The sequence below is a fragment of the Urbifossiella limnaea genome (assembly GCF_007747215.1).
GTDB classification, from domain to species: domain Bacteria; phylum Planctomycetota; class Planctomycetia; order Gemmatales; family Gemmataceae; genus Urbifossiella; species Urbifossiella limnaea.
The window spans coordinates 5,841,275-6,764,020 of record NZ_CP036273.1 but is presented as its reverse complement, the minus strand read 5'-3'; the positions used below and the strand labels follow the sequence as shown (position 1 = coordinate 6,764,020).

The following is a 922,746-nucleotide window of genomic DNA, read 5'->3' as shown; positions in this document are numbered from 1 at the left end:
TTCCCGGACGGCCGCGTACAGCTCGACCTCCCGGGGGGAGAGCTTCACGGGGAGGGCGACCGGCTCCTTCTGGTCCGCGAACGGCGGCTTCAGGGACTGCCGGTTGATGTCGTCCTTGAGCCGGCGGACGCGGACCTCGCGGAGTTGCTTCCGGTCCCCCTCGTCCATCTCGGCGGTCATCTGGAACCGGATCGGGTCGAGCAGTTCCAGCAGCCCGGTGAAGGACACGGTCCGGCCGTTGTGAGGCGTCGCCGAGCAGAACAGCCGGTGTTCGAACAGGAACCGGATTTCGCGGAGCATCCGGGTCCGCTGGCTCGCGCGGCCGCCCCCCTGTGGGGCGAAGTGGTGGGCCTCGTCCACGATCAGCAAGTCCCAGGCGGCGTGGGCCGACGCAGCCCTCGTGTCGGTCTCGGCGTCCGGACCGGCACCGGACGCCTGCAAGAACTGCTGGAGCACGTCCGGCTGCCGCAGGTAGTCCATCGAGGCGATGACCCGGGGGAACGCCTTCCACGGGTTGGTGTCGATCCCCACCCGGCGGCGGAGCTGGAAGGTCGAGTCGGCGTCGATCACCTGAAAGTCGAGGCTGAACTTCCGCCGCAGCTCGTACTGCCACTGGCGGGACAGCATGGCCGGGCAGACGACGAGGACGCGGCGGATTCGCCGGCGGAGCAGGAGTTCCTCGAGCACCAGACCGGCCTGGATGGTTTTCCCGAGGCCGACCCCGTCCGCGAGCAGCAGACTGACGCGGTGCATCTGGAGTGCCCGAAGGACCGGCTCGATCTGGTAGGAGTGGACCTGTACGGCCGAGTTCCACACGCCGAGGAGGGGTTCGTCCTCGATGGCGTCGGCCGCCCGGAGGCGGTTCAGCCGGGTCCAGCGGTGGGCGTTGACGAACGCCCGGAGGGCGGCCGGGTTGTCGGGCCGGTTGGCGTCAACGGCCGGGAGCGAGGTCGCCCCGAGGACGCGGGCGGTCGTCTCGGCCTCCCAAAGCAACTGGTCGGCGGCCGGGAAAACACAATCATCGAGGTACTCGACCTCGACCAGATGCAGTCGGCCCTCTGTACGGCCTTCGTAGGGATCAACGGCCCGGACGGTGGCGAGGCGGTTCCGAACGCGGACGGCCTGGCCGACTTCGGGGAGCCGCGTCTCGGTCTGCATGGAACCAGATCTCGCAACGGGTCGGTCAGCCCCGCACTATAAGAACTCAACCAGAACGCAACAAGCGTTCAACCAGTTGCCAGGTCGGTACGGGGTTGCGTCGGGCCGATTATGCAGCCCACTCACCCCATCGCGCGTGCCGCCTCGATCCCCTTCGCCAGGGTCGCCTCGGCGTACACCTGGGTCACGTCCGCCTTCTTGTGGCCGAGCAGCACTTGGGCCGCCTCCAACCCGTGCTTCGCCCGCACCTCGGTTGCAAAACTGTGCCTCAGTTGGCCCGGCGTCCACGGCTCGACCCCGGCCCGCTCACAGGCCCGCCGCACAGCCTGCCCGTATGCAAACCGGGTGTAGCGTTCCCGCGTCTGCCGCACCTTCACCGTCATTGGCTTGCTGCGGTCGAGTTGTGACGGCTGCACCTTCGACTTCCGCGCTGCCCGCATGGCGTCGAACCGCTCCCGCTGCGCCTGCCGCGGGCTGAAGAGCACTTGATCTGGTTCGCGACCGGCGAGCCACGGCTCTATGACCGCCCGGGCCGACGGCGGCAGCGGCACCGCCTTGGTTCTGCCCAGGTGGCTCATTTTGTGCTCCGCCGGCGCGTAGATCCACAGTTCCCCGCTGGTGTCAAGGTCCGCGGGGGTGAGGAGCCGGACCTCGCACGGCCGGAGTCCGGCGAGCCTCTGAACCTGCACCATCGCCCGGAGCGTCGGCGTCATGTGGGGGAGTGCGGCCCGGTATGCGGCTTCGGGGGCCGGCCCGACCGGCTCCGTCTCGTGTGCGGCCGAACGGCCGGTGCGGAGCCCCGCGAGGCAGGCGAGGTCGTGAACGAGCGACCCGGGGACCATCTCCTCGGCCGCCGCCCACTTCCATACCCGCCGGACGCGCCCCACTTGGCGGTTGACCCGCGACCTGCACCACCCCTTCGCCACCATCGCGGTGCGAACGGTCTTGAGCGCCACCGGCCCGAACTCGCGGGCCTGGGTGTGGCCGTACAACTCGCGGACGATCCGCAACGCCTGCTGGTACTCCTTCGTCTCACCGGTCGGCGTACCGTCGGGCTTCCGGTAGAAGGCCTCGGCGTGCTCCTTGAACGCGGCGATGACCTCCGCGACCGTCGGACCCGCTGTGGACGATCGCGCCGACGTGGCAGCGTCGGAGGTGGCCGCAAGCTCGGCACACAGCCGGGCGAACTCGGCCCGGCTCTCCGGCGAGTTGTACCGCCCCAGCGAAACCCACCGGCCGGCGATCCACGCCCGGGCGGTGTTGTTGCGGGGGTGCTTGGAGTAGGTGGGGACGACGTTCTTGGGACGGGGCACGGGGAAGCCTCCTGTGAGGTTTCCGGTCCGCGGACCGGAAACTCAGGCACTTCCGGCCGCACGCCCCATCGGGAGCGGACACCTAAACGGTGTGGCCGTGACAGTTTAGTTGGTACGCCCGCCGGGACTCGAACCCGGAACATCCCGCTTAGAAGGCGGGTGCTCTGTCCAGTTGAGCTACGGGCGCGTGACCGCATGATACCGCGGCCCGGCCGCCGTCGCCACCCGGCGTTGCCCCAACGCTCATTCGTTCAACCCACTCAAGGCGGTCACAAGACCCGACTTCGGTGGGCTCGATGAGGCCAAACGTAATTGCGATCGTGGAGTTGAGTTCACGCGAGGCCGGAATTCGTGTACTACACTCGGGTATGGCCTCACCCGTGCCGGCCGCCGACGCCGCCGCCCTGGCGGACGACCTCGCCCGCGCCCGGGTCGTGCCCGCGGACCGCCTCGACGCCCACCTCGCCGACTTCCACGGCGGAACCGCCGCCGACCTCGCCGACTTCCTCGTCGCCCGCCGCGCCCTGACGCGCTTCCAGGCCGACCGCGCACTCGGCGGCGCCGCCCACACCCTGGCGCTGGGGCCGTACCGCCTCATCGGCCGGCACCAACCCGGCGCCCTCGGCCCGGCGTTCGAGGCGGAGAAGGTCGGCCGCGGCGCCCCCGAGCCGGTCGTGCTGGTGCCGGTGCCGCTGCGGAGCCTGTGGCGCGCCAAGCAGGCCCGCGAACTGGCCCGCCGCACCGCCGCGCTCCGCAAGCACCCGGCCGTCGTGCCGCTGGTCGACGCCGACTCGGCCAACGGGTTCCACTACCTGGTGTGGCCGGACGCGTTCGGCGAGCGCCTGTCCGACCGCGTGGCCGCCGCCGGGCCGCTGCCGCCGGGCCGGGTCGCCACGGTGCTGGCGCAGCTGGCCGGCGGGCTGGCCGCGTGCCACGCCGCCGGGCTGCCGCACGGGCTGCTGTCGCCGGCGACGGTGGCGCTGCCGGCCGGCGGGGCACCGGCGCGCGTCCTGGACGTGGGCGCGGGGCTGGTCGTCGCCGCGGACCTGACCGGCGGCGAGAAGCTCCTCGACACGGCGACGGGCGGCGGCGGGCTGGCGCGGTTCCTGCCGTTCGCCGCGCCGGAGTGGCTGGCCGCGCCGGGGCCGCCGACGGCCGCCGCGGACCAGTTCTCGCTCGGGGCGGTCGGCTACTTCGCGCTGACCGGCCGGGCGCCGGAGCCGGGCGCGGCCGTGGGGCCCGGCGCCGGGCGCGACCTGGCCGACGTGCTCGACCGGATGATGGCCGCGGACCCGGCGGCCCGGTTCACCGGCCTCGACGAGGCGCACCTGGCGCTGACCGCGGCGGCGGACGACGCCGCCGCCGCCGAGTTGGCCGCACCGCCCTCGGGGGTGGTGCAACTGCCGACACGGGGCGCGTCGCCGGGCGGGTCGGTGGCGCTGTGGTCGCCGCCGGTGCGGCCGGCGGACCGCGACGACTCGGAAGACTCGGTCGGGTTCGACCTGCCGGACACGGTCGAGGTGCCGGCACTGAACGGGCCGCCGGACACGCCGGTGTCGCCGCGGCTGCCGCCTCGGGCGCCGCCGCCGCCGCCGCCACCGCCGCCGCCGCCACCGCCGCCGCCGCCGCCGCCGCCGCCGCCGCCACCGCCGCGGCGGCCCGAGGCGCCGAAGTCGCTGCCGCCGCGGCTGCCGGCCATGCCGCTGGTGGGGGCGCCGGCCGGGAGCGACCGCGTCCCGCCGCCGGCGCCGCGCACGCCCGCGGCCGGGCCGGCGCCGGCGGTCGAGGACCCGGCCCTGTCGGGCGCGTGGAAGCGGCTCAAACGGAAGGTGCTGTTCTGGAAGCCGTCGACGGACACGGTGTGGGTGCGGGTGTACGGCCCGCCGGCGGCGGCGCGGAGCGAGGCGCCGCGGGTGACGGTGTTCCTGTTCCCGCCGCACGCGGCCGACAGCGTCGCCACGCTGGCGCGGGCGTTCGACCACGACGCCGTGCTACTCGGCGCCGCCGTGCTGGCCCGCGAGATCGGCCGCGGCGAGGAGCTGGTCGTGCACGTGACCGTGGCCGGCGTGTCGGTGACGACGCCGGCGTGGGCGACGGAGTGGCACGGCAGCCCGTGCCGCGTCGAGTTCGACCTGCTGGTGCCGTGGGAGGTGCCGGTCGGCCACGCCGCCGGCGCGGTGTCGGTCGGCAAGGCGGATGAGATCGTGGGCGAGGTCGATTTCACGCTCGTCGTCACCGCCGACCGGGGGTAGCCGCCGATGACCGAACCCGAGTTCTGGGCGCACATCCACGCCGCCCGCCCCCGCCGGTACGACGCCGAGGCGCACGCGGACCAACTCGCCGCCCGCCTCGCGGAACTGCCTGAGCCCGACATCCTCGACTTCGTTCACCACTGGGACGCCGCCAGCGCCCGCGCCTACCGGCAGGACCTGTGGGGCGCCGCGTACCTCGTCAACGGCGGCTGCTCGGACGACGGCTTCCAGTACTTCCGCTGGTGGCTCGTCCTGCAAGGCCGCGCCGCGTTCGACGCCGCGATCGCCGACCCGGACACGCTGGCGGAAGTGCTCGACGGCGAGACGGAGGTGGAAGCGGAGGTGTACCCCGGCACCGACGCCTGGTTCCTCGCCACCGGCCGCGCCAAGGACGACGACGGGTACGAGGCGTTCGCGCGGGCGCTGCGGTTCCGTCACCCGCACCCGCCGGCGGAGCCGCCGCTGGCGGCCGAGTGGGACTTCGACGACGACGCCGAGGTCCGCCGCCGCCTCCCGCGGCTCGCCGCCGCGTATCTTGACGGGGAGGAGTGAACGGCGGGAGGACCGGCGATGGAGTGGAAGCACTTCTGGAAGATTCTCGAGTCCGCGTACCGGGCCGACGGCCCCGACCACTTCGAGGCGCTGAAGGCCGAGCTCGACGCGCTGCCGTGGTTCGCCGTGGTCGCGTTCCAGGCCCGGTTCGACGAGGCGATCGCCGCCGCCAACCGGCTCGACCTGTGGGGCGCCGCGTACCTCATCCAGGGCGGCTGCTCGGACGAGGCCTTCCGCGACTTCCGGGCGTGGCTCGTGGGCCGCGGCCGGCACCCCTACGAGGCGGCGCTGAAGAACCCCGACACTCTCGCCGACATTTTGGACGGCGACCCGGTGGACGGGTTCGGCCTGGACGCGGCGGCGATCCGGGTTTACGAGGCGAAGACGGGGATGAGCGACTTCTACGAGCAGCTGGACAAGGCCGAGAAGGACGCCCCGCCGCCGCCGCCCGAGGGCGACGACTGGGACTTCGAGGACGCGGCCGAGCAGCGGCGGCGCTTCCCGCGGCTGGCGGCGCTGTACCTGACGGAAATGACGAATGACGAATGACGAATGACGAATGACCCGGTTCGTCATTCGTCATTCGTCATTCGTCATTTCCGCGACAGGTCGCGGACCCGGATGTTGCGGTAGCGCACGAACTGCTTCGTGTAGTCGCCGCCGCCGTGGACCTGGAGCGCGATGCCGCCCGTGTCGGCGAGCCGCTTCTCGGTGTCCTGGTACTCCAGGAACTTCACCCCCTTGATCCACGTCGTGATCTTCGGCGGGTTCCCCTCGATGCGGGCGCGGAGCTCGTTCCACTCGCCGTGCTTCCAGAACGCCTTCCAGTCGGCGGCGCTGACCGGGCTCTTGTAGTCCGGCGTCTGCCGGCTCGGGACGACGATCTCGTTCACGTCCTTGCCGAAGTCGAAGTTGCGGACGTGCGGCCGGCCGCCAATGCCTTCGCCGTACACGCCCATCAGGTTGCCGCCCTTGTGGTAGTCGATCATCGCCTGGTAGCACTTGCCGGTGTCGGTGCTCCGCAGGAACAGGCCGCTGTCCGGGCCGTCGTCGTTCTTCATCTCCAGCGCCACCTCGAAGTCGCCGTACTGCTTGTCGGTGATGACGATGCCGCCGTTGCCGGGCACGTCCTGGCTGCCGACGATGGCGCCGTCCTTGATCTCCCACTTGCCGCCGCTCTTGTTCTTGGTGGTGCCGCTGTGGCCGGTCTTGGCCGACACCGTCCAGCCGGTGAGGTCCTTGCCGTTGAAGATGGAGACGAAGCCGGCGTCGGAGAACTTCTCCGGCGCGGGCGGCTGGGCGCTGGCGGGCACGAGCGCGACGAGGCAGGCGAGCGGGACGGCGAGGGCGCGCATGAGCGGCTCCGGGGAGGGAAGGGCGGGGGTAGTATCCGCATCGCGGGATCGGGAGTCCAGCCGCGCGTTAGGCCGGGGCGCAAGCCCCGGGTGGGTTGAGGGCACACCGGGGCTTGCGCCCCGGCCTAACGCGCCGCCCGGTTGCCGCCGCCCCGCCGATTCCGTTCATCAACCCTGGATCAGACTCCCGCCCTGAAACGGCGCGGCCGCGGGGGCGTCATCTTGGCGATGGGACCGGACGAACTGGCCGAACTGGTCGACCGGCACGCCGCCGCCCTGGTGCTGTACGCCCGGCAGTGGTGCGGCAGCCCCGAGGACGTGGTTCAAACGGCGTTCCTCAAACTCGTCCGCCTTCGCGCCCGCCCCGACAACCTGGTACCCTGGCTGTACCGGGTCGTCCGCAACGGGGCCATCGACGCCAGCCGGGCCGCCCGCCGGCGGACGAAGTACGAGGCCGCCGCCGCCGACCGCACCGACCCGTGGTTCTCGCCCCCCGACGACCCGACCGGGCTCGACGCCCGGGCCGCGGCCGACGCCCTCACGAGCCTCCCGGCCGAGACGCGGGAGATCGTGACCGCCCACCTGTGGGGCGGCCTGACGTTCGAGCAGATCGCCCAGACGCTCGGCTCGTCGGCCGCCACCTGCTACCGCCGGTACGCGGCGGGGCTCGCCGCCCTCCGCCAGAAACTCGGTGCCGAATGCCCGACCCCGACGAAATGAACACGCCGCCCCCCATCCCGCCGGCCGACGCCGCCGTTGCCGCCGCCCTGGCGCGGCTGGCGCCGTCGCCGGCGCGGATCGACCGCGACCGGCTCATGTTCGCCGCCGGCGCCGCGAGCCAGCGGAACGTGCTGCGGCTGTGGCAGCTCGCCGCCGGCATCCTGATGGCAGCCGGGTTCGCGGCGGGCGTGCTGTACGCGCAATCGACGGGCCGAGACGTGCCGGCCATCACGGCGCCGCGGTAACCGGGGTTCCGCCGCTTGCGGCGTAGCGGCGCAAGCGCCGCTACGCCGCAAGCGGCGGAACCCCGAGCCTGAATATCATCTCCCCATGCGTACCCCCCTCGTCCTCGCCGCGCTCCTCGCGCCGCTCCCCGCCCGCGCCGACTTCGCCGCCGTGGACACCGCCGTCGAGGCGGCGCTGGCGCGGAACGACTGCCCCGGCGCCGTCGTGCTCGTGGTTCACCGCGACGCGGTCGTTCACCGCAAGGCCTACGGCCGGCGCGCCGTCCGCCCCGCCGCCGAACCGATGACCGCCGACACCGTCTTCGACCTCGCCTCGCTCACCAAGCCGACCGCCACCGGCACCAGCATCATGCGGCTGATCGAGCAGGGGAAGTTGAAGCTCGACGACCCCGTGGCAAAGCACTGGCCGGCGTTCGGCAAGGCGGACGTGACCGTCGCGCACTTGCTCCTCCACACCAGCGGCCTGACCGCCGACAACGCCCTCGCCGACTACGCCGACGGCCGCGAGAAGGCGCTCGAGCGCGTCGCCGCGCTGAAGCTCGAAGCCCCGCCCGGCACCCGCTTCCGCTACAGCGACGTGGGCTTCATCGTCCTCGGCGAGCTGGTCGAGAAGCTCGGCGGGATGCCGGTCGATCAGTACGCGAAGACGCACGTCTTCGACCCGCTGAAGATGACCGACACCGGCTTCCGCCCCGCCGGCGACCTCGTGAAGCGCGTGGCGCCGACCGGGCTGCGCGACAAGCTGACGATCCGCGGCGAGGTCCACGACCCGCGGGCGTTCAAGATGGGCGGCGTGGCCGGTCACGCGGGCCTGTTCGGCAGCGCCGACGACCTCGGCCGCTACGCCCGGATGCTCCTCCGCGGCGGCGAGCTGGACGGCGCCCGCGTACTGAAGGCCGACACCGTGAAGCTGTTCACCGCGCCGCACGAGGTGCCGGCGCAGCCCGCGAAGGGGAAGGAAGACCCGCCGCGGCAGTTCCGCAGCTACGGCTGGGACGTGGACACGTCGTTCAGCGGCCAGCGCGGCGACGCCTTCAAGCGCGGCGAGGGCTACGGCCACACCGGGTTCACCGGCACGAGCCTGTGGGTGGACCCGCGCTCGCAGACGGCGGTGATCATTCTGACGAGCCGCGTCCACCCCGACGACAAGGGGAGCGTGGGGCGCCTGCGCCGCGAGGTGGCCAACGCCGTGGCCGCGGCGGTGGTCAAGAACTGACCGCGCCGTCGATTCAACACTCTTTTGTGGCATGGACTCAATGCGTGCCTCGACCCCCCGGGGGGGAGCCGTACACACAATGCCCCCGGCTTGAGCGTCGGGTTGGGCTTCGCGCCGCCCGGCCCGGTGGGCTAGGCTCCGGCGGTTCCCGGCCGCACGGACGCACGCATGGACGCCCCCCGTTCCCCCTGGTGGATTCCCTTCGGCGGGCTGCTGCTGGCGGCCCTGTACCTCCCAACGCTCGCCACGCCGTTCGACTTCGTGGACGACGGCAACCTCGTCTACCCGACGCCGGGCCTGTCGGCGGGGGAGCACGTCGGGCTGTGGTGGGAGAAGGTGGAAGCGAACTACGAACACCTCGGCCCGTTCCGCCCGACGCTGTGGGTTCACTGGCAGGTGCAGGCGAACCTGTTCGACGGCAGCGCCGTGGCGTGGCGGGCGTACCGCTTCGTGTGGTGTGCCCTGTCTGCGGCGGCACTCTTGTGGCTGCTGGCGGAGCTGGGCGCGCACCCGGCCGCGGCGCTGCTGGCCGGGGCGCTGGCGATGTGGAACCCGTACCGCAACGAGATCTGGACGAGCCTGACGCTCTCCGAGGGCGTGGCGATGCCGTACGCGCTGTTCGCGCTGGTGGCGGCGCGGAAGGCGGCGACGAGCGCGACCCCGCTGCGGTGGGAGCTGCTGTCGGCGCTGGCGGTGCTGGTGGCGCTCGGGTGCAAGAACACGTTCGCGGCGCTGGTGCCGGTGCAAATCCTGCTGAGGATGTGGCCGGACGGTATGACCCTGCGTGAGGCGCTGAAGCGGAACGGGGCGCGGTCGCTGCTGCTGGGCGTGACGCTGGTGCTGCCGGCGGCGCACTTCGTGTACTTCAAGGCGCACTGGCACCCGGGTCAGTACGAGACGCACGGCCCGACGGCGGCGCAGCTGGGCCGGATGCTGAGCGCCTTGAAGGGCGCGGTGAGCCTGGAGTTCATGGCCGCGGGCCTGCTGCTGGCGGCGCTGGCGCTGTGGAAGGGCGGCGTCCTGAAGGCCGTGTCGTGGCAACGGCTGGGCACGCCGCCGGTGCTCGCCGCGCTGCTGCTGGTGGCCGCGGGCGTGGTGGTGTACCTGCCGCTGTCGATGATGTCGGGCCGGTACGCGATGCCGGCCGTGTGGGGGCTGGACGTGCTGTTCGCGCTGCTGCTGACGGCGCTGATCGCGCTGCCGCTGACGGCGTGGAAGAAGGCGGCGTTCGCGGGCGTGTGTACGGGCCTGGCGGTGGTGGCGGTCGCCGGCGTGGGGAAGCAGGAGAAGTTCGCCGCCCGGGCGCACCTGCTGTGGGACGCGGTCCGCCACGTGGAGGCGACGGCGCCGCCGGACGCGCGGATCGCCTGGATGAGCGGCGACAGCACGGCCGGCGGGCTGAACATCGAGGAGGGCATCCACTTCCGCTGGCACCTGCTGCACCGCGGCCGCGGCGACGTGGCGGTGGGCCTGTTCGACGAGTCGGGGAAGCCGCTGGACCGGGTGGAGTTACCGCCGCTGGCGGGCCCGCCGGAGTTCGCACTGTTTGGGAAGGTGGAGCCGGCAGGTTGGGAGCCGGAGCGGTCGTTCGTATCGGGTTACTGGCTGGGCCGGCGGCAGTACGACTGCCGGCTGGCGCGGAAGCGCGTGGTCGGGACGTTCGCGGAGGCGCCGTTCCGGGACGAGGTGCGCCGGCAACTGTTCCCGGGGCTGAGTCCGTGAAAACGGGGGCGGCGGTTGAAACCGCGCTGCGGTCGGCTAGAATTCGGGTTGGAAGACGTGCGTGCCCGTAGCTCAACTGGATAGAGCGTCGGCCTCCGGAGCCGAAGGTTACAGGTTCAACTCCTGTCGGGCATACTCCCCCCAATTGTCCTCGATCGTCCTCAACCCCTGCCAAACGCAGGGGTTGACTCGTTCTCGGGGTCGTCCGCCCCGTACCGTCCGTTTCCTCACTTGTCCCCGATTCTCCCCGCCTGCTACCGCCTGCTGCTGCTCCCGTTGCTGCTCCCGAACCCGGGCCGTTATCCGTGCCGGTCGCACGCAGTGCAGCCGGTTCACCACCCCCGGGGTTGTGGGTTGGCAGGCTCAGCTTGGCGACTGCGGCGGCCGTGTCGCGGATGCCGACGTGGGCGTACCGGTCCATCGTGAGGGTAATGGTCGAGTGCCGCGCCAGCTCCTTCGCGTCCTTCGGCGATACCCCCGCGCGGACCAGCTCGGTGATGAACGTGTGCCGCAGCGCGTGGAAGTCGGCGACCCGGCCGTTCCGGTCGCGGTAGCACAGGAAGTCCGACCGCTCGCGCTCGCCCCGCTCGGCGGCGGTCGTCGCCTCGCCAACCCACACGGCGCGGGCCACCTCCAGGTCGCGGCGGATCATGTCCACGGCCTCGGTGTGCTTCGCCCACTTACCCGGCCATACCGGTGCCGCGGCCGGCTTGCCGGCCAACCACGACCGCAGCTCCGGGATCAGGTCGGGGTGCAACGGGACCGTGTCCCGGCGGCGGTGCTTGGAGTACGCGGCCTCGACCACGACCGCCGGGGGGTCTGCCGTCAGCTCGAACGAACCCGGCGTCAGGCTGGACAACTCGCCCGACCGCAGCCCCGTCGCGCCGCCGATGAGGTACAGCATCCGTCGGTCTGGGCCGGCCATCTTGCGGTACACCTTCCCTCCGCGGGCGGCGTCGAGAACACGGGCGTACTCCTCCGCCGTCAGCGGCCGACGCTCATGCCGCACGTCAACGTCTTCGTTCACCTTCGGGATGTGCCGGAACGGGTTCTCGGCGGCGCGACGGGCCTTCACGAGCCAGTTGCCGAACGCGACGAGCGACTTCCGGTAGTGGTTGCTGGTGGCCGGCCCGAACCCGCCGTCCGCCTTCGGCATCGCACGCCGCTCGGCCAGCCAGCGCTCCGCCGGGGTCGCGTCCAACTCCTTCAGCGTGACGAACCCGACGGCATCGAACACGAGCTCGCACCGACGCGCGGCCTGGCCGGCTTCCTTCCCGGTAGCACCCTTGTCCCGAACGTGTTGCTCGTATTCGGTGAGTAAGTCGCGGAGCGGCCGCTTGCGGTGGTCGGCGTAGTCGTCGCGGATGCCGGCCTTCTCGTTCTCGATGCGCTTCATCAGCTCGGCCAGCATGAGCGCGGCGGCGTCGCGGTTCGGGGAGAACCGCACGCGCTTCCGGCTGCCGTCGGCGAACCGCACGTCGGCCGCCCACTTCGCGGCGGGCTTCAGGTACGCGGTGCCGTCCGCGCTCAGCGGGTACAGCACCGCCTTCCCTTTCTCCCGGACGCGGGCGTGGGGGCGGCCGTCTTTCTCGACCACCTCGGCGGCGGGCGGGAGCGGGTACGGGCGGGTCGGCTTGAACAGGGTCGCCATCGGAGCAACCTTTCTTGTCGTCGCTCGCTGTTGGGAGGTTGGGTGCAACCCGCCAGCGAACGATTGAATGAGGAGTATAACCGGCGGCCAACCGGCCGCCAGCTTGGTAACTGTCAGGGCACGAACAGGTCCGGCAGGTCGAGCCGGGCGTCGGGGTCGATCCGGTCCCAGCGCCGGTCGCCCTCGACGCACAGGAGGGTGACACCGGGCGGGATAGGCGCCGCGGGGTCGAGCGGCCGCGGCGCCGCGGCCTTGCGCTCCGAGCCGCACCCATACCACGGCCGACCGGCCAGCGCCGCGCGGACGCCGGTGTGGAGCACCCAGAGCCGTCGCCCCAACTCGGTCGGCAACTCGACGGCAAACGCCAACGCCCCGTCCTCCACCGTCGGCCGGTACGCCAACACGGCGGCGAGCAAGTCCGCGACGGTCGCCGGCGCGGCAGTGGTCGGCATCGCTCACCCCCTCACGTCGTGCGGGGTGTCGTCGTTGACGAACCGCGTCCGCGAACGGGGCAGGGCGGCTTCAACCGCGGCCGGCCGGGCGGAATCATCTCCACCATCTCCACCATCCCCACCGGCCGGCCGCGGGTCCGGGTGGTGATGGTGGGCATGGTGGACATGCTCCCGACCCGCTCGCCCCTTCACGTCCCGCACGACCCACCGGTTCGACCCGTGCGGGGCGTCGGCCTTGTCCAGCACCTTGCCGCCGAAGTTCCGGCGGGCGAAGTGCCGAAACCGGTAGCCGAGCGTCCGCCCGCACAGCTTGCCGCACAGGTCTTCCACCGCGGCCCGGAGGTTCGACATCCACTCCGCCGGCGCCTCCCGCTCCGCCTCCTTGATGCGGCCGACGATGTCGGCCGTCGTCAACCCCCGGCCCGTGTCGTCCAGGTGGATCAGCCCGGCGATCACGTCCGCCATCGCGGCCGCGTCCCGGTCGGCTGTCGTCTGGAGTGCCACCCGCGTCTCGCCCGGGTCCGGCAGCCCGGCGAACACCACCGCCTCGCGCACGACACCCGACCAACCCTCGAAACTGCCCCACGGCCGCAGCTGGTGCCTCGGCCGCCCGGCCCGCACCCACGCGCGGAGGATCGTCAGTGCCGCCGACAACAGCCGCCCCCGATCCCGCCGGACGTACCCCCGCAGGTCGGGATGGCGGAACCCCTCCTTCATCTCCGGCCGCTCGTCCGCCGACTCCATCCGGGCGTGGCACACCCGGCGGGACGTGTCGGCGCCCAGCTGCACGTTGTTCCCTGTCCCGAACCACACGACGTGGAGCGGGCCGTCGTACACCCGGTTGCCGCCCAACACCCGGTCCTTCCACCGGTCGGTCGTCAGGGCGGCGTCGAGGATGTCGTTCCCGACCGCGCCCGCCAGGTTGTCGAGCAGCACCAGCCGCTCGCACTCCATCGCCAGCGTGGTGATCTTCTTCCGCAGTTCCTCCCGGTCGTTCGTGTAGCTCATCACCGGGAACCGCCGGCCGGTCACCGTCAGCGCCACCACGTCGGCGAGCAAGCCTTTCCCGACCCCGCGGACGTTCCCGTCGATCAGGAACAGCGGGGCCGGGCCGTCGAACAAGAACCACGCCAGCGGGGTGAGGAGCCCGGCCACCAGTGCCGCCCGGTGGGCCGGCGTCTCGAACGGGAAGTCGGCCAGCGGGTCGAGCAGCGCAGCCACGGCGGCGTCCACGTCCTGGCGGGTCGGCGCGTCGGGCACCGTCACCGCCAAGTCAGCCGGCAGGGCGGCGAGCAATCGCACGCCGCGGTGATACCCGTTGGCGGTCAACAGGTCGCCGCTCGGCAGCAGCACCGGGTGGGTGACGACGGCGTCGAGCCGGCGGAGGCCGGGCCAGTCGCCGCGGGCGTGGACGGCGCCGACGCACCAGTCCGTCGGGTGGGCCTCAACCAACTCGGCGTTCTCGCCGGCCCCGCGCCACTGCGTCCACCGCGCGACCCGCGTGAGCCGTTCGCGCAGGAGCGGGCGGGCCAGCTCGCGCACCACCGGGGCGCCGACCGGCCGGCGGACCACGGCGTCGAGGTCCGAGTCGTCCGATTGATGGAGGACATGAACCAGCAGCCCGCCGCGCTGATATACGTCCTCCTCGGCGGCGAGGGCGGCCGTCGCCTCGGCGTTGACCCGGTGTTCGTCCGGGCCGATGACGATGTCCGGCACCGCAGACCGGGAACCGTCGGCCGTGGTGGTCGGCGGCGGGTCGATCCCGACCGCCGCAGCGACGAGACGGCGGCCGAGCTCGACGCCCCGGTCGGGCCACGGCGTCTCGCCAGGGGCCGACGCGGTCAGCCACTCCCGCACGTCCTTCGCGCCCTCGGGCGGCAGCGCCCACTGGACCGCCCGCCCGAGCCGCCCAGCGAGCCCGCGGGCGACGGACTCGGCGCCGGTGCGACCCGGCCACTCGCCGCTGGCCTTCCGGTCGTTCTCGCCCACCACGACGACCGACCGGCCGGCGTCCAGGTCGCCGAACAGCTCGGCGAGGTGTGCCACCCCTCCCGTGTTGGACGGCCGCCCCACGGCCGACAGCCCGGCGGCGGTCATCGCTGCCGCGTCGGTCGGCCCCTCGACGACGAACACCGGGCCGGGTCGCTCCCGCCACCCGGCCGGCAGGGTCAGCCCGCGCTTGCTCCCGGGGAGTGCCTTCTTCGTGCCGTCAGCGAACCGGCGATTCAACCCGACGACGGTCCCGCCGGCGTTCGCCTCCGGGAACGTGTAGTACGCCCCGCGGGCGTCGTTGTGGAACCCGAGGAGCGGCAGCGCGTCGAGGGCGTCGGCCGGCAGCCCCAGCGTGCGGGCGAGATCGTTCCGCCGGGCAGGGTTCAGTTCGGCGGCGCGCCGGCCCGCCAGTGCGGTCCAGTCGGTCGTGACCGTACGCCCCTTCCGAGCCCCCTGCGGCCCCGGGCGGGTCGAGGCCCGTGTCAGGCGGTGCAGCCAACCGCCGTCGCCGCACGGCTTCGTGCTTCCCTTTTCGACGCGCTGGCAGATAGCGGCGTTTCCGTCGGGCGCGACCATGCACCAGTCCGGCTTCTTGCACACCGGGCACGGCTGAGACTTGCTGACGCGAATCCAGCCTTCCCTGTCGGGCCGACTGCCTGGTAGATTGCCCATCGGTTTCTCCGATCGGGTCGGGTGCGAGCTTCCGAGGGCGGCACCCGGCCCGACTGTGTTTTGGGGGTGGGGTGTCACTTCGCGCGGCGGGCCAACAACTCGCGCCAGATCGGCGCCCACTCCGTCCGCGGCGGGCACCCGCGGCGGCACCACTCCGCCAACTCGGCGCGGCTCCACAGCACCGCGCCGCCGAGCCGGACCGGCGCCGGGTTCAGCCCGGCGGCGGTGTGCCGGTCCCACGTCGAGACGCCGCCGACGCCGCAGAACTCGGCCGCCTCGTCGCGGCCCAGCATCCGCGGCGCAACCGGCCGGCGCCTACTCTTGGACTTGCGAGTCGTCGGGGCCGGGTCGGATGAGATGTCAGTCATTGGTGCGACCCCCCTTCCGGCCGTCACGGCGGGGTTCCGTCGCTTCGTCGAGCCACATCAGCAGCGTCGCCCGGCGCCAGCGGACGAGCGACCCGACGCGAACGGGGGGCGGGAGGTGTCCGCCGTCGCGCAGGCGCCACACGGTCCGCGGCGAGACGCCGAGCAGCGCCGCAACATCATCCACGCTGAGGAGCGCGACCGGGTCGGGTAAGGGTGTCGTGGTCATCACCGGGTACGGTTGGGCAGCGGCCTCGCACCGTTCGAGCCCGCGTACATAGCCCCGAACCGGAGAAAACCGGACGCACGGCATCCGGTCGCGGTTGACAAGAAATGACAGGGGAAATGCAAAGAGCGGCAGCGGACCGGATTCCGGCGGAAATCCGGTTCGAGGAAACCGGACGCGAGTTACTGGCGGTCGGCAGGTCTGGCGGAACGCACCTCCGACGGGCTCGGCGGGCGTCGCGGCTTGTTCTTCTGTTGATTGAGGTGGTTCCTCGCTTGCCGAAGGTATCGCACCCACGTGTCGAACGGCGGGAGTGACTCGCCTTCGGGTAGGGTTTCGTTCGTCGCGTCGTAAGCGGCCCGGTCGGTGGGGTCGATCATGTCCCGGGCGGCGATCCGGTATTGCAGGTACGCGGCGCGTTTCCCCTTCGACAGCCCGCTCAGTTTCGCGTCAAGAGCGTCGGTGGCCTCAGCCGGTGTCGTTGCCTCTCCGCCCTGCCCCGGGCTGCCGAGAACTCCCGTGTCACCCGGCGACGGCTTCCGCTCGCCCGTGTTGCCTCTATTCCCGCCTACTTTAGAAACCTCGTCGGGCGGTGGCGGGTCGGCCGCGGTGGTAGTTGCTGCCGGCGCGGCGAGCGCTTCCGCGAACTCGGCCCACAGACGCTGCTGCTCGGCAAACTCGGCCGCGGTCGGCTGTTCCGGCGGCAGGGGCGGTAGGAGGTGGTGGAGGTTTTGGGCGGCGCGCCACACGACGCTGTGGAACAGCGTCTCGCAGAGTGCCCGGAGTTCGTCGCGGCCGGCGGGCGTGGTCGCCAACCCCGCGGCTTCGGTGCGAACGTCGGCCAACTCGGCGTGGTAGAGCCAGCGCACGGCGTCGTCCCACCGCGTCCGGTCCTCGTCGGACGGCGGCAGCAGCCCGCCGTCCAACGCGCGCTCGGAGCCGAAGGCACCGATGTGGGGAGTCGGTGGTTCTTCGTCCGGGCCGTAGGCGCCGCGGAGGGCCGCACGGTACGCGGCGACGCGCTCGACGATCGCATCGACGTGGTGCTGCGGCAGCTCTGCCGCCGCGCTGTACGGGGGTATCTCGCCGACCCGCGGGAGAGCGGACGCCCGTTGCTCCCCCCGTCGGAGCGATTCGAGGTCGTGGCGGTTCTGGGGCATGGCGACCTGGCACGCGGTCGTCACGTCGAGAATCGCCATCGCTTCGAGCTTCCGGGCGCGCTCCTCCCGCTCCCGTTCGTGGGTGGCGAGTTGCTCCTCGCGGGTCCGGACCCGCTCAGCGAGGGTGTTCGTTGACCTGCTGGGGTCGCCGGGTTGGGTTTCCCGTGCCATGGCGAGAAGCTCATCCTGTGTGATGGGAGCGGCCTGTTGCCAGGAGTCGTGCATCAGGCGCCGGCGCTGGTCGATTTCGATCGGGACGACTTCGCCGGCCACCGCGAACGTGGCGAGCAAGGCGGCGCGGATCGACGTACTGCGGAACAACAACGCGCCTTCCGCCTCGAACGTGCTCTCTCGTGATCCGCCCCGCCGCTCGTACTCGTGGGAACCGTAGTCCCACGGTCGAGCGGTCGGGCCGATGCTCCACGGCGTGAGGACGTAACTCACCCACTGGGCCGCCTCACCGACGGCTTGTCGCGTCCCCTCGTCCCGCAGCCCGACGCGGGCGAACGCGGCGACGGCTTCATCGTTCAGCCGTTGTGCGAAGTGACCCGGGGCACCCCACTGCCCCGGCCGGTGGACGGTGTCCCGGACGGCTTCGAAGTCCGCCAACAGGCGGTTCCGCTCGGCGGTGTACGCGGCACCCGTCCCGGGCTCGGGCGGCGTTTCGTCCCGGTGCCTGGGCAAGGCGAAGGAGAGCTGACGGAACCGGTTGAAGGCTATCGCCAACACGTCGAGGCATTGAATCAGGCGGTGAATGGGGTTGCGCCCCGGTTCCCACCGGGAGGACGTGACCGACATGGTAGGTGTTCTCGTGTCGGGGCAGTCGGGCGGTGTCGTCGGGGAGAACACCACCCAACAAGCACCGCCCGACTGCAAATCACCACACGGTTCGCGGGCCGTGCGGCTACCCAACTCGATGCTACGCGCGGGCGCGCCCCGAATGGTAGGTCGGTAGGCGATCGGGAAGGGGGGTCAGTGTCGCTGAGCTGACGGTTCTGTAACCACGTTCACCTGTTGCTGGGCCACGTTCATCTGGCCGCCTTTCTTGACGATCACGGGGCCGCTGTGCCGCCGCATGTCGCACAGGGCGCGGAGCGTCCGCAGAAAGATACGGTTGTACCGGTCCATCATGGCGGCGGCCTGGTCGAGGGCGTCGGCGTCGCTCTGCCGCGGCGGCCCCCACCGGCCCTCCTCCTTGTGGCGCCGGTCGTTGGTGACACTCTCCAGGGTCGTGCGGATCGTCAACGTCCGAAGCCAGTGCAGGAAGCCCTGCTGCGCCTGCGCCATGGTGTCGATGAGCTGTCGCTCGACGCCGTTGCGGGGCTGCCACTCGGCCGACAGGTCCTCCCGCAAAGCCAGGAATTGCGCCCGCTGCCAGGCGCCGTCGTTGGCCGTCTCAACGGCTCCGGCCGCCCGGTGGCCCGTCCGGAGTTCATCCAGTGCGGCGCGTTTGATCTCCTCCCAGCGGGTGGTCGCGCGGTCGGGATCGGTGTGGGCGATGCCGTGCAGGTCGAACCAACTGACCTGATCGGGCGGCCCGTTCAGGGCGCGCTCGCCTTCGTCCGCTGGGGGCGCGGCGGCACGTTGAATCGCTTCCTCCCGCGTCAGAGAGAAGTGCTTCTCGTAGAGCTGGACCATCTGGCCGAATGACTTTACCAACTCCCCGGCGATCACGCCCGCCTCGTTCGGTGCCGCCGGTGTGATTGCGACCGCGCTCATGTCGAAACCTCCCGCACGACGGGTACCAGTTCCCGCCACTGCTGCCAACCTTTGGCAAGCTCTCGGCGCTCCCGTTGACGGGCTTCACAGGCGGCCCGAACCGATGCCAACTCGGTGCGTCGGACGTAGCACTTTCGTAGCCGGCCACCTTCACGCCAGAAGCGATAGAAGGCGAGATGGCCTGGCCCGTGGGCGCAGTGGCAGCCCAGCTTGCCGCACCGCACGCGCTGGGCGCAGACCACGCCCGGCAGCGTCTTGGGTAACAGTTCCGGGGTTTTGGTCGTGATCTGGTTCATGCTTGTGCCCCCCGTGGGATACTACATCCTACCCCTCAGCCGGCGGAACGCGGTCCGCTCGGCGACGCCGGCGGCAGTCGCCGCGTCGCGGACAGTCTTGCCCGCCGCCAGCTCGGCGACGAGCGCGTCGTCGGCGGAATGTCTGCCACGGGCTGCCAAAGGGTGCCACCTCCGAGAGTGCTACATCATACCGGAGTCGGGGTTGGTGGTCCGAAATCGGGGTGTTAGCGGAGCGGATCGGTCGGACGACGCGCGGGGAAACACGACCTGTTGTCTTCGACCCGCGACCGTGGCGGCGAGCTGGCGCCGTCACTGGTAGAAGGCCGGGACGGACACGCCCGCGGCGGCGCAGATCGCGGCGACGGTTTGCTCGTCTGTGCAAACCCGGTCGAGGTGCTCAATCCACCGTTGATGGGTGGCGGCCGGGTCACGGCGGCGGAGTGGGTCCGAAGTGGTGCCAGATGGAGCAACGGGGTCGGACATCGGTGCGTCCTCGGGGGGAACGGAACAAACCGAGAAGACATCCCACCCGTCAATAACGTGATCCACCTGGCGCGTACTGCGCCTCCTTGCCGTGCGAACGAAAGAAGAATGCCCGGCAGTGCCTATCGACCGCCGTGCGCGTGAGAGGCGGTCCATACTCCTCTCAATCGCTCAGTGTGACAGGCAAAGTAAACTTGAAGCGGCGAGGCTACGGCCTGAGCGGGAGCGATCCTCGCTCGACTGAGATGTTGTGATGGTGAATCCACTAGTCTGGCTGTGGTCGTACCTCGCGCGCAATGGATACCGGCTCTAGTTGTTGATACCCCATAGTTCAACACGTCCCTGAAACGTACCAATCGCCAAGGTCTTGCCGTTCGGTGAAAAAGCTAAGGAAGTTGGGATATCAGTAAGTGCAATCTTGTCAGTGGAAATCTTCTTCTCGATATCTACCAACCACACATCTTTGTCCCCGGTTGAGCAGAGTGCCATGGACTTGCCATTTGGCGAAAATGCAATGTCTGCAATTGTCCAATTCGTACGACGGAAGCTGGCATATTCCAGCAATTTGCCATCAACAACCTTCGTGCCAAGAAGTTTTATGCCACCATCTTTAGCACCAATTGCAAGCAAGTCGCCGGCTGGAGAAAGGCGAACGCAAGACGGGGCCGTCGAGCTAGTCCTGTGTAAGATGTCCACCTTAACACCGCTGTCGGTGGAAATTCTATATAGTGTCAGTGGCGATCCGCCTGGCGTATTGCTTAGCTCGCCCACCGCTAGATACGCGCCATTCGCACTGACTGATACGAGGTAAGACAGGCCCTCTTCTAGCCGATCGGTATTAATTGCGATGCTCGCCGACCCGATCTCGCGTAAAGGCGACCTGGCATGCATATTTTCATTTATCTCTTTGTTCAGGCTTAATTTGGCCTTTCCATTTTGTGCCAACAACATCAATACGCTTCCGTTGGTTATTGACCAGGTGCTCAGGTAGAGCTTCGCATCATTCTTGGAACTAGTCTCAATTTTCCCATTACTACTATTCATGATGACCATACGCCCGTCCACGGCAAACAACAATCGCTCGTTGGCTAAAAATGCCACCTGCCGTCTATCGTCTGCAGCGATCCGGACCATGCCAATACTCTCGTTAGCTCGCATGGTGCCATCCGTCGAATTCAATAAGGACAACTTAGCAAAATCACGATAAATAGTATCGAACTTAGCAAAATACGTACTGTACACTCCGACGCTATTGCCTTCCCTTGAAAAAATTAGGCTTTGGACTTGCATTTTTACATTTTCATCTACTGATAGATTTCTTGACCATAGCTTGATTGGCCTTGCCGGCGGTTGGCCAGTCGCAGGAACTGGCTGAGACGTACTCACCACGACGATTGTGAACAGCACGATGCACTTTGCATACATGTCTGACTGCTCCCTTTGCGTGACGCGTAGCGCGATTGGCGTTTTGGTCAACAAATCCAGGCATTGGCGAATATCGCTAAAAGATAGGAACTCCTCGGTCCCCGGGTGGAAGCGGAGTCGGAGTCGGCGTATAGAAGCTTGGGCCCCTTGTTAACGCACGCAACCTACGTGCCACCTCAGGGCTGGTAGCCGACCCGAGGGCTTGCAGCAATGTTCTGATGAGACAGTTCATGCCGGTCCTATTACCGCTCATGAGAAAGAGATCGATATCACTTCTAATAGATGCTTGCGCTGCTTCACGTACGGCAGGATTATCATGCCCAAGCTCTCTTATCTTGCTGTTGGTAGCTTTCGCAATTGCGTCGCAATCGCTGCAGGTAGAACCAACGTAGATCCGGCTCAGCTCACTTAGTGATGCTGCCATACCAGGAAAAAGCAACCAGCGAATCTCCATTTCATTCTTATAAATGATCCAGTTAAAGGCCGCGATGAAGCCATAATATTGATTATCCGGATGCTGGGTCGTAATCTCAAACAACGAGTTTTTCATACGGGCAAGAGCGCCCCGGAGCTGTTGCGGCGGGATGGGCACGTCGAGCAGAAGAATTGCGTCGAGTAGCATGTCGTAGACGTGTTGATTACTGGAATCAAGAAACTCTTCCCACAGCGCCTCGACATCATCAATGGTGGTCAAGCCGGTGGGGTCGAGATGAGTAATTGGGCTATTGGCGGAAAACCTAAATAAATTAATATCACCTGACGAATATTTGATTGGGTCTAAAGATACGAATCGCCCAAGTGTTGGACTATACCACCGGTGTCGGCTATCGTACAACCCGCTCGTGGCGTCATACCACAACCCCTGGTGCTCGTACCGCCACGCGTAGTTGCTCGTCGCCCGCACCGCCCCGTAGCTCGGGCTGTAGATCGTCGCCACCCCAAACGGGTCGTAGACGAACCGCTCGGCCACGACCCCACTGTCATCCACCACCGCCGTCACGTTCCAGTTGGCGTCCTGCGTCACCCACAGCCGCTCGTCGTCCGGCATCCCGTCGGCGTCCGTATCCCGGTCCCGGAGCACCAGCGCGTCCACGTACACCGGGCTCCACACCTGCCGCGCCGCCACGTCCCCGCCCACGCCCTCCTCCACCACCTGCCACGCCGCCGAGTAGTACAGGTCCGTCGTCGCGCCGTCGTTGCGGGTCACCCGACGGTTCCGCCCGTCGTAGCTGTACGACACGAGCGTCGTCCCGCCCGCGTTCTTCACCCGCACCAGCCGGTTCCAGGCGTCGTACACGAACCGCCGGCCCGTCTCGTCGCCGGTCATGTTCCCGTTCGCGTCGTAGGTCGGCGTCGTCAGGCTGCCGATCCCCGTGATCTCGTTCTGCGCGTTCGCCGTGCGGCTCTGCGTCACCCGTCCACGTCGATCCCGTCCCAGTTCCCCACCGCGTCGAAGTCCCAGTCCTGGCCCCGCGACGCCGCCCCCGTCAGCCCCGTCTTCCCCGAGTTCAGCGTGCCGCGGTCGAAGGACGTGAGCTGGTTCAGCCCGTCGTAGGCGTACAGCTCGCCGAACGCGGTGTTGACGAGGTTGTCGCGGTACAGGCGGTTCCCGGCCCGGTCGTACCCGTACTGGAAGCGGTCGAGGGCCGTGCCCGAGCTGCCGTCCACCCAACGCTGGTCGACCACCCGGCCGAACCGGTCGAGGCCGGAGTACGGGTCACCCGCGTCGCCATTCGACTCGCCCGACCGCTTCACGTAGGTCAGGTCGAGGTCCGGCTGCGGGTGCGACCGCACCACGACCGTCCCCAGCCCCAGGTACGTGTACGCCTCCAGCGTCCCCGACGTGTCCGTCAGCGCCGACAGCCGGCTGATCGTGGCGTCCAGCCCGCTGGCGTAGCTGTACCCGACGCTGTACCCCGAGGGGTACGTCATCGCCGTCAGCCGGCTGTGGTTGGCCCCGCTCGGCATCGCCGAGTACGTGTACGTCACCGCCGGCGTCGTGGACGTGTTCACCGTGCCGGAGTGCGCCTGCCACTCGGTCGTGAGCTGGCCGAGCCCGTTGTACCCGCGCCGCACCTGGTTCACCGCCGACCCGCCGGTCGGGGCGTCGTAGCTGGTCACGAGGTACGGGTTTCCCTGCCCGTCGTACCCCGTCTCGATCCGCCGCACCGCCCCGTCCACCCCCGACCCGCTACCGCTGCCGCTGCCACTCCCCGAGCCCGACCCGGACCCGCTGCCGCTCCCCGAGCCACTCCCGCTCCCCGACCCGGACCCGCCGCCCAGTGTCGTCACGGCGTCGATCGTCAGCCGGCCGACCACGTCGTAGCTCAGCTTGTGTGTCGTGCCGTTGCGGTCGGTGCTGGTTACGGTCTGCCCCAGCGCGTTCACCGTCACCGCCTCCTGCTCGGCCGAGCTGGCCGCGCCGGTCGAGGCGTCCGGCCACCGGGTCGCGCCGACGAGGTCGTAGGAGTCGAGGCCGCTGCCGCCGACGGTGGTCACCCCGTACACCCACGCCGTCGTCTGTCCGCCGCCGCCGGTCAGCGCCGCCGTCAGGCTCGTCATCCCCGCCGCGCCGTACCCGTACAGCGTCGTCTTGTTCGACGTGTCGGTGACCGCGCCGTCGGTGAAGTTCTCGACCGTTTGGAGCGTCCGGCCGAGGGCGTCGGCATACGTCCGCGCCACCCGCCCGGCCGGGTCGGTGGTCGCCGCCGCCCGCCCCACGTCGCCGCCGAGCGACACCGTCGCCACCGCCACGCCGGGCGACGTGCCGCCGGTCAGCGACGCCCCGCTCGTCGTCAGCCGCGCCTGGTACTGGCCGGCCAGCGACCCGGCGAAGCGCACCGAGTACCCGCCGCCGGTCGCCGCCGTCACCACCACATTCCCGCTGCCGACCGAGGTCAGCCCGGCCAGTGCCGTCTGCACGGTCGCGGCCGAAGCGTTGTACGCCAGCCCGGACGTGGTGGACCCGCCGAAGGTGAGGGTGAACGTGCCACCGGTCGGGGCACCGGTCAGCCGCACCGTCTGCACCGCGTCGGCCGCGTACTCGACGCTCGTCACCAGCACCGTGTCGGATCGGCTCGGCACCGACCCCGGCTGCGACCACGCCGACCCGCCGTTCGTGCCGACGTTCACCGCCGCCACCGGCCGGTTCGCGCCGTCGTAGTAGGTCGCCGCATAGGACACGCGGGCGCCGACGCCCGACGACGGGCTCCCGAGCGCACCCGTCCCGGTGGCGTCGTGGAACCGCTCGCGGGTCACGCTCAGGGTCGTGTTCCCGGCGGTGTCGTAGGTCGTTTCCGATTGCGTCAGCACGGTGTCGCCCGTCACGTCGTCGGCGTCCGCGTAGGCACTGTCCCCGCCGCCGTCGGTCAGGTAGCTGATGGTCGCCCGGCCGAGCCCGTCGTAGGCGGCCTTCGACACCAGCCCGCCGGGGGATGTCGATTTCACCACCAGCCCGCGCGCATCATACCACGTCTGCGCGTTCAGCGTGTAGCTCCCGACGCTCCCGCTCGACGGATCGACGCTGAACGTGTCGGTGCGGTACACCCGGCCCAGCTCGTCGGTGCTGGCCTCGGACTGGGCGCGTAGCAGCGACGACGACGGCGCGGTCGGCACCCCGTCGGTACTCGTGACGGTGGCCGCGTCGCCGTCGTACAGCCGGGTGCGGACGGCGTGGCCGAGGTTGTCGTAGTCGGTGTAGGTGATCGGCCGGTTGACCGCTGTGGACTCGGACGACTCGACGCCGGCCTTCGTCGCCACCGCCCGGTTCCGCCAGTCGTAGTACGTCTCGCTCACCCGCGCCGCGGCGCCCAGCCCCGGGTACTCGGTTACGCGGGTGAGGTTGCCGTCGCCGACCCCGCCGCCGTCGTACTGGTACTCGCGCACCTTCACCATCCCGGCCGCGTTCGTCGGGCTCCAGTACCCCGACACGGGCGTGTCGTTCGTCCCCACCCACTCGCTCACCACCCGCCCCTGTCCGTCAGACACCGTCCGCGTGATCGTCCCGGCCGGGCTCACCGTCTTGTTCGGCCGGCCCTGCTGGTCGTAGGCGTAGCGGGTGCGGAGGAAGTTCACGCCCTCGGTGCCGAGCGTCGCGGACGCGGAGTAGGTGAGCCCGCCCAGGTCGTAGTAGGCGTCGCTGTGGATCACCTGGCCCGCGTCGTTGACATAACTGCGCGACAGCGACTGCACCGCGGAGACGGATTCGGCGCCGGTCGGCCGGCCGGACGACACGGCGGGGGCCGCGGACATGGTAAGGTATTCGGTGTACCCGCCCGCCAAATCCTCGCGGCTCACCACCGTCCGCCCGGTCGGGGTGTTGGTGGTGCTGTTCCAGCCGGGGTAGTACCGCGTCTCGTGGTCGTCGTCGTCATACACCGTGTAGTCCACCCGCCCCCCCGGGTGCGTCACCTTCGTCGCCCGGCCGCGGTCGTCCACCTCAATGGTGGTCGTCATGTGGAGCCCGCCGCCGGACGGGGTGGACCAGCCCGACGGCAGCCCGCTGAACGTGGTCGTCTGCGTGGTGTCCACGTCGGCGATGGTCTTCACTACGGCGCCGGTCGCCGTGTCGTAGGCCGTGTACGTCAGGAACCCGCCGGCGTCCTTCATCCACACGGGCCGGCCGAAGCCGTCGTGCACCGTCGTCGAGGCAGTCGCCGACCCCGACCCGTTTTGCCCGGTCGTCACCACCGGGTTCGTCACCGTCACCGACGCCGGCTGGGCCGTGGACCCCTGCCACGTGTACGTCGTCGTGGTCGTCTGCCCGCCCGTCCCGTCGTCGTTCCGGTACACCGTCGATTCCGCGGGGAAGAACAGCTCCTCGCCGCCCACCGTCCGCGACAGGTAGGTGAACCCCGCCTGCGGCACCGGGTCGCCGAGCTCGCCGCGGAGAAGCGCCGTCCCTCGCACCCGCCCGGCCGCGTCACCCGCCACGCTCGACGTGGCCGTCGTAGTGTCGGCGTAGTCGGTGAGGGCGAACAGCCCCACGTCGTCCGCCAGGTACTCGGCGTCGCCGCCGGAGTACCCGACCAGGTCGGGGTAGGCCTCGTCGAACCCCGTCACCCCGTCCGGCCCGGCCGTCAGCACCGCCCGCCCCTGGTCGTCGTACCGGGTAAACCACATCCACTCCTGGTCGGTCGTGGTGTCGGTGTACACCTTCAGCATGACCCGCCCGGCGGCGTCCGTGTACACCGTGTTGGTGTTCCCGTCCGGCAGCGTCTCGACGGTCTTGTACGCCCACACGTTCGGCCCGCGCAGCCCCGCGACCGGGTTCTCCGCGTAGTCGTACCCGAACTCGCCCTGCCCGCCCGAGCAGACCGAGCACCCGGCCGCGGCGTCGGTGACGGTCTCGACCCGCCCCTCGGTGTCGTAGGTCAGCGCCTTGTCCGCGTAGTCCTCGACCTCCCCGTCCGTCAGGTCGTCCACGGCCGACCCCTCGGCCGCCACCAGCCGCTCGAACGCGGCCGGGCCGAACGCGAACGTCATCAGCCCCGCCGCGTCGCCGGTCGTGCCATACCGGTAGTACGTCGTCCCGGTCGCCGTCCCGGCGGCGTCCTTCTCCGTGATCGTGCGCAGGGCGCCCGCCGGGCCGGCGTCCGAGCCGGTCTGGTGGTAGGCGTACTCGACCGACCGGACCGCCGCGTAGGAGCCGGCGCCGAACTTCCGCTCCAGCGTCACCGCCGTCACCCGGCCAGCGTCGGCGCCGGACGTGGCGACGGTGGTGACGACGCGCTCGGCGACGAGCGACCCCCCGGACCCCGTGGTCCGCTCGACTTCCGTCGGGAACCCGGCCGCGCTCCAGTCGGTGACCGTCACCTCGTTCCCGGCGGCGTCGGTCATCGCCTCCAGCTGCCCGCCGCGGTCGTCGGGGTCGGTGAAGTCGAAGAAGGTGAACGCCCCGCCCGCCCCGTCGGTGGCGTAGTACCGGCCGTCGCCGGCGTTGTGGACGAGCGTCGCCGACCCGCCCCCGCGCTCGTGGTAGACGCCGTCGGTGTCGACGTCGAACGTGCGGACGGTACACTCCGCGGGCGACACGAGGGCGACGGACGTGTCGCCGTTCCGGAACACCAGCCGGGGGGTCACCCCGCCGACCGCCCCGCTCCCGACCGAGTCGTCGCCGAACCCGGCCCCGCTCGCCCACGACACCGCGGTCCCGAGCCAGCCACCGCCGAACCCGTTGGTCGCCACCCCCGGGCCGGTCACCCGCGCCTCCCCCGCCGCGAACCCGACCCCGGCGACCGAGGTCGTGGCCGCCGGCGGCGGGGCTTCGCCCGGCGGCGAGCCGACCGGGTCCGGCGCACACCCGCACCCGCACCCCTGGTCCGGGCCGAACGGGTCTTCGACCACGTCCAGGTCGGAACACTCCCCCTCGGGGGCGTAAGTCCCGTTCCCGGAGTAGGTCGCCTTGAGGGTGTACTCGCCGGCCGGGAGGCGGTCGGTCGAGACGGTGGCCTCGCCGCCGTCGAGATCGGCCGACCCGAGAACGACTTCCTCGCCGCCCACCTCGGCCGAGAACGTCACCGTCCCGGTCGGGGAGCCGGACGAGCCGGACACGGCCGCCTTGAAGAACACCCGCTGGTTGACGACCGCCGCGGCGGTGGACATCGTCACCGCCACGGTCGCGGCCGCGCGGGAGTCGTAGAAGCCGGCGTCGGCGGTCGTGTCGTGCTGCCCGGCGGTGACGGCGACGGCCACGTAGCCGGGGGACGGGGTGGTGAACGTGGCCCCGGACGGGCCGGTGAAGGTGACGGTGTACGTCCCGGCCGCTAGCCCGTCGAACGTGTACCGGCCGAGGGCGTCGGTGGTCGTGTTGAGCGGCGACCCGAGCCCGCCCCCGGACAGGGTGACGGGCACCTCGGCGACCCCCGGCTCGCAGTGGTCCTGGGTGCCGTCGTGGTCGGTGTCGTAGTACACCACGTCGCCGATCGACGCCGGCGGGGGCGGGGGCGGCGGCGGCGGCGGGGGCGAGGTGGCGTCGTCGTCCTTCAGGGTGTACGTGATGGTCGAGGGCGACCCGATCGACGCCCCGCCGGTGACCGAGGTGATGGTCACGACGATCGTCTCGTCCGGCTCGTCGTCGGTGTCGTCCACCACGTTGAACGTGAGGAACACGGTCCCGTACCCGGGGTAGATCGTCGCCGACCCGCTCGACAGGCCGGTGTAGTCGGTCCCGCCGGTGGCCGTCCCGCCGACCGTGTAGTAGATGGTGACCGGGGAGGACGGGGACGTGCTCGGGTCGAGCCGGAAGTACGTGCCGGGCGAGCCCGCCTCGGCCGCCTCGAAGCCGTCGGAGTGGTTCAGCCCGACGGTGATGACCGTCGGGTCGTTGCTCGCGGCCAGGTAGACCCCGCCGCGGGCGGTCGTGCCCGTCCCGAACGGCGTGTACTCCCCCGGCGCCCCGGCGAGCTGCGTGCCGGTCGCCCCGGAGAACACCCCGACGGTCGCCGCCACCCCCGGCCCGGTCCCGGCCACCACGTCGGCGAACTCATCATCGTCAACATATGCCAATGCTACCCGGACCCCGCCGGTGAACCCCGCCCCGAACGGCTCGAACGTCCGGAGCACGTCGCCGGTCGCGCCGCTCAGCACCGTCACCGTGCCGGCCATCCCCAACCCCGACCCGACCGCCAGGTCTGGCGTGCCGTCGGCGTCGTAGTCACCGGCCAGCGAGTCGGCCGAGACGAACACGCCCCCGCGGAACGCCGAGTCGAACGCGAAGAACGAGCCCAGCGGGCCGGCGACCGGCTGCCACGTCGTCGGGTCGTACACCTTGACCCGCGGCCCGCCCCCGGCCCCGGCCCCGACGGCGATCTCCGCCCGCCCGTCGCCGGTCAGGTCGGCCGCGGCCACGGTGATGCCGCCGCGGAAGTCGGGGTCGAGGGCGAAGAAGTCGGCAATGACCGCCCCGGTCGCGCCGCTGAACACCCGGACGTGCGGCCCGCCGCCCGGGCCGGCGGCCGTGACCACGTCCGGGGTGTGGTCGCCGTCCACGTCGGCGGCGGCCACGTGGACCCCGCCGGTGAACGCGCGGTCGTAGGCCCAGAAGCTGCCGAGCGGGCCGGGGATCTGGGTCCCGCTCTTCCCGTCGAGGACGCGGGCCCGCGGCCCACCGCCGGCGCCGGGGGCGACGACCACGTCGGGGTAGCCGTCGCCGGTGAAGTCGGCGACGGCGACGCGGACGCCGCCGCGGAACCCGGGCTCGTAGGCCTGCCGCTCGAAGTTCAGCGCCCCCGTCTCGGCGTTGTACGCCTTGACCGTCGGGAGCATGTTCTCGCCCGCCCCGGCGTAGATGACGGGCAGTTCCAGGGGCCGGCCGGCGGGGACGACGCGGTCCTCCAGCGCCTCGGCGGCGAGCTTCGCGCCGGGGGTGGTGGGGCGGCGGGCGAACGCCTCGGCCAGCCAGTCGCGGAGGGCGAGGAGGCGGGCGAACCGGGAGTAGGCGGCCGGGACGGGCATGGGGGCGATTCCCGCGGGAGACTCGGGAGGACGACCGTCGGCGATCGGCGAGACTCGGTCGGTTGAACAGTTGTAGCAACTGCCCGAACGCTCGCGCGAATCGCGCTATTTGTGGGGCGATTTCACCCGGGCGCGTGCGTGCTGTCAACAACAATCCGGTTCGTGTTGCGCTGATTTCGCGGGATTTCCGGCTCGCGACTGGGTCGGGCGAATACCACCCCCCTGACCCCCGTCCGGACGAGCCAGTGGGGGCGACGAAAAAAGTGACTTCCTGCATGGATGAACGAGGCCGGGCGGCGGACTCGGACACGAAATCCGAGCGCCGGACGGGAAGCTCGCGTGTCGGCGAAAGGGAGCGGGCTCGTCCTAACCGTTCGCGTCGCTCGGGCGCGCGTCGCCGGCCGGCGGCCCGGGGAGGTGGAAGGTGTAGTCGGCGTAGCGATCCTTCGGGCTGCCGGCATCCTCCCACCCGTACCGGTACGGGCCGACGTGCCACAGCCGGACGCGCGTGTCGGCGACGGGCGCGAACCCGGCCTGCCGGGCGCGCTCGCAGAAGGCGTAGTCCTCCGACAGCGACCACCGCCCGCCGTGCTCAGGAATGCTCAGGGGCTCGAAGTACGGCACCAGGAGTGAACCGAACCGCTGGTTGCACGTCGGCAGGCGGTGGTGCATCCGGACGGCGTCGAACACCTCCCGGCGGACGTGGGTGAAGCCGAACCCGCAGTACCGCACCTCCACCAAGCCCCCATTCACCCCGAACCGGACGGCGGGGGTGCCGGGGAGGAATTCGCACGCGAACTGCCGCGGCCCCTTCTTCGGGTACAGCCCGCACGTGAACGGCAGCCCGTGCGCGCGCAGCCGCCCCACGTCCGCCGGGTCGAACACCACGTCCGAGTCGATCCACATGAGCTCGTCGTAGCCCTGGGCGAGGGCGTCGGTGGCCATCTGGTTGCGGGCGGCGTCCACGGCCGAGTACCCACGGACCCGCCACACCGGGTGCCCGCGGCGCTCCAGTTCGCGGAGGGCGTCGTCACACCCGGGGTCGATGGCCCCGCCGACCGGGACGAGGACGACGCACGCGGACGGCGGGGCGGGGTCGGGCATAGCGGCACCGGGGCGGCGGGACGATGCGAGGGTATGGGTCGCCCACCGGCATCGCAAGGTCGCGGGTGCGGCTCCGTCGGTAACGCCACCAGCAACCTTGCGATGCCCGACCGGTCGAGGACGCCGACTCGCTCAGCATTTCTCAGCATCGTCAGCCGCGGGGGCCGATCGTGATGAGCCGTTCTCGCTTCGTGCGGGTGAACCGCAACTGCCGGCCCGCGGCGCCGATCTCGTCCGCGACGCCGCGTAGCCACGGCGACACGCCCGCGCCGGTCGGGAAGCTCGTCCCGAACCGTAGCGGGTGCCCGGCCAGGAACGCAGTCAACTTGTCGGACAGGTCGCCGGCCGTGCCGGACCACCCTTCCGCCGGAAGCACCGCCAGCCAGGCGCGGAACACCGCTCGGCGGCGACCCTCGACGGTGGCGCGGGCGCGGTCGGAATACGTCGGCATGTGCGTTCTCCTGCGGCGCGAGGGTGACGAAGTAAAGTGTGTCCCGGAGCCCGGCTGTTCCGGGTGCGCTGTCGGAGACCTACCCCCCGTTGGAAGGACCCATAAGGGGGGTGGGGGGGGCACGGTGGAGACGAGCGCCTGAACGGCGGCGCGGATGTGTGGCGGTAGCGTCGGCCAGACGCGCGTGGCCAGCTCGGGATCGGCTGGTGGTCTACCTTCGCCCACCGTCAGATCGATCAGACCGGCATCTCTCACCTGCTCCGCCATAACCGAAGCGCCGTTAAGCCTCGGGGTCGAGACCGACTTCCGCCCCGCTCGTAGGCAACTGCGCCGGCGCAGCGAATACCTCCCATTCGGGGAACTCGGGTGGTCCGCTGGCCCGTCGGTTGGCGGTCATGTGCGGGTCGGCATCCATCGACCAGAGCGTCCCACAGAACCGGTCGCAGTAGGCCCTCGCCCCCGGGCTCATGTTCGCAAGGTAGTCGAGTGGCCCGATGCGCTGCCGGACCCGGGCAATCAGACAGCAATGGCCGTAGGCCAAGTTTCGGTCCACCGCCGCCTCCCGGGCCGACCGCGCCGGGGCGCCCGGCCGGCGCGGGAGCGGGCCGGGCTCGCGGCCGACCGCCACCGCCTCGTCCCAGGCGTCTCGGGCCGCCTCGTACGCGGCCCACACGGACGCCCGGTCCGCCGGCGTCGGCCCGCGCGCCCGCCTCGCAGCCGCACGCCGCTCCAGCTGCCGCAGCTTCCCCCGGAGGCTCACGACTCGCTCCCCGCCGCGCCGGCGTCGTGGTCGGCGAACCTCGCCTCCAACTCCCGTACCCGCCCCTCCAACTCGGCGTGCTCCCGGAGCCTCAGCCCGAGTTCGAGGACGGCCCGGGCGGCCTTGTACCTCACGTGCGGGTCGCGGTGGGCGACCAGCCCGCGCAGGGCGTCCGCGGCGGCCGTCATGCCGTCCCCGAGCCGCCCGAGCGCGCGGCCGACGGCTTCGCCCCGGAGACGGTCCACGCCGGCCCGGTAGTCCGGCTGGTCGAGCCACTTCCGGACGGTCCGCTCGTGGACACCGGCCACGGCTGCGGCTGCGACGGCCGTCTGCCCGGCCGCGAGGGCGGCGGCCGCGATCTCGGCCGCGCCGGGGTTGGGCCGGCCCTTGCCGGGCGTACCCGGTCCGGCCTTGTGGGTAGTGCGGGTGTCGCTCATGGGCGGCTCCGAGAATGGTCCGGTGCGGCTGGCCTCGTCACGATAACTCCTACCCGTGGCGGCCGGGGCAGATGTGCTTACGGACGGGTCCGTCGTCAGCTGGCACTATGATGCGGTCCGGGTCGGCGCTGCCGATCGCTGCGGGCCGGGTTGCTTGTGGAGTCTCCCCAGCCCGCCGACAGGTGGAACCGCGGTAGCGGGGCAATCCCGCGCCGGTCGTTATACCCTACGCGGCCAGGAGTGATACGTCCTCGAACGTCTGGAACTCCAGCGTCATGAGGGATTGGAGCGCTTCGGCGTAGGTAGACGGGATGCCCGCCAGGGTGTCTTCGATGGCCGCTCGGAAGGAGGCGAAGTCGGGGTGGTACTTGCCGTACACGCTCCGCCGCTTGGCGAACCCCCACAGTCGCTCGATCAGGTTCAGGTTGGGTGAGTAGCTGGGCAGGAACAGCAGGCGGATGGACAACTCCGCCGCGAGCCCCTGCACCACCTTGTTCCGCTGATACCGCGCGTTGTCCAGCACCACCGTCACCGGCCCGACCCACCCCTCGGCGGCGATGGCCCGGAGGAGTTGGCACATGGTGTCGGTGTTCACCACGGTGGTGTTGGTGACGCTCAGCAGGCGGCGGGTGACGGCGTCCCATGCGCCCAGCACGTTGAACCGCTGGCGGCCACTGGCGGCGCGGACGGCCCACAGGACGAGCATTCTGCGGCGGATCACCGGGTCGGGGTGGCCGTCGCGGTCGGCGAGGACGGCCGCCTGCTCGTCGGCGGACAGGGCGGGGCGAAACCAAGTAGCCATCCGTGGCTCCGGGGAACGTGATGCTCACGCACGGGCCAGAGTAGACGCAATCGACACCCGGACGAACAGATCAATCGTTCCCGGGCGGGGTATAGTTTGTCCAGTGCCCCGGGGGTTCAGTGGGAGGGCGGTGTGCCTACCCCCGTGCCGAAGGACCCGGCGCGGGGTCGAACAGCCGCGGCAGCTCGACCCGCGCGGCCGGGTCGATCCGATCCCAGCGGGCGTCGCCCTCCACGCACAGGAGGGTGACGCCGGCCGGCAGCGTGGCGGCCGGGTTCAGCACCGCCACCCGCCCCGTCGCCCCGTCACACCCCAGCCACCTGCGCCCGGCCAGCTCGGCACGCACGCCGGTGTGGAGAACACCCAGCGCCACATCGAGCGCGGTAGGTGGGTCGTCATCGAACGCCAGTTCCTCCCCCTCGACCACCGGGCCGAACGGGGCCAGGGCGTCGAACAGGTCGCGGGCGCTGGCCGGCGTCGCGGTCGCGGTCGCCACGGGTCACCCCCTCAGCTCGTGCGGCCGGTCGTCGCTGCGGTAGCGGCGCCGGCCCCGTCCGACACTCGCCCCGGCCGCGCCCTCACTGTGCGGCCGGTCGCCGGGCGCGGGTTTCGTCACGGAGACGCACGACAGTTCCGACACTCGCCCCGAATCCCCTGGCAAATCCGTAGTTTCCTCCGCCTCGTCGGGGCGAGTGTCGGACGCCTCCGCCTCGTCGCCCTCGTCGGCCGGGTCACGAGTGTCGGAAGTGTCGTCCGTCGGACCCCCCAACACGAACGTCCGCACGGGGTGCCCGCCGCCGGCCGGCCGCGCCTCCTCCCACGCCCCCCACCCGGCGGCCACCAGTTCGGCCAGCGCCGCCTCGGCCGCGGCCGCCGTCTTGTACTTCCGGCTGTTCGACTTCTGGAGCGCCCGCACCGTCGCCCGCCCGCCGAGCGCCCGCACCCGGTCGGCCACCGCCCGCAGCCCGGCCGTGGCCTCGTCCTCGGCCAGCGCCGCGTACACCCGCTCCGTCTCGGCCGCGAACCACCGCGCCAGCGTGATGCCCGCCTCCAGGCTGTCGAGCCCGACCGCGTCGGGGAGGGTGGCCCCGCCCGGCGCCGCCCGGAGGACGAGGTGGTGGATCAGCGCGAACCGCGCGGCGTACCCCTCCATCTTGGAGAACGCCGCCGCCAGGTCGTCGCTCTCCTCCCCGGCGTCGAACGTCACCCGCCCCCACTCGTTCACGAACCTCCCCCACTGCTCGCGGGCCGCCGGGGTGAAGCGCACCGGCACCGGCACCGGCCGCCCGTCGGCGTCGGTCGCGGGCTCGAATTCCCGCAGCCGGCGGACGAGCGCCTCGTAGTCCGCGGCCACGGCCGCCGGGAGGTCGTCGTCGGTCCACACCTTCTGCCGCGGCGGCAGCATCACCACCAGAATCCGCGCCGCCCCGCCCGACGCCCGGAAGTCGCGGGTGAACGCCCGCGCCAGGACGACCGGCTGGATCGTGCCGATGACGCCCGCGGCGGCGTGGGGGACGGCGATGGTCAGCTTGTCCCCGGTCTTGCGGTCCACCGACAGCGGGCGGGCGTGGAACAGCTGGAGCCAGTCGGCGGTGGCGTCGGTCTTGGAGTACCGCGTCAGCCCGGTGAACCAGCTGGCCAGCTCGTCGCGGTACACCAGCACGCCCTTCGGGTTGTCGGCCAGGATCACGGCCAACGACTCGATGGTGATGTCGCCGGCGACGCACCGCGGCTTCGGCGGCGCCTCGCCCGGCCCGTCGGTGGCGGGCGGCGGCTCGGCCCCGTCCCCGCCCCGCCCCCGCCCCCGCCGCTCCCGCTCGGCGTCCTTCCACTCGTCGAGGGCGACCCGGTAGGCGCGGGCGGCGTCGTTCCCGGCCGCGCGGAGGTCGAGGTCGAGCCGCTGGAGGGGGCCGACGGCGAGCTCGAACGGCGGGCTCTTGACCGACCCCGACCGTGCCACGAGCGCGGCCCAGACGATCGGCGGCTCGGCCCACGACCGCTTGATTTGCAGCACCCGGGCGGCCCCGACCGCGGCCCCGCAGACGGCCAGCGCCGGGAGCGCGACGGCGGCCGGGTCGCACGGGATGGCGGCGGCGACGCCGGCGACGAACGGCACGAGCGGGGCCGGGAGGGCGTCCACCGGGAACGGGACGAACGGCCGCGGCTGGGCGGCCGGGCCGGCCCCCGTCGGGCGGGGCGGCCACGGCCGGAGCCGCGCCGCGGGGAACGCCTTCTCGGCCGACGCACCCTTGCCGTCGAACCGCACCCGGTACGTGTCGCCGGGAAGTGCTGCCGTGACGGTGCCGACGTTGTCGCGGTCGGCCGGCGTCACCCGGTCGCCGACGGCGAACCGCCGCGCCGCCGGCCCCTCGGCCGCGGGCGGGGTGACGGGGCCGGCCACGTCCATCAGCAGCCGGAGGGCGTCGGCGCCGCGGGCCGCCAGGAAGTCGTCCAGCCCGGCCTTCTCACCGCCCGGCCCGTGCGGCAGCCGCACCGCCCGCACCACGGCGCCGGCGGCGGCCAGCGCCTCGGCCAGGTGCCACTCGGCCAGCCGCACCGCCGGCTTGTCGGCGAGATCGGAGTCGTAGACGACGAACACCAGCCGCCCGGCCCACGCGACCGCGACCAGGTCGGGGATGAGCTCCCGCGGCCCGCCGCCGTCGCGCTTCTTCTGCCAGCCGTACACGCCGACGAGGCCGACGCACGCGAACCCGTCCTGGTCGGCCCGCGCCGCCTTCTTCTCCCCCTCGGTGACGAGCAGCGGCACTGCCGGGTCGGCGAGCGCCGCGCGGGTGGCCGGCGGGAAGTACGCGCGGTTGGGAGCGCCGGCCGGGGACTCGTACTTGACCGGCTTCCCCTTCGCGTCGGTGCGGGGGCGGTCGGGCTTGCACCGGACGTACCCCAGGGGGCGGCCGTCGGGGGCGAAGAACGGCAGGCACAGGCACGGCGTGATAGCATTTGCGAGCATTCGGTCGGCGCGGCGGAGGAGCTTGGCGACCACAGCCGGGTCGGACTCGGAGTAGAACCCGCAGCGGCGGACGTGGTCGTCGGTGAGGCCGGACCGGCGGAGGTCGGCCAGGTGGTGCGGCAGCAGGGTCGGGGGCGTGTTCACGGGTCGGGGCTCCGGGTCGGGGCGCGACACCGCCCGGCGCCGGCCCGGGGGCCGGGCGGCGGGCGTGAGGCGGGGATTGGGGGGAGTTGGACGGTTAGCGGCGGCGGGCAGCCTTCCGGGCCGCTTTGCGAGCGGCCTTGCGGGCTTCCCACTCGGCGCGGGGCGGGGCGCCGGCGTTGACCCACGCACGGATTTCGGGCTCGCGCCACACGACGCGGCCGCCGATCCGCAGCGGGGCCGGCAGCGTGCCGTCGGCGTCGCGCGTCCGCACCGTGCGGACGCCGCAACTCAGGAGCAGCGCCACGCCGGCCGCGTCCACCACGAGCGGGGTCAGTTTCGGCCGGCGCGCGAGCGTCGCGGGGGTGTCGGTCGCGTTGGGTTCAGCCACGGGCCACCCCCTCCGCCGCGGTCGGGCGGCGGGCGGGGATGCGGTCGGCCGTGGTCAGCGGGAGGCGGAGGCGGAGCGCCAGCCGGAGCAGGCGGCGGAGCAGCCGCGCCCGCTCGTCAGCGGCGTCGATGGCGGCGCGGATGTGGTCGGGGTCGGGCAGGTGGAGCAGCGGGTCGGGGGGCATCGGGTGGTCCTCCGGGGCGTGGCCTCACACACCTTACCCCCCACCCGATCGACTGGTATGACCGCCGTGTGACCCCCGTGTGACGGTCACACGCGGTCGCCGCGCTACTCCGGCGGCGGGTCGGCAGCCGGCCAGTACCCCCGCTGCGGGATGTTGACCAGCACGCCGTTCGCCACCATCCACGCCAGATTCGCCCCCAACTTTCCCTCAGCCTGGAGCCGCAGTTCGCGGACGAGTTCGGGCCGGGTAGGGGATGAGGTCGGACGCCGGCGGCGGGTCGTCCGCGTCGGGGGCCGGCCAGCGGGGGAAGTAAACGGGGTCGCGGGTGATGCGGGGGGCGCGGAGGAGCCGGGCCAGCCGCTCGGCGTCCCGGGCCGATCCGCCGGCGGGCGTGTCCCCCGGCCCCGCGTCCGGCCACGGGGCGAGGAGCCGGCCGACCACGCCCAGCCAGGCAAACGCCCCGCGCCGAACCGGGTCGGCGAGGAGCCGGGCGGTAAGGGTTGCCAGCCGCGGTGGGAGCTCGTCTACCGCGGCGCGGAGGAGGGCGGCGGCGAGCGGTGCGCCAGGGCCGTCGAAGTTCGGGCCGCCCACGTCCGCGACGCGGGCGAGCTTCCACCCCACCGTCCGCGGCTGGTCGTCGGCGCCGGACGGCGGGGGCTCAGGGGGCGGTTCGTCGAGCCGGGCCAGCGCCCGGCCGACCCGGTGGAGGGCGGCTCCGACCGCGACCGGGTCGGGGTCGGGCCGGTCGGGGGTAACCGCGCTGGCTAGCTGGACATGTAGGTCGGCCCAGGCGGTGTCCCACTCCGGGCGGAAGTCGCCAGGCGGCGTGCCGGCGGCGGCGGGCGGGGGCGTGTCGGCGGGGTCGGGCGTCGGCCGCTGGCGGGCGCGGCGGGGTAGGAGCGGCCGATCGCCACCCGGGTAGGGGGTGTCGTGTGGCATGTGGAGTGTTCCCGCGTCGGGTGGGCCGGGCAACGCGGGCGGGGGAACACGACCCGCCGCACGTCGCCCGGACCCGGCGGGTCATGACTCCCGCCGCTCACCCGCCGATCCTACTGCAGGGCCGTGGGGGTTTTCCAGGTCCGCAGGGGGCATTGGGGCAGGGCGCCGACCGTGACGGTGTCGCCAAGCGGGAGGGGGCCGGATAGATTCGCGGAACGTCAACATTTGTCTACATTCCGACGGTTACCCGCCGCAGCTGGTGACGACGTTCCGCCGCAGATCGCGGGCGGAGGTGCGGGGAGCGCGGCCGGCGGGTCGGGCGGGCCGGCGAGGAGGACGAGGCGCTTGCGGACGGCCCGCTCGTGGGCGTCGTAGCCCGGCAGGCCGTCGAGGGCGTTCAGGTCGTCGGACCGCTCGCGGAGCCGGTCGCGCTTCGCCTCGACGAGCTCGCGGACGACCTCGTCCGGGTCGGTCGGCTCGGCGGGAACCACCGGCAGCGGGCCGGCCAGCTTCAGCACGGCCAGCGCGACAGCCGTGCGGGCCGGGTGGTCGGGGTCGTTGAGGGCGTCGGCGAGCGCGTCCACGGCGGCCGAGAGGACGGCCCGGAGACGGTCGGCCGCGGCGCCCCAGACGGCCGCCCGCCGCTCGGCGAGCGCGGCCCGGAAGGCGGGGGAGTACAGCCGCCAGCGGGTGACCGTCACGTGGTACACACGGAGGGCGGCGGCCGTCTCGGTGTCGTTCCGCCCGGTCGCCAGCAGATGGCCGGCGTTATGTTGGTGATCAGGTACGCGTTCCCCCGGCCGTCGTAGGCCGTCTCGACCCGCCGTCCCGCCCACGCATTTGGCTGATTCGCGGCCACGAACAATTCTAATCGTGCATCAGCCACGTGCAAACTGGCGATACGTCCATGAGGCATCTCGGCGGACCGAATCACCGATCATTTTTATTAGAAAATAATCGACTCCTATATATAACAATTACCCATATTGCACTAAGCAGAAAGTTGACAACTGACATGCAAATCGAATGACTAAAGCCTAAGTTCATGGCGCGCGCCTTGTGTTCGACACTAAGCTCTCGCGATGACGATTCAGAGTGCAGTGACTCAAAACTCATCGCGGTCGAAACCCCGAGCTGAAATGCAATAGCTAGCGTCACGACAGCATAGATTAGTAGATACCCTAGACAGTAGAGGGCAGTCCGGCCTGTACTTGACATAGTAGTTAGTCCAGCTAAATGTACTATTGCGACGCGCCAACCTGTGGCCGCGCACCAGGTCTACTTCGATTCCTATATTGTCGGTCAGCCGCGATGAGACAGCCCTCCTGGTCGTAGCGCCAAAGTAATCACGTAGAAGTATAATCGCACCTTGACATGGCGCGCCTGCCTTAGAAGCTCTGACACAACCTCCGATAACCCCCGGTTTTCAAGGCATTTTGGGGGTTGTGTCAGGGGTTCTTACCGTCCTAGTGGAACAATTCCGGGCCTAAAGTTGTACACTGGAGTCGGTGGGTTAGTCATGGGTTGCGGTGGTGCGGGCGCGGGGGCCGGCGGCGGCGCCGGCGGGCTTGCAAGTATGGACTGTCCGCCGGCAGCGATTATCTCCGACCCTCCTAAAGTTGGCAAGCCGAGGACGTATGGCGCCCAGTATTCGAACGAAGCAGGAGAATTCTGTAGCCATACGGCCATGCACTCCCCTGCGCACGTAACACCAGGGTGCGAAATGGGCACTCGCAAGCCATCTACCTCGATGCATCGCCGACCATGTTCCATGCCGTTCAAAGCGAGCGGGCCGTGATTCTCGAACAGCCCCTTTAATTGACACCGCCCGAAGAGCATCGGGGCACTAGTGTTAGGGTGCACGGGCGTTGCCTCAATCCAGGCATGGATATAATGAGTATAGAAGCAGATACGCCACTTGCCAGGGTAAACGATGTACGTGGCCGGATACGAATACCTTGGAGGAGGTGCGTATGGGTTCCAGTTCGGCATGTAACTCTGCAAGCCACTCGGATCGAGCAGGGATGTGGGAGCGTTTGCTACAAATCTGTATAGATTCACGTCGCCACTCGAAAAGCCGATTGGGTCTACAATACTCCATCGGCCAAGCGTCGGGCTGTACCACCTTGCGCGCTGGTGACTCATGTCTGCCAATTCGTCATATTTCATGCCTTGATAACCGATCGTCCAGCCGTAGCTGCTCGTTGAACGAGCACTGCCACTCGGAGTGATTGAACGCATTTCCCCGAACGGATCGTAGGCGTACCGTTCTTGCACCGCTCCGCTGCCGTCGGCCACCGCCGTCACGTTCCAGTTGGCGTCCTGCGTCGCCCACAGACGCTCGTCGTCCGCCGCCCCGTCCGCGTCCGTGTCCCGGTCCCGCAGCACCAGCGCGTCCACGTACACCGGGCTCCACACGTGCCGCGCCGCCACCGCCCCGCCCACGCCCTCCTCCACCACCTGCCACGCTGCCGAGTAGTACAGGTCCGTCGTCACCCCGCCCGCCGCCGCCGTCACCCGCCGGTTCAGCCCGTCGTACCGGAACGTCTCCAGCGTCGTGGTCCCGGCCGAATTCGTCGCCCCCACCATGCGGTTCCAGGCGTCGTACCCGTACCGCAGCCCGCTCTCCGCCCGCGTCATGTTCCCGTTCGCGTCGTAGGTCGGCGTCGTCAGGCTGCCGATCCCCGTGATCTCGTTCTGCGCGTTCGCCGTGCGGCTCTCGGTCACCCCGTCCACGTCGACCCCGTCCCAGTTCCCCACCGCGTCGTAGTCCCACGCCTGCGTCCGTGACGGCGTCCCCGTCACCGCCGTCTTGCCCGAGTTCAGCGTGCCCCGGGCGAACGACGCCAGCTGGTTCAGCCCGTCGTAGGTGTACACCTCGCCGAACGCGCTGTTGACCAGGTCGTCCCGGTACAGCCGGTTCCCCACCCGGTCATACCCGTACTGGTGCCGATCGACGGCCGCGCCCGTCGAGGACGTGACCCACCGCTGATCGATCACCCGGTCGAACCGGTCGAGCCCGGTGTACTTGTCGCCGGCGTCGCCGTTCGACTCGCCGCTCAGCTTGGCGTAGGTGAGGTCGATGCCAGGTTGCGGGTGCGAGCGGATCACGACCGTGCCCAGCCCCAGGTACGAGTACCCTTCCAGCGTCCCCGACGGGTCCGTCAGCGCTGACAGCCGGCTGATGCCGGTGTCCAGCCCGCTGGCGTAAGTGTACCCGACGCTGTACCCCGAGGGGTAGGTCATCGCCGTCAGCCGGCTGTGGTTGGCCCCGCTCGGCATCTCCGAGTAGGTGACCGTCACCGCCGGCGTCGTGGACGTGTTCACCGTGCCGGAATGCGCCTGCCACTCGGTCGTGAGCTGGCCGAGCCCGTTGAACCCGCGCCGCACCTGGTTCACCACCGACCCGCCGCTGGCCGCGTCGTAGCTGGTGAACAGGTACGGGTTCCCCCGGCCGTCGTAGGCCGTCTCGATCCGCCGCACGGCCCCGTCCACCCCGCTGCCGAGCGTCGTCACCGCGTCCGCCGTCACCCGCCCAACGGTGTCGTAGCTCAGCGTGTGCGTCGTCCCGTTCCGGTCGGTACTCGTGCGCACCTGGCCGAGCGCGTTCACCGTCACCGTCTCCTGCTCGGACGAGCTGGCCGCGCCTGTCGTCGCGTCCGGCCACCGCGTCGCGCCCACGAGGTCGTTCGAGTTGAGGCTGCTCCCGCCGGCCGTCGTCACGCCGTACACCCACGCCGTCGTCTGCCCCCCGCCCCCGGTCAGGTACGCCGTGAGGCTGGTCATCCCGGCGCCGTTGTAGGCGTAGCCGGTCGTCTTGTCAGCCCCGTCCGACACCGCTGCCCCGGTGTAGTGCTCCACCGTCTGCGTCGCCCGCCCGAGCGCGTCGGAGTACGTCCGCCCCACCGACCCGGCCGGGTCCGTCACCGCCGCCGTCCGACCCGCGTCGCCGCCGTCCGACACCGTCGTCACCGCCACCGCCGGCGACGTGCCGCCGGTCAGCGACGCCCCGCTCGCGGTCAGCTTCGCGGCGAACGCGCCGGCCAGCGACCCGGCGAACCGCACCTGCCACCCGCCGCCCGGCGCCGCCGTCACCACCGCGTTCCCGCTGCCGACCGACGACAGCCCCTGGAGTGCGGTCTGGACCGTCGAGGTGGAGGCGTTGTAGGCGATACCGCCCGTCGTCTGCCCGCCGAACGTCAGCGTGAACGTCCCCCCGGTCGGCGACCCGGTCAGCCGCACCGTCTGCACCGCGTCGGCCGCGTATTCGTAGCTCGTCACCAGCACGGTGTCCGACCGGCCCGGCACCGACCCCGGCCGCGTCCACGCGCTGCCGCTGTTTGTCCCCACGGCCACGCCCGCCGTCGGCCGGTCGGCCAGGTCGTAGTAGGTCGCCGTGAACGACACACGGGCGCCGATCCCCGACGACGGGCTCCCGAGCGCCCCCGTCCCGGTGGCGTCGTGGAACCGCCGGCGGACGGTGGTCGCCGTCACGTTCCCGTTGCCGTCGTAGGCGAACTCCGCCTGCTCCAGCACCGTGTCGCCGGTCACGTCGTCGGCGTCGGCGTAGCCCGTGTCCCCGCCGCCGTCGGTGGTGGACACGACCGTCGATCGGCCGGCCCCGTCGTAGGCCGTCTTGGTGACCAGCCCGCCGGGGGCTGCCGTCTTGACCACCAGCCCGCGGGCGTCGTACCACGTGTCGGAATGGAGCGTGTACGACCCGACCGACCCGCTCGCCGGGTCCACGCTGTACGTGTCGGCACGGTAGACGCGGCCGAGCTCGTCAAAACTCACCCCGGACTGGGCGCGCAACTGCGCCGCCGTGCCGCTCGGGAGGCTCAAGACGCCGGCCGAGATGGAGGGCGTCACGCCGTCGGCGTCGTAGGTCTGGGTCAGCGTCGCGCGGTTCAGGTTGTCGTAGGTCCACACCGTCAGTGGCCGGTTCACCCCGGTCCCCTCCGACGACTCCACCCCAGCCTTCGTCGCCACCGCCCGATCCCGCCAGTCGTACCACGTCCGCGTCACCCGGTCCGCGGCCCCGCCGCCGGGGTGCTCAGTCACCGCCGTCAGCGTGCCGTCGCCGACCCCGCCGCCGTCGTACTCGTACTCCCGCGCCAGCACCATGTCCGTGCCGGTCAGGTTCGTCGGGCTCCAGTACCCGGTCGTCGGCGTGTCGTCCGTCCCCACCCACTCGGACACCACCCGCCCGAGCCCGTCGTACTCCGTGCGGTAAATCGTCCCCTGCGGGCTGACCGTCTTGTTCATCCAGCCCTGGTGCGTGTAGGCAGTCATGGTGCGGTAGTAGTTCACCCCGGCCGTGCCGAACGAGGTCGAAGTCGTGTACGTCAGCCCGGACAGGTCGAAGTAGGCGTCGGTGGCGACCGCCTGGCCGGCGTCGTTCCGGTTCGTGCGGCTCAGCGACTGGACCGCGGACACGCTCTCGGCGCCGGTCGGCCGGCCGCTGCTCACGGCCGGGGCGGCCGACATGGTCAGCGTCTCGGTGTAGTTCCCGGCCCGGTCCTCGCGGACGACGGTGGTCGGCCCGGTCGGGGTGTTCGTGGTGCTGTTCCACCCGCGGTAGTAGCGGACCTCGTGGCCGGCGTCGCTGTACGTGGTGAAGTCCACCCGCCCGTTCGGGAACGTCACCTTGACCGGCCGGCCGAGCGGGTCCACCTCGATCGCGGTCGTCAGGTGGAGGCCGCCGCCCGACGGCGTGGTCCACCCGGACGGGAGGCCGGTGAACGTCGAGGTCTGGGTCGTGTCCACGTCGGCGATGGTCTTGACCACCGCCCCGGTCGGGTTGTCGTACTCGGTGTAGCTGATGAACCCGGCCTGGTCCTTCGCCCACACCGGCCGGCCGTAGGCGTCGAACACGGTGGCCGCCGTCGTCGCCGACCCCGACCCGTTCTGGCCGGTGGTGACCGTCGGCAGCGTGACGGTGACCGACGCCGGCAGGGCGGTTGAGCCCTGCCACGTGTAGGCGTAGCTCGTCGTCGCCGCGCCGGTGCCGTTGTCGTTCCGGTACACCGTCTGCTCGGCCACCGGGTAGACCGTGGCGGCGCTTCCGGCCCGCTGGACGTAGGTGGTCGCCGACTGGGGGACGGCGGTGCCGGTCTCGCCGTGCTTGATCGCGACCTGGTTCAAGTAGCCCTTCACGCCGCCGGCGGCGGACGAGGTGGCGGTGGTGGTGGCGTACTGCGACAAGGTGGTGACGAGGCCGTCGGCGTCGCGCAGGTACTGGGCGTTCCCGGACGTGTAGCGGACGAGGTCGGCGTAGGCGTCGTCGTACCCACTGACGGCGGACGGCGCGGCCTTGAGGGCCAACTGCCCGCCGGCCCACCCGCTGCCGGACCCCGACCCGCTCCCGGAGCCGCTGCCGGACCCCGACCCGGACCCGCTCCCCGACCCGGAACCCGACCCGCTGCCGGAGCCCGACCCGTCGGCGTACCGGTAGTAGGTGGCCCACTCGCCGGCCGGGCCGCCCGGCGCCTCCTCGAACGCGGTTAGCATCACCTGCATGTAGGCGTTCGTGTAGACGGTGTTCGTGCCCCCGTCCGGCAGCGTCTCGACCGTCTTCGTCTTCCAGCTGTTGAACCCGGCCGTGTGGGTGCTGGTGGTGTACGTGTACGTGTACGTCCCCTGCCCGGCCGAGCACGCCGAGCACCCCTCCCCGGCCGCCACCTCCTTCGTCACCCGGTGGGCCGCGTCGTACTCGAAGTAGTTGTCCGCGTAGGCGGCCAGCGCGGCGTCCGTGGCCGCGTCCACGGCCCCGTCCGTCCCGCCCAGCCCCGCTCGGGCGCGGCCATACGCCGCCGGCCCGAGGGCGAACTTCATCCCCCCGGCGTAACCGATCTGGACCCCGCCGGTGTACGTGTCCTCGGTGTAGTACCGGTAGTACGACTGGTCGATGACCGCCCCGGCCGCGTCCTTAACCACCGCCCGCTCCAGGTCACCGAGGGTGCCGTCGGCCGACGCGTCGTCGTAGTAGGCGTACTCGACCGACCGGACGGTCGTCCAACTCCCGCCCCCGACCCGGCGGCGGAGGGTGACCGAACTCACCGCACCGGCGACCGGGTCGGTGGACGGGAGGTAGGAGTAGACGTAGGACTCGTCCACCGCCGACCCGCCCGACCCGGCCGACCGGCGGACCGGCGGACCTCGGTCGGCTGGCCGTCGGAATTGGCCGACACCACCGCAGTCAGGTTCCCGGCCGCGTCCGCGTGCGACTTCAGGGAGCCGCGCTCGTCGGCCGGGCGGCCCGAGCCGAAGTCGTAGAACCGGAGGACGTTCCCGCCCGCGTCGGCGACGACGAACTCGTCGTTGGTCGCATCGTAGGTGACGGCGGTCGTGTCGGTGAACCGGGGGGCGTAGGTGGCGTAGTTGCCGTCGCCGTCCGGCGTGCCCTGGCCGTCGTAGTAGTGGGCGGTGACGGCACTGGAGAGGAGAACCAGGGACGAGCCCGACCGGACGAGGTGGGGTTGGGTGCCGCTGACCCAGCCGTTGCCCAGGTCGGAGCCGGCCGAGTAGGCGGGGTTGTTCGACCACGTCCGGGCCTGCCCCCACGGCCGGCCGAACCCGTCGGATTCGAGGTCGGTGGCGGCGATGACGGCCACCCCGTCGGCGTACCGGACCGGGTTCTTCGTGTACGCGTCGGGGTTCCAGAACGAGCCGGGGATGGGGTCCTGGAGGATGTTGTTGAGAAGACCCGTCAGGCAGGACGTGTCACCTGGCGCGGTCGCCGACCCCACCCCGCCGATGGATTGTCCGTGCATGGGCGAGGTGCGCGCGGTGAAGTAGGCATCCCCGGAGTACACGAAGTACACGGTGTAGCTGCCGGCGGGGAGGTTCAGCCCGTTCCGCACCCGCACCGCCGCCGCACTGCTCACGCCCCCGATGCCGTGCAGTGCCACCGACCCGAGGGAAACCGTGGACCCGGGCGACCCGAGGGGGAACGCGTAGAACGTGAGCGTCCCGGTCGGGGCGCGTACCCCGGTCGGGTCGTAGACCCCGCCGAAGGCCAGGAAGGTCACACCGGGGGCCACGGGGCTGGGAAACACGATCGGGTAGATGGGTTCCGGGACAGTCGGGTCGTTGCTGGCGGCGACGAACACGCCGCCCTCGCTCCCGGCTCCGGTGCCGAACGGCTGGTACTCGCCGGTCGGGTCGGGGAGTTGGAGCCCGGTCGCCCCGCTGAACACCCGGATCGTCGCCGCCCCGCCCGGCCCCGTGCCGGCAACAACGTCGGCATACTCGTCGTCATCCGCGTAGCACAGGGCGACCCGGACCCCGTCCTCGTACTCACTGCCGAACGGCTGGAACGTCCGCAGAACGCCCCCGGTCGCCCCGCTGAGGACGGTGACCGTGCCCGCCATCCCCGGCCCCGACCCGACGGCCAGGTCCGGCGTACCGTCGGCGTCGTAGTCGCCGGCCAGGGCGTCGGCGCCCAAATAGACGCCTCCTCCGAAGGCCGGGTCGAAGGCGAAGAACGACCCGAGCGGGCCGGCGACCTCGTCCCAGGTCGTGGGGTCGTACACCCGGACCCGCGGTCCGCCGCCCGCCCCGGCCCCGACCGCCACCTCGGCCTTGCCGTCGCCCGTCAGGTCGGCGGCGGCGACGGTGATGCCTCCGTCGAAGTCCGGGTCGTAGGGGTAGAAGCTGGCGATCTCGGCCCCGGTCGCCCCGCTGAAAACCCGGAGGTGAGGGCCGCCGCCGGGGCCGGCCGCGGCGACCACGTCGGGGACGTAATCTCCGTCCACGTCCGCCGCGGCGACGTGGACCCCGCCGGTGAACGCCGAGTCGAACGCCCAGAAGCTGCCGAGCGGGCCGCCGATCTCGTCGCCAGTCTTGCCGTCCAAGACCCGGACCCGAGGGCCGCCGCCGGGGCCGGGGGCGACGACCACGTCCGGGTAGCCGTCGAGGGTGAAGTCGCCGACCGCCACCCGGACGCCGCCGGTAAAGGTCGATTCGTAGACGGTGCGGGTGAAGTTCAGGTCGCTGGTTTCGGCGTCGTAGGCCTTGACGACCGGGGCCATGCCCTCGCCGGCACCGGCGTAGATGACGGGAAGGGGAAGCGGTCGCCCCCCGTCCGGGACGACGCGGTCCTCCAGCGCCTCGGCGGTGAGCCGGGCGGAGGGGGCGCCGGGGCGGCGGGCGAACAGGTCGGCGAGCCGGTCGCGCAGCGCGAGGAGGCGGGCGAACCGGGAGTAGGCGGCCGGAACGGGCATGGGCAGTTCCCGGGGGAGATTCGGGAGGGCGGCCGTCAGTTGCCGACGAGTTTCACTCGGACAGCCCACTGAGGCAGCCGGGCGAACACTCGCGCGAAGTTATGGAGGAGGATTTTCAACGAAGCTCCGCCCACTGTCAAGAACTGCCGGTGCCCATTTGTACCGATTCTTCCGAATAATCGGGCCAGCGGCCCGGGCTGGTGAAACAGCCCCCCGACCCCCGTGCGGCCGGCACGGCGGCGTGGTAAAAAATCTGTCTGTAGGAGTTAACGAGACCCCGCCGCCGGACCGGACACGAAAAACCCCGCCGGCCGCCCGGCGGGGAAGGATGGGAACCCGACGCGAGGCGCCGCGGTCAAGCGGTCTTGCGGACCCACACCTGCTCGCCGCGGTGCAGTTCGACGTACCGGCCGCGCATCGCCGCCAGGAAGGCGTCGATCCCCAGGGCCGGGCACCGCTCCGGTTGTGGGAAGCCCCGCCACCCGTAGTCGTCGAACCCCAGCAGCCCGCCCGGCCTCAGCAGCGGCCACGCCAGCACCGCGTCGGCCAGCACGTCCGCGGCCTCGTGGGAGGCGTCGATGTACACCAGGTCGAACCGCTCCCCCGTCATGCCGCGGAGCACGTCGGCGCTCCGCCCGACCGTCCCGCGGGCCTTGCCGCCGAACCGGGCGGTGTTGGCCCGGAACCGCCCCTCCAGCCCGGCCAGGTCCGTACCGGCGTGGTCGGCCCCGCCGGCGAACGTGTCCACCCACGTCAGCGTCGCCTCCGGGTGAGTGAGGACGTGGTCGAGCAGCCACACCGAGCCGCGGCCCTCGAACACGCCCACCTCCAGCGCGTGGACGGGCCGGCCGGCGAGCGGCGTGAGCAGCCGCTCCCACAGCGGGACGTGAGCGGTGAACCAGTCCTGCGTGAAGCCGTCGGCCGGGGGCGGGGCCGGCGGGGCGGCGGCCGGGACGGGCTCCCCGGGCGGGGCACCGGGGAGGTGGAACGTGTAGTCGCCGTACCGGGGGGTGCCGCCCCCGGCGTCCTCCCACCCGTACCGGTACGGGCCGACGTGCCACACCCGGACGCGGGTGTCGGCCAACGGCCCGAACCCGGCCCGGCGGGCGCGCTCGCAGAAGGCGTAGTCCTCGGACAGCGACCACCGGCCGCCGGGCTCAGGAATGCTCAGGGGCTCGAAGTACGGCACCAGGAGTGAGCCGAACCGCTGGTTACACGTCGGGAGGCGGTGGTGCATCCGGACGGCGTCGAACACCTCCCGGCGGACGTGGGTGAAGCCGAACCCGCAGTACCGCACCTCCACCAAGCCCCCATTCACCCCGAACCGGACGGCGGGGGTGCCCGGAAGGAATTCGCACGCGAACTGCCGCGGCCCCTTCTTCGGGTACAGCCCGCAGGTGAACGGCAGCCCGTGCGCGCGCAGCCGCCCCACGTCCGCCGGGTCAAAGGCCACGTCGGAGTCGATCCACATGAGCTCGTCGTAGCCCTGGGCGAGGGCGTCGGTGGCCATCTGGTTGCGGGCGGCGTCCACGGCCGAGTACCCGCGGACCCGCCACACCGGGTGCCCGCGGCGCTCCAGTTCGCGGAGGGCGTCGTCGCACCCGGGGTCGATTGCCCCGCCGACCGGGACGAGGACGACGCACGACGACGGCGGGGCGGGGTCGGGCATGGCGGCACCGGGGCGGCGGGACGATGCGAGGGTACGGGTCGCCCACCGGCGTCGCAAGGTCGCGGCTGCGGCTCCGTCGGCGACGCCGCGCGAGACGGCGCTTGCCCGACCGGTTGAGGACGCCGACTCGCTCAGCATTTCTCAGCATCATCAGCCGCGGGGGCCGATCGTGATGAGCCGTTCGCGCTTGGTGCGGGTGAACCGCAACTGCCGGCCCGCGGCGCCGATCTCGTCCGCGACACCGCGTAGCCACGGCGACACGCCCGCGCCGGTCGGGAAGCTCGTCCCGAACCGCGGCGGGTGCCCGGCCAGGAACGCAGTCAACTTGTCGGACAGATCGCCGGCCGTGCCGGACCACCCTCCCGCCGGGAGTGCCGCCAGCCAGGCGCGGAACACTTCCCGACGGCGACCCTCGACGGTGGCGCGGGCGCGGTCGGAATACGTCGGCATGAGCGGTCTCCCGCGGCGTGAGGGTGACGAAGTAAAGTGTGTCCCGGAGCCCGACTATTCCGGGTGCGGTAGCAAGAGACCACCCCCCTATGGAAGGACCCGCAAAGGGGGGTGGGGGGCCGCAGTGGAGCGATAGCCCGCTGCCGGTGGCGATGGTGGACATGGTGGATATGTTCCCACCCAGCCAGCCGTTCACCCCTTCGTTGCTGCACCGACCAGCGCCCGGATCGCGGCGCGGATGTGACCGGGGAGGTTCGGCCACGCCGCGACGAGTGCCGCCAACTCTGGGTCGGCTGCTGCTCCCGGTGCTGCTCCGGGCGCGGAGGTAGTGGCGGAATTGCTTGGAAGCGTGGCGATTTCGGCGTTGTCCCTTCCGCCTCCGGAGCCGAAGGTTACAGGTTCAACTCCTGTCGGGCATACTAGAAAAGCAAGGGATTTAGAAAGGTGCACGTGCCGAGTGCACCAAACTCTGCACCAAACCCCCGCCCCGGTTGATCCGGGGCGGTTTCGTTTCCACCCTCTTCGCCTCCTTCCTCTGCACGACGGCAAATGCACGCTCCCGTGACCCCAACCGCACAGTCACGGGCCACAGAACCGATGCCGGTGGGGCCGCGCCCCAGCCCGTTGTAGCCGACTGATGGTCGCGGGACGGGAGAGGAATGTACCTCGCCTCCGCGGTCAGCATCGGAGATGCCGGTGCCACCTGGGTCGTCCGTCGTCGTGGACACGAACCTGTTCGTCGCGGCCGGGTTCAACCCGGGCAGCGACGCCGCCCGCGTACTGTCGGCGGTGCGGGCCGGCACCCTGCGGCTGGTGTGGGACGAGGCGACCCGTCGGGAGCCCGAGCACGTCGTCGGCAAGATCCCGCCGCTCTCGGGAACCGACCTCTCGGAGTTCTTCCGCCCCGACGGCGGCCACGCGACCACCTACGACGACACTGTGAAGGCGCTGACCGCCGTGATCGGCCGGCTGCCGAAGGGGGACGCGGACCGCGGCCGGTGAGGGGTTTACGCCTTGAGGTGTCGGTCGAGCCAGGTAAACGCGTCGTCCTGCATCGCCCGGGTGAAGCGGTGTGGCTCGTCGAAGAACCGCCGCTCGAACTGCCGCGCACTCCCGGCCGCGCGGTACACCTCGGCGATCCGGTCCACGGCGGCCGTCATCCCCTCGGGCGGGAAGAGGCGGTCCTGCCGACACTGCTGGACGAGCAGCGCCCGCGGGGCGGCGAGCGCGGCCAGGTCGGGGAAGTCCATCAGCCGGTGGAGGCCCGGGAGGAAGTGGACGAACGAGTGGGTGTCCAGGTGCGCCTTCCGCATCGGCGGGACGGCCGACATGAACCCGACCACGCACCCGGCCGTGATGCGGTCGTCGAGGGCGGTCAGGTAGGCGGCCCGATACCCGCCCATCGAGATGCCCAGGCAGCCGATCCGCTTCGGGTCCACGTCCGGCCGGGTGGCGACGTAATCGACCGTCCGCATGTCGTCCCACGCGACCACCCCGGGCCACGTCGCGCCGGCGAGGGTCAGCCCTTTCACCACCGTCGATTCCTTCCCGCGGCACACCGCGTTCAACCGCCGCACGTCGTCGGGGGTATACTGGGAGCGGTCCCACCCGGCGGCCGCGTCCGCGTCCACCACCACCCGCCGCTCGCCGAACATCAGCGCGTCGATGGTCACCACCACGTACCCCCGGCGTACCAGTTCCGTCGCGGTCGGCCGCCCGTCGTAGTTGGTGCGGTGATACTCCGTCATCGCCGGGTGGTTCGGCCCCAGGTCGATGACCTTCTCCTTGCCGAAGAGGAACATCCCGCCGTGGGAGTGGAGGTCGATGACCGCGGGAGCCGGCCCCTTCAGCCCCTTCGGGACGAGGACGTAGGCCGGCACGCGCGACGCCGGCGACGTGTTGAACAGCACCCGCTCCCGGACGTGGTCCCTGCGGTCCACGCGGTCGGTGACCTCCGGCCGGGGCTCGACCTTGTCCGGGAAGTAGCCGAGCGCGTCGAGGACCGCGGCCCGCGCGGCGGTGCGGTACTCGGCGAAGGCGGGGAACCGCGGGTTCGGGAAGCGCAGGCTGTATCGGGTGGCGGCGGCGACCCGTTCGAGTTCGGCGGCGAGGGTGCCGAGGTCGGCCCCGGTCGGTGACAGGACGCGGGGCGGGTCGGCGGGCGGGGCCGCCGGCGGCTGGGCGGCCGCGGCCGCGGCCGTGGGAAGGGCGGGAATCGCGGAGAGAAAGCGGCGGCGGTCCATCGGCGGCTCCGGAGCTCGGTCGCGGCGGGGCGAGTATACCACCACGCCTCTCCGACGCACTCGACCGGGCAGCCCGGACGTGGGAGAATGGGCGGTTCCCCGGAGTACCGCCGTGACCCGCACCGCGACCGCGCTGCTCGCCGCCGTCCTGACCGCCCTGCCGGCCGCCGCCCAGGAGAAGGCCCCGCCGCGGCCGCTCCGGGTGTTGTTCGTGGGGAACAGCCAGGTGTACTACAACGACCTGCCGCGGATGGTCGAGCTATTGGCCGCGTCCGCCCCGGCCGACCGCCCCCGCGTCACGGCCGACCGGGCCGTCGCCGGCGGGGCCAGCCTGGAGTCCCACTGGAACAAGGGTGACGGCAAGGGGACCGCCCGGGCGCGGATCGCGGAGGGGAAGTGGGACTTCGTCGTCCTCCAGGACATCTACACAATTCAGCCCGACAGCTTCGAGAAGCACGCCCGGCTGTTCACCGCCCTCGTGCGGCAGTACGGCGGGAAGGCGGTCCTGCTCGCCACCGCGTCCGTCAGCTCCCGCTACCCGCAGGGGTTCCGCGACCTACACGACCCGCAGGCGAAGGCGGCCGCGGACCTGAAGGTGCCGCTCGCCGCGGCCGGGAAGGCGTGGCTGACGTACTGGGGGGCCGAGCCGACCGCGGACGAGCGGCTGGCCCTGTACGACCCGGACAAGGCTCACCCCGGGAAGGCCGGGTCCTACTTGTACGCATGCACGTTGTATGCCGCCTTGACCGGTCTCACCCCGGTCGGGCTGACGGCCCGGGTGCAGAAGGAGGGCGAGGACACCGTCCCCCCGGCGCTCGCGCGGCGGATGCAGGAGGCTGCTTGGGCGGTCCACCGGGAGATAAGCCCTGGGGCGGGTTCGGTCGGCAAGCCGTGAGGTCGCCGCCGGTGTCGTGGTACTGGCGAGAGGCGGGTGGGGGCGCCGGGGCGGGCTGGCCGAGGCGCGGCGGTTCGCCCCCGCGGCCATCGCCGTGGTGAAGCACGTGTGCACCCGGCACTTGCTGTCGCAGCGGTCGCCGGCTGGGGCGAATCCTACGCTTCAGCAGGCCGCGGCACGATCGGCCGTTGCAAGGCGAGTGATGGCGTGCGAGGAATGCCACGGAGATGGGGCAATCGGAGCCCTCCCGCGGTAGGGCTGTGGTAGTAGACTTGAACGCCTCGGAGCTTAAGCAGGCGGGGCGATCGTCGATGCGTCTGGCCCGGGCGGCGGGCTCGGATGTTCGGCCTCGCACAGGGAATCGTGTCATGCCCCGGTGGGTTCCGCTCGCGAACTTGCTGCTCGGACTGGCCGTGGTCGCACCCGGACCGGACACTCCACCCCCGCAACGCGACCCGTTCCGGCTGGCGTTCGGGCCGGACGGGACGCCCGCCTACTCCGACACGCTGGTTCGAGAACTGGCGGCCGATGCGCGGGCGCGCGGCGACGCCCGGCGGGGGGCCGGCGTCTTCGCCGCGGCCACATCGGCATGCGGTTCCTGCCACAAGGTCGGCGGGCGGGGCGGTGAGGTCGGACCGGACCTCTCGAAGGTCGGGAACTGTATCCCGCCCGAGGCGGTCGTGGAGGCGGTGTTCTGGCCGAGCCGGACGGTCCACCCCGCGTTCAAGGCCGTCGCCGTCGTGGACGCCAACGGGCGCGCCCTCCAGGGCGTCGTGAAGGAGGAGACGAAGGCGGAACTCGTGCTCACGGATGCCGCCGGCAAGGCCCACCGCGTCCCGAAGGCGGACATCGAGACGCGGCGCGATGTCGGCTCGCTCATGCCCGCAGGGTTGACCGCGGGGATGACACCGGACCAGCGCCGCGACCTCGTCCGCTACCTCCTGGACCTCGGGAAGGCCGATGGGCTCGAAGCCCTGTCCCACGAGCCGGTGAAGTTCGACTACCCGCGCGCGCCGCTGCGGCCGGACGAGTGGCCGAACCGGGCGCACCCGGTGAACCGCGACCGGGTGTACGACTTCTACACCCGCGAGGCGAACCACTTCCGCGGCCGGCGGCCGCTGCCGCTGCTCCTCCCCGAGTGGCCCGGGATCGACGGCGGCGGGTTCGGCCACTGGGGGAACCAGAACGACACCACCTGGAAGAACGGCCGGTGGAACAAGACCGACCTCGGCTCACTCCAGTGCGGCGTCTTCCGGTCGGGCCCCCTGGTCGTCCCGCGCGGGGTGTGCGTGCGACTCGGGGAGGACGGCGAGCTGGCCGCGTGCTTCAACCCGGACACGCTCCAGTACGAGGCCGTGTGGACGGGCGGGTTCGTCCAGACGAGCGAGTTCCGCGCCGGCTTCCTCGACGGGCTCAAGCCCGTGGGGCACGTCCTCCCGCCGCCGGAGCGCACGAAGGTGACGCAGCCGGTCGCGTACCGCGGGTTCTACCGCCACGGCACCCGCACGATCTTCGCCTACCGCCTCGGCGGCGTCGAAATGCTCGACGCCCCGTGGGTGGAGGATGGCAAGTTCGTGCGTGTGGTCGCCCCCGCCGACCGGCACCCGCTGGCCCACCTCACCCGCGGCGGCCGACCACAATGGCCCCAGGTGCTCGCCGCCGCGGGCGAGCGCGGCACCGGCCGGCCGTACGCCGTGGACACGATCCCGCCGCCGTTCCAGAACCCCTGGAACGCCCTGATGCACTTCGGCGGGCACGACTTCTTCCCCGACGGGTCCGCCGCGGTCTGTACGATGCAGGGCGACGTGTGGCGGGTAGACGGGCTCGACGACGCGCTCGCGAACGTGCGCTGGCGGCGCGTCGCGGCGGGGCTGCACCACGCCCTCGGCCTGGTGGTCGGGGACGGGTCCGTGTACGTCCTCGGGCGTGACCAGATCACGCGCCTCCACGACCGCAACGCCGACGGCGAGGCCGACTTCTACGAGTGCTTCTCGAACGCCTACGTCACCTCGCCGGCCGGGCACGACTACATCTGCGGGCTCGAGCGCGACGCCGCCGGGAACTTCTACACCGCCTCGGGCAACCAGGGGCTGCTGCGCGTCTCGCCGGACGGCAAGCGCGTCGAGGTGCTCGCCACCGGCTTCCGCAACCCGGACGGCCTCGGCCTCGTGCCGGGCGGCACCATCACGGTGCCGTGCTCCGAGGGGGAGTGGACGCCGGCGTCGATGGTCTGCGAAGTGCCGCCGGGCGCGAAGGTCCCGCCGCACTTCGGCTACGGCGGGCCACGCGGGGGGAAGCCGCCGGCGCTGCCGCTGGCGTACCTGCCGCGCGGGCTCGACAACTCGAGCGGCGGACAGGTATTCGTCGCCGGCCGCAAGTGGGGGCCGGTCCAGGGCCAGCGCGTCCACCTGTCGTTCGGCACGGCCAGCCACTTCCTGCTGCTCCGCGACGAGGTCGACGGGCAGCCACAGGGCGCGGTCGTGCCGCTCCCCGGCGACTTCCGCTCGGGCGTCCACCGCGGGCGGTTCCACCCGACCGACGGGCAGTTGTACGTCACCGGCATGTCCGGCTGGGCCTCCTACTCGGCCGCCGACGGCTGCTTCCAGCGCGTCCGGTACACCGGCGACCCGGTCCAGCTGCCGCGCCGGTTCCACGTCCACCGCAACGGCGTGCTCGTCGAGTTCACGCAACCTCTGGACCGGGCGGTCGTCGAGCGCGCCGACCGCCACTTCGCCCAGTGTTGGAACTACCGCTACGGCCCGGGCTACGGGTCGCGCGAGTTCTCGCCGAGCCACTACGGCGTGCCGGGCCACGACCCCGTTCCGATCGCCTCCGCCCGCCTCCTCCCCGGCGGCCACACGCTCTTCCTGGAGATGCCCGACCTGCAGCCGGTCAGCCAGTTACACCTGAACGTCGGCGTCGCGGCGGACCGGACGTGCGACTTGTTCGTGACGGTCCACAAGCTCGGCGAGCCGTTCCGCGACCTGCCGAACTACCGCGAGTCGGACCGGCCCGTCGCGGCGCACCCGATCCTGGCCGACCTCGCCGCCGCCGGGAAACGGGAGCCGAACCCGTGGCGCGCGCCGATCCCGAACGCCCGCAACGTGCGCGTCGAGGCGGGGAAGAATCTGACCTTCGCGACGCCGCTCGTCCGCTTGAAAGCCGGCGAGGCGGTGAAGCTGACGTTCCGCAACCCGGACGTGGTGCCGCACAACTGGGTGCTGGTGAAGCCGGGTACGTTGAAGACGGTCGGCGAACTGGCGAACCGGCTGATCGCCGACCCGGACGCGGTGGCGCGGAACTACGTGCCGAAGTCGGCCGACGTGCTCGCGTATACCGACGTGGTGCCTCCGCTGGGGAGCACCGACATTCACTTCCGCGCGCCGGCGGCACCGGGCCGGTATCCTTTCCTGTGCTCCTTCCCGGGGCACTGGATGGTGATGAACGGCGAACTGGTCGTGGAGTAGCGGCCCGCCCGCCCACGAACTGGCGACGCGACGGACTTCTCGGACCCGATCAGGAACCGCCATGAACCACGTCGTCCGGGTCGGTCGGGCTCTGGCCGTACTCGCCCTGATCGCCTTCCCCGCGGCGGGGGCCGCCCGGGCCGCGCCCCCGCACGTGCTCGTCGTCGTCGTCGACGACCTGGGGTGGATGGACCTCGCGTGCCAGGGGAACACCCGCCTCCACACGCCCCGCATCGACGCGCTGGCCAAGCAGGGGGTGCGGTTCACGAACGCGTACGCGGCGTCGCCGGTATGCTCGCCGACCCGCGCGGCCCTCATCACCGGGCAGACGCCGGCGCGGCTCGGCATCACCCAGCACGGGAAGGACGGCCCGCAATTCTGGCCCCAGAACCGGAAAGTTCAACCGCCGCCCGCCGCACACGTGCTGCCGCTCGCGACCGTCACCATCGCCGAGCGCCTCCGGGCGGCCGGGTACGCGACCGGCTTCTTCGGCAAGTGGCACCTGTCGGGCGACCTCGACCCGACCGACCCGGCCGCCGGCGGCCCGGCCTTCTGGCCGGAGCACCAGGGGTTCGACGTGAACGTCGGCGGGTGCGGGCTCGGCGGGCCGCCGACGTACTTCGACCCGTACCGCATCCCCGCGATCCGCCCGCGGAAAGCGGGCGAGTATCTGACCGACCGGCTCGCGGACGAGACGATCGCGTTCCTGCGCGGGAACCGCGCGAAGCCGATGTTCGTCTGCTTCTGGACCTACAACGTCCACTACCCGTTCGAGGCGCCGGCGGAGTTGGTGGCACGCTGCCGGGGCCGCGAGGGGCCGGGGCTGAAGAACCCGGTGTACGGCGCCCAGGTCGAGGCGACCGACCGGGCGGTCGGCCGGGTGCTCGACGAGATCGACCGGCTGGGGATCGGCCGCGACACCCTCGTGATCTTCACCAGCGACAACGGCGGGTGGGAGGGGGCGACCGACAACCGCCCGTTGCGATCGGGCAAGGGCGACCTGTACGAAGGCGGGCTGCGGGTGCCGCTCGTCGTCCGCTGGCCGGGCGTCGCCGCGGCCGGCGGCACCGACGACACGCCGGTGGTGAGCACGGACCTGTCCGCCACGATCCTCGACGCGGCGGGCGTGCGGCCGGGCGCGAGTGAGGTGATCGACGGCGTGTCGTTGCGACCGACGCTGCAGGGGAAGAAGCCGGACCGCGGCGCCCTGTTCTTCCACTACCCCCACTTCGCCTGGCACAAAGGGAACCGCCCGGGCGGCGCCGTCCGCTCCGGGCCGTACAAGCTGATCCGCCGCTACGACGACAACTCGGTCGAGCTGTTCGACCTGTCGAACGACATCGGCGAGGCGCGAAACCTGTCGGGGGAGCGGCCGGACGTGGCCGCGGCGCTCGACGCGCAGCTCGGGAGGTGGCTCCGCGACACGGGCGCGCGGCTGCCGACGCCGGTCCGGTAACGGGGTCTCACGTCCACAGTTCCCGGACCGGCTTCCCGCTCTTCTCCACCCGCGGGAGCGGGCGGCCGCCGGGGGTGTCGCGATCGGTCTCGTAGTCGATGCCGAGCAACTCGCAGACGGTGGCGAAGAAGTCGGCGGCGCTCACCGGCCGGTCGGCGACCGTCGCCCCGGACGCGTCGGTCCGGCCGATCACGCGCCCGCCCCTCACCCCGCCGCCCATGAACACCGTGGACCACGCCCGCGCGTAGTGGTCGCGGCCCTTCCCCTTGAACGTCGGCGTGCGGCCGAATTCGCCCATCCAGATCACCAGCGTGCTGTCGAGCATCCCGCGGAGTTTCAGGTCGGTAACGAGGGTCGTCATCGACTGGTCAAGCGTACCGCACAGGCGCTTCACGGCCTCGTTATTCTCGAAGTGCGTGTCCCACCCGCCGAGCCCGACCTCGACGTACTTCACGCCGGTCTCCACCAGCCGCCGCGCGAGGAGGCACCCCTGGCCGAACGAACTCTCGCCGTACGCTGCCCGGGTCTTGAGCGGTTCCAGCGTGAGGTCGAACGCCCGCGCCTTCTCGGTCCGCATCAGCCGGACGGCACGCTCGTAGACGCTGCGGTGCGTATGACTCAACGGTACCTGGTACTCGCCGGCGAACCCGCGCTCGAGTTCGTCGAGCAGGCCGAGCCGCCCGTCCACGGCCGGCGGCGGCACCATCGCCCGCAGGTTCTCGACCCCGCGCTTCGGATCCTGGACGAACAGCGGCTGGTGCCGCGGGCCGAGGAACCCGGGGCCGTGGCTCCGGTCGCGCACGTCGGCGACCGCGACGTAGCTCGGGACCGGGAAGTCCGGCTCGCCGATCGACTCGGACGCGATCGACCCGAGGCTCGGGTACGTGAGCCCGCCCTGGCCCGACCGGTACCCGGTCCGCAGGTGGACGCGGGCGCGGAGGTGCTCGTTCTCGACCGTGCTCATCCCGCGGACGACCGCGGCGTGGGTCATCTGCCCCGCGAACTTCGGCAGCAGTTCGCTGACGCGGATGCCGGGGACGGCGGTCGGGATGTCCTTGTAGACGCCGCACTCCGCCACGTCCGGCTTCATGTCGAACGTGTCGGTGTGCGGCGGCCCGCCGTCCATCCACAGGACGATGCACGCCCGGGCGCGGGCGGTCGCCGCCGCCGGCCGCGCCGCGAGCACCGGCAGCCAGCCCGTGAGCGACCCGCCGGCGAGCGCGAGGCGCAGCGCGGCGCGACGGCTCACGGGAGTGCGGAATGACGGCATCGTAGCCTCGGAGATCAGTGATTGCTGATGAACTCGGTGCTGTTGACGAGCGCCCAGAGGATGTCGTGGTACGCCGTGCGCTTGTCGGTCGCGCGGGCGACGTGCGAGGTCATCGCGCCCATCTCAGCCGCGGTCGGCGGGCGCGAGAGCGTCGCCAGGAACAGCCGCTCGACAACCGCCTCCGATGTCTTCAGTCGCGCCACGACCTCGTTCGCGGCCTTCGCGATCCGGTAGTGGTGGCCGGAGTTCATCAGGTAGAGCGCCTGCGGGATGCCGGCCTGGAACTCGGTCGGGTCGGGGTCGTCCTCGCCGCGGAAGAACGCCACGAACCGGCCGCGCTCGCCGGCCTTCGTCTTCCGCGTCGCGTCGGTCGGGGGGGGCGTCTTCTCGTTGTCGGCGAGTGCGAACACCGACTCCAGCGAGTCGTTGAGCTGGAACGGCGTCATCACGCGGACGGCGGCGTGGCTGTAGAGCGTCATGTCGGCCGCGTTCCCCGCCGCGGGCTTACTCGTACGCTGGTACGTCGCGCTGTTGCAAATGCCGCGGACGAGGTGCTTCAGGTCGAACCCGCTGCCCGCGAACTCCTTCGCGAGCGCGGCCAGCAACTCGGGGTGCGACGGCGCGTTGTCGTCGGTCATGTCGTCGACCGGGGTGACGAGCCCGCGGCCGAAGAACTGGTACCACACGCGGTTCACACCGGCGCGGGCGAAGTACGGGTTGTCCGGCGACGCGACCCAGTCCGCCAGGGCCGGCAGGTACGGCCCGTCGGCCGGCACGGCCGCCTTCGCCCCGCGGAGGAACGTCGGCGCGGCCGCCTTCGCCGACGGCGGGACCATGAGCAACGCCTTCGCCTTCGTCGCGGTCACTTCCTCGCGGGCGCCGTACTTCTGGACGGCCCCCTCCCGCACGTAGACCGACTTGACCTTCGTGAAGAACGCGGCCATGCCCCAGTACTCGGCCTGGGTCCAGTCGCCGAACGGGTGCTTGTGGCACTGGGCGCACTGGATCTGCACGCCGAGGAACACGCGGCTGACGCGGTCGGTGATCTCGTCCACCGACTCGTGCGTGAGGTAGAAGGTGACGGCCCCGTTCTCGTCTTGCAAGCCGCCGGCGGTGAGCACGCCGCGGGCGAGCGCGTCGAGCCGCACGTTCGCCGCGAACCGGGTCTGCAGCCACGTCGCCATCGGGTCGTGCTTCTGCCGGGCGGCGGCGGCCGTGTTCGGGATGAGCAGCCCCGACCAGATGTCGGTCATCCGGCGGGCGTAGCCGGGCGAGTCGAGCAGCTCGTCGATGAGTTTGCGGCGCTTGTCGGGGTCGGGGCTGGCGAGGAAGGCCGCGACGCGGTCCGGGGACGGGATCGTGCCCGCGATGTCGAGCGACACGCGCCGCAGGAACTCGGCGTCGGACGCGGCCGGCGAGGCGGTCAGCTTTTCGGCGCCGAGCCGCTTCGTCACCGCGCCGTCGATCAGCCGGGTGACCGTCGTCGGGTCCGGGTCGGCGGCGGCGGCCGGCGCGACCACCGCCACGAGGGCCAGGGCGATTCCGGAGGGGATGAGTCGTCGCATGGCAACCACGTGTCCGGCCAGGGGGCGCTGTGGACGAGTCGGGGAAGGGGGCGGGCGGCCCGCACATCGCTCCCGAAATCGGCGGCTGGCGGTACGAGTTTCAGTGTGCACCGGTCCGCGGTTTCGGTCAACGGCTAACTACTCCTGTTGTCTCGGCCGCACACGGCGGCGACGGGGTAGGCTTCGTGTCGTGAGGGATTGCGCGCTGGCGGTGCGCGCGGTTCCGGCGCACATCAACCGCACTTTCCGGAGCCCGCACGTGGTCCGTAATCTCCTCCCACTCGCGCTCGTTGCCACGACCGCCGAGGCCGCCGCGGCCCAACCCGCACGCAAGCCCAACGACATCGTCGTCGTTGCCCACGACCTGGGGTAACCCCCGGATGCTCCCGTCGGACTGAGCCGAGTTGCAGGGAGGGTCGATCCCATGTCGCGTGTGCGGGTCGAGAGCTTCACCATCTCGGTTGACGGGTTCGGCGCGAGGGCCAACCTGAGCCTGGAGAACCCGCTCGGGGTGGGTGGCACGGCCCTCCACGGGTGGGCGTTTACCACCCGTTCGTTCCGGCAAATGTTCCGCCAGGACGGGGGTGACACCGGCGTGCATGACCGGTTGGTCGCCAGGGGCTTCGACAACGTCGGGGCGTGGCTGCTGGGGCGGAACATGTTCGGCCCGGTCCGCGGTGCGTGGCAGGACGAATCATTGAAGGGGGGCGACACCCCGCCGTACCGCTGCACAGCGTTCGTGCTCACCCACCACCCGCGCAAGCCGCTGGAGATGGACCGACGCGAAAATGGCGGTCATGACGAGCGCCACGGCGAAGTCCACTGTCTCTGGCCCCATCACATTCATGGCCTCGACGACCGCCCACGCCCGCAGCGCGGCGACGACCGCCCCCATGGCCAGCCACGCTAACCAGACCGGCGGTTGCTGTGGCTGGTGGCGTGGGCGTTCTGGTGGCTGAATCTGTGGGGTGAGGCGTCGTTCGACCGGTTCCGAGCCGTCCGGATGAACCACCCGTGGCGGTTGCGGAAGCCGGTGACCTACCGGTTCAACTGGGTCGCCACCCTGCTCCGTGCACGGCTTCACCCACACCCCACGTTGCCCACCGACAGTGGGTGAACTCCAGTCGGGATGCGGCTTGACGGTAACCGCGCGACGTGGGACAGTTCAAATCCTGCCATCGGAACCCGCGTTTCGTTCCCCCGAGCCGGCGCCCGTCGGAAAGGCCCGCGATGAGGTCGTATCTGATACCGCTCGTCGGGGCGGCGGTGGCCGCCGGCGTGGTTGCGTCCGCCGGGCCGGGCCAAGACCGGTCACCGTGGCCGCAGTTCCGGGGGCCGGACGGGCAGGGGCACGTCGCCGGGGCCGTCCCGCACGAGTGGAGCGAGGGAAAGAACGTCGCCTGGAAGACCCCACTCGCGGGCAAGGGGTGGTCGTCGCCCGTGATCGCCGGCGGGAAGGTGTGGGTGACCACCGCCGTTCCCGCCGCCGGCGGGGGGCACAGCCTACGCGTGGTGGGATTGGATCTCCAATCCGGCGCGGTCCGGCACGACGTCGAGGTGTTCGCGGTCGCCGAGTTGGTTCCGCTCCACGCCCGGAACACGCCGGCGTCCCCGACCCCGGCCGTCGTCGGCGGCCGGGTGATCGCCTCCTTCGGGAGCGACGGGGTCGGGTGCGTGGACGCAGCCACGGGCAAGGTGGTCTGGCGGACCGCCGCGTTCAAGGTGAACTACGAGACCGGCCCGGGGAGTTCCCCGGTCCCGTACAAGGACCGGGTCATCCTGCCGTGCGACGGGGCGGACGCCCAGTTCGTCGTCGCCTTGGACGCGGCCACCGGAGCCGTGGCCTGGAAGACCGACCGCCCGGCGGCCGCGAAACGCGCGCCCAACGAGCGGCGAGCGTTCTCGACCCCGCTGGTCATCACCGTCGGCGGGCGGGACCAGGTGGTCATCCCGGGCGCCCACTGCGTCTACTCCTACGACCCGGACACCGGCGCGGAGCTCTGGCGGGTCGCCTACACCGGCTTCTCGAACGTCCCCCGGCCGGTGTTCGCGCACGGGCTGGTGTACGTGTCGAGCGGGTACTTCTCCCACGAGTTGACCGCCATACGCCCGGACGGCCGGGGGGACGTGACCGACACCCACGTCGCGTGGCGGTACAAGAAGGGCGTGCCGAACGTCCCGTCCCCGATCGTGGTGGTGGATCGCCTGGTCATGGTGTCGGACCAGGGAGTGGCGACCTGCCTGGACGCCCGGACGGGAACCCCGAAGTGGACCGAACGGCTGCCCGGCAGTTACACCGCGTCGCCGCTCGCCCGGGGGGACTCGGTTTACGCGTTCGCCGACGACGGGAAGGCCGTGATCTTCAGGGCCGCGGACGAGTACGTCGAGCTCGGCCGGAACCAACTCGCCGGGCGGATTCACGCCACCCCGGCGGGGGTCGGGGACAGTCTGATCGTCCGCACCGACGCGGCCCTTTACCGGTTGATCGGGGCGAAGTCGCGGTGACCCCGGCCTCCTCTCTGGGCCGTGCCGCCTACCCCAGCCCGCCGATCGGGTCGCCATCGCTCAGGCGGTGGTGCAGCCGCTGGAACTCGTCTTCGTACCGCCGGGCCGGGTCGATGCCGAGGTGACGAAGGATCGTTGCCGCGAGGTCGGCCGGGGTGACGGGCGCGTCGGCCACGTACCCGGCGTCGCGCGTCGTCGCCCCGTGAACCCGCCCGCCGGCGACCCCGCCGCCCGCCAGGAGGGCGGTGAACGCGTGCGGCCAGTGGTCCCGCCCGCTTGCGCGGGTGTTGCTGCTCTGGGTGAACTGGCCGAGCTTCGGGGTGCGGCCGAACTCGCCCACCGCCACGACCAGCGTGGTTTCGAGCAGCCCGCGGGCGTGCAGGTCTTCGACGAACGCCGGGAACGCCCGGTCGAAGGTCGGGCACAGCAGCGTTTTCAGCTTGGCGAAGTTGTCCTGGTGCGTGTCCCAACAGGTGTTCGTGCCGTCGACCTTCGTCTCGTCCTGCCAGTTCACGGTGACGAGCGACACCCCCGCCTCGACCAGCCGCCGTGCGAGGAGTAGGCTCTGCCCGACCGTCGTGCGCCCGTACGCTTCGCGGACGCGGGCGGGTTCGCGACCGAGGTCGAACGCGGCGCCGGCGCGGTTCCCGAGAAGGTCGAACACCGCCCGCCGGTCGCCGTCAAACCCTTCCGACGGCGGCCGGACGGCCGAGCCGCGTTCCAGCCGGTCCAGGAGCGCCCGCCGGTCCCGGAGTCGGCCGCCCGACACACTCTCCGGGAGGTCGAGCCCGTCGATCGCGAAGTCGGCGCGGCCCAGGTCGCCGTCCACCAGGAAGGCGTTGTGGCGCTCGCCCATTCGGCCGCCGGTCTGGCCCGCGATCCGCTTCGGCTGACCGGGGAACTGGAGGTACCACGGCAGGACCACCGACCGCGGGACGGCGCCGCCCTCTCGGCCGTACCGGGTGACCATCGCCGAGAGAGCGGGCCAATCCTCCCGGCTCGCCTGGTCGGTGACCGGGGCCGTGAAGTACGGGCGGCCGCTGAACACCTCGCTGCACGCCGGGCCGTGGACGTTCATGCGGTGAGTCATCGACCGGACGAGGCACACCCTGTCGAGCACCCGCCCCAGTCCCGGCAGGTGCTCGCACACGTGTACGCCGGGCACCGCCGTACGGGTCGGGGTGAACTCGCCCCGGACGGTGTCCGGCGCACCCGGCTTCATGTCCCACAGGTCGATCTGGCTCGGCCCGCCGAACAGAAACAGGAACACGCACGAGGTGGCGCGGGGCCGCTCGGCGGGCGCGGCCGCGCGAAGGCGGGTCAGGTCGCCGGCGGTCAGCCCGAGTGCCGTCAGCCCCCCGGCCGTGAGGAATTCACGCCGGCTCGAATCACCGCGGGTGATGAGGGAGATCAAGAATCCTCCCGAACGCTCGAGGGGGCCGTCGGTAATCGTACACCAACGGCGTACACCGAGGGAGGGGACGAACCGCCCGCCGGGAAGCCCTGAGGCGACACCCCCAGGCGCGTTACGGCGCTACCGTAACTTCCGGTAGTTTTGACGCCGTAGTAGCGCCGCATGACGCTCGAGGTCACCGCAGCGGCGTCACGCGCGCCGTCGCGCGGTCGAGGCGCAGCGCGTGGACGTGGCTGTGCTGGCCGACCGCCCACACGAGCTTCCGCGCCGGGTCGTACATCAGGCCCATCGAGTTGTTGAACGCCCCCGCCCGGCCGACCGGGTCGTCGCCGGGGAGTTCGACCGACACCCAGGCGTTCGCCGCACAGTCGTAGGCCAGCCAGCGCCAGCCGCCGGGCTCGTCGCGCACGCGGCCGCCGATCAGCACCCAGTCGAGCTCCGGCAGGTACGCCGTCTCGCGGCAGTGGACGAGCGCCTGACCTGTCCCCGCCGGGTCGAGCCACTTCGCCTCGCCGGTCTTGACGTCGTATGCGGCGACGTTCCCCTTCTTCGGGCCGGTGTCGCTGAAGAACAGCAGCCGGTCGCGCTTCGTGTCGTGCGCCAGGCCGTGCCGGTCCGCCGACTTCGCCGGCAACTCGCCGCGCAGCGGCAGCGGCTGCCACGCGCGCGCGTCGTCGAGGCGCCACAAGCCGGCCTTCCCGGTCGTGCGGTCGTCGGCCCACACGACCGCGCCGGCCGGCGTGGCGCACACGGTGACCGTGTAGAAGTTCGGGCGGTACGGGTTCTTCGCCGCCGAGCGCGACCACGCCTTCGCGTCCGGGTCGAAGTAGTACGTGTAGTCGTGCGGGGCGAACACGAACGCCCGCAGGTTTGGGTCGTAGCCGGTGGACTTGTAGGTGTGGCCGGCCATCCACGGGTTGCGGCCGAAGCTCCACTCGCCGTTCACCTGGTCGTTGCTGTACACGTACTCGGTCGGGTACTCCGGCGCGAACGGGATCGAGTAGCGGTCGGTCGTCACGTCGTACACCTGCGGGGCGGTGCCGCTGTACGCCGAGTGCCCGCCGGAGAAGCGCACGATCTTGTCGCGGCGGGTGTCGAACACCGCCGAGCCCCAGTCCATGTTCATGAGCGGCCGCTTCGGCGTCGCGCGCGCCACCCAGCGGTTCGCCGGCAGCGCCGCGAGGTCCGCCGCTACCGCCGCCGGGTCGGCGGCGGGAACGCCCTCGACGTACCACGCCGGGTCGTGCGAGCCGGTGCGGCGCACGGTCGCACCCGAGCTCGCGCCGAAGGCCACGGCGGCGGCCGGGTCGGGCTTCGACGCGTCGATCCGGCACGTCCACGCGCGGTTCTGCGCGTCGAGCGCGAGTACGGTGTCGCTCTCGTCGACCGCGGCCGAGAGGAAGACGTTCGCCGGGCCGACGGGACCGTCGGCGGGGCGCGACCAGCGGCCGACGAGTTCCCACCTGTCGGCGGCGGCGTCGAACGTCCACGCCTCGAGCGGTAGCGGGCGGTACAGTGGGGCGACGTACTCGGTGGTCGAGGTGTAGGTGTACCCGCCGAGGAGCAGCAGCTTCCGCGCCTTCGGCAGCCACAGCAGCGCGTGCCCGGCGCGGGGCGTCGGTGAGACGGTCGGGCGGCGCTCGTCCCAGGTGCCGGTGGCGGTGTCGAAGACCCACGTGTCGGCGACGAGTTCGTTCAGCTTGTCGCCGCCGAAGAGCACGACCTTGCGGGCGACGGGGTCGTAGGCGAGGCGCGAGTTGGCGCGCGCCGGCGGCTGCTTGTTGGTCTTCACCGGCTCCCAGCGGTTGTCGGCGGGCGAGTACGTCCACGTGCCGGGGTCGCCGCGCTCGGTGGGGACGTTGCCGCCGCCGAAGAGGACGAACTTCTTCGCCGCGCGGTCGTAGCACATCGACGACCACAGGAGAATCCCGCCGAGCGCCTGCGGGTGTGCGGCGGGTTTGCGGTCGGTCCACTCGCGGCGCGCCGGGTCGTAGCGGAACGTGGACCCGCCGGCGTAGAAGTAGAAGGCTTTCGAGTCCGGGTCGTAGTCGTACTTCTGGCCGAGGGAGAAGGTGCCGTACACGGTCCAGTTCGGGCGCGTCGCGCCGGCGGCGTCGGTGAGGCCCCACGCCTCGCTCGTCCACGCCGGCGCCGTCACCGGGCCGACCTCCGGCCCCCACGCCGCGCCGGGCGGGAGTTCGTTGCGCCACGTCCCGGCGGGATCGAACGAGAGCACGTCGTACGGCCGCGCCTTCTTGTAATCACCCCACGACGTGCGACCGCCGAGTACCTGGAAGCGCTTCGCCGCCGCGTCGTAGCCGACGGGCACGTCCCAGCGCCGACCCTCGATGGCGGCGTCGGACTTCACCCAGACGTTCGGCTCGGCGGCGGTCGCGGTCGCGGGGAAGAGGAGCACCAGGAGCCAGTCGAAGCGTCGCACGGTCGGCCTCCGTCTCGCGTGATGCGGCCTGCCCTCGTCTCCCTACCGTATGGACCCGGCGCCGCCGGAGGCGAGGCGGCCGTGCACACAAACGGCTTCGCGAGGGGCGAGAACGCGATGGCCTGCTGAAGCGGCACCAGCAGGGCGTCGCAGCGGCAGTTAACACCTCGCGGTTCGTGCGGTTAACTGGTTACAACCGCAGGAGAACCACCCATGCTGAGGACCGTTGTCGGCGCCGTAATCGGGATGACCGTGGGGCTGTTTCTGCTCGCCTGCTGGGGCGGGTACGACGGGTACGTGAACGGTCTCCCGAGCGCCCGGCTTACCCCGGGTCTGGAGGCGGCGGCGACGGAGGCGTTCGTCGTCCCGGTCTTCTACTTCTGGATGGGGATGCTCCCCGGGGCCGTCATCGGCGGGATCGCCGGGTTCGGGAGCTGGCTGGTACGACCGCGGAGCATGGCCGTCCTGCATGCGGGGTGACTCCGCCACGGCTGCGCTCGCAGACGCTCGACTCCTCACGTCACCGAGCATTCCCCTGACCACGGCGTAAGATCACCTTTCAGGCTCAGGGCCATTCTCATCCAGGCCTTCCGGGGTGCTCTCCGTGAGCCTCACGAGCTTCATCCAGGTCAAGGACGTGGCCGAACGCCTCAAGCCCTTTCGGCCGGAAGTCAGGTGGAGCAATTTCCCGCTGAAGGTGCCACGGGTCTACGAAAGCCCGGTACTCACGGGTACGGCGATCGAGTACCTCCTGCGGTTCGAACTCCAGCGTCGCGCGCCGCACGCGGTGCACAAGAAGCGGGTCGTCGAGCAAGTGCCCACGCTCCTTGAGCCGTACACGATGCTCGGGACGCAATCGAACCTGGTCTTACTCGGGGGCAGATCCCGCCTGATGAGCTTGCCGAACGGGTTGGCATCGTCTGCGATCGTGCACGGGCGGCCGTGAACGCGCATGCGAACGTGTCGGATCCCTCACCCGAGAGCCTGCGGGACCTCGCCGCTTGGGCGGTACGACTCGCCAAGATCGACGGTATCTACCGTCGACACGAGGTGGATGTGACGTTCGAGGAAGCCCCGTCGGACCTGGTGGCGGAGTTGGTCGATCTCCTCGGCGTTGTTCCGTTTGATCGGCTCATCCACCCAGACCGGATGCTGCGGACTCCGACATTCGGGGAAGCATCGGCGCTCGTCGGCTCGGCTGAGGCGGCCGCCCACCCGGCCGATCCGGAGCCGAGCCCGGAGGCGCGGGCGGACCTGTCCCGAATGGCCCGCCTGCTCGTCACCGCCGACCCCGCGCGGCGGCGGGTCGCCGAACCGGACGGTCACGGCGTGGTTCCCCTCGCCGACCGCCACACCGAACACCGCCGGTGACCCGGGCGCGGGCGGTGCGGTGAGGAATCCGTACCCGCGCTTCGGGTCGAACGCGGTCCGGGTCGTGACGACTGTGCGCCCAACAGCGCGGCGCCGGGCCGAGGGCGAACCTGGACCCCGCGGCCCGTGCCGCGGCGTCCGTACCGAACAAGGCGATGAGGGCCAAAAAACCGCGGCGCATGGGTGGCGTTGGCCGGGTTGGGCGCGTGTGGGCGGGTGACCTGCGCCGTTTCGGGGGCGGGGTAGCGGGTTGGTGGCCCGGGGCGCCCGCTGGGGCGGGCGCCCCGAGTCCTCGTGGGCACGCCGGGTCACCAACCTCCTACCCCACCCCAACGACTCTAGCCGACGTACACCCTGCCGGTGAAGATCCGGTCGTCGTCGTCCGCCTCGTACGGCAGGAAGTTCGACAGCTCGGCCAGGTCGGTGCCGCGGCGGAGCGACACCGACGCCGAGTAGTCCGGCCCGCTCCCGGCGATCACGTCGCCGTCGCCGTCGCCGTCGATGTCGTGGACGGCCACCCGGATGCCGTTCCGCAGCGGCTGCCCGCCGATCTTGTCCGGCCCGAACGAGGTCGCCGACAGCTCCGGTGCCCCGGCCGCCGAGAACGTCTTCAGCACCGGGCCGCCGCCGATCCCGCTCCCGGTCACGATCTCGGCCAGCCCGTCGCCGTCCAGGTCGCCGCCGGCGACGTTCACCCCGCCGCGGAACGACGTCGCCGTCCCGGCCGCCTCGTCCACCGTCACGTCGTCCACAGACACCGTCGGGGCGTTGTCGTTGTCGAGGATCGTGCCAGCGCCGGTGATGTCGCCGGGGCTCACGTTCTCCCGTTGACGAGCTCGAGGGTGAATGCCTCGGCGGCCTCGTCCAGCAGGTCTTCGGCGATGCTGACGGTGACCGTCTGGGTGGTGACGCCCGGGGCGAACGTGAGGGTGGTGGCGGCGGTCGCCGTGAAGTCGGCGGGGCTGACGGCCGCCCCGTCGGTCGTCTGGTAGTCGACCGTGATCGTCTGCCCGCTGACCGCCGACAGGGTGACGGTGAACGTCGCGGTGCCGGCGCCCTCGTCCACCGTCACGTCGTCGATGGTGAAGCTCGGCGCCGTGTCGTTGTCGGTGATGGTGCCGTCCGCGGTCCCGCAGTCGGCGTCGATGGTGGCGTTGGTCGGGCTGCTCAGCGTGACGGTGAACGTCTCGTCGGCCTCGTCCAGCAGGTCGTTATTGGTCGCGACGCTGAACGTCAGGCTCGTCTGGCCCGGGGCGAACGTCAGCAGCTGGGCGTTCGTCGTGTAGTCGACGTTCGGCACGGCCGTGACGCCGGCGGTATCCACCTGTACGGTGATGATCTGCGTGCTCGGGTTCGACAGCGTCACCGTGTACAGGGCGGTGGCCCCTTCGGTCACGCTCACGTCGGCCGCGATGGACACTGTCGGCTGGGTGTCGTTGTCGGCGATGGTCACCGTCGACGTGTTCGCCGGCGCGGCCCCGATGACGTAGCTGCTGCCGGCCGCGACCGTCACGATCACTGTTTCGGGGCCTTCGAACGTCAGGTCGTCGGTGACGGTCACGGGCACGACCACGGTGGCGCTGCCGGCGGCGAACGTGGCCGTGCCGGTCAGCGTGGCGTAGTCGGCGCCGCCGGTCGCGGTGCCGGCGATCGTGTAGTTGATGGTCAACGGCAGGGCCGTGTCGCCGGAGCGGGTGAACGTGAACGCGCCGTTCGTGGCCGGCTCCGTGGCCTGCGTCGTCGCCGCGACAGTGACCGTCGGGAAGATCGTCTCGAAGCTGGTGAAGTTGACCGCGGCGCGGTTGCCGAACGTCCAGCTCCCGCTGTACGACGGCGGGCCGCTGGTCACGCTCAGCGTCGGGGTGGTGGTGCCGGCGAACCGCACGTCGAGGGTGTCGCCGGGGGCGGTGGCGGGGGCGCCGCCGTTCACGTTGATCGCGGTCCCGTTGGCCCCCGGCGTGACGACGAACGTGTCGGCCCCGTTGCGGAGGTCGAACGACAGGGCCAGGGCGAAGAACTGCACGTTGTTCTGGTCGACCAGCGACAGGTTCTCGATCTGCAGCAGCTGGACGCCGACGGTGGCGTCGATGTCCACGATCGGGTCGGCGTCGGTGCCGGCGGCGTCGGGGTTCACCGTCACCGTCTCGGGCACGCCGGCCGAGTCGGGGGTGCGGATCGTCAGCGTGTCGGTGTCGCCGAGGCTCGTATCGTTCTGGAAGAACGACAGGTCCTCGGTGCCCTGGAAGGTGATGGTGACGGCGCCCGGCGAGGTGATGCTGCCGGCGCCCGGCGTGAGCGTCGCCTCCACCACCACGGCCTCGTCGAATGTGGCCTGGCTCCCGTCCGGGGTGGCGTCGGCGAACACGTTGGTGATGACGTTGCCGTAGACGAGGTCGTCGTCGCCGGCGCCGGCGTCCACGTTCACGGCCACGTTCCACGGCGTGGTGCTGTTGGCGAACGGGTCGATGACGATGTCGTCGTCGCCGGCGAACCCGGACACGTTCAGGTTCAGCACGTTCCGGACGGCGACCGGGGCGCGGTTCGTCAGCGACTGGGTGTTGTTCCCGCCGATCAGGAGCTGGAACTCGTTGTCGCCGAACAGGTCGCCGCCGCCGAGCGTGCTGTCCACGTCCTGCCCGAGGATCACGAGCGCGTCGGCCTGCGTGGCCGTGTTGTTGTTGTCGCCGAAGACGTTCACCACGCCGCTGCCCAAGGTGACGAGGGTCAGCTCGATGCTGTTCGTGGTGACCGGCTGCGTCGGCACGCCGGCCACGCTGGACGTGATGGTCACGTTCGGCGGGTCGTTGGCGTCGCTGAAGATGTTGGCGTCGCCGGGCGTGATGATGTCCAGCCGGTCGCCGGTGAGCGGGGCCGCGCCCGGGGGCAGCGGGGTGCCGCCGTTGACCTGGATGCGGAACAGCGTCGAGAGCGTGACGTTCACGTCGTCGGCGACGAGGCCGCCGCCGTTGCCGGTGCCGAAAGCCGCCGGTCGGACGCCGGCCTCCTCGCCGGTGTTGACGGTGAGCGTCGCCTCCCCGGCGATGAGGCCGAACCCGGTGCCGACGTTCGTCTGCACCAGCGCCGTGCCGCCGCCGCCGGCGGTGTAGTTCGTGATGGCGACCGCACTCTGCGTGATGGTGACGTCGTCGAACGCGGCGTTCACCGCCCGCACGGTCGAGTTCAGTCCCGCGGCCGGGAGCCCGGAGAAGCCGACGCCGGAGCCGGTCTCGGTCGGGGCGTTGACCACGATTCGGTCGCCCGCCCCGCCGCCGGCGTTGATCGTGAGGCCGGTGGCCTGGGCCAGGCCGCGGAGGCTGAGGTCCGACCCGGCCGCGCCGCCGGCGAAGCCGGGGTCGGTGTTGTTCGCCGTGCCCGGCGGCACCGTTAGCATCGGCGTGTCGCCCAGGAAGACGTTCGCCTCGTTGGGCGTCAGCGGCGTCACCGACAACACTTCGCTGCCGTTCGTCGAGCCGCTGACGGTGAGCAGGTCCTCGTTGTCGGTGCCGCCGGTGTAGACAATCGTCTCGGTGGTGGTGACGCCGAACGTGCCGCTGCTGAGCCCGGTGACGGCCGCGCTGCCGCCGGTGGTGCTGTAGTTGATGCCGACCGTGCGGGCGACGGCGTCGCCGGCCGCGAGGTTGAGGTTCACCCGGTCGCGGGTGGCGCTGGTGCTCGCCCGGTCGCCGCCGTTGATCGTCGTGGCCGTGCCGGTGACCAGGGCGGTGGCGGCGAGGTTGACGGTGAACGTGTCGGCCCCGCCGAAGCCGTTGTAGGTGTGGGTTGCGGTGGCCTGCTGGGCGCGGCCCTGAATGTTGAAGGTGGCCGTGCCGCTGGTCGTCGCGGTGCCGTCGTTCACCGTCGTGCTCTGCGTCGCCGACGTGCCGGTGACGTTGAACGTGTTGCTGCCGGCGGTGACGCTGCCGTTGACGTTCAGCACCTCGGTGTTGCCGCCGAGGTTGTAGGTGATGCTCGCCGCGCCGGTGCGGGTGACCGTGTTGGCGCTGATGCCGTAGGTCGAGGCGCCGGTGTCGTCCTGGTCGTTGATGTTGACCGTGTCGAAGTTGGGCGTGACGGGCGCGACGAGGCCGGCCCCGGTGCCGCCGTCGATCGTGACGGCCCCCAGGATGCCGTCGTGGCTGCGCGGCGCGACGAGGGAGGGGATGAGGCCGCCGTTGACGCCGTCGCCGCCGATGTTGATCGTGTCAGAGCCGCGGTTGGTCATCACGGTCGTCGGCACCACGGTGCTGACGACGTTGACGACGTTCGGACCGTTCCCCACGGCCAGCAGCAGGGTGGTGAGGTTGGCGTAATCGACGCCGCCGAACAGCGGGGCAGCCGGCACACTCCGCTCGACGCGGTTGTTGGTGACCTCGTAGTTGGCCGCCGCGTTGGCGCCGCTGCCGTCCACGCGGAGGTCGGCCCCGTCGGCCTCGCCGTCCACGCTCACGTCGCCCTGCACCGGGCTGAGCAGGCCGGGGTTCCCGAGGGTGTTCGCGGTGCCGACGTTGAACGTGTCGAGCCCGGCGCCGCCGAGGACGAAGGCGTCCACGGTTGCCGGCAGCGACACGACGTGGATCACGTCCGCCGACGCGTCCGTGTTGCCGATGTCGTCGCCGTCGAGGTTGAGGGTAGTCAGCGCCGCCCCCACGGCCGGGGTGTTCCCGTCCACGCTGGTCAGGGGATGGTGTCGACGCCGGGGCCGCTCCGCACGGTGACGGTTGCGAACCCGCTGAAGTCGGTGTCCTCGAACGTCCCGTTCCCGTCCACGGTCGAGACCCCGTCGGCCGCGCCGCCGGAGTTCGTGATGTTCATCGTGGTGAGCGAGGCGTTCGCGCTGGCGTCGACCAGGTAGGCGCCGCCGGCGCCGACCACGACGAGCGGGGCGAGGTTCTCGAACGACAGGTTCAGGTCGCCGGCGATGCTCACGACGCCACTGTTGGCCGTGTCCACCGTGTCGGAGAAGTACGCGACGCTCTCGGAGGCGCCGAGCTCGATCCGCAGGGTGTCGGCGCTGGCGCCGCCGTCGAAGTGGAGGCCGACGTTCTCGTTCCCGGCCGAGTTCACAAACGCCGCCGCGTTGGCGTGGGTGAAGGCCGCGTTGCTGTGGCTACCGGCGGCGACGTTGGTCAGTTGCGGCAGCGCCCCGCTGGCGTTGGCGCGGAGCACGAGGGTGTCGGCGTCGGTGCCGCCGATCACGGTCGCGGCCAGGGTGCCGGCGGTCGGCTGCTGCGCGAACAGCAACGGGTTCGACACGCCGCCGTTGTCGTTGGTGTTCGTGTCGACGAGCACCTGGAAAAATGCCCCGGTGGCGTCGAGCTGCAGCACGACCTGGTTCGGGTTGCCGTCCTGCCCGCCGGCGATGAGGCTCAGGTTGATCACGTTGCTGAACACGATGGTGCCGGTGGCCGCGACCGTTTCAACGTCGGCGAAGGCGACGTTGCCGACGCCGGCGGCGCTGATGACGCCGATGCCGGGGCCGATGACGGACTTCGTGGCCGGCGACGGGCCGGTGTAGTTAAGTGTGTCGCCGGGGGGCGCGCTCGGGGCGCCGCCGAAGACGGCGATCGGGGTGATCGGCGCGACGCTGTCGGCGGTGACGTTGAACGTGTCGGCGTCGGCCCCACCGTTGATCGTGGCGCTCGCGGCGTTCAGGTCGCCGGCGATGGTAACGGTCGAGCCGGTGCCCACATCGGGGTCGGCCGGCTGGTCGGCGTTGATCGTGAGGGTGTTGGCGGCGTTCACCGTCGCCCCGGCCGGGATGCTGACGTTATCGCCGGCGTTCAGGATCACGTTCGCGCCGGTGGAGGTCACGATCACGCCGGAGTTGATCGTCAGGTCGTCGCCGGCGGCGGCCGAGTCGGTCGCGGTGAGGGTGATGGTGCCGGTCGTGGCGACGTTCGCGGCGACGGTCAGCGGGCTGGACGCGGTGACGGCTGCGGCGCCGCCGGCCCCGACGGCCGAGACGCCGATGACGGTGCCCCCGAACAGCGGCCCCACCGTGGCGATCGTCAGCGCGCCGGTGTTGGCGACGAAGATGCCGTTGGTGCCGCTGGACGCGGCCAGGTTGGTGACGGCGGTGGTGAGCGGGTCGCCGACGGTGGCGATGCCGTTGCCGGCGGTCGCCGCCAGGCTCGCGGCCGTCACCTTCACGGCCGTGCCGCTCGCGGTGATCGCGCCGGCCGCCTCCAACCGGACGGCGTCGCCCGCGGCGGACACGCTGCCGGCGGCGCCGAAGGCGATGTCGCCGGCCCCGAGCGTCCGCAGCCGGACGTTCCGCCCGGTCCCGCCGGCGGTGACAGTGTCGATCGTCATCGTGCCGCCGGCGTCGAGGACGACGGAGCCGTCGGCGGTGTTGGCGGTGGTGATGGTGACGGCGTCGCTGTCGCCGATCCAGATGCCCGGGGTGGCCACGAACGCGGCGGTCGTCACGGACGCGGTGATGGACGCGGCGGCCGTGTCGATCTGGGCGGTCGCCCCCGGCTGCCCGATGTTCGCGCCGGCCGCCAGCGGCACCACGTCGCCAGTGATGATGGTGGCGGCCCCGTCGTCGAGGATCGAGCCGGCGGTGGCGGTCAGGCTCACGTCGTCGTCCGCGAGGACGGTCGCCACCGTGATGTCGCCCGTCACGTTGAGCACTGACACATCGTTGCCGGCACCGCTGGCGTTGACGGCGCTCAACGTGATCGCGTCGGTCTCGCGGACGAAGACCGACCCGTTGAACGCCACGGCGGTCAGGGTGGCGACGCTCGTCTCGACGGCGTTGCCGGCCGCAGTGCTGGTCGAGCCGATCGAGCCGACGTTCGCGACTAGGCTCGCGGAGGCGGCGGTCACGTCCACCGCACTGTCGGCGCTCAGAATCGCACCGCCGGGGGAGTTCAGCGCCACGTTCCCGCTGCCAGCGTTCAGGTTGAGTTCGGTCAGACCGTTCGTCTCGGTGATGAACTGGGAGCCGTTCGCGGCCAAGCTTGTCGTGGTCAGGTTGTCGACGGTCGTCTCCATGAAATTCAGCAACGTACCGATCGTGCCGTTGCCCGCGGCCAGGACGGCGGACGCGGCGGCGATGACGGTGGCGGTGTCGTCGTCCAAGATCGACCCGGCCGTCGCGGTCAGCGTCGCGGTGGTGCTCGCGTTCACCGTCACGACGGTGATGTTGCCGGTCGCGCTGGTCACGGTCACGGCCCCGCCGGCCCCGTTGGCGTTCGCCGCGGTCACCGTCAGCCCGTCCGTCTCGTCGATGACGATGTTGCCGGTGGCGGCCGTCGCGTTCAGGCTCCCGACGGTGGTGTCGAGGTCCACGTTGGTGGCGTTGGCGTTGCTCTTGGTGATGGTGAGCGTGCCGGTCGCGGCCACGAAGTTGACGCCGGCGGCGTTACCGTCGGTGATGGTGTCGGCGGTCAGGGTGATGGAGTTCCCGGCCCCCGCACCGACGGTCGCCGTCCCGGTCGAGTTGATCGACTCGACGGCGACGGCGAGGTTCCCGGTGACCGTCGTCGTGCCGATCGTGGCGGTGTCGGCGTTCGCCTCGCCGTCGATGCTGACGTTGGCGACGTTGTTGGCCGCGGCGGCGAGGCTGAAGGCGATCGTGTCGTTGGCGTCGCCCAGGTTCAGTTTGAAGTTGGCCACCGCCGACGTGCCGGTGTCGATCGTGACCGTGTCGGCGGCGCCGTTGAGGACGAACCCGTTGGCGAGGGTGGCGTCGCCGGTGAGGGTGAGGGTGTCGCCGTTGGCGACCACGATCACCACCTGGTTCGCGCCCGGGGCCGTGACGGCGACGTTGTCCGTGTCGCCGGCGTCGGCGGTGAACGTGAGGAGGTCGGTGGCAGCGTCGTAGTTGAGGGTCGCCGGCTTCACACGGTCTTCGAGCCCTTCCACCCGCGTGCGGAGCGGGCTGACGGTCTTGCGGATGGTACCCGTCGGCTGCGGGCGGACGGAGCGGGTCATCAGCTTGCGGAAGAAGTTCTTCGCGGACGTGACTCGGTCCTGTGGTGTGGGTTCAGTGCGTGGATGAATTGTGGCAGTCCGTGCGTCGGCCCCGGGTGGCAGCGCGCGAGGGCCCGCCAAGGCCAGTCCGGCCAAGGGTGCGTGTCGGAACCGCGAATGAATGCGGGGTATCGCCGCGTCGGCAGAAGCGGTGGTGCGTCATGGGGCGAGAGCGCTGGTGCGAGTCGTGGGAGAGAACCGTTGACGCCAGCCTCAATTTCGGTGGTACAGCAGGTGACATCCGTAGCAAGTAGAGGGGCGCCGCAATAGCCGGGTAAGGGGTGGGGTTCTAACCTGGCTGAGCTCACGGCTCCGACCCCACACCAACACTCGCCCATGATCGCACGTCTCGACCGCCTCCGGAAGAACCCGGCCGTCTTCCGGTCCCTCACCGGGGTCACCCCGGACGTGTTCGACGCCCTCCTCGCCGACGTCCTCCCGGCCCTGGCCGACGCCGACTTCGCCCGCCACGACCGACCCGACCGGAGCCGCGCCGTCGGCGGCGGCCGCACCACCGGGCTCGAACACCCCGACCGCATCCTGCTCGCCGTCGTCTGGCTCCGGGTGTACCCGACCTACGCCGTCCTCGGGTACCTGTTCGGGGTTTCCGAGTCGGCCGCCCGCCGCCTCGCCGGGTGGTCCGTCCCGGTCCTCGCCGCGGCCGGGAAGGACACCATGCGAATGCCCGACCCGGGCAAGCACCACCGCCGCGACCTCCCGGCCGTGCTCCGGCACACCCCCGGGCTGGCCGTCCTGGTGGACACGTTCGAGCAGCCGACGCACCGGCCGAAGCGGCGGCAGCGGGCCGACTACTCGGGGAAGAAGAAGCGGCACACGGTCAAGAGTCAGGTCGGGGTGGACGAGGAGACCGGGCGGGTCGTCCACGTCCCGCCGAGCGTGCCGGGGCCGACGGCCGACCTCAAGCTGTTGGGGCGGTCGCGGCTCCTGGGGCGGCTGCCGAAGGGGGTCGGGTTGATCGGGGACAAGGCGTACATCGGGGCGGGCGAGTTGCGGCCCGGGGTGGTGTGTACGACCCCGCGGCGGAAGCCGCGGGGGAAGCCGCGGCCGGCGGCGGACGTGCGGTACAACCGGGCGGTGTCCCGGCGCCGGATCGTGGTCGAGCACACGATCCGGCGGCTGCGGGTGTTCCAGTCGCTGACCCAGGTGAACCGGCACGGGCGGAAGAGGCACGAGGTCCGGGTGCGGGCGGTGGCCGGGCTGGTCAACCGGATGATCGACGCCCGGCCGGCGGACTGACCCGTTCTCGGGGAGGGGGACGGTCGTGACCGCCACTATTACGGCGCGCCTCTAAGCAGCCGGCCGTAGTTGTTTCCCAGGTTCTGGGCGGAGCTTTTGGGCATATGAGTTGAAGCCCTGCTCGACGGCCGCCCGCAGATCGGACCGGGTGGCGTAACTGCGGGTCGGGATCTCGTGGTGCTTGACCTGCTTGAACACGGCCTCGATCCGGTTCAACTCGGGGCTGTACGCCGGCAGGTAGTACAGGTAGACCCCCGACTTCGCCAGCTCGGGCCGGGCGGCCTTGACCACCTTGCTGGTGTGGATCGGGGCGTTGTCCAGAACCACCACCCGGGGTCGCCCGACCGCGGGCCTCCCCCGCAGGTAGGCCACGAGGTCGTCCGACGTGAGCGTCCGCTCGAACGGCACGGCATCCAAGCGGGGGGCCGGGCCGAGCGGCTCGTAGGTGGCCAGGACGTTGACCCGCCGACCTTGGGGGTACTCGTACCGGACCCGCTTCCGCTGGCCCGGCAGGCACCACGAGTACCCACCGGGCAGCGACGGGGCGAACCCGCACTGGTCGAGATAGTCCAGGACCAGCCGGCCCTCCCGGGCCTTCCGTTGCAGGCCGCCCAGGACGGCCGCCGCCCGGGCGACCTTGGGCCGGTTCTGCTTGTGCTCCAGGGTCGAGGCCGTCCGCCGGTACCCGGCCCGCAGTCGGGCGAGGTACCGACGGACCTGACGGGCACGGAGCCGGATCCCGTTGGGGCGGAGGGCGTCGGCCAGTTGGGCCGCCGTCCACGTCCGGTCCTGGCCGAGCAGGTCGGTCAGCCGGGCGGCCACCTGATCCCGGCGGGCGTAGTTGGGGGCCGGCCCGGGCTTGCCGGGGTAGAGGGCCGGCACCCCCCGGGCGTTGAACCCGTGGATCACGGCCCGGGCGGTCTGCGGGTCACACCCGAGGTGCCGGGCGATCCGGGGCGGGGACCACCCGGCGTCGGACAGCAGGACCATCTCCAGCCGATCCCGTACCCGGGGCGGGAGGGGGTCCCGCCGGAGAGCCTGCAACTCGGACTGCGTCGCAACGGTGAGGTGAACGCGGATCATGAAACATGGTACGCAATCGGGGCCAACTGCTTAGTGGGTAAAGCCGTACTACCAGTAAAAGTCCGCCCATTCTTACTAATTGCCCTAGACCGCGCAGTTGCCCGCGCCGCACTCCGGCTGAATTCGTCGCGGTGACTCGTTCAGGCGCTCCCAGGTAGGGGATCAGAGCAGCAATGCCCGCGGCTCCCAACGGGCTGCTACCGGTTTGATGGACGAGCGAGCACGAGGCCGGGTCGTAATGCCTCGACGGCCGGCGGAGGTGGCACGACCTGCTGGTGAAGGCAGGGGTGCGACTGGCGGTGTCGGGGCCCAACGCGCGAGCCGGTGTGGCCGCCGCGGGAGACGGGCCGGCCGTACGGCCAGTGGACCGCCGCCGGCCGGCCGCCACGCCGCGGCCGCAACCCGGTGATGGCGACTGCCTGCTGGGATGAAGCCGGGCGTGACGGTCGGGGCCGCCGACGAGTTCAACGACACCGCGAACGGGAGCACGGTGCGGGTGTTCGGGCCGACCGCGCCGCCCCGCCACGAGCCCGGCGTCGACCCCGACACGCCGCCGGATCGGGTTCACGGCCTCGACGCCCGCCCGACCCGCGTCAGGCCGGCGCGGCCGGGCCACGAGGCGCGAGCCGGCGTCGTGGGGTCTTGCGGCGGGTTCTTCCCCTCGCGTTCCGGGACCCCCTCGGACCGCACGCCGGGGCGCCGGCACGCGGGGCGTCAATCCCGCGCGCGGCCGGTATCCGGGACGCCGCCGCGCTGGCATAATAGCACCACCTCCCGCCCGCCACCGCCCGTCCGCCGCCTCCGCCCGGGACCACCCGCCATGCCGCCGCCCGCCCCCCGCCGCGCGTCCCGCCGGAGCTTCCTCGCGCTCGGGGCCGTCGGCCTGTCGTCACTCCCGGCGCTGCGCGGCCTCGCGGCGCCCGGGCGGCGGCCGCGGGCGACGAGCGTGCTCGTCCTGTTCGAGCAGGGCGGGGTGTCACACGTGGACACGTTCGACCCGAAGCCCGACGCCCCGGCCGAGCACCGCTCGCCGTTCCGCGCCATCAACACGAACGTCCCCGGCGTGCGGTTCACCGAGCTCCTCACCCGCACCGCCGCCCACGCCGACAAGCTCGCCGTCGTCCGCTGCATGACCCAGCCGAAGCCGGGGATCGGGAACAGCCACCCGAAGGGGTCGCAGTACGTGTTCAGCGGCGAGCCGCCGGGCGGGGCGGAGGAGATGCCGGACATCGGCTCGGTCGTGTCGCGGCGGCTCGGCACGGCCGCCCGGCACCTCCCGCCGTACGTCATGGTGCCCGGCACGAGCGAGCAGCAGGACAACACCCGGGTCGGGTTCCTCGCCGCGGCGCACCAGGTGTTCAAGACCGGCGGCCGGCCGCACGAGCCGGGGTGGGCGGTGCCGAACCTGTCGCTCGCCGGCGTGGCCCCCGGCCGGTTCAAGGACCGCACCGACCTCCTCGGCAGCCTCGACGTGGGCATCCCCGGCGCGGCCGACGCCCGGGACGCCAAGACGATCGCCGGCCTCCGCGACCAGGCCGGGGACATGCTCACCAACCCGAACACCCGGCGCGCCTTCGACCTCGCCGCCGAGCCGCTGCGGGTCCGCGAGGCGTACGGCCTCGGCCACCGCGGGCAGTGCTACCTCCTCGGCCGGAAGCTGATCGAGAGCGGCGTGCGGTTCGTCACCATCGACTGCCGCGAGCCGCCGAGCGCGGCGTACCCCGGCGGCGGGAACATGAACTGGGACCACCACGACCACATCTACTCGGAGAAGGACACGAGCATCCGCGGCGGCGGCGCCGGGGCCGGGCGGTGGGGCATTCAGACGTGGCCGATGATGGGGAGCACCGACCGGGCCTTCGCCGCGCTCCTCGCCGACATGCACGACCGCGGGCTACTGGCCGAGACGCTCGTCTGCTTCGTCACCGAGTTCGGCCGCACGCCCCGGATCAACGACCGCAAGGGCCGCGACCACTGGACGCACGCCTTCAGTTTCGCGTTCGCCGGGGCCGGGGTGCCGGGCGGGCGGGTGATCGGCGAGACCGACCGCGAGGGCGGGTACGTCGTCACCCCGCGGGCGCACCCGGTCGAGGACTACGCCGCGACGGTGTACGAAAAGCTCGGCATCGACCGGTCGCAGCCGCTGTACACGCCAGGCGGCCGGCCGACCTACCCCGGGCACGCCGGCGAGCCGATCCCCGAACTGTTCTGACCCGACGGACGCCACATGCTCCCGCTCGTGCTGCTGCTCGCCCCCGCCCAGCCGGCCGACGCCCCGGTGCGGGTCGAGGTCCACCCGCCGGCCGTGGCGCTCGCGTCGAGGCGCGCGACGGTCCAGCTCGTCGTCACCGGCTTCACCGCCGACGGCCGCACCCGCGACCTGACCGCGGAGGCGGAATTCGCACCCGCCGCCGACGTGGTCGAGGTGCGCGACGCGGTGGTGCGGCCGAAGCGGAACGGCGCCGCCGACCTCGTCGTGACCGCCGCCGGGCGCACGATCCGGGTGCCGGTCACGGTGACGAACCAGGACGCGCCGGACCCGGTCCGGTTCCGCACCGAGGTGCTGGCGGCGCTCACCCGGCAGGGGTGCAGCAGCGGGTCGTGCCACGGGTCGCCGCAGGGGAAGGGCGGGTTCGCCCTGTCGCTGTTCGGGTACGACCCGGCGATCGACGCCGAGAGCCTCGTCCGCGGCGGGCTCGGACGGCGGCTCGACCCGTTCCGCCCCGGCGACAGCCTGCTGCTCAAGAAGCCGCTGATGCGCCTGCCGCACGTCGGCGGGAAGCGCCTCACGCCGGCCGACGCCGCCTACGCGGTGCTGCGGACGTGGATCGCCGAGGGGGCGAAGACCGACGACGAGGCGGCGCCGGCGTGTACCGGCATCGCCGTCTTCCCCGGCCCGGCCCGCGTCCTCACCGCCCCGCACCTGACGCAGCAGCTGAGCGTCCGCGCCACATTCGCTGACGGCGCCGTCCGCGACGTGACCGCCCTCGCCACCTACGACGCCTCGCACCCGGACGTGGCCGCCGCCGACGCCCGCGGTCGCGTCACCGGGGGCAAGCGCGGCCAGGGGGCGGTGTCGGTCCGCTACCTGAATCACATGGAGTCCGTTCACGTCACCGTGGTCGAGGCCGTACCCGGCTTCCGCTGGCCCGACCCGCCCGTCGCGAACCTCGTGGACGAACTCGTGTACGGCAAGCTGCGGCAGCTCCAGGTGTCGCCGTCGGACGTGTGCGACGACGCCACCTTCCTCCGCCGCGTCCACCTCGACCTGTCCGGACTGCTGCCCACTGCCGCCGCGGCCCGCGTGTTCCTCGCCGACCCGGCGCCGGACAAACGGGCGAAGGTGATCGACGCGCTGCTGGCGTCCGAGGAGTTCCCGCGCTACTGGGCGCAGCGCTCGGCGGACCTGATGCGGGTGACCGCGAAGGGGCTGCCCGACGGCCGGGCCGAGCGGTTCGCCGCGTTCCTGGCCGACGGCTACCGGAAGAACACGCCGTTCAACGAGGTGGCGACCGCGATCCTGACCGCGACCGGGAGCGGGGCCGACGTGCCGGCCGCGAACTACTTCCTCGCCGTGCCGACGCCGGAGGACCTGACCGAGACCACGGCGCAGCTGTTCATGGGCTCGCGGATCAACTGCGCGAAGTGCCACAACCACCCGTTCGAGAACTGGACGCAGGACGACTACTACCGCATCTCGGCGGTGTTCTCGCGGGTCAAGAAGGACGGCGACGCGGTCGTGCTGGCGGGGGCCGGCGAGGTGTCGCACCCGACCAGCGGGAAGGTGCTGGCGCCGTTCGCGGGCGCGGCCGGCGACGACCCCGCGGCCGACCGCCGCGCCGCGTTCGCCCGCTGGCTCACCGCGCCCGGCAACCCGTTCTTCGCGCGCGTCGAGGTGAACCGCATCTGGGCCGCGCTCCTCGGCCGCGGGATCGTTCACCCGGTGGACGACTTCCGCTCGTCGAACCCGCCGGCGAACCCGGAGTTGCTCGACGGGCTGGCGGCGGCGTTCGTGAAGTCCGGCTTCGACCGCAAGCATGTCATCCGCCTCGTGTGCAACAGCCACACGTACCAGCGCGCCGCGGCGACGGTCCCGCTCAACGCCGCCGACGACGTGCTTTTCTCGCACGCCCGCGTCCGCCGCCTTACTGCCGAGCAGCTGCAAGACGCGGTCGGGCAAGTGACCGGCGCGCTCCGACCCGCGGGCGACATCCCCGCCGAGTTGGCGAAGCGTGAGGGCGAACTCGCGGCGGCGATCGACCGGCTCAAGGCGGACCTGCCGAAGTGGGAGGCCGGCGCGCGGACGAAGGTGGCCGCGCTGCCGTGGTGGGCCGGGGTATGGCACAGCGCCGGGCCGCTCGCCGCGGGTGCGGCCGTGGACCCGGCCGACCCGTTCGCCGGCACGCGCTGGACCAAGCGGGCCGACCACGCCGACGCCAGGGCGTTCGACTTCGGGAAGGGCGCCGGCACGTTCTACCTCACGCGCACGGTCTTCACCCGCGCCGCCGGCACGGCCGAGGTCGTACTCGACCGGAGGCGGTTCGAGTTCACCCTGTGGGCCGACGGGACGCTCGCGTTCGACAGCACCCGCGACAAGGCGCTCGCGGCCGGGCCGACGTGGAAGGTGCCGCTGGCGCTCGACGCCGGCGAGCACCGGTTGGTGCTGAAGGTCGCCAAGCCGGCCGGGGCGATGCCGCTGAAGCTGACCATCACCCCGCCGGGCGGCAAGGCGCCGCCCCCCGCCGGGCTGTCGGCCGAGGCGGTGGAGCTGCTCGCCCGCCCGGGGCCGCGGACGCCGGAGCAGACGGCCGCGCTGGTCGCGGCGCGGGCCGACGGCGACGGAGCCGTCCGCGGGCTGCGCGATCAGCTGCGCCGCCTCGTCGACCGCACCGAGTACGCGACACAGCGGGCGCTCCCCGAGCAGTCCGAATTCCTGCGGGCGTTCGGCCAGCCGAAGCGCGAGAGCCCGTGCGCCTGCGAGCGGGCCGACGAGCCGACCGTCGACCAGGCGCTGCAGATGCTCAACGGCGGCGCCGTCGCCCAGCGCGTCGCCGCCGCGGCGCGCTACGCCCCGCTGTCCGACGACCGCCTCGCCGACGAACTCTATCTCGCCGCCTTCGCCCGCTTCCCGACCGCCGCCGAGAAGGCGAAGGTGGTCGGCTACCTGGCGCGCCCCGGGGACCGCGCCGAGGCCGTCCGCGACCTGGCGTGGGCGGTGGTGAACACCCGCGAGTTCCTGCTCCAGCACTGACCCCGGACCGGCCATGACCCGCCTCGCCGCCCTCGCGCTGCTCGCGGCCGCCTCCCCGGCGGTCGCCGCCGACCCGAGCTTCAAGGCCGACGTGGCCCCGCTGCTCGCGGCCCGGTGCGTCAGCTGCCACAGCGGCCCGAAGGCGCAGGGCGGGTACAAGCTCGCGACGTGGGCTGACCTGACCGTCGCCGGCAGGTCGGGCGAGCCGCCGGTCGTGCCGGGTAAGGCGGACGAGTCGGAGTTGCTCCTTCGCCTGACGGACGCCGACCCGAAGCGGCGGATGCCGCCGGACGACGAGCCGCTGAGCCCGGCGCAGGTCGCCGCCGTCCGCCGCTGGGTCGCCGCCGGTGCGACGTTCGACGGCCCCGACCCGGCCGCGGCGATCCGCTCCTACCTCCCGCCCCGCTCGCACCCCGCGGCCCCGGAGCGCTACCCGGCGCCGGCCCCGGTGTACGCGCTCGCCTTCTCGCCTGACGGCCGCGAGGTCGCCGTCGGGGGCGTGAACGAGGTGACCGTCTGGGAGCCGGCGACCGGCAAGCTGCTCCGCCGCCTCCCCGGCCTGCCGGACCGCGTCCAGGCGCTCGCGTATTCGGCCGACGGCGCGCGGCTGCTGGTCGGGGGCGGGACGCCGGGCGAGTACGGCGAGGCGGCGCTCGTCGATCCGACGAAGCCGGCCGCCCGCAAGGTGCTCGGCGTGTTCGAGGACGTGGTGCTGGCCGTCGCCTTCTCGGCCGACGGCAAGACGGCCGTCGCCGGCGGCGCCGACCGGACCGCGCGGGCGTTCGCGGTCGCCGACGGCCGGGAGCGCTGGCGGGCCGCGTTCCACTCCGACTGGGTAACGGCCGCGGCGGTGAGCCCGGACGGCCGGTTCGTGGCCACCGCGAGCAAGGACCGGACGGTGAAGGTGCTCGACGCTGCGACCGGCAAGCTGTTCACGACGTACAACGGCCACCGCCGGCAGTACGGCCCGCACACCGGGCAGTTCGAGGTGTACGGGGTCGGCTTCGACCCGGCCGGCGTGGCGTACTCGGCCGGCGGCGGGGCGGCGGTGCGGGCGTGGGAGCCGGTGAAGGCGCAGGACGAGAACGGCAGCGCGGCCGACATGGAGGAGCGGTTCGCGAAGGCCGGCCACACCCGCTACCTGCCGTTCGCCGCCGCCCGCCCCGTGTTCGCCCTCGCCGTCGCCGGCGGGCAGGTGTTCACCGCCGCCGGCGACGGGAAGGTCCGGCAGCACGACCCGGCCTCGGCCCGGCTCGTCCGCGAGTACGCCGGCCCGGCCGACTGGCTGTACGCGGTCGCCGCCGACCGCACCGGCGCCCGCGTCGCCGCCGCCGGGTTCGACGGCACCGTGTGGGTGTGGGACACGGCGGGCGGCGGCCCGGTGACGAGGTTCCGGGCCGCCCCGGGGCTCCCGCGGTAGCCCCGGGTCCCACGGGTCGGGAGCGCGCGGAGTCGGCTACACGCCCGGGGTCGTCGGTGAAGTGGATCGCCGGCCGGAGGCCGCACCGGCTGCGACCCGACCGTGAGCCCGGCCGGCCCGACTCCCGTACGGCGGACGCCGCCCGGCCGGGCCCGGCCCCCTGGTCGGGCGGGTCGGTGCGGCGGCACACGAGCCGGTGCGCGGCCGGTTCCGCGGTCGTCAGCCCGCCAATCCGACAGTACTCGTCCCGGGCGGCGACACGTTACTCGGGCGACGGCTCCGCGTCGGCCGTCAACCGGTGAAAAGCCTCCGGAGGGAGTACGTGTGCGACAGCGTTCCCGGCCTCGTCGGCCAGGAACGAAGGACCGGTGAGATGCCGCAGGCGGGCCGAGAGGTCGGCCGCGATCACTACTTTGTCCATCGGTTGATTTTCCTCAACTGCGTTCTACCACGGGCCGCGGGTCACTTCACCGCCACCGGCGCCCGGAACGCGGCGGCGATCGCGGCGGCCTCGGCCGCCGTCATCTCGCCCTCCTGCGCCCACACCCGGTAGCGCACCCGCAGCGGCTTCTGCGGCGTGATCTCGTACTCGAAGTAGTCGCCGAACCGGCCGTAGTCGCGCTCGCTGCCGCGCGCCTCGCCGGGGTTGTCCGGGTGGCCGACGCGCAGCACCGTGTACCGCTTCCCGCCGACCACGAAGCTGCACGCGTCCCACGGCAGGTTGATCGTCTTCGGGTCCTTCCCCTTCGGGTCCCAGTTCCGCGTCGCGCCGAGTTCCCCCTTCCCGTCCGGCCGCAGGTAGTAGGTCTGCTTCGCGTTCTTGAGCGCGACCTCCATGTTCGCCCGGAAGTGGAAGCCGGCGTGCTGCGGGTCGCCGTCGAGCTTCACGCTCGGCAGCTCCGTGCGGACAACGCTGGCGAAGTCGATCAGGGTGCCGCCCTTGGTGGCGTAGGCCGTCACCTCGCGCTCCTCGGTGGCGAACGCGGCGCCGTCCGGGCCGTTCCAGGTGATCGCGGCCCGGTGCCGGCCGAGCACCTCGCCGCCGACCATCTCCGTCATCTCACGCGCCTCGGCGAACACCTTGTTGGTGCCGTGCCACACGTCGGCCGTCTTCTTGTCGCCGTAGTTGATCTTGTTCCACGCGAAGAACAGCCCGCGGTGGTGCGGGAAGGTGCCGTCCTTCGGGTCCTTCGCCGAGCCGTTGGTGAGCAGCACCTTGCCGGTCGGGTCGAAGACGTGGTGGAACGGCTTGAACGTGTAGTAGTGGTCCTTCTCGTCGTGCCGCGGGGCGAAGAACTGCAGCACCGAGCGGCCGTCGAAGGCGACGTTCGTGAGCCCGGCCTGCTGCGCGAACTGGAACTGCGGCGGCGCCTTGACGTAGTTGAGCATCGTCGGCAGCACCGCGACCTCCGCGCCGGCCTTCATCTGCGGCAGGACGAAGACGAGGCGCGAGCCCTTCCCCTTGTCGGCGAGGGCGGGCGGCACGACCTGCGCGGGGACGTGGGTGCCGTCGGGGAGGGTGACGGCGTTCGGGGCGACGGACGTGGTCGCCGGCAGGGGCGTGGACACGACCACCTGCGCGGCGTCGGCCGGGCCGCCGACGACGGTGAGCCGCTGGGCGTGCGCTGGCGCCGCGGCGAGCAGCACGAGGAGGGGAGCGACGAGGCGCGTCATGGGGAGGCTTCCGGGGGGTGTGGTCCGCCGCCGGACGGCGGGGTGGCGCGGGGGCCGCCGGCGGCGTGCGTCCGCGGCTTCACCCGGCGGTGGACAAGGTATCGGTTGCCCCGACGCCGGGAAGCCCGCCGGCTCCCGCTTCCGCGGCCCCCGCCGGCGCGGTACGCTTCCCACATGCCCAAGCCGCTCGCCAAGCTGTCCGCGCTCGAGCCCGGCCAGCACGCCGACTTCTTCGCCCAACTCGCCGAGAAGACGCCGCGCACCACCCGCGACGGCAAGCCGTTCTACGTCGTCCGCCTCCGCGACCCGCGCCGCAGCGTCGGCGTCACCGTGTGGGCCGACAGCCCGCACTTCGAGGAGTGCAAGCAGCACTGGCAGCCGGGCATGTTTTTCAAGGTGCGCGGCCGGTACGTCGAGGACGAGAAGTACGGCCCGAAGGTCGAGGTCGAGCAGATCCGCCCCGTCACCGACCGCGACCGGGCCGACGGGTTCGCCGAGGCCGACTTCGCCGACCCGGCGCCCGCCGACGGCCCCTTCGCCGAGCTGACGGCCCTCGCCGCCGAGCTGGCCGACGAACCGCTCCGCACGCTCGTGCAAAAGATCCTCGCGGCGCACGCCGACCGGCTGAAGGTGCTGCCCGGCTCGGCGCGGACCTACTACCCCTTCGCCGGCGGCTGGGCCGTCCACACGCGGAACGTGGCCCGGCACGCGCTCTGGCTCGCCGACCGCTACGCCGAGCTGTTCCCCGACGTGATGCTCAACCGCGACCTGGTCCTCGCCGGCGCCCTCCTCCACGACGTCGGCCGCGTCGCCGAGCTCGACCCGACCTCGCCCGTGCCGCGGCCCGGCGTCGACGGCGAGCTGTTCGGCCACCTGCTGCTCGGCGTGGAGCTGGTGCGCGAGGCGGCGCGCGACGTGCCGGACCTGAACCCCGAGCTATTGCGGCTGCTGGGGCACGTCATCTATTCGCACCTGAAGACGCCGGAGTGGGGCTCGCCGAAGCTGCCGGCGATCCCGGAGGTGCTGATCGTCCACCACGCCGACGACCTGGACGCGAAGTTCGAGATGTACGCCCGGTGCCTGTCGGCGGGCGGCGGCGACGGCGCGTTCACAGCCCGCGACCCCGTCCTCGGCCGCCCGCTGCTGAAGGGCCGGACGGTGTAGCGCGGCGGGTCGTTCGGGCGATCCTCATTGTGTGTACGGCTCCCCCCCGGGGGGTCAGGGCACGCATTGAGTCAAATACACAAAAATATGTGACATCGACCCGGCGGCGCGTGGACGGGCGCGAGTCGTTGCCGCGCCAGACTTTACGGCCAGTGACACGGCTCAGCCAAGGTACACACGCCGCGCCGCCTCGTGGTACGTCGCCTCCAGATCGATTACGACTTGCGTGTCCTCGTCGAGCGCGAGTGGCAACTCCGGCAGCCGCCCGCCGGCTTCCAGCGGCCGCCGCCAGACGGCAACCGACGTGCCCATCACGTCTCCGTTCGGGACGGCGGCGCCGATCCGAAAGCTGACCGCGAACGGCGGCGGGGTCGGAGCTTCCCCGAGGCCGAGGTCGTCCGAAATGGCGTCGGCGAACGAGAAGCCGGCCGGCTGGCTGAACACGTCCACCAGCATGAGGTGAACGCCCTGTCGCAGGTAACTGAGGTAACGACGGGCGTAGCGGGCCTTGGAGTCCAGCCGGTCCTTGTTCCGCGGCGACACCAGCTCGACGGCCGCGATGAGCTGTCCGTGCCAATCGACGTGGAGGGCGCGCTGGGCGTCGGGCGTGAACGCGGCGACGGTTTCGTGGTCCGGCGCGATGGCGAGGGCGGTGGCGCTCGTGGGCTCCGTCGCCGGGCCGCGCCAGCCGCGGACGGTGACGTCCGGCTTGCCGTTATTAGATTCGAGGGTGAGGGTCGGCACCGACCCGACGTAGGCGCGGAACCCGGCCGGCAGCCGCGGCTGAATCCAGTCGAGAAGTTGCGCGAGCCAGAGGAGGTGGACGCCGTCCCACCCGCGCTCGTCCCGCCAGTCGTGCAGTGGCATCGCCGGCCCCCCTGTGGGGGAATTATCGCCGCCACCGCCGGCGCCAGCAAGTCCTCCGAGGGCCGTCGGCGTCCAGGTCCGGGAAGTCAGCCTGAAGAATGGGCGATAGCATGGGTCAGGCCATTCCGCGGGCGCGGCCCCAGGTCCGCCAGTGGTCGGCCGCGGTTGGCCGGCGGAACGGGGTCGGCGCCGGTCACATCCCGCAGCGTGGCGAACCACGGCGCAGCCGCGTCTGTGAAGTCCGCCAGGATGAGCGACACTACCTCCGGCCGCGAGATCGCCATCTTGCGGCCAGGAGTACGGTCTGCTACCATACATACTGACGATCGCATTGGACGAGGAGTTCATCCTGCTATTGGAGAGTGTGATGGCTAGGCGAGCGTTTTATAGCTTTCACTACCAACCCGATAATTTCCGCGCTGCTCAAGTAAGGAACATGGGCGTCATTGAGGCGAACTCGCCTGCGAGTGACAACGACTGGGAAGCCGTAAAGAAGGGTGGCGACAAGGCGATCCAAAAGTGGATCGATGATCAACTGTTCGGAAAGTCCGTCGCGATCGTCTTGATCGGATCAGGGACTGCAGGGCGGAAGTGGATCGAATACGAGATCAAGGCAGCGTGGGATGCCAAGAAGGGCATTCTGGGCATCTTCGTCCACAACTTAAAAGATTCGCACGGAAATCAGGCTTACCAAGGGTCCAATCCGTTCGACGGATTCACGGTTGGCGGGACGAAGATGTCTTCCATCGTCAAGGCGTACGCGCCTCCGTACTCTGACAGCAAACTGGCTTACGGCTACATCAAGGACAATCTTGCTGCCTGGATCGAGAATGCTATCGCAATTCGTGCAAAATACTGATCAGGCGCTCATGGCTACTACTCAGCTAGAGAGTTTTTACAAGCACTTCGTCAAGGCGATGCATGAAGGCAATGCGGCCATTTTCGCAGGGGCAGGACTCTCTAAGGCAAGTGGCTTCGTAGACTGGAAGGGATTGCTGAAGGAGATCGCGGATGACCTCAACCTAAACATTGACCAGGAAACCGATCTAATAGCAGTTGCTCAATATCATCATAATAAACAGATGAACCGAGCCAAGCTGGACAGGCTCATTGTCGAAGCATTCACGAAGGATACGGCTCTCTCAGATAACCACAGGTTACTGGCAAATCTTCCACTCGATACAGTTTGGACCACGAACTACGACAAGCTAATCGAGCAAGCGTTCACGGAAGCTCACCGCCGAGTTGACGTGAAGAAAACGCCGGAAAACCTCCAGCATCCGCTCCCAGAGCGGAACGTTACCATCTACAAGATGCATGGCGACGTTGATTCTCCCCAGGATGCGGTTTTGACGAGGGAGGACTACGAGACTTACGACCTGCACCGCGAATTGTTCTCTATCAAACTTAAAGGCGACTTGATCGGGAAGACATTTCTGTTCGTTGGATTCAGCTTCACGGATCCCAACATTGAGTATATTCTGAGCCGCATCCGAGGCCTACGCGGCAAAGACAAGGGAGAGCACTACTGCGTAATGCGGTGGCCAGAGAAACCGGCCAGAACAGAATTCCGGCAAGTAAGGGGCTATCAGGCAGCCAAGGCTCGTTACGAGTATGACCGAACGAAGTTAGAGTTGCGGATCGCTGACCTCAAGCGATACGGAATCGACGCCATAATGGTCGACGAATACTCTGACCTGACCAAAATTCTTGCGGAGTTGAATCGGCGCGTGCATTTGCGAGACATCTTTTTTTCCGGTAGTACTCACACGTATGAGCCGCTTGGTGAGCCACGACTTGACGACCTCTGCCGCCGTCTCGCGAGGAAGTTGATTGACTCTGGTCTCAATATAGTTTCTGGCGTAGGCATCGGCCTCGGAGGTAAGGTCATAGTGGGTGCTATGGAGGCACTCTATGCGAAGCACTACTACGACGCCACCAGCCGCCTATTCCTTCGTCCATTCCCAGAACAGCCACCCGCAGGCATGGCGCTGAAGGATTTTTGGACTAGGTACCGCAAAGAGATGATTGCGAGAGCTGGCATTTGTATCTTCGTGTCCGGCAACAAGCTGGACGCATCCACCGGCGAAGTCGTGGAGGCCGACGGCGTGGTTGAAGAATTTGAAATCGGCAGCCACTTCGGAAAGTATCTGATCCCAATCGGTGCGACCGGGCACGCTGCTAGAAAATTATGGCAAAGAGTGTCGAGCGACTTGGACCGGTATTTCCCTGAAGGTGGTGTGAAAGGTCATTTTAAAGTCTTGGGCAAGGAGACGAGTACATGCGAGGAACTTGTCGATGCCGTAAGTGGCATTTTAAAGCAGGTTAAGGCAGTCTCGTAGCTATGCTGAGGTTTTTGCTTCGCCTCTTCCCCGTCCGCCGCGGCTTGTCTTCCGCCAAGGTCGGTAGTCCGTCTTCGCCGACCTCGCGTCGCGCTCGCCGGGCGGCTCACCCTAACCACAGCCATTGGACTCTCGCCGCCGAGAGTTCGCGCCGCGGCTTGCGGCCGCCGCCGCGACCCGGCAGGCCCGCCATGTCGCCCCGCTTCTCCCACCCCGCGCCCAGCCGCTGCGGCGCCCTCCAGGGCCGGCGCCGTCGGCCTCCTCGGGCTCGGCACCGCTGAACTCCAGCGCCTTTGCGCGGCCGGCAGCGGCCGCCACCCGGCCCGCGCCGTCATCGACGGCTTCCCCCACCCAACTTCCGCTGTGACCCCGGAGACGGAAGGCCGGCCGGACTTGACGGTCAACGAGGTGCTGCTCGCGTTCCCCCGGCACGCCGGTGCTCACTCCGTCCGCCCGGACGGCACCAGGACGCAGGAGGTGGTCGAGTACCGGCTCGTCGCACGATACGTCCGCGAGCTCACCGGCCACCCTCTCCACGACGACGCGGTTGTCGAAGCGGAAGTACGCGAGCGTCCGCCGGTAATAGATCTCCCGGGTCGTGCGGCGGGCCGTGCGGGCCGCGGCGATCGCTTGCTCGAGGAGCTTCGTGCCTGGGGTCGCGGCCGCCCATCGCACGCCGGGACCGGCCCAGGCGCAACAGCGCTTCACCTCTCGCGTCGGCCTCCGCGGCGGACCGGGCGACGGCACGGTCGAGGAGGACGGCGGCCTCGTCCCGCTGGCCGCGCCCGCCGTCACGACTGCCGCGCGAGCCGCCGGAGGCGGCGGCCGACGACCACGAGGGCGGCGGCCCACGTCACCCCGCAGACCAGCGGCGCGTACCGCGGGGCGGCCGCCATGACGAACCCGGCCGCCAGGAACGCCACCCCGAGTGCGTAGCACCCGCCCCACAGAATCGACCCGAGGGCGAAGAACATCAGGGCCGTCAGCATCGCGATCGGCGGGTACACGCTCACCTCGGCCAGCGGCTCGAACCCGAGCACCCCGAGGCGGAGGCTGACGGCCGCCGCCAGGCAGCACGCGATGTACCCGCCGCCGACGGACCAGAGCTGCCGCTCGGCCGCGGTGGCCGGCCGGAACCGCCACCCGCGGAACCACCCGAGCACGGCGGCGAACCCGACCACCTTCGCCCCCTGACACGGGCTGATCACCCACGGGGCGACCAGCCCCAGGACGGCAGCCTGGATGACCAGGTCGAACCCCAGCACGACGGCGGCGAACCAGAACATGGCGGCCGAGTACGCGGCGAATTCGGTGTCCTTCAGGCTCCGTCCGAGCAGCCCGGCCACCCGGCTCAGCAGCCCCGACGACGGGGCCAGGACCGGTTCGCCGTCGAGGTAGCGCCGCAGGTCGGCGGCGAGCGCCCCGGCCGTGGGGTACCGGTCGTGTGGTTGCTTCCGCAGGCACCGCAGGCAGACGGCCTCCAGGTCGCCCGGGACCTCGGGCGCGTGCTCCCGCACCGGCGGCGGCTCGTCCTCGGCGACCCGAACGAGCAGGCGGACCGCGTCCTCGTCCCGGAACGGCACGCGGCCGGTGAGGCACTCGTAGAGGATCACCCCGAGGGCGTACACGTCGGCCGCGGGGCCGGCGAACTTGGCCCGCCCGGCGGCCTGCTCGGGGGCCATGTAGGACGGCGTCCCCATGACCGCCCCGGTCCGGGTCAGGTCGTCCCGGCCGCCGCGCTTGGCCAGGCCGAAGTCGACCACCTTGGGCTCGCCCGCCGCGTCGAGGAGGACGTTCCCGGGTTTCAGGTCGCGGTGGACGATGCCGAGGTCGTGGGCGGCCTGCACCCCGTGGGCCAGTTTCTCGACGATCCCCGCGGCGACCCGCGGGGGGAGCCGGCCGGCCCCGCGGATCGCCCCGCCGAGGGTGCCGCCGTCCAGGTACTCCATCGCGAAGAAGGGGCGCCCCCCCGCCTCCCCGTACTCGAACACCTGGACGACGTGGGGGTGGCGGACGGCCGCGACGACCTCGGCCTCGGCGAGGAACCGGGCGACCTCACCGGGGCCGGCGTGGTCGCCGGCGAGGACCATCTTGAGGGCGACGACGCGGTTCAGCCCGGCCTGGCGGGCGCGGTAGACAACGCCCATCCCGCCGCGGCCGATCTCCCCGAGGATCTCGTACCCCGGCACCGACTGCTCGCCGAACGCCACCGGACGGTGTGAGCCCCCTGCGGGGGTCGTCGGGTCGTCCGGGCAGCCCAGGGGCGGTGGCGCCGGCACGGTGGGGTCGGGTTCGGACTCGGGGTCGGGCATGTGTGTATCAGCCTCCCGTGGCGCCCGAGGGGCCGCTACCACCGATTACCACGAAAGCCCGTCCACGACCACGATTTCTTGCGATTTCACGCGCCAGAGTCCGCCCGCGGCCGAGGCCGGGGGGGGGTCGATGAAGGCTGCTTCATGGTTGTTGGTGCGGTGAGCCGGGCGCAGCGGGCGCGGCCACCCACTCGACCCGTGCGGGCGCCGGACCGAGTACCACCATTGTGGCTGGTGCGTGTGCCGCTGCCGGTGCCCCCCACGAGCCGGCAGTCGCGGCCACAACAGATCACCCGAGCCGCGTAGCCTGGGTCGTGGCGGAGGGGACCGGCGCGACCTCCCGGCACCGGGCGGCCACCGCCGGCCGGACGCGGGAGCGCGGCGGGGGGCTGGTGCTCACCAGCAGGTCGGCGCGGGACACGACCGGGCTCGCAGATTTCACGCGATCCGTTGTGACCCGACCGGTCCGCCCCCGCCGGCCCCGGAGCGGCCCCGCGTCAGGGCATGGCGACTTCGCCGGTGCCGACCTCGGTGCGCGGGCCGAAGACGAACCTGCCCGGGATCGTCTTCCGCAGGCCGGCAACCGGCGGGCCGGTCAGCCCGGCCCACTTCGCCCGCTGGTCGGCCGTCAGCACCGCCAGCATCCGCTCGTCGGCCGCGTCCCGGAGCCGGAACGCCAGCGCCTGGTCGGGCGTGTCGGCGCTGTGCGTGGTCACCAGCCGTTGGAGCCGTACCGCCTCGCCCGCGACCGCCGCCAGCCGGGCTTTCTGGTCGTCGGTCAGCGCCAGCTCGGCCGCGTCCGGGGCCGTCAGCGCCGCGACAAGATCGGCCGCGGCGGCGATCTGGCGGCTGATCTGCGGCAGCCGCTTGGTCTGCGCCGGGGTCAGGAACGTGGCCAGCGACTTCTCGAACGCGGCGCCGGCGTCGGCGAGCGCCGTCTCACGAGCCGACAGGTTCGTGCCGGCGCCGAACCCGGGCCGCGAAGCGGCCACCACGGCCTGATACGTCTTGCGGGCCTCGGCCAGCGCCGTCGTCTGCTCCGGGGTCAGCGCCAGTTCCCGTTCCACCGGTCCCCCGGGTTGGGCCAGGGCGATCACCAGCCGCGACGGGCGGGGCCGCGCCGCCTGCGCCGCCCGAGCCGCGCCGAACGGCTCGCCCATCAGCTTCGCCAGCGTCTCCTTCTGCGGGGCGGTGAGCACCTCGGCCGCGTCGGTGCCGGCGATGAGTGCCGTCCGCTGGTCGGCGGTGAGGCCGACCGCCTCGGCCGCCCCCGGGTACGACACGGCCGACGGGAGCATCGACGCCCCCTTCGTGATCGCGTTCCTCTCCCGGGCCTGCATCATGATCTCGCGGAACCGCTTCCCCTGCGCCGGTGTCAGCAACTTGCCGAGTTCCGCCTCGACGAGCGCCGACCGCTCGGCCATCGTCTTCGCGAAGCCCTCCGCACCGGCCCCCACCCACGGGGGCGTGGCCTTCGTCTGCACCGCCGCCGCGGCCTCCTCGGCCTTCTTGACCTGCTCCGGCGTCAGTTTCAACTCGGCCTGCACGGCCGCGTCGAGGGCCAGCCGGTTCAGCTCGGTGGTGTACCGCCCGAACGCCGCGGCCCGGATCGTCCCGAGGTCCGCCGTCTTGGCGCCTGTCGCGCCGGAGGTACGGTCGCGCGTGCTGCCGGTGAACGGGGCGCCGAAGGCGTCCTTTACCGTCGCCGCCTGGGCGGTCGTCAGCACGGCTTCCGCCTTCGCGCGGCGGGCGGCGGCGAGGTCGGCCAGCCGCTTCTCGGCGGCGGCCGGCTCGCCGGACAGGAGCGCCTTCGCCGCGTCGGCCCGGAACGCCGCCCACACGCCGTCCAGCGCCGCCACCTGTTCCGGCGTGATGCCGAACTCGCGGACGGACTCCGCCGCCTTGTACAACTCTTCGACGTGCGTGCCGGACGCCTGAAGGCCGCGGCCCGGCTGGGTCTGCCGGTCGATCTGCTTCAGCCGGGCGGCCTGCGTCGGGGTGAGGGTCGCGGCCAGCAGTTTCTCGGTCTCCGCGGCCAGCCCGGTGGCGGCGGCCGCGTAGTCCTTCAAGCTGAGCGTCGAGAACCGCTCGCGCTGAAGCTTCGTCCACCGCTCGGCGGTCTCCGCCACGGCCTTCCCCTGCTCGTCGGTCACGCCCACGTCGGCCCGCACGTCCTTCGCCGCCAGGAGTGCGAGCGCCCGCGGCGAGCTCGGGATGGCGGCCACCCGCGGGTCGGTCTTCGCGGTCCAGCCGGCCGCGAGGACCGGCCCCATGAACTCCGTCGCCGCCTTCTGCTGGTCGGCGGTGAGGGGAAGGGCGCCGAACCCGCCGGCCGGGACGGCCGGTTCATCCCGGCCCAGAAACAGCGGGGGCTGAAAGCCGGAGGCGCCGCCAAACCCGGGGGCCGGCGCGGCGAGCGTCTTCTTCTGCTCGTCGGTGAGGCGGATCGCGTCGGCCAGCTCGGGGTAAGTCGCGACGGCGGAGGCAGTGAACCGGATCGATTTCGTGGCCGGCACGCCGCGACCCGGCGGGGGGCTGAATCCGGTCAGCAGCACCCGCTGGGCGCCGAGCTGGGCGGCCCGCTTGTACTGGGCCGGGGAGAGCGTCGCCTTCAAGGCCGCGTCCGTGGCCGCGATTCGGGCGGCGGTCGCCTCGGCCGTCGGGGCGGCGGTGTACGTCTCGTCCCACCCGGCCTGTCGGCGGGCGACGAGCGTCTTCAGCTGTTCGGGCGTGAGCTTCAGGTCGGCGACGACGGCCGGGTCGTCGATCCCGAGCAGCACGAGCACCGCGAGCGGGGTGGGGGCGGGGGCACGCCGTACTCCGCTCGGCTGGGAGCGGGCGGCTTCGGCCGCGAGCAGGGCGAGGCCCGCGGCGAGGGCGAGGGCGGGGCGGACGCGGGGCATGGGCCAACCTCCGGCTGTGGGTGTGGCCGCGCGACGGGCGCGGCCGGGGGTGGGCTCGGGTCGTCCGAGCCCCGGTTCTCAAGCAAACTCCGACACGTCTCGGGTCCGGCCCTCCGGGCCGGTCACGTTGGCTCCGACGCGCGGCACGACCGCCGCGTCGGCCGGCGCGGGCGTCCCGTGACCACTGCCCCGCCGGCCCCGCAGCGACCCCGCTCAGGGGAGGACGACGGGGCCGCCCCCGAACCCGACGCCGCCGCCGAACCCGTCCAGGCCGAAGGGGACGGTGAGTGACTTCCGGAGCCCGGCGACCGGCGGGCCGGTGAGCTCGGCCCACCGCGCCCGCTGGGCGTCCGTCAGCACCGCCAGCATCCGCTCGTCGGCCGCGTCCCGGAGGCGGTAGGCGAGCCGCCGGTCCGGGGTGTCCGCCCCGGGGTGCGACGCCAGCAGCCGCTGGAGCGACGCCGCCTCGGCCGCCAGCGCCGCCAGCCGCGCCCGCTGGTCGGCCGACAGGTCGAGATCGGTGAGTGCGCCGGCGAGGTTGGCCGCGGCGGCCGTTTGGAGCTCGACCTGGGCCAGCCGCGTCTTCTGCGCCGGGGACAGCACCGCCTGCACCGCCGTGTCGAACGCCGCCGCCGCGCCGGTCATCTGCTTCATCGCCGACTCGATGTCGCCGGGGGTGCCCGGGCGGCTTCGGGCCACCGCGTCCTGGAACGCCGCCCGGGCCGCGTCCACGGCCTTGCGCTGGTCCGGCGCGAGCTTCAGTTCGGCCTCGCCCGGCCCGCCCGTGGCGAAGATGACCGGGAAGGACCGCGGGAGCGTGATGGGGGAAGTACCGAACGCGGGCCGCGCGGCGGCGGCGAACGGCTCCCCGAGCCGCTTCGCCAGCGCCGCCTTCTGGGCGGCGGTCAGCACCGCGGCCGGGTCGGTGCCGGCGACGAGCTTCGCCCGCTGGTCGGCCGTCAGCCCGACCGCCTCCGCCGCCCCGGGGTACGTCACCGCCGACCGCATGACCGAACTCGTCTCGCCCGGCAACAGCCCCGGCGGCCCGGCCTCCCGGGACTGCATCATGATCTCGTGGAACCGCTTCGCCTGGGCCGGGGTCAGGATCGTCTTCAGCCCGGCGGCGGTCGTCTCCGACCGGTCGGCGTAGGACTTGGCGAGCGCGGCCGGGTCGCCGCCGAACGGCAGCCGCACCTTCAGCACCTCCGCCTGGAGCGCCAGCGCCTGCTTCACCTGCTCGTCGGTCAGCTTCAGCTCGGCCCGGATCGCCGGGTCGCGGGCGAGCCGGGCGGCCTCCCCCGCGTACTTCCCGAACGTCGCGGCGCGGAGGTCCTGCAGCTGCGTGCCGACGGAACCCCGGTCGGCGGTGGTACGGCCGGTAAACGGGGCGCCGAACGCGGCCTTCACCCGCTCCGCCTGGGTCGGGGTCAGCACCGCCTCGGCCTTCGCCCGGCGGGCAGCGACGAGTTCGACCAGCCGCTTCTCGGCGGCGGCGGTCGGCTCGCCCGCCAGTAGCGCCTTCTCGACCGCGGCGCGGAACTCGGCCCACGCCGCGTCGAGCGCCTTCGCCTGGGACGGCGTGATGTCGAACTCCTTCGCTGCGGCCGGGTCGGTGTAGAACCGCTCGACGTGGCCGCCGGCGGGCCGGGTCTGCCGGTCGATCTGCCGGACCCGGGCGAGCTGGGCCGGGGTGAGGAACGCGGCCAGTTCCTTCTCGGTGTCGGCGGCGAGCGCGGCGGCGGCGGCCGCGTAGTCCTTCGTGGTGAGCGTCGAGACCCAGTCGGCCCGGAGCTTCGTCCACCGGCCCGACAGCGCGGCCGCCGCCTTCGCCTGGTCGTCGGACACGCCGGCGTCGGCCCGCACGTCCTTCGCCGCCAGCAGTTCGAGCGCCTGCGGCTGTTTCGGGATGGCGGCCACCCGCGGGTCGGTCTTCGCCGCCCACTGCGGGAGGATCGGGCCGAGGAACGCGGTCGCCGCCCGCATCTGCTCCGGCGTGGGGGTGATCGCGGCGAACCCGGGGCTCCCCCCGCCCGCCGGTGCGTCCGCGAGCTGCTTCTTCTGCTCGGCGGTCAGCCGGTACGCGTCGGCCAGTTCCGGGTAGCGCTGGAGCATCTGAGCGGTCAGCCGCGGGAGGACGCCCCCGGACAGGACCATCCCGCCGTCCGGCCGACCACCGACGGGGAAGACTACCCGCTGCGCCCCGATCTGGGTGGCCCGCGCGTACTGCGCCGGGGTGAGGGTCGCCTTCAGCGCCGCGTCCGCCGCCGCGGTCCGGGCGGCGGTCGCCTCGGCCGTCGGGGTGGCGGAGTACGCCTCGTCCCACCTGGCCTGCCGGCGAGCGACTAGCGTCTTCAGTTGTTCGGGCGTGAGCTTCAGGTCGGCGACGACGGCCGGGTCGTCGATCCCGGGCAGCACGAGCACCGCGAGCGGAGTGGGGACGAGGGCGGCCGGGCGGGCCGCCGGCAGCTGGGCGAGGGCGAGGCCGGCGGCCAGCAGGGCGAACCCCGCGGCGGCGAAACGGGGGCGAAACACGGGCAACCTCCGGAGGGAAGGGACGGCCGCGCGGCGGGCGCGGCCGCGGGTCACGCGAACACGACGATCCGGTCGATACCATGCGGCGGCGGACGGCGGGCCGGGGCGGCCTCCGTGGGAGCTCGAGTCCGGTCGTCGTGGGTCAGTCCACCAGCCCCCGCAGTTCGGCGCGGAGGCGCTTCAGTACGCGGCTCTTGGCGAGGATCACGGCGTTCAGCGACAGCCCCGTCGCGGCCGCCGCCTCGGCCGCCGGGCGGCCGTCGATCGCCTGCAGCACGAACGCCCGCCACGTCGCCGCGGCGAAGTCGTGCTCCACCGCCCGCAGCGCCCGGCCGACCACGAACTGGTCGTGCTCGCGGTCCCACAGGCGCGACAGCGCGGTGTCGTCACACGCGAGCGCGTCCAGGTCCACGGCCGGGGCGGCGTCGCGGCGGGCGCGGAAGTACGTCCGCGCCCGGTTCGCCACGACCCGCCGCAGCCACCCGCGGAACGACCCCGGCCCGCGGTGCTCGAACCCGTTCACCTCGCGCACCACCACCACGAGCGCCTCCTGGGCCAGGTCGTCGCGGTCGGCCGGCGGCACCCCGGCCCGGGCGAGCCAGCCGGCGAACAGCGGGCCGTAGTCACCGACCAGCCGCCGCCAGTCGGCGTCGGACGGGGCGGCGGTCAGGCGGCCGAGCCACGGGAGAGACGTTTCCATGGGTCGCTCATGGCCCAGGGGGAGTCGGAACGCGGACCACCCGCAGGCCGGCGTCGGTGGCGAACAGCATCACCCGGCCGTCGGCCGACGCGGTCATGCCGCGGATCGGGCCGCCCGGCCGGTAGTCGGCGAACGCGGCTCCGGTGGCGGTGGCTACGAACCGGACCGCCGAGACGTTCTCGCCGCGGTAGCCCAGCACCCGGCCGCCGAGCAGGTACACGCTGAAGTCGTACGGCCACGGCGGCGCCACCGGCGCCGCCCGCACCGGCGCGCCGGTGGCCACGGCCCAGCGGCCGACCATGCTCGCCCCGCCGCCGGCGGCGTAGTCGGCGACCAGCTCCTTGCCGTCGGCCGAGAAGGCGTTGCCGCTGCACAGCGCCCCGGCCACGTCGATCGTCCGCACCAGCTTCCCGGTGGCCGCGTCCCACAGTCGGATCGCGCTGGCCGTCGGGGTGGTGTCGGTGGTCGCCAGCAGCTTGCCGTCGGGCGAGAAGCGCGGGGCCATGCCGAGGATCGAGCCGGGGTGGAGCGGGTTCACCCGGAACCGCTCGGCGCCGGTGGTCAGGTCGCGGACCACGACCCGGTGCCGGCCGTACCCGCCGGCGCCGTCGCGGAGCCACACCGCGGCCGCGGACCCGCCGGCCGGAAGGGGGGCGAACGTGGCGTTCACCGGCACCTCGAACAGGTCGGCCCGCTTCGCCCCGGTCGCCCGGTCGTACCGGCCGAGCCGCAGGTCGTCGGACACGAGCAGGTCGCGGCTGCCGGGCACGAACCACGCGTACACCAGCTCCCCGGCCGGCATCGGGCAGCGGCCCGTCTCGGCCCCGGTGGCGGTGTCGAAGATCACGGCCTCGCGTTTGCCGCTGGTGGAAGTGAACGCCAGGAACTCGGCGCCATCGGGCGACACGGCCAGCCACCCGGCGGAGGCGAACGGGATGCGGTGAAGGTCCACTGCCGCGCCGACGGCCGCCGGGATCGGCGCGGCCGCCGGGGGCAACTCCCACACGAACACTTTGCCGGTCTCGCTCCCGGCCGCCGCCCGCCGGCCGTCGGCCGACACCGCGGGGGTCACGGACTCCAGCCCGTCGCCCACGAGCCGGAGCAACCGGCGGTCGGCCGCGACGTCCCACACCCAAACCTCGTGGGTGTGGGAGGCGAGGAGCAGCCGGCCGTCCGGGGCGGTCGTCAGGTGAGTGCTCGCCAGCCCGCGGCCTGCCGGGGTGGACAACGTCCGGTCGAGCCGCCAGGTTCCCCGGGCGTACGACCGGACGATCCCTTCCCACCCGGCCGTCAGGACGTGGCCGCCGTCCGGCGTGAACGCGATCGTCGTCTGCCCGTGTACCCCGAGGTCGGTGACCCGGTGGACGCGCCGGCCGGTCGCCGCGTCGCAGACGGCGATCCCGTCGGTCCCGGTCACCGCCAGGAGCTTGCCGTCCGGCGACCACGCGACCGCGTACGCCGGCGTCGATTCGATGGCCGCGAAGGCCCGCACCAGCTTCCGCCCGGCCACGTCCCACATCCGGACCGTGCCGTTGAGTGCGACCGTGGCCGCCGTCGTGCCGTCCGGGCTGGCCGCGACGGTACACAGGTGCTCGGTGGCCGGAACTTCGGGGAAGCCTTCGACCTCCTTCCCGGAGGTGGTGTCCCAGGCGCGGAGCCGGAACGGCGGGCGCTCGGTGTGGGCGATCGACAGCAGCAGCTTCCCGCGGTCGGCGAGGGCGATCGACATCACCCGCACGCCGTGGTCGTACACCGCGCGCTCCTTCCCGGCGTCCACGTCCCAGGCGCGGACGAACCCGTCGAAGCCGCCCGAGTAGAGCGTCTTCCCGTCCGGGCTGAACGCCACGTCGCGGACGGTCTTGTCGTGCCCGGCGAATACGCGGAAGGGCCGCACGTCGGCCGCCGCCGCCGCCGGTGCGATCGGTGCGGCGGCCGGCGGGACCGGCGGCGCGGCCGGGGTGCGGCGGATCGTGGCGACGACGGCCCCGTTGCGCCGCAGCACCAGCGGTGCGCCGTCGGGCAGGTCGAGTGTCAGTTCGCCGCCGTCGGGCGCGAGGCGCGCGTGCTTCGCGTCCAGCTCCCACGTCTTCTTCGTCTTCGCGTCCGTGATGCGGATCACCTCACCGTTCCGCCGCATCGTCACTTCCACGTCCGGGTCGTCCGTCTCGACGGTGACGACCTCGTTGCCGCGGCGCACGCTGTAGACCACACCGAGAACGAGCAGCCCGAACACCAGCCCGGCGGCCGCGACCCACGGCCACACCCGCGGCCGCCGCGGCGGCGACACGGCGACGGCGGTGCAGAACGGTTCGAGCGCCTCCGCGGCCGCGGAGGCGGTCGGGTAGCGGGCGGCCGGGTCGGTGGCCGTCATCCGGTCGAGCACGGCGGCGAGGCCGGGCGGCAACCCGGGGATCGGGGCGGGGCGGACGTGGGGGTTGCGGTGGGCGTCGAGCTTGCCGAGCATCGAGCCGGTGGGGTACGGCACCCGGCCGGCGAGGAGGTGGTACAGCGTGCAGCCGAGGGCGTACACGTCCGAGCGGGCGTCGGCGGCGGTCGCGTCGGTCGCCTGCTCGGGGGCGACGTAGTCGGGGGTGCCCATCGTCACGTTCTCGCCGGTCAGCCCGGGGTCACCGGCGGTGGCGGCGAGGCCGAAGTCGAGCAGCTTGACCGTGCCGTCCGGCGTGCGGACCAGGTTCCCGGGCTTCACGTCCCGGTGGACCAGCCCGGCGGCGTGGGCGGCGGCCAGCCCGCGGGCCGCGTCCCGGGCGGCCCGGCAGGCGTCGGCGACGGGGAGCGGGCCGCGGCGGGCCGCGTCCAGCAGGTTTTCCCCGGGGACGTACTCCATCACCAGGAAGTGCGTCCCGGCGGCCTCGTCGGCGTCGTAGTCCTACAGCCGTAGTTGGTCAGTCGGGCGGCTTGGCCCCCCGCTTCCGGTAGTGGTAGCAGCGGGCGCGGTGCTGGTGCGCCCGCCGCCACGCTGACCAGGCCAACACCTTCTCGGCGTCCGGCACCACCGCCCACACGAGTCGGAGCAGCAGCCTCCGCACCTCCGGGACGCTCACCCGGACCAGCCCCGCGCCCCCTTTTTCGGCCGACCCGACGGCCCGGCCGCCACCCGGATCGCCGCCACCACCGCCAGGGCGAGCAGGCTCAGGGTGACGTGTCGGTGCCACCCGACCCACGACCGCACCTCGTACTCGTCGAGGCCGCAGTCGCCCTTCGCCAGTTCCAGGCACTCCTCCACCCGCCACCGGCTCCCCGCCACGCGGACGAGCTCGGCCGGGGCCGTCGCCGCCGGCCCGCGGGCGAAGTAGTAGGCCCGCTCGTCCGGCCGGTCCCGGTGCCGCCGGACCACCAGCCACAACTGCCACCCCCGCTCGTCCACCGGGCCGAACGCCCGGACCGCCCAGTCGTACTCCCGCGGCCCCTTCGACCCGTCCCCCGCACTGGCCCGCTCCCACGCGGCAACCGGGAACCCCTCGGCGACGGCCTTCACGGTCGAGCGCTGCTCCCCGTCGAACAGCGGCTGGTTGGCCGGGACCGCCAGCAGGTACGCCTGCCGGTGCCCCTCCAGGAACCGGCGGAACGCCCCGTCGTGCCCGTACACCGTGTCCCCCGTCACCCACCCGGCCGTCACCCCCCGCGCCCACGCCCGCGCCAGCATCCGCTCGGCCAGCCGCGGCTTGGTGGCGAACCCGACGGCCGCCGGCACCCCGGCCGCGTCACACCGCGGCCGGTCGTCCGTCCACTCCTTCGGCAGGTACAACGCCCGGTCGATCAGGGCGTGCCCCTTCGGCCCCGCGTACGCCAGGAAGACCCCGACCTGGGCGTTCTCGATCCGCCCGGCGGTGCCGGTGTACTGGCGGGCCACCCCGCACGACTTGGTCCCCTTCTTCAGGAACCCGGTCTCGTCCACGACCAGAACCGCGGCCGGGTCGCCGAGGTGCTCGTGGACGTACCCCATGAGGTCGTCGCGGACGGCGTCGGCGTCCCAGTCGGCCCGGGCGAGCAGGTGCTGGACCCCGTCCGGGGTCGGGTCGCCGAGCGCCTCGGCGAGTTGCCACCCGTTCTTCCGGTCGGCGTCGCCCAGCAGCCCGCGGATGTACCCGACGGCCCGGGCGCGGGGCTCGGACCGGGCGAAGTGCCGGCCGATCCGGTCGCCGACCGCCGTCACCTCGTCCGCCCAGGCCCGCACCTGGGCCGCCGTCGGTCGTCCTGACATCGCCCACCCTCGCCACAAGTCCTGGCGAGGGCTGTTGTAGCAACTACGGCTGTAGGAGTAGGCGGCGACCACGTTCGGGTGGTGGAGCCCGGCCGCCGCCCGGGCCTCGCGGCGGAACCGGTCGGCAGCCCCCGGCCGGGCGAGGGCCGCCGGGTTGAGCACCTTTACCGCCACGGGCCGCCCCAGGACCGCGTGCTCGGCCAGCCAGACGACCCCCATCCCGCCCCGGCCGAGCTCGCGGACGAGCCGGTACCGCGGGTGGTCGAGCAGTGCGACGGGTGCGCCCGGCGGGGCGGGCGGGGGCGCGGGACCGGGCCAGCCGAGCGTGGAGGCGTGGTCGGCCGGGGTGGCGGACAGGCCGGAGTCGGGGCGGGTGCCAGCGGCGGCGAGGAGCGACGCCAGGGTGTCGTCCGGGCGAAGGCCGGCGGCCCGCTCGGCGCAGGAATCACAGCCGGCGAGGTGGGCGGCAACGGCCGAGTCGTCCGGGTCGGCGAGCCGGCCGAGAACGAACGCCCCCAGCTCCTCGGCCGACGGGTGCTCGGGTGACGCGACGGGCATGGCGACCTCGCCTCGGGGTGTGGTCTCACCAGTAGAAGGCGCGGCCGGGCGAGGACCTGTCACGAATCCGTCCTGCCCTGGTCCGTTCGATCGGCCCGGCAGGCGGCCGCGGCGGCGACAGCCCGTGCGGCCTGGGCCGCGGGCTCAGGGGTTATGGGCGTCGTGTTGGGGTAACCGGCCACCGGGGCGGGCGGACGATCACGAGCGGGGGAGCATTCGCCCGGTAGGCGGACTCATCGCCGGCCTCGGCTCGGGCTGTGAGGCAAGAGCGGGCACCCTACCACTGCAGCGCTGTTTCAGGTCCCACAGGCTGTCCCGTGCGTCTTGTGCGACGCGGCGGCCTGGGCGTTACGCCGCTGATGATACACGATCACCTCGCTCGTGTGCCGAATCACCCCGACGCCGGCTCAGCAGCCCGGCTCATAGGATAGCCCCCGGCCGGCGTATCCGGTTCGAGTAACCGCCCGGATGCCTCTCCGACGACCGAGGTGACCGCGTGTGGCCGGCGATTCTCACCGCGGGTGTCGTGTCCCTGGCCAACCTGACGCTACTGGCGCTGGCGTCCGCCGGGTTCGTCCGCCACCTGCTACCCGCGGCGCGACGCGTGGCCGTCCGGGCTCCGTTCTGGGGCGCCGCTGCGGCCCTCGGCGCGGCACTGGTGGCCCTGCTGGCGACCTCCTTGGCCCAGATCGCCCTGTGGGCTGCCGCGTTCGTGCTGGCCGGGGAGTTCTCGGACTTCGAGGAGGCGTACTACCACTCGGCGGTCAACTTCACGACCCTCGGCTACGGGGACATCGTCATGTCGCGGCGGTGTCGCCTGCTCGGGCCGCTGGAGGCGGCCAACGGCAGCCTGATGCTGGGCCTGTCGTCCGCGATGCTCTTCACCGTTCTGGGCAACGTCGCGGACACGCGCCGGCAGCCGTCGGCGGGCGACGGCGGGTGATCATTCGCCCTCCATGCCGGAGGAACTGGTAACAGCCAAATGACCGACAAGCCCGGCAACCCCTGGCCGCTACTGCCGATCGCCGGCTGGCTGTCGCAGTACCGGCGCGGGTGGTTGCGGTTCGACCTCCTCGCCGGTGCCACGCTCGCGGCCTACGCGGTGCCGGTGTCGCTGGCCTACGCGGGGCTGGCCGGGCTGCCTCCCCAGACGGGGCTCTACTGCTACCTGGTGGCGGGGCTGGGCTACGCGGTCCTCGGGTCCTCCCGCCACATCGCCGTCGGCCCGACCTCCGCCATCGCGTTGCTGCTGGGCGTCACCCTGGCGCCGCTGTCCGGGGGCGACCCCGCCCGGCACGCCGCGCTGGCGTCCCTGACCGCACTGATCGTGGCCGGCGTGTTCGTGCTGGCCTGGCTGCTGCGGTTGAGCGTGCTGGTGAGTTTCATCTCCGAGAGCATTCTGACCGGGTTCAAGGCCGGCGCCGCCCTGGTCATCGCCTCCACCCAGCTGCCAAAGCTGTTCGGGGTCGACGGGGGCGGCGGGGACTTCTTCCACCGCATCGGCCACCTCGTCCGGCAACTGCCGGACACGAACCTCCCGACGCTGGGCGTCGGCGTGGCGGCGCTGGCGGCGCTGGCCGTGGGAGGGAAGTTCCTGCCCGGCCGGCCCGTCGCACTCGGCGTCGTGGTGCTCGCGCTCGTCGCCGCCTCGCTGGTCCCGGTCGAGCAGCAGGGCGTGAAGGTGGTGGGCCGGCTGACCCCGGGCCTGCCGGACTTTCTCCCCGCCGCCGCGAGCCTGGGCGACCTCCGGGTCGACGAGGTTCGCCAGTTGACTCGCCTGGCGTTCGCCTGCTTCTTGCTGGCCTACATCGAGAGCGTTTCGGCCGCGCGCGCGTTCGCCCTGAAGCACCGCTACCCGGTGGACCCGCGCCAGGAGTTCCTCGGGTTGGGGGCGGCCAGCCTCGTGGCGGGCCTCTGGCAGGGCTTCCCCGTTGCGGGCGGGTTGTCGCAGAGCGCGGTCAACGAGAAGGGCGGCGCACGCACGCCGCTGTCGCTGGTGGTCGCGTCGGCAGTGGTCGGGCTGGTACTCCTCCTTTTCACCGACCTGTTTCGAAACCTGCCGGAGGCCGTTCTGGCCGCCATCGTGCTCGTCGCCGTGGCGGGCCTGATCGACCTCAAGGAGTTGCGGTACTTGTGGCGCGCGAGCCGGATCGACTTCGCCGCGGCCGGCGTGGCGCTGGGCGGGGTGCTGCTCATGGGGGTCCTGGACGGGGTCGTCATCGCCGTCCTGGCCTCGGCCGCGATGCTCCTCTTTCGGGTGACACGGCCCCACGTCGCCTTCCTCGGCCGCATCCCGGGGACGGAGCGGTTCTCCGACGCGACCCGCCACCCGGATAACGAGGCCGTCCCTGGCGTCCTGGCGTTCCGCGTCGAGGGGTCGCTGGTCTACTTCAACGCGGACCACGTTCTGCAGACGGTGCTCCAGCGGGTGGGCGGCGAGCCCGGGCTGCGGCGCGTGGTGTACGACCTCTCGAACACCCCCTACGTGGACGTCGCGGGGTCGCGGATGCTCAGGCGCCTGCACGACGAACTGGCCGCCAAGGAAATCGGGTTCCGGCTCGTCGGGGCGCACGGCGAGGTCCGCGACCGGCTGCGGTTCGAGAAACTCGAAGAGTGGGCGGGGCCGATCAACCGCCACGTCTCCCTGGGCGAGGCGGTCGACTTGCCGCCCGAGGGGACACCGGGGCGCGACGAGAGGACCAACCCCGAGGGACCACCCCACGGCAATCCCTGAAGGGCGCGACCACTCGGGCTGACGGTCACCCCGCCCTGCGGTGGCCCGCTCGGTACAGTTGGTGGAGAGCCAGACAGCCTGGAAGCGGGACGACTGTTGACAGCCCGGCGTCGCGCCGGACAATTCGCCCACAGACCGCTCACCGCCCCGAGGCCGTCATGACCCGACTCGCGCTTCTCAGCCTCGCCGCGCTCGCGGCCGGGGCCGGCCCCCTCGCCGCCGACCCCGGCGAGGCGCGGCTGCTCCGCTTCCCCGCGATCCACGGCGACCGCGTCGTCTTCACCTACGCCGGCGACCTGTACACCGTGCCGGCCGCGGGGGGCACCGCCCGCCGGCTCACGTCGCACCCCGGGTTCGAGATGTTCCCCCACTTCTCGCCCGACGGGTCGATGGTCGCGTTCACCGCCCAGTACGACGGCAACACCGAGGTCTTCGTCGTCCCCGCGGAGGGCGGCGAGCCGAAGCGCCTCACCTACACCGCCACGCTCGGCCGCGACGAGGTGTCCGACCGAATGGGGCCGAACAACATCGTCATGGGCTGGACGCCGGACGGGAAGAACGTCCTGCTTCGCTCGCGGATGCGGTCGTTCAACGACTTCATCGGCCAGCTCTACACCGTGCCGGTCGTGGGCGGGCTTCCCGAGCCGCTGCCGTTGCCGCGCGGCGGCTTCGCCAGCTACACGCCCGACGGCGGGCAACTGGCGTACAACCGCATCTTCCGCGAGTTCCGCACCTGGAAGCGCTACCGCGGCGGCATGTGCGACGACGTGTGGCTCTACGACTTCGCCACCAAGAAGACCGAGCAGCTGACCGACGACCCCGCCCAGGACATTTTCCCGATGGTGCTCGGCGGCAAGGTCTACTTCATCTCGGACCGCGGCAAGGAGATGCGGTTCAACCTCCACTCCGTGGACCCGAAGACGAAGAAGGTCGAGCGGCACACCGACTTCACCGAGTTCGACGTCAAGTTCCCGTCGGCCGGCGAGAAGGCCGTGGTCTTCGAGAACGGCGGCTACCTGTACCGGTTCGATGCGGCGACGGCGAAGGCCGAGAAGGTGCCGGTCCGCATCCTCGACGACCGCCTCGGCGCGCGTGGGGCGCTGACCGACGTGAGCAAGCAGGTCACGGCCTACGAGATTTCACCGGACGGCAGGCGCGTGATGTTCGGCGCCCGCGGCGACGTGTTCACCGTCCCCGCCGCGGCCGGCGTCACCCGGAACCTGACGCAGACGTCGGGCGTCCACGAGCGGAACCCCAAGTTCTCCCCGGACGGCAAGAGCGTGGCGTTCGTGTCCGACGCCACCGGCGAGGACGAGATCCACGTCGGCCCCGTCGACGGCAGCGCACCCGCGAAGGCGATCACGACCGGTGCCGACACCTACAAGTACGACCTGCTGTGGTCGCCCGACTCGAAGAAGCTCCTGTGGGGCGACAAGAAGCTGCGCCTGCAGTTCGTGGACGTGGCGACGAAGCAGGTGACGCTCGTCGACCAGGCGAAGGCGTTCGAGATCCGCGACTACGTGTGGGCGCCGGACTCGAAGTGGGTCGCGTACGCCCGGCCGGAGGTGGACTCGCTGCAGAAGGTCCACCTGTTCTCGCTCGCGTCCGGCAAGGCGACGCCGGTGACGGACGGGTGGTACGGCGCCGGCTCGCCGGCGTTCAGCCCGGACGGCAAGTACCTTTACCTCGTCTCGGCCCGCGACTTCAACCCGACGTACAGCCAGACCGAGTGGAACCACGCCTACCGCGACATGAACCGCCTCTACCTCCTGACGCTGGCGAAGACCACGCCGAACCCCCTGCGGCCGCGGCTGGACGACGAGCCGGCCGAGAAAAAGGAGGACAAGAAGGACGAGAAGAAGGACCCGCCGGCGGACCTCAAGATCGACCTCGACGGCCTCGGCGGGCGCGTCGTGGTCCTCCCCGGCGCGCCGGGCCAGTACCGCAGCCTGACTGCGACGGGGAACAGCCTCTACTACGTCCGCCAGACCGCGAAGGACGCCGCGCCGCAGCTCTGCGTGCTCGACCTGACCAGCCGCAAGGACGCGACGCTCGGGCCGGTCGGCGGCTACGAGGTGAGCGCCGACGGCAAGAAGATGTTGATCTCGAAGGACGGCAAGTACAGCGTCATCGACTTGCCGAAGGCCGGGCCGCTGGCCGCCGGCGAGCCGCTCGACGTGTCGGGCCTCGAAGTCGACCTCGACCGGCGGGCCGAGTGGAAGCAGATGTTCCACGAGAGCTGGCGGCAGATGCGCGACTTCTTCTACGACCCCGGCCTGCACGGCGTGGACTGGGTGGGCGTCCGCAAGAAGTACGAGCCGCTGCTCGAACACGTCGCGCACCGGGCCGACCTGACCTATGTCATCGGCGAGATGATCTCGGAGCTGAACGCCGGCCACGCCTACGTCGGCGGCGGCGAGCTGCCGACTGTGCGCCGCGTGAAGCAGGGGCTGCTCGGCGCCGAGTACCGGCGCGACGAGAAGACCGGCTTCTTCCAGATCACGCGCGTCCTGCCGGGCGAGAACTGGAACCCGAAGACGCGGTCGCCGCTGACCGAGGTCGGCGTGGACGTGAAGGCGAACGACTGGATCGTCGCCGTGAACGGCCGGCCGACCAGCGGCGTGAAGAACATCAACGAGCTGCTGGTGAACGCCGCCGGCAAGGCTGTCGTGCTGTCCGTCAACGCGAACCCCACGGCCGAGGGAGCGCGGCGCGTGGTGGTCACGCCTACCGACGACGAGGCGGACCTGTACTACTACGCGTGGGTGCAGGGGAACATCAAGAAGGTGTCGGACGCGACCGGCGGCACGGTCGGCTACCTGCACGTGCCGGACATGCAGCAGGCGGGGCTGAACGAGTTCGCCAAGCACTACTACCCGCAGCTGCGGAAGCAGGCGCTGGTCGTGGACGTGCGCGGCAACGGCGGCGGCAACGTGTCGCCGATGCTGATCGAGCGGCTCCGCCGCGAGGCGGCGATGATCGGCATCGCCCGCAACGCCGAGCCGACGGTGGACCCGAACGGCACGTTCGTCGGCCCGATGGCCTGCCTGCTCAACGAGTTCTCGGCGTCCGACGGCGACATCTTCCCGTACCGGTTCCGGCAGCACAAGCTCGGGCCGCTGATCGGCAAGCGGAGCTGGGGCGGGGTGGTCGGCATCCGCGGGTCGCTGCCGCTGCTCGACGGCGGCACGCTCAGCAAGCCGGAGTTCTCCCGGTACGACCTGGGCGGCAAGGAGTGGGTCATGGAGAACAAGGGCGTGACGCCGGACATCGTGGTGGACAACGACCCGGCGCGGGAGTTCGCGGGCGACGACCAGCAGCTGACGCGGGCGATCGAGGTGTTGCAGGCGGAGCTGCGGCGGAACCCGCCGCGGCTCCCGACGCCCCCGCCGCCGTACCCGAAGCGGTGACGGAGCCGGTCGCGTGATCACCGCGAGCGCGTCCGCCCGCGGCAAGCGGGCGCGCTCGCCGCGCCTCAGCCCCACACGTCCCGGCGCGCCGCCCGCCGGTGCCTACCCGGTCGTTCGGTAGTGGTCGGCCAGCGGGTAGCGGGCCGCGTACGCGCCGAACGCCACGGCCGCGGCGAACGCGAAGGCGGCGAAGAAGAACATCTGGAAGCTCATCACCCCCACCCCGGTCTGACCGATCGCCCGGGTCACCGCGTCGTTGCGGACGGCCACGTTCGCCAGCAGCACCCACAGGTTGCCGACCGTCACCGACAGGCTCCAGAAGGCCAGGATCGCGCCCTTCATCGGGGCCGGCGCCTGGCTGTACGCGAACTCGAGCCCGGTCGCCGACACCAACACCTCGCCGAGCGTGAGCAGGGCGTAGGGGAGCACCTGCCAGGTGATCGACAGCGCCTCGCCGGCGTCGAGCGACAGCTGCAAGACCCCGATGACGACCCAGGACAGGCCGGAAAACGCGATCCCGGCCCCCATCCGCCGGAGCGGCGTCGGCTCGAACCCGGCCCGGCGGATGGCGGGGTACAGGACCAGGTTGTTGAACGGGATCAGCAGCATCACCAGGAGCGGGTTCAGCGCCTGCATCTGCGCCGGCACGAACCACGCGGGTTTCGTCATCCCGTTGCCCTGGAGCACCCAGGTGGACGCCTTCTGGTCGAACAGGGACCAGAACGGCGTCACCAGGGCGAACAGGACGAGCACGCGGAGCACGCTGCGGGCGCCCTCGACCGCGTCGGCGGGGTGGGCGGCCCGCGCCCGGTCGAGTTGCCACCACGTCCCGACCCCGGTGAACCCGATGGCCGCGACGAGGGCGAGGCACCACCACGAGACGACCCCGAGCAGCGGGTGCGCGCCCCTCGTCATCCGCTCGAGATCGACGAACCCGAGCACCAGGCACGCGCCCGCCACGAGCGCGCCGACGAGGGCGAGCAGCAACCCCGGCCGGCCGTTCCCGGTCGGAGCCGGGGCGGTCAGCGCGGAGCGAGCCACGCGCACGAACGAGTCCGGGTGCGGCGGCGCCGGCGGCACGTCCACGTACAGGCGCCGGCCGAGCCAGAGGATCACGGTCGAGACGAACATCAGCACGCCGGGGATGCCGAACGCGACCGCCGGGCCGTAGTCCCGGAGGAAGACGGGCATGAGGAGCGAGGCGAAGAAGGAGCCGAAGTTGATGATCCAGTAGAAGGCGTCGAAGACGAGGCGGGCGAGCGACTTGTTCGACTGGTCGAACTGGTCGCCGACGAACGCCGACACGCACGGCTTGATCCCGCCCGAGCCGAGGGCGACGAGGAACAGGCCGACGTAGAACCCGGCCTTGTTGTCGAAGAAGGCGGCCAGGCATGCCTGGCCGACGCAGTACACGAGGCTCAGGTAGAGGATGGTCCGGTACTTCCCGAGGAGCCGGTCGGCGAGCCACCCGCCGAGGAGGGGGAAGAAGTACACGCCCAGCACGAAGGTGTGGAACACCTCCTTCGCCGCCGCCTCCCGCTCCGCCTTGGGCACCGCCTCGACGACCGCGAAGAGGAGGGCGGAGGAGGCGAGGAAGGGGGTGAGGATGTTCCGCATCCCGTAGAACGAGAAGCGCTCACACCCCTCGTTCCCGATGATGTAGGCGACCTGTCGCGGCCACCGGGCGCGCGGCGGCCCCGGCGGTTGCGGCTGTTCGGACGGTGCGGACATGCGGACACCCGTGGTTCGAGCGCGGCGCGGTTCGGGGGAGGATAGCCGGACGCCCGCCGTCGACCACCGCCGGTGCTTCCCGTCACCGCCCTACGACTACCGCGGCCGGGGCGCGAGGAGCGGGCGGAGGGCGGCGGCGAAGGCGTCGGCCTGGCGCAGGAACCCGAGGTCGGTCGGGTGCGACCCGTCCACCGTCCCCTCGCCGTCGTCGCCGATCAGCGCGTCCCCGCGGAGGTAGTGCAGGTTCCGGTCGCCCGCCGCGACGAGGGCGTCGAACGCCTTCCGGTACGCCGCACGGCTGTCGGCGTTCCGCTTCGCGGCCGCGGGGAGCACGGCGGCGTTCGCGTAGGTGCGGTCCTCGACCAGCAGGATCGGGGTGGTCGGCTTCGCGGCGCGGAGCGCCTTCACGAACGGCGCCGTCCGCTCGGCGACCTGCGGGGGCGTGAGGTTCGGGAGGCAGTCGAGGACGAACACGGCCGCGTCGAGTTCGCCGAGGAGGGCGGCGATGTCCGGGTCGAGGGTGCCGCTGCCGGAGAACCCGAGGTTGACGACCGGGCGGTCGAAGCGGCGGCCGAGGATGGCGGTGTGGACCATTCCCGGCCGCGACGCGCACCCGCCCTGGGTGATGGACGTGCCGTAGAAGACGAGCGGGGCGCGGCGGTCGGCAGGGCGCGGCTCGGCTGTCTTCAGCGCGGTCCCGTCCGGCACGCCGACCTCGACCGCCGAGACGCCGTTGTACAGCGGGAGGTACAGGAGGAACTCCTTCTCGCCGGGTTCGAGCCCGGTGGCGAGTTGGGCGGTCGTGGTCTCGGCGGCCGGCCGGCCGTTCGCCACCCACCGCCAGCCGGCCGGCGTGCGGACGTACAGGTCGAGCCCGCTCACCCCGGTGGCCGGCATGTGCGGCATCGCCAGGTTCTTGTTCGTGACCGTCCACCGGGCGTGGACGGTGGTCGCGGCGGTGACGAACCTGACGCACAGCCCGGTCGAGTGCCGGCTCAGCCCCCAGACCGCCGGGCGTGCCGTCTTCTCGGCGCGGGCGGGGAGGCGGTCGAACGGGGCTTTCGTGTCGGCCCAGCCCTGGCCCTCAAGGCCGAGCGCGCGGACGTCGTACCAGCGGACGCCGGTGGCCGGATCGACCTTCCCGGTGGCGGGGTCGATGACCGGCCCGGAGGCGGGGAGTACGGCCGGAAGGGCGAGGAGCGCGAGGACGGCCAGACGGGGCATGGCAGGCGTCGTGGGGAGTGGGGAGCCAGGTGTGTGGCATGCTAGCCCGCTTTCGCCGCCGGGTCCAGCGACACCGCCGCGGAGTCGCGCGTCACCGTGTCGGCTAGGGCCGCGGTGCGAGGACCGGCACGTCGCAGAAGGTGAGGGCGGCGAGGCCGTTGTCGCCGCGGAGGAGCCGGGCCTGGCTCCACGCCCGGCCGTCGAGGTAGGTGATTCGCCGCGCCGCCGACGGCCCCGCGAGCGTCAGCGTCAGCCGGTTCCCGCTCGCGGGGCCGGACGCCACCTTCGCCCGCTCGCCGTCGAGGTAGAACTCGCCCGCCAGCGCCGCGTCCCAGCGCACCGGCTGGTCGAACTCCAGCACCACAGCGTCGCGGGCGGCGGTGTACGTCGCGCGGAGCAGGTTCGGTGGCGTGATCGGCACCACGGACTTCTTGCCGTAGAAGTCGCGCTCGACGAGTGGCGTGATGAGGCGGGCGAACTCGGCGTACCCGGCGGCGGGGAAGTGGCAGCCGCCGGGTGGCTCGATGCCGAGGGTGGACATCACACTCAGGTTCGAGAACGCCGTCGGCAGCGTCCGTTGCACCTCGCGGAGTTTGTTGTCGGAGCCGTTCACCCCCATCGCGCACGACAGCGGCCAGATTTGAAAGACGTAGTAGTGCCGCACGTTCGGGAAGTCCTGCTTCCACGCCGCGGCCAGGTCGATGAACAACTGCCGATACGTCTCGTAGCCGTACCCGCCGGTCGGCCCGTCGGCCCCCTGGTCGTTCTCCCCCTGGTGCCACAGCACGGCGCGGACGCCGTGCGTGAGCTTCGCCTGCCGCACGCGCCACAGCAGGCGGCCGTAGATGGTCGCGGGGTCTTCGGGCGCGGCGGCGTTCCGCTGGTGCTGGTCGATCCGCGTGCCGCCGACCGCGCCGTTGAGGACACACACCGGTAACTTGTGCTCCTCGACCAGCCGGCGGGCGAACTCCATCCCCCAGTAGCCGACCTGGAACTTCTCGCCGTCGCGGCTGCGGTGGACGGCGGTGCCCCACGCGGCGACTGCCTTCGGGTTCCCGGACATGGTGCCGTACGTGCGAATCCAGTCGCTGCGGAACGCGGGGTCGTCCTTGCCGAAGTCGGTGGCGACGGCGTTCGACTGGCCGGTGATGACGTACGCGTCGCCACACACGAGGTTGCCGACGGCGCGGCGCACGGTGTCGCGGCCGCCGGCCGTCGTGCCGAATTCGACGCGGTACTTCACGAGCCCCGCCTTGAGCCGGGTCGAGAGCGCGAACGACCCGTCGGCCGCCGGCGCGGCCGCTTCGGTCTTCACGAGTCGGTCGTCGGCGTACAGCTTCAGGAATACCGCGTCGGCCGGTGCGTCGAGCCGACCGTTGTAATGCAACGTGCCCTCGCCGCTGTCGTCGCGGGCGTAGAACTGGTTCTCCTCGGGCTGCTCGTCCTTCGCGGGCAGGCGCCGCACCCACGGGTCGCTCGCCGGCTCGCGCACGGCGATCGTGGCCGAGCACGCCACCGGCGCGCCGCCGTTGCTCGCCGTCGCCGTGACCGTGAGCGGGCCGCTGTTCTGCGCGCGGCGCAGGATCAGCTTCCCGGGCCCGACCTCCTTGATGACGGCGATGTCGCCGGCGGTCCAGGTGAGACTCACCTCGCCGGCGCCGGCCGCCCGCATGGCGTCGAGGTTGGTGACCTCGGCGACCACCTCGACCGTCGCGCGGCCGTCCCACGTCGCCGGGGCGCGCAGGGTGAAGACGGGCTCCGGGATCCCCTCGCGGATTGTGACCGGGATGTCCTTCGTCTTCACGCCGTCGGGGTAAACCGCCTTCAGTAGCAGCGTCGCGGTCTGGTCGCCGACGACGCGGCCGGCGTCGAGCGTGAACGCGAAGCGGTCGGTGGCGACGACCTGCTCGCGGTCACCGCGGCGGAGCACCCAGTACAGCTTCTCCGCGCCGCCGGCCTCGGCGCGCACGGTGGCGGTGCCGCCCTCGGCGACGGTCACCGCCGCCGGCGTGACGGCGAATTCGCGCCCCGGCCGCACCAGCGGGCCGACGAGCGTCTGGAACGGCTTCTGGTTCTCGTACTGGAGGCGCACCCACTCGGCGGTGCGGGCGACCTTCGAGACGCGCACCTCGTCCAGGTCGCCGACGAAGGTGTAGTTGTCGTACCAGCCGCCGAGCCACAGCCGGGCCGGACTCTTGAGTGCGAGCGGCGCCGCCTTCGTCGTCGCCGCCGTGTCGAGGACGCCGTTCACGTACAGGCGGGCGTTCCCCTTCTCGTAGGTGTGGACGACCTGCACCCACTCCCCGAGCGGGACCGCCTTCTTCCCGGCGACGTTGGCGTCCGAGAAGTAGCAGTCCGTCTGCACGTGCGGCGGGCTCCGGTACTGCACCACCACCTTCCCCTGCGCGTGCTCGTTCCCCCACCCGACGACGACCGAGTTCGGCACCTCGGCGCGGAACCAGGCCTCGGTGCTGTGCGGGCCCGACCCCACGGGGAAATCCGCGATCTTGTCGCCGCCGAGCACGCCCTTGCGGCCGGGGAAGTGGCGCGCCGGGCCGACGACGCCGGGCGCCGGCGCGGTGCCGGTGTCCTTCGACGCGACCGCGCCGACCGCGTCGCGGACCGGGCCGGCCATGTGCCACACGCCGAGGTAGCCGTTCGAGGCGTTGAACACGGCCTTCGGGTCGGACGCGCCGCGGGCGTCGGCGTTCCCCCAGTACAGCTTCAACTGCTGGCGCGCGTTCCCCTTGATCTGCGGCACGCGCACCCACACCGCCGCCTCGCCGCGGGCCGCGTCCCAGTCCTCGATCTCGAACGCCAGCGGGGTGCCGTCGGCGGCGGCCACGCGGAGGTCGTCGCCGTTCGGCTTCGCCTCGGCGAACGGGAAGAAGTCGCGGTGGAGGCGGACAAGGAGCGGGAAGTCGGTCACGACCGCGGCGGCGTCGAGGTTCGCGCCGTCGGGCGTGGTGAGGACGACGACCGTGCCGGAGTGCCGCCACCCGGCGTAGTCCGCGGGGGCGGCCCCGGCGAACGACGTGAGGAGGACGGCAACGCTCAGGGCAGAGGCGGTCATGGGCGAGGCCCGTCGAGGGAGGGTGAGCCGAGTGTACGCGGGCGGGCCGAGCCGGTCCAAGGGACCTCGTCAGCGCCGCCGGAGGGCGTCGATCTTTTCCTGGAGCCGGGACGCGTCCGCCTCGGCGGACCCTAGCGGCTCCGGCCGCACGGTCTTCTCGCGGGTGTAGCCGGTGTGCCGCATCCACGCCGCCGACCGCAGAGCCCGCTTCTGCTCCACGAGTCGGTACAGCGGGTCGGCCTTGATCGTCGCCAGCGGCTCGTCCGGCGCCTTGACGCCGAGGGCAGCCAGAATCGTCCGCGCCACCAGCAGGTGCCCGTCGTCGCCGAAGTGGACCTTGTCCTTCGAGAACGGCTCGGCGCGGGCGTCGCGGGCCTTCCGCATCGCCGTGTGCAGGTCGATCACGCGCACGCCAGGCGTCTTCAGCGTCGTCTCCCAGCGCGCGTACTCGGCCAGGACCGCGTCGTAGTTGAACTCGCCCGCCTTCGGGGTGAAGTCGTAGACCGGCGGGGTGACGAGGTAGACCTGCTTCACGCCGGCGGCGTGGCACTGCTCGACGAGCCGCGTCACCCCCTTCTGGAAGGCGGCGGTGCGGTCCTTGTCGGGGGGGAGGTAGATGCCGTCGTTCATCCCGTAGCAGGCGAACACCACGTCCGGCCGGGCCTTCTCCAGCACCCGGCCGAGCCGCTCGAACAGGCACGGCCGGGGGAACGCCCCGCCCGCGTGGCCGTCCTCGCTCAGCCCCGACAGCGTCTCGCTCGCCAGCCCCAGGTTCAGCACGTCGAACGTCTTCTCGGGGTACAGCTTTTCCAGGTAGTAGGTCGTGAAGCCGACGTACCCGCCCGCCTGGGTGTTGCTGTCGCCGAGGACCACCACGCGCTTCCCGGCGAGCGCGTCCACGCTTTGCGCGGCGAGCGGGGCGGTCGAGAGCAAGGCGACGACCGCCGCGAGTGCGAGCCGAATCATGGGGTTCCCTCGTGCGACTCCGTGTGCCAGCGCTTAACGTAGGCCGCGACCCGGCGCCGGTCTTCTCTTGCCCCGGCCCCGCGGGTGAGGGACAATACCACTCCCGCCTGACGGCCCGCCGCACCCCGCTTCTGGCCCGCCATGACTCGCACCGCCCTCGCGCTCGCCGCCGCGGCGTTTCTCACCAGCCCGCTCGCCGCGCAGCCGCCGCGGACCCCGGCGTTCAACGCCGACGTCCGTCCCATCCTCAAGTCGTACTGTACCGACTGCCACGGCGAGGCCGAGAAGCTCAAGGGCGGCCTCGACCTCCGCCTCCGCCGCCTCGCCGTCGCCGGCGGGAAGTCCGGCCCCGCCGTCGTACCCGGGAAGATCGCCGAGAGCCTGCTAGTCGAGCGCGTCATTAGCGGCGACATGCCGCCGGGGAAGAAGAAGCTCTCGGCCGCCGAGATCGACGTGCTGCGGCGCTGGGTCGCCGGCGGCGCCGCGGTCGAGGGGCCGGAACCGGAGAAGCTCGCGCCCGGCCTCGCCATCGCGCCGGAGGACCGCGCGTGGTGGGCGTTCCAATCCGTATCGCGCCCGCCGGTCCCGACGGCCGGGCACACGATCGATGCGTTCGTGTTGGCGAAGCTCCGCGAGAAGGGGCTGGGGTTCAACCGCCCGGCTGACCGGGTGGCGCTGCTCCGCCGCGTCACGTTCGACCTCGTCGGCCTGCCGCCGACGCCGGAGGAGGCGGAAGCGTTCGCCGCCGACCCGGACCCGCGCGCCTACGAGAAGCTGGTCGATCGGCTGCTGGCGCGGCCGGAGTACGGCGAGCGCTGGGGGCGGCACTGGCTCGACGTGGCCGGGTACGCCGACTCCGAGGGCGGCTCGCCCGACGACCCGGTGCGCACGAACGCCTGGAAATACCGCGACTACGTCATCCGCGCGTTCAACGCCGACAAGCCGTTCGACCGCTTCGTGCGCGAGCAACTCGCCGGCGACGAGCTGGTCCGCCCGCCGTACACGAACCTCGCGCCGGCCGACCTCGACGCGCTGATCGCCACCGGCTTCCTCCGCATGGCGCCGGACGGCACCGGCGCCGCCGGCGCCGACCAGAAGCTCGCCCGCAACGCCGTCCTCACGGACACGGTGAAGATCACCGCCAGCGCGTTCCTCGGGCTCACCGTCGGCTGCGCCGAGTGCCACAACCACCGCTACGACCCGATCCCGCAGACCGACTTCTACCGCCTCCGCGCCGCGTTCGAGCCGGGGTTCGACCTCACCGCGTGGAAGGCGCCGGCGGCGCGGCAGGTGTCGCTGTACACGCCCGACGAGCGGGCGATGGCGGTGGCGATCGAGGCGGAGGCGGGCGTGCTCGAAAGGGCGCGGCTGGCGAAGCAGGCGGAGTTCATCGCGGCGACGTTCGAGAAGGAATTGGCGAAGCTGCCCGAGGACCGCCGCGCCGCGGCGCGGGCCGCGCGCGACACGCCGGACGCAAAGCGTTCGCCCGTGCAGAAGAAGCTGATGCAGGAGCACCCGAGCCTGAACGTGTCGGCCGGGTCACTGTACCTGTACGACGCGAAGGCGGCGGCCGCGCTCAAGAAGATGGCCGAGGGCGCCGCCGAGATGCGGAAGAAGAAGCCGGTCGAAGGATTCGTCCGGGCGCTGACCGAGGTGCCCGGGAAGGTGCCGCAAACGGTGCTGTTTCACCGCGGCGACGTGGAGCAGCCGAAGGGCGTGGTGCCGCCCGGCGGGCTCGCCGTGCTCGACGACGCACTGCCGCTTACGATCCCGAAGGCGCTGCCGCCGTCGGGCACGAGCGGCCGGCGGCTGGCGCTGGCGAACTGGCTGACCGACCCGCGCCACCCGCTGACGGCGCGGGTGTTCGTGAACCGCGTGTGGATGCACCACTTCGGCCGCGGGCTGGTCGGCTCGCCCGGCGACTTCGGCCGCCTCGGCGAGCGCCCGACGCACCCCGAACTGCTCGACTGGCTCGCCGCCGACTTCGTGGCGAACGGCTGGGGCGTGAAGCGCCTCCACCGCCTCATCGTCACGTCGGCCGTCTACCGGCAGTCGTCGGTGCGCGACCCGAAGGCCGACGCCGTCGATCCGGATAATCGGCTGCTCGGCCGCTACCCGCTGCGCCGGCTCGACGCCGAGGCGGTCCGCGACGCGACGCTGGCGACGAGCGGGAAGCTGAACGCGAAGGCGTTCGGCCCGCCGGTGCCGGTGATGGAGGACGACGCCGGGCTGGTGATCATCGGCAAGGCGAATCGCGACGGCGCCGGGTACAAGCTCGGTGACGAGTCCGTGGGTGTGGGTGACGAGTTCCGCCGCAGCGTGTACGTGCAGGTTCGGCGGTCGCGGCCGCTGGCGGTGCTGGCGGCGTTCGACCCGGCGACGACCGAGCCGAACTGCGAGGCGCGGCCGAGTTCGACCGCAACCCCGCAGGCGCTGATGCTGCTCAACGGCGAGTTCGCCGCGGCGCAGGCCGAGGCGTTTGCGGCGCGCGTTCGCCGCGACGCCGGCGCCGATGTTGAGGCGCAGGTGGTGCGGGCGTGGAAGCTGGCGTACCTGCGGGCGCCGACCGAGGGCGAGGCGGCGGCGGCGCGGTCGTTCCTGCGCGGCGCCGCGGAGGCGTTCGCGGCGCAGCCGGCGCCGCCCCCGCAGCCGAAGAAGGGGAACGCGCCGCTCCCCGAGCCGCCGACGCCCGAGTTACGGGCGCTGGCGGCGTTCTGCCAGGCGCTGCTCGCCAGCAACCGGTTCCTGTACGTGGAGTGACGACCATGCTCACCCGCCGCCGCCTCCTCCACGACGCCACGTTCGGCATCGGCTCCGTCGCACTCGCGCACCTGCTCCGCCAGGACCGCCTCCTCGCGCAACCGCCGAAGCCGGAACTCGAGCGGCCGCACTTCGACCTCCGCCCGAAGCCGCCGCACCACGCCCCGAAGGCGCGGGCGATGATCTCGCTGTTCATGCAGGGCGGGCCGAGCCACATGGACCTGCTCGACCCGAAGCCGCGCCTGAACCAGCTCGACGGCCAGCCGTTCCCCGGCGCGGTGAAGTACGACAACGCCGCGCAGGCCAGCTCCAAGGTGCTCGGCTCGCCGTGGCGGTTCACGAAGCACGGGCGGGCCGGCCTCGACGTGTCCGAACTGCTGCCGCACACGGCGCGCGTCGCCGACGACCTGTGCGTCGTGCGGTCGATGCACACCGGGGTGAACAACCACGTCCAGGGGATCCACGCGCTGAACACCGGCCGCATCGTCTCCGGCCACCCGGTGCTCGGCAGCTGGGTGTGCTACGGGCTCGGGTCGGAGTCGCAGGAGCTGCCGGCGTTCGTCGCGCTCCCCGACCCGGCCAGCCTGCCGGTCAGCGGCGTCGAGCACTGGGCGAACGGGTGGCTGCCGTCGCTGTACCAGGGGACCGTGGCGCGGCCGCGCGAGCCGCGCATCCCGAACCTCGACCCGCCGCCGCACCTCGCCGGCCGCCCGCAGGCCGAACTGCTGCGCTACCTCGACGACCTGAACCGCGCCCACCTCGCCGAGCACCCCGGCGAGCTCGACCTCGACGCCCGTATCGCCGGCTACGGCCTCGCCGCCCGGATGCAGACGGCCGCGCGTGAGGCGATGGACCTGAGCCGCGAGTCGGAGCGGACGAAGGCGCTGTACGGCATGGACGACCCGGCGAGTGCCGAGTACGGCGCCCGCTGCCTGATCGCCCGCCGGCTCGTCGAGCGCGGGGTGCGGGTCGTGCAGGTGTTCACGTCGAACCAGGCGTGGGACAGCCACGGGTCGATCCGCACGGCGCTGCCGGCGGTGTGCCGCAAGACGGACCAGCCGTGCGCCGCGCTGGTGAGCGACCTGAAGCAGCGCGGGCTCCTCGACAGCACGCTCGTGGCGTGGGGCGGCGAGATGGGCCGGCTGCCGGTGGTGCAGAACGACGCCGGCGCCGCCCGGGTCGGCCGCGACCACAACACCTACGGGTTCTCGTGGTGGTTCGCCGGGGGCGGGTTCAAGGCCGGCACGGTGTACGGCGCGACCGACGAGTTCGGCCACCACGCGGTCGTGAACCCGGTGTCGCAACACGACCTGCACGCGACGCTGCTGCACGTCTTCGGCCTGGACGCGAAGCGCCTCGTGTACCGCCGCGGCACGACTGAACTGTCACTCCTGAACGGGCAGGAAGGCCGCGTGGTGACGGAGTTGCTCGCGTAGCGCCGCGGCGTCGCTGCCCGGGGGCGTCGCCACTCATCACGGCAGCCCGACTGATTCCGACCGGCCTCAAAGCCGGGGCGATAGTGGTCAGCGCCCGTGCCGCGCACGCCAGGCGTGACTGGGTTCTCGGCTCACGTCTGGGCCGCTGCGTCAGCGGGTGTCCGTTCCGCGGTCAACACAGGAGGGGCTTTCACAGCCGCGGGTCCACGGGCTCGCTCTCGAGGGCCAGAACGCCGAACACGCACTCGTGGACCCGCCGCAGCGGCTCCCGCCGGACGAACCGCTCCAGCCCCTCCACCCCCAGGGCGAACTCGCCGAGGGCCAGCGATCGCTTGTGCGCCAGCCCCCGGGCGCGGAGCCGCGACAGGTTCTCCGGGGCGTCGTAGTCCGGGCCGTAAATGATCCGGAGGTATTCCGGCCCGCGGCACTTCACGGCCGGCTGAACCAGGCCCCGCGGGCCGCGCAGGACGAAGTCGAGCGGCTTCACCACCATCCCCTCGCCGGCGCGTGCGGTGAGGTCGGTCCACCACGTCACCCCTTCGGCCACGCCCGCCGGGTCGGTCACGTCCACCACCTTGAACGGCGTCGCCCGCAGCAGTTCCGGGTCGGCACGGCACACGGCGGCGAGCGTGTCCATGTGCCAGACGTGCGTCTTGTCGGTGTGGACCTTCCCCTCCGACGCGAGCAGGTGGAACGGCGCGATCTTCAGGTCGGTCAGCGCGGTCACCGGCCAGCAGTAGTGCCGGTAGGCGGCCACGAACTTTTGCACCCCCGCGTCGCGCTCCGCCGTCCGGGCCGCGACGCGGTGGATCTGGTCCAACTCGTCGCCGGTCAGCCGGCCGGCGGCCGCGGCCAGCGACGCGACGGCGCGCGGCACCGCCGCCCGCCCGGCCGAGCCGACTGCCGCGTACTGGTGCTTCAACAGCTCCTGGGCCTTCGCCGACCACGGCATCAGCTCGCAGTCGAGACACACCCAGGTCGTACCCAGCGACTCCCACAGCCCGGCGGCGGCGACGGCGGCGCGCACCCGTTCGAGCAACTGCCGTTCCAGGTCGGCGTCGGCGAAGAACCGCCGGCCGGTGCGGGTGGTGACGACGCCGACCTCGCCGTCGACGACGCCGAACCGCTCCCGCGCCGCCTGCTCGTCCCTGCACGCGACGACGACCGCCCGCGAGCCCATGTGCTTCTCCTCGCACACGACCCGCGGGGCGCCCTGGCTGCGGAAGTAGGCGAACGCCTCGGCCGGGTGTTCGAGCAGCCCCGGCTCGGCGCTCGTCTCGCACGGCGACATCGTCGGCGGCAGGTACACGAGCCAGCGTGGGTCGGCGGCGAAGCGGCTCATCACCTCCAGCGCCGCGGTCGCGTGGTTCTCGCGGATCGTGACGCTGCCGCGCAGCCGGGTCGAGACGATCCGCTTGCCGAGCACGTCGGCGGCGTCGAGCAGGTCGTCGTGCGCCTGCTGGGCGGTCAGCGCCGGGGCGTGCTCCGTTTCGGGCAGGAACGGCCGGGCCGGCGCGCAGTACGTCCGCGCCGCCGCCACCGACACGAACTCGCGCTCCGGCCAGCGCAGCGCCGTGAGCCGGCCGCCGAACACGCAGCCGGTGTCCACGTTCGCCGTGTTGTTCAGCCACTCGGGCTCGGGGACCGGCGTGTGGCCGTACACGACCGCCGCCGGGCCGCGGTACTCGGCCGCCCAGTCGTGTCGCACCGGCAGGCCGAACTCGTCCGTCTCGCCGGTCGTCTCGCCGTACAGGCAGAAGTCGCGCACCCGCCCCGACCCGCGGCCCTGCATCTCCTGCTTCAGCCCGGCGTGCGCCACCACCAGCCGGCCGCCGTCGAGGACGTAGTGGCTGACCAGCCCGTCGAGGAAGGCGGCGAGCTCGGGCACGAGTGTGTCGCGTACCGCCGGCGGGAGCGCGTCGATCTCCGCGAGCGATTCGGCGAGCCCGTGCGTAACCTGCACGTCGCGGCCGTTCAGCTTCTTCAGCAGCTTCACGTCGTGGTTGCCGGGCACGCACAGCGCCGAGCCGGCGGCCACCATGTTCCGCACGACCCGCAGCACGTCGAGCACGCGCGGCCCGCGGTCCACGAGGTCGCCAACGAACACCGCCTTGCGGCCGGCGGGGTGGGCGTAGGACACCGTCCCCCAGCCCGGCGCGGCTTCGACCGCGACCCGGCCGTACCCCAACCGCTCCAGCAGCAGTTCCAGCTCGTCGGCGCAGCCGTGGACGTCGCCAATGACGTCGAACGGGCCGGCGTCGGCGGTGCGGTCGTTCCACAGCGGCACGCGCTCGACCACCGCCGCCTCGACGGCCTCAACGGAGTCGAGAACGAAGACGTGACGAAAGCCTTCTCGCTGGAGGCCGCGGAGCGACCGCCGCAGCTGTGCCCGCTGGTTGCGGATCACGTGCGGGCCGAAGGCGCGGTCGGGCCGGGCACGGTTCCGCTCCTGGCACACGTGTTCCGGTAAGTCGAGCACGACGGCGACCGGCAGGCAGTGGTACTTGCGGGCCAGCGCCACGAGCGGGGCGCGGGCCTCCGGCTGCACGCTCGTGGCGTCCACGACCGTCAGCCGGCCGAGCGCGAGCCGCTGGCCGGCGATGGTGTGCAGCAGCGCGAACGCCTCGGGGGTGACGGCCTGGTTGTTCTCGTCGTCGCTGACCATCGCCCGGCAGGCGTCCGACGACACGACCTCGGTCGGCAGGAAGTGCCGCCGCGCGAACGTGCTCTTCCCCGACCCGCTGGGGCCGACGAGGACGACGAGCGACAGCTTCGGGATGCGGATCGTCATGACCGGGATCTCGCGCAAAGCCGCAAAGTCGCGAAGAAGAAGAAGGAAGATGCCGGTGTCACTCGGCCAACCCGTTCGCCAACCGGAAGAGGCCGTCCTTGATGAGCGGCGCCCCAAAGTTGATCAGAAGACCCAGCTTCAGACCGGTGATCTTGAGGTACGTGAGGAGCTGCTTCTTGTGGACGGGCGCGGTACTCTCCACGGACTTTAGTTCCAGGATCAACTTGTCGTCTACGACCAGGTCGGCCCGGAACCCCTCGTCGAACTCGATGTCGTCGTATCGGAACGGAATCGGCACCTCCCGGCGGACCTGCAAGCCGCGTTTCGCCAGCTCGTGCTCGAGGATTCGGGCGTAGACCGATTCCAGCAGGCCCGGCCCGAGTCGCACGTGAATCTGGTAGCACGCGTCGACCACGATCTTCGCTAACTCGTTCTCGGTCATAGCGCTTCTCCGCTTGGTTTTCTTGGTGGCTTAGCGGCTTTGCGCGAGATCAAAGACCCCCATCTGCGTCGGCGGGCCGTGCTCCGGGTGCTCCGGGCCGACCGGGAGAAACCGCACTGCGTACCCGTGCCGCGCCGCCACGCCGGCGGCCCAGTCCTGGAACTCGCGGCGCGTCCACTCGAAGCGGTGGTCGGCGTGGCGGAACTGGCCCGCCGGCAGCGCCTCCCACGTGACGTTGAACTCGCGGTTCGGCGTCGTCAGCACGACCGTGCCGGGACGGGCACACTCGAACAGCACCCGCTCGAACGCCCGCAGTCGCGGCGGGTCCAGGTGCTCGATCACCTCCACCACGGCCGCGGCGTCGAACCCCTCCAGCCGCTTGTCGCGGTACGTGAGCGAGCCGTGCAGCAGCTTCAGCCGCTTCGCCTGGGCATCGGGCAGCCGCTCCATCTTCAGCCGGCGGCTGGCGATCTCCAGGCTGCGGACGGACACGTCGAGCCCGAGAATCTCCTCGAACTGCCGGTCCTTCAGCAGCTCCCGCAGCAGCTTCCCCTCGCCGCAACCCAGGTCGAGGACGCGCCGCGCCCCGCTGCCGCGCAGTGCCGCCACGACTGCCCCGAGCCGCTGGTCGTTCAGCCGCGTCGGCTTCTCCAGCCGCTCCTCGGCCTGCTGCTTCTCGGGCGACTCGTCCTCGCCCGCCTCCTCCTCGTCCACGAGGCGCCCGAGCGCCTGGCGGACCAGACTCGGGCGGTTGCCGAGGTAGCGGCGGGCGATCTCGTCCTTCGCCGGGTGCCGCGTCAGCCAGCCGGCGCCCTTCGCCAACAGCTTCTCCAGCTCGTCGTCGCCGACGTAGTAGTGCTTGCGGGCGTCGAACACCGGAACCAACACGTACAGGTGCGTCAGCAACTCCGACAGTGTTACGGTGTGCCGGACGGCGACGGAGAAGTACGGGCTCTCGCCCCACTCGGGGAAGTGCTCGTCGAGCGGGTGGCGGGTCGCCTCGACCGCGTACCCCAGCGGCTCGAACACGGCGCGCAGGAATGCCTCGCCGCCGCGCACGGGCAGCACGTCGAGCCGGGCTTCGAGCGGGATTGGCGCCGCCGCCAGCTCGGGGCGGTCCTTGCACTTGCCTTGCAGCGCCGAGCCGAACACCTGCGCGACGGCGACGCTCAGGAACGACGACGCGACGTACGGCCGGTCGTTAACGTACTGGGCGAGGAGGAAGTCCTGGTCCGGGCTCCGCCCGCGGACGAGGCCGACGGCGTCCACGTCCAGCAGCAGGCAGGCGGTGCAGCGGTCGTCGCCGGCCTCGGGGTAGTAGGCGTGGACCCGGCCGAAGCTCAGGTCGAAGGACTGGAACTTGTCCGGGTGCTTGTGGAGGAGGTAGCCCAGGTCGGACGCCGGGCGGTGGGTCGTGGTGATCGACAGCAGCATGGGCGGTTCGCTCCTCCGGCCGCGGGGCGTGGCGGAGGGAGGGCGCCGCCCGCCCCGGGGTTCGCGGTTCAGTCCTTGGCACCTTGCGGGAGGAACTTCTGCTCGGCGAGCCACGCCAGCGACCGGGCCTGCCAGGCGTCCCACATCGGCCCCTTGTACCCGTTCAGCCCGTGCCCGCCGGACGGCAGCTCCAGGTACTCGGCCGGCACCTTCGCGGCGCGGAGGGCGTCGTACAGCATCCGGCTGTTGTCCGGCGCCACCACCTTGTCGTCCTTCGGGTGGGTCAGGAACATCGGCGGCGTCTTCGGCGTCACCTGCGTCTCGTTCGAGAACAGGGTCACCAGCTTCTCGTCCGGCTGCTTCCCGAGCAGGTTCGTCCGCGACCCGCCGTGCCCCTTCGGCCCCATCGACACGACCGGGTACACCAGCACCACGAAGTCGGGCCGGCAGCTCTGCTTGCCGGCCGCGTCCGCGGCGGTCGGGTCGCCGGCGTCGAAGTGCGTCCCGGCGGTGGACGCGAGGTGCCCGCCGGCGGAGAAGCCAATGATGCCGACCTTCGCGGGATCGACGCGCCACGCCGCCGCGTTCGCGCGGGTGGTGCGGATGGCCCGCTGGGCGTCGAGCAGCGGCACGAACGGCCGGCCCTTCGGCAGCCGGTACTCCAGCACCACGCCGGTGACGCCGTGCTTGTTCAGCCAGGCCGCGATGCCGTGCCCCTCGGCGCCGGTCACCAGCCCGCCGTACCCGCCGCCGGGGCAGATGACGACGGCGGCGCCGTTCGCCTTCTCGGGCCGGTGGACGGTGACGAAGGCGTCGGCCGCCTCGAACGTGCCGTCGCCCTGCGGGGCTTTCCCGTCCCACAACTTGACGCGCTCGGCCTTCGCCGGCGGGTCGGCGGCCCGGCCCACCACGGCGACCGTGAGCAGGGTGACGGCCGAGAACAGGAACAGGGCGCCACGCATGAGTTCCCCTCCGTCGAACGGGCCGGCACGCGACGGGCCGGCGCTTCCGGCCTAGCTTCGGGCCGCGGCCGCGCCCGGTCAAGGGGCCGCCGGCCGCGTAAGCCGGCGCCGCAGCGGGGGTATTCCCGCTACCCTGCTCTCATCGCCCACGGGACACGAGGACACGCGATGGAGTTCCGCCAGCTCGGCCGGTCGGGGTTCAAGGTGCCGGCCCTCACGCTCGGCACCGGTACGTTCGGCGGCGGCAACGAGTTCTTCAAGGCGTGGGGCGACACCGACGCGAAGGGCGCCGCCCGCCTCGTCGACATCTGCCTCGACGCCGGCTTGACCATGTTCGACTCGGCCGACATCTACTCGAACGGGCTGGCCGAGGAGGTGCTCGGGGCGGCCATCAAGGGCCGTCGGGACAAGGTGCTGATCTCCACCAAGGCCACGTTCCGCTTCGGCGACGGGCCGAACGACGTGGGCTCGTCGCGGTTCCACCTGTCCCGCGCTGTCGAGGGCGCCCTGCGGCGGCTCGGCACCGATTACATCGACCTGTTCCAGCTCCACGGGTTCGACGCGACTACCCCGGTGGAAGAGACGCTGGCCACGCTCGACGGGCTGGTGAAGGCCGGGAAGGTGCGCTACGTCGGGTGCTCGAACTTCTCCGGCTGGCACCTGATGAAGTCGCTCGCCGCGTCCGACCGGTACGGGTGGGCGCGGTACGTCGCCCACCAGGCGTACTACTCGCTGGTGGGCCGCGATTACGAGTGGGAGCTGATGCCGCTCGGGCTCGACCAGGGCGTCGGGTGTGTGGTGTGGAGCCCGCTCGGGTGGGGCCGCCTCACCGGCAAGGTCCGCCGCGGCCAGCCGCTCCCGAAGACCAGCCGGCTGAACTCGCAGGTGAGCAACGAGAAGCGGCCGCCGGTCGCGGACGAGCACGTCTACACGGTCGTGGACGCCCTCGACGCGGTCGCGGCCGAGACCGGCCGGACGGTGCCGCAGGTCGCCCTCAACTGGTTGCTGCGCCGGCCGACCGTCTCGACGGTCGTCATCGGGGCGCGCGACGAGGCGCAGCTCCGCGACAACCTCGGGGCAGTCGGCTGGGCGCTGACGCCGGAGCAGGTGGCGAAGCTGGACGCGGCCAGCGCGACGACGCCGGCGTACCCGTACTGGCACCAGCGCGGGTTCGCCGAGCGGAACCCGCCCCCGGTGTAGCGCCCCGGATGGCCTTGCTCGCCGCGGGTGGTGTCCGTGGCTCACCGGTGTCGCAACGCGGGACGATCCAGGACCGGTGTTGCTCGGGCGCGGCCGGCGAGCACGGTACGAGCGACCATGCTCGGGGTGAGAAAACTCAGCGGACTGCGGACCAGGTGGACGACCTCCACGAACCGACGCCGGACGGCGGGGTCGCGCGCCGCGAGGGCGGTCACCCGGTCGAGGTACCGGTGAGCCAGCCGCACCACCAGGCCGGGCGGCGGCCCCTCGGCCTCGGCGAACCGGTAGTCCTCCCCGGTCGCCAGCAGCCACGGCCGGGCGTTCGCCTTCGCGAGCCGGCGCTGGAACCGGGCCGCCAGTCCCACGACCCCCGGACGGGCCGCACGCAGACACCCGTCGAGCACCTCCGCCCCGACCGCTGCCGCCGACATCCCCTGCCCGTACACGGGGTTGAACGCGCAGGCCGCGTCCCCCGTCACCACCAGCCCCTCCGGCCGGCGCGTCACTTCTTCGTAGTACCGGACGCGGTTCTCACTCGTCTTCGTCCCGACGATCGGTGACAGCGGCTCGGCCGCCTCGACCGCCGCCGCGAACCGCGGGTCGGGGAGGCTCCGGGCGAACTCCCGGAACCCGGCGTCGTCGGTCGGCGGGTAGTCCTTCCCGCCGCCGGCCAGGGTCACCACCCACCGCCCGCCCTCGACCGGGGCGATCACCCCGCCGCGGCGGCGGTGCGGCGGCGCGGCCTGGACGTGCAGCGCCGACCAGTCGGTCCACCCGGCCGGGCGCTTGACCAACCGGCTGGCGTAGCCGAGGAACCCGTTGACCACCGTCTCCCGCGGGCGGGGAAAGCCGAGCGATTCGAGCAACTGCGGCGTCCGCGAGCCGCGGCCGGACGCGTCCACGACCAGGTCCGCGGCCAGGCCCTCCGCCGGGAGGCCGGGGCCCTCGCGCCGGTCCAGAACCACCCCGACGACGCGCCGGCCGGTCGGGTCGAGCCGGTACGCGGCGACCGACACGCCGTCGCGAACTTCGATGCCGGGGTGGGCCAGGGTGCGGGTGCGGACGCCCCATTCGAGCAGATCGCGGGTCGCCCCGAGAAACCGCAGGCCGGACCGGAATCGCGTCGTGGCCGGCCCGGCCGGCGAGTACCACTCCACGTCGCCGGCCGCGTCGTAGTCCTCCGCCCCGGCCGCGACGAGGTCGGCGACGAACCCGGGGTACAGGCGCTCGATCACCCGCCGGCCGGCGGTGAGCAGAACGTGGATGTGCCGGGCCTGCGGGGTTCCCTTGCGGGCGTCGGCGCCGGCCGGCAGTCGGTCGCGTTCCAGGATCGTCACGCGGCGGTAGTGGGCGGCGAGCACGCGGGCGGCGAGCAGGCCGGCGACGCTGCCGCCGATGACGACGGCGTGGTCTCCGAGGCGGGCGGGGGCGGGCATGGCGGGTCTCCGGTCGGGGTTCGGGTTCGAACACCCGATCAGCGGACGGGAGCGGCCGCGCCTGACACGAAAATCGCCCGCCTCAACCCGGCACGGGGCCGCGGAACCACACCGCCTTGGCGTAGGTCCAGTACCACATCAGCGCTGCGGCCGCGACCCCGTACAAGTACGGGCCGGCTTGCGGGTACCACACGGCGAACGGGACCAGGGCGATTAACGCCAGCCCGATCGGGAAGAACCGGCTCCAGTTGGTCGAGCCGAGGACGAACGTGCCGAACCCCGCCACGACCAGCTGGGCCGGGTACGTGTCCAGTATGATTCGGGCCGGTGCATCGGCCGACACCGGGACGTACCCGATGGTGACGGCCACAAGGCCGACGATCCCCCCGAACCCGATGATGAGGGAATGCCTCTCCGTCGGCGGCAGCTGGCGGAAGCGGCGGAGCATGTACCACCACAGGATCAGGCTCAGTACCGCCGCCGCCGCGACGTGGACCGCCCACGCCGCGGCCGCCGACCCGCCGGCTTCGATCAGCCCGAGCACCGCCCCGTTCACCACCAGCGTGACGAGCCCGAACCACGCCGTGACCGGCCAGGAGTAGTGCGGGTGCGGCTCGGGGCGAGTGCGGGCGAGCTGGCGGACCCAGTCCCAGAACCCCGGCGGGCGGGCGGCCACCGGCTCCCCGCGGGCGAACCGCTCCAGGTCGGCGGCCAGCTCGTCGGCCCCGGCGTACCGGTCGGCCGCGTCCTTCTCCAGGCACTTCATGCAGACCGCCTCCAGGTCGCGGTCCAAGGCCGGGTTCAGCTCGCGGGGCGGGGTCGGGGTCTCGGTCTGGAGCCGCCGGAAGATCGCCCACGGGTTGTCGGTGCCGAACGGCGGGCGGCCCGTCAGCCGCTCGTACAGCACCGCCCCGACCGCCCACACGTCGGCCGCGACGGTCAGCCGCGGCTCGCACCGCGCCTGCTCGGGGGCCATGTACGCCGGGGTGCCGACCGGGTTGCACTGGCCGGTCTGGGTGGCCGACGGGTCGAGCCGGCGGGCGATGCCGAAGTCGGCGACGAACGGCTCCCCGGCCGCGTCCACCAGGATGTTCCCCGGCTTGATGTCGCGGTGGAGGATCCCCTGCTCGTGGGCGAAGTGCACGGCCCGGGCCACCTTCGCCACCAGCACCGCCGTCGCCCGCGGCGGGTCGGGCGGTCGCGCCGCCAGGCTCGTCCCGTCCACCCAGCGCATCGCCAGGTACGGCCGGCCGCCGGCCTCGCCGACGCCGTACACGGTGACGACGTTCGGGTGCGCCAGCCGGGCGGCGGCCTCGGCCTCGAACTGGAATCGTGCCAGCTCCCGCGGGCCGGCGAAGTCGCCGGGGCGGACGGTCTTGATCGCCTCGACCCGGTCCAGCGCCAGGTTCCGCGCCTTGTAGACGAAGCCCATGCCGCCGTGGCCGATCTTCTCCAGCGGCCCGTACCCCGGCAGCGCCGGCGCCGACTCGTCGGCGGCCGGCGGGTCGCCGTACACGGCGGTGTCGGCCGTGGGGTCCGACATCGGGACGAGGAGCTCGGCCATCTTGCGGAGGGCCGCAATCCTGCGCTCCAGTGCGGGGACGAGGTCGGGGCGGGCGGCGCAGATCTCCGCCGGCGTCGGGTCGCGGCCGTTGTCCGTCTCCCATTGCCAGGCGTGGAAGAGGGAGTCGAGTGCGCCGTCGTTGTTGGTCACGAATCGCCTCCGGGGTGGGGTCAGGTGGGGAGTTCGCCGCCGAGCTGTTCGACCAGCCGCTCGCAGGCCATCGCCCACCACCGGTACACGGTCCGCTCCGACACGCCGAGCAGCAGCGCGGCCTCGGCCCGGGTGTGGCCGTTGTAGAACAGGAGGCCGAACGCCTCGCGCTCCTCCGCCGGCAGGGCGTCGGCGGCGGCGTGGAACCGCGCCCAGAGTTCGAGCTCGGCCGGCCCGTCGCCGCCGCCCGTGCCGAAGTCGTCGGTCTTCGGGTCCTGCACCGGGCGGCCGATCAGGCGGGTGGTGTAGTAGCGGGCCAGGTCGAGGAGTTCCCGCCGGACCTGGAGGGCGGCCAGCCCGGCGAACTCGCGGGTGGAGTTCGGGCGCACGTCGCCGAGCGCCTTCGTCAGCCGGATCATCGCGCCCTGGACCACGTCGGCGGTGTCGGCCCCGGCCCGGACCTTCGGGAAGTTGCGGATCATCCGCCCGGCGAGCCGACCGAGCTGGCCGGCGACGGCCTTGAGGAGCGCGTCGGCCGCCGCCCGGTCGCCGTCGCGGAAGCGATCGACGAGGTCGTGCAACCGGAGGGTGTTGAGGGACGGTTCGGTCATGGCACCCAGGGGGGCGGCAGGGCGGGGTACTCACCGGAGAGAAGCGTATCGGGGCGGCGGGGGCTGACAAAAAAACGTGGCGAGGTGAGGCCGACGCCCCCGCTCGCCGGCCTCACCTCGCCGGGCGGTACGCCGCCGGGTCTGTCAGCGGCCGCGCCCGCACTGTCCCGCCCGGGCCGTCGGCCGTCCCCTCGCCGCGGGCCACGTCTTGTGGGTTCAGCGGGTTGCGGGCGGTGTTGCCGAACTCGGCCTCGCCGGCGAACACCGTTACCCCCGGAACGTCCACCGGGCCCGGAACGCGGCCGCCTGACGCGCCACCTCCTCGGGCGTCTCGTGCGGGGAGTGTCACCCGGGCGGGGGCCAGCTCCGCCCCGCGGAGGAGGACCGGGTCGCAGCCGGGGAACTGGATCGGCAGCAGGATCGTGGCGAACAATGCGAGGCGGGTGGGGCGGGTCACGGTGGCCTCCGCTGGGTGATTCCGGCCCGGCGGATCGTCCGATCCGGGCCGACACCTTTCAAGCGGGAGCCAACCGAAAACCTGCCACGCGATTCCCGAAATTTCTCGGAGCCCTCGCCGACGGCCCGGCGAACACCGCGAGTTGTTCAACCGGGCCGGGCCGCGCCGGGCGTGAGCGGCTCGTCGAGGCCGCCGTACACGTCGCCGAGCCGGAGCTTGCCGCGGACGAGCAGCATGCGGTCCGTCGCCCGCCGGTAGAAGTCGAGGAGTGCACCGGCGACCTGCTCGCCCTCCAGCACCCCGAGCGCCTGGGCCACCGCCTCGTAGGTCGACATGTGGTGCCCCGCGTGGCTCCGGCGTAGGGCGGGGCCGGCGAAGGCCCGGTCCGGGAGCGCGACCTTCACGGCGCCGGCGAGGAGCGGCAGGCGCTTCACCATGCGGCTCGCCTGCTTCCAGTTGCCGTCCGGCACGACGAGGGCCGGCGGCGATGGCAGGGCGGCGACGAGCTCGGGCGTCAGCGGCCTGGCCCCGTGGCCGGGGAAGAGGACGACCGGGGTTGTGCCCGCCGGCACGTGGGGCGCCGGGTCGGCCGCGGCGGGGAACACCCCGTGGGGGATCACCGCGACGCCGCGGACCGCCAGCGAGAGGAGGCGGACCGTGTTGCTCGTCCGGCCGTAGTCGTGGACGTGGACGACGAGGAGGAGCGGGGTGCGGGTCGTGAGCCGCGGGGCGTGAGTGCAGACGCACAACCAGCGTGGCTGGCGACAAGCCGGGCACGGGCTGTGGTCGCGGTCGAGAGTCACTCGGTCACTTCTTACGGCGAAGCCCCCGCGGCGAGAACGGCTCGTCGTTCACCCGACGCCATCGGTCGGCCGGCGTTGATTGAGGGCCGACGGCTCGTGAGTCCCTCGGGGCTCGCGGCCGGGAGGGGGTTCGCGGCGGGAATTCAAGCGTGCGACGGTGGCGGGGGCGGGTCCGGAACAATACTCGTGCGGGTAGAGCGGATGCGTCCCGCCCCCCGCCCGGAGTCGCCGCCGTGTACCGCCTCCTCCTTGTGCCGGCCGCACTGCTCCTCGCCTTCGCCGTCGCGGCCGACGGGCAGCCGTTCCCCGTCGCCGGTCTGCCGAAGCTGAAGCCGCTGGAGCCGGCCGAGGCGGCGAAGGCGTTCGAGGCGCGGCCGGGGTTCCGCGTCGACCTCGCCGCCGCGGAGCCGCTCGTCCGCTCGCCCGTGGCGATGGACTTCGACGAGAACGGCCGGCTCTACGTGGCCGAGTTCCCGGAGTACAACCAGTACGCGAGCCCGACCCCGTCGAAGGCCCGCGGCTGCGTCAAACTGCTCGAAGACACCGACGGCGACGGCCGGTTCGACCGGGCCACGGTGTTCGCCGAGCTCGACTCCCCGGTCGCGGTCGCGTGCTGGGCCGGCGGCGTGTTCGTCGGCGTGGTGCCGGACCTGTGGTACCTCAAGGACACCGACGGCGACGGCAAGGCGGACGTGCGGCGGAAGGTGCTGACCGGGTTCGACCGCGACAAGGCCGGCGAGGCGATGCTGAACTCGTTCCGGTGGGGGCCGGACAACCGCTTCCACATCGCCACCGGCCTCGCGGGAGGCAACCTGAAGCCGGCGGACGCCCCCGACGCGAAGGCCGTGCTGGTGCGCCGCCAGAACATCCGGTTCGACCCGCGGACGGGCGGGTTCGAGCCCACCAGCGGCGGCGGGCAGCACGGCCTGACGCTCGACGACTGGGGCGACACGTTCGTCTGCGACAACAGCAACCCGATCGAGTTCCTCGCCTACGACGCGAAGTACGCGGCCCGCAACCCCTACGTCGTGGCCCCGTCGCCGGTCGTGGACGTGAACGCCGCGGGGCGGTACCCGCAGCTGCGCCGCATCAGCCCGCCCGAGCCGTGGCGCGAGGCCCGCACGCGCCTCCGCAAGGACAAGCTGGTGCCGGGCTCCGACGAGGGCGGGCAGCCGTTCGGGTTCTTCACCGGCGCGACCGGGGTGACGGTCTACCGCGGCGACGCCTTCCCGCCCGAGTTCCGCAGCAACATCTTCGTCGGCGAGGTCGCGAACAACCTCGTCTACCGGGCGCGGCTCGAGCCGAAGGGGCTCGGCTGGTCGGCGGTGCGGGCGGACAAGGACCGCGAATTCCTGGCGTCGAAGGACGTGTGGTTCCGGCCCGTGCAGTTCGCCAACGCGCCGGACGGCTGCCTGTACGTGGTGGACATGTACCGCGAGATCATCGAGGGGGCGGCGTTCCTCCCGCCGCAACTGCTCGCGCTCGTGGACGTGGCCGGCGGCATCGACCGCGGCCGTGTGTGGCGCGTCGCCCCCGACGGGTTCGCGCGGCCGAAGCCCCCGCAGCTCGGGCGGGCAACGACCGCGGAGCTCGTCGGCCTGCTCGCCCACCCGAACGGCTGGCACCGCGACACCGCCGCCCGGCTGCTCTACGAGCGCCAGGACCGGACCGCCGCCCCGGCCCTTCGCGCAGTCGCGGAGGGATCGGCGTGGCCCGTCGCCCGCATGCACGCGCTTCACGCCCTCGCCGGCCTCGGCGTGCTGACGGCCGGCGAGGTGGTCCCCGCCCTCGGCGACCCCGACCCGCGGGTGCGGGTCCACGCCCTGCGGCTCGCGGAGGGGTTCGGCCTGTCCGCGGGGCTGTCGAACAAGTTGCAGGCACTCGCGGCCGACCCGGACCCGCGGGTGCGCTACCAGCTCGCGTTCACCCTCGGCGCGTTCCGCGGCGAGACGGCCGAGACGCTGCTCACGGCCCTCGCCCGCCGGGACGCCGCCGACCCGTGGGTCCGTCTCGCGGTCCTCTGCTCGGTCGGTGACCGCGGCGGGGCGGTCTTCTCCCGACTGCTCCGCGACGCGGGCGGCCGGGGCGCGGGGACGACGGAGGTGCTCCTCGCGCTCGCGGCCCAGACGGCCGCGGCCAACCGGCCGGACGAGGTCGCCGAGGTGGTGAAGGGGATCGACGCGCTGCCCGACGCCGAGCGGGCGCTCGCCCGCCAGCTGGTGCAGGCGTTCGCGTCGAAGCTGCCGCCGGCCGCCCGGCCGCGGTTCGCCGGACTCGCCGCCGGGAAGACCGGCGCGATCCTGACGGACCTGCTCGCCGACGCCGCGAAGACCGCGGCGGACGAGGCGGCCACGCCCGCCGCCCGGGCGGCGGCAATCCGCACGCTCGGGCTCGGCTCGTTCGCCGACGCGAAGGCGCTCCTGACCGCGGCGCTCGCCGTACGTCAGCCGCCGGCGGTGCAGCTCGCCGCGCTCGAGGTGCTGGGCCGCTTCGACTCGCCGGAGGTTTCCGCGGTCGTGCTGGCGGCGTGGCCGGGGATGAGCCCGCCGACCCGCGCCTCCGCCGCCGAAACGCTTCTCGCCCGCGCCGCGTGGGTGACCGCCCTCCTCGACGCGGTCGAGAAGGGGACCGTGCGGCCGACCGACCTCGACCCGGCCCGCGTCCAGCTGCTCCAGCAGTCGGCCGACGGGCCGACCCGCGCCCGGGCGGCGAAGCTGTTCGCCGGGGTCGGACTGGCGCGGCGCGCGGAGGTCGTCGCGAAGTACCAGCGGGCGCTCGATCTGCCGGGCGACGCGGTCAAGGGGAAGGCGGTGTTCCGGGAGACGTGCGCCGCGTGCCACAAGCTCGAAGGCGTGGGCGAGGCAGTCGGTCCGGACCTGGCGTCGGTCAAGAACCGCGGCTCGGACGCGGTGCTGACGAACATCCTCGACCCCAACCGGGAAGTGCTGCCGCAGTATTATTCGTACCTCCTCGTCACGGACGCCGACGTGACCCTCACCGGGATGATCGCCGCCGAGACGGCGAACACGGTCACGATCCGCAAGGCGGACGGGACGAGCGAGACGGTCCAGCGGGTGAACATCGCGTCGCTGCGGAGTACGGGGCTGTCGGCCATGCCCGAGGGGCTGGAGGACAAACTCGGCCTCCAGACGGCGGCCGACCTGCTCGCGTACCTCCGCTCGATCCGCTGACCGCCCCGTCGCTTCCCTCGGTGAGGTGAATGCTCATGTTGCAACCGTTCCGGCCCGCCGCGGTCGTCGCCGTGTTCCTGGCCGCGGCCGGCGCGCTCCGGTCGGCGGACGACGTGCCGTTCGTCGCCCGCCACGACAAGTCCGAGCAGCGGTACGTGGTGGTGACGCCGAAGGGCTTCGACCCGAAGCGGGCCAACACCGCCGTCGTCGCCCTTCACGGCCACGGCTCCGACCGCTGGCAGTTCGTGACGCAGGACCGGGGCGAGTGCAAGGGGACGCGCGACGTCGCCGCGGCGCACGGGTTCCTCCTGGTCTGCCCCGACTACCGGGCGAAGACCTCGTGGATGGGGCCGGCGGCCGAGGCCGACGTGTTGCAGATCCTGGACGAGTTGAAGGCGAAGTACGGGGTGCGGCGGGTGGTCGTGGCAGGCGGGTCGATGGGCGGGACGGCCGCCCTCGCGTTCGCCGCGCTGCACCCCGACCGGGTGGCCGGGTGCGTGTCGCTGAACGGCACCGCGAACGTGGTCGAGTACGAGGGCTTCGGGGACGCGATCGCGGCGGCGTACGGGGGCACCCGGAAGGAGCGGCCGGAGGTGTACCGCAGCCGCTCGGCCGAGCTGCACGCCGACCGGCTGACCATGCCCGTCGCCATGACCACCGGCGGGAAGGACGCCGTCGTTCCGCCCGCCAGCTGCCTGCGGCTCGCCGAGAAGCTGAAGGCGCTCGGCCGGCCGGTCACGCTCATCCACCGCCCCGACGGCGGCCACGCGACCACTTACGCCGACACCGTGGAGGCGCTGACCGCCGTGATCGACCGCCTGCCGAAGGGCGAGAACCGCCCGGGCCGGTGAGGGCTTTGGGCAGCGCGCCGTACCGGCGGTCAGCGCCCCACGAGTTCGGCGATCGGTTCGCACTCGGGCAGGATGGGGATCGGCCGCCCGGCCCGGTCGCGTTCCTGGCCGGCCGTGTCGATCCCGAACCGGTGATAGATGGTGGCCAGCAGGCAGTTGCTGTCCATCGCGCGGGCGGTCGGTTCTTCTCCGCGGGCGTTGGTCGCGCCGACCGCCTGACCCATCCGCAGCCCGCCGCCGGCGAGCAGAACGCTCATGGCGCGGGGCCAGTGGTCGCGCCCGGGCCGGCGACTCGGGTCCTGGTACGCGATCCGGGGCGTCCGGCCGAACTCGCCGCAGAAGACGAACAGGACGTGCCGGTCCAGGCCCCGCTGGTACAGGTCGTCGATCAGCGCGGCCGCGGCGCGGTCCAGCAGCGGCATCCGCTCCTCGTACGCCTTGAAGATGTCGCAGTTCACCGAGTGGTCGTCCCACGTCGTGATGCGCCCGGTGCCGGGCCGCAGCCGGACGTTGGCCTGGCACTGCACGAACCGCACCCCGGCCTCGACGAGCCGCCGGGCCGTGAGCAGGTCGCGCCCCCAGTCCGAGTCGCCGTACCGGGCGAGCACCCGCGGGTCTTCCCGGCTCAGGTCGAAAGCGGCGCGCGTCCGCGGACCGGACAGCAGTTCGACCGCCCGGCGCTGGTACCGGCCGAACTCGGCCGCCGGCCCGGCGCGGTCGTCGAGCGCCCGGGGCAGCGCGTCGAGTGACCGCCGCAAGTCGTCCCGCCGGCGCAGGGTGACCGTCCCCTCCGGGTCGAGGCTCAACCCGGCCCGCCCGTCGGCGGCGAGGTGGAGCGGGACCGGGTCGTACGCGTTCGCGCCGGTCGAGGTGATCGGGTCCGGGCGGGGCATGAACGGCGCGTACGCCGGCCCCAGGTAGCCCGGGCCGCTGCCGTACGCCTTGGTGTTCGCAACGAACGTCGGCACCCCGGCGTCGCGGCCGGAGAGCCTCTTGGACACGACCGAGCCGACGTCCGGGTACTCGGCGTCGGTGAGGTTCGCCGCGACCGACGGGTAGCCGGTCAGGAAGCGGTGCGTCCCGCCGGAGTGCTCGGCCCGGTTGTGGTGCAGGCTGCGGACGAGGGCGAACTTGTCGGCCAGGCCCGCGAGCCGGGGCAGGTGCTCGGAAATCTGCACGCCGACGGTGTTCGTGCGGACCGGCTTGAACGGCCCGCGGACCTCCGCCGGCGCGTCCGGCTTGAGGTCGAACGTGTCGAGATGACTCGGCCCGCCGTTGGCCCAGAACAGGATGACGGAGAAGTCGCCGTCCGGCTTCGGGCCGGCCCCGTCGGCGGCGAGCAGGGCCGCGAGGTTCGGGCCGGCTGCGGCGGCGAGGGCGCCGAGGTGAAGCCCCCCGAGCGTCATCCAGGCGCGGCGGTCGAGCGGGCGGGACATGGGGCGCCCTCGGTCGTAGCCCCCAGGATAATCGAGGCCCGCACCCGGCGGTAGCGAGTTCTGGTCGGGTGCCGGCGCTGCGCCACGACCGGGCGCAACCGACCTCGCGTTCTGCCGTCCGGCCGAGTCTCATTGTGTGTACGGCTCCCCCCCGGGGGGTCGAGGCACGCATTGAGTCGATGCCACAAAAGAACATTCGATCGAGGCACGTCCGGTGAGCACCTTCACCCTCGACCTACGACCGATGGACACCCCCGCCGCCGACGCCCACACGGACGGCACCGGGTGGGTGTGGGACGGCGTCCTGGCGCGCGGCGACATTTCCCTTCTGACCGGCGTGTGGAAGTCGGGCAAGACGACGCTCCTGGCCGGCCTCGTCCACGCCCTCGGCGGCGGGGGCGACTTCCTCGGCCGGGCGTGTGCCCCCGGGCGGGTCGTGGTGCTGTCGGAGGAGTCGGGGGCGCACTGGGCCGAGCGGAACCGCGTGATCCCGGCGGGGCCGCACGCCCGGCTGGTGTCGCGGCCGTTCCCGGGGCGGCCGACGGCGGCCGAGTGGGCCGACCTGGTCGCGGCGGTGGACGGCCTGCGCGCGGACGGGCCGCTCGACCTGTTCGTGGTGGACCCGCTGTCCCCGTTCCTGCCCGGGTGGAGCGACAGCGACTCCGGCGCCCTGCTGCGGTTCCTGGAGCCGCTCCGCCGGCTGGCCCAGGGCGGGACGGCGGTGCTGGTGCTGCACCACCCGCGGCGGAAGGCGGCGGCGGAGGGGAGCCTGGCCCGCGGCGGCGGGGCGCTGCTGGGGTACGTGGACACGATCCTGGAACTCCACGTCGTCGGCCGGGGTGGGGGCGGGAACCGTCGGCGGCTGACGAGCCGGTCGCGCCGGCCGGGGGCGGTGGGGGAGCTGGTGTACGAGTGGGTGCCGGGGACGCCCGAGTTCCGGGCGGTGCCGACCGACGAGGACGCGGTGTTCCGGGAGAACTGGGAGCAGGTGCGGGCGCACCTGGCCGACCGCCCGGCGCCGGCGACGTGTCCGGAGCTGCTGGGCGACTGGCCCTCGGAGGCGGCGCCGGCGCCGACGGTGTTGTACCGGTGGCTGCGGCGGGCGGTGTCGGCGGGGCTGGTGGTGCGCACGGGGAGCGGCACGAAGACGCAGCCGTTCCGCTTCGCGCTGCCGCGGGCGCGGCAGAAGGGTGAGCTGCCGCCCCTCCCGCCGCTGCGCCTGCCGGGGACGTGAGGCACAGCTGTCGCGGCCGACCGGTGGTACGCCGTCGAAGGCACCCCCGCTGGCTCACGGAGCATGTCCTCGCCGGAATCTTCTGGCGACCACTCGGTGGACCCGGTACGCTCCGTCGGACAGGCGGTGCCCGCCGCGGAGACGTACCGCGGGAAGGCGAGTACGCCTAAACATGGTTCGGCGGCGGAGGCGGCCGGTGTCCCAGACGAACCAGCCCGCACTATTGCCGCTGGAGTACCCCGCCGGGACCACACTGCAGGAGAAGCTACTGATCGGGTCGGCTCGGGTCGCGCTCGCGAAGCTCCTGGGGCGGGTTGCTTCGCTGGACCCGATCGGGTTCGTCAGTCCGGGCTCCAACCTGATCGACGTGCAGGTGGCCGTCCGCGAATGCCTCCGGCGGGACGCCCCGACGCTGACCCTCCTTCCGGAGACAGCGGTTGACGAGGCGTCCGGCCCGGTCCTGTCGGCCCTCGCCCGGGAGTATCTGGGTGCCCCGGCCGAGGGCTACCTGTCGGTCCTGACGTGCCGGTGGGAGCGCGAGCTGTCGATGATGTCGTGTCTCCCCTGGGTCCTGGTCGCCTTTCGTGACTCCGCCGGGTGGGCGGACGACCTCTGGCGAGCCGGGGCGCGGGACTTCGTGTTCGCCGAGCCGACGGGGGCTCGAGTGTTCGCGGTGATCTACGACGACCACGACGACGAGGTCACTGTCGTCGGAGCCGAGGCGGCGGAGTTGTCACGGCGGGCAGCCGGACGCGAGTAGGTGGTCCCGCCGAACCCCACGCTGCAGCAGACCGCCGGCTCATTCGCACTTTTCGCTGGCCTGTGTGGCCGGGTCGTGGTTGGCGGCTCGGCTGCTGCTGAGCTGTTTGTTCGCCGGCCTCATTTTCGGAGTGGGGCGCGAGAAGCAACGGTCGCGTCTTCTGGTTTCGCGCAACCGCAGGCGTGTTGGCGTCCCGGGGTTTTCAGGCCGACGGCCTGACAGCCCTCAGCCCAAGGCAACGCCCTGCGTGCGCTCGTTTTGCTGCCCCGCGGGGAAGGAGGCATGCGCCCGCTATCATACCCATGCGAGCCCACCGGAGTCCCGCCATGCCGCTGACCCTCGCCATCGACCCGCCCGGCGACCTCGCCCGGTTCCGGCTGCCGGCCGGCGTCGCCGCCCGGCTCCGGTCGCTGCTCGACCGTCAGGACGCCGGCCACCCGCTCACTCCCGACGAGCGCGCCGAGGCCGAGGGGCTGGTCGAAATGGCCGACCTGCTCACCCTGCTGCGGCTCCGCGCCGAGCGGGGGGCGTCGTAGGCGACATCCCGGTCGCGTGCCGGTCCACGGCTGCCGATACCGCGCTCGGTCGAACCCTTCGGTGGTTCGGTGCTGGAGCCCGGAGGGCGTCGGCGTGTAGCCCCGGGTGGAACCCGGGGCGGCCTGCGGCGGAGTACGCGGGGGTCGCGCCACACGACCACCGCCGACGCCCGCCCCGGGTTCCACCCGGGGCTACACGCCGACGCCCTCCGGGCTCGAACTCGAAGGTCTCGACAGCGCCCCGACACCGGAGTGCCCATGCGCCCGCTCGCCCTCGCCGCCCTCCTCTCGCTGCCGCTGTCGGCCGCGGCGCAGCCGCCGGTCGATTTCGGCCCCGTCACCGAGCGGCACGTGTGGGTGCCGATGCGGGACGGCACCAAACTCTCGGTCTACCTCTACCTCCCGCCGGGGAAGGGGCCGTGGCCGGCGCTGCTGGAGCAGCGCTACGCCGACCTCACCGCTCCCGCCACCCGCAAGAGCTTCGCCAAGCTCGCCGAGGGCGGGTACGTCGTCGCCGCCCAGAACTTCCGCGGGGCGGGGAAGTCGGAAGGGCAGTGGGTCGGATACCGTGCGCTCGGCTGGGGCGAGCAGAAGGACGGGTACGACACCGTCGAGTGGCTGGCGAAGCAGTCGTGGTGTACGGGAAAAGTCGGGACGTTCGGCAGCTCGCAGGCCGGGTTCGCGCAGAACTTCCTCGCCGTCACCCGGCCGCCGGCGCTCAAGGCCCAGTACATGATCGACACCGGGCTCAGCCTGTTCCACGAGGGCTACCGGATCGGCGGCACCACCCGGCCCGAGCGGTTCCGGCAGATGGGCGCCGTCTGCCGCGACCCGGCCGACAACCTCAAGCTCCTCAAGGAGTGGTTCGCCCACCCGACCTACGACGACTACTGGGCCGCCGAGGACTGCACCCGGCACTTCGACAAGATGGACGTGCCCTGCTTCACCGTCGGCAGCTGGTACGACTTCATGTGCGTCGGCAGCGTGGACAGTTTTGTCGGCCGCCAGCACCGCGGCGGGCCGAACTCCCGGGGCGCGCAGCAGCTGATCCTCGGCCCGTGGCTCCACGGCCGGTTCAAGAACACGAACAAGGCCGGCGACCTCGAGTACCCGGAGAACGCCAGGTTCGACACCGAGGCGCACATGCTCCGCTGGTTCGACCACCACCTGAAGGGGCTCGACACCGGCGCGCGGCGCGACCCGACGGTGCGCTACTACGTGATGGGCGCCGTCGGCGAGGCGGGCGCCCCCGGGAACGTGTGGCGGACCGCCCCCGACTGGCCGGTGGCGGCGACGGACACGCCGTACCACCTCGCCGCCGGCGGCACGCTCGCGACCCGGGCGCCGGTCGCGGAGACGGCCTCGACACCGTTCGCGGCCGACCCGAAGAACCCGGCGACGATCCCCGGCCGCGCGTTCCCCGGCGCGAAGGACGCCCGCGAGTTCGAGAAGCAGCCGAACGTCCTCACCTTCACCACGGACGTGCTGGCCGAGCCGGTCGAGTGGACGGGGAAGGTGCGGGCCGAGCTGTACGTGTCGTCCACGGCGCGGGACACGGACGTGATCGTCCGCGTCTCGGACGTGTACCCGGACGGCCGCTCGATGCTGGTGATGGACTACGTCCGCCGGCTCCGCTACCGCGACGGGTACGAGAAGGAGGTGTTCCTGGAGCCGGCGCGGGTGTACCCCGTCAACTTCGACATCGGCTGGACGAGCATCGCGTTCAACAAGGGGCACCGGATTCGCGTGACCGTGGCGAGCACCGGCGCCCCGTTCTACGAGCCGAACCCGAACACCGGCGAGCCGCTGACGCTCGACCCGCCGGCGCGCGTCGTGGCGGCGGTGAACCACGTCCACCACGACCGCGCCCGGCCGTCGCGGGTCGTCGCCCCGGTCCGGCCGTCGCCGCCGGGCGCCGGAACCGGCGGGCGGTGACTCAGGCCAACAGGTCGCGTACGACCGCGGCGTTGGTGACGGCGTAGTCGGTGAGCGTGTCGTCGCGGCCCTCGTGCGGGACGGTCAGCCGCGTGTGGTCGAGGCCGAGGGCGTGGAGCAGCGTCGCGTGGAGCGACGGCACGCGCACCACCTTCTCGACCGACCGGTAGCCGAACTCGTCCGTCGCGCCGTGGACGTAGCCGCGCTTGAAGCCGCCGCCGGCGAGCCAGAGCGTGAAGGCGTGGCGGTTGTGGTCGCGGCCGTCGGTCCCCTGCGAGATCGGCAGCCGGCCGAACTCGCCCGCCCACATCACGATCGTGTCGTCGAGCAGCCCGCGGCGCTTCAGGTCGGTCACCAGGCCGGCGCTCGGCCGGTCGGTCATGGCGCACAGGTTCCGCAGGTTCTCGGCGTTGCGGCTGTGCGTGTCCCACGGCTGGCCGCTCAGGAACAGCTGCACGAACCGCACCCCGCGCTCGACCAGCCGGCGGGCCAGCAGGCAGCGCCGGCCGTACTCGGCCGACTTCGGGTCGTCGATGCCGTACAGCCGCTTCGTCTCCTCCGTCTCGCGGGAGAGGTCGAGCACGTCGGGCACCGCCGTCTGCATCGCCGCGGCGAGCTCGAAGTGCCCCAGCCGCGCCTCCAGCTCGGCGTTCCCGGCGTGGCGCTGGAGGTGCGCCGCGTTCAGACCGCGGAGCAGGTCGAGCTGGTGGCGGCGCGCCGCGGCCGGCACGTCGGCGGGGGTGGCGAGGTGCGCCACCGGCGTGCCCGCGGCGCGGAACGGCGTCCCCTGGTAGACCGCCGGCAGGAAGCCGCTCGACCAGTTGTTCGTGCCGTCCACCGGCAGCCCGCCCGGGTCGCCGAGCACGACGTAGGCGGGCAGCTCCTTCCGCTCCGTGCCGAGGCCGTACAGCACCCACGACCCCCACGCCGGCCGGCCGGCGAAGATTTTGCCCGAGTGGATCACCCGCAGCGCCGCCTCGTGGTCCACCGAGTCGGTCGTCATCGAGCGCACGAGCGTGATGTCGTCCACGATGCCGGCGGTGTGCGGCAGCAGTTCCGACAACTCGACGCCGACGTTGCCGCGCCGCGCGAACCGGAACGGCGACGCGAGCAGCTTCCCCTGCTGCGTGTGGAAGTGGACTTCCAGCTTCTCCGGGTGCGGCTGGCCGTTGCGGCGCGTGAGTTCGGGCTTCGGGTCGAACAGGTCCATCTGGCTCGGGCCGCCGTGCTGGAACAGGCAGATGACGGCCTTCGCCTTCGCGGCGTGGTGCGGCCGCTTCGGCGCCAGCGGGTCGGCGTGCGCGTCGGCCGCGAGGCTCGCCAGCGCGAGCGGGCCGAGGGCGCCGGCGTAGCGGCCGAGGAACGCCCGGCGGTTCAGCGCGAAGTCGGGTCGCACCACGGGGAGCCTCACTCGACGTAGAGGAACGCGTTGCTGGCGAGGAGCATCTGGGCCAGGTCCGCCCAGGCGCGGGCCGCGGCGTCCGGCTGCCCGGCGTAGGCCTCGCGCTGCTTCGTGAGGAACCCCTCGCACGCGGTTCGCTCCTCGGGAACGGGCGGGCGGCCGGCGGTGAGGCGGAAGGCCAACGCCAATCGCGCCGCGTCGTCGCCGGCCTCGCGGGTCAGCCGCGCGGCGAACGCCTTGCCGCGGGCGCGGGCGAACTCCGAGTTCAGCAGCGCGAGCGACTGGAGCGGCACCGTCGAGGGCGTTCGCTTCCCGCACGTCGTCGTGATCGCCGGCGCGTCGAACAGCTGGAGGAAGGTGACGACCTGCGTCCGCCGCTGCTGGAGGTAGAGCGAGCGGCGCAGCGCCCCGGGCGTCTTCTCCGCGACCTCGACCGACCCCTCGGGCGTGCGCCGGCTCGGCACGTAGGGGCCGCCGGCCGTCGCGTCGAGTTCGCCGGAGATGTTCAGCATGGCGTCGCGGACCGCCTCGGCGTCGAGCCGGCGGAGGGGGAAGCGGGCGAGCAGCCGGGTGTCGGGGTCGATGGCGTCGAGCCCCGCGCGCGGCGCGCTACCCTGCCGGTAGACGGCCGACGTGAGGATGAGCCGGTGCAGCGCCTTCACGCGCCAGCCGGACGCGGCGAACTCGGCGGCGAGGTGGTCGAGCAACTCCGGGTGCGACGCCTTCGCGCCGGACGCGCCGAGGTTGTCCGGGGTGGCGACGAGCCCGGTGCCGAAGTGGTGCTGCCAGACGCGGTTCACCATCACCCGCGCGAACAGCGGGTTCTCCGGCGACGTGACCCACTTCGCGAACGCCGTGCGCCGGCCGGTCGAGACGCGGCCGGCGGGGCGGTCGATCGTGTACTTGTTCCCCGGCGTGGCGAGCGCCGCCGGTACGCCGGGTCCGACCTCGTCGCCGGGCGCGTGGTGCAGCCCGCGCTTGAGGACGTGGTGCGGCGCCGGCTTCGCGTCCGTCTCGACGAACGCGGCGAGCGTGTCGGCCGGCGGCGGGCGGTCCTTCTCGCGGTCGGCGACCGTCTGCTTCACCTGGTCGCGCAGCGCGGCGTACTCGCGGAACCGCTTCGCCAGCGCGTCGTCGCCCACGTCGGCCGCCTTGTCGTGCTCCTTCAGGAGCGCCTTCTGCGCCGGCGTCCGCTTGTCCTTCGCGGCCTTCACCGCGGCGACGACCTCGGCGCGCTTCGCCGCGGGCACGTCCTTCAGCCGCTCGTCGAGGAGCTGCTCGCGGAGCGGGTCGGCGAACGCCGCGAGGCCGTCGCGGGCCGCCTTCACCTGCCGGTCGATCAGCTGGTTGCGGCGCGCCTGCGCGTCGAGGTCCACCTTCAGCCCGACCGTCACGACGCGCTCGTTCGGCTTCGTCCAGCGCTCGGGGTTGTACACCGGGAACAGCAGCGCCTGGAGGCCGTAGTACTCGGCCTGCGTGATCGGCTCGAACTTGTGGTCGTGGCAGCGGGCGCACTGGACGGTGAGGCCGAGGAGGCAGTTCACGAGGTTCTGCACGTTCCCTTCGAGCACGGTGAAGCGGTCGGTGCGGACCTCGTCCGGGTTGCCGTCGCTCTCGCCGGTGCCGTCCGGGGCGTTGCGGAGGAAGTGCGTCGCGGTCAGCGGCTCGACCATCGCCGGCGTCACGTCGCCGCCCGGCACGTAGCCGACGAGTTCGTCGCCGGCGATCTGCTCGCGGACGAACACGTCGTAGGGCTTGTCGGCGTTGAAGGAGCGGACCACGTAATCGCGGTAGCGCCACGCCAGCGGGCGGTCGCTGTCGGCGTTGAAGTAGCCGTTGCTGTCGGCGTACCCGGCGGCGTCGAGCCAGAACTTGCCCCACCGCTCGCCGTAGGCCGGCGACGCGAGGTAGCGGTCGATCATCTTCTCGTAGGCGTTCGCGCTCGTGTCCGCGACGAAGGCGTCGATCTCGGCGACGGTCGGCGGCAGGCCGGTCAGGTCGAAGGCGACGCGGCGGACGAGCGTGGGCCGGTCCGCTTCGGGGCTCAGCGTGAGGTTCTTCGCTTCGAGCGCGGCGAGGACGAACCGGTCGATCCCGGTGCGGGCCGGGCCGCGCACGTCGGGCACCGTCGGCTGCACGACCGGGCGGAAGGCGCGGTGCGCCTCGGGGCCGGGCGGCTCGTCAGCCGCGGCCGACCGGACCAGCGCGGCCGCGGCGACGAAGTACAGGACGACTCGCACGGCGCGGAACATTCTGCCCACCTCGGCCGACTCGGCGTGTGCCACTACTGTAACCCGGCGCTCGCGGTCCCGCCACGCGGTCACCGGAAACCCGCCATGAAGGTCACGCGGCTGGACGTGTTCGTCATCGGCGACGGGCCGGACATCGACCCGGACAAGGGCGGCGTCGAGCCGCTGGCGTGCGTCCGCGTCCACACCGACGGCGGGCTGAGCGGCCTGTCCGAAGTGTTCCGCGTGCCGCCGGGCGTGGTGCGGGCGACGGTCGGCGGGCCGGACACGCACTTCGGTCGACTGCTGATCGGCCAGCAAGTCACGCACCCCGAGCGCCTGTGGCAGCGGATGTGGGACGCGGTCATGCACACGAACCGCCGCGGGTGGCAGGTCATCATCCTCGGCGCGCTCGACGTGGCGCTGTGGGACGTGTACGGCCAGATGCTCGGCCGGCCGGTGTGGGAACTACTCGGCGGCGTGCAGCGCGGGCCTTTCCAGACGCCGACCGGCGCCGACCTCGCCGTCACGCCGTACTGCACGCTCGTGTCCGACGTGTGGGGCGGCGAGCCGATGTTCGCCCAACAGGTCGGCCGTGCGGAGCAGCTGGCGGCGCTCGGCTACCGGGCGTTCAAGGTCGAGCCGATGATGTCGTCGCCGGCCGACGTGGTCGAACTCGCCCGCCGCTTCCGCCGGGCGCTCGGCAGCAAGCCGACGCTCATGGTCGATGTCGGCTACCTGTTCCACGACGTGCCGACCGCCGCGCGGGTGTGCCGCGAGCTGGAAGCGTTCGACGTGTTCTTCTTCGAGACGCCGTTCCCCGTGGACTCGCCGGCGCCCTACGCCGAGCTCGCGGCGCGGACCTCCATCCCGCTGGCGATGGGCGAGCACGGCGTGACGCGGTGGGAGTTCCTCGACATGATGGACCGCGGCCGCGTGTCCGTGGTGCAGCCGTACATGACGACCTGCGGCGGGCTGACGGAGGCGAAGCGGGTCGTGGAACTGGCCCGCGCCCGCGGCGCGCTCGTGTGCCCGGGGAACTGGTCCACGCAAATCCTCGGCGCTGCCACGGTCCACCTCGCGGCGTACTCGCCGGTCACGCCGTTCGTCGAGTTCGCGCCCGCCGAGGTGTACGCGTCGCCGCTCCGCCGCGAACTCCAGGCCGCGGGGTTTCCGGTGAATAACGGCACGATCGCGCTCCCCGACCGCCCCGGGATCGGCTACGATCTGCCGGCCGAGATCGCCTCGCGCTTCGCGACGCCGTGACCGGCATCACCGGGTTGGGGGCTCAGTCCGCAAGTTGTCCGGGTTGGGTGCGTGGTCCCGGGGTTTCATCGGAGGCGGTTCGCCCCCTCACCCCGCGTGCTTCGCCGCGACCCTCTCCCCCGAGGGGAGAGGGTGAGAGCGCCCGACCCCCCATCGCGGATGGGCATCGACCCGCGGAGGTAGAGGCGTGTTTCGCAGCCGCGGCGCGTGGTTACCCGCCCGCGATGAGGACCGGTGAGGCCCACCCTCTCCCCTCGGGGGAGAGGGTCGCGGCGAAGCACGCGGGGTGAGGGGGCGAACCACCTCCGGGGAAGACCGGGGGCCGGCTTCGCAACCCTAATCAGCTGTAGGTCCGTAGATCGGACTGGCGAGTCCAATCGATTTCGACACGATTCCCCACCGGGTGCGCCCATGTTCGAACGGCCGACGCGCGTCCGCTGGCTGGTGGTGGCGTTGCTCGCGGGGCTCGCCTTCCTCGCGCACTTCAACCGGGTCAGCATCTCGGTCGCGGCCAAGGCGCACTTCATCGGGCCGGGCCTGCTCACGGCCGCGCAGATGGGGCTGGTGTACTCGGCGTTCCTGTTCGTCTACACGCTCGGGATGCTCCCCGGCGGCTACCTCCTCGACCGCGCCGGCCCGCGCCGGGCGATGACCGTGATGGCCGTGGGGCTCGGCTCCTGGGCCGCGCTGACCGGCGTGCTCGGCTGGTCCGGCCTGGGCGTCGCCGCGATGTTCGTGCCGCTGCTGCTCATCCGCGGGCTGGCCGGGGCGACGAGCGTGCCGCTCCACCCCGGGGCGGCGCGGGCGGTGTCGCTGTGGGTGCCGCCCGGCGAGCGCTCGACCGCGAACGGCACCGTCACCGCGGGCGCCCTCGTCGGCATCGCGCTGACGTACCCCGTGTTCGGCTGGCTGATGGACGTGGTCGGCTGGCCGGCGGCGTTCGTCGTCAGCGGCGCGGCGCTGGCGCTGCTCGGCGTCGGCTGGTACGCCCTCGCCGCCGACAGCCCGGCGGAACACCCCGGGACGAACGCCGCGGAGCGCGAGCTGGTGGCCGCGGGCGGCGCCCCGCCGCCGCGCGCCGCGGCGACGCTCGCGGACGTCGCCGACTTGCTCCGCAACCGGAGCCTGGTGCTGCTCACGCTCAGCTACGGGGCGCTCGGCTACATGCAGTACCTGTTCTTCTACTGGATCGAGTTCTACTTCGGCAGCGAGCTGAAGCTCCCGGAGTCGGAGAGCCGGCGGGCGGCGTTCGTGGTGATGATGGCGTCGGCGGTGGGGATGGCGCTGGGCGGCTGGGTGGCGGACCGGCTCGGCCGCGCCCTCGGGCCGCGCGCCGGCAACCGGGTCGTGGCCGTCACCGGCATGAGCCTCAGCGCCGCGTTCAGCCTGTGCGGCGTCGCCGCGACCAACCCGGACGCGGTGGTGGCGTGGTTCGCGCTCGGGCTCGGGGCGCTCGGGCTGTGTGAGGGGGTGTTCTGGACCACGGCCCCGGCGCTGGCGCCGCGAAACGGCGGGCTGGCGTGCGCCCTGGTGAACACCGGCGGGAACGGCGTCGGCCTGCTCGCCCCGGTCGTCACCCCGGTGATTGGTGAGGCCGTCGGGTGGACGACCGCGGTCGGGGTGGCGTGCGGGGTGTGCTTCGTCGGGGGGCTGCTGTGGTTCGCCGTTTCCGACGGCGGCCGCGGGCGGGCGTGAACCAGCGGCTCCTGGCGGACCGGGCCTACACGAGCCCGGGGATGGGGCGGCCGTTCTCGACTACCACCGGCGTCGGCCGGCCCTGCGGGTCGTCCCAGTGGGCGTCGGGGTCGATGCCCAGGTGGCGGAACACCGTCGCCGCCAGGTCCGCCGGGCCGACCCGGCCGTCGGTGATGCCGTACCCCTTGGCGTCGGTCCGGCCGATCACCTGCCCGCACGGCAGCCCGCCGCCGGCGACCAGCAGCGACATGCAGTTCGTCCAGTGGTCACGGCCGGCGTTCGCGTTGATCACCGGGCCGCGGCCGAACTCGCCCATCATCAGCACCAGCGTCGTGTCGAGCAGCCCGCGGGCTGCCAGGTCGGTCACCAGCGTGTGAACGACGCGGTCGATCCGCGGCAGCAGCGGCCGCAGCCCGCGCTCGATGCCGCCCCAGCGCACGTCGTCGCCGTGGTGGTCGAAGTAGCCCCACGCCCCGCTGACGAGCGCGAACGTGGTGCCGGCCTCGACCAGCCGGCGGGCCAGCAGCGCCTTCTCGCCGATGCTGTCGCGGCCGTAGGCGTCGCGGAGGCGGGCCGACTCCTCCTCCACCCGGAACGCCCGCTGCGCCTTCCCGGACACGATCATGTCGAGCGCCCGCCGCCCCTGCACGTCGAGCCGGCCGGCGTCGGGCGAGTCGAGGTCGCGGCCGGCGGCGGCGAGCCGGCGGCGGAGGTCGTCGCGGTCGCGGAGGTGGGGGACGGTCACGCCCTGCGGCAACCGGATCCGCCCGGCGAGGTCGGTCCCCTGCACCGGCTCGTAGGCGGCGCCGAGCGCCCCGGCGCCCCACACGTCGGCCTTCCAGCTGTCGGCCAGGCCGACGAACGCCGGCAGCGCCGGGTCGTTCGGCCCGCGGAACTTCGCCGCCACCGACCCCATCGACGGGTAGCCGCCGCCGTCCTTGCCGTCGTTGGTGCGGCGGGCCAGCGGGTTGCCGGCCTGCATGGTGATCGGCGTGTGGTCGCTGGCCTTGCAGTCTACCGACCGCACCAGCGTGAGCCGGTCCATGATCGACGCCTGGAGCGGCAGGTGCTCGCTCACGCGGACGCCCGGCACGCGCGTCGGGATCGAGCCGAACGGCCCGCGCACCTCGGCGGGGGCGTCGGGCTTCGGGTCCCACGAGTCGATGTGGCTGAGCCCGCCGGAGAGCCAGAACAGGATGACCGACGTGGGCCGCCGCGGCGCGGCGGTGGCGGTCGCGCCGAGGGCGCCGAGCCCGGCGAGCCCGGTGCGCAGGAACCAGCGCCGCGAGCCGACCTGAACGGTTCCCGAAGGGGCGTGGGGCATCGTCGCGTCCTCCCGGGCGGGTCAGAACAGTTCGGTGAGCGGGCGGCCGTCGTCCATCAGGCCGAACGGCCGGCCCTCGCGGTCGGTGGCGGACAGGTCGTCGATCCCCATCGCGTGGAACACGGTCCGGGCGATGTGCTCGGGGGCGACCGGGTTCTGGTCCGGGTACTCGGCGCGCTTGTCGGTCGTGCCGAACACCTGGCCGCCGCGGACGCCGCCGCCGGCGAGCAGTACCGACTGGCACGCCGGCCAGTGGTCGCGGCCGGCGCCGGCCACGCCGCCGGAGCGGCGGTCGCCGATCTTCGGCATCCGCCCCATCTCGCTCGTCACGAGTACCAGCGTGGAGGCGAGCATGCCGCGCTGGTGGAGGTCGTCGAGCAGCGCGGCGAACGGCCGGTCGAACTCGGGGAGGAGGCGGTCCTTCAGGCAGTTGAAGTTGTTCCCGTGCGTGTCCCACCCGCCGCCGCTCTTGCACAGCGTGTCGAGCTCCTTGTCGCCCTTCCAGAACACGCTCACGAACGGCACCCCGGCCTCGACCAGCCGGCGGGCCAGCAGCATCGACGCGGCGTTGATGCCGCGGCCGTACTTCTCGCGCACCCGCTCCGGCTCGGCCCGCAGGTCGAACGCCGCCTTCGTCTGCCGCGACGACAGCAGCGTGAACGCCTTCCGCTGGTACGTCGTGTAGTCGCGGTTGGCGGCCGAGTCGTCGGCGAACCGGTGGGCGGCGTCGATCGCGCCGAGCAGGGAGCGGCGGTCGCCGAGGCGCTCGGCGGTCAGGTCGCCGCCGAGGCTGAGGGCCGGCACGGCGAAGTCGAGCGGCCGCTCGCGGGTGCCGTCCACGAACACCGGGTCGTACTCGACGCCGAGCCGCGCCGCGAACTGCCCCGGCCGGGTGTACTCGGGGGCGCCCTCCTTGTGCGGCAGCGTGATCGCGTTCGGCAGGTGCGGGTGCGGCGGCCGCTTGAGCGCGACCACCGAGGCCATCGACGGCCAGTCGGTGGGGTACGGCGTGCGGGCGTTGAGGAGCTGGTGGAACGTGCGGTCCGGGGCGTGGCCGGTGAGGTTGTAGTAGTACCCGGCGTGATGGTCGCCGGTGCCGCGGCGGTGGTCGCCGAGCGACCGCACGACGGCGAGGTGGTGCGCCTGCTTCCCGAGGTGCGGCAGGTGCTCGCACAGGCGCACGCCGGGGGCGGACGTGTCCACCGGGCGGAAGGTGCCGCGGTACTCCTCCGGGGCGTCCGGCTTCATGTCCCAGGTGTCGATGTGCGACGCGCCGCCGCTGAGCCAGATCATGATCGCCGAGCGGGCCGTCGGCCGCGCCGCCGCGGGGGCGGCGAGGACGCGGGTGGCGAGGTCGCACCCGAAGTAGCTCATGCCGCCGGCGACGAGGGCGGCACGCCGGGTGGGGTGGGGAAGGGCCATACGCGCTGGCGAGTGGGGCAGGCGGGAGTCTGACCGGTACCATGTTCCCGCGCCGGGCGGTCGCAGTCCAGCGAGAACTCCCGCCGTGTGGCCTGCGGAATCCAGTCCGCCGTTAGGCCGGGGCGCGAGCCCCGTCCGGCGTCCGAACCCCGACGGGGCTTGCGCCCCGGCCTAACGGCTCGCGGACCGGATGGCTTAAAGGTGCTTGAGCAGCGCCGCAACCCGGGCGTGGAAGAGGTCCTCCCACTCGGGGGCGACGAGGCAGTCGCTGTCCTCCTGCGCCCCGCCCGCGTTCCGCAGCTGGGCCGCCGTCGGCGTGTAGTAGATGTACCCGTTCGTGTAGCCGGACACGAACGTCGTCTTGTGCGGCGACGCCTTCTGCACGGCCAGCCCGACCTCGACCGTCAGCTCGCCGGGGAACGTGACCAGCACGAAGTCGCCGACCCGCAGGCCCGCCACCTCGACCTCCAGCGGCCGGCGGCCGGCGGCGAGGTTCCGCTCCTGGTGCCGCCGCAGCAGGGCCAGGTTCGTCGTCACCCGCGTCAGCTTCTCCGTGGTCAACACGTTGTCGAGGTACGCCTGCAGGTTGCGGCGGTTCTCGGCGTCGAGGGCCAGCAGGTCGGTGCGGCCCTGGGCCTTCTCCGTCAGGTACAGGTGCGACGGGTACGCCGGGAACTCGCGGGCCAGGTTGTACTTCGTCGCCAGCTCCAGGAACGTCCGCAGGTTCAGGCTCGTCCCCTTCAGCGACCCGACCAGCCGGGCTTGCTCGGCGACCAGGGCGTCGATCCGCTCGGCGTGGTCGGCCCGGGGGAGCGCGAGCGTCTCGTTCCGCACCGCGAGCGGCCCGGCGGCGTCGCACTTGACCGCCCGCACGGCCCGCAGCGTGCTGAGCCCGAGCAGGTTCCCGAGCGGCTCGGCGCTGCGCGGCTGGTGCACGTCCTTGTAGCGGACCGGGTTGATGTCGCCGCCGCAGCCCTGCACGAACAGCGCGACGGCGCCGGGCAAATTCTCCTCGATCACCCGCGAGGCAAAGCCGGTGATGTCGGCGGTGTTCGCGCCGCCCGGCACGCCCTGGATCGGGTGGCAGGCGAAGTGGTAGACGACGGCGAGCGGCCGGCCGTCGAGCCGGTCGAGGCGGAGCACGCCGATCCGCGGGTCGATCGGGCCGACGCCCACGACCTCGTCGTCGGGCGGGAGCGAGTAGGCGTGGCGGACGTCGGCCTCCCGGCCGCTCTTGAGGCGGAGCCGGCGGTTCTCCGAGACGCGCGTCTCGCTGCCGACGCCGACGCCGGCCCGCACGGGGACGAGGCCCGCGACCGCCGCCGTCACGGCCTCCACCGTCTTCTCGTCCACGTCGGGGCCGACGACGCCGTGGCAGTGGCTCGCGTTGACGATCACGCTGCCGGGGGCGATGCCGAGTTCCTTTTCGAGCCGGGCGCGGACCTTGGCGAGGTAGTCGTTGGGGACGTGGCCGATCTCGCCGACCGCGACGGCGTCGAGGGTGACGAGCACGGCCGTCGTCGCGCCGCGCTTCAGGACGAGCGCCTTGACGTACAGCGGGTCGCTGACCGGGAGCGCCGTCTTGCTGGTGATCTCGACCTTGGCGACACCGGCGCGCAGTTGCTCGCCGCCCGCCGGCCCCTTGGGCGGTTCCTGTGCCGCGGGCGCGGCCGGCCGGCCGGAGCCCCCGAGACCGATCGTCAATCCGAGGGCGAGACAGAAGCGGAACATGACGGGCACCTCGCGGGCGGGTGGGTAACCTGGGGCGAATACGGCGGGCCGGTCGGGTGCGGGGCGAGTCTCGGCAGCCGGGGGATCGTACCACGAGCCGGCCCGGCGAGCCTGCTGCAATCCGGGTTTGAACCGGAGGTCTGCCGTGGCCCGGGGGGTGGCAGCCGGCCGCGCCGGTGGGGCTCGTCGACGGCCCGTGCCGCCCCGCGACCTTGAGCTCCTTCGTCGCCTGTATCCGTTCGGCAACGGCGCGATCGTTCGGGCGTTGAACGGGGCGAAAAAGTTCCTCACCTGCCTCAAGAACCCCGTTCCGACGAGTGATTCCGCAGATTGTCTGCCGCGTGCGTTTGCATCTTCGTGTCCGGAAACTAGCGTTTCCCGACGCCAGACGGGTGCCGCGACACCCCACCGGCGTACCCGCCACCCCCGCCCCGCCCCGCCCTCCGGGATACGACCATGGGCCTTCGCTCCTGGCTCCGCCGCGCCGCCGACCCGACCACCCGGGTCGCCCCCCGCCACTCGTTCCGTCCGGTTCTCGACCCGCTCGAGGCCCGCGACGTGCCGGCCGTCGTCGGGTACTACGACATGGCACACTTCCAGGGTATCGACTCCCAGGTCGCGTCGATCACGGCCGCCGGGCACACCGCGGTGCGGCTGTACGACCTCACCCCGGCCGACCTCGCCGGGCTCGACGTGCTGGTCGTCCAGAACCTCTTCACCGGCGCCTACGGGTTCGAGTACCTCTCCCGGCTGGACGCGGTCCAGGCGGCCGTCGGCGCGGGCCTGTCGCTCGTCATCCACGACCGGTACGTCGACGGCGCCGAGTCCATCCTCCCCGGCGGGAGCGGGTTCAACGTCGTCCGCGACTTCTCCGACGCGAACAACATTCAGGTGCTGGACGACGGCACCCTGCTGACCCACGGCCCGGGCGGGGTGGTGACCGACGCCACCCTGGACAACGGCAGCTATTCGAGCCACGGGTACGCCACCGCGGCGAGCCTCCCCGCGGACGCCCGGAAGCTCCTCAGCACCGGGGACCCGAGCCACGTCGTCACCTTCTCCTACCGGTTCGGCGCGGGGAACGTGGTGTACTCGTCGATCCCGCTCGACTACTACCTCGGCCAGCCCGGCAGCCCGTTCGCCCAGGTGTACGCGCCGAACGTGGTGGCGTACGCGGCCGACCTCCTCAACCGCCCCCCGGCCGCCAGCCCCGTCATGCTGTACACCGCCGAGGACGCGGCGCTCGGCGGCCGGCTCGCGGCGTCCGACCCCAACGGCGACACCCTGACCTACGCCGTCGCCACCGGCCCCCGCCACGGCACGGTCACCGTCACCGACCCGGCGACCGGCGAGTTCGTCTACACGCCGGCCCCGAATTACTTCGGCCTCGACGAATTCACGTTCGCCGCCACCGACGCCCGCGGCGGGACCGCGACGGGGACGGTGACGGTCGGCGTGACGCCCGTGAACGACGCGCCGGCGGCCGCCGCCGACGCGGTCGCCGCCGCCGAGGACACCGCACTCGTGGTCCGCGTTCTGGACAACGACACGGACGCGGACGGCGACAGCCTGACCGTCACGAGCTTCACCCAGGGCGCCAACGGGGTCGTGAGCGTCGGCGGCGGCGGGGTGCTCGTGTACACCCCGGCGACCGACTTCAACGGGACGGACACGTTCACCTACACCATCTCCGACGGCTACGGCGGCACCGCGACCGCCACGGTCACCGTGACCGTGGCCCCGGTCAACGACGCCCCGGTCGCCACGGCCGGCGAGCTCGCCCTGGCCGAGGACGGGTCGGTGTCGATCGACCTGCTGGCGAACGCATCGGACGAGGACGGCGACGCCCTGATCGTGACCGTCACCGACCCCGCCCACGGGACCGTCACCCTCCAGGGCGGCACGGCCACCTACACGCCCGACGCCGACTTCTACGGCACGGACGAGTTCACCTACACGGTCGACGACGGGAGCGGCGGCACGGCCTCGGCGACGGTGACCGTAACGGTCACGCCCATCAACGACCCACCGACGGCGGGCGCGGGAGCGGACGCGACCGCCGACGAGGGCGCCCTGGTCGCGTTCGCCGCAACGGCCACCGACCGCGACGGCGACACCCTCACCTACCAGTGGGACTTCGGCGACGGGTCCACGGGCACCGGGCCGGCCGCCACCCACGCCTACCTCGACGACGGCGTCTACACCGCCGTACTGAGGGTGACCGACGGCCGCGGCGGGGTGGCCACGGACACGCGGACCGTGACGGTGCGCAACGTCGCCCCCGTCGTCACCGCCGGGCCGGGTACGACGATCGACGAGGGCGGCACGTTCGCCGCGACGGGGACGTTCTCCGACCCGGGGCTGGACGCCGGGAGCGTCACGGTCGACTACGGCGACGGGTCCGGGGTACAGCCGCTGGTGCTCAACAGCGACGGGTCGTTCGCGCTCACCCACGCCTACGCCGACGACGGGGTGTACACGGTGACGGTCCGGGTGGACGACGGGGACGGGGGCGTTGGCACCGCCGCCGTGACCGTCACCGTCCGGAACGTGGCCCCGGTGGCGAACGCCGGCGCCGACCGCGCCGCGAACCGGGGCGACACCGTCGCCCTGACCGGGACGTTTACCGACCCCGGCCCGGCCGACACGCACACGCGGACCTGGGCCGTCCGCAACCCGGCGGGTCAGGTGGTCGCGAGCGGCTCCGGCGCCGCCGTCTCGTTCGTCCCGGCCGCCGGCGGCGTGTACCTGGCCAGCTTCACCGTGACCGACGACGACGGCGGCACCGCGACCGACACCGTCCAGGTGACGGTGGCCGGCAGCACGGCCCCGCTCACGGTGACCGGCCCGACGGAGAGCCAGCTGGGGCGGACGGTGACGTTCACCGCCGCCCTCGCCGTGTCGGGGCCGAGCCTGACCGCCTGGGTCGTCACCGACTCGCGCGGCCGAATCGTCGCCGCGACCGTCGGCGGGCACGTCTCCTTCCTCGTTTCGACGCCGGGCCAGTACACCGTGACCTGCCTGGCCGTCACCAGGAGCGGGCTCTACACCGCGACCGCACGGCTGACCGCGGCCGCGCCCCCGCAGCTGCCCGACCCCGAGCCCGTCAGCCGTCCGGGCCGGGGGCGCGGGCACAGGGGTTGAGCCGGGCGGAGGGGGCACGCCTTCCGCTCGAAACACGGCGACCCGGGCCGCGGTCGGCACCGCAGCCCGGGTCGTGTCGTTTTCCCGCCTCGCGTCAGCCGTGAGGGCTCAGGCGAAGAGTGCGCGGACCGGCCGGCCGCCGTCGGTGATCGGGACCGGGCGCGGGCCGTCGTACAGTTCCTTCGCCGGGTCGATGCCGAGCGCGGCGTGAACCGTCGCGTGGAAGTCCACCAGCGGCACCGGGTCGCTCACGACCCGCTTCGCCAGGTCGTCGGTCACCCCGTAGGCGCCGCGGTGGCGCAGCCCGCCGCCGGCCAGCACCATCGAGAACGCCGTCCCCTGGTGGCCGCGGCCGCCGCCGCCGTCGAACTCCGGCGGCCGGCCGAACTCGGTCGCCACCACCACCAGCGTCCGGTCGAGGAGCTTGCGGGATTCCAGATCCAGCACCAGCGCCGACAGCGCCGCGTCGAGCTCGCGCACGAGCAGGTGCTGGTTGTCGATGCCGTCGTTGTGCACGTCCCAGCCGGTGCCGTTGAGGAAGTTCAGGTTGTGCGACACCTCGACGAACCGCACCCCGGCCTCGACCAGCCGGCGGGCGACGAGGCAGCGCTGGCCGAACTCGCCGCCGAACCGCTCGCGGGTGGCCGACGCCTCGCGGGTCAGGTCGAAGTGGCGGAGGAAGCCGGGGCCGGCCAGCCGCAGCGCCTCGGCCTGCGCCGCCTCGTACCCGGCGGCCGCGGACCCGGCCGGGGCGGGGGCGCCGGCCGCTTCCAGCAGCCGGCGGCGGGCGGCGGCGCGGGCCTCGTCCACGTCCGCCGGGCGGGCGAACCCGGCCGGGCCGGCGGCGGTGTCGGTGAGGTACACGAACCCGGCCTTCGACCCGAGGAACCCCGGCCCGCGGCTGACGTTCGGGTAGCCGATCAGCACGTAGGGCGGCACCCCCGCCGCGGCCGCGCCGCGCTCGTGGGCCACGATCGAGCCGACCGACGGGTACACGACGTTCCCGCTGGTCACGCGGCCGGTGTGGACGAGGTTGGTGGCGAAGGCGTGCTCGTCCACGACGCTGTGGTTGACGGTGCGGACGGCCGTCAGCCGGTCGCTGATCGCGGCGACCCGCGGCAGGTGTTCGCAGAACCGCACGCCCGGGGTGGCGGTCGGGACCGAGTCGTACAGCGACCCGGCCTTCTTCGGCGTCCCCTTGTTCAGCCCCCTGGCCTTGGGGTCGAACGTGTCGATCTGCCCCATGCCGCCGCCGAGCCAGACGAAGATACACGCCTCGGCCTTCCCGCGCGGCGCGGGCGGGTCGGCGCTGGCGAGCTGCGGCGCGGCGAGGGCGGCGGACGCGGCCAGGAAGTCGCGGCGGTTCATACGCGGTCCGGTCAGGGGGTGAACACGAATTCGGACGAGTTCAGCACGGCCCACAGCACGTCCTCCATGCGGCCGCGCCACGCCGGGTCGAGCCGGGCGGTCGGCGGGTCGCCGCGGCGGGCGGCCTCCTCCTCGCGCTGCTTGACCAGGTTCGCCTCGGGGTTCAGGTGGTTCGACCACGACACGTACGGCACCGGCCGCCGCGCCTCCGCCACGACCGGCGCCGGCGGGCGCACCCGGACGTCGAACCCCGGACGAAGGTAATCGCTGTACGCCGCCCGTTCCTTCGCCGTGGGGCGGCGCGTGAGCACGCGCAGGTACAGTTCGTCGAGCAGCGCCTCGGGCGACTTCGCGTCGAGGGCCAGCGGCGTGATGCCGTGGTCGTCGCTCAGCCGGGTGAGCCACAGGCCGACCGGGCCGTTCTGGAGGATCGCCGGCTGGAGCACGTTCGGCGCCGCCTCGCGGGCGGTCAGCGCGTCCTGCCGCGAGCCGCGCCACCCGAACGCCTGGAGCACGTCGGCGACCAGCTGCACCCGCGGCAGCGACAGGCTCGGCCGGTCGCGCTCGTTCGACGTGGACGCCAGCATCCACGCCCGCCGGGGATTCCCCAGCGTGATCGACGCGTTCATCGCGCGGGCGCCGTCCACGTCCAGGCTCACTTCCTCGACGCGGAACGGCTTGCCGGTGGCGGCGAACAGCGAGTCCACGACCTGCTCGGCGGCGAGCCGGCGGCGGGCCGGGGCGGTGAACAACACGGGCGCTTCGGCCAGCGTCGGGTCGGCGGCGCGCTGGTAGGCGTGCGACGTGAGCACGAGCCGCGTCAGCCGCTTCAGGTCGTACCCGCCGCGGACGAACTCGCGGCCGAGCCAGCGGAGCAGCTCGGGGTGCGACGGCCGGCCGCGCTCCCAGTCGTCCACCGGCTCCACGACGCCGCGGCCCATGAGCCGCGCCCACACGCGGTTCGCCATCACCTGCGCGAACCGCTCGTTCTGCGGGGCCGTGACCAGCGCCGCGAGCCGGTCGCGGGAGTCGGCGGGGTTCTCGGCCAGCTTCGCGCCTACGTCTTCGGGGGCGAACGCGGCGAACGGCCAGCGCGGCTCGATGGTCGCGCCGGCGGCGAGGGTGACGCTGATGAGCGCCGGCCGGCCGCCGGGGTGGGCCTTGTCCAGCGTCACGACGCTCGTGGCCGGCACCTTCGCGGCCTTGCCGTCGAGCAGCGCCGCGAGCTGGAACAGCTCCCGCTGGGTGGACCGGTGCGCCGGCGCGTCGTGGCAGCGGGCGCACTTCATCTCCACGCCCAGGAACGCGGCCGCGACCACCGTCCCCTTCGTCGCCATCGGGGCGTCGTTCTGCGACGCGGTGCCGAACCCGGCCGGGCCGCCGAACCGCTCGCTGCCGCGCATCCGCAGCAGCTCGGTCACGAACAGGTCGGCCGGCTTGTTGTCGCGGAACGACTCGTACAGCCACCACCGGAACGGGCCGGTGTTGTTGAGCGTCGGGTTGATGATGTTCGGGTTCTCGGCCAGCACGTCCTGCCAGTAGCCCATCCAGTGGTCGGCCCAGCGCGGGTCGGCGAGGAGGCGGTCGATCACCCGCGTCCGCTTCTCGGGCGACGGGTCGGCGAGGAAGGCGCGGGCCTCGTCGGCACTCGGGACGACGCCGACCGTGTCGAGCGTGACGCGGCGGAGGAACGCCAGATCGTCGGCGAGCGGCGTGAGGGTGGTGTGGGCGGCGTCGAGGTCGGGCCAGCGGGCGCCCTGCGTCACCCACGCTTCGAGGACGCGGACCTCCTCCGGCGTCAGCCGCTTCCCCTTCGGCGGCATGGCGTCGTCGTCCGTGGACTTCACGCGCTGCACGAGTGGGCTGTCGGCGGCCTTGCCGGGCACGACCGCGGGGCCGTCGGTCTTGCCGCCTTCGAGCGCGGCCGCGCGGCCGTCGAGCCGCAAGCCGCCCTTGGCCTTGCCGCCGGCGTGACACCCGACGCAGTTCGCCTCCAGGATCGGCCGCACCTGCTTGAAGAAGTCGACGCCGCCGGCGGGGGTCACGGCCTGCCCCTTCACCTGCTCGACGCGGGCGGCGAGGAAGTGGTCGATCGGGTTGGACGCGGGGTAGCCCGCGGGGAGCGCCGGCACCGGCTCGTCCGGCGTCGCCGCGAGCCAGTCGCGCGCCGCGGCACGGCGCCGCTCCCAATACGGGGCGTGTTCGGCCCGCTTCGCGGCGCGGGCGGCGGCGTTCGTCGCGTCGAGCCGGGCCGCGCGCTCGGCCTCGTAGGCGGCCCAGCCGGCGTCGGTGTACGGCACCACGCGCTTGCCCGGCGAAAGGAGCTGCCACGACTCGCTGCCGGCGAGCGACACCGCGACCACCGTCTCGCCCAGCTCCGGCCGCCGCTTCGCGCTGCCGATGAAGTGCCCGACGATCGACTCCAGCACGACCAGGTGCTCGCCGCCCTTCGACTCGATGGTCGCCCACGTCTCGCCGTTGCCGGGCGGGGCGAAGCGGAAGTCGGGGCCGAGGTTCAGGTAGCTCTCGGGCGTGCGGACGGTGCCGTGGCCGTCGCCGGTGCCGGGCGGGAACGGCGTGGTGAGGACGAGCTTCTCGTCGAGGTACAGGCGCGACGCCCCGCGGCCGCGCAGCAGCAGGCGGTGCTTCCCCGGCGGCAGCTCGACCACCGCCGCGGCGCGGAGGAGGAACGGGTAGCCGCGGTCGGCGCGGACGCCGGTGTCCACGTACTTGTGCGGCACCTCGAAGAACCCGAAGGCGGGCTCGCGGTAGCTCTCGGCGGCCGGCGGCGGCGCGTCCGGCCAGGCGTTGCGGGCCGGCATCCCCTCCTCGCACAGCTGCACCAGCACCTCGCCCCGCGGCAGGTCGGCGCGCCGCACGGCCGGCGGCGGCGGCACGAACTGGTAGCGGTTCTTCAGCACGTCGGCGGGGAGGGCGGTCCGCCAGATCGTCACGTCGTCGAGCTGCCCGCGGAACGAGTTGCCGGCCCCGCCGCCGTTGCCGGTGCCGATGGTCAGGTCGTCGGCGTCGGCGACCGGGGCGCGCTTCGTGGCGCCGCCCATGTCCCACACGCCTGGGATCGCCAGGCCGTCGACGTACCCGCGGACGCTGCCGGGCTCGCCGAACGTGTAGGCGACGGCGACGTGGTGCCAGCCGCCGGGGGCGAATCCCTTCGTCGTCGTCCAGCGGTGCCACTCGGCCGGCTTGCCGTCGCCGGGGGCGCTGCTGAACAGGAACGACACGCGGGCCTCGCCCTTCTCGCCCTTCAGGCGCAGGGCGTAGTTCTGGTTCATCTCGGGGAAGCCGGGCCGGCGGGTGCGGCCCTTGCCGACGACGTAGGCGTAGCTGCCGTCCTTCAACTCGGCGACGCGGACCCAGGCTTCGAGGGTGACGGCGTCGCCGTTGCCGAACCGTAACCTGGCGCCGGGCAGGTCGGCCTCGCGGACGGTGACGGCCGGGTGGGCGGCCGTGAACGCCAGCGCCGTGTTGCCGGCGGCGAACGCCGGGTAGGCCGGCGGGCGCGGGCCGGGCTCGCGGTGCTTCGCGTCGGCCGGCGACAGGCCGGGTTCGGCCGCGCCGTCGAACCGCCACACGGCGACGGGCGCGTCGGCCGAGGCGGCGTCGTTCTGCGCCGCTGCGGGGAGCGGCACGGCGGCGAGGATGAGGAGCGCGACCGTCAGGCGAGGCATGCGCGGCCCGGAGAGCGAGTGAGGGCTTCAACCCCCGATTGTACCCCCGCGGCCGCCGCGCCGGAACGGAAATCGGCTCAGCGCGCGGCCTTCTTCGCGTACGCCTCCACGTCGGCGGCGGCCTTCGTCCGCACGCCCGGCTGCCCCAGGAAGCCGAGGTCGCGGAACCACTCGACGTACCGGTCGGGCCACGTGCCGAACGGGATGCCGCCGCGGGCGGTCAGCCCGCCGCCGTGGCCGCCGTTGCCGTACACGTGCATCTCCAGGTTCGGGACGCCGGCCTTCAGCATCGCCGAGAAGTAGTCGGTCGCCCACAGCGCGTGGACACGGTCGCCGGAGCCGGCCGTGGCGAGGAAGCTCGGCGGCACGTCGCGCGGGACGCGCGTCGCCGGGTCGCGGGTGAACGGCGTCGGCCCGGGGTAGATGATGCCGACGAAGTCGGGCCGCGCCGACACCTTCGCCAGCGGGTCGCCCGGGCCGCCGTTGGCGCGGGCGAAGTCGTCGTAGAAGAGCGCCGCCGGCGCGGCGAGCTCGGCCCCCGCGGAGAAGCCCATGATGCCGACGCGGGCCGGGTCCAGCTTCCACTCGGCCGCGCGCGACCGCACCAGCCGGACGGCCTGGAAGGCGTCGTTCACCGCGTCGGTCGTGGGCTCGTAGCCGTCCACCCGGAGGCGGTTCCGCAGCACGACCGTCGAGACCCCGTGCTTCCGGAAGAAGGCCACGAAGTCGGCCCCCTCCGGCCCGACCCACAGAATGTTGTGACCGCCGCCCGGGGCGACGATCACGACGGAGCCGGTGTTCCCCGGCGCGTCGCCGACGAGGTGCACCTCGACGGAGGGGTTGTGGACGTTGATGACGCTGCGGGTGGGGCCGGCCTTGTCCTTGAGCGTGGTGTTGTACCGCTCGGCCTCGTGGAGCCGGTCCTTCTTCAGCCGCGGCGAGTCGGCGGGGTACAGCGGCAGCACCACGCCGCCGGGCAGCACGGGCTGCGGGACGAACGGCTTCGCCGCGTCGGCGGGCTGGGCCGGGGCCGCGAGGGCCGACGCGAACAGCAGCAGCAGCGGGCCGGCGAGGCGCGTCATGGTCGGTCGCTCCGGGAGGGGTCGGGTCGTCGCCCGCGGGCATGATACGGCAGCGCCGTCCGGTTGGGCTTGCCCGCCTGCGCAGACCGGCTATCCTCCGCACCCACCCGGGGCGGCCCGTGGTTCGCGCGGAGGAGCGTCATGGTCCGGTGGGCGATCGGCGGGACGGCACTGTTGGCGGGGCTGGCGGCCCTCACCTGGATCGGCACCAAGCGGACCGGGCCGGAAATCGTCGTGAACGCGCCGGTCACGCCCGAACCCGCGCCGCCGGTTCCGCCGCGGCCCGCCGAACCGGCACTGGTCCGCGTCGTGGACGTGACCGACATCGACCCGCTGCTGGACCCGCCGAGCATCCCCGCGGCCGCGGGGGGCGCGGGGCCGGTCCTCACCGCCGTCGGCTACGAGGAGCCCGCCGCCCCCGCGCCGCCGGCCGGGCCGGTGCCGCCGATCCCGTCAGCAGTCGATTAGCCGGCGGGCCGTACAATTGCCTCCGGACCCCGCCCGCCGTCTCCGGAGCACAGCCCCCATGAAGCGGACTCTCGTCGTCGCCCTTCTCACCGCCGTCACCGGCGCCTGCACGTCGGCCGAGCCCGCCGCCCCCGCCGCCGGCGGTGAGGAACAGACCGGCGCCCCGGTCGAGTGGGTCGGCCTGAAGTCGGCCACGCCCGCCGGGTGGAAGCAGGTGCCGCCGTCGAACAAGATGCGGGCCGCGCAGCTCGTCGCCCCGAAGGTGGCCGGCGACGCCGACGACGCCGAGGTGGTGCTGTTCGAGCTCGGCGGTGGCGGCGGCATCGACGCCAACCTGAAGCGGCAGGTGGCCGTGTTCCAGCCCGCCGCCGGCAAGGACAAGGTGGACGAGAAGCAGGAGAAGACGAAGGTCGGGCCGAACGACGCGGTGCTGCAGGAGGTGAGCGGCACGTTCCTGAAGAAGGCCGGCGGCCCGTTCGACCCGAACGCCAAGACGACGCCGGTGGCCGGGTACAAGCAGGTGTACGTGGTGTTCGAGACGAAGGACGGAGTCACCGCCTCGGCGTGGCTCCGCGGCCCGGAGAAGACCGTCGAGAAGCACAAGCCGGCGTTCGTCGAGTGGGTGCGGAACTTCAAGTAAGGAGACTGAGGGACTTTGGGACCGTGGGACTCAGGGACCGAGGGACAAGCCTGGGTCTTCGGTCCCTCGGTCCCTGAGTCCCACGGTCCCAAAGTCCCCCCATGTTTTTTGACTACCCCCTCCCCGACCGGCTCGTCGCCCAGCACCCCGCGGAGCGGCGCGACGAGTCGCGCCTCCTCGTCGTCCGCCGCGCCACCGGCGCGCTGGAGCACCGCGTCTTCCGCGAGCTGCCGGAGTTGCTCTCCGCCGGCGACCTGCTCGCGCTCAACGACACGAAGGTGATCCCCGCCCGCGTCGTCGGCCGGCGCGAGGCCACCGGCGGCAAGTGGGAAGGCCTGTTCGTCCGCGAGGCGGCCGGCGGCCTGTGGGAGCTCCTGGCGCAGACCCGCGGCTACGCCCAGCCCGGCGAAACTTTCGCGCTCGACCCCGGCCCGCTGCGGCTGACGCTCCGCGGCCGCACGCCCGACCGGCACTGGCTCATGGAGCCCGACCGGCCCGGCACCCCCGCCGAACTGCTGGCCGTCTCCGGCCACGTGCCCCTGCCGCCGTACATCCGCAAGGGCCGCGCCGCCGACACCGACCGCACCCGCTACCAGACCGTGTTCGCCGCCGCCGACGGGTCCGTCGCCGCGCCGACGGCCGGGCTCCACTTCACCCCCGAGCTGCTGGCCCGGCTCGCGGCCGCCGGCGTGAGTGACACCCGGGTGACACTCCACGTCGGCCTCGGCACGTTCGCCCTGGTGAAGGCCGCCGACCCGACCCAGCACGCGATCCATTCCGAGTGGTGCGAGGTGACCGAAGGCGCGGCCGCGGCGGTGGCGGCGTGCAAGGCCCGCGGCGGCAGGGTGGTGGCGGTCGGCACGACGGCGACGCGGACGCTGGAGACGGCGGCGCAGGGCGGCACGGTGGCGCCGTACCGCGGCGAGACCGACCTGTTCATCCATGCGCCGTTCACCTTCCGGGCAGTGGACGCGCTGGTGACGAACTTCCACCTGCCGCGGACGACGCTGCTGCTGCTGGTGGGGGCGTTCGCCGGCGGCGAGTTGCTGCGGCGGGCGTACGCGGAGGCGGTGGCCCGCGAGTACCGCTTCTTCAGCTACGGCGACGCGATGCTGGTGCTGTAGCCGGCGGCTACCGGACCGGGAGTCGTTCCAGCCGGGCGCCGCGCAGCCAGCAGCCGAAGAGGAACACGGCGCAACGCACCACACCGGCGCAGCCCTGGTACTGTCGGCGGGCCGCGCTCAGCGGAGGGCGGTGGCGCCGGGGCGGCCGTCGGGGCCGAGAATCTGGAACGTGTGGATGCCGGACCGGCGGGCGTCGGTGTAGGTCCACACCACCTTCTTGTCGCGCGTCACCTCCACCAGCCGCACCTTCCCCGGGCCCGCGTGGTAACTGGTCACCACCGTGTTCCCGTTCGCCAGCCGCTCGACCCCGCAGCAGTCGTCCAGCGGGCGGCCCGGCAGGTCGTCGTTGGTGAGCCGCCACACCTCCTTGCCGGCGCGGTCGAACTCGACCACGAGGTTGCCGTGCGTGCAGCCGACCAGGGTGTTGCCGTCCGGCAGGCGGATGGCGGTGAACGGCATGTGCGGCGTCTTGGCCTCCCACACCACCTTCCCGGCCGCGTCGTACTCGCGGACCACCCGGTCGAGCAGCTGCGGCACGAGGTACGTGCCGCCGGCGAGCTTGCGGGTCATCCGCGACTGCATGTGGAGGTCGCCGGTCTGGGCCTGGAGCGGCACGTCGGCGACGACCTTGCCGTCCCGGGTGACTTCGAGGACGCGCGGCTTCGGCCCGGCCTCGGTGAGGAGCACGCGGCCGTCCTTCAGCGGCTGCACGGTGTTTACCTCGCTCTGGGAGCCCTTGAACTCGAACAGCACCTTGCCGGCGCGGTCCACCTCGACGACGGCGCCGCCGGGGTAGCTCTTGCTCTTGGAGAGGGCGAGGAGCACGTTGCCGTTCGGGAGCACCCAGCCGTCGCGCGACGAGTGCGGGTACGTCCAGCTCGCCTTGCCGGTGTCGTCGGCGATGAACGTCTCGGCGCCGGTGGCGAGGAACGTGTGGCGCGGCGGGTCGGCGGCCGTGGCGTGGGCCGCGACGGCGGCCAGCAGGACGGCGAGGGCGCGGGGCATGGTCGGTCTCGGGGGAGGGGGGCCGCGCGGCGCGCGGCCGGCGGGGGCGATTGTCGCCGGGTCGGGTCGCGCGGGCAAGCCCCGGGTGGCGGCGCGGCCGGCGGCCGCGCACAATGTCGGGACCGCCGCGACCTCCCCGCCGGCCCGCCGCACGCCCGCCCACGGGATCCCGCCATGCTCCGCACCCCGTCCGCCGTCGTCCTCGTCGCGCTGCTCGCCGGCACGGCCCCCGCCCAGGCGCCCGCCGTCACCACGCCCAAAGCCGCGTTCGGCTTCCACGTCGGCGACGACTATTGCCTCGCCAACTACGCCCAGCTCAAGACCTACTGGGAGAAGCTGGCCGCCGAGTCGGACCGCGTCAAGCTCGTGACCATCGGCACCACCGCGGAGGGCCGGCCGCAGCTCGCCGCGGTCGTCACCTCGCCCGCCAACCACCGCCGGCTCGCCGAGTTGAAGGCCACCGCGCGCCGGCTCGCTCTCGCCGACGGCATCGACGCGGCGGGCGCGAAGCAACTCGCCGCGCAGGGCAAGGCCGTCGTGTGGATCGACGGCGGCCTCCACGCCAGCGAGACGCTCTGCGCGCAGGTGCTCGTCGAAACGCTGTACCAGTTCGCCAGCGCCGCCGACGCCGAGACGCTCCGCATCCTCGACGACGTGGTCATCCTGTTCGTCCACGCCAACCCCGACGGGCACGACCTCGTCGCCGACCACTACATGAAGGAGAAGGAGCCGACGAAGCGGAGCCTGACCGGCCTGCCGCGGCTCTACCAGAAGTACGTCGGGCACGACAACAACCGCGACTTCTACGCCAACACCCAGGCCGAGACGAAGAACCTCAACCGGCTCATGTACCGCGAGTGGTTCCCGCAGATCGTCTACAACCACCACCAGTCCGGCCCGCCGGGAACGGTGCTGTTCTGCCCGCCGTTCCGCGACCCGTTCAACTACTTCTGCGACCCGCTCACGCTCAACGGCATCGACGCCGTCGGCGCCGCCATGATGCAGCGGTTCCTGGTGGAAGGAAAGCCCGGCGCCACCACCCGCTCCGGGGCGCCGTACTCGACGTGGTTCAACGGCGGCCTCCGCACCACCGCCGGGTTCCACAACATGATCGGCCTGCTGACGGAAACGGTCGGCAGCCCCACGCCGTCGGCCATCCCGCTGCTGAGCGCCAAGCAGCTGCCGAAGGGCGACTACCTGGCGCCGGTGCCGCCGCAGAAGTGGCGCTTCCGGCAGTCCGTCGATTACTCCGTGACCGCCAACAGGGCCGTGCTCGACTACGCCTCCCGGCACCGCGAGCAGCTGCTGTTCAACATCTGGAAGATGGGGAACACCGCGATCGAGCGCGGCGGCCGCGACAGCTGGACGGTCACGCCCAAGGTCGTCGAGGCGGCGCAGGCCGCGGGGAAGGGGAAGGGCGGCGCCGACTTCGACAAGTTGTTCCGCGACCCCGCCAAACGCGACCCGCGCGGCTACGTCCTCCCCGCCGACCAGCCCGACTTCCTGACGGCGACCAAGTTCGTGAACGCGCTGCTGGGCACCGGCGTGACGGTCCACCGCGCCACGGCCGACTTCACCGCCGGCGGCAAGAGTTACCCCAAAGGCAGCTACGTGGTGAAGACGGGGCAGGCGTTCCGTGCGCACGTCCTCGACATGTTCGAGCCGCAGGACCACCCGAACGACTTCGCCTACCCGGGCGGCCCGCCCGTCCGCCCCTACGACTCCGCCGGCTACACGCTGGCGTACCAGATGGCGGTGAAGTTCGACCGCCTGCTCGACGGCTTCGACGGCCCGTTCGAGGCGATCACCACCGAGACGGTGGCGCCGCCGCCGGGGCGCGTGCTCGGCGCCGACGGCGCGGTCGGGTTCGTGCTCGGCGTGGAGACGAACGACGCCTTCCGCGCCGTGAACCGCCTCCACAAGGCCGGCGAGGAGGTGCGCCGCGTTCAGACTGCGGGCGGCGGCCACGCGGCGGGGACGTTCTTCGTGCCGCGGAAGGACACGACCCCGGAGGTGGTGAAGACGATCGCCGCCGACCTGGGCGTGACGTTCCGCGGGGTGAAGGACGCGCCGGAGGCGGCGGCGTTGAAGCCGGCGCGGGTGGCGCTGTGGGACAAGTTCGGCGGGTCGATGCCGTCGGGCTGGACGCGCTGGCTGCTGGAGCAGTTCGAGTTCCCGCACCGCGTCGTGTTCACGGCCGAGCTCGACAAGGGCGACCTGCGCGAGCGGTACGACGTGCTCATCCTCGTGGACGGCGCGTATTCCGGCGACGCGGGCGGCAAGGGCGGCGACAACCCGGAGACGCCCGAGGCCAAGGGGCCGCGCGGGGCCGTCAGCAAGGCGACGACACTGCCGCAGATCAAGCGCTTCCTCGAGGCCGGCGGCACGGTGCTGACGATCGGCTCGTCCACGAAGCTGGGGGCGGAGCTCGGCGTGCCGGTGGCGAACTACCTGACCGAGGTGGACGACAAGAACGAGCCGAAGGCGCTGGCCTCGACGAAGTTCTACGTGCCGTCGTCGGTGCTGCGGGTGCAGGTGGACGACTCCAGCTCGCTGGCGTGGGGCCTGGGCGACCACGCGGACGTGATGTTCTCGAACAGCCCGACGTTCCGGCTGACCAACAACGCGGCCGAGGCGGGGGTGAAGCGGGTGGCGTGGTTCGACAGCGCGACGCCGCTGCGGAGCGGGTGGGCGTGGGGCCAGCAACACCTGGAGGGCGGGGCGGCGGTGGTGGACGCGAAGGTGGGCCGCGGGCGGCTGGCGCTGTACGGCCCGCAGGTGCTGTTCCGCGGCCAGCCGCACGGCACGTTCCGGCTGGTGTTCAACGGCATCGTGCAGTCGGTGGTGCCGCGGGAGTGAGGCGGGGTGTCGCGGCTCGAATCGGCCCCCGGGGCGGTACGACTCGCGGACGTGGTGGTTGGACTTCCCCGCAGGTGGTTCCCCCCTCACCCCGCGTGCTTCGCCGCGACCCTCTCCCCCGAGGGGAGAGGGTGGGCGTGGTTCGTCTCCTCGCACGGGCGGGTAACCACGCGCCGACGCTCGGAATGGCCACCGGCGTCGGCGGGGCGATACCCGCCCGTGACGGACGCCGGCAAGTCCCACCCTCTCCCCTCGGGGGAGAGGGTCGCGGCGAAGCACGCGGGGTGAGGGGGGAACCACCTGCGGGGAGGAGCGGAAACCACCTACGCAATTCGGCCGCCGGAGGGGACCGCAACGCCGCTACCGCTTCGGCCGCATCACCCCGCCGGGCCACGCCACCTCGCAGCCCGGCAGCGCCCCGAAGACCCCCGACGCGCCGCGCTGCGTCACCTTCGTGTCGCGCACGTCGAGGTGCGTCAGCTTGCCGAACTCGCGGACGGTCGTCAGCCCCGTGTCGGTCACCGGAGTGCCGGTCAGCACCAGCCGCGTCAGGCTCTTGCACTCGCGGAAGCGGTCGAGCTCGGCGTCGGTCGCGCCGGGCCGGCCGCTCAGGTCCACGGCCGTCAGCCGGAACAGCCCCGCGGGCAGCTGCTTCGCGTCGGCCGTGTCGGCGTCGGCGTAGTTGACCCGCACCTTGCCGCCGATCGACACCACGAACTCGGCCGCGGCGCGGTCGTCGTCGGTGGCGGGTTCGTAGGTCGCGCCGTACTGGATGCGGCAGCCCGGCAGCGACTTCGCCAGCGCGAGCGCCCCTTTCGCCGTGAACCCGGCCGCGCCGAGCGACAGGTCCTTCAGCTTCGTGAACCGGGCGATCAGCGGCACGGCGTCGTCGTCCACCTTCGTGCCGGCGAGGTCCAGGCTCACGAGGTTGGTGCAGCCGGCGAGGTGGGCGAGCCCCTCGTTCGAGATGCCGGTGCCGACGAGGAACGCGACGCGGACGTGCTTGCAGTCGGCGAACACCGCCATCTGCCGGTCCGTCACCGGCGCCAGGACGAACACGTCGGTCAGCCGGAACGGTTCCTTCGGCAGCCGCCTGGCGTCGCGGATCTCGTCCCGCACGGCGTCCACGGTCACCCGCCCGCCGACGCCGAGCACCCACCGCGCCGCGGCGCGGTCCGCTTCGCCCTCCGGCTTCGGCGCCGGGGCGGGTGGCGTCACCGGCTCGACGGCTTTCGGCGGCTCGACCGCCTTCGGCGTCACGGGAGTGGGCGTCACGGGCACGGGTGTCGTCGGGGCCGGCGTCGCTGGCGCGGGCGATTCGTCGGCCTTCGCCACCTCGGGCGGCTTGCGGCCGCTCACGGCGAGCCACACGCCGACGCCGACGAGCAGCACCGCGGCCGTCGCGAGAAGCGCTGGCAAGCGGCGGCGCGGCGGCGGTTCGGCGACACCGGCGAGGGCGCGGACGACCTCGGCGGCGGAGCCCGGGCGGCGCTCCGGCTCCTTCGCCATCAGCCGCTCGATCAGGTCGGCGAGCGCCGGCGGCAGCGCCGGGGCGGCCTCGCGGACGGGCGGCGGCGGCTCGGTCGTGAGCGCAATCAGCACCGCCATCGGCGTCGGCCCGTCGAACGGCGGGCGCCCCGTGGCCATGCGGTACAGCGTGACGCCGAGGCTGAACAGGTCGGCCCGCGCGTCGATCGCCTCGCCGCGCGCCTGCTCGGGCGCCATGAACGCCGGCGTGCCGAGGACGGCGCCTGTCGTCGTCAGCTGCGCCGAGGCGGCGTCCACCGGGCGGGCGAGGCCGAAGTCGAGCACCTTGCACCGGCGCACGGCGCCGCCGGGTTCGCCTTCGAGCCAGATGTTCGCCGGCTTGATGTCGCGGTGGACGAGCCCCGCCGCGTGCGCCGCGGCCAGCCCCTCGGCCACCTCGCGGGCCACCTTCGCCACGAGGCCCGGCGGCGACGCCGGCTCCCGCCGCAGGCGGGCGTCGAGCGACTCGCCCTGCAGGACGGGCATGGCCAGGAACGGGGTGCCGTCGGCCGCCTCGCCGACGGCCCACACGGGGACGAGGTAGTCGCTCTCGACGGCGGCCGCGGCCCGCGCCTCGCGGAGAAAGCGGTCGCGGTCGGCGGGGTTCGCGGCCAGCACGCGGTGCATCGTCTTGAGCGCGACGCGGCGGCCGAGGCGGGTGTCTTCCGCGAGGTAGACGGCGCCCATGCCGCCCTCGCCGAGCTTGCGGACGAGCGTGTACCCCTCCACGCGCGGCAGCCCGTCGGCCGGCGTGGCCGACCCGGGCGGCGACATCTGCGTGGCTTGCAAGCCGGCGGGCTCGGGCGTGCGGTCGGTCATGGGCATCCCCCCGGGGCGACGACGGCTCCTCGCGTTATAGACGCGCCGACCTGATCGACCCGACGGCGGCGCGCGGGCGGCTCCCGTGGTTGACACCCGGCTCGACCCCCGGCCGGGTGACCGAGGCCCCCGCCCGGGCCGATACAACATCCCCGTCCGCCGGCTCGCGGGGTCGTGCCGGCCCCGTGCGTCACGCGAGGAGAAGCCGCCATGCCCGGCCCGCCGGCGAAGCCCGGGGAAGTCGTGGACGTCCGCCCGCTCGGAGCGGCCCTGGCCGCGGCCGGGACGGCGACGCTGGTGAAGGCCGGGGCCGTGACCGTCGTCCGCCTGGTCGTCCCCGCCGGGAAGGAGATCCCGACCCACGCGGCGAAGGGGGACCTCGTCGTCCACTGCCTGGAGGGGCGGGTCGCGTTCACCGCCGGCGGGGTGACGCACGACCTGGGGGCCGGGCACCTGCTCTGCCTGCCGGCCGGGGAGCCCCACTCGGTCCGGGGCGTCGAGGACGGGTCGCTGCTCCTGACGGTCGTCGACGGCGGACCTCGGCCCGGGGCCTGAGCCGGGGACACGCCGCCGCACGGCCCGGTGACGCCCCGGCCCGACACCCGTCCCGCCCCGGAGCCGCCCGTGGAACTGACCCTCCAGACCCCGTCGCTCCTCTTCCCCGCCGTCTCCCTGCTGCTGCTGGCCTACACCAACCGCTTCCTGGGGCTGGCCTCGCTCGTCCGCAGCCTGGAGGGGAGCTACCGCCAGTCGCACGAGGGGAAGCTGCTCGAACAGATTCACAACCTCAAGCGGCGGCTGCGGCTGATCCGCAACATGCAACTCGCCGGCGTGCTGAGCCTGTTCTGCTGCACCGTGACGATGTTCCTGCTGTTCTTCAACCGGACGGGGGCCGCGGAGGTGGTCTTCTCTGCCGCTCTGATCCTGATGATGGTGTCGCTGGGGATTTCCGCCGAGGAAATCCGCGTCTCGGTGCGGGCGCTCGACGTGCACCTGACGGACCTGGGGGAGAAGCGGGACGCGGGCGGCGGGTCGTGAGCCGCGGCCCGCTCGTCACCCGGCGCGGGTCGTTCCGCCGGGCGGCGGGCCGGCGAACCGGTAGGCGTCGCCCAGGACCGTCCGGGTCAGGTGGATGACCTCCTGGGCGTGCCCGCGGAAGTGGGCCACGCTGCGGACCGCCAGCCCGACGGCGGTCGCCGGCTGCCCCCGGAACGAGCAGGCCCGCGCCCAGTCGGCCGCCGCCGGCCCCGTGAGCACCGCCGCGGCGTCGACCACCGCCGCCCGCAGGCCGGCCAGCAGGTCGGCCCGGGGGACCGGCCCCCGCGCGTCGAACTCGGCCTGCCGGTCGCGCGCGTCGGGGGCACCGCCCAGTTCGCTGCAAATCAGCTGGCGGACGTTCCCGGTCAGGTGCAGGACGAGGTTGCCGACGCTGTTGAGGTCGGCCCGCGGCCGCCACCACGCCTGGGCGTCGGTCAGCTGGCCGAGGCAGTGCTCGATCCGGCCCAGGGCCTGCCCGAGTTCGTCCGCCAGTTCCCGGCCCACCAGGGCCGCCGTGTCGTCGGTCATGTCGTTCCCCGATTCCGTGCGTGACCCGCCTTACTGCTTGTCGCGCAGTGCGTCGAGCAGGGCCTGGATGCCGGCCTTCGCCACCTCGGCGTCCTGCTCGCCGGTCCCGCCGCCCACCCCGACGCCGCCCACCACCTGCCCGTCGATCACGATCGGCACGCCCCCCTTGAGCGTCGTCACCCGGCCGCCGCTCGCGGTCTGGAGGGACAGGCTCAGGTGCAGGTCGGGCTCGCCCTTCGCCGGGAGGGGGCCGGTCTCCTGGCGGAAGGTGGCCGCCGACATCGCCTTGATCAGGGCGGTGTTCACGCTCGCCGGCCGCGCCCCGTCCATCCGGGCGAACGCCAGCAGGTGCCCGCCGTCGTCCACCACCGCGACGTTGCACTTCAGCCCCATCGCCGCCGCCTTCTTCTGGGCCGCGGCCAGCACCGCCTCGGCCCCCGCGAGGTTCAGCTGCACCCGGCCGCGGACGACCAGCGGCGACTTCTCCTGCGCGGTCGCGGGCGACGCCCCCAGGGCGAGGGCGACGGTCAGGAACGCGATCCGGGAGAGCGGCATGACGACCTCGACGGCTGAGGCGGGGGGTGGTAGGCGCGGCGCGGCCGGGGTTACTCTACTCGACCGCCCTCGCGTCACCCGCCGAGGGCGGTGAGGTCGGCCCGGAGGGTGGCCTCGGGGGTGACGCCCTCGTACCGCCGCACCACCCGTCCGTTCCGGAAGACCAGCAGCAGCGGGATCGCCGACACGCCGAACTTCGCCGCCAGTTGCGGGTTCGTCTCGGTGTTCACCTTGCAGACGGTGAAGTCGCGGGCGAGCGCGGCCAGGACCGGGTTCATGGTTCGGCACGGCCCGCACCACGCGGCCCAGAAGTCCACCAGCACCGGCCCCGGCGCGTCCAGCACCTCGCGCTTGAAGTTGTACTCTTCGAGCAACACGGCTCACCCCCCGATGCGCGTCCGGTAGCGGTCCGCCGACCGCCGCACCACGCCCTTCGCGTCCGACCCCACGAACTGCCCCGGGAACGCCCCGTACAGCCGGTCGAACGCGAACGGCGCCAGGCGCCGCACCACCTGTTGGATCGCGGCCGGCCCCAAAGGGATCAGGTTCGGGTACGAGTACATGAAGCTCACCCACCGCGGGTCGGCGCAGACGTACGGCTGGTCGCCGCACAGGAGCACGCCCCGGCCCGCCGCGCCGGCCGGCCAGTGGAGCACCTGGAACCCGGCGAAGTGGCCACCGGTCTTCACCAGCGTCAGCCCGCCCGGGAGCGGCTTCGTGTCGCCGTCCCAGAATGTCACCACGGGGTCGGGCCGCACCACCCACTTCGCGTCGAGCGGCGGGACGCAGTCCCGGAGCACGTTGCCGCGGGCCTGCCGGGGGAGTCCGTGGGGTGCGTAGACTAACCCCGGCCCGATCCCCGCCGTCCCCGGTGGCCCCATGACCCGCCCCGTCACGATCGTCATTCTCGCGCTGCTCGCGGCCGCCGCCCCGGCCGCCGGGCCGCGGCCGTTCCCCGGCACGCCGACGAAGTGGCAGACGTTCGCCCGCCACGACTTCAAGGTGAACGGGCTCGACGCCACCGTGGTCGTGCCGCCCGCGCCGCTGCCGGGCCGGCCGTGGGTGTGGCGCGGCGAATTCTTCGGGGCGTTCGCCGACGCCGACGCGGCCCTCGTGAAGGCCGGGTGGCACCTCGCGTACCTGAAGGCGCCGGACCTGTTCGGCTCGCCGAAGGCGGTCCGGCACTGGGAGGCGTTCCACGCCGCGATGGTGAAGGAGTACGGCATGCACCCGCGGCCGGGCCTGATCGGCCTGTCGCGGGGCGGGCTGTACTGCATGAACTGGGCGGCGGCGCACCCGGACAAGACGCTCGCGGTGTACCTGGACAACGCCGTGTGCGACTTCAAGAGCTGGCCGGGCGGCGCCCCGATGAAGCTCGGCACCGGCAAGGGGAGCGCGGCCGAGTGGAAGAAGCTGCTGGCCGCCTACGACTTCAAGACGGACGCCGAGGCGGTGGCCTCCAGGGCGAACCCGGTGGACAACCTCGCCCCGCTGGCGAAGGCGAAAATCCCGCTCCTCCTCGTGTACGGCGACCGCGACACGGTCGTGCCGCACGCCGAGAACTCGGGGCTGGTGTACGACCGCTACGCGGCGCTCGGCGGCCCGGTCACGCGGGTGGTCAAGCCGGGCCAGGACCACCACCCGCACGGGCTCCCGGACGTGACGCCCGTCGTGCGGTTCTTCGACGCCGCGCTCGGCGCTGGAAAGTGACCCCGCCCGCGAGCCCCCGCCCGGCCGTTGCGACCGCCCCCGCGCGTCGGCTACACTCGCGGGTATGCTCTCCCTCGCCGGCCGACCCGCCCGCCTCTGCTCCGGCCCCTCCCGCCGCGAGTTCCTCCGCGTCGGCGGTATCGCCGTCGGCGGCCTGTCGCTGCCGGCGCTCCTGCGAGCGCGGCCGGGTCGCCGCGCGAAGTCGTGCATCCTGATCTTCATGGACGGCGGCCCGAGCCACCTCGAACTGTGGGACTTGAAGCCGGACGCGCCCGCCGAGGTGCGCGGCGAGTTCCGCCCCATCCGCAGCAGCGCCGTCGGCGTCACCGTCGGCGAGTTGCTGCCGATGACCGCCCGCGTGATGCACCACGTCGCGCAGGTGCGGTCCGTCCGGCACGGCGTGAACGACCACAACGCCGGCGCGTACTACATGCTCACCGGCCGCCACCCCGCGGACGGCTCGAAGCTGGTCGTCGCCGACGGGCCGCAGAACTTCCCGCCGTTCGGCGCCGTCGCCGCGAAGCTGCTGCCGGTCGGGAAGCCGCTCCCGGCGTTCGTGCACCTGCCCGAGTTGCAGTGGAACAACGGCGTGGACATCGCCGGCCAGTCGGCCGGGTTCCTCGGCGCGCGCTTCGACCCGTTCGTGGCCGGCGACCCGAGCCTCCCCGGCTACCGCGTCCCCGGCCTCGACCTGCTGCCGGAGGTGCCGCTCGACCGCCTCGCCGGCCGCGACGGGTTGCGCCAGAACCTCGACCGCGCCGTGGCCCGCCTCGGCGACTCCGACGCGCCCGGCCGCATGAGCGTGTTCCAGCGGCAGGCCGTGGACATCGTCACCTCCCCCGAGACGCGCGCCGCCTTCGACCTGGCGCGCGAGCCGCAGTCGGTGCGCGAGCGATACGGGACCGACCCCGGCAGCGACCGCGGGCTCGAAGCACGGAAGTTCGGCGGGCTGCCGCACATCGGCCAGACGTTCCTCCTGGCCCGCCGGCTGATCGAGGCCGGCACGCGCCTGGTGACCGTGATGACCGGCCGCCGCATCGACCAGGCCTGGGACACGCACCGCGACCACTTCGGCCTGATGCGGCGGTCGTTGTGCCCGCCGTTCGACCGGGCGCTGTCGGCGCTGCTGGACGACCTGCACGTCCGCGGGTTGCTCGACGAGACGCTGGTGGTGGTGATGGGCGAGTTCGGGCGGACGCCGAAGGTGGGGTTCGTCACCAGCGGCGCCGGGGCGTCGAAGAACGACGGCCGCGACCACTGGCCGTACTGCTACACGGTGCTGTTCGCCGGGGCGGGGGTGCCGGGCGGCGCCGTGGTCGGCAGCAGCGACCGGACGGCGGCGTACCCGCGCGAGAACCCGGTGAGCCCGGAGGACGTGGCGGCGACGATCTACGCGGCCCTCGGCATCGACCCGGCGACGGAACTGCACGACGGCCAGGGGAAGCCGTACACCCTGGCGACCGGTCGCCCGATCACGCAGTTGTTAGGGTAGACCCCGCACCGCCGCGAGCGGCGTACTCCCAGGTGACCCATGCTCCCGCTGCTGATCGCCCTCGCCGCCCCGGCGGCCGACCCGCTCCCCACCTTCGTCACGCCCGGCGCCCGGCTCGAGAAGCTGTGGGGCGACGGCGAGTTCACCGAAGGCCCCGCCGAGGGGCCGGACGGGTGCGTCTACTTCTCCGACATCGGCAACCGCGTCATGAAGTTCGACCCGAAGACGGGCAAGACGACCGCCTTCCGCGACCCGTCCGGCCGGTCCAACGGGCTGAAGTTCGACGCGAAGGGCCGCCTCATCGCCTGCGAGGGGGCGAACACCGGCGGCAACCGCCGCGTCAGCGTCACCGAGGCGGACGGCACCGTCCGCACCCTGGCCGACAAGTACGACGGCAAGCGGTTCAACTCGCCGAACGACCTGACGCTCGACGCCCGGGGCCGCGTCTACTTCTCCGACCCGCGCTACGTCGGCGGCGAGCCGCGCGAGCTCGACCACGAGTCCGTCTACCGCGTCGACCCCGACGGCAAGGTCACGCGCGTGACGACCGACGTGCGGAAGCCGAACGGGCTCGTCATCTCGCCCGACGGCAAGACGCTGTACGTGTCCGACCACAGCGGCGACGCGAGCGGCTCGCGGGCGCTGGTGGCGTTCCCGCTGGCCGCCGACGGCTCGGTCGGACCGCGGCGGGTGCTGCACGACTTCGGCAAGGAGCGCGGCATCGACGGCATGACGGTCGCCGCCGACGGCACGGTCGTGGCGACGGCCGGGGCGAAGGCGGCGGGCGGGATTCACTTCTTCGCCCCGGACGGCAAGAAGCTCGGCTTCCTGCCGACGCCGGAAGACCCGAACAACTGCTGCTTCGCGGGGCCGGACCGGCGGACGCTGTACGTCACCGCCGGGAAGTCGCTGTACCGCGTGACACTCACGCTGGCCGGGGCGCCGGCGGCGAAGCCCTGACGGCGCCGAGCCACTCTACTGACCTACCGCCGCGCCGGGGGCGGCGTTACCTTCCCCCTCATGTCTTCCCCGCCGGCCGACGTCCGCGCCGTCATCGACGCCACCTACCGGGCCGACGCCCGCCGGGTGTTCGCGTCGCTGGTGCGGCTCGTGCGCGACTTCGACCTCGCGGAAGAAGCCCTGCACGAGGCGTTCGCCGCGGCGGTCGAACGCTGGCCCGCCGAGGGCGTGCCCGACAACCCGCGGGCGTGGCTCGTCTCCGCCGGGCGGTTCAAGGCGGTCGACACCCTGCGCCGCCGCGGCAAGTTCGCCGAGCTCCAGCCCGAGCTCGCCGGCCGGCTCTCGGAGGTGGCGGCGACCAACACCGCCCGCGCCGAGGCGGCCGTCGAGGACGACCGGCTGCGGCTCGTGTTCGCGTGCTGCCACCCGGCCATCGACCGCGCCGTGCAGGTGCCGCTCACGCTCCGCGAGGTGTGCGGCCTCACCACCGACGAGATCGCCGCCGCGTTCCTCACGTCGCCGACAACGATGGCGCAGCGCATCGTCCGCGGGAAGGCGAAGATCCGCGACGCCGGCATTCCGTTCGCGCTGCCGTCGGCCGCGGAGTTGCCGGAGCGACTCGGGCCGGTGCTGGCGGTGGTGTACCTCGTGTTCAGCGAGGGCTACTCGGCCAGCGCCGGCGCCGCCGCCACCCGCGCCGACCTGTCCGGCGAGGCGATCCGCCTCGGCCGCCTCGTCGTGGAGCTGCTGCCGGACCCGGAAGCGGTCGGGTTGTTGGCGCTGATGCTGCTCCAGGAGTCGCGCCGGCGGGCGCGCACGACGCCGGCCGGCGACATCATCCTGCTAGAGGACCAGAACCGCGCCGCGTGGGACGCCGGTCTCATCGCCGAGGGGCGGGCGCTGGTGGCGGCGGAACCGGCGGGGCCGTACGCGCTTCAGGCGGCCGTCGCGGCGGCGCACGCGGCGGCGCCGACGCCGGCGGCGACCGACTGGGCGCGGATCGCGGCGCTGTACGACGGGCTGTTCGCGCTCAACCCGTCGCCGGTGGTGGAGCTGAACCGCGCCGTGGCGGTGGCGATGCGCGACGGCCCGGCCGCGGGGCTGGTGCTGGTCGAGGGGATCTTGCGACGCGGCGAGCTGACCGAGTACCACCTGGCGCACGCGGCGCGGGCCGACTTCCTGCGCCGCCTCAACCGCACGGTCGAGGCGCGGGCGGCCTACGAGCGGGCGCTGGAGCTCGCCCGGCAGGAGCCGGAGCGGCGGTTCCTGTTGAAGCGGTTGAATCAACTCTGACGGTCGTGCCACATCCCTCCACGCGGCCGGCGCGGGGAAAATTCGCGCGGCTGTCGATCCGCGCGGGGGCCGATCGACAACGGGGTGAAATTGGGGCTCGGGGCTTCGCCGCTTGCGGCTTGGCGCGGCCCATCGCTACGCCGCAAGCGGCGGAAACACAGGAACCGCGATGCACTACCTGCTGCTCGCCTACGGCTGCGAAGCCGACTGGACCGACGCCGAGCGCGCCGACTGCATGGTCGAGTCGCTGGCCGCCTGCGACCGGCTCGCGGCGCAGGGGAAGTACCTCGCCGCGTCGCCGCTGCTGCCGGCGTCCACGGCGAGCACGACCCGCGTCCGCGACGGCCGGCCGCTCGTCACCGACGGGCCGTTCGCCGAGACGACCGAGCACCTCGGCGGCTTCTTCCTCCTCGACCTGGCCGACCTCGACGAGGCCATCGCCGTCGCCGCGGCGCTGCCGCCGGCCCGCAAGGGGACGATCGAAATCCGCCCCGTGCTGGAACTCCGCGGCGAGCCGCAGCCGCCGCCCGGGGCCGTGGCGCTGCTCGGCTACGGCGACTCCGCCGCGGCCGCCGACGCGACCGCCGCAGTTCGCCTGCGCCCGGCCGACACCGCCACCTGCGTGCGCGTCCGCGGCGGGGTGCGCGAAGTGTCCGACGGCCCGTTCGACGCCGCCGCGGCGCAGCTCGGCAGCGTGTCGGTCGGCGGCTCGGCCGCGGACCACCCGGCCGCCCGTACCGGCGCCGTCGAAACGCGCCCGCTGTTCGACCTTACCCCCGTCCGTGCCACGCTTTCCCCGGAGGCCCGATGACCGCGCTGACCCCGTACTTGTTCTTCGGCGGCCGCTGCGAAGAGGCCCTGGCGTTCTACCGCGACGCGGTCGGCGCCGAGGTCGAGATGGTGATGCGGTTCGACCAGAGCCCCGAGCCGCACCCGGAGGGGTCGCTGCCGCCGGGGTTCGAGAACAAGGTGATGCACGCCTCGCTGACGGTCGGCGGCGCCCGGCTCATGGCGTCCGACGGGCGCGAGGCGCGCACCAACTTCGACGGCTTCCAGCTGGCGCTGACGGTGCCGACGGAGGCGGCCGCCCGGAAGGCGTTCGACGGTCTGGCGGTTGGCGGCACCGTGGGGGTGCCGCTGACGCCGACGTTCTGGTCGCCGTGCTTCGGCATGGTGAAGGACAAGTTCGGCGTCGACTGGATGGTGATGGTCCCCGGCCAGGCCGGGTGAGTGTGTTCCGGTTCAATCCTTCCACGGGAGACGACGATGACGCGACTGATGACGGCCGGCGTGGTGATGGTGCTGGCCCTGGGCACGGGCGCCAGCGGGCAGGCGCCGGCGCCGAAGGCGCCGGCGCCGCACCCGGCGTTCGAGAAGCTCAAGGGCATGGCCGGGACGTGGGTCGAGGCCGACAAGGACGGCAAGCCGACGGCCAAGGTGGTGTCGGTGGTGCGGGTCATCGCCGGCGGGTCGACCGTCCACGAGACGTCGTTCCCCGGCACCGACATGGAGATGGTGTCGGTGTACCACCGCGACGGGGCCGACGTGGTGATGACCCACTACTGCATGCTCGGCAACCAGCCGCGGCTGAAGCTCGACGCCAAGTCGCCGCCGAACCAGCTGCAGTTCAAGTTCACCGGCGGCACCAACCTGGACGTGACCAAAGACATGCACATGCACGACGCCACGTACACGTTCGTGGACGCCGACCACGTCGAGATCTCGGGCGTGGCCTGGGTGGACGGCAAGCCGGCCCCGGACCACTGCGGCACCATGAAGCTGGTGCGCAAGAAGTAACCGTTCTTCCGCCGCTCGCGGCGTAGCGGTGCAAATCGCTACGCCGCAAGCGGCGGAATCCGAGCCAAACCACAATTCCGAAAAAAACCTGAACGCGCCGAGGCGCCGCCGGCAAGATACGGTCATGAGCCCAATTGCCGGTCCGCTCGCCCGGCTCCTCCCGGCGGCGGCGAAGACCCGTTCGGACGGCGAACTCCTCGCCGCCTTCACAGACGACCGCGACGAGGCGGCGTTCGCCGAACTCGTCCGCCGGCACGGCCCCGTCGTCCGGGCCGCGTGCCGGCGGATGCTCCCGAACCCGCCCGACGCCGACGACGCGTTCCAGGCCGCGTTCCTGGTGCTGGCCCGCCGCGGCGCCGGCCTCGACCCCGCCCAGCCGCTCGGCCCGTGGCTGTACCGCGTCGCCGTGCTCACCGCCCGCACGCTGCGCCGCGGCAACGCCCGCCGGTTCGCCCACCTCGACGCCCCGCCGCCCGACCTGGCCGGCGACCCCGACGCCGCCGAGCTGCGGCTCGACCTCGACGCGGCGCTGCTGGCCCTGCCGGAGAAGTACCGGACGCCGCTGGTGCTGTGCCACCTTCAAGGCTGGAGCCGCCGCGACGCCGCCGAGCAGCTCGGCTGCCGCGAAGGCACGCTGTCCTCCCTCCTGGCCCGCGGCCTGACGAAGCTGAAGGCCCGGCTGCGCGGGTACGACCCGGCCGCGGCGCTGGTCGCCGGCGCCACCCCGATCCCGCTCGCGCTGACGGCGTCCACGGCCCGCGCGGCGGCGGGCGTGGGGCCGTCGCCGGTCGCCGTGCGCCTCGCCGACGGGTTCGCCCGCGGGTCGTGGGCGGTGAAGACGCCGGCGGCCGCGGGCGTGCTGCTGGTTCTGGCCGCGTCGGGCTACGGGTTCGTCGCCGCGGGCCGGCCGCCGGCCGAGCTCGTCACCGCGCCCACCCCGGTCGTGCTGCCGGCGGCGTCGAGTTCCGGGCGGTTGCCGGCGGCCTCACGGGTCGACGCGTGCGCGGAAGCGCCGAGCGGGGAGGTGGTGAAGCTGCCGCCGGCCCGGCAGATCGACGTGGTCGTCGGCGGCACCTACGGGGCGATCCCGCTGCGGGCCGTGGACGTGGGGCCGCAGGGGCCGATCGGCGAGCCGGCGCTGTTCACGAGCACCGACCGGCTGCAGGGCTACCTCGCCGCGGCCCGCACCGCCGCGGCCCGCCCGCCCCGCGTCCGCGTGGACGTGTGGGACGCGGCCTACGCGGTCAACCCCACCTTGCCGCCGCGGGTGTTCGGCGCCTGCCGCGACGCCGGGTTCAAGACGGTGAACGTCCGCGGCCGGGTGCGGACCGTCGCCGGCGTGTGGCGCGAGTTCGACGACGCCGCCGTGGACGTGGACGAACTGGCCCCGCCGCCGGCGAAGTCCGACGCCGGGGGCGGGGGCAAGGCCGGCGTCTGCACGTTCCGTCAGCTCCCTTGTCGCGCCCCCGCGTACGAACCATAATTACCCGTGCTATTCAGCACGTGCGCCGGAGCGGCCCGTTCGGCCGCTCCGCGTTCGTTTTCCATCACTCCGGCCGGCGAGAGTACCGCGCACGCGGGAGGGTAGCCGGCCGCCGGGGGCACGACATGGCCGAGACCGCGACGCTGAAGGCCGAACCCCGCACGGGGTCCGGCAGCCGCCAAGCCGGCAAGCTCCGCAAGGCCGGGCGCGTCCCGGCGATCGTGTACGGGCACAAGGAGGCCAACGTGGCCGTGTCCGTCGCCGCCGACGAGCTCGACCGGCTGATCCGCGTCCAGCACGCCCGCGTCCTGAACCTGGACGTCGGCGGGAAGACGGAGACGGTGCTGGTCCGCGACCTGCAGTGGGACCACCTCGGCCGGCACATGCTGCACGTGGACTTCGCCCGCGTGTCGGCGTCGGACCGGGTGCGGGTGACGATCCCGGTCGAGCTGCGGAACAGCCCGAAGCAGACCGGCGGCGGCGTGCTCGACCAGCCGCTGCACACGCTGCACGTCGAGTGCAGCCCGACGGCCATCCCCGAGTCGATCCGCATCGACATCACCGGGCTGACGCTCGGCGCGCCGATCCACGTCCGCGAGCTGGCGCTCCCGGCCGGCGTGACGGTGCTGGAAGCGCCGGAGGCCGTGGTGGTGCAGCTGAAGCTGCCGGGCGCCGAGCCGGCGGTCGCGGTGGTCCCCGAGCCGGGCACCGGCCCCGAGGTGATCAAGAAGGAGAAGAAGGCCGACGACGAGGCCGACGACGACAAGAAGAAGAAGTAAGGAGCCGGGTTTTGCCGCTTGCGGCTTAGCGCTGCCCAGCGCTAAGCCGCAAGCGGCAAAGCCCCGAGCCACCGACACCTCCCATGAAGCTCATCGTCGGCCTCGGCAACCCCGGGCCCAAGTACGCCGGCACCCGCCACAACGTCGGCTTCGACGTGATCGACTACCTCGCCGCGGCGCCGGGCACGTCGCCGTTCCGCGAGAAGTTCGAGGCGTTCGTCGCCGAGCGGCAGGAGGGCGGCGAGGCCGTGCTGCTCGTGAAGCCGCTCACGTTCATGAACCTCAGCGGCCGCAGCGTCCGCGCCGTCCTCGACTTCTACAAGCTGACCGTCGAGCAACTGCTGGTGGTCTGCGACGACTTCAACCTGCCGCTGGGGAAGCTGCGGGTGCGGGCGAAGGGGAGCCACGGCGGGCAGAACGGCCTGCGCAACATCCAGGACCAGCTCGGCACCGACGGCTACGCCCGGCTGCGGATCGGCGTGGGTCAGCCGGCGGAGGGCGAGGCGGTCGATTTCGTGCTGAGCCGGTTCAAGCCGGCCGAGCGCGCCGCGGCCGCGGACGCGGTGGCGAAGGCGGCGCAGGCGGCGGTGGTGTGGGCGACGGCGGGCGTCGAGGAGTGCATGAACCGGTTCAACGGCGGCGACGACCCGCAGCAGCCGAAGAAGGAGAAGAAGCCGAAGCTCTCGCGCCCCGCCGAGCCGGAGGTATAAAGGCGATGCTCCGCGGAGAACGAGCGCCGACCCCGGTCCTGGACCGCCTCGCCGAGGCGGCCCTCGTGGTGTCGGTCGCGTTCCCGTTACTGCTCATGGGCGGGGGTATGATCCTCGTCGGGCTGCTCGCCGTCGGCCCACGGCGGAAGGACAGTCCCGAGTTGTGGATCTGCCTCCCCGCCGGGCTAGCGATTCTGGGAGTGTTCGTCGGCATCGGCTACTGGCAGTGGTGGCGGCTGCCGCGGCTGACCGTCACCCGGTTCGCGTTCGACGGGGCAGAGGTGGTGATCGAGGCGCCCGCCCGGGGGTGTGTCACCCGGCCCGTGGGCGCACTGCGGTCGCTGACGGAGTCCCGCGGCCGGCGGGGGCTGCTGGGCTGGTGGGTGCGATTCGATGGGGCGGGGTGGGTGTTCCTCCACGGCGCCACCCCGAACGCCTGGCAACTCGTCGATCAACTCCGGCCACACGTCGAGGTTGCGAGGTGAATCCGAGCGGAATCGATGTGCATCTGGCGGCGCAACTTCCGTGCCAGAAACGGGAAACGACGCCGCTCATTTTTCTTGCACTTTCCCGAACACGGGACGATACTTTGGGGACTCGCACGGGTTGAATACCGATAAGCCGATTGCCTTCCCACCGGCCCGCTCGCACCCGCCGCCCGCTCCTGCCAGGCGCCGTTCGTCATGACCACCCCCCGGCTCCTCGCCGCCGCTCTCGTTTGTGCGCTGGCCCCCGCCGCCCGCGCCGACGTCACGCTGCCCACCGGCGGCACCCTCCGGCACGTCGACTTCGAGCGGCACGTCATGGGCCTGCTCTCGAAGGCCGGCTGCAACACCGGCGGCTGCCACGGCTCGTTCCAGGGGAAGAACGGCTTCCGCCTGTCGCTGTTCGGCTACGAACCCGCGATGGACCACGCCGCCCTCACCCGCGACAACCTCGGCCGCCGCGTCAACGTGCTCCAGCCGCACGACAGCCTGCTGCTGCAAAAGGCGGTCGGCTCCGTGGCCCACGACGGCGGGATGCGCTTCGGCCGCGACAGCTGGGTGTACGCCGTGTTCCGCGAGTGGGTCGCCGGCGGCGCCCGCTGGACGCCCGGCAGCGGCGCCATCGCCAAGCTCACCGTCACCCCCGACAACTTCGCCGTCGTCGCCGCCGACCAGAGCCGGCAGGTGAAGGTGACCGCCACCTTCGCCGACGGCACCAGCGAAGACATCACCCCGTTCTGCGACTTCAAGATCAGCGACGAGGCCATCGCCAGCGTGGACGCCGTCGGCCGGGTCACGGCCCGCCAGCCGGGCGACGCCGGGCTGACGATCCTCTACCGCGGGGCCGTGGTCGCGCTGCGGGTCATCGTGCCGGCCCCCGGCGCGCCCGCCACCTTCCCGCAGCCGGCGAACTTCGTCGACGGCCTCGTGTTCGACAAGCTGCGGCTGCTGAACATGACGCCGTCCGGCCCCGCGTCCGACGAGGTGTTCCTCCGCCGCGTGACGATCGACACCATCGCCCAGCTGCCGACCGCGGCCGAGGTGAAGGCGTTCGCCGCCGACCCGGACCCGCGGAAGCGCGAGAAGCTGGTGGACAAGCTGCTGGCCCACCCGCTCCACGCCGCCGTGTGGGCGACGAAGCTCTCGGACATCACCGGCAACAACACGACCGCCCTGGAGCAGCCGCAGAACACCGCCCAGCGCCGCAGCCAGATGTGGCACGACTGGCTCCGCAAGCGGGTGCAGGACAACGTGGCCTACGACAAGACCGTCCGCGACATCCTGACGGCCACGAGCCTGGACGGGAGGGCGCCGGAGGAGTGGGTGGCGTTCACCCGCCGGGTGGACGAGCAGGCGGAAAAGACGAACGGGTACGGCACCGACTACCCGAACAAGCCGACGCTGGACTTGTTCTGGCGGCGCCAGCAGGCCCAGCCCGTGGAGGCCTGGAGCGAGAAGGTCGCGGCCGCGTTCCTCGGCGTGCGGCTCGAGTGCGCCCAGTGCCACAAGCACCCCACCGACCGCTGGACGCAGGAAGACTACTGGGGCTTCGCCAACATCTTCGGCACCGTCACGTTCGCCAACAACCAGTACAGCGCCCCGGCGGTGAAGGACGCCGCGGCGAAGGAGAACGCCGACCGCAAGACCGCCGCCGAGGCGGGCGGGAAGAAGGCGAACAACCAGTTCCTGCTCGTGAAGGAGGTCTTCAACTCCGCCCAGGTGAAGCAGGCGAAGAACCCCGGCACGAACAAGATCGCCCCGGCCCGGGTGCTCGGCGGCGAGCGGGTGGTGTTCGTCGGCGGCGACGACCCGCGGGTGAAGCTGGCCGAGTGGGTCACGAGCCCGACCAACCCGTTCTTCGCCAAGAGCTTCGTGAACCGGGTGTGGGCGCACTACTTCGGCGTCGGGCTGGTGAACCCGGTGGACGACTTCTCGCTGGCCAACCCGCCGACGAACGCGAAGCTGCTGGACGCGCTCGCCGACTCCTTCGTGAAGTCCGGCTACGACGTGCGGAAGCTGGAGCGCACGGTCCTGCTGAGCCGCACCTACGGGCTGTCGTTCCAGACCAACGACTCGAACAAGTTCGACAAGAACAACTTCAGCCACAGCTACATCCGCCCGCTGCTGGCGGAGCAGGTGGTGGACGTGCTGAACAGCGCCCTGGGGGTGGACGAGCAGTTCGCGGGTCAGGACGCGGCCCCCGCGGGGACGAAGATGGTGGAGGTGGGCTCCAGCCGCCTGAACGGCAACGTGGCCTACGCCCTCCGCATCTTCGGCCGGCCGCCGCGCACGACCGCCTGCGACTGCGAGCGCTCGGCCGAGCCCGCCCTGCCGCAGACGCTGTTCCGCATGACCGACCCGACGATCTCGAACAAGCTGGCCGCCGGCACCGGCCGCGTGCAGCAGCTGGCGAAGGCCAAGCTGAGCGACGAGGAGCTGGTGGAGGAGGCGTTCCTGGCGACGCTGAGCCGGCGGCCGACGGCCGACGAGAAGGCGTCGTCGCTGACCCACGTGCGGGCGGCGCGGACGCGCCTGGAGGCGACCACGGACCTGGTGTGGGCGCTGATCAACACCCGCGAGTTCATCCTGAATCACTGAGCCCGATACCCCCGAATCAGACTCGCCTGTAACCCCGACCCGGAGACCGAGCGATGGCCGACCTGACCCGGACCGACTGCGAGGGCTTCCACCGCCGCGACATGCTGACCATCGGCAGCGCCGGCCTCCTCGGCCTCACGCTCCCGAGCGTCCTCGCGTCGGAAGCCCGCGCGAAGCCGGCGGAACGCCCCGCGGCCCGCGCCAAGGGCGTCATCCTCGTGTGGCTCAGCGGCGGCCCCGCCACCATCGACATGTGGGACAACAAGCCCGACGCCCCCGAGGGCATCCGCGGCGAGTTCAAGTCCATCCCCACCACCGCCGCCGGCATGCAGTTCGCCGAGACCTTGCCCAAGATGGCCCGGCAGGGGAACAAGGTCAGCGTCGTCCGGTCGCTGTACCACACCATCCCGAGCCACAGCCCGGCCACGGTCTTCATGACCAGCGGCAACAAGCCGACCGCCGCGCTGCAGTACCCGTCGATGGGCTCGCTGGCGTCGAAGCTGCTGACCACCGAGGTCGGCGTGCCCCCGTACGTCACCTTCGGCCAGGGGAACGTGGCGAGCCTGTCGGGCTACCTCGGCACCGGGTACAACCCGTTCGTCATCGAGGGGAACGGCGGCGGCGGGGCCGCGGCCGGGCGGCCGGGCGGCGCCCCGAGCTTCCGCGTCCGCGGCATCAGCCTCGACGGCACCCGCATCACCCTGACGGACCTGGAGAACCGCGACCGCCTGCTGCGGAACCTCGACAACGGCTTCCGCTCCGTGGACCGCAGCAGCGAACTCGTGGACGGCCTCGACACGTTCCACCAGCAGGCGCTGGACATCCTCCGCTCCGACAAGACGAAGAAGGCGTTCGACCTGGCCAGCGAGACCGCCGCGGTGCGCGAGAGCTACGGCAGCACGCCGTTCGGCCAGAGCGCCCTCGCCGCCCGCCGGCTGATCGAGGCCGGGGTGCGGTTCGCCACCGTGAGCATCGGCGGCTGGGACACGCACAGCCAGACGTTCCAGGCCCACAAGACCCGGCTGATGCCGACGCTCGACACGGTGCTGGCGGCGCTGGTCGCCGACCTGGAGCAGCGCGGGCTGCTGGACGACACGATTGTGATGTGCGCCGGCGAGTTCGGCCGCACCCCGCGGGTGAACAAGAACGCCGGCCGCGACCACTGGGCCCGGTCGATGGCGTGCGTGCTGGCCGGCGGCGGGATCAAGCGCGGCTACGTCCACGGCAGCACCGACGCCTCGGGCATGGCCCCGAACGTCGACCCGACGACGCCGGACGACATCGGCGCGACGATCTTCCAGCAGCTCGGGATCGACCCGAAGACGGAGCTGCAGACCACGACGGGCCGGCCGATCCAGCTGTTCCGCGAAGGCCGGGTGGTCGAGAAGCTGATCGGGTGATCGCGGTCTCGAAGACCTGTCGCCGATGCACCGCCGGGTTTTCAGGCCAACGGCCTGACAGCCCTCAACCCGGGGCAAGGGAGCGTCAGCGACCGCCGCCCTGGGTACGGGGTGCGAATGGCCGTGCAGGCTGAAGGCCTGCGAGCCGGCTCCCAGCCCTTCAGGCTGGGGGTGGTTCGTGCCGCGAACCCAGGGCGTTGCCCTGGGCTGAGGGCTGTCAGGCCGTTGGCCTGAAAACCCGGCGGCCGGCCCGCCGCGATGCTTCAACGTCGTGGTGAGTAGTCAGGGGGTTCGACTCGCACGGAACGCCCGGGGGACGCCCACCCCCGGGCGTTCTTCGTTACTCATCCTCGATGCTGTTGACCTGCCCCTTGAGCATTCGCTGGGTCGCCTCCCAGCCGGCTTCGAGGTGCGCGTAGTAGCCCGCCACGTCGAGCGTGTGCCCGGTCGGGTCGGCGTCGATCTCGAACAGCCAGCCGGCGCCGTAGGGGTCGGCGTTGATCCCGGACGGGTCCGTCAGCAGCGCCGGGTTGAAGCGCAGGACGCGGCCCGCGAGCGGCGCGTACAGGCCGGACGTGGCCTTCTGCGTCTCGATGAAGCCGATCTCCTGCTTGAGCGTGACGAGGCCCGGGTCGGTGCGCCATTCGAGGAAGTACACGTCCTGCATGAGCCGCACGGCGTAGCTGCTGAACCCGACCCGCAGCGGGCCGTCGGGCGTGGGCTGGCACCACATGTGGTTCTTGCAGTAGAGGCGGTCCCCCGGCAGCTCGGCCGGGTGGTTCCCCATCAGGAAGGTGAGAGCGTCGGGCATGATTTCCGAATTTTAGACAGGATAACCGGATGAACGGGAGACCGAACCAAGACGGTGTCTTCGGATCGGTCTCCCGTTCATCCGGTTATCCTGTCTAAAATCTTGGCTTCGGGCGGGTCAGGTGTATCGGGCGTTCACGTACTGCGGGTCGAAGAACGCCGGCAGGTGGCGGTCGATCTGGATCAGGCCGTCGCGGGTGCAGTCCACCGACTCGGCGCCGACCGTCAGCCAGCCGTCGGCTTCGAGCTTGGCGAACGCCTCGCGGAACGTGTCGCGGATGTCCACGCCGTACTTGGCGCGGAAGTAGCCCACGTCCAGCTTGCCGGTCTTCAGCAGCAGCACCACCTCGCGCACCAGCCGGTCGCGCTCCACCGTCGGGAACGCCCGCCCCAGCGGCAGCTCGCCCTTCGCCAGCGCCTCGGTGTAGGTCTCCCAGGTGTCGAGGTTCTGGAGGTGGACGCCGTTGACGTGCCCGAACGACGCCACGCCGGCGCCGAACATGTCGGCCCCGCGCCACAGCGCCTCGCGGTACACGAACTTCGTCTTGCTCGCGTCCTTCACCACCGTCGTGGCGCTCGACACGGTGTAGCCGGCCTTTTCGAGCTCGGCGAAGGCGTACTTCGTCCACGCCCGTTTCGTCGGCCAGTCGGCCACGCCGAGGCTCGGCTCGTCGTTGCCGATCACGGTCAGTTCCTTCGAGAACACCGTGTTGTACGGCAGCTCCATCTGGTAGATCGTCACGCAGTCCGGGGCGAGGCCGATGGTCCGCTCGACGCACCGCTTCCAGTTGTCCCAGTCCTCGCCGACCATGCCGGCGATCAGGTCGATGTTGATCTGCGGGAAGCCGATCTCGCGCGCCCAGCCGTAGGCCCGGTCGATTTCTTCTTCGAGGTGGGCGCGGCCGTTGTACTGCAGAATCTCCGCCTTGAAGTTCTCGACGCCGAGTGACAGCCGGGTGACACCCTGGGCGCGGAGCGTTTCGAGCTTGTGCCGCTGGAGCGTGCCGGGCTCGCACTCGAACGTCACCTCGCGGGCCTGGTCCCACGGCATGATCTGCTTCAGCCGCGTCATCAGGCTGTCGAGTTGGGCGGCGCTGAGGTACGACGGCGTACCGCCGCCGAAGTACACGTAGTCGAGCGGCCGGCCGCCCACGACCGGCGTCGCGGCCAGCAGTTCCACTTCCTTCGTGAGGGCGCCGAGGTACGTCTCGATGTCCTTGGCGTTCTTGTCGGTGTAGACGCGGAAGTAGCAGAACTTGCAGCGCTTGCGGCAGAACGGGATGTGGAGGTACAGCCCGAGCGGGGTGCCCGGCGTGGGCGGCGCGTTCAGCACGTCGCGGGCGGCGGCGACGTGCGCCGGCTTCCAGAACGAGAACGGCGGGTAGTTGGCGATGAAGTAGTTGCCGAGGCCGGTCTTCTCTTGCTCGACGGCGGTCATCTCTGGCCCTGCCCGGGGGTCACAGGTCTGTTGTAGCACGACGGAGCAGATGGGATACCGCCGGCGCGGCAAACCCTTACGCCGGCCCGGCTTCGCACCAACGCGCGCCGGCGAGCCGCGGGCCGAACTTGACACCCCTGCGATTCGTATTACAAAGAATAACCGTCGGCCATGATGTATTACTTTGTGTAACCGAACTGGTCCGCACGGTCCGGCTCAGGAGTTCAGCCATGCTCCGCCGTCGTCTCGGGTTCACGCTCATCGAGTTGCTCGTCGTCATCGCCATCATCGCCATCCTGGTCGGCCTGCTGCTGCCGGCCGTGCAGAAGGTGCGGCAGGCCGCGGCCCGCGCCTCCAGCCAGAACAACCTGAAGCAGCTCGGCCTCGCCCTGCACGCCTTCGAGAGCGCCACCGGCAGCCTGCCCGGCATGAAGGCGGCCGGGGCGGCGAACGCCACCTCGTTCGGCTACTCGGTCCACGCGCAGCTGCTACCGTACATCGAGCAGGAGCCGCTCGGCAAGCAGATCGACACGACCCAGCCGCTGTTCGTCGGCGTCTTCCCGACGGCGTCGTTCCAGCTCAACCCGGCGGTCGCCCCGGCCGCCGCGACCGTGTTGAAGACGTTCCTCTGCCCCGGCGACGCGCAGCCGCCGCTGTTCACCATCAACTCGGGCGGCGGCACCCACGCCGGCACCAGCTACGTCGTGAACCTCGGCTCGGGGCTCGCCGGGGCCGGCGCGGCGGCCCCGAACGGGTACGACACCCGGTTCCCGTCGGACGGCATGTTCTTCTACGGCCCCGGCCTGAAGTTCGGCGACATCACCGACGGCACCTCGAACACGCTGTTCCTGTCGCAGTGCCTGCTGGGGCTGAACGTGAACCAGACCAAGCCGTTCGCCGAGCTGACGCCGGACGAGCGGCGGCGGCAGACGGGCAGCCTGTCGGGCCGCGGGCTGTTCACCGGGCCGGGCGGGGCCAACCCTGGCTACGGGGCCAGCCCGCCGATCGGGGCCGCCGACTACCAGACGGCCACGTCGTGGCGGGGCAACCGGGGCGGGTCGTGGATCTGGGCGAACGCCTCGGTGAACGGCTTCACCGCCGCACTGCCGCCGAACTCGCCGGAGCCGGACGCGACCGCCCACGGCATCGGCTTCCTGTCGGCCCGGAGCACCTTCGCCGGTGGCGTCAACGTGTGCCTGGGCGACGGCAGCGTCCGCTTCGTCCGCGACGCGATCGCGCTCCCCGCGTGGCGGGCGCTGGCCACCCGTGCCGGCGGCGAGACCGTCGGCGGTAGCGACTACTAAACCCACCCGGAGACCCCACCCGTGAACCTGTTCCTGCTCCCGCTGCTGCTTTGCGCGGACCCGACGCCGGCTCCGGCGTGGCCCGGCTTCCGCGGCGACGGCACAAGTACCTCGGCCGCCAAGAACCTGCCGCTGACGTGGTCGCCGACCGAGAACCTTGCGTGGCGGGCGCCGCTGCCGGGGTACGGCCAGTCGTCGCCGGTGGTGTGGAACGGCCGCGTGTACGTCACCGCCGTCGACGGGGCCGAGAAGGAGAAGCTGCTCGTCGTCGCCGTGGACGCGGCCACCGGGAGGGCGGCGTGGGCGAAGGAGTTCGCCGCCGGCCAGAAGGGGAAGAACAACCCGATGATGAGCCGGGCCGCCCCGACGCCGGTGGCCGATTCCGACGGCGTGGTCGCCTTCTTCGAGTCGGGCGACGTGGTCGCCCTCACGCACGCCGGCGGGGTGCGCTGGCAGCGGTCGCTGACGAAGGACTACGGCGCGTTCAAGAACAACCACGGCGTCGGCAGCTCGCCCGCCCAGACGGACGCGGCGGTCGTGATCCTGATCGACGACGGCGAGCCGTCGTACCTCGTGGCGCTGGACAAGGCGACCGGCAAGACCGTGTGGAAGGCCGACCGCAAGGGCCGGTCGTCGTGGACATCGCCCGTCGCGGCCCGGGTCGGCGGCCGGCCGGCGGTCGTGGTCAGCAGCAGCGGCTCGCTCGACGCCTACGACGCGGCCACCGGGGCGGAGCTCGCCACCCTCGGCGGGCTGGTGGGGAACAACATCCCGTCGCCGGCGGTGGCCGGCGACCTGGTGGTCTTCGGGGCCGGCGAGGGGCGGGCGAAGGCGGGCGCCGCGGCGCCGTCGAACGGCTGCGTCCGCCTCGCGGCCACGGGCAGCAAGCTCGCCTTCGAGCCGGAGTGGGAGTTGAAGCGGGTGGTGAGCCACCACGCCAGCCCGCTCGTCCACCGCGGCCACGCCTACTTCGTCACCAAGGCCGGCCTCGTCCACTGCGTGGACCTGGCGACCGGTGCGGAGCGGTACGCCGAGCGGCTGGACAACCCGTGCTGGGCGACGCCGGTGGGGGCCGGCGAGCACGTCTACTTCTTCGGCAGGGACGGCGTGACGACGGTGCTGAAGGCCGGCCCCGAGTTCGAGAAGGTGGCGGCGAACCGCTTCTGGGGCGCGGCCGACTTCGCCCGCCGGCAAGCGGAGGCCCGGGAGCAGGCCGCCGCGACGCTCCCCCGGCCGCCGGAGGGGAAGGGGCCGGGCGGCGGCCCGCCGGTTTCGCCGGAGGAGCGCGACGCCGCCCGGTACTCGGCGGTCGGCGACGTGGTGTACGGGGTGGCGGCGGTAGACGGCGGCTTCTTCGCCCGCACCGGCACCGAGCTGATCTGCGTGCGCGGCCCCGGCCGGTGACGCCTATGCCGGCTCGGCGCCGGGCGGCGGCGTGCCCTTGCCGGCGGCGACGTGCCCGGCCCGGCCGCGGGCGTACTCCTCGGCGGAGACGGCGTCGAGGGCGGCCTCCTGGCGGAAGATTTGTTTCAGGAACGGGATGCACCACCCGCACCCGGTGCCGGCGCCGCCGCACGCCGACAGCTGGCTCGGCACCCGCGGCTGGTGCAGCCGCGTCCAGTTCACCAGCTTCCGCCGGGTGACGTGGAAGCACAGGCAGACCTTGTCGTCCGGGTTCATGGGGTCATCGTACCGCGGCGGGCCGGGCCCCGGAAGGGGCCGGGAACCCCCCGCCCACGGGTCGCCGCGGCCGGCCGCGATACACTGGCCCCGTCGAACCCCGGGGTGACACATGCTCGGTCCGGTCCGGTGGGTGGTCTGGGTGCTCGCCCGCGCCGTCCTCGCCCTCCGCTACCGCCTCGCCGTGACCGGCCTCGACGCCGCCCGCGGCCCCGGGCCGTTCTTCGTGATGCCGAACCACCCCGGGTTCTGCGAGCCGCCGAACGTCTTCGCGCACCTGTGGGCGCGGCTGAACTTCCGGCCGATGCTCCTCGAAACCCACTTCCAGAACCCGGCCCTCGCCCCGTTCGCCTGGCTGCTGCGGGCCATCCGCGTCCCCGACACCGCGCAGATCGGCGCCGAGACCCGCGACCGCGCCGCCGCCGCCGTGCAGACCGCCATCGACGCCCTGAAGGCCGGCGACAACGTCATCGTGTGGCCCAGCGGCCACCTCACCCACGACGGCCGCACCGACCTCGGCGGCGCCCGCGGCGCGGCCGACATCCTCGCCGCCGTGCCGAACGTCACCGTGCTGCTGGTCCGCACCCGCGGCCTGTGGGGGAGCCGCCTCAGCTGGGCGCGCGGCAAGCCGCACCTCGTCGCCGAGCTCCTCCGCGGCGTCGGCCTGCTGCTGGCGAACCTGCTGCTGTTCACCCCCCGGCGCCGCGGCACCATCACCGTCGAGGCGTTCCCGCCGGGGACGCGCCCCGAGCCGACGCGCGAGGCCGTCAACCGCTGGCTCGAAGACTGGTTCAACGCCGACACCGGCGGCAAGCCCGAGACGCCGACCTACGTCCCGTACCACTTCGCGGTCGGCCCGCGCACGTTCGAGTTCCCGCCGCCGAAGACTGCCGCCGGGCTCGACCTGTCGAAGGTGAAGCCGGCCACGAAGGAGGCCGTCGCCCACATCGTCGAGGAGCACCTGAAGCGGCCGCTCGACCCCGGCGAGAACGCCGCCGACACCACCTTCGCCCGGCTCGGCGTCGACTCGCTCGACGGCATGGAGATCACGCTGAAGGTGGAGCACCAGTTCGGCTTCACCGGCGACGCCGTGCCGACCACGCTCGGGCAGCTGTGGGCGCTCGCCGAAGGGCTCCTCGACCGCGCCCCGCCGAAGCCGCCGCCGGCCGCGTGGTTCAACCCCGCGACCAGCGCCGACCCCGTGGCCGTGGAGGGCGCCACCATCCCGGAGGCGGTCCTGACGCGCGCCTTCAAGCAGCGCCGTGACGTGATCCTCGCCGACGACCTCGCCGGCGGCGTCACGTACGAGCGCCTCGTCGTCGGGGCGTGGGCGATGAGCCGGCGGTTCGCCGAGTTGCCCTCGGCGAGCGTCGGCCTGCTGCTGCCGGCGTCCGTGGCCGGCGACACGGCGCTGCTGGCGATCATGCTCGCCGGCAAGCTCCCCGCGGTGCTGAACTGGACGACCGGCCCCGCCAACCTCGGCCACGCCGCGCAGGTGATGGGCCTCACCCACGTCGTCACGTCGAAGGCGTTCATCGACCGCACCCAGGTGCAGGTGCCGGGCACCGAGTTCATCTTCCTCGAACACCTGCGGGCGAAGATGGGGAAGGTCGAACTCCTGTCGCGGCTGCTGCGCGTCCGCTACTTCGGCGGTGCGGTGAAGCACCGGCTGCTGGCGAACGCCGCGGCCGACCCGCACAAGCCGGCGGTGGTGCTGTTCACCAGCGGCAGCGAGAAGGCGCCGAAGGCGGTGCCGCTGACGCACGACAACATCCTGAGCGTGCAGCGCGGCATCGCCGCGGTCGCGGACTTCACCCGCGCCGACTCGATCCTCGGCTTCCTGCCGCTGTTCCACAGCTTCGGCCTGTCCATCACCGGGCTGATGCCGCTGGTGCTGGGGCTGCGCGTCGTCCACCACCCGGACCCGACCGACTCGGCGGCGCTGGTCCGCAAGTGCGCCGGGTACCAGGCGACGATCGTGTTCGGCACGCCGACGTTCCTGGGGTTCCTGGCCGAGCGGGCGAAGCCGGGCGACTTCGACGCCCTGCGGCTGGTGGTGGCCGGGGCCGAGAAGGCGCCGCCGTCGCTGTTCGCGGCCTACGCCCGCGTCGCCCCGCGGGCCGAGGTGCTGGAGGGCTACGGCATCACCGAGTGCGCCCCCGTGGTGTCGGTGAACGTGCCGGGCCGGGTGAAGCCGGGGACGGTCGGCGACCCGATCCCCGGGGTGCGGGTGTGCGTGACCGACCTGGAGACGGACGCGGTGCTGCCGCAGGGCCAGCTGGGGATGCTGCTGGTGGGCGGCCCGACGATCTTCCCCGGCTACCTGGGGGAGGGCGCCGCGGACCCGTTCCGGGTGATCGCCGGCGAGCGGTGGTACGTGACGGGCGACCTGGCGGCGCTGGACCCGACGGGGGCGATCGTGTTCCACGGCCGGCTGAAGCGGTTCCTGAAGGCGGGCGGCGAGATGATCTCGCTGCCGGCGCTGGAGGAGCCGTTCACGCGCCGCTACCCGCCGACGGACGCCGGCCCGCGGGTGGCGGTGGAGGGGACGGACGGCGACGGCGGCCGGCAGGTGGTGCTGTTCACGACGGAGCCGCTGACGGTGCGGGAGGCGAACGCGATCCTGTCGGAGGAGGGCTTCCGCGGCGTGATGCGGCTGGACGAGGTGCGGCGGGTGGAGAGCCTGCCGGTGCTGGGCACCGGCAAGACGGACTACAAGCTCCTCCGGGCGCAGCTGGGGTGAGCGGCTTTCACTACCGCGGTTTCTGCCCAGGCTCGAATGAAACCAATTCGAGCGTGTCCCCGCCCTTTTCAACTTCCTTCACGACACCGACTCCGTTGGCGTACCAACGGGTTCGTGCCCCTCGCCCGAAGCCCTCCCGGATTGCATGGACGCGGACCGCCTCAAACTTGCCTGCCGGGACTTCGACGCGAGCAACAGGGCCTTGCACGAACTGAGCGGCGTAGTCAAAGCTACTCGAAGAAGTCGACAGGGTATATTGTACGACCCACTTATCATGCTGAAGGTAGGGGGTGCGGATCCAGGGGATCGGGGGGACACACTCAAATGGCCCTTGTTGATGCACCAAGAGCTGGCGGCCGTCCAACGAAACAATTTCCCAAATACCAGGTTCACCTTTCGTAGATCGATATGAGACTGTAACCAGATTCCCATGCTCCTTGTCGCTGACAATGTCCGTAACAACCATTGTCAACTTTTCGTCACTTCCCTTCACCCGATAGGTCCATTTGGTTCCTATCGTGTGCGGCAGTGTGAACGGGCGCGCGGCATCCGGGATTGGGGCCGCCAATAGTACGTAAACGCCCACCGAAAAACACACCACAGTGGTAACGATGAGTCGCATGGTAATGCCGATCCGTGGCTGGTTCAGGAAACTCGGATCGCCTTCGCCGCTCGCGTGGGACGAGAACCCGGGGGCAGGCGCCCCGGCTCGCCGGGCGAAACTTGATTGACGAATCCCGATTGCTGTCGGGTAGGTCACGCCAGACTCAGCAGGAACTCGGCCCGCTCCTTATCGATGACTTCCGTGCGCACCAGCAGGCGGACGGGGAACGGCTTGTCCGGCTCGGTCGCCGCCCAGCGGTCGGCAAGGTGCTTCAATGCGTCCGCCTGAACGAGTGCCACGTCCCAATTCGTCCGGGCCTTGTACTGGTTCGCCAGCCGGATCGACTGCGGCGTGAACGCCGGGCCGATGACCAAGAACCCGAGCGGCTTTAGCCCCACCTGCTGCTCTTTCCGCAGGTAGCTGTCGAACTGGCCGTCCAGGTGGTCCTGCAAGTTGACGGCGGCTTCGACCGACTTGCAGTCCCACAGGACACAGTTGTCGGCGTCCAGCCGCACCCGCCCGTCCGCGCGGTTCTCGGTCCGGCTCGGGTCGCACGTCGCCTTCAACTTGACCCCGAACAGGAACGCCGTTGCTGCCTCGAACAGGTGCTCGATGTCCAGGTCTTTGGTGATGACCTTCTTCGCCCGCAATTCGGCGTAGGACCGGCTCGCCAGCGCGACGTAGTCGCTGTACCACGCCTCACGCTCGTCCTTCGTCTGCCGCACCTCGAACGTCAGGTCGTCGTAGAACTCGACGATCCGGGCGATCAACTCGGCCTTCGCTCCGGACGACTTCAGCCCGAACGTGCCGCACATGGACGACAGTCGCTCCCGGTCCAACCCGCCGAGTACGGTCGTCGGGCGGAGGTCGCTGGCGACGATGCGGGCGATCAGGTCGGGCTTGTTGCCGGAGCGGTCGAGCCCGCGGGCGTCGAGCGCCGCCCACAGGTCCGGGAGGAGCAGCGCGTCGTGCGATAGGAGCCGGCGGTAGTTCACCACCTGGAGCTCCTGGCCGGCCCACTCCCGACACGTCGGTGCGACTTCGGCTGGGATCACGTCGTTGAGCTGGTTACTCTCGTCGCGGTAGCTCCAGACCACGCTTTGTCGCTGCAAGTCCTTGCGGGCGTCGTTGACCTCGTCGGGTGTGTGCAGTGCGCCCCCCGTCTTCGGAAACCGGCCGATGAGCGCGCTGATGACCCAGTGTTCCTCCAAGGGAATGCCCAGGTGCTTGCGGAGGACGGTAAGCAACCGGGCTTCGTCCGGCGAAATCTGCCCGTCGTTACTCCAGGCCGCGTCGAGAACGATTCGGTACGTGTCGAGCGAGTGCCACCGGTCCGGGTCGGCCTTGCGGAGTGCGGCGAGGTCAAACGCGGCCGCGCGCCCGGCCAGCGCCTTCTCGAACTCGATCACCTTGGCGTCGAGCCGGTTTTCGGGCAGCGTGTGCGTTTCCTCCTGAAGGAGGACGGCCAGAATCATCGCCTTGAGCTGTCCGCGGTTATAGTCCGGGTCGTGAGACGCGAGCGTGGCACGGACCCGCTCGGGATCAGCGAGTTTTGCGGCGTCGTCGCGCAGGATGCGGGTGAGGTCGTCGTCCTCCAACCCCCGGACGGACTGAAGGTAGCCGCCGAGTACGCGGAGTTTGGCCGTCTTGAGCATCAGCGGGGCGATGTCTTCGACCCGCGGGCACAGCGCACGCCGACCGCGGAGCCGAAGTTCGGGTGAGTCGAGCCGGGGCCGGCGGCGCCGCCTCCGCAACCGCGGTCCCGCCGTACCCGTCTCGGCAACGGCCGTGGTTTCCGCCCCGGGTGTGTCGCCGGCTTCCTCGAATTCCCACTCGCCTCCGTCCTCGTCCGGCTCCACGGACGCGTCATCTGGTGGGAACACCTCGAACAAGCGGTTGGTCTGTTCCGGGCCCGGCTCGGTCGGCTCTGGCATGGAATCGAGGGTCGGGTCCGTGGGCGACGACATGGGTATCTCGCAGAGAGGTGGCATCGTCAGGTTGCAAATCAGGTGCAGGCTACCACGCCCCGAGCGACCGCGCATAACGAAAAGGCGACAATCCTTGCCATGAAACCGCCTCTCATCGGGGGGCCTCTTCGCCTGACCCGGCGCTCACCGCTTCGCCCGGCCGGCGGCGCGGCATTCCAGGGGGTGGTCGGTCAGGATCGCGTCCACGCCTGCGGCCCGCGCCGCGTGCCAGTTCGCCACGTTGTGGCCGGCCACCTCCGGCCCCACCAGAAACACCTTCCGGCCCGCCGCGTGGGCCTTCGCCACCTCGCCCGCCGTCGGCACCCAGCGCACGTACACCCACGACGCCGACCCGTCCGCCAGCGCCGCCCCCAGCTTGTCCGCCGACGGGCACAGCACCGCACACGCCGCACCCGCGTCCGCCGCCTTCACGGCGTCGCGCACCGCCCGGCTCTCGATCGCCCGGCCGATGAACACCAGCTGCCGCAGCACGCCGTGCCGCACCGCCAGCTTCACCACGTCGGCCTCTACGTCCGGGTCCTTCAGGTCGATCGCCAGCAGCGTCGCGGTCTTTCGCGCCGCCACCCGCGCGAACACCGCGTCCAGCGTCGGCACCCGCTCGCCGGCGAACGCCGGGTCGAACCACGCCCCCGCGTCCAGCGCCTCGATCTCCCGCAGCGACAGCGCCGACACCTTTCCCTTGCCCGTGGTCGTGCGGTTCACCGTGTCGTCGTGGATGACCACGAGCTGGCCGTCGCGGGTGCGGCGGACGTCGAGTTCGATGTCGAGGCGGAGGGCGAGGCAGGCGTCGAAGTTGGCGAGCGTGTTCTCGGGGGCGTGCGTCAGAAGCCCGCGGTGGGCGAAGATGCGGGCGGGCGGCGCGGCGGGGTCGGCGGCGACGAGCGCGAGCGCGGCGGCGGCCAGGAGCAGGCGCGACATGGGAACCTCGGTCGGGAGAAAGGGTTGCGGCCGACGCGGTGGCGGCGAGTCGCCCGAACGGACTTTTTTATGAGTCGGTGACATGCTTCCGGGGATCGACCCCCCTCGGCCGGAAACAATGATTTCGGCCCGAGCGTGGTCAGACGCGCACCTCGCGCAGCCGACGGCTGATCTCCTCGATGGGGATGAGTTCGCCCTGCCCGGAGCCGGGGCAGGCGCGGACGGTGCGCTCCCAGTCGGCGGGGGTGTCGAGGTTGCTGTCCCAGAACGGCCACGTGCGGCACTGCGGCGGCCGGGCCGGGTACACGGTGCAGCCGCGGCCGCGCTCGAAGAACACGCAGTCGCCGTTGCTCTTTTCGCGGAGGGAGCGGCGGCCGCGGGCGCGGCGGGTGTGCAGGGCGGTGAACTCGGCGACCGGCTCGCCGCGGAAGGCGGCCAGGGCGGCGACGTCGGCGTCCGTCACCCACACGAACCCGGGCGCGCCGGTGCAGCAGTCGCCGCACTGGGTGCAGGTGAACCGGAGGCCGTTGTGGTACCAGGGCTCGTCGGCCATCGTCGCTCCGGGTGGTGGTCAGTTGATGCGGAAGGCGGTGAACACGCGGGCCGGCAGCGCGCCGTCGGGGTCGAGCTTCGGCCCCTCGACGCCGACGACGTACAGCCGCGGCCGCGGCCCGGTGGCGGCGAGCACGTAGCGTTCCACGCGGGTGCCGTGCGGCGTGGTCACCTCCACCTCGAAGCCGCGGCCGTAGGTGGTCTGCACGGTCTTCTTGCGGCCCTCGACGAGGGTGCCGCCGGCGTCCTTCACCCGCCGCGCGAGTTCGGCTTCGAGCGTGCCGAGGGTGCCGTCCTTGTCGTCGGCGAGCTTCTTCTGCCAGGCGGGGTCGAGGTCTTGCCAGGCGACCCACGCGCGAACGCCGCTGTACCACCCCGCCGCGGCGTACTCCTCGCCGCCCTTCGTCACCACGCTCTGCGGGTTGGGGGCGACCGCAGACGCGGTTGGGGCGGTGGGGAAGAGGCCGGTGCAGGAGCCGTCGGGGGCGGTGAACGCGACCCAGCCGGCGGTGCCGCCGCGGCCGGAGCGGTAGCCGAGGACCAGCATCGTGACGCCGGCGACGAGGATCATGGCGCCGACGACGAGGGCGAGTTCCTTCCACGACAGCTGCCGCCGGGGCGTGGGCGGCGCGACGGGCGCGGCCGCGGGGGCGATCGGTTCGGCGTCGTCGAGCGAGAGCGGTTCGGGCGTCGCGGCAGCGGGCGTGTCGGCGGCGACGGGCAGGGCGGGCGTGGGTTCGCGGCACCACGGGCAGGTCACGTCCGTACCGGCGGCGGCCGGCGGCACCTGGAACAGCTTCCCGCACCGCAGGCAGGCGACCGGCACGAACATAAACTCCCCCGAATTCCGGCGAGCCGGCGGTGTGAGCCGCCGGGTGGTCCGGTGCCGACGTGGTCCGACTCGCCACCCGGCGGCTCATGCCGCCGGTTCGCCGCCCCGCAGGCCCGCCAACTCCGCCGTCAGGTTCGCCCGCGCCGGGACGTCGCCCTCCTGGTGCGCCAGGTCCGTCCAGAACAGCCGCGGTCGTGCCAGGAAGCGCTTCAGTACCGCCGCCCGGCCCGCGCGGTACTCCGCCTCCGGCACCCACGCGTACTCCGCGCGGATGGCCCCGGCGTAGCGGGCGTAGCGCTCCGGGGCCGCGCCAAGAATCGCCAGGTCGGCGTCGAGCAGGATCATCGTGTCGCGGTCGGGCGGCGGTCGGTCGTCGGTCAGGTGCGCCGTCGCGCGGATCAGCCGACCCACGCGGTCGAGCGCGTCGCGCGGCACGCCGAGCGGGCCGAGCAGCGTCGCGGCCAGTTCGGCGCTGCGCTCCTCGTTGTCGGCGGCGCGGGGGTCGTAGACGGCGTCGTGGAACCAGATCGCCAGCTGCACCGGGGCTGGGTCGTCGGTGATGGCCGTGAGCCGGGCCGCGACGCGGAACATCTCGGCGAGGTGTTCCAAATTGTGGTAGTGCCGGTCGGGCGCGGAGTACGCTGACGCCAGCAGGTCGAACACCGGGTAGGCGGCGGCCGCGGTCACGCGGTAGCCGTCGAGCAGCCTCGCCCACGCCTGTTGAAGTGCGGCGTGGCGTTCGGGGGAGACCATGCGCGTCCTGGTGATGGGCCGGCGGCTTGCCCCGGGCGGCCGGCCGCGGGTATAGTTTAAGCACCACGTCCGCCCCCGGCGACTTCCCGGAGCCCCCATGCCCGCGCCCCCGGGAGCCGCCCGCCGCACCGGCGTCGGCCTCGGCCTGCTGCTCGCGGTCGGGTTGTTCGCCGCCGGCGTCGAACTCGCCCGCCGCTCCGCCGGCTGGTTCCGCCCCGGCGCCGTCGCCCCGTTCCGCGTCGTCGTCCCCACGGGTGATGCCGTCGTGCGCCGCGGCGAGCCCGTCACCCTGTCCGCGTACCTCGACCCGACCGCCGCCGACGTGCCGCTGCCCGGCGTCGTCGAGCTGGTGACCCGCGCCGCGCCGGGCGAGCCCGAGACGCGCCGCCGCATGACGCCCGACGCCGCCACCGGCGCGGCCGTGGTCGTGCTGCCGGCGCCGGCCGCCGACTTCGAGTACCGCGTGGAAGCCGGCCCGGCCGCGAGCGAGTGGTACGCCGTTCGCGTCGCCGACCCGGTGGACCTGGCCCCTGGCACCGCCGTCGACCTGACGCCGCCCGCCTACGCCGCCGCGACCGTGAAGCCGCGCGCGCAGCCCGGCTTCGCCGACCTGGACGCGCTGGCCGGCAGCACGGCCGCGGTCCGCCTCCGCTTCACCCGCCCGGCCGCGACCGCGGCGCTGGAGTGGAAGCCCGACGCGCCCTCGGCACTGCCCGAGACGCTGCCCGTGGCGCTCGACGCCGACGCGCTCGGCGGCTCGGCGACGTTCCCGGTGCGCGAGCCCGGCGTGCTGCGGCTCGTGCTGGCGAACGAGACCGGCGCGCGGAAACTGCGGACCGAGGTGCCGGTGCGCGTGCGGCCGCGGCCCGACGAGCCGCCGCGGTTCGCGTCCGTCGCCGGCTTCTCGAACGGCCGTCGCGCCGTGCTCCCCGGTCAGCGCGTCGAAATCAGCTTGACCGTCACCGACGACGTGGCCGTGACCGGCGCCGAGCTGGAAGTGGCCGCCGGGAAGGGGTTCGCCTCCGTCACGCGGCTGCCGTTCCCGCTGACCGGCGCCGGCACGCCGACCGCGGAGGGGCGGCTCACCTTCGACCCGACGGCGCTCGCCGGCGTGACCGGGCAGGGGAACGGCGCCGGCATCCTGCGCGTGCGGCTCCGCGCCGCCGACGCCCGGCCCGGCGGCGCCCCCGCGGCGCTCCCCGACGACGGCTGGCACGAGTGGCACGTCACGCCGCTGGCCCCGCCGCTGGACGAGCAGGAGACGTTCGGCCCGTACCACGCCGTGGCCGAGCGGACGGGGGCGGCGCAGAAGCAACTCGCGGAGGCGCGCGGGGTGCTGGCGCCGGTCCTCGACGCCCGGCCGACGAAGGGCGGGTTGCCGGTCGATCACGCCGCTCGGCTGGCCGACGCCCGCGCGAAGGTGCAGGCGGCCGCCGCGGCGCTCCGCGCCGGCGCCGCCGAGGCCGAGCGCTACCCGGGCACGAAGGCGTGGGCGGCGTCGTACCGCGACGCGGCGGCGACTGTCGTGGCGGAGGCGGACGACTTCCTGCGACGGGCCGCGACCGACGACCCGGCCGTCCGCCTGGAGGCGCTCACCGCCTTCGCCCTCCGCCAGCGGCAGGCCGTGCTGTTGATCGGCAACCTCGCCGCAGCACACCACCGGGCCACCCGCGCCCGGCTGGACGCCGACCGCCTCGCCGCCCTCGCCGTCGCCTACGCCGCACTCGCCGACCGCGCCGCGACGGGCGCCGACGCGGCCGCCGAGCGCACGCGCCTCGCCGCCCGCTTCGACGCGATCCTCGCCGACAGCGAGGACCTGCGCGCGGCCGTGGCCGCGTCCGCCGGCGCCGAGCGGCGCGACCTCGCTCGCCGCGCCGAGGCGCTGGCCGCCGCCGCCCGCGACCTCGACGCCGTCGCCGACCGCCTCGCCGCCGACGTGCGCGCTGCCGTGTGCGCAGAGCTGGCCGCGGCGCAGGCGGCGCTGTCGGAGCGGGCCGTGGCGACGCTCGACCGGCTCGGCACCGCGGCCCGGCTGACCCGCGTCACGCTCCCCGACCCGGCCGGCTTCCGCGCCGCCGGCGAGCACCTGGCCGGTGACCGCGGCGCCGCGGCGTTGACCGAGCTGGAGAAGCTGGCCCAGGCTCTCGACCGCGCCGCGGAAGGCTTCGCCCGGCCGGCGTTCGACCCGGCCGACGGGAAGGCCGTCGCCCGCGCCCTCATCCCGTGGCAGGACGACATCCGCGCCCGCGCCGCCGGATTCCCAACGATCACCGACGCTGCGAAGGCCGCGCTTCGAACCGAACAGCGTGCGCTGCTCGCGGCCGCCGCGCGGCTCAACCTGCCGGCCGATCCCGTGCTGGCGCCGCTCCGCGACGAGGTGCGCGTTCACCTCGCCACCGCGGTCACCCGGTTGGACGCCGACCCGAAGGCGGCGCCGCAGCCGATGCAGCTGGCGGCCGGTGCGCTGGCCCGTCTCGCCGACGCGACCCCCAGCGCGGCCGAGCGCCGCAAGCGCGGCGTTGCCGAGCTCGAACGCCTCCGCGCCGAGCACGAGGCGGCCGCCGTCGGCGTGGAGGGCGTGCTCCGCGGGTTCGACCGACAGACGCCCGACGAATCGGTCCGGCGAGAGTTCGCCACACAGGTCGGCCCGCCGCTGGAGCAGTACGAGCCGCTCGCTGACCGCCTCGCGGCACTGGACCTGCCCGGATTCGAGGCCCGCCGCGCCGCCGCCGTCGAGGCCGTCCGCACGGCCGCGGCCGACCTCCGCGCCGGACTGCCGCTCGACGGCGCGGCGGCGCTCGCGGCCGCGCGGCGGGCGCTGGACCGATTCGCCGAGAGCGTCAACGGCCAGCAGCCGGTGGACGCGCTGGCCGCCGAACTGGCCCGCCTTCAGGCCGAACTGGTGGTTCGCCCCGACCCCGCGGCGCAGGCCGGCATCACGGAGCGGCTGACCCGGCTGTCGGCGCCCGAGGCGGCGGTGCTGCTGCACGACGCCCGCGAGACGCCGAAGGACGCCCGCCGCGCCGCCGAGGTGCTTGCGGCGCTGGCCGACCGGCTCGCGGGCCGGCGGACGGACGCGGACCGGCTGCTGACGTTCACCGCCGCGCGGGCGCGGGCCGCGGCGGTGGCGAAGGCGAAGGCCGGTCAGCCGGCGAGCCCGACGTCCGACGACGAGCGGCGGCAACTCGGCCGCGAGGCGAAGGAACTGGAGCACGTCCGCGTCGGCGCGGCGGGGCAGGTGTTGAAGCGGCGGGCGCTCGACGCCTACGCGCGCCTCGCGGCGCTCGCCGGCCCCGACCGCGACGCCGCGGGTCAGGCGCAGCTGTCGGAACTGCTTGGCAAACTGGCGGCGGCGTCCGCGGGCGTAGCCGACGTGCGCCGACCCGATCCACCTCCCGAGCCGGACCCGGCCGCGGACTACCTGCCGTCGCCGCAGCTGGCTGCACGTCTGAACGGGTTGGCAGCTGAACAACGGGGCGTGCGCGACCGGGCGAAGGGTGTGGGGGATGTCGTCAAGGAGCGGCTGCGGCCGGCCGACGCGACGGCGTTCGACGAACTGGAGCGCCGACTCCGAGAGTCCGGTGCCGGGCCGGCGGCGGACCGGCTGCACGTCGGCGACGCCCGCACGGCGCTGCTCGTGCTGCCGGCCGATTCCGCGCTGAAGGCGGAGGTGCGGGCGCTGACGACGAACGCCGCGGCGGCGCGGCAAGGGGCGCGGGCGCGGGAGCTGGCCCGCGACGCCGACGCCCTGGCGGCGGCGGTGGCCGCGACCGACCAGCCGGCCGCCGTCCGCTCCGCGGCCGAGTTCGCCCGCCAGGCCGCGCGATCGCTCACGACTGCGGCCGAGCGAACGGACGCGGCGGACGTCGTCGGTTCGGACCGGGCGCGGGGCGAGGCTGTGCGGGCGCTGGAGCGGGTGCCGCGCGAGTTGCGCGGAACGGAGCCGGTGGGGCCGGACGCGGGACCGGGCCGGGCGGTGCGAGCGGCGGCGACCGCGGTGCGCGGCGGCGATTTGAGGCGTGCGGCGGCGGCGCTCGCGGAGGCGGCGCGGGCCGCGGCGCCCTGACGCCGCCCGCCGCTTACTCCGCCCGCGGGGCGCCCGGGAGCGTTGACCGACCAGCGACGGTCATCTTGCCGTCGGCCGCCTCGAACGTCAGCACCTGCGTCGGCGGCGTCAGCGGCTGGTCGGCGAAGAACTTGAACAGGCCGACCGGGTTCCCCTCGTGCCGGTACCACGTCACGTCGATGTTCCACTCCCGCGCCGCCTCCGACACCTTGTCCAGGATGCTCTGCGTCCCCAGCGGCAGCCGGCCGGCGCGCAGCTCGCACACCTCCACCGCCGCCAGGTTGCTCTCGCCCGCCACCAGCCACACCCGGAACTCCACCCACACCACCGAGCTCCAGAACCCGTGCCCGTAGCGGAAGCCGACCTTCACCCGGTCGCCGTCCACGGCCACCCGCGGCGAGTGCAGCTTCTCCGGCAGCACCGATCCGTACCCGTCGCGGTCGCACATGTGCTCGGCGAAGAAGGCGTTCAGCTCGGCGGCGGTGAACGTGTCGCCCCACACCTCTTTCGAGCGAATCTCGTTCTTGAAGTCGAGCAGCCGCGTCGGCAGGCGGGCGGCGCGCTCGCGCGTCTCCCAGTCGGCGGGGGCGCCGGCGCGGGCGTAGAACTCGGGCTCGGCGCGGGCGGTCAGCACCGCCGCCCCGGCCGCGGCCGACAGCCCGCCGACGAGCAGGAGCAGGGCCAACAGCTTCGACCGTCGGCGCATACCGGTCCCTCCGTGGGCCGGCGGCATACCACCGGCGGCGGGGCGGGTCAACCGCGCTGTCCGCGGGCGGCCCGGGCTCAAGCCCCGGGCCGGGTTTCCCCCGCGGGGGGGCGCCGGCTACACTGGAAGCACCACACGTCACGGGGGACTCGGCCGATGGAGAAGGCGCTCGACTGGCTGGGGCGGCACCACGAAGACATCGTCCGCGGCCTCGCGGACCTGGTCGCCATCCCGAGCATCAGCACCGACGGCGAACACCGCACCGAGATCGACCGCACCGCCGCCCTCACCGTCGATCAGATGCGCGCCGCCGGCCTCAACAACGCCGAGGTGCTGCGCGTCGGCGGCTCGCTCCCCTACGCCTACGGCGAGTGGCTCGACGCCCCCGGCAAGCCGACCGTCTTCCTCTACGCCCACCACGACGTGCAGCCGATCAACTTCGTCGAGCAGTGGAAGAGCGACCCGTGGAAGCTCACCCGCCGCGACGGCCGCCTCTACGCCCGCGGCGCCGCCGACGACAAGGGGGCCATCTCCGCCTTCCTCGGCGCCATCGCCGCCTACCGGCAGACCGTCGGCAGCCTGCCCGTCAACATCAAGATGGTCGTGGAAGGCGAGGAGGAGGTCGGCTCGAAGAACCTCATGAAGTTCTTCGACACCCACCGCGACCGCATCAAGTCGGACGTGATCGTCGTCTGCGACACCGAGAACATCGAGGTCGGGCTGCCGTGCATCACCTACTCGCTGCGCGGGGTGATGACGGCCCAGGTGGACGTGACCAGCGCCAAGATTCCCGTCCACAGCGGCATGGGCGGCGGCGCCCTGCCCGACGCGGCGCTCGCGCTCAACGCCGTGCTCGGCAAGCTGTACTGGGCCGACGGCAAGCTCCCCATCCCCGGCTACTACGACAGCGTCCGCCCGATGACGGACAAGGAGACGGCCGCGACGCGGAAGCTGCCGTTCGACGAGGCGGCGCTGCGGCGCGACATCGGCATCGTGCCCACGGCCAAGATGGCGATGGAGGCCGGGCTGAACGAGTACGAGCAGACGTGGCGGCGGCCGGCGGTCACGGTCATCGCCCAGGAGGCGAGCTCGATCAAGGGGGCGTCCAACCAGGTGCTGCCGAAGGCGACGGCGCTCGTCAGCTGCCGGCTCGTGCCGGACCAGGACCCGCAGCAGGCGTTCGAGCAGCTGGCGGCGTTCCTGACGGCCGACGCGCCGTGGGGCGTCGAGGTGAAGGTGACGCCGCACGGGCCGCCGGTGACGTGGTGGATGACCGACCCGAACGGCCCGGCGTTCGAGGCGGCGCTGGGGGCGATGCGGGCCGGGTTCGGCCGCGACCCGGTGGCCATCGGGTGCGGCGGCAGCATCGGCTTCGTCGGCCCGCTGTCGGAGCTGTTCGGCGGCGCCCCGGCGCTGCTCATGGGGATCGAGGACCCGGCGAGCAACGCCCACGCCCCGAACGAGAGCCTGCACGAGGGCGACTTCAAGAAGCTGATGGCGAGCCTGGTGCGGCTGTTCGACGGCCTCGGCAAGCTGACCCCGGAGCGGGTGAAGTAGCGATGCTCGCCCTCGACCTGAAGCGGGTGGCGGCGTTCGTGCGGGCCGCCGACACCGAGGAGCTATTGGACCGGGTGACGGTGTACCGGGCCGGGATGGAGCCGGCCGCGCTCGACCTGATGGAGGCGGAACTGGACCGCCGCGGGGTGACGCGCTCGGACATCGCCGACCACCACATCGCGCGGCGGGAGTGCGGGGCGATCCTGTTACCAGACGGGACGGCGCTGCGGTGCCACTTCTGCGCCCGGCCGGCGGTGTCGCGTGGCTGGGGCTGGCACAGGATGTGGGGTCGGCTGCCGGTGTTCCCGCGGGTGTTCGCCCGGTGCGAGGAACACTCATCGGGCGCAGGCGAGCGGCCCGCGTGAGCGGGCGGTTCCGGGGCGCATCTACTGCGCCCCGGAACCGCCCGCTCACGCGGGCCGCTCGCCACGTCGCTTGTCTACTTCACCAGTTCCTTGACCTGCGCCTCGGTGATGCGGTTGAACCGGTCGCCGAGCTGGACGCTGAGCCAGCTCTGCACGGCGGGCGTGTACGGGAACGTGCCGGCCTTCACGAGCGCCAGCATCCGGGCGTCGCGGGTGGCGGCCTTCTTCCGCTTCAGGTGGCCGTTCTTGGTCCGGCTGACCGCCGCGTTATTCCGCTGCCGCTCCATCCGCAGCCGCGTGGACATCCGCTTCGCCATGACCGCACTCCGCAATCGCCGTGGTCGGGTATCAGGCTGAATAGGGTACGGCCCGCGGCGGCCGCGGCAAGGGCGCTACCGCGCCGCCGGGTCCGCGGCCGGCTCGCCGTGCTGGATCAGAAACGCGAGCTGCTCCAGCTGGATGGCCAGGTCCACCGACACCAGCTTCACCCGCGGAGGCAGCCGCAGCAGCACCGGGGCGAAGTTCAGCACGCCGCGGATGCCGGCGGCGGTCAGCTGGTCGGCCACGGGTTGCGCCGCGTCGGCCGGCACCGTCAGGATGGCCAGCTCGGCCCCGAGGTCGCGCACCCGATCGGTCAGCCGCTCCGTCGGCTCGATCGCCAGCCCCTCGACGCGCTCGCCGACCTTCGTGGGGTCGGCGTCGAACAGGGCGAGCACCTCGAACCCCTGGGTGCGGAAGCCGCGGTAGCGGAGCAGGGCGCGGGCCAGGTTGCCGACGCCGACCAGCACCGCCCGCCAGACGCGGTCGATGCCGAGGACGGCGCGGATGGCGGCGGACAGCTCGGGGGCGTCGTACCCGAGGCCGCGGCGGCCGAGGTGGCCGAGCGAGGCCAGGTCGCGGCGGACCTGGGCGTCGGTGACGCCGCACGCCAGGGCGATGCGGGTGCTGGACATCCGGCCGCCGTCGGCCGGCCACACCGCCAGGGCGCGGAGGTACAGGCTGAGCCGGTGGGCCGTCGCGCGCGACAGCCGCTCGCCCTCGGGTCGCCGGTCCCGCAAGAGTCCTCCGCACCAACGAGAAAATCGGATCGGAGTAACCTACGGACCGCGGGCCGACCCGCCCGCGTCAGGCGTCTTCGAGGTAGAACAGCACGTCGCTGAGGTCGTTGCACGCGGCTTCGAGCTCGTTCCAGCGGCGGTCGGACAGCGCGTCGCGGACCTTGCCGGTCAGCCGGTCCAGCTCCTCCTGGTCCTCGGCGGCGGCCTTCGCGCGGATGCGGTCGGCCTTCTCCAAGAGCGCCCGCGCCTGCACCGTCTCGCGCTGCCCCTCCCGCGGGCCGGCGTCCAGCTGCGGCGCCGCCAGCCCGAACGACGCCGCCCCGATCGGCGGGGCGTCGTCCGCCGTCGGCTCCGGCGGCGCCTCGGCCAGCGCCTCCAGGTCCGACCACATGCGGTCGAGCCGGGCCTGCGCCGCGGCGCGCTCCGTCACCGCGTACCGGGCCAGCGCGTTCTCCACCGTGATCTGCTTCGTCAGCCCCGTGCTCTTCTCCCGCGCCGACACCTTCAGCACGCCGTCGAGCGTCAGGTCGAGCTGCACCACCAGCTGGTTGCCGGCCGCCACCTTCGCCAGCCCCTCGATCATGAACCGGCCGACGCGGTGGTTCCGCCGCACGTCCTGCTGCTCGCCCTGGTACACGTCGATCTCCACGGTCGGCTGGCTGTCCGACACCGTGCAGAAGACCTCGCTCCGGCTCGCCGGCAGGGGCGCGTTCCGCTTGATGATCGGCGCGAACTTGTGCTCGTTCGCCCGGAAGCCGCCCGCGCCGGTGTATTCGAGACACTTGATGCCGATCGAGTGCGGCGTGATGTCCACCAGCACCGAGCCGACGTTCTGGCCGGCGACGATCGCCCCCTGCACGGCCGCGCCGAGGGCGACGCACAGGTCGGGGTTCACCTCGCGGTGCGCCGGCTGGCCGAGGCGGTCCTCGAGCAGTTGCCCCACCAGCGGCGTGCGGGTGGCGCCGCCGACCAGTACCACGCGGTCGATCTGAGCCGCCGTCAGGTGCGCGTCGTCGAGCGCCCGCTGCAAGCACTCCATCGTGCGGTCGAGCAGCGGGCGGATCAGCTCCTCGTAGTCGCTGCGCTCGACTTCGGCGTTGAGGTGGAGGGGCACGCCGTCCTTCTCGGCGACGAACTCCTCCTCGATGCGGGCGAACGGGTGGTCGCTGAGGCGCTTCTTGGCGTCCTCGACGGCGCTCAGGAGGCGCGCGCGGCTCGTGCGGCTGGCGCGCAGGTCGACCTCGTACATCTCCTGGAACTCGTCGGCGACGTGGTTCAGCAGCAGTTCGTCGAAGTCGTCGCCGCCGAGGGCCGTGTCGCCGTGGCTGGCGAGGACTTCCACCACGCCGTTCTCGGTGTGGACGACGGACACGTCGAACGTGCCGCCGCCGAGGTCGTAGACGAGGATGCGCTCGGCCCGCGACTGGTCGGGGTTGTACGTCAGCGCCGCCGCGGTCGGCTCGTTGAGGATGCGCACCACTTCCAGACCGGCCAGCTCGCCGGCCTCGCGGGTGGCCTGGCGCTGGCTGTCGTTGAAGTACGCGGGGACGGTGATGACCGCCTTCGAGACGGGAACGCCGAGCTCGCGCTCGGCGCGGGCCTTGAGCGTGCGCAGGATCATCGCCGAGATTTCCTGCGGCGCGAACTGCTGGTCGCCGAGCGACACCTTCACGTCCTGCCCCATCTTCCGCTTGACCGACTTCACGGTGCGGTCGGGGGCCAACACCCACTGGTTCCGCGCGGCGCGGCCGACGAGGAGGCGGCCGTCGTCGGCGAGGCCGACGACCGACGGCAGGATGGGATCGCCGTCCTCGCTGAGGACGCGCGGCTGGCCGTTCTCGACGACGGCGACCTCGCTGTTGGTCGTCCCGAGGTCGATCCCGACGATCACGTCTGGCATGAGGCACCTTCGGACGACTGCGACTAGCGCGCGACCTTGACCTGAGCGAAGCGGACCAGCCGGCCGCGCCAGCGGTAGCCGGGGCGGACCTCCTCCACCACCGTGCCCGCCGGCAGCCCGCTGTCGGCGACCACCTCGACGACTTCCATCATCTCGGGGTCGAACTCTTCATTCGTACACCGCACCGCCTCGACCTCCCAGGTCGGTAGCAGCCGCTCGACGCGGCGGATGCTCAGGGCGTATCCGTCGGCCACGCCGGCGGCGAGCTTCCGCAGCGCGTCCAGGTCCGGCGGCGGGGCGGCGGGGGCGGCGCCGAACAGCCGCGCGAAGAACCCCGGGCGCGCTGCGTGAGCGGCGTCGGCCTTCAGGATCGCGGCGGCGCCGTCGCGCAGCTTCTCGGCCTGCCGGTGCGACAGGGCCAGCGCGTCGGCGACGTCGATGACCGCCTTCACCGCCGGCCGCAGCACCTCGTCGTCGTCGGCCGGCTCGGGCTCGGGCTCCTCGTCGCGGTCGGCGAGCTGGCGGAGCACCTCGGCGTTCTGCTCGACGGCGGCGCGGGCGGCCTTCGTCTGGAGGTTCACCTCGTGCCGCAGCGCGGTGAACTGGCCGATCAGCGCGAACAGATCGACGGGCGGCCGGCCGTCGTCCGTCTCCGTTCGTCCGTCGTCATTCGGTGGTGCCGCGAGCAACCACTGTCGGAAGTCGGCCAGCACGCGCTCGACCTGCTCTACCCCGACTGGGCCGCGGTCAGGGCTTGCAGGGTCACCCGGGGCCGCGGGGTCCGACATGCCGCCTCCTCGATCAGGGCGTCGATGGTGTCTTCCTTGCCGGCCTCGAACAGCCGGTACGCCGCCCGCGCGTCGAGCGTTTTCACCTGGTCGTAGGCGGCGCGCACGGCCGCGAACTTCTCCGGGTGCTGCTCCGGGGTGAACGTCCGGGCGAGCTCCAGGTAGCGGCGGCGGATCGCGTCGTCGTCCGCGTCCGGCGGCACCCCGAGGACGGTATACGGGTCGGCCATGGGTGGTGGGGCGTCCTTAGCGCCGTCCGAAGAACGCGTCCAGGAAGTCGAACGGCGCCGCGAACTGCTTCAGCAGCTCGTCGATGTGCGGCAGCAGCGCCTTGTGCCGCGGTTCGGTCGCCGCGTCGGCCAGCGCCCTGGCCCGGCGCACCCGGCCCTCCACATGATACTCGCGCTCGCCGAGGCCCATCCCGGCCTCGGCCCGCGCCAGGTGGAATGCCGGGTTCGCGGGGAAGCGCACCAGCAGCGCGTCGGCGAGCTTCTTCGCGGCCTTGAACTCCTGCTTCGGGCCGACCAGCACGTCGAGCAGCTTCTCGAACTCCTCCTCCGGGCCGGCGGCGCCGGCGCACCGGGCCACCTGGTCGGTGATCTTTTTCTCGTGCGTCTTCTGGCCGCGGTAGGTGACGGCGTCGAGGCGGTACAGGTCGTAGGCGGCCAACAGCTGCTGCACCTCCTGCGGCAGCGGCTCGGCGGCCAACTCCGCGGCCCAGAGCGCGTCGGCGGCCTTCTTGTCGGCCGGCTTCAGCTTGGCGAGCTGCGAATCGATCATCATCCGGTACGTGACGCTGAGCCGGGCGCCGGGCACCGCCAGCGCCCCGGTCCGGGCCGCGGCGGCCTCGTCGGCGCGGCCGAGTTTCGTCAGCGCCACCGACCGCAGCGCGAGCCGGCCGGCGGGCGCCTCGGCCGCGAGCAGGGTTTCGTGCGTGTCCAGGACCGCGAGCGCGGCTTTGGCGTCGGCGAGCTTCCCGCCGGCGAGCGCGGCGCGGGCCTCGGCGACAATGACGGACGCGGTCTGGACGCGGGTCGCCTTGTCGAGCGGGTTCAGCGGCAGCGCCCGCCGCATCGCCTCGGCGGCCTCGGCGGCGCGGCCCTGCGTGCGGATCAGGTTCGCCAGCGCCACCAGCGCGAAGGCGTCGTCCGGCTTGCGCCCCAGGTACGCCCGCGCGGCGGCCTCGGCGTCCGCGGGGCGGTTGGCGTCGAGCAGCGCCTCGAACAGCCGGCGGGCCGCGTCGGGCGAGTCGGGGGCGAGTTCGGCTGCCTTCGCGAAGCACGCCGCGGGCGGCGGGTCGAGCGGCTTGGGCGGCTTCTTCCGCCGCGGCGGCGCGAAGAAGCCCAGCTCCGGCTCGTCGTCCACGTCGGCCGCCTTCGTGCCGTTCACGCCGAGGTGCGTCCACACCTCGGCGCGGGCGCGGTCGGCGACGGCGACGGGCCAGCCGGGGGGGTGGGCGGCGAGCCACGCCTCGTACTTCAGCCAGTGGGCGTGGGTGCCGGCCGGGTCGCCGATCTGCTCGCCGATCTGCGCCTGCAGCTTGTGGAAGTTCGGGTCGTCCGGCGGGTTGCCGAACAGCTTGCGGTACTTCGGCAGGTCCTCCGGCTGACCCTGGTTCACGATCGCGTGGTAGAGGCAGTTGGCGAGCCGCGGCACGAGGTCCGGGGCGAACGACCGCAGCATCGGCACCACGAGCTCGGCGGAGCGGAAGGCGGGGGCGAGCGGCTTGTCGCGGCCGAGCTCGCGGGCGATGGCGCGGAGGTGTTCCACGGCCGGGCTCGGCAGCAGCTTCCGCAGGCGGGCGCTCAGGACGGTGGCGGCGTCGGCGGGCTGCGCCTGCTTGAACGCCGGATCGACGGCGAACCGCAGCGGCGCCGCGAGGCGGGCCGGGAGGCGCGCCGGGTCGAGGCGGGCGAAGTTCTCGGCGGCGCGGGCGTCGTCGGAGGCGGCGTGGGCCATGAGACCGCGCAGCAGCACCTTCCATTCGAGGAACGGCGACCGCAGGCCGATCGGCTCCAGTGCCTCCCGCGCCCCGGCGTCGTCGCCGGCCTCGTGCTTGCGGAACGCGAGCAGCACCGCGTCGAAGCCGACGTGCAGCTCGGGCGGCAGGAAGGCGTTCGAATGCTGACGCACGGCGCGGTCGGCGGCGGCGGCCAGCACCTTCGGGCGGCTGGCGTCGTCGGCGAGCGCCAGCGCGTCGGGGGTGCGGCCGGCGCGGGCGAGGAGCACGGCGCGGACGGCCGGGTCGAGGTCGGCGGCCTCGGAGAGGACGCGGTCGAAGTCGGCGGTGCGGTCGCGGTCGGCGAAGTGGGCGGCGGCGTCGGCGAGGGTGCGGCGGAGCAGCGCCTGGTGGTCGGGCGTGGGGGCGAGCTGAACGAGGGCGCGGGCGACTTCGAGCGCGATGGTGTAGTCGCCGGCGCGGGCGTGCTTGGCCACGCGGTCGGGCGTGGGCGGCGGCGGGGCGGCGGGCTTCCTCTTCGCCACGGGGCGGCCTCGGGTCGGGGGGCTTGTTCGTACTATATCGCTGTCCGGGATGTGGGGTGAAGTGGCTGTCGCCGCGTGAAGGGGTGAAGGGGTGAAGGGGTGAAGGGGTGACGAAATCCACCCGCTCGTCACCCCTTCACCCCTTCACCCCTTCACCCCTTCACGCGAGACGAAAAGCGAGCCATGACGACGAGACCGCTCCACCTCCTCTCCCCCTACCGGCTGCCGACCTCGTACCCGCTCCAGATGGGCGCCGACGAGGTGGCCGCGTGGCTCAACGGGTACGCCGCCCTGTGGCACCCCGCGGCGCTCGCCGGCAGCGCCGCCGCGCCCGCCACCTCCAACACCTACGACCACGACACGCCGCTGCCGGGCGCCGTGTACTGCGTGCCGCAGGGGCCGCACCTGTACCAGCCCGACGACTGGCGCGACCGCGTCCGCGCCGCCGGGGCCGTCGCCTTCGCCGGCACCGCGGCCCGGCGCGAGAGCTTCGCCAACCTCAAGGACGCCCTGGCCGAGCGCGGCGAGGCCGGGCCGCTGTTCGACGTGCCCGACGACGTGGTGCGGCTGTTCACGGGGTTGGGGTACGGCTACCTGCTGGTCGATTCGCTGTACGAGGCGCAGGACCACGACCGCCTGCTGGACGCGGAGGGTTTCTGGAGCGATGTGAGCGACGCGGTGAAGGCTGCGACTGAGGGCGGCGACGTGCGCCCGCCCCTGAGCGCCGCGGCCGAGAAGCTGCGGGTGGCGCGCGAGTCGCTGTACCCCGGGGCGATGTTCCTGCTCGACTGGGTGATGCCCGACCCGAAGGAACTCGACGCCCCGTGGCCGGCGTCGCTCGCGGCCGGCATTCCGCTCACGCTGCTGGCGTCCGCCGAGACGCTGGAGCAACTGCAGGTGCAGGCGCCGGAGCGGTTCGCGGAGCTGAAGGCGAAGATCATTCCCGGCCTGCCGCCGGCCGTGGACGTGTGCTGCGGCGCGTACCGCGAGCGCGAGGACGCGCTGCTGCCGTTCGAGTCGCAGTGGTGGAACCTCCGCCGCGCCCGCGAAGTGACGAAGGCGTTGTTCGGAGTCGATCCGGCGGGGTACGCCCGCCGCAAGAGCGCGTACCACCCGCAGCTGCCGTCGTGGCTGCAACACTTCGGCTACCGCCACGCCGTACTCATCAGCTTCGACCAGGCGCTCATTCCCACCTTGCGCTCGACCGCGGTGAACTGGCCCGGCCCCGACGGCAAGGGCGTGGACGCCTTCACCCGCGAGCCGCTGCCGGCCCACGACCCGCAGACGTTTTTCAACCTCGCGTACCACCTGCACCAGGCCACGTCGTCCGACGCGGCGCCGACGGTGGCGCTGATCCACAAGGGCCAACCCGCCGCGGCCGGCTACGCCGACCTGCTGGCCCTCGCGGAGCTGGCCCCGGTGCTCGGCAACTGGACCGGCCTGGCCCGCTACTTCACCGATGCGGTGAGCGGCGACTACATCGGCACGCAGCCGGCCGACGAGTTCTTCGCCGACTACCTCGACGACCGGGTGACGCACGACAAGAACCCGACGCCGGTGACCGGCTTCCCGCGCCAGCTGCGGCTGCGGCGGCGGCTCGACTCGGCGTTCACGCTCGCCGCGCTGCACCACAGCCTGACGCCCGGCGCCGCCGACCTCGCCGAACTGACCGCGGTCGAGAACGACATCGAGGCCCGCGGCGTGAACCCCGGCCCCGACAGTGACGACGCGTTGTCATCGTCGCTGGCGCGGGTCGAAGCGGCGTGGGCGACGAAGCTCGCCGAGCGCATCCAGGCCCGCAGCACCGACGGGCAGCCGGGCGTGCTGGTGTTCAACCCGTGCGGCTTCACCCGCCGCGCGGCGCTGGAGCTCGACGGGTTCCCGAACCCGGTGCCCGTCGCCGACCCGATCAAGTTCGCCGAGTTCGCCGGCGGCCGCGCCCGGCTCGTCGTCGAGTTGCCGCCGCTCGGGTTCGCGTGGCTGCCGCGCACGGGGAACGCCGCGCCGCCGAAGCCGAAGCTGAAAACGGCCGACGGGCTGACCGTGCGTAACGAGTTCTTCGAGGCCGACGTGGACGCCGCGACCGGCGGCCTCCGCAGCTTCCGCGACCTGCGCACCCGCACGACGCGCTTCGGCCAGCAGCTGGTCTTCAACCCCGGCAGCAGCATGAAGGCCCGCTCCGTGACGGTGACGAACGCCGGCGCCGCGCTCGGCGAGATCGTCAGCGAGGGGGACATCCTCGACCCGCAGAACGAGGTGATCGCCACGTTCCGCCAGCGGTTCCGCGCCTGGATGGGGCGACCGGTGCTGGAGGTGCGTGTCGAGCTGGACGTGAAGCACCGGCCGAGCGGCTACCCGTGGCACTCGTACTACGGGGCGCGGTTCGGCTGGCGCGACGACCGGGCGGTGCTGTTCCGCGGGGTGAACGGCCAGAACACGCTGACCGGCTACACCCGCCCGGTGAGCCCGGACTACCTCGAAGTGCGGCTCGGCTCGGAGCGCTCGTTCCTGTTCACCGGCGGCCTGCCGTTCCTGCAGCGGCACGGCAGCCGGATGATCGACGTGGTGCTGTCGCCGGAGGGCGAGACGGGGTCGGCGTTCGAGCTGCTGCTGGCGCTTGACCGCGAGCAGCCGATGCAGACGGCGGTGGGCTGGGTGTCGCCGGCGCCGGTGGTGGTGACGGAGAAGGGTCCGCCGGCGGTGGGCGCGAGCGGCTGGCTGGCGCACGTGGACATGCCGAGCCTGGTGCTGACGAGCCTGCGGCCGGCGGACCCCGGCGAGGGGATGAACCGGGCGGTGGTGGGTCAGTTCGTGGAGTGCGCCGGCTTCGGCGGCGCCGCGGAGATCCGATTCGCACGCGACCCATCGGCCGCGGCGCGGGTGGACGGCAACGGGGCCCACGAGCACACGCTGGGCCTGGTCGGCGACGCGATCCCGGTGGACTTTTCGGCCGGCGAGAAATTCCGCGTGAAGGCCGAGTGGGCGTGACGGGATCGGGGCCAACTCGGGCTTCGTCTGTCGGCCGTCGGGGCGCGGACGTGACCACCGGGTTTCATCCGACGTGGTTCACCCCCTCACCCCGCGTGCTTCGCCGCGACCCTCTCCCCCGAGGGGAGAGGGTGGAACTCACCGGCCCCCGTCACGGGTGGGCAGCGACACGCGAACGCAGGGGCCGTGCTCGGGCGTCGGCGCGTGGTTTCCTGCTCGTGCGTGGCGCGGACCACGCCCACCCTCTCCCCTCGGGGGAGAGGGTCGCGGCGAAGCACGCGGGGTGAGGGGATTAACCACGCCCGATGGGAACCTGCACCACATTCGCCAACCTGGCAACCTGCGGCTGGGTCACAGTCTGTTACGCATCTTGGGTCGGTAACTGTTCTGCGGTGTCGGTCACCAGGCCAGCCTTCAGCAAACCTTCCGCCCAAGCCTTCAAGCCGTCCGAGTACTCGAGGGTACCTTCCGCGAGAACAGAACCAGCCCAGAACGTGGATGGCGGTCCGCCGGGGAATCGACGGAAGGCATTCACGAGGGTCTGCAACCGCCGTACTTGCTCGTCGGTGAGGCCGGTCACGTCGATCGTCTGCGACATCGTGGCGCCGTCCTCACCGGTATCGTATCACGCCGCCCGCCGCCGCACTTCCGTCGCCTCCGTCACCGCCGCCAGACGGCGCCAGCGCCGCGCCGCCACCGCGCCCCACGTCAGCAGCGCGGCGCCCGCAATGAACCACATCCCCGGCACCATCCGGTCGATCCACGGGCCGTTCGCCCACATCACCGCCGCCAGCACCGCACCCCAACCGGACAGCGCCGCGAAGTCGGGCACCAGCTGCGGGCGCTGCTTCAGAATCTCGGCGAGCAGCCAGAAGCCGGGGGCCAGGAACGGCACGAACCAGCGCACCGAACAGCACTGCCCGCCCATGTTGTTCGACAGCACCGCGTAAGCCGCCCACGCCCCGACGCACCAGCCCAGCAACGCCACCAGCTCCGCCCGGCCCGGGAAGGCGCGCCGCAGCACACCCCACGTCCCGACCGCGGCCAGCAGTAGCGGCAGGTTGTGGTTCCAGTAGCCGTGCTTGCCGACCAGCATTCCCCCGGCGTACAGCGCCTGCGACAGCGGGCCGTGACGGCTGTAGCCCGTCAGGTTCGCCTCGGTGAACGGCGAGCCGGGAAAGTCGAAGAACTCGCGGTACATGTTCATCGGCAGCGGCTTCCCCGACACCGCGTAGTTCACCCCCACGCCGGCCGCCACCCACGGCAGCACCGCCAGCGCGAACGCCGCCACCGGCCCGACGCGGCGGAACCGCCACGCCACCGCCGCGAGCGTCAGCGCCACCAGCGGCGGGCCGGTGCCGAAGTCGAGGTTGAAGCCGACGCCCGCCAGTGTGCCCAGGCCGACGAGCGTGCCCCAGGGCGTGTCGCCGGCCGTCGCCGTCCGCAGCATCAGCAGGCACATGGCCGCCGCCACGCCGAGCTGCGCCGCGTGGGCATTGGCGTGGCGCGTGTACGTCGGCGCGAACGTCGCCAGCGCGAACGCCGCCAGCCACAGCAGCCGCACCCCCGGCGTCAGCCCGATGCGCCGGCCGAGCGCCGCCAGGCAGCCGACCGCCGCCGCGTAGCCGACGCCGCTCAGGAGAACCGTCACGACCCACGCGAACACGTCGGGCCGCTCACCCGGTGCGGGGAGGCCGAGCCACGTCAGCGGTTTCACCGCACCCGCGAGCAGCAGGCTCACGACGGCCGGCTTGTCCGAGTAGAAGTGCCCGCGGACGAGGAGCTTGTCCTGCGTGCGGGCCAGGAACACGGAGTCGTCGATGGCGAGGGTGCCGCGGTCCACCAGCGATTCGACTGTCGCCAGGCGGCTGGCGTCGTTCCAGCCACCGGGGTAGGGGCGGGCGCCGACCGCGGCGACGACGAGCGCGAGCACGGCGAGGGCCGCCGGGTGGTCCGCGAGTCGCCGCATCCGCCGCCCTCCGCGCAGGTTACGCGGCCGCGGCATACCGGGCGAACCGTGCGGCCGCAACCCCGGGCCGGCGGCGCCGGCGCGACCGCGCCAACGTCCCGGGCTTCACCACGTTGTGTCAGTTGACAACCCGAAAATGGGAGGTTACGCTGAATCTGTTGGAGCACGAACCGGATCGAACAACCGGCGTGCGCCCGGGTGACCCCATATCAACGAACCCGGCCGCCCTCCTGACGCCCACAGCCGCCCAAACCGTCCGCCAACGAGGGTCTTCCCACCCCCGTTGAAGTATCGTACCCTGTGCCGCAGCGTTCCCCCGCTGGCCCGGAGAAGACACCCATGCCACCCGCCACCGGCTTCTGGGGCATCGACATCGGGCAGTGCGCCCTCAAGGCCGTCCGCGTCGAACTGGTCGACGGCAAGCCCACGGCCACGGCGTTCGACTACGTCGAGCACCCGAAAATCCTCTCCCAGCCCGACGCCGACCCGGACATGCTCATCCGCGAGGCGCTCGAGAAGTTCCTCTCGCGGAACGAGATCGGCCGCGACGAGGTCGCCGTCGGCATCCCGGGGCAGTCCGGCCTGGCGCGGTTCGTCAAGCTGCCGCCCGTCGAAGAGAAGAAGATCGCCGAGATCGTCAAGTTCGAGGCCAAGCAGCAGATTCCCTTCCCGCTGGACGAGGTCGTCTGGGACTTCCAGAAGATCGCCGGCGGCGAGGTCGTGGACGGCTTCGCGATGGAGACGGAGGTCGGCCTGTTCGCGCTGAAGCGCGACGTGATCAGCCGCTACATGGGCTACTTCAGCGGCTCGAAGATCGAGGTGCACACGATCCAGATGTCGCCGCTGGCGCTGGTGAACTACACCACCTACGACCTGCTGCGGAAGGGCGGCAAGGTGCCGGCCCCGCCGCTGGACGAGGCGCCGGAAGAGGACACGCCGCGCGGCAAGATCCGCTGCGTCGTGGTGCTGGACATCGGCACCGAGGCGAGCAACCTCATCATCACCGACGGCGGCAAGATCATCTGGCAGCGGCCGATCCCGCTCGGCGGCAACAACTTCACCCGCGCCCTCACGAAGGAGCTCAAGCTCACCTTCGCCAAGGCCGAGCACCTGAAGCGGAACGCCGCCAAGAGCCCCGAGCTGCCGGCCATCCTCAAGGCGCTCAAGCCGGTCCTGCAAGACTTCGTCGGCGAGGTGCAGCGGTCGCTGGGCTACTTCACGAACACGCACCGCAACGCCCACGTCGGCTACATGGTCGGCCTCGGCAGCGCCTTCCGCCTCCCCGGCCTCCAGAAGTACCTCGCGGAAAAGCTGTCGCTCGAAGTCAAGAAGCCGAGCGACTTCGCCCGCCTGGAGGGCGACACGGTCGTGAAGGACCCGCTGTTCGTCGAGAACATCCTGTCCTTCCCGGTGGCCTACGGCCTGGCCCTGCAAGGGGCCGGCGAGGCCCGGCTGACCACGAACCTGCTGCCGACGGAAATCCGCACGGAACGCCTGATCCGCGCCAAGAAGCCGTACGGCGTCGCGGCCGCGGCGGCGCTGCTGCTCGGCACGGCCGGGCTGGCGCTGGGGTACGGGGCGACGTACAAGTCGATTTCCGACCCGAAAATCGATCAGGCGCTGGGCACGGCCAAGAACGCCGTCGCCACGGTGGCCACCCAGGAGAGCAAGTACAACACGGCGAACTCCGGCGTGACCGACAGCAAGGTGCTGGTGAAGGCCGTGGTGTCCGGGCAGGACGAGCGGCTGAACTGGCCGCGGCTGCAGGAGGTGCTGTCGGCGGCGCTGCCGCGGCCGGGGGCCGACGGGAACCTCCCGCCGCAGCTGTGGCAGAGCACCGAGGGGAAGGGCGCGGCGGCGTACGACCAGTTCCGCCGCCGGATGAGCAACGGCGTGCCGATCGAGGAGGCGCTCCAGTACGAGACCTCGGAGCACCCGCGGCACCTGGCCATCGTCAACATCGAGGCGGTGTACCCGCGGTGGGTGGACAACCTGCCGGCGTTCTTCACCAAGATCGACGACGAGGTGTACGGCGACCAGACGGTGAAGCCGGCCCGCGGGTTCGGCGAGGACATCGCCCGGGTCATGCTGCCCGAGGAAAAGAAGGTGGACGAGACCACCAAGCGGGTGAAGCCGGACGTCAAGGAGGGCGGCGGGTGGGTGGTCGAGATCCGCGGGTGGACCGACTACGGCCCCGGCACCCCCGGCGCCGAGCCGTTCATCCGCGACGGGCTGATCGCCAACCTGCAGAAGATGTCCACCACCTACGCGGAGCGGAACGGCGGGGACAAGAAGGCCGGCAAGTACATCCCCGGGCTGGAGGCCGACCCGGTGAAGGGGAAGGTGTCGCACGCCTTCATCTACCACGTGTGGCCGGTGGAGAACCCGAGCCCGAACGTGATGGTGTTCGTGAACCGGTCGTACCTGGACGCCCACGCCGGCGGGCTGTCGTCGGGGGCCGCCGCGGGCGCCCCGGGCAACCCGTCGTCCAGCAGCGGCCCCCCCCCGGGTATGGTCGGGCCGAGCGGGCCGGGTAGCAGCAGCAGCGGCGTCAGCGCCGAGGCGGCGGCGGCCCCGCCGGCCGGCCCCCCGTGGTCGCCGGTCGGCCCCGGCGGGCAGGCCAGCGCCCAGGGCGCCGGCCCCGGCAGCTCCAGCGGCGGCCCCCGCGGCGGCGCGCCGGAGTCCGGCACCAGCCTCGCCCCGCCGACCGCGTCCGTCGGGTCGTCGTCCAGCAGCGTGTCCAGCGGTGTCACCCTGCCGCCGCTCCCGGCCCTCATCGAGGGCACCACCCGCAAGCGGTTCGAGTTCGTGGTCATGTTCGTGTGGCGCGAGCCGGTCCCGGTGATGACCCCGGCCGACGCCCTCACCGCCCCGGCCGCCCCCGCCGCCGACGGCCGCTGACCCCGACCGCCCCGGCCGCCACCCGGCCGGGGCCACCCCCACCCGCACACCCGGCGACCGACCATGAGCATCGACAAGGACCAACTGAAGAAGCACCACTTCTGGATCCTCCTCGGGGTCGTCCCCGTGGTGGTCCTCATCGCCGCCTTCGTCGTCTCGGCCACCGTCGGCGCCGCCATCGAGGCCAAGACCAAGGCCGTCGCCGACGCCGAGAAGGAGATCGCCGGCAAGACCGGCGTGAAGTCCGACCCGCTCATCAAGCTGCTCGACGACCAGCGCGGCAAGCTGGAGGAGAAGAAGGTCGACTTGTGGAAGGAGAACTGGGAGCGGCAGATCGGCGTCGTCCGCACCAAGGACGCCGCCGGTAAGGAGGTCCTGACGCAGGACCAGGACCGCAACCTCCTCCGCTGGCCGAAGGCGCAGCTGCTCGAGAAGTACGCCTACACCCCCGACTACGCCACCGACAAGAACCAGCTCAAGTTCGGCGACAAGTTCGCCTCCGCCACCGGCGACGAGCTGAACGTGTTCAAGGTGCGCGAGGTGTACCTCGCCGAGTTCTCCAACGCCCGCCCCGGGTTCCCCGGCACCGGCATGGCCGACAAGGTGGCCCCGACCGAGTTCCTCGGCGGCTGGCAGAGCGTCCTCCGCCACATCTACTTCCCGCCCGTCGGCGCCGGCGGCGACAACGGCTGGGGCGTCCGCGTGCCGACGTCCGAGCAGATCTGGCTGGCGATGGAGGACGTGTGGGTCCAGCGCGCGGTCCTCGGCCAGGTGAAGGCCGTCAACGACGCCGTCGGCACGTTCACCCGGGTGCCGCTGCTGGACGCGAACAACAAGGCGACCGACAGCCCCACCCACCGGGCGTTCCAGAGCCGCAACTGGCGCGTCGAGCTGAAGGTGATCCCGGACGAGAAGGACCGCCGGCCGGTGCTGGTGGGCCGCATCAAGAACGTCACCGACCGCCTCCAGCCGCTCGGCCTCGGCGCCAAGCTGACGCTGAACGTGTGGCTGACCGGCGACAAGCAGGCCCGCCCGTTCCCGTTCCACGTCGGCGGCGAGTTCCTCCGCGGCGGCGAGGAGCGCGAGATCGTCCGCACCGAGGAGCACAACATCCCCGACGGCCTCATCCCCGGCGGGCTCGACCAGGCCGTCATCACCCGGGTCGAGCAGGTGTTCGACACCCGCACCGTGCCGGTCCGCCGGATCGACGCCGTGGCCCTGGGGTACAAGGACAGCCGGCACGCCCTGATGCCGCTGAAGATGCCCGAGTTCGAGTCGTACAAGAAGGAGGCCGAGAAGGCCGACGCCGGCTCCGCCGGCGCGAGCGGGCCGCCGGACGGGATGCGGGGGCCGTCGTCGTCGTCGTCGGGGACCACCCCTCTGCAGCCGGGCGCGGGCATGATACCCGGCGGCACCGGCGGCGGCGCCGGCGGCCCGGTCGAGGCGGTGGTGGACGGCAACCGCAAGCGCTACGTCGAGGTGACGGCCCAGGTGCGGCGGATGCCGGTGGCCATCACCGTGGTGGTGGACCAGGCCTACGTGCAGGACGTGCTGATCGCCTACGCCAACTCGCCGCTGCGCTTCCAGACCACGCAGGTCCACTGGAAGCGGTTCACCGGCACCCTGTCTGGGGGCGGCGCGGAGGGGGGCGGCGGGTACGGCGGCGAGGGCGGCGTGGCCACGACCGGCCCCGGCACCTCCGGCATCGGCTTCGGCGGCCCCCCCGGCGAGGACGGCGGCCCTGGGGCCAGCATGGGGCGTCCCGGCTTCGGCCGCGGCGGCCCCGGGAGCGCGTCCGGCCCGCCGGGGATGCCCGGCCCCGGGGTGATGCCCATGCCCGGCCCCGGGGTCATGCCCGGCCCCGGCAGCCCCGGTGGTACCCTGACCTCGATCTCCGAGAGCCAGCTCACCGCGGGGCTGGTCGAGCTGACGATCTACGGCATCGTGTCGCTGTACGAGAAGTACCAGGTGCCAACCGACCCCAACGCCCCGGCGACGCCGACGGCGGCGACCACCCCGACGCCCGAGCCGACACCCGCGCCGAAGACGGAGCCGACGCCCGCGCCGAAGCCCTGAACCGAGGGGCCGGGGGCCAACGCCCCCGGCCCGCCCGACCCCTACACCAGACCCCGAACACCCCGACCCGACCCAGGGTGCGCCATGGCCAAGTCGAAGTCGTCGAAGCCGAAGTTCGACATCAAGGAGTTCATGCTCAAGAAGGGGGAGTACGTCGTCCTCGGCGTCGCCGGGGCCGGCCTGCTGTTGCTCCTCTTCCTGGGCGGCACCACCTACACCGAGGCGAAGGACCCCAAGAAGATCGCCGACGGCCTCACCTCGAAGGCGCAGCAGATCCAGCGGTCCGTCGGCGACCCGGCCGACCCCAGCGCCGTCCCGCCGCTGACGGGCATGTACGACCCGACGAAGCCCGGCGGGTACATCCAGATCGCGGCGAGCGACTTCCCGCTGTCCGGGGTGATGTTCGACCCGACGGCCCGGCCGGACACGAAGCGCGAGAACCCGCGGGTGGACCGGATCGGCTCGTTCCAGGTGGACCTGGTGCGGGCGCCGATGAAGGCCCACGACATCGTGCTGGACCCCGAGGGCGGGGCGAAGATCGCCGTGAAGGTGGTCAAGAAGGTGGCCGAGGCCGACAAGCAGAAGATCAAGGACGCCCTCGCCGCGATCAAGGGGAATGCCGGGAAGGCCCGCAACGCCCAGAAGGCCGGCGCGCAACCGCCGACCGGGCCGGCGTTCGGCCCGTCCGGCCCGCCGACGGCCGGCCCCGGCCCTGGGTCGAGTTCGTCCGGCCCCGGTCCCGGGTCGAGTTCGTCCGGCCCGGGGATCATGCCGCCGGGTGAGGGCGGCAGTGGCGGGTTCAACCAGGGCGGCATGCGCTCCGAGACGACCATCAACTACATCCCCGTCGAGGACCTGGACCGGGCCGCCGCCGAGGGGAAGCTGCCGGCGATGACCGTGGTGCCGCTGCGGATGGTGGTGGTGAACGCCACCTTCCCGTTCAAGAAGCAGGCCGAGGAGATGAAGCGGGCGCTGCGGATGAAGACGGCCGCCGAGGCCGCCCCCTTCGTGCGGTTCGACGGGTTCGACGTGCGCCGCCGGGTGATCGCCCCGGACGGCACGATCGTCGGCACCGGGAAGAAGTACGCGGAGGTGGTGTCCAGCCAGAAGGACAACGACACCGTCGGCTGGTACGACTACCGGTACATCGACAAGTACCAGGAGTTGGTCGCGTCGCGGATGCTGAGCACCCACCTGGAGGGGGCCGACAAGAAGGACAAGACCGGCATCAGCGCCTACCTGCCGTACTTCTACCGGTACGAGGACAACCTGGTCATGTTCCTCCCCGAACTGGTCGACGAGCTCGGCAAGTACCCCGAGGTGAAGCTGCCGCCGATCCTCGACACGGTCCGGAAGATGAAGGACGCCGCCGCCCCGCAGGTGCAGAAGTCGGCGGTGCTGGAGCGGCTCACGGGCAAGGGGAAGGAGGGGCCGCAGTCGGCGCGGACCGGCATCTTCGCCCCGACCACCGGCGCCGGCACCGCCGTGTACGGCGGGGCGGGCGCGGGGATGATGATGCCGCCGCCGGGCGGCGGCGAGGGGAAGCTGGAGTCGGGCCTGGGTAACCCGCTGACGGCCGCGGGCGTGGAGATCGACGACATCCTGGTGCGGTTCATCGACCCCGACGTGCGGCCCGGGTACTCCTACGAGTACATGCTGCGGGTGAAGCTGATCAACCCGAACTACGGCAACCCGAAGTCGATGGCCAACCCGGTGCTGGCCGGGGAGAGCTTCAAGACCCTGCCCGGCCCGTGGACGCGGCTCGGCGAGCCGCTGACGGTGCCGCGCGAGTCGCACCTGTTCGCGTACGACCCGGTGAAGTACGAGGAGGACGTGAAGGCGGCGTACGGGAAGCAGCAGTCGCTGGAGGCGCGGTTCAAGCTGCCGGCGGGCAACACGCACACGGTGGTGCAGAAGATGACGTGGCTGGAGCAGGTACGGGTGGACAGCGGCACCAACCAGCGCGAGCCGGTCGGGGCGTGGGTGGCGGCCGAGATGCCGGTGGCCCGCAGCGGGTTCATCGGCCGCAAGACCTACGTCAAGCTGCCGCTGTGGAGCAGCGAGGAGGACCGCTACCAGCTCCGCGAGTTGCAGACCGAGAAGGTCGGCAAGGGGAAGGACGCGAGCACCCCGAAGGGGTGGCTCGTGGAGGAGTTCGTCGGCCGCGACGTGCTCGTGGACTTCGAGGGCGGCAAGGTGACGACCCGGTTCGCCGGCAAGTCGCCGGTGATCGAGGACGTGAACACCGAGCTGCTGATCGTGCGGCCGGACGGCCGGCTGATGGTGCGCAACAGCAAGGACGACATGGCGAACCCGGAGCGCGTCCGCGACGTGGCCGAGTGGACGGCGTGGCAGAAGAACGTGGAGACGGCGGCGCCGGTGGGCGCGGCCGGCGACAACAACCCGTTCGCCCGGCCGAGGGATTAGCCGGCGCCGGTGGCGAACGACGACGACTCGGGCCGGGAACGCGAACCCTGGTGGGGGTGTGTTCCCGGCCCTGTCGTTGGCACCTGGTGCCCCGCGTCGGGTCACGAAGCCTCGACCTACGGGAGGCGGTCGGCCCCGCCGAACGGCCACCAGTTCCACTCGTCGGGCAGCAGCCCCAGCAGCCGCCGGTACGCCGGCCCCAGCCAGCTCGGCAGCGCCCGCGACACGGCCGACCCCCTCGTCTCGCCCACGTACACCTGGTCCGACGGCCGCAGCGTCACGTTCGTGGCGTGGTCGCCGTCGAGGAGGACGGCCGCGGGGTTCACCTTGAACACCTCCGGCCGGCCGCCCCCGGCGACGTTCGGCCGCACCACGTAAACCTTGCTCAGCTCCGACCCCGGCGGCAGGCTGCCGGTCCGCGTCAGGAAGGCGACGACCGGCTCCGGCCCCTGGAACGGCACGACGCGGGTGTGGCCGCGGACCGGGCCGTGGACGTACACCCGCCCGCCGCGCGGCGCCGCCAGCGACAGACTCACGTCGTCCGCGGGCACACCCGCCGCCAGCGCCACCGCGGTGCGGGCCTCGTCGAGCGTCAGCCCCTCGACGCGCGGCCGCGCCGCGACGGGCAACCGGCCGTCGAGATCGACGGCGGCGACCGCGTCCCACGCGGGCCGGTCGGCGACGCCGACCTCGAGCACGTCGGGGCAGCCGATGCGGTAGTCGGCGGCGGGGGTCGCGGCGGCGACGGGGTCGGGCGGGGGCGGGGCGTTGCGGCGGAGGAAGCGGGCGTCGGCGCACCCGGCCGCGAGCACGCCCGCGGCGCACGCCCCCGCCCGGACCCAGTCTCTGCCGCGGCGCGTTCCCACAATTCCGGTATCGGCCGCACGACCGGTACACCTTGACCCGAAGCGCCGGCCGCGAGAACATGCCGGTCCCCCCCGGAGCCGCCCCATGGGCCACCCGCCCCCGCCCCCGCCGCCGACCCGCCTCGACTCCGTCGACGCCTACCGCGGCCTCGTCATGCTCCTCATCATGTTCGAGCTGTTGAAGCTCTCCGCCGTCGGCAAGGAGGCCGGCAACTGGTTCGTTTCACTCCTCGGGTACCACCAGACGCACGTGGAGTGGGTCGGCTGCTCGCTGCACGACCTGATCCAGCCGTCGTTCTCGTTCCTGGTCGGCGTCAGCCTGCCGTACTCGCTCGCGGCCCGCCGCGCGAAGGGGCACGGCACCGCCGGCCTGGCGCTACACGCCTTCTGGCGCGCGTTCCTGCTGGTGATGATCGGCATCGTCCTGCGCTCGTTCGGCGAGCCGATCCCCGACATCGGGTTCACCGACACCCTCTCTCAGATCGGCCTCGGCTACGGCTTCCTGTTCCTGCTGGCGCTGCGCCCGGTGCGCGACCAGTGGGTCGCGGTCGGGGCCATCCTCGTCGGCTACTGGGCGCTGTTCGCGCTGTGGCCGGTCGCGGACGGACCGGGCGCCGGCGTGAAGCCGGAGTGGTTCCAGGAGCACGGGCTCACCGGCTTCGCGGCGCACTGGAACAAGAACGCGAACCCCGCCGCGGCGTTCGACGTCTGGCTGCTGAACCTGTTCCCGCGGCAGTCGGAGTTCGTGTTCAACCGCGGCGGCTACGCCGGGCTGAGCTTCGTCCCGACGCTGGCGACGATGATCCTGGGCCTGATCGCCGGCGGGGTGCTCAAGAGCGACCGCGGCGGCTGGGCGAAGGTGGGCTGGCTGGCGGCGGCCGGCGTGGTCGGCCTCGCGGCCGGGTGGCTGCTCGGCGAGGTCGGCGTGTGCCCGGTGGTGAAGCGCATCTGGACGCCGAGCTGGGTGCTGTTCAGCGGCGGCTGGTGCTTCCTACTGCTGGCCGGGTTCTACGCGGTGAACGACGTGATCGGCTGGCGGCGGTGGGCGTTCCCGCTGGTGGTGGTGGGCACGAACTCGATCGCCGCGTACTGCATGAGCAACTCGGTCGTGAAGCCGGAGATCGGGCGGTTCGTGCGGCGGCACTTCGGCCGGTTCCTGGAGATGGTCGGGCCGCCGTACGAGACGGCCGTGGCCGGCGCGGCGACGGTGCTGCTGATGTGGCTGATCCTGTTCTGGATGTACCGGCGGAAGATATTCATCAAGGTGTAGGTGCAACGCCGCGAGCGGCGGAACCGGAGCGCAGCATGGTCCCCGTCGGCCGCTACCGCCACTTCAAAGGCGGCGAGTACGAGGTGCTCGGCCTCGCCCGCCACTCCGAGACGGACGAGCGCCTCGTCGTCTACCGCCCCCTGTACGGCGACGGCGGACTGTGGGTGCGGCCCGTCGCCATGTTCCTCGAATCGGTCGAGCACGACGGCCGCACGGTGCCGCGGTTCGCACCGTTGGAACACGCCGGATGACCACCGACCCACGGCCTCTAGTCGGCGACAGCCCGGCGCTCGCGGCGGTGCGCCGCGCTGCCGGGCGCGTCGCGCCGACCGACGCCACCGCCCCGCCGCGGGCCGAGCCAACACGACCAGGGCGGCGGCAGAAACCCTCGAGCGACGGCTCGTTGATGCACCCCCCGGGCGACGCGCGGGCCGCCGGGCCGAGATGCCCGACGGCCACCCGGATCGTCCGGCCCGGGCCGGACGGATGCAAACGAAGATTCACCCCACCCACTGCGCGTCAACACCCGCGACGCTCACCAGCCCCTCGGGGAACCACAGCGCCACCTCGAGGGCGGCGTTCTCGGGGCTGTCGCTGCCGTGGACGAGGTTGTTCTGCACGCTCAGCGCCAGGTCGCCGCGGATGGTGCCGGGCGGGGCCTTGGCCCCGTCGGTGAGGCCCATCAGGGTGCGGCACACGGCCACGGCCTCGCGCCCCTCCCACACCATCGCCACCGTCGGGCCGCTGGTCAGGAACGCGAGCAGGCTGTCGTAGAACGGCTTCCCCTTGTGGACGGCGTAGTGCTGCTCGGCCAGCGCCCGCGGCGCCTGCACCAGCTTCAGGCCGGCGAGGCGGAGGCCCTTCCGCTCGAACCGGCCGGTGATCTCGCCGACGAGCCGGCGCTGCACCGCGTCCGGCTTCAGGAGGATGAGGGTCTGCTGCATGGGGTGGCTCGTGGTGGGGGGTGGCGGGTCGGAGTCAGGATGCGGACCGGCCGGCCGATCGTCCAGCGCCGGCTTTAGCCTCTCGCCCGGCCCGCCGCCGGCTGCTACCATCGGGGTACGCCGACCTCCCGGAACGCCGCCATGCCCCGCCGCGAGAGCTACCAGACCGACGACGACTACGACGACCGCCGCGGCAGTGCGTCCGGGGGCGGCGGCATCCCGGGCTGGGTGTGGGTTGTCGGCGGGGGTGGCGCGCTCGCCGTGGTGGTGGTCGTGGGGCTGATGTTCTTCGCGTTCACCGCCCGCCGCGAGGCGATGGTTCAGCACGAGGTCGCGCGGGCCGAGTTGGCGCGCGACGAGGCGCAGATGATGCGGGCCGAGGGGAATGCCGTGGGGGGCCACGGCGCGGTCGGCATGGCCCCGGACAGGCTACCGGTCCTGTCGCTGCTGCGGGTCACCAACGCCTACAAGAACGACCCCGGTACCGCGGAGGTGCGCTACACCAACCAGCGGGTGCGGGTGCGGGTCGAGGTGAAGGCGACCGGCGAGGGGTGGGTCGGAACGTCCGCAGACCTCGGGTCCGGCCCGCCGCGCCCGATGGCGTCGAACGTGATCTTCCGGCTGGACGACGACGGGGTCGCGGCCGGCACCACGGTCGTGATCGAGGGGATGTGCGCCGGCCTGTCGCCCGGCCCGGCGGACGGCCCGATGCGCGGCCCGACGCTCACCTTCACCAACTGCCGGGTGGTGCGGGAGTGAGTGCCGCTGGTCGCCGCGCCCCGCTCTAGCCCCGGTCGTAGGCCACGGCGGCGACCGGGCCTTGCCCCTTCTCCAACCGCCGCTCGTTGGCGAACGCCACCACGTCGGCCAGCGCCCGGACCACGGCCGGGGCGGCGTCGGCGTGCTCGACGCGGAACACCGTCAGCTCGCCGGGCAGCGCCTGCACCCGGGCCGTCGGCGTCCGCGGGTCGTCGAGGTGGGTGAGCGAATCCACCAGCGCGTCGAGGTTCTTCCCGTGCCCCGGCGGGAAGCCGAGCGCGGCGGCGACGGCGGCGTGAAGTGCAGCCGCGTCGGGCAACTGCCGGGCGTCGAGGCGGACCAGCATGGCGGCTCCCGTCAGCGGATGCGGGTGAACGAGTCGTAGTGGTCGGCGGTGTAGAACGCGGAGCCGTCGGAGCCGGTGACGAGCCGCTCGGCGCCGCGGTTCACGCCGGGGCGGAGTGGGTTCACGTCCCACTCCCGGTAGCGGACGCGGCCGCCGCGGGCGTCCGTCTGCGGGAGGCGCCGCTCGAAGTTGCCGAACGTGCGGCCGCCCTCGTAGCCGTCCATCGCGTCGCCGGTGCGGTCCACGTGCTCCAGCACCTTCAGCGCCTTGTCGGGAACGCCCTTGGGGGCGACCTTCGGCACCGCCTTCGGGGCGACGGCGGCGGCCTTCGGCGGCGGGAACATCTCGGCGAGAAACAGCTTCACCGCGTCGGCCGTGCGGGCGTCGGCGTCCGGGTCGAAGGCGCGCCCGGTCTTCAGGTCGCGGCCGGCGAGCGGGTTGGTGAAGTCGCCGGCCACCCCGCCCATTCGGAGTACCTGCCAGTCCACGCCGCCGGCCCGCATCTCGGCCTCGAACGCGGCGAGCCTGGCGGCGGGCACGGCCGGGTCGTCGGCCCCGACCACGACCAGCACCGAGGCGCCGACGCTCTTGCCGTCGTTCCCGGTCGGCGTCGGGTCGCCGTGGACGCAGACGACGCCCTCGACCTCGGCCTTGGCGCGGGCGAGTTCCAGCACCGCCGTGCCGCCCGCGCCGTAGCCGACGGCCGCGAGCCGCTTCGGGTCCACGTTCGGCAGCTTCTCCAGCGCCGCCAGCCCGGCGGCGACCCGCCCGCGGACGAGCACCCGGTCCTTGCCGCCGAGCCCGAGCCGGGCCGCGGCGTCGGCCGCGTCCTTCGGGGCCACGCCCTTGCCGTACAGGTCGGCGGCGAGGACGACGTACCCGAGCTTCACCAACTGCGCGGCCTTCCCCTTCGCGGCGACGCCGTTCGGCCCCTGCTCGTGCGCGAGGAGCACGCCCGGCCGCTTCGGCGGGCCGATCGTCTCGAAGACGGTCACGCCTTCGAGGGCGACCGGGCCGTGCTGGTACGCGACGGGGCGGGTGACGAGCTGCGCGAACCCCGGGGCGGCGCCGGCGACGACGAGCGCGAGGGCGGCGGCGAACCGGGTCATGCGCGGGCTCCGCGGGAGAGTCGGGCGGTGGGGTGAAACGTACCACCGCGGCGGGGCGGTCACAAGGGGCGGCGTCAGGACGAGCTGCGCGACCCCGTCAGCCCCCCGCCCGCGGCCGGTCGAACGCCGCCGACCAGCCGGGCAGCTTCTCCGCAAGCTCGTCCGCGCCGCCGGCGCGAAGGGTGACGTGCCCGACCTTGCGGCCGGGACGGTCGGCCTTGCCGTAGTGGTGCAGGTGCGCCGCCGGGTCCGCCAGCACCGCGGCCGCCGCCGGCACCGTGCCGATGAAGTTGAACATCGCCGACCACCCCGCCGCGTCGCACCGGCCCAGCGGCAGCCCGCACACGGCGCGGACGTGGTTCTCGAACTGCGAACAGTGCGCCCCCTCGATCGACCAGTGCCCCGAGTTGTGGACCCGCGGCGCCATCTCGTTCGCCAGGAGCCGCGGGCCGTCCTGGAACCACTCGACCGCCAGCACGCCGACGTAATCCAGCTCCGTCAGGATGCGCGCCGCGTACTCGGCGGCGCGCTCGCCGAGCTCCTCGCCCAGGTCGCCGGCCGGCGCCACGGAGCGGTGCAGGATGCCGTCGCGGTGCTCGTTCTCGACCAGCGGGTACGTGCCGATGCTGCCGTCGCGGCCGCGGACGGCGAGGATGGAGAGCTCGCGGTCGAACGGTACGAAGCCTTCGAGGATGAGGGGCCGGCCGCCGAGCGTTTCCCAGGCGTGGTCGGCGTCGGCCGGGGTGCGGATCACCGCCTGCCCCTTGCCGTCGTACCCGAAGCGGCGCGTCTTCAGCACCGCCGGCAGGCCGATTGCCGTCACCGCGGCGTCGAACTCGGCGCGCGTCTCGACGGCGGCAAAGGGTGGCGTGGGGACGCCCAGCGAGTTGAGGAACGTCTTCTCGACGACGCGGTCCTGCGACACCTCGAGCGCCCGCGGCGGCGGGAACACGGGGACGCGCTCGGCCAGCCACCGGGCCGACTCCACGGGCACGTTCTCGAACTCGTAGGTGACCACGTCGGACGCCTGCGCCAGCTCGTAGAGGGCGCGGAAGTCGTCGAACTCGCCGCGGACGTGCGGGCAGACGTGACCGGCGCAGGCTTCGGCGGCGGGGTCGAGGACGGTGGGGCGGACGCCGAGCGGGTGCGCCGCGAGGGCGAGCATCCGCCCGAGCTGCCCGCCGCCGAGGATGCCTAAACGCATGTCGTGAGCCCAGCAAGACGAAGGCAGATTGGCCGCAAAAAGGCACGAAAAGACACAAAAAGGAAGAACAAGAATGATTTCAACGTCGGTCTTGGCTCGGTCTTACATGTTGTGTCTTTTCGTGCCTTTTTGCGGCCAATCTGCCTTCGTCCGCTACCCCCGCGGGTCGGGGTGGTCGAGCACGTCCTGCGTCTGCTTGGCGCGGAACGCCTGCACCGCCTGCCGCACCGGCGGGTACTTGTTCGCCAGGACCGCCGCCGCGAACAGCGCCGCGTTCCGCGCCCCCGCCTTGCCGATCGCCATCGTCGCCACCGGCACCCCGCCCGGCATCTGCACGATCGACAGCAGCGAGTCCACGCCCCGCAGCACCGCCGACTCCACCGGCACGCCGACCACCGGCAGGCACGTCTTCGCCGCGCACATGCCCGGCAGGTGGGCCGCGCCGCCGGCGCCGGCGATGATCACTTCCAGCCCGCGGCCGACGGCCTGCTCGGCGTAGTCGAACAGCAGGTCGGGGGTGCGGTGGGCCGACACCACCCGCGCCTCGTAGGCGACGCCGAGTTCGCCGAGCAACTCGGCGGCGTGCCGCATCGTCTCCCAGTCGGACCGGGAGCCCATGATGATTCCGACGAGCGGCTCGGCCATGAACGCGGACCCGGCGGGGGAGGGGGCCGGGCGTCGTTATAGAAGTGTGGTGGCGGACGTGAAAGGCTGCGGCGCCGGCGGGTGGCGCCAACCAGCCGTTAGGCCGGGGCGCAAGCCCCGTCGGGCGTCCGAACCCCGACGGGGCTTGCGCCCCGGCCTAACAGCGCACCGGACCGCATTCGAGGGCACACTCCGTCACCGCTTCACCACCATCCCCTGGCCCGTCGGCAGTTCCAGCACCTGATACCCGCGGCGGCCGAAGAACTCGTCCTCGGCCTCCTTCTGGGCCACGAAGTCGATCCAGCCGTAGTCGTCGAGCAGCACGACGCCGCCGGGCACCACGCGGTCGAACAGCGTCTCCAGGCACGCCACCTCGGCCCGCGGCGAGTTCAGGTCGATGTGCAGGAACGCGATCTTCTGGTGCGCCGTCATGTCCAGCGCGTCGGGCACGAAGCCGCGCACCACCGTGACGTTCGGGTAGCCGGCGAAGCGGTCGCGGACCGTCTCGTACAGCCGGGGGATGCGGTAAGCCGCGTTCGCCATGTCGAGAAAGTTCGGGTTGAAGCGGAAGTCGTCGGCCGAGGTGTACTTGGGCGAGTAGCCCTCGAACGAGTCGTACAGGTGGAACGTCTTCGGCAGCTTCTCGAAGCTGACGCAGCGGGCCACGGTGTACGCCATGTCGCCCTTGAAGACGCCGCACTCGACGAAGTCGCCGTCGAGCCCGACGGCCCGGCGGGCGGCCCACACGAGCGTGTTCAGCCGCCACGCGATGGTGTCGGGGCCGTCGTACTGGTCGTAGGGGTGGAGGCCGCGGAACGTGTTCAGCGCCTCCTGAAACACCGGCTCGCGGATGACGCTGGCGGACTTGTCGAGCGTCAGGAGCCGGTCGCCCCACGTCACGGACTTGTGCCACGGGCGGACGAGCTCGTCGACGGCGCGGTTGACGAGCCGGGCGGCCGCCTCCCAGTCCTTCTCGTTGCGGCCGGCCGTCATCAGGGCGACGGCCTTCTCCCACGTCATCTGCCGGAGCTCGGCCGCCTCGCGCTCGGCAGCGGCGCGGGCGGATTCGGCGGCGGCGCGGGCGTCCTCGGAGCGGGCGAGTTGGTCGTGGGCCGCGGCCAGGTCGGCGGCGCGGCGGTCGGCGACGGCCGTCGCGGCGCGGGCGGCGCCGTCGTCGCCGGCGTAGAGGAGGCGGGCCAGCCGCGCCCGCCACGGCCGGGTCATCGCCTTCAGGCTCGTCACGACAGGCATCGCCACCCCCGGGTCGTCGGACCGACCCGACGGATTACCCGGTCGCGGCGCTCCACGCAAGCCGAGCCGGAGGCGCGTTAGGCCGGGGCGCAAGCCCCGTGGGGGTTCGACACCCCACGGGGCTTGCGCCCCGGCCTAACGCGCTTCTGCCGACCCCCGCAGGCGGACCGGGGTCGCGCTCAGTTCACCCGGTCGAACACCACCGCCCGCTTGGCGCGGGCCACCTCGCGCCAGCCGCCGGCGCCCAGCAGGTAGCGCTCGATCGGCGGCTTCTCCGTGCCGGTCGGGTCAGTCATCACGATGGCGCGGCGGAAGCCGTAGCGGCCGGCCCAGCCCTCGAACACCGGCCCCAGCTCCGCCGGCGGCAGGCCCAGGGTGTCGGAGTAGGCGCGAATCCAGTCGTCGCCGTACAGCTCGCAGCGGTCGTCCATGAAAATCTTGAGCGTCGGCGTGTGGTAGATCAGGAAGCCACCGAGGTTGGCGTCGTTGAACACCGGCGTGCCCGGCGGCACCGCGGCGGCGTAGGCCCGCATCTCGTCGGCCAGTTCCACCGGGATGAAGTCGGGGTCGAGCCGCGCCCACCCGCGGCCCACCACCGGCGCCTCGACGCCCGTCAGTTGCAGCGTCGCAATCAGCATCACGACCGCGGCGGGGATCGCCGCCCACGCCCACCCGGGCCGGCGCTCCGGGGCGTGCGCCAGGGAGCCGTCGCCGTACTTCACCAGCAGCCGGTGCCAGACGGTGTGCGGCCACAGGTCGGCGAGCGCGACCGCCGCGGTGATGGCGAACAGCGGCCCCTGCCGGATTCCCTTGAAGCTCAGGACGAGCCACGCGATCGGAATGAGCCACGACACCCGCGGCAGTTTCGGCAGCGTGCCGGCGAGCAGCGCCAGGTACAGCACGCCGAAGCCGATGACGGTGAGGCCCAGCGGCGACGCCGGGTCCAGCGGCATGTGCTCGTTCACGACCTCGGGCAGCACCTTCGACCCGACGATGCGGCGCCAGGTGTTCAGCATCTCCATGCCGAACGGGTTCACGAACGGCGTCAGCCCGCACGCGGCGACGACGGCGACGAGGAGCCAGGCGGTGCGCCAGTTGGTGATCGGCGACTCGCGCCGCGCCAGGAACAGCACGCCCCACCCGGCGACGGCAAGGCCGAGCGTCATGGTGCCGCCCAGCACGCCGCCGTGGAGGTTCGTCCACAGCACGAACAGCGGGATCAGCCCGGCGAGCCGCCACGTCGAACAGCGGCCGCGCTCGAAGTCCACGACGCACATCATCGTCCAGCCGAGCAGCGCGATCGTGGCCATGTGCGGCCGCACGAAGTAGTGGAAGGCGCCGACGACGAGCGCCGCGCCGACCAGCAGCCCGGCGAGCATCGGCCCCATGCCGGCCTGTAAGGCGCGGCGGAAGATCAGCGTGTACAGCGTGGCGACGAGAACGGCGAAGCCGAGGAGCATGGCGTCGAGGCCGCCGGCGCGGTGGGCCACGGCCATCAGCACCTCGGCGCCCCACTGCTGGGGGATCCAGGTGCGGCCCTCGAACGTGTACGTGAACGGGTCGGTGGTGGGGAAGCCGTGGTCGACGATCAGCTCGCCGACCTTGACGTGCCACAGCGCGCCGGGGTCGTAGAACCCGCGCTCGCGGAACGCGAGCAGGAGCAGGAGCATCACCGCGAGAAAGAACGCCGCTTCCGGCCGCAGCAGCCGCCTCACCAGTTCACCTCCGCCGGGGGGCCGACGGAGAAGCTTAGAACAGGATTCAGGCGGGTGCTGAACTCGGCGAGCGCTGCCCTCAGTCGATCACCGCCGGCAGCGCCAGCGTGGCCTTGTTCTTCGGCAGGAAGTACGGCATGGTCAGGTCGTCGAGCTGGCGGCCGAGATCCTCCAGCATGCTCTTGCGGATCGTCACGTCGTTGATGTCCTCGCGGAAGCTGCGCGACGAGCCGGCGTTCAGCGCCTCGCGCCACACCGGCGCGGCCGCGCCCGCCGCCCACAACTCCAGCACCGCGGCGCCCTTCACCTCCGTCGCCTTGCGGCCGGTGTCCGCCCCGCGGAAGTCGAACGGCGACTGCCGCGCGTAGATCGGCAGCGTGTCGCCCGGCATCTCGGCGAGCTTCAGCCGCAGCACCGTCGGCGCCTGCGCCGCGACCGGGATGCCGTCGCGCCACAGCCGGGCCGTCAGCGCCTGCCCCAGGGCGGCCCGCGTCTCGGCCTCGTTCCCGCCCACGCCGGTCAGCCGCAGGTCGAGGGCGACCGGCCGGCCGGGGGCCAGGTCGGCGTCGGCCTTCGCGGCCATCGCCTTCAGCGACTCGCGGATCTGCGGCCACGGGATTTCCGCCGCCCGCAGCTTGCGCGACTCGTTCCCGAACGCCCCGACCACCCGGCTCTGGTCCACGAGGTACGGCGGGGCCGCCGCGCCGAACGCCACCCGGGCGCTCGCCACGACGCGCTTCGTGTTGCGGTCGAACACCGCGCCGTTCACGAGCCACCCGGACGAGTCGGGGAGCCACTGCAGCGCCGCGTCGGTGCCGATCCACTTGGGGAGCGGCACGGCCGCGTCGAGGACGATCTGCCCCTTCGGGTTCCACACCAGGAGCCGCGGGCTCGGGTTGATGCTGAACAGGGCCAGCTCGGACCCGTCGGGCGAGAACACCATCCCCTTGACCCAGGCGAACACGCCGCGGGCGCCGAGCGGGCCGCCGCCGGAGGGCGTCGCCATCACCGCGTGCTTGCCGGTCTTCCCGTTCACGACGGCGAGCTTGTCGTTCATGATGGCGGCGAAGTGGCTCCCGTCCGGGGTGAAGACGATCTCGCCGTGCCGCACCTGCCGGTTCGGGGTCGTCAGCCCGCCGACGCGCTTGCCGGTGGCGATCTCCCACACGTTCATGACCGGGGACTCCCGGCCGCCGACGACCAGGTGCGTGGTGCCGTAGAAGGCGATCACGTCGGGCGTCGCGCCCTTCACGGCCGGCACGGTGAGGAGCGTCTTGCCCGTGTCGGTGGCGTAGACGAACACCGGGGAGTCGGACTGGTTCTGCCCCTTCTCGGTGACGGCGAGCATCTTGCCGTCGTGGGTCAGCACGGGGCGCGAGTTCTGGTCCGGCTTCTCCGCCAGCTGGCCGACCGGCTCGAACGTCTTGAGGTCGTACACCTGCTGGCCGACGAGCATGACCGGGCAGCCGGGCGGGCCGAACGCCACGACCTCGCTCCCCTTCACCTCGATGCTCCGCCGGGCGGCGCGGGCGTCCTTCGGAACGCCCGGTTCGTCCTCGGTCCAGCTCGGCGCCGTCTTCGGCTTCTGGCCCGGCTGCGGGAACGGCGTGTTGTCCGTCTTCTGGCCGGGCTGCGGGAAGGGGGTGTTGTCCGTCTTCTGGGCCGGCTTCGGGAACGGCGTGTTGTCGCGCTCGCCCGACACCCACGCGAAGGGCGAGCTGTCGCGCTCGCCGGACGGCGGCGGGTTGACGTTGCGCGGGCGCGGCTGCTCCTCGGGGTCGGCGGCGGCCGGTTCGGGGGCGGGCTTCTTGCCGCAGCCGACGGCGGTGACGAACAGCGCGGCCGCGAGGAGGAGGCGGGAGGTCATGCGAGTCGGCTCGGGGGAGGGCGGGGACGACCGAGAGATTATTCCAGCAGAGCGGGCGGCGGCGGTCAAGGTTGGGGCGGCCCTTGCCCCGCGCCTGCGCCGCGTGTAGCGTGTCGGTCGATCCCTTCCCCCGGAGGCGACCCGTGCGCACCCCGCTCCTCGCCGCCGCCGCGGCCGCGGCCGTCGCCGTGTTCGCCGCCGCCGGCCCCGGCCAGCAGCCCGGCAAGAAGGCCGACAAGAACAAGTTCGCGCCGCCCGCCGCCACCCGCCCCGACGACGCCACCCTGAAGACCATCACCGACAAGACGGCGCAGCTGCGCGAAGCCGTGGCCGGGCTGAAGGCGAAGAAGACGCCCGACGACGTGTTGATCGAGGTGGAGGTGTACCTGCGGGCGGCGGAGAACATCGTGCGGTTCGAGGAGTGGTTCCACAAGGACAGCGGTAAGTGGGCGCTGACCACGCTCGACCGCGGCCTGGAGCGCGCGACGCAAGCCGAAGGTGGCAAGGCGCCGTGGCGCGACGAGACCGGCCGCTGGGTCGCGCGGGCGTACCGGTCGATGATCGACAAATCGATTCAGCCCTACGCGGTTCTGCTGCCGGCCGACTACGGCTCCGACGCAAAGAAGAAGTGGCGGCTCGACATCGTTCTGCACGGCCGCGACGGGGCGCTGACCGAAGCGAAGTTCCTGGCGCTGCATGACAAGGCGAAGCTGGCGCCGAAAGACCTGGGGTTCGTGCAGCTGGAGGTGTACGGCCGCGGCAACAACGCCTACCGGTGGGCCGGCGAGCAAGACGTGTGGGAGGCCGAATTCGACTTTAATCCCGACTCCCCTAGGCAAAAGCGGGAGCCTGTGGATGCGAGTCGGCGTGTGCTCCGCGGGTTCTCAATGGGCGGGGCCGGCACCTGGCACATCGGCCTTCACCGCCCCTATCAGTTCTGCGTCATCGGCCCCGGCGCCGGGTTCACCACCACCCACGGCTACATCGGTGGCCTGCCGAACCCGCTACCGGAGTACCAGGAGAAGTGCCTCCGCATCTACGACGCGGCCCGGTACGCGGAGAACGCCTTCAACGTGCCGGTGGTCGCGTACAGCGGCGAGAAGGACGGCCAGAAGAAGGCCGCCGACAACATCGAGAACGCGCTGAAGGACTTCCCCGAGAAGCTCCGCTTCACGCACATCGTGGCCCCGGGCCTGGAGCACGCGCAGCCGCCGGAGTGGCAGGCGAAGTGCGAGGCCGAGTACCGTAAGTACGCGGACACAGGGCGGACGGTGCCGGACCGGGTGCGGTTCGTGACGTACACGCCGCGGTACGGGCGGTGCGACTGGGCCAGGATCGACAGCCTGGAGCGCACCTACGAGCGGGCGGTGATCGACCTCCGCCGCGAGGGAAACACCTTCACCGGCACCACCACCAACGTTCGCCGGCTGGAACTGATCGCGGCCGACGCGACGCGCGCGTACTGGGTGCGGATCGACGGCGCGAATCTGACGCTCCCACCGGGGAGGGCGCTGGAGTTGGTGAAGGTGGACGGCCGCTGGGAGCCGGCACGGAAGACGCCGGACCGACCTCAGAAGCGGGCCTTCTCGCAGGGGCCGATCGACGACGCCTTCCTGTACTCGTTCGAGGTCACGGCGCCGTCTGCGGCCGGCTGGCACGCGGCGACCGACCGCCACGCGAAGGCCGCCGACGCCGGGTTCGCCAGGCTGTGGGACCGCTACTTCCGCGGCCCCCTGCCGCGGCCGGGGACGCACAAGGGCGAACCCAACGAGGTGCTGTTCGGCGACCCGGCGAGCAACCCGAAGATCGCCGCGGTGCTGCCCAAACTGCCGATCACGTGGACGAAGGAGAAGCTGGTGGTGAACGGCGCCGAGTACGACGCCGCGACGCACCTGCCGGTGCTCATCTACCCGCACCCGTCGGGCGAGCGGTACGTGGTGCTCAACAGCGGCCACACGTTCGGCGAGGCGGACCTGAAGGGGACGAACGCGCTGCTGTACCCGCGGCTCGGCGACTGGGCGGTGATCCGCCCGGCCCCGACGCCGCGCGACCCGGCCGCGTACGAGGTCGTGGCCGCGGGGCTGTTCGACGAGAACTGGCAGTTCCCGAAGAAGTGACGCCGGTTCCGCCGCAAGCGGCAAAGAATCACGGCCGCCGCGGCAGTCCGTCGAGGTACACCACGCGCGTCAGCCGCTCGCCGCCGCGGACGACGTGGAACACCGCCGACTCGTCGAACAGCCCGCGCCGCAGCGCCCGCCGGAGGGCGTCGGCGGTGGGCATGCCGTCGAACCCGACGCGGGCGATCACGTCGCCCGGCCGCACGTCGTACCGCGCCAGCGGCGACCACGCCTCGACCGCCGCCACCGTCAGCCCGCCGGCGGCCGGCGCGACGCGGAAGCCGAACTCCTCGGGCGTCACGAACCGGATGCCGAACGGCATCCCCTTCACCCCCTCGGCGAAGTCCGGCTTCGTCGCCGACTCCAACTTCACCCGGCCGCCGGCCCGGAACGCGCAGTCGCTCCCGGGCAAGGCGTCCGGCAGGTCGATCGACCCCGCGGCGTACACCCGCACGTAGTCCATCGCCTGCCGGCGTTCGCCGGTCGCGGTGACCGACCCGTTCGCGACGATCACCGTCCGCCACAGGTCGGCCGGGCCGGAGATCGTCACGTCGCCGTCGGCCACGACCAGCGCCCGCCGGGTGCCTTCCAGAGAGACCGGCCCGTTCGCCAGCAGGACGGCCCGGAACAGCCCCGGATCGATCGGCGGTCGGGCGCGGCGCACGCAGCCGTGTGCCCCGGCCACGAGGCCGATCGCCTCGAACCGCGGGGCGGGGGCCACGAACACGCGCCGGCCGGCGAACTCCAGCCCGTCCGGCGCCGGGTCGTCGCCCGGCGTGGGGTGGACCGCCGGGAACGGGGGCGAGCCCGGCCGCGGGGCGAGGTCGGCCAGTGACCGCGCCGGTATGAACCCGACACCCTTCGCGAAGAGTGGCGTGTCCGGCCAGGCGGCGGCGTGAATTTCGTGCTGGATCGCGAGGACCCGGTCCACCACGACCGGAACGTCCGCCTCCGGGCCGTCGGCGAGGGCGTGGCCGAGCAGGTCGAGCCGCCGCTCCTTCGCCCAATCTTTCAGCCGCTCGCGTGTCCGCGCCCGGATGCGGGCCTCGATCGGGTCCAGCGCCGCGCGGACCGCCGCCCGGTGCGGCTCCGTCACCACCGCCAGCCGTTCGAGCCGTAGGAACGGGGCGTTCTTGTCGTCCTTCCCCAGCTCCGCCGCGGCTTCCGCGCGCACGCCCGGGTCGGCGTGGGTCAGCCGGTTCAGCTGCGCCCGCACCGGCCGCGGGGCTTCGAGCGACACCGCCTCCTGCGCCGCGGCCGGGAGCGGCAGCGCGACGACGGCGATGGCGAGCAGGCGGGCGGCGGTCACAGGGCGCCTCCGCGGGAGTGGGAACCTGTTAGGCCGGGGCGCAAGCCCCGTCGGGGTGCGGACGCCCGACGGGGCTTGCGCCCCGGCCTAACAACGACGTTCGGCCCGCCCTAAGATAACGCCGCACCCGCACGCGGGGGAAGGGGCGAGACGTGGACGACTACGTGATTCTGACCGTCACCGGCCGGCCGGGCGAGGCCGACGCGGCGCTCAAGGCCCGCCTTACTGCCTTCTGGACGCACGTCCTCCGCACCCGGCCCGACGACTACGAGGGCGTCTACGCCGAGGCCACCCGCTTCGGCCGCGCCGCCGACGCCCCGAGCCGGCAGTACTTCGTGTCGCCCGACGCCCTCGACGCCATCCTCGCCGAGCTCGGCGCCGCCGGCATCGATCACGAGCCGCCCGACCGCGACGACCTGTACTCGAAGTACGAAGCGTCCTCGCCCGACTGGTTCCAAATTGACCACTGACCCGGCGCCGGCCGCAAGCGCCGGCCGGGCCACGACTTTCGCCCGGTCGAGGGTCGCGGCTTCGTTCCAACAGTAATTTGTGGCATTGACTCAATGCGTGCCTCGACCCCCCGGGGGGAAGCCGTTCACACAATGAAACCCGCCCGAGCGACGCCGGTCGGCTACACTGCCCAGACACCCGGAGGGCCGCCCGTGCCGCGCCTGCTGTGCTTCCTCGCCGCCCTCGCGTGCGTCGCCGCCGACCGGGCGCACAACTGGCCGCACTGGCGCGGCCCCGACGCCACCGGCTTCGCCCCCCACGCCGACCCGCCGACCACCTGGGGGCCGGACACCAACATCCGCTGGAAGACGCCGCTGACCGGCCGCGGCAGCGCCACGCCGATCGTGTGGGACGACCGCATCTTCCTCCTCGCCGCGGAGAAGACCGACCGCAAGGCGACGCCCGCCGAGCTGCCGGTGCCCGATCCCGGGTTCGAGCGAAAGACGGAAGCGCCGACGCACTTCTACCGGTTCCGCGTCACCTGCTTCGACCGCGCCACGGGCCGCGTGCGGTGGGAACACGTCGCCGCCGAGAAGGTGCCGCACGAGGGGCACCACGTCACGCACTCCTACGCCGCCGGCTCGCCCACCACCGACGGCCAGCGCCTGTACGCCTCGTTCGGCTCGGCCGGCACCTTCTGCTACGACCTCGACGGCAAGCTGCTGTGGTCCCGCGACCTCGGCCGCCTCAACACCCGCCTCGGCTGGGGCGAAGCCGTCACGCCCGTGATCCACGGCGACGCGCTGGTCGTGAACCACGACCAGGAGGCGAACGGCAAGCTGTTCTGCCTCGACGCGAAGACCGGCGCCACGCGGTGGGCCGCGCCGCGCGAGGAGAAGACGACGTGGAGCACGCCGCTGGTGACGGAGCACGGCGGCCGCACGGTGGTGGTGGCGAACGGCACGACCCGCGTCCGCGCCTACGACCTGGCGAGCGGCGCCGAGCTGTGGTCGGGCGGCACGATGACGACGAACCCGATCCCGTCGCCGGTGCGGGTCGGCGACGCGGCGGTGGCGATGGCCGGGTACGGCAAGTCGGTGATCCTGTCGCTGCCGCTCGCGTCGCGCGGCGAGCTGGGGGCGGAGCCGAAGGGGAACTGGCGCCGCGCCGCCGGGGCGCCGTACGTGCCGTCGCCGCTGCTGATGAGCGGCCGGCTCACCTTCACGCAGGCGAACGACTCGCTGCTGAGCGTGCTGGACGCGGCCACGGGGAAGGTGCTGCTCGACCGCGAGCGGGTGCCGGGGGCGCGGACGTTCTACGCCTCGCCGGTCGGCGCCGCGGGGCGGGTGTACCTCACCGACCGCACCGGCACGACGGTCGTGCTGAAGGACGGCGCCGCGATGGAGGTGCTGGCGACGAACGTGCTGAACGACCCGATCGACGCCAGCCCGGCGGCGGTGGGGCGCGAACTGTTCCTGCGCGGGGAGAAGTACCTGTACTGCGTCGCGGGGCGCGACTGATGCCCGACGTGAACCCGTGGTGGCTCGCGGCCGGGCTCGTGCCGCTGGCGCTGGCGGCGCGGTGGCTGTGGCACCTCGGCCGGGCCGTGCAGGTGGAGCGGGCGCGCGAGCTGTTCCGCCTCCAGCACGAGCGGTTCGAGGAGCACCTGCTGAAAGCCGCCGCCGCGACCGGCAAGCCGCGCGGGCTGACGTGGGTGGCGTGCCTCATCACCGGCGACGCGGTGCTGGCGCGAACCGCCGGCGGCATCGTGGCGCTCGTGCCGGTCGAGGTGCGGTTCGAGCCCGAGGCCGACTCGGACATGGCGGAGAACCCGATGGCGCGCGAGCCGCGGCCGGCGACGGCCGTGTTCAGCTTCGCGCGCGGCGGCTGGCACACCGACGGGCGGGTGGTGTTCAACCTCGACCCGGCGAAGGCGGCCGCCACGTTCGGCGCGGCGGTAATCGACTGACCCCGTAACCCCGGACCCGCATGACGCCCGACGACGACGCCCGCACGCTCCGCCGCATGGGCTACGCGCAGGAGCTGGCCCGCTGCCTCGGCGGGTTCTCGAACTTCGCCATCTCGCTTTCGATCATCTGCGTCCTCGCCGGCGGCCTCACCTCGTTCCACGTCGGGTTCTGCTCCGTCGGCGGCGTCGCCGTCGGCGTCGGCTGGCCGCTGATGTGCCTGCTGTCGCTGGCGGTCGCGGCCACGATGGGGCAGGTCGCCAGCGCCTTCCCGACGGCCGGCGGCCTGTACCACTGGGCGTCCGTCCTCGGCGGCCGCGGCTGGGGGTGGGCCACCGCCTGGTTCAACCTCGCCGGCCTCGTCACCGTCCTCGCCGCGATCAACGTCGGCACCTTCCGCTTCGCCGCGGCCGCGTTCGACCCGGCGTTCGACGCCGCCGACCCGGCCGGGTTGCGGCTGCAATTCCTCGTCGTCGCGCTCATGACGGCGTCGCAGGCGGCGGTGAACCACCTCGGCATCCGCGTCACCCGCGTCCTCACCGACTTCAGCGGCTGGTGGATTCTCGCCGCGTCCGCGGCGCTGACGCTGGCGCTGCTCGCCTACGCGCCGTCGCTCGACTTCGTGCGCCTCCTGACGGTGACGAACTACAGCGGCGAGGCGGGCGGGAACGTGTGGCCGGAGACGGGCTCGCTCGCGCTGCTGTTCACGCTCGGGCTGCTGCTGCCGGCGTACACCATCACCGGGTTCGACGCCTCGGCCCACGCCGCGGAGGAGACGGTTCACGCGGCGGACGCGGTGCCGCGCGGCATCGTGCGGTCGGTGCTGGTGTCGGGCGTCGCGGGGTGGGTGATGCTCTGCGCCGTGGTGTTGGCGATGCCGGACCCGGACGCGGCCGCGGTGCTCGGCGAGAAGGCGTTCGCGCACACGCTGACGGCGGCGGTGCCGGGCTGGCTGGCGACGGCGCTGTTCGGCGCGGCGGTGGTGGCGCAGTACCTGTGCGGGCTGGCGACGGTCACGTCGGCGTCGCGGATGGCGTTCGCGTTCGCACGGGACGGCGGGATGCCGTTCCACGCGGCCGTGCGGTGGGTGTCGCCGCGGTTCCAGACGCCGCCGGTCGCGGTGTGGGGCGTGGCCGTGGCGGCGGTCGCGTTCACCGCGTACACCCCGGTGTACACCACCATCACGGCGGTGTGCGTGATCTTCCTGTACGTCTCGTACGTGGTGCCGACGGCGATCGGGCTGCTGGCGCACGGCCGGTGGTGGACGGCGTTCGGCCCGTGGACGCTCGGCATCTGGTACCGGCCGCTGGCGGTGGTGAGCGTCGTCGCGTGCGTCGGGCTCATCGTCGTCGGCGTGCAGCCGCCGAACGACCAGGCCGCGTACGTGGTGCTTGGCATGGTGGCGCTGCTGACGGTCGGCTGGTTCGGCCACGCCCGCCGCACCTTCCCCGGCCCGCCGCGCGGCGTCCTGACCGGGGGCCGCGATGAGTGACGCCCCGCTGTCACCGCTCGATCCGGTGGCGGAACTGCTGGCGCGAACGCCGGCGCGGGTGCTCGCCGGCCGCGCCGGGCCGGGCTACCGCACCGCGACGTGGCTGCAACTCCGCGAGGACCACGCCGCCGCCCGCGACGCGGTTCACGCCGAGCTGGACCTGGACCGCCTCGGGCCGCTGGTGGACGAGTACCGACTGTTCGCCGTGAACACCCACGCCGGCTCGCGCACCGAGTTCCTGACGCGCCCCGACCTCGGCCGCCGGCTCGACGGCGCGGCGAGGGAGCGCGTCACGGCCGAGTGCCCGCGCGGGGCCGACCTCCAGGTCGTGATCGGCGACGGCCTGTCGGCGACGGCGGTGGCCGCACAGGTGCCGGCGCTGCTGCCGCTGCTGGCGGCGGCGGCGGCGGCGCGCGGCTGGACGTTCGGCCGGCCGTTCGCGGTCTGGAACTGCCGGGTCGGCGTCCTGAACGACGTGGGCGAGTTGCTCGATCCGGCGGTCGTGGTGCTGCTGATCGGCGAGCGGCCGGGCCTGGCGACGGCCGAGAGCTTGAGCGCCTACCTGGCGTACCGTCCGCGGCCGGGCCACACCGACGCCGACCGCAATCTTGTGTCGAACGTCCACGCCCGCGGCGTGTCGCCGGCCGACGCGGCGCGGCGCGTGGCGGCGCTGGCCGCCGCCGTGACCCGCGCCGGCGCCAGCGGCGTTGGCGTGAAGGAGGAGCTGCCGGGGTTGGCCGCTACAATTCCTCCGCCGCACCCGGGGGAACTGCCGTGATCTACCGCATCACCGAGGCGCTGTCGGTCGGCCGTTTCCCGCCCGCCGACTGGACGGCGCCTCTCCTGGCCCGCGGCGTCACGCACGTCGTCAACGTGTCCGGCCGGCCGAGCGAGGTCGCGGCCGGCGACGGCGCGTTCCGCGAGGTCGCCTGGTTCCCCCTCGACGACAGCCGCCGCATCCCCACCAGCACCGCGCTGCACGTCCTCGACGAGCTGCACCGCATGGCGACGCAGCCCGGGGCGCACGTCTACGTCCACTGCGGCGGCGGCTGCTACCGCGGCCCCACCGCGCTCTGGCTCTACCTCGTCGCCTGCGGCGCCGACCCCGACGCCGTCCGCGAGGAGGTCGTGGCGCGCGCGCCCGACGCCAGCCCCGGCCCCCCGAGCATGGTCGGCCCCGACCTGATTCTCGAAGTTCAGCGGCACGGCCGAACGCACTTCCTGCCGCACCCGCGCCCGGAGGTGCTCGCCCTCGTTCCGGTGCCGACGTGACCGTCGCCTACCTGAACGGCCGCTTCATCCCGTTCGCGGAAGCGAGTTTGCCGCTGCACGATGCCGGGTTCGTGTCCGGCGCCACCGTCGTGGACAACGCCCGCACCTACGGCCGCCGCCTGTTCCGCTGGGCCGACCACCTCGCGCGCTTCCGCCGCGACTGCGCCGCCTGCTACGTCCCCCTCGCCGCCACGGACGACGAGCTGACCGCGATCGCCACGGAGTTGGTGGCGCGGAACGGAGTGCTCCTCCCGGCCGACGGCGAGTTGCAGGTGGTGACGTTCGCCACGCCGGGGCCGCTCGGGTTCTACGTCGGCGAACCCACGAACGGCCCGCCGACGCTCGGGATGGTGACCTACCCGGTGCCCGCGCGCTACGCCCGCTTCGCAGAGGAGGGCGTGGTGCTGGCCGTGGCCGGGACGCAGACGACGCAGGCGGAAGACCTGCTGCCGCCGCGGGTGAAGCACCGCAGCCGGATGCTGTGGCACGTCGCCGAGCGGACCGTCCGCGGGTGGGCCGACGCCGACGCGGTGCCGGCGGTCGAGACGCAGGACGGGGTGCTCGACACGCCGATCGGTGGCGTCTTCAGCGTGGCCTTGGGGGCGGTGTACTTCCCGCCCGACGGGGCGGCGCTGGACAGCATCTCGTTGCGGGTCGCGGCCGAGTTGCTCGGCAGGCTCGGCGTCCCGGTCCGGAAGGAGCCCGGCGTCTCGATCGCGCGGCTCGCCGGCGGGGCGGCCACGGAGCTGATCCTGTGCGGCAGCGGGTGCGGCCCGGTCGGCGTGCGGGGCTTCGCGCGGGGGCCGGGCCAGTCGCGCGCGTTCCCGGTAGCGGGGCCGGTGCTAACGCGGTTGCGGGCGGCGTGGGCGGAGGAAGTGGCGGCGGGCGGCGGGTGAAGCGGCGTCGCCGCGGCCCGCGCCGTACAACAACAGCCGCTCTCCTTCCCGCGAGGAACCCGACCGCCATGCCGCGCGTCCTGATCGCCGACAAGCTCGAACCCGCCGGACTCGAACTCCTCAGGGCCGCCGGCATCGACGCCGAGACCCGCCTGGGCCTGAAAGGCGCCGACCTCGCCGCCGCCCTCCGCGAGTTCGACGCCGCCATCGTCCGCTCGCAACCCAAGGTGACCGCCGAGGCGCTGGAGAACCCGGGCAAGCTCCGGGCCATCGCCCGCGCCGGCGTCGGCGTGGACAACATCGACGTGGCCGCCGCCACCCGCCGCGGCATCGTCGTGATGAACACCCCCGGCGGCAACACCGTGTCGGCCGCCGAGCACACGGTGGCGCTGATGTTCGCCGTGGCCCGCAAGGTGGCCGCCGCCGACGCCGTCATGAAGGCCGGCGGGTGGGACCGCAACAAGTTCGTCGGCAGCCAGCTCGCCGGCAAGACGCTCGCTGTCGTCGGCCTCGGCCGCATCGGCCGCGAGGTCGCCCGCCGCGCCGTCGGCCTCGACATGACCGTCGTGGCGCTCGACCCGTTCGTCACCGCCGCGAAGGCCGCGGAGCTCGGGCTGCGGACCGTCAACTCGCTCGACGAGCTGCTGCCGCTCGCCGACTTCCTCACGATCCACGTTCCCGCCACCGCCGAGACGAAGGGACTGGTCGGCGCCCGCGAACTGGGCCTGATGAAGAAGACCGCCGTCGTGCTGAACGTCGCCCGGGGCGGCATCATCGACGAGTCGGCGCTCGCCGCGGCGCTCAAGGCCGGCACCATCGGCGGCGCCGGCGTGGACGTGTTCACCGCCGAGCCGACCACCGCCGACCAGCCGCTGCTGACGGCGCCGAACGTCGTGCTCACGCCGCACCTCGGGGCGAGCACGGTCGAGGCGCAGGAGAACGTCGCCGTCGAGGCGGCGCAGCTGATCGCCGACTTCCTGCTCAAGGGGCAGGTGGCCAACGCCGTGAACGCGCCGAGCGTGGACCCGCGCGAGCTGGCCGAGGTGCGGCCGTACGTCGACCTGGCGCGGCGGCTCGGCCTCCTGCACGCGCAGCTGACGCACGGTGCCGTCCGCAAGGCGACGCTGACGTATAAGGGCGACCTGGCCGGGAAGAAGACGCGACTTCTGACGGCCGCCTTCACCGCGGGGCTGCTGGAGTACCGGCTGAGCGGCGTGAACCTGGTGAACGCCGAGGTGTTCGCCCGGGAGCGCGGCATCGAGCTGGCCGAGTCGAGCAACCCGAGGAAGGGCGACTTCGCGGCGCTGATGCACACCGAGGTGGAGAGCGAGGGCGGCACGAGCGTCGCGGCCGGGACGCTGTTCGGCGACCAGTACGTGCGGCTCGTCCAGCTCAACAGCTTTCGGATGGAAGGCTACCTGGACGGCGTCCTGCTGGTGTTCGTCCACCGCGACGTGCCCGGCCTGATCGGGTTCGTCGGCACCATCTTCGGCAAGCACGGGGTGAACATCGCCCAGATGACGGTCGGCCGGGCGGCGCCGGGCGGAGAGGCGGTGGGCATCCTGAACCTGGACAGCCCGCCGAGCGAGGCGGCGCTGGCGGAGGTGAAGGCGCACCCGCACATCAGCAGCCTGTTCGTGGTGGCGCTGCCGCCGGCCGGCGAGGCGCCGGGATGGCTCGGATAGAAAATGACCACTTCCCAGTGACCCACCAATGACCAAGGACAGCACCCGCTGTCTTACTTGGTCATTGGTGGGTCACTGGGAAGTGGTCATTCCGAGAGTTACGGTTTTCGCACGCCGGCCGGCAGCGGCTTCGGCGCGGCCGGCGGCTTCGGTGAAGGTGCGGCGGCGGTGGGCTTCGGCGCCTCACCGGGGCCGCGGGCCTCCAGCACCCACTGGCGGGCCAGCGCGATCGTCAGCCCGTGAGGGCTTTCGCCGGTGCCGGTCACGGACCGCCCTTCGGCCGTCAGCGAGCCACCCCAGGTGCCGTCGGGCAGCCTCGACAGTGCGAGCTGCGTGCCGGTCGGTAGTGCCTGGAACGCCTCGCCCTTCTTCGGCAGCTGCGCGGCGGCCTGCTTCTGCTGCTCGTTCAGCTTGGCGACGCAGTCCTCGCACCGGGTGCCCTGAAACTTGGCCAGCCGCTGGGCCCGGTACTTGTCCACCTTGTAGTGCTGGAACTCGCGCATGCACCCGCACGCCCGCGCCACCATCGGCCGGGCCACCACCTCACCCGTCGGCACAGCCATCGCACGTCCCCGTAGTGCCGCCCGCGGGGGGCGTCGTCCGACGCCCCCGGTCCGCGGTCGCGGCACAGGTAGTGTACCACCCGGGGCCGCACGTGGGGACCGGCACGCGGCTCGGCGGGCGCCTGCGGGTGTGAGCCGCCGCCGGTCAGATGCCGTACTCCCCACCGAAGCCGATCTTGCCGCCGACGCCGATCATGCCGAGCCCGCCGAACCCGGTCAGGCCGCCGCCGGGCGGGGCGGGTGGCTGGCCCGGCTGCCCGCCGGCGATGCCGAGGTTCCCGTTGCACCCGCCGAACCCGCAGACGCCCAGCCCCGGCTGGCCGATGAAGCAGCCGCCGACCGGGCGCCGCTGGTTCTCCAGCTCGGCCTGCTGCCGCAACCGGTCCATCCGCTCGTTGAACAGGCCCTCGGCGTGGTCCTTCGTGGTCACCAGGAACGCCGGGCCGCGCTTCACCACCCGCAGGTCGGCTTGCAGCGCCAGCAGCTCGACCGCCTTGTCGGCCGGCACGTTCAGCAGCCGGGCGCTCACGAACGCCGCCTTCTGGTCGCCGGCCTGGGGCGAAAGAATCACCGTCAGGTCGTGGTCGGCCGCGAGGTCGTCGAGGGCCGCGTTCAGCGGCACGTTCTTCACCACCGCCGACACCAGCGGGTACGCCGCCACCGGGTCGCCGTTCGCGTCGGTCTTCACCGGCTGCCGCGACTCCCGCAGGGCGAACGCCGTCGGCACGATCTCGACGTGGTCGCGGCGGACGAGGTACGTCAGCCCCTCGCCGCCGAGTGCGGCCCGCAGCACCACCGTGCCGGCTAGCTTCCTCGCCCCCGCCACGCGGACGGTAATCTCCTCCGGGCGGCTGTTGTCGCCGCGGAAGGCGTCGCGGTTGATCGACACCGGGATGCCGGTCACCTTCTCGACCTGGGCGGCGAACTCGGGGAGTTGCAGCTCGTCGGCTGGCGCCAGCGCGAGCGGCTGGCGGAGCTTCGCCAGCAGCTGCGCCGTCGGGTCGGCCGGCGCCGCCTCGCCGGCCTTCGGCTCGTCCGCCACGGCCCGGTGGACGGTCGCGGCGAACACCAAGAGCCCGACGATTCCCAGCGCCCGCACCATGACCCACCCCCCTACCGCGACACGTGATCGGTGACCGCCCGCATCGCGGGCACGATGTTCGCCGCCGCCCCGACGTGGGTGCCGTCCACCCAGACGATCGTCTGCCGGCCGCACGCCTCCCACAACGCCCGCGCCGCGCTCGGCGGGAGCACGTCGTCGCGGGTGGCGGCGACCATCAGCAGGTTCCGCTGCCGCAGCTGCGGGGCGTACGTCAGCGGGTCGATCGGGGCGACGATCCGCTTCAGCCCCTCCTTGCCGCCGACGAGGTCCAGCAGGCCGGTGTACGGCTTCGCCTGCGGGTGGTCGTAGAGCGCGTCCACGAGGCCGCCGGCGGGCAGGAGCAGGCACACGTTCTTCAGCCGCGGCTCGGCGGCGGCCACGTTAGCCCCGACGATGCTGCCGAGGCTGGTGCCGACGAACCCGAGCTTGTCGGCGTTCACCTCCGGCCGGGCCGCCAGCCACGCCGTCGCGGCGCGGCAGTCCAGTACCGTCTGGCGGATGCCGGCCATCGTCTGCTCGACGTTCGGCGATAGCAGCCGGATCGGGCTGCCGGCCGGGCGGCGCGGGCCGTAGTGCGCCATGTACACGAACAGCGACGCCACCCCGTGCTGCGCCAGCCATACCGATTCGGCCCGCGCGACGTGGCCGCGGCCGTCGAGGATGTCCAGCATCACGACGCCGGGCACCTTCGCCCCGGCCGACGCGCCCTTCGGGAGGAAGAACTCCGCGTGCACGGTGTCGTTGGCGGGAACGGCCGATTTTACCGCCGACGGGAACGTCAGGTCGAAGACGGCGACGTTGGCGTGCGGCAGCTCGTACCGCGGGGCGAGCGCGTAGTCGAAGTCACGCGCCGGCATCCGGTAGCGCTCGGGGACGAGGTGGGTGGCGTCGTCTACGGGGTCGTAGCGGAACGACCCGCGCGCCGGCTCGGCGGCGGCCGTGGGGGCGGAGGTCGCGAGCATCAGTAGAAGGGCCGACACCCCGGGCGCGGTCCGGCGGGTCATGCCAAGTCTCCAGTGTAGTGCGGAGCGTCCATCCTAGCGTCCGGATGGGGCGCGGGTCAAAAGTATACCCCGACGGCGTGGGTGAAAGTTCCGCGAACTTCGGCGGACCGGCGCTTCCGCACCGGGGGGTGGCGGGGTATTCTGACCGAACTCGCCACTGGGGCTTGAGCCCCACCCCGCCCCGCCGGAGCCCCCGCCGTGAAGAAGCTCCTCCTCGCCGCCGCCGTGCTCGCTGTGCTCGCCGTCGTCGTCGTCGCGTCGCAGAACCGCCCCACCGCCGTCACGGCGGCCGGCCCCGGCGGCGGGTTCGGCGGCCTCGAACCCGGCGACAAGAACCCCTGGACCGGCACCCGCCCCAACGCCGGCAACGGCCAGTTCCAGTTCGCCGTCGTCTCCGACCGTACCGGCGGCCACCGCGAGAAGGTGTTCAGCAAGGCCGTCCAGCAGGTTAACCTGCTCCAGCCCGAGTTCGTCATGTCCGTCGGCGACCTCATCGAGGGGTACAGCACGAAGGAAGACGTGGTGGCCGCCGAGTGGGACCAGTTCGACGGGTACGTGAAGAAGTTCCAGGCGCCGTTCTTCTACGTGCCGGGCAACCACGACCTGACCAACGAGATGCAGTCCAAGATGTGGGGCCAGCGGTACGGCAAGCGGTACTACAGCTTCACCTACGAGAAGTGCCTGTTCCTGTGCCTGAACTCGGAAACGCCGCCGGACGAGATGGGCACCATCGACCCCGAGCAGCGGGAGTGGGTGAAGACGACCCTCGCCGCCAACCGCGACGCCCGCTGGACGTTCGTGTTCCTCCACAAGCCGATCTGGACCGCGAAGGACCTGACGAAGAACGGCTGGGGCGCCGTCGAGGAGGCGCTCGGCGGCCGCAAGTACACGGTGTTCTGCGGTCACGTCCACCGCTACCAGAAGTTCGTCCGCAACGGCAACAACTACTACCAGCTCGCCACCACCGGCGGCGGCAGCAAGCTCCGCGGTGTCGAGTACGGCGAGTTCGACCACGTCGCCTGGATCACCATGAAGGCCGACGCGCCGCTGATCGCCAACGTGATGCTCGACGGCATCCTGCCGGAAAACCTGCGGGAGCCGGAGAGCGACGAGACCGGCGTGGTGCGGAAGATGCTGCCGACGCACCTCGCCAAGGCGACCGTTCTGCTCGACGGCCAGCCGCTGGCCCGCGCCACGGTTGCGCTGCACAAGTTCGGCAAGGACAAGACGGGCAAAGACGTGTACAGCTACGTCGCCGACGGGCTGACGGACGCGGCCGGGGTGGTGCCGTTCTCGACGTACACGAAGTCGGACGGGGTGCCGGTCGGTCAGTACACGGTGACGGTGGCGAAGACCGGCCGCGGCTACTACGACGGCGAGGAGCCGCCCAAGAACACCATCCCGACCCGTTACGCGACGCCCGGGGCGAGCCCGCTCCGCGTCGAGGTGAAGGAAGGGGCCAACGAATTCCGATTGGAACTGCGGAGTCAGAACTGAAGTGAGGCGAGCGGCGGGGCGTAAGCCCGCGGGGGGGGCGCGGTATGCCTCGTGAGCCCTACCGGCGGACTTACGCCCCGCCGCTCGCCAACGTCCGGCGCGGATTACGGTTGCATCCGGGGGCGGGTCTGGCAGACTGGGGTGTCCCCCACTGCCGGCCCGCCCCCGCTCCGTATCCTGACTCGACCGCCCAACGCCCGTCGTCCGCCCGAAGGATGCCTCTGTGGACCACGCCCTCGACATCCCGCCCGAGCGGCCGCCGACCCAGCCGCCGAAGCTGAACACCGCCGCCTTCAAGGCCGTGCCCGAGACGCGCGAGCTGCGCGACCGCGTGCGCGCCGCCGTGCAGGCGTTCGTGGCCACGCTCGACAAGTCGAAGCCGCTGTCGCGGGACGGCGCGAAGGAGATGAGCGAATCGGTACTAGCCCGGCTCGGGCTCGGCGGCGAGTACCTCGGGTTCACGATGGTGATGCTGTCGAACGAGTTCTGGCGCGACCAGGTGGCGGCCATCCCGTTCCACCGCCGGCTCATGCTCCTGCCGCACTGCCTGAAGAACGCCGAGGGCTGCCCCGCCGAGTACGACGACCTCGGCCTCGACTGCAAGAAGTGCGGCGCCTGCGAGGTCGGCGACTTCCGCACAAAGGCCGAGCAACTCGGCTACAAGGTGCTGGTGAGCGAGGGCACGCCGATCGTGCTGAAGATCATCGTCAGCGGCCACGTGGACGCCATCGTCGGGGTGGCGTGCCTGAACGTGCTGGAGAAGGCGTTCGACAAGGTGTTGCTGGCCGGCATCCCGTGTATCGCCACGCCGCTGCTGTCGAGCAACTGCAAGAACACGTCGGTGGACAACGACTGGGTGTTCGAGTCGATCGGCCTCCACACCCCGCCGCCCGAGACGACCACCAAGACGTACATGCACCTGATGCGGGCCGCGAACGTCATGTTCGACGAGCCCGAGCTGACGCGGCTGGTGCCGAAGGCCCGCCAGGGCGCCGCGGCCGCGGACCCGCTCGCCCGGCACGAGGCGCTGGCCTACGACTTCCTCGCCCGCGGCGGGAAGCGGAGCCGCCCGTTCATCGTCCTCGCCGCCCACGACGCCCTCACCGGCGCCGCCGCCACCCGCGCCGCCGACGGCTGGACGATTGCCGACCCCGTGAAGCACGCGGCGCTGGCCATCGAGACGTTCCACAAGGCGAGCCTCGTCCACGACGACATCGAGGACGACGACGCCTACCGGTACGGCGTCGAGACGCTGCACCGCACCCACGGCACCGGCGTCGCCATCAACGTCGGCGACTACCTGATCGGCCTCGGCTACCGCCTCGTGAGCCGCGACCGCAAGGCGCTCGGCGCCGAAGTCGCCGCGGACGTCCTCGACAAGCTCGCCGACGCGCACCTCAAACTGAGCGAAGGGCAGGGCGCCGAGCTGCTGTGGCGCGACGCCACCGACCAGGCGCTGACCACACTTGACGCGCTGAAGATTTACGCGCTGAAGACGAGCCCCGCGTTCGAGGCGGCGCTGTACACCGGCGCCCGCCTCGCCGGCCCGGTCGAGAGTTACGAGAAGATGATCGCCGACTTCAGCCGCAACGTCGGCGTGGCGTTCCAGATCCTCAACGACATCAAGGACTGGACCGGCGACGACGACAACAAGCTGACGGCCGGCGGCGACGTGCTGGCGGCCCGGCCGACGCTGCTGCTGGCGCTGGCGCTGGAGGGGAGCACCCCGGCCCGCCGCGAGGAGCTGCTCCACCTGCTGCGGGCGAAGGGCGAGGACGTGCTGCCGCGGGTGCGCGACATTTATTTCGCCGCGGACGTCTTCGGGAAGGCGGACGCGCTGGTGGACAAGTTCCGGGCGAAGGCCGAGGCGCTGGCCGACGCGGTGGAGCCGGAGGCGTTCCGGGAGCTGCTGTACTACCTGGTGGACACGGTGCTGGAGAAGGGCGAGCTGCCCACCCGCGGGGTGACGCAACTGGTGCAACTGGGGAGATAGGTTCCGCCGCTTGCGGCGTAGCACCGCGGTGCTACGCCGCACTCCTACCGCGGCTACCGCCAGTCGATCGACCCGAACGACCAGTTGCCCGCCGTCGAGCGGTCGGAGGCCACCACCGTCGCGTTCCGCCCGTCGGGGTCGCACACGATCGCCCGCAGCTCGATCTTCTGGTTCGGGTCCAGGTGGCCCGGCTTCGGCTCGACGCGGTTCGACTGCCAGGTGTACGCGATCCGCCGGCCGTCGGGCGACCAGCAGCAGCCGCCCAGGTGCCCGCCGGGCGGTACGCCCACCACCGGCGTCGTGCTCCCTGTCGCCAGGTCGAAGACGTACAGGAGTCCGGTGTCGCGGTCGTCGTCCGGGCGGAGGGCGCTGCACAGGACGCGCCGCCCGTCGGGCGAGAGCCGCCCCCCGGCCGCCATCAGCTTTTCCGGCGCGCCGATCTCACGGACGGTCTTCCCGTGGCGGTCGAGGAGCCAGGTGCGGCACGTCTCGCGGCCGTCCGTGAGCACACCGATCTGGCACGTCACGAAGCGCTCCCCGTCCCGCGACCAGTCGGTGACGTAGTGGTCCCTCGGTACCGGCAGGCGGGTGCGGCGGCCGGTCGCCACGTCCACGACCTCGTGCCGGATGTTGGCCGTCGCCGCGTCCTTCGCCTCGTCGTCGCCGCTCATCACGGCGATTCGGGTGCCGTCGCCGGACCAGCGGTAGCCCATCGTGGCCCGGCCGTCGCCGATGTCGGTCGCCGGGCCGGTGCCGTCGGCGGCGAACAGGAGGAGCCGTTGGACGCGGGCGCCGGGGTTCCCCTTGTTCATCGCGTAGACCACCGTCTTCCCGTCCGGCGAGAGCGAGAAGGCGTCCGGGTGCGGGTCGGGGCACTCGGGGTGCGACACGACGCGGCCATTGCGGCCGTCCGGGTCGCACAGGTAGAAGTCGTCTCCGTGGCAGAAGAATAGCTTGTTCGGCCCGGCCGCGGCCGCGGGGGCGGCCGCGGCCCGCGGCGCGGGAGCCGTCGGCGGCGGCGGGGCGGACGCGCCGGGGATGGCGAGCGCGGCGACCGCGGCCAGGCCGGCGAGGAGGGGTACGAGCGAGAGGCGGCGAACGTCCATGATCGGCAGCACTCCGCGGGCGAGGGTGGATACGGAACCGGGAACGGGGGTGGTGGTGAGGTCCGCGGTGGCTGCCTGGAGCCGCCGCGGCACGACGGCGGGGGCCAGGACGGCGAGCACCGCAGGGGCGAAGCCGCGGGCCGCGAGCCGCGCGGCGAGGCGCTTCCGCGCCGCGGCCAGGCGGCTGCTCAAGGTCCCTTCGGCGACCCCGAGTTCCCGCGCCGCGGCGAACCGCGAGCGGCCTTCGAGCTCGCACAGGATCACCGCTGACCGCAGGAACGCGGGCAGCCGGCCGACCTCGTCCAGCACCGCGGCCGCGGCGTCCGGGTCGAACGGCTCGGCGCCGCGCGCGGACACGTCGGGCACGACTTCGACGAGCGCCTCGCGGCCGCGCCGGCGCCACGCCCGGGCGGCGGCGTTCCGCGCCGCCCGCACCGCGACGCCGACCAGCCACCCGGCCACCGGCTCGCCGGGGTGGACGCGGTCGGCCTTCCGCGCCAGCACGAGGAACGCGGCCTGGAAGGCGTCTTCGGCGTCCTGAAGATGACCGGTGAGGCGGCGGCAGACGGCCAGCACGGCGGGGCCGTGGCGGCGGACCAACTCGGCGAACGCCGCGTCGTCGCGGGCGGCAACGAAACGCGTCAGCAGGTCGGCGTCGGTCGGTCCGACGAGGCGGGTCAGGCCGGTGGCGGTCGGTGTCACCCGTGAACCTCCTCCGTGTATCGTCGGCGGGGCGGCCGGCGCGTCGCGCGGAATCCGTCGTGCCCCGGGGCCGTCGGCCCGGCTGGGGCGATCGCTTTCCCCTACACCATCCCCCAGTCACTCCGGGGGGCGCGTCATGCGGCGGTGGGCGGCGGCGGCGGCGGCGGGGTTCGTGCTACTGGTCGCGGTCGGGTTCGTCGCCACGTACATCCTCCGCTACCGCCGCGCCGCCGGCGACGTGACCTGCGCCGCCAACCTCCGCGAGATCGGCCTGTTCGCCGCCCACCACGTCGACCCGAAGGTCGGCGACCCGGACCGCCTGCCGAGCGAGATCCCCGCCGGCACGGTCGCCCTCGCCGGTGTCGCCCCGGACGACCGCCTGAGTTGGTTCCCGCGCGTCCTCCCCGGCCTCGACCAGAAGCGGCAGGACGCCGGGCCGCTTCTCGCGGGGCTGAAGACGCTCGAACCGTTCCCCGCGGCTGCGAACCAGACCGTCGCCCGCACCCGCCTGCGCGCCGCGCTGTGCCCCGCCGACCCGCCTGCCGCCGACCACTCGGCCCCCGCCCCGACCAGCTACGTGGGGATCGCCGGCCTCGGCGCCGACGCCGCGGAACTCGTGCTGCCCGACCCGCCGGGTGCCGCCCCGCCGCGCGCCGGCTGCTTCCGCTACGACCGACCGACGCCGTTTAGTTACATAACCGACGGCCTCAGTCAGTCGCTGCTGCTCGGGGAACGGTCCGGCGACCTCGGGCCGTGGCTGCGAGGCGGGTCGGCCACGGTGCGCGGGCTGAACGACGCCGCGGGCGCGGGGCCACTGATGGCCCGCGGCGGCCAGTTCGGCGGCACCCACGCCGGCGGCGCCAACTGGGGCTTCGCCGACGGCTCGGTGCGGTTCTTCACCGACCGTGGGGACCCGCGGATTCTGTTCGCCCTGGCGACGATCGCCGGCCGCGAGACGGACGGCCTACCAGGCGAGTGACGCAACCCGTTACGCAGAAATTGATTGCGACCGATCGGAATTTGGCCCGAGGTCAGTCTAATCGCGTGACATGTTTCCGCAACCCGCACCCGGTGGGCGCGGAAGAATCTCAGACGGCGACCTCGCCGCGGATCGGCGGGTGCGGGTCGTAGCCGGCCACGCTGATCTGATCGACGCGCACGTCGTCCAGGCTGGTGATGTCGTCGGCGAGGACGAGCGTGGGCAGCGGCCGCGGCGTGCGCGTGAGCTGCTCGGCGACCTGCTCGAAGTGGTTCTCGTAGACGTGGGCGTCGCCGAACGAGTGGACGTACTCGCCGACGCCGAGGCCGGTGACCCTGGCGAGCAGGTGCGTGAGCAGGGCGTAGGACGCGATGTTGTACGGCACGCCGAGGAGCATGTCTGCGGAGCGCTGGTACAGGTGGCACGACAGCCGGCCGGCGGTGACGTTGAACTGGGCGAGGGTGTGGCAGCCGGTCGGTGTGGTCGGCGGCGGCATGTCGCCGGGGTTCCACGCGGTGAGGAGCAGCCGCCGGGCCGCCGGGTGCCACGGGTCGGCGGCGACGGCCCGGACGTTCTGCACCAGTTCGGTGATCTGATCGACGCGCCGGCCGTCGGCGGCCTCCCAGCGGCGCCACTGCTTGCCGTACACGGGGCCGAGTTCGCCGGTGACGGGGTCGGCCCAGGCGTCCCAGATGCGGACGTTCTGCGCGAGCAGGTCGTTATTGTTCGTGGAACCGCTGAGGAACCACAGCAGCTCGACGGCGACGGGCCGAATCGCCATCCGCTTTGTGGTAAGGAGCGGGAAGCCGGCGGCCAGGTCGAGGCGGATCGGGTTGGGGGCGAACAGGCTGCGGCAGAGGAGGCTGCGGCCGCCGACCTTGGCCCGCTGCGGCTTGTCGATGCCGCGTGTGTACACGTCGCGCAGCAGATTCAGGTACGGCTCCATCCCGCTATTCTAGCGGTGCCCCACTCCCCACACGAGGTCCGCCCGTGGTCCGCCTCCTCCCCGCCGCGCTGCTCGTCGCCGCCGCGGCGCTGCCCGCGCCGGCCGGCGCCGACGACAAAGCTCCCGCCTCGCCCGGCGAGTTCTTCTTCCGCCCCGGCGACCGCGTCGTCTTCCTCGGCGACAGCATCACCGAGCAGTACCAGTACAGCACCTACGTCGAGCTGTACCTCACCACGCGGTTCCCGAACGGGAAGATGAGCTTCCTCAACGCCGGCATCGGCGGCGACACCGCCGGCGGCGGCGCCGGCCGGTTCCAGAGCCACGTCCTCGACGAGAAGCCGACGGCCGTCACCATCAACTTCGGGATGAACGACGGCGGCTACGGCAAGTTCGACGCCAACCGCGCCAAGCAGTTCGCGGAGCGGACCGAGGCGATGCTGAAGATGGCGAAGGACGCCGGCGTCCGCGTGGCGCTGCTGTCGCCGAACGCCGTGGACAAGCGGAACAAGAGCAACGGCGCCGAGTACGTGGTGACGCAGAAGCAGTTCTACGCCCCGCTCGCCGGCCTCGCCGGGAAGTACGGGTTCGCGTTCGTGGACCAGTACGCGATCACCAAGGCCGCGACCGACCGCATGGAGGAAGTGGATCCGAAGGCGAAGTCGGCGGTGCCGTACTACGACGGGTTTCACACGTCGCCCCCGGGCGGACTGCTGATGGCCCACGCCATCCTCACCGGTCTGAAGGCGCCGGCGGCGGCGAGCGAGGTGGAATTGACCGCGGCCGGCGGCATCGCGGCGAAGGGGGCGATGGTGACGGAGCTGAAGGCCGGCAAGGACGGGGTGACGTTCACCCGGCTCGACGACGCGCTGCCGCTGCCCGTGCAGAAGGACTGGCTGCCGATGCTGCCGTACACGAACGAGCTGCGCGACCTGAACCGCTACGGGCTGACGGTGAAGGGGTTGGCCGAGGGCAACTACGCCGTGAAGATCGACGGCAAGGAGGTGGCGAAGTACACGGCGAAGCAACTGGCCGACGGGGTGAACCTGGGCACCGTCACGACCGGCCCGGTGTGGGAGCAGGGGAACGCGGTGCTGAAGGCGATCAACGATAAGAACAGGATCGTTCACGGCCGGTTCCGCGGCATCCTGCTGAACGGCGACCCGTACTGGAGCACGCCGGCGGGCCAGAAGCGGCGCGCGGCCGAGCTTGCGACGCGCCGCGCCGAGGCCGACGCGGCGCAGGCGGAGGTGTACAAGCTGGCCGCGCCGCAGGCTCGCCGGTGGGAGGTGCGCCCGGCGCAGTGACCGGCAGTTGCGTCGGCGGGGCGGGCGTGGTCTACTCGGCGCATGGCCGACCCCGACGCCCCGCCGAAGCCGCTACACGGGTGCTTGCTGTTCGCCGGCCTCGTGTTCGCCGGCCTCCTCGGATTCGCCGGCGCGGTCGGCGCCGGCGTCGGGTTCGACGCGCCGCTGCCGGTCGTCGCCGGCATCATGTTCGGCGTCCCGATCCTGTACGTCGTCGGGCTCGTGGTGCTGGCCGTCCGCCGCGCCCGCGCCTCCGGCGTCGAGATGACCCCCGAACAGCGGGCGGCGTGGCCGCTGCTCGCGCCGGTCGTCGGGGCGTTCCTGCTCGTCGCGGTGCTGTCGATCGGCGGAGTGATCGCCGCACAGGTTCTCGGCGCCCCCGGGTGGGTGGCGCCGGTCGTGTTCTTCGCCCCCGGCGTGCTGTTCAGCTTCCTCGCGTGGCCGTACCTGAAGGCGCTGCCGGAACGCCTGAAGCGCGCCGCCCCGTCGCCGGAGAAGGCCGCGGTGCTGACCCCGAAGCCGCCGCGGCGTTCGGAACTCACCGCAACCCCCGCCGTCCCCGACGCTTTCCCGACGGTGCCGGCCGACCCGTCGCTCCCCGGCCGCGAGTTCGCACGCCGCCTGCCGCCCGCCGACCTCAGCGCCGGCTGCGCCTGCGTGGCGTCCTCGGCGTGGCGGTGTTCTGGAACGGCATCGTCAGCGTGTTCGTTTGGCAGGCCGTGCTCGCCGTCCAGCGCGGGCAGCCCGAGTGGTTCCTGATGGTGTTTCTCATCCCGTTCGTGCTGATCGGCCTGGTGCTGGTCGTCGTCGGCGTCGTCGCCGCCGGCGCGTGGGTGGTCGCCATGCTGACCGGCCAGGTGACGGTAGAAGTGGACGCCCACCCGTTCGAGCCCGGCGGCACGTACCACGGGCGGGTGGCGCAGCTGGGCCCGTGCCGGCTGCGAAAGGTGGGCGTGGCGCTGGTGTGTACCGAGGCGGCGACGTACCAGGCGGGCACGACCCAGAGCACCGAGCGCTGCGAGGCGGCGAAGGAGCTCGCCGAGTTGCCGGAACCGCTGCCCGCGGCGCCCACGGACTTCACGCTGCGGGTGCCGGCCGGGGCGATGCACTCGTTCGAGGCGAAGAAGAATTCGGTGACGTGGAAGGTGACGGTGTGGGGCCGCGTGCTGGGCGTGCTGCCGTACGGGCGCGGGTTCGAGGTCGTGGTGCGGCCGGGGGGCGGCTATGCGGGGTGAGCCCGAGGTGCGCGTCGAAGTTACCGGCGACCGGTTTCACCCCGGCGACGAGGTCCGCGGTGCGTTCGTGCTTCCGGGCGGGCCGCCGGCCGACGCCGACAGCGTTGAGGTGTCGGTGCTGTGGCACACGTCCGGGAAGGGAACCGAAGACCTGGGCGTGATCCACTTCGAGGACTGGACCGCGGCCGCCGGCACGCTGCCGGAACTGCCCAACCCGGGGACGTTCGCGGTGCGCCTGCCGAACACGCCGTGGAGCTACGACGGCACGCTGGTGAAAGTCCACTGGGTCGCGCGGGTGCGGCTCCGCTTCGGCGCGTCCGGCGAGGTCGTGGCCGAGGCGCCGTTCGTGCTCGCGCCGCGGGAGCCGACGTGACCGGCCGCGTCGGAACACCGCCGCGGGTGAACCCGTTCTCGACTCGCTTCGTCGAGCCGGGCGCGATCCCCTACCGCCTCCCCGGCGGGGCCGAACTCGACGCGCTGGTGACGCGCTTCGAGGCTGCGGGAAGTTGGAGCGAGGTCGTTGGCCCGCACGGCAGCGGCAAATCGACGCTGCTGGCGAGCCTGCTGCCGCGGCTGACCGCGTGGACCGTCCGCCGCGTGCGGCTCGGCACCGCGGAACGATCGCTGCCGCCGGAACTGTGGCCGCTGCCGGGGCCGCGGCCGCTGCTGGTCATCGACGGGTTCGAGCAGCTGGGTTGGCTCGGCCAGCGGCGCGTGACGCGTGAGTGCCGCCGGGCCGGGGCCGGGCTGCTGGTGACGACGCACCGCCCGGCCGGACTCCCGCCGCTGCACCGCACCGACGTGACGCCCGAGGCGCTGGAGTGGGTGCTGGCGCGACTGCTGCCGGCGGACGGCCGCGGCGTGCTCGAAGGCTATGACGCAGCCGCGCGGCTGTGCGCCCACCGGGGCAGCCTGCGCGAGGTGCTGTTCGAGCTGTACGACCGGTGGGAGGCGGCCTGACCGCTTCCCGTTCTGCCCCGCGGCGCCGCGCGGTACAATTCCCTCACCGCCGCCCGGCGGGGCGAGGGGGCCGGCCGATGAAGTGTCAGCGCTGTCCGAAGCAGGCGACCCTGCACATTACCGAAGTCCTGCCCGAGGAGCGGTTCGAGGAAGTCCACCTCTGCGAGGACTGCGCCCGCAAGTACATGAGCGAGCCGGGCACCGCCGGCGGCAAGAAGCCGGCCGCGAAGGCCGCCGACAGCCCCGCGATCGACCCGGCCGACGCCCCCGCCGACGGCACCTGCCCGGCGTGCGGGATGCCCTTCGTGGAATTCCGTAACCACGGCCGGCTCGGCTGCCCGCACGACTACGACGCCTTCCGGGCGGAGCTGCTGCCGCTGCTGGAGGGCGTCCACGGCGACGCGACGCACGCCGGCAAGGCGCCGCGCCGCGGCCCGAAGCGGAAGGCCGCGGCGACCGAGCTGGACGGCCTGCGGCGGCGCCTCGGCAAGCTGGTGGCCGACGAGAAGTACGAGGACGCCGCCCGCGTCCGCGACCAGATCCGCCGGCTGGAGGAGGGCGACGCGTGACCCGGACCCGACCGACGGGCGAGGGCGGTTCGGCTGGCCGGCGCGGCCGGCGGTGTGGTAGGGGAGTGCCATGACCTGTCAGTTCTGCGACGCGCCGGCGACCGTCACCCTGACGGAGATCGTCAACAAGCAGAAGCGGGTGCTCCGCCTGTGCGACCCCTGCGCCAAGAAGAACAAGCTGTTCGCCGACGCGCCCGGGGGCGCCGCCGGGACCGTCCACGTGCCGGCACTGCTCGGGCTGCTCGGGGCCGCCGGCCCCGCCCCCGCCACGCCCGCCGAGACCGCCGCGTTGACCTGCCCCGACTGCGGCCTACAGTATGGGGAGTTCCGCGCCACCGGGCGGCTCGGCTGCCCGGCCGAGTACGACGCCTTCCGCCCGGCCCTCGAACCGCTCCTGACCCGCATCCACCGGGCCGACGCCCACGCCGGCAAGACGCCCCGGGCCGTCCGCGCTGCCCGCCGCGACGACCGACTGCAGGAACTCCGACGCCGGATGGCCGCCGCCGCCCGCGACGAGGACTACGAGGAGGCGGCCCGGCTCCGCGACGCGGCCCGGCAGGAGGAGGCCGGCCAATGAACCTCGACACCCTACTGCCCAACCTCGGGGAGTGGCTCCGCGGCACCGGCCCCGAGTCGGACGTCGTCGTCTCCACCCGTATCCGCCTGGCCCGCAACCTGGCCGGCTTCCCGTTCGCCAACCGTGCCTCCGCGGCCCAGAAGGCCGAGACGGCCGCCAAGGCCCGCGACGCCCTCGCCAAGGCCGAGTTGCCGTACACCCTCGACTACATCGACGTGCCCGGCCTGTCGCCGCTCGACCGCCAGTTCCTCGTCGAGCGGCAACTCATCAGCCGCGAGTTGGCCACCGTGCTGGAAGGCCCGCGCGGCGTCGCCCTGGACCAGAAGGAATCCGTCAGCGTGATGGTGAACGAGGAGGACCACCTGCGGCTCCAGGTGCTCCGCTCCGGCCTCGCACTCACCGAGGCGTGGGAGGACATCGACAAGCTCGACGACGCGTTGGAGGCGCGGCTGGGGTACGCCTTCCACGACCAGTTCGGCTTCCTGACCGCGTGCCCGACGAACGTCGGCACCGGGATGCGGGCGAGCGTGATGCTCCACCTGCCGGCGCTCGGCCTCACGAAGCAGATCGAGAAGGTGTTCCGGGCGCTGCAGAAGATCAACCTGGCCGTCCGCGGCCTGCACGGCGAGGGGAGCCGGGCGTTCGGCGACCTGTACCAGATTTCGAACCAGGTGACGCTCGGCAAGAGCGAGCCGAAAATCCTCGCCGAGATCGGCGAGGTCATCCAGACGATCCTGCAGTACGAGCGGCAGGCCCGCAACGCCCTGCTGAAGGAGCGCCGTCAGGCCGAGCAGGACCGCGTGGCCCGCGCCATCGGCACCCTCGGCAGCGCGACGATGATCACGTCGGAGGAGACGATGGAGCTGCTGAGCGCGGTGCGGCTCGGCATCCACCAGCGGCTGATCGAAGACTTGCCGGCGACGACGGTGAACCAGCTGTTCATCCACACGCAGGCGGCGCACCTGCAGAAGCTGATGGGGCAGCCGCTGGACGGCGAGGAGCGGAACGCCGCGCGGGCGAAGTACCTCAAGACCAAGCTGCGCGAACTCGGCTCGGCGCGGTAGGCGTGGGACGCCCCCGCCGCCCGCTCAAATCCCGCTGGCCATCGAGATGTCCAGAATCTTGAACCGGATTGTGCCGCGCGGCACCGGGATCTCCACCGTGTCGCCCTTCTTGCGGCCGAGGAGACCCTGACCGATCGGGCTTCCGGTCAGGATGCGGCCCTTGTCCGGGTTCTCCTGACCGGGGCCGACCAGCTCGTACGTCTCCTCCTCGTCCAGGTCCAGGTCCATCACCTTGACCTTGCTGCCGAACGCCACCGTGTCCTTCGGCAGCGTCGCCATGTCCACGATGGCGGCGCGCGCCAGACGGTCGGCCACCTCGTTGATCTTCGCCTGGAGGATGCCCTGGTCCTCGCGGGCGGCGTGGTACTCGGCGTTCTCGCTCAGGTCGCCCATGGCACGGGCCTCGGCCACCCGCACGGTCACCGCGATCATCTCGACGTTCCGCATCCGGTCGAGCTCGGCCTTGAGCTTGTCGTACCCTTCCCGGGTCATCGGGATGCGGTCGTCGGCCATGATCGGCACTCCTGAGCGGTCCGTCGCGGACGCACGTCGTCGGGGCAACCCGGTCGCGGACGAAAAAGCCCGGCGGCTGCGGGGCAGCCGCCGGGGCCGGGTCGTTCGGCCATTATAGCTCGTCGGGCACGGCGCGGAGCAGCACCCGCCGAAAAGGCCGGTTCGGCACCGGCCACCCGTCGGCCGTCCACCCGCCGGTGCGGACCCGTTCGGGCAGCTCCAGCTGGGCCACCCGGTCGTGGCACTGCTGCTCGGCGTCGGTGAGCTTGCGGTCGGCCGGCTGCCCGTTGCCGCGCCGCACCGCGACGACGCCGTCGTCCACGACCGCGATGACGCACGGCGAGTCGAGGTCGAGCAGCCGCAGGGCGACGGCTTCCATCTTCGCCGTGCGGAAGGCCTGGTGTAGCGCCGGTACGTCGTACTTGTGCTCGCGCAGGGCCGACCGCAGGAGCCGGGTGGGGACGAGTATTCGAGCCGCGAGCAGCCCGCGGAGGTGCGTCGCGGCCTGCTTCGACTCGCTGCCGGGCACGATGTCGATCTTGCGGAGCAGGTCCGGCAGCAGGTGCCGGGCGATCCCCTGCGCCGCGACGGCCTGGCGCTGCTCGGCGGTCATGTGCGGGTTCAGCACGATGCCGGCTGACGGGCGGCGGCGCCGCGGCGGGCCGTCGGCGTCGTCCTCGTCGGGCTCGACCATCTCGACGGGGATGCCGAGGTGGTCGTCGGCGAGGCGGAGCGCGTCGACCGGCGGCTGGGTGACGCCAGCTCGCTCCAGGAGGCCGTGGACGAGCCGGTCGCAGGCGTCGAAGAGTTCGTCCTGGGAGCAGTCCATGCGGAAATCAGAACCGATGAGGCGGCCTGGTGCAAGGGTGGGAGGTCAAACCTTGAAGGTGCCCTCGACCGAGTCGTCGAGCGTTTTGCCGACCGCAGCACCGATCAGCATCTTGGTGTCGCGCCTGGAGCCGGCGGTGGCGAAGAAACAGTTCTTCGCAGTGCCGACCAGCTCCTTGATCTTGGCGACGGCCTCACGGCCGCGGAGGTCGGTACGGGTGTGCTCGGGTTGGTTGGCGCTGATCGAGCCCGTGCCGACTCCTCCGGAAAGCGCTGCGCGAGAATCGCGGCGGCCGGAGGAGCTGAAGTGCAAACCATAAGCCGATTCGCGCGGGGCGCTGACGCGACCCCGCTCGCCCGCGTCAGTCCCCGTTCAGGTTCTCGCCGAGCTTCGCCAGCGCCTCGCTCTCGATCTGCCGCACCCGCTCCCGAGTCAGGCCGAGGCACTCGCCGATCTCCTTCAGCGTCTTCGGCTCCTCGTCGTCCAGGCCGAACCGCATCCGCAGAACCGACGCCTCCCGCTTGTCCATCTTCTCCAGCAGCACCATCACGTGCTTCAGGTCGTCCGTCTCCACCATCTCCGTGTCCGGCGTCTTCGAGCGGTTGTCCATCAGCATCTCCTCGATGCTCCACCCCTGCTCGCCGCCCTGGTCCGTCTGCGGGGCCGAGTTGTACACCCGGATCGCCTTCTTGATGATGTTCAGCTTCTTCTTCGGCAGCCCCAGGAACTTGGCCACCTCCTCGTGCGTCGGCGGCCGGCCCAGCTCGTCCGACAGCTTGTTCGTCGCCCGCCGCCACTTCGCCAGCAGCTCGACCATGTACGCCGGGATGCGAATCGTCTTCGCCGTGTTGACAAGCGCCCGCTTGATGCTCTGCTTGATCCAGTAGCTCGCGTACGTGCTGAACCGCGTCCCCATCACCGGGTCGAAGCCCTCGACGGCGCGCAAGAGGCCGAGGTTCCCTTCCTCGATCAGGTCTTGCAGCGCCAGGCCCTTGCCGGTGTAGCCGCGGGCGATGTTCACCACCAGGCGGAGGTTGGCGCGGACCATCTGGTCGCGGGCCTCGGTGTCGCCGACGGCGATGGCGCGGGCCAGCGACTTCTCCTGGTCCGCGGTCAACAGGGCCGTGGTGTTGATCTCGCGGAGGTACGTTTCGAGCGGCGACTGGACCACGTCCGGACGGTATTTGCGGAGGCGGGACATTACGGCATCCTGTCGGTGTGGGTCCGGCGGGCGACGGCGAGCGAGTCGGAGACCCCGGCGTCCTGGGCGGGTGTCGCGGGCGTGGTTCACCCGCGGACGAACCCGCAAGGACGTATCGACCGCTGAAACGATCCCCTGGACGGATGCGGTCGGTTGGGGCCGACCGGCCGCGGAATCCGGCGGGCGCCGGCCGCACGGCGGGCGCCACCGGGGCGACGACTCCCGCCGGCACGACCCGCACCACCGGCCGAGACGGCGCCGGCGGCACGAAACCCGAGTGGACCCGGTCGGAGAACCCAACCGAATCTAATTCGGGCCGGGCATCACCGCAAACTGGTAGGCGGCGGAAAAATCCGGCCGCTCCGGCCGGCGCGGTCGTAACACCCGCGCCGCGCTCCACTTGAGAGCCGCGGCCGGGGCGGGGAAAGCGGGTTGACTTTCGGGGGAAAATCGGGCCGGCGGGATTTGCCGGCCCGATCGCGAACGGGAACTTACACTTACTCGCTGCCCGGGAGCTTGAACAGCGGGCCTTGCGGGCCGGTGCCGCCGCGGAGCTTCTCCTTCTTGCCGCTCGTCGGCATCGGCTCCTGCGGGATTTCTTCCTCCGGCTCGTCGATCGGCATGTCGGGGATGATGTCCGGCACCTTGCCGTCGTCCACGTTCCGCATCGACAGGCCGACCTTGCGGTCCTTCGTGTCCACCCGCAGCACCTTGACGTCCACGTCGTCGCCGACCTTGACGACCTCCTCCGGGCTCTCGATCTTCGCGTCCGTCAGCTCGGAGATGTGGAGCAGCCCTTCCAGGCCCGGCTCCAACTCCACGAACACGCCGAAGTTGGTCAACTTGGTCACCTTCCCGCTCACCTTCTGGCCCGGGAGGTAGCGGCCGGGGATGTCGCCCTCCCACGGGTCGTTCGCCATCTGCTTCAGGCCCAGCGCCACCCGCTTCCGCTCCTGGTCGACGCTCAGCACCTGGCAGGTCAGCTTCTGGCCCTTCTGCACGACCTCGGACGGGTTCGACACCTTCCGCGTCCAGCTCATGTCGGACACGTGCAGGAGACCGTCGATCCCTTCCTCGATCTCGATGAACGCGCCGTAGTTGGTGAGGTTCCGCACGACGCCGCTGATGACGGTGCCGGTCGGGTACTTCTTGGCCACCTCGCCCCACGGGTTGCTCTGGCACTGCTTCATGCCGAGCGAGATTTCCTTCTTGTCGTGGTTGATGTTCAGCACCTGAACCTCGACCTTGTCGCCGATCTGCACCAGCTCCTTCGGGTCGGCGATCCGCTTCACCCAGCTCATCTCGCTGATGTGAACCAGCCCCTCGATGCCGGGCTCGAGCTTCACGAAGGCCCCGTACGGCATGATGTTCACCACCTCGCCGTTGTGGCGGGTGTTGACCGGGTACTTGGCCTCGATGTTCTGCCACGGGCTCGGCGTCTTGTGCTTCAGCGACAGCGCGATCTTCTCCTTCTCGCGGTCGATGTGGAGGATGTACACCTCCAGCTCCTGGTCGATCTGCACCACGTCGCGCGGGTTGGTCACGCGGTGCCAGCCCATGTCGGTGATGTGGAGCAGGCCGTCGATGCCGCCGAGGTCCACGAACGCGCCGAACTCGGCGATGTTCTTGACGACGCCCTTGCGGATCTGGCCGACGTCCAGCTCGGCCAGCAGCTTGTCCTTCTGGATGCGGCGGCGGTCCTCGATCAGCTTGCGGCGGCTCACCACGATGTTGCGGCGCTGCTCGTCGATCTTGAGGATGACGCACTCGATGGTGCGCTCGATGTACTCGTCGATGCTCTGCGGCCGGCGGATGTCCACCTGGCTGGCCGGCAGGAACACGTTGACGCCGATGTTGACCAGCAGGCCGCCCTTGATCTTCTTGAGCACCTTGCCGGCGACCACGTCGCCTTCCTTGTGCTTCTCCAGGACGGCGTTCCACTCCTTCTGCCGCTTCGCCTTGCGGTAGGAGAGCGCGATCGTACCGTCCTCGCTCTCGACCGTCTCCAGCAGCACCTCGACGGTGTCGCCGGCCTTCGGCGGGGCGATCCCCTCGGCCCCGTCCTCCTTCCACTCCTCCAGCTTGATGACGCCTTCGGACTTGTACCCGATGTCGATGACGACGTCTTCGCCGCGGATCTCGAGCACGCGCCCGGTGACGATCTTGTTCGACTCGAACTCCTGCGTCTCGGCGGGGAGCCACGACTCCAGGTCGCCCATCTCGGCGGCGAACATCTTCTCGAGCTCGGCCTCGTCGTTCTGCTGATCGAACTGGCGGAGGAGGTTGCGGTTGACCATAGTTAGGGTGGGGAGCGGCCCGGGGCAGACGGCATTCGCCGCGGGCGGGTGCGGTTGAAGGTTACCCTCGGGTCCCCGGCCGGTCGCGTGACCGGCGCCGTCGGGGGCGAAGACTGGGGATTGTAGCGATTCGTCAAGGGCGCCGACAGCCCGACCGGAATACCGGACCGACATCGGCGTCAAGTCCGGGGACGGCCCGCCGATCACGCCCCGCGCCAGCAGGTGCCCATGAACCTCGTCCAAGCCCTCCGTTTCGCCCTCGGCGGCCTGTGGCGGCAGAAGGTCCGCACCACGCTCACCCTCGTCGGCGTCCTCGTCGGCACCGCGGCCCTCGTCTTCAGCCTCGCCCTGGGCCTGGGGCTGCGGGCGTTCATCGACCGCGAGTTCCGCGAGCGCGAGGGCTTCTGGCGCGTCACCGTCCGCATCGCCGAAGCCACCCCGGACCCCGACCAGGTGCCGGCCGAGAAGGTCGCCGTGTCCGCGGCCGTCAGCCCCGAGCGGCGCGCCCGGCTCCGCGAGGCGCTCGCCCGCCGCTACCTCCGCGACGAGGCCCGCACCCCGCCCAGGCCCCTCGACGCGGCCGCCATCGCCGCCCTGGGGGCCATTCCCGACGTGACCGAGGTCCGCGTCGTCCGCAGCTCCGGCGGCCGCGCCTGGCTGGCCGACCGCTCCGCGCCCGCGCTCGTCGTCGCCGGCAAGCTCGACGCCCTCACCCCGCGCCTGATCGCGGGCGACCTCCCGGCCGATCCGGCCGGCGTCGTCCTGAGCGAACTCACGCTCTACGACCTGGGCGTGCGGGACGACGCCGACCTCGCCGCCGCCGTCGGCCGGCCCGTGCAGGTGGACGTGGGCGGCACCACCGCCGCGCCGCCGTTCGCCCTGGCCCGCGCGCTCGCCGGCTGGCTCCCCGCCGACGACCTGACCCGACCCCAGGCGCTCGCCCTCGGCCGGCTCGCGCTCCTGCTGCCGAAGTCCATTGACAAGCTCGACCTGAGCCCCGCCGACCGCACCGCCCTCGCCGACCTGCTGAACCGCAAGCCCGACCCGGAGCGCGCCAGGCGAGCCGACTCCGGCAAGGTCGCCAGCGGGCAGTTCCGGCTGGCCGGCGTCGTGAAGCTGGTCGGCGAAGGCGAGCGGAAGAAGGCTGACCCCCTCGCCGGCTGGGAGCTCGCCGAGGCCGACGCCTACCTCACCAAGGCCGCCGGCGACGCCCTGTTCGACCAGTTGCCGTGGGTCCGCGGCAGCGGCGTCGGCTCGGTCGAGCTCCGCATCCGGCCCGGCGGCGACATGCCGGCCGTCGTCGCGGCCGCGGAAGGCATGGGCTTCGGCACCTACTCGGCGCTCCGCTGGTACAGCGCCGCCCGGCGCGAGGTGGCCATGATCGCCGGCGGCCTCAACCTGTTCGCCCTCATCGGCCTGCTCGTGGCCGGCGTCGGCATCACCAACACGCTCGTCACCAGCGTCGTCGAGCGCACCCGCGAGATCGGCATCCTGAAGGCCGTGGGCGCGACGCGCGGGCAGGTCACCGGCCTGTTCCTGGCCGAGGGCGGCGCCATCGGCCTGGCCGGCGGGCTGCTCGGCGTGGCGACCGCCGTCCTGATGTCGTTCCCCGCCGACGGCTACATCCGCGGCCTCATCCAGGGGCAGATGGGGAACGAAACCATGAAGACGACCACCATCTTCGAGTTCCCGTGGTGGCTGCTCCTGAGCGGCGTCGTGTTCGCCGTGCTGGTCACGACCCTGGCCGCCCTCTACCCCGCGCGCCGGGCCGCCGGCATCGACCCGATCCTGGCGCTGAAGTACGAGTGACCCGTCGCCGCAAGCGGCATCGGACCCGCCCGACGGCCCCCGCCGCGGCAGCACCCGCGCGAGCAGGCCGCCGTCGGGGTCGTCGTCGTGCGAGGTGCCGCGGTCGGCCTCGATCGTCGCTTCGGCCCACGTGGTCATCTTGCCCCAGTCGCGGCCGGCGCCGGGCACGGCGAAGCCCGCCGGCGGCCGGTCCGGGTGGAAGCCGAACCGCACCTCGAACATCCGGTTCGTCAGCTCCTCGATCTCGGCGCCGTGCTCCTCGGTGTTCACCACCACCTCCTCCCACAGGTGGTCCTTCGCCTTCTGGTGCGGGTCCGCGGGCAGCTTGCCGGCGAGCCGGCGGCGGTGGCGGCGGGTCGTCATCCACACCCGGGCCAGGCAGTCGGCGGCCTTGTTGATGGTGCGGTCGTCGTCGGACCGGAGGAGCTTGCGGAGCGAGAGCATGGCCTCCGCGAAGCCGTCCTCGACGACGCCCGAGCGGGCGGCGGCGAACAGCCGGCGGAAGTCGGGGCCGGCGTCGCGGGCCAGCTGGCGGAGCTCGTCCTGGTCGAACCCCAGGCGGAAGGCCACGCGGTCCCAGTCGGTGCCGGCGGCGCGCATCTCGGCGACCCGGGACAGGACTTCGTCGGTCGCGGCGGACATGACGGCTCCCGGGGCAGGGGGGCAGAATAGTGTACGCATGTACCGTAAGCTCGGATTTGGGGCGGGTCAACTATTTCCGCCGAATTTTGCCCGGGTTCTCCGCCCGACTCCGTACATACGAGTAGAAGCGATTGCTGATGTCGGTCCGCGTCCGCCGTACGGCCGCCGTTCGAGTAGAATCTAGCCGACGCCGGACTGTCACGGGCGTACACTTCATCCGCGGAAGGCTGGTGCGCGATGGCCAAGGCCGACGACCCGAAGAAGAAGGCGAAGCCGACGGCACCAGCGGCGGCGACGGCGAAGCCGCCGGCGAACGCGAAGCCGAAGGCACCGGCGGCGGCGAAGGGACCGCCGGCCGGGCCGGCGTTCCGCCCGCAGGTCGCGTCGGCGGTCGCGGCGGCCCCGCCCGGGGTCGTGGTGTGCTCGACCGAGCAGCGGACCGACCCCAACCTCCCCATCGTGGTCGGCGGCGAGGCGCCCGAGGTCCGGCTGTGGGTGGCGGGCACGGTGCTGCGGTGGCGGTGCCGCAAGGCCTCGTTCGTCTTCTTCTCCGAGCCCAAGAAGGCGATGGACGGGGTGAAGAAGCTGGTGACGAAGGCGATGGGGGCGTGGGGCGCGGCCGCCCCGGTGAAGCTGGCCTACGACGAGGACGACTGGGACTTCGAGGTGGTGATGAACCCGGCCGACAACCGCGTCGGCGGCGGGTACACGCTGGCGCGGGCCTTCTTCCCGGGCGGCGCCCAGCGGATGCTGATGCTGTACCCGCGGCTGTTCTCGCTGCCGGAGACGGGGGTGGTGGCGACCCTCTGCCACGAACTCGGCCACGTGTTCGGGCTGCGGCACTTCTTCGCCGTGGAGCAGGAGGGCGGCACGGCGGTGCCGTTCGGCGAGCACCGGCCCAAGACGATCATGAACTACGGCCCGAACAGCACGCTCACGGCGGCGGACAAGGCGGACCTGGCGCGGCTGTACAAGGAGGCGCGGGCCGGCACGCTCACGAAGCTCGGCCGGTGGCCGGTGAAGCTGGTGAAGCCGTCCACGGCCGGCGGCTGACGCGGCAGGTGTCGGGGTCGGCCGCCGCCGACCCGTTCGTAACCCTCTCTACCCGAAAGGACGGTGGTGCGATGGCCAAGGCCGACAAGAAGGGCGACGACAAGCCGGCGGAGCGGCCGGCGGCGTTCAAGCCGCGGGGCGACAAGAAGCCGACGAAGCGGCAGGAGGCGAGCATCCACGTCATCGACAAGGCGAAGGGGATCGTGTGCGCCACCGAGCGGCGCGGGCACCCTACCCCGCAGGGCCGGTCGCCGCTGGACCTGGTGCTGGACGCCCCGGGCGGGTCGATCCCGCTGTGGGGGCCGGACACGACCCTCCGGTGGCGGTTCCGCGACGAGTCGTTCGACTACTTCGCCGACCCCGAGAAGGCGATGGAGGCGGTGCGGAAGCTGTGCTCGAAGGCGCTGCGGAAGTGGGGCGCGGCCCTGCCGGTGACGTTCACCTACGACGAGGGCCTGTGGGACTTCGAGATCGTGATGAGCGGGTCGAACAACTGCAACGCCATGGGGTGCACGCTGGCGTCGGCGTTCTTCCCCGGGAGCGGGCAGAACAAGCTGATGCTGTACCCGCGGCTGTTCGACGAGGGCCAGGACGAGATCGTGGAGACGCTGTGCCACGAGTTCGGCCACACGTTCGGCCTGCGGCACTTCTTCGCGCTGACCAGCGAGCAGGCGTGGCCGGCGAAGATCTTCGGCCGGCACGAGGAGGAGTCGATCATGAACTACGGGGTGAACAGCACGCTGACCGACGCCGACAAGGACGACCTGGAGGAACTGTACCGGCTGGCGTGGGGCGGCGAGCTGACGCACATAAACGGCACGCCGATCCGGTTCGTGTCGCCGTACAGCGCGCAGGGCGGGTCGAGCGCGGTGGCGCCGGCGGCGGGGCCGGGGCCGGCGCCGGCGGTGAACCCGGCGTTCCTGCCGGCGCCGCGGGCGGGGGGGGCGGCGATGGCGGTGGCGCCGGCGGCCGCGGCGGGCCGGCTTCAGTCGCGCAAGCCGTACCTCGACGCCGACGACTAGGGCCGACCGGCGGGGGCGTGCGTCGGGTGTCGCACGCCCCCGCCGGGTTCAGTCCAGGCGCACGACCTGCGAGTCGTTGCGGCCGTGCGACCAGTGCCAGGCGAGGTAGTCCACCGCGTCGCGGACGAACCGGACGCTGCCGTCGCCCATCGCCACGTTCACCCCGCCGGTGTGCCGGCTGCGGGCCGTGGCCTGCCAGTTCGGCCAGTTGTTCGCCAGGTTGTCGTTCGAGCAGCCCATCGCCTGCTGTGCCAGCCCCGAGTTGCCGACGCCCGCCGCCTGCCGGGTGTCGTTGCAGTTCTCGATGTCGTCGGAGTACTCGCTCCGGTCGTTCGGGGCGTAGCAGTCGCCGTACCCGAGCGCCCCGACCAGGCTCGACCCGCCCACGCCCATCGCCCACACCCCGCGGCGGTCCTTGTCGTTGAGCCCGGTCCGCACCTCGTCGATGCACACCGTGTTCGACAGGCCGTCGGTGATGTCGGTCATCTTGATGCCGCCGTTGATGGTGATGAGCCCGCCGCGGATGCCGTCGGAGGCGATCCCGTTGACGCTGGCGCAGATCCACCCGCCGCCGGCGTTGGCCGCGTAGTTGCCGCGCGCCCACCCGCCGCCGTTGAGCGCGAACGGCGTGTTCACGCCCGTGTCGCTCGGGCACAGGTACGTCGGGATGGTGGTGCCGCGGAGGCCCCGCCAGCTCTGGTCGGTGCCGCTGGTGGCGGTGAAGGCGGTGACGGCGGTGGCGTACTGGTTGTACAGCGCGCCCTGCTCCATCTGCGGCAGGATGAAGACGGCCCAGTTCGGCCCGAACCCCGGCGTGCGGTAGGCGCTCAGGTTGTCGTTCTGCCCGGCGTTCTTGTTCGCGTTGACGATCATGACCGCCGGCGGGAACGTGTTGTTCTGGTCGTGGTAGCTGTGCACGGCCAGGGCGATCTGCTTGATGTTGTTGCTGCACTTGATGCGGGCCGCGGCCTCGCGCACCTTCTGCACGGCCGGGAGCAGCAGGCCGATCAGGATGGCGATGATGGCGATGACCACGAGCAGTTCAATGAGCGTGAACGCACGCCGGACGGGGGGACGAGGCACGGGGAGACTCCGGGAATGAGACGCGCCACCGGAACGAGGGGGTGGTGGCGATGAGCAGACGGGGGAGCGAGTGTTCCCCCAGACCGTCATCATAAGACTGGCCGGGCGGGCGTCTGTCAACGGGAGTCGGCCCGGAATCAGTCGAACAGCCCCGGGCCGTCGGGCCGCGGCTTCGGCGGGCTCTGCCGGCCGAGCACCGCGAACGCCCGCGGCGTCACCACCCGGCCGCGCGGCGACCGCACGATGTACTGCTCCCGCAGCAGGTACGGCTCGATCTCGTCCGACAACGTGTCCGCCGCCAGGTTCATCGTCGCCGCCAGCGCCTCCACGCCGGTCGGGCCGCCGCCGAACACGTCGATGAGCGTCTCCAGGTAGCGGCGGTCGTTCTTGTCGAGGCCGTCGGCGTCCACCTCGGCCTTGTCCAGCGCCGCGTGCGCCACCGCCTCGGTGATGGCCCCGTCGTGCAGCGCCGCCGAGTAGTTCCGCGCCCAGTGGAGCCGGGCGTTCGCCACCCGCGGCGTGCCCCGGCTGCGGCGGGCGAGTTCGTGCGCGGCGCCGTCGGTGATCGGCGTGTTCAGCTTCGCCGCGTTGATGCGGACGATCGTGGCCAGCTCCTCGACGGAGTAGAACTCGAGGTGCTCGTGCATCTTGAACCGGTCGCGCATCGGGCCGCTGAGCATGCCGCTGCGGGTGGTCGCGCCGATCAGCGTGAACCGCTTCAGCTGCATCGAGATGGTGCGGGCGCTCATGCCTTCGCCGAGCACGATGTCGATGCGGAAGTCTTCCATCGCCGGGTAGATGAACTCCTCGACGACGCGCGGCATGCGGTGAATCTCGTCGATGAACAGGATGCTGCCTTCCTCCAGGTTGGTGAGGAACGGCAGCATGTCGGCGGGCTTCGACAGGGCGGGGCCGCTGGTGAGCTGGATGGACGTGCCGAGCTCGTTGGGGAGCACGGTGGCGAACGTGGTTTTGCCGAGGCCGGGCGGGCCGTCGAAGATGATGTGCCCGAGCGGCTCCTTCAGCTTCTTCGACGCGGCGACGGCGATCTCGAGGCGCTCGGCGACCTTCCGCTGGCCGACGACCTCGCGGAGGAACTTGGGGCGGAGGGCGGCGTCCACCTTCGAGGGGCCGTCGTCGCCGGCGGGGGCGGGGCCGATCACGCGCTCGCGGGCCATGATGGGGTGACTCGTGGGGTTGCCGGTGGGCGGGAGGTGGAGATTCACCACAGAGTCACAGAGAGCACAGAGGGAAGACAGAAAACCGAGAAGGAAGACGACATTGTGTTCAAACTCTATTCTGTCTCTGCCTTCTGTCTTCCCTCGGTGCTCTCTGTGACTCTGTGGTGAAAATCCTCCCGAGCTACTTCGCCCGCTTGTACTCGGCGAGGAACACCTTGGTGCCGGCCTTCGACTCGAACGCCGTCGGCCGGGGGCCGTCGCCCAGCTCGTAGCACACGGTCATGGTGTCGCCGGCGAGCTTGTAGATCGTCTTGAACGTCTTGCCGGCGTTCGGCCCGTCGTTCCCGATGATGTCCATCTGCTTCGGCGTCTTGGCCGCGTCCACCTTCACCGTGCCCTTGTCGGTCTCGCCGCTGAGCGAGAGCGTGTACGCGCCGTCCGGGGCGAGCACGAGTTCGACGCCCTTGAACGCCTTGGTCACGTCCTTGCCGCCGAGCGCGGCCTTGGTGACGGTCCACTTGCCGGCGGCGCCCTTCAGCTCGTCGGCCGGCTGGGCGGATGCGACGGCGAGCGTGGCGAGGGCGAACGCGACGGCGGGGGTGAAGCGGGTCATCGAGAGTCTTTCGGGTTGCGGGATTACTTGGTCTTCTCGCGGCGGTACGTCAGGAGCATGTTACGCGTGGTGCCCGGAGCCTCGAACGCCGCGGGCCGCTTGTCGGCCTTGCCGTCGCCGTCGAGGCACAGGCGGAGGGTGTCGCCCTTCAGCTCGTAGATGCCGGGGAGCGTCTTCCCCTTGAACGGCCCCTCGGCGCTGCGGACGTCGATCCGCCGCGGCGTCTTCGTGGGGTCGAGGGTGAAGGTGCCCTTGTCGGTGTTCGGGCCGAAGTCGATGGTGTAGCGGTCGCCGGCGAAGGTCAGCTTCATGCCGCGGAAGTCGTCGGCGTGGTCGCGGCCTTCGAGGGTGGCGGCGTCGAGCACCCACGTGCCCTGGAGGGCGGCGCGGTCGGCGTCGGCGGGCGCGGCGGCGACCGCGAGGGCGGCGGCGACCGCGAGGGCGGCGAGCGCGGCGGTCAGCAGGGGGCGGAGCATGACTCCTCCAGTCGCGATTCGATTGGGCTGCTCGCCGTCACACCGCCAACGCCTTCCCCCTCACCCCGCGTGCTTCGACGCGACCCTCTCCCCCGAGGGGAGAGGGTGGGCGTGATCGACCGCCATCACGGGCGGGTAACCACGCGCCTGCGTTCGCGGATCGATGCCCGCCCGTGCGATGGGCCGGGTGCCTCCCACCCTCTCCCCTCGGGGGAGAGGGTCGCGGCGAAGCACGCGGGGTGAGGGGGCGAACCCCGCACGATGGAAACCCGTCAGCCCCCGCCAGACACGGCGGGCACGTCACCGAGTGCCGCTAGCAGTGCCGCCTCGACGCGGTCGTCCTCCGCGTAGAACACCTGCGGGCACGGCTCGCTGGGCCGGACAAGGCCCACCACGAGCTGCGCTAGCCGCATGTCCGGGTAGCGGAACCAGTAGTCCCGCAGTAAATCCAACATCCGGTCGATTCGGGCCGGGTCACGCACGGCTCACCCCTTGTTGGCGAAGATCAGGGCCAGCGCCTCCTGCACCGTCGTGAACCGCTGGCCGCTCTTCAACAGATCGTCGAGCCGGGCCCGCGCCTCCACCGGCGTGTAGCCCACGCCCATCAGCGCCTGGTACGTGTCGTCCACCGCCTGCCCGTCGAACGCCGCCGCCGCGGGGGCCGGCGCCGCGGCCGGCTTGCGCCGGCCGCCCGCCTTCTCGACCACCGCGTCCGGCGGCGGGGCGTCGGCCGGGGCCGCGGCCATCACGAACGGCGTGATCTTCCGCTTCAGCGTCGTCACGATCTGCTCGGCGGTCGTGGCGCCGATGCCGGGCAGCGTGCTGAGCCACCGCGCGTCCTGGCGGGCGATGGCGTCGGCGATCTCCTTCACCGGCCGGGCCATCGCCTTCAGCGCCTTCTTCGCGCCGATCTTCTCGACCGTGCAGAACAGGTCGAAGAAGTCGAGTTCCGTCTCGGTCAGGAAGCCGATCCGCCGCGGCACGAACCGGTTGCCGCCGCTGTTCCCCTCCAGGTACTCGGTGACGTGGAAGGTGATTTCGGTCCCGGTCCGCATCTGAATGACGCGGCGCACCGCCTCCGGCACGAGCACCTGGTACTCGAACGGGCCGACCTCCACCCGGGCCTCGTCGTCCAGCACCCGCACCAACAGGCCGGTCATCTTCGTCATCATGGCGGTTACTCGTCGTCGATCGTGTCCGGGTCGTTGCCGAGGAGCGCCTGCTGGTTCACGCCGGTGACCGTGGCGAAGCGGGTGCCACGGCCGAGCCCGCCGGACGCGAAGTAGTGGCACAGGGCGATGCCGAGGGCGTCGGCCACGTCGTGCGGCTCGGGCGGGGCGGCCAGGTTCAGCTCGCGGGCCACGGCGTGCTGCATCTGCTCCTTCGAGGCGCGGCCGTGCCCGGTGATCAGCTTCTTGACGCGGGCGGGGGCGTAGCTCATCACCGGCACGCCGCGCTGGGCGCCGGCGAGCAGGAACGCCCCGCGGGCGTGGGCCATGAGCACGGCCGTGCGGGGGTGGTCGTAGTGGGCGTACAGCTGCTCCACCGCCATCGTCGCCGGCGTCCACTGGTCGAGGACTTCACACACACCATCGTAAAGCGTCTTGACGCGGGCCGCCATGTCCGCAGGGTCGCGGCCGGCGGCCGACCGCACGACGCCGGCCTCGCACACCTTCGGGCCGTCCGGGGCGAGTTCGAGGACGGCGTAGCCGGTGGTCTGCAGGCCGGGGTCGAGCCCGAGGACGCGGCGCGGCGGGTGCGGGACCGGCGTCGGCGACATGGCGTGATCCCCCGGCGGCGGCACTGGTGAAAGGGCGAACAGTACCGGAGTTGTCGGCACCCGTCCAGCCCGGTCCGCAGCCGCGGTCGCCCGCCGGGGGCGGCGGGTCAGGTGACGGGTTCGGTCGTGCCGGATAAGCCGGGTGGAATGCGGTTGGGTCTCACGCCAACGTGGTTCGCCCCCCTCGCCATCCTAACAGCCGCGATGGAATCGCGCTCACCCCACCCGCCACGTCGTGCCCGTGGGGCGGTCCTCCAGCGTCACGCCGAGCGCCCCGAGGCGGGCGCGGATCAGGTCCGTCTGGTCGAACAGCGCCTTCTTCAGCGGGTTGTCCTTCGCCGCCCCCTTCGCCTCCGCCCGCAGGTTGGCCCGCAGGTCGATCAGCAACTGCATCAGCCCGCTCACCAGCTCGTCGCCGCCGCCGAGCGTCGCCGCCGGCGCCGCCAGCGTCAGGCCGAGGATGCCGGCCAGGTCGCGGACCAGCACGGCGCCCTCGCGGAACTCGGCCTTCGCCGGTGCCGCCGCGGCCGCGGGGTCGTCCAGCTTCTTCTCGTCGGCCAGGCGGTTCAGCCGGCGCACCAGCTCGTACAGCACGCCGACGGCGCCGCCGGTGTTGAAGTCGTCGTCCATGTGCTCGCCGAACCGCCGAGCGGCGTCGGCGTTGGACAACGTCAGAGTCGCCGCGCCGGCGGGGCCCGTCAGCGCCGGCAACTCCGCGAACGGCGTCCCCGTCACCCGGCCGACGCGCTCGGCGAAGCGGGTGAACGTCTCGAACGCCGCCTTCGCCGACTCGATGCCGGTGGGGATGCCGGCGCCGGGTTCCCAGTCGCCGAGGTCGATCGGCGAGCGGTAGTGCGTCTGGAGGATGAAGAACCGCAGCACGTCGCCGCCGACCAGCTTCAGGGCGTCGGCCACGTTCAGCACGTTGCCGATGGAGCCGGCCATCTTGCCGCTCTTCATCTTGAGCAGGCCGTTGTGCATCCACACCCGGGCGAAGTCCTTGCCGGTGGCGCTCTCGCTCTGGGCCAGCTCGTTCTCGTGGTGCGGGAACTGAAGGTCGAGGCCGCCGCCGTGGATGTCGAGGGTGTCGCCGAGGAGCTTGGTGGCCATCGCCGAGCACTCGATGTGCCAGCCCGGCCGGCCCTTCCCCCACGGGCTGTCGAACTGCACCTCGGCCGGCTCGCCGGGCTTGGCGCCCTTCCAGAGGGCGAAGTCGCCGGGGTTCCGCTTGCGGTCGCTCACCTCGATGCGCGAGCCCGCTTCGAGCTGCTCCGGGTCGCGGTTGCACAGCTTGCCGTAGTCGGCGTCCTTGCTCACGTCGAAGTACACGTCGCCGCCGGCGGGGTAGGCGTAGCCCTTGTCGATGAGCCCGCCGATCATGGCGAGCATGCCGCCGACGTGCTCGGTGGCTTTGGGGAAGTGGTCGATGCCGGTGACGTTCAGCGCCTTCAGGCAGCCGTAGTAGTCGTCCGTCATCCTGGCCGCGAGCGCCGGCACGGTGGTGTTCTGCTCCTTCGCCGCCTTGATGAGCTTGTCGTCCACGTCGGTGATGTTGACGACCCACGTCACCTGGTAGCCGAGGTGGGTGAGGTAGCGCTTGACGGTGTCGAAGATGACCGGCCCGACCATGTGGCCGATGTGGCTCGGCTTGTACACGGTCGGCCCGCAGACGTACATCGACACCGGCTCGCCCGGCCGCTTGTGGAACGGCTCCTTCTTGCGGGTCAGCGTGCTGTACACCTGCAGCGGCATCGCGGGCTCCAAATCAATGGCCACAAAAAGGCACGAAAAGACACAAAAAGGAAGAACAAGGCCGGGGTTCGGGTCGGTCCCTTTTCGTGTCTTTTCGTGCCTTTTTGTGGCTAACTCTGCTTCTGAATTAACACGACCGTGTGGCAGCCGATCGCCTCGCCGCGGCCGATGTGGCCGACGTGCTCGCCGGTCTTCGCCTTCACGCTCACCGCGTCCGCCGACACGCCCAGCAGCGCCGCCAGGTTCGCGCGGATGGCCTGCTTCACCGGCCCGAGCTTCGGCTCCTGCGCGAACAGGGTCACGTCGAGGTTGCCGACGCGCCAGCCGGCGGCGGCGAGCTTCTCCAGCGCCGCGGCGAGGAAGATTCGACTGTCGGCGTCTTTGTTCCGCGGGTCGGTGTCGGGGAACAGGTCGCCGATGTCGCCGAGCGCGGCGGCGCCGAGGAGCGCGTCGGTGACGGCGTGCAGCACCACGTCGGCGTCGGAGTGGCCGGCGAGGCCGCGGGCGTACGCGACGCGCACGCCGCCGAGGATCAGCGGGCGGCCTTCGACGAGGCGGTGCGTGTCGTGGCCGCTGCCGACGCGGACGTTCACCGACGCCTCCGTGCGGAAACAATGTGAGCGGGGGGATTTTATGCGGCGGGCGGGAAACGGCACACCGCCGACCGGGAAGGCGCTGGCGGACCGCCGTGCCGGCGTGTACCGTGGTGCTTCCCGCCTCCCTCCCCGGAACCCCTCCCATGCCCGCCGAGCACCTGTTCCCCACGCGCCGCACGTTCCTCGCGGCCGCGGCCGCCGCCGTCGCCGCCCCCGCGGCGGGCCGCCCCGACGACCCCGTCACGTTCGGCGAGGGCTCCGCGCGCTTCACCCTCGACCCCGCCTGGGGCCGCCTCCCCGACGGCATGCGCTACGGCCTCGGCTGCGCCGTCGTGGTGGACTCGCGCGACCGGGTGTACGTCACCTCGCGGTCGGCGTCGCCGTGCGTGGCGATCTTCGACCGCACCGGCCGGCTGCTCGAAACCTGGACGAAGGACTTCGCCGACGGCATCGGCCTGACGCCGCAGCAGGTCGCGGGCACCGCCCACGGCCTGTACTGGAGCAAGGAGGGCGCGAACGAGTACCTGTACTGGACGGAGAACGTGTCGGCCCCGAAGGGCGCCCCGCGGATCGGCGCCCGCGTGTACAAGACCGACCTCGCCGGCAAGGTGCTGTACACGCTCGGCAACGTGGCGAGCGAGTCGGCGACGAGCCAGAAGATCGACTTCACGAACCCGACGGACGTGGCGGTGGCGCCGAACGGCGACGTGTACGTGGTGGACGGGTACGGCAGCCAGCGGGTGTTCCGGTTCGACAAGGAGTTCAAGCTGCTGAAGGTGATGGGCGGCCCCGGCAAGGAGCACGGCAAGTTCAGCACGTGCCACGGGGCGTGGGTGAGCACGCTGCGGAAGGACCCGGAGGTGTACATCGCGGACCGGGCCAACGGCCGGATCGAGGTCTTTTCGCCGGAGCTGGAGTACAAGCGGACGATCCCGAACTTCCGCGCCCCGTGCTGCTTCTACCAGCACGCCGGCCGCATCTACGTGCCGGAGCTGAGCTGCCGGGTGACGGTGATCGACGCGGACGACAAGGTGGTGGCGCACCTGGGCGACGGCACGGGTGCGGCGAACCCGGCGGCCGACGCGGGCAAGTTCGCGGCGCCGCACGCGCTGACGGTGTCGTCGGGCGGCGACGTGTACGTGGTGGAGTGGGTGGCGGACGGCCGGGTGCGGAAGCTGCGCCGCGGCTGACGGCCGTGGTCATTCTTGAAGCGGTCGGCCGGTCGGATAAGATACCCCGCGAGAGCCGGTAGCTCAGCCGGTAGAGCAGCGGACTTTTAATCCGCTGGTCGTGGGTTCGATCCCCACCCGGCTCACTCATGCGAACCGATGCGGGCCGGTGCAAATCAGCGCCGGCCCCTTGCATTTCCAGGGCTACCGTCGCACGCTCCGTTTCGCTCTCGACACCCTGAAGGTTGCTAGACGGTGCGGATCGGTGCCGTCTGCTGTACCCGGCTGGTACAGCGGGTGGTACAGCGGACGCGCCACCGTCGTCGGTTCGGGCGGGCGGGGATACGAGTTCTGGCAGCTTCCCCACCGCCCTTGCCACGTCGTGCGACCGGACGTGCATGTACTTCGCCGTCAGGGTCGGCGTGCTGTGCCCGGCTAGTTCTTGCGCCGTGCGGAGGTCAACGCCGTGCCGGCCCAGCATCGTCAGGAAGCTGTGTCGCAGGCTGTGGAAGTCGGCGTACTCCGGGCCATCGGCGCCCGCCACCGCGTAAGGGATGCCAGCCGCTTCCAAGTCGATGCGGAGCATTTCCGCCGCCCGATCCTTCGCCCAGGAACCCGGCCATACCGGCACACCCGAGGGCATCCCCGTCAGGTAGCCGCGGAGAGCGTCGGACACGTCGGCGGGGAGCGGTTGCACCTTGAGCCGCCGCGACTTGTTCAGCCGAGTCGGCAGGGTCACTACGGGCGAACCCGCGTCGAGGTCGAAGTCGGCGGGCGTGAGGCCGGCCAGCGCGCCAGCCCGGAACCCCGTCGCCGCGGCGAGTAGGTACAGGAAGTATCGTTCCACGCCGCTCAGCCCCCGGAACGTGCGGTCGCTCGTGCGGGTGGCGTCGAACAGGCGATGGAGCTCGTCGGGCGCCAACTCGCGGCGTGCCCGCCGCACTTCGACCCGGGCGTTCACGAGGCTCAGGCTGTCGAGCGGGTTGGAACCGATACGCCGCGCCTTGACGAGCCAGTTGAAGAACCCGCGGACGGCCCGGACGTAGTGGTTGATCGTGCCCGGCCCGGACCCGCGGGCGGCGCGGTCCGCCAGTTCCTGAACGGTCGTCCGCGGCAATCGCCGGGCTTTACCGTTACCCGCGGCCGGGAGTTGGTGGCGACGGATCGATTTCGCCAGCGCGTCCTGCGACACGCCGAGAACGGCGGCAGCCTCGGACGGGCGGAACACTTCTACGCCGTCGGGCAGCACGACCGACGACCGACCCCGACGGATGCCGTTCAACCACTCGGCCGCGCGTGCGGCGTCCACGTCGCGTAAGAACACGGCCCCGGCACCACTGAGGAGCGTGGCGACGCGGCCGGTGGACAGTGCGACGTGCTTGGGGGTGTTCCCCTTCGCTTCCAGGTGGGCGGCGTAGTCCTTCAGGTGGTCGGCGAGCGGGCGGCGGGCGTGTTCCTCAGCCGGGTCGGTGAACCCAGACCCCGTACGCGCCGCCTTCCGCTCCGTGTCAGTGGCCAGTTGCTCCGTCGCCTTCAGGTCGGTGTACCCCTTCACCCGGCGGACGGTGCCGGTCGCGTCGCGGTACTTGAAGTACCATCGCTTCGACGGTGCCAGGTACTTCGTCCCGTCCGCGGTCAGCGGGTACAGCACCGACCGACCGCGTTCCTTCAAGCGGACGTGCGACCGCCCCTCGTGGGTGACGACTTCGGCGCCCGGCGGGAGCGGGCGGGCGTTCTGGAGTTTGAACGGCTTGGGCATCAGTCGGCCTCGTCGGTGGTTGGAGTATACCCGGCGCGTCGCCGTGCGGAATCGCGGTAGCGGGCGCCGGGCGTTAGTTTGTCTGGTCCGCCACTCGTTCTGCGGGTGGCCGGCGTATCTATCCCCGTCCCGAAGGACCCGGCGCGGGGTCGAACAGCCGCGGCGCGTCGCACCACGCGGCCGGGTTTATGCGGTCCCACGTGGCGTCGCCCTCCACGGCCAACAGGGTGACGCCGGATGGCAGCGTGGCGGCCGGGTTCAGCACCACCGCCAGACCCGTCGCCTCGTCGCACCCTAGCCACCGGCGGCCGGCCAGCTGGGCGCGGACGCCGGTGTGGATCACCCTCAGCACCGCGTCGAGCGCGGCGGGCGGGTCGTCGTCGAACGCCAGTTCCTCCCCCTCGACCACCGGGCCGAACGGGGCCAGGGCGGCGAGCAGGTTGCGGGCGCTAGCCGGTATCGCGGTAGCGGTCGCCACGGGTCACCCCCTCAGCTCGTGCGGCCGGTCGTCGCTGCGGTAGCGGCGCCGGCCCCGTCCGACACTCGCCCCGGCCGCGCCCTCACTGTGCGGCCGGTCGCCGGGCGCGGGCTTCGTCACGGCGACGCACGACACTTCCGACACTCGCCCCGAATTTCCTGGCAAATCCGTAGTTTCCTCCGGCGTGTCGGGGCGAGTGTCGGACACCTCCGCCTCGCCGTCCTCGTCGGCCGGGTCACGAGTGTCGGAAGTGTCGTGCGTCGGACCCAGCACGAACGTCCGCAGCGGGTGCCCGCCGCCGGCCGGCCGCGCCTCCTCCCACGCCCCCCACCCGGCGGCCACCAGCTCGGCCAGCGCCGCCTCGGCCGCCGCCGCCGTCCGGTACTTCCGGCCGTTCGACTTCTGGAGCGCCCGCACCGTCGCCCGCCCGCCCAGTGCCCGCACCCGGTCGGCCACCGCCCGCAGCCGGGAAGTGGAGTCGTCCTCGGCCAGCGCCGCGTACACCCGCTCCGTCTCGGCCGCGAACCACCGGGCCAGCGTGATGCCCGCCTCCAGGCTGTCGAGCCCGACCGCGTCGGGGATGGTGGCCCCGCCCGGCGCCGCCCGGAGGACGAGGTGGTGGATCAGCGCGAACCGCGCGGCGTACCCCTCCATCTTGGAGAACGCCGCCGCCAGGTCGTCGCTCTCTTCCCCGGCGTCGAACGTCTTCTGCCCCCACTCGTTCACGAACCGCCCCCACTGCTCGCGGGCCGCCGGGGTGAACCGCACCGGCACCGGCACCGGCCGCCCGTCGGCGTCGGTCGCGGGCTCGAATTCCCGCAGCCGGCGGACGAGCGCCTCGTAGTCCGCGGCCACGGCCGCTGGGAGGTCGTCGTCGGTCCACACCTTCTGCCGCGGCGGCGGCATCACCACCAGAATCCGCGCCGCCCCGCCCGACGCCCGGAAGTCGCGGGTGAACGCCCGCGCCAGGACGACCGGCTGGATCGTGCCGATGACGCCCGCGGCGGCGTGGGGGATGGCGATGGTCAGCTTGTCCCCGGTCTTGCGGTCCACCGACAGCGGGCGGGCGTGGAACAGCTGGAGCCAGTCGGCGGTGGCGTCGGTCTTCGAGTACCGCGTCAGCCCGGTGAACCAGCTGGCCAGCTCGTCGCGGTACACCAGCACGCCCTTCGGGTTGTCGGCCAGGACCACCGCCAGCGACTCGATGGTGATGTCGCCGGCGACGCACCGCGGCTTCGGCGGCGCCTCGCCCGGCCCGTCGGCGGCGGGCGGCGGGCCGGCCCCGTCCCCGCCCCGCCCCCCGCCGCTCCCGCTCGGCGTCCTTCCACTCGTCGAGGGCGACCCGGTAGGCGCGGGCGGCGTCGTTCCCGGCCGCGCGGAGGTCGAGGTCGAGCCGCTGGAGGGGGCCGACGGCGAGCTCGAACGGCGGGCTCTTGACCGACCCCGACCGGGCCACGAGCGCGGCCCAGACGATCGGCGGCTCGGCCCACGACCGCTTGATTTGCAGCACCCGGGCGGCCCCGACGGCGGCCCCGCAGACGGCCAGCGCCGGGAGAGCGACGGCGGCGGGATCACAGGGAATGGCGGCGGCGACGCCGGCGACGAACGGGACGAGCGGGGCCGGGAGGGCGTCCACCGGGAACGGGACGAACGGCCGCGGCGGGGCGGCCGGGCCGGCCCCCGTCGGGCGGGGCGGCCACGGCCGGAGCCGCGCCGCGGGGAACGCCTTCTCGGCCGACGCACCCTTGCCGTCGAACCGCACCCGGTACGTGTCGCCGGGAAGTGCTGCCGTGACGGTGCCGACGTTGTCGCGGTCGGCCGGCGTCACCCGGTCGCCGACGGCGAACCGCCGCGCCGCCGGCCCCTCGGCCGCGGGCGGGGTGACGGGGCCGGCCACGTCCATCAGCAGCCGGAGCGCGTCGGCGCCGCGGGCCGTCAGGAAGTCGTCCAGCCCGGCCTTCTCCCCGCCCGGCCCGTGCGGCAGCCGCACCGCCCGCACCACGGCGCCGGCGGCGGCCAGCGCCTCGGCCAGGTGCCACTCGGCAAGCCGTACTGCGGGCTTGTCGGCCAGGTCGGAGTCGTAGACCACGAACACCGGCCGCCCGGCCCACGCGACCGCGGCCAGGTCGGGGATGAGCTCGCGCGGCCCGCCGCCGTCGCGCCGCTTCTGCCACCCGTAGACGCCGACGAGGCCGACGCACGCGAACCCGTCCTGGTCGGCCCGCGCCGCCTTCTTCTCCCCTTCGGTGACGAGCAGCGGCACGGTAGCGTCGGCGAGCGCGGCGCGGGTCGCCGGTGGGAAGTACGCGCGGTTCGGGGCGCCGGCCGGCGACTCGTACTTGACCGGCTTCCCCTTCGCGTCGGCGCGGGGGCGGTCGGGCTTGCACCGGACGTACCCCAGGGGGCGGCCGGCGGCGCCGAAGAACGGCAGGCACAGGCACGGCGTGATAGCATTTGCGAGCATTCGGTCGGCTCGGCGGAGGAGCTTGGCGACGGCGGCGGGGTCGGCTTCGGAGTAGAACCCGCAGCGGCGGACGTGGTCGTCGGTGAGGCCGGACCGGCGGAGGTCGGCCAGGTGGTGCGGCAGGAGGGTCGGGGGCGTGTTCACGGGTCAAGGCTCCGGGTCGGGGCGCGACAACGCCCGGCGCCGGCCCGGGGGCCGGGCGGCGGGCGTGTGAGGCGGGGATTGGGGGGGAGTCGGACGGTTAGCGGCGGCTGGCGGCCTTGCGGTCCTCCCACTCGACCCTGGGTGGGGAGCCGGCGACGACCCACGCGCGCAGCTCGGACAGTCGCCAGCGGACGCACCCCGGCGACAGCCGGACGGGGGCCGGGATGCGGCCGGCGGCGTCCATCGCCCGGAACGTCCGCAGGCCGACGCCGATCAGCGCGGCGGCGTCCTTGGCGCTCAGCAACAGCGGGTCGAGGCCGGCGGGGTCGTTGACGGGCTGGCCGCCGCCCCGGCCACGGGTGGTGGTGGTGTCAGTCACGGCTGCCTCCCTTCGCCTGGTCGGCGAGCCAGGCGCGGACGACGCCGTGGTGGAAGCGGAGCAACCGGCCGACGCGGATGACGCCCGGGACGGCCCCGGCCGCGACCAGCCCGCGGACGTGCCGCTCCGAGCACTTCAGCAGTGCGGCCAGGTCCGGGACCGTGAGCGTGGCGTCGGGCGGGTCGGCGTCCGACGGGGTTGCGGGTGCGGTCATGGGTTCCCCCGGGTCTCGCGGGCGGGTGTGTCCCGCCCGTCTGCAACCCCTTTTCGGGCGCGCCGCCGTCACGAAACACCGGGGGCGAGTTTCGTGACGAAAAAGTGGCGATTCGGAAGGGGGAGGAACTGGGATTCGTAGGGCGGAAGGGAGCGGCAAGTATTTCGTCACGAAACTCCACGGACGGAGTTTCGTGCGCCGCCGGGGGTTTTGTGACAGGCCGTTTATGCCGCCGCGTCGGGGTTATCCTTGACCCACTTCAGGGCGGCGCGGAAGAACTTCGTCTTGTTCGTGACCCGCACGTCGTGTCTCAACGTGTTCAGGAAGTCTTTGTGTTCCGGCCCCTGGAAATGTGCCACGAGCTGCCCCACGGTCCGCAGCGCAGGGTCCTTCCGGATGGCGGCGCGGATTTGCAGGTAGAGTTGGTGACGTGCCCGACCGACTGGCGACGTGGTCTCGGCCAGAATGGGCCGACCGACCCGCTTCACTGTGCCGTCCACACCTAGCGCCGACTTGCCCGCCGGGCGTGGAACTGCGGTGGGTTGCTTTGCGTCGCCGGCGGCGGCTGGCGGAGGGACGTTAGTGAGCCGCGCCAGGGCGAGGAGCTCGTCGGGGGTGATGGGGTCCGCCTGCTGCCAGCTGTGACTATACAGCTGCCGCCGGGCGCGAACGTCGCTCGGGACGTGCCCGCCGGCTTGCACCAGCGCCGAGATGAGCGCGGTGCGGATGCGGGCCGCATCGACCACCGCGTGCTGCTCCTGCTCAAACTGTACCCCGTGTTGCGGCTGTCCGGACGGCACGGGTTGCGAGATGTCGCAATGCCACGGCCGGGGGGTGGGACCGATGCCCGCGACGGGCGCGCGCACGGCGTGATTCACCCACGTCGCCGCCTCGGCCACGGTGGTACGGGTGGCCTCGTCCCACGCACCGAGACGGGTGAATTCGCCCGCGGCCTCGTCGTAAAGTAGCTGGCCGAACCCGCCCACGGCGTCCGACTGCTCCAACGTGCAAACCGCGTCGCGCACGGCTTCAAAGTCCGCCCGGAGCCGGTCCCGCCCGTTGAACCAACCGGCGGACCCCTCGGGGTCGCACGGCCGTCCCCGCTGCTGGCGCGGCAGCCGGAACGACTGTTGGTGGAAGCGGTGGAGGGCGATCGCCACCACGTCGAGACACTGGATGAGGCGGTGGACGGGGTCGCGGCCCGGCTCCCACCGGGGGCGGTGGTCGGACATGGGGGGTGTTCCCGGGGTGGGTGGGCCGGGCGACGCACGCGGGGGAACACGACCCGTCACACGACGCCCGGCCGTAACGGCCAATCCTACCGCCGGGCCGTGGGGGCTTTCCAGCTCCGCTGTAGCGAACGCCGGCAGCGCGTCTCCCGACCGGCCCGCGGCGACCGGGGCGCCGCCCGGCACCGGCGGGAAGCGGGCCAACTGGTCGCGCAGGCGGTCGAGCAGCCCCCGGCCGTCTACCCGCCCGAACAGCGTGTCCCCGTGCCGGAACAGGCCGGTGACGACCGCGTTCAGCCCCCCGCGCCGGCCGGCGGGGTCGAGCGGGGCGTGGGCCTGCAACGTCAGCACGTCGTTCAGGGCTTCCCGCATCACGTGCGGCCCGCCGGCGCGGCGGAGCCGGGTGTCCACCGCGTCGAGGGCCGGGCGGAGGGCGTCGGCGGCGGCGTGGACCCCGGCCGCCAGCCGGCGGTACGCGGCCGCGTCCTCCCACAACGCCGGCGCCGAATCGATCAGCCGGGTACACTCCCGGAACGCCACGGCGGTGGCCACGAACGCCTCGGCCAACTCCGGGTCCAGCCCGTGGGGCGGCCGCGTGTCGATCGCAGCCGCCTGCGCGTCGATCCGCTGGAGGTGCGTCGGCGCCGGGCGGCGGGTCGGGTGTCCGGTCGCCGGCGGCTCGGTGGGGGCGTCGAGGGCGGCCCGGCGGATGGCGACGAGCCGATGGTCGCCGGCCGGGAGCGATAGCCGGAAGTCGGGCGGTCGGGCGGCGGGATCGTCGGACGGGCGGAGCTCGGCGCGAACGTCGGCGATCCACCCGGCCGCCTTCCAGGCGTCCAGGCTCGGTAGCAGATCGACCCCGGCGGCGAGCAGGAACGCGGCGAACTCCGGGAACCGAACGAACACGACGGGCTCGGGGTCGGCGGCCGGGGCTAGTTGCCACCGGGCGGGGTTCGGGTCGGCAAGGTAGCGGGCGGTGAGCCAGTTCCGAACTCCGGCCGGCAGAAACGTCGCGGCCGGGGGGAGTTGGTCGGGTGTCGGGGGCGTGGGGGGGCGTTCGCTCGACATGGTGTGGTCCGCGGGGTCGGCGGGCCGGGGGCTGGACGGCGGCGGACCACGCCCTCCGTCCGGCCCCCGGCTTTCGGCGGGTAGCTACTCCCGTCGTTCCGGTTGGAAGAGTCTACCCATCGGCCGATGGTTGGCGGTAGGTTCGTAGCGCCGACCCGCCGAGGGCATCTGGGCCGGGCGGGTGAAGACCGTCGTCGTCTGGCGGCTGGACCGGCTTGGGCGGACGGCGAAGGGGCTGGTCGGCCTGCTCGACGAGTGTGTGACCCAGAAGGTGAACTTCATCAGCCTGAAGGACGGCATCGACCTGGGCACCCCAGCCGGGCGGCTGATCGCCAACGTCCTGGCGAGTGTGGCGAGCTACGAGGCCGGTCGTCAACAAGGGCGGCAGGCCGAAGGGCATCCCGCAGAAGGTGACCCCGACCGTGGAGAAGATGATCTTCTCCATGAAGGCCGAGCGGCGGAAGGTGGCGGTGATCGCCCGGGAGTTGCGGCTGTCGCGGCAGACCGTGTACGAGGTGCTCAAGCGGGCGTGATGTGGTCGCCGTTGCAAAGTTTCACCGAAGGGAACTCGAAGTGCGAACCCCGGGGGCGCGGGTCCCACCCACCCCCGGGTGGACCACCGACACCCCCGCCCTCTTGGTGATGAAGGCGGTCGGACCACACTCGGCGTCCTACCCGTCCAAGCTCACGATGGCGGTTGCCAGATCGCCCTTCTGGATTGTGGCCGAGTGGATCGTCTCCCGGGAGTTGATGTCGATGAATACCCGGTGCTCTCTCCTGAAGGTCCCTCCGAGCCGGAAGAAGTGTAGCAGCGGCAGGTACGGGTCGTCTGCGCCCGGTGGAGCTACCGCAAGGGATAGCACTGAATGCCCATACCAGTTGAGCATTGCCAGACAGCAGCGGTATTCGGCTTCGGAGTAGGTGAAGGTGTCGAGCATCTCCTGGTACTGCGCTTCGAGGCTGGCCCCGCCTTCGGCTCTCGCCGCGAGGTCCGCGAACGGGACTTCACCGGCCAAGTCGAGTTCGTTCGCCCAGAGCGCTTCACGCCGCAGAAACTCCTTCATCAGGCCGACACACGCGGGCGTGTTCTCGGCGTTGACCTGCCTGGGGGAGCCGATCAGATCAACGGCTTCCGCGAGCCTGCTCATGTGCATCACCTCAATGTGCCTGTGGGACGACGGTGTGCGGCGGCCAGACCATACGCCCTCCGGCCGCGCATGCCCTCACGCTATGGCCCGTACTGCCGGAGGTGATCCCACGGCCCGCCCGGCGGATAGACCGGCGTCCCCGGTCTGGTGTTCGGGAAGAGCGGCGACAGGGGGTGTGCGCCGGGGTACTGGAAGGGCGGGTGATAGTGCAGGTAGGGCATTCCCGACCGCATCAAGGCCCGCTCGACGTACTCGTGGGCGAAGATCGCCTGAACACGTTCGAGTTCGGCCTTCGGGATGCCGCCTTCGGTCGCGGCCTTCCACCACGCCGCGATGCCTTGGTCCGCGTCGAACCGCCTCATGACCAGCCTGCCGGTCCCGTCCGCGCCGGTCGGTAACAGATGCTCCTCGAAGAAGACGTGCTGTCGCACCGAGCGGACCATCTGCTCAGGAACTCCGGTGTTCCTTGCCACCGTGGCGATATTCGTCTCCGCATCCAGACCCCGAACCCATCCGTAAATCTGATCCGCTTCGGCCTGGGTGAGGGCGTTCGGATTGGGAAGCGTTCTGGCCCCCGTGTACAGCGGCCTCCCTGCGCCTGGGGCAGACGCCTGGGTGGGCGAAAGCGGCCGTTCCCGTTCAGCCGTGGCTTTCGACTTGGAGGGTGTGCGGATCGACGACCAGGACGAAGAAGTTCGTGGCGAACTTCTTCATCGCCTCGGGGTAGAAGAAGATGTGCCACAAATCTCGGGTCTCATCCGAGAGGTTAAACTCGTGGTCCTTTGGGACAAACACGGCCCGGAAGTCCTTTCCGGGGTCGTAGTCCCGCTGCCGACACCACTCCAGGGCGGCCTCGATCACAGAGGCTGGTGCTTCCGTCATCGTGGCTCACTTTCACTCCGGACGGAGCATGCCCTGGAGACGCCTAATGTCGTCCATGACCCTCGCCCGATCCGCATCCGGGATGCGACCGACGTTCGCCTCATGCTCGAACAGGTGCTTCTGCAACGACCGTATCTGCGCCTGCTGCTCGGCCCTGGTGAGCGACTCCCAGACGCCAGACTTCCCGTTTGTGCCGAGTTGGAACACCCGTTGATCTAACCCGGCCACTTCCCGAACCGTCCACCACTCCCGCATCCAGGTCGGTGAAGTCGAGTACATGGGCATCCGGAGGGACAACTGGCCGTGAATGTACTCGTGGATGTACGTCGAGTACCCCGCCCCCTCGGGTATGACGATGGTGGCGGGCTGGCCGGGGGCAGCAGGGGGTAAGAAGTTCCCCCCTGTCTCGGGTGGAAGTTCGCCCGGACGAGCACGCCGGACGGTGATCTTGTTGCCAGATGCTCGCTCGACCCACGCCTTGTAGTCGTTGAACTCCCACGGCGTTGTATCCCGAACAGGCCCCAGCATCCTGTCCGGGACCGCCCCCGGCCTCCCTGGGGCAGTTCGCTCCATCCACGCCGCGAACTTGCCCCACCCGAATTTGGCACCTTGCCATCCAGCCTTGGCCCCTTTGGCACCTGCTTTGGTAGCAGGGATCGAGGTGACAACGTCCAAGGTCAGTAGCCCCCACGTCTTCCAGTAACCCGCCTCCGCGTGCTGATACGGCCCGTAGATCGGATGATCCGACCGGTAGTCCTTGTCGCACGCACTCCTCACAATATCGTGCGCGAACCACCCCGTCCGCACCGGTCCCATGACGATCGCGTCGAACAGGCTCTTGCCATTCTCCAGGTTGAATGTCCCTTGCGCCTGGATCGGGTTCTTCAGCACATACTCGCCGACCATGAACAACTCATCGAACACCTCGTTCCAGAAGCCATTGTCGCCGGATGGCGGCTGCGGCGGGCGGTCGGGGGCGGGCGGCGCAGCCGCCGGCGGGTCAGGCAGGCGAGGGAAGGGGTTCAGGAGGGTGAACGGCGGCAGGCCGAACGGACCGGCCGGTGGCCCTCCGGGCTGGGGCCGCCCGGACCAATGCCCCCCGGCGTTCGGCTGCGGCGGTCCCGATATGTCGGACGGCCGCACGCCGGGACGACCGAGGTACTGCTGGAGCACTTGCGGGTCAACTGTCAGCGGACCGGTGTAGACCTCCGGCGGCGATGGGGTGGCTGGCGGTTGCATCCCGCTCGGGTCGGTGCTCGTGGTCGGTGCGTTGCCGACATACCGGTACAGGTTCACGTCGCGGGCCGCCAACCCCAGCGGGTCTTCCGCGTTCCACCTCCCGGTCGCCGGGTCGTACACCCGCGCCCGGTTGTACGACTGCCCCAGCACCCCGTCCCACTCCCGCCCCGCGTACCCGTACCGGTCACCCGCCCCGCCCGCCGTCACCACCCCGAACGCGCTGTACGTTGCCGAGTGCGTCGCCGCCCCCGCCGCGTTCAGGTTCAGCCGCACCGACCCCACCAGGTCCGCCGCGTACCACCCGGCCGAGCTCCCGCCCACCGCCGCCACTGGCGCGTCGAACCCGGCCCCGAACGCCCGCCGCGTCGTCACCGTCCCCGAGCCGTCCACCTCGGCCCAGGCGTCGAAGTTCTCGGTGCCGACCGCCCCCGGCTTGGCCGTGTCCCACCCGTCGTAGGCGTACCGCTCTGTGGTCGTCGTGGTGCCGTCCCACGCCGTCCGGGTGGCGCGGTTCCCGAGCGCGTCGTAGGTGTAGGCCACCGTCGCCGTCGCCGCCCCGCCGTCGGTCGCCGCCTTCGTCGCCCCGGTCAGCCGGCCGAGGTGGTCGTAGGTGTACGTCCACGTCTCGGCCGCCGACCCCTGCGACTTCTTCACCAGCCGCCCGGCGTCGTCGTAGCTGTAGGTCCACGTCCCGTCCGACAGCACCCGGTTCCCGTCGCCGACCGTCACACCCGTCCCGGTGCGGTTGCCGGTGTCGTCGTAGGCGAACGACGTACCCCCGTCGGCCGTCAGCTGCCCGGCCGCGTCGGACGTGTACGACGTGGTGACGCCCCCCTCTGTCCGCGACGTGAGCCGGTCGGCCAGGTCGTACCCGTAGGTGCTGGCCAGCAGCGTCGTGCCGGTCGGCCCCTTGTGCGTGATCCCGGTCGTCCGGTCGAGGTCGTCGTACCCGTACTCGGTGGTGCCGACGAGGGTCGTCCCGGCTAGGTCGGCGTACCGCGTCAGCGTGTCGAGTTGGCCGTTGGCCCCGTAGGCGAAGTCCACCCTGGCGTCCGCCCCCGGGCCGTCCAGCCACCGGCTCGTCAGCCGCCCGAGCGGGTCGAACGTGCTCGTCACGGCCCCGCCCTGGTCGTCCGCCACGGACGTGCGGTTCCCGGCCACGTCGTACCCGAACTCCAGACTCACCCCGAACGGCTCGTCCACCGTCACCGGCCGGTTCAGCCGGTCGTAGGTGAGGGCGTATGAGCCGTCCGGGTCGGTCGCCGACGTGAGGTTGCCGGTGGAGTCGTACCCGAACGTGCGTGTCCGGACCGTGACCCCGAGGGCGGACTTCCACGTGTCCGACGTGAGCCGCCCCGCGTCGTCGTAGCCGAACACCCGCTGCTGCCCGAGCCGGTCGGTCACCGTGTCGAGCCGGCCGGCGGCGTCGTAGGCGTAGGTCGTGTCCTTGCCGAGCGCGTCGGTCTCCGTCTCGACGCGGTTGAGGGCGTCGTAGGCGAACAGGGTGACGTTGCCGCTCGCGTCCTCGACGGACGTGCGGTTGCCGGCGGCGTCGTACCCGAGCGTGGTGACGTGGCTGAGCGGGTCCGTGACGGTGGTGAGCCGGCCGGCGGCGTCGTACCCGTAGGTGGTGGCGTGGCTCAGCGGGTCGGTGACTTCCGTGAGGTTCCCGGTCGCGTCGTAGTCGAACGTCGTGTCGCGCTCCAGGGCGGTGCCGTACCCCTCGGTGAGGGTGCGCAGCTGCCCGAGCTCGTCGTAGTCGTACCGCGTCTCCCGGCCGCCCGGCGCCACCGTCGAAGTCACGCGGTCGAGCAGGTCGTAACCCGTCGTGGTGGTGAGCGCGACGGACGTGCCGTAGGCGGCGGTGACGGACGTGACCCGGCCGGCGGCGTCGTAGGCGAACCGGGTGTCGTACCCGCGCGGGTCGGTGACCGTCTCCAGGTCGCCGGCCGCGGTGTAGGCGTAGGCCGTCTCCCGCTCCTCGGCGTAGCCGACCGCCTCGGTCACGAGCGTCACCCGGCCGAGGGCGTCGCGGTCAAACGTGGTCGGGGTGCCGCGCGGGTCGGTGACGGACACCACCCGCCCGACCCGGTCGTAGCCGAAGGTGGTGGCGTGGGCCAGCGGGTCGGACACCTCCGCCAGCCGCCCGAAGCGGTCGTAGGCGGTCGTGGTGACGTGGCTGAGCGGGTCGGTGACGGCGTCGGCGTCGGCGCCGCTGCCGGTCCAGTAGGCGTAGCTGGTGGTGTGGCTCAGCGGGTCGGTGACCGACGTGACCCGGCCGAGGAGGTCGTAGGTAGTCGCCCACTCGTGGCTGAGCGGGTCGGTGACCGACGTGAGGTTGCCAGCCGCGTCGTAGGCGTACACCCAGGCGTGCGCGAGGGCGTCGGTGACCGTCACCGTCCGGGCGTCGTCGTCGTAGGCCGTGGTGGTGGTGTCGGTGCGCGGGTCGGTGACGGACGTGACCCGGCTGAGCGCGTCGTACCCGAAGGTGGTGGTCCGCTCGACCGCCGCGCCGTCGGCCTCGGTGACGCCGACCGCCCGGCCGACGGCGTCGTAGGCGTAGGCCGTGACCGCCCCGAGTCCGTCGGTGACGGCCGTGACGAACCCGGTGCGGTCGTAGGCCGTGGTCGTCGTCCGCTCCGCCGCGGTGCCGTCCCGCTCGGTGACGGCCGTGAGCCGGCCGAGGGCGTACCCGTAGCGGGTGGTGCGCGACCCGGGGGCGGTGACCGTCTCCAGGTGCCCGTCGGCGTCGTACCCGTAGGTGACCGTGAAGGCGTCGCCCGACCCGTAGGCCGCGGTGACGGTCTTCTCCCGGCCGAGCAGGTCGAAGGTGGCGTGGGTGACGGCGCCGTCCGGGGCGGTGATGTCGGCCAGGTTCCCGGCGGCGTCGTAGGCGTAGCCCGTAACCAGGATGTCGGCAGCGGCTTAAGACCGGGCCATTTTCGCGGTGTGGCCCGGGCCAGGGCGCGCGCGGCTGATCGCGGTGTGGCCCGAGCCAGGGCGCGGGAGTGGGCGTGTCGTTCGCGGGGACGGGTGGGCCGGGCGGTGTGGTAGTCTGGAAGCACTTCGTGATGTGAACTGGATCCACCCGCAAGAAGTCGCCTCGGAGCCAGGCGTCAACCTGGCTCCGAGACTTGACCGTCGGGGACAAGCCTCCCTGAAGGCCCGTGTCATTTCACTGTTCGACACCGCTTCGGCCAGAGCCGGGGCGTCGTTCTCGGGTTCGCCGGTGCCTGCTCAAGGGGTGCGAGCAGGCGTTTGTGCCGTCGCGTCCGCAGTCGCGGTACTGCCGCGAGGCGTGTGCGCGGTCGGCGCAGCAGTGGCGGCGGTGGCGGGCCAGTCGTCGGTATCGGGTGAGCGAGTCGGGTCGGGAGCGGCGGCGGGCGCAGCACGTTCGGTATCGTCTGCGACGACAGGAGCGAGCGGCGGCGATGGAACCTGCCGTTGTTGCGACGGCGACCACGGCGGCGTGCGAGGGCCAGCGCCCGGCGGAAATCCCCGAAGATTTCGCGGCGTGCTCGTGTCATCGGCCGGGGTGCCACGTGGAGTTCGCGGTCCGGTCCGAGGGTTCGAGCCGTCGCTTCTGCAGTGTGGCGTGCCGGCTGGCGTTACGTCGCGTCCTGGATCGGGAATCGCGCTGGCGCTGGCGTCGCCGGCGTGGGCGGCCGCGTCGAGTGACGGGGCGTTGGCACTCGCCGGACACGTCGTGAGTCACGTCTTTGGCCCTGGAGTCGGCTTCACAGCGCGTCTACAGTCCCACGACCCCACGGAGGAAGGAGCGGACGCGTCGGAAGACCCTTCCGTCCGTCCGCTTCCGTTCTTCGGGCGGGGTCGTTCGGGGAGGGTCCGCGCATGGACTGGGAGCACGGCGTGGTGCGGCCGGTGCCGCTCGACCGACTGGGTCAACGCTACCGCCGCTACCGCCTGGCCGATCCGCTCGCGGAAGAGGCGATGGCCGGTTCGCTGCGTCGCTGGGGGCAGTTGTCGCCGGTCGTGGCGTGCGTCCGCGGCGACGGCCTGGAGTTGCTCGACGGCTTCAAGCGCCTGGCGGCGGCGCGGCAGGTGGCGGGATCGACGAGTCTGAGCGTGCGGGTGGTGGAGCTGGACGAGCCGCTGGCGAAGGCGGCGATCCTGGGCCTGAACCGCGGCCAGCGTGCGGCGCGGGAGCTGGAGGAAGCGTGGGTCGTGCAGGGGCTCGTCCGCGACGACGGGTTGACGCAGGTCGAAGCGGCGCACCTGCTGGGTCAGCACAAGAGCTGGGTGTGCCGGCGGCTGGCGTTGCTGGAGCGGCTGAGCGAAGCGGTGGTGGAGGACCTGCGGCTGGGGCTGCTCGGCCCGGCGCTGGCGCGGCAGCTGGTGCGGTTGCCCGCGGGCAACCAGGAGGCGGTGCTGGCGTTGACCCGCCGTGCGTCGCTGACGGCGCAGGAAGTCGGCGGCGTGATCGACCTGCTTCGCGGCGCGAGTCCGGAGCAGGCGGCGTTCGTGCTGGCGAAGCCGCGGGAGGCGTTGCGGCAGGTGAACGGCGTGCCGACGGCGCTGCGCGACCCGCGGCTGAGCCGGGCCGGCAACTGGCTCGTCAAGCACCTGACCCAGGCCGCGGACGTGCTGACCCGTCTGGAGCAGTGGCTCGTCTCGCCGGGCGAACGCGAACTGGCCGACCGCGATCGTCGGATCGTGGAGCCGGTGCTGGTGCAACTGGGGGATCAGGCGAGCCGCGTGGCGGAACGGGTGCTCGGTCCGGCAGTGCTGCGGGAAGGGAGGCGGCCATGAACGAGGCCACGCGGCTGGAGATCGTGCAGCGGCATCAGCAGGGCGCGTCGGCGCGGTCGATCGCGCGTTCGCTGGGGATCTCACGCGGCACCGTCGATCGCGTGCTGGCCCGGATCGAAGCCGCCCGCACGGGCTCGACCGGTCCCGGCGATCCGCCGCCGCGTCGCGGCAGTCGCCTCGACGCGTACGAGCCGATCCTGAAGGAACTGCTCGACCGCTACCCGAACCTGACCGTGGAACGCGCCCTGCAGGAGTTGCGGGCACGCGGCTTCGCGGGCGGGTACACGATCGTCCGCCTGCGGGTGAAGCGACTCCGTCCGCGGGCCACGCCGCCACCCGTGCCGCGCTTCGAGACGGGACCGGGCGACCAGGCCCAGATGGACCACGGCGTCTACGACCTCGACTTCACCCGCGAAGGCCGCCGCCGCGTCTACCTGTTCAGCTACCTGCTCGGCTACTCCCGCCGCCAGTACCTCCGCTTCGTCGAGTCGACGGACCTGCCGACCACGCTCCGCGAGCACGTCAACGCCTTCCGCCACCTGGGCGGCGTGGCGCGGACGTGCCTGTACGACAACTTCAAGGCGGTGGTGTTGCGGCACGACGCCGAGGGGCCGCTGTACAACCCGAAGTTCCTGGCCTTCGCCACCCACTACGGCTTCCGACCCCGGGCGTGCCGCGTGCGACGGCCCCAGACCAAGGGGAAGGTCGAGAGGAAGTTCCACTACGTCGAGGTCAACCTGCTCAACGGCCGCACCTTCGACTCGCTCGATCACCTCAACGAGGTGACGGCCCGGTGGCTGGCGACGGTCGCCGATGTTCACACGATTCGCGACTTCCGGGAGACGCCACGCGACCGCCACGAGCGCGAACGGCCGCACCTGCTGCCGCTCCCCACCCGCGACTTCGACACCGCTCTCGTGGTCTATCGCCACGTCAACGTCGAGGGCTTCCTCACGCACCGATTGAACCACTACTCGGTGCCGTGGTCGTTCATCGGCCAGGTCCTGCCGGTCCGCATCGCCGACGGCGAGGTCATCGTCTACTCGGTCGGTCTGGAGGAGGTCGCCCGCCACCCCCTGGTGCCGGCCACACGCAGCGGCGTGCGGCAGTCGATCAAGAGCCATCATCCGACCGGCGATCCCGAGGAGCGGACGCGGCTGTTGCGACAACGCTTCGCGGACCTCGGCCCGGTCGGCACCGCGTTCCTCGACGGCCTGCTCGCCCGGCAGATCCAGGGCAAGTTGCAGGCCCAGCACCTGCTCGCCCTGGCCGCGCAGTACACGCGGGACGACGTGCGTGCCGCCCTCGACCGCGCCGTCCGCTTCGGCGCCTTCTCGCTCGCCGCCGTCCGCCGCATCCTCGCCGCCCGGGCTCGACCCCGGCCCCGGCTCGACGAACTCGCCGAACTCCACCGCGATTCGCTCGATCCCACCCTGCGCGACGATGTCATCGGGCCGCGGTCCACCCGCGACTATCAACACCTGCTCGCGTCCGACGAGCCCGAGGAACCCGGCGATGACACCCCGCCCGAAGACCGCCCCGAACACGACGCCGGCCGCGACCCCGGGCCGGCGTGACCAGATCCTCGCCGACTTCGCGACCCTGCGCATCCCCGTGACCGCCGAGCAACTCGACGCGGCCTTGCAGCAGGCGCAGGATGCCGGCCTCGCGCACCTCGACTTCCTGCACCGCTTGCTCGCCGACCAGGCCGGACTCCGCCGCGAGCGTCGCATCGAGCGACTCGTCCAGCAGGCCCGCTTCCGCGAAGCCCTGCCGCTGTCCACCTTCGACTGGACCTTCAACCCCGCCATCCCCCGCGTGCAGATCGAGGCCCTGGCCCAGGGCGACTTCATCCGCCGCAACCAGAACGTCGTCTTCGTCGGGCAGTCCGGCCTGGGGAAGAGTCGGCTCATCCAGAGCATCGGCCTGGCCGCGTGCCTGCTCGAACAGGCGGTGTACTACACCACCAGCGGCGACCTCCTCGAAGACCTCACCGCCGCGATGGCCGATCAGACCATCCACGACCGCGTCCGCTTCTACGCCCGCTTCCCGCTGTTGATCATCGACGAGTTCGGCTTCGACCGCATCGAACGCAGCCTCTGCCCGCAGGCGGCGAGCCTGTGGTACAAGATCATCGACGCCCGCAGCCAGCAGCGTTCCACCGCCCTGATCACCAACATCGACTTCGGCGACTGGGCCGAATACCTCGGCGACGCGCCGCTGGCGATGGCGTTGCTGGACCGCGTCGTCGACGGCGCGACCATCGTGAAGCTGAAGGGCCAGTCCTACCGCGTCCACCGCCCCGACAAGCCCGCCGCGAAATGACCGTCCGCTCGCTCCGCCCGGCAACTCCGACTGGCCCGCCTCCGACCGCGAAAGTGGCCCTGTTTCAAACCGCGATCGACAACCAGGACGGTGTCGGACGCCGTCGGCACGGTGGACGGCCGGGTCCACGCCGTGCCGCCGTTCGTCCCCACGTCCACGGCCGCGGTCGCCCGCCCGAGGCTGTCGTAGTAGTACCCGGCGTAGCTCACCCGGGCCGCGACCCCGCTCGTCAGGGTGCCGAGCGCGCCCGTCCCGGTCGCCGCCGCGGCCCGCTCCCGGCCGGTCACGGCCGTCAGGTTCCCGGCCAGGTCGTAGGCGTACCCGAGCTGCGTCAGGACCGTGTCGCCGGTCACGTCGTCGGCGTCCGCGTACCCGGCGTCGCCGCCGCCGTCGGTCCAGTACACCGTCGTCGCCCGGCCGAGCCCGTCGTAGGCGAGCTTGGTGACCAGCCCGCCCGCCTCCCTCGTCTTCCCCACCAGCCCGCGCACGTCGTACCACGTGTCGGCCGACAGCGGGCTCGACCCGACGGCGCCCGACGACTGATCCACGCCGTACACGGTGGACCGGTACGCCCGCCCGAGGGCGTCGTAGGCCGTGTCCGTCCGCCCGCGCAGGAGCGCCGCCGACGGCGCGACCGGCACCCCGGCCGTCACCGTCGGGGTGACGCCGTCGCCGTCGTACACCCGCACCCTGACGGCGTTCCCGCGGTTGTCGAAGTCGGTGTACACGAGCGGCCGGTTCACCCCGGTCGCCTCGGTCGTCTCCGCCCCGCCCTTGACCGCCACCGGCCGCCCGCGCCAGTCGTTCCAGACGAGCGTGACGCGGTCGGCCGCCCCGCCGCCGGGGTGTTCCGTGACTCTGGTCAGGAACCCGTCGCCGACCCCGCCGCCGTCGTACTCGTACTCGCGGACCGCCTCCATGTCCGTGCCGGTCAGGTTCGTCGGGCTCCAGTACCCGGTCGTCGGCGTGTCGTCCGTCCCCTCCCACTCGGACACCACCCGCCCGAGCTCGTCGCGGACCGTGCGGCTGATCGTGCCGTCCGGCGCCTCCACCCGCCCGACCTGGCCGTGCTTGTCGTACCCGACCCGCACGCGGAGGTAGTTCGTCCCCTCGGTGCCGAGCGCCGCGGCGGCCGTGTACGTCACCCCGGTGAGGTCGAAGTAGGCGTCGGCGGCGACCGCCTGCCCGGCCAGATTCCGCGACTCGCGCGTCAGAGACTGGATCGCCGAAACGGATTCCGCCCCGGTCGGCCGCCCGCTGCTGACGGCGGGGGTCGCGGACATGGTCAGCGTCTCGACGTACCCGGCCCCCCTGTCGTCGCGGACGACCACGGTCGGGCCGGCGGCGGTGCCGGTCGTCGCGTCCCACCCGGCGTAGTAGCGGGCGGCGTGGCCGGGGTCGTCGAAGACGGCGTAGTCCACCCGCCCGCCGGGGTGCGTGAGCTTGGTCGCCCGGCCGAGGGCGTCCACTTCGGCGGTGGTGGTGGCGTGGAGCCCGCCGCCGGTCGGCGTGCTCCACCCCGACGGCAGGCCGGTGAAGGTGGAGGTCTGGGCGGTGTCCACGTCGGCGATCGCCGTGACGACCGCCCCGGTCGCCGGGTCGTAGGCGGCGTACCCGAGGACCCCGCCGGCGTCGCGGACCCAGGTGACCCGGCCGAACGTGTCGTAGGCGGCCGCGACGGTCGCCGCCGACCCCGACCCGTTCTCGCCGGTCGAGACGACGGGGAGGGTGGTGGTGACGGTCGCCGCCTGGTTGGTGCCCGAGTACCAGGTGTAGGCGAAGGTGGCCGTCTCGGCCCCGGTCCCGTCGTCGTTCCGGTAGCCGGTCAGGGTGGCCGGTACGGCCACGTCCCTCGGCCCGCCGGTGCGGAGGAGGTAGCTGCCGGCCGCCTGCGGGGCGGGCGTGCCCGTCTCGCCGCGGCGGAGTGCCGACCCTGCGAGGAACCCGTCCACGTCCCCGGCGGTGGTGGTCGTGGCGGTGGTGGCGGTGGCCCACGTGTAGGTCGTCACCAGCCCGGTGCCGTCGGCCAGGTACGCGGCGTTGCCGCTGGAGTACGCCACGAGGTCGGCGGCGCCTTCGCTCCACCCGGTCACGGTCCCCGGGCCGGCTTCCAGCAGGAGCCGCCCGCCCTGCCACCCGCCCCGGTCTTCGTAGCGGTAGAAGGTGGCCCAGGTGCCGCCGCTACCGGACCCGCTCCCCGACCCGCTGCCGGACCCACTCCCCGACCCGCTGCCGGACCCACTTCCCGACCCGCTGCCGGACCCCGACCCACTGCCGGACCCGGTCCCCGAGCCCGAGCCGGTGCCGGTGGCGATCAGCATGACCTGGGCGTAGGCGTTCGTGTAGACGGTGTCGGTGGCCCCCGTCGGCAGCCCGACCGTCGTCTTCATCGCCCACGAGTTGAACCCGTCGGCGTTGGAGCTGGGGGTGTAGGCGAAGGTGTACGTCCCCTGCCCGGCCGAGCACGCCGAGCACCCGGCCCCGGCGGCGACCTCCTTCGTCACCCGGTGGTCGCCGTCGTACTCGAAGTAGTTCTCCGCGTACCCCGAGACCGTGGCGTCCGCCGCCGCGTCGGCCAGCGCGTCGGTCCCCCCGGCGTCCGCCTTCAGCCGGGCGTAGGCGGCCGGCCCGAGGGCGAACTTCATCCCCCCGGCGTACCCGACCTGCACCCCGCCCGAGTACGTCGTGGCCGTGTAGTACCGGTAGTACCACTGGTCGAGGACCGCCGCGCTGGCGTCGGTCACGGTCGCCCGGTGCAGGTCGCCGGCGGTGCCCCCCGCGGTCGTCCCGTCGTAGTACTCGTACCCGACCGCCCGGACCGTCCCCCACGCCCCGCTCCCGACCCGGCGGCGCAGGGTGACCGTGTCCAGCAGGCCGGGGTTGGCCCCGGACGCCGACCGGTAGGCGTAGAGGTACGACTCGGTGACCGCGCCGTCGGACCGCTGAACCTCGGTGGCGCGGCCGGTCGAGTCCCAGGCCGTGACCGCGGTGACGTTCCCGCCGGCGTCGGTGCTAGACGAGAACGCCCCGCGCTGGGCCACCGGGCGCGAGGACGCGAACCCGGCGAACCGGAGCTCGCCGCCGGCCCCGTCCCCGATCACGAACTCGTTCGCCCCCGAGTCGTAGGTGGCCCCGTCGATGATGTCGAACCGGGGGGTGTAGGTGGCGTAGTTCCCGTCCGCGTCCGGCGTGCCCTGGCCGTCGTAGTACAGCGCCGTGGCGGCGTTTAGGACGAGGATAATCGACGCCCCGTCGCGGAGGAGCCGCGGCTGGGCGCCGCCGACCCACCCGTTGCCGAGGAGCGAGTCGGTGGCGTAGGCGGGGTTGTTCGACCACGACCGCGCTTGCCCCCAGCCGCCCCCGAACCCGTCCGACACGAAGTCGGTCGCGGGGAGGACGGCCAGCCCGTCCCCGTACCGAACCGGGTAGCCGGTCCAGTTCGGCGGCGGGTTCCAGGGGATGACACACCCGGGGCCGCTGCCGCCCGCCCAGAAGCCGCTCGTCTTGCCCCCGTTGTTGGGCGCGCCGCCGGTCGGGCAGGTGTCGGTGCCCGGGGCCGTCGCGGGCGGCATGGTGGGTGGCGGTGAAGTCGGCGGGGGCGGCGGTGGGGGCGGCGGTGGGGGCGGCGGCGGCGAGCTGCCGTCGTCGTCCTTCAGGGTGTACGTCAGGGTCGAGGGCGACCCGATCGTCCCCCCGCTGCTCACCGAGGTGATGGTGACGACGATCGTCTCGTCCGCCTCGGCGGCGCTGTCGTCCACCACGTTGAACGTGAGGTACGCGGTCCCGCCGCCGGTGGGGATCGTCACCGACCCGCTCGACAGGCCGGTGTAGTCGGTCCCGCCGGTGGCCGTCCCGCCGACCGTGTAGTTGACGGTGAGCGGGGAGGTCGGGGCCGGGCTCGGGTCGATCCGGAAGTACGTGCCGGGCGAGCCCGCCTCGGCCGCCTCGTACCCGTCGAAGTGGTTCACCCCGACGGTGACGACCGTCGGGTCGTTGCTCGCGGCGACGTACACCCCGCCCGTCATCCCCGGCCCGAACGGGACGTACTCGCCGACCGGGGCCGGGAGTTGGTCGCCGGTCGCCCCTGATAGCACCCGGACGGTCGCCGTGCCCCCCGCCCCGGTCCCGGCCACCACGTCGGCGAACTCGTCGTCGTCCACGTAGGCCAGCGCGACCCGGACCCCGCCGGTCATCCCCGGGCCGAACGGCTCGAAGTCCCGGAGCAGCGTCCCCGTCGCCCCGCTGTAGACGCGGACGCGGCCGCCCGTCCCTGGGCCGGTCCCGACGGCCAGGTCCGGCGTCCCGTCGGCGTCCACGTCCCCGGCCAGCGCGTCCGCCCCGACGTAGACGCCGCCGCGGAGCGTCGGGGCGAACGCGAAGAACGAGCCCAGGGGGCCGCCGATCGGCGCCCAGGTCGTCGGGTCGTAAACTTTGACCCGCGGGCCGCCGCCGACCCCGGCCCCGACCGCCACCTCGGCCCGCCCGTCCCCGGTGAGGTCGGCCGCGGCCACGGTAATGCCGCCGCGGAAGTCAGGGTCGTAGGCGAAGAAGTCGCCGACCACCGCGCCGGTCGTTCCGCTGAACACCCGCACGTGCGGGCCGCCGCCCGGCCCGGCGGCCGCGATCACGTCGGGCGAGCCGTCCCCGTCCACGTCGGCGGCGGCCACGTGGAGCCCGCCGGCGAACCCGGTCTCGAACGCCCAGAAGCTCCCGAGCGGGCCGTCGATCTCGTCCCCGGTCTTGCCGTCGAGCACCCGGACCCGCGGCCCGCCACCCGGACCGGCTCCGACGATCGCGTCGGGGAACCCGTCCTGGGTGATGTCCCCGACGGCGACGCGGACCCCGCCCGTGAACCCGCTCTCGAATACGGTCCGCTCGAAGTTGAGGGCGCCGGTCTCCGCGTCGTAGGCTCTCACGACGGGCGACGAGCCGACCCCGCCGCCCGACCCCATGTACAGGACGGGCAGGGGCAACGGCCGCCCGTCCGGGACAACGCGAGTCTCCAGCGCCTCCAGCCCGAGGCGCGCCGCGGCACCCGGCCGGGCCGGGCCGCGGGCGAACAGGTCGGCAAGCCGGTCGCGGAGGGCGAGGAGGCGGGCGAACCGGGAGTAAGCGGCCGGGACGGGCATGGACGGTTCCCACAAGAGACTCGGGAGGACGACCGTCAGCAATCGGCGAGACTCAGGTTGACCGGTTACCGTACCGACCGCTCGACCACTCGCGCGAATCTCGTTATTCGCGGGGGATTTCACCAGCGATAGCATCCGCTGTCAACAAAAATCCGATTCGGGTTGTGCGGTTTCTGCCGGATTTACGGCTTACGATTGGGTTGAGCAATGCCACCCCCTGGCCCCCGTCCGAACGAGCCGGCGGGGGCGACGAAAATGTGTCTTCCTGTGTGGACGAACGTGGCCGGGCGGCGGAATCGGACACGAAATCCGAGCGCCGGACGGGAAGCCTGCGAGTCAGTGAAAGGGACTGGACTCGTCCTAGCCGTTACCGGCGCTCGGGCGCGGGTCGCCGGCCGGCGGCGCGGGAAGGTGGAAGGTGTAGTCGGCGTAGCGCTCCTTCGGGCTGCCGGCGTCCTCCCACCCGTACCGGTAGGTGCCGACGTGCCACAGCCGGACGCGCGTGTCGGCGACGGGGGCGAACCCGGCCTGCCGGGCGCGCTCGCAGAAGGCGTAGTCCTCGGACAGCGACCACCGGCCGCCGTGCTCAGGAATGCTCAGGGGCTCGAAGTACGGCACCAGGAGTGAGCCGAACCGCTGGTTGCAGGTCGGCAGGCGGTGGTGCATCCGGACGGCGTCGAACACCTCCCGCCGCACGTGGGTGAAGCCGAACCCGCAGTACCGCACCTCGGCGAGCCCGCCGTTCACCCCGAACCGGACGGCCGGGGTGCCCGGAAGGAACTCGCACGCGAACTGCCGCGGCCCCTTCTTCGGGTACAGCCCGCACGTGAACGGCAGCCCGTTGGCACGCAGCCGCCCCACGTCCGCCGGGTCGAAGGCCACGTCGGAGTCGATCCACATGAGCTCGTCGTAGCCCTGGGCGAGGGCGTCGGTGGCCATCTGGTTGCGGGCGGCGTCCACCGCCGAGTACCCACGGACCCGCCACACCGGGTGCCCGCGGCGCTCCAGTTCGCGGAGGGCGTCGTCACACCCGGGGTCGATGGCCCCGCCGACCGGGACGAGGACGACGCACGACGACGGCGGGGCGGGGTCGGGCATGACGGCACCGGGGCGGCGGGACGATGCGAGGGTATGGGTCGCCCACCGGCGTCGCAAGGTCGCGGCTGCGGCTCCGTCGGTGACGCCGCGCGAGACGGCGCTTGCCCGACCGGTTGAGGACGCCGACGCGCTCAGCATTTCTCAGCATCATCAGCCGCGGGGCCGATCGTGATGAGCCGTTCGCGCTTGGTGCGGGTGAACCGCAACTGCCGGCCCGCGGCGCCGATCTCGTCCGCGACGCCGCGTAACCACGGCGACACGCCCGCCCCGGCCGGGAAGCCCGTCCCGAACCGCAGCGGGTGACAGGCCAGGAACGCAGTCAACTTGTCGGACAGGTCGCCGGCCGTGCCGGACCACCCTTCCGCCGGAAGGGCCGCCAGCCAGGCGCGGAACACTTCCCGACGGCGGCCCTCCACGGTGGCGCGGGCGCGGTCGGAATACGTTGGCATGAGCGTTCTCCCGCGGCGTGAGGGTGACGAAGTAAAGTGTGTCCCGGAGTCCGACTATTCTGGGTGCGGTGCGAACACCCTACCCCCCGTTGGAAGGACCCATGAGGGGGGTGGGGGGTGTCACGGTGGCGACGAGCGCCTGAACGGCGGCGCGGATGTGTGGGGGTAGCGTCGGCCACGCGGCGACGATCGCAGCCAACTTGGGGTCGGGCAGCAGCCCGCCTTGTTCATGCTTGCTGGTACAGCCGGTGGTACAGTGACACGAAGTCGGTGACGTAAGTTCTTCTGTGAACGGGGTGTTACAGCCTCGCCCCAGCGGACTTTTAATCCGCTGGTCGTGGGTTCGATCCCCACCCGGCTCACTGGACGAAAATCCTAGCAACCGAAGCGTTTTACGCTTACCCCGGCGTCCGCCGGGCGCGGTTTCCGAACCCGGCCATTGTGGAATATTCCACAGTCGCTTCGGAGCCCGAGCGTGAAGCGTAAACCCGTCCCGTCGTACGTCCTCCACCAGCAGTCCGGCCGCGGCCACCTCCTCTGGACGGTCGGCGCCAGTACCGGCTCGGCGTTGCTGCGTGCCTCGCTCGCGGAGGCGGACGCGGCCCGGCTGCCAGTCCGCTTACGCGTCGAGATGAACAACCCGGCCCGCCGGCTGTACGACCGGCGCCCGTCGGACCGGTCGGACGTTCGGCGAACCGGCCCATCATTGCCGCGGCCGCGGCGGGGTGTCAAGGACCGGCGGCCCGGGTCCGCGGGCGGGCGCGGGCGCCCGGGTGGGGTCGTACCGCCCGCCGGCCGTCACTGCTTCCCGCCGCTGACGCGGTTGGTGCGGCTGCTCATCTTCACCTGGGTGTCGATCTTCACCCCCACGCCCATCGTCGCCCCCTCGAGGGCGATCGTCATCGTCGCCGTCGAGTTCCCCTCGGGGCTGGTGCCGTCCAGGCAGCCGGTCCCCTTCATGGCGATCTTCCAGCCGCTGCCGGGGTTCAGCTTCAGCGGCAGCTTGCCGCGCAGGTCGGTCAGCGGCAGGTCGGCCGTCACCTCGAGGTCGCCGAACGTGGTCGGCCCCTTCTTGGTGGTCGAGAGGAGCTTGCCGGTCACGGCCGCCCCCTTCGGGGCGATGACGAACGGGTTGTCCGGGGTGTCCATCTCTTTGAGGAACTTCTCGGTCAGGTCCCACGAGTCGCCCGGCTTCACGCCCTTCTCGGGGAACAGGTTGTCGCCGAGGTTACCCTTCTTGGTGAACTCGCGGTCGAGCTCGGCCGTCGCGGCCGCGTCCAGGGCCGCCCCGTCGGCGGTGAACGTGTACTTCTCCTCCTTCCGCTCGATGGTCACCGTCTTGCCGTCGAGGGAGAGCGTCGTCTCGACGCCGTTGCGCTCCTCGACCGCCTTCTCGTAGGTGCGCTTCAGCTTCGCCGGCTTCCCGGCGTCGGCCCCGACCTCCAGCACCTCGGTGACGTAAACCAGCGTCTTCTTCTTCTTCTCCTTCGTCTTCTGCTCCTTCCCCATGGCGTTGATCGTGGTGCCGCCGGTCGTGTCCTCGGTCTTGGTGGTCCGCGTCTTGTCGCCGACCTTGTACGGGTACTGCTTGAACGTCACCGCCTCCTGCCCGGCCGCGCCGCCGACCAAGACCGCCACGAGCCCCACCGCCCCGAACGCCCCGCGCATGATCGCACCTCTTGGGAAAGGGAACCGTTCCGCCCCGCCAGCATATCCGGGTCCGCCACCGTTGCCACGGGCCGGCCGGGGCCGGACAATGCCGGCACCCTCACCCCTTGGAGTCGGTCATGAAGTACGGGATGAACCTGCTGCTGTGGTCCGGGAGCATCGGGCCGGAGCACTACCCGCTCCTCGCCGACCTTAAGGCGGCCGGGTTCGACGGCGTCGAGATCCCCGTCTTCGGCGGCACCGCGGCCGACTACAAGCCGCTCCGCGCCGAGCTCGACAAGACCGGCCTGAAGTGTACGACGGTCACCATTCTGACCGCCGAGACGAACGCCATCAGCCCGGACGCGGCGGTGCGGCAGAAGGCGAGCGAGTGGCTCAAGACGGTGGTGGAGATCAACCACGCGCTCGGCGCCGAGACGGTGGTGGGGCCGTACCACTCGGCGCTCGGCGTGTTCAGCGGCACCGGCCCGACCGGCGACGAGAAGAAGCGCGCCGCCGACGTGCTCCGCGGCACCGCCGAGCTGGCGAAGCAGGCGAACCTGATGCTCGGCATCGAGTACCTGAACCGCTTCGAGTGCTACTTCCTGAACACCGCGAAGGCGGCGGTGGAACTGGTGAAGGCGGTGGACCACCCGAACTTCCGCACCATGTTCGACACCTTCCACGCGCACATCGAGGAGAAGGACCAGTCGAGCGCGATCCGGACGGTGGCGCCGGTGCTGGCGCACGTCCACATCAGTGAGAACGACCGCGGCACGCCGGGGACGGGCCAGGTGGACTGGGCGGGGGCCTTCAAGACGCTGGCGGAGGTGGGGTACGACGGGTGGATGGTGATCGAGGCGTTCGGCCGGGCGCTGCCGGACCTGGCCGCGGCGACGCGGGTGTGGCGCGACCTGTTCCCGAGCCCGGAGCACGTCTACAAGAACGGCCTGGCGTTCATGAAGGCCCAGGTCGCGGTGGCGAAGAAGTAGCGCCCGTGCCGACCTTCGACGAGGTGGCCGAGTTGGTCCGTGAGCAGACCAACTACGACGGCCCCCTGACCGACGACACCGAGCTGCAGGCCGACCTCGGCGTGGCCGGCGACGACCTCGACCGCCTGCTGCTCGCCTGGGCCGAGCGGTTCGGGGCCGACCTGTCCGGCTACCTGCCGCACTTCCACACCGCCGAGGAAGGCTTCAACCTCGGCGCGTGGTTCTACCCGCCGCGCGACTCGCGTTTGCCGGACGTGCCCATCACGGTCGGAATGCTCCACCAGTACGCGGAACTCGGGCGGTGGGCGCTCGAGTACCCGGACCACGACCCCCGGCGGCGTCGGCCGGACGTCTGGGTGAACCGGGTGGTTGCGACCGCGGTCGCGGGCGGATTGCTGGCGGGTGTGGTGCGTGGCTGCGTGTCGTGATGCGCGTTAGGCCGGGGCGCAAGCCCCGGTGGGACCGAGGACCCTCCGGGGCTTGCGCCCCGGCCTATCGACTCTGTAGCTCATCCGGTCGTGAACGCCAGCGCGTCGTGGGCCGCGTCGTAGTCGGCGGTCACCGCGGTGCCGTCGGGGATGGCTCCCTGGAGCAGCCGCTTCGCCAGCGGCGTCTCCACCTCCTTCTGGATCGTCCGCTTCAGCGGCCGGGCGCCGTAGGCCGGGTCGTAGCCCACCCGCACCAGGTGCGCCTTCGCCGCGTCCGTCAGCGCCAGCGTGATCTTGCGGTCGGCCAGCCGCTCGCGGACGCGGCCGAGCTGAATCTCCACGATCTGCTTCAGGTGCTCCTCGGTCAGCGAGTGGAAGACGATGATGTCGTCGATCCGGTTCAGGAATTCGGGGCGGAAGTGCTTCCGCAACTCCTCCGTCACTGCCGCCTTCATCCGGTCGTACACCTCGCCGATGTGCGTTCCCTTGTACTGCAGGATGCGCTGGCTGCCGACGTTCGAGGTCATGACCACGAGCGTGTTCTTGAAGTTCACCGTCCGCCCCTGGCCGTCGGTCAGGCGGCCGTCGTCGAGCACCTGGAGCAGCGTGTTGAACACGTCGGGGTGGGCCTTCTCGATCTCGTCGAACAGCACCACCGCGTACGGCCGCCGCCGCACGGCTTCGGTGAGCTGCCCGCCCTCGTCGTAGCCGACGTACCCCGGCGGGGCGCCGACGAGCCGGCTGACGGTGTGCTTCTCCTGGTACTCGCTCATGTCGATGCGGATGACGGCGCGCTCGTCGTCGAACAGCGTCTCGGCGAGGGCGCGGGCCAACTCCGTCTTGCCGACGCCCGTGGGGCCGAGGAACAGGAAGCTGCCGATCGGCTTGTTCGGGTCGTTCAGCCCGCTGCGGGCGCGGACCACGGCCTCGGCCACGGCCGTGACCGCCTCGTCCTGGCCGATCACGCGCTGGTGCAGCTCGTCGCCCAGGTGCAGCAGCTTCTCGCGCTCGCCCTCCAACAGCTTCGACACGGGCACGCCGGTCCACCGGCTCACGACGGCGGCGACCTCGCTCTCGCTCACCTCCTCCTTGACGAGCCGCGAATCCTTGCCGTGCTCCGCGGTCGCCTCCGCGGCGTCGAGCTTCTTCTGAAGTTCCGGCAGCGTGCCGTATTCGAGCTGCGCCGCGGCGTTGAAGTCGTACTGCCGCTTGGCGCGCTCCAGGTCGGCGCGGGCCTGCTCGATCTGCTCGCGGATCGTCTGCAACTGGTGCACGCCCTGCTTCTCGGCCTGCCACCGCGCCTTCAGGGCGTCGGCGTCGGCCTTCAGGTCGGCCAGCTCCTTCTCCAGCTTTTCGAGCCGGTCGCGGCTCGGCCGGTCGGTCTCCTTCTTCAGCGCCTCGCGCTCGATCTCCAGCTGCATCACCCGCCGGCTGGCCTCGTCCAGTTCCGTCGGCATGGAGTCGATCTCGGTGCGCACCTTCGCCGCGGCCTCGTCCACGAGGTCGATGGCCTTGTCCGGCAGGAAGCGGTCGGAGATGTAGCGGTCGGACAGCACCGCCGCCGACACCAGCGCCGCGTCCTTGATGCGGACGCCGTGGTGCGCCTCGTACCGCTCGCGCAGCCCGCGCAGGATGCTGATGGTGTCCTCGACGGTGGGCTGATCGACGGTCACCGGCTGGAAGCGGCGCTCGAGCGCGGCGTCCTTCTCGACGTGCTGGCGGTACTCGTCGAGCGTCGTGGCGCCGATGCAGTGGAGCTCGCCGCGGGCGAGCATCGGCTTGAGGAGGTTGCCGGCGTCCATCGCCCCCTCGGCCTTCCCCGCGCCGACGATCGTGTGCAGCTCGTCGATGAACAGGACGATGCGGCCCTCGGACGTGGTCACCTCGGTGAGCACGGCCTTGAGCCGCTCCTCGAACTCGCCGCGGAACTTGGCCCCGGCGATGAGGGCGCCCATGTCCAGCGCCACCACCTTCTTGTCCTTCAGCCCCTCGGGCACGTCGCCGCGGACGATCCGCTGCGCGAGCCCCTCCACGACCGCCGTCTTGCCGACGCCGGGCTCGCCGATCAGGACGGGGTTGTTCTTCGTGCGCCGACTCAGCACCTGGACGACGCGGCGGATCTCCTCGTCGCGGCCGATGACCGGGTCGAGCTTCCCCTTGGCGGCGAGGGCGGTCAGGTCGCGGCCGTACTTCTCGAGCGCCTGGTACGTCTCCTCCGGGTTCTGCGACGTGACGCGCTGGCTGCCGCGGACCTCCTTCAGGGCGGTCAGGAGCCGGTCGCGGGAGACGCCGAACTGCTTGAGCGCCTGCCCCGCGGCGCCGCTGTCGGCGGCGAGCGCGAGCAGCAGGTGCTCAACGGACACGTACTCGTCCTTGAGCCCCTTCGCCTCGGACTCGGCGGCATCGACCAGCTTGACGAGCCGCTGTGTGAGCCGGGCTTCCACGTCTCCGCTGACGCGCGGCAACTTCTCCAGGTCGCGCTGGGTCTTGACGGTGAGGGCGTCCACGCTGACGCCGGCCTTGGTGAGGATGGCGGCGGCGAGCCCCTTCTCCTGGTCGAGGAGGGAGAGGAGGACGTGTTCGGCGTCGATGTTCTGGTGGCCGAGGCGGGCGGCGAGCTTCTGCGCGCCGCTGAGCGACTGCTGGGCCTTCTCGGTGAACTTGCTGAGGTCCATATTTCCTCCGGTTAACGGGGTGGGTGTCCGTGTGCCCCGTTAGAGGGCTTGTGACTCAGACCGGTGCGGGGAAACGGCGAGAAACTGACCGCCGGCCGCCGTCCGGGGCTATCGTATCCCCGGTCGGAAGGGTGGTAGGTAGGTTGAGGTGCGGGGCCGCCGGGCGATCGACGGCGCGGAATTGAATCTATTCATATGTACACTACCATTCGGCGTTGTCAAATGAAAACGACTCCGGCCGGCAATCTCACCACCTGACGATCAATACATCCAGGACGGTCCCCATGCCCGTGTTCACCCTCGCCGCGAAGGACCTGCGCCTCCTCCTCCGCGACCCGCGCAGCGCCGTCATCCTGCTGCTGATGCCGCTCGTCCTCACGCTCGTGATGGGGCTCGCGCTCGGCGAAGGCTTCGGCGAGAAGGCCGACGACCGGCTCCGCGTCTCGGTCGTGCTCCTCGACGGCGGCCTCCCCGCGAAGGCCGGCCGCACCTTCCCCGCGAAGCCGTGGTCGGAGCTGGTGCTGGACGACCTCGCCGCCGACCCCGACGGCACCGGCGGCGGCATCCGCGTCGAGGTGATCGGCACCCGCGAGGAGGCCGAGAAGCTGGTCGCCCGCGGGAAGCGGCCGGCGGTGCTGGTCTTCGAGCGCGAGTTCAGCGACCGCATGGACCGGGCCTCGTTCCTGGCCGCGCCGGGGTTCGAGCCGGTCAACCCGCTCGGCCGCGACGGCGTGGTCCAGGAGCGCGTCGGCCTCACCGTGCTGCGCGACCCGACGCAGCCGACGGCGTCCGCGGTCATCGAGCAGGTGGCGCAGGTGTCGATGTTCCGCGTGGTGATCCCGTACATGATCGGCCAGGCGTTCGCCCGCGTCGGCGACGACCGGTTCATGGAGCACCTCGCCGAGGGGCTGAAGGAGCGGAAGCCGCTGCCGCCCGACGTGCTGGTGCAGCTCGACCCGACGGTGCAGAAGCTCCTTGCGGCGTTGCTCGCGGACCCGAAGTTCGACGCCATGCTGCGGCGCGAGTTCGGCCTGTTCACGAACACGATCAAGGGGCAGATGCCGCAGTTCCGCCGGCTGGTGAGCGAGGCGTTCCGCGACCGCGAGGTCGCAGCGCGCGTCGGCAAGGACGTGTCGATCGGCGAGGTGATGACGCCGGCGGTCCGCGCCGAGGTGGGGCCGGGGGTGAAGGCCGGCGTCGGCGAGTTGTTCCCGAGCTACGACTTCACCGCGCTGACCTGGCAGCAGCTCACCCGCACCGGCGAGCGCGGCGGCGCGGCCGCGAACCGCGCCGTCTACGCCGACCCGGGGGCGAAGCGGTATCAGATTCTCGTGCCGCAGTTCACGGTGATGTTCGCGTTCTTCCTGGTGCTGACCGTGGGCTGGCTGTTCGTCGCGGAACGCACCCACGGCACGCTCGTGCGGCTGCGGGCGGCGCCGCTGTCACGCGGGCAGGTGCTCCTCGGCAAGCTGCTGCCGTGCCTGCTGGTGTCGCTGGTGCAGGGCGTGGTACTGTTGCTCGCGGGGCGGGTGGTGTTCGGCATGAGCTGGGGCGCCGAGCCGTGGCTGTTGCTGCCGGTGGTGGCGTCTACGTCGGCGGCCGCGGTGGGGCTGGCGATGCTGGTGGCGAGCGCGGCGAAGACCGAGACGCAAGTGGCGGTGTACGGCACGCTGCTGGTGCTGGTGCTGGGCGGCGCAAGCGGGTCGCTGATGCCGCGGGAGCTGATGCCGGAGGCGATGAAGCGCGCGAGCCAGGTGACGCCGCACGCCTGGGCGCTGGACGCGTACTCGCAACTCCTGGGGAGCCCGACGCCGGACGTGGGCGTGGTGGTGATGAGTTGTGTGGTGCTGCTGGCGTTCGGGGCGGCGTTTCTGGCGCTGGCGTGGTGGCGGCTGGATTTGACGTGACTGGGTTCCGCCGCTTGCGGCATAGCGCTGGGCGGCGCTAAGCCGCAAGCGGCGAAGCCCGGAATCAAAAGAAGAACCTCCGCCAGGGGGTGGCGGAGGCGGGGGGGAAGGTTGGGGGACGGGGGACCGGACTTGTCAGGGGACTTGCCGGGAGCGGGGGGAACACGCTCCCGTGGCCGGGCGTCAGGGGGACTCACGCCCGGCCGGCATTCTTCGTTCGGCGTCAGGCCGCGTGGGGGTGGCTCGCCTTGGGGGAAGGCTTGCCGTCGCGGCCCGGCACCGACCCGCGACTCCTTGGGGGAAGGTTGTCGCGGACGATTCTGAGTAATGCAGCGGTCGTGCCAATCGCGCCGGCCCCGTTATCGCCGCGGTCGCAACCCGCTGGTGGGAACTGAGGTTCGGGAAAAATCGCCGTCGCAATTTCGCGGTCGGAGGCCGTCGCGGGCCGAGGGTCTTTGTCATTTTTACACGGCGTTGTAAGACGTATCGCAGGAAGAATTGACACGACCCGACCGGGGCTCTCCCATGCCCGCCGACCAACTCGTCGCCGACCTCACCGCCGCACTCGACGCCATCCCGCTCATCGACCCGCACTCGCACATCGACCCGCTGGCGCCGGTGTCGAAGTCGCTCGACGACATCCTCGGCTACCACTACTACACGGAGCTGGCCCACTCCGCCGGCATGAGCCAGGAGCCGCTCGGCAAGGACGTGTCGCCGCGGGACCGCGTCCGCGCCATCGTCGGCCACATGGACCGCTACGACAACACCGCCCAGTACCGCTGGTTCCTGGACATCGCCCGCACCTTCCTCGGCTACGACGGCACCCGGATCACCGCCGGCGACGCAGACAAGCTCTTGGACGCGGCCGAGACGACGTTCGCGCAGCCGGACTGGGAGAAGCAGGTCTTCGCGAAGACGAAGCTGGAGAAGATCTTCCTCACCAACGAGTTCGACGACCCGCTCGAAGGGTTCGACACGAACGTCTACGTGCCGTGCCTGCGGACGGACTCGCTGGTCTTCCAGTTGGACCGGGCCGAAACGCGAGAGCGGCTGTTCAAGGCGACCGGGGTGCAGCTGCGCGACGCCGGCAGCCTGCGGAAGGCGCTGGCGACGCTGTTCCTGCATTTCACCCGCAAGGGGGCGAAGGCGTGCGCCATCTCCCTCCCGCCGGACTTCGAGCCGGCCCACTACGACGACGAGTACCTGTACGAGCAGATCCGCCACCACGACTGCCGCGACATCGGGCCGGGCGTGTTCTGGCTCATCGCCGAACTGTGCCGCGACTTCAAGCTGCCGTTCGACCTGATGATCGGCGTCAACCGCCGGGTGTACGTCAACGGCGTCCACCAGGGGCAGGACCTGTTCGACCAGCGGACGAGCCTGATCCAGTACAAGCGGGTGTTCAACGCCTTCCCGGAGGTGACGTTCCCGGTGTCGGTGCTGACGAGTGCCCAGAACCAGGAGCTGGTGGCGTACTCGTGGATCTTCCCGAACGTGGTGCCGAACGGGCACTGGTGGTACTCGAACGTGCCGCCCTACATCCGCAAGGACCTGGGCGAGCGCCTCAGCGCGGTGCCGAAGACGAAGCTGATCGGCTACTACTCGGACGCGTACAAGCTGGAGTTCGTGCTGCCGAAGTACGCGATGTACCGACGCATCCTGGCGACCACGCTGGCCGACGACTTCGTGCGGCCGGGGGTGCTGAGCGAGGCGGGGGCGGTGGCGCTGGGGACGCGGCTGTTGCGCGACAACGTGCGGGACACGTTCAAGGTGTAACCCGCCCCCGCAACGGCGCTCCCGACCGCGGCACCCGCCCCCGGTCCGCTCACGCCTTCACCAGCACCGCGCCCTCGCCGTTGCGGAGCGTCACGCTCGTCGCCACCGGGCCGAGCGTGCCGTCGGCGTTCACCTTGCGGTAGTTGCCGCCGAGCGCGTGCGTCGTCGCCGTCTGGGCGTTGACCGTCCCCTCGCCGACCCCCTGGGTGTAGCTCAGCGGCTTGTACAGCACCAGGGCGTTCTCGTAGTCGCGGGCGTACACCTTGTACGTCAGCGTCGGGCTCAGCGGGTCGCGGCCGGTGGCGAACTCGCGGTACGCGGCCGTCGGCAGGCCCACGTCCACCCGCACCGCCTCGCTCCAGTGCTGCGTCCACGACGTGGACGGGCTCTCGCCGCCGTAAAACATCAGGAACGTCCGGTCGGCGTCGGCCAGCAGGTAGTAGTAAGCCAGCGTCGCCAGCTGCGTCCGGGCGTCGGTCGCGCTGCCGCCGTCGCTCCGGCTGTCGATCACCAGGTACGGCGAGCCGTCGGCGGCGAGGCGGCGGGCGACGAGGTTGGCGGTGTCGCCGAACTCCGTCCAGCTGTGCGACAGCGGGCGGATCAGGAACTCCTCGATCGCCGCCGCCGCGCCCGCGGTGACGGCGTCCGCCGAGTTGCCGCCGCCAGCCGTGTTCGCCATCACCCAGTTCGGGGCAATGGCCCGGTTCACCGCCGCGATCAGCGCCCCCGAGTCGGCGCTGAACGTTGCCGTGGCTTCGAGCACCGGCGTGCCGGCGAACGGCAGCTTGCCGGTGGCGTTGTCCATGAACACGCCGTCGGCCAGCGGGTTGTTGGCGAGCAGGCGGACGTGGTACTCGGCGGCCCACTTCCGCACCGCCGAGCCGCTCGGGTTCGTGACGAACCGCATCTGCCCGTAGTACGGGTAGAACAGCCGCGACTCGTACACGAATCGCGCGTCCTTGCCGGCGGCGCGGGCGGCGTACTCGGCGTCGTTCAGGTAGCCGTCGCCGTTGCGGTCGGCGCTGTAGTCGAAGGCGGGGATCACGCCCGCCTGCGTGCCGGCGGCGCGGACGTAGTCGCGGCCGAACACCGTCTTCAGCTGCGCCGCCTGGGCCGCGGTGCCGGTCGTCACGCGGAAGCGGACGTAGTACTGCCGGTCGCCGCCGCCCACCGTCGCCGTCTTCCAGTCGGCCGGCGGGTCGAAGGTGACGCCGCCGGAGCGCTTCATGCCGGCGGTGCCGTCCTGGAGCGTCGTCAGCGTCTTCCACGCCGTCGGGTTCCCGGCCGCGTCCACCGCCGTCACGTACTCCCACACGCCGCCCCACCCGGCCTGCGGGAGCGTGGCGAGCGTCACGTTCAGCTCGCGGAACTTCTCCAGCGACCCGAGCGCCGTCCACGCGCCGGCGCCGCCGAAGTTCAGGTTCGTGCCGGCGCCGCCGCGCGACGCCGACGTGACGTTCTTCGTGGCCGCGCCGTCGAACTGGTAGGCGCTCCACAGCCACGTCACCGGCTGCGACGACGGGCTGGTGCCGACGAAGGTCGTGGCCTGCGAGACGTGGTAGAACGCCTGCTCCCGCGGCGCCCCGACGCGGTCGGCGTACTCGACCCAGTCGGCGAGGAGCCCCTGGTACAGGTTCGACACGTTGCTGTAGAGCAGCTGCGGCGTGTCCGGCGACGCGTTGTTCACGGTCTGCATGAACTTCGCGTTCGGGATGACCACGTCGACGCCGGTGCGGAGCAGGCTCTGCTCGTAGGCGCCCATCGGGTTGCCGGTGTACGCCAGCTGCGCGACGCGGACGTGGGCGAACTTCCGCGGGATCGTCGGCTTCGGCACCGGGTCGTTGTCCGGGTTCGTCACGGCGAACACGCGGTCCACGCTGCCGACGTTGCCGCCGGCGTCGAACGCCCGCACGGTGAGCGTGTGGCTGCCGTTCAGGACCGTGGTGCTGTCGAACGTCCACTCCGCGGGGCTCGTGGACGAGGCGTAGCGCACCTGCCCGTTCAGCACGAACTCGATCCGCGTCGGGCTGCCGGTGGCTGCGGCGCGGAAGACGATGTCGCCGCCCGTGCTGCCGTTCGTGTAGATCATGCCGGTGATGGTGACGACCGGCCCCGCGGCCGCGCTCGCGGGGCGCGCCTCGAAGTCGTCGAACGCCACGGTGCCGGAGTACAGCTTCGGGCGGGCCACGCCCGCGCGGCCGGCGGCGGTGATGCTGCCGTCGCGGACCTCGAGCGCGAAGTCGGGCGTGCTCGACCACGCCCCCGCGGGCGTGAGCCACTGGCGGGTGTCCGTGCGGTACAGCTGGACGCGCAGCCGGTCGCCCTCGGCGGTGAGGCGGACGCGGACCCACTGCGTCGTGAACCACGCCGCCGACTTCACCGTGCCGAGCGTCGTCTCGACGCCGTTCACCACCTTGACGAGCTTCGCCTCCAGCCCGCGGACGGCGCTCACGGCGTAGTACGTCGGCGTGGCCGTGTCGAGGTTCGTGCCGCGCGCGAACACCTGGGCCGGGATGATGCCGTCGAGATAGAGCGCGGCCGAGGTGTCCACGTCGGCCGGCAGCGCGGCGTCGCTCCAGGCGCGGGCGGCGCTGACGGAGCCGCCGGTCGAGGCGAAGCCGTTGGCGGGGCTGTTCGCCCGTGCGGCCGACGCGGTGAACACGCCGCTGCCGTCGGCCGACCAGCTCGACCAGCCCGCCGGCCGCGCCCCAGTGGCGGTGGCGTCGAAGTTCTGGCTGACGCTCACGACCGGCGGCACCGGTGGCGGGGCCGGCGGGATGACCGTGAAGTCGTCGAGCGACACGTTCCCCGAGTAGCGGGCGGCGCGGCCGACGCCGACCGAGCCGCCTCCGGTGATGGTTGTCGAGGTGACGACGGCGTCGGTCGGCGCCGACTGCCACGTCCCCGTCTTGGTGAGGTACGCGCCGGTGTCCTCGCGCTGCACGCGGAGCGCGACCGATCCGCCGGTCGGCACCAGAGTCACCGTCGCCCAGCCGCCGGAGAAGTACGACGCGCCGCCGGACGAGACGGTCCCCCGGACGGTCGGCGTGCCGGCCGTTACGTCCCACACCTCCGCCGTCATCCCGCGTGTGAGCGCGGCGGCGACGTAGGTGGGGGTGGCGGTGTCGAGGGCGGTGCCGCGCACAATCAGCAGCGTCGGCACGAGTGTGTCGAGCTTCACGCGGAACGAGGCGCCGGTGTCGGCCGACACGACCGCCGCCTGCCACGCCCGGCCGGTGCTGAGGCTCGTGCCGGTCGAAACGGCGCCGGGCGTGCCGTCGACGCCGGCGCCGGCCACGACGGAGAACACGTCGCCGCCGGCGGACTCGGCCCAGGCGGCGCCGAGGGTGGGGCCGGGGGTGTCGAACGTGTCGGTGAGGCCGGAGGGAACGTCGCGCTCTTCCAGCGCGTGAACGGACAGGCGCGTGCGGCTGGTGCCGGCAACGACGGGCATAGGGTCGTTCCTCAACGGTGTCGGTCTGGCCCGGTGGCCGGGTCCGGCGCGGGGGCCGGACCGTCCGTGACGGCACGAGTGCCGGAGTGGGATCGACCGGCCGGCCGGCGGCGCGGGACGAATTGCGCGGCGAAGTGCCGCGGGCCGGGAGGGGGGCGGCGTCAGCACCCGGAGGACGGGCGCGACGGGCGGAACGGGAACGACTTCACTTCAGCGCGGGGCCAGTAAATCCCGGACGGCGCCGAGGCCGCCGGCCCCGTCGGCGGGGGCGTCGAGGTACAGCCACTCGCCGGTTTCGCTGGTCGTGCCGGCCCGGCGGCGGAAGGCGGCCGCGAGGTCGTCGCGCGCCGCAGGTGTCGCCGGTTGGGCCAGGAGGCGGACGGTCGGGTCGGCCGTGACGGTCAGGCCGGCGGCGACGGCCCGCACCTTCGCCAGCCCCTTCTGCCAGTCCGCCTTGCCGCCGAGCGTCAGCAGCAGGCCCACGGACTTCTTGTTCGCCCAGTCGGCGGAATCGGTCAGCAGCCACGCCGCGGCGTCGGCGGGGATCGCTTCCGTGAGCGACGCACGCATGCGGGGCGACAGGCCGCCGGGCGTGAGGTCGCGCTCCGACCAGCCGAACAGCCACACGGTGTCGGCGGCCTTCGTGAGCTTCAGCGGGAGGGCGCCGAACTCGGCGACGTAGTGCGGCGGGCTGCCGGTCGCGGGGCGCTTCGCCTTCAGCGCGTCGAGGAACTTCGCCTCGTCCGGCACCGGGCTCCGCAGCACGAGCGCGACGGCGAGCCGCAGGTCGGACAGGTCGGCGTCGGGAACGTTGGCGCCGGCGGCGACGTGATCGATGTTCGGCAGCGCCACCCCGCCCTGGCCGAGCGCCGCGAGCGCGGCCGCGGGGACGCCGGCCTTCGTGAGCACGTCGAACGGGCTCTGCCCGGTCCGCTTGGCGTGCTCGACGACCGGCGACACCTGCACCGCGAGCACGACGTTGGCGTCGGCCGGCAGGTAGTCGAGGCCGCGGAGCAGCGCCGGCGGCACGGGCGTGCCGATCGGCGGCGGCGGGGGCGGCGGGTCGGCGGGCTGGGGGAAAGGCGTGTTCAGCACCCAGTACACGAAGCCGAGGCCGAGGAGGATCGCCAGCCCGAGCGCGACCGGCAGATTCCAGCTCCGCGGTGGCGGTTCGGGCGCGGGAGCGGGATGGGCGGGGGCGGTTTCGCGGCCGCGGACGGGGACGGTTTCGCCGCAGCGCGGGCAGCCGACGCGGCCCTCGGGCGGCGGCTCGAACGAGGCGTTGCAGAACGGGCAGGAAATCCGCGGCACCGGGGAGCCTCCGGAGGACACCCCCCAGTGTACGCCCGGTGCCCGCGGTGCGGCTCACGCGAACCCGTGCTGCCGGCGGTGGTACGGCCCCTCGAAGTCGATGGTGCTCTTGAACCGCTCGTGCCGCCCGTCGCCGGCCTGCGGCCGCACCTTCGCCAGGAGCGCCGTCAACTCGGCCGGCTCGAACGGCCGGTACTCGCGCGCGATCCGCAGGTTCTGCCGCAGCACCTCCATCGAGTCGATGCCCGTCACCAGCGACGCGATCGGCTGCGACAGCGCGAAGCGGATGCACTCCTCGACCGTGGCCACCTTGTCCTTGACGATCTTGCCGCCGCCGCCCTCCTTGCTGCCGCCGCCCAGACTCTTCATGCCGATCACGCCGGCGCCGATCTTTGTCGCCGCGGGGATCACGTCCTTGGCGAAGCTGCGGTAGAACTGGTCGCACACGTTGATCGGCATCTGCACCGTCTGCCAAGTGTGGACCGGCATCATCTTCAGGTGGATGTGCGGGCTCTTGTGGCCGGTGAAGCCGACGAACCGCACCTTCCCCTCCTTCTGAATCTTCAGCAGCTCTTCCAGCCCGCCCTGCTCGACGACCCACTCGGGGTCGTTGTCAAAATTGATCTCGTGCATCTGCATCAGGTCGATCGTCTCGGTGCGCAACCGGCGGAGGCTGTCTTCCACCTGCGACCGCACGGCGCGGGCGTCGCGGGCGCACACCTTGGTCATCAGGAAGCACGCCTTCCGCCACTTGCCGCCGTCGGCGGCCAGCGCGCGACCCATGATCTCCTCGGCGCCGCCGTCGTGGTAGTCCCAGCAGTTGTCGAAGAACGTCAGCCCCTCGCCGAGGGCCGTGTGCATGATGCGGATGGCCTCGTTCTGGTCCTTCACGTCGCCGACGTGCCAACCCCCGAGGGCGAGGATCGACACGTTGACGCCGGTGCGGCCGAGCGGCCGGGTGGGCAGGCCGGTGGCGGTGGCGGGCTGACCGGCCGCGTCGGCGGCGAGGGCCGCGGCAGCGGCGGTGGCGGCGACGCCGGCCTGGAGGAAGTCGCGGCGCGTTTCGTCGGCGGGGAGGTCGGCCATGACGGGCTCCGGTGGGGGAGGGCGGACAGCGGCCAGAATACCGCAACCGCCGCGCCGTGGCACGCGCCGATTCTCTCGTCCGCGGTTGATTGTGGCAGCCGCCCGCGCGGCGGGTTACGATGCCACACCCGCCCGCGCCCCGTCCGGACGCACCCATGAAGCGCCTCGCACTCCTCGCCGTCGTCGCGCTCGCCGGCCCCGCCCCGGCCCAGGACCGCACGCCCGTCCGCCTCATCGCCGAGGCGGAAGACTTCACCCCGAAGTCGCCCGGGTGGAAGGTCGTGCCGTACCGCGAGAACTACTTCGCCGGCACGTTCGCCGTCACCTTCCTGTCGCGGATGGCGTGCCTCGGCGCCCCCGAGCAACTCCCCGCCGGCACCGAGGCCGTCGCCGAGCAGGTGGTGAACGTGCCCTACGCCGACAGCTTCGAGTTGCTGGCGCGCTACGAGCAACCGCTGGACTTCAGCGTCGAGTTCGCGGTGGAGGTAGAGCAGGCCGGCAAGGTCGTCGGCCGCTTCCCGTGCGGCCGGCTCACCGACCCGCGTATCTGGGCGTTCAACGACCACAAGCGCGTGCCGTTCGAGCGCTACACCTGGAGCGGCACCGACAACATCGTCTGGCAGCACCCAGGCGCCGTGAGGCTCGACGCCGGCCCGGCCACGCTCCGCCTCATCGCGTCCGAACAGGCCGAGAACGGCAAGCCGCGGGCGAACGCGGCGAAGCGGCACGTCGACGTGTTGTGCCTCACCAACGACCGCGCCGGCATGGAGGCGCAGAAGAAGGCCCGCTACCTCGAATACGACGGCTGGCTCGTGCAGGACGGCGACGTGTTCGTCCGCTTCACGAACCCCGCCGACGCAGCCGCCCCGGTGGTGCCGGTCGTCGCGCCGTTCGACCAGGGGCAGCACTCGCCGTACTACGTCCACGTCCGCGACTGGCCGACCACGCACGTCCTGAAGTCGGGCCGCGCCACCACGCCGGCGAAGTACGCCATCCACGGCCCGCGCTCGGAGGCGGTGAAGGCCGCCGACTTGGCCCCGCTGCTGCCCCCCACGGCGATCATCCCCGACGGCGAGTACCTGAAGCCCGGCGAGCGCAGCGGCTGGGTGCCGCTCGGGCCGTGCCTCGACGCGCTGAGCGACTCGCAATGGTTCCCGCAGGCGAAGTACCTGGGCAAGGCGCCGGGCGAGGTGTATCTCCGCGTCGAGTTCGCGGTGCCCGACAAGGGCACGTTCAAGGTCGTGAAGGACGTGACAGTCAAGGGCAAGACCGCGAACCTGTCGCCGGCGTGCTTCGACATCCCGGGTGTCGTGAACCCGAACGCGGAACTCACGCACATCCGCGCCGAGCGCTACTGGCCGGCGGCCATCCGCACGCAGAAGGAGGTGCTCGACTGGCTCAACGCCGAGGTGGCGAAGTTCCCGAAGCGCGGCTCGGTGCCGAAGCGGTTCCTCGTCTACAACCTGCTCGGCTTCAGCGGCGCGCTCGACGCCTTCCCCGAGGCGAAGCATCTGGCGACCGCGCTCGGCGACAACACGGCCGTGAACCACGGCGGCCAGCCGCGGGCGCTCGTCGCCCACTGGACCGACCCGAAGGTGGAAGCGCTAAAGAAGCAGGAAGCGGCGCGCAAGGGCGGCCTCTCGGACGTGAAGATCGTCAGCTACGGCGACGAGATCCACCTGCCGCCGCTGCCGCTGACGGACGCCGAGTTCGGCCAGTGGCTGACCGCCCGCGGCGTGAAGTACAACGGCGCCGTGAAGTTCGTGCCGGGGGAGAAGGTGCACCCGCTGTACTACTACTCGCAGCTGGCCGCCCGTGAGAAGGGCGGCGCGATGTACGCCGCCGGCACCGCGTACCTGAAGTCGAAGGGCGTGCTGACCGGCGCCAACTACTCGCCGCACGCCAACTTCCTGGTCACCGAGATCGACTACGTCCGCACGTTCAAGCTGAAGGCGATGAGCATGCCGTGGGCGGAGGACTACGCCTGGCAGATCGCCGAGTTCAGCCCGCAGGTGGTCGGCTACCTGACCAGCGCCCTCCGCTGCGGGGCGAAGTACGACGACCTGCCGATCCACATGTACGTGATGCCGCACTCGCCGGGCCAGGTGCCGGGCGAGTTCCGCCGCAGCTTCTACACCGCGGTCGGGCACGGGGCGAAGATGGTGAACTACTTCTGCGCCAGCCCGTCGGCGGTGGGGTCCACGGAGAACTACGTCGATTCCTACGACCTGCCGATGTGGAAGCAGATTCACGCCTGCACCCACGACGCCGGCACGTTCGAGGACTACGTGATGGACGGCAAGGTCCGCCCGGCGAAGGTCGGGCTCCTGCTGTCCAGCGTGGACGACCTCATCACCGGCGTGAACAACTTCAGCCTGGCCCTGCACAACAACGAGCGGAAGGCGATCTACTACGCCCTGCGCCACGCCAACATCCCGGTCGACTTCGTGACCGAGGACGACATCATCGAAGGGCGTGCGAGGAATTACCAGCTCATCTACGTGACGCAGCAGTACCTCCACTCGCGCTGCATCGACGCCCTCCAGAAGTGGTGCGAGGCGGGCGGTACTGTTGCGGCGCTGTGCGGCGGCGGGATGAAGGACGAGTTCCAGCGCGAGAACCCCGCCGCGGCCCGGCTCTACGGCGCCACCGGCGCGAAGATCGACGCCGACCCGCAGCTGGTGTCGCGCTACCTGCGAAAGGAGAACACGCCGTTCTTCGCCAAGCACGACCTGCCGCGGTACGAGCCGTTCGACGCGGCGAGCTGGCTCAAAATCAAGGACGTGCCGGTGATCGCCTGGAAGCAACCGCTCACCCTGCTCCCCGGTGTCCCGGGCGGGGAAGCGCTCGGCACCTTCCGCGACGGCTCGCCGGCGGTCGTCGGCAAGGCCCACGGGAAGGGCGGGGCGTTCTTGTGCGGGTTCCTCCCGGGACAGGCGTACCTCAAAAGTGGGTTGCCGCTGAGGCCGGTGGACCGCGGGGCGTCGGCGGACGGCTTCTCCCACCACCTCCCGACCGTGATGGACGCCGGCCTCCGGGATCAACTGCTGCTCGACGGCATGCGGGGCGAGCGGGAGGTGCTTCGCCCCGTGGTCGTGTCCGCGCCACTGGTCGAGACGACCGTGATCGACTCGCCGACGAAGATGGCCGTGACGCTCGTGAACTGGACGCCAACGCCGCAGAAGTCGGTGACGGTGACGATCCGCGACACGCCGCGGCCCGTCGCCGTGCGGAGCGTCCAGCGCGGGGAACTGAAGTTCGAGATGCGCAACAACGACGTGGTGATCGCGCTACCGCTCGACGCCGCCGACATGCTTCTGATCGACCGCTGATGAGTATCCGCCGCGTGGTTTTCAGGCCGAAGGCCTGGCAGCCCTCAGCCCAGGGCAACGCCCTGGGTACGGGGTGCGAATGACGTTGCAGGCTGAAGGCCTGCCAGCCGGCTGGCAGGCCTTCAGCCTGCTGGGTGGTTGGATACCCCGTCCCAGGGCGGCGGTCGCTACGCTCCCTTGCCCTGGGCTGAGGGCTGCCAGGCCTTCGGCCTGAGAACCAAGACACCAACTTTCCTTTAACTCGCGGACGGCACCATGAAACTCCCCTACCTCCTCGCGCTGCTCGCCACCGCCGCGGTGCCGGCGGCCGCCGGCACCGCGCAGCCGCCGGCGCCGCCGTTCGCGTACCTGCCCTGCACCGCGTACCACGTCCTCCCCGGCACCCACACCGACGAGTCCGGCTACTTCTCGCTGTGCGAAGGGAAGGACGGCAAGGTCTACATCGGCACCGCCGCCTACGGCCTCAACGCCTACCTCATCGAGTTCGACCCGAAGACGAACCGCCAGCGCATCGTCGTGGACGTGAACAACACCCTCGGCGTGGCGACGCCCCCGGCCGACCGGCCGAGCTTCGCCATGCAGTCGAAGATCCACACCCGCAACTACGTGTCGCCGTCCGGCGTCATCTACGTCGGCAGCAAGCAGGGCTACCGCCGCGGGCCGGCCGACACCGCCGACTACCCCGGCGGGTTCGTCATCAGCTTCGACCCGAAAACCGGCAAGGCGACGAACCTGGGCATGCCGTACAAGGGCGAGGGTGTCAACGACGTGACCGCCGACGAGGCCCGCGGGCTGGCCTACGTGGTGACGTGCGAGGACCACCACTGGGTGATCGAAGACCTGAAGACGAAGACGTTCCGCGAGCCCGACCCGAGCCTGCGCCTCACGCCTTACGCCCAGACCCTGCTGGATCACAAGGGCCGCGCCGTCGTGCTGACGAAGGACTTCCGCCTCGCCCGCTTCGACCCGGCCGCGAACAAGCTGGAGGTGCGCGAGCTGGCGTCGGACGGGAAGCCGGTCGGCACCGCGGCCGACAAGCTCGGCCCGGTCTGCTGGGCGTCCACCGCCGACGGCAAGGCGGCTTACCTCATCCGCATGTCGGACTCCACCCTGTTCCGCCTCGACCTCGCCGCGGAGGGGGCAAAGACGCCGGTGGCCGACCTCGGGCCGCTCCTCAAGGGGAAGGGCTTCGACAGCCGCGGGTCGCTGATCGTGGGGCACGACGGCAAGGTGTACGCGCTGATCCGCGTGGACAACACGACCGGCTACGGCACCGGCTACCTGCACCACCTGGTGAGCTACGACCCGGCGACGAAGGCGCCGAAGGACCACGGCGTGCTGACGGTGCGGAACCCGGACTGGTTCGACTTTCGCCCCGGGCCGGACGGCAAGGCGAAGCCGTGGAGCCACGGGTTCCACAAGCTGCCGGACGGGACGTACACGCCGCTGCACGCGCACATGGCGCTGTACATGGCCCGCGACGGGACCCTGTACGCCACGGTGATTTACCCGTTCACGCTGCTGAAGATCGACGTGCGCGACTACCGGCGGTGAGCGTCACGGCGCCTTCATCACGTACGGCGTGGCGCCGGGCGGGTCGAGCTTCATGCCGCCCCACACCCGCACGCGGCCGGTGCGGTCCACGGTCGCCAGGTCCTTGCCGTCGGGGCTCCACGACGTGGCCACGACCGGCCCGCCGTGGTCGGTGATCTTCACGGCCTGCTTCGGCGGCGTGCGGCCGAACCGGTCGCCGGGGTGCCACAGGGTTACCGAGCCGTCCAGGTGGCCGACGGCGAGGACGTTGCCGTCCTTGCCGAAGTCCAGGTCGGCCGCCGGCGGCTGGTTCTCCTCCGGCTCCAGCTTGGTGGCCCGCTGGCCGTCCCAGAAGCCGAACTTGCCGTCGGCCCCGAGCGCCGCGTACCGCGACTCGAAGGCGCTCGCCCCGACCGCCGCCTTCGTGTACTCGCGGATCGGCCCCTCCAGCGGCGACGCGCCGACGCCGCCGGTCTCTCCCTCCCAGACCGTGACGCCGCGGTTGGCGACGACCGCCGCCACGCGCCGGTGCTTTAGCTGCGAGGGGAACGCCAGGATCGGCCCCTCGGCCATCAGCGTCCGGTTGGTCTTCCAGTCGCCGAAGCTCTGCCACTCGCGGACGGTGTTCCCGCTCGCGGCCAGTAGCTCCGGGAAGATGTGGTCGGAGAAGGTGACCGCGTCGACCCGGCCGGCGAACGTCCGCTGCCCCTTCCCCGGGCCGATAAAGCGGACCGGCAGGCCGTTGCTCCCCTTGCGCCACGCCGACACGGCCCCCTCGTCGCCGCCGGCCGCGACCCACTCGCCGTTCTTGCTCAGCGCCACCGCCGTCGGCACGTCCGTGAACCCGGGCATCTTCGGCCACCCGCTCTTCGGGACTGCCGCGCCGATGGTGACCACGAACAGGTCCTTCTTGCCGTCCATCGCCGTTACCATCGTGCCGCCGTCGGGGAAGACCAGCGGGCGGAAGCCCTTCACGCCCGTGGAGAAGCTCATCCGCTCGGCGCCGTTCACGGCCGACACGAGGGTCACGTCGCCCTCGGCAGTCACGCCCATGAGCAACTGGCCGTCGGCGGCGTAGCCGATCTCGGCGAACTGCTTCGCCAGCGTGGGGCTCTGGAACGTGCGGATTTGGGCCACCGTCTGCACCACGGGGGGGGCCAGGAACTGGTCTTCCATCCCCTTCCGGTTCTTCGTCGGCCGCGGCGTCGGGTCCGAGATGATCGGCACGACCGGCGGGGTCAAGTTGGGCACGAACGGCGCCGGCCGCGGGGTCGGCGTCGAGTTCGGCGTCGGCGTGGGGGTCGGCGTCGGCGTCGGCGTCGGGGTCTGGTCGGGCGGGGTGTTCTGAGCCGTGGTGCGGTCGCGGCCGGTGGCGAGCACGACCACCAGGATGATGAGGAGCGACGCCACCACGCCGCCGCCGGCGATCAGCCACGCCTTCACGCTCGGGCCGTCGCGCTCCTCCCGCTCGGGGCGGCGGTCGCGGTCACGGTCGCGGTCGTCGTCGCGGCGGCGCGGGCGGTCGGCGTCGGGGTCGCGGCGGACGGTGACTACCGGCCGCTTCGTCGCCGGGGGCGGCGGCGGGGCCGGCGACGCGACTACCGCCTCGACGACGGCCACCTTCGGCGGCGCGGCCGTGGCCGACGGGTTGAACACGGTGCCGCAGCGGGTGCAGCGCAGCGCCGTGGCCCCGGCCCGGAACCGCAGCGACACGCCGCACGTCGGGCACGCCACGATCTGCGGCCCCTCGACGGGCGGCGCCGCGGCGCCGGGCGCGTCCAGCTTCGCCAGCCGGACGGCGAGCTCGGCCGCGTCCTTCGGCCGGTGCTCGGGGTCGTGGGCGGCGCAGTCGCCGAGAAGCTCGATCAGCGGCTCGGGCACGTTCAGCCGCTTCAGCGTGCGGGCGAAGTCGGCGCCGGGGGCGGTGTCGAGCTTGCCGGTCAGCATCTGGTAGCCGATGACGCCCAGCGCGTGAACGTCGTCGCGCGGGTCGGGCTTCTCGCCGCGCTGCTGCTGCGGGCTGGCGTACAGCGGCGTGTGCGAGCCCCACAGCTGCGACCCGAGGTACCCGCTCGACCGGCGCGTCGCCTCCGCGGCGAGGGCCGCGTCCGCGGCGACGCCGCCGATGCCGAAGTCGGCGACGAGCAGCTGCGGGCTCGCCGCGGTGCCGCGGACGAGGATGTTCGCCGGCTTCAGGTCGCGGTGGACGAGCGGCGGCCGCAGCTGGTGGAAGTGGCCGACGGCCGCGGCGAGCGTCCGCAGCGCGGCCACGGTTTTCGACGCGCGATCGGCTGGTGTCGAGGTCTGCCAGGCGCCGATGAGCGAGCCGAGCTCGCCGCCGCTGACGTACTCGTACATCAGCCACGGGGCGTCGCCTTCGAGGTAGGCGTCGAGGAGCGGCACGATGTTGGGGTGGCGGCCCTCCTCCATGACCCGGCTGACGAGCCCGCCCTCGTGGCGGAGCAGCCGCTCGCGGGCCTGCGGGTCGGTGCCGAACTTGACGGCCCCCTTGAGCGCCGCCAGCGAGGGGTTGCGCGCCAGCCACACCTCGCCGAAGCCGCCGCTGCCGAGGAGCTCGCCGACGACCCACCCGGGCCGGCCGGGGAGCGGGTCGCCGGGGCGGAACTTCGGCAGTTTCGACGGCAGCCGGCGGGCCAGGTCGGCGCCGTCGTTCAGGGCGAACTGGTCGGGCACGGACCGGCCGGAGGGGTCTTCGGCCCGGCGGAACGAGGCGCGGACGGCGCCGGGGACCTGGGTCAGGTACAGCTCCAGCGCCGCCTTGTCGGCCGGGGTCGCGTTCTTGGCCACTTCCTGCACGACCTGCTCGGCGACCTTGCGCACCTCCTCCACGCCCGCGGCGGCGATGGCGACCACTTCCTCTCGTATTTGGTCGGACCGCTTGCGGTCGCGGAGGCGGCGGTGGGCCTCGTTGGCGATGTCGTAGACGAAGCCGCCGCCGGGGACGAGTTCGGCCAGCCCGCGCACTCCCTTCGCCACCACCGCCTCGGCGACGCACTGCATCAGGACGTACATCGGGCCGACTCCGCGCGGAGAGAGGCGTCCGGGGTGGTTCGCCGCGGTCCGAGAAAGATTGTACCGCATTCCGGCAGAATCACGGCGCCGCCTTCAGCGTCCGCTCGATGTACTGCCGCACCTCGCCGACCGACACGTCGGTGGCGACCCGGGCGGTCGGCGGTCCGGCGGGCTTCGGCCGCACGTCCACCACCAGCATGCCGCGGGTCAGGTCGCCGCGGGCCTCCACGTCGGCGTGCCGGGCGTCGGCCGTCACCACCCCGGGCAGGGCCACCACCGCCACGCCCAGCACGTCCTTCAGGTGGTAGCCCTCGATGCCGTACAGGGCCGAGCTCGCCCGGATGCCGTACGGGACGATCTGCCGCAGGAACTGGCACGTCCGCGAGTCCGGGTTCGGCAGGTCGAGCAGGTCCGACGGCGAGAACACCAGCTTCCGCGTGGCGTCGAGCGGCAGCAGCAGCGGGTTCAGCTCGGCGTGCAGCACCCGGCGGGCGGCGTCCGGGTCGAGCGCGAAGTGGAACTCGGACCCCGGCCCGGCGTTCCCCGGCACCTTCCACGCCCCGCCGACGATGACCGTTTCCGCCAGCACCGCCGGCAGCGTGGGGTCGCGGTCGAGGGCGGCGGCGAGGGTGGTGAGCGGCCCGAGGCAGATCAGCGTGACCTCGCGCGGGTGCTCGTGGGCCAGCTCCACGAGCACCTTGTCGGCCGGGTGCAGGGCGTGTCGCGTCGCGGTGGGGAAGCTGACGCCGCCGAGCCCGCCGGGGCCGTGGAGGGCGAGGCCGTCCAGGTCGTACTTCGCCGGCAGCGCCGCGGCCAGCTTCGGCCACTTCGGCGGGTCGAGCACGTCGACCAGCGTGTGGACGTTGGCCGTGGCCTGCTCGGCCGAGACGTTGCCGGCGGTGGGGAGGAGGCCGACGACTTCGAGCGTCGGGTCGGCGAGGGCGAGTGCGACCGCGAACGCGGTGTCGATGCCGGGGTCGGCGACGATGACGATCTTGCGGGGCACAGGAGGCTCCTCCCGGGCGAGGTCGCACCGCCGCGAGCGGCGGGTCAGTTGGGCCGCGTCAGTTGCTCCAGCAGCGCCCGCGGGGTGCCGGCGGCCAGCGCCGCCTCGGCCTTCTCGACGCCGGCCCGGAGCGTCGGCACGGCCTCCGCCGCCCACAGCGCCGCGGCCGCGTTCGCCAGCACGATCCGCCGCGCGGGAATGTCCTCGTCGGCGAGCACCCGGCGAATCGCCGCCGCACTCTCGGCCGGGCCGTCGGCCACGATCGCGCTCAAGGGCACCGCGCCGAGGCCGAACTCGGCCGGCTCCCACTCGCGCGCCTCGTACTCCTTGCCGCGCACCACCCGCACCATCGTCGGCGCCGCGAGGCTGACTTCGTCCAGCCCGTCGCGGCTGCACACCAGCACGGCCTGCCGGGTGCCGAGCTCGGCGATGGCGCCGGCGAGCGGGTCAAGCAGCTCCGGCTTGCCGACGCCGAGCAGCTGGTACGGGGCGTCGGCCGGGTTGGCGAGCGGGCCGAGCAGGTTGAACAGCGTCCGCACGCCGAGCTTCCGCCGCAGGGCCGACACGTGCGCCATGCCGCGGTGGAAGTGCGGGGCGTAGCAGAACGCGAAGCCGATGCGGTCCAGGCACTTCTGCGCCCAGTCGGCCCCGGCCTCGACCGGCACGCCGAGTTCGCGGAGAACGTCGGCGCTGCCGGAGCGGCTGGACACGGCGCGGTTGCCGTGCTTCACCACCGGCACGCCCGCGGCACACGCCACCAGCGCCGCCGCGGTGCTGATGTTGAACGAGCCGCTGTCGTCGCCGCCGGTGCCGCAGGTGTCGAGGACGTGGCCGCTGACCGGCACCAGCCGCACCATCTGCTCCCGCAGAACGAGTGCCGCGGCCGCGATTTCGGTAGCCGCCTCGCCCTTCATCCGCAGGGCCGTCAGGAAGGCGGCGGCGCGGGCGTCGTCGACGCGGCCGGCGACGAGGTCGCGGACGGCCTCGGTGACGCGGCCGCCGGGGAGGGCGCGGCCGGCCAGCAGCTGCGGGAACAGCTCGGCGAACCAGGGCGGCGGCGGCAGGTCCACGGGCGGGCTCCGGGGGCTGCTGTTGCTTTAGCCCGCCGGGGCGGCGGCGGCACCGTCTCGCCCGTCGGCACCCCCTCCGTACAACACCCCGCACCCGCCGAAGGAGAGCCGCCGATGTCCGCCCCCGCCCCCGCCCCCGGCAAGCCGTGGCCGCCCTACGTCGTGCCGCTCATCGGCGTCGGGCTGGTCGCGGCCGTCGTCGTCGGGGTGGTCGCGTTCGGCAGCAGCACGACCATGTCCGACGGCTCCGACGTGACCGCGCCGGACCCGAACCTCAAGGAAATCGCCACCGGCGTGCAGGTGCGGGATCTGAAGACCGGCACCGGCGACCTGTGCCCGCCCGGGGCGAAGGTGAAGGCCCACTACACCGGCTGGCTCGTCGACGGCACCGTGTTCGACTCCAGCAAGGACCGCGGCAAGCCGGCCGAGTTCGACCTGAACCGCGTCGTGGCCGGGTGGCAGAAGGGGATCCCCGGGATGCGCAAGGGCGGCGTCCGGAAGCTGGTGATCGCCCCGGAGATGGCGTACGGCGCCAACCCGCCGCCCGGGAGCAAGGTGACCAAGAATGCCGTGCTGATCTTCGAGGTCGAGCTGCTCGCGTTCGCCCCGCCGGACGACGCCGGCAAGGGCGGCGAGGACGGCGGCGGCCGTGCGGGTCCGGAAAAGCTGTCGGACGGCACCGCCCCCGGGGCCGAGGACACCGCCCTGAAGGACATTGGGGGCGGGCTGAAGGTCCGCGACCTGAAGGTCGGCAGCGGCGCCGAGTGCCGGCCGGGCGCCACCGTGCTCGCCCACTACACCGGCTGGCTGACCAGCGGCAAGGTGTTCGACTCGAGCGTGGCCCGCGGCGCCCCGATCGACTTCTCCCTCAACGAGGTCGTGGCCGGGTGGCAGCGCGGCATCCCGGGAATGAAGGTCGGCGGCGTGCGGAAGCTGGTCATCCCGCCGGATCTGGCCTACGGGTCGCAGAACAAGCCCGGCATCCCGCCGAACAGCACCCTGGTGTTCGAGGTCGAACTGGTCGGCCTCCCGTAGCCGCCGCCGGCGGCTACATCAGCAGCCCGGCGACGGACGCGTTGATGAGCGTCGCCAGGAACCCGCCGGCGAGCGCCCGCAGTCCGAGGCGGGCCAGATCGCCGCGCCGCTCCTCGGCCAGCGCCCCGATCCCGCCGAGCTGAATGCCGATCGAGCCGATGTTGGCGAACCCGGTGAGCGCGTACGTCGCCAGGACGAACGACCGCTTGTCCATCGGGTTCGCCGACCCCTCCCCGAAGTTCCGGGTCATCAGGTCGAACGCCAGGAACTCGTTGGCGACCAGCTTCACGCCGAGCAGCTCGGCCACCTTCGGCACGTCGGCCGGGGTCACGCCCATCAGCGCCGCCACCGGGGCGAACAGCTGCGCGAACGCCGCCTCCAGCGACCACGCCGGGTGAATCTGCTTCAGCCCGTAGTTCACCGCCGCGATCACCGCCAGGAACGCGATGATCATGGCGATGATGTTCAGCGCCAGCTTCATCCCCTCGGACGCGCCGGCCGTGGCCGCGTCCATCACGTTGGCGTGGGCCTTCTCGTCGGCCACCCGCACCGTGCCGCGGGTGACGGGCTCGCCCGTTTCCGGCAGGAGAATCTTCGCCACGTACAGCCCGCACGGGGCGGCCATCACGCTCGTCGCCAGGATGGCCCGGGCGTCGGCGCCCATCTCGATGTAGATCGCCATCACCCCGCCGGCGACCGTGGCCATGCCGCCGATCATGATGGCCAGCAGTTCCGAGTTGGTCATCCGCCCGAGGTACGGCTTGACGATCAGCGGGGCCTCGGTCTGCCCCATGAACACGTTAGCTGCTGCCGACAGGCTCTCGGCCCCGCTGACGCCCTTCGGCCCCATCACCAGCACCATCAGGCGGGCGAACACCCACACCACCAGTTGCAGCACCCGCAGGTGGTACAGCACCGTGAACACGGTGGACACGAAGATGACGGTGGTGGTCAGGATGATGGCGAACGGCACGCCGGCGGACGGGCCGAAGGACTTGCCCATCGCCTCGCCGCTGGCCAGCGGGCCGAACAGCAGGCCGGCCCCGGCCTTGCTGAACCCGACGAACAGGGTGACGACCCGGCCGGCCCCGTCGAACGCGGCGCGGACCGGCTCGGCGTGGATGATGAGGGCGGCGAGGGTGAGTTGCAGGGCGAACCCGGCGAGGACGACGCGCGGGTTCACCGCCCGGATGTTGGCCGACAGCAGGAACACCGTCCCGAGGAAGGCGGCAACGCCGAGCGCCGACCGGGCCTGCGGCGGGAGGGCGTCGGCCGACGTGTAGGCGACCGCGGCGAGGGCGGCGACGCCGGCGCCGAGCGCGACGCGCCAGGCGAGCGGGGTGGGCGGGGGCATCGGGTGGTCCGTGGGCGCGAGTCGGGAACGCGGGAGAGGTGGGGTTGGTATATGGCGGGCGGCCCGCGTGGGTGGGCCGCCCGCGACGCGCTCAGTCCTTCCGCGCCGGCGGCAGGATCGGGCGGAACTCGCCCTTCCCCTTGCGGTCCAGGTTGCGGTTCAGGTCGGCCGCGTCGAACGCCACCGGGGCGCCACCGACCGGCACGTCCGCCTTCGCGCTCCACAGCACCGCGTTCACCACCAGCCGGCGGAAGTCGGCGTCGGCCCAGTTGCGGTGGAAGTGGCCGCCGGTGAAGCCGAACCCGCGGCCGCCGTCGGCCCGGTCGTAGGCCCACGCCATCGTCTCGATCTGCCCCTTGCGGCCCTTCGTGTACGCCGTGTTCCGCGTGTTGTCCGGCGGCACGGCTTGGAGGATCGGCGTGAGCCCCTTCGTGTCCTCGGGGAAGCGCATCCCGTAGTACCACTCGTCGCGGAGCGTGAACGGGCGAACCCCGCGGGTGATCGGGTGTGTCGGCAGGCTGCGGACCTCGGCGTCCCAGTGCGGGTTGATCGAGTAGTCCGGCTCGTAGTACCCGCCCATCCATCCGATCACGCGCTTGCCGTGCTGCGGCAGGTAGTCCACCGCGTAGTGCAGGTTCACCCACCCGCAGCCGCGGTCGATCTGCTTCTGGATCAGGTCCATGTGGTTCCCCTGAACCACCGGGTGGCCGCCGCGGCCGTCCATGTAGAAGACCAGGCAATCGGCCGTGTCCAGCAGCTTCTCGTTCTTCGGCCAGCCGTCCTTCGCCAGGATCGGGAACACGCCGGGGGTCTGCTTGAGCAGGTTCATCAGGACGGCGCAGCCGGCGAAGAACTCGTGGTCGCCGGGACCGTGGCTCGGGCGGCCGGCGACGAGCAGGACGCGCTTCCCCTTGAAGTCGGCCGGCGGCTCGACCTCGATCGGCACGCCGGACTGGTCGTACGGATCGACCTTCGGCTGTGCGAACGCCGGCGTCGGCAGGAGTGTGAGGAGCAGGGCGGCGGGGAGGAATCGCATGGGGGAAGGCTCCGGGGAGGGCAGGAAAAGCAGACCACGCCGCGCGGGCGGAAGCAAGGGCGAACCGGCGGCGCCTCTTGCGGCGGCGGGCGGGGTTAGGATAATCAACTCCTCCCACCCCGCCCCCCGTCCCGGGCTGCTTCCCGATGACCCGTCGCGTCCTGGCTGCCGTCGCGCTGCTGGCCCTCGCCCCCGCCGCCCGCGCCGTCGAGCCGTCCGAGCTGAAGCCCGGCCTCGTCGCCACCTACACCGACGCCGCCGACAAGAAGCTGGTCCGCCTCGACCCGGCGCCGGCCGTGTCGCTCGCGGCTGGCGAGGCGGTCCACCCGCGGCAGAAGGGGCTGGATACCGTCACCTGGACCGGCTTCGTCAACGTCACGCGTGCTGGGAAGTACAGCTTCTCGGCGACCGTCGGCGGCAAGGCGACCGTCACCGTCGGCGGACAGATGGCGTTCGCCGCGTTCGAAGACGGTGCCGCCAAGACCGTCGACGGGGCGCCGCTCGACCTGCCGGGCGGGGTGCAGCCGATCTCCGTCGTCTTCGTCGCCCCGCAGGCCGGGGTCGCGCGACTCGACCTGTTCTGGGAAGGCCCGGGCTTCGTCCGCGAGCCGGTGGCGCACCAGTTCCTCGGCCACCTGCCGAAGGACCGGCCCGCCGCGCTCGCCGCCGACCTGGCGCTCGAACACGGCCGCTTCCGCTTCGAGGAGCTGGCCTGCGTCCGCTGCCACAAGCCGGCCGCGGGCGACGTGATGGCGAAGGGGCTCGCCGACCGCGCGGCGCCGGACCTGACCGCCGTCGGCAAGCGCGCCCACGCCGGCTGGCTCGACAGCTGGCTCGCCGACCCCGCGAAGCACCGGCCGAACACCGCCATGCCCAAGATGTTCCCCGACACGCCGGAAGGCGCCGTCGAGCGGCACGCGGTGCTGCGCTACCTCGTCTCGCTGTCCGGCAAGGCACTCGCCCCGACCAAGGCCAACCCGCTCGACGGGGGGTACAAGGCGAGCATGGAGAAGGGCCGCGTCCTGTTCCACGTCACCGGCTGCGCCACCTGCCACCCGCCCGCGCTGCAGAAGAAGGAAGGCCGCAACGACGAGGAGGAGAAGGAGCCGCTGCAGCCCGCGGACTACGTGTACGGCCTCGGCACGACCGGCCCGTCGGGGAAGTACGCGCTCGGGGCGCTCGGCAGCAAGTTCACCCCCGAGACGCTCGCCGCCTACCTCCAGAACCCGGTCGCCGTCAACCCGTCGGGCCGGATGCCGCACATGGCCCTCAGCGGCGAGGAGGCCCAGAATATCGCCCGCTACCTGTGCCGCGTCGTGGACGACGCCGTGACTACCGAAATGCCCGCGCCGCCGGCCGGGGTGATGAAGACCGACGACGAGTGGCTCGAACTCGGCAAGGAGGTCATCGTCACCCGCGGGTGCGTCAACTGCCACAGCGTGCAGAGCGGCGGGAAGGTGGTCGAGCCCGCGGCCGCGTTCCCGAGTCTGGAGAAGGTGAAGGCCGCGGGGCTCGGCAAGGGCTGCCTCTCGACCGCGGCCGCCCCCGGCACCCCCGTCTACAAGCTCGAACCGACCGAGGCCCGCGACCTCGGCGCCTTCGTGAAGGACGGCCTCGTCGGCGCCGGGTCGCCGGCCCCGAGCCACGCCACGCGCGTCAGCCTGCGGCGGTTCAACTGCCTCAACTGCCACAGCCGCGACGGCGAGGGCGGCATCCCGGTCGAACTCTCCGAGCTCATCCGCTCGATGGAGAAGGCCGAGAACGCCGACGACGTGCGGCCGCCGGTGCTCACCGGAGTCGGCCACAAGGCCCGCACGTCGTGGCTGCGCGGCGTGCTGCTCCAGGGGCAGCGCGTCCGGCCGTGGATGCAGCTGCGGATGCCGCAGTACGGCGACGCCAACGTCGGCAAGCTCCCCGACACGCTCGCGCTCACCGAGGGGACCGTTCCCTCCGACGCCGTCGATAGCGTGCCGCTGAGCGCCGAGAAAATCACCGCCGGCCGGGCGATCGTGGGCAAGGCCGGCATGGGCTGCATCTCGTGCCACGACATCGCCGGCATCCCGAACACCGGCACCCGCGGCCCCGACCTGGCCACCATCAACCAGCGCGTCCGCTTCGACTGGTACGAGCGCTGGCTCCATCAGCCGCTCCGCATGAGCCCTGGCACCAAGATGCCGCAGGCGTTCGTGGACGGGAAGTCGCTCCTCGCCACCGTCCACGGCGGCAACGCGAAGCTGCAAGCCGAGTCCGTCTGGGCGTACCTGTCGCTCGGGCAGGGGCTGCCGCTGCCGGACGGCATGGAGCCGCCGAAGGGGCTCATCGTCGTCGTGAAGGACCGGCCCGAGATCGTTCGCACGTTCCTGCCGGACGCCGGCACCAAAAGCATCACCGTCGGCTACCCCGGCGGCGTGTCGGTGGCGTTCGGCGCCGACCAGGCGCGGCTCGCGTACGCCTGGGCCGGCAACTTCCTGGACGCCTCGCCGGTGTGGAACAACCGCGGCGGCAACCCGGCGAAGATCTTGGGGCCGCGCTTCTGGCTCGCCCCGCCCGGCCACCCGTGGGGCCTCACCGCCAACCCGGCCGTGCCGCCCGACTTCGCCGCCCGCGCCAACCACCCCGCCTTCGGCGCCCCGTACCCGCTCGAACCCGCCCGTATCTACGACGGCCCCGTCGCCGTGCGCTACGAGGGGTTCTCGCTCGACAAGGGCGGCCGGCCCACGTTCCGCTACGCCCTCGCCGAGGGGCCGAAGGGCGTCGAGCTGAAGGTCGCCGAGACGCCCGTCCCGCGGACGAGCGGCGTCGGCGCCGGGCTGGAGCGGCGCTTCGTGATCGAGCGGCCGGGCGGGTATCAGCCGTGGTTCCTGGCCGGCGTCGCCACCCGCGAGCCGCGGGCGATCGGCGCCGACGGCGCGGCACTGAGCCTGGACTGGAAGGCCGTGGAGGTGAAGGTGCCGGCCGTCGCGCGGCTCGTGCTCCCCGCCGACGGCGACCGGGCCGTGGTGCTGGGAATCACCGACGCCCCCGCCGGGGCCGAGTGGCGGCTGGTGCCGCGCACCGGCGGCGGCTGGAACGCCATCCTGCGGCTGCCCGCCGACGCCGGGCCGCTGGCGTTCGCCGTCACCGTGTGGGGTCTGCCGCGCGACGACGAGGCGCTCTTGCGGGCGCTGCCGCGGTGACGGGGCGGCGGAATTCGGGTGTCGCGGCGGGGCCGTTGGTGCTAAACTCAAGGCACGTCAGCCCCGGGTTCGCTCGCCCCGGGACTCGCACTCCCTCTCCACCCCCGGCCAGGAGACCGGCATGACGGCGTTACGGACGACCCGTTCGGTCCCGCCTCTTTTGCTCGCCGCAGTCGCGATGGTCGGCTGCGGCGGCCCGCCGCCCGAGGACGACGCGGCCCGGCCCACCATGCGCGAGCTGCCGCCGCCGGTCGCCGAGAAGATTGACTACAACCCCGACACCCGCACACTGAAGCTGTACTCGCTGCCGCCGTCGAGCCGGTGGCTGGTCCGCTCGTCGAACAACCCGATCACGCCCGAGGTGCAGGCCGGCTCCACCCACGTGCTGCCGAGCGACACCGACCCGGATTACACGTTCGTGTCGTACCGCCGGCCGTCGGGACAGTCGTCGGCGACGGTGAAGCTGTCCGACATCGTGGCGGCCCGCTCGACGCACACCAGCAACGGCCCGTAGCCCCGATGCTCGCGGCCCACCTCGACCTCGCCCCGCCCGGCCCCGCCGCCGGGCTCGCCGTCGCCGACGTGGACGGCGACGGGCAGGTCGAACTGGTCGTCATTTCTCCTGTCGGCCCGCTGCAAACCTACCGCTGGACCGGCTCCGCCCTCCGCCCCGCGGCCCCCGTCGGGCCGCTCGTCGGCGCCGTGGGGTCGCTCGCGGCCGGCGACCTCGACGGCGACGGCGCCGAGGAACTGTACGCGCCGCTCCCCGGCGGCCGCGCCGACGCGCTGCTGAAGCTCCGCCCCGACGGCTGGCACGACCTCCTCGCCGACCCTTTGAACCGCCCCGTGCGCGGCCCCGCCGGCCGGGTCGCGGCGGCGCTCGACCGCCGCGGCGACGGCCGGTACGGCTTCGTGGTCGGTGCCGACGGGTGGCCGCTGCGGCTGCTCGAACTCGGCCGCGACGGCCGCCTCGCCGACCTGGCCCGGCCGCTGGCCCTGGGGCACGTCGTGGCCGCGCGCGGCGTCGTCGCCGGCCCGCTGCTCGGCCCCGCGGCCGACGTGTTCGTGACGACCGAGGGCGGGGCGAACCTGTTCTTCCGCGGTCGCGGCGACGGCACGTTCGACGCCGCCGCCGACGGCCTGGCCGACGCCGCCGAGCACGGCCGCGGCTGCGCGCCGGTGGACGTGGGCGGCGCGGCGGGGCTGTGCTGGGCGAACTGGGACGGCCCGCACCGCCTGGCCGCGCCGGGGCCGGACGGCCGCTGGCGCGACCGCACGAGCCCGGCGTTCGCGCTGCCGTCGGCCGGCCGCGGCGTGGTGGTCGCCGACCTGGACAACGACGGCTTCGAGGAGCTGTTCGCGCTCCAGGACGGCGAGTCGAACCGGCTGTTCCGCCTCGTGTCCGATGACAGCGGGCTGTCACTGGTGAAGCTCGACGCCGGCGCCGCGGCCGACTTCGACGCGACGACGGCGGTGGTGGCGGACGTGAACCGCGACGGCGTGCCGGAACTGCTGCTGGCGGGGCCGGCGGGCGTGGGCGTGTTCCGCGCGCGGCCGGCTGGCGGGTGGCTGCGGCTGGTGCCGCGGACGCGGTTCGGGGCGCCGGCGCGGGGGGCGAGTGTGCGGGCGCGGGTGGGCGGCCGCGACGTGCTGCGAGTGATCGACGGCGGCGCGCACGAGCCGGTGGCCCACTTCGGGCGCGCCGCGGGGGCGGCGGTGGAGCGGGTGACGGTGACGTGGCCCGACGGCTCGTCGCTGACGCTCCGCGACCCGGACGCCGACTGCACCTACGACGTGCCGTACCCAGCGGGGTGAGCCCGGCCGCGGCCGGACCCGTATCCTGTCACGAACCGGACGACACCGACCGACGGGCGCACAGGAGCGACGATGCAACTTCCCGACTGGCTGGCGAAGCGCGGCGGGGTGCTCCAGCCGGGGGCGCAGACCTTCGTCACGTTCGTGACGCTCGGCGGCGCCCCGCAGTACAAGCTCGAAGTGCGCCCCGCCGGGGCCGCGTACACCTGCTACGTGCTTCAGTCGGTCAACGGCCGCCGCGTCGACGACGGGAAGGGGAACTACCCGACCGCCGACGCCGCCGTCGCCGGGGGGCTGGAGCAACTTCGCGGCACGCTCGGGTGGTAGCCCGCCCGTTCGTTACCGGTCGGTGCGCAGCATCGCCCCGCCGCCCAACTCCGCCGGCAGCACGTAGCGCGTCAGGAAGAACCGCACCGCCTCGTCGCGCAACAGCGCCCCGGTGTTCACTCGCACTACCGGGTTTGCCGTCGTCCCGGTGATCGTCAGCCGCACCGTCTTGTTCGACAGGAAGTCCGTCACGTCGCGGATCACGCCGATCGGCACCGGGCCGATCGTCGGCAGCCGCAGGCCGAGCAGCCGGAGGCCGCGCACGTCCGGACCGAACTGGCCCGTGTGCGCCACCACGTCCAGGTCGAGCCGGCTGTTCGACAGCGTGACGCTGCCGTCGGCGAACAGCTGCGTCGTGGGGTTGGCCAGCGCCAGCCGCTGCACCCGGAGCACGCCGCCGGCCAGCGTCGCGCGCACGTCGCCGGTCTGGAAGGCGCGGTTGGCGCCGATCGGGTTCAGGTACGGCACCGCCTGCCGCAACAGCGGGATCTCCTGCGCGGACGTGCCGTTCAGCACGCCGACCAGGGTGCCCCGCAGGTCGGCGGCCGAGCGCACGGTTTCGCCCGACACGTCGAACCGCCCCGTGAGCCGGCCGGCGCCGACGTAGGCGTTGTCGCCGAGGCCCGGGGCCAGGGCGCGGACGGGCACGTCAAACAGCTGCACCCGGCCGCTCACCCGCACGCCGGGGCCGACGCCCCAGTCCACGGTGACGGCGCCGGTGGTGCGGCCGCTGCCGGCCAGGGCGGTCGCCTCGCGGACGGTCAGGCGGCCGCCGGCGGCCCCGGCCGTCACCTCGAACGGCACCCGCAGCCCGACCACGCCGGCGCCGCCGACGGTACCGCGGTCGAGCGTCACGCTGCCGGTCAGCCGCGACGCCCGGCCGAAGCTGCCGCGGACGACCAGCGACACGCTCCCGTCGAGCGCCGCGCCGGCGTCGCCGAACGGGGCCAGCAGCCGCGCCGCGTCCGCCCGGTCGAGCGTGAGCGACACGAAGTTGCGGCCGGGGTCGTCCACGTTCACCCGCGCCCGGCCGCGCAGCACCCCGCCGGCCATGTACCCGCGCAGGTCGCGCAGCTCCAGGGTGCCGTCGGTCAGCAGCAGCACCGCGTCGATGTCGTCGGCGGTGGCCTCGCTCCCCCAGCGGAGGCCGCGCACGCCGACGCGGCCGGAGCCGGCCGACAGGTCGTTGGCGTAGTCGAACGTCACGTCCACGCGGCCCTGGAGCGGCCGCAGCGCGTCGGCCCCGAGCGCCCCGGCGAGGCGCGACAGGTCGAGGTTCCGCAGCCGGGCCGACCCGCGCGGGCCCTTCGGCTCCTCCTTCCCGCCGGGGTAGCGGCCCTTCACCTCGAACGTGCCGCCGAGGCTGTGCCCCTCCAGCGAGTACTCGATCGCCCCGCCGCGGACCGACGCCTTGCCGACGAGCTTCTCGGCGGGGAAGCCCTGCACCCTCAGCTTCGGGGCGGTCAGGTCCACGTCGAGGTTGCCGACGCGCGGGCCGTCCTTCGCCGGCGGGATGGTGCCGGCGACCTTCCCGGTGACGGCGCCGCTCACGCGGACGGGGAAGTCCGGCACGAAGGCGCCGGCCTGGGCGGCGTCGAAGTCCTTGAACCCGAGGTCGAACGAGCCGCCGCGGTCGGGCTTCAGCGGGTAGTCGAGCTTGCCGTCCACGCTGCCTCCGAACACCTGGGCCGTCAGCTGCGTGACGCGGAGGCGGTCGGGGTCGAACTCCCAGCGCACGTCGAGGTGGTTGGCGGGGGTCTTGTTGAGTGTCAGGTCGGACGCGGTGACGCGGCCGGCGGCGCGGACCGCGACGGGTGACAGCGTGCCGGTCAGGCGGGCGTCGGCGGCCAGCGTGCCCTCGACGGGAACGGGCAGCTTCAGTTCGGGGACAAGCTTCCGCAGGTCGGTCACGCTGGCGCCGGCGGCCTTCACGGTGGCGTCGAGCTTGAGCGCCCCCGTGAGCCCGAGCGTGCCCGCGGCGGTGACGGGGATGCCCTCGATCGTCGCGGCGCCGTCGGTGAGCGTGAGCGTTCCCTTGTCGATCTTCGCGGCGAAGGACACGGCGCGGGCGGTGCGGCCGGCCAGGGTCAGTTCGTCGCTCGTGAGCTTCGCCGACGCGGCCCAGGCGGCGGGGTCTTGCAGCTTCTCGAAGGGCGCCTTGAACTCGGCCTCGCCGGTCACCACGCCGGCGCCGGCGACGCCGAGGTCGGGCAGGGCGGCGAGGACGGGGCCGACCGGCAGCTTCGTGAGGGTGAGCTTGGCGGTGGCGTCGCCGGCCGGGTCGATGGCGGCCTTCGCGGTGCCGCGGAACTCGCCGGCCGCGCCGCCGGGGTGCGGCACCTTGCCGCGGAGCTCGGAGAGCGTGAGGACGCCGTTCTGGTAGTGCAGGTCGGCCGCGGCGTCCTGCACCGTCAGCCCCTCGAAGCGGAGTTCCGGCGACGTGAGCGTGCCGGACAGCTTGTACGACGCCGACGTGGTGACTTCGCCGAGCGGCACGGCGAGCTTGGCCCGGAGCGTGACCTTGCCGCCGAGCTTGTAGGGAATCTTGAGTTCGAGCTGCTCGACGAGCTGGGCGATGTCGATGTCCCGCAGCGACAGCGTGGCCTCGACGGGCGTCTGGTCGGCGCGCGTCTTGTCCGGCGGCTGGAGGAGCGTCGCGGCGAGGAGGAGGCGTTCGAGGTCGGCCTTGGTCGCGGGCGGTGTGGTGAACTGCGGAGTCGCGTTCGACTGTGCCCCGTCCGGTGCCCCCGCCTTCTCGGGCGGCGCGACCGTCGTCTCTCCCAGGTTGAACGTGAGCCGCTTGCCGTCGCTGCCGAGCGACACGTTGATGTCGCTCTGCGTCCCGCCGAGGAAGCCCGGCAGGCGGATGCGCCCCCGCCCCGTGGCGGTCACCACCGCGTCGCCCGCGGCGGGGACCGACAGCGTCACGCTCGCGCTGCCGGTCAGGAAGCCGCTCTCGAAGCTCAGCTTCCCCGGCAGGCCGCCGCCGAGGGTCTTCAACCCCCACTTCGCCGGCAGGTCTTTCACCGCGAGGTTCTTCACGTCCACGCGGATCGGGTCGCCCTTCGCCGGCTCCTTGGCGAAAGCGTACGTCGCCTCCGCCAGCACCACGCCGCCGGCCAGCTTCCCCGTCGCCTTCGGCCGGCCCGCGGGACCGCCGACGGTCAGCCTGCCGTCGCGGACGCTCAGCACGCCCTGAACGTCCTGGAGCGTCACGTCCGCGGCCGGCAACGCGAGTGTCGTGCTCGTCGGCTGAACCCGCACGTCGTAGCCGACCGCGCGCCCCGGCGCCGCCCCGACGCTGAGGTGAACGGTCGCCTTGCCGCGGCCGGCGGGCTGGGCGTTGTCCCACACCTCGCGCGGCACGAACGGGATCGACCGCAGCAGGTCCAGCGCCAGCGGCGCGTCGTCGGCGGCCAGGTCGGCCCAGCCGGTCTCGCCCGCGCGGTCCACCTCGCCGGACAGCTTCCACTTGCCCCACGCGGGGTCGTCCGCGCCGCCGGACAGCACCACCTTGCCGCCGTCGGCGCCGGCCTGGAGCGACACCCCGGACACGCTGAACGCCGGCCGCCCCTCCTGCCGGACGGTCACCTTCGCGCGCTCGACAACGACGTGCGGCAGCGGCCCGTCGGCCGCCGCCCGCGCCTCCGGGAGCGTGGGGAGCGTCGTCAGCAGCTTGCCGTCGGCGTCCAGCCGCACCGTCACGGTCACGCCGCGGAGGTGGACCTCCTTCGGGTGGACGCGGCCGGTCAGCAGTTCCGAGAAGGACACGTCGGCGGACGCCGACTCGACGACGAGCACCTCGGCGTCGGGCGAGTTCGGCAGGGCCGGGTCCAGCACGCGGAAGGCGATCGACGACGACACCGGGCCGACGCTCAGCTCGCGGACCTCGACCGGCAGCCCGATCGCCTCGCCGAGGCGCTCCGCGACGACGGCCCGGCCGCCGGCCGATTGCAGGTACCACCCGGCGCCGACCCGCAGGGCGACGCCGACCACGGCGACCGCCCCGACGACGATCAGCGCCACCCGCCCGACCTGCCACAACTTGCTCATCGCGCCCCTCCGGTGGACCGGCCGCCGGTTGTGCATCCGGCGTTCCGCGGCCGGCAGGCGAACCCGGCCGCGCGGGCGGGCGCAGCGGATTGCCACGTACTGGCGTCGTCGCCGGCACACCCGTTGCTTCAGTCCCAATCCGTCCGGGCCGTTTCCGCCTGCCGCGGGAGCCCGGTCGAGTCCACATAACCGGAGCCTCACCCATGACCCGTACCCTGGCCGCCCTGACCGTCGGCCTTTTCGCGATCGCCACCACGGCCTGCAACCGGAGCCCCGAGGGGGGCACGCCGGGCCAGACGTTCCGCCTCACCACCGCGGCCGGCGACACCAACCTGAAGCCGGGCGAAGAAAAGACGGTGGTGGTGAACGTCAGCCGCGACAACAACTTCACGCAGCCGGTGGCGCTGAAGGCCGACAGCCAGAGCCCGAAGATCGACGTGCGCGTGGACAAGACGAAGATGGAGACGGCCGACAAGAGCTTCACCCTGACCGTGAAGGCCGCCGCCGACGCCCCGAAGGGCGAGCACATCATCAAGGTGACCGGCACCCCGCAGACCGGGACGCCGACGAACCTGGAGGTGAAGGTCGAGGTGGTGAACCCGTAAGCCCCGCCGCGACCGGCTGTACCTACAACCGGAGGAACTCCGATGCTCCGTATGGCCCTGACCTTCTTGATCGTGGCGATCGTGTCGGCCGTCCTCGGGTTCGGCCTCATCGCCGACGTGTCGTTGGACGCCGCGAAGGTGCTGTCCTTCGTGTTCCTGGTGCTGGCCGTAGTGTCGTTCGTCGCCGACGCCTTCCGCAGACGGGATCGGATGATCGACCCCGTGTAGCGGCGAAATCCGAAGCACGAAAATCGCAATCCGAACCCGGGTGCTGGTGGCCCGGGTTCGGATTGCGATTTTCGTGCTTCGTGCTCCGTGCCCTCCCGTGTGGCACGACCGATGCAATCGTCCTGACCCGTCCGGCCGCCCGCCGCTTCGGTAGGGGCCGTTTCTCCCAGGAGTTTCCGCATGTCGCACACCCCTGAACACCGCAGCGAAGCGGTCCACCTTTCGGACGTCGCCGGCGTCCGCAGCCGGGTCAGTTGGGGGGCGCTGCTCGGCGGGGCGGTCGTCGCCCTGTCCGCCGCCCTCGTGTTCACGTTCCTGTTCGCCGCCATCGGCGTCAGCCTCCGCGAGACGGACCTGCGCGCCGAGACGGTCGGCATCGCCGGCATCGTCGCGGCCGTGGCCACGCTCGCCGCGTCGCTGTTCCTCGGCGGCTGGGTGACGAGCCAGCTGACGGCCGGCGAGACGCGGCAGGAGGCGGTCATCTACGGCGTGCTGACGTGGGCGCTGGTAACCGCGGCGTCGATGATGATGGTCGGCATGGGGGTGCGGGCCGGGTACTTCGCGCTGTTCGGCGGCACGATGGTGGCGCAGACGAACCCGAACGTCCAGCCGCGCTCGTGGGACGACCTGGCGCGGGACGCCGGGGTGAGTCAGGCGAGCATCGACGCGGCCCGGGCCAACATGGACCCGGCGCGGGCACGCGCCGCCGCGAACGACACGGCGACCCGCGAGAAGGCGGGGCAGGTGGCGACGGCGGCGTCGTGGGGCGCGCTGGCGGCGCTGCTGGTGTCGATCGCGGCCGCGGTCGGCGGGTCGGTCGCCGGGAGCGGGCCGCAGTTCCGCCTGTTCCCGACCGCGACGGCGCACCGGGCCGAGATCATCGTGGCGCGGTAAATCGCGGTCAACGCCCACCCGTCGCGGCGGGTGGGCATTCTTCTCTCACCCCTCCACCCCGTCACCCGTTCATCGTAAAAGTGCCACCCGGCCGCGCGCCCACGGCCACCCCTGGGGCGGCGCACGCGCATGGACTGGCTCACCGGCACCGACGGGTTCGTACCTCGGAAGAACTGCGGCGCCTGGGAGGACTGGGAGGTCGCTCTCCACGTCGTCTCCGACGTCCTCATCTGGCTCGCGTACCTGTCCATCCCGCTGGTGCTGGTCTACTTCGCCCGGCAGCGGCGCGGGCTGCCGTTCACCGGGCTGTTCGTCCTGTTCGCCGTCTTCATCCTCGCCTGCGGCACCAACCACCTCGTCGAGGCGGTCATCTTCTACCACCCGGTGTACCACCTGTCGGGCGTGGTGAAGGCGGTGACGGCCGCGGTGTCGTGGCTGACGGTGTTGGCGCTGGTGCCGGCGGTGCCGCGGCTGCTCGACCTGACCGCCGCCGCGGCCGCGCGACACGAAGCGGTGCCGACGGCGCCGCCGGCCCGGCCGCGCTGGCAGGGGTACGCCGTGGCCGCGGCCGCCGCCGCCCTCTCGCTCGGCGCCCGCGAGGCCCTCGGCCCGCTGCTCGGCACCAAGTACCCGTACCTCATCTCGTTCCTGGCCGTCATTTACACCGCGTGGGAGGCCGGGTTCGGGCCGGCCGTGCTGTGTACCGTTCTCACCGGGGTCGGTACGGAAGCGTGGATCATCGCGCCCGACGGGTCGGTGCTCGGCGCCACCCTCGCCGACCGGCTGGCGTTCGGTCTGTTCCTGTTCAGCGGGCTGGGAACCGGCGTGCTCGGCGAGGCCCAGCGGCGGGCGCGCGAGCGCGCCGAGGCGGCGCTGGACGCGGCCCGCGAGACGGCCGACCGGCTCGCCCTGTCGCTCGACGCGGCCCGGCTCGGCGACTGGAACTGGAACGCGGCCGACGACACCCTCGCGCTGTCGCCGCGCGCCGCCGCGGTGTTCGGGTTCGACCCGACCGCGCCCGTGACGTGGGCCGCCGTCCGCAAGCGGATTCATCCTGCCGACCGCGACCGGGCCGACGCGGCGGTCCGCGCCGCGGTGCTGGAGCGGACGGCGTTCGACATCGAGTGCCGGGTGGTGCGGCCGGACGGCGAGGCGTGGCTGTCGGCCCGCGGCCGCGCCGCCTACGACGCCGCCGGCTCGCCGCGCGGCATGTACGGCGTCGTCGCCGATGTGACGCCCCGCAAGCGCGTCGAGGACGACCTGCGCCGCAGCGAGGAGCGGTACAAGGCGTTCGTCGCCCAGAGTTCCGAGGGCATCTGGCGGTTCGAGCTGGACGAACCGGTGCCGACGACACTGCCCGTGGCCGAGCAACTGGCCGCGTACCACGCGCGCGGCTACCTCGCCGAGTGCAACGACGCGTTCGCCCGCATGTACGGCTACACCTGGGCCGTCGAGCTGACCGGCGCCCGCCTCGCCGACTTCTTCGACGCCGCCGACCCGCGCACCACCGCGTTCCTGACGGCGTTCGTCAGCGGGGGCCACCGGCTGACCGACGCCGAATCCCGGGAGCGCGACCGGTACGGCAACCCGCGCGTGTTTCTCAACACGCTCGTCGGCATCGTCGAGGGCGGGAGCGTGATCCGCGCCTGGGGCACGCAGCGCGACGTGACCGACCGCACCCACGCCGAGGAGCTGCTCCGCGCCGGCGAGGAGCGCTACCGGCTGGCGACGGAGGCCGTCCGCGGGCTGGTGTACGACGCCGACATGACCGCCGGCCGGGTCGAGCGCTCGGCGGGGCTGCTGGACCTCGTCGGCGTCCGGCCCGAGGCCGCCGACCCCGTCGTGGGGTGGTGGCCGGCCCGCATCCACCCGGACGACCTGCCAGGCGTGCTCGCCGACCGCGAGCGGGGCTACGCCCGCGGCGCCCCGACGCTCCAGGCCGAGTACCGCGTCCGGCACGCCGACGGCCGGTGGGTGTGGGTCGAGGACCGGGCGCGGGTCATGTACGGCGACGACGGCAAGCCGCGGCGGGCGGTCGGGTGCCGGTCGGATGTGACCGAGCGGAAGGAGGGCGAGGCCCGGCTGCGCGAGAACGAGGCCCGGTTCCGCACGCTCGCCGAGGCCGTGCCGGTGGCCGTGTGGGTGTGCCGGCCCGACGGGTGGTGCGAGTACATGAACGCCCGCTGGGAGGAAATCACCGGCGTCGGCCTGGACGGCAGCCTCGGCGCCGGCTGGCTCGACCAGGTCCACCCGGACGACCGCCCCCGCGCCGCCGCCGCCTGGAACGCCGCCGTGGTCGACCCCGCCGTCGGCTACCGCATCGAGTACCGGCTGCAATCCCGCGGCGGCGGCTACCGCTGGGTCCTCGCCGCCGGCTTCCCGCACCGCGCCGCCGGCGGCGCCGTCGTGCGCTGGTTCGGCACCTGCACCGACATCGACGACAAGAAGCGCCACGCCGAGACGCTCGAGCGCCTCGTCGCGGAGCGGACCGCGGAGCTGGTGCGGAGCAACAAGGAGCTGGAGGAGTTCGCCTTCGCCGCCAGCCACGACCTGCAGGAGCCGCTGCGGAAGATTCAGACCTACGGCGCCCGGCTGAAGGAGAAGGCGCGCGACCAGCTCGCCGACGACAACCGCGAACGGCTGGACCGGATGATGGCGTCGGCCGGGCGGATGGGCCGGCTCATCGACGACCTGCTGGCGTACAGCCGGGTCACCACGCGGGCCAAGGCGTTCGCCGCGGTCGACCTGAACGCGGCGCTGGCCGACGCGCTCGACGACCTGGCGGCCCGGCTCGAACTGACCGGCGGCGGGGTGGAGGCGGGGCCGCTCCCGACGGTGAGCGGCGACGCGGGCCAGCTGCGGCAGGTGTTCCAGAACCTCGTCGGCAACGCGCTGAAGTTCCACCGGCCGGGAGTGCCGCCGGTGGTGCGGGTGAGCGCCGAGCGCACGGCCGCGGGGTGGGCGGTCACGGTGGCCGACAACGGCATCGGCTTCGAGGACCGGTTCGCGGGGCGCATCTTCCAGGTGTTCCAGCGGCTGCACGGCCGCGAGGAGTACGAGGGGACCGGCGTCGGGCTGGCGGTGTGCAAGAAGATCGTGGACCGCCACGGCGGCGCGATCGCGGCCCACGGCCGCCCCGGCGAGGGCGCGACGTTCGTGGTGACGCTGCCGGAGCGGTCGTAACTGAGTCGCCGCAAGCGGCGACGGATTCTCATCCGTGGGAACGGTTTCCACCCCCGATTCTCACCCGCGGGAACGGCCGCCGCCGCGCGGTTATGCTGCGATCAGCCGGCCGGTTGGGAATCCACGGGGCGCCGCGGGGTTTCCCGGAATTGGGCGTTGCCGGGAAGTGCCGCGGCTGTAAAACCCGTCTTTGCTCGCGCGGCTCGCCGCCCCGCTCGCTCCGGTCGGAAAGGGAACCGATGGATCACCCGCCCCCCCCGCCGCCCGCCGGTCCCGGGTACTCCCCGGCCGTCCGCGGGATCGCGGCCGCGTCCGTCGCACTGGGGTACTTCAGCCTGATCGTGTTCTTCTGGAAGCCGTTCGGCATGGCCCTCGGCGCCGTCGGGCTGGTCCTCGGCCTGATCTCGCTGGCCATCCGCAACAAGGGCGGCCTCCACGGCGAGAACGTCGCCCTGGCCGGCGTCGGCATCTGTGCGGTCAGCCTGTCGATCACCACCGCCCTGTACTGGGGCATCGGGTTCGTGACCTGGGGCTACCGGTTCTGGTAACCCCGCCCGACCCAAGCCCACCGCGGAGGTAGCGGATGCCCCAGATTTTCCCGAAGGCCGTGAACCCGCTGACGCGGTTCCTCGTGCTCCTCCTCCCGATCGGGTTCGGCAGCACGGGCGTCGGCCTCGCCGCGTTCTACCGGTCGAGCTACGCCACGGGCAAGGAAGAAGTGGTGCCGCAGCCGGTGGCGTTCAGCCACGCCCACCACGTCGGCCAGCTCGGCATCCACTGCCTGTACTGCCACTCGTCGGTGGAAGACTCGCACTTCGCCAACATCCCGCCGACGGCGACGTGCGTGAACTGCCACCAGCAGATGTGGCACGGGTCGGACATGCTCGCCCCGGTGCGGAACAGCTACCAGGCGGACAAGCCGATCGTGTGGAACCGCGTCCACAACGTGCCGCACTACGCGTACTTCAACCACTCGATCCACGTGGCCAAGGGCGTGGGTTGTCAGACGTGCCACGGCCAGATCGACCAGATGAACCTGACCCACCAGTCGCAGACGCTGTTGATGGAGTGGTGCATCAACTGCCACCGCAACCCGCACGAGCAGATGCGGCCGCGGTCGGAGGTGTACAGCATGACGTGGGCGCCCGGCCGCCCGGTGGACGGCAAGGCGCAGGTGTGGGTCCGCGACGACCTGCCGAACTGGGGCAAGAACCCCAACGGCAGCGACGACACGGACCTCCTCGACCGCTACCTCGGGACAGACCGGAAGGGTCTGCCGCGGCCGACGACGCAGGCCGCCCTCGGGGCCGAGCTGGTGAAGCTGTACGGCATCCGCGACAACGTGACGCTCATCGGCTGCTCGATGTGCCACCGCTAACGGAATTGATGAGTGGTGATTGGTGATTGATGAATGACGGACCCCGGCTCGGAATTCATCAGTCATCGGTCTTCGATCATCGATCGCAAGAGGTAGCGATGCCCCCCGAAGCGAACGACGCCACCGCCGCCGCCAACCCGCCGGAACTCTGGCGCGGGCTGGAAGAGTACATGGGCAGCCCGGCGTTCCGGGCGTCGCTCGAGAACGAGTTCCCCGAAGACGCGGCCGAGTGGACCGACCCGGTGTCCCGCCGCAACTTCATCACCATCATGGGCGCCGGCCTGGCGCTCGCCGGCGCCACCGGGTGCACGCCGCGGCCGGCGTCGATGCGGAAGATCGTGCCGTACACCCGGCAGCCGGAGCAGATGATCCCCGGCGTGCCGCTGTTCTTCGCCTCGGCCGCGCCGCTGGCCGGGTACGTCACCGGCGTCCTCGTCCGCAGCCACGAGGGGCGGCCGGTCAAGGTCGAGGGGAACCCCGACCACCCGAGCAGCGGCGGCGGCACCGGGGCCATCACGCAGGCCAGCGTCCTGGACCTGTACGACCCCGACCGCTCCCAGCACCCGACCCGCAACGGCACCCCCGTCGCGCTCGACGAGGTGGTCCGCGCCGCCCGCACCGCGCTGTACAACCCGGACGGCACGCCGAAGGCGGCCACCCGCCTCCGCCTCCTCACCGGCGCCGTCACGTCGCCGTCGCTGGCCGCCCGCATCGAGGCGCTGCTGGCGCAGTTCCCCGCCGCCCGGTGGGCGCAGTACGAGGTGTGCGGGCAGGACAACGTGCGCGAAGGCCTCCGCCGGGCGTTCGGCGGCAACTACGCGGTGAACTACGACTTCCACGCCGCCGACGTGGTGCTGTCGCTCGACGCCGACTTCCTCGGCGAGGGCCCCGGGCACGCCCGCTACAGCAAGGACTTCGCCGCCCGCCGCCGCGTCCGCAACACGATCCCGGCCGGCGGCGAGAACGAGTACGTGACGCCGGACGGCATGAGCCGGCTGTACGTCGCCGAGTGCATGCCGTCGATCACCGGCTCGACCGCCGACCACCGCCTGCCGCTGCTGGCGAGTCAGATCGAGGGCTTCGCCCGGGCCGTGTACGAGCGGGTCGCCAACCCCGCCGCCCCGGTGCCGGCCGCGCTGCCGGAACTGGCCCAGAAGTGGCTCGACCCGCTGGTGAAGGACCTGCAGCGCGCCGGCGGCAAGGCGATCGTCATCGCCGGCGAGTCGCAGCCGGCCGCGGTCCACGCCCTGGCCCACGCCATCAACAGCAAGCTGGGCAGCGTCGGCACCACGGTCCACGTCACGGCCCCGATCGAGGCCCGGCCGGACGGCCGCACCGACACCCTGGCCAAACTCGTCGCCGACATGAACGGCGACCAGGTGGACGTGCTGTTCGTCCTCGGCGGCGCCAACCCCGCGTACTCGGCCCCCGCCGACGTGGACTTCGTCGCCGCGGTCAAGAAGGTGAAGTTCGCCCTGCACCTGGGCACGCACCAGGACGAGACGGCCGGCGTGTGCGAGTGGCACGTCAACGAGGCGCACTACCTCGAAACCTGGGGCGACGGCCGCGGGCACGACGGCACCGTGGGCCTGCAACAGCCGCTGATCGCCCCGCTGTACAGCGGCCGCAGCGCCGCCGAGTTGCTGAGCCAGATCGCCGCCGCGCCGCAGACCGACGGGTACGAGATCCTCCGCGCCTACTGGCAGCCGAAGCTGCCGGCCCCGTTCGAGCCGGCGTGGCAGGAGGCGGTGCGGCTCGGCGTGGTGCCGAACACGGCCGCCGCCCGGCAGGCGAAGGTGGGCCTCGCCCCGAACTGGGCCGAGGGGGCCAGCCCCGCCCCGGCGCCGCTCGCCAGCAACGAGTACGAGATCAACTTCCGCCTCGACCCGACGCTGTTCGACGGCCGGTTCGCCAACAACGGCTGGCTGCAAGAGTTGCCCAAGCCGGTGACGCGGATCAGCTGGGACAACGCCGCCTACGTCAGCCAGAAGACGGGCGAGGACCTCAAGATCGAGAAGGAGTTCCGCTACACCGCCGGCGAGCGCGGCCGCAGCGAAGTGACCGTCGTGACGCTGACGCTCGGCGGCAAGTCGGTGAAGCTGCCGGTGTGGGTGCTGCCGGGCCACCCGGACAAGTCGATCACCGTGCACCTGGGCCACGGCCGCGAGCGGTGCGGCCGGGTCGGCAACGCCGAGGGCGAGAAGAACGCCGAGGGAAAGCTCGTCCGCGGGTCGAACGTGTACCCGCTGCGGACCAGCGCCGCGCCGGCCTTCGCCACCGGGCTGAAGGTGGAGAAGACCAACGACGACTACTACCTGGCCTGCATCCAGGCGTACTGGTCGATGAAGCAGGAGTTCTTCCTCACGGGCGAAGTGCTCGACCGCGCCCCGGTCCGCCGCGGCACGAACCAGGACTACAAGACGAACCCGTGGTTCGCCAAGATCACGCCGACGGCCGCCGGCGAGACGGCGCTGATCGTGCAGAACGTGCCCGGCCAGCAGACGACTTCGGCGAACCCGGACAGCGGCGTCGTCCGGCGGCAGGGCAACACCTACGGCCCGAGCCACGACGAGAAGCACGACCACAAGGACGGCGACGACCACCAGCACGGCGACCGCCGCATCCACGCCCTGACGATGTACCACCCGAACGACCGGCTCTACCCCGAGGGGAGCCGCGGGCCGGCCCGGCGGTGGGCGATGGCCATCGACCTGAGCGCCTGCACCGGCTGCAACAGCTGCATGATCGCGTGCCAGAGCGAGAACAACATCCCGACCGTGGGCAAGCACGAGATCACCCGCGGCCACGACATGTACTGGATCCGCATCGACCGGTACTACGAGGGCACGCCGAACGCGCCGGACGCCAACCGGACCTACATGATGCCGGTGCCGTGCCAGCAGTGCGAGAAGGCGCCGTGCGAGATCGTGTGCCCGGTGGCCGCGACGGCGCACTCGGCCGACGGCCTCAACGACATGGCGTACAACCGCTGCGTCGGCACCCGGTACTGCTCGAACAACTGCCCGTACAAGGTGCGGCGGTTCAACTTCCTGACGTTCCAGGACTGGTACACCGAGAGCATCAAGCTCGGCCGCAACCCCGACGTGTCGGTCCGCAGCCGCGGCGTGATGGAGAAGTGCACCTACTGCGTGCAGCGGATCCGCTACGCCGAGATCGTGGCCGAGCGCGAGTTCCGCCCGATCCGCGACGGCGAGGTGCGGACGGCCTGCCAGACGGCCTGCCCGTCGGGCGCGATCGTGTTCGGCGACTTGGGCGACCAGGCCAGCCAGGTCGGCAAGTGGAAGGCCGAGCCGTCGAACTACGGCCTGCTCGCCGAGCTCAACACGATGCCGCGGACGACGTACCTGGCGAGCCTCCGGAACCCGAACCCCGCGCTGGTGGCGGTGCTGAAGTAGGCGAGCGGCCCGCGTGAGCGGGCCGTTGGTTGACGCATCAAGGCGCAGAGGAACAGCCCGCTCACGCGGGCCGCTCGCCGGGGCGAGCGAGAAGCGGACAGACGGGGCATCCCACGAAGGGGCAACCTGTGGCAGCGACAGCGACGCAACACGCCCGGCCGGGGAACGACCTCCCCCTCGAGCCCGAAATGCACCCGCTCGTGCTCAACAAGCACGACCTGGTCAGCGTCGGCGACGCCATCGGCAACGTCGTCCTCGAGGGGAAGCACCCGCGCGGCTGGTGGATCGGCTTCCTCGCCGGCTTCGCCATGCTCCAGGTGCTCGCGATCTCGGTCGCGTGGCTCTTCTACATGGGCGTCGGCATCTGGGGCATCAACGTCCCGGTCGCCTGGGGCTTCGCGATCATCAACTTCGTGTGGTGGATCGGCATCGGCCACGCCGGCACGCTGATCTCCGCCATCCTCCTGCTGCTCCACCAGAAGTGGCGCACGAGCATCAATCGCTTCTCCGAGGCGATGACGATCTTCGCGGTCATGTGCGCGGGCGTGTTCCCGCTGATCCACATGGGCCGGCCGTGGTTCTTCTACTGGCTGTACCCGTTCCCCAACATCGCCGGCGTGTACCCGCAGTTCCGCTCCCCGCTGACGTGGGACGTGTTCGCGGTCACCACGTACTTCACCGTGTCGCTGGTGTTCTGGTACATCGGCCTCGTGCCCGACCTGGCCGCCCTCCGCGACCAGGCCCAGAAGAAGTGGCAGCGGATCCTGTACGGCCTGCTGGCCCTCGGCTGGCGCGGCTCGGCCATCCACTGGCGGCGCTACGAGAAGGTGTACCTGCTGCTGGGCGGCCTGAGCACCCCGCTCGTGCTGTCGGTGCACACGGTCGTGTCCTTCGACTTCGCCGTGTCGATCGTGCCCCTGTGGCACGCCACGATCTTCCCGCCGTTCTTCGTCGCCGGGGCCATCTTCTCGGGCTTCGCGATGGTGGTGGCGCTGGCGATCCCGATCCGCCACTGGTACAAGCTCGAAGACTTCTTCACCGACCACCACATGGACGTGATGGCGAAGGTGATGCTCGCCACCGGCTTCCTGGTCACCTACGGGTACTTCTCGGAAGTGTGGATGGCGTGGTACGGGCACAGCCTGTACGAGTGGGGCACCACCATCGAGCGCATCTTCGGCCCCTACGGGTGGTCGTACTGGTGCCTCATCTTCTTCAACTGCGGCATCCCGCTGACGCTGCTGTGGAGCAAGAAGGTCCGCCGCAGCGAGTTCTGGCTGGAGGTGTGCTGCATCTCCATCCTCATCGGCATGTGGTTCGAGCGGTACGTGATCGTCATCACGCTCAGCCGCGACCAGGTGCCGAGCAGCTGGGGCCGGTACAACCCGACGATCTGGGACTACGCGACCATGGTCGGGTCGCTGGGTCTGTTCTTCTTCCTGTTCTTCCTGTTCATCCGCTACCTGCCGATGATCTCGATCACCGAGATGCGGGAACTCCTCCCGAAGAAGCAGGGCGGCGGCGGCGGGCACTCGATCATGGAGAACGCGCCGTGAACGTGGACATCCCCACCATCGTGCCGATGGTCGACACGACCGTCGTGCCCCACGGCCCGGACCCGGACGCGCCCAAGCCGTTCGCCGTCCTCGCCGGGTTCGCCACCGCCGACGACCTGGTCGTCGCCACCCGCAAGGCCGTGGCCGCCGGGTACACGCGGCTGGACACCCACACCCCGTACCCGGTCGCGGAGACGGCCGACGCCATCGGCTACCCGAAGTCCGAGATGGGCGCGGTGATGCTGATCGGCGGCCTCACCGGGGCGTTCGCCGGGTTCTTCATGCAGTACTGGAACAACGCCTACGGGTACTCGCTGAACATCGGCGGCCGCCCGTACATGAGCTGGCCGTCGTTCGTCCCCATCGCCTTCGAGATGATGGTGCTGACGGCCGCGCTCAGCGGGTTCTTCGGCCTCATGGCCCTGTGCGGGCTGCCGCGGCTGAACCACCCGCTGTTCAACAGCACGGCGTTCGACCGGTTCTCCCGCGACCAGTTCTTCCTGTCCATCGAGGCGGTGGACCCGAAGTACGACTCGGCCGCCACGCTGGCGTTCGCCGCGACGCTGAACCCGGTGTCGGTCGAGGAGGTGATGGAATGACTCGCCGCACCGACTACCTCCTGCGCGCCCTCGTGCTGGCCCTCGCCGCCGGCGTGGTGGGGTGCAAGCAGCAGATGGGCGACCAGCCGTACTACAAGCCGTACGAGCCGACCGACTTCTTCGAAGACGGCCGCTCCAACCGCCCGCTCGAGCGCGGCGTCGTCCACCGCGGCCAATACCTCGACAGCGACCCGCTCGTGACCGGGCTGACGCCGGCCGAGTGGGGCCGGTTCTGGGCGCGCGGCGACAAGAAGGTGGACCCCGCCGCCGCGGTCGCCGCCGAGGACCGCGAGACGAGCTACGGCGCCCCGCGGTTCGACCCGCGGCAGCCGGGCAGCCCGCAGGTGTACGTCACCGAGTTCCCGTTCGAGATCACGGCCCAGGACCTGGACATCGGCGGCCGGCGGTTCACCGCCTACTGCGCGATGTGCCACGGGCCGCTCGGCAACGGGAAGGGGAAGATCTGGGAGCGCGGGTACCTGAAGCCCACGTCGTTCCACACCGAGCCGGTGGAGGCGAACGAGCCCGCCGACTTCGGCCAGATCAACCTCGGCTTCAGCCGCGGGTTCTGGAAGTGGGACGTCCGCATCCCGATGCGGGACGTGCCGGTCGGGTACTACTTCGAGGTCATCACCAAGGGCTACGGGGCGATGGGGAGCTACGCCGCCCAGATCAAGCCCGCGGACCGGTGGCGGATCATCGCCTACGTCCGGGCGCTGCAGCTGAGTCAGCGGGCCGAGGTGGGCCAGCTGCCGGCCGACGTGGTGGGGCGGATCAACGCCGGGGGGAACCAGCCGTGACGACCGCTCCGACCGACACCCCGCCGGCCGCCCCGCAGCCGACCGCCGACATGTGGGCGGCGCCCACCCGCTTCGCCGGCATCGCCGGCGTCGCCGGGCTGGCCCTCTACGGCATCGGCGCCGCGCTGTACGCCGGCTCGCTCGACCCGGCCCACGCCGAGGAGTACCCCGGCCTCGTCCGGCAGCTCCTCATGTCGTGGCTCGCGGGGTGGACGTTCTGGCTGTGCCTGCCGATGGGCGCGCTGGCCCTGCTGATGATCCACTACCTCGTCAAGACGTCGTGGGGCCTGCTGCTCCGCCGGCCGCTGGAGGCCGCGTCGCGCACGCTGCCGCTGCTGGCGGTCCTGTTCGTCCCCGTCGTGATCGGGGCGTTCCTGCACGACGGGCAGTCGCCGTACTGGTGGTCGGACACGCACCACAGCGGCGAGGCGCACGACAACGACGTGAAGGCGAAGCAGGAAGCGGCCGCGAAGGCCGCCGCCAAGGAGGCCGCGACCGGCCCGGCCCCGACCGACCGCATCACGCTGAAGTGGGAAGAGCGGATGGCGGCGGCCGAGGGGCAGGTCCACAAGGCGCACGCTCACGAGGCGGAGGCCCGGCGCAAAGGCACGTTCAGCTTCCTGTCGGCGCCGTCGATGGTCGGCCTGTTCGTGGTCATGTTCGCCATCTGGTGGGCGATGATCGCCTACATCAACAAGCAGGGCGCGGTGTCCGACGCCGTCATCGGCCAGGGCACGCCCGAGGAGCAGTGGGTGAAGGTGGACGGCGCCCGCGAGGCGCTGAACAAGTTCTCCGGCCCCGGGCTCATCATCTTCGCGCTGACGACGACCGCCGCGTCGACGCAGTGGACGATGTCGCTGGAGGCCGGGTGGGCGAGCACGATGTTCCCGGTCATCTACGCCGTGAACCAGTTCCTCGTCGCCTTCGCGTTCTGCCTCGTCGTGTTCCTGTCGGTCTCGCACCGGGAGCCGTTCAAGAGCAGCCTGCGGCCGAAGTTCCAGCTGGACATGGGCAGCCTGATGCTGGCGTTCACCCTGTTCTGGAGCTACACGTCGTTCTCGCAGATGATGCTGATCTGGATCGGGAACCTCCCCGAGGAGATCCCGTTCTACCTGAAGCGGTCGTCGCGCGGGTGGTGGGCGGTGAGCGCCGGGCTCATCGTGTTCCACTTCGCGGTGCCGTTCCTGCTGCTGCTGTTCCGCGACATCAAGCTGCACCCGTACCGGCTGCGGGCGATGGCGTGTTACATCCTCGTGGTGTGTGCGGTGGACGTGGTGTGGTGGGTGTCGCCGACCTACGACCACGCCTCGCCGACGTTCGTGCTGATGGACGTGGGGGCGGTGGTCGGCATCGGCGGGGTGTGGGGACTGGTGTTCCTGAGCATCCTGAAGAAGCGGCCGCTGCTGCCGGTGAACGAGCTGTACTACCTGCCGGAGGGCCACAGTGAGCACCACTAACCCGCCCCCGGGCGCCCCGATCCCGCCGGGCGCGGCGCCCGGCGCCGGCCCGAACTGGCCGAACGACGCGACGAACCTGTCCGCCCCCGACGACAGCGGCGGCGGCGGCGGGGTGGACCCCGCCGCGCTGAAGCTCGGGCACGAGCCGGACGTGTTCGAGGTCAAGCCGATCCTGAGCATCCCGTTCGCCGTGGTGGTGTCGTTCGTGATCGGCTTCGGCGTCGCCGCCGCGGTGTTCGCCTACGTGATGGCGAAGGCGAAGGAGCCGGACCCGCGCTCGCACCCGGCCGGCCTGGCCCGCGGCGAGGCCCCGCTGAACGAGCGGCTGGCGCGGATCAGCCAGAAGGGCTCGACGAGCGTGCCGTCCGAGGTGGACGCCCCCCGGCTGGAGACGCTCCAGCGCCTCCAGGGGAACGACAAGGCGGTCTACCAGGTGACGACGGAGCCGCCGGTGCCGACCGGCAACTCGCCGTGGGTTCACCCCGAGGAACTGCTGCCGGGCCGGTACGCGCCGCTGAACCGGGCGGAGTTCACGAACAAGGAAAAGACGACGGCACGCATCCCGATCGACGACGCGATGAAGCTCGTGATCGAGAAGAAGCTGCTGCCGTCGGCCGGCGGCCCGCGGCCGCAGCCGGTGGAGCAGCAGCCGACGAACGGCAACGCCGGCCGCGGCGGGCTGCCGAAGGCGCCGGAGGTGAAGGCCGCACCGAAGGGCGACGCCGCGCCGAAGGCGCCGGACGCGCCCAAGGCACCGGAGCCGGCGAAGAAGTAACACTACCCCGAACGCCCACCCGCCGCGACGGGTGGGCGTCGCCCGGAATCGACAGGAACCCGTGACCCGCCGCCTGCTGCTCGCCGTCGCCCTCCTCGCGCCCGCCGCGCCCCGCGCGGCGGCCCAGGGTGCGCCTACGCAGCAGCCCGGGGAAGGCCGCAGCGTCCCCAACCCCGAAGTCAAGATCGACGAGCACGTCGGGGCGCAGCTGCCGCTCGGCCTCGTGTTCCGCAACGAGCGGAACGAGGAGGTCACGCTCGGGCAGTGCGTCAACGGCAAGCCGACGATCCTGGTGCTGGCCTACTACCGCTGCCCGATGAACTGCACCGACGTGCTCAACGGGCTGGTCGAGGCGCTGCGGCTGTTCCCGCCCGGGTTCGACGCCGGCACCGCGTTCAACGTGGTCGTCGTCAGCTTCGACCCGAAGGAGACGCCGAGCCTCGCGGCGGACAAGAAGAAGTTCTACCTCGCCGAGTACGGCCGCCCCGGCGCCGAGAACGGCTGGTTCTTCCTCACCGGCCGCCGCGAGCCCATCCGCGAGCTGACCGAGGCCGTCGGGTTCGGGTTCACCTACGACCGGGTGTTCAAGGAGTACGACCACCCGAGCGGCGTCACGGTGGTCACGCCGTCCGGCACGATCGCCCGGTACTTCTACGGCATCAAGTACGACGGCAACTACCGGGTCCCCGGCGGCACCACGACGCTGCGGCTGTCGCTGGTCGAGGCGAGCGAGGGGAAGACGGGCTCGCTGCTGGACCGGCTGATCCTGCGGTGCTACCGGTTCGACTACCAGAGTCACAAGTACACGCCGAACGTGATGCTCGCGGTCCGGGCGGCCGGCGTGCTGACGGTCCTGACGCTCGCCGCGGCGGTGGTCTTCTTCAAGGTCCGGGAGCGGCGGACGGCCGCCGCCCGCGCGGGCGGGTCCGCGAAGCCCGAGGAGGGCGCGACGTGCTAGACGGGAACAGGGGTCCGCTGCCGGCGATCGCCGAGCGCGCGTCGGTCATGGCCGACCGGTTCGAGCCGCTCTTCTGGTACATCACGTTCTGGACGGCCGCCGGGTTCCTCCTGGTGTGCGCCCTCCTGGCGTTCTGCTGCGTCGCGTACCGCCGCAAGCCGGGCCCCATCAGCACCCCGCGCATCCTCGGGTCGCACCGGCTGGAGCTGTTCTGGACGCTCACGCCGCTGCTGATCTTCCTCACCTTCTACGCCTGGGGCGTGTGGGTGTACGACTACGCCGTCCACCCGCCGGCCGACGCCCCCGAGGTGTTCGTCATCGGCAAGCAGTGGATGTGGAAGGCCCAGTACCCGAACGGCCAGCGCGTCATCATCGGCGGCAACCCGCAGAACATGACCGAGGAGGACCGCCAGAACATCGGCGCCCTCGTGCTGCCGCTCGACCGGCCGGTGAAGGTGACGTTCATCTCCGAGGACGTGATCCACGACTTCGGCGTGCCGGCCTTCCGGCAGAAGATCGACGTGATCCCCGGCCGGTACGTCAGCACGTGGTACCAGCCGACGAAGCTCGGCGAGTTCCACGTGTTCTGCGACCAGTACTGCGGGGCGTGGCACTCGCTGATGGTCGGCCGGATCAAGGTCGTGCCCGCCGCCGAGTTCGAGGCGTTCCTGGAGGGGAAGGGCGGCGCCCAGGGGTCGGCCAACCCGGTGGACGGGTCGCTGGCGCACAAGGGCTGGCAGCACTTCCAGCGGCTCCAGTGCCAGAGCTGCCACATGCCGAACGCCGGCATCGGCACCGGCAAGCACCCGCGGGCGCCGAGCCTCGAAGGCCTGTACGGCCGCGACGTGCCGGTCAAGGGCGGCACCACCGTGACGGCCGACGACCAGTACATCCGGGACTCGATCGTGAACCCCGGCAAGCACGTGGTCGAGGGCTGGGAGCGGGTGATGCCCGGGAACTACGCCAGCCAGGTGAGCGAAGACAACCTGAACGAACTGGTCGCGTACATCAAGTGGCTGCGGCCGGGCACGCAGCTGGGGCCGAACGACAAGGCGCCGGCGCCCTACGGGGCGCCGCGAACGACGCCGCCGCCGGCCGGGTCCACGGGGGGGAAGCAGTAACATGAGCATCGTCATCGGCGACACCCCGCGGACGGCCCCGCCCCCGCCCGAGCCCGCGGTCCCCGGCCGCAACTACATCAACGAGACGTCCGGCTTCTGGTCGTGGGCGCTCACGGTCGACCACAAGCGGATCGGCATCCTGTACCTCGTGAGCATCACCGCGTTCTTCCTGGTCGGCGGCATCGCCGCCGGCCTGGTGCGCGCCAACCTGCTGACGCCGAACGGGGCGATCCTCACCGAGGACCAGTACAACAAGGCGTTCACCGCGCACGGCGTGGTGATGCTGTTCCTGTTCCTCATCCCGTCCATCCCGGCGGTGTTCGGCAACTTCCTCGTCCCGCTCATGATCGGGGCGAAGGACCTGGCGTTCCCGAAGCTGAACCTCGCCAGCTGGTACGTGTTCATGATCGGCGCCGCCTTCATGGTGTGGGGGCTGCTCGCGGGCGGCATCGACACCGGGTGGACGCTGTACCCGCCGTACAGCTCGCGGTACTCGCACTCCAGCGTGGCGCCCGGCGTGTTCGGCGTGTTCATCACCGGGTTCAGCTCCATCATGACGGGGCTGAACATCATGGTGACGATCCACAAGATGCGCGCCCCCGGCATGACGTGGGGCCGGCTGCCCCTGTTCATCTGGGCCATGTACGCCACCAGCTTCATCCAGCTGCTCGGCACCCCGGTCGTGGCGATCACGCTGGTGCTGCTGCTGGTCGAGCGGCTGGCCGGCGTCGGCATCTTCGACCCGAGCATCGGCGGCGACCCGGTGCTGTACCAGCACCTGTTCTGGTTCTACAGCCACCCGGCCGTGTACATCATGATCGTGCCCGGGATGGGCGTGATCAGCGAAGTCCTCACGTGCTTCAGCCGCAAGAACATCTTCGGCTACAAGGCCGTGGCGTGGTCGAGCGTCGGCATCGCGGTGGTCGGGTTCCTGGTGTGGGCGCACCACATGTTCGTCGCCGGCATCAGCTACTACTCGGCGCTGTTGTTCAGCTTCCTGACGATGCTCGTGGCCGTGCCGAGCGCCATCAAGGTGTTCAACTGGGTGGCGACGCTGTACCGCGGGTCGATCACGTTCCAGGCGCCGATGATGTTCACCCTGGCGTTCCTGGTGCTGTTCACCGTCGGCGGCGTCACCGGCCTGTTCCTGGCGACGATGGGGACCGACATCCACCTCCACGACACGTACTTCGTGGTGGCCCACTTCCACTTCGTGATGGTGGGCGGGATGGTGCTGGCGTACCTCGCCGGCATCCACTTCTGGTGGCCGAAGATGACCGGCCGGATGTACTCCGACTTCTGGAGCAAGACGAGCGCGACGGTGATCTTCGTCGGGTTCTTCTTCACGTTCGTGCCGCAGTTCGTGCTCGGCTACCACGGCATGCCGCGGCGGTACCCGAACTACCCGGAAGAGTTCCAGGTGTACAACGTGCTCTCGACCGCGGGGGCGAGCATCCTCGGCGTCGGCTACCTGATGCCGGCGGTGTACCTGACCCTGTCGCTGTTCTACGGGCCGAAGGCCAGCGCCAACCCGTGGAGCGCCACCGGCCTGGAGTGGCAGGTGCCGAGCCCGCCGACGGTGTTCAACTTCGAGTACCTGCCGATCACCGTGTGCGGCCCGTACGAGTACGCCATCGGCGTGGACCAGATGGGCCGCGGGCTCCCGGAACCCCCGGGCATGAGCGACGACAACCCGGCCTCCCGGCTCGGCCTGAGCGGCCCGGCCGGGGCCCAAGCCAAGGAGACCGAAGTTGTCGGCTAGCACCCACCACGACACGGTGCTGAAGCACCACTTCGACAACCTGGAACAACAGCGCTCGGCCGAGCGGCTGGGCATGTGGTTCTTCCTGGTGACCGAGGTGCTGTTCTTCTCCGGCATGTTCGTCGCCTACACCGTGTACCGCAACTGGTACCCCGGCGAGTTCGCGTTCGCCAGCCAGCACCTGATCCTGTGGATCGCCGGCCTCAACACCGGGCTGCTCATCACCAGCAGCCTGACGATGACGCTGGCCATCCGCTCGGCGCAGCTCGGCGACACCGCCGGGCTCATCCGCCGGCTGCTGATCACGTTCGCGCTCGGGGCCGGGTTCATGGGCTTCAAGGCGTTCGAGTACAGCACCGACTACCACGAGAAGTTCGTGCCCGGCGAGATGTTCCGCACCGAGTACGACAGCGCGGTGAAGGAGCTGGCCCCGGTGAGCGCCGCGGCCGTGAAGGACTACAAGTTCACCGGCGGGCAGGAGCACTGGTCGCAGGACCTGGCGAAGATCAACCACGGCAAGACGCCCGGCAGCGAGGGGACGGTGAGCCCCGAGCGGGTGCAGCTGTTCCTGTGCTTCTACTACATCATGACCGCCATCCACGGCGTGCACATCGTCGTGGGGCTGGGGTGCATCCTGTGGCTGGTGTGCGAGGCGTACCGCGGGGCGGTCCCGGCCGCGGGGTACTCCAAGGTCGAGGTGGTGAGCCTCTACTGGCACTTGGTCGACATGATCTGGCTGTTCCTGATGCCGCTGCTGTACCTGATTGGCAGCCGCGGCGGGCACTGACAAGCCGACGAAGCCCGCCGGCTGCGGCCGGCGGGCGGTGAGCCCACGAACACGAGGCCGCGATGGCGCACGACCCGCACCACCCCCCGACCGACTCGACCCCGCACGACGTGGACACGGTGGGCAGCGTCTTCGCCGTGTACGTCGTCGTGCTGGTGCTGGCGGTGGCGAACATCCTCCTGGCCGGGACCGGCCTGGGGAGCCTCGCCCTCCCCGTGCAGATGGGCATCGCCACCGTGCAGGCGTGCCTGGTGGCGTGGTACTGGATGCACATGCGCCGCGGCGAGACGGCCGTGACGCTGTCGGCGTTCACCACGCTGTTCTTCATGGGCATCTTCTTCGTCCTCGTGCTGTCCGACATCCTGACCCGGTGGCGCGGCGGCATCTGACGCTTCCTCGACGTCCCCCCGGTTACATCGAGACGCGTACCGCGGTGAATGAAGGGGTGAGAGGGTGAAGGGGTGAAGGGGTGACGACGATGGCCGAACATCACCCCTTCACCCCTTCACCCCTTTACCCCTTCGTCCTGCCGTGCGTCGCGGTCCTTCTGGCGACTCTCCCGGCCGGCTGCACCCGCAACCCCGGCTACCCGCCGGAACTGACGTTCCCGCCGCGCGAGGACCGGCTCGTGCTGGCGCTGCCGACGGCGGCCCCGCCGCGGCCCGCGGAGGTCGGCCGGCTCGACGCCGAGATCGCCGCCCTCGACGCCGCCGGCGGCCGCACCGCCGACCCCGCCGCGCTGCCGGCCGCGGCGCGGGCCGAGCTCGGCACCTTCCTGCGGGAGACGTTCGGCACCCCCGCCGCGCCGCAGTCGCCGGGCCTCGGGATCGGTGCCGAGCAACTGGCGGAGGGGAGCCGGCTGTTCCGCAAGCACTGCGCCCAGTGCCACGGCGTGGCCGGCGACGGCCGCGGGCCGACGGGGCCGTGGATCGACCCGCACCCGCGCGACTTCCGCCGCGGGGCGTTCAAGTTCGTGTCGTCCGGCGACGGGATGAAGCCGCGCCGCGCCGACCTGCTGCGGACGGTCCGCGAAGGCTTGCGCGGCACCGCGATGCCGTCGTTCGCGCGGCTGCCGGACGCCGACCGCGAGGCGATGGCCGCGTTCGTGGTGTACCTGAGCGTTCGCGGCGAGGTCGAGTTCCGCACCCTGGCCGCGCTCGCCGACGAGGGCGGGGAGGCGGGCACCGACGGCGACGCGGTCGGCTTCGCGCGGGGGCGGCTGGCCGCGGTCGTCGCCGAGTGGCAGAAGGCGGAGGCTTCGCCGCAAGCGGCGGTCCCGGCGCTCCCCGACGACGACGCCCGGCAGGCGCCGGACTACCTGGCGTCGGTGGCCCGCGGGCACGAGCTGTTCGTGGCGGACGCCGGCGCCGGCTGCGCGAAGTGCCACGAGAACTACGGCCGGACCGCGGCGCTGCGGTACGACGTGTGGGGCACGGTGGTGCGGCCGCCGGACCTGACGCAGACCCGCCCGAAGGGCGGCGACCGCGCCGAAGACCTGGCCGCGCGGGTGCGGCACGGCATCGCCCCGGTGGGGATGCCGGCGCAGCCGGCGCTGTCCGGGGGGCAGCTGCTGGACGTGGTGCGGTTCGTGCGGGCGCTGCCGTACCCGCGCGAGCTGCCGCCGGACGTGCGGGCGCAGGTGTACCCGTAGGGCTGGGTGAGGGGGCGAACCACCCACGATGAGACCGAGTTGGCGACACGCCACGACGACGACACCATGACCGACACCGACCTGCCGCCGCGCCCCGTTCCCCGCTGGCTCCACCGGTGGGCCGTCGCCACCGTCTGCGCCTGCCTGGCGCTGCTCGCCGTCGGGCAGCTCGTCACCAGCTTCCGCGTCGGCATGGCCGACCCCATCTGGCCGACCTCGCCGTGGCACCTCGTCAACAACTACGAGCCGAGCCCCGGCTACCTCATCGAGCACGCCCACCGCATCCTGGGCTTCCTCGTCGGCGGCCTCGTCACCGTGCTGGCGCTCGGCGTGTGGGGCACCCACCCCAACCGCGCGGCCCGCTACCTCGGCCTCGTCGCGCTCGCCGTGCTGGTGGGTGCGTTCGGCGAGTTCCACCGGGCCCTCATCGCCCAGCGCGAGTCCACCGAGGCGGTCGTCGTCCCCGAGCGAATCGTGTTCACGATGCTCGGCGCGCTGGCGGTCGCGGCCCTGCTGGCCGGCGGCGGGCTGGTCGGCGGCGGCCGGGGGAGCGTGGCGCGCTTCGCCGGGCTCCTCGGCCTCGTGTTCGTGATGATCCAGGGGCTGCTCGGCGGCTTCCGCGTCAAGCTGAACGAACTGGTCGGCACCGACCTGGCGGCCGTCCACGGGGTGTTCGGGCAGGTCACGTTCGCGGTGCTGCTGACGGTCGCCGTCCTCACCGCGCGGCCGCCGGCGGGTGACGTGCCCGACGCCGACCGCCGCCGGCTCGGCCGGCTGGGGCTGGGACTGGTGGCGGTGCTGTTCGTACAACTGGTCTGGGGCGCGTGGGTGCGGCACGCCCCGGACGCGCTCGGCCAGCGGCTCCACTTCCTCACCGCGTTCGTCGCGGTGGCGACGGCCGTGTGGCTGCTGCGGCTCGGCTTCACCGGCCCGGCCCGGCCGCGCGTCCGGGTGTGGGGCACGGCCCTCGGCGTCCTCGTCGCCCTTCAGGTGACGCTCGGCGTCGAGGCGTGGATGGGGAAGTTCGGGGGGGCGACGCTGCCCGAGTTCGAGACGGTGTCCGCCAAGCAGGCCGGCATCCGCACGGCCCACGCGCTCGTCGGGACGGGTGTGCTGGCGGCGGCGGTGGGGCTGGCCCTGCGGGTGCGTGCGGGAGGCGAGCGATGAGGAAGGCCGCTGTGGTCGAGGCCGAGGTCGCCCCGCTGGACCCGTTCGCCGGGCCGGCCGAGGAGGTTCTTTCCGCCGTGCCGTCGCGCGCCGCCGACTACCTCGAACTCACCAAGCCGCGCATCGCGGTGATGGCCCTGTTCACCGTCGGCATCGGCTACCTCGTCGGCGCCGGCAAGGCGGCTTCGCTGACGGATTTGTTCCACGTCCTGCTCGGCTCCGGCCTCGTCGCGGCCGGCGGCAGCGCCCTGAACCAGTGGCTCGAACGGCACATCGACGCCAAAATGTTCCGCACCCTGAAGCGGCCGCTGCCGGCGGGCCGCATGTCGCCGCTCGAAGCGCTGACGTTCGGCGTCGTCCTCGGGGCGATCGGCCTCGCCTACCTGTTCGCGACGCTGCCGGTCGCGGCGGGGGTGGCGGCGGCGGCGACGTTCGTGAGTTACGTGTGGGTGTACACGCCGCTGAAAACGATGACGGTGTGGAACACGGTGGTGGGGGCGGTGCCGGGGGCGCTGCCGCCGGTGATCGGGTGGGCGGCGGCGTGCGGGTGGGAGAAGCCGGGCGGCGCGTTCGCGCTGTTCTGGGTGATCTTCGTGTGGCAGCTGCCGCACTTCCTGGCGATCGCGTGGATGTACCGCGACGACTACGCCCGCGGCGGCCTGCGGATGCTGCCGCACATCGACCCGACGGGCACGAAGACGGCGTTCGTGATGGTGCTGACGTGCGTGGCGCTGATCCCGGTGGGCTGGGTGTCGATGGCGCTGGGGGCCGCGGGGTGGCTGTCGGTGGTGGGGTGTGCGGTGCTGGGGCTGCTGTTCCTGCGCGAGGCGGTGGCCTTCGCCCGCCGCCGCACCGACCGCCAGGCCCGCCGCGTGCTGCGGGCGTCGCTGCTGTACCTCCCGGGCGCGCTGGGGCTGGTGCTGCTCGACAACGTCATCGGGTGGTGACGCGGCCGCCGGCTCGGGGCTTGAGCCCGGAGGGCGACCGTTCATAGCCCGGGGCGGAAGCCCTGGGCGGGCTGGGCACGTCCGGGGGATCAACGCCCCACCAATCACGCGGATGCCGCCCAGGGTTTCCACGCCGGGCTACACACGTCCGCCCCTCCGGGGCTCAATCATGCGCCGTCTGGCAGCCCCTCGCGAGGTTGACACGGCCGCGGGTCGGGCCGGATACTGGATTCAACCTCCGTGGGGTGATCGCATGTCGCCGAGCATCTACGACCTGGGGATCGACAAGCTGAGCGTGCCGGACCGGCTCCGCCTGATCGGCGAGATCTGGGACACCCTGGAGCCGGCCGACCACGCGCAGGTTCAGCTGTCCGAGGCACACTGGCACGAGATCGAGGACCGTCTGGCCGACATCGACGCCAACCCCGGTGACGCCATGTCCCTCGAAGAGACGATGGCCCTGCTGCGGGCCAAGCCATGAGCCGGACGTTCGTCGTCCGCGGGGCCGCCCGCCGCGACATCGACGACGCCCGCGAGTGGTATGAGTTGCAGCAACCGGGCGTCGGCCGGGAGTTCCTCGACGAGGCCCAGGCGGCCCTGATCCGCGTCCGCGACAACCCCGATGGCTACGCCAAGGGCCGACACGGGGTGCGACACGCCCTCGTCCATCGCTTCCCGTATGTCGTGATCTATCGTGTTGACGCCACCGTCGTCGTGGTCGTCGCGGTGATGCACACCCGGCGGCACCCCCGGACGTGGCGGTCGCGGCTCTGACCGCCCTCGCGAGGTTGACACGGCCGCGTGTCGGGCCGGATACTGGATTCAACCTCCGTGGGGTGATCGCATGTCGCCGAGCATCTACGACCTGGGGATCGACAAGCTGAGCGTGCCGGACCGGCTCCGCCTGATCGGCGAGATCTGGGACACCCTGGAGCCGCCGGCGGCGGTGGCCGAGACGGACGAACTCCGCGACCTGATCGACGCGCGGCTGGACGCGGCCGACGCGAACCCCGGGGTCGGGTCTACGTGGGACGAGGTGAAGGCCCGGATCCAGGGCCGGCGATGAGCCTCCAACTGGTCATCCGCCCGGACGCGGAGGACGAGCTCACCGCCGCACACGACTGGTACGAGAGTCAGCAAGCCGGCGTCGGGGACGATTTCCTCCGAGCCGCGGATGCCGTGTTCGTTCGGATCACGGCCCAGCCCGAGTTGTACGCCGCCGGTTACCGCGGCGCCCGCCAGGCGCCGATCCATCGATTCCCCTACGTGGTCGTTTATCGAATTGTTGGGACCACGATCGACGTGTTCGCCGTCGTCCACACCAAGCCGGCACCAACGGTCGTGGCGGGCTCGCCTCTGACCCGCCGCCCAGCGCTGCAGTCGCAACCCGTTGCCGGGCCACGACCTGCTCCCATTACCGGAGTCGCGGCTGGATCGAACCAACTTTTTTATGAGTCGGTGACATGTTTCCGGGGATCGACCCCCCTCCGCCGGAAACAATGATCCCGGTCCTCGGGTTGCCGTGTCAGCCGTACTTGCGGTGGCAGTCGGCCGACGACATCTTCGCCGCCTTGATCAGCCCGCCGGCCACGCGCTCGCCCGCCGGGTCGAGGTACAGCCGGCCGCTGCCGGCGCCCAGCCGCGGGTCGTAGCCGTCCACGTGGACGTTGAAGATGTACGCGCCGTCGGTGGCGGCGCGGAACCAGTGGACGTTGTCCTTGTGGTCCGAGATGGTGCTCACTTCACCGGGGCCGAACTCCTTGTCGATCGTCGGCCGGATCAGGTAGTGGTCGGCGGCCGTCTCCACGCGGTCGTAGTGCTTCCCCGCCCAGCGGCCCTTCAGCACGATGAACCCGGTGCACATGTTGGCGTGGCCGTGCGGCACGATCGACCGGCCGCGGCCGCAGCCGAAGATCTGCTTGCCGAAGCCCGGCGCCGCCGGCAGGCCGCCGACGCCGCCAAGGTCGAACCCGGCGCTGAGGGCGCCGTTGTCGGGCAGCTTGCGGCGCTCGACCTCGTCGAGCTTCACGAACCGGCATAGCGCCGGCAGGTCGACGCGGCGGTACAGAGCTTCCATGCGCTCCTGGAACTGCACGTCGGTGAGGCGGCGGCCGCGGAGGTCGGCCGTCATCTCGCCCAGTTCCTTGAACCAGGCGTCGATGGTCGGGCGGACTTCCTGCGCGAACAGGTCGCGGCGCCAGCACGTCTCGACGAACCCGTAGGCGACGAGGGCGCCGAGGAACTGGGAACCGAACTCGCGGCGGGTGGCGTCCACGGGCGGGCCTCCGGGGAGAAGGGAGACTCTGAGCGTACCCGGTGCCGTGCCACGCCGCAAGCGGCGGTCAATCGGCTTCCACCGACAGACCGCAGAAGCTGTCCTCGGTCTCGGCGGCGCTCAGCCAGAACTCGCCGGGACCGTAGTGCGCGTCGCGGCGCTCGGCCGGGGGGTCGCCGCCGCGCGGGTCGCGGACGTGGACGCGGTCGGCGCCGCGGTCGTAGCCCAGCACCGCGTAGCAGTGCTGCGGCGAGATCCAGCCGTGGACCGGCTTGCGGAAGCGGCCGTCGGTGCCGCCGAGCACCATCAACCGGCGGCCCGCCTGTTCTTCGAGCAGGTCCTGAAACCACGCGCGCCGCGACCACGCCCGGTACACCGGCGCGAACCCCATCCCGGTGACGTTCAGGTAGCCCGTGCGGGAGCGGCCGGTGAGGAGGCCGATGCCGAAGCCGTAGGTGAAGACGCGCGGGGCGGACAGGTTGCCGAACCGGCCGGCGGCCGCCTCGCACACCCGCGCCCACGGCCACGGGCCGGAGTCGGTGCCGCTGGCGACCTCGTCCGGCCGCACGTCCTGCGGCTCACAGTCCGGGAAGGTCACGCGGTACACGCCGTCGCCGAGCAGTTCCACGTAGTCGCGGAGTTGCTGCGGCCGCTGGTGGGCCATGCCGACGAGCGCGGACAGGAACCAGCAGTCGTCCCAGTTCGCCTGCCGCAGCGTGCGGTAATCGGGGAGATCGAGCACGCGGTGCCTCCGGACCGGGAAGACACCTTACCCGGCCGTCGGGGACGGGGGTAGGGGCCGGGCGTTTCGCCGACCGCCTCCTAGAATCGACGGCAGCGCTTCCCCCGGAGCCCCGACATGCCGATCCCGGTTGTTTGTGCCAACTGTCAGACGCGGCTGAACGCCCCCGATGCGGCGGCCGGGCGCAAGGTGAAGTGTCCGAAGTGTCAGACGGTGATGCCGGTGCCTGGCACGGCCGCACCCGCACCGCCGCCGCTTCCCCCGCCGCCGGCCGCGCCGAGTGGCGGCACCCCGTTCGACTTCGGCGGCGATTCTCCCCCACCGCCCCCGCGTCGCCCCAGTGGCGAGTCGCGCCCGCCGCGACCGGCGCCGGATTCGCCGGATTCGCCGGACTCGCCGCCCTCGCCGCCAGCGGGCGGCGGCAGCGCGTTCGACTTCGGCGCCGCCGTCGAGTCCGGGGGCGGCGGCCGGGCGCGCGGCGAGCGTGAGGACCGGCCGCGCCGCCGCCGCCGCGACGAGGACGACGCCCCGCCGGCGGACCGCCCGCGCCGCCCGCGGCCGGACGACGACGCCCCGGCGGACGACGACCGCCCGCGCGGCCGCCGCCCGGCGGCCGGCGGGGGCAAATCGCCGCTGCTGTGGATCCTGCTCGGCGGCGGCTTGCTGCTGCTGACGTGCTGCGGCGGTGGCGGCGTGGTCGCCTACATCGCGATGGGGAAGGTCAAGGACGCCGCCGCCCAGGTGACGAAGAAGCTCGACGACGACATGAAGAAGGCCGCCGCCGCGCAACTGCCGCCGGGGTGGACGAAGTTCGAGGCGCCGGACAAGTCGGTCCGCGCGGCCTTCCCGGCCCCGTTCCCGGACGACGCCGGCCTGTCGTTCACGACGCAGTCGGTGACAGGGGCGAAGGCGTGGCGGAGCCAGGAGGCGGACTGGAGCCTGACCTGCACCGTAGCGGTCGTCAAGTTCCGCCCCACGTCCAAGGCCGCGGACCGCGAGAAGGACTTGAAGCTCGCCGCGGGGATGATGAACTTCGCCGCCAAGGACGCCGGCGGGCCGAAGACGGTGGACTGGCTCGGCGGCCAGGCGAAGGAGACGGACGCGAAGGGCGGCGTGAACCAGGACCTGAGCGTCGTCACCCGGTGGGTGGTGGTGGGCAACACCGGGTACGTGGCGATCGTGCAGCACAAGGACAAGCCGGAGGCCGTGCGGACGTTCTTCAACAACGTCGAGGCGCTGTCGAAGTAGGGGGCGACGGTGCTCACCCGCGTGGCCCTCGGCGGCCGGTCGTACCTGCTGTTCACCCCCCCGCCGGGGCCGACCCCGCCGCCGCTCGTCGTCGTGCTGCACGGCGCCGGCGGCACCGCCGAATGGGCCGACGGCGAGACCGGCTGGTCCGCCACCGCCGCCCGCGAGGGCTTCGCACTCGCACTGCCCGACGCGCTGCCGCCGGACCCGGCGAAGCCGCCGAAGTTCCTCACCAACGCCGCCCGTTGGGACGTGGGGAGCGGCGGCGACGAAGACCTACTCGACCCGCCGGACGCCCGCCCCGACGACCTCGCGTTCCTGAGTGACGTCCTCACCGACGCCACCCGCCGCGCCGGGGCCGACCCGCGGCGGGTGTCCGTGACCGGCTTCTCGAACGGCGCCGCGATGGCCTTCCGGGTCGCGGCCGAGCTGAGCGACCGCGTCGCCGCGGTGGCGCCCGTCGCCGGGTACTGCCGCGTGCCCGAGGGCTTCCGCACCGCCCGGCCGGTGCCGACGCTCTACCTCATCGGCGCCGCCGACCCGCTCGTGCCGGTCCGCGGCGGCGCCGTGCGCAGCCCGTGGAAACACCGCCTCGTGACGCGCCGCCCCGTCGCCGAGTCGCTGGGGCGGTGGGCGCGAATCCTCGGCTGCTCGCCGGGGCCGGTGGAGGAGTCGGACGCGGGCGGCGTGCGGACCGACGCGTACCCCGGGCCGGTGCCGTTCCGCGCCGTGACGGTCGAGGGGCTCGGGCACCACTGGCCTGGCGGGAAGGGGCAGCTGAACCCGCGCGTCGCCGGGCCGCCGTCGGCGGTACTGAACGCGACCGCAGTCATCTGGGAATTCGTCCGGGAATACCGCTCCTGACGGGGTGTAAGGGTGAAGGGATGAACTGTCGTCACCCCATCGCGCCATTACCCCATCGCGCCTTCACCCCTTCACACGGTCCCACCCCGCTCTTAGTCTAACCCCCCGGCCGACTCGCACCCCCATGTTCCGCGTAGGACTCCGCGACATGCTGACCGACTCTCCCGACCAGCGGGCGCCGCGGCGCGCCCCCCGCGCCGTTGCCGCCGTCCTGGCGCTGCTCCTGCTAGGCGGCCCCGCGCTGGCCCAGAACGCGCCCGCGGGGCAACCCAAGAAAGGCGGCGGCGAGGCCAACCTCGTCCTGCCCGACCTCAACAAGGCCGAGTTCGTCGGCGGCATCGGCGGCAAGAACCTCCTGTACCTCGGCCTCGTCGTGTCCGTCGCCGGGCTGGCGTTCGGCCTCGTCGTCTACAACCAGCTCAAGAACATGCCCGTCCACCGCACCATGCTCGAGGTCAGCGAGCTGATCTACGAGACGTGCAAGACGTACCTGTTCACCCAGGGGAAGTTCCTCGCCGTGCTCTGGGTGTTCATCGGGGCGATCATCTTCGTCTACTTCGGCTACCTCACCACCTACACCGACCCGGCCACCGGCGTGTCGCAGCACGGGTTCCCGCCCGAGCGGGTGGCGATCATCCTGTTCTTCAGCGTGGTCGGCATCCTCGGCAGCTACGGCGTGGCGTGGTTCGGCATCCGGGTGAACACGTTCGCCAACAGCCGCACCGCGTTCGCCGCCCTCACGGGTAAGGCCTACCCGTGCTACGCCATCCCGTTGAAGGCCGGCATCTCGATCGGCATGCTGCTCATCTCCGTCGAACTGCTGCTGATGCTCATCATCCTGATGTTCATCCCGGGCGAGCTGGCCGGGGCGTGCTTCATCGGGTTCGCCATCGGCGAGAGCCTCGGCGCGGCGGCCCTGCGGGTCGCCGGCGGCATCTTCACGAAGATCGCCGACATCGGCGCCGACCTGATGAAGATCGTGTTCAAGATCAAGGAGGACGACGCCCGCAACCCCGGCGTCATCGCCGACTGCACCGGCGACAACGCCGGCGACTCGGTCGGCCCGTCCGCCGACGGGTTCGAGACGTACGGCGTGACCGGCGTGGCGCTCATCACGTTCATCCTGCTGGCCGTGGCCGACCCGATGGTGCAGATTCAGCTGCTCGTCTGGATCTTCATGATGCGCGTGATGATGGTGGTGGCGTCGGCCGCGTCGTACTTCATCAACGAGGCGCGGGCCAAGGCGAAGTACAGCGAGATGAAGGACTTCAACTACGAGGCGCCGCTGACCGTGCTCGTGTGGCTCACCTCGATCGTGTCGGTCGTCCTCACCTACGCCGTGTCGTACCTGCTGATCCCGAACATCGCCGGGAACACCGACCTGTGGTGGCAGCTCAGCACGATCATCACCTGCGGCACGCTCGCCGGGGCGATCATCCCCGAGTTGGTGAAGGTGTTCACGAGCACCGAGAGCGGCCACGTGAAGGAGGTGGTGACGAGCAGCCGGCAGGGCGGGGCGTCGCTGAACATCCTCAGCGGCCTCGTCGCCGGCAACTTCTCCGCGTACTGGATCGGCATGGCGATCCTCGGCCTGATGGGCGTGGCGTGGTGGATCAGCCTGAGCATTCCGCCGATCATGCTCGCCCCGGCCGTGTTCGCGTTCGGGCTCGTCGCGTTCGGGTTCCTCGGCATGGGGCCGGTGACCATCGCCGTGGACAGTTATGGCCCGGTGACGGACAACGCCCAGAGCGTGTACGAGCTCTCCACCATCGAGGGCGTGCCGGGCATCCGCGAGGAGATTCAACGCGACTTCGGGTTCGCCGCCGACTTCGAGACGGCCAAGGAGAACCTGGAGAAGAACGACGGCGCCGGGAACACGTTCAAGGCCACGGCCAAGCCGGTGCTCATCGGCACGGCGGTGGTCGGGGCCACGACGATGATCTTCGCCATCATCGTGGGGCTGACGCAGGGGCTGAAGCCGGAGCTGGTGGTGAACCTGTCGATCCTGAACCCGCTGTTCCTGCTCGGGCTGATCGCCGGCGGTGCGGTGATCTACTGGTTCACCGGCGCGAGCATGCAGGCGGTGACGACCGGCGCCTACCGGGCGGTGGAGTTCATCAAGGCGAACATCCGGCTGGACGACACGGTGACGAAGGCGAGCACCGAGGACTCGAAGAAGGTGGTGGAGATCTGCACCAAGTACGCCCAGGCGGGGATGTTCAACATCTTCCTGGTGGTGTTCTTCAGCACCCTCGGGTTCGCGTTCCTCGACTCGTTCTTCTTCATCGGCTACCTGATCAGCATCGCGCTGTTCGGGCTGTACCAGGCGATCTTCATGGCCAACGCCGGCGGGGCGTGGGACAACGCCAAGAAGATCGTGGAGACGGAGTTGAAGATGAAGGGCACCCCCCTGCACGACGCGACGGTGGTCGGCGACACGGTGGGCGACCCGTTCAAGGACACGAGCAGCGTCGCGCTGAACCCGATCATCAAGTTCACGACGCTGTTCGGGCTGCTGGCGGTGGAGCTGGCGGTGGAGCTGACGGCGACGCGCGGGTCGGGCCTGGCGCACGGCCTGGCGGCGGCGTTCCTGGCGGTGTCGATGGTGTTCGTGTGGCGGAGCTTCTACGGGATGCGCATCCAGGACGGGGGCGACCACGGGCACGCGAAGGCGTAATCCGGGCGACCGGCCGGCGTCAGCCGGCTGGTCGTTGGTCCAGGCACCTGCCACCCCGACCAGCCGGCTGACGCCGGCCGGTCGCCCAAAGCAAATCGCCCACGGGAATGACCCCGTGGGCGATTTGCTTTGGGCGACGCAACGCCGCAAGCGGCGGAAGTTATCGCCCTTCGCGGAGCCGGTCGCCGAGGAAGTTCTCCAGGTCCGGCGTGTCGTAGATCTTTTTGATCGTCGTCTCCACGTCGTACTCGACGCGGCGGAACCGAATCGTGTCGTCGTCCAGCACCACGTAGCACGCCCGCCAGTTGCCGTCGCGCGGCTGGCCGACGCTCCCCACGTTGCACAGCGTCTTGCGGCCGTCCAGCTTGTACGCCGAATCGACCTCCTCGGGGCTGAGGAACTGCAGGTTCTCGGTGAACACCCCGGGCACGTGCGTGTGCCCCTGGAAGCAGTACTTCTCGACCAGCGAGAAGATGCGCTCCATCTTCCGCTGGTTGTACACGTCCTCGGGGAAGACGTACTCGTTGAGCGGGTTGCGGGCGCTGCCGTGGACGAACAGGTAGCCGTTCTCCCTGTGGCTCCGCGGCCGGTCGGCCAGGAACTCCCAGCGCTTCTCGCGCGCCGCCCGGCTGTCCGGGGCGCTCTCCAGTTGCGCCCGCGTCCAGAAGATGGCCTTCTCGGCGGGGCCGTTGAACCCGTCCGGGTCGAACATCGCGCCCTGGTCGTGGTTGCCGAGGATGACGACCTTGGCGGTCATGACGAGGTCGATGCACTCGCGCGGGTTCGGGCCGTAGCCGACGACGTCGCCGAGGCAATAGATGTCCGTGATGCCCTGGGCCTTGATGTCGGCCATGACGGCCTGCAAGGCTTCGAGATTGCTGTGGATGTCGCTGATTATCGCCTTCACGGCGGAAAGCCCTTTCCGGCGGAACGCGGGCCGGCCGTCCCGAACGGACGGTGAGGCGAGGCGCGTGGCTCAACTCGAAGTATAGACCACGCCTACGGCTCGGTAAACAGCGCAGGGCGGGGAGGTGGCGGAAACGCGCGCCCCAACCGGCACAGCCGGCCGGGTGGGCTAGCGACCGGCCCGGGCGAGCCGGCCGCGGGTTTGGCCGGAGCACGACCTCCGTCGCGTCCGACGGTTGTCCGTCTCCCGCCCCCGAAAGGGCGGACTCGCCTGGACCGATCCGGAGTCAGGGAGGCAGGACTCGAACCTGCATAGGCGGGTACCCGAAACCCGTGGTCAACCTCTGACCCACACCCTGAGGAGTCCCGGCGGCTGGAGTCGAACCAGCACCTCGCCGTTTTCAGCGGCACGCTCAGACCGCTAAGCCACACCGGGATGCCAAACGTCGTCTGTGCCGGCGGTGGGAGTCGAACCCACAACCACCCGCTTAAAAGGCGGGGGCTCTACCGATTGAGCTACACCAGCCAGTCAGATCCGGGAGCTGGGGTCGAACCAGCACTTTCCGCGTTCAGAGCGCGGCGTCTTACCGTTAGACGATCCCGGAGCGTGTTCACGAAACGGGGAGACGGAGTCGAACCTTTTTCGTGCTGCCCCTGTCACCAGCCCCCTGGTGATTCCCTTCGGCCGGGTTGGCGGGTGACCCGACCCCCTGCGGCTTGCCCGAAACGAAGACGGCCAGGGGTCTACCCTGGCCGGAACGCATGTCGCGTTCTGCGGTAGGGCTATTGCGTCTTCCGTACCTTGCTGGCGAAGCCGCCGGCTGGTTGAGCCGGTTTCGCGAAATGCTGCTCAACTTTCATCTTGCACTAAGAATTCCGCAGGGTTTTGGCCTCAGGTATTGCCGGTGCACTCAATAGACGCCCACTTCGGAGGGTGGTTCGCGATTCGGTTCCGAAAAGTCACGGGAAGCGATTCGGCTAACCAGTTTGCTTCGAGGCAATCAGCCGGGGCCGGAAGTGGCTGCTCGATAGTCAGGACTCGTTCATCTTCTCAAACACCCTCTTGAGCACCGGGTACTCCCCGGAGAGGCGGTGCATCCGATCGGCCGCCATAGGGTGATGACCCAGGACCGCCATCCAAACGAGGTCGAACACCTCGCGGGCGATGGCGACGCACTCCTTCGCCCATTTCCGATCGAATTTGTCACTTAAGTGGAGTGCCGACTTGCCGACCATGCGGCCGGCCAGGTACGCAGACGCGTGAACGTACTTGTGAAGTTCGCCCCACCGGCGTCGGTAATGCTCCCGAACTTCGGGCTCACTGTCCGCTAGCGGGAAGACCGCCCGGAGAACCGGCTCCATGCACCGGTTCCAATCCAGTGCTCGGCCGTGTTCTTCCAGCCACACCAGTTTCTTTGCCGCCGACCGCCCCGGAGCGACCCAGGAGGAAGGGCTATTCCGAAAAGGGTAGTTCTCCACGAAGTACGCCCGGAATACTGCCTCCCACACATACCGCAGCCGGCTCAGGAGCAGGGGGTAGTTGCCCGATACGAAAAGGAACTGGAACCACGTCGCCTCTTTGAAGACGCCCCAGCCGGTGTGTAGCACGAGGTTGACCTTCCGGGGGTAGGCCTGGCTGACGGCGAAGCCGATGTCCGTGCAGTCGTTCGCCACGTTCACGAAGAAGCCACGCTCCAGCTCGCCCAATTGCTCCGTCGTTTCTCGCTCGACCTCGGCGAGATGGCGGCACATCTGCTCCACCCACGATGTCGGTTTCTCGCCCACGATTTCGCCCTCATCGAGTCGGGTTGCGTGTACCTGAACACATATAGACCAATTGGCCGGCCCTCGGGTTCGCGGATCAAGGCTAGAAGCAGCCGCGAAGCGAGGAGCATCAGGAGATTGTGGTGCGGTCGGTTGACCAGACGGGCCGAAGGCACTTATACTCTCGCTCTCCCAGACCATTCGGACAATCCGCCCATGGACGTCAAACCGCGCAGGCCGAGCGCCGAGTCTATCGCCGGCATTTCATGCTTCGGCGTGGTACTCCTGTGGCTGCTCGTTGTGGTCCTCGGCTACACAGCCCTCGTTTACGACGACCGACCTGGAGCGCCGCCCATACCGCACGCCGAGGGGACGCTGCCGTCGACCGCTCCTGCCGCGCCCGAGCGGCCGTGGTACGGCATCATCGCCCAGTCCGAACTCGACGACCGGGGGAAGTTCGGTGACATGTTCGGGGTCGTGGGGTCTTTACTCGCGGGGCTTTCTCTGGTCGGGGTGGGGTACACGATCCACCTACAGCGCAAGCAACTCGCGAAGCAGCAGCAGGAGTTCCACCTTCACCGGTTCGAGGCCGAGGACGACAAGCTCGCAGCAATCGCCGACACATACCTGTCAACCGAGAACGACGAGACGCTTTACTACACTGAGGTTATGTTCGAGATCGTGATGCCTCACCTCGGCTTCGCAACATGGTGGAGTGAGAAGCCCTACTACCTCAAGGAGGTGACAAAGCAGATTCTGCGGGAAGTCGTGTGGCTCCTGCACCGGGTAGGGCAGCGGCCGTCAGCAATCTACCTCGAAGCAATGACCAGGCATGTGCGCAATGTGCGAGATAACAAATCGACTGAAGACGGCGCAACGCTTGGTGATGCATACTGGCACGGTGGAGGAACGTCTGAAGACCGGGCACAGAAGTGCCTTCTGTGCTTTCGCCAGACCCTACAGGTCTACCTCAACTATTCTCGTGTATGGCTTGCGCGGGAGCACGAGCGGAAGGAGGCTGGCATCGCTATCGCCCCAGACTACCTCGAAGTAATGGGCCAAGAGCGGGGCCAAGTTCTTGCGCAGTTCGTCGAGAAGATGAAGGCGCACTTCCACCCCGGGCAAGGCCGGGTGCACCCGTACCACGTCATCCTCGAATACCTGAGAGCCGCCGGGCACGCAGTCCCGGAAGGCCAGCCGCTTCCAAGTTAACGGCTCGAGCGGGTTCTGCCTCGGTGGCGGGGCCGTCCCCCCGCGGGCCCCTGCCGCTCGGCCTTGCCGCGGTCGGTCCACCTGCGGACGTAGGCCGCGAGCGCCGTACTCCTGCCCACAATGACCCCCTTTCCATGCTCACAGTTGCGGGCCATAGTAACCCCTGCCGTCAGACGTGGCATGCGTCGCCAGTCCCATAAAGTTGCTCACACAAACTCGGTCCGAAGCTCCTTTGGCGGGTTCTGACACCCCTGTCCATACTGACACTCACGTCACCACACCATGCCAGGCAGGGATGGTGTCGTTCGACACCCCTGCCAGGTGTGGCATACGTCGCCAGTCTCGTATGTGTGGATTCAAAGAGGATCGATCCTCGGTGACTCTGGAAACTCACGTCTCTATTCGGATAGGCTCAGCGGTGTAGAGATCGTCCGATCCTGGAATGAGGGCGTCGGAGATCGCGTCGCGGATCGTCAGAATAGTTTATTATCTTTTTGGTTGTCGTTCCCAAGCTGGATCTGTTTGGGTAGGGTTCCATTTGGGTCTGCCGCTACGGCTTGTGGGGGTAATCGCTTATGACACAGCTACTGCAAGATCGGTTCACCTCTGCGGAGCTATGTGCAATCACGGGGCTGCCAAGCCTGACGCTCGCCCAGTGGGTCGGGAGGGGGCTGCTTACACCCGTTCGGGTCGGGGGCCGCGGCCGAGGTTTCCCGCACCTGTTCTCCCAGACGCAGGTGCTTGCTGTGATGGCCGGGCTCCGCTGGCGTGAAGCTGGGGCAGGGGCGGATTGGGTGGCCGGTGTGGTGAAGTGCCTGGGCTCTCTCGACGCGACCACGCTGGAATCGGCCATCGCCGACGGTCGGACGTACACGGTGCCGGCGGCTCGGCTCGGAGGAGAGTGGGTACCGGGTGAGCTGATCGAACCTACAGGCGAGGCAGGCATGCTGCCGCCCGGGCTCGACCTCGCCGACATTCAGAGGTGCATGCTGGGACGCCTCGCCCAGCACGCTCCGTGTTCTCGATGATCCTCGGACTGTCCTCAACAAAGTAACCCACCGCAGCCTCCTACTTGCCGGGAGCAGGCTGCGATGGGTCAAGGAGAAACCTATGCCGAAGATTCCAGAATCCGCACAGAAAAGTCCACAGCCGAATTCGGAAAACCGCACGGCCCCGAACCCCGTTTCTGAAAAGGAGGCGAAGGACACGAAGTGGTCCAGTGGCTGGCTACCTCCTGGCACCCTACTGGCGAAGTACGGAGAGACGCTCGAACACGCTGTCCTGAAGCACCGCGGCGACCCAACCGACTACTCGGGGAGACGGGGCGGGCCAACCGTCCTTTGGGCCGATAGTGCCGACGTGATAGCCCTGATCCCCGAGCCTTCAGCTTCCGAGCCCTGCTCCGAGCAGACGGCACCCTCGCATCTCGTGGAAAGCGAGGGAGGGCCACACACTCCGGAGGCAGATGCAGCACCGCCAGGCAATGATGCCGTACCTGTCCTCCACCAGTTTCTGTCGATGGCGGAGTGTCGCACGGATGTCGCGAACGCACACCGGCTCGTCGAACTCGCCGGATCGGACCTACGGTATGTGCCCGAGTGGAAGGAATGGATCGTCTGGGATGGGCAGCGGTGGGTGCGGGATGCGAACGGGATCGTCGTCAGGGAGAAGGCGAAGGCCGTGCCCGCGAGGCTGTGGGAGGAAATCGCTCGGTCCGATGCCCCGCCGCCGATGCTGGCCCAGTACATCGCCTACGCCAAAGTCTCCTCCTCTGCTCACGGTATCACCAACATGGTGGATCTCGCACGCGGCCTGCTTGCGATTTCTGCAACCAGGTTGGACGCCAGCCCGATGCTCCTGAACGTGCCAAATGGCACACTCGACCTGCGGACGGGCGAGTTGCGGCCGCATGACCGCTACGACTTCCTGACCAAGCTCTGCCCGACCCCGTTCGACCCCGCGGCCCCCTGCCCGACATGGGAGCGATTCCTGCGAGAAGTCTTCGAGGGGAATGGCGAACTGATCGCCTACCTCCAGCGATTCTTCGGGTACGGCCTGACCGGAGATATTTCGGAGCAGGTACTCCCCATCTTCTGGGGGGGAGGGAGTAACGGGAAGTCGACCCTCGTCAATGCCCTGCTCGCTGTCGTAGGCGATGATCACGCTGGCAGCCCCCCTCAGACGCTGTTCAAGGTATCGACCCACGGGGATCGGCACCCGACCGAACTGATGACGCTCCGCGGTCGGCGGCTGATGATGGCCCAAGAGACGGAGGCCGGCTGCAAGCTGAACGAGGCTCTGATTAAGCACCTGACCGGGGGAGACCGGGTCACCGGCCGCGGGATGTACGAGAACTTCACCACGTTCAGCCCGACCCACAAGATCTTGCTCGGCACGAATTACAAACCCGAGGTCAAGGGCTGCGATTACGCGATCTGGCGACGGCTGAAGCTGATCGAGTTCCGGCGGCAATTTAAGGGGTCCGAGGTCGATCGCAAGCTTCCGTGGAAGCTTCTAGCCGAGGCCCAGGGCATTCTCGCATGGATGGTTCGGGGGTGCATGGAGTGGCAGAAGGGCGGGCTCATGGAGCCGAAGTGCATCGCTGACGCCACGGCGAAGTATGCACGAGAGCAGGATGTGATCGGACAGTTTCTGAACTTGCGGTGCGAGCGAGGGAACTACGTTACATCGGCATCTGACCTCTATCGGGCCTTTATGGATCTGTTCCCCGATTCTGGCATCACGCAGACGGCCTTCGGGACGGATCTGGGTCGGCGGGGGTTCGAATCCGTCATGTATAAATCAGGGCCACTTGCAGGACGCGTAGGTCGCAAGGGGCTGAGGCTCACGTAATTGCGAACGGCCGACGTGCTTGTGTTGCAATACGTGCAGAACGAGTAGGTAAACTAGAGGGTGTAGACAGTTTAGACGGTTCGCAGGAAGATTATTATAGGAACGACTTGCCCCGCCCACTTCCCGGGGAACTGTCTAACTGTCTAGACCCTCTACCCCCTCCCAGGAATGTCTCGCAGGGCGAGGGCAGTCTGGGGAAGCGAGTAGGGAAAGGAGAACGACTATGGCACCTGCTAGGCAAGAAGAAAACGGAGAAAACGGGACGGAACTGACCGAGCGTCAGGAGCAGGTTGCCGCGGCCCTCGCCGCTGGGGCTACCGTGGCTCGCGTTTGTCGTGAGTGCCGAGTCGGCGTGCAGACTGTGTACACCTGGAAAAGGAGCCCGGCCTTCAACGCCCGGGTGGCTGCTCTCCGTCGCGACCTGACTGAGCGAGCCCTCGGCCGGCTGTCCGACATGATGGCCGGGGCCGCACTCGATCGCCTCCAGAAGCTCTTCCGGGCGAAGAACGAGGGGGTGCAGCTAGAGGCCGTGAAAACCGTGTACGAGCTCTTCCTCCAGGTCACGTCCACCGTCGAGCTCCGGACAAGGATCGAGGAGCTGGAGGCCGCCCGGCCAAAGGGGAAGCGATGAAGGACTACTCCCGTTCGCTCCGTGCCCGGGTCGGCCGGCTGGAGGCTCAGCAGCCGCCGGAGTCCACCCAGTACGGCTTCCCGTCGGATTTCTGGGACGTGCTCTGCGGAGGTATCCCTCTCGAGGAGGCCGATCCCGAGTCTCGGCGGATCGTGTCTTCCCTTTACGAAAGAGAGGAAGAGGGGCCGGATCCGGTCGAGGAAGCGATTGCCGCCTTAGAGAAAGCCGCTCTCCTTTGAAAGGGGTGCTTATGTTGCGGGGGGGGCATCAGGGGATCGACGCAACTCGCTGCTCTGCCCAATAGCAGCTTTGTTGAAATGTATCTTGATACCATTTGTAGTATGTTCGATCGACGTCGCATCCAAAATAGATAATAAATCGAATAGCAACCTGGCAATTGTTGCAGTTGCTGCAAGCTCATCCTTAGACACCTGCTGTTCAAGGGCTTGCCAAAGCTGCATGAGGCGGAGGTGCGTCGGTGGGTGCGTGGCGCGATGGCGCTGACTGTCCACTGTGCTACCAAAAAGCTTTGACTGGAACGATTCAACGATCAGGCCACAAGTGAGAAAGCAGACGCCACCAAAGGCAAAGCTCATACCCGGACCGGTTATCTTGAGCATCAGCCGTTGCGATTCTAAATCCGCTTCATACTCTTGCTCCTGGCTGCTACTAGCGACCTCAAGCCGGCCATTCTCAGCGATGACGCTGCGCTTTTCAGACGTATCTAGATGGCCCAGGGTTACATGGGCAAGTTCGTGACCAACCACGAACGTCCGCATTCCCCCCGCAATCCCATTGGCGTATAAGAGTGCGGCCTCGTGCATTCCCTCTTGGATCTCTATCGGATAAGGATGCTGTCCGAACGCTAAGTATGCGTAGATCGATTTGATTGCTGCTCCGATAGCTGGCAGTGACGCTTCGTCCTCCAAGGCTAAACGCGCGGAGAAATCGAGTGTTTGATTCAATACATTGCCTTTAATCAGATAGCACGACGAAAGTGATAGATGATACAGCAACTTAAGAAGGCCGGTGTTCAATAAGCACAGGTGCCCATTATTGGTCCGTACGGCGCAAGCATTGAATTCTCCTGTTGGAAACTCGTCGATAAAGATGTCGTCTCTTAGTGTACGGCCCTCTCGATGAAGCACGTCGTTTATAAAAGTGACGTAGGTATCGAGCATGCCACTCGCCGAATACTTGCCATGTCGCCGCACGAACTCATCAACTTGGCTTCCATATTTATTATGCACCTCTACTGCCTTCGCCCCGATCGCCCGCTGCGTCGGGTCTGACGAGGCTGCCATCTGTTCCAGTCCCTTTAGTAGATCGACATGCGTTACTTTCTCAGGAGGGTCTACGTTGTGTAGAGCAAGAAGGTCAACGTAATCTTCATAAAGTCCCATAGGGCTCTCCTGCAATTCCTTGATCTCCGTTCTTGAGCACAACTCAACGCGGCCTGCACTTGCACTATCGGCTGCCAGACCTAAGAAGCCCTGACACAACCCCCAAAATGCCTTGAAAACCGGGGGTTCTCGGAGGTTGTGTCAGAGCTTCTAACGCGAGTCATCCTTTGGGGCGATGTGTGACTCTTGTGCTGCCCAAATCACCGCACAGAAGTTGTGCAGCCCCACCCGAGCGATGAGGACGGCTGCAGTGAGGGCAGGTACACCGCCAAGCACGTGGCTAACCACGTCGAGCACGGCACTGATCGAAAGGATCACTTCTTGCGTTGGCACATCCTGCCGCGAGAGCACCTTCAGCTTGTCGCTCGAACAAACCGCTTGGGCGAGCCTCTCGGTGGCCCATCTTCTCGCCCTAGCGATGAGGTGTACCGGTGGCGTAGGGAAGGCTTCACGGCCTGTAAGCTGGCGACCGATCTCCAAGTAGATCTCGTCCTGCGACAGACTCAATAGTCGAGCAATTTCGTCAGCGTTTTCCATCGTTTCTCCCTAGGTGTGAACTCGTTCAGCCGAAAGATCTCTCCGTCATCGCGAAAGCTCGCAGTATATGCCTCCAGGTCGCTGGGGACTCATCCGTTCAAGTAGACATCGAGGATGCGATCCATTAAGATGGAGGTCGCAAAGCCTGCTCCAAACTGACGGAACAAGTAATCTTGTTGCGACATTCCCATTCGCTTTGCCTGGATATGGCAAAAGACCGCTCTCCTAATGTTCCAGGGCGGATGCGATCTGTGGTCATACTCATGCTCACGTCTTTCAAGATGGGTTTCAACCATCGCATTCAACGCGAAAAAGAACGAAACGTGCATGTAAGCGGAAGCCAGCTTTTCAGGACTCTTCGCCCATCCGCCGTGTGTCTCGGTAGCGTGAAGGTACTCAAATCCACCCATGTCAGCATGGAATTCTCGGACCCATGAATCCATGACAGTCGGGTCGCGGAGTGCTTCTCGTGCTGTCGCGAGTACTGCGGGGCGCACTAGGGCTGACTCCTCATCGAGCCAAGTGACAATGTGCCCTCGTATCTCCGCCATCATCCGCTCCCACTCCGCATCTTTGTAAAGCGACTCAAACCAGTGGGTGAGCTCGTGCCCAACCACGAGGTAAACCATGCCACGCCCTCCGACACGGCTCGCGCTTGACTCAAGACCGTCGATCACAGGAACCAATAGTTGCCAGTTGGCTTGCTCTGACATTTCCCATGCCCGTGCCAAACTCGCAATCTCCAACAGCACTGCTCGCGGTGGATCGAAACTGGCAAGTTGATCAAGACGGTGCTCAGAGCAAGAGAGCTCTCGGTTTACGAGCGTGTAGGTCTTTGGGAGAGAAGCAAATGCAGTCAGCAATCCGAGATGAATCTCCAACTCGCCTCCGGCAAAGGTGCGCGCCGATGCATTTGGCATACCGCTAAAGTTGATAATCGTCTTTGGGGTGACCATCTTCGGTTCGCCCTTATAACGATCGGGCTTGGGCAGGACGATGCACTCAGTGGCTCCCTGGACAGGCTCGATCATCCATTTCAAGAGGTCACATTGAAGGCGGCTTAACTCGCTGCCATCGGCATTTCCCGGGTTACCTTTAAAACCGATGTGTGGTGGAAAGACGACCAGCTCGTCTTCTTGCAAGATTTGTTGAAATGTACGTAGGCGTGTCATGCCAGCGTGCCTCGGGCTAGGTTGATTACCGCCCTTATCCACATTTCGCTGCCCAATCCTGAATATTATCGCGACGCTTGAAGTCCCTCGCTGAATCAAGCCGGGGGAAGGTTGTTTTTCTTCGATCTATTCGCGGCCGTGCAGAGGGCATGCTCCCTCCCACCCGCCTCGCCTCCGCGATGATGTCTTTCAGCCCTTCACCCCCGGCTGCCGTAGGCGAACTGGAATGGAACCTTGTTTGCCCGCAACTCTCCCTTGATTACCGCCCAGCTTACCTGTCCTCGGAGTACAGTGGCAAGTGTTTTTTGGTCCTTCTTTCGAACGCCGAGCCTGCTCCGCAGACGGCTTCTTCTCCCCGGCAGGAAGCCCACACGAATGAGTGCAGTGGTCTGACGGGGAAGGTGAATAACGCCCAAGTTCCTGTACCGCACGCGACGGAAGCCCTTCTTCCCAGAAAAGTCACACGGTGTAAGGGATCAGAGGCTGCCAGGACCGCCAGCCAGACGGGCAAGGAGGGGAACCAGAAAGGTGAGGGCGTGGTCGTCCTCGGCTACGCGGTCGAGGAGGCGGCGGGCCTGGTCGCGGAGGACAGGTCGCGGGTCGCTCGGGGTGCTCGATTGCAGCAGGTCCGAAGCCGTCACGCCGAGGGCCACTCCGAGCCGCTCGACCAGATCGATTCCTGGGGCGGCTCCAGCGTTCTCCAACTTCCCGACGTAGTTCGGGGTCACGCTTGCTTGCTGGGCTAGGTCTGCCTGCGTCATCCCACGGGCCAATCGCAGTTCCCGGAGCCGGGCGGCGAACCGCTCGACTACCCCCGCATGCCGGATCGGAACCCCCTTCTTCGCCACGGCAGCCCCCTCCCACTGCCATCGCCCGGCAGGAGGGGGAAACCGCTCAATCAAAAATGTTGTTGCCAGCAACACGATCGAGTTGGTAGCGTCCGAGGAGGCCGTCCGGGCCGGGATGCCGCTGCCCGGGACGGGGCAGACGTGGTCGCTGGCATGCGGTGGTGGGCTAACCGCGTCGAGGGCTGCGACGGCCGCAGTTCCCTTTTCCCTCCTTTAGGAGCAGACCGGCGGTAGTCGCCCAAGTGCTGGCTACCGACCTTACCCAGCAATGAGCAGCACCAACCCGAAGGCCGTCACGTTTCAGTGCCCCGAGTGCGAGAAGTGGCTGCGGGGGACAACCGGGGGCGTTACCACCTGTCCAGAGTGCGGGAGCGAAGCCCGGGTCCCGGCATCCTCGCCTTTTCCCCCGCCTCCTCCCCCCGCTCGCCCAAAAACCGTTCCGCTTGAGTCCTCGATACCGCCCCCGTCCAAGCGAGGTGAGTCTCCGCCCGGCAGGAATCGGAAAGCTCGCCCGGGCTCGTACCGGAATCTCTTCTCCATGATCCTGCTGGTCGTCGGGACCGTGTGCCTGATTTCCGGGCTGGACATGGACACCACGACCGACGTGCCGGGCCAGGTGGGACGTGTGCATAACACGGGACGGCTCAATGACCGACTTGTTCGGGTGGTCACGGGGGTCGGGCTGATCGTGTTCAGCGGGGTTTTGAAAGTGGTTGCAGTCTTGGAGGAATCGGTACGGCTCCAGCGACAGTTGCAAGCGGATGGTGGTACGTCGCAGCGGTAGTCAGTCGTCCCCGCCAGCCGTCACTGGCTCTGGATGGAGCCGGAATCGGTCCTTCCCGAGGTGGACTAGCTCGAACTTCGGGGGTTTACGCTTCTTCCAGCAGAGCAGGTTCAAGAGCCCGAGCAACCGGCGGGTCGGCTGCTCGGCGTTGTCACGGAATTCCGGGCACTCGTTCCAAAAGCCAGGGAGAAGCGGGATCCGGTAGCTCGCGTTGCCGAGGAGCAGGAAGACGGCCTTTGGCCTCCGCCTGCCGAAGACCCGGTCCCGATCCTCGAACCGGAGCCGAAGACCGTAGGTGTTCCCATCGACGTCGCTGCTGGTGTCCTTCCACCCGCTGACCTTCATGGCGATACTCCCATCCCGGCTGCGGGGTCAGTCGGAGAGTACGGCCAGCATGTCGGAGACGTTTTCCGCCCCGTACTGCTGCACCAGAGCCTTGACCTGACGGGCGAGCTCCGCCGGGCTGCTCGAACGCTCGTTGCCGCCGCTGACACCACCGCCCGTTGCGACCTGGGCGGGCTTGCGACCACGCTTGCCACTGCTGGTCATCCCACCCTCCTTCTTCGCCTGCTGGCTCTTGTAGCTGCTGAAGTGCTGGGGCGTGATGTCGATGCCGAACTTCGTCTTGATCCACTCGCACGCGTCCTGGGGCTTCGTCACCCCCTCGGCGACGGCGGCCCGCACCGCGTCGGCCTTCGTCATCGAGCCGTTTCCGGCCTCTTCATCTTCTTTCTTCTTGGCCATGTGTCACCTGGATATGAGAGGGCGTACCGTTCATGTAACCCGCAGACCTTGCCTTGTCCACAAGTATAGCATTTCCGGCTGTCCAGCGTGTCGATCCTCGCCCGCTACAATCCGATTGCCGGCCAGCTGGGCTGAGTGTCGGAGCAGAGGAACCAGGTTTGAAGTCACAGTACGATGCCGTCCGTTTGAGGATCTCGAACATCGGGGCGGTGAGTGACGCCGAGGTCTGGCGGGGCTACCTCGCCGATCAGGGGTGGACGGTCGCACCGGGCTGGGGTGCGGACGACATTACAGCCTGGGCCGACCACCGGGACGCCCGCACCCTCCCGACACGCCGGGCACTCGCCCAGGTGCTCCGCGAGCGGTACGCCGCTGCTGGGCATGACCCGGAGGAGGCGACGCTGGGAAAGGGTGAAGCGGTGATCGACCTGATCTATTACCGGGAGGTGGATCGCAAGTAAGACGTCGGCGGGCCTCGTTGCCGATCATCGGGGCCATCGCGGAGCCTATCCTGCACTTCGCCCTGCGGCGAAAGGTATCCAGGTGCAAGCATGAAGGTCGAAAGCCTTGAGGGCGAGCTACGGGCAGTCGCAGAGCGGCTGTTCAGGGTGGTGGAGGAAGTGACGGGCTCTCCCCCAGTGCCGAGCGGTGCAGACCGCTACAAGGCGGCCGTTCCCGGGCGGGACGCCGTCTACATGAGCTTTATCGTTCGCGGTGGCTCGAAGAACCCACCGCAATCCGTCTGGTTGCATACCGGGTGGAGCGACCACCTGGCCGGCGACCTGGTACAGCGGGGCGACAACTGGTACGGCGGGGACCGGGTTTCCGCAGAGCTGACCGCTCGGGCAAGTGAACCCGACGAAGTCGCACAGGCGGAGGAGTTCCTTCACCGTGCCCTTTAAGGCGGCTGACTCGCGAACTGTGTCGTTGAATCCCCAGAATGCCGCCGATCGGGTGCCACTTGAACCCGGCGTTCCTCGCGTCGAACTGGTGCGGGTTGTCGTGGAGCCCGTTCATCCCTTTCCGGGCGTCGGACAGCCGTCTTATCCCAGCCGGGCCGGGACTATACCGGGTCCGGGTCGCGGGGGGGCCGATCAGCTTGGCTACGTCGGCCAGGCTGGGCGTGGCCTTCGAGCTCGGCTAGTCACTCGTTCCCGTCCCTGGACGCATGAGCCTTAGTCGTCCCCGGCGGGCCGAACCTTGTTCAACCAGTACACTGCATCGCTCTCCGGGACTTGTTCCCAGCGTTCTTCGTAGCGGAAGTTCTCGATACGCTGGCCCGTCGGCCCCATCGCCCGAATCAGTAACGATTCGATGTCTCTAATCCAGGCTTCGGCATCGAGATAGCGGGTATCGTTCAACCCGCACACGCCCGTTTCGTCGGGGCTCCAGTCCACGGCACGGAACCCGAACCACGAAAAGCGGTCCCACTCGTGTTCACTGTAGTTCGTGTGGTGGTCACGTAGCCGAATGCCGAGACGCGATTCCGTAACGATCCCGACGCGGAAGACCCCGTAGTTGCCGTAGAGGATGTAAACGCCCGTCTGCTCACGGAAGTCCGCCACGCGAAGGCCGGGCTTATTCACCCCGTTCCGGCCAAGCAGGCGAAACTGCCCTCCCTGTCCCGGCTTCCAGTTCACTTCCTCCCGCTGCCAGAACAGGCCATAGTTGACGATTGCCACGGGCGAGACCTTCTTGGGTTGGGTGAAGTCGGGATTCTCCCAGAATGACCGGCCATGTCAAGAATCGACCTCCACCCCGGCGGTTGCACAGGGGCCGTTCCTCGGGTTGGGTCTTGTGGGGGACGTGCTGGAAGACGACGGCGGATGTGGTGGACGTGGACGCCCTGGTCAAGAACGCCGGATGACTAGCCTGCAACTCGCCCGCGAGTAACGGCAACGGCCCGGGTGCTACGTAGCCGTACGGTGAAATGACGCTCTTGGCTCTTGGGGCCGGTTACAGTCGGGGTCGCGATTCACTGACCGACGGCGGGAGCGCGAATCGCTCAAGGAGGTCTTCCTGGAGGCGGCCGAACTTCCGCTTCGTCGAGGCCGGTGGTTCGGGGGCCGGCGGCTCGACCGGCGGCGGGGGCAACTCGGCTTCCGGCGGGTCGATCCCGTCGAACATGGTCGGGCCTTCGACCCGCTCGCCGCCGCGGCCGAACGTCATTTTCACCAGGCGGTGGATGTGGGCCTGCTGCGCCTCGACCTGCTTCCGGAGGTCGGCCACGACGCCGCGGAGTTCGGCGATCACGGCCTCGGCGTGGGCCAACTTGCGGCGGAGGTCGTCGCACTCGTCGGTCGGCGGCATGCCGGATTCAACACCGGCGGAGTGGTCGCGGTAGCGCATCACGCCGGCGTTTTGTACCGGCGGCGTGCGCGGGCCTTGGCCGGGTCGAGGCCGCAGAGGAGCATCGCCAACTGCGTCGGCGTGACGGCCACACCCGAGTTCGAGCCGCTACCACTCGGCCGACGACAGCACCCGGCGGTAGCTCGCGTCGTAGCCCGGGGCCAGATCACCGACCGTGCGGAGGAGGTTGGCGACGGTCCGCCGGCCGGTCGTCAGGATGGCCGCCGCGGCCAGGGTGACGAACCGCGTGTACGTCGGGGTCGTGAAGTGCGGGAGGAAGGCCGCGAGGAGCGGCTGAGCCTCGGCGGGGAGGAGCATGGCGGCCGTCCGTGGGCAGCGAAGTCAGGGCGATCACCCCGCCATGCTACCCTCGGGGCGACTTCGAAACTGCACAAGCCGAGCTATGATATAAACTGAAAATGGCAGTCCAGTTCAACCAGGCACCCCTTGGTCCCCGGCTGAAAGGAATCCGTCTGCCTCTTCTTCAATTCGCTATAGCTGTGCGAAACCAGTTCAACACGACGGCCGCTAAAAGAGCAAGTAGAGGCAAGCTTCTTTTGCATCGAGTCGATCTCCTGACCTCGCCCCCCTAGGCGAATGACTACATGGCCTTTCTTCGCCATGACAGCCCCGAGCATCCGCCACATGTCAGCAATGAACGACCAGTAGCTAACTTGCGTCTCGTAACGATCATCGCGCGAAACACGGTGCCGAGTCGGGTTCGGTGGTCCACCAAGAAACCACAAGCGGAGCCACTGGTCCTCCTCGAAGTTGGTAACATCAAGGTAAGGAGGGGAGGTGACTGCGAGTCGGATCGGCCCAGGCAAAGTGTCCTTTTCCCAAGATAGGTGACGCATGTCACCATGGATTACAGTTGCCTCGCCTTCTGGGGGGGGCGACTCATAGCGGTAACGAGCCTGCGTGCGGAGTAGCGCAAACGCATCGCGCTCCGGAGGCAGGAGGTTGCGGTCTCGCCAAAACTTCACCGAGTACGCCGGTTTCGTGCTGATCGTGCGGGGCATCTGGTTACTGAGGTAGGAAGGCGATTTATTCGTCTCCCCATGCAGCGCCCCGAGGGCGATCGCAGCCAGCATGCAATCCGTCCGATTCTTCCGCCAGTCCAAGGCATCTCGCAGGTAAAGCGTCTGGCGCAGCGTGTCGTTATGGTACGCGACATGAAAGAACTCCGGCATCGACCTGGCACGCCGCAGCCATTCTCCCTTTTTGTAGCCACTCTCAAGAACAGTCAGACGACGAAGCACGCTCGTCAAAGAAGGTGCCTGGACCTTTGCTTTCGTGATGCAGTAAGCCACGTCATTCACGTCGCACGCTACAGGTTTCCTGCCCATCAATACGGCTTGAAACGCGGTCGTGCCGCGTCCGCTGAACGGATCAAGAACCACATCGCCCTTGCGTGTTAACTCGCCGATCCACTGCTCCGCGAACGACTCGGGGAACATGGCGAAATAAGGACAGATGGCATGGAAGCGGTGTCTCATGGCATGGTGATTCCATGAGACAGCAAAGCCGCCCGCGTCCATTTGATCCACTGCTGGCGAAGCGTAGGCATTGGTGGGGCGTAATCCATAATCCGGCATCGGTCAAAAAAGATACCGGCATCGACGTTCACCTCATTCCACTTTGACTGCTTTACCCTCGCGGTGATGAAGTAAAGGCGAACAGGATCAACGACAGGCGCAGGCCATACCCACTTCTTGCAGAACCCATCAGGCTGGAGCGTAAACAGCCCCGCCGACCAGTGCGTCCCAGTCTTGCACTGTCCGAACCCAATCAGTTGGCCTCGGCGCTGGTCCGTGAACGGCTTCCAGACCACCACATCGAGCTTTCCATCTTGGGCCGTGATAGCGTCGTTGTAGTTGTTGCAGAACCCGTCGCTCTCCTTCATCGATTTGCACAGATGATCGACGGCCGCCTCGAATCCGGCGACCTCGCGCCCGTCCACGCGGCGCGCCGTGCCAAATACGAGAGCCTCTGCATCCTTCCCCCAATAGTTCTTCGCAACTTCGCAGCAGACTTGCTCGAATAACTCCGCGCCGTCGATACCTTCGTGGACGCGGTCTTCCCCCATATTCAAGCGAGTCGCAGTGAGCAGAAACAGATACAGATCAAATGCCTTAATATTCGTGTCAAACGTGAGCACATCCGCGTTTCTATTCAGCTTGTATGGGTAACGATGGCCGCGCCTGCCTGAATGCTCGATGCGGTCTCCCAGCTCTGCGAACGCTTCCCGGATCGCATTCTCCGTATCAAGATCAGCGTCCCGCCGGTCCTCTGGTAGGTCGTCGTTCAGGCGGCTAAAGACAGCTGCCAGGTCGCCGCCCGAGAAAGAGCCGTTCGATTTCTTCAGGCATTCGAGCTCGATATAGTCAGCATGATGAATGGCGTCTTCGGTGTGCGTCGGAGCAGTGCCGATTTTAAACATCCTCGTCATCCTCCGACATCCGATGCCGCCTCTTCGGCTTTCTCTTCCTTTCCATTTGCTCTACGATGTCGTCGACCAGCTCGGCGATCTGGTTTGCAGTTCGCACCAGGTCCGTATCTTCCCTCTTGAATCCCGTGGTTAGCGTACCGAGGGCCGTTTGCAATACCCTCTTGGCCTCTTGGAGCGATTCCCGGAAGATGCGTTCATCGCCGCGACTGACATCGTGAGCGACCTTCAGAGGAAGGCCGTTGCGAAGCGTGTCGATCGCGTTGTCCTTCATTAGGACTTCGTCGAGTATCGCCAGGTCGGGGTTTTGGCTCTCGATCAGGGGGCGCGTCTTGTCTCGCCGGTCCCCATAAAGCCATTTGCAGAGCTCGCCGAGATGCTTCAGCTTCGGCCGAGGAACAGGTTTGTCGGATTCGGATGTCTCGTCGCTGAGGTCGAGAAACCGCTTGAACCCGTCGTAATCTAACCCGGTGTAGAGGTGAGAGAACGAGAAGCTCTGCTTGAAGCGGTTCTCGCGCGCGAAGACCTTCGCATCCTCGGCTTGGCGGATGACCATCATGGCTCGGTATAACCGCTGGACGGTTCGGTTCCTGTCACCGATCTGTTCCGCAATTTTCTCTAGTGAGATGCCGAAATTCTTCCTTACCTCGGCGATGTACTGGGCCTTGGCATAGGAGCCCCATTTCGCCGGCCCATTTACGTGCTTGAAGCCGATGTACTGCCAAATGCTCTTGCGATCGGTCCGTATGATTGGGAGCTGCTGAAGATCCTGGCGGAGTTCAGCCGAAATGCGAGGCAGGTCATCAATCTTCAGCCGCTTCCGCAGGCTGTCGTCGAGCAGTATTTTGACTGCAGCCAGTCGGCGATTTCCCTCGATCACGATGTCCTTACCGCCCTCGGTTGCGACGAAGACGGGTTCGTGGTCGAAGTAGCCGCTGGAGGCGATGGACATGGCCAGTTCGTCAACCGCCATCTTCTCCCAGAGGACTCGTAGTAGGTCCGCCTGCGTCGGCTCCTCGCCGAGCGAGTACTCAGCCAGACGAGGGTTCGTGGGGTCAAGGAACAGATCCTTGGTATCCACCCGCTCGTATGGTTGCTTCGCTTCCGGAGCCGCTGGTTTTTTGGCCATGAGGACACCTTTGGCAGTGTCCGGGGCGATTAAAATGGGCTCGCGCCGTCCGCCACCTTACCCGGATTGGAGTACCCTGGGCTTTCGGACGATTTTAGCCCCGCCCACGTTGAAGACAAGCGTAAGACCCGAACCAGAAATGAATTCGGGAGAGGGAAGCGCGTTTCGACCGAAAGTGCCGGATGTACCGGCAGATCGCCAGAGAACAGCAGTTGACGGCAACTGGAAGCGGGCGAGCCGGATGGTGAAACGACTGCCGCTCCTCGCCGTGGCCGTCGAGGTCGAGCTGCCGGAGCGGCGCCTGGCCGGCCGCGCCCAGCGCCTCAACTCTGTGGGGTACCACATGTCGAGCTACGAGGTGGTGGCCCAGGCGATCGGGGTTCTGGAAGGGGAGGTGGTCGCCGGGCCGCTCCTCGACTTTTACCGGCGGGCAACCGACCGGATGCTGATGATCCGGGGTAAGCTCCGGCTCGACGACGTGTACGAGGGCTCGACGAGGACTCTGCCCGCCCAGCAATGGCCCAACAAATCACCCTCTAACGGGGCCAAATCGTGCCCGGCGGTGCCCAGCAGTGCCTAACGGAGGAGGAGGCGCAAAGCCTTTACCTGACTGGATATGCCGTGAACTGCTGGGTAAAAACGGCCTTTGCCGGCAGAACCGCGGGGTTGATTTTGGTTCTCTTTGAGTACACCACACGTCCAGACGAAGCCCGCTATGCCGCCCCGGCCAGCCCCCTGAGTGCTTAAACACCGACAGAGGCTGACCGAGTCCGGGAGAGCGCTTGCAACTACGAGGGATCGATCGCCTGGATGACGACCCCGCCCTCGACCTTCGACGCCTTGAGCCCCTTCCCAGCCTTCTTCGCCGCCATGCGGGCCAGGGCCACGAAGCTGACAGTCTTGCACTGGTAGTCCTTCCCCTCCTCGAGCTGGTAGATCCCGCCGTTCAGGAGCTTGGCCCACTCGTACTGCCCCTTCCCGACCCGGCTCGCCGGAAACTCGAAGGTCTTCAGGCTCTTCATCGGTTGATCCTCCTAGTGGTAGGGCGTCGGCTGCCAGCGGGAATGTCCCGCAGGTCCGGCGATCCCCGCCACCTGCTCGCACGATCCCACCCGGTCGTGCCGAGGACCACCGCGATTCCCCGGATTCCGAGAAGCTGCCATCCCTTCCAGAAAAGGCACCGCTTTGCATGTCAGGATGCTCGGTCGGGAGGGTATCCAAACGTAGAAGAGGGCGTTTGGCTGCAGGGTCATACCGGCGGAATCTGGCCGGAGGAGATTCCGATCGAGGTGCCTGCTTCCGGCGGCTGGTGGTAAAATGGGCCTGGATAGCGGGCCGAGGTGCAATGCCGGCGATTCTCGACCGGCAAGTCTCGCTTCCGACGATCCCAGAAACCATCAAGGGGCGAGCTATGCCAGCACTAATCCCTGCGGTCGGGTATGCGCGCCGTAGCTCGAAAGCCCAGGACGAGGCCAGCATCCCCGAGCAGAAGCGGGCATGCGAGGACTTCGCAAGGGAGCAGGGCTACCTGCTCGTTCGCTGGTACTCGGACGACGCTGTGTCTGGGGATAACACAGACAAACGGGTCGAGTTCCTTCGGATGATCAAGGACGCCCAGACACGGGGGGACTTTCGGGCCATTGTCTGTTGGGATCACGCAAGGTTCGGCAGGTTCGATTCACTTGAGCAAGGGTTCTTCGGCTATCAGCTCCGGCAAGCTAACGTTCACCTGGTCACAGTGAAAGACGGGGCTCTCGACTGGACGAAGTCAGTGGACCGGATCATTGGGAGCGTCAAGCAGGAAGGCAAGCACGAGCAACTCCTCGATCACAGCCGAAACGTTGTTCGAGGACAGCTTGGGGCTATGCAAAACGGGGGATGGGTTGGGTGCCCTCCTTACGCATACCGGCTGGAAGGCACGCGGAAGAACCGGCGTTTAGTGCTCGGCGATCCGGGGCACAGGCTTATTGTACAGCGGATCTATAAGGAGTTTGCAGATGATGGGCGATCGATGAACGCGATCGCAACCCGCCTGAATCACGATGCGGTTCCGACCGCACGTGGAAGAGTAGGCAAGTGGAGATACGACGAAATCAAGGTCATCCTCACGAACCCAGCATACGCAGGCGACTTCACAGCAGGGCGATGGGAGCACGGCAAGTATTACACGATCAAAGGGCGTGCTGTAGCGAAGGCTGAAAGGCCGGGCAAGAAGCCGGAATCGGAATGGATCATCCATCGTGACCACCACGAGCCCATCGTGAGCAGAGAGATCTGGGAACGCACTCAGGGGATTTTTGCGAATCAGAAAGCTGCCGGCCGAAGGGTGGGGCACAGCCCTTATAGCCCTGAAGAGAATCCTTACCTCCTATCCGGCCTACTCAGATGCGGCCGATGCTCTTGCCCGATGCACGGCCTCAGGCAGTCAAAGTATCGCCACTATAAGTGCAGTCTGAACCACGATAGTCGGGGTAAGGAATGCTCTGGTACCCAGGTTCGCGAAGATCGGGTCCTGCTGCAGGTTGCAGACTTCGTGGACCGGGAGTTCTTAGCTCTCGGAGGCGAACAACTCGCCTTCCGAGCAGAACTCAAAGAGCTAAAGCCAGAAGATCTTCCCGAGGGGTTCGCAAGGTTAAAGTCCCTCCTCTCACCCCCAGAGCAACCCGCGATCGACCGCAAACAGATCGTGGGACGGGTTCGCGAGCTCTCAGTTCAAATTGAGAAGGCACGCAAGCAGTTGGTCCTTATCGACCCCGAGTTTATCCCCGACGCTCAGGCTACGATTAGGGAGCTGGAACAAGAGAGAGATCGGCTAGAAAATGCTCTCCGCAAGACTGGCGGCGGGGAATCAGACCTGAATGAGCAAACGTTTCAGGCGTTGCAGGCCCTGTACTGGGTCAGCTACCTTTTCCGGTGTGTGGCCCAGGAGCACGGTAGAGAGCAACCGGAGGACTGGACGGAGTTGCTGGAAGAAATGAGGGAACTGAATGGCGGACGGCCGGTGGCAGTCTTGACCGGGGCCGCACGTTCCCCTCTCCTGCGGAGGTACTTGCGGCATATCGCTGGAATCACCCTCCACACCCGAACCGAGGGATCGGGGAAACGCCGCCGACACCAGCTTCAGGGGGGCGAGATTACCCTCCATCCAGACGTGGGGGCTACGAAAGAATTGAACCGTCATTTCCGGGGTCAAAGGCCGGCGGCCGACCGTTAGCCGATCCCCGTGCAGCAGCGGTGGCAGGAATCGAACCTGCAAATTGCGCTTTAACAGAGCGCCGCCTTACCATTCGGCTCCACACCGCTGTGAAGTGGCCCCACAAACGCACCGGGGCCGGGCGGCCTCGGAAGGACGCCCGGCCCCGGGATATTCCCGTTGCGTCGTGGCGTCAGCCGGAGGCGTGATGCGGTTTCGGATTGGGTTGCGGGAAGCGGTTCATCGCCCGTCCTCGTTTGTGCTCACGGGGATAGACGCGGCCGCCGGGAAATGGTTCGCGGGACCGGGCAGAATTCGTTTTAAAGCAAGCTCACGCAAAGGCGCAAAGAAGCCCGGGGCTTGGATCGCTTTGCGACTTCGCACCTTTGCGTGAGCTTGTCTTTAGAACCAGCACAGCCCCTCGACGTGGGCCGCGGAGCCGTCGCGGAGCCAGCCGTCGAGCTGGGCGGGGTCCTTCAGTTGCTGGCCGCGGACGCGCGGCACCGCGGCGAAGCCGCACTCCACCCCCGCCACCGCCGTCATGTCGCCCCACAGCTTTTCGAACTGACACACCGGAAACACGTCCTCCTGCCCATGACCCCAACGCTTCTTCACGTCCTTCAGCGTCACGTACGTCGGCAGCCGCGCCGCCACCCGGTTCACCGCGGCGGCCACGGCCGTGTCGTCGCCCAACTCACCGCGCGACAGGCCGAACAGCTCCAGCAGGGCGTCGATCGTCACCCACGTCGTGAGCGAGTTGTAGAAGCTCAGCGCGAACTCCTCCTCCTCGCGCGGCATCGCCAGCCCCTCCAGGATGCGCGGCCGGCCGTCCACCCGCGCCAGCCCGCCGCCGCGGTCGTCGAGGCGGCGGCCGATCACCTCGAACGTCAGTGGTTTGCCCGCGGCGATGTGCGTGCCCAGCAGCCCGGCGTCGGCGTCGGCGCCGAGCGTGTCGATGTTGTGGACGAGAAGGTATTTCAGGTTCGGCCGCTCGCTCAGCAGGTCGCGCAGGACGCCGTTCCGCAGCAGGTTCGGGATCTCGTACCAGTGGCCGACCGGGTGGAGGCACTGGAGCGGCTCGTTGTCGGTGTAGTCGCTCCCCTCGCCGGCCGCGGTCGCCCAGCCGATCAGCGCCTGGTGAGCGCCCTCGCGCACCCGCTGCTTCCGCTCGTCGAGCACCTGGTGGGCCGTCTCCTCCCACGCGAAGCGGAGGTCGCGCACCATCGGCACCAGCCGCAGGCCCACGCTCATCGCCGGCGACAGCTTCACCGGACCGCCGTAGCCGTAGTTGCCGGTCGCCGCCAGGTGCGCGCCGGTCGGGCCGTGCGTGAGGTAGCCCGTCGTGAAGACGTGCGGCACCGTCGCGCCGGAGCGCTCGGCCGCCTTGCGGCTCTTGGCCAGGTGCACCTCGAGGAACGTGCGGTGCTTCCCGGCCAGGCGTGCGAACGGGTTCAGCGCTTTCACCACGCCGGCGCCCTGCGTCCAGCGTGAACCCGCGCCCGCCGACAGCGTCACGACCGCGAGCTCGCCCGCGGCCAGCGCCTGCTCGCCACGCCGCACGACCTCCGCGGGGACGCCGCCGCGGCAGTCGGTCACGTCGCCTGGCTGCACGTCTTCCACGACGGTGGACGCCGCGAGGCGGTTCTGCGCCAGGCCGATGCGGCCGCGGCGGAGGTCGTCGCGGATGCGCTCGTGCTCGGCGCGGTCGAAGCCGTTCGCCGTCAGCAATGCCGCCAGCGCTTCCGGCCGGGCGCTCGACGACGCCGCCGCCGCCGGCACCATGCGGTCGAACAGCGACTCGACGAGGCCGGCCAACTCCGGGGCGCGGGCCGCGGCGCCGACGCGCTCCAGCTCGCCGCGCCGTGACGCCGGGATGAGCCGCGCGTCCTCGCGCAGCCAGCGCGGCACGAGCAGCGCGTAGTAGCCGCGCGGCAGCAACTCGGCGCCGGCGGGGAGGAGGTCGGCGTGCGTGCCGCGCGGGTTGACGGCGAAGTCGTACACGACCGGCGCCATGGCGAACGGCAGCGAGTGCTTCAAGGCCTCCCGCTGCCGACGCATCTCTTCCAGGAGGAAGTCTTGCGCCTCGGCCTTGCGGTGCGGCGCGACGATGAACCCCATGCCGCCGCCGCTCATGCCGCCGAGCATCCAGAAGCCCCAGAAATCGCTGCCGAACCGCGCGCGGCTCGCGGCGATCAGCCCCTCCGTGAAGGCGTTCGACGCCGCGGGGATGATCGTCTGAATCGGCCCGGCGAAGTTGCGCGTCGTCGCGGCGCCGAGGGCGGGGACGTCGCCGCGCTTCAGGTCGTCGGCGATCTCGTCGAAGATGCCGAGCGCCGCCTGCCGGGCCTGCCACTCGGCGTCGTCGCGCAGCAGGTACTTTTCGGTCACCATCTCCAGCACCGGGCCGACGTTCTGGGCCATGCCGCCGTGGACGAGCACCAAACTGTCTTCGAGCTTCCGGCGGTTCGCCTCCGAAACCTCCTCCGGGCCGAAGACGGTGTGCCGTGGCAACAGGCGTCCGCGACTGACGCCGTGCTCGGGGTCGCCCTCCGCGGCGACGGTCCCCTCGATGAGCTTGATGCCGGGCCAGACGCCGCCGCTGTCCTGCCAGCCGCCGCCGCTGCCGCCGAGCCACTCGCCGAGGATGGCCCGCGCCGCGACCAGCCGGCGCTCCGGCTCCGCGAGCGAACCGGTGAGCGCCTTCGCCTGCCCGGTCGCGCGCATGCACACGGCGATCAGGCCGGCCAGCAGGTTCGTCGAAACGGCGAGGCGCGAGCCCTTCGGGATGTCGTTCACGGCGCTGACCAGTTCGATGCCGAGGCCCGGGCCGACGAGTACGTCGAGCACCTGGCGCAGGTCGGCGCGTGACCCTTCGAGCCCCGGCGGGATCACGCCCGACGCGATCACCGCGGCCTTCAGTAGGCCGAGGTAATCGCGGGCGAAGTCGAACACCTCGGGCAACGACTTCACGTCCGCGGCGGCGTCCAGGTCCACGCTCACCAGTCGCAGCACGGGCTCGTCGATGACGCGGAAGTACACCTCGATCGGCGGCTTCGGCACGCTATCGCGGCCGTGGACGCCGAGGTCGATGGACACGTTCAGGACGCGGGCGCCCTCGGGGTAGTCCATGCCGAGGAAGAAGATGTCCGACCAGCACGAGTGGGACAGGTCCATCCGCACCGGCGTCCGCTCGCGCAGCACGGGGAAGGGGGCGCCGGCGTGGGGGCGACTCAGCAACTCGGGGCGGACGCGGAGCGGGTGGTCGGCGGGGTCGCCGGCGCGGAACATCCAGCGGTTGCCGGCGGCGCCGCGGACGCTGGCGCGGACCTGGTCGGCGAGCGTCTGGAAGGCGAGGGCGTGGTACGCGGCGGCGAGGGCGCTGCACAGCGGGTCGCTCGGGCCGTGCTCGGCCTCGGCGGCGCGGAACAGGCGCACGGCCTCGTCGAACCGGCGGTTCATCAGCCGGTCGATGCCGGCGTGCGGGATGCGACCGGCGGCGGGGAGTTCGGGGCGCGTCGGCAGGTGGAACCGGTCGATGGCGTACAGGAAGAACAGGGCGCGGACGCGGTCGTAGAGGTTGCCGCGCTCGCGGCGGAAGCGGTCGAGCGTCTGCCGCTCGGCGAGGAGTTCGGGGTACGACAGCGCCGCCACGGCGGCGGCGAGCGGGCGGTTGCGGACGGCCGGGTCGGGGGAGGTAATCAGGTCGGTGAGCATCAGGAAGTCGTAGCGGGCGGCAGGGGGCGCGGCGAGCGGCCGGCGTCAGTCGGCGGTCCGGGCGGGTGGAGGCCGACCGAAAAGAGTACGGTCCGCAGGTTGACCACGCCGGGGCGGTTGAGCCGGAGCGCCGCGACGGTGGCGCGGCCCGTTGGCGTCAACCCGACGACTTCCGAGTAGTCGGCCGCCCACGCGAAGTGGTCCGACCAGCGTTGGCGGCGCGGGTGGAACAGGGGCACCTCGGCACCGGTGGCGGGGTCTACCGCGCGGGTCCGGGTGTACTTGTGGTTGTTGCACCCCTGACAAGAGTAGGCGAGGTTCTCCGCATCGTCGGACCCGCCGCCGCTCTGCGGCTCGACGTGCTCGACCGCGAACGACTGGACCGCGAACCGGTCCTGACTGCGACAGTATTCGCAGCAGCCGCCGGCCCGGTCCGCCACCGCGGTTCGAACGGACGACGACACGGGATCACCCCGACGCCGGCCAGGGGATGCCGAGCGCGCGGAGCACCTGGTCGAGCGGCTCCCCGCGCACGGCCGCCAACTCCACCAGCGCGGCCGTCCGGTCGGCCTGGTACAACTCGACCGTGTCGGTCAGACGGGTCAACTCCGCGTACTCGGCGGGGGTGAGCACCTGCCGTCGGTGCCGGTCGCGGAGGCGGTGGTACTCGCTCCACACGTCCGGGGACGGCCCCCCGTTGATGCGTGCGAGGAGGGCCGCTTCGCCGCCCCGGACCGTCCCGGCCACGCGCTCCGCCCGCACCCGGAGCAGGCCGGCGACCAACCGGTCGAACCGGTCGGGGTCCAGGGCAACGGCCGCCTCCAGTAGGTCGGCCGGCGGGTCGAGGGCAGCGGGCATGGGGTGCCTCCGTCGGGCGTACTACCCGTATCGTACCCGATCCGCCCGCCGGCACGGGTCACATTTAGATGTGGTACATCAGCGACACGTCGTCCGCCGCCGGCTTAGCGCCCTTCAGCCGCAGCCGCGGCTTCTCCAGCAGCACCGTCGTGTCGGGCGGTACGCTCTCCGTCAGCCACACGTTCGAGCCGATCACGCTCCGCTCGCCCACCACCGTGGCGCCGCCCAGGATAGTGGCGTTCGCGTACACCACCACACCGTCCTTCAGCGTGGGGTGGCGCTTGTAGCTGCCGTGCGTCAGGTTGCCGTCGTCGTCCTTCGTGAAGCTCAGGGCGCCGAGCGTCACGCCCTGGTACAGCTTCACGCCGGCGCCGATCTCGCACGTCTGGCCGATCACCACGCCGGTGCCGTGGTCGATGAAGAAGCCCGGCCCGATCCGCGCCCCCGGGTGGATGTCGATGCCGGTCTTGGCGTGCGCCGCCTCCGTCATCATGCGCGGGATGAACGGCACGCCCAGCGTGTACAGCTCGTGGGCCACGCGGTACACGCTCACCGCTTCGAGGCCGGGGTAGCTGAAGATGATCTCGTGGTGGCTGCGGGCGGCCGGGTCGCCGCGGTAGGCGGCGTCCACGTCCTGCTCCAGCACCTTCCGCACGTCCGGCAGCCGCCGCAGCAGCTCCATCGCCTTCGGCTGGGCGATGGCCTCGCAGTCGACGTGCGGGCTCTCCTCGCACAGCTCGTGGCGCAGGGCGCGGGCGATCTGCTGCGTCAGCTTGTCGTGGAGCCCATCGACGAGGGCGCCCACGTGGTAACCCACGTTGCCGTGGTGGAGGTTCTGCCGCCGGCCGTAGCCGGGGTACAGCACTTCGCTGAGATCGGCGAGGATGTCGGCGACGGAGTCGCGGCTCGGCAGCGGCTCGTGCGCCAGGTGGTTCATCCGGCTGCACTCGGTGTACGACTCGACCAGCAGGTCGGTGATCGTCGGCAGCTCGTCCTTCAGCCGGATGTCGGTTGCCATGTCAGTCGCCAGGGACCAGAGGGCAGACGCCGGAATAGATCGGCCACGAAGCCGCCCCGACTTTCCGGTCTCTCCAGTTTACGCCGGCGCCGCCCTCTGTCTTACGCCCGCCGACCTCCGCCACCTGCCCGTCCCCCGGGCACGAATTGCGCTCGCACCCGGCACGGCGGCGCGGCACGAACCCGGGCGGACTTTTTTTCGTGCGGCCGGGGCGGCGGGAATGCCCCAAGAATCCCAGCGTTTTTCGCGCGGGTCAGCGCGGAACGCGGCGGCGGCGGGCGCGATTGGCACCGCGGCTGCTTTTACATGAAGCGGAGAGGTCGAACGGGACGCCGGGGTGAGCCGAGGGGAGAGGCGGTATCACCACGGGTCGCGATCTCGACCTCGCCAATACAGCAGCCCGGGTGTGTCGGCCGAGGGGAGAGGCGGCCGATCACCCGGGCTGTTCGTTTTCCCAGCACCGCCCGCGCCAAACCGGGTTCTCATTTTTCACTCCCATCTCGTACACTGAAGCCAGACTCGCTCGCCTACGTCCGCACAGACACTGCCATGCGTCGCCCGCGCCTCCCCGCGGCGGTCGTTGCCGCGCTCGCCGCCGTCGCCGTCGCGCTGGCCCAGGAGCCGGCCGCGCGACCGGAGTCGCCGTTCCTCAACGTCCGCAAGGGGAACATGCCGGTCATCATCTCCGCACCGCACGGCGGCACGGGCGAGATTCCCGGCGTCCCGACGCGACGCGGGGTCGGCCTGCCCACCGGGCCGAACGGCTTCTACACCGGCCGCGACCCCGGCACCGAAGAGCTGGCCGCGACGCTGGCCGTTGAAGTGTTCCTCAAGACCGGCAAGCGACCGTACCTCGTCACCGCCCGGTTCAGCCGCCGCTACGTCGACGCCAACCGGCCGGCCGACGTCGCCTACGAGAGCCCGCGCGCCAAGCCCGTCTACGACGCCTACCACGACACCCTCGCCGGGTTCTGCAAGGAAGTCCGCAAGGTTCACGGCCGCGGTCTGCTCCTCGACGTCCACAACCAGGCGACCTTCCCCGACTCGGTGGTCCGCGGCACGCAGGACGGTAAGACGGTGGCGCTGCTCCGCCAGCGCTTCGGCGAGAAGGCCCACTGCGGCCCGGACAGCCTGCTCGGGCTGCTCGGCGGGGCGGGCTTCAAGACGCACCCGGCCAAGCTCGACGGCAAGGAGCACGATAACTTCAACGGCGGCTACATCGTCCGCACCTACAGCGGCGACTACGGCCTCGACGCCGTGCAGCTCGAATTCGGCTGGATGCTCACGACGCCCGTGTCAGCTCCCGAGACGGCCGGGAAGGTGGCTGCGGCGATCGATCAGTTCCACCGGCTGTACCTCGTGGACGCGAAGTGACGCTGCTCGCGGCGTGGCACGGCGTGCATCGCCGCAAGCGACGGAATCCCAACCACTTCAGCCCTCACACCGGTCCGGCGCTCTTTCGTCTAACCCACTTGCTGCATCCGCGGAACTCGTCCCCTTCGCCGCTGGACACGATGAACGCCAGGCGAGGGTTCGTGTTCTAGGCTCCGGGCAGAGTTCGCACCGCCCCCGGAGGCCTGCCGTGCCGCGCCCCGTGTTGCTGGTCGCCGTGTCCGCCGCGCTGCTGGCCGGCGGCTGCGGCAAGTTCAAGGACGTGCTCAACCCGCCGATGGCCGAGTTCACCTCGCCCGACGGCAAGTGGAAGGCGCTGTTCCCGGGCACGCCGTCGGAGAAGACCAAGTCGGCGTTCGGAGTCAACTTCACCATGTGGGTGAAGGAGCCGTGGGGGAACAAGGGCGGGTACATGGTCGGCACCGCCGAGCTGCCGCTGTCGGCGGCCGAGCCCCTGGCCCTGTCGCAGAAGCGGCTCGACGACGCCGTCGCCGGGTCGGTGCAGGGCGTCGGCGGGAAGACGATCGACACCAAGCGGGTGATGCTGCACGACCGCTACCCGGGCCGCGAGTGCCTGGCCTCGGTCACCGACCCGAAGGCGGGGAAGTACCGGTGCCGCATCTTCCTCGCCGGAACCCGCATGTACATGGTCGCGGTCATGGGCGTGGACGAGTTCGTGGCCGACCCGAAGGCGGACGAGTTCCTGGACTCGTTCGCGCTGCTCGGCGACCTCCCGGCGGCGAGCGGCAACCCGGCCGAGCGGCTGGCGACGGCGACGCCGAAGCGGACGAACCCGGCCGACCGGGTGGCGGCGAAGGCGGCCGACCCCGAGCCGGCGGCGAAGGCGGCGGGCACGGCCATCCACTCGACCGGCGGCAAATTCAAGGCGCGGTTCCCGGCGTCGCCGACGAAGGGGACGGCCGACGCCGACGGGCACACGTTCACGACCTACGCGGTGACGGCCGCCGGCGGCCGTTATTCCGCCGGGTACGCCGACGACTCCGAGCTGGAGGGCGTCGCCGGCAAGGCGCGGCAGGCCGCGCTGGACCATCTCCGCGACACGACCGTGGCCGAACTGGGCGACGGGTCGAAGCTGGGCAAGTGCGAACTCCTGGTGCTGGGCGGGCGGCACCGCGGCTGGGAGTTCGAGGCGACGGCCGGCGACCGGAGCCTGCGCGGCCGGGTGTACGTCGTCGGGGCGCGGCTGTACCGGGTGACGGTACGCGGCTCCGACGCCGCCGTCCGCGACCCCGGCGTGGCCGATTTCTTCGACTCGTTCCAGCTGGTGAACTGACCCACGGCGGCGGGCCGGGGGCTCGTCCCCCGGCTTCACCGCGCTTCGCCCCGCGCGATCAGCACTTCGTGAAGCAGCCCCAGCCCCGCGGCCACCATCAGTGTCGCCGTCGGCACCGCGCCTAACCCCACATCACCCGCCAGAAGCCCGAGCCCCGCGGGGACGGCCGCCGCCCCGATCATCGCCGCGCCGACCTGGAAGCCGATCGAGTGCGCCGACAGGCCCGGCCCGAGGCGCTGCGGCGTGCGCGTCATCAGGCACGGGTACACCGGCGCCAGCCCGACGCCGGCGACGACCAGCCCCGCGAACGCCGCCCACTCGGGCAGCGGCGCCGCGAACAACATCGCACCGGCGAGGGTGGCGAACATGCACACGCGGAGCAGCCGGTCGATGCCGACGCGCTCGGCAACCAGGCCGAACACCACGCGGCCGACGCCGATGCTCCCCCAGTACGCGCCGACGGCCACACCCGCCGCCCCGGCCGCGACGCCGCGGTGCTCGGTGAGCACGGTGAACGCCCACTGCCCGAGCGCCACCTCCAGCCCGGTGTAGACGAAGAACACGGCCATGTGCAGCAGCACCGCCGGGTGCCGCAGCGCGTCGCCGGTGCGGACCGGCGGCGCGTCCCCGGCGGGGTCGGCGCTCGCCTCGCCCCAGCGCGGCCGCGTCGCCAGGAAGACCAGCGCCAGCGCCGCCATCACGCCGCCGACCACGGTGTACCCCGCGGCGTAGGGCCGCCCGCCGCTCAGGACCGCAGTCATCAGCAGCGGGCCGAGCATGGCGCCGAAGCAGTAGCAGGCGTGCAGCCAGTTCATGTGCCGGGCCGACAGGTGGTGCGCCGCGTACCCGTTGAGCCCGGCGTCGATGGCCCCCGAGCCGAGCCCGTGGACGACGGCGCACGCCGCGAAGAGCGCGAACAGCGGCGCCCCGGCGAACCCGAACATCGCACCCCCGACGAGGCCCGTGCTGAGGCCCAGCAGCAGGCCGATGCCGAGCCCGCGGGCGAGTCGGCCGGCGACGAAGCTGCTGGCGAAGTAGCCCAGCCCCGACGCCGCGAACACGACGCCGGCCGCGGCCTGCGCCAGCCCGAACCGGTCGCGGACCGACGGCCACGCCACGCCGATGACGGCGTCCGGCAGCCCGAGGCTGACGAACCCGACGTAGGCGAGCACGACGAGGAGCAGACCCGGCCGGTGTGTCATGAGGAGTTCCGGTTGCGACGAGCCGGCGCGTCCGGCGTTCAACAATCTGGCAGGAAACGTCTTGAGTTCGTCGGTGCGATCGACTAACACTCACAGCACTTCACCCCGGCCACGCGTCCCGCCCCGGAACCGCCCATGGCCCGCTCGCGCCCCCGAAAGCCACGGCCGAAGCCCGTCCCGCCGCTGCCGCCGCCGGACGTCGCCCCGCCGAGCCGCCGGCGCCTCCAGGTGTACGCCCTCGACCCGGCCGCCGACCAGTCGCTCAGCACGGCCAACATCGCCCGCTGCGTGCTGCCCGTCCGGTGGGAGGCGCTCACGCCCGGCCCGGTCGGCGAGTACGTCGAGGTGGTGGACGTCGACCCGTCCAGCGGCTGCGCCTACGACCCCGTGGACCTCGACCACCCGCACCACGCCGCCCAGGACGGCCTCCGCCCGTCCGAGGGCAACCCGCACTTCCACCAGCAAATGGTGTACGCGGTCGTCATGAAGACGATCGAGAACTTCGAGGCGGCCCTCGGCCGGCCGGTGATGTGGGCCGACCGGCCGTGGACCGACAAGCACCCGACCGGCCGCGAACTCACCCGGGCCGAGCGGTACGTGCCGCGGCTCCGCGTCTACCCGCACGCCCTCCGCGAGGCCAACGCCTACTACTCGCCGAGCAAGAAGGCGCTGCTGTTCGGCTACTTCAACGCCCAGACCGCCGACCCGCGCGAGGAACTCCCGGGCGGCATGGTCTTCACCTGCCTCAGCCACGACGTGATCGCCCACGAGACGACTCACGCCATCCTCGACGGCATCCACCCGCGGCTGCTCAAGCCGTCGAACGGCGACATGCTCGCGTTCCACGAGGGCTTCGCCGACATCGTCGCCATCTTCCAGCACTTCACGCTGCCGGGCCTGCTGCTGGACCAGATGCACAAGACGCGCGGCGACCTGTCGCTGAACAACCTCCTCGCCGAGCTCGCCGGGCAGTTCGGCCGGGCCACCAAGCGCGGCGGGGCGCTGCGGAACGCGCTCGGCGAGTTCGACAAGGACGGCCGCCGCGTCCGCCCGCAGCCGAAGACGCTCGCCGGCACCACCAAGCCGCACGACCGCGGGGCCGTCCTCGTCGCCGCCGTCTTCGACGCCTTCCTCCGCATCTACGAGGACCGCATCCGCGACCTGAAGCGGATCGCGTCCGACGGCTCCGGCATCCTCCGCCCCGGCGACATCCACCCCGACCTGGCCAGGCGCTTCGCCGACGAGGCGATCAAGGCCGCCCAGCGGGTGCTGAACATCTCGGTGCGGGCGCTCGACTACCTGCCGCCGGTGGACATCACCTTCGGCGACTACCTGCGGGCGCTCATCACCGCCGACGCCGAGTTGGTGCCGGACGACCCGAAGCGGCACCGGGTGGCGTTCATCGAGGCGTTCCGCGAGCGCGGCATCCTGCCGGACGACGTCCGCTCGCTCGGCGAGGACAGCCTGCGGTGGCAGCCGGCGACCCGCGAGTGCGTCGCCGCCATCAAGGACTTCATGCCGCCGCCGGAGGTGATCCGCACCATGCTCGCCGGGTACGACTCCATCTCCGAGTCCATCCCGGAAGCGGCGGCGCGAAAAGAGTGGACGCAGTTCGACACCCGCGTCGCCCTGCGCGAGGCGTTCCTCCGCAAGATGTGGGTCGAGCCGCCGGCCCAGCGCGACCGCCGGGTCGAGCGCCGGATGGAGGCGTACAAGCTGGAGAACACCATCGCCGCGTTCCTCCACCAGTGGCTGCGGCTGTCGGTGTCGGAGCCGGCCGGCGCCGCGGCGTCGGCTGCCGCCGCCAGATCACCGGCATCGGCGGCGGCGGCGGCGGTGGCCGCCGGGTCGGCGGCGGCGTCTTCGGCTAGCGACGCCGCCGGCGTCATCGGCGAGTGGCTCGGGCTCGACCTGCACGCCAACAACGAGTACCTGGCGCGGCCGCGCGGCGAGCGCCGCCGGCCGGGCGACATGCCCATCGAGGTCCACGACGTGAGGCCGACGTACCGCGTCCGCGCGGACGGGCGTACCAAAGTCGAACTCGTCGTCGTCCTCACCCAGAAGCGGCGGTGGCTCCTCCCCGCGACCGACGCCGGCAAGCCCGAAAAGGACGAGTTCGCCGTCGGCCAGTTGGGCTGCCAGGTGGCCCGCGACGACTGGCGCGACGGGACGTACGCCCAGTACCAGGACGACGCCGGCCGCAAGGTGTACTTCACGTTCCGCGGCGGCTGCACGCTCATCATCAACCCCGAGACCGGCGAGCTGCGGTACGCCATCGCCAAGAACGTCCTCGGTGTCGCCCGCCGCAACGCCAACGCCCGGTTCTTTCTGGAGCGACTGATCGAGGGCGGCCCGGCCGTGATGGACCGGTACGGCCTGGAGTACGAGGGCGCCAAGGACGACACCGACGAGAGCGGCACCGACGCCCCCGCCCGGCGGCGGCGGGCAAACAAGCGGCGGCCGCTGGAGCCGTTCGCGCTGACCCACCGCGGCACCGACGAGGAGGGCGACTGATGGCCAAGGCGACCGCGGCGGCCGACGACAAGCGGCTCCTCCCGAAGCCCGGCGAGGCCGTCGTCCGCATGTACCGGGCCGGCCTCGGCGACTGCTTCCTCCTCGCCTTCGGCCGCCTCGGCCAGGAGCCCGTCTACGTCCTCGTGGACTGCGGCATCCACGCCCGCCAGGACAAGGGGCCGGCCCGCCTCCTCCGCGTCATGCGCGACCTGCGCGCCGCCACCGGCGGGCACCTCGACGTGGTCGTCGCCACCCACGAGCACGCCGACCACCTGTCCGGGTTCGTGCAGAAGGGGAGCCCGTTCGTCGCCAAGGCAAAGGGCGACACGATCACCTTCGACCAGCTGTGGGTCGCGTGGACGGAGAAGCAGGACAAGGGGCTGGCCGACAAGCTCCGCGCCCGCCGCGGGGCGTACCGCGCGGCCATCAAGTCGGCCGTCAAGAAGCTCGAAGACCGCGGCCTCGGCGCCGACGGTAAGAAGCTCGAGGGTCTCGGCGACTTCGAGAAGATGGACCCGAAGATGGTCGCCGACGAGTTCCTCGGCGCGGCCGCCGGCGCGCCCAAGCGGAAGGGGAAGGACAAGGCCAAGCCCACGTCGAACGAGGTGGCGCTGGCGATGCTCCAGAAGCACGCCGACAAGACGAAGTACTGGGAGCCGGAGGAGGTGGCCCCGGTGCCCGGCGTGCCCTGGGCGCGGGCCTACGTGCTCGGCCCGCCGACCGACGAGGCCCGGCTGAAGAAGGACCTGCCCACCGGCGGCGACGAGGGCGAGAACCGCGAGACGTACCTCACCGGCCGCGGCGAACTCACCGCGCTCCGGCTCGCGCCGGCGCTCGACCTCGCGACCAGCCTCGGCTCCGACTTCCGCTACCCGTTCGAGAAGTCGGCCCGCCGCCGCTGCCCCGAGGTCACCCCCAAAAAGGTCTCCGCCGACGACGTGACGGACGCGCCGGCCACGGCCGTCGAGTTCTGGCAGGACCGCTACCTCGCCGACGACGAGGCGTGGCGCCGCATCGACGACGACTGGCTCGGCGCGGCCGACCAGCTGGGCCTCGACCTGGAGGCGGACACGAACAACACCAGCTTGGTGCTGGCGTTCGAGGTGGGCGAGCCGGGGCTGGGGAAGGTGCTGCTGTTCGTCGGCGACGCCCAGGTCGGCAACTGGCTGTCGTGGCACGGCCAGGAGTTCAAGGTCGGCGGCACCACGACCACGGCCGACGACCTGCTGCGGCGCACGGCCCTGTACAAGGTCGGCCACCACGGAAGCCACAACGCCACCGCCAAGCGGGTGTCGGCCGACGACGCCTCGCCGTTCGGCCTGGAGCTGATGCCGCCGGGGCTGATCGCCATGATCCCGGTCGACCGGGCGGCCGCGCAGCGGGAGATGCCGCAGCCGTGGAAGATGCCGCACCAGCCGCTGTACCAGCGGCTCCTCCAGAAGGCGGCCGGCCGCGTGCTCCGGTCCGACGGCGGCGGCCCGTGGTGGAAGAACGCCCCGGAGCAGCGCCAGCCGACGGGGGCGGCGCCGGCGGCGGTGCCGGGCGTGACCGGCGCCCGCTGGCGCGAGTCGGCCGAGGCGTTCCCCGCGGCCGAGGGGCGCCAGTGCCCCATCTATTACGAGGTCGTGTTTTCCGGTGTGGGGTCGTAGCGGCCGGCTAAACCGGCCCCGGGGCGTCACCCCCTCACGGGACCACCCCGGGGCCGGCTGAACACCCTGGTATACGTAACCCGCCCGCCGACTCGGACACGGAATCTGCCGATTTTTCGGACCGACGACCGCCGGGGCGGAGAACGCCAACCGGCGGCCGTCGGTCGCGCACGGGACGCGAGCCAACGGCCGCCGGCAGCGGGGTGTCGAGTTCGGCACAAACGCGCCCTCCGGACCGCGCCTGTCGGCCAGGGGGATTACAGGCTCGTCACCTGCTGCCGGTCGCCCGGACGACCGGCTCCCCCCGGCGCCCCATTACGGGGACGGACCGCGCGGCACGCGGTTGGGGACTCACGGGTCGAGTGCGGTTGACCAACCCATCCGGTCGCGCTGTCCGGGTCGCAACGTCGTGGGTCTGAATCGCCCCGACACCTCACCAGGCAGCATACGGAACGTCTGTTCACTATTCAAGGGTGGTGGCGCCGAATTGTCGCGCGGCCGGGCACCGCACCCGCGCCGCCGGCGGCTCACCGCACGATCCCCGGCGGCGGGCCGCCCCGCCGGTTGAGCTCGTCGCGCTGCTTCGTCCACTCGTCTGCCGTCAACAGTTGGCCGATGCCGCTCTCGGCCACGCGCAGGCCGGACTGTACCTCCACCCACGCGGTGATCCGCGGCTCGTCGTCCGGCACCGGCGTCGGCAGCGGCCACAGCCGCAGGGTGCCGTCCCAGCTGCCGGTCAGCGCCGTCTTTCCGTCCGGGCTGAACTCGGCGTCGCTCACCCCGCTGTCGTGGGCGAACGGCGGCGAGATGGGCTTGCCCGTCGCCACGTCCCACACCCGCGCCGTCTGGTCGTAGCTGGCGGTGACGACCCGCGTCTCGTCCGGGCTGGCCGAGATGCCCCACACCTCGCTGGCGTGAACGAGCGGGAGCGGCACCGCCTCCCCGCCGTCGCCCGTCCACACCTCGCCGGTGTTGAAGTTGGTGCCGCCGAGGACCAGCCGGCCGGACCGGCTGAACCGGGCGAGCTGCACGCCGACGCGGTTGCGGAGGAGGTGGACCGGTGCCCCCGCGGCGTGCCACAGCCCCCGGCCGCGCGGGCTGCGCGTGAGGAGCCGGTCCCCGGCCGGGCTGTACGCCACCGCCCGGATGAAGTCCCGGCCGCCGTCGATTTGGTGCTCGATCGGCCCGGCCACCTGGTCCCCGGTCGCCGTCGAGTAGACGTGGACCCGCCCGTCGCGGTGGGCCACCGCCACCCGCGACTTGTCGGGGCTGAACGCGACCGCCCGGACGCGCATCACGAACCCGTCGTCGCCCAGCTCGGGCGGCGGGCCGATCGGGCCGGGCTCGGCGAGCCGGCAGACGCGCGCCCCGGTGTCGAGGTCGATCACCCAGTAGTTCCGGCCGTCCGGGTCCGGGTGCGGGGCGCGGACCACCACCGTCCGCCCGTCGGGGGCGGCGGCGACGAGGTTCCTCCCCGCGTGCCGGACCGGGTCGTTCACGTCCGAGTTCGACCCCGGCGGGGGGACGTGGAACACGAACACCCGGAACGACTCGTCCTGGGCGATCAGGCGGGTGCCGTCGGTGCTGAACTCGACCTCGGCCACCTGACTCCAGTCCTTCCCCGTGTCCGCCTCGGCGCACCGGAAGACGGTCGGCGCGGCCCTGTTGTCGAGGTGGTACACGAACACCTTGCCGTCGCGGGTGCCCGCCGCGACCGCCTTCCCGTCGGGCCGGAAGTCCACCGCCAGGATGTTGTTGATGACCTTGCGCCCGGGCTCCGGGCCGCGCGGCAGCTCGTACCGGGCCTGCGCCGGGTCGCGCTTCGGCCGGCCCCACAGCCGCACCGTCCCGTCGACGTTGGCGGTGAACACCTTGCCGTCCGGGCGGAACCCGTACCCGGCCAGCCACCCCTGCGGCGACAGCCGCTCCTCGGCCCCGAAGTGCCGGTCCTTCGAGTGGGTGACGGCCAGCCCGCCCGACGGGTTGACAAGGAGCACCTGCTCCGCGTCCGCCTTGTCGAACACGGCCCGGGCCGTGTGCTCCTGGCCGGACCGGCGGCCGATCGGCCGGAGGTCCTTGTTGTCGATCGCCGTGTTGACCGCGTCCGCGGTCTTCCACACGAACATGTCGATCCCGCCGGCGGCAACCCGCGACCCGTCCTCGCTGAACGCGACGCAGGTGACGGTGACGTCGAGCCCGTACCGGCGGAGGGTCGCGCCCGTCGCGGCGTCCATGAGGTGGAAGCTGCCGGCGGTGCCCTTCTGCGCGCCCGCGCCACGGCCGCACCCGACCGCCAGCAGCTTGCCGTCGCGGCTGAACTCCATCGCGTACACCTTCCCCTGGTGCGGCTGCGGACTGCCGACCACCTTTCCCTGGTACTTCCGGGCCTCGTCCGGGTGCCCCGGGAAGGTCGCGTCCCACAGCGTCACCGTCCCGTCGTGGTCGGCGCTGGCCGCCGTCTTCCGGTCCGGGCTGAGGACCGTCCCGCCGACCGCGCCGGTGATGAACGGCGCGCCGAGCGGCGCCCCGCCCGGCGCGTCCCACAGCTGCGAATACCCGGCCCCGTCGGACAGGAGAACGGTCCGCCCGTCGCGGTGGACCTCGGCCGACATCCCGACCGTGTCTTTCGTGAACGGCAGGTGCGGGATCGGCGGGCCGAGCGGCTGCGGCTGTCCGGGGGGGGCGTCCGTCGCGTACAGCTGGGCGCCGCCCTTGGTGCGGCAAAGGATGACCGTGCCGGCCGGGTCGGTGGCGAGGGCCGGTCCGGGGAAGGTGCGGACGTCGTCGAGGCAGAGCTGGTGCGTGGCCCACCCGCCGAGGTTGGTGAGGATGACGTTGCGGAGCGCGGCCGCCTCCGGGCAGGCGTCGGCCGGCGGGCACGCCTTGAGGGCGTAGGCCATGCTCAGCAGCCCGAACCGCGGCCGCCCCTGTTCGCTGAGCTGGATGCCGCGGTCCAGCGCCAGCGTCGCCGCCCGCACCTGCGCGTCGCGGGCGCTGGCCTGTGCCTGCTTCGCGCTCTCCTTCGCGTCCGCGGCGCTCTTCGTCGCGTCCCGGGCCTTGCCGTCGGCGAGCACGGCCAGCGCCGCGGCGGTCGCGGCGAGCAGCCCGAGGGTGACCATGACGGCGCCGCGCGTCCGCTTCTGGCGGGTGAGGTAGCCGCGCATCCCGGCCACGAACTCGAGCGCGGCCGGCGGCAACTGTGGCGTGTGGGTGTCGATCCACGCCAGGTAGTTGCGGCACACGTCGGCCCCCGGCAGGCCGCGGGTGCTCTTCGCGGGCACGCCGGCGAATCCGGCCTCCCACTTCTCCACGGCCGTGCGGAACTCGTCGCGCATGGCCCGCCCCTGCGGGTCTTCGGCGAGCCACCCGCGGAGCCGGTCCCAGTGCCGCACGAGCGCCTCGTGCGCCAGGTCCACGAGCGACGCCGCCGGGTCGGCCGGGTCGCTGCGGACGGTCAGCAGCCGCTCGCCGACGAGGTGGTCGATGACGGCCCGCGCCGCGTCCGGCTTCCCCGTCTCGGCTTCGAGCGCGGCGCGCGACCGCGGCTGCCGCGTGCCTCGGCTGCTGACCAGCGCCGTGATGACGTGCTCCGCCACCGCGCGCGCGCCGACGCCGAGGCCGGTCGCGGTCGGTGTGGCCTGGTAGGTCGTTTCGGCGTGCAAGGCGATGGCCGTGCCGAGGCACCCGAGGGCGTCGAAGGCGGCGTGCGTGAACACCGTCGTGCCCGTCTCCACGGCCTTCAGCCACAGCCGTTCCAGCGCGAACTGCAGCAGCGGCAGCGACGGCGCGGCCCCGTCGCCGGCCGCCAGCAGCGGGTCGGCGAGGATGCGGTCGAGCAGCCCCGTGGCGTGCGTCGGGGTGCCGTCGGCGAGCGGCCCCTGGAAGGTGTAGCCGCAGTGCTCGGCCGGGCCGACGACGATGGCCCGGAGGTTGTCCGCGCCCGGCGGCCGCAGCACCCACGGCCGCCGCAGCAGCCGGCTGAGGCCGGGCAGCCCCGCCGACTGGCCGAGGAACTCGCTCCGCATCCCGATCACGAGGCGGAACCGGTCGGGGCGTTCGGCCACGAGGTCGGCCAGTGCTTTCGTCAGCGTGCGGGCTTCCTCGGGGTCGCGGGCCAGGGTGAACGCCTCCTCGAACTGGTCGAAGATGACGAGCAGCGGCCGGTCGTCGGCCCGCAGCGCGGCGGCGAGCGCGGCGGCCGTCGGCGGTTCGGTCGAACCGGGTTTCAGCGCCGTCAGCAGCGCCTGTGCCGGGTGGTAGCCGGGCCGCAGCGACACGATCCGCCAGCGCTCCACGCCCGCGAGCCCGCCCTGCCGCGCGGCGTACACGAGGCCCGCTTGCAGCAGCGAGGTCTTGCCGCTCCCCGAGTCGCCGACGACGCCCACGGCCGGTTCGGTGCGGAGGATGTTCAGCAGCTCGGTGACCTCGGCGCGGCGGCCGAAGAACAGGTCGGCGTCGCGCTCGGTGAAGCTGGAGAGCCCGCGGTACGGCGACACGAACTGGAACGCCGCCCGCTGCTTCGTGCCGCCGAGGGCGCCGGGCCGCGCCCACAGCTCCAGGAACGCCCACGTCCAGTCGGTCTCGGAGGCGTGGGTGGCCAGCGCCTCTTCCGGCGACTTGCCGGCGGCGAGGGCGCGGTAGAAGCCGGCGGCGGCGGTCGTGCTGTGCTCGGCGTCGAGCGGGAAGGTGCTGGCGACGACCGCGGCGAGGTTGCCGCCGCGCGGGCTGAGCAGCTGCTGGGCGACGCCGCCGAACCCGCCGCGGCCGCCGGTCTGCCCGGCCTTGCACACCTGGAGAAAGGCGAGCCCCGCGGTGCCGGCGCCGCACCACTCGGCCAGCTCGCCCGCGGTCGTCTCCGCGGGGGCGCCCGCGGCGTCGCACAGGAGTATGCCCGCGCCGTGACCGTGCGCGAGGAGGTGGAACACGTCGTAGCTGCCGGCCAGGGCCGCCTTGAGTGCGGCCCGCGTGGTGCGGGTGAACGGCGCGAAGGTCGTCGCTTCCGCGGCCAGCTTCTCCAGCGGCGTCACGCCGGCGGCGCCGACGAGGAAGACTTCGGCGCTGGGCTGCAACGCAACACACAGCGCCTTGAGCCGGCCGGCGGCGTCGAACGCGGGCACGTCGGCACTGCTCGGCTCGGCGGCGGCGACGAGCACCCGCGGCCGGTCGCCGAGGGTGAGCGGCCGCGGCGAACAGCGGCGGAGGATGCGCACGAACCGGACGCGGTCGGCCTTGGTGCCGCGGAACAGGAACCAGTCGTCGTGCGGCTCGCACAGCAGGCCGTAGGGGAGGTCGCGGACGGCGTCGGTGGTGGCGTCGATGAGGAGGCGGATGGGGCGGTTGGTCTTGCGGGCGCGGTCGAGGACTTCGGTCCACTTCTTGGCGTTCTCGGGCTGGCCGAGCAGCGCGGCGAACAGGTCCTTGCCGAGCTGGCGGGCCGCGTCGGGCGGCAGCTCGGCGCCCTGGGCGAGGTACGGCACCCACTCGCCGAGGCTGGGCGGGAGTTCGGTCAGCACGTCGCCTTCGGTGTCGCCGAGGTCTTCGGTGAACAGCTCGGCGCGGAACTGGTCGCCGTACTGCGACACGGCGAGGCGGACGTGGTACGGCGCGGGCATGGCTCTATCGAGCTCGTGCGTGAAGGGTGACAGTCGTGGGGCGTCCGTACCCCCTGAAGGGGTGAAGGGGTGCGGGGGTGAGGGGGTGACGAACGACAGCGGCTTGTCACCCCCTCACCCCCGCACCCCTTCACCCCTTCAGGTCCGAGGGCCGCAGCCGGGCCGCCGGGTCGCCGAGCAGCACGTAGTTCTGCGCGTCGTTCCGCTCCACCCAGCAAGCCGCCAGCTCGGTCGCCGTCGGCTTCGGCACGCCCGCCGACGGGTCGAGGTAGCTCAGCAGCTCCGACGACAGCACGGCGTAGCGCTCGCTGAAGCTCTTGGTGGCGTGGCCGACCGGCTCGCCCGCCATCACCCGGCCGAGGAAGTCGCGGAACGGCCCGACCTGCGACCCCGCCCCCGGCGGCTTGATCGAATAGCCCCAGGCCCGCTCGACGTGCCCGACCACCGCCAGCGCCGGCCCGTTCGGGTGCGACAGCAGCCGCTGCGGCAGCGCCGCCACGAACGGCGCCGGCGCGACCGCCACCGGGCCACGGCCGCGCTCCGTCAGGAAGTTGTCGAACGCGGGCGTGCCGGCCCCGTAGCACGCGAAGAGGAACGCGACGAGGCCGCCGACGTTCGCCGAGTCTTCGACCTCCGCGGCGGTGAGGTAGTGCTGCGGCCCGACCTGTCCGAACCCGGGCCAGTCCTGCGCCAGCAGCGCCCCCTGCGCCGGCCGCTGGCGGGCGTCGTCCTTCGGCCAGCCCATCCCGTGCGACGCCGTGAACAGCACCGCCGGCGGCGTCCCGTGCAGCGTTTCGAGCAGGCGCGCTTTGGTGGCGTCGGCGCCCTTGAAGGTGCGCGAGCGGTAGCTCTGCGCCGCCGCGGGGGGCGGGTCGTCGGGCGTGCCGTCGGCGAGCGGGGTGACGAGCGCGTCGGCGCTCATCTGCGTGGAGCGGTCGGCGGCGTGGCGCGGCCCCCAGTACACCAGCTCCTTCGCGTTCTTGACGGCGCCCGCCGTCTCGAACGCGGCGACGCTCTCGGCGTAGCGGCGCAGCTGGTCGGGGGTGTCGAACGCGAGCCGGCCGACGGCGTACTCCACGTCGAGGAGGTACTGGAAGTCGAACGGGATGTCGGTGGGGCCGCCGACGAGCGTGACGTAGTACGGCACCTTCCGCGGGTCCACGGTGCCGGGGGCGACGCCGTGGCGGGCGAGCCACGGCTTCATCCCTTCGCCGGGCCGGTATTGCAGCACCTTGCAGCGGTCCGGCGGCACCGACTTCTTGCGGTGGTCGATGAGCGGCTGGACGGCGGCCAGGAGTTCGGGCGGGGCGGCCGCCGGGAGCACGACGGCCCAGCCGGCGCGGCCGACGTTAGTGGGGTCTACGTCCATCGGCAGGCCGAGCTTCGGCCGCTTCAGCACGCTGACGACGGCGCGGAACCACGACGCGAGCAGCCCCTCGGGCGGCCTGCCGCGGGCGAGGTCGGCGGCGGCCGCGGCCGTCATCGGCGGGACGAGGTACTCGCCGGTGGCGCCGTTGATGCCGTTGAGGGTAAGTGGGTCGTCCACGTCGGGGGCGCTCCGGTGGCTTGCGAGACGGATCAATCACCCCACGAGCCGCGACCGCAAGGGAGCGGCTGACGCCCAACACCAGCCGCGATCGGAGACGACCGGTTCCGAAGCCGCTCCCTTGCGGTCGCGGCTCGTGGGGCACCCCGCTAGATGTTGATGCTCTGCGGCACCCCCGACGGCATCATGAACGGGTACGGCCGCCGCCGCGTGTTGCGGTCGGCGATCGTCTTCTCGATGTCCAGCATCTTGTCCGCGAACCGGCCCGCCAGCTCGTCCAGCCGCGGCTCGCCGAAGTAGTCGTCGCCGTAGTAGCCGAGCCGCGTGTAGTGCGTGTCGCCGAGCATGTAGCCGGTGTTCATCTGGAGAATCGCCTGGTCGCGCGGCGGCAGGTGGGCCAGGTAGTCGGCCTCGGTCGCGCCCGTCTTCGCCGTCGGGGCCGGGGCGTAGCCGGCGAGCGGCATCGCCGGCACGTAGCTCATCACGTCGTACTGCGGGAAGTTCACCGCCGCGTGCTGCGCGCTCGCCGTGAAGATCACCAGCGCCGTCACGTCCACCAGCTCCGCCAGCGTCCGCGCCGGCTCCACGCCGTTGATGCGGCCGCCGCCCTTGTGCGACACCTCCGACAGCCAGCCCGCCACCTCGTGGTCGGCCGCGACCTCGGCGTCGGAGCGGTAGAAGCAGCGGAGGTAGCCCGCCACCCACTCGCGGATCGCGTCCCAGTGCAGCAGCGCGTCGTCGCGGTAGGAGTAGCTCGCGAGCGCGTCCGAACCGACGCCGCGGCGGCGGAACGTCTCCGGCGGCATCTGCTCCTTGAACAGCCGGCTCTGCACGCCGCGGGCGGACAGCCCGAGGGTGCCGTCGATGGTGCCGCCCAGCAGCTTGGACACCACGCCGTCCGGCGAGATGAGCTTGGTGCGGGCCATGTGGTTGATCGCCAGCGTCCCCTCGAAGTGCGGGGCGAGGAGCACCTTCAGCGGGTGCGTCGGCGCCAGCTGGCGGTGGGCCGCGACGGCGAACGGCTCGATCGTCAGGTGCGTCCAGCCGAGGTGTGTCACCGCCTCGTGGTAGTTCCCGTCGGCGATCTCGACGATGGTCTTGGCGATCCGCCAGTTGTAGCCGTCGTCCGGGGTGAAGATCGGGTTGTCGGCCCCCGGCTGCTGCTTGCACTGGACGGCGACCGGCGTGAGTTGCCGCGTCTGCTTGTTGACCGCGAACAGCGCCAGCGGCGCGTACAGGTACTTCTGCTGCCCGCCCGGCGCGATCGCGTTCTCGATGCCGTCGAGCTCCTGGTAATCGACCAGGAACAGCCGGCCTTCCGCGCCGGCGGCGGCGAGCGTGTCGCCGGGGAGCGCCACCTGGAAGTGCTCGTCCGTGACCGGGAAGCCCGAATCGAGGGCGTCGACGCGGTGGATCATCACCGGGTTCGGGCCGGCGAGCCGCAGCTCGGCGAACGTGCTGTCCTTCTCGAAATCCTTGCTGATCGGCGGGAGGCCGATGATGTGGAACAGGTCGTTGTAGTCGTCGATCGACATCAGCCGCCGCGACTCCTGCTGCAACCCCACGAGCTCGCCGACGACCGCGGCCACGGCGCGGACGGCGGTGCCGGTGCCGAGCGCGGCGCCGGCCAGCGGGTTGGACATCTCGCGGAGCCGGCGGCGCAGCCCCGAGTCGCCGTCGCCCTGGTTCGAGACGTTGGTGATGACCTTGCTGAGCACCAGCGTGGTGAAGTCGGTGGGGAACCGGTCGCGGCGCGGCACGTCGCACACGAACGCCAGCGGCGACACGTAGCTGTGGTTGAACCGGTACTCGGTGCGGCGGGCGGTCTGGTCCGCGGCGCGGCCTTCCGGGTCCGGGTCGAACGCGGGGAGGAACGCACTCATGGGCGACTCGCGGGGGGACGGGGGTGAGTCGAGCAGGTGTCAGTGTAGCAGCCGGAAGCGGGCTTGCGTCGCGGTTCGCGGCCGGTCTACACTCGCCGCCCTCCTGCACCCTCGCGCACCCTGTGGAGCCACGACCGATGGCCGATCGCGTTCTCGTCACCGGCGGGCTCGGCTACCTCGGCAGCATCCTGTGCGAACACCTGCTCGCCGCCGGGTACCGCGTCACCGCCCTCGACAACCTCATGTACGGCCTCGGCCAGCAGGGGCTCTTCCACCTCTGCGCCAACCCCGACTTCGAGTTCGTGAAGGGCGACGTGCGCGACGAACCGACCATGAAGGCGGCACTGAAGACGGCCGACGCCGTGGTCCACCTCGCGGCGATCGTCGGGGCGTCGGCGTGCGACAAGGACCCGGCCCTGACGACCGGCGTGAACCTCGACGCGGTGAAGCTCCTCAACCGCCTCCGCAGCCCGAGTCAGGCGGTGATCTTCCCCAACACGAACAGCGGCTACGGCGCCACGACCGGCGCCAGCTACTGCACCGAGGAGACCCCGCTGGAGCCGATCTCGCTGTACGGCCGGACGAAGGTCGAGGCCGAGCGGGAGCTGCTGGGGTCGCCGAACGCGGTGGCCTTCCGGCTGGCGACGGTGTTCGGCATGTCGCCGCGGATGCGGCTCGACCTGCTGGTGAACCACTTCGTCCACGCGGCCGTGACCGACGGCTACCTCGTGCTGTTCGAGAAGGACTTCAAGCGGAACTTCGTCCACGTCCGCGACGTGGCCGACGCCTTCCTGTTCGCGCTGCGGAACGTGCCGAAGCTGGCGGGCGGCGTGTACAACCTGGGGCTGGACTCGGCGAACCTGTCGAAGGAAGAGCTGGCTCGTGCCGTGCAGCGGCAGGTGCCGAACTTCTACCTCCACTTCGCGCCGATCGGCCAGGACCCGGACAAGCGGAACTACATCGTGTCGAGCGCGAAGCTGGCCGCGGCCGGGTTCGAGGCCCGGCGGTCGCTCGACGACGGCATCCGCGAGCTGCTGAAGGGCTACCGCATGGAAGGCCGCGGCCTGTTCCGCAACGCGGCGTGAGCGCGTGGAGCGCGTTAGGCCGGGGCGCAAGCCCCGGTGGGTGTCTGGAACCAGGCCATTCACGGTGACGCATCCCGGTCGTAAGCCGTCCGCTGGCAGGGACTTGGCCAAGCCAGGGAGAGGGCGCGCCCATGCTGTTCGGTGGGGTCTTCGAGCGGTTCCTAGAGGAGAGCCCGCTCAGCGTGATGTCCCGGGCGACCATCGAGCACGCCCTCTCGGCCTCGGCCCTCGACGCGCTGTTCGACCGGACCGCCGAGCGCGGGTACACCCGGGAGTTGCTGTTCTCCACGACGGTCGATCTGATGACCCTGGTGGTCGGCGGCAAGGCCCTCCACGTCCAGGCCGCCTACCGGCACCTGCGGGACCGCGTCCCGGTCACCCTCAAGTGCGTCTACGACAAGCTCCGGAACATCGAGACGGGCGTGTCCGCGGGGCTGGTCGCGCACGTGTCGGGCCGGTGCGAGGGGCTGATCACCGCGCTGGGCGGGGGGTGCAAGAGCCTGCTGCCGGGCTACCGGGTGCGGGTCCTCGACGGCAACCACCTGGCCGCCACCCAGCGGCGGCTGGGCGTCACCCGGGGGCACACCGCCGGCCCCTTGCCCGGGCAGAGTTTGGTCGTGCTCGACCCGGCCCTGATGCTGGTCACCGACATCGTCCCGTGCGAGGACGCCCACACCCAGGAGCGGGCGCTGATCGACCAGATTGTGCCGCTGGTGCGGGAGCGGGACGTGTGGGTCGCGGACCGCAACTTCTGCACGGCGGAGTTCCTGTGTGAGGTGGCCGCCCGGCGGGCCTACGTCGTCATCCGACGCCACGGGAACCTGAGCGTCGAGGCCGAAGCCGGGTACGGGGCCGAGGTCGCGACGGACCGGGGCTGGGTGGGCGAGCGGCGGGTCTGGGTCTGCTGGGGTGGGGCGCGGTTGGTGCGCCTGCGGCAGGTGCGGGTGCGGCTGCGGGCGCCGACCGCGGACGGGGACGCGGAGGTGGAGATCCTGACCAACCTGCCGGCGAAGGTGCCGGCCAAGAAGGTGGCCGAGATCTACCTCAAGCGGTGGAAGATCGAGGGGGCCTTCCACGAGTTGACAGTCGCCTTGAACTGTGAGGTGAACACCCTGGGGTACCCCAGGGCCGCGCTGTTCGGGTTCTGCGTGGCGGTGGCCGCGTACAACGTGCTGGCCGTACTGAAGGCGGCCCTGCGGGCGGTGCATGGTGAGAAGAAGGTGCAGGAGGAGGTGTCGGGGTATTACCTGGCGCTGGAGTGGGCGATGGTGTACGCGGGGATGATGATCGCCCTGCCCGCGTCGGAATGGGAGGCGTTCGGTCCGATGCCCAGCCCGGAGTTGGCCGGCCACCTCCGCGAGTGGGCGGGCAAGGTCGACCTTGGGAGGATCAAGAAAGCGCCGCCCCGGAAGCCGACGAGGACGGCGACCCGACGGATCAAGGACAAGAGCCCACATGTTTCCACGGCCCGGTTGCTCGACGAGGGGAAGAAGACCCGTCAGGCGAAAGTCAGCCGGAATCCGTGAGTCTCACACCGTGAATGGCCTGGTGTCTGGAACCCACCGGGGCTTGCGCCCCGGCCTAACGCGCTCCACGCCCCTTCACCCACCGCAGCGCCCCCGCGACACGGTCCGCCATCCGGTAGCGCCACGCCCGCCGCGCGTCCGCGTGGCGCGCCGCCTCCTGCTGGAAGCCCACCAGCGCCGCCCACAGCACCGCTGCCTCGCCCGGGGGCAGCGCGTCCGCCTTCGCAAACTGTCGCAGCACCCGCTGGTGGTTCTTGTACCAGTTCGTCACCCGCGAGAACCCGCCGGCGCGGTGGCGGTAGTAGAACAGGTGGTCCGGCACCACACCGACCTTCCCCCCGGCCTGCACCAGGCGGACGAACGCCTCCCAGTCCTCGCACGAGGTGCCGCGGTCGGTGCCGTAGCCGCCGGCGGCGCGGAACGCCGCCGTGCGGAACATCGAGTTCGCGTCGCCGTACACGTTGCGGACCGCGGCCGCGGCATACGGCCCGCCGACCGGCCGCAGCGCGAACAGGTACTCGCCGGCGGGCGCCGCGTGCTTTTCGTCGAACGCCAGGAAGTAGCACGACATCGCCGCGAACTGTGGGTTGCGGTCGAGTGCGGTCACGAAGCGTTCGACCATGTCCGGCCGCGCGACGTTGTCGGCGTCCATCGGCAGGAAGAGCTCGCCGCGCGCCAGTTCGAGGCAGCGGTTCCGGGTGGCGCCGATGCCGGCGTTCGCCTGCCGTACGAAGCGGAACTGCGGGTAGGTCTGCTCCATCCGGTCGAACGTGGCGCGGGAGGCGGCATCGGTGCTGCCGTCGTCGATGACGACCACGTCGAGCGTCGGATACGTTTGTGCCGCGACCGAGGCGAGCGTCGCCGGGAGGTGCGCGCCGAGGTTGTAGTACGCGATGCCGATGGTCACCACTTCCGCAGCCGCTTGCGGCTTGGCGTCGGGCGGCGGCGACCAGCGCCAGCCGAGCGCGGCCGCGCCGCCGTCGGGGTCGATGACGGCGTCGGCGTTCTCGAACGCGAACCGCTCCATGAAGTCGCGTTCGAGGTCGTCGAGGGTCGCCGGCCAGCGCTCGGCGGTCTCGCGGTCGAGCTGCGCGGCGCCGTCGAAGCGGACGACCAACTCGGCGTCGGCGAACGCCAGCCCGGCCCGCTTGGCCTGCACGGCACGGAAGCCGAGGCCGCCGCGCGACGGGAGCTCGACGCGGCCGGACGCGGGGAGCGACCAGCGGGCGCGGTCGGACTCGTCCGCGGGTGACGGCTCGTACAGGTTGCGGACGCGGAAGTCGGGGGGCACGGGGTCGGGCGCCACGGCGGGCTCCGGAGGTCGGGTCGAGGTGAGGGACGGTCGTCGCGGCCGACACGCCGGGCCCGGGCCTATTCCTCCGCCCGGAGGTACGCGCTCAGCACGCCGACGTTTCGCCGGAACACCTCGCTCGACACGTACCGGAAGCCCGCCGCGAACGGCGGCTGCCCCACCAGCCGCTCACCCGCATAGGTGCTCACCCAGCGCCCCTCGGCGTCCAGCGCCGCGACCACGCGCCGCACCTCCGCCTCCGTCGGCCGCGCCCGCACCGGCGGCGGGGCGTTACGCCGCGCGTCGTCGAGTTGCTTCTCGATGGCGTCGAGCCGCGCCGGCTGCGTCCAGCCGTAGTGCGCCGGCGCCGCCGCCGGGTCGAACGTGAGCTGGTACGCCGCGTCCATGTACAGCGGGCGGTTCGTCCTCAACTCGTAGAACCGCGCGAGCCGGCCGTCCGGCAGCCGTGACTTCCGCAGGTACGCCAGCGCCCGCGGCACCGGCTCCAGGTACTTCGCGTCGCCGGTGACGCGGGCGATCCGAATCAGCGTCTCCAGCGCGTCCTGCGACTCCCACCCGCTGACCGCCGGCGGCTCGAACTTCCGCGCCCACACCGGCCGCATGTCGCGGTCGTACTGCTGGCACCACGCCGGCTGCGGGTCGGGCATCTGGGCCAGGATCAGGAAGTCGCCGAGCCGCGCCAGCGCCGCCTTGTACCTGGCGTCGCCGTACACCTGGTGGGCCGTCACGAGCGCGTCCGCGACCGTGCCGGGGAGGCCGTCGTTGAGCGTGTAGTGGGTCCAGTACTCCTTCTCCTTCCCCCCGGTGCGGTAGTCGAAGTCGGGGAACTTCGCCTTCAGCACCGGCGCGGCCGGGCTCGGGCCGGTGAACACCTGGGGGAAGCCGCCGTTCGGGAACTGCGCCGTTAGCAGCGCGTCGAACCCGTACCGCGTGGCGTCGCTCACCGCCTCGTTCTTGAAGCCGAGCGCCTTGTCCGTGCGGGCCAGGAACCGGAGCGCGGCTTGCGTCTGGTCGTCGTCGAGGGACGAGGCGTTCCAGCTGCCGCCGGCCATCTTGCGGTACTTACCGACGCGCCGGGCGGGGCCGAACTCGATCGTCTGCGTCCACCCGCCGGACTGGAGTTGGCCGGCGGCCAGGCACTCGGCGGCGGCCGTCGCGGCGTCGAGGTAGAAGCGGTCGCCGGTGGCGGCGAACGCCTCCAGGAACGCCTCGCCGACGGCCGGCGTGCCCGGCGGCTGCACGAACACCGTGGTCGGGCTCGCCTTCCCCTCGCCCCAGCGCTGCGCCAGGTCGGGCGTGACGTAGTACACGTACCCGCCGCGGACGGCGGCCTTGTCGCGGAAGAACGTCGCCGCGGCCTTCAGGGCGCGGGCGGCGTCGGCCCTCAGCGTCGGGTCGTCGGCGCGGGCGGGGGTGGGGAGGAGGAGCGCGAGGAGAAGTGCGGGTCGCATGGGGGAAGTGTACCGCGCGGGCCGGGCGGTCGGAACCACCGGCCCGCGGGGGAGCCCGACTACTTCTTCTTGAGGGCGAAGTTGACGCCCTCGTTCTTGCCCACGTCGAGGGTGGCCGACAGCTTGCTGGTGGCCACCGTGGCGTACTCCTTCGGGAGGAGGTTGGTCGGCCCCCCCTTGGCGCCGCCGCCGGTGTCGGACACCATCGCGTCCGTCTGGCCGGCGTCCATCCCCTCGGCCCCGGCCGCGAACTTGCCGTCGAACTTCGTGACGGTGACCTTGTACACGCCCGGCGGGATGCCGGGGTCCTTCCCGGTCGTGGCGATGAGGTACTTGCCCGAGCTGTCGGTGAGTGAGCTGTAAGAGGCTCCCGGCTTACCGTCCACTTCGGCCGTGCTGTAGAGCGTCACCTTCGCCCCGTCGACCGGGGTACCGTCGACGGACACCACGCCGGAGACGGTGGCGAAGGAGCCGTCTTTGCTGCCCGAACACCCGGTCGCCAGGGCGAGAAGCCCCGCGGCCAGCGCCGGAAATCTCCACCGGAGCATAGATCGTCCTCGTTCCGCCCCTCCCCGGGGGCGACGTGATCGGGGAAAGGAAATCCCCGCAGCCGAGGTCGGCTGCGGGGCGGGTCGCGGTTAGTAGTTGCCGATCACTTCGGCCCCTTCGGGAGTGGCCAGGCACTGGAGCACGCTGACGTAGTCCACGGTGTCCCGGATGAACTTGACCGACCCGTCGCACAGGACGAAGTTGGCCCCGCCCGTGTGCCTGCTGCCGAAGCCCCAGGCGTACTGCAGGTTGGCCCGGCTGTCCGTCCACCCGCTGGCCAACCGCCCGGTCGGGGCGTTGATGGCGCAGTAGGTGAGCGCGTTGGTGAGGGTCGTGCCGCCGGTCTGCTGCACCAGGCCGGGGGTGACCTGAAGGATGCGGCCGTGGACGGAGGTGTGGACCCCGCCGCCCCAGTACGGGCCGTAGGAGGTCGAGGTCTTGATCTGGGCCGACTCGCCGATGGCGATGGTGTTGCTGGTGCCGTCGCGCATCGACCCGATCATGGACGCGCCGTTGTTGCCGAACGGCCCCCGCGCCCAGGTCGCGCTCACCGCCCAGTCGCGGTCGTAGTCGGTGTAGTACCCGGTGTTGAACAGGTAGTTGCTCCGGGCCACGCCCGGGGCGAGCCGCTCGTAGAACGACCCGGCCGCGTCGGCCGTGGTCATGACCGGGGCGGGGTTGTCGTCCGACGGGCAGGTGTACGTGGCGATCGGCGTGGACGCGACGATGCGGTTCGTGTTCCCGGCCGGGTTCGCCCCGAGGGTGTACGAGTACGGGTTGGACCCGTTGGAGATCTGCTTGTAGTCGTACCGCGCGAACAGCGGCCCCTGCTCGATGTACGGCAGCAGGGCGACGAACCCGGTGTGGTTGTACACGCGGTACGTGGCCGTGGTGTCGCCCTTCCCGTGGAGGGCTTGCAGGTCCACCTCCGGCCCCTTGTAGTTGGAGACGTTGGGGGCGGCGATGGTCCCGCTACCGGCGCGGCCGGAGTTGATCATGGCGGCGGGGAGGCGGCCGGCGCCGACGCTGTCGGCGAAGGCGTGCAGGGCGATGCCCTGCTGCTTGAGGTTGTTGGAGCACTTGGCGCGGGCGGCCGCCTCCCGGACCTTCTGCACCGCCGGCAGGAGAAGGCCGATGAGGATGGCGATGATGGCGATGACGACGAGTAACTCGATCAGCGTGAACGCGTGGCGGGAGCGCCGCCGGTGAATGAAGCGGGTCATGGACGAACTCCTGCGGAATGTGAACCGGTAAACCAACCGATTACGCCGGACCCAGAGAGGCACGTGAAGCCTACTCCCGTCGCGAAGCGGCATGCAAGCCAATTTCGATGATTCTCATAATTCTCCATCCGTTGCTCATCGTCCCCCCAAAAGGGGTTGGGGCAACAAAGCGACCCCGGGGGCCGCACGCCGAAGCGTGGGGCCCCCGGGGTCGCTCCGGGGCCGCGAAGTAAGGTACGGTCACGCCGACGCGCCGGCGCGGCTCGTCCAGCCGCGCTTCGTCTCGTCGGCGTTCTTGTTCAGGTGGACGTGACTGTCCACGTGATCCACCCACGCCGTCGGGATGTAGTGGTGCACGCCGTCGGGGCTGTCGTTCTTCGTCAGCTTGATGCTCGACCCCTCGACGCCGTCCACCTTGCCCATCGTGCAGCCGCACGACGAGACCACCGCCATGTGCGGCTTGACGGTCGAGGCGTCGCAGGTGCCCATGCCGGTCTTCTCCTTCACCCAGCACGCGGCCTCCTCGGCCTTCTCCTTCACCGCCTCGCCGGCGTTCTTCAGGGTGTCCTTGACGCTCATGGTGTTGCCTCCAGTGGGAGAGCCGCGGCCGCCCGCGGCGGGACGCGGGATGTGTTGCACCCCGTGTGCCGTTCGGCGGTGGTGGGCAGCGATTGGCCCGTCCCGTCACGGAGGGCGTGGCTAAGATGTCCCCTCGATTCCATACCGGAGGTGTCATGGAGTTGCGCGACCCGTTCAGCTCGGCCACGCACCTGCTGGCCGCCGTCTGGGCCGCGTACGCCACGCTCGTGCTGGTGCGGCTCGCCCCGCGGCACCCCGGCCGCCGCGCCTCGGCCGTCGTGTACGGCCTGTCGATGGTACTGCTGTACGCCGCCAGCGGCCTCTACCACGCCGTCCCCGCCGACGCCGACGCCGTCCGCCACCTCCAGACCCTCGACCGCTCCGCCATCTTCGTGCTGATCGCCGGGACGAACACGCCGGTGATCGCGGCGCTGCTGCGCGGCCGGCAGCGGCGGTGGTGCCTCGGCGTGATGTGGGGGGTGGCCGCAGTCGGGGTGGCGGCGCTGTGGCTGTTGCCGAGGGCGCCGTACTGGGCGACGGTGAGCCTGTACGTGGCGATGGGCTGGCTCGGCGGCCTGCCGGTGGTGGCGTACTACCGGGCCGTCGGCTGGCGGGCGATGAACTGGGTGCTGCTGGGCGGCGTGCTGTACACCGGCGGCGCGGCGTGTGACCTGTTCGGCTGGCCGGAGCTGAGCCCGCCGCCGGTCCGCGTCGGCCCGCACGAGGTGTTCCACGTCTTCGTGGTGGCCGCCAGTGCCGCGTTCTTCGTGTTCGTCGCCCGCCACGCGATCGGCCACGAGCGGCGGTAGAATGCCCCGAACAGCGGAGGCCCGTCATGCGGAAGCGGATCGCGGCCGGGGTTGTCGCCCTGGGGGTGCTCGCGCTCGCCGCGGCGTGGGGGCTGCGCGTCGCCGGGCGGCCGCACGCCGTCGCCGTGCCCGTGCCCGCCGGCGGCCGCCTCGACCTCGACCAAACCCCGTTCGGCGAAGCCGCGTTCGCCGCCGACCGGCTCACCGCCGAGTTCCGCGCCGCCCTCGCCCCCGGCCGCTACGCCCTCGGCACGGACGTCACCCTCGACGTGCCGCCCGACACGAGCGCCGGCGGCACCCTCGACCTGCGCGTGGCCGCCCGCGGCGACGCCGACGGCCGCCGCTGGATCGACGTGACCGCCGAGCCGAGTCGCGTCGCCTTCTCGAACCCCGTCCGCGTCACCGGTGCGGCCGGGTGGGTCGCCGACCTGCACGAACTCACCGCCGACCCCGGCGGCGTCGAGGCCACGGCCGTGCCGGTCGTCGGCCGGTCGGTGGCGAACTGGGTCGCGGCCCGGGTGTGGTCCGCGCCGGGCGGCGCCGCGGACCAGGCGGGCAGCCCCGTGCGCGAAGTGACGGTCACGACGGCCCGGCTGGCGCTCCGCGAGAACGGCCGCGTCGGCTGGCGCGACTTCCGCCGCGGCGACGCCTCCGTCCTGGCCGTCGGCCCGGGTTCGACCGTGGACGTGCGCGACCTGGTCGTCACCGCCGGCGGCGCGATCACCGACGGCCGGCTGACGGTGAACCTGAAGGTCGGCGCCGACAGCGTCGTCCGCGGCGGCGGGGTCGAGGTCCGCGCCGCCGGCGGCGACCTGACCGGGACCTTCACCGTCCGGCGCGACGCCACGGACACCCGCGTGTCACTCGCCGCCGGCGCCCCCGCCGCGGTGCGACTCGTGGCGGCGCGCGTCACCCCCGCCGCCGGCGTGCCGGACTTCGCGGCCGACCGGCTCGACGCAACCGTGGACCAGGCCGACTGGGCGCAACCGCACGGCGCCGAGCCCGTCGCCACGGTTCGCACGACGGTCCGCGTCACGGGCCTGACGGTCCCGGCGGCGCTGGCCGGGCTGCGGGTCGAGTCGGTGACCGGCGCGGTCGCCGGCGACGGCAACACGATCCGGCTCGACGACGTGTCGGTGCGGCTGCCGAAGGCGGCGGTGCTGGCGGCGGCGCGGGCGGCGCTGCCGAAGTCGGTGCCGCTGCCGGACCAGCCGGTCGCCGACAACGTGGCCGAGCTGTTCCGCGACGTGAAGCTGACCGGCATCGCCGCCGACCTCGGCGCCCCCACCATCGGCTACGAGAACGGCCGCATCGTGTTCGCCGCGTCGCCGGTCGTGCGCGGCCGCGTGACGGCCGACGGCCGGCAGGTGGCGCTCGAGCCGCAGGAGCGCGTCGTGGTCGTGTTCGGCCGCGAGGTCCGCACAACGGTGCAGGTGCCGGTGGTGCGCTGGGTGCCGCAGGTCAGCGCCCCGTTCACGGTGCCGCTGACGGTGCGCGGCACGGCGACGGTCGAGGTGATACCCGGCCCGACGCTCGCGGCCGCGGCGCTGCGAGTGCGCACCAACTGCGAATCGGCCGAGGTCGGCGAGCCGACCGTGGACGGCCTGCCGGCGCCGGTGCGGCCGCTGGTGCAGCTGGCGGCGCGGTTCCGCGACCGCGTCCGGGTGGACGGCCAGTCGCCGGCCGAGTTCGTCCGGTCTCGGCTGACGCGGGAGGACACCGTGCCGCTGTTCGCCGCCACGGACGCTCCGACGGCCGCGGCCCTGTCGCGTGTCACCGCGTCCGCCCCGCGGCTGACCGAGGACGGCACCGACCTGCTGCTGACGGCGTCGCTCGGCTGGACGGCGCGGTAGAAACTCCACGGTCGCGTCGAAATTATTGTTTCCGCCGAGCGGGGGGTGGGTCGCGGAAACAATGATGCCGGGGCGATCGTTTCCCGTCTGTCTACCTAAATCCCTTCCATATCAGGTCTTGGAGCGTCATCGCATGCCTCTCACGCACTTCGACGACAGCGGCGCTGCCCGCATGGTGGACGTCAGCGGCAAGGCCGAGACGCACCGCACGGCCCGCGCCTCGGCGCTGGTCCGCATGGCGCCCGCGACACTCGCCCTGATCCGCGACCGTAAGCTCAGCAAGGGCGACGTGTTAGAAGTCGCCCGCCTCGCCGGCATCATGGCCGCCAAGAAGACGGCCGACCTCATCCCCCTGTGCCACCCACTGCCGCTCACGTCGGTCAAAGTGATGCTGACGCCCGTGGAGCCGGACGCGGTGCGAATCGAGGCCACGGCCACGGTTTTCGCCCGCACGGGTGTTGAAATGGAAGCCCTCACTGCGGTTAGCGTGGCGGCCCTGACGGTGTACGACATGTGCAAGGCGGTCGACCGCGGCATGACCGTGGACGCGATCCGCCTCGACGAGAAGGACGGCGGCGCGAGCGGCCATTACGCCCGGCCGCCCGCCTGACGCCGCCGCCGGGGCCGCTCCCGTGGAGGGCCGCGCCGTGACCTCGACCATCGCCCCGCCCGTCGCCCCGTTCGTGCCCCGGCCGGCGGGGTCGATGTTCGCCCCCGTCGCCGCCGACATCGACGAAGCGGATCGGGTGTTCGCCGCGACGCTCGCCCCGTACCAGGGGCTGTTCGGGCCGCTGGTCCAACACCTCCGCCACTACCGCGGCAAGCGGCTGCGGCCCGCCCTGCTGCTCCTCGCCGGCAAGGCGTGCGGCGGAATCACACCCCCGCACCACACCCTCGCCGCGGCGGTGGAGATGATCCACACGGCGACGCTCGTTCACGACGACGTGCTCGACGAGGCGGATGTGCGGCGGCACGTCTCGACGGTGAACGCCGGCTGGGGGAACAAGGTCAGCATCCTGCTCGGCGACATGCTGTTCACGCACGCCTTCCACCTCACCAGCACGGTGGACGGCCGGGCCTGCGGCATCATCGGCGCCGCGACCAACCGCGTGTGCGCGGGCGAGCTGCGGCAGGTGACCGAGCGCGGCAACCTGAACCTGACGGAAGCCGACTACTACGCCGTGATCGACGGCAAGACGGCGGCGCTGACGGAGTGCTGCGGCCGCCTCGGGGCGCTGTACGCGGGCGCGTCGGAGGAGACGGCCGACCGGCTGGCGAACTACGGCCGGGCGCTCGGCCGGGCGTTCCAGATCGCCGACGATCTGCTCGACCTGGTCGGCGACGAGACGACCGCGGGCAAGACGCTCGGCACCGACCTTCAGCAGCAGAAGCTGACGCTGCCGGTGATTCACTGCCTGAACCGGCTCCCGGGCGGGGACGCGGACCGGCTGCGGGAGCGGATCCGCGACGGCGACGGCGCCGCGGTGCTGGCGGCGCTGCGGCGGACGGAGTCGCTGGCGTTCGCCCGCGGCCGCGCCGACGAGCTGGCCCGCGCCGCGCGGGCGGAACTGGCGGCGCTGCCGCGCTCGGACGCGCGGGCCGTGTTGGAGGCGCTGCCGGAGTGGGCGGTGCGGCGGGAGAAATAACGGAATCGTTGCCGCTTGCGGCTTCGCGTCACCCAGCGCGAAGCCGCGAGCGGTGTCACTTCTTCTTTGGCTGCGCCCCTCGCCGGCCGCCTATCATATCCCCCGGCCCCGTCCCTCCCCTGCCTCTCTCGTAAAGGGTCTCCCATGCTGGAACGCGGAAACCTCTCGCGCCGCGGGTTCATGCGGAACTCCGTGGCCACCCTCACCGCCGCCGGCCTGCCGGCGTGGTACGCCAAGGACGTGTTCGGCGCCACCGTCGCCCAACAGGCCGCCGCCGCCCGCCCCGTGCAGGCGAACGGCCGGCTCAACGTCGCCGTGATCGGCGTCGGCCCCAACCCGCGCCGCAGCAACGCCCTCTACGGCGAGGCCAAGCGGTTCCGCCACGTCCAGTTCACCGGCGTCTGCGACGTGGACGAGCGGCACGTCGCCTTCGCCGTCGACCAGTACAAGAAGGACGGCTACGACGTCCGCGGGCACAAGGACTTCCGCGAGGTGTTCGACCGCCGCGACGTGGACGCGGTCATCGTCGCCGTGCCCGACCACTGGCACGCGCTGGTCGCGCTCGACGCCCTCCGCAAGGGGAAGGACATCTACTGCGAGAAGCCGCTGACGCTGACCGTGCAGGAGGCGCTGGCGCTGAAGAAGGCGGTGAAGGACACGAACAAGGTGCTGCAGACCGGCAGCCAGCAGCGGACGGAGATGGGCGGCAAGTTCCGCCTCGCCGCCGAGCTGGTCCGCACCGGCCGCATCGGCTCGGTCCGCAGCATCGAGTGCCGCATCGGCAACAACCCGCAGAGCGGCGCGATCAAGGAGGCGCCGGTGCCGAAGGGGCTGGACTGGGACATGTGGCTGGGGCCGACCGCCCGCGTGCCGTACCGCCAGGAGGCCGGCAAGACGAACTGCCACTACGAGTTCCGCTGGTGGTACGACTACAGCGGCGGCAAGATGACCGACTGGGGCGCCCACCACCTGGACATCGCGCAGTGGTGCCTGGGCATGGACGGCAGCGGCCCGACCGGCGTGGAGGTGGTGGCGGCGAAGGCGCCCTACGCGGCCGGCGACGGGTACAACTGCCACGAGCACTTCAAGGTGAAGTACAGCTACCCGAACGGCGTGAGCGTGTACGCCATGAGCGGCAGCGGCGCCGAGGGGATGGGCACCCCGGCCCCCGGCCTGGTGGACGCCATGGGGAACAAGCCGAAGCGGAACAACAAGGAGATGGACGGCGTGGACGGCGGCGAGAACGGCCTGCTGATCGTCGGCGAGAAGGGGAAGATTTTCGTGAGCCGCGGCCTGCTGCTGGCGAGCGACAAGGCGATCCTGTCGGAGCCGCTGCTGCTGGACCCGATGCTGTACCCGTCGCGGCCGACGAACCACATGGGGAACTTCCTGGACTGCGTGCAAAGCCGACAGACGCCGATCACGGGGGTGGACGTGGGTGCCGGGTCGGTGATCGTGTGCCACCTCGGCGTGATCGCGCTGCAGACGGGCAAGAAGCTGACGTGGGACGCGCGGACGTTCAAGTTCACCGGCGCCGACGCGGACGTGGGCAACGCCCGCCTGTCGCGGCCGATGCGCGCCCCGTGGCGGCTGGAGGGCTGACCCTCTTCCGCCGCTTGCGGCGGTGCAGGGCACGCCTTGCACCGCCGCGAGCGGCGGGTTAGCATTTCAACATGATCCGCATTCACTTTCCGACCACCGACGCCAAGCGTGCCGCGCTCGCCCAGCTCGCAGGGCGGTTCGGCTTCAAGAGCTGGGCGACCGGCGAGATGGTCGTGCCCGAGGACGCCCTGGGGTTCCTGGCGGTCCAGGGCGTCCCGTTCACCGTCGAGGGGCCGGCCACCTATGAGCAGACAGCTCCGCCGGTTCGAGGTGCTGTTGCCGCTGCGTCTTAACGACGGCACCCCCGTCCCGGACGCCGCCGTGGCCGACACGCTGATCGAACTGGAGGAGCGGTTCGGGGCCGTGTCGTGCGAGACGCAGACGATCCGCGGCCGCTGGCGCGCCGAAGGGCAGACCTACCGCGACGACCTGATCCGCGTGTTCGTGGACGTGGACGACGACCCCGAACACCGCGAGTTCTTCGTGGCCTTCAAGGACGTGCTGAAGGCCCGTTTTCAGCAGCTTGACATCTGGCTGACGACGTACCTCATTGAAGTGCTGTGAGCCCGCGACCATACATGCCGCGGAGGTCCCTCGTGGAGTGGATGCGGGAGATTCGCACCGACGTGGAGGTACTCGTCCACGCCATCAGCGACGGCATCAACAGCAACATCCGGGACGTGTTGATCCCACGCGGGCTTGTCGATCCGGTTGTGTACGACGCCGGATGCGGGGCGGAGGGCGACCTCACCCGCCTTCAGTACGAAGTAGCTGCGGCCGTGGCGGAGAGCTGGGCGGTGTCATGGCGGAACGAGCCGACATGACCACGAACGAGCGGGCCGAACTGTTCGCGGCGCTGGCGGAACTGGCCCGGCGCTACCCACACTGGCGGGTCGGCCAACTCGTCGCCAACGTGGCCGGCTGGGCGGACGCGGACGTGTGGGACGCCGCGGACGATCAGCTTCTCGCCGCGGCGCGGGCGCATCTGGGGACGGCGACCGGACCGACCCCGGCAGCGCCATCGGCCGGCGCGGCGTGTTCGCTCCCCGAGATACCGAGCCCCGCGGGCCGCTGAGATGCCTGGGGCGGCATCCTGCTTCATCCTGTTCGTGCTGTCAAAAACTGCATCACCGCGTCACTCCGTCTTGCGGCCCTGGTTGGCGTCGTACCACGCCCGCAGCTCGGCGTCGCAGCGCGTCAGGCCGCGGCGCGTCAGCCACACCGTCGCGGCGCCCATCAGCACCAGCCCCGCCGCCCAGCCCATGCCCAGGCCGCCGGCCGCGGGGAGGTAGCACGCCGCTACTGGCACCAGCCCCGCCACCTCCGGCAGGCCCGCCTTCAACAGCGCGAACAGCACCAGGGGCAGGCCCAGCGTCAGGAACGACGCCAGCCCGCTCGCCTGCCGGCCGGTGCAGAACGCCCGGAAGCCGACCGCGAAGAAGAACATCCACAGCACCGCCCCGCCGATCGCCGCGGCCAGCGCTTCGTACCACTCCACCCGCCCCGCCACCGCCAGCGCCACCCACAGCAGCTCCGCCACGTACAGGTAGTGGTGCCCGCGCCGCCACGCCGCCGCCAGCGACGCGTGCCAGTAGTCGCGGCCGTCCAGGTCCGTCAGCAGCAGTAGTTCCAGCCGGCGGCAGCGGTCGCTGATGGTCGCGTCCCAAAGGCCGAACTGGAACGCCGCCGGCACCGCCGCCAGCACGCACATCGCCGCCGCCACGGTGGGGGCGCCGCCCCAGTTCTCGAACAGCTGGAACACGAGCCGGCCGAGCCACGCCGGCCACGCGTCGCCGGCCATCAGGTACACCGCGTAGGCCAGCCCGAACCCGCCCGCGAGCCACAGGTTCACCCGCCCGCCGTACTCCATCACCCGCCGCACCGCCCACCACGACAACGGCCGCTCCCCCACGTCCTCGGTGCGGGCGGCGCGGTCGGCGGTCAGCGGCCGGTAGTGGCGGTCGTGGAAGTGCGGCTTCAGCCGGAACGCGGCCCGCAGCGCGAACAGCGCCACGGCGACGGCCGCGGTCTGGTGGAGCGTCACGAAGCTGTCCCACACTTCGGCCGGGTCGCGGGCCGGGTCGAACCAGTTGCGGACGACGCCGAACGGGTTCTCGTTGTGCGCCGCGAGCACGGCCGCCTGCACGGCGTTGGCCCACGCCGGCGGCAACTGTGCAAGCCACAGCGGCAGCTTCTCCGCGGCCAGCACGCCGACGACGAGGTACACCAGCACGCCGAACAGCGCCACGATCTCGGCCGCCTTCCGCCCCGCGAACGGCTCGTAGGCCCACACGGTGACGCCGAGGCCGGTGACGACGCCCCACGCGAACGGCATCAGCGCCAGCGGCCACAGGTCGGCGGGCGTGATGAGCCCCTGCCACACCAGCGCCGCGAGCGCGGGCAGGCCGGCGAGTTGCACCACGGCGAAGCGGCAGATTCCGACCGCGGCTTCGGCGAGGAACACGCCGCGCGGCCGCAGCGGCGACACGAGGAGGAACTCGAGCGCCTGGCTCTTGGGGAGTTGCGTGAGCCGCCAGCCGACGAGCGCCCCGCCCTCGACGATGCCGAGGACGAGCGCGAAGTTAGCGACGGCGGTGCGGCCGGCGGGGGTGGGGTTGTTGACCGCGGCCCACGCCAGCAGCACGCACAATACGGCGTGCAGGGCGACGGCCTGCCGCAGGCTGCGGCGGCGGACGGGCGACGCGACGGCGGCGGCGAAGAACGGGCGGAACATGCCCGAAGTGTAGTGCACAAACCGGTTCGACGCCCGGGGGGCGACCGCCCCCGGGCGTCGAGCCCGCTTACGGCCGGGTCGCCGGCGGGACCGCCCGCGGGGCGGCGCGCTCGGCCTGCTCCAGCGTCAGCTGCGCCTCCCGGAGCATCAGCTGCGCCCGCTCCACCTCCAACTTCGCCCGGTCGAGTTCGCCGGCGGGCACGACGCCGCGCTTCACCTGCTCCTGCAACTGCTGGGCGCCCAGCACCTTCTCGCGGACGGTCAGCTCGGCCAGCTGCACCCGCACCTTCAGCACCTCCAGGTTCGCCGCAGGGGCGGGGGCGGCCGCCCGGGTCGGGGGCGGGGCGGGCGTGGTCGGCCCCGGCGGAACCGGCGCCTTCTTCGGCTCGGTCGGCCGGCTCGGCTCGGCGGGCTCGCGGGAACCCTTCTCCTTCAGCCGCGCCTTCTCCCGCGACAGCGCCTCGTCGGCGCGGGCGCGGTCGGCGTCGCGCTCCGCCTGGGCACGCCGAGCCAGCGCCTCGGCCAGCACCTGCGCCCGCTGCGCCTCAACCGCCTGTTCGGCCGCGCGCCGGGCCTCCGCGTTCCGGTCCGCGGCCGCCTTCTCGGCCATCGCCCGCGCCTCCTCATCTCGGGCGCGGGCCAGCTGCACGGCCTCGGCGTACCGCCGGACTGCCTCGGCGGTGTCGGCGTCCGACCACCGGGTCAGCTCGTTCGCCCGCTCGGCCACCTTGTCCGCCTGCCCGGCGGCCTTCGCGGTCCGCTCTCTGACGAACAGGTCCACCAGCGTGGCCCGCCGGTTCGCGTCCTTGCTGGCGAGGAAGAAGTGGACCTCGGCCGGCGTCGGGTCGGTGCCGCGCAGGTCGCGGCTGACGCGGCGGATGAACGCCTCGTCGGTGTCCCTGGGTTCCTCCAGACGGGCCGTCAGCGGCCGCGCCGGCGGGGGCGCCGGCTTCGGCGGTTGCGCGGTCCCCACTCCCACGCCGACGGCCAGCGCCAGTACGCCGGCGGTCACGAGCTTGAACTTGGACATCGCCACTCCCTTCAGGAATTCGTGGGACAGGGCCGCGGCCCGCGGGCTCGCCGCGGCGGGGTCCGCCGCCAGCCGGCCCAGCCGCAGCGCCGCCGTCGCGTCCGGGGCCACCGCCAGCGCGGCCAGCCCCGCGGACAGGCCGATGCCGCGCCGCACCAGTCGTTCGCCGAGCAGCCGCCGGCCGCGCTCCAGCCGGCCCTTCACGGCGCCGGCGTCGATCCCGAGCCGCTGCCCGGCCTCGTCGCGGGACAGGCCCTCGAGGTAGCACAGCACCAGCACGTCGCGGTACGCGGCCGGCAGGCGGGCGAGCTCGTCGTCGAGCCCGGCCCGCACCTCGGCCCACGCCAGCGCGTCGGCCGGGGTGCGGCCGTCGGGCACGGCGGCCGCGTGCTCGCGGGCGGTGCGGCGGCGGTCGGCGCGGCGGAGCCGCAGCGCGACGCGCCGGGCGACGCCGTGGAGCCAGCTCGCCAGCGACTCGGACTTCCGCACCGCGGCGGCCCGGCGGGCGAGCACCAGGAACGTGGCCTGGAGCGCGTCCTCGGCGTCGTGCCGGTTGCCGAGCAGCCGGGCGCAGACGCCGAACACCATCGGCCCGTGCCGCTCGGCGACGACGCGGAACGCGGCCTCGTCGGCGGCGGCGACGCGGCGGAGCAACTCCGGGTCGGCGGCGCCGCGGAGGGCTTGCACTTCGAGCAGTTGGAGGAACGGGCGGACGCCGCCGGTTCCGGCGTGGCTGACCATCGGCGGCGGACCTCCTGGCCGCGGCGGCGGGTTTTGTGAGGGTAGTGCCCGCCGGCCGCGGCACGGCACGCGGGAATCGGGCGGACTTTCCCCACCAGGGTAGCGGCGGTGGCGGGCCGTCGCAACGCGGCCGGCGGCGGCACCGGATGCCTTCGCGCGGCGGCACATGCGGCATCGGTCGGCGCAACGCTTTTTTGTTTGACACCGGTCCGCGGTCGCGGATACTCATGAGCAAGCGAGCTCTCAACCGACCCGATTCCGTCGCTGGCGAGGCCGTCTCGCGCGCCCGCGGCGGAAGCCCCACGTAGGTGAACGGCGATGTCCAAGCCCCGGTACTTCCTGCTCCTCGCGGTCGGCATCCTGGCGCTCGGGTGCTTCATCATCATCCGCCGCGAGGACGTCAAGCCGGAGGAGTGCTCGCAGTACCTCGGGATGACGTGCATCGTCCTGGCCATCTGCGTCGCCGCCCTGATCGAGGCGCTGCAGGCTGTGCACAAGCGGGTGGAGGAACTGGAGCGAAAACTCGCCGGCAAGTGATCGCCCGCGGCAATCCGTCGGCCTGACCCGTGCTCTACGAAGCCCCGCCGCGTACGATACCCCGCGGGGGAGCGCCACATGCGGCGGGTGCGCGTCGGCAACGGGTGCGGGTTCTGGGGCGACAGCCCCGACGCGCCCGTCCGCCTCGCGGAAGCCGGCCGCCTCGACTACCTCACGCTCGAATACCTCGCCGAACTCACCATGTCGATCCTCGCCGTGCAGCGGCAGAAGGACGCCGCGGCCGGGTTCGCCACCGACTTCCCCCACGTCCTCGGCCGCCTCACCCGCGCCCTCGCCGAGCAGCCGAACCTCAAGATCGTCACCAACGCCGGCGGCATGAACCCGCACGGCTGCGCCGCGAAGGCCCGCGACGTGCTCGCCCAGGCCGGGCTCGACGGCCGCCGCGTCGGCGTCGTGAGCGGCGACGACCTGATGCCGCGGCTCGATGAGCTGATCGCCGCCGGCCACCCGCTGAGCCACCTGGATACGGGCGAGCCGCTGGCGACGGTGCGCGACCGCGTCGTCAGCGCCAACGCCTACCTCGGGGCGCGGCCGATCGTCGAGGCGCTGAGGCTCGGCGCCGACATCGTGGTGACGGGGCGCGTGGCGGATGCGTCGCTCACGGTCGGCCCCGTGGCGCACGAGTTCGGCTGGGACTTCGGCGACTTCGATCGCCTCGCCGCGGCGACCGTGGCGGGCCACCTCATCGAGTGCGGCGCGCAGGCGACCGGCGGCCTGTGGATCAACGCCGACGACGCGACGCACCTCGAAACGGTCGGCTACCCGATCGCCGAGATCGGCGACGGCGGCGACTTCATCGTGACGAAGCCGGACAACACCGGCGGCGTCGTGAACGTGGAGACGCTGGCGGAGCAGCTGCTGTACGAGGTCGCCGACCCGGCCCGGTACTACACGCCGGACGTGGTCGCCGACTTCACCACGGTGCAGCTGCGGCTGGCGGGGCCGGGCGTAGTCGCGGTGACCGGCGGGAGCGGCCGCGGCGTGACGGACACGTACAAGGTGTCGGTGGCGTACCGCGACGGGTACATGGCCGCGGGGACGCTCGTCATCGCCGGCCCGAACGCCGCCGCGAAGGCGCGGCGGTCAGGCGAGATTCTGCTGGACCGGCTGCGACAGGCGGGGCTGACGTTCGCGCACAGCCTGGTGGAAACGCTCGGCGCCGGGGCGTGCGTGCCGGGCGTGGTGACGGCGGCGTTCGACCCGCCGGAGGTGGTGCTGCGGGTGGCGGTGCGCGACCCGCGGCGGGGTGCGGTGGAGCGGTTCACGCGCGAGTTCGCGCCGCTGGTCACGTCTGGTTACGCCGGCACGACGGGGTACACGACGGGCCGGCCGCCGGTCCGCGAGGTGTTCGCGTACTGGCCGGCGCTGGTCGCCAAGAGCGCCGTACACGCCACGGCGGAGGTGCTGCCGTGACGCGGGTGCCGCTCTCGACGCTGGCCCACGGCCGCAGCGGCGACAAGGGGAACCACGCCAACGTGGCGGTGATCGCGTACACCGACGCGGGCTACGCCTGGCTCCGTGAACACCTGACGGCGGCGTGGGTGGCGGCGTATTTCGCGCCGTTGGGAGCGTCGCGGGTGAAGCGGTTCGAGGCGGTGAACGTGCGCGGGCTGAACTTCGTGCTGTACGACGCGCTCGCGGGCGGCGCCAGCACGTCGCTGCGGACCGACACGCAGGGGAAGACGTTCGCGCTGGCGCTGCTGCGGGCGGAGGTGGACGCGCCGGCGGAACTGTGCGCCAGGCGCGCCTGACCACCGACCTTTCTTTTCGCCCCGGGTGCGGGCACAATCCCCCCATCCCCCGGGGAACAGCCCATGCCCAAGCCCGCCGCCCGCGCCGCCGAGCTCCGCACGCTCATCGACCACCACAACCACCGCTACTACGTCGACGCCGCGCCCGAAATCTCCGACCGCGACTTCGACCGCCTCCTCGACGAACTCACGCAGCTCGAAGCGAAGCACCCCGAACTCGCCACGCCCGACAGCCCCACCCGCCGCGTCGGCGGCGCCCCGGTGGACGCGCTCACCTCCGTCCGCCACCGCCAGCCGATGTACAGCATCGAGAACAGCTACAACCCGGACATGCTCCGCGAGTGGGACACCTCCGTCCGCAAGGCGCTCGGCAAGGAGGCGGTCACCTACGTCGTCGAGCTCAAGATCGACGGCGTGGCCATGTCGCTGAGCTACGAGCACGGCCTGCTGACGCGCGGCGTCACCCGCGGCGACGGCGACGCCGGCGACGACGTGACGCACAACGTCCGCACCGTCGGCGGCGTGCCGCTGAAGCTGCGTTCCGACAAGCCGCCGGCGCTGTACGAGGTCCGCGGTGAGGTGTACCTGACGCGCGCCGAACTGATCCGCATTAACCGCGAGCGCGTGGCCGCGGGCGACAAGCCGTACGAGAACTGCCGCAACCTCACGGCGGGTTCGATCCGCATGTTGGACCCGCAGGAGGTGGCGCGGCGCAAGCTCCGCTTCTTCGCCTACGCGCTCGGCGCCCTCGACGGCTTCGCCGTCACGTCGCACCTCGCGTCGCTGGAGGCGATGAAGGCGTTCGGCTTCCCGGTGAACCCGGAAACGAAGCACTTCCCCGACATCGACGGCGTTATCGCCCACTGCGCGGAGTGGAACACGAAGCGGCACGACCTGGGCTACGACACCGACGGCATGGTCGTGAAGGTGGACGACTTCTCGCAGCGCGAGCGGCTCGGCTACACGAGCAAGTTCCCGCGCTGGGCGCGGGCGTTCAAGTTCGAGGCCGAGCAGGCGATGACCAAACTGGCCCGCGTCGAGGTGCAGGTGGGTCGCACCGGTAAGCTCACGCCGGTGGCGCACTTCGACCCGCCGGTGCGGCTGGCCGGCACCACCGTCAGCAAGGCGAGCCTGCACAACGCCGACGAGATGGAGCGGAAGGACGTCCGAGTCGGCGACACGGTCGTGGTCGAGAAGGCCGGCGAGATCATCCCGCAGGTGGTGCGCGTGGAGACGGCCGCCCGCACCGGCGCGGAAACGAAGTTCGCGTGGCCGACGGCGTGCCCGGTTTGCGGCGCCGCCACGAAGCGCGACGAGGGGAGTCCGTTCTACTTCTGCACCGCCCCGCGCGGCGCCTGCGGCGGCCAGTTGAAGCGGCAGTTGCTCCAGTTCGCCCGCCGCGCCGCGATGGACATCGAGGGGCTCGGCGAGGCGGTGGTCGACGAGCTCCTCGCCGCCGATCTGGTGGAAACGCTGCCGGACCTGTACCGCCTCACGAAGGAGGACTTGCTGAAGGCCCGACCGCCGAAGGACGCCAAGAAGGCGAGCGGCAAGTGGGCCGACAACCTGCTCGACGGCATTCAGGCGAGCAAGCCGCGCGGGCTGGCGCGGGTGCTCGCCGGCATCAGCGTCCCCGGCGTCGCCGACAGCATGGCCGACATCCTGGCGCAGGAGTTCCTGACCATCGACGCGCTGCTGGCCGCGACCGACGAGCAATTGTTGGCCGCCGAGGGCGTGGGGCCGGAGCGGGCGAAGGGGATTCGCGCGTTCTTCGAGGCGGACGCGACGCGGAACATGATCGCCGACTTCCGCGAGCTGGGGCTGACGCTGACGGAGGAGAAGCGGGCCGCGGCGGCGACGGCGGCGGGGCTGCCGTTGCAGGGGAAAACCGTGGTGGTAACCGGGACGCTGACGCGGTATGGCCGGGAGGAGATCGAGGACGTGATCCGCAAGGCGGGCGGCAAGCCGAGCGGCAGCGTGAGCAAGAAGACGGACTACCTGCTGGCCGGCGAGAAGGCCGGCAGCAAGCTGGACAAGGCGAAGGAACTGGGCGTCGCGGTGCTGACCGAGGACGACTTCGACGCGCTGATCGGGAAGTGAACAGGCGAGCGGCCGGCGTGAGCCGGCTGTTGTCGAGCGCCACGGACGCGCACGACAACAGCCGGCTCACGCCGGCCGCTCGCCGGGTTCCCCACTACCGTCGCCCGTCCCCGTGGTATAATGCCGATACCTCTTCCACCCCTTCCCGTCCCGGGGTCGCTTTCATGCCGGAGCAAAACGCCGACGAGGAACCTCCCGAAGGCCGCGCCGGCGGGCCGCGCCGCAGCGGCGCGAGCACCCGCCCCGCGGCCGTCGTCCGCACCGGCCGCGACGCCATCTCGGCCGAACTGGCGCTGACGCTGTACCGCCAGATGGTTCGCACCCGGGCGCTGGAAGAGCGCTCGATCAAGATGTCGAAGTCGGGCGAGGCGTTCTTCTGGATCGGCGGCCCCGGCGAGGAGGCGTTCAACGTCTGCCTCGGCCGGCAAGTCCTCAAGGGCCGCGGCCCCGCCTTCGACTACCTCCACCTCCACTACCGCAACGCCGGCACCATGCTCGCCATGGGCATGAGCATGACCGACCACCTCCGGCAGCTGGCCATGCGCGCCACCGACCGGCACAGCCGCGGCCGCAACTTCGTCGGCCACTACTGCGTCCCGGAGTGGAACGTCCTGCCGGTGTCGAGCGTGATCGAGGTGCAGTACGTGATGGCCCCCGGCACCGCGCTGGTGCAGAAGCGGTACGGCGGCGAGGGGATTTCGGTCGTCGTCGGCGGCGACGCCGGCACCGCGGAAGGCGACTTCGAGAGCTGCCTGAACTGGGCGACGCAGCCGGGCAATTCGCTGCCGGTGCTGATGATCGTGACCAACAACCGCACGGGCATTTCGACGCCGTTCGAGACCGTCCACACGCGGCGGCCGATCTCCGACCGGGCGCTGCCGTACGGGGTGGACTCGGCGACGGTGGACGGGACCGACCCGGTGGTGGTGTGGCACGCGCTGGACCGGGCGATGCGGGTGTGCCGGCAGGGCCGCAAGCCGTACCTGCTGGAGGTGATGGTGAGCCGGATGCACGGCCACTCGTCGAGCAGCGGCGCCCAGCGGGACTGGGCGGAGGCCGACCCGCTGGCGCTGTTCGAGCAGCGGCTGATCGACGCGGCGGCGATCGACGCCGACGGCGTCCGGCAGCTGCGCGACGAGGCGCGGGCCGAGGCGGACGCGGCGGCGGTGGAGGCGACGAGCGAGCCGCACCCGACGCCGGCCGACCTGTACCGCGACACGTTCGCGCCGAGCCCGGTGGACGCGGTGTACCCGAACGAGTACACGGGGCTGCCGGGCCGCTGAGTGCCTGCGGCTTGGTGCTTCCGGCGTCTGGTCCGGAGCCCCGAAGGGGCGGTAGCCAATAGCCCAGGGCGCAAGCCCTGGGCTATTGGCTGACGCCCCTTCGGGGCTCCGCCACACGCATTCGCGCCTTGCACCCGTCCCCGCGCCCGCTTACGCTACACCACAGCCTTCCTCCCGCGCCCGTCCGCCCCGGACCCGCCCCATGCGGACTCCCCTCGCCGCCCTGGCGCTGCTCGCCGCCGCGTCGCCGGCCGTCGCCCAGGACTACCGCAAGGACGTGCAGCCGCTCCTCCGCGAGCGCTGCTACGCCTGCCACGGCGTCCTGCAACAGAAGGCCAAACTCCGCCTCGACACCGGCGCCGCCATGACCGCCGCCGGCGCCGTCGTTCCCGGGAAGGCCGCGGGAAGCGAGTTGATCGCGCGGGTGACCGCGACCGACGACACGCGGATGCCGCCGGAGGGGCACGCGCTCACGGCCGAGCAGGTGGCGAAGCTGCGGGCGTGGATCGACGGCGGGGCGAAGGTGCCCGCCGACGACCGCCCCGAGCCCGACCCGCGCGACCACTGGGCGTTCCGACCCGTCGTGAAGCCGACGCCGCCGGCCGCGGGCAACCCGATCGACGCCTTCGTGGTCGCCGGCCGGGGCAAGCTCACTCCCGTCGGCCCCGCCGACAAGCGCGTCCTGCTGCGGCGCGTTTACCTGGATTTGATCGGTCTCCCGCCGACGCCCGCGCAGCAAGCCGCCTTCGAGACCGACGCCCGCCCCGACGCCTACGAGCGCGTCGTCGATGAACTCCTGGCGTCGCCGCAGTACGGCGAGCGTTGGGCGCGGCACTTCCTGGACATCTGGCGCTACTCCGACTGGTGGGGGCTCGGGGCCGAGCTCCGCAACAGTCAGCGGCACGTGTGGCGGTGGCGCGACTGGGCCGTGGAGGCGTTCGCCGCCGACGTGGGCTACGACGAGATGGTCCGCCAGATGCTCGCCGCCGACGAGCTGTACCCGACCGACCCGCTGAAGCTCCGCGCCACCGGCTACCTGGCCCGGCCGTACTTCCTGTTCAACCGCACGACGTGGCTCGACGAGGTGGTCGAGCACACCGGCAAGGGGCTGATGGGGCTGACGACGAACTGCGCCAAGTGCCACGACCACAAGTACGACCCGGTGACGCAGACGGACTACTACCGCCTTCGCGCCGTGTTCGAGCCGTACCAGCTCCGCACCGACCTGACGCCCGACCTCGACGAGGTGAAGGCCGGGCTGGCGCGGGCGTTCGACGCCAACCCCGACGCCAAGACGCCGTTCCACGTCCGCGGCGACGAGCGCACCCCTGACAAGACCCGCGTCGTCGAGCCGGGCCTACCGCGCTTCCTGGCGCCGACCGGGCTGACGATCGAGCCGGTGAAGCTGCCGCTGCTGGCGGTGCAGCCGGGGCTGCGGCCCGACATCGCCGCCGCGCACGTGGCGAAGGCGTCGGCCGCGGCGGACGCCGCGAAGCTGCGAGCGCGCGCCGCGGCGAAGGCGCAAGCGGTGGTCGGCGGGCCGTCGCTCGGCGTGGTCCTGGCGCTGGAGAAGGCCACAAAGGCGGCCGACGACGCGCTCGCCGCGGCGCGCGAGTTCGAGGGGCACGCGAAGGCCGGCACAGTGCCGCCGCCGGCACTGGCGCAGCGCTTCCCCGGCGCCGTCCGCACCCGCGAGTCGAACCTGGACACCGACGCCGCCGCGAAGGCCCGGCCGTACCCGACCACGAGCACCGGCCGCCGCACCGCGCTCGCCCGCTGGCTGACGGACCGCAGCAACCCGCTGACGGCCCGCGTGGTCGTGAACCACGTCTGGCTGCGGCACGTCGGTCAGCCGCTGGTGCCGACGGTGTTCGACTTCGGCCGCAAGGGCACCGCCCCGACCCACCCCGAGTTGCTCGACTGGCTCGCCGCCGACTTCATGGAGCACGGCTGGTCGTTCAAGCACCTCCACCGCGTCGTCGTCACGTCGGGCGTGTACCGCCTGTCCTCCTCGGCGAAGGGGGCGGAGGCGAGCGCCGCGGCGGACCCCGAGAACCGCAAGCTGTGGCGCATGAACCCGACGCGGATGACGGCGCAGACGATCCGCGACAGCCTCTTGCACCTGAGCGGAGAACTGGACCTGACGCGCGGCGGTCCGCCGATCCCGCTGGCCGAGCAGGACACGAGCCGGCGGCGGGCGATGTACTTCTTCCAGTCGCACAACGACCACCACAAGCTGCTGTCGATCTTCGACGACGCCAACGTGCTGGACTGCTACCGCCGCACCGAGAGCGTGGTGCCGCAGCAGGCGCTGGCGCTGTGGAACAGCGGCTTCGCCATCGGCGCGGCGGGGAAGATCGCCGGGCGCATCCCCGCGGCCGACGACGCGGCGTTTGTGACGGCGGCGTTCGAGACGGTGCTGGGCACGACGCCGAGCGCGGCCGAGTTGACGGCGTGCGTCGAGGGGCTGGCCGAGCTGCGGGCCGCGAACGGCGGCGCCCCGGCCGAGCGCACCCGCCGGGCGCGGGCGCTGCTCGTGCAGGCGCTGGTGAACCACAACGACTTCGTCACCGTGAGGTGATAGCGGAGCAAGCCGGTTGGCCGCAAAAAGGCACATAAGACACAAAAAGGAAGACCAAGAGGGTTAAGACAGGAACGGAGGGGGGAGCCATGAAGCCGTGGGGGACGGTCTTCGAGCTGTGCGACATCGTCCGCGAAACTGGGTTCGCGCTCCACTCGTACCTCAAGAACGGACACCAGGAGAAGGTTTACGAGCGTGGGTTGGCGCACCGACTTCGTAAGCAGGGGCTCCACGTCGAAACGCAGCGCCCGATCGACGTGTACGACGAGGACGGGACACCCCTCGGCGACTTCTTCGCCGACCTCCTCGTCGAAGGAATTCTGGTAGTCGAGTCGAAGGCGGTGCGGACGACGACCGACGAGCACGTCGCCCAGCTCCTCGGCTACCTTCGCTCGTCGCGGCTCGAACACGGCCTGTTCGTGAACTTCGGCGCCCCGCGATTCTTTGTCAAGAAGTACGTGATGTCCGAATCGCTGTCCGCGACCTGAATTTTGTGGTCTTCCTTTTTGTGTCTTTTGTGCTTTTTTGCGGCTATCCTCCGGAGCGCCTCTCATGCACCGCCGCGCGTTCCTCGCCGACCTCGGCCACGGGTTCACCGGCCTCGCCCTCGCCGCCATGCTCCACCGCGACGGCCGCGCCGACCCCGCCGCGCCGTGGGCGCCGCCCACCGGCCGGCCGCACTTCACCCCCAAGGCCAAGTCCGTCATCTGGCTGTTCATGAACGGCGGCGTGTCCCACATGGAGACGTTCGACCCCAAGCCGATGCTCACGAAGTACGCCGGCAAGACCATCGCCGAGACGCCGTTCGCCGACACGCAGAACCCCGCGAAGCTCGCCCTCAACCGCGTCACCGTCGTCAACGACGCCAACGGCCAGCAGCGCAACCGCCTCTACCCGCTGCAAGTGGGCTCGGCCCGCGGCGGGCAGTCCGGCATCGAGGTCAGCGACTGGCTGCCGCACCTCCGCGACCGGGCCGACGACCTCGCCGTCGTCCGCTCCATGTGGACGACGGACGACAACCACGGCGCCCAGACGCAGTTCCACACCGGCCGGCACATGCTCGACGGCGAGTACCCGACGCTCGGGGCGTGGGTCCACTACGGCCTCGGGTCGCTCAACGACAACCTGCCGCAGTTCGTCAGCATGGGCCGCCGCGAGTACTGGAACCTCAAGGACGGCCACTACCTCGGCCCCGCCCACGACGCCGTGCCGGTCCGCGTCGATCCCGCCAACCCGCTCGACTACGGCCGACCGGAAGGCCCGATCACGGAAGCCGAACAGCGGGCCGGCTTCGCGCTCACCGAGCGGCTGAACCGGCTCCGCGGCGTCGAGTACCCGGCCGACCCGGCGCTCGACGCGCGGGTGCGGAGCTACGAGCTGGCCTTCCGCATGCAGCGGTCGCTGCCGGAGGTGCTGAACTTCGCGGCCGAGACGGAGGAGACGAAGAAGCTGTACGGCATCGACCGCGCCGAGACGCGCGAGTTCGGCATGCAGATGCTCGCGGCCCGGCGGCTGGTCGAGCGCGGCGTCCGCTTCATCCAGGTGCAGCACGGCGCCGGCGGCGCCGGCGTGTGGGACGCGCACGGCGGCCTGAAGGCGAACCACCAGCGCAACTGCCTCGCGGTGGACAAGCCCGTCGCCGGGCTGCTCGCCGACCTGAAGCGGACGGGGTTGTTGCGCGACACCATGGTGGTGTTCGCCACCGAGTTCGGCCGCACGCCCGGCACGCAGGGCGCGGACGGCCGCGACCACCACGTCTACGGGTTCAGCGTGGCGCTGGCCGGCGGCGGGCTGAAGGGCGGCGTCGTCCACGGGGCGACGGACGAGATCGGCTTCCACGCCGTCGAGGACCGCCACTACGTGACCGACGTGCACGCCACGATCCTGCACCAGCTCGGCCTCGACAGCCGGCGGCTGGAGGTGCCGGGCCGGAAGCGGCTGGACATCGACCACGGCGCGCCGATCCGCGCGATCATCGCCTGACCCGGCACTGTGGAGCCCCCATGCCCCCGAAGAAGGTCGCCGCGGTCGTCACCGAGTACCGTCGGTGGTCGCACGCCGACGTCATCCTCCGCAACCTCCTCGGCGGCTACCCCGACGGCACCCGCCCCGACCTGCAACTCGTGTCGCTCGTCACCGACCAGGTGCCCAAGACCGACATGAGCCGCGAGCTGGCGAAGCGCCACGGCTTCCGCATCTGCAACACCGTGAGCGAAGCACTCACCCTCGGCACCGACACGCTCGCCGTGGACGGCGTGCTGTCGATCGGTGAGCACGGCCAGTACCCGACCAACGACCGCGGCCAGCTCCTCTACCCGCGCCGCCGCTTCTTCGCGGAAATCGCTGCCGTTTTCGAGCGCACCAAGAAGTCGGTGCCGGTGTTCAACGACAAGCACCTCGCGGCGACGTGGGACGACGCGAAGTGGATGTACGACACCGCCCGCCGGCTGATGGTGCCGTTCCTCGCGGGATCGAGCATCCCCGTGACCTGGCGCAAGCCCGAGCTGGAACTGCCGCGCGGCTGTGATTTGGTCGGCGCCGTGCAGATCGGCTACGGCCCGTTCGAGGGGTACGGCTTCCACGCGCTTGAAGGGTTGCAGTGCATGGTCGAGCGCCGCGGCCGCGAGGAGACGGGCGTGAGCGCGGTGACGTGCCACACCGGGCCGGCGATGTGGGCCGCACTCGACCGCCACGCCTGGACGAAGCCGCTGCTCGAAGCGGGCCTGCGGCGCGTCCCCGCGCACGCGCAGGGCGACGTCCGCGACCTGACGGCGAAGGCGCGCGACGCGGGGACGTTCGAGGTGGAGTACCGCGACGGGTTCCGGGCGTTCGTGGTGATGCCCAACGGCTGGGTCCACGAGGGCGACGGCGGGGCGTTCGTGTTCGCCGGCCAGGTCCGCGGCCGCGACCCGGTGGCGTGCCAGTTCTACCTGCAACAGCCCGACCCGTTCGCGCACTTCGCCGAGTTGACGAAGGCGATCGACTCGCTGGTCCGCACGGGCCACGCCCCGTACCCGGTGGAGCGGACGCTGCTGACGACCGGCGTGCTGGACGCGGTGATGACGAGTAAGCACCGCGGCGGCGTGCGGGTGGAGACGCCGCACTTGGACATCCGCTACCGGCCGACGGACTGGGGCGGGGCGAAGGGGCCGATCCCGCCCGTGCAGAAGATGTGATGTTGGCGAGCCGGGGGCGTCCGGCCCCGGCTCGCCGATCCCGTTAGCGCACGAACAGCTGCATGTAGCGCTTGCCGTCGGCGCCGGCCACCCACGCGGCGCCGGCGGTGGTGCCGCCGTCGTACACGCAGCAGCTCATCCACCCGTAGGACGCCGGGTAGGCGGCGCAGCCGGCCGCGCTCGCCGCCGCACCCGGCGGCAGGAACGCGAAGTCGTTCGACGTGTGGCCGAACTGGAAGCGCGCCGCACGGGCCGCGGCACACGCGCGGGCACCTTCCGTCAGCGCCGCGTCACGGGCGAACGGCCGCAGCCCGCGCGCGGCGCGGAGGGCGTTCACCTCGTCGAGCCCGTCGCCGCTCACGGAGTCGGTCGCCGCGATCGGCGTGTAGTGACTCGTGCTCGTGACGGATTCCACCGAGGCGGGTTGGTAGGGGGGTTGGTAGGGGGGTTGGTAGGTGGGTTGGTAGCTGGGGGCCGGTGAACTCGGCTGCGACCGCCGGCGGAACGGGCCGGCTTCGGAGTCGAGGGTGAGGGCGGTCAGGAGGGCGAGGGCGAGGAGGGCGCGAACCGTCATCAGGGTGCTCTTTCCGTGAGGGGGTTCCGGGCGACCCCCCCATTGTTATCCGACACAACTTCGACGGACACCCTTGACCTGCAAAAATGCGGTTGGAAAGCCGTAAACGATTTTGGAGTTTGAACTTAAAATGCGACTGGCGGGGGCTCATGCCCCCGCCTTGTGCATAAAATTAGACACATGTGTGCGGGAAGGGGCAGGGGGTGACGGACGCACAAATCCCCGTCACCACGACCGGTGTCACGGGGTGGAGATGAAGTGGACCACGCCGCGCTGCCACAACTCGCCCACGATCCGCTTGTACTCCGCCTCCTGCATCTTCCGCATCAGCTTCTCGCGGATGTCGTCCTGCACCTGCACCGTGAACGGCAGCCGGCCCGCCTCCTGCCGCGTCGCCACCTTGGCGATGTGGTACCCCGGCGGCGTCTCCACCACCGCCGCCACGCCGCCGGCCGGCGTCGCCAGCACCACCGGCTCCAGCTCCGCCGGCTGGATCTCGCCGCGCTTGTGGCCCACGCCTTCGGCCCGCTGGTTCGCCGCGATGCCGTGGTCGTGCTGCTTGCACAGCGCCTCGAAGTTCGCGCCGGCCGCCGCCTCGGCGCGCACCTTCTCGGCGTGCTGGCGGGCGGCCTCGCGCGTCGGGAAGCGGGCGGCGCTGATGAAGATGTGCTGCCACGCCACTGCCTCGGGCCGCGAGTACTCGTCCGGGTGCTCGTCGTAGTACCGGCGCACGTCGCCCAGGCTCACCGTCCGGCCGCGGTCCTTCAGGCTGTTGCGGACGTACTCGTCGGCCATCACCTGCCGCTCGATCTGCCGCTTCACCACGCCCGGCGTCAGGCCCATCACGGCCAGCGCGGCGCGGAAGTCGTCGTCGGTCTTGGCCTTAGTGCGGCTCTTGAAGTCGCGCAGCTTGCGGTCGGCGAGCTTGCCGGCGAAGTCCTTGATGTCGTCCATCACCGCCGCCTTGCCCGCCTTCTTGAGCTTCGCCTCCATCTCCTCCAGCACCAGCTCGCGCTCCACGATCCGCTTCAGCTCGTCGTTGTAAACTTCCTTCGCCTTCGCGTCGTCCTTCACGACCGTCTGCTTGCCGCCGGGGCCGTCCACGACGTTGATGTAGTCCTGCACGCGCTGCCGGGCCGCCTCCCACACCTCTTGTTCGGTGACGGTGTTGCGCAGGCCGACGAGCGCGACGACCTTGATGCGCGGGTCGCCGGCGAGGGCCGCGGCGGCCGCCTTGACCGGCGGCGCGGTGAATGAGGCGGGCTGGGCGGCCGGGGCGACGGGGGCGGCCGGGGCGAGTGGCGCAACGGGGGGCAGCGGGCCGTCGGGGCTCTGGGCGCGGCCGACGGGGCGGTCGGCGGCGGCGGCCTGACAGCCGGCGAGCAGCGCGACGAGGCCGAGCGTGCGGCGGAACCGGGCTGTGGCGTCCATGCCCACGCGTCCTCGGCGGCAGAAGTTCGGGAGGCCCGGGTATACCGCGGCGGCCGGCGGGTGCAAGGGGGAAGCGTCGCTCGCTGGCGGTCGGTGAGGCGGGTGAACAGAATTCCTTGACTCTACCAAGACGTAGTTTACATTTGTTCACCTGTCACGCGCGACGCCGGGTTTTCGCTCCCGTCGGTAACTCGCCCACCCACCGGGTTTTTCGTAAACACTCACGGGCACCCGCGGTTATACTCGCCGCTTTACCACGCACCCCCACCCTCCCCCCGGAGTCGTTTCGTGAACGGCGCCACCCGCTCGGCCGACCGGCCGAGCCTGAACGACCGCATCCTGTTCTGGGCGAGTTTCGCCACCCTCATCGCCGCCGGCATCGGGTTCTCCGTCCGCGGGGCGATCGTGAAAGACTGGGGGCAGCAGTTCGGCTTCACCCAGGCCGAACTCGGCACCATCAACGGCGGCGGCCTGTGGGGCTTCGGGCTCGCCATCATCTTCTTCAGCTTCCTCGCCGACCGGTTCGGGTACGGCCGGCTCATGGCCGTCGCCTTCCTGCTCCACGCCTCGTCGGCCATCCTCACGTTCGCCGCCACCCCGGTCTACAACGCCTACGGCAAGACCGCCGCGTTCACGTGCCTGAACCTCGGCATGTGGCTGTTCGCGTTCGGCAACGGCACCTGTGAGGCGGTCATCAACCCGCTCACCGCCACGCTGTTCCCGAAGAACAAGACGCACTGGCTGAACATCCTCCACGCCGGCTGGCCGCTCGGGCTCATCCTCGGGGCCGTCATCCTGCTCGGGTTCAACTACTCGGGCGAGACGATCCGCTGGGAGTACAAGCTCGGCGTGTTCCTGGTGCCGGTGCTGGCGTACGGGCTGATGATGTTCAACCGCCCCTTCCCGCGGTCCGAGGCCGACACCGCCGGGGTGTCGATGCCCGACCAGATGGGGACGATCGGCATGGTCGGCGTCGCCGCCGCCGTCGGGCTGTTCGGGCTGACGCTGAACACGCAGATCCTGCCGATGATCAGCAAGGCGGTGAACGTCGAGTTCCCGGCGTGGCTCGGGTGGGCCGGGGCCGGCGCCGTGTGGCTGGCCTACGCCGGCGCCACCCGGTTCGCGTTCGGCAGCATCCTGATCTTGTTCCTGTACGTGATGCACGCCCTGGTCGGGTACGTCGAGCTCGGCACCGACAGCTGGATCACGAACATCACCGAGCGGGTGCTGGTGAACCAGAACACGGCGCTGATGGTGTTCATCTGGACGAACCTGCTGATGTTCACCCTGCGGTTCTTCGCCGGGCCGATCGTCCACAAGATCAACCCGATCGGCCTGTTGTTTGTGAGCGCCCTGCTCGGCACCGCCGGGCTGTTCATGCTCGGGCTGCCGTTCACCGACTCGGTGGTGCCGTGGGTGCTCGCGGTGACCGTGTACGGCATCGGCAAGACGTTCTACTGGCCGACGCTGCTGGGGGTGATCTCGGAGCGGTTCCCGAAGGGCGGGGCGCTGGCGCTGGGCCTCAGCGGCGGCACCGGGATGCTCGCCGCCGGCCTCCTCGGCAGCCCCGGCATCGGCTACAAGCAGGACTACTTCGCGGTCGAGAAGATCACCGCCACGTCGCCGGCGACGTACGCCCGGTACAAGGCGCCGGAGCCGTCCGGGTTCCCGCTGGTGACCGACCTGGCGCCGGCGGAGGCGCCGCCGGTGGCCGGGCTGGACAACGCCAAGCTGAAGGTGTTCGACGACTACGCCGCCGGGACGGACGACAAGGGCGTGCGCAAGCCGGACGCCAAGCCGACGACCCTCGACGCCGACCTGGCGACGATCGCCGAGCAGGAGAAGGAGGGGAAGCCGGTCGAGGCGAAGTTGAAGGAGTCGCTGTCGAAGCTGAAGTCGTGGTGGGAGGCGGAGGGCCGGCCGAACTTCGTGACCGACCAGAAGCCGCTCGACGAGGCCCGGACGTACGGGGCGAAGACGGCGTTGAAGTGGACGGCCGCGATCCCGGCGGTGCTGGCGGCGGGGTTCCTGCTGCTGATCCTCTACTTCGCCGCCACCGGCGGGTACAAGCCGGTGGAACTGACCGGGCCGACGTCGCGCGACCCGCGCGACAAGTACGGCGCCCCGGCCGAGCACTGGGGGCGGTAGGAAATGACGAATGACGAATGACGAAATCGCCCGCCGTCATTCGTCATTCGTCATTCGTCATTCGGCGGCGCCGGCGGGCTATAATTCCGCCATGAGCGCGGGCCGGACCTTCACCTTTCTGGGCACCGGCACCTCCGTCGGGGTGCCGATGATCGGCTGCGACTGCGCCGTCTGCCGCTCGCCGAACCCGAAGAACCACCGCCTCCGCACCTCGGCCCTCATCCAGGCGCCGGGCGGCACCATCCTCATCGACACCAGCCCCGAGGTGCGGCTGCAACTCGTCCGCGCCGGCGTCGGGCTGGTGAACGCCGTCGTTTACACGCACTACCACGTCGATCACGTCTTCGGCCTCGACGACCTGCGGCTCATGCCGCTGCTGCTGAAGGCGCCGCTGCCGCTGTACTGCGACGCCGACACCGAGGAGGTGGTCCGGCGGGTGTACTCCTACGCCTTCGAGCCGGGCAGCGAGGACATCCCCGTCGGCGTCGTACCGAAGGTCGAGTTCCGCCGCATCGACGACACCCCGTTCGCGGCGTGCGGCGAACTCGTGACGCCGATCCCGTTCGCGCACGGCCGGTTCCACGTGTACGGCTTCCGCGTCGGGAACCTGGCCTACTGCACCGACGTGAGCGGCATCCCCGACCGGAGCTGGCCGCTGCTGGAGGGGCTGGACGTGCTGATCCTCGGGGCGCTGCGGCCGCTGAAGCCGCACCCGTCGCACTTCAGCCTGGAGCAGGCGCTGGAGGTGATCGACCGGGTGCAGCCGCGGCGGGCGTACCTGACGCACCTCGGGCACTTGATGGACCACGACGCGATCAGCGCGGGGTTGCCGCCGGGCGTCGAGCTGGGGTACGACGGGCTCGAGTTCGAGTTCTAATTCTTCCGCCGCTCGCGGCGTAGCGCACCCATGACCCACGTCCCCCCCGACCTACGGCACCGCCTCGCGGCCCACGGCCAGGAGCACGTCCTCGCCGGCTGGGACGCCCTCGCGCCGGCGGACCGGGGCGCGCTCGTCGCGCAACTCGCCGGCATCGACCTCGGCGAACTGGACGCGCTTTACCGCCGCAAGGACGAGCCGCACGCCGCGCTGCCGCCGCGCCACCGCATCGCCCCCGTGCCGCTCGAAGCGCCGGCGACCGCCGAAGCCGTGGCCCGTGGCGAGGCGGCCCTCCGCGCCGGGGCGGTGGCGGCGCTGCTGGTCGCCGGCGGGCAGGGGACGCGGCTCGGCTCCGACCAGCCGAAGGGGATGTACCCCGTCGGCCCGGTCAGCGGCGCGACCCTGTTCCGGATTCACGCCGAGAAGGTGCTGGCGCTGTCGCGTCGCTACGGCAAGCCGGTCCCGCTGCTGGTCATGACCAGCCCCGCCACCCACGCCGAGACCGAGGCCTACTTCCGCGCCGAGCGCTTCTTCGGGCTCGCGGAACCCGACGTGGTGTTCTTCCAGCAGGGGACGATGCCGGCGGTCGAGCGGGCGACCGGGCGGCTGATCCTGGAGCGGCCGGGCAAACTCTTCGAGAGCCCGAACGGCCACGGCGGCACGCTCACCGCGCTGGCCGAGACCGGACTGCTCGCCGACCTGCGGACGCGCGGCGTGGAGCACGTCTTCTACTTTCAGGTGGACAACCCGCTGGTGAAGGTCTGCGACCCGGGCTTCGTCGGCCGGCACCTCGCGGCCGCGGCCGAGGTGTCGTCGAAGGTGGTCCTCAAGGAGCAGCCGGGCGAGAAGGTCGGCATCCTGGCGGCGGTCGACGGCCGCTGCGGCATCATCGAGTACTCCGACCTGCCGGCGGAGATGGCGGCCGAGCGCGAGGCCGACGGCCGCCTGCGGTTCCGCGCCGGCAGCCCGGCGATTCACCTGTTCTCGGTGCCGTTCCTGGGCCGCGTCACGGGCCGCGGCGGGCTGGCGTACCACCTGGCGCGCAAGACGGTGCCGACGGCCGGCGGCGAGGTCGAGGCGCTGAAGTTCGAGCTGTTCGTATTCGACGCGCTGCCGATGGCCGAGCGGTGGCTGACGGTCGAGACGCCGCGGGCGGAGGAGTTCGCGCCGCTGAAGAACGCCACCGGCCCCGACTCGCCCGAGACGGTGCGCGCCGCGCTGATCGCGCTACACGCCGGCTGGCTGGAGGCGGCCGGCGTGACGACGCACGGCCACGCGGTCGAGGTGTCGCCGCTGCTGGCGCTTGACGCGGCCGAGCTGCGCTCGAAGATTCCCCCTGGCCTCGCCGTCACCGGCCCGACCCACCTGCGCTAAGGACCCCACGCCCGATGCTCCACGCGATGATCATGGCCGGCGGCGGCGGCACCCGGTTCTGGCCGCGCAGCCGCGACCGCCGGCCCAAACAGTTCCTCTCCTTCGCCGGCGACCGCACCCTGCTGCAGGAAACGGTCGATCGCATCTCGGCGCAAGTGCCGCCTGAACGAACGTGGGTCCTCACCGGCGACGCCTACGTCGCCGACAGCGCGGCGCAGCTGCCGGAACTGCCGGCGAGCCACGTCATCGGCGAGCCGGCCCGCCGCGACACCGCCGCGTGCGTCGGCCTCGGCGCGGCGATCATCGCGAAGGACGACCCGGACGCGACCATCATCGTGATGCCGGCCGACCACGTCATCGAGCCCGTCGCCGAGTTCCACCGCGCCGTCCACGCCGCGGAGCAGCTGGCGAACGAGAACCCCACGTCGCTGCTGACGTTCGGCATCCCGCCGACGTTCCCCAGCACCGGCTACGGCTACATCGAACTCGCCGGCGGCGCGGGCACGCGGCAGGGCGTGCAGGCGTCGAAGGTGGCGGCGTTCGTCGAGAAGCCGGACGATGCGACGGCCGAGAGGTACGTCGTGGGCGGCCGGCACCTGTGGAACGCCGGCATCTTCGTGTGGAAGCCCGCGGCCGTGCTCGGCGAGCTGAGGGCGAACAAGCCGACGCTGCACGACACGGTACAGCGCATCGCCGCGGCGTGGGGCACGCCCGACTTCGACCGCGTGTTCCGCGCCGAGTACGCCGCCGCCGAGAAGGTGAGCATCGACTACGCGGTGATGCAGGACGCGGGAAAGGCCGGCAAGGTGCTGGTGCTCCACGCCCCGTACCAGTGGGACGACGTGGGGAGCTGGCTGGCGCTGGAGCGTCGCAACCCGCAGGACGCGGCGCGGAACACCGTACAGGGGCTGCACGTCGGCGTCGAGACGGGCGGCTGCGTGATCGTGTCGGACGCCGGGCACCTCGTCGGCACGCTGGGGGTGACGGATTTGATCATCATCCAGAACGGCGACGCGACGCTGGTGGCGTCGAAGGACCGTGAGGGCGAGGTGAAGAAGCTGGTGGACGCGATCCGCGCCCGCGGCCTGGAGCGCTACCTGTGACTGGGGGACTCAGGGACTCAGGGACTCAGGGACTCAGGGACTCAGGGACGGAGGAAGCGGGCTCGACTTCCGTCCCTGCGTCCCTGAGTCCCCCCGTCCCAAAGTCCCCGGGACGACTCCTGGGCTTCGACCCCGGCACCGTCCGGATCGGGCTGGCCGTGTCCGACCCCGACCGGCTCGTCGCGTCGCCGCTGGAGACGTACGTCGTCCGCGGGCCGGCGCTGGACGGACCGTACTTCGCCAAACTGGTCGCCGCCGAGCGGGTGGTGGGGGTGGTGGTCGGGCTACCACTCCACACGGGCGGCGAGGAGGGGATCAAGGCGAAGGAGTCGCGCGTGTTCGGCGCGTGGCTCGCGGGCGTGACCGGCCTTCCGGTGGTGTGGTGGGACGAGCGCTGCACGACGGCCGCGGCCGAGGACTTCCTGCGGCTGGCGAAGCTGAACCCGAAGCAGCGGAAGGAGCGCCGCGACCGCGTGGCGGCGCAGCTAATCCTGCAAGGCTACCTCGACGCCGGCTGCCCGCCGGAAGGGACCGTGGTCACGCCCCCGGAGCCGGCCCCGTAAGGGGTCCGGGGGAATCGAACGCTCCGAGCCCTTGCGGGGCCGACTTCGGGGACTATCCTGCTACTCCGCAACCACTTCCGCCGACACCGCAGTCCGAATTGAATCGCCGTTCCAGTCTCTCTAAACTACCCCAGTTCTACCGGACTGGTCGGCCCGGTTCGCGGGCCATCTCCCGACCGACCGGCTACCACGCGTTCTTCGGGGGTCTTCATGCCCGGTCGCTCGATCCGCACGTACACGGTCCTGCCCAGCATCCCGGAGCGTCTCAAGCCTCTCAACACGCTCGCCTACAACCTGTGGTGGTGCTGGAACGCCGACGCCGTCGCGCTGTTCCGCCGCGTCAACCCCGACCTGTTTGAGATGCTCGACCACAGCCCCATCCGGCTGCTGGCCGCCACGTCGCAGGACCGCCTCGTCGAACTGGAAGGGGACGACGGCTTCCTCGCGCACATGGACCGCGTCGCCGCGGCGCTCGACCACTACCTCAAGGCGCCGACCTGGTTCCGCGAGGCGCACGGGGCCACCGACGGCGACCTGAAGATCGCCTACTTCTCGGCCGAGTTCGGGATCCACGAGAGCGTGCCCGTGTACAGCGGCGGCCTCGGCGTCCTCGCCGGCGACCACCTCAAGAGCGCCAGCGACCTCGGCCTGCCGCTCGTCGGCGTCAGCCTCATGTACCGCGAGGGCTACTTCCGCCAGTACCTGAACGTGGACGGCTGGCAGCAGGAGCGCTACCCCGAGAACGACTTCTTCACCCTGCCGCTGATCCCGCAGCTGGACGCCGCCGGCAACCCCGTGCTGGTGTCGGTGCCGCTGCCGGGCCGCGAGCTGAAGCTGAAGATCTGGCACATCCAGGTCGGCCGGGTGCCGCTGTACCTGCTCGACGCCAACATCCCCGAGAACCGCCCCGAGGACCGCGCCATCACGGCGCAGCTGTACGGCGGCGACCACCACACCCGCATCCAGCAGGAGATCATCCTCGGCATCGGCGGCATCCGCGCCCTGCGGGCCGTCGGCGTGGTGCCCACCGTCGTCCACATGAACGAGGGGCACGCCGCGTTCGCCGCCCTGGAGCGCGTCCGCGTGGCGATGGAGGAGCACAAGCTCGACTTCGCGGCCGCCGCCGAGTTCGTCAAGGCCGGCACCTGCTTCACCACCCACACGCCGGTGCCCGCCGGCAACGACGCCTTCCCCGTCGTCATGATCGACGAGTACTTGGGCGGGTACATGGCCGCGATGGGCGTGGACCGCGCCGGCCTGCTCGCGCTCGGCCGCCAGCACCCGACCAACGACGGCGAGCCGTTCGGCATGACCGTGCTCGCGCTCAAGCTGGCCAACACCTCGAACGGCGTGAGCAAGCTGCACGGCAGCGTGTCCCGGAAGATGTGGCACGAAATCTGGCCGGGCCTGCCGGCCGACGAGGTGCCGATCTCCAGCATCACCAACGGCGTCCACACCCAGAGCTGGCTGTCGCCGGAGGTGGGTCAGCTGTACGACCGCTACCTCGCCGTGCAGTGGGAGGCGAAGCCGACGGATTACGCCGTGTGGAAGCGCGTCGAGCACATCCCCGACGCCGAGCTGTGGCGCACCCACGAGCGCGGCCGCGAGCGGCTCGTCGCCTTCGCGCGGCAGCGGCTGAAGGCGCAGCTGAAGCGCCGCGGCTCGCCGCCGAGCGAGGTGGACGCCGCCGACGAGGTGCTCGACCCGGACGCGTTGACGATCGGGTTCGCCCGCCGGTTCGCCACGTACAAGCGCGGCGACCTGATCTTCCGGAACATCGAGCGGATCGTGAAGCTGGTCAACGACAAGGACCGGCCGGTGCAGTTCATCTTCAGCGGCAAGGCCCACCCGAAGGACCAGGGCGGCAAGGAGCTGATCGCCCGCGTCGTGCAGATGGCCCGCCGCTCGGAGCTGCGGCGGCGGGTCGTGTTCCTCGAAGACTACGACATGAACGTCGCCCGGTACCTCGTCCAGGGCGTGGACGTGTGGCTGAACAACCCGCGCCGGCCGCTCGAAGCCTCGGGCACCAGCGGCATGAAGGTGCCGGTGAACGGCGGGCTGAACCTGAGCATCCTCGACGGGTGGTGGGTGGAGGGGTACGACGGCGACAACGGCTGGGCGATCGGCGCCGGCGAGGAGTACACGGACCTGGCGTACCAGGACGAGGTGGAGAGCCGCAGCCTGTACGACCAGATCGAGCAGGACGTGGTGCCGCTGTTCTACACCCGCGGGGCGGACGGCCTGCCGCGCGGCTGGATCCGGCGGATGAAGCGGTCGATCATGACGTGCGTGCCGGTGTTCAACACGAACCGGATGGTGGAGGAGTACGCCGAGCGGTGCTACCTGCCGAGCCACCGCCGGTACGCCAAGCTGGGGGCGAACCACCTGACGGCGGCGAAGGCGTTGGCCGGGTGGCGGAAGCGCGTCGGCGGCGACTGGGGCCAGGTGCGGGTGGAGGGCGTGGAGGCGCCGGCGGGGGCGACGCACCGCGTCGGCGGCGCGTTCCCGGTGACGGTGCGGGTGCAGCTGGGGTCGTTCCACCCGGACGACGTGGAGGTGCAGCTGTGCTACGGCGTGCTGGGCGCGCTGGGCGAGATCACCGAGCCGCGGGCGATGGCGCTGCTGCCGGAGGGGTCGTTCTCGAAGAACGGCTCGGGGGCGGGCCTGGTGACGTACGCCGGGAAGGTGCCGTGCTCGGCGAGCGGGCAGTTCGGGTTCGGGGTGCGGGTGCTGCCGAAGCACGCCGACCTGCCGCACCTGTTCGAGCCCGGCCTGGTGACGTGGGGGTAAGCAAGTCCGGCGAGCCGGGGGCGTCCGCCCCCGGCTCGCCGGGCGTCACGCCGACTCCGCGGCCGCCAGCCACGCCCGCGCCGCGGCGTCGCTCGGCATCCGCCAGTCGCCGCGCGGCGACAGGCTCACCGACCCCACCTTCGGCCCGTCCGGCAGGCAGCTCCGCTTGAACTGGCTCGCGAAGAACCGCCGCAGGAACACCACCAGCCACGCCTTCACCTCCGCCGCCGTGTAGGGCCGCGAGAAGCGCGCGTGCCGCGCCAGGAACAGCACCTTCGCCGGCTCCGCGCCCCACCGCAGCAGGTGGTACAGGAAGAAGTCCACCAGCTCGTACGGGCCGACCGTCGCCTCCGTCGGCTGCGTCGCCGTGCCGTCCGCGGCCACGGGCAGCAGCTCGGGCGAGATCTCGGTGCCGACCACGTCGTGAAGGGTGCCGCGGGTGGCGCCGTCGAACTCGTGGTCGGCGGCCCAGCCGACCAGGAACTTGACCAGCGTCTTGGGGACGCTCACGTTCGGGTTGTACATGCTCATGTGGTCGGCGTTGTAGGTACACCACCCGAGCGCCAGCTCCGACAGGTCGCCGGTGCCGACCACGAACCCGGCGTTCATCAGCAGGCTGGTGCGGACGCGGGCCTGCACGTTCTCGAAGACCAGGTCGTTCCGCCGGTCCGCGGGGAGGTGGCGCAGCTTCTCGCCGAGCGTCTCGACGGTTTCCCCCGCCAGCGGCAGGCCGAACGGGGCGTGGCCGAGGGCCCGCATCTGCTCCAGGCACAGGCCGCGGATGTCGGCCTCCCGCACGCCCACGCCGAGCGCCGCCATCAGGGCGCGGGCGTTCGCCAGGGTGCGACCGGTGGTGCCGAAGCCCGGCATCGTCAGCGCCCGGATGCCGCCGCGCGGGCGGCCGAGGGCGTCAAACGTCTTGCACGCCACGAGCAGGGCGAGCGTCGAGTCGAGGCCGCCGGACACGCCGATCGACACGGCCTGCGTGTCGGACGCGGTGAGGCGCTTGGCGAGGCCCGCGACCTGGGTGTGGAAGATTTCGTCGCACCGCTCGTGGAGCGTGGCCGGGTCTTTGGGCACGAACGGAGCCGCGTCCACGAACCGCCGCAGGTCCGGGGTGCGCGGCGCCGGGTCGAGCGCGAACGACACGCGGCGCACCAGCCGGGCGTGGTCGCGGCGGCTGTCGTTGAACGTGTTCGTCTGGACGCGGTCGTGCCGGAGGTGGTCGAGGTCGAGGTCGGCGACGGTGAGGGAGCCGTCGCGCCGGAACCGCGGCGCTTCCGCGAGGACGGCGCCGTTCTCGGCGATGACGTTTTGCCCGCCGAAGACGAGGTCCGTGGTGGACTCGCCGACGCCGGCGGCGGCGTAGATGTACGCCGCGAGGCAGCGGCCGCTCTGGCAGCCGATCAGCTGCTTGCGGTAGCCGGCCTTGCCGATCGCCTCGTTGCTGGCCGACAGGTTCGCCAGCACCGTCGCCCCGGCCAGAGCGAGGTGGCAGCTCGGGGGCACCGGCACCCACAGGTCTTCGCACACCTCGACGCCGAGCACGAAGTCGGGGACGTTCTCGCACACGAAGAGCAGGTCGGTGCCGAACGGGGCGTGCCGGCCCGCGACGGCCGCGTACTTCGACACGGCGTTCGCGGCCGGGCTGTAGTAGCGGGCGTCGTAGAACTCCTTGTAGTTCGGCAGGTACGCCTTCGGCACGACGCCGAGGACGCTGCCGCCGTTGAGCACGGCGGCGCAGTTGAACAGCTGCCCGTCGAGCACGACCGGCAGCCCGACGACGGCGACGCCGCGGAAGCCGGATTCGGTGAAGGCGAGGACTTCCGCCAGTGCCTCGTCGGCGGCCCGGGGCAGGGTGCGGGTGTGGAACAGGTCGCCGCAGGTGTAGCCGGTCAGGCCCATCTCGGGGAAGACGACGAGGCTCACGCCCCGGGCCTCGGCCTCCGCCAGCAGCGCGATCGTGTGGCGGGCGTTGGCCGCCGGGTCGGCGACGACGAGCTCCGGCGTGGCGGCGGCGGCGCGGAGGAAGCCGTGGGAGGTCATGCGCGAGGTCTCGAGGTTACCGTCAGTCTATCGCCCCGCCCGCATCGCCAGCGCCGCGGCGCCGAGCCCGGCCAGCACCGAGCCCAGCACGTACACCACGGCCGCCCCAATCCGCTCCTCGCGGATGAGGTCCAGCGCCTCGACGCTGAACGTCGAGAAGGTGGTGAACCCGCCGCAGAAGCCGGTGCCGAGCAGGAGGTACCAAGCCCGCCGGCCCGGGTCGGCACTTCCCAGGCACGCCGCCGCCAGGAACCCCAGCAGCGCCGACCCCGTCACGTTGATGACGCACGTGCCCCACGGGAAGCTGACGCCGCCGTGCCGCAGCTGCCACTCGGCGACCCACCGGCCGAGGTAGAAGCGGGCGTTCGCGCCCGCCCCGCCGCCGACGGCCAGGAGCACCACCGGGTGAGTCAGCCAATCCACGGTGCGCCTCCGGGTTTGCGGTTGCCGTCCGCAGCCGTGGAAGTAAACCTACGCCAGCGACCAACCGTGACACCCCCGTTCCCCCGCCCCGGAGGCGCCTCCCCATGTCCGTGATGTACGTCGGCGAAGGCTTGGTCATCGAAGGCAGCGACCTGGACAACGTCGCCCACATCGACCTGCTCATCGGGCCGAAGGACGGCCCGGTCGGGACGGCGTTCGCCAACGCCCTGTCCAACCAGAGCGCCGGCCACACCAACCTGCTGGCGGTCGTGTCGCCGAACATCGTGTGCAAGCCGGCCACGGTGATGATCACGAAGGTGACGCTCAAGGGCGGCAAGCAGGTGATGCAGATGTTCGGCCCTGCCCAGGCCGCGGTCGCCCGGGCAGTCGTGGACAGCGTGGTCGATGGCACCCTGCCGAAGGACAAGGCCGAGGACTGGGTGATCGTGTGCGGCGTGTTCATCGCCGGGTCGGCGAACAGCAACGCCAAGATCTACAAGAACAACTACGAGGCCACCAAGCTGGCCATCAAGCACGCCATGGCCAAGACCCCGACCATCGACGAGATCATCGCCAAGAAGGAAACCAAGCACCCGTTCGAGTGACACCGGACCCGGCGAGCGGCCGGCGTGAGGCGGCTGTTTCTTGAAGCGCCAGCGGCGCTTCAAGAAACAGCCGCCTCACGCCGGCCGCTCGCCTTCCCCTCACACCACCACGTCCCGATGTCCGACAAAGCCACCATCCTCCTCCAACTGGACACCGACCCGCTCCCGAGCGTGTTCGACCGCGTCGTCGCCGTCGACGCCGGAGTGCAGCACCTGTTCACCTACGGCGGCGTGAAGCCCGAGAACGTGATGCCGCTGGTCCACGGGTGCATCTTCACCCGCGGCCCCAAAGACCTGCATCGCACGGCGATCTTCGTCGGCGGCTCGGACGTGGCGGCCGGTGAGGCGGTGCTCGCGGAGGTACGCAAGCACCTCATCCCGCAGTACGGCATGACCGTGTCCGTGATGCTCGACTCGAACGGCGCCAACACGACGGCCGCCGCCGCCGTCCGCGCCGCCGGCCGGCACGTCGATCTGGAGCAGACGAAGTCGTTGGTACTCGGCGGCACCGGGCCGGTGGGGCAGCGCGTCGCGCAACTGCTGGCCGGGCACGGCGGCCACGTCCGCATCGGCTCGCGGACGAAGGACAAGGCCGAGGCGGTGTGCGAGGCGATCCGCCGGCACGTGCCGAAGGCGCGCGTCGAGGCGGTGGCGGTGGGCTCCAGTTCGGACGGCCCGCGGGCGCTGGAGGGTCGCGGGCTGGTGGTGGCGGCCGGCGCGGCGGGGGCGGTGCTGCTGCCGAAGAAGCTGCGCGACGCGGCCCGGGACCTGCGCGTGGTGATCGACCTGAACGCGGTGCCGCCGGCCGGCATCGAGGGCGTGGAGGTCGGCGACCGCGGCAAGGAGCGCGACGGGGTGGTCTGCTACGGCGCGATCGGCGTCGGCGACACGAAGATGAAAGCGCACAAGGCGGCGGTGCGGAGCCTGTTCGAGTCGAACGCCGCGGTGCTGGACGTGGATGCGATCTACCAGATCGCGCTGAAGCTGCCGTAGCCGCGGCGGCGCGAAGCCGCAAGCGGCAACTCGGGTGGTTACGTTGCGGCTTCGCGCGCCGCCGCCGCGAGCGGCGGTTACGGGCTCACCACCCGCCCGGCGAACAGCACCGTCCCCTTGTGCGTGTCGCGGATCAGGTAGGCGAACGGCCGGTCCGCCCGGAACACCTTCGGCCGCGGCGGTGGCGGGCTCGGCGCGTTGTTCACCACTGCCGTCGCCGCCGCGGCTTCCGTCCCCTCCTCGGTCACGTCCACGAATGCCTGGTGGACCACGTTCGCCACGAAGATCGGCTCCTCCGGCTTGCCCGCCAGCATCCGCCCGAAGTCGGCCGACGCCGGGCTCAGCGCGTCCACCACGCCCATGTCGCGCAGCAGCGGGAGCGGTTGCGCCCGCAGCGTGTGCTTGAACTTCGGCAGCGTCACCCGCACCAGCTCGCGGCTCAGCGTCGCGTCCCACCCCTTCAGCGCTTCGGCCGTCAGCTTCGGCTCGCCGCTCGCGGGAAGGATCACCAGCATCGACAACTCGCCGCCGCGGTACGGCAGCTCCACCACCTGCACGCCGCCGCCCTCGGCGTAGCGGAAGTGGGCCTCCACGGTCATCAGCGGCGCCTGCACCTTGCCCGTCGGCGTGGTGAACGGCTGCGGCCGCGTCGCGTGCTTCGGGAAGGCGTCGGTCCACTTGCCGTCGAAGTACACGGCGTTGGTGAGGACCATGCGGGTACTGTCGGTGACGTGGGGCGGCTGGAGCAGGTCCGGGATGCGCGTCCGGGTCTGCTCCGACACCCAGGCGTTGATGCGGGCGCGCTCCTCGGCGGGCCTGGCGCGGAAGTCGGCGTCGCGGAAGCCGCCGCCGAAGCGCTCGGCGGCCAGCGCCTTCCACTCGGGCCGCCACGGGTAGCCGGCCTGGCCCCACACCGCGTTGGCGACGGCGAGGGTGAAGTCGGGCCGCGGCCGGGCGTAGTAGCGGCCGAGGTCGCCGGCCGCGGCGGGGCCGCCGTCGCCGGGCGGGAGCCGCAGCGCCTTCGCCAGCTGGTCGCGGGTGGCGCCGACGGCGCCGGTGGCGGTGAGGGCCAGCGCCGCGTGGATGCTGTACGGCGAGACGAAGACGTTCCCCTTCTCCGCGGCGGTTAGGCGGGCGTACAGGTCGAGGGCGAATGCGACCTCGCCGTCGGCCGCGGCCTGGAGGGCGTCGGTCCACGGCACCGCGGGGGCGGCGTCGGCCGAACCGGTCCCGCTTCCGGACCGGACGGCCGCGCCGCCCTTCGGTGTGGCGGTGGTGCTGCCGAGCTGCCCGCACCCGACCGCGGCCGCGACGGCGACCGCCAGACACCCGTAACGCATGAGAGATCCTCCCGCTCGTGCGGGGAATCCTACCCGGCGGCGGGCGGGCGTGAAGCGCGGGACGTGGGGGTGGTTACGGGGGCGTTACAGACGTGGAGTTGCGCGAGCGCTTACGAGCCGGCCCCATCTGGGGTCGGAACGCCCGGCGTACGGCGCGCTCCGACCCCAGACGCGGCCGGCTCCCAGGCTCGACTACTTGCTCTTGCCGTACTCGATCTTGGCGCTGCCGAGCGCGGCCTTGAGGGCGTCCACGGCCTTCGCCGCGTCTTCTTTGGTGGCGTACCCGGTGGCGCTGCCGCCGAGGTACTTCCCCTCCGCGTCGCGGACGGTGAACCGGAACTTGCCGTCCTTGCTCTCGTTGATTTCGATCGTGCCGCCCTTGGCGGGTGCGGTCTTGGTGTCCTTCTTGGTGTCCTTCTTGTCCTGGGCGGTGGTCACGCCGCCGGTGCCGGCCAGGCCGACGACCAGGGCCGCGGCGCACAGGCCGCTGAGCAGCTTTGTCACGGATACACTCCTCGGGAGGGGAACGGGCGGAGCGAGTCGACGCCCGGGGCGATTATCGCGCCCCGCCCGACCGCCGGCAAGGAAAAGGATTAGCCGGCTACGGGTGGGAACAGGCGCTCGACCGGGACGGTGAACCCGGGGAGGAGCGGCGTGGTGAGGGTGTCGGCCGGGCCGAGCACCACCGGCGCAGCGCCAGGCGTGTGGACGGCGACCGTCCGGTCGTCGGGGTCGGCCACCCAGACCGCCTTCACCCCGGCCGCGAGGTACTCCCCGACCTTCGCCACGACTTCCGGGCCGGTGTCGTTCTTGCTCCGCACCTCGACCACGATCTCGGGGACGGTTTCGAGATAGCCCTCGGGCGACAGCCGGGCGGGAAGCGACGCCCGCAGCAGGAACACGGCGTCGGGTCCGGCCACCCGATCCGGGTTGCGGCGGAGGATGACCCCGACCTCGTCGCCGACCTCACCCAGGCCAGGGACTTCGCACTGGGCGTGCAACTCGATCACGAACCGCGCGGCCGCCCGGCCGTGTCGGTAGCCCGGCGGGGACATGAGGATTGGCACTCCGTCCAGAAGTTCCCAGGACACACTGCCGGACGGGAGATCGGCCGGGAGGGCCGCCAAGTCTGCGACGGTGAGCAACCGGCCCCGAGGGGCCGCGAGAGGACCAGGCGCAACCGGCAACGCGACTGGGCCGACAGCCGGCGGCGGCAACAAGGTGGCGGTACTCATTCTGCGATTCTACACCGCCGGCCGGCGGGTGTGCCAGTCGGTCGCGGCCTCGTACATCCGCGCCGCCCGCAGCATGCGCTCCTCCTCGAAGGGCGGGCACAGCAGCTGCAACCCGATCGGCAGCTTGTCCTTCGTGAACCCGCACGGGATGCTCACGCCCGGGATGCCGGCCAGGTTGCACGACACCGTGTACACGTCCGACAGGTACATCGCCAGCGGGTCGCCCGACTTCTCGCCGGCCTTGAACGCCGCCGTCGGCGTCGTCGGCCCCATCACCACGTCACACTTCTCGAACGCCTCGTCGTAGTCCTTCTTCACCAGGCGCCGCACCTTCAGCGCCTTCACGTAGTACGCGTCCTTGTAGCCGCTGGAGAGCACGTACGTGCCGATCATGATCCGCCGCTGCACTTCGGGGCCGAACCCCTCGCCGCGGCTCTTGCTGTACGTCGCAATCAGGTCGGCCTTCTCCTTCGTGCGGTGGCCGTAGTGCATGCCGTCGAACCGCGCCAGGTTGCTCGACGCCTCCGCCGGCGCCACGATGTAGTACGCCGCCAGCGCGTACGGGCTGTGCGGCAGCGACACGTCCACGAGCTTCGCCCCGCGCTTCTCGTACTCCATCAGCGCGGCGCGGACGGCGCCCTCCACCTCCGAATCGAGCCCCTCGCCGAAGAACTCCTTCGGCACGCCGATGCGCAGCCCGGCGATGGGGTCGTTGAGCGTCTTCGTGTACGCCGGCACCGGCGTGTCGATGCTGGTGCTGTCGCGGCCGTCGTGGCCGGACACCACCTCCATCATCAGGGCGCAGTCGGTCACGTCGTGGGTGAACGGGCCGACCTGGTCGAGCGAGCTGGCGAACGCGATCAGGCCGTACCGCGACACGCGGCCGTAGGTCGGCTTGATGCCGACGATGCCGCACAGCGCCGCCGGCTGGCGGATCGAGCCGCCGGTGTCGGTGCCCAGACTCAGCGGCGCCTGACAGCCGGCGACCGCGGCCGCGCTGCCGCCGGACGAGCCGCCGGGGATGCGCGACACGTCCCACGGGTTGCGGCTCGTCTGGTACGCGCTGTTCTCGGTGGACGAGCCCATCGCGAACTCGTCCATGTTCGTCTTGCCGAGGATGACGGCGTCCTCGGCCCGCAGCCGCTCGACGACGTGGGCGTCGTAGGGGGGCACGAAGCCGTCGAGAATTTTGCTCGAACAGGTGGTGCGCATCCCCTTCGTGCAGAGCACGTCCTTCACCGCGACGGGCACGCCGGCGAGCTTGCCGAGCGGCTGACCCGCGGCGCGCTTGGCGTCGACGGCGGCGGCCTGCTTGCGGACGTCGGCCTCGTCGACCGTCATGAAGGACTTGAGCTTCGGCTCGCGGTCGCGGACGGCGGCGAGGAAGGCGTCGGCGACCTCGGCGGCGCTGGCCTGCTTCGCGGCCTGGAGGGCGAGCAGCTCCGCGGCGGTCTTCTCGATCAGGCTCATGGCGATGCTCGCGGGGATGAAGGCGGATTAGCCACAGAGTCACAGAGGGCACAGAGAGGAAGACAGAAAACCGAGAGGAGACAAATCGTTGAATTGTCCGGTCTCTGCCTTCCGTCTTTCTCTCTGTGCCCTCTGTGACTCTGTGGCTAATCCCGCCTTCTGCTTCCTGTCCTAATGGCTCACCGGCTCATCCGAGTCGAACACGGCCGGGACGCCGAAGTAGTCGCCGAGCCGGGTGGGGGCGTTCCGTAGCGCCTCGGCCACCGGCAGCGACGGCCGCGGTTCGTCCGGCCGGAACACGTTCTGCACCGGCAGCGGGTGGGCCAGCGGCTCGACGCCGTCGGTGTTCAGCTGCTGCAGCTGATCGACGTAGTCGAGAATAGCGGAGAGTTGGGTCTGCATCCGGCCGAGGTCGGCCTCGGTCATCTCCAGCCGGGCCAGCTTGGCGACCTTGCGGACCTGGTCGAGCGTCAGGGACATGGCGCGCAGCCGGGGACAGGGGCGGAACGCCCGGGAACCGCCGTCCCCGGGCCGTCGGGGCGTCAGACGTTGATGGTGCTGAACGGCTGAACCTTGACCGGCTTGACGACCAGCCCGCTGCGGATGGCCGCGGCCGACACCCACACCCGCTTCACCTCGCCGTCGATGACGCACTTCACCTTCTGCAGGTTCGGCTTGAACTTCCGCCGGCTGGTGCCGGTGATCTTCTTGCCGACGCCGCCGAGGTACTTGGCCTTACCGCGGTAGGTCTTCTGGTTGCCGAACCCGACCACCCGGCCGGTGAACACGCACGTCTTGCTCATGGCATGGCCCTACTACTGGCGACCGCCCGGGGCGGGTCGGAACTCGTACCATAGGGCGCGGCCCGCGGGGCGGCAAGCAACCCGCGCGCGCCGAAGCGAATAACCCTTCCCCGCGGCCGTCTAGCGTAGTAGCCTGAGTCGGTCCCCCGCCCCCGAGGTTCCCCCATGCGTCTGGCCCTCGCCGCCGCGCTCGTTTGCGCCTGCGGCCTGTTTACCGCTCACGCCCAGGACGCCAAGGACGGCCCCGCCGACCCCGCCCGCGTCGGCAAGTCCCGGGACATCCAGAAGGCGTTCGACGAGGAGTTCGGCGGCCTCAACAAGAAGTTCCAGGCGGCCAAGAACCGCGAGGAGCAGAACGCCGTCCGCACCGAGGCCAAGGAGCTCGCCACCCTCACCGCCGGCAAGCTCGCCAAGCTCGTCGCCGAGAACCCGAAGGACGCCGTCGCCTTCGACGCCGCCAAGTTCGGCCTCACCCGGCTCAGCATGTTCGGCACGTCCGGCCCGGACATGGACAAGCTCGCCGCCGCGATCACCGACCACCACCTCAACAACCCGCAGCTGACCGACCTGGTCATGACCGCCCCGCGGATGGGCCCGGCCGGCGAGAAGCTGCTCAAGGCCGTCGTCGAGAAGTCCACCGACAAGAAGGCCAAGGGCACGGCGATGTACTTCCTCGGCAGCGCGCTGGCCGAGCAGGCCGACGACGCCCCGACCGAGAAGGCCGCGACCGAGCTGACGACCAAGGCCATCGACTACCTGGAGAAGGCCGCCAAGGACGCCGGCGACGTCCGCCTCGGGCCGAACACCATCGCCAAGATGGCCGGCGACGACTTGACCGCGCTGAAGACGCTCGGCATCGGCAAGACGGCCCCGGACGTGACCGGCGTGGGGCTGAAGGACGAGAAGACGAAGCTGAGCAGCCTGAAGGGGAAGGTCGTTCTGCTGGACATCTGGGCGACGTGGTGCGGGCCGTGCCGGGCGATGATCCCGCACGAGCGCGAGCTGGTGAAGCGGCTCGAGGGCAAGGCGTTCGCGCTGGTCAGCATCTCGGCCGACGACAAGAAGGAGACGCTGACGGAGTTCCTGAAGACGGAGCCGATGCCGTGGACCCACTGGTGGGCCGGCGGCGAGAGCGACCTGCTGCGGACGTTCCGGGTGCGGGCGTTCCCGACGCTGTACCTGATCGACGCCCGCGGCGTGATCCGCAAGAAGTGGGTCGGCTCGCCGGCCAACGACGTACTCGACCGCGAGATCGACGCGCTGGTCCGCGAGGCCGGCAGCACGAACTAGTTCCGCTGCCGCTTGCGGCTTCGCGCTTCCCCGCGCGAAGCCGCGAGCGGCCCTGCTATACTCCCCTCATGGACGCGCCGCTGGTGTTCGACGCGGTGCCGGTGCCGACCGCGGCCGGCGAGCCGCTCGTGGTCGAGCTCGTCCCCGCCCCCGACCCGTGGGCCGTTGCCCGCCGGCTGGCGCACCTCCCGCACCTCCTGTTCCTCGACTCCGCCGAACAGCACGCCGACCGCGGCCGCTACTCCTACGTCGCCGCCGACCCGATCGACCGGCTCATCCGTCCCGTCGGCAACCGGCGGTGCAACCCGTTCTTCGACGACCGCTTCAACTGTCTCCCCGTCGAACGGCCGACGGCCGCGGAACTGCCGCCGTTCCTCGGCGGGTGGGCGGGGCTGTTCGGGTACGGCCTCGGCCGCGCGGTCGACCGCCAGCCGCGCCCCCGGCTCGACGACTTCGGCGCCCCTGACCTGGCGCTCGCCACCTACGACTGGGTCGTCAGCTTCGACCACGCCCGGAACCGCGCCTGGCTCGTCTCGACGGGGGTGGTCGCGGAAGACGAGTACCCTCACGAGCGACTCGGGCGGGCCGAACGGCGCATGGGGCGGGCGCTGGACGCCCTCCGCGCCGCAGAACCCCCGGGTGGGGTCACGAATCGGCTCGGCCCGCCGGAACTCGCGCCGCAGTACCCGCTGCCCGGCTTCCCCGGCGTCACCAGCAACTTCAGCCGCGACGGCTACATCGCCGCCGTCGCCCGCGCCGTCGAGTACGTCCACGCCGGCGACTGCTTCCAGGTGAATCTGAGCCAGCGGCTCCTCGCGCCGCTCCGCGAACACCCGCTCGACCTGTACGCCCGCCTCCGCACGCTCAACCCCGCGCCGTTCGCCGGGTACTTCGACCTCGGCGAGTTCCAACTCCTCAGCGCGTCGCCGGAACGGTTCTTGCGGTGCCACCCGGACGGGTCCGTCGAGACGCGGCCGATCAAGGGCACCCGCCCGCGCGGCCGCACGCCGGAGGACGACGCCGCCCAGCTTCGCGACCTCGTCGCCAACCCGAAGGACCGGGCCGAGAACGTCATGATCGTGGACCTCCTCCGCAACGACCTCGGCCGCGTCTGCGAGTTCGGCTCCGTCACCGTGCCGCGCGTGTGCGAGCCCGAAACGTTCCGCTTCGTCCACCACCTCGTCTCCGAAGTGCGCGGCAAGCTGCGGCCCGGCACGGGGCCGTTCGACCTGCTGGCGGCGGCGTTCCCCGGCGGGTCGGTGACGGGGGCGCCGAAGGTGCGGGCGATGGAGATCATCGCCGAGCTGGAGCCGACGGCGCGGGGGCCGTACTGCGGGGCGCTGGGGTGGGTCGGGTTCGACGGGGCGATGGACACCAATATCCTGATCCGGACGTTCACCGCCGGCCGCGGCTGGGTGCAGTTCCCCGTCGGCGGCGGGATCGTGGCCGACTCCGACCCGCGCCGCGAGTACGAGGAAACGCTGGTGAAGGCGGCCGGGCTGTTGAAGGCGCTGAACCCCACATGATCCTCGAAGGGCTCGTCACCACCCGCGCCGCCGACGGCTCGCCTCACCTGGCCCCGATGGGGCCGCGGGTGGCGCCGGACTTCGCCCGCTTCACCCTCTGCCCGTTCCCGACCTCGGGCACCTACCGCAACCTCGTCGCCCACCCGGAAGGCGTCCTCCACGTGACCGACGACGCCCTCCTGATCGCCCGTGCCGCCCTCGGCGCCGCCGAGTTGCCGCCCGTGCGCCCGGCGTCGAAGGTGGCCGGCTTCGTCCTTGCCGACTGCTGCCGGCACTACGAGTTCGTCGTGAAGAGCGTTGACGACAGCGGCGAGCGGGTGACCATCGAGGCGGAGGTGGTGCATAGCGAGCGGCACCGCGACTTCTGGGGCTTCAACCGGGCGAAACACGCGGTCGTGGAGGCGGCCATCCTGGCGACGCGGCTGCACCTCCTGCCGCGCGATGAGGTGGCGGCGGAGTTTCGGAAGCTGCGGGTGATAGTGGGCAAGACCGGCGGCGCGGCCGAGCACGCGGCGATGGACTTCCTGGACGCGCGGCTCGCGGAGGCGCCCCGATGACGCGGGTGACCGCCCCGAGCCGGCTCCACTTCGGCCTGTTCCACGTCCCCGCCGGCGGCGACCCCGCACCCGCTCGCGCGTTCGGGGGCGTCGGCCTGCTCATCGACCAACCCGGCGTCGTCGTCTCCGCCCGGCCGTCGGACTCGTGGCAGTTCGAGGGGCCGCTCGCCAGCCGGGCGCAGGTGTTCGCACACCGCTTCCTCGCCGGCCGGCCCGACGTGCGGCCGCTCCAGGTACTCGTCGAGCGCACCCCGCCCGAGCACGCCGGCCTCGGCGTCGGCACGCAACTCGGATTGGCCGTGGCGAAGGCGCTGGCCGTCGAAGCCGGGGACCCCGACCCGACGGCCACGGAGTTGGCGGTATGCGTCGGCCGCGGCGAGCGGTCGGCGATCGGCGTCCACGGGTTCGACCGCGGCGGGCTGATCGTGGAACCCGGCAAGGCGCCCGGGGAAGCCGTGTCGCCGCTCCTGACGCGAGTGCTACTCCCCGAGGCGTGGCGCGTCGCGGTGCTGCTGCCGAACGTGAGCGCGGTGTGGCACGGCGGCCGCGAGCGTGAGGCGTTCGCCGCCGCCCGCCCGTCCGGCCTCACGGACGTGCTGTGCCGCATCGCGCTGTTGGGAATGCTGCCCGCGGCGGTGGCCGGCGACCTGGACGGGTTCGGCGACGCGGTGTACGAGTTTAACCGCCGGGCCGGCGAGCCGTTCGCCGCCGCGCAGGGCGGCGCCTACGCCGACCCCGCGGTGGCGGCGCTGGTGGACGCGTTGCGCAGCCGCGGGGTGAGGGGCGTGGGGCAGAGTTCGTGGGGGCCGTCGGTGTTCGCGGTGGTGGGCTCGGCGGACGAGGCGGCGCGGCTGGCAACGACGCTGCCCGGCGGCGTCCGCGGCTGGGTGGCGCGGGCGTCGGCCGGGCACGTCGTCGAGCGGGGTTGAGCGGCGACGTCAGGTGATGTCGGTGGTGCGGCGGCCGAAGACCATCGACACGACGGCGAGGATGAGGAACACGATCAGCAGGAGCTTCCCGATCCAGGCGGCCTCGCCGGCGATGCCGCCGAAGCCGAACAGCGCCGCGACCAGCGCGATGACGAAGAACAGGATCGCCAGGCGTGCCATGGTGTGCCTCCGTGGGGGTGAACCGACGGCGGTGCAGATGCACGTCGCGTACCCAACCAGGGCGGAATGGTGGAAATCCGCGCGGCGAGCCGGGGGCGTCAGCCCCCCGGACTCTTGGGGTGCGTGACACGAGAATCCGGGGGCGACAGCCCCCGGTTCGCCGGCAGCAGGACGGTGCGACTAACCCGTTCGGGAGAGGGCTTCAAGGTGTCGAAGGAGGTGTACGAGATCGACGGATGCGAGTTCGCAACCCTTCAGGAGTTTTACGAGGTGGTCGGCAGGATACTGATCCCCGGGGCCGAGTGGGGGCACAACCTCGACGCCTTCAACGACATTCTCCGGGGCGGGTTCGGCACCCCCGACGGCGGGTTCGTCCTGCGGTGGGCCAACTCGGCGGTGTCGCGCGAGCGGCTCGGCTACCCGGATACGGTACGGCAGTTGGAGCGCCGTCTGACCCGCTGCCACCCGACCAACCGCGACCTGGTCGGAGCCGACTTGGAGCGGGCGCGACACAGCGTCGGCCCCACGGTTTTCGACTGGCTGGTCGAGATCGTCGAGGTCCACGGGGCGGGCGGCGGGGAGGAGGAGGACGGCGTGGAGTTGGTCCTCACGTAGCGACAACTCCGGGCGTCCGACCACCTCGCCCAACCGTATAATCGGCGGTTCCCACCCCGAGGACCGCGCGCGACGATGGCTACCCTGCTGCAGCTCACCAAGGCGTCCAAACACTACGGCGACCAGATTCTGCTCGACGACGCCGACGCCACCATCGGCGACGACGTGAAGGTCGGCTTCATCGGCCGCAACGGCGCCGGCAAGAGTACCCTCCTCCGCATTCTCCTCGGCGAGGAGGAACTCGACGCCGGCGAGGTGTTCCGACACCCGAACCTCCGCCTCGGGTACCTCCGCCAGCACGACCCGTTCCTGCCGGGCGAAACGGCCATCGACTTCCTCATGCGCGACAGCGAGCAGCCCGACTGGCGCTGCGGCGAAGTCGCCGGCCGGTTCGAGATCAAGGGTAGCTACCTCGACGGCCCCGTCGCCAAGCTGTCCGGCGGCTGGCAGACGCGCCTCAAGCTCGCGGCGCTGCTGCTGCACGAGCCCAACCTGCTGATGCTCGACGAGCCGACGAACTTCCTCGACCTGCGGACGCAGATTCTCCTCGAACACTTCCTCCGCGACTTCCGCGCGGCGTGCCTCATCGTCTCGCACGACCGGGCGTTTCTCGCCGCCACCTGCACCCACACCCTCGGCCTGGCCCGCGGCAAGCTCACCAGCTTCCCCGGCAAGGTCGATGCGTTCCTGCAGTTCGAGAGGGAGCGCCGCGAGCACGACGAGCGCTCCAACGCCGGCATCCTGGCCAAGCGGAAGCACCTCGAAGACTTCATCGCCCGGAACAAGGCCCGCGCCAGCACCGCGGCGCTGGCGCAGTCGAAGGCCAAGGCGCTCGAGAAGCTGGAGACGGTCGAGATCGAGTCGGACGAGCCGACGGCCAGCATCCGCGCCCCGCGGGTGGAGGCGCGCAAGGGGGCGGCCCTGCGCTGCCGCGACGTGACCATTGGCTACCCCGAGCGCGCCATCGCCAGCGGCATCGACCTGGAAGTGGACCACGGCACCCGCGTCGCCGTCGTCGGCGACAACGGCCAGGGGAAGACGACGTTCCTGCGCACGGTCGTCGAGTCGCTGAAGCCGCTGAAGGGCGACGTGCGCTGGGGCCACGGCTGCAAGGTCGGCGTGTACGCCCAGCACGTCTACACGTCGCTCCCGGGCGACTGGACGGTCATCGATTACCTCCGGTCGAAGGGGCGCGGGCGGACGGAGCAGGAAGTCCTCGCCGTCGCCGGAGCGCTGTTGTTTCGCAAGTCGCACGTCGAGAAGCCGATCCCGGTGCTGTCCGGCGGCGAGCGGGCGCGGCTCGTCCTCGCGGGGTTGTTGCTCGGCGAGTTCAACGTGCTGGTGCTCGACGAACCCGGGAACCACCTGGACGTGGACACGGTCGAGGCGCTGATGGACGCGCTGATCGCGTACCAGGGGACGGTGGTGTTCACGAGCCACGACCGGCACTTCGCCGGCCGGGTGGCGACGAGCGTGATCGAGGTCCGCGAGGGGCGCGTGGTGGTGTACCCGGGCCGGTACGCCGACTACCTCGACCGCGTCGAGAAGGAAGTGGACGCCGGCGAGCGCGAGGCGGCCGTGGGCAAGGTGAAGGCGCCGGCGGAGGTGGCGAAGGCCCGGCCGGTTGCGCGGGCGGCGCGGCGGGGGGAGAAGGAGGTCCGCAAGGAGATGAAGACGCTGGAAAAGACCATCGCCCTGCTCGACGAGCAGAAGCGGGCCGCGAACGCGAAGCTCATGGAGACTACGAACCCGGCCGAAGCGCTGCGGTTGCACGAGGAGGTGGCGGCGCTCACCGCAAAACTCGACCCGGCCGAGGAGCGCTGGCTGGAGTTGCAGGAGGAGTTGGACGGCTGACGGAAGGAGTTACCTGCCGGGTGTAAGTGTTACGCCCCGGATTTACCGGCGGGTTGCAAGAAAGCCCGGGGACCGCGGTCCCCGGGCTTCGTGGTTCAGTCGCTCCCGCCGAGGTCGGTCCACAGGTCGCCGAGGTCGTGCAGCCCGGTGTCGTCCGTGACGATGTCCGTGGGAATCGGCAGGTTTTCGTCGCGGTCGAGGCGTGCGGCCAGAGGCATCATTCGGCCCTCGTGCGATGGGTCGCCGGCGCCCTCGCGGCGGCCGGCACCCGAGGGCAATGCACGACCGGTGCCGCTGCGAGCACAGATGCAGATTGTCGCCCGCGGACGTGCGCCGTCGAACTGCCGCAACCGGTGTATTCTGCCGAAGTTCGCGCTCCCGAACGGGCGCAAAAAAGGACCGGCCGCCGACTCCCTGACTGTCGCCCATTCAGTCGGGAAGCCGCGGCCGGTCTAAAGGAATCATACTCGCCCCGACCCGCAGAGTCAAATTTCTCGACGCCGAAAATTCCGACACCGACACCCTGTCTGTCGGGTCTTCCGACACCGCCATGTCCGGCAGCTGCGAGGGGAGCGACGGCATAAGTCACATTTTCATATCTAGTTGCGATCAATTTCGGAAAAATCGTCAGCTGCGGCATTGCTCGTGCTTTGGCCATTGGCATCGCAAGATGATCGCCCTTTTGCCCAGAAATCACCTCCCACCGAACACGGGGGGAGTGGTTCTTGTTGATCCAATGGTTCCGGTTCGCCTTCGGAACCCCGCCGGGGTTGGGTTGAAGTTCGTCCTACTCGCCCATTACTTCCCCGACCCCGGCGGTAGCCCATACCCCATCCCGACGCCCACCCCGAAAACGGGTGGGCGTCGGCGTTTCCGGAGGGCCGGTGGTGAGCGACGACATGGCGATGGTGGTGGTGATGGTCGTCGTCGGCACGCTGTTCCTGGGCCTGCTCGGCCTCGGAACACTGGTCGTGCGCGACACCGTCCGCCGTCGCGGCAAGTGGGGCGTGAACCCGCGGCCGATCGAGTGCCCGAACTGCGGCGAGCCGGCGCCCGTGGTGCGGAAGCCGGCGAACCGGCGGCAGATGCTATGGGGCGGAGCCACCTGCGCCGAGTGCGGCCAGGAGTACGACAAGTGGGGTGACCCGGTCGGGGCGGACGCGGGATGAGTCGCCGTCACGGCCCCGCGACATGCGCCGGCGGGCGACGGAACCGGAGCCCACTGCGGATGTAGTCGCCGTCGCCCGGGCTCAGCGCCGGCGGGCCGTACATCCACGCCGGCCCCTCCCCCTGCCGCCGCCCCTCGTCGAACAGCCCCTTCAGCCCCTTCCGGTCGAAGTCCACCGACGTCTGAAGCCCCTGGTAACCCTGGTCCAGCGCCGTCAGGTGGTACCGCAGGCCGCTGGCCCGGCTCAGGCCGTACAGGTTCGCCAGCTCGCCGCGGCAGTGGGCGTAGATCAGCCCCTCCACCGACGCCCCCAGCACCGGCAGCACCCGCGGCCGCACCGGCGCCGCGTCCGGGTACAGCTTCCCCGACACCACCGCGTACAGGTTCCCGCCCGGCGGGTGCGGCCCGGGCCCCGCGGCCGGCGGGTCGGCCGCCGCCCCGGCCGCCGCCGCCGCGAACACGTGCGACGGCACGAACAGCTGCGCCGAGACGGCGCCGTCGGCGTGCAACTCGGTGGCCCGCTCGCCGTCCACGTCGATGCGGAACCGCACCGGCGGCATCATCCCCGGCACCGAGGCCGACGCCAGCAGCACGTCCCGGAACAGCTCGCACCCCTCGGGGCACGGCCGGCACGCGATCGCCCCGACGTCCCACACTACCAGCCGGCGGGTGTCCAGGTTCGTGGTGCCCACGTACAGTCGCCGCCCCTTCTTGTGCTCCTCGGCGATGCGGGTCATCAGCGTCGGGGTAATCTCCTTCTCGATGAGCCGCTGGAGCGGGGACGAGCTGGCGACCGAGTCCTTGAACGGGATGGTCACCCAGGTGCGGATGCGGAACACGTCCTGCGTCTGAAGGGTCGTGTACAGGTGCCCCATGTGGACGTCGTACTCGGGGCCGAGGAACGCGAACGGCGCCATCAGCGCGCCGGTGCTGATGCCCGTGACCACGTCGAACTCGGGGCGGGTGCCGCTGTCGGTCCAGCCGTTGATGAACCCGGCGGCGTAGGCGCCGTAGGCGGCGCCGCTGGACAGGGCCAGCACGTTCCGCGGCCGCCGCATGGGGTAGGCGTCGGAGGCGGCGGGGTCGAACGGGGCCAGGCAGCCGGGGACCGGCGACATGGCCATGACCGGCTCGCCGGCGGGGCCGCCGGGGTGGTCGGCGGGGGCGAGCGGCTGGGCGTGTGGCGGCGTGAACGGCACCGGCCGGCGGGGGGGGTGGATGGCACACCCGGCCGCCGCCAGCGCCGCCAGCAGAAGTGCCCCGATTGTCCCCCGAACGCACCGGTCCATGCGGCGGGCCGTACCCGAATCCGCGGCGGACTGTCAACCCCCGAGGGGCTGGAAGCCCCCCGTCGCGGCGGTTTTGCAGCGACCCAAATTCGCCAGTCCACCCAGATTTTCAGCGGTGGGGCGCGGTTATGAGGGCCAGCAATGCGTGGGTGTGGCCGGAACGGATGAACCGAATTGCCGGGTTGTAACGGAGTTAGCGGAAATGTTGTCCAAATCGGTTGTCCGGCCGGCGACAATGTCTACAATTGGGCTTCGCAACAGTCACGCCATGTCGGCAGGACACGGACCCACGCCAGCGGTTGGCGCGGGGAGCCCAGTGGCGTATCCAGGAGACTCAGCTTGATGCTCACCACCACTTTCGCCGCCGTCCTCGTCAGCGCGGCCCTGGCCGAGGCGCCCTCGGCGCCGGCCTGGGAGACGAACTACGCTCGCGCGTCGGAGACGGCGGTCGCCCAGCGGAAGCCGCTGGCCGTGTTCATCGGCCACGGAGAGTCGGGGTACAACCGGGTCGTCGGCGGCAACATGCCGACCGAGGCCGGCCGGCTGCTCTCGACCAGCTACGTCGCCCTGTACGTCAACGCCGACACCGCCGAGGGGAAGCGCCTGGCGACCGCGTTCGGCGTCGAGGAGGGGCTCGTGATCAGCTCCCGCTGCGGTAACCTGCAGGCGCTGAAGTACGGCGGCGCCGTCCCCGCGCTGGACCTGGCGAGCTACCTCACGAAGTACAGCGCCGCCGACGTGGCCGTGACCACGACCGAGCGGGCCGGCACGGCCGTCGTCGCGGCCCCGGTCGTGACCAGCAGCTGCGCCAACGGCCGCTGCGGCACCGTGGTGACCGGCGGGTACTACACCCCGGCGTACACCGGCGGGGTCAGCAGCTGCCCGAACGGCCGCTGCCCGAACGTGCGCTAAGTCGTCCCGCGACGCCCGGGGACGGCCGTCCCCGGGCGTTCGCCCGTCCAATCCCCCCGCAGGGTCGCGTAGAACCGCACGTCCTCCTGTCTTCCACGCCGGTACAGGCTCCCCCGCAGCGTTCCCTCCGCTCGAAACCCGACCTTCTCCAGCACCCGCACGCTGGCGTCGTTCCCGGCGATCACCCGCGCCTGAATCCGCTCCACGGCGTAGGCCGCGAACGCGTGCGTCACCGCGACCCGGCACGCCTCCGCGGCGTAGCCGGCGCCCCAGAACGGCTCGCCGAGCCAGTAGCCGAGTTCCATCACGCGGTTCGACTGCGACGCCCAGAACACCCCGACCGCACCGACCGGCCAGCGCCGCGGGTCGGCCTTCAGACAGACCGCCAGCGGCTCCGGCACCCCCTCGGCGTAGCGGCTGCGGGCGTAGTCGCGCACGAACACCCGCGTGTCGGCGAGTGTCTGGTGGTGGTCCCAGAGGGTGAACCGGGTGACGGCCGGGTTCGCGGCGAGCGAGAACAGCGGCTCGGCGTCGGCCTCCTCGAACGGGCGGAGGACGAGGCGGGGGGTGTCGAGGGTCGGCGGCCGCCAGTCGGGGCGCATCATCAGCGGGCTCACGGCGTCCCGAGCGCGGCGCGCTCGACCTCGGCGCGGTCGATCCGCGGGGTGGCCCCGCGGTGCTCGCACACCCGGGCCGCGTAGTGCAGCGCGAACCGCAGGCAGTCGCGCAGCGGCCGGCCCTCCAGGTGGAGGCACACCATCGCGGCGGTAAACGCGTCGCCCGCGCCGACGGTGTCGATCACGTCGGCCGGCGGCGCGGGCTCGTCGCATTCAACTTCGCGGCGGACATCGGTGCAGTCGTCGGGCATCTCCTCCCACCACACCCGGCGGACCGTCGCCCCGCTCGCGCCGCGGGTCAGGCAAATCGTGTCCTTCCCGGCGTGGTCGAGCCGCCGGAGCGCGTCGAGGGCGGCCGAGTCGGTCGCCCCGTCGAGGTCGAACAGCCCGACGAGCAGGGCCAATTCCTCGTCGTTTAGCTTGCACCAGTTCGCCTCCCGCAGGCCCCGGCGCAGCGTCTCGCGGTCGTAGTAGTGCTGCCGCAGGTTGACGTCGAAGACGACCAGCTTCCGCGGCCCGGCGGCACCCGCGGCGTGGTCCGCCTCGGCCCACGGGAACAGGTCCAGTGGCCGGCCCTCGCCCACGAACCCGTACACGTTCGCCAGCAGCCGGTAAACAGTCTCCCGAGATGTGACTTCGCGCTGTACGAGCGACCCGAAGCAGACGGCCGCCGCGTCGTACATCAGCCGCGCCGTCGGCTCGTCCCACGCGATCGCGTCCCAGGCCACGCCTTCAGTGATGCGGTACGCCGGCACGCCGGCCGCGTCGAGTGTCACTTGTACGGTGCCGGTCGGGCGCTCCGGGTCGGTCTGGATGAACTCGTCCGTCAGGCCCAGGCGGCGGACTTCGTCGCGCAGCTCGCGGCCGAGGGCGTCGTCGCCGACGCGCGACACGACGGTGCCGGCGTGGCCGAGCTGGCGGCAGTGGAAGGCGAAGTTGAACGGCGCCCCGCCGGCGACGCGGCGGCCGTCGGGGAACACGTCCCACAGCAGTTCGCCGATGCCGACGACGGGTCGCGTCATTGGGGCGCCCACGGCACGGGTCGCTTCTCGAAGAACGCCGCCAGGCCGCCGCGACACTCGTCGGTCAGTCGCGGCTCGGCGCTGGCGCGGGCCAGCTCGTCCACCCCGACCGCCTGCCGGGAACAGCGGCGCAACAGCTCCTTCGTCGTCGCCAGCGCCTTCGGCCCGCCCTCGGCCAGCGACCGGCACCACGCCCGCGCCGTGTCCAGCAGCGCCTCGGCCGGCACCACGGCGTTGACGAGCCCGGCGCGCTCGGCGGCCGCGGCGTCGATCAGCTCGCCGGTGAGGAGCATCCATCGCGCCGTGCGCTCGCCGACGTGCCGGAGCAGGTGCGGCAGCACCATCGCGGCGACAAGGCCGCGCCGCACCTCGGGGTAGCCGAACTTCGCCGCCGACACCGCGACCGCCAGGTCGCACACGGTGACGAGGCCCGCCCCGCCGGCGACCGCCGCCCCGTTCACCGCCGCGACTGTGGGTTTGGGGAGGGCGTAAATCTGCTCGTACAGCGCCGACAGTCGCGCGGCGTCGTCCCAGACCATGTGCTGCTCGTCGCCGAGGGTGGCGCGGAGTTCGTCGAGGTCCATGCCGGCGCAGAACGCGGGGCCGGTGCCGGTGAGGATGACGGCACGAACGGCATCGTCGTCGGCGGCGCGGCTGACGGCGTCGCTGAGGTGCGAGATGAGGGCGCGGCTGAGGGCGTTGCGCCGGTCGGGGCGGTCGATGGTGACTACCGCGGCGGGGCCGTCGCGGTCGTAGCGGACGAGGTCGGGCATGCTCACACCGAAAACGGCAGTCGGACCAGCCGGCGAGCCGAACGCCGTCAGGCGTCGGGTGCGTCTGCCTATCGTATCACGTCGGACGCGACCGATAGACGGACGCACCGGCGGCTGACGCCGCCCGGCTCGCCGTTGTCACGTCACTTCTTCCGCTTGTACAGGATCGTGAACGCCGGCTGCTTCGCGTCGCCCATGTACATCTTGAAGTCGATCGTGTCCGCGTCCGGCATCACCGACACGGCCTGCATCTTCTCCAGCTTCCCGTCCGGGCCGGGGGCGCTCCCCACCATCGTCATCGTCTTTTTCGCCGCGTCGTAGCTCCCCTCCATCACCATCACGCTCGGCATCATGCTGTCGATCCACAGCCCCACGTACTTCTTCTTCGAGGGGTCGTAGCTGTCGTACCCGCGGCCGCTGAACTTCATCCCGCCGAGGTCGCCCTCGAAGTTCGACGCCAGCCACAGCCCGCCCACGTCCATCTTGTAAACACACGTCCCCTTGCTCTCCGTCCCCTCCATCTTCATCGTCGTGTCCCACGTGCCGACCATCGCCTTGAGCACATTCAGTTCCGGGCCGGGGAGGGCCGGCGGCTGCGCCGCGACCGTCCCGCACACCGCCACCGCCAGCACCGCCGGCGCCATGAATCGGGTCATCGCACGCTCCGTTGTTCGGGGAAGCCCGCCACCGCGGGTGCCGGTAGGTTCGCAGACGCCGGCCGGTCTGCCAACCTCGGTTGCCGTAGAATGGCCCCACTTTCCCACCCCCGCCGCGAGACCCTGCCGAATGCCCGCCTACCGCACCGAAACCGACAGCATGGGGCCGATCCGCGTCCCCGCCGACCGCTATTACGGCGCCCAGACGGCCCGCTCGCTCGTCCACTTCGCCGTCGGCGCCGACACCATGCCGCGGCCCGTCATCCGCGCCTTCGGCATCCTCAAGAAGGCTGCCGCGCGCACCAACGCCGAGCTCGGCCTGATGCCCGCCGACCGCCGCGACCTGATCGGCCGCGCCGCCGACGAGGTGATCGCCGGCACGCTCGACGACCACTTCCCCCTCCGCGTCTGGCAGACCGGCAGCGGCACGCAGACCAACATGAACGTGAACGAGGTCATCTCCAACCGCGCCATCGAGCTCGCCGGCGGCGTCATGGGGTCGAAGAAGCCGGTCCACCCGAACGACGACGTGAACATGTCGCAGTCGTCGAACGACACGTTCCCCACGGCGATGCACATCGCCGCCGCGGAGGAGGTGGTTCACCGGCTGCTCCCGAGCGTGTCGGCGCTGCGGAAGACGTTCGCCGACAAGGCCGCGGAGTTCGCCGACGTGGTGAAGATCGGCCGCACGCACCTGATGGACGCCGTGCCGCTGACGCTCGGCCAGGAGTTCGGCGGGTACGTGGCGCAGATGGAGTACGGCATCAAGGCCGTGGAGGCGGCGCTGCCGATGGTGTACGAGCTGGCCCTCGGCGGCACCGCCGTCGGCACCGGGCTGAACAGCCACCCGCAGTTCGCTGCGAAGGTGGCGAAGGAGATCGCGTCGCTGACCAGCCTGCCGTTCGTGACGGCGCCGAACAAGTTCCAGGCGCTCGCCGGTCACGAGCCGCTGACGTTCCTCAGCGGCGCCCTCAAGACGCTCGCCGTCGGCCTCATGAAGATCGCCAACGACATCCGCTGGCTGGCGAGCGGGCCGCGGTGCGGGCTCGGCGAGCTGACCATCCCGGAGAACGAGCCCGGGAGCTCGATCATGCCGGGGAAGGTGAACCCGACGCAGAGCGAGGCGATGACGATGGTGTGCGTGCAGGTGCTCGGCAACGACGCCGCCGTCGGGTTCGCCGCGAGCCAGGGGAACTTCGAGCTCAACGTGTTCAAGCCGGTCATCATCCACAACGTGATGCACAGCATCCGCCTGCTGACCGACGCCTGCCGAAGCTTCCGCGAGCACTGCGCCGCCGACATGCCGGAGACGGACTACGAGGCGCTGGAGTACGTGGTCGGCGCCGACAGCGGCATGGTGGAGGTGGACCAGTCGGCGCTGAAGCCGAAGGCCGGCGGCAAGGTGCGGAAGGGGATCGACGCCAACCGCGCGGCGATATCGCGGATCGTGAACGAGTCGCTGATGCTGGTGACCGCGCTGAACCGGCACATCGGGTACGACGCGGCGGCGAAGATCGCCAAGACGGCGCACCACAACGGCACGACGCTGCGGGAGGAGGCGGTGAAGCTGGCGCCGCCGCTGAAGGACGGCGGCGGCGTGCTGACGGCGGAGAAGTTCGACCAGATCGTGCGCCCCGAGACGATGACGGGCCCGGGCGCCGGGTAAAAGACGGATGGCCACAAAAAGGCACGAAAAGACACAATAAGGAAGACAGAACAGAGCTTGAATTCCGTCTTGGCTCGGGTTTCCTTTTTGTGTCTTTTGTGCCTTTTTGTGGCCATCCGTCTTTGTCTTCCATCGCAATCCCGCGGCGCGGCCGGCGAATCACTCCGGTACAATGGCCGCACACCTCGGGGGACCGCCGATGCCCGCCAACCCAGCCGCCTGGGACGACGAAGACCGGATCGGCGTCCCCGTCGCCGGCCGTGCCGCCACCCTGCCGCGCCCCGAGAACAGCGGACTCACGCCCGCCGCTCGCCAAGACGAGCACGTCGAGCTGCGCGAGGGCGAGACCGAGCTCGGCCGCCCGCCGCAGGTGCCGTCGGCGCTCGACCTGCTCTCGGACGCCGACCGCGCCACCCTCCGCAAGCTCGAAGACGAGCAGGCCGCGAAAGAACTCGCCGAAGCCGAAATGCTCCTCGCCGCCGACCCCACCGGCCTCGGCTGGCTCGGCTGGTTCGGCGCCCCGCTCGTCCTCGCCTTCTTCGTCGGCTCCGTCGGCCTGGCCGGGCTGTTCACGTTCAACCAGGTGCTCGCGCTGCTGGCGAACCTGGCGGCGCAGCCGCAGTGGGCGCAGTACGTCGGCTACGCCGGCCTCGGGCTGTTCGGGGCGTGCATCCTGTACGCCTTCGGCCGGTTCGCGGTCCTGTACGCCCGCCTCCGCCGCAACCGCCAGGTGCAGGTGAAGGGGCTCGAAGAACTCGCCCGCCGCACCCGGCTGCGCTGGCTCGCCGCCGCGAAGACGGACGAGGCGCGGGAGCAGCTCGAACGCTACCTGCGCGAGTACCCGCTCGACACCGAGAAGGACCGCAAGGCGCTCGCCGCCGTCGGCCTGTCCGACGCCGTGCAGGTGCGGCTGAAGGTGGTCCGCGAGCAGCTGATGGACCCGGCAAAGTTCGCGTCGAGCGAGCAGTGGTTCGCCCGCTTCCGCGACGAGTTCCAGGCCGAGCTCGACGCCGCCGCCGAGAGCCGCGTGAAGTACTGGGGCAGCCGCATCTGGGTGGTGACGGCGGTGGCCCCGAACGCGGTCGTGGACACCGGCGCGACGCTGTTCTACGCGGTGTCGATGCTGACCGACCTGTGTCGGGTGTACCAGCTGCGCGCCGGCAAGACGGGGACGGGCGTGTTGCTGAGTCGGGTGTTCTTCAACGCCTACCTGGCGGGGCAGGGCGCCGAGTGGGAGAAGGTGGTGGAGGACCAGTACGACCAGCTGTTCCACGAGGCGCTGAACGTGGTCGGCGTCGGGGTGGGCACGAACCTGGCGGGGAAGGTGCTGGGCAAGGTGGGCGCCCGCGCCACCACGGGCTACCTGAACCGCGTCCTTCTGGTGCGCCTGGGACGCTACGCGGCGCGGTTGCTACGCCCGGTGGCAAGGTAAATTCAAGGCAGGATGGCCACGAAAAGGCACGAAAAGGCACGAAAAGGAAGAACGGCGAAAACCAGGATTCGGTCTTGGCTCGGTGTTCCTTTTCGTGCCTTTTCGCGGCTAATCGGCTTTGTTCTTAGCTCGGTTCGATGCCGAAGTCGCGGATCGTGAACAGCGGGCGGTAGTCGTACCCGGCCAGCGCCTCCCGCGCGCCCTGCAGCCGGTCGCAGATACACACCACCCGCAGCACCGTCGCCCCGACCGCCTCCACCGCCTTGATCGCTTGAACCACGCTGCCGCCGGTCGTCAGCACGTCGTCGATCACGACCACGCGGTCTCCCTTGCTCACCTGGCCCTCGACCAGCTCCTGGCTGCCGTGGCTCTTGGCCTGCTTGCGGACGAAGAAGCCTTCCAGCGCCCGGCCGTGGCGGTGGAACGCCGTCAGCGCCGCGGCCGCCATCGGGATGGCGCCGACCTCCAGCCCGCCGATCGCCTCGAACGTCAGGTCGGCCGTCGCCGCGTACAGCTCCTCGCCGAGCAGGGTGATGGCCTCGGCGTGGAACAGCACCTTCTTCGAGTTCACGTAGTAGCTGCTCTTCTTGCCGCTCGCGAGCGTGAAGTCGCCGAACTGGAGGGCGCGCTGGCGGAACAGGTCGCGGAGGCGGTCGCGGGTCGTCATGTTGTAGCCCGGCGGGCGGGGTGATAGGTTCAGGTCAGAATACGGAGGACGATCATGGCCGACGCCTGCACCTACACCGAGGCCGAGGTGGCGACGAAGGTCGCCGAACTCGGCCTGACCGGATGGAACCTGGAGGACGGCTGGCTGCGGAAGAAGTTCAACACCGACGGCTGGCCCACCACGCTGATGCTGGTCAACGCCATCGGCTACCTCGCCGAGGCCGCGTGGCACCACCCCGACCTCGGCGTCACCTGGGCGAAGGTCTGGGTGAAGCTGAAGACCCACTCGGCCGGCGGCATCACGGACAAGGACTTCGAACTCGCCCGGAAGATCGACGAGGTCGTGCTCTGGCGGCCGGCCGCGGGCGGCGGGCTGGAAGGCACCCCCAACAAGTTCGTGAAGGCGTCGTAGGAAGCCGGCCGCGCCCTACGCCGCCGGCCCCGGCTCCTCGCCGAGCTCGAAGTCGAGGAGCGGCTCGTCCGCGAGGCGGGCCGCGACGCGCACCGTGAACGTGCTGCCGCGGCCGAGCTCGCTGTGCAGGCCCACGTCGCCGCCGAGCAGCTTCGCCAGCTCGCGCACGATCGACAGCCCCAGCCCGGTGCCGCCCTGCTCCCGCGTCAGCGGGTTCGCCGTCTGCCGGAACTTCTCGAACACCAGCTCCTGCTCCTCCGGCGCGATGCCGACGCCGGTGTCGGCCACGGTCAGCACCAGCTCCGCGCCGTCGGACGCGGCGCGGAGCGTGACGCGGCCGCCCTCGGGGGTGAACTTCACCGCGTTCGACAGGAGGTTCGACAGCACCTGGTGCAGCTTCCCGGCGTCCTGCCGGACCGCCGGCGTGCCGGGCTCCACGAGCACCTTGAGGTCGATGTTCTTCTTCTCGGCCTGCTGGCGGAACATCGCCGCCGCGTGCTCGCACGCCGCGGCGACGTCGAGCGGCTCCGGGCGCAGCCGCATCTTGCCGGCTTCGAGCTTCGCCAGCTCCAGCACGTCGTTGATGAGCGCCAGCAGCTGCTTGCCGCCGGTCATGATGTTGCCGGCGTAGCGCTGCTGCTTCTCGGTCATGTTGTCCGCCGAGAGGAGCACCTCGCTGAACCCGATGATGCTGTTCAGCGGCGTGCGCAGCTCGTGGCTCATGGTGGCGAGGAAGTCGCCCTTCAGGCGGTTGTTCTCGTACAGGGCCATGTTCACCCGCGCCAGCTCGTCCACCTTGCGGTCCAGGTCCGAAATCAGCTTCTTGTTGCGGTCCTGGGTGTTGGTCAGGTTGCGGATCATGCGGTTGAAGGCGTGCGACAGGTCCTCGAACTCGTCGCCGGTCTGAATCTCGCTGCGGATGTTCAGCTCGCCGCCGGCGATCGCCTCCGACACCTCCTTCAGGTGCTTGAGCGGCTTCACGATCACGTACCGGATCATGAGGTAGCTGCCGGCGATGATGAGGAGCGACGTGCCGACGGCGAACGAGATGAGGACGGCCCGGTTGGTGTGGAAGCCCTCCTCGATCTCGCGGGTGGTGAGGCGGATGCGGACGATGCCGATGAGGTCGTTCGGCTTCAGGTCGGGGCGGGCCAGTTCCGGGCGGCCCATCTTCTCCGGGTCGCGGTGGCAGCCGACGCAGGACGGGGCGGCGCGAAGCGCGGAGTAGTAGTAGTACGCCTTCTCGGCGTCGGCGTCGCGGTCCCACTCGGTGCGGTCGGGCTCGCTCACCTTGGACACGGCCGGCATGTCGTCGGCCTCGGCCCGGTGCTCGGGGTCGCTGGGCGTGAGCGGCACGCGGATGAGGCGGACGTTGTAGTCGCGCAGCTGGGCCGGCCAGTGGGCCTCGTTCTGCTTCGCGAACTCGTCCATGGCGTTCTGCTGCTCGGCGCGGACGTGCAGCCGGGCCAGCGCCGGGGTGACGAGGGTGCGGCCGGTGGTGCGGAGCTGGTCGTGGGCGAGGCCCTCGGTCTGGATGGCGTACACCCAGAAGCTGCCGGTCATGAGGACGAGCACCATGGCGCCGAGGAGCCACCGGCACTTCCGCTCCAGGCTCGTCTCGCCGAGCAGCTTCTTGAACGCGCGGTAGGACATGACGGCGACTGGGGGGACTGAGGGACACAGGGGCACAGGGACACAGGGACCGACCGTCCGATCATTTCGGCTTGAGCCGGGGGCGGGGGCGCTCCCTGGTTCCTGCCCCTCGGTCCCTCGGTCCCTCGGTCCCTCGGTCCCTCGGCTGACACTTCGGGCAGTAGTGCGACGACCGGCCTGCCAACACGACGCGCTCGATCGCGGCTCCACAGGTGAGGCACGGCTCACCGGTGCGGCCGTAGACGCGATGCTCCAGCTGGAAGCCGCCGCCGAGGCCGGAGCCGCCGACGTAGTCGCGGATCGTGCTGCCGCGGGCGGCGATCGCGGTCGTCAGCACGGCCTCGACGGCGACCCGCAGCGCGTCGCACTCGGCGGGCGTCAGCGAGTCGCCCTTGCGGGCGGGGTGGAGGCCGGCGCGGCAGCACGCCTCGTCCGCGTAGATGTTGCCGACGCCGGCCACGACCGTCTGGTCGATCAGGATCGCCTTCAGGTTCCGCGCGGAAGCACGCACGACTTCGCGGAACGCGGCCGGGTCGAGGCCGAACGGCTCGGGGCCGAGGCCGGCGGCGGCGAAGAACGCTTCCACCGCGGCGTCGTCGGCGAACAGCGTGACGGAGCCGAACCGGCGCACGTCGCGGAAGCGGAGCTCGGTGCCGTCGTTCAGGGCGAACACGAGGTGCAGGTGGTCGGGCTCGGGTTCGGCCGCGGCGACGGCGGTGAACTGACCCGTCATGCCGAGGTGGACGACGATGCGCGGCCCCTCCATTTCGACCACGATCCACTTGCCGCGGCGGCGGATCGCGGCGACCCGCCGGCCGACCACGTCCGCCGCCCAGGCCACGTTCCACGCCTTGCGGAGTTGCTTCGCCCCGACGCGGACGGCGGTGACCGTGCGGCCGACCGCGCGGGGGCGGAGGTCGCGGACCACGGTCTCCACCTCGGGCAGTTCCGGCATCCCGGGATTCTACCAGACGGCCGGTTGCGTGCTACGCTTCGGCTGGTACTCACCCGGGGGCGGCGATGCGCTGGACGATGCGGGAGCGGACGGCCGGCGAGGTCGTGGCCGTGGTCGTGCTGGTGGCCGGCGCCCTGAGCGCGAGCCCCGCCGAGGACGCGGCGAAGGTTCAGCCCGGCATGACGGCCGCGGAGGTGGCGGCGGCGCTCGGCAGCGAGGGCCGGCCGGACTACGCCACGGAGCAGTTGAAGCACGGCGCCCGCGACCTGTCCGACCTGTGGAGCGAGTCGGCGGTGGACCGCGGCCGGGCCATGCGGAAGGCGGACAGCTCGGTCTACCGCGACTACGACGTGGGCGCCGGCGTGGTGGCGGTCGCGTTCCACGGCGCGGAGGGGGAGGAGCGCGTCACGTCGGCCGAGGGGTACCGCGTGTTCCGGCCGGGCTGGCACCTCGTGCCGTGGCTCGTCGGCGCGGTCGCGGCCGGGCTGCTGACCGCCGAAGCGCTGCGGTGGCGGCGTCGGATCGCACCGCTTTTATCCGAGCCCGCCCCGGCAGGGGCCGAAAGGGTGGCGCACTCCGCCCCCTGACGCGCCCGCTCGGGGGGCACGCGCCTAGAATGACGGCGCGGACCCACCCCACGAGCGACCCCGGCTCATGACTTCTGCCCCCGTCTCCCACGTCCCCGACGCCCGCGGCCGGTTCGGCCCCTACGGCGGCCGGTTCGTCCCCGAAACCCTCATGTTCGCGCTCGAACAGCTCGACCGCGCCTACAAGGACGCGCAGGCCGACCCCGCGTTCCTCGCCGAGTTCGACCGGCGGTTGCAGGAGTACGTCGGCCGGCCGAGTCGGCTGTACTTCGCGGAGCGGCTCACGGCGGAAGCCGGCGGCGCTCGCATCTACCTCAAGCGCGAAGACCTGAACCACACCGGGGCGCACAAGATCAACAACGCCCTCGGCCAGGCCATGCTCACGAAGCGCATGGGCAAGTCTCGCGTCATCGCCGAGACGGGGGCGGGGATGCACGGCGTCGCCACCGCCACCGCGGCGGCGCTGTTCGGCATGACGTGCCGGGTGTACATGGGCGAGGAGGACATCCGCCGGCAGGAGCTGAACGTCTTCCGCATGAAGGCGATGGGGACCGAGGTGTTCCCCGTGTCGAGCGGCAGCAAGACGCTGAAGGACGCCACGAACGAGGCCATGCGCGAGTGGATGAGCACCGTCGAGGGGACGCACTACATCATCGGCAGCGTCGTCGGCCCGCACCCGTTCCCGATGATGGTCCGCGACTTCCAGAGCGTCATCGGCCGCGAGACGATCGAGCAATCCCGCGAGCTGTTCGGCCGGCTGCCGGACGCGGTGGTGGCGTGCGTCGGCGGCGGGAGCAACGCGGCCGGCATGTTCTACCCGTTCGTGGACGAGGCGGGCGTGGAACTGGTCGGCGTCGAGGCCGGCGGGCGGAACAAGGAGCGCGGCCAGCACGCCGCGACGCTCACGTTCGGCGCCCCCGGCGTGCTGCACGGCAGCTTCAGCTACGTGCTCCAGGACGACGACGGGCAGACGGCCGACGTGCACTCGGTGAGCGCCGGGCTGGACTACCCGGGCGTCGGCCCGGAGCACAGCTACTGGCGCGACAGCAGCCGGGTGCGGTACTGCAACGTGAGCGACCAGGACGCGCTGGACGCCTTCCACCTGTGCGCCCGGCTGGAGGGGATTTTGCCGGCGCTGGAGACGGCGCACGCGGTGGTCGAGACGATGCGCGAGGCGGCGCGGCGGCCGAAGACGGACGTGGTGGTGCTGTGCTTCAGCGGCCGCGGCGACAAGGACTGCGCCGAGGTGGCTCGGCTGATGGCGGGCCGGAAAACGGGAGCGAAGCCGGATTAACCACAGAGTCACAGAGAGCACAGAGGGAAGACAGAAAACCGAGACGAGGCAGAGTTTGATTTCAATCAATCTTGTGTCTTCCTCTCGGTTTTTTGTCTTCCCTCTGTGCTCTCTGTGACTCTGTGGTTAACCCGTCGTCTCTTGCCGACCCCACCCTTCCTCTTGACCGCGCGGAAACAATAGCACCGACAAGTCCCAGCCCAGGTGTCCACCCGCCGCGGTCGCGGCGGCGGAGACCGCCGTGATCCCCGACATCATCCACAAGCGGGGCGCCGTCCACCTCGCCGCCGAGGCCGCGGAGCCGTCGGTCATCCCGCTGCCGACGCCGCCCCCGCACGTCCTCGAACTCGTCCCCGAGTCGGTGGCGCGCGAGAATCTCGTCCTCCCCGTCCGGCTCGACGGCGAGACGCTGTTCGTGGCCGCCGCCGACCCCAACGACCTGTCCGTCGCCGACAAGCTGACGTTCATCCTGAACAAGAAGATCCGCCTCGTCGGCTACCCGCGGGCCGCGCTCATCAAGGCCATCAACGAGCACTACGGCCAGAGCGAAACGGAGTCCGTGGACTCGATGCTCTGCGAGTTCACCGACACGGCTATCGACTTCGACGTGCCCGAGGAGTCGGTGACGCGCACCGCCGCGAAGGCGAAGCGCGCCCACGCCCGCGTCGAATTCCTCAAGGGGATGCGCGGCACGATCGACCCGAACACCGGCCGTTGGGATTCCGTTCACGTCGCCGACCTTCAAGCCAACATCCCCCAGCGGCCGATGCCGCCGGGACTCGACACCACCCCTGACTACGGGACCGCCACCATGTGGTACTACACCGTCGAGGAGGGGCAGCGGGCGCTCATGGTCCGCGCGGACGGGAGCATGGAGGTCGTGATCGGGCCGCGGCGCGTGTGGGCGTGGCGGAAGCGGTTCGAGAAGATGCGGCACTTCGTCGCGCACCCCGGCGAGTTCCTCATCGTCCGCTTCCGCGACGGCCGGCAGGAACACGTCCCCGGCCCCGCCGACCTGTGGTTCGACCCGCGCGTCCACGAGACCGTCCAGCGCCAGGACGCCCTCCAACTCGCCGCCAAGGAGGCGGTGATCGTGTACAGCCGGGCCGCGGGGTCGGACGCGATCACGCGGCGGATCGTGTACGGGCCGACGCTGTTCGTGCCGGCGCCCGGCGAGTGGCTGCACACGTTCGCGTGGCACGGCTCCGAGGGCGGCTCGCAGGGCGTGCGGAAGGTCGCCAAGGGGCTCGTCTTCCAGAAGCTGTGGCTCATGCCCGACCAGATGTACCACGACGTGCCCGAGGTCCGCACCGCCGACGACGCCGTCCTCACCATCAAGCTCATGCTCTTCTTCGAGCTCATGGACATCGACCGCATGTTGGAGGCGACGCACGACCCGATCGGCGACTTCATCAACGCCGCCACGTCGGACGTGGTCGAGTTTTGCGGCCGGCGTACGTTCGAGCAGTTCAAGCACGACACCGGCGGGCTGAACGAGCTCGACGCCTACCGGCAGCTCACGGCGCGGGCGGCCCAGAACGGCTACCGCGTCAACAAGGTGGTCTACCGGGGCTACGCCGCCCCGGACCGGCTCCAGGCGATGCACGACCAGGCGATCGAGTCGCGGACGCGGCTGCAACTGGAACGCGCGACCGAGGAGCAGGCGCAGACGCTGGAGGACTTCAAGCTAAACGCGCAGATGAACCGCGCGACGCGGCGGCGGACCGAGCAGACGGCCGAGGTGGAAGCCGAGATCGAACTGGGCCGCAAGCGGCAGGAGGCGGAGCTGCGGCAGAAGGAGGCGGAGCGCACGGCCGTGCGCGACCAGCGCCGCCGCGACGCGGAGACGGAGATCGAGGTGCGCCGGCAGGCCGAGGAGCGGCAGCGGCAGCACCTGAGCGCGCTGCGCGAGATGGGCGTGGACCTGACCGCGTACCTGACGCAGGGCCGCGCCGACCGCGTGATCGAGCTCCGCGGCAAAGGCGCGACGCCGCACCTGCACCTCGACCGCGAAGCGGAGCGGAACGGGGATTGAAGCGGCCCGGGTGGTAGTTTGGATAATCTGGGCAAGACAGGTTGTGTCGGACACGCCGGTCGCTAGAGTCGAGGGGGAGGGGGCTTTATGCCGCCCCCGCAACCCGGAGACACCCCATGCGACGCGCCCTGTTCGCCGCCGTCCTGGCCGTGGCCGCATCCGCCGCCCCCGCGAAGGCCTGGGACTGGCCGACCGCCACCAGCGCCACGTTCCCGCTCCTGACCCCGAGCGGGTACTACACCAACACGTACTACTACGGCTGGGCCTACCCGTGGTTCGCGTACTACAACTACGCCCACGGCCCGTACGCGAACTGGGCGTCGTACGGCCCCTACGCCACCTACGGGTGGGGCTGCTACGGCTGCCGCGGCTACGCCGACCCGTTCGCCGGCACCGGCGCGGCCACGCTGGTCGTCGACCTGCCCGAGAGCGCCGTCCTGAAGTTCAACGGGGTGTCGTCGCCGACCACCGGCAACTCGCGGACGTACTCCGTGCCGGCACTGAGCTACGGCCAGGATTACGGGTATGAACTCGTCGCCGAGGTGACCGCGAACGGGAAGACGACCCGGGCCGCGGCGAAGGTGGTGTTGCGGGCCGGCGAGACGGCCCGCGTGACGCTCAACCCGAAGTAGCGGGCGCTCCGCCCGGAGCGCGGGGGACGCCCGGCATGCGGCTCGACCTGGCGTCCATCCCGCAGCTCGCCCGGAACCTGTCCCGGGTCGTCGAGATCGTCCGCACGCTGACCAAGTACGGCCTCGCCGACGTGGTGCTGCGGCTCGACCCCGGGTTCGTCCGCCGGTGGGCCGCCCGGACCGAGATCGTCCGCCTGTCGCAGCTGACGTTCGAGGCCCGGGTGCGGCTCGTCCTCACCGAGCTCGGCACCACGTTCATCAAGTTCGGCCAGGTCCTCAGCACCCGCCGCGACGTGGTCGGCTCGGCGCTCGCCGACGAACTGTCCGAACTACAAGGGAACGTCCCCGCGGACCCGTTCGAGGCCACCCGCGACCTCATCGAACAGGAACTCGGTCGCCCCGTGCCGGAGGTGTTCCCGCACTTCGAACCGGTGCCCCTGGCGTCGGCGTCGATCGGGCAGGTCCACCGGGCCACGCTCCACGACGGCCGCGCGGTCGTGGTGAAGGTGCAGCACCCCGGAATCGTCCGCCGCGTCGAGAACGACCTGTCCATCCTCGCGGAACTGGCCGAGCTGGCCGTGCGGTTCCTGCCGGAGCTGCGACCCTACCGCCCGGTCGCGGTTGTGGCCGAGTTCAAGCGTGTGCTTCTGCGCGAGCTCGACTTCCGCCGCGAACTGCGCAACCTGCAACTGTTCCGGCAGGCGTTCGAGAAGGACGCCGGCGTGGCGGTGCCGGAACCGTACCCGGCGTTCTCGACCGGCCGCGTCTTGACGATGGAGTACCTGGAGGGCGTGCCGTTCACCCGGCTCGAGAAGGTGAGGTCGGCCGGCGGCGACCTCCACGACCTGGCGGCGCGCGGGGCGCACGTCTTCCTGGCGATGATCTTCCGCGACGGCATCTTCCACGCCGACCCGCATCCGGGCAACCTGCTGTACCTGCCGGCGACGCCCGACCACCCGCGTGGCCGCATCGGGCTGCTGGACGTGGGCATGGTTGGCCGCGTGGACGCGAAGCTGCGCGACCGGATCGAGCGCGGCGTGACCGCGGCGGTGAACCACGACGCGGCGACGCTGACGGACCTGATCGTGGAGGTGGCCGACGTGCCGCCGAAGCTCGACGCCGACGCCCTGGAGGCGGAGGTGGCGGAGCAGCTGGCATACTACTGGGGGATGCCGCTGGACCAGTTCCAGCTCGGCACGGCGCTGAACGACCTGACCGACGCGGTCCGCCGCTACCACGTCCTGCTGCCGGCGCCGCTGGCGATGCTGCTGCGGGTGCTCATCATCCTCGAAGGGACCGGCCGGCGGCTGTCGCCGAAGTTCAACCTGGTGGGGCTGCTGGAGCCGTACGCGCGGTCGCTGGTGATGAAGAAGCTGTCGCCGAAGCGGGTCGTGCGCCAGCTGTTCTCCGACCTGCGCGAGTGGGAGCAACTCGTCCGCGGCCTGCCGCGCGAGGTGTCGGGCCTGTTCCGCCGGCTGAACAACCAGCAGCTCGCGGTGCAGCTGGACCACCGCCACCTCGACCCGTCGGTGAACCGGCTGGTGTTCGGGATGATGGTGAGCGCGCTGTTCTTGGGCTCGGCGGTGATCTGGGCGGCGAAGGCACCGCCGCTGCTGTGGGACCTGCCGGTGTTCGGGATGCTTGGGTGCGCCACGGCGACGATGTTCGGGTTGCGCCTGTTCCGGGCGATCCAGCGGTCGGGCAGGCTGGAGGACAAGGAGTGATCGGGTCGCCGGTTGCGGCGTAGCACGGCTGCGCACCGCCGCACGCGGCGGCCTACCTACAATGCCACCCCCTTCCCCCGAGGCTCTCCCATGGCCGCCGCCACCGCCCGGATGCCGAAGCCCGCGCCGCCGAAGGTGTCCGACCAGCAGCTGTTCGTCGGCGGCAGGTGGCTGCCGGCCGCGTCCGGCAAGACGTTCGAGACGGTGAACCCCGCCACCGGCGACGTGATCTGCCGCGTCGCGGAGGGCGACAAGGAGGACATCGACCGCGCCGTGAAGGCCGCCCGAGCCGCGATGGACGGCCCGTGGGGTCGCATGAACGCCAGCGGCCGCGGCCGGCTCCTCAACAAGCTCGCCGACGCCGTTGAGGCGAACCTCGACGAACTGGCCGCGCTCGAGACGCTGGACAACGGCAAGCCGATCGCCGACTCGCTGGCCGCCGACCTGCCGCTGACCTTGCAGTGCTACCGCTACTACGCCGGCTGGGCCGACAAGAACCACGGCCTCACCATCCCCGTCGACGGCAACTACTTCTGCTACACCCGCCACGAGCCGGTCGGCGTCGTGGGGCAGATCATCCCGTGGAACTTCCCGCTGCTGATGCAGGCGTGGAAGTGGGGGCCGGCGCTGGCGTGCGGCAACGCCCTCGTCCTCAAGCCCGCCGAGCAGACGCCGCTCACCGCGCTGCGGATCGCCAAACTGGCGCAGGAGGTCGGCTTCCCCGACGGCGTCATCAACGTGGTGCCCGGCTTCGGCCCGACTGCCGGCGCGGCGCTGTCCGGCCACCCGGACGTGGACAAGATCGCCTTCACCGGCGAGACGACGACCGGCAAGATCGTCATGAAGGCGGCCGCGGACAGCAACCTGAAGCGCGTCAGCCTCGAACTCGGCGGCAAGTCGCCGAACGTCGTGTTCGCCGACGCCGACCTGGACGCTGCCGTGGAAGGCGCGTACTTCGGGCTGTTCTTCAACCAGGGGCAGTGCTGCGTGGCCGGCAGCCGGCTGTACGTCGAGGACCGCGTGTACGACGAGTTCGTCCACAAGATGACGGCGAAGGCGAAGGCCCGGCGCGTCGGCGACCCGTTCGACCCGACGACGGAGCAGGGGCCGCAAGTGAGCCAGGAGCAGATGGAGCGCATCCTCGGCTACATCGACGCCGGTAACGCCGAGGGCGCGCGGCGCCTCTCCGGCGGCGGCCGCGTCGGCGACCGCGGCTACTTCGTGGAGCCGACGGTGTTCGCCGACGTGAACGACGACATGAAGATCGCGCGGGAGGAGATTTTCGGGCCGGTGATGAGCATCCTGCGGTTCAAGGACGCCGACGAGGTGATCGCCCGCGGCAACAAGAGCTTTTACGGCCTGGCCGCGGCCGTGTGGACGAAGGACGTGAAGAAGGCGATCCGCCTGTCGAACGCGCTGAAGGCCGGCACGGTGTGGGTGAACTGCTACGACGTGTTCGACGCCGCGGCGCCGTTCGGCGGGTTCAAGATGAGCGGCATCGGCCGCGAGCTGGGGGCGTACGCGCTGCAGCTGTACACCGAGGTGAAGACCGTCATCATGGCCACGTGACCGGCGCGCGCCCTGTTCCCGGCGGCGGCCGGGCGTCATACTAACGGGGCACCCCGCGCCCGCACCCCGACCCGGCCGCCGATGCCCCCGTTCGCCGTGTTCGCCGTGTTCACCCCCGGCCTCGCCGCCGGGGCCGCGGCCGCCGCCGTCGCGGTGCCGTTCCTCGTCCACCTCCTGTTCCGCAAGCGCTACCAGATCGTCCCCTGGGCCGCGATCCGCTTCCTGGCGGTGGCCGAGCGCCGCCACCGCCGCCGCGTCGACCACTGGCTCCTCCTCGCCGCCCGTGTGCTGGCGCTGCTCGTCGCGCTGTTCGCGCTCGCCGCCGCCACCGACTGGGCCGAGGCGTGGTGGCAGCGCGTCCGGCCCGGCGAGCAGGTCGCCGTCGCGTCCGGCACGCGGACGCACCACGTGATCGTGCTCGACGCCTCGATGAGCATGACGGCCCGCGCCGCCGACGGGCCGACGCGGTTCGAGAAGGCGAAGGCCCAGGCCGAGGAGCTGGTCCGCGGCGGCAGCCCCGGCGACGGGTTCAGCGTGATCGTCGTCGGCGCGCCGTCGCCGGTCGTGGTGCCGGGGCCGTCGAACGCCGTGCTGAAGGTGCTGGACGAACTCGGGAAGCTCCGCCCCACCCACGCCGCGGCCGACGGCGCCGTCGTGCTGTCGCACGTGGTCGATGCCCTGAGCCGCTCCCCGCGCGGCTACCCGCGCCGGCAGGTCACCATCTTCACCGACGCGCAGCGCACCGGGTGGGCCGCCGCGCTGCCGCGGGCCGACGCGCCGCTGCCGGAGGCGTGGACCACCATCCTCCGCGGCAAGAACGGCCGCGGCGCCGCCGACGTGGTCGTCGTGGACGTGGCCCGCGACGACCCCGAGAACCTGGCCGTCGTCGATCTCGCACTGTCCGACCCGGTCGCGGTCGTGGGCTCGCCAATGGTCGTCACCGCGACCGTGCAGAACTTCGGCCGCCGCGACCACCCGCCGACCAAGCTCGGGCTGCACCTCGGCCGGCCGTCGGCGGCGGGGGTCGAGACGCCGGCCGCGGTCGCCGCCGAGTCCACGCCCGCGATCCCGGCCGGCGGGCGGGTGTCGGCGTCGTTCACGCTGGAGGGGAGCAAAACCGGTTTCCTGACGCCGGGCGTGCATCTCATCCAGGTGAAGCTGGAAACCGGCGACGACCTGCCGGCCGACGACGCGCGGGCGGTCGTGGTCGAGGCGCGCGACGGGCTGCACGCGCTGATCGTGGAGGGGAAGAAGGGCGAGGCCGACCCGCTGAAGCGGGCCGGCGAGTACCTGGCGCGGGCGCTCGTGCCGCCGGGCGCGCGGCCGGGCGACACCCCGGCGCGTCTGCACCGCCCCGGCGGTCGCTGGCCCGAGACGCCCGCCGAGCGCTGGATGCTGAGCTACGGCGAGTTCGCGGACGCGGCCGTCGGCGACACCACCGGCGCCGACTGCGTCTACCTCGCCGACGTGCCGACGGTCACCCCGGCGATGGCGGCGCGGCTCGAAGCGCACCTGAAGCGCGGCGGCGGCGTGGTGATCGGCCTCGGCCCGAACGCGGCCGCGGCGAAGGACAGCTACAACCGCCTCCTGTACGCCGACGGCAAGGGCATCCTCCCGTCGGCGCTCGGGGAGGTCGTGAGCGCCCCCGCCGAGAACCCCGGCTTCACCCTGAGCGCCGACGACGCCGAGTACCGCCGGCCGGGCTCGCCGCTGGCCGCGTTCCGCGAGGACAACCCGCGCGCCGGCCTCGTCGGCGTGCCGTTCCGCGGGTACGTGAAGCTCGCCGACGGCGCCGCCCGGCGCGTCCTGTCGTTCGCCCCGGCGGCCGGCGCGAAGGACGCGAAGCTCGACCCCGCGGTGCTCGAGTGGCCGCGCTTCCGCGGCCGCGTCGTGGTGTACGCCAGCAGCCTGAACCGCGACTGGACCGAGTGGCCCATCTTCCCGAGCTACCTGGAATTCCAGCACGAACTGCTCCGCTTCGCCGCCGCAAACCCGGACCCGCACACGGCCCGCGTCGGCGACGCGCTCGAGGAATTCTTCCCCGCCGCGGCCGCCGGCCTGACCGCGAGCGTGACCGGCCCCGAGGGGATCAGCGGTGACGCCCCGGTGACACTCCGCGACGAGTCGGCCGTGGCCCGGTTCGCCGACACGCGCCTCGCCGGCTTCTACCGGATGCGGCTGACCGACCCGCGCGAGCGGGTGGCGCCCGGCGACAGCCGCGACCGCGTGTTCGCGGTGAACCCGGCCGGCGACGCCGAGTCCGACCTGAAGCGGCTCACGCCCGACGAGTGGAAGGTGGTCGGCCCCGTTCAGGTGGTGAGCGACCCGGCCGAGGCACAGCCGACCGACGGCAGCGGCACCGGCACCGTGACGCAGCCGCGGCCGCACGGCCCCGACCTGTCCCGGTGGGCGGCGTGGGCGCTGCTGACGCTGCTGGCCGCGGAGACGACGTTGGCGTGGTGGACCGGCCCCGCCCGCGCCGGCGGCACGGTGGCGCGGCCGCTCAGCCGGCACCCGGTCTGGCGCACGTTCGGCACCGTGCTCGCCGGCGGGCTGACGCTGGTGTGCCTCGCCGCCGTGGCGCTGGCGGTGCGCGTCGAACTCACCGGCGACCTGTTCGGCTTCCTCCCCGACCCGGCCCGCGACGCCGCGGAAGGCGCCATCGCCCGCGCCGCCGGGGTGCCGCCGGCGCCGGCCGGCGAGAGCAACCGCGTGGTGTTCGAGCGCGTGTCGGTGACGACGCCGGACCGCCGCAACGACGGCTGGGCCGTCGTCGGCGTCGCCGTGCTGTTCGTCGGCTACGCGTTCGGCATTTACGCCCGGGAGCGCGCCGCCGCCGGCGGCCTGGCTCGCGTCCTCCCCGCGGCGCTGCTGCGCGGGGCCGTCATTCTCACGGTACTCACGGCCGTGCTGCCGCAGTGGAAGCTCGTCTTCAAGCGCGTCGGCTGGCCCGAAGTCGTCATCATCCTCGACACGTCCGCGAGCATGGACACGGTGGACGACCTGAAGGACGCCGCCGTCCGCGCCAAGGCCGAGGAGTTGGTCGGCGCCGCCAACCTGCCGCGGACGCACCGCCTGAAGCTCGCCCAACAACTGCTCACGCGCCCCGGCGGCGACTGGCTCGACCGCCTCCTCACCGAGAAGCGCGTCAAGGTGAACGTGTTCGCCGTGGACGTCCGCGGCCGCGTCGTCGGCAGCGCCACCGAGACCGAGGAGGCTGCCCCCCTGCGCGAGGCGCTGCTCGCGCTGCAACCCACCGGCGACGGCTCGCAGCTCGGCGACGGCGTCGAGCAGATCGCCCGACAGTTCCAGGGGAATCCGCCCGCCGCGGTGGTGATGTTCACCGACGGCGTGACCACCGCCGGCGCGTCGCTGCCGGCCGCGGCCGAGGCCGCCGGCGTGCCCCTGTACCTCGTCGGCGTCGGTGACCCGTGGGTCGTCCCCGACCTGGGCCTGTCCGACCTGCGCTTCGGCGACGTGGTGGCCCGCGGCGACACGCTCGACATCGGTGCCAAGCTGGCGTCGCGCGGCGCCGTGCCGCCGGACCCCGTCCGCGTGACGCTCTACGAGAAGGTCGGCGACCGCCTCGTCGAGCTCGGCCGGCAGGAGGTGCGGCCCACCGAGGCCGGCGAAAAGGTGGAGCTGGCGTACACCCCCACCACCGTCGGCGAAAAGATTCTTGTCCTCGACGTGCCGCCGGCGCCGGGCGAGACGGACCTGACGAACAACCGCGTCGAGCGGCGCGTGCTCGTGACCGAGGCCAAGCGCGCCCGCGTGCTGTTCGTGGAGGGCCGGCCGCGGTACGACTTCCGCTTCGCCAAGGTGCTGCTGGAGCGCGAGTCGGACCAGGTGGCGGGGAACAAGTCGATCGAGTTCAAGACGGTGCTGGTGGGGGCGTCGCCGGGGTGGTCGGAGACGGACCGCAGCGCCGTGGCCCTGGAGGCGTTCCCGACCCGCGACGAGCTGTTCACGTTCGACGTGGTCATCCTCGGCGACTTCGACCCGAAACTGCTGCCGCAGTCGGCGCGGGCGATGCAAGACCTGGCCGACTTCGTGAAGGTGAAGGGCGGCGGCCTCCTCGTGGCCGCCGGCGAGCACCACACCCCGGCCGCGTTCGCCGACACGCCGGTGGCCGACGTGCTGCCGGTGGTGGTGCTCGAAGTCGTGCCGCGGCCGACGCCCGAGGACCGCCCGCTGACGGAGGGCTACCGCCCGCAGTTGACGCCCGAGGGGAAGCGGCACCCGCTGTTCCGGTTCGGCAAGAAGGACGCGGAGGCGGAGCAGATTTGGGCGCGGCTGCCGCCGCTGTTCTGGGCCGCGAAGGGGTACGCCCGCAAGCCCGCGGCCGAGGTACTGGCGGTTCACCCGGACCGCGCCGCGGAGGGGAACACCGGCGGCAAGCACCCGCTGGTGCTGCAGCAGTTCGCTGGCGCCGGGCGTGTGGTGTTCCTCGGCTTCGACGAGACGTGGCGGTGGCGCTTCCGCGCCGACGAGCCGCAGTTCAACGCCTTCTGGTTGCAGTCGGTGCGGGCGCTGGCGCGGGCGCGGCGCGGCAAGCCGGAACTGAAGCTGCTGCCCGACGGCCCGGTCCGCCGCGGCGACCGCATCACGGTACAGGTAGGCTTCCCCGACGACGCCCCGGCGCCGCCGGAGGGCACGGTGGTGAAGGTGCGGGTGACGCGGTCGCCGCTGCCGGGGTCGGCGGGCGAGGCGGAGACGCAGCTGCTGGTGCTGGCGCGCGACAAGGCCGACCGCCGCCGCTTCGAGGGCGTGCTGACGCGGACGCCGGAGGGGGTGTACCAGTTCGTGCTGTCGGACCCGGACGTGGGTGCGGCGCCGCCGTCGGCGAGCGTGCGGGTGCTGCCGCCGGCGACGGAGCGGGAGCGGGTGGACCTGAACGCCCCGGACCTGATCGCGGCGGCGGCGAAGTCGCACGGCAAGTTCTACACGCTGGCGACGGCGGAGGCGTTCTTCGCGGACCTGAAGGAGCCGGACCGGGTGCCGCTGAACGAGCCGCGGCCGCCGCTGCCGCTGTGGAACCACGCGGGGGTGTACGGCCTGCTGCTGCTGGCGCTGCTGGGCGAGTGGCTGCTGCGGAAGCGCGACCGGCTGCTGTGACGGGCGTCGCTCAAGCCGGGGGCATTGTGTGTACGGCTCCCCCCCGGGGGGTCGAGGCACGCATTGAGTCAATGTCACAAATTAGCGTTGGAGCGACGCCGTGGGCCGCAACCCGCGGCCGGCTCGGGGCTTCCGTAGGTCGGGTCGAGTCTTCGAGGCCCGACGCGGTGCGCCTATCACCTCTGCGAAGAATCGAGAGCGATCGCGAGACGGAGCTCCGATCTCACATTGGCTCGGGTTTGCCCGCTACCGCGATTCGGGTTCCGCGCCCTTGGGCTGCTTCTCGGCTGCGGCGTTCGCAGGGAGCAGTGTCTTGAGGTCCCAGAGCCGGACCGTCGGGCCGACGCCGGCGGCGAGCACGGCGTCGTCCGGGGAGAGGGCGACGCAGTAGACGTACCCCGCCGTCCCCTTCGACAGCTCTCCGATCGGCCTCACCACCGGCGCTTCCGGTGAGTGAGCCCGCCGAAGCACGAGCCTGGCGGTCCCCGTAGTGAGGTCCCAGACCTTGAGGTTGCCGCGGTGGGTGCCCGAGGCGACCAGCTTACCGTCCCTGGAAATCGCAAGGCCGAAGCAGTCGTCCGTGGCGTCCCCGACGGGGAGGGTCGCGAGCAACTTGCCCGTCGCAGGCTCCCAGACCCGCAGATCACTCCCGCCCGAGACGAGCCTACTCCCGTCGGGTGACCAGACGACGCAGCTGACACTGCGTTGCCCCTTGAGCGGCGATGTTACCTTCTTGGAGGCCGCGTCCCAAAGGAAGAGGTTGCCGCGAACGTCGCCGACGGCGAGAGTCTTCCCGTCGGGTGAGAACGCCAGGCGCCCGAGCGGGTCGGCGACCCCGGGCAGGGCGCCCGCCTCCGTCCGGTCCCGCAGGTTCCAGAGCTTCACCTCGGCGGCCCCGCCCCACTGCTTACCACGGCCGCCGCTGGCGAGCAGCGACCCGTCCGGGGAGAACGCGACGGTCAGCACCGGGCCGGTGTGGCCGGTGAGCGTGGCAAGTTCCATCCCTGTCGCACGGTCCCAGAGTCGGACGGTCGCGTCCCAATTCCCGGCGGCAATCAATTTCCCGTCCCGGGAGACAGCGACCGGCTTCGCCCCGCTCTTCCCGTTTTTGAGGGTTGCTGTCTCCCGGCGCGATGCGACATCCCACAACCTGATCGAGTCGTTGTCGCTCGTGACAAGCGTGCCTCCGTCTGGTGTGAAGGCGAGGCCGACGACGGAGTTCGAGTGCGGGAGCGTGGCCGATTCGGGCGGCTCGCTCTCGATCGCCGTATCGGGTGGCTCGGCGGCCACTGGTTCAGTCGGCACCGTCCTGCCCGCGCATCCGGTGACGATCAGCAGGCACCCGAGCAGGAGGAGTCGCAACGACATCCGCGCTCTCCGTTGGCCGAACTGGTGATTCGCCGGGGCGTTCCGAAGGGTTTGTCCGGCCGTCAGGTCCGCCCTGCGTTCGAGCATATCGCCCGCCCGCGCTGGCCACAACCGAGTCACGCACTCGGGTTTATTTTGCTCGACCCACGGCGGAGCCGGAGAACGGAAGGGCATCCTGTCTGATCACGCGACGCGGTCGCAACCGTATTCACCGCACGTCGGCGCGGTTGAAGTGCGGGTTCTCGATAATCCCGAACACGTTGCCGAACGGGTCGATCACCGACGCCACCTTGATGCCGCCGCCCACGTCCTTCACCGGCTCGTGCACCTCCGCCCCCAGCACCGTCAGCCGCGCCAGCTCGGCCGCGGCGTCGGACACGCCCCACAGCGCCTGCACCCCGGCGGCGCCCGGTGCCCCGTCGGGGATCAGCCCCAGTTCGAACCCGCCGACCGCGAAGCCGACGTAGAACGGCTCGTCGAAGTACGGGTCGCGGCCGAGCACCTGGCGGTACCACTCCCGGCCGCGGGCCAGGTCCGGCGCGGGGTAGATGGCCGTCCGCAAGCCCAGGATCATTCTGTTTCCTCCTGCCGCCACGTACCGCGGCACGATCGGTTCGGGCCGACGGCACGTTCTTCGGTCCGTGCCCCTCATGATACACCCGGCCGATTTCCCGTACCCGCCGCACCCCGGGCGCGGCATAATCACACGGTCCCACCCGCCCGGCCGCAGGTCTCCCGATGCGCCACGCTCTCCTGGCCGCCGCGGCCGTTCTGGCCCTGGCCCCCCGTGCCGCCGCCGACGTGGACTTCGCCCGCGACGTGCGGCCGGTCCTCACCGAGTACTGCTTCGCCTGCCACGGCCCCGACGAGAAGGGCCGCAAGGCCGACCTCCGCCTCGACACCCGCGACGGCCTCACCGCCGCGGCGAAGGAGGTGCTCGCCCGCGTCACCAGCGCCGAACCCACCGAGCGGATGCCGCCGCCGAAGGGCGGCAAGGCGCTCACGCCGGCGCAGGTGGGCGCCATCAAGAGTTGGGTCGAGGGCGGGGCGAAGTGGTCGGCGCACTGGGCGTTCGAGACGCCGAAGCGGCCACCCGTGCCCGCCACGACGCCCGCCGTCGTCAACCCCATCGACGCGTTCGTCCGCGCCCGGCTGCTGAAGGACGGGCTGGCGCCCGCGCCGGAGGCGAGCCGCGAGACGCTCATCCGCCGGCTGTCGCTCGACCTCACCGGCCTGCCGCCGACGCCGCAGGAGGTGGACGCCTTCCTCGCCGACGCCGCGCCGAACGCCTACGAGAAGGTCGTGGACCGGCTGCTGGCGTCGCCGCACTACGGCGAGCGGATGGCGATGCCGTGGCTCGACTACGCCCGCTTCGCCGACAGCAACGGCTTCCAGACCGACAGCAGCCGGGCGATGTGGCCGTGGCGCGACTGGGTCGTCCGCGCGTTCAACCGCAACCTGCCGTACGACCAGTTCACCATCCAGCAACTCGCCGGCGACATGCTCGCCAACCCGACGCGGGACCAGATCATCGCCACCGGGTTCAACCGCAACCACCGGCTGAACGGCGAGGGCGGGCTGATCGGCGAGGAGTGGCGCGTCGAGACGGTGATCGATCGCGTGGACACGACGGCGCTGACGTGGCTCGGCATGACCGCCGGCTGCGCCCGCTGCCACGACCACAAGTACGACCCCATCTCGCAGGCCGAGTACTACCGGCTGTTCGCGTTCTTCAACAACGTGCCCGAGTCCGGCACGCTGGCGGCGAACCGCGGCGGCGGCAACTCCGACCCGGCGGTCACGGTGCCGCTCCCCGGGCAGGAGGCGGAGCTGGCGAAGTTGAAGGACGCGGTCGGCGCCGCGGAGAAGGCTGCGGCCGACGCGGCGAAGGAACTGCCCAAACTCGTCGCCGCGTGGGAGCCCGGCTTCAAGGCGTCGCACGCCGAGGTGAAGGAGGCGTGGACGGTGCTGGCGCCGCGCTCGGTGGCCGGCAGCGGCATGGGGAAGTTCGAGAAGCAGGCCGACGGCTCGTACCTCGCGGTGGGGCAGTCGCCGCCCTACGACCTGTACACCGTCGTCGCCCCTGTCGCCGCCGGGCCGCTGTCGGCGGTGCTGCTCGAATGCCTGCCCGACAAGTCGCTGCCGAACCAGAGCGTCGGCCGGGCGCCGAACGGCAACTTCGTCCTCACCTCGATCGAAGCGGAAGTCACGGCGCCGTCGCTGAAGGAGCCGCGGAAGCTGCGCTTCGTGCGGGCCGTGGCCGATTACTCGCAGCCGGGCTGGGACGTGAAGAACCTCCTCGGCGGCGACCCGAAGCGCGGCTGGGCGGCCGACGGCCCCACGCGCCGGGCGCCGCTCAAGGCGGCGCTCGTGGCCGACACGGCGGTCGAGGTTCCCGCCGACGCCACGATCACGGTGAAGCTGCTCCACGAGGCGCTGAACCACCACTCGGTCGGCCGCTTCCGCCTGTCGGTGACCGGCGCTACCCCCGGCACCGTGACGCTCGCCGGGCCGCGCATCCCGCCGGCGGTGAAGGCCGTGCTCGACACCGACCCGGCGAAACGGACGCCGACGCAGACCGCGACGCTGGCCGACTTCTACCGCACCACCGCCGACGGCCCGGTGAAGCGCGCCGACGCCGCGCTGGCCGCGGCCCGCAAGCGCCTCGCCGACTTCGACGCAGCGCTGCCGACGGTCATGGTGATGCAGGAGGGCACGCCGCGCGACGCCTTCGTGCTGGTGCGTGGCCAGTACGACCGCCGCGGCGCGAAGGTGACGCCCGGCGTGCCCGCGGCGCTGCCGCCGCTCCCCGCCGGCGCGAAGGCGGACCGACTGTCGTTCGCGCGGTGGGTGGCGTCGGCGGAGAACCCGCTGACGGCGCGGGTGTGGGCGAACCGGGCGTGGGAGCACTTCTTCGGCACGGGGCTGGTGCGCAGCACGGAGAACCTCGGCACGCAGGCCGAGTTCCCGTCGCACCCCGAGCTGCTCGACTGGCTCGCCACCGAGTTCGTCCGCCTCGGCTGGGACATGAAGGCCATGCACAAGTTGATCGTCACGTCGGCGACGTACCGCCAGTCGTCGCGGGTGACGCCGGCGCTGGTGCAGCGCGACCCGGACAACCGCCTGCTGGCGCGCGGCCCGCGGTTCCGGCTGCCGGGCGAGTTGGTGCGCGACCAGGCGCTCGCCGCGGCGGGGCTGCTGACGCGGACGCTGGGCGGGCCGTCGGTGCGGCCGTACATGCCGGCGGGCGTGTGGGACGAGGTGAGCGTGTACGGCGACCTGCGGAACTACCGCATGGACGCCGGCCCGGACCGCCACCGCCGCACGATGTACACGGTGTGGAAGCGGACCGCCGCCCCGCCGACGATGCTGCTGTTCGACGCCCCGAACCGCGAGGTGTGTACCGTCCGCCGCTCCCGCACGAACACGCCGCTGCAGGCGCTGGCGCTGCTGAACGAGTTCACCTACGTGGAGGCGGCGCGGGCGCTGGCGGCCCGCATGAAGGCCGAGGGCGGCGCCGACCCGCTGGCCTACGGCTTCCGCGTGGTCACGGCCCGCCGCCCGACCGCGGCCGAGCTGGCGGTGTTGAGCGACGGCTACGCCGCCGACGTGGCCCGCTTCCGCGCCGACCCCGACGCGGCGAAGCGCCTCGCCGGCGACGCCGAACAGGCGGCGCTGACGCTGACCGCGAACGTGCTGCTGAACCTGGACGAGGTGGTGACCCGGGAATGACGGCTCGGGGCTTGAGCCCGGAGGACGTCGGCGTGTAGCCCGGGGTGGAACCCCGGGCGGCGTCGGCGGTGATACCGGGGCGTCACTCCCACGAGCCACGAACACGCCCGCCCGGGGTTCCACCCCGGGCTACACGCCGACGCCCTACCGGGCTCAGCACAAGAAGACCCGGAGGCCGCACCATGACCCCGCACCCCGCCGACGCGCTCAACCGCCGCCTGTTCCTGCGGCACTCCACCGCCCTCGGCGCCGCGGCGCTCGCCACGCTCACCGCACGAGCGCAACCCTTCCGCCTCCCCGCGGCGAAGGCGAAGCGCGTCATCTACCTGTTCCAGTCCGGCGCCCCGTCGCAGCTCGACCTGTTCGACCCGAAGCCGCAACTCGAGCGCCGCCGCGGCGAGAACCTGCCCGAGAGCATCCGCCGCGGCCAGCGCCTCACCACCATGACCAGCGGGCAGGCGACGTTCCCCACCGCCCCGTCGATGTTCAAGTTCGCGCAGCACGGCAAGGGCGGGCTGTGGCTCAGCGAGCTGATGCCGCACATGGCGACGGTAGCCGACGACCTCACGATGATCCGCTCGGTCCACACCGAGGCCATCAACCACGACCCGGCTATCACCTTCTGCCAGACGGGCAACCAGCTCGCGGGCCGGCCGAGCATCGGCTCGTGGGTCAGCTACGGCCTCGGCAGCGAGAACCAGAGCCTGCCGGCGTACGTCGTCCTCACGTCGTTCGGCAGCGGCCGCCGCGACGACCAGCCGCTGTACGACCGCCTGTGGGGCGCCGGCTTCCTGCCGGGCCGGCACCAGGGGGTGAAGTTCCGCAACACCGGCGACGCCGTGCTGTTCCTGTCGAACCCGCCCGGCGTGGACCCGGCCGCGCGCCGCGCCACGCTCGACCGCCTCGCCGCGCTCAACCGCCAGCACTTCGACGCCGTCGGCGACCCCGAGACGCAGGCCCGCATCGCCCAGTACGAGATGGCGTTCCGCATGCAGACGAGCGTGCCGGAGCTGCTCGACACGACGAAGGAGCCGCGGGCCGTGCTCGACGCCTACGGCCCGGACGTGAACCGCCCCGGCAGCTACGCCGCGAACTGCCTGCTGGCGCGCCGCCTCGCCGAGCGCGACGTGCGCTTCGTGCAGCTGTTCCACATGGGCTGGGACCACCACGGCGGCCTCCCCGCGGCGATCCGCGGGCAGTGCCGCGACACCGACCAGCCCACGGCCGCGCTGCTCCGCGACTTGAAGCGGAAGGGGCTGCTCGACGACACGCTCGTGGTGTGGGGCGGCGAGTTCGGCCGCACCGTGTACAGCCAGGGGGCGCTCACCGCCACCGACTACGGCCGCGACCACCACCCGCGCTGCTACTCGGTGCTGATGGCCGGCGGCGGCGTCAAGCCGGGTGTCACGCACGGGGCGACCGACGACTTCGGGTACAACGTGACCGAGAACCCGGTGAGCGTCCACGACCTGAACGCGACGATCCTCCACCAGCTCGGCATCGACCACGAGAAGCTGACGTTCAAGCACCAGGGGCTGGACGCGAAGCTGACCGGCGTGGAGCACGCGCGGGTGGTCCGCGAGGTGCTGGCCTGACGCGGCCCTACTCCTTCTTCGCCGGCGGCGGGCCGAACGGGCCGAACCCGCCGGCCGGCACGTACCCAGCCGACGTGCCCGCCAGCTGCGCCGCCACCGACGCCGTCCGCCGGCCGACGAACTCGCGCAGGTTGGGCGGCTTGCCGTACATCAGCTGCAGTCCCGCGGTCGTGTCGCCCTCCTTGCGCGCCCGCGCCGCCGCGGCGTCCCGCGCCAGCGGCTCCTTCAGTGCCGCCTCGGCCGCGTCCAGCTCCTTCAGCAGCCGCTCCTTCGCGAACGCCGTCCCGGCCAGGTCGCGGAGCAGCGCCCGGTAGCGCTCGCCGACGCCCGGCAGCGCCAGCACGCGCTCCGTCAACCGGTGCTTCCCCGGGTACGGCTTCGTCAGGCTCAGGTCCATCTTCTGCTCGGCGGTGCCGAACAGCGGGTGGTTGGCGAACGCCCGGTCGAGGTCCCACGGCACGAAGTGGAGCCGGCCCGTCGCGGGGTGGAGGTACAGGTAGTAGTTGTGCCCGAGGGCGAAGAAGCTGTCCACGTTGGCGACGAACGACGTGACCGCCAGGAACCGCAGGTACGCGTCCACGTCCAGGTACGCCTCGGCCTCGCGCCGGAAGGCGGCGTCGTCGGCCGTGTGCAGCAGCCGGGAGAAGGTGACGAGGCGCCGCGCCTCGGCGGCGGTCGGCTCGCGCTTCGGGCGGTACGCGGTGGCGTAGCGGGTCCAGTCGTCGCCGCGGAACTCCAGGTCGCGCACGCCCTCGGGCTTCAGCAGCAGGCCGTCGGCGGTGCCGTAGTGGGCGCGGAGAAACGCCGCGTCCACCTCCTCGGTGAGGGTGTAGAGGCCGAGCAACTCGGCGGCGTGCCGGCCCGGCACGGTGAGCCGCACCTCGGCGAACGTCGTGGCCGGCGCCGGCACCTTCGCGGCGCGGTAGACGGCGTACCCGAACGCCTCGCGGTACCCGGACGGGTCGGTGATGCCGCAGTGGAGGTTGATCGTCTTCGAGCCGTGGTAGCGGCCGGTGCCGCCGCCGCGCCCCAGGTTTACGCGGAACGACTTCTGCGCCGTGAAGCTGGCGTCGAGGATCGTGCCGTTCCCCTTGTACCGGACGCCGACGCCCGTGAAGGTTTCGCCGCCGATCGTCACGTCGCCGGTGGCCCACGGCAGGTCCGTGCCGAAGTTGTTCTTGTGCGCCTCGCGGGTCGGGTCGGCGGGGGGCGGCACCGGCTGCCGCGGGCCGAAGCCGGCGAGCCCGCCGCGCGGCTGCATGGCGGTGTACTCGGCGGCGCTGAGGGTGACGGTGACCGGGACGACGGCGAGGTGGGCGGGGCGGCGCGGGGGCTCGTCGGCGGCGGCGGGTGCGGCGAGGACGAGGGCGGCGACGAGGCACGGCCGGGTCATGGGGGCTCCCCGGGTGGGCGGATCGGTACGGGTAACGTATCGATCCGCCGGCGGGCTACTCCCACACCAGCGTGTACCCGTACCGCCGGCCCTTCTGGAACGCCACCGGGCTCAGTTCCAGGTCGCCGCCGGCTGCCCCGCCCGGCTGCAGCGTGTTGTCGTGGACCTCAGCGCCGACGAACAGCCAGCCGTAGCCGCCCTCCCGCGTGCGGAACAGGAACAGCCCCGGCTCGGTGATCGCGTGCCGGCCGGCCTTGGCGTCGAACGGCGCCAGCAGCGCCCCCGCCGGCCGGCCCATCTCGAACCGCCCGTCGGCCTTCACTTCCGCCGCGAGCGTGCCGCGCCGACCGACATCGACTTCCCACGCGGTCAGGCCCAGGCCGCGGATCACGTAGTGCGGCTCGGTCGCGGGGCCGTCCTCGGTACACATCAGGTCGTAGCCCTCACCCGCGGCCCACGCGGCGATGGCATCGAGCCGATCGGGCCGGCCCGCGGCGGCACGGAGGTGCGCCGGCATCCGTCCCTCGCGGCCGGTGTCCAAATCCTTGAACACGGCCCCCGCCCCGGCCGCCCGCGCCGACTCCAGCACGCCGCCCGAAATCCCACCACCGAACTTCGCCCGCGGCCCGTGCGGGAACTCGGCCGGCGGCGGCGGCAGGGCGGCGGCCGGCGGCGCCTTGTAGCCGGACGCGCGGTACGCAGGGTCGGCCACGAGGTCGCGGGAGTTCGCGTCCCACCACGCCGCCCACCGCGCGGCGCAGCGGTGGAACTGCTCGCGCTGCAGTGCCTGCTGCCGGGCCGACCCGCTCAGCGAGGCGAAGTTCAGTTCGGACTCGCCGTGCGTCGTGCCGGTCAGCACCTTCAGCGCCGACCGGAACTCGGTGAGCGGCCGGCCGAAGGCGTAGTGGTCGCCGATCCTCACCTTGTCGTGGGCGTGTTCCTTCAGGAACGCGAACAGCTCCGGGTCGTTCGAGACGTTGCCGTAGTCGCTGGCGCTCGGCAGGCACGTCTTCGGCAGCGCGCGGATGAGAGCCGGCACCACGCGCTTGTCGCCGATGCCGCGGGCGGCGTAGCCGAGGCAGCGGAGCAGGAACGGGTCGGTGGTGGCGTCGAGCTCGGCGACCACGTCGGGGACGGCGGCCGGGCCGAGGCGGATCAGGTCGCGCAGCACCGCGCCGCTGTCGTCGTCCAGGCACTCGCCGCCGCCCTTCGGCTTCAACGCGTGCAGTCGCTCGATCAGCTTGCGGGCGGCGGTCGCCTCGCGCTTCGCGGCCGGCGGGTCGGCCTTCGGTGGGGCGTCGGGCGGTTGAACGGTGGCGGCCGCGACGCCGACGCCGGCGGCGAGCAGGACGGCCGCGACGGCCTTGAGTTTGGTGAGGAACATGCCGCGCGTGACCTCGTTCGTGAGCGCCAGGACCGCGGCCGGGACCGCCCCGGCCGTCACCCGCACCGCCCGAGCCACCAGTTCCGCCGTCACCGGTACGGGACCCAACGCCGCCAGTGCCGCTGCGACCGCGACCCCGCGGCGCGCCAGCCGTGCCGCCAGTAACGCCCGGCCGCGTGCGAGCCGCGTGGCGACGGTGCCCTGCGGCCAACCCAGCGCGAGCGCCGCCTCCCGAATCGTCTGCCCTTCGAGTGCGCAGGCCACGATCGGCGTGCGGTACTTCGCGGGGAGCCGGCCCAACTCGTCGTCCACGACGGCGACGGCGTCGCGCCAGCCGTCGATGGGTGGGTGGTGCAGGGGGTCGGCGACGAGTTCACACTCGCGCCGCCGGCCGATCCGCGCCCGCGCCCGGCGGGCCACGTTCGCGGCGACGCCGTACAGCCAGCTGCCAACGGCGGCCCGGTCGCGCAGCGCCCCCGCCTTGCGGGCGAGCACCAGGAACGTGGCCTGGAAGGCGTCCTCGGCGTCGTGCCCGCCGAGGGCGCGGCGGCACACCCCGAGCACCATCGGCCCGTGCCGGCGCACGAGCGCCTCGAACGCCGCCTCGTCGCGCTCGGCGGCGTAGCGGCGGATCAGGTCGGCGTCGGGCCGGTCCGCGCCGTCGTGGGCCGGCGGGAACCGGCGGAGCACGTCGCGGAGTGGGGGGCCGGGCATCGGGCCGTCCGGGGTCGGTGTCCGCGGGGTACTCCCGCCGCTGGGGTGGATTTATTCGGAATTCGCGCGCTGTCGCCGGGCGGCGGGGCGTATCCTCCCGGCATGTCGAACGCCACCCTCGGCCTGCTCGTCGGCGGGCTCGTCCCCGCGGTCTGCTTCGGCCTGTCGGGGGCGGTGCAGAAGGGCGCCGCCGGCGGCATCGCCACCGGGCCGTACCTCGTCGTCATCGGGCTGGTCGTGGCCGCGGCCGGGGCGGCTGTGACGGCCGTCGAGCGGGACGCCTCGGCGACGCCGGCCGGCGCCGGGTACGCGGCGCTGTTCGGGCTCTTGTGGGCGGCCGGCGTCGGGGCCATCGCCGTCGCCCTCGGCCGGTTCGAAGCCCGCATCAGCCAGCTGGTGCCGCTCTACAACATGAACACGCTCGTGGCCGTGGCCGTCGGCCTCGTCGCGCTCGGCGAATGGCAGACGGTTCAGCCCGGCCGGCTGGCGCTGGCCGCCGTCCTGGTCGTCGCCGGCGGGGTCCTTGCGGCCACCGCCGGCCGGTAGCGCCGGGTTGGCGGCGAAGCCCGTTCACCAGGCGTCGCGCCCTCTCCCCTGTCCCGAGGACACGTCATGCGACCGACCGTTCTGCTTCCGTTGCTCGCGCTCGTCGCCGCCGTCCCGGCCCGTGCCGACCACCCGCCGCCGGTCCAGCTCTCCGCGAAGGACGACCACAAGCGCACGATGGACCTGCTCGGCATCAAGGAGCTGCGCCGCGGCGCCGACGGCAACCCCAAGTCGCCGAACGCCGCCAACAGCGACGAGGCGAAGGCCACGCCGTACCCCGACCTCCCCGACCCGCTCCGGCTCAAGGACGGGCAGCGCGTCACCACGCCGGAACTGTGGCGCACCAGGCGCCGCGCCGAGATCGTCGAGGACTTCGACCGCGAGGTGTACGGCCGGGTGCCGCGGCAGACGCCGAAGGTGAAGTGGGAGGTGACCAGGACCGAGAAGCAGACCGTGGGCGACGTCCCGGTCGTCACCAAGACGCTGGTCGGCCGCGTGGACAACTCGGCGTACCCGGCGGTGACCGTGGACATCGCCCTGACGCTGACGGTGCCGGCGGCGGCCGCCGGGCCGGTGCCGGTGGTGCTGGAGTTCGGCTTCGTGTTCCCCGGCGGGAAGGGGCCGGCGCTGCCGCCGCCGGGCGGGAAGGGCGGCCCGTCGTGGCAGCAGCAGGTGCTGGCGAAGGGGTGGGGCTACGCGATCCTGGTTCCGGCCACCGTGCAGGCCGACACCGGCGCCGGGCTGACGCGCGGGATCATCGGCCTTTGCAACGCCGGCCGGCCGCGCGGGGTGGACGACTGGGGCGCGCTGCGGGCCTGGGCCTGGGGCGCCAGCCGGGCGCTCGACTACTTCGAGACCGACCCGAGCGTGGACGCGCGGCGGGTGATGATCGAGGGGCTGTCGCGGTACGGCAAGGCGGCGCTGGTGGCGATGGCCTACGACGAGCGGTTCGCGGTCGGGTTCATCGGCTCGTCGGGGGCCGGCGGGGCGAAGCTGCACCGCCGCGACTTCGGCGAGAAGGTGGAGAACGTGGCCGGCAGCGGCGAGTACCACTGGATGGCCGGGAACTACCTGAAGTACGCCGGCCCGCTGACGGCGAAGGACCTGCCGGTGGACGCGCACGAGCTGGTGGCGCTGTGCGCCCCGCGGCCGGTGTTCATCAGCGTCGGGTCGGCGCAGGTGGAGGGGACGTGGGTGGACGCGCGGGGCATGTTCCTGGCGGGCGTGCACGCCGGGCCGGTGTACGAGTTGCTCGGGAAGCGCGGCCTGGGCACGGCCGAGTTCCCGCCGCAAGAGACGGCGCTGGTGGCGGGCGAGGTGGCGTTCCGCCAGCACGCCGGCGGCCACACCACCGGCCCGAACTGGCCGACGTTCCTCCGCTTCGCGGAGCGGTACGTCGGCGGCCCGGGCCGATAGCGCGGGGTCACGGCCGCACGGTGCCGGCGGCCGGGGCGTCCTCGACGGCCAGCCGGTAGGTGAACGCGCCGAGCATCTCGCCCGGCCGCTCGTGGCACCGCAGGCACTGCCGGCCGGCGTACACGCCGCTCACCGCCCGCATCGCGCCGTTCGCCTTCTCCGCCTGCACCAGGTCGCCGCCGCCGCGGATCACCTCCAGCGCCCTCGTCTCGAAGGCGTCCGGCCGCCGCGTCTTCACCTCCTTCTCCGTCTTCATGCCGCCGCCGGTCAGGTACACAACCGGCTCCGGGTTCTTGACGAGCCCCACCAGTTGCACGTCCTTCAGCACCCACGCCTTCTTCGGGGCCGGCGGCGGGAAGAACACAACGCCGCGCGCCGCGGCCTTGGCGAACGAGAAGTGCGCGGGCCGTTCGTCCTTCGCGCCCTTCGCGCCCTTGGCCGCAACGATGACGATCGGGTCCGGCTGCGGCCCGACCGCCGTGCCGCTCGGCTGGTCGGCCGCCGACTTCGGCGGGCCGAGCACGTCCGTCAGCGGCGGCTCCATGCGGCTGAACCCGAACCCGGACTGGTCGATGAACAGCTTCACGGTGTGGCGGTGGAGGTAGGCCAGGCTGGCGCGTTCCTGCTTGGTCGGCTCGGTGGCGGCGGGCTCGGGCGCGGCCGGGGCGGCGCCGCCGACGAGTACGGCGAGCGCGGCGAGTAGGCCGATGCGGACGGGGGCGGTCATCGTCGTCACCTCCTGGGGCGGCACGCGGGCGGGTGCGGCGAGGGTAGTATGCCGTCGGCCGGGCCGCCGAAACAAGCCGCCGGGAGCCGCTCGTTACGCCGCGGTTACGTCGGCGGCCGCCGCCTCGCCCCGCGCACCGCCTCGGCCGTGAGCGGGTCGTCGGGCCAGCTGTGCTTCGGGTAGCGGCCGCGCAGCTCCTTCCGCACCAGCGGGTAGCCGGTCTTCCAGAAGCTCGCCAGGTCGTCCGTCACCTGCTGCGGCCGGTGGTTCGGCGCGAGCAGGTGCAGCAGCACCTTGACCCGCCCGCCGCCGACGCGCGGCGTCTCGGTGAGCCCGAACAGCTCCTGGATGCGCGCCGCCAGCACGGGCGGGCGGCCCTCCTCGTACTGCAACGCGATGTGGCTGCCGCTCGGCACTTCGAGCCGGTCCGGCGCCTCGCGGTCGAGCGCCCGCTGCTGGTCGAACGTGAGCTGCCCGCGCATCAGGTCGAGCCACGGCCCCGACCGCAGCTCGGCGAGCGAGCGGCGGCCGCGGGCCAGGTGTTCGAGCAGGTCGCCGAGGTCGGCGGCGTCGAACGCGGGGAGGTTCAGCTCGGGGAGCCAGCCGCGGAGGCAGCGGACGCGGGTGCGGAAGCGGCCGGCGTCCGACTCGGGATCGGGGAGCACCTTCGCCAGCCGGTCGCGGGCCGCGGCGGCGAGCACCCGGGCCGCGTCGGCCTCGTCGGCGATGTGGGCCTGCACCTCGTCGAGAATCAGGTCGTCGAAGCGGGTCCGCTTGCGGGCAGCGAGGCGCTCGGTCTGGTCGTCGAAGGTGACATCCGTGCGGACGGTGAGGCGCTCGGCGGGGAGCCAGGCGCGGTCCACGCCGGACGCGAGCCGCACGAACGCATCGGCGCCGGCAGCATCGACGTCGGCACAGACGAACAGTTCGGGCTCGCGGACGCCGCTGGTGGGGGCGAGCCTCACGCCGCGGCCGCCGACGGTGACGGCCCGCGAGCTGCCCGGCTCGCGCCGCCGCGCCAGCCGGTCGGGGTAGGCGGCGAAGACGGCCCGAAGCACGACCGCGTCGCGGTCGATCGGAACAGCGGGCTGACGCCCGCCGCTCGCCAGGAGGCGAGCGAACTGATCCCGCGCCTCCAGCACGGCGAAGGCGCCGCCGCGGTGGAGTTGGCCGACCGGCGTGTCGAGCCGCTTCGTCCGCTCGAACGCCTCCAGCGCCTCGACGCGATCGAGCACGTCGGACGCGGTCGGCGGCGCGGTGCGCGTCGGCGGGCCGTCGGGCCGCACGAACGGGTCGCGCTCGGCGAGCAGCGCCGCCGCCAGCGCCGCCCGCCGCGGGTCGCCGAGGAGCTTCCCTTCCACCAGTAGCCTGCCGAGCCGCGGGTGGACCGGGAGTCGCGCCGCCTCGCGGCCGAGGTCGGTCAGCCCGTTAGGCCGGGGCGCAAGCCCCGTCGGGTTATCAACCCCGACGGGGCTTGCGCCCCGGCCTAACAAGTCGTCGACCACCCGTGAAGCTATCACCAACCCGAGCTGTTCGAGGAGGCGGTTCGCCTGATCGATCGCCTCCGGGCGCGGGCGGTCGAGCCAGGGGAAGCTCGACACGTCGGTCTCGCCGAGGGCCAGAAGTTGAAGGGCGGCGCCGCACACGTCCACGCGGCGGATTTCCGGCTCCGTCTGCTCCGGCCGGGCCCGGTGGCCGGGTTCGTCCCACAGCCGCAGGCACACGCCCGGCCGCGTCCGCCCGGCGCGGCCGGCACGCTGGTCGGCCGAGGCGCGCGAGATGGGGACGAGCCGCAGCCGGTCCATGCCGACGGCCGGCTCGAACTCCAGCTGCCGCGCCAACCCCGTGTCCACGACCGCGGTCACACCCTCGACCGTCACCGACGTTTCGGCGACGTTCGTGGCCAGCACCACCTTGCGGCGGCCGAGCTGCTGCAACGCGCGGTCCTGCTGCTCGGGCGGCAGGTCGCCGTGGAGCGGCAGCACTTCCACGCCGAGGTCGCCGAGTTCGTCGGCGGTGTGGCGGATCTCGCGGAGGCCGGGCAGGAACGCGAGCACGTCGCCGTCGGTGAGCTGGAGCGCCTCGCGGACGCCCTCCGCGGCGGTGCGGCGCGGACGGTACACGATTTCGACGGGAAAGCTGCGGCCGGCGCTGTCCACGACGGGGGCGCCGCCGAGGTACGCGGCCACCGGGCCGGGGTCGATCGTCGCCGACATCACGACGGCGACCAGGTCGGGCCGCACCGTCTCGCGGACGAGCTTGACCATGCCGAGGGCCAGGTCGGCGTCGAGGCCGCGCTCGTGGAACTCGTCGAACACGACGGCGCCGACGCCGTCGAGGAATGGGTCGTCGTGGAGGCGCCGCAGCAGCACGCCGGGGGTGACGACGAGGACGCGGGTGTTCGGCCCGGCGGCGCGGTCGAAGCGAACCTGATAGCCGAAGACGTCGCCGAGGGCGGAGCCGTGTTCGTGCGCCATGCGGCGCGCCGCGGCGCGGGCGGCGACGCGCCGCGGCTCGAGCATCACGACGGTGCCGGGAACCACGTCGAGCAGCGCCGGGGGGACGCGGGTCGTCTTGCCGGCGCCGGTGGGAGCGCGGAGGACGGCGGCGCGCGAGGCGCGGACGGCGGCGAGCAGTTCGGGAAGCGCGGCGTCGATCGGCAGCGGGTCGCGGGGCATGGGGGAAGTTTACGGCGGGCGGGAGTTGGTCGTGACACCGCCACGGCCGCCCGGGGTTTCCACCCCGGGCTAAGAACGGCCGCCCCTCCGGGGCTGAAGCTCCGAGCCAACGGTCTTGAGCCCCGGAGGGGCGGCCGTCGTTAGCCCGGGGCGGAAGCCCCGGGTAGCCTCGGCGTCGCGCCAGATGCGTTGACGCCCGCCCCGCGCCCGCTTACGCTCCCCTCACCACTGTTCGGAGGTCCGACATGATCGCCCGCCGCGCCCTCGCGCTCGCCGCCCTCGCCGCCGCCGTCGCCGTGCCCGCGCGCGGCGACGTGGTCCTGTACCGCAAGGCCGTGCCCTCCACGGTGCTGTTCCACTTCGAGTCCGACGGCTCCACGAGCGTCGGCAGCGGCGTCCTCGTGGACGCCGAGAAGAAGCTCGTCGTCACGGCCGCGCACGTCGTGGACGACGTGGTCCGCGAGGGGCGGTTCGACGTGAAGGTGGCGTTCCCGGTGAAGGGGAAGGACGGCCGCGTCGTGACCGACGCCGTGTTCTACGCCAAGCACCCCGAGGTGCGCGTGCCCGGCAAGGTGGTCTACCTCAACCGCGGCAAGGACCTGGCGCTCGTACGGCTGGACCGCCTCCCGGCCGGGGTCGTCGCCGTGCCGCTGGCGGCCGAGAACCCGGACCCCGGCGAGCCGGTCCACGTCATCGGCAACAGCAACTACTTCGAGGGCGGCACGTTCGGCTACTCGGAGGGGAAGGTCCGCAACGTCCACCACCACGACAAGGACGGCCGCGTCTTCTACTCCGTCACCCACCACGCCCCGAGCAACAAGGGCGACAGCGGCGGCGCGGTCCTGGCCTCCGACGGCAAGCTGCTGGCGATCATCTCGCAGGGCACCATCGGCGAGGGGAAGCGGCAGGTGGTGGACAACAGCGTCCACTTCGCCGAGATCAAGCGCGCGCTGGAAGGTCTCCAGCAGCCGGGCGGCCGGCGGTTCGTGGTGCAGGGGGCGGTGGACACGCCGGGGTGGGACGAGTTCTACTTCCCGGTCACCAAGGGCGCCCCCGTCACGCTCGACCTGAAGGGCGACGGCACCACCGACCTCGACCTGTACGCCGACGACGTGGACGGCCCGGGGCAGGACACCCGCAAGTTCGGCAAGAAGAACAAGACGTTCGGCAAGCTCCTGGTCGAGGAGACGGGCGACACGGACCAGGAGCGGAAGGGGTTCACGGCCGGGTGGAGCGGGTACGCCCGGGCGCAGGTGCAGAACCTCGGCGGCAAGAAGGGGACGAACACGTACACGCTGGCGGTCGACCGGTTCGGCCTGCGGAACGAGGGCGACCGGCTGGCCGTGCCGCTGACGCTGCTGCGGCGGATCGCGGCCAAGGGGGCGGACTCGTACCAGTTCCAGTACACGAAGGACGGGGGCAAGGCGCGCGTCAGCGTGCGCGGCGACGGCGACACGGAACTGGCCCTGACGGTCGAGGGCCCCGACGGCCGGGTAGTGGCGCGGACGACGTGCAAGGAAGAGCGCGTCGACCTGGTGTGGTCGCCGGCCGCGGACGGGCTGTACCGCGTGACCGTGCGCAACGGCGGCACGGTGTGGAACCGGTACTGCCTGACGACGGACTGACCGCACGCCCGGCGGGTCGGCGGCGTAGAACGATAGACGCCCCCTCACCCGTACCCGGCGCTCCCATGCGTAACCGCCGCTTCCCCGTCGTCGCCGGGTGCCTCCTCGCCGCCGCGCTCGCCGTTGTGGGCTGCTCCGGCGGCGGTTCCGCCGTCGTCGCGCCCGCGCAGCCGGAGGAGCCGGTCGGCCCGCCGCTGTTCGAGGACGTGACCGCCGCCTCCGGCGTCGCGTTCACCTACAAGAATGGCGAAGAGGCCGGCAACTTCGCCATCATCGAGTCGCTCGGCGGCGGGGCCGCGCTCCTCGACTACGACGGCGACGGCCTCCTCGACGTCTTCCTCCCCGGCGGCGGCCACTACCGCGACAAGACCGTCCTCGGCCACCCGTGCAAGCTGTACCGCAACCTCGGCGGCTTCAAGTTCGAGGACGTGACCGCGAAGGCCGGCCTGGATCGGGTCACGTTCCAGTACAGCCACGGCGCCGCCGCCTTCGACTACGACCGCGACGGCCGGCCCGACCTCCTCGTGACCGGGTACAGCCGGCTCGTGCTGCTCCACAACGACGGCGACGGCCGCTTCACCGACGTGACCGCGAAGGCGGGGCTGAACGACAAGCTGTGGTCGGCGTCGGCCGGGTGGGGCGACCTGGACGGCGACGGGTTCCCCGAAGTCTACGTCACCCACTACGGCGACTGGGGCTTCGACACCAACCACCCCACCGACTGCACCTACGACGGCAAGACCCGCGACGTGTGCCAGCCGCGCCGCTTCAAGGCGCTGCCGCACACCCTGTACCGGAACACCGGCAACGGCACGTTCGCCGACATCACCCCGACGCAGAACCTGCGCACCGACGGCAAGGGGCTCGGCGTTCTCGTCGCCGACCTGAACAACGACGGCCGGCCGGACGTGTACGTGGCCAACGACACCGACGACAACTTCCTGTACGTGAACCGCGGCAAGGCGGGCGGCCCGGTGGACCTGAAAGAGGGCGGGCTGTTCAGCGGCATGGCCCGCGACGACCGCGGCATGGCCAACGGCAGCATGGGCCTCGACGCCGCCGACTTCAACCGCACCGGGCTGGCGTCGGTGGTCGTGACCAACTACGAGAACGAGCTGCCGGCGCTGTACCGCAACCGCAGCGGGCCGGGGAAGGAGCAGTTCACCTACGACACGCTCCCGTCCGGCCTCGCGGTCGTCGGCGGCAGCTACGTCAGCTGGGGCACCGGGTTCTTCGACTACGACCTGGACGGGTGGGACGACCTGATGATCGTCAGCGGCCACGCCATCCGCTTCCCGACGAAGATCGACCGCCGGCAGACGCCGCTGCTGCTGCGGAACGAGGCGGGGAAGTTCAAGCCGGTGACGCGGCAGGCCGGGCCGTACTTCCGCTCGCCGCACAACGCCCGCGGCCTGGCCGTCGGCGACCTGGACAACGACGGCCGGCCGGACCTGGTGGTCAGCCACCTCAACGAGCCGGTTTCGGTGCTGCGGAACGTGGCGGACGGCAAGAACTGGCTGGGGCTGGTGCTGGCCGGCGAGAAGAACCGCGACGTGGTCGGCGCCCGCGTGGTGGTGACGAGCGCCGGCGGCACGCAGACCAAGTTCGCGAAGGGCGGCGGCAGCTTCGCCTCGACGTGCGACCCGCGGCTGCTGGTGGGCCTGGGCGCCGACGCGGCCGTGACCGGCGTGACGGTCCACTGGCCGTCGGGGAAGACGCAGGAGTTTTCAGGCGTGACGCCCGGGGCGTACTGGGTGCTGACCGAGGGTGGTGTCGCGCGGCGGCGGTGATCCGCCGCTCGCGGCGGGCTGATCACGCCGCCAGCGACTCGCGCAGCGCCGCCAGCGCCGAGCGCTCGATCTGCCGGGCGCGCTCGCGGGTCAGGCCGAACTGCCGGCCCACGTCTTCGAGCGTCATCGGCTCGCCGCCGTCGAGGCCGAACCGCAGCCGTAGCACCGCCGCCTCGCGCTCGTCGAGCTGGTCGAGTGAGCCGAGCGCCGCCCGCACCTCGTCGGCCGTGGCGAGCCGGTCCTGTGGGGCCGCCGCGTGAATGTCCGCCAGCAGGGCGTTCGGGTCCTCCTCGCCGCCGGTCGCGCGGGCCGAGCCGACCGCCTTCAGCGCCTTGGCCACCGCCCGCGCCTGGCCCCGCTTCAGCCCCAACTCCGCGGCGATTTCGGTCGCCAGCGGCTCCCGCCCCAGCGAGTCCCGCAGCGCCGCTTCCGCGCGCCGCCACTTCGGCAGCAGCACGCCCATGTACTGCGGCAGCCGCACGGCGTGGCCGTACTTGTTCAGCGCCACCCGCACCGCCTGCCGGACCCAGAACGCGGCGTAGGTGCTGAACCGCGTGCCGGCGGCGGGGTCGAACCCCTCCACGGCCCGCAGCAGGCCGACGTTCCCCTCGGCGATCAGGTCTTCGAGCGCCAGCCCGCGGCCGCCGTACTGGCGGGCGATGCTGACCACCAGCCGCAGGTTGGCGCGGGCGAGTTGGTCGCGGGCCTCCACGTCGCCGGTGGCGATGCGGCCGGCCAATTCGCGTTCCTCGGCGGCGGTCAGCAGCGGGGTGCGGTCGATCTCGGTGAGGTAGCTGGCGAAGGGGTCGCGGCTCACGGTGGGCCTCGCGTGATGACGGCGCCCCGGCGGGCCGGCGTGCGGCCCGTGGCGGCGACTGTGTGGGGGTGGTTCAGACCCGGCCGGAGATCGGGTAGACGCGGGTAACGTGGGACACGAAACGGCGGCGGTCAAACGGAAAAATCGACACGATCGGTTCCGCCCGGAAACCCCGGCGTTTCGGAACCGTGTCAGGAGCGTCTGGCGGGTTAACAACCGGTGAACGTCACGAAGCCTGGGGACGGCCGTACCCGCGCTGTCACCCCTGCTCAGCTCGACTCGTGCCGTTCCTGGAGCAGGAGCCGACCGGCTCGGACGCCCGGTTCAGCCACGGCATCTGCCCCGATTGCTGGAAGGGCGTGCTGGAGCCGCAGTTCGCCGCCGAGGGGATCGAGGCCGAGTCGCCGTACCCGGGGTGATCCGGGCGCGGGCCGTATCATACCCGGCATGTCCGCCCCCGTGCTCGCCGCCGACGGCATCCGCAAGGCCCACGGCGGCACCCTCGCCCTCGACGGCGTCTCGCTCGCCGTCGGCGAGGGCGAAGTCTTCGGCCTCCTCGGCCCGAACGGCGCCGGCAAGACCACCCTCATCTCGATCCTCGCCGGCCTCGCCGCCGCCGACGCCGGCGCCGTCACGCTGTTCGGTCAGCCGTTCACCCCCGCCGACCGCGGCCGCCGCCGCCTCGTCGGCATCGGCACGCAAGACCTGAGCATCTACCCCGACCTGACGGCGCGCGAGAACCTGCGGTTCTTCGGCAAGCTGTACGGCCTCCGCGGCGCCGACCTGAACAGCCGCGTGACCGAGCAGCTCGCCGCCGTCGGCCTCGCCGACCGCGCCGACGACCGCGCCGGCACCTTCTCCGGCGGCATGAAGCGGCGGCTGAACCTGGCGGCGGCGGTCGTCCACCGGCCGCGGGTGCTGTTCCTGGACGAGCCGACGACCGGCGTGGACCCGCAGAGCCGCAACCACATCTTCGAGCAGGTAAAGGCGCTGAGCGCCGCCGGCATGACGGTGCTGTACACGAGCCACTACCTGGAGGAAGTTCAGGCGCTGTGCCCGCGGCTGGCGGTGCTCGACCACGGCCGGGTGAAGGCGTGCGACACGCTGACGAACCTGCTGCGCCGGCTGGACACGACGCTGCGGTTGGGCGTGTCGGCGCCGGCCGGGTTCACGGAGCGGCTGGCGGCGCTGCCGGGCGTGCGCTCCGTCGCGCCGACGGCGGACGGGTTCGAGCTAGTGGTGGACGAGGCGGCGCCGGCGCTGGCCCGCGCCGCGGCGGCGTGCGCCGCGGCCGGCGTTGAGTTGACGGCGGTGACCGCGACGGAGCCGACGCTGGAACGCGTGTTCCTGGAGCTGACGGGGCACGCGCTGCGGGACTGACGCGGCTACTCGCTCACGGGGAACAGGTGCCCCCAGCCGAGGAGGCGGGCGTCCGGGGGCAGCGGTTCGACGGGTTTCAAGTACCCGGCCATCACCAGCGTGCCGGCGTGGAAGAAGCAGGCGTCGGCGTCGGACGGGCTGCCGGGGTAGTGGCCGAAGCCGCCGTCGCGGTTGCGGCACGTCAGCGACCAGGATGCCGCCTTCCGCAGCGCCTCCCGGGCCGCGGGCCGGTTGCCGCCGAGCTGCCGCACCACGAACACCGCGTCGAACGTGGCGTGCCGGTCGCGGGCCGGCGGGTTCAGCATCCAGCTGCCGTCCGGCTTCTGGTCGCGCAGCACCCGGGCCAGCATCGCCTCGCCGCGCGGCACCGGCTCGCCGATCAGCCGGTAGTAGTGGGCGGCGTGGAACGTCGCGGCGACGTGGTCGTGCAGGTAGCCGTCGGCGTCCTGCTCCATCAGCGCCTTGATCTTCCGGTCCGCTTCCGGCGGGATGGCCTTGCCGCTGGCCAGGTACGCGAGCGGGAAGAAGCTCGTCATGTACGCCGGCAGCTCCTTGTAATCGGTCTTCAGCACGGCGTCGAAGACGGGGAGCGGGTCGCGGCGCGGCTTCGTGTTCAGCGCCTTCAGCGCCATCACGGCCATCGTCGTGTTGTAGGCCCGGCCCGCGGCCGAGTCGGGGCCGACGGTGCCGGCCACGTTGAAGAACGAGCCGTCGTCGCGCTGCCGGCCGAGGAGGAACTCGCGCGTCTTGGCCTCGTCGGGGAGCTTCCAGCCGAAGGTTTTGTGGAGCACGACGGCGTAGGCGACCGGGGCGAGGTCGCTGAACGCGCTGTCGGACATGCCCTCGTAGGCGGGGTCGATGCCGGGGCGGAACGAGCCGTCGGGCCGGGCCGTATTTGCGAAAAAGCCTCGGAGCGTGGAAGCGATGTAGCCGGGTTCGGCGGACTCCTGGGCCGGCGCGGGAAGTGTGGCGACGAGGGCGGCGAGGAGGGCGGCAGTGGTGCGCATGTCGCCACGGTACACGGGGCCGGGCGCGCCAGCAACCCGTTCGGCCGGTTGCCCCCGCCGCGCCGCCGGTGTAGCGTGGCGACATGCGCACCACTGCCGCCCTCCTCGCCGTCACCCTGGTCGCCGCGCAACCGGCCGACGACGCCCGCACGCTGAAGGGCCACACCGGCTGGGTCGGCGGCGTGGCCTTCTCGCCGGACGGGAAGCGGCTCGCCACCGCCAGCGCCGACAAGACCGTGAAGGTGTGGGACGCCGACACCTGCCGCGAACTCGCGACGCTGAAGGGTCACACGGATTACGTCTCTGCCGTGGCGTGGTCGCCGGATGGTAAGACTCTCGCCAGCGCGAGCTTCGACGGCACCGCGAAATTGTGGGATGCCGCGACCGGCGGCGTGAAGCACACCCTCACCGGCCACAGGGGCGTCGTCATGGCCGTGGCGGTATCGCCCGACGGCAAGGCGATGGCCACCGGCGGCATCGACACGCGCGTGGTGCTGTGGGACGCCCGCGAACCCGTCGCGACTCTGGACGGGCACAAGTCCTGGGTCAACGCCGTGGCCTTCACGCCCGACGGCCGCACGCTCGTGTCCGGCAGCTCCGACAACACCATCCGCCTGTGGGACGTGGCGACCCGGAAGGAGCGGATGGTGATCCGGCCGAACGCAGCGGAGGTGCGGTCGGTGGCGGTGTCGCCGGACGGGAAGCGGCTGGCGGCCGGCACGCGGTACGGCGTCGTCAAGGTGTTCGACCTGGCCACCGGCGCCGAGGTGGCGTCGCTGAAGGGGCACGCCGGCGATGTGTGGGCGGTGGCGTTCTCGGCCGACGGCCGCACCCTCGCCAGCGGCGACGGCGACTGGAACCGCCCCGGCGATGTCCGCCTGTGGGACACCGCTGGCTGGAAGGAGCGGGCGGCGCTCCGCCACACCGGCGAGGTGCTGGCGCTGGCCTTCGACCCGACACGGCCCCGCCTCGCCGCCGGCAGCTGGGACAAGACCGTGAAGGTGTGGACGCTCCCGCGGTGACGCCGCGGTGTCACTCCCGCCGAACCCGGGCGGCGTCGGCCGTCGTCATCGAGCCGTAGCCCTCCGGCCACCGCGACTCCACCTCCACCGCGCCCGCGTAGTCGTCGGGAACCCACGCCCGCCGCCAGTCGGCCGCCTTCGCGCCGGCGCGGTCCACGTACACGCGCACCAAATACTTCCCCGCCGGCAGTGCCGCCTTCCCCGCGGCCCACGCCTTCGCCCGCTCCGAGCCCGGCGCCGCCAGCAGCGTCAGCGTGTGCTGCCACGCCTTCCCCTTGCCCCACACCACGCGATCGGATGTCGCCACCGGCGCCGCCTCCCACTTGTTCGCCGCCGCGTCCCAGGCGTACACGTCGGCCTGGAGGAGCTTGTCGCCCCACTCCGGCGGCGTGTTCGTGAGCTTCAGCCAGGCCTCGGAGCCGAACCGCCGCTCGCGCTCCGGCGGCGGCAGGTCGGCCGCCTTCGCGTACTTCCCGGCGCGGACTGCCGCCGCGTCCTCGATCCAGCCGCGGAAGGCGCGATAGCCCTGATCGCCCGTCACGAACTTGATGCCGCCGCCGTGCTTCACGCCCCCCAGCGGCTTCCGCAGCAGCAGGCTGTTCTCGGGGTTGGAGAAGTCGAGCAGGCCGCTGCCGAGCAGGTAGTTCATGGTCGCCTCGGGGCCGCCGCGCTTGAACCACGCCACGCGCTCGCCGTGCTCCTTCACGTGCTTGTCGCACGCCGGCGTTCCCTCCGTGTGGCAGTTCATGCAGCGGAACCGCATCGCCCACACGTTCGACGCGAACGACTCGGTCACGCGGTCGGCGCGGGCGTGCCGCACCACCTCGACCGGCTTCACCGCCAGCGCCGGCGCCTTGGCCTTCGCGGCCTTCAGCTGCGGGTCGTCGGCGCAGGCCTTGATCCACGCCGAGAACGCGGCGTACTCGGCGTCGCGGACGCCGGCCGGGATGAGCTTCGCCCCGGGGTCGGTCTTGCCGCGGCCGATCAGCTTGAGGATGCGCGAGTCGTCGGGCCGCTCCAGGTCGATGAGCCCCTGGTCGCGGAGCGCGAGGAACGTGTCGCGCGAGCTCGGCAGGATGTAGTCCTTCAGGTCCACGGCCGCGAGGTGGCACTGCACGCAGCTGCTGGGATTCGGCGACTTGAAGATGGGGAGCAGCCGCTGCTCGAAGACCTTGACGGGGTCGTCGGCGCGGGCCGTTTGGGAAACGGCGGCGAGGACGGCGAGCGCGAACAGCGGGCGCATCGGGCACCTCGGAGCGGGCGGGCGGGCGGGTACGAGGCTGCATGTTACCCGAGGCGGGGCGCCGCCTCACGACCCGTCGCCGACGGGGGCGTAAACTGAGCCCCATGTCCGACCCCTGGTTCCACCCGCGCACGGCCTACGTGCACGTCCCGTTCTGCGCCCACCACTGCGGGTACTGCGACTTCGCCGTCGCCACCGGCAGCGACCACCTCGTCGAGCTGTACCTGGACGCCCTGGCCGTCGAGCTGGCCGGCCTCGGCGAGCCGTTCCCCGTCGAGACGCGGTTTATCGGCGGCGGCACGCCCACGCACCTGAGCGCCGACCAGCTCGCGCGCCTGCTCGCGCTGCTGAACCGCTGGCTCCCCGCGCCGCCGGGCAGCGAGTTCAGCGTCGAGGCGAACCCGGAGACGTTCAATGCCGAGAAGGCCGCCGCGCTCGCGGCCGGCGGCGTGACGCGGGTCAGCCTCGGGGTGCAGTCGTTCCGCCCCGGGTCGCTCGCGGCGCTCGAACGCCGCCACACTCCAGAGCAGGTGCCGCGGGCCGTGGACGCCGTCCGCGGGCGCGGCCTGGCGCTGTCGCTCGACCTGATCTTCGCCGCCCCCGGCAGCACCCCCGCCGACTGGGCCGCCGACCTGGACGCCGCCCTGGCGTTCGCCCCGGACCACGTGAGCACGTACGGCCTGACCTACGAGACGGGGACGCCGCTGTGGAAGGCGCGCCGCCGCGGCGCGGTGCCCGCCGTGCCCGAGGACGCCGAGCTGGCGATGTACGAGCACGCCATCGACCGCCTGACCGCGGCCGGGTTCGAGCACTACGAGGTGTCGAACTTCGCCCGGCCGGGGCGGCGCTGCCGGCACAACGAGCGGTACTGGGCGAACGAGGCGTACCACGGGTTCGGCACCGGCGCGGCGCGCTACGTGGGCGGCCGGCGGGAGCTGAACGTCCGCGACACGGTGCTGTACGTGCGCCGCGTCCTCGCCGGCGAGTCGCCCACGTTCCAGGGTGAGGAGCTGCCGCCGCGCGACCGCGCGTTCGAGACGCTGGCGACGCAGCTGCGCCGCGCCGACGGCATCGCCCGCGGCCGCTTCCGCGAGCAAACGGGGTTCGCCCTGGACGAGCTCGTTCGGGGGCGTGTGGCGGCGCTGGTGGCGGCGGGGCTGCTCGCCGACGACGGCGCCGCGGTGACGCTCACCCGCCGCGGCCTCTGCGTCGCCGACGGCGTGGTCGAGGATTTGCTGAAGGCGAACGCGACCGGGTAGCATCGCCTTCGTGCCCGCTAACGCCGTAAGCGCTTGGAATCGCCAAGCGATTGAGCCAATTCCCAGAGAACTGGTTTCACGATCTTCTAGTGGCTGCTGGTGGCAGGTGCAGCTGAACCGCGGTATTCAGCCGGCGATCCGCTGTAACATGCGCTTCGGCAGCTGTCCGTGCCGGCTCCTTTGAAAGTCCATCCCCCAGCGTCGGCGCTACACCCGCTCGATCGCCGTTTGGCACTCCCAGCAGCGGACTGCTTGGGGTACGTTGGCCAGCCTGTGTAACGGGATCGGCTGCCCACACCTCAAGCAAGACGGGCCAACTGGCTCTTGCTCGAACTCCTCAACCCGCATCGCTCCGACCGCTGCCGCGACCCGTTCCGACGCCGGGACGCGGTACGTCAGTATGAGCCGGTCCGCGTCCGGGGCGAGGCAGGCCAACCAGCTCACCCCGGCCGCCGCCAACTCCGGCACCGCGGCCAAGTGCTCAACCATGCGGTTGGCCACCGCCGGCGGCTCCGACAGCAGGTGCGAATAGACGAGCGCGGTGCAGTCCGGGCCGGGGCGCTGGCAGTGGGCCACATATACCGACAGTCGGACGCCGTTCAGGAGATCCACCACCTCGTCCCGCTCCGGCTTCGGATGCGGGCATTGCTTACAGCAGTTACGGGCGGCCTCGCGGGCCATCCGCTCGTTCTCCTCGCGGACGGAGGCCATCGCTGCTTCGCGGAGCCGAGCCGCACGCGCCAACCGATCCGCCTCCTCCATCCGCGGAGCCCTCCGCCGCCGAACTAGGATTCGCGCGCTTCGTGGCGCATTGCAACGCGGCGCCTGCATCGTGGTCGTTACCTGCGACCAAACGGGTCGCAGAGTTCCGCCCTACCGGGCTCGCTACAGTGGCGTGCGCGCCGACTATACGCCGTGGAGCTGACCAGACCTACCTTGCGCACGGGCGATGCTACCGCACCCGGCGCATCAGCGGTCGGCGACGAACTCGACGTACCCGAGGTGCATCTCGTTGAACGTCTGCGGGCCCCAGCGCACCGGCACCGTCGGGTCGGGGTTGGCGGGGTTGCCGCGGCTGTTGTCGTACCACGCGGTGTACTTCAGCTGCGTCACCGCCGGCACCGGCACCGGCTCCGCGTAGCGGTACTCCAGCTGCCAGTTGAAGTCGTACCGCGGCACCTCCAGCAGCGTGCGCGACGGGGCGCCGCCCTCGCCCGGCAGCTCGAACTTCATCGCCTTGCCGCGGACGTGGGCGTGCGGGAAGAACGCCAGAATCCGCGCCGGCGTGTACCACGCCGGCTGCATCAGCCGCGGCGGGAAGAACTTCGCGTCCGACTCGATCTTGTAGTTCGGGTCGCCCGGCGGGATCTCGAACCGGCCGTTCACCAGCGCCGCCACCCGCGCCTCGTGTCGCGGCGGCGCCTTGGCGAACACCAGCCCGATCCGCGTGCGGTCCTCGGTCGCGGTGCCGTTCGGAGTGTAGTGGAGCTGGAACCGCAGGGCCGCGTCCTTCGACAGCTTCTTGGCGTAGCCCTCGGGGTACACCAGCGCCACGGCCCCCGGGGCGTAGGCGGCGAAGAACCCGTCGCCCTCGCCCTTGGTCGGGTCGCCCGGCTTCGCCGCGAACACCAGGGCGTGGTGCGTCACCTGTCGGGCCGTCGGCTGCACCTCCAGCGCGGCGACCCACTTGTCCTCGGTGAGCCCGGTGGGGACCATGATGTTGACGTAGGGCATCACGCCCTCGGCCTTAATCGGCACGGCCCGCGGCAGCTCGATAATCATGTCCGGCTTGCCGATGCTCCAGCCGGTCTCGAACGAGCGCGGGCGGGGGGCGTCGGCCGGGTTCCCCTTCGGACGGTCGCCGTCGAGCCAGGCCAGCAGGTCGGAGCGGTCGGCGGTCGTGAGGGAGCGGTCGTTCATCCACGGCGTGTGCTCGCCCGCGGCCGGCGCCGCGGCGTACCACGGCGGCATCACCTTGTCGGTCACGGCCCGCTTCACGGCGCCGCGGCGGGCGGCCAGCTGCTCGTAGGTGTCGAGCGCGAACGGGGCGGTGCCGCCGGCGCGGTGGCACTCGACGCAGTTCTGCTGCACGATCCGCTCGACGCGGGCGTGGTAGGTGAGCGGCGTCGGCGGCGCGGCCGGGGGCGAAATTTCGCAGCCGGGGGCGGTGGTGGCGGCGACCTTCGGCACGCGGCCGGCGAGGAGGTGGTCGAGGGCGGCGGCGAGGTAGTTGTAGCGCGGCGCGTCGAGGCTGTAGCCGAGGCCGTACTGGTCGCTCACGGCGCCGCGGTACACGACCGTGCGGGCCGGGTCGAGCACGACCACTTCCGTGGTGCTGGTGGCGCCGACGGCGGCGGCGAACTTCTCGTCCGCCAGCGGGTTCACGAACAGGAAGGCGACGTTCTTCGCCGCGTACTCCTTCTCCAGCCGGGCGAGGGCGGGGGCGAACTTCTGGCACAGCGGGCAGCCGGGGTCGGTCATGGCCACGACGAGGTACGCCTTGTCGCGAAAGTCCGAGAGCTTGCCCGTCTTGCCGGCGCGGTCGGTGAACGGCGCGTCGGCGACGAGAACGCCGACGCGGTGGTCGACGGCGCGGCGCACCTTCGGGGCGGTCTTCAGGTCGGGGGCGGACGGTGCGGGTGCGGGCGACGGCGTGGGTGTGGGGCGCGGCGTGACGGGTTTCGCGGTGGGGTCGACGCCGCCCTTGCCGGTGCCGTCGCGGAACGGGTTGCGCCGCGGCTCGTCGGCCGGGACTGCGGTGACGAGGGCGACCGTGAGCAGCAGTGCGGCAACGCGCATGGACCGGTTCCGTGGTTCGTGGGCGGCTATTGTACCTGGGGGAGAGGGGAGGGGTTTCAGGACGCCGCCGCTCGCGGCGTAGCGACACGGCGCTACGCCGCAAGCGGCGGAACAATCAGGCCAGCACCTCGCGCACCACGGTGCCCTTCACGTCGGTCAGCCGCATGTCGCGGCCGGCGTGGCGGAACGTCAGCTTCTCGTGGTCGAGGCCCAGCAGGTGCAGGATCGTCGCGTGCCAGTCGTGGACGTGGACCTTGCCCGTCACCGCCTCGAAGCCGTAGTCGTCGGTGGCGCCGTGCCGCAGCCCGCCCTTCACGCCGCCGCCGGCCATCCACATGCTGTAGCCCTTGTTGTTGTGGTCGCGGCCGTTGGCGCCCTGCGCCGCCGGCGTGCGGCCGAACTCGCCGCCCCAGATCACCAGCGTGTCGTCCAGCAGGCCGCGGCGCTTCAGGTCGGTCAGCAGCGCCGCGGCCGGCTTGTCCACGGCGGCGCAGTTCCGCTCCAGCGACTCCTTCAGGTTCTGGTGGTGGTCCCAGCCGCCGAGGTTCACCTCGACGAACCGCACCCCCGCCTCGACGAGGCGCCGCGCCGACAGGCAGGCCCGGCCGAAGCTGTCGCCGCCGCCGGGGCCGAAGCCGCCGCCGAACCCGCCCCCGCCGCCGCGACCGCCGCCGATGCCGTACAGCGCCTGCGTCTCGCGCGTTTCCTGGGTCAGGTCCATCACCTTCGGCATCTCGGCCTGCATGCGGAACGCCAGCTCGTAGGAGCCGATGAGGCCGTCGATCGCGGCCGCGTCGCCGCCGCGCTCCGCCTCGGAGCGGTTCAACTGCTGGAGGAAGTCGAGCTGCTGCCGCTGCGCGGTGACGGAGCGGCGCGGGTTGGCGAGGTTGGCGATCTGGCCCGAGCGATCGACGCGGGTGCCCTGGAACGCCGCCGGGAGGAACGAGCTGCCGTAGTTGGCGGGGCCGCTGTTGTTGCTCGGCGGCGAGATGCTGACGAACCCGGGGAGGTTGGCGTTCTCGGTGCCGAGGCCGTAGAGGACCCACGCGCCGAGGCTCGGCCGCGGGAACTGGAAGATGCCGCAGTGCATTTGCAGGAACGCCTGCGGGTGTGCCGGCAGGTCGGTGTGCATGCCGTTGAGCAGGCACAGGTCGTCGGCGCGGTTGGCCAGCTCGGGGAACAGGTCGCTGATCCACTGGCCGCTCTGGCCGCGCTGCCGGAACGCCGCCGTGGGGCCGAGGAGGGTGGCGCCGCCGAACCGGCCGCGGTTCGAGGGCTTGCCGTTGTCGGCGATGAGCTTCGGCTTGTAGTCGAACGTGTCGACGTGGCTCGGGCCGCCGTCCATGCACAGGAAGATGACGCGCTTCGCCTTTGGGGCGAAGTGCGGCCGCTTCGGCGCGAGGGGGTTGGCGTCGGCGGCGCGCTCCTGGGCCTGGGCCAGTGCCGAGAACGCGAGGTAGCCGAACCCGGAGGCCGTGGTCTGCAACAGGTGACGGCGTGAGAGCATGGGTGCGGTCCGGGTTAGGGGTGTGCTGGTTACGTTGCCGCTTGCGGCTTCGCGTTGGGCAGCGCGAAGCCGCAAGCGGTCGCGTCACTTGCGGTACTGGAACTCGGCGCTTGCCAGCAGCGCCTGCATCAGCGCCGACCACGTCTCGCGCTCGCCGCGCGGCCCGCGGCCGCCGCTGCGGTACTGCTCCACGAACCGCGTCGCCGTCGTCAGCTCGGCGTCCGTCGGCGTGCGCGAGTAGGCGATCTGGTACGCCGCCCGCACGCGCTCGCTGTCGGCCGTGGTGCCCTTCAGCACGCGCTCGGCGGCGGCGTCGGCGACCCGCAGTGCGAACGGGCTGTTCAGCATGAACAGACCCTGCGCCGGCACCGTCGTCGTCGGCCGCTCCGACACCACCAGGCTCGGGTCGGCGCCGTCGAACAGCTCGAGCGCCTCCGGCAGGTTGTCGCGGACCACCGGCAGGTACACGGAGCGGCGGTTGTCGCGCGGGTCGTTCGGCCCCGGGCCGGCGCCCAGGCCGCCGAGCCGCGGGCGGTTCGACGGCCCCTCGCCCGCCTGTGCCACCGCGGAACCGACCGGCGGCGTCAGGTTCAGCAGCCCGCTCGCGGCGAGCATCGAGTCGCGCAGCGCCTCGGCGTCCAGCCGCCGCGGGCTCATCCGCCACACCAGCGCGTTGTCCGGGTCGGCCTCGGCGTTCTTCGCATCCGTGCGGCTGTCGAGCTGGTAGGCGCGGCTCAGCACGATGCGGCGGATGAGCCGCTTCACGCTCCAGCCGTCGTCCATGAACGACACCGCGAGCGTGTCCAGCAGCGCCGGGTTCGTGGGCGCGCGGCCGGCGACGCCGAAGTTGTCGGGCGTCGGCACGAGCCCCTGGCCGAACAGGTTCAGCCACACGCGGTTCACCATCACGCGCGCCGTCAGCGGGTTGTCCTTCGAGGCCACCCACTCGGCCAGTTCCTTGCGGCCGCTGCCGGCGCGGATCGGCTTCGGGCTCGGCGTCAGCACCTGGAGGAAGCCGCGCGGCACCACCTCGCCCGGCTTGTCCACCTCGCCGCGGATGTACAGCGGGCTGTCGGCCACGGTGCGGCTGCCGAACAGGCCCGGCCCGAACCCGCCCTTCATCCCCTTCGGCTGCGGGCCGAAGCCGCCCGGCCCGAACCCGCCGCCGAAGCCGGCGGGCTTCTCGCGGGCGCCCATCGCCAGCAGTTTCGGGGCGCCGTCGGCGTCGAACGAGTCGAGCTTCGACTTGTTCAGCGCGACCTGCGCGGCGTTGAAGATGTTGTTGATCGGCTCCTTCGTGTCCTTCATGCGCTGGGTGAAGTCGGCGATCGTCTTCTCCGTCGCGGCGCGGCCGGCGGCGCTGAGCGGCTCCACGGCCGCGGGCAGGCCGCACCCCTTCGGCAGCTCCAGCAGCGCGCTGGGCCGCTGGCTCTGCACGAACCGCACGGTGCCGTAGCACGTCTCGGTGCTGCGGAAGATGCCGGCGAGGGCGTAGTAGTCGCGCTGCGGGATGGGGTCGAACTTGTGGTCGTGGCAGCGGGCGCACGCCGCGGTGATGCCGAGGAACGCCTGCGTGGTCACGTCGATCTGCTCGTCGGCCACGTCCAGTTCGTACTGGAGGCCGTTCCGCTCGTTGAGGGCCTTCGGGCCGATGGCCAGGAACCCGGTGGCGATCAGCCGCTCGGCCTGCACCTTCGGGTCGGCGCTCGGCATCAGGTCGCCGGCGATCTGCTCCTTCACGAACACGTCGTACGGCTTGTCGGCGTTGAGCGCGGCGATGACGTAGTCGCGGTACCGCCACGCGTGCGGGAAGTTGAAGTTCGCCGTCTTGCCGCTCGTCTCGGCGTAGCGGGCCACGTCCAGCCAGTGGCGGCCCCACCGCTCGCCGAACCGCGGCGACGCCAGCAAGTGGTCAACGACCTTCACGAACGGCTTCGCGTCGGTGTCGGAGGCGAACGCTTCCACTTCCTCGGCCGTCGGCGGGAGGCCGGTCAGGTCGAGGTAGACGCGGCGGATGAGGGTGCGGCGGTCGGCGTCGCCGACGGGGTGCAAGCCCTTCGCCTCGAGCGCGGCGAGGAGGAAGCGGTCCACGTCCGTGCGCGGCCACGCGGCGTCCTTCACGAGCGGGGCGAGGTGCATCTTCGGCGGCTGGAACGACCAGAACTGCCGGCCCTTCACCACGTCGATTTCCTGGCGCGCCACCTTCTGCCCGTCGCGCGGGTCGGGGGCGCCCATCTTCACCCACGCCTCCAGGTCGGCGATCACGCTCTCCGGGAGCTTCCCCTTCGGCGGCATCGCCGTGGCCTGGTCCGTCGAGCGAATCGCCCTCACGAGCAGGCTGCGCTCGGGGCTGCCGGGCACGACGGCGGGGCCGGTGTCGCCGCCGGCGCGGGTGCCGGCGCGGGTGTCGAGGGCGAGGCCGCCGCGGAGCTTTTCGGCCGTTTCGGAGTGGCACTTGTAGCAGTGCTCGACGAGGGCCGGCCGCACCTTCTTCTCGAAGAACGCCAGCTGCTCGGCGGTCGGGGCGTCGTTGAAGCCGGACCCGGCGGGCGGCGCCTTCCCCGGTGCCTTCTCCAGCTTCCCGCCCTTCTTGTCGCCGAGCACCTTGAGCTCGTCGGCGGTCAGGAAGCCGTCCATGTTGGCGTCGAGCCTGGAGAACACGGCCTTGCCGACGGCGGGGTTCTCCTTCCCCTTCGGGCTCTTGGCGAAGGCCTTGAGGAAGTCGTCCTGCGACAGCTTGCCGTCCTTCGCGGCCTTGGCGAGCTTCAGGAGCGGGTTCGGCTCGGGCTGCCCGCCGGCGACGCCGACCAGCCCGACGGCGGCGGCGAACAGGGCGGCGACCTTGGCGGCACGGATCACGGCTTCCCCCGGCGGTGGGCAGGGCTCGATTGCCTTATTTAACTCCAAAACGGCGGGCGGGTTTCACCGGCGACCGATTCTCACGCCGGCTTCACATCGCCCGCCACGAATGCGGCCGGCCCTTACAATCCCCCCATGAGTCACGCCGCCGTGTTCGTGCTGCTGGCCGCCGGGGCCGGGGCGTGCATCGCCCTCCAGGCGTCGGCCAACGGCAACTTCAGCCGGAACATCGACAGCCCGTTGTTCGCCGCGTTCTTCTCGATCTGCGGCACCATCCTCACGGCCGCCGCCGCGATGCTGCTGCTCCGCCCGACGGCGCCGTCGGCCGAGGCGCTCCGGCAGGCGCCGTGGTGGAACTGGATCGGCGGCCCGCTCGGGGCCCTGATCGTACTGGCTGGCGCCACGCTGGTGTCGGAACTGGGCGCGGCGCTGTTCATCGCGTCGGTGGTGGCGGGGCAACTGCTGTGCTCGCTGCTGCTGGACCACTTCGCCCTGCTGGGGCTGCCGGAACAGGTGCTCACGCCCGGTCGGGTGCTCGGGGCGCTGCTCGTGGTGGCGGGCGTGGTGTGCATGAAGTACCTGTGACCCGCCCGGCGCAACGCCGCAACCGGCGGGAACCGATAAAACCACCCCCATGAATCCGATCGATGCGCTCTTCCGCCGCCTCCGGGCCGAGAACCGGCGGGCGTTCATGCCGTTCGTCACCGCCGGCGACCCCGACCTCGCCTTCACCCGCGACCTGCTGCCGGCCGTGGCCGAGAGCGGCGCCGACCTCGCCGAAATCGGCATCCCGTTCTCCGACCCCATCGCCGACGGGCCGGTCATCCAGGCGTCGTACACCCGCGCCCTCACCCCCGGCCTGAAGCTCGCCGACGTGTTCGCCGCCACCGCCGCCGTCGCCGCCCGGCCCGGCTGGACGATGCCGATGGTGGCGATGGCGTCGTACTCGCTCGTCTACAAGCGCGGCCCGGACGCCTTCATGACCGCCGCCCTCGCGGCCGGCCTCAGCGGCGCCGTCGTGCCGGACCTGCCCGTCGAGGAGGCCGAGGAACTGTCGAAGCGCGCCGCCGACCGCGACTTCAAGCTGATCCTGCTGGTGACGCCGACCACCTCGCCGGCGCGGGCCGAGAAGGTGGTGAAGGCGTGCGGCGGGTTCGTGTACGTGGTGAGCGTGGTCGGCATCACCGGGGCGCGCGACCGGCTGCCGGTGCAGATCGGCGACATGCTCGCCCGGCTGCGGACGATGACCGACCTGCCGCTGTGCGTCGGGTTCGGGGTGAGCCGGCCGGAGCACGTCCGCGAGCTGAAGGACGTGGCCGACGGGGTGATCGTCGGCAGCGCGCTGGTGAAGAAGCTGGAGGCGGCCGCCGGCGACCGGGCGAAGGCGCTGGCCGACGTGCGGGCGCTGGTCCGCGAGCTGAGCGGGGCGCTCCGCTGATGCCGCTTGCGGTGGTGCGCCGCGGCGCACCGCCGCAAGCGGCGGAACCCTCACCACTTGTAGCTGTACTGCAAGTAGAACAACTCCGGGTCCGCGCTCCTCGCCGCGCCCGCGGCGCCGGTGCCGGCCGTGTTGCGGATGAAGTCGCCGGCGAACAGGCGCGAGTACCCCACCAGCACGTCCGAGTGATGCGTCAGGTGGGCGTTCACCCGCAGGTCGATCGCGTTCCCCACGTCGTTGCCGGCCCGGCCGGTGCGGTCCTGCCGCAGCACCGTGCCGTTCGCCGCGTACAGGGCGTCGCGGTCCGAGTCGAGCCGCAGGACGTGGAACTGGGCGATGCACGTCAGCCACTTCTCCGGGTACAGCACGGCCTGCGCGAACACGTCGTTGATGTTCTGCCGGCCCACCACGTCGGTGAAGCCGAAGTAGTAGTGGCCGAACGGGAACAGCTGGTTGAACGTCCGCCGGGTGCCACTTGCCTGCGGGTCCGGGTCGCCGCTGGCGTAGTCGTAGCCGACCCACACCTGCGGCTCCCACAGCGCGTCCTTGAAGTGGTACCCGCCGCTCACCGACGCCGACCGGGCGATGATCGCCTGGTTCGCGTAGCTGCCGAACTGGAACGCCCCCTCGGCGTCCCACAACCAGTTGTTCTTCGCCCCCACCAACCGCGTGCCCATCGTGTTCACGTTCTGCCCGCCGACGGCGCCGTACTGGCCGCGGGCGGTCGGGTTCGTGTTGTCGAGGTTCAGGTAGTACAGGTCGAGGTTGATGCCCGCGGCCGGGCGGTACGTGAAGAACGCCCCGCTGAACACCTGGTTGTTGTCCACCGAGTCGAACCGGCCGGCGTTCGGCACCACCGGCTGCACCACGAACAGGTCGAAGTCCCACTTGTCGGTGCGGGTGAACGCCTTGACGCCCTGGAAGGTGCGCCGGGTGTTCACCCACTCCAGCGGGCTGACGAGCCGCTGCGAGCCGTAGATGAGCTCCTGCCGCCCGGCGCGGACGTACACCGGGTTGTCCTTCTCGCCGAACTGGGCCACCCGCGCGTCCACGAACAGGTTGAGGATGTCGCCGCGGTCCGCGTCCGTCGCCAGCGGGGTGAAGCTGCGGCGGGTGTAGTCGGCGTACAGGAACTCGCCGTAGACGCGCAGCCAGTCGTCCACCCACAGGTCGGCGTAGGTGCGGTTGCGGTACAGGTCGTAGTTGTCCACCTGGCCGGCGAGGCGGTTGTTGCTGTTCACCTCCTGCATCAGCCGGTACCGCACGTCGCCGCCGAGGGTGAGCGTGACGCCGTCGCAAACGTGCATCCACTTCAGCGGGTCGGCGTAGTCGTGCTCGGCGTTCTGGGGGTTCTTCAGGTACGACCAGTTGATGTCGAAGTTGGGCTGCTGCATGAGCCCGAACCGCGGGTACGGGTACTTCGGCGGCGCCTGGCGGGTCTCGCCGCGGAGCTGGTCGAGGGCCGAGTAGTAGCCGCAGCCGACCGGCGGGACGATGAACGAGCCCGACCGCGGCGCCGGCGTCACCCACTTCGGGCCGGCCGGCGCCGGGGCCGGGGCGGGCGCCGCGAGCGTGGCCGTACCCGCAGCCGGTGGGGCGCCTTTCGGGGCGGCTTCCTCCTCGCAGACCTGCGGCACCTCGGGGAGCGTGACCACCGGCGGCAGTTCGGCGGGCGGTTGCGCCGCGGCGGGGCCGGCGGCGAGGGCGACGCCGGCGACGGCGGCGCGAAGGCGTGGGAGGACGTGGCGCATGGGATGTTCCTGGGGCGCCGCCGGGGTGGGTTGGTCGGGCTGAAGGGGTTATCGGCGGCAGACGTGGGCAACCACGCGAGACGGGCTGTGCGGACGGCACCGGGCGCGAGCGGGGGCCGGAATCACCGGCAGAGTTTGCGCAGGTTCACGCGGCGAATTGCGAATACCAGGGGCGTGCCTCAGCTGCGGGCGCGAGTGAAGCGCCGGCAGCGCGGGTCGTTCACACGGTCGTCAGCGCCGCCTGCCACACCGCGTGCGCCACCTCGGGGTGGCAGATGTCGCTGTGCGCACCGGACACGCCGGAGCCGTTGCAGATGACCTCGCTGCCCTCCAGGTTGTACACGCCGCCCGGGGCGAAGGCGTAGTCGCGGTCGGGCTTCACGAGCGACAGGTCGGTCGCCGTCACCCCGGGGCCGCGGACGCCGTGGGTGCCGATCGCGCCGTACTTCGGCAGCTCGCCCGGCGCCGCGAACGCCACCTGCCGCGCCACCCCGGCGCCCAGCGGGTACCACTTCCCGGTCGCCGTGTCGAACGCCGACTGGGTCGAGACGATCGGCCCGCGCACCCGGCCGTCGGCGATCACCTGGCGGAAGTAGCCGCGCTGGCCGGGCACGCCGGGGATGTCGTCGCAGAACGACCACAGCGACAGCGCCCCTTGCAGCAGCGACAGCGACTCCACCGGCTGCGCCACCCGGCCGCGGCCGCGCGGCCCGCCGAGCGTCGCCGCCATCACGATGCACCCGAAGCTGTGGCCGACGAGGTGGAAGCGCAGGTGCCGCGGCGCCGCCTGCATCATCTTCGCCAGCAGCTTCGACCCGGCCGCCTCGCCGAACGCGCGGGCGCGGTCCTTCATCCGCCAGAACGACAGCGTCCGCAGCACGCCGAGCACGCCGCCGCCGCCGAACAGGCCGAAACTCGGCGCGTCCTCCTTCAGCGACTCGTAGATGCCCTGCGGGTCGAAGCCGCTGCGGTCGGCCGCGGGCGTGGCGCCGGCGGCGCCCAGGTCGGCCTCCCAGTTCAGCTCGCGGTACGCCTGCACCACCTCGGGCGAGAGCTGGTCCGGGTCCACGTCCTCGACTGCGGCCGAGACGATGCGCTGCAGCGCCTCGCGGGCCTTCGGCGTGTCCACGATGCGGCTGGCGTAGTCGTCCACGAGCGCCGCCACGGGGTCGGCGGGGCCGTCCACCGGGACGGCGAACGACCCGCCGCCGCCGAACGACTCGTCGCCCCACGGCAGGCTCGGCCAGTGGATGCCGACGACGTGCGGCTTGAAGCCGGGCCGCTGCTGCGCGGCGCGGGCCAGGTCGGCGCCGCAGCTGCCCATCGCGGTCAGCCAGGCGTCGTACTGCGCCTTCGAGGCGGGCAGGTCGCCCATCCACCCGTGGCTGACGACGAACACGTCGGTGATGCCGGTGGCGTCGTCGGCCAGGGTGCGGAGGGTGAGGTCGGACATGACGCCGCTGGGGTCGTCGCGGCGCTCGTCCCCGCCGGCGTCGAAGCCGATGAGGTCGTACCCGGTGCGGCCTTCGTCGGGGGCGATGCGGGGCACGGGCGACTCCCCAAATGGTGAGCCGGGGGCGACTGCCCCCGGATGCTTGAACCACGCGCCACGAGAAGCCGGGGGCTGACGCCCCCGGCTCGCCGGGGCAGCTACCGCCGCACCTGCACGATGACGCGCACGCCCTTCTTGTTCGACGAGATGATGTCCAGCAGCCCGTCGCCGTTGATGTCGGCGACCTCGAACTGGGTGCCGATGCCGCTGTCCTCGTCGATCGTCATCGGGGTGAACGTGGTCATGCCGTCCGGGCCGCGGGCGTTCTTCAGCCAGTAGATGGCCGCCGGCCCGTCCGACCCCGGCTCGGCCATGCCGTGGCTCCACCACCGCTTGCCGGTCACGAAGTCGGGGAGGCCGTCGCCGTCGATGTCCACGAAGTGCGCCGCGTGCGTCTCGCTGACGAGCCGCGGGAAGAGCACCATCGTCTGGAACGCCGGGTGAGCGCCGGGCGACGCCGCCGGCCGCTGCTTGTGCCACCAGATGCCGAACTGGTGCGCCGAGCTGCTGAGCACGTCGGCCTTGCCGTCGCCGTCCATGTCCCAGACGTACATGTCGGCGGCGGCGTTCCCGAGGGCCGCCGGGTGGAACACCCACGGCGTCTTGCCGTCGGCCTTCTCCGGCTGCTCCCACCACCCGGCGGTGCAGATCACGTCCTTCCGCTTGTCGCCGTTCACGTCGCCGACGCCGAGCCCGTGGCTGAACCGCTGCGTGCCGGGGATCTCCTTGCCGGTGCCGGGGACGGCCTTGCCGTCCTTCACCTCCGCCGGCGTGCTCGGCGGGCTGATCGGGTGCATCACCCACTTCGCGGCGGGGTCCTTCTCGTCCGGGGTGAAGTAGGCCATCTGGCCCTCGTTCCCCTTGCCCGGCGGCTGGGAGCCCATCACGAGGACGCGCTTGCCGGTGCCGAGCAGGTCGGTGTACAGCGGCGTCTCGTTACACGCCGAGTGCCAGATGGTGTGCTTCGCCCAGTGGCCGGCCTTCCCCTTCGGGTTCTCCATCCAGTAGCAGGGGGCGCCGGGGAAGTCGATGACGATGAGGTCGGGGAAGGTGTCCTTGTTGACGTCCTCGGCCCAGCAGGCGAAGACGCGGCTGTAGTTCCGCAGGCCGTCGCCGTGGTCCTTGAACGGCTGGAGCTCGTGCGGCGTCCAGTTCGGCGCCTCGTACCAGTACTCGCCGTTGAGCACGTCGACCTTGCCGTCCTTGTTGACGTCGGCGACGGCCACGCCCTCGGAGCGGAACTTGGTGTCGAGAACGGTCTTCTTCCAGCTGATCTTGGCGCCCGCGGCGGCGGGCGTCTTGTCCTGGCCGAGGGCGAGCGGGCCGCCGACGCCGACGGCGGCGCCGAGGGCGACCGCGAGCGCGGGGAGGAGGTGGCGCATGGGGGGAGGCCTCCGGGAGGGGTTCCCCGCCACTGTACGACCGCGGACGGGCGCCCGCCAGCACGAACCGCCGTCACTCCGCCGTCAGCCGCTCCACCTCGGCGAGGCCGGCGGCCGCCGGCGGGAAGCCGGGCCGCACCCGCAGCGCCTCGCGGAAGGCCGCCGCGGCGTCGGCCGTGCGGCCGACCCGCATCAGGGCGCTGCCCAGGTTCGTCCACGGCTGCGGCACGCCCGGTTCGCGGCGCGTCGCCTCGCGGAGCGGCTCCACCGCCCCGGCCGCGTCGCCGGCGTTCAGCAGCGCCGTGCCGAACTGGTAGTGTACCCGCGGGATCGTCGGCTCCAGCTCGGCCGCCCGGCGGAACGCGACCGCGGCCGCGGTGTACTCGCGCTTCCGGTTGCGGGCGACGCCCAGGAACTCGAACGCGGTGGCGTTCGTCGGGTCGAGCCGGGCGGCGGCGTCGAGGGCGGCGATGCCGTCGTCCTCGCGGCCGGCGTTCACCAGCGCGCCGCCGAGCCGGGTCTGCGCCCACGAGCTGGTCGGGTCGATGTCGACCGCCTTGCGGTGCCAGCTTATGGCCTCGGCCGTGTCGCCCTTGTGGGAATAGGCCACGCCCAGGAACTGGTACGCCGGCGAGTGCCCCGGGGCCAGTTCGACCGCCCGCCGCAGCGCCGCGATCCCCTCGTCCGGCCGGCCGGCGTCCACCAGCGCCCCGCCCAGGTGCGTGTGGAAGACGGCCTGGTCCTGCGACTTCCCGACGACCTCCCGCAGGCCGTCGATGTGCTGGTGCGGCCGGTCCGTCCGGGCCGCCAGCACGGCCAGCCGGTCCCACACCCGCTTGTCGGCGGGGTCGGCCCGCGTCGCGGCCCACGCCGCCTCGACCGCCGCCGGCAGGTCGCCGGCCTCGTCCAGCACCCGGGCCAGTTCCAGTTGCGCGTCCACGTACCCGGGGAAGCCGCGGGTCGCCTTCAGCAGCGACGCGGCGGCGCCGAGCAGGTCGCCGGTGGCGGCGAGGGCGCGGCCGAGGTTGTACGCCGCCAGCGGGCTGTCGGGGTCGATCCGGGCGGCGAGCAGGTAGGCGTCGCGCGCCCCGGCCGGGTCGCCGGCCTTCATCAGCGCCACCCCGAGGTTGACGTTGGCGGCGAAGTTGTCCGGCCGCATGGCGCGGGCGGTGCGGTAGAACCCGGCGGCGCGGGCCGCGTCGCGGTGGACGGACAGGTCGCCGAGGTGGAAGGCGATGCGGTAGTCGGCCGGGTGGGCGGCGTGTGCCCGCAGCAGCACCGGCGCCGGGTCCAGCCGCGCGGCCATCATCACGCGGGCCAGCGCCACCAGCGCGGCGGACGTGAGCTCGGCCGGCTCGGCCGCCGCGGCGAGGTCCGCGAGCCGACCGGGGTCGGCCCGCACCTCCGGGTCGCGGAGCCGGTCGGTCCACGGGCCGGGGTCGGCCAGCCGGGTCACCTCCAGCGCCCGCGCCGCCAGCCGCCGGTCGTCCTCGGCCGCCGTCCAGTCGTCGAGCGCGGCCACCAGTTGCGTCCTGATCGGCGACGCCGTCACCTTGCCGACCAGGGCGTCGATTTCCTCGGCGGCGAAGTCGAGGCCGGCGGCGGCGAACGCGGCGCGGAAGTCGCCCGAGGCGTCGGCGTACCGGCCGAGGCTCCCCTGCTGCTGCACCCACACCAGCTGCCTGGTCCGGGCCGCGTCGAGCGCCCGCACGGTGTCCAGCTGCGCCTTCGCCTCGGCCGCGCGGCGCACCAGGTCGTCCGCCTCGACGCGCGCCGCCAGCGCGGCGGCCAGCGCCACGGCCCGGTCGGCGTCGTCGAACCGGAAGCGGTCGCGGAGGTCGGCGGCCAGCGCCAGGTGCTGGGCGGCGTTGGCGCGGGTCGAGCTCGACTCGCCGTCGGCCCGCTCGTGGGCCAGGTCGCGCTCCAGCTGCAGCCGGGCCTGCGCCGCCGCGGCGTGACCGGCCTCCTGCTGGCGCTCGCGCTCCACCCGGTCGTGCCACCACCCGGCCAGGCCGGCGGCCGCGCCCATCACGACGAACGCCGCCCACAGCCCGGCGTGGGCGCGGCGCGTGCGGCCGTCGGCGGCGGCGCGGGCCGCGGACGCGCGGGCCTCGGCGGCGACGCGCGCCTCCGCCGCGGCGCGGTCCGACTCGGCCCGGCGGGCGCGGTCCTCGGCGCGGGCCCGGTACGCGGCGACGGCCTCGGCCACGGCCTTCCCGTCGGCCGGGCGGTCGTCCGGGTACGGGCTCAGGCAGGCGTAGGCGAGCCGCGTTAACTCGGGGTCGGCGCCGGCGTGCGGCAGGTCCGCGCGCAGCGCCGCCGCCGCCTCGATGCCGTCCTCGGCCGCGCTGCCCGCCGTCCAGTCGTCGGGGACCGGTTGCCGGCCGGTGAGGACGAGCGCCAGCACGCCGCCGAGCGCGAACACGTCGGCCCGCGCGTCGATGGCCTCGCCGCGGGCCTGCTCCGGCGCCATGTACCCGGGCGTGCCGAGGACCGTCCCGGCCAGCGTGAGTGCGGAGTGCGTTGAGGTGGGCGCGGAGTCCGGAGGCGCCGGCCGCGACTCGGGCCTGGCCGCCGCGCGCCGCACGCCGCACTCCGCACCGTCCGCCGCGAGCCCCCAGTCCATGACCTGCACCTCGCCGAACGCCCCGACCATGACGTTCGCCGGCTTCAGGTCGCGGTGGATGATCCCCTGGCTGTGGGCGTACCCGACGGCCTGGCACAGTTGCTCGAACACGCCGACGAACCGCCCCAGTGCGTGCCGCGGGTCAGGCCGGTCGCCGAGTAGCGCGGCCAGGGTGCGGCCGCGGACCAGCTTCATCACCAGGAACGGCTGCCCGGCCGGGGTGCGGCCCAGGGCGTGGACCGGCGGCACGCCCGGGTGCGGCAGCCGGGCCGTGATCTCCGCCTCGCGGGCGAACCGGTCGGCGGCCGTCGGGTCGGACGTGGGGAGGAGGAACTTGATGGCCACTTCGCGGTTCAGCTTCGGGTCGCGGGCGGCGACGACGCGCCCCATGCCGCCGCGAGCGATCTCGTGGATCACCACGTACCCGGGGGCCGCGTCGGCGGCCGACGGCGGCAGCGGCGTGCTGACCGCGGTCCCGCCCGCGATGACGCAGGTGGGGTCGGGTTCGGGAGGGTGTAGGCTATGGGTGCGGGCGTCGGGCACGGACGGACCTCCGCTGTCGGGTCGTGGCGACCGGACCGGTTGCGCGGGTGGTGCGGCTGTACCGTAGAACAGGATTTGGCAGCGGGGGCGTCCGTGTGGTCGTGCCGGTGTCATGGTGTCCGGCGGACGGCTACCCCGCTTTGCGGCCGACGACGTGGCCTAAAACAGATCGCCGCTCGAGCGACGATTGCATACCGGCAGTCGGTCCCAAGTTGCCACCGCGTAGGTGGTTCCGGCCGACCGCCGGGCGGGACGGTCGTCGGACGAGGTGAGCGGTTCAGCGGGGACGAGTCGATTCGCTCGCCATCGGACGCCGGCTCGAATGCCTGGGGCGGCGGTCACGCCGGCTCGGCCCCCGGCACATGGCCGGCGTCCTTGCCGCCGCGGGCCACGGCCTTGGCCTGATCGTACCGCTCGCCGCGCTCCTGGGCGGGAGTGGTCTCCTGCTCGTGCTCCGCCGGTTGCAACTTCACGTCCGGGGCCGGTTCGTTCTTCGCGGGCGGGTTCGGGTCGGCGGCCATACAGCATCTCCGTGGGGGTGCGACCACCCACCCAGGGCAAAGGCTGTGCCGGGGGCGACATGCCGGAACGCGACGCGGTCATCGTCGGCAGCGGGCCCAACGGCCTCGCGGCCGCCATCGAGCTGGCCCGCGCCGGCCTGTCGGTGCTGGTCGTGGAAGGGGCCGACACGATCGGCGGCGGGGCGCGGTCGGCGGCGCTGACGCTGCCGGGCTTCACCCACGACGTGTGCTCGGCGGTGTACCCGATGGCCGCCGCGAGTCCGTACCTGCGCACGCTGCCGCTCGACCGCTTCGGCCTGGAATGGCTCCACCCGCCGCTGCCGTTCGCCCACCCGCTCGACGGCGGCACCGCGGCCGTGTTCCGCCGCTCGGTCGAGGACACCGCCGCGGGTCTGGGAGAAGACGCGGACGCCTACCGCCGGCTGATCGCGCCGCTCGTCCGCGCCGCCGACGGGCTGTTCGCCGACCTGCTGGGGCCGCCGTTCACGATCCCGCGGCACCCGCTGGCCGCGCTGCGGTTCGGCCTCCCCGGGTTGCGCTCGGGTCGCGGCTTCGCGGAGGCGTACTTCCGCACGCGGGAAGCCCGTGCGCTGTGGGCGGGGGTGGCGGCGCACGCGATCCTGCCGCTGGAGTCGCGGCCCGGCGGGGCGGTGGCGCTCATGCTCGGCCTGGCCGGCCACGCCCACGGCTGGCCGGTCGCACGCGGCGGCGCGCAGGCGCTGACCGACGCCCTCGCCGGCTACTTCCGCTCACTCGGCGGCGAGATCGAAACGGGCCGCTGGGTGAAGTCGCTGGCCGACCTGCCGCCGGCGAAGGCGGTGCTGTTCGACACGTCGCCGCGGCAACTTCTGGCGATCGCCGGCGACGCTTTGCCGGCCGGGTACGCGCGGCGGCTGCGGAAGTACCGGCACGGCCCCGGCGTGTTCAAGGTGGACTGGGCGCTGTCGGCCCCGGTGCCGTGGGCGGCGGTGGACGTGCGCGGGGCCGGCACCGTCCACGTCGGCGGCACGCTGGACGAGGTCGCCGCCGCGGAGCGCGCCGGGTTCGAGGGCCGGCACGCGGAGAAGCCGTTCGTGCTGTTCGTGCAGCCGGGCGTGATCGACCCGTCGCGGGCGCCGGCGGGGAAACACGTCGGCTGGGGCTACTGCCACGTCCCGCCGGGCGGCGGGGAGGACATGCTGGGCCGCATCGAGGCGCAAATGGAGCGCTTCGCCCCGGGCTTCCGCGACGTGGTGCTCGGCCGGCACGTGACGACGGCGGCGGCGATGGAGGCGTACAACCCGAACTACGTGGGCGGCGACATCAGCGGCGGCGTGACGGACCTGTGGCAGCTGTTCACGCGGCCGGTGGCGAAGTTCGACCCGTACCGGACGGCGAACTCGCGGCTGTGGCTGTGCTCGTCGTCGACGCCGCCCGGCGGCGGCGTTCACGGGATGTGCGGCTGGGCCGCGGCGCGGTCGGTGCTACGGCGGCTGGGGGTGAAGCCGGCGGCGTAGGGATGCCTCGCCGACTCGGACCAATACCGTGGCGGCCCGGCGAAGGTATTCCCCGGCGAGGGCGAGCGAGTTAGCCTGTGATTACTTGATCACCGGAGGGCGGTCGGTGGGCATCACAGTCATCCTCGCTGCGGTCGTGACCGCCCTGGCACTCGGCGTGGGCCTCGTGGTCGGGCGCCGTCGTGGGCCGGCCACCGGTGCCGCCGCGGGCGGCGGGGTGGTGGCCGCGGGGGTCCTCGGGTACGTCGGGTTGGTCGCAGCGACTTCGTGGATGTGACGCAACCGGCCGGAGCGTTGGCCACCTTGGAGCCGCGAACGGCACCGCCACTTACGTCTCCCAGCGGATCGCGTCGAGCAGTCGCCACAACTTCCGCTCGCGCGCCGGGTTGACCGCCGCCGTATGGTCGTGGGACGGCGCCGCACCCCCGTTCGTCGTAACCCACGGCGCCGCAACGTTCCACGCCGCCGGCGTCGCTCCAATGTGCCATCGTGAATCGGGCTCACATCGTGCGAGTTAGGGGGCGCACGCGCCGCACCATGAAGGAACCCGCCCGACACTCGTGCCACCGAGTACAGCTGGGCTCGCGTCCGCCGGCGGAATTGCCGATAACCCCGGAATGACACCGTCCCCCACCTCCGACCGCCTCCGGACCTGGGAGCGCGTCGGCCTCGCCCTGCTCGCGCTGCTGCTGGTCGCGTTCGGGGTGCTCACCGAAATCCGCTCGGCGTTCCAGACCACGCCGAAGACCGACTTCGGCGTCTTCGCCCGCGCCGGCTGGGCCGTCCGCGCCGGCCTCGACATTTACGACGTGACCGACGACAACGGCTGGCACTACGCCTACCCGCCGCCGTTCGCCGTGGCGATGGTGCCGCTGGCCCACCCGTACAAGTTCCTGCCGCAAGCCGGGTACGTGCCCTACGCCGTGTCCGTCGGCGTGTGGTACGCGCTGAGCCTGCTGGCGATCGGCTACGCGGTCCACACGTTCGCCGGGGTGGTGCTGCCGACACTGGAGCGTGGCTCGCGGCGGTGGTGGTACGCCCGGCTGGTGCCGGTGTACGTGTGCCTCGGCGGGCTGGGTCACACCCTCGGCCGCGGGCAGGTCAACCCGATGGTGGTGGCGCTGTGGGCGGCCGGGTTCGCCGCCGTGGTGCGGAACCGCCGCTACGCCGGCGGCGCGTGGCTGGCCGCGGCCGCGGTCCTGAAGATCATCCCGACGCTGCTGGTGGTGTACCCGCTGGTCCGCCGCGACTGGCGGGCGCTGGTCGGCGCCGCGGCCGCGGTGGTGGTGCTCATCGGCGTCGTGCCGGCGGCGGTGTGGGGCGTGCCGGGCGCGGTGGACGTGAACGCGAAGCTCGTGCGGGTGGTGCTGGGGCCGGTGTTCGACGAGCACGGCGACCAGACGCGGGCGAAGGAACTGCACGGGGCGGCGGCGACGGACAGCCAGTCGGTGCTGGCGGCGGTCCACGCCTGGCAGCACCCCGACCCGGCGGCGCGGCCGGACCAGCCGGGCCGGGCGGCCAAAGTGGCGCACCTGGCCGTGAGCGGCACGATGCTGCTGGTGACGGCGTGGGTCGGGTTCCGCCGTGCGGGGCCGGCGCCGGCCGACCAGCTGGTGCTGTTCGGTGGCCTGTGCGCGGTGATGATGTTGATGACGCCGGTGTCGCACATGCACTACTACGCCTTCGTGCTGCCGCTGGCGTGCGGGCTGTGGCTCCGCGGGCTGGCGGCGCGGCCGGGGGCACTGACGGCGGACGCCCGCACCACGACGGCGCTGGCGGCGTGGGCTATCATCACCGCGGTGCCGCTGTTCCCCGGCCCGGTATTCGACCGCCTCCGCGAGGGCGGGCTGGGCGCCGCCGCGACGATCGGCCTGTGGGCGCTGGGGCTGGCGGCGATCGCCCGGCGGCCGGAGGCGGCGGCGGAGCCGCTGCCGATGCGCCGCGCCGCCTGACCCCCCGTGACGCCGTGGACTCCGACCTCATCCCCTTCGACCGCCCCGACGCCGACGAGCCGAGCAACCTCGGCAAGCTCGCCCGCGGCACCGACTACTTCGCCGACGTCGGCCGCTGGCCGCGCCTGTTGGGCGCCGCGGCTCTCACCCCGGTCGCGGCGTACTTCCTGCTCGCCGGGTTGCTCACGCCCGTGGCCGCGGCGCACTTCGCGTGGCGGAACGAGTGGCCGCTGGCGGGGCTGCTGCTCGGCATCGGCGCGGGTCACGGCGTGGTCGGGTTCGCGCTGGCGTGGCTGGCCCGGCGGCTGTGGCGCGGCGTGCCGTCGGCGAACCGGCGGACGGTGCTTCCGTCGTGGCTCGTGGGGTCGTTCCTGGTCGGCTTCCTGACGCCGATGGGCCTCGGGCTGACGGCCGCGCTGGGCGCGAAGGCGTGGCAGGCGGCGGGCGCCGGCGACGCGACGGTGGCGCTGTGGTGCGCGGCCGGCGCGGTGGGCTCGGTGGCGGGGTTGTGGCGGGCGTACCGCACGTTCGCGCGGCTGGTGCGCGGCCGGCCCGGCGGGTAGGATGGGAAGGACTGCCGAGGAGCGACAATGACGATCCCCGAACTGCTGGCGCGACACCCGTGGATGGAGGAACCGATGCGGACGTACTACCGCGCCCTCCCGGAGATGCTCGCGGAGCTCGGGGGCGAGGGCCGGTACGTCGTGGTGCGCGGCAGCGAAACGTTCGGCACCTGGGACACCTACGGGGACGGCCTTCAGTACGGGCTCGGCCAGTTCGAGCCCGGCACGTTCCTGGTTCAACGGATCGACGCGAAGCTGCTCGACCCACTCGCCGAGGTGTTCGGCACCGTCCCGGCCGCGGAGGCCGCCCCGTGCCCGGCGTGAGCGGGTCGTGGAACGAGGCCGACGGGGCAGCGCTCCGGGTTTGGATCGGACTGAGCGCGAAGGAAGTCCGCCGCCTCCGGGCCGCCGGCAGCCCGATACCGCAGCCGATCGACGTGCTCGCCCTCGTCGACACCGGGGCACAGGTGACGTGCGTCGACCCGGACGTGCTCGCCCGGCTTCCGCTCGACCACTACGGGTTCACTCACATCAACGTGCCAGCCGCGGGCGGGCTCGGGTACGCGGTCCAGTACGCCGCCTCCTTGACCATCCCGCACCCGAGTGGGCGTGTCGCGGACAACTTCCACAAGGCCGACCTGCCGCTGACGGAGGTTCCGCTCGGCCCGTTCGGCTGCGACATTCTGATCGGCCGCGACCTGCTCGTGCTGTGCGCCTTCCGCCTCGACGGCCCGTCGCTCACCTTCACCCTCGACTACTGACCCCCCATGCGGATCGTCTGCGTCAGCGACACCCACGGGGGGCACCGCGACCTGACCGTGCCCGACGGCGACCTCCTCGTCCACGCCGGCGACATCACCCGCCGCGGCGAACTCGACACCGTCGCCGACTTCGACCGCTGGCTCGGGGAACTCCCGCACCCGCACAAGGTCGTCATCTGCGGCAACCACGACTTCGCGTTTCAGGAACAGCCGCGGGCCGCACGGGCGCTCCTCACCCACGCCCACTACCTCGAAGACACCGCGGTCACGGTCGGCGGACTGACGGTGTACGGCAGCCCGTGGCAGCCGTGGTTCGGCGGCTGGGCGTTCAACCTGGAGCGCGGCCCCGCCCTCGCCGCCGTGTGGGCGAAGATTCCCGACGGCACCGACATCCTCATCACGCACGGCCCGCCGGCGGGAATCCTGGACCGCACGATTCGCGGTGAGCTGGTCGGCTGCCGCGACCTGTTCGACCGCGTGATGGAGGTACGGCCGCGGCTTCACGTGTTCGGCCACATCCACGAGGCCGCGGGGCGCAGCGACATCGACGGCACCACGTTCGTGAACGCCAGCTGCTTCGACGGGCGCGGCCGGCCGGTGGTCGTAGAATGGGACGCATGATCCGCGCCCGCGTGTCGAACCCGTACGAGTACCCGCTCGACTTCGCCGCCCTCAAGGACGCCGCCCGCGTCGTGCTCGAGGGCGAGGGCGTGCGCGAGGCCGCGGTGACGCTGGCGTTCGTGGACGACGCCCACATCCACCGGCTGAACAAGCAGTTCCTGAACCACGACGAGCCGACCGACGTGCTCACCTTCCCGCACAGCGCCGCCGGGGCGAAGAAGCTGGAGGGCGACGTGGTCATCGGCTACGGCGTGGCGACGGAGTACGCCGCCGACCGCGGCCACGCCGTCGGCCCGGAGTTGGTGCTCTACGTCGTCCACGGGTGCCTCCACCTGTGCGGGTACACCGACACCGACGACCGCGGCGCCGCCGCGATGCGGGCGAAGGAGCGCGAGTACCTGACGAAGCTGGGCCTGCCGGACATCGCCGGGGAGTGAGTGGATGATCCCGCAACTGACGGTCGCCGAGCTGAAGCGGATGCAGGACGCCGGTGAGCCGGTGTACCTCGTGGACGTGCGCAACCCCGACGAGTACGCCTACTGCCGCCTGCCGGGGAGCCTGCTGATTCCGCTGCCGGAGTTGGCGGGACGCACGGACGAAGTGCAGCCGCCGGCGGGGGCGCTGGTGGTGGTGCTGTGCCACCACGGGGTGCGGAGCCTGCGCGGGGCGGCGGTGCTGCGGGCCGCGGGGCACGATAACGCCGCGTCGCTGGCCGGCGGGATCGACGCCTGGAGCCGGCTGATCGATCCGTCGGTCCCGCGGTACTGACGCCGCTTGCGGCTTAGCGTCCCGCGACGCTAAGCCGCAAGCGGCAACTTCGCTTACACCGCTTCCGTCTCCGCCTCGCCGATCCGACGGGGGGCCGTGTTCGCCTGCGCCGCCATCCCGCGGTTGAAGGCCATCGCCACCGGGATGAACACCACCACCACCACCACCATCGCCCCGGCCAGCATGGCGAAGTACACACCCGGGGCCATCACCGGGTAGAGGCGGGTGATCGGCGCGTTGATCAGCAGGTTCGCCAGGAACACCACGGCCAGCCAGCACCCGGTCACGAAGCTCTTCATCGACTGCGGGGCGGCCACGAACGCCAGCTCCAGGCCGGTCACCGAGATCAGGATTTCGGCCACGGTGATGATGAGGTAGGCCAGCACCTGCCACCACACCGTCACGCGCTCGGCGGGCTTCACCCAGTCGATCACCTCGGCGGTCGCCTTGGTCGGTTCGGTGCCGGCCTTGGCCCGGTCCTCGCCGGACTTCAGCAGCGGCTCCAGCACCCCGCCGCGCTCCCACCCGGCGGCGTCCGGGAACTCCTCGGCGACGAGGTGGCCGCCGGTCACCAGCAGCTCCTTCCCGTCGGCCAGCCGGACGGTGCCGGACGCGAACGTCAGCCGCTTCTTCCCCTCGTCGTAGGCCCAGTCGGCGGCCGTCACCTTCACCGGGCCGAACTCGGCCGTGCCGGCCTTGACGTCCTTCAGCGGCGTCTTCGCCACCGGCACCACGACGGCGCCCTCGGGCGTGGTGATCTTCACCGCGTCCTGCTTGGCTCCGGCCATGAACCCGGCCAGGCTCATGATCGCCATCGCCAGCCCGGTGAAGAGGAAGCCCACGGCCATCTTCTGCGTCGCCTTCACCTTCAGCCCGGCCTGGTCGAGCGACTTGAACAGGAACACGCTCGCCGGCACCAGCAGCACGATGAACCAGGCGTTGAACGCCTGAATCTGGTCGGCCGTGACCGGCACGCCGAACAGGATGTTCTCCATGTACGTGTCGGCGAAGAAGATCCACGTGCTGGCCGACTGGTCGAAGATGGCCCAGAAGAACATCACCAGCAGGAACACCAGCCCGATCCGGCTGAGCACCTGAATCTTCAGCGCCCGGTCGGCGTCCTTCTCGGCCTGGGTCACCGCCTTGTACCGGACCGGGATGCCGGTGATCGTCGTCGTGTCCTCCGGCGGGGGGCCGTCGGTCACCACCTTCCGCTCGATCGTCTCCTTGGCGTAGTACCGCTTGCCGGCGGCGAACAGCATCAGGGCCAGCGCCATCAGCCCGGCCGGGAACAGGAACGCCACCTGGTAGCTGTAGTTCGTCCGCAGCCACGGCATCGCCAGCTGCGAGATGCCGGCGCCGAAGTTGATCGCCATGTAGAACCAGCTGAACGCGCTGGTCAGGAGCTGCTCCTGGCCGGGCCGCTGCTGCTCGTAGGTCATCCCCATCAGGGTCGAGATGTTCGGCTTGATGACGCCGCTCCCCATCGCCAGCAGCACCAGCGCCCCGAACACCACGTACTTGTCCTCGATGCCGACGAGGAACTGGGCCGCGACGTACGGCACCGAGAACAGCACGATCGTCCAGTACTTGCCGAGGAAGTTGTCGGCCACGTACCCGCCGACGAGCGGGAAGAAGTAGCACGCCGCGATGAACAGCGACATGAACGTGCCGGCGTCGGCCTTGTCCACGCCGAGCTTCTCGGTCATGTACAGGGCGAGGATCGCCCGCATCCCGTAGTACGAGCAGCGCTCGGCGAACTCGCCCCAGAAGAAGAATCGGAACCCGACCGGGTGGCTGGTCGGCACGGGGTCGGTAGCGGCGTCGGTTCCCACGATTTGGCCCTTGGCGAGTCGGCTGGCGGGAGGGGTGGGGCCATCCTAATGACGCGGCCCGCCCCGGGATAGCACAATCCCGCGGCCGCGGCCGGAACCGCCGCCGCCTTCACGCCGGAATTCACGTCCGATCTTAACGATTACGCCGCATCCGCAAACTTTGCCGGATCGGGTAGTCAGGCCGGTGTTGCCGGCTGTACACTTCATGAGTCATTGTCGGCGAGGCCGTTACCCCCCGGTAGCGCCTCCCGACCCGATGCGGCCGAGAGACGTGCCCGGTCGAATGCCGATCCCGTTACCCCCCAACGGGTTCCGATTCGCCCACCCCGCCCGTCCGGGAACGCACCCCCGACGGCACCAGGTGTGCCACACGGTCCCCGCTGACGCGGTCCGTGGCACCCCCTGATCTTCCGGCCACGCCGCAACCGGTTTCACACCGAGGAGCCCCGTCCGATGCGCCCCGCCCTCATTACTCCCCGCCGCCTTGTCGCGGCACTGCTGGTCGGGGCCGCCGCCCTGGCCGGCCCCGGGTCCGCCCGGGCAGCGTTCGTCGCCTACGACAGCAAGGTGGACATCAAGAGCATCGCCCCGAGCTTCGGCTCCGGCGGCAGCTACACCGGCTCGATCGAAGTCGACAACAACGGCCCGACCAGCGCCAGCGTCCGGATCACGCTCACCAACACCAGCGGCAGCCAGTACCTGACCGCGTTCGGCATCAGCCTGCCGGGCACGCTCACCAGCGGCTCCCTGGCCTCGAAGCCGACGTCGAACTGGCAACTGCTCGCCGACGCCGACTACAGCAACGGCTCGATGTTCGACACGGGCTCGTTCGGCCAGTTCGACATCGGCGCCGCCGTCGGCAGCAGCTGGCACACGTCCGGCGCGTCGGTCAACGGCATCGCCATGGGGGCGACGGGCGTGTTCGTATTCGACCTGGTCGGGCCGGGGGCGAACATCACCGCCGACGCCCTGATGACGTACCTGAGCACGAACGGCAGCGCCGGCATCGGCGCCCGCTTCCGCACGGCCGGCAGTTACAGCTCCAGCAACGGGAGCAAGGTGCTGGCCACCGTCACCAAGTCGTACCCGCCGCCGACCACGCCGCCGGGCGCCGTGCCGGCCCCGCCGGCCGTGCTGCTGGCGCTGGCCGGCGTCGGCTGCCTCCTCGGCCGCGGCGCCTTCCGCCGCAAGCCGGCCGCCACCGCCTGACCGACCGGCGGCCGCCGCACCACACGACCCCGGGGGCGACCCCGGGTTCGTTCGTTTCCGTCCCGCGGTGGACGCCGCCGCCCCGACGTGGGATGATGACAGTCCCCCGTCCCCGAGGTCGGCATGGCCGGTCGCCGCGCCGCGTTCACGCTCATCGAACTGCTGGTGGTGATCGCCATCATCGCCATCCTGATCGGGCTGCTCCTCCCCGCGGTGCAGAAGGTCCGCGAGGCGGCGGCGCGCGCGAAGTGTACCAGCCAGCTGAAGCAGCTCGCGCTGGCCTGCCACGGCTACCACGGCACGACTGACCGCTTCCCGACCGCGTGCGAGGCCGGCGGGTCGCGCTACACCACGCTGTTCGTCGAGCTCCTGCCGCATGTCGAGCAGGACCCGCTGTTCCGCCGCTGGGACTTTGTGAACACCGGCAACAACAGCGCGCTGGCGCAGACGGCGCTGCCGCTGATGCTGTGCCCGAGCCACCCGACGCTCGACGCGGCTTCCGGGCTGACGACCTACGGGGGCAACGGCGGCACGCGGCCGTACCCGCTCGACGCCAACACGAAGACCGACGGCATGTTCCACAGCACCGGCCCGGGGTCGAAACCGGCGGCGAACCAGGTCGGGGTGCGCTTCGGCGACGTGCTCGACGGCACCTCGAACACGCTGCTGCTGGGCGAGCGGCAGGTCGGCGACGCGGGGCTGGACACGTACCAGCAGCCGCAGTCGATGGGGATCATCATGCCGCCGCCGACCCCGCCGCTGCAGCCGGTGGCGGCGTACGCCCGGTGGTACCCGTTCCCGGCGTCGACGCCGGACGCCCCGGCCGGGACCGCGGCGGGCGGCTTGTTCGCGTCGGGGGCGGCGGTGGGGATGTCGAACCCGAGTCACTGGGAGCCGCCGCCGCCGCCGGTGCCGCCGATCGTGATCCCGACGCCGCCCCCGCCGGTGAACGGCACCCAGCTCGCCGCCGAGTACCGGGCGCGGCTCGGCGCCTACGGCAGCTACCACACCGGCGGCGCGAACGTGGCGCTGGGCGACGGCAGCGTGCGCTTCCTGCGCGCCACGACGAGCGCGGCGGCGCTGCTGGCGCTGACGACGCGCGCCGGCGGCGAGCTCCCGGTGTCGGAGTGACGACGGTCGGCTCGCCCGGTCGGCTTCGGGCGCCGCGAGTATAATCCCCTCACCCGCCCCGCGCCACCCTCGAGCCCCGCCGCGCCGATGACGGTCCCGCCCCTCACGGGCCTCTCCCACGCCTGCTTCGGGCTCAGCTACCTCCTCGCCCTCGGCCTGGAGATCGCCCGCCTGTTCTGGCCCGGCCGCGGCTGGCGCCTCGCCGGCCTCGCGGCCGGCGCCGCCGGCGTGCTCGCCCACACCGCCTACCTCGCCCTCAACCCGCCCACCCCCGCTGCGCCGTACGGCTCGCTCCTCCTGCTGGCGTGGGTGCTCGCGCTGTTCTACCTCTACGGCACCCTCCACTACGCCAGGCAGGCGTGGGCCGTGTTCGTCCTCCCGCTCGTCCTCGGCCTCGTCGGGCTGTCCCTGGCCCTCGCCGCGAGCGACACCACCGCCGCGCCCGACTGGCTCCACGGCGACCGCTTCTGGGGCGCCGTCCACGGCTTCCTGCTGCTCGGCGGGGCCATCGGCATCAGCGTCGGGTTCCTCGCCAGCGTCATGTACCTGGTGCAGCTGCGGCGCGTCCGCAACCGGGTGAACCCGGCCGTGGTCGTGCCGATGCTCAACCTCGAACGGCTTGAGGCGATGGCCCGCAACGCCGTGAACTGGGCCTTCCCGCTCCTCACCGCCGGGCTCCTCGTCGGCACGCTGTTGCTGCGGACCGGGCACGGCGGCGCCGAGACGTGGCTGTCGCTGAAGGTGCTGACCACGGCGTCGCTGTGGCTCGTGTTCGCGGTGCTGGTGTACCTCCGCTACGCCACGAACGTGTCGGCCCGGCGGCTGGCGACGCTCCACGTCGCGGCGTTCGGCCTGTTGCTGCTGGCGCTTATGGCGTCGCACCCGTTCGCGGGGGGCGACCGATGAACCTCCGCGCCATCGGCTGCAACGTCGGCTCGGCCCCGGTCGAGCTGCGGGAGAAGCTGGCGTTCGACGCCGACAAGACGACCCGCGCCCTCGCCGAACTCACCGCCCGCTACGGCGCCGAGGCCGTGGTGCTGGGCACCTGCAACCGCGTCGAGCTGTACCTGGCCCGGCCCGAGACCGGCGCCCCGGTCCACTCGCCGCTCGTCGCCGAGTACCTGTCCGAGTTGCACGGCGTGCCCGCCGCCGACATCCACCCGCACCTCTACGAGCACGCCGACGCCGACGCCGTGCGGCACGCCTTCCGCGTCGCCGCGGGGCTCGACAGCGTGGTGCTCGGCGAGGACCAGATCGCCGGGCAGGTGAAGGACGCCTTCGAGTCAGCCCAGCGCGCCGGCGCCACCGGCCCGCTGCTGAACGCCCTGTTCCCCGCCGCCGCCCGCGCCTCCAAGCGCGTCCGCACCGAAACCGGCCTCGGGCAGGGGCAGGTGTCGGTGGCCAGCGCCGCGGTCGGCTTCCTGAAGGAGGTGTTCAACCGCTTCACCGACAAGACGGTGCTGGTGATCGGCGCCGGCGAGATGGGCCGGCTGACGCTCACGCACATCCGCGAGCTCCAGCCCGCGGCGGTGCTGGTGACGAACCGCAGCCCCGAGAAGGCGGCGGCGCTGGCGGCCGAGTTCGGCGGGGCGCCGCTGTTGTGGGAGCAACTCGACGACGGCCTGGCCCGCGCCGACATCGTGGTGAGTACGACCGGGGCGGACGACTTCATCGTGCCGCGGCGGCGGTTCGACGAGAAGGTGCGGCCCCGGCGCGGGCGGCGGAAGCTGGTGGTGTTCGACCTGGCCGTGCCGCGCGACTTCGACCCGCGGATCGACGACGGCGACGCGGTGACGGTGTTCAACGTGGACGACCTGAACCGCGTCCGCGACCAGCAGCTGGCCGAGCGGCGGCGGCACCTCGCCCCCGCGGAGGAGCTCGTGGCGGAGGAGGTGACGGCGTTCCTGACCGACTGGAACCGCCGCAAGGACGGCCCGGTGATCGGGGCGCTGACGGAGGAGGTGAACCGCATCCGCGACGAGGTGCTGGGGCCGCTGCTGGGGAAGCTGAACGGCCGGCTGACGGCGGCCGACAAGGCGGCGGTAGAGGCGGCGTTCCGGCTGATGGGGAACAAGATGCTGCACGGCCCGATCGCGGCGCTGAAGGAGGCGAGCCGGGAGGGCCACGGCCCCGGCCTCCGCGAGGCGCTGATGCGGCTGTTCGGGCTGAAGTGACGCGGGTTACGGGACGGTGAACACGCCGTGGACGATGACGCGCTTGTCGTCCTCGATCACCTCGAACTCGACGCCCAGGCCGTCGAACGACCCGCTCCGGTGGACCGACGAATCGATCGGCCGGCCGAAGCGAAGTGGGTCGGAGGCGAGGCGCTTGTCGAGCCACGCGGAAGCGGCCGTCACCGCGGCGCGGTCGGCGGCAGCGGTCCACACGGCGGCGAGCTGCCGTTCGGCGGTGGGCGCCCACACGACGGCGTAACTCATCCCCGCGCCTCCAGGTCGCGGAGGATGTCCTTCAGCGGGCGGCCGGAGCGCTCCTTGCGCATCTCCGCCCGCTCCTCGTCGGTGAAGGGCGACTTCACCCCCGGCGGGAGCATCCCCAACCCCTCGACGGCGAACGTGCCGATCACGTTCCCGTCCGGGTCGGTCAGCTCGGCGCTGCCGGCCTCCCGCAACTGGGCGATCAGGGCAGGGTCGGTGATCGTGATGGACATGCGTGGCCTCCGTGAAGCTGCCCGCATCTTACCCCAGGGCACCGGCCGCGTTCAACCGCCCTCACTCGTCGTCGCCGTCGAAGAGGTGCTCGGCGAGGTACTTCTCGAGGCCGATCGTGCCGATCACGTTCAGCTGCGTCTCCAGCCAGTCCACGTGCTCCTCCGAGTCGTGGAGGATTTCGAGCGCCAGCTTGTGGGTGCCGTTGTCCTTCACCTGGATGCACAGGTTCACCAGCTCGTTGTACGCCGCCACGCCGCTCGACTCGAGCTTCAGGTCCACCTCGAACTGCTCCTTCACGTCGCCGCCGGCGCGGATCACGTCGTACCGGCCGATCTCCGGCACGCCGTCCAGGAACAGGATCCGCTCGATGATCTTGTCGGCGTGCTTCATCTCGCCGATGCTCTCCTCGTAGTGCTTCTTCCCGAGCTTCAGGAAGCCCCAGTTCTTGCACATCTTCGCCTGGATGAAGTACTGGTTGATCGCCGTCAGCTCGATGGTCAGGGCGCGGTTCAGCGCGTCGATGACCTGGTCGTTCCCCTTCATGGCCGCCCCCCCGTAGTTGTTGATGCGGCTGTTGTAGGGGGGCGAAATCCGCTGGCACCCGCGGCCGGCCGGTGGTATCGTTCGTATGTCGGCCCTCCCGCCTGCCCCCGCCCTCCCCGGGCCGCGTCCCATGCCCACGCCCCTCGGCTGTGCCGACTTCCGCCGCACCCTCCGCACCAGCCGCCGCGGCTTCGTGAAGGCCGGCCTCCTCGGCGCCGGCGTCGGCCTCGCCGACGTGCTCCGCGCCAACGAGCTGAACACGCCGAAGCGCGTGAACTCCGTCATCCTGCTGTGGATGCGCGGCGGGCCGAGCCACCACGACACCTGGGACCCGAAGCCCGACGCGCCGGCGGAAGTGCGCGGCGAGTTCGGCACCATCCCCACCCCCGTCGCCGGCGTGCGCCTGTCCGACCTGCTGCCGATGTCGGCTCGAATCATGCGGAAGTGGTCGATCGTCCGCAGCCTGCACCACCACGACGCCGGGCACAGCACCGGCGATCAGATCTGCTTCACCGGGTACAACAGCGGCCCGGCGCCGGACGAGAACGTCCACCCGTCGGTGGGGTCGGTGGTGTCGAAGCAGCTCGGCCACCTCACGCCGCACCTGCCGGCCTACGTCATGATCCCGCGGGTGCTCCCGGGCGCCGGCTCGGCGTACCTCGGCGTGGCGCACAAGCCGTTCGAGACGCAGGCCGACCCGGCCCAGCCCGGCCCGTTCCGCCTGCCGAACTTCACGCTGGCCACGGGCGTGACCAGCGACGGCGCCGCCGACCGCCGCTCGCTCCTGAGCCGCTTCGACACCCTCCGCCGCGACGCCGACACCGGCGGCCAGCTCGACGCCCTCGACCGCTTCCAGACGCGGGCGTGGGACATCCTCACGTCGCCGGCGGCGCGCGACGCCTTCGACCTGGACAAGGAGCCGATGGCCGTCCGCGAGCGGTACGGCTTCCTGCCGGCGTTCGACCCGAAGGCCGCGAACCGCTGCGGCGCCCCGAACTGGGCACAACGCATGCTGCTGGCCCGCCGCCTGGTCGAAGCCGGGGTGCGGATCGTGACGGTTGACCTGCGCTGGTGGGACACGCACGTGAAGGGCTTCGAGTCGCTGCGGGAGGGGTTCCTGCCGCGGTGGGACCGGGCGTACTCGGCGCTGCTGGAAGACCTGGAGGCGCGGGGCCTGCTGGACACGACGCTGGTGCTGGCGTGGGGCGAGTTCGGGCGGACGCCGCGGGTGAACAACGACGCCGGCCGCGACCACTACCCGAACGTGTTCAGCGCCGCGCTCGCCGGCGGCGGCGTGGTCGGCGGGCGCGTGGTCGGTGCGTCGGACGAGCTGGGGGCGTTCCCGAAGGCGAACCCGAAGACGCCGCAGGACGTGCTGGCGACGGTGTACGCGCACCTCGGCGTGGACGTGGGTGCGAGTTACCTCAACAACGGCCGGCCGATCCCGGTGCTGCCGCACGGCAAGCGCATCGAGGAGCTGTTCTGAATCAAGGCATTTTTTGACGGGATGAACAGGACAGGACAGGATGGAAGCCAGAGACAGGAATCATGTTCAATTCTGTCTCTGGCTTCCATCCTGTCCTGTCCTGTTCATCCCGTCAAAAAATCTTCCCCCTCACCGCTTCCGCGCCACGAACACCCGCGGCAACCCCGCCACGTCCTTGAGCGTCTTCACCACGTCGAGCCGCTCCGCGAACAGCGCCGTCACCGCGTCCTGCTGCGTCGCGCCGATCTCGGCCAGGAGCCAGCCGCCGGGCTTCAGATACGCCTCCACGCCGGCGGCGATGCGGCGGTAGAACGCCAGCCCGTCGGGGCCGCCGTCCAGCGCCAGCCGCGGCTCGTGGTCGCGCACCTCCGGCTGCAACCCGGCCAGCTCCGTCTGCGTCACGTAGGGCGGGTTCGTCGCGACCACGTCGAACTGCGCGCCGGCCGGCAGCGCCGCGAACAGATCGCCGGCGCGGAAGTCGATCCGGTCGGCGACGGCGTTCCGAGTCGCGTTGCGGCGGGCCACGTCGAGCGCGTCCGGCGACACGTCCGTCGCCGTGATGATCGCCTGCTTCGCGTTGCGCGCCAGGCTCACCGCGACGCAACCGGAGCCGGTACAGAGGTCGAGCGCGGCCGCGCCGGGCTGCTTCTTCAAGAGCGTCAGCGCCTCGCCGACCAGCGTTTCGGTTTCGGGCCGCGGGATGAGCACGGCGGGCGTCACCTCGAATGGCAGGAGGAAGAATTCCTTCTCGCCGAGGAGGTACGCCACGGGCCAGCCGTCCACGCGGCGCTTGATGAGTTCGCGGAAGGTGGTGCGGTCGGCGTCGGTCGGCTGCTCGTCGTAGCGGACGAGCACGTCGATCGGCTTGCACTTCAGGACGTGGGCCAGCAGCAGGCGGGCGTCGGTCTTCGCGGCCGGGCCGGGGACGTTCTTCTTGGCGAGGAAGTCGGTCGTCCACTCGAGCAGCGCCTTGACCGTCCAGACCGGCGGGGCAGCGGGTGACATGGGTCCGTCCGTGGAAGTGACCGGGGGCGTTCGGGTGGTGTACGGAAACTCCGGCGAGCCGGGAGCGTGAGCGAGCGGAGTCTGACGCATATCGAAGCCCCTCGGACTCCGGTCGCTCACGCTCCCGGCTCGCCGGGTGTTACCCCTTCGCGTGGGCGATCTGCCCCGTGCGCAGCGACCGGTTCGCCAGGTGCGCCGCCGCGGCGGCCGTCACGCCGGCCTCCGCCGGGCAGCTCGGCTTCCGCCGCGCCCGTACCGCCGCCACCCAGTCCGTCAGGTGCAGCAACTCCCCGTCGGGCTTGTCGTAGAAGTCGAGCCCGCGCGTGCCCGTGCCCAGGATCAGCTCGCGCGGCCGGCCCGCCTTGCCGCGGTCGGGGATGAACTCGAACCGGCCGCGGTCCAGGTACAGCGTGCCTTCCGTGCCCATGAACTCGACCATCGCCCCGTTGCGGTTGTTGCTGAACGTGCCCTCGAAGTACACCTGCACCTGCTTCTCGGGGTACCGCAGGATGGTCTGCACCGTGTCCGGCGTCTCCCACACGTCCTTCGCCGAGTAGAAGTCGCCGGCGCTCGCGGCCGTGGCCGGCACGCCGAGGTCCAGGAACCAGTGGACCACGTCGATCCAGTGGACCATCAGGTCGGTGAAGATGCCGCCGCCGAAGTCCCAGAACCAACGCCACTGGCGGAACTTGTAGGCGTCGAACGGCTGCTGCCGGGCCGTGCCGAGGAAGCGCGTCCAGTCCACCTTCGAGGCGTCGAGCGTGTCCTTGAACCGCGTCGCCCGCGCGGCGTTGCGGTTCCACGTGCAGTGAACCTTGTGGACGGTGCCGACGGCGCCGCTCTTGAGGAAGTCGTAGGCGGCGCGGACGTGGGTCATGCTCCGCTGCTGGGTGCCGACTTGCACGACGCGGCGGTGCCGGTCCTGGGCCTCGACGGCGGCGCGGCCCTCGTCGAGGTCGTGCGTCAGCGGCTTCTCGACGTACACGTCCTTCCCCGCGGCGCACGCCGCCACGGTGAGCGGCACGTGCCAGTGGTCGGGGGAGCCGATGAGCACCGCATCGACGTCGTTCCGCGCGAGCAGGTCTTCGTGCCGGCCGGTGGCGAAGGCGGCGGGGTCGGCGAGCTTCTTCCCCTCCTCGCGGTTCGTCTCCCACACGTCGCACACGGCGGTGATCTTGACGTTCGGGATGGTGGCGAGCGACCGCATGAGGGTGCGGCAGCGGCCGCCGGTGCCGATGCAGCCGACGCGGAGGGTGTCGTTGGCCTGGAACCCGCGGGCGGACTCGGCTCCCAGCATCGCGGCGGTGGATGCGAGGAAGGTGCGGCGGTCGGGCATGGGGGTGGCTCCGGGGAGGTACGCCCCACGGTAACCGACGGCCGCGGGGAAGGAAAGCTCCGGGGCGGCGCCGGCAGTTACCAACCCGTTACGCCCCCGGCTCGCACTTCCGGTTAGAATCCCGTCAGACGGTGGAAGGCTTCCCCGATCCGGAGGTTGCTCATGTCCCGCCTGCTCGTGTGCGCCGCGGTCCTCGCCGTGCCGCTCGCCTTCACCCCGGCCCCGGCACCGGCCCAGGAGCCCGCCCGGCCTCGCCCCGTTGCCGCCCCCAAGGCCATCGACCTCGTGCTGTGCCTAGACACGTCCAACAGCATGGACGGCCTCATCGACTCGGCCAAGATCAAGCTGTGGGACATCGTCAACGAGCTGGCCCGCCTCCGGCCGACGCCCGACCTCCGCGTCGCCCTGTACAGCTACGGCAACGACAACTACGCCCCCGCCACCGGCTGGGTGAAGAAGGAACTCGACCTCACCGCCGACCTCGACGACGTGTACAAGGCGCTCAACACCCTCCGCACCCGCGGCGGCACCGAATTGGTCGCCCGCGTCGGCAAGGCGGCGCTCACCGAGCAGCCGTGGCACCGCGGCGCGCTCAAGCTGCTGTTCGTGTGCGGCAACGAGCCCGTCGACCAGGACCGGCAGACGACGCTCGAAGAGGTCGCGGACCTGGCGAAGGGCCGCGGCGTGATCCTGAACACCATCTACTGCGGCCGCGGCGACAGCCACGAGGCGAAGGGGTGGGCCATGTTCGCCGACAAGTGCGGCGGCCGGGCGCTGACCATCGACCAGAACCGCGCCGTGGTCGCGGCCGTGCCGAAGACCGAGTTCGACGACCAGATCCTCAAGGCCGGCGACGACCTCGGCAGGACGTACCTCGCCTACGGCAAGGAGGGGGCGGCGCGGTTCGAGAACCAGAAGGCGCAAGACGCGAACGCCCTGAAGGCGGCCCCGGGTGCCGCCGCGGGTCCGGGCGGGTTCGGCGGCGCCGCCCCGCAGGCGGCGCTGGCGCGGGCCGCGTCGAAGGCCGGCGACCTGTACCGCAACGAGCGCTGGGACCTGATCGACAAGCTGAAGCAGGACAAGGCGTTCGACATCACCAAGGTGCCGGACGCGGAGCTGCCGGCCGAGGTGGCGAAGCTGCCGCCGGCCGACCGCGCCGGGTACGTGCAGAAGAAGGCCGACGAGCGCGCCGCCCTCCAGAAGCGGATCGCCGACCTGACGGCGCAGCGGCAGCGGAAACTCGACGAGGAGCGCGCCAAGGCGCCGCGCAACCCCGCCGACCAGGCCCTCGACGAGGCGGTGAAGGGCGTCGTCCGCGACCAGGCGCGGGCGGCCGGGTTCGAGGTCGGTAACGGCCGCGACGAGAAGAAGTAACCGCCCGGTTCGGAGTTCTGCCGCTCGCGGCGTAGCGGCGTACACGCCGCTACGCCGCGAGCGGCAGATCTCCGAACCACCCACCAACGGAACCCCTCCCATGCGCCGCGCCCTGCCGCTCCTCGCCGTCGGCCTCCTCGCCGCGCTGTCCGGCGCCCGCGCCCAGGACGGCGCCGTCAAGGCCGCCCCGAGCAAGATCACCGCCGTCACCCTCTACCAGCAGACCGCCCTCGTCACCCGCGAGGTCACGCTCCCCGAGGCGCCCGGGCTGTCCGAGGTGGTCGTGTCGCCGCTGCCGGCCCACACGCTCCAGTCGTCGCTGTACGCCGAGGGCGGCGAGGGGATTCGCGTGCTGAGCGTCCGGTTCCGCACCCGGGCCATCGCCGAGGACACCCGCGAGGACGTGCGCAAGGTCGAACTTCAGATCAAGACCCTCACCCAGAAGCAGGCCACCATCCAGGCCGAGCTCAAGGCCGTCGAGGACAACCTGAAGCTGCTCGACAAGCTCGAAGGGTTCACCGCCAAGGGGCTCGACAACCTCACCGACAAGGGGCAGCTCGACGCCGACAAGATCATCGTCCTGGCGAAGTTCGTCCAGGACGACCGCTCGAAGCGGAGCAAGGAGGCGCAGCTGCTCAAGCAGGAGCTGGAGGGGAACACCACGCAGCTGGCGTTCGCCAAGCGGCTGCTCGGCGAGAAGTCCGGCGGCGTGGTCCGCACCGAGCGGGACGCCGTCATCACCGTGGACAAGAAGGCCGGCGCCGCCGCCACGGTGCGGCTCAACTACCTCGTGTCGAACGCCAACTGGCGGCCGGTCTACAAGCTCCGGGCCGGCACCAAGGACAAGGACGCGGTGAGCCTGGAGTACCTGGCCGCGATCGAGCAGCAGACCGGCGAGGACTGGACCGGCGTGAACCTCACCCTGTCCACGGCCCAGCCGCTGCTCAACGCCGCCCCGCCCGACCTGCGCGTGCTGGCTGTAACCGTCGGCGGGCCGGGGCTGGCGATGAGCGACCCGAAGGCGCCCGGCCAGCCCGGCTCGAGCGCCAGCGGCCCCGGCGGAGGGATGCCGAGCGCGTCGGCGATCGCCCGCGACCTGGACAAGCAGGCCAAGGGGCAGCGCGCCGCGGCGGCCGAGAACTACCGCCAGAACAAGGACGACGTGGCCGCCAAGCTCACCAACGACGCCGCCGCCGTCGAACAGTTCTGCGACCTGTTCCTCGACGACGCCGCCGGCAAGGGAATCCCCGGGGCCGCGGCCGCGCGCGAGGGGCCGAGCGTCGCCTACCGGGTGAAGGGTGGCGCCAGCCTGCCCAGCCGCGGCGACGAGCAGGTGCTGGAGATCGACCGGTTCGACCTGGCGCCGAAGTTCTACTACAAGGCGGTCCCGGTGCTGACGCCGAACGTGTACCGCCTGGCGGACCTGACCAACACGAGCGACCACGTCCTCCTGCCGGGCGAGGCGACGATGTACCTGGGCTCCGACTTCGTGGGCCAGACCAAGCTGCCGCTCGTCGCCGCGGGGAAGGGGTTCACGGTCGGGTTCGGCGCCGACCCGCAGTTGCAGGTGACGCGCACCCTGACGGAGAAGAACCGCACCACACAGGGCGGCAACCAGGTGTTAACATTCAAGTACCAGGTGTCGCTGAGCAGCTACAAGCGCGAGCCGGTGCCGGTGCAGGTGTGGGACCGCGTGCCGAGCGCCGAGTCGGCGATGACGATCGCGGTGACGGTGAACAACCCGACGCCGGCGCTGAGCACGGAGGCGGCGTACCTGCGCGAGGACCGGCCGAAGGGGCTGCTGCGGTGGGACGTGTCGCTGCGGCCGGACCAGAACGGCGAGAAGGCCCTGCCGATCGGCTACGAGTTCAAGATGGAGCTCGACCGGAACGTGAACATCGGCGGCTTTTTGGCCCGGTAGCGACTGAGGGTTTCGCCGCTCGCGGCGTAGCGCCGCGGCGCTACGCCGCGAGCGGCGAAGCGAAAGAGGATCACGATGCCGAAGGCACGAATCGTCGTCGTCGAGGACGAGCCCGCCATCCGCCGCGGCGTGTCCGACGCCCTGCGCCTCAGCGGGTACGAGGTCACCGAGGCGCCCGACGGCGCCGCCGGACTCACCGAGGGCGCCGCCGCCGGCGTCGACCTCGTGCTGCTTGATCTGCAACTGCCCAAGCGCGACGGCCTCGACGTGCTCGCCGAAATCCGCCGCACCTGCCCCACGCGGCCGGTCATCGTGCTGACCGCCCGCGGCACCGAGGACGACCGCGTGAAGGGCCTCAAGATGGGGGCCGACGACTACGTCGTGAAGCCGTTCTCGGCGAAGGAACTGCTGGCGCGGGTGGAAGCCGTGTTGCGGCGAACCCTCAAGCCCCCCGCGGAAGTCAAAGCAGTGAAGGTCGGGAAGGGGAGTGTCGATCTCCACCGGCGGGAGGTGCGGTGGCCGGACGGCACCCGGCACGACCTGTCGGAGACGGAGACGGCGCTGCTGAAGTATTTGGTGGTGAACCGCGAGCGGGCCGTGTCGCGGGAGGAGCTGCTGAACCGGGTGTGGGGCATCGGCACGGCCGGGCTGGAGACGCGGGCGGTGGACATGCACATCGCCCGGCTGCGGGCGAAGCTGAAGGACCCGGCCGGCGACGACCACCAGCCGGAGGCGATCGTGACGGTGCGGGCGCACGGGTACATGGCCGGCCCGGCGCTGACCGTGCGTGTGGAAGCCGTGGCGGCGACGTGAGTGCGCCGTCAGGCCGGGGCGCGAGCCCCGTCGGGCGTCTGAACCCCGACGGGGCTCGCGCCCCGGCCTGACGGGTGGATGGTTCCCTCCGGAGGTGTTCTCGTGAGACGGTGTCTCGGCCCGGTCGGCGGGTCGGTCGCGTTCCTCCTGGTCGCCGGGCTGGTGTTCGCCGGCCTCGGCTGGGTGACCGTTGCGGCGCTGCGCGTCGAGGACGCCCAGCGCGCGGCCGCGGCCGAGGCCGCCGTCGCCAACAACCTCCGCGTCGCGCTGTGGCGGCTCGACGGCCGGCTGCTGCCGGCCCTCGGCGCCGAGAACGCCCGCCCCTACCTCGAGTACGAGGCGCCCGACCCGGACTCGGCGTACGGCCCCACCTGCGCGCAGCTCCTGGCCGCGCCGCTCCCCGACTGGATGAAGCTACACGCCCAACTCGACCCGGAGACCGGCTGGGCGTCGCCGCAGGTACTCACGCCGGACGCCCGGCTGAGGTTCGAGGAGGCGTGGCCCGAGCTGACGCCGACGAACGCCACCCCCGACCGCGCCCGCGCCCTCGACGCCCTCCGGCGCCGCCACGCGGCCAAGGTTGCCTACGCCGCCTTCGCCCGCCACGACGGCATACCCGTGCCGACCGACCGCGGCCGCCCCGTCGCCGACGCCGCCCCGGCCAAGATGATGGCGCCGCCCGCCTTCGGCCTGGCCAACGGCCCCGCCGTTCCCGAGCTCGCGCGGCCGAAGGAGGACGAGCGCGTCGCCCCGGCGCCGAAGGCGGTCGATCCGGCCGGCGTCGCCCCGGCCCCGCCGCCGCGCCCGGCCCCCGTCGCCGCCGACAACACCGCCCGTAACGGGGAGTTCGACGCCAACCGCGGCGACCTCCAGTTCCGCCGCCGCGTCGCCGACCTGGCCGCCGACGCTCGCCAGCAGCAGACGTACATCTACCCGCCGAACTACCGGCAGAACACGACTGACCCGCTGACCCAGAACGGCCTCGCCAACAACTTCGCCCGCAACACCGTGCCCGTTAACCCGGGCCAGAACCCGCCCGGCCAACCGGGTCTCGGCGGCATCCTCAACCGGTACGCCGCCCCGCCCGGCCCCGCCGACCGCGACTCGCGGTCCGGCACGAAGGCCGACGAGAACGGCGCGACGGCGATGGCGCAGATGGCGAAGGGCGCCGGCCCCGGCGGCGGGCCGCGTGCCCTGGAAGGCGGCGCGCGAGCCGAGGCGCCCTCGCTCGGCGGGCTGGTCGACTTCCTGGCCCGCGGTCTGAAGGAATCGCAGCAGAAGTACAAACTCCAGGATCAAGACGGCGCCAAGGCGAAGGGCGCGACCGACGGGCTGGCGATGCTCGACCGGGCGAAGGCGGAGCGGATGTTCGCCACCCCCGGCGCCTCCGGCGGGGGCGGCTTCGGCCGCGGTGGCGTCGCCGGCGGAGCCCCGGCCCCCGCGCCCCCGCCGGGCGTCGCCGGGCCGTTCCCGAAGGCGGCCGCCGGCGCCGAGAGTCCGTCGCGCTCCGGGCCGGCGCTGCCGCTCGCCGGTCGGCTGCCCGTGCCCGACTTGAAGGCGGTGCCGCCGGGCGGCCCGCCCGCTGGCGGCACCGCGCCGGCCGCACCCGCCAGTGCGTCCGCCCCGGCGCCCCCGACGCCCACCCCGGTGGTGCCGCCGACGGCGCCGGAAACCGCCCCCCGCGCGCCGGCCGCCGAGCCCGCACCGCCGGCCGACGCGCCGGCGCCGCCGGTCGTGCTGTTCAACGTGCCGCCGGTCGCCGTCCACCTCGGGCCGGTCCGCCCGCAGTGGCTCCCGGCCGGCGACGGCGGCCCCGACTCGCTCGTACTCGTCCGCACCGCCCGGCTCAACGACCGGACCGTCTACCAGGGGGTCGTCCTCGACTGGCCGGGCCTCCAGAAGGTGCTCCGCGAGGACGTGCAGGACCTGTTCCCCCACGCGCAGCTGGTGCCGGTGAAGGCCGGCGACGCCACCCCCGACCGCGCCATGACGGCGCTGCCGGTGCAGCTCGACCCCGGCCCCCCGGCCGCCACCGACGAGCCCGCCGAATGGTCGCCGCTGCGGATCGGGCTGGCGCTGGCGTGGGCCGCGGCGCTGATCGCGTTCGGCGCCATTGGCCTGGCGGGCTGGTCGCTCATCGACCTGTCCGAGCGCCGCATCCGCTTCGTGTCCGCGGTCACGCACGAACTGCGGACGCCGCTCACGTCGCTGCGGCTGTACCTCGACCTGCTGCTGAGCGGTATGGTGCAGGACGAGGCGAAGCGGACCGAGTACCTGGCCACGCTCGCCGTCGAGTCCGACCGGTTGCACCGGCTCGTGGACAACGTGCTGGACTTCGCCCGGCTCGAACGCCGCCGCGCGAGTTCGGACCTGAAGCCGGCGAAGGTGGCCGACGTGCTGGCGGCCGTGCGCGACACCTGGACCGATCGCTGCGGCGCCGACGGGAAGGAACTGATCGTCGTCTCCACGCTGCCGCCCGAGGCCGAGGTGACGACCGACGCGGCGCTGGTGGGGCAGATCGTGGGGAACCTGATCGACAACGCGCGGAAGTACACGCGCACGGCGAGTGACCCGCGGGTGTGGGTGTGGGCGAAGCCGGAGGGGCGGAAGGTGGTGTTCGAGGTGGAGGACCGCGGCCCCGGCGTGCCGCCGCGGGAGCAGAAGCTCATCTTCCGCCCGTTCCGCCGCGGCGAGACGGCCGACACCACCGCCGGCGGCGCGGGCCTGGGGCTGGCGCTGTGCAAGCAGTGGGCGGAGAGTTTGGGCGGCACCCTGGGCTACCGCCCGGCCGACGGCGACACGGGGGCGTGCTTCCGGCTGGAGCTGCCGGGGAAGTGACGCAACCGGTTGCGGCGTGAGTGTTTACCGCTATCGATGTGGCGCCGGCTGGAGCGAACGGACTTTTTTATGAGTCGGTGACATGGTTCCGGGGATCGACCCCCCCTGGGCGGAAACAATGAACCCGGTGCGAGCGTGACCGCGGCCGGGCTGTTTGTAGTGTTCCCGGCCGCGGACCGACGCTATACTCAATTCCGTTCCACCCCACGGGAGGCCGACGATGGGCAAGCTGATCGCGATTCTGGCGGCGTCGGCGGCGGTCGCCGGCGGGGCGACGTTCGCCGTGTTCCACCACCTCGACCCGAACAACTGCCCGCTGTCGGGGTGCAAGACGGCCCAGGTGCGCTGCTGCGACACTCCGACGGAGGCGGCCGCGTCGCCCGCCGAGATGACGGTGGCCGCCGCCGGGCCCGTGGCGCTGTTCACGGAGGGCACGGTGCCGGTGAGCACCGACGCGAAGCCGGCCGGGTGCCCGGCGTGCGCCGCCCGCGCGGCTGCGGCGTGCTGCACGGACGGCGCGACCAGCCGCCCGACGAGCGTGGCCGCCGTCGTCGGCCCGGCCGCCGCGGTGCGCTGAGTCAGGCTTGAATCCCGTCCCGCAGCGGGTCGTCGGCCGAGGCGATGAGCGTCGCCTCGGCCGTGACGTAGGCCGTGCCCGTGACGCTCGGCACCACCACGCCGGGCTCGTCGCCGATCTCGATGCTCCCCTCGAAGACACTTCCCGTCACGCTCTCCTGCCGCCACACGTCGCCGGGCTTCAGTTTGCCGTCGGCGAACAGGCACGCCAGCTTGGCGCTGGTGCCGGTTCCGCACGGGGAGCGGTCGTAGGCGCCGCCGGGGCACAGCACGAAGTTGCGACTGTGGTTCGCCGCGTCGGCCGGGGCACCGAACAGCTCGACGTGATCGACGAGTTCCCCCTCCGGGGTGGCGTTCACGGCGCGGCGCACGGCCGACGTGAACGCCGTGAGCCGGGCCACGTTGCCGACCGCCAGCGGCCCCACGTCGTCGCACTCGCGGACGAGGTAGAACCAGTTCCCGCCCCACGCCACGTCGCCGGTCACGCGCTGGCCGTCCACGGTGACGGCGAGCCCCGCGGCGCGGCGGTAGCTCGGCACGTTGCGGACGGTGACGCGGGCGCCGCCGTGGTACGTCGCGGTGACGACGCCGACGGGGGTGTCGATGCGGTGTTCGCCGGGGGCGAGTCGGCCGAGGTGCGCCAGGGTGACGACGAGGCCGATGGTGCCGTGCCCGCACATGCCGATGGTGCCGACGTTGTTGAAGAAGATCACCCCGGCCGCGCACCCCGGCGCGTGCGGCTCGCAGAGGAGGGCGCCGACAAGCACGTCGGCCCCGCGCGGCTCGTTGACGACGCACGAGCGGAAGGCGTCGAAGTAGTCGCGGAAGCGGCGGGCGCGGTCGGCGAGGGGGCCGGTGCCGAGGTCCGGCCCGCCGGCGACGACGACACGCGTCGGCTCGCCGCCGGTGTGCGAGTCGATGACGGTGATGCGGTTCATCCCGCCGATTGTAGGCCGGCGCGGCTTGTGGTCACCGCCGCGGGGCGGTACGCTTCTGTGGACGGCGTCGCCCTGGCGGGGTGCCGCCCCTGAACCGGCGAGTACGCCTAATCACTGTTCATCGTTGAAGGCGAAGGGGTGGAATGCGTGCGGGGTCGGCGTGGCTTCTGATGGCCGTACTCGCCGGGTGCAGCGGGCCGACAGGCCCGGCTTCGACCGACACGTCCAGCAATGCGCTGCCGTCGCTGGAAGCGCGCGTCGAGTTCCTCCAGCGGTACGTCACGTTCCGCCGTGGGTACACCGACCTGGGGTTCCGCGTCGTGTACCACGACAACGGCGGCGGCCTGGTGCCAGGTCCGTCCGACTGGGACATCCGGGTGGTGGCCACAGTCCCGCCCGCGGAACTGGCCGACTGGGTGCCCGCGGGCGCGGCCGCGACACCATCGGCGGATACGGGTTGGTTCGTTGGTGTTCCCGGTGCAGAGCGTGCGACCGGGATTACCGAGTGGTACGCCGGCCCGGGGTCGGTGGTCGGGATCGACCGCGAGCGGTCGGTGGTCGCGTATCGCCGCTGGACGCGCTGAGCGAAGGCACACGACGCGAACCCTACTTCCCCGCCCCCGGCCGCGTCGCCTTCGCCTTGCGGATGATGCCCAGGACGCGTTCGCGCTCCTCGCCGACGAGCGGCAGCCGCGGCGGGCGGCACAGCTCGGTGCCGTAGCCGCACTCGGTCGACGCCAGCTTGATGTACTGCACCAGCTTCGGGTGCGTGTCCAGGTGCAGCAGCGGCGTGTACCACCGGTACACCGCCCGCGCCTCCTCCCACTTCCCGGCCGTCGCCAGGTCCCACACCAGCCGGTTCTCCGCGGGGAAGGCGTTCACCAGCCCGCTCACCCAGCCGACGGCGCCGAGCAGCAGGCACTCGAGGAACAGGTCGTCCACGCCGGCGAAGATGACGTAGCGGTCGCCGGTCAGGTTGATGATGTCGGTGATCCGCCGCGGGTTGTCGCTGCTCTCCTTGATGCACGCCAGCGTCGGCTCGTCGGCCAGCTCCACGAACATCTCGGGCGTGATGTCGGCCTTGTACGCCGGCGGGTTGTTGTAGACCATGATCGGTCGGTCACTCGCCTTCGCAACGGTGCGGAAGTGGGCCAGCGTCTCGCGGTCGTCGCCCTTGTAGACCATCGGCGGCAGCACCATCAGCCCGTCGGCGCCGAGCTTCGCGGCCTCGGCGGCCCAGCGGCAGGCCTGCGCCGTGGTGTACTCGGCGACGCCCGTGAGCACCGGCACCCGGCCGCCGACGTGCGCGATCGTGGCCTTGAACAGCTCGCGCTTCTCGGACGGCTCCAGCGTCGTGTTCTCGCCGACGCTCCCCATCATGACGAGCCCGTGGACGCCGGCCGCGAGCATCGCATCGACGTGCGCCAGCGTGCCGGGGATGTTCAGCGCGTAGTCGCTGTGGAACTGCGTGCAGACCGCAGGGAAGACACCGGTCCAACTTACGGCAGGCATGACTTACCTTTTGAAAAGGATGAAGGAGGAAGGATGAAGGATGAATCAAGCCCGGCGGCGGTCCTTCACCCGTTTCACGCAAGTCGTGAGGATTGCAATCAACTCGTCGCATTCCCGTGTCAGGTCGGCGAGCCGGGATTCCGTGACGATGTCCCCTTCCGTGAGCAGTTCGAGCCAGTATCGGTTTCTTCGAGTTCTTGTAGCGCCCCGCCCCACTTGCTGATGATCTCCGCGTCAGACCGGCTCCTCATCCCCTCGCGGTAATGCGCGCCGACCGAGGTGCCGGACCGGAGAATCTGGTTGCCAATCGTCCGGCCCACGGCGTTTTCCGGCAGGCCATTGTAGAGACGGATGATCCGTAGCGCGAACTGCCGCGTCCGCGTCTTCAGATCTACCGGTGGCTGTCCGGATTCATCCTTCATCCTTCCTCCTTCATCCTTTCGGCGAAGGAGCGTACACCACGCGGAACCCGACCGCCCCGGTGACGGGGTTGTGCGACTCGCCGCCGGTGTCGAACGGCCGCACGCCCTTGCGCGCCGCGCTGCGGCAGGCGCTCGCCGGGTCGCGGAACGAGCCGCCGCGGACGACGCGCTTGTCGCCGCCCGACGGGCCGGTCGGGTCGGTGCGCGGGCCGTCGGCGGGGTAGCCGGGCTTGAACCAGTCGTGGCACCACTCGGCCACGTTCCCGTGCATGTCGTACAGCCCCCACCGGTTCGGCGGGTAGCTCCCGGCCTTCCCCGGCAGCGTCAGCGGGGCGATCGGGTCGGCGTCCTCGCACGGGTCGGCGCCAGTCACTGTGTACAGCGCCGTCACCGACTTGACCTGCGGCCGGTACACGAGCTTGTCGGTGCCGCCCTCGCCGACGCCGAACGGCGCGGTGGTGCCGGCCCGCGCCGCGTACTCCCACTCGGCCTCCGTCGGCAGCCGGTAGGCCCAGCCGGGCCGGGCGTGCGGCTCGTTCCGGTCGCGCTCCGTCAGGCGCTTGCAGAACTCGACCGCCTCGCCGAAGCTGACGCCCTCGACCGGGTGGTTCTGCAGCTGGTTCGCGCCTCGCGCCTTCGACACCGACCCGCGCGGGCTGGCGTTGTTCATCACCCTCCAGTACTGCCCGAACGTCACCTCGGTCGCCGCCATCAGGAACGGGCCGCCGATCGTCACCTCGTGGGGCGGGCCTTCGGGGTCCGCCTCGCCGGGGGGCGTCGGCGGTCGGCCCGGCTCGCCCGGCGGACTCCCCATCACGAACGTGCCGCCGTCGAGCTTCACCATTTTCATCCCGGCCGCGTTCGTGAACGAATCGACGGGGCCGAGCCGGTTCCCGAACACGGCGCGGTAGCCGGCGAAGCCGAGCACGGCGACGACGAACAGGATGCCGGCGCCGATGCCGACCATCGCCCACGGGAACGTCGGCCGCGCCCGCTGGAGGACCGGGCTGTTGTCGGCGGAGTGGTCCGGCAGGCGGAACACCTGGCTGCTGGAGTGTGGGTTCGGCAGCGGCAGCGGGGCGGGCACCGGAGCCGGCGCCGGCAGGAACCGGAGTGGAGGCGCGACCGGGTGCGGCCCGCTCGGCCGCGGCGCGGCCGGGCAGAAGGGGGCGAGGGCGGCCGCGAGCTGCATCGGCGTCTGCGGCCGGTCCTCGGGCCGCTTCGCCATGCACCAGTGGATCAGCGCTTCGAGCTGCGGCGGGGCGTCGGGGCGAAGCACCCGCAGCGCCGGCGGCGGCTCGGTGCAGTGCTTCAGCAGCTTCTCCGTGGGGTTCGCCCCGGAGAACGGCACCTTGCCGGTCAGGACGTAGTACAGCGTCGCGCCGAGGGCGTAGATGTCGGCGCGGATGTCCACGCTACCGGGGTCGCGGGCCTGCTCCGGGGCCAGGAAGTCCGGCGTGCCGATGACGAAGCCTTCCTGCGTCACCCGGGCGTCGGCGCCCGGCTCGTCGAGCCGGGCCAGGCCCAGGTCCACGAGCTTCGCCGTCTTCCAATCGGGGGTGACGAGGATGTTCGACGGCTTGATGTCGCGGTGAACCATCCCCGCCTCGTAGGCGTGGTGGAGGCCGAGCGCCGCCTGCCGGACCGCCTCGCACGCTGGCACCAGCGGGAGCGGCCCGCGGGCCTGCACGATCTTCGTCAGGTCCTGGCCGTCGATGAACTCCATCACCACGAAGTGCGTGTCGCCGGTCTGGCTGGCGTCGAACGCCTTGACGACGTTGGGGTGCTGGAGCTGGCCGAGCGCGACCATCTCGTGGCCGAACCGGGCGACCGCGGCCGGGTTCGACAGCCGCTCCTTCCGGATGATCTTGAGGGCCACGTCGCGGGCGAGCCGGGTGTCGTGCGCCTTGAAGACGCGCCCCATGCCGCCCTCGCCGAGCAGGTCGAGGAGGACGTAGCGGTCCACGAGTAAGTCCTTGCCGCGGCCGCGGAACACTTCCTTGATCTGGTAGTTGGTGAGCCAGCCGCGGCGGGCGACTTCCTTCGCCAGGGTGGTGGGGTCGGGCTTGGTCTGGGTGGCCCAGGCGGCGAGGTCGTCGGCCTGTGCGGGAGTGAGGAGCCCGGACCCGCGGAGGGAGGAGAGGAACGCGGCCGTCGGGTCGGCGGCAGGGCTCATCGGGCGGCGCGTCTCGGGGGGCGGGGGACGCGGCTTGTTGTACCGGGTATGCTGAACGCATTCCAGAAACCGGGGGGCGTACGCCCCGGGCTCGCCGGGGTGTGCCATGCCGACCGTCACCGTGAACGACCAGCCGCGGACGCTCCCCGACCCGGCCACCGTCGCCGACCTGCTCCGGGCGCTCGGCAAGGACCCCGGCAAGCTCGCGGTGGAAGTGAACCGCGAGGTCGTGCCGCGCGCCGACCACCCGGCCCGCCGCCTCGCCGACGGCGACGCGGTCGAGATCGTCACGCTGGTGGGGGGAGGTTCGGGGCCGCCGGCCGACAAACCCCTGAAGGTCGGCCCGTTCACCTTCAGCAGCCGGCTTTTCACCGGCACCGGGAAGTACGCGACCCACGACCTGATGCAACGCTGCATGGTCGCCAGCGGCTGCGAAGTGACGACGGTCGCCGTCCGCCGCGAGCGGCTGATCGACGCCACCGGCAAGAGCCTCCTCGACAGCCTCGATCTGTCGAAGCTCACCATCCTACCGAACACCGCCGGCTGCTTCAGCGCCGAAGATGCCGTCCGTCACGCCCGGCTGGCGCGGGAGCTGTTGGGGAACCTCGGCAACCCCGGCGCCGGGTGGGTGAAGCTCGAGTGCCTCGGCGACAAGAAGACGCTGCTGCCCGACCCCATCGACACGCTGCGGGCGACGGAGGTGCTGGTGAAGGAAGGCTTCCAGGTGCTGGTGTACACGACGGACGACCCGATGCTGGCGCGGCGGCTGAAGGCGGCGGGGGCGGCGAGCGTGATGCCGGCCGGGAGCCCGATCGGCAGCGGGCAGGGGATTCAGAACCCGACGAACATCCGCATCATCCTGGAGTACCTGAAGGACGGCGACCCCGACTACCCGGTGATCGTGGACGCCGGCGTCGGCACCGCGTCGGACGTGGCGGTGGCGATGGAGTTGGGCTGCGACGGGGTGCTGCTGAACACGGCCATCGCCAGCGCGCAGGACCCGGAGCGGATGGCGTGGGCGATGCGCTACGCCTGCGAGGCGGGCCGGTTGGCGTTCCTGGCCGGCCGCATCCCGCGTAAACTGTACGCGAACGCCAGCAGCCCGATGGACGGCCTGATTCGCTAACCGATGGGTGAGCCATGAGCACGGCCGAGGTGCAGACCCCGCCGCCGAAGGCGTTGCCGAAAGACCCCTACGACCACGATTGGTACGAGATCGTCGACGGCGTACGCGTGGAACTCCCGCCCATAAGTACGGAATCGACCGGCATCGCCACCATTTTGACACTCGCCCTCGGCAACTACGGAATGGGTCGGAACGTAGGGATGCCGTACACGGAGATGCTCATCAAGCTCCCGATCAACCGCGACCGGAGCCGCAAGCCGGACGTGATCTTCGTCCCGTTCACCACCTGGGCGCGTGGCCGGCGGCTGCCCGACACCGCCGCCTGGGACATCGTCCCCGACCTGTGCGTCGAGGTGGTGAGCCCGACCGACCGGGCCGGCGACCTCAACAACAAGATCGAGGAGTACCTGGAAGCCGGCGTGCGACAGGTGTGGGTCGTGTACCCGGAAACGGCGGTGGTAGACGTCTACGAACCCAGCAGCGCCGCCCGCCGGCTCACGCGCGCCGACACGCTCGACGGCGGCACCGTGCTGCCCGGATTCACGCTGCCACTCGCCGAGTTGCTCTGGGATCCGACGCCGGCGGCGTTCGAGTCGGACGAGTGACCGTCACGCCGCCGGCGCCGCCTCGACCGCGGCGCCGAGCTTCGCCACGTCGCCGGCCACGCACTTCTTCATCGTCCCCATCATCAGGTACGACAGCGGCGTGAACAGCTTCGCGTACACGGACACCGCCTTCGTCCGGAACGCCACCGACACCCGCGTCTTGCCGCCGTCCGGCTCGAACGTGAACCGCGTCGTGAACACCGCCCCGCAACTCGTCGCCGACAACTCGACCAGCTTCCCCGCCTCGAACGCCGACACCGTCATCGTCTCGGTACACTCCTTGCCGAACATTTTGCGCGTCTCCTTGAACGCCGTGCCGACGCCGACTGGGCCGGGCGTCAACATCTCGACGCGGAGGATCTCGGGGATGCGCTTCGGGGCGCTCGCGAAGTCGGTGAACGCGTCGAACACGACCGGCAGCGGCGCGGCGACGGTGTGCGTCAGGTCGAACCCGGGCATGGTGGACCTCGTGGGAATGGTGGGAGAGTAGTTTGGGTGTACCCCACCCGAGCGCGGCCCGCGAGGTCCGTTGCGGCGGAAGTGGTCAGCCGTCCAGATTCACCACCCGCAACCTCAGCGCATTCCCGATCACCGACACCGAGCTCAGGCTCATCGCCGCCGCCGCCAGCATCGGGCTCAGCAGCACGCCGAACAGCGGGTACAGCACGCCCGCCGCGACCGGCACGCCGAGCAAGTTGTAGGCGAACGCGAACGCCAGGTTTTGGCGTATGTTTCGCACCGTGGCGCGGCCCAGGGTGCGGGCGCGGGCGATGCCGAGTAGGTCGCCCTTCACCAGCGTCACGCCCGCCGCCTCGACGGCCACGTCGGTGCCGGTCCCCATCGCGATTCCGACGTCGGCCGCCGCCAGCGCCGGGGCGTCGTTGATGCCGTCGCCGGCCATCGCCACCCGCCGGCCGGCGCGTTTCAACTCGGTCACGACCGCGGCTTTGCCTTCCGGCGGAACGGAGGCGTGAACCTCGGTGATGCCGACCTGCCGGGCCACGGCGTCGGCGGTGGCGCGGGCGTCGCCCGTGAGCATGACCACGCGCACGCCGGCCGACGTGAGGCGGCGCACGGCCTCGGCCGCGGTCGGCTTCAGCGGGTCGGCGAGGCCCAGCACGCCGGCCGCGGTCCCGTTCACGGCGACGAAGACGGCGGTTTGGCCCTCGCGGCGCAGTTCCTCGGCGCGGGCGGCGAGGGCGCCGGGGTCGGCGCCGATGAACGCAGCGCTGCCGACGCGTACGTCGGCGCCCTCGAGGGTGCCGCGGACGCCCTGCCCGGCGACCGCCTCGAAGTGCTCAGGGCGCGGGAGTGCACCGCCGCGAGCGGCGGCAACAACGGCGGCTGCCAGGGGGTGCTCGCTCCCCGCCTCCAACGCGGCGGCGTAGCGCACCACCTGCTTCTCGTCGAAGCCCGCGGCGGGGACGACGCTCACGAGCGCCGTCTTCCCCTCGGTCAGCGTGCCGGTCTTGTCCACCACCACGGTGTCGATCGTCGCCAGCCGCTCCAGCACGTCGGCGGTGCGGACTAGCACCCCGGCGCGGGCGCCGCGGCCGACGCCGACCGTCACCGACACCGGCGTCGCCAACCCGAGCGCGCACGGGCAGGCGATCACCAGCACCGCCACGGCGTTCACCACGGCGTAGGCGAGGGAAGGGCCGAACGCCGCCCACGCCGCGAACGTGACGAGCGCCGCCAGCACGACCGCCGGCACGAACCACGCGGCGACGCGGTCGGCCAGCGATTGCAGCGGCGCCCGCGTGCGCTGCGCCGCGGCGACCAGCGCCACGATCTTCGCCAACACCGTGGCCTCGCCCACGGCCGTCGCCGTCATCACGAAGGTGCCGGTGGTGGCGCGGGTGCCGCCGGTCACGCGGTCGCCCGGCGCCTTCATCACGGGCACGGGTTCGCCCGTCAGCATCGACTCGTCCACCGGGCCGCTGCCGTCGTGGACCACGCCGTCCACCGGCACGTTGCCGCCGGGCCGCACCCGTACCTGGTCACCGGGCCGGACGCTCGCCAGCGGTACGTCCTCCTCCGTGCCGTCGAGGTGAACGAGGCGGGCCGTGTCGGGCCGGAGGCCGAGCAGGGCGCGGATGGCGTCGCCGGTGCTGCGGCGGGCGCGGAGTTCGAGCACCTGGCCGAGCAGCACCAGCGTCACGATCACCGCCGCGGCCTCGAAGTACACCGGCAGGTGGCCGTGGGCGTCGGCGTAGGTGGCGGGGAACAGCGACGGAGCCAGTACGGCTGCGGCACTGACGCCCCACGCGGCCGCCGTGCCGAGCGCGATCAGCGTGAACATGTTCGCCGTCCGGTGTCGCAGCGCCGTCCACGTCCGCGCGAACACCGGCCACCCGATCACGAACACGACCAGCGCCGACAGCGCTAGCGACAGCCCGTTCCCCCACGCGGTCAGCGTGTGGCCGAGCGACACGCCCGGGAGCATCGGCCCCATCGCCAGCGCGAACACCGGCAGCGTCAGCGCCGCGGCGGCGACCAGGCGGCGGGTCATGTCGCGCAGCTCGGAGTCGTCGGCGGGGCCGGCGGTCGGCGTCATCGGCTCCAGGGCCATGCCGCACAGCGGGCACGTCCCCGGGCCGTCCTGCACGATCTGGGGATCCATCGGGCAGGTGTACTTCGTCCCGGGCGCGGCCGGCGGCGCCTCCGCGGCGCCGCGGCCGCAGCAGCCGTGGGCGTCCGCCGCGGGCGGGCCGGTGAGGTACTTCGCGGGGTCGGCGCGGAACTTCGCCACGCAGTGCGTCGAGCAGAAGTGGTACGTCGAGCCGGCGTGCGACACGGAGCCGGCGGCGTGGGCCGGGTCCACCGACATGCCGCACACGGGGTCGATAACGCCCGCCGGCGACGGTTCGGGGAGTAGTTTCAAGGAGAGAGTGGGGCGGTCGGCCATCGGACGGTCCTCCTACCCCACTGTACACGTGGCCGCCCACAGGGTTACAGGCGCAGTCGTTACCGTTCGCCCAGGTTCCCCGCTTGCCGGCGCCGCGCGCCGTCATATCATCACCCACCGTCAACACGGCGTTCCGCACCAGTTCCCGCCGCGGGGGCCACCCCCGGCGGGCCGAGACCGACACCAATGCCGACGCCCGCGATCCAGGTCGAGCACCTGTCGAAGAACTACGGCCCCGTCCTGGCCGTGAACGACGTGTCGTTCGAGGTGAAGCCCGGCGAGCTGGTCGGCTTCCTCGGGCCGAACGGCGCCGGCAAGTCCACGACGATGCGCATCCTCACCACGTTCCTCCCCGCGTCCAGCGGCTACGCCCGCGTCGCCGGGTACGACGTGATGTACCAGTCGATGGAGGTCCGCGAGCGGATCGGCTACCTCCCCGAGAGCGTGCCGCTGTACCCCGAGATGCGCGTCAGCGAGTACCTCAGCTACCGCGCCCGCCTCAAGAGCGTCCCCCGCGCCGGCCGGCTCGCCCGGCTCGACGACCTCATGGTCCGCTGCCGCATCAAGGAGGTCCGCAACCGCCTCCTCGGCACGCTGTCCAAGGGCTACCGCCAGCGCGTCGGGCTGGCCGACGCCATGCTCGCCGCCCCGCCCGTGCTCATCCTCGACGAGCCGACCAGCGGCCTCGACCCGATCCAGATTCAGCAGACGCTCGAAACCATCAAGGAACTCGGCGGTCGGCACACGGTGCTGCTCTCGACGCACATCCTGTCCGAGGTCGAGAAGGTGTGCGAGCGGGTCATCATCATCAACAAGGGGCGGGTGAAGTTCGACAACACGCTGGCGTCGATCAACGAGCAGGAGCCGACCTACGAGTTTGAGGTCCGCGGGCCGGCCGGCGAGGTCGGCGAGTTCCTGAAGGCCCAGCCGGAGGTGGTGGCCGTGGTGGCGCACCCGGTGCCGGTCGGGGCCGACGGCGTGGCCGGGTTCGAACTGAAGTCGAAGGGCGGCAAGGACGTCCGCGAGGCGATGGCGGCCCGGCTGACCGGCAAGGGGTGGGGCCTGCGCCACCTCGGGCTGAAGCGGGCCAGCCTGGAAGACCAGTACACGCAGGTCGTGTTGCGGCAGGAGGCGGCGGCCACGCCGGCCCCCGAGCCGGAGCCGACTCCGGAGCCGGAGCCGGCCGCGCCCCCCGCGGCGTAACACGACCCCCGAGCCACCCCGAACGGGCCACCGATGAGCACCAGTACGACCGACCCGATCGCGCCGCCGCCGGCCGCCGACGCCGTCGCCCGCCCCGCCGAGACGGCCCCGTCGCAGAGTTACGACGAGGGGCAGTCGTTCGGCCGGCTGGTCGGCTTCGTCGGCCTGTTCGGCCTCGTCCTCGGCAGCGTCGTCATCATCACCAACCAGGCGATGACGCCGCGGCTGTTCGGCAGCGGGTTCGGCTACCTCGCCGCCGCCGCCGGCATCGTCCTGATGTTGTACCACGCCAGCCGCGACGGCGAACAGGAGGTGCGCCGGCTGTACGGCCTCCTCGCCGCCGCGTTCCTCGTGCTGGGTGTCGGTGCCTCGGTCCTCAAGGGGCCGATCTTCAGCACCACCGCCACCAAGACGTTCGGCTACAACCTGCTCCCGTGGGGCGTGACGTTCGGGGCGCTGAGCCTCGTCTTCGCCATCCCGTTCGTCCGCCACGAGACCGACCGCCGCTACCGCGACGCCGCCATCCTCGCCATACTCGCCATCGGGGCGCTGCTGGCCGTCGGCAGCATCGTCGTCGGCGTGATGAAGCCGGACACTCTCGTGGGCCCCGGGGTGGCGCTGGCCCTGCTCGGGCTCGCCTTCCTCTGCGCCTACATGACGCAGGTGGACACCTCGGAAGGGATCGGGTTCCAGGTGGCGTTTCTGCTCGGGGCCGTCGGCGCGTGCGTGGCGGCGGGGGCGTTCGCCCGGTCGGCCTTCCCGCCGGTGCTGGTCGAGGGGCCGAACGCCATCCGCCGGGTGACCGGCGAGATCGACATGTGGAAGTTGATCCCGCGGCTCGTCAGCATCGGCATCTTCCTCGGCGTGGCGTACCTCGGTTACCGGGCGAAGTCGCTGCCGGGCTGGCTGCGGGGCGTGATCGGCGCCGCCGGCCTCGCCGCCGCCGGCGTGTTCGTCATGGCGTCGGTGAAGGCCAACCTGCTGACCACCAGCCCGGCCCCGTACCTGGTGCCGACCGGCGTCATCCTGATCGGCCTCGGCCTGCTGTACCTGGCGGTCGCGCTGGCCATCTGCTCGGACAACCCGTTCGTCACCCTCACCCGCCGCGAGCTGGCGGCGTTCTTCCTGTCGCCGGTCGGCTTCCTGGTGCTGGCCGGGATGGCGGCGATCGAGTGGGTGGGGTACGCGTTCTTCGTCGAGCAGGTGCAGTCGGCCAGCCGCCGCGGCGGGCTCGACGAGCCGATCGTGTCGCAACTGTTCGTCGCCCTCATCCCGGTGATCGGGCTGCTGCTGGAGGTGCCGGCCATCACCATGCGGCTGATCGCCGAGGAGAAGAAGACGGGGAGCCTGGAGGTGCTGCTGACGGCCCCGGTGAACGAGTGGCCGGTGGTGGCCAGCAAGTTCCTGGCGGCGTGGCTGTTCTTCATGCTCACGTGGGTGCCGATGGGGCTGTACCTGATCGCCCTGCGGGCCGAGGGCGGGGTGCCGTTCGACTACCGGCCGCTGCTCAGCTTCTACATCGCGCTGGGGGCGCAGGGGCTGGCGTTCGTCGGGTTGGGGCTGTTCTTCTCGACGCTGACGCGGAACCAGATCATCGCCGCGGTGCTGACGTTCGCCGTGATGATCCTGTTCCTGGCGACCTACCTGGTGAAGTTCTCGGCCCTGCCGTTCCTCCCGCCGCTGCTCCAGACGCTGCTCGGCAAGCTGTCGTTCATCCACATGTGGCAGGAGTCGCTCGGCGGCCGGCTGCCGCTGCGGGACGTGCTGGTCTTCGCGTCGATCGGCGTGTTCAGCCTGTTCCTGTCGGTGAAGGTGCTGGAAGCCCGGAAGTGGAACTAGCGGCCTGACGGCCCACCCGCCGCGGCGGGTGGGCATCGCCCCGGACGACCCAACGCACGAGCGGACCCCATGAGCGCCGACCCGACCCTGCCGCCCGCCGCCGCCCGCCCCGGAGTGCTCGTCGAGTTCGTCCGCACCGAGCGGGCCAACTCGGCGTACGCGCTGCTCGTGCTGGCGGCCGCGTTCCTGGCCGGGGCCGTGTACTACGCCACCCAGGCGACCAAGGCCGGCGCCGCGCCGGAAACCCCGGCGGTGGACCCGCTCAACCCCGACGCCCCGCCGCCGCCGCCGCCCGAGGTCGACAACCCGAAGAAGGGCGACTACTGGTTCGGCTGCATCGGCCTCGGCGTCGGCTGCCTGATCGCCGCGGGCGCCGGCACCACTCTGCTGGCCCGCGTCCCACCGACCGGCGTCGCCGAGCAGCGGAGCTGGACGCGCGGGTTCGTCCTCGTCGTCGGCGGGCTCCTCGGCCTCACCGGGTTTCTCCTCGGGATGGCCCTGCTGCTCAAGTGGAACGAGGGGGTGGTGGCGGCCGTCCAGGCCTACGACACCGGCGGCACGGCAACGGCCCGCGCCGGCGCCCGCTGGCTGGTGATGCTCGTCATCGGCATGATCATCGCCATCGGCGTGGTGTTCCTCGCCATCCAGCCGGCCCGCGCCGAGGAGCGGAACAACCAGACGCTCCGCCGCCTCGTGTACGGCGGCAACCTCGTCCTCACCACGCTGCTGCTGTTCGGCTCGCTGCTCGTGCTGAACGTCGTGTTCGCGCTGAAGGTGCCGAACATGCTCGACACCACCGACAGCGGGTTCTACACGCTGTCGGACGCGACCAAGAAGACGGTCGGCAGCCTGGCCGAGCCGGTCACGGCCTACGTCATCCTGCCGGACGACAACAGCCGCGAGATCAACGACGTCCGCACCCTGATGTACTCGGCCCAGGAGATCGGCGGCGGCAAGTTCACGCCGAAGTTCGTGAGCCCGGTGACCGACAAGGCCGAGTTGCAGAAGCTGCAGGAGAAGTTCACGAAGCTGGACAAGACCGGCGTCGGCGTCCTCCTGGCCGTCGGCGAGGACGGCAAGCGGCACGAGTTCATCCCGGCCACCGACCTGTTCAAGAGCGACTTCCAGCCGGGCGGCGCGCAGAAGGCGTCGTTCGTCGGCGAGGCCATGCTGGTGCAGAAGTTGCGGTTCCTCAGCGACGCCGACGCCCGGCCGGTGGTCTACTTCACCCAGGGTAACGGCGAGCTGGCGCTCGCCGCCGACGCCGGGGCGGGGTTCAGCAAGGCCGAGCGCGAGGCGAGCCAGCTGAAGACGCACCTCGAGTCGTACAGCCTGGACGTGAAGCCGCTCGAACTGGGGACCGGGGCCAAGGCCGCGGTGCCCGCCGACGCCAAGCTGGTGGTCGTGGCCGACCCGATGACCCCGCTGTCGGACGCGGCCGCCAAGGCGCTGAAGGACTTCATGGGCCGCCCCGGCCCGGACGGGAAGAAGACCGGCCTCGTGGTACTGGCCGAGGCCCGGCCCGGGGCCAAGGACCGAAAGATGGCCAAGACCGGCCTCGAAGGGCTGCTCACCGAGTTCAACGTCCGCCTCGGCGAGCAGTTCGTCTACAGCGTGCCGATCCCGCAGTACCAGATCGGGCCGCGCGAGGCGACCGTGCTGTTCGCCGGCGGCCGCGACGGCGGGCACCCGATCGTCGCCCCGTTCGCCCGGACGGCGGCGCTGATCTGGAACGTGCCGCGCGAGGTGGCGCCGCTGTCGGCCGCGCCGGGCGGGCCGTTCACCGTAACCCCGCTGATGGTGACGCTGCCGCAGCGGCCGACGTGGCTGGAGGACGAGCAGCTGGACAGCCCGAACCAGGCGCTCCAGGACATGGTCGAGAACGACGCCCTCCGCGCCCGGAAGCGGCTGACCGGCAGCCCGCGGACGGTGGCCGTGGCCGTGGCCGAGGGCGGCGCCCCGCCGAACCCGATGAACCCGCACGGCGGCGGCGGCGAGCAGACGCCGCGGGCGGTGGTGTTCGCCAACTCCGAGATGTTCTCGAACGCCGCCCAGCGGCCGCGCGGCGGCGGCACCCCGGCGACGCACGAGCTGATGTCGGCGTCGCTGGACTGGCTCCGCGGCAAGCCGCCGATCGCCCCCGGCACGGAGAAGGTTTACCAGACGTTCGAGCTGCCGCCGGGCGAGACGCTGAACTCGACGCGGCTGTACCTGCTGCCGATCGGGCTGGCCCTGCTGTCCATCGCCGGCCTCGGCGCCGGCGTGTGGGTGATCCGCCGGAAGTAGCACACGTTCTCGCCGCCCGCGGCGTTCCAGGGCCGTGCCCTGCGACCCCGCGGGCGGCGTAACCAGACCCCCGTTGCCGCCATGCCGACCGACCCGAACCAGCCGGACGCCCCGCGGGCCGACCACCGGAGCCATGCCCCGATGAACTTCCGCTTCCCCGCCATCCTGTTCGGGATCGTCGCGGTCGTCGGCCTGCTCCTCCTCTGGCAGTCGTTCACCGAGCCGGAAGACCCCACCAAGTCCGGCGACCTCATCCTGAAGGCCCTGGCCGGCGAGAAGGCCGACGCCGTGGCCGAGGTCGAGGTCGAGAAGCCCGACGGGAGCAAGGTCGTGTTGCGCCGGGCCGGCAAGGACGACTGGACGGTCGAGGCGCCGCCGGTCAAGGCCCGCGCCGACAAGGCCGCCGTCGAGGGCGTCGTGACCGCGGTCCTCGGCCTGCGGGCCGTCCAGTACGGCGAGCTGCGCGACAACCCGGCCATCCACGGGCTCGACAAGCCCCTCAAGGTCACGCTCCGCACCGGCGACGGCAAGAGCGAGACGGTCAGCGTCGGCGACGTGACCGTCGGCGGCAGCAAGGCCGTCGCGTTCGTGTCCACCGCCGACCGCCCGCGGCCGATGGCCGTGGCCAAGGCGTCCGTCGACGCCCTGCTGAAGGACGCCGGCAAGGGCGTCGGCCACGCCGCCGACCTGGCCCGGTGGACCGCCGACTACCGCACGAAGGCCGTGTTCGCCGCCGACAGCCGCGCCAGCGGCGACGACGTGACCGCCCTCAAGCTCACCCGCGGCGGCAAGGAATTGGCGCTGACCCGCAACAAGGCCGGCACCTGGGAGTTCGCCGCCCCCGCCGGCTGGGGCGACGCCGCCGGCTCCCCCGACACCGCCGCCGCCCCCGGCTCGCTCACCGGCGTCCGCCCCATCCTCGCCGGCCTCACCGGCCTCGCCGCCGGCGCGGCCGACGACTTCCTCGACGCCCCCGCCGACCTCGCGCAGTACGGCCTGAACCCCGGCAACCCGGAGCGCGTCCGCGTCGAGCTCAAGCTCCGCGACGGCAAGACGGAAGTGGTGTTCATCGGCAAGAAGGCCGACGTCAAGAAGGACGAGAAGAAGGACGCCTTCGCCCCGGCGGGCGGCAAGCTGTACGTGCAGCTCGAAGGCACGCCGGGCGTCGTCCGCGCCGCCGCCGTCGGCCTCGACGGGCTCGCCGCGGTCATCGACAACCCGACCCCGCTCCGCGACCGCGACCTGCTCCGCGACGACACGAAGACCCGCATCGACGCCGTGGACGTGACCACCAGCGGGCAGACGGTGCAGCTCCGCAAGGGCGGCGCCGACTGGAAGCTGGCCGGCGGCCCGAACGACCCGCAGGCCGCCAACCAGACGGTCGCCAAGGCGCTGCTCGACCTGGTGTCGCAGGCCCGGCTCGTGAAGGAGTTCCCGGCGACGACCGACGCCGCGTTCGCCGCCCCCGCCGCCGAGGTGAAGCTGTACGCCGACGCGCTCGAAGCCAACGCCGACCCGAAGGCGGCGCCGAAGCTCAAGGCCGGCGTCGTGCCGACGGTGCTCGTGTTCGGCAAGAAGGACGCCGCCGGCGTGTGGGTCCGCCGGATCCGGCCGGACGGCAGCAAGACCGACTTCGTCGTCCCGGACAAGATCAAGGTCGGCGCCGCCCCCACGGAGTCGGACGTGCTCGCGGCCGTGACGAAGACGCGGTTCGACTACCTCGACCCGGCACTCCCCGGCTTCTCGCAGTTCCAGGCGACGAAGCTGACGATCAGCGACGGGCCGACCGTCAAGAACGAGGTCGAGAAGGAGAAGACGACGGGCGTCGCGGAGCCGGCGTGGAAGTACCTGAAGCCGGACGCGATGAAGGGGCAGACGGCCGACGCCGGTAGCGTGGGCGACCTGCTGAACCTGCTGGCGACGCAGCAGGCGGGCCGGTTCGTCCGCGAGCTCGGCGACGCGGACAAGGGGAAGGAGAAGGACATCTACCTGGGCTACGGCCTGGCCGCCGAGGCGCCGCGGCTGAAGGTGGTGGTGGGGCTGGACGCCCCGGCCCCGGGGAACGAGCGGGTGTACTACCTGGGCAACGAGACGGACGACAAGCAGTCGGTGTTCGCCCGGGTGGAGGGGCGGCCGGTGGTGTTCACGGTGCCGAAGGGGATCGTGGCCGACCGGCTGGCCGGGGCCGACCTGCGCGACCGGACGCTGGTGCGGTTCGACGCCTCGAAGCTGAAGCGGGTGCAGGTCCGCGGGTGGAAGGACGTGACCGGCGGCGAGATGCTGGTCCGCGAGTTCCGCAAGGAGGGCGGCACCTGGGTGGCGAAGCAGCCGCCGGGGTTCAGCGTCGACCCGCCGAAGGTGGACGACCTGGTGCGGGCGGTGCAGGGGCTGCGGGTGAAGGACTTCCGCGAGGGCGGCGAGCACCCCGACCACCGGGTGAACCCGGAGGCGAACGGGTTCGAGGTGACGCTGGAGTTCGACGGCGCGCCGACGCTGGTGGTGTCGATCGGGGCGGAGGTGGAGGGCGGTGCGGCGCGGATCGCGCGGGTGATCACCGCGGGCACGCCGCCGCGGACGCAGATCATGACCGTGCTGCCGGACGCCCTGAAGTCGTTCCGCGAGAGCGCGAAGTCGTTCGCCCGCTGACCGTCGCTCGCGGCGTCGCACCGCGGTGCGACGCCGCGAGCGGCAACTCCACTCACCCCAGCTTCGTCGGGTTGAAGTCGCGGCATACGCGCACCAGCCCGCCGAACACTACCGCGAAGAACGTCAGCACGCCGGCCGCCGCCCACGTCTCGGGCTGGCCCAGGAACGCCAGCACCTCCGCCGACCACGCCACCTTCGGCTTCTTCGGCGCGTCCGACCGGTCCAGCAGCTTCATCTCGTCCTCGCGCGGCTTCACCACCGACGCCGGCAGCCGCTCCTCCGGCGGCGCCGCGCCGTCCGGCTCGTTCACCACGTACGTGCCGTCGTCGTCCGGGTCGCGCTGCCGCGGGTGCTCCGCCTCGGCCCGCACCCGCGGCTTCGCCGGCTTCGGCTCGTCGGCGAAGGCCACGTTATAACCGCTGAGCGGCCCCTCGTCGGGCGTGTCGATCGGCGGCAGTTCGCTCGGCTGGCGGAAGCCCTCGGCCTCCTCCTCCGGCGGCGGCGGCGGTTGCACCGGCGGCAGCTCGTCGCGCGGCTCCGGCTTCTTCTTCGGCGTCAGCCGCGACTTCGTGTACCGCAGCACGAACGCCAGCCGGCCGAGCAGCCGGGCGTACAGGTACAGGCTCAGCACCAGCAGCCCGCAGCCGAACAGCAGCCACGGCAGCCCGTCGAGGCGGAGCACGGTGTTCGCGGCGAAGCCGACGCCGGCGAGGGGGAGCAGGCTCAGCGCCAGGAACCCGAGCACCACGCGCGGCTTCTGCGCCAGCCGGTCGAACACGCCGGGGTGCAGCGGCAGCCACACGCTCGACGCGCTCAGCGACGACAGCTGACTGACCGGGTAGCACAGCCACACCACCAGCAGCGGTGCGGCGGTCGTCAGCCAACCGCCGCCCCCGGCGCGGGCGACGAACATCGCGGGTCCGGCCCACAGCCCGGCCAGCCACAGCAGGTAGAACGGCTTCCAGAATCCGTCGAACACGCCCTCGTCGCCCCAGGTGACGTGCCGCGCCCCGGCCGCGGTGCTCTGGAGAACTGTCAGATAGTGGTTGGCCGCGAACAGGGCGAAGACGAACCCCATGACGGCCGACGCGGCCAGCGCCGGGACAAAGATGATCGCTCCGGCCATAAGCACTCTTCGGGCAAGCGGATGGGGACCATCCTACCCGACGCCGGCCGCCGCGGGCCATCTCAACCGCTGCCCAAGCGGGCGGGTCGTTCAAGCCCGGATGATTGTTTCCAGCGGAGAGAGAGACCCCCTTCCCAGAAGCATTGACTCAACTGGAAGAATCATCGTTGGAGCGACGCCGTCCGCTGTTGCCGCTTGCCCGCGGCGCCCGCGGCCGCGAGAATCACCCCGTCCAGGCCCCGGAGGCTCCGATGCGCCGCGTCCTCCTGCCGCTGCCGTTGCTCGTACTCGCGCTGCCCGCCCCGGCTCAGGTGCTTGCCCCCGGCGACAACCTCATCGTGGACGGCATCCCGCCCATCCCGGCGGCGCTCGCCGAACAGGTGAAGCGCTACACCGAATCGCGCAGCGCCACGCTGCTGGACTGGCACCCGACCCGCCGCGAGATGCTCGTCAGCACGCGGTTCGGGCAGACGGCGCAGGTCCACCGGGTGAAGATGCCGGGCGGGGCCCGCACGCAGCTGACATTCTTCCCCGAGAAGGTGAGCGGCGCCCGCTTCCGCCCGGCCGGCGGCGAGAGTTTCGTGTTCGGCCGCGACGTGGGCGGCAACGAGCGCTACCAGTCGTTCCGCTTCGACCCCGAGACGGGTAGCGCGACGCTCTTGACCGACGGCAAGGCGCGGAACAGTTTGGGCGTGTGGTCGCGCTCGGGAACGAAGCTGGCGTACACCAGCACCCGCCGCAACGGCACCGACGCCGACCTGTACGTGGTCGACCCGACCGACCCGAAGAGTGACGCGAAGGTGGCCGAGCTCGGCGTCGGCTGGGCTGTATTGGATTGGGCGCCGGGTGACGCGACGATTCTCGCCAGTGAGTACATGTCGATCAACCAGAGCTACCTGTGGCTGGTGGACGTGAAGACAGGGGCGAAGAAGGAACTCGTGCCGATCGTGCCGGAGAAGGTCGCGTACTCGGGCGGTCAGTACAGTCCGGACGGTAAATACATCTGGACCACGACCGACCGCGGGAGTGAGTTCAAGCGCCTCACCCGCATCGACGTGGCGACCCACGCGGTGAGCCAGTTTACTGCCGACGTAAATTGGGACGTGGAGGAGTTCGAGCTGTCTCCGGACGGCAAGACGGTGGCGTTTGTGGTGAACGAGGCCGGAGTCGGCACGTTGCGGCTGATCGAGGCCGAATGGGGCAAGACGCACGCCCGGCCCGAGATCACGGGCTCGGTGAGCGGCCTGAAGTTTCACCCGAAGACCGGCGAGCTAGCGTTTAGCGTGGCGTCGGCAAAGGTGCCGACGGACGTGTTCTCCTTCGACCCCACCACTGGAAAGACAGAGCGGTGGACGGAGAGTGAGACGGGCGGGCTGAACGCCGCATCGTTCGCCGAGCCGCAGCTGGTGAAGTGGAAGTCGTTCGACGACCGCGAGATCAGCGGCTTCCTCTACCCGCCGGCGAAGAAGTTCACGGGGAAGCGGCCGGTCATCATCAACATCCACGGCGGCCCCGAGGGGCAGGCCCGGCCGGGGTTCCTCGGCGCCGGCAACTACTACACCAACGAGCTCGGCGTGGCCGTGCTGTTCCCGAACGTCCGCGGGTCGGAGGGGTTCGGCAAGACGTTCCTGACCCTCGACAACGGCGTGAAGCGCGAGGACAGCTACAAGGACATCGCCGCGCTGCTGGACTGGATCAAGGGCCGCCCCGACCTGGACGCCGACCGCGTCATGGTCACCGGCGGCAGCTACGGCGGGCACATGACGCTGGCGATCGCCACGTACTACCCGGACCGCATCCGCTGCGCCGTGGACGTGGTCGGCATGTCGAACCTGCGGACGTTCCTGGAGAACACCGAGCCGTACCGCCGCGACCTGCGGCGGGCCGAGTACGGCGACGAGCGCGACCCGAAGACGCGCGAGTTCATGGAGCGCACCGCCCCGCTGACGAACGTGGCGAAGGTGAGCAAGCCGCTGTTCATCGTGCAGGGCCAGAACGACCCGCGGGTGCCGGCGAGCGAGGCCGAGCAGATGGTGAAGGCGCTGAAGGCCCGCGGCACCCCGGTGTGGTACCTCAACGCCAAGGACGAGGGCCACGGCTTCGCCAAGCAGAAGAACCGCGAGTTCCAGACGGCCGCGACCGCCTTATTCGTGCAACGGTACCTTCTGGACGAGTCCGCGAAATGACGAATGCCGAATGACGAATGACGGAACCAGGCGTGGGCCATGCGTCATTCGGCATTCGTCATTCTCCAACTCAGGAGCCTGTCGATGCGCCGCTTCGTGCTATCCACCGCCCTCGCCGCCCTTTCAATGGGGTTCGTCCTCGCGCAGGACGCGGCCCCGCTGACGCTCGCCGACGCCCCCAAGAAGGTGGACCAGAAGGTCACTGTGGAGTTCGAGGTGAAGTCCACCGGCGGCAAGGCCGGCGTCTACCTGAACTCGGAAGCGGACTTCAAGAGCGACAAGAACTTTACGGTGTTCCTCCCGGCGAAGGCCGTCGAGAAGTTCAAGGCCGCGAAGGTGGACGACCCGGCGGCGCACTTCAAGGGGAAGACCGTCCGCGTGACCGGCACGGTGACGCTGTTCAAGGAGAAGCCGCAGATCAAGGTCGAAGGGCCGGACCAGGTCAAGGTGGTCGAGAAGAAGTGACGTACTTCCTGGGCATCGAGACGAGTTGCGACGAGACCGCGGCGGCGGTCTTCACCGACGACCTGGCGGTGCGGTCGAGCGTGGTCGCGTCGCAGACCGACCTGCACGCCCGGTTCGGCGGCGTCGTCCCCGAGATCGCCAGCCGGGCGCACCTCCGCAACCTCCTGCCGGTGATCGACGAGGCACTCGCCCGCGCCGGCATCGGCGTGACGGACCTCGGCTGCGTCGCGGTACACCACACCCCGGGGCTGGTCGGGGCGCTGCTCGTCGGGGTGACGGCGGCGAAGGCGCTGAGCCTGGCGCTGGGGGTGCCGCTGGTCGGGGTGAACCACGTCGCCGGGCACGTGTTCGCCTGCCGGCTCGCGGCCGGGCGCGACATCTTCCCGTGCGTCGGGCTCGTCGTCAGCGGCGGGCACACGGCGCTGTTCCGCTGCGACACCGCGCTGTCACTCGAACTCCTCGGCGGCACCCGCGACGACGCCGCCGGCGAGGCGTTCGACAAGGTGGCGGCGGTCCTCGGCCTCGGCTTCCCCGGCGGCCCGGCGGTCGAGCGCGAGGCGGCGCTGGGCAACCCGAAGGCGCACCGCTTCCCGCGCACGTTCCTCGACACCGACCGGCTGGAGTTCAGCTTCAGCGGGCTGAAGACGGCGGTGCTCTACGCCTGCCACGGGCAGGACGTGGCGAAGGCGACGCCGCCCGGCCCCGGGCAAAAGCGCGCCGACCTCGCGGCGAGCTTCCAGGCGGCGGCGGTGGACGTGCTCGCGGGCAAGTGCAAGCAGGCACTGCGGCAGACGGGGCTGAAGCGCCTGGCGGTGGGCGGCGGCGTGTCGGCGAACGGCCCGCTGCGGGCGGCGCTGACGGCCATGTGCGCGAAGGAGGGGGCGGAGCTATTCATCCCGCCGCTGTCGCTCTGCACGGACAACGCGGCGATGGCGGCGCTGGCGGTCGAGAAGTGGAAGCGCGGCGAGTTCGCCCCGCCGGACCTGGACGCGGAGCCGAACTTCATTTAGCCGGCGAGCCCGCCGCCGTCGGGCGGCAGGTGGTTCGGAGCTCCGAAGGGGCGGCAGCCAATAGCCCAGGGTGTCAACCCTGGGCTATTGGCTGCCGCCCCTTCGGAGCTCAGGATTACTTGGCCGGGGCCGGCGCCGCTGCCTTGGCCGCGGCCTTTTCCTTGCCGCGGGCTTCGCGGGAGGCCTTCACGACCTCCTCGCCCTTCTTGATCTCGGCCTGGAGCTGCGCCCGCTCGTCCTTCGGCAGGTAAGCGCCCGGCCCGAGCCGCAGCTCCTGCCGGTTTCGCCGCTTCTCCTTCAGCTTCCGCTTGTCGCCGGCCGGGTTCCCCATGATCGCCTCGGGTGAGGATTCGCTTCGGGTCGTATTCTCCCTACTGTACAACCCCCGCCCCCAACGGCGAGAGCGCCGCGCTTCATGGACGTACCCACCGCCCGACACCTGACCGGCCCCGACGGCACACCCGTGCTCGCCGCCGCGGCCGCGGCGCTGCCCGGCGGCACGCTGGGGGCGCTGGCGGCCCTGCGGAAGCGGTTCGCGCCGGAGCTCGCGGCGGCCGCCGTCGAGGTGGTGACGCTCCGGGAGCGGGCGCGACCGAAGTTCGCGGCCGCGGGCCGGATGTGGTTCACCCGTGAGGCGCTGGAGCAGGCGTCGGGTGACCTCCCGGCCGCGCACCGGGCCGAGCGCTTGAAGCCGTTCGCCGCCGTGCTCGACCTCGGCTGCGGGATCGGGGCCGACGCGCTGGCGCTGGCCGCGGCCGGCTGCCGCGTGGAAGCCGTGGATGCCGACCTGGTGCGGCTCGTGTTCGCAGAAGCGAACGCCGTCGCCCTCGGCGTCGCCGACCGGGTTCGCTTCCATCTCGGCGACCTGCTGACGCTCGCGCTGCCGCCGGCGGACGCCGCGTACACCGACCCCGGCCGTCGCGCCGGCGACCGCCGCTTCCTCGACCCCGATCAGTACGAGCCGCCGCTGTCGGCGGTGCTGGCGCGCTTCCCGGCCGGCTTCCCGCTCGCGGCGAAGATCGCCCCCGGGGTGCCGCGCGACGCGCTGGCGCGGTTCGACGCCGAAGCCGAGTTCGTGTCGGCCGGCGGCGAGTTGAAGGAGTGCGTATTGTGGTTCGGCCCGCTCCGCACCGTCGGCCGGCGAGCGACGCTTCTGCCGGGGCCGCACACGCTCGCGGCCGAAGCAGATGCCGAGATGCCGTACGCGGAACCGGTGGGCGAGTACCTGTTCGACCCCGACCCGGCGGTGATCCGCGCCGACCTGGTGGGGCTGCTCGCGGCGCAGCTCGGCGCGGCGCCGGTGGAGCCCGGCGTGGCGCTGCTGACGGGGCCGGATGCGGCGTCGCCGTTCGCGGCGGCCTACCGCGTGGAGCACGTCGCGCCGCTGGACGCGCGGAAGCTGCGCGACCACTTCCGCGCCGTGGGCGTCGGCCGGGTCACGGTGCTGAAGCGCGCCATCGACGCCGACGCGGACGCCTTCCGCAAGGGGCTGAAGCTCGGCGACGGCGGCGAACACCGGCACGTGGTGCTGACGCGCGCCGGCGGCAAGGCGGTGGCCGTGGTCGCTACCGGCTCTTCGCCATGAAGCTGATGCCGGCCCGCGGCGGGGCGCCGACCTGGCACAGCGTGTCGAACCCGAAGTGCTTCACCAGCCGGATCAGCCCCTCGGCCTCGGCCTGGTCGGCGGCGTCGAACAGCTGGCGGCCGTTCTCCGTCACCGCCCACCGGCTGCCGTAGGGCGACACCCGCAGTCCGGCCGGGTCGAACCGGCGGCCGACGGTCGAGAACGGCACCCGCGTCGGCGCCCGGCCGTTGACCAGGAAGAACGTCTGCCCGCCGGCCCGGCAGAACTCGGTGAAGCGCCCCTCGGTGATGATCCGGGCCGCGTCACGTGCCGTGAACTCGGCCGGGCCGAACTTCGCCAGCACCTCCGCCCCGCACGCCACCACCCACTCCGACCCGTCCCGCCGCGAGTCCACGCGCCGCGGGTCGATCTTCACCAGCTCGCCGAAGTAGCCGACGCCCGGCACCGGGATGCCGACACGCGTCAGGTTCTGCTCCTGCAGCGCCGCGGCCAGCGGGTGCTGCTGCGCCACCGGGCCACTCCCGCCGTCGAGGGTGGCGAACAGGAACGTCACCGCCGGCGCCTGCGGGTTGCTGCCGATGGTTGCGATGCGGTTGAATCCGTAGCGGCGGATGGCGGCGGCGGCCTGTTCGGCGTCCGGCCGGTGGAGGCCGCAGTTCAGGTGGATGCCGGCGTCGTCGCGGACCACCCACACGCCGCGCACGGCGTCGACGCGGACGGTCTTCAAATCGATAGCGGTGACGGTGCGCGGCGGGGCGGACAGGAGCGCCGCGCGGCCCTGGTGCAGGCCGTACTCGACGAGCGGCCGGCCGGTGCCGACGACGACCCACTCGGTCGGCCGCTGCGCCCGGAGCACGCGGACGATCTCGTTGGCCGCGGCCTCGTCGTCGCCGAGCTCGCGGAACACGCGCGGCCCGGCGGCGACCTGCCACCCGTTCACGGTGCGGCGAGCGAGCATCTGGTCGGGGTCGATCGGCGTGCGGTTCTCGGGGTACGGCAGCGCGTCCAATTGCGTCGGCGGGGCGACGACGCCGGGCGGCGCGACGGGGAGCGGCGCCGTCTGCGGCACCGGCAGCGTGACCGGCCGCGACGGCAGGACGGGCGGCGAGGGGAAGCGGGCGGGTTCCGGCTGGGCCGCGGCCGACCCGCCGAGCGCGACCCCCAACCCGGCGACCAGCGAGCGCACGCGCATGACCCCTCCCCCGCGGCGGCGGACTTTCCGGGTGGTATCGGTCGTGCGGGGTAGGGAACTTGAGCCGGCGTCAGCGGCGGCGCGGCCGTGGCGGCTCGGGGCGCCCCTTCCCCTCGGGCGGCACCAGCCGGAAGTCGAGCATCCGCTTCGGCAGGTCCACGCGCGCCACCTCGACGCGCACCCGGTCGCCGAGGCGGAACCGCCGCCGCGACCGGCCGCCCTCCAGCGCGTGACCGGCGCCGTCGAAGTGGTAGTAGTCGTCCACCAGCGACGAGATGTGGACGAGCCCTTCCGCGGGGAACTTTTCCACCTGCGCGAAGAAGCCGTACTCCGCGACGCCGGTGATGACCGCGTCGAACTTCTCGCCGAGCCGGCGGCTCAGGAACGTCAGGATGCGCACCTTCACCAACTCGCGCTCCGCGGTTTCCGCGCGCCGCTCCAGCTTCGAGCAGTGGTCGCCGAGCGCCGTCAGCTCGTTCATGTCGGCCGAGGCGCGGCCGGTCTTGATCCACCGGTCCAGCAGTCGGTGCACGACCAGATCGGGGTAGCGGCGGATGGGCGACGTGAAGTGGCAGTAGTGGGTGCTGGCGAGGGCGTAGTGCTCGTCCTGCACCGGCGAGTACGCCGCCTGCTTGAAGCTGCGCAGCAGCGCGAAGTGGACGGCGGCGCGCTCCGGCTTGTCGGCCGTCTCGTTCAGCACGCGCTGCAACTCGCCGCGGTCCTTGTGCCGCTTGATGGGGTAGCCGAGGATGCCGGCGAACTGCGCGAACGCCTCCAGCTTCTCGTCCTTCGGCGCCGGGTGGACGCGGCGGAGGAAGGGGATGTCGTGGTGCGTCAGGTGCTCGGCCACGGCCTCGTTCGCGGCCAGCATGAACTCCTCGATCACCTGGTGGCTGAGGTTGTGCTCGGCGAAGTGGGCGCCGGTCATGCGGCCGTCGGCGTCGTACTCCAGCACCGCCTCGGGCATGGAGAGTTCGAGGGCGCCGCGCTTGAAGCGCTTCTTGCGGAGGAGCAGCGCCAGGTCGCGCATCCGCTTCAGCATGGCGAGGATGTCATCACCCGGCGAGCGGCCCGCGTGAGCGGGCTGTTCCTGAGCGTGTTCGATGCGATCAGGAACAGCCCGCTCTCGCGGGCCGCTCGCCATCGCGTCGAACTCCGCCTGCACCTGCTCGTAGGTGAACCGCCGCCGCGCGCGGATCGCGCCGTTGAAGAACGACACGTGCCCCTTCTGCACCCCCGGCGTGAACTCCATCCGCACCGTCTTCACGAACCGTACCTTGCCTTCCTGGAGGCTCGCCAGCCCGTTCGAGATCACCTCCGGGAACATCGGGATGACCTTCTGCGGCAGGTAGATGCTGGTCGCGCGCCGCCGGGCCTCGGTGTCCAGCGGGCCGCCCGGCTTCGCAAAGTGGGCCACGTCGGCGATGTGGACGGTCAGCACCCAGTGCTTCGTCTTCGGGTCGATGGTCACGCTCACCGCGTCGTCGAAGTCGCGGGCGTCGGCCGGGTCGATGGTCACGACCAGCTCGTCGGTGAAGTCGGTGCGGCCGTGCAGGTCGGATTCGGAGAACGCGGCCGCGGCCTGCCGCGCCTCGGCGAGCGCCTCGGGCGGGAATTCCTCGGGCAGCCCCAGCGCCTTGATGATCGACAGCGTGTCCACGCCGGGCGCGCCGTGGGCGCCGAGCACTTCCGTGATGACGCCCTCGCCGCGGTCGTTGACGGTGGGGAACCGCAGCAGGTCGATGACGACCTTGTCCTGCGGCTTCACCCCCTTCGCGCCGGGGTCGCCGACCGACACGCTGTGCGCGAAAAGGGTGCCGTCCACGCGGACGAAGCCTTCGCCGTCGCGCTCGAAGTAGGTGCCGACGAACGTGCGCGTGGCGCGGGTGAGGACGCGCACCACCTCGCCGGCCGCGTCGCGGAGCTTCCCCGCGACGCGGGTGATGCGCACCACCACCTCGTCGCCGTTGGCGGCGTCGGCGGCCTTGTCCTCGCGGATGAAGATGTCCGGCGCCTGGGTGCCGTCCACCGCGTTGGGGCGGACGTAACCCACCCCGGACTTGCCGCGGCGGTAGACCCCGACGGCGGTGCCGTGCGGGTCGGCGGGGCGGAGGGTCTGGTTCGCGCCGACGGCGAGCCGTCCCTCGCGGACGAGCGCCTTCAGCGTCTGGCGGAATTCGGGGTACTCGTCGTCGGAGACGTTCATCCGCTTGGCGAGTACCTTCGCCTTGACCGGCGAGTAGCTCGGCCGGGTGACCGCGTGGATGATGCGGGTTACGAGTTCAGACATGAACGGCGGGTTGGTGGGCGGATGTGGGTCCGCCCTATTATACCCGCCCGGCGGTCAGGGGCGGCCGGGACTGGTTGTCGGGCGGGCCGGGGTCGTCGGGCGCACGTTGCGTGGCTGCACCGCCGGTGCGGGCGGTGGCGCGGCCTTCGTCGTCGCCCCCGAGGCGGGCGCCGGGCTGGTGCGGGGGCGGGTGACCGGCGTGCGCATCGCCTTCTCGGCCGCGGCGGCGGCGGCCGCCGCCGCCTTGACCTCCGGGTATTCGAGCCACACGACCGACCCCGGAGTCCCCCGCTCCACGACGCCCTTCCCGGCGGCGGTGACGCCCGACTTCACGGCGTGAATGTCGCGGATCGCGGGCGTGCGTGCGAACGGCCGGAGGCCGGAGTCGTCGGCGGGCGTGTCGTTGACGTCGAGAAAGGCCAGCGCCGGGGCGGCCTTGGCGATCGCCCCGAGGCCGTCGGCGGTGACCGGCGCGCCCGCCAGGTGCAGGTACTGCAACTTCGGGAGCGCGCCGCCGGCGAACCCGGCGCCGGTCACGGCGGAGCCGGTAAGCTTCAACTCGCCCAGCACCGGGAGTCTCGCCAGCGCCGCCGCGCCGTCGTCCGTGACCCGGGTGTAGTCCAGGTCGAGGTGCGTCATCACGACCCAGCTCGCCGCCTCGGGGACGCCGGCGAGGGTGACCGGGTGGCCGCTCAGGCTGAGCTCCTTCAGCCCGACGATGTTGGTCAGGTGTTTCACCCCGGCGTCGGTGATCTTCCCGCGGTCGACGACGGCGCCCCGCGCTTGCGCCCCGCCGAACCGGCCGCGGGAGTTCCAGCGGTAGGCGGCGGTGTAGGCCGGGCGGGCGTAGTACGGGTAGTTGCCGAGGTCCAACTTCGTGAGCCGGGTGAACCCGCCCAGGTGCTTCGCCCCGACGTCGCCGACGGCCACTTCCCCGACGGTAATCACCTCGAGGTTGGCGGCGCCGGCGAAGTGGGCGAGCGCGGCGCCGGTGAGCCCCGAGCCGCCGAACAGGTGTAACTCCTGGAGGCGGGTGGCGCCGGCGAACGGGGCCAGGTCGGCGTCCGACGCCGCGGCGGGGACGTGGGCGGACAGGTACGCCAGGTCGGTCAGCCGGGCGAGCGGGGCCAGGCTCCCGGCGGGCAGGTCGATCTCCAGGTGCGTGAGGCCGGTACACGCGCCGAGCATCTTCAGGTCGGCGGCAGTGAGGCGCGGCGACTGGTTCACGACGGCCCGACCGCCCCAGCGGCCGAAGCGCCGCCACTCGTCGTGCTGGTGCAGCACGAGGTACTGCAACTCGGGCAACTCGGCGAGCCGGCCGAACGTCTCGCCGGTCACCTCCAGGTTGTCCAGGTATAGCGCCTCCAGTTTCGGGAGCGCCGTGAGGTGCGCGGTGCCGGCGTCGGTGACCTTGGTGCTGCCGATGTCGAGGCCGGTGAGCGCCGGCAGGTTGGCGAGGTGCGGCACCGCCTTGGCCAGGTCGGCGTCGGTGGTGTTGGCCGGAAACGTCACCAGCCGGACGTGCCCGAACCAGACGTCCTTGTTGTCCTTCTCCATCCCGAACCGGCAGCCGGTTTTCTGCAGTGCGTAGAACGCCGCCTGGGCCTTCTGCACGTTGTACTTCGGCGTGGGCGCCTTTTTCACCTGACCGGCGGCCGGCACGGCGGAAGCGGCCAGGGCGAACAGACCTGCGAGCAGGGCGACGCGGGCGAGCATCGGGCGAGTCTCCCGGGGGCGATCGCACCAGCGTACCCGAATGGCGGTGCGGTGTCTACAGCCCGAGCACGTCGGCCATCGAGTACCGGCCGGCCGTCTTCGTCGCCAGGAACGCCGCCGCCAGCAGCGCCCCGCGGGCGTAGCTGTCGCGGCTGTGCCCCTTGTGCACCAACTCCAGCGTCTCGCCGAGCGTGCTGAACACGATCGTGTGCTCGCCGACGTTGTCGCCGGCGCGGACCGCGTGTACCCCGATCTCGTCGGCCTGCCGCTCGCCGACGATCCCCTCGCGGCCGTGGACGAACCGGCCGCCCTGCACCTCGCGGATGACCTCGGCGAAGTGCATCGCGGTGCCGCTCGGCGAGTCCTTCTTGAACCGGTGGTGTCGCTCGATGATCTCGGCATCGAACCCCTTCCCGTTCAGCGCCTCGGCCGTCAGCCGCACCAGCTTAAACAGCAGGTTCACGACCAGGCTCATGTTCGGGGCGAACAGGATGGCCGTTTCGTGCGCCGCGGCCTCGATCTCGGCCTTCTGCGCGTCGGTGTGGCCGGTGGTGGACACGACCAGCGGGATGCGGCGCGCCACGCACACCGGCAGCACCGCCATCGTTCCCGCGGGGGCGGAGAAGTCGATGACGCACGCCGGCCGCGGTTCGAGCGGCAGCTCGCTGGTGATCGGCACGCCGATGCGGCCGACGCCCGCGACCTCGCCGGCGTCGCGGCCGAGGGCAGGTGAGCCGGGCGCGTCGAGAGCGGCGACGACCTTCAGGGATGCGTCCTCGTTGGCAAGGGCGACGAGCCGCTGCCCCATCCGCCCGCCGGCGCCGTTGATGGCGATCGTGGTCTTCACGCGCGAATCCCCGTGTGCTCAGAGTGCTGGTCTAGCGGCCCAAAAACCACCGCATCAGGTGCCAGCCCGGGTCGAACGCCAGCGCCGCCGCGGCGGCCGTCGGCTCGTCGTAACTCGCCTGCCCCGCCGCGGCGACGCCCGCTCCCGCCACCGCGAACGGCACCGCCCCGTGGGCGTGCGCCCGGGTGCGGATCGTCGTGCGGTGGTCCGGCGACACCAGGATGCGCCAGTCGCCGAACCCCGGCAGCGCGTCCAGCAGCGGGCCGACGATGTCGGCGTCGATCCGCTCCAGCGCCTTCACCTTCTCGTCGGCGCGGCCCTCGTGGCTGGCCTCGTCCGGCGCCTCGACGTGGACGCACACCAGGTCGAACGCCCCCAGCGCCTCCACCCCGTAGCGGCCCTTCGCGGCGTAGTCCGTGTCCAGATACCCGGTCGCCCCGGGCACGTCGATGCGGTGCCAGCCGAGGAGCACGCCGACGCCGCGGACCAGATCGACGGCCGAGATGATCGCCCCGCGCGGGCCGTAGCTCTCCTCGAACGGCGTGATCCGCGGCGCCTTCCCCTGGCCCCACAGCCACACCTGCGTGGCCGACTTCTCCCCCGCGGCGACGCGCTTCGCGTTCACCGGGTGCGCCGCCAGGATCGGCTTGCTCAGCTCCATCAGCTCGCGGAATACCTCGCCGCCCGGCCCGCTCGGCAGGTAGTCGGCGACCGGCCGGTCGGGGATGTCGTGCGGGGGCTGACACTTGGTGTGCTTGAACGGTTCGCTGTCCGTCCTGCCGCGCCACACGAGGATATTGCGGTACTGCACGCCGGGATGGAACTCGATGACGCCGCCGAGCACCTCGCGGCCGCCGAGCTGCTTCTGCAACTCGCGGATCAGCGGGCCGCCGTCCTCGCTGCTGATGTGGCCGGCGGTGAAGTCCCGCATGTGGCCGTCGGGCGTGTGGACGAGGTTGCAGCGGATGGCGTAGTCGTTCGGGCCGAGGTGGATGCCCATCGCGGCGGTTTCGAGCGGGGCGCGGCCGGTGTACACGGCCAGCGGGTCGTACCCGAACAGCGACAGCGTGGCGACGTCCGACGCGGGCGTCAGCGTCGGCGGCACGTTGTTGGCGCGGCCGACGACGCCGGTGCGGGCGATGCGGTCCATGTTCGGGAGGCGGGCCGCTTGCAGGGGCGTTTTGCCGCCGAGGGCGTCGAGCGGCTCGTCGGCGCAGCCGTCGGGGATGACGATGGCGTACTTCATGCCGGGGATTGTACCGCCGCGCCCCGCGGGCGGCGGGGTTCGGGTACACTCAACGTCCGGATTCCGGAAAAATCGCGGACCGCCCGGCGGACGCCGCGGCACAGTACGGCGACAGCAGCGGAGGGGGCGATGGGTACGGCCCAGCTCGGGGCGGTCCGCCGGGTGTTCGACCGCGTCCGTGACGACGCCGGCGACGACGCGCTCCTCGCCCGCTACCGGGCCGGCCGCGACGACGACGCCTTCGGCGCGATCGTCCGCCGGCACGGGCCGATGGTGCTCGGGGTTTGCCGCCGCGTGCTCCGCGACCCGCACGCCGCCGCCGACGCCTTCCAGGTCACGTTCCTCGTGCTGGCGAAGCACGCCGGCCGGGCGCCGGACCTGCTCGGGGCGTGGCTGTACGGCGTCGCCGTCCGCACCGCGCTGAAGGCGCGCGGCCGCGACCTTCGCCGTCGGGAAGTCGAAGCTGACTACGCCGCGCGGCCGCTCCCGGCGCCGCCCGCTGCCGACACCGAACTGCTCCGCCTCATCGACGCCCAGGTGGCGGAACTGCCGGAGAAGTACCGACTGCCGCTGGTGCTGTGCGGCGTGCAGGGGCTCGGCAAGGCGGAAGCCGCCGACCGCCTCGGCCTCCCGGAAGGCACCGTGTCGAGCCGCCTGGCCCGCGCCCGCGACCTGCTCCGCGGCCGGCTCGAACGGCGCGTCGTCGTCGTCCCCGCGCTGCTGCTCCCGGCCGTCGTCCCGCCCGCGCTGTCGGCCGCAACGATCGATTCTGCCGTCTGGGCCGCGCCGGTGCCGGCCCCGGTCCTCGCCCTATCTCAGGAGGTTCTCGCCGCCATGTCCGCACCCGCCTGGAAGCTCCCCGCCGCCGTCGTGGCCGCGTTCGCCGTGTCCGCCGGGGCCGTCGGCCTGACCGGCGCCCAGCCGCCCAACCCCGCCGACAAGGCGCCTGCCGCCAAGCAGAAGGACAAGCCCGCCCGCCCGGCCGGCGCCCGCGTCGCCGGCACGCTCGGGGCCGTCGACGCCGGGGCCGGCACCATCACGCTGGCGCGGAAGAACGAGGCCGACCTGATCGTGCCGCTTGCGAAAGACGTGGCCGTCACCGCCGACGGCAAGGCGGCGCGGCTCGGCGACCTGAAGGCGGGGGCGACCGTCGAGGTGGAGCGGGCGTCCGAGAAGGGGCCGGCGACGAGGATCGCCGCGACCGGCCGCCGCGTCACCAGCCTGCTCGTCGGCGTCGGTGACAACACGCTGTCACTGAAGGCGAAGCCGAACGACCAGGAGTACACCCTGGCCGCCGGCGCGAAGGTGACCCGCGACGGCAAGGACGTGAGGCTGAAGGAGTTGCCCGTCGGCGAGCCGGTGACGGTGCAGCTGAGCGTGGACGGCACCGCCGTGCTGGGCGTGAGCCACGGCGCGGCGAAGCGGAAGCCCGACGGCGGCGAGGCGGACGAGGCCGAGTTCGTCGCCGCGCAGGACGGCGAGAAGCGGCCGGCCCGGGTGGCCCGCCAGACCGGTACGGTCGGGGCGGTGGACGCGGCGGCCGGCACGATCACCCTCGTCCGCAAGGGCGACGGCGGCGAGCGCCGCGACACCATCCCGGTGGCGAAGGACGCGACGATCATCGTGGACGGCAAGGCGGCGAAGCTCGCGGACGTGATGGTGAAGGCGAGTGCCGACGTCGAGCTCCCCGGGGAGCGCCAGCCGGCGACGAAGGTGACCGTCAGCGGCGAGAAGGTGCCGGGGGTGCTGATGGCGTTCGACAAGGACTCGGTGACCGTCGGGTTCCGCAGGGACGGGCGGGCGCTGGCGGAGCGGAAGCTCGCCCTCGCCCCGGCCGCGAAGGTGACGCTCGACGGCAAGGACGCGAAACTGTTCGACCTCCAGACCGGCGACCGGGTGATCGTGACGCTGACCAGCGACGGCACTGCCGCGCTGACGATCGTGGCCGGGGTGCCGAAGCGCGACGGCGACCGCCAGCGTCCGCCGGAGGTGGAGCGGAAGTAAGGTCAGCCGCGCTCCCGCCCCGTCGCCGCGGTGTAGACTTTGCGAATCTCGCCCGTCACGCGGCGGTGCTCCGCCAGGAACGCCGCCGCCGACTCGAACCCCAGTCGCCGCGCCAGCTTTGCCAGGTCGTCGGCGGTGTCCGGCAGTTCGGTCAAGGGGCGGTTGGTCACCACCCGCAGCCGGGCCTCCACCAGCCGCAAGAACGAGTAGCCCGCCCGCAGCGCCGACGCCTCCGCCGCCGGCAGCAGCCGCGCCGCCTCCAGCGCGTCCAGCGCCGCCCACACGTTCGGCACCAGCACCGCCGGCCGCGCCGCCCCGTGCTTCAGTTGCAGCAGCTGAACCAGGAATTCCACGTCATTCAGCCCGCCGGGGCCGCGCTTCAGGTTCCGCGCCGTCGTCCCCGCCTCCAGCTTCTCGCGCATCCGCCGCACCTCGTCGGCCGCGGCCGGCGTCCACGGCGCGCCCGCCGCCGCGGCGCGGACGCGCGCCATCACCCGGTCGCCGAACGCGGCGTCGCCGCGGACCACGCGGGCGCGGGTGAGCGCCTGCCGCTCCCACAGCTGCGCCCCGCCGCCGGCGTAGTAGCGGTCGAGCTCGCACAGCGGCAGCACCAGCGTGCCCGACTTCCCGGTCGGCCGCAGCCGCATGTCCACGGCGTACAGCCGGCCCATCGGCCCGTGCGTGCTCGCCGCCTTGATGAGCCGCTGCGCCAGCTCGGTGAAGTACGGCCCCGCCGCGGCCGCCGCCTCGCGGCTGTCGGCCTCGTACACGAGGAGCAAGTCCAGGTCGCTGTGATAACTGATCTCGCGGCCGCCGAGCTTGCCCAGACCCAGGAGGCTGTAGCAGGCCGCACACCCGCCCTTCGCCGCCAGGTCGGCTTCCACCAGCTCGCACATCTGGTTCAGCAGCGTGTCGGCCAGGTCGGACAGCGCCGCGGTGGTGTCGCGGATCGCGGCCATGCCCAGCAGGTCGGCGACGCCGATGCGGAGCAGCTCCTTGTCCTGGAAGCTGTGCAGGATGGGATCGGGGTCGCTCGCGCCGCGGCACAACTCGGCCAGCTCGGCCCGCAACTCGTCGGCCGTCCGCGGCTGGTTCAGCACCAGCGAGTCGAGCAGCTCGTCGGCCATGCCGGGGTTGTTGATCAGGATGCCCGACAGGAACGGGCTGCCGGCGCACAGGTCCACGTACAACCGCAGCGTCGCCGGGTTGGCGCTGAACAGCTCCCACAGCACCGCCTTCGCGCCGAGCGACGCGCTCACGCGCTCCAGTTGCGTCAGCGCCTCGTCGGGGTCGGGCGTGTCGGCCACGGCCTGCAACAGCCGCGGGGCGATCGACGCGAGGAAGTGGCGGCAGCGGCGGTCGGACAGGAACGGCACCGACTCGCGGGCCAGGCCGAGCAGGTTGTGGTACGCCTTCGGCACGTCGCGGAACGGGTAGCGGCCGAGCACGGCGCGCACGGTGGCGTCGTCCGGGTCGGGGTCGAGGATCAGGTCCGTCTCGGGTTCGTCGCCCTCCCCGGCGTCGGGGAACGATTGGTGGAGCAGGTGGTTGAGGACGGCCCGGTCCACCTCCGTCTTGTCGTGCAGGTCCTTGAGGAACTGGTCGAGCGGGTCCACGAGCAGGTGGCGGACGCCCGGCGGGGCGGGGAGCTCGTCGAGGGGGCTTCGCCTCTGAGGAGACCGGAGGCGGGAGACAGGAGACTGGTCCGCCCCACCGTCGTCTTCCGTCTCCTGCCTCTTGCCTCCTGCCTCTTCGCGCTCGGTATACCCCATCCGCCGGGCCAGGGTGCGTAGCTCGTCGTCGCTCGTGGGGAGTTTGTGCGTCTGCAGGTCGAACAGGAGTTGCAGCCGGTGCTCGGTCTTGCGGAGGAAGCGGTACGCGTCGGCGAGCGTGTACGTCTCGTGCGGGGTGAGGCAGCCGGCGATCTCGAGCGCCTCCAGCGCCAGCAGCGTGTTCCGCTGGCGGACCGCGGGCAGGTCGCCGCCGTTGAGCAACTGCAGGAACTGCACCGTGTACTCGATGTCGCGGATGCCGCCGCGGCCGGTCTTCACGTCGGCCGGCGTCGTCCACCGGCTCGCCGCCTCGCCCTCGCCGCCCGACCCGCCCTTCGGCCGGCCCGCCTGCCGCTCCATCTGCCGCTTCAGCGCCTTCACCTCGTTGATCTCGGCGAAGCTGAAGTACTTCCGGTACACGAACGGCTCCACCGCCGCGAGGAACTCGCGGCCGAGGTCGATGTCGCCGGCGACCGGGCGGAGCTTGATGAGCGCCTGCCGCTCCCACGTGCGGCCGCGGGTGTCGTAGTAGCTGAGGGTGCCGGCGAGCGACCGCGCGAGTGGCCCGCGGGCGCCCTCCGGCCGCAGCCGCAGGTCCACGCGGTACGCGAACCCGCGGTCCGTGACGGCCGACAGGAGCCGCACCACCTCCTGCACCACGCGGGCGTAGAACTCCGCCGTGGGGATCGTCGTCCGCCGGCCGGTCGTCTCGCCCTCGGCGTCGTACACGACCATCAGGTCCACGTCGCTGCTGTAGTTCAACTCGTCGCCGCCGAGCTTGCCGAAGCCCAGCACCGCGGCGCGGGACGGGCCGCCGCCCGCCGCCGCGGGCGAGCCGAACCGGTGCGTCACGAGCCGGGTGGCGTGCGCGAGCGCGACCTCGACCGAGGCGTCGGCCAGGCGGGCGAGCTCGCGCGTGACCTCTTCGAGCGGCCGGTCGCGGAGGATGTCGTTGACGCCGATGCGGAGGGCGTGGCGGGCGCGGAACCGGCGGAGGGCCCGGAGCACCCCGGGGTCGTCGGCCGCGGCGTCCACGTCGGCCCGCAGCTGGGCGACGAGCTCGGCGGTGGTGGGGTTGCGGCGCGGCGGCGTGCGGACGGATTCGAGGAAGTCGGGGTAGAGGGCGAGGGTGTCGGCGAAGAACTGCGACGCGGCCAGGAGCGTGAGGGCGGCGTCGAGCCCGCGGGCGCGCGATTCGAGGAGGCCGGGGAGGAACGGGCGCGCGGCCGGCTGCGCGAACAGCCGTTCGAGGTTGTTCAGCGCCATGTCCGGGTCGGCGGCGCGGGGCAGCAGCCGGCCGAGGGCGGCGACGAGCTCGGGGGCGGGGCCGACGTGCGCGGCGAGGGCGGCGAGGTTGCGGCGGCCCCGGTCGGCGTCGCGGAGCGCCTTCAGCACGGGTTCGTCGGGGGTGGCCATGCCGGCATCTTACCGCGCGAACCCGGGCGGAAGCGGCACGCCGGATGCTCCCGACACCCGTAGGAGGTGCACCATGACCGAACCCAACCCGCGCGACCAACTGCTGACCCGTCCGGCGGCCGAACCGCTGCCGACGCCCCTGGACCCGAGCGGCCCCGCGGCCCGCGGCCTTCCGGCCGACCCGAAGCCGGTCCCGGAGCGCGGCCAGGGCGACCCCGACGAGCGGAACCCGGCCCCGTCGGACGTCGACCGCTCCGCGTGAGCGAAGCCGCGTTCGACGGACGCCGCCGTGCCCTCGGACGAACGCGGCGGCCGGTCGGATTCGCGGAATAGTCTTGGAACCACGGCGGCCGGCGACTAGGCTCAACGCATCGACCGGATGCCCTCCAACAGTTGCTGCCCCCGTGGTCCCGCCGCCCCCGATCCACCCGCCCCCGGCCGCCGACAACCAGACCCCCGTCAATTCCCTGACCGGCGCGCCGGAGGGCGCCGCGGGGGCCACCCTCGACTACACCGGCAGCGAGTCGGCGCCCCGATCCCCCGACCTCGCCGACGACCTGGACGCCGCCTTCGGCGACCGCTTCTCGCTGGAGAAGGCGCTGGGGCAGGGCGGGTTCGGCACGGTGTATGACGCGTTCGACCGCCGCCTGAGTCGCCGCGTCGCCATCAAGGCCACCCGCACGCGCTCCGGCAACCCCGACCAGCTGCTGCGCGAGGCCCGTGCCCTCGCCCAACTGCGGCACCCCGGCATCGTCGCGGTGTACGACGTGGCCGTGGCCGGCGGGCACTGCTTCGTCGTGTCCGAGTTGCTGCCCGGCCCGAGCCTCGCCGAGTGGGCACGAACCACTCCGCCGACGCCGGTCGAAGCCGCGCGCGTCACCGCCGAGGTGGCCGACGCCCTCGCCCACGCCCACGCCCGCAGCATCGTCCACCGCGACCTGAAGCCGTCGAACGTCGTCTTCGGCGACGGCCGCCGGCCGGTGCTGGTCGACTTCGGGCTCGCCCTCTCGGACCAGGACGCGGCGGCGGAGCGCGGCGTGGTGTCGGGCACGCCGGCGTACATGAGCCCGGAGCAGGCCGCCGGCCGCGCCCACCGGCCGGACGGCCGCACCGACGTGTACGGCCTCGCGGCGACGCTGTACAGCGTGTTGTGCGGCCGGGCGCCGTTCCGCGGCGCGACCACCGGCGAGGTTATCCGGCAGGTGCGCGAGGACGACCCGGCGCCGCCGCGGCAGCTGCGGCCGGACCTGCCCGCGGCGCTGGAGGCGGCGTGTCTGAAGGGGCTGGCCAAGCTCCCCGCCGACCGATTCACGACGGCCGCGGACTTCGCCGAGGCGCTCCGCCGGGCCGTCGGCCTGCTCCCATCCCTGGACGCGGCGCCCGCCGCGGCGCCGGTTCGCCCCACGACACCGACGGCGCCGCGCGGCCCGCGCACCGAGCGCCGGCCCGTCACCCTCGTGCAGTTCGCCTGCGAGCCGGCGACCGGTGAGGACGACGACCCGACGGAGGTGCTCGCCGCGTTCCAGGCCGCCTGCGCCGCCGCGACGACCGACCACGGCGGCCTCACGCTCCAGGCCGGCGGCAGCGGGCTACTCGCCGTGTTCGGCTACCCGATCGCCCACGAGGACGCCCCGCGCCAGGCCGTTCGCGCGGCGCTGGCCGCGTGCGCGAAGGCCCCCGGCGCCGCGGCCGCGGTCGGCACCGGTACCGCCGTCGTGACCGAAACGCCGGGCGCGACGCCGACCGTCGTCGGCGACGTGACCTCCGCGGTCGCCGCGGTGACGGCCGCGGGCGCGGCGGGCGTCACGCTCACCGACGGCACGCACCGGCTGACCGCGGACTACTTCGACACCGAGCCCGCGGGCGAGGTGAAGCCGCGCGGCGCGACCGCCGCGGTGCCGGTGTTCCGCGTCACCGCCGAGCGCGACACGCGCTCCCGGGTGGACGCCGCCGACCCGGCCCGGCTGACCCCGCTCGTCGGCCGCGACCGCGAGGTCGAACTCCTCCGCGAGCGGTGGCAGCAGGCGGCCGACGGCGTGCGGAACGTGCTGCTGCTGGTCGCCGACCCCGGCCTCGGCAAGTCGCGGCTCGTGCGCACGCTGAAGGACTTCGCCCTCGGCCGCGGCGACTCGCACGTGGCCGACTCGACACAGGCCGGCGGCCCGGCCGCGGCCGTCGAGTGGTACTGCTCGCCGTACCACGCCGGCAGCCCGTTCTACCCCGTCACCGACTACTTCGACCGCGCCTACGGCCTCGGCCGCGAACCGGACCCGGCCCGCCGCCTCGACCTCCTCGTGTCGCGCCTCCGCGGCGACGGCGTCCACGACGCCGAGGAGTTGGCCCTGTTCGCCGCGATGCTGTCGGTGCCCGCCGGCGCCCGCCTGCCGGCGCTCGCCCTCAGCCCCGACCGCCAGCGCGAGCGCACCCTCGACGCGCTCCTCGGCTGGCTCGCGGCCCGCGCCGAGGCGGCGCCGGTGCTGTTCGTCGTCGAAGACCTGCACTGGATCGACCCGTCCACCGAGGCGCTCCTGGCGCGGTTCGTGGAGGACGGCGGCGAGGCGCGGGTGCTCGGCGTCTTCACCTTCCGCCCCGAGTACGACCCGCCGTGGAAGGGGAAGGCCGTTCAGACGCAGGTGGCGCTCAACCGCCTGACGCGGGCGCAGGTCGGCGAGCTGATCCGCGCCCAGGCCGGTCCCGACGTGCCGGCCGACGTGGTGGAAAAGATCGCCGAGCGCACCGACGGCGTGCCGCTGTTCGTCGAGGAGTTCACGCGGCTCGTCGCCGAGGGTGGGAAGGACGGGCTTCAGGCGGCGATCCCGGCGAGCCTTCAAGACTTGCTGCTGGCGCGGCTCGACCGCATGGCCAGCGACCGGGAGGTGGTGCAACTCGGGGCGACGATCGGCCGCACCTTCGGGTACGACCTGATCCGCGCCGCGACCGACCGCGACGAGGCCGTGTTGCGGGCCGAGCTGCGGAAGCTGGTGGACGCCGGGCTGCTGTTCCCGAAGGGCACGATCCCGCGGGCGACGTACACGTTCAAGCACGCCCTGATCCAGGACGCGGCGTACCAGTCCCTCGTGAAGAAGACGCGGCAGCAGCTCCACCGGCGCGTCGCGGGGGCGCTCGAGGCGTCGTTCCCCGAGGTGGTCGGGACGCAGCCGGAACTGCTGGCGCACCACTTGTCGGAAGCCGGCGAGACGGCGCGGTCGGTCGGGTACTGGCGGACGGCCGGCGAGCGCGCGCGGGGGCGGTCGGCGTACCCGGAAGCGATCCGGCATTTGAGCCGTGGGTTGGCGCTCCTGGCGACGCGGCCCGAGGGCGCGGAGCGCGACGGCGAGGAGTTGCAGTTCCGGCTGCCGTTGGCGGCGAGCTTCCTCGCGGTGCGCGGGTACGCGGCCCCGGAGGTGGAGGAGCAGATCGCCCGCGCCCGCGCCCTGTGCGAGCGGCTCGGCCCGACGTCGCCGCTGTTCCACGTCCTGATGATCTCGTGGGCCGTCCGCTTCATCCGCGGCCAGTCCGACGCGGCGGTGGCGGCGAGCCAGGAGATTCTGGCCCTGGCCGCGGACCGCGACGACAGCTTCAAGACCGAGGCGCACTGGGCGCGCGGCTCGTGCGAGTGGTGGGCGGGGAACTTCGAGCGGTCGCTGCACCTGTCCACGCGCGGCGTCGGCCTTTACCAGATCGAGCCGAGCCGGCCGCACGCCGCGGCGCACGGGCAGAACTGCGGCCCGCTGATGACGTGCTACGTGGCGTGGGGGCACCTGGTGCTCGGCCGGCCGGACGAGGGGCGCCGCTGGCTGCAACGGGCGCTCGACCTCGCCGACGAGCTCAACGACAAGTTCCTGCGGACGGCGACGCGCTGGCACGTGGCGTTCTTCTACGCCCTCGGCGGCTGGACGGCGGAGAGCCGGGCGCTATGTGAAGAGGTACTCGCGGTCTCGACCGAGGAGTCGTACGCCTTCTGGGTGGCGCTCGGGCTCGGCGTCCGCGGGATGCTGTTGGCGCAGGAGGGGAAGCCGGCCGAGGCGGTGCCGTGCCTCCGCGACGCCGTCGCCGGGTGCGACGCCATCGGATCGGGGATTCTCCACACGTGCTTCCTCGGCGAGCTGGCCGAGGCGCTGTGGCGCGCGGGAAGCCGCGACGAGGCGCGGGCGGCGCTGGCGCGCGGCCGCGAGCACAACGACCGCCTCGGCCAGCGGGCGTTCGAGAGCGAACTGCTGCGGCGCGAGGCCCTCTTTCTCGCCGACGAGGGGGACACGGCCGGCGCCGCCGCGGGGCTGGAGGCGGCGCGGGCGGTCGCGGCGGCGCAGGGGGCCACGCTGTTCGAGCGGCGCGCGGCGCTGGCGCTGGAGCGGTTGAGAAGCACCTGAGTGCCGCCGGTTGCGGCGAAGCCCCGAGCAACGATCACACCGGAGACCGTCGCCCATGCGTGCGTTCTGGGAGCGGATGAAGCTGTGGCTCGCCGCCCGGTTCTTCATCGTCACCGTCATCCTGTGGATCAACGTCTTCCGCCGCCGCATGTCGCACAACGCCGGGTGCGGCGGCCGCGGCAAGCTGCGTATCGTGAGCGACCCGAAGTTTCCGGCGTCCGACTTCTTCGAGCCCGGCCGCGAGTTCCCGTGCCGCATCCGCCACGGCGCCGCCGGCTACCTCGACGAGGCCATGAGCCAGGTCCGCAGCGGCAGCCTGAAGTTCGCCGACACGCCGTTCAAGAGCCCGCTCGACCTGCAGATGAACACCGGCCGCCACTGCTTCTTCTGGAACGCCAGCAGCTTCCTGGAGTTCGTCGGCACCCGCATCAAGGAGTCGATGTTCCGCAGCACCGACAACCTCATCCACTACCGCTCCTACCACCGCAAGTACGGCGACGGGCGGAAGTCGGCGGCGGACGCGCAGTTCCGCACGCCGCAGTCGAACGCCACCATGTACTACCACAGCCAGACGCCGTTCGACTGGCGGGCGAAGGACGGCGTGCCGCGGTACGTGCGGTTCCGCCTCATCCCCGGCGACCGCGCCCCGGAGTTCGACCCGTTCCCGCCGAACCCCGAGTGGGTGGCCCAGGTGGCGGCCGACGTGAAGCTCGCCGAGACGGCCGCCGACCAGCACGCGGCGCAGGGCGAGCCGCGGCCGGTGGACTACCTGCGCGAGGAGTGGTACGCCCGGCTGAAGGCCGGCCCGGTGCGGCACGTGCTGCAAATCCAGTGGCACGACGTGAAGCCCGACGACCCCGACGTGATCCGCAACCCGCTGGAGCCGTGGGACGAGGCGACGCACCCGTGGGTCGATCTGGCGGAAGTCGAGATCACCGAGCCGCTGAGCTACGCGGACCAGGACTACATGGCGTTCGAGGTGACGAACCTGCCGCCGTGTATGGCGCTGCTCCCCGCGAAGTCGATGCAGGACTACAACTCGCTGAACTACATGCGGCAGTTCGCCGTGTACTCGATCCGCGCCCGGCGGTTCTTCACGTGGCTGATGGGCCGGCCGAAGGAGACGACGGCCGGCGACCGGGCCAGGGTACGGAACCGCCGCCCGTGGGGGATTTGAGCCGCGCAGCGGTTTTGGTTGGTAGCCTGCGGCTATCAGACATCGGCACGATCCGGATTCCGCGCCGCCGGCCTTGATTAGTGGACAGATGTTCCGTATGCTGCCTGGTGAGGTGTCGGGGCGGTTCAGACCCACGACGTTGCGACCCGGACAGCGCGACCGGATGGGTTGGTCAACCGCACTCGACCCGTGAGTCCCCAACCGCGTGCCGCGCGGTCCGTCCCCGTAATGGGGCGCCGGGGGGAGCCGGTCGTCCGGGCGACCGGCAGCAGGTGACGAGCCTGTAATCCCCCTGGCCGACAGGCGCGGTCCGGAGGGCGCGTTTGTGCCGAACTCGACACCCCGCCGCCGGCGGCCGTCGAACCGCGCTTCACCGCGCGACCGACGGCCGCCGGTTGGCGTTTCCGCAGTTCCCGCCGGCGGGGCACGATGAACCACTGGGCGACGGTCGGTGCGGCGGTGTTCCTGCTCGCGGGGCTGAACGTGGCCCGGCAGCTGCCGGAGGTCCATTCCCTCGGGGCCGTCGTGTTCGGCGACCCCGGCCTCGGTCTCGCCGTGGACGCGCTGCTCGACGACGGCCGCGTCCCCACCCGGGACTTCGCCTACTTCTACGGCCTCCTCGGCGTCGCCGTCGACCGGGCGTGGTACGCCGCCCTCGGCCGCACCGCATTCGCCGACACGCTGTTCCTGTTCGCCTGCAACGGGCTCCTCGCGTGGGGAATGCTGCGCTTCGGCCGCGCCGCGGCCCTGCCGCCGGCGGCGCGGTGGGTGCTGGTCGTGGGCGTACCCGTGGCGGTGATGCCGCTCCGCTACACCAGCCCGACCCACGCCCTCGACGCGGTGATCCTGGCGCACGCCCTGGCGTGGCAGGCCCGCGGCAACCTCCGAGGCGCGTTCGCCGCCGCGGTCGCCGGCGTGTTCGTCAAGTCGGCCCTGGTGTCCGTCTACGCCACGGGGCTGCTCGTCCTCATTCTGATCGGCCCGCGGCCGGCCCCGACGAATCTGCGTGCCCGCCTCCGCGAGTTGATTCCGGGAGCCATGCTGGGGTCGGCCGTACTGGCGCTGCTGGTGTCGTGGTTCGGCGTCGAGCCGGTCGTGAAGACGCTGTTCCCGGTGGCGGGGGCGAAGACCTACGCGGGCGAGGGCTTCGGCTTCTTCGGCGGCGTCGGCCGGCGGTTCTGGCTGCCGGAGAGCCCGAGCGTGCTGTACTACCTGTTCGGCCCGGCCGGGTTCTGGCTACTGACCTCGGCCGTGGGTTTGGCGGGCGTGCCGGGACTGCTGCGCGACCGCCGCGACCCGCGCGCCGTCGCGGTGCTGACGTGCGTGGCGCTGCACGTCGCGTTCGTGTGCCTGCTGTTCGGCAACGAACTGTCGTGGCTGTACTACTCGTTCTTGCCGGTGCTCGCCGCCGCCGGTGTGGTCGGCCGCGGGGCGCCGCGGTGGGTGGTCGTGGGGTTGCCGGTGATCGGGGTGTGCGGGTGGGTCGGGTTCGCGTTCCACGGCGCGGCCCTGTGGCGCGACCGCGTGCAGACCGAGGCGACCGGCCGCCTGTTCGCCCCGCCGGCGGACGCGGCCGCGTGGGCGGAGGTGCGGCGGCTGGCGGCGACGGAGCGCGTGCTGGTGCTCACGCCGTCCGGCGCGGGGCGGGTGGTGTTCCCGGGGGTGGACAGCGTGCGGTCGTCGGCGCTGCTGCCGGTGGTGGCGCCGGCCGCGGAGGTGGACGACTTGTTGGCGCGGCTGAAGGCGGCGGACGTGGTGGTGATCCACGACGTGACGGGGCCGCTGTTCGAGCGGTGGCCGCCGTTCGTCGCCGAGTTGGCGGCGTTCGCCGAGGTGCCGGGGCTGCGCGGCGAGACGTTCCGCGTGCTGCGGCGGGTGCGGCGCGAAGCCGCGGGCGGCGGAACCCCATAAGATTCCTCCGTCCCGGTCCCGCCCCCGAAAGGCCCGCGCATGCGGCACGTGCTCTCCGCCCTGGTCCACAACCAGCCCGGCGTCCTGGCCACCGTCTCCGGCATGCTCGCGTCCCGCGGGTTCAACATCGAGAGCCTCGCCGTCGGCGAGACCGAGCGGCACAACGTCTCCCGCATGGTCTTCGTCGTCAACGGCGACGACACCGTGGTGGACCAGGTCCGCAAGCAGCTGGACAAGCTCGTCCCCGTCATCCGGGTGGACGACATCAGCGCCGAGGACTTCGTCGAGCGCGACCTGATGCTCATCAAGGTGCAGTGCCCGTCGGACAAGCGGCCGGAGGTGTTCCAGCTCACGGAGAGCTTCCGCGGCCGGGTCGTGGACATCCAGCACGCCAACGTGATGATCGAGATCAGCGGCACCGAGGGGAAGGTGGAGGCGTTCATCGAGCTGATGCGCCCGTACGGCATCCTGGAACTGACCCGCACCGGCCGGATCGCGCTGGTCCGCGGCGACGCCCGCCCGCAGACGGCGGAGGAGGGGACGTGAGCGACACCATCGTGCTCCCGACGCGCCGGCTCGACCCGGCCGTGGTCGAACTGCTGCGGGCGCTGAAGCCGGGCGACAAGGTGCGGGTCGAGCAGACGGTCCGCGTCGGCAAGCGGGAGTGGCCGGCGGTCGCCGAGGGGGAGTTCCGCGGCCTCGCGTACCTGGCGACGGGCGTGACCACCGAGCGGGTGAAGGACGACGACCTGGTGGTGCCGGTGGTGCGGTTCACCAAGCCGAACGGCGAGCTGACCAGCATCTCGATCGACGAGCGGACGAAGGTGACGAAGCTGTAGTGGGGTGTGCAGGCGAGCGGCCCGCGTCAGCGGGCTGTTCCTGAGCGCACCACACGCGCTGAGGAACAGCCCGCTGACGCGGGCCGCTCGCCCCGTTACCGGGCCTCCGCCTCCACCGGCACCGTCACCGTAGCCCCGCCGTCCAGGTCGGTGCGGATGCGCAACTCCGCCGCCACCGCCCCGAGCCGCGTCGGGTCGAACTTCACCGTGATCGCGTGCAGCGGCAGCGGCGTCATCGTCGCCGGGACCTCCGCGGAGATGTCACCGGCCGGGCAGTCCACGCCGAGCACGCGGAACGGCCGGCCGGCCCGCACCAGCACCCGCTGCGTCGCCGACTGGCCCACCGCCACCGGCTCGAACCGCACCCGGGCCGGGGCCACCTCCAGCGGCACCGCCACGGCCCCCGTCACGGCCAGCGTCACCACCGGGTTCGCCGGGTCGTTTGTCTTCAGCGTCAGCGTGTCGGCCAGCGAGCCGGACGGGGCGTTCGGCTTCAGCGCCACCGTTACCGTGTACTCGGCGCCGCCGCGGAGCGGGCCGCCGCGGCTCGTCTCGTTGAACTGCACGTCGAACGGCCCGTGTGGCGTCACGGCCTCGGTGATCCGCCAGTCGCGCATCCGGCCCTTGTACTCCACCTTCACCGCCTGCGCCGCCTTCGCCCCCGGGCTGACCGTGCCGAACGCCACCGCCCCGGGGTTCACCGACACGTCCGTCTTGCTCACGGCACTCACCCGCACCACGGCGGTGGACACGAATTTCGGCCCGAACGTGACGTAGAAGGTCTGCGAGTTGGCGCCCACGAACTTGCCGGCGTCCATGGTCACCGTAAGCGGCCCACTCTCGTTCGGCTGGAGCACCTTCGAGAACGGCACGAAGTTGAGACAATGGCAGCTCTTCCGGATGTCCACGACCTGCATCGGCGTGTCGTAGATGTTGGTGACCGTAAACGTGTGCGTGCAGACGGTGCCGTGCGGCACGTCGCCGAAGTTGTGGGTGATGACCGGGGGCGCGGCCTGGTCGCGCTTCTCGCCGATGTCGGGGAGGAAGAACTTGTTGGCCCACGGGGCCGGGGCGGCGGGGGGAGAGCCGGGGGCCGTCGGTTGCCCGCCGGCAGGAGCCGCCAGCCCGATCGCCGCGGCCACGAGCCCGAGTGCGCGCCTCATCCGTGCAGCCTCCGTGCGGTGCGACCGGCGGCAGCTCCGGCCGCCGGGTGCCCCATCGTATGCATCGGTCGGCGCCGGCGTCGGCGCTTTCCGAAGCTGCCGCCCCGCGGGCGCAACCTGCGGAGGGTGGGAACAAAGAAAGCCCACCCGTTGCGACGGGTGGGCTTCGCGCAACCGCGCCCGTCGGCACGACCCGACTCACCGCCACTCGCGCGGGATGTGCTCGCCCGGCGCCCGGCGGATCACCCCGGCCCGGTCCAGGCCCAGCGCCGGGATCAGCCAGTCGTGCGTCTGCGCGCCGCCGACGAAGGCGCCGTTGCGGAGGTACTTCTCCGCCAGGTTGCTCGTGCCGGGCTCGCCGACGCGAAGCACCGGCTGGCGGTAGCGGCTCACGGCCGGGTCGGCGTACGTCACCGCGTGGACGCAGTGCATCACCTCGCGGTTGCGGCCGAGCGAGTCGAGCGTGCGGAACCGCACGCCGCCGGCCTCCAACGTCGCTACCTGCTGACACGCCAGGGCGTATCGACTCGCGTCCACCTCGAACGGCCCCCACACGGAGACCTGCGAGTGCTCGCGGGCCATGATCGCCAGCGTCTCGTCGAGCGTGAAGTTGTGACCCGGGCCGCAGCGGAGCCGCCACGGGTGTACGCGGCCGTCCGGTGGGAGCCAGCTGATGGTGAAGCTGTCCACCATGACCGGGCCGGCGCCGGTGGGCGTGGCCTTCACCCACGTCGCCCAGGTGTGCCCGGTCCGCGGCTTGAACGGCACCGACTGCCCGCCGAACAGCAGGAAGTAGTAGCGGGTGCCGGGCGGGTCTTGGGCCGCGGCGGGGCCGGCGGCCAGGGCGAGCGCGAGGGCGGCGTAGAGGAAGCGGCTCATGGCGAGGTTCGTCCACGGGTGTACTGGTGAAGCGTACCCGGCCCCCTCGGGTTGCGCCGCCGCGGCACCGAATCGGGTCGGGAAGTGGCGCGAACCTTGGCGGTGCGTGCGGGTCGTGCCGGATGCACCAGCCCCTTCCCGCCGGCGCCGCCCCGCGGTACACTCGCTCCGTTCCCCACCGGAGGACGGGTCATGCGGGTCGGCACGAATCGGCGGGCCGCGCGGGCGGTGCTGGCGCTCCTCGGCGGCCTCCTGGCCGGCGTGTGGGTCGGCGGCGGCCTCGTCTGGGTGTTCAACCGCACCAAGATGAGCGAGGGCTCCGGCCAGGTCGCGGCCGTGTCGCTGGCTGCGGCCGACGAGTTCAGCCTCGTCCCCGCCGACGCCGCCGGGTTCGTCCACGTCCGCGCCGCCGACCTGTGGCGGACCGAGGCCCTGGCCGAGTACCGCCGTGTCGTCGGCAAGGCCGGCGACGACGCCCTCAAGGCGCTCGACGAGGGGTTTACCCCCGCCCCGTCCACGCTCGACCGGGTGACCCTGGTGTCGCTCGTGAAGCCGCCGACGAAGGCTGGCGGCCGCATGACCCTGACGCCGGGCAAGGGCGGCGCCCCGGCGCCGCCCCCGGCCGACGCCCCGCCGGAACTCCAGACGGTGTACCTCCTCTGCTTTACCGCCCCGTTCGACGCGGCCAAGGTGCGGGCCGCGTACGCGCCGGTGGCGAACAAGCAGATGGTCGGCGACCACGAGATGTGGGCCGGCGAAGGGCTGGCGGTGTCGTTCCACGGCGACAAGACGCTGGTCGTCGGCCCGGAGCCGGCGATGCGGACCTTCCTGATGCGGAGCAAGACGCCCGACGGCCCGCTGGCCCCGGCACTGAAGCTGGCCGCCGGCGGCAGCCGGCACGTCGTCGGCGCGCTGAACCTGAAGGCGAACAAGCTGCCGCCCGACATGACCCGCGACCTGCCCGGCGAGGCGTCGCCGCTGCTGCGGGCCGACGCCCTGACCGCCGGCGTGGTCGTTGGCCGCGGCCTGCGCGTGGACCTGCGGGCGGCGTACCGGGACGACGCCACCGCGGCGACGGCCGAGAAGGAGCTGCGGATGTCGGCCGAGTCCGGGCGGAAGTCGCTGTCCGACGCCAAGAAGAAACTGCGGGAGGCGATCGCCGGCGGCCCCGACAACAAGAAGCCGCGGCCGGCGGCGGAGTTGCCGCAGGCCGTCGGCGGGCTGTTCGCGCTCGGCGCCCTGGAAATGGCCGACGAGTGGCTCGCCAACCCGCCGCTGGAGCGGGCCGGGTCGGAACTGTCGGCGGCCGTGACGGTCGACTCGATCGCCGGGGCGTACGGCACGGTCGCGGCGGTGGGGGCGGGGTTCATGCTGCCGGCGGTGCAGAAGGTGCGCGACGCCGCCGGCCGCGCGCAGGGGCAGAACAACCTGAAGGTGATGGCCCTGGGAATGCACTCCCACCACGACGCGACTGGCAAGCTGCCGCCGGCCGGGCTGCCGGCCCCGGGCACGACGCGTGGCCGGCCGCTGTTGAGCTGGCGGGTGGCGATCCTGCCTTACGTCGGGGAGGACGCGCTGTACCGCGAGTTCAAGCTGAACGAGGCGTGGGACAGCCCGCACAACATCCGGCTGCTGCCGCGGATGCCGAAGCTGTTCGCCGCGCCCGGGGCGACGGCCCCGCCGGGGAAGACGCACTACCAGGTGTTCGTGTCGCCGGACAACGCCGCGGTCCGGTCGATGTTCGGCCGGTCGACGGGCCGCAGCCTGCTGGTGCCGGACGGCACGTCGAACACGATCATGATCGCGGAGGGGGCGGAGGCGGTGGACTGGACGAAGCCGGAAGACCTGGACTTCGACGCGGACGCCGACCCGCCACTCCTCGGGCTGCCGGGGGCCAGCGGCTTCAACGCGGCGCTGGGCGACGGGTCGGTGCGGTTCTTCCCGGTGTCGACGGCGCCGGCGGCGCTGCGGGTCTGGATCGGGGCCAACGACGGCATCCCGAACACGCCGTAGGCGCGGCCCAGTCCGGCGGGTCCGGCGTCTCGCCGGACCCGCCGCGACCGACCACTACCCCACGTCCACGCCCGGCTCGCCCGCCACGACCTCGCCGATCACCCACGCCGGCACGCCGAGCTTCTCGAACTGCTCCACGATGCTCGCGGCGAAGAACGGCGCCGCCACCACGCAGAAGCCCACCCCGCCGTTGAACACCCGCCGCATCTCCGCGTCGGCCACGTTGCCGAGCCGTTGCAACCACCCGAACACCGGCGGCACCGGCCACGACCCCGCCTTCACCTGCACCCGGCAGCCCGGCGGCATGATGCGGCCCAGGTTGTCCGGCAGGCCGCCGCCGGTGATGTTAGCAAGCCCGTGGATCACGCCTTTCTTCTTCACCGGGTAGTGCGCCAGCACCCGCCGCACCGGCTTCACGTACAGCCGCGTCGGCGTCAGCAACTCCTCGCCCACGGTCTTGCCCAACTCGGGGACGTGGTCCGTCACCGACAGGCCGGCGGCGTCGAAGACGATCTTGCGGACCAGGCTGTACCCGTTCGAGTGGAGCCCGCTGGAGGCCAGGCCGATGACCGCGTCGCCGACCTCGATGCGGCTGCCGTCGATCACCTCGGGCTTGTCCACGACGCCGGTGCAGAACCCGGCCATGTCGAAGTCGCCGGGCTGGTAGAAGTCCGGCAGGATGGCCGTCTCCCCGCCGACGAGCGAGCACTCGGCCTCGACGCACCCGTCGGCGATGCCCTTCACGAGTTGCTCGGTCATCGGCGGGTCGTCGGCCGGCATGGCGATGTAGTCGAGGAACACGAGCGGTTCGCCGCCGGTGCAGATCAGGTCGTTCACCGACATGCCGACGAGGTCGATGCCGACGGTGTCGAACTTCCGGGCCAGCGCCGCGACCTTGAGCTTGCTGCCGACGCCGTCGGTGCAGGTGACGAGGACCGGGTGCTCGTACTTCTTGCTGAACAGGCCGCTGGGGTCGAGGTCGAACAGGCTGGCGAAGCCGCCGACGCCCTTGCCACCCTTCCGCGGTGGGAACGGCGGCGGCAGCACGCGCGTCCGGTCCTGGGTGCGGGCGAGGTGCGACTGGATGCGGTGGATCGTGTCCTCGTACTTGCCGAGGTCGAGGCCGGCCTTCTTGTAGTCCCACTGCTCGGCCATCTGGTCGTCCCGGGGCGGCGGCGGTGTCGTGTGAGGCGGTTAGGATACGGGGTTGACCGCGTTTTCCCCCCCTCGCTATAGTCCGCGACCTACGCCCCTCCCACGGACGGGACGGCCGAATGCCGCTCAGCTTGTTCGCCACCGCCGCTGCCCCTCCGAAGACGGACTGGCCGTACTTCCAGAAGCTCGCCGAGCTGCTGCCGGAACCGTTCTTCCACACGTCGAACTTCCTGCTGTTCTTCGCCGCGGTGCTCGCCGTCTACTGGAGCATCCCGCGCAAGTGGCAGATGACGCGCATCTGGGTGCTGGTCGCCGCCAGCTTCCACTTTTACGCCGCGTGGAGCGCCGAACTCGCGTTCCTCGTCACCGCCACCACGCTCGCCGACTACGTGTTCGGCCGGCTCATGGACGCCACCGAGCGCCAGAAGCTGCGCCGCGCGATCATGATCACCAGCATCGGCATGAACCTGTCGATCCTGTGCTACTTCAAGTACCGCGGGTTCTTCCTGAACGAGCTGCACAACCTGCTGGTGAGCGCCGGCCGCGACCCCGGGTACGCGAAGTACGACATGCGGGCACTGGCGCTGTTCGTGCCGTTCGGCATCAGCTTCTACACGTTCGAGGCGGTGAGCTACGCCGTCGACGTGTACCGCCGGAAGATCAAGGCCGAGACGAGCCTGCCGCGGTTCCTGCTGTTCATCCTGTTCCTGCCGCACCTCGTGTCCGGCCCGATCGTCCGCGCCGGCGACTTCCTCCAGCAGACGCGGCGGCCGAAGCGGTGGAACTGGGTGCGGATGCAGGTGGGCGTGCAGTTCCTGCTGATGGGCGCGTTCAAGAAGATGGCCATCGCCGACCGAATGGCGGTGTTCTGCGACCCGATCTTCGCCGACCCGGACAAGTACAACACCGGCGCGGTGTGGATGGCGGTGCTGGCGTACAGCCTCCGCATCTACGCCGACTTCAGCGGCTACTCCGACATGGCCGTGGGCCTGGCCCACCTGCTCGGGTACAAGCTGACGAACAATTTTAACATGCCGTACCTCGCGGCGAACGTGTCGGAGTTCTGGCGCCGCTGGCACATCAGCCTGTCGACGTGGCTGCGCGACTACCTGTTCATCCCGCTCGGCGGCAGCCGCGGTAGCAGCTTCGCCACGAACCGAAACCTGATGATCACGATGACGCTCGGCGGCCTGTGGCACGGGGCCGCGTGGAGCTTCGTGCTGTGGGGCGTGGCGCACGGGCTGCTGCTGATCATTCACCGCCAGTTCGCGGCGTTCGCGCAGGCCCGGCCGGCGCTCGACGCGGCGCTGAAGACGACGCTCGGCACCTGCGGCCGGGTGGGGCTGACGTTCCTGAGCGTGAGCCTGTGCTGGGTGCTGTTCCAGCCGGACTTCTACCCCGACCCGAAGCGGCCGGAGTACGTGATTACGGGGCTGGAGCGGGCGACGGCGATGTTCGGCAAGATGTTCAGCCTGCAGATGGGGCTGCCGCTGCCGCTGCACAACCGGAGCCTGTGGTACACGGCGGCGTTCGTGCTGCTGTGCCACCTGCTGGTGTCGCGCGGGTGGTGGCAGCGGGTGTACGACCGGCTGCCGGCCCCGGTGCTGGGCGCCGGCTACGCGGTGTGCCTGTGCGCCGCGATGGTGCTGGCGCCGGATAGCGGGAGCAGCTTCATCTACTTCAACTTCTGAACCCGGCCCTTGAAGCTCACCCCCCGATTCGCCGCTCTCCTACCCCGGCTCGCGCCCCCGCCGCGGCGGCGCGTGCCGCGCCGCCGGCGCGCCGCGGTCGCCGTCGGCGTGGGCGCCGCGCTCGCGGTGCTGCTGCAACTCGGCCTCGGCGTCGCCGCGGAGCTGTCGCTGTTCGTCCGCGACCCCGGCTACGCCGACAAGGAAGTCCGCCTGCGGAAGCAGTTCGCGGCGCACCCCGGGGCGCCGAGCGTCGTCATGCTCGGCACCTCGCGCACCGGCTACGGCTTCTATTCGGCCCGCATCCGCGAGCAGCTGGCCGCCGAGCTCGGCGGCGACGCGATGGCCTTCAACTACGGCATCCCCGCGTCCGGCCCGGTCACGCACCTGACGTACCTCCGCCGGCTGCTCGACGCCGGCCTGCGGCCCGACCTGCTACTGGTCGAGGTGCTCCCGCCGAGCATCGCCGCGCTCGACGACGGGCCGCTGGAGGCGCGATTCCTGTTCGGCGACCGGTTGAAGCACGGCGAAGTCGAACCCGCGGTCGGCTACGGCTTTCCCGCCGAGAAGACGCGGCGCGACTGGCGGCGTTCCGTGACGCTGCCGTGGCACCAGCTCCGCTTCCCGATCATGGGCCGCGTCCACCCGAGCGCCCTGCCGTGGCACCTCCGCTACGACTGGAGCCGCACCGAAGACCCAGCCGGGTGGTCGACGCCGGTGGTCACCGACCTGACGCCCGAGAAGCAGGAAGAAGGCCTGAAGCGCGCGGCCGGCGAGTACGGCGCGATTCTCGCCGACATGCACCCGACCGGCGGCGGGGCGCGGGCGCTGGCCGACCTGCTGGCACTGTGCCGCGAGCAGAAGCTGCCCGTGCGGCTGGTGCTGATGCCCGAGTCCGAAGGCTTCCGCGCCCTCTACCCGCCGGCGACGACGGAGCGGCTGTACGCCTTCCTCGCGGCGTTGGAAGCCGAGTACGGCGCGCCGCTGATCGACGCCCGGACCTGGCTGTCGGCGGCGGCGTTCACCGACGGCCACCACATGCTGCGGCCCGGCGCGGAGGCGTTCTCCGACCGGCTCGTACGCGAGGCGGTGCTGCCGTTCTTCCGCGGGCGGAACGAATCCCGATGACGCCTACCACGATCCTTCGCCGCCTTAAGACGACCGCGCCGCGGCCGCGCGTCGGCCGGGTGGCGGTCGTCGTCGTGCCCGCCCGGCCGGGCCGCCGCGACCGCGCCCGCCGGGCCGCCGTCGCCGTCGTCACCGGCGCCGTCGTCGCCCTGGCCGCGCAGGTAGCCCTCGGCGTTGCCGTAAACACGGAAGTGTCGCCGCTCCGCGACCCGCTCTACTTCGACAAGCTCGCGCTGCTCCGCACGCACCCCGCATTCTTCGCCGCCGCCGACCGCCCCACGACGGTCTTACTCGTCGGCAGCTCACGCACGCTGAACGCCGTCAACGCTCGCCGTGCCACCGACGCCCTGACGCAGCACCTCGGCCGGCCCGTGAGCGTGTTCAACTTCGGCCAGGCCGGCGCCGGCCCGGTCACGAACGCCGTCTACCTCCGCCGCCTCGCCGACGCCGGCGTGCGGGCCGACTTCGCGCTCATCGAGGTACACCCGGTGTTTCTCGCGGGCCAGCACGCGGTCACGCCCGAGGCGCGCTGGCTGCTGCCGACGCGGCTCCGGCCCGCGGAACTCCCCGTCGTGCGCGGCATGGGCTTCCCCGCGGACGCGCCGCCGACGCACGGCCCGCGCGGGCTCCTCGCGTCCGTCTACGAGCAGCGCTTCCTGCTGCTCGACCGCTACGCCCCGTGGATGCTGATGGACAACCGCCGGCTCAACGGCGGCCACGAGCCCGACGCCTTCGGGTTCTGTCGCCCGCCGGACGTCTGTACGCCGAAGGATCGAGCCGCGCTCACCCGCCTGACGCACCTCCAGTACGCCGCGTACTTCCCCGGCTACCGCCCCACCGGCTGCGGCGCGAGCGCCGTCCGCGACACGCTGGAGCAGTGCCGCGCCCGCGGCATCCGCCCGGCGCTGGCGCTGATGCCCGAGTGCGGCGGCTGGGAGACGTGGTACGACGCCGAGGGGCTGAGGCAACTCGACACGCTGCTGGCGAACCTGTCGGCCGAGTTCGGCGCGCCGCTGATCGACGCCCGGCGGTGGGTGACGGTCGAGGAAACGATGGACGGCCACCACCTGACCGGCCGCGGCGCCGACCGGTTCACCGACGTGCTGGCCCGCGACGCCCTCGCCCCGTGGCTCGGGGGCGCCCGATGACGCGCACCACGCTGCTGAAGCTGTTCCGCCTGCCGGCGCTGGCGCCACCCCGGCCGCGGCGCGCCGAGTCGGTGTTCCGCCGCCGCCGGTCCGCGGCGTCGGCGCTGCTCGTCGGCGTCGTCGGCGTGCTGGTGATCCACGCGGCCGCGCTAGTGCTGATGGAGACGGCGTTCCCGCAACTGCGCGACCCGGAGTACGGCCGCCGCGCCTCGGCGCTCCGTGCCCGGCTCGCCGAGCACCCCGGTCGGCCGCTCGTGCTCGTGGTCGGCAGCTCGCGGACGTGCATGGGCCTGAGCCCTGCCGCGTGGGAACAGTCGCGCCCCGGCGGCGCCGACGACCCGCTGCTGTTCAACATGGGCCTCGTCGGCGGCGGGCCGGTCATCGAGCTACTGGCGCTGCGCCGCGCCTACGCCGACGGCTTCCGCCCCGACGTGGTGGTGCTGGAGTTCTGGCCGCCGTTCCTCCGCGAGGACGGCCCGTTCCACGAGCCCGACCGCATCGACCACGCCCGCCTGTTCCCGGCCGACGAGCCGCTCGTGCAGGCCTACTTCCCGAAGCCGGAAGAAACGGAAGCGAAGATGCGGCGCGACCGCTTCTTCCCGCTGTACGAAACGCGACACCGGCTGCTCGCCCAGATCGCCCCGCGGTGGCAGCCGTGGGACCGGCGGATGGACCTGGCGTGGGGGAACCTCGACGGCTGGGGCTGGCTGCCGGGCCTCGACGAACACCCGCCGCGGCCCGACGAACGCGTGAAGCGGCTGGCCCACTGCGAGCCGATCTACCGCGGCCAGTTCGAGGGGTATTCGGTCCACCCGCTCGCCGACCGGGCGCTACGCGAGTCGGTGGCACTGGCGCGGGCGAAGGGCTCGAAGGTGGCCCTGGCGTACTTCCCGGAGGCGACGGAGTTCCGCGGCTGGATGCCGGCCGACGCCGAGCGGCGGGCGCAGGAGTACTTGGCGACGCTGCGCCGCGAGTTGGACCTGCCGCTGATCGACGCGCGGACCTGGATGCCGGACGATCTGCTGGTGGACGGCTTCCACCTGTCGAAGCACGGGGCCGGCGAGTTCACGCGGAAGTTCGGCCCGGTCGCCGCCGCCCTGCTGGCGGGGGAGCGGAAGTGACGCCGCAACTGGTGCGGCCGCTCGCGTGGGGCCGGTTTCCAACCGGCCTCCATGCACGGCCGGTAAGAAGCCGGCCCCACAGCCGCGCCCGCGCCGCGCTTTACTCCGGCGCCGTCATGTTCGTCGTTGCCGTGATCGGCCTCGCCGGCGCCGTCGAGACGGTGAAGCCCGAATGGCGCGACCCCGAGTACGGCCACCGCCTCCGCCAACTCCGTGCCCTGCGTGCCGCCCACCCCGGCCGGCCGCTCGTACTCGCCGTCGGCAGCTCGCGGACGCAGATGGGCGTCAGCCCCGCGGCGATGGGCCTCCGCGACGCGCTCGCCTACAACTTCGGCCAGTCCGCCGCCGGTCCGCTCCGCATTCACCTCACCGTCGAGCGTCTCGCCGCGGAGGGGATCGTCCCCGACGTGCTGCTCGTGGAGTTCTTCCCCGCCGCGTTCGCCCACGACGGGCCCGCCGAGGAGCAACTGAAGGGCATGACGGCCCGCCTGTCGTTGGCCGACGTGCGCCGCCTCGAACCGTTCACCGCCGACGCCGCTCTGCTGCACCGCCGCTGGGCCGCGGCGCGCGCGAACTCGTGGCACTCGCTGCGGCTGGTGCTGATGAACCACGCCCGGCCCGACTGGCTGCCGTGGCGCGACCGGCTGACGCACCAGTGGGACATGCTCGACCCCTACGGCTTCTCCCCGCACCCGCACGAGTCGATTTCCGAGCCGGACCGCGAGCAATCGATCCGGCGCGTACGCGACCAATACGCCTGGCTGCTGTCCGACTACAGGATCGGCGCGGCGTCCGACCGCGTGTTCCGCGACCTGCTGGAGCGGTGCCGGGCGCGCGGTGTTCGCGTGGTGCTGTTCCGCACGCCCGAGGGGCCGTCGTTCCGCGCGCTGGCGGCGGGCGCGGAGCCGGCGGCGCGGGCGTTCCTGGCCGGCGTCGGCGTGCCGCTGATCGAGCCGGACGGCGACTACGCGGAGGCCGATTTCGCCGACGGTCACCACCCGCTGCGGCCGGCCGCGGAGCGGTTCAGCCGGCAACTCGGCGCGGCGGTGCGGCCTTGAGGCCCGCAACGTCGTAAAACGGACCCCGTTGTCCCGTTTCACGCTGGGGGCCGCATGCACACCGAGGCCGTCACCTTCTTCCGCGGGCTCCAGGACCGCATTTGCGCCGCACTCGAGCGTGTCGACGGTGGCGGCACGTTTCGCGAGGACACGTGGCAGCGCCCCGGCGGCGGCGGCGGCCGCACCCGCGTCCTCGCCGACGCGGGTGTCATCGAGAAGGGTGGCGTCAACTTCTCAGAGGTGTTCGGCGAGTTGACCCCCGAGTTCTCCAGGCAGATGCCCGGCGACGGCCTCACGTTCACGGCCACCGGCGTGTCGCTGGTACTCCACCCGCGCAGCCCGCACGTGCCGACAGTTCACGCGAACTTCCGCTACTTGACGCACGGGTCGAAGGCGTGGTTCGGCGGCGGCGCCGACCTGACGCCGTACTACCCGGTGCGTGAGGACGTGGTCCACTTCCACCGCACGTGGAAGGCCGCGTGCGACCGCCACCCCGGCGCGGCCGACTACGCGGCGATGAAGCGCGAGTGCGACGACTACTTCTTCCTCAAGCACCGCAACGAGCCGCGCGGCGTCGGCGGCATCTTCTTCGACTACATGCCGGCGACGCCCGAGTCGTGGGCGTTCGTGCGCGACGCGGCCGACACTTTCGTGGCGTCGTACGTGCCGATCGTCGAGCGCCGCAAGGGGGCGGCGTGGACGGCGGACGAGCGGGCGTTCCAGGAGTACCGGCGTGGGCGGTACGTGGAGTTCAACCTGGTGTACGACCGCGGCACGGTCTTCGGCCTGAAGACGGACGGCCGGACGGAGAGCATCCTGATGAGCCTGCCGCCGGTGGTGCGGTACGTGTACGACTACCGCCCCGCGCCGGGCTCCCGCGAGGCGGCGCTGACCGAGGAGTGGCTGAAGCCGCACGACTGGGCGGCGGGCTGAGCGGGCGTCGGGAATCTGTTTGTGGGCACCCGGCGGACCCGCTACACTCCGGCGCATGGCGAGCGAGCGGTTCACCGTCGGCGACCTGACCGCCGTCGTCGGCGACAACGCCGCGGCGGGCGAGCACCGGGCCGGGTACAACGGCCTCTGGTCCCTCACCCACCGCACCGAGCCCACCAACCTGTTCGTCCCCGCCGTCGCCGGGTTCAACCTCGAACACATCTTCGACGGGCAGACCCTCGACCCGCCCGACCAGAACACGCTGTTCTTCGAGCCGCGCAACGCCCCGATGCGGCTCCGCCGCCTCTCCGACCGCGCCGCCGAACTGCACCAGCCGCCCACCCCCACGTTCCACCTCGAGAGCTGGACGCGGTTCACCTTCGTCGAGCCCGACGCCATCGACATCACGTTCCGGTGCAAGGCGCACCAGCACGTCTTCCGCCGCGGCTACATCGGCCTGTTTTGGGCCTCCTACATCAACGCCCCGGACGACAAGAGCTTGTACTTCCGCAGCCCGACCGGGTGGGCGCAGCACTGCACGCCGGCGCACAACGCGCTCAGCACCGTCCGCCACGCCGCCGACGCCTTCGACGCCACGTTCGCCGACGGGCACCGCGACTGCCTGTACAAGAGCCTATCGCCGCTGCGGTTCCGGGAACCGTTCTTCTACGGGCTGTTCCGCGGCCACGTCCTGATGGTGATGTTCGACCGCACCGCCGGCATCCGCTTCGCGCACTCGCCGAGCGGCGGCGGGTTCAACAAGGAGGCCGACACCTCGAACCCGGCGTGGGACTTCCAGCTGCTGGTGCCGAAGTACGACGTGATGACCGAGTACGGCTTCCGCGCCCGGGTGGTGTACCGCGAGCGCTGTTCGCGGGCGGCGGTCGTGGCCGAGTACGAGAAGTGGCGGGCGTCGCTAGCGGGAAAGTAGCAGGTCAACGCACCGGCGCTACCCGCACGCCGTCGGGGTCGTGGGTGCGACGCACGCTACGCTCCAGCCGCGACACCACCGCCCGCTCCCCCGCCGGGTAGCGAGCCTCCACCACCACCCGGTACACGCCCTTCGCGCCCGCGTCCGGCTGCACCGCCACCGTCACCTCGCCCCACGGCAGCGGCGTCGCCTTCTCGCCCGTGTAGCCCTCGGCGGTCAGCAACCGGTCCACGGCCAGTTCGTACCCGGCCCGCGCCAGCCACTCGGTCTGGAGCCGGTTGCGGTGCGCGTCGGCGTGCTTCCGCGACGCCACCAACCGGGCCGTCGCCGCCAGAGTCAGTGCGGATACCACCGCCACCACCGCTAGCGCCCACACCGACGCCACCGCCCGGCGGCCTCTCACGCCCGTCATCGTGCGTCCCCCCCGAGCGCCGCCGACACCTCGGCCGTCCGCACCACGCCGCCCGGGATCGTCTGGACCAGCCGCAGCGTCGCCACGCCGTTCGCCGGCCGCGGGAACTCGACCCGCTCCTGCGCCGACCCCAACGGTAGCGGCATCCGCGACTGCCCCTCCGCGCGGAACAACCCCTCGTCGGTCCACTCGTAGGTCACGACCGCGCCGCCCGGCAGGCGCAGGAACAGCCGGTCGGCCCCGGCGCTCAGATCGTTGTGCATCTCCGGCGCGGCCTCGGCGCGGGCCACGTCGGCGCGGAAGACGCGGCCCAACTCGGCGCGGTAGGCGGTGCGCGTGTCGGCGGCCTCGCCGAGCTTGGTGGCGCGGAACGCCGTCACCAGCACGAACCCGCCGACGGCCATCGCCACCCCCATCCCCCACATCACCACCACCATCTCAAGCAAGGTGAAACCGGCGCGGCGGCCGGTGCGGCGCCCCATCACGGCTTGCCTCCTGTCGTCCGCGCCGCCAGCAGAGTCGTCATCGACACCGGCGGCCACGGCTCCATCTCCGGGCGGTCCCACGTTACCGCAGCCGTCACCCGCTTCACCCGCGGCCGGTCCGGCTCGGGCTCGACTTTCAGCGTCAGCTTCGCGCCGGGCCAGCGGGCCAGCGCCGGAGGCGTCGGCCGGGCCGCGGCCCACGCCGGCGTCAGCTCGTCCCACGGCCGGGCGCGGGCTTCTTCGAGCGCGTTCGTCGCCGCCTCCGTGGCCTCCAGCCGCGCGTCCAGGCGTGACCGGTCGGCCAGCAGACTGGTGAGGGCCGTGACCGCGAGCGCGCCCGCGGCGGCGAGGAGGGCGAGGGCCAGCAGCACCTCGCCGACGGTGAAGCCGCGGCGGGTCATTCGGTCAAGCTCGTGATGAGTTGGATCAGGGGTAGGAACATGGCCAGCGCGACGAACCCGACGGCGGCGCCGACGAGCACGACCAGCAGCGGCGACACCACCAGCGACGCCCGGCGAACGAGCCGCACGGCCCGGCCGGCGAGGTGGTCGCCCAACTCCGCAAGCGCCCACGGCAGGTTCCGCACCCGCTCGGCCGAGCGGACCAGCGCCGTCATGTGAGGCGGCAGTAGCCCAGCTGCCCCGAGCGCCTCGTCGAGCGGCCGGCCGCGGTTTACGTCCGCCGCCGCGGCGCGGAGTCTCCTTCGTGCCACGCCCGGGAGGTCGTCGGACGCGGCGAGGAAGGCGAGGGCGTCGGGCACGGTTCGGCCGACGACGAGGAGTCGGCCGAGGGTACGCAGGACTTCCGCCTGCACGCCACCGCGGTACAGCCCGCCGAGGAGTGGCGCGTGCCACCGGAGCGTGGGGTTGATTACGACTGCGGCCGCCGCAGCGAGCACCGGCAGCACCACGAGAACGAGCGTTTCGGGGTCGCCGAGCGCGTCCCACGCCTCGGAGAGGGTGCGGGTGAACTGCGGGAGCGTCTGGCCGAACTCTTCGAAAATCTTCTTGAACTTCGGGAGGATGAATACCATCAGGAACGCGGTGATGGCCGACACGAGGGCCAGCACGAGCAGCGGGTAGATGACGCGCGGGGCGACTTCGAGCCAGGCCGCGGACCAGCGCTCGCGGTCGGCGCTGCGGAGGGCCGCGCCGAGCCCGCCGGCGGCCTCGCCGACCGCCGCCGCGAGTCGCACCTCGCGCGCCGCCACGCCGGGCGTCTCCCGCAGCGCCGCGGACAGTGGTAGGCCGGCGTCGAGGCGGGCGGACAGGTCGTCGAGCAGGCGGTCGAACGGCTTCCACCCGGCCCAGATGCGGGCGTAGGCGTACAGCGGCAGGCCGACGAACGACGCCCAGCGGAAGAACGGGGCGAACGCCCGCGGGCGGCGGTCTGCGCGGTAGGCGTCGACGGCTGGTGCCAGCGGCAGACCGGCCTCCGCGGTCGCGGTGAGGACGGCGAGGAACTCGTCCTGCTGGCCGTGGCGGTGGTGGAAGAAGGCGTACAACGCCCACCCGTTGAGCAGGAGCAGCAGCAGCACGCCGACCACGCCGGGGCCGACGAGGGCGACCGGCACGCCGACGAGCAGGGCGAACAGGAGTACGCCGCCGCCGAGCCGGCCGACGGTACTCAAGAGGCGGCGCGTGAGCGAATCGGGTTTCAGGTCGGGCCCTCGTTACACCAGGCGGGCGGGTTACGGACCGCCCTACTTGCTCAGCCCTTCGAGCAGCTTCAACAGCGGGGCCATGATCGCCACCACGAAGCACGCCGTCAGCGAGCCGGCCGTGACCACCACCACGAACGGCGGCAGCACGCTCCGCAGCACCGCCGCCCGCGCGTCCACCTGCCGCCGGTACACCGCCGCCGCCTCGCGCAGCGCCGGCCCCAGCCCGCCGCGCCGCTCCCCCGCCGCGGCCAGCCACGCCACCCAGTCGGGCACCAGGCCGCGCCCGCGGAACGCCTCCGCCAGCCCCGTCCCTTCCGCCAGTCGGGCCTCGACCGTCTCCGCCTCGGCCGCCATGTTCGGGTCGCTGGACGCGCCGCCGGCGAGGCGCACCGCGGACGGCAGCGGCACCCCGTACTCGACCAGCAGCCCGAGCAACTCGGTGAACGCTGCCAGCCGGGCCGTGCGGATCAGGCTGCCCACCATCGGTACGAGGTACACCGCCCGCGCCCACAACCGCCGGCCGCGCGCCGACCGGCGCAGCACCGCCCGCGCCAGCAGCGGCCCCACGAACAGCACCGCCGCGGGGACCACGACCAGCTCGATTGGGTGCCGGCCGAACACGAGCACGGCCTCGGTGATCCACGGCAGCTGGAGGCCGAACTCCCGGAAAATCTGGTCGAACTGCGGCAGCACGAAGCCGGCGAGGGTAGCGAACAGGGCCACGCCGAGGGCCAGCACCACGGCCGGGTAGAACAGCGCCTCGGTGACGATGGTGCGGGTGGCGGTCACGGACCGGGCGTAGGTGGTGAGCGTCGCCAGCACCTCGGGGAGGCGGCCGGTCTGCACTCCGGCGAGGACGAGGTTGGCGTAGTACGCCGGGACGCGGCCTTCTTGCCGGGCCAGGGCTTCGGGGAGGGTGTGACCGGCACGCAGATCGGCGGCCAGCGCCGCGGTGACGGCGCGCAGCCGACCGCGGGCCATGTCGCGGGCCAGGCTGTCGAGCCCCTGGTCGAGGGGGAGGCCGGCGCGGGCGAGGGCGGCGATCTGGTCGTTCAGCGCGGTCAGCTCGTCGGCCGTCATCCGCACCTTCTTACGGTCGGGGAACGAGGGGCCTAGCGGGTAACTCCTACAACGCCACCCGCGGCCGGGCATTTCACGCCAGCCCCAGTACGCGCTCGACCTCCGCCGCGGTCGTCCGCCCGTCGGCAACCGCCGCGTCCGCGGCTTCCCGGATCGTCCGCCAGCCGACGCCGCGGGCCACCGCCTCCAGGGCGTCCTCGTCGGCGCGGCGCAGCACCGCCTGCCGGAACTCGGGCGACGGCGTCAGTAACTCCGCCACCAGGAGGCGACCGCGGTATCCGGTGCCGCCGCAGTCGCCACAACCGCAGCCGCCGCACCCGCCGCAAGCCCGCCGCAGCAGCCGCTGGTTCAGGATGCCGCGCACCCCCGCCGTCAGCAGATACGGTTCGACGCCCATCTCCAGCAGCCGCCCCACGACGCCGCATGCGGACCCGGCGTGCAGCGTCGTGAACAGCAGGTGTCCGGTCAGCGCCGCCTCGATCGCCACGGCCGCCGTCTCGCGGTCGCGCACCTCGCCGACCATGATGACCTCGGGGTCCTGCCGCAGCAGGCTCCGCAGGCCGCGGGCGAAGTCGAACTCGCTCCCGGGCCGGGCCTGCGACTGCGTCACGCCGTCGAGCGCCCGTTCCACCGGGTCTTCGATCGTCACGACGTGCCGGCCGGGGCCGTCGGCGATCAGCTTCCGCAGGCAGGCGTAAATGGTGGTGGTCTTGCCGCTGCCGCTCGGGCCGGTCAGGAACACCGCCCCGGAGCGCGTCCGTAGCAGGGCGTCGAGCCCGCCGCGCACGTCGGCGGGGAGGCCGAGCTGGTCCAGGTCGAGGAGGCCGGCCGACGGGTCGAACACGCGGACGACGGCGCACTCGCCGTGGACGGTGGGGAAGGTGCTGACGCGGCGGTCGGGGCCGCCGCCGGCCGGGCGCGTGCTCCCCTCCTGCGGGATGTCGGTGCGGTACGTCAGCAACTCGGCCATGACCTTGAGCCGGGCGACGACGTTCGGGGCGACCTCGCGCGGCAGCGCCGTGAGCGGTCGCAGCACGCCGTCGACGCGGACGCGCACGGTCAGGTCGCGGGCCGTCGGCTGAAAGTGAACGTCGCTTGCGCCGTGGCGGTCGGCTTCCGCCAGGAGCAGGTCGACGGCCCGGACGACGCCGTCGGGGCCGGAGCGGACGGCGGCGGCGAACGGGTCGGCGGGCACGGCGCGGCTCCGGACGGGTGGCGTCATGGTAGCAGTGTGCGCCGCACGCCGGCTCGACACACCCCCCGCTGCGGGGTATGATTCACTCTCCCACCCGCCCGCGCCCATTCCCCTGAGCGCCATGCTGCGCGTCCTCGGTTCGCACAAGCGGTTCTGCGACGGCCTCACCCGCCGCGACCTCCTCCACGTCGGCGCCCTCGCCCCGCTCGGCCTGACGCTGCCGGACTGGTCCCGCGCCGCGTCCGAGCCCGCCGCCAACGGCTTCGGCTCCGCCAAGCGCTGCATCCTCCTGTACCTGTGGGGCTCCCCGAGCCAGATCGACACGTTCGACCCGAAACCGAACGCCCCCGCCGAGATCCGCGGCGCCCTCGGCTCGATCCAGTCGTGTCTCCCTGGCGTGCGCGTCGGCGAGGTGCTGCCGAAGGTCGCCGCCAACCTACACCGGCTCACCGTACTCCGCTCTCTCGGCCACCAGAGCCCGATCCACGGCACCGCCTTCGCCCTCACCGGCGTCCCCGCCACCGACCTGCCACTCGAAGGGAACGTCCGCGACCCGCGGCACTGGCCGTTCGTCGGCTCCGTCGTCGACCACCTGGCCGCCCGCGCCGACCCGACCGCGCCGGCGGTGCCGCGGAACTACTGGCTGCCGTTCCCGTTCGGGTCGAAGCGCGGCCCGTCGCGGCCCGGCCCCTACGGCGGCTTCCTCGGCCCCGCCCACGACCCCGTCTGGGCCGAGTTCCGCGCCCCCGGCACGCACACCGTCCTCCGCGACTCCGGCGACCCCAATACGCCGAAAAAGGAAGTTGCCGACCCCTACGCCGGCGTCCGCCCGGGGGACCGCTTCGACCTCGGCCCGGCCGACGACACGCTGACGCTCGACCGCCTCCACGGCCGCGGTTCGCTCCTCGACCAACTCGACGCCGGCCGCCGCGCGATGGACGCGGCCCCCGCCGCCGCCGCGTTCGACCGGCACCGGGCGCTGGCCCGCGCCGTCGTGTCGTCCGGGAAGCTGCGCGCCGCGCTCGACGTGCAGCGCGAGCCGACCCGCGTGCGCGACCGCTACGGGATGACGCTGTTCGGGCAGTCCTGTCTCGCGGCCCGGCGAATTTTGGAGGCCGGCGGCACGTTCGTGACCGTGTGCTGGGACGAGTACGGCCTCGTGAACACCGGCTGGGACACGCACGTCTACCAGACGCCGCGGCTAAAGGACGAGCTCGGGCCGGGCCTCGACGCGGCGCTGATCGCGCTGCTGGACGACCTCGAAGCGCGCGGCATGCTGGCGGACACGGCGGTGGTGGTGCTGAGCGAGCACGGCCGGACGCCGCGGGTGCAGAGCGTGGCCGGCGGCGGCCGCGACCACTGGGCGCGGGCGTACTCGGCGGCGTTCGCCGGGGCCGGGTTCGCCCGCGGCCGCGTGGTCGGCCGCACCGACAAGATCGGCGGCGACGTGATCGAGGTGCCCGTGTCGCCGAAGGACGTGGTGGCGACGGTGTGTCACGTCCTCGGCATCGGCCCGGACACGGAACTGCACGACCGCCTCGGCCGGCCGTACCCCGCCGCCGGCCCCGGCCGCGTGCGGCCGGAGTTGCTCGGGTGAGCCGGCGGCTCGACGCGGCCGCCCGGAAATGATTCTTCCGGTCGGGGGGGGGCGGGTCGCGGAAACATGTCACCGACTCATAAAAAAGTTCGTTCGGGCGAAGATTTCGCCGCGTGTCGATCCGAAACCGTTACCCCGCAGAGGGTTTCTGCAGCGGATCCGATTCGGTCATGCATCGTGAGTCGTAGCCCATGCCAACTTCGTTACGGCGTGCGGCCCGGCCTACAATGCCCGCCTCCCCCCGCCGAGGTCCCGCATGGGCCGTCTCCTCCCCCTCGCTGCCGTCGTTGTCGCGCTCGTGCTCGCCGTCGGCAGCACGCCCTCCGCGCAGCCGCAGCCGCCCGCCGCGGACTTCGACGCCGTCCGGCCGCTTCTCAAGACGTACTGCCTGAACTGCCACTCGGCCGACAAGAAGAAAGGGAGCCTCGACCTCGAACGGTTCGCCACGCCCGCCGACATCCGCAAAGAAGTCAAAGTGTGGGAGCAGGTCGCGGAGCAGGTCGAGGCCGGCGAGATGCCGCCGACGGGCCGGCCGCAGCCGACCGCCGACGAGCGGAAGCGGCTCGTCGCCTGGGTGCGCGGCTTCCTGGATGCGGAAGCGCGTGCACGCGCCGGCGACCCGGGGTTCGTGCCGCTGCGGCGCCTCAGCAACGCCGAGTTCGACTACACGATCCGCGACCTCACCGGGGTTGATCTGCGGCCGGCTCGCGAGTTCCCGGCCGACGGCGCCGCCGGCGAAGGGTTCACGAACGCCGCCGAGGCGCTGTCCGACATCTCGCCGGCGCTGTTCGCCAAGTACCTCAACGCCGCGAAGATGATGGCCGACCACGCGGTGCTGCTGCCGGACGGGTTCCGCTTCTCGCCCGCCACGACGCGCCGCGACTGGACCGACGAGGCGACCGCGGCGCTACGCCGCTTCTACGCCGGCGTCGCCCCGCCGGGCGGCAAGCTGAACCCGACGCCGTACCTGGCCGCGAGCGTGAAGCACCGCGACAAACTGCTCGCGGGTACGACAACGGTGGAAGCCGTCGCCGCGGCCGAGAAGCTGAACCCCAAGTACCTGGCGGCGCTGGTGCGGGCGCTGAGTGACAGGACGCCGTCACAGCCGCTTGATGCCGTGCGGGCGTCGTGGCGCGCGGCGACGGAGAAGGACGTTCCCGCGCTCGCGGCCGAGGTGGCGGGCTGGCAGGCAACGCTGTGGACGACGACGCGCGTCGGCAGCTACATGCGGCCGGTCGGCGCCGGCTTCGCGCTGAACGAGTCGCGGCAACTGGCCGTCGATCCGCCGGCCGTCGAGAGCGTGCCGCTGCGGGTGAAGGTGGCGCCGGCGCCGGGGCAATCGGAGGTGCAGATCACGCTGGCCGCGCGGTCGCTGGCCGGGGCCGGCGGCGTGATGGAGTGGCACCGCCCGCGGTTCGAGGCGCCCGGCAAGGCGCCGCTGCTGCTCCGCGACTACGCCGACTTCGGCCCGGCGTTCGAGGCCGACCTGCGCACCGCCTTCGCCGACGCCGCGAAGTATTTGGCCGCCGTCGCCGACCCCGCCGCCGCGGCGAAGGGGCTCGACCCGACGTACCTGCGCAGCTGGACCGAGGTCGTGGCCGTGCCGCGGCCGGGGAAGGTTGGCGACGCCTTCCCGCTCCCCGCCGCGCCGCTCGAACTCCTGAGCGAAAAGGCGCCGCCGCCGGCGGGTCACCCGACCGTCAGCGGCTGGCGCAAGGCCGGCACCGACCTGCCCGCGGTGGTGGCGAACAGCGGCGACAAGGACGCGCTGATTCCGGGCCGCATCGCGTCGCACGGGGTCGGCGTTCACCCGCTGCCGCAGGAGTTCGTCGCGGTGGCGTGGACGAGCCCGCTGGCCGGGGCGGTGAAGGTGGAGGGCACGGTGGCGCACGCCCACCCGGCGTGCGGCAACGGCGTGGCGTGGCGGCTCGAACACCGCCGCGGCGGCCGCATGGCCGTGCTCGGCGCCGGGCCGATCGACCTGGGCAAGAGCGCCCGCCTCCCCGCGGCTTCGCCGACGGTCGAAAAGGGCGACCAACTCGTGCTGGTGGTGGACGCCCGCGACGGCGACCACGTCTGCGACATGACCGGCGTGTCGCTCACGCTCGCCGCCGGCGGGCGGGTGTGGGATTTGGGCCGCGACGTGTCCGCGAACATCACCGCCGGCAACCCGCACGCGGGCACGTGGAGCTTCGCCCGCGGCGCGAGCGGGAAGGGCGGGCCGGCGCCGACGGTGCCGGTCGATTCGCTCCTCGGCCGCTGGCGCCTCGCCGCCGCCGACCCCGCCCGCGCCGCCGAGGCGACCGAACTGGCGGGCAAAGTTCAGGCGCTGCTGTCCGGCCCGCGCCCGGCCGACGCCAAGAGCCCCGACCGCGTTCTGTACGACAAGCTCGTCGTGCCCGAAGGCCCGCTGTTCGTAGGCGTCGATCTCGCGCGGATCACGGCGCCGCGGCCCGCCGCGCCGCCGTTCGGGCTGTCGCGGGCGGCGTTCAAGGGCGACGTGCTGCTGTCGTTCGGCACCACCATCCGCCTTCCGGCGGCGCTGCTCGCGGGGCGCGAGTTCGTGGTGGACGCCAAGGCGAACGGGCCGCTCGGCGACCGCGTGATCCAGGTGCAGGCCGGCACCGCCCCGCCGACGAGCTGGACCGGCCCCGTGCTCGCGTCGCCGACCGGCGCCGGCTACGCGAAGTTGAAGGCCGGCAACGACGCCTTCCGCGCCGTGTTCCCGCTGTACGTCGCGTTCCCGAACGTGGTGCCGACCGACGAGGTGGTGTCGCTCCGCATGTTCCACCGCGAGGACGAGCCTCTGCGGCGCTTGTTCCTGAGCGACGAGCAGGCGAAGCAGCTCGACCACCTGTGGACCGAGCACCGCTTCGTGAGCCGGCAGGCGGTCGCGGAGAACAACTACCTGCCGCAGTTCATCGGGTTCGTGACGCAGGACCAGCCGAAGGCGATGGAGACGTTCTTCGTCGGCCTGAAGCCTGCGTTTCAGGCCAAGAATGACGCCTTCCTCGCGGACGAGGCCGCGGCCGCGCCGAAGCAACTCGACGCGCTGCTGGCGTTCGCCGGCCGCGCCTACCGCCGGCCGCTCGCGGAGAACGAGAAGGCGGGGCTGCTGACGCTCTACCGCACCGTCCGCGAGAAGGGGGCCGGGCACGACGAGGCGTTCCGCGGCGTGCTGGCGCGGGTGCTGGTGTCGCCGGCGTTCCTGTTCCGCGTCGAGGCGGCGCCGCCGGGGAAGGCGGCCGGCCCGGTGTCCGACTGGGAGCTGGCGTCGCGCCTCAGCTACTTCCTGTGGGCCAGCCAGCCTGACGAGCAGTTGCGCGAACTCGCCGCCCTCGGCCGCTTGCGCGACCCCGCAATCCTGGCGGCGTCGGCCGAGCGGATGCTGCAAGACGACCGCGTGCGGGCGCTGGCGATCGAGTTCGGCACGCAGTGGCTTCACGTCCGCGGCTTCGACGAGCTGAAGGAGAAGAACGAGACGCTGTTCCCGACGTTCGACGCCAAGCTGCGCGGCGCCATCTACGAGGAGTCGATCCGCTTCTTCGACGACTTCTTCCGCGCCGGCCGCCCCGTCACGAGCATCCTGGACGCGGACCACACCTTCGTGAACGACACGCTGGCGAAGCACTACGGCATCCCCGGCGTGACCGGCCCCGAGTTCCGCCGCATCGACGGCGTGAAGAAGTACGGCCGCGGCGGCATCCTGGGGTTCGCCAGCGTGCAGGCGCGGCAGAGCGGCGCGTCGCGGACGAGCCCGGTGCTCCGCGGCAACTGGGTGGTCGAAACGCTGCTCGGCGAGAAGCTGCCGCGGCCGCCGGCGAACGTGCCCCAACTGCCCGAGACGGAGGGCGCCGACAAGCTCACGATGCGGCAGCAGGTGGAGCGCCACGCCAAGGACGCGAGCTGCGCGACGTGCCACGTCCGCATCGACCCGTTCGGCTTCGCGCTGGAGAAGTACGACGCCATCGGCCGGCTGCGCGAGAAGGATTTGGGCGGCCTCGCGGTGGACACGCGCGCCACGCTCCGCGACGGCACCGCGTTCGACGGCATCGACGGCTTGCGGACGTACCTGCTGACGCGGAAGCGCGACGTGGTGGTGCGGCTATTCTGTCGCCGCCTTCTGGGGTATGCTCTGGGAAGGGCCGTGACGCTGTCCGACTCGTCGCTGCTGGACGAGATGGTGGCCGAGCTGAACCGCAACAACGGCAGCGTGACCGCGGCGGTACAGACGATCGTGCGCAGCCCGCAGTTCCGCATGGTCCGCGGCCGCGACGCGGAGTAACGGAGGCGGCCGTGGGCGAATCCGTGGCCGACCGGGTAGCGGGCGCGATCGTCGGCCTGGCGGTCGGCGACGCGCTGGGCTACCCGCACGAGTTCCGGACCGTCGCGCAGGTACGGCGGGAGCTCGGCCCGGACGGGATCACCGACTTCGTCCGGGTGAAGGACCCACACTTCACCCGGCCGTACATCCTCGGGCCGGATCACCCGCCGGGGACGTTCACCGACGACACGCAGATGAGCGTGTGCGTCGCCGAGGCGCTGGTCGCCGGTGGCCGCGGCCCGCGGGACGCCCTGCTCGACGACATGGCCCGGCGGTTCGTGGGGTGGTGCTTCTCCCCGGACAACAACCGCGCCCCGGGGGAGGCGACGTCGACCGCCTGCGAGCGGCTCCGCGACGGGGTGCCGCGCACGGCGTCGGGCGTTGAGGGGTCGAAGGGGGCCGGGGCGAACATGCGGGTCGTCCCGGTCGGCCTGTACTACGCCGACCCGGACGAGGCGGCGGAGGTGGCCCGGCAGCAGGCCGACATCACCCACCACCACCCGGCCGCCCGCGAGGCGGCAGCGGCGACGGCGCTCGCCGCGTGGCTGCTCGTGCGGGACGTGCCGCCGGTTGCCGTTGCTGACGAGGTTCGCCGCCGGTGCGGCGGGCGGAGCCCGGACTTCGACGAGATCGCCGGCCGGTTCGACGCGGCCCTCGCCCGCGAGCCGGACGAGGTGTTGGTCCGCCGCGACCGGTCGGCGGTAGCCCTCGGCGAGGGGTGGGTCGCGGAGGAGGCGGTCTTCGCGGCCCTGTATTGCGGCTGCCGCGCGCCGGACTCGTTCCGCGACGCCGTGCTTATGGCGGCGAACACGGACGGCGACTCCGACACCGTCGCCACGCTGGCCGGCGGGTTTCTGGGCGCTCGGCTCGGGCTCGGCGCCATCCCGGAAGCGTGGCGGCGGGGCCTCGAGCGCTCGGCCGACCTCCACGACCTCGGCCGGCGGCTCGCCGCCGCGCGCGGCTGATTCGGTTCCACGCACGTGATTCTTCAGGAGCGCCCCAAATGCCCGTGCAACCCCTCTCCCGGCGGACGTTCCTTCGCGGCGTCGGCGTGTCGATGGCCCTGCCGTGGCTCGAATCGTCCCCCGTCTGGGGCGACGACGGCGCCCCGGCTCGCGGGTCGTCCGAGCCGCCGGTGCGATTCGCCGCGCTGTTCTGCGGCAACGGCTTCCACCGCACCGAGTGGTGGGCCAAGGACGAGGGCCGCGGCCTCGAGTTCGGCAAGGTGCTCGAGCCGCTCGTGCCGCACCGCCAGAAGCTGAACTTCATCCGCGGCCTGTACAACCAGGAGGCGCTGATCGGCGGCATCCACAGCTGCCAGACCGGCAACCTCCTCACCGGCGCGCATCTGGCCCCCGGCGGGGAGGTCCGCTCCGGCATCAGCTGCGACCAACTCCTCGCCGAGCGCACCCGCGGGCTCACGAAGGTGCCGAGCCTCGTGCTCGGGTGCGAGCCGCCGATCGCGGCCATCCACAAGAACTACTCGATGATCTACAGCTCCCACATCTCGTGGAGCTCGGCCACCGCCCCCACGCCGCTGGAGCTGTACCCCGCGCTGGCCTTCGACCGCCTGTTCCGCGACGACGTGGGCCGCGCCGACCGCAGCGTCCTCGACGCCGTGCTGGAGGACGCGCGAGGCTTGCAGCGGAACGTCAGCACCGCCGACCGCCGCCGGCTGGACGAGTACCTGGCGAGCGTCCGCGACGTGGAGCAGCGCATCGCCGGCGCCGGGCAGGCCGGGCGCTTGCAGGGCTGGCGGCCGACGTTGGAGAAGCCGGACGTGCCGCGGCCGGCCGGCGGCGTGCCGCAGGACATCGACCAGCACATGCGGCTGATGTGCGACATCCTGGTGCTGGCGTTCCGCACCGACACCACGCGCGTGTGTACGCTGAAGCTGAACAACGACCACTCGTCGCTGCGGTTCCCGCACCTCGGCGTGGACTACATGATCCACCACCTGCTGAGCCACACCGACAACGCCGACTGGCTGAAGGTGAACCAGTTCTTCGTGCAGCAGCTGGCGTACATCGCGCAGAAGCTCGACGCCGTGCAGGAAGGCAACCGCACGCTGCTGGACAACAGCATGATCCTGTTCGCGTCGAGCATGATGACCGGCGGCCACAACAACGACCAGCTGCCGGTGGTGCTGCTGGGCAAGGGCGGCGGCCAGATCCGCACCGGCCGCATCCTCGACTACCTCGGCAAGCCGAACCGCAAGATGTGCAGCCTGTACCTGTCGCTGCTGGAGAAGGCGGGCGTGCGGCTGCCGGCGTTCGGCGACTCGACCGAGAAGCTGACGGAAATCTAATCACATGATTTTTGACAGGATAACAGGATGAAGCAGGATGGAAGACAAAGACAACTTTTAAATTGATTTCTGTCTTTGTCTTCCATCCTGCTTCATCCTGTTATCCTGTCAAAACTCGGCTTCAGAAATCTACCATGCCGCACGCCCACGCCTTCGGCGCGTTCCACCCCACCCGCCGCGGCCTCCTCCAGGCCGCCCTCGGCGGCGTCGGCGGGCTGTCGCTCCCGAACCTCCTCCGCGCTCAAGACGCCGGCCGCGGCAACCGCGCCAAGTCCGTGATCCTCCTGTGGATGGCCGGCGGGCCGAGCCAGATCGACACCCTCGACCCCAAGCCCGACCGGCCGCCCGAGAACCGCGGGCCGTTCGGCGTCACCCGCACCCGCCTCCCCGGCGTCCTCGTCTGCGAGCACCTGCCGAAGCTCGCGGCGCAGCTCGACCGTTACACCGTGATCCGCTCCGTGGACTGCCGGCACAGCAACCACGAGCCGAACACGGTGATGCAGACGGCCAACCTCCTGGCCGAGCCGCGCACCAACCCGGAGGCGCGCCACTACCCCGCGGTCGGCTCGCTGGTGGCGAAGTTCCGCGGCCCGAACCGGCCCGACGTGCCCGCCACCGCCGCGTTCATGCGGTCGCGCAGCCACCTCGCCTTCGGCGGCTACCTCGGCCGGCAGTACGACCCGTTCCTCGCCAACACCGCTGCGAAGCTCCCCGTCTACGACCTGGTCGGGAAGGACACCGGCCGCGTCAGCGACGGCGGCCTGTTCGAGCTGCCGACCGACGTGCCCGCCGACCGCCTCACCGACCGCCGCGCCCTCCTCGGCACCTTCGACCGCCTCCGCGCCGACATCGACCGCACCGGCGCGATGGACGGGTTCGACAAGTACGGCCGGCAGGCGCTCGGGATGCTGACCGGCGGCCGCGTCCGTGCCGCGCTGGACCTGAACCACGAACCCGCCGCCACCCGCGACCGCTACGGCAAGCACCTGTGGTGTCAGCAAGCGCTGCTCGCCCGCCGGTTGGTCGAAGCCGGTGTGTCGTTCGTGACCCTCGACCTGAGTTATCACACGGCGTCGGGCACGTGGGACACGCACGGCGACAACATCCCGCCCTACGGCGGCATCAGTAAGGGGCTCGGCCCGCTGCTGCCGCTGTTCGACCACCTCATCACGACGCTGGTCGCCGACCTGGAGCAGCGCGGGCTGCTCGACCAGACGCTGGTGCTGGCGATGGGCGAGTTCGGCCGCACCCCGCAACTCGGCACCCAGGGGAGCACCGACGGCCGCAACCACTGGCCCTACGTGATGTCGATGCTGCTGGCCGGCGGCGGGCTGCGGCACGCCCAGGTGATCGGCAGCAGCGACAAGGACGGCGGGCAGATTGCGACGCGGCCGGTGTCGCCCGGCGACCTGGCGGCGACCGTGTACCGCCACTTCGGCGTGCCGCTCGACGCGACCTACACGGACGCGAGCGGGCGCGTGCTGAATCTGCTGCCGCACGGCGGCGAACCGGTGCGCGAGCTCTTCTGATTTCGCCGCTCGTGGCTGTGCCGCGTACCCGCACCCTTCCCCGCCCCTTCTCGCAATCTTCACAATCGGGGGGTAAAACAAACGGCGACCTTCCCACGCGCCGGAGCCGCGCTGTGACCCGTCTGTTCTCCGACATCATCGTCACCCGGGCGGCGTCCAACTCGGCCGGCTTCACCGCCGCGCCGCCGGGCGCCGACCGGCTCGCCGTCAAGGACGTGAACTTCTGGTACGGCCCCAAGCAGGCGCTGTTCAACATCTCGCTGACGGTCCCCGAGAAGTCGGTCGCCGCGTTCATCGGCCCGAGCGGGTGCGGCAAGAGCACCCTGCTGCGGTGCATCAACCGGATGAACGACCTGATCGACGGCACCCGCCTCGGCGGCCACATCCTCCTCGAAGGGCGCGACATCTACGCCCCCGGGCTGAACCTCGTCGACCTGCGCCGCCGCGTCGGCATGGTGTTCCAGAAGTCGAACCCGTTCCCGAAGTCGATCTACGAGAACGTCGTGTACGGCCCGCGCGTCAGCGGCGTCCGCGACCGGGCGCGGCTCGACCACCTCGTCGAGCGGTGCCTGAAGCAGTCGGCGCTGTGGAACGAGGTGAAGGACCGCCTCCACGCCAGCGCCCTGGAGTTGTCGGGCGGCCAGCAGCAGCGGCTGTGCATCGCCCGCGCCCTCGCCACCGACCCGGAGGTGCTGCTGATGGACGAGCCGGCCAGCGCCCTGGACCCGAAGAGCACGCAGGCCATCGAGGACCTGATCTTCGACCTGAAGCGGGATTACACGATCGTGATCGTGACGCACAACATGCAGCAGGCGGCGCGGGTGTCGGACACGACGGCGTTCTTCTACGAGGGCCGGCTGGTGGAGAGCGGCCCGACCGAGCAGCTGTTCACCCACCCCCGCGAGAAGCAGACCGAGGACTACATCACGGGCCGGTTCGGGTAATTGGGAATTTGTTTGTTGTCCGTTGGAATTTGGGAACGCGCGTCGGAGGCGTTCCGAGCTCGGCCCACGGCGAACGACAGTCGAACCCAAATTACCAATTGCGACTGACAACAAACGATGGGCAAGCACCTCACCCGCGACCTCGACGACCTCCAGCGGCGCGTCACCGGCATGGCGGCGCGCGTGGAGGAGGCCATCTACGCGGCGCTCAAGGCGCTGCAGGCCCGCGACCGCGCCCTCGCCGCCGAGGTCATCGCCGGCGACGAGGCCGTGGACGTGCTGGAGAACGGCATCTACGAGGAGTGCCTGAAGATCCAGGCGCTGCACCAGCCGGTGGCCATCGACCTGCGGCGGATCGCCACCACGTTCATGGTCACCACCGACCTGGAGCGGATGGGCGACCTCGCGGTGGACATCGCCGAGCGGGCCGAGGCGCTGGCCGGGCTGCCGGACGTCCTCACCGCCGGGCCGCCGGCCGCCGACGGGGTGACGCTGTCCGAGAAGCTGGTGGGCATGACCGACACCGCCACGGCGATGGTGCGCGAGGCGCTCGACGCGTTCGTGAACCTGGACGCGAAGCAGGCCCGGCGGGTGGTGCGGATGGACGACCAGGTGGACCGGATGCACGCCGAGATGATCCGCGACCTGATCGCCAAGATGAAGGCCGACCCGGCGCTGGTGGAGCCCGGGGTCTCGCTGTTCAGCGCCGTGCGGCACCTGGAGCGGATCGCCGACCACGCCACCAACATCGCCGAGGACGTGGTCTACCTCGTGGACGGCGACGTGATCCGGCACCGGCCGGAGTCGATGCGGGAGTCATGAAGGGGTGAGGGGGGTGAAGGGGTGAAGGGGTGACGAGAAACGCCGGGTCGTCACCCCTTCACCCCTTCACCCCCTCACTCCTTCATGCGAAACCAGCGGCCGTCCGGGGCCGACAGCCAAGTTTCGCAACGAGGGTAAGCATGGGCCAGCCGCGCATCCTGATCGTCGAGGACGAACGGGGGCTGACACAGACGCTGTCGTGGTACTTCACCCGCGAGGGCTTCGAGGCGGTCGTCGTCCACGACGGCGCGGAGGGGCTGCGGAAGGCGCAGGCGCTGCTGCCCGACGTGATCCTTCTCGACGTCATGCTGCCGGGGATGAGCGGCCTCGACGTGTGCCGCGAGCTGCGCGGCGGCGAGCGCACCAAGGACATCCCCATCATCATGCTCACCGCCCGGTCGGAGGAGACCGACCAGGTGGAGGGCTTCGCCCGCGGGGCCGACGACTACGTCACCAAGCCGTTCAGCAACAAGGTGCTGCTCCAGCGGGTGAAGGCGGTGCTGCGCCGCAGCGAGGGGCCGGGCGAGGCCGCCGACGTGGTCGAGCACGAGGGCGTGAAGATCGACCGCGTCCGCCACCGGGTCACCGTCGGCGACGAGCCGGTGGACCTGACGCCGACCGAGTTCAAGCTGCTGCTGTGCATGCTGCGGCAGCCGGGGCGGGCGTTCAACCGCCACCAGCTCATGGACGCGGCCATCGGCGAGGGGTCGATCGTGCTGGAGCGCACCATCGACGTGCACGTGAAGACGCTGCGCCAGAAGCTGACGAAGGCCGGCGGCGCGGCCGAGCTGATCGAGACGGTCCGCGGCGTCGGCTACCGGTTCCGCGAGGCGGTGGCCCCCTGAGCCGGCCCCGTCAGGGGTCGGAGCCTGTCGGGCGCCGGACGCTCCGACCCCTGACGGGGCCGGCTCGGAAGGCGCGATATAACAGACGGCCTCCCCCGGAGCCGTCCCATGTCCCGCCTCGCGCTCGCCCTCGCCCTCCTCGCGGCCGTACCCGTCGCCGCCGCCGACTGGCCCATGTGGCGCGGCCCCACCCGCGACGGCGTCGCCCCGCCCGGCCCGCTCCCGCCGCTCACCTGGTCCGAGACGAAGAACGTGCGCTGGAAGGCACCCGTCCCCGGCCGCGGCCACGGCTCGCCGGCCGTCGCCGGCGACCGCGTGTTCCTCACCGCCGCGGAGCCGGAGGCGCAGCTGCAATCGGTGCTGTGCTTCGACCGCGCCACTGGCAAGCAGCTGTGGAAGACGGTCGTCCACAAGGGCGGCTTCGAGCAGACCAACGGCAACGCCAAGAGTTCGTTCGCCTCGACCACGCCGTGCTGCGACGGCGAACGCGTCTACGTCACGTTCATGCACGGCAAGACGATCACCGCCACGGCCCTCGGCCTCGACGGCAAGCACCTGTGGCAGACGGTCGTGAGCCCCTACGTGCTCCACCAGGGCTTCGGCTCGTCGCCGGCCGTCTACAAGCACCTGCTGCTCGTGACCGCCGACAACAAGGGCGGCGGGGTCGTGGCCGGGCTCGACCGCGCCACCGGCGCGTTCGTGTGGAAGCAGGAGCGGCCCAAGCTGCCGAACTACGCCTCGCCCATCGTGCTGAACGTCGCCGGCAAGGACCAGCTCGTGCTGACCGGGTGTGACCTCGTGTCCGGCTTCGACCCGCTGAGCGGCAGCCGGCTGTGGGAGACGAAGGGGAGCACCACCGAGTGCGTGACCTCGCCGGTGACCGACGGCAAGCTCGTGTTCACGAGCGGCGGCTACCCGAAGAACCACGTCTCGGCGGTGGCCGCGGACGGCAGCGGCAGGGTGGCGTGGGAGACCAAGACGCGGGTGTACGTGCCGTCGATGCTGGTGAAGGACGGCCACCTGTACGCGGTGCTGGACGACGGCGCGGCGGCGTGCTGGCGCTGCGACACCGGCGCCGAGCGGTGGCGCGAGAAGCTGAACGGCACGTTCAGTTCGTCGCCGGTGCTGGCGGGCGACCGGGTGTACGCCACGAACGAGGCGGGGAAGACGACGGTGTTCAAGGCCGACCCGGCGGGCTTCGAGCAAATCGGCGAGTCGAAACTGGGCGACGAGGTGTTGACGACGCCGGCGGTGTGCGGCGGCCGCGTCTACACCCGCGTGGCGGTGAAGGCCGGCGGCAAGCGCGAGGAGTTCCTGTACTGCCTGGGCGAGTGACACGGGGCCGACGCCGGCTGGAACCGGCCCCGCGAGGGGAGTTTGACACTCCTCCCCGCGGCCGGTAGCCTGAGGCATCGCCGCCGGAGACCGCCGTGTCCGTACTCGTCCGCCCCGCCGCCGAGGCCGACCTCGCCGCCGTTCGCGCCATCTACAACCACTACGTCGCGCACTCCACCTGCACGTTCCAGCTCGAACCCGACACGGAGGCCGAGCGGCTCGCGTGGTTCCGGCGCCGCGGCCCCACCCACCCCGTCACCGTGGCCGAGTTCGACGGGGCCGTCGTCGGCTGGGCGGCGCTGTCCGCGTGGAACTCGCGCTGCGCCTACGCCCGCACGGCCGAGGCGTCGGTGTACGTCCACCCCGACCACCACCGCCGCGGCGTCGGCCGCACGCTGCTCGCCGACCTCATCGTCCGCGGCCGCGCCGCCGGCCTGCACACCATCGTCGGCGGCACCTGTACCGAGCACACGGCCAGCCTGGCGCTTCAGGCGGCGTTCGGGTTCCGCCAAATCGGCGTGCTCCGCGAAGTCGGCCACAAGTTCGGCCGCTGGCTCGACGTGGCCTACACGCAGCTCATTCTCGACCCCGCGACCTGACCGACGAACCCGTACTGCCCGCCGCCGACGTCGCGCCGGGGGGCCGGCGTACACGTCCACTGCTCCCGACTTTGTCGAAACCGGGGGCTCACGCCCCGGCTCGCTGGGCGCTCACGCCCCCGGCTCGCCGGGCGCGCCTCAGTTCAGCGGGATCGTCTCGGCACCCATCGACGTGCCGGCCGCCCGCCACGCCGCCAGGTCGACCGAGTCGCGCACGAACCGGACGCTCCCGTCGCACATCCCGGCGACGACCCCGCCCGTGTGCTGGCTTCGCGCCAGTTGCATCCGCGCCAGCGAGCTCGTCGAGGACGTGGTACACGGCATCCGCGGCTGGCCGGTCAGGTCGTTGACACAGCCGGCCCCGGTCATCACGTCGGGGGCGCTGGCGTGGTTCGGCGTCTGAAAAGTCGTGAACCCCGCCCCGCCGCCCCACCACGAGAACCCGCGGTAGTCCCCCGACGTCCGCCCCTGGATCACCTCCGAGACGCACAGCGTGTTGCTCGTCCCGTCGGTGATGGCCGTGATCTTCCGCGGCTGCCCGGACTTGCCGTTCGCGGCGTTCCCGCCGGCGTAGTCCACCGGCGACGAGTCGGCGCCGGCGGCCAGTGTCGCCGGGTCCTCGTACCACCCGAACGGGGCGCCGCCGAACTGCACGCACCCGGTCGCCGCGGTCGTCGTCCCGCCGGTGCAGCCGGTCGGCTGATTCACCTGGTATAGGTTGGTGTTGCCGGCGTTCAGGACGTAGTTGTGGAGCGAGATCGACCCGATCTTCCGCGGCGTGTCGCTCGGGCAGGTGAGCGTGGTCAGCGTCCGGCTGCTCACGTTCGTGAGGTTGGCCCCGCCGGCGTACCGGCTGTTGGACGTGGCCGGCGTGCCGCCGCCGTTGTCCAGCCCGCCGAAGTTCGAGTACCCGGCGAACATGGCCTGCTGTTCCATGTACGGCAGGATGGGGACCATCCACGTCCCCCAGCAGCACCCGGTGCGGCTGACGCCCGGCAGGAAGGTGCCGTTGGAGCTCTCGTAGGCCATGTTGGCCAGCGAGATCTGCTTGATGTTGTTGGTGCACTTGGCGCGGGCGGCCGCCTCGCGGACCTTCTGCACGGCCGGCAGCAGCAGGCCGATCAGGATGGCGATGATGGCGATGACGACCAGCAGTTCGATCAGCGTGAACCCGGTACGGGAACGAGGACGCATGGCACACTCCTCACGAAACGACCTGGGATGAGAGGCAAGGGACAGAGATGAGGCACGGGCGAGGTCACGGGATGTCGAAGTTGAAGACGTTGGGGCCGCCGGCCTTGACGGTGACTTCCTGCTTGGAGTCGCGGCCCCACGCGGCGGGGACCACGTCCTTGGAGACGATGTTGGCGCCGCCGCCGGGGCCGGGCGGCTGGTCGGAGTCGACCGGGTTCACGGCCGTCTTGCCGTCGCCGGCGGTCATCCAGACGCGGTACCGGCCGGGCTTCAGGCCGTTCTGCCGGGGAATGTCGTACTTGCCGCCGGTGACGACCGACGGGGCCGCGGTCCCCTGGTTCTCCAGCGGCTCGAACGTGACGAGGCCGCCGTCGGGGAACGCCTTCGCCTTCAGGGTGATGGCACCGGACACGGCCTCCTTACCGTCGCTGCTCCCGCAGCCGACGACGACGAGGGCGGACACGAGCGCGACGAACAACCGGGGCATGGGTCAGCCTCCGGAGAGGAGTTGATGGTAGAAGTAATGCAGGCGGCGAGTCGTCTGTTGGGTTGAGTGTCTCGCCGCGTCGGTCCGGTGTCAAGCGGATTCAGCCGGCTTGCCCCGCCCGCCGCCGGCGCGGACAATGGCCGTGCCCTCCCGAGACTCCGCCATGCCCCGCCTGTCGGCGCTCGTCGCCGTCGCCGTCATCGCCCAGCACGCCGCCGCCGACCCGCCCGACTTCGACGCGGCGGTCGCGCCGCTGCTGGCGGCGCGCTGCCTCGACTGCCACAAGGGCGCGAACGCCAAGGGCGGCCTCGACCTGTCCCGCCGCGACGCCGTGGTCGGCAAGGACGGCGCCGTGGTGCCCGGGAAGCTGAAGGACAGTGCGCTGTGGGAGCGCGTCGCGGCCGGCGAGATGCCGCCGAAGAAGGGGCTGCCCGCCGCCGAGAAGGCGGTCCTGAAGGAGTGGATCGAGGCCGGTGCGAGGTGGGGCACCGACCCGATCGACCCGTTCCGCGTCACCACCGCGGCCCGCGCCGGCTACGACTGGTGGGCGCTGCAACCGCCGCGGGGGCGGAGCGGCCGGCAGCCGGACGCGCCCAACCCGATCGACGAATTCGTACGGGCGAAGCTCCGCGACAAGCGGCTGTCACCGTCGCCGCCCGCGGACCCGCTCACGCTCCTGCGCCGCGTCACGTTCGACCTCACCGGCCTGCCGCCGACGCCCGACGAGCTCGACGCCTTTCGCCGCGACGCGGCGCCGGACGCGTACGAGAAGGTGGTGGCGCGGCTGCTCGCGTCGCCGGCCTACGGCGAGCGGTGGGCGCGGCACTGGCTCGACGTGGTGCGGTACGGCGAGACCGACGGCTTCGAGCGGAACACCCGCCGGCCGCACGCCTGGCCGTACCGCGACTGGGTGATCCGCGCCCTGAACGCCGACATGCCCTACGACCGGTTCGTGCGCCTCCAGCTCGCCGGCGACGTGTTCCACCCCGACGACCCCGACGCGGTCGCGGCCACCGGCTTCCTCGTGGCCGGCGTCCACAACACCGTGGTCGGCACCGACGCCATGCGCGCCGCCGCCCGGCAGGACGAGATCGAAGACCTGGTCGGCGCCGTCGGTCAGACGTTCCTGGGGCTGACGCTGAACTGCGCCCGCTGCCACGACCACAAGTTCGACCCCGTCAGCCAGACCGACTACTACCGCTTCGCCGCGCTGCTGGCGGGCGTGGGCCACGGCGAGCGCACCCTCCCGGACCGGGCCGCGACCGAGGCGCTGAACAAGCTGACGCGCGACGCCGCGGCCGTGCGCGCGGAACTGGCGGCGATCGAGGCGCCGGTCCGCGCCGCGGCCGGCGGGCCGGAGCCGGTCGCGGCCTGGGACTTCCGCACGGGGCCGAGCGACCTCGTGGGGAGCCTCCACGCGAAGGCCGTCGGCGGGGTGCGGCTGACCGCCGCGGGGGCGACCTTCGACGGCAAGACCGGTTACCTCCGCACCGCCCCGCTGGCCGCGCCGCTGCGGGCCAAGACGCTCGAAGTCTGGGTGAAGCTCGACGGCCTGACCCAGCGCGGTGGGGGCGTCGTCAGCGTGCAGACCCCCGACGGCGGGGTCTTCGACGCGATCGTGTTCGGTGAGCAGGAGCCGGCGAAGTGGATGGTCGGGAGCGACGGCTTCCGCCGCACGAAGTCCTTCGCCGGGCCGCTCGAAACGGACGCCGAGAAGGACGCGGTTCACGTCGCCATCACCGTCGCGGAGGACGGCACCGTCACCGGCTACCGCAACGGCCGGCCCTACGGCGCGGCGTTCAAGTCGAGCGGCCCGCAGCCGTTCGACGCCGGCAAGGCCGAGGTGGTGTTCGGTATGCGGCACGGGCCGGTCGGCGGGAACAAGATGCTCGCCGCCACCGTCGTTGCCGCCCGGCTGTACGACCGGGCACTGACCGCGGCCGGTGTCGCCACGTCGTTCGCCGGCGGGCCGGCGCTCGTTCCGGAAGCAGTCATTCGGGAGAAGCTGTCGCCCGCGGACCGCGACCGGCGCGAGCGTGCGAAGGAGCGGCTGCGCGAACTGTCGGCCGCCGAGGCGGCGCTGCGGTCGCGGCTCGGCGTCAAGGTTTATGCCAACGTCGTCCAGCCGGCCGGCGTCACCCGCGTCCTGGCCCGCGGCGACGTGACCACGCCGCGCGAGACCGTCGCGCCCGCGGCGCTGCCCGCAGTCCGCGGCCTCCCCGCCGACTTCGGCCTCGCCCCCGACGCGCCCGACGCCGCGCGGCGCAAGGCGCTCGCGGAGTGGGTGGCGTCGCCGAAGAACCCGCTGTTCGCCCGCGTGGCGGTGAACCGGCTGTGGCACCACCACTTCGGCACCGGGCTGGTCGAGACGCCGAGCGACTTCGGGTTCAACGGCGGCCGCCCGACGCACCCCGAGTTGCTCGACTGGCTCGCCGCCGAGTTCGCCGCGAAGGGGTTCTCGCTCAAGCACGTCCACCGGCTGATCGTCACGAGTGAGACGTACCGCCAGGCGTCGCTGCCGCGCGCCGACTGCGTGAAGGTGGACGCGGACAACCGCCTGCTGTGGCGGATGAAGCCGCGGCGGCTGGAGGGCGAGGCGGTCCGCGACGCGATGCTGAGCGCGGCCGGTCTGCTCGACCGCACGCTCGGCGGGCAGGGGTTCAGCGACTACCGCGAGCGGAATTTCAACGGCACGGCGTACTTCGACCCGTTCGACCCGGAGACGCCGGAGGCCCGGCGGCGGAGCGTGTACCGCTTCCTGCCGCGCGGCGGCAACCCGGGCCTGCTGGAGGTGCTGGACTGCCCCGACCCGGCGAGTGCGGCGCCGCGGCGGGCGGTGACGACGACGCCGCTGCAGGCGCTGGCGCTGTGGAACGGGGCGTTCGCGCTGCGCACGGCCGACGCCCTGGCCGCGCGGCTGGAGCGCGAGGCGCCCGGCGACGTGGGGAAGCAGGTGGGCCGGGCGTGGGTGCTGGCGTTCGGCCGCGAGCCGACCGCCGCCGAGCGCGCGTCCGCGGAGCGGCTGGTGCGGGCCGCGGGGCTGCCGGCGCTGGCACGGGCGCTGTTCAACGCCAACGAATTCCTGACCGTGGGCTGAGGGCCGTGATGACGAGCGTGTGCGTGTTCTGCGGCTCCGCGACCGGCGCGAACCCCGCCTTCGCCGCGGCCGCGCACGAGGTCGGCACCGAACTGGCGCGCCGGAAACTGGCGCTGGTCTACGGCGGCGGCCGCGTCGGGCTGATGGGCGCCGTCGCCAGCGCGGCGCTCGGCGCGGGCGGCACCGTCGTCGGCGTCATTCCGCGGGCGCTCTCCGCGAAAGAGATCGCGTTCGACGAGGCGACCGAGCTGATCGTGGTGGAGTCGATGCACGCCCGCAAGGCGCTCATGGCCGACCGCGCCGACGCCTTCGTCGCGCTGCCCGGCGGGTTCGGCACGCTCGACGAGCTGTTCGAGATTCTGACGTGGGCGCAGCTCCGCATCCACGCCAAGCCGGTCGCGCTGCTGAACGTCGCCGGCTTCTTCACGCCGCTCCTCGCGTGGCTGGATCAGGTCGTGGCCGCCGGGCTGCTCAAGCCGAAGCACCGCGAGCTGGTCATCGTCGCGGACACAGTACCCGAGCTGCTCGACCGGCTGGCCGCGTTCACGCCGCCGGCCGCGGTGCGGAAGTGGGACGACGCGCCGCCGCCGCCGTGAGACGCCCGCTACAATTCCCGCTCCCACCCGGAGACGCCGCATGTCCGCGCCCCTCGGCTTCGCCCTCGTCGGCTGCGGGATGATCGCCCGGTTCCACGCCCGCGCCCTCGCCGAAATCCCCGGCGCCCGCGTCGCCGGCCTCGTCAGCCGCACCCCGGCCAACGCCCTGGCACTCCTCACCGAGACCGGCACGCCGCCGTGCCCCGTGTTCGCCACCGTCGAGGAAGCCGTTCGCGCCCCGGGAGTGGATGTGGTCGTCATCACGACGCCGAGCGGGGCGCACCTGGAGCCGGCGCTCGCGGCCGCGGCCGCGGGGAAGCACGTCGTCGTCGAGAAGCCGCTGGAAATCACGGGGCCGCGCTGCGAGCGCATCATCGAGGCGTGCGACCGGCACGCGGTCAAGCTCTGCACCATCTTCCCGAGCCGGTTCGCCGACGCGAACGTGACGCTGAAGGCCGCGGTGGATGCCGGCAAGTTCGGCCGGCTGACGCTCGGCGAGGCGAGCAACAAGTGGTGGCGCAGCCAGGCGTACTACGACGACGGCGGCTGGAAGGGCACGCAGGCGCTCGACGGCGGCGGGGCGCTGATGAACCAGGCGATCCACAACGTCGATCTCCTCCTGTGGCTGATGGGGCCGGCGGCCAGCGTGTGCGGGCTGACCGCGACGCTCGCCCACGAGCGTATCGAGGTGGAGGACACGGCCGTCGCCGCCATCCGCTTCCGCAGCGGCGCTCTCGGCGTGCTGACGGCCACCACCAGCGTCCACCCCGGCTACCCGAAGCAGATCGCCGTCCACGGCGACAAGGGCTCGGCGGTGATCGAGCAGGAGGACGTGCTGAAGTGGGACTTCACGCCGGGCACGGCCGACGACGCGGCGGTGAAGGAGCGGTTCGCGGCGAAGGTGGGGGCGAGCGGCGGTGCGGCCGACCCGAAGGCGATCAGCCACGAGGGGCACCGCCGCCAACTGGCCGACTTCGTGGCCGCGATCCGCGACAACCGCGCCCCGCAGGTGGACGGCCGGGAGGGGAAGCGGGCCGTCGATCTGATCTGTGCCGTGTACGAGAGCAACCGCACCGGCCGCGTCGTCACCCTGGCGGAGTGACAGCGGGCAGTCGCAGGAGCGTGCCGGCGCGGGCGAAGTAGGCGTCGTCGAACCCGCAGGCGTGTTTCACCAGCACGTCGCGGCGGAGCCAGTTCCCCTCGGTCAGCAGCAGCTTCAGCGCGGTGAACACGCCGGCCCGGAACGTCGCCAGCGACGGGATCGGCCAGTCGCTGCCGTGGACCAGCTTCCGCCGCACTGCGTCGTCGCCGAGGATGGTGGGGATGGCGTACGAGCGGTTCGGCGAGTTCAGCGCCGCGGTGTCGCCGTAGAAGTGCTCGTGTTCCTTCGCTATCCGGCAGAACGCCGCCAGGTGGTCGGTGTCCCACGGGTGCGACCGCGTGCCGCAGTGCGCCGCGATGACCGTGACGCCGCGCTTCAGCGCCGGCTCCAACAGCTCGGGCGAGGCGTAGTTCGGGAAGTCCTGCGGCAGCGCGAGTTCGCCGCCGGTGTGGCACAGCAGCGGCAGCTTGTGGTGGGCCAGCGCCTCGTAGAAGGCGAAGCACTTCTCCGACGCCGGGTTCATCCCCTGCACCAGCGGCAGCCACTTCAGCAGCACGGCGCCGGCGGCGACACACCGCTCCAGCTCCGCGAGCGCGTCGGGCCGGTACGGGTGGACGGACGCCCCGAACAGAATCTTCCGGTGCTTGCGGGCCAGCTCCGCGGCGTACTCGTTCGCCACGTACAGGTGCGTGCGGGCGTCGTCGCGGCGGCCGTCGTCGGTGTAGATGGCGTCGAACGCGAGGCCGACGCCGGCGTCGAGTTCGGGGCAGCCGGCGAGCGCGCGGACGAGCACGTCCTCGCAGGCACGCTCGACCTTCGCGTCGGAGCCGCGGAGCGGGATGCCGAGGCGGAGGCGGATGGCGGCGACGTTTGGCCGGCGGCGGAGGTAGTGGGACATCACCCCGTGCCCCGGCAGCGTGGCAAGGATGTGGACGTGGACGTCGATCCGCATGTGTCGGCTCCGCGGGTGCCGGTTACAGTAGAGCGAAACGGCGCTAGGGAAACCAAGACGGGGGGCGGCGGTGGGCCTGTTCAACGTCGTTTGCGGCGGTGTGACGTGCCCGCGCTGCGGCCGGCGGGTCGAGGCCGCCGTCGAGGTGCGGCTCGGGTACGTCCACGAGGCGCGGACGCTGCGTGTCGGCGATCCGTACCCGTGGAACCACCCCGCGATGCCGTCGGAGCGGCCGCCGGGCGGGAACGCCGTCGGCGACGGCTACGCCGAGTGCCCGGCGTGCGGCCGCGACTTCTTCGTGCGCGTCGTGGTCGAGGGCGACGTGATCCGCCGCCTGGAACCCGACCCCGACCGCCCCGGCTACGTCCCCGACTGAGCCGACTTCCCCAACACCCCGTCCACCACCCAGCAGCAGAGCGCGTGGGGCCCCGGGCCGCGGCAGTGGCCGAGTACGTCCGCGTCGGCGCAGCCGGCGTCCTCCAGCGCGTCGGCTAGCACCGGGAGCCGGTCGAAGGCGCGATCGGCGGCGACGCCGGTCGCCAGGCCGACGACCGCCTCCGTCCGCCACACCGGGTCGAACGTGATCGTGCGGAACGGGTTGCCGAACGCGCAGCGGGTCAGGTCGCACTCGGCCGCCGCACCGCCCGGACCGGACAGGTCGCGGGTCACGGTGATCGCCATCGACTGTCCCTCCAGCGAGTCGTCGGCCAGCCACCCGAGCACCCGGTGTGCCAGCGTGTACTCGCTGGTCCGTCGGCCCGCGGCGCGGACGAGCCGGCGGGCGGCGAGGAATTCGGCCCGGGGGGCGGTGCCGTCGGCGAAGCGCTCGGCCACGTCGATCACCGGGCCGAGTTGCGGCGGGAGCGCGGTCGGCGGGATGAGCCGGGCGCACGCGACGGCCAGCAACCGCAGCCTGCGCGGGTCGCGCTTCATCCGGTGGTAGTCGAGCAACTGGCGCGGGTCGTGGCACGCCGCCCACTCGGCCTCGGTCATCGCCGCCCCCGTGCGGAAACCGCGTGCGGATCAGTACCCGCCGCGGTACACTCACTCTACCCGCCGAACCGCCCCGTGGTCCCGTCGTGAACTCGTTCCGCCCCACCCGCCGCGACCTCCTCCACGCCGGCGCCGTGCTGCCGCTCGGGCTCGGCCTCCCGGCGCTGCTCGCTGCCCCGGCCCGGCGGCCGAAGTCGTGCGTGTTCGTCTACCAGTACGGCGGCCTCAGCCAGCTCGACTCGTGGGACCCGAAGCCGAACGCCCCCGCCGAGCTGCGCGGCCCGTACCGCGCCGTCCCGACCGCCGTCCCCGGCTTCCGCGTCGGCGAGCTGATGCCGCAACTCGCGGCGCGCGCCGACCGCTTCGCCGTCGTCCGCAGCATGACGCACGGCGAACCCGTCCACGACCGCGCCAACAAGATGCTGCTCGCCGGCGCCACCGTTCCGGCCGCCGACGCGCCGGCGTTCGGGTCGGTGGTGGCGAAGTTGAAGCCGACCGCCGCCGCGGTGCCGCCCTACGTGTGGCTCCAGAAGTTCGGCGGCGGCGCCGCCCCGCCCGACCCCACCTACCTCACCGGCGGCTTCCTCGGGTCGTCGGTCGCGCCGGTGCTCGTCGGCACGAGCCACGACGACAACCTCGCCACGCCCGGCTACCGCGTCACCGCCTTCGACGCCGACCCGACCCTGGCGGGAAGCCGGCTGGCGTCGCGGCGCGAGTTGCTGGAGCGGCTCGACCGCGACAACCCGCTGCGGCCGGAGCAGCGACGGGCGTTCGACGTGCTCACCGGCCCCGGCGTGCGCGCCGCGTTCGACCTGGAGCGCGAGCCGGCGAAGGTCCGCGACCGCTACGGTCGGAACCCGCTGGGGCAGAACCTCCTGCTGGCGCGCCGGCTGATCGAGGCGGGGACGCGGCTCGTCGGCGTGGTGGCGTGGTGCGGGCTGAAGGCGGGCGAGAAGTTTCAGAGCATCGAGACGTGGGACATGCACGGCAACGGCGGTGTCGGCATCTTCGAGGACGGCTGGAACGGTCTCGGCTTCGCCCTGCCGCGCTGCGACAACGCCGTGGCGGCGCTGCTCGACGACCTGGAAATGCGCGGGCTGCTGGACGACACGTTGGTGGTGCTGGTGGGCGAGTTCGGGCGGACGCCGCGGGTCACGCCCGGCGGCTCCCGCGTGCCGGGCCGCGACCACTGGCCGCGCTGCTACTCGGCGATGTTGGCGGGCGGTGGGATTCGCGGCGGCGCGGTGTACGGCGCGAGCGACGCCCACGCCGCTTACGTGAAGGACGCCCCGGTGTCGCCCGAGGATTTCGCCGCGACGCTGTACGCGGCGCTCGGCATCGACCCGGCGACGCGGCTGAGCCCCGACGGGTTCACGCGCCCGGCCAGTACGGGGGTGCCGGTGGCCGAGTTGCTCGGGTAAGCCTTCGGCCGCTTGCGGCGCAGCGGCGATAACGCCGCTGCGCCGCAAGCGGCCGAACAACGACGCTACTTCACCCCGCTCCGCTCGCGAGCCGGGCGGAACTCGTCGCCGGGGTTCCACGTCGGCAGCCGGTCGGCATCCGCGACAGCTCGCGCCACGTCGAGCGCGAACCCGCCGAGCACCGGGAAGCCGCTGAAGTCCCACTCGGGCCGTACCTCGTCCTGCGGCGAGTGGTACGCCCCGTCGTTGAACCGCTTGTACGCCTCCCGCGCGACCTCGGGCGGCTTCCCCTTCAGCTTCATGCCGCCGCCGACCGAGAACGCCGGCACCCCCGCCCGCGCCAGCGAGAAGTGGTCGGACCGGTAGAAGATGCCGAGGTGCGCCCGCTGGTCGGCCTCGATTTCGAGCCCGTGCCGCTTCGCCGCCGCCTGCACCGCCGGCCACGCGGTCGTGCGGTCGGCGCCGGTCACGACTAACGACTCGGGCACGCCCAGCGGCAGGATCATGTCGAAGTTCAGGTTCAGCGCCGTCTTGCCGAGCGGCACGACGGGGTGGGCCGCGTAATACTTCGAGCCGAGCAGCCCCTTCTCCTCCGCGGTCACGGACAGGAACAGGGCGGACCGCTTCGGCCGCGGGCTCTGCTTCGCCCAGGCGCGGGCCAGCTCCAGCAGCAGCGCGGTGCCGGTAGCGTTGTCGGCGGCGCCGTTGTAGATGGCGTCGCCGACCACGGCCCGGCCGACGCCCAGGTGGTCCCAGTGCGCCGTGAACAGGACCGCCTCGTCCTTCAGCGTCGGGTCGCTCCCCTCCACCTTCGCCACGACGTTCTTGCTGTGGATGTTGTCGACGCGGGTGGGGATGCTGGCCTTCAGCGTGACGCCGAGCGGGTACGCCTTGAAGCCCTTCGCGTCGGCCTCCTTCAGCGCCGCCTCGACGGTCTTGCCGGCCATCGCCAGCAGCTTCTCGCCGGCGCCGCGGCTCAGCCACCCGGCGAAGGTCAGCGCCGGCTTGCCGGGCTCGCGCTTCAGCTGCGCCCCCTCCAGCGGGCGGACGACGGAGTACGGGTACCCCGCGGTGGCGTCGGTGTGGATGATGTAACACGCCTTCGCCCCGCGGCGCAGCGCCTCCTCGTACTTGAACGTCCAGCGGCCGTAGTACGTCAGCGCCGGGCCGCCGAAGAACGCCGGGTCGGTGGACGGCGGCTCGTTCGTGAAACACACCACGACGCGGTCCTTCACGTCCACGCCGGCGTAATCGTCCCAGCCGAACTCCGGGGCGGTGATGCCGTGGCCGACGAACACGGCCTCGGCCTCGAACTCGGCCAGTTCCGTTTGCAGGTGGCTGGTGCCGGACCAGTCTTCGTCCGGGCGCAGGTCGAGGGCCTGGCCGCCCTTCGTGGCGCGGAGCGTGCTCTTGGGGCTGGTGGCGACCTTCACCAGCGGCACCGGCTGGAAGTAAGTGCCGTCGGCGCCCGCAGGGGCGGCACCGGCCTTCTTGAACTCGTCGGCGAGGAAGTCGGTGGTGAGGTCTTCGCCGCGGGTGCCGGGGGCGCGGCCCTCGAACCGGTCGGACGCGAGGGTGACGACGTCGGCCTTTATGCGGTCGGGCGAGAGGCCCGGCGGGTCGGCGGCGACGGCGGGGAGCGCGGCGACGGCGAGGAGTACGAAGGCGCGGTAGGGCACGGCAGGTTCCTGGGTGTGAGAGCGATCGGGCTACTTCTTCTTCGGGTCGAGGTTCGCCATCATCTCCGCCTCCGTCACCCGCGACACGACCCCTTCCGCGGGCACGTCCAGCTTCACCAGCCAGACCAAGGCGTTGAGCACGACCTTGCGGAAGTCGTCGGTCGCCCAGTTGCGGTGGAAGTGGCCGCCGGTGAAGCCGACGCCGCGGCCGCCGTCCGGCCGCTCGACCGCCCACATCATCGTCTCGGCGCGGCCCTTCGCGGCCTGGATGTGCGGGTACGGGCCACGCGGGTACACGTACGGGCCGTCGCGCACCTCGTCCGACGGCTTCGCCGACAGGATCGGCGTGACGCCCTGCATGTTGTCGCGGAACCGCATGTTGAAGTACCACTCGTCGCGGACGGCGAACGGCCGCACCCCGTTGGCGATCGGGTGCCGCGGGAACTCCGAAAACTCCGGCCGCCACATCGGGTTGCAGGAGAAGCCGCTCTCGTAGTACCCGCCGATCCAGCGCTGGAACTCGGGGCCGCCCAGGTCGCGCGGCACCTCCACGCCGTAGTGCGCGCACATCAGGCCGACGCCCTTCCGCATCAGCGCGTCGATGCGCGTCAGGCGGCGCTCGCGGACGAGCGGGTGGCCGGCGCCGCCGTCGGCGAAGCAGAGGATGCCGTCGGCGGTGTCGAGGATGCTGTCGTCGGCCGGGTAGCCGTTGCGGAACACGACGGTTTCGAGGCCACGAACGTCCTTGAGGCAGTTGGCCAGCAGTTGCACGCCGGCGTTGAACTCGTGGTCGCCGGGGCCGTGGCTCGGGGTGCCGGCCATGAGGACGAGCTTCTTCGCCTTCGGCGGCTGGGCGAGGCCCGGGGTGGCGAGCGTCGCGGCTGCGGTGCCAAGGAAGGCGCGGCGGGAGAGGGGCATGTGCGGGCTCCGGGCGGAACGGGTCCGGTGATTCTACCGGCCGATCGGCGATAATGGCAGGATGCCCGACGACCCGCCCACGCCCGTGATGGACGTCGCCGACCGCGAGGAGGCCCGCGCCCTGAGCGCCCGCGGGGGTCGGCCGCCGGCGCCCGTTCCGGGGTACGAGCGCCTCACCTACCTCGGCCGCGGCGCCTACGGCGAGGTGTGGGTCGGCGTGGACAGCAACAGCGGCCGCAAGGTCGCCGTCAAGTTCTACACCCGCCGCGGCGGCACCGACTGGGCCGCACTGGCCCGCGAGGTCGAGAAGCTCCGCTACCTGTTCAACAGCCGGCACGTCGTCCAGCTGCTCCGCGTCGGCTGGGACTCGGACCCGCCGTACTACGTCATGGAGTATTTGGAGAACGGCTCGCTCGAGGACCTGCTCCGCGGCGGGCCGCTGCCCGTGGGCCAGGCGGTGACGATGTTCCGCGAGATCGCGCTCGCCCTCGTCTACGCCCACGACAAGGGCGTCCTCCACTGCGACCTGAAGCCGGCGAACGTCCTGCTCGACCACGACCGCCGGCCGCGGCTCGCCGACTTCGGCCAGGCCCGGCTCGCCACCGAGGTCGCCCCGGCGCTCGGCACGCTGTTCTACATGGCCCCGGAGCAGGCCGACCTCGGCGCCGCGCCGGACGCCCGGTGGGACGTGTACGCCCTCGGCGCCGTCCTGTACCGGACGCTCACCGGCAGCCCGCCGCACCGCGACGACCCGACCGCCGGCACCCTCCCCGCGTCCGGCGAGCTCCCCGCCCAACTCGACGCGTACCGCACACTCATCCGCACGGCACCGCCGCCGAAGGGGCACCGCGCCGTGCCCGGCGTCGACGCCGGCCTCGCCGCGGTCCTCGACAAGTGCCTCGCCGCCGACCCGGCCCGGCGCTACCCGAACCCGCAGGCCGTCGTCACCGCGCTGGACGCCTGGCGGCTCCGCCGCGTCCGCCGGCCGATGCTCGCCGTCACGGCGCTGGGCTTCGCCGTGCTGCTGGTGCTCATCGGCGGCATTGGCGCCGTCCTGTTCCGCGACGCCGTCTCGACCGCCACCGAGGAGGTGGTGCAGCGGGCGCTGGAGGGGAACCGGTTCGCCGCGAAGTCGGCCGCGGAGCGGCTCGCGCTCCAGGTACAGTACCGCTGGCAGGTGCTGGAGACCGAGGCCCGCGACCCGGCGCTGCGGCAGTGGCTCGCGGCCCCGGCCGGCGAGTTCCGCGCGGTCAACGGCGGCGACGCGCTCGACGCCTGGCTCGCGAAGCGGAAGGCGAAGTACGACGCGCAACTCGGCGACCGCAGCGGCCTCTGGTTCGCCGACGCCGCCGACGGCGTCCAGTACGGCACCGCCCCGCCGTTCCCGGACCACCGGATGAAGTACCGCGGCTTCCGCGACTACTTCCACGGCCTCGGCAAGGACTTCGCCGAGCGCACCGGCCCGCCGCCGGCCGTTATCCGGGCGCCGCACCGGTCGATGGCCTTCCGGCGGAAGGCGGAGCGGGACGACGAGTACTGGACGGTCGCGTTCAGCGTGCCGGTGTGGCCGCACGCCGACCCCGGCGGCGACCCGCTCGGCGTGCTGGGGCTGACGCTCGACCTGCGCGGCCAGACGCGCCTCGAAGCGGGCCGGGACCGCTTCGTGGTGTTGGTGGACACCCGGCCGGACGCGACGGGCCGGCGGGGGCTGCTGCTGCGGCACCCGTACCTGGAGCAGTACCACCCGAGCGGCAAGGAGCAGCTGCCGCTGTACTACGCCGACGCGGTCGTGAACCGGGCCGACGCCGGCGGCGACGCCGTGTGGTCCGACTACGCCGACCCGGCCGGCGGGGCGTATTCGGGCTCGTGGCTGGCGGCGGCGGAGCGGGTGCGGGTGCGGGGGGAGGGCGGGGCCGAGGTCGATCCGGGGTTCGTGGTGCTGGTACAGGAGCGGCGGTCGGAAGTGCTTCACCCGGTGGCCGACCTGCGCGGGCGGATCGCGCTCGGGGCGGGCGTGGCGTTCGTCGTCGTGCTGGCGACCGTGTTACTGATGTGGGCCGGGCTCGTAGCCGTGGCCGACGGCGCCCCGCCTACCCGCGTCACCCAGTTGCTCCGCCGCTGGGCCGGACTCCCCCCCGGCACCAACACCCCCGGCACCGCCCCGACCGGGGAGTCGGGGTAACCCGGCCCGGTCGTTTCGGCCGCGGTCATTGTGTGCCGCCGACCCCCCCGGGGGGTCGAGGCACGCATTGAGTCGATGCCACAAAAGATTGTCAGACCGAATCCCGGCGGTGGCGTGGAAGAAATCCGCCCGCCGGGCGACTTTTTCGAGAATCCTTCGGCCGCGCGTCCCCCTCTAGGGGTGCGAGCCGCGGGTCACCCCCGCTACCCACCACCCGAGGACGCTCATGAACCGCGTTCGCAACCCGTTCAACGCCCTGTTTAACGAAGTGACGACCGTTCAGGATGAGGTGGCCCGGTTGTTCGGCCGCGTCAACCCGTTCGCCGCCACCGCCCCCGGCGGCCCGCCGCTGAACGTGTGGGAGGACGACCACGCCCTGTACGTCGAGGCCGACCTGCCGGGGCTCGACCCCGCCGCCCTCGACGTGACCGTGACCGAGGGGAACCAGCTGACCATCCAGGGCGAGCGCGCCGCCCCCGAGATCCACGGCGCGGTGTGGGTCCGCCAGGAGCGACCGGCCGGCCGGTTCACCCGGGCCGTGACGCTGCCGGCCCTCGTGGACGCCGACAAGGTCGAGGCCGTGTACGCCGACGGCGTGCTCAAGCTGACCCTGCCGAAGCACGAGGCCGCCAAGCCCCGCAAGGTCCAGGTCAAGGCCGGGCAGTAAGGGAAGATGAAGGGTGAAGGGGTGCGCGGGTGACGGGGTGAGAAGGTGGCCCCTTCGTCGCCCTTCACCAGCTCACCCCTTCACCCCTTGACGGGGTGCGAATCACGAACACGACCATCCAGCCACTTAACCCACAGGAGAACGTCCATGTCCGATCTCGCGCTGAAGTCGAACGGGGCCCCCGCCGCGGCCGCCGACGACGCCCGGGCCGCGACCGTCGCCCCCCGGGTGGACGTGCTTGAGACCGAGAACGAGTTCCTGCTGCTGGCCGACCTCCCCGGCGTTCGCCCGGGCGACGTGGACGTCCGCTTCGAGCAGGGCGAGTTGACCGTCCACGGCCGCCGGACCGCCGCCGAGGGGAAGCGCCGGGCGCTGCTCGGCGAGTACGGCGGGGCCAACTTCCACCGCGTCTTCTCGGTCACCGACACGGTCGCCGCCGACCGGATCGAGGCCGACCTGAAGAACGGCGTTCTGACCGTCCGCCTGCCGAAGATCGAGGCGGTCAAGCCCCGCAAGATCGCCGTCCGCGGGTAACGGGTGAAGGGGTGGACGGGTGAGGGGGTGAGGGGGTGACGAGGAGTTGTTCTTCTCACCCATTCACCCCCTCACCCTTTCACCCCTTCATCTACAATCACCGCATGGCAGGCAACACGTTCGGCACCCTGTTCCGCGTCACCACCGCCGGGGTCAGCCACGGCCCCGGCTACGTCTGCATCATCGACGGCTGCCCCGCCGGCCTCCCCCTTTCGGTCGACGACCTGCTCCCCGACCTCGCCCGCCGCCGCCCCGGGCAGAGCAAGCTCACCACCCAGCGCGACGAGGCCGACGCCCCGGAAATCCTGTCCGGCGTCTTCGACGGCAAGACGGACGGCACCCCCATCGGCCTCCTGTTCCGCAACGCCGACCAGCGCAGCGGCGACTACGGCGACATCGCCGAAAAGTACCGCCCCGGCCACGCCGACTACACGTTCGACGCCCGCTACGGCTTCCGCGACTACCGCGGCGGCGGCCGCAGCAGCGCCCGCGAGACGGTGTGCCGCGTCGCCGCCGGGGCCGTCGCCAAAAAGCTCTTGGCTCGCAGCGGCGTCGCCGTGCTCGGCTACGTCACCCGCGTCGGCGACGTGACCGCGGACATCGCCGACCCCACGGCCGTGACGCTGGAGCAGGTGGAGGCGAGCCCGACGCGCTGCCCGGTGCCCGAAGCCGCGGCGCGGATGGAGGACCTCATCGACTCCGTGCGCAAGGACCGCGACTCGATCGGCGGCGTGTGCGAGTTGGTGGCGACGGGCGTGCCGGCGGGCCTGGGCGAGCCCGTGTTCGACAAGCTGAAGGCCGACCTGGGCAAGGCGCTGCTGTCGCTGCCGGCGGTGACGGCGTTCGAGTACGGGGCGGGGTTCGCCGTGGCCGGCATGCGCGGCAGCGAGCACAACGACGTATTCGCCCCCGGCCCGCCGCGCGTCCACACCGAGACGAACCGCCACGGCGGGATGCTCGGCGGCATCTCGTCCGGCGAGCCGGTGGTGTGCCGGGTGGCGATCAAGCCGACGAGCTCGATCCCGCGGGCGCAGCGGACCGTGACCCGGGCCGGCGAGCCGACGGAGATTCTGGTGAAGGGCCGCCACGACCCGTGCCTGCTGCCGCGGTTCGTGCCGATGGGCGAGGCGATGGTGGCGCTGGTGCTGGCCGACCACCTGCTGCGCACCCGGGCGGCACGGGTGTGAAGGAAGTCGCGTATCATCGTGGTGCGCGACGTGGACCTGTGACCCGAGGAGGGGCCGCCATGCGGGCGGTGATCGCCGACCTGCCGAAGCACTGGCTCGCCGAGCGGAAGAACTCGGAGGCCGCCCAGTGGGACGAAGTCTGGGAGGGGGTGCTGCACATGCCACCGATGCCGAACGGGCTTCACCAGGACTTCGTCCTCGACCTGGCGTCGTACCTCAAGTGGGAGTGGGCTAAGCCGCAGGGGGCCCTCGTCCGCCACGAAGTCAACCTGACGACACCCGAGGACGAGGACCGCTGGACGCTGAACTTCCGCATCCCGGACGTGGTGCTTGTGAGCAAGGACCGGCTGTACATCGACAAGACCGAGTACATGGCCGGCGCCCCCCTCGTGGTCGTCGAGGTGCGGTCGCCGCGCGACGAGACGTACGACAAGTTCCCGTTCTACGCCGCGCTCGGCGTGCCCGAGGTGTGGGTGTTCGACCGCGACACCCGCGCCCCGGAGCTGTACGCCCTCGCGGCCGGCCCGGCGTACCAGCCGATCGCCCCGGGCGCGGACGGGTGGCTCGTCAGCCCCGCGGCGGGGGTGGCGTTCCGGCACGCCGGCGGGGCGAAGGTGGCCGCACGCGTCGGCGACGGGCCGGCCGTCGAGTTGCCGGACGGCTGACCGTGCGGCGTTGACACCCGCCGCCGCGTCCGCGACACTCAAAGCCACCCCCACGCGGCCCGCGATGCGCCTCCTCCTCCTCCCCACCCTCGTACTCCTCCTCGCCGCTCCGGCGCGCGGCGACCACTGGGCGTTCACCCGGCCCGCCCGCCCGCCGGTCCCCGCGGGCGCCGCCAACCCCGTCGACGCCTTCGTCCGCGCCAGGCTCTCCGCCGCGAAGCTGACGCCCGCCCTGCGGGCCACGCCCGAGCAGTTGCTCCGCCGCGTCACGTTCGACCTCACCGGCCTGCCGCCGACGCCGGACGAGATCGACGCGTTCGTCCGCGACCCGGCCCCCGACGCCTGGGCGAAGGTGATCGACCGCCTCCTGGCGTCGCCGCACTACGGCGAGCGCTGGGGCCGGCACTGGCTCGACCTCGCCCGCTACGCCGACACCAACGGGTACGAGTTCGACGAGCCGCGGCCCGACGCCTGGCGCTACCGCGACTACGTCATCCGGGCGCTGAACGCCGACGTGCCGTACACGCGGTTCGTCGCCGAGCAACTGGCCGGCGACGTGTCGAACCCGACCGACCCCGCGGCCCGCGTCGCCACCGGGTTCAACCTCCTCGGCCCGGACATGACCGACGCCTCCGACCAGGCCCAGCGGCGGCTCAACACGCTGAACGACATGACCGACACGGCGGCGCTCGCCTTCCTCGGCCTGACGCTCACCTGCGCCCGCTGCCACGACCACAAGTTCGAGCCGGTCCCGCAGGCCGACTACTTCCGCTTCCAGGCGTTCTTCGCCGCCGCCGCCTTCCGCACCGACGTGCCCGTCGGCACGCCCGCCGACGACCGCGCCGCCGCCGAAGCGGAGGCCCGCTACCGCGAGCGCACGAAGGACACGGTCGCCGCCCTGGAGGCCGTCGAGGGGCCGCCGCGGCAGAAGCTCTTCGACGCGAAGCTCGCGAAGCTGTCGGCCGACGCCCAGGCCGCGCACCGCACGCCGGCCGAGCAGCGCACCGGCGGACAGCTCGAACTCGTCGCCGAGACGGCGGCCAAGGTGCGCGTCACCGACGCGGACGTGGCGAAGGCGCTGACAGCGGACGAGAAGGTGCGGGCCGACGCGCTGCGGGCGAAGCTGAAGTCGTTCCCCAGGCCGCCGCCGCGGCCGGTGGCGCTCGGCCTGACCGACCGCCCGGGGGCGCCGCCGAAGACGTTCGTGCTGGAGCGCGGCGAACTCGGCAACAAGGGTGCGGAGGTGCTCGCCGGCTTTCCCACGGCGCTCGGCGGCGGCGAGGGGAAGGGCGGTCGGCTGGGGCTGGCGAAGTGGGTGGCGTCCGCCGACAACCCGCTGACAGCCCGGGTGATCGTGAACCGGCTGTGGCAGCACCACTTCGGCCGCGGCATCGTCGCCACCGCCAGCGACTTCGGCACCCGCGGTTCCGCCCCCACGCACCCCGAACTGCTCGACTGGCTGGCGTGCGAGCTGGCCGACGGCGGCTGGACGCTGAAGCGGACGCACCGGCTCATGCTCCTGTCGGAGACGTACCAGCAGTCCACGGCGGTGAGCGCCGACGCGGCACGCATCGACCCCGAGAACCGCCTGTTCTCGCGGATGAACCGGTTGCGGCTCGAAGGCGAGGCGGTGCGCGACGCGATGCTGGCGGCGAGCGGCCGGCTGAACCCGAAGGCCGGCGGCCCTGGCGTCGTCCTGCCGGAGCTGGCCCGCGCCGCGGGCGGGTCGCGGCCGGTGCCGGTGACGGCGGACGCGGCCGAGCACACGCGGCGGAGCGTGTACCTGTTCGCCCGCCGCAACCTGCGCGACCCGTTCCTGGAGGCGTTCGACCTGCCGGACAGCAACAACAGCTGCCCGAAGCGCGAGCGCAGCACCACCGCCCCGCAGGCGCTGGCGCTGCTGAACTCGGCCGAAGCCGTGGCCGCCGCGAAAGCCCTGGCCGCCCGCGTGACCCGCGAGGCCGACACCGACGCGGCGCGGGTGGCGCGGGCGTACCGGCTGGTGCTGGGACGTGCGCCGGCGGACCCGGAGCAGGCGCGGGCCGCGGCGTTCCTCCGCGAGTCGCCGCTGACGGAGCTGTGCCGGGCGCTGTTCAACCTGAACGAGTTCATGTACCTGGATTGAAGTCGGCGTTAGGCCGGGGCGCAAGCCCCGTTGGTTTCGCAACCCCAACTGGGCTTGCGCCCCGGCCTAACGCTGAACCGACGCCGAAAGGCCTTCCGATGCCCCCGCTCTCCCGCCGCGACATGCTGCGATCCGCCGGCGGCGGCTTCGGCGCCCTGGCCCTCGCCGCGATGCTCGCCGACGACGCGGCCGCCGACGCCCCCGACCCGCTCGCGCCGAAGCGGCCGCACCACGAGCCCACGGCCAAGCGCGTCATCTTCCTGTTCATGTCCGGCGGGCCGAGCCACGTCGACACATTCGACCCCAAGCCCGAACTCACGCGCCTCCACGGCCAGCCGCTGCCGGCCAGCTACGGCCCCGTCAAGACGCGCCGCGGCGTCGATCGCAACCGCCTCCTCGCCTCCCGGCGCACGTTCCAGAAGTACGGCCAGAGCGGCATCGAGGTGTCCGACTGGTTCCCGCACGTCGGCGCGTGCGTGGACGACATCTGCCTCCTCCGCGGCTGCCACGGCGACAGCGTGACGCACCCGGAGTCGGTGTACCTGATGAACACCGGCTCCATCCTGATGGGCCGGCCGAGCCTCGGGGCGTGGGCCAGCTACGGCCTCGGCACCGAGAACCGCAACATGCCGGCGTTCGTGGTGCTCCCCGACCCCGGCGGCTGGCCGAAGGGCGGCGCCCCCGCCTGGGGCAACGGCTACCTCCCCGCCGCGTTCCAGGGCACCCTCGTCCGCGGCGGGGCGCAGCCGGTGGCGCACCTCACGTCGCCGGTCCCAGACGCGCAGCAGCGGCGCACCCTCGACTTCGTCGGCGAGGCGAACCGCGCCCACGCCGCCGCCCGGCCGCACGACACGGAGCTCGCCGCCCGCGTCGCCGCTTACGAGCTGGCGTTCCGCATGCAGGCCCACGCCCCCGAGGTGGTGGACCTGTCGAAGGAGACCGACGAGACGAAGCGGCTGTACGGCGTGGACCGGCCGGAGACGGCGGAGTTCGGCACGCGCTGCCTGCTGGCCCGGCGGATGGTCGAGCGCGGGGTGCGGTTCGTGCAGCTGTACAGCGGCGACACCAACGGCTGGGACGGTCACTCCGACCTGGAAGGGAACCACTCGCGGCTCGCGCTCGCCAGCGACAGGCCGGTCGCGGGCCTGCTGACGGACCTCAAGCGGCGCGGGCTGCTGACGGACACGCTGGTGGTGTGGGGCGGCGAGTTCGGGCGGACGCCGATGAGCGAGGGGACGAACGGCCGCGACCACAACCCGCACGGGTTCTGCATGTGGCTCGCGGGCGGCGGCGTGAAGGGCGGCACGGTGCTCGGCGCGACCGACCCGATCGGCCTCCGCGCGGCCGAGGGGAAGGCGCACGTCCACGACGTGCACGCCACGATCCTGCACCTGCTCGGGCTGAACCACCTGCGGCTGACGTTCCGCCACAACGGCCGGAACGAGCGGCTGACCGACAACGCCGGCGAGGTGATCGAGGCCGCGCTGGCGTGAGTCAGCCGACGGTGGCCGGCGCACAGTAGGTGTCGGCGCCGGCCCGGCGGTGGGCGGCCAGCCGGCCGGCCAGTTTCGCCGCCAGCTCCCGGGCGCGGGTTTCGTCGGCCCGCGTCCAGCGGCTGCGGGCGGACTCGCCCTGCGCCCGCACCCATTCGCGGACCGCCGGCGGCCCCTCGCCGCGCGCCATCGCCGCCCGCACCAGCGGCAGTACCGCCGCCCCGTCGCTCGCCATGGGTTGTACCTCGGGTGTGTGAGCCGGGTCACGAGCTCGGGTTGATCTCGTAGTAGGCGATGTTCGACGCCAGGCCGTCGGCTGTCGTCTGGGCCGACGCCGTGCCGCAGTCGTTGCCGTTGGTCTGCACGGCCACCAGGAGGCTGAACGTCCCGTCGGCCAGGGTCGTGGCCGTCTTCCCCTCCAGCGCCGGGATGCCGCCCAAGGTAACCGTCAGCCCGCCGACCGTCGCCGAGCTGGTGACGCGGCCGGTGAACCGGTACCACCCGAGGCCCGTCTCGACGCCGACGAAATCCACGATTTGCGGGGCGACGAGGACCGGACTGCCGGCGAGGCCGCTGCCGAAGCCGAGGTCGGTGTCGTACCCGCTCGGGGTGATGCGGTCGGACAACCATTCGAGCCGCAGGCGGGTGCGGACGACGGGCCGGGGGCGCGCGGCCCTGCGTAGCCAGAGCATGGGAGTGGGGGGGTCGGTGGGTGGGACCCGGTCGTCGGCCTGCGGAGCCGCGCCCGCCGGGGCTGACGTGTCAATCGAGATTGGGGAGAAATACCGGACATGAAATCCGGCGCGGGCCGATAATTTTTTCGGCCGGCGGCCGGGCCCGGCTGACGCGGTCAGCCCCGGGTGACGAACTCGTCGAGGTTCAGCAGCGCCCGCGCCACCAGCACCCAGGCGGCCGCGTCGACCGGCGGCACGCCCGCGGGTTGGTACGCGCCCACCACCCGCGCCGCGGCCGCCGGCCGCGCCTCGGCCAGCAGCCGCAGCAGCCGCGTGCGTTCGGCGTCGGTCGGCGCGCGGCCCAGCGCCAGCCGCACCGCGTGCGTCACCCGCTCGGCGTCGCTCCGGCCCGGCGTCTCCGTCAGGATGCGCTTCCCGAACGCCTGCGCCGCCTCCACGAACACCGGGTCGTTGAGCACCGTCAGCGCCTGCAGCGGCGTGTTCGAGCGCTCGCGCTTCACGGTGCAGACGGCCCCGTCGGCGGCGTCGAACGTCGTCAGCTGCGGGTACGGGCTCGTGCGCTGGTACCACGTGTACAGCCCGCGGCGGTAGCGGTCGGGGCCGGTGCTCTCGACCCAGCGGGCGGAGTTGGCGTAGGTCAGCTCCGAGATGCCGGCCGGCTGCGGCGGCCGCACCGACGGCCCGCCGACCGTTCGCGTCAGCAGGCCGCTCACGGCGAGGGCGTTGTCGCGCACGAGCTCCGCCTCGAGGCGCAGCCGCGACTGCCGCGCCAGGAGGCGGTTCAGCGGGTCGCGGGCGGCCAGCTCCGGCGTCACCGCCGCGGAGCGCTTGTAGGCGGCGCTCAGCACGACCGTGCGAATCAGCGCCTTGAGGGACCACGCCTCGCCCTTCGCGGGCGCCACGAATTCGCACGCCAGCCAGTCGAGCAATTCGGGGTGCGTCGGCCGCTCGCCTTGAACGCCGAAGTCCTCGGGAGTGCCGACCAACCCGCGGCCGAACAGCTTGCCCCACACCCAGTTCACCGCCACGCGGGCCGTCAGCGGGTTCTCCGCGGCCACGAGCCACCGCGCCAGGTCGAGCCGCGTCGCGCCCGCGCCGCCGCCGACCGCCGACAAGTGCCCCGGCTCGACGCGCACGCCCTTCCGCAAGAAGTCGCCGCGGATCATCACGTGCGTCGGCCGCGGCGGGCCGAGGGCGAGCGTCATCGCCGGCGTCGGGGCCGGCGCCTTCTTGGCGTGGTCGGCCGCCGCCTTCTGCCGCTTCGCCAGCTCGGCCGCGGGGAGGTTCTTCGCCTTGCCCTCGGCCACGGCCGCCGTCAGCTTCGCAGCTTCGGCGTCGAACGCCGCGCGGCGAGGCTTCAGCGTCTCCTCCTCGCCGGGGAGCGGGGCGGGGATGTCGGCCTCGCGGTCCGAGTTGAAGAACGCCAGCAGCTGGTAGAACTCGCGCTGGCTGATCGCGTCGTACTTGTGGTCGTGGCACTGGGCGCAGCCGACGGTGAGGCCGAGCCACACGGTCGCGGTCGTGTTCACGCGGTCCACGCACGCGGCGACGCGGAACTCCTCCGGGTCGGCCCCGCCCTCCTTGTTCGTCAGCGTGTTCCGGTGGAAGCCGGTGGCGATCCGCTGCTCCTGCGTCGGGGCCGGCAGCAGGTCGCCGGCCAGCTGCTCCACGGTGAAGCGGTCGTAGGGCAGGTCGGCGTTGAACGCCCGGATGACGTAGTCGCGGTAACGCCACGCGAAGGGCCGGCCGGTGTCCTTCTCGTAGCCGTCACTGTCGGCGTAGCGGGCGAGGTCGAGCCAGTGCCGGCCCCAGCGCTCGCCGAAGTGCGGTGACGCCAGGAGGCGGTTCACGACGGTCAGGTACGCTTCCGGCGTGGCGTCTGCGAGGAAGGCGGCGAGCTCGTCGGGCGTCGGCGGCAGGCCGGTGAGGTCAAACGTGACGCGGCGCAGCAACGTGGCGCGGTCGGCTTCGGGGTTCGGCGTCAGCCCGTCCCGCCGCAGCCGCGCGAGAATGAAGGCGTCGATCGGGTTCGGCGCGATCCCCGGCACGGCCGGCCGGGTCGGGCGGACGAACGCCCAGTGCGTCGGGCGCGGGGGGCCGGACGCCTGCGCCGCCACCGCGCCGCCGGCCCACGGCGCGCCGCCGTCGATCCACGCCCGCAGGACGCCGACCTGCGCCGCGGTCAGCGGCGCGTTCTTCCCCGGCGGCATCTTCGCGTCCGCACCCACCCCCGCGACGGCGTGAATCAGCCGGCTCTCGGCGCTCTTGCCGACCACGACCGCGGCGCCGCCGTTGCCGCCATCCAACAGGCTCTTGCGGTCGTCGAGGCGGAAGCCGCCCTTCTGCTTGTCGGGGCCGTGACAGCCGACGCAGTGCGCCGCCAGGATCGGCCGCACGTCGCGGTCGAAATCGACCTTCGCGGCGCTGGCCGGCGGCAGCGCGGGCGGCTCGGCGGACACGAGCGCGAGCAGCGGCAGGAGGCGGAGCATGGCAGGCCCGGGGGACGGGGGCACCCCCGATGCTACCCCGAGGAACCGGAGTACGCTACCCCTCGCCTCCGGGCCGGTGCCGCGGTATCATCGCCGCATCCCGCCGGTTCACGCTTCTCCCGAGGTCCGCCATGTCCCGCCGCCCCGTTTGGGCGTTCGCCGCCTTCGCCACCGGGTTCGGGCTCCTCGTCGTCTTCGGGGGCAACCCCACCGCGACCGGCCAGCCGAAACCGCTCGTCGTGCCGCCCGCCCCGCAGGCGCCGAGCCTGACGAGCGCCGCCAACCTCGGCGCCAAGCCCGGCGACACGGCCGAACTCACCCTCCCCGGCGGCAACCTTGCCGACGCCACCGGCGTCAGCATTTCCTGCCCCGGCGCGAAGGCCGAGGTCGTTCCCGACGCGAAGGCCGACGCCGGCAAGGTGAAGGTGAAGGTGACGCTGCCGGCCGACGCCGCGGTCGGGCTGTACGGCCTGCGGGCGGCCACGAAGCACGGCGTCTCCAACCTGCGGCCGTTCGTGGTGGACGACCTGCCGGCGGTCGCCGAGACCGACGCGAACCGCAGTAAGGACACGGCCCAGCCGGTGACCGCCCCGTGCGTCGTGCTCGGCCGCACCGACGCGGAGGTTTCCGACTTCTTCAAGCTGAAGGTGAGCGCCGGCCAGCGGCTGACGTTCGAGGTGCTGGCCCGCCGCATCGGCTCGCCTCTCGACCCCATCGTCGTGCTGCACGACGGGGCCACGAAGCGCGAGCTGATCGACAAGTACGCCGACGACACGCCCGGCCTCCAGGCCGACGCCCGGCTGACGCACACGTTCCCGGCCGCCGGCGAGGTGCTCGTCGAGGTCCGCGACACGACGTACCGCGGCGGCGCCGACTTCTTCTACCGCCTCCGCATCGGCGACTTCCCCGGCGCCACGACGGCGTTCCCGCTGGCCGTGGAGCGCGGCAAGGACGCGAAGGTCGGCTTCGCCGGCCCCGGCACCGAGGACCTGCCGCCCGTGACGCTGAAGGTGCCGATGACCGCCGCGGGCGTGAACGCGGCGCCGAAGCGCGCCGGCGGCCCGAGCGGCTGGCCGGTGCCGGTGATGGTCAGCCGCAATCCGGAGGGCGTGGAGGCGGAGCCGAACAACGAGCCGGCGAAGGCCAACCCGCTGCCGGTGCCGGGCGGCGTGTCGGCGAAGTTCGGCAGCAAGGGCGACACGGACCACTTCAAGATCGCCGGGAAGAAGGGGCAGAAGCTGGTGATCGCCGCGCTCACGTACGAGGTGAATGCCCCGACCGAGGTGCTGGTGCGGGTGCTCGACGCGAAGGGGGCCGAGCTCGCCAAGAGCAACCCGGCCGCGGTGCCGACGCGGTTCGAGTTCACGCCGCCGGCCGACGGCGACTACGTCGTCGCCTGCGAGCACCTGAACTACTTGTTCGGCCCGAACGAGGTGTACCACCTCTCCGTGGTGCCGGCCGGGCCGGACGTGGCGGTGACGCTGGCGCTGGACCGCTACGAAGCCCCCGCCGGCGGCGGCACGGCGGTCGCGGTGACGAACGTGGCGCGCCTGAACGGATACGCCGGGCCGGTGGAACTGAGCATCGACGGCGGCCCCGACCTGAGCGGCAAGGTGACGCTGCCGGCGGGCGCCACGCAGGCGTTCGTGCCGCTGCTGGTGAAGGCCGGGGCGAAGCCGGGGCCGCTGGCCTTCCGCGTGAAGGCGACCGCCGGCGACGTGGTGCGGTACGGTCAGCTGACCGACCTGGTGAAGACGACGTTCGGCGGCATGTCGAACCCGCCGCACGAGTTCCTGGACGGCTGTGCGGTGGCGGTGGTGGAGAAGGCGCCGTTCGCGGTGGCGTTGAAGCTCGACCCGGCGAGCCTGGAGAAGGGGAAGGGGGGCAAGCTGCTGGTCGAGGCGAAGCGCGAGAAGGAGGCCGACGGCGACATCGCCCTGGCCCCGCTGTTCGCCCCGGCGAAGGTGACGATCGCGCCGAAGGGCTCGCTGGCGAAGGGGGCCACGAAGGGCGACCTGGCGGTGACGACGGCCGCGGACGTTCCGCTCGGCCCGGCGCCCCTGGTGATCCGGGCGACGACGAAGGTGGGCGGCAAGGACTACGCGGTGACGCCGCCGCCGGTCGTGGCGGACATCGTGGAGCCGAAGAAGGCCGAGCCGAAGAAGGCTGAGCCGAAGAAGGACAAGGACAAGAAGTGACTTCGCCCCGGAAACCCGCCATGAACCTGTTCGAGTCGTTCGCCGACGCCCTGCCGCTTCCCGCGTTTCTGGACGCCTACGGCAGCGCCTCCGACAGGGCGCGCTGGGCCGCGGCGCACGCGGCCATCACGCTGACCGACGCCCAAAAGCAACTGCTCGGCCGGTTCACGCGCGAGACGAACGTGCTGGTGCTGGCCGGGGCCTGGTGCGGCGACTGCGTCGCCCAGTGCCCGGCGTTCGACCGGTTCGCCGAGGCGGCGCCGGTACTGAAGGTCCGCTACCTGGACCGCGACGAGCACGCCGACGTGCAGCAGGCGCTGCAGGTGAACGGCGGCAACCGCGTGCCGGTGGCGGTGTTCTTCTCCGAAGACGGCTTCGAGGTGGCCCGCTACGGCGAGCGCACGCTGGCCCGCTACCGCGCACTTGCGGCCCAGCTCGCCGGCGAGAGCTGCGCCACGGGGCTGGTGTCGAAGTCGGACCCGGTGGCGGCGCAGGTGGTGCAGGACTGGCTGGACGAGTTCGAGCGGGTGCAGTGGATTCTGCGCCTGTCCCCACGTCTGCGGCGGGCGCACGGCGACTGACCGCTGTGTGGTTGCATCCGGCCGGCGGGCGGGTAGGATGGGGCCGTTCCCACCCGCCGGGGCCACCCCATGCCGACCGACCCCACCCGCCGCGACTTCCTCCGCACCGCCGCCGCCGGCGCGGCCGTCGTGGGAACCACGGGCTTACACCCGGGGCTCGCCGCGCCGCTCACCCCCGCCGGCAGCGCGAAGGCGTGCATCTTCATCAACCTCGTCGGCGGCCCGAGCCACCTCGACACGTTCGACCCGAAGCCGCACGCCGCCGCGGAGGTGCGCGGCCCGTTCGCCCCGATCCCGACGCGCGTTCCCGGCGTGTACCTGAGCGAGCTGTTCCCGAAGCTCGCGGGGCTGGCGGACAAGTTCAGCCTGATCCGCTCGATGCACCACGACGCGCCGCCGATCCACGAGGCGGGCTTGCAGCTGAACAACACCGGCCGCCTGTTCCGCGACGGCCCCGCGTGGCCGAACACGGGAGCGGTGGTGGCACACTTGAGCGGACGGCGCGACAACGGCCTCGCTTGGTGGAGAATGCCCGGACACGACATCGACACCGGCATCCGCGTCGGCCACGGGCAGGACCGTGGATTCCTCGACGTGCCCTTGTGCGAGGACGGCAGGGCGTCCACGTTCCGTGATGCGTGCCATTTCGCAGCCTACGTGGTCTTCAATGGCGCCCGGTTCGTCACGATCAACCAGTTCCCGACTGTGTTCGACGCCCCTTCCTGGGACTGCCACGCCGACCGCGGCTCGCTGAACACCACCCTCGACGACTACCGCGCCACCGTCGCCCCGTCGTTCGACGCCGCGTTCTCCGCGCTGCTGACCGACCTGGACGACCGCGGCCTCCTCGACACGACGCTGGTTGTCGCCGTCGGCGAGTTCGGCCGCACTCCGCGGCTCAACGCCAACGGCGGGCGCGACCACTGGGCCGGCTGCTGGACGGCGCTCGTCGCCGGCGGCGGGGTGAAGGGTGGTCGCGTGGTCGGCCGCTCCGACGCCACCGGCAGCGAACCCGCCGACCGCCCCGTCACGCCGCCGGAACTGGTGGCGACGGTGTTCCACGCCCTCGGCGTGCCGGGCAGCGCGACCATGCCGGGGCCGGACGGGGCGCCCGTAGCGGTGTACCCGGCGCGGCCGGTGACGGAATTGTTCTGACGCACCCGTGACACCGCGGACGTCGCCCGGGGTTTCCACCCCGGGCTATGGACGAACGCCCCGCCGGGGCTGAAGCCCCGAGCCAGGGTTTTGAGCCCCGGAGAGGCGGCCGTGTTTAGCCCGGGGTGGAAACCCCGGGCGGCCTACGGCGCCAAGCCAACCACCTTTCCCCTTTCGCACCCCACCCATGAAACACCTCCTCCCCACCCTCTTGCTCCTCGGTGCTGCCTCCGCCGCGCCCGCGGCCGAACTGCCCAACACGAAGCCGCTCACCGACACCGACGACCTGGCCAAGAAGATGGTCGCCGGCCTCCACAAGTACCTCGACCGCGCCACCGCCGACTCGGCGAAGCAGCGCGCCGCCCGCTGGAAGCCGAACTTCGACAGCCAGGACGACTTCGAGAAGTCCGTCGAGCCGAACCGCGAGCGGCTGCGCAAGTACCTCGGCGTCGTCGACCAGCGCCTCGAACCGCGGCTCGAGTTCGTCAGCAGCCCGACCGCCTCCGCGCTCGTCGCCGAATCGGACGCCTTCCGCGTGTTCAACGTCCGCTGGGCGGCGCTGCCCGGGGTGGACGCCGAGGGGCTGCTGCTGGAGCCGAAGGGGAAGGCGAAGGGCGTCGCGGTCGTGGTGCCGCACGCCGGCTGGACGCCGGAACAGGTGTGCGGCCTCGTTCCCGGCGTGCCGGTGACGGTGCAGATCGCCCCCAGCATCGCCCACCAGTTCCGCGTGCTGGTGCCGGTGCTGATCGACCGCAACGACAACCACTCGGGGAACCCGAAGCTGAACCGGCAGACGAACCAGCCGCACCGCGAGTTCGTCCACCGCATGGCCTACGAGATGGGCCGCACCATGCCCGGCTACGAGGTGCAGAAGATTCTCGCCGGCGTGGACTGGCTCACGGCGAACACCCCCGGCGACGCCGGGAAGCGCGTCGCGCTGTACGGCCACGGCGAAGGCGCGTACCTGGCCCGCTTCGCCGGCGCGCTCGACCCGCGCATCAAGTTCGTCGCCCCGCTCGGCGACATCGTGCCGGCCGAGACGACGTGGGACCGCCCGCTCGACCGCAACGTCTGGGGCCAGCTGACCGAGTTCGGCACCGCCGAGTTGAACCTGATGATGGCGGGTCGCTTCCTGCCGGTCGAGCCGCAGACCGACCCGGTGGGTGACGGGAAGGCGCTCCACCCGTTCCTGGCGTGGCCGTCGTGGCCAGGACCACTGCCGCCCGCCGCCGGCCGCGGCGGCGCGGCCCCCGGCAAGCTCGCCCCGCCCGACGTGGAACCGTACCTGGCTGAGATGCGGCGGGCGCGGGCGCTGAACAACGGCAACCTCCTCGAAGGCGACGCGCACGTGCTGTCGATGGTGCTCGGCGTCCACACCGACAACGTGCCGCAGTACACGAAGGCGAGCCCGTTGCCGCCGATCGAGGTGGCGAAGCGGCACAAGCGGCAGTTCGACCAACTGGTGGTGTTCACGCAGAAGCTGTGGCGCGACAGCGAGGCCGTGCGCCGCGGCGTCTGGGCCAAGGCCGACGCCACCACCCCCGAGACGTGGCAGAAGTCGAGCGACCAGCTCCGCGAGTACTTCCACAGCGAGGTCATCGGCAAGCTGCCGGAGCCGACGATGCCGCTGAACCCGCGGACGCGGCAGGTGTACGACGAGGAGAAGTTCACCGGCCACGAGGTCGTGCTCGACGTGTACGACGACGTGTTCGCGCTCGGCATCCTGCTTCTGCCGAAGGACCTGAAGGCCGGCGAGAAGCGGCCCGTCGTGGTGTGCCAGCACGGCCTCGAAGGCACGCCGCGGCACACCATCGACGTGGAGAAGAGCCCCGTCTACGACCACTTTTCGCGGCGGCTCGTGGAGCAGGGTTACATCGTGTACGCGCCGCAGAACCCGTACATCGGCCAGAACACGTTCCGCCAGCTCCAGCGGAAGGCTAACCCGCTGAAGCTGTCGCTGTTCAGCTTCATCATCCGCCAGCACCAGCGCACCATCGACTGGCTCGTCACGCTGCCGTACGTGGACCACACCCGCATCGCGTTCTACGGCCTGAGCTACGGCGGCAAGACGGCGATGCGGGTGCCGGCGGTCGAGATGCGCTACTGCCTGTCGATCTGCTCCGGCGACTTCAACGAGTGGGTCGGCAAGAACGTGTCGGTGGACCTGGACCGCAGCTACATGTGGACGGGCGAGTACGAGATGTACGAGTTTGATTTGGGGAACACGTTCAACTACGCCGAGATGGCGTACCTGATCGCGCCGCGGCCGTTCATGGTGGAGCGTGGCCACGACGACGGCGTCGGCACCGACGAGATGGTGAGCTACGAGTACGCGAAGGTCCGCTACCTGTACGCCAACCGGCTCAAGCTTCCGACGCGGACGGAGATCGAGTACCAGGTGGGCGGGCACCGGGTGTTCAGCCGCGGCACGTTCGCGTTCCTGGCCCGGCACCTGGGGCGGTAGTGGCCGCCGTGTAACACCGGCGTCACGGCGGCCCGCCGGCCTTGACCGCGGCCCGCGGTCGGGGACAATAACACTTCGCCACCCGAAGGGGGAGGAGTGATGGCCGATCGCCCGCGGTACTACTGCCGGGACTGTAGCTACCAGTGGCTCCCGCGGGGTACCGAGCGCGCCACGCAGTGCCCCGGCTGCCGCGGCCCGAACGTCGCCGCCGTGCTGTCGCTGGACGACGCCGCGCCGCCACCGCCCGCCCGGCGGTCGGCGCCGACCCCGCACCCCGACCGCCGGCCCCGGCCTCCCGGCGCCGAGCCAGCCGCGCCGTCGGTGCTGCCGCTCGTCCTCGCCGTCGTCGGCATTCTCGGCGTCGGCGTCGTCACGGCCGGGGGGTTGGCGATCTACCTCCTCCGCGACCCCGCCCCCAAGCCGACGGAAGTTGCCGCCGCGAAGGCGAACCCGCCGGCCCCCGCACCCGAACCGAAAGTAACGCCCAAGACACCAGAGCCGGAACCCGAGCCGTCGAAATCGAGCGTGAAGCCGAAGACGGTCCCGGTGCCGGTCGAGCCCGAGCCGAAGATGCCGGATCCGACGCCGCCGGAGCCGGCGCCGAAGACGCCGGAACCAACGCCCGTTCCGGAGCCCGCGCCGAAGACGCCGGAACCCGCACCGAAGCCGCCCGAGCCGGCGCCGAAGCCGCCGACGGTGGTGGAGCGGCCGCCGTCGCCGTTCCCGCCGCCGCCGAAGAGCTGGGAGTCGAAGTGGGAGAAGGCCGGCGACGTGCGCATCCGGGTGGTAGGCGTGGCCGAGTCGAAGGTGCCGCTGGTGGCGCGGAAGCGGAACTTCCTGTCGCCGGAGTCGTACTTCGTGGTGTGGGTGGAGGTGGAGAACACGGGGAAGGCGAACCTGACGTACCGCCGGTGGCAGCCGGTGGCGACCGGCGAGTGCACGCTGAAGTACGCGGCCGGCGGCGTGCTCGGGCACGCCATCTACCCCGCGGACGCCGGCCGCGAGTGGTTCACCGAGTTCGCACAACCGCTGCCGCCCGGCGGGCCGCCGGCGCTGGAGTCGCTCGTGTTCAGCCGCCCCGACACGACCGCGGACGGCCCACTGACGCTGACCCTGGACGCGACCCGCGCCGGCGGCGTCGGCCGCGTGGCGATCGACATCCCGCGCACGGCGTGGGCGCGGAAGTAGCTTCGAGAAAGGATGAAGGATGAAGGATGAAGGATGAAGGCCGAACCGGCTGCTCCGGTTCATCCTTCATCCTTCATCCTTCATCCTTGACCCGGAATGGCCTTGATCCTCCAGCCGCCGACGCACCCCAGCCGCGGCCCGGTGCGGCTGCCCGACCGCCTCGCGGCGCTCGGCCGCGCCCGCCGCCGGGCCGCCGCCGGGGCCGCGGCGCTGGCGCTGGTCGGCACCGTCGCCGCGGCGCTGGCGGTGGTCGGCGCCGCCGACGCCCGCTGGCACCTGCCGCCGCTCGCCCGCGGGTTCGCGCTCGTGGCCACGCTCGCCGCGGGCGGAATCCTCGTCCGCCGCCTCCGCGCCGCCCTCCGCCTCCGCACCGACGCGCTGTCCGTGGCGCTCGCGCTCGAAGCCCGCCACCCGAAGCTGAACGACGCCCTCGCGTCGGCCGTCGCCTTCCTCGAAGACGCCGACGACCGCGGCGTGTCGCGCCGCCTCCGCCACGCCGCCGTCCGCCGGGCCGAGCGCGTCAGCGGCAATCACGACCTCGGCGCCATCGTCCCACGCTCGCGGGCGATGAAGGCACTCGCCTTCTGCGCCGCGGCGCTGCTCGCGGCCGTCCCCGCGGCGCTCGTGGACACGGACCGCGCCGCCACCGCCGCCGTCCGCTTCGCCGACCCGTTCGGCCCGCACCCGTGGCCGGCGCGCACGCGGATCGAACTCGTGACCCCGTCCGAGTTCCCCTCCCGGCTGCCGAAGCCCGACCCGTTCGAGTTCCAGTTCGTCGTCCGCGGCGTGCTGCCGGACCGCGCCCACGTCGCGTTCCGACTCCACTCCGGCGAGGAGTTCGACGAAGCGTACCCGCTCACCGCCGCCGACCCGCGCACGCCCGGCTCGATCCCGCAAGGCGTGAGCCCGGTCGGCCCGCTGGCCGTGGTCAGCGCCCGCGTCGAGCCGGCGCGGCTGAACCACGACTTCGACTTCCGCGTCACCGCCGGCGACGGCGACACCGGCTGGCTCCACGTCGCGGTGGTGCCGCCGCCGCGGCTCGTGCCGCTCGACGGCCGACCGTCGCCGCAGTTGCACGTCACGCCGCCCGAATACACCGGCCAGCGCCTGACCGAGTTGCCCGACGGCGCCGCCGTGGTCGAGGTGCCGGCGGGGACGACGGTCCGCCTCCGCGCCGCCGCCGACGTGCCACTCGGCCGCGCCGTGCTGGCGTTCCAGGGCGACCGGTCCGCCGTCGAGCGCGCCGCGCCGCTCGCGCACCTGGGCCGCCTCGATTCGCTCGGCGCCGCCGGCAGCGCCTTGCTCGCCGACGCCCTCGGCGACGACGTGCCACTCGCGCTCTCCGGCGACGGCCGCGTGATGTGGGCCGAGTTCACGCCGGCGTTCTCCGGGATGTACGCCCTGCGGCTGACAGACCCGACCGGCCTCACTGGCGTGCGCCTGCTGGAGATCCGCCTGACGCCCGACCCGGCGCCGAATGTCAGCCTGCTGCGGCCCGCCCCCGGCCGCGACCCCACGCGGCTCGTGCCGACCGCCAACCTCCGCGTGGACGTGCTCGCCACCGACCGCGTGTACGGCCTGCGGCGAACGTTCCTCGAATACCGCGTCGGCGCCGCGGGCCGGATCCGCACCGTCCCGCTGGCCGACTACGAGCCGACGAGCCGCGCCCTGCCCGCGGCGGTCGGGGCGGCGCTGGCGAACCTGCCGCCCCAGCCGCCGGAGTACGACGCCGCGTTCGTGCTGAACCTGAGCCGCTTCCTCCGCGACGACGGCACTCCCGTTCGCGCCGGCGACGTGCTCTACCTCCGCGCCGCGGCCGACGACTGGGACACGGTGACGGTGCTAAAGGAACCCGGCCGCAGCCGCACCGAGGTGGCCGCGGCGACGGACCCGGAGGAGGCCGAGGTCGAGCCGACGGGTGGGTGGGTCGTCATCCGCGTCGGTTCGCCCGAGGCTGTGGACGGGTTCATCCACCGCCGGCTCGCCGAGCTACGGCGTGCGGCCCAACGGGTGCGCGAGGAGCAGCGCGAGGCGACCGACCGCGCCGCCGTCCGCCCGCAGGCCGACGGCTCGCTCGGGCCGGCCGACCGCGAGAAGCTCCTCGCCGCCGGCAACGCCCAGGATCACGTGAGGAACGGCGTCGCCGGCCTGCGGCAGAAGGTGGAACTGCTCGACGATTTGGCCCGCTCCAACGGCCTGCCGAAGTCGCCGGCGACCGACCGGCTCGCGGCCGCGGCCGGCTTGCTGCGCCCCGCCGAGGGGCAGGACGCGGCCGCCGTCGATCGGCACCTGGCGGGGGCACGCGACCAGATCGCCGAGGCGCTGCGGCAGCCGCCGACTCAGCCGCTGGCCCGCGCCGCGCGGCACCAGCGCGGCGTCGAGGACACGCTGACGGACCTGATCGACCTGCTGAACCAGTGGGGCGGCGCCGCCGAGCTGCGCGGCGACGCCCGGCAGCTGCGCGACACCGTTCTCCGCGAGGCCGACACCGCCGACCGGCTGCCGGACCGCGTTCCCCCGGGGAAGGCCGCCGACGCGCTGACGCCGGAGCAGCGGGCCGAACTCGACCGCGCCGCCGCCCGGCTCGACCGCCTCGCCGACCAGGCCGGGGCACTGCTGGGGAAGGCCCGCAACCTCGCCGCCGAGAAGGACCAGGCCGCCGCCGCCGCGAAGGCCGCCGCCGCGTCGAAGGAGGCCGACGCGAGTGCGCTCGACGCCAAGGCCGGGATGCTTCCGCAGGGGAGCGAGGCGCGGTCGGCGGCGGCGGCGAAGGCCGAGCAGGCGCGGCTCGACGCCGCCGACGCGACCGCAGCGTCGACCCGCGCTGCCGCAGAGGCCGCGGCGATTCGCGCGGCCGTGGCAGCCGCCGGCGGGCAGGCGGTGCCCGACGAGCTGCGCCAGGCCGCGGTCGCGGCCCGCGAGAACCGTCAGGGCGAAGCTGGTGCGAAGGACCGCTCCGCGGCCGCGCGGCTCGACCGCTTCGCCAACGGGCTCGCCGAACAGCAGCCGGAGAACGTGCCCGAACTGTCGCGCCGGCAGCGCGCCGACGCCGACCAGGCCGACGCCACCGCCGCGGCGCAGGACGACTTGCAGAAGCGCGCCGCCGAGGCCGCCCGCGTCCCCGACGCGACCAAGCGCGGCGACGAACTGCGCCGCCTCGCCCCGGAGCAGCAGAAGCTCGCCGAGCAGACGCGCGACCTGGTGCAGCGGCTGACCCGCGACCGGGCCGACGACGCGGCGAAGGACGCCCGCGCCGCGCTGGAGAAGATGGAGGCCGCCCGCGATTCCCTGGAGAACGGCGCCGACCCGACCGCGGCCCAGCGCGACGCCACGGCCAAGCTCGACGACGCCCGCGACCGCCTCGACGGGCAGACGGCCCGCGCCGAGGAGCGGCTGGCCGACGAGACGCGCCGCCGCCTCGCGGCGCAGGTGACGGCACTGCTCGACCGTCAGAAGGCGGCGATAACGGAGGCCGGCCGGGTGCAAGAGGCGGTGCTGAAGGGGAAGGCGTGGACCCGGCCGCTGCTGGCGAGCCTGTCCGAGCTGGAGGACCGCGAGCGGGCGCTGGCGGGCGAGGTTCGCGGGCTGGCCGACCGCGAGTTCGCGCAGCTGGCCGTGTTCGCCCGCATCGTCAACGACGCCGCCGACGCGATGGACAAGGCCGGCGACAAGGCGAAGGCCCGCCGCCAGGACGCGCTCGACGCCGACCCCGACGCGGCGTTCGACCCGGCCCTGGAGAAGGCCAACCACGACCGCGTGGCGCGCCCGATGGGCGTCGCCGTGCGGCGGCTCGAACAGGTGCTGGAGGCGCTGAAAGAGGATCAGCCGAAGGCCGGCCGCGCGCCGATGCCGACGGGCACGCCGCCGACGGGTATGCCGATGCCGATGCCGATGCCGGCGGGGAACGCGGACGCGATTCCGCCGCTGGCGCAGTTGCGGGCGCTGCGGGCGCTGCAGAACGAGCTGAACGAGCGGACGGCCGCGTTCGCCAAGGCCAACCCCGACCCGGCGGCGCTGTCGGACGACGCCCGCGAAGAGTTGGCCGAGATCGAGGCCGCGCAGCGGCGGCTGGCGGAGCTGTTCGCGGGACTCGCCGCCGAGTTCCGCCGCACCCCGGAGGAGATGCCGTGACCCGCCCCGCCGCGCTGTTCGTGTTCGCCGCGCTGGGCGTCCCCGCGGTCGCGGCCGACCCGCTGCCGGTCGCCCCGCCGCCGCGCGAGGTCCGGCCCGACGGCTCCCGCGACCCGGCCCCCGCCGAAGACCCCGCCGCCGTCGTGGAGCGCATTATCGCCGGCGCCAAGCAGGCCAGCGACAAGCTCGCCGCGGCCGACGCCGGCGACGGCACCCGCGCCACCCAGGCCGGCATCCTCAAGGACATCGACGCGCTGCTGAACCCGCCCGACTCGCCGCCCAAAGACGGCGGCGGTTCGAGCGACATGAACAAGCAGGACAAGAACGACGGCAAGAGCGACAAGGGGAACGACAAGTCGGACGCGAAGTCGGACATGGGGAAGGGCGGCGGTCAGAAGGAACAGAAGGGCGACGGCAAGGGCAACGCCGGCGGCAAGCAACCGACGGGCGGCACGGAGCCGACGGGCGGAATGGGGCAGAAGGAAGGCCAGGCGAGCGGCCGGCGGCCGCGCGCCGGCGCGCCGAAGGACGGCAAGGAACCCGGCGGCATGGCGCAGGGCGGGAAGGGCGCCGACAAGCAGCCGATGACCCCCACGCAGACGGCGAAGGCGGGAACGCCGAAGGACCCGGCCGGCGTCGCGCAGGCGGCCGCCGACAAGAAGAACGACCAACCGCCGCCGCCGGTGCAGCCGCAGCTGCCGATCGCGGACGTGGTTGCGAAGGAAGTGTGGGGCCACCTCCCGGAGCGGGTGCGGGTGCAACTCACGCAGCACTATCGGGAGGAGTTCATGCCGCGGTACGCGGGCCTGCTGCGGCAGTACTATTCGTCGCTGTCGAGCAGCCCGGCCGGGCCGCCCGCGCCGCCGCGGTAGCCGTACACTGGCCGCATGACCCGGCCCGCCGCCCTGTACGCCGCCCTCGTCGTCGGCTTCCTCCTCGTCCGCGCCGGGCTGTGGGCGGTCACCACGGCCGGCGAGTACCGCCTCTACCGCGACTACGCCGACGCCGCCCGCACCACCGGCGTCGCCGAGCTGTACCGCACCCGCACCGTCGAGTACCCGCACCTCGCGGTTCTGTTCGGCGTCGCCCCCGGCTGGCTCGCCGACCGCCTGCCGGGCTGGGCGCCGCTCCTCGTCCAGACCCGGTACTACAAGACGCTCCCCCCGTACACCGAGGAGTCGGCCGCCGCACGCGAGGCCGGCGACCGCTACGAGGTGGCGCTCGGCCTCGTCCTGTTCGGCGTTGATGCCGCGTCGCTGGCGCTGGTGTGGCTTGTCGCGCGGCGCGTGTACCCGGACGACTCGACCGCCGCGCGCGTGGGCCGGCTGGCGCTGTACGTGCTGCTGACGGCGTCGGTCGGGGCGATCCTGTTCGACCGGCAGGACCCGGTGGTTGCGTTCGTGGCGCTGCTGGCGGTGTGGGCGCTGACCGCGTGCCGGCCGCGACTCGGGTACGCGGTGCTGGTGCTCGGCGCGGCCTACAAGCTGGTGCCGGTGCTGCTGCTGCCGGCGTGGGTGTTCGCGGCCGCGGCGGCGCGGCCGGGGCGGTTCTGGCGAAGCGTCGTGCTCGAAGCGCTGATCGCCGGCGCGATGCTGGCGGCGTGGCCGGCTCTGACGTACCTGTTCGGCGGCGGCGAACGCGGGTTCCAGTACCTGACGTACCACTCGGCCCGCGGCCTCCAGCTGGAAGCGCCGATCGCGTGGCCGGTGTTCCTGCTCGACCCCGGCGCCCACGTGGGCGCCGGGTACGGCAGCTTCAACGTGACCGGCGCCCTCGCCGCCCGCGGGGCGGAGCTGGCGAAGTGGCTCATGGTGCTGTCGGTGCCGCTAACCGTTGTACTGATGGCGCGCGGCTTCTGGCGCGCGTCTCACACGCGGCCCACCACCGCCGCCCTCGTCCCGCACGTCGTCGCCGCGTCATTGTTGGTGTGGTTCGCGTTCATCACCGCGAACAAGGTCGGGTCGCCGCAGTACCTCCACTGGGTCATGCCGCTCGTGCCGCTGCTGCCGCTGCGGTCGCGCGCCGAGCGGTGGTGGGCCGCGCTCGTGCTCCTCGCCGGCGGGCTCACCACGCTCATCTTCCCGTGCTTCTACCGGTGGACGTACGGGGACGACCTCCCCACCGTGCCCGCCACCTGGGCCGGGCCGATTCCCGCCACCCTGTTCCTTCTCGCCGCCCGATCGGTTACGCTCGTCTCCACAACCGCCTGGCTCGGGTGGCTCGTCTGGAGTCGCCCGCACGTTCCTTCCGCACCGGAGGCTCTCCCGTGATCCCCGCCGCCCTCCTCGCCGCGGCCGTCGCCGCGCCGGCCGACTTTCCCCCGCCCGAGCCCACGAAGGCCGACGAGCCGGTGGCGAAGGCGTACTCGCCGGCGAAGGCCGCCGCGTACCTCGACGGCGTCGGCGTGGGCTGGACGCGCGAGCGAAAGTGCGTGACGTGCCACACGAACTTGCCGTACCTCATGGCCCGCCCGAAGCTCGCCGGCGACGCCGGGTGGAAAGAGGTCCGCAAGTTCTTCGAAGCCGACGCGACCGCGTGGGCGGCGGGTGCGAAGCCGCGCGGGCCGGCCTACGTCGTCGGCACCGCCCTCGGCCTGGCCGCGACCGACTCCCACGCCGGCAAGCTGACCCAACCCACCCGCGACGCGCTCGCGCGGATGTGGAAGGACCAGCGGGCCGACGGCGGGTGGAACTGGCTGAAGTGCGACTGGCCGCCGATGGAACACGACGACTACTACGGCGTCACGCTCGCGGCGCTGGCCGTCGGGCTGGCGCCGGACGGGTACGCCAAGACCGACGCCGCGACGGCCGGGTTGACGAAGCTACGCGGCTACCTGGAGAAGAACGCGGCGCCGGACCTGCACCACGCGGCGATGCTGCTGTGGGCGAGCACGAAGGTGGACGGGCTCATGAACAAGGGGCAGCAGGCGGGCGTGGTAGCGCAGCTGCGGGCGGCGCAGCGGGCGGACGGCGGGTGGTCGCTGCCGGCACTTGGGCAGTACCGGCGGCGCGACGAGGCGAAGTCGCCGAACGAGGCGACGGCCAGCGACGGGTACGCGACCGGGCTGGCGGTGTACGTGCTGCGGCAGGCGGGTGTGCCTGCGGCCGACCCGGCGGTGGCTCGCGGGGCGGCGTGGCTGCGGGCCAACCAGCGCGAGAGCGGCCGATGGTACACGCGGAGCCTGAACACCGACCGGGCGCACTACATCACGAACGCCGGTTCGGCGTTCGCGGTACTGGCGCTGGCCGCGTGCGGGGAATAAGTTGAGTTGCCGCTTGCGGCTTCGCGCTGGGCAACGCGAAGCCGCAAGCGGCAACATTACTTCAGCAGCGGCCGGACGACGTGCTGCTCCTCGACGCCGGTGAGCCGCTGGTCGAGCCCCTGGAACTTGAACGTGAACCGGCCGTGGTCGATGCCGAGGCAGTGCAGCACCGTCGCGTTCAGGTCGTTCAGGTGGACCGGGTTCTCGGCCACGCTGTAGCTGAAGTCGTCCGTCTCGCCGTAGGTCTGCCCGCCCTTCACGCCGCCGCCGGCCAGCCACATGGCGAAGTTGCGCGGGTGGTGGTCGCGGCCGTAGTTCGTCTTCGACAGCCCGCCCTGGCAGTACACCGTCCGCCCGAACTCGCCGCCCCACACCACCAGCGTGCTGTCCAGCAGGCCGCGCCGCTTCAGGTCCGTTAAGAGCGCCCCGGTCGGCTGGTCGGTGTCGAAGCACTGGCTGCGAATCTCGGACGGCAGGTTGCCGTGCTGGTCCCACCCGCGGTGGAGAATCTGCACCACGCGCACCCCGCGCTCGATCATGCGGCGGGCCAGCAGCGCGCTCGCGGCGAAGCTGCCGGGCTTCTTCACCTCGGGGCCGTACAGGTCGAGCGTCTCCTGCGTCTCCTTCGACAGGTCCGTCAGATCGGGCACGCTGCTCTGCATGCGGAACGCCATCTCGTACTGGGCGATCCGCGTGAGCGTGTCCGGGTCGTGGTAGCGGTCGAAGGTGCGCTGGTTGAGCTGGCCGAGGGTGTCGAGCATGGCGCGGCGGCCGTCGCGGCCGAGGCCGTCGGGGTTCTGCACGTACAGGACCGGGTCGCCGACGCTGCGGAGCGCGACGCCGGCGTACTTGCCGGGGAGGAAGCCGTTCGACCACATGCGGGCGAACAGCGCCTGGGCCGCGCCGCGGCTCGTCCACCACGGCGTCAGCACGACGAACGCCGGCAGGTCGTTGCTGACGCTGCCGAGGCCGTAGCTGAGCCAGCTGCCGAGGCTCGGCTTGCCCGGCACCTCGCTGCCGGTCATCACGAACGTACACGCCGGGTCGTGGTTGATGGCGTTGGTGTGGACGCTCTTCACGACGGCGATGTCGTCGGCGTGGCGGGCGGTGTGCGGCAGCAGTTCGCTGAACCACGTCCCGGCGCGGCCGTGCTGGCCGAACTTGAACATGCTCGGGGCGACCGGCAGCCGGGCCTGGCCGCTGGTCATGGTGGTGATGCGCTGGCCCATGCGGACGGACGCCGGCAAGTCCTTGTCGAAGTGGTCGATCAGTTTCGGCTTGTGGTCGAGGAGGTCGAGCTGGCTCGGGGCGCCGTTCATGTGCAAGTAGATGACGGCCTTCGCCGTGGGGGCGTGGTGCGGCAGCCCCGGCAGCGGCGGGTGGACGCGCACCGCGGGCTGCGCGGCGGCGCGGCCGGCCATCAACGCCATCGCGGTAGACCCCAGGCGGAGGCCGGTCGAGCCGAAGAACTGGCGGCGGGTGGGGTCGAGGAGCATGGCGGTCGCCGTGTGGCAGGAAGAAAATGGACAGGATAACAGGATGAACAGGATTAGAAACCCGGGGGTTCCGCCTCGGGTAGTACACGGAGCTTGCGTCGGACTTCGACCTTCGTGTCAGCAAAGTTCAGGAGGATGCCGACATCGACGCCGGTTGCCTTGAGGTAGTTCACGAGTTGGGCCTCGTGGACGGGCTGGAGCGAGCGGACGGCCTTCAACTCGACGATCACCCGGCCGTCGATGAACAGGTCGGCGAAGAACTCTCCGACGACCTGCCCGCGGTACAGTACTGTGATCGGATGTTGGGTCATCACTTCGTGCCCCGCGGCGAGAAGTTCGTACTTCATGGCCTTCTCGTACACGGACTCCAGGAACCCGCTCCCGAGTTCGTTGAAGACGGTGTACGCGACCCCGATGACCTTTCCGGTCAGCGCGTCGTGGAGCACTGCTCGGTCATCCTGTTCATCCTGTTATCCTGTTCATTTTCTTCGTCCTGATCTCAGTTCCGCATCACCGTCTCGTCCAGGTTCAGCAGCAGGTTCGCCACCATCGTCCACGCCGCGATTTCGACATCGCCCGCGGCACGGCGCGGCACACTCTCGCCGGCGCGCACCAGCCGGCCGGCGGCGGCGGGGTCGGCGGCGAACAGCGCCCGCTGCCGGTCCAGCGCCGCCGACACGAGCTTCAGCTCGTCCGCGTCCGGGCGGCGCGACAGCACCGTGCGGTACAGGTACGTCAGCCGCGCCTCGGTCGTCGCGCCGCCGTCGGCGAGGACGCGCTCCGCCAGCGCCCGCGCCGCCTCGACGTGCTGCACGTCGTTCATCAGCTGGAGCGCCTGCAGCGGCGTGTTCGTGCGGTCGCGGACGGCGCACAGCTGCTCGCGGTTCGGGGCGTCGAAGTTCGACAGGAACGGGGCCGGCGCCGTCCGCTTGATGAACACGTACAGGCTGCGGCGGTACAGGGCGCCGCCGTGGTCCTGGAGGTAGTAGCGGGTGTTGCTGTCGCCGTACCCGATCGGCTCCCAGATGTTCGGCGGCTGGTACGTCCGCACCGCCCGGCCGCCCACGTCCAGGTTCAGGAGGCCGCTCACGGCCAGGGCGTTGTCGCGCAGTTGCTCGGCGTCGAGGCGGAAGCGCGGGCCGCGGCTCAGCAGGCGGTTCTCGGGGTCCTTCGCGCGCTCGGCGGCGCCCTGCGCCGCGTCGCGCTTGAACGCCGCGCTCGTCACCATCAGGCGCATCAGCTGCTTCACGTCCCACGTCACGGCGAACTCGGCGGCGAGCCAGTCGAGCAGTTCGGGGTGGCTCGGCGGCTCGCCCTGGGAGCCGAAGTCGCCGCTCGTCTTCACGAGCCCGACGCCGAACAGTTGCTGCCACAGGCGGTTCACCTGCACCCGCGCCGTCGTGGGGTGGTCCTTCGCCACGAGCCAGTTGGCGAGGTCGAGCCGAGTCGGCCGCGGGCCGGCGGCCTTCAGCGGCGGCAGCACCGCGGGCACGCCGGGCGTCACCTTGTCGCCGGGCTTGTCGTACTGGCCGCGCTGCATCACGAACGCCTCGCGCGGCATCCCCAGGTCGCGGAAGACGAGCGTCGCCGGGATGGCCGCGTCGGCGGCCTCGCGGTCGGCGCGGGCTCGCTCCCACGTCGCACGCAATGCCACCAGCTCGCCGGACGGCCGGGCCACGTTCGCCAGGTAGAACGCCGTCCGCTTCGCCGCGTCGGCCGGCACCTCGGGCGGGTTCTTCGCGCCGAAGCCCTTCAGCCACGCGGCCTGCGATTCGAGCTGGTCGGTGGCCGGGTTCACCTCGCCGGCCAGCGCCACGTCGTCCCAGTACGCGACCCCGCCGTACTCCTGGAGCGTCAGCGTGCTGATGCCGTTGCCGGCCGTCAGGCCGAGCTCGGCCGCGGGCACGGTCAGCTTCGCCCACGCGCCGGCCTTGGGCAGCGGGCCGCGCGTCTTGCCGAGCTTCGCGCCGCCGTATCCGGTGTTGTCGCCGGCGTCGGCCCCCCACGCCACGCGCTTGCCGCCGCCGAACTGAACCGTGATCGCCGTCGGGGGTTGTTTGGGGTCGAGGTACACCCACGCCTCGAAGGTGCCGTCCTTCGGCACGACCGGCGGCCGCACGCGGAACGTGATCGCGTCCTGGTGGAAGAACGAGTTCGCCTGCCGCAGCACGCGCCGGCCGCTCTTCGTGCCGAATGCGGGGTCGGTCGCCCACTCGGTCGCGTTGCGGGTGGTGTTGCTCGCCGTCGCCCACTGCGGCAGGGCGTCGTCGAACAGCACGTCACGGACCGCCTTCTTCCCCTCGGCGGGCTCCTTGTACTCGGCCTTCGCCGCGGCCGCGTCGAGCTTCGCCCGCGCCTCGGCTTCGGCCGTCTTCGCGACTTCCAGCGTGCGGGTTTGCTCGGCCGTCGGCAGTCGTTCGAACGGGCCCACGAGGCTGACGTTGCCGTCCAGCGCCGGGTCGGCGGCGCTGAGGAAGAAGGCGTACAGCCCGTAGAACTCGCGCATCGACAGCGGGTCGAACTTGTGGTCGTGGCACACGGCGCACCCGGCGGTGAGGCCGAGCCACGCCTGCGCCGCGGTGCTGGTGCGGTCCACGGCGTTGCGGTAGACCCACTCGGCGTCGATCGACCCGCCCTCGCCGGTCGTGACGTTGCAGCGGTTGAACCCGGTGGCCGCGAGCTGGTCGGGCGTCGGGCTCGGCAGCAGGTCGCCGGCCAGCTGCCAGACGGTGAACCGGTCGAACGGCAGGTTCTGGTTGAACGCGCGGACGACCCAGTCGCGGTAGCCCCACAGTGCCCGCTCGTTGTCGAGGTGGAGGCCGTGCGTGTCGGCGTAGCGGGCCACGTCGAGCCAGTGGCGGGCCATCTCCTCGCCGTACCGCGGCGACGCCAGGTAGCGGTCCACCATCCGCTCGTAGGCTCCCGGTGCCGCGTCGGCGAGGAACGCATCGACTTCCGCGACCGACGGCGGCAGGCCGGTGAGGGCGAACGACACGCGGCGGATCAGCGTGGGGCGGTCGGCTTCGGCGGCGGGCGTTAGCCCGGCCTTCGCCATGCGCGCGGCCAGGAACGCATCGACCGGGTGCGCACCCAGCGGGACGGTGGCGCGTCGAACCGGCTCGAACGCCCAGTGTTTTTGGTACTTCGCCCCCTGCTCGATCCACCGCTTCAGCGTGTCCTTTTGCGCGGCCGTCAGCTTCTTGTTCGTGTGCGGCGGCGGCATGACCGCGTCGGGGTCGGCCGACGTGATTCGCGCCCACACCTCGCTCGCCTTCGGGTCACCGGCCTTGATCGGCCGCGTGCCGTCGCGCTCCAGGAAGGCGCCTTCCGGGGTGTCGAGGCGGAGGCGGGCCTTGCGGGCCTTGCCGTCGAACCCGTGGCAGCTGAAGCAGGCGTCGGACAGGATCGGCCGCACGTCGCGGTTGAACTCGACCGGCTCGTCCGCGCGGGCGGCGGTGGCGGTGAGCAGGAGCGCGACGGCAAGGGGGTAGCGCGGCATGAGGAGAGCCTGGCGGGGGGGACGGATTGAGTCTACCCGACGCGGCGGGCGGGGGGAAGCGGCGGCGCTGCTGTCCGGAGCCCCGAAGGGGCGGCAGCCAAACGCCCAGGGCGTCAGCCCCGGGCAGACTGTGATGGAGTTCGTGGGGTCACGCCCCCGTGACACCGCCTACGTGTCCCAGGGTTGACACCCTGGGCGTTTGGCCGCCGCCCCTTCGAGGCTCCGGCATCCGGCTGTCACCTCACCGTCTCGACCGTCCACCCCTCGGTCGCCCGCCGCGGCTCCGCCCGACCGCCGCCGCTGACCCACCACGCCGGCGTCTGAAGGTTGGCGATCGTCTGCGCCCCGAACGGCCCCGCCTCCACGCCCAGCGCCGACTCGACGTGCAGCGTCAGGAAGTCGCCGGCGTCGGTGCCGAAGTAGCGGAGCCCGTCCGGCGTGCGGTCGTGCTCCACCGCCGCGCCGGGGTCGGCCGGCACCCAGCCGACGCCGGCCGCGTAGAATTCCGCCTTCACGTGCCACTGGTAGTACGCCACCCCGCTCAGCTTCGCGTCCTGGGCCGCGGACGTGGCCCACCGGCCGTACAGCGTCCGCGCCGGGATGCCGTTCGCCCGCAGCACCGCCGCGTACAGCGCCGCCAGCCCGCCGCAGTCGGACGTGCCCGCGGCGCACACCGCCGACGCCCGCCGGTCCAGGTCGGCGGCGTAGGCGTACTTCATCGTGTCGCGGACGCGCAGGAAGGCGGCGCGGGCGAAGGCGATGTCGTCCTCCTTCGCCCGCACCAGCCCCTCGTCGCGGAGCCACTTCTGGAACGTGTCGTGCGCGAAGTTGATGTCGCCGTGTTCGGCCAGGTACAGCTTCCGCTCCGCGGCCGACAGCGGCTCCACCTTCGGCGGCGCCGCCGCCGCCGGCAGTTCGACGAGCGTGCGCGCCCGCAGCGTCGCCTCGTAGGTGACGCGGATCGGCAGCGTCGTCTTCAGCTCGGCGGTGCTCGCGGGAACGCGCGCCGTGGCGAGCCCGCGGGCCAGCGGGCTGCGGTCCTTCGCGGTGGTGCCGGCCGGGGACAGCGTGGTCTTCACGTTCGCCTGCCCCGGCAGCTCCGGGGCAGCGGCAGCGAAGACGTACCACTCCTTCGCCTTCAGTTCGGGGCAGCTGACGTGGTACGTCAGCACCGCGGTAACGCGGCGGGCGTCCTTCGCCTCGACGGCGTAGCGCGGCGGCGCGGCCGGCTGCGCGGCGACGGCCAGTGTCGCGGCCGCGGCGACGATCAGCGAGTGTGTCATCGGTGCTCGATCTGGACGGTGGAGTCGTCGGCGACGACCCGGGTGTACACGAACAGGCTGCTCGGCCCGAACGTGAACCGCTCCGACCGCACGACGCCGTTCGGCCCCTCGACGGAGGCCGAGCTGTAGCCCGGGTTCAAGAGTGCGAGGAACCCCAGGAGGAGCAGCCCGGCGAGGAGGAGCCGCTTCGTGGACCGGGACATGGGAGCGCTAGCCTTGGTTCTTCCACATGATGACCTTGGCGATCATGTTGGCGTCGTCGCCGCTGAGGCCGAGGGCGCGGCGGAGGTTCTGGATGAACTCCTTCTCCTCGTCCTCGACGACGCCGTCGGCCAGCACCTGGTTGACGGCGTTGGCGAACACCGCCCGGTGGAGCGGTTCCGGGAGCGCCTGGGCGAACAGCTTGAGCGCCTCCTCCGGCCCCTTCTGGCGGATGACCTTGTTGCCGCGGTCGATGAGGCGGTTGACCTGGTCGCCCGTCAGGTCGCGGTACATCTTCATCCGCGACACGGCGGTGACGAACCCCTGCATTTCGTCGTCGCTGACGGTGCCGTCGCTGTAGTCGGCGAGCATGAGGATGCCGAGGAAGGCGACCTCCTTGTTGAGTTTGTCCGGCTTACTCTCGCCGAACGCGTCGTCGAACAGTCCCATAGGCGGGCTCCTCTGCGATGGGCAACGCCGCCGTTATACCCGACCGCGGGACGGACCGCACGCGCGAACCGGGCGGTCACGCGATGCCGAGGTCGGCGCACGCCGTCTCGTAGCTGGCTTCCAGGTCGAGCGGCAGGACGAGCCGCTCGGACAGCCACAGCGGCAGCGTCGGCAGCGGCTTCCCGACCGCGAGCGGGTGATACCACGTGCGGAGCCGGGTGCGCTGCTGGCCCGACGGCGACAGGTGGAGGCGGCAGGTCGCCGCGTAAATCCCCGGCGGGTTGGCACCGAGCGCCGGGTCGGCGCCGAGGCGCGCCATCAACTCGGCGTACAGGTTCGCGTTTCGGTCCGTGACCACGTCCACGATGCTGACCGAAACGCCGGCCCCCATCATCGCCGCGCACTTGCTCACGATCTTGTCCCGGGTAGCCGGGCGGTCCTTGTTCGACGGGCTGACGATCTCGACGGCGGCGACGAGCTGGCGGGCGCGGCGGAGGTCGTAGACGCGGACCTCGTAGGTGTCGCCCGGAGGCTCGACGGTGACCGCGACGGACGGCGCGGGCGGCGCCCACGCGGCCGTCGCCACGCCGCCGTTTCCTGCGCCCGGTGCTTCCAAAAGGAGTTCGTCGTCCTCGAACGTCCCCACGTCGATTTCGACCAGCGACCCGAGATGCACGTTCGGCCCGACGATGTAACCCTCGGGCAGTCGCGGGCGGAGGAGCCGGACGATCGTTCCCGGCCACATGCCGTGGAGTTCGTCCCACGAGCGGCGGTCGTCGAGTGGTGGGTGGAAGTGGTCGCGCAGCGGCATGGGGCGGGCCTCCTGGTGGTAGTGTACCGCAGGGCAACCGGTCGCACGCCGCCGAGCGATTACGGTTGAACTTCCAGCCACCGGAGGATCTCGGGGTCGAGCTGTTGAAGTGCCTTTTGGCTACGGGCCGCGGCATAAACCCACGACCCGTCATGCGTGCCGACGATGAGGTCGGTTCCCTCGTAGAACCGGACGGGACTACCGACCCAGTAGCGCTCGGGGAGATCGGCACGGCTGAGCCCAGAGTGTTCCAACCGCCACATCACGTCTTCGGGCACCTCACCGTAAGCGGATGCGGTGCCGCACCAAATCGCTTCCATGAGCAGAGCAACGCAGGCGAACGCGCTCACCGTCGGGCTCGCCATCACGCCCGCCTCAAGCTCCCAGACTGGCGGGTCGTCCGCGCGAATGTCGTCGAGCAGAACGCCCCACGTCTCGCAGCTCTGGTTCTCGGTGCGGACGACGAGGAATTCGCCGCCCGCTGTGACGACCGTGCGGCTCGGGAAGTTCAGACGGTCCTGAAGGGACCAAACGTCGTGTCGCCGCCCCGACAGGGCGTGCCACTCGCGCAGCGCCGCCGGGAGTTTGAACCCTAATCGCTCCTCGGCCGCACGCAACTCCGCTTCCGGGTGACCGTCGGCGTCGGCGAGCGGTCGGTGCCAGACCTCGATGAAGTCCTCGATCAGGCGCCAGCGGTCGGCACGGGACTCGGGCAGTGCGGCAAACAGCGGGCGGTGCCGCGGCTGGTAGCCGAGCCGATTCGCCCAGGGGGCATCGATCCGCGGGCGCAGAGCCCGGAGGCGGGTGCGGAGTTCACCGTACCGCCAGGCGAGAACCGCCGTCCGGTCGATCTCGACGTTGAGGCGGATGAATTCGGCCCGGTCCGAGTCGCCGTGGTCGTCGAGCCAGTCGGCGTATACGAGCCGCGGGGTATCGTCGGCCGGGCGGTCGGCGATGGCGGCGAGCAGGGCCGGTTCGTCGGTCATCGGTCCCTCACGTCGCCTCGGCCATCACCCCCAGCTGCACCACGCTCCGCGCCTGCTCCTTCTCCAGGTACGCCCGGCCCTTCTTCACGTTGATCACGTCCCACGGCAGTACCTCGTCCGTCGGCCGCTGGCGCTGTGCGTACCACGCGAAGTCCACCCCCAAGTCCTCCACCACCTTCCACCACAGGCCCGGCTTGAAGCACTCGTCCCACGCGTCCAGGCCGGCGCCGCGGCGGTACGCCTCCAGCAGCACCGGCGCCGTGCGGCGGTCGCCGCGCGTCAGCAAGCCCTCCAACAGGCTCCGCTCGATGTTGTGCTGCTTCAGCTTCACGCTCTTGAGCCGCTTCCGGCGGTGCATGTAGTCGCCCGCCCAGCGGAAGTACTCGCGCGTCTGGATGCCGTTCCACTGGTACGGCGTGTGCGGCTTCGGCACGAAGTTCGACACGCTCGCCACCACGTCCGTGTGCCGCCCCGTCACCTGCCGGCCGATGTCGCTGATCTGCTCGCTCAGGTCCACGATGCCGTCCAGATCCGCTGGCCGCTCGCCCGGCAGGCCGCACAGGAAGTACAGCTTCACCCGCCGGAAGCCGAGCTTGAACGCCTCGCGGCAGCCCTCGAACAGGTCCGCGTTGTCGATCGGCTTGCGGATCTGGTCGCGCATGTCGTCGCGCGCCACCTCGGGGGCGAGCGTCAGCCCCTGGGTGCGGATGCCTTTGATGAGTTTGGGCAGGCTGCGCCACTGGTGGTTGACGCGGAGGCTCGGCACGCTCACGTTCACCCCGAGCGGGTGGAACACCTCGTGCATCCGCGTCACCAGTTCCTCGAAGTGCGGGTAGTCGCTCGAACTCAGCGACAGCAGGCTGATCTCGTTGTACCCCGTGTTCCGGTAGCTCTCCAGCGCCGCGTTCACGATGCAGTCCACGCTTCGCACGCGCAGCGGCCGCTTGATGACGGTGCTCTGGCAGAACCGGCACTGCCACGGGCAGCCGCGCATGATCTCGATGGCGATGCGGTCGTGCGTGGTGGCGATGTTCGACACGATCGGCTTCGTCGGCAGCGGGATGTCGTCGAAGTCTTGCCGGATGGTGCAGGCGGTGATTTGCGCCGGCACGTCGGACCGGGTGCGGGCGAGGCGGGCCAGCGTGCCGTCGGCCTTGTACTCGGGCGAGTAGAACGCCGGCGCGTACGCCCACGGCGCCCACCCGCCGTCGGCCACGCTGGCGACCAGCTCGCCGATCATGTCGTGCCGGCTCTGCCCGCCGCGCTCCTTCAGCGACATCCACTTGTCCATCAGCCACGGCAGGCTCTCCTCGCCGTCGCCGACGATGAACACGTCCACGAACGGCGCCAGCACCTCCGGGTTCTGCGCCCCGGGGCCGCCGCAGATCACCAGCGGGTCGTCGAGTGTGCGTTCGTCCGCCATCAGCGGCACGCCGCCGAGGTCGAGCATGCCCAGGATGTTCGTGTAGCAGACCTCGTACTGGAGGCTGAAGCCGAGCACGTCGAACTCGCTCAGCGGCGTGAACGTTTCGAGGCTGTACAGCGGCAGGCCGTGCTTCTTCAGCTGCGCGACGAAGTCGGGCCACGGGGTGAAGACCCGCTCGCAGGCCCACTGCGGGTCGCGGTTCATGATGGAGTACAGCACCTGGAGCCCGTGGTGGCTCATGCCGAGTTCGTAGGCGTCGGCGAACGACAGGCAAAGGGTGCCGCGGACCTGGCGGTGGTCCTTGACGACGCTGTTGAACTCGCCGCCGATGTACTGGCCGGGCTTGAGGACGCGCGGCAGGACGCCGAGTACGGCGTCGCGGAGTTTGGTGTTCAACATGGGTGCGAGTCCTTCGGGTGCGGCGGGCGGGGTTACCGTAGCGGCCCGCCGACGGTATGAATAGTAGGCGAGGCTGCGCCGCGACCGTTCGTGTTCGCTTCGGGGACGCCGATGACAGGTTACCGCGTGGGGGTGATGGCCGGGGTCGTGGTTCTGGCGGGGCTGGCGCGCCTCGCGCCGCACCCGCCGAACTTCGCCCCGGTGACGGCGCTGGCCCTGTTCGCCGCCGCCACCCTCCGCCCGTGGTGGCTCGGGCTGGCGGTGCCGGTCGCGGCCATGTTCCTCAGCGACGCCGCCCTACACGTCGGCACGCAGCTCGGCGTGTTGGACGGCTGGATCGCCGGCGGCACCGGCTTCTACCACTGGACGGCGATCATTTACCTGACGGTCGCGGCCGTGGCCGGCTTCGGCTTCCTGCTGCGCGGCCGCATCGGCGTCGGCTCGGTGACGCTGGCGACGGTCGGCGGGTCGCTGCTGTTCTTCGGCGTGACGAACCTGTTCGTGTGGAGCGAGTCGCTGTACGGCGGCCCGCTGGCGATGTACGCCCCGACGTGGGACGGCCTTGTCGAGTGCTACGCCGCCGCGGTGCCGTTTTACCGCACGGCGCTGGTCGGCGACCTGTTCTACTGCGGCGTGCTATTCGGCGGGCTGGCGCTGGCCGAGAAGCTCGCCCCGCACCTGGTCCGCGAGGCGCTGCCGGTGCGCGACTCAGCGGAGTAACACGTCCTGCCCCGCGGCGAGCACGCCGCGGGCGTAGCGGCCGTAGTTCCCGCGCAGCAATTCCCCGACCACCCCCGGCAGCCGCGCCGGCAGCCACGCCCGCCGCCGCAGCCACGCCCGCTTGCGGTGGAACGCCACCTTCCCCGCCAGCAACTCCAGCCGCTCCGCCGACACCCCCGGCAACTTTTCCAGCCGCGCCAGCGCCGCCGCGTACCGGTCGGCGACGGCGTCGCAGCCGTTGGCCGTCAGCCGCCTCGCCGCGTCGAACTCCTCCCCGACCGACCGCAGCGTCGCGCCGACCTGCTGGCCCCCGTGCCGGCGGTAATGGACGAGCGGTTCCGCGACCGGGATGCCGCGCCCGACGGCCGACAGAACCAACGCGAACCAGGCGTCGTGGACCCAGCCCCGCGGCACGGGCAGCAGCAGCTCGCGCAGCGCCGCGCGGACCATCAGCGTCGCCCCGGTGACGCGGTAGCGGCGCAGCAGGCACTCGAACCCCTCGCCGGCCGCGAACTGCTTCTGCTCGCGCCGCCCGAAGCCGATCGACCGCCACAGCGTGTAGCCGAGCGGCTCCCCGTGTTCGTCCACCACGTCGGCGTCGGAGAAGGCGAAGTTCGCCCCCGGGTCCGCGGCCAGCGCCGCCTCCTGCGTGGCGAGCTTGTCGGGGTGCCACACGTCGTCCTGGTCGCACAGCGCGATCAGGCTTCCGGTGCAGTGCGACACGGCACGGGCGAAGTTGTCCGACGAGCCGAGCCGCGTCGGGTTCACCTCCACGCGGACGCGGAACGGCGACTCGGCCGCGAACGCCCGCAGCAGCTCGACGGTGCGGTCGGTCGAGCCATCGTCGCAGGCGACGAGTTCGTCCGGCAGACGGTCCTGGCCGCGGATGCTGGCGAGCTGCGCCGGTAGGAACCGCTCGCCGTTGTACGTACAGAGCGCGACGGACACGCGCATCAGGTGCCCCCCGCGGGGCGCGTCCAGCGGTACGCCCACCACATAAACACGCCCTGGAACGGCAGCCGCGCCAGCAGCACCCACGCCGGAATCTCGGGGAACAGCTCCGGGTGCAGCGCCATGTGGACGTTCGCCGGGAAGACGGCGACGAGGAGCGCGACGAGCCCCCACCCGGCGGCGGGTGCGGTGCGGGACGGCAGCGCCAGCAACCCGAGCGCGACCTCGGCGACGCCGCTGAGGAGCACGAGTTCCGCGTGCCACGGCAGCCACGGCGGCATGATTCGGGTGTAGAAGTCGGGCTGAACGAAGTGGTTGACCCCGGCGGCGACGAACGCCAGCCCGAGCACCCACCGGCGGACGACGGCGACCCGGGTCATGCGAATGTGTCGGTGTCGGTCCGGTCGTGAGCGGGCACAGGCCACCTCCTGCGGCCATGATACGACGCGGGCCTCAGCCCACGTACACGCCGTCCAGCGCCGCCACGCCGTTGAACGGGTCGAACGTCGGCGCCGTCGCCAGGCCCGCGAGCGACAGCACCCGCACCCGCGCCGCTGCCTTCGCGCCGCTCGCCACCACTAGCTCGGCGCGGCCGTCGCCGGTCAGGTCGCGGGCGGCCACCCGCAGGCCGCTCCGGTCGGTCTCGTCGAACGCGAAGAAGTCGGCCACCGCCGGCAACTGGTCGGCCCGTACGCCCGGGTTCGCCACCAGTACCGCCCCCGACACGATCCGTAACCGCGGGCCGCCGGTGTCGCCGGTGCCGTAGGCCAGGTCCGCGTAGCCGTCCGCGTCCAGGTCCGCGGCCGTGATGAACACGCCGCTCCGCAGCGACGAGTCGAGCGCGAAGAAGTCGGGGATCAGCCGCGACGGCGAGCCAGACAGAACCGACTTGCCCGCGTACACCGCCACCCGCGGGCCGCCGCCGATGCCGGCCCCCACCACCAGGTCGGCCGTGCCGTCGCGGTTCACGTCGCCGACCGCCACCCGGCTGCCGCCGCGGAAGTTCGGGTCGTCCAGCGCGATGAAGTCGGCCGCCGCGGTGAGCGTGCGCGCCACGCGGAAAACGGTGACGCGGGTGCCGCCGCCGGCGTCCGCGGACACGGCCAGCTCGTCGCGGCCGTCGCCGTCCAGGTCGCCGGCCGCGACGTACACGCCGCCGCCGAAGCCGTCCAGCACCGTCGTCAGGCCGCCCAGGTCGGCGCCGGTCCGGCCGTTCAGGATCCGCACCGCCGCGGTCGAACCCGGCCCGGTGGCGAACGCCAGGTCGGCGGTGCCGTCGCCGTTGAAGTCGCCGACCGTGGCACGCACCACCGAGCCGCCCACGAACGGCGTGATCGTCGGCCCGACCGCGGTGAGGGTGCCGGCCGCGTTCGCCACGAAGGCGCGGGCGGTGCCGGCGGTCACGCCGCTGAGGACGACCACGTCGCGGCCGGCGAGCGAGGTCCAGGTGCCGGCCCACGGGCGGGTCGTCGCTTGCGTCGTCACCGGGGTGGTCGTGGTGCCGTCGCCGACCGTCCAGCCGATGTCTTCGAGCGCCGCGAAGTCGAGCGCCGAGAACGGGATGCGGGTGCCGGTGGTCGTGGTCGGGTCGAGGCTCGCAGGCTGGCCGTTCACGGTGACGCCGTCGCGCCAGTGGGCGCCGCCCGACGCCAGCGGCACCGGCCCGCCGTACACCGCGACGGCGTTCGGGCCGACGAAGGTGCCGCCGCTGATCTGCGCCGTCCAGCGCGACGACGTGCCGACGCCGAGGACGTGGCCGATCTCGTGGACGGCGACGGAGTAGAAGTCGGTCTGGGTGCGGCCGATGCCGGCGGCGCTCGTGCCGAAGTACCAGTTCGTGTTGGCGTCGAAGGCGACGCTGCCGCCCCAGGCGGTGGAGCCGTTCGGGGCGCGGGTGCGCAGCAGCGTCCGGAATGCCGACGAGCCCGACGCCGAGAACGTGCCGGGGCCGCCGGAGCCGATGGTGCTGCTGCCCAGCTCGCGGGCGCCGACGTACACCACGAGCGTGTTCGCCGGGAGCGCGGCGTTGCTGACGCGGCCGGTGCCGCCGGTGGCCGGGTTCGTGAAGATCTCGGTCCAACTGTTCCCACTCGGATCGACGGCGGCGAGCGGCGTGTCGAGGCGGGCGCCGAGGTCGGCCGCGGCCTGCTCCACGACGGCCCGGCGGGTGGCGTCGGCGAAGAAGCCGGAGGCGTCGAACGAGTAATCGACGACGACGTTGACCGCCGGCACCTCGCGGGCTTCGAGCACTTCCAGGGCGACGCGCGGACGGGTGTGCATGGCGCTCCGGGGCGAAGGGGGGCGGGTGCCGCGCATTGTAGCCGCGGTACCCGGCCGACGCGATTCGCCGCTCACGCCTGGGTCAGCGTTAGCGGGTCGGCGGCGCGTACCGTGCGGACCTGGAGGATGCTGCCGCCCGAACCGGTCGAGCGGTCGGACACCACGAGCCAGCTCACGGTCACGGTGTCGTCGGCGACCACGCCGTCGAGCGTGTAGTCGGTAGCGCTGCCGGTCGGCGTGGCGCGAATGGTGAGGCCGCCGCGCGGGGCGTCGGCGGTGCCGCCGGCCAGGCTCAGGGTCCCGGTGAAGGCGTAACGCACCGGCGCCACGTCGCCGACGGTCAGCGTCACGGTGCCGGTCACGTTCAGCAGCCGCAGCGGGGCGTCGTCCGCGGCCGTGATGGTCGCGGTGTCGATGTCCACGGACACGGTCACGTCCGCGTCGTCGGACGTGGGCGCGCCGCCGGGCGTGGTCGAGAGCGTGCTGAGAGTGCCGGTGCCGTCGTAGGTCGCGGCGGTGAGTGCCGCTTCGACCGCCGTCGCGTCGGCCCCAGTGAGCGACGAGCCCTCGAACGGCGGGGCGCCGACGCTGCCGTGACGGCCGAGTCGGCCGCGGCCGCGACCGTCCGGCGCGAACAGCCGTGCCTCGCCGCTCGCCACGTCGGTGCCGACGGTCGACGTGGTGCCGTCGTCGGTCGTCACGACGCCCGGCTCGACGCCCTGCCGGCTGCCCGGGTCGCCGGCGAAGAAGCTGGCCAGTTCCGTCTCGGTGCCGTCCACCGCCCCCGTCCTCCGCGCCGCCCGGCTGCCGCTGTCCGAGGCCGGGCGGTTCGCCGCGAACATGGTCGCCCGGTGGCGCGCCGGCGCGCGGCCCACCGCCGCCGACTACGCCCGCCGCCACCCGCGCCTCCGCGCCGACCCCGACGCCGCCCTCGAACTGATCGCCGAGTAACTCGCCCTCCGGGACGAGTACGTCGAGCCGACCGATGCCGACGTCGTGGCGGCTCCTCCCCGCGTGGGCGGCGCAGGTGCGGGCACTCGTCCGCTGCCAGGCCGCGCTCGGCCCCCCGCCGGCGCCGCTCTTCCCCGCCGCCGGCCAAGTCCTCGGCGAGTTCCGGCTCGTCGCCGAGCCCGGGCGCGGCGCCGTCGGCCCCGTCTTCGTCGCGGTTCAACCGGCGCTCGCCGACCGGCCCGTGGTGCTGAAGCTGGTCCCCGCCGGCGGCGACGAGCACCTGTCGCTGGCGCGGCTCCGGCACACGCACGTCGTGCCGCTGTACGCCGCCCACCGGTTCGCCGAGGTCGGGCTCGACGGGCTGTGTCAGCCGTACTTCGGCGGCGCCACCCTCGCCGTGGCGCTGAAGGCCGCCGAGCGCCGCGTCGGCGGCGCCGACCTGCTCACGGCGCTGCGCGAACCCACGTCCGCCCCCGCGCCGCCACGCGGCCCGGCGTGGGCGGCGATCGAGCGGGCGAGCTACACCGACGCCGTGTGCTGGGTCGTGGCGTGCCTCGCCGACGCGCTCCAGTACGCCCACGACCGCGGGCTGCTCCACCTGGACGTGAAGCCGTCGAACGTCCTCCTCGCGGCCGACGGCACGCCGATGCTGCTTGACTTCCACCCGGCCCGCGCCCCGCTCGCGGCGGGGGCGTGCCGCCGCTGGTGCTCGGGGCACTCCCGGGTACATGCCGCCCGAACAGGCCGCGGCCGTGGAGGCGGTGAAGTGGCTGGAGCCGGTGTCGCGCGCCGTCGACGCCCGCGGCGAAGTGTTCGCGCTGGGCCACGTCCTCGGCGAGGCGCTGAACTGGGCGCGCGTGCCGCCGTCGCCGGCGGCGCTGGTGGCACGCTGCACCGCCGCCGACCCCGCCGCCCGCTACCCGAGCGCGGCCGCGGTCGCCGCCGACCTGCGCCGGCACCTCGCGGAGCAGCCGTCGAGAGGCGTGCCGACCGGCTCGACGGCCCGCGGCCGGCACTGGACCTGGCCCGTGCCGCACAGTTGTGTGTCTCGGCGACACACCCGCTTCCGAGGAAGCGACCCGCCGCGCCGCCGCGACCCCGTGCCGCACCGCGTGGGACCACCTGGCCCTCGGCCGCGTGCGGATCGCGGCGGGAGACCCGACCGCGGCGGCGCCGCACCTCGACCGCGCCGCCCTGCTCGACCCGGGCTCGCCGTGAGCGAACTACCACGTCGGCGGGTGTCGGTTGCGGACCGGCGACGCTGCGGGGGCGCTGGCGGCGGTCGCGGCTTACGCGGCGCTGGCCCCGGCCGAGCGTGGTGCGTGTACAACCGCGGGCTGGCGTACCAGCCGCTCGGCCGCGCCGACGCCGCGCGGGCCGACTTCAACCGCGCCCGCGAACTCGACCCGGGCCTGAACTCGCCGCCGGTTCCCTGATCGGGAACGCGGTTGTGGTCAGTCGTCCGCGGATTGGTCCGGAACACCGCCGGTGAGGTTCGTCCACACGGCCACGACCGTCCAGATCGGCCCCCAGGGGAGCCCCCACGGCCCGAGCGCCAGGCTGGCCAGTGCGTAGCGAATGCCCAGCCCCAGCCGCTCCCACGCCGATCCGGTGTCGTGCGCGGCCGACCGCCAGCGGACAGTCAGCACGACGACGGAATAGCACACCTCGAATCGTACCCGCCGCCCGGCCGGGGCTTGGTCCGCCGTTTGCACAGCCTGAGCGGCCTCGCTGCTCATCACGCTACTGCCATGAGTCTAACCGAATCTGCCCGCCGCCCGGGCAGCCGTGCCGAGGAGACGCACACGGCTATGAGTACGACCCCGCCGACCCTCAGCGAACGCGTCCTCGCGAGCGTCACGACCCGCACGAGCCGGCGGGTCCGCGATCTGGCCGTGGAAGTCGGCTCGGACCGCGTCACGCTCCGCGGCCGCGCGGATTCCTACCACGTGAAGCAGTTAGCGCTGCACGGCGCCCGTGAGGTCGTCCCCACGCTGCGGCTGGACAACGCCATCGTGGTGGGGTAATCGTGGTTACGCCGCCCGCTCGTACACGCACGTCACGTTCGTGGAGATGCCGCCGCGCGGCGTCCACCGGCTGACGACCTCGCACCGCACCGGCGAGCACGCCGCCACGAAGTCGTCGAGCAGCTGGTTCGTCACCTGCTCGTAAAAAATGCCCCGGCTCCGGAACTTCTGTAAATACAGCTTCAGCGACTTCAGCTCGACGCAGGTGTCGCCGGGGACGTACCGGTAGGTGATCGTGCCGAAGTCCGGCTGGCCGGTCTTCGGGCACACGCTGGTGAACTCTGGGCAGACGATCTCGATGGTGAACTCGCGGCCCGGCCGCGGGTTCGGGAACGTCTCGAGCTGGTCGGCGGCCGGCGTGTCCGTGTGTTCCATGTCGGTCCGGGGGTGACGGGGCTACCCTTCAGGGATAGTCGCGCGGGCGGCCCGGTTCCAGTGCGGGGGCGAAGGATGGCGCGGCCGCGGGCGGTGGTCCTCCTCAGCGGCGGGCTCGACAGTACCACCACGGCTGCGGCCGCGAAGGCCGACGGCTTCGACGTGTACGCCCTGAGCGTGGACTACGGCCAGCGGCACCAGGTGGAGCTCGAGCGCGCTGCGGCGGTGGCGGCGGCGCTCGGCGTGGCCGAACACCGCACCGTGAAGCTGGACCTGCGGGCGATCGGCGGCTCGGCGCTGACGGCGGATGTGGCAGTGCCGAAGGACCGCAGCGCCGACGACATGGGCCACGGCGTGCCGGTGACCTACGTGCCGGCGCGTAACACGATTCTACTCGGCCTCGCCCTCGGATACGCCGAGACGGTCGGCGCGTTCGACATCTTCATCGGCGCCAACGTGCTCGATTACAGCGTCCACGGCGATACCCGCGTCTGGCTGCGGACCCGAGAGTGGGCGCGGCTGATGCCGATCCGCGAGGCGCACGCCCTGCCGCCGCGCGAGTACGAGACCATCGCGGTCGACCCCGCCTCGCTGCGGCTCGGGTGGTTCCCCGTCACCGCCCGCGCCCGCCACTGGACCGCGACGCGCCGGGCGTTCGAGGTCCGGCTCGACCGCGGGCAGACGGTCACGGTGTCCGAGGACCATTCGCTCTTCACCCTCGACCCGGACACGGCCGCGGTCGTGCCCGTCCGCGGCGACTCGATCACACCGGGGATGCCGCTCGTCGTCCCGTACGATTTGTCGATCGCGGCCGACGCCTGGGCGGCCGACCTGGCGGAACTCAACATCAGCGAACTGCCGGCCGCGTGCGCTACCCGGTTTGCCCGGCCGTCGATCGTGCGCGACGGCGATTTCGTCACGAACCGCCTCCGGAAGACGCAGCTACCGGTCCGCTTCCCCGTGGACGACGAGTTCCTTTACGTCGTGGGGTTGTGGCTGGCGGAGGGTGGGAAGGAGCCCGCGTCGCGGAGGCCGGTGCTGAGTTTCTCCGTGGGCGGCATCCCCGGCGCGGCCGAACGGCTGACGGCGTATTTTGCCCGGTACGGGGTGAACGTCCGCCCGTCGCCGGCGAACCGCTTCGACTTTCAGGTGGCATCGTCCGTGTTCGCCACGCTGTTCTGGCATCTCGGCCTGTTCGGGACGGCGAAGGCCGGTCGGAAGCGGTTTCCGACGTTCTTCTGGAGGCTGTCGCAGCGGCAGCGGCGGCTCGTTGTGGCCGGGCTGTGGGACGGCGACGGCAGCCGGGTGTTCAAGGGCCGGACGGTCCTGGCTCAGAAGTCACACGCGCTGATCGACGACCTGTACCACGTCCTGCTCCTCGACGGCATCTTCCCGAACGTGAAGCGCGGGCCGAACGCGCAGAAGTTGCTCTACCTCGGCCGCAGCCGGGACTTCGCCCGGTTCGTCGAGTTGTACCCATTGGCGCACCCGGACAAGCGGGCAGACTACGCCGCCGCGGCGGCACGGACGGCACGGGACAAGGCGACCGGCCTGTGGAAGTGCTCCGGCCTGTGGCGGGCGGTGGCCGCGGCCGCGCTCCCCGCGGGCGGCAAGACGGCGGTCTACAACCGCGGTGGGAAGTATGACCCCGGAGTGCGGGCGCAGCGGGCGGCGTTCGCAGACGTGCCCGCGCTGGCCGCGCTGGTTCGTTCGCCGCTGGCATTCTGCCAGGTCGCCGCGGTGCGGGAACTACCGCCGGTCGAGCACATGTACGACCTGTCGGTGGCAGGGGCCGAGACGTTCGTCGCCGACGGCGTGCTGGCCCACAACTCGGGCTATCCCGACTGTCGGCCGGAGTTCCTGGCGGCGTTCGAGGGCATGGCGAACCTCGCGACGAAGGCCGGCACCGAGGGCGCGGGTCGGTTCCGCGTCCATGCCCCGCTGCTGAAGCTGACGAAGGCCGAAATCATCCGCGAGGGCGTGCGGCTCGGCGTGGACTACGCCGGCACGCTCAGCTGCTACGACCCCGACGCCGCCGGCCGGGCGTGCGGCCGGTGCGACTCGTGCCAGCTCCGCCGCAAGGGCTTCGCCGAGGCCGGCGTCCCCGACCCCACGGCCTATCAACCGTAGCCGCCGCTCATGCCCACGTCGCCCCGCCGGACTGTGCTCTGGGTCGTGGCCGCCGCGCTCGCGGCGCTGCTGTACGGGCCGGCGTACCTCGCCGTCGTGCGCCCGCCGCCGGGGTTCGTCGGCGACTTCGTGCAGGACTGGCTGTCGGCCCGCGACCACGCCGCCGGCCTGCCGGTGTACGGCGACCTCCGCGCCGCCCTGTTCCGGCACACTGGCCTCATCCCCGACCCGCGCGACGAGTTCCTCGCCGTCAACGCGCACCCGCCGGCGTCGGTGCTGCTGGTGCTGCCGCTCGCGCCGCTCGCCCCGGCCGACGCGCACTTCGCGTGGAACCTCGCCACCCTGCCGCTGGCCGGTGTCGCCGTGTGGCTCGTCGTGCGCGAACTCGGCTACCGGCCCGGCTGGCGCGGCGTCGTGATCGGCGTCGCGCTCGGGCTGCCGTGCGCCCCGCTGTTCGACCAGGTGATGTTCGGCCAGTTCAACGCGCTCCTGGTGTTCCTGCTCGCCGCCGCGTGGGCCGCCGACCGCCGCGACCTTTCGTGGCTCGCGGGGGCGTGCGTCGGCGTCGCCGCGGCGGTGAAGCTGTTCCCGGCGTTCGTGGCGATGTACTTCGTGGCCGCCGGCAGGTGGCGTGCCGCGGTTGCGGCCGTGGTCGCGTTCGGGGTGATGAACGCGGTCGCGGCCGGCGTACTCGGGGGCGAGACGTTTCAGGTGTACGTCGCCGAGGTGATCCCGGTGGTGAGCGGCGAGTTCGCCGGCGTGTGGCGGAACCTGTCGGCCGAGTCGTACTGGCTGCGGGCGCTCGCGCCGCCGCCGCAGAGCCGAATCGACCCCGCGCCCGCGTTCCCGCTTCTGGCGCGGGCGTTGATCGTCGCGTCGCAACTGGCCGTGGTCGGGGCCGTGGCGTGGGCGGCGTGGGCCGGGCGCGGCACGACCACCGGCCGCGACCGCGCCTTCGCCGCGGCGTGTGCCGGGATGCTGCTGCTGGCGCCGACGAGCTGGCCGCACTACTTCCTGTTGCTGGCGGTGCCTGTGGGGCTGCTGGTGGCGCGGCTGCCGGCCGGGCCGGGGCGGTGGGCGATGTGGGCGTGCCTGGCGGTGGCGTGGCTGCCGGACACGCAGGCGTCGAAGCTGGTACTCGGGCCGGAGCGGGCGTTCGCCATGATCAAGAACCGCCACGACCCGCTGACGCCGGCCGAGAACCTGCTCGTGGCGTCGGTGCAAACCTACGCCCTGGCGGGGCTGTTCGCGCTGACGCTACGCCTGCCCCGCGACCCGTCGCCGTCGTAGAACGTCCCGATGCCCGCGACCCGACTCGCCGCCCTCGCCGTCGTCGTGGCCCTCGTCGCGCCGGCCGGCCGCGCCCAGGACCACCCCCTCAGCCTTCAGGGGCTCACGCCCGTCGGCGGCCGCGCGCGCCTCACCGACACCGGCGGCACCCTCGGGTTCACCGTCGCCAACGCCGGCGACACGCCGCGCGACGCCCGGGTCGTGGTCGAGTACGACGCACGGCCCGGGGCGCGGTTCGCGCGCGACATTTGGGTGCCGCCGCGGGCCGCCTTGTCGGCGTGGCTCCCCCTCGGCCCCGCGCCGCCCGCCGGCGACGCCGTCGAAGTCCGGTCGCTCCTCTACGACCGCACCGACGGCACCGAAACCCTGGTGCTGCGGCCCGGCGAGGGGGAAAAGATTCGCGCGCGGCCGGTGCCGTTCCGCGCCCGTACGCCGACGACGGCGCTGATCGCCGACGAGCCGTACCACTCCGCCGCGGCCGCATTCGTGAAGCTGGTGCGGAAGGCCGCCACGCTGCCGGAAGAACTGACGGTGCCGCCCGACGGGCCGCTGCCGCCGACCCCGGAGGCGTTCGACGGGGTCGATCACGTCGTCGTGGCCGGGAACCGACTCGCGGCCGACCCCGTCGGCCGGTGGGCGCTGCGGCAGTGGGTGGCGCGCGGCGGCCGGCTGTGGGTTCTCCTCGACCTCGTCGATGGGGGCAGCGTCGCGCCGCTGCTCGGCGACGACCGGCCGGTCGAGGTGGTGGACCGGGTCGGCCTCACGCGCGTCCGCCTCGGCCCGCCCCGTCAGGCGGCGCAACACCGGGACTTCGACCAGCCCGTCGAACACGTCCGCGTCCTGCCGGCCGTGGGCGACCGGGTGTTCGCGGTGGCGAACGACTGGCCGGCCGGCTTCGCCCGGAACGTCGGCCGCGGCCGCGTCCTCGTCACCACGCTTGGTGCCGCCGGGTGGCTGCCCCCGCCGCCACCCCCGCCGCCGCCGGCGGGCACGAAAGGGCTGTCGCGCCCCGGGCCGCCGCCGGGCGCCGACGCGGTGCAGGAGTTGGCGGCCGAATTGCACCCGCCCAACCGGCCGGCGCCGCTCCCAGCCGACGCCCTCCGCCCGCTCCTCGACGACGAGGTGGGGTACGCCGTGATGGGCCGCGGCACCGCGGCCGTCGTGCTCGGCGGGTTCCTCTCCGTGGTCGCCGGCATCGGCGTCGGCCTGCGCCGGTCGCGGCGGCCCGAGCTGGTCGGCTGGCTGGCTCCGGTCGCGGCGGCGGGCGCGGCGGGCGTCTTCGTCGGGCATGCGGAGCTGACGCGCGGCAGCGTGCCGCCGACGGTCGCCGCCGTGGCCGTGGCCGAGCCGGTGAGCGGGACCGACGAGGTCACGCTGTCCGGTGTGCTCGCCGTGTTCCAGCCCGACTCCGGCCCGGTGCCGCTGGCCGCGCCGCGCGGCGGCGTCCTCGACCTGGACGCCGCCGGCCTCGAAGGGCAGACGCGCACCCGCGTCGTCACCGACACCGACGCCTGGCACGTCGAGGGGCTCGACCTGCCGGCCGGCGTGCGCACCGGCGCCTTCCGCGCCACCACGCGGCCGGGGGCGGTGACGGCCGCGGTGCGGTTCGGCCCCGCGGGAGTCGAAGGCCGCCTGACCGCACCGGGACTGTCGGCGCCGGCCGACGCGCTGGTCTTCTCCGCGCAGCGACAGTTGCTCGCGGCGCGGTTCGCGGCCGACGGCACGTTTGTCACCGACGACGACTTGCCGCCCGGCCAACTGCTGCCGGGTGCGGTTCTGAGCGACCGCCAGCAACGGCGGCAGGCGGTGTACCGGCAGATGCTCGGCGGCCCGCTCCCGGCGCACCTCGACGGGCGCGACCTGCTCCTGACGTGGGCCGACGCCGCCGGTGTGCCGTTCACCGGCCGCGACGGGAGCCGGGCGGTCGGAACGGTGCTACTGGTCACGCCGCTGGCGTTCGAGCGGACGCCCCCCGGGACGCGGGTGGCGGTGCCGGCCGCGTTCGTGCCGATCCGCCGCCCCGATCTGGGCCGCCCGACGCTCGACTCCTCGGCGCCCACCGAGCAACTGCTCCGCTTCCAGTTGCCGGCGGCGGTGCTGCCGCTGGAGGTCGAACGCGCTGTTCTGAAGTTGCGGGTGCGCGCGCCGGGCCGGCGGGTGGCGGTGCGCGTGGGGGCGGAGACGCTGTTCGTCGCCGACGCGCCGGCCGAGCCGGTCCGCGTGCAGATCGCGGACCCACGGCACCTACGGCCGGACGCCGACGGGGGGTTGTTGTTGACGGTGTCGATCACCGACCCGGCGCCGGCGCCGGTGCCGTGGAAGATCGAGGAACTGGGGCTGGACGTGGTCGGCCGGACGGCGGGCGGACCGTGAACGGGGGGACCGGCATGGCGGACGGGGCGGTCGTCGAGACGCGCGAGCTGACCAAGCGGTACGGCTCGTTCGTGGCGTTAGACCGGCTGACGATTTCCGTCGGCCGCGGGCAAATCCTCGGGTTCATCGGCCCGAACGGGGCCGGCAAGACGACCACCATCAAAATCCTGGTCGGCCTCGCCCGCCCGACGAGCGGCACCGCCACCGTCGCCGGCATCGACTGCGCCGCCGACCCACGCCGCGTCAAGCGCCTCATCGGCTACATGCCCGACACGTTCGGCGGGTACGACGGCATGCGCGTCGCCGAGTACCTGGACTTCTTCGGCGCCGCGTTCGGCCTGCCGCGGAAGGGCCGGCCGAAGCGCGTCGAGGAGGTGCTGGAGACGGCCGGCGCCGGCACCTTCCGCGACCTGTACGTGGAGGCGCTGAGCCACGGCATGAAGCAGCGCGTGGCCATCGCCCGCACGCTGCTGCACGACCCGCCGGCGCTCATCCTCGACGAGCCCGCCAACGGCCTCGACCCGCAGGCCCGCATCGAGATGCGGCAGGTGCTGCTCGGCCTCGCCGCCCGCGGCAAGACGCTCATCGTGACGAGCCACATCCTCCCCGAGCTGGCCCGCATCTGCGACCGCGTCGCCATCATCGCCCGCGGCAGGCTCCGCGCCGCCGGCACCCTCGCCGAGATCGCCCGCCAGCTGAGCCCGCTGCGGACGATGGAGGTGCTGCTGACCCGCGCCGAGGCCGTGCCCGCGGCGGCCGACGTGGTGCGGCGGTACGTCGGCGACGCCGTGACGCCGGCGCCGGCCGAGTTCGCCGTCCGCTTCCGCACCGCGAAGCCCGACGACGAACTCGCCGCGCTGCTCGGCACGCTTGTGGCCGCGGGCGTGGGGGTTGCGCAGTTCCGCGAGGTGCAGACGGACCTGGAAGACGCCTTCATGACGGTGTCGCAGCAGGCCGACGGCGAGGCGGCCCGATGACCACCAACCCGATCGTCCGCCGCGAGTTGCTCGAACTCCTCCGCACCCGCCAGGCCGTCGCCGCGCAGCTGCTCCTGGCCGCGGCGTGCGCCGCGCTCGTGCTCGTTCGCTGGCCGACCGGCGGCGTCACCGACGTCGGCGGGGCGCGCTCGGTGCAGGTGCTGCGCGTGTTCGGCTACGGGCTGCTGGCCGGCGTCGTGTTCCTCGTTCCCGCTTATCCCGCAACGGCGATCGTCCGCGAGCGCGTGAAGGGGACGCTGGCGCTGCTGCTGAACTCGCCGCTGACGCCGTGGGCGATCTACCTCGGCAAGCTCGGGGGCGTCCTCGGCTTCACCGCGCTGCTGCTCCTGATGACCGCCCCCGCCGCGGCGGCGTGCCACGCCCTCGGCGGCGCGCCGGTCCGCGGCGGCGTCGCGCTCCTGTACCTCGTTCTCGCCGTCGCGGCGCTGCAACTCGCCACGCTGGCGCTGTGGGTGAGCGGCCGGGCGCGCTCGACCGACGCCGCGCTCCGCGCCGCGTACGCGCTGGCGATCGGCGTCTGCGCCGTGCCGCTCGCGCCGGCGTGGCTCGTCGAGGGCGATTCCGGCCTGCTCGGCGGCGCGGCCGCGTGGGTGAAGGCGCTGTCGCCGATTCCCGCGATCATGGAAGTGCTCGGGCAGGGCGGCGTCGGCTCGCACGGGCTCGCCACCGCGACCGGGGCCGTGCCGCGCTTCCTCCTGCTGGCAACGGTCGTGAGCGGCGTCTGCGCCGCGAGCACGGTGCGCGCGCTGGCCCGGTCGCCGCTCGACGTGGCCCGCGCCGCCGGCGTGATGACCGAGGACCGCTCGGCCGGCGAGCGGCGGCGGCGGCGGCTGTTCTTCCTCGTCGACCCGAACCGCCGCGCCCGGCCCATCAGCCGGTGGGTGAACCCGGTCATGGTGAAGGAGTTCCGCACCCGCCGGTTCGGCCGCGGGCACTGGACGCTGCGGCTCATCGCCGGGTGCGCCGTGCTGTCGCTCGGGCTCACCTACGTCGCGGCCGGCGGGGCCGTGGACTGGGGGGCGGGACGCATCGGGGCCGCGCTCGTGCTGCTGCAAACGGCGCTGCTGTTGCTGTTCGCCCCGAGTCTGGCGGCGGGCTTGATTAGCAGCGAGCGCGAGGGCGGCGGGTGGACGCTGTTGCGCACCACGCCGCTGACGCCAGGCCGCATCCTCCGCGGCAAGCTCCTGAGTGCCGCGTGGCCGCTCCTGCTGCTGATGTGCGCCACGCTGCCCGGGTACGTGGTGATGATGACGGTGAGCCCCGAACTCGCCCCGCAGGCGCGGCGGGCGGTGGCGTGTCTGGCCGGGACGGCGGTGTTCGCGGTGCTGCTCGGCGCCGCCGCGAGTAGCCTGGCGCGGACCACAGCCGCGGCGATGGCGACCGCGAACGTGGTGCTCGTGGCGGTGTGCGCCGGGCCGCTGCTGGTGTGGCTCGCCCGCGACGCCCCGTTCGGCCACACCGCCGTCGAGGCCGCGCTGACGATCAGCCCCGTGGCTGCCGCGCTGCACGCCGCCGAGGCGCCGGGGTTCGTCGAGTACGACCTGCTGCCGGCGAACTGGTACGCGGTCGGCGCCGCGTGCGCGGTTCTGCTTCTGGTCCTGGTGCTACGGGTTCGGCAGCTGGGCCGGCCGGAGTGAGTCTGGCTTCTCCTTCAGCAGGTCGCGGATCTCGGCGAGCAGCTTCTCCGTCGGCGACGGCAGCGGCGGCGGGGCGGCGGCCTCCTGCTTCAGCAGGTGCTGGTGCAGCGCGTTCACCCCCTTCACCACCAGGAACATGCAGAACCCGATGATGACGAAGTTGATGACCGCCTGCAGGAACTTCCCCCACTTCAGCACGGCGTCGCCGTACAGCGTGGTGTGCATCCCCTCGACGTTGAACCCGCCGGTCAGCACGCCGACCACCGGCATGAACATGTCCGCGACCAGCGAGTCGACGATCTTGCCGAACGCGGCGCCGATCACGACGCCGACGGCCAGATCGACGACGTTGCCGCGGAGGATGAACTTGCGAAACTCGTCCAGGAACGGGCGCACGGCGAGCCCTCGGGCGGGAGTGTGACGGCGGGTGTTCTACAGGTTCGCCGCGCCACCGCCCCTACAACACCACTCACCGCCGGAGTCCCGCCTATGCGCCGCGCCTGGCTCGTCCTCCTCCTCGCACTCCCCGCCGCCGCGGCGCCGCTGCCGGCGCCGACCACGCTCCCCGGCCCGCTCGTCGTCGTCGGCGGCGGGCGGCTGACCGACGACATTCGCAAGGCGTTCTTCGACCTGGCCGGCGGCGAGAAGGCGAAGATCGTCGTCGTGCCGACGGCGAGCGCGGACGCCGACGACGCCGCGAAGGCCGATGCGTTCCTGGGCGAGTGGAAGAAGCTGAACCCGGCGTCGGTCACGCTGCTGCACACCCGCGACCGCACGACCGCCGACGCCCCCGCGTTCGCGGCGCCGCTCGCCGACGCCACCGGGCTGTGGTTCTCCGGCGGCGACCAGGCGAAGATCGCCGCCGCGTACCGAGGTACGGCCGCCGCGAAGGCGTTCCACGAGTTGCACGCCCGCGGAGGCGTGGTCGGCGGCACGTCGGCCGGGGCCGCGATCCAGTCCGACCCGATGATCACCGGCGGCAAGGACAAGGCCGACATCGGCCCCGGCCTCGGCTTCTTCCCCGGCTTCGTCATCGACCAGCACTTCACCCAGCGGAAGCGCCTGCCCCGGCTGCAAGGGATGATCGCCGACAACCCCGCGCTCGTCGGCCTCGGCATCGACGAGGGCACGGCCGTGGTCGCCCGCGGGCGGACGTTCCGCGTCATCGGCGAGGGCACGGTGTCGATCGTGATGGCGAAGGGGGCGGGGCACCCGGCCGCGGTGCAAGTGGCGAAGGCGGGGAGCCTGTTCGACCAGGCCCAGCTGCGCCGCGCGGCCGCGAACCGTGCCGCCGCGGAGCCGTTCCCGCCGGCGAAGCCGCGCGACCCGGTGGTGGCGAAGGGGGCGCTCGTGATCGTCGGCGGCGGCGGGGCCGGGCCGGAAATCTGGAAGCGCTTCATCGAGCTGGCCGGCGGGCCGGACGCGCCGCTCGTCGTCATCCCCACGGCGCTCGAAGACCCGCTCCCGGTCGAGATCGGTGAGACGAAGGCGCTGAAGCGGTTCGGCGCGACGGCGATGACGCAGTTGCACACCCGCGACCGCAAGGTGGCCGACGACCCGGCGTTCAGCGAGGCGCTGGTGAAGGCAAAGGGCGTGTGGTTCAGTGGCGGCCGGCAGTGGAAGTTCGTGGACGCCTACGAGGGGACGCTGACCGAGAAGCGGTTCCACGCCGTGCTGGCCCGCGGCGGCGCGATCGGCGGCAGCTCGGCGGGGGCGAGCATCCAGAGCGAGTACATGCCGCGCGGCCACCCGCTCGGGAACACGGTGATGGCGGCCGAGGGGTACGAGCGCGGGCTGGCGTTCCTGCCGGGGTGCGCCGTCGACCAGCACTTCTTCAAGCGGAACCGCACCGCCGACATGACGGGCCTGATGGCCGAGTACCCGCAGTACCTCGGCATCGGCATCGACGAGGGGACGGCGCTGGTGGTGCGCGGCAGCCGGGCCGACGTGATCGGGGCGTCGAAGGCGGCGTTCTACGACACGCGCCGCAAGGGCGGTGAGCGCGACTACGAGGAAGTGCGGGCGGGCGAGAGCTATGATTTGGTGAAGCGGGCGAAGGTGGAATAACCCGGCCGCTTGCGCGTAGCGGCGCAGGCGCCGCTACGCCGCAAGCGGCGGATCAATTCGCCCCTCTCGTCCGCACCCGGCGCGCGTACCGGGTGCCGTTCACCACGACGACGAGCCGGTCGTCCGCGAACCACACCAGCTCGACGCCGGCGCCGTACACCGGCGGCGCGACCACGCCGCACAGCCGGCCGGTGGGATCGAACACCTGCACCCCGACGGGCGTCGCCGCGTAGATGCGGCCGTCGAGGTCGGCGGCGAGTTCGGTCACCTTCGGTTGGCCGCCGCTCGGCACCCGCAGCGGCGCGTAGGGTGCCCGCACGCCGTTCGGCAGCTGCCGGGCGTGAAGGAAGAGTTCGCCCGCCTTCCAGCTGTACTCGGTCGTTCCGCCCGCCGTGGCGACCGCGACCTCGGCCCGCGAGAGGTGGTTCCACGGGCCGTCGAGCTTCGTCCAGTGCTCGCCGTCGATGAGGAGCTGGGAGAGTGGCACGTCCTGCGCCGCCGCGGCCGGGGCGACGAGGAGTACGACGGCGACGCCGAGCGGGCGCATGTGAGGACTCCGATGGAAGCGAATGACGCGGCGAGCGCTCACACCCGCGTGACCCGCACGTCCGCCCCCGGGCGCGTGCGTATGTCGGGCAGCAGCGCCGTGCCGAGCCCCGACCCCGTCGGCGCCAGGATGTGACCCGCTTCCACCGTCGGCAGTTCGGTCACGAGGTCGGGGTAGTTGACCCGCAGGTACGCCCGCACGCTCTCCTGGTACACCGCGTTCGTGGCGTTGATTGCCAGGTGAATCCCCGCGTACAGCGTCAGCGGGCCGGTGCAGTCGTGCATCGCCACCGGCCGCTTGTACGCCTCCGCCAGGGTACACACCTTCTTGCACTCGGTGATGCCGCCGGCCCACGTCGGGTCGATCATCACGATGTCCGCCGCCTGCTTCTCCAGCAGCGGCCGGTACTCGTACCGCGTAGCGAGGTACTCGCTCGCCAGGATCGGGCACGTCGTGCCGCGGCGCAGGTCGGCGAGCGCGTCCAGGTCGTCGGCGCGGATCAGGTCTTCGAGCCACGCGGGGCGGAACTCCTCGAGCGCCCGCGCGATCTGCTTCGCCGCCGGCAGCGACCACAGCCCGTGCCCCTCCACCATGATGTCCATTCGGTCGCCGGCGGCCTTGCGAATCTGCCGGAACGGCTCCAGCGCGCGGTCCAAATCCGCGGCGTCGATGCGGTGGCCGCCGAGGGTGCGGATGGTGGGGTCGAACATGCCGCGGAAGGTGCGCCACTCGTCCCAGCCGCCGGGGCGGTGGGCGCAGTAATCGAACGGCCACAGCTTCATGCCAGTGAGGCCGTCTTCGAGCAGGTCCAGCGCCAGCTCGCCGGGCCGCTCCATGAACGCGACCAAATCCTCGTAGCGGCCGGCGGGCGCGCCGTCGGTGCCGTAGCCGGTGCCGCCGCGGGCGGAGCGGCCGTAGTGGGGGCCGCCGCACGTGTTGTAGGTGCGGATGCGGTCCCGCGCCGCGCCGCCGAGGAGCTGCCACACCGGCATCCCCGCGGCTTGCCCCAGAATGTCCCACAGGCACACGTCGATGGCCGAGAGCCCGCGCAACTCGGCGCCTTTCCCGACGGTGTGGGCGATGACCTCGTAGAGCCGTCGCCAGTGCAGTTCAATGGCGCGCGGGTCGTGGCCGAGGAGCATCGGGGCGGCGAACCCGTGGACGTACCCGGCCACGGCCTCGGGGGCGTAGCAGGTGTCGGCGTACCCCGTCAGCCCGGCGTCGGTGTGGACGGCGACGAACAGCAGGGACGGAAAGTCCGGCAGGTGGACGGTTTCGAGGGCGGTAATACGCATGGGATGGTGGCGTCGGCGGTGAGGGTTTCGGGTACACTACTCACGACCGCACGGTCCGGCCCCGCTCCGGAGCGCAGATGCCACCACCGCCCCCTCCCCCGCCGGCCCGCCCGGCGGCGTCCGGCGACCTCGACCCCAAAGACCCGCAGCTCATCTTCCAGGCCGTCTGGGACGACCTGAAGCAGCAGTACGGGGCCGAGAACCTGAAGTTCCCGCGCGAGTTCATCTGGCTCGGCGGCGCCCCCGGCGCCGGCAAGGGGACGAACACCCCGTTCATCGCCCGCCTCCGCGGCATCGACGCCGACCCCGTGGTCATCAGCGGCCTCCTCACGTCGCCGCGGGCGGTGGCGCTGAAGAACGCCGGCAAGATGGTCGGCGACCGCGAGGTCATCGGCCTGCTGTTCGACGAGCTGCTCAAGCCCGAGTATCACGACGGCGTCGTCGTGGACGGGTTCCCGCGGACGCAGGTCCAGGTGGAGTGCCTGAAGCTGTTCTACCACCGGCTGCTCGGCCTGCACGACGAGCACCGGGCCACCCCGCAGGCCCGCGACTTCCGCAAGCCGATGTTCCGCATCGCGCTGTTGTACGTCAGCGAGGACGTGAGCGTCGCCCGGCAGATCAAGCGGGGCGAGGAGATCCGCCGGCACAACCAGCTCGTCCGCGAGGCCGGCATCGGCAAGCCGCTCGAGGAGCGGGTGACCGACCTGGACGTGCAGCTGTGCCGCGGCCGGTACCGGACGTTCAGCGAAAGTACGTTCGCCGCCCTCCAGTCGCTGCGGCAGATCTTTCACTTCCACTTCATCGACGCCGAGGGCGACCTGGCCGAGGTGCAGCGGAACATCGAGAAGGAGTTCGGCTACCAGAGCTCGCTGGAACTGAGCCAGGAGGTGTTCGACCTGGTGCGGGCAATCCCGGTGGCCAGCCAGCTGGCCGCTCACGCCCGGCAGGAACTGGTCGAGCGGCTCGACAGCTACGAGGAGGAGCACCGGCCCCTGTTCGAAAAGGTGGTGCGGCTCATCACCGACAAGCTGATCCCGGTGGTGAAGGCCCACGCGTTCACCGGCCACGCCCGGTTCAACACCGAGGACGAACTGCTCGACGACCCGCTGGCACTGCGGATGATGATCGACGTGATGTCCGAGCGCGGGTTCCACACGTCGGTGGACATCCACAAGATGGACGTGCCGGTGCGGGTGAACCCCGAGACGTGGGAAATTTGTTGCCGCACGAAGAAGGTGTACCGCATCGAGGTGCGCTACCAGCCGTCGGACATCCGCCGCGGGCACTGACGCCTGGGTTGCCGCTCGCGGCTTAGCGCTGCCCAGCGCTAAGCCGCGAGCGGCAACGTATCTTGTTAGTACCGTCCCCGCCGGTCGTCTGACCCTACCCACCCCCGAGGTTCCCCATGCGAACCGCCGCCGGGCTTCTCGCCATCGCGTTCGCCGGCACCCTCGCCGCCCAGCCGGGCGGCGGCGACCGCGAGCCGGCCGCCAAGCTCCTCTACGGCCACGACCTCAGCGTCCGCCCCGGCGGCAACCCCGACTGGCCCAAGGCCGCCAAGATCGGCGTCGAGGTGTTTCAGGACGACGGCCTCAAGGCGCTCGTCGCCATTTCGGACGCCGGGCACCTGGCCGTGGCCCCGAGCGGCCCCGTCGGCGCCGACAAGAAGAGCCGCTGGCAGACCGGCCTCGACCTGAAGGTGCGCAAGGCCGGCGAGCCCGAGTTCACGCAGAAGACCAAGGCGTTCGGCGTCGAGGTGTACCGCGACCTCGGCACCAACCGGCTGCTCTACGCCGCGGAGGGCGGCTGGCTCGCGCTCGCGCCGGCGCCGGGCAACCTGACCGCGGACAAGTCGCCGAAGTGGCACCACGCCCTCGACCTGAAGGTGCGGGCGCTCGACCAGGACACGTTCGAGAACGCCAAGAAGATCGGCCTCGAGGTGTACCGCGACGAGAACACCGGCGGGCTGCTGTACGTGACCGACGTGGGCGCCGTGGCGGCGACGCCGGCCGGCCCGGGCTCGGCGGACGTGGCCAAGGCGAAGGGCTGGGTGCCGTCGCACGGGCTGTTCCTCCGCGTCCGCAAGTCGGACGAGCCCGACTTCACCGAGAAGACCCGCAAGCTGCCCGTCGAGGTACTCGTGGACGAGACGACCGGCAACCTGCTGTACGTGAGCGAGACGGGGTCGATCGCGGCGGCGCCGCCGGCCGGCAAGGCCGAGACGCGCGGCGTGACGTGGCGCGCGGCGATGAACCTGAAGGCCCGCAAGGCCGGCGAGACGGATTTCGCCAAGGCCGCGAAGTACGGCGTCGAGGTGTTTCAGGACAACCGGACGGGGAACCTGGTGTTCGTGAGCGAGACGGGCTCTATCGCCGTGCTCCCAGCGGCGAAGTAAGCCCGAGAGGAATTGCCACAAAAAGGCACGAAATGACGCAAAAAGGAAGACCAAGCCAAGACCAAATCTTGGTTTTGTTCAGTCTTCCTTCTTGTGTCTTTTCGTGCCTCTTTGTGGCAATTCTCTTTGGCTCCTACCCCGCGCGGCGGATCGTGTAGCTGAGGGTGAGCACGGCGAACGCCGTCGCCAGCTCGGGGGCGTTCTCCAGGAACGCCCGGTTCTCGTTCACCCAGCTGCCGTTCGCCGCCTGCCGGCGCTTCAGCTCCTCGAACAGCTCGCGCCGCCACTCGTGCTTCACCATCCGGGCGTCCTCGAACTCCTCCTCGCCGAGCGCGTCCATCGCCTTGGCGAACGTGTGGTAGTAGTAGAACAGCCCGGCCTGCCCCATCCCCGGGTTCTCGGTCAGCGTGTAGTTCCGCTTGATCCACGCCACTGCGGCGCGCACCCGCGGGTCGTCGCGCCCCACCCCGGCGAACAGGAAACTCTTCAGGCCCGCGTACGTCATGCCGCCCTCGCTCCGCAGGCCGCCGGTCGGCGTGCGCTTGTCGCTCTTCTCGTTGTCTTGCTCGGTGACCGAGTACACGAACCCGCCGCGGTCGCCGTCGGTCGTCTTGGTGGCGAACGGCTGGCGGTTGTGTTCGCTCACCAGGTTCTGGCTGCGGCTCACGAACCCGACGGCGTTGCGGATCGACGGGTCGTCGCGGCTGACGCCGGCCGCGAGCAGCGCCTCAACCATGAAGTTCGTGTTGGACAGGTCCGGCCGGTCGCGGCCGCCGGGGTTGCCGTAGCCGGCCCCGCCGTGCCGCACGTCGGTCGGCTCGCCGCCGAACTGGAGCGACTTCACGAACCCGCTGGCGGCCGCAATCACCTTGTCGTACCGGCCGCCGGTGTTGGCCTCGCGGAACGCCAGGATGGCCAGCGACGTGGTGTACGTGGCCAGCCCCTGCCCGTAGACGCCGCCGTCCGGCTTGATGTGCGTTTCGAGGAACTTGATCCCCTTCGCCACCACGTCGTCGGTGGCGGGGACGCCGTTGCGAAGCAGCCCGACGACGGCCAGCGCCGTGATACCGGGGCCGCCGGCGCGCGGGTCGGGGGCCAGGTCGCCGTTCTCCTTCTGCCGCGTCTTGAGGAACGCCAGCGCCTTGTCGATCACGACCTTCTTTTCGGCGGGCGTGACCGGTGCGGCGTGCGCGGGCCGGGCGGTGAGGAGGACGGGCGAGACGGCGGCGGCCTGGAGCCAGGCCCGGCGGCTGAGCGGGGTCATGCGGGAACCTCGGGTGCGGGTGAACGCGACCGTCGCGGCAAACCCGGTGCCGCGCACCGGCGGGGCGGTGGACAGTGGACGCCGGGCCGTGCAAATATTCAAGGGGTGGTCACGCGGCGCCCACGGGCGGGCGCCGAATGGCCGGCCGGCGGTCGAGTTCGAGATGCCGGCGATACCACGGCCGGTTGCCCGACTCGTGTGCGTCGCGTATCCTCGGCTGGCAGCCCCTCTCGGAGCCTGGCCGATGCCCGACGACCTCACCCGGCCGGCGACGCCACGGCCGATTCCGACGGCGGACTCGACCGCGGTGCCGCCGAACAGCAATCCCGAGAGCACGACGGCGGCACCGGTCGGCACCGTGCCGGCCGAGGTGGTCGAGGTGCCGGGCTACGAGGTGCGCGGCGAGATCGCCCGCGGCGGTATGGGCCGCGTCCTCGCCGCGTGGGACCCGGTGTTCGGCCGCGAGGTGGCGGTGAAGCTCGTGCTGCACGGCCCGGCGGCGGCGGCGACGGCTGGGCGGTTCGTGCGCGAGGCCCGCATCACCGGCCGGCTCGCCCACCCGAATATCCCGCCCGCGTACCACCTCGGCGAGCTCGCCGATGGCGCCCCGTTCCTGGCCATGAAGCGCGTCCGCGGCCGCACCCTCGCCGACCTCCTCGCCGACCGGCCGACGCCGGCCCACGACCTGCCGCGGTTCGTCGGCGTCGTCGAACAGGTGGCCCAGGCGGTCGGGTTCGCGCACAGCCAGGGCGTGATCCACCGCGACCTGAAGCCGGCGAACGTCATGGTCGGGGCGTTCGGCGAAGTCCAGGTGATGGACTGGGGGCTGGCGCGCGACCGGGAGGAGGGCAGCGAGACGCGGGATGAGACGATCGTCGAGCCGCAGCTCGCGGGCGGCCCCGGCATCGATTCCACGCTCCGCAGCCCGCACTCCGCCGTCCGCGCCACGCTCGGCGACGACCACACGCAGGCCGGCGCCGTGATGGGGACGCCGGCGTACATGTCGCCGGAGCAGGCCCGGGGCGAGCCGGTCGACGCACGGACCGACGTGTTCGCGCTCGGCGGCGTGCTCGCGGCGGTGCTCGTCGGCCGCTCCCCGTTCCGCGGTGCGGACGTCGGCGGCACCCTGGCTCAGGCCGCCGCCGGCGACACGTCCAGCGTCCTGACGGAACTCGAAACCTGCGACGCCGACGCCGAACTGGTCGGCATCGCGCGGCGCTGCCTGGCCGCGTCCGTCGACGACCGGCCGGCCGACGGGACGGCCGTGGCGGAGCTCGTTGCGGCGTACCGGGCGGGTGTCGAGGAGCGGCTGCGGGCCGCGGAGGCGGAACGGGCGGCCGCCGCGGTGCGGGCGGTCGAGCGGCGGAAGCGGCGGCGGGTGCAGGTGGCGCTGGTGGCGGCGGTCGCGGTGCTGGTGGCCGGCGGGGCCGCCGGGGCGTGGTGGAAGGACGCCCTCGAGCGCGACCGCCGCGAGCTGGTCTTGAAGGCGGACCGACTGGACGCCGAGCGGCAGGCCGAGGACTTCCGCCGCGCCGCCGAGGCCGAGCGGGCCGCCGCCGACCGCCGCGTCGCCGAGGCCCGCCGAGACCAGGAGGTGCTGGCGCTGCTGGCGTCGGCCGAGAGCGCGGTTCGGGAGTCCGACGCCGAGCGGGCCGACCTCCTCCTGCGGCAGATCAGCGACGCCGACGCCGACCGGCTCGGCCCGGCCGCGGCCCGCCTCGCCCGCTGCCGGGCCGACCTGCGGCTGCTGCCCGAACTCGACCGCGTCGAGGACATCCGCTGGCAGGTGCAGGGGAGCAAGTACCGGAAGGCGGAGGCGGCGGCGGCCATGGCGAAGGCGATGGCCGGGCTCGGCATCGACCCCGGCCGCACGCCACCGGCCGACGCGGCGGCGGCGGTCGAAGGGTCGCTGGCGTCGGCCCGGCTGGTCGCCGAACTGACGTGGTGGGTGGCGGCGGCCGTGGACGAGCCGGCCACGCAGGCCGCGGTGGCCGACGTGCTCGCACGGGTGGACCCGGACGAGTTCCGGGTCGCGGCCCGCGCAGCGGTCGTCGGCCGGCGGTGGGACGAGGTGGCGGCGGTGCTCCGCCGGGCGGACGAGGCGCGGCAGCCGGCGTGGTTCGTGGCGGCCATCGCCAGCTTGAGCATGGTCGATCCGGTGCCGCGCGCCGCGGCGGCCGAGGCGGCGCTGCGGCGCAGCCCGAGCGACTTCCCGACGCTGATGATCCTCGGGCAGTTCGAGCTGCCGTCGCGGTCGGGTACGGCCGCCCGCCGCGCCCGCGCCTGTCAGGCGGCCGTGGCCTTGCGCCCGGGCACGGCGGCGGCGTGGCACAACCTCGGGGCGGCCCTCCGCGACGGCGGCGACCCGGCGGCGGCGCTCGCCGCCTACGACGAGGCCGTCCGCCTGTCGCCGACGTACGCCGCCGCCCGCACCGGCCGCGGCACCGTGCTGGCGGCGCTCGGCGACCAGGACGGCGAGGCAGCGGAGTACCGCGCGGCGCTGGCGGCCGACGCCACGTACGCCCCGGCCCACACCAACCTGGCGCGGCTGCGGGCGGCGCGGGCAGTCGGGTACCGCCGGCTGCCGACGGCGCTGCCGGTTCGGCTCGTGAACCTGGCCGCGGCGGAGGCCGGCTTCACGCGGGCGGTCGAGCTCCAGCCGGGGTTTTCGACGGCGCTGTCCGGGCTCGGCGACGTGTGGCGGGCGCGCGGCCGGCCGGCGCGGGCGGTGGGCTTCTACCGGCGGGCGATCGAGGCCGCGCCCGCCGACCCGGCCGGGCACCTCGGCTTCGGGTTCTCGCGGGAGGCGGAGCAGGACTGGCCCGGGGCGACGGCGGCGTTCCGCAAGGGCGTCGCCGACTGCCCGGGGTCGGCGGCCGCGCACTACTTCCTGGCCCGGGCGCTGGCCCGCGACGGCCGCCTGGGCGAGTGCCGGGAGGTGCTCCGCGCGGCCGTCCGCCTCGACCCGCGGCACGAGGACGCTCACGTCGCCCTCGGCCGGCAGTTGGAGGAGCGCGGCGAGTTGGAGGGGTCGCTCGAGCACTACGAGGCGGCGCTGGCGGTGAGCCCCGGGCGCGCGGAGGCGGCGGCCGGCCGCGACCGCGTGCGGGCGCGCCTCGCCGTTCCGGGGGGCTAACCACGCGACGCCGCGGGCGACACCCGGAACAGCGGCAGCGGGCCGCCGCCCTTCGGCAACTGCTCCACGCCGACGAAGTCGCACGCGAACCGGCCCGGGTCGCGGACCGCCAGCTGGGCCGCGCACTGCTCGCTGGCGTAGACGCAGCCCGGCGTCGTCACCGGCTCGATCCGGGCGGCGCGGTTGACGTGCCGGCCGAACACGTTCCGCCCCTTCAGCACCGGGTTGTCGGCCCGCTCGAACACCGGCCCGACGTGCAGCCCCACCCGCAGCGGGTTCGGATCCGGGAAGCCGACCGCCTGCCAGTCGGCAGCCGCCGCCTCGAACCGCGCCAGCAGATCGGTCGCGAATTCGGCCGCCTCCACCGCCCCGGGGAAGACGGCGAAGAAGCCGTCGCCCCACGTGTTGGCCATGAGCGCCGCGGGGCCGGCGGCCGCCAGCGCGGCGGCGAGCAGGTCGGAGAACCGCGTGAAGAACGCCGGCGCGAACTCCTCGCGCATCCGGCTGAAGGCGGCCACGTCGGCGAACAGCATGGCCCGGATCGGGCGGGGCAGGGAGGCCGGCGGCGGCTCCCGGCCGTCGCCCGACCGGCCGGATCGGGCCGCCGCGAACCCGCGAACGGCCTCCAGGTCGATGGTGCGGCACGGCCGGCCGGCCGCCGTCCACACGTCGCGGAAGTGCCGCGTTCCGCCCTCGTTCGGCGTGGCGGCCGGGTCCAGCACCACGACCGCCTCGGGCGGGAAGCCGAACTGTGCCGCCCGGACCAGGGCCATGCCCTGGATCACCTCGTTCGTGTACGCGAACAGCTGCCCCGAGCCGAGGTACGGCTCTTCCGTCGCGTGGTGGATCTGGTCCGGCCGTAGTCGCCCGAGCACAGCGGCCGCGCGGTCGGCCCAGTGCCGCAGTTCGGGGCGGTCGTAGTCCACGCTCGTGCGGCGGAAGTCGTCGGCGGCGCACGGCAGAACCACTTGCAGGTCGGCGCCGCGGTTCAGGAGTTCTTCCGCGAACAGCACGTCGGCCCCGCCGGCCAGCGACCCGAACGCGAACCGCGCGTTCATCGCCGCCAGCTCGGCGCGGACCGCGGCGCGGACGCGCCCGACGAGGGCGGGGTCGTCGGGGAAGCGGACCGCGGCGCCGGGCGGGTCGATGCGGTGGCCGGAGTAGACGACGACGCTGCCCAGGCGGGCGTGGATCCAGTCGAGTTCGCCGCCGACGCCGGCCGCGGCGAGCAGCCGCAGGTTGCCGATCAGCGCCGCCAGCGAGCCGTAGTCCTCGGTGATGATCATCCGGCCGACGGCGGCGTCGAAGTGGGCGCCGGCGGCGTCCAGGTTGCCGGCCACCAACTCCGCCTCGCCGGCGGTGGCCAGCGCCCAGTAGTCGTCGGCCGTCAAGCGGACGGCGGCGAGCACGGCGGCGGCGTGGCGGCGCGCGGCGGCGAGATCGCCCGCGAGGCGGCGCATGGTCGCGGCGTTCACCAGCGGGTACGTCGGGTCGGGCGCGCGGGCGGCGGCGGCCTCGTACCAGCCGGTGCTCTCGGCCGCGAGCGCTGGGTCGGGGTCGCGGCGGTAGCGGTCCTTCAGCAGCCGGCCCCGGAGGGCGACCACGTCGGCGCTGAGGCGGTCGAGACCGGGCGGGCCGGCGAGCCGTTCGCGGAGCAGCGGGTCGAGGGCGTGCCCGGCCGAGCGGGCTTTGCCGCCGCGGGCGAAGCCGAGGGCGACGAGGTAGCGGAGCTCGGCGTCGCCGGGGTAGGCGGCGACGCCGCGGCCGGCGAGGCCGAGCCCCTGGGCCGGGTGGCCGCGGGCGATGAGCCGGGCCGCGAACGCCCGGTACAGCCGCGGGCCGGCCGGGTCGGCGTCCCACGCGGCCGGGAAGCGGTCGGGGTGCGCGACGGCGAACTGTTCGAGGATCGACCCCGACGCGGCCGCGCCGAGGAGTTCGTCGGGCGTCATGGCGGCGGCTCCGCGAGGGCGGCAGCGAACGCGGCCGGCGGGGCAATCATCGCGTTTTCGGCTTCGGCCGCCCAGCGGCGGGGGTATCCTCGAAGCAGGCGATTCCGACCCGACCCCCACCGACAGCCGACTCATGACCTACACCCCGCGCCCCCTCGACACCTCGGCGGTGGCGCTGACGCCGGACGTGCTGGCGCTCACGGAGCGTCTGGCCGCGCACGCGCACGACGTGTGGGCCCTCGGCCGGTTGGCCCAGGGGTGGAGGTACGGCCCGGCCCGCGACGACGTGGCGAAGACGCACCCGAGTCTGGTGCCGTACGCGGAGTTGTCCGAATCGGAGAAAGAGTTCGACCGGCAGACGGCGCTCGGGGCGCTGCGCGCGCTGCTGGCCCTGGGGTACACGATCACGCCGCCGGCGCCCGCGGGCTGATCCGTCGCAGGTGCCGGCCGTAGAGCGTTGGCCGTACCCGGACTATTGTGTCAACGATCGTTCCGGTCGAGGGGAGGATTCACGGGGCGTTCGTGCCTCGCTGAGCGGGTACCGGCTGCCGACGGACGCCGAAGTGGAGTACGCCAACCGGGCCGGCACCCGGACGTGCCGGTACTACGGCGAGACGGAGGAGCTGCTCGGCGAGTACGCGTGGTACGAGAAGAACTCGGGCGACCAGCGGAACTCGGACGAGGCGACGCACCCGGTCGGCACCCGCAAGCCGAACGACTTCGGCCTGTTCGACATGCAGGGGAACGCCTTCACGTGGTGCCACGAGCGGACGGACCGGGTCGGGGCCGACGGGCCGGAGCCGGCCGTGGACCCCTCGGCCAAGCGAGTCCTCCGCGGCGGGGCGTTCTACTTCATGGCCATCAGCCTGCGGGCCGCCCGCCGCCACGACGACGTGCCGACGATGCAGGGCTTGTACTACGGGTTCCGGGTGGCGAGAACATTCCCGTAGCCGCCCGACCCGCCGGAGGAAGAATTGAGTCACGACCGCCTCGCGTACGCCGGGATGGTGCTCACCGCTGCGACCACCGCGGTCTGCGCGGCGGTCGCGGCCGCGTACACTCTCCGCGCCGCCCGGCGGGCCGCCGCCGCTGCCGCGCCGGTCGGTGCCGTGGCCCACGCCCGCCGGTGGCTCGGCACCGCCGCGGCCGGCGGCTTCCTCGGCCTGCTTCTGGCCAGCCTCGCCTACCAGTACGAGGCGCTGTCGCACGCCGCGCCGCCCGGGTGGCACGACGCCCCGCCGCGCACCGAGACCGTGCAGTCGGCCGAGTGGCGGGCGTGGCGCGACCAGGTCCACTCCGTCATGACGGCCGGCGAGGTGACCGACGAGACGGTCGTGCGGGCGCTGCGGTTGCGGCCGCCCGGCGTCGAGGGCGCCGACGCCGAGGGCGGCGCCCTCCGCCGCGACCAGGCCGTCGCCGACGTGTACATGAGCTACCCAGCGGTGCAGAAACTGCTCGACCGGAAGCTCGGCATCAAGCCGGACTTCCTGGGCACCGGCCTGTCGAAGCCGCTGGGGCAGCCGTCGTACGCGTTCGCTGCGGTCCACGAGTACCTGGTCGAGAACCACCCCGACACGCACGACCACGTGTGGCTGTGGAAGGTGAAGCCGCCGGGGCGGTACTTCTCGCGGCCGCTCCAGGACTTCCTCGGCGGCGGCCCCGAGGACCGCGTGGCCCCGGAGAACCCGAAGAAGCCGGCCCACGGCTTCGACGACGAGTTGAAGGAGATTCAGCTGCGGGTCAAGAACAAGGACCACCCGTTCCCGCCGATGGTGCGGTTCGCCCGGTTCGACGAGAAGTTCTACAAGGGGACGCTCGGCCGGCCGGACGCGAAGCGGGTGTTCACGTCGAACCTGACCGAGGTGTGGGACCTGACGATTCAGCAGGCGGCGGAGCGGTCCGGGTACTCGTACCGGGGCGGCGGCGACACGCTGTTCGTCTGGGTGTACGTGCCGTACCACTCGAACGAGTTCACCCCGGCGACGTGGCACCACGTGCTGGCCCGCCTGCCGGACTGGCTCGACGGGCCGGCGCCGTAGCGCGTTACTTCTTCTTCCCCATCGCCTCCACCACCGCGGCGCCCAGGTCGGCCGGCGTCGCGGCCACGGCCAGGCCGGCCGCCTTCAGCGCCGCAATCTTGTCCGCCGCGCTGCCGCTGCCGCCGCTAATGATCGCCCCGGCGTGGCCCATCCGCCGGCCCGGCGGCGCCGTCTGGCCCGCGATGAACGCCGCCACCGGCTTCGTCACGTGCTTCTTGATGTACGCCGCGGCTTCCTCCTCCGCCGTCCCGCCGATCTCGCCGATCATCAGGATCGCCCGCGTCCCCGGGTCCTTCTCGAACAGCTCCAGCAAGTCGATCTGCGTCGTCCCGATCACCGGGTCGCCGCCGATGCCGACGCACGTGGACTGCGGGTAGCCGAGGTTCGTGAGCTGGAACACCGCCTCGTACGTCAGTGTGCCGCTGCGGCTGATGACGCCGATGCCGGCCTCGCCCGGGGCGCACGGCTTGTGGATGTAGCCCGGCATGATGCCGATCTTGCACTGGCCCGGCGTGATGATGCCGGGGCAGTTCGGCCCGATCAGCCGCACGTTCGGCTTCGCCTTCAGGTAGCGCTTCGCCCGCGCCATGTCGAGGACCGGCACGCCCTCGGTGATCGCCACGATGAGGCGGATGCCGGCGTCGGCCGCTTCCATGATGGAGTCGGCGCAGCCGCTGGGCGGCACGAACACCATGCTGGCGTCGGCGCCGGTGGCCTTCACGGCCTCGGCCACGGTGTTGAAGACCGGCAGCTTCCTGCCCGACTTATCGCCGGTCCACGTCTGCCCGCCCTTGCCGGGGGTCACGCCGCCGACGAACTGGGAGCCGTAGAGGAGCGATTGATCCGTGTGGAGGCTGCCGGCCTTGCCGGTGATCCCCTGGCAAATGACCTTCGTGTTCTTGTCGACGAGGATGCTCATGGGCAGGTTCCGGGAGGCGGCGGCGGTTGGGGGTGTGATACGGCCGGCGGCCGGGACAGGCACCCCCACGCGGCGACCTTCAACACTCGGCCCGAATTCATTGTGTGCACGGCTCCCCCCCTGGGGGTCGCGGCACGCATTGAGTCGGTGCCACAAAAGAATTTTAGAGCGTCGCCCGGGGCGTTCCCCTCGGCCGGGCTTGGTGTTGCGGCGATCTCGCCCTGCGTGGTACGGAATCGGCCGTCCCGCGACGCCAACCCCGGACCCGTGCCGTGCCCGCCGACAGCCTCCGCTCGAAGCTCGTCGTTCGCACTGCGGTCGGGCTGTGGGTCGTGCTCCTCGGCGTCGTCTGCGTCCGCACCGTGTTGAAGCCGCTGTCGGCGAACATCTACCCGACGTACGCCTGGGCCGGCGAGCGGTTCGCGGCCGGGGAGCCGCTCTACGGCGTGTTCGCGCCGTACGTGGACAACTACCGCTACAGCCCGACCGTGGCCGCGGGGTTCGTGCCGTTCGGGATGATGCCGTGGGGGCCGGGCGGGGCGCTGTTCCGCCTGCTCGGCGCCGCCCTGTTCCTCGGCGGGGCCGCGGCCTGGTTCCGCCGCAGCTGGCCGAACGCACCCGTCGCGGCGGCGCTGGCCGTGATGCTCCCGCTGGCGATCGGCAGCGTCAGCAACGGGCAGGCGAACCCGCACATGGTGGGGCTGATGGTCGCGGCGGGGGCGCTGGCGCTGGGGAACCGGTGGGCCGTGGCGGGGGCGTGCGTCGCGGCGGCGGCGCTGTTCAAGGGCTACCCGCTGGCGCTCGGGATGCTGCTGGCGTTCGCGGCGCCGGTGCGGTTCGGCGTCGGGCTCGTGGCCGCGCTCGCCGCCGGGCTGGCGCTGCCGTACCTGCTGCAGAGCCCGGAGTACGTGAACGGCCTGTACGCCGAGTGGTGGATGAACATGAAGGGGGACGACCGCACCGGCTGGGAGAACTGGCGCGGCTACCAGGACTTCCACCTCGTGCTGAAGAACCTGGGCTGGACGGTGCCGCGGTCGCAGTACCTGTTCGTGCAGGCGGGCACGGGCGCGCTGTGCGCCGTGGTGCTGGCGTGGCAGCGCTGGCGCGGCACCGACCGGCCGACGCTCACGACGAACGCCGTGGCGCTGGGCCTGTGCTGGATGACGGTGTTCGGCCCCGCGGTGGAGTCGAGCACGCTGATCCTCATCGCCCCGGTGCTGGCGCGGGAACTCCTCGACCGCACGGGTCAGCCTCGTTGGGCGTGGCGGTCGGCGGTGGCAGGGGCGGTGTTGTTCCTGGCGGCGGTGGTGCTCTTCGCCTTCCCGTACGCGGTCCACCGGCCGGTGATCGGACTCGGCATCCAGCCGCTTGCCGCGGCGCTGGTGGCGGCGGCCGGCGTGGCGCGGGTGTTGCGGAAGCCGGCACCGGCAGCCGTGGACCGGCAAGAATCGCTCACCCGGCTTGCGGCCTGACGCCGAGCAGTTCGGGAACCCACGGTGTCGATCCATGCCCGCCGTCGTTCCCGCCTGGCTCGGCTACCACCGGTGGAACCGCCGCGACGAGCGGATGGCCGAACTCTGGGTGCGCGACATCGTCGCCCACCTCCGCGGCCTGCCGTGGCTCGGGCCTAACAGCGCCGTCCTCGACTTCGGCTGCGGCTACTTCGACGCCGGCGCCCGCCTCGCCGACCGTGCCGGCCGCGTGGACGGCATGGACACCGACCCGCACGCCGTGGCCGTGGCCCGCACGCGCGCCGCGGGATTGCCCTCGGTCATCTACGGCAGCGCGGCCCATCTGCCGGCGGCGAGCTACGACCTGATCTTCGCCAACAGCGTGGTCCAGTACCTCGGCGGCGACGCCGGCGTGGCCGAGACGCTGGCCCTGTTCCGCCGGCTGCTGAAGCCCGACGGCCGCGGCGTGGTGGTGCTGGCCGACCTGATCCCTACGCGCTACTCGAAGCCGCTGGACGCCTGCCGCTCGCTGTGGGTGGCGACGCGGAACGGCGTGCTGCCGGCGATGCTGGTTCACCTGTGGAAGGCGGCGCGGAGCCCGGACGGGGTGGTGCTGCACCGGATCGACGAACGGCGAATGGTGGAACTGGCGGCGGCCGCGGGCTTCGGCTGCGAGCGGCTGGCGCGGAACCTGACGCCGTCGCGCCGGCGGTACACGTGCGCGCTGACCGCTCGCCCCGGCGAGCGGCCGGCGTGAGCCGGCGGTTGGCTCGATCGCTATGGCACGGGCGTGCGGGGCTGCTCGCTCTCGTCGTGGGTGGTTCGCCCCCTCACCCCGCGTGCTTCGCCGCGACCCTCTCCCCCGAGTGGAGAGGGTGAGAGGCACCCGGCCCCCGTCGTGGGCGGGCAACCACGCCCGTGCGTCCGCGGGTCGATGCCCGCCTGTGCGTGGCGCGGACCACGCCCACCCTCTCCCCTCGCGGGAGAGGGTCGCGGCGAAGCACGCGGGGTGAGGGGGCTACCACCCGCGGCGGAGTCCGAAGGGGAGCAACGCACGACTGCCGGCGTACGGGTCACGGCGCCACCACGTCCAGCGCCGCCTCCGCGACCACCGGCGTCCGCCCCGCGGCGAGCGTGGCGCGGACCGTCAGCGGCTGGTTGAACGGCCCCGCCCCCGGCGCGAACCGCAGTACCAGCTCACCCGCGCCCGACCCCGCCGGGATCGTCAGCTTCTCGGCCGTCGCCCCCGACCAGTGCGGCGGCACCACCGCTTCCACCACCACCGGCCCGGTCAGGTCGCGCCCCCGGGTCACGGTGACCGGCAGGCGCACCTCGCCGCCGCCGCGGACGCTGCCGCGGCCGAGTTCCAACCCGAGCCGGCCCGGGCCGACGACCACGATCATCTGCTGGTTTTGCCCCGTCGAGCTGAACACCACCGGGTGCTCGGTGCCGTCCGCGTCCTTCACCACGCCCGTCGCCTGGACGCAGACGCGGCACGTGCGGCCGAGCTCCATCCACGGCGGCAGGTAGGCCGGGTAGTCGAACACGTCGCGGCCGGCGGGCACCTCCACCGTCGGCCCGGTGACGCCTTGCAGGTGCCGCGCCTGGCGGTCGGCCAGCGACACGCGGACGGGGCCGGCGAAGCCGGCGTCGCGTTGCACGCGGTAGGTGCGGCGGTAGATTTCGCCGCGGGGCGCCGAGGTCATCACGTACTCGTCCACGAGCTTGAACGGCGTCGGCACCGCGGCCGTGGCGTACACCTCCAGCGGCTCGACCTTCACGTCGCCGGCCCTGGCGCTGATCGCAACGCGGGCCGGCCGCACGACCGCGGTCGCGTCCGCCTGGATGGTCAGCTCGCCGGCCGACTGGTTGGGCGGAACCGTAACCGACTTCGCGGTCAAACCCGGCGGCAACCCTTCGGCGGTCAGTTCGACCGGCCCCGTGAACCCGCCCGTGCGCCCGACGGACACCTTCAGCTTGACCGCGCCGCCGCGGGGGACGCTGAGCGCGTCGGCCGGCAGCTTCGAGTTGCCGTCAACCGGCAGCTTGAGCGTCACGCCGGGGGCCGCGTCCGGCGTCACCTTCAGGCGGTAGGTGAACGCCGGCCCGCCGCGGCTGCGGAAGCGCTCGGCGACGCGCACGGTGTACGTCCCGTCGGCCGGCGCAGTGAACGTCAGCGTCGGGTCGGCGGTGGCGTCGGCGGGCTCGGCCTTCGCCAGCTCCTTGCCGGCGGCGTCGGTGACGGTCAGCACGCCGCACAACGGCGAGCCGGCCCGCCGGGCCACGAGGTCGAACGTGGTGCGCTTCCCCTTCGTCAGCGTCAGCTTCCACGCGGCCGCGGCGCCGGGCGAACCGATGCGGCCCGTGAGTGCGACCGGCGCGGCGTGCGTGGCGGCCGCGTCAGCGCTCTCCTTCAACCCGTCGGCCGGGCGCGGTTCCGCGCTCAACCCGGTCGTGATCGTGAGCCGGTAGACGTGCGCCGGTCCGCCCTGACCGCGGGCGTCGGCGACGCGGACGCGGTAGACGCCGGCTGCTGGCGCGGTGAAGCGCGCGGCCGCGTCGGCGCCCGGCGGCGCCACGTCGAGTTGCTCCGCGACGACACGTCCGGCGGCGTCCAGGATGTCGAGCCGCAGCGCCGCGGGCGAGTTGATCGCCTTCCCGACGGCGGTCGCGGTAACGGTCTGGCCGGCGGGCAAGGGGAACTCCCACAGGTCGAGGTCGTCGCGCGGGAAGACGCGGCCGTTGGCCGTCACCGGCAGCGTGACGCGCTCCGGGATCGGCTCGCCGTCGGCCTCCTTCTCCACGACCTCGGGCAACTCGCCGACGACGAACACGAGCCCGCCGGCGGCCCCCTGCGACGTGAACAGGTAACCCTTGCGCGGGCCGACGGCGGCGTCCGGCGCGAGCTTGATGCGGCCCGCCACGTCGGCGGGGTAGTCCTCGGCCTGTTGCGAATCGGGGAGCGGTATGACCGGCCCTTCGAACCAGATTCGCGGCGTGCGGGTGAGTGTCGGCGGCGCGGTGACGCCGGGGCCGCTGAGGGCGAAGCCGCACCTGTCGTGCAGGAACAGCCCGCCGACGCGTACCGCCACGGTGGTGCCGCGCTGCCCGCCGGCCGGGAACACGTAGCTGGCGACGGGTGGGGATGCGCGGAGAAAAGCGGGATTCACCACAGAGTCACAGAGAGCACCGAGAGAAGCCAGTAGACAGAGGGGAAGACACTTTGAATTCGGCCGCCAATCGCTGTTCATGATTCCCCTCAGTCTTCGGCTTCTCTCGGTGCTCTCTGTGACTCTGTGGTGAATCCTCCGTCTTCATGTCAGCCCCGGGATCAGCCGGCCGTTGTTGACCGCGGCGACGGGGCGGCCGTCGGGGGTGTGGAACTCGGCCTTCGGGTCGATGCCGAGTTGGTGGAACACGGTGGCGAACAGGTCCTCCGGGCCGAACGGGTCCGACGCGGGGCGCTCGGCACGCGCGTCCGAGCGGCCGACCACCACGCCGCCCTTCAACCCGCCGCCGCCGAGCAGCACGGTGAACGCCGGCCCCCAGTGGTCGCGCCCGGCGTTCTTGTTGATTCGCGGCGTACGGCCGAACTCGCCCGTCACCACCACCAGCGTGCTGTCGAGCCGGCCGCGGTCGGCCAGGTCGCGGAACAGCGTGCTGATCGCGGCGTCGAACCCCGGCAGCAGCGACCCGCGGAGGGTGGCGAAGTTGCCGTCGTGCGTGTCCCAGTTGCTGTGGTCGATCGTCACGCAGCGCACGCCGGCTTCCACCAGCCGCCGGGCCATGAGGCAGCTCTGGCCGAGGCTGCTGCGGCCGTACTCGTCGCGGAGGCGGTCGGGCTCGGCGTGGATGTCGAAGGCGCGCTTCGCGGCAGGGGAGGTCATCAGGTCGAAGGCGCGGTCGCGGAACGTCGCCACGGCGCCGGCGTGCTGGTTCGCCCGCGCCTCGGCGCCGCGGTGGAAGCGGTCCACGGTGTCGAGGAGGGCGCGGCGGTCGGTCAGCCGGTCGGCGGCGACCACGGCCGGCGGCATCAGGTCGGGCACGCTGAAGTTCGGCGCGTTCGGGTCGGCGTCGATGGTGAACGGGGCGTGGTTGGCGCCGAGGTACGCGGGGCCGCCGCTGGGGTGGAACTTCGGTAGCGCCACGTAGGCCGGCACCGACCCGCGCGGGCCGAGCGTCCGCGACACCATCGAGCCGATGCTCGGGCGCTGGTTGTTCGGCGACAGGTTCGGGTTGAACCCGGCCTGCGGGAAGTAGCCGGTGAGGATGTAGTGGTCGGCCGGGCCGTGGTCCGAGTTGTGGTGGCGGAACGAGCGCACCAGCGAGAACCGGTCGGCCTGCTGGCCCAACTTCGGGAGCAGGTCGCACAGGTCCATCCCGGGCACCTTCGACCGCGTCGGGTTGAACTCGCCGCGGAACTCGGCGGGCGCGTCCGGCTTCATGTCGAGGGTGTCGATGGTGGACAGGCCGCCGTGGAGGAACACGAAGATGAGCGACGTGTCGCGGCTGCCGCCGTCGGCGGCGCGGAGTAGCTGCGGCAGGCCGACGGCCGAGCCGAACAGCGCCGCGGAGCCGACGCGGAGCGCGTCCCGGCGGGAGAGGCCGTCGCAGAACATGGGTCGGGCTCCAATGCAGGTTGGCCGCAAAAAGGCACAAAAGACACAAAAATAAGAACGACCGAAAAATCAGATCAAACTCGGTCTTCGTTTTCTCTTCATTTTGTGTCTTTTGTGCCTTTTTGCGGCCATTCCCTCTTAAGTCATCAACCCCGCGATCGGGTCGCCGTCCACGAGCGTGTACGGGCGGTTCTCGCGGTCGCGGAGCTCGGCGTGCGGGTCGATCCCGAGCACCGAGTACAGCGTCGCCAGGAAGTCGGCCGGGCTCACCGGGCGGTCGGCCACGTACGCGGCGTTGCGGTCGCTGCGGCCGATCACCTGCCCGCCGCGGACGCCGCCGCCGGCGAACAGGGCGCTCTGGCAGGCGCCCCAGTGGTCGCGGCCGCCGTCCTTGTTCACCTTCGGCGTCCGCCCGAACTCGCCCGCCGCGGCGATCAGCGTGCGCTCCAGCAGGCCGCGCTCGGCCAGGTCTTCGATGAGGGCACTCAGCCCGCGGTCGAGCGCCGGCAGGCACGTCGGGCCGCGGAGCAGGTCGTAGCCGGTCTTGGCGCCGTGGATGTTCAGGCCGCTGTGGTTGTCCCACACGTTCGCCACGTTGCCGTCGGGGAAGATGTACATCCAGCTGATCGTTACCAGCCCGACGCCGGCCTCGACGAGGCGGCGCGACAGGAGCAGGCTCTCGCCGTACTCGTTGCGGCCGTAGCGGTCGCGGACGCGGCTCGGCTCGCGGCCGAGCTCGAACGCCTGCCGCACCGCCGGCGTCGCCAGCATCCGCAGGGCGCGGTCGTGGTTCTCGTCGATGGCCGTGCGGCCGCGCTGCAGCGCGGCGTCCTGGTGCTGCAGGCGCGTCAGCAGGGCGGAGCGGCCGGCGATGCGGGTGTCGGGCAACTCGGGTTGCGGGTCGAGCGCGTGCGTCGCCACCTCGCGGGTTTCCTTCGCGGGGGCGCGCTCGAACGGGTCGTGGCGCGGGCCGAGCCAGCCGGCGTGGGTGCCGGCGTAGGTCGAGCCGTCGTGCCCGATCGGCCGCGGCACCGTCACCGCCGCGGGCACCCCGGTCGGCGGGGTGAAGTGCGACACCACCCCGGCGACGTTCGGGAAGTCGGCCCGGGTGCGGTTGTTGTTCGGCACGCTGAACTGCCGCGGTGGCACGCGGCCGGTCATCATGTGGTAGACGCTCGGCTCGTGGTTGTCGCTGCGGTGCGTCAGCGACCGCACGAGCGCGTACTTGTCGGCGAGGCGGGCCAGCCGCGGCAGCTGCTCGCAGACGTCGATGCCGGGCACGTTGGTGCGGACGGGGCGGAACTCGCCGCGGATCTCGGCGGGGGCGTCGGGCTTCAGGTCGAACGTGTCGTGCTGCGGGGGGCCGCCCCAGAGGAAGAGGTAGATGCACGAGTCGGCGCTGCCGGCGCGCGGGGCGGCGGCACGGGCCTGGAGAAGACCCGGAAGCGCGCAGGCGCCACCGAGCTGCCCGAGGCGGAGCATCGCGTCGCGGCGGTGGAGCATGCGAAGGGCTCCCGGCGGAAAGACAGTTGGCCACAAAAAGGCACGAAAAGACACAAAAAGTTAGGCAGGAAACCAAATTCGAACTCTACGTCTGTTCTTCATTTTTGTGTCTTTTCGTGTCTTTTTGTGGCCATCTTCTTCGGCCGCTCACCTAGTGGTTGAACAGGAACTCCGTGCTGTTCAGCAGCGCCCACGCCAGGTCTTCCGCGCCGCGGCGGCGGTCCGCGGCGTGCTTGCGCAGGTGGGCCACCGCCACGGCCGTCTCGTCGGTCGTCGGCCGGCGCGAGAAGAACGTCAGGTACAGCTCCTCGGTCAGTTTCGCGTCGTCGGGCTGTGAGCGAACCAGCGTCGCCACGGTGCCGGCCTCGTGGTTCAGCTTCGCCTGGATGTCGGGCGAGTTCAACAGCGTCAACACCTGGGCGACGCTCGGCTCGCGGGTGCGCTCGCACTCGCACGCCGTCACCCGGCTCGGGCGGCCGAAGCGCTTCAGGAAGTCGTGCCGGGCCTTGCTGTCCCACAGTTGCACGGCGCGGGTCACGCCCGGCGAACCCTGGAACTTCTCGCCGACGCCGGTCGCCTGGCTCACCATGTCCAGCAGCACCTCGGCCTCGGGCCGCTTCAGCAGCGCCCGCGAAAAGTTCCGCTCGTCGCGCTCGTTGGTCGCGTTCGGGCGGCTGCTCGCCTGGTAGGTCCGCGACGCGGCGATGAAGGCGATCAGCTTCCGCACGTCGTACCTGTTCTCGACGGTGAAGCGGGCAAGCGCGTCGAGCAGTTCGGGGTTCGACGGCGGGTTTGTGGCGCGCACGTCGTCCACGGGTTCGACGATGCCCACGCCCAGCAGCCAGGCCCAGACGCGGTTCGACAGGTTGCGGGCGAAGTACGGGTTGTCCGGCCGCGTCATCCAGTCGGCCAGCGCCTCGCGGCGATCACCCGCGAGTTCGCTCGCGGGCGGGGTCGAACCGAGGGCGTGAGCGAACACCGGCTGGCCGGTGCGCGGGTGCTTCAGCGTCGCGGCGGGGCCGGCGGCGACGGCGCCGCCGCGGGCGCTCACCGGGGTGAAGAAGCCGACCATGCCGGCGTAGTCGGCCTGTGTCCAGCGGTCGAACGGATGGTGGTGGCACTCGGCGCAGCCGATCCGCACGCCCAGCAGCACCTGGGCCAGGTTCGACGCCATCTCGCCGGGCTTGGTCACCACCTGGTAGAAGTTCGCCGGCCCGACCTCGGCCAGCGGCCCCTCCGCGGTCAGAAGCTCACGGGCGAAGCGGTCGAACGGCACGTTCTCGGCCACGCTGCGGCGCACCCAGCCGTAGTAGCTGCGGGCGCGCTCGGGGCCGAGCGCCTGGCGGTCCACGCGGAGCAGGTCGGCCCAGCGCATCGCCCACAGGTCGGCGAACTCGGGCGTCGTCAGCAGTTGTTCGACGAGCCTGGCGCGCTTGTCGGCGGCGGTGTCGGCCAGGAAGCGGCGGGCGGCGGCGGGCGTGGGGAGCGTACCGGTCAGATCGAGGTACACGCGGCGGAGGTACTCGGCGTCGTCGCACACGGGCGAGGCGGTGACGTTCAGCTTGGCGAGCCGGCGGTCCACGAGTTCGTCGATGGCGTTGAAGCGCGGAAAATCAGTCGCGACCGGCGGCCCCGGCCGCGGCACGACGGCGCGGAACACGCCGACCTCGCCGAGGTAGCCGGCCATCACCGCAGCCTCGCCGGGCACGTCCAGCGTGCTGACGCGGCCGTCGGCCGACACGGCCGCGACCGCCTCGCGGTTCGACTGGTAGCGGGCGTGGCGGGTCACGTCCTTCTCGCCGCCGTCGGAGTAGCGGGCGATCACCTTCAACTGCTGCTCGGCCTTCGCCCCCATGACGCGCTCGGCCGGTTCGACGCGCAGCCCGACCACGCGTGGGGCGTCGGCCGCGCCGAACGGCATCCCGGCGGCGACCCAGCGGCGCAGGGTTTGGTAGTCGTCGGAGCCGAAGGGGAGTTTGGTGCCGCCGCCGTGCGCCGTGCGGCCGGAGCCCTTGCGGAGCAGCAGGCTCTCGTCGGGGCTGGTCGGCATGAGCCGGCGGCCGCGGGCCTCCTTCGTGAGCGCGGCGAAGTCGGCGTCCGGGTCGGAGCCGAGGACGGACAACTTGAAGCCGCCCTGACCGTCGGACTTGCCGTGGCAGCCGGACGAGCTGCACCCGTAGCGGCCGAGGACGGGGAGGATGTCGTTCTCGAAGTGGAACGCGGGCGCGTCGGCGGGCCGGGCCGCGGACGGCAGCGCGATCAGCGCGAGAATGGCAGCGAGCCGGGCGGTCACGGGCGGGAATCTCTGGCGAGCCGGGGGCGTCAGCCCCCGGATTCAGGCGGGTTATCTACGCTTGTACCACGACCCGAGAGCCGGAGCAAGCGCCGAACCGGCGGCGGACCTGTTCTACACTGCGGGTACGCACCCCGGAGCCGCCGTGACCCGTAACGCACTCGCCCTCCTCGCCGCGGCCGGGCTCGTCGCCGGGTTCTGGCGGCAGGGCGAGCGCGCCATCGCCGCCAACGGCCCCACCTTCGACGAGGTCGCGCACCTCGCCGCCGGCTTCGGCTACTGGGTGGCCGGCGACTTCGCGCTGAACCCCGAACACCCGCCGCTGCTGAAGCTGTGGTGGGCGCTCCCGCTGCTCGTGGGCGACGCGCCCGAGTTCCCGCGGCAGTTGGCCCGCGACACGAACGACCACTGGCAGGTGGCGCTGGCGTGGGGCTACGCCCCGGGCGTGACGTACCCCGACTTCCTGGCCGCGCCGCGGCGGATGAACTTGGCCCTCGGCGCCGGCGTGGCGCTCCTCGCCGGGTGGTGGGCGTACCGACTGTGGGATTCGCGGCTGGCCGGCGTCGCGGCCGTGGCTTTCGCCGCCACCGACCCGACGCTCGTGTCGCTGGCGTGCGTCCTGAGCACCGACGTGGGGCTGACGTTCTTCGCGCTGCTGTCGGCGTACCTGCTGTGGGAGTACGCCACGAAGCCGTCGCGTGGCTTGCTGGTCGGCGCGGGGATGAGCCTGGGGCTGATGCTGGGGTCGAAGCTGTCGGCGCTGGGGATGGTGGGGGCGCTCGGGCTCGCGGGGGTGGTCGTGCTGCTGCGCGGCGGTCGGCTGGCGCTGACAGGAGCGCCGGACACGGGGAAGCGCCTCGGGCCGGCGCTCGACCTGGCGTTCCGGCTGGGCCTGATCGCGTTCGTGACGCTGGCCGCGACCTACGGCTTCGTCCACTTCGGCGAGTGGGGCCGCGGGCTGAAGTTCCAGCTCACGCGGGCGCAGCACGGCGACGGCGTCATGTACCTGTGCGGTGAGCTGTCGCGCACCGGGTGGCTGCACTACTTCCTCGTGGCGGTCGCGCTGAAGCTGCCGCTCGGGCTGCTGCTCGGCAGCGCCGGCGGACTCGCGTCCGGGGCGTGGCGGGTGACGTGGCTCGTGGTACCGCCGCTGGCGTTCGTCGCGGTCGCGTCGTGGTCGCGGGTCGATCTGGGCGTGCGGGTGGTCCTGCCGGCGATCCCGTTCCTGTACGTGATCGCCGGCCGGCTCGTGGCGGGGCGCGGGAATTGTGTCGCGGTCGCGGCCCTGGTGTGGGCAGCGGTGGCGGCGCGGCAGGCGGAGCCGTACCCGCTGGCGTACTTCAACGAGCTGGCCGGCGGCAATGGCACGCGCTACCTTGCGGACTCGAACGCCGACTGGGGGCAGGGGCTGCCCGCTCTGCGCGACTGGATGGCGGCGAACGGCGTGGCCGCGGTGCAACTCGGCTACTTCGGCACCGACCGGCCCGAAGCCTATGGCATCCGCTACGAGGCGCTGCCGGGGTACGGCCGCGTCGGGCCGCCGAGCGATGTCGTGCTGCCGCCGGGGCGGCGGTTCGTGGTCGTGAGCGTGAACCACCTGCGCGGGCTGTACCTGCCCGACCCCGACACGTATGCCGCGCTGCGGGAGCAAAAGCCGGTCGCGATCCTGGCGGGGAGTCTGGTGGTGTTCGACGTGACAGACTGACCACCGCTCGCGGCTTCGTGTCGGGCGACGCGAAGCCGCAAGCGGCAACTCGACTCAGCGGCCTGGCCCGGGGCGGTTGAAGTTGTCCGGGTCGAACTCGTCCTTCGCCGGCACCACCGGGATCGGCGGCGGGGCGGTCCGGCCGAAGCCGGGGTTGTCGCTCGCCGGCGGGATCGGGGGGATGCTCCCCTCGGCCGGCGGGATTGCGGGCGGGGCCGGAACCGTCGGCGCCGGGGCGGGCACGGGCGGCGGCGGCGGCGGCAGCGTCGGCCGCACGTCCGACACCGGCGCCGGCGGCAGCACCGGGGCCGCCACCGGCGGCGCGGCGGCGACCGGCGGGGCCAACTCGCCCACCGACAGGAACGCCCACGCCTGCAACATCCGGAACGCGGCCGCCTCGCGGTCCACGAACGCCGGCGTCACCTGGCCGCCGTGCGCCGTCACCGCCTTCAGCAGCAGTGGGCTCGCGGCCGGCTCCGTCTTCTTCACCTGGGCCGCGGCCGCCCGCAGGTTCGCCCGCGTCGCCGCGGCGTTCACCTCGTTCGACGGCACCGCCGTCAGCTTGAACGCGCTCGTGTGCGTGGAACTGGCGTGGCAGGTGGCGCACTGGTTCATCAGCACCGGCTGCACGCGCGGGCCGAACGCCACCGCTGCCTCCGGGGCCACGTCCGGCTCGGGCACCGTCGTCACCGGCGGCGGCGGAACCGCGGGCAGCGCCGGCGTCGGCGCGGGCGCCGACACGCGGGTGGTGCCGTCGCCGGGGTACAGCTTCAGCGACTCCTCAAGCGTCCGCACCAGCGTCGCCGCGGTGCGGTTCGCGGGCTCGAGTCGCACGACCTCCTTCGCCTCGGTCAGGGCGTTCTCGCGCATCCCGTTGTACATGCACCACCGGGCCAGCCGCAGCCGGGCGGCCGCGTCGTCGGCCTTGGTGTCCTTCAGCGTCAGGCGGTACGCCTCGTCCTTGCTCCCCGCCACGTACTTCACCTGCTCCGTCGGGAACTTCTGGTCGACCGACGCCCGCCGCACGATCACCTTCCCCTCCGCCCGGCTGACGTGGCCCTCCACGACCTTGCCGTCCTGCAGCACGACCACGCCCCCGTTCGTCGGCGGCGTCGTGGGCGTGACGGCCAGCGGCGGCGGCAGAGGCTGCGCGACCGGCGGCGGCACCTTCGGCAGCGCGGCCGGCGGCGGAAGCGGCAGCGGCTGCGCGACCGGCGGCGGTACCTTCGGCAGCGCGGCCGGCGGCGGAAGCGGCGCGGGCTGGGCGACCGGCGCCGGCACGGCGGGAAGGGGAATCACCGGCGGCGGCGGCACCGCGGGCAGCTTCGTCGGCTCGGCCTTCGCCGCGGGCACGATGGGCATCGGCACCGGCAGCGGCGCCGGGGTCACCACCGGCAGCGGCGGCAACTCCACCTTCGGCGGCGGCGGCACGGCCGGAAGCGCCGGCGGCGGCACCATGTCGGCCGGGGCCGGGGCCGGCAGTCGGATGCCGGGGTCGAGCACGACCGGCGGCAGCGCCGGCCGGTCGGGGGCGGGTTGCGTGTACGCCGCCCCGACCGCCGCGAGCACGGCCGCGGCGGCGGCTAGGCCGAGTGTGGTTTTCATAGTGCCGCCCCAATACCGGCCCGCGCCGCGGAGTCAACCCCAACCCACGCTCTCGCCGGAATCATTGTTTCCGGCCGAGGGGGGTCGATGCGCGGAAACATGTCACCGACTCATAAAAAAGTTCGTCCCCGCGAACCCCGCCCCGAACGTGAACCCGAACCCCTCCGCGCCCGCGGCCTTACGGCCGCCGGCTCCTCCGGACGCTCCCGCGCCCTACCCCTGCTCTCCGAACGCTGCTACGATACCCCCATCATGCCGACCCCGACCGCGCTCATCCGCAACTTCTGCATCATCGCCCACATCGACCACGGGAAATCGACCCTGGCCGACCAGTTCCTCCTCAAAACCGGGGCCGTCTCGGAACGCGACATCAAGGCCCAGACGCTCGACAGCATGGACCTGGAGCGCGAGCGCGGCATCACCATCCGCATGCACCCGGTCACCATTTATCACGAACACCAGGGTCAGAAGTACGAACTGAACCTGATCGACACCCCCGGCCACGTGGACTTCAACTACGAGGTGTCGCGCAGCCTCGCCGCCTGTGAGGGGGCCATCCTCCTGGCCGACGCCTTCCAGGGGGTGCAGGCCCAGACCGTCGCCAACGGCTTCCTGGCGATGGACGCTCAGCTGAAGATTATCCCGATCCTCAACAAGATCGACCTGCCGCACGCCCGGCCCGACTTCGTCATCGGCGAGATGGAACAGGCGCTGATGATCGACCCCGACGACGTGCTCCGCGTCAGCGGCAAGACCGGCGTCGGCGTGGACGAGTTGCTCACCGCCATCATCGACCGCGTGCCGCCGCCGGCCGGCGACCCGGCGGCGCCGCTCAAGGCGCTCATCTACAACAGCCACTTCGACACCTACAAGGGCGTCGTCGTCTACGTCCGCATGATGGACGGCAACCTGAAGATCGGCCAGCGCATCAAGCTCATGCGGACCGGCCGCGAGTACGTCGTCACCGACATGGGGCAGTTCCGCCCCGAGATGACGAAGATCGACGAGATCGGCGCCGGCATGGTCGGCTACTTCACCGCCAACATCAAGAACATCGACAACGTCAACATCGGCGACACGGTGACCGACGCGCTCCACCCCACGGCCGAACCGCTGGCCGGGTACAAGGAGCCGAAGCCGATGGTGTACTCCGGCCTGTTCCCGGTCAACAACAACGAGTTCGAAGACCTCCGCGAGGCGCTCGGCAAGTTGAAGCTGAACGACTCGTCGTTCACGTTCACGCCCGAAGTGTCGGACGGCCTCGGGTTCGGCTTCCGCTGCGGCTTCCTGGGGATGCTGCACCGCGAGATCATCCAGCAGCGGCTCGAGCGCGACAGCGAGCTGAACCTGGTTCAAACCGCGCCGAACGTGACGTTCGAGGTGCTGAAGCGGGACGGCACCGTCGTCACCGTCCACGGCCCGCAGGACGTGCCGGACGCGGGGCTGATCGAGGAGTTCCGCGAGCCGATCGTGAAGATCAGCTTCCTGATCCCGGCCGAGAACATCGGCGCCCTGATGGGGATGTGTACCGACCGCCGCGGCACGTTCGTCCGCACCGAGTACCTGAGCAAGCAGCGCGTCATCCTCGTGTACGAGATGCCGCTCGGGGAGGTGATCTATGACCTGTACGACAAGCTCAAGAGCGTCACGCACGGCTACGGCACGATGGACTACGAGGTGCTCGGCTTCCGCGCCGCGGACCTGGTGAAGATGGACATCCTCGTGCACGGCCAGAAGGTGGACGCGCTCTCGGTGGTGGTCCACCGGTCGAGCGCCGAGCGGCGCGGCCGGCTGATCCTGAAGAAGCTGCGCGAGGAGATCGACCGGCACCTGTTCGAGGTGGCCTTGCAGGCGGCGATCGGGGCGCGGGTGGTAGCCCGCGAGAACATCGCGGCGATGCGGAAGAACGTGACCGCGAAGTGCTACGGCGGCGACATCACCCGCAAGCGGAAGCTGTGGTCGAAGCAGGCCGAGGGGAAGAAGCGGATGAAGCAGATCGGCCAGGTGGAGGTGCCGCAGGAGGCGTTCCTGGCGGTGCTGGAGCAGGACGAGTAGCGGGGGAAGCAGGAAACCGGGATTAACCACAGAGTCACAGAGAGCACAGAGGAAAACAGAAAACCGAGACAACCCATGGTTTGAAATCACAGTTTTCGTTCTTCCTCGGCTTTGGTCTTCCCTCTGTGCTCTCTGTGACTCTGTGGTTAATCCGGATTTTGCTTCTGCTTCTGTTCCGGGGCGTGGGATCACGATGAGCGACGCCCCCCTCGAACTACCCCCCGACGAGCCGCCGACTTCCCGCCCACCGCCGCGCCCGTCGCACCTGCGCGGGCTCGCCAACCTCGCCGCGCTCGTGCTGTGCGGGTTCGTCCTGTTCCGCGTTGTCGTCGCCGAGCCGTTCGGCGTCCCCACCGGCAGCATGGCCCCCACCCTCATGGGGAACCACCGCCAGGCCGACTGCCCCCGCTGCGGCGCGCCCGTCCGCGTCGGCCTCCCCACCAACGGCGAGCGCGCCGGCCACAACGCCGACATTCCCTGCCCCAACTGCGGCAAGAAGCAGAACCTCGCCGACGCCCCCGCGGTCAACGGCGACCGCGTCCTCGTGGACAAGCTCGTGTACACGCACCGCCGGCCGCGCCGCTGGGAGGTGGCCGTGTTCCGCTGTGCCGCCGACCAGTACAAGGCGTACGTGAAGCGCGTCCTCGGCCTGCCCGGCGAGGAGATCACGATTCAGGACGGCGAGGTGTACGCCGACGGCGGTCTGCTGCGGAAGGCGCTCGCCGAGGTGCGCGAGACGCAACTGCGGGTGTTCGACCTGGCGTTCGCGCCGCCCGGCGGGTGGGGGCCGCGCTGGTACGTCTACCCGCCCGACCGCGACGGCCGGCTCCCGCCGAACGGCCCGCCCGCCGCCCCCGCCGACGCCGGCGTGCTGAACAACGGCCAACTGATTCTCGACGCGGCCGCCTCCCCGCAGGCCGAGGTGCGGCTCGAATACCGGCACGTCAACCTCGACAACCCGGACCCGAACGGCGACGTGGTCACGTCCGACAACGGCTACGACGGCGGCACCCGCTCGCGCAGCAACGTCTACGCCGCGCACGATTTTTCCGCCCGCTGCGACATCGTGGTCCAGGAGGCGCAGCCCGGCGCGACGCTGGCCCTGCGGCTGTTCGACGGCACGGACGCGGTGGCGGCGGAAGTGTCGGTCGGCCCGCGGGCGGAGGGGAAGGCGGCGCTGAGCCACGACAAGCTCGGCGGCCTGTCGGCGTCGCGCGGGGTGGGGCTGGAGCCGGGCAAGAGCTACACCGTGGAGTTCGCCTTCGTCGACCGCCGCGCCACGCTCGCCGTGGACCGGCGGGTCGTGCTGCCGCCCGCGGACCTGCCGGCGGAGGCGAAGCGCGGCGAGGTGCGGCGGCCGTTCCAGCTCGGGGCGCGCGGGTGCAAGCTGGTGGTGACGCGGGTGCAGCTGTTCCGCGACATCCACTACACGAACGCCGGCCGGCACGGCACCCGCGTCCCGGCCCGGCTGGGGGCCGACGAGTTCTTCGTGCTCGGCGACAACAGCGGCAACTCGCAGGACAGCCGGGAGTGGCCGCACCCGGGCGTGCCGGCGGGCGACTTTCTCGGTAAACCGATTCTGGTCCACCAGCCGCTGCGGCCCGGCCGGGTGACCGCCGGCGGCCAGGAGCGGGTGTTCCAGACGCTCGACTGGGCCAGGTTGAGGTGGCTGCACTAATTGTTTGGCTGCTTGCGGCACAGCGGTGTCTACGCCGCCAAGCCGCAAGCGGCCAATCCGTGGCCCCCGCCGGCGAATACCCACGGTCCCCCGACCGTCCCCCGCGAGACCGTGATGGCCCCCGCCGACCCCAAGACGAAGCCCCCCGCCCCGCCGCGCGACCACACCCGCGAGGCGGTCGAGACCATCGTCTTCGTCGTCGTGCTGGTGCTGCTGCTCAAGCTGTTCGTCACCGAGGCGTTCGTCATCCCCACCGGGTCGATGGCCGAGACGCTGTACGGCATCCAGAAGATCATCACCTGCGGGAAGTGCGGGCACGAGTTCCCGATGAACGCCCACGACGAGGTGCAGGGCCAGCAGGGGAGCGGCCGCAAGCTCGTCGCCGCCGGGTACTGCTGCCCGAACTGCCGGTACCACGGCCGCGTCGCCGACCTGAAGCCGGTCCCCGAGCCGCGCACCGGCGACCGGGTGCTGGTGCTCAAGCCCATCTACCACTTCAACGGCACCGGCCGCCCGACCCGCGGCGACGTGGTCGTGTTCAAGTTCCCGCGCGCCCCGCAGGAGAAGTGGGAGGCGGCCAACTACATCAAGCGGTGTATGGCCTTCGGCGGCGAGACCGTGGGCATCCACCGCGGCGACCTGTACGCCACCACCACCCTCACCTACCCGCCGGACGCGAAGGACGCCAGCGGCAACCCCCTGTACCCGCGGCCGGACGACCCCAACGACCTGTGGCGCGGCGGCGAGTCCACGCAGACCACCGACTTCCGCTACCCGAACAACGACCAGGCCGTGGACTTCTTCGAGAAGAGCCGGCAGACCGGGTTCGCCCCCGGCAACGGCGGGTTCGAGATCCTGCGGCCGACCGAGGAGCAAGTGCTGGCCCGCGCCCGCGTCGTGTGGGACAACGACCACCAGCCGCCGGACCTCGCCGGGAAGACGCCGCCGCGCTGGTTCTCGCGCCCCGAGGCGACCGGCAAGTGGAACGGCGACAACCCGAGCCAGCCGAAGGCGTTCGGCCACACCGCCGACAGCCTCGACTTCATCCGCTACCAGCACCTCGTGTGGAAGCGCGAGAAGAAGAAGGACGACGCCGGCAAGGAGGTCGGCGACTGGCAGCGGACCGGCGAGTACTGGACGTGGGGCGACTGGCGGCCGAACCAGACCGACCCGTTCGAGACGCTGACCGCCGGGCCGGTGGACAACTTCCTGGGGTACAACGACGGCCTGGACGTCGACCCGACCACGACCCTGCCGCACGAGCGGCGCGGCAACCGGTCGGCGCAGGACACGACGTGGGTCGGCGACCTGATCCTGGAGTGCGAGGCCGACGTGCAGGCCGGCGCCGAGGTGGTGCTGGAGGTGAGCCGCGGGCAGACGCGGTTCCAGGCCCGGTTCGCCGGCGGCGAGGTGGAACTCGTCTCGACCGGGCCGGCGGGCAAGTCGTTCGGCAAGCGGCCGACGAAGATCACGGCGGGAAAGTACAAGCTCCGGTTCGCCAACGTGGACGCCCGGCTGTGGGTGTGGGTGGACGGCAAGCGGATCGACTTCGGCACCGACGCCGACTACCCGCCGGCGAGCACGGTGGCGGCCGGGCAGGAGGACAAGGAGGGCTGGACGGAGGAGAACGACGTGGCGGCCCCGGCGAGCGTCGGCGCGAAGGGCGGGGTGACGGTGCGCGGGCTGAAACTGATGCGCGACATTTACTACACGCGGTTCGGCGGCCACGCCAGCGGGGCGGACCTGTACTACGTGCAGCCGGGTCACTACCTGTGTTTGGGGGACAACAGCGCCCACAGCTCGGACAGCCGGTCGTGGGGCGTGGTGCCGGAGCGGCTGATGCTGGGGAAGGCGGTGTTCGTGTTCTGGCCGGCGTGGCCGCACAACCGCGTCGGGTTCATCCGGTAACGTGGCGAACGACATGCAGACCGGCGAGGTGAAGATCCGGGTGCGGTACGCCGAGACGGACCGCATGGGCCTGCTCCACCACGCGAACTACCTCGTGTACTTCGAGCAGGCCCGCACGGAGCTCCTGCGCGACGCCGGCAAGACGTACAAGGACCTGGAGGACGCCGGGTTCTTCCTGGTGGTGGCGAAGCTGGAGGTGCGCTACCGCCTGCCGGCGCACTACGACGACGTGCTGACCATCCGCACGACGGTGACGAGGGCCAGCCCGGTGCGGCTGGAGCACCGGTACGAGGTGGTGCGGGACGGTGCCGTGATCTGCGAGGCGACGAGCACGCTGGCGTGCGTCGGCCGCGACGGGCGCTTGCAAGCGCTGCCCGACTGGTTGAGCGGGTCCGAGTAGGAGTAATACGTGCGCCGGTTCTGGATCCACCACGTCCTGCCGGCGGCGTTCTGCGCCGTGCCGCCGCTGGCCGGGGCGCTCGTCTTCGCCGCCATCCCCGCCGACGCCCGCCGCGACTACCTCGCCCGCGCCCAGGAATCGGGCATCGACTGGATCATCATCGCGCTCGGGTTCACGCTGCTGGTCGTGCAGCTGATCTTCGCCTGGCGCGCCCTCCGGTGGAGCCAGACGGCCGGCGACTTCGACCCCGCCGCCGACCGCTGGCTGAGTCACCTGGCGCAGGCCGCCGAGTGGTTCCCGCTGCTCGGCCTCATCGGCACCGTCGCCGCCATCCTCCAGACGTTCAGCTCGTTCACCCCCGGCTCGAACCCGACGCCGCAGGACATCATCCGCAAGTACGCCCCGGCCATCACCGCCACCGGCAGCGGGCTGTTCATGGCGCTGATGAACATCCTCCCGACGTGGGTCGTCGGCGTCGGCCGCGACCTGATTCGCGCGCTGGCCGGCTACCCGACGCCGCAGCCGCCGGCCGCGGAGGAGGTGGCGTGATCACCCCGCCGCGCCGGTCCGTCACCCGGTTCTTCATCCCGCTCATCGACGTGCTCATCCTGCTGTTCTGCATCTTCCTGCTGATGCCGTTCGTCAGCTCCCCCGCCGCCGACGACGACACGAAGCCCGCGCCGAAGGCACCCGAGTTGCCCACGGACGTGGCCGAGCTGCGGAAGCAGCTGGCGGCGACGCAGAAGGAGCGCGACGAGGCGCAGCGGCGGCTCGACCGGTTCCAGAAGGACCGCGGCGAGCGGCTCGTCGTTCGCGTGCTGGAGATCGACCCGGACACGGGTAAGCTGTACTACTACGCCCCCGGCCGGCAGGAGGTGGCGGGGCAGGCGCAGGCCGAGCAGCTGATCGCGTACCAGAAGCGGCTGGCCGGCGAGAAGGACACGTACTTCCTGATCATGTACCCGCGGCGGGCGTCGGGCTACCCCACGCGGGCGAACGTCGAGACGTACCGGGCGTGGTTCCAGGACGTGCCGTACGGGTTCGACATTCCGTGAGGCGCCAATGTTCGCGGCGACACCGCTGTTCTTCGCCGGCGGGGGGAACTGGCTCGAGGAGTTCGCCCTCGGCTGCCTCGCCGTCGCCGGCGGGTACGTCGTCGGCTACGCCGGCGGCGGCGTCCTCGGCTGGGCCGTCGACAAGTGGGTGTTCAAGAAGCCGTCGCCCGAGCCGGCCAGGAAGCTCCTGCGGATCGTCTGCGGCATCGCGCTCGCCGTACTCGTGTTCTGGATCGTGTTCAAGGACCGCGGCACCGGCGGCGGCAGCGGCGACGGCGTCGGGAAGGGGAGCGGCTCGCCGACGGACTCGACGGGGAAGGGCGACCCGCCGAAAGCGGACGACAAGCGGCCGCCGGTGAAGGTGGACCCGCCGAAGCCGGCGGAGGTGGACGCCAGCACGCCGCAGGTGCGGGTGACGTTCCTCGGCGGGGACGCGGCGCAGCCGGCCGGCGGGCGGTTCTACTACGTCGGCGACGAGCCGGTGCTGAAGACGTTCGACGAGGTGAAGGCGGCGGTGGAGGCGAAGAAGCGCGACGCGGCGGGGGCGCAGGTGCTGCTGGTGGTGGTGTACCCGGCCGACCGCACCCGCGCCGCCGACGAGCGGAGTCGCACCGTGTCGCAGGTGACCGAGTGGGCCGATCGCGCCGGCGTGCGGGTGGTGCTGGGCACGGGGACGAGGTAGCGAGAAATGCAGGGTTAACCACAGAGTCACAGAGGGCACAGCGGAAAGACAGAAGACAGAGACGAAGCAGGGTTTGAAAACAAATTCCCGTCTTCACTCGGTTTTCTGTCTTCCCTCTGTGCCCTCTGTGACTCTGTGGTTAAATTCGGATTTGAAGGGCTACCCCATGCTCGCGCCGCCGCAAATCCTCCTGTTCGGCCACCCCGGGTCCGGGAAGACGCACCTCCTCGGCGCCCTCCTCCGCGCCTCCGACGCCCAGCCCGCCGCGCTCGGCGGCACCGTCGCCGACCTCACCGGCCACCTCGAACCGGTCCGCGCCGCCGTCTACGCCGACGGCAACCTCAAGGCCGCGGGCACCGAGGTCAACACCTTCCGCGTCCAGTACCGCACCCCCGAGCCCACCGACTTCGTGCTGATCGACTGTGACGGCCGGGCGTCCACGGCGCTGCTCAAGGCCGCCGACGCGCTCGAGGCCCGCCGCGTCACCGGCACCGTGGCGCGGGCCGTACTCGGCTCCGACCTGCTCGTGCTCGTCATCGACGCCACCCTGAACGACGACGACCGGGCGGAGCGGTTCGAGGACTTCCTGTTCTTCCTCGAACAGGTCCACGGCCGGCGGCTGCGCGACCGCGAGGTCGGCGGGCTGCCGGTGTTCGTCGTGCTCACACGCTGCGACCTGCTGGCGAAGCCCGGCGACACCACCGCGACGTGGGAGGCCGAGGTGCGCTGGCACCTGGCCAAGGTGCGGCGGCAGTTCGAGGAGTTCGTGGACGACCAGCTGCCGTTCGAGGGGCACGGCTCGTCGTCCCTGCCGTTCGGCAGCGTGGACGTGGAGGACTACGCCACCGCCGTCCGCCGCCCGCCGCTGGCCGACGCCCCGAAGCCCGAGGCCGAGCCGTTCGGCGTCGCCGAGCTGTTCCACGACGCCTTCCGCGCCGCCGCCGCGCACCGGACCCGCGCCCGCGCGTCCGACACGCGCCTGCGGCACACCGTGTGGGCGGTCGCGGCCGGCGTGCTGGCGCTGCTCGCGGGTGCCGTCGCGGTCACGGTGTTCGCGCCGGCGACGGCCGACCCGCAGCTGCCCGAGCGGGTGAAGCTGTACGCCCGCGGCGAGCCCGCGGCGGCGGTCCGGCTCGCCGAGCCGACCGCGACGCGGAACAAGCGGCTCCTCGCGTCGTACCGCGCCGACCCCGGCTTCTTCGCGCTGCCGGCCGACCTGCAAGCCTTCGTCGAGGGCCGGCTGCGCGAGGTGGACGACTACCAGGCGTACCGGGCGAAGCTGGCCGCGCAGCCGGCCCCGTCCGAGGCGCGGACGCTGGACGAACTGGAACGCGTCCGCGCGAAGCTGGCCGGCGAGCTGGCCCTGCCCGCGGAGTACACCTGGGGCGACACCGAGGCGGCGAGGCTGCGCGACAAGTGGCTCGCCGACGCGGCGAGCATCCGCGGCGCGGAGGCCGCGTGGCACGACTGGTACCGCGGCCTCCTGAACCAGGCGACGGCGCTGACGCTGACCGGTTCGTTCGCCGGCGACTGGCGCGACCGCGTGAACCGGCTGGCGGACGCCGGCACGCAGCCGCCGTTCGCGCTGGGGTCGCCGCTGCCCGGGAGCGAGGCACTGCCGGGGCGCGACGCGGTGACGTACCGGGTGCCGTTCGAGTACGACCGCGTGTACCAGGCCCGCCGCGACTGGGAGTACGCCCGCGGCCGGCTGCTCCACCTCCGCGACCTGGCCGACGCCCTCGCCCTCACGCCGAGCGCCGAGCGCCGCCCGCTGCTCATCCCGCCGCCGGGCAGCGGCCTCGACGCGACCGCGTTCCCCGCCGGCCAACTGGCCGAGCTGCGGACGCGCTTCCCGCGCGGCGGCGAACTCTACCCCGCGGACGTGAGCGGCTACCCCGAGTGGGAGCTGAGCGGCTTCCCCGACCCGGCGCGGTCGGTGCTGGCGGGCCGCGTGCGCGAGTCGTTCGCCAGCGGCGCCGCGGCGGTTCGCACCCTCGTGGCGGCGCGGCTGAACGGCGACGACACGCCGGCCGGTTGGGCGCGTGCCGCCGAGGGCTTGTCGGCGCCGCCGTTCGCGGAGTGGGGCCGATTGTTGCACGTGCTGGCGAAGCTGGAGGAGCGCGCCGCAGGCGACCCAGTCGCGGGGCTGGCGGCGTTCCTGCGGGCGCCCGAGTTCGCGTTCGACCTGCGCGGCGCGGAGCTCACCATCCCGCTGGTGCTGCGGAACCCGCCGCTGGTGCCCGCCGGCCCGTTGACGGTTACGGTGACGCCGCGGGCCGGCGGCGAGCCGGTGGTGCGGACGTTCGCGCCGGTCGGCGAGCCGGTGCCGCGCGACCTCACGACAGCGTACACCTTCGGCGCCGCGCCGCCGTTCACCTATCGCCCCGGCGACGCGCTGCGGGCGGAGTTGCCGGTGCGGTCCGGGGCGCAGGCGTTCACACTGACGTGGGACGCGGGCGGCTCGCGGACGTTCCAGTTCGACCGGCTGGCGCGCGAGCCGCGGCTCGGCACCGAGCCGGCAACCGGCGTGCGGCTGGCGCCGGCGGCGGGGTCGGTGGTGCCGCGGGTGCCGGCGCTGCTGCCGGAGGTGCGGTAAGCTCGGTTGCCGCTTGCGGCTTCGCGTCGCCCAGCGCGAAGCCGCAAGCGGCAACCTAACTTCCCCCTCCCCCGCGGCGCCGTCGTTCTGGTATAACTCCCCCCACACGCACCCCCGCGCACGGACCGCCGCCATGCACATTCGGGACATCTTCGCCCAGCACCGCACCACGTTCAGCTTCGAGTTCTTCCCCCCGAAAACCGACGAGGCCAGCGACGAACTGTTCCGCAACATCGCCACGCTGCAAGAGCTGCAGCCGTCGTTCGTGTCCGTCACCTACGGGGCCGGCGGCTCCACCCGCGACCGCACCCACGATCTGGTCGTGCGCATCCAGAAGGAAACGAGCCTCACCGCGGTGTCGCACCTGACGTGCGTGTGCCACTCGCTCGACGAGATGACCGCGATCCTCGACCGGTACGCGGCCAGCGGCATCAAGAACGTGCTGGCCCTCGGCGGCGACCCGCCCAAGACGGTGGTCGGCTACAAGCGCGAGGACGACGCCTTCCAGTACGCCGAGCAGCTGGTGAGGTTCATCCGCAGCCGGCCGAACGCCCCCGACCGGCGCGGGTTCGGGGTCGGCGTCGCCGGCTTCCCCGAGGGGCACCCCGGCTGCCCGAACCGGCTCAAGGAGATGGACTACCTCAAGGCCAAGGTGGACGCCGGCGCCGACTACATCTGCACGCAACTGTTCTTCGACAACCGCGACTTCTACGACTTCCGCGAGCGGTGCGAGCTGGCCGGCATCACGGTGCCGATCGTGGTCGGCATCATGCCGATTGGCTCGAAGGCGGGCATGGTGCGGATGGCCGAGCTGGCGCTCGGGGCCAAGATTCCGGCGAAGCTGCTGCGGGCCGTCGGCCGGTGCGCCGACGACGAGGCGGTGAGCCGGGTGGGCGTGAGCTGGGCCACCGAGCAGTGCGCCGACCTGCTGCACAACGGCGTCCGCGGCATCCACTTCTACACGCTCAACAAGTCGGACGCGACCCGGCAGATCTACAGCAACCTCGGCGTCGCCGACTCGGCGGCGCTGCGGGCGGGGTGAGTGCGTCTTGGCGAGCCGGGAGCGTGAGCGACCGGAGTCCGACGCATCTCGTACCGCGTCGGACTCCGGTCGCTCACGCTCCCGGCTCGCCGGGTAAATCGCTTTCCACGGAGCCCCTCTCATGCGCCTCGCCCCCGTTCTGCTCCTGCTCCTCGTCGCCATCCCCGGCGCGGCCCAGCCGCCGGCGCCGCGCGTCGCCACCGAGGCGACGAATGGCATGGTCGTGTGCGTGTCGCCGCCCGCGGCCGACGTGGGCGTGGCCATCCTCAAGAAGGGCGGCAACGCCGTCGACGCCGCGGTCGCCGTGGCGCTGGCGATGGCGGTGACGTGGCCGGAGGCGGGCAACCTCGGCGGCGGCGGGTTCATGATGATCGCGCCCCCGGGGCAGGCGCCGACGTGCGTCGAGTACCGCGAGACCGCCCCCGCCGCCGCCGGGCCGAAGCTGTTCGCCGACGGCACCGTGAGCGCCTTCAGTCACAAGGCGTCCGGCGTTCCGGGCACCGTCCGCGGGCTGGGCCTCGCCCACAAGAAGTACGGCAAGCTGCCGTGGAAGGACGTGGTGATGCCGGCCGTGGAGCTGGCCGAGAAGGGCTTCACCGTGACGGACGGCCTGTCGTGGAGCATCGGCTGGGTGCTCGCCAGCCCGACCACGACGAACGCCGAGTTCCACCGCGTCTACGACAAGCCGGGCGGTGGCTACTGGCGCCCCGGCGACACGATGAAGCTGCCGGACCTCGGCCGCACCCTGCGGCTGATCGCGGAGAAAGGGGCCGACGAGTTCTACACCGGCGACCCCGCCGACAAGCTTGCCGCCGAGATGAAGGCCGGCAACGGCATCATGACGAAGGACGACATCGCCAAGTACCAGGCGAAGGAGCGGACGCCGGTCACGACCAACTACCGCGGCTACGACGTGTACGGCCCGCCGCCGCCGTCGTCGGGCGGCGTCGGCATCTGTCTGATGCTCAACGTGCTGGAGAACTTCGACCTGAAGAAGCAGGGCCGGTGGTCGGCCGCGACGAACCACCAGATCGTCGAGACGATGAAGCGGAGCTACGCCGACCGCGCCCGCCACCTCGGCGACCCCGACTTCACGACCATTCCGCCGCACCTGACGACGAAGGCGTATGCGAAGAAGCTGGCCGCGACGATCGACATGAAGGCCGCGACGCCGAGCGAGAAGGTGGCGCCGGAAATCCCGCTGGCCGGGGAAGGGGACAGCACCACCCACTTCAGCGTGATCGACAAGGACGGCCTGGCCGTGAGCAACACGTACACGCTGGAGCACTCGTTCGGCAGCCGCGTGGTCGTGAAGGGGAGCGGCTACATCCTCAACAACGAGATGACCGACTTCAACCCGGTGCCCGGCGTGACGACGAAGAGCGGCCAGATCGGCACGCCGGCGAACCTCGTGGCGCCCGGCAAGCGGATGCTGAGCTCGCAGACGCCGGTGATCGTGCGGAAGGACGGCAAGCCGGTGCTGCTGACCGGGAGCCCCGGCGGGCGGACGATCATCAACACGTCGCTGTGCGTGGTGCTGAACGTGCTCGAGTTCGACATGCCGGTCCAGGAGGCGGTGGACGCCCCGCGGTGGCACCACCAGTGGTTCCCGGACGTGGCGCGGTTCGAGGGCTTCTCGACGCACCCGGCCCTGGTGCAGGAGCTGACGAACCTGGGGCACCGGGTCAGCCCGGGGCGGCAGGGCGACGCGCACAGCATCCGCGTGGACCCGGTCACGGGCCGGTTCCTGGGCGCGGCCGACCGCCGCATCGAGGGCGCGGCGAAGGGGTACTGACCGGGCGCGTACAATACCCGGACCTCGCGGAGGAGCGGTGATGCGGAGTGCGATCATCCTGGCGGTGCTCGCCGGGCTGGCGGTCGGGTGCGGCGGGTCGCCGGCGCCCAGTTCCGGCTCGGGCACGCCGCCGACCCGGCGGTTCGACCGCGGCAACTTCGCCCCGCCGCCGGTCGAGCTGAACGAGGTGTCGGCCGACGAGCTCGTCAGCGTGGTGACGGGGCAGAAGGACAAGGTCGTGGTCGTGGACTTCTGGGCAACGTGGTGCGGGCCGTGCGTCAAGAAGTTCCCGCACCTCGTGGCGATGCACAAGAAGCACGCCGCCGCCGGCCTCGTGTGCGTGTCCGTGGACATGGGGAAGCTCGGCACCCACGACCGGGCCGCCGCGCTCGAGTTCCTCACCAAGCAGGGCGCGACGTTCCCCAACGTCACGCTCCGCAACCCGGCCGACGACAGCCCGGCGATGGACAAGACGTTCGGCGAGGACACCCGGCTGCTGCCGTACCTGGTGATCTTCGACCGCGGCGGCCGGCGGGTGTGGGACTCGGCCGCGAACCCGGACGCGACGCCCGAGCAGGTCGAGGCGAAGGTCGCCGAGCTCCTCAAGAAGTAACCGGAGGCTGCGATGCGGACGTGGGTGCTGGCGGCGGTCGCGGCCGGGGTCGTGGTCGGGTGCAACCCCGCGCCGCCGCGGCCGGCGGCCGGCCCGGTCGAGGTGACCGACGCCACCTTCGCCACCCTCGACGCGGCCATCAAGGCGCAGAAGGGGAAGGTGGTGCTGGTCGACTTCTGGGCCACGTGGTGCGGCCCGTGCCGCGACTCGTTCCCGGACTTCGTCGAGCTCCACCGCCGGTACGCAGACCGCGGGCTGGTGTGCGTGTCCGTCAGCCTCGACAAGGCGCGGGACGACATGGCCGTGATCGGCTTCCTCCGCGACCAGGGGGCCGCGTTCCCGAACTACCACTGGAAGAAGTACAACGACGAGCGGGCCGACTTCGTCAAGCACTTCCACTTCCGCGGCGGCATCCCGCACAAGGTCGCCTTCGACCGGGCCGGCGACCTCGTCTGGGACAGCGCCAGCCAGCACGTCTCCGACCGCGGCCTGGACGAGCTCGTCCGCCGGCTGCTCGACGCGGGCTGATTCAACGACGAAGCCCACCGGGGTTGCCGGTGGGCTCTCGGGCGACCGGGTGGTACTCAGCTGCCGCTCGGCGGGGCGATGGCCGAGCCGACGAAGCTGAACGTGCTGTTGGCGTTGCTGCCGAGGGTGGTCACGGCGGCGATGCACACCACGATGATGAGGGCCAGCATCACGGCGTACTCGACCGCGGTCGGGCCGTCTTCCTTCTTCAGGAACGAAACCAGCGTCTGGGTCACCTTGCGCATGTCACTCTCCGGCGGGGTGGGGTGGGTCGGGGGTCGGAACGATGGCGGACGGTTGTCCGTTACCAGGATGTAGAACCGTCTTCCGACTGGTGCGCGGCGGAGTGGCGATTTTTTCCGGCAATGTCGTGAGCGCGGTGTCGGGAAGATGGACAGCCGACCGACGCGTGGCGTACCACGGTCCGTAAACGCCGAACCCCTGCCGAGGTCGGCAGGGGTTCGCGTGTGGTTTCGACGGTCCGCCAGGCACTTAGCTGCCGCTGGTCGGCTTGATGGCCGAGCCGACGAAGCTGAACGTGCTGTTGGCGTTGCTGCCGAGGGTGGTCACGGCGGCGATGCACACCACGATGATGAGGGCCAGCATCACGGCGTACTCGACCGCGGTCGGGCCGTCTTCCTTCTTCAGGAACGAAACCAGGCTCTGGGTCAGGCTCTTCATCTCGAACTCCTCGGGCTCAGGGACTCGGGGTGTCCGCTCGACCGGAGGGTGATGGTCTCGCGGGGACGACAAGTACCTAGATCACCTTTCGGAGCCGTGCAAAGCGCGCGGTGGGAATTTTCCGCGCGCCCCGCAGCCCTTATCGCACCGGCAAAACCGCTCCGCCCGTAGCCGCAACACCGGGTTCCGGGGATAACAACTCTTCCGGTCGTGCGCGTCCTGCGGCGCGCGACCGTTCTCCGGGTGAAAGGGACGACGACATGGCCGAGGCGTTCGAGCGGAAGAGCCTGACCACCACCGGCGGCGACCGCCGGGCGCCCAACCGGGCCATGCTCCGCGGCGTCGGCTTCCAGGACGACGACTTCGACAAGCCGATGGTCGGCGTCGCCTCGCTGTTCAGCGACATCACCCCGTGCAACGCGCACCTCGACCGGCTGGCGCTCAAGGGCCGCGAGGGCGTCCGCGCCGCCGGCGGCGTGCCGCAGACGTTCGGCGCCCCCACCGTGTCCGACGGCATCAGCATGGGCCACCTCGGCATGCGCTACTCGCTGGTCAGCCGCGAGGTCATCGCCGACAGCCTCGAGACGGTGTGCGGGGCGATGAACCACGACGGCCTCCTGGCCTTCGGCGGGTGCGACAAGAACATGCCCGGCTGCGTCATGGCGATGGCCCGGCTGAACATCCCGAGCGTGTTCGTGTACGGCGGCAGCATCCTGCCGGGCGTGGGGCCGCACGGCGAGGACGTGGACATCGTGTCCATCTTCGAGGCCGTCGGGAAGCGGCAGTCGAACAAGATCGACGCCGCGGAGTTGAAGAAGGTGGAGTGCGAGAGCTGCCCCGGCCACGGCAGCTGCGGCGGCATGTACACCGCGAACACGATGGCCAGCGCGATCGAGGCGCTGGGCCTGTGCCTCCCCCACGGCGCGAGCACGCCGGCCGTGAGTGCCGGCAAGGAGCGCGAGGCGTTCGCCGCCGGCCGCGCGCTGGTGGGGTGCATCCAGAACAACCTCCGCCCGCGCGACCTCATCACCCGCAAGAGTTTGGAGAACGCCTACACCCTGGTGCTGGCGCTCGGCGGCAGCACGAACGCCGTGCTCCACCTGATGGCCATCGCCCGCGAGGCCGGCGTGGACTGGACGCTCGCCGACTTCGACCGCATCGGCGCGAAGGTGCCGCACCTGGCCGACCTGAAGCCGGGCGGCAAGTACGTGATGCACGACCTGTACAAGGCCGGCGGCACCCCGGCCGTGATGCGGGCGCTGCTCGACGCCGGCTACCTGCACGGCGACTGCCCGACGGTCACGGGGAAGACCATCGCCGAGAACCTGGCCGACGTGCGGAGCGTGTTCGCGGTGCCGCAGACGGTGGTGAAGCCGTTCGACGCCCCGATGTTCGACCACGGCATTATCGTCGTGCTGCACGGCAACCTCGCGCCGGAGGGCGCCGTGGCGAAGGTGGCCGGCCTGAAGCAGCGGAGCATCACCGGGCCGGCGAAGGTGTTCGACGGCGAGGAGGCGTGCTTCCAGGCGATCTCGGCGCGGAAGATCGTGGCCGGCGACGTGGTCGTGATCCGCGGCGAGGGGCCGGTCGGCGGCCCGGGGATGCGCGAGATGCTGAGCATCACCGGCGCCCTGATGGGGCAGGACCTGGGCGAGGTGGTGGGGCTCATCACCGACGGCCGGTTCAGCGGCGGCACCCACGGGCTGGTGGTGGGTCACGTGTCGCCGGAGGCGTGGGTGGGCGGCCCGCTCGCGCTGGTGAAGGACGGCGACAGCGTGACGATCGACGCCGACAACAAGGCGCTGACGCTGAACGTGCCAGACGCGGAGCTCGCGGCGCGCCGGGCCGCGTGGGTGAAGCCGCCGCTGCGCGTCGAGCGCGGGGTGCTGGCGAAGTACGCGAGGCTGGTGCGGTCGGCGTCCGAGGGGGCCGTGACGGGGTGATGGGTTCCGCCGCTTGCGGCGTAGCGCCGCGGCGCTACGCCGCAAGCGGCGGAAGACTGTAAGCCCCCGCCCGCCCCGACTGTATCCCCTGCCGCCCTCCCCAGCCCGTACCGGGCCGCCGATGCTCACCCGTAGCCCCACGCTCGACCACCTGTACCGTCTGTTCCCCGACTCGCCCGACCGCCCCGCGGCCGAGGTCGTGTCGGCCGCGGACGTGCCCGAGCCGTACCACCGGCTTCTCGTCCACACCGAGCACATGACGGTCACGGTGGAAGAGTTCTACGGCGGCCCCGTGGACGTGCGCGTCCTCGCCTGCCGCCGCGACGGCGACGAGTACGCCCGCAAGATTCTGCTAGCCCTGCGCGACGGCGGCCGGGTCGTGCAGTTCGGCCTCGTTCGCATCGACCTGGGGGTATGCCCGCCGGCCGTCCGCGACGCCATCGTCGAGGGCAAGACGCCGCTCGGCCGGGTGCTGATCGAGCACGACATGCTGCGGCGGATCGAGCCGGCGGGGTACCTGCGGGTGCGGCTGTCGGCCGGCATGGCCGACTGGTTCGCGGCCCCGCCCGGTCGTGAGACGTTCGGCCGCCTCGGCGTCATCTACACCGGCGACCGGCCGGCCGTCGAAGTGTTGGAAATCCTGGCGCCGGTGCGATGAGTCGTTGGGAGTCTGCGGGAGTCGAGGAGTAAGGCCAGGTTCTTACTCCTCGACTCCCGCAGACTCCCAACGACTCCCGAAGACTGCCCCGCCCGGTAGAATGCCCCCATGGACCTCCCCGTCGGCCGCGGCACCTGGACCATCGACATCCCCGCTGGCAAGCTCGTCGCCGTGCGCCCCGCAGCGGTGCCGTCGGTGCCGACGGCCGGGCCGCGCGAGCTCGTGCGCGCCGCGCTCGAGGCGCCGTTCGGGTTCGAGCCGCTCCGCCGCGCCCTCACGCCCGACGACCGCGTCGCCGTCGCCTTCGACCCCGCCCTGCCGGCTGCGGCCGAACTGCTTACCGGGCTGCTCGACCACCTCCGCACCGCTGGCATCGAGCCCGCGGCCGTTACCGTCATTTCGCCGCCGGGCGCGCCGCAGGGGTGGATCGACGACCTGCCGGACGAGTACGCCGACCTGACCGCCGAGACGCACGACCCGACCGACGAGAAGCGGCGCGCCTACCTCGCCACCACCCGCGGCGGCCGGCGCGTGTACCTGAACCGCACACTGGTCGAGGCCGACGCGCCGATCATCCTCACGGGCCGCGGGTACGACCCGCTCACCGGCTACGCCGGCGCCGAGGCGGCGGTCTTCCCCGGGCTGTCGGGCGAAGCCGTCGAGCCGCCCGAGCTTGAGGCGAAGGCCGCGCCCGACGCCGAGCCGACCGGCCTGCGGGCCGAAGCCACGGAAGTCGCGTGGCTGCTCGGCACGCCGTTCCTCGTGCAGGTCATCGAAGGCGCGGGCGACGCCGTTCAGGAAGTCGTCGCGGGGCTGCTCGACAGTTCCGCCGAGGGCGTGCGCCGGCAGGACGCCCGCTGGCGCGGCACCGTCCCCGAGCGCGTCGGGGCCGTGATCGCGGCCGTGTCCGGCAGCCCGGAGCGCGTCAGCTTCCTGGACCTGGCGAAGGCGGCGGCGTGTGCCGCGCGGGTCGTGTCGAAGGGCGGCCGCGTCGCCGTCCTGAGCGACGCGGCGCCGGCGCTCGGTGAGGGGGCGGCACTCCTACGCTCGCTCGACGGCCCGGAAGGCGCCTCGAAGAAGCTGGCGCGGCTGAACCCGCCGGACCGCGTGGCGTGTGCCCTGTGGGCGTGGGCGGCCCGACGGGCGAGCCTGTTCCTGGCGAGCGGCCTGCCCGACGACGTGGTCGAGGAGCTGTTCGCCACGCCGCTCCGCACGCCCGCCGAGGCGGCGCGGCTGGCCGCCTCGGCGGACGCCGTCGCGGTCATCGCCGACGCGCACAAGGCGATGGTGACGGTGGGCTGACACACGGAACCCGACATGACCCCCGACTACGCCGCCGCGCTCGAATCCGCCGCGCTGTTCGACCGCTCCGCGACCGGCAAGCTCGTCGCCGGCGGCGACGACGCGCCGATGTTCCTCGGCAACCTGTCCACGAACGACATCAAGAACCTGCCGCTCGGCGGCGGCTGCGAGGCGTACTTCTGCGACCCGCGGGCGAAGGTACAGTTCGCCGCGTGGGTCTACCACGTCCGCCTCGGCACCGAACACGCCCTGTGGGTCGAGACGACGCCCGGCCGCGGCGGCGAACTGCTGAAGTACCTCGACCGCTACCTCATCTCGGAGCGCGTCGAGCTGGCCGACCGCACCGCCGACTTCGCGCAACTCCACCTCGCCGGCCCCGCCGCGAAGGCCGTGCTGGAAAAGGCACTCGCCGACGCCGTGCCCGACCTGCCGGAGTTCGCCCACGTCGAACGCACCTTCGGCAGCCACCTCGTCGCCAGCGTCCGCCGCCGCGACCCGCTCGGGCTGCCCGGCTACGATCTCGTCTGCCTGGCAGACAAGGCCGAGGGGTTGCGTGGCTTGCTCGAAGCGGCGGGGGCCGTGCCCGGGACGGCGGAGACGTTCGAGGTGCTGCGGATCGAGGCCGGGACGCCGGTGTTCGGCCCGGACATCGACGCGACGCGGTTCGTGATGGAGGTCGGCAACGCGGCCCGCGCCGTCAGCTACGCGAAGGGCTGCTTCCTGGGGCAGGAGCCGATCGTGATGGCCCGCGACCGGGCGGGGCACGTCAACCGGGCGTTCTCGGCGGTAAAGGTGCTGCAGGGCGGGCCGCTGCCGCCGGGCACGAAGCTGCTCCGCGACGGGCAGGAGGTCGGCGTCGTGACGTCGAGCTGTCACTCGCCGCGGCTCGGGGCGCCGGTGGCGCTGGGCTACCTGAAGTGGAAGCACCAGGACGCCGGCACCGTGATGGAGGCCGGCGGCCGCCCCGTCGAGGTGCTGGGGCTGCCGCCGGTGAAGTAGTGCATCGCCGCAAGCGGCTTCAGACGATCTGCCGCATGTCCTTCGGCCGGTTCTTCGCGTCCACGAGCACCACTAGCGGCTCGTGCGCCCGCGCCTCCTGGTCCTCCAGCACCGCGTAGGTCGCAATAATCACCACGTCGCCGGGGCGGATCAGGTGTGCCCCGGCGCCGTTCACCTGCACCACCCCGCTGCCGCGCTCGCCGCGCAGCGCGTAGGTCACCAGCCGCGCCCCGTTGGTCACGTCCCACACGTGGACCTGCTCGTTCGGGAAAATGTCGGCCGCGTCCAGGAGGTCGGCGTCGAGCGTGATGCTCCCCTCGTAGTGGAGGTCGGCCGCGGTCACGGTCGCCCGGTGGAGCTTCGACTTCATCATCACCCGCTGCATGCCGGCGTCCTCGTCGGGGGTCGTCCCTATTCTACTCCTGGGCCACCCGTTGGAGCGGGTGCCCCAGCCCTCCCCCGGAGTCACCTTCCATGCGCCACCTGCTCGTCGCCCTCGTCGCCGCCGCCGGCACCGCGTCCGCCCAGCCGCCCGGCGGCTTCACCCCGATCTTCAACGGCAAGGACCTGACCGGCTGGAAGGCCACCGGCAAGGCCGACGCCTGGGCCGTCGAGGGCGGCAACATCGTGTGCAAGAGCGGGGGCGGCGGCTACCTCCTCACCGACAAGGAGTACGGCGACTTCGAGCTGAAGTTCAGCTACCGGTGGTCGAAGGAGGGCGGCAACAGCGGCATCGGCCTCCGCACGCCGGCCAAGGGCGACCCCGCGTACCAGGGCATGGAGATCCAGCTCATCGACGACGAGGGCTGGGAGAAGGTGTACAAGTCGAAGCTGGCCCCGTACCAGCACACCGGGTCCATCTACGACGTGCAGCCGGCGAAGCAGCAGGCGAACAACCCGATCGGCGAGTGGAACCACGTCCGCGTGGTGTGCAAGGGGCGCGACGTGCTGGTCGAGCAGAACGGCAAGGAACTCGTGAAGGCGAACCTGGACGACCACAAGGACCGCGCCGAGAAGAACCACCCCGGCCTGAAGCGGGCGAAGGGGCACCTCGGGTTCCAGAGCTACAACATCAAGGTGGAGTTCAAGGACGTGGTGATCAAGGAATAGTTGTTGGTGGTAATTTGCAATTTGTAACTTGGCTGGCGAGAGGATCAGGCCCCAGCATCACATCAGGGGCCACCGCGGCTCGTCAGCCAGATTGCAACTGACAAATTACAACTGCCAACGACGCTACCGCATCGCCGTCACCACCGCCGCGGTCGCGGCGGCGGCCGCCGCCGCGGCGCACACCACGACCCACACCAGCAGCGGAAACCCCTTCCGCTCCCGCGGGCGGCGCGGCGGCCCCGGCGTGTCGCCGAGCGTGTCGTTCGCCTGCGCCGCCGTCTCCGCCGACGGGTCGGCCCGGCGCATCCCGGAGCCGGTGCCGACTGCGGTCGAGCCGGGGTCGTTCGGCCGGCGCGCCAGCCCGGTGCCGCTCCGCATCGCGATCGTCAGGATTTGCGACGTGCTGCCCGACGCCCGCACGGGGCCGGGGGCGCTGGCGGTGCGCGAGGCCTGCACCCGCGCCGGCAGCGGCGGCATCCACTCGTCCGGCGGCACCGCCACGTCGGCGTCGTCCCACGGGGCCAGCGCCTCGAACGCCTCCGCCGGCGTCCGGAAGCGGTCCTCGGGCCGCTTCTGCAGCAGCGTGTGAACCACGTCCGCCAGCCCCGCCGGCACCTCCGGCCGGAACCGGCCGACCGGCACCGGCTCCTTGATCTGCTGCCACACCAGCTTCTGCGCCGTCCGCCCGTCGGGGAACAGCGTCCGGCCGGCGAGCAGGAAGTACAGCGTCGCGCCGAGCGAGTACAGGTCGGCCCGGATGTCCACGTTCGAGCTGTCCACCGCCTGCTCGGGGGCCACGTAGTCGGCGGTGCCGAGGATGGTGCGGTTGTCGAGCTTGCACGTCAGCCCGCCGGGGACGTCGGCCTGGGAGCGGACCAGGCCGAGGTCGAGAATCTTCACCACGCCGGAGCGGTCCAGCAGCAGGTTCGCCGGCTTGATGTCGCGGTGGACGAAGCCGAGGTCGTGCGCGTGCTGGAGGCCGTACAGCACCTGCCGGGCGTAGTGACACGCGGCCGTCACGTCGAGCGGGCCGGTGCGCGCCACCAGCGCCTGGAGGCTGATCCCCTCCACGTACTCCATCACGAGGTAGAGCAGCCGGCCTTCCTGGCACAGGTCGAAGACGCGGACGACGTTCGGGTGGTCGAGCGTGGCGGCGGCGCGGGCCTCGCGCAGGAACCGCTCGCGGGCCACCGCGTCGTCGGCGGCGAACACCGGCAGCACCTTGAGCGCGACGAGCCGCCGCATCGAGGCGTGCTCGGCGAGGTACACCTGGCCCATGCCGCCGGTGCCGAGCTGGTCGAGGATCAGGTAGCTGCCGATCTGGAAGCCCTTGTACTTCCCGGCGGCGAGCTTGTCGGCGTGGAACCGCGTGATCATCCCGGCGTCGACCATGCGGTCGAGCAGGGCGGCGGGCGTGGCGGGCGACTGGCCGGACGCGGCGAGGCCGGCGACGAAGCCGTCGAGCCGGTCGGGCGGCACGAGGCCGCTGCGGCGGAGCCGGTCGAGGAGTTCGGGGACGGACGCGGGTGCCGGCATCGGGCCTTCCGGCTCGGGGCGACGGTGCGGGTCGGGCAAACTCTGACGGCACGAATTCTTCTGGTAGCTTAGAACACGAGTCGCGGCACGTGGGAAAAAATCACCACGCCCGCGACGGTGCGCCCGCTTGACGGCAGAGTGCGGGCGAGCTCAGCCCATCCCACGCGGGCTCCCGGCGAGGCCGGACGCCCGGAGCGCACTTGACGGGTTACGGCCAGGGGGCACTGGCCGGTGTCCGAGAACCTCGTTCGGGAAGGTGGGGATTCTCATCATTCGTTAATGGGGGGGGGGCATTACAATCGGCACCCGAGGACGCACTCGTTGCAGGACGCGCGCACGATCGATCCGCTACCATGACACGGGGGATGCGATGAGGTGCGGTCGGATGCCGGCCCTGCTCGGGCTGGCGCTCGCGATGGTGCTGCTGGGCAGCGGGCAGGCGCGGGCTGACCTCGTGGACCCGCCCGAAGGGGCGAAGGTCGAGTTCACTACGACGAGCCCAGGGGTGACTTCGACATCGATTCAGCCGACCGGCACCTACATCTACCCGCAAGGGTGGTCCGTGTCCAAGGTCGAGGTCAACGTGTATGCGGTCAAGGCAGGCGGTGCGCAGGGAGACCTGATCAAGACGGTAGCCGCCGACACGAAAGATGGGTTCTGGGACGGACTCGTGACCGGTTTGAGCCCCGACACCGAGTACTGGGTCGAGGGGAAAATGACCCTCAAGAAGGGTCTCCTGGGTCTCGACCACGCCTACAAGTCCACCGACCCCCTGATCAAGGCCAAGACCAAGGCCAAGAAGGGTTTCAACGACGACGACGAGGGCGGTGGCGACCCGCCCCCGCCGTAAGAAATGGCCGTCGTGGTCATGTGTCGATCGCGACAGGAGGGAGTGAGTTGCGCCACGAGGAGTCGGTTATGACACGCCGGGCCATGACGCTGGTGGAACTCCTACTGGTCATCGCGATCGTGGGCGTCTTGATCGGCCTCCTGATTCCGGCAGTTCAGGGCGTGCGGGCTGCGGCCGCTCAGTCCAGGTGCGCCAACCAACTCCGGCAACTCGTACTCGGCCTCCACACTGCGGCGGGCAGCCATAACGGTCGCCTGCCGCGCGCCGACGCGCGCCTGCTCGTCTCAGCGCACACCTACGCCGAGGACAATATCTTCATTACGACGCTGCCGTACCTTGAGGCCTATCCGATCAGCCGATCGGACATCAAGGCGATGGACCGCCGAGTTCCCATCTTAATCTGCCCGCTCGACCCGACTGCATACGTCACCGACGCAAGTCTGCCGATCACGAGCTACGCCGGAAACGCCCACGTCTTCCAAGGCATCCCGTTCCTCGACCGGACGATTCCCGACGGCCTGTCGAATACCATCCTCTTCGCAGAGCACCACGCCTTCGAGTGCGGCCCGGACGAGGCACAATTCTGGTTCCGCATGTCCAAGGTGGGGTACCCTGTCCGCCGCGCGACGTTCGCGGACCGTGGCCCGATCGATTTGTTGTATCCGTCGGAGAGCGACGTATACCCGGTCTCCGACGCGGCGAATCTGGGCCGAACGGTCGCCAGCCGGCGCGGGCGGACGTTCCAGGTCCGCCCGCCGGCGCCTTACACCCGGAACTGCGACCCCCGCATCCCTCAAACCGGCCACCCGACGGCGATGCCCGTCGGGCTCGGCGACGGCTCGGTGCGCCACCTCCGCGCCAGTATCGATGAGGCCGTGTTCTGGGGCGCCGTCACCCCGGCCGGCGGCGAGGTACTCGCCGACTGGTAGCGCCGGCGCCCGCGCGGGCGTTACCCCACGAACACCCCGCCCGGCAGGACGGCGCCGCCGAACAACGCCAGATCCTGGAACGTCGCCGGCTCGGCCGAACCGGTAATGTTCTTGCCGAGGTACACCCGCACCCCCGCCGGCCGGTTCTGGCCGCTGCCGGCCAGCACGTCCGCCTTCTGGTCGCCGTCCAGGTCGGCCAAGGCCACCCGCACCCCGCCGCGGTCGTCGGTGTCGTTCGCCACGAAGAAGTTCAGCACCGGCGCCGCCTGCGCCCCGCCCACGTTGCCGGCGCTCACCAGCGCGCCGCTCAGCACGAACACCCGCGGGGCGCCGCCGGGGCCGCCGCCGAACGCCAGGTCGGCGAACCCGTCGCCGTCCACGTCGCCGGCGGCCACGAACGCCCCGTTGCGGAGGTTCACGGCGTCGGTGCCGGGGAAGGCGAAGAAGTCGCCCACGATCCGGGTCGGGGTGCCGAACACGGTGCCGCCGTCGAACAGGGCCACCCGCGGCCCGCCGCCGAACCCGGCCGCCACCGCCAGGTCGGGGGTGCCGTCGCCGTCCACGTCGCCGGTCGCGGCGCGGGCGCCGCCGCGGAAGTCGGCGTCGTCGATGCCGAAGAAGTTGGCCTTCGTGGTGGTGGTGCCGTCGGCGTTGCGGGTGAAGATGCTCACCCGCGGGCCGCCCCCCTCGTCCGGGGTCACGATGAACTCGGCCTTGCCGTCGAGGTCGAAGTCGCCGGCGGTGACGAACCCGCCGCCGGTGAAGCCGCCGCCGAACGGGTCGAACGGGTTGACCAGCAGAGTGGCGCCGTCGGCCCCGCTGAGCACCGCCACGCGAATGGCCACGCCCGGCCCGGTCACCAGGATGGCGTCGTCGATGCCGTCGCCGTCCACGTCGCCGACCGCGGTGCGGACGTTCGCGGCGACGGCGCCGAACGGCGCCCCCGTGAACGTCTGCACGGCCGGGAGGACGCCCGCGGCGTTCGGGTCGAAGCCCTGGGCGGCGCCGTTCGTTGACCCGCCGACCACGACCCGGTCCCCCTTCTCGACCGAACCGACGAACCGGGCCACGGCGAAGTCGTTGTTGCTGGTGGTGAACCCGGCCACGACGACGCGGCCGTTGTTGTCGATGGCCGCGCCGGCGCCCTGGTCGTCGGCGCCGAAGTCGGCGGTGGCCCGGCCGTCGGTGGCGAAGCTGGTGTCGAGCTTGCCGTCGGCGGTGACCCGGGCGACGGCGAAGTCGTTCGGGTTGCCGCCGGTGGCGTTGATGGCGCTGAACCCGGCGAGCACGATCTTGTCGTCCGGCTGGAGGGCGATGGCGTTGGCGCGCTCGACCACGCCGAGGGCGCCGAAGTTGAAGGTGAACCGGCCGGGGGCGCTGCCGACGGCGCCGGCGCCGGTGGGGTTGAACCCGGCGGTGTCCTGCAACCCGGTCGCGGTGAGTTGGGCGACGGCGAAGTCGGCGAACCCGGCGTCGCTGAACCCGCCGACGACGATGCGGTCGTCGGGCCGGACGGCCACGCTGGTGGCCTGGTCGTCGGCGCCGAAGTTCACTGTCTGAGTGCCGGTGCCGTTGAAGGCGACGTCGACGGTCCCGGCGGGCAGGACGCGGAGGACGCCGAAGTCGTTCGTGCCGCCGCCGTTGGTGAACCCGGCCACGACGATGCGGTCGGCGCTGTCGATGGCGACGGCCCGGCCGCGGTCGGTGCCGCCGAGGGTGCGGGTCAGCCGGCCGGGGGTGCCGCCGGCGTTGAAGGCGGTGTCGGTGGTGCCGTTGTCGTTGAATGACGCGACCGCGAAGTCGAACCCGGTGCCAGCGGTCGTCTGGTCGGAGGACCCGACGAGGATGATCTTCCGCGTCGCGCCGGTGCCGAGGACGGCCACGCCGAACGCCTGGTCGTCGTTGGTGCCGCCGCCGGCGAAGTTGCGGGTGGCCCGGCCGTCGGCGCTGAACGTCGTGTCCGCGCTGCCGTTGGCGTTGAGTCGGACCACGACGAAGTCGTCGTCGCCGCCGATGTTGCCGTACCCGCAGATGACGATCTTGCCGTCGTCCTGGAGGGCCAGGCCGGTAATCTGCGGGGTGAGGATGCCGGCCCCCAGGTCGTAGGTGGCCTTGCCGTCGGTGTCGAAGCTGGTGTCGAGGCTTCCGTCGGGGTTGTAACGGACGACGGCCACGTCGTTGCCGTTGGTGGTGAGCCCGGCGACGACGACCTTGCCGTCGGGCTGGACGGCGACGGCGCTACCCGTGTCGGTGGCTCCGAATGTCGTGCGGACGAGGCCGTCGGTGTCGAACGACGGGTCGAGGGCACCGACCGCGGCGGGGACGCTGCGGTCCTCAAGCAACTCGGGGCGGAGCTGGCGTGTCATGGTGCGACCTCTGGGAGAAGTGGGGGCACTGGTGTTGTACGCGGCGTTGGACCGGACTTGTCAGGAATAGTGGATAGGCGAGTCGGATTTCCGCGCCGGCGGGAGGGGTGGTCGTGCCGATGGTCGCGGTCGTGGGGGTGGCGTAACGTCCCCGGTTGCACCTCCTTTCCCCGCCGCGGGAGTCGGTGTACACTGGCGGCGGGAACGGCCGCCCTTCGGCGGCCCGCCCGCACCGAGACCCCCCGATGTCCCTCACCCGACTCCGCCGGGCCGCGGTCCTGGCCGCCCTCCTCGCCGGCGCGGTGCTGTTCGCGCCCGGCGCCGGCGGCCAGCCGCCCAGCACCCCCAAGACGCAGACCGGCAAGGGCCAGGTCAAGGTCGGCGTCCACCGGTTCAACATGCAGACCGGCTTCATGTACAAGGTGAAGGTCGAGGCCAACGGGTTCACCCCGTCGGTCCTCATCCGCCCCGGGTCGTTCCTCCGCACCGGCAGCGGGTTCATGGGCGGCAACGTGGAGGGCGACTCGTTCGAGGGCTACGTCCTGCCGAAGGAGAGCCGCGACTACCGCGTCGTCGTCACCCCCAACCTCGACGACGACGAGCTCGACGGCCAGCTGTTCGACTACTCGGCCACGGTCACCGCCATCCCGATGTCCAAGGAGCCGATGCTGGACAAGAAGGACAAGACGGTCGCCGGCGACCCGGTGTACCAGAACCCGAACGGCGGCGGGAACCGCGGCCCGCACAAGGCCTACGACATCAACTTCAAGGCCGGGCAGATCTACATCATCACCCTCGACATGGCGACGCAGGGGCAGTTCGACCCGTACCTGATCGTGGAAGGCCCGGGCGGCAAGGTGGTGGCCGAGAACGACGACGGCGGCGAGAGCCTCAACAGCCTCATCGTGTACCAGCCGAAGCGCGGCGGCGAACACCGGCTGATCGCCACCGGCCTCGGCAACCGTACCGGCGAGTACCGGCTGAAGGTCGTCACCACCGTGGCCGGCGCCGGCGGCGCGGCCCCGAAGGGCGGTAAGTCCAACCCGATCGACGAGAAGTAAGGGTTGGGACGGAGGGACGGAGGGACAGGAACCGAACTGCCCCCGTTCCTTCTTCCTCTTGTCCCTCCGTCCCTCCGTCCCTTCGTCCCTGAAAGAGGTTTCCCGATGCGCCTGTTCCGCCTCGCCGCCGCCGCCGTCCTGTTCGGCGGCCTCGTCGTCACCGGCCCCGGCGCCGGCGGCCAGCCGCCGCCGAAGGCCGAGAAGGAGTTCACCGGCCAGGGCACGGTCAAGGCCGGCGTCCACAAGTTCCGCATGGAGGTCGGCAAGCTGTACCTCGTCCGCGTCGACGCCGACGGGTTCACCCCCAGCGTCAGCCTCCGGCCGGGCAACTTCCTCGGCACCGGCGACGCCTTCGTCACCGGCGACCAGTTCAGCGCCTACGTGCTCCCGAAGGAGACCCGCGAGTACCGCCTGACCGTGCTCCCGACCGTCGGCGAGGACGACCTCGACAACATGTTGCTGAACTACTCGGTGACGGTGACGCCGATCCCGATGGCGAAGCAGCCGCTGGTCGCGCAGGAGTCGAAGCTGACGTTCAACGACCCGCCGTACGCGAACCCGGCCGGCGGCGGCCAGCGCGGGCCGCACAAGGCGTTCCCGGTGAATTTCAAGGCGGGGCAGATCTACATCGTCACCGTGGACGGGGCCGACAAGGGGAACTTCGACCCGTACCTGCAGATCGAGGGCGCCGGCGGCAAGGTGGTGGCCCAGGACGACGACGGCGGCGGCTACCCGAACTGCCGGATCGTGTACAAGCCGAAGCGCGGCGGCGAGCACCGGCTGATCGTCACGTCGGTCGGCAAGGGGGCGGGGTCGTTCAACGTGAAGGTGGTGACGACCGTGGCCGGGGCGGTGGAGCAGCCCGGCGCCGGCGCCAAGGACGCGGAGCCGGGGAAGGAGTAGCCGGCGGCGTCACGGCACCTCGACCACGACCGCCGGCGGCGTCACCCGCCCGACCGACAGCCGCACCGGCGGGTCGGCCGGGGTCGCCCGGCGGTATTGCAGCCGCGCCGACCCGGTCAGCGCCGCCACCCGCAACTCGCCGCCGCTCGTCAGCGCCACCGTCACGCGGGTGTTCGCCCCGCCGACGGGGGCGTCGAACGTCACCTGCCGGCCGACCACGTCCACGACCGACCCGCCGTCGACCGTCGCGCGGAAGACGACCGTGCCGCCGGGGGCGCGGGCGACGAGCCGGGCGCCGCCGTCGATCGGCCCGGTTACTTCCACCTCCGCGGCGCTGAGCTGGGAAGCGTCGAGCACCGCGCCGGCCTTCAGCCCCGGGACGACGAGCCGCTTGACCTGCCCGGCGAGGACGAGGTGCCCGCCGGGCCGCACCACCGGCCGCGTCTCGCCGTCGGGGTTGTCGAGCACGAGCGGCGTCGGGCCGGTCGGGCGGAACGGGTTCGGCTTGTCCTTCGCCGTGGGGACCGTCGGCGGCGCGACCGCGGGCGCGTCCGGCGACTTCGGCGTCGGCGGAAGGGGTGGCGTGTCCGCGGGCGGCGCGGCAGCCGCGACGGTGTCGGGTTCGGGGCTCGGCCGCGCCGGCCAGCCGAGGACGACGCCGGCGCCGAGGGCGGTCCCGAGCAGGAGGCCGATGACAAGGCCGAGCCCGAAGTGCGAGCTCGCAGCGGCCGGCGGCGGAGGTGCCGCGACCGGCTCGGGAGGAGGGGGCGGGGCTTCGACGGCGACGGGATGGCCGTCGGCTCCGCAGAGCGGACAGGGGGCGACGGCGAGGAGCTCGTCGGCCCGCGGCAGCCCGCAGGACGGGCAGTTGGTCATCGACATCGGCCGTGCTCCGGGCCGGCGGGCGCGGCCGGCTTTACCAGTGTGACAGGTGTGCGGTCGCGCCTCAAGGCGCGGAAGGTCGCCGCCCGCGGCGGATCAATCCTCCCCCCACAGCCACCGCAGCAGCGCCGCCTGGCAGCCGTAGTCCGGCACGATCACGTCCGCCCCCGCCGCGGCCAGCCGCTCGCGCTTCCCGGGGTGAACCCCCGACTCGCCCGGCTCCGCACTCGCCACGCCGACCATCACGCCGCCCACCCGCTTCACCTCCTTCGTCTCCACCACCCCGTCGCCGAAGCCGAGCAACTCGTCGCCGCCGAGGTCGAGGTCGCGGAGGAGGTCGGCGGCGACGCGGCCCTTCGAGAACGTCGGGTCGGCGGGGCAGGGGGCGAACACCCGCGGGCCGAACGGCGTCAGCACGTCCAGCAGCGCCCCCTCGTACACGACGGCGTCGCGGTCGGTGCCGCTGGCCAGGAACAGCGGCACGCCGTGCGACTGGAGCGAATCGAGCACCGCGTGAGCGTTCGGCACCACCCACGCGGCCGGGCGGGCGATGCCGCGCTCGAGCACGTCCCACCGCTGCCGCACGACGCGCATCAGCCGGTCGAGGTAGTCCTGCAAGTACACGTCGGCCGGCTCGGGTTCGCCGCCGCGGGTCCGGATTTCGTCGGCGAAGCGGGCCATCTGCACCACCGTCGGGTGGCCGTTCAGCTCCATCACGAAGCGCTCGACGAGCCCCCACACCTCGTCGGCCGGCTCGCGGACCAACCCCAGGGCGCCGAGGCGTTCCACCATCATGCCGATCATGACGCGCGGCCAGCCCTCGCGGATGAGGGACAGCGTGCCGTCGAAGTCGAACAGGGCGGCGCGGAACGGCCCGCGGCGGACGCGCGGGTTCAGCACCTCGAACGGCAGCGGCATGTGTTCCCCCGCGGACGGCGAGGGTATCATAGCTTTCCTCCCCACCTCCACCCCCGGGCCGCCCGCATGACACGCCGCGCCGTCCCCCTCGCCGGCCTCGCCGCCCTCGCCGCCGCGGTGCTCGCCGTCCGCACCGACGCGCCGGCCGCGGACCACCCCATTCCCGCGCCGCTCGCCGCGGCGCCGCCGACGCGCTTCGAGTGCCGCTGGGCCGACACGCCGATTAGCCTCGACGGCAAGGCCGACGACGCCGCCTGGGCGCACGCCCAGCCGATCGACTCGTTCCACCTGCCGTGGCTGAAGGAGAAGGCCCGGCTGTCGCGCACGGCCACGAAGGCCAGGCTGCTGTGGGACCGCGAGTACCTGTACTTCTTCGCCGAGATGGAGGACAGCGACCTCCGCGCCGCCGTGAAGGAGCACGACGGCGACACGTGGAACGACGACGTGTTCGAACTGTTCTTCCGCCCCGACCGCGGCAAGGCCGGCTACTACGAGTTCCAGGTGAACGCCCTCAACACCAAGTTCGACGCCTTCTTCCCGAAGCTGAACTTCGACGACTTCCAGAAGCAGAAGAAGGCCGGCGACTTCCACATCGAGTCGCGGGTGAAGGTGGACGGCCCGCTGAACGCGGCGAAGGCCGGCGGCGCGAAGGGGTGGGCCGTCGAGGGGCGCATCCCGTGGACCGACTTCCTCAAGACCGGCGGCCGCCCCGCGCCCGGCGAGAGCTGGGCGTTCAACCTGTGCCGGTTCGACTACCACCAGGGTTGGGACGGCCCCGAGCTGTCGTGCGTGGCCCCGATCCGCGAGAAGAAACTGAGCGCGTTCTTCCACCAGACGGAAGACTTCGCCGACCTCAAGTTCGTCGGCCCCGACGCCCGCACGTCGGCGCAGCCGGTCGGGCTCGAATCTCTGCCGCCGCTGACGACCAGCACCGTCGTCGGCTTCCCCGACCCGCCGCCGCCGTACCGGGCCGTGCGGGGCATCGCCGACTACCGGCCCGGCTACCCGATCCAGGTGAAGCCGGTGCCGGGCACCGACCAGATGTTGCTTCTTACGCAGCCGCGGAGCTACGGCCCGACGACGCTGTGGCGCTTCACCCACCACGGCGCCAGCGCGAAGGACGCCGTGAAGCTGCTCGACACGCCGCACGAGGGCACGGCGACGGACTTCACCTTCCACCCGAAGTTCGCCGAGAACGGCTACGTGTACGTCGGCTGGAACGGCGGCGCGAAGGGGACGAAGAAGAAGTGCCACGTCACCCGCTACACCATGCAGACGAAGGCGCCGTACGCGCTCGACGCGGCCAGCGCCGCCACCATCATCGAGTGGGAGTCCGACGGGCACAACGGGCTCGCGATGTGCTTCGGCAACGACGGCAAGTTCTACGTGACCAGCGGCGACGGCACCTCCGACTCCGACACGAACAACGTGGGCCAGAAGCCCGACAGCATCCTGGCAAAGGTGTTGCGCATCGACGTGGACCGCCCCGCGGCCGGGAAGCAGTACAGCGTGCCGGCGGACAACCCGTTCGTGACCGACGCGCGGTTCGTGCCCGAGACGTGGGCCTACGGGACGCGCAACCCGTGGCGCATCACCTGCGACCCGGTGAGCGGCCAAATCTGGCTCGGGCAGAACGGGCAAGACCTGTGGGAGTACGCCCACCTCGTGAAGAAGGGCGACAACTACGGCTGGAGCGTGACCGAGGGGAGCTACCCGTTCTTCCCGCAGCGGAAGGCCGGGCCGACGCCGGTGACGCCGCCGACGGTCGAGCACTCGCACGCCGAGGCGCGGTCGCTCACCGGCGGCGTCGTGTACCGCGGCACGAAGCTACCCGAGTTGGTGGGCGCCTACATCTACGGCGACTACAGCACGGGCCACATCTGGGCCGTGAAGCACGACGGCACGCGCCTCCTGTGGCACAAGAAGATCGCCGTCACGACGCTGAAGATCACCGCGTTCGCGCTCGACGCCCGCGGCGAACTGCTGATCTGCGACCACGCCGCGGACGGGACGGGCGGGTTCTTCACGCTCGAACCGAACCCCGCGCCCGCCGACACCGGCTTCCCGCGCACGCTGTCCGCGAGCGGGCTGTTCGCGTCGGTCCGCGACCACACGATGGCGGCGGGCGTGCTGCCGTATTCGGTGAACGCGCCGTTCTGGTCCGACGGGCTGTTCAAGGTCCGCTACCTCGCCCTGCCCGGCGGCACCGGGGTGGGCTACAAGGGGAACCGCGGCTGGTCGTTCCCCGACGGCACGGTGATCGTGAAGAGCTTCGCCATCGACCACGTCGACCGCGGGCCGAACGCGCGCCGGTGGGTGGAGACGCGCTTCCTGACGCGGCAGGGCGGCGAGTGGTACGGCTACAGCTACGAGTGGAACGCGGAGGGCACCGACGCGACGCTGCTGCCGGCGGCGGGCGCCGACCGCGAGTTCGTGCGGCGCACGCCGAACGGCGGCGAGAAGGTGGCGTGGCACTATCCGAGCCGGGCCGAATGCATGGTGTGCCACAGCCGGGCGCAGGAGTACGTGCTCGGCCTCTGCACGTCGCAGCTGAACCGCACCCAGGACTACGGCGGCCGGCCGGAGAACCAGGTGCGGGCGTTCGAGCGGCTGGGCTTGTTCCGCCACGACTGGGCCGGCGAGGCGAAGGGCCGCGTGAAGGGCGCCGAGAACGGTCAGCAGCCGGGGCAGCGCGAGCCGCGGCCGTCGTCGCTGTTCACGCGCTTCCCGACCGACATGACGGCGCTGGTGGACCCCTACGACGCGAAGCAGCCGCTGGACGCGCGGGCGCGGTCGTGGCTGCACGTGAACTGCTCGTCGTGCCACGTCGAGGCCGGCGGCGGCAACGCGGCGATGGAGCTGGAGTTCACGCGGGAGCTCGACAAGATGCGGATTCTCGACGTGAAGCCGCTGCACCAGACGTTCGACCTGCCGGACGCGAAGCTGGTGGCGCCGGGCCACCCGGAGCGGAGCGTGCTGGTCCACCGGCTGGGCCTGCGCGGCCCGGGTCAGATGCCGCCGCTGGCGAGCACGAAGGTGGACGAGCGCGGCGCCGCGCTGATGCGCGAGTGGGTGAGGTCGCTGAAGAAGTGATGCACGGGAAAGCCCGGGGACGGTCAGTCCCCGGGTTCCGCTCGACTCACGAGTTCAGCGGCATCCCGGCGTACGCCATCCGCGCCGCCTCGCCGACGGCCTCGCTCAGCGTCGGGTGGCCGTGGGTGCAGCGGGCGATGTCCTCGGCGCTGCCGTGGTACTCCATCACCGTCACGCACTCGGCGATCAGGTCGCTCGCCCGCGGCCCCAGGATGTGGACGCCCAGCACGCGGTCCGTCTTCTCGTCCGCGATCACCTTCACGAAGCCGTCCTGCTCGTCCATCGCCTTCGCCCGGCCGGTTGCCGCGAACTTGAACCGGCCCACCTTGTACGGCTTCCCCGTCTCCTTCACCTGCTCCTCCGTCTTCCCGACGCTCGCCACCTCCGGCCAGATGTAGATGACGCTCGGGATCGCGTCGTAGTTGATGTGCGGCTTCATCCCCGCCAGCCGCTCTGCGAACACCACGCCTTCCTCGCTCGCCTTGTGTGCCAGCATCGGGCCGGCGATCAGGTCGCCGATCGCGTACACGCCGGGGACGTTCGTGCGGAACGACTCGTCCACGGGGATCTGCCGCGTCTTCGGGTCGTACGTCACGCCCGCCTCGTCGAGCCCGAGCCCCGCTGTGAACGGCCGCCGGCCGACCGCCACCAGCACGCGGTCGCCCTCGAACTTCAACTCCTTGCCGTCTTTCGCCTGCGCCGTCACGGTCACGGTGTCGCCCTTGATGGCGGCGCCGGTCACCTTCGTTTCCAGGTGGAACTCCATCCCCTGCTGCTTGAGGAGCTTGAACACCTCGGCCGCGACCTCGCCGTCGCTGATGGCCAGGATGCGCGGCAGGAACTCGACGACGGTCACCTTCGCGCCGAGCCGCTTCCACACGGAGCCGAGTTCGAGGCCGATGTACCCGCCGCCCACCACGATGAGGTGCTTCGGCACGGGGCTGAAGTTCAGCGCCTCGGTGGAACTCACGACGTGCTTGCCGTCGTACTTCAGGAACGGCAGCTCGACGCTCTCGCTGCCGGTGGCCAGCAGCACGTTCTTGGCCTTCAGCGTGGTCGTCTTGCCGTCCTCGCCGGCCACCTCGACGGCGTTCCCCTTCAGCAGTTTCGCGGCGCCGTAGACCGGCGTGACGCCGTACTTCTTGAACAGGAACGCGACGCCGCCGGTGAGTTCCTTGACGACCTTGTCCTTGCGGGCGAGCATCGTCGGCAGGTCGAGCTGGACGCCGCTCACCTTCACGCCGTGGCGGGCGAGCTTGTGCAGCGCGGCTTCGTAGTGCTCGGAACTGTCGAGCAGCGCCTTGCTGGGGATACAGCCGACGTTCAGGCAGGTGCCGCCGAGCGCCTTCCCGGCGCGCTTCTCGACGCACGCCACCTTCATCTTCAGCTGCGCCGCGCGGATGGCCGCGGTGTACCCGCCCGGCCCGGCGCCGATCACCACCAGGTCGTACTCGTCCGCCATGAGGGCACTCCCGAGTTTGGCCGCAAAAAGGCACAAAAGTCACAAAATGAAGAGAGACAGAGTTCGACCCGAACTCCCAGTTCGTCCTCTTCTATTTTGCGTCTTTTGTGCCTTTTTGCGGCCAACCTCCTGATTCAAATATCCAGCAGCATCCGCTCGGGGTTCTCGACGCACTCCTTGACCCGCACCAGGAACTGCACCGCGTCGCGGCCGTCGATGAGGCGGTGGTCGTAGCTCAGAGCCAGGTACATCATCGGGCGGATCACCACCGCGTCGTTCACCGCCACCGGCCGCTTGATGATGCTGTGCATCCCCAGGATCGCCACCTGCGGCGGGTTCAGGATCGGCGTGCTCATCATCGACCCGAACGTGCCGCCGTTCGTGATCGTGAACGTGCCGCCCTCCAGGTCCGTAACCGAAATCTTGCCGTCGCGGGCCTTCTTCGCCAACTCGCCGATCCGCTTCTCGATGTCGGCGAAACCGAGGTCGTCGGCCCCGCGCAGCACCGGCACCATCAGCCCCTTCTCGGTGCTGACCGCGACGCCGATGTCGTAGAAGTGCTGGTGAACGATGTCGGAGCCGTCGATGCGGGCGTTGACGAGCGGGAACGCCTTCAGCGCCTCGACCGCCGCCTTTACGAACACGGACATGAAGCCGAGCTTGGCGCCGTGCTTCTTCTCGAACCGCTCGTTGTACTTCGCCCGCAGCTCCTGGATGGCGGTCATGTCCGCCTCGTTGAACGTCGTCAGCGTGGCGGTCGTGTTCTGCGACGCGAGCAGCCGTTCCGCGATCCGCTTGCGGATCGGCGACATCGGCTGACGGGTGATACGGGAGCCGGGGGCCGGGGCGGGCGCCGCGGGCTTCGGCGGCGGCGGGGTGCCGTTCGCGGGCTTCTTCGGCGCGTCGGTGTGCGCGATCACGTCGCCCTTCGTGACGCGGCCGCCGGGGGCGGTTCCGGCCACCGCGGTGGCGCTCACGCCCGCTTCCGCGAGCAGCCGCGAGGCGGCGGGGCCGGGCGCGGGTTGAGTTGCCGCCTGCGGCTTTGCGCTTTCGCGTGGCGGTTCCGCTGCCGCGGACCGCGAAGCCGCAGGCGGCGCCGGGGCCTTCGCGTCCGTGTCGATCGACGCGACCACCGATTCCACGGCGACCGTCTCCCCCTCCTTCACGAGGATCTTGAGGACTCCGGCGACCTGCGCGGCCACCTCCTGCGTCGCCTTGTCGGTGCCGAGTTCGAACAGCGGGTCGTCCACGTTCACGAACGCCCCGTCCGGCTTCAGCCAGCGGTTCAGCGTCCCCTCGGCGATCGACTCCCCCGCCCGCGGCACCCGCACCTGCTCGACCGGCATCGTGGGTTCCTCGAATGTGACTCGCCACCCGGCCCCGCGCGGGGCGCGGCTCGCCTACTTCGCGCCCGCCTCCGCCTTCTGCGGCGCGTGGCTGCCGTTCTTCCCGTTCGCCGCCGGCTTGCTCAGCGCCACCAGGTGCGGCACCGCGCCGCCGAACGCCGCCTCCACCAGCTCGCGCTGCTCGACCTCGTGGGCGTGGTGCGAGCCGGTCGCCGGGCTGGCGCTGGCGTCGCGGCCGACGTACTCGAACGGGAACCCCATCGCCCGCACCCGCGGCTCGACGAAGAACCAGCCGCCCATGTTCTGCGACTCCTCCTGCGCCCACACCCACTCCGTCGCGCGGCGGTAGCGGCTCAGCACGGCGTGCAGTTGCTCCTCCGGCCACGGGTAGAACTGTTCCAGCCGCACCACCGCCACCGCCTTCGTGCCGAGCTTCTCGCGCTGAACCATCAGGTCGTAGTACACCTTGCCCGAGCACACCACCACGCGCGTCACCGCGGCCGGGTCCGGCAGCGTGTCGTCGATCACCTCGCGGAAGCCGCCGGCGGCAAAGTCCTCGACCGGAGACACCGCGGCCGGCAGCCGCAGCAGGCTCTTGGGCGTCATCACGATCAGCGGCTTGCGGAAGCTCCGCTTCACCTGCCGCCGCAGGAGGTGGAAGATTTGCGCCGGCGTGGTCGGGTACGCCACCTGGATGTTGTCCTCGGCGCACATCAGCAGGAACCGTTCGAGCCGGGCGCTGGAGTGCTCCGGGCCTTGCCCCTCGTACCCGTGCGGCAGCAGCAGCACGAGGCCGTTCGACCGGTTCCACTTCGACTCGCACGACGTGAGAAACTGGTCGATGACCACCTGCGCGCCGTTGGCGAAGTCGCCGAACTGCGCCTCCCACATCACCAGCGAGCCGGGGTCGTCCATCGCGTACCCGAACTCGAACCCCATCACCGCCATCTCGGACAGCGAGCTGTCGAACACCTCGAACGGCGCCTGCTTCGGGTCCAGGTTCGCCAGCGGGTAGTGCGGCGCGCCGGTGGTCGAGTCGATGACGACGGCGTGCCGGTGGGTGAACGTGCCGCGGCGGCTGTCCTGCCCGCTGAGGCGGACCGCGGTGCCCTCCAGCACCAGGCTGCCGAACGCCAGCGACTCGGCCGTGCCCCAGTCCACCGGCTTGCGGCTCTTGATGTTGTCGCGCCGCTTCTCCAGGATCGGCCGCAGCTTCTCGTGCGGGGTGAAGCCCTCGGGAAAGCTGCCGACGGCGTCGGCGATGCGGTCGAGCGTGGCGAGCGGCGCGCCGGTGGGAAGCGCGTCGTGGGTGTACGCCTTGGTGAGCCCCTTCCAGCGGCCGGAGAACCCTTCCATGCCGCGCTTCCGCGGCGGGCCGCTCTTGACCGCCTTCAGCGCCTGGTCCAGCTTCGAGCGGTACTCGGCGGCGGCGCGGTCGGCCTCCCGAACCGCCTCCTCCAGCTTCTGGTGGAACTCCGTCTCGATGGCGCTGGTCATCTCCTCGGTGAAGGCGCTCGGCCCCTCCACGAGCGCCCGGCTGTACACCTTGCTGATGGGGTCGCGGGCGCGGATGTTCTTGTACTCCAGCGGCTGCGTGAACGCCGGCTCGTCGCCCTCGTTGTGGCCCCACTTGCGGTAGCACACCAGGTCGATCACCACGTCGCGCTTGAACCGCTGGCGGAATTCGAACGCGAGCTCCGCGGCGTACACGCACGCCTCCGGGTCCTCGGCGTTCACGTGGAAGACCGGCGCCTGGATGTACTTGGCGATGTCGGTGCAGTACTCGGTGCTGCGCGAGTCGCGCGGGTTCGTCGTGAACCCGATCTGGTTGTTCACGACGATGTGGACGGTGCCGCCGGTCCGGTAGCCGGCGAGGTTCGAGAGGTTCAGCGTCTCCATGACGACACCCTGCCCGGCGAACGCGGCGTCGCCGTGGATCAGAATGGGGACGCCGGTGGTGCGCTCGGTGTCGCCGTGGAGCCGCTGCTTGGCGCGGACGCGGCCCTCGACCACCGGGTTGACGATCTCCAGGTGGCTCGGGTTGGGCGCGACCGACAGGTGAACGGTGCCGCCGTCGGCCGTGGCGATGTCGGCCGAGAAGCCGAGGTGGTACTTGACGTCGCCGTCGCCGCTGAACGAGTCGGGGAGGAAGTTGTCCTCGAACTCGTTGAAGATTTCCTCGAACGGCTTCCGCAGCACGTTGGCGAGCACGTTCAGCCGGCCGCGGTGGGCCATGCCGATGACCAGCTCCTTCGCCCCCAGGCCGGGCGCCTGCTCGACCAGCGCGTCGAGCACGGGGATGAGCGTCTCGCCGCCTTCGAGCGAGAATCGCTTCTGGCCGACGTACTTGGTGTGGAGGAACTTCTCGAACAGCTCCGCCTGGTGGAGCGTGAACAGGGTGCGGTACTGCTTGCGGTGCGGGAAGTGGGGCCGGTTGTGCGTCGGCTCCATCCGCCCGCCGAGCCAGTGGCGGACTTCCAGCGAGTCGATGTGCATGTACTCGACGCCGACGGTGCGGCAGTAGGTGTCCTCCAGCGCCGCGATCAGGTCGCGGAGCCTCGCCGGGCCGCCGATGCCGAAGTGCATCGAGGCGTCCACGGTGCGGTCGAGGTCGGCTTCGGAGAGGCCGAAGTTTTCGAGCCGGAGGAACGGGTGCGGCGGCAGCGGCTCGGTGCGGAGGGGGTCGATGTCCGCCTGGAGGTGTCCGGCCTGGCGGTACCAGAACACGAGTCGGACGACGCCCGTTTGCAGGCGCAGGTCGGGGGCGTCGGAGCCGGCCGCGTGCCCGGTCGGGGCGCCACTCGCGCCCGCGAACTCCATCCCCGCGAAGAACGCCCGCCACGTCGGGTCAACGGAGCCGGGGTCGGCGCGGAACTGCTGGTAGACCGCGTCCAGCAGGTCGCGGTTGTACGGGCCGGCGAGTGGGTCGGTCATCGCGGGACGCTCCGGGTCGGCCGGTGGAGAGGCGGGCCGGGGCAGACAGGGCCATTGTACTCATAGCGGCGTCCCGCCCCGGAACCAAACCCCGCCTGGCGGATGGGTCCGTACAATCGGCCTCCGCCCGCCCTCCCAACCGGAGCCCGCCGTGAACCTGTCCGGCAAGCGCGTCGCCGTCCTGGTCGAACAGAAGTACGAGGAACTGGAGTTGTGGTACCCGACGCTCCGCCTCCGCGAGGCGGGGGCCGTCGTGGAGCTCGTCGGCCCCGAGGCCGGCAAGACGTACCCGAGCAAGCTCGGCTATCCCGCCAAGACCTCACTCGCCGCGGCCGACGCGAAGGCCGCCGACTTCGACGGCGTGGTGATCCCCGGCGGGTTCGCCCCGGACTACGTGCGGCGCTCGGGTGCGATGCTGGAGCTGGTGCGCGGGCTGCACGCGCGGGCCAAACCGCTGGCGGCGATCTGCCACGGCCCGTGGGTACTGTGCTCGACGACCGCGCTGAAGGGGCGGACGGCGACCGGGTTTCACTCGATCCGCGACGACATGGAGAACGCCGGGGCGACGTTCGTGGACCGCGAGGTGGTGGTGGACGGCCACGTCATCACGAGCCGCACCCCGGACGACCTGCCGGCGTTCACGAAGGCGCTGCTCGCGGCGCTGGCGGGGTGACGCCCGCCGCCGATTCCGCTACGTTTCCCACACCGCAACCCCCTCCCGAGAGCGCCCGATGAGCTACTTCCCCGACGTGCCCGACCGCATCCCCTACGAGGGGCCGGACAGCAAGAACCCGCTCGCCTACCGGCACTACAACCCCGCCGAGCTGGTCGAGGGGAAGTCGATGGCGGACCACCTCCGGTTCGCCGTCTGCTACTGGCACACGTTCCGCGGCACCGGCTCCGACCCGTTCGGCCCCGGCTGCGCGATCCGCCCGTGGGAGGACGGCACCGACTCGCTCGACATGGCGCTGAAGCGCGTGGACGTGGCGTTCGAGTTCATGCAGAAGCTCGGCGTGCCGTTCTACTGCTTCCACGACCGCGACGTGGCGCCCGAGGGGAAGACCCTCGCCGACAGCAACAAGAACCTCGACGCCGTCGCCAAGAAGCTCGGCCAGAAGCAGAAGGAGACGGGCATCAAGCTGCTGTGGGGCACGGCGAACCTGTTCTCGAACAAGCGGTTCGTCCACGGCGCCAGCACCAGCAGCAACGCCGACGTGTTCGCGTACTCCGCGGCGCAGGTGAAGAAGGCGCTGGAGGTGACGAAGGAGCTGGGCGGCGAGAACTACGTGTTCTGGGGCGGCCGCGAAGGCTACATGACGCTGTGGAACACCGACCTGAAGCGCGAGCTCGACCACCTCGCCAGGTTCTTCCACATGGCGGTGGACTACAAGCGGAAGATCGGCTTCACCGGCGCGTTCCTGATCGAGCCGAAGCCGCACGAGCCGACCAGCCACCAGTACGACTTCGACTGCGCCAACTCGCACGCCTTCCTCCGCACCTACGGGCTGGAGAAGGAGTTCAAGTTCAACGTCGAGACGAACCACGCCACGCTCGCCAAGCACACGATGGGGCACGAGTTGGCCTACGCCGCGGCCAACGGCATGCTCGGCAGCGTGGACGCCAACCGCGGCGACCCGCTCCTCGGCTGGGACACCGACCAGTTCCCGACCGACCTGTACCTGACCGCCCAGAGCATGCTCATCATCCTCGCGGCCGGCGGGCTCGGCGCGGGCGGGCTGAATTTCGACGCCAAGGTGCGGCGCGAGAGCTTCGAGCCGATCGACCTGTTCCACGCCCACGTCGGCAGCATGGACGCCTTCGCCCAGGGGCTGAAGATCGCCGCCGCGATCCGCAAGGACGGCGTGCTCGCGGACGTCGTGAAGAAGCGGTACGCGACGTGGGACGCGGGCGTGGGCGCCGAGATCGAGGCCGGCAAGCACGACTTCGCCAGCCTCGAGGCGTACATGCTCAAGAAGGGCGACGCCGACGCCAACGTCAGCGGCCGGCAGGAGCTGATCGAGAACATCCTCAACCGCTACATCCGCTGACGGGCTGATCGAACTGCCTCACGAGCCGCGACCGAACGGGAGCGGCTGCTGAACCGGTGATCCGCGACCGCGGTCTGCTGTGTTCGCCAGCCGCTCCCTTACGGCCGCGGCTCGTTTTCGGAGACTTCGTATGCGCCTCACACTCGCCCTCGGCCTGTTCCTCGTCGCGGCCGCGGCGCCGTCCCTGGCGGCGCCCGAGGACGTGGCCGAGGCCGCGCTGCGGGCGACCGTCCGCATCACCAACGGGGCCAGTTCCGGCACCGGCTGGTTCGTCGCGGTGCCCGGCCCGGACGGCGAGCCGGTCCACGTCCTCGTCACCGCCCACCACGTGTTCGACGCCATGAAGACGCCCGAGGTGTCGCTCGTGTACCGCGCCCCGGGCCAGGGCGGCACCTTCTCCCGCAAGGAGGGGAAGGTTCGCACCCGCGACGGCGACAAACTGCTCTGGGCGAAGCACCCCGAGCTGGATGTGGCGGCCCTGCGGGTGGACGTGCCGAAGGGCGTGGACCTGGCGCCGTTCCCGTTCGACCGCGTGGCCGACGAGTCGTGGGCGAAGCGGAAGAGAGTGCGGGCCGGGCAGGACGTGTTCGTGCCGTGCTTCCCGGTGCGGCTGGAGGCGAGCCCGGCCGGGTGGCCGCTGCTGCGGAAGGGCTCGATCGCCACCCACCCGCTGACGCCCGCCGCTGGGGCGAAGACGATGCTGGTGGACTACGCCCACTTCGAAGGGGACAGCGGCGCCCCGCTGGTGGCGTACCCGGACGGCGAGCCGCTGGTGGTGGGGCTGGTGTTCGCGCTGGTGCGGCACACGAACACGGTCACGTCGCCGTTCGAGGAGCGGAAGAGCCACTTCCCGCTGGACCTGGCGGTGGCCGTGCAGAGCCCGTTCGTCCGCGCCGTGATCGAGAAGGCGGCGAAGAAGTAGGGTTCACCGCGCCGCCCGCACCGCCTCCAGCGCCGCGGGGTCGTCGCGCACAAGCTCCGCGAGCGCGTCCAGCGCCGCCGTCCGCTCCGCCGGCGGCAACTCCTTCGCCCGCGCCAGTGCCGCGTCGAACGCCCGCCGGTCGGGCCGCGCCCCGGGGCCGCGTCGCTCCAGCGCCGCCAGCCCGGCCTTCGCGAGCCCCACCCACTTCGCCTCGGATTCGACGCCGCCGAAACCGGCGGTCACTGCCAGCCACGCCCGCCGGGCTGCTTCCGCCTCGCCGGCCTCGGCCAGCGCCAGCCCGCGGCGGAACCCGCGCTCGGCGTCCGACCGCACCACCGGCTTCACGCCCGCCGCCACCACGTCCCGGACGGCGTCGTCGTCGAAGTCGTCGCCCCGCGGCCAGAGGGAGTAGCCGAGTGCGACGGCGACCAAAACCGCGGGAATCGGCCAGAGCCACACCCAGCGCAGCTTCGGCCGCGGCGCCTCGGGATCGGGGTCGATGCCGCCGAGCGAAGCGGGGAGCGCCGGCGCCTCGGCCGTGTCCGGCTTCAGCTTCGGCGGGAACGTCACCGCCTCGCCCTGCCGTTCGAGCTTGCCGCGGATCCGCTCCAGCTCGTCGAGCACCGCCCCGGCACTCGCCGGCCGCCGCGTCGGCTCCTTCGCCAGCAGCGTGCAGACGAACTCGTCGAGTTCCAGCGGCACGTCCGGGGCGAGCATCCGCGGCCGCTCCGGGAGGGCGTAGCAGTGCTTGTGCGTGAGTTCCACGAGCGTCGCGGCGGCGAACGGCGGCCGGCCGGTGAGGAGTGTGTAGAGCACGCCGCCGAGGGCGTAGAGATCGGAGCGGCGCGTCGGCGGCTTGCCGCCGGCCGTCTCGGGCGGCAGGTACGACGCCGAGCCCAGCGGGCGGCCCGGGTCGAGTGGCGGCGGGAACACCTTCGCCAGCCCGTACCCGACGAGCCGCACGGTGCCGTCCGGCGCGCGGACGAGGTGCGCCGGCTTGAGGTCGCGGTGGAGCAAGTTACGGTTGTGGCCGTGCTTGAGGGCGCGGGCGGCTTCCACCGCGACGGCGAGCACCTCGCGCCACGTCAGGCGTCCGGTTTCGAGTTGCCTGGCGAGGTCGGTGCCGGGGGCGAGTTCGGACGCGACGTAGGCCCGGCCGGCGTGGGTGCCGCTGTCGAAGGTGCGGGCGATGTTGGGGTGGTCGAGCCGCTGGAGGGCGAGGAGTTCGCCGGCGAAGCGGTCGAGGAAGGCGGGGTCGGTGGCGGCGGGGAAGACCTTGACGGCGGCGCGCCGGGCGGGGTCGTCGTACCCGCGGGCGGCGTAGACCGGCCCGCCCGGCCCGTCGCCGATCTGGGCTTCCACGAACCAGTTCCCGACCCGCCCGCCGATCATGCCCGGTAGTATACGCCCGCCCGCAGGGGGGGTACGATGGGGGTAGTCCCGCGGAGGAGAAGCGATGTCGATTCCCATTCAGGATCAGGCGCTGGCGGCGGTGTTGGGCTCGGCGGTGGGCGTGCAGCACATGATCGGCCCCGACGGCAAGGTGCTCGGCCGGTTCATCCCGGAGCCGCGCCCGGGGATGGCGTTCCCCGAGTTCGGCGTGACCGACGAGGAACTGGCCCGCGAGCTGGCGGACCCGAACGCCCCCCGGTTCACCGCCGAGCAGGTGATGGCACGGCTGCGAGAGATCGACCAATGTACGCGCTGACCTGGCTGAAACAGCCGCTCGACCGGCTGGCGGACTGCTACGTCTCGGTTCCGGTCGACGTGCGGGAGCGGATGGCGGGGGCGGTCGAGAGGCTGAACGCCCGGCTGAAGCAGTCTCCGCTGGCCGAGGGTGAATCCCGGTCGGGGCGATTGCGGATCACGTTCGTGGCGGGGCTGACGATCATGTTCGAGGTCGACGAGTCGGCCCGATCGGTCACCGTCGCCCGGATCGGGCCGTTCAACCCGTGAACCAGAATGCCTGGGTATCCCTACCCGTTCGGCCACGGACGCGCGGCGGATGCATGGCGTGCGGGATCTCGAAGTGGTGTACGATTTCTACTGCCAGCCAGAGTGCGCCAGGCACTGTGGGCCGGATATGATTCGCTTCTTGGATACGGTCGCCGACATCCTTCGGACTAAACTCCTGTACTTCGGTACGTCGCACATGCGGCTGTTCCTCTCCCGCATCTCGACGTACCCGGAGTTCATGGACTCGCCGTCGGTGGGCGTGTATGCGGACGGGAGGTACGTCAACCTGTGGTACACCGAGTCCTGGCAGGATGGCGATTCCTTCCGGACACGCGAGGACAGCATCCGCTGCCCGGCGGAGCGCTCGCGGGCAGCGTTATTAGAATTGCTCGCCCGACTAAAACCGACAGGCGCCGAACCCCGCCCTGCACCTGACGCCGGCCGCTGATGCGTTCCTCGTGACATGTAGCTCCTGCGGCGGCTGGCGCAGGAGAGCTACTCGCTGGGCTCCTTTCGCCGTCGCTGTGGGTCGGGCGGCGGATACAATCCGCCCACGGGCCGAGTCCGGCCCGCGCACCTCTCCGCCCCACGTTTCGAGGCTCGCCATGCGGACCAACGTTCGGATCGCGCTCGTGCTCGCCCTCGCCGGCGGCGCGGCCATGCTCGGTGTCGGCCCCCGCTACCTCGCCGCCGACCCGCCGCCGCGCTGCCCCTGCACCGACCCCACCCCCAGCAACGCCAACATCAATCCCGCCAAGTTCGCCGGCGACTACGGGCTCCACGTCTGCGCCTTCCACGTGGGCAAGGCCGACCCGTCGCTGCAGGTCGAGTCGCACCACTACTGCACGCCGCTCCGTGACGGCGTGTTCCAGTGCGTGATTTTCGACAAGGACCGCGGCAACGCCAAGCTCATCGGCGTCGAGTACATCGTCAGCGACGACATCTTCAAGACGTTGCCGGCCGACGAGCGGCAGCTGTGGCACCCGCACGACTACGAGATCCGCGCCGGGCTGCTGACCATGCCGGGGCTGAAGATCGACTGCGAGGAGAAGCTGCTGAAGGGGCTGCTGAAGTCGTGGGGCAAGGTGTGGCACACGTGGCCCGACCCGAAGACGGACCTGCCGATCGGTCCGCCGGTGCTGATGTGGTCGGCCGGCAAGGAGGGCGACGTGCGGAAGGAACTGGTGAAGGCCCGCGACGAGCGCTACAAGGTGGACGTGGACGCCATCAAGAAGCAGCGCGAGAAGCTGTGAAGTGAAACACGGTGAGCCGGGGGCTGACGCCCCCGGCTCGCCAAGCTGTTAGGGCCGCACGGCGTCCAGCGCCGCGCGGGCCGGCCCCTGGATCGGCGCGATCGCGGTGCCGATGACCCGGCTCGGGACCGCCCCCTTGGCCTCGCGGACCGCCCCCTGGCGGAAGTCGTCGCGGGCCTGCTCCACCTTGCCGGCCGCGTACCGCGTCGCCCCCAGGAAGTACCACGGCAGCGGGCTGTCCGGGTCGTGCCACGCGGCGTCGGCCAGCGCCCGCTCGGCGGCCGCGACGTTCCCCGCGTTGTACGCCGCGATCCCCGCCCCCAGGCTCCGCGCCGCCTCGGCCGCGTCGCGGCGGCGCGTCGTGTCCACGGCCACCCGCGACGGCGCGGCCGGGTCGGTCAGCGCGGCCAGGCCGGTGTCCGCGGCGCGGCCCCAGTCCTTTGTCGCGGCGTACGCCGGGCTCCGCTTCGCCCGCTCGAACCGGTCGCGGGCGGCGGCCGTGTCGCCCTTCAGCGCCAGCGCCAGGCCCGACACCACGTTCGCCCGCGCGGCCGCCTCCGAGTCGGGCACGGCCGACTTCAGCACGCGGTCGGCGGCGGCGAGCGCCGGGTCGGCGTCGCTCGGCCGGCGGAGGTCGGTCAGCACGGCCTGCCACAGCGGCAGCGCCTCGGACGGGCTCACTGCGTTCGCCAACTCGGCGCGGAATTGCCGCTCCGCGACCAGCAGCGCCGCCTTCGCCGCGGCCGCGTCGTCGGCCAACTTCTTCTCCAGCGCCGCCGTCTCGGCCTTGTGGTCGGTCTTCAGCTTCGCCAGCGTCGCGTCGCTGTCGGTCTTCAGCTTCGTCAGCATCCCCGCCGCGTCGGTCTTCGCCTTCGCCACGTCCGCCGCCGCGTCGGCCTTCGTCTTCGTCAGCAGTTTCTCGGCGTCGGCCTTCGTGCGGGTCAACTCCGTCACGGCCTCCGTCTTCGTCTTCGTCAACAGCTTCTCGGCCTCGGTCCGGGTCGTGTCGAGCAGCTTGGCCGCGTCGTCGGTCGCCTTCTTCAGCGCGGCGTCGGCGGCGGTCCGGGCCGCGGCATAGTCCGACTCGTGCTTCTTCGTCGCGGTCAGCAGGTCGGCGGCGGCCTTCTTCGCGGCTGCGTCAAGCTTGCCGGCACGAGCCGCGAGGTCCACCAGCGTCCCGGTCGTCGCCGGACCGCCGACGGCGGCGGTCGACCCCGGCGGGATGAGGCTCGTCAGGTCCGGCCCGGTCGCGCGGCTGGCGGCGGACTTCGCGGCGGCGATTACCTCGGGCGGGGCGTACTTCTCGGGGAGGAGTTTTGCGGCCCTCAGCTCCGCGGCCACGCCGGCGACCACCGCCTCGGCGTCTTTGCGGCCCTTGGCCGCGGCCGCGAGTTCGCCCTCGAGCGTCCTGGCCTTCGCGGCGGTGTCGTCGGCCAGCTTCATCGCCGCGACGGCGTCCTTCATCAGCGCCACGGCATCGGTCTTAGCCTTCGTCAGGTCGGCGGCCGCCTTCTTGAGGTCGTCGCCGTACTTCGCCGACAGCTCCTTCTCGGTCTTGAGCGCGGCCTTCTCCGACTTCAGCGCCTCCTGCTCGGCGAGCAGCCCCTTCTGCGCCGCGACCAGCTTCTCGTTGGCGAGCTTGGCGTCGGACACGGCCGTGTCGCGCTCGGTGCGGTACCCGGCGAACGTGTCCAGTGCCTTGCCGGCGCCCTCGGCGCGGGCCAGGGCGCCGACCGTCGGGTGCTCGTAGATCGTGCGGCGGAGTTGCCAGTAGGCCTTCAGGTCGTCGCAGCTGCGGGGGAAGATTTGCTCCAGCGGGTCGGTCAGCGGGTTGAGGCCGCGGCCGGCCAGGGCGCGGGCGCGTTCCGCGTGCGCCTTTTTCGCCGCGTCGATGGCGGTGATGGCGTCGGCGTACTTGCCGCCGGCGGCGAGGTTGACCGCGCGCCAGAACTGCCCGCCGGCCTCGGCGGGTTCCGCGGCCGGTTCGTCCTGCAGGAACAGGAACGCCGCCGCGAGCACGAACCGCTCGGCGTCGGCGGGGTTGAGGCGCAACGACGTGGCACCCCCGGGCGCTGCCGGCGGGGCGGTGGCGTCGAGGCGGTCGACGGCGGCCTTGAACACGTCGGCGGCCTTGGGGAACTTCGCCGCCGCGGTCGTGTACACCTGCTTCGCCTTGCCCCGGTCGCCGGCCACCTCGTGCGTCAGCCCCAGGTGAACCGCCGCGCGAACGGCCGTTTTCTCGTCGGCGTCGGCCATCGCGGCTTCGAGGTCGGCACGGGCGTCCTTGAGCGCCGCGTCGTCGGCGGTCACGGCGGAGGCGTCGCGGAGGCGGGCCAGCAGCCGGGCCTGCCCGCGGCTGGCCTTCGCCTCGGGCGTGCTCACTCCGGCGGCCTCCAGCAGCTTCAGGGCCCGGGCCGGGTCGCCGGAGTCGAGGGCGGCGCGGGCGTCGGCCGGGGTCGCGGGCGGAGCTGTGCCGGGGACAGGCGCCTGGTTCGTGTCCGTCCCCTTGATCGGCGGCAGGACCGCGACCGGGCCGCCGGTCTTCCCCTGGTCGAGGACGCCGGAGAAGTACACGCCGCTTGCGATGCCACCGCCGAGCAGCAGCCCGAACAGCAGGCCGACGCCGGCGCCGCGGTTCACGCCGCCCCCGCCGCCGTCGCTCGCCGCGGGCAGGACGCGCGTCTCGCCGGAGGTGTCGTCCGCGCCGCGGGCGGCGGCGCGGCGGGCCGGCTTCACCGGCGTCTCCGTCAGCAGCAACTCGCTCGTGCTCGACCCGGCCACCCAGTCCAGCTCCACCGAACCGCTCGTGCCCGACTGGCTCGTGCCGGGGCGGACGGCGCGGACCGGCGCGGCCGGCTCGGCGACGAACCCGGGGCCCGCCTTCTTCGGCGACGACCCGCTCGCCGGCGCGGCCGGCTCGATCGCCGTCATCCAGTCGGAGCCCGCCCCCTCGTCCCGGCTCGCGGCCAGTACGTCGCCGGTGCTCGGCTGCGGCGACCTCGCCCCGTCCGGGTCGGTCAGGTCGAGTTCGTCGTCATCGGGGAAGGCCCGGTGGAGCGTTCGCTCGGGGGACGACGGACCGCCGGCCAGGTCGAAGTCGACGCCACTGGCCGCCGGGTCCGGGTGGTCCGAGAACTCGACCGCGTCGCCCTCCACGCGCACGGCGCCGGAGCCCCCCGTCAGGGGGGCGGTGGGGGTGGTGAAGATGCTCGACTGGGCCGAGGACAGCGACGGCTCCTCGCCGTCCTCGACGCCGGCGAACAGGTCGGAGGCCCCGCCCGCGTCCGGCGTGAGCTCGAACCGCGGGCCGGCGGCGCGGGGCTCCTGGAACAGGTCGGAGTTGCTCGGGTCGGAGTCGAAGTCCACGTCGTCCTGGCCGTCGTCCCACAGCCGGGCCCGGCCGGCGGTGCTGTCCGGGGCCGCGAACGCTGCCGGCAAGTCGTCCTCCGCCAGCGTCGGGTCGATGCCCGGCGCCTCGATGCGGACGGCCGACCCGTCGGTGAGCGGCCCGGCCGGCTCGCTCAGGTCGGCGAGGATGCTGCTGGCGTCGGTCCCGCGGGGGTCGGCGGCGCTGAAGTCCACGGCCCCGTCGTCCGGGAGCGGCGGCGTGCGGGCGAGCGTTGCCGAGTCGCCGAACAGCGACCCGCCGTCGGGCACGTCGTCGGCCACCGGCAGGTCGTCGGCCGGCTCCTGCACGGTGCTCCCGCCCGGCGGCTGGTCGAACGTCAGCGCGACGTCCGAGGTGCGGTCGGTGCCGCGGCCGGCCGGCGACGCGGGCGACGCGGGGCCGGCCCACGAGGTGGCCGCGATCACGTCCGACAGGTCGCCGAGGGCCCTCGGCGGCGGCGGCGACGCGAACACGTCCGACCCGTGGCCGTGGGCCGACGGCGGCAGCGGGCCGGCCAGCTCCGCCTCGATCCCGTCGGTCACCACCTGCACGGCCGGGATGTCGTCGCGGGAGAACCACCCGGACGCCGGCGCCACCGGCTCGACCGTCGGGTCCACGTTCACCGCCGAGTCGCCGACGGCTTCGGCCGTGGCGATGAACCCGGACGCCGGCCCGGCCTCGGGCACCGACTCGCCGAACAGGCTGGACGCCGACGGGCTCGGCCCGGCCAGGTCCACGATCTCGCCGGACTCGGCGGCCGACGCGAACGGCGCCGGCTCGTCGAACAGCGCCGACGACGACGCGGACGCCGCGTCGGGAATCTCCTCCGGCTCGGCCCCCGCGGTCAGCCAGCTCTCGGCCGGCGACACCGGCGGGATCGGCGGCAGCCCGGTCGCGTCGGCCTCCGACAGGTACTCGACGCCGAGCGTCCGCTCGCCGGGGTGGGCCGCGGGATTTTCCGGCAGGTCGTACGCCACGGCGTCCTCGACCAGATCCGCGGCGGGCACGGCTTCCGCCGCCTCGTCGAGGTCGCCGAGGGCCATCGGCACGTCGTCGGCGGGGTCGGGCGGCGGGACCGGCAGCGGCGGCAGGTCTTCGGGCCGGGGGTCGGTCGAGTTCGACATGGTGAAACGGCTCCGCGGTGTCAGCCGAAGGGTAATCGTTATTCTCCCCGGATTCGGCACGGGCACAAGGTTTTTGCCCCACTTTCCCATCCCCCCACCGCCCCACCCCGCAGAGCCGGCCCAACCCGCACGGCCTCCATCGGGTCGAGATTATTGTTTCCGCCGCGCCCCTGTGCGGGTCGCGGAAACAAGTGTGATAGACAGATCGAATTCCGTTTGGGTTTCTCCGGGGCTTCCCCTGCGGGCGGCGGCCTGGGATAATCACACTTCCCGCCGCCTCGTCTCCGCCGGAGACCACGTTCATGCCCCGTTCGCTCGCTGCCGTGCTCCTCGCCCTTGCCGCCGGCCCGGCCGCCGCCCAGGCGCCGGTCGACGACGCCTTCTTCGAGGCGAAGGTGCGGCCGCTTTTGGTACAGCACTGCCAGTCGTGCCACGGCAAGGACAAGCACAAGGGCGAGCTCCGCCTCGACACCAAGGCCGGGTTCGACAAGGGCGGCGAGACCGGCCCCGCGAAAGACCTGGTCGCCGCGGCCGTGCGCTACGACGGCGACCTGAAGATGCCGCCGAAGGGGAAGCTGCCCGACGCCGACATCGCCGTCTTCACCGCGTGGGTGAAGGGCGGCGCCCCGTGGCCGGCCGAGAAGGCACCCGTCGCCGGCGGGCCGAAGGGGGCGTTCGACCTCGCGGCGCGGGCGAAGGCGCACTGGTCGTTCCAGCCGGTGAAGCGGCCCGCGGCGGCGACGATCGATGAGCTGCTGCTGGCGAAGCTCGGCGAGAAGGGGCTGACGTTCGCCCCGCCCGCCGACCCGCGGGCGCTCGTGCGGCGCGTCTACTTCGACCTCGTCGGCCTGCCGCCGACGCCGGAACAGGTGGAGGCGTTCGCCGCCGACGCCGACCCGCGTGCCTTCGAGAAGCTGGTGGACAAGCTGCTCGCCGACCCCGGCTACGGCGAGCGCTGGGGCCGGCACTGGCTCGACCTGGCGCGGTACGCCGAGACGCAGGGGCACGAGTTCGACTACGACATCGCCGACGCCTGGCGGTACCGCGACTACGTGGTCCGGGCGCTGAACCGCGACCTGCCGTACAACCAGTTCCTGACCGAACTGATCGCCGGCGACCTGCTCCCGCAGCCGCGGCGGAACCCGGCCGACGGGTCGAACGAGAGCCTCACGGCGACGGGGTTCTGGTGGCTCGGCGAGGGGAAGCACTCGCCGGTGGACTCGCGCTCGGAGTACGCCGACCGCGTGGACAACCAGATCGACGCGTTCGGCAAGGGCGTGCTGGGGCTCACCATCAGCTGCGCCCGCTGCCACGACCACAAGTTCGACCCCGTGGCCACGAAGGACTACTACGCGCTGTTCGGCGTGCTCAGCAGCTCGCGCTACCACCGCGCCGAGGTGGGCGACGAGCGCGTGACGGTAAAGCTGCTCGACGAGCTGAAGGCGAGCGGCCCGCGTGAGCGGGCCGTTGTCGAGCGTGACGGTGGTGCTCAGGAACAGCCCGCGGACGCGGGCCGCTCGCCACTCGATGCGTGGCGCGCCAAGGCCACCGCGTTCGAGCGCTTCGACGCCGGCTGGCGCACCCGCTGGGACGCAGCCGGGCTCGCCTTCCGCCCCGGGGCCGGCGACGGCTTCCCCCACAGCGGCCGCGAGTCCGCCAAGCTCGCCGGCGCCCTCCGCTCGCCGACGTTCGTGATCGACCAGCCGTACCTCGCCGTCCGCGTCGCCGGCGAGCACGGCAAAGCGCGGCTCATCCTCAACGGGTTGCAACTGATTCAGGCGCCGATCTACGGCGGCCTCGCGCAACCGGTGAACGGCAAGGAGCAACTCCGCTGGGTCGTCTACGACCTGCGGATGTGGAAGGGCCAGCCCGCGTACTTCGAGCTGCTCGACGACGGCCCCGGGTTCGTGGCGGTCACGGAAGCGTGGTTCGCGGACACCCCCCCCCCCGCGGCCCCTGGCACGGTGCCGCTGCCGCCGGCAGACGACGCCACCAAGGCAGTGGAGGCGAAGCTGCCGCCGATCGCCTTCGCGCCGACGCTCCGCGACGCGGCCGGGCGGAACGAGCGCGTGTTCGTGCGCGGCAACCACAAGACGCCCGGCGTGGAGGCGCCGCGGGCGTTCCTCGAAGTGTTCGACAAGACGCCGCTCGCCGGCCCCGGCAGCGGCCGCCTCGAACTCGGCCGCAAGGTGACCGACCCGGCCAACCCGCTGGTGGCGCGGGTGCTGGTGAACCGGCTGTGGAAGCACCACTTCGGCGAGGGGCTGGTCCGCTCCCCGGACGACTTCGGCTACCAGGGCCAGCCGCCGACGCACCCCGAGCTGCTCGACTGGCTCGCGGCCGAGTTCGTGAGCCCGGGCGACGGCGGCGTGCCGTGGTCGATCAAGCGGATGCACCGGCTGATGCTGCTGAGCACGGCCTACCGCCAGGGCAGCCGGGCGACGCCGGAGCAGGCCGCGAAGGCGGTGACGGCCGACCCGCAGAACAAGCTGCTGCACCGGCAGAACGTGCGGCGCCTGGAGGCCGAGGCGATCCGCGACTCGATGCTCGCCGTGAGCGGCCGGCTCGACCGCACCATCGGCGGCCCCGGCATCCTGCCGTACCTGACGGAGCACCAGGTGGGTCGCGGCAAGCCGGCGAGTGGGCCGCTGGACGGGAACGGCCGCCGGAGCGTGTACCTGGCGGTGCGGCGGAACTTCCTGAACCCGATGTTCGTGGCGTTCGACTACCCGACGCCGTTCTCCGCGATCGGCAAGCGGACGGTGTCGAACGTGCCGGCGCAGGCGCTGGTGATGTTGAACAACCCGTTCGTGGTGCAACAGGCCGAGCTGTGGTCGCGCCGGGTGACGGCCGGCGGCGGCAGCGCCGACGAGCGCGTGACGCGGATGTACGCCGCGGCGTTCGGCCGCGCCCCGACCGCCGACGAGCGCGCGACGGCCACGGCCTTCGTGGCCGACGCGGCGCGGGAGGGCGAGCCGCGGGCCTGGGCCGACCTGGCGCACGCGCTGTTCAACGCCAAGGAGTTCATCTTCATCGAGTGAGGCGGGTTTCGCTGCCGCTTGCGGCGTAGCGGCGTATACGCCGCAGGCGGCCGAGCCGACCACCCCTTGGGTTTCGACATGACCGTCGAAGTGCTACTGACGGCCGAACAGTACGCCGACCTACCCGACGACGGTCGCTGTACCGAGCTCGTTGGCGGGCGTGTCGTCGAGGTGCCCCGTCCGACCTCGGCTCACGGCTACTACTGTGCAAATGTCGGCGGTATCCTTGGTGGTTACGTCAAAGCCAACGGCCTGGGGCGTGTCGTTTCCAATCGCTGCGGCGTAACGACCCGTCGAGACCCAGACACGGTGCGCGGCCCGGACGTGGCGTTCTACAGTTTCGACCGCGTGCCACGTGGCCCGATGCCGAAGGGGTACTGGCCGTCGCCGGAGCTGATCTTCGAGGTGCGGTCGCCGTCGAACACCTGGCGGGAGATCAACGCGAAGGTGGGCGAGTACTTCAAGGCGGGCGTCAAGGCCGTGTGCGTGCTCGACCCGGACACGGAGAGTGTCGGCGTGTACACGCCGGACGAGTTTCCGCGCCGGCACACGGCCGACGAGGAGCTAACGCTGCCGGAAGTGTTCCCCGACTTCCGCGTGCCGGTCCGCGAGTTCCTGGGCTGATGAGGCGTCGCCCCGTGCCGACCGTCCTGTTCGTGTACGGCACCCTGAAGCGCGGCCACGCCGCCCACGACCTACTCTCCGGGCAGCACTTCCTCGGCCCCGCCGCAACCGCGCCGCGCTACCGCCTCGTCGATCTCGGGCCATACCCTGGCCTCGTGTCCGACGCCGCCGCCGGCCTCGCCGTGTCCGGCGAACTGTGGGAGGTGACGGACGCCAAGTTGAAAGAACTCGATTTCTTCGAGGGGTGCCCAACACTGTACTGGCGCGGGGCGGTGGAGGTGGCCGACCACGCGGGGCCGGTCGAAGCTTACTTCTACGCGCGACCGGTGCCGCCGCGGGCGCCGACCGGCGCGGCGTGGCCGCTCGGCTAGCTCGGGCTGCTGTCGGTGCCGGCGTCGGGCGGCACCGGGCGGTACCCGCTCGGAACCGGCGGCCGCTCCGTCGAGCCGCCGAGCACGTCGCCGCAAACCTGGTACTTGAAGTTCCCGACGGTCAGTTCGTCGCCCGGCACCAGCTTCCCCTCGGCGACGCGCTGGCCGTTCACCTTCACGCCGTTCGTGCTCCCCAGGTCGCGGACGACGAGGTAGTCGTTCACCTGGGCGACGCAGCAGTGCCGCCGCGACACCTTCTTCGAGTGCAGCTGCACGTCGCACTCCTCGTGGCGGCCGAACAGCAGGATCGGCTTGTCCACCAGGATGCTGGGGCCGTCCGTCAGGGAGAGCAGGTGTACGGGCATTCGGTCGCCTTCGGGGCCGTGGGTAGGTTTCATACTCGCACGAAGGGGTGAAGGGGTGAAGGGGTGAGGGGGTGAGAAATCGTCCACCCCTCACCCCCTCACCCCTTCACTCCTTCACCCCTTCATGCGCCCCCGGCCAGCGATACAGTAACCCCGGTCCCCTCCCATAGGCGCAGAGCATGGCCGACCTCGCGTTCCAGCGGTGCATCGACCCCCGGTGCGGGGCCACGGCCGACCTGTCCGACACGTCGTTCCGCTGCCCCAAGTGCGGCGGCCTCCTCGACCTCGCCTACGACTGGGACCGCCTCCCCGTCCCCAAGACGCTGCGCGAGTTCGAAGCGGCGTGGGCCAACCGGTCCGACCCGCTCGACTTCTCCGGCGTGTGGCGCTTCCGCCGGCTGTTCCCGTTCGCCCCGCCCGACAAGGTCATGACCGTCGGCGAGGGGCAGACGCTGTGCCAGCGCGCCGACCACGTCGCGGCCTACGCCGGGATGAACCCCGGGTGCCTGTACCTCCAGTACGAGGGGATGAACCCGAGCGGCAGCTTCAAGGACAACGGCATGACCGCGGCGTTCACCCACGCCCGCATGGTGAACGCCCGCCGGGCCGCGTGCGCCAGCACCGGCAACACCAGCGCCAGCCTCGCCGTGTACTGCTCGGTCACGCAGCTGATGCGGGCCGTCATCTTCATCGGCAGTGGGAAGATCAGCTACGGCAAGCTGTCGCAGGCACTCGACTACGGCGCCCTGACCGTGCAGATCGCCGGCGACTTCGACGACGCCCTCCGCCGCGTCCAGGAGGTGAGCAGCCGGCTCGGCATCTACCTCGTCAACAGCGTGAACCCGTTCCGCCTCGAAGGGCAGAAGACGATCATGCTGCGCATCCTGGAGGCGCTCCGCTGGGAGGTGCCGGACTGGATCGTCGTTCCCGGCGGCAACCTCGGCAACGTGTCGGCGTTCGGGAAGGCGTTCGCCGAGCTGCGCGACCTGGGCCTGATCGACCGCGCGCCGCGGCTGGCGGTGGTGAACGCGGCCGGGGCGAACACGTTCTACCAGCTCTACGAGAAGCAGGGGGTGCGGTGGAACGGCGGCGCGTACGACGCCCCCAAGGTGGACCGCTACATGACGGCGATGGACGCGGCGAACCTGCGGGCGGACACGCTGGCGAGCGCGATCGAGATCAACCGGCCGGTGAACCTGCCGAAGGCGCTGCGGGCGCTGGAGCGGTGCGGCGGCGTGGTCCGCGAGGCGACCGACGCGGAGATTCTGGACGCGAAGGCGACGGTCGGCGCCGGCGGCCTCGGGTGCGAGCCGGCGAGCGGGGCGAGCGTGGCGGGGCTGCTGAAACTGGTGAAGGAAGGGGTGATCGCGCCGTCGGACCGGGTGGTGTGCATCCTGACGGGGCACGTGCTGAAGGACCCGGACGCGACGGTGGCGTACCACACGGCCGACCCGGCGCACTTCGCGGAGAAGCTCGGCAAGCGCGGGGTGAAGCGGGTGCAGTTCGCCAACCGCGCCGTGCAGGTGCCGAACGACCTGGCCGAGATCGTCAAGGCGATCGAGCTGTACGCCTGAGCGAGTGGGTCACCGGTCCGGGGGCAGCGGCACCAAGAACACCACGTCGGCGCCCCGGACCATCGTGCCGGGCACGAACGGCGCCGACCGGCCGCCGCCGTCGGCGCCGTCGGGGCCGACGCTCCAGATCACCGGCTGCCCGGCCTTCACCTGTACCGGCGGCGGCGCCCCGCGGCCGGGCGGGGTTCCGGTCACGTCTTGTAGCAACTCGTCGGCCGTCGGCACGCGGTACCGCAGCGCCGTGCCGGCCGGCGCGTACGGGTCGGGCGGCACCTCCGGCAGGTACGCCGGCACCAGCGCGGACAGGTCGGGTGGAAACGTGCCGCGGTCGTGGTGGTAGAGCCGACACGCCAGCGCCGCCGCGAGCCCCCGACGGGCCACCCGCAGCGCGCGGTCGGCGGCCCCCAGGTCGATGAGGGCGCCCGTCCGCGCCGTCAGCATCGCCGCCCCCGGCCGGCCGAGCGTCAGCCGGCGGTAGTCGTCGCCGTTGGTCGGGTCGAGGCCGTAGGCGACCAGCCTCCGCGTCCGCTCGCGCTCCCAGGGCACGCTCCACGCGAACGACACGAGATCGACCTCGGGGTTAGGTGCGTCCTTGTCGCGGCCCGGCGGCGTCACCATCGCCGGCAGCCACTCGCTCGGCGCCTTCATCAGCTCGCGGACGACGTACCGGTCGGCCAGCTGGTGCGGCGTCGGGTCGAACGGCTCGCCCCACCCGGTCGCCGGCAGTTCCGCCCCCGCGACCGTACCGTCCGGCCGGAGGCGCGTCATCAGTGCCCGCTCGTCGCGGAGCACCTCGTCGAGCACGGCGCGGAGGAGTTCCGGCCGGTTCTCGACGCGCGACAGCCACCGGCCGACGGCCGCCAGGGCCAGGGCGGTCACGTCGTTGCCGCGGTGGAGCGACGCGGTGAGCGACCCGTTCCGCAGCGACCGGGCGACGGCGAGCCCGGCGCGCAGGTCGGCCGCGAACGCGGCCGGGTCGCCGGCCGTCTGGCGGTACAAGCCGTGCGCCAGGACGACTACCGCCATGCCGCGGCCGCTCTCGAGCGTCGGCGAGCCGGACGTGGAGCGCGTCAGCCGCGGGTGCTCGAAGACGGCCACCGGCAGGGCCGGGTCGGCGGCGGCGGCGGCCTGGTCGAACCACGCCTCGTGCGGCGGCGGGGCGGGGCCGGCGAGTGGCCCCGGGCCGGGCACGAGGCGGTCGGCGTCGTACACCGCCTGCACCCACTCGGCGAGGTCGGCGTCGTCGCGGACGGCGGCGCCGCCGCGGAGTTGCTCGACGCGGTCGGCGGGGTTGTTCCGCTTCCCCGGCACGGGGCTCACCACCAGGGCCGCGACCCGCGCGAACTGCTCCGTCGCGGCGCGGAACTGCCGCCCCGTGTCGTTCTGCTGGAACGTCACCAGCCCGTCCTCGACGTACGCCACGTCGTCCGTGGCGCCGGGGCGGTCCGGCACCTCGACGGCGCGATACGCCGCCCCCGCGGCGACGGCGAGTACGGCCGCGACGGTGCCGCCGATCAGCGGGCCGAGCCCGCGGCGGGTGGCGACGCGCTCGGCGCCCCACGGCGCCAGCAGGGCGCGGCCGGCGGCCAACGCCAGCAGCGGCGGGAGCCACAGCCACAGGTGCCGTGTGCCGCCCGTGAGGAGGCCCGGCAGAACGGCCGCGAACGCCGTCCCGCCGGCGACCCCGGCCACGCCGGCGCCGACGACCGGCTTCTTGAACAGCATCCCGCACAGCACCCCGGCCGCGAACCCGTACCCGACCGGCGCCAGCAGGTACTTCCACCCTTCGGTGCCGAGCACCCGCGGCTCGAACATCAGCGAGCGGAACACGGCCGACAGCAACGCCTCGGCGCGCATCCCGCCGCCGCCCGTGGCCACCGCCCGGACCGCCGACGGCAGGGCGACCAGCGCCGCCAGCAGCAGCGCGAACGCGAGGTGAACCAGCACCTTGACGAGCCACATCCGCCCGGCCGGCAGCCGCTGTTCGCCCCAGAAGCGGGCGCTCCCGGTGGTCTGCTCGTCGGAGAAGGCGGTGATGCCGGCGAACACGCCGGCCAGGAGCCCGAGGGCCGGCCACGCCACGAACGGCTCGATCGTCGGCAGCAGGAGCGTGAGCCCGGCGGCGACGGCGAACCCGGCGATCGTGACCCCCGGGCCGGTCAGCTGCCGGGCGGCGAGCCACAGCAGCGCCTGGAGCCCGAACCGAGAACGCCGCGCGCGGACCGGCTGCTCGACGACCGGGGCCGCGGGTTCGACGAGGTACACGGCCGGCGGCGGCGGCACGCGGTCGTCGGCCTCGCGGGCGCGGTCCGGGCGGGTGTAGGCGGCGGCCGACCACAGCAGCGGCGTTGCGAACATCAGCCCGAGGAACAGGAACGCCCCCGCCGGCCGCGGGATCGCCGACCCCGGCGTGGCGAACACGAGCGTGATCGGCAGCAGGTAGGCGATGGCGAACAGCGTGGCCGCCGGCACCGCCACGCCGACCGACCCGAGCGTGGTGCGGGCGAGCGTCGAGCCGAGGGTGCCCCAGCAGAACGCGAGCATCGAATAGACGGCGACGGCGAACGCCCACCCGGTCGTGGCCAGGAGGCCGAGGGCGTACCCGGCGGCGATGACGAGCCCGGCCTGCGACGCGGCGAGGAGCCCGCCGGCGAGGAGTTTGGCGGTCCACAGCCCGGCGCGGGGGACGGGCAGGGCGTCGAGGAAGCCGTGCGTGCCGGCCTCGCGCTCGGCGGCGAACAGCGCCCCGCCGCAGACGGTGCCGGCGGTCACGGCGAGCAGCAGGGTGGTGAGCGGCCCGGGGCCGAGCCCGCGGAGCACGTCGCCGGGGGCGGCGCCCTTCTGCGGCGGGTCGGCGAGCACGGCGACGGCGACGAGCACGCCGCCGCCGAGGACGACAAGGGTGAGGCCGATCAGCCCCTGCTCGCGGAACTCCTTCCAGACGATCGCCCGGACCACGTGGGCACCTGCGATGAGAGTCGGGAACCCGCGCGGGCGCTTGCGGCTTAGCGCGCCGGGGCGCGCTAAGCCGCAAGCGCCCGCGCGGGTTCCTGGACCACCCCGTTACTCCGCCACGCGCGTCACCACCGGCGCGGTCCGCGCCATCAGTGCCGCGTACACCTCTTCCAGTGACACCGCACTGTCCTCGAAGTCCGTCACGCCCGGCGACGAGCGAAGTGCGTTCACGGCACCCGGGTCGGGGTCTTGCACCGTCGCCTGCCAGAAGTGGCCGGTGCCGTTCCGCGTCAGCACCGTCCCCAGCGCCGCGGCGTCCGGCGGCTGCTCCGCGAACCGCAGGCTGATCCGCCGCACCTTCTTCCGCAACTCCCCCAGCGGCGCGGACAGAATCATCTTCCCGTCGCGCAGCAGCCCGGCGTGCGTGCAGGCCCGCTCCAGTTCCGCGATCGAGTGGCTCGAAATGAGCACCGTCCGCCCCGCCGCCGCCAGGTCGGCCAGGCCCGCCAGGAACTCGCGGCGCGTCAGCAGGTCGAGGCCGCTCGTCGGCTCGTCCAGCAGCAGCACCTCGGGGTCGGGGGCCAGCGCCAGCGCCAGCCCCACGCGGGCGTACCCGCCCTTGGACAGTTCCTTCAGCTTCTTGGCGGGGTCGAGGCCGAGGCGGTCGGTCCACTCGCGGTAGCGGGGCAGGAAGCCGGGCCGGTGGAACGCGGCCGTGAACCAGCCGATGTCGGCGACCTTCATCCAGTCGTAGAACCGCGGCCGCTCCGGCATGTAGCCGACGCGGTGGCGCAGGTCCAGGGCGCGGGCGTAGCAGTCGAGGCCGAGGATTTCCGCCCGCCCGGCGTCGGCCGGGGCCAGGCCGGTGAGGATGCGCATCGTCGTCGTCTTGCCGGCGCCGTTGTCGCCGAGGAAGGCGTAGACGGCGCCGCGCGGGACGCGCAGGTTCAACTCGTCGAGCGCGGTCTTGCCGCGGTACCGGACGACCACCCGGTCGGCGACGATCACGTCCTCGGCCATGCACAGCCCCGCGGCGGGGGTGCGAGACAAACCCCCCACCGTCAGAATGAGAATCGGCCGCCCGCGGGTCAACCACCGGGCCTCACTTCGCCCCGCCGAACGACGCCGCCAGCCGCCGCAGTCCCTCGTCGACGCTCACCGCCGGCTCGTACCCCAGGTCGCGCCGGGCCGCCGCGATGTCGTACCAGTGCGACGTGCCGAGCTGCGCCGCGACGAACCGTGTCATGGCCGGCTCGCCCGACAGCCGCAGCCAGCGGTACGTCGCCTCCAGCACGCGCCCCGCGAGTCGGGCCTTCCACGCCGCCACGGATTTCGTGACGGGTGGCAAGCCGGCCGCGGCCAGGACGCGGTTCAAGAACCCCCACAACTCGACGGGCTCGCCGTTGGAGATGAAGTACGCCTTCCCCGCGGGGGCGGTCCCGATGTCCAGCTTTTCCGCCGCGAGGACGTGGGCGTCGGCGGCGTTGTCGACGTACGTCACGTCCACGCGCACGGGCCGGGTGCCGATGCGGCGGAGCTTGCCGGCCCGGGCCCGGGTCAGCACGCGCGGGATGAGGTGCGGGTCGCCGGGCCCCCAGATGAGGTGCGGCCGCAGGGCGACGGTCGCCAGGTCGGGGCCGTTCGCGGCCAGGACGGCGCGCTCGGCCGCGGCCTTCGTCTCGGGGTACGCGGCGTCGAAGTGTTCGGGGTAGGGCGTGCTCTCGTCGGCCCCTTCGAGGTCGCCGCCGCCGTGGACGACGCTCGGCGTGGAGGTGTAGACGAGCCGCCGCACCCCGGCCGCGCGGCAGGCGGCGATGACGTTCTCGGTGCCGGCGACGTTGGTGGCGACGTAGTCGGCGTGGCGGCCCCACACGCCGGCCTTCGCGGCGGTGTGAATCACCACGTCCGTCCCCGCGACAGCCTTCGCGACGGCGTCGGCGTCGGCGAGGTCGCCGAGGGTCTGCTCGACGCCGAGTTCGTCGAGCCAGGGGTAGGCGCTGCGGGTGAGGGAGCGGACGTGCCAGCCGCGGGCGCGGAGCCGCCGCACGACGGCGCCGCCGAGGAACCCGCCGCCGCCGGTGACGAGCACCTTCATGCGGTCGGCCTCCACGCCGGGCCGAGCTCGCGGTCGGCCCACGCGGCGAGCTTCTCGCGGAAGATCTTCGAGTTGTGCCGCACGTCCACCGGGAAGCCGGAGTGGCTGAGGAACGTCGTCACGGACCGGGTGTGGTCGAACCGGGCCGCGACCTGCCGCAAACCGTCAACGATCTTCCCCCACGGCCAACCGAAGAAGTTGGCGTCCACCTTCGACCATGGGAAGTGCCGGGGCAGGAGTCGCTCGACGCACAGTACCGGGTGCGTCACGCCGTCGCGCCGCGCGCCGACCAGCGCCGTCCGGTACACGCCCGCCACGGTGTTGAACACCGGCTCCACCTGGTCGGTGAACAGGGTGCCGTGCGGGGTCACCACGCGGTGACTCTTCCGGCCGCAGAACCACAAGCGCCCGATGTCGTCGTAGTATCCCACGTCGCCCATGCGGTGCCAGAGGGCGCCCGTCCGCGGGTCGCGGATTTTCGCCAGCCGCGTCGCTTCAGGCCGGCCGAAGTACGCCGCCGTCACCACCGGCCCGCACACGGCAAACTCGCCGACCTCGCCGGGGGGCAATACCCGAGCATCGTCCCACTCCGGAATCGCGTCGTCGGTGATGGGGATGACGCGGACGACGACGCCCGGCACCGGCCGGCCGACGCACACGCCCCTGCCCTCGTCGGTGAGGTGGCGCGTCTCCGTTAGGATTTCCCCGCTACCGATGTTGGCGACGGGTAGCGCCTCGGTCGCGCCGTAGGGCGTGAACACCTGCACGCCGGGCGACAACAGCCGGGCGAAGCGCTCGAGCTGGTCGGCACGGGCGGGGGCGCCCGCCGAGATGGCACGCTTCAGGCTCGGCAGGCGTTCGCCGTGGCCGCCGAGCGCACGCACCACGGCGGGCGAGCCGAACAGGTTCGTGGCGCCGAACTGCGCCACCTGCGCGACGGCCTTCCGCGGGTCGATGCGGGCCGGGCGGGCAAAGTCCATGTCGGGCACGACGCAGGTCATCCCCAGCGCCGGGCCGAACAGCGCGAACAGCGGGAACGTGCAGAAATCGACCTCGCCCGGCTCGATGCCGTACACCGCCCGCAGCATCTCGACCTGCGCCGCGAAGACGCCGTGCGTGTACACCGCCCCCTTCGCCACGCCCGTGCTGCCGCTGGTGAACAGCACCGCCGCCGCGTCGTCCCGCGCCACGTCCGGCACCGGGTACGGCCCCCGGCCGGCGCCCGCGGCGCGGAGCCGTGACACCCCGGTGTCACAGAAGAATCGCCCCCGGCCGACGTTCACCGTGACGCGAATCGTCCTCTTGGCCCACCCCAGCAGCCGGCGGGCGACGTGGGCCTTCGGGATGCCGATGAACGCGAACGGCTCCGCTTCCGCTAGGCAGGTGCCGAGGTTCTTCACGCCAATGCCGGGGTCGATGAGCACCGGCACGGCGGCGACCTTCAGCAGCGCGAACGTGAGGGCGAAGAAGTCGGCCGACGGCGGCACCATCAGCGCGGCACGGGTGCCGCGCCCGACGCCGGCGGCGGCGAGGCCGTGGGCGAGGGCGTCGGTGTCGGCGGCGAGTTGCGCGAAGGTGACGGCCCGGTGCGGCGTGTGGCCGTGCGGGCGGACGCGGCGCGCGGGCAGCAGCAGCGCCGGCCGGTCGGGCACGGCCGCGGCCATGCGGGCGAGGTGGGCCGCGACGTTCAGCGGGGGGGCCGTCATGCGGGCGACGGCAGCCCGAGCGCCGCCCGCTTCTCGCGGACGAACGGCAGGTGGTGCGCGACGTGCCCCGTCACCGAGCGGATGACCTGCTCCAGCGTCTGGGGGCCGCGGGTGCTGTGGACGCCGGTGCGGGCCAGCTGCTCGGCCGACAGGCTGCGGATGAGGCGGGCGGCGCTCGCGCGCGTCGCCTCGATGACGGCCAATTCCTCGGCCGCGTCGCGGTCGTGGTAGCGGAGCGCCGCGAAGAAGAGGTTCTCGTCGGCGGCCGCTAGTGGTGGTGAGTCGTAGGCGAGGATGCGCTTCATCCGCTCCACGAACACCGGCTCGAAGTCGGCCAGGTGCGCGAGCACTTCGAGCGTGCTCCACCGGCCGGCGACCGGCCGCGCCACCACCTGCTCGCGGGTCATGCCGGCGACGGCGGCGCGGAGGTCGGCGAGGGGGCGGAGGTAGTTCTCGGCGAGGTCGGCGGCGGCGGGCATCGGCTCTCCGGTCGGGCGGGCGCCGCCGGCCCGGTAGGCGGCCGCGAGGTCGGCGTCGGTCGGCATGGCGTACCTCGGCGGCGGGAGGACGTGTCGTGGTGGGCGTTCGCGGTCAGCCCGGGGGGCGGCCGGCGTAGACGCCGAAGTCGTTGAAGAACAGCCGCTTCGCCACCCGGTACAGCGGGTTCCGCTCCGGCACCTCGGCGGCGGGGTTGTACTGCGACGGCCGCGGCGTCATCGCCCCGAGTTCGGCCAGCGCCGTCTTGCGCGCCGTGGCGTCCGCGGCGCCGTGGGCCTCCACCAGTTGCTTCAGCAGGTCGGGCCGTTCGAGCACGATGCAGCCGCGGGTGGTGTCGGCGGCCAGCTTGCGAAAGTCGGCCAGGAACGCCGAGCGGAGGAACTTGTCCTTCAGCGTGCGGCCGTCGGGGTGAATCGATTCCGTGCTGAACTGCACGATCGGGCACGGCTCGATGCCGCCCCACGGGTTGATGTGGTGGCTGATGCCGGTCGCCGCGGGGCACAGCGCCTTCCCCTCGCCGTCGTGGTACGCGTCCACGATGACGATCGGCTTCGTGGCCCGCATCTCGACCACGAACTTCCGCACGCGCACGCCCTGGTCCTGCGTCAGGCACAGGTCGGGGTTCGGGTTCGGCCCCATCGGCCGGTACACGTGGAACCAGGTGTACAACACGCCCAGCTCGATCAGCCTGTCGATCCACTCCGGCTTCAGCAGGTCATCGATGTTCGTGCGGCACACGCTGGTGCACACGCCGGTGAACACGCCGGCGTCGAGCGCGTTCTTGACGCCGGTCAGCGTCTTGCTCAGCACGCCGCCGCGGCCGCGCCGCTCGTCAGACACGATCTCGGTCCCTTCGACCGACAACAGCGGCGTGACGTTGCCGAGCTGCCACATGCGGCGGGCGCGCTCGGGGGTGAGGAAGTGGCCGTTGGTGAACACCTGGAAGTAGCAGTCCGGGTGCTCCGCGAGCATGTCCAGCAGGTGCGGGTGCATGAACGGCTCGCCGCCGACGATGCCGAAGAAGCGGTTCCCCATCGCCTTCGCCTCGCGGATCAGGCGGTGGAAGGCGTCGGGGGAGATGGTCTGCTGCTTGTGGGCCACGTCCACCCAGCAGCCCTGGCAGCGGAGGTTGCAGCTGTTGATGATCGAAATGTACAGGAACGGCGGGAACACCTGCCCGCGCTTGAGGCGGCGCTTGTGCCGGTGCACGGACAGGGCGGCGCCGACGCCCATGTTGTAGGCGAGCTTCCACAGGAGGCGCTTGTCGGTCTCGACGAGCACCCGCTTGGCCATCTTCAGGAACACGGCGCACCCCCGGAGCGATACCCCGAGTGTAGCAGCAGTGCCGGCGAGCGGCCCGCCCGCCGGCGCCTCACGCCAGCGGCCGCAGCTTCGTGCCCACGACCACGCCGCCGACCGCCTCCCCGGCGGCGAGGCCGTCCGCGGCCGACGACGGGAACTGCACCCCGCCGGAAACGCCGCTTTGCGCCGCCTCCGCCGCGGCGTCGGCGAAGCCGGCAAAGGACCGCGTTACCCCCGGCAGCGCCGGCGAGTACGCGCGGAAGGCGTACCCCTCGCCGAAGAGCGCCGTCAGTACTGCCGCGCCAGCGGCGGTCACCGCCGCCGTGTCCGAGATGTAGTCCGGGTGGTTCGGCGTCGCCAGTAGCGGCGTCCAAGTCGGGTCCGCAGTCGTGCCGGGGTTGTCGTCGCCGCCCGCCTCGCGGACCGCGGTGATCGGCCGCCAGCGCGCGAACGTCAGCTTCGAGTCCCAGGCCACGATCGCGGCGTCGGCCGCGGCCATCGCCACCAGCGCGAACGCCCGCGCCGAGTCGAGCAGGTCGAGGTTCTCGCGGCGGACCACGTCCTGCGTCACGGCGCTCGCGCCCGCCCCGCCGGCCCAGAAGAGCGCCTGCTGCGTCTGGTCCGCGGTGCGGGTGCTACTGTCGATCCGGCCGAGTTGCTGCACCGCGTTCAGCTCGGCCGCGTACTCGAGGCTCGACACTTCCGGCGGGCCGTTCGGGCGGAACACGGCCGCCGACCCGATGGCGAACGTGGACACGTTGCCCCAGCCGGGGAGCAGGAACGGGGCGTTGTCGGGCGGCGTCGGCCGCCAGTCGCCGGGGTTGGTGCCCGGGGTGAACGGCACCGAGCCGGCCTCGGCCGAGCCGTCGAACCCCCGGATGAAGAGGAGGAATTCCGCTTCTTGGGCGCCGGTCTGGAGGCCGCCGTCCTTCGCCGTGCCGTCCGGGATCAGCGCCAGCCGGGCGTTGCGGATGCGGACGAACTCGGTGGCTTGCTCCGGGAAGAGGCCCGACAGCACCTGCTCCCCGGCGAGCAGCGCCGCCGCCTCGGGGTCGGCGTCGTCGGGCGACCCGGGGGTGAAACTGTACGACTCGTACCGCCGGACGATGACGTTCGCCGACTCGAAGACGGCGATGTGGAGCATCGCCAGCGCCCGGGCCGCGGCCGGCGCCGGGGTGGCGTCGGCGGCGACGGCCCGCAGCGCCACCTGGTTCCACAGTAGTGCCGCGTCCGGCGTCGCCTCCGCGGGGCCGCTCACCCACCCGTTCCCCGTCAGGCCGGAGGCGTCCGTCGGTTCGCCGGTCGGGGTGAAGCGGCCGACGCCGGCGCCGGGGACGACGGTGGCGATGTCGGCGGTGTACCCGCGGTGGACGACGCCGACGCGGACGCCGGCCCGGGAGCTGCCGTCGCCGATGACGAACGAGTCGAACGCGGTGCCGTCGCCGCGGAAGCTGTTCACCAGCGGGCCGCCGCCGGCGCCGGTGCCGGTGACGATGTCGGTCCGGCCGTCGGCGTCGAGGTCGCCGGCCGCGACGAACACGCCGCCGGCGAAGGCGGCGTCGTAGGCCAGGAAGCTGGCGAGTTCCCGGCCGCCGGCCGCGACGCTGACGGCCCGCACGTGCGGCGCCCCGCCCGGGCCGGCGCCCGCGATCACGTCGGCCCGGCCGTCGCCGTCCACGTCGCCGGCCGCGACGCGGACGCCGCCGCGGAAGCCGTCGCCGTACGCGAAGAAACTGCTGGCGACGGCACCGGTGCCGCCGTCGATGACGGTCACGGCCGGGCCGCCGCCCTCGCCGGCGCCGGCGATGATTTCCGCCTTGCCGTCGAGGTTCGTGTCGCCGGCCGCGACGTACACCCCGCCGCGGAACGACGCGTCGAACACGAGTTGGTTGTAGAGTTCGACCCCGGTGACGCCGTCGAACACCTTGACCACCGGCCCGCCGCCGGCGCCGGGCGCCGCGATCAGGTCGGTGACGCCGTCGCCGTTCACGTCCCCCGCCGCGACGCTGACGCCGCCGGTGAAGTCGGTGCCGAACGGGAAGACGCTGTAGCGCGGCGTGCCGGTCTCCGTGTCCACCAGCTGCGCGCGGCCGATGTCGCCGGCGTCGGAGCCGACGGCCGCGAACTGGGCCGCCGGCACGTCGCGGGGTTCGAGGCGCTCCAGCGCGAACCGGTTCCGGTGGTGACGCATGTCCGGATTCTTCGGGTGCCGGCGGGGGGCGACTTGTGCGAATCGCCTCACACCACCGGGTTCGACAGCGTGCCGATTCCCGTGATGCTGATGCTCACCGCGTCGCCCGGCTTCAGCGTGAACTCGTCCGGCGGCACGATGCCGGTGCCCGTCAGCAGCAGCGCGCCGTCGGGGAAGGCGTTTTCCTTGCCGAGCCACTCGACCAGGCTCTCCGGCGTCCGCGACAGTTGCTCCAGCGTCGTGCTCCCCTCGAACGCCGTCGTTCCGCCGCGCTTGATCGTCAGCTTGATCTCCACGCCGGCCAGCGGCGGCATCTTCGCGGCCAGCGTCACCAGCGGGCCGATGCTGCACGACTGCTTGTAGATCTTCGCCTGCGGCAGGTACAGCGGGTTCTCGCCCTCGATGTCGCGGGCGCTCATGTCGTTGCCGACCGTGTACCCCACGATCCGCAGGTCCGGCGACACCACCAGCGCCAACTCCGGCTCCGGCACGCTCCAGGTGCTGTCGGCCCGCACCTTCACCGGCTCGCCGGGGTGGACCACCCGCGCCGGCGTGGCCTTCAGGAACAGCTCCGGCCGCGGCGCCGTGTACACCTTGTCGTAGAACTGGGCCGCCCCCTTGCTCTCTTCCTCGCGGGCCACTTTGCTCCGCTTGTACGTCACGCCCGCAGCCCACACCTCCTGCTTGTCCACCGGCGCCAGATACACCTGCCGCCCGGCCGGCTCCGACGTGCTTCCCGCGTCGATGAGTTCGCGCGCCAGCCGGAGGGGGTCGGGGGCGTGGAGCACGTCGGCGAGGGTGTGGACGCCCGGCTTGCGGGTCATGTCGAGGTCGAAGACGTGGCCGGACTCGACGAGCACGACGCCGACGCGGCCGTTCGGCCGACGGACTTTCCCGAGCTGCATGGCACGCTCCGCAACGGAGAAGGACGCCGCTGTTGTATCCCGCGGCCCACCCTCAAGCCGGGATTCTTCTTTCCGGCCGAGGGGGGTCGGGTCGCGGAAACATGTCACCGACTCATAAAGATCAATATTGGATCGACAGCCGCGGCCACGGCCGTTCCGAACCCGTTATCCCGCCGGCGGTTCGGCGGTGACGCAGGAACGGAGTAGCCGGGCTGCCTCGTCCGATTGTCCGAATGCCAGCGCGGCGTGGGCGCGAGTCACCGTCTCGGCCAACTCCGGGGTGTACGGCACAGCGGCACCAGGCGGGAGCGAGTCGGGAACGAGCCGGTAGGCGATCCACGAAGCCAGCCCGGGAATCCCATCTCCCGTCAGGGCGGAGACAGGAACCGCACCGGGGGGTTGGTTGGGGGAACGGTCGAGGCCGCAGTCCGACTTGTTCAGAACGAGCACCCAGCGGGTCGTCGGCGGGGGAACGAGGGCAGACGTCTCGTCGTCGGGCCATTCGGGGTCGTCCGTACTCGCGTCCGTCACCCACAACACCAGATCGGCCGTCGCCAGCCGCGCCCGCGCTCGTTCGATCCCCTCCGCCTCAAGGCCGGCGGCGTCGCGCAACCCCGCGGTGTCGGCCAGCTCGACCGGCCAGCCGTCGAACGCGAGCGCCGTCGTCACCACGTCGCGCGTCGTGCCGGGGGTCGGCGACACGACCGCGCGCTGGTAGCCGGCCAGCGCGTTCACCAGCGAACTCTTGCCGACGTTCGGCGGGCCCGCGACCACCACCTTCCACGGCTCCACGAGGTGCCGGCCGATTGGGGCGAAGCGTGCGAGTTCGGCGAGGAGCGGGCGGGCGTCTGTGTCGTCGTCGAGAGCGACGAGGGCGGCGCGGACGGCCCGGTCGAAGGCGCCGTGCGCCTGGTCGAGCAGGATGTTCGCGGTGCGCAGCGTCGGGGCGCGGGACAGGAGTTCCCACACGTCGCTGCGGGCGGCCCCGTCCTCGACGCACCCGCGGGCGGTGAACGCCTCCACCGTCTGCCGCACGACGCGGCGGCCGCCGTGGCCGTGCAGCTCGACACACACCTCGGGTGTGACGGCCCGCACGGCGAGCACCACCTCGTCGCCGTCGGCGAGGCGGCCGACCCAGAAGCGGTGTGGCTCAGGGGCGTCGGGCAGCGTCCGGCCGCCGGCGGGGCGGAACAGCCAGCGTGTCAGCCCCCACGCGCGGGGGCCGGTCACCGCCACGGTGGCGATGGCGGCGGACCCGGCCGGGGTGAGGACGGACACGCGGGTCATGACGAATGACGAATGACGAATGACGAATGACGAAGAATGACTACCCGGCGACGCAACCACGGGCAACCCGTCCGGGATCTCGTCATTCGTCATTCGTCATTCCGAAGGCGCCACCTCGCCGCCGGCGCGGGTGGCGAGGATGCCGAGGGTGCGCACCGGCGTGCTCTCGCGCACGAACCGCACCGACCCGTCGGCCATCGTCACGTTCGCGCCGCCGGGGTGCATCGAGTAGAACAGGTAGCCCCACTCGTTCGACCCGTTCACCTTCATCGGCGTCGGCGGCAGGCCCGGCGCTGCCCCGCCGCCGCACCAGTTGACCAGCTGGCCGATCTCGAACGGGTTGTCGTTCGTCGCCCACGCCCCGCCGCGGGCGCGGGCGCAGTCGGCCGCGGCGGTGGTCGCGTTCGCCGCGGCCGCCAGCTTGCCGTTGCGGTACACGTCCTCGCGGCCGGCGTTCTCCCCGACGAGCATGGTGTTCGACGTGCCGTCGAGGACCGACGTGATCCGGTTGGACGGCCGCGGGGCCGTGACCGCCGTCCAGCCGGTCATCGCCCCGGCCCGGTCCCCGGTGACCTGGTCCGTGCCGGTCAGCCCGGCGTTGGTGTTGAAGTTGGCGTGGATTCCCTCGACGACGTAGTAGTCGGTGCAGGCGCCGACCTTGTTCGGCGGGGTGACCTCGATCTTGTTCTGGAGGCGGTCCGGGTTCGGGGTGGACGGGCACTGCACGACGCGGAGCTGCGTCTGGGCCAGGACGCCGTTGTTGCCGACCCACCAGTTCTCCCGCAGGTCGTACTGCGCCAGCAGGGCGCCCTGCTCGATGTACGGCAGGGCGTCGGGCATCCAGCTCCGCTGAGCCGCCTCGGGGAGGGTGGCGTCCTTGAACAGCCGCTTCGACATCGGGAACTCGCCGCGGGCGCTCTCGTAGTTGTGCAGCGCGAGGCCGAGCTGCTTCATGTTGTTGGTGCACTTGATCCGCGCCGCCGCCTCGCGGACCTTCTGCACCGCCGGGAGCAGCAGCCCGATCAGGATGGCGATGATGGCGATGACCACCAGCAGTTCGATGAGGGTGAACGCGGCACGGCGGGACGTTGGCACGAAACGGCTCCGGGTCGATGCGACGGGCGGTCGGTTCGGCCACTCCAAGGCATCCGGCGTGCCGGCGGCCGGAAGTGCAGAATTGACGGGGAAATCGCGGGGAAGTGGGGCGGCGGGCCGTGGCCGGTGGCAACCCTGTGACCGGGGGTGGTCACGCGAGGCTCACCCCAGCGCCGCCGCGGCGAGGCGGATGCCGAGGAGGTTCAGCGCCGGTTCGCGCGTCATCGTGACGTCCCGCAGGTGGTAGGGGGCCAGCACTGTGGCCGCGCCGCCGGTGATGAACACCCACGCCCCGGGGGCGGGGGCCGCGTCGAGCGCACCGCAGATCAGCCCGTGTACCCCGCCGACGACCGCCGACTCGATCCCGGTGCGGATGGCCGCGGCCGTGTTCGTCGCCGGCCCCAACCCCTCGGGCGAGCCCGTGAGTTCGACGAGCGGCAGTTGTGCGGTGCGGTCGCGCAGCGCCAGCGCCATGAGCCGTGGGCCGGGGAAGATGGCGCCGCCGCGGAACGCCCCCGCCGCGTCCACCAGGTTCACCGTGACCGCCGTCCCCACGTCCACGGTCACGGCCGGCGTACTGGGGGGGACGAGAGACCGGGCCGCCAGCGCGCCGAACACGCGGTCGATGCCGACGGCGGCGGGCTCGTCCACCAGGAGCGGGATCGGCAATTCCGTGGGTGACCGGAAGTGATGACAGGTTCCGCCGATGGATTCGACCCACGCGGCGAGGGCGTCGGCGACCGGCGGGTTGACGCCGCCGACGGCCCAGCGGGTGCCGCGGCCGAGCCCCCACGCGGCGACCTGCGCGGCCCACGCCGCGGGGTCGGGCGGCAGCGCGACCACGTCGGCGATGCCGTCGGCGGCGCACCGGCCCCATTTAACGCGGGTGTTGCCGATGTCCACGACCACGGCGGGAAGCATGGGGGCTCGAAGGGTTTTAGCTCGTGGGTGAGTCCGCTTGCGGCTTAGCGCTGCCCTACGCTAAGCCGCAAGCGGACACACCCCCGAGCCGACGAACACGGACTCACCCCCCCGCGTCGGCCGGCGGGGTGATGCTCGGCACCGGCTGCGTCTTGAAGTCCTCGGTCCGCACCGCGGCCTCCGTCGGGAACTCGACCGGCGGCCGCCGCACCTCCTTCGGCTCCGCCGCCTTCAGTTCCGTCAGCAGCGCCAGCACCCGGCCCACCACCCCCGACAGACCCTGACCGGTCACCGCCGAGAACAGGAGCACCTCGCGGCCCAGTTCCGCGGCCAACTTGTCGCGCACGGCGTCGGCGCCGGGCAGCTCCGCCTTGCTGACGCACACGATCTCCGGCCGGCCGTCCAGCGGGATGGTGTAGTCGGCCAGCTCCTTGCGGATGGTGTGATAGTTCTTCACCGGGTCGGCGGCGTCGGACGGGAACGGCTCCACGACGTGAACCAGCACCCGCGTCCGCTCGACGTGCCGCAGGAACTCGTGCCCCAGGCCCACGCCCTGCGCCGCGCCCTCGATCAGGCCGGGCAGGTCGGCGAGCACGAAGCCGGCGTCGCCGAGCGTGACGATGCCGAGGTGCGGGTGCTTCGTGGTGAACGGGTACGGGGCGATTTCCGGCGTGGCCCGCGACAGCCGGCTCAGCAGCGTGGACTTGCCGGCGTTCGGGAAGCCAACCAGGCCGGCGTCGGCGATCACCTTCAGCTCCAGGCTGATGTGCCGCTCCTCGCCGTCCTCGCCCGGCCCGAACTGGCGCGGCGTGCGGTTCGTGGCGCTCTTGAAGTGGTGGTTGCCGCGGCCGCCGCGGCCGCCCTTCGCCACCACCACTTCCTCGCCCTCGGTGGTCAGGTCTTTCAGGACGTTGCCGCGGTCGCGGTCGCGGATGATGGTGCCCGGCGGCACGAGGAGGATCACGTCCTCGGCGTCGGACCCGGCGCAGCGGGCGCCGGAGCCGGCTTCGCCGTTCTTGGCCTTCCAGTGCTTCTTCATGGTGAGGCCGGCGAGGTTGTCGGCGTTCGGGTCGGCGCGGACGATGACCGACCCGCCGTCGCCGCCGTCGCCACCGTCGGGGCCGCCGCGCGGGACGTACTTCTCGCGCCGGAACGACACGGCCCCGCGGCCGCCGTCCCCGCCCTTCACGTACAACTCGACACGATCGACGAACATGGGAGCCAGTTTCGGGTTCAGGGTTCCGGGTTTCACCCCGAAGGGGTGACAGCCCTCAGCCCAGGGCAAGGGAGCGTCAGCGACCGCCGCCCTGGGTACGCGGTGCGAAGAACGTTGCAGGCTGAAGGCCTGCGAGCCTCCCAGCCCTTCAGGCTGGGGGTGGTCTGCTTCCCGTACCCAGGGCGTTGCCCTGGGCTGAGGGCTGTCAGGCCTTCGGCCTGAAGCGACCGAGCCCGAGCCCTCGCACACCAATCCTACATCCGCTCCACGACGCGGATGCCGAGCAGGTCGAGCGCCCGTCGGATGGTGCGGCCCACGAGGTCCACCAGCAGCAGCCGGCTGTCGCGGAGCTCGGGCGCCGGCGCCTTCAGCACCGGGCAGTTCTCGAAGAACACGCTGTACGCCTTCGCCAGGTCCCACAGGTAGCCAGTGACGAGGTGGGGCAGGTAGTCCGCCGCCGCGGCCTCGACCGCCTCCGGGAAGCGGAGCAGCTGCAGCGCCAGCGCCCGCTCGGCCGGCTCGCCCAGGATCACCGCCGGCGGGTCGGTGCGGAAGCGGCCGGGGTCAATGTTCTCGCGGCGGAAGATGGCGCAGCAGCGGGCGTAGGCGTACTGCATGTAGCTCGCCGTGTTCCCCTCCGTCGCGGTCATCTTGTCCGCGTCGTAGACGTAGTCGCTGGTGCGGTTGCCGCTCAGGTCGGCGTACTTCACCGCGCCGATGCCGACCACCTCGGCGATGTCGCGCTTCACCGCGTCCGTCAGCTCGGGCACGTCGTGGCCGTGCGCCTTGCGGTCGGCGTAGCTCGCCTCGTACTTCGTCAGCGCCGCCTCCGCCGCCTCGTCGAGCAGCGACGACAGTTCGACCACGCCGCCGGTGCGGGTCTGGAATGGCTTCTTGTCCTTCCCCACGATCGACCCGAACTGGACGTGCTGGAACTCGACGCGGTCGTACCCCCAGCGGCGGGCGGCGGCGAACAGCGTCTTGAAGTGGAGCGCCTGGCGGGCGTCCACGACGTAGAGCATCGCGTCCGGCTTCCAGGTGTCCATCCGGTACTTGACGGTGGCGAGGTCGGTGGTGGTGTAGGTGAACGCCCCGTCGCGCTTGCGGACGATCGCCGGCGGCTCCTCTTTCTTCGCCTCCTCGTCCGTCTGCGGGATCACGCCCTTTGCGTTCGGGATGACGACGGCGCCCTTGCTCTCGCGCGCCAGCCCCTTCGCCAGCAGGTCGGCCACGACGCCGGGGAGCATCGGGTTGTAGAAGCTCTCGCCGAGCGCGTGGTCGATCTTCACGTCGAGCCGGTCGTAGATCGGGCGGAGCATTTCGAGGCACGCCGGCATGAACGTCTGCCACAGGGCGACGTTCTCGGCGTCGCCGGCGTGGAGCTTCGCCGTCTCCTCCTGGCAGGCCTTCTTCACCGGGTCGTCGGTCGGCCCCTCCTCGTCGTCGTCGCCGGCCTGCTTGAACAGCTTCCGCACCGCGACGTACAGGCGGGCCAGCTCGCGGACCGGGTCGGCGGCGAAGGCCGCGTCGTCGCGGTGGTGCTTGTAGCCGTACAAGAGGATGCCGAACTGCGTCCCCCAGTCGCCGAGGTGGTTGTCGCCGACGACGGTGTGGCCGAGCGCCCGGAGGACGCGCACCAGGGCGTCGCCGATGATCGTGCTGCGGAGGTGGCCGACGTGCAGCGGCTTCGCCACGTTCGGGCCGCTCAAGTCGATGACGTACGTCCGCGGGTTCGCCGCGACCGGCAGGCCGAGGCGCTCGTCGGTGGCCAGCTCGCGCACGGCGCGGGCCAGGAACGCGGGCGTGAACTTGACGTTGATGAAGCCCGGACCGGCGACGGTCGGCGGCTCGATGTCGGTGGTCACGGGGAGGGCGGCGACGATCTCGCGGGCCACGTCCGGCGGCTTCTTCCCCGCGGCCTTGGCGAGCGCCATGGCGAAGTTGGCCTGGTAGTCGCCGTGGTCGGGGTTGCCGGCCGGCTTCACGGCGGCGAGGTAGTCCGGCACCTTCGCCGGGTCCGCGGCCGCGGCCGACACCGCCGGCGCGAACAGGGTGCGGAGATGGGTCAACAGGTTCATCGTGCTGTTATACGCGGCGCACCAGTTTGCGGACGTGCTTGGCCAGCAGGTCGAACTCCAGGTTCACGGCCGCGCCGACGCCCTTCGGGCCGAGCGTGGTGTGCGCCCGGGTGTGCGGGATCAGCATCACACTGAACCGGTCCGGCCGCACGTCCACCACCGTCAGGCTCACGCCGTCCACCGCCACCGAGCCCTTCTCCACGAGCAGCTCGTCCCAGCCGGGCGGGAAGCCGAACCACACCGTCTCCCACTCGCCGGTCGTGGTGCGTTCTTCAATGCGCCCCACGGCGTCGACGTGGCCGGTGACGAAGTGGCCGCCGAGCAGGTCGCCGGCGCGGAGGGCGCGCTCCAGGTTCACCGCGTCGCCGGGGGCCAGCGCCCCCAGGTTCGTCCGCAGCAGGCTCTCGGGGCCGGCCTGGAAGGCGAAGCCGTCGGCGCCGCGGGCGGTGACCGTCATGCACGCGCCGTTCACCGCCACGCTCTCGCCGACGGCCAGTTCCTCGCCGAACCCGGCCACGCGGAAGCGGCGGCCGCCGTCGCCGTCGGCCTCGGCGGCCCGTACCGTGCCGAGCGTTTGCACCAGACCGGTGAACATGTACCCATTGTAGGGGTTTGGGTCAACCACGCCGGCGGGGGCGGTCGATACCGGGATACCGTTCGCCCCGGAGACTGCACGCATGGGGATGCTCGACCACTGGCAGCCGGTGCTTCGCTCGGCGGAGCTGCGGGCGAAGCCGGTCGGCGTCACGGTCGCCGGCGAGCCGATCGCCGTGTTCCGCACCGCCGCCGGCCTCGGCGCGCTGGCCGACGCCTGCCCACACCGGAAGCTGAAGTTGAGCATCGGCACCGTCGTCGGCGAGAAGCTGCGGTGCCAGTACCACGGGTGGACGTTCGACGCGTGCGGCAGCGGCGAGAGCCCCGGCAGCCCGAAGCTCCACGCCTGCACCACCAGCTACGACGTGCGCGAGGAGCACGGCCTGGTGTGGCTCAAGTCCCGCCAGTCGAGGCCGGAGTTCCCGCGGCTCGCCCCGGACGGCTTCCACCCGGTGTGCACGCTCAGCCACGTCTTGCCGGCGCCGCTGGAACTGGCGGTGGACAATTTCACCGAGATCGAGCACAGCGGCACCGTCCACACCACGTTCGGTTACGACCTGGAGCGGATGAACGAGGTGAAGGTGCGGTTCGAGAGCACCGCTTCCAGCGTCCGTGTGATCAACGAGGGGCCGACGAAGCGGCTGAACCCGGTGTTCGCGTGGTTCCTCGGCATCAAGCCGGGCGACACGTTCCACGACGACTGGACGACGTACTTCTCGCCGCTGTACAGCGTGTACGACCACTGGTGGACGAGCCCGGACGGGAGCCGCGAGGGGATGGTGCGGTGGCGGCTGTACCTGTTCTTCGTGCCGATCGACGACCGGAGCACGCGGCTGTTCTCGGTGACGTACGCGAAGTCGCGCTACCCCGGCCCGATGGGCGGGCTGCGGCTGGTGCGGCGGCTGTTCGCCCGGGAGATCGACCGCGAAGTGACGGCCGACGTGAACATGCTCCACCACCTGGCCGACTACGACACCGGCATCGCGGGCCTGAAGCTGAGCCGGTTCGACAAGGTGCTCGGGCTGACGCGCGAGCGGATCGGCACGATCTACCGCGGCGAGTCACCGCGGACGCTGCGCCTCGTGGCGTGACGCCCGGGCGCACGCCGCCGGGCGCTCGCCCCCTACCTCGCGTCGTACTCCACGACGCGGTTCCACGACCGCCGCAACAGGCCGACCACGGCCCACCCGGTCAGCATCCCGAGCACGTAGACCGTCAGCGCCAGCACCGGCACCGACACTGACACGGCGTTGCCGGCCAGGTTCACCGACACGTCGTGGCCGTTCGTGTACGCGAAGTAGCCGACCGCCGCCCCGAACGCGACCAGCACCAGAAAGCTGAAGAACCGCACGGCGCACCTCCGGGTGAGTGATCTCATTTCACCCGAATGCGAATCCGGTGCCGGCGGCACAGCGGTTGCCTGTTGTGAGCCGCCCACTCACCGGAGGACGACTCATGGCCGCCAGCACGACGACAGACCCCGAGAAGACCGTCGACCTGCCGCCCTACGGGCCGCGGAACCCGGACCCGATCACGAACACGCCGGGTTCGCACCCGATCGAGACGGGCGTCGGGGCCGTCCTCGGCGGGGTGGCGACCGGGCTGGCGGTCGGCACCCTCACGGCGGGGCCGCTCGGCGCCGTGGCCGGGGCCATCGTCGGCGGGGCGGCGGCCGGCGGGCTGGCGGGGAAGGGGATCGGCGAACTCATCGACCCGACGACGGAGGACAACTGGATTCGCGAGTACTTCGGCCGCACCGGCACGAAGCCGAGCGAGGACCAGTTGGCCGCGCAGCGGCGGGCCTACCGGTACGGCCAGGCGGCCCAGGCGCGGCACCCCGGGATGATGTTCTCGCAGGTCGAGACGAGCCTCCGCGACGGGTGGGAGGCGTCGGGCGAGACGTCCGCGTGGGCCGACGTGCGCGACGCCGTCCGCGGCGGCTTCGACCGCACGCTGTGAGCGCGATTCGTTTGCACGAGCCGGGCGAGCGGCCGGCGTCAGCGGGCTGTTCCTGAGCGCCGCTGACGCGCGGAGGAACAGCGGGCTGACGCGGGCCGCTCGTCCGCTCACCCCCCCTGATGAATCTGCTCGAACCGCGGGGCCGCGGTGGCGAACGCCGCGAGCAGCGTCGGGTCGAAGTGGCCCGCCGACTCCGTGGTGATGAGATTCACCGCGCGGGCGTGGTTCAGCGGCGGGCGGTGCGGGCGGCGGCTCCGCAGCGCCTCGTACACCGCCGCCACCGCCACCAGCCGCGCCGCCAGGGGAATCTTCGCCCCGGCGAGGCCGTCCGGGTAGCCGGTGCCGTCCCACCGCTCGTGGTGGCCGCGGGCCACCTCGGCGGCCAGTGGCAGGCTCGGCACGTCGGCCGCGAACTTCCCCGCCACCGCCATCAGCACCTCGCTGCCTGCCGTGGTGTGCGACTGCACCACGCTCCGCTCGTCCTCGTCGAGCTTGTCCGGCTTCATCAGCACGTTGCGCGGCACGGCCAGCAGCCCGACGTCGTACACCGGCGCGACCGCGGCCAGCAGGTCCACGTAGGTCGGGTCCTTCAGCCGGGCGTACTCGCCGCCGCCGGCGGCGGCCCCGGCCAGCGCCCGCACGTACCGGCCCACCCGGCTCCAGTGCCCGTCGGCCGCCAGGTTCGTCTCGGTCAGGAGCCGCGACGCGGTGTACGACAGCGCCTCGGCCGCGGCCGTCGGCCGCGCCGGCGGCGCGACCGGGCGTGGCGTGCGTTCGAGCGAACCGCGGCTCATCACCGCCGTCGCCTTCGACGCGGCGGCGGCGGTGCCCGGCCCGGTGCGGCCGCCGCGCCGCAGCACCAGTGAGCGGATGCGGGAGAGGAAGTCGGGCGAGCTGAACGGCTTCGCCAGGAAGTCGTCGGCCCCGTCCACGGCCAGCCCGCCGAGCGCCTCCGTCGGCAGCGCCCCGGACACGAGGAGAATCTTGATCGCGTCCGGGTCCGGGCAGGTGGCGCGGATGCGGGCGATCAGTTCGGGGCCGCTGAGGCCCGGGAGGTTCACGTCGGCCACGATCACGTCCGGCGGGTTGCGAACGACGTCGGCCAGAGCCGTCTCCGCGTCGCACGCCTCGCGCACCTCGTACTGGCCTTTCAGGACGGCGGTCATCCACCGCCGCAGCGGCGGCTCGTCGTCCACGAGCAACACACGCACGCGGTCGGCCTTCGCCGGCGGCATCGTCGCGGGCGCCCCGGCCGGCAGCCAGTGGGTGAACCCGGTGAGGGCCGCGGCGACGGTGCGGGCCGACGGGAACCGCTGGTCCGGGTCGTTGTCCATGAGCCGGGCGACGAGGTCGCTCACCTCCGCCGGCACCTCGGGGCGGACGGCGCGGACCGGGTCGGGCGACGTGCTGAACCGGCGGTGCAGGTCGCGGACCGGGTTGCCGCTCTCGGGGTACGGCTCGCGGCCGGACAGCGCCCAGTACATCGTGGCGCCGAGGCTCCACAGGTCGGCGCGGGCGTCCACGGCGTGCGGGTCGCGGGCCTGCTCGGGGGCCATGTAGCCGACCGTGCCCAGCAGCGTGCCGGCCTCGGTGACGTCGCGGTCGGGCAGCCGGGCGAGCCCGAAGTCGAGCACCTTCGCCTGCCAGTCGGGGGTCACGAGCACGTTCGACGGCTTGATGTCGCGGTGGACGAGGCCGTGCTTGTGGGCCTCGGCGAGGGCGTCGGCGATCTGGCGGAACAGGTCGCAGGCCCGGTGCGGCGTCAGCGGCCCCGTCTCGCGGACGAGGTGGTACAGGTCCTGGCCGGGGTAGAACTCCATGACGAAGTAGTCGCGGGCGCCGCCCGCGGGGTCGGAGCGCACGGCCAGGCCGGCGTCGGTGCAGCCGATGATGTTCGGGTGCTGGAGCCGGGCGACGGCGCGGGCCTCGGCGTAGAACCGGTGCAGCAGCCGCGGGTTCCCCTCGATGGCGCGGGCCATGACCTTCAGCGCGACCTGCCGGCGGAGCTGGAGGTGCTCGGCCCGGAAGACGGTGCCCATGCCGCCCTGGCCCAGCACGTCGAGGACGCGGTAGTGGCCGAGGATCAGGTCGTCGGCGCGGCCGTCGCGGACGGCCTCGGCCTGGTACCCGGTCAGCAGGTGGCGGGTGACGAGCCGGTCGAGGAGGGCGTCGGTGCCGGGGGCTTGCGTGATCAGGTCGCGGTCGCGCGGCGCAAGTTCGTCCCACTCCTCGGGGAGGACGACGAGGGTGTCGAGGAGGCGTGTCAGCAGCGTGAACGCCGGGGTGACGGCGACTTCGCCGGTGCCGTCGAGCGTGTCCGCGGGCAGGAGGGCGTTTCCGCGGGGGGGGGCGGCGAGCGAGGAGCTCATGGCAAGCCCGGAGGGATCGGCCGGTCGGCGGGGGCACACCAGCATGGGACCGGGTCGTGTCTCGCACAACCCGTCGGCCGCGAAAACCCGGCCTGGGGTGCGCCGGTCTCATCCTGCCGCATGAGTTTTCGCGCGGCGGCCGAACGCCGGCGGGCCCCGCGTGAGCTGACGGAAACACTTCTGGTCGCGGCACACCGCCCGCGCCCAGCCCGGCCGCGCCGGCACAACCGGCACTTCCGGTCAACTCGGCCGCGCCGGTGGTCGATACCTCCAATACGGCGGTGCCCGCGCCGGACCCCGTGGGGAGGCGTCATGACGGTGCCGAAACTGTCGGTCATTCTGCCCAACTACAACCACGCCCCGTACCTGCCGCGGTGCATCGAGGCCATCCTCGACCAGTCGTACACCGACCTCGAATTGATCATCATCGACGACGCGTCCACCGACGACAGCCGCGACGTGATCGCCGAGTACGCCCGCCACGACCCGCGCGTCCGCTTCCACGTGAACGAGAAGAACAGCGGCGTCATCGCCACCCTCAACCGCGCCCTGGGTATGGCCCGCGGCGAGTACGTGTTCGGCGCCGCGTCCGACGACTACGTCCTGCCCGGGTACTTCGAGAAGGCGATGGCGCTGTTCGCCGCGCACCCCGAGGCCGGCATCACCGTCGGCCTCGTCGAGTGCGTGGACGACGACGGGCGGCTGCGCTTCCTGTCGCCGGGGCCGTGGGCCGACGAGGCGTGCTACCTGCCGCCGAAGGAGCTGGCCCCGCGGATGACCCTGTGCGGCGTGCCCGGCCCGGTGATCTGGCGGAAGGACGAGTTCCTCGCCGCCGGGGGGTACCACGCCGACCTGCAGTGGCACGGCGACTGGTTCCCGCTGCAGGTGGTGGCGTTCCGCCGCGGCGTGTGCTTCCTGCCGGAGCGGGTGTCGGTGGTCCGCGAGGTGCCCGAGTCGTACTCGCAGAGCCAGAAGCGGAAGAAGACGCAGCAGGTGGTGCTGCGAACGCTGATGGCCCGGATCGCGGCGCCGGAGTACCGCGACGTGCTGTGGGGCTACACGGCCAGCGGCATCTTCCGCCAGTTCGGCCCCGAGCTGATCCGCGCCGCGGCGCTGACGCCGGACCTCCCGGCCGAGCTCCTGCCGCCGCTGCGCGACGCGGCGTTCGCGCACGCGGCGAACCTGATGCGCGAGCCGGACGCGGCGGTGCGGGCGGGGCTGGCGACGCTCCTGGGGCGGTACGGGCGGGAGGCGTTCGGCCTGTACGACGTGGTGAGCGCGCGCGGCGAGCCGGACCCGGGGGCGGCGGAGGTCCGGCGGGCGGCGCAGGCGGCGATCCTCCGGGACCTGCCGGCGCTGTCGCGGGTGAAGTTCCACGTGCGGTCGGCGGCGGCGAAGGTGCTGCGGGCGGCCGACCGGTGCGCCCGGCCGCTCTTGCACCGGCGGGTGGAGCGGCTGGAGCGGCTGCTGGCCGAGATGCTGGAGTTCCAGCGGAACGAGCAGTATCAGGCGCTGAGCGCCTTGTACCAGCAGCTGGACCGCGTGCAGGACGCGATCCGGGAGACGCACGCCCGCCCGGCCGAAGACGCCCGCCCGCGCCGCGCGGCGTGACGGCCGTCACCCGCCGATGGCGTGCATGGTGCGGCCGGGCTTCACGTACCCGGCCGCGTTGAACCCGTGCCCCTCCCACTTCGCCCACACCACCCGCCGCAGCAGTTCGGCGAGCCCGGCGTCGTCCGGCGCCGGCCGCAGCAGCGGCTTGGCGTCGGCCTCGTCGAGCGCGAACAGGCAGTTCCGCACCGCCCCCTCGGCCGTCAGCCGCAGCCGGTTGCACGCCCCGCAGAACGGCCGCGACACCGACGCGATCACCCCCACGCGCCCGCCGCCGTCTGCGTACTCGTACTCCGTAGCCGGCGCGCTCGGGTCCGCGCCCGCCGCCGGCTCCAGCGGCCCCACCCCGCGGCGGAGCAGCTCCAACAGTTCGTCGGCGAGCAGCGCCCGGGAGCGGTCCCAGGCGTCGGCCCCGATCGGCATCGACTCGATGAACCGCAGCTCGTAGCCGCGGTCGCGGCAGAACCGGGCCAGCGGCACCGCGTCGAGCTCGGTCACGCCGCGCAGCGCCACCGCGTTCACCTTGATGCGCGTGAACCCGACCCGCGTCGCTTCCTCCAACCCCGCCAGCACGCGCTCCAACCCGTCGCGGCGGGCCAGCTCGCGGAAGCGGCCGGGGTCGAGGGTGTCGAGCGAGACGTTGAGCCGCCGCAGCCCCGCGGCGTGGAGCGCCGCCGCCTGCTCGGCCAGCAGCACGCCGTTGGTGGTGAGCGCCAGGTCGGTCAGCCCCGGCACGTCGACCAGCATCCGCACGAGGCGGTCCAGGCCTTTTCGCACCAGCGGCTCGCCGCCGGTGAGCCGCACCTTGTGGACGCCGAGCCCGGCCGCGACGCGGACGAAGCGCGTGATCTCCTCGAACGTCAGCAGCTCGGCGCGGTCGCGGAACACGACATCTTCCGGCATGCAGTACGTGCAGCGGAGGTTGCACCGGTCGGTGACGCTGACGCGGAGGTTGGTGTGGACGCGGCCGTGGGAGTCGATGAGTCTGCGGGAGTCTGCGGGAGTCTGCGGGAGTGGGGGAGTCGGGGCGACCGGCGTGCCGGCGCCGGCTGCCGCGAGCGTCAGCGGGATGGGCACGGCTGTCCGGTTCTGACTCCTCAACTCCCCACTCCCGAAGACTCCCGACGACTACTGCAGGTGCCGGTCGTCGTTCCACAGCTTGATCGCCGGCTCGTCCATCGCCATGTGGTCGAACCCGAGGACGCTGACGGTCGCGGTCGAGAGCAGCAGCGCCCGGCCGAACGGCACCGGCTGCCGCACCCACCGGGCCGCCAGCACCCGCAGCACGTGCCCGTGCGCGAACAGCAGCACGTTGCCGCTCAGCGCTTTGAGGCGCCCCACCAGCCCGTCGATTCGCGCCTGGATGTCGGCCACCGACTCGCCGCCGGGGGCGCCGTCGCGGAACAGGTCCCAGCCGGGGCGCCGGGCGCGAATCTCGGCCGTCTTCAGCCCCTCGCACTCGCCGTAGTTCCACTCCAGCAGTTCCGGCTCCGGCGTCGGCGCGAACCCGGCCAGCTCGGCGGTGCGCCACGCGCGCTGCAGCGGGCTGCTGAACACGTGGGCGAACGCGGTGCCGGCGAGGCGGGCGCCGATCTTCGCGGCGTCGGCCTCGCCCTTGGGCGTCAGCGGGATGTCGGTGCGGCCGGTGTGCTGGCCGGACTTCGACCACGCGGTCTCGCCGTGGCGGGCGAGGTACACGGTCGGCGGCGTGTGCGTCGTCATGCGCCCTCCACCCACTCGGCGGCGCCGCCCGGGGCGTTCTCGCGCTTCCAGATCGGGGCCGTTGCCTTCAGCGTATCGATGGCGAACCGGCACGCCTCGAACGCGGCCGCCCGGTGCGGCGCGCTGACGGCCACGGCGACGCTCACCTCGCCGACGTCCAGGCTGCCGACCCGGTGAACCAGCGCCACCTCGCCGACGGGCCAGCGGCGGCGGACTTCGGCCTCGACCTCGGCGAGTTTCTTCTCGGCCATGGGGGGGTAGGCCTGGTAGTCGAGGCGGGTGGTGACGCGGTCGCCGGTGAGTTCGCGGACGGTGCCGAGGAACAGGGCGACGGCCCCGCACCGGGGGCCGCGCACGCTCTCGGTGAGGGCGTGGTAGTCGATGGGGTCGGGGGTGAGGCGGACCATGAGGCATCAACTCCGCAGCCCGAAATAATGCTCGAGGTCGGTGATCGCCTCCTGCCACCGCCCCTGGAAGCGGGTTCGCAGGTGCGTCTCTTCGCTCTCGGGACGCGCGAGCTGTCCGACCTGGGTCAACTTGCCCCTGACCGGCTTGTGGAATCGGGCAAAGCACTTGCGCACGACAGGGATCAGCCGGCCGTCCGCATCCGGGCGGATCAGTTGTCGCTGGCGGAACGTTCGGAGCGGGGGCTTGTCCGCCGATCGCCACTCCAGCAACGCCACGATGTCAAACCCTTCCGTTTCGTGTCGGTCGTCGGTGGCGAGTACCAGGACGGCCCCGAACGTTCCGTCGCCGAGTTCCGCGGCGAGACATGCCCCGGGCAGGTAGACGGGCGGGTGACGCTTCTCGACCGTCCGCTTCTTCGGCCTGGGGTTGCGTTGCCTGACCACGTGCAAGAACTCGCGGACGGCCTGCTCACGCTTCGCGAGCAGGCTCGGCCCCCCCTCCCGCCAGCGGTCGAGGCCGCGCCCCTGTTCCGCGATCTCCTGAATCCGCACGAGCAGATCGGCGTCGAGAGCGCCGAATTCCCACTGCGCGGCGGCGACCGCGAACCAAAAAACCGGGCCGTCATCGCTGTCCGCGATCGCCTCCGCCCAACCGAGTTCGAGCGCGTGGCGGACCGCCGCATGGTCCATGCCTTGGTTGTAAAGTCGGCGATAGTGCCGGACGACGTCTAACGCGTCGTCGTCGGCCAAGATCGATTCACTCCACGTCCCCATACCAACTCTCCCCGCTGCCGAACTCCGGTTCGCGGACTTCCTGCCCCCCGCGGCGGTCAGGTTCACCCGGACTGGTGGGTTCCGCAGAACCCAGACCGCGTCGTTGGAATCAACGCCGGTCCGGCGGGCGGGTTCAGTCGCACCATCGGCTTCGGGCGGTCCGCCGTCGTGGGCTACCGCACGACTCAACAACCAAATTGTACCCCCGGCCGCGTCGCGCCGGAAGCACCCGACTCAACCGCCGCTCACGGGGGGGAGCACCGCCACCTCGGCGGTGGCGGTCAGGACGTGCGTGTCGTCCGCGAACTCGTGATCGACCGCCACCGCCGAGCGCGCCAGCAGCGCCGCCAGCGCCGGGACGCACGCCGCCAGCGCCGCACGCAGGTCGGACACTGTCGAACGGTCGGGCAGGTCGATCGGCAGGGCCGCGGCACCGGCCAGGTCGCGGGCCGCGGCGAACAGGTGAACCGTCAGCGTCATGGTGCCGGCAGTATAGCCGGTCAGGCGGCGCGGCGGGCGGCCGGCAGTGCGGGCGCCGTCTGAAGGTGGCGGCGGACGCGCCACAGGCCGGCGAACATCCGCACGCTGTCGCGGACGACGCGCACCTTCGAGCCCGGCTGCTCGGCCCAGTTCACCGCCACCTCGGCCACCGGCAGGCCGAACCGGTCGGCCAGCGCCAACAGTTCGATGTCGAACAGGTAGCCGGTCTCGCGGCCGGCGCCGAACAGCGCCGCGGCGGCGTCGGCGGTGAAGAGCTTGAACCCGCACTGGGTGTCGCGCACGCCGACGCCCACCAGCACCCGCGCCGCGAGGCGGAACACCGACCCCATCACCGCCCGCCGCGGGTTGCGCGTCCGCGTCACGCCGGGGCCGTCCACGTACCGCGAGCCCACGGCCACGGCCGAACCCTTCGCCACCGCCCGCGCCAGCTTCCACTCCTCGGCGATCGGCGTGGCCCCGTCGGCGTCGGTGAACAGCACCCGCCGGCCGGCCGCGGCCCGCACCCCGGCCCGCACCGCCGCGCCCTTCCCGGCGTTGGCCGGCAGCTGCACCAGCCGCAGCTCGCGCCACCCGGCGGCCGTCGTGCGGACGAGATCGGGCGTGCCGTCGGTGCTGCCGTCGTCGACGACCAGCACCTCGTAGTTGGCGGGGTAGGCGGCGTCGAGGTGGGCGCGGACGTCGGCCAGGTACGGGCCGATGCGGCCGGTCTCGTTGAACGCGGGGACGACGACGGACAGTTGCGGCGTCATGCGGCTTCCCGGCGGGGCGGTAACGGGCCGGCGGCGCGGCGGGCGGCTAAGATCACGGCACACCCCGCCCCCGGACGACCCGCGATGCCCACCGGCCCCGAGATCATCCTGACCCTGAAGGTGCTGGTCGCCGCCGTCACCGTCATCCTGGCGGCGTCGCTGGCGGCCCTGGCCGCCGGCCGGCCGCGGCTGCACGGGCGGCTCAACACCGTGTTCTTCGTCCTCACCATGAGCACCGTCGTCGGGTTCGAGGCGCTCCTGCAGTTCGTGGACGTCAAGTCGGCGTTCGACCCGGCGGCGCGGGAGGCGCTGCGGGTCCACCTGTGGTTCGCGGTGCCGTCGGCGGTGCTGCTGCCGGCGATGTTCGTCACCGGGGTGCGGCGGCGGAAGCGGCTCCACCTCGGGCTGGCGGCGGTGTTCGCGCTCCTCTGGGCCGGCACGTTCGTCACCGGCGTGTTCTTCCTGCCGCACTCCTGACCCGCCGTCCGGGGGGTGTGGGATACCCCGGTGGGACGGGGGAAACAAGCCCGACTCGGGGCCGCGCGAGGCCGCAAGCGTTCGCTCGGGTGGCTACGTTGTCGCTCGCGGCTTCGCACCGCCGCAGGCGCCGGAAGATTTTCGCTACCGACCTACGCCGCGCCGGGAATCCTGGGTAAACTCGCACCCGCTCCCCGCGACTCAACATACCCTCGACCCTGAATTACCCACGGGCCGGTCGGCGGGGGCCACGAAAGGGACCAGTCATGGCGAAGGAACTGAAGGACGCGAAGGAGAACAAGGAGCTCAAAACCGCCCTCTCGGCCATCGAGAAGGAGTTCGGCAAGGGGGCCATCATGTCGCTCGGCGACATGAACGTCGACGACGTGGAGGGCATTTCCACCGGCTGCCTCGGCCTGGACATCGCCCTCGGCGGCAAGGGGCTCCCCCGCGGCCGCGTCGTCGAGATCTACGGCGCCGAGGCCAGCGGGAAGACCACCGTGGCCCTGCACGCCGTCGCCAACGTGCAGAAGAACGGCGGGGTGGCCGCGTTCATCGACGCCGAGCACGCCCTCGACCCGAGTTGGGCCAAGCGGATCGGCGTCGACCTGGATTCGTTGCTGGTCAGCCAGCCCGGCTACGGCGAGGAGGGGCTGCGGATCGCCGAGATGCTCATCAAGAGCAACGCCGTCGACCTCATCGTCGTCGACTCGGTGGCGGCGCTGGTGCCGAAGAACGAGATCCAGGACAGCGAGATCGGCGACACGAAGGTGGGCCTCCAGGCCCGGCTGATGAGCCAGGCGATGCGCATCCTCACCCCGACGATCAACAAGTCGCGGACGTGCCTGCTGTTCATCAACCAGATCCGGCAGAAGATCGGTGTCATGTACGGCGACCCGAACACGACCACCGGCGGGCTGGCGCTGAAGTTCTACGCCAGCGTGCGGATGGAGGTGAAGCGGATCACCCACGTCAAGGACGGCGACGAGACGATCGGCGCCGAGACGCGGGTGCGGGTGGTGAAGAACAAGATCGCCCCGCCGTTCCGCAACGCCGAGTTCGAGATCCTCCACGACCGCGGCATCGACTACGAGGGCGACCTGCTCAAGCTGGCCCTGGAGGACGAGATCATCGAGAAGAGTGGCGCCTTCTTCAGCTACAAGGAGCAGCGGCTCGGGCAGGGGAAGGACAAGGCGGTGACGTTCCTGCGCGAGAACCCGGCTGTGCGGGCCGAGTTGACCGCGGCCGTGCTGGAGAAGCGGAAGCCGAAGCCGTCGAGCCAGGAGCTGATGGACGCGGCGGCGGCGGCGGCGAAGGACGAGGCCGAGGCGGCGGCCGAGTTGGCGACGATCGGCGAGGCGCCGGAGGCCGAGGCGCCGAAAAAGCGCCGCGGCAAGGCCGCGGAGTAATGGCGGGGGAGGCAGTTATTGACAGGATAACAGGATGAGGCAGGATGGAGAACAAAGACAGGAATTAGTTTAAATTTCGTCTTTGTTTTCCATCCTGCCTCATCCTGTTATCCTGTCAAAACGTCTTCGTCTCGGAGCCACGCCCCCGTGCCGGACCCTCTCCCGCGCCCCGCGGCGCGCGCCGCCGACGCCGTGTCGACTACGCTCGTCCTCGTCGTCGCCGCGCTGGCCGCGTCGTTCGTCGCCCGCAACTCCGACGTGTGGCTCCACCTCGCCGCCGGCCGGCTGATTGCAACCGGCGACTACACGTTCGGCGCCGACCCGTTCGCCGCCCCCGCCGGCAAGTCGTGGGCGAACCACGCCTGGCTGTTCGACCTCGGCCTGTACCTCGCCTTCACCCACCTCGGCCCCGCCGCCGTCGTCGCGCTCAAGGCCGCCGCTGTGGCCAGCACCGCGGCGCTGATGCTCGCCGTCGGCCGCGGGCCGCGCTGGCTCGCGGCGGGGTGCGTGCTCCTCGCCGTGGCGGCGATGGCACCTCGGCTACAGCTGCACCCGATGGCCGCGTCGGTCCTGCTGCTGGCGGCGTGCCTGTGGTGCCTCGTCCGCGGCGGAACGGCGCTGCGGGCGGTGCCGGTGCTCGTCGCGGTGTGGGTGAACGTGGACGGCTGGTTCCTCCTCGGGCCGCTGCTCGTCGGCCTGTTCGCGCTGGGCCGGCGCCTCGACCGAACGCGCCCCGAGCCGTGGCCGCGGTGGCTGGTGCCGGCGACGCTCGCCGCGTGCCTCCTGAGCCCGCACCACGTCCGCGCGCTGGCGCTCCCACCGGAACTGTCGCCCGCCGCGTGGGCCGAATTCGCCGACGACCCGCGGCTGGCACCGTCGTTCGCGTCGCCGTGGTCGGCCGACGCCTTCCGCGGGTACAACTTCGCGGCACTCGCGTTCGTCGCGCTGCTGGCGCTCGGCGTCGTATCGTTCCTGCTGAACCGACCGGCGCTGCGGGGCTGGCGCGGCCCGGTGTGGCTCGTCTTCGCCGCGCTCGCCGCGTGGCAGGCGCGGCTGATCCCGTTCTTCGCCGTCGTCGCCGGGCCGGTCACGGCACTGAACTTCGGCGAAGCCTTCCCGACGGCGTGGCCGCGACTCGGGCGCATCGTCGTGCTCCTCGCCGGCGTCGCGCTCGCGGGGCTCGGCTGGTTCGGGAAGTTGACCGGCTTCCACGTCCGCGACCGCGGCGCCGCCTGGGGCGTCCACGCCGACCCGACGCTCGAACACGCCGCCGGCCGACTCGCCGAGTGGCGCGCCACCGGCGTCCTCCCCGCCGACGCGGTCGTGTTCACGTCGCACCCGGACGTCGGCCACTACCTCGCGTGGTTCGCCCCCGGCGAGCGCTCCTCGATCGACGCCCGGCTGGCGCTGTTCGCCGGCGACGACTACCGCGAGCGGTCGGAAGCGGTCGGCCTCCTCCCCGGCCGAGCCGACCCGCAGGCGCTCCTCAGCCGCGGTAGCGTCGCCGCCCTCGTGTACGACCCCGACCCGCAGCGGCTGACCGCCGCACTCCGCGCCGCCGCCGCGCGGTGGGACGTGGCCCGCGTCGCCGGCGGTGCCGTGCTCGTGGTGCCGAAGGGGGCCGCGCCGCGGTTCGACCCCGAGCGCGCCGCGTTCGGGCCGTCGCCGGAGGCCGCGGGCGTCGGCCCGGATTCCCTGGCGGAGCCGGCGCCGTGGTGGGACGTGACGCGCGGCACCGGCCGCCGCGGCTCGTGGCACGCCGACGCGGGGACGATCTACCTCCGCCTCGTCGGCGAGGCCGACCGCTCGCCCGCGCTGCCGCTGCTGGCGATGCGGGCTGGCCGCCTCGGGGCCGAGCGCGACCCGGCCGACGGGGTGGCGTGGCTCGTGGCGGCGCGGGCGGCGCTGGCGCTGGACGCGCGGACGTGGGAGCGCGACGCCGGCGAGCCGCTGACGCCGCTGGCGTTCGTCCGCCACGCGGCGGCGGCCGGGGCGCTGGTGCAGGCGGTGCGGCGGAACCCCGACTCGGCGCCAGCGCAAGAGGCGCTCGCCGGCGTGTACGGCCGCCGCGGGTTCGTCGACCTGGCCCACAAGCACGCCGCCGCGGCGCTGCGGCTGCCCGGCCACGCCGACGGCGTCGCGGCGGTGGCGGAGCAGGCCGAGAAGCTGGTGCACGACGCCGAGAACCGCTTCCTGGTGCGCACGGTCGGCCTGACCGGCGACCCCCTGGCCCGGGCCCGCGCCGCGGCGGGACTCGGCCTGCCGCAGCGCGCCGTGGACGTGCTCCTCGCCTCGCACCCCGACCTCTACGGCGTCGAGGGGCTGTCGCTGCTGGCGGACCTGCTGATCCAGACGGGCCAGCTGCCGGAGGCGCGGGTGCTGCTAGACCGGAGCGAGCTGCGCGACGCGGGGTCGCTCGGACTATTCACGCTGCCGGGCCGCGGCGGGGCGTGGGTGTACCGCTTCCCGGCGCGCGACTGGTACGACTTCTGCCAGTGCGCCGCCGCCGGCCACTACCCCGGCGCGTTCGCCGCAGTCGAGCGGATTGGCGCGCGGCTCGACGCGGAGGAGCGGCAGGTGATGCCGGCGGTGGCGCGGGCGCTGTCGGCGCAGGCGGGTCGGCTGACGGCGCTCGCGGCGGCGTGGGGCGGGCCGGCGGGCGTGGGGTGGGTGCCGGTGGTGGGCGCGGCCGGCCGCGACGGGCAGCGGGTGGCGGCGTTCGCGGCGGAGGTGCGATTCCTGACGGCGGCGCGGGCCGACCTGGGGGTGCTGGCCGGCGTGCTGGAACTGGAGCGCGGCAACCCGACCGGCGCCGCCGGCCGCTTCCGCGCGGCGCTGGCGCTGTACGCCCCCGACGCGCCGCGGCCGGGCGAGGCTCTCGCGCGGCGGTACCTGGAGGCGCTCGGCCGCTGACGCGGCTCCGCCGTACAACAGCCGAACGCCCCCCGCCCCGGAGCCATCGATGCCGGCTTACGCGATCGTGTTCGGCGCCCTGCTCACCGCCCTCGGGGCGGTCGCCTACTTCAACCCCGACCTGCTCGCCGGCGGCAAGCCGAACCAGATCTCGGCCGCGTCGCCGGCGTTCGTGGGGCTGCCCATCGCGCTGGCCGGGCTGCTGTCGCTGGCCGCGCCCGGTGCCCGCAAGCACGCGATGCACCTGGCCGCGGTGCTGGCGCTGCTCGGTGTGATCGGCGGGTTCGTGCCCGTCGTCCTCCGCAAGTTCGACGTGAACACGACCGCGGTGCAGGTCGGCCTGGGAATGACGGGGCTGTCGGCGGTGTTCCTGTTCCTGTGCGTGCGCTCGTTCGTCGCCGCGCGGAAGGCCCGGCAGGCCGGCACCCCGACGGCGTGAGCCGGTCACGGCACCAGCGGCCGGTCGCGGCCGTCGGCGAGGAAGTCCCAGCCGCCGGCGCCGTCGTCGGCGAGCGGCTCGTTCCCGTCGATCGTCAGCAGCGCCCGCAGCACCTCCGGCCGCAGCTCGGCGCGGAGCGTGTGTAGGCTACCGTCGAGCATCGCCACGCCCGGCCACGTGTACGGGCTGCTCACGCCGGCGGGGCTGTTCACCCGCAGGTCCATGTCCGCCAGCACCAGGTCGCGCGGCTCCATCCAGTGGACGCCGAGGCCCAAATTCTCCACCACCAGGATCGTGGACGCGAGCCGGTCGGTGACGGCGGCCGGCGTCACCTTCTTCGTACCCGGCCACAGCGTCTCGGGGCCGACTACGGCGAGGTAGTTCGAGGTCGTGGTGTCGGGCTCGGTGCCGGCGTGGAACCGGTACAGCGACGGCATCCGCCCGGCGAGGCGGCGGTTGTTCGGCCCGTCCCACGGCTCGTCGAAGCGGTACTCCTTGAACAGCGTGTACTGCTCGATGTACGGCAGGACGAGCACGCGCCAGCTGTGCCACGGCCGGCCGTCCGGACCCGGAAGGTACGCTGGCGGGTAGTGGCCGTTGGCGTCGGTGTAGTTGGCGACCGCCAACGCGAGCTGCTTGAGGTTTCAGAGGTCGCGCGAGCGGGAAGCGGACATCCGTACCTTCCGCACGGCCGACACCAGCCCGTAGCCGGCGGCGGCGACGACGCCCCCGGCGGCGGACGCGAGGAACGCCCGGCGGTGGCGGCGGACGAGCGGCGGGACGAGGTCGGGCATGGCGTGGCCCGTGCGATGTGTGGGGTGGCACGGCCAGCATACACCGGGCGGGCGCCCGCGTCACTTCTCGAAGCGGGCCAGCCAGTGCGTCACGATCGCGCTGTAGTACGTCGGCCCGGCGCCGGACGCCTCGCCGGGCACGACGCCGCTGCCGCCGTCGGCGTTTCGGCACGCCGCCAGGAACGCCCGCAGCCGGGCCGGCTCCGACGGCCGTTGCTCCAGCAGCACCAGCGCCCGCATCACCCGGTACGTCGTTTCCAGGTCTGACGTCTTCGCGCCAGCTTTGCCCCAGCCGCCGTCCGGCCGCTGGCCGCTCGTCAGGATGCCCGTCAGCAGGAGGTGCTCCTGCCGGCCGATCCGCGCGCCCAGCCGCGCCACCAGCGCCGCCGCGGAGCCCGCGGCGCGGGCGCCGCCGTCGCGGGCGTCGGGCAGTTCCTTCCGCATCTCGGCCGAGGCCGTGTCGATCCACGGGTTCACGCTGAACGGGCAGTCCTTCACGCCCCACGCCTCGACGCCCGCGGCCGCGATCCGCACCTCCTCGAACGTCTTGGCGTTGTCCCGCAGGTAGTCCAACGCCTTGCGGTAGCGATCCTTCGGCACGCCCAACTCGACCGCGGCCATGACGCCGACGCTGGTGAGCGTCACGTCCGCCTTGCGCCCTGGGGCGTCGGCGAAGCCGCCGGTCTTGGGGTCGAAGCACGCCATCACGAACGCCGCGTGGTTGTCCGCGTTCGGCAGCTTGGCGCCGCTGTACTTCAGCGTGCGGACGCACGCCGACGTGGCGCGGAGGCCCGGCTTGCCGCCGGCCGCGGGGGCGAACCCGCCGGCGGGGTCTTCGAGCTTGAGGGCGTAGCGGCTCGCTCCGAGCTTCGCCTGGATGGCGGCTTCGATCTCGGGCGTTTGCGCGCGGGCGGCGGGGGCGGCGAGGAGCACGAGCGCGAGCGCGGCGGGACGCATAGGGGAGGCTCCGCGGAAGGGGCGTGCAGAAGAGATTAACCACAGAGTCACAGAGGGCACAGCGGGAGGACACAAGGCCGAGAGGGAGACAGTAGGATGATTGAATTCAACCTCTGCTTCGTCTCAGCTGTGTGTCTTCCCGCTGTGCCCTCTGTGACTCTGTGGTGAATTCGTATTCCACTCCTAAAGCTTCAGAGCTGCGAGGTTCTCGACCCACCCCGCCACGCTCGGGTCGAGCCACCGCATGATGAGCCCCGGCCACACGCCCAGCAGCACCGCCAGCGCCGCGAACGGCACCAGCACCGCCGCCTCCCGTGCGCTCAGCTCGGGGAACCCCTTCGTGGCCGGGTTCGTGCCGAAGTACACCCGCTGCCACGCCCACAGCAGGTACGCCGCGGTCAGGATCACGCTCAGCACCGCCGGGATGGCCAGCCCCGGGGCGTAGTTCCACGCGGCCGTCAGCACCGTGAACTCGCCCACGAACCCGCACAGGCCCGGCAGCCCCATCGACGCGAAGAACAACACCGCCGCCAGCCCCGAGTACGCCGGCATCGGCTCGTACAGGCCGCCGAGGCGGTTCAGGTCGCGGTGGTGGGCCCGGTCGTACACCACGCCCACCGCGAAGAACAGCGCCGACGCCGTGATGCCGTGCGCCACCATCTGGAACACGGCGCCGCCGACGCCCCACTCCCAGTACTGCGCCCCCGACCCGGCGGACCACGAGGCCAGGCCCAGCACCACGAACCCCATGTGCGACACCGACGAGTACGCCAGCAGCTTCTTGAAGTCGGTCTGGCCCATCGCCACGAGCGCGCCGTACACGATGCCGACGACGCCGATCAGCCCCACCCACCACGCCAGCTCGTTCGCGGCCCACGGGCAGATCGGGAACGCGAACCGGATCAGCCCGTAGCCGCCGAGCTTCAACAGCACGCCGGCCAGGATCATGCTCACGGGCGTCGGCGCCTCGACGTGCGCGTCCGGCAGCCACGAGTGGAACGGGACGATCGGCACCTTCACGGCGAAGCCGACGAACAGCAGCACGAACAGCAGGTACTGCATGTTCGGCGTGCAGATCGGCTGCGCCTTCAGCCGTGCCGCCGCGGCGGCCGGATCGACGCCGACGGCGAACAGCTTGACCGGTCCGCCCTGGGCGCCGCCGGCGGGGTCGCGCGGGTCGGTCTTCGCGGCCAGCCGCTCCTCCTGACCCGAGAGGATCAGCATGACGGCGCGGCCGGCCTTCGCCAGCGTCACGAAATCGAAGGTGTGGACCTCGACCTTCTCGGCCGCGGCCTCGGCCGAGAGCGTCGGGTTGCGCTTGCGCAGGTCGGCGACCTCGGACGCGACGCGCTCCTGCGGCACGAAGTCGCGCACGTCCACGGAGTACAGCGCGATGACCGCCACCAGAAGGCCGACACTGCCGACCAGCGTGTAGAGGACGAACTTGAGCGCCGCGAAGCGCCGCCGGCCGCCGCCCCACAGGCCGATGAGCACGTACATCGGCAGGAGCATCACCTCGTAGAAGACGTAGAAGAGGAACAGGTCGAGCGCCAGGAACGCCCCGAGCACGCCGCTTTCGAGCAGCAGGATGAGCACGAGGTACGCCTTCACCGACTTGTCGATGGTCCAGCTGGCGGCGACGGCGAGCAGCGTGACGAGCGCGGTGAGGATGACCAGCGGCAGGCTGATGCCGTCGACGCCGAGGGCGTACTCGGCGTCGAACCGGTCGATCCACGGGCGGCGGGCGACCCAGTCGTCGGAGCGGTATTCGGGGACGGCCTTCGCCGAGTTGGCGGCGGCGAAGTCGGCGCGGCTGTCGAGGCGGGCGGTGGCGGCGTGACCGGGCCGGCCGGTGGTGCCGAGCTGGCGGCCGACGGCGTCGTCGTACCCGACGGCGACGCACAGCGACACGGACAGCGTGCCGGCGGCGCCGAACAGCGCGACCCACCGCTGCGCCTCGACCCACCGGGCGGGTACGACGAGGAGCAGCGCGGCGGCCGCGGCCGGCAGGAACACCAGCCAGGTCAGCCAGGACAGGTCGGCTTCGGGCATTCCGTACCCTTCGTGGTGGACTTAGGGACCGTGGGACTGAGGGACTCAGGGACCGGAGGAGAAGCACGGGAACCGTGCAATTCTTGATCGGTCCCTGAGTCCCTCAGTCCCACGGTCCCTAAGTCAGGCTCAGAAGCATCCCCAACAACCCGACGACGGTCAAGGCCAGCACCAGCACGTACCCGCGGAGCCGGCCCGTCTGCACGCGCCGCAGGCTCGATCCCGCGGCGCCGACCAGCTGGCCCGCCGTCGTGATCAGGCCGTCGAGCGTGAACACGTCGTAGCGGCGCGGCGGCACGGCGTCGGTCTCGCCGTCGGTCGGCCGCTTGTCCGCGGCCGCGGACGCAAACGCTAGCCCCACCGCCGGCTTCACCAGTGCCGCGTCATAAGCCTCGTCGAAGTACCACTTGTTCAGCAAGAACGGGTACACGCCGCCGGCGCGGGCGCGGACCGCTGCGGGGCTCAGCTTCGGCCGCCAGTACATTGCCGCGGCGAGCCCGGCCCCCAGCACCGCCGCCAGCAGCGCCAGCGCCCCGGCCGTCAGGTGGTTCTCGTGCGCCGCCTGGGCCTCGACGCCGAACATCGTCAGCCACGCCGCCGGCCGGCCCGCTTCGAGCAGGCGGCCGAGGGCACTCGCGTCCGCGTCCCAGATCGGCCAGCCCCACGCCACGCCGACGCTGAACACCGCCAGCACCACCAGCGGCACCGTCATCACGGGCGGCGACTCGTGCGCGTGGTCGTGAACGTGCTGATCCCGCGGCGCCCCCGTGAACGCCAGGAACCACAAGCGGAACATGTAGAAGCCGGTCATCGCCGCGGTGACGAGCGGCAGCACGAACAGGGCCATGTGCTGCCGGTGTTCCAGCCCGTACCCCAGCGCCGACGACAGGATTTGGTCCTTGCTGTACCACCCGCTGAACAGCGGCGCTCCCGCGATCGCCAGCACGCCGACCAGCATCGTGAAGCCGGTGATACGCATCTTCGTGAGCAGCCCGCCCATCTTCCGCAGGTCTTGCTCGTGGTGGCAGCCGTGGATCACGCTGCCGCTGCCGAGGAACAGCAGCGCCTTGAAGAAGGCGTGTGTCAGCAGGTGGAGAAGCCCCGCGGCCCAGCCGCCGACGCCGAGCGCCAGCATCATGTAGCCGAGCTGGCTGCACGTCGAGTACGCCAGCACCCGCTTGATGTCCGTCTGCACCAGCGCGATCGTGGCCGCGACGAACAGCGTGACGGCGCCGGTGTACGCGACGCCGAGCAGCACCTCCGGCGCGAACAGCACGTAGCACCGGCCGACGAGGTACACGCCCGCCGCGACCATCGTCGCGGCGTGAATCAGCGCCGACACCGGCGTCGGGCCTTCCATCGCGTCGGGCAGCCAGGTGTGCAGCGGCACCTGGGCGCTCTTGCCGACGCAGCCGAGGAAGATGCCGGCGCCCATCACCACGAACAGCCAGTACGGCATCGCCCCGAAGTCGAATAGCCGCTGCTCAGGCGGCGTGACGAACTCCGGGTCGCCCTTCTCGTGCCTCCTCGAGCCGCCGGGGGTCTTGAAGCCGAGGCCGTGGAAGTGGGTGGGGTCCTCCCACAGCAGCGGGAACAGGGCCAGGTGCGAGCCACCTTCGCCCGGCGGCACGACCGCGTACTGCGGGTGGCCGGTCGCCTTGTCCACGCCGTCCGGGTTGGCACGGACGAGTTGGCGGGCGAGCGGCAGGCTGCCGTGCGAGTCGCGATCCGGGGAGCGGACGCGGCGCGTCAGCTCCTCGATGTTCAGCGTGCCGAGGCTCGTCCACGCCACGAAGATGCCGACGAGGAAGCCGGCGTCGCCGACGCGGTTGACGATGAACGCCTTCGCCGCGGCCCGGCTGGCGCTCGGCCGCTCGTAGTAGAAGCCGATGAGGAAGAACGAGCAGACGCCGACCAGCTCCCAGCTCACGAACACCTGGAACAGGTTGTCGGCGATCAGCAGGTTGAGCATCGAGAAGGCGAACAGCGACAGGTACGCGAAGAACCGCCCGTACCGCCCGCGGCGGGCGTAGTGGTGGCTCCCCGGCGTCTGGTGATCGACCTCGTGGTCCTCGACCGTGGGTTTCGTCTCGTCGCGCATGTAGCCGAGGGAGAAGACGAAGATGAGCGTGCCGATCACGGCCACCATCGCCACCATGAGCGCGGTCAGGTGGTCGATGCGGTAGCCGAGTTCGAGCGCCCGCCCGGCCTGCGGCACCGGCGGCGCGGCGTCGCTGCCGTCGCGCACCAGCCGGGCGCTGTCGGACCTGTCCCACTCGGCGGGCGTGCCGGGGTCGGTGTTGCCGACGCGAATCCAGTCCACGCGGCCGGACCAGCGCGCGGCCATCTCGGCGGGCTTGAGTTCCTTCTTCACGTCGCCGAGGAACGTGACCAAGCCCACGACCGCGAGGACGGTGGCGCAGCCCATCAGCGCGGTTGCGAGGTAGGCGCCGGTGGTGAGCGGGCGGTCGCCGCCGAGGAGCCAGTAGAGGGAGCCGGCTGCGCCGCCGCGCTCGCGGTGCGGCCGGCACAGGGCACGGGCCAGGCCGCCCAGCAGCAGCAGGGCGCAGCCGAGCAGCGGCAGCAGCGTCGCCACCACGTACAGCCGGCCCGGCGACGTGTCGAACCACTCCGGCATCGGTCCCTCAGCCGCGCAGGTCGTCGGCCTTGTCCACGTCCACGGTGGCGTGGTTGTTGTAGAAGTTGAGGATGATCGCCAGCGCCACCGCCGCCTCGGCCGCGGCGAGGACGATCACCAGCAGCGCGAACACCTGGCCTTCGACGCGGAAGGCGGGGTTGTAGCGCGCGAAGGCGACGAAGTTCAGGTTCGCGGCGTTGAGGATGAGTTCGACGCCCATGAGGACGCCGATGGCGTTCCGCTTCACCGCGAGGCACGCCACCCCGCAGGCGAATAGGAAGGCGGAGAGCAGCAGGAAGGGTGGTAGTCCGAGTTCGATCACGCCTTCGCCCTCCGCTTGGCGCGGGCGAGGTACGCTGCGCCGATCAGCACCACCAGCAGGTGAACCGACACCACCTCGAACGGCAGCAAGTACGCCACCGGCGTCCGCAGCGTCCCGGTCTTCTCCGGCACGCCGGTGATTCGTGCCTCCGGCTGCACGTCGGTGAAGCCCAGGAACGCCAGCCCCAGCGGCCCGACGCCGGGCAGCGGCTCGGTGCCGGATTGCGTCGCGGGCGGGGCGTGCGGGCCGAGCGCCAGCACCGCCAGCAAGCCGAACAGCGCCGCGGCGAGGGTTCCGCCCACGGCCCACTCGGCGGGCTTCGCCGCGAGCGCCTTCAGCGGCCCCTGCGCGGTCAGCATCACGCCGAACACGACCAGCACGAGCGTGCCGCCGACGTAGACGATGAGCTGCGCGGCTCCGACGAACTCGGCCCCGAGCAGCAGGTACGTGACGGCGACGCCGATGAGGGTGAACAGCAGCCACACGGCGGCGCGGACGATGTTCGTGGACAGCACGACGCCGAGGGCGGAGACTGCGGTCGCCAGTGCGACGACGGCGAACAGGGCGACGGCGAGCGACATCAGGCGGGGTCCGCCGGGGAGGGTGTGGGGATGGGATAAGCAGCCGGCCGCCCCGCGACAACTCTGGCGGGCGGCCAATTTCCCACGACCCACCGCCGGCCACGAACCCACGCCCCAAGCCCGCTCAGCGCCGCACGAACTCGTACCCGCCGGCGGGGTAGTTCCCGTAGCCCGTCGAGCTGACGCCGTGCCGCGTGCTCGACACGAACTGCGGCGGCGACGCCACCACCCGCACCTTCACCACCGCCGTCTGCCCCGGCTGCACCACGCCCGCGTGCACTGCCGCGGCGGCGATGCTGGAGTCCAGCGTGTACACGTCCGTGCCCCACACGCCCGTCCCGCCCGCGGCGGGCGTCGTGCCGGTGATCGTGCCCACCAGTTCCTTCCCGAACTGGTGCTGGAACGCCATCATGTTCGCCGGCGCGGCCGGGGCGCCGGCCACGTCCTCGGTCGCGGCGCCGGCCCCCACCTTCAACCCGCGCACGTCCGCCAGCCGCAGCGACTGTTCGCCGAACGGGCCGGTCCGCACCTTCAGCGCCGACGCGCTCAGGAGCCCGGTCAGCTTACAGTCGTCGGTCACGACCACGTCGAACTCGCGCGGCTCGGGCACGCCGCCGGGCAGCTTGTGCTGGATGAACCGCACCGCCTCGTCGGCGCGGCGGCTGGCCTCGGGGTCGGCCGCCTTCGACGCCTTCAGCAGCGGGTGGTACGCCTTCTCGCGGTACTCGCGCAGTTGCGCCGAGGCGCGCTCGCGGGTGCCGTAGTCGGCGTGGCTCAGCTCGGCGATCAGGCCGGCGACCCGGGACTCGACCTCGGGCGAGGTACGCGTGGCGAAGTCGATGCGGCGCACGTCGGCGACCGGGACGCGTACGGTGCCGTACTTCGTGACCACCTCCAGCGACTCGTCGAGGAGCTTGACGCGCAGGACGCTGTCGTCCGCGCAGCGGACCTCGGCCTCGGGCGGCGTACCGGCCTTCCCGGCGGTCGGCGACTGGACGGCGACGGGCGTGGCGAACAGCGGGGCGACGACGGCGAGCAGGCCGAACGGGGCGGCCCGGCGGGCCGCGGCGAAGACGGGCATGTGGTGCCCTCCGTGGAAGTGGGAGGGACCGGGGCGGTCGTGTCGGGAGCGTCCCTGCGTCCCAGCGAACGAGAGAGGTCGGGCGGGAGGCTACCGGTTGTCGGACGCCGGGGCAAGAGCGGTTCGCGGCTCAGAACTCCACCCCACGCAGCGCCCGCGCGCCGGCGCGGAGCGGCAGCACCACCGCGGCCGCGCCGAGCGCCAGCGCCGCCGGCACCCCCGCGTACACCCACGGGCTCACGGCCGCGTCCGCGCCGCGCACCGTGCGCGCGAACTGCGCCCCGTGGAACGGCACCACCATCAGCCCGATCACCGCCAGCAGGAACCCCAGCCCTGCCACCATGTTCACCGTGCCGCCGAAGCCTACCACCACCTTCGACGGGTCCGTCTCGCGGAAGTTCGGCAGCACCGCCCCGAGCCCGACGTTCAGCCCGCTCAGCCCCAGCGCGATCACCGCCAGCGCCGCCGCGTGCAGGCCGAGCAGCGCCGGCGGCACGGCGAGCAGCACGTCGCTCGTCAGCACCAGCGCCTCCGCGATCAGCACCGAGCCCGTCGCCGCGAACGCGAACTTGCCCCACAGAATGGTGTCCCGCGACACCGGCGTCAGGCCGAGGATCCAGAACTTCCGCCCCTCCAGCGACACCAGCGGGAACACGAACCGGCTCAGCCCGGCGCACAGCAGCACGGCCGTGCCGCCGAGGTTCATCAGGCTGATGGCGTACTTGTCCATCACCGCCAGGTCGGCGGTCATGTACGACCGGAAGTTGCCGGCCCCGATCAGCATCAGGGCGCCGAAGACGATCAGCAGCGCCCACTGCGTCGGGTCGCGGCGGAAGGTGCGGAAGTCCTTCACCACCAGCACCCGCGTCGGCCGGTCGAGGTAGAACACGAGGAGGCCCATCACGCGGTCCAGCACGCTGTCGCGGTACACCTTCTTGTTGCGGCCGCCGCCGGCGAGGCGGTCGTAGCCGGGGCGGTACAGGCGCTTCGCCGCGGCGCAGGCCACGAGGTACAGCATCAGGCCGTTGCTCCACACCAGCGCGAGCGGCGCCAGCGCGTCGGCCACTTCGCCGCGGGCCGCGGCCAGCACGCCGCTCGTCATCCAGTGGCTCGGCGCGAACCGGCCGCGGACCAGCTCGAACTGGCCGATCAGGTCGTCGAGCTCGCCGCCCTGCGTGATGAGCGTGTACCGCACCGCCCGGTACGACCGGTAGCCCCACACGCCGAGCAGCACCAGCACCACAAGCCCGACGCCGATGAGGAACTGCTTCTTGTTCCGCGGCAGGTAGCGGACCAGGAGCACACACCCGAGCGCCGACACGGAGCCGGGGAGGAGTACGTACCCGAGGAGGAACACCGGCAGTAACGCGTAGAACCACCACGGCACCCCGGCGCTGACGCCGTAGGCGAGGAAGATCGGCACGCCGAGCGCGACGAACGCCCACGAGCTGAAGGCGACGGCGCCCTGGAAGCGCGTGGCAAACACATGATCGGCGCGGGCCGGCGTGCTGAGGAGGTAGCGCGCCTCGGGGCTGGTGTACAGGCTGGCGTACAGGATGATCCCGGTCGAGAAGATGAGCATCGAGCCGAGGGTGAAGAAGAGCAGGTCGAAGAGGAAGCCGACGATGGCGCCCTTGAACGGGATCTCCTTCGCGGCGAGCTGGCCGAACAGGTACAGGCTGAACCCGAAGGTGAACCCGCTGACGACGAGCGTACTGAGGACGACGCCGGCGAAGCGGACGCGGCCCGCCTCCAGGGCGACGCGGAGCCCGTTGCGTGCGAGCCGGACGCGCAGGCGGCGGAAGGCGGCGGGCTGGGTGGCGGTGGACATGGGGAGTGGTCCCGGGTTGTGATTCCAGTCGGTTCGGGTTTTGCCGCTCGCGCCGCTACGCCGCAGGCGGCAAAACCCGAACCCTCACGGGGTAGCCGCCTCGCGCCCCGCCTCCTCGGTGATCGCCAGGAACAGGTCTTCCAAATTCCCGTCCACCGCGGCGTGCTTCCGCAGGTCGGCGAGCGTGCCGCAGCCGAGCAGGCGCCCGTGGTCGATGATGCCGATGCGGTCGGCCAGTTCCTCCGCGATGTCCAGCGTGTGCGTCGACAGGAACACCGTCGTCCCGCCCGCCGCGAGCCGCCGCAGCAGCGTCTTCAGCTCGCGCACGCTCTTGGGGTCGAGCCCCACCGTCGGCTCGTCGGCGATGAGCAGCTTCGGCTCGTGAATGAGTGCCGCGGCGAACACGGTCCGCTGCCGCATGCCGTGGGAGTAGCGCTCGGTCAGGTCGTCCACGAAGTCGTCGAGGTGGAACAGTTCGACCACCTCGGCCATCTTGTCGCGGGCCTTCGCCGCCGGCATGCCGTAGAGGTCGGCGGTGAACTGCAGGAACTCGCGGCCGGTCAGCTTGTCGTACAGGAACGGCTGGTCCGGCACGTAGCTGATGAGGGCACGGGCCTGATCGCCTTCCGTCAACAGGTCGAACCCGCCGACGCGGACGCTGCCGGTCGTGGGGAAGAGGAGGCCGCACAGCATCTTGATGGTGGTCGTCTTGCCGGCGCCGTTCGGCCCGAGGAAGGCGAACAGCTCCCCGGCGGGGACGCTCAGCGACAGGTCTTTCACCGCCACCTTCGGGCCGTACCGCTTGGTGACGGTCGTGATCTCGATCATGTCGGCTCCTTCGGGCCGGCGCCCACGTTATTCGTCCCGTTCCAGCGCAATCATTTCGCCGTCGCGGGTGGCCTCCTGGCGCAGCACCCGGCCGTCGTCGACGCGCACCCAGGTCCGCACCCGGGCGCTGTCGCTGCGGTAGTCGATCACCCAGCACGGCACCTCGGCCCTGTCCTTGCCCCACGCCAGCGGCTCCGGCTTGTCGCCGACGGTGGCGACGTAGGCATCGCGCTTCTCGGCCGGTACGCCGATCCCGTGCTGGCCGACGAACCCCTGCAGCAGCGACCCCAGGGCGTCGCGCAGCGGGTTCACCTCGTGGACGACCCAGCGCTGCCCGGCCCGCACGTTGGCGATCCGCCCCACGGGTTGCAGCGGGCTCAGGGCGTGGCCGTCGGGCACGGGCACGGGTTCGAGTTCCTGCTTAGCCTTGAGCAGCGGCGAGTCGATGTCGCACCGGCTGTAGAACACGCCGTCGCGCGCCTCGCCCTCGACCACGGCACGGGCCTCGGCCACCGTGATGACCTCCGCCCCGCTGCGGAGTTGCACCTGCATCCGGCCTTTCATGCTCTGCTCGCGGAGCGCCCCGGACCGGGTGACGCGCGTGCTCAGCGTCACCTCGGGGAACACCACGCGGACGCGGTCGACGTCGAAAATCAGGTTCGAGTACTGGTGGGTGAGGCGGAACGTGTCGTCGGTGTCGAGGTACGTCATGCGGGTGGTGAGGCGGCCGACGCGCTGGTCGCCGCGGTAGACGTTCCACCGGACCGGCACCAGTTGGCTGGCCTCGTCGCCGAGGTCGATGGCGATGGGCGGCGGCCCGGCGGCGACGAGCCGCGGCCACACGTCGCGGTAGCCGACCCAGCCCACGGTGGCGAGCCAGAACAGGACGATGGCGAGGGTGATCGGGCGCGACGGCATGGGGCACCGACCGGGGAACCGGCTGACATGCGATGAGGGCTTGCCCCATCATAGGAACCGACGCCGGCCGGGTGGGGCGATTTCACGACGAACTCATTCGTCGCTGCATGCCGGGCGAACCGGCGGCGTCGGCCGCCGGGTGGGCGCGTCACGCACCTCCCACCCGGCGGCCGACGCCGCCGGTTCGCCCGTCGGATCCCCATTGACGCCGCCCGTTCCGCCAGCATACCCTCCCGCCGATGCTGGACGACGTGGACCTGCTGGTGTGCGGGGCCGGCCCGGCCGGGAGTGTGGTCGCCGAGCGCGCCGCGGCCGTCCTCGGCTGGAAGGTGCTCGTCGTCGACCAGCGCTCGCACGTCGCCGGCAACTGCCACGACTCCACGCACCCGTCCGGCGTTCTCGTCCACAACTACGGCCCGCACTACTTCCGCACCAACGACGAGAGCCTGCTCCGGTACCTGTCGCGCTTCACCGACTGGCACGAGGCCAACTACGAGGTCCGCAGCCTGGTCCGCGGGCAGTTGCTGCCGTTCCCGATCAACCTCACCACGCTCGAAGCCTTCTTCGGCAAGTCGCTCACGCCCGAGGCCGCGGCCGAGTTGCTGGCGTGGAAGCGGCACGACATTCCGGCGCCGACCAACTCCGAGGAGCAGGTGCTGAGCCGGGTCGGCCCGGAGTTGTACGACGCCTTCTACCGCGGCTACACGCTGAAGCAGTGGGGCGTGTCCGCCGCGGCGCTCGACCCCGGGGTGTGCGGCCGCATCCCGGTGCGCCTGTCCCGCGACGCGCGCTACGTCGATCACAAGTTTCAGGTGATGCCGACGCGCGGGTTCACGGCGCTCTTCCGTTCGATGCTGAACCACCGCCGCATCCGCGTGCTGCTCGGCTGCAAGTACGACGAGGTGCGCGACCTGATCCGCCCGCGGCGGGCGACGGTGTTCACCGGCCCGATCGACGAGTACTTCGGCCACCGCCTCGGTCGGCTGCCGTACCGGTCGCTGCGGTTCGAGTTCGTGGCGAAGCCGGTCGAGTTCGCGCAACCGTGCGTGCAGGTGAACTACCCGAACGACTTCGCGTACACCCGCTCGGTGGAGATCAAGCATGTCACGGGTCAGCGGCACGCCCACACGGTGGTGAGCTACGAGACGCCGAGCGCGACCGGCGACCCGTTCTACCCCATCCCGCGGGCCGAGAACCGGGCGCTGTACGCGGAGTACGCGGCGCTCGCGGAGCGGGAACGGGCGCGGCACGGGGTGTACTTCTGCGGCCGGCTGGCCCAGTACCGGTACTTCAACACCGACGAGGTGATCGGGGAGGCGCTGCGGTGCTTCGAGCGGCTCCGCGCCGAACGGGGGGCGGGTCCGCCCGGTCCGGCGCGGGAAAATTCGCCCGGCGCCCGACCAATGGGCCGCCGGGCGGCAAGTAGTAGTTGACGGCGGCAAAAGAACCCGCCGCGGCCGGCGAACACCGGGTAGCGACCCCGATTTCTCCCCGGAACGGACGACATGCGACGACGCACGAAGTGGGCGGCCGCGGGCGCCGCGGTGGTGGCCCTCGGCCCGTGGCTCCCCGGCTGGCTGGCCGCCGCCGGGCTCGACGCCTGGAACGTACCCGCCGTCCGCAGCCAGATGGCCGCGAATCTCCGCACCCAGGTCCGGCTCGACGGCGAGATCGCCGACCTGCAGTGTCAAATCCGGAGCAAGGACCGGCTGGTCGACGAGCTGATCGCCGGCCGCCTCTCACTCGCCGACGCGACCGACCAGTTCGAGGCGATGCTGGCCGCCCAGCCGCGGACGGCGGACGGGTTGCGCCAGATGTACCCGGACGTGGTGTCCGACCGCGAGCGGGTGGCCCGGCACGTGATGGACTACACCCGGTCGCGGCTGGCCGACGCGGCCGAGCGTGACCGGCTCGGCGCCCGGATGTCGGCCGAAATGACGCTGCTGTTCCCGCGTAACCACCCCGCGGGCATGGAATCGACGGGGTGAAGCCCGGCGGGGTAAGCGACACCCCGTTTCCCTCGCTCCGCCACTCGGAGGCGGAGCGAGGGAAACGGGGTGCCGCCCGCTCAGTCGGTCAGGTTCGCCAGGAACTCCTCGAACGCCTTCCGGGCCGCGAACTCCGCCGCCATCAGCGTCTTCTCGCGGGCCGTCAAAGTATCGATCTCGCGCTCCTGCTCGGCGAGGCGGCGCAGGTAGGTCTGGTACACCTCCGCCTCCCGCGGCGTCGCCGCCAGGTTCTTGCGGATGCGGTCCTGGTCGGTGCCCACCCGCGCCAGGTCGGCCTTCACCTGGTTCAGGTCGCGCAGCTGCCCGTCCCACGCGGCCTTCAGCTTGAGCGCCTCCGTGAGCTTCGCCTTCAGCGCCGGCGGCGCCTCGTTCAGGCTCAGGAAGAAGCGGATCTGCCCGTCCGGGTTGTTCGACAGCGCCACCTGCGTGGACACGTCGCGCTCCTCGGTCACCACGAACGTCTTCTCCTCGCCGGCCTTCACCGCCAGCTGGAAGCGGTACACGTCCTTCGTGTCCTCGACCGGCGCCGGCGTGTCCACGAGCTTGAACTGCTGGTTGGTGCGGTTCGGGTGTTCGATGACGAGCGTGCGGTCGGTCTGGCTCCGGTTGGCGATGCGGTACTTCTTCTCCTCCCGCACTTTCGTCACCGTCGTCACGACCCCCTTGTTCGCCTTCACACTCGTAATCCGCCCCGACCCCGGGCCGGTCTGCGGATCGACTTCGCTGCCGAGGTCGACGGCGTAGGACACGAGCCGCTCCTCGCCGGGCTGCACGTCCAGCACGCGCGTGTCGCCGGCGTAGGTACTGCCTTCGAACACCGTGATCGGGCCTTGCGACAGGTGCATGCCAGACGTGTTCTTGAAGCGGAGCCCGAGCAGCGGGTGCTTCGGCTGCACGCCCGCGTTGTAGATGCTGACGCGCGTCGCCTCGATGTCCTTGCCGACGATCGGCAGAAGGGCGCTCTTCTGGCGCGCGAGCGAGACCGGGTGGTCGATGGCGTACTGGAAGAAGTCGCCGAGCTTGCCCGCGGTGGCGGCGCTGCCGACGGCCGCGGTGCCGAGGCGGGCCGCCAGCTCGCGGTTGAGGCGCTTCGCCGCCTCGCCGTCGAAGTCGTTCGGGGCGACCGTGCCGCGCACGGCCATGCCGAGCTCCGGGGCGTTGTCCGCGAGTCCCCTGAGCCGCGCGGCGGCGTCCTTCCCCGGTGCCGGGGCGCCGAGGCGGTCGCCGTCGACGAACGGCCCCTGTTTTTCGGCCGCGTTCAGCGCCCGGAGCTGGAACGCTTCCTTGTCGTCCGGCGGGATTCCCTGCCCGCGGCGGGCGAAGCCGCCGTCGTAGGTCGGCGGCCGCAGCGACGCGAACAGCTCCGGCTCGACCGTCGGCCGCGGCACGTACAGCGGGTTGTACAAGTCCATCTTGAAGCTGATCGGCCGGCCGCTGATAAGCGCCATCCGCACGCCGGTCCAGTCCTCGTCGGTCGGGTTTTCGACGACCGCCCACCCTTGCAGGTACGGTTTCCCGCCCTTGCCCTCGGCATCCAGCACGAGCCGGTAGCTCGTCTTCCACACCGGCGCCTCGACGACGTAGCCGACCTGCACGCGGCGCTTCCCGTCGCCGGCGAAGTGGAGGCTCACCGCCTTCTTCGCGGCGTCGTGGTTCAGCGCCAGCACCTCGAGCGCCCGGCGGAACTCGGACTCGATAACCGGGTTGAGAAAGCGCAGCTGCTGCACCTCGGTCAGCTTGACGGCCCGCATCCCCTCGGCGCACCACAGGTTCAGCACCGACACCGGCACGCCGTTCGGCCCCGCCTGCGGCTCGACGCCGACGATCGAGCCGGTCACCTTCCCCGGCTGGTTCTGCGCCGTCGGTGTGGTCGTGACCTCGACCCGCTCGCCGCGGGCCTGCCGGAGGATGCCGGCGAAGGTGGTGTCGCCGTTCAGGTTGATCGAGAAGCTGGCCAGCGTCCGCGCGATCGGCTCGCGGCTGTCATAGCTCACCGCGGCGACGCGGCCGCCGCCGAAGTCCTCGAGCACCATGCTCTTGATCAGGTCGTTGACATCCGCTTCCTGGAAGGTGAGATCGACGCGGGCGTCGCCGTCCACCTCGCCACTGCGGCTGAAGTACCCGACGCCGCTGTTGAACAGCACGACGCGGCTGATCGGCAGGTTCACGGCGGGTCGGAGGTCTTGCCTGGCGTCCGCGAGGGCGGCGGCGGCGAGCCAGCAGTCGGCAACGGCGGCGGCCCCGACGGCGCCGGCCAGCGGGAGCCCCCACATTAGTGTTCGACGCAGCATGGCCCTTCCTCCGTTACTGCCTGTGCCGGGCGGCCCCTCACCGCCGCAGCAGGAACTCCTTGCTGTTGAGCAGCGCCCACAGCACGTCCTCCCACACCGCGCGGCGGTCGGTCGCGCCGCCGACGTAGCCCAGAATGCGCCGCCCCTCCGCGTCCGTCGGCCGGCGGCACAGCGCCGCCAGGTACAACTCGTCCAGCAGCGCCGCGTCGGTCGTCCCTTCCGACAGCCGCTTGCCGACGCGGTTGTCCGGGGAGCTGATCAGCCGGTTCACCACGTCGCCCGAGATCATCTGGAACGCCTGCAACAGGCCCGGGTCGTCGCTCCGCTCGCACTCGCACGTCAGCAGCCGCTCCGGCTTGCCGAACGTCTTCAGGAACAGGTCGCCGGTCGCGGCCGTGAACCGCCGGCCGGTCTGCGGCGGGGCCGGCACCTGGTTGGCCCGCAGGCCGAGCGGGTAGCCGCCGAACCGCACCGGCACGCCCGTCACCTGCGCCAGCGCGTCCAGCAGTTGCTCCGCCTCCAGCGGCGCCACCATCGCGTGCGAGTGGTGCAACTCGTCGGCCATCACCGCCGCGTCGCGCGTCGTCGCCGACAGGCCGTACGTGCGGCTCGTCATGATCCGCTTCACCAGCGGCTTGAGGCGGAAGCCGGTCGCCGCGAAGTCCTTCGCCAGCCAGTCGAGCAGCTCGGGGTTCGACGGCGGGTTGGTGGCGCGGAAGTCGTCGTTCGGGTCCACCAGGCCGCGGCCCATGAGGTGCAGCCAGACTCGGTTCACCTGCGCCCGCGCGAAGAACGGGTTGTCCGCCGACGCGACCCAGTCCGCGGCCGCGCCGAGGCGGTCGGCGTCGGGCGCGACAGCGGCCGCGCCCAGCAGCTTCGGCGGCGCCGCCTGCTTCGTGCGGCCGCTGACCATCTCGCCGTCGCGCTTCTGGAAGACGACCTGCTCGCCGACGAACTCGTGCTTGTCGAGGTCGTCGCGGCGGGCGTTCGACAGCACGCGGTAGTCCACCCGCGCGAACAGGGCGGCGAAGCCGTAATAATCGTCCATCGTCCAGCGGTCGAACGGGTGGTTGTGGCAGCGGGCGCAGCCGATTCGCACGCCGAGGAACACCTGCGCCACCGACTCGGCGCGCTGGAGTGGGTCGCGGACGGCGCGCCAGAAGTTCGCCGGCGGGTTGGCGTAGGTGCTGCCGGTGCCGCCGAGCACGTCGCGGGCGAATTCCGTGAGCGGCCGGTCGGCGGCGAGCTGCGCCGCGATCCACCGGTAGAACACGGCCACGCCCTTGCGGTCGAGCGCCTTCTCGTCGTTCCGCAGCACGTCGGACCACTTCTGCGCCCAGTACTCGGCGAACTCCGGCCGCGCCAGCAGCGCGTCGATCAGCCGCTCGCGGCGGTCGGGGCGCGGGTCGGCGAGGTAGGCGCGCGTCTCGTCCACGGTCGGCAGCACGCCGAGAGTGTCGAGGAAGGCGCGGCGGAGGAACACGTGGTCGGGCGCCGGCGCGGCGGGGGCCAGCCGCATCGCCCGCAGCTGGTCGAGGACGAGCCTGTCGATCGGGTGCTCGGTCGGGAACGCGGACAGTTCCGGGGCCGGGCGGTCGGGCAGGAACACGACCCGGACCGGCACGACGCGGGTGAGGTAGCGGACGATAAGCACCGTCTCGCCGAACTGCTCGCGGATCACCTCGCCAGCCGGCGTGATCCGCGCCACACCGACCGACGTGAACTCGCACGCCGCCAGTGCCGTCACGTCGCGGCTCGTGCCGTCGGAGAAGTGGGCGACGGCCTTCACGGTGAAGCGGTCGGCGGGGTCGGACAGGATGCGCGCCGCGGGGGTCACGTCGAGCCGGGCCAGCTGCGGGCCGCCGGGCGGGTCGGGGCGGCAGCCGGCGGCGACCCACGCCCGCAGCGCCGCGTACTCGGGGCTCGCCCTCGTGAAGCGAACGCCGCCCTCGTGCGGCACGCCGCCGGTGGCCTTCAGCAGGATCAAACTCTCGTCCGGCCGGTGCGGGTCGGTGCGGCGGGCGAGCAGGTCGCGGGTGAGGACGGCGTGGTCGCCGACCGGGTCTTCGCCGCGGAGCGACAGTTTGAGCCCGCCCTTGCCGTTCAGGTTGCCGTGGCACGCCCCGGAGTTGCACCCGGCGCGCGACAGGACGGCGCTCACGTCGCGGTCGAAGCTCACCGGCTGCGCGGCGGCGGGGCCGGCGGCGACCAGCACGGCGAGCAATGCGACGGGACGAGGCATGGCGGGCTCCGGGGTAATCCCCAGTGTACCGTGCCGCGAAGGCCGGCTCCACCACTCGTTGACGCGCGCCCCGGCCGGCTGTCGTGGGAGCTTGTGTACGGCGACCCCCGCGAGTACAAGGTGACGGTGCGGCTGGCGAACGGGCTGGCCGAGGAAATCCCGCTGGTGGTGCGCTGATGCTCGTGGCGATGGCGGGCCTGCCGGGCACCGGGAAGAGTGCGCTGGCCGCCCGGCTGGCGGCGGTGCTGGGCGGCGTCGTGATCGGCAAGGACGAGGTGCGGGCGGCGCTGTTCCCCGGCGCGGCTCTCGACTACTCCGCGGAGCAGGACGACATCGCCATGCAGGCGGTGTTCGCCGCCGCGGTCCACCTCCGGCGCACGCAACCGGGCCGGGCGGTGTTTCTCGACGGCCGTACGTTCTCGAAGGCGCGGCAGGTGGCGGCCCTGCTGGCGCTCGGCGAGCCGGTGCGGGTGATCGAGTGCGTGTGCCCGCCGGACGTGGCGCGGGCGCGGATCGCGGCGGACCGGGCGCACCTCGCGGGGAACCGCACGCCGGATTTGCACGACCGCTCGCGGGCGAATGCCGAGCCGCTGACGGTGCCGCGGCTCACGCTCGACACGGCGGCGCTGACACTGGACGAGTGCGAGCGGCGGGCGCGGGTGTATTTAGGCGGGAAGCAGGATTAATCACAGAGTCACAGAGAGCACAGAGGAAAGCCAGAAAACCGAGACAAAGGAGAGTTTGAAATCAAATTCTGGCCTTCTCTCGGTTTTTGGTCTTCCCTCTGTGCTCTCTGTGACTCTGTGGTTAATCCTGCTTCCCACCCCTACCCGCCCATCAAGTACGCGATCAGGTCGCGCACGTCCTCGCGCCGCAGCGCGTCGAGTTGCCCCTCGGGCATCAGCGACAGCGGCGAATCCGCCACGCCCTCCACGTCGTCCGCGGCCAGCGTCACCCGCTCCGTGGCGGTCTGCACCACCACCCGGGCCGCGCTCCGCTCCACGACGATGCCCGACACCACGCGGCCGTCCACGGTCCGCACCACCGACATGCGGTAGTCCTTCCCCACCTCCGCGCCGGGGTCGGTGAGGTTCGTCAGCCAGTAGTCGAGGTTGCCGCGGTTGACGCCGTTCAGGTTCGGGCCGATGTCCGTGCCCTGACCGTTCAACTTGTGGCACGCCTGGCACGTCCGCGCGTACACCGCCTTGCCGCTGGCCGCGTCCGCGCTGCGGAGGTACGCCGGCGTCAGCATCGCCCGGTACTTCGCCAGCACCTCCGGCTTCCCGGCCGTCGGCCGCACCTCGCCCCACACCTGCTTCAGCCGGTCGCGCACGGCGGCGTCGTTCAGCGCGAACATCTGGCGGGCGGCGAACGCCGACACGTCCGCCCGCGGCACCCGCTTCGCCTCCACCGCCCCCAGCAGTGACAGCGCGGTGTCACGCCGCGCCGCGAGGGTGGCGACGGCGTCGGCCTTGTCGCCGGCGTCGAAGCGCGGGTACGCGGCCAGCACCTTCGCGGCGGTGTCGGGGTGCGGGTACGCCGCGAGCCCGCGGACGGCGGCGCGGCGGGTGGCGGGGTCCGGCAGCAGGTCGAACAGTAGCGGCGCCAGGTCCGCGGCCTTCACCCCGACGAGCGATTCGACCGCCCCGGCGCGGTCGGCCGGCGGCGCCGCCTGGTCCGCGGCGAGGGCGCGCAGGTCGGTGACGGCGCGCGGGTCGCCGAACGCCAGCGCCAGCGACACCGCGTTGTCACGCACCTGGTTGTCGGCGTGGTCGCGGAGTTTGGCGTACACCGCGGGCCATCCCGCGGGCATCGGCAGGTTGCGGCGCCCCTTGATCCCCTCGCGGGCGCCGCGGAGCAGGTCCGGCACTGCGGCCGGCGGCGCCTCGGCGAGCACCTTCGCCAGCGGGGACAGGTCGGCCTTCGCCCCGACGGTCGCGGCGTGATCGAGGAACCGCCGCGCGGCGAACTGCCGGACGAGGGGGATTTGCCCCTTCGCGGCCACGTCCAGCGCCCGCTCCGGGTCCGCGGGAACGAGCGGCTCGAAGCCGTACCAGATCATCAGCGGCAGGTTCGCGTCGGTGGCGTCCTCGGCGCGCGCGAGCAGCGCCAGGGCAAGGCTCCATCGCTGATCCGTACGCAGCCGCTGAAGGGCGGCCGCGAGTTCGAGCCGGACGACGGGCGACGGATCGACAGTCGCCCGGACCACGAGTTGGTCGACACGCGGGTCGCGTGCCTCGCACAGGAGCCGAACGGCCCACCCACGGACGTGTTCGGCCGGGTCGGCGAGGAGATCCGTTAGCGTCACGGGGGAGTGCTCGCCGATCGCGTGGAGTGTCCACAGCGCCCGCAACCGACGGGTGACCTCGGGGTGGTTGCGGCCGGCACTGAACAGCGAGCGTCGGACGGCCTCCCGCTTCAGATCCGTCCACCCCGTCGAGCGCTCCTGGAGCAGCCGCCGGGCCGTCCGCACCTGCCACTCGTTCGGGTGCGTTTGGAGCTCCACCAGTTCCTTGTCGCTCAACTTCGACAGATCCACATTCGGCAGCTTCGGCTCGCCGTGGCTGATGCGGTAGATGCGGCCCGTCTTCATGTCCGGCTTGTACGTGTGGCACTCGCCGGTGTCGGACCAGTCGGACAGGAGCACGCTGCCGCCGGGGTCGAGGCGCAACGTTACGCCCATGAACCACGGGTCGGCCGACACCATCAAGTCCTTGCCGTGCGACGCCACGTAGCCGGACCCCTTCCGCTTCAGGATGTCGTTGTTGACGCGGCGGCCGTGGACGTTGCACGTCAGCACGGTGTTGCGGAACGGCTTCGGGAACGCGTCGCCGAGGTACACCAGCGTGCCGCAGTGGGCGTGGCCGCCGCCCATCGCCAGCGTCTCGGCCTTGCCGACGGTGCCGCGGATGTCGCCGCCGGGGTAGTGCAGGTGGTCGGCGATCGTCGGCAGGCGCTCGTAGGCGTACTGGCTGCTCGGCCGGTTCCGCCACGGCTCGTAGTGCCCGCCGGGGATCATGTGGAACAGGTGCGGGTTCACACAATTGGAAACGAAGCACTGGCCGTAGTCGTCGAAGTCCACGCCCCACGGGTTCGTCGTGCCGTCGGCGAACACCTCGAACTTCTTCGTGATTGGATGCACGCGGTAGACGCCGCCGTCGCAGTGGATGCGGTCCTTCGCGGGGGTGCCGGGCGCGCCAACGTCGGACGGGCTGGTGCGACCGTGACCGCCGTACAGCCAGCCGTCCGGCCCCCAGGTGAAGCCGTTCGCCAGATTGTGCCGGCTCTCCTTGTAGCCGAACCCGTCCAGCACCAGTTGCGGCGGGCCGCTCGGTTTGTCGTCGCGAATCGGCACGAAGTAAAGCCCGGGGGGCGACATGACCCACACGCCGCCGAAGCCGACCTCGACGCCGGTGATGTAGTTGAAGTTGTCGCAGACGACGGTGCGCTTGTCGGCGCGGCCGTCGCCGTCGGTGTCTTCGAGGATCGCGACGCGGTCCTTGCCGGTGGGTTGCCACGCCCCGTAGTTGAGCGCCTCGGCGACCCACACCCGGCCGCGGTGGTCGAGGCAGAACGACACCGGCTGCGTGACCAGCGGCTCGGCCGCGAACACGGACATGCGGAAGCCGTCGGGGAGGACCGATTGCTTCGCCGCCTGCTCGGCGGGGAGCGGGCCGGGGGCGGGGTCGGCGGCGAGGGCGAAGGGCGCCAGCAGCGCGAGAACGGCGACGGGCCAGCGGTTCATGGGAAAGGATGAGGGATGAAGGATGAAGGATGAATGGAGGCGAGCGGATGCCTTCCGGTGGTTTTATTCATCCTTCATCCTTCACCCTTCATCATTTCCACGACGCGGTGTTCGGTCGCGGCGGCGAACACGGCCTCGCACAGCGCGATCGTCTCGACGTTGTCGCGGCCGCCGATCTCCGGCTCGGTGCCGTCCTCGACCGCGACGAGCAGCTGCGCCATCGTGCCGACGAAGGCGTCGGGGAACCACACCTCGGGCCAGCGCGGCCGGTGCCACCCGCCGGGAACGAGTTCGCTCCACAGGTCGAGCGTGCTCGGCTCGCGCGCCGGGTAGCGCGGCCAGCCGATCGTGCCGTGCATCAGCCCCGCGGTGCCTTCGACGCGCCAGCGAATCGCGTGCGGGTGGTCGTCGGCTGCGGCCTTCGGGCCGGCCCACACGTCGTCCCAGGCACTCGCCCGCGGGCCGTGGTCGTATTCGAGGATGGTCAGGTTGATGCCGTCGCGGTGGGGGAAGCGGGTGCGCGGATCGGGGCGGGTGCTGGCGAGGACGCGGTCGGGGGTACCGAGCCAGTAGCGGAACGTGTCGAGGTGGTGGATGCTCATCACGAACGTGGACAGGCTCGGCAGCCCCTCCGCCCACGGCATCCAGTGCGGCACCGCCCGCATGTCGATCGTCGCCAGCACCGGCTCGCCGATCAGACCGCGGGCGAGCGCGTCCTTCGCGGCACGCACGCTCTGGTCGAAGCGCATGTTCTGGTTCACCGCGAGCACGATGCCCGCGGCGGCGCAGCACTCGACGAGGTCGCGGGCGTCGCGGACGGACAGCGCCAGCGGCTTCTGCGTTAGGATGCCACGGAGGCGACCGCGGCCGAGCTCAACGGCGCGGCGGATGAGGTCCGGCTGGGCGTCCGGCGGCACGGCCACGTCGAGGATTTCGACGCCGTCGTCGCGCAGCAGGTCGTCGAGGGTGGCATGGACAGTGGGGACGCCGCGCGCCGCCGCGACCTCGCGGGCCGTCTCGACCTTTCGCGACGCGACGGCGACGGGGTTGAACCCGGCGTTGGCGTACGCGACGAGGTGGCAGTCGCGCATGATGAAACCGGCGCCGGCGCAGCCGATGCGCCAGTCGCGGCGGCGGGGCAGGGTGGGGAGGTAGTTGAGGGAGAGGGGTTCGCTCATCACGACTTCCCGAGGAGGAGATCGACGACCCAACAACCGCGGACGTGCGGCCCCGGCCCGCGGCAGTGGGTCAGGATGTCGGCGTCGGCGCAGCCGGCGTCCTCGAGCGCGTCGGCGAGGACCGGCAGGCGGTCGAAGGCGCGGTCGGCGTAGACGCCGGCCGCGAGGCCGACGACGGCTTCGGTGCGCCACGCGGGATCGTGAGAGATCGAGTGGAACGGGTTCCCAAACAGCTCTCGAACCAGATCACAGTGAGCCACACCCTCGGCAGCCCGTGCGGCATTCTGGGTGGCTATCTCCACCGCATAATCGGGGTTAGCTGCATTGACCACTGTATTCCAGGCTTCGGTGTCTGCGAATTGACGTGCCGTTTCGATGGCTAGGGTGACGAAATCGGAGTCGCGATTGGTGGAATCAGTACTCACTTGCTCGTCTGCGTACTGCTCATTCGCCTCGATCGCCGAAACTGTCCATGCGATCCGACCGTGGCTTAGCGCCCGCCTACTGCAAGCGAGTGCGAAGAGCCGCAGTTTGCGGTCACTCGCCCGATCACGCAGGAACTCCAGCAACGGTATCGGGTCGGTCGCCATCAGCCATTCCGCTTCGGTCATGGCGGACGTCCGGTCAGGCCCGGGGGTCGAGGACGAGGGCGAAGCCGGGGAGGAGCTTGGTCGTGAACGTGGCGCCGGCCGGGTGCGTACGCACCACCCACCGGCCGCCGTACCGACGGTGCTGGATCAACGACGGCCGGTTCGGGTCGTCGCGGCCGTCGATCACCCAGTACTCGCGGACCGACGGCACGTCGAAGTACAGGCCGACGTTCCGCTCCAGGTCCTTGTGCTCGTCGCCCTCGACCAGCACCTCGGCGACCAGCACCGGGCCGAGGTCGCGCCAGTGGATGTCGCGGAAGTCTTGCGACAGGTCGAGCCCCTGGTACGCCGCCAGGTCGGGCTCGGGCACTGTCGCCTTCTTCCGCCGGTGGACGAACACCCGCGTCTTCTGGGCGACGTGGTTCAACACCTCTGGGTTGTCGTCGGCATACCGCTCCACCTTGCGGCGCAGCCAGTGCTCGAGAATGTGCTCGGCGAAGTTGGCCTCGGGCGACACGTACAGCCTCCCGTCGATAATCTCGTACTTGTGCCCCGGCTCGTAATCCGCGGCCTCGTACTCGTCGAGCTCCAGTTCGCGGCCGTGGTCGGCCGGACCGAGCTTCAGCGTCGCAATCGCCATCGGGAAGCCCCGGGGGTCATCGATCTGGGCGAACGGCCGGCGTCAGCCGGCTGGTCGCCGGGGTCACGCCAGCACCCGCAGTTCGCGCGGGAGCGGGAAGCTCACGTGCTCCTCGCGCACCACCCGCGACTCCACCTCGGCGCCGAACTTCGCCCGCAGGTGGTCCACGCACGCCATCACGTGCTCCTCCGGGGCGCTCGCGCCCGCCGTCACCAGCACCGTGTCCGACGGGTTGAACCAGTCGTCTTGCAACTCGCCCACGCGGTCCACCAGGTACGCCCGGCGGCCGGTCGCGGCGGCGATCTCGGCCAGCCGCTGGCTGTTCGAGCTGTTCCGGCTCCCCAGTACCAGCACCACGTCCGCCTCCGGCACCAGCGTCCGCACGGCTTCTTGCCGGTTCTGCGTCGCGTAGCAGATGTCGTCCTTGTTCGGCCCCACCACCTGCGGGTACTTCTTGCGGATCGCGTCGATCACCACCCGGGCCTCGTCCACGCTCAGCGTCGTTTGCGTCAGGAAGGCCAGCTTCGCGTCAGCGGGAAGCGTCAGCGCCGCCACGTCGGCCTCGTCCTCGACCAGCACCATCGCGTGCGGCGCCTCGCCCATCGTCCCCAGCACCTCGTCGTGCCCCTCGTGGCCGATCAGCACGATCGTGTAGCCCTCCCGGGCGAACTTGATCGCCTCCATGTGGACCTTCGTCACCAGCGGGCAGGTGGCGTCGATGGCGCGGAGGTTGCGCGCCTTCGAGGCGTCGCGGATGGCCGGGCTGACGCCGTGGGCGCTGTACAGGACGGTGCCGCCGTTGGGCACCTCGGAGATGTCGTCCACGAACACGACGCCGCGGCCGCGGAACTGCTCGACGATCGGCCGGTTGTGGACGATCTCGTGGTAGACGTACAGCGGCGCTCCGTACAGCGCCAGCGCCTTCTCCAGGCTCTCGATCGCCATGTTGACGCCGGCGCAAAACCCCCGCGGGTTCGCCAGGATGATCTTCATTCGCGGGCCTCCGTGATGGGGGTATCGTACCCGCATCGCTTTGCACCGCCAACCGCAGCCGGCGCCGGGGGCGCAACCCCGTATGTGGATTGGAGCCGGGTAGGGAGACGGCGTGTCGCCCCGGGTGGAACCTGGAGCGGCGTGGGCGGGGTCCGTGGTACGTGACACCCTCGGACTTCGCCGCAGGCCGCCCCGGGTTCCACCCGGGGCGACACGCCGTCGTGCTCCGCACTCCAAGACCCGAGCCAACAGCCCGCTCACGCGGGCCGCTCGCCCGTCACTTGCTTAGCACGAAGATGCCGCGGCCGTTCGTCGTCGCGGTCAGCAGGTACTGCTCGCCGCGCTCGTCCTCGCCGAACGAGTACACCGGCGCCCCCGTCCACTTCACCGGCCGGTTCGCCACCACCCGGCCACCGTCGTACTTCAGCGCCCACACCCGGCCGCTCACGTAGTCGGCGTACAGGTAGTGGCCGTCCAACTCCGGCGCCTTCGTGCCGCGGTACACCGTGCCGCCGGTGATCGACTTGCCGATGTCGTGGTGGTACTCCCACACCGGGTCGATCATGTCCTTGTTGTTCCCCACGCCGCGGCCGCCGAACGGGTGGAACGCCTCGCGGCGGTTCCAGCCGTAGTTGCCGCCCTTCTTGATGATGTTGATCTCCTCGTACAGGTTCTGCCCCACGTCCGCGGCCCACAGCTCGCCGGTCTTGCGGTCGAAGCCCATCCGCCAGACGTTGCGGAGGCCGTAGGCCCACACCTCGCCGCGGGCGTCGGCCTTGCCCACGAACGGGTTGTCGGCCGGGATGGCGTAGGGGAGGCCGGCGTCCTTCTTGGTGATGTCGATGCGAAGAATCTTGCCGAGGACCGACTTCAGGTTCTGGGCGTTGTCGTGCAGGTCGTTGCCGGCCCCGCCGTCGCCGTGGAACACGTACAGCATGCCGTCCGGGCCGAAGCAGATGGTGCCGCCGTCGTGGTTCCAGAACGGCTTCTCGAACGTCAGCAGGATTTCCTCCGACGCCGGGTCGGCGCGGTTCGGGTCGTCCTTGCTCACGCGGAACCGCGAGACGATGTTCCGCATCTTCCCGCCCTTCGGCGTGTAGAAGACGAAGAACTCGCCGCTCTGCTTGTAGTTCGGCGGGAAGGCCAGGCCGAGGAAGCCCTCCTCGTTCGTGTTGTCGGCGTACTTCACGCGGTCGGTGATGTCGAGGAACACCTTCGTCTGCTTGGCCGCCGCCGGGTCGTTCGGGAAGACGTGGATGACGCCCTGCTGCGTCGGCACGAACAGGCGGTTGGAGCCGTCGCCGGCGTGGGTGAGGAGGATGAGGCGGAGCTGGTTCGCCTTGCCGGTGTCGCTGACGGGCTCCCAGCCGGTGAACTTGAGGTCGGGGAACGCCGGCTGGAACGCGGCCGGGGCCGGGCTCTCGTCCACCGGGGCGCCGGGCACCTCGGCCTTCAGTGCGAGCAGCTTTCCGGCCTTCATGTCGGGCACGAGAATCTCCTTGCGGTCGGCGCTCATGCAGACGTCGGCCGCGCTGTCGAAGCCCTTCGCCAGCAGCACCGGCGCGTCGCCCGGCTTCGGGATCACGTGAACGGTGCCGGCCTTCCAGCTGCTCACGAACAGGCGGCCGAAATAGTCCCAGGCGAGGCCGTCGGCCCCGTCGATGCCGTCGGCGATCTTCTCGCTGGCGCCGGTGCTCAGCTTCACGCGGTAGAGGTTGCCGGCGCCGAAGTCGGCGAGGATGAGGTTCGACGCGCCGTCCATCGCGAGGCCGTTGGGGATGTTGAGCCCCTTCAGGGTGTCGGTGTTGACGACGGTACTCACGAGCCCCTGCGGGGTGATCCGGTACACGGCCCCGCCGCCGCCCTTGCGGTCGCCGGAGTCGGAGACGTACACCATGCCGCTCTCCGGATCGACCACGATGTCGTTGAGGAACTGCGGCTGCACCGGGAAGGCGTTGGCGGGGGCGAAGATGTCGAGCTTCTTGCTGGCCACGTCGATCCGCAGCACGCGCGTGTTGTCGGTGACGAACAGCCACTTGGCGAAGAACGCGATCCCCTTCGGGTCGTCGAGCCCGCCCACGAACGGCGTGACCTTGCCGTTCACGACCTGGCTGACCTTGCCGTCGCCGTCCTTGCCGAACTCGCCGATCTCGGTGACGAACGTCTTGCCGTCTGGCAGCACGACGACGGACTCGGGGTTTTTCATCCCCTCGGCGATGGGCCGGGGCTGTTGCGCGAGGGCGGGCGCGGCCGGCCCCAGGAGGAGGGCGGCCAGGAGGAGAGGTCGCGTCATTGCGGTCCTTTCGGGTCTGCGGGTGCGGGGGCGATGATACCCGCCGCCCGGGGGCCGCGGCAACCGGCCCGCTAGAATGCTCTTTTCACCGGGGGGGGCAGCATGGGCGCGGAGTGGGATGCGGTCGTGATCGGGGCCGGCGCGGCGGGGCTGGTGGCCGCGGCGCACGCCGCCGAGCGCGGGCGGCGCGTCCTGCTGCTGGAGAAGGGGCGCAAGCCCGGCGTGAAAATATTGATGAGCGGCGGCACCCGCTGCAACATCACCCACGACTGCGACGCCCGCGGCATCATCGAGGCGTTCGGCCCCAACGGCAAGTTCCTGCATTCCGCGCTCGCCGCGCTCGGGCCGCGCGAGGTGGTCGCGCTGTTCGAGGCCGAGGGCGTCGCCACGAAGGTCGAGGACACGGGCAAGGTCTTCCCCGTCAGCGACCGCGCCGTCGACGTACTGGACGCGCTGCTGACCCGGCTGCGCCGCTCGGGCGCTGCTCTCGCTACCAGCGAGGCCGTGACCGGCATCGCGGCGCAGCCCGAGGGTGGCTTCCGCATCGTCACGGCAACTCGCACGCTGACCGCGGAGAAGGTGCTCATCACGACCGGCGGGAAGTCGTACCCCGGGTGCGGCACGACCGGCGACGGGTACGGCTTCGCGGCGGCGTTCGGCCACACCGTCACCGCGACGCGGCCGGCGCTTGTGCCGCTGACCGTGCAGCCCGCCTGGGTCGCCGAACTCCGCGGCATCACACTCCCCGACGTGACGCTGAAAGTGACCGAGAACGGCAAGGTGCTCACCTCGCGCCGCGGATCGACACTGTTCGCGCACTTCGGCCTCACCGGCCCCGCGCCGCTCGACGTGAGCCGCTCCGTCAGCGGGCACGCTTCGCCGGCGTCGCTCGTTCTCGAAGTCGATCTGCTGCCGGCCGAGCCGGAGGCGCACTTCGACGAGTACCTGCGGGCCGAGTCGCTGGCGTCGGGCAAGAAGCAACTCGCGGGCGTGCTGGCCGAAAAGCTGCCGCGGCGGGTGTGCGACCAGCTGCTGGCGCTGTGCGGGATGCCGGCCGAGCGCAAGGCCGCGGCGCTGAGCAAGCCCGACCGGCAGGCGCTCGTCGCATCGGTGAAGCGGTTGCGCATCCCCCTTCGCGGCACGCTCGGGTTCGAGAAGGCCGAGGTGACGGCCGGCGGCGTGAGTCTCGGCGAGGTCGATTCGCGGACGATGCAGAGCAAGCGACAACCGGGCCTGTACCTGGCCGGCGAGGTGCTCGACCTCGACGGCTGGATCGGCGGGTACAACTTCCAGTCCGCGTGGAGCACCGGCTGGCTCGCCGGGCGGAACCTGTAGCGAGGAGCATTTATGATCCGCGCCGCGATCTGGGACGTGGACGGCACCCTGGTCGATACCGCCGAGATTCACTTCGCGGCGTGGCAGGCGTTCGCCGCGGCGCACGGGTTCGCGTTCACCCGCGCCGACTTCGCCGCCACGTTCGGGAAGCGCAACCCGGAAATCGTCCGCCAGCTGTTCGACCACGATGCGGATGATGCGCGCTGCGCCGAGTGGGGCGAGGAGAAGGAGCGCCTCTACCGCGACGCCACTGACCGCGCCGGCGTCACTCTGCTGCCCGGCGTCGGGGCGCTGGTGGAAGGCTTGGCCGCGGCGGGTTGGCTACAAGGGCTCGGCTCCAGCGCCCCGCGCGCGAACCTCGACCTGATCCTGCGCCACACCGGCACCGCGGGCCGCTTCACCGCGGTCGTCTCCGGCGACGACGTGACGCGCGGCAAGCCGGACCCCGAGGTGTTCCTGAAGGCGGCGGCGTTGCTCGGCGTGGAACCGGCGCGGTGCGTGGTGTTCGAGGACGCGCCGTCGGGCGTGGCGGCGGCGAAGGCGGCGGGGATGGCGTGCGTGGGGGTGACGTTTGTGGGGCACCACCCGCCGGAGCGGCTGCGGGACGCGGGGGCGGAACTGGTGGTGCCGTCACTCGACGCGGTGACGCTGGAAGTGGTGGAGGGGTTGCTCCGATGATTTCGCCGCTTGCGGCGTAGCGCCGCGGCGCTACGCCGCAAGCGGCGAAACCCTATTCCCCTTCCAAATCGGTATCCCGCCAGTCCGTCATGAACATGTGCCCTGGCTTGTGCGTGATAGCGAACGGCGGTCGGCTCTGCAGCAGCGCCGCCTGCGGTGTCACGCCGCACGCCCAGAACACCGGAACCTCGCCGGCCCGGACCGTCACCGCGTCGCCGTAGTCGGGCACGCCCACATCCCGAATCCCCAGCGCCGTGGGGTCGCCGAAGCCGACAGGCGTGCCGTGCGCCCGCGGGAAGCGGCCGCATACCTGAGTCGCGCGCACCGCCTGCGCCGGCGTCAGCGGCCGCATCGACACCACCATCGGCCCCGAGAACCGACCCGCCGACCGGCACGGTATGTTGGTGCGGTACATCGGCACATTCACGTTCTCCTCGATGTGCCGCACCGGCAGCCCGGCCGCTTGCAGCGCCGTCTCGAAGGTGAACGAACAGCCGATGACGAACCCGACGAGGTCGTCGCGCCAGTGCCGCCGCACGTCGTTGGGTTCCTCGACCAGTTCGCCGTTCTCCCACACGCGGTAGGCCGGGAGGTCGGTGCGGAGGTCGGCCCCGGCGGCGACGCCGCGCGGCTCGGGGTCGCCGGGCTCGGTCACGTCCAGCAGCGGGCACGGCTTCGGGTTCCGCTGGCAGAACAGCAGGAAATCGAACGCCCAGTCGCGCGGCAGCAGCACGAGGTTGGCCTGCACGAACCCGGCCGCGAGGCCGGGCGTGGGGCCGGTGAGGGTGCCGGCCCGGCAGGCGGCGCGGACGGCCGCCCCGGTCGCGTCGCGGAGCGTCATGGCGCCTCCAGAATCTCGCGGATGCGGACCAGCGGGCGGGCGTACTCGTCCCACGTCAGCCCGTCCACGGTCGCGGTCGGCTTGCCGGTCACGCCGTCCACCAGCGGCCCCTCGCGGACCATCACTTCGAGGATTTCGCGCTCGCGGTCCGGGTCGAACAGGTCGGCCGGCGGCTTCACCCCGCGCAGGACGTACACCCCGGCCGCGAGCGCGTACGCCCCCCAGTTGCTGACGCCGGCGACGATGAGGTGATCGGTCGGCACGCGGCAGTGGACGAGGTCGCCGTTGGGGATGTTCTTCACGACCGTCTCGTGCGGCACCTTCCCCATGCCGATCTCGTTCCCCCCGTCGCCGATGCCGATGGTGACGACGCCCTGCCGGCGTGCCTTGAACTGGCGCGTGAGCCCGGGGTCGAAGTGCTCGGTGATGTCGGTCCCGCGCATGGTGTAATGCCGCCCGCCGGCCGCGGGGCCGCTTCGCTCAATCGCCACCAAATGCGTCCACCCTTCCGCTCCGACATCGGTCATGGGAAGGTCGAACGCCAGGCGGGCGGGCGCCATCGTGGCATCGACCGCGCCTTCGCAGTACGGCAGCGGCGTCACGCCACATCCGTACAAGGCGCGCTGGAGGAAGACGGCGCCCAACGGCCCGTCGGTCTCGAATGCTGGCGGCATGGCGGACGGGATGAAGAACCCGGTCGTGATCGCCACCACGGGGCACCGGTGTTCGGCGATGCTACGGCACGCGGCCTGGAAGTCGCCGGCGGTGGCGGTGAACAGGTTGTCGATCGGGTCGCGGGCCAGGCCGCGGCCGCCGGGATCGACCTGCACCGCCGCCAGGATCGCGGCGAGTTTCTCGTCGGGGGTCATCGGGGCTCGTCGTGTGGTGGCGCTACGGGGATGGGCGAACCAGCCACACCCTCCCCCCTCTGAGGGGGAGGGTCGCGGCGCTTCGCCGCGGGGTGGGGGGCACCACCTGCGATGAGTCGCAGGGAGCCACGCCCCCGGTTCACATCCTACGTGGTGCCCCCCACCCCGCCGCTGCGCGGCGACCCTCCCCCTCAGAGGGGGGAGGGTGGGAAGCCGCCGCGCCCCGCCGTTGCCGCTCGGCGCGCGGCGCTAACCGCCCGCCAGCAGATGCGCGAACCGGCCGCGCCACGGCGGCGGCACCTCGGCCGTCACCGTCGTCGGCGCCTTGCTCGTCGGGTGGAGGAACGTCAGCGCCCGCGCGTGCAGCCCGATCGCCGGGCCGAGGTTGCCGCGGCCGCCGTACTTCGCGTCGCCGTAGATCGGCGACCCGCGGCTCGCCAGCTGTACCCGAAGCTGGTGCTTGCGGCCGGTGTGCGGCCGCAGTTCAACGAGCGCCAGCCCGCCGTGCCGGGCGCGGACGGTGTACAGCAGCCGCGCCAGCTGCGCCCCCGGCGTGCCGGCCGGAACCACCTCCACCCGCGCCGCTTCGTCGTCCTTCCGCAGATAATCCTCGAACGATCCCGCGTCCGGCAGCCGGTCGCCGGCCACGACGGCCCAGTAGGTCTTCTCGACGGCGCCTTCGCGGAACTGCTCGCTGAGGCGGGCCGCGGCCTTGCTGGTGCGGGCGAACAGCAGCGCCCCCGACACCGGCTTGTCGAGCCGGTGTACGACGCCGAGGAACACGTTTCCCGGCTTCTGGTACTTCTCCTTCAGGTACGCCTTCACGACGCGGTCGATGGTCTCGTCGGTGCCGTCGAAGTGCGTGGTCGGCCACCCCGCCGGCTTGTTGACCGCGACGACGTGGTTGTCTTCGAGCAGGATGTCGAGCGCGTCGGCGAAGGACATGCGGTCAGTCTAGCGGAAGCGGCCGGGGCTCGAACGCCCCGTCCAGTCGGAACACGTGCTCGACGAGTGCCGCGCGGGTGAGCAGGCTGTCTTCCGCCCACTGCGCCCCGACCAGCTGAACCGCCAGCGGGAGCCCGTCGGCCGACCAGCCGAGCGGGAGGGAGACGGTCGGCACACCCAGGAAGCTCCACGGGACGTTGCACCACGGGCTGCCGGTCGTGTCCGCGGCCGGGGCGGCGCTGACCGTCGCCGGCGTCAGGAGGGGTTCGAGCTGGTGGAAGCTGGTCATGTCCTCGTCCAGTCGGTCGCGGGCCAACCGGGCGGCGCGGAACTCGGTCGCCGGCACCCGCTGCCCCTCCTCGATCAGCTCGCGGATGCGCGGCGGGTAGTCGTCCGGGTGCCGAGCGAGACGCCGGCCGTGAACCTCTGCGGCCTCGACGGCCATGATGGTGCGGTGGTGGCGGTGGATGTCGGCGAAGCCCGCCGGGAGGACGGACCGGCGGACGACGGCGTCCGAGTGGGCGAGTGACTTCAGATCGCGGTCGATGCGGTCCATGAACTCGGCGACTTCGGGCGCGACGGTTTCGGCGAAGAACGACGCCGTGTGTACGTAGCCGGGCCGCGGGAGCCAGTCGTCGCGGCTCTGCTCCGCCGTCCGCTTGAGCGATTCGTCGATGCGGCTGACGCAGTCCGAGACCGGGCGCCAGGAGGCGGAGCTGTCGTCGGGGTCGTGGCCCGCGATCGGCTCGATCAGGATCGCCAGGTCGCGCACGCAATTCGCCATCACCCCGACGTGGTCGAGGGTCGTTGAGAACGGCAGCACGCCGTTCACGCTCACCCGGCTCCACGTCGGCTTGAGGCTGTACACGCCGCAGAAGCTCGCCGGGCGCGTCAGCGAGCCGCCGGTCTGGGTGCCCAGCGCGCCCAGGCACATGCCGCACGCCACCGCCGCCGCCGAGCCGCTCGAACTGCCGCCCGGCGTCCGCTCCAGGTTCCACGGGTTGCGCGTCGGCGGCGGGTCGAGGAAGGCGAACGCCGTCGTCACCGTCTTGCCGACGATCACCGCCCCCGCCTGCCGCAGCCGCGACACGCACGTCGCGTCCTGCCGGGCGACGCTGTTCGCCCACAGCTTCGACCCGCAGCCCGTCGGCAGGTCGAACACGTCGATGATGTCTTTGATGCCCACCGGGATGCCGTGCAGCGGGCCGCGGTTCGTGCCGGCCTTCAGCTCCGTGGTCAGGCGCTCGGCCTGCTCGCGGGCGCCGTCGCGGTCCACGACCACCCACGCCTTCACGCGCGGCTCGTAGCGGTCGATCCGCGCCAGGCACTGCTCCAGCAGCTCCGACGGCGTGAGGTCGCCCCTGCGGATCAGCTCGGCGGCGGCGGTGATGGTGCGGGGGCCGTCGGGGGTCATGTCATGCTCCCGGGGCGTTGCCCCGGGCTATGCTATCCCAGGCCGTTGGCCTGAAAACCAGGAACCTTGGTCCGGTGGGACCGGCGTCCCGTCGGTCGGGGGCACAGACCGGCGGGACGCCGGTCCCACCGGACCAAACCGGCCTCTTCACCCCGAAGGGGTGGGATAGGATAGCCCGGGGCACCGCCCCGGGTCGGCCACGGGTCCAGGCGAGAAGGTTCCGATGTCTCACGAGCGCGTCCCGGTCGCCGTCCTCGGCGGGTCGGGGTACACGGCCGTCGAACTGCTGAAAATCCTGCTGCGCCACCCCGGCGTTCGCATCGCCGCGGTCACGTCGCGGCAGGCCGAGCACGTCGCCGACCTGCACCCGTCGCTGTTCGGCCGGCTCGACCTGCGCTGCGAGCCGTTCGACGCCGACGCGCTGAAGGCGAAGGGCGTTCAGGTCGCGTTCGGCTGCCTGCCGCACGGCACCAGCATGGAGAGCATCCCGCCGCTGCTCGCCCGCGGCATCAAGGTCATCGACCTCAGCGCCGACTACCGCCTGAAGGACCCCGCCGTCTACCAGCAGTGGTACAAGGAGCCGCACCACGACGCCGCCAACCTCGCCCACGCCGTGTACGGGCTCCCGGAACTCTACGGCGACCGCATCCCCGGCGCGACGCTCGTCGCCAACCCCGGCTGCTACCCGCAGACGGCCATCCTCGGCCTCGCGCCGCTGGTGGCGCACCGCCTCGTCGAACTCACCGGCATCATCGTCGACAGCAAGAGCGGCGTCAGCGGCGGCGGGCGGACGCCGAAGCTGAGCTTCCACTTCCCCGAGTGCAACGAGAACTTCGCGGCCTATGCCGTCGGCACGCACCGGCACACGCCCGAGATCGAACAGGTACTCACCGACGTGGCCGGCGAGCGCGTCGAAGTCGTCTTCACGCCGCACCTCGTGCCGATGGACCGCGGCATCTTCAGCACCATGTATGCCACGCCCACCCGCGCCGTCACCGACGCCGAGCTGCTGGAACTCTACCGCGACTACTACCGCGGACAGCCGTTCGTCCGCGTCCGCACCACCGTCCCGGCGACGAAGGATTGCGCCTTCACGAACTACCTCGACGTGTGTGCGAAGGTCGTTCGGGGTGGCAAGGTCGTCGTCCTCGCCGCGGAGGACAACCTCGTCCGCGGGGCGAGCGGCGTCGCGGTCCAGAACTTCAACCGCCTGTTCGGGTACGACGAGACGACGGGGCTGCTGTGACACCCGGGACGAAAGGACCGATCATGCGACTCCTGGCCGCCGCCCTGTTGCTGCTTCCCGCCGCGGCCCTCGCCCGGCCGGACGAGCCGTTCGCCGCCAAGACCGAAGCGCTCGACCCGCCCGCGGCGCTCGCCGAACCGGTGCGCACCCTCCTGAGCAAGGACGCGCTCGTCGTGCGTTCCGGTGACGCCGTCGTGATGCGCGTCTGGTTCCGCGACGTGATCCCGGTGAAGGCCACGCCGGAGCAGCTCAAGAACGGCATCACGTACCGCGAAATCCCCGAAGGGGCGCTGGTCGGGGCGATCGAGTTCCCGACGGCGTTCACCGACTTCCGGAAGCAGGAACTGGCGGCGGGCGTGTACACGCTGCGGTTCGCGGTGCAGCCGGACATCGGCGACCACACCGGCACCGCCCCGCACCCGGACTTCTGCCTCCTCAGCCCGGCCGGGAAGGATCGATCGGCGGAGCCGATGGAAGTGAAGGACTTGATCGAACTGAGCAGCACGGTCAACGAGGGGAAGCACCCGGCCGTGCTGCTCTTGTTCCCGAACTTCGACAAGGCCGCCGGCCCGAAGGTGGTGGGCAAGGGCGACGGCGTGTGGGTGGCGACGACGCGCCGGGCCGTGGCGGCCGGCGCGACGAAGGCGTCGCTCGGGTTCGCGGTCACGGTGGCGGGGCAGTGGAAGCAGTGACCCGGCCCCCGCCCGCTACCGCTTCGGCGCCGGGCCGGGTGGCGGGGGCGGCGGCTCGCCCTTCTGGCCACGCAGCGACCGGTTCCGCTGCCGCAGCTCGTCGATGATGTGGTCGAGGCCGGCGCCGTGCTCCTCGGCCGTGCCGCTGTCGGCCGCCTTGCCCAGTTCCACGCCCAGCAGCTCGACGTGCTCCTTCATCAGCCGTTCGACCTCGACCAGCTTCGTGCGGTTCCGCGCCACCTGGTCACGCAGCATCGCCCGCTCCTCGGGCGTGTCGGCCGGCGTCGCCGGGCGGAGCTTACGCAGGTCCGGCGACGGCTGGCCGTCGTCGATCTCGATCAGCTTCCGCAGGTCGGCTTCGCTCAGGCCCGGCCGCACGGCGAAGGCCGCGCCGTCCATCATCCCCACGTGGAACCCGTTCGTGAACGGCCACGCCAACTTCGGCAGCGGTCCCTTCCGGCTGTACGCCACGTCAGTCGGCTTCGTCCACGCCACCGCCGGCCCCACCTCCACCACCCCGAACGTGTTCGACGTGCCGTCCGTCACGTCGGCCATCCGCAGCGGCCGCGACCCGCGCGGGCCGACGCCCGTACCCGCCGGCGGCTGCAGGCCCGCTGACGGGCCGCTGGCACCGCCACCGGCACCGGGCGGGTCGCCCGGGCGCTGGGGGCCGAACGGCGTGCCCGGCCCGGCGAACGCCTGGTAGAAGGTGTGCGTCGCACCCGCGGGCTCGAAGCCGACGCGGTACGACGGCGGCATCTTGTCCAGCAGCTTCAGGTTGTGCTCGCTGTCCCACGGCTCGGTCAGCTTGAACTGCCGGTACAGGTTGTCCTGCTCCAGGTACGGCAGCAGGGCCACCCGCCAGCTCAGCAGCGCCTTCCCGGACGGGTCGCGGATGTCGGAAGGCAGGTGGCCGTAAGTCGACTCGTAGTTGTGGACCGCCAGCAGAATCTGCTTCAGGTTGTTCAGGCTCCGCCGCCTCTGCGAGGCAGTCGCCGTTCGATCGGCCGCCGGCGGTGGCGCGACCGGCTGCGCCGCCGCCGCCGGGGGCGCGCCCGCCGACCCGCCCGCGCCGGGCGGCTGGCCGCCGGCCCACACGCCGCCCGCGGCCAGGGCCGTCACGGCCACCAGCGCCGCGGCCGCCCACTGGAGTTTCGACACGATCATGGTTCTTACCGCTCCCTTCGCCAGTTCGAGTACCGGGCCGGACACCGCGGGCACGCCCCCCGCCGCGAACGTCGCCGCCGCCTGTGTCGTGGCCGCCGCGAACGCCGGCCGCACCACGTTCACCGCCCCCACCAGTGCGACTGCCCCCGCCGCCGGCACGGCGACGCCGCGGCCCGTGAGCCGCGCCCGCAGCCGGTCCTTCGCCCGCGCCACCCGGCCGGCCACGGTGCCGACCGGCCAGCCGAGCCGGCGGGCGGCGTCGGCGTAAGTCAGTCCTTCGAGGAAGCACAGCAGCACCGGCGTGCGGTACTTCTCGGGCAGCCGATCGAGTTCGTCGTGCAGCGCGGCCACGGCGTCGGCGTCGGGCTCGCCCCCGGCCGCGGGCGCCGGCAGGTGGTCGAGCACGGCATCAACCGCACGAACGCCGCGGCGACGGGCAGCGCGGACGGCGGTGCGGCGGGCGACGCGGTAGAGCCAGCCGGCGGCGGTGCCGCGGCCGCCGACGGCGTGCGCCTGCCGGGCGAGGGCCAGGAACGTGGCCTGACAGGCGTCCTCGGCAGCGTGGTGGTCGCGGAGGACGGCGCGGCACACGGCCAGCACCATCCCCGCGTGCCGCCACACCAGCAGTTCGAACGCCGCCTCGTCGCGGTCGTGGCTGAACCGGGTCAGCAGCGCCGCGTCGGCCGGACCGTCGGCGACGGCCCGGAGGCAGTTCAGCACTGTCGCCGGCTTGTGAGTGGGGGTCATGGCAGCGGCCCGGAGGTCGGCTCACCCATCATGTGCCTGCCGGAGCGGTGGCGCATACACTTTTCGCCGCCGGCCGTCGTTCGGGCCGGGTTCATTGTGTGTCGCCGACCCCCCCGGGGGGTCGAGGCACGCATTGAGTCGATGACACAAAAGATCGTTGAAGCGATGCCGCCCGCCGGGAAGTGACGTAAACCCTTGCGGGGAAAGCACTGCACCCCGCAGTCGGGCCGGTGGTGGAAATTCCACCCGCTCCGACCGAAGGGTCGGCCGCCGGCGACCCAATACAGGCAGGCCGGCGTGGTGCCGGCCGACCGGAGTTTGACCGATGCCCCCACCCGGGCTGTCCGCCGCCGTCGCCCGCGCCCGCCGGGCCGTCGCCCCCGCCGACCCGCGCCCGGACGGCGCCCTGCTCGCCGCCTTCGTCGCCGCCCGCGACGGGGAGGCGTTCGCGGCGCTCGTCGAGCGGTTCGGGCCGATGGTGTTCGCCGTCTGCCGCCGCGCCACCGGCCACCACCAGGACGCCGAGGACGCCTTCCAGGCCGTCTTCGTCGTGCTGGCGCGACGGGCCGCGGCGGTGGTGCCGCGCGAGGCCGTCGGCGGCTGGCTGTACGGGGTGGCGGTCCGCACCGCCCGCGAGGCCCGCACGATGGCCGCCCGCCGCTCCGCTCGCGAAGCGCCGTCGTCCCACCTTACCGACAGCGCCGGTAGTGCCGTCGGCCCCGAGCCCGACCTGGCCGCCGTGATCGACGCCGAACTGGCGGCGCTGTCCGAGAAGGACCGGGCGCTGCTGGTCCGGTGCGACCTCCGCGACGAGTCGCAGGTGGAGGTGGCGGCGGCGCTCGGGGTGCCGGTGGGGACGGTGTACAGCCGCCTCGCCGCGGCGCGGAAGCGACTCGCCGCGCGGCTGACCGCCCGCGGCGTGGCGCCCGGCGCCGGCGGGCTGGCGGTCGCGCTCGGGGGCGCGGCTGCGGCCGCGGTCCCGGCCGACCTGCCGGCGCGGGCGGTGGCGGCGGCGCTGACTCCGGAGCACGCCCCGGCCGCGGTCGCGGCCCTCTCGCACGGAGTCCTTCGCGCCATGTTCCTTCACAAGCTCAAGCTCGTGCCGCTGGCCCTCGCCGCGGTCGCGTCCGCCGCCGTCGCCGCCGGCCTGCTCGCCGCGCCGTCTGCCACCGCGCCACAGCCCGCCCCGCCGGCGCGCGTCGCCGCGGCGCAGCCGGCCGCGTCGAAGGTCGCGCCGGTAGCGAAGGGGCCGAACCGCATCCTGCTCAGCAAGGACCGCGCTCTCGTGATGGTCGATCCGGACGGCAAGAACCTGACGCCGGTCGCCGCGTTCGACCCCGAGGCCGGGTACGCCTACGACGCCAAGCTGTCGCCGGACGGGACGCGGGTGGCGGTCGTCCGCTCGGTCGGCGCGGCCCAGGGGGATGCGGTCTCACGGCGGTCGCTGTTCGTCTTCCCCGCCAGCGGGAAGGGGGAGCCGGCCGACCTGAACGTCGACGGCGAGTCGGCGTACTGGTCGGCCGACGGGACCGAACTCGTCGTCGCGCGGGCGAACGACCGGCCGGGCGGGAAGGGCGGCCCGAACTTCGAGCACCGCGTCGTGGACGCGAAGACCGGGAAGGCGTCGGCCGTGAAGCTGCCGGCCGACCACATCGTCACCGGGTGGCTGGCCGACGGCCGGTTCTCCACGACGCGGCTCGGCGGCACCCCCGCCGACCCGACGGCCCGCGTCTACGTCATGAACCGGGACGGCACCGAGGCCAGGGCGGTGACCGACGCGACGGCCGTCGTCGCCGGCGGGATGCCGTCGCCGGACGGGACGCGGATGCTCGGGCAGCGCCCGGTCTTCAAGGCCGGCGCTAACCGGGTCGATGTGGATGAGGAGTACCTGGTGCTGATCGACACCGCAACGGGCCGGGTGACACCGGTTACGGGGGTGCCGCCCGGCGGCGACCTGCACGGCTACTGCTGGTCCCCAGACGGGAAGCGGATCGCGTACACCTGGCGGCAGGTCCACCCGGGTACACCGGACGAGCGCGCCCGCACCGAAACGGAGTCGCGGCTGGTCGTCGCCGACCCGGACGGGAAGAACGCCCGCACGGTGCTGTCGGCGAAGGGGCCGAGCCAGTGGACGATCACGCTCGGCGCCCCCGACTGGCGGTAGCGGCGGGCCGCGGCCGTCCGGGCGAGCGTAAAATTGATGCGCCCCGGACTTCATCCGCCGGCCGCGGAGGTGGCGCGTCGTGCTCGTGACCCCCGCGATCGACCGCCACAACCGCCGCCACGCCCAAACGGTGGCCGCCGCCGTCGCGGCCGCGGGCGCGGTGCTGGGCTGGGTCTTCCCGCCGCTGTTCGCCCTGCTGGGTCTCGCCCCCGCCGCGTACTGGCTTCTCCGGCGCCGGGTCCGGCGCCGCCTCGCGGTCGCCGCCCGGCCGTTCCCCCCCGCGTGGCAGGCGGTCCTCGACCGCCGCGTGCGCTACTACCGCGCCCTCGACGACGCCGGGAAGGCCCGGTTCCGGGGGATGGTCGCGGTGTTCCTCGACGAGGTCCGCGTCACCGGCGTCCGGGCCGAGGTGGACGACACCGTGCGGGTGCTCGTCGCGGCCGGCGCGGTCATCCCGGTGTTCGGGTTCGACGACTGGGAGTACCGCCGGCTCGGCGAGGTGCTCGTCTACCCGGGCACGTTCGACGACAAGTACCAGACCGACGCGGCGGCCGCCCCGAACATCCTCGGGCTCACCGGCCTGGGCCACCTGCGCGGGGTGGTGGTGCTGTCGAAGCCGGCGCTGCTGGCCGGGTTCGCGGACCAGCCCGGGCCGGAGAACGTCGGCGTCCACGAGTTCGCGCACCTCGTGGAGCAGCGCGAGGCGGAGGGCGGGCTGCCCCCGGAGGTGCCGGTCGAGGTGGCGCGGCAGTGGGTCGGGTACGTGGCCCGCGAACTCGCGCACCCGGCCAACCGGCGGGCGGGGATCAGCGACTACGCGTACACCAACGAGCACGAGTTCTTCGCCGTGCTGTCCGAGTACTTCTTCGGCTCGCCGGCGCGGCTGAAGGCGAAGGCGCCCGGGCTGTACGACCTGCTCCGCCGGCTGTTCCACCAGGACCCGGCGGCCCTGACCAGCCACCTGCCGCGCCCCGCCGGGCGGCTCGGCCGCGCCGACCCGTGCCCGTGCAACAGCGGCAAGCGGTTCGGGGACTGCTGCCGGAACGCCGGCGCGGCGTAGACTCAGCCCCATGACCCCACCCGAAAGCTCCCGCCGCGCCTTCCTCGCCGCCTCGGCCGCGGCCCCGCTCGCCGGCCTCGCCAGCGCGCAGCCGGCCGACGCACCGCTGTTCGCCTACGTCGGCACGTTCAGCTCGCCGCTCCGCGACGTGCTGCCGACGCAGGTCGATCTGCCGCCCGGCAACGGCCGCGGCATCCACGTCTTCCGCGTGAACCGGACCACAGGCGCGCTCACCGCCGCCGGCGTTCACGAGATGGGGACCAGCCCCAGCCACCTGGCGGTGAACGCCGCCGGCACCTGCATGTACTCGGCGAACGAGACCGACCGGCAGGGCGACACCCGCGAAGGCACCGTCACCGCCTTCAGCATCGACCGCGCCGACGGCAAGCTGACGCCGCTGAACACCGTCCGCTCCGGCGGGGCGGGGCCGACGTTCGTCAGCCTCCACCCGTCGGGGAAGTTCCTGTTCGTCGCCAACTACTTCGGCGGCTCGGTCGCGGTGCTGCCGGTGCTGGCCGACGGCCGGCTCGGCGCCGCGACCGACGTGAGGGTCGATGACGGGAAGGTCGGCCCGACGCGCGCCCCTAGCGCGCCGCCGGGGAGCTTCGCGTTCAGCGGCCACGACCGCACTCACGCCCACCAGATTCTCGCCGACCCCGCTGGCCGCTTCGTGCTGCACGTCGACCTGGGGCTCGACAAGATTTACGTCTGGAAGTTCGACGCGCAGAAGGGCGTGCTGACGGCGAACGACCCGCCGGCGGTGGCGCTGCCGCCGGGCGACGGGCCGCGGCACGTCCACTTCCACCCGAACGGCCGGTGGCTGTACTCGGTGCAGGAGGAGGGCTCGACGGTCGTGCTGTTCGACTACGACGCGGCGGCGGGCCGGCTGACGGCGCGGCAGACGATCTCGACGCTCCCGGCGGGCTTCGCGGGGAGCAACTTCTGCTCGGAGATCCTGGTGTCGGCCGACGGCCGGTTCGTGTACGTCGGGAACCGGTTGCACGACAGCGTGGGAATCTTCGCGGTCGGCCCGGCCGGCACGCTGACGCCCGTCGCCGACGAGTGGACGCGGGGCAACTACCCGCGCAGTTTCGCCTTCGATCCGACCGGCCGGTTCTTCTACTGCTGCAACCAGCGCGGCGACAACCTGGCGGTGTTCCGGGTCGATCGCGCCGCCGGCGGGCTGGCGTTCACCGGGCAGTACGTGCCGGTGGGGAACCCGTCGTGCGTCGTCTTCCTCGACACAGCGGGGCGGTAGGGGGGCCGTTTCGCGCTCGATGACGGGGGCTGGTCAGGCCGGGGCGCAAGCCCCGTCGGGCGATAGAAGTCCGACGGGGCTTGCGCCCCGGCCTGACGACTCCCCTGTGCCGGCGGTAGCGGTCGCGCCGCCCCCGGAGGAACTTCTCGCCGACTCCTCTCCCTTTCCCCCGGCCGCGTCCGATATAAAGAACCGGTAGCCAGGAAAGTCCACCCGCTACCCTTTCCGCCGGCGCTCTCCATCCCGTTGCCGAGGCCGAGTTCATGAGTTCCGAGAACGGGTCGGCCGCACCGACCGCCGCCCCCCCGTCTGCCAACGGCACCAACGGGCACCACAAGCGCGTCGAAGAAGTCCAGTCCGTCACCATCCGCTTCGCCGGCGACTCCGGCGACGGCATGCAGCTGGCCGGCACGCAGTTCACGAACACGTCCGCCCTCGCCGGCAACGACATCGCCACCTTCCCCGACTTCCCCGCCGAGATCCGGGCGCCAGCGGGCACCCTCGCCGGCGTCTCGGGCTTCCAGGTCCACTTCGCCTCGTCCGACATCCACACCCCCGGCGACGCCCTCGACGCGCTCGTGGTGATGAACGCCGCGGCGCTCAAGACCAACCTCCGCGACCTGCAACCCGGCGGCATCCTCGTCGCCAACTCCGAAGGGTTCGAGACCTCCGACCTGTCGAAGGCCAAGTACAAGGTGAGCCCGCTGGAGGACGGCAGCCTCAAGGGGTACAAGGTCGTCCGCGTGCCGGTCACGAAGATGACCCGCGAGGCCGTCGCCGAGTGCAAGCTCAGCCCGCGCGAGGCCGACCGCTGCAAGAACTTCTTTGCCCTCGGCCTCGTGTACTGGATGTACGAGCGGAGCCTGGAGCCCACGCTCAAGTGGATCCGCGAGAAGTTCGCCAAGAACCCGCAGTTCGTCGAGGCCAACACCCGCGCCCTGAAGGCCGGGTACAACTACGGCGAAACCGTCGAGGTGATGCCGGTCCAGTACAAGGTGGCGAAGGCCAAGATCGCCCCCGGCACGTACCGGAAGATCACCGGGAACGAGGCCATCGTGCTCGGCCTCGTCGCCGCCACGCAGCTGGCCAACAAGCAGCTCGTGTACGCCAGCTACCCCATCACGCCGGCGTCGTCGGTGCTGGAGGGGCTGGCCGAGCTGCGCCGCTTCGGCGTGAAGACGTTCCAGGCCGAGGACGAAATCGCCGCCGCCGGCGTCGCCATCGGGGCGAGCTACGGCGGGGCCGTCGGCGTCACCGGCACCAGCGGGCCGGGCGTGTGCCTCAAGAGCGAGGCGATCGGCCTCGCGGTGATGACCGAGCTGCCGCTCGTGATCGTGAACGTGCAGCGCGGCGGCCCCAGCACCGGCCTACCCACCAAGACGGAGCAGGCCGACCTGTTGCAGGCGATGTTCGGCCGCAACGGCGAGTGCCCGGCGGCCATCATCGCGCCCCAGAGCCCCGGCGACTGCTTCGACATCGCCTTCGAGGCCGTCCGCATCGCCACGCGGTTCATGTGCCCCGTGTTCCTGCTGTCCGACGGCTACCTCGCCAACGGCTCCGAGCCGTGGAAGATTCCCGACGTGGCGAAGTTGCCCAAGATCGAGGTGGTGAACGCGACGGCGCCGAACAGCGACGGCTGGACCGGCGCCGGCCACGAGAGCGGCGCCGAGGGGGAGGGCGGCAGCACCGGGAAGTTCCTGCCCTACAAGCGCGACGAGTATCTCGCCCGGCCGTGGGCCGTGCCCGGCACCGCGGGGCTCGAACACCGCATCGGCGGCATCGAGAAGCAGGACGTGACCGGCAACATCAACTACGAGGCCGGCAACCACGAGCACATGACCCGCACCCGGGCCAAGAAGATCGAGAACATCGCGCTGACGATCCCCGACCTGGCCGTGACCGGCGACGCCGACGCCGACCTGCTCGTCGCCGCGTGGGGCGGCACGTTCGGCAGCGTGACGACGGCCGTGGAGCGGTGCCGCAAGAACGGGCTGAAGGTGGCGCAGGTTCACTTCCGCTACCTGAACCCGATGCCGAAGAACACGGCCGACGTGCTGAAGCGGTACAAGAAGGTGCTGGTGCCGGAGCTGAACGCCGGGCAGCTGTCGTGGCTGCTGCGGGCGAAGTACCTGGCCCCGGCCGAGGGGCTGAACAAGATTCAGGGGAAGCCCTTCCTCGTGTCCGAGATCGTGGCCGCGATCGAGAAGGCGCTGAGCTGACCCACCCGAACGCCCGCCGGATGCAACCGGCGGGCTTCGTCACCACCATACACCCTCACCCACAGCAATACCCATGGCCGCTTCCGCCACTCCTCTCCCGACCCTCACGACGAAGGAACTCACCTCCGACCAGGAGGTGCGCTGGTGCCCCGGGTGCGGGGACTACAGCATCCTCGCCCAGATGCGCAAGGCGCTCACCACCGTCGGCGTGCCCCGCGAGAAGCTGGCGTTCGTGTCCGGCATCGGCTGCTCCAGCCGGTTCCCGTACTACATGAACACCTACGGCTTCCACACCATCCACGGCCGCGCCCCCACCTTCGCCACGGGCCTCCGCCTGGCCAACCCCGACCTGCAAGTGTGGGTCGTCACCGGCGACGGCGACGGCCTCTCCATCGGCGGCAACCACCTCATCCACGCCCTGCGGCGGAACGTGGACATCAAGGTGCTGCTGTTCAACAACGAGATCTACGGCCTCACCAAGGGCCAGTACTCGCCGGCCAGCCGCGTCGGCACCAGCAGCAAGACGAGCCCCGGCGGGTCGTTCGAGACGCCGGTCCGGCCGCTGTCGCTGGCCCTCGCCGCGGAGGCCACGTTCGTGGCGCGGACCATCGACGTGGACGTGCAGCACATGGTCGCCACCTTCCAGAAGGCCGCGGCCCACAAGGGGTCGGCGTTCGTCGAGATCTACCAGAACTGCAAGATCTTCAACGACGGCGTCTTCGAGTACGCCACCGACAAGAGCGTGAAGGCCGAGAACGTGCTGTACCTGGAGCACGGCAAGCCGATGCTGTTCGGCAAGGACCGCAGCAAGGGCATCCGCATGTCCGGCCTCAAGCCGGAGGTGGTGACCGTCGGCAAGGACTGTGGGCTGGACGACATCCTGACGCACGACGAGGCGGCGGAAGACCCGACGCTCGCGTACCTGCTGAGCCGGTTCGCCCACGACGAGACGCCGAACGTGGCGAACCCGTTCCCGGAGCCGGTGGGCGTGTACCGCAGCGTCCGCAAGCCGACCTACGAGGAGCAGCTCGAAGCCCGCATCACGGAAGCGGCGGCGAAGAAGGGGAAGGGGAAGATCGAGGACCTGTTCAAGGCCGAGGACGTGTGGACGGTCGCGGAGTAGTCCTCCGTCATTCGTCCCTCGTCATTCGAGGTCATTGCCGTGGTCGTCGCCGAATGACGAAGGACGAATGACGAGGGACGACGATGTACTGCCCCGCCTGCAACCACAGCCGCAACCCGCCCGGGGCGGACGCCTGTGAGCACTGCGGGCTGCCGCTGACGCACACCGACGAGGCGGCCCTGCACGGCCGCGTCGAGCGCAGCTTGATGACCGACCCCGTCTCGATCCTCGCGCCCGCCACCCCCGTCACCGTCGCCCCCGACGCCACGCTTGCGGACGCCATCCGGCTGATGATCGACCGCCGCGTCGGGGCGGTGCTGGTCGTCGGGGCGGCCGGCGAGCTCGTCGGCATCCTCACCGAGCGGGACTTCCTCACGCGCGTCGCCGGGCGGCCGGGGTTCGAGCAACTCCCCGTCGCCGACCACATGACCCGTGACCCGGAGACCGTGACCCCCGCCGACACACTGGCGTTCGCGCTGGGGCGGATGGACGCCGGCGGCTACCGCCACCTGCCCGTTGTGGCCGGCGGCAAACCCGTGGGCATGGTGTCGATCCGGGACGTGCTTCGGCACGTAACCCGGATCAGTCAGGGCGGCTGAGGCGGATCAGAAAAAGTGTGAGTTTGGCCTCGCCACGTCGTCACGGCCGGTAAAAGCTTATCATTCAAGCACGCGGCTGTTCCCGGGGGACCAATCGTACCCGGCTTCCACTCCCACCGCGTGGGACGTGATCCATCTTAGTTACCCGAGCGACGCACCGACCGGCCGTAGCGCCGGCCCGCAGTCGTGGTGACGCGACCTTCCCGACGGGTCAGTCCGTCGGGCCAGACGGAGCCCTGACTGGCTCCCCTTCTCCAGCTTTTCCCGGCGGGCCGGCGGTCCCGTCGGAGGGCGGCTCATCGCATTATCTCTACCCCTCGGAGGCGCCGCGATGCCCGCCCGCCGCCCCGGCCGCCGGGGCTTCACGCTGATCGAGTTGCTCGTCGTCATCGCCATCATCGCCATCCTGATCGGGCTGCTGCTGCCGGCCGTGCAGAAGGTCCGCGAGGCCGCCGCCCGGAGCTCGTGCTCGAACAACCTGAAGCAGATCGCCCTCGGCGTCCACTCGTACGAGTCGGCCAACGGCTCGGTGCCGCCGGGGATCGCCTCGGTGAACTACACGCAGGGCGGCACGTCCGCGGCCAACTACTCCACCGCGGGGAACGCCGTCAGCGTGCTGGGCTACATCCTGCCGCACGTCGAGCAGGGGGCGATCTACAACCAGTTGGTGGTGAACTGGGACCCGTACGCCGCGTCGCCCGGGTGGTTCTACAACGCGGCGAACACCGCCCCGGCGCGGGCGCGGGTCAAGCCGTTCGAGTGCCCGTCGGCCGTCAACTTCACCCCCGACTACGACACCGGGCCGGGGCACAACACCCTCAACGGCAGCAGCTACCAGTAGGGGTGTTGCGCATTTGGTCGGGCTCGGCTACCTTCCGGGGTACGGAGACCTCGGATGCTGACCTACGCCCGACTGGTGGAAACCCCGGCCGCGTTCCCGGCTCTGACCGGGATGACCCGCGACGAGTTCGACCACCTGTTCGTCGCCTACGCCGCCGCGGCCGACGCCCACCGGGCCGCCCGCACCCACACCAAGCGGGACACCCGGCCGCGCCGCCGCGCCGCCGGGGCCGGCCGCCCCCACGACCTCGACGCCCGGACCCGACTCCTCCTCGCCCTCGTCTGGCTCCGGGTGTACCCGACGTACGAACTCCTCGGCCACCTGTTCGGGCTGGACAAGTCGAACGCCTGGCACAACACCCAGGACGCCCTGGAGGTGCTGGAGGGGATGGCCGACTTCCCGTTCGACCCGCCCGGGAAGGGGCGGACCCAACTCCGGTCGGCCGACCAGGTGATGGACACGTACCCCGAGGTCCGGGCGGTGATCGACACCAAGGAGCAGGGGTTCCGGCGCCCGGCCGGGTGGGAGAACCAGAAGCCGTTCTACTCGGGGAAGAAGCGGCGGCACACGGTCAAGAACCAGGTCGTGTGCACCCCGTCCGGGCGGATCGGGGCGGTGTCCCCGACCGTCCCCGGGCGGACCGCCGACCTGACCCTGCTCCGCCTCGACCGGACCCTCGACCGCCTCCCGGCCGGGGCCGGGGTGATGGCCGACAAGGCGTACATCGGCCTCGGGGCAGACCCTGTGGCGGCCGGGCGGCGGGTGGTGATCCCGGCCCGCGCGGCCCCAACCCGGCCGCTGACGGACGACCAGAAGACGGCGAACCGGTGCATCAACCGGGAGCGGGTGGTGGTCGAGCACGTGATGGCCCAGTTGAACCGGTTCCAGGTGCTCCGGCAGACATTCCGGGGCAAGCTCGGGCGGCACACCCGGGTGTTCCGGGTGGTCGCACTCGTCGTCGACCGGCGGATCGCCGCCACCCCGCTGAAGACCTACCCGACCGCCGCCTGACCGGACGGGGAGGGGGCGGTACGAGCCACGGGCCTATTGCACAACGCCCCTAGTGGGACGTGACGCTGTTCACGGCCGCGGCCAACCTGGGGGTGACGAACTACGTCGGGGTGGCCGGGCGGTACGGCGTCATGGGGCCGAACGTCGCCGTGGGCGGCGTGCCGGTGGACAACATGCCCGGCGTCTTCACCACCGCCCGGGTGCGACCGTTCGGGTCGAGCACGATCACCGCGGTCGGCAAGCTCACGCTCGTCGGCATCACCGACGGGTCGAGTAACACGCTGATGTTCGTGGAGTCGTTGGGGCCGGGGAGCCAGCGGGCGTCGGCCCCGCAGATCTCGAAGCTGGCGTGGTCGTGGATCAGCGGCGGCCCGTACCCGAGCCTGTTCGGCATCCCGGACGAGGCGAACCTGTGGTTCTGCGACTACTCCAGCAACCACACCGGGGTGGCGATGGCGGCGCTGGGCGACGGGTCGGTCCGCGGCCTCCGCAAGCCCGCCCTCGGCACACCCACGCTGCCGTTCGTGGCCATGTCCACGGCCTCGCTCGGCGAGACCGTGGACCCCGGCGGCATCTAACCCGGAGCCCCCGATGCGACGCCTGACACTGCTGGTGGTGTGCGCCGCCTTCGCCGGCGGGTGTAAGGACGACAAGCCGGACAACACGAAGCTTCAGACGCCGAACGACGCGCCGATCGGGGCGCCGAAGGGGATGGGCGGCCCGTCCGGCGGGCAGGCCAAGGGCCGGGAGGCGCCCCTGAACCCCTGATGCGGGGGCGGTGGCGTCAGCTCACCGGTTTTCTGCGGTCGTTACAATCCGGCCCCGGGGCCGCCGGCCCCCGGTTCGTAAGGCCTTGCGCGGGTATACTTTGCTGGCTTTCCCGTCGGATCGGCCGGGGCCGAATTGCCGGTCCGGGTAGGTTGCGTGCACATTTTTTGCAAAGCCGATGAAAAATCCCTAGCCCCCGGTGTTCCGTCTCGGCTACACTCACCGGGTCGGACTACTGCCTGCGCTGAGACCGCACAGCGTCACCGAGCGATCGGTTGGTGCGTCATTCGGGTTCCTTGCGTCGGCCGCCCGCTCCCGCCGTGTCCGACTTCATACTCTCCCAGCCGCGCAGACCTTCGCGCGGCCGGTGCCACGATTCCGGGGTCGGCGTGCCGCCCCGGGCCAGTCGAAGGGTCCTGGCTGACCCGTTGGCATCATCCCGGTTATCGGGCCGCGTGGTCCCGCCGGGTTCGTTCATTCGCCACGACGGAGGAACGTCTCATGTCCACCCGCACGGGCAGTCGCCGGTCCGGGTTCACGCTCATCGAGTTGCTGGTCGTGATCGCCATCATCGCGATCCTGATCGGCCTGCTGCTGCCGGCCGTCCAGAAGGTCCGCGAGGCCGCCGCCCGCAGCACCTGCACGAACAACCTGAAGCAGATCTCGCTCGCCTGCCACGCCTACGAGTCGGCCAACGGCCAGCTTCCGCCGGGCTTCCTCGGGGCGATGCCGAGCGACGCCCCCTACGGCACCGGCACCCGCCCGGCGACCATCGGGTATAACTGCCAGCTGGTCGGCCCGCTGGTCCACCTGCTGCCGTACGTCGAGCAGGCGCCGCTGTACCAGCTCCTGATGGCGGGCGCCCCGGCCCCCGACTACCTGTCGCCGGCCAAGCGGTACGCCGACTTCAGCACCATCGCCAGCTTCTGGAACAACCGCGGGGCGCGGATCAAGTTCTTCCTGTGCCCGTCGGACACCGGCAGCGACAGCTCGTGGGACTGTACCATCAACTCGTTCCTGGCCAGCACCTCGTCGTTCTCGGTGAACATCATCGCCATCGGCGACACGGCGTTCGGGAAGACGAACTACATGGCCGTCGGCGGGCGGATGGGGATCACCGCGTCGTTCCCGGGCGGGTCGGTCAACGACACGTACCTCGGGGCCTTCTACAACCGGTCGGTGACCAAGCTGGCGACCATGCAGGACGGCACGAGCAACACCTTCCTGTTCGGCGAGTACAACACGAAGGGCCCCCCCGGCGCAGGCTGGCAGCCGGTCACCCCGGCGTGGATCTCCTCGGGCTACATGCCGATGGCCTGGGGTGCCACCGAGCCGCCGATCAGTGATCCCAACTGGTACCGGATGGGCAGCCGGCACACGGGCGTGATGGTGTTCGGCCTCGGCGACGGGTCGATCCGCACCATCCGCTACCCCGGCACCGCGGGCTCCGGCAACGCCGCCGCCCCGAACCAGTACGACCAGTACATCTACCACTCGGGCCACACCGACCTGAAGGTGGCCGACCCCAGCCAGCTGTGAGTACGAACCCGGGGTGGCCGTCGCCCCCCTAACCTTCGGAGTGACGCGAATGGTCCGACGGGTTCTGGCCGCCCTCACCCTCACCGCCGCGGTCGTCACGACCGTCGGCGGGTGCGGGAAGGCGTCGCCGACGAAGAACGATACCCCGCCGCCGGCGGGCGGGTTCAAGGACGCGCAGAAGGGGAGCGGTGGGGAAGGGGCTAAGGGCGGCGAAAGGGCCGTCAACCCGCCGCCGCCGCCGCCGCCGCCGCCGCCGTAAGCGGCTCGGATTCCCCCGTGCCAACTACCGGCCGCCGGAGCTCCCGGCGGCCGGTTCGTTTTCGCACCCGGCTCACTTCACCCGTTCATCAAAAACCGGTCAATCGTCACGACCGCTCCGCCCGGCGTGTTCTACTGTTTGGCTCGTACCGTCCGTCGGGCGCCCGGCGGCCGGGGTACGACCCCCCGGCCCGCCCCCCCGGCCCGCCCGCTGACGAATTGCTGGTCCCACCCCCATGACACGTCGCGCGTTCACACTCATCGAGCTGCTCGTCGTCATCGCCATCATCGCGGTCCTCATCGGCCTGCTCCTGCCGGCCGTTCAGAAGGTCCGCGAGGCCGCCGCCCGGAGCGCCTGCCAGAACAACCTGAAGCAGATCGCGCTGGGTGCCCACAACTACGAGGCCACCACCGGCACGTTCGCCCCCGGGGCGCTGCTGCACATGACGGCCGCCGGCACGTACTCCTCGGCGACCGTGGCCACCACCCAGGGCGTCGGCACGCTGCCGCACCTGCTCCCCTACGTGGAGCAGACGAGCGTCGCGGCGGTGTTCGCCACCGGCGTCGCCCCGGACTACCTCGCGCCGAGGAGGCAGTACTCGCACGTGCTGTGGAACGCCGGCCCGGCGACCGCGGCGCAGAGCAAAATCAAGAGCTTCGTCTGCCCCTCGGACGGCGACGTCGAGGCGGCGCAGAACGCGGCCTGGCCGGTGGTGGACGTGGCCGGGTCGTCGGCCCGGCTGGCGCGGTGGTACTTCGCCCCGCCGTGGGGGCCGGCCCTGGGCAAGACGAGCTACCTGGCCGTCGGCGGGTACGCCGACGCGGTGCTGCCGCAGTACGCCGGCCTGTTCACGAACCGCTCGTCGGGCACCGCCGGGCAGGCGGCCGCGGCCGACGGGCTGAGCAACACCCTGATGTTCGGCGAGGCCCTCGGAGACCCCGAGGTCGGCCCGCGGCAGTTCGCCTGGAGCTGGGCGCTGGCCGGCCCGCTGCCGACGGCGTGGGGCGGCATCCCGAACCCGACCGACGCCAACGGGTGGAACGGGTTCGGCAGCCGGCACGCCGGCGTGGTCCAGTTCGCAATGGGCGACGGCTCCGTGCGGTCCGCCCGCAAGTACGTCACCGGCGGGTCGGCGTACACGGCGCTGGTGTACATGTCCGGCTGGAAGGACGGCGTGAACGTGGACCCGGCCTCCCTCCTCAACTAACCCCGAGAGCTCGCCATGACGCGCCCAATCTTGTTGCTCCTCGTCGCGGTCGTCGCCGGCTCGGCCGCCGCGGGCTGCGGCCCCACGCAGGCCAAGTCGCCGGCCACCCCGCTACCCCCGATGGCGGCGAAGGCGGCGCCCGCGGCGGCGTCGGCCGACGCCGGCCCAATGAAGGGGCTGCCGCCGCGGCCGTAGGCTCAGCCCCGCCCGACGAACGGCATCCCGGTCGCCATCACGGTCAGGAACAGCACGTTCGCCTCGGGCGGCAGCCCGGCCATGTAGACCACCGCCCGCGCCACGTGCTCCACGTCCATCGTCGGCTCGACCGCCACCGTGCCGTTCGCCTGCGGCACGCCCGCGGCCATCCGGCCGGTCATGTCCGTCGCCGCGTTGCCGATGTCGATCTGCCCGACGGCGATTCCGACGGCCCGGCCGTCGAGCGCCGCCGCCTTCGTGAGCCCGGTGACGGCGTGCTTGGTCGCCGTGTACGGGGCCGAGTTCGGCCGCGGCGTGTGCGCCGAGATCGACCCGTTGTTGATGACCCGCCCGCCGCGCGGCTCCTGCGTCTTCATCACCCGGAACGCCTGCTGGAGGCACAGGAACACGCCCGTCAGGTTCGTGTCCACGGCGGCGCGCCAGCGGTCCAGCGGCAGTTCGTCCAGCGGCACGCCGGGCGCCGTCACGCCGGCGTTGTTGAACAGCAGGTCCACGCGGCCGAACGCCGCGACGGCGCGGTCGAACAGCGCGCGCACCGAGTCAGGGTCGGTCACGTCGGTCGGCACGGCGAGCATCCGCGTGGGGTCGGCGGCGGCGGCGGCGGTGTCAGCGAGCGCCTCGGCCCGCCGGCCGGCGACGACGACGGCCCACCCGTCGCGGTGTAAGGCCCGCGCCGCCGCCCGGCCGATGCCGGAGCCGCCGCCTGTGACAACCGCGACACGTGCCTGTGCCATATCTGTCCTGCCACCAGGGTAATCCGTCGCGCGCCCCGGGAACGGGCACCGGCGTTGCTTCGTGTTCTCATTACGGACACGGATGTCCACTATCTACCCGATTTCACCCGGCCCCGCCCGGCCGCCGGAGGACCACCCGTGCCCACTCCCCCAACCTCGGCCGAGCCGCCGGCGGTGACGTACACGTCGCCGTCCGCGGTCCGGCGCGCCCACCTGCCGGTCCTGCACCTGCGGGTGCTCGTGGTCGACGACAACCGCGACGCCGCCGACTCGCTGGCCGGCCTGCTCCGCCTGTGCGGTGCCGAGGTGTGCGTGTGTTACGACGGCCGCGCGGCGGTGGCGGAGTTCGACGAGTTCCGCCCGGACGCGGGCCTGTTCGACGTGAACATGCCGCGGATGGACGGCTGCGAGCTGGCGGAGCGGCTGCGGGAGCGGGGCGGCGACCGGCCGCTGTTCCTCGTGGCGATCACGGCGATCGACGGCCCGGAGGAGGCGATGCGCGAGGCCCGCGCCGGCTTCGACCTGCACCTGACGAAGCCGGCGGACCCGGTCCGGGTGGTCGAGGCGCTGGCGGCGTTCAGCTGAATCAACGACGAAGCCCGGGGACAACCCCCGGGCTTCCGGCTCGCACCGGCCTCACCAGCGGTAGTTGTACCACGAGCCGGCGAACGGGCTGGCGCCGAAGCCGGGGTAGGCGTAGCCGCGGTTGTAGCCGCCGTAGTAGGGGCTGAACCCGGCGTTGCGGTACACGTTCGTTCCCCAGGCGTTCTGGTACGAGTAGCGCTGCACCTGCGTGCCCGTCCACGGGTTCACGTACTGCACGCCCTGCTGGGCGCTGAACGGCGTCACGACGCCGCCCTGGGTGACGACGCCGCCGGTCCAGGGGTTCACGGTGCTGTACCGGTACACGTACTGGGCCTGGGCCGGCCCGCTGAGGGCGAGCGTTCCGCCCGCGGCGAGGGCGGCGGCGAGAAGGAATCGGGTCATCGGGGTGCCTCCGGGAGTGCTCATCAGAGGATACCTACGCAACCCGCGTGCCTTACCGCCGCCGGTCCGCCGCGGCCTACAATTCAAAACCATGGAACCGTTCGACTCCGGCGAACTGAAGCTCGACCTGCACGAGACCGGCACCGTCGCCCCGGGCGCGAACGGCGTCAACCACCCGTCGGACGGCGACCGCGTCGCCGCGCGCCGCGCCGACATCGACGCCAAGCAGGAGCAGGTGGCGAGGCTGCTGGAGGCGATGGGCTGCGAGGGCGCCCTGCTGCTGATGCCGGCGCACGTCGGCTGGTTCACCGCCGGGATGAACGTCCGCGGGCTCATCGCCGACAGCGAGCGCCCGGGCGTCTACACGAACGGCCGGCAGCGCTGGCTCCTCGGCTCGAACGCCGACACGCAGCGGCTGTTCGACGAGGAGCTCGACCGCCTCGGCTTCCAGCTCAAGGAGTGGGCGTGGGACGGCGGCCGGGCCGAGTTGCTGCAGAGCGTCACCGCCGGGAAGCAGGTCGCGGCGGACCGCCCGTTCCCGCACACTCACCCGATCGCCGAACGGCTGCGGCCACTGGTGCGGGTGCTCAGCGCGGCCGAGCTGGAGGACTACCGGGCACTCGGGGCGCGCGTCGCGCACGCGGTCGAGGCGACCGCCCGGGCCGTCCAGCGCGGCATGACGGAAGAAGACGTGGCGGGGCACGTCGGGCACCGGCTGCTGCACCGCGGGGTGGAGCCGGCGGCGATCAGCGTGACGGCCGACGACCGCGGCGCCAAGTACCGCCGGGCCGGGTTCACCGACGCGGCCGCGCGGCGCACGTTCACCATTCAGGCGACCGGGCTGCGCGGCGGGCTGTACGTCACGGCCGGGCGGACGGTCGGCTTCGGGCCGGTGCCGGCCGAGTTCCGCAAGGGGTACGACCGGGCGGCGCTGCTGGCGGCGGTGTTCCGCGCGTCGTCCGTGGTCGGCGGCACGATGCAGGCGGCGCGGGAGAGCGTACCGGAGCTACTCGCCGGCACGACGCACGAGTTCGACGGCCGGCTGTCGCCGCCGGGCTTCGGCACCGGTCGGTTCCCCGCCGAGGAGCTGCGCCGCGCCGGGCACGACGAGCCGTTCGCGGCCGGTCAGCCCCTGGTGTGGCAGCCGCGGATCGGCCCGGCGGCGGTGGTCGACACGGTCGTGGTGGCGGCCGACGGCCCCGAGTGCGTGACGCCGCCGACCGACTGGCCGTACAAGCGCATCACCGTGGCGGGGCTCAGCTACGACATCCCCGACGTGCTGGAACGCGAGGGGTGATCGGCGAGGCCTTGGGCCTACTCCAGGCGCACGACCAGCCGGTATCCGAACCCCGCGCCGCCCATGTCGTGCGCGTCGATCAGCGACAGGAAGTACACGCCGTCCCGCGGCAGCGTCACGACCACGGCCGGGTCGCGGCTGGCGCCGGCGTCGTCGTTCGCGGCCACGAACCGGCGGTTCTCGTCGACCACCGTCAGGATGCCGTCGAGCGGCGAGCCGAACCGCGCCGCCTGCACCTCGGCGCGGAGCTTCTGCCCCGCCTTGCCGGCGACGCGGAACACGTCCGGGTTCTTTTCCTGGTGGATCACGCCGACGACGGCGCACGGCGGGGTGAGCGGCTGGGCCGCGTCGTAGCCGTCGTTCGGCTCCTTCTCGGCGACCGCCGGTAGCTCGTCGGGAATCAGCAGCGTGTAGGGGCCGCCGCCGGCCGGGGCGAGCGACACGCCGGGCTTCGCGCCCTTCGGGAGCGTCAACTCGACCTCGACCTCGGTGTCGCCGACGCGGTCCGCAGGGTAGTTGTTGGGCGCCGCCGCCTTCTTCGCACCGAGCACCTTCACGGCGGTGCCGTCGGACGCGGTCACCTCCTTGACCGCGTCGAGGTGCTTGCCGCGGAGGGTGAGCTTCTGCCTGGCGCCGGGCGTGGCGACGAGCGGGGCGGCGTAGAGGACTTTGGGTGTGTCCTTCTTCTTGTCGGGCTGCTTCGGCTGCGCCGCGACGGGGGCGGACGCCGCGACGGGGATGGTGAGAAGGAACAGAAGGGCGGCGCGGGGCATGAGGAGGCTCGGGGCTTCGCCGCTCGCGGCTTGGCGGCGTCGACGCCGCCAAGCCGCGAGCGGCGGAAGTAATCAGGCGAACAACTCCCGCACCGGCTCGCCGGCGTCGAGAATCTCGACGGGCCGCCCGTCCGGCGTGTGCAGGTGCTTGTGCGGGTCCACGCCCATCGCGTCGAGGATGGTGTACGCCACGTCCGCTGGCGCCACCGGCCGCTGCGTGGTGAACGCCCCGTGCTTGTCGGTGCGGCCGAGCACGAAGCCCGGCTTCACGCCCGCCCCCGCGAACAGCAGCGACGCCGCCTGCCCCCAGTGGTCGCGGCCGGCGTCCTTGTTGATCTTCGGCGTGCGGCCGAACTCGCCCATCACCACCAGTAGCGTGTCCTGGAACGTGCCGCGGTCGTGCATGTCCTCGACCAGCGCCGACACCGCCGCGTCGAACTCCGGCAGCTTGCGGTCGAGCCCCTCGAAGATGCGGCCGTGGTGGTCCCAGCCGCCGTAGTTCACCGTCACGAACCGCACGCCGCTCTCGACGAGCCGCCGGGCCAGCAGCATCGACTGCCCGGCGGTGTTGCGGCCGTAGCGGTCGCGCAGCTTCTCGGGCTCGTGGTCGATGGCGAACGCCCGCCGCGCCTGCGGCGATAGCACCATCTCCCGGGCGCGGGCGTGGAACTCGTCGTAGGTGGCGATCTGGTCGTTGCCTTCGACGCGCCGCGCCAGCCCGTCCACCGCCGACAACAGCGACTCGCGGCGGCCGGCGCGGTCAGCGGCGATGCCGTTCGTCGTCAGGTCTTGCACCTGGTAGTTGGCCTGATTCGGGTCGCCGGCCTTGAACGACTCGTAGCGGCCGCCGAGGAACGCGCTCTTGCCCAACTCCCATGTGAACGACGGGTTCCGCGGCACCGACACGTACGGCGGCAGTGTGCCGCTGAACCCGGCCTCGTGCGCCACCACGGCGCCGATCGCGGGCCAGTCGCCGAACGGCGTGCCGAAGCGGCCGGACAGTACCCAGTTCGTCGCCGTCTCGTGGTGGTCGTTGTTGTGCGCCCCGGAGCGGACGAGCGCGATCTTGTCCATCACCCGCGCCATCCGCGGCAGCTTCTCGCCGACCTGCAAGCCGGGCACGGAACTCGGAATCGAGCGGTACTTGCCGCGGATGTCGTCGGGGGCCTCGGGCTTCAGGTCGAAGGTGTCGTGGTGGCTGAGGCCGCCGCCGAGGTAGACGAGCACCACCGACTTGGCCCGCGCCCGCGCCACCGGGGCGGCGTCGGCTTCCGCCTTCAGGAGTGTGGGTAGGGCGACCGCGCCGAGGCCGCCGACACGAAGAAAGTCGCGGCGGCTGGTGCCGCTACAGGTGCGCGTCGCGGCGCCGGGGAGGATGACATCGAGCATGGGCACGGGCCTCGGGTGCGAATCGGGCGGTGGCGGCAGACGCCGGCGGCGGCGGGGGGGCGGGCTCGTCCTCACCCCAATCGTAGCGTCCTGCCGAGGCCCGGTCCACACCTTCCGCGCGGCTCGTCGGCCGTGCCTCCTCCTTCGACCGTGCCGGCGGGGAAACTCTCGACACGTCGGCAAGCTGGGGAAGATGCGGCGAGGTGGCGGGCGCACGGCTCGCGGGACCGTCACGACCGGTCAGCGCTGGTAGCGGGCGGCGCCGAAGCCGAGCACGGGGTAGAACACGAAGCCGAACACGGCGAGGCCGAGGCCGAACGACTCGCTGCGGCCGAACCGCCGGGCCACTTCCACGTTCACCAGCAGTGCCGCGACGAGGTTGACGCCGGGGATGAGGAGCAGCACGGCCCACAGCGGGCTGAGTCTCGCCACGTCCACGACGAGGACGAAGACGTTGTACGCCGGCACGAGCGCCTTCCACCCGGCCTGGCCGGCCTTGCGGAACGTGCCGAACCAGCCGACCACCGCCCCGGGCACGGTGACCGCCAGCCAGACCAGCAGGTAGGGGAGCAGGTCGTCCATGGGTCTCGCCGGTCAGCGCTTCCGGACCGGCAGGCGGTCCGCGACCGGCGGGCCTTCGCACAGCGGCACGCTCTCGCTCGGCTCCGCCAGCACCTCGGCGAGCGTGGTTTCGCCGAACGCCTTCTCCACCATCGCCATCGCGTCGTCCACGCGCCGGTGGAGCGGGCACAGCCGGACGCCGTGCGTCCGCAGCCCGAGCGGGCAGGAGGTGTAGCGGCCGATCGGCTCGACGGCGTTGACCACGTCGAGGATGGTGAGGTCGGCGGGGTCGCGGCCGAGGGACACGCCGCCGCCGACGCCGCGCTGGGTGGTGACGATCCCGGCCCGGGCCAGCCCCTGGAGGATTTTGGCGAGGTAGGCCGGGCCCACCTGCGTGGCGTCGGCGATCTGCGCCGTCGTGCGGGCGGCCGGCGACTCGTGCGCCAGGTGCACGACCGCCCGCAGCGCGTACTCGACCGTCTTCGAGAACATCCGCTCCCCCGCCCGGTGCTCGAAATTCGACCTTGAACTCTGATTATAGGGAGGTAGGATGCCCCTGTTAAATCGGAATTCTGGACCCGGAATTCTTGTTTCCTTCTCCCTCTCTCCTGGAGTGTGCCATGACGCAGATCGACGAGCCGCGGCTGGAGTCGGACCTGGGCTACCGGTTCGGGTACGTCGCGGGGTTCATCGGCTTCGGCCCGGACGACGTGGCGGCGGTCCACGGCGCGGCGCCGCTGCTGGCCCCGCTGGTGCCGGGGTTGGTGGACGCGGTGTACGACAAGCTGCACGCCCAGGACGCGACCTGGCGGCACTTCGTCCCGCGGCAGCACGGCTACGCCGGCGACGTGCCGACGGACGTGGCGAGCCTGACGCCGGACCACCCGCAGATCGCCTTCCGCAAGCAGCACCTCGGCCGCTACCTCGTGACGCTGGTGACGAAGCCGTACGACGGGAAGATGGCCGAGTACCTGGACATGGTGGGGAAGATTCACACGCCGAAGGCGGGGAGCCCGGCGCTGGACGTGCCGCTGGTGCAGATGAACGCGCTGATGGGGTTCGTCGCCGACGCCCTGACGGCGACGATCCTGGGGCTGAACCTGCCGCGGGAGGCGGAGGTGAAGACGCTACGGGCGTTCGGCAAGCTGCTGTGGATTCAGAACGACCTGATCACGCGGCACTACTGCGCGGCGTAGCGGCCGATGGTCACCGGGATGTCGCCGGCCGCGTACCGGGCGGCCAGCTCGCGGTAGCGCTCGTTGATCCGCCGCGTGTTGGCGATCTCGGCGGCGGTCGCGGGCCGGACGACCCTGCCCGGCAGGCCCATCACCACCGACCGCGGCTGCACCACCATCCCCGGCGGCACCACCGCCCCCGCCGCGATCAGGCACTCGGGGCCGATCACGCTGCCGCTCAGCAGCTTCGCCCCGATGCCGACCAGCGTGTCGGCCCCGACCCGGGCGCCGTGAACCACGGCCGCGTGCCCGACCACGACGCCCGGCTCCAGCACGTTCGGCACGCCGAAGTCGCAGTGGACGACGGCGCAGTCTTGCACGTTCACGTTCTCGCCGAGCACGACCGGCGCCACGTCGCCGCGGATCGCGGCGCCGTACCAGACGTTCACGCCCGGCCCGCAGGTCACGTCGGCGGTGAGGACGGCGGTCGGGGCGAGGAACAGCATGGCCCCATAATCATAGCACGCCGCGTTCCCGAATCCGTTCCTTGTGCCGCGCGCGGCGGCGGAATACACTACGTCCGAGTTCCTGCCCGGCCCCCATTCCCCCGTTCTCCGGAGCGCTCTCCATGAGTCGTCGGATCACCCGCCGCCGCGCCCTCGCCGCGTCGGCCGCCGGTCTCGGCTACCTGTACACCGCCCCCGCGTGGGCGCAGCCCGCCGGCTCCAACGCCCGCCTCAAGGTCGTCGGCATCGGCGTCGGCGGCAAGGGCTCGTCCGACATCGACCAGGCCGGCAACGTCATGGAGGTCGTCGGCCTCTGCGACGTGGACCGCGACTACCTCGGGGCCAAGCAGAAGAAGTGGCCGATGGCCAAGCACTTCAGCGACTACCGCCGCGTGTTCGACGACGCCGAGCTGATGCGCAACGCCGACGCCTTCACCGTCAGCACCCCCGACCACAACCACGCCACCCCGGCCGTGCTGGCCATGCGGGCCAAGAAGCACGTGTACTGCCAGAAGCCGCTGACGCACGACGTGTACGAGGCGCACCTGCTCCGCGCCGAGGCGCAGAAGAACGGCGTGTGCACGCAGCTGGGCAACCAGGGCACGTCCGAGAACGGCCTCCGCCGCGCCGTCGAGCTGGTGCAGGCCGGCGAGCTCGGCGACGTGCGCGAGGTCCACGTGTGGACGAACCGCCCGGTGTGGCCGCAGGCCCCCGGCGTGACGACCCGGCCGAAGGAGGCGCCGGTGCCGGCGTACCTCGACTGGGACGCGTGGCTCGGCGTCGCCCCGCAGCGGCCGTACAGCGGCAGCCCCGAGCGGAAGCGCGGCCCGTACCACGACTTCAACTGGCGCGGGTTCTGGGACTTCGGCACCGGCGCCATCGGCGACATGGCCTGCCACACCGCCAACATGGCGTTCATGGCGCTGAAGCTCGCCCACCCGACGCACGTCACCGCCGAGGCCGGCGGGGTGAACACCGAGACGTGCCCGGCGTGGGCGCACGTGACCATGCAGTTCCCGGCCCGCGGGACGATGCCGGCGCTCACCCTCCACTGGTACGAGGGGAAGAAGGACGGCGCGAAGGTGCTGCCGCCGGCGGCGCTGGTGACGCAGGCGGTGGCCCTCGACGCCCGCCGCAAGACGCTGGTGGACAGCGGCTCGATCCTGGTCGGGGCGAACGGCATCGCCTACTCGCCGGACGACTACGGCGCGCAGGTGTTCTTCAGCACCGGGAAGGTGGCGAACAACGGCACCCGGCCGGAGCGGCTGGCCGTGAACGGCGGCGGCGACCAGGGGCAGAAGAACGAGTGGGCGGCCGCGATCCGCGCCGGCAAGCCGGAGCTGGCGCTGGCGAACTTCAACTACGGCGGCCTGCTGACGGCGGCGTTCCTGCTGGGGAACGTGGCGATCCGCACCGGCAAGGCGTTCAACTGGGACGGCGAGAACTGCCGGGCGACGGACCTGCCCGAGGCGGCCGCGCTGGTCCGCCGCCAGTACCGCGCCGGCTGGGACCTGATCGGGTACAACGCGAAGTCGTAACCCGATTCGCCGCTCACGGCTTTCGTGAGTGCTGGTTCGACGGGGGGTGTATCGGGCCGTTAGACCGGGGCGCGAGCCCCGTCGGGGTACTGACGCCCGACGGGGCTCGCGCCCCGGCCTAACGGCCGATACACCGCACCCGAAAGGACATCACACCACCGTGCCGTCCGGGACGACGGCGCCGCGCGGCACGCAGATGATGCCGTCGCGGATGTAGTAGCTGCCGTTCGGGCCGTCGGCCGTGTCCTTCCGCACCTCGTTCGTCAGCCGCACGCCCTTGCCGATGCGGCAGTCCTTGTCCAGAATCGCCCGCGCGATGATCGACCCGTCGCCGACCGTCAGGTTCGGCCGCCCCACCTTCGCGTTCGCCGCCCGCTGGGCGTCGTTCTCGAACGCGTCCGCGCCGTTAATCACCGTGTCGCGGATGATGCAGTCCGAGCCGATGCGGGTGCGCACGCCGACGATGCTGTTCTCGATCCGCGTCCGCGGCCCGAGCACGCACCCGTCGGCGACGAGGCTGTGCTCCAGCGTCGCGCCGTTGATGCGGCTCGCCGGCAGGTTCCGCATCCGCGTGTAGATGACGCCGTCCGGCGCGAAGAAGTCGAACGGCGGGTTCTCCCGGCCCAGCGCCAGGCTCGACTCGTGGTAGCTGCCGATGGTGCCGAGGTCTTCCCAGTACCCGTCGAACAGGTGGGCGTACATCTGCCGCGCCTGGAGGTTCCGCGGGAACACCTCCTTGCCGAAGTCGGTGGCCAGCGGCTTCTCGGTCAGCACGTCGAGCAGCACCCGGGTCTTGAACAGGTAGATGCCCATGTTCGCCAGGTACGCCCGGCCGTTCGGCGCGATGCCGCGGCTCGTGATCCAGTCGGCCGGCACGTGGTACGGCTTCCGCTCGTCCACCGTCTTGGGCTTCTCGACGAAGCCGGTGATGCGGCCGGCGTCGGTCATGCTCAGCAGCCCGAACCCGGGGGTGTCCTCCTCCTTCACCGGGATGGCGGCGATGGTCACGTCGGCGTTCGTCTCGGCGTGCGTCTTGTACAGGTCGCGGAAGTCCATGCGGTACAGCTGGTCGCCGGACAGGATGAGGACGTGCTCGGTGTTCTCGCGCTCGATGTACCCGATGTTCTGGCGGACGGCGTCGGCGGTGCCCTGGTACCAGTCGGAGGCCTCGTTCGTCTGCTGGGCGGCGAGCACCTCGACGAAGCCGCGGCTGAACATGTCGAACTTGTACGCGTTGGCGATGTGCCGGTGGAGGCTGGCGGACAGGAACTGGGTGAGGATGTAGATGTTCCGGAGGTCGCTGTTGAGGCAGTTGCTGATGGGGATGTCGATGAGCCGGTACTTGCCGGCGACGGGGACGGCGGGCTTGGACCGATGGCTGGTGAGCGGGAACAGGCGGGTGCCTCGGCCGCCGCCGAGGATGAGGGCGAGGACGGAACGCATGGCGAGCCTCGGGTGGGGAGACGGGGCCGGGCGGCAACGCCGGCTATGCTAACACCGTGCCCGGCCCGGGGGTAGGAGTTCCCGGCCACGACGGCCGGCGGCGGGGGCGGCGGGGTGGGGTTGTGCCGGCGGCTACTCGAAGAACCGTCGCACCGGCACCGCGAACCCGGGTAGCACGTCCGGTAGCGTAAGTGTGTCGCCGTTGTGCCGCCGCTGCGGGAAGTCGTCGCCCTGACGGTACACGGAGGCGGCCTCGATGTTCGGGTCGAGTACGACGACGACCGTGACCCCCGCGTTCAGGTACTCACCGACCTTGATGAGGATGTCACTCGTCCGGTCCGTCGGCGATCGAACTTCGAGCACGAGATCGGGTGGTACCTCGAGCGGCCCCTTCGGTCGCGGTGACTCCTTCGGCAGCCGCGCGAACGAGACGAAACACACGTCCGCCCCGCGGTACGTGTCCGGGTTGGTTCCGACGCGGACGAACGTGTCGTTCGCCATCGTACGCCCGAGCCCTGCCGCCTCCGCGGCTTGCATGATGAGCGAGCCGGCTTTCAAGCACACGTATCCGTGGTCTGCTCCGGGCAGGGGCGTCCTCACAACACGGCCCTTCACCAACTCCAGGCCCGACTCGTGGCCGTGAAGGCGGACGAACTCCTCGGCCGTCATCAGCGGCGGGGACGGGGCGGCGGGGGCGGTCGGCGTCAAGGCGTCCTCCTGTCGGCGGCAGTGTACCACTACCCGCCTGCCGCGTGAAGTTCAGCCGATGGCGTGTAAGCCCCCACCGCGCGGGAGGGTACTCCCCGCGTTCGTCACACACGTCACGCAGGGAAGCAGCCATGTCGCGGTTCGTAGGCAAGGTCGTCCTCGTCACCGGTGGGACGAGCGGCATCGGCAAGGCCGCGGCCGAGGCGTTCGCCGCCGAGGGGGCGAAGGTCGTCGTGTCCGGCCGCCGCGAGCCGGAGGGGCTCGCCGTGGTCGAGGGGATCCGCACGGCCGGCGGCGAGGCGGCGTTCGTCCGCGCCGACGTGAGCAAGGAGGACGACGTCCGGCAGTTGGTGGCGAAGACGGTGGCGAAGTACGGCCGCCTCGACGTGGCCTTCAACAACGCCGGCGTCGAGTGGATGGGCGCCCTCACCGACGCCACCGAGGCCGACTACCGCCGCGTCTTCGATGCCAACGTGTGGGGCGTGTTGACCGCGATGAAGTACGAGATCCCCGAGCTGCTGAAGGCCGGCGGCGGGGCGATCATCAACACGACGAGCGTCGCCGGGCACGTCGGCATGCCGGGGGTGAGCGTGTACGTCGCCAGTAAGCACGCGGTCGAGGGGCTGACGAAGGCGGCGGCGCTGGAGTACGCCAGGCAGGGCGTGCGGGTGACGGCCGTCGCACCCGCGGCGGTCGTGACGGAGATGATGGGCCGGTTCGTCGGCGGCGAGGAGACGGAGCAGGCGAAGGGGCTGGCGGCGATGCACCCGGTGGGGCGGATGGGCCGGCCGGCGGAGGTGGCGGCGGCGGTGCTGTACCTGGCGTCCGACGCGGCGAAGTTCGTGACCGGCGTGTCGCTCCCGGTGGACGGCGGCTGGCTCGCCCAGTGACCCGCCTGGGCGGCCCGGGCTTGAACCGCGGGCGCCCGCGTCTCTAGGAATAACCCCGCCCCGTCATCCCCCGGAGCCTCCCATGCCAACCCGCGCCTACGCCGCGACCGCCGCCAAGGGTGCCCTCAGCCCGTTCGAGTTCGAGCCCGGGCCGATCGGCCCCGGGCAGGTGGACGTCGCCGTGTCCCACTGCGGCATCTGCCACTCCGACCTGTCCATGCTCGACAACGACTGGGGCATGACCCAGTACCCCCTCGTGCCGGGCCACGAGGCCGTCGGCACCGTCCGCGCCGTCGGGGCCGGCGTCACCACGCACAAGCCGGGCGACCGCGTCGGCCTCGGCTGGTTCTCGCACAGCTGCCTCACGTGCCGGCCGTGCATGAGCGGCGACCACAACCTGTGCGCCACCGCCGAGCAGACCATCGTCGGCCGGCACGGCGCGTTCGCCGACACCGTCCGCGCCCACGCCGAGTGGGTGGTGCCGCTCCCGGAGGGGCTCGACCCCGCCACCGCCGGGCCGCTGTTCTGCGGCGGCATCACGGCGTTCAACCCGTTCGTCCAGTTCGACGTGCGGCCCACCCACCGGGTCGGCGTGGTCGGCATCGGCGGGCTCGGCCACCTGGCCGTGCAGTTCGCCGCGAAGTGGGGCTGCGAGGTGTTCGCGTTCTCGTCCAACCCGGAGAAGGCCGACGAGGCGAAGCGGCTCGGCGCCCACCACGTCGTCGGCTCGAAGGACGACGCCGCCCTCGGCAAGCTCGCCGGCAAGCTCGACTTCATGCTGGTGACGGTGAACGTGGCGCTGAACTGGCCGGCGTACGTCGCCGCGCTGGCCCCGCGGGGGCGGTTGCACTTCGTCGGGGCGGTGCTGGAGCCGGTGCCGGTGGCCGTGTTCCCGATGCTCACGGGGCAGAAGTCGCTGTCCGGGTCGCCGCTCGGCAGCCCGGTCACGACCGCCGACCTGCTCGCCTTCTGCGCCCGCCACAAGATCGGCCCGGTGACCGAGACGTTCCCGCTGTCGAAGGTGAACGACGCCCTGGCCCACCTGCGGGCCGGCAAGGCGCGCTACCGCATCGTGTTGGCGAACGACCTGCCCGCCTGACCCGGAGAGCCCATGACCGCCACGCCCGACGACGTGCTCGCCCCGCTCCGCTGGCGGTACGCCACGAAGCAGTTCGACCCGGCCCGGAAGATCGACCCCGCCACCTGGGCCACCCTGGAACAGGCGGCGGTGCTCGCCCCGTCGTCCTTCGGCCTCCAGCCGTGGACCTTCGTCGTCGTCACCGACCCGGCCGTGCGGACGCGGCTGCACCCGGTGTCGTGGGGGCAGCCGCAGGTCCTCGACGCCTCGCACCTGGTCGTGTTCGCGGCGAAGAACCCGCCGACCGCTGCCGACGTGACCCGGCACGTCGCCAACGCCGAGGCGGTGCGCGGGCAGGCGGCCGGCAGCCTCGACGCGCTGCGCGACCGCATCCTCGGCACGCTGGCGAAGCAGAGCCCGGCCGACGCCCACGCCTGGGCGGCGCGGCAGTGCTACATCGCGCTCGGCGTGTTCCTCAGCGCCGCCGCCCGGCTCGGCGTGGACGCGTGCCCGATGGAGGGCTTTCAGCCGGAGAAGTACGACGAGATTCTCGGCCTCACCGCGAAGGGGCTGCGGTCGGTGGTGATCGCCACGGCCGGGTACCGGAGCCCGGCCGACAAGTACGCCGCCGCCTCGAAGGTGCGCTTCCCCGTGGACGACGTGGTGATCCGGGTGTGACGCCGCCGGGGTCAGCCGCCCGCCTCCGTCACCGACCAGCCGAAGTCCGTCAGCAGCCGGGCCACCTTCGCCCGCACGGCCTGCTGCACCGTCGCCAGATCGGGCGTGGCGTCCACGATCTGGTACGGCCCCGGCCGCACGCCCGCCTCGTACAGGAAGCCGCGCCGCACCGCCTCCTGGTACTCGCGGTCGCGCTCCTCCAGCCGGTCGGCGGCGCGGGTGCGGCGCGCCAGCGCCACGTCCAGGTCGGCGTCGAACACGAGGGTGAGGTCGGGGTCGAGGCCGCCGGTGGCGACGCGGCCGACGGCCCACAGGTCTTTCGGGTTCAGGCCGCCGGCGTGGCCCTGGTACACGACGTTCGCCAGTGTGTACCGGTCGGCCACGACCACCTCGCCGCGGGCCAGCGCCGGGCGGATCACCTCCTCGACCAGCTGCGCCCGCGACGCCATGAACAGCATCGCCTCCGCCGGCAGGGCGATGCGGTGGTCGCGGCCGAACAGCAGGAGTTGCCGCAGCTGCTGGCCGAGGGCGGTGCCGCCGGGGTCGGTGCAGGCCGTGACGGGCACGCCCTGCGCGGCCAGCCAGTCGACCAGCAGCGCGTGCTGCGTGGACTTGCCGGTGCCGTCGGGGCCGTCGAGCGAGAGGAACGCGGGCTTGGGCATGGTCGGGAACAGAGGATTCACCACAGAGTCACAGAGGACACAGAGAGAGAACCAAATACCGAGGGAGAACGAAGATTCTAAATTGGTTTTGTCTCTGCCTTCTGTCTTCTTCTCTGTGCCCTCTGTGACTCTGTGGTTAATCTTCCTGGATTTCCCCAATCAGCTGTCCAGCTACCAGCGGGTCGTTCGCCAGCACCGCCTGCGCCGCGACCACGCCGCCGACCGGCGCCGGCACGTCCACGGTGGCGCCGGGGATGAGCACCTCGGCGACGCGGTCGCCGGCGAACACGCGGTCGCCGACGCGGGCGTACCACAGGCTCAGCACGGCCCGCGGGGCGCCCAGGTCCGGCAGCTCAATCGGCACTCGCGGCACGGGTCGGCACCATCTCGTCGGCGTGGTAGCTGGACCGCACGAACGGCCCCGCCACCACCTGTTGGAAGCCCAGCAGCCGCGCCTTCGCGGCGATGTCGTCGAACTCCGCGGGCGGCACGTACCGCGCCACCGGCAGGCTGTGCTTGTACGTCGGCGCCAGGTACTGGCCGAGCGTTACCACGTCGCAGCGGATCGCGCGCAGGTCGGCCAGCACGTCGAACAGCTCGTCGATCGTCTCGCCGACGCCGAGCATCAGGCCGGCCTTGGTCACCATCGCGGGGGCCGTGTTCTTCACGCGCTCGAGCAAGTCGAGGCTGCGGCGGTACTCGGCGCGGCCGCGGGCGGCGCGGTACAGCCGCGGCACCGTCTCGATGTTGTGGTTGAACACCTCGGGGCCGCTCGCCACCACGGCGTCGATCGCCGCCGCGTTGCCGCCGAAGTCGGGTGTCAGCACCTCGACCGCGGCCGCGGGCATCCGCGCCTTCACCGCCCGCACGCACGCCGCGAAGTGACTCGCGCCGCCGTCCGGCAGGTCGTCCCGCGTCACGGAAGTAATCACGACGTGCTTCAGCCCCAGCCGCACGGCCGCTTCCGCGAGGCGCTCGGGCTCGTCGGTCTCGACGGCGAGCGGCTCGCCCTTCGGGACCGAGCAGAAGCCGCACGGGCGGGTGCAGACGTTGCCGAGCACCATGAACGTGGCGGTGCGGCGGCTCCAGCACTCGGGCCGGTTCGGGCACTTGGCGTTCTCGCAGACCGTTTCGAGCTTCAGGTCGTCGAGCAGCGTCTGCGTGAAGGCGTTGCCGTTGCCCTTCGGCAGCGGGCGCTTCAGCCACGCCGGCAGGCGGCCGGGGGCGGTCGGCTTATCGAGTACCGGTAGCGCGCGCATGGGCCTCGGGCCGGGGGGCGAGCCCCGGGTGGGTGTGGAACAGGGACACGCGGGCGAACCCGAACCGGGCCGCGACCGCTTCCACCAACTGCGTGCGGACGCCGGCGATCCGCACCCGCGACGGCGACTCGCGCTGCACCGAGGTCATCGGCTGCGGGTCGCCGTCGCAGTGGACGGCGCGGAACGGCTCCAGGTCGGGATCGACGTTCAGCACGAGCCCGAACGCCGTGACGCCGCCACGAACCGCGGCGCCGACATGGGCGATGCGCCGGCCGTTCACGCGCACGCCGGGCGCGTTGGGATCGGCTTCGCCGTGAAGGGCGCAGGCGGCGAGTACGTCGATCACGAGCGCTTGCAATTCGGCGACGTACGCGGCCGGCGTGAGGTTCAGCTCGGCGAGCGGCAGGACGGGGTAACACGCGACCTGCCCGGGGAGGTGGAGCAGGACGCCGCCGCCGCGGGCGACCCAGCGGACGGGCCAGCCGCGGGCGGTGAGTTCTTCGGGCTCGGGCCGCACGTGCGCCCGGCTCCCCTCGCGGCCGACGGTGATGCCGGGCGGGTGCTCGCAGACGAGGACGGCGCCGCTGCCGGGTTCGCCGGTGATGTCGTAGGCGACGCGCCGCTGCAGCGGCAGGAGGGCGTCGAAGTCCAGCCGACCGAGGAGGTAGGCGTGGAGGGCGTTGTCCGTCAACGGCGACCCATCTGGGGTGTGGAATCCGTAGCCCACGGGCGTATTTTAGCAGCCCGCCGGCCAGCGGGGGAGATGAAGGGGTGAAGGGGTGTAGGGGTGAAGGGGTGCGTGCGGGTGTTTTCGTCACCCCTCCACCCCTTCACCCCTTCACCCCCTCACGCGACACCCAAGGCGATCGCGTGAATTCCAGGCTGCTGATCCTGGCGGGAGTCGTCACGCTCGCCAACGCCGCCAAGCCGGTCGTCGTGGACGACACCGCGTACCTCGCGTTCGCCCGGCACATCGCCGCCGCCCCCGCCGACCCGTACGGCTTCGAGCTCTTCTGGTACGACGCCCCCGAGCCGGCCATGGACATCCTCTGTCCGCCTGTCCTGCCGTACTGGCTGGCCGCCGGCGTGCGGGTCGTCGGCGTCGAACCCGTGCTGCTGAAGCTGTGGCTGTTCCCCGTCGCGTGGCTGCTGGCGTGGGCCCTGCGCGACTTGCTGCGCCGCTTCGCCCCCGGAACAGAAGCCGCCGCGCTGCCGCTGATCGTGCTGTCGCCGGCGGTGCTGCCGATGGTGAACCTGATGCTCGACGTGCCCGCGGCGGCGCTCGGGCTTGCGGCCCTGGCCGTGTTCGCCCGCGCCGCCGACCGCGGTTCGTGGTGCCTCGCCGTCGGCGCGGGCCTACTCGCGGCGCTGGCGATGCAGACCAAATACACCGCCCTCGTCGCCCCCGCCGTGCTCGGCTGGTACGGCCTGACGCACCGCCGACTCGCGCTCGCCGTCGTCGCCGTCGCTGCGGCCGCCGGCGGGTTCGCGGCGTGGGAAGGGCTCGTGCAGTTGAAGTACGGCACGTCGCACTTCCTCCACCACGCGGGGCAGCAGGCCGCTTCCGAAGACGGCTGGCTCGCCGACAAGTTCGACCTGGTGGCGCCGCTGGCCGGGCACCTCGGCGTGCTCGGCGTCGGCTTCGCGCTGTACGCCCAGCGCTCGCTCGGCCTGCCGCGCGGGCTCATCGCCGGCGGTGCGGTGCTGTGGCTGATCGGTGCGGCGCTCATCGCCGTCACGTCCGGCGCGGACGCGGTGCTGGTCGGCACCAGGGAGCACCCGAAGCTGACGCTGCCGACGCTGGTGTGGCGCACGACCGGCGCCGCCGTGCTGCTCACGGCGCTGGCCGCGGCGCTGCGGCTGCTGGGGCGCCGGGACGCGCGCGACGCCGGGAACTGGTTCGTGGTCGGCTGGGTGCTGCTAGAACTGGGCGGCTACTTCGGTATGACACCGTTCCCGGCGGCGCGGCGTGTCATCGGGGTGTCACTGGCGGTCGGCGTGCTGGCGGCGCGGGTCGTGAGCCGCACCCCGGCGCGGCCGCCGGCGCGGTGGGTGGTCCCGTTCGGCGTCGGCGCCGGCGTGCTGCTGGCGGCGCTGGACGGGTACGACGCGCTGCCGGAGAAGGTGCTCGCCGAACGGGCCGCGGCCGTGATTCCTGCGGGGAGTCGGGCGTGGTACGTCGGGCACTGGGGCTTCCAGTTTTACTGCGAGCGCGCGGGGATGACGCCGGCCGTGGTCGGGGCGTCACGGCTGTCCGAGGGAGATTACCTGGTGCTGCCGCGCTTCCCCGCCGAAGCGGACTTCCCGCGCCCGTTCGCGGGGTGGCTGTGGTTCCCGCCCGAGCCGCCCGCCGGCGCCGAGGTGGTGGCGGAGTTCGTGTGGGACGACGGGCTGAAGGCGCAGACGGTGCCGAACCTGTACGGCGGGACCGAGCCGGTGGTGGGCCGCGACCACCCCCGGTTGCGGGTGGCGGTGTACCGGCTGACGCGGCCGTGGGTGGCGGGGGAGGAGTGAGGCGAGCCCGCGGCGTATGATGCCGGCATGGACCTCCCCGCCACCCTCGCGGCCCTCGCCGCCGACCCGCACCACCCCGCCGACCTGGCCGAGCTCGCCCTCCACCTGGCCCGCGACGAGTACCCCGACCTCGACCCGGCCGTCTACCTCGCCCGCCTCGACGACCTGGCCGACCGCCTCGCCCAGCGGCTCACCGGCCGCCTCACCGCCGACGCCGCTGAGCTCACGCACCTCCTGTTCGCCGACGAGGAATTCGCCGGCAACCAGGCCGACTACTACGACCCGCGGAACAGTTACCTGAACGACGTACTCGACCGCAAACTCGGCCTGCCGATCACGCTGTCGCTCGTGGCCGCGGCCGTTGGCACCCGCGCCGGCCTGACCGTGGAGGGCGTCGGCCTGCCGGGGCACTTCGTGGCGAAGGTGGTGGGGGAGGACGGCGCCGCGGTGTTCTTCGACCCCTTCCACGCCGGCCGCTTCCTCGACGCCGCCGACTGCGCGAAGTTGGTTGAGGAGGCGACCGGCCGGCCGTTCGAGCTCACGCCCGATGCGATGGCGGCCGCCCCGAACGCCGCCGTGGCCGTGCGGCTGCTGACGAATCTCAAGAGCGTCTACCTGAAGACGGCCGACTTCGCCCGCGCCGCCCGCACGACGGAGCGACTGGTGTCCCTCCTTCCGAAGGACGCGGATCAGCGGCGGGATTTGGGCGTGTGCCTGATCCACGCGGGTCGGCCGGGTCGGGCCGTGCCCCACCTGCGAGCGTACCTCGCCGCGGCGCCGGGGGCGTCCGATGTCGAGACGGTGGGCGGGTTTCTGTCGCAGGCCTTGCGGGAGGTGGCGCAGTGGAACTGAGGTCGACGTTCCGACAGTGATTTTTATGAGTCGGTGACATGGTTCCGCGGATCGACCCCCCTCGGCCGGAAACAAGAATTTTGGTTCGAGGATAAACTGGCGTTGGCGAGTTGCGGCGAGCCGGAACCGGTTCTAAGGACTTGTAGCGAACGGCTGTGCGGGTTTTGGCTGCACGGCCGGGGTCGGCCCCGGCGGGACCGGGGGCGCCAACACCTTTCATCCTCGAAAGGGCTAACCCGTCGCGAGGCGGGGGCGCAAAGCTACGGGCCTCCAACTCCCCCCAAATTGGGTTGGAGGTCGCCTGGCTGCCGAAGGGCTGACGTGGTGCAAACCCCGTTCATCCCCGGGGCGCGCGGCGGCAACGTCGGCGTGTCCTGTTGCACCCCCGGACCGGCTCACGCCGGCCCGCCGGGCCGACCCGCTCTTTTCCACCTCACCGCGTCCCGAACTGCCTGTCGCCCGCGTCGCCCAGCCCCGGCAGGATGTAGCCGATGTCGTTGAGTTTCTCGTCCCGCACGGCGAGGTAGAGCGGCACGTCCGGGTGAGCCGCGACGAGCGCCGCGATCCCCTCCGGGGCGGCGATCAGGCCGACGAACACGACCCGGGCGATGCCGGCCTTCTTGAGGATGTCGATGGCCGCGACGGCGCTCCCGCCGGTGGCGAGCATCGGGTCGAGCACCAGCGCCACGTCCATGTCCGGCTGCGCGGGGAGCTTGTTGTAGTACGTCACCGGCTTCAGCGTGGCGTGGTCGCGGTACAGGCCGAGGTGCCACACGCTGGCTTCCGGCAGCGCCTGGAGCATGGCGTCGGCCATGCCGAGCCCGGCCCGCAGTACCGGCACCAGCCCGACGCGGGCGGCGATCTCCTCGCCGGTGGTGTCGGCGAGCGGCGTGCGGACCGGCACCGGCCGCAGCGGCAGGTCGGCCGTCGCTTCGAGGAACAGGACGCGCGAGATGGCGGCGACGAGGTCGCGGAACTCCGGCGGTTTGGTGTCGGCGGCGCGGAGCCGGGCCACCTTGTGCCGGACCAGCGGGTGCGCCGAGACGTGGACCACCGCCATCGCCGTCCCCCTTACTTGTCGCCGATCGGGAACCGCTTCAGGTCCGCCCCCGCCTTCCGCATTGCCGTGGCCCTTGCCAGCACCGCCCACCGCGGGGCGCGGCCGCCGACCATCTCCTTCACCTTCGTCGCTGCTTCCTCGAGTGAGCCGCTTTTGTTCCACACGCCGGCGAAGACGTCGGCCGGTAGCAGTTCCACTTGCGTGGTCATGATGTCGCCCCCGTTCCCGCGATGAGGCGCCCCCGCGCCCCGTCCCGGGAGCGTCACTCTACCGCCCCGCCCCCGTGCCCCGCAGCGCGCCGACGTGTCAGAACCACGACTCAGAGCCCGTCGGCGCGCCGGTGGTGCGGGCGGGGTAAACCTTACGGCCGACCCGGGTGCGTGCGGAGCTTCGGGAACGGCCCCGCGGGCGTGCCGGCGAGCTGCGGCCGGAGCCACGCCAGGCCGTCGAGGTTGTCGCGCAGCCGCGCCTCGGCGTCATCCTGCGTGTGGCCGAGGATGCCGATCGGACCCGCGTAGCCGCCGGCGGCGATGTCGCGGAGCATTTTCAGATCGAGCGTTCCGACGCCGAGCGGGAGAATCTTCTTCCCTAACTTTTCCCCGTCGGGCAGCATCCCGTTGAGGTTCAGCGCCAGCAGGTGCGGCCGCATCGCGGCGAGGTGTTCGCGGAAGCGCGGCAGGTGGTCGTGGCCGTGGTGCAGGTTGTAGACGATGCCGACGTTCGGCAGCTTGAGAGCCTCGACGACCGCGACCTGATTGGCGGGCTCGCCGAACCAGCCGCCGTGGTTGTACAGTGCGACCTTGCAGCCGAACTTGGCCGCCTCGTCGGCGATCGGGCGAAGCACCTTCACGGCGTTGGCGACCTTCGCGGCTTGGTCGGCGCCGCCGGGGTCGCCCATCGTCACCCACAGCTGCGGCGTCACCTTGTGCTTGACGATCACGTCGAGCAGCGCCCGCGCGTCGGCCCCGAGGTTCGCGGGGAACCACACCGCCGTCAGCTCGATGCCGTGCTGCTTCAGCAGGCCGACTTCGCGGTCGAAGGTGGGGAGGTGTTCGGCGCGCCAGTCGTAGGCGTACTTCGTGAACCCGAGCTGCTTCAGCATGGCGACCCGCTCCTCGGGGCCGCGCTTTTTGGCGTCGAACGGGACGATGCACCACGCGAAGAGGTTGGGGTGCTCGAACAGCCTCGGGGGCGGGTCCGCGGCGCGGGTCGGGAGTGCGGCGAGCAGGATCGCCAGGGAGAGGGCGCGGGTCATGGCGGGAACCTCGGCAGGTTTCCGTTGGTATACGGGAGCGGCCGGGGTCGCGGACAACCGCGGGCGCGACACTACGATAGGGGGGACGAACCGTCTGGGGCGTGGGAGCCCGGAAGACGCAGGGGATTCATGTCCTGGTCCCGCCTCCGCGGCCAGTCGGCCGCGCTCGCCGCCTTCCGCGCCGCCGCCGCCCGCGGCCGCCTCGGGCAGGCCTACCTCCTCGTCGGCCCCGACGGCGTCGGCAAGCGACTGTTCGCCACCGAGCTGGCCAGGGCGCTGCTGTGCGAGAAGCCGCCGGCCGCGCTCGCCGCCTGCGACCACTGCCCGAGCTGCGCCCAAGTGACGGCCGGCACCCACCCCGACGTGCTGACGCTGTCTACGCCCGAGGGGAAGCACGAACTGCCCGTCGAGGCGATGCGCGAGTTCTGCACCCGCATGTCGCTCAAGCCCGCCCGCGGCCGCCGCAAGGTGGGCATCGTCCTCGATGCCGACGACTTCAACGAGGAGTCGGCCAACAGCTTTCTGAAGACGCTCGAAGAACCCGCCCCCGGCTCGCTCCTGCTACTGCTGGCCACCGGCACCGATCAACAACTTCCGACGGTCCTCTCGCGCTGCCAGGTGGTTCGGTTCGCGCCGCTCGGCGCCGCCGACCAGCGGGCCGTGCTCGAAGCCGAGGGTGTGGCGGCCGACCAACTCGACCGCCTTGTGAGGCTCGGCGGCGGCAGCGCGGGCCGGGCGCTTGCGCTCGCAGACCCCGCGGTGTGGGAACTGCGCAAGGCGCTGGTCGAAGGGGTGACGGCGCCGCGGCCGAACTTCGCGGCCCTCTCCGAGGCGTGGCAGGCGTTCCACGAGGACGCCGGCAAGGACACCGCCGCCCAGCGGCTGCGGGCGTCGCTGGCCGTCGGCTTCCTGGTGGAGGCGGTGCGGCACGCGCTGCGGTTCAGCGTCGGCGCCGACGACCACGACCTGGACGCGGCGGAGGCCGACCGGCTGGCGGCGTTCGCCCGGCGCGTCGGCCCGGACCGGCTGCTGGAGCTGATCGATCGGTGCGTGGAGGCCGACGCCAACGTGAGCCGCCGGGTACAACTGATCCTGATCGTGGAATCGGTGTTGGAGCAGTTCACCCGCCCGCCCGCCGCGGGTCGAGGGTAAGGCCACCCCGGAGGCAACCCTGTGGCGAACCCCTTCCGCGTCGTCGCCGTCGGCCTGGCGGCCGCGCTCGCCGTGCCGCTCGGCGGGGCGCTGCCGGCCGCCGAGCCGCGCGGGCCGACGTTCGTCCTCGCCTGGGGGAAGAAGGGGGCAGGGCCGGGCGAGTTCTACTCACCAATCGGCATCGCCGTCACGCCGGCCGACGAGGTGGTCGTCACCGACCTGAACAACGCCCGCGTCCAGCGGTTCACCACCGCCGGCAAGCTCCTCGGCGGGTTCGACCTGCCGTGGGACGACCCCAAACGCAAGAGCACGCAGGCCGGCGGCGTCGCGGTCGCAGCCGACGGCACCATCTACCTGTCGTTCATGCAGCAGCACAAGGTCGCCGCCTACACGCCCGACGGCAAGCTGCTCCGCTCGTTCGGCACGAAGGGGACCGGCGACGGCGAGCTGCGACAGCCGGGCGGGCTGGTCCTGCTCGCCGACGGCACCGTGTACGTGGCCGACCAGGGGAACCACCGCGTTCAATGGTTCACGGCCGCGGGCAAGTACCTCGGCCAGTGGGGCGGCCACGGCACCGAGCCGGGGAAGTTCGGCGGGAAGGAGTCGGCCGGGTCGCGGTTCGGCGGGCCGCACTTCCTGGCCCGCGATTCCGCCGGCCGGTTCTACGCCACCGAGGGTGCTCCGGGTCGCGTCCAACAGTTGACAGCCGACGGCAAGCCGCTCGCCGCGTGGGCCGACACCAGCGACGGCCCCGGCGGGTTCGGGGCGCACGAGTTCGGCAGCGGGAAGAACGCTTTCGGCCCGGTCGCCGTCGCGGTGGACAAGCACGACCGTGTTTGGGTGAGCAGCCTGAACGACCGGGTGCAGGCGTTCACCGCGGGCGGGAAGTACCTGTTCGGCATCACCGAATCGGGTAAGAAGCCCGGCGAGCTGGCCCGGCCGCACGGGATGGCGTTCGACCGCAGCGGGTTCCTGTACGTCGCCGACGCCGGCAACCAGCGAGTGCAGAAGTTCGCCGTCCCCGCCCAGTAACCCCCGCGAGCCGATGCCCGAGACCATTCGCGACGTGGCGTGCACCGTGTGCGGGTGCGTGTGTGACGACCTCGCCGTGACCGTGGACGCCGGCCGCGTCGTCGCCGCCACGGGGACGTGCGCGCTGTCGGACCCGTGGCTCCGCGCCCAGAACACGCACCGCCCGCCGGCCGCGCTCGTCGACGGTGTGGCGGTCGAGGCGGAGACGGCGTTCGCCCGGACCACCGGTTTGCTGCGCGAGTCGCGCGCCCCGCTGATCTACGGCCTGTCGCGCAGCACCACCGAAGGCCAGCGCGCCGCGACGGCGCTGGCCGACCGGATCGGCGCCACGATCGACACCACCGCCAGCACGGGGCACGCGCCGTCGCTGATGGCACTGCAGCAGGTGGGCGAATCGACGTGTACGCTCGGCGAGGTGCGGAACCGGGCCGACCTGGTAATCTTCTGGGGATCGAACCCGTCGGTGACGCACCCGCGGCACCTGGAGCGGTACTCGGCCGACCCCGTGGGGCGGTTTGTGCCTGGCGGTCGCCGCGACCGCTACGTCGTCGTCGTGGACGACCGCGAGACGGAGACGGTGAAGCTGGCGGACCAGTTCATCCGCGTCGAACCCGGCCGGCACTGGGAGGCGCTGTGGCAGCTGCGCCTGTTGGTGAAGGGGATCGAAACCACGGGCACGGCCGCCCCCGAGCCCTGGGCCGAACTGGCGGGACGGATGAAGGGCTGCCGGTGCGGCATCGTCTTCTTCGGCGGCGGCATCACCCGCGAGCCGCTGGCGCACCGCACCGTCGAGGCGCTGCTGCAACTCGTCACCGACCTGAACGCGCACACGCGGTTCTACGCCCGGCGGATGCGGCGGTTCGGCGACGTGGCCGGTGCCGACTCGGTGCTCGCGTGGCAGACCGGCTACCCGTTCGGCGTGAACCTGGCCCGCGGCTACCCGCGCTACAACCCCGGCGAGTTCACCGGCCCCGAGTTGCTGGCCCGCGGCGAGGTAGACGTGTGCCTGGTCGTCGGCGGCGAGACGGTCGCCGACCTGCCGCCGGCGGCGCGAGCGCAGCTGGAGCGAATCCCCGTCATCCTGCTGGACGCGCCCGACGCCGACACAGACTTGCGACCCGCGGTACGGTTCACGACGGCGGTGTATGGCGTGCACCGCCCCGGCACGGCGTACCGGATGGACGAGGTGCCGATCCCGCTGCGGGTGATCCTGCCGACCGACTACCCGAGCGACGGCGACGTACTCGGCGAGCTGCTGCGGCGTGTCGGGTGACGCCGCGGTAGAATACACCATTCCACGTCCCCGCCCCCCGTCCGAGGGCCGACCCGATGGCACTCACCGCCGCCCAGATCGCCGACCAGCGGAAGCAGGTCGAAGAACTCATCGCCGGCCCCGACGTCGGCTTCGCCAAGGCGCTCTTCTACGGCCAGTTCAAGGGCGAACTCCTCTTTCCGTACCCCACCCTGCCGGCCGACAAGCAGGCCGCCGCGGACGAGATGGCGGCCAAGGTCCGCGACTACGCCGACCGCCACATCGACGCCGCCAAGATCGACCGCGAGGCGCGCATCCCCGACGCCGTGGTGAAAGGCCTCGCCGAGCTCGACGTGTACCGCCTCACCATCCCGCTGGAGTACGGCGGCCTCGGCTTCAACCAGCAGCAGTACCTCAAGACGATGGAGGTACTCGGCGGGCACGACGCCGGCGTCGCCGTGTTCGTGAACGCCCACCACTCCATCGGCGTCCGGGCACTCGTACTGTTCGGCACGAAAGAGCAGCAGGCGAAGTGGCTGCCCGGGCTGTACGACGGCTCGAAGATCGGCGCCTTCGCCCTCACCGAGCCCGAGGCCGGGTCCGACGCCGGCGGCGTCCGCACCACCGCGAAGCCCACGTCGGACGGCTCCGCGTTCGTCCTCAACGGCACGAAGCACTACATCACCAACGGCGGCATCGCCCACATCCTCACGGTGATGGCCCGCACCCCGGCGCCGACGCCCGAAGACCCGCAGGCCACGAAGGTGACGGCGTTCCTCGTGACGCCCGACATGCCGGGCTTCGAGGTGCTGGAGGCCCGCGCCGAGAAGTGCGGGATCCGCGGCACCGCCACCGGCAAGATGCGCTTCACCGACATGCGTGTGCCGAAGGAGAACATCCTCGGCCAGCTCGGCCGCGGCCTGCAGGCGGCGCTCACCGTACTCAACTACGGCCGCGTCACGTTCGGCGCCACCTGCACGGGGCACGCCAAGGTGTGCCTCAAGGCGATGACGGCTCACGCCAAGAGCCGCGTCCAGTTCCAGCAGCCGCTCGCCGAGTTCCAGCTGGTGCGGAAGAAGATCGCCTTCGCCGCCGCGAACGTGTTCGCCATGGAGGCCGCCACCACCGAGTGCGCCGCGTTCATCGACAAGGGCTCGCCCGACTACATGCTCGAAACCGCCATCCTCAAGGTGTTCGCCACCGAGCACCTGTGGACGGTCGTGAACGACACGCTGCAGGTGTACGGCGGCAAGGGCTACTTCTGCGACCAGCCGGTGGAGCGGTGGATGCGCGACGCCCGCATCAACACCATCGGCGAGGGTGCGAACGACGTGCTAAAGGCGTTCATCGCCGTGGTCGGCTGCCGCGGCCCAGGGATGATGCTGCAGGGGCTGCGCGCCGACATGCTCCGCGGCAAGTGGAGCCTCCGCAACATCGGCGCGTCACTCGGCGTCGTCGGCCGCCTCACGGTCCCCTGGCTGACCACGTCGGCGCCGCCGGTGCCGGTGAAGGCGGCGGAGTTGAAGCCGGCGGCCGACGAGTTGGGGAAGATGATCCGCGACTTCGGGTTGAAGCTGCCGCACGTATTCATGTCGCTGAAGGACGAGGCCACGTTCGCGCAGGCGCAGCTGGTCCACGAGCGGATCGCGGACGTGGCCATCGACCTGTACGTGTCGGCGTGTGTGCTGGCGCGGCTGGATCACCTCGAGGCCGCAGCTTCAGCCGACCCGTTTGCCGACGCCGCGGCCGGCCGGTACTTCCTGGCGCTGGCCGCCCGGCGGGTGCGGCAGAACCTCGCGTCGCTGGACAGCAACGACGACACCGAGCTCCTTGCCGCCGCTGCGAGCACCCTGACGCGGGTGTAACGTGCGGAGTGTTCCGGTTGTGACGCCGCGCTGTCACGCCGTCCCAGGAACCGGGTGTCCGATCGTGGCGCGGTTGCGCCGGTGGTAGCGGCCACGCCGCGCCTTTCTGTCCCTTCGTGTGTCCTCAGATCCGGCGGGGCTGTCCCCCGCATCGGCCGCAAGCGGCGGTCGTGGGACGGGTTGGGAAAACTCTTGCGCCGGCCCGAATGCGACTTGCGCCGGGCGTAGCGGGTGTGCTAGCGTGGCCGGGGAGGACGCGGAGGGTTTTTCCCGGCCTCGGGAGCGTGCCCGCAAACGTGGCGTAGAATTGCGGAGCGTTTGCGGACGACCGGGGCTCACTGGAGGAGTCACATCATGCTGGTCCTGAGTCGGAAACTCGGCGAGAAGATCTACATCGGCGACAACATCTGCATCACGGTCGTGGACATCGACCGCGGCAAGATTCGGCTCGGCATCGAGGCGCCACGTGAGGTGGCCATCTACCGACAGGAGCTGCTGCCCCTGAACCAGCAGCGGCCGGACGGCCCGGCACCTTTGCCCGCCGTGTCCTGACTGATCCCGTCCGCGAACGCACTCATTCCCCGCCCGCGGCCCCGGGACCGCGGGCGTCGGCATTTCCCGACGCCATCTCACCCGTGCCGGCGGTACTGCTCCAGGTCGCGCAACAGCGACGCCAGGAACGCCCGCGCCTCGCCGTCGTCGGGCGGGCGGGCGGCGGCGTAGCCGGTCGTGCGGTGGAACCGCGCCGCCATCCGCACCGCCAGCCGCTCCCGGCCGGCGCGGTCCATGTCCGGGTAGCGCTGCAGGAACGCCCGGATCACGGCCCGGTCGTCCGGGGCCAGCGTCGCCAATTGCGCCGGTGTGAAGGCGACGTCCGCCGTCGCGTACTCCAGCAACTCCTCGGCCGAGTCCGGGGCGTCGGCGGCGTACCGCTCGCGGATCACCACCGTGCCCGCCGCCAGGTCGCCGAGTCGCTGGCGGTTCGTCGTCAGGAGCACCAGCGTTGCCCCCAGGACGTAGAAGATCGGCAGCTGGTCCACCAGCGCCAGCGCGTTGCGGACGGCCGCGGCGGTGGCGTCAACCGGCCCGCCGCCGAGCCGCACGACGCGGACGTGGGCGAACCACTTCCCCGGCGTCTGGCCGTTCCAGCGGGCCTCGAAGTAGACGCCGTACCCGAGCGAGAGCGCCGTGAAGAACCCGGCGATCAGCGCCACCACCAGCGTCGGCGAGCCGTCGAACGGGCTCGCCGTGGTGAGCAGCGCCACGAGCACGAGGCCGAGGGTGCCGACGACGAACCCCAGGAGCACCTTCAGGACGCCGTCCACGAAAGCGGCGACGAGCCGGGAGCCGAGGCCGGCCAGCTCGAAGTCGAGGCCGATCTGCTCGGGCGTGTCCACCCGCATTTCGTCGGTCCAGCGCATGCCGCCGCCCCCGCGCCCTGGTATACTCGGCCCCGGTTCCAGCCCGGAGTGCGAATGCGACCCGCCCCCCGCCAGCGCTGGGACGAACTCCGCCGGCTCCTCGACCGCGGCGCCGCCAAGCTCGCCCCCGCCGACGTCCGCCAGCTGTGCCGGCTGTACCGCCAGGTGACCATCGACCTGTCGCACGCCCGCGCCGCCGGCGACGACCCCGCTCGAATCCAGTACCTGAACATGCTCGCCGCCCGCGCCCACGGGCAAGTGTACGCCACCGAGCGGGTCCGCTTCCGGCCGGTGGTCGAGTTCGTCACCGGCGGGTTCGCCCGCGCACTGCGGCGGAACTGGCGGCCGGTCGCGGCGGCGACGCTCGTGTTCGTCCTCAGTACGCTGGCGTCCGGGCTGGCCGTCGTCCGCGACCCTGAGGTCGCCTACTCGCTGTTCGACGAGCGCGTCGTCGAGTACGAGAACCTGCGGCTGGAGAAGCAGGAGGGCGAGTACCGCGGCAACTTCACGTTCAGCACGGCCGAGAGCCCGCTGGTGGCCGTGACGATTATCGGGAACAACGTCAAGGTGGCCATTCTGGCGTTCGGCCTGGGCGCGGCCGGCTGCTTTCTCGGCGTGCTGCTGCTGGTGTACAACGGCCGAATGCTCGGCACCCTGACCGGGCTGGTGTACAACGGCGGCTACCTCGTCGGCTTCTACTCGCTGATTATGACCCACGGCGTGCTGGAGCTGAGTGCCATCTGCGTCTCCGCGGGCGGCGGGTTCCGGCTCGGGTGGGCGGTGCTGGCGCCGGGCCGGCTGCCGCGGGCCGACGCGCTGCGGGCGGCGAGCGGCGACGCCTTTCGGCTGCTGGCGGGGGCGGTGCTCATGCTGCTGGTGGCGGGGGTGATCGAGGCGTTCGTGACTCCGCACTTTGGGGCCGCGGTGCGGTGGGCGACGGCCGCGGCGACGGGCGGGCTGTTTGCGGGGTACGTGGCGTTCGCAGGGCGTGGTCAGAGCTTCCCGCCGAGCATCACCTCCAGGTAGCCGTTCACCAGCGGCGGCGTCACGCCGTCCGGCTCGGCGTCCACCACCAGCCCGCCGGCGTGGCGGATCTGCTCCAGCACCTCCGCCCGCTCCCGCAGCAGCCCCACCGCCGCCGCCTTGCGGAACCCCTCGAGTGCCGTCGTCGGCACGTCCGCCGCCGCCCGCGCCAGGAAGGCGTCCTTCAGCGCCGCGAACAGCACGACGTGCCGCCGCGCCGCCAGCTGCAGGTGCGCCACCATGTCCGCGGCGGTGGTGGCGTCCACGAAGTCGGTCAGCGCCACCAGCAGCGACCGCTTCGGGTAGCGGGCGCCCACGAACTTCAGCGCCCGCGCGTGGTCCGTCTCGGTGAAGTCGCCGGCCAGCGCGTACAGCGTCTCGGCGATGAGCCGGTTCTGCGCCAGGTTGCCGCGCGGCGGCAGCCAGGCGTGAACCGTGCCGCTGAAGGCGCACAGCCCGACGCGGTCGCCGCGGGCCAGCGCCACGTGCGCCAGCAAGAGCGCCGCGTCCACGGCGAAGTCGAGCTTCGACGTGCCGTTCTCGGTGGCGTTCATCAACCGGCCGCAGTCCACGAACAGGATCACGGTCTGATTCCGCTCGGCCTCGCGGTGCCGCACCGTGAGCCGGGCGCGGCGGGCGGTCGCCATCCAGTCCACCTGCCGCACGTCGTCGCCCGGGGTGTACTCGCGCAGCGACTCGAACTCGGTCGAGCCGCCGCGGAACCGCACGCGGCGGATGCCGAGCGCGGCCAGTCGGTCGGAGCGCGCCAGCAGGTGATACCGCTCCAGCTGAGACAGGTTCGGGTAGACGCGGCTTTCACCGCTCGCGGGCTCGCCGGCGGGGAGCTCCCACAGCCCGAACGTCGAGCGATACCGCAGCGACAGCGGCCCCCACTCGTAGCGGCCGCGCGACCGCGGCGTCACCGCGTACTCCCAGCGCTCGGCCCCCTCCGGCCGCACCAGCAACTCCGCCTCTGTCTCGCCGTCGCGGAACCCGGCCGGGACCGACTCGCGCACCTTCACCCGCAGCCACTGCCGCGACCGGTTCCGCACCACGACCGCGACGTGCGCCTCGGCCCGCACCGCCATCCGCTCTGGCGCCAGCCGCTCGGCGCGCACCATCCCACGCCGCGGCGACATGGCCAGATCGAGCAGCGCCGCCAGCAGCACGGCGGCGTTCGCGGCCACGAGTAGTGGCCATGCCGCGGGGAACACCAGGAGCGCGAACGCGGCCACTGCCAGCGCCGCGAGTACCGCCAGCAGCCGCCGCGAGGGGACCGGCGTCATCGCGGGATCTCCGTCCGGCTGAGCACCTCGTCGAGCACGTCGTCGGGGCGGAAGCCGTCCACTTCAGCGCCGGGCTTGAGGATCAGGCGGTGCCGCAGCACGGGCTTCGCGGCGGCCTTGATGTCGTCCGGCAGCACGTGCGGCCGGCCGTGCAGTGCGGCGCGGGCTTTCGCCGCGGTCAGGAGCATCAGCCCGGCGCGCGGGCTCGCGCCCACCTCGACGCGCAGGTTCTCCCGCGTGCCGCGCACCACCCGTGCGATGTACCCCAGCAGTTCGTCGCGGATCGTGCGGGCCGAAATCTCCTCCCTCGCTGCAAGCAGGTCCGCGGCCCCGCCGACGCGCTGGAGGTTGAACCGGTCCAGACTCTCGACGCGCAGGCCGCGCTGGTGGACGCGCAGCACGTCCACTTCGCCGGCCTCGTCCGGGTACGCGGCCAGCACCTTCATCATGAACCGGTCCAACTGCGCCTCCGGCAGCGGGTACGTCCCCTCCTGCTCGACCGGGTTCTGCGTGGCGAACACGGTGAACGCCGGCGGCAGAGCGTGCGACACGCCGTCGGCCGTGATCTGCCGCTCCTGCATCGCTTCGAGCAGCGCCGCCTGCGTCTTCGGCGGCGCGCGGTTGATCTCGTCGGCGAGCACGAGTTCGCCGAAGACGGGGCCGCGGCGGAAGGCGAACGACTGGTCGCGCGGGTCGAACACGTTCGTGCCGATGATGTCGGCGGGCATCAGGTCCGGGGTGAGCTGCACGCGCTTGAACTCGCACGCGAACAGCTTCGCCACCACCCGCACGAGGAGCGTCTTGGCCGTGCCGGGCGGGCCTTCGATGAGGACGTGCCCGCCCGCGAACAGGGCGACGAGCAACTGCTCGACGAGGTCGTCCTGGCCGACGACGACCTTTTCGATCTCGCGGCGGGCGGCGGCGAACAGGTCAGCGATCCCGCGGCCGGGGTCGGAGGGATTCACGGGCGGCGGTCTCCAGGGCTTTCAGGGCGTCGAGGAACGGCACCGCCCCGCGGCCGCCGGGCGGCGCCTCCGCGGTCAGCAGGCGCACGAGCGGGTCGGGGTTCACCCCGCGCCGGCGGGCGGCCTCGCGGGCCACCTGCTCGGGCGGCGTACCGGCGGGGAGGCCGTACTCGGCTTCGAGCCGGCGGAGCAGGTCGTCGCGGACGGCGCGGAAGGCGTCGCCGCGGTCGCCGGTGCGTTCGAGGAGGCCGGCGAGAGCGTCGAGGAACTCGGCCTTCGACCGGCGCGGCGGCGGCGGGTCGGGGCGGACGGGGCCGAACCGCACGCCGGCGTGCCACAGCACCAGCGCCGTCAGTAGCAGCGCCTGCAGCGTGATCCACAGCACCGGCGGGCGGAACAGCAGCTCGGCCACGTCCGGCCGGTCGCGAAGGCCGTGGCAGAATTCGTCGAAGGCGATGCGGCGGTCGGGGTGGGCGGCGAGCATGGCGTCGGCGAGCCGGCACAGCAGGACGGCGTTGTCCTCGCCGCGAAGGTGGTCGTTGGCGAACACGTCCGGCCGGCGCAGCAGCCACACTTCGCCGCGGCCGCGCGGGTGAATCGTCACGAGGGGCCGGCCGCCGACGGTGCCCCAGGCGTCGGCGCCGGGCGGGCCGTCCACCTCGGTGCCGCCTGCGAGGACGTGCGACACGTCGGGCGCGCGTGCGGTGAAGGCGTCGCCCTTGTGGAATTCGGGGGCGAACGGCAGCCCCTTGAACTGCTCCGGCACCTTCGCCCGCCCGCCGGACACGACGACAGGAAGGCCGAGCTTCTCCGCCACTTCCGTCTCGTCGTCGGCCAGCAGGACGACGCCGCCGCGCCGCACCCAGTCGTCGAGCGCGGTCGCTTCCTTGCCGGTGAGGTGGTCGGGGTAGAACACCCAGCGGACGGCGTCCCCGGCCGGCGGCCGGCGGGAGCGATCGACCGGGTAACCGAGGCGTTCGAGTAGGAGGTACGCGGCGCGGAACCCGGCGGGGGAGGCGTCGTAGCTGGTGCCGAAGTCCACCTTCTGCGGCCCGCCGCCGAACAACAGCGCGACGACGAGCAGCGCGAGGAAGCCGACGGCCGGCACCGCCCACCACAACCGGGAGGCGGGGTCGGCGGGAAGGTCTCCGGGAACGGCGTCGGGGGCGGGGGCCATCGGGGTCCGTGTTGTCGCTCGGTTCGGCGCGCCGCGGTCACGTCGTCAGCCGGGCGTACACCGCCTGGCACTCGTCGTACCGGCCGCGGCCGCACGGCGTCTGGCCGTACCAGTGGTCGTCCAGCACGTCCACCATCACCCGCAGCGCCGACCGCACGTCGGCCCGGTCGGCGGACAGCTCCAGGTACTCGCGGTTCGTGTACGCCTTGCGGAAGCCCACCCGGCCGGCCTCGTCGAACCAGTACACCACCGACAGGAACAGGTAGCGCACCGCCTCGGTGTAGTCACCGGCCGCCGCCCGCCGTGCCGCCTCCAGCCGGTACTCCTCCGACCGCGCCGCCCGCTCGGCCCGCGCCGCGTCGGCCCGCCCGCGACCGGCCTCGGCGAACGCCCACCGCAGTTGAAGCACGATGTGCGTGACCAGTGCGCCGAGCAGCACCACGCAGCCGACGAGCAGCGTCCAGAACAGCGGCTGGTTGGTGTCCCACAGCGAGCCGAGCCAGCGGAAGAACTCGGCGAGCGCGCGGAGGACCGACTTCAGCCAGTCCGACACCGCTCCGCTGCCGCCGAATTCGTGCAGCTTGAACACCTCGTCCGCCCGCGCGCGGATCGCGTCCGGGGCCGGCGGCGTCATCGGCGGCCCCGGTCGTCGTCGTAGTCGTCGTCCTCGTCCCGCCGGCGGCGGGGGCGGTCGTCGTCGTCGTAATCGTCGTCCTCGTCACGCGGCCGGCGGCGGCGCGGCGGCGGGTCGAACTCGCCCTCCTCGCCGCGGAGGGCGGCCAACTCCAGGTCGAAGCCCTCCTTGCGGATGCGCAGGTCGAGGTACAGCAGGGTGACACACACCGCCAGGTACGCGCTGAACACGATGCTCACCAGGTTGCCGACGACCGTGTTGATGATCGAGTTGACGACGTTCACCTTGATCTGCATCCGCCCGCCGGGGCCGGGGATCATCTCCTGCCCCGGCAGCACGAACCCGAGTACCTGCACCACGAACCCCTGGGCGAAGCCGCTGACCAGGGTGACCAGCAGGTACACGCCGAGCACCCGCCACCGGTAGCCGTCGGCCAACTCCGCGCTGCGGGTCAGCGCTTCGCCCACCCCGCGCCGCTCCAGCACCACCACCTGGGTCACGAACATGTACGTGGCCAGCAGGTAGAAGCCCGGCACGCAGCAGAACAGGATGCCGACGCCGACCATCAGGCCGAACAGCAGCGACACCCCGAGCAGCGGGAAGAACCGGCCCAGGGCGTACCCGAGCGCCGACCCGACGCCGACGCGGTTCCCCTGATACTCCTCCATGATGATGTGGAGCACGGCGGCGTTGCCGATGGTCACCAGCACGATGGTGAGCACCATGGCGAGCATGTACACGGCGAAGAACAGGATCAGGTTGGTCGGGTCGAACGCCGCCCCGCCCTGGCCCGCGCCGGCGGCGTTCAGGTCGTTGATCATGGCCTCCAGCAGGAAGGGGATGACAAGCTGGAGGAGGATGACCGGCGCCAGCATGAAGAGGTACAGGGCGTAGAACGCCGGCAGCCGCGCGAAGAGGAGCTTGAGGCCGCGGTCGAGGATGTCGCCGACCGTCATTTCGCCGAGGGGGAATCGCACCGGGCCTCCGCGGTGTGGGCAAGGGAACGACGGGGCATTATGGGTTGCCGGGGCGCCGGGTCGCAAGAAGATTCGCCCCGAGTTCCCCCGCTCCAGCCGGCCGCCAACTGCTCCCGACGGTCCTGCCGGTCCGTCACTCCGCCGGCGGGCTCCACACCCGGACGGCGCCGCCGACGGCCGCATACACCCGGCCGCCGACCCACGCCACCGCCGTCGCCTCCTCCGTGTCCGACGCCGTCAGCGTCAGCAGTTCCTGGCCGCTCGCCACGTCCCAGACGCGAACCGTGCCGTCGGCCCCGCCGGTCAGCAGCCGCGAGCCGTCGGGGCTGAACGCCACCGCGTTCACCCGGAGCGGACTGCCGACGAACGACTGCACCACCGCCCCCGCCTTCACCTCCCGCACCCGCACGGCTCCTGCCTCCGAAACGGCCACGCGGTCACCCTCTGGCGCAAACGCCACGGCGTAGGCCTCTCGCGGCCCGTCGGCCCAGGGCTGGCGCTGGCCCGTGTCCGCGTCCCACACGCCGGCGCCGCCGGCGGTCGCGGCGGCGAGGCGTGTACCGTCCGGCGAGAAGGCCAGGGCGTACAGGAACCGCTCGCCGACGAGCAGGTCCACGCCGCGGCCGGTCGCGTCCCACACGCGGACGGCAGACCCCGCTATCTGCCCGCCGGCCGGCCGCGCCGCCACCCGCTTCCCGCCGGGGGCTACGGCCAGCCGCATGACCGTGCCCAGCGCCTTGACATCGGGATCGGCGTGCGCCCAAGCCGGGGCGCCGCTCGTGGCGTCCCACAAGGTCATGCCGCCGTCGGGGAGGCCGGCGGCGAAGTGGGTGCCGTCCGGGCTCGCGGCACAGTCGCCGACGGCGCTGACGGTCCGAACCCGGCCCGCGGGATCGAACACCATCACACCGAACACGCCCGGGGGGAGGCCGGCCGCTCGGGCCGTCACCGCGACGTGGGACGCGGCCACCGCCAGCGACCCGACGCCGCGCACGTTCGCCACCGTGCTCACGCCGGGTTCGTGCGCGGGGTTCCACACCCGGACCGTCTGGTCGCCGCCGGCGGAGGCGAGTCGCCGGCCGTCGCGCGAGAAGGCGAGTGCGGATACCTTCGCCGCGTGCCCGCGGCACACCGGCCCTGCACCGCCGCCACACTCCCACACCATGACCTCGCGGTCGGGGCCGACCACGGCCAGCCGGTCCGAGACCGGACACGCCGCCAGCAGCGTCCGGCCCGGCGCGGTCGGGGCGACGCGGCGCACGTGGCGCCCGGTGGCCGGGTCCACGACCACCACGCCCTCCGAGTGCGCCTCCAGCAGCCACCTGTTGTCGCCTGAGAACGCCAACCCCGCGACCGCCCGCGGCCGCTGCCACGGCTCGCCGACCACCTCTCCGGTCGCCGCGTCCCAGCGGCGGATGACGCCGTCGATGTCGCCGGTGTAGAGCTGCTTGCCGTCGGCGCTGAAGGTCATGGCCCGCACGTCGGCGGCGTGGCCGGCGAGGGCGTGGGTCTGCTTCCAGTCGTCGGCGCGGACGAGGCGCACGCCGCGGCCCGCGGCGAGGGCCACCCAGCGGCCGCACGGGCTGAACGCGGCGCGGCGGTCGGCAGGGAGCATCTTGACCTTCTGCCCCGCGGCCGCGTCCCACACCGTCAC

The 922,746-nt window shown here is 72.0% G+C and carries 739 protein-coding genes, 8 tRNA genes, 9 pseudogenes and 1 riboswitch (2 of these 757 only partly in view); of the genes and pseudogenes, 386 read left to right on the top strand and 370 right to left on the bottom strand.

Annotated elements, in window-relative coordinates:
• The 3 genes from drmD to ETAA1_RS27470 form a co-directional block, all read right to left on the bottom strand.
• Positions 1-1,158 carry the start of a DISARM system SNF2-like helicase DrmD gene (gene drmD / locus ETAA1_RS27480; protein WP_145243829.1) on the bottom strand. 2,133 nt of this gene lie to the left of the window's left edge, so the window shows 1,158 of its 3,291 coding nt (coding positions 1-1,158); the start codon lies at positions 1,156-1,158; its stop codon lies off the left edge, out of view.
• A 122-nt stretch (positions 1,159-1,280) separates the two neighbouring features.
• Complete coding sequence (locus ETAA1_RS27475) at positions 1,281-2,471, bottom strand: tyrosine-type recombinase/integrase (RefSeq protein ID WP_145243828.1); 1,191 nt, start codon at positions 2,469-2,471, stop codon at positions 1,281-1,283.
• A gap of 110 nt (positions 2,472-2,581) precedes the next feature.
• A tRNA-Arg gene (locus tag ETAA1_RS27470) sits at positions 2,582-2,658 on the bottom strand.
• Positions 2,659-2,839: 181 nt separating this feature from the next.
• Here ETAA1_RS27470 and ETAA1_RS27465 point away from each other — a divergent pair.
• Genes ETAA1_RS27465 through ETAA1_RS27455 form a run of 3 tightly spaced genes read left to right on the top strand, consistent with a single transcriptional unit; the run spans position 2,840 to position 5,824 of the window.
• Positions 2,840-4,723, top strand: coding sequence for a protein kinase family protein (locus ETAA1_RS27465; protein ID WP_145243827.1), 1,884 nt, complete (start codon positions 2,840-2,842; stop codon positions 4,721-4,723).
• Positions 4,724-4,729: 6 nt separating this feature from the next.
• Complete coding sequence (locus tag ETAA1_RS27460; RefSeq protein ID WP_145243826.1) at positions 4,730-5,275, top strand: DUF4240 domain-containing protein; 546 nt, start codon at positions 4,730-4,732, stop codon at positions 5,273-5,275.
• An 18-nt stretch (positions 5,276-5,293) separates the two neighbouring features.
• A complete protein-coding gene (locus tag ETAA1_RS27455; RefSeq protein ID WP_145243825.1) occupies positions 5,294-5,824 on the top strand; it encodes a DUF4240 domain-containing protein in 531 nt (176 codons plus the stop codon).
• Positions 5,825-5,868: 44 nt separating this feature from the next.
• Here ETAA1_RS27455 and ETAA1_RS27450 read toward each other — a convergent pair whose 3' ends face one another.
• Entirely contained in the window at positions 5,869-6,630 is a 762-nt protein-coding gene (locus ETAA1_RS27450; protein ID WP_145243824.1) for a 3-keto-disaccharide hydrolase, read from the bottom strand.
• Between the two features lie 228 nt (positions 6,631-6,858).
• On the opposite strand from ETAA1_RS27450, the gene ETAA1_RS27445 reads away from it, so the two are divergent.
• The 5 genes from ETAA1_RS27445 to ETAA1_RS27425 all read left to right on the top strand — a co-directional run bounded on the left by ETAA1_RS27445 (position 6,859) and on the right by ETAA1_RS27425 (position 10,668).
• The gene (locus ETAA1_RS27445) at positions 6,859-7,350 is read left to right on the top strand and encodes an RNA polymerase sigma factor (RefSeq protein ID WP_145244787.1); all 492 of its coding nucleotides are present in this window, start codon (positions 6,859-6,861) and stop codon (positions 7,348-7,350) included.
• Complete coding sequence (locus ETAA1_RS27440) at positions 7,329-7,595, top strand: hypothetical protein (RefSeq protein ID WP_145243823.1); 267 nt, start codon at positions 7,329-7,331, stop codon at positions 7,593-7,595. Before ETAA1_RS27445 ends, ETAA1_RS27440 begins: the two co-directional genes overlap by 22 nt.
• Positions 7,596-7,680: 85 nt before the next feature.
• Positions 7,681-8,811 (top strand): serine hydrolase domain-containing protein, encoded by a 1,131-nt coding sequence (locus ETAA1_RS27435; RefSeq protein WP_145243822.1) that lies wholly within the window; start codon positions 7,681-7,683, stop codon positions 8,809-8,811.
• Positions 8,812-8,979: 168 nt separating this feature from the next.
• Positions 8,980-10,533, top strand: coding sequence for a hypothetical protein (locus ETAA1_RS27430; protein ID WP_145243821.1), 1,554 nt, complete (start codon positions 8,980-8,982; stop codon positions 10,531-10,533).
• A gap of 61 nt (positions 10,534-10,594) precedes the next feature.
• A tRNA-Arg gene (locus ETAA1_RS27425) sits at positions 10,595-10,668 on the top strand.
• 277 nt (positions 10,669-10,945) lie between these two features.
• On the opposite strand, the pseudogene ETAA1_RS33960 reads toward ETAA1_RS27425, so the two are convergent.
• The 26 genes and pseudogenes from ETAA1_RS33960 to ETAA1_RS27290 form a co-directional block, all read right to left on the bottom strand.
• A pseudogene (locus tag ETAA1_RS33960) lies at positions 10,946-11,689 on the bottom strand (tyrosine-type recombinase/integrase); the annotation flags it as partial.
• Between the two features lie 608 nt (positions 11,690-12,297).
• Positions 12,298-12,636, bottom strand: coding sequence for a hypothetical protein (locus ETAA1_RS27415; RefSeq protein ID WP_145243820.1), 339 nt, complete (start codon positions 12,634-12,636; stop codon positions 12,298-12,300).
• A 3-nt stretch (positions 12,637-12,639) separates the two neighbouring features.
• Complete coding sequence (locus tag ETAA1_RS27410) at positions 12,640-15,300, bottom strand: hypothetical protein (protein WP_145243819.1); 2,661 nt, start codon at positions 15,298-15,300, stop codon at positions 12,640-12,642.
• Between the two features lie 74 nt (positions 15,301-15,374).
• The gene (locus tag ETAA1_RS27405) at positions 15,375-15,593 is read right to left on the bottom strand and encodes a helix-turn-helix transcriptional regulator (protein WP_145243818.1); all 219 of its coding nucleotides are present in this window, start codon (positions 15,591-15,593) and stop codon (positions 15,375-15,377) included.
• Positions 15,594-15,660: 67 nt separating this feature from the next.
• Positions 15,661-15,894: a helix-turn-helix transcriptional regulator gene (locus ETAA1_RS27400; protein WP_145243817.1), complete on the bottom strand. Its 234-nt coding sequence runs from the start codon at positions 15,892-15,894 to the stop codon at positions 15,661-15,663.
• A 179-nt stretch (positions 15,895-16,073) separates the two neighbouring features.
• Entirely contained in the window at positions 16,074-17,660 is a 1,587-nt protein-coding gene (locus tag ETAA1_RS27395; protein WP_145243816.1) for a hypothetical protein, read from the bottom strand.
• 363 nt (positions 17,661-18,023) lie between these two features.
• A complete protein-coding gene (locus tag ETAA1_RS27390; protein ID WP_145243815.1) occupies positions 18,024-18,770 on the bottom strand; it encodes a hypothetical protein in 747 nt (248 codons plus the stop codon).
• Positions 18,767-19,066 (bottom strand): DUF6788 family protein, encoded by a 300-nt coding sequence (locus ETAA1_RS27385; RefSeq protein ID WP_145243814.1) that lies wholly within the window; start codon positions 19,064-19,066, stop codon positions 18,767-18,769. The genes ETAA1_RS27390 and ETAA1_RS27385 overlap by 4 nt, the downstream gene beginning before the upstream one ends.
• 792 nt (positions 19,067-19,858) lie before the next feature.
• Positions 19,859-20,956: a WD40 repeat domain-containing protein gene (locus ETAA1_RS27380; protein ID WP_202920449.1), complete on the bottom strand. Its 1,098-nt coding sequence runs from the start codon at positions 20,954-20,956 to the stop codon at positions 19,859-19,861.
• A 94-nt stretch (positions 20,957-21,050) separates the two neighbouring features.
• On the bottom strand, positions 21,051-22,388 hold the full coding sequence (locus ETAA1_RS27375) for an RHS repeat domain-containing protein (protein ID WP_145243812.1): 1,338 nt from the start codon (positions 22,386-22,388) through the stop codon (positions 21,051-21,053).
• Positions 22,385-29,428, bottom strand: a complete 7,044-nt coding sequence (locus ETAA1_RS27370; RefSeq protein ID WP_145243811.1) for an SdrD B-like domain-containing protein — start codon at positions 29,426-29,428, stop codon at positions 22,385-22,387. The genes ETAA1_RS27375 and ETAA1_RS27370 overlap by 4 nt, the downstream gene beginning before the upstream one ends.
• 366 nt (positions 29,429-29,794) lie before the next feature.
• Complete coding sequence (locus tag ETAA1_RS27365) at positions 29,795-30,532, bottom strand: glycosyltransferase family 2 protein (protein ID WP_145243810.1); 738 nt, start codon at positions 30,530-30,532, stop codon at positions 29,795-29,797.
• 151 nt (positions 30,533-30,683) lie between these two features.
• On the bottom strand, positions 30,684-30,983 hold the full coding sequence (locus tag ETAA1_RS27360; RefSeq protein ID WP_145243809.1) for a hypothetical protein: 300 nt from the start codon (positions 30,981-30,983) through the stop codon (positions 30,684-30,686).
• A gap of 280 nt (positions 30,984-31,263) precedes the next feature.
• Complete coding sequence (locus ETAA1_RS27355; RefSeq protein WP_145243808.1) at positions 31,264-31,743, bottom strand: hypothetical protein; 480 nt, start codon at positions 31,741-31,743, stop codon at positions 31,264-31,266.
• A complete protein-coding gene (locus tag ETAA1_RS27350; protein ID WP_145243807.1) occupies positions 31,740-32,180 on the bottom strand; it encodes a hypothetical protein in 441 nt (146 codons plus the stop codon). Before ETAA1_RS27350 ends, ETAA1_RS27355 begins: the two co-directional genes overlap by 4 nt.
• Positions 32,181-32,406: 226 nt before the next feature.
• Positions 32,407-32,982 carry a transposase gene (locus tag ETAA1_RS27345; protein ID WP_145243806.1) on the bottom strand — a complete coding sequence of 192 codons (576 nt, stop codon included), beginning with the start codon at positions 32,980-32,982 and terminating at the stop codon, positions 32,407-32,409.
• A 136-nt stretch (positions 32,983-33,118) separates the two neighbouring features.
• Positions 33,119-33,478, bottom strand: coding sequence for a hypothetical protein (locus ETAA1_RS27340; RefSeq protein WP_145243805.1), 360 nt, complete (start codon positions 33,476-33,478; stop codon positions 33,119-33,121).
• Positions 33,479-33,481: 3 nt separating this feature from the next.
• A complete protein-coding gene (locus tag ETAA1_RS27335) occupies positions 33,482-36,094 on the bottom strand; it encodes a DUF3987 domain-containing protein (protein WP_145243804.1) in 2,613 nt (870 codons plus the stop codon).
• 94 nt (positions 36,095-36,188) lie between these two features.
• The gene (locus tag ETAA1_RS27330; protein WP_145243803.1) at positions 36,189-36,482 is read right to left on the bottom strand and encodes a helix-turn-helix transcriptional regulator; all 294 of its coding nucleotides are present in this window, start codon (positions 36,480-36,482) and stop codon (positions 36,189-36,191) included.
• Positions 36,475-36,666: a hypothetical protein gene (locus tag ETAA1_RS32455; RefSeq protein WP_202920448.1), complete on the bottom strand. Its 192-nt coding sequence runs from the start codon at positions 36,664-36,666 to the stop codon at positions 36,475-36,477. Before ETAA1_RS32455 ends, ETAA1_RS27330 begins: the two co-directional genes overlap by 8 nt.
• Before the next feature lie 207 nt (positions 36,667-36,873).
• On the bottom strand, positions 36,874-37,605 hold the full coding sequence (locus ETAA1_RS27320; protein ID WP_145243802.1) for a hypothetical protein: 732 nt from the start codon (positions 37,603-37,605) through the stop codon (positions 36,874-36,876).
• A 218-nt stretch (positions 37,606-37,823) separates the two neighbouring features.
• Positions 37,824-38,306, bottom strand: a complete 483-nt coding sequence (locus ETAA1_RS27315) for a hypothetical protein (RefSeq protein ID WP_145243801.1) — start codon at positions 38,304-38,306, stop codon at positions 37,824-37,826.
• Between the two features lie 757 nt (positions 38,307-39,063).
• Entirely contained in the window at positions 39,064-44,721 is a 5,658-nt protein-coding gene (locus tag ETAA1_RS27310; protein ID WP_202920447.1) for an RHS repeat domain-containing protein, read from the bottom strand.
• A complete protein-coding gene (locus tag ETAA1_RS27300) occupies positions 44,661-46,829 on the bottom strand; it encodes an FG-GAP repeat domain-containing protein (protein WP_145243798.1) in 2,169 nt (722 codons plus the stop codon). Before ETAA1_RS27300 ends, ETAA1_RS27310 begins: the two co-directional genes overlap by 61 nt.
• A 355-nt stretch (positions 46,830-47,184) precedes the next feature.
• Positions 47,185-48,498 (bottom strand): class I SAM-dependent methyltransferase, encoded by a 1,314-nt coding sequence (locus tag ETAA1_RS32450; protein WP_202920446.1) that lies wholly within the window; start codon positions 48,496-48,498, stop codon positions 47,185-47,187.
• A 150-nt stretch (positions 48,499-48,648) separates the two neighbouring features.
• The gene (locus ETAA1_RS27290; RefSeq protein WP_145243797.1) at positions 48,649-48,948 is read right to left on the bottom strand and encodes a hypothetical protein; all 300 of its coding nucleotides are present in this window, start codon (positions 48,946-48,948) and stop codon (positions 48,649-48,651) included.
• Positions 48,949-49,644: 696 nt separating this feature from the next.
• On the opposite strand from ETAA1_RS27290, the gene ETAA1_RS27285 reads away from it, so the two are divergent.
• Positions 49,645-49,950 carry a PIN domain-containing protein gene (locus ETAA1_RS27285; protein ID WP_145243796.1) on the top strand — a complete coding sequence of 102 codons (306 nt, stop codon included), beginning with the start codon at positions 49,645-49,647 and terminating at the stop codon, positions 49,948-49,950.
• Between the two features lie 5 nt (positions 49,951-49,955).
• Here ETAA1_RS27285 and ETAA1_RS27280 read toward each other — a convergent pair whose 3' ends face one another.
• The gene (locus ETAA1_RS27280) at positions 49,956-51,191 is read right to left on the bottom strand and encodes a dienelactone hydrolase family protein (RefSeq protein WP_145243795.1); all 1,236 of its coding nucleotides are present in this window, start codon (positions 51,189-51,191) and stop codon (positions 49,956-49,958) included.
• Between the two features lie 112 nt (positions 51,192-51,303).
• Here ETAA1_RS27280 and ETAA1_RS27275 point away from each other — a divergent pair, with 112 nt between their 5' ends.
• The 3 genes from ETAA1_RS27275 to ETAA1_RS27265 all read left to right on the top strand — a co-directional run bounded on the left by ETAA1_RS27275 (position 51,304) and on the right by ETAA1_RS27265 (position 57,009).
• Positions 51,304-52,086: an SGNH/GDSL hydrolase family protein gene (locus tag ETAA1_RS27275; protein WP_145243794.1), complete on the top strand. Its 783-nt coding sequence runs from the start codon at positions 51,304-51,306 to the stop codon at positions 52,084-52,086.
• 368 nt (positions 52,087-52,454) lie between these two features.
• Positions 52,455-55,553, top strand: coding sequence for a DUF6797 domain-containing protein (locus ETAA1_RS27270; RefSeq protein WP_202920445.1), 3,099 nt, complete (start codon positions 52,455-52,457; stop codon positions 55,551-55,553).
• Between the two features lie 61 nt (positions 55,554-55,614).
• Positions 55,615-57,009 (top strand): sulfatase, encoded by a 1,395-nt coding sequence (locus tag ETAA1_RS27265; protein ID WP_145243792.1) that lies wholly within the window; start codon positions 55,615-55,617, stop codon positions 57,007-57,009.
• A 7-nt stretch (positions 57,010-57,016) separates the two neighbouring features.
• On the opposite strand, the gene ETAA1_RS27260 is transcribed toward ETAA1_RS27265, so the two are convergent.
• Both ETAA1_RS27260 and ETAA1_RS27255 read right to left on the bottom strand, forming a co-directional pair.
• Entirely contained in the window at positions 57,017-58,279 is a 1,263-nt protein-coding gene (locus ETAA1_RS27260; protein WP_145243791.1) for a DUF1501 domain-containing protein, read from the bottom strand.
• 14 nt (positions 58,280-58,293) lie between these two features.
• Complete coding sequence (locus ETAA1_RS27255) at positions 58,294-59,844, bottom strand: DUF1549 and DUF1553 domain-containing protein (protein WP_145243790.1); 1,551 nt, start codon at positions 59,842-59,844, stop codon at positions 58,294-58,296.
• 424 nt (positions 59,845-60,268) lie between these two features.
• Between ETAA1_RS27255 and ETAA1_RS27250 the strand changes: the two genes are divergently transcribed.
• Positions 60,269-60,754 carry a hypothetical protein gene (locus ETAA1_RS27250; protein ID WP_145243789.1) on the top strand — a complete coding sequence of 162 codons (486 nt, stop codon included), beginning with the start codon at positions 60,269-60,271 and terminating at the stop codon, positions 60,752-60,754.
• 320 nt (positions 60,755-61,074) lie between these two features.
• On the top strand, positions 61,075-62,349 hold the full coding sequence (locus tag ETAA1_RS27245) for an outer membrane protein assembly factor BamB family protein (protein WP_145243788.1): 1,275 nt from the start codon (positions 61,075-61,077) through the stop codon (positions 62,347-62,349).
• 28 nt (positions 62,350-62,377) lie between these two features.
• On the opposite strand, the gene ETAA1_RS27240 is transcribed toward ETAA1_RS27245, so the two are convergent.
• Together ETAA1_RS27240 and ETAA1_RS27235 are read right to left on the bottom strand one after the other, a co-directional pair.
• A complete protein-coding gene (locus ETAA1_RS27240) occupies positions 62,378-63,763 on the bottom strand; it encodes a DUF1501 domain-containing protein (RefSeq protein WP_202920444.1) in 1,386 nt (461 codons plus the stop codon).
• Between the two features lie 175 nt (positions 63,764-63,938).
• Positions 63,939-66,203: a Kelch repeat-containing protein gene (locus ETAA1_RS27235; RefSeq protein ID WP_145243786.1), complete on the bottom strand. Its 2,265-nt coding sequence runs from the start codon at positions 66,201-66,203 to the stop codon at positions 63,939-63,941.
• 213 nt (positions 66,204-66,416) lie between these two features.
• On the opposite strand from ETAA1_RS27235, the gene ETAA1_RS27230 reads away from it, so the two are divergent.
• The 3 genes from ETAA1_RS27230 (at position 66,417) to ETAA1_RS27220 (ending at position 67,574) form a co-directional block, all read left to right on the top strand.
• Positions 66,417-66,683, top strand: coding sequence for a hypothetical protein (locus ETAA1_RS27230; RefSeq protein WP_145243785.1), 267 nt, complete (start codon positions 66,417-66,419; stop codon positions 66,681-66,683).
• A 124-nt stretch (positions 66,684-66,807) separates the two neighbouring features.
• Positions 66,808-67,149, top strand: a complete 342-nt coding sequence (locus ETAA1_RS27225; protein ID WP_145243784.1) for a hypothetical protein — start codon at positions 66,808-66,810, stop codon at positions 67,147-67,149.
• The gene (locus tag ETAA1_RS27220; protein WP_145243783.1) at positions 67,146-67,574 is read left to right on the top strand and encodes a hypothetical protein; all 429 of its coding nucleotides are present in this window, start codon (positions 67,146-67,148) and stop codon (positions 67,572-67,574) included. The genes ETAA1_RS27225 and ETAA1_RS27220 overlap by 4 nt, the downstream gene beginning before the upstream one ends.
• A gap of 338 nt (positions 67,575-67,912) precedes the next feature.
• Here the strand turns inward: ETAA1_RS27220 and ETAA1_RS27215 are convergent, their stop codons facing one another.
• The 3 genes from ETAA1_RS27215 to ETAA1_RS27205 are packed head-to-tail and all read right to left on the bottom strand — an operon-like array spanning position 67,913 to position 75,515.
• Entirely contained in the window at positions 67,913-68,392 is a 480-nt protein-coding gene (locus ETAA1_RS27215; protein WP_145243782.1) for a hypothetical protein, read from the bottom strand.
• Complete coding sequence (locus ETAA1_RS27210; protein WP_145243781.1) at positions 68,389-72,243, bottom strand: beta strand repeat-containing protein; 3,855 nt, start codon at positions 72,241-72,243, stop codon at positions 68,389-68,391. The genes ETAA1_RS27215 and ETAA1_RS27210 overlap by 4 nt, the downstream gene beginning before the upstream one ends.
• A gap of 5 nt (positions 72,244-72,248) precedes the next feature.
• Positions 72,249-75,515 carry a beta strand repeat-containing protein gene (locus ETAA1_RS27205; protein ID WP_145243780.1) on the bottom strand — a complete coding sequence of 1,089 codons (3,267 nt, stop codon included), beginning with the start codon at positions 75,513-75,515 and terminating at the stop codon, positions 72,249-72,251.
• Positions 75,516-75,890: 375 nt separating this feature from the next.
• Between ETAA1_RS27205 and ETAA1_RS27200 the strand changes: the two genes are divergently transcribed.
• Complete coding sequence (locus tag ETAA1_RS27200) at positions 75,891-76,811, top strand: transposase family protein (protein WP_145239544.1); 921 nt, start codon at positions 75,891-75,893, stop codon at positions 76,809-76,811.
• A gap of 51 nt (positions 76,812-76,862) precedes the next feature.
• On the opposite strand, the gene ETAA1_RS27195 is transcribed toward ETAA1_RS27200, so the two are convergent.
• Positions 76,863-77,894 (bottom strand): IS630 family transposase, encoded by a 1,032-nt coding sequence (locus ETAA1_RS27195; RefSeq protein WP_145235399.1) that lies wholly within the window; start codon positions 77,892-77,894, stop codon positions 76,863-76,865.
• 820 nt (positions 77,895-78,714) lie between these two features.
• Here ETAA1_RS27195 and ETAA1_RS27190 point away from each other — a divergent pair.
• Genes ETAA1_RS27190 through ETAA1_RS27180 form a run of 3 tightly spaced genes read left to right on the top strand, consistent with a single transcriptional unit; the run spans position 78,715 to position 84,565 of the window.
• A complete protein-coding gene (locus ETAA1_RS27190) occupies positions 78,715-80,106 on the top strand; it encodes a DUF1501 domain-containing protein (protein WP_145243779.1) in 1,392 nt (463 codons plus the stop codon).
• 15 nt (positions 80,107-80,121) lie between these two features.
• Entirely contained in the window at positions 80,122-83,145 is a 3,024-nt protein-coding gene (locus ETAA1_RS27185; RefSeq protein ID WP_145243778.1) for a DUF1553 domain-containing protein, read from the top strand.
• A gap of 13 nt (positions 83,146-83,158) precedes the next feature.
• A complete protein-coding gene (locus ETAA1_RS27180; RefSeq protein WP_145243777.1) occupies positions 83,159-84,565 on the top strand; it encodes a WD40 repeat domain-containing protein in 1,407 nt (468 codons plus the stop codon).
• 462 nt (positions 84,566-85,027) lie between these two features.
• Here the strand turns inward: ETAA1_RS27180 and ETAA1_RS27175 are convergent, their stop codons facing one another.
• Entirely contained in the window at positions 85,028-86,239 is a 1,212-nt protein-coding gene (locus tag ETAA1_RS27175; protein ID WP_145243776.1) for a DUF6807 family protein, read from the bottom strand.
• 174 nt (positions 86,240-86,413) lie between these two features.
• Between ETAA1_RS27175 and ETAA1_RS27170 the strand changes: the two genes are divergently transcribed.
• Positions 86,414-87,403 carry a 3'-5' exoribonuclease YhaM family protein gene (locus ETAA1_RS27170; protein ID WP_145243775.1) on the top strand — a complete coding sequence of 330 codons (990 nt, stop codon included), beginning with the start codon at positions 86,414-86,416 and terminating at the stop codon, positions 87,401-87,403.
• 162 nt (positions 87,404-87,565) lie between these two features.
• Here the strand turns inward: ETAA1_RS27170 and ETAA1_RS27165 are convergent, their stop codons facing one another.
• Positions 87,566-88,270, bottom strand: a complete 705-nt coding sequence (locus tag ETAA1_RS27165; protein WP_202920443.1) for a DUF4058 family protein — start codon at positions 88,268-88,270, stop codon at positions 87,566-87,568.
• A gap of 367 nt (positions 88,271-88,637) precedes the next feature.
• Here ETAA1_RS27165 and ETAA1_RS27160 point away from each other — a divergent pair, with 367 nt between their 5' ends.
• Positions 88,638-89,129: a TIR domain-containing protein gene (locus ETAA1_RS27160; RefSeq protein WP_145244786.1), complete on the top strand. Its 492-nt coding sequence runs from the start codon at positions 88,638-88,640 to the stop codon at positions 89,127-89,129.
• Between the two features lie 10 nt (positions 89,130-89,139).
• Positions 89,140-90,612: an SIR2 family protein gene (locus tag ETAA1_RS27155; RefSeq protein WP_202920441.1), complete on the top strand. Its 1,473-nt coding sequence runs from the start codon at positions 89,140-89,142 to the stop codon at positions 90,610-90,612.
• Between the two features lie 791 nt (positions 90,613-91,403).
• Here ETAA1_RS27155 and ETAA1_RS27150 read toward each other — a convergent pair.
• From ETAA1_RS27150 to ETAA1_RS27125, 8 genes and pseudogenes are all read right to left on the bottom strand, one after another.
• Entirely contained in the window at positions 91,404-92,924 is a 1,521-nt protein-coding gene (locus ETAA1_RS27150) for a serine/threonine-protein kinase (protein WP_145243772.1), read from the bottom strand.
• Between the two features lie 497 nt (positions 92,925-93,421).
• Complete coding sequence (locus ETAA1_RS27145) at positions 93,422-95,827, bottom strand: hypothetical protein (RefSeq protein WP_145243771.1); 2,406 nt, start codon at positions 95,825-95,827, stop codon at positions 93,422-93,424.
• 213 nt (positions 95,828-96,040) lie between these two features.
• On the bottom strand, positions 96,041-98,359 hold the full coding sequence (locus ETAA1_RS27140; protein ID WP_145243770.1) for a hypothetical protein: 2,319 nt from the start codon (positions 98,357-98,359) through the stop codon (positions 96,041-96,043).
• Positions 98,360-98,501: 142 nt separating this feature from the next.
• Entirely contained in the window at positions 98,502-99,059 is a 558-nt protein-coding gene (locus tag ETAA1_RS27135) for a sigma-70 family RNA polymerase sigma factor (RefSeq protein ID WP_145243769.1), read from the bottom strand.
• A gap of 7 nt (positions 99,060-99,066) precedes the next feature.
• On the bottom strand, positions 99,067-100,788 hold the full coding sequence (locus ETAA1_RS27130) for a WD40 repeat domain-containing protein (protein WP_390621255.1): 1,722 nt from the start codon (positions 100,786-100,788) through the stop codon (positions 99,067-99,069).
• A gap of 60 nt (positions 100,789-100,848) precedes the next feature.
• Positions 100,849-101,919: pseudogene (locus ETAA1_RS33955) on the bottom strand (protein kinase domain-containing protein); the annotation flags it as partial.
• A gap of 43 nt (positions 101,920-101,962) precedes the next feature.
• A complete protein-coding gene (locus tag ETAA1_RS32445) occupies positions 101,963-102,121 on the bottom strand; it encodes a hypothetical protein (RefSeq protein WP_202920440.1) in 159 nt (52 codons plus the stop codon).
• Positions 102,118-103,281 carry an IS701 family transposase gene (locus tag ETAA1_RS27125; protein WP_145235098.1) on the bottom strand — a complete coding sequence of 388 codons (1,164 nt, stop codon included), beginning with the start codon at positions 103,279-103,281 and terminating at the stop codon, positions 102,118-102,120. Before ETAA1_RS27125 ends, ETAA1_RS32445 begins: the two co-directional genes overlap by 4 nt.
• A 1,054-nt stretch (positions 103,282-104,335) precedes the next feature.
• Here ETAA1_RS27125 and ETAA1_RS27120 point away from each other — a divergent pair.
• The 3 genes from ETAA1_RS27120 to ETAA1_RS27110 all read left to right on the top strand — a co-directional run bounded on the left by ETAA1_RS27120 (position 104,336) and on the right by ETAA1_RS27110 (position 109,983).
• Positions 104,336-104,782: an ion channel gene (locus ETAA1_RS27120; protein WP_202920439.1), complete on the top strand. Its 447-nt coding sequence runs from the start codon at positions 104,336-104,338 to the stop codon at positions 104,780-104,782.
• Between the two features lie 39 nt (positions 104,783-104,821).
• Complete coding sequence (locus tag ETAA1_RS27115) at positions 104,822-106,573, top strand: SulP family inorganic anion transporter (RefSeq protein WP_145243766.1); 1,752 nt, start codon at positions 104,822-104,824, stop codon at positions 106,571-106,573.
• 158 nt (positions 106,574-106,731) lie between these two features.
• Positions 106,732-109,983: a S41 family peptidase gene (locus ETAA1_RS27110; protein ID WP_145243765.1), complete on the top strand. Its 3,252-nt coding sequence runs from the start codon at positions 106,732-106,734 to the stop codon at positions 109,981-109,983.
• A 102-nt stretch (positions 109,984-110,085) separates the two neighbouring features.
• Here the strand turns inward: ETAA1_RS27110 and ETAA1_RS27105 are convergent, their stop codons facing one another.
• The 4 genes from ETAA1_RS27105 to ETAA1_RS27090 all read right to left on the bottom strand — a co-directional run bounded on the left by ETAA1_RS27105 (position 110,086) and on the right by ETAA1_RS27090 (position 116,977).
• Complete coding sequence (locus ETAA1_RS27105) at positions 110,086-111,714, bottom strand: POT-type proton-dependent oligopeptide transporter (RefSeq protein ID WP_145243764.1); 1,629 nt, start codon at positions 111,712-111,714, stop codon at positions 110,086-110,088.
• A gap of 96 nt (positions 111,715-111,810) precedes the next feature.
• Positions 111,811-112,938, bottom strand: coding sequence for an SGNH/GDSL hydrolase family protein (locus tag ETAA1_RS27100; protein WP_145243763.1), 1,128 nt, complete (start codon positions 112,936-112,938; stop codon positions 111,811-111,813).
• Between the two features lie 103 nt (positions 112,939-113,041).
• Positions 113,042-116,011 (bottom strand): DUF2341 domain-containing protein, encoded by a 2,970-nt coding sequence (locus ETAA1_RS27095; protein ID WP_145243762.1) that lies wholly within the window; start codon positions 116,009-116,011, stop codon positions 113,042-113,044.
• A 69-nt stretch (positions 116,012-116,080) separates the two neighbouring features.
• On the bottom strand, positions 116,081-116,977 hold the full coding sequence (locus ETAA1_RS27090; RefSeq protein ID WP_145243761.1) for an SGNH/GDSL hydrolase family protein: 897 nt from the start codon (positions 116,975-116,977) through the stop codon (positions 116,081-116,083).
• A gap of 141 nt (positions 116,978-117,118) precedes the next feature.
• On the opposite strand from ETAA1_RS27090, the gene ETAA1_RS27085 reads away from it, so the two are divergent.
• Both ETAA1_RS27085 and ETAA1_RS27080 read left to right on the top strand, forming a co-directional pair.
• Positions 117,119-119,737, top strand: coding sequence for a PSD1 and planctomycete cytochrome C domain-containing protein (locus ETAA1_RS27085; protein ID WP_145243760.1), 2,619 nt, complete (start codon positions 117,119-117,121; stop codon positions 119,735-119,737).
• Between the two features lie 5 nt (positions 119,738-119,742).
• Positions 119,743-121,173, top strand: coding sequence for a DUF1501 domain-containing protein (locus ETAA1_RS27080; protein ID WP_145243759.1), 1,431 nt, complete (start codon positions 119,743-119,745; stop codon positions 121,171-121,173).
• Between the two features lie 190 nt (positions 121,174-121,363).
• Here the strand turns inward: ETAA1_RS27080 and ETAA1_RS27075 are convergent, their stop codons facing one another.
• From ETAA1_RS27075 to ETAA1_RS27060, 4 genes are all read right to left on the bottom strand, one after another.
• Positions 121,364-123,964, bottom strand: a complete 2,601-nt coding sequence (locus ETAA1_RS27075; RefSeq protein ID WP_145243758.1) for a polynucleotide kinase-phosphatase — start codon at positions 123,962-123,964, stop codon at positions 121,364-121,366.
• Positions 123,965-124,022: 58 nt separating this feature from the next.
• The gene (locus tag ETAA1_RS27070) at positions 124,023-124,406 is read right to left on the bottom strand and encodes a GxxExxY protein (RefSeq protein WP_145243757.1); all 384 of its coding nucleotides are present in this window, start codon (positions 124,404-124,406) and stop codon (positions 124,023-124,025) included.
• Positions 124,407-124,436: 30 nt separating this feature from the next.
• Positions 124,437-125,840 carry a 3' terminal RNA ribose 2'-O-methyltransferase Hen1 gene (locus ETAA1_RS27065; protein WP_145243756.1) on the bottom strand — a complete coding sequence of 468 codons (1,404 nt, stop codon included), beginning with the start codon at positions 125,838-125,840 and terminating at the stop codon, positions 124,437-124,439.
• Between the two features lie 68 nt (positions 125,841-125,908).
• The gene (locus ETAA1_RS27060; protein WP_145243755.1) at positions 125,909-126,802 is read right to left on the bottom strand and encodes an alpha/beta hydrolase; all 894 of its coding nucleotides are present in this window, start codon (positions 126,800-126,802) and stop codon (positions 125,909-125,911) included.
• A 168-nt stretch (positions 126,803-126,970) separates the two neighbouring features.
• Between ETAA1_RS27060 and ETAA1_RS27055 the strand changes: the two genes are divergently transcribed.
• The gene (locus tag ETAA1_RS27055; RefSeq protein WP_145243754.1) at positions 126,971-128,002 is read left to right on the top strand and encodes an aldo/keto reductase; all 1,032 of its coding nucleotides are present in this window, start codon (positions 126,971-126,973) and stop codon (positions 128,000-128,002) included.
• 41 nt (positions 128,003-128,043) lie between these two features.
• Here the strand turns inward: ETAA1_RS27055 and ETAA1_RS27050 are convergent, their stop codons facing one another.
• The 5 genes from ETAA1_RS27050 to ETAA1_RS27030 all read right to left on the bottom strand — a co-directional run bounded on the left by ETAA1_RS27050 (position 128,044) and on the right by ETAA1_RS27030 (position 133,023).
• Positions 128,044-129,438: an FAD-dependent oxidoreductase gene (locus ETAA1_RS27050; protein ID WP_145243753.1), complete on the bottom strand. Its 1,395-nt coding sequence runs from the start codon at positions 129,436-129,438 to the stop codon at positions 128,044-128,046.
• A gap of 82 nt (positions 129,439-129,520) precedes the next feature.
• Complete coding sequence (locus ETAA1_RS27045) at positions 129,521-131,152, bottom strand: serine/threonine-protein kinase (protein ID WP_145243752.1); 1,632 nt, start codon at positions 131,150-131,152, stop codon at positions 129,521-129,523.
• Positions 131,153-131,172: 20 nt separating this feature from the next.
• Entirely contained in the window at positions 131,173-131,763 is a 591-nt protein-coding gene (locus ETAA1_RS27040; protein ID WP_145243751.1) for an RNA polymerase sigma factor, read from the bottom strand.
• A gap of 112 nt (positions 131,764-131,875) precedes the next feature.
• Entirely contained in the window at positions 131,876-132,220 is a 345-nt protein-coding gene (locus ETAA1_RS27035) for a hypothetical protein (protein WP_145243750.1), read from the bottom strand.
• Between the two features lie 146 nt (positions 132,221-132,366).
• The gene (locus ETAA1_RS27030) at positions 132,367-133,023 is read right to left on the bottom strand and encodes a tRNA-uridine aminocarboxypropyltransferase (RefSeq protein ID WP_145243749.1); all 657 of its coding nucleotides are present in this window, start codon (positions 133,021-133,023) and stop codon (positions 132,367-132,369) included.
• Between the two features lie 233 nt (positions 133,024-133,256).
• Here ETAA1_RS27030 and ETAA1_RS27025 point away from each other — a divergent pair, with 233 nt between their 5' ends.
• Together ETAA1_RS27025 and ETAA1_RS27020 are read left to right on the top strand one after the other, a co-directional pair.
• On the top strand, positions 133,257-136,214 hold the full coding sequence (locus ETAA1_RS27025; protein WP_202920438.1) for a PVC-type heme-binding CxxCH protein: 2,958 nt from the start codon (positions 133,257-133,259) through the stop codon (positions 136,212-136,214).
• A 35-nt stretch (positions 136,215-136,249) separates the two neighbouring features.
• Positions 136,250-137,065, top strand: coding sequence for an alpha/beta hydrolase family protein (locus ETAA1_RS27020; RefSeq protein ID WP_202920437.1), 816 nt, complete (start codon positions 136,250-136,252; stop codon positions 137,063-137,065).
• A 29-nt stretch (positions 137,066-137,094) separates the two neighbouring features.
• On the opposite strand, the gene ETAA1_RS27015 is transcribed toward ETAA1_RS27020, so the two are convergent.
• Positions 137,095-138,501, bottom strand: a complete 1,407-nt coding sequence (locus ETAA1_RS27015) for a DUF1501 domain-containing protein (RefSeq protein ID WP_145243746.1) — start codon at positions 138,499-138,501, stop codon at positions 137,095-137,097.
• Between the two features lie 214 nt (positions 138,502-138,715).
• Between ETAA1_RS27015 and ETAA1_RS33580 the strand changes: the two genes are divergently transcribed.
• The 4 genes from ETAA1_RS33580 to ETAA1_RS26995 all read left to right on the top strand — a co-directional run bounded on the left by ETAA1_RS33580 (position 138,716) and on the right by ETAA1_RS26995 (position 142,966).
• The gene (locus tag ETAA1_RS33580) at positions 138,716-139,735 is read left to right on the top strand and encodes an AAA family ATPase (RefSeq protein ID WP_145243745.1); all 1,020 of its coding nucleotides are present in this window, start codon (positions 138,716-138,718) and stop codon (positions 139,733-139,735) included.
• A 196-nt stretch (positions 139,736-139,931) separates the two neighbouring features.
• Positions 139,932-140,495 carry a hypothetical protein gene (locus tag ETAA1_RS27005; protein ID WP_145243744.1) on the top strand — a complete coding sequence of 188 codons (564 nt, stop codon included), beginning with the start codon at positions 139,932-139,934 and terminating at the stop codon, positions 140,493-140,495.
• Between the two features lie 326 nt (positions 140,496-140,821).
• Complete coding sequence (locus tag ETAA1_RS27000) at positions 140,822-141,031, top strand: hypothetical protein (protein WP_145243743.1); 210 nt, start codon at positions 140,822-140,824, stop codon at positions 141,029-141,031.
• 258 nt (positions 141,032-141,289) lie between these two features.
• Complete coding sequence (locus tag ETAA1_RS26995) at positions 141,290-142,966, top strand: CocE/NonD family hydrolase (protein ID WP_202920436.1); 1,677 nt, start codon at positions 141,290-141,292, stop codon at positions 142,964-142,966.
• 1 nt (position 142,967) lies between these two features.
• Here the strand turns inward: ETAA1_RS26995 and ETAA1_RS26990 are convergent, their stop codons facing one another.
• Together ETAA1_RS26990 and ETAA1_RS26985 are read right to left on the bottom strand one after the other, a co-directional pair.
• Positions 142,968-144,365, bottom strand: a complete 1,398-nt coding sequence (locus ETAA1_RS26990) for a DUF1501 domain-containing protein (RefSeq protein WP_238389309.1) — start codon at positions 144,363-144,365, stop codon at positions 142,968-142,970.
• A gap of 8 nt (positions 144,366-144,373) precedes the next feature.
• Entirely contained in the window at positions 144,374-146,620 is a 2,247-nt protein-coding gene (locus tag ETAA1_RS26985; protein WP_145243741.1) for a DUF1549 and DUF1553 domain-containing protein, read from the bottom strand.
• A gap of 84 nt (positions 146,621-146,704) precedes the next feature.
• Between ETAA1_RS26985 and ETAA1_RS26980 the strand changes: the two genes are divergently transcribed.
• Positions 146,705-147,862 carry a mandelate racemase/muconate lactonizing enzyme family protein gene (locus tag ETAA1_RS26980; RefSeq protein ID WP_145243740.1) on the top strand — a complete coding sequence of 386 codons (1,158 nt, stop codon included), beginning with the start codon at positions 146,705-146,707 and terminating at the stop codon, positions 147,860-147,862.
• A 411-nt stretch (positions 147,863-148,273) separates the two neighbouring features.
• Positions 148,274-149,557, top strand: coding sequence for an MFS transporter (locus ETAA1_RS26975; RefSeq protein WP_145243739.1), 1,284 nt, complete (start codon positions 148,274-148,276; stop codon positions 149,555-149,557).
• Between the two features lie 25 nt (positions 149,558-149,582).
• On the opposite strand, the gene ETAA1_RS26970 is transcribed toward ETAA1_RS26975, so the two are convergent.
• The 3 genes from ETAA1_RS26970 to ETAA1_RS26960 form a co-directional block, all read right to left on the bottom strand.
• Positions 149,583-150,881, bottom strand: a complete 1,299-nt coding sequence (locus ETAA1_RS26970) for a DUF1501 domain-containing protein (protein ID WP_145243738.1) — start codon at positions 150,879-150,881, stop codon at positions 149,583-149,585.
• A 21-nt stretch (positions 150,882-150,902) separates the two neighbouring features.
• On the bottom strand, positions 150,903-152,303 hold the full coding sequence (locus ETAA1_RS26965) for a DUF1501 domain-containing protein (RefSeq protein WP_145243737.1): 1,401 nt from the start codon (positions 152,301-152,303) through the stop codon (positions 150,903-150,905).
• A gap of 195 nt (positions 152,304-152,498) precedes the next feature.
• The gene (locus ETAA1_RS26960; protein WP_202920435.1) at positions 152,499-154,034 is read right to left on the bottom strand and encodes a hypothetical protein; all 1,536 of its coding nucleotides are present in this window, start codon (positions 154,032-154,034) and stop codon (positions 152,499-152,501) included.
• Positions 154,035-154,490: 456 nt separating this feature from the next.
• Here ETAA1_RS26960 and ETAA1_RS26955 point away from each other — a divergent pair, with 456 nt between their 5' ends.
• The gene (locus tag ETAA1_RS26955; protein WP_145243736.1) at positions 154,491-157,178 is read left to right on the top strand and encodes an Ig-like domain-containing protein; all 2,688 of its coding nucleotides are present in this window, start codon (positions 154,491-154,493) and stop codon (positions 157,176-157,178) included.
• Positions 157,179-157,286: 108 nt separating this feature from the next.
• On the opposite strand, the gene ETAA1_RS26950 is transcribed toward ETAA1_RS26955, so the two are convergent.
• From ETAA1_RS26950 to ETAA1_RS26940, 3 genes are all read right to left on the bottom strand, one after another.
• Positions 157,287-158,546, bottom strand: a complete 1,260-nt coding sequence (locus ETAA1_RS26950) for a DUF1501 domain-containing protein (RefSeq protein WP_145243735.1) — start codon at positions 158,544-158,546, stop codon at positions 157,287-157,289.
• Between the two features lie 11 nt (positions 158,547-158,557).
• A complete protein-coding gene (locus tag ETAA1_RS26945) occupies positions 158,558-162,235 on the bottom strand; it encodes a DUF1553 domain-containing protein (protein WP_145243734.1) in 3,678 nt (1,225 codons plus the stop codon).
• 77 nt (positions 162,236-162,312) lie between these two features.
• Entirely contained in the window at positions 162,313-163,317 is a 1,005-nt protein-coding gene (locus ETAA1_RS26940; protein WP_145243733.1) for an alpha/beta hydrolase, read from the bottom strand.
• Between the two features lie 141 nt (positions 163,318-163,458).
• On the opposite strand from ETAA1_RS26940, the gene ETAA1_RS26935 reads away from it, so the two are divergent.
• The 3 genes from ETAA1_RS26935 to queA all read left to right on the top strand — a co-directional run bounded on the left by ETAA1_RS26935 (position 163,459) and on the right by queA (position 165,549).
• Entirely contained in the window at positions 163,459-163,785 is a 327-nt protein-coding gene (locus ETAA1_RS26935) for a hypothetical protein (protein ID WP_145243732.1), read from the top strand.
• Positions 163,786-163,843: 58 nt separating this feature from the next.
• Positions 163,844-164,425, top strand: coding sequence for a hypothetical protein (locus ETAA1_RS26930; RefSeq protein ID WP_145243731.1), 582 nt, complete (start codon positions 163,844-163,846; stop codon positions 164,423-164,425).
• A 101-nt stretch (positions 164,426-164,526) separates the two neighbouring features.
• Positions 164,527-165,549 carry a tRNA preQ1(34) S-adenosylmethionine ribosyltransferase-isomerase QueA gene (gene queA / locus ETAA1_RS26925; RefSeq protein WP_145243730.1) on the top strand — a complete coding sequence of 341 codons (1,023 nt, stop codon included), beginning with the start codon at positions 164,527-164,529 and terminating at the stop codon, positions 165,547-165,549.
• A gap of 117 nt (positions 165,550-165,666) precedes the next feature.
• Here queA and ETAA1_RS26920 read toward each other — a convergent pair whose 3' ends face one another.
• Positions 165,667-166,554, bottom strand: coding sequence for a beta-propeller domain-containing protein (locus ETAA1_RS26920; protein ID WP_145243729.1), 888 nt, complete (start codon positions 166,552-166,554; stop codon positions 165,667-165,669).
• A 174-nt stretch (positions 166,555-166,728) separates the two neighbouring features.
• On the opposite strand from ETAA1_RS26920, the gene ETAA1_RS26915 reads away from it, so the two are divergent.
• Positions 166,729-169,413 carry a M14 family metallopeptidase gene (locus ETAA1_RS26915; protein WP_145243728.1) on the top strand — a complete coding sequence of 895 codons (2,685 nt, stop codon included), beginning with the start codon at positions 166,729-166,731 and terminating at the stop codon, positions 169,411-169,413.
• Positions 169,414-169,773: 360 nt separating this feature from the next.
• Here ETAA1_RS26915 and ETAA1_RS26910 read toward each other — a convergent pair whose 3' ends face one another.
• Entirely contained in the window at positions 169,774-171,759 is a 1,986-nt protein-coding gene (locus ETAA1_RS26910; RefSeq protein ID WP_202920434.1) for a serine/threonine-protein kinase, read from the bottom strand.
• Between the two features lie 210 nt (positions 171,760-171,969).
• Here ETAA1_RS26910 and ETAA1_RS26905 point away from each other — a divergent pair, with 210 nt between their 5' ends.
• Entirely contained in the window at positions 171,970-172,314 is a 345-nt protein-coding gene (locus ETAA1_RS26905; RefSeq protein WP_145243726.1) for a cupin domain-containing protein, read from the top strand.
• Positions 172,315-172,383: 69 nt separating this feature from the next.
• Entirely contained in the window at positions 172,384-172,797 is a 414-nt protein-coding gene (locus tag ETAA1_RS26900; RefSeq protein ID WP_145243725.1) for a DUF2721 domain-containing protein, read from the top strand.
• 15 nt (positions 172,798-172,812) lie between these two features.
• On the opposite strand, the gene ETAA1_RS26895 is transcribed toward ETAA1_RS26900, so the two are convergent.
• The 4 genes from ETAA1_RS26895 to ETAA1_RS26880 all read right to left on the bottom strand — a co-directional run bounded on the left by ETAA1_RS26895 (position 172,813) and on the right by ETAA1_RS26880 (position 174,680).
• On the bottom strand, positions 172,813-173,325 hold the full coding sequence (locus ETAA1_RS26895; RefSeq protein WP_145243724.1) for a DUF1572 family protein: 513 nt from the start codon (positions 173,323-173,325) through the stop codon (positions 172,813-172,815).
• Positions 173,326-173,355: 30 nt separating this feature from the next.
• The gene (locus tag ETAA1_RS26890; protein WP_145243723.1) at positions 173,356-173,880 is read right to left on the bottom strand and encodes a GlcG/HbpS family heme-binding protein; all 525 of its coding nucleotides are present in this window, start codon (positions 173,878-173,880) and stop codon (positions 173,356-173,358) included.
• A gap of 74 nt (positions 173,881-173,954) precedes the next feature.
• Positions 173,955-174,257, bottom strand: coding sequence for a thioredoxin family protein (locus tag ETAA1_RS26885; protein ID WP_145243722.1), 303 nt, complete (start codon positions 174,255-174,257; stop codon positions 173,955-173,957).
• A 3-nt stretch (positions 174,258-174,260) separates the two neighbouring features.
• Entirely contained in the window at positions 174,261-174,680 is a 420-nt protein-coding gene (locus ETAA1_RS26880; RefSeq protein ID WP_145243721.1) for an MBL fold metallo-hydrolase, read from the bottom strand.
• Positions 174,681-174,759: 79 nt separating this feature from the next.
• Here ETAA1_RS26880 and ETAA1_RS26875 point away from each other — a divergent pair, with 79 nt between their 5' ends.
• The 13 genes from ETAA1_RS26875 to ETAA1_RS26815 all read left to right on the top strand — a co-directional run bounded on the left by ETAA1_RS26875 (position 174,760) and on the right by ETAA1_RS26815 (position 188,587).
• Positions 174,760-175,590: an alpha/beta hydrolase family protein gene (locus ETAA1_RS26875; RefSeq protein WP_145243720.1), complete on the top strand. Its 831-nt coding sequence runs from the start codon at positions 174,760-174,762 to the stop codon at positions 175,588-175,590.
• 64 nt (positions 175,591-175,654) lie between these two features.
• On the top strand, positions 175,655-177,082 hold the full coding sequence (locus ETAA1_RS26870; RefSeq protein WP_145243719.1) for a DUF1501 domain-containing protein: 1,428 nt from the start codon (positions 175,655-175,657) through the stop codon (positions 177,080-177,082).
• 39 nt (positions 177,083-177,121) lie between these two features.
• Positions 177,122-178,042 carry an SMP-30/gluconolactonase/LRE family protein gene (locus ETAA1_RS26865; RefSeq protein WP_145243718.1) on the top strand — a complete coding sequence of 307 codons (921 nt, stop codon included), beginning with the start codon at positions 177,122-177,124 and terminating at the stop codon, positions 178,040-178,042.
• Positions 178,043-178,102: 60 nt separating this feature from the next.
• Positions 178,103-179,335, top strand: coding sequence for an RNA polymerase sigma factor (locus tag ETAA1_RS26860; protein ID WP_145243717.1), 1,233 nt, complete (start codon positions 178,103-178,105; stop codon positions 179,333-179,335).
• Positions 179,336-179,504: 169 nt separating this feature from the next.
• On the top strand, positions 179,505-180,146 hold the full coding sequence (locus ETAA1_RS26855) for a YciI family protein (protein WP_145243716.1): 642 nt from the start codon (positions 179,505-179,507) through the stop codon (positions 180,144-180,146).
• Positions 180,143-180,565: a VOC family protein gene (locus ETAA1_RS26850; protein ID WP_145243715.1), complete on the top strand. Its 423-nt coding sequence runs from the start codon at positions 180,143-180,145 to the stop codon at positions 180,563-180,565. Before ETAA1_RS26855 ends, ETAA1_RS26850 begins: the two co-directional genes overlap by 4 nt.
• 36 nt (positions 180,566-180,601) lie before the next feature.
• On the top strand, positions 180,602-181,132 hold the full coding sequence (locus ETAA1_RS26845) for a hypothetical protein (RefSeq protein ID WP_145243714.1): 531 nt from the start codon (positions 180,602-180,604) through the stop codon (positions 181,130-181,132).
• A 124-nt stretch (positions 181,133-181,256) separates the two neighbouring features.
• Positions 181,257-182,615, top strand: coding sequence for a sigma-70 family RNA polymerase sigma factor (locus tag ETAA1_RS26840; RefSeq protein ID WP_145243713.1), 1,359 nt, complete (start codon positions 181,257-181,259; stop codon positions 182,613-182,615).
• 125 nt (positions 182,616-182,740) lie between these two features.
• Positions 182,741-183,394: a 50S ribosomal protein L25 gene (locus ETAA1_RS26835; protein WP_145243712.1), complete on the top strand. Its 654-nt coding sequence runs from the start codon at positions 182,741-182,743 to the stop codon at positions 183,392-183,394.
• 83 nt (positions 183,395-183,477) lie between these two features.
• Positions 183,478-184,104, top strand: a complete 627-nt coding sequence (pth, locus tag ETAA1_RS26830) for an aminoacyl-tRNA hydrolase (RefSeq protein ID WP_145243711.1) — start codon at positions 183,478-183,480, stop codon at positions 184,102-184,104.
• Positions 184,105-184,109: 5 nt separating this feature from the next.
• Positions 184,110-184,589 (top strand): hypothetical protein, encoded by a 480-nt coding sequence (locus ETAA1_RS26825; RefSeq protein WP_145243710.1) that lies wholly within the window; start codon positions 184,110-184,112, stop codon positions 184,587-184,589.
• A gap of 198 nt (positions 184,590-184,787) precedes the next feature.
• On the top strand, positions 184,788-187,187 hold the full coding sequence (locus ETAA1_RS26820) for a DUF1549 domain-containing protein (protein WP_145243709.1): 2,400 nt from the start codon (positions 184,788-184,790) through the stop codon (positions 187,185-187,187).
• 53 nt (positions 187,188-187,240) lie between these two features.
• Positions 187,241-188,587: a DUF1501 domain-containing protein gene (locus ETAA1_RS26815; protein ID WP_145243708.1), complete on the top strand. Its 1,347-nt coding sequence runs from the start codon at positions 187,241-187,243 to the stop codon at positions 188,585-188,587.
• 340 nt (positions 188,588-188,927) lie between these two features.
• On the opposite strand, the gene ETAA1_RS26810 is transcribed toward ETAA1_RS26815, so the two are convergent.
• Positions 188,928-189,398 (bottom strand): glycine cleavage system protein H, encoded by a 471-nt coding sequence (locus tag ETAA1_RS26810; RefSeq protein WP_145243707.1) that lies wholly within the window; start codon positions 189,396-189,398, stop codon positions 188,928-188,930.
• 117 nt (positions 189,399-189,515) lie between these two features.
• Positions 189,516-190,835, bottom strand: a complete 1,320-nt coding sequence (locus tag ETAA1_RS26805; protein ID WP_145243706.1) for a coproporphyrinogen-III oxidase family protein — start codon at positions 190,833-190,835, stop codon at positions 189,516-189,518.
• Positions 190,836-191,065: 230 nt separating this feature from the next.
• Here ETAA1_RS26805 and ETAA1_RS26800 point away from each other — a divergent pair, with 230 nt between their 5' ends.
• Both ETAA1_RS26800 and ETAA1_RS26795 read left to right on the top strand, forming a co-directional pair.
• On the top strand, positions 191,066-192,139 hold the full coding sequence (locus tag ETAA1_RS26800) for a DUF1559 family PulG-like putative transporter (protein WP_145243705.1): 1,074 nt from the start codon (positions 191,066-191,068) through the stop codon (positions 192,137-192,139).
• Positions 192,140-192,160: 21 nt separating this feature from the next.
• On the top strand, positions 192,161-193,543 hold the full coding sequence (locus ETAA1_RS26795) for an outer membrane protein assembly factor BamB family protein (protein WP_238389308.1): 1,383 nt from the start codon (positions 192,161-192,163) through the stop codon (positions 193,541-193,543).
• A 3-nt stretch (positions 193,544-193,546) separates the two neighbouring features.
• Here ETAA1_RS26795 and ETAA1_RS26790 read toward each other — a convergent pair whose 3' ends face one another.
• Positions 193,547-193,819, bottom strand: coding sequence for a (2Fe-2S)-binding protein (locus tag ETAA1_RS26790; RefSeq protein ID WP_145243704.1), 273 nt, complete (start codon positions 193,817-193,819; stop codon positions 193,547-193,549).
• A gap of 112 nt (positions 193,820-193,931) precedes the next feature.
• On the opposite strand from ETAA1_RS26790, the gene ETAA1_RS26785 reads away from it, so the two are divergent.
• The gene (locus ETAA1_RS26785; protein WP_145243703.1) at positions 193,932-196,562 is read left to right on the top strand and encodes an AMP-binding protein; all 2,631 of its coding nucleotides are present in this window, start codon (positions 193,932-193,934) and stop codon (positions 196,560-196,562) included.
• 756 nt (positions 196,563-197,318) lie between these two features.
• On the opposite strand, the gene ETAA1_RS26780 is transcribed toward ETAA1_RS26785, so the two are convergent.
• The 5 genes from ETAA1_RS26780 to ETAA1_RS26755 form a co-directional block, all read right to left on the bottom strand.
• Positions 197,319-199,133, bottom strand: a complete 1,815-nt coding sequence (locus ETAA1_RS26780) for an SAP domain-containing protein (RefSeq protein WP_145243702.1) — start codon at positions 199,131-199,133, stop codon at positions 197,319-197,321.
• Between the two features lie 144 nt (positions 199,134-199,277).
• Positions 199,278-200,072 carry a glycerophosphodiester phosphodiesterase gene (locus ETAA1_RS33575; RefSeq protein ID WP_261341997.1) on the bottom strand — a complete coding sequence of 265 codons (795 nt, stop codon included), beginning with the start codon at positions 200,070-200,072 and terminating at the stop codon, positions 199,278-199,280.
• 139 nt (positions 200,073-200,211) lie between these two features.
• Complete coding sequence (locus ETAA1_RS26770) at positions 200,212-200,625, bottom strand: YkgJ family cysteine cluster protein (RefSeq protein WP_145243701.1); 414 nt, start codon at positions 200,623-200,625, stop codon at positions 200,212-200,214.
• A gap of 18 nt (positions 200,626-200,643) precedes the next feature.
• Positions 200,644-201,456 (bottom strand): nucleoside/nucleotide kinase family protein, encoded by an 813-nt coding sequence (locus tag ETAA1_RS26760; protein WP_145243700.1) that lies wholly within the window; start codon positions 201,454-201,456, stop codon positions 200,644-200,646.
• An 84-nt stretch (positions 201,457-201,540) separates the two neighbouring features.
• Positions 201,541-202,209 (bottom strand): HD domain-containing protein, encoded by a 669-nt coding sequence (locus tag ETAA1_RS26755; protein WP_145243699.1) that lies wholly within the window; start codon positions 202,207-202,209, stop codon positions 201,541-201,543.
• A gap of 97 nt (positions 202,210-202,306) precedes the next feature.
• Between ETAA1_RS26755 and ETAA1_RS26750 the strand changes: the two genes are divergently transcribed.
• A complete protein-coding gene (locus ETAA1_RS26750; protein WP_145243698.1) occupies positions 202,307-206,275 on the top strand; it encodes a hypothetical protein in 3,969 nt (1,322 codons plus the stop codon).
• A gap of 13 nt (positions 206,276-206,288) precedes the next feature.
• Here ETAA1_RS26750 and ETAA1_RS26745 read toward each other — a convergent pair whose 3' ends face one another.
• A complete protein-coding gene (locus ETAA1_RS26745) occupies positions 206,289-206,981 on the bottom strand; it encodes a hypothetical protein (protein WP_145243697.1) in 693 nt (230 codons plus the stop codon).
• A 156-nt stretch (positions 206,982-207,137) separates the two neighbouring features.
• Here ETAA1_RS26745 and ETAA1_RS26740 point away from each other — a divergent pair, with 156 nt between their 5' ends.
• On the top strand, positions 207,138-208,538 hold the full coding sequence (locus ETAA1_RS26740; protein ID WP_145243696.1) for a M20/M25/M40 family metallo-hydrolase: 1,401 nt from the start codon (positions 207,138-207,140) through the stop codon (positions 208,536-208,538).
• Positions 208,539-208,540: 2 nt separating this feature from the next.
• On the top strand, positions 208,541-208,903 hold the full coding sequence (locus ETAA1_RS26735; protein ID WP_145243695.1) for a hypothetical protein: 363 nt from the start codon (positions 208,541-208,543) through the stop codon (positions 208,901-208,903).
• Between the two features lie 74 nt (positions 208,904-208,977).
• Here the strand turns inward: ETAA1_RS26735 and ETAA1_RS26730 are convergent, their stop codons facing one another.
• The 6 genes from ETAA1_RS26730 to ETAA1_RS32440 all read right to left on the bottom strand — a co-directional run bounded on the left by ETAA1_RS26730 (position 208,978) and on the right by ETAA1_RS32440 (position 215,133).
• Positions 208,978-209,220 carry a hypothetical protein gene (locus ETAA1_RS26730; RefSeq protein ID WP_145243694.1) on the bottom strand — a complete coding sequence of 81 codons (243 nt, stop codon included), beginning with the start codon at positions 209,218-209,220 and terminating at the stop codon, positions 208,978-208,980.
• Between the two features lie 75 nt (positions 209,221-209,295).
• Entirely contained in the window at positions 209,296-209,961 is a 666-nt protein-coding gene (locus ETAA1_RS26725) for a redox-sensing transcriptional repressor Rex (protein ID WP_202920433.1), read from the bottom strand.
• Positions 209,962-210,028: 67 nt separating this feature from the next.
• A complete protein-coding gene (locus ETAA1_RS26720; RefSeq protein ID WP_145243693.1) occupies positions 210,029-211,861 on the bottom strand; it encodes an Hsp70 family protein in 1,833 nt (610 codons plus the stop codon).
• A 23-nt stretch (positions 211,862-211,884) separates the two neighbouring features.
• Positions 211,885-212,574, bottom strand: a complete 690-nt coding sequence (locus tag ETAA1_RS26715; protein ID WP_202920432.1) for a nucleotide exchange factor GrpE — start codon at positions 212,572-212,574, stop codon at positions 211,885-211,887.
• Between the two features lie 14 nt (positions 212,575-212,588).
• On the bottom strand, positions 212,589-212,879 hold the full coding sequence (locus ETAA1_RS26710; RefSeq protein WP_145243691.1) for a J domain-containing protein: 291 nt from the start codon (positions 212,877-212,879) through the stop codon (positions 212,589-212,591).
• 16 nt (positions 212,880-212,895) lie between these two features.
• Complete coding sequence (locus ETAA1_RS32440; protein WP_202920431.1) at positions 212,896-215,133, bottom strand: hypothetical protein; 2,238 nt, start codon at positions 215,131-215,133, stop codon at positions 212,896-212,898.
• Positions 215,134-215,316: 183 nt separating this feature from the next.
• On the opposite strand from ETAA1_RS32440, the gene ETAA1_RS26700 reads away from it, so the two are divergent.
• Positions 215,317-218,121 carry a hypothetical protein gene (locus ETAA1_RS26700; RefSeq protein ID WP_145243690.1) on the top strand — a complete coding sequence of 935 codons (2,805 nt, stop codon included), beginning with the start codon at positions 215,317-215,319 and terminating at the stop codon, positions 218,119-218,121.
• Between the two features lie 361 nt (positions 218,122-218,482).
• On the opposite strand, the gene ETAA1_RS26695 is transcribed toward ETAA1_RS26700, so the two are convergent.
• Both ETAA1_RS26695 and ETAA1_RS26690 read right to left on the bottom strand, forming a co-directional pair.
• On the bottom strand, positions 218,483-218,719 hold the full coding sequence (locus ETAA1_RS26695) for a hypothetical protein (RefSeq protein WP_145243689.1): 237 nt from the start codon (positions 218,717-218,719) through the stop codon (positions 218,483-218,485).
• A 27-nt stretch (positions 218,720-218,746) separates the two neighbouring features.
• Entirely contained in the window at positions 218,747-220,090 is a 1,344-nt protein-coding gene (locus ETAA1_RS26690; protein WP_145243688.1) for a hypothetical protein, read from the bottom strand.
• Positions 220,091-220,429: 339 nt separating this feature from the next.
• On the opposite strand from ETAA1_RS26690, the gene pilM reads away from it, so the two are divergent.
• The 3 genes from pilM to ETAA1_RS26675 all read left to right on the top strand — a co-directional run bounded on the left by pilM (position 220,430) and on the right by ETAA1_RS26675 (position 227,494).
• Entirely contained in the window at positions 220,430-222,991 is a 2,562-nt protein-coding gene (gene pilM, locus ETAA1_RS26685; protein ID WP_145243687.1) for a type IV pilus assembly protein PilM, read from the top strand.
• 63 nt (positions 222,992-223,054) lie between these two features.
• On the top strand, positions 223,055-225,067 hold the full coding sequence (locus ETAA1_RS26680) for a hypothetical protein (RefSeq protein WP_145243686.1): 2,013 nt from the start codon (positions 223,055-223,057) through the stop codon (positions 225,065-225,067).
• Between the two features lie 84 nt (positions 225,068-225,151).
• Entirely contained in the window at positions 225,152-227,494 is a 2,343-nt protein-coding gene (locus ETAA1_RS26675) for a hypothetical protein (protein ID WP_145243685.1), read from the top strand.
• Between the two features lie 116 nt (positions 227,495-227,610).
• On the opposite strand, the gene ETAA1_RS26670 is transcribed toward ETAA1_RS26675, so the two are convergent.
• The gene (locus ETAA1_RS26670; protein WP_145243684.1) at positions 227,611-228,360 is read right to left on the bottom strand and encodes a polysaccharide biosynthesis/export family protein; all 750 of its coding nucleotides are present in this window, start codon (positions 228,358-228,360) and stop codon (positions 227,611-227,613) included.
• An 85-nt stretch (positions 228,361-228,445) separates the two neighbouring features.
• On the opposite strand from ETAA1_RS26670, the gene ETAA1_RS26665 reads away from it, so the two are divergent.
• Together ETAA1_RS26665 and ETAA1_RS26660 are read left to right on the top strand one after the other, a co-directional pair.
• Positions 228,446-229,630: an acyltransferase family protein gene (locus ETAA1_RS26665; protein ID WP_202920430.1), complete on the top strand. Its 1,185-nt coding sequence runs from the start codon at positions 228,446-228,448 to the stop codon at positions 229,628-229,630.
• 35 nt (positions 229,631-229,665) lie between these two features.
• Entirely contained in the window at positions 229,666-229,881 is a 216-nt protein-coding gene (locus tag ETAA1_RS26660; RefSeq protein ID WP_145243683.1) for a DUF1653 domain-containing protein, read from the top strand.
• Positions 229,882-230,130: 249 nt separating this feature from the next.
• Here the strand turns inward: ETAA1_RS26660 and ndk are convergent, their stop codons facing one another.
• On the bottom strand, positions 230,131-230,574 hold the full coding sequence (gene ndk, locus ETAA1_RS26655; protein WP_145243682.1) for a nucleoside-diphosphate kinase: 444 nt from the start codon (positions 230,572-230,574) through the stop codon (positions 230,131-230,133).
• A 141-nt stretch (positions 230,575-230,715) separates the two neighbouring features.
• On the opposite strand from ndk, the gene ETAA1_RS26650 reads away from it, so the two are divergent.
• Positions 230,716-231,333 carry a hypothetical protein gene (locus tag ETAA1_RS26650; RefSeq protein ID WP_145243681.1) on the top strand — a complete coding sequence of 206 codons (618 nt, stop codon included), beginning with the start codon at positions 230,716-230,718 and terminating at the stop codon, positions 231,331-231,333.
• A gap of 25 nt (positions 231,334-231,358) precedes the next feature.
• On the opposite strand, the gene ETAA1_RS26645 is transcribed toward ETAA1_RS26650, so the two are convergent.
• The 7 genes from ETAA1_RS26645 to ETAA1_RS26615 form a co-directional block, all read right to left on the bottom strand.
• Positions 231,359-231,679: a barstar family protein gene (locus ETAA1_RS26645; protein ID WP_145243680.1), complete on the bottom strand. Its 321-nt coding sequence runs from the start codon at positions 231,677-231,679 to the stop codon at positions 231,359-231,361.
• Positions 231,680-231,690: 11 nt separating this feature from the next.
• A complete protein-coding gene (locus ETAA1_RS26640; protein WP_145243679.1) occupies positions 231,691-232,788 on the bottom strand; it encodes a dienelactone hydrolase family protein in 1,098 nt (365 codons plus the stop codon).
• A 97-nt stretch (positions 232,789-232,885) separates the two neighbouring features.
• Positions 232,886-233,992 carry a 5-(carboxyamino)imidazole ribonucleotide synthase gene (locus tag ETAA1_RS26635; RefSeq protein WP_145243678.1) on the bottom strand — a complete coding sequence of 369 codons (1,107 nt, stop codon included), beginning with the start codon at positions 233,990-233,992 and terminating at the stop codon, positions 232,886-232,888.
• A gap of 153 nt (positions 233,993-234,145) precedes the next feature.
• Positions 234,146-234,637 carry a 5-(carboxyamino)imidazole ribonucleotide mutase gene (purE, locus tag ETAA1_RS26630; protein WP_145243677.1) on the bottom strand — a complete coding sequence of 164 codons (492 nt, stop codon included), beginning with the start codon at positions 234,635-234,637 and terminating at the stop codon, positions 234,146-234,148.
• Positions 234,638-234,832: 195 nt separating this feature from the next.
• Positions 234,833-235,888 carry a TylF/MycF/NovP-related O-methyltransferase gene (locus ETAA1_RS26625; RefSeq protein ID WP_145243676.1) on the bottom strand — a complete coding sequence of 352 codons (1,056 nt, stop codon included), beginning with the start codon at positions 235,886-235,888 and terminating at the stop codon, positions 234,833-234,835.
• A gap of 179 nt (positions 235,889-236,067) precedes the next feature.
• On the bottom strand, positions 236,068-237,603 hold the full coding sequence (locus tag ETAA1_RS26620; protein ID WP_145243675.1) for a hypothetical protein: 1,536 nt from the start codon (positions 237,601-237,603) through the stop codon (positions 236,068-236,070).
• A gap of 79 nt (positions 237,604-237,682) precedes the next feature.
• Positions 237,683-239,470 carry a WD40 repeat domain-containing protein gene (locus ETAA1_RS26615; protein ID WP_145243674.1) on the bottom strand — a complete coding sequence of 596 codons (1,788 nt, stop codon included), beginning with the start codon at positions 239,468-239,470 and terminating at the stop codon, positions 237,683-237,685.
• Positions 239,471-239,613: 143 nt separating this feature from the next.
• Between ETAA1_RS26615 and ETAA1_RS26610 the strand changes: the two genes are divergently transcribed.
• Positions 239,614-241,587, top strand: coding sequence for a hypothetical protein (locus ETAA1_RS26610; RefSeq protein ID WP_145243673.1), 1,974 nt, complete (start codon positions 239,614-239,616; stop codon positions 241,585-241,587).
• Between the two features lie 28 nt (positions 241,588-241,615).
• On the opposite strand, the gene ETAA1_RS26605 is transcribed toward ETAA1_RS26610, so the two are convergent.
• Positions 241,616-242,896: a hypothetical protein gene (locus ETAA1_RS26605; protein ID WP_145243672.1), complete on the bottom strand. Its 1,281-nt coding sequence runs from the start codon at positions 242,894-242,896 to the stop codon at positions 241,616-241,618.
• A gap of 152 nt (positions 242,897-243,048) precedes the next feature.
• On the opposite strand from ETAA1_RS26605, the gene ETAA1_RS26600 reads away from it, so the two are divergent.
• From ETAA1_RS26600 to serA, 8 genes are all read left to right on the top strand, one after another.
• Positions 243,049-243,366, top strand: a complete 318-nt coding sequence (locus ETAA1_RS26600; RefSeq protein WP_145243671.1) for a hypothetical protein — start codon at positions 243,049-243,051, stop codon at positions 243,364-243,366.
• Positions 243,367-243,558: 192 nt separating this feature from the next.
• The gene (locus ETAA1_RS26595) at positions 243,559-244,866 is read left to right on the top strand and encodes a PQQ-binding-like beta-propeller repeat protein (protein WP_202920429.1); all 1,308 of its coding nucleotides are present in this window, start codon (positions 243,559-243,561) and stop codon (positions 244,864-244,866) included.
• On the top strand, positions 244,866-245,315 hold the full coding sequence (locus ETAA1_RS26590; RefSeq protein ID WP_145243669.1) for a hypothetical protein: 450 nt from the start codon (positions 244,866-244,868) through the stop codon (positions 245,313-245,315). Before ETAA1_RS26595 ends, ETAA1_RS26590 begins: the two co-directional genes overlap by 1 nt.
• A 20-nt stretch (positions 245,316-245,335) precedes the next feature.
• Positions 245,336-246,805, top strand: a complete 1,470-nt coding sequence (locus tag ETAA1_RS26585) for an amino acid permease (RefSeq protein ID WP_145243668.1) — start codon at positions 245,336-245,338, stop codon at positions 246,803-246,805.
• Positions 246,798-247,583: an ethanolamine ammonia-lyase subunit EutC gene (gene eutC, locus ETAA1_RS26580; RefSeq protein WP_145243667.1), complete on the top strand. Its 786-nt coding sequence runs from the start codon at positions 246,798-246,800 to the stop codon at positions 247,581-247,583. Before ETAA1_RS26585 ends, eutC begins: the two co-directional genes overlap by 8 nt.
• The gene (locus ETAA1_RS32435; protein ID WP_202920428.1) at positions 247,580-248,077 is read left to right on the top strand and encodes a protein-tyrosine phosphatase family protein; all 498 of its coding nucleotides are present in this window, start codon (positions 247,580-247,582) and stop codon (positions 248,075-248,077) included. Before eutC ends, ETAA1_RS32435 begins: the two co-directional genes overlap by 4 nt.
• A complete protein-coding gene (locus ETAA1_RS26575) occupies positions 248,074-248,973 on the top strand; it encodes an aminotransferase class IV (RefSeq protein WP_202920427.1) in 900 nt (299 codons plus the stop codon). The genes ETAA1_RS32435 and ETAA1_RS26575 overlap by 4 nt, the downstream gene beginning before the upstream one ends.
• A gap of 68 nt (positions 248,974-249,041) precedes the next feature.
• Positions 249,042-250,658, top strand: coding sequence for a phosphoglycerate dehydrogenase (gene serA, locus ETAA1_RS26570; RefSeq protein WP_145243665.1), 1,617 nt, complete (start codon positions 249,042-249,044; stop codon positions 250,656-250,658).
• Positions 250,659-250,756: 98 nt separating this feature from the next.
• On the opposite strand, the gene ETAA1_RS26565 is transcribed toward serA, so the two are convergent.
• From ETAA1_RS26565 to ETAA1_RS26555, 3 genes are all read right to left on the bottom strand, one after another.
• A complete protein-coding gene (locus tag ETAA1_RS26565) occupies positions 250,757-251,221 on the bottom strand; it encodes a hypothetical protein (RefSeq protein ID WP_145243664.1) in 465 nt (154 codons plus the stop codon).
• A gap of 145 nt (positions 251,222-251,366) precedes the next feature.
• Positions 251,367-252,323, bottom strand: a complete 957-nt coding sequence (locus ETAA1_RS26560) for a hypothetical protein (protein ID WP_145243663.1) — start codon at positions 252,321-252,323, stop codon at positions 251,367-251,369.
• A gap of 11 nt (positions 252,324-252,334) precedes the next feature.
• Positions 252,335-253,327: an alpha/beta hydrolase gene (locus ETAA1_RS26555; RefSeq protein WP_145243662.1), complete on the bottom strand. Its 993-nt coding sequence runs from the start codon at positions 253,325-253,327 to the stop codon at positions 252,335-252,337.
• Between the two features lie 198 nt (positions 253,328-253,525).
• Here ETAA1_RS26555 and ETAA1_RS26550 point away from each other — a divergent pair, with 198 nt between their 5' ends.
• Positions 253,526-254,824, top strand: a complete 1,299-nt coding sequence (locus ETAA1_RS26550; RefSeq protein WP_145243661.1) for a metallophosphoesterase family protein — start codon at positions 253,526-253,528, stop codon at positions 254,822-254,824.
• 223 nt (positions 254,825-255,047) lie between these two features.
• On the top strand, positions 255,048-256,817 hold the full coding sequence (locus tag ETAA1_RS26545) for a polyprenyl synthetase family protein (RefSeq protein ID WP_145243660.1): 1,770 nt from the start codon (positions 255,048-255,050) through the stop codon (positions 256,815-256,817).
• A 53-nt stretch (positions 256,818-256,870) separates the two neighbouring features.
• On the opposite strand, the gene ETAA1_RS26540 is transcribed toward ETAA1_RS26545, so the two are convergent.
• Positions 256,871-258,625 (bottom strand): sigma-70 family RNA polymerase sigma factor, encoded by a 1,755-nt coding sequence (locus ETAA1_RS26540; RefSeq protein WP_145243659.1) that lies wholly within the window; start codon positions 258,623-258,625, stop codon positions 256,871-256,873.
• 136 nt (positions 258,626-258,761) lie between these two features.
• Between ETAA1_RS26540 and ETAA1_RS26535 the strand changes: the two genes are divergently transcribed.
• A complete protein-coding gene (locus ETAA1_RS26535; RefSeq protein WP_145243658.1) occupies positions 258,762-259,604 on the top strand; it encodes a DUF1559 family PulG-like putative transporter in 843 nt (280 codons plus the stop codon).
• A gap of 109 nt (positions 259,605-259,713) precedes the next feature.
• On the opposite strand, the gene ETAA1_RS26530 is transcribed toward ETAA1_RS26535, so the two are convergent.
• Complete coding sequence (locus tag ETAA1_RS26530) at positions 259,714-260,550, bottom strand: thymidylate synthase (protein ID WP_145243657.1); 837 nt, start codon at positions 260,548-260,550, stop codon at positions 259,714-259,716.
• A 44-nt stretch (positions 260,551-260,594) separates the two neighbouring features.
• On the opposite strand from ETAA1_RS26530, the gene ETAA1_RS26525 reads away from it, so the two are divergent.
• The 8 genes from ETAA1_RS26525 to ETAA1_RS26490 all read left to right on the top strand — a co-directional run bounded on the left by ETAA1_RS26525 (position 260,595) and on the right by ETAA1_RS26490 (position 266,259).
• Entirely contained in the window at positions 260,595-261,854 is a 1,260-nt protein-coding gene (locus ETAA1_RS26525; protein WP_145243656.1) for a GDSL-type esterase/lipase family protein, read from the top strand.
• Positions 261,855-261,896: 42 nt separating this feature from the next.
• Complete coding sequence (locus ETAA1_RS26520) at positions 261,897-262,613, top strand: hypothetical protein (protein WP_145243655.1); 717 nt, start codon at positions 261,897-261,899, stop codon at positions 262,611-262,613.
• The gene (locus ETAA1_RS26515) at positions 262,613-263,089 is read left to right on the top strand and encodes a hypothetical protein (protein WP_202920426.1); all 477 of its coding nucleotides are present in this window, start codon (positions 262,613-262,615) and stop codon (positions 263,087-263,089) included. The genes ETAA1_RS26520 and ETAA1_RS26515 overlap by 1 nt, the downstream gene beginning before the upstream one ends.
• Complete coding sequence (locus ETAA1_RS26510; protein WP_145243651.1) at positions 263,079-263,462, top strand: hypothetical protein; 384 nt, start codon at positions 263,079-263,081, stop codon at positions 263,460-263,462. Before ETAA1_RS26515 ends, ETAA1_RS26510 begins: the two co-directional genes overlap by 11 nt.
• Complete coding sequence (locus tag ETAA1_RS26505) at positions 263,459-264,049, top strand: P-loop NTPase family protein (protein ID WP_145243649.1); 591 nt, start codon at positions 263,459-263,461, stop codon at positions 264,047-264,049. The genes ETAA1_RS26510 and ETAA1_RS26505 overlap by 4 nt, the downstream gene beginning before the upstream one ends.
• A gap of 77 nt (positions 264,050-264,126) precedes the next feature.
• Positions 264,127-264,618, top strand: coding sequence for a UvrB/UvrC motif-containing protein (locus ETAA1_RS26500; RefSeq protein ID WP_145243647.1), 492 nt, complete (start codon positions 264,127-264,129; stop codon positions 264,616-264,618).
• A 70-nt stretch (positions 264,619-264,688) separates the two neighbouring features.
• A complete protein-coding gene (locus ETAA1_RS26495; RefSeq protein WP_145243645.1) occupies positions 264,689-265,195 on the top strand; it encodes a UvrB/UvrC motif-containing protein in 507 nt (168 codons plus the stop codon).
• A complete protein-coding gene (locus tag ETAA1_RS26490; RefSeq protein ID WP_145243643.1) occupies positions 265,192-266,259 on the top strand; it encodes a protein arginine kinase in 1,068 nt (355 codons plus the stop codon). The genes ETAA1_RS26495 and ETAA1_RS26490 overlap by 4 nt, the downstream gene beginning before the upstream one ends.
• A gap of 24 nt (positions 266,260-266,283) precedes the next feature.
• Here the strand turns inward: ETAA1_RS26490 and greA are convergent, their stop codons facing one another.
• The 5 genes from greA to ETAA1_RS26465 all read right to left on the bottom strand — a co-directional run bounded on the left by greA (position 266,284) and on the right by ETAA1_RS26465 (position 271,099).
• Positions 266,284-266,772 (bottom strand): transcription elongation factor GreA, encoded by a 489-nt coding sequence (greA, locus tag ETAA1_RS26485; protein WP_145243641.1) that lies wholly within the window; start codon positions 266,770-266,772, stop codon positions 266,284-266,286.
• 112 nt (positions 266,773-266,884) lie between these two features.
• The gene (locus tag ETAA1_RS26480) at positions 266,885-267,601 is read right to left on the bottom strand and encodes an ImmA/IrrE family metallo-endopeptidase (RefSeq protein ID WP_145243640.1); all 717 of its coding nucleotides are present in this window, start codon (positions 267,599-267,601) and stop codon (positions 266,885-266,887) included.
• A 45-nt stretch (positions 267,602-267,646) separates the two neighbouring features.
• Entirely contained in the window at positions 267,647-267,913 is a 267-nt protein-coding gene (locus ETAA1_RS26475; RefSeq protein ID WP_145243638.1) for a hypothetical protein, read from the bottom strand.
• A gap of 49 nt (positions 267,914-267,962) precedes the next feature.
• Complete coding sequence (locus ETAA1_RS26470; protein ID WP_145243635.1) at positions 267,963-268,802, bottom strand: sigma-70 family RNA polymerase sigma factor; 840 nt, start codon at positions 268,800-268,802, stop codon at positions 267,963-267,965.
• A gap of 497 nt (positions 268,803-269,299) precedes the next feature.
• The gene (locus ETAA1_RS26465; RefSeq protein WP_145243633.1) at positions 269,300-271,099 is read right to left on the bottom strand and encodes a 30S ribosomal protein S1; all 1,800 of its coding nucleotides are present in this window, start codon (positions 271,097-271,099) and stop codon (positions 269,300-269,302) included.
• A 228-nt stretch (positions 271,100-271,327) separates the two neighbouring features.
• Between ETAA1_RS26465 and ETAA1_RS26460 the strand changes: the two genes are divergently transcribed.
• From ETAA1_RS26460 to ETAA1_RS26445, 4 genes are all read left to right on the top strand, one after another.
• The gene (locus tag ETAA1_RS26460) at positions 271,328-272,908 is read left to right on the top strand and encodes an ABC transporter permease (protein WP_145243631.1); all 1,581 of its coding nucleotides are present in this window, start codon (positions 271,328-271,330) and stop codon (positions 272,906-272,908) included.
• A gap of 195 nt (positions 272,909-273,103) precedes the next feature.
• The gene (locus ETAA1_RS32430) at positions 273,104-273,580 is read left to right on the top strand and encodes a hypothetical protein (protein ID WP_202920425.1); all 477 of its coding nucleotides are present in this window, start codon (positions 273,104-273,106) and stop codon (positions 273,578-273,580) included.
• A gap of 207 nt (positions 273,581-273,787) precedes the next feature.
• Entirely contained in the window at positions 273,788-274,603 is an 816-nt protein-coding gene (locus tag ETAA1_RS26450) for a reprolysin-like metallopeptidase (RefSeq protein WP_145243629.1), read from the top strand.
• A gap of 71 nt (positions 274,604-274,674) precedes the next feature.
• Positions 274,675-275,625 carry a matrixin family metalloprotease gene (locus tag ETAA1_RS26445; protein ID WP_202920424.1) on the top strand — a complete coding sequence of 317 codons (951 nt, stop codon included), beginning with the start codon at positions 274,675-274,677 and terminating at the stop codon, positions 275,623-275,625.
• 48 nt (positions 275,626-275,673) lie between these two features.
• On the opposite strand, the gene ETAA1_RS26440 is transcribed toward ETAA1_RS26445, so the two are convergent.
• The 9 genes from ETAA1_RS26440 to ispF form a co-directional block, all read right to left on the bottom strand.
• A complete protein-coding gene (locus tag ETAA1_RS26440; protein WP_202920423.1) occupies positions 275,674-276,708 on the bottom strand; it encodes a DUF1559 domain-containing protein in 1,035 nt (344 codons plus the stop codon).
• 137 nt (positions 276,709-276,845) lie between these two features.
• Positions 276,846-277,886, bottom strand: a complete 1,041-nt coding sequence (gene ruvB, locus ETAA1_RS26435) for a Holliday junction branch migration DNA helicase RuvB (protein ID WP_145243625.1) — start codon at positions 277,884-277,886, stop codon at positions 276,846-276,848.
• A 184-nt stretch (positions 277,887-278,070) separates the two neighbouring features.
• Entirely contained in the window at positions 278,071-278,502 is a 432-nt protein-coding gene (locus ETAA1_RS26430; RefSeq protein ID WP_145243623.1) for a TIGR03067 domain-containing protein, read from the bottom strand.
• Between the two features lie 23 nt (positions 278,503-278,525).
• Positions 278,526-278,978 (bottom strand): TIGR03067 domain-containing protein, encoded by a 453-nt coding sequence (locus tag ETAA1_RS26425; protein WP_145243621.1) that lies wholly within the window; start codon positions 278,976-278,978, stop codon positions 278,526-278,528.
• Between the two features lie 272 nt (positions 278,979-279,250).
• On the bottom strand, positions 279,251-279,460 hold the full coding sequence (locus ETAA1_RS26420; protein WP_145243619.1) for a hypothetical protein: 210 nt from the start codon (positions 279,458-279,460) through the stop codon (positions 279,251-279,253).
• Between the two features lie 3 nt (positions 279,461-279,463).
• Positions 279,464-280,150 (bottom strand): Holliday junction branch migration protein RuvA, encoded by a 687-nt coding sequence (gene ruvA, locus ETAA1_RS26415; protein ID WP_145243617.1) that lies wholly within the window; start codon positions 280,148-280,150, stop codon positions 279,464-279,466.
• 5 nt (positions 280,151-280,155) lie between these two features.
• Positions 280,156-280,758 (bottom strand): crossover junction endodeoxyribonuclease RuvC, encoded by a 603-nt coding sequence (gene ruvC, locus ETAA1_RS26410; RefSeq protein ID WP_145243615.1) that lies wholly within the window; start codon positions 280,756-280,758, stop codon positions 280,156-280,158.
• A 216-nt stretch (positions 280,759-280,974) separates the two neighbouring features.
• Positions 280,975-282,510: a cysteine--tRNA ligase gene (gene cysS / locus ETAA1_RS26405; RefSeq protein ID WP_145243613.1), complete on the bottom strand. Its 1,536-nt coding sequence runs from the start codon at positions 282,508-282,510 to the stop codon at positions 280,975-280,977.
• Positions 282,511-282,620: 110 nt separating this feature from the next.
• Positions 282,621-283,103, bottom strand: a complete 483-nt coding sequence (ispF, locus tag ETAA1_RS26400; protein WP_145243611.1) for a 2-C-methyl-D-erythritol 2,4-cyclodiphosphate synthase — start codon at positions 283,101-283,103, stop codon at positions 282,621-282,623.
• A gap of 146 nt (positions 283,104-283,249) precedes the next feature.
• On the opposite strand from ispF, the gene ETAA1_RS26395 reads away from it, so the two are divergent.
• Both ETAA1_RS26395 and ETAA1_RS26390 read left to right on the top strand, forming a co-directional pair.
• Positions 283,250-284,296, top strand: a complete 1,047-nt coding sequence (locus tag ETAA1_RS26395) for an NHL repeat-containing protein (RefSeq protein ID WP_145243609.1) — start codon at positions 283,250-283,252, stop codon at positions 284,294-284,296.
• Between the two features lie 52 nt (positions 284,297-284,348).
• Positions 284,349-284,421: transfer RNA gene (locus ETAA1_RS26390), tRNA-Lys, on the top strand.
• Positions 284,422-284,675: 254 nt separating this feature from the next.
• On the opposite strand, the pseudogene ETAA1_RS33950 reads toward ETAA1_RS26390, so the two are convergent.
• The 7 genes and pseudogenes from ETAA1_RS33950 to ETAA1_RS26350 form a co-directional block, all read right to left on the bottom strand.
• Positions 284,676-286,034: pseudogene (locus tag ETAA1_RS33950) on the bottom strand (tyrosine-type recombinase/integrase); the annotation flags it as partial.
• 118 nt (positions 286,035-286,152) lie between these two features.
• Positions 286,153-286,512: a hypothetical protein gene (locus ETAA1_RS26380; RefSeq protein ID WP_145243607.1), complete on the bottom strand. Its 360-nt coding sequence runs from the start codon at positions 286,510-286,512 to the stop codon at positions 286,153-286,155.
• A gap of 3 nt (positions 286,513-286,515) precedes the next feature.
• A pseudogene (locus ETAA1_RS33570) lies at positions 286,516-287,748 on the bottom strand (DUF3987 domain-containing protein); the annotation flags it as partial.
• 73 nt (positions 287,749-287,821) lie between these two features.
• A pseudogene (locus ETAA1_RS33945) lies at positions 287,822-288,976 on the bottom strand (DUF3854 domain-containing protein); the annotation flags it as partial.
• Positions 288,977-289,217: 241 nt separating this feature from the next.
• The gene (locus ETAA1_RS26360; protein WP_145243603.1) at positions 289,218-289,499 is read right to left on the bottom strand and encodes a helix-turn-helix transcriptional regulator; all 282 of its coding nucleotides are present in this window, start codon (positions 289,497-289,499) and stop codon (positions 289,218-289,220) included.
• Positions 289,492-289,713, bottom strand: coding sequence for a helix-turn-helix domain-containing protein (locus ETAA1_RS26355; RefSeq protein WP_145243601.1), 222 nt, complete (start codon positions 289,711-289,713; stop codon positions 289,492-289,494). The genes ETAA1_RS26360 and ETAA1_RS26355 overlap by 8 nt, the downstream gene beginning before the upstream one ends.
• 224 nt (positions 289,714-289,937) lie before the next feature.
• Positions 289,938-292,010 carry a hypothetical protein gene (locus ETAA1_RS26350; RefSeq protein ID WP_145243599.1) on the bottom strand — a complete coding sequence of 691 codons (2,073 nt, stop codon included), beginning with the start codon at positions 292,008-292,010 and terminating at the stop codon, positions 289,938-289,940.
• A gap of 181 nt (positions 292,011-292,191) precedes the next feature.
• Here ETAA1_RS26350 and ETAA1_RS33940 point away from each other — a divergent pair.
• Positions 292,192-292,347 (top strand): annotated as a pseudogene (locus ETAA1_RS33940) (recombinase family protein); the annotation flags it as partial.
• A 10-nt stretch (positions 292,348-292,357) separates the two neighbouring features.
• A complete protein-coding gene (locus ETAA1_RS33110; protein WP_238389307.1) occupies positions 292,358-292,543 on the top strand; it encodes a helix-turn-helix domain-containing protein in 186 nt (61 codons plus the stop codon).
• A gap of 138 nt (positions 292,544-292,681) precedes the next feature.
• Here ETAA1_RS33110 and ETAA1_RS26340 read toward each other — a convergent pair whose 3' ends face one another.
• The 4 genes from ETAA1_RS26340 to ETAA1_RS33935 all read right to left on the bottom strand — a co-directional run bounded on the left by ETAA1_RS26340 (position 292,682) and on the right by ETAA1_RS33935 (position 297,676).
• Positions 292,682-293,158, bottom strand: a complete 477-nt coding sequence (locus ETAA1_RS26340; protein WP_145243597.1) for a hypothetical protein — start codon at positions 293,156-293,158, stop codon at positions 292,682-292,684.
• 80 nt (positions 293,159-293,238) lie between these two features.
• On the bottom strand, positions 293,239-293,601 hold the full coding sequence (locus ETAA1_RS26335) for a hypothetical protein (protein WP_145243595.1): 363 nt from the start codon (positions 293,599-293,601) through the stop codon (positions 293,239-293,241).
• 196 nt (positions 293,602-293,797) lie between these two features.
• Positions 293,798-294,019, bottom strand: a complete 222-nt coding sequence (locus ETAA1_RS26330; protein WP_145243593.1) for a hypothetical protein — start codon at positions 294,017-294,019, stop codon at positions 293,798-293,800.
• Positions 294,020-294,052: 33 nt separating this feature from the next.
• On the bottom strand, positions 294,053-297,676 hold the full coding sequence (locus ETAA1_RS33935) for an RHS repeat-associated core domain-containing protein (RefSeq protein WP_145243591.1): 3,624 nt from the start codon (positions 297,674-297,676) through the stop codon (positions 294,053-294,055).
• Between the two features lie 31 nt (positions 297,677-297,707).
• Between ETAA1_RS33935 and ETAA1_RS34025 the strand changes: the two genes are divergently transcribed.
• The 4 genes from ETAA1_RS34025 to istB all read left to right on the top strand — a co-directional run bounded on the left by ETAA1_RS34025 (position 297,708) and on the right by istB (position 302,374).
• On the top strand, positions 297,708-297,836 hold the full coding sequence (locus tag ETAA1_RS34025) for a hypothetical protein (protein WP_261341996.1): 129 nt from the start codon (positions 297,708-297,710) through the stop codon (positions 297,834-297,836).
• 1,295 nt (positions 297,837-299,131) lie between these two features.
• Positions 299,132-300,049, top strand: coding sequence for a ParB/RepB/Spo0J family partition protein (locus ETAA1_RS26315; RefSeq protein ID WP_145239464.1), 918 nt, complete (start codon positions 299,132-299,134; stop codon positions 300,047-300,049).
• Positions 300,046-301,626 carry an IS21 family transposase gene (gene istA, locus ETAA1_RS26310; RefSeq protein WP_145239462.1) on the top strand — a complete coding sequence of 527 codons (1,581 nt, stop codon included), beginning with the start codon at positions 300,046-300,048 and terminating at the stop codon, positions 301,624-301,626. Before ETAA1_RS26315 ends, istA begins: the two co-directional genes overlap by 4 nt.
• Positions 301,565-302,374: an IS21-like element helper ATPase IstB gene (gene istB / locus ETAA1_RS26305; RefSeq protein WP_202920421.1), complete on the top strand. Its 810-nt coding sequence runs from the start codon at positions 301,565-301,567 to the stop codon at positions 302,372-302,374. Before istA ends, istB begins: the two co-directional genes overlap by 62 nt.
• Here the strand turns inward: istB and ETAA1_RS26300 are convergent.
• The 4 genes from ETAA1_RS26300 to ETAA1_RS26280 all read right to left on the bottom strand — a co-directional run bounded on the left by ETAA1_RS26300 (position 302,335) and on the right by ETAA1_RS26280 (position 310,718).
• Positions 302,335-307,503, bottom strand: a complete 5,169-nt coding sequence (locus tag ETAA1_RS26300) for an RHS repeat domain-containing protein (RefSeq protein ID WP_145243589.1) — start codon at positions 307,501-307,503, stop codon at positions 302,335-302,337. The two genes, istB and ETAA1_RS26300, sit on opposite strands and share 40 nt — an antisense overlap.
• A 360-nt stretch (positions 307,504-307,863) precedes the next feature.
• Positions 307,864-308,601 carry a hypothetical protein gene (locus ETAA1_RS26295; protein ID WP_145243587.1) on the bottom strand — a complete coding sequence of 246 codons (738 nt, stop codon included), beginning with the start codon at positions 308,599-308,601 and terminating at the stop codon, positions 307,864-307,866.
• A 131-nt stretch (positions 308,602-308,732) separates the two neighbouring features.
• Entirely contained in the window at positions 308,733-309,050 is a 318-nt protein-coding gene (locus tag ETAA1_RS26290; protein ID WP_145243585.1) for a hypothetical protein, read from the bottom strand.
• 798 nt (positions 309,051-309,848) lie between these two features.
• Positions 309,849-310,718 carry a hypothetical protein gene (locus ETAA1_RS26280; protein ID WP_145243583.1) on the bottom strand — a complete coding sequence of 290 codons (870 nt, stop codon included), beginning with the start codon at positions 310,716-310,718 and terminating at the stop codon, positions 309,849-309,851.
• Between the two features lie 119 nt (positions 310,719-310,837).
• Here ETAA1_RS26280 and ETAA1_RS26275 point away from each other — a divergent pair, with 119 nt between their 5' ends.
• Both ETAA1_RS26275 and ETAA1_RS26270 read left to right on the top strand, forming a co-directional pair.
• On the top strand, positions 310,838-311,689 hold the full coding sequence (locus tag ETAA1_RS26275) for a sugar phosphate isomerase/epimerase family protein (RefSeq protein ID WP_145243581.1): 852 nt from the start codon (positions 310,838-310,840) through the stop codon (positions 311,687-311,689).
• A gap of 5 nt (positions 311,690-311,694) precedes the next feature.
• Positions 311,695-312,117 (top strand): DUF1493 family protein, encoded by a 423-nt coding sequence (locus ETAA1_RS26270; protein ID WP_202920420.1) that lies wholly within the window; start codon positions 311,695-311,697, stop codon positions 312,115-312,117.
• Positions 312,118-312,197: 80 nt separating this feature from the next.
• Here ETAA1_RS26270 and clpB read toward each other — a convergent pair whose 3' ends face one another.
• Positions 312,198-314,792, bottom strand: a complete 2,595-nt coding sequence (gene clpB / locus ETAA1_RS26265; RefSeq protein WP_145243576.1) for an ATP-dependent chaperone ClpB — start codon at positions 314,790-314,792, stop codon at positions 312,198-312,200.
• Positions 314,793-315,076: 284 nt separating this feature from the next.
• Here clpB and ETAA1_RS26260 point away from each other — a divergent pair, with 284 nt between their 5' ends.
• Positions 315,077-316,699, top strand: a complete 1,623-nt coding sequence (locus ETAA1_RS26260) for an ABC transporter permease (RefSeq protein ID WP_145243574.1) — start codon at positions 315,077-315,079, stop codon at positions 316,697-316,699.
• 525 nt (positions 316,700-317,224) lie between these two features.
• The gene (locus tag ETAA1_RS26255; protein ID WP_145243572.1) at positions 317,225-318,478 is read left to right on the top strand and encodes an amidohydrolase; all 1,254 of its coding nucleotides are present in this window, start codon (positions 317,225-317,227) and stop codon (positions 318,476-318,478) included.
• 49 nt (positions 318,479-318,527) lie between these two features.
• On the opposite strand, the gene ETAA1_RS26250 is transcribed toward ETAA1_RS26255, so the two are convergent.
• The 3 genes from ETAA1_RS26250 to ETAA1_RS26240 all read right to left on the bottom strand — a co-directional run bounded on the left by ETAA1_RS26250 (position 318,528) and on the right by ETAA1_RS26240 (position 324,329).
• Complete coding sequence (locus tag ETAA1_RS26250) at positions 318,528-321,932, bottom strand: Ig-like domain-containing protein (protein ID WP_145243570.1); 3,405 nt, start codon at positions 321,930-321,932, stop codon at positions 318,528-318,530.
• A gap of 210 nt (positions 321,933-322,142) precedes the next feature.
• Complete coding sequence (locus ETAA1_RS26245) at positions 322,143-323,243, bottom strand: hypothetical protein (protein WP_145243568.1); 1,101 nt, start codon at positions 323,241-323,243, stop codon at positions 322,143-322,145.
• 54 nt (positions 323,244-323,297) lie between these two features.
• Positions 323,298-324,329 carry an aldo/keto reductase gene (locus ETAA1_RS26240; protein ID WP_145243566.1) on the bottom strand — a complete coding sequence of 344 codons (1,032 nt, stop codon included), beginning with the start codon at positions 324,327-324,329 and terminating at the stop codon, positions 323,298-323,300.
• 155 nt (positions 324,330-324,484) lie between these two features.
• Here ETAA1_RS26240 and ETAA1_RS26235 point away from each other — a divergent pair, with 155 nt between their 5' ends.
• Positions 324,485-327,661, top strand: a complete 3,177-nt coding sequence (locus ETAA1_RS26235) for a type 1 glutamine amidotransferase family protein (RefSeq protein ID WP_145243564.1) — start codon at positions 324,485-324,487, stop codon at positions 327,659-327,661.
• A 255-nt stretch (positions 327,662-327,916) separates the two neighbouring features.
• Positions 327,917-329,215 carry an NHL repeat-containing protein gene (locus ETAA1_RS26230; protein WP_145243562.1) on the top strand — a complete coding sequence of 433 codons (1,299 nt, stop codon included), beginning with the start codon at positions 327,917-327,919 and terminating at the stop codon, positions 329,213-329,215.
• A 3-nt stretch (positions 329,216-329,218) separates the two neighbouring features.
• On the opposite strand, the gene ETAA1_RS26225 is transcribed toward ETAA1_RS26230, so the two are convergent.
• The 3 genes from ETAA1_RS26225 to trpD all read right to left on the bottom strand — a co-directional run bounded on the left by ETAA1_RS26225 (position 329,219) and on the right by trpD (position 334,303).
• Entirely contained in the window at positions 329,219-332,227 is a 3,009-nt protein-coding gene (locus ETAA1_RS26225) for a protein kinase domain-containing protein (RefSeq protein ID WP_202920419.1), read from the bottom strand.
• Between the two features lie 79 nt (positions 332,228-332,306).
• Positions 332,307-333,233, bottom strand: a complete 927-nt coding sequence (locus tag ETAA1_RS26220; RefSeq protein WP_145243557.1) for a nucleoside hydrolase — start codon at positions 333,231-333,233, stop codon at positions 332,307-332,309.
• A 44-nt stretch (positions 333,234-333,277) separates the two neighbouring features.
• Positions 333,278-334,303 carry an anthranilate phosphoribosyltransferase gene (trpD, locus tag ETAA1_RS26215; protein ID WP_145243555.1) on the bottom strand — a complete coding sequence of 342 codons (1,026 nt, stop codon included), beginning with the start codon at positions 334,301-334,303 and terminating at the stop codon, positions 333,278-333,280.
• Positions 334,304-334,417: 114 nt separating this feature from the next.
• Here trpD and ETAA1_RS33105 point away from each other — a divergent pair, with 114 nt between their 5' ends.
• Positions 334,418-335,338, top strand: coding sequence for an FKBP-type peptidyl-prolyl cis-trans isomerase (locus ETAA1_RS33105; RefSeq protein WP_145243553.1), 921 nt, complete (start codon positions 334,418-334,420; stop codon positions 335,336-335,338).
• A 13-nt stretch (positions 335,339-335,351) separates the two neighbouring features.
• Here the strand turns inward: ETAA1_RS33105 and ETAA1_RS26205 are convergent, their stop codons facing one another.
• Together ETAA1_RS26205 and ETAA1_RS26200 are read right to left on the bottom strand one after the other, a co-directional pair.
• Positions 335,352-336,692, bottom strand: coding sequence for a NupC/NupG family nucleoside CNT transporter (locus ETAA1_RS26205; RefSeq protein WP_145243551.1), 1,341 nt, complete (start codon positions 336,690-336,692; stop codon positions 335,352-335,354).
• 91 nt (positions 336,693-336,783) lie between these two features.
• Complete coding sequence (locus ETAA1_RS26200; RefSeq protein WP_145243549.1) at positions 336,784-337,728, bottom strand: ThuA domain-containing protein; 945 nt, start codon at positions 337,726-337,728, stop codon at positions 336,784-336,786.
• A gap of 146 nt (positions 337,729-337,874) precedes the next feature.
• Between ETAA1_RS26200 and ETAA1_RS26195 the strand changes: the two genes are divergently transcribed.
• From ETAA1_RS26195 to ETAA1_RS26180, 4 genes are all read left to right on the top strand, one after another.
• Positions 337,875-340,904: a PA14 domain-containing protein gene (locus tag ETAA1_RS26195; RefSeq protein WP_145243547.1), complete on the top strand. Its 3,030-nt coding sequence runs from the start codon at positions 337,875-337,877 to the stop codon at positions 340,902-340,904.
• A 121-nt stretch (positions 340,905-341,025) separates the two neighbouring features.
• Entirely contained in the window at positions 341,026-341,418 is a 393-nt protein-coding gene (locus ETAA1_RS26190; RefSeq protein ID WP_145243545.1) for a hypothetical protein, read from the top strand.
• A 5-nt stretch (positions 341,419-341,423) separates the two neighbouring features.
• Positions 341,424-342,719, top strand: coding sequence for a CRTAC1 family protein (locus ETAA1_RS26185; RefSeq protein ID WP_145243543.1), 1,296 nt, complete (start codon positions 341,424-341,426; stop codon positions 342,717-342,719).
• A gap of 72 nt (positions 342,720-342,791) precedes the next feature.
• Complete coding sequence (locus ETAA1_RS26180) at positions 342,792-343,046, top strand: hypothetical protein (protein WP_145243541.1); 255 nt, start codon at positions 342,792-342,794, stop codon at positions 343,044-343,046.
• A gap of 12 nt (positions 343,047-343,058) precedes the next feature.
• Here the strand turns inward: ETAA1_RS26180 and ETAA1_RS26175 are convergent, their stop codons facing one another.
• On the bottom strand, positions 343,059-347,099 hold the full coding sequence (locus tag ETAA1_RS26175) for an AsmA-like C-terminal region-containing protein (protein ID WP_145243539.1): 4,041 nt from the start codon (positions 347,097-347,099) through the stop codon (positions 343,059-343,061).
• A 203-nt stretch (positions 347,100-347,302) separates the two neighbouring features.
• Between ETAA1_RS26175 and ETAA1_RS26170 the strand changes: the two genes are divergently transcribed.
• From ETAA1_RS26170 to ETAA1_RS26055, 24 genes are all read left to right on the top strand, one after another.
• The gene (locus tag ETAA1_RS26170) at positions 347,303-347,704 is read left to right on the top strand and encodes a hypothetical protein (protein WP_145243536.1); all 402 of its coding nucleotides are present in this window, start codon (positions 347,303-347,305) and stop codon (positions 347,702-347,704) included.
• A gap of 42 nt (positions 347,705-347,746) precedes the next feature.
• On the top strand, positions 347,747-347,932 hold the full coding sequence (locus ETAA1_RS26165; RefSeq protein WP_145243534.1) for a DUF1328 domain-containing protein: 186 nt from the start codon (positions 347,747-347,749) through the stop codon (positions 347,930-347,932).
• A 180-nt stretch (positions 347,933-348,112) separates the two neighbouring features.
• Positions 348,113-348,826: a hypothetical protein gene (locus ETAA1_RS26160; protein ID WP_145243532.1), complete on the top strand. Its 714-nt coding sequence runs from the start codon at positions 348,113-348,115 to the stop codon at positions 348,824-348,826.
• A 129-nt stretch (positions 348,827-348,955) separates the two neighbouring features.
• Complete coding sequence (locus tag ETAA1_RS26155) at positions 348,956-352,009, top strand: PAS domain-containing protein (protein WP_145243530.1); 3,054 nt, start codon at positions 348,956-348,958, stop codon at positions 352,007-352,009.
• Between the two features lie 239 nt (positions 352,010-352,248).
• Positions 352,249-352,557 carry a hypothetical protein gene (locus ETAA1_RS26150; protein WP_145243528.1) on the top strand — a complete coding sequence of 103 codons (309 nt, stop codon included), beginning with the start codon at positions 352,249-352,251 and terminating at the stop codon, positions 352,555-352,557.
• A 35-nt stretch (positions 352,558-352,592) separates the two neighbouring features.
• Positions 352,593-353,387, top strand: a complete 795-nt coding sequence (locus ETAA1_RS26145) for a cytochrome c3 family protein (protein WP_145243526.1) — start codon at positions 352,593-352,595, stop codon at positions 353,385-353,387.
• Positions 353,388-353,485: 98 nt separating this feature from the next.
• Positions 353,486-356,803 (top strand): TAT-variant-translocated molybdopterin oxidoreductase, encoded by a 3,318-nt coding sequence (locus ETAA1_RS26140; RefSeq protein WP_202920418.1) that lies wholly within the window; start codon positions 353,486-353,488, stop codon positions 356,801-356,803.
• A gap of 188 nt (positions 356,804-356,991) precedes the next feature.
• A complete protein-coding gene (nrfD, locus tag ETAA1_RS26135; protein WP_145243522.1) occupies positions 356,992-358,359 on the top strand; it encodes an NrfD/PsrC family molybdoenzyme membrane anchor subunit in 1,368 nt (455 codons plus the stop codon).
• Entirely contained in the window at positions 358,356-358,958 is a 603-nt protein-coding gene (locus tag ETAA1_RS26130; protein ID WP_238389306.1) for a DUF3341 domain-containing protein, read from the top strand. The genes nrfD and ETAA1_RS26130 overlap by 4 nt, the downstream gene beginning before the upstream one ends.
• Positions 358,955-359,758 carry a c-type cytochrome gene (locus tag ETAA1_RS26125; RefSeq protein ID WP_145243520.1) on the top strand — a complete coding sequence of 268 codons (804 nt, stop codon included), beginning with the start codon at positions 358,955-358,957 and terminating at the stop codon, positions 359,756-359,758. Before ETAA1_RS26130 ends, ETAA1_RS26125 begins: the two co-directional genes overlap by 4 nt.
• On the top strand, positions 359,755-361,215 hold the full coding sequence (locus ETAA1_RS26120; RefSeq protein WP_145243518.1) for a hypothetical protein: 1,461 nt from the start codon (positions 359,755-359,757) through the stop codon (positions 361,213-361,215). Before ETAA1_RS26125 ends, ETAA1_RS26120 begins: the two co-directional genes overlap by 4 nt.
• The gene (locus tag ETAA1_RS26115) at positions 361,202-361,990 is read left to right on the top strand and encodes a hypothetical protein (RefSeq protein WP_145243516.1); all 789 of its coding nucleotides are present in this window, start codon (positions 361,202-361,204) and stop codon (positions 361,988-361,990) included. Before ETAA1_RS26120 ends, ETAA1_RS26115 begins: the two co-directional genes overlap by 14 nt.
• A gap of 61 nt (positions 361,991-362,051) precedes the next feature.
• On the top strand, positions 362,052-362,948 hold the full coding sequence (locus tag ETAA1_RS26110; RefSeq protein WP_145243514.1) for an SCO family protein: 897 nt from the start codon (positions 362,052-362,054) through the stop codon (positions 362,946-362,948).
• Positions 362,942-364,069: a cytochrome c oxidase subunit II gene (coxB, locus tag ETAA1_RS26105; protein WP_238389305.1), complete on the top strand. Its 1,128-nt coding sequence runs from the start codon at positions 362,942-362,944 to the stop codon at positions 364,067-364,069. Before ETAA1_RS26110 ends, coxB begins: the two co-directional genes overlap by 7 nt.
• A gap of 1 nt (position 364,070) precedes the next feature.
• On the top strand, positions 364,071-365,831 hold the full coding sequence (gene ctaD / locus ETAA1_RS26100) for a cytochrome c oxidase subunit I (protein ID WP_145243512.1): 1,761 nt from the start codon (positions 364,071-364,073) through the stop codon (positions 365,829-365,831).
• Positions 365,821-366,618 (top strand): cytochrome c oxidase subunit 3, encoded by a 798-nt coding sequence (locus ETAA1_RS26095; RefSeq protein WP_202920417.1) that lies wholly within the window; start codon positions 365,821-365,823, stop codon positions 366,616-366,618. Before ctaD ends, ETAA1_RS26095 begins: the two co-directional genes overlap by 11 nt.
• Positions 366,619-366,680: 62 nt before the next feature.
• Positions 366,681-367,007, top strand: a complete 327-nt coding sequence (locus ETAA1_RS26090; protein ID WP_145243510.1) for a cytochrome C oxidase subunit IV family protein — start codon at positions 366,681-366,683, stop codon at positions 367,005-367,007.
• A gap of 89 nt (positions 367,008-367,096) precedes the next feature.
• Positions 367,097-368,269 carry a cytochrome c gene (locus ETAA1_RS26085; protein WP_145243508.1) on the top strand — a complete coding sequence of 391 codons (1,173 nt, stop codon included), beginning with the start codon at positions 367,097-367,099 and terminating at the stop codon, positions 368,267-368,269.
• A gap of 66 nt (positions 368,270-368,335) precedes the next feature.
• Positions 368,336-369,436 carry a COX15/CtaA family protein gene (locus tag ETAA1_RS32420; protein ID WP_202920416.1) on the top strand — a complete coding sequence of 367 codons (1,101 nt, stop codon included), beginning with the start codon at positions 368,336-368,338 and terminating at the stop codon, positions 369,434-369,436.
• Positions 369,433-370,383 carry a heme o synthase gene (gene cyoE, locus ETAA1_RS26075; RefSeq protein WP_145243506.1) on the top strand — a complete coding sequence of 317 codons (951 nt, stop codon included), beginning with the start codon at positions 369,433-369,435 and terminating at the stop codon, positions 370,381-370,383. Before ETAA1_RS32420 ends, cyoE begins: the two co-directional genes overlap by 4 nt.
• A gap of 253 nt (positions 370,384-370,636) precedes the next feature.
• Positions 370,637-370,864, top strand: coding sequence for an addiction module protein (locus ETAA1_RS32415; protein ID WP_202920415.1), 228 nt, complete (start codon positions 370,637-370,639; stop codon positions 370,862-370,864).
• Complete coding sequence (locus tag ETAA1_RS26065; protein WP_145243503.1) at positions 370,861-371,157, top strand: type II toxin-antitoxin system RelE/ParE family toxin; 297 nt, start codon at positions 370,861-370,863, stop codon at positions 371,155-371,157. The genes ETAA1_RS32415 and ETAA1_RS26065 overlap by 4 nt, the downstream gene beginning before the upstream one ends.
• Before the next feature lie 70 nt (positions 371,158-371,227).
• Entirely contained in the window at positions 371,228-371,449 is a 222-nt protein-coding gene (locus tag ETAA1_RS26060) for an addiction module protein (RefSeq protein WP_145243501.1), read from the top strand.
• Entirely contained in the window at positions 371,446-371,886 is a 441-nt protein-coding gene (locus tag ETAA1_RS26055) for a type II toxin-antitoxin system RelE/ParE family toxin (protein ID WP_145243499.1), read from the top strand. Before ETAA1_RS26060 ends, ETAA1_RS26055 begins: the two co-directional genes overlap by 4 nt.
• A gap of 22 nt (positions 371,887-371,908) precedes the next feature.
• Here ETAA1_RS26055 and ETAA1_RS26050 read toward each other — a convergent pair whose 3' ends face one another.
• Entirely contained in the window at positions 371,909-372,658 is a 750-nt protein-coding gene (locus ETAA1_RS26050; protein WP_145243497.1) for a cupin domain-containing protein, read from the bottom strand.
• A 67-nt stretch (positions 372,659-372,725) separates the two neighbouring features.
• Positions 372,726-373,400: a hypothetical protein gene (locus tag ETAA1_RS26045; protein ID WP_145243495.1), complete on the bottom strand. Its 675-nt coding sequence runs from the start codon at positions 373,398-373,400 to the stop codon at positions 372,726-372,728.
• 117 nt (positions 373,401-373,517) lie between these two features.
• Here ETAA1_RS26045 and ETAA1_RS33695 point away from each other — a divergent pair, with 117 nt between their 5' ends.
• From ETAA1_RS33695 to ETAA1_RS26030, 3 genes are all read left to right on the top strand, one after another.
• Complete coding sequence (locus ETAA1_RS33695; protein ID WP_145243493.1) at positions 373,518-374,648, top strand: zinc ribbon domain-containing protein; 1,131 nt, start codon at positions 373,518-373,520, stop codon at positions 374,646-374,648.
• 9 nt (positions 374,649-374,657) lie between these two features.
• The gene (locus ETAA1_RS26035) at positions 374,658-375,512 is read left to right on the top strand and encodes an alpha/beta hydrolase family esterase (protein ID WP_145243491.1); all 855 of its coding nucleotides are present in this window, start codon (positions 374,658-374,660) and stop codon (positions 375,510-375,512) included.
• 148 nt (positions 375,513-375,660) lie between these two features.
• Positions 375,661-378,189, top strand: coding sequence for a sodium-translocating pyrophosphatase (locus tag ETAA1_RS26030; RefSeq protein ID WP_145243489.1), 2,529 nt, complete (start codon positions 375,661-375,663; stop codon positions 378,187-378,189).
• Positions 378,190-378,349: 160 nt separating this feature from the next.
• Here the strand turns inward: ETAA1_RS26030 and ETAA1_RS26025 are convergent, their stop codons facing one another.
• From ETAA1_RS26025 to ETAA1_RS26005, 6 genes are all read right to left on the bottom strand, one after another.
• Entirely contained in the window at positions 378,350-379,096 is a 747-nt protein-coding gene (locus ETAA1_RS26025; protein ID WP_145243487.1) for a metallophosphoesterase family protein, read from the bottom strand.
• A 286-nt stretch (positions 379,097-379,382) separates the two neighbouring features.
• Positions 379,383-379,454 (bottom strand) — tRNA-Pro (locus tag ETAA1_RS32410).
• A 5-nt stretch (positions 379,455-379,459) separates the two neighbouring features.
• Positions 379,460-379,531 (bottom strand) — tRNA-Phe (locus tag ETAA1_RS26020).
• A 17-nt stretch (positions 379,532-379,548) separates the two neighbouring features.
• A tRNA-Lys gene (locus ETAA1_RS26015) sits at positions 379,549-379,621 on the bottom strand.
• Positions 379,622-379,628: 7 nt separating this feature from the next.
• Positions 379,629-379,700: transfer RNA gene (locus ETAA1_RS26010), tRNA-Gln, on the bottom strand.
• A gap of 427 nt (positions 379,701-380,127) precedes the next feature.
• On the bottom strand, positions 380,128-380,880 hold the full coding sequence (locus ETAA1_RS26005; protein WP_145243485.1) for a hypothetical protein: 753 nt from the start codon (positions 380,878-380,880) through the stop codon (positions 380,128-380,130).
• A 195-nt stretch (positions 380,881-381,075) separates the two neighbouring features.
• Between ETAA1_RS26005 and ETAA1_RS26000 the strand changes: the two genes are divergently transcribed.
• From ETAA1_RS26000 to ETAA1_RS25985, 5 genes are all read left to right on the top strand, one after another.
• Positions 381,076-382,071, top strand: coding sequence for a hypothetical protein (locus ETAA1_RS26000; RefSeq protein ID WP_145243483.1), 996 nt, complete (start codon positions 381,076-381,078; stop codon positions 382,069-382,071).
• Between the two features lie 575 nt (positions 382,072-382,646).
• Entirely contained in the window at positions 382,647-383,099 is a 453-nt protein-coding gene (locus ETAA1_RS33930; protein ID WP_390621226.1) for a MerR family transcriptional regulator, read from the top strand.
• Between the two features lie 82 nt (positions 383,100-383,181).
• Complete coding sequence (locus ETAA1_RS25995; RefSeq protein ID WP_145243481.1) at positions 383,182-384,924, top strand: DNA primase family protein; 1,743 nt, start codon at positions 383,182-383,184, stop codon at positions 384,922-384,924.
• A gap of 352 nt (positions 384,925-385,276) precedes the next feature.
• The gene (locus ETAA1_RS25990) at positions 385,277-385,555 is read left to right on the top strand and encodes a hypothetical protein (protein WP_145243479.1); all 279 of its coding nucleotides are present in this window, start codon (positions 385,277-385,279) and stop codon (positions 385,553-385,555) included.
• Positions 385,552-385,794: a hypothetical protein gene (locus ETAA1_RS25985; protein WP_145243478.1), complete on the top strand. Its 243-nt coding sequence runs from the start codon at positions 385,552-385,554 to the stop codon at positions 385,792-385,794. Before ETAA1_RS25990 ends, ETAA1_RS25985 begins: the two co-directional genes overlap by 4 nt.
• Before the next feature lie 9 nt (positions 385,795-385,803).
• Here the strand turns inward: ETAA1_RS25985 and ETAA1_RS25980 are convergent, their stop codons facing one another.
• The 4 genes from ETAA1_RS25980 to ETAA1_RS25965 all read right to left on the bottom strand — a co-directional run bounded on the left by ETAA1_RS25980 (position 385,804) and on the right by ETAA1_RS25965 (position 389,515).
• On the bottom strand, positions 385,804-386,958 hold the full coding sequence (locus ETAA1_RS25980) for a M48 family metalloprotease (RefSeq protein WP_145243476.1): 1,155 nt from the start codon (positions 386,956-386,958) through the stop codon (positions 385,804-385,806).
• A gap of 150 nt (positions 386,959-387,108) precedes the next feature.
• On the bottom strand, positions 387,109-387,495 hold the full coding sequence (locus ETAA1_RS25975) for a hypothetical protein (protein ID WP_145243474.1): 387 nt from the start codon (positions 387,493-387,495) through the stop codon (positions 387,109-387,111).
• 89 nt (positions 387,496-387,584) lie between these two features.
• Positions 387,585-388,667, bottom strand: coding sequence for a hypothetical protein (locus ETAA1_RS25970; protein ID WP_145243472.1), 1,083 nt, complete (start codon positions 388,665-388,667; stop codon positions 387,585-387,587).
• Between the two features lie 476 nt (positions 388,668-389,143).
• A complete protein-coding gene (locus ETAA1_RS25965) occupies positions 389,144-389,515 on the bottom strand; it encodes a helix-turn-helix domain-containing protein (RefSeq protein ID WP_202920414.1) in 372 nt (123 codons plus the stop codon).
• A 538-nt stretch (positions 389,516-390,053) separates the two neighbouring features.
• Here ETAA1_RS25965 and ETAA1_RS25960 point away from each other — a divergent pair.
• Positions 390,054-390,299, top strand: a complete 246-nt coding sequence (locus ETAA1_RS25960; RefSeq protein WP_145243471.1) for a hypothetical protein — start codon at positions 390,054-390,056, stop codon at positions 390,297-390,299.
• Here the strand turns inward: ETAA1_RS25960 and ETAA1_RS25955 are convergent, their stop codons facing one another.
• Together ETAA1_RS25955 and ETAA1_RS25950 are read right to left on the bottom strand one after the other, a co-directional pair.
• Positions 390,300-390,644, bottom strand: a complete 345-nt coding sequence (locus ETAA1_RS25955) for a hypothetical protein (RefSeq protein WP_145243469.1) — start codon at positions 390,642-390,644, stop codon at positions 390,300-390,302.
• 27 nt (positions 390,645-390,671) lie between these two features.
• Entirely contained in the window at positions 390,672-391,001 is a 330-nt protein-coding gene (locus ETAA1_RS25950) for a hypothetical protein (protein WP_145243467.1), read from the bottom strand.
• Positions 391,002-391,252: 251 nt separating this feature from the next.
• Here ETAA1_RS25950 and ETAA1_RS25945 point away from each other — a divergent pair, with 251 nt between their 5' ends.
• On the top strand, positions 391,253-391,504 hold the full coding sequence (locus ETAA1_RS25945; RefSeq protein WP_145243465.1) for a hypothetical protein: 252 nt from the start codon (positions 391,253-391,255) through the stop codon (positions 391,502-391,504).
• 90 nt (positions 391,505-391,594) lie between these two features.
• Positions 391,595-391,945, top strand: a complete 351-nt coding sequence (locus ETAA1_RS25940; RefSeq protein ID WP_145243463.1) for a hypothetical protein — start codon at positions 391,595-391,597, stop codon at positions 391,943-391,945.
• Positions 391,946-392,218: 273 nt separating this feature from the next.
• Here the strand turns inward: ETAA1_RS25940 and ETAA1_RS25935 are convergent, their stop codons facing one another.
• The 6 genes from ETAA1_RS25935 to ETAA1_RS25910 all read right to left on the bottom strand — a co-directional run bounded on the left by ETAA1_RS25935 (position 392,219) and on the right by ETAA1_RS25910 (position 396,970).
• The gene (locus ETAA1_RS25935) at positions 392,219-392,725 is read right to left on the bottom strand and encodes a GIY-YIG nuclease family protein (RefSeq protein ID WP_145243461.1); all 507 of its coding nucleotides are present in this window, start codon (positions 392,723-392,725) and stop codon (positions 392,219-392,221) included.
• A gap of 274 nt (positions 392,726-392,999) precedes the next feature.
• Positions 393,000-393,353 (bottom strand): hypothetical protein, encoded by a 354-nt coding sequence (locus ETAA1_RS25930; RefSeq protein WP_145243459.1) that lies wholly within the window; start codon positions 393,351-393,353, stop codon positions 393,000-393,002.
• A gap of 147 nt (positions 393,354-393,500) precedes the next feature.
• On the bottom strand, positions 393,501-393,710 hold the full coding sequence (locus tag ETAA1_RS25925; protein ID WP_145243457.1) for a hypothetical protein: 210 nt from the start codon (positions 393,708-393,710) through the stop codon (positions 393,501-393,503).
• Positions 393,711-393,793: 83 nt separating this feature from the next.
• Complete coding sequence (locus ETAA1_RS25920) at positions 393,794-394,891, bottom strand: DNA methyltransferase (protein ID WP_202920413.1); 1,098 nt, start codon at positions 394,889-394,891, stop codon at positions 393,794-393,796.
• Positions 394,888-395,835 (bottom strand): hypothetical protein, encoded by a 948-nt coding sequence (locus tag ETAA1_RS25915; RefSeq protein ID WP_145243453.1) that lies wholly within the window; start codon positions 395,833-395,835, stop codon positions 394,888-394,890. The genes ETAA1_RS25920 and ETAA1_RS25915 overlap by 4 nt, the downstream gene beginning before the upstream one ends.
• Positions 395,828-396,970 (bottom strand): hypothetical protein, encoded by a 1,143-nt coding sequence (locus ETAA1_RS25910; protein WP_145243451.1) that lies wholly within the window; start codon positions 396,968-396,970, stop codon positions 395,828-395,830. The genes ETAA1_RS25915 and ETAA1_RS25910 overlap by 8 nt, the downstream gene beginning before the upstream one ends.
• Before the next feature lie 241 nt (positions 396,971-397,211).
• On the opposite strand from ETAA1_RS25910, the gene ETAA1_RS25905 reads away from it, so the two are divergent.
• Complete coding sequence (locus ETAA1_RS25905) at positions 397,212-397,550, top strand: hypothetical protein (RefSeq protein ID WP_145243449.1); 339 nt, start codon at positions 397,212-397,214, stop codon at positions 397,548-397,550.
• Positions 397,551-397,758: 208 nt separating this feature from the next.
• On the opposite strand, the gene ETAA1_RS25900 is transcribed toward ETAA1_RS25905, so the two are convergent.
• Entirely contained in the window at positions 397,759-397,992 is a 234-nt protein-coding gene (locus ETAA1_RS25900; RefSeq protein ID WP_145243448.1) for a hypothetical protein, read from the bottom strand.
• A 323-nt stretch (positions 397,993-398,315) separates the two neighbouring features.
• Between ETAA1_RS25900 and ETAA1_RS25895 the strand changes: the two genes are divergently transcribed.
• Positions 398,316-400,184 (top strand): recombinase family protein, encoded by a 1,869-nt coding sequence (locus ETAA1_RS25895; RefSeq protein WP_202920412.1) that lies wholly within the window; start codon positions 398,316-398,318, stop codon positions 400,182-400,184.
• 15 nt (positions 400,185-400,199) lie between these two features.
• Here ETAA1_RS25895 and ETAA1_RS25890 read toward each other — a convergent pair.
• The 5 genes from ETAA1_RS25890 to epsC all read right to left on the bottom strand — a co-directional run bounded on the left by ETAA1_RS25890 (position 400,200) and on the right by epsC (position 405,753).
• Positions 400,200-400,273: transfer RNA gene (locus ETAA1_RS25890), tRNA-Asn, on the bottom strand.
• Positions 400,274-400,565: 292 nt separating this feature from the next.
• Entirely contained in the window at positions 400,566-403,877 is a 3,312-nt protein-coding gene (locus ETAA1_RS25885) for a UTP--glucose-1-phosphate uridylyltransferase (protein WP_145243444.1), read from the bottom strand.
• Positions 403,877-404,341, bottom strand: coding sequence for an HNH endonuclease (locus tag ETAA1_RS25880; RefSeq protein ID WP_145243442.1), 465 nt, complete (start codon positions 404,339-404,341; stop codon positions 403,877-403,879). The genes ETAA1_RS25885 and ETAA1_RS25880 overlap by 1 nt, the downstream gene beginning before the upstream one ends.
• 4 nt (positions 404,342-404,345) lie before the next feature.
• Positions 404,346-404,735 (bottom strand): hypothetical protein, encoded by a 390-nt coding sequence (locus ETAA1_RS25875; protein WP_145243440.1) that lies wholly within the window; start codon positions 404,733-404,735, stop codon positions 404,346-404,348.
• 64 nt (positions 404,736-404,799) lie between these two features.
• Entirely contained in the window at positions 404,800-405,753 is a 954-nt protein-coding gene (epsC, locus tag ETAA1_RS25870; protein ID WP_145243438.1) for a serine O-acetyltransferase EpsC, read from the bottom strand.
• 549 nt (positions 405,754-406,302) lie between these two features.
• Here epsC and ETAA1_RS25865 point away from each other — a divergent pair.
• Together ETAA1_RS25865 and ETAA1_RS25860 are read left to right on the top strand one after the other, a co-directional pair.
• Positions 406,303-407,127, top strand: coding sequence for an N-formylglutamate amidohydrolase (locus tag ETAA1_RS25865; protein WP_145243437.1), 825 nt, complete (start codon positions 406,303-406,305; stop codon positions 407,125-407,127).
• A gap of 208 nt (positions 407,128-407,335) precedes the next feature.
• Positions 407,336-408,439 carry a hypothetical protein gene (locus tag ETAA1_RS25860; RefSeq protein ID WP_145243435.1) on the top strand — a complete coding sequence of 368 codons (1,104 nt, stop codon included), beginning with the start codon at positions 407,336-407,338 and terminating at the stop codon, positions 408,437-408,439.
• 35 nt (positions 408,440-408,474) lie between these two features.
• On the opposite strand, the gene ETAA1_RS25855 is transcribed toward ETAA1_RS25860, so the two are convergent.
• On the bottom strand, positions 408,475-409,641 hold the full coding sequence (locus tag ETAA1_RS25855) for an MFS transporter (protein ID WP_145243433.1): 1,167 nt from the start codon (positions 409,639-409,641) through the stop codon (positions 408,475-408,477).
• A gap of 135 nt (positions 409,642-409,776) precedes the next feature.
• On the opposite strand from ETAA1_RS25855, the gene ETAA1_RS32405 reads away from it, so the two are divergent.
• Positions 409,777-412,155, top strand: coding sequence for a gluzincin family metallopeptidase (locus tag ETAA1_RS32405; RefSeq protein WP_202920411.1), 2,379 nt, complete (start codon positions 409,777-409,779; stop codon positions 412,153-412,155).
• Positions 412,155-413,804, top strand: a complete 1,650-nt coding sequence (locus ETAA1_RS25845) for a ComEC/Rec2 family competence protein (protein ID WP_145243431.1) — start codon at positions 412,155-412,157, stop codon at positions 413,802-413,804. The genes ETAA1_RS32405 and ETAA1_RS25845 overlap by 1 nt, the downstream gene beginning before the upstream one ends.
• 527 nt (positions 413,805-414,331) lie before the next feature.
• Here ETAA1_RS25845 and ETAA1_RS25840 read toward each other — a convergent pair.
• The 3 genes from ETAA1_RS25840 to ETAA1_RS25830 all read right to left on the bottom strand — a co-directional run bounded on the left by ETAA1_RS25840 (position 414,332) and on the right by ETAA1_RS25830 (position 422,845).
• Positions 414,332-419,416 (bottom strand): nSTAND1 domain-containing NTPase, encoded by a 5,085-nt coding sequence (locus ETAA1_RS25840; RefSeq protein ID WP_145243429.1) that lies wholly within the window; start codon positions 419,414-419,416, stop codon positions 414,332-414,334.
• 130 nt (positions 419,417-419,546) lie between these two features.
• A complete protein-coding gene (locus ETAA1_RS25835; RefSeq protein ID WP_145243427.1) occupies positions 419,547-420,962 on the bottom strand; it encodes a C25 family cysteine peptidase in 1,416 nt (471 codons plus the stop codon).
• A 149-nt stretch (positions 420,963-421,111) separates the two neighbouring features.
• A complete protein-coding gene (locus tag ETAA1_RS25830) occupies positions 421,112-422,845 on the bottom strand; it encodes a lipoxygenase family protein (RefSeq protein ID WP_145243426.1) in 1,734 nt (577 codons plus the stop codon).
• Positions 422,846-422,982: 137 nt separating this feature from the next.
• On the opposite strand from ETAA1_RS25830, the gene ETAA1_RS25825 reads away from it, so the two are divergent.
• Positions 422,983-423,930: an NAD-dependent epimerase/dehydratase family protein gene (locus ETAA1_RS25825; RefSeq protein ID WP_145243424.1), complete on the top strand. Its 948-nt coding sequence runs from the start codon at positions 422,983-422,985 to the stop codon at positions 423,928-423,930.
• 131 nt (positions 423,931-424,061) lie between these two features.
• On the top strand, positions 424,062-425,456 hold the full coding sequence (locus ETAA1_RS25820) for a transposase (protein ID WP_145233609.1): 1,395 nt from the start codon (positions 424,062-424,064) through the stop codon (positions 425,454-425,456).
• A gap of 55 nt (positions 425,457-425,511) precedes the next feature.
• Here ETAA1_RS25820 and ETAA1_RS25815 read toward each other — a convergent pair whose 3' ends face one another.
• From ETAA1_RS25815 to ETAA1_RS25795, 5 genes are all read right to left on the bottom strand, one after another.
• A complete protein-coding gene (locus ETAA1_RS25815) occupies positions 425,512-426,762 on the bottom strand; it encodes a glycosyltransferase family 2 protein (protein ID WP_145243422.1) in 1,251 nt (416 codons plus the stop codon).
• Positions 426,763-426,827: 65 nt separating this feature from the next.
• Positions 426,828-428,219 carry a pectate lyase gene (locus tag ETAA1_RS25810; protein ID WP_145243420.1) on the bottom strand — a complete coding sequence of 464 codons (1,392 nt, stop codon included), beginning with the start codon at positions 428,217-428,219 and terminating at the stop codon, positions 426,828-426,830.
• Positions 428,220-428,278: 59 nt separating this feature from the next.
• Positions 428,279-428,767, bottom strand: coding sequence for a carboxypeptidase-like regulatory domain-containing protein (locus tag ETAA1_RS25805; protein WP_145243418.1), 489 nt, complete (start codon positions 428,765-428,767; stop codon positions 428,279-428,281).
• Between the two features lie 90 nt (positions 428,768-428,857).
• The gene (locus ETAA1_RS25800) at positions 428,858-429,991 is read right to left on the bottom strand and encodes a DUF1559 domain-containing protein (protein WP_202920410.1); all 1,134 of its coding nucleotides are present in this window, start codon (positions 429,989-429,991) and stop codon (positions 428,858-428,860) included.
• A 240-nt stretch (positions 429,992-430,231) separates the two neighbouring features.
• Positions 430,232-430,570 (bottom strand): DUF2171 domain-containing protein, encoded by a 339-nt coding sequence (locus ETAA1_RS25795; RefSeq protein ID WP_145243414.1) that lies wholly within the window; start codon positions 430,568-430,570, stop codon positions 430,232-430,234.
• Positions 430,571-430,725: 155 nt separating this feature from the next.
• Here ETAA1_RS25795 and trhA point away from each other — a divergent pair, with 155 nt between their 5' ends.
• The 9 genes from trhA (at position 430,726) to ETAA1_RS25750 (ending at position 437,555) form a co-directional block, all read left to right on the top strand.
• Positions 430,726-431,379: a PAQR family membrane homeostasis protein TrhA gene (gene trhA / locus ETAA1_RS25790; protein WP_202920409.1), complete on the top strand. Its 654-nt coding sequence runs from the start codon at positions 430,726-430,728 to the stop codon at positions 431,377-431,379.
• A 26-nt stretch (positions 431,380-431,405) separates the two neighbouring features.
• Positions 431,406-433,232 (top strand): hypothetical protein, encoded by a 1,827-nt coding sequence (locus ETAA1_RS25785; protein WP_145243410.1) that lies wholly within the window; start codon positions 431,406-431,408, stop codon positions 433,230-433,232.
• A gap of 133 nt (positions 433,233-433,365) precedes the next feature.
• The gene (gene moaC, locus ETAA1_RS25780; RefSeq protein WP_145243408.1) at positions 433,366-433,842 is read left to right on the top strand and encodes a cyclic pyranopterin monophosphate synthase MoaC; all 477 of its coding nucleotides are present in this window, start codon (positions 433,366-433,368) and stop codon (positions 433,840-433,842) included.
• A 37-nt stretch (positions 433,843-433,879) separates the two neighbouring features.
• Positions 433,880-434,878: a polyprenyl synthetase family protein gene (locus ETAA1_RS25775; protein ID WP_202920408.1), complete on the top strand. Its 999-nt coding sequence runs from the start codon at positions 433,880-433,882 to the stop codon at positions 434,876-434,878.
• A 144-nt stretch (positions 434,879-435,022) separates the two neighbouring features.
• Entirely contained in the window at positions 435,023-436,480 is a 1,458-nt protein-coding gene (locus ETAA1_RS25770) for a Gfo/Idh/MocA family protein (protein ID WP_202920407.1), read from the top strand.
• Positions 436,481-436,551: 71 nt separating this feature from the next.
• The gene (locus tag ETAA1_RS25765; protein WP_145243406.1) at positions 436,552-436,773 is read left to right on the top strand and encodes a hypothetical protein; all 222 of its coding nucleotides are present in this window, start codon (positions 436,552-436,554) and stop codon (positions 436,771-436,773) included.
• Positions 436,724-437,044, top strand: a complete 321-nt coding sequence (locus ETAA1_RS25760; protein ID WP_202920406.1) for a hypothetical protein — start codon at positions 436,724-436,726, stop codon at positions 437,042-437,044. Before ETAA1_RS25765 ends, ETAA1_RS25760 begins: the two co-directional genes overlap by 50 nt.
• A 14-nt stretch (positions 437,045-437,058) precedes the next feature.
• A complete protein-coding gene (locus ETAA1_RS25755; RefSeq protein WP_145243401.1) occupies positions 437,059-437,304 on the top strand; it encodes a hypothetical protein in 246 nt (81 codons plus the stop codon).
• Positions 437,301-437,555 carry a hypothetical protein gene (locus ETAA1_RS25750; protein WP_145243399.1) on the top strand — a complete coding sequence of 85 codons (255 nt, stop codon included), beginning with the start codon at positions 437,301-437,303 and terminating at the stop codon, positions 437,553-437,555. The genes ETAA1_RS25755 and ETAA1_RS25750 overlap by 4 nt, the downstream gene beginning before the upstream one ends.
• Positions 437,556-437,615: 60 nt before the next feature.
• On the opposite strand, the gene ETAA1_RS25745 is transcribed toward ETAA1_RS25750, so the two are convergent.
• Together ETAA1_RS25745 and ETAA1_RS25740 are read right to left on the bottom strand one after the other, a co-directional pair.
• On the bottom strand, positions 437,616-439,214 hold the full coding sequence (locus ETAA1_RS25745; RefSeq protein ID WP_145243397.1) for a hypothetical protein: 1,599 nt from the start codon (positions 439,212-439,214) through the stop codon (positions 437,616-437,618).
• A gap of 67 nt (positions 439,215-439,281) precedes the next feature.
• On the bottom strand, positions 439,282-440,985 hold the full coding sequence (locus ETAA1_RS25740; RefSeq protein WP_202920405.1) for a sigma-70 family RNA polymerase sigma factor: 1,704 nt from the start codon (positions 440,983-440,985) through the stop codon (positions 439,282-439,284).
• A 318-nt stretch (positions 440,986-441,303) separates the two neighbouring features.
• Here ETAA1_RS25740 and ETAA1_RS25735 point away from each other — a divergent pair, with 318 nt between their 5' ends.
• From ETAA1_RS25735 to ETAA1_RS25695, 9 genes are all read left to right on the top strand, one after another.
• Complete coding sequence (locus ETAA1_RS25735) at positions 441,304-441,522, top strand: hypothetical protein (protein WP_145243393.1); 219 nt, start codon at positions 441,304-441,306, stop codon at positions 441,520-441,522.
• A gap of 78 nt (positions 441,523-441,600) precedes the next feature.
• Positions 441,601-442,956, top strand: coding sequence for an acyclic terpene utilization AtuA family protein (locus tag ETAA1_RS25730; RefSeq protein ID WP_145243391.1), 1,356 nt, complete (start codon positions 441,601-441,603; stop codon positions 442,954-442,956).
• Positions 442,953-443,294: an AtuA-related protein gene (locus ETAA1_RS25725; RefSeq protein WP_145243390.1), complete on the top strand. Its 342-nt coding sequence runs from the start codon at positions 442,953-442,955 to the stop codon at positions 443,292-443,294. The genes ETAA1_RS25730 and ETAA1_RS25725 overlap by 4 nt, the downstream gene beginning before the upstream one ends.
• Positions 443,295-443,357: 63 nt before the next feature.
• Positions 443,358-445,394, top strand: coding sequence for an NAD-dependent DNA ligase LigA (ligA, locus tag ETAA1_RS25720; protein ID WP_145243388.1), 2,037 nt, complete (start codon positions 443,358-443,360; stop codon positions 445,392-445,394).
• Positions 445,395-445,558: 164 nt separating this feature from the next.
• On the top strand, positions 445,559-446,677 hold the full coding sequence (locus ETAA1_RS25715) for a thiamine pyrophosphate-dependent dehydrogenase E1 component subunit alpha (protein ID WP_145243386.1): 1,119 nt from the start codon (positions 445,559-445,561) through the stop codon (positions 446,675-446,677).
• A gap of 202 nt (positions 446,678-446,879) precedes the next feature.
• Positions 446,880-449,258: a PSD1 and planctomycete cytochrome C domain-containing protein gene (locus tag ETAA1_RS25710; RefSeq protein WP_145243384.1), complete on the top strand. Its 2,379-nt coding sequence runs from the start codon at positions 446,880-446,882 to the stop codon at positions 449,256-449,258.
• A gap of 89 nt (positions 449,259-449,347) precedes the next feature.
• Entirely contained in the window at positions 449,348-449,746 is a 399-nt protein-coding gene (locus ETAA1_RS25705; RefSeq protein ID WP_145243382.1) for a GxxExxY protein, read from the top strand.
• Positions 449,747-449,810: 64 nt separating this feature from the next.
• A complete protein-coding gene (locus ETAA1_RS25700; RefSeq protein ID WP_145243380.1) occupies positions 449,811-451,241 on the top strand; it encodes a DUF1501 domain-containing protein in 1,431 nt (476 codons plus the stop codon).
• A gap of 20 nt (positions 451,242-451,261) precedes the next feature.
• A complete protein-coding gene (locus ETAA1_RS25695; protein WP_145243378.1) occupies positions 451,262-452,434 on the top strand; it encodes a hypothetical protein in 1,173 nt (390 codons plus the stop codon).
• Between the two features lie 43 nt (positions 452,435-452,477).
• On the opposite strand, the gene ETAA1_RS25690 is transcribed toward ETAA1_RS25695, so the two are convergent.
• Together ETAA1_RS25690 and ETAA1_RS25685 are read right to left on the bottom strand one after the other, a co-directional pair.
• Positions 452,478-453,008, bottom strand: coding sequence for a hypothetical protein (locus tag ETAA1_RS25690; protein ID WP_145243376.1), 531 nt, complete (start codon positions 453,006-453,008; stop codon positions 452,478-452,480).
• 240 nt (positions 453,009-453,248) lie between these two features.
• A complete protein-coding gene (locus tag ETAA1_RS25685; RefSeq protein WP_145243374.1) occupies positions 453,249-454,439 on the bottom strand; it encodes a peptidylprolyl isomerase in 1,191 nt (396 codons plus the stop codon).
• 288 nt (positions 454,440-454,727) lie between these two features.
• Between ETAA1_RS25685 and ETAA1_RS25680 the strand changes: the two genes are divergently transcribed.
• The 6 genes from ETAA1_RS25680 to glgP all read left to right on the top strand — a co-directional run bounded on the left by ETAA1_RS25680 (position 454,728) and on the right by glgP (position 463,294).
• Entirely contained in the window at positions 454,728-456,587 is a 1,860-nt protein-coding gene (locus ETAA1_RS25680) for an MFS transporter (protein WP_145243372.1), read from the top strand.
• Between the two features lie 91 nt (positions 456,588-456,678).
• Positions 456,679-457,464 carry an MBL fold metallo-hydrolase gene (locus tag ETAA1_RS25675; protein ID WP_145243370.1) on the top strand — a complete coding sequence of 262 codons (786 nt, stop codon included), beginning with the start codon at positions 456,679-456,681 and terminating at the stop codon, positions 457,462-457,464.
• Between the two features lie 30 nt (positions 457,465-457,494).
• Positions 457,495-458,838, top strand: coding sequence for a UTP--glucose-1-phosphate uridylyltransferase (locus ETAA1_RS25670; protein ID WP_145243368.1), 1,344 nt, complete (start codon positions 457,495-457,497; stop codon positions 458,836-458,838).
• A 14-nt stretch (positions 458,839-458,852) separates the two neighbouring features.
• On the top strand, positions 458,853-459,941 hold the full coding sequence (locus tag ETAA1_RS25665; protein ID WP_145243366.1) for a mannose-1-phosphate guanylyltransferase: 1,089 nt from the start codon (positions 458,853-458,855) through the stop codon (positions 459,939-459,941).
• Positions 459,938-460,504: a Holliday junction resolvase RuvX gene (gene ruvX, locus ETAA1_RS25660; RefSeq protein WP_145243364.1), complete on the top strand. Its 567-nt coding sequence runs from the start codon at positions 459,938-459,940 to the stop codon at positions 460,502-460,504. The genes ETAA1_RS25665 and ruvX overlap by 4 nt, the downstream gene beginning before the upstream one ends.
• Before the next feature lie 210 nt (positions 460,505-460,714).
• A complete protein-coding gene (gene glgP / locus ETAA1_RS25655; protein WP_145243362.1) occupies positions 460,715-463,294 on the top strand; it encodes an alpha-glucan family phosphorylase in 2,580 nt (859 codons plus the stop codon).
• Between the two features lie 45 nt (positions 463,295-463,339).
• Here the strand turns inward: glgP and ETAA1_RS25650 are convergent, their stop codons facing one another.
• Complete coding sequence (locus ETAA1_RS25650; protein ID WP_145243360.1) at positions 463,340-465,340, bottom strand: NAD(+) synthase; 2,001 nt, start codon at positions 465,338-465,340, stop codon at positions 463,340-463,342.
• A gap of 27 nt (positions 465,341-465,367) precedes the next feature.
• Complete coding sequence (gene crcB / locus ETAA1_RS25645) at positions 465,368-465,763, bottom strand: fluoride efflux transporter CrcB (RefSeq protein ID WP_202920404.1); 396 nt, start codon at positions 465,761-465,763, stop codon at positions 465,368-465,370.
• A gap of 104 nt (positions 465,764-465,867) precedes the next feature.
• Here crcB and fae point away from each other — a divergent pair, with 104 nt between their 5' ends.
• Both fae and ETAA1_RS25635 read left to right on the top strand, forming a co-directional pair.
• Positions 465,868-466,368 carry a formaldehyde-activating enzyme gene (gene fae, locus ETAA1_RS25640; protein ID WP_145243358.1) on the top strand — a complete coding sequence of 167 codons (501 nt, stop codon included), beginning with the start codon at positions 465,868-465,870 and terminating at the stop codon, positions 466,366-466,368.
• Between the two features lie 117 nt (positions 466,369-466,485).
• A complete protein-coding gene (locus tag ETAA1_RS25635; RefSeq protein WP_145243356.1) occupies positions 466,486-467,361 on the top strand; it encodes an NAD(P)-dependent methylenetetrahydromethanopterin dehydrogenase in 876 nt (291 codons plus the stop codon).
• Positions 467,362-467,438: 77 nt separating this feature from the next.
• On the opposite strand, the gene ETAA1_RS25630 is transcribed toward ETAA1_RS25635, so the two are convergent.
• From ETAA1_RS25630 to rpmB, 6 genes are all read right to left on the bottom strand, one after another.
• Positions 467,439-468,701 carry a serpin family protein gene (locus ETAA1_RS25630; protein WP_145243354.1) on the bottom strand — a complete coding sequence of 421 codons (1,263 nt, stop codon included), beginning with the start codon at positions 468,699-468,701 and terminating at the stop codon, positions 467,439-467,441.
• Between the two features lie 192 nt (positions 468,702-468,893).
• The gene (locus ETAA1_RS25625; protein WP_202920403.1) at positions 468,894-469,205 is read right to left on the bottom strand and encodes a YegP family protein; all 312 of its coding nucleotides are present in this window, start codon (positions 469,203-469,205) and stop codon (positions 468,894-468,896) included.
• An 89-nt stretch (positions 469,206-469,294) separates the two neighbouring features.
• Positions 469,295-469,936, bottom strand: a complete 642-nt coding sequence (locus ETAA1_RS25620) for a Uma2 family endonuclease (protein WP_145243350.1) — start codon at positions 469,934-469,936, stop codon at positions 469,295-469,297.
• A gap of 9 nt (positions 469,937-469,945) precedes the next feature.
• Positions 469,946-471,406, bottom strand: a complete 1,461-nt coding sequence (gatA, locus tag ETAA1_RS25615) for an Asp-tRNA(Asn)/Glu-tRNA(Gln) amidotransferase subunit GatA (RefSeq protein WP_145243348.1) — start codon at positions 471,404-471,406, stop codon at positions 469,946-469,948.
• Positions 471,407-471,577: 171 nt separating this feature from the next.
• Positions 471,578-471,886 (bottom strand): Asp-tRNA(Asn)/Glu-tRNA(Gln) amidotransferase subunit GatC, encoded by a 309-nt coding sequence (gatC, locus tag ETAA1_RS25610; RefSeq protein ID WP_145243346.1) that lies wholly within the window; start codon positions 471,884-471,886, stop codon positions 471,578-471,580.
• A 62-nt stretch (positions 471,887-471,948) separates the two neighbouring features.
• Positions 471,949-472,209, bottom strand: a complete 261-nt coding sequence (gene rpmB, locus ETAA1_RS25605) for a 50S ribosomal protein L28 (protein WP_145243344.1) — start codon at positions 472,207-472,209, stop codon at positions 471,949-471,951.
• 165 nt (positions 472,210-472,374) lie between these two features.
• On the opposite strand from rpmB, the gene ETAA1_RS25600 reads away from it, so the two are divergent.
• From ETAA1_RS25600 to ETAA1_RS25585, 4 genes are all read left to right on the top strand, one after another.
• The gene (locus ETAA1_RS25600; protein ID WP_145243342.1) at positions 472,375-473,499 is read left to right on the top strand and encodes a TlpA family protein disulfide reductase; all 1,125 of its coding nucleotides are present in this window, start codon (positions 472,375-472,377) and stop codon (positions 473,497-473,499) included.
• Positions 473,500-473,567: 68 nt separating this feature from the next.
• Complete coding sequence (gene pabB / locus ETAA1_RS25595) at positions 473,568-475,025, top strand: aminodeoxychorismate synthase component I (protein ID WP_145243340.1); 1,458 nt, start codon at positions 473,568-473,570, stop codon at positions 475,023-475,025.
• A complete protein-coding gene (locus ETAA1_RS25590) occupies positions 475,022-475,582 on the top strand; it encodes a DUF447 domain-containing protein (protein WP_145243338.1) in 561 nt (186 codons plus the stop codon). The genes pabB and ETAA1_RS25590 overlap by 4 nt, the downstream gene beginning before the upstream one ends.
• Positions 475,579-476,511 (top strand): beta-RFAP synthase, encoded by a 933-nt coding sequence (locus ETAA1_RS25585; protein ID WP_145243336.1) that lies wholly within the window; start codon positions 475,579-475,581, stop codon positions 476,509-476,511. The genes ETAA1_RS25590 and ETAA1_RS25585 overlap by 4 nt, the downstream gene beginning before the upstream one ends.
• A gap of 9 nt (positions 476,512-476,520) precedes the next feature.
• On the opposite strand, the gene ETAA1_RS25580 is transcribed toward ETAA1_RS25585, so the two are convergent.
• Positions 476,521-476,691 carry a DUF1328 domain-containing protein gene (locus ETAA1_RS25580; protein WP_145243335.1) on the bottom strand — a complete coding sequence of 57 codons (171 nt, stop codon included), beginning with the start codon at positions 476,689-476,691 and terminating at the stop codon, positions 476,521-476,523.
• Between the two features lie 174 nt (positions 476,692-476,865).
• Between ETAA1_RS25580 and ETAA1_RS25575 the strand changes: the two genes are divergently transcribed.
• Both ETAA1_RS25575 and ETAA1_RS25570 read left to right on the top strand, forming a co-directional pair.
• A complete protein-coding gene (locus ETAA1_RS25575) occupies positions 476,866-477,306 on the top strand; it encodes a barstar family protein (RefSeq protein ID WP_202920401.1) in 441 nt (146 codons plus the stop codon).
• Positions 477,307-477,381: 75 nt separating this feature from the next.
• A complete protein-coding gene (locus ETAA1_RS25570) occupies positions 477,382-479,160 on the top strand; it encodes an ABC-F family ATP-binding cassette domain-containing protein (RefSeq protein ID WP_145243331.1) in 1,779 nt (592 codons plus the stop codon).
• Positions 479,161-479,255: 95 nt separating this feature from the next.
• Here the strand turns inward: ETAA1_RS25570 and ETAA1_RS33550 are convergent, their stop codons facing one another.
• Positions 479,256-479,378 carry a hypothetical protein gene (locus ETAA1_RS33550; protein WP_261341995.1) on the bottom strand — a complete coding sequence of 41 codons (123 nt, stop codon included), beginning with the start codon at positions 479,376-479,378 and terminating at the stop codon, positions 479,256-479,258.
• A gap of 669 nt (positions 479,379-480,047) precedes the next feature.
• Between ETAA1_RS33550 and ETAA1_RS25565 the strand changes: the two genes are divergently transcribed.
• The gene (locus tag ETAA1_RS25565) at positions 480,048-480,329 is read left to right on the top strand and encodes a hypothetical protein (RefSeq protein ID WP_145243330.1); all 282 of its coding nucleotides are present in this window, start codon (positions 480,048-480,050) and stop codon (positions 480,327-480,329) included.
• Between the two features lie 7 nt (positions 480,330-480,336).
• Here the strand turns inward: ETAA1_RS25565 and ETAA1_RS25560 are convergent, their stop codons facing one another.
• The gene (locus ETAA1_RS25560; protein ID WP_145243329.1) at positions 480,337-481,617 is read right to left on the bottom strand and encodes a patatin-like phospholipase family protein; all 1,281 of its coding nucleotides are present in this window, start codon (positions 481,615-481,617) and stop codon (positions 480,337-480,339) included.
• A gap of 342 nt (positions 481,618-481,959) precedes the next feature.
• On the opposite strand from ETAA1_RS25560, the gene ETAA1_RS25555 reads away from it, so the two are divergent.
• The gene (locus ETAA1_RS25555) at positions 481,960-482,529 is read left to right on the top strand and encodes a hypothetical protein (protein ID WP_145243328.1); all 570 of its coding nucleotides are present in this window, start codon (positions 481,960-481,962) and stop codon (positions 482,527-482,529) included.
• Here ETAA1_RS25555 and ETAA1_RS25550 read toward each other — a convergent pair.
• The 4 genes from ETAA1_RS25550 to ETAA1_RS25535 form a co-directional block, all read right to left on the bottom strand.
• Positions 482,526-483,134, bottom strand: a complete 609-nt coding sequence (locus ETAA1_RS25550) for a GNAT family N-acetyltransferase (protein WP_145243326.1) — start codon at positions 483,132-483,134, stop codon at positions 482,526-482,528. The two genes, ETAA1_RS25555 and ETAA1_RS25550, sit on opposite strands and share 4 nt — an antisense overlap.
• Before the next feature lie 8 nt (positions 483,135-483,142).
• Positions 483,143-484,168: a carbohydrate kinase family protein gene (locus ETAA1_RS25545; RefSeq protein WP_145243325.1), complete on the bottom strand. Its 1,026-nt coding sequence runs from the start codon at positions 484,166-484,168 to the stop codon at positions 483,143-483,145.
• Positions 484,165-484,941, bottom strand: a complete 777-nt coding sequence (locus tag ETAA1_RS25540; protein ID WP_145243323.1) for an enoyl-CoA hydratase/isomerase family protein — start codon at positions 484,939-484,941, stop codon at positions 484,165-484,167. The genes ETAA1_RS25545 and ETAA1_RS25540 overlap by 4 nt, the downstream gene beginning before the upstream one ends.
• A gap of 143 nt (positions 484,942-485,084) precedes the next feature.
• Positions 485,085-485,597 (bottom strand): DUF1579 domain-containing protein, encoded by a 513-nt coding sequence (locus ETAA1_RS25535; RefSeq protein ID WP_145243321.1) that lies wholly within the window; start codon positions 485,595-485,597, stop codon positions 485,085-485,087.
• A 130-nt stretch (positions 485,598-485,727) separates the two neighbouring features.
• On the opposite strand from ETAA1_RS25535, the gene fumC reads away from it, so the two are divergent.
• Entirely contained in the window at positions 485,728-487,263 is a 1,536-nt protein-coding gene (gene fumC, locus ETAA1_RS25530; RefSeq protein WP_145243320.1) for a class II fumarate hydratase, read from the top strand.
• Positions 487,264-487,462: 199 nt separating this feature from the next.
• The gene (locus tag ETAA1_RS25525; RefSeq protein ID WP_202920400.1) at positions 487,463-488,695 is read left to right on the top strand and encodes a DUF697 domain-containing protein; all 1,233 of its coding nucleotides are present in this window, start codon (positions 487,463-487,465) and stop codon (positions 488,693-488,695) included.
• Between the two features lie 124 nt (positions 488,696-488,819).
• Here the strand turns inward: ETAA1_RS25525 and pyrE are convergent, their stop codons facing one another.
• Positions 488,820-489,362, bottom strand: coding sequence for an orotate phosphoribosyltransferase (pyrE, locus tag ETAA1_RS25520; RefSeq protein WP_145243316.1), 543 nt, complete (start codon positions 489,360-489,362; stop codon positions 488,820-488,822).
• Between the two features lie 54 nt (positions 489,363-489,416).
• Here pyrE and ETAA1_RS25515 point away from each other — a divergent pair, with 54 nt between their 5' ends.
• The gene (locus tag ETAA1_RS25515; protein ID WP_145243315.1) at positions 489,417-489,773 is read left to right on the top strand and encodes a 4a-hydroxytetrahydrobiopterin dehydratase; all 357 of its coding nucleotides are present in this window, start codon (positions 489,417-489,419) and stop codon (positions 489,771-489,773) included.
• A gap of 15 nt (positions 489,774-489,788) precedes the next feature.
• Here ETAA1_RS25515 and ETAA1_RS25510 read toward each other — a convergent pair whose 3' ends face one another.
• Together ETAA1_RS25510 and mutM are read right to left on the bottom strand one after the other, a co-directional pair.
• A complete protein-coding gene (locus ETAA1_RS25510) occupies positions 489,789-491,426 on the bottom strand; it encodes an ATP-binding protein (protein WP_145243314.1) in 1,638 nt (545 codons plus the stop codon).
• Positions 491,427-491,487: 61 nt separating this feature from the next.
• Positions 491,488-492,381 (bottom strand): bifunctional DNA-formamidopyrimidine glycosylase/DNA-(apurinic or apyrimidinic site) lyase, encoded by an 894-nt coding sequence (mutM, locus tag ETAA1_RS25505; RefSeq protein ID WP_145243313.1) that lies wholly within the window; start codon positions 492,379-492,381, stop codon positions 491,488-491,490.
• Between the two features lie 65 nt (positions 492,382-492,446).
• Between mutM and ETAA1_RS25500 the strand changes: the two genes are divergently transcribed.
• The 7 genes from ETAA1_RS25500 to ETAA1_RS25470 all read left to right on the top strand — a co-directional run bounded on the left by ETAA1_RS25500 (position 492,447) and on the right by ETAA1_RS25470 (position 505,340).
• Entirely contained in the window at positions 492,447-492,968 is a 522-nt protein-coding gene (locus ETAA1_RS25500; RefSeq protein ID WP_145243311.1) for a hypothetical protein, read from the top strand.
• Positions 492,969-493,035: 67 nt separating this feature from the next.
• Entirely contained in the window at positions 493,036-494,262 is a 1,227-nt protein-coding gene (gene trpB, locus ETAA1_RS25495) for a tryptophan synthase subunit beta (protein WP_145243310.1), read from the top strand.
• 241 nt (positions 494,263-494,503) lie between these two features.
• A complete protein-coding gene (locus tag ETAA1_RS32400; RefSeq protein WP_202920399.1) occupies positions 494,504-496,297 on the top strand; it encodes a GspE/PulE/PilB domain-containing protein in 1,794 nt (597 codons plus the stop codon).
• 116 nt (positions 496,298-496,413) lie between these two features.
• A complete protein-coding gene (locus ETAA1_RS25485; protein ID WP_145243308.1) occupies positions 496,414-496,929 on the top strand; it encodes a TIGR03000 domain-containing protein in 516 nt (171 codons plus the stop codon).
• Positions 496,930-496,964: 35 nt separating this feature from the next.
• On the top strand, positions 496,965-498,653 hold the full coding sequence (locus ETAA1_RS25480; RefSeq protein WP_145243306.1) for an ABC1 kinase family protein: 1,689 nt from the start codon (positions 496,965-496,967) through the stop codon (positions 498,651-498,653).
• Between the two features lie 90 nt (positions 498,654-498,743).
• Positions 498,744-500,222 carry an aldehyde dehydrogenase family protein gene (locus tag ETAA1_RS25475; RefSeq protein WP_145243305.1) on the top strand — a complete coding sequence of 493 codons (1,479 nt, stop codon included), beginning with the start codon at positions 498,744-498,746 and terminating at the stop codon, positions 500,220-500,222.
• A gap of 81 nt (positions 500,223-500,303) precedes the next feature.
• Positions 500,304-505,340, top strand: coding sequence for a VWA domain-containing protein (locus tag ETAA1_RS25470; RefSeq protein WP_145243303.1), 5,037 nt, complete (start codon positions 500,304-500,306; stop codon positions 505,338-505,340).
• A 246-nt stretch (positions 505,341-505,586) separates the two neighbouring features.
• Here the strand turns inward: ETAA1_RS25470 and ETAA1_RS25465 are convergent, their stop codons facing one another.
• Both ETAA1_RS25465 and ETAA1_RS25460 read right to left on the bottom strand, forming a co-directional pair.
• Positions 505,587-506,708 (bottom strand): WD40 repeat domain-containing protein, encoded by a 1,122-nt coding sequence (locus tag ETAA1_RS25465; RefSeq protein WP_202920398.1) that lies wholly within the window; start codon positions 506,706-506,708, stop codon positions 505,587-505,589.
• A 208-nt stretch (positions 506,709-506,916) separates the two neighbouring features.
• On the bottom strand, positions 506,917-507,282 hold the full coding sequence (locus tag ETAA1_RS25460) for a VOC family protein (RefSeq protein ID WP_145243301.1): 366 nt from the start codon (positions 507,280-507,282) through the stop codon (positions 506,917-506,919).
• A gap of 164 nt (positions 507,283-507,446) precedes the next feature.
• Between ETAA1_RS25460 and ETAA1_RS25455 the strand changes: the two genes are divergently transcribed.
• Positions 507,447-510,440 carry a PSD1 and planctomycete cytochrome C domain-containing protein gene (locus ETAA1_RS25455; RefSeq protein WP_145243300.1) on the top strand — a complete coding sequence of 998 codons (2,994 nt, stop codon included), beginning with the start codon at positions 507,447-507,449 and terminating at the stop codon, positions 510,438-510,440.
• Positions 510,441-510,622: 182 nt separating this feature from the next.
• Positions 510,623-512,035, top strand: coding sequence for a DUF1501 domain-containing protein (locus ETAA1_RS25450; RefSeq protein ID WP_145243299.1), 1,413 nt, complete (start codon positions 510,623-510,625; stop codon positions 512,033-512,035).
• A gap of 7 nt (positions 512,036-512,042) precedes the next feature.
• Here ETAA1_RS25450 and ETAA1_RS25445 read toward each other — a convergent pair whose 3' ends face one another.
• A complete protein-coding gene (locus ETAA1_RS25445) occupies positions 512,043-513,428 on the bottom strand; it encodes a CotH kinase family protein (RefSeq protein WP_145243298.1) in 1,386 nt (461 codons plus the stop codon).
• Between the two features lie 55 nt (positions 513,429-513,483).
• Positions 513,484-515,526, bottom strand: coding sequence for an RNA polymerase sigma factor (locus tag ETAA1_RS25440; RefSeq protein WP_145243297.1), 2,043 nt, complete (start codon positions 515,524-515,526; stop codon positions 513,484-513,486).
• A 102-nt stretch (positions 515,527-515,628) separates the two neighbouring features.
• On the opposite strand from ETAA1_RS25440, the gene ETAA1_RS25435 reads away from it, so the two are divergent.
• On the top strand, positions 515,629-516,072 hold the full coding sequence (locus ETAA1_RS25435) for a hypothetical protein (protein WP_145243296.1): 444 nt from the start codon (positions 515,629-515,631) through the stop codon (positions 516,070-516,072).
• 66 nt (positions 516,073-516,138) lie between these two features.
• A complete protein-coding gene (locus tag ETAA1_RS25430) occupies positions 516,139-517,488 on the top strand; it encodes a glucuronyl esterase domain-containing protein (protein ID WP_145243295.1) in 1,350 nt (449 codons plus the stop codon).
• Positions 517,489-517,495: 7 nt separating this feature from the next.
• Here ETAA1_RS25430 and ETAA1_RS25425 read toward each other — a convergent pair whose 3' ends face one another.
• Positions 517,496-518,215 (bottom strand): hypothetical protein, encoded by a 720-nt coding sequence (locus ETAA1_RS25425; RefSeq protein ID WP_145243294.1) that lies wholly within the window; start codon positions 518,213-518,215, stop codon positions 517,496-517,498.
• 104 nt (positions 518,216-518,319) lie between these two features.
• Entirely contained in the window at positions 518,320-520,893 is a 2,574-nt protein-coding gene (locus ETAA1_RS25420; RefSeq protein ID WP_145243293.1) for an ATP-dependent RNA helicase, read from the bottom strand.
• Between the two features lie 245 nt (positions 520,894-521,138).
• Between ETAA1_RS25420 and ETAA1_RS25415 the strand changes: the two genes are divergently transcribed.
• Complete coding sequence (locus ETAA1_RS25415) at positions 521,139-522,518, top strand: S1 family peptidase (RefSeq protein ID WP_145243292.1); 1,380 nt, start codon at positions 521,139-521,141, stop codon at positions 522,516-522,518.
• Between the two features lie 65 nt (positions 522,519-522,583).
• Positions 522,584-524,308 carry a CRTAC1 family protein gene (locus tag ETAA1_RS25410; RefSeq protein WP_145243291.1) on the top strand — a complete coding sequence of 575 codons (1,725 nt, stop codon included), beginning with the start codon at positions 522,584-522,586 and terminating at the stop codon, positions 524,306-524,308.
• Positions 524,309-524,330: 22 nt separating this feature from the next.
• Here ETAA1_RS25410 and ETAA1_RS25405 read toward each other — a convergent pair whose 3' ends face one another.
• Positions 524,331-525,125 (bottom strand): sigma-70 family RNA polymerase sigma factor, encoded by a 795-nt coding sequence (locus ETAA1_RS25405; protein ID WP_145243290.1) that lies wholly within the window; start codon positions 525,123-525,125, stop codon positions 524,331-524,333.
• A gap of 281 nt (positions 525,126-525,406) precedes the next feature.
• Between ETAA1_RS25405 and ETAA1_RS32395 the strand changes: the two genes are divergently transcribed.
• On the top strand, positions 525,407-525,544 hold the full coding sequence (locus tag ETAA1_RS32395; RefSeq protein WP_202920397.1) for a hypothetical protein: 138 nt from the start codon (positions 525,407-525,409) through the stop codon (positions 525,542-525,544).
• 28 nt (positions 525,545-525,572) lie between these two features.
• Positions 525,573-526,505: an ABC transporter ATP-binding protein gene (locus ETAA1_RS25400; RefSeq protein ID WP_145243289.1), complete on the top strand. Its 933-nt coding sequence runs from the start codon at positions 525,573-525,575 to the stop codon at positions 526,503-526,505.
• Between the two features lie 5 nt (positions 526,506-526,510).
• Here the strand turns inward: ETAA1_RS25400 and ETAA1_RS25395 are convergent, their stop codons facing one another.
• The gene (locus ETAA1_RS25395; protein ID WP_145243288.1) at positions 526,511-527,512 is read right to left on the bottom strand and encodes a prenyltransferase/squalene oxidase repeat-containing protein; all 1,002 of its coding nucleotides are present in this window, start codon (positions 527,510-527,512) and stop codon (positions 526,511-526,513) included.
• Positions 527,513-527,595: 83 nt separating this feature from the next.
• On the opposite strand from ETAA1_RS25395, the gene ETAA1_RS25390 reads away from it, so the two are divergent.
• The gene (locus tag ETAA1_RS25390; RefSeq protein WP_145243287.1) at positions 527,596-528,534 is read left to right on the top strand and encodes a WD40 repeat domain-containing protein; all 939 of its coding nucleotides are present in this window, start codon (positions 527,596-527,598) and stop codon (positions 528,532-528,534) included.
• 10 nt (positions 528,535-528,544) lie between these two features.
• Here ETAA1_RS25390 and ETAA1_RS25385 read toward each other — a convergent pair whose 3' ends face one another.
• Positions 528,545-529,777 (bottom strand): hypothetical protein, encoded by a 1,233-nt coding sequence (locus ETAA1_RS25385; protein WP_145243286.1) that lies wholly within the window; start codon positions 529,775-529,777, stop codon positions 528,545-528,547.
• 104 nt (positions 529,778-529,881) lie between these two features.
• Between ETAA1_RS25385 and hemW the strand changes: the two genes are divergently transcribed.
• Positions 529,882-531,036: a radical SAM family heme chaperone HemW gene (hemW, locus tag ETAA1_RS25380; RefSeq protein WP_145243285.1), complete on the top strand. Its 1,155-nt coding sequence runs from the start codon at positions 529,882-529,884 to the stop codon at positions 531,034-531,036.
• 207 nt (positions 531,037-531,243) lie between these two features.
• Here hemW and ETAA1_RS25375 read toward each other — a convergent pair whose 3' ends face one another.
• From ETAA1_RS25375 to ETAA1_RS25360, 4 genes are all read right to left on the bottom strand, one after another.
• Positions 531,244-531,747, bottom strand: a complete 504-nt coding sequence (locus ETAA1_RS25375; protein WP_202920396.1) for a TraR/DksA C4-type zinc finger protein — start codon at positions 531,745-531,747, stop codon at positions 531,244-531,246.
• Positions 531,748-532,005: 258 nt separating this feature from the next.
• A complete protein-coding gene (locus tag ETAA1_RS25370; protein ID WP_145243283.1) occupies positions 532,006-533,835 on the bottom strand; it encodes a redoxin family protein in 1,830 nt (609 codons plus the stop codon).
• A 115-nt stretch (positions 533,836-533,950) separates the two neighbouring features.
• Positions 533,951-535,342 carry a DUF1501 domain-containing protein gene (locus ETAA1_RS25365; RefSeq protein ID WP_145243282.1) on the bottom strand — a complete coding sequence of 464 codons (1,392 nt, stop codon included), beginning with the start codon at positions 535,340-535,342 and terminating at the stop codon, positions 533,951-533,953.
• 84 nt (positions 535,343-535,426) lie between these two features.
• Entirely contained in the window at positions 535,427-538,201 is a 2,775-nt protein-coding gene (locus ETAA1_RS25360) for a DUF1553 domain-containing protein (RefSeq protein ID WP_202920395.1), read from the bottom strand.
• Positions 538,202-538,336: 135 nt separating this feature from the next.
• On the opposite strand from ETAA1_RS25360, the gene ETAA1_RS25355 reads away from it, so the two are divergent.
• Positions 538,337-538,786: a DMT family transporter gene (locus ETAA1_RS25355; protein WP_145243281.1), complete on the top strand. Its 450-nt coding sequence runs from the start codon at positions 538,337-538,339 to the stop codon at positions 538,784-538,786.
• A gap of 49 nt (positions 538,787-538,835) precedes the next feature.
• Positions 538,836-539,639, top strand: a complete 804-nt coding sequence (trpA, locus tag ETAA1_RS25350) for a tryptophan synthase subunit alpha (RefSeq protein ID WP_145243280.1) — start codon at positions 538,836-538,838, stop codon at positions 539,637-539,639.
• Between the two features lie 50 nt (positions 539,640-539,689).
• On the opposite strand, the gene ETAA1_RS25345 is transcribed toward trpA, so the two are convergent.
• From ETAA1_RS25345 to ETAA1_RS25325, 5 genes are all read right to left on the bottom strand, one after another.
• On the bottom strand, positions 539,690-541,390 hold the full coding sequence (locus ETAA1_RS25345; protein WP_145243279.1) for an alginate export family protein: 1,701 nt from the start codon (positions 541,388-541,390) through the stop codon (positions 539,690-539,692).
• Between the two features lie 220 nt (positions 541,391-541,610).
• On the bottom strand, positions 541,611-542,939 hold the full coding sequence (locus ETAA1_RS25340; protein WP_145243278.1) for a hypothetical protein: 1,329 nt from the start codon (positions 542,937-542,939) through the stop codon (positions 541,611-541,613).
• A gap of 101 nt (positions 542,940-543,040) precedes the next feature.
• Positions 543,041-544,324 carry an FG-GAP repeat domain-containing protein gene (locus ETAA1_RS25335; protein WP_145243277.1) on the bottom strand — a complete coding sequence of 428 codons (1,284 nt, stop codon included), beginning with the start codon at positions 544,322-544,324 and terminating at the stop codon, positions 543,041-543,043.
• Positions 544,325-544,397: 73 nt separating this feature from the next.
• Entirely contained in the window at positions 544,398-547,493 is a 3,096-nt protein-coding gene (locus ETAA1_RS25330) for a serine/threonine-protein kinase (protein WP_202920394.1), read from the bottom strand.
• Between the two features lie 338 nt (positions 547,494-547,831).
• Positions 547,832-548,014, bottom strand: coding sequence for a hypothetical protein (locus tag ETAA1_RS25325; protein WP_145243275.1), 183 nt, complete (start codon positions 548,012-548,014; stop codon positions 547,832-547,834).
• 59 nt (positions 548,015-548,073) lie between these two features.
• On the opposite strand from ETAA1_RS25325, the gene ETAA1_RS25320 reads away from it, so the two are divergent.
• From ETAA1_RS25320 to ETAA1_RS25285, 9 genes are all read left to right on the top strand, one after another.
• Positions 548,074-549,510: a phytoene desaturase family protein gene (locus ETAA1_RS25320; protein ID WP_145243274.1), complete on the top strand. Its 1,437-nt coding sequence runs from the start codon at positions 548,074-548,076 to the stop codon at positions 549,508-549,510.
• 106 nt (positions 549,511-549,616) lie between these two features.
• On the top strand, positions 549,617-549,787 hold the full coding sequence (locus ETAA1_RS32390) for a hypothetical protein (protein ID WP_202920393.1): 171 nt from the start codon (positions 549,617-549,619) through the stop codon (positions 549,785-549,787).
• A gap of 340 nt (positions 549,788-550,127) precedes the next feature.
• On the top strand, positions 550,128-551,462 hold the full coding sequence (locus ETAA1_RS33545; protein ID WP_145243273.1) for a glycosyltransferase family 87 protein: 1,335 nt from the start codon (positions 550,128-550,130) through the stop codon (positions 551,460-551,462).
• A gap of 14 nt (positions 551,463-551,476) precedes the next feature.
• On the top strand, positions 551,477-552,025 hold the full coding sequence (locus tag ETAA1_RS25310) for a phage holin family protein (protein WP_145243272.1): 549 nt from the start codon (positions 551,477-551,479) through the stop codon (positions 552,023-552,025).
• Between the two features lie 27 nt (positions 552,026-552,052).
• A complete protein-coding gene (locus ETAA1_RS25305; protein WP_145243271.1) occupies positions 552,053-552,349 on the top strand; it encodes a hypothetical protein in 297 nt (98 codons plus the stop codon).
• Positions 552,337-552,786: a pepsin/retropepsin-like aspartic protease family protein gene (locus ETAA1_RS25300; RefSeq protein WP_145243270.1), complete on the top strand. Its 450-nt coding sequence runs from the start codon at positions 552,337-552,339 to the stop codon at positions 552,784-552,786. Before ETAA1_RS25305 ends, ETAA1_RS25300 begins: the two co-directional genes overlap by 13 nt.
• 6 nt (positions 552,787-552,792) lie before the next feature.
• On the top strand, positions 552,793-553,407 hold the full coding sequence (locus ETAA1_RS25295; RefSeq protein WP_145243269.1) for a metallophosphatase domain-containing protein: 615 nt from the start codon (positions 552,793-552,795) through the stop codon (positions 553,405-553,407).
• Positions 553,404-553,844 (top strand): rRNA maturation RNase YbeY, encoded by a 441-nt coding sequence (gene ybeY / locus ETAA1_RS25290; protein ID WP_145243268.1) that lies wholly within the window; start codon positions 553,404-553,406, stop codon positions 553,842-553,844. The genes ETAA1_RS25295 and ybeY overlap by 4 nt, the downstream gene beginning before the upstream one ends.
• A 4-nt stretch (positions 553,845-553,848) precedes the next feature.
• Positions 553,849-554,175, top strand: a complete 327-nt coding sequence (locus tag ETAA1_RS25285) for a rhodanese-like domain-containing protein (protein WP_145243267.1) — start codon at positions 553,849-553,851, stop codon at positions 554,173-554,175.
• 53 nt (positions 554,176-554,228) lie between these two features.
• Here ETAA1_RS25285 and ETAA1_RS25280 read toward each other — a convergent pair whose 3' ends face one another.
• A complete protein-coding gene (locus ETAA1_RS25280) occupies positions 554,229-556,010 on the bottom strand; it encodes a POT-type proton-dependent oligopeptide transporter (RefSeq protein ID WP_238389302.1) in 1,782 nt (593 codons plus the stop codon).
• A gap of 453 nt (positions 556,011-556,463) precedes the next feature.
• Between ETAA1_RS25280 and ETAA1_RS25275 the strand changes: the two genes are divergently transcribed.
• The 4 genes from ETAA1_RS25275 to hemA all read left to right on the top strand — a co-directional run bounded on the left by ETAA1_RS25275 (position 556,464) and on the right by hemA (position 560,524).
• A complete protein-coding gene (locus ETAA1_RS25275; protein ID WP_145243266.1) occupies positions 556,464-557,219 on the top strand; it encodes a hypothetical protein in 756 nt (251 codons plus the stop codon).
• 123 nt (positions 557,220-557,342) lie between these two features.
• Positions 557,343-558,350 carry a DUF1559 family PulG-like putative transporter gene (locus ETAA1_RS25270; protein WP_145243265.1) on the top strand — a complete coding sequence of 336 codons (1,008 nt, stop codon included), beginning with the start codon at positions 557,343-557,345 and terminating at the stop codon, positions 558,348-558,350.
• Between the two features lie 87 nt (positions 558,351-558,437).
• On the top strand, positions 558,438-559,256 hold the full coding sequence (ccsA, locus tag ETAA1_RS25265) for a cytochrome c biogenesis protein CcsA (RefSeq protein WP_145243264.1): 819 nt from the start codon (positions 558,438-558,440) through the stop codon (positions 559,254-559,256).
• Positions 559,253-560,524: a glutamyl-tRNA reductase gene (gene hemA, locus ETAA1_RS25260; RefSeq protein ID WP_145243263.1), complete on the top strand. Its 1,272-nt coding sequence runs from the start codon at positions 559,253-559,255 to the stop codon at positions 560,522-560,524. Before ccsA ends, hemA begins: the two co-directional genes overlap by 4 nt.
• Positions 560,525-560,530: 6 nt before the next feature.
• Here hemA and ETAA1_RS25255 read toward each other — a convergent pair whose 3' ends face one another.
• The 3 genes from ETAA1_RS25255 to bfr form a co-directional block, all read right to left on the bottom strand.
• A complete protein-coding gene (locus ETAA1_RS25255; protein WP_145243262.1) occupies positions 560,531-560,788 on the bottom strand; it encodes a hypothetical protein in 258 nt (85 codons plus the stop codon).
• Positions 560,785-561,018 carry a hypothetical protein gene (locus tag ETAA1_RS25250; protein WP_145243261.1) on the bottom strand — a complete coding sequence of 78 codons (234 nt, stop codon included), beginning with the start codon at positions 561,016-561,018 and terminating at the stop codon, positions 560,785-560,787. Before ETAA1_RS25250 ends, ETAA1_RS25255 begins: the two co-directional genes overlap by 4 nt.
• Positions 561,019-561,079: 61 nt before the next feature.
• Positions 561,080-561,562, bottom strand: a complete 483-nt coding sequence (gene bfr, locus ETAA1_RS25245) for a bacterioferritin (protein WP_145243260.1) — start codon at positions 561,560-561,562, stop codon at positions 561,080-561,082.
• Between the two features lie 130 nt (positions 561,563-561,692).
• On the opposite strand from bfr, the gene ETAA1_RS25240 reads away from it, so the two are divergent.
• The gene (locus ETAA1_RS25240) at positions 561,693-563,048 is read left to right on the top strand and encodes a DUF1501 domain-containing protein (RefSeq protein ID WP_145243259.1); all 1,356 of its coding nucleotides are present in this window, start codon (positions 561,693-561,695) and stop codon (positions 563,046-563,048) included.
• 129 nt (positions 563,049-563,177) lie between these two features.
• On the opposite strand, the gene prmC is transcribed toward ETAA1_RS25240, so the two are convergent.
• Both prmC and ETAA1_RS25230 read right to left on the bottom strand, forming a co-directional pair.
• On the bottom strand, positions 563,178-564,053 hold the full coding sequence (prmC, locus tag ETAA1_RS25235; RefSeq protein WP_145243258.1) for a peptide chain release factor N(5)-glutamine methyltransferase: 876 nt from the start codon (positions 564,051-564,053) through the stop codon (positions 563,178-563,180).
• A gap of 139 nt (positions 564,054-564,192) precedes the next feature.
• Positions 564,193-565,389, bottom strand: a complete 1,197-nt coding sequence (locus ETAA1_RS25230; RefSeq protein ID WP_145243257.1) for a Gfo/Idh/MocA family protein — start codon at positions 565,387-565,389, stop codon at positions 564,193-564,195.
• 162 nt (positions 565,390-565,551) lie between these two features.
• Between ETAA1_RS25230 and ETAA1_RS25225 the strand changes: the two genes are divergently transcribed.
• The 5 genes from ETAA1_RS25225 to ETAA1_RS25205 all read left to right on the top strand — a co-directional run bounded on the left by ETAA1_RS25225 (position 565,552) and on the right by ETAA1_RS25205 (position 572,912).
• Positions 565,552-566,763, top strand: coding sequence for a vWA domain-containing protein (locus tag ETAA1_RS25225; RefSeq protein ID WP_145243256.1), 1,212 nt, complete (start codon positions 565,552-565,554; stop codon positions 566,761-566,763).
• A gap of 100 nt (positions 566,764-566,863) precedes the next feature.
• The gene (locus ETAA1_RS25220) at positions 566,864-568,684 is read left to right on the top strand and encodes a mucoidy inhibitor MuiA family protein (RefSeq protein WP_145243255.1); all 1,821 of its coding nucleotides are present in this window, start codon (positions 566,864-566,866) and stop codon (positions 568,682-568,684) included.
• Positions 568,685-568,759: 75 nt separating this feature from the next.
• The gene (locus ETAA1_RS25215) at positions 568,760-569,497 is read left to right on the top strand and encodes a response regulator transcription factor (protein WP_145243254.1); all 738 of its coding nucleotides are present in this window, start codon (positions 568,760-568,762) and stop codon (positions 569,495-569,497) included.
• Between the two features lie 102 nt (positions 569,498-569,599).
• Positions 569,600-572,335, top strand: a complete 2,736-nt coding sequence (locus tag ETAA1_RS25210; RefSeq protein WP_145243253.1) for a sensor histidine kinase — start codon at positions 569,600-569,602, stop codon at positions 572,333-572,335.
• Positions 572,336-572,555: 220 nt separating this feature from the next.
• On the top strand, positions 572,556-572,912 hold the full coding sequence (locus ETAA1_RS25205; protein WP_145243252.1) for a hypothetical protein: 357 nt from the start codon (positions 572,556-572,558) through the stop codon (positions 572,910-572,912).
• Position 572,913: 1 nt separating this feature from the next.
• Here ETAA1_RS25205 and ETAA1_RS25200 read toward each other — a convergent pair whose 3' ends face one another.
• Positions 572,914-573,849, bottom strand: coding sequence for a proline racemase family protein (locus ETAA1_RS25200; RefSeq protein WP_202920392.1), 936 nt, complete (start codon positions 573,847-573,849; stop codon positions 572,914-572,916).
• Between the two features lie 143 nt (positions 573,850-573,992).
• Here ETAA1_RS25200 and ETAA1_RS25195 point away from each other — a divergent pair, with 143 nt between their 5' ends.
• Positions 573,993-574,433, top strand: coding sequence for a hypothetical protein (locus tag ETAA1_RS25195; RefSeq protein ID WP_145243251.1), 441 nt, complete (start codon positions 573,993-573,995; stop codon positions 574,431-574,433).
• Positions 574,434-574,455: 22 nt separating this feature from the next.
• Here the strand turns inward: ETAA1_RS25195 and ETAA1_RS25190 are convergent, their stop codons facing one another.
• The 3 genes from ETAA1_RS25190 to ETAA1_RS25180 form a co-directional block, all read right to left on the bottom strand.
• Positions 574,456-575,361, bottom strand: coding sequence for a dihydrodipicolinate synthase family protein (locus tag ETAA1_RS25190; protein ID WP_145243250.1), 906 nt, complete (start codon positions 575,359-575,361; stop codon positions 574,456-574,458).
• A 119-nt stretch (positions 575,362-575,480) separates the two neighbouring features.
• Positions 575,481-575,783 carry a four helix bundle protein gene (locus ETAA1_RS25185; RefSeq protein ID WP_238389301.1) on the bottom strand — a complete coding sequence of 101 codons (303 nt, stop codon included), beginning with the start codon at positions 575,781-575,783 and terminating at the stop codon, positions 575,481-575,483.
• Between the two features lie 10 nt (positions 575,784-575,793).
• Positions 575,794-577,959, bottom strand: coding sequence for a bifunctional serine/threonine-protein kinase/formylglycine-generating enzyme family protein (locus ETAA1_RS25180; protein ID WP_145243249.1), 2,166 nt, complete (start codon positions 577,957-577,959; stop codon positions 575,794-575,796).
• Positions 577,960-578,065: 106 nt separating this feature from the next.
• Between ETAA1_RS25180 and thiS the strand changes: the two genes are divergently transcribed.
• A complete protein-coding gene (thiS, locus tag ETAA1_RS25175) occupies positions 578,066-579,085 on the top strand; it encodes a sulfur carrier protein ThiS (RefSeq protein ID WP_145243248.1) in 1,020 nt (339 codons plus the stop codon).
• A gap of 14 nt (positions 579,086-579,099) precedes the next feature.
• Positions 579,100-579,690 (top strand): Uma2 family endonuclease, encoded by a 591-nt coding sequence (locus tag ETAA1_RS25170; RefSeq protein ID WP_145243247.1) that lies wholly within the window; start codon positions 579,100-579,102, stop codon positions 579,688-579,690.
• 3 nt (positions 579,691-579,693) lie between these two features.
• On the opposite strand, the gene ETAA1_RS25165 is transcribed toward ETAA1_RS25170, so the two are convergent.
• Both ETAA1_RS25165 and ETAA1_RS25160 read right to left on the bottom strand, forming a co-directional pair.
• Positions 579,694-580,149, bottom strand: a complete 456-nt coding sequence (locus ETAA1_RS25165; protein WP_145243246.1) for an SRPBCC family protein — start codon at positions 580,147-580,149, stop codon at positions 579,694-579,696.
• 85 nt (positions 580,150-580,234) lie between these two features.
• Complete coding sequence (locus tag ETAA1_RS25160; protein ID WP_145243245.1) at positions 580,235-582,598, bottom strand: heavy metal translocating P-type ATPase; 2,364 nt, start codon at positions 582,596-582,598, stop codon at positions 580,235-580,237.
• A 186-nt stretch (positions 582,599-582,784) separates the two neighbouring features.
• On the opposite strand from ETAA1_RS25160, the gene ETAA1_RS25155 reads away from it, so the two are divergent.
• From ETAA1_RS25155 to ETAA1_RS25140, 4 genes are all read left to right on the top strand, one after another.
• On the top strand, positions 582,785-583,801 hold the full coding sequence (locus ETAA1_RS25155) for an ABC transporter ATP-binding protein (RefSeq protein ID WP_145243244.1): 1,017 nt from the start codon (positions 582,785-582,787) through the stop codon (positions 583,799-583,801).
• Between the two features lie 33 nt (positions 583,802-583,834).
• A complete protein-coding gene (locus ETAA1_RS25150; RefSeq protein WP_145243243.1) occupies positions 583,835-585,640 on the top strand; it encodes an ABC transporter permease in 1,806 nt (601 codons plus the stop codon).
• 69 nt (positions 585,641-585,709) lie between these two features.
• Positions 585,710-587,926 carry a Gldg family protein gene (locus ETAA1_RS25145; RefSeq protein WP_145243242.1) on the top strand — a complete coding sequence of 739 codons (2,217 nt, stop codon included), beginning with the start codon at positions 585,710-585,712 and terminating at the stop codon, positions 587,924-587,926.
• Between the two features lie 81 nt (positions 587,927-588,007).
• Positions 588,008-590,572, top strand: a complete 2,565-nt coding sequence (locus ETAA1_RS25140) for a DUF4340 domain-containing protein (protein ID WP_145243241.1) — start codon at positions 588,008-588,010, stop codon at positions 590,570-590,572.
• Between the two features lie 52 nt (positions 590,573-590,624).
• On the opposite strand, the gene ETAA1_RS25135 is transcribed toward ETAA1_RS25140, so the two are convergent.
• Positions 590,625-591,698, bottom strand: a complete 1,074-nt coding sequence (locus ETAA1_RS25135) for a hypothetical protein (RefSeq protein WP_145243240.1) — start codon at positions 591,696-591,698, stop codon at positions 590,625-590,627.
• A 251-nt stretch (positions 591,699-591,949) separates the two neighbouring features.
• Here ETAA1_RS25135 and ETAA1_RS25130 point away from each other — a divergent pair, with 251 nt between their 5' ends.
• From ETAA1_RS25130 to tsaD, 3 genes are all read left to right on the top strand, one after another.
• On the top strand, positions 591,950-593,884 hold the full coding sequence (locus ETAA1_RS25130) for a S9 family peptidase (protein ID WP_145243239.1): 1,935 nt from the start codon (positions 591,950-591,952) through the stop codon (positions 593,882-593,884).
• Between the two features lie 84 nt (positions 593,885-593,968).
• Complete coding sequence (locus tag ETAA1_RS25125; RefSeq protein ID WP_145243238.1) at positions 593,969-594,349, top strand: hypothetical protein; 381 nt, start codon at positions 593,969-593,971, stop codon at positions 594,347-594,349.
• The gene (gene tsaD / locus ETAA1_RS25120; protein ID WP_145243237.1) at positions 594,346-595,359 is read left to right on the top strand and encodes a tRNA (adenosine(37)-N6)-threonylcarbamoyltransferase complex transferase subunit TsaD; all 1,014 of its coding nucleotides are present in this window, start codon (positions 594,346-594,348) and stop codon (positions 595,357-595,359) included. The genes ETAA1_RS25125 and tsaD overlap by 4 nt, the downstream gene beginning before the upstream one ends.
• 115 nt (positions 595,360-595,474) lie before the next feature.
• Here tsaD and ETAA1_RS25115 read toward each other — a convergent pair whose 3' ends face one another.
• Positions 595,475-595,690 carry a hypothetical protein gene (locus ETAA1_RS25115; protein ID WP_145243236.1) on the bottom strand — a complete coding sequence of 72 codons (216 nt, stop codon included), beginning with the start codon at positions 595,688-595,690 and terminating at the stop codon, positions 595,475-595,477.
• Positions 595,691-595,774: 84 nt separating this feature from the next.
• Between ETAA1_RS25115 and ETAA1_RS25110 the strand changes: the two genes are divergently transcribed.
• On the top strand, positions 595,775-596,944 hold the full coding sequence (locus ETAA1_RS25110) for a class I SAM-dependent methyltransferase (RefSeq protein WP_145243235.1): 1,170 nt from the start codon (positions 595,775-595,777) through the stop codon (positions 596,942-596,944).
• On the opposite strand, the gene ETAA1_RS25105 is transcribed toward ETAA1_RS25110, so the two are convergent.
• From ETAA1_RS25105 to ETAA1_RS25085, 5 genes are all read right to left on the bottom strand, one after another.
• Entirely contained in the window at positions 596,925-598,136 is a 1,212-nt protein-coding gene (locus ETAA1_RS25105) for a hypothetical protein (RefSeq protein ID WP_145243234.1), read from the bottom strand. The genes ETAA1_RS25110 and ETAA1_RS25105 overlap by 20 nt on opposite strands.
• Positions 598,137-598,206: 70 nt before the next feature.
• Positions 598,207-600,426: a ribonuclease R gene (gene rnr, locus ETAA1_RS25100; RefSeq protein WP_145243233.1), complete on the bottom strand. Its 2,220-nt coding sequence runs from the start codon at positions 600,424-600,426 to the stop codon at positions 598,207-598,209.
• A gap of 54 nt (positions 600,427-600,480) precedes the next feature.
• Positions 600,481-602,142, bottom strand: coding sequence for a leucine-rich repeat domain-containing protein (locus ETAA1_RS25095; protein ID WP_145243232.1), 1,662 nt, complete (start codon positions 602,140-602,142; stop codon positions 600,481-600,483).
• Between the two features lie 55 nt (positions 602,143-602,197).
• Positions 602,198-602,989, bottom strand: a complete 792-nt coding sequence (gene dapB, locus ETAA1_RS25090; protein ID WP_145243231.1) for a 4-hydroxy-tetrahydrodipicolinate reductase — start codon at positions 602,987-602,989, stop codon at positions 602,198-602,200.
• Positions 602,990-603,020: 31 nt separating this feature from the next.
• Positions 603,021-604,235: a cofactor-independent phosphoglycerate mutase gene (locus ETAA1_RS25085; protein WP_202920391.1), complete on the bottom strand. Its 1,215-nt coding sequence runs from the start codon at positions 604,233-604,235 to the stop codon at positions 603,021-603,023.
• 129 nt (positions 604,236-604,364) lie between these two features.
• On the opposite strand from ETAA1_RS25085, the gene ETAA1_RS25080 reads away from it, so the two are divergent.
• Positions 604,365-606,239, top strand: coding sequence for a sigma-70 family RNA polymerase sigma factor (locus tag ETAA1_RS25080; RefSeq protein ID WP_145243230.1), 1,875 nt, complete (start codon positions 604,365-604,367; stop codon positions 606,237-606,239).
• A gap of 2 nt (positions 606,240-606,241) precedes the next feature.
• Here ETAA1_RS25080 and glnE read toward each other — a convergent pair whose 3' ends face one another.
• On the bottom strand, positions 606,242-609,427 hold the full coding sequence (gene glnE / locus ETAA1_RS25075; RefSeq protein ID WP_145243229.1) for a bifunctional [glutamate--ammonia ligase]-adenylyl-L-tyrosine phosphorylase/[glutamate--ammonia-ligase] adenylyltransferase: 3,186 nt from the start codon (positions 609,425-609,427) through the stop codon (positions 606,242-606,244).
• Between the two features lie 73 nt (positions 609,428-609,500).
• Here glnE and ETAA1_RS25070 point away from each other — a divergent pair, with 73 nt between their 5' ends.
• From ETAA1_RS25070 to ETAA1_RS25045, 6 genes are all read left to right on the top strand, one after another.
• Positions 609,501-609,689, top strand: a complete 189-nt coding sequence (locus ETAA1_RS25070; RefSeq protein WP_145243228.1) for a hypothetical protein — start codon at positions 609,501-609,503, stop codon at positions 609,687-609,689.
• 142 nt (positions 609,690-609,831) lie between these two features.
• Positions 609,832-613,797, top strand: coding sequence for a protein kinase domain-containing protein (locus ETAA1_RS25065; protein WP_145243227.1), 3,966 nt, complete (start codon positions 609,832-609,834; stop codon positions 613,795-613,797).
• 55 nt (positions 613,798-613,852) lie between these two features.
• Positions 613,853-614,974 carry a catalase family protein gene (locus ETAA1_RS25060; protein WP_145243226.1) on the top strand — a complete coding sequence of 374 codons (1,122 nt, stop codon included), beginning with the start codon at positions 613,853-613,855 and terminating at the stop codon, positions 614,972-614,974.
• 429 nt (positions 614,975-615,403) lie between these two features.
• On the top strand, positions 615,404-616,885 hold the full coding sequence (locus ETAA1_RS25055) for a hypothetical protein (protein ID WP_145243225.1): 1,482 nt from the start codon (positions 615,404-615,406) through the stop codon (positions 616,883-616,885).
• Between the two features lie 39 nt (positions 616,886-616,924).
• Entirely contained in the window at positions 616,925-617,431 is a 507-nt protein-coding gene (gene ilvN / locus ETAA1_RS25050) for an acetolactate synthase small subunit (RefSeq protein WP_145243224.1), read from the top strand.
• Positions 617,428-617,724 (top strand): hypothetical protein, encoded by a 297-nt coding sequence (locus tag ETAA1_RS25045; RefSeq protein WP_145243223.1) that lies wholly within the window; start codon positions 617,428-617,430, stop codon positions 617,722-617,724. The genes ilvN and ETAA1_RS25045 overlap by 4 nt, the downstream gene beginning before the upstream one ends.
• Positions 617,725-617,819: 95 nt before the next feature.
• Here ETAA1_RS25045 and ETAA1_RS25040 read toward each other — a convergent pair whose 3' ends face one another.
• The gene (locus tag ETAA1_RS25040) at positions 617,820-618,887 is read right to left on the bottom strand and encodes an Ig-like domain-containing protein (RefSeq protein WP_145243222.1); all 1,068 of its coding nucleotides are present in this window, start codon (positions 618,885-618,887) and stop codon (positions 617,820-617,822) included.
• Positions 618,888-619,085: 198 nt separating this feature from the next.
• On the bottom strand, positions 619,086-619,766 hold the full coding sequence (locus ETAA1_RS25035; protein ID WP_145243221.1) for a hypothetical protein: 681 nt from the start codon (positions 619,764-619,766) through the stop codon (positions 619,086-619,088).
• 192 nt (positions 619,767-619,958) lie between these two features.
• On the opposite strand from ETAA1_RS25035, the gene ETAA1_RS25030 reads away from it, so the two are divergent.
• Entirely contained in the window at positions 619,959-621,779 is a 1,821-nt protein-coding gene (locus tag ETAA1_RS25030; protein WP_145243220.1) for a DUF1559 family PulG-like putative transporter, read from the top strand.
• 54 nt (positions 621,780-621,833) lie between these two features.
• Here the strand turns inward: ETAA1_RS25030 and purM are convergent, their stop codons facing one another.
• The gene (purM, locus tag ETAA1_RS25025; RefSeq protein WP_145243219.1) at positions 621,834-622,934 is read right to left on the bottom strand and encodes a phosphoribosylformylglycinamidine cyclo-ligase; all 1,101 of its coding nucleotides are present in this window, start codon (positions 622,932-622,934) and stop codon (positions 621,834-621,836) included.
• 119 nt (positions 622,935-623,053) lie between these two features.
• Between purM and ETAA1_RS25020 the strand changes: the two genes are divergently transcribed.
• The 7 genes from ETAA1_RS25020 (at position 623,054) to ETAA1_RS24990 (ending at position 630,941) form a co-directional block, all read left to right on the top strand.
• Complete coding sequence (locus ETAA1_RS25020) at positions 623,054-624,625, top strand: MBOAT family O-acyltransferase (protein ID WP_145243218.1); 1,572 nt, start codon at positions 623,054-623,056, stop codon at positions 624,623-624,625.
• Positions 624,626-624,697: 72 nt separating this feature from the next.
• Positions 624,698-625,750, top strand: a complete 1,053-nt coding sequence (locus ETAA1_RS25015) for a hypothetical protein (protein WP_145243217.1) — start codon at positions 624,698-624,700, stop codon at positions 625,748-625,750.
• Positions 625,747-626,898, top strand: coding sequence for a hypothetical protein (locus ETAA1_RS25010; RefSeq protein WP_145243216.1), 1,152 nt, complete (start codon positions 625,747-625,749; stop codon positions 626,896-626,898). Before ETAA1_RS25015 ends, ETAA1_RS25010 begins: the two co-directional genes overlap by 4 nt.
• Entirely contained in the window at positions 626,895-628,019 is a 1,125-nt protein-coding gene (locus ETAA1_RS25005) for a hypothetical protein (protein WP_145243215.1), read from the top strand. Before ETAA1_RS25010 ends, ETAA1_RS25005 begins: the two co-directional genes overlap by 4 nt.
• A gap of 116 nt (positions 628,020-628,135) precedes the next feature.
• Positions 628,136-629,077: a hypothetical protein gene (locus tag ETAA1_RS25000; protein ID WP_145243214.1), complete on the top strand. Its 942-nt coding sequence runs from the start codon at positions 628,136-628,138 to the stop codon at positions 629,075-629,077.
• A gap of 54 nt (positions 629,078-629,131) precedes the next feature.
• Entirely contained in the window at positions 629,132-630,010 is an 879-nt protein-coding gene (hemF, locus tag ETAA1_RS24995) for an oxygen-dependent coproporphyrinogen oxidase (protein ID WP_145243213.1), read from the top strand.
• Between the two features lie 55 nt (positions 630,011-630,065).
• Complete coding sequence (locus ETAA1_RS24990) at positions 630,066-630,941, top strand: hypothetical protein (RefSeq protein ID WP_145243212.1); 876 nt, start codon at positions 630,066-630,068, stop codon at positions 630,939-630,941.
• A gap of 4 nt (positions 630,942-630,945) precedes the next feature.
• On the opposite strand, the gene ETAA1_RS32385 is transcribed toward ETAA1_RS24990, so the two are convergent.
• The 6 genes from ETAA1_RS32385 to ETAA1_RS24965 all read right to left on the bottom strand — a co-directional run bounded on the left by ETAA1_RS32385 (position 630,946) and on the right by ETAA1_RS24965 (position 635,776).
• A complete protein-coding gene (locus ETAA1_RS32385) occupies positions 630,946-631,353 on the bottom strand; it encodes a hypothetical protein (RefSeq protein ID WP_202920390.1) in 408 nt (135 codons plus the stop codon).
• Positions 631,350-631,835, bottom strand: coding sequence for a type II secretion system protein (locus ETAA1_RS24985; protein ID WP_145243211.1), 486 nt, complete (start codon positions 631,833-631,835; stop codon positions 631,350-631,352). Before ETAA1_RS24985 ends, ETAA1_RS32385 begins: the two co-directional genes overlap by 4 nt.
• A complete protein-coding gene (locus ETAA1_RS24980; RefSeq protein ID WP_145243210.1) occupies positions 631,835-632,239 on the bottom strand; it encodes a hypothetical protein in 405 nt (134 codons plus the stop codon). Before ETAA1_RS24980 ends, ETAA1_RS24985 begins: the two co-directional genes overlap by 1 nt.
• Entirely contained in the window at positions 632,236-633,468 is a 1,233-nt protein-coding gene (locus ETAA1_RS24975; protein WP_145243209.1) for a type II secretion system F family protein, read from the bottom strand. The genes ETAA1_RS24980 and ETAA1_RS24975 overlap by 4 nt, the downstream gene beginning before the upstream one ends.
• A 72-nt stretch (positions 633,469-633,540) precedes the next feature.
• Positions 633,541-634,581 carry a type II secretion system F family protein gene (locus ETAA1_RS24970; protein WP_202920389.1) on the bottom strand — a complete coding sequence of 347 codons (1,041 nt, stop codon included), beginning with the start codon at positions 634,579-634,581 and terminating at the stop codon, positions 633,541-633,543.
• A gap of 73 nt (positions 634,582-634,654) precedes the next feature.
• Positions 634,655-635,776 carry a GspE/PulE family protein gene (locus ETAA1_RS24965; protein ID WP_202920388.1) on the bottom strand — a complete coding sequence of 374 codons (1,122 nt, stop codon included), beginning with the start codon at positions 635,774-635,776 and terminating at the stop codon, positions 634,655-634,657.
• A gap of 121 nt (positions 635,777-635,897) precedes the next feature.
• Here ETAA1_RS24965 and ETAA1_RS24960 point away from each other — a divergent pair, with 121 nt between their 5' ends.
• The 10 genes from ETAA1_RS24960 to ETAA1_RS24915 all read left to right on the top strand — a co-directional run bounded on the left by ETAA1_RS24960 (position 635,898) and on the right by ETAA1_RS24915 (position 650,079).
• Complete coding sequence (locus ETAA1_RS24960) at positions 635,898-637,373, top strand: DUF1501 domain-containing protein (RefSeq protein WP_145243206.1); 1,476 nt, start codon at positions 635,898-635,900, stop codon at positions 637,371-637,373.
• Between the two features lie 256 nt (positions 637,374-637,629).
• The gene (locus ETAA1_RS24955; RefSeq protein ID WP_145243205.1) at positions 637,630-641,658 is read left to right on the top strand and encodes a DUF1592 domain-containing protein; all 4,029 of its coding nucleotides are present in this window, start codon (positions 637,630-637,632) and stop codon (positions 641,656-641,658) included.
• An 11-nt stretch (positions 641,659-641,669) separates the two neighbouring features.
• A complete protein-coding gene (locus ETAA1_RS24950) occupies positions 641,670-642,662 on the top strand; it encodes an ADP-ribosylglycohydrolase family protein (protein WP_145243204.1) in 993 nt (330 codons plus the stop codon).
• Between the two features lie 38 nt (positions 642,663-642,700).
• Positions 642,701-644,005, top strand: a complete 1,305-nt coding sequence (locus tag ETAA1_RS24945) for a DUF1552 domain-containing protein (RefSeq protein ID WP_145243203.1) — start codon at positions 642,701-642,703, stop codon at positions 644,003-644,005.
• A gap of 134 nt (positions 644,006-644,139) precedes the next feature.
• On the top strand, positions 644,140-645,534 hold the full coding sequence (locus ETAA1_RS24940; protein WP_145243202.1) for a DUF1501 domain-containing protein: 1,395 nt from the start codon (positions 644,140-644,142) through the stop codon (positions 645,532-645,534).
• A gap of 122 nt (positions 645,535-645,656) precedes the next feature.
• Positions 645,657-646,478 (top strand): phosphate ABC transporter ATP-binding protein PstB, encoded by an 822-nt coding sequence (gene pstB, locus ETAA1_RS24935; protein WP_145244767.1) that lies wholly within the window; start codon positions 645,657-645,659, stop codon positions 646,476-646,478.
• 117 nt (positions 646,479-646,595) lie between these two features.
• Positions 646,596-647,300, top strand: a complete 705-nt coding sequence (gene phoU, locus ETAA1_RS24930; protein WP_145243201.1) for a phosphate signaling complex protein PhoU — start codon at positions 646,596-646,598, stop codon at positions 647,298-647,300.
• 140 nt (positions 647,301-647,440) lie between these two features.
• Positions 647,441-648,145: a response regulator gene (locus tag ETAA1_RS24925; RefSeq protein WP_145243200.1), complete on the top strand. Its 705-nt coding sequence runs from the start codon at positions 647,441-647,443 to the stop codon at positions 648,143-648,145.
• A gap of 108 nt (positions 648,146-648,253) precedes the next feature.
• Positions 648,254-649,480: an outer membrane protein assembly factor BamB family protein gene (locus tag ETAA1_RS24920; protein ID WP_145243199.1), complete on the top strand. Its 1,227-nt coding sequence runs from the start codon at positions 648,254-648,256 to the stop codon at positions 649,478-649,480.
• 95 nt (positions 649,481-649,575) lie between these two features.
• Positions 649,576-650,079 carry a GNAT family N-acetyltransferase gene (locus ETAA1_RS24915; protein ID WP_145243198.1) on the top strand — a complete coding sequence of 168 codons (504 nt, stop codon included), beginning with the start codon at positions 649,576-649,578 and terminating at the stop codon, positions 650,077-650,079.
• 138 nt (positions 650,080-650,217) lie between these two features.
• On the opposite strand, the gene ETAA1_RS24910 is transcribed toward ETAA1_RS24915, so the two are convergent.
• Together ETAA1_RS24910 and ETAA1_RS24905 are read right to left on the bottom strand one after the other, a co-directional pair.
• Positions 650,218-651,273, bottom strand: coding sequence for a DUF1559 family PulG-like putative transporter (locus ETAA1_RS24910; RefSeq protein ID WP_145243197.1), 1,056 nt, complete (start codon positions 651,271-651,273; stop codon positions 650,218-650,220).
• A gap of 64 nt (positions 651,274-651,337) precedes the next feature.
• The gene (locus tag ETAA1_RS24905) at positions 651,338-651,760 is read right to left on the bottom strand and encodes a hypothetical protein (protein WP_145243196.1); all 423 of its coding nucleotides are present in this window, start codon (positions 651,758-651,760) and stop codon (positions 651,338-651,340) included.
• Positions 651,761-651,923: 163 nt separating this feature from the next.
• Here ETAA1_RS24905 and ETAA1_RS24900 point away from each other — a divergent pair, with 163 nt between their 5' ends.
• From ETAA1_RS24900 to ETAA1_RS24890, 3 genes are read left to right on the top strand one after another with little or no spacing between them, the layout of a single operon-like run.
• Positions 651,924-654,857: a DUF1553 domain-containing protein gene (locus tag ETAA1_RS24900; RefSeq protein ID WP_145243195.1), complete on the top strand. Its 2,934-nt coding sequence runs from the start codon at positions 651,924-651,926 to the stop codon at positions 654,855-654,857.
• 8 nt (positions 654,858-654,865) lie between these two features.
• Positions 654,866-655,453 carry an LOG family protein gene (locus tag ETAA1_RS24895; RefSeq protein ID WP_145243194.1) on the top strand — a complete coding sequence of 196 codons (588 nt, stop codon included), beginning with the start codon at positions 654,866-654,868 and terminating at the stop codon, positions 655,451-655,453.
• A gap of 40 nt (positions 655,454-655,493) precedes the next feature.
• The gene (locus ETAA1_RS24890) at positions 655,494-656,555 is read left to right on the top strand and encodes a Gfo/Idh/MocA family protein (RefSeq protein ID WP_145243193.1); all 1,062 of its coding nucleotides are present in this window, start codon (positions 655,494-655,496) and stop codon (positions 656,553-656,555) included.
• On the opposite strand, the gene ETAA1_RS24885 is transcribed toward ETAA1_RS24890, so the two are convergent.
• Positions 656,539-657,507, bottom strand: coding sequence for an amidohydrolase family protein (locus ETAA1_RS24885; RefSeq protein ID WP_145243192.1), 969 nt, complete (start codon positions 657,505-657,507; stop codon positions 656,539-656,541). The two genes, ETAA1_RS24890 and ETAA1_RS24885, sit on opposite strands and share 17 nt — an antisense overlap.
• A gap of 70 nt (positions 657,508-657,577) precedes the next feature.
• Here ETAA1_RS24885 and ETAA1_RS24880 point away from each other — a divergent pair, with 70 nt between their 5' ends.
• Complete coding sequence (locus tag ETAA1_RS24880; RefSeq protein WP_145243191.1) at positions 657,578-657,883, top strand: hypothetical protein; 306 nt, start codon at positions 657,578-657,580, stop codon at positions 657,881-657,883.
• Here ETAA1_RS24880 and ETAA1_RS33085 read toward each other — a convergent pair.
• On the bottom strand, positions 657,868-658,500 hold the full coding sequence (locus ETAA1_RS33085) for a hypothetical protein (RefSeq protein ID WP_238389300.1): 633 nt from the start codon (positions 658,498-658,500) through the stop codon (positions 657,868-657,870). The genes ETAA1_RS24880 and ETAA1_RS33085 overlap by 16 nt on opposite strands.
• An 86-nt stretch (positions 658,501-658,586) precedes the next feature.
• On the opposite strand from ETAA1_RS33085, the gene ETAA1_RS24870 reads away from it, so the two are divergent.
• Positions 658,587-659,921 (top strand): DUF1501 domain-containing protein, encoded by a 1,335-nt coding sequence (locus tag ETAA1_RS24870; RefSeq protein WP_202920387.1) that lies wholly within the window; start codon positions 658,587-658,589, stop codon positions 659,919-659,921.
• Positions 659,922-659,986: 65 nt separating this feature from the next.
• Here ETAA1_RS24870 and ETAA1_RS24865 read toward each other — a convergent pair whose 3' ends face one another.
• On the bottom strand, positions 659,987-661,600 hold the full coding sequence (locus ETAA1_RS24865; RefSeq protein WP_145243189.1) for a M28 family peptidase: 1,614 nt from the start codon (positions 661,598-661,600) through the stop codon (positions 659,987-659,989).
• 30 nt (positions 661,601-661,630) lie between these two features.
• Entirely contained in the window at positions 661,631-662,518 is an 888-nt protein-coding gene (locus ETAA1_RS24860; protein WP_145243188.1) for a ThuA domain-containing protein, read from the bottom strand.
• A 61-nt stretch (positions 662,519-662,579) separates the two neighbouring features.
• Between ETAA1_RS24860 and ETAA1_RS24855 the strand changes: the two genes are divergently transcribed.
• From ETAA1_RS24855 to ETAA1_RS24825, 7 genes are all read left to right on the top strand, one after another.
• Positions 662,580-664,700 (top strand): serine/threonine protein kinase, encoded by a 2,121-nt coding sequence (locus tag ETAA1_RS24855; RefSeq protein WP_145243187.1) that lies wholly within the window; start codon positions 662,580-662,582, stop codon positions 664,698-664,700.
• A gap of 226 nt (positions 664,701-664,926) precedes the next feature.
• The gene (locus ETAA1_RS24850; protein WP_145243186.1) at positions 664,927-665,367 is read left to right on the top strand and encodes an Hsp20/alpha crystallin family protein; all 441 of its coding nucleotides are present in this window, start codon (positions 664,927-664,929) and stop codon (positions 665,365-665,367) included.
• A gap of 147 nt (positions 665,368-665,514) precedes the next feature.
• Positions 665,515-665,901 carry an Hsp20/alpha crystallin family protein gene (locus tag ETAA1_RS24845; RefSeq protein ID WP_145243185.1) on the top strand — a complete coding sequence of 129 codons (387 nt, stop codon included), beginning with the start codon at positions 665,515-665,517 and terminating at the stop codon, positions 665,899-665,901.
• Positions 665,902-666,005: 104 nt separating this feature from the next.
• Positions 666,006-667,088: a chorismate synthase gene (gene aroC, locus ETAA1_RS24840; protein ID WP_145243184.1), complete on the top strand. Its 1,083-nt coding sequence runs from the start codon at positions 666,006-666,008 to the stop codon at positions 667,086-667,088.
• 59 nt (positions 667,089-667,147) lie between these two features.
• Positions 667,148-667,753 carry a Uma2 family endonuclease gene (locus ETAA1_RS24835; RefSeq protein ID WP_145243183.1) on the top strand — a complete coding sequence of 202 codons (606 nt, stop codon included), beginning with the start codon at positions 667,148-667,150 and terminating at the stop codon, positions 667,751-667,753.
• Positions 667,754-667,817: 64 nt separating this feature from the next.
• On the top strand, positions 667,818-669,878 hold the full coding sequence (locus ETAA1_RS24830) for a DUF1549 and DUF1553 domain-containing protein (protein WP_145243182.1): 2,061 nt from the start codon (positions 667,818-667,820) through the stop codon (positions 669,876-669,878).
• Positions 669,879-669,976: 98 nt separating this feature from the next.
• A complete protein-coding gene (locus ETAA1_RS24825; RefSeq protein ID WP_145243181.1) occupies positions 669,977-671,371 on the top strand; it encodes a DUF1501 domain-containing protein in 1,395 nt (464 codons plus the stop codon).
• A gap of 1 nt (position 671,372) precedes the next feature.
• Here ETAA1_RS24825 and ETAA1_RS24820 read toward each other — a convergent pair whose 3' ends face one another.
• The 3 genes from ETAA1_RS24820 to ETAA1_RS24810 all read right to left on the bottom strand — a co-directional run bounded on the left by ETAA1_RS24820 (position 671,373) and on the right by ETAA1_RS24810 (position 674,555).
• The gene (locus ETAA1_RS24820; RefSeq protein WP_145243180.1) at positions 671,373-671,606 is read right to left on the bottom strand and encodes a hypothetical protein; all 234 of its coding nucleotides are present in this window, start codon (positions 671,604-671,606) and stop codon (positions 671,373-671,375) included.
• 28 nt (positions 671,607-671,634) lie between these two features.
• Positions 671,635-672,063: a hypothetical protein gene (locus ETAA1_RS24815; protein ID WP_145243179.1), complete on the bottom strand. Its 429-nt coding sequence runs from the start codon at positions 672,061-672,063 to the stop codon at positions 671,635-671,637.
• A gap of 158 nt (positions 672,064-672,221) precedes the next feature.
• Positions 672,222-674,555, bottom strand: a complete 2,334-nt coding sequence (locus ETAA1_RS24810; RefSeq protein ID WP_145243178.1) for a PSD1 and planctomycete cytochrome C domain-containing protein — start codon at positions 674,553-674,555, stop codon at positions 672,222-672,224.
• Between the two features lie 131 nt (positions 674,556-674,686).
• Here ETAA1_RS24810 and ETAA1_RS24805 point away from each other — a divergent pair, with 131 nt between their 5' ends.
• From ETAA1_RS24805 to ETAA1_RS24765, 9 genes are all read left to right on the top strand, one after another.
• On the top strand, positions 674,687-676,753 hold the full coding sequence (locus ETAA1_RS24805) for a hypothetical protein (RefSeq protein WP_145243177.1): 2,067 nt from the start codon (positions 674,687-674,689) through the stop codon (positions 676,751-676,753).
• A gap of 20 nt (positions 676,754-676,773) precedes the next feature.
• The gene (locus ETAA1_RS24800; RefSeq protein WP_145243176.1) at positions 676,774-677,334 is read left to right on the top strand and encodes a thioredoxin family protein; all 561 of its coding nucleotides are present in this window, start codon (positions 676,774-676,776) and stop codon (positions 677,332-677,334) included.
• A 69-nt stretch (positions 677,335-677,403) separates the two neighbouring features.
• Complete coding sequence (locus ETAA1_RS33080) at positions 677,404-678,489, top strand: DUF1501 domain-containing protein (RefSeq protein WP_145243175.1); 1,086 nt, start codon at positions 677,404-677,406, stop codon at positions 678,487-678,489.
• Between the two features lie 187 nt (positions 678,490-678,676).
• A complete protein-coding gene (locus ETAA1_RS24790) occupies positions 678,677-680,953 on the top strand; it encodes an alpha/beta hydrolase family protein (protein WP_145243174.1) in 2,277 nt (758 codons plus the stop codon).
• A 99-nt stretch (positions 680,954-681,052) separates the two neighbouring features.
• Positions 681,053-682,141, top strand: a complete 1,089-nt coding sequence (locus ETAA1_RS24785) for a hypothetical protein (RefSeq protein WP_145243173.1) — start codon at positions 681,053-681,055, stop codon at positions 682,139-682,141.
• A gap of 96 nt (positions 682,142-682,237) precedes the next feature.
• The gene (locus ETAA1_RS24780) at positions 682,238-686,272 is read left to right on the top strand and encodes a hypothetical protein (RefSeq protein ID WP_145243172.1); all 4,035 of its coding nucleotides are present in this window, start codon (positions 682,238-682,240) and stop codon (positions 686,270-686,272) included.
• On the top strand, positions 686,269-687,144 hold the full coding sequence (locus ETAA1_RS24775; protein ID WP_145243171.1) for a hypothetical protein: 876 nt from the start codon (positions 686,269-686,271) through the stop codon (positions 687,142-687,144). Before ETAA1_RS24780 ends, ETAA1_RS24775 begins: the two co-directional genes overlap by 4 nt.
• Before the next feature lie 15 nt (positions 687,145-687,159).
• Positions 687,160-688,542, top strand: a complete 1,383-nt coding sequence (locus ETAA1_RS24770; RefSeq protein ID WP_145243170.1) for a hypothetical protein — start codon at positions 687,160-687,162, stop codon at positions 688,540-688,542.
• Entirely contained in the window at positions 688,539-689,534 is a 996-nt protein-coding gene (locus tag ETAA1_RS24765) for a prenyltransferase/squalene oxidase repeat-containing protein (RefSeq protein WP_145243169.1), read from the top strand. Before ETAA1_RS24770 ends, ETAA1_RS24765 begins: the two co-directional genes overlap by 4 nt.
• Before the next feature lie 56 nt (positions 689,535-689,590).
• Here ETAA1_RS24765 and ETAA1_RS24760 read toward each other — a convergent pair whose 3' ends face one another.
• From ETAA1_RS24760 to ETAA1_RS24720, 9 genes are all read right to left on the bottom strand, one after another.
• Complete coding sequence (locus tag ETAA1_RS24760) at positions 689,591-691,030, bottom strand: DUF1501 domain-containing protein (protein ID WP_145243168.1); 1,440 nt, start codon at positions 691,028-691,030, stop codon at positions 689,591-689,593.
• Between the two features lie 53 nt (positions 691,031-691,083).
• Positions 691,084-691,476 (bottom strand): GxxExxY protein, encoded by a 393-nt coding sequence (locus ETAA1_RS24755; RefSeq protein ID WP_145243167.1) that lies wholly within the window; start codon positions 691,474-691,476, stop codon positions 691,084-691,086.
• Positions 691,477-691,529: 53 nt separating this feature from the next.
• On the bottom strand, positions 691,530-694,529 hold the full coding sequence (locus ETAA1_RS24750) for a PSD1 and planctomycete cytochrome C domain-containing protein (protein WP_145243166.1): 3,000 nt from the start codon (positions 694,527-694,529) through the stop codon (positions 691,530-691,532).
• Positions 694,530-694,765: 236 nt separating this feature from the next.
• Positions 694,766-695,812 carry a transglutaminase-like domain-containing protein gene (locus ETAA1_RS24745; protein ID WP_145243165.1) on the bottom strand — a complete coding sequence of 349 codons (1,047 nt, stop codon included), beginning with the start codon at positions 695,810-695,812 and terminating at the stop codon, positions 694,766-694,768.
• A complete protein-coding gene (locus tag ETAA1_RS24740; protein WP_145243164.1) occupies positions 695,809-696,015 on the bottom strand; it encodes a hypothetical protein in 207 nt (68 codons plus the stop codon). Before ETAA1_RS24740 ends, ETAA1_RS24745 begins: the two co-directional genes overlap by 4 nt.
• Positions 696,016-696,022: 7 nt before the next feature.
• Positions 696,023-696,463, bottom strand: coding sequence for a tellurite resistance TerB family protein (locus tag ETAA1_RS24735; RefSeq protein WP_145243163.1), 441 nt, complete (start codon positions 696,461-696,463; stop codon positions 696,023-696,025).
• A 76-nt stretch (positions 696,464-696,539) separates the two neighbouring features.
• The gene (locus ETAA1_RS24730; RefSeq protein ID WP_145243162.1) at positions 696,540-697,274 is read right to left on the bottom strand and encodes a DUF4058 family protein; all 735 of its coding nucleotides are present in this window, start codon (positions 697,272-697,274) and stop codon (positions 696,540-696,542) included.
• Between the two features lie 59 nt (positions 697,275-697,333).
• Entirely contained in the window at positions 697,334-698,260 is a 927-nt protein-coding gene (locus ETAA1_RS24725; protein ID WP_145243161.1) for a TIGR02996 domain-containing protein, read from the bottom strand.
• 7 nt (positions 698,261-698,267) lie between these two features.
• Positions 698,268-700,085: a TIGR03960 family B12-binding radical SAM protein gene (locus ETAA1_RS24720; protein WP_145243160.1), complete on the bottom strand. Its 1,818-nt coding sequence runs from the start codon at positions 700,083-700,085 to the stop codon at positions 698,268-698,270.
• 111 nt (positions 700,086-700,196) lie between these two features.
• Here ETAA1_RS24720 and ETAA1_RS24715 point away from each other — a divergent pair, with 111 nt between their 5' ends.
• Positions 700,197-700,805 (top strand): DUF6580 family putative transport protein, encoded by a 609-nt coding sequence (locus ETAA1_RS24715; protein WP_145243159.1) that lies wholly within the window; start codon positions 700,197-700,199, stop codon positions 700,803-700,805.
• Here ETAA1_RS24715 and ETAA1_RS24710 read toward each other — a convergent pair.
• The 4 genes from ETAA1_RS24710 to ETAA1_RS24695 form a co-directional block, all read right to left on the bottom strand.
• On the bottom strand, positions 700,794-701,759 hold the full coding sequence (locus ETAA1_RS24710) for a glycosyltransferase family 2 protein (protein ID WP_145243158.1): 966 nt from the start codon (positions 701,757-701,759) through the stop codon (positions 700,794-700,796). The genes ETAA1_RS24715 and ETAA1_RS24710 overlap by 12 nt on opposite strands.
• Positions 701,759-702,136: a DoxX family protein gene (locus ETAA1_RS24705; protein ID WP_145243157.1), complete on the bottom strand. Its 378-nt coding sequence runs from the start codon at positions 702,134-702,136 to the stop codon at positions 701,759-701,761. The genes ETAA1_RS24710 and ETAA1_RS24705 overlap by 1 nt, the downstream gene beginning before the upstream one ends.
• 73 nt (positions 702,137-702,209) lie before the next feature.
• Complete coding sequence (locus tag ETAA1_RS24700) at positions 702,210-704,036, bottom strand: FG-GAP-like repeat-containing protein (RefSeq protein ID WP_145243156.1); 1,827 nt, start codon at positions 704,034-704,036, stop codon at positions 702,210-702,212.
• 71 nt (positions 704,037-704,107) lie between these two features.
• The gene (locus ETAA1_RS24695) at positions 704,108-704,815 is read right to left on the bottom strand and encodes a hypothetical protein (RefSeq protein ID WP_145243155.1); all 708 of its coding nucleotides are present in this window, start codon (positions 704,813-704,815) and stop codon (positions 704,108-704,110) included.
• Here ETAA1_RS24695 and ETAA1_RS24690 point away from each other — a divergent pair.
• Positions 704,805-704,987 carry a hypothetical protein gene (locus ETAA1_RS24690; protein ID WP_145243154.1) on the top strand — a complete coding sequence of 61 codons (183 nt, stop codon included), beginning with the start codon at positions 704,805-704,807 and terminating at the stop codon, positions 704,985-704,987. The genes ETAA1_RS24695 and ETAA1_RS24690 overlap by 11 nt on opposite strands.
• 728 nt (positions 704,988-705,715) lie before the next feature.
• Positions 705,716-706,423 carry a serine/threonine-protein kinase gene (locus tag ETAA1_RS32370; protein ID WP_202920386.1) on the top strand — a complete coding sequence of 236 codons (708 nt, stop codon included), beginning with the start codon at positions 705,716-705,718 and terminating at the stop codon, positions 706,421-706,423.
• 18 nt (positions 706,424-706,441) lie between these two features.
• Here ETAA1_RS32370 and ETAA1_RS24680 read toward each other — a convergent pair whose 3' ends face one another.
• Positions 706,442-706,654, bottom strand: coding sequence for a hypothetical protein (locus ETAA1_RS24680; RefSeq protein WP_145243152.1), 213 nt, complete (start codon positions 706,652-706,654; stop codon positions 706,442-706,444).
• Positions 706,655-706,798: 144 nt separating this feature from the next.
• Between ETAA1_RS24680 and ETAA1_RS24675 the strand changes: the two genes are divergently transcribed.
• Positions 706,799-707,014 carry a hypothetical protein gene (locus ETAA1_RS24675; protein ID WP_145243151.1) on the top strand — a complete coding sequence of 72 codons (216 nt, stop codon included), beginning with the start codon at positions 706,799-706,801 and terminating at the stop codon, positions 707,012-707,014.
• A 6-nt stretch (positions 707,015-707,020) separates the two neighbouring features.
• On the opposite strand, the gene queF is transcribed toward ETAA1_RS24675, so the two are convergent.
• Positions 707,021-707,389 carry a preQ(1) synthase gene (gene queF / locus ETAA1_RS24670; protein ID WP_145243150.1) on the bottom strand — a complete coding sequence of 123 codons (369 nt, stop codon included), beginning with the start codon at positions 707,387-707,389 and terminating at the stop codon, positions 707,021-707,023.
• A gap of 60 nt (positions 707,390-707,449) precedes the next feature.
• On the opposite strand from queF, the pseudogene ETAA1_RS33925 reads away from it, so the two are divergent.
• From ETAA1_RS33925 to ETAA1_RS24640, 6 genes and pseudogenes are all read left to right on the top strand, one after another.
• Positions 707,450-707,878, top strand: a pseudogene (locus ETAA1_RS33925) (7-cyano-7-deazaguanine synthase); the annotation flags it as partial.
• A gap of 33 nt (positions 707,879-707,911) precedes the next feature.
• Positions 707,912-709,519, top strand: a complete 1,608-nt coding sequence (locus ETAA1_RS32365) for a 7-cyano-7-deazaguanine synthase (protein ID WP_390621253.1) — start codon at positions 707,912-707,914, stop codon at positions 709,517-709,519.
• A gap of 9 nt (positions 709,520-709,528) precedes the next feature.
• Positions 709,529-710,809: a glycosyltransferase family 87 protein gene (locus tag ETAA1_RS24655; protein ID WP_145243149.1), complete on the top strand. Its 1,281-nt coding sequence runs from the start codon at positions 709,529-709,531 to the stop codon at positions 710,807-710,809.
• 9 nt (positions 710,810-710,818) lie between these two features.
• On the top strand, positions 710,819-713,182 hold the full coding sequence (locus ETAA1_RS24650) for a hypothetical protein (protein ID WP_145243148.1): 2,364 nt from the start codon (positions 710,819-710,821) through the stop codon (positions 713,180-713,182).
• Between the two features lie 14 nt (positions 713,183-713,196).
• Positions 713,197-714,159 carry an ABC transporter ATP-binding protein gene (locus tag ETAA1_RS24645; RefSeq protein WP_145243147.1) on the top strand — a complete coding sequence of 321 codons (963 nt, stop codon included), beginning with the start codon at positions 713,197-713,199 and terminating at the stop codon, positions 714,157-714,159.
• A complete protein-coding gene (locus ETAA1_RS24640) occupies positions 714,156-715,817 on the top strand; it encodes an ABC transporter permease subunit (protein ID WP_145243146.1) in 1,662 nt (553 codons plus the stop codon). Before ETAA1_RS24645 ends, ETAA1_RS24640 begins: the two co-directional genes overlap by 4 nt.
• Here ETAA1_RS24640 and mscL read toward each other — a convergent pair.
• Positions 715,785-716,213, bottom strand: coding sequence for a large-conductance mechanosensitive channel protein MscL (gene mscL / locus ETAA1_RS24635; RefSeq protein WP_145243145.1), 429 nt, complete (start codon positions 716,211-716,213; stop codon positions 715,785-715,787). The genes ETAA1_RS24640 and mscL overlap by 33 nt on opposite strands.
• A 93-nt stretch (positions 716,214-716,306) precedes the next feature.
• On the opposite strand from mscL, the gene ETAA1_RS24630 reads away from it, so the two are divergent.
• Entirely contained in the window at positions 716,307-717,884 is a 1,578-nt protein-coding gene (locus tag ETAA1_RS24630; RefSeq protein WP_145243144.1) for a cyanophycinase, read from the top strand.
• Positions 717,885-717,936: 52 nt separating this feature from the next.
• Here ETAA1_RS24630 and ETAA1_RS24625 read toward each other — a convergent pair whose 3' ends face one another.
• The 3 genes and pseudogenes from ETAA1_RS24625 to ETAA1_RS34020 all read right to left on the bottom strand — a co-directional run.
• The gene (locus ETAA1_RS24625; protein WP_145243143.1) at positions 717,937-718,431 is read right to left on the bottom strand and encodes a hypothetical protein; all 495 of its coding nucleotides are present in this window, start codon (positions 718,429-718,431) and stop codon (positions 717,937-717,939) included.
• Between the two features lie 38 nt (positions 718,432-718,469).
• Positions 718,470-719,423 carry a mandelate racemase/muconate lactonizing enzyme family protein gene (locus ETAA1_RS33920; protein ID WP_449369426.1) on the bottom strand — a complete coding sequence of 318 codons (954 nt, stop codon included), beginning with the start codon at positions 719,421-719,423 and terminating at the stop codon, positions 718,470-718,472.
• A pseudogene (locus ETAA1_RS34020) lies at positions 719,412-719,738 on the bottom strand (mandelate racemase/muconate lactonizing enzyme family protein); the annotation flags it as partial. The pseudogene ETAA1_RS34020 and the gene ETAA1_RS33920, both read right to left, overlap by 12 nt.
• 65 nt (positions 719,739-719,803) lie before the next feature.
• On the opposite strand from ETAA1_RS34020, the gene ETAA1_RS24615 reads away from it, so the two are divergent.
• Both ETAA1_RS24615 and ETAA1_RS24610 read left to right on the top strand, forming a co-directional pair.
• Positions 719,804-721,015 carry a nucleoside/nucleotide kinase family protein gene (locus ETAA1_RS24615; RefSeq protein WP_145243141.1) on the top strand — a complete coding sequence of 404 codons (1,212 nt, stop codon included), beginning with the start codon at positions 719,804-719,806 and terminating at the stop codon, positions 721,013-721,015.
• Between the two features lie 116 nt (positions 721,016-721,131).
• A complete protein-coding gene (locus ETAA1_RS24610) occupies positions 721,132-722,121 on the top strand; it encodes a hypothetical protein (protein WP_145243140.1) in 990 nt (329 codons plus the stop codon).
• 133 nt (positions 722,122-722,254) lie between these two features.
• Here ETAA1_RS24610 and ETAA1_RS24605 read toward each other — a convergent pair whose 3' ends face one another.
• The gene (locus ETAA1_RS24605; RefSeq protein WP_145243139.1) at positions 722,255-723,385 is read right to left on the bottom strand and encodes a prenyltransferase/squalene oxidase repeat-containing protein; all 1,131 of its coding nucleotides are present in this window, start codon (positions 723,383-723,385) and stop codon (positions 722,255-722,257) included.
• Positions 723,386-723,629: 244 nt separating this feature from the next.
• Here ETAA1_RS24605 and ETAA1_RS24600 point away from each other — a divergent pair, with 244 nt between their 5' ends.
• Positions 723,630-726,521: a protein kinase domain-containing protein gene (locus ETAA1_RS24600; protein ID WP_202920384.1), complete on the top strand. Its 2,892-nt coding sequence runs from the start codon at positions 723,630-723,632 to the stop codon at positions 726,519-726,521.
• Here ETAA1_RS24600 and ETAA1_RS24595 read toward each other — a convergent pair.
• Positions 726,518-728,470, bottom strand: a complete 1,953-nt coding sequence (locus tag ETAA1_RS24595; protein ID WP_145243137.1) for an adenylate/guanylate cyclase domain-containing protein — start codon at positions 728,468-728,470, stop codon at positions 726,518-726,520. The two genes, ETAA1_RS24600 and ETAA1_RS24595, sit on opposite strands and share 4 nt — an antisense overlap.
• Positions 728,471-728,603: 133 nt before the next feature.
• Between ETAA1_RS24595 and ETAA1_RS24590 the strand changes: the two genes are divergently transcribed.
• Genes ETAA1_RS24590 through ETAA1_RS24580 form a run of 3 tightly spaced genes read left to right on the top strand, consistent with a single transcriptional unit; the run spans position 728,604 to position 730,509 of the window.
• Positions 728,604-728,900 carry a RyR domain-containing protein gene (locus tag ETAA1_RS24590; RefSeq protein WP_145243136.1) on the top strand — a complete coding sequence of 99 codons (297 nt, stop codon included), beginning with the start codon at positions 728,604-728,606 and terminating at the stop codon, positions 728,898-728,900.
• A gap of 10 nt (positions 728,901-728,910) precedes the next feature.
• Positions 728,911-729,420, top strand: a complete 510-nt coding sequence (locus ETAA1_RS24585; protein ID WP_145243135.1) for a formylglycine-generating enzyme family protein — start codon at positions 728,911-728,913, stop codon at positions 729,418-729,420.
• Between the two features lie 24 nt (positions 729,421-729,444).
• Positions 729,445-730,509 carry a hypothetical protein gene (locus tag ETAA1_RS24580; protein WP_145243134.1) on the top strand — a complete coding sequence of 355 codons (1,065 nt, stop codon included), beginning with the start codon at positions 729,445-729,447 and terminating at the stop codon, positions 730,507-730,509.
• A gap of 4 nt (positions 730,510-730,513) precedes the next feature.
• Here ETAA1_RS24580 and sucD read toward each other — a convergent pair whose 3' ends face one another.
• Positions 730,514-731,428, bottom strand: coding sequence for a succinate--CoA ligase subunit alpha (gene sucD / locus ETAA1_RS24575; RefSeq protein WP_145243133.1), 915 nt, complete (start codon positions 731,426-731,428; stop codon positions 730,514-730,516).
• A 272-nt stretch (positions 731,429-731,700) separates the two neighbouring features.
• Here sucD and ETAA1_RS24570 point away from each other — a divergent pair, with 272 nt between their 5' ends.
• On the top strand, positions 731,701-732,900 hold the full coding sequence (locus ETAA1_RS24570) for a glycosyltransferase 87 family protein (protein ID WP_145243132.1): 1,200 nt from the start codon (positions 731,701-731,703) through the stop codon (positions 732,898-732,900).
• A 34-nt stretch (positions 732,901-732,934) separates the two neighbouring features.
• Entirely contained in the window at positions 732,935-733,636 is a 702-nt protein-coding gene (locus ETAA1_RS24565; protein WP_145243131.1) for a class I SAM-dependent methyltransferase, read from the top strand.
• Positions 733,637-733,952: 316 nt separating this feature from the next.
• Here the strand turns inward: ETAA1_RS24565 and ETAA1_RS24560 are convergent, their stop codons facing one another.
• From ETAA1_RS24560 to ETAA1_RS24545, 4 genes are all read right to left on the bottom strand, one after another.
• Positions 733,953-736,049, bottom strand: a complete 2,097-nt coding sequence (locus ETAA1_RS24560; protein WP_202920383.1) for a PPC domain-containing protein — start codon at positions 736,047-736,049, stop codon at positions 733,953-733,955.
• A gap of 144 nt (positions 736,050-736,193) precedes the next feature.
• Positions 736,194-737,498, bottom strand: a complete 1,305-nt coding sequence (locus ETAA1_RS24555; protein ID WP_145243129.1) for a DUF1501 domain-containing protein — start codon at positions 737,496-737,498, stop codon at positions 736,194-736,196.
• A gap of 138 nt (positions 737,499-737,636) precedes the next feature.
• Positions 737,637-739,001, bottom strand: a complete 1,365-nt coding sequence (locus tag ETAA1_RS24550; protein WP_145243128.1) for a DUF1501 domain-containing protein — start codon at positions 738,999-739,001, stop codon at positions 737,637-737,639.
• A 151-nt stretch (positions 739,002-739,152) separates the two neighbouring features.
• A complete protein-coding gene (locus tag ETAA1_RS24545; protein ID WP_145243127.1) occupies positions 739,153-741,294 on the bottom strand; it encodes a DUF1549 and DUF1553 domain-containing protein in 2,142 nt (713 codons plus the stop codon).
• A gap of 145 nt (positions 741,295-741,439) precedes the next feature.
• On the opposite strand from ETAA1_RS24545, the gene ETAA1_RS24540 reads away from it, so the two are divergent.
• The gene (locus ETAA1_RS24540) at positions 741,440-742,999 is read left to right on the top strand and encodes a phospholipid carrier-dependent glycosyltransferase (protein WP_145243126.1); all 1,560 of its coding nucleotides are present in this window, start codon (positions 741,440-741,442) and stop codon (positions 742,997-742,999) included.
• Between the two features lie 54 nt (positions 743,000-743,053).
• Here ETAA1_RS24540 and ETAA1_RS24535 read toward each other — a convergent pair whose 3' ends face one another.
• Entirely contained in the window at positions 743,054-744,604 is a 1,551-nt protein-coding gene (locus tag ETAA1_RS24535) for a hypothetical protein (RefSeq protein WP_145243125.1), read from the bottom strand.
• A gap of 252 nt (positions 744,605-744,856) precedes the next feature.
• Here ETAA1_RS24535 and lepA point away from each other — a divergent pair, with 252 nt between their 5' ends.
• The 12 genes from lepA (at position 744,857) to ETAA1_RS24475 (ending at position 758,956) form a co-directional block, all read left to right on the top strand.
• On the top strand, positions 744,857-746,659 hold the full coding sequence (gene lepA, locus ETAA1_RS24530; RefSeq protein ID WP_145243124.1) for a translation elongation factor 4: 1,803 nt from the start codon (positions 744,857-744,859) through the stop codon (positions 746,657-746,659).
• A gap of 193 nt (positions 746,660-746,852) precedes the next feature.
• Positions 746,853-748,337 (top strand): signal peptidase I, encoded by a 1,485-nt coding sequence (gene lepB / locus ETAA1_RS24525; protein ID WP_145243123.1) that lies wholly within the window; start codon positions 746,853-746,855, stop codon positions 748,335-748,337.
• Positions 748,338-748,451: 114 nt separating this feature from the next.
• On the top strand, positions 748,452-750,245 hold the full coding sequence (locus ETAA1_RS24520) for a S26 family signal peptidase (RefSeq protein WP_145243122.1): 1,794 nt from the start codon (positions 748,452-748,454) through the stop codon (positions 750,243-750,245).
• A 1-nt stretch (position 750,246) separates the two neighbouring features.
• Positions 750,247-750,645 carry an acyl-CoA thioesterase gene (locus ETAA1_RS24515; protein WP_238389298.1) on the top strand — a complete coding sequence of 133 codons (399 nt, stop codon included), beginning with the start codon at positions 750,247-750,249 and terminating at the stop codon, positions 750,643-750,645.
• A 9-nt stretch (positions 750,646-750,654) separates the two neighbouring features.
• Entirely contained in the window at positions 750,655-751,194 is a 540-nt protein-coding gene (locus tag ETAA1_RS24510) for a MotA/TolQ/ExbB proton channel family protein (protein ID WP_145243121.1), read from the top strand.
• Positions 751,191-751,700, top strand: coding sequence for a hypothetical protein (locus ETAA1_RS24505; RefSeq protein ID WP_145243120.1), 510 nt, complete (start codon positions 751,191-751,193; stop codon positions 751,698-751,700). The genes ETAA1_RS24510 and ETAA1_RS24505 overlap by 4 nt, the downstream gene beginning before the upstream one ends.
• A gap of 7 nt (positions 751,701-751,707) precedes the next feature.
• Positions 751,708-752,382 carry a hypothetical protein gene (locus ETAA1_RS24500; protein ID WP_145243119.1) on the top strand — a complete coding sequence of 225 codons (675 nt, stop codon included), beginning with the start codon at positions 751,708-751,710 and terminating at the stop codon, positions 752,380-752,382.
• A gap of 166 nt (positions 752,383-752,548) precedes the next feature.
• Positions 752,549-754,978 (top strand): P-loop NTPase family protein, encoded by a 2,430-nt coding sequence (locus tag ETAA1_RS24495; protein ID WP_145243118.1) that lies wholly within the window; start codon positions 752,549-752,551, stop codon positions 754,976-754,978.
• A gap of 133 nt (positions 754,979-755,111) precedes the next feature.
• The gene (gene metF / locus ETAA1_RS24490; protein ID WP_145243117.1) at positions 755,112-756,020 is read left to right on the top strand and encodes a methylenetetrahydrofolate reductase [NAD(P)H]; all 909 of its coding nucleotides are present in this window, start codon (positions 755,112-755,114) and stop codon (positions 756,018-756,020) included.
• Positions 756,021-756,141: 121 nt separating this feature from the next.
• Positions 756,142-757,815 (top strand): gamma-glutamyltransferase, encoded by a 1,674-nt coding sequence (ggt, locus tag ETAA1_RS24485; protein ID WP_145243116.1) that lies wholly within the window; start codon positions 756,142-756,144, stop codon positions 757,813-757,815.
• A gap of 40 nt (positions 757,816-757,855) precedes the next feature.
• Entirely contained in the window at positions 757,856-758,428 is a 573-nt protein-coding gene (locus ETAA1_RS24480) for a TlpA family protein disulfide reductase (protein ID WP_145243115.1), read from the top strand.
• 12 nt (positions 758,429-758,440) lie between these two features.
• Positions 758,441-758,956 carry a TlpA family protein disulfide reductase gene (locus tag ETAA1_RS24475; RefSeq protein WP_145243114.1) on the top strand — a complete coding sequence of 172 codons (516 nt, stop codon included), beginning with the start codon at positions 758,441-758,443 and terminating at the stop codon, positions 758,954-758,956.
• 56 nt (positions 758,957-759,012) lie between these two features.
• Here the strand turns inward: ETAA1_RS24475 and ETAA1_RS24470 are convergent, their stop codons facing one another.
• Both ETAA1_RS24470 and ETAA1_RS24465 read right to left on the bottom strand, forming a co-directional pair.
• Complete coding sequence (locus tag ETAA1_RS24470; protein WP_145243113.1) at positions 759,013-759,201, bottom strand: Flp family type IVb pilin; 189 nt, start codon at positions 759,199-759,201, stop codon at positions 759,013-759,015.
• Positions 759,202-759,448: 247 nt separating this feature from the next.
• On the bottom strand, positions 759,449-759,637 hold the full coding sequence (locus ETAA1_RS24465) for a Flp family type IVb pilin (RefSeq protein WP_145243112.1): 189 nt from the start codon (positions 759,635-759,637) through the stop codon (positions 759,449-759,451).
• Between the two features lie 260 nt (positions 759,638-759,897).
• Here ETAA1_RS24465 and ilvD point away from each other — a divergent pair, with 260 nt between their 5' ends.
• From ilvD to ETAA1_RS24445, 4 genes are all read left to right on the top strand, one after another.
• Positions 759,898-761,580, top strand: coding sequence for a dihydroxy-acid dehydratase (ilvD, locus tag ETAA1_RS24460; RefSeq protein WP_145243111.1), 1,683 nt, complete (start codon positions 759,898-759,900; stop codon positions 761,578-761,580).
• A gap of 121 nt (positions 761,581-761,701) precedes the next feature.
• Positions 761,702-762,238, top strand: coding sequence for a hypothetical protein (locus ETAA1_RS24455; protein WP_145243110.1), 537 nt, complete (start codon positions 761,702-761,704; stop codon positions 762,236-762,238).
• A gap of 108 nt (positions 762,239-762,346) precedes the next feature.
• Entirely contained in the window at positions 762,347-763,540 is a 1,194-nt protein-coding gene (locus ETAA1_RS24450) for a lactate racemase domain-containing protein (protein ID WP_145243109.1), read from the top strand.
• 15 nt (positions 763,541-763,555) lie between these two features.
• On the top strand, positions 763,556-764,539 hold the full coding sequence (locus ETAA1_RS24445) for a YgfZ/GcvT domain-containing protein (RefSeq protein ID WP_145243108.1): 984 nt from the start codon (positions 763,556-763,558) through the stop codon (positions 764,537-764,539).
• A gap of 19 nt (positions 764,540-764,558) precedes the next feature.
• On the opposite strand, the gene panD is transcribed toward ETAA1_RS24445, so the two are convergent.
• On the bottom strand, positions 764,559-764,924 hold the full coding sequence (gene panD / locus ETAA1_RS24440) for an aspartate 1-decarboxylase (protein WP_145243107.1): 366 nt from the start codon (positions 764,922-764,924) through the stop codon (positions 764,559-764,561).
• 89 nt (positions 764,925-765,013) lie between these two features.
• Between panD and ETAA1_RS24435 the strand changes: the two genes are divergently transcribed.
• The gene (locus ETAA1_RS24435) at positions 765,014-765,649 is read left to right on the top strand and encodes a 3-keto-disaccharide hydrolase (RefSeq protein WP_145243106.1); all 636 of its coding nucleotides are present in this window, start codon (positions 765,014-765,016) and stop codon (positions 765,647-765,649) included.
• A 123-nt stretch (positions 765,650-765,772) separates the two neighbouring features.
• Here ETAA1_RS24435 and ETAA1_RS24430 read toward each other — a convergent pair whose 3' ends face one another.
• On the bottom strand, positions 765,773-767,185 hold the full coding sequence (locus tag ETAA1_RS24430) for a serine/threonine-protein kinase (RefSeq protein ID WP_145243105.1): 1,413 nt from the start codon (positions 767,183-767,185) through the stop codon (positions 765,773-765,775).
• A 385-nt stretch (positions 767,186-767,570) separates the two neighbouring features.
• Here ETAA1_RS24430 and ETAA1_RS24425 point away from each other — a divergent pair, with 385 nt between their 5' ends.
• Both ETAA1_RS24425 and ETAA1_RS24420 read left to right on the top strand, forming a co-directional pair.
• Positions 767,571-768,035: a hypothetical protein gene (locus ETAA1_RS24425; RefSeq protein ID WP_145243104.1), complete on the top strand. Its 465-nt coding sequence runs from the start codon at positions 767,571-767,573 to the stop codon at positions 768,033-768,035.
• 68 nt (positions 768,036-768,103) lie between these two features.
• On the top strand, positions 768,104-768,964 hold the full coding sequence (locus ETAA1_RS24420; protein ID WP_145243103.1) for a prepilin-type N-terminal cleavage/methylation domain-containing protein: 861 nt from the start codon (positions 768,104-768,106) through the stop codon (positions 768,962-768,964).
• A gap of 20 nt (positions 768,965-768,984) precedes the next feature.
• Here ETAA1_RS24420 and ETAA1_RS24415 read toward each other — a convergent pair whose 3' ends face one another.
• Positions 768,985-771,330 (bottom strand): FG-GAP-like repeat-containing protein, encoded by a 2,346-nt coding sequence (locus tag ETAA1_RS24415; RefSeq protein WP_145243102.1) that lies wholly within the window; start codon positions 771,328-771,330, stop codon positions 768,985-768,987.
• A 245-nt stretch (positions 771,331-771,575) separates the two neighbouring features.
• Between ETAA1_RS24415 and ETAA1_RS24410 the strand changes: the two genes are divergently transcribed.
• Complete coding sequence (locus ETAA1_RS24410; RefSeq protein WP_145243101.1) at positions 771,576-772,391, top strand: hypothetical protein; 816 nt, start codon at positions 771,576-771,578, stop codon at positions 772,389-772,391.
• A 105-nt stretch (positions 772,392-772,496) separates the two neighbouring features.
• Positions 772,497-773,294 (top strand): hypothetical protein, encoded by a 798-nt coding sequence (locus ETAA1_RS24405; protein ID WP_145243100.1) that lies wholly within the window; start codon positions 772,497-772,499, stop codon positions 773,292-773,294.
• A gap of 9 nt (positions 773,295-773,303) precedes the next feature.
• On the opposite strand, the gene ETAA1_RS24400 is transcribed toward ETAA1_RS24405, so the two are convergent.
• The gene (locus tag ETAA1_RS24400) at positions 773,304-774,176 is read right to left on the bottom strand and encodes a hypothetical protein (protein ID WP_145243099.1); all 873 of its coding nucleotides are present in this window, start codon (positions 774,174-774,176) and stop codon (positions 773,304-773,306) included.
• A gap of 96 nt (positions 774,177-774,272) precedes the next feature.
• The gene (locus tag ETAA1_RS24395; protein ID WP_145243098.1) at positions 774,273-775,094 is read right to left on the bottom strand and encodes an HAD family hydrolase; all 822 of its coding nucleotides are present in this window, start codon (positions 775,092-775,094) and stop codon (positions 774,273-774,275) included.
• A 66-nt stretch (positions 775,095-775,160) separates the two neighbouring features.
• On the opposite strand from ETAA1_RS24395, the gene ETAA1_RS24390 reads away from it, so the two are divergent.
• Positions 775,161-778,187: a PQQ-dependent sugar dehydrogenase gene (locus ETAA1_RS24390; RefSeq protein ID WP_145243097.1), complete on the top strand. Its 3,027-nt coding sequence runs from the start codon at positions 775,161-775,163 to the stop codon at positions 778,185-778,187.
• 46 nt (positions 778,188-778,233) lie between these two features.
• Here the strand turns inward: ETAA1_RS24390 and lpdA are convergent, their stop codons facing one another.
• The 3 genes from lpdA to ETAA1_RS24375 all read right to left on the bottom strand — a co-directional run bounded on the left by lpdA (position 778,234) and on the right by ETAA1_RS24375 (position 783,929).
• Positions 778,234-779,649, bottom strand: coding sequence for a dihydrolipoyl dehydrogenase (lpdA, locus tag ETAA1_RS24385; RefSeq protein WP_145243096.1), 1,416 nt, complete (start codon positions 779,647-779,649; stop codon positions 778,234-778,236).
• 134 nt (positions 779,650-779,783) lie between these two features.
• Positions 779,784-780,995: a 2-oxoglutarate dehydrogenase complex dihydrolipoyllysine-residue succinyltransferase gene (gene odhB / locus ETAA1_RS24380; RefSeq protein ID WP_145243095.1), complete on the bottom strand. Its 1,212-nt coding sequence runs from the start codon at positions 780,993-780,995 to the stop codon at positions 779,784-779,786.
• Between the two features lie 54 nt (positions 780,996-781,049).
• Complete coding sequence (locus ETAA1_RS24375; protein ID WP_145243094.1) at positions 781,050-783,929, bottom strand: 2-oxoglutarate dehydrogenase E1 component; 2,880 nt, start codon at positions 783,927-783,929, stop codon at positions 781,050-781,052.
• 151 nt (positions 783,930-784,080) lie between these two features.
• On the opposite strand from ETAA1_RS24375, the gene ETAA1_RS24370 reads away from it, so the two are divergent.
• From ETAA1_RS24370 to ETAA1_RS24360, 3 genes are all read left to right on the top strand, one after another.
• Complete coding sequence (locus ETAA1_RS24370) at positions 784,081-784,602, top strand: type 1 glutamine amidotransferase domain-containing protein (RefSeq protein ID WP_145243093.1); 522 nt, start codon at positions 784,081-784,083, stop codon at positions 784,600-784,602.
• Positions 784,603-784,660: 58 nt separating this feature from the next.
• Positions 784,661-785,977, top strand: a complete 1,317-nt coding sequence (gene xylA / locus ETAA1_RS24365; protein ID WP_145243092.1) for a xylose isomerase — start codon at positions 784,661-784,663, stop codon at positions 785,975-785,977.
• A 130-nt stretch (positions 785,978-786,107) separates the two neighbouring features.
• Positions 786,108-786,899, top strand: coding sequence for a trypsin-like serine peptidase (locus tag ETAA1_RS24360; protein ID WP_145243091.1), 792 nt, complete (start codon positions 786,108-786,110; stop codon positions 786,897-786,899).
• 3 nt (positions 786,900-786,902) lie between these two features.
• Here ETAA1_RS24360 and ETAA1_RS24355 read toward each other — a convergent pair whose 3' ends face one another.
• Complete coding sequence (locus ETAA1_RS24355; RefSeq protein WP_202920382.1) at positions 786,903-788,291, bottom strand: serine/threonine protein kinase; 1,389 nt, start codon at positions 788,289-788,291, stop codon at positions 786,903-786,905.
• A 64-nt stretch (positions 788,292-788,355) separates the two neighbouring features.
• On the opposite strand from ETAA1_RS24355, the gene ETAA1_RS24350 reads away from it, so the two are divergent.
• The 4 genes from ETAA1_RS24350 (at position 788,356) to ETAA1_RS24335 (ending at position 790,108) form a co-directional block, all read left to right on the top strand.
• Positions 788,356-788,607: a hypothetical protein gene (locus ETAA1_RS24350; RefSeq protein ID WP_145243089.1), complete on the top strand. Its 252-nt coding sequence runs from the start codon at positions 788,356-788,358 to the stop codon at positions 788,605-788,607.
• On the top strand, positions 788,595-788,855 hold the full coding sequence (locus ETAA1_RS24345; RefSeq protein ID WP_145243088.1) for a hypothetical protein: 261 nt from the start codon (positions 788,595-788,597) through the stop codon (positions 788,853-788,855). The genes ETAA1_RS24350 and ETAA1_RS24345 overlap by 13 nt, the downstream gene beginning before the upstream one ends.
• Positions 788,856-788,913: 58 nt before the next feature.
• The gene (locus ETAA1_RS24340) at positions 788,914-789,303 is read left to right on the top strand and encodes a hypothetical protein (RefSeq protein WP_145243087.1); all 390 of its coding nucleotides are present in this window, start codon (positions 788,914-788,916) and stop codon (positions 789,301-789,303) included.
• A gap of 157 nt (positions 789,304-789,460) precedes the next feature.
• Positions 789,461-790,108, top strand: coding sequence for a DUF1264 domain-containing protein (locus tag ETAA1_RS24335; protein ID WP_145243086.1), 648 nt, complete (start codon positions 789,461-789,463; stop codon positions 790,106-790,108).
• Between the two features lie 48 nt (positions 790,109-790,156).
• On the opposite strand, the gene ETAA1_RS24330 is transcribed toward ETAA1_RS24335, so the two are convergent.
• Entirely contained in the window at positions 790,157-794,620 is a 4,464-nt protein-coding gene (locus ETAA1_RS24330) for a hypothetical protein (protein WP_145243085.1), read from the bottom strand.
• Between the two features lie 302 nt (positions 794,621-794,922).
• Between ETAA1_RS24330 and ETAA1_RS24325 the strand changes: the two genes are divergently transcribed.
• The 3 genes from ETAA1_RS24325 to ETAA1_RS24315 all read left to right on the top strand — a co-directional run bounded on the left by ETAA1_RS24325 (position 794,923) and on the right by ETAA1_RS24315 (position 798,656).
• Positions 794,923-797,661 carry a PSD1 and planctomycete cytochrome C domain-containing protein gene (locus tag ETAA1_RS24325; RefSeq protein WP_145243084.1) on the top strand — a complete coding sequence of 913 codons (2,739 nt, stop codon included), beginning with the start codon at positions 794,923-794,925 and terminating at the stop codon, positions 797,659-797,661.
• Positions 797,662-797,739: 78 nt separating this feature from the next.
• On the top strand, positions 797,740-798,285 hold the full coding sequence (locus ETAA1_RS24320; RefSeq protein ID WP_145243083.1) for a Uma2 family endonuclease: 546 nt from the start codon (positions 797,740-797,742) through the stop codon (positions 798,283-798,285).
• A 14-nt stretch (positions 798,286-798,299) separates the two neighbouring features.
• The gene (locus tag ETAA1_RS24315; RefSeq protein ID WP_202920381.1) at positions 798,300-798,656 is read left to right on the top strand and encodes a gamma-glutamylcyclotransferase family protein; all 357 of its coding nucleotides are present in this window, start codon (positions 798,300-798,302) and stop codon (positions 798,654-798,656) included.
• Here the strand turns inward: ETAA1_RS24315 and ETAA1_RS24310 are convergent.
• Complete coding sequence (locus ETAA1_RS24310; RefSeq protein ID WP_202920380.1) at positions 798,653-799,021, bottom strand: FHA domain-containing protein; 369 nt, start codon at positions 799,019-799,021, stop codon at positions 798,653-798,655. The two genes, ETAA1_RS24315 and ETAA1_RS24310, sit on opposite strands and share 4 nt — an antisense overlap.
• Positions 799,022-799,200: 179 nt before the next feature.
• On the opposite strand from ETAA1_RS24310, the gene thrC reads away from it, so the two are divergent.
• Complete coding sequence (thrC, locus tag ETAA1_RS24305) at positions 799,201-800,595, top strand: threonine synthase (protein WP_145243081.1); 1,395 nt, start codon at positions 799,201-799,203, stop codon at positions 800,593-800,595.
• 9 nt (positions 800,596-800,604) lie between these two features.
• On the opposite strand, the gene ETAA1_RS24300 is transcribed toward thrC, so the two are convergent.
• The 14 genes from ETAA1_RS24300 to ETAA1_RS24235 all read right to left on the bottom strand — a co-directional run bounded on the left by ETAA1_RS24300 (position 800,605) and on the right by ETAA1_RS24235 (position 819,439).
• On the bottom strand, positions 800,605-803,553 hold the full coding sequence (locus tag ETAA1_RS24300; RefSeq protein ID WP_145243080.1) for an ABC transporter permease: 2,949 nt from the start codon (positions 803,551-803,553) through the stop codon (positions 800,605-800,607).
• A gap of 105 nt (positions 803,554-803,658) precedes the next feature.
• Positions 803,659-804,600 (bottom strand): ABC transporter ATP-binding protein, encoded by a 942-nt coding sequence (locus ETAA1_RS24295; RefSeq protein ID WP_145243079.1) that lies wholly within the window; start codon positions 804,598-804,600, stop codon positions 803,659-803,661.
• Between the two features lie 52 nt (positions 804,601-804,652).
• Positions 804,653-805,645 (bottom strand): NAD-dependent epimerase/dehydratase family protein, encoded by a 993-nt coding sequence (locus ETAA1_RS24290; RefSeq protein ID WP_145243078.1) that lies wholly within the window; start codon positions 805,643-805,645, stop codon positions 804,653-804,655.
• The gene (locus ETAA1_RS24285) at positions 805,642-807,351 is read right to left on the bottom strand and encodes a fatty acid CoA ligase family protein (RefSeq protein WP_145243077.1); all 1,710 of its coding nucleotides are present in this window, start codon (positions 807,349-807,351) and stop codon (positions 805,642-805,644) included. Before ETAA1_RS24285 ends, ETAA1_RS24290 begins: the two co-directional genes overlap by 4 nt.
• On the bottom strand, positions 807,348-807,896 hold the full coding sequence (locus ETAA1_RS24280; RefSeq protein ID WP_238389296.1) for a DinB family protein: 549 nt from the start codon (positions 807,894-807,896) through the stop codon (positions 807,348-807,350). The genes ETAA1_RS24285 and ETAA1_RS24280 overlap by 4 nt, the downstream gene beginning before the upstream one ends.
• A gap of 46 nt (positions 807,897-807,942) precedes the next feature.
• On the bottom strand, positions 807,943-809,154 hold the full coding sequence (locus ETAA1_RS24275; protein WP_145243076.1) for a radical SAM/SPASM domain-containing protein: 1,212 nt from the start codon (positions 809,152-809,154) through the stop codon (positions 807,943-807,945).
• Positions 809,155-809,221: 67 nt separating this feature from the next.
• Positions 809,222-811,342 carry a phosphatase PAP2 family protein gene (locus ETAA1_RS24270; protein ID WP_145243075.1) on the bottom strand — a complete coding sequence of 707 codons (2,121 nt, stop codon included), beginning with the start codon at positions 811,340-811,342 and terminating at the stop codon, positions 809,222-809,224.
• 47 nt (positions 811,343-811,389) lie between these two features.
• Positions 811,390-812,247, bottom strand: coding sequence for a fumarylacetoacetate hydrolase family protein (locus tag ETAA1_RS24265; RefSeq protein WP_145243074.1), 858 nt, complete (start codon positions 812,245-812,247; stop codon positions 811,390-811,392).
• Positions 812,248-812,412: 165 nt separating this feature from the next.
• A complete protein-coding gene (locus ETAA1_RS24260; RefSeq protein WP_202920379.1) occupies positions 812,413-813,534 on the bottom strand; it encodes a GTPase in 1,122 nt (373 codons plus the stop codon).
• A gap of 96 nt (positions 813,535-813,630) precedes the next feature.
• Positions 813,631-814,629 carry a DUF1559 domain-containing protein gene (locus tag ETAA1_RS24255; protein ID WP_202920378.1) on the bottom strand — a complete coding sequence of 333 codons (999 nt, stop codon included), beginning with the start codon at positions 814,627-814,629 and terminating at the stop codon, positions 813,631-813,633.
• Between the two features lie 162 nt (positions 814,630-814,791).
• The gene (locus ETAA1_RS24250; protein WP_145243071.1) at positions 814,792-815,550 is read right to left on the bottom strand and encodes a type III pantothenate kinase; all 759 of its coding nucleotides are present in this window, start codon (positions 815,548-815,550) and stop codon (positions 814,792-814,794) included.
• Positions 815,551-815,653: 103 nt separating this feature from the next.
• On the bottom strand, positions 815,654-816,766 hold the full coding sequence (gene obgE, locus ETAA1_RS24245; RefSeq protein WP_145243070.1) for a GTPase ObgE: 1,113 nt from the start codon (positions 816,764-816,766) through the stop codon (positions 815,654-815,656).
• Between the two features lie 254 nt (positions 816,767-817,020).
• On the bottom strand, positions 817,021-818,844 hold the full coding sequence (gene argS / locus ETAA1_RS24240; protein WP_145243069.1) for an arginine--tRNA ligase: 1,824 nt from the start codon (positions 818,842-818,844) through the stop codon (positions 817,021-817,023).
• A 7-nt stretch (positions 818,845-818,851) separates the two neighbouring features.
• On the bottom strand, positions 818,852-819,439 hold the full coding sequence (locus ETAA1_RS24235) for a riboflavin synthase (protein WP_145243068.1): 588 nt from the start codon (positions 819,437-819,439) through the stop codon (positions 818,852-818,854).
• Positions 819,440-819,521: 82 nt separating this feature from the next.
• On the opposite strand from ETAA1_RS24235, the gene ETAA1_RS24230 reads away from it, so the two are divergent.
• Positions 819,522-820,529: a Rieske 2Fe-2S domain-containing protein gene (locus tag ETAA1_RS24230; RefSeq protein ID WP_145243067.1), complete on the top strand. Its 1,008-nt coding sequence runs from the start codon at positions 819,522-819,524 to the stop codon at positions 820,527-820,529.
• Positions 820,530-820,561: 32 nt separating this feature from the next.
• Here the strand turns inward: ETAA1_RS24230 and ETAA1_RS24225 are convergent, their stop codons facing one another.
• Positions 820,562-820,789 (bottom strand): hypothetical protein, encoded by a 228-nt coding sequence (locus ETAA1_RS24225; protein WP_202920377.1) that lies wholly within the window; start codon positions 820,787-820,789, stop codon positions 820,562-820,564.
• 104 nt (positions 820,790-820,893) lie between these two features.
• Between ETAA1_RS24225 and ETAA1_RS24220 the strand changes: the two genes are divergently transcribed.
• Positions 820,894-821,397, top strand: coding sequence for a hypothetical protein (locus ETAA1_RS24220; protein ID WP_145243065.1), 504 nt, complete (start codon positions 820,894-820,896; stop codon positions 821,395-821,397).
• 107 nt (positions 821,398-821,504) lie between these two features.
• Here ETAA1_RS24220 and ETAA1_RS24215 read toward each other — a convergent pair whose 3' ends face one another.
• The gene (locus ETAA1_RS24215) at positions 821,505-823,766 is read right to left on the bottom strand and encodes a protein kinase domain-containing protein (protein ID WP_202920376.1); all 2,262 of its coding nucleotides are present in this window, start codon (positions 823,764-823,766) and stop codon (positions 821,505-821,507) included.
• A gap of 312 nt (positions 823,767-824,078) precedes the next feature.
• On the opposite strand from ETAA1_RS24215, the gene ETAA1_RS24210 reads away from it, so the two are divergent.
• Positions 824,079-825,377, top strand: a complete 1,299-nt coding sequence (locus tag ETAA1_RS24210; protein ID WP_202920375.1) for a glycosyltransferase family A protein — start codon at positions 824,079-824,081, stop codon at positions 825,375-825,377.
• Positions 825,378-825,383: 6 nt separating this feature from the next.
• On the opposite strand, the gene moaA is transcribed toward ETAA1_RS24210, so the two are convergent.
• The 6 genes from moaA to ETAA1_RS24180 form a co-directional block, all read right to left on the bottom strand.
• Positions 825,384-826,448, bottom strand: a complete 1,065-nt coding sequence (gene moaA / locus ETAA1_RS24205; protein WP_390621252.1) for a GTP 3',8-cyclase MoaA — start codon at positions 826,446-826,448, stop codon at positions 825,384-825,386.
• Between the two features lie 57 nt (positions 826,449-826,505).
• A complete protein-coding gene (locus ETAA1_RS24200) occupies positions 826,506-827,099 on the bottom strand; it encodes a histidine phosphatase family protein (RefSeq protein WP_145243062.1) in 594 nt (197 codons plus the stop codon).
• Positions 827,096-827,506, bottom strand: a complete 411-nt coding sequence (locus ETAA1_RS24195; RefSeq protein WP_145243061.1) for a molybdenum cofactor biosynthesis protein MoaE — start codon at positions 827,504-827,506, stop codon at positions 827,096-827,098. Before ETAA1_RS24195 ends, ETAA1_RS24200 begins: the two co-directional genes overlap by 4 nt.
• A 6-nt stretch (positions 827,507-827,512) precedes the next feature.
• On the bottom strand, positions 827,513-828,256 hold the full coding sequence (locus ETAA1_RS24190; protein WP_145243060.1) for a hypothetical protein: 744 nt from the start codon (positions 828,254-828,256) through the stop codon (positions 827,513-827,515).
• Positions 828,257-828,514: 258 nt separating this feature from the next.
• Positions 828,515-828,760: a MoaD/ThiS family protein gene (locus ETAA1_RS24185; RefSeq protein ID WP_145243059.1), complete on the bottom strand. Its 246-nt coding sequence runs from the start codon at positions 828,758-828,760 to the stop codon at positions 828,515-828,517.
• A 20-nt stretch (positions 828,761-828,780) separates the two neighbouring features.
• Positions 828,781-829,530, bottom strand: coding sequence for a glycosyltransferase (locus ETAA1_RS24180; protein ID WP_145243058.1), 750 nt, complete (start codon positions 829,528-829,530; stop codon positions 828,781-828,783).
• An 84-nt stretch (positions 829,531-829,614) separates the two neighbouring features.
• Here ETAA1_RS24180 and ETAA1_RS24175 point away from each other — a divergent pair, with 84 nt between their 5' ends.
• The 4 genes from ETAA1_RS24175 to ETAA1_RS24160 all read left to right on the top strand — a co-directional run bounded on the left by ETAA1_RS24175 (position 829,615) and on the right by ETAA1_RS24160 (position 834,768).
• Positions 829,615-830,007 (top strand): hypothetical protein, encoded by a 393-nt coding sequence (locus ETAA1_RS24175; RefSeq protein ID WP_145243057.1) that lies wholly within the window; start codon positions 829,615-829,617, stop codon positions 830,005-830,007.
• A 266-nt stretch (positions 830,008-830,273) separates the two neighbouring features.
• Positions 830,274-831,416 (top strand): recombinase RecA, encoded by a 1,143-nt coding sequence (gene recA, locus ETAA1_RS24170; protein WP_145243056.1) that lies wholly within the window; start codon positions 830,274-830,276, stop codon positions 831,414-831,416.
• A 147-nt stretch (positions 831,417-831,563) separates the two neighbouring features.
• Positions 831,564-834,329, top strand: a complete 2,766-nt coding sequence (locus ETAA1_RS24165) for a hypothetical protein (RefSeq protein ID WP_145243055.1) — start codon at positions 831,564-831,566, stop codon at positions 834,327-834,329.
• 49 nt (positions 834,330-834,378) lie between these two features.
• Positions 834,379-834,768: a hypothetical protein gene (locus tag ETAA1_RS24160; protein WP_145243054.1), complete on the top strand. Its 390-nt coding sequence runs from the start codon at positions 834,379-834,381 to the stop codon at positions 834,766-834,768.
• A gap of 5 nt (positions 834,769-834,773) precedes the next feature.
• Here the strand turns inward: ETAA1_RS24160 and ETAA1_RS24155 are convergent.
• The 11 genes and pseudogenes from ETAA1_RS24155 to ETAA1_RS24110 form a co-directional block, all read right to left on the bottom strand.
• Positions 834,774-835,400 (bottom strand): annotated as a pseudogene (locus ETAA1_RS24155) (DUF1559 family PulG-like putative transporter); the annotation flags it as partial.
• A 12-nt stretch (positions 835,401-835,412) separates the two neighbouring features.
• A complete protein-coding gene (locus ETAA1_RS32360; RefSeq protein WP_202920374.1) occupies positions 835,413-835,562 on the bottom strand; it encodes a hypothetical protein in 150 nt (49 codons plus the stop codon).
• Positions 835,563-835,622: 60 nt separating this feature from the next.
• Entirely contained in the window at positions 835,623-836,519 is an 897-nt protein-coding gene (locus tag ETAA1_RS24150) for a prenyltransferase/squalene oxidase repeat-containing protein (RefSeq protein WP_145243052.1), read from the bottom strand.
• Between the two features lie 183 nt (positions 836,520-836,702).
• The gene (locus ETAA1_RS24145; RefSeq protein ID WP_145243051.1) at positions 836,703-838,571 is read right to left on the bottom strand and encodes a complex I subunit 4 family protein; all 1,869 of its coding nucleotides are present in this window, start codon (positions 838,569-838,571) and stop codon (positions 836,703-836,705) included.
• A gap of 118 nt (positions 838,572-838,689) precedes the next feature.
• On the bottom strand, positions 838,690-841,209 hold the full coding sequence (locus tag ETAA1_RS24140) for an NADH-quinone oxidoreductase subunit L (protein WP_145243050.1): 2,520 nt from the start codon (positions 841,207-841,209) through the stop codon (positions 838,690-838,692).
• Positions 841,210-841,216: 7 nt separating this feature from the next.
• Positions 841,217-841,531, bottom strand: coding sequence for an NADH-quinone oxidoreductase subunit NuoK (gene nuoK / locus ETAA1_RS24135; protein WP_202920373.1), 315 nt, complete (start codon positions 841,529-841,531; stop codon positions 841,217-841,219).
• Entirely contained in the window at positions 841,528-842,112 is a 585-nt protein-coding gene (locus ETAA1_RS24130; protein WP_145243049.1) for an NADH-quinone oxidoreductase subunit J family protein, read from the bottom strand. The genes nuoK and ETAA1_RS24130 overlap by 4 nt, the downstream gene beginning before the upstream one ends.
• A 124-nt stretch (positions 842,113-842,236) precedes the next feature.
• Positions 842,237-843,193, bottom strand: coding sequence for an LCCL domain-containing protein (locus ETAA1_RS24125; protein ID WP_145243048.1), 957 nt, complete (start codon positions 843,191-843,193; stop codon positions 842,237-842,239).
• A 130-nt stretch (positions 843,194-843,323) separates the two neighbouring features.
• Positions 843,324-845,024 (bottom strand): putative ABC transporter permease subunit, encoded by a 1,701-nt coding sequence (locus tag ETAA1_RS24120; RefSeq protein ID WP_145243047.1) that lies wholly within the window; start codon positions 845,022-845,024, stop codon positions 843,324-843,326.
• 84 nt (positions 845,025-845,108) lie between these two features.
• On the bottom strand, positions 845,109-845,852 hold the full coding sequence (locus tag ETAA1_RS24115) for an ABC transporter ATP-binding protein (protein ID WP_145243046.1): 744 nt from the start codon (positions 845,850-845,852) through the stop codon (positions 845,109-845,111).
• Between the two features lie 27 nt (positions 845,853-845,879).
• Entirely contained in the window at positions 845,880-846,770 is an 891-nt protein-coding gene (locus ETAA1_RS24110) for a hypothetical protein (protein WP_145243045.1), read from the bottom strand.
• A 239-nt stretch (positions 846,771-847,009) separates the two neighbouring features.
• Between ETAA1_RS24110 and ETAA1_RS24105 the strand changes: the two genes are divergently transcribed.
• Both ETAA1_RS24105 and ETAA1_RS24100 read left to right on the top strand, forming a co-directional pair.
• On the top strand, positions 847,010-848,203 hold the full coding sequence (locus ETAA1_RS24105) for a UDP-galactopyranose/dTDP-fucopyranose mutase family protein (protein ID WP_145243044.1): 1,194 nt from the start codon (positions 847,010-847,012) through the stop codon (positions 848,201-848,203).
• A gap of 72 nt (positions 848,204-848,275) precedes the next feature.
• Entirely contained in the window at positions 848,276-848,758 is a 483-nt protein-coding gene (locus ETAA1_RS24100) for a hypothetical protein (protein ID WP_145243043.1), read from the top strand.
• Between the two features lie 80 nt (positions 848,759-848,838).
• On the opposite strand, the gene ETAA1_RS24095 is transcribed toward ETAA1_RS24100, so the two are convergent.
• Together ETAA1_RS24095 and ETAA1_RS24090 are read right to left on the bottom strand one after the other, a co-directional pair.
• Positions 848,839-851,070: a DUF4139 domain-containing protein gene (locus tag ETAA1_RS24095; RefSeq protein ID WP_145243042.1), complete on the bottom strand. Its 2,232-nt coding sequence runs from the start codon at positions 851,068-851,070 to the stop codon at positions 848,839-848,841.
• Between the two features lie 37 nt (positions 851,071-851,107).
• Positions 851,108-853,312, bottom strand: coding sequence for a DUF1549 and DUF1553 domain-containing protein (locus ETAA1_RS24090; protein WP_145243041.1), 2,205 nt, complete (start codon positions 853,310-853,312; stop codon positions 851,108-851,110).
• Positions 853,313-853,342: 30 nt separating this feature from the next.
• Here ETAA1_RS24090 and ETAA1_RS32355 point away from each other — a divergent pair, with 30 nt between their 5' ends.
• A complete protein-coding gene (locus ETAA1_RS32355) occupies positions 853,343-853,489 on the top strand; it encodes a hypothetical protein (RefSeq protein WP_202920372.1) in 147 nt (48 codons plus the stop codon).
• A complete protein-coding gene (locus tag ETAA1_RS24085; protein ID WP_145243040.1) occupies positions 853,489-853,998 on the top strand; it encodes an AAA family ATPase in 510 nt (169 codons plus the stop codon). Before ETAA1_RS32355 ends, ETAA1_RS24085 begins: the two co-directional genes overlap by 1 nt.
• Positions 853,999-854,138: 140 nt before the next feature.
• Here ETAA1_RS24085 and ETAA1_RS24080 read toward each other — a convergent pair whose 3' ends face one another.
• From ETAA1_RS24080 to ETAA1_RS24055, 6 genes are all read right to left on the bottom strand, one after another.
• Positions 854,139-857,057, bottom strand: a complete 2,919-nt coding sequence (locus ETAA1_RS24080; RefSeq protein ID WP_145243039.1) for a PVC-type heme-binding CxxCH protein — start codon at positions 857,055-857,057, stop codon at positions 854,139-854,141.
• Positions 857,058-857,131: 74 nt separating this feature from the next.
• Positions 857,132-858,235, bottom strand: a complete 1,104-nt coding sequence (locus ETAA1_RS24075) for a Gfo/Idh/MocA family protein (protein ID WP_145243038.1) — start codon at positions 858,233-858,235, stop codon at positions 857,132-857,134.
• A complete protein-coding gene (locus tag ETAA1_RS33070) occupies positions 858,235-858,846 on the bottom strand; it encodes a hypothetical protein (protein WP_238389294.1) in 612 nt (203 codons plus the stop codon). Before ETAA1_RS33070 ends, ETAA1_RS24075 begins: the two co-directional genes overlap by 1 nt.
• A gap of 13 nt (positions 858,847-858,859) precedes the next feature.
• A complete protein-coding gene (locus tag ETAA1_RS24065; protein WP_145243037.1) occupies positions 858,860-859,465 on the bottom strand; it encodes a Uma2 family endonuclease in 606 nt (201 codons plus the stop codon).
• Between the two features lie 63 nt (positions 859,466-859,528).
• Positions 859,529-860,458, bottom strand: coding sequence for a 4-hydroxy-3-methylbut-2-enyl diphosphate reductase (gene ispH / locus ETAA1_RS24060; RefSeq protein ID WP_145243036.1), 930 nt, complete (start codon positions 860,456-860,458; stop codon positions 859,529-859,531).
• A gap of 277 nt (positions 860,459-860,735) precedes the next feature.
• A complete protein-coding gene (locus tag ETAA1_RS24055) occupies positions 860,736-862,751 on the bottom strand; it encodes a PQQ-dependent sugar dehydrogenase (protein WP_145243035.1) in 2,016 nt (671 codons plus the stop codon).
• Positions 862,752-862,853: 102 nt separating this feature from the next.
• Here ETAA1_RS24055 and ETAA1_RS24050 point away from each other — a divergent pair, with 102 nt between their 5' ends.
• Positions 862,854-864,086, top strand: coding sequence for a BaiN/RdsA family NAD(P)/FAD-dependent oxidoreductase (locus ETAA1_RS24050; RefSeq protein WP_145243034.1), 1,233 nt, complete (start codon positions 862,854-862,856; stop codon positions 864,084-864,086).
• A gap of 12 nt (positions 864,087-864,098) precedes the next feature.
• The gene (locus tag ETAA1_RS24045) at positions 864,099-864,764 is read left to right on the top strand and encodes an HAD family hydrolase (RefSeq protein ID WP_145243033.1); all 666 of its coding nucleotides are present in this window, start codon (positions 864,099-864,101) and stop codon (positions 864,762-864,764) included.
• A 52-nt stretch (positions 864,765-864,816) separates the two neighbouring features.
• Here the strand turns inward: ETAA1_RS24045 and ETAA1_RS24040 are convergent, their stop codons facing one another.
• The 4 genes from ETAA1_RS24040 to ETAA1_RS24025 form a co-directional block, all read right to left on the bottom strand.
• Complete coding sequence (locus tag ETAA1_RS24040) at positions 864,817-865,605, bottom strand: putative hydro-lyase (protein ID WP_145243032.1); 789 nt, start codon at positions 865,603-865,605, stop codon at positions 864,817-864,819.
• On the bottom strand, positions 865,602-866,474 hold the full coding sequence (locus tag ETAA1_RS24035) for a glutamate cyclase domain-containing protein (protein ID WP_145243031.1): 873 nt from the start codon (positions 866,472-866,474) through the stop codon (positions 865,602-865,604). Before ETAA1_RS24035 ends, ETAA1_RS24040 begins: the two co-directional genes overlap by 4 nt.
• Positions 866,475-866,723: 249 nt before the next feature.
• Positions 866,724-867,419, bottom strand: a complete 696-nt coding sequence (locus ETAA1_RS24030) for an RluA family pseudouridine synthase (RefSeq protein ID WP_145243030.1) — start codon at positions 867,417-867,419, stop codon at positions 866,724-866,726.
• A gap of 4 nt (positions 867,420-867,423) precedes the next feature.
• The gene (locus tag ETAA1_RS24025; RefSeq protein WP_145243029.1) at positions 867,424-868,833 is read right to left on the bottom strand and encodes an amidase; all 1,410 of its coding nucleotides are present in this window, start codon (positions 868,831-868,833) and stop codon (positions 867,424-867,426) included.
• 223 nt (positions 868,834-869,056) lie between these two features.
• Here ETAA1_RS24025 and argC point away from each other — a divergent pair, with 223 nt between their 5' ends.
• A complete protein-coding gene (gene argC / locus ETAA1_RS24020; protein ID WP_145243028.1) occupies positions 869,057-870,079 on the top strand; it encodes an N-acetyl-gamma-glutamyl-phosphate reductase in 1,023 nt (340 codons plus the stop codon).
• Positions 870,080-870,102: 23 nt separating this feature from the next.
• On the top strand, positions 870,103-870,771 hold the full coding sequence (locus ETAA1_RS24015) for a hypothetical protein (protein WP_145243027.1): 669 nt from the start codon (positions 870,103-870,105) through the stop codon (positions 870,769-870,771).
• A 15-nt stretch (positions 870,772-870,786) separates the two neighbouring features.
• On the opposite strand, the gene ETAA1_RS24010 is transcribed toward ETAA1_RS24015, so the two are convergent.
• Positions 870,787-872,685 (bottom strand): sigma-70 family RNA polymerase sigma factor, encoded by a 1,899-nt coding sequence (locus ETAA1_RS24010; protein ID WP_145243026.1) that lies wholly within the window; start codon positions 872,683-872,685, stop codon positions 870,787-870,789.
• Positions 872,686-873,010: 325 nt separating this feature from the next.
• Here ETAA1_RS24010 and ETAA1_RS24005 point away from each other — a divergent pair, with 325 nt between their 5' ends.
• The 14 genes from ETAA1_RS24005 to ETAA1_RS23945 all read left to right on the top strand — a co-directional run bounded on the left by ETAA1_RS24005 (position 873,011) and on the right by ETAA1_RS23945 (position 886,928).
• Positions 873,011-874,849: a sigma-70 family RNA polymerase sigma factor gene (locus ETAA1_RS24005; protein ID WP_145243025.1), complete on the top strand. Its 1,839-nt coding sequence runs from the start codon at positions 873,011-873,013 to the stop codon at positions 874,847-874,849.
• Between the two features lie 79 nt (positions 874,850-874,928).
• Complete coding sequence (locus tag ETAA1_RS24000; protein WP_145243024.1) at positions 874,929-875,909, top strand: zinc-dependent peptidase; 981 nt, start codon at positions 874,929-874,931, stop codon at positions 875,907-875,909.
• 10 nt (positions 875,910-875,919) lie between these two features.
• Complete coding sequence (locus ETAA1_RS23995; RefSeq protein ID WP_145243023.1) at positions 875,920-877,167, top strand: lactonase family protein; 1,248 nt, start codon at positions 875,920-875,922, stop codon at positions 877,165-877,167.
• A 263-nt stretch (positions 877,168-877,430) separates the two neighbouring features.
• Positions 877,431-879,386 carry a 2-oxoacid:acceptor oxidoreductase subunit alpha gene (locus ETAA1_RS23990; RefSeq protein ID WP_145243022.1) on the top strand — a complete coding sequence of 652 codons (1,956 nt, stop codon included), beginning with the start codon at positions 877,431-877,433 and terminating at the stop codon, positions 879,384-879,386.
• A gap of 73 nt (positions 879,387-879,459) precedes the next feature.
• Positions 879,460-880,509: a 2-oxoacid:ferredoxin oxidoreductase subunit beta gene (locus tag ETAA1_RS23985; RefSeq protein WP_145243021.1), complete on the top strand. Its 1,050-nt coding sequence runs from the start codon at positions 879,460-879,462 to the stop codon at positions 880,507-880,509.
• 83 nt (positions 880,510-880,592) lie between these two features.
• Positions 880,593-881,108 (top strand): CBS domain-containing protein, encoded by a 516-nt coding sequence (locus tag ETAA1_RS23980; RefSeq protein ID WP_202920371.1) that lies wholly within the window; start codon positions 880,593-880,595, stop codon positions 881,106-881,108.
• 331 nt (positions 881,109-881,439) lie between these two features.
• Complete coding sequence (locus ETAA1_RS23975; protein ID WP_145243020.1) at positions 881,440-881,949, top strand: DUF1559 family PulG-like putative transporter; 510 nt, start codon at positions 881,440-881,442, stop codon at positions 881,947-881,949.
• A 54-nt stretch (positions 881,950-882,003) separates the two neighbouring features.
• Complete coding sequence (locus ETAA1_RS23970; RefSeq protein WP_145243019.1) at positions 882,004-882,960, top strand: transposase family protein; 957 nt, start codon at positions 882,004-882,006, stop codon at positions 882,958-882,960.
• Positions 882,961-883,019: 59 nt separating this feature from the next.
• Positions 883,020-883,538 (top strand): DUF1559 family PulG-like putative transporter, encoded by a 519-nt coding sequence (locus ETAA1_RS23965; protein ID WP_145243018.1) that lies wholly within the window; start codon positions 883,020-883,022, stop codon positions 883,536-883,538.
• A 13-nt stretch (positions 883,539-883,551) separates the two neighbouring features.
• Positions 883,552-883,728: a hypothetical protein gene (locus tag ETAA1_RS32345; RefSeq protein ID WP_202920370.1), complete on the top strand. Its 177-nt coding sequence runs from the start codon at positions 883,552-883,554 to the stop codon at positions 883,726-883,728.
• Positions 883,729-884,229: 501 nt separating this feature from the next.
• The gene (locus tag ETAA1_RS23960) at positions 884,230-885,267 is read left to right on the top strand and encodes a DUF1559 family PulG-like putative transporter (protein WP_145243017.1); all 1,038 of its coding nucleotides are present in this window, start codon (positions 884,230-884,232) and stop codon (positions 885,265-885,267) included.
• 49 nt (positions 885,268-885,316) lie between these two features.
• Positions 885,317-885,526, top strand: coding sequence for a hypothetical protein (locus ETAA1_RS23955; RefSeq protein ID WP_145243016.1), 210 nt, complete (start codon positions 885,317-885,319; stop codon positions 885,524-885,526).
• A 235-nt stretch (positions 885,527-885,761) separates the two neighbouring features.
• Positions 885,762-886,733: a DUF1559 family PulG-like putative transporter gene (locus tag ETAA1_RS23950; RefSeq protein ID WP_145243015.1), complete on the top strand. Its 972-nt coding sequence runs from the start codon at positions 885,762-885,764 to the stop codon at positions 886,731-886,733.
• A gap of 15 nt (positions 886,734-886,748) precedes the next feature.
• Positions 886,749-886,928 carry a hypothetical protein gene (locus ETAA1_RS23945; RefSeq protein WP_145243014.1) on the top strand — a complete coding sequence of 60 codons (180 nt, stop codon included), beginning with the start codon at positions 886,749-886,751 and terminating at the stop codon, positions 886,926-886,928.
• A 2-nt stretch (positions 886,929-886,930) separates the two neighbouring features.
• On the opposite strand, the gene ETAA1_RS23940 is transcribed toward ETAA1_RS23945, so the two are convergent.
• The gene (locus ETAA1_RS23940; RefSeq protein WP_145243013.1) at positions 886,931-887,683 is read right to left on the bottom strand and encodes an SDR family oxidoreductase; all 753 of its coding nucleotides are present in this window, start codon (positions 887,681-887,683) and stop codon (positions 886,931-886,933) included.
• A gap of 138 nt (positions 887,684-887,821) precedes the next feature.
• On the opposite strand from ETAA1_RS23940, the gene ETAA1_RS23935 reads away from it, so the two are divergent.
• Positions 887,822-888,268, top strand: coding sequence for a response regulator (locus tag ETAA1_RS23935; protein ID WP_238389293.1), 447 nt, complete (start codon positions 887,822-887,824; stop codon positions 888,266-888,268).
• Positions 888,269-888,319: 51 nt separating this feature from the next.
• On the opposite strand, the gene ETAA1_RS23930 is transcribed toward ETAA1_RS23935, so the two are convergent.
• Positions 888,320-888,670: a hypothetical protein gene (locus ETAA1_RS23930; RefSeq protein WP_145243012.1), complete on the bottom strand. Its 351-nt coding sequence runs from the start codon at positions 888,668-888,670 to the stop codon at positions 888,320-888,322.
• A gap of 91 nt (positions 888,671-888,761) precedes the next feature.
• Here ETAA1_RS23930 and ETAA1_RS23925 point away from each other — a divergent pair, with 91 nt between their 5' ends.
• Entirely contained in the window at positions 888,762-889,967 is a 1,206-nt protein-coding gene (locus tag ETAA1_RS23925) for a M24 family metallopeptidase (protein ID WP_145243011.1), read from the top strand.
• A gap of 17 nt (positions 889,968-889,984) precedes the next feature.
• Here ETAA1_RS23925 and ETAA1_RS23920 read toward each other — a convergent pair whose 3' ends face one another.
• From ETAA1_RS23920 to ETAA1_RS23905, 4 genes are all read right to left on the bottom strand, one after another.
• On the bottom strand, positions 889,985-890,740 hold the full coding sequence (locus tag ETAA1_RS23920) for a hypothetical protein (protein ID WP_145243010.1): 756 nt from the start codon (positions 890,738-890,740) through the stop codon (positions 889,985-889,987).
• Positions 890,741-890,812: 72 nt separating this feature from the next.
• Positions 890,813-892,129, bottom strand: coding sequence for a DUF1501 domain-containing protein (locus tag ETAA1_RS23915; RefSeq protein ID WP_145243009.1), 1,317 nt, complete (start codon positions 892,127-892,129; stop codon positions 890,813-890,815).
• A gap of 240 nt (positions 892,130-892,369) precedes the next feature.
• On the bottom strand, positions 892,370-892,711 hold the full coding sequence (locus ETAA1_RS23910; protein ID WP_145243008.1) for a DUF5684 domain-containing protein: 342 nt from the start codon (positions 892,709-892,711) through the stop codon (positions 892,370-892,372).
• Between the two features lie 12 nt (positions 892,712-892,723).
• Entirely contained in the window at positions 892,724-893,182 is a 459-nt protein-coding gene (locus ETAA1_RS23905; protein ID WP_145243007.1) for an RrF2 family transcriptional regulator, read from the bottom strand.
• 128 nt (positions 893,183-893,310) lie between these two features.
• Here ETAA1_RS23905 and ETAA1_RS23900 point away from each other — a divergent pair, with 128 nt between their 5' ends.
• Positions 893,311-893,886 carry a protoglobin family protein gene (locus tag ETAA1_RS23900; protein ID WP_145243006.1) on the top strand — a complete coding sequence of 192 codons (576 nt, stop codon included), beginning with the start codon at positions 893,311-893,313 and terminating at the stop codon, positions 893,884-893,886.
• Here the strand turns inward: ETAA1_RS23900 and ETAA1_RS23895 are convergent.
• Positions 893,871-894,371: a gamma carbonic anhydrase family protein gene (locus ETAA1_RS23895; protein ID WP_145243005.1), complete on the bottom strand. Its 501-nt coding sequence runs from the start codon at positions 894,369-894,371 to the stop codon at positions 893,871-893,873. The two genes, ETAA1_RS23900 and ETAA1_RS23895, sit on opposite strands and share 16 nt — an antisense overlap.
• A gap of 122 nt (positions 894,372-894,493) precedes the next feature.
• On the opposite strand from ETAA1_RS23895, the gene ETAA1_RS23890 reads away from it, so the two are divergent.
• Positions 894,494-895,909 carry a Gfo/Idh/MocA family protein gene (locus ETAA1_RS23890; RefSeq protein ID WP_145243004.1) on the top strand — a complete coding sequence of 472 codons (1,416 nt, stop codon included), beginning with the start codon at positions 894,494-894,496 and terminating at the stop codon, positions 895,907-895,909.
• Positions 895,910-896,059: 150 nt separating this feature from the next.
• Here ETAA1_RS23890 and ETAA1_RS23885 read toward each other — a convergent pair whose 3' ends face one another.
• Complete coding sequence (locus tag ETAA1_RS23885) at positions 896,060-897,352, bottom strand: glucose-1-phosphate adenylyltransferase (protein WP_145243003.1); 1,293 nt, start codon at positions 897,350-897,352, stop codon at positions 896,060-896,062.
• 132 nt (positions 897,353-897,484) lie between these two features.
• On the bottom strand, positions 897,485-898,060 hold the full coding sequence (locus tag ETAA1_RS23880) for a Uma2 family endonuclease (protein ID WP_145243002.1): 576 nt from the start codon (positions 898,058-898,060) through the stop codon (positions 897,485-897,487).
• 131 nt (positions 898,061-898,191) lie between these two features.
• Between ETAA1_RS23880 and ETAA1_RS23875 the strand changes: the two genes are divergently transcribed.
• The 3 genes from ETAA1_RS23875 (at position 898,192) to ETAA1_RS23865 (ending at position 900,706) form a co-directional block, all read left to right on the top strand.
• The gene (locus ETAA1_RS23875) at positions 898,192-898,950 is read left to right on the top strand and encodes a glucose 1-dehydrogenase (RefSeq protein ID WP_145243001.1); all 759 of its coding nucleotides are present in this window, start codon (positions 898,192-898,194) and stop codon (positions 898,948-898,950) included.
• Positions 898,951-899,032: 82 nt separating this feature from the next.
• Positions 899,033-900,049, top strand: a complete 1,017-nt coding sequence (gene ahr, locus ETAA1_RS23870) for an NADPH-dependent aldehyde reductase Ahr (protein ID WP_145243000.1) — start codon at positions 899,033-899,035, stop codon at positions 900,047-900,049.
• A 12-nt stretch (positions 900,050-900,061) separates the two neighbouring features.
• Positions 900,062-900,706: an NAD(P)H-dependent oxidoreductase gene (locus ETAA1_RS23865; protein ID WP_145242999.1), complete on the top strand. Its 645-nt coding sequence runs from the start codon at positions 900,062-900,064 to the stop codon at positions 900,704-900,706.
• Positions 900,707-900,717: 11 nt separating this feature from the next.
• Here the strand turns inward: ETAA1_RS23865 and tmk are convergent, their stop codons facing one another.
• The 4 genes from tmk to lipB all read right to left on the bottom strand — a co-directional run bounded on the left by tmk (position 900,718) and on the right by lipB (position 903,318).
• Positions 900,718-901,368: a dTMP kinase gene (gene tmk / locus ETAA1_RS23860; protein ID WP_145242998.1), complete on the bottom strand. Its 651-nt coding sequence runs from the start codon at positions 901,366-901,368 to the stop codon at positions 900,718-900,720.
• Between the two features lie 136 nt (positions 901,369-901,504).
• Positions 901,505-901,732: a lipoyl domain-containing protein gene (locus tag ETAA1_RS23855; protein WP_202920369.1), complete on the bottom strand. Its 228-nt coding sequence runs from the start codon at positions 901,730-901,732 to the stop codon at positions 901,505-901,507.
• Positions 901,722-902,627 (bottom strand): lipoyl synthase, encoded by a 906-nt coding sequence (gene lipA / locus ETAA1_RS23850; protein WP_145242994.1) that lies wholly within the window; start codon positions 902,625-902,627, stop codon positions 901,722-901,724. Before lipA ends, ETAA1_RS23855 begins: the two co-directional genes overlap by 11 nt.
• Positions 902,602-903,318 (bottom strand): lipoyl(octanoyl) transferase LipB, encoded by a 717-nt coding sequence (lipB, locus tag ETAA1_RS23845; protein ID WP_202920368.1) that lies wholly within the window; start codon positions 903,316-903,318, stop codon positions 902,602-902,604. The genes lipA and lipB overlap by 26 nt, the downstream gene beginning before the upstream one ends.
• A 179-nt stretch (positions 903,319-903,497) precedes the next feature.
• On the opposite strand from lipB, the gene ETAA1_RS23840 reads away from it, so the two are divergent.
• Both ETAA1_RS23840 and ETAA1_RS23835 read left to right on the top strand, forming a co-directional pair.
• Positions 903,498-905,141 (top strand): glycosyltransferase family 39 protein, encoded by a 1,644-nt coding sequence (locus ETAA1_RS23840; protein WP_145242990.1) that lies wholly within the window; start codon positions 903,498-903,500, stop codon positions 905,139-905,141.
• Positions 905,142-905,168: 27 nt separating this feature from the next.
• A complete protein-coding gene (locus tag ETAA1_RS23835; protein WP_145242988.1) occupies positions 905,169-905,993 on the top strand; it encodes a SirB1 family protein in 825 nt (274 codons plus the stop codon).
• Positions 905,994-906,212: 219 nt separating this feature from the next.
• Positions 906,213-906,306: riboswitch (cyclic di-GMP riboswitch) on the top strand.
• 120 nt (positions 906,307-906,426) lie between these two features.
• On the opposite strand, the gene upp is transcribed toward ETAA1_RS23835, so the two are convergent.
• From upp to ETAA1_RS23820, 3 genes are all read right to left on the bottom strand, one after another.
• On the bottom strand, positions 906,427-907,053 hold the full coding sequence (upp, locus tag ETAA1_RS23830; protein ID WP_145242986.1) for a uracil phosphoribosyltransferase: 627 nt from the start codon (positions 907,051-907,053) through the stop codon (positions 906,427-906,429).
• Positions 907,054-907,064: 11 nt separating this feature from the next.
• On the bottom strand, positions 907,065-907,262 hold the full coding sequence (locus ETAA1_RS23825) for a hypothetical protein (protein WP_145242984.1): 198 nt from the start codon (positions 907,260-907,262) through the stop codon (positions 907,065-907,067).
• A 152-nt stretch (positions 907,263-907,414) separates the two neighbouring features.
• Positions 907,415-908,308: a sugar phosphate isomerase/epimerase family protein gene (locus ETAA1_RS23820; RefSeq protein ID WP_145242982.1), complete on the bottom strand. Its 894-nt coding sequence runs from the start codon at positions 908,306-908,308 to the stop codon at positions 907,415-907,417.
• Positions 908,309-908,437: 129 nt separating this feature from the next.
• Between ETAA1_RS23820 and ETAA1_RS23815 the strand changes: the two genes are divergently transcribed.
• The 5 genes from ETAA1_RS23815 to ETAA1_RS23795 all read left to right on the top strand — a co-directional run bounded on the left by ETAA1_RS23815 (position 908,438) and on the right by ETAA1_RS23795 (position 914,161).
• Positions 908,438-909,460 carry a DNA polymerase III subunit gene (locus ETAA1_RS23815; RefSeq protein ID WP_145242980.1) on the top strand — a complete coding sequence of 341 codons (1,023 nt, stop codon included), beginning with the start codon at positions 908,438-908,440 and terminating at the stop codon, positions 909,458-909,460.
• A 21-nt stretch (positions 909,461-909,481) separates the two neighbouring features.
• A complete protein-coding gene (locus ETAA1_RS23810; RefSeq protein WP_145242978.1) occupies positions 909,482-910,492 on the top strand; it encodes an NHL repeat-containing protein in 1,011 nt (336 codons plus the stop codon).
• A 13-nt stretch (positions 910,493-910,505) separates the two neighbouring features.
• The gene (locus tag ETAA1_RS23805; protein ID WP_145242976.1) at positions 910,506-911,765 is read left to right on the top strand and encodes a formylmethanofuran dehydrogenase subunit B; all 1,260 of its coding nucleotides are present in this window, start codon (positions 910,506-910,508) and stop codon (positions 911,763-911,765) included.
• Positions 911,766-911,821: 56 nt separating this feature from the next.
• On the top strand, positions 911,822-913,609 hold the full coding sequence (locus ETAA1_RS23800) for an acyl-CoA dehydrogenase family protein (protein ID WP_145242974.1): 1,788 nt from the start codon (positions 911,822-911,824) through the stop codon (positions 913,607-913,609).
• A 354-nt stretch (positions 913,610-913,963) separates the two neighbouring features.
• The gene (locus ETAA1_RS23795) at positions 913,964-914,161 is read left to right on the top strand and encodes a carbon storage regulator (protein ID WP_145242972.1); all 198 of its coding nucleotides are present in this window, start codon (positions 913,964-913,966) and stop codon (positions 914,159-914,161) included.
• Between the two features lie 77 nt (positions 914,162-914,238).
• On the opposite strand, the gene ETAA1_RS23790 is transcribed toward ETAA1_RS23795, so the two are convergent.
• Complete coding sequence (locus ETAA1_RS23790; RefSeq protein ID WP_145242970.1) at positions 914,239-915,030, bottom strand: RDD family protein; 792 nt, start codon at positions 915,028-915,030, stop codon at positions 914,239-914,241.
• Between the two features lie 54 nt (positions 915,031-915,084).
• On the opposite strand from ETAA1_RS23790, the gene ETAA1_RS23785 reads away from it, so the two are divergent.
• A complete protein-coding gene (locus ETAA1_RS23785; RefSeq protein ID WP_145242968.1) occupies positions 915,085-916,056 on the top strand; it encodes a stage II sporulation protein M in 972 nt (323 codons plus the stop codon).
• On the opposite strand, the gene ETAA1_RS23780 is transcribed toward ETAA1_RS23785, so the two are convergent.
• The 6 genes from ETAA1_RS23780 to ETAA1_RS23755 all read right to left on the bottom strand — a co-directional run.
• Positions 916,023-917,339: a DUF58 domain-containing protein gene (locus ETAA1_RS23780; RefSeq protein ID WP_145242966.1), complete on the bottom strand. Its 1,317-nt coding sequence runs from the start codon at positions 917,337-917,339 to the stop codon at positions 916,023-916,025. The two genes, ETAA1_RS23785 and ETAA1_RS23780, sit on opposite strands and share 34 nt — an antisense overlap.
• Positions 917,336-918,304: an AAA family ATPase gene (locus tag ETAA1_RS23775; protein WP_202920367.1), complete on the bottom strand. Its 969-nt coding sequence runs from the start codon at positions 918,302-918,304 to the stop codon at positions 917,336-917,338. The genes ETAA1_RS23780 and ETAA1_RS23775 overlap by 4 nt, the downstream gene beginning before the upstream one ends.
• Positions 918,270-919,481: a DUF4350 domain-containing protein gene (locus ETAA1_RS23770; protein ID WP_145242964.1), complete on the bottom strand. Its 1,212-nt coding sequence runs from the start codon at positions 919,479-919,481 to the stop codon at positions 918,270-918,272. The genes ETAA1_RS23775 and ETAA1_RS23770 overlap by 35 nt, the downstream gene beginning before the upstream one ends.
• A gap of 37 nt (positions 919,482-919,518) precedes the next feature.
• Complete coding sequence (locus tag ETAA1_RS23765; RefSeq protein ID WP_145242962.1) at positions 919,519-920,115, bottom strand: DUF4129 domain-containing protein; 597 nt, start codon at positions 920,113-920,115, stop codon at positions 919,519-919,521.
• Positions 920,112-921,092, bottom strand: coding sequence for a hypothetical protein (locus ETAA1_RS23760; protein WP_145242960.1), 981 nt, complete (start codon positions 921,090-921,092; stop codon positions 920,112-920,114). Before ETAA1_RS23760 ends, ETAA1_RS23765 begins: the two co-directional genes overlap by 4 nt.
• A 133-nt stretch (positions 921,093-921,225) precedes the next feature.
• A protein-coding gene (locus tag ETAA1_RS23755) for a serine/threonine-protein kinase (RefSeq protein WP_145242958.1) crosses the window boundary here: on the bottom strand, positions 921,226-922,746 show its final stretch. Its footprint extends 1,818 nt past the window's final position; 1,521 of the gene's 3,339 nt are visible here — the last part of the coding sequence; its start codon lies beyond the right edge, outside the window; it ends in the stop codon at positions 921,226-921,228.

What these genes read in the sequence shown, in the direction of transcription:
- ETAA1_RS33105 (WP_145243553.1), top strand. Translation starts at nt 334,418, where the DNA reads ATGTCCGCCCCCGCCCCCGCCCCCGGCAAGCCGTGGCCGCCCTACGTC.
- ETAA1_RS24990 (WP_145243212.1), top strand. Translation starts at nt 630,066, where the DNA reads ATGGCGAGCGAGCGGTTCACCGTCGGCGACCTGACCGCCGTCGTCGGC.
- ETAA1_RS25980 (WP_145243476.1), bottom strand. Translation starts at nt 386,958, where the DNA reads ATGGGACTTTATGAAGATTACGTTGACCTTCTTGCTCTACACAACGTA.
- ETAA1_RS27265 (WP_145243792.1), top strand. Translation starts at nt 55,615, where the DNA reads ATGAACCACGTCGTCCGGGTCGGTCGGGCTCTGGCCGTACTCGCCCTG.
- ETAA1_RS26745 (WP_145243697.1), bottom strand. Translation starts at nt 206,981, where the DNA reads ATGCGCCGACGGTCGAAGCTGTTGGCCCTGCTCCTGCTCGTCGGCGGG.
- ETAA1_RS26230 (WP_145243562.1), top strand. Translation starts at nt 327,917, where the DNA reads ATGAAACTCCCCTACCTCCTCGCGCTGCTCGCCACCGCCGCGGTGCCG.
- ETAA1_RS26530 (WP_145243657.1), bottom strand. Translation starts at nt 260,550, where the DNA reads ATGGAGCCGTACCTGAATCTGCTGCGCGACGTGTACACACGCGGCATC.
- ETAA1_RS25190 (WP_145243250.1), bottom strand. Translation starts at nt 575,361, where the DNA reads ATGCCTGCCGTAAGTTGGACCGGTGTCTTCCCTGCGGTCTGCACGCAG.
- ETAA1_RS25010 (WP_145243216.1), top strand. Translation starts at nt 625,747, where the DNA reads ATGACGCCTACCACGATCCTTCGCCGCCTTAAGACGACCGCGCCGCGG.
- ETAA1_RS25750 (WP_145243399.1), top strand. Translation starts at nt 437,301, where the DNA reads ATGACCACGAACGAGCGGGCCGAACTGTTCGCGGCGCTGGCGGAACTG.
- ETAA1_RS25295 (WP_145243269.1), top strand. Translation starts at nt 552,793, where the DNA reads ATGCGGATCGTCTGCGTCAGCGACACCCACGGGGGGCACCGCGACCTG.
- gatA (WP_145243348.1), bottom strand. Translation starts at nt 471,406, where the DNA reads ATGAGCCTGATCGAGAAGACCGCCGCGGAGCTGCTCGCCCTCCAGGCC.
- ETAA1_RS24335 (WP_145243086.1), top strand. Translation starts at nt 789,461, where the DNA reads ATGCGGACCAACGTTCGGATCGCGCTCGTGCTCGCCCTCGCCGGCGGC.
- ETAA1_RS24835 (WP_145243183.1), top strand. Translation starts at nt 667,148, where the DNA reads ATGCGGGCGGTGATCGCCGACCTGCCGAAGCACTGGCTCGCCGAGCGG.
- ETAA1_RS24420 (WP_145243103.1), top strand. Translation starts at nt 768,104, where the DNA reads ATGACACGCCGGGCCATGACGCTGGTGGAACTCCTACTGGTCATCGCG.
- greA (WP_145243641.1), bottom strand. Translation starts at nt 266,772, where the DNA reads ATGGCCGACGACCGCATCCCGATGACCCGGGAAGGGTACGACAAGCTC.
- ETAA1_RS27175 (WP_145243776.1), bottom strand. Translation starts at nt 86,239, where the DNA reads ATGACGCGCCTCGTCGCTCCCCTCCTCGTGCTGCTCGCCGCGGCGCCA.
- ETAA1_RS26335 (WP_145243595.1), bottom strand. Translation starts at nt 293,601, where the DNA reads ATGGTCCGCTCGGTGCGACAGCACGTCTTCTTCGAGGAGCATCTGTTA.
- ETAA1_RS24820 (WP_145243180.1), bottom strand. Translation starts at nt 671,606, where the DNA reads ATGGCGAGCGACGGGGCGGCGGTACTGCCGCTGGTGCGGGCGGCGATG.
- moaC (WP_145243408.1), top strand. Translation starts at nt 433,366, where the DNA reads ATGCCTCTCACGCACTTCGACGACAGCGGCGCTGCCCGCATGGTGGAC.
- ETAA1_RS24610 (WP_145243140.1), top strand. Translation starts at nt 721,132, where the DNA reads ATGCGAACCGCCGCCGGGCTTCTCGCCATCGCGTTCGCCGGCACCCTC.
- lepB (WP_145243123.1), top strand. Translation starts at nt 746,853, where the DNA reads ATGAGCGACGCCCCCCTCGAACTACCCCCCGACGAGCCGCCGACTTCC.
- ETAA1_RS24280 (WP_238389296.1), bottom strand. Translation starts at nt 807,896, where the DNA reads ATGCCGACCGACGCCGACCTCGCGGCCGCCTACCGGGCCGGCGGCGCC.
- ETAA1_RS26275 (WP_145243581.1), top strand. Translation starts at nt 310,838, where the DNA reads ATGAAGTACGGGATGAACCTGCTGCTGTGGTCCGGGAGCATCGGGCCG.
- ETAA1_RS27405 (WP_145243818.1), bottom strand. Translation starts at nt 15,593, where the DNA reads ATGCTGGGCCGCGACGAGGCGGCCGAGTTCTGCGGCGTCGGCGGCGTC.
- ETAA1_RS23875 (WP_145243001.1), top strand. Translation starts at nt 898,192, where the DNA reads ATGTCGCGGTTCGTAGGCAAGGTCGTCCTCGTCACCGGTGGGACGAGC.
- ruvC (WP_145243615.1), bottom strand. Translation starts at nt 280,758, where the DNA reads ATGTCGCCGACGCCGGTCCCGCACCCGCCGCGCCGCGTCCTCGGGCTC.
- ETAA1_RS26845 (WP_145243714.1), top strand. Translation starts at nt 180,602, where the DNA reads ATGACGCGACTGATGACGGCCGGCGTGGTGATGGTGCTGGCCCTGGGC.
- ETAA1_RS26515 (WP_202920426.1), top strand. Translation starts at nt 262,613, where the DNA reads ATGGTGTTTCTCATCCCGTTCGTGCTGATCGGCCTGGTGCTGGTCGTC.
- ETAA1_RS24285 (WP_145243077.1), bottom strand. Translation starts at nt 807,351, where the DNA reads ATGACGGCCCCCCCGCTGAACGTCGCGGCCCACCTCGCCCGCATGGCC.
- ETAA1_RS24095 (WP_145243042.1), bottom strand. Translation starts at nt 851,070, where the DNA reads ATGCTGCGTCGAACACTAATGTGGGGGCTCCCGCTGGCCGGCGCCGTC.
- ETAA1_RS24770 (WP_145243170.1), top strand. Translation starts at nt 687,160, where the DNA reads ATGACCCGGCCCGCCGCCCTGTACGCCGCCCTCGTCGTCGGCTTCCTC.
- ETAA1_RS25135 (WP_145243240.1), bottom strand. Translation starts at nt 591,698, where the DNA reads ATGGCCGGAGCGATCATCTTTGTCCCGGCGCTGGCCGCGTCGGCCGTC.
- ETAA1_RS24985 (WP_145243211.1), bottom strand. Translation starts at nt 631,835, where the DNA reads ATGGGGCGCCGCACCGGCCGCCGCGCCGGTTTCACCTTGCTTGAGATG.
- ETAA1_RS24735 (WP_145243163.1), bottom strand. Translation starts at nt 696,463, where the DNA reads ATGGGACTGTTCGACGACGCGTTCGGCGAGAGTAAGCCGGACAAACTC.
- ETAA1_RS24235 (WP_145243068.1), bottom strand. Translation starts at nt 819,439, where the DNA reads ATGTTCACCGGTCTGGTGCAAACGCTCGGCACGGTACGGGCCGCCGAG.
- ETAA1_RS24495 (WP_145243118.1), top strand. Translation starts at nt 752,549, where the DNA reads ATGCTCGCGCCGCCGCAAATCCTCCTGTTCGGCCACCCCGGGTCCGGG.
- ETAA1_RS25830 (WP_145243426.1), bottom strand. Translation starts at nt 422,845, where the DNA reads ATGAGTGCGTTCCTCCCCGCGTTCGACCCGGACCCGGAAGGCCGCGCC.
- ETAA1_RS24395 (WP_145243098.1), bottom strand. Translation starts at nt 775,094, where the DNA reads ATGCCGCTGCCGTTCGAGGTGCTGAACCCGCGCGTCCGCCGCGGGCCG.
- ETAA1_RS23975 (WP_145243020.1), top strand. Translation starts at nt 881,440, where the DNA reads ATGCCCGCCCGCCGCCCCGGCCGCCGGGGCTTCACGCTGATCGAGTTG.
- ETAA1_RS24590 (WP_145243136.1), top strand. Translation starts at nt 728,604, where the DNA reads ATGACCTACACCCCGCGCCCCCTCGACACCTCGGCGGTGGCGCTGACG.
- ETAA1_RS26090 (WP_145243510.1), top strand. Translation starts at nt 366,681, where the DNA reads ATGGCGCACGACCCGCACCACCCCCCGACCGACTCGACCCCGCACGAC.
- ETAA1_RS24890 (WP_145243193.1), top strand. Translation starts at nt 655,494, where the DNA reads ATGTCCGCGCCCCTCGGCTTCGCCCTCGTCGGCTGCGGGATGATCGCC.
- ETAA1_RS32385 (WP_202920390.1), bottom strand. Translation starts at nt 631,353, where the DNA reads ATGACGGGCGTGAGAGGCCGCCGGGCGGTGGCGTCGGTGTGGGCGCTA.
- ETAA1_RS24180 (WP_145243058.1), bottom strand. Translation starts at nt 829,530, where the DNA reads ATGACGCCGCAACTGTCCGTCGTCGTCCCCGCGTTCAACGAGACCGGC.
- ETAA1_RS24350 (WP_145243089.1), top strand. Translation starts at nt 788,356, where the DNA reads ATGTCGATTCCCATTCAGGATCAGGCGCTGGCGGCGGTGTTGGGCTCG.
- ETAA1_RS26940 (WP_145243733.1), bottom strand. Translation starts at nt 163,317, where the DNA reads ATGACGCGCCTCGCCGGCCCGCTGCTGCTGCTGTTCGCGTCGGCCCTC.
- ETAA1_RS23890 (WP_145243004.1), top strand. Translation starts at nt 894,494, where the DNA reads ATGAGTCGTCGGATCACCCGCCGCCGCGCCCTCGCCGCGTCGGCCGCC.
- ETAA1_RS24900 (WP_145243195.1), top strand. Translation starts at nt 651,924, where the DNA reads ATGCCCCGCCTGTCGGCGCTCGTCGCCGTCGCCGTCATCGCCCAGCAC.
- ETAA1_RS25930 (WP_145243459.1), bottom strand. Translation starts at nt 393,353, where the DNA reads ATGCCGCCGACCGACGAGTGCGACGACCTCCGCCGCAAGTTGGCCCAC.
- pyrE (WP_145243316.1), bottom strand. Translation starts at nt 489,362, where the DNA reads ATGACGACCCGCGACCGCCTCCGCGACCTGTTCCGCCAGCGCGCCCTC.
- ETAA1_RS24445 (WP_145243108.1), top strand. Translation starts at nt 763,556, where the DNA reads ATGACCCCCGACTACGCCGCCGCGCTCGAATCCGCCGCGCTGTTCGAC.
- ETAA1_RS27125 (WP_145235098.1), bottom strand. Translation starts at nt 103,281, where the DNA reads ATGTCAGGACGACCGACGGCGGCCCAGGTGCGGGCCTGGGCGGACGAG.
- ETAA1_RS25305 (WP_145243271.1), top strand. Translation starts at nt 552,053, where the DNA reads ATGACGATCCCCGAACTGCTGGCGCGACACCCGTGGATGGAGGAACCG.
- ETAA1_RS23800 (WP_145242974.1), top strand. Translation starts at nt 911,822, where the DNA reads ATGGCACTCACCGCCGCCCAGATCGCCGACCAGCGGAAGCAGGTCGAA.
- ETAA1_RS24050 (WP_145243034.1), top strand. Translation starts at nt 862,854, where the DNA reads ATGGGCGCGGAGTGGGATGCGGTCGTGATCGGGGCCGGCGCGGCGGGG.
- ETAA1_RS24115 (WP_145243046.1), bottom strand. Translation starts at nt 845,852, where the DNA reads ATGATCGAGATCACGACCGTCACCAAGCGGTACGGCCCGAAGGTGGCG.
- ETAA1_RS25200 (WP_202920392.1), bottom strand. Translation starts at nt 573,849, where the DNA reads ATGAACCGCATCACCGTCATCGACTCGCACACCGGCGGCGAGCCGACG.
- ETAA1_RS32455 (WP_202920448.1), bottom strand. Translation starts at nt 36,666, where the DNA reads ATGCCCCCCGACCCGCTGCTCCACCTGCCCGACCCCGACCACATCCGC.
- ETAA1_RS26955 (WP_145243736.1), top strand. Translation starts at nt 154,491, where the DNA reads ATGGGCCTTCGCTCCTGGCTCCGCCGCGCCGCCGACCCGACCACCCGG.
- ETAA1_RS23820 (WP_145242982.1), bottom strand. Translation starts at nt 908,308, where the DNA reads ATGACCCGCGCCCTCTCCCTGGCGATCCTGCTCGCCGCACTCCCGACC.
- ETAA1_RS26910 (WP_202920434.1), bottom strand. Translation starts at nt 171,759, where the DNA reads ATGACCGACCGCACGCCCGAGCCCGCCGGCTTGCAAGCCACGCAGATG.
- ETAA1_RS24730 (WP_145243162.1), bottom strand. Translation starts at nt 697,274, where the DNA reads ATGCCGCTGCGCGACCACTTCCACCCACCACTCGACGACCGCCGCTCG.
- ETAA1_RS24005 (WP_145243025.1), top strand. Translation starts at nt 873,011, where the DNA reads ATGCCCCCACCCGGGCTGTCCGCCGCCGTCGCCCGCGCCCGCCGGGCC.
- ETAA1_RS26790 (WP_145243704.1), bottom strand. Translation starts at nt 193,819, where the DNA reads ATGAACCCGGACGACAAGGTCTGCCTGTGCTTCCACGTCACCCGGCGG.
- ETAA1_RS26340 (WP_145243597.1), bottom strand. Translation starts at nt 293,158, where the DNA reads ATGAGCAGGCTCGCGGAAGCCGTTGATCTGATCGGCTCCCCCAGGCAG.
- ETAA1_RS23780 (WP_145242966.1), bottom strand. Translation starts at nt 917,339, where the DNA reads ATGACGCCGGTCCCCTCGCGGCGGCTGCTGGCGGTACTCGCGGCGCTG.
- ETAA1_RS26160 (WP_145243532.1), top strand. Translation starts at nt 348,113, where the DNA reads ATGTCGCACACCCCTGAACACCGCAGCGAAGCGGTCCACCTTTCGGAC.
- ETAA1_RS25450 (WP_145243299.1), top strand. Translation starts at nt 510,623, where the DNA reads ATGACCCCGCACCCCGCCGACGCGCTCAACCGCCGCCTGTTCCTGCGG.
- ETAA1_RS24465 (WP_145243112.1), bottom strand. Translation starts at nt 759,637, where the DNA reads ATGAAGAGCCTGACCCAGAGCCTGGTTTCGTTCCTGAAGAAGGAAGAC.
- ETAA1_RS27050 (WP_145243753.1), bottom strand. Translation starts at nt 129,438, where the DNA reads ATGCCCGCCCCCGCCCGCCTCGGAGACCACGCCGTCGTCATCGGCGGC.
- ETAA1_RS25635 (WP_145243356.1), top strand. Translation starts at nt 466,486, where the DNA reads ATGTCCGACAAAGCCACCATCCTCCTCCAACTGGACACCGACCCGCTC.
- ETAA1_RS25755 (WP_145243401.1), top strand. Translation starts at nt 437,059, where the DNA reads ATGCCGCGGAGGTCCCTCGTGGAGTGGATGCGGGAGATTCGCACCGAC.
- ETAA1_RS27345 (WP_145243806.1), bottom strand. Translation starts at nt 32,982, where the DNA reads ATGGCTACTTGGTTTCGCCCCGCCCTGTCCGCCGACGAGCAGGCGGCC.
- metF (WP_145243117.1), top strand. Translation starts at nt 755,112, where the DNA reads ATGCACATTCGGGACATCTTCGCCCAGCACCGCACCACGTTCAGCTTC.
- ETAA1_RS26315 (WP_145239464.1), top strand. Translation starts at nt 299,132, where the DNA reads ATGGACTGGGAGCACGGCGTGGTGCGGCCGGTGCCGCTCGACCGACTG.
- ETAA1_RS26945 (WP_145243734.1), bottom strand. Translation starts at nt 162,235, where the DNA reads ATGCCTCGCCTGACGGTCGCGCTCCTCATCCTCGCCGCCGTGCCGCTC.
- ETAA1_RS25885 (WP_145243444.1), bottom strand. Translation starts at nt 403,877, where the DNA reads ATGCTCACCGACCTGATTACCTCCCCCGACCCGGCCGTCCGCAACCGC.
- ETAA1_RS24785 (WP_145243173.1), top strand. Translation starts at nt 681,053, where the DNA reads ATGGCCGATCGCCCGCGGTACTACTGCCGGGACTGTAGCTACCAGTGG.
- ETAA1_RS24270 (WP_145243075.1), bottom strand. Translation starts at nt 811,342, where the DNA reads ATGCGTCACCACCGGAACCGGTTCGCGCTGGAGCGCCTCGAACCCCGC.
- ETAA1_RS32360 (WP_202920374.1), bottom strand. Translation starts at nt 835,562, where the DNA reads ATGCCCGACCTCGTCCCGCCGCTCGTCCGCCGCCACCGCCGGGCGTTC.
- ETAA1_RS26635 (WP_145243678.1), bottom strand. Translation starts at nt 233,992, where the DNA reads ATGCGTTTAGGCATCCTCGGCGGCGGGCAGCTCGGGCGGATGCTCGCC.
- ETAA1_RS24160 (WP_145243054.1), top strand. Translation starts at nt 834,379, where the DNA reads ATGCCGGCTTACGCGATCGTGTTCGGCGCCCTGCTCACCGCCCTCGGG.
- ETAA1_RS23765 (WP_145242962.1), bottom strand. Translation starts at nt 920,115, where the DNA reads ATGACGCCGCCGGCCCCGGACGCGATCCGCGCGCGGGCGGACGAGGTG.
- ahr (WP_145243000.1), top strand. Translation starts at nt 899,033, where the DNA reads ATGCCAACCCGCGCCTACGCCGCGACCGCCGCCAAGGGTGCCCTCAGC.
- recA (WP_145243056.1), top strand. Translation starts at nt 830,274, where the DNA reads ATGGCGAAGGAACTGAAGGACGCGAAGGAGAACAAGGAGCTCAAAACC.
- purE (WP_145243677.1), bottom strand. Translation starts at nt 234,637, where the DNA reads ATGGCCGAGCCGCTCGTCGGAATCATCATGGGCTCCCGGTCCGACTGG.
- ETAA1_RS24980 (WP_145243210.1), bottom strand. Translation starts at nt 632,239, where the DNA reads ATGACCCGCCGCGGCTTCACCGTCGGCGAGGTGCTGCTGGCCCTCGCC.
- ETAA1_RS24885 (WP_145243192.1), bottom strand. Translation starts at nt 657,507, where the DNA reads ATGCGGATCGACGTCCACGTCCACATCCTTGCCACGCTGCCGGGGCAC.
- ETAA1_RS25035 (WP_145243221.1), bottom strand. Translation starts at nt 619,766, where the DNA reads ATGAGCCGCTTCCTCTACGCCGCCCTCGCGCTCGCCCTGGCCGCCGGC.
- ETAA1_RS24845 (WP_145243185.1), top strand. Translation starts at nt 665,515, where the DNA reads ATGTCCGATCTCGCGCTGAAGTCGAACGGGGCCCCCGCCGCGGCCGCC.
- ETAA1_RS24470 (WP_145243113.1), bottom strand. Translation starts at nt 759,201, where the DNA reads ATGCGCAAGGTGACCCAGACGCTGGTTTCGTTCCTGAAGAAGGAAGAC.
- ETAA1_RS26935 (WP_145243732.1), top strand. Translation starts at nt 163,459, where the DNA reads ATGGTCCGGTGGGCGATCGGCGGGACGGCACTGTTGGCGGGGCTGGCG.
- ETAA1_RS25685 (WP_145243374.1), bottom strand. Translation starts at nt 454,439, where the DNA reads ATGGACGCCACAGCCCGGTTCCGCCGCACGCTCGGCCTCGTCGCGCTG.
- ispH (WP_145243036.1), bottom strand. Translation starts at nt 860,458, where the DNA reads ATGAAGATCATCCTGGCGAACCCGCGGGGGTTTTGCGCCGGCGTCAAC.
- ETAA1_RS24250 (WP_145243071.1), bottom strand. Translation starts at nt 815,550, where the DNA reads ATGCTTCCCGCCGTGGTCGTGGACATCGGCAACACCCGCGTTAAATGG.
- ETAA1_RS27465 (WP_145243827.1), top strand. Translation starts at nt 2,840, where the DNA reads ATGGCCTCACCCGTGCCGGCCGCCGACGCCGCCGCCCTGGCGGACGAC.
- ETAA1_RS32345 (WP_202920370.1), top strand. Translation starts at nt 883,552, where the DNA reads ATGCGACGCCTGACACTGCTGGTGGTGTGCGCCGCCTTCGCCGGCGGG.
- ETAA1_RS26590 (WP_145243669.1), top strand. Translation starts at nt 244,866, where the DNA reads ATGCCCGACGTGAACCCGTGGTGGCTCGCGGCCGGGCTCGTGCCGCTG.
- ETAA1_RS26065 (WP_145243503.1), top strand. Translation starts at nt 370,861, where the DNA reads ATGAGCCGGACGTTCGTCGTCCGCGGGGCCGCCCGCCGCGACATCGAC.
- ETAA1_RS26300 (WP_145243589.1), bottom strand. Translation starts at nt 307,503, where the DNA reads ATGCCCGTCCCGGCCGCTTACTCCCGGTTCGCCCGCCTCCTCGCCCTC.
- nrfD (WP_145243522.1), top strand. Translation starts at nt 356,992, where the DNA reads ATGCACCCGCTCGTGCTCAACAAGCACGACCTGGTCAGCGTCGGCGAC.
- ETAA1_RS24425 (WP_145243104.1), top strand. Translation starts at nt 767,571, where the DNA reads ATGCCGGCCCTGCTCGGGCTGGCGCTCGCGATGGTGCTGCTGGGCAGC.
- ETAA1_RS25810 (WP_145243420.1), bottom strand. Translation starts at nt 428,219, where the DNA reads ATGCGACCCGCACTTCTCCTCGCGCTCCTCCTCCCCACCCCCGCCCGC.
- ETAA1_RS24220 (WP_145243065.1), top strand. Translation starts at nt 820,894, where the DNA reads ATGGCCGCCAGCACGACGACAGACCCCGAGAAGACCGTCGACCTGCCG.
- ETAA1_RS24565 (WP_145243131.1), top strand. Translation starts at nt 732,935, where the DNA reads ATGCCCGCCGTCGTTCCCGCCTGGCTCGGCTACCACCGGTGGAACCGC.
- ETAA1_RS26205 (WP_145243551.1), bottom strand. Translation starts at nt 336,692, where the DNA reads ATGCCCCCGCCCACCCCGCTCGCCTGGCGCGTCGCGCTCGGCGCCGGC.
- ETAA1_RS24955 (WP_145243205.1), top strand. Translation starts at nt 637,630, where the DNA reads ATGGGCCGTCTCCTCCCCCTCGCTGCCGTCGTTGTCGCGCTCGTGCTC.
- ilvD (WP_145243111.1), top strand. Translation starts at nt 759,898, where the DNA reads ATGGCCGAGGCGTTCGAGCGGAAGAGCCTGACCACCACCGGCGGCGAC.
- ETAA1_RS25020 (WP_145243218.1), top strand. Translation starts at nt 623,054, where the DNA reads ATGCCGCTCAGCTTGTTCGCCACCGCCGCTGCCCCTCCGAAGACGGAC.
- ETAA1_RS32415 (WP_202920415.1), top strand. Translation starts at nt 370,637, where the DNA reads ATGTCGCCGAGCATCTACGACCTGGGGATCGACAAGCTGAGCGTGCCG.
- ETAA1_RS24535 (WP_145243125.1), bottom strand. Translation starts at nt 744,604, where the DNA reads ATGAAAACCACACTCGGCCTAGCCGCCGCCGCGGCCGTGCTCGCGGCG.
- ETAA1_RS25760 (WP_202920406.1), top strand. Translation starts at nt 436,724, where the DNA reads ATGAGCAGACAGCTCCGCCGGTTCGAGGTGCTGTTGCCGCTGCGTCTT.
- ETAA1_RS26185 (WP_145243543.1), top strand. Translation starts at nt 341,424, where the DNA reads ATGCTCGCGGCCCACCTCGACCTCGCCCCGCCCGGCCCCGCCGCCGGG.
- ETAA1_RS27400 (WP_145243817.1), bottom strand. Translation starts at nt 15,894, where the DNA reads ATGACCACGACACCCTTACCCGACCCGGTCGCGCTCCTCAGCGTGGAT.
- ETAA1_RS32370 (WP_202920386.1), top strand. Translation starts at nt 705,716, where the DNA reads ATGCCGCCCGAACAGGCCGCGGCCGTGGAGGCGGTGAAGTGGCTGGAG.
- ETAA1_RS25940 (WP_145243463.1), top strand. Translation starts at nt 391,595, where the DNA reads ATGAAGGTCGAAAGCCTTGAGGGCGAGCTACGGGCAGTCGCAGAGCGG.
- ETAA1_RS25410 (WP_145243291.1), top strand. Translation starts at nt 522,584, where the DNA reads ATGCGTAACCGCCGCTTCCCCGTCGTCGCCGGGTGCCTCCTCGCCGCC.
- ETAA1_RS26355 (WP_145243601.1), bottom strand. Translation starts at nt 289,713, where the DNA reads ATGACCGCACCCGCAACCCCGTCGGACGCCGACCCGCCCGACGCCACG.
- ETAA1_RS27290 (WP_145243797.1), bottom strand. Translation starts at nt 48,948, where the DNA reads ATGCCGACGTATTCCGACCGCGCCCGCGCCACCGTCGAGGGTCGCCGT.
- ETAA1_RS26825 (WP_145243710.1), top strand. Translation starts at nt 184,110, where the DNA reads ATGCTCCGCGGAGAACGAGCGCCGACCCCGGTCCTGGACCGCCTCGCC.
- ETAA1_RS24815 (WP_145243179.1), bottom strand. Translation starts at nt 672,063, where the DNA reads ATGCTCTGGCTACGCAGGGCCGCGCGCCCCCGGCCCGTCGTCCGCACC.
- ETAA1_RS26665 (WP_202920430.1), top strand. Translation starts at nt 228,446, where the DNA reads ATGGGCCACCCGCCCCCGCCCCCGCCGCCGACCCGCCTCGACTCCGTC.
- ETAA1_RS25840 (WP_145243429.1), bottom strand. Translation starts at nt 419,416, where the DNA reads ATGCCCGCGCCGTACCACGTCCGCCTCGCCGTGTCGCAGTACGGCGAC.
- xylA (WP_145243092.1), top strand. Translation starts at nt 784,661, where the DNA reads ATGAGCTACTTCCCCGACGTGCCCGACCGCATCCCCTACGAGGGGCCG.
- ETAA1_RS27200 (WP_145239544.1), top strand. Translation starts at nt 75,891, where the DNA reads ATGATCGCACGTCTCGACCGCCTCCGGAAGAACCCGGCCGTCTTCCGG.
- ETAA1_RS25590 (WP_145243338.1), top strand. Translation starts at nt 475,022, where the DNA reads ATGATCCTCGAAGGGCTCGTCACCACCCGCGCCGCCGACGGCTCGCCT.
- ETAA1_RS26970 (WP_145243738.1), bottom strand. Translation starts at nt 150,881, where the DNA reads ATGCCCCACGCCCCTTCGGGAACCGTTCAGGTCGGCTCGCGGCGCTGG.
- ETAA1_RS26950 (WP_145243735.1), bottom strand. Translation starts at nt 158,546, where the DNA reads ATGAACCGCCGCGACTTCCTGGCCGCGTCCGCCGCCCTCGCCGCGCCG.
- ETAA1_RS25670 (WP_145243368.1), top strand. Translation starts at nt 457,495, where the DNA reads ATGACCCACGTCCCCCCCGACCTACGGCACCGCCTCGCGGCCCACGGC.
- ETAA1_RS25270 (WP_145243265.1), top strand. Translation starts at nt 557,343, where the DNA reads ATGGCCGGTCGCCGCGCCGCGTTCACGCTCATCGAACTGCTGGTGGTG.
- ETAA1_RS25390 (WP_145243287.1), top strand. Translation starts at nt 527,596, where the DNA reads ATGCGCACCACTGCCGCCCTCCTCGCCGTCACCCTGGTCGCCGCGCAA.
- ETAA1_RS26395 (WP_145243609.1), top strand. Translation starts at nt 283,250, where the DNA reads ATGCCCGCCGAGCACCTGTTCCCCACGCGCCGCACGTTCCTCGCGGCC.
- ETAA1_RS25455 (WP_145243300.1), top strand. Translation starts at nt 507,447, where the DNA reads ATGCGCCACGCTCTCCTGGCCGCCGCGGCCGTTCTGGCCCTGGCCCCC.
- ETAA1_RS24435 (WP_145243106.1), top strand. Translation starts at nt 765,014, where the DNA reads ATGCGCCACCTGCTCGTCGCCCTCGTCGCCGCCGCCGGCACCGCGTCC.
- ETAA1_RS27180 (WP_145243777.1), top strand. Translation starts at nt 83,159, where the DNA reads ATGACCCGCCTCGCCGCCCTCGCGCTGCTCGCGGCCGCCTCCCCGGCG.
- ETAA1_RS24360 (WP_145243091.1), top strand. Translation starts at nt 786,108, where the DNA reads ATGCGCCTCACACTCGCCCTCGGCCTGTTCCTCGTCGCGGCCGCGGCG.
- ETAA1_RS26165 (WP_145243534.1), top strand. Translation starts at nt 347,747, where the DNA reads ATGCTCCGTATGGCCCTGACCTTCTTGATCGTGGCGATCGTGTCGGCC.
- ETAA1_RS27230 (WP_145243785.1), top strand. Translation starts at nt 66,417, where the DNA reads ATGCTGAGGACCGTTGTCGGCGCCGTAATCGGGATGACCGTGGGGCTG.
- ETAA1_RS26350 (WP_145243599.1), bottom strand. Translation starts at nt 292,010, where the DNA reads ATGTCGAGCGAACGCCCCCCCACGCCCCCGACACCCGACCAACTCCCC.
- ETAA1_RS25205 (WP_145243252.1), top strand. Translation starts at nt 572,556, where the DNA reads ATGGGCAAGCTGATCGCGATTCTGGCGGCGTCGGCGGCGGTCGCCGGC.
- ETAA1_RS25650 (WP_145243360.1), bottom strand. Translation starts at nt 465,340, where the DNA reads ATGACCTCCCACGGCTTCCTCCGCGCCGCCGCCGCCACGCCGGAGCTC.
- serA (WP_145243665.1), top strand. Translation starts at nt 249,042, where the DNA reads ATGCCGCGCGTCCTGATCGCCGACAAGCTCGAACCCGCCGGACTCGAA.
- ETAA1_RS27460 (WP_145243826.1), top strand. Translation starts at nt 4,730, where the DNA reads ATGACCGAACCCGAGTTCTGGGCGCACATCCACGCCGCCCGCCCCCGC.
- ETAA1_RS26295 (WP_145243587.1), bottom strand. Translation starts at nt 308,601, where the DNA reads ATGCCCGACCCCGCCCCGCCGTCGTCGTGCGTCGTCCTCGTCCCGGTC.
- ETAA1_RS27150 (WP_145243772.1), bottom strand. Translation starts at nt 92,924, where the DNA reads ATGCCCGACCCCGAGTCCGAACCCGACCCCACCGTGCCGGCGCCACCG.
- ETAA1_RS25400 (WP_145243289.1), top strand. Translation starts at nt 525,573, where the DNA reads ATGTCCGCCCCCGTGCTCGCCGCCGACGGCATCCGCAAGGCCCACGGC.
- ETAA1_RS23885 (WP_145243003.1), bottom strand. Translation starts at nt 897,352, where the DNA reads ATGCGTTCCGTCCTCGCCCTCATCCTCGGCGGCGGCCGAGGCACCCGC.
- clpB (WP_145243576.1), bottom strand. Translation starts at nt 314,792, where the DNA reads ATGGACCTCAGCAAGTTCACCGAGAAGGCCCAGCAGTCGCTCAGCGGC.
- ETAA1_RS26690 (WP_145243688.1), bottom strand. Translation starts at nt 220,090, where the DNA reads ATGCGGCGACTCGCGGACCACCCGGCGGCCCTCGCCGTGCTCGCGCTC.
- ETAA1_RS25895 (WP_202920412.1), top strand. Translation starts at nt 398,316, where the DNA reads ATGCCGGCGATTCTCGACCGGCAAGTCTCGCTTCCGACGATCCCAGAA.
- ETAA1_RS25730 (WP_145243391.1), top strand. Translation starts at nt 441,601, where the DNA reads ATGCGGCGGGTGCGCGTCGGCAACGGGTGCGGGTTCTGGGGCGACAGC.
- tmk (WP_145242998.1), bottom strand. Translation starts at nt 901,368, where the DNA reads ATGCCCAAGCCCGCGTTCCTCTCGCTCGACGGCCCCGACGGCACCGGC.
- ETAA1_RS25440 (WP_145243297.1), bottom strand. Translation starts at nt 515,526, where the DNA reads ATGCCCGGCCCCCCACTCCGCGACGTGCTCCGCCGGTTCCCGCCGGCC.
- ETAA1_RS24410 (WP_145243101.1), top strand. Translation starts at nt 771,576, where the DNA reads ATGTCCCTCACCCGACTCCGCCGGGCCGCGGTCCTGGCCGCCCTCCTC.
- ETAA1_RS24740 (WP_145243164.1), bottom strand. Translation starts at nt 696,015, where the DNA reads ATGTCCCGGTCCACGAAGCGGCTCCTCCTCGCCGGGCTGCTCCTCCTG.
- ETAA1_RS26780 (WP_145243702.1), bottom strand. Translation starts at nt 199,133, where the DNA reads ATGTCGTCGCCCACGGACCCGACCCTCGATTCCATGCCAGAGCCGACC.
- ETAA1_RS25540 (WP_145243323.1), bottom strand. Translation starts at nt 484,941, where the DNA reads ATGCCCGACCTCGTCCGCTACGACCGCGACGGCCCCGCCGCGGTAGTC.
- thrC (WP_145243081.1), top strand. Translation starts at nt 799,201, where the DNA reads ATGGCCGACCTCGCGTTCCAGCGGTGCATCGACCCCCGGTGCGGGGCC.
- ETAA1_RS24125 (WP_145243048.1), bottom strand. Translation starts at nt 843,193, where the DNA reads ATGCCCGTCTTCGCCGCGGCCCGCCGGGCCGCCCCGTTCGGCCTGCTC.
- ETAA1_RS26200 (WP_145243549.1), bottom strand. Translation starts at nt 337,728, where the DNA reads ATGCGATTCCTCCCCGCCGCCCTGCTCCTCACACTCCTGCCGACGCCG.
- ETAA1_RS25085 (WP_202920391.1), bottom strand. Translation starts at nt 604,235, where the DNA reads ATGAAGTACGCCATCGTCATCCCCGACGGCTGCGCCGACGAGCCGCTC.
- ETAA1_RS26585 (WP_145243668.1), top strand. Translation starts at nt 245,336, where the DNA reads ATGACGCCCGACGACGACGCCCGCACGCTCCGCCGCATGGGCTACGCG.
- ETAA1_RS24860 (WP_145243188.1), bottom strand. Translation starts at nt 662,518, where the DNA reads ATGCCCCTCTCCCGCCGCGCCTTCCTTGGCACCGCAGCCGCGACGCTC.
- ETAA1_RS25155 (WP_145243244.1), top strand. Translation starts at nt 582,785, where the DNA reads ATGCCGACGCCCGCGATCCAGGTCGAGCACCTGTCGAAGAACTACGGC.
- ligA (WP_145243388.1), top strand. Translation starts at nt 443,358, where the DNA reads ATGCCCAAGCCCGCCGCCCGCGCCGCCGAGCTCCGCACGCTCATCGAC.
- ETAA1_RS24345 (WP_145243088.1), top strand. Translation starts at nt 788,595, where the DNA reads ATGTACGCGCTGACCTGGCTGAAACAGCCGCTCGACCGGCTGGCGGAC.
- ETAA1_RS27170 (WP_145243775.1), top strand. Translation starts at nt 86,414, where the DNA reads ATGCCCAAGCCGCTCGCCAAGCTGTCCGCGCTCGAGCCCGGCCAGCAC.
- ETAA1_RS27350 (WP_145243807.1), bottom strand. Translation starts at nt 32,180, where the DNA reads ATGAGCGACACCCGCACTACCCACAAGGCCGGACCGGGTACGCCCGGC.
- ETAA1_RS25765 (WP_145243406.1), top strand. Translation starts at nt 436,552, where the DNA reads ATGATCCGCATTCACTTTCCGACCACCGACGCCAAGCGTGCCGCGCTC.
- ETAA1_RS23945 (WP_145243014.1), top strand. Translation starts at nt 886,749, where the DNA reads ATGACGCGCCCAATCTTGTTGCTCCTCGTCGCGGTCGTCGCCGGCTCG.
- ETAA1_RS23905 (WP_145243007.1), bottom strand. Translation starts at nt 893,182, where the DNA reads ATGTTCTCGAAGACGGTCGAGTACGCGCTGCGGGCGGTCGTGCACCTG.
- ETAA1_RS24650 (WP_145243148.1), top strand. Translation starts at nt 710,819, where the DNA reads ATGCCCGCGACCCGACTCGCCGCCCTCGCCGTCGTCGTGGCCCTCGTC.
- ETAA1_RS25555 (WP_145243328.1), top strand. Translation starts at nt 481,960, where the DNA reads ATGCTCACCACCACTTTCGCCGCCGTCCTCGTCAGCGCGGCCCTGGCC.
- ETAA1_RS26870 (WP_145243719.1), top strand. Translation starts at nt 175,655, where the DNA reads ATGCTCTCCCTCGCCGGCCGACCCGCCCGCCTCTGCTCCGGCCCCTCC.
- ETAA1_RS26150 (WP_145243528.1), top strand. Translation starts at nt 352,249, where the DNA reads ATGGATCACCCGCCCCCCCCGCCGCCCGCCGGTCCCGGGTACTCCCCG.
- ETAA1_RS27260 (WP_145243791.1), bottom strand. Translation starts at nt 58,279, where the DNA reads ATGCCGTCATTCCGCACTCCCGTGAGCCGTCGCGCCGCGCTGCGCCTC.
- ETAA1_RS26470 (WP_145243635.1), bottom strand. Translation starts at nt 268,802, where the DNA reads ATGTCCCGCCTCCGCAAATACCGTCCGGACGTGGTCCAGTCGCCGCTC.
- ETAA1_RS27110 (WP_145243765.1), top strand. Translation starts at nt 106,732, where the DNA reads ATGACCCGACTCGCGCTTCTCAGCCTCGCCGCGCTCGCGGCCGGGGCC.
- ETAA1_RS24745 (WP_145243165.1), bottom strand. Translation starts at nt 695,812, where the DNA reads ATGACACACTCGCTGATCGTCGCCGCGGCCGCGACACTGGCCGTCGCC.
- ETAA1_RS25435 (WP_145243296.1), top strand. Translation starts at nt 515,629, where the DNA reads ATGTCGAACGCCACCCTCGGCCTGCTCGTCGGCGGGCTCGTCCCCGCG.
- ETAA1_RS26650 (WP_145243681.1), top strand. Translation starts at nt 230,716, where the DNA reads ATGCCCCGCCGCGAGAGCTACCAGACCGACGACGACTACGACGACCGC.
- ETAA1_RS26190 (WP_145243545.1), top strand. Translation starts at nt 341,026, where the DNA reads ATGACGGCGTTACGGACGACCCGTTCGGTCCCGCCTCTTTTGCTCGCC.
- ETAA1_RS24455 (WP_145243110.1), top strand. Translation starts at nt 761,702, where the DNA reads ATGCTCACCCGTAGCCCCACGCTCGACCACCTGTACCGTCTGTTCCCC.
- ETAA1_RS26770 (WP_145243701.1), bottom strand. Translation starts at nt 200,625, where the DNA reads ATGGCCGACGAGCCCTGGTACCACAACGGCCTCCGGTTCACCTGCACC.
- glgP (WP_145243362.1), top strand. Translation starts at nt 460,715, where the DNA reads ATGCCCGGTCGCTCGATCCGCACGTACACGGTCCTGCCCAGCATCCCG.
- ruvA (WP_145243617.1), bottom strand. Translation starts at nt 280,150, where the DNA reads ATGATGACGAAGATGACCGGCCTGTTGGTGCGGGTGCTGGACGACGAG.
- ETAA1_RS25825 (WP_145243424.1), top strand. Translation starts at nt 422,983, where the DNA reads ATGGCCGATCGCGTTCTCGTCACCGGCGGGCTCGGCTACCTCGGCAGC.
- ETAA1_RS25040 (WP_145243222.1), bottom strand. Translation starts at nt 618,887, where the DNA reads ATGAGGCGCGCACTCGGGCTCGTGGCCGCGGCGATCGGGCTGGCGGCT.
- ETAA1_RS24920 (WP_145243199.1), top strand. Translation starts at nt 648,254, where the DNA reads ATGTCCCGCCTCGCGCTCGCCCTCGCCCTCCTCGCGGCCGTACCCGTC.
- ETAA1_RS26030 (WP_145243489.1), top strand. Translation starts at nt 375,661, where the DNA reads ATGCTGACCGACTCTCCCGACCAGCGGGCGCCGCGGCGCGCCCCCCGC.
- ETAA1_RS24480 (WP_145243115.1), top strand. Translation starts at nt 757,856, where the DNA reads ATGCGGAGTGCGATCATCCTGGCGGTGCTCGCCGGGCTGGCGGTCGGG.
- mutM (WP_145243313.1), bottom strand. Translation starts at nt 492,381, where the DNA reads ATGCCGGAACTGCCCGAGGTGGAGACCGTGGTCCGCGACCTCCGCCCC.
- upp (WP_145242986.1), bottom strand. Translation starts at nt 907,053, where the DNA reads ATGGCGGTGGTCCACGTCTCGGCGCACCCGCTGGTCCGGCACAAGGTG.
- ETAA1_RS33085 (WP_238389300.1), bottom strand. Translation starts at nt 658,500, where the DNA reads ATGACCGAGGCCGAGTGGGCGGCGTGCCACGACCCGCGCCAGTTGCTC.
- ETAA1_RS24830 (WP_145243182.1), top strand. Translation starts at nt 667,818, where the DNA reads ATGCGCCTCCTCCTCCTCCCCACCCTCGTACTCCTCCTCGCCGCTCCG.
- ETAA1_RS25055 (WP_145243225.1), top strand. Translation starts at nt 615,404, where the DNA reads ATGAACCACTGGGCGACGGTCGGTGCGGCGGTGTTCCTGCTCGCGGGG.
- ETAA1_RS25385 (WP_145243286.1), bottom strand. Translation starts at nt 529,777, where the DNA reads ATGCGCCCGCTGTTCGCGCTCGCCGTCCTCGCCGCCGTTTCCCAAACG.
- ETAA1_RS25510 (WP_145243314.1), bottom strand. Translation starts at nt 491,426, where the DNA reads ATGTCCTACCGCGCGTTCAAGAAGCTGCTCGGCGAGACGAGCCTGGAG.
- ETAA1_RS24700 (WP_145243156.1), bottom strand. Translation starts at nt 704,036, where the DNA reads ATGCACACCCGTCCGCGCGTCGCCCTGGAAGTGCTCGAAGCCCGCGAG.
- ETAA1_RS24640 (WP_145243146.1), top strand. Translation starts at nt 714,156, where the DNA reads ATGACCACCAACCCGATCGTCCGCCGCGAGTTGCTCGAACTCCTCCGC.
- ETAA1_RS26195 (WP_145243547.1), top strand. Translation starts at nt 337,875, where the DNA reads ATGACCCGTCGCGTCCTGGCTGCCGTCGCGCTGCTGGCCCTCGCCCCC.
- ETAA1_RS25420 (WP_145243293.1), bottom strand. Translation starts at nt 520,893, where the DNA reads ATGCCCCGCGACCCGCTGCCGATCGACGCCGCGCTTCCCGAACTGCTC.
- ETAA1_RS24325 (WP_145243084.1), top strand. Translation starts at nt 794,923, where the DNA reads ATGCCCCGTTCGCTCGCTGCCGTGCTCCTCGCCCTTGCCGCCGGCCCG.
- ETAA1_RS26995 (WP_202920436.1), top strand. Translation starts at nt 141,290, where the DNA reads ATGCGCCCGCTCGCCCTCGCCGCCCTCCTCTCGCTGCCGCTGTCGGCC.
- ETAA1_RS26000 (WP_145243483.1), top strand. Translation starts at nt 381,076, where the DNA reads ATGGACGTCAAACCGCGCAGGCCGAGCGCCGAGTCTATCGCCGGCATT.
- ETAA1_RS25140 (WP_145243241.1), top strand. Translation starts at nt 588,008, where the DNA reads ATGCCGACCGACCCGAACCAGCCGGACGCCCCGCGGGCCGACCACCGG.
- ETAA1_RS27195 (WP_145235399.1), bottom strand. Translation starts at nt 77,894, where the DNA reads ATGATCCGCGTTCACCTCACCGTTGCGACGCAGTCCGAGTTGCAGGCT.
- ETAA1_RS25700 (WP_145243380.1), top strand. Translation starts at nt 449,811, where the DNA reads ATGCACCGCCGCGCGTTCCTCGCCGACCTCGGCCACGGGTTCACCGGC.
- ETAA1_RS27445 (WP_145244787.1), top strand. Translation starts at nt 6,859, where the DNA reads ATGGGACCGGACGAACTGGCCGAACTGGTCGACCGGCACGCCGCCGCC.
- ETAA1_RS24910 (WP_145243197.1), bottom strand. Translation starts at nt 651,273, where the DNA reads ATGCGTCCTCGTTCCCGTACCGGGTTCACGCTGATCGAACTGCTGGTC.
- ETAA1_RS24855 (WP_145243187.1), top strand. Translation starts at nt 662,580, where the DNA reads ATGCCCGACGACCCGCCCACGCCCGTGATGGACGTCGCCGACCGCGAG.
- ETAA1_RS26675 (WP_145243685.1), top strand. Translation starts at nt 225,152, where the DNA reads ATGGCCAAGTCGAAGTCGTCGAAGCCGAAGTTCGACATCAAGGAGTTC.
- epsC (WP_145243438.1), bottom strand. Translation starts at nt 405,753, where the DNA reads ATGGCAACCGACATCCGGCTGAAGGACGAGCTGCCGACGATCACCGAC.
- aroC (WP_145243184.1), top strand. Translation starts at nt 666,006, where the DNA reads ATGGCAGGCAACACGTTCGGCACCCTGTTCCGCGTCACCACCGCCGGG.
- ETAA1_RS25875 (WP_145243440.1), bottom strand. Translation starts at nt 404,735, where the DNA reads ATGCCCGCTGCCCTCGACCCGCCGGCCGACCTACTGGAGGCGGCCGTT.
- ETAA1_RS24810 (WP_145243178.1), bottom strand. Translation starts at nt 674,555, where the DNA reads ATGCTCCGCCTCCTGCCGCTGCTCGCGCTCGTGTCCGCCGAGCCGCCC.
- fae (WP_145243358.1), top strand. Translation starts at nt 465,868, where the DNA reads ATGTCCGTGATGTACGTCGGCGAAGGCTTGGTCATCGAAGGCAGCGAC.
- ETAA1_RS24500 (WP_145243119.1), top strand. Translation starts at nt 751,708, where the DNA reads ATGTTCGCGGCGACACCGCTGTTCTTCGCCGGCGGGGGGAACTGGCTC.
- ETAA1_RS25000 (WP_145243214.1), top strand. Translation starts at nt 628,136, where the DNA reads ATGTTCGTCGTTGCCGTGATCGGCCTCGCCGGCGCCGTCGAGACGGTG.
- ETAA1_RS27105 (WP_145243764.1), bottom strand. Translation starts at nt 111,714, where the DNA reads ATGTCCGCACCGTCCGAACAGCCGCAACCGCCGGGGCCGCCGCGCGCC.
- ETAA1_RS26865 (WP_145243718.1), top strand. Translation starts at nt 177,122, where the DNA reads ATGCTCCCGCTGCTGATCGCCCTCGCCGCCCCGGCGGCCGACCCGCTC.
- ETAA1_RS32405 (WP_202920411.1), top strand. Translation starts at nt 409,777, where the DNA reads ATGGCCCGCTCGCGCCCCCGAAAGCCACGGCCGAAGCCCGTCCCGCCG.
- ETAA1_RS25345 (WP_145243279.1), bottom strand. Translation starts at nt 541,390, where the DNA reads ATGCGCCACGTCCTCCCACGCCTTCGCGCCGCCGTCGCCGGCGTCGCC.
- ETAA1_RS25365 (WP_145243282.1), bottom strand. Translation starts at nt 535,342, where the DNA reads ATGCTCTCACGCCGTCACCTGTTGCAGACCACGGCCTCCGGGTTCGGC.
- ETAA1_RS26615 (WP_145243674.1), bottom strand. Translation starts at nt 239,470, where the DNA reads ATGACCTCCCGCCTCCTCCTCGCGGCCGCGCTGTTCGTCACCGCCGTC.
- ETAA1_RS27080 (WP_145243759.1), top strand. Translation starts at nt 119,743, where the DNA reads ATGCTCACCCGCCGCCGCCTCCTCCACGACGCCACGTTCGGCATCGGC.
- ETAA1_RS24825 (WP_145243181.1), top strand. Translation starts at nt 669,977, where the DNA reads ATGCCCCCGCTCTCCCGCCGCGACATGCTGCGATCCGCCGGCGGCGGC.
- ETAA1_RS25130 (WP_145243239.1), top strand. Translation starts at nt 591,950, where the DNA reads ATGCGCCGCGTCCTCCTGCCGCTGCCGTTGCTCGTACTCGCGCTGCCC.
- ETAA1_RS25470 (WP_145243303.1), top strand. Translation starts at nt 500,304, where the DNA reads ATGCCCCCGTTCGCCGTGTTCGCCGTGTTCACCCCCGGCCTCGCCGCC.
- ETAA1_RS25960 (WP_145243471.1), top strand. Translation starts at nt 390,054, where the DNA reads ATGATCCTGCTGGTCGTCGGGACCGTGTGCCTGATTTCCGGGCTGGAC.
- ETAA1_RS24195 (WP_145243061.1), bottom strand. Translation starts at nt 827,506, where the DNA reads ATGGTCCGCCTCACCCCCGACCCCATCGACTACCACGCCCTCACCGAG.
- ETAA1_RS25230 (WP_145243257.1), bottom strand. Translation starts at nt 565,389, where the DNA reads ATGCCCGACCGCCGCACCTTCCTCGCATCCACCGCCGCGATGCTGGGA.
- ETAA1_RS24615 (WP_145243141.1), top strand. Translation starts at nt 719,804, where the DNA reads ATGCCACCACCGCCCCCTCCCCCGCCGGCCCGCCCGGCGGCGTCCGGC.
- ETAA1_RS26805 (WP_145243706.1), bottom strand. Translation starts at nt 190,835, where the DNA reads ATGACCGCCGTCGAGCAAGAGAAGACCGGCCTCGGCAACTACTTCATC.
- ETAA1_RS25580 (WP_145243335.1), bottom strand. Translation starts at nt 476,691, where the DNA reads ATGGCACGCCTGGCGATCCTGTTCTTCGTCATCGCGCTGGTCGCGGCG.
- ETAA1_RS27065 (WP_145243756.1), bottom strand. Translation starts at nt 125,840, where the DNA reads ATGCTGCTGTCGATCACCACGACCCACCGCCCGGCGTCCGACCTGGGC.
- ETAA1_RS25900 (WP_145243448.1), bottom strand. Translation starts at nt 397,992, where the DNA reads ATGAAGAGCCTGAAGACCTTCGAGTTTCCGGCGAGCCGGGTCGGGAAG.
- ETAA1_RS24400 (WP_145243099.1), bottom strand. Translation starts at nt 774,176, where the DNA reads ATGTCGATGACCAACTGCCCGTCCTGCGGGCTGCCGCGGGCCGACGAG.
- ETAA1_RS25975 (WP_145243474.1), bottom strand. Translation starts at nt 387,495, where the DNA reads ATGGAAAACGCTGACGAAATTGCTCGACTATTGAGTCTGTCGCAGGAC.
- obgE (WP_145243070.1), bottom strand. Translation starts at nt 816,766, where the DNA reads ATGTTCGTCGATCGTGTCGAGTTGTACGTGAAGGGCGGGGACGGCGGC.
- ETAA1_RS25740 (WP_202920405.1), bottom strand. Translation starts at nt 440,985, where the DNA reads ATGGTCAGCCACGCCGGAACCGGCGGCGTCCGCCCGTTCCTCCAACTG.
- ETAA1_RS27370 (WP_145243811.1), bottom strand. Translation starts at nt 29,428, where the DNA reads ATGCCCGTCCCGGCCGCCTACTCCCGGTTCGCCCGCCTCCTCGCCCTC.
- ETAA1_RS24675 (WP_145243151.1), top strand. Translation starts at nt 706,799, where the DNA reads ATGAGTACGACCCCGCCGACCCTCAGCGAACGCGTCCTCGCGAGCGTC.
- ETAA1_RS26965 (WP_145243737.1), bottom strand. Translation starts at nt 152,303, where the DNA reads ATGGCCCTTCCCCACCCCACCCGGCGTGCCGCCCTCGTCGCCGGCGGC.
- ETAA1_RS25745 (WP_145243397.1), bottom strand. Translation starts at nt 439,214, where the DNA reads ATGTTCCGCCCGTTCTTCGCCGCCGCCGTCGCGTCGCCCGTCCGCCGC.
- fumC (WP_145243320.1), top strand. Translation starts at nt 485,728, where the DNA reads ATGCCCGCCTACCGCACCGAAACCGACAGCATGGGGCCGATCCGCGTC.
- ETAA1_RS24550 (WP_145243128.1), bottom strand. Translation starts at nt 739,001, where the DNA reads ATGCTCCACCGCCGCGACGCGATGCTCCGCCTCGGGCAGCTCGGTGGC.
- ETAA1_RS24330 (WP_145243085.1), bottom strand. Translation starts at nt 794,620, where the DNA reads ATGTCGAACTCGACCGACCCCCGGCCCGAAGACCTGCCGCCGCTGCCG.
- ETAA1_RS24185 (WP_145243059.1), bottom strand. Translation starts at nt 828,760, where the DNA reads ATGACGCTGACGGTTCACCTGTTCGCCGCGGCCCGCGACCTGGCCGGT.
- ETAA1_RS33550 (WP_261341995.1), bottom strand. Translation starts at nt 479,378, where the DNA reads ATGCCTCTGGCCGCACGCCTCGACCGCGACGAAAACCTGCCGATTCCC.
- ETAA1_RS25370 (WP_145243283.1), bottom strand. Translation starts at nt 533,835, where the DNA reads ATGCGCGTTGCCGCACTGCTGCTCACGGTCGCCCTCGTCACCGCAGTC.
- ETAA1_RS24450 (WP_145243109.1), top strand. Translation starts at nt 762,347, where the DNA reads ATGGACCTCCCCGTCGGCCGCGGCACCTGGACCATCGACATCCCCGCT.
- rnr (WP_145243233.1), bottom strand. Translation starts at nt 600,426, where the DNA reads ATGTCTGAACTCGTAACCCGCATCATCCACGCGGTCACCCGGCCGAGC.
- ETAA1_RS25160 (WP_145243245.1), bottom strand. Translation starts at nt 582,598, where the DNA reads ATGGCCGACCGCCCCACTCTCTCCTTGAAACTACTCCCCGAACCGTCG.
- ETAA1_RS27135 (WP_145243769.1), bottom strand. Translation starts at nt 99,059, where the DNA reads ATGGAAACGTCTCTCCCGTGGCTCGGCCGCCTGACCGCCGCCCCGTCC.
- hemA (WP_145243263.1), top strand. Translation starts at nt 559,253, where the DNA reads ATGAACCTCCGCGCCATCGGCTGCAACGTCGGCTCGGCCCCGGTCGAG.
- purM (WP_145243219.1), bottom strand. Translation starts at nt 622,934, where the DNA reads ATGGCCGAGCAGTGGGACTACAAGAAGGCCGGCCTCGACCTCGGCAAG.
- ETAA1_RS24925 (WP_145243200.1), top strand. Translation starts at nt 647,441, where the DNA reads ATGGGCCAGCCGCGCATCCTGATCGTCGAGGACGAACGGGGGCTGACA.
- ETAA1_RS24230 (WP_145243067.1), top strand. Translation starts at nt 819,522, where the DNA reads ATGGGGATGCTCGACCACTGGCAGCCGGTGCTTCGCTCGGCGGAGCTG.
- ETAA1_RS33545 (WP_145243273.1), top strand. Translation starts at nt 550,128, where the DNA reads ATGACACCGTCCCCCACCTCCGACCGCCTCCGGACCTGGGAGCGCGTC.
- thiS (WP_145243248.1), top strand. Translation starts at nt 578,066, where the DNA reads ATGCCGACCGTCACCGTGAACGACCAGCCGCGGACGCTCCCCGACCCG.
- ETAA1_RS27185 (WP_145243778.1), top strand. Translation starts at nt 80,122, where the DNA reads ATGCTCCCGCTCGTGCTGCTGCTCGCCCCCGCCCAGCCGGCCGACGCC.
- ETAA1_RS26085 (WP_145243508.1), top strand. Translation starts at nt 367,097, where the DNA reads ATGGCCGAACATCACCCCTTCACCCCTTCACCCCTTTACCCCTTCGTC.
- ETAA1_RS24720 (WP_145243160.1), bottom strand. Translation starts at nt 700,085, where the DNA reads ATGTTGAACACCAAACTCCGCGACGCCGTACTCGGCGTCCTGCCGCGC.
- ETAA1_RS25570 (WP_145243331.1), top strand. Translation starts at nt 477,382, where the DNA reads ATGGCTACCCTGCTGCAGCTCACCAAGGCGTCCAAACACTACGGCGAC.
- ETAA1_RS27165 (WP_202920443.1), bottom strand. Translation starts at nt 88,270, where the DNA reads ATGCCACTGCACGACTGGCGGGACGAGCGCGGGTGGGACGGCGTCCAC.
- ETAA1_RS25355 (WP_145243281.1), top strand. Translation starts at nt 538,337, where the DNA reads ATGAGTCACGCCGCCGTGTTCGTGCTGCTGGCCGCCGGGGCCGGGGCG.
- ETAA1_RS26915 (WP_145243728.1), top strand. Translation starts at nt 166,729, where the DNA reads ATGCTCCGCACCCCGTCCGCCGTCGTCCTCGTCGCGCTGCTCGCCGGC.
- ETAA1_RS25395 (WP_145243288.1), bottom strand. Translation starts at nt 527,512, where the DNA reads ATGCGCACCACTGCCGCCCTCCTCGCCGCCCTCGTCGCCACACTTCCC.
- ETAA1_RS26180 (WP_145243541.1), top strand. Translation starts at nt 342,792, where the DNA reads ATGCAACTTCCCGACTGGCTGGCGAAGCGCGGCGGGGTGCTCCAGCCG.
- ETAA1_RS26920 (WP_145243729.1), bottom strand. Translation starts at nt 166,554, where the DNA reads ATGCCCCGCGCCCTCGCCGTCCTGCTGGCCGCCGTCGCGGCCCACGCC.
- ETAA1_RS26430 (WP_145243623.1), bottom strand. Translation starts at nt 278,502, where the DNA reads ATGACCCGCTTCACCCCCGCCGTCGCGTTCGCCCTCGCCACGCTCGCC.
- ETAA1_RS23835 (WP_145242988.1), top strand. Translation starts at nt 905,169, where the DNA reads ATGGACCTCCCCGCCACCCTCGCGGCCCTCGCCGCCGACCCGCACCAC.
- ETAA1_RS26875 (WP_145243720.1), top strand. Translation starts at nt 174,760, where the DNA reads ATGACCCGCCCCGTCACGATCGTCATTCTCGCGCTGCTCGCGGCCGCC.
- ETAA1_RS24430 (WP_145243105.1), bottom strand. Translation starts at nt 767,185, where the DNA reads ATGCCGGCACCCGCGTCCGTCCCCGAACTCCTCGACCGGCTCCGCCGC.
- ETAA1_RS27160 (WP_145244786.1), top strand. Translation starts at nt 88,638, where the DNA reads ATGGCTAGGCGAGCGTTTTATAGCTTTCACTACCAACCCGATAATTTC.
- panD (WP_145243107.1), bottom strand. Translation starts at nt 764,924, where the DNA reads ATGCAGCGGGTGATGATGAAGTCGAAGCTCCACCGGGCGACCGTGACC.
- ETAA1_RS27085 (WP_145243760.1), top strand. Translation starts at nt 117,119, where the DNA reads ATGACTCGCACCGCCCTCGCGCTCGCCGCCGCGGCGTTTCTCACCAGC.
- ETAA1_RS24625 (WP_145243143.1), bottom strand. Translation starts at nt 718,431, where the DNA reads ATGCGCCCGCTCGGCGTCGCCGTCGTACTCCTCGTCGCCCCGGCCGCG.
- ETAA1_RS25095 (WP_145243232.1), bottom strand. Translation starts at nt 602,142, where the DNA reads ATGCTCGCCCGCGTCGCCCTGCTCGCAGGTCTGTTCGCCCTGGCCGCT.
- ETAA1_RS25460 (WP_145243301.1), bottom strand. Translation starts at nt 507,282, where the DNA reads ATGATCCTGGGCTTGCGGACGGCCATCTACCCCGCGCCGGACCTGGCC.
- ETAA1_RS27115 (WP_145243766.1), top strand. Translation starts at nt 104,822, where the DNA reads ATGACCGACAAGCCCGGCAACCCCTGGCCGCTACTGCCGATCGCCGGC.
- ETAA1_RS26700 (WP_145243690.1), top strand. Translation starts at nt 215,317, where the DNA reads ATGACGACGAGACCGCTCCACCTCCTCTCCCCCTACCGGCTGCCGACC.
- ggt (WP_145243116.1), top strand. Translation starts at nt 756,142, where the DNA reads ATGCGCCTCGCCCCCGTTCTGCTCCTGCTCCTCGTCGCCATCCCCGGC.
- ETAA1_RS25125 (WP_145243238.1), top strand. Translation starts at nt 593,969, where the DNA reads ATGCGCCGCTTCGTGCTATCCACCGCCCTCGCCGCCCTTTCAATGGGG.
- ETAA1_RS27410 (WP_145243819.1), bottom strand. Translation starts at nt 15,300, where the DNA reads ATGGGCAATCTACCAGGCAGTCGGCCCGACAGGGAAGGCTGGATTCGC.
- ETAA1_RS27000 (WP_145243743.1), top strand. Translation starts at nt 140,822, where the DNA reads ATGCCGCTGACCCTCGCCATCGACCCGCCCGGCGACCTCGCCCGGTTC.
- ETAA1_RS25950 (WP_145243467.1), bottom strand. Translation starts at nt 391,001, where the DNA reads ATGACGAAGGCCGACGCGGTGCGGGCCGCCGTCGCCGAGGGGGTGACG.
- ETAA1_RS25105 (WP_145243234.1), bottom strand. Translation starts at nt 598,136, where the DNA reads ATGCGCGTGCGCTCGCTGGTCGCCGGGTTGGGGGTCGCGCTCGGCGGG.
- ETAA1_RS26740 (WP_145243696.1), top strand. Translation starts at nt 207,138, where the DNA reads ATGGAGAAGGCGCTCGACTGGCTGGGGCGGCACCACGAAGACATCGTC.
- ETAA1_RS25320 (WP_145243274.1), top strand. Translation starts at nt 548,074, where the DNA reads ATGCCGGAACGCGACGCGGTCATCGTCGGCAGCGGGCCCAACGGCCTC.
- ETAA1_RS26625 (WP_145243676.1), bottom strand. Translation starts at nt 235,888, where the DNA reads ATGCCTGTCGTGACGAGCCTGAAGGCGATGACCCGGCCGTGGCGGGCG.
- ETAA1_RS25620 (WP_145243350.1), bottom strand. Translation starts at nt 469,936, where the DNA reads ATGAGTACCGCCACCTTGTTGCCGCCGCCGGCTGTCGGCCCAGTCGCG.
- bfr (WP_145243260.1), bottom strand. Translation starts at nt 561,562, where the DNA reads ATGAAGGGGAACGACCAGGTCATCGACGCGCTGAACCGCGCCCTGACC.
- ETAA1_RS23950 (WP_145243015.1), top strand. Translation starts at nt 885,762, where the DNA reads ATGACACGTCGCGCGTTCACACTCATCGAGCTGCTCGTCGTCATCGCC.
- queF (WP_145243150.1), bottom strand. Translation starts at nt 707,389, where the DNA reads ATGGAACACACGGACACGCCGGCCGCCGACCAGCTCGAGACGTTCCCG.
- ETAA1_RS24090 (WP_145243041.1), bottom strand. Translation starts at nt 853,312, where the DNA reads ATGCCTCGTCCCGTCGCATTGCTCGCCGTGCTGGTCGCCGCCGGCCCC.
- ETAA1_RS25005 (WP_145243215.1), top strand. Translation starts at nt 626,895, where the DNA reads ATGACGCGCACCACGCTGCTGAAGCTGTTCCGCCTGCCGGCGCTGGCG.
- ruvB (WP_145243625.1), bottom strand. Translation starts at nt 277,886, where the DNA reads ATGGCCCGCGAGCGCGTGATCGGCCCCGCCCCCGCCGGCGACGACGGC.
- ETAA1_RS26240 (WP_145243566.1), bottom strand. Translation starts at nt 324,329, where the DNA reads ATGGCCGACCTCCCCGCCGACGAAACGCGCCGCGACTTCCTCCAGGCC.
- ETAA1_RS26930 (WP_145243731.1), top strand. Translation starts at nt 163,844, where the DNA reads ATGAAGCGGACTCTCGTCGTCGCCCTTCTCACCGCCGTCACCGGCGCC.
- ETAA1_RS25275 (WP_145243266.1), top strand. Translation starts at nt 556,464, where the DNA reads ATGCGCCCCGCCCTCATTACTCCCCGCCGCCTTGTCGCGGCACTGCTG.
- ETAA1_RS24120 (WP_145243047.1), bottom strand. Translation starts at nt 845,024, where the DNA reads ATGTCCACCGCCACCCAGCCCGCCGCCTTCCGCCGCCTGCGCGTCCGG.
- ETAA1_RS25145 (WP_145243242.1), top strand. Translation starts at nt 585,710, where the DNA reads ATGAGCGCCGACCCGACCCTGCCGCCCGCCGCCGCCCGCCCCGGAGTG.
- ETAA1_RS27245 (WP_145243788.1), top strand. Translation starts at nt 61,075, where the DNA reads ATGAGGTCGTATCTGATACCGCTCGTCGGGGCGGCGGTGGCCGCCGGC.
- ETAA1_RS26750 (WP_145243698.1), top strand. Translation starts at nt 202,307, where the DNA reads ATGCCCGCGCCCCCGGGAGCCGCCCGCCGCACCGGCGTCGGCCTCGGC.
- ETAA1_RS33080 (WP_145243175.1), top strand. Translation starts at nt 677,404, where the DNA reads ATGCCGACCGACCCCACCCGCCGCGACTTCCTCCGCACCGCCGCCGCC.
- ETAA1_RS27250 (WP_145243789.1), top strand. Translation starts at nt 60,269, where the DNA reads ATGTCGCGTGTGCGGGTCGAGAGCTTCACCATCTCGGTTGACGGGTTC.
- ETAA1_RS24945 (WP_145243203.1), top strand. Translation starts at nt 642,701, where the DNA reads ATGCCCGTGCAACCCCTCTCCCGGCGGACGTTCCTTCGCGGCGTCGGC.
- ETAA1_RS23770 (WP_145242964.1), bottom strand. Translation starts at nt 919,481, where the DNA reads ATGGCCCCCGCCCCCGACGCCGTTCCCGGAGACCTTCCCGCCGACCCC.
- ETAA1_RS26500 (WP_145243647.1), top strand. Translation starts at nt 264,127, where the DNA reads ATGAAGTGTCAGCGCTGTCCGAAGCAGGCGACCCTGCACATTACCGAA.
- ETAA1_RS23865 (WP_145242999.1), top strand. Translation starts at nt 900,062, where the DNA reads ATGACCGCCACGCCCGACGACGTGCTCGCCCCGCTCCGCTGGCGGTAC.
- ETAA1_RS24780 (WP_145243172.1), top strand. Translation starts at nt 682,238, where the DNA reads ATGGCCTTGATCCTCCAGCCGCCGACGCACCCCAGCCGCGGCCCGGTG.
- ETAA1_RS23925 (WP_145243011.1), top strand. Translation starts at nt 888,762, where the DNA reads ATGGAACCGTTCGACTCCGGCGAACTGAAGCTCGACCTGCACGAGACC.
- ETAA1_RS27100 (WP_145243763.1), bottom strand. Translation starts at nt 112,938, where the DNA reads ATGCCCCGTCTGGCCGTCCTCGCGCTCCTCGCCCTTCCGGCCGTACTC.
- ETAA1_RS26695 (WP_145243689.1), bottom strand. Translation starts at nt 218,719, where the DNA reads ATGTCGCAGACGATCGACGTGACCGGCCTCACCGACGAGCAAGTACGG.
- ETAA1_RS26450 (WP_145243629.1), top strand. Translation starts at nt 273,788, where the DNA reads ATGGCCAAGGCCGACGACCCGAAGAAGAAGGCGAAGCCGACGGCACCA.
- ETAA1_RS24015 (WP_145243027.1), top strand. Translation starts at nt 870,103, where the DNA reads ATGCGACTCCTGGCCGCCGCCCTGTTGCTGCTTCCCGCCGCGGCCCTC.
- ETAA1_RS27455 (WP_145243825.1), top strand. Translation starts at nt 5,294, where the DNA reads ATGGAGTGGAAGCACTTCTGGAAGATTCTCGAGTCCGCGTACCGGGCC.
- ETAA1_RS24705 (WP_145243157.1), bottom strand. Translation starts at nt 702,136, where the DNA reads ATGACCCGGGTCGCCGTCGTCCGCCGGTGGGTGCTCGGGCTGGCGTTC.
- ETAA1_RS26895 (WP_145243724.1), bottom strand. Translation starts at nt 173,325, where the DNA reads ATGACCGACGACACGGCGGCCCTGGTGGGCCGGGAACTGGCGGACGAA.
- ETAA1_RS25800 (WP_202920410.1), bottom strand. Translation starts at nt 429,991, where the DNA reads ATGACCCGCTTCATTCACCGGCGGCGCTCCCGCCACGCGTTCACGCTG.
- ETAA1_RS27090 (WP_145243761.1), bottom strand. Translation starts at nt 116,977, where the DNA reads ATGATTCGGCTCGCACTCGCGGCGGTCGTCGCCTTGCTCTCGACCGCC.
- ETAA1_RS25430 (WP_145243295.1), top strand. Translation starts at nt 516,139, where the DNA reads ATGCGACCGACCGTTCTGCTTCCGTTGCTCGCGCTCGTCGCCGCCGTC.
- ndk (WP_145243682.1), bottom strand. Translation starts at nt 230,574, where the DNA reads ATGCAGCAGACCCTCATCCTCCTGAAGCCGGACGCGGTGCAGCGCCGG.
- ETAA1_RS26055 (WP_145243499.1), top strand. Translation starts at nt 371,446, where the DNA reads ATGAGCCTCCAACTGGTCATCCGCCCGGACGCGGAGGACGAGCTCACC.
- ETAA1_RS24415 (WP_145243102.1), bottom strand. Translation starts at nt 771,330, where the DNA reads ATGACACGCCAGCTCCGCCCCGAGTTGCTTGAGGACCGCAGCGTCCCC.
- ETAA1_RS23795 (WP_145242972.1), top strand. Translation starts at nt 913,964, where the DNA reads ATGCTGGTCCTGAGTCGGAAACTCGGCGAGAAGATCTACATCGGCGAC.
- ETAA1_RS24800 (WP_145243176.1), top strand. Translation starts at nt 676,774, where the DNA reads ATGAACCTGTTCGAGTCGTTCGCCGACGCCCTGCCGCTTCCCGCGTTT.
- ETAA1_RS27070 (WP_145243757.1), bottom strand. Translation starts at nt 124,406, where the DNA reads ATGACCGAGAACGAGTTAGCGAAGATCGTGGTCGACGCGTGCTACCAG.
- ETAA1_RS25920 (WP_202920413.1), bottom strand. Translation starts at nt 394,891, where the DNA reads ATGAGACACCGCTTCCATGCCATCTGTCCTTATTTCGCCATGTTCCCC.
- ETAA1_RS25985 (WP_145243478.1), top strand. Translation starts at nt 385,552, where the DNA reads ATGAAGGACTACTCCCGTTCGCTCCGTGCCCGGGTCGGCCGGCTGGAG.
- ETAA1_RS26140 (WP_202920418.1), top strand. Translation starts at nt 353,486, where the DNA reads ATGCCCCCCGAAGCGAACGACGCCACCGCCGCCGCCAACCCGCCGGAA.
- cysS (WP_145243613.1), bottom strand. Translation starts at nt 282,510, where the DNA reads ATGCCGCTGCAGGTGTACAGCACGCTGACCCGCAAGAAGGAGCCGTTC.
- ybeY (WP_145243268.1), top strand. Translation starts at nt 553,404, where the DNA reads ATGATCCGCGCCCGCGTGTCGAACCCGTACGAGTACCCGCTCGACTTC.
- ETAA1_RS25195 (WP_145243251.1), top strand. Translation starts at nt 573,993, where the DNA reads ATGCGTGCGGGGTCGGCGTGGCTTCTGATGGCCGTACTCGCCGGGTGC.
- ETAA1_RS27040 (WP_145243751.1), bottom strand. Translation starts at nt 131,763, where the DNA reads ATGACCGAACCGTCCCTCAACACCCTCCGGTTGCACGACCTCGTCGAT.
- ETAA1_RS24970 (WP_202920389.1), bottom strand. Translation starts at nt 634,581, where the DNA reads ATGACGGCCGACGAGCTGACCGCGCTGAACGACCAGATCGCCGCCCTC.
- ETAA1_RS26465 (WP_145243633.1), bottom strand. Translation starts at nt 271,099, where the DNA reads ATGGTCAACCGCAACCTCCTCCGCCAGTTCGATCAGCAGAACGACGAG.
- ETAA1_RS27130 (WP_390621255.1), bottom strand. Translation starts at nt 100,788, where the DNA reads ATGTCGATCGCCCTCGCCGACCGCGGGAAGCTGCTGCTGTCGATCGCC.
- glnE (WP_145243229.1), bottom strand. Translation starts at nt 609,427, where the DNA reads ATGGCCACCCCCGACGAACCCGTGCTGAAGGCGCTCCGCGACGCCGAC.
- ETAA1_RS33070 (WP_238389294.1), bottom strand. Translation starts at nt 858,846, where the DNA reads ATGACCGAAGCGGAATGGCTGATGGCGACCGACCCGATACCGTTGCTG.
- sucD (WP_145243133.1), bottom strand. Translation starts at nt 731,428, where the DNA reads ATGAGCATCCTCGTCGACAAGAACACGAAGGTCATTTGCCAGGGGATC.
- ETAA1_RS27390 (WP_145243815.1), bottom strand. Translation starts at nt 18,770, where the DNA reads ATGAGCGCGGTCGCAATCACACCGGCGGCACCGAACGAGGCGGGCGTG.
- ETAA1_RS24520 (WP_145243122.1), top strand. Translation starts at nt 748,452, where the DNA reads ATGGCCCCCGCCGACCCCAAGACGAAGCCCCCCGCCCCGCCGCGCGAC.
- eutC (WP_145243667.1), top strand. Translation starts at nt 246,798, where the DNA reads ATGAGTGACGCCCCGCTGTCACCGCTCGATCCGGTGGCGGAACTGCTG.
- ETAA1_RS23785 (WP_145242968.1), top strand. Translation starts at nt 915,085, where the DNA reads ATGCGACCCGCCCCCCGCCAGCGCTGGGACGAACTCCGCCGGCTCCTC.
- ETAA1_RS26975 (WP_145243739.1), top strand. Translation starts at nt 148,274, where the DNA reads ATGTTCGAACGGCCGACGCGCGTCCGCTGGCTGGTGGTGGCGTTGCTC.
- ETAA1_RS25630 (WP_145243354.1), bottom strand. Translation starts at nt 468,701, where the DNA reads ATGCGTTACGGGTGTCTGGCGGTCGCCGTCGCGGCCGCGGTCGGGTGC.
- ETAA1_RS27205 (WP_145243780.1), bottom strand. Translation starts at nt 75,515, where the DNA reads ATGACCCGCTCCGTCCGCCCGCAGCCGACGGGTACCATCCGCAAGACC.
- argS (WP_145243069.1), bottom strand. Translation starts at nt 818,844, where the DNA reads ATGAACCTGTTGACCCATCTCCGCACCCTGTTCGCGCCGGCGGTGTCG.
- ETAA1_RS33920 (WP_449369426.1), bottom strand. Translation starts at nt 719,423, where the DNA reads ATGCCGGTGTGGCAGCTCCTCGGCGGCGCGGCGCGGGACCGCATCCGC.
- ETAA1_RS26680 (WP_145243686.1), top strand. Translation starts at nt 223,055, where the DNA reads ATGAGCATCGACAAGGACCAACTGAAGAAGCACCACTTCTGGATCCTC.
- ETAA1_RS27075 (WP_145243758.1), bottom strand. Translation starts at nt 123,964, where the DNA reads ATGACGATCCGCATCCCGAAGCTGTCGCTCGTCGTCCTCGTCGGCCCC.
- ETAA1_RS25550 (WP_145243326.1), bottom strand. Translation starts at nt 483,134, where the DNA reads ATGATGCGCCCCGACTGGCGGCCGCCGACCCTCGACACCCCCCGCCTC.
- ETAA1_RS23985 (WP_145243021.1), top strand. Translation starts at nt 879,460, where the DNA reads ATGGCCGCTTCCGCCACTCCTCTCCCGACCCTCACGACGAAGGAACTC.
- ETAA1_RS23940 (WP_145243013.1), bottom strand. Translation starts at nt 887,683, where the DNA reads ATGGCACAGGCACGTGTCGCGGTTGTCACAGGCGGCGGCTCCGGCATC.
- ETAA1_RS26785 (WP_145243703.1), top strand. Translation starts at nt 193,932, where the DNA reads ATGCTCGGTCCGGTCCGGTGGGTGGTCTGGGTGCTCGCCCGCGCCGTC.
- ETAA1_RS24150 (WP_145243052.1), bottom strand. Translation starts at nt 836,519, where the DNA reads ATGCGTCCCGCCGCGCTCGCGCTCGTGCTCCTCGCCGCCCCCGCCGCC.
- ETAA1_RS25185 (WP_238389301.1), bottom strand. Translation starts at nt 575,783, where the DNA reads ATGAAGGATGAATCCGGACAGCCACCGGTAGATCTGAAGACGCGGACG.
- ETAA1_RS27435 (WP_145243822.1), top strand. Translation starts at nt 7,681, where the DNA reads ATGCGTACCCCCCTCGTCCTCGCCGCGCTCCTCGCGCCGCTCCCCGCC.
- ETAA1_RS25925 (WP_145243457.1), bottom strand. Translation starts at nt 393,710, where the DNA reads ATGCTCCTCCCCGCCGAGGCTCAGCCGCTCCTCGCGGCCTTCCTCCCG.
- ETAA1_RS26495 (WP_145243645.1), top strand. Translation starts at nt 264,689, where the DNA reads ATGACCTGTCAGTTCTGCGACGCGCCGGCGACCGTCACCCTGACGGAG.
- ETAA1_RS26280 (WP_145243583.1), bottom strand. Translation starts at nt 310,718, where the DNA reads ATGCGCGGGGCGTTCGGGGCGGTGGGGCTCGTGGCGGTCTTGGTCGGC.
- ETAA1_RS24105 (WP_145243044.1), top strand. Translation starts at nt 847,010, where the DNA reads ATGCTGGACGACGTGGACCTGCTGGTGTGCGGGGCCGGCCCGGCCGGG.
- ETAA1_RS24805 (WP_145243177.1), top strand. Translation starts at nt 674,687, where the DNA reads ATGTCCCGCCGCCCCGTTTGGGCGTTCGCCGCCTTCGCCACCGGGTTC.
- ETAA1_RS25545 (WP_145243325.1), bottom strand. Translation starts at nt 484,168, where the DNA reads ATGACGCGACCCGTCGTCGGCATCGGCGAACTGCTGTGGGACGTGTTC.
- ctaD (WP_145243512.1), top strand. Translation starts at nt 364,071, where the DNA reads ATGAGCATCGTCATCGGCGACACCCCGCGGACGGCCCCGCCCCCGCCC.
- ETAA1_RS25665 (WP_145243366.1), top strand. Translation starts at nt 458,853, where the DNA reads ATGCTCCACGCGATGATCATGGCCGGCGGCGGCGGCACCCGGTTCTGG.
- ETAA1_RS24055 (WP_145243035.1), bottom strand. Translation starts at nt 862,751, where the DNA reads ATGACGCGACCTCTCCTCCTGGCCGCCCTCCTCCTGGGGCCGGCCGCG.
- ETAA1_RS27385 (WP_145243814.1), bottom strand. Translation starts at nt 19,066, where the DNA reads ATGAACCAGATCACGACCAAAACCCCGGAACTGTTACCCAAGACGCTG.
- ETAA1_RS24760 (WP_145243168.1), bottom strand. Translation starts at nt 691,030, where the DNA reads ATGCTCCTCGACCCCACCCGCCGCCAGTTCTTCGGCTCGACCGGCCTC.
- ETAA1_RS24025 (WP_145243029.1), bottom strand. Translation starts at nt 868,833, where the DNA reads ATGACCCCCGACGGCCCCCGCACCATCACCGCCGCCGCCGAGCTGATC.
- ETAA1_RS24850 (WP_145243186.1), top strand. Translation starts at nt 664,927, where the DNA reads ATGAACCGCGTTCGCAACCCGTTCAACGCCCTGTTTAACGAAGTGACG.
- ETAA1_RS27020 (WP_202920437.1), top strand. Translation starts at nt 136,250, where the DNA reads ATGTTGCAACCGTTCCGGCCCGCCGCGGTCGTCGCCGTGTTCCTGGCC.
- ETAA1_RS24645 (WP_145243147.1), top strand. Translation starts at nt 713,197, where the DNA reads ATGGCGGACGGGGCGGTCGTCGAGACGCGCGAGCTGACCAAGCGGTAC.
- ETAA1_RS25805 (WP_145243418.1), bottom strand. Translation starts at nt 428,767, where the DNA reads ATGCTCCGGTGGAGATTTCCGGCGCTGGCCGCGGGGCTTCTCGCCCTG.
- ETAA1_RS25150 (WP_145243243.1), top strand. Translation starts at nt 583,835, where the DNA reads ATGAGCACCAGTACGACCGACCCGATCGCGCCGCCGCCGGCCGCCGAC.
- ETAA1_RS23970 (WP_145243019.1), top strand. Translation starts at nt 882,004, where the DNA reads ATGCTGACCTACGCCCGACTGGTGGAAACCCCGGCCGCGTTCCCGGCT.
- ETAA1_RS26905 (WP_145243726.1), top strand. Translation starts at nt 171,970, where the DNA reads ATGCCCGGCCCGCCGGCGAAGCCCGGGGAAGTCGTGGACGTCCGCCCG.
- ETAA1_RS25070 (WP_145243228.1), top strand. Translation starts at nt 609,501, where the DNA reads ATGACCGAACCCAACCCGCGCGACCAACTGCTGACCCGTCCGGCGGCC.
- ETAA1_RS26810 (WP_145243707.1), bottom strand. Translation starts at nt 189,398, where the DNA reads ATGCCCGACGCTCTCACCTTCCTGATGGGGAACCACCCGGCCGAGCTG.
- ETAA1_RS24595 (WP_145243137.1), bottom strand. Translation starts at nt 728,470, where the DNA reads ATGACGCCCGACGAACTCCTCGGCGCGGCCGCGTCGGGGTCGATCCTC.
- ETAA1_RS25445 (WP_145243298.1), bottom strand. Translation starts at nt 513,428, where the DNA reads ATGACCCGGCCGTGCCTCGTCGCCGCCCTCGTCCTCGCCGCACCCGCC.
- ETAA1_RS25080 (WP_145243230.1), top strand. Translation starts at nt 604,365, where the DNA reads ATGGGTACGGCCCAGCTCGGGGCGGTCCGCCGGGTGTTCGACCGCGTC.
- ETAA1_RS25585 (WP_145243336.1), top strand. Translation starts at nt 475,579, where the DNA reads ATGACGCGGGTGACCGCCCCGAGCCGGCTCCACTTCGGCCTGTTCCAC.
- pth (WP_145243711.1), top strand. Translation starts at nt 183,478, where the DNA reads ATGAAGCTCATCGTCGGCCTCGGCAACCCCGGGCCCAAGTACGCCGGC.
- ETAA1_RS25220 (WP_145243255.1), top strand. Translation starts at nt 566,864, where the DNA reads ATGCGCCGCGCCCTGCCGCTCCTCGCCGTCGGCCTCCTCGCCGCGCTG.
- ETAA1_RS26250 (WP_145243570.1), bottom strand. Translation starts at nt 321,932, where the DNA reads ATGCCCGTCGTTGCCGGCACCAGCCGCACGCGCCTGTCCGTTCACGCG.
- ETAA1_RS27430 (WP_145243821.1), top strand. Translation starts at nt 8,980, where the DNA reads ATGGACGCCCCCCGTTCCCCCTGGTGGATTCCCTTCGGCGGGCTGCTG.
- ETAA1_RS26175 (WP_145243539.1), bottom strand. Translation starts at nt 347,099, where the DNA reads ATGAGCAAGTTGTGGCAGGTCGGGCGGGTGGCGCTGATCGTCGTCGGG.
- ETAA1_RS23915 (WP_145243009.1), bottom strand. Translation starts at nt 892,129, where the DNA reads ATGCTCGATGTCATCCTCCCCGGCGCCGCGACGCGCACCTGTAGCGGC.
- ETAA1_RS25475 (WP_145243305.1), top strand. Translation starts at nt 498,744, where the DNA reads ATGGCCGCCGCCACCGCCCGGATGCCGAAGCCCGCGCCGCCGAAGGTG.
- ETAA1_RS26855 (WP_145243716.1), top strand. Translation starts at nt 179,505, where the DNA reads ATGCACTACCTGCTGCTCGCCTACGGCTGCGAAGCCGACTGGACCGAC.
- ETAA1_RS23815 (WP_145242980.1), top strand. Translation starts at nt 908,438, where the DNA reads ATGTCCTGGTCCCGCCTCCGCGGCCAGTCGGCCGCGCTCGCCGCCTTC.
- ETAA1_RS27320 (WP_145243802.1), bottom strand. Translation starts at nt 37,605, where the DNA reads ATGCCACACGACACCCCCTACCCGGGTGGCGATCGGCCGCTCCTACCC.
- trhA (WP_202920409.1), top strand. Translation starts at nt 430,726, where the DNA reads ATGGAGTTGCGCGACCCGTTCAGCTCGGCCACGCACCTGCTGGCCGCC.
- ETAA1_RS26170 (WP_145243536.1), top strand. Translation starts at nt 347,303, where the DNA reads ATGACCCGTACCCTGGCCGCCCTGACCGTCGGCCTTTTCGCGATCGCC.
- lpdA (WP_145243096.1), bottom strand. Translation starts at nt 779,649, where the DNA reads ATGGCGGACGAGTACGACCTGGTGGTGATCGGCGCCGGGCCGGGCGGG.
- ETAA1_RS26710 (WP_145243691.1), bottom strand. Translation starts at nt 212,879, where the DNA reads ATGGCCGACCCGTATACCGTCCTCGGGGTGCCGCCGGACGCGGACGAC.
- ETAA1_RS25180 (WP_145243249.1), bottom strand. Translation starts at nt 577,959, where the DNA reads ATGAGCCCTGCCGCCGACCCGACGGCCGCGTTCCTCTCCTCCCTCCGC.
- ETAA1_RS25560 (WP_145243329.1), bottom strand. Translation starts at nt 481,617, where the DNA reads ATGGACCGGTGCGTTCGGGGGACAATCGGGGCACTTCTGCTGGCGGCG.
- ETAA1_RS26760 (WP_145243700.1), bottom strand. Translation starts at nt 201,456, where the DNA reads ATGTTCGTGCCGGTCGCCTGCCTGCGGTGCGGGAAGCTGTTCCAGGTG.
- ETAA1_RS24040 (WP_145243032.1), bottom strand. Translation starts at nt 865,605, where the DNA reads ATGACGCTCCGCGACGCGACCGGGGCGGCCGTCCGCGCCGCCTGCCGG.
- ETAA1_RS25030 (WP_145243220.1), top strand. Translation starts at nt 619,959, where the DNA reads ATGCGGGTCGGCACGAATCGGCGGGCCGCGCGGGCGGTGCTGGCGCTC.
- ETAA1_RS26255 (WP_145243572.1), top strand. Translation starts at nt 317,225, where the DNA reads ATGCCCGCCGACCAACTCGTCGCCGACCTCACCGCCGCACTCGACGCC.
- ETAA1_RS25915 (WP_145243453.1), bottom strand. Translation starts at nt 395,835, where the DNA reads ATGTTTAAAATCGGCACTGCTCCGACGCACACCGAAGACGCCATTCAT.
- ETAA1_RS24940 (WP_145243202.1), top strand. Translation starts at nt 644,140, where the DNA reads ATGCCGCACGCCCACGCCTTCGGCGCGTTCCACCCCACCCGCCGCGGC.
- ETAA1_RS25500 (WP_145243311.1), top strand. Translation starts at nt 492,447, where the DNA reads ATGCGCTGGACGATGCGGGAGCGGACGGCCGGCGAGGTCGTGGCCGTG.
- ETAA1_RS33695 (WP_145243493.1), top strand. Translation starts at nt 373,518, where the DNA reads ATGCCGATCCCGGTTGTTTGTGCCAACTGTCAGACGCGGCTGAACGCC.
- ETAA1_RS25480 (WP_145243306.1), top strand. Translation starts at nt 496,965, where the DNA reads ATGCGGCTCGACCTGGCGTCCATCCCGCAGCTCGCCCGGAACCTGTCC.
- ETAA1_RS26980 (WP_145243740.1), top strand. Translation starts at nt 146,705, where the DNA reads ATGAAGGTCACGCGGCTGGACGTGTTCGTCATCGGCGACGGGCCGGAC.
- ccsA (WP_145243264.1), top strand. Translation starts at nt 558,438, where the DNA reads ATGACGGTCCCGCCCCTCACGGGCCTCTCCCACGCCTGCTTCGGGCTC.
- ETAA1_RS25375 (WP_202920396.1), bottom strand. Translation starts at nt 531,747, where the DNA reads ATGGCCTCCGTCCGCGAGGAGAACGAGCGGATGGCCCGCGAGGCCGCC.
- ETAA1_RS26565 (WP_145243664.1), bottom strand. Translation starts at nt 251,221, where the DNA reads ATGGCTGTGCCGACGGGTGAGGTGGTGGCCCGGCCGATGGTGGCGCGG.
- ETAA1_RS26290 (WP_145243585.1), bottom strand. Translation starts at nt 309,050, where the DNA reads ATGCCAACGTATTCCGACCGCGCCCGCGCCACCGTGGAGGGCCGCCGT.
- lepA (WP_145243124.1), top strand. Translation starts at nt 744,857, where the DNA reads ATGCCGACCCCGACCGCGCTCATCCGCAACTTCTGCATCATCGCCCAC.
- ETAA1_RS23910 (WP_145243008.1), bottom strand. Translation starts at nt 892,711, where the DNA reads ATGGACGACCTGCTCCCCTACCTGCTGGTCTGGCTGGCGGTCACCGTG.
- ETAA1_RS26225 (WP_202920419.1), bottom strand. Translation starts at nt 332,227, where the DNA reads ATGTACGTCCTGATGCAGTGCGTCGCCGAGGCGGTGGTGGCGAAGGGA.
- ETAA1_RS26735 (WP_145243695.1), top strand. Translation starts at nt 208,541, where the DNA reads ATGCTCGCCCTCGACCTGAAGCGGGTGGCGGCGTTCGTGCGGGCCGCC.
- ETAA1_RS25250 (WP_145243261.1), bottom strand. Translation starts at nt 561,018, where the DNA reads ATGTCCATCACGATCACCGACCCTGCCCTGATCGCCCAGTTGCGGGAG.
- ETAA1_RS26555 (WP_145243662.1), bottom strand. Translation starts at nt 253,327, where the DNA reads ATGACCCGCCGGACCGCGCCCGGGGTGTCGGCCCTTCTACTGATGCTC.
- ETAA1_RS24905 (WP_145243196.1), bottom strand. Translation starts at nt 651,760, where the DNA reads ATGCCCCGGTTGTTCGTCGCGCTCGTGTCCGCCCTCGTCGTCGTCGGC.
- ETAA1_RS25845 (WP_145243431.1), top strand. Translation starts at nt 412,155, where the DNA reads ATGGCCAAGGCGACCGCGGCGGCCGACGACAAGCGGCTCCTCCCGAAG.
- ETAA1_RS27365 (WP_145243810.1), bottom strand. Translation starts at nt 30,532, where the DNA reads ATGCCCGACCCCGCCCCGCCGTCCGCGTGCGTCGTCCTCGTCCCGGTC.
- ETAA1_RS23895 (WP_145243005.1), bottom strand. Translation starts at nt 894,371, where the DNA reads ATGCTGTTCCTCGCCCCGACCGCCGTCCTCACCGCCGACGTGACCTGC.
- hemW (WP_145243285.1), top strand. Translation starts at nt 529,882, where the DNA reads ATGTCCGACCCCTGGTTCCACCCGCGCACGGCCTACGTGCACGTCCCG.
- ETAA1_RS25795 (WP_145243414.1), bottom strand. Translation starts at nt 430,570, where the DNA reads ATGAGCGTCAAGGACACCCTGAAGAACGCCGGCGAGGCGGTGAAGGAG.
- ETAA1_RS27095 (WP_145243762.1), bottom strand. Translation starts at nt 116,011, where the DNA reads ATGACCGCCTCTGCCCTGAGCGTTGCCGTCCTCCTCACGTCGTTCGCC.
- ETAA1_RS27060 (WP_145243755.1), bottom strand. Translation starts at nt 126,802, where the DNA reads ATGCGTGGCGCCCTGTTCCTGTTCTCGGCCGTCACCCTGCTCACGGTC.
- ETAA1_RS25215 (WP_145243254.1), top strand. Translation starts at nt 568,760, where the DNA reads ATGCCGAAGGCACGAATCGTCGTCGTCGAGGACGAGCCCGCCATCCGC.
- ETAA1_RS24210 (WP_202920375.1), top strand. Translation starts at nt 824,079, where the DNA reads ATGACGGTGCCGAAACTGTCGGTCATTCTGCCCAACTACAACCACGCC.
- ETAA1_RS27055 (WP_145243754.1), top strand. Translation starts at nt 126,971, where the DNA reads ATGGAGTTCCGCCAGCTCGGCCGGTCGGGGTTCAAGGTGCCGGCCCTC.
- ETAA1_RS27360 (WP_145243809.1), bottom strand. Translation starts at nt 30,983, where the DNA reads ATGCCGACGTATTCCGACCGCGCCCGCGCCACCGTCGAGGGTCGCCGC.
- ETAA1_RS26510 (WP_145243651.1), top strand. Translation starts at nt 263,079, where the DNA reads ATGCGGGGTGAGCCCGAGGTGCGCGTCGAAGTTACCGGCGACCGGTTT.
- ETAA1_RS24390 (WP_145243097.1), top strand. Translation starts at nt 775,161, where the DNA reads ATGACACGCCGCGCCGTCCCCCTCGCCGGCCTCGCCGCCCTCGCCGCC.
- pilM (WP_145243687.1), top strand. Translation starts at nt 220,430, where the DNA reads ATGCCACCCGCCACCGGCTTCTGGGGCATCGACATCGGGCAGTGCGCC.
- ETAA1_RS26535 (WP_145243658.1), top strand. Translation starts at nt 258,762, where the DNA reads ATGCGGCGGTGGGCGGCGGCGGCGGCGGCGGGGTTCGTGCTACTGGTC.
- argC (WP_145243028.1), top strand. Translation starts at nt 869,057, where the DNA reads ATGTCTCACGAGCGCGTCCCGGTCGCCGTCCTCGGCGGGTCGGGGTAC.
- ETAA1_RS26145 (WP_145243526.1), top strand. Translation starts at nt 352,593, where the DNA reads ATGCCCCAGATTTTCCCGAAGGCCGTGAACCCGCTGACGCGGTTCCTC.
- ETAA1_RS25785 (WP_145243410.1), top strand. Translation starts at nt 431,406, where the DNA reads ATGCGGAAGCGGATCGCGGCCGGGGTTGTCGCCCTGGGGGTGCTCGCG.
- ETAA1_RS27145 (WP_145243771.1), bottom strand. Translation starts at nt 95,827, where the DNA reads ATGCCCCGCGTCCGCCCCGCCCTCGCCCTCGCCGCGGGCCTCGCCCTG.
- ETAA1_RS26730 (WP_145243694.1), bottom strand. Translation starts at nt 209,220, where the DNA reads ATGGCGAAGCGGATGTCCACGCGGCTGCGGATGGAGCGGCAGCGGAAT.
- ETAA1_RS25735 (WP_145243393.1), top strand. Translation starts at nt 441,304, where the DNA reads ATGTCCAAGCCCCGGTACTTCCTGCTCCTCGCGGTCGGCATCCTGGCG.
- ETAA1_RS24655 (WP_145243149.1), top strand. Translation starts at nt 709,529, where the DNA reads ATGCCCACGTCGCCCCGCCGGACTGTGCTCTGGGTCGTGGCCGCCGCG.
- ETAA1_RS26890 (WP_145243723.1), bottom strand. Translation starts at nt 173,880, where the DNA reads ATGCCGCTCTCCCGGATCGCGTTCCTGACCGTCGCCCTCGCCCTGGGG.
- ETAA1_RS25110 (WP_145243235.1), top strand. Translation starts at nt 595,775, where the DNA reads ATGGACGTACCCACCGCCCGACACCTGACCGGCCCCGACGGCACACCC.
- ETAA1_RS26815 (WP_145243708.1), top strand. Translation starts at nt 187,241, where the DNA reads ATGGCCGACCTGACCCGGACCGACTGCGAGGGCTTCCACCGCCGCGAC.
- ETAA1_RS25690 (WP_145243376.1), bottom strand. Translation starts at nt 453,008, where the DNA reads ATGACGGTTCGCGCCCTCCTCGCCCTCGCCCTCCTGACCGCCCTCACC.
- queA (WP_145243730.1), top strand. Translation starts at nt 164,527, where the DNA reads ATGTTTTTTGACTACCCCCTCCCCGACCGGCTCGTCGCCCAGCACCCC.
- ETAA1_RS25905 (WP_145243449.1), top strand. Translation starts at nt 397,212, where the DNA reads ATGGTGAAACGACTGCCGCTCCTCGCCGTGGCCGTCGAGGTCGAGCTG.
- ETAA1_RS24145 (WP_145243051.1), bottom strand. Translation starts at nt 838,571, where the DNA reads ATGCCCGAAGCCGACCTGTCCTGGCTGACCTGGCTGGTGTTCCTGCCG.
- ETAA1_RS27280 (WP_145243795.1), bottom strand. Translation starts at nt 51,191, where the DNA reads ATGGACCGCCGCCGCTTTCTCTCCGCGATTCCCGCCCTTCCCACGGCC.
- ETAA1_RS23805 (WP_145242976.1), top strand. Translation starts at nt 910,506, where the DNA reads ATGCCCGAGACCATTCGCGACGTGGCGTGCACCGTGTGCGGGTGCGTG.
- trpB (WP_145243310.1), top strand. Translation starts at nt 493,036, where the DNA reads ATGACTTCTGCCCCCGTCTCCCACGTCCCCGACGCCCGCGGCCGGTTC.
- ETAA1_RS24110 (WP_145243045.1), bottom strand. Translation starts at nt 846,770, where the DNA reads ATGCCGTCGCGCCCGATCACCCTCGCCATCGTCCTGTTCTGGCTCGCC.
- ETAA1_RS26260 (WP_145243574.1), top strand. Translation starts at nt 315,077, where the DNA reads ATGCCCGTGTTCACCCTCGCCGCGAAGGACCTGCGCCTCCTCCTCCGC.
- ETAA1_RS24960 (WP_145243206.1), top strand. Translation starts at nt 635,898, where the DNA reads ATGCTGCGCGTCCTCGGTTCGCACAAGCGGTTCTGCGACGGCCTCACC.
- ETAA1_RS24405 (WP_145243100.1), top strand. Translation starts at nt 772,497, where the DNA reads ATGCGCCTGTTCCGCCTCGCCGCCGCCGCCGTCCTGTTCGGCGGCCTC.
- ETAA1_RS25425 (WP_145243294.1), bottom strand. Translation starts at nt 518,215, where the DNA reads ATGACCGCCCCCGTCCGCATCGGCCTACTCGCCGCGCTCGCCGTACTC.
- ETAA1_RS24725 (WP_145243161.1), bottom strand. Translation starts at nt 698,260, where the DNA reads ATGACCGACGAACCGGCCCTGCTCGCCGCCATCGCCGACCGCCCGGCC.
- ETAA1_RS26460 (WP_145243631.1), top strand. Translation starts at nt 271,328, where the DNA reads ATGAACCTCGTCCAAGCCCTCCGTTTCGCCCTCGGCGGCCTGTGGCGG.
- ETAA1_RS24605 (WP_145243139.1), bottom strand. Translation starts at nt 723,385, where the DNA reads ATGACCCCGCTCAGCCGCCGGGCCTGGCTCCAGGCCGCCGCCGTCTCG.
- trpA (WP_145243280.1), top strand. Translation starts at nt 538,836, where the DNA reads ATGAATCCGATCGATGCGCTCTTCCGCCGCCTCCGGGCCGAGAACCGG.
- ETAA1_RS25515 (WP_145243315.1), top strand. Translation starts at nt 489,417, where the DNA reads ATGGCCGACGCCTGCACCTACACCGAGGCCGAGGTGGCGACGAAGGTC.
- ETAA1_RS23825 (WP_145242984.1), bottom strand. Translation starts at nt 907,262, where the DNA reads ATGACCACGCAAGTGGAACTGCTACCGGCCGACGTCTTCGCCGGCGTG.
- ETAA1_RS27190 (WP_145243779.1), top strand. Translation starts at nt 78,715, where the DNA reads ATGCCGCCGCCCGCCCCCCGCCGCGCGTCCCGCCGGAGCTTCCTCGCG.
- ETAA1_RS25910 (WP_145243451.1), bottom strand. Translation starts at nt 396,970, where the DNA reads ATGGCCAAAAAACCAGCGGCTCCGGAAGCGAAGCAACCATACGAGCGG.
- ETAA1_RS23980 (WP_202920371.1), top strand. Translation starts at nt 880,593, where the DNA reads ATGTACTGCCCCGCCTGCAACCACAGCCGCAACCCGCCCGGGGCGGAC.
- ETAA1_RS24045 (WP_145243033.1), top strand. Translation starts at nt 864,099, where the DNA reads ATGATCCGCGCCGCGATCTGGGACGTGGACGGCACCCTGGTCGATACC.
- ETAA1_RS23790 (WP_145242970.1), bottom strand. Translation starts at nt 915,030, where the DNA reads ATGCGCTGGACCGACGAAATGCGGGTGGACACGCCCGAGCAGATCGGC.
- ETAA1_RS33930 (WP_390621226.1), top strand. Translation starts at nt 382,647, where the DNA reads ATGACACAGCTACTGCAAGATCGGTTCACCTCTGCGGAGCTATGTGCA.
- ETAA1_RS24310 (WP_202920380.1), bottom strand. Translation starts at nt 799,021, where the DNA reads ATGCCCGTACACCTGCTCTCCCTGACGGACGGCCCCAGCATCCTGGTG.
- ETAA1_RS24750 (WP_145243166.1), bottom strand. Translation starts at nt 694,529, where the DNA reads ATGCCGCGCTACCCCCTTGCCGTCGCGCTCCTGCTCACCGCCACCGCC.
- ETAA1_RS24065 (WP_145243037.1), bottom strand. Translation starts at nt 859,465, where the DNA reads ATGGCGATTGCGACGCTGAAGCTCGGTCCGGCCGACCACGGCCGCGAA.
- ETAA1_RS24260 (WP_202920379.1), bottom strand. Translation starts at nt 813,534, where the DNA reads ATGACCCGCGTGTCCGTCCTCACCCCGGCCGGGTCCGCCGCCATCGCC.
- ETAA1_RS26425 (WP_145243621.1), bottom strand. Translation starts at nt 278,978, where the DNA reads ATGCTCCGCCCCCTGCTGACCGCCGCGCTCGCCGCCCTCGCGGTCGCC.
- ETAA1_RS24075 (WP_145243038.1), bottom strand. Translation starts at nt 858,235, where the DNA reads ATGAGCGAACCCCTCTCCCTCAACTACCTCCCCACCCTGCCCCGCCGC.
- ETAA1_RS27255 (WP_145243790.1), bottom strand. Translation starts at nt 59,844, where the DNA reads ATGCGACGACTCATCCCCTCCGGAATCGCCCTGGCCCTCGTGGCGGTG.
- ETAA1_RS27300 (WP_145243798.1), bottom strand. Translation starts at nt 46,829, where the DNA reads ATGCCCGTTCCGGCCGCCTACTCCCGGTTCGCCCGCCTCCTCGCGCTG.
- ETAA1_RS32365 (WP_390621253.1), top strand. Translation starts at nt 707,912, where the DNA reads ATGCCGATCCGCGAGGCGCACGCCCTGCCGCCGCGCGAGTACGAGACC.
- ETAA1_RS24010 (WP_145243026.1), bottom strand. Translation starts at nt 872,685, where the DNA reads ATGACCCCCACTCACAAGCCGGCGACAGTGCTGAACTGCCTCCGGGCC.
- ETAA1_RS32420 (WP_202920416.1), top strand. Translation starts at nt 368,336, where the DNA reads ATGACCGACACCGACCTGCCGCCGCGCCCCGTTCCCCGCTGGCTCCAC.
- ETAA1_RS27450 (WP_145243824.1), bottom strand. Translation starts at nt 6,630, where the DNA reads ATGCGCGCCCTCGCCGTCCCGCTCGCCTGCCTCGTCGCGCTCGTGCCC.
- ETAA1_RS25415 (WP_145243292.1), top strand. Translation starts at nt 521,139, where the DNA reads ATGATCGCCCGCCGCGCCCTCGCGCTCGCCGCCCTCGCCGCCGCCGTC.
- ETAA1_RS25335 (WP_145243277.1), bottom strand. Translation starts at nt 544,324, where the DNA reads ATGCGCCACCTCCTCCCCGCGCTCGCGGTCGCCCTCGGCGCCGCCGTC.
- ETAA1_RS25535 (WP_145243321.1), bottom strand. Translation starts at nt 485,597, where the DNA reads ATGACCCGATTCATGGCGCCGGCGGTGCTGGCGGTGGCGGTGTGCGGG.
- ETAA1_RS27015 (WP_145243746.1), bottom strand. Translation starts at nt 138,501, where the DNA reads ATGTCCCGCCCGCTCGACCGCCGCGCCTGGATGACGCTCGGGGGGCTT.
- ETAA1_RS27155 (WP_202920441.1), top strand. Translation starts at nt 89,140, where the DNA reads ATGGCTACTACTCAGCTAGAGAGTTTTTACAAGCACTTCGTCAAGGCG.
- ETAA1_RS26520 (WP_145243655.1), top strand. Translation starts at nt 261,897, where the DNA reads ATGGCCGACCCCGACGCCCCGCCGAAGCCGCTACACGGGTGCTTGCTG.
- ETAA1_RS27270 (WP_202920445.1), top strand. Translation starts at nt 52,455, where the DNA reads ATGCCCCGGTGGGTTCCGCTCGCGAACTTGCTGCTCGGACTGGCCGTG.
- ETAA1_RS26480 (WP_145243640.1), bottom strand. Translation starts at nt 267,601, where the DNA reads ATGGACTGCTCCCAGGACGAACTCTTCGACGCCTGCGACCGGCTCGTC.
- ETAA1_RS23990 (WP_145243022.1), top strand. Translation starts at nt 877,431, where the DNA reads ATGAGTTCCGAGAACGGGTCGGCCGCACCGACCGCCGCCCCCCCGTCT.
- ETAA1_RS26835 (WP_145243712.1), top strand. Translation starts at nt 182,741, where the DNA reads ATGGCCGAGACCGCGACGCTGAAGGCCGAACCCCGCACGGGGTCCGGC.
- pabB (WP_145243340.1), top strand. Translation starts at nt 473,568, where the DNA reads ATGGACGCGCCGCTGGTGTTCGACGCGGTGCCGGTGCCGACCGCGGCC.
- ETAA1_RS25955 (WP_145243469.1), bottom strand. Translation starts at nt 390,644, where the DNA reads ATGAAGGTCAGCGGGTGGAAGGACACCAGCAGCGACGTCGATGGGAAC.
- ETAA1_RS24355 (WP_202920382.1), bottom strand. Translation starts at nt 788,291, where the DNA reads ATGATCGGCGGGCGGGTCGGGAACTGGTTCGTGGAAGCCCAGATCGGC.
- ETAA1_RS25715 (WP_145243386.1), top strand. Translation starts at nt 445,559, where the DNA reads ATGCCGGAGCAAAACGCCGACGAGGAACCTCCCGAAGGCCGCGCCGGC.
- ETAA1_RS25060 (WP_145243226.1), top strand. Translation starts at nt 613,853, where the DNA reads ATGCGTGCGTTCTGGGAGCGGATGAAGCTGTGGCTCGCCGCCCGGTTC.
- lipA (WP_145242994.1), bottom strand. Translation starts at nt 902,627, where the DNA reads ATGCGCGCGCTACCGGTACTCGATAAGCCGACCGCCCCCGGCCGCCTG.
- ETAA1_RS24175 (WP_145243057.1), top strand. Translation starts at nt 829,615, where the DNA reads ATGCCCACCGGCCCCGAGATCATCCTGACCCTGAAGGTGCTGGTCGCC.
- ETAA1_RS25705 (WP_145243382.1), top strand. Translation starts at nt 449,348, where the DNA reads ATGAAGCCGTGGGGGACGGTCTTCGAGCTGTGCGACATCGTCCGCGAA.
- ETAA1_RS24100 (WP_145243043.1), top strand. Translation starts at nt 848,276, where the DNA reads ATGCGACGACGCACGAAGTGGGCGGCCGCGGGCGCCGCGGTGGTGGCC.
- ETAA1_RS32450 (WP_202920446.1), bottom strand. Translation starts at nt 48,498, where the DNA reads ATGCCCGACCCCGCCCCGCCGTCGTCGTGCGTCGTCCTCGTCCCGGTC.
- ETAA1_RS25285 (WP_145243267.1), top strand. Translation starts at nt 553,849, where the DNA reads ATGATCCCGCAACTGACGGTCGCCGAGCTGAAGCGGATGCAGGACGCC.
- ETAA1_RS23995 (WP_145243023.1), top strand. Translation starts at nt 875,920, where the DNA reads ATGACCCCACCCGAAAGCTCCCGCCGCGCCTTCCTCGCCGCCTCGGCC.
- ETAA1_RS26490 (WP_145243643.1), top strand. Translation starts at nt 265,192, where the DNA reads ATGAACCTCGACACCCTACTGCCCAACCTCGGGGAGTGGCTCCGCGGC.
- ETAA1_RS26755 (WP_145243699.1), bottom strand. Translation starts at nt 202,209, where the DNA reads ATGGTCTCCCCCGAACGCCACGCCGCACTTCAACAGGCGTGGGCGAGG.
- ETAA1_RS26645 (WP_145243680.1), bottom strand. Translation starts at nt 231,679, where the DNA reads ATGCTGGTCCGCCTCGACGCCCGGCAGTTGCCCGACGCGGCTGCACTT.
- ETAA1_RS25600 (WP_145243342.1), top strand. Translation starts at nt 472,375, where the DNA reads ATGCGTCTGGCCCTCGCCGCCGCGCTCGTTTGCGCCTGCGGCCTGTTT.
- ETAA1_RS26840 (WP_145243713.1), top strand. Translation starts at nt 181,257, where the DNA reads ATGAGCCCAATTGCCGGTCCGCTCGCCCGGCTCCTCCCGGCGGCGGCG.
- ETAA1_RS25255 (WP_145243262.1), bottom strand. Translation starts at nt 560,788, where the DNA reads ATGAGTTACGCCGTCGTGTGGGCGCCCACCGCCGAACGGCAGCTCGCC.
- ETAA1_RS25695 (WP_145243378.1), top strand. Translation starts at nt 451,262, where the DNA reads ATGCCCCCGAAGAAGGTCGCCGCGGTCGTCACCGAGTACCGTCGGTGG.
- istA (WP_145239462.1), top strand. Translation starts at nt 300,046, where the DNA reads ATGAACGAGGCCACGCGGCTGGAGATCGTGCAGCGGCATCAGCAGGGC.
- ETAA1_RS25675 (WP_145243370.1), top strand. Translation starts at nt 456,679, where the DNA reads ATGAGCGCGGGCCGGACCTTCACCTTTCTGGGCACCGGCACCTCCGTC.
- ETAA1_RS23930 (WP_145243012.1), bottom strand. Translation starts at nt 888,670, where the DNA reads ATGACCCGATTCCTTCTCGCCGCCGCCCTCGCCGCGGGCGGAACGCTC.
- ETAA1_RS24375 (WP_145243094.1), bottom strand. Translation starts at nt 783,929, where the DNA reads ATGACCGACCCACTCGCCGGCCCGTACAACCGCGACCTGCTGGACGCG.
- ETAA1_RS26985 (WP_145243741.1), bottom strand. Translation starts at nt 146,620, where the DNA reads ATGTTCCGCGCCGTGCGAGTCGTCCTGTACTTCGTCGCCGCGGCCGCG.
- ETAA1_RS23960 (WP_145243017.1), top strand. Translation starts at nt 884,230, where the DNA reads ATGTCCACCCGCACGGGCAGTCGCCGGTCCGGGTTCACGCTCATCGAG.
- gatC (WP_145243346.1), bottom strand. Translation starts at nt 471,886, where the DNA reads ATGTCCCTGACGCTCGACCAGGTCCGCAAGGTCGCCAAGCTGGCCCGG.
- rpmB (WP_145243344.1), bottom strand. Translation starts at nt 472,209, where the DNA reads ATGAGCAAGACGTGCGTGTTCACCGGCCGGGTGGTCGGGTTCGGCAAC.
- ETAA1_RS24215 (WP_202920376.1), bottom strand. Translation starts at nt 823,766, where the DNA reads ATGAGCTCCTCGCTCGCCGCCCCCCCCCGCGGAAACGCCCTCCTGCCC.
- ETAA1_RS25820 (WP_145233609.1), top strand. Translation starts at nt 424,062, where the DNA reads ATGCTGTTCGGTGGGGTCTTCGAGCGGTTCCTAGAGGAGAGCCCGCTC.
- ETAA1_RS24130 (WP_145243049.1), bottom strand. Translation starts at nt 842,112, where the DNA reads ATGTCGCTCGCCGTCGCCCTGTTCGCCGTCGTCGCACTGGCGACCGCA.
- ETAA1_RS24200 (WP_145243062.1), bottom strand. Translation starts at nt 827,099, where the DNA reads ATGACGACGCACACGCCGCCGACCGTGTACCTCGCCCGCCACGGCGAG.
- ETAA1_RS25995 (WP_145243481.1), top strand. Translation starts at nt 383,182, where the DNA reads ATGCCGAAGATTCCAGAATCCGCACAGAAAAGTCCACAGCCGAATTCG.
- ETAA1_RS24715 (WP_145243159.1), top strand. Translation starts at nt 700,197, where the DNA reads ATGACAGGTTACCGCGTGGGGGTGATGGCCGGGGTCGTGGTTCTGGCG.
- ETAA1_RS25240 (WP_145243259.1), top strand. Translation starts at nt 561,693, where the DNA reads ATGCCCACGCCCCTCGGCTGTGCCGACTTCCGCCGCACCCTCCGCACC.
- ETAA1_RS27415 (WP_145243820.1), bottom strand. Translation starts at nt 12,636, where the DNA reads ATGCCGACCACTGCCGCGCCGGCGACCGTCGCGGACTTGCTCGCCGCC.
- ETAA1_RS26235 (WP_145243564.1), top strand. Translation starts at nt 324,485, where the DNA reads ATGAAGCGCCTCGCACTCCTCGCCGTCGTCGCGCTCGCCGGCCCCGCC.
- ETAA1_RS23920 (WP_145243010.1), bottom strand. Translation starts at nt 890,740, where the DNA reads ATGCCCCGCGCCGCCCTTCTGTTCCTTCTCACCATCCCCGTCGCGGCG.
- ETAA1_RS26850 (WP_145243715.1), top strand. Translation starts at nt 180,143, where the DNA reads ATGACCGCGCTGACCCCGTACTTGTTCTTCGGCGGCCGCTGCGAAGAG.
- ETAA1_RS26640 (WP_145243679.1), bottom strand. Translation starts at nt 232,788, where the DNA reads ATGACCCGGTTCGCCGCCGCCCTCGCGCTCGTCGTCGCCGGCGCCGCC.
- hemF (WP_145243213.1), top strand. Translation starts at nt 629,132, where the DNA reads ATGCACACCGAGGCCGTCACCTTCTTCCGCGGGCTCCAGGACCGCATT.
- ETAA1_RS25865 (WP_145243437.1), top strand. Translation starts at nt 406,303, where the DNA reads ATGCGTCGCCCGCGCCTCCCCGCGGCGGTCGTTGCCGCGCTCGCCGCC.
- ETAA1_RS27440 (WP_145243823.1), top strand. Translation starts at nt 7,329, where the DNA reads ATGCCCGACCCCGACGAAATGAACACGCCGCCCCCCATCCCGCCGGCC.
- ETAA1_RS24265 (WP_145243074.1), bottom strand. Translation starts at nt 812,247, where the DNA reads ATGCAGCTCGGGAAAGTCCGTCGGCCGAACGGCCGCGTCGGCGTCGTG.
- ETAA1_RS25525 (WP_202920400.1), top strand. Translation starts at nt 487,463, where the DNA reads ATGCCCGCCAACCCAGCCGCCTGGGACGACGAAGACCGGATCGGCGTC.
- ETAA1_RS25485 (WP_145243308.1), top strand. Translation starts at nt 496,414, where the DNA reads ATGCGACGCGCCCTGTTCGCCGCCGTCCTGGCCGTGGCCGCATCCGCC.
- ETAA1_RS26800 (WP_145243705.1), top strand. Translation starts at nt 191,066, where the DNA reads ATGCTCCGCCGTCGTCTCGGGTTCACGCTCATCGAGTTGCTCGTCGTC.
- ETAA1_RS25170 (WP_145243247.1), top strand. Translation starts at nt 579,100, where the DNA reads ATGAGCACGGCCGAGGTGCAGACCCCGCCGCCGAAGGCGTTGCCGAAA.
- ETAA1_RS26155 (WP_145243530.1), top strand. Translation starts at nt 348,956, where the DNA reads ATGGACTGGCTCACCGGCACCGACGGGTTCGTACCTCGGAAGAACTGC.
- ETAA1_RS23900 (WP_145243006.1), top strand. Translation starts at nt 893,311, where the DNA reads ATGACGCAGATCGACGAGCCGCGGCTGGAGTCGGACCTGGGCTACCGG.
- ETAA1_RS26960 (WP_202920435.1), bottom strand. Translation starts at nt 154,034, where the DNA reads ATGTTCCGCTTCTGTCTCGCCCTCGGATTGACGATCGGTCTCGGGGGC.
- ETAA1_RS26060 (WP_145243501.1), top strand. Translation starts at nt 371,228, where the DNA reads ATGTCGCCGAGCATCTACGACCTGGGGATCGACAAGCTGAGCGTGCCG.
- ETAA1_RS24555 (WP_145243129.1), bottom strand. Translation starts at nt 737,498, where the DNA reads ATGTTCTGCGACGGCCTCTCCCGCCGGGACGCGCTCCGCGTCGGCTCC.
- phoU (WP_145243201.1), top strand. Translation starts at nt 646,596, where the DNA reads ATGGGCAAGCACCTCACCCGCGACCTCGACGACCTCCAGCGGCGCGTC.
- ETAA1_RS26660 (WP_145243683.1), top strand. Translation starts at nt 229,666, where the DNA reads ATGGTCCCCGTCGGCCGCTACCGCCACTTCAAAGGCGGCGAGTACGAG.
- ETAA1_RS24035 (WP_145243031.1), bottom strand. Translation starts at nt 866,474, where the DNA reads ATGACCCCCGACGAGAAACTCGCCGCGATCCTGGCGGCGGTGCAGGTC.
- istB (WP_202920421.1), top strand. Translation starts at nt 301,565, where the DNA reads ATGACACCCCGCCCGAAGACCGCCCCGAACACGACGCCGGCCGCGACC.
- ETAA1_RS24895 (WP_145243194.1), top strand. Translation starts at nt 654,866, where the DNA reads ATGACGAGCGTGTGCGTGTTCTGCGGCTCCGCGACCGGCGCGAACCCC.
- ETAA1_RS24140 (WP_145243050.1), bottom strand. Translation starts at nt 841,209, where the DNA reads ATGCCGGAGTGGTTCGACACGTCGCCGGGCCGGCTGTACGTGGTGGCG.
- ilvN (WP_145243224.1), top strand. Translation starts at nt 616,925, where the DNA reads ATGCGGCACGTGCTCTCCGCCCTGGTCCACAACCAGCCCGGCGTCCTG.
- ETAA1_RS33575 (WP_261341997.1), bottom strand. Translation starts at nt 200,072, where the DNA reads ATGTCGCGCCTGCTCCTGGCCGCCGCCGCGCTCGCGCTCGTCGCCGCC.
- ETAA1_RS24080 (WP_145243039.1), bottom strand. Translation starts at nt 857,057, where the DNA reads ATGAACCGCTGGCCCGTCGCCGTTCTCGCGCTGCTGGCGCCCTTCGCC.
- ETAA1_RS25115 (WP_145243236.1), bottom strand. Translation starts at nt 595,690, where the DNA reads ATGGGGAACCCGGCCGGCGACAAGCGGAAGCTGAAGGAGAAGCGGCGA.
- ETAA1_RS25710 (WP_145243384.1), top strand. Translation starts at nt 446,880, where the DNA reads ATGCGGACTCCCCTCGCCGCCCTGGCGCTGCTCGCCGCCGCGTCGCCG.
- ETAA1_RS24030 (WP_145243030.1), bottom strand. Translation starts at nt 867,419, where the DNA reads ATGTCCTTCGCCGACGCGCTCGACATCCTGCTCGAAGACAACCACGTC.
- ETAA1_RS25970 (WP_145243472.1), bottom strand. Translation starts at nt 388,667, where the DNA reads ATGACACGCCTACGTACATTTCAACAAATCTTGCAAGAAGACGAGCTG.
- ETAA1_RS26820 (WP_145243709.1), top strand. Translation starts at nt 184,788, where the DNA reads ATGACCACCCCCCGGCTCCTCGCCGCCGCTCTCGTTTGTGCGCTGGCC.
- ETAA1_RS24600 (WP_202920384.1), top strand. Translation starts at nt 723,630, where the DNA reads ATGCCCGACGACCTCACCCGGCCGGCGACGCCACGGCCGATTCCGACG.
- ETAA1_RS24290 (WP_145243078.1), bottom strand. Translation starts at nt 805,645, where the DNA reads ATGAAGGTGCTCGTCACCGGCGGCGGCGGGTTCCTCGGCGGCGCCGTC.
- ETAA1_RS25465 (WP_202920398.1), bottom strand. Translation starts at nt 506,708, where the DNA reads ATGTCGTTGCGACTCCTCCTGCTCGGGTGCCTGCTGATCGTCACCGGA.
- ETAA1_RS24475 (WP_145243114.1), top strand. Translation starts at nt 758,441, where the DNA reads ATGCGGACGTGGGTGCTGGCGGCGGTCGCGGCCGGGGTCGTGGTCGGG.
- ETAA1_RS25165 (WP_145243246.1), bottom strand. Translation starts at nt 580,149, where the DNA reads ATGCCCGGGTTCGACCTGACGCACACCGTCGCCGCGCCGCTGCCGGTC.
- ETAA1_RS26720 (WP_145243693.1), bottom strand. Translation starts at nt 211,861, where the DNA reads ATGCCAGACGTGATCGTCGGGATCGACCTCGGGACGACCAACAGCGAG.
- ETAA1_RS26125 (WP_145243520.1), top strand. Translation starts at nt 358,955, where the DNA reads ATGACTCGCCGCACCGACTACCTCCTGCGCGCCCTCGTGCTGGCCCTC.
- cyoE (WP_145243506.1), top strand. Translation starts at nt 369,433, where the DNA reads ATGAGGAAGGCCGCTGTGGTCGAGGCCGAGGTCGCCCCGCTGGACCCG.
- ETAA1_RS24085 (WP_145243040.1), top strand. Translation starts at nt 853,489, where the DNA reads ATGCTCGTGGCGATGGCGGGCCTGCCGGGCACCGGGAAGAGTGCGCTG.
- ETAA1_RS23955 (WP_145243016.1), top strand. Translation starts at nt 885,317, where the DNA reads ATGGTCCGACGGGTTCTGGCCGCCCTCACCCTCACCGCCGCGGTCGTC.
- ETAA1_RS25770 (WP_202920407.1), top strand. Translation starts at nt 435,023, where the DNA reads ATGCTGGAACGCGGAAACCTCTCGCGCCGCGGGTTCATGCGGAACTCC.
- ETAA1_RS24630 (WP_145243144.1), top strand. Translation starts at nt 716,307, where the DNA reads ATGCGCCGCGCCTGGCTCGTCCTCCTCCTCGCACTCCCCGCCGCCGCG.
- ETAA1_RS24320 (WP_145243083.1), top strand. Translation starts at nt 797,740, where the DNA reads ATGACCGTCGAAGTGCTACTGACGGCCGAACAGTACGCCGACCTACCC.
- ETAA1_RS26860 (WP_145243717.1), top strand. Translation starts at nt 178,103, where the DNA reads ATGTCTTCCCCGCCGGCCGACGTCCGCGCCGTCATCGACGCCACCTAC.
- ETAA1_RS25225 (WP_145243256.1), top strand. Translation starts at nt 565,552, where the DNA reads ATGTCCCGCCTGCTCGTGTGCGCCGCGGTCCTCGCCGTGCCGCTCGCC.
- ETAA1_RS24710 (WP_145243158.1), bottom strand. Translation starts at nt 701,759, where the DNA reads ATGCGCGTGTCCGTCGCGCTCTGTACGTACAACGGCGAGCGGTTCCTA.
- ETAA1_RS25325 (WP_145243275.1), bottom strand. Translation starts at nt 548,014, where the DNA reads ATGGCCGCCGACCCGAACCCGCCCGCGAAGAACGAACCGGCCCCGGAC.
- prmC (WP_145243258.1), bottom strand. Translation starts at nt 564,053, where the DNA reads ATGTCACCCGCTGCCCCGCCGGTCTGGACGGTCAAGGCGCTGCTCGAG.
- ETAA1_RS24790 (WP_145243174.1), top strand. Translation starts at nt 678,677, where the DNA reads ATGAAACACCTCCTCCCCACCCTCTTGCTCCTCGGTGCTGCCTCCGCC.
- odhB (WP_145243095.1), bottom strand. Translation starts at nt 780,995, where the DNA reads ATGCCGGTCGAGCAGGTGCGGGTGCCGCGGGCGGGGGAGTCGATCGCC.
- ETAA1_RS26560 (WP_145243663.1), bottom strand. Translation starts at nt 252,323, where the DNA reads ATGGTGCGGGCGCTGGGAATCGTCGGGCTCTTGGTGTTCGCCGCGACC.
- ETAA1_RS25855 (WP_145243433.1), bottom strand. Translation starts at nt 409,641, where the DNA reads ATGACACACCGGCCGGGTCTGCTCCTCGTCGTGCTCGCCTACGTCGGG.
- ETAA1_RS26445 (WP_202920424.1), top strand. Translation starts at nt 274,675, where the DNA reads ATGGCCAAGGCCGACAAGAAGGGCGACGACAAGCCGGCGGAGCGGCCG.